Genomic DNA, 727,129 nt, shown 5'->3' with positions numbered 1-727,129 from the left:
CGGGGATTTCACATCCAACTTAACTAACCACCTACGCGCGCTTTACGCCCAGTAATTCCGATTAACGCTTGCACCCTCTGTATTACCGCGGCTGCTGGCACAGAGTTAGCCGGTGCTTATTCTGTCGGTAACGTCAAAATTGCAGAGTATTAATCTACAACCCTTCCTCCCAACTTAAAGTGCTTTACAATCCGAAGACCTTCTTCACACACGCGGCATGGCTGGATCAGGCTTTCGCCCATTGTCCAATATTCCCCACTGCTGCCTCCCGTAGGAGTCTGGACCGTGTCTCAGTTCCAGTGTGACTGATCATCCTCTCAGACCAGTTACGGATCGTCGCCTTGGTGAGCCATTACCCCACCAACTAGCTAATCCGACCTAGGCTCATCTGATAGCGCAAGGCCCGAAGGTCCCCTGCTTTCTCCCGTAGGACGTATGCGGTATTAGCGTCCGTTTCCGAACGTTATCCCCCACTACCAGGCAGATTCCTAGGCATTACTCACCCGTCCGCCGCTCTCAAGAGAAGCAAGCTTCTCTCTACCGCTCGACTTGCATGTGTTAGGCCTGCCGCCAGCGTTCAATCTGAGCCATGATCAAACTCTTCAGTTCAAACATCTTTGGGTTTTTAAGAAACCCTAAACTTGGCTCAGCAATCGTTGGTTACATCTTTGATTTCTCGCGGAGTAACTTGTGATGCTGATAATCTTGTTGACTATCAGTCTGACTCCACAAGCACCCACACGAATTGCTTGATTCAGTTGTTAAAGAGCGGTTGGTTAAGATCTTTCGTCTCAACCGAGGCGCGCATTCTACAGCAGCCTCATTTGCTGTCAAGTGATTATTTTCAGAAGTTTTCGAGGATTTCCTCAACAACTTCAACCACTTGCGCTTCCGATCTCTCGTTAGCGGGAGGCGAATTCTACAGCGTTACACGCTGCTGTCAACACCTCTTTTTCTCCGCTTTCGACCGAGAGGATCGAAACGTTAATAGAGCCAAACAACACTGCTCTACCAACTCCTTCTGGGCTTCGATGAACTGAAGCAACTCGCTGTCGAATTCTGCGTAACTCTTTGTTTACCAAGGAGTTTTCCGTTTCGACTGCGCCGGAAGTGGGGCGAATTATAGACTTCCAGAATCTGCCGTCAACCTTTAATTTCATTTTTCTATCGAAGAGCCCAGCAACTCTCAAAAACCTCGCCTTCTATATAGAAGGCCCAAGAAATTGAGCAATATATTGCTCAATTGCCAGCAGTTGATCATCATAGTGCCCTCTGCCTCTATATGAATCAGGACAAACACCCCCAATGACCACCTCATCCCGCAGCCTGGGCTCGGCGCTGTTTCCTGTTGGCCTACTGCTGATTGCCATGGCCTCTATCCAGTCGGGCGCTTCACTGGCCAAAAGCATGTTCCCGATTGTGGGCGCCCAAGGCACCACCACCCTGCGCCTGGTTTTCGCCAGTATCATAATGCTGCTGTTGCTGCGCCCCTGGCGCGCCAAACTCACCGCCAGGTCACTGCGTACCGTCATCGTCTACGGCATGGCGCTGGGCGGCATGAACTTCCTCTTCTATATGTCATTGCGCACCGTGCCCCTGGGTATTGCGGTAGCCCTGGAATTCACCGGCCCACTAGCCGTTGCCATCTATGCTTCCCGGCGTGCCGTCGACTTCCTGTGGATAGCCCTGGCCATTATCGGCCTGCTGCTATTAATACCCGTCGGTGAAGCAAGCCAAGGCATCGACCTGACCGGCGCCGCCTACGCATTGGGTGCGGGGATCTGCTGGGCCCTCTATATTCTGTTCGGCCAGAAGGCTGGCGCGGACAATGGCGTGCAAACCGCGGCTCTCGGCGTAATGATCGCCGCACTGTTCGTCGCCCCCATCGGTATCGTCCATGCCGGTAGCGCGCTGCTGACACCCGCGCTGATTCCGATCGCCATTGGCGTGGCGATTCTTTCCACCGCCCTCCCCTACACCCTGGAGATGGTCGCCCTGACCCGCCTGCCCGCGCGCACCTTCGGCACGCTGATGAGTATCGAGCCCGCGTTCGGTGCGCTTTCCGGGCTGTTTTTCCTCCAGGAATACCTGTCCCTGGCGCAATGGCTGGCGATCGCCTGCATTATCCTGGCCTCCGTGGGCGCAACGCTGACCATGCGTAGCCAGTCAAAGCCAATCATCGCGGCAGATTGAGACAGGATTTAACGAAGCTCTGGCATTTGCCGCTCAATTAGGCCATGTTTAGGCTGTAACTCAGTGTCAGTCATGGAGATTTTCGAATAAGGACATCCACCGACCCTACACTTGAGAGCGAGCAAAGCCAGCATCGGGCATTCCAACGGCGCGGCTATTAAGGATGGTAATGAAGCGAATTTTGATACTGCTTGTCGTCATCGCCTTGGCTGGGTGTGCCGCAACCACCAAGACAGAAGTCAAACGCGGAAAGAAAGGGCTGCATATCAACTGCTCTGGCCTGTCCTCCTCTTGGGACCAGTGCTACACCAGCGCAGCCAACTCGTGCGGCAAGAAAGGCTACAGAGTGATCGCCAAATCCGGCGACAACAGCGAGGAGCCGGGTGACTACCCCTTCGGCATCAACCCGGCCGGCTATACCAGCCGTAGCATGATCGTGCTCTGCAAGTAAGCGCTCATTCCTGCGAAATTCTCTGACTGAGCTCTTCATAGCTCGATGCAAGTACCTGCGCCTGAACCTGCGGGTCGACCATCATCCTGGCCACCACCAGTGCACCCACACACTGGGATAAGATCGCCCAGGCCAGGCTTTCGCTCTCCAAGATCCGCGCCCAGTTGGCCTGCAGCCGGCAAATCCACTCCTGGGCGTGTTGGCGTACCGCGATATCCGCACGGGCAATTTCCGCGCCCATGCTCGGCAAGGCGCAACCGTCTTGCACTTGCTCCACATGGGCCATGCTCAGATAGAACTTGAGGCAGCGCTGCAGGCGCTCCCGACTCTGCACCTCGCCCACACTCAAACGCTCCAGGCTTTGGCTCAACTCATGCTCGACGATGGAGCTGAACAGCGCGTCCTTGGACGAAAAGTGGCTATAAAAAGCCCCGCCACTCAGGCCAATGGCTTTCATCAGCCCATCTACGCCAACGCTGGCAAACCCTTCTTTTTTCGCCAGGGCCGCACTGCTGTGCAGGAGCTTGTCCCTGGTTTGCTGCTTGTGACTGACTGAATAGCGCATCGCCTCTCCCCTTGAAGACACCACCTTGACGCCTGCCGAATCGTAGCATAACGTTCGTTTAGTTAACGATCGTTTACCCAAGGACTTGCCATGACTGAGAATAAGAAAATCGTACTGGTCGTCGGCGCAGGCGACGCTACAGGCGGCGCCATTGCCAAGCGTTTTGCCCGCGAAGGTTATGTGGCCTGCGTCACCCGACGCAGTGCCGACAAGCTGCAACCCCTGGTGGACAGTATCCAGGCTGCGGGCGGCGAGGCTCACGGCTTTGCCTGCGATGCACGCAAGGAGGACGAGGTGATCGCGCTGATCGAGCAGATCGAAAGCGAGCTGGGTCCGATTGAGGCATTCGTGTTTAACATCGGCGCCAACGTGCCGTGCAGCATCCTCGAAGAAACCGCCCGCAAATATTTCAAGATCTGGGAGATGGCCTGCTTCTCAGGCTTCCTCAATGCCCGTGAAGTGGCCAAGCGCATGGTGACCCGCCAGCGCGGGACGATTCTGTTTACCGGGGCCACCGCCGGGTTACGCGGTGCCGCAGGCTTTGCCGCCTTTGCCGGGGCCAAACACGGTATTCGCGCCCTGGCCCAAAGTATGGCCCGCGAGCTGGGCCCGATGAACATCCATGTGGCCCACGTGGTCGTGGATGGCGCCATCGACACGGACTTCATCCGCGACAACTTCCCAAGCAAATACGCGCTCAAGGACCAGGACGGCATTCTGGATCCCGAGCATATCGCCGACAACTATTGGCACCTGCACCGCCAGCCACGGGATGCCTGGACCTTCGAACTGGACCTGCGCCCCTGGAACGAAACCTGGTAAGCACGCCAACATAACAATAAGCAGCGAGCATCCAACATGAGCAAAACCCTGGAATTTTTCTTCGACCTCGGCAGCCCCACCACCTACCTGGCCTACACCCAACTGCCCGGAATCTGTGCCGAAACCGGCAGCCAACTGGTGTATCAGCCCATCCTGCTGGGCGGCATCTTCAAGGCCACCGGCAATGCCTCGCCCGTCACCATCCCGGCCAAGGGCCGCTACCTGCTGCAAGACCTGGCACGCTACGCCAAGCGTTACGGGGTCCCCCTCAAGTTCAATCCGCACTTCCCCATCAATACCCTGACCCTGATGCGCGCCGTCACCGGCATTCAACTACGCCAGCCAGAACGCTTTATCGACTTCATCGACTGCCTGTTCCGGGCGATATGGGTGGAAGGGCGCAACATGGGGGATCCGGCAGTCGTAGCGGCGGTGCTGGCGCAACACCACTTCGACCCTGCCCAGGTGCTGGAGCTGACCCAGGATGAGGAGGTCAAGGACGCCCTCAAGCACAAGACCGAAGAGGCGATTGCCCGTGGCATGTTTGGGGCGCCTGCCATGTTTGTCGGCCAGCAACTGTTCTTCGGCCAGGATCGCCTGGACTTTGTCCGCGAAGCCTTGAGTTAAGCCTGCAAGCCGCTCGCCGGCCCACGCCTGCGAGCGGCCAGGCCTTATATAGCTGCCGTGCGCAACTGCAACCATTCCAGCGCGGCGCCGCTGAGCAACGGGCTCAAGCGTTGACGCACCTCGGCATGGTAGTCGTTGAACCACTGTCGCTCCTCGATCGTCAGCAGGGACGGTACCAGGCAACGGGTATCAATCGGGCACAGTGTCAGGGTTTCGAACTTGAGGAACTCGCCGAACTCGGTCTTGCCCGCCTCCCGGTTCAACACCAGGTTCTCGATACGCACCCCCCAACGCCCTGGGCGATAGGTACCCGGTTCAATGGAGGTGATCATGCCCGGCTGCATCGCAGTTTGCGGCGCGGCCGCCGCCTGGTAGGCAATCACCTGCGGGCCTTCATGGACATTAAGGAAGTAGCCCACCCCGTGACCGGTGCCGTGACCATAATCCACGCCTTCGGCCCAGATCGGTGCGCGGGCGATGGCGTCCAGCAATGGCGAGAGGATGCCCTTGGGAAACTGCGCGCGCGACAAGGCAATCACGCCCTTGAGCACCCGCGTGCAATCGCGCTTTTGTTCCTCGCTCGGCGTGCCGATGGGCACCATCCGCGTGATATCTGTGGTGCCGCCCAGGTACTGGCCGCCCGAATCAATCAGCAGCAGGCCATCGCCTTCGATCACCGCGTGTTCTTCTTCGGTGGCATGGTAATGGGGCATCGCGCCATTGCCATTGAACGCGGCGATGGTATTGAAGCTCAACGACACATAATCCGGACGACGGGTACGCGCGGCCGTCAGGTGTTCATCAATGGTCAGCTCAGTGATGCGCTCGCGGCCCAAGGCCGAGTCCAGCCAGGCGAAAAACTCGCACAACGCCGCGCCATCCTGCTCCATGGCCCGGCGGATATGCTCGGCATCCGCCAGGCTTTTACGGGACTTGGCCAATGTGGTCGGGTTGAGGCCTTCGACCAGCTTCACGCCACTGGCCAGATTCTCCAGCAGCCCCGCCGTCACGCGTGCAGGGTCCACCTGCAGGCTGGCCCCGTCCGGCACTTCAGCCAGGGCCGCGGCCACTTCACTGTAGTCGCGCAGCGTCACGCCATCCTGTTCCAGCACCCCACGCAACTGGGCATCGACCTTGCCGAGGGCAACAAACAGCGTGGCCTGCTGTTGGTTGATCAGGGCGAACGAGACAAACACCGGGTTGAACGAAACATCTGCGCCGCGCAGGTTAAACAGCCAGGCGATGTCATCCAGGGTGGCAATAAAATGCCAATCCGCGCCCTTTTCCTTCAGGCTGGCGCGCAGTGCCGCGAGTTTTTCGCCTCGGCTGACGGTGGCCTGGGGCGGCAGGTGCTGGTAGATCGGCTGGTTGGGCAGCGCTGGGCGGTCGGTCCAGACCTCGCTCAACAAATCAATATCGGTACGCAGGCGCGCGCCCCGCTCAGCCAGCTTGCCGCCCAGGGTACGGGCCGACGCAACAGCCATCACCGCGCCATCCACGGCCACCACCCCGCCTTCCGGGGTTTGCTCCCCCAGCCACTCCAGCGGGCCGGGCTGCCCCGGTTGCAACTTCACCAACTCAATGCCGCTGCCGTTGAGTTCCTTGGTCGCCTGCTCCCAGTAACGGCTGTCTGCCCAGACGCCGGCGAAATCAGCCGTGACAATCAGCGTGCCGACCGAGCCATGAAACCCCGACAACCATTGCCGGCCCTGCCAGTAGCCCGGCAAGTATTCGGACAGGTGCGGGTCGGCCGATGGCACCAGCAGGGCATCAATGCCCTCCCGCTTCATCAACTCGCGGGTGCGCGCCAGGCGCTGGGGAACCGTTCCATGGGGCAAAGGCTGCGTACTCATCATCTCTCCTGCTAAGCACTCATAATTGTTATGTATTTCAAACCGCCCAAAAGGCCGGTGCGCTGGCCAACGAGTTCTTGATCAATTGCACCGCCTGATCGATATCCTGCCCGGTGGTAAACCGCCCCAGGCTCAAGCGAATGGTGCGACCGGCACTGCGCGCATCATGCCCCAGGGCAAGCAGTACATGGGAGGGCGCATTGCTGGCTGAATTGCAGGCAGAGGTCGCCGAAAAAGCGATCCCGGCGCTCAAGGCCGCCGAATTGAACTCGCCTTCGCTGAAGGTCAGGCTCAAGGTGTGGGGGATCCGCTGGGTGGCGCTGCCGTTCAGGCGCACGCCGGGAATGTCCAGCAATTGCTCAAGCAAACGCTGGCGCAGGGCGACAATACCTGCCGACTCTTCGGCAAAGGATTGCGCGGCCAACGCGAAGGCACTGCCCATGCCTGCAATCTGGTGAGTCGCCAGGGTTCCCGAGCGCAGCCCGCCTTCGTGACCACCGCCGTGGATCTGCGCCGTGACGTTCTGCTGCGCCCGCGGCCCGACATACAGCGCACCGATGCCTTTGGGGCCATACAGTTTATGCGCCGAAAACGACATCAGGTCCACCGGCCAGTGCGCCAGGTCGATCTCGACTTTGCCCGCCCCTTGCGCCGCGTCCACATGCAGCAGCGCACCATGCTCACGCACCCGCGCACCAATGGCCGGGATGTCGTTGAGCGTGCCCAACTCATTGTTGACCAGCATCAACGACACCAAAAACGTGTCTTCGCGCAGCGCCTGGCTGACCGCCTCGACGGTAATCAGGCCATCGGCATCCGGCACCAGGTAGGTCACGGCAATCCCGGCTTGCTGCAATTGGCGGGCGGCGTCCAGCGTTGCCTTGTGCTCGATCTGACTGGTGATGATATGGCCACCGGCCACGCCCCGCGCCTGGGTCACACCCTTGAGCGCAAGGTTGTTGGATTCGGTAGCACCCGAGGTCCAGACGATCTGCTCGGCGTGGGCGCCGACCAACTCCGCCACCTGACGGCGCGCTTGCTCGACCGTGTGCCGGGCCTGTTGGCCAAACGCATGGGAGCTGGACGCAGGGTTACCGAAATTGGCGTTGAAACCCAGGCACTCGACCATGACCTGGATGACCCGCTCATCCACCGGGGTGGTGGCGGCGTAGTCAAAATACAGAGGACGTTTATTCATGACGTTTAGAGACCCGCAGAGCATGTTCCCGAGATCAGCGTCTCAGGGGCAGCGACCAGTACAGAGTTCGTCAGGTTAACCTGATCGGATGCCGTTAAAGAAAGACCACTTTATTTAAAAGTGCGTAGGAACGCTCCTGAAATTGAGCTTAACAGGCTCGACGAAAAGGATGGAAAACAAAAAGCCCGAAGTTCCTGTACGGAACCTCGGGCTCTGGGACGCCGCAGTTTGTCTCAGCTCGGACGGTCATGCAGGGTGACGTTGCGCTCGGCATTCATTTCACCCTGGCGATCAAAGCCCATTGGCGCCTGTGGCCGGGCTGCGAGTTCAGTTTTCTTCTGTTGATATTCATCAAACGACAAACCCCGCCGGTTCAGCCCTTCCATTGCCAATTGCCGGCTCTCCTCGACGGAGTACGGGCGCAATTCAGGCGCCGGATGGCTCGCACAACCAGCAAGAAAAGAGGCGACCAGCAACAAGGCAACAGAAAGTGAATGGTTCATGACGAAGGTCCTGCGAATTGGGCGTTGAGGCAATGGACACAGGCTACTCCCGCCTTTGCATCGGGAAAAATCATCCTCTGTGATAGTCGCTATCAGTCAATCCTTCATATTTCTTTTTGTTCTATAAATATATAAACACATTTGTTTACGGAATAAAAAAGACCCTCTATAACAGACTCCCAGCGTCGCAACTGCCTCCACGAGCCGCTCGGCCTCGCCACTGAACGCCTGCAAGCGGCGCAGGCCTGGTACGAGGTGGCGCACCGCGTTGGGCCAGCCCCTGCCGACATCCACGTCCTATTCCTTGAGGTGCCCATGCAGCTTTTGACCCTTGCGCCCTCGCCCGCACTCGCCACGTCGATTCGCGCCACCGCGCAAGTCTTCGAAGACCCCAAATCCCGGGCCTTGCTCGCGCATATCCAGCAAGTGGCGCCCAGCGAAGCCAGCGTGCTGATCATCGGCGAAACCGGCACCGGCAAAGAGCTGGTGGCCCGCCATATCCATAACCTCAGCGCCAGGCGCAACCGACCGTTCGTGGCGGTGAATTGTGGGGCGTTTTCCGAATCCCTGGTGGAAGCGGAGTTGTTCGGCCATGAAAAAGGCGCGTTCACCGGAGCTCTCGGCGCCAAGGCTGGCTGGTTCGAGGAGGCCGACGGCGGCACCCTGTTCCTCGATGAGATCGGTGATCTGCCCATGGCCATCCAGGTCAAGCTGCTGCGCGTCCTGCAAGAACGCGAAGTGGTGCGCCTGGGCTCACGCAAGAGCATTCCGATTGATGTGCGGGTGCTGGCGGCGACCAATGTGCAACTGGAAAAAGCCATCAATGCCGGGCATTTCCGTGAAGACCTGTACTACCGCCTGGACGTGGTCAGCCTGGAACTGAGCCCCTTGCGCGAACGCCCCGGCGATATCCTGCCCCTGACCCGGCACTTTATCGACACCTACAGCCAGCGCCTGGGCTACGGCCCCATCACCCTCAGCCCCGAAGCCGAGCACAAGCTCAAGGGCTACAGTTGGCCGGGCAATATCCGCGAGCTGGAAAACGTCATTCATCACACCTTGCTGATTTGCCGCAATGGCCTGATTGAACGCGATGACCTGCGCCTGTCGAACATGCGCATCGAGCGCCAGGATGATAACCAGCACAGCCTCGACCACAGTGCCGAAGCCTTGCTGGAGCGTGCCTTCCAGAAACTGTTTGACGAACAGGCCGGTGCCTTGCATGAGAAAGTCGAGGACGCATTGCTACGCGCCGCCTACCGCTTCAGCCACTACAACCAGGTACACACCGCCAACCTGCTGGGCCTGAGCCGCAATATCACGCGTACGCGCCTGATCAAGATCGGCGAACTGGCGGTCAACAAGCGCCGCCCAGAGGGAAGCCTGCAAGGTGAGCGCATGCTGCATCTATCGATATAGGCTGCACGCCAACGCGTTGTCGGCGCTGCGCTCGATACTGCGCAGCACTTGGAATGAGCCAAAGGTCACGGCAGTGGCCCGATGGGCACGAATCAATGCCCAGAAGTTCTCGCCCTCGCGCTCCAGCCGCTGGAACGCCGTATCACCGTCTTCGCGTGCCTGCCATTGCAGGTAGTTGAGCACCCGCCGCCCGTCATCACTGACCAGCACACTGGCACTCAGAAACCCCTCATGGCCTTGGGCCAGGCGCTCGGTCTGCTCGGACAGCGCCAATACCAGCGCGGACTGCTGCCGGGGCTCGATCTGAAACTCGATCACTTGGGTAAAACCATGACTTTTCACTGAAGCTTGCATGACAAATCCCCTTTAGCTGTAGGTGCCACGCAGGGTAAAACCTCTAGTTAAGTTAAGGTCAAGCCTCTGTTTGAGAAACTGTTGAATGCACCTTTACAGGGCAGTCGTCGGTTGCCCGCAGGCCACGAATGGCCTGACCTATAGTGAAAAGACCGGAAGACCCGGCCCCTCCCCCCCCCCTCAAGGAGAGCGAAATGAGCGTTAAACCCATTCCCGATGGCTACCACAGCATCACGCCCTACCTGGGCATCGACAAGGCAGCTGAAGCCATCGAGTTCTACCAAAAAGCCTTCGATGCCACCGTTTTCATGCGCCTGGACATGCCAGACGGCAAGGTCGGCCATGCCGAACTGCGCATTGGCGATTCGCCGATTATGCTGGCCTCGCCCTGTGATGAAATGGCCTTCGGCAGCCCTGGAGCGCACCCCACCAGCGTTGGCCTGCATCTGTATGTGAAGGACGTCGACGCACAGTACAAACAGGCGATCGCGGCAGGCGGCACGGCTATTTCCGAACCCAAGGATCAATTCTACGGCGACCGCTCCGGCACGTTGAGGGATCCCTTCGGACACGTCTGGTTCCTCGCCACTCATATAGAAGAGCTGACCGAGGAACAGATTCACAAGCGCGCCAAAGAGCTGTTTGCATAAGCCCCGATCCCCTAAAGCCCGCGCGGGGCTGCGTAGCTGCCCCGACCAGCAAGACCACCTGACTCTTGCAGAAACATCGAGTAGCCAGGTTTTGGGGCTGCTGCGCAGCCCAACGCGGGCAAGCCCGCTCGCCACACTTTTTTGTGCTGACTAACTGAACAGCAATGAGCCCCAACAGGGGTTTCCCGCGCACCTGAAACATTTGCTTTCATTTCTGCCTTAGGGTTTTGCGATTCTCATCCGTCTTAACTTAGATACAGCCCGTCGCGTAAGCAAAAGCTACGACCGGCCTTTCCCGGGCCTTTTCTGCCCTCCTCCGATCAAGACCCCCATAGACATGTCGAAGAAGTCACGCTCCAAACTCTGGTTTCTCGTCCACAGCTGGCTGGCATTGCCCATCTGGTTCTTCGTACTGATCGTCTGCGTCACCGGGACCTTGGCGGTGGTCAGCCAGGAAATCGTCTGGCTGGCCAACCCGGAAATGCGCGCCAGCAAGCCATCGGACGATGCCGAACTGCTCACTTACGACCAGATCCTCGCCGCGATCAAGCAGGCCGAGCCAAAGGCCATTGTCGAGTCCATCGTCCGTCCGGACGAATCGCATTTTGCGCTCGACGTCGACATCAGCTACCCCGACGGCCGCTCCGTGGCGGTCTACGTCAACCCGTACACGGGGGTCATCCAGGGCATCAGCCCATCGTTCAACTTCCGCCAGTTCACCCGCGCCTTGCATGGCTGGTGGCTGGTGCCGTTTACCAATGGCTTCAGTTGGGGCTGGTACCTGGTGTCGTTCCTCGGGCTGCCGATGCTCGCGTCGCTGGTCACAGGCCTGGTGGTGTACAAACGGTTCTGGAAAGGGTTCTTCAAACCGACCTTGCGCATCAAGCACGGGGCGCGGATTTTCTGGGGCGACTTCCACCGCCTGAGCGGCATCTGGTCGATCTGGTTTATCGCGGTGATTTCCATCACCGGCACCTGGTTCTTGATCCAGGCGCTTCTCGCGGACAACCAGATCACCATCTCCAGCCAGCCGATCGTGCCGGTGATCTCCCGGGACAAGGTGCCGCTGTCGGCCCCCGGTGTACCGGCACCGATGATCGCCCTGGACGATGCCATCAACATTGCTACCCAGCGTATCCCCGGCTTCGACGTCAGCTTCGTCGGCTTGCCAAGCAATGCCTACAGTCACCTGAGCATCGGCGGCCGCGGCTGGTACCCGCTGATGTTCCAGACGGCCGACATCAACCCCTACAACGGTGAAATCGCCGCCACGCACCTGCTGTCCGACCGCTCGGGCCTGGAGTTCGTCACCGAGTCCATGCGCCCGCTGCACACCGGCGACTTTGGCGGGATCTGGATCAAGCTGGTCTGGTTCTTCTTCGGCCTGTTGCTGAGCATGATGGTCCTCAGCGGTCTGTTGATCTGGAGCAAGCGCACGGCCCTGGCCACGCTGCACGCGCTCAAGCGCAGCACCAAGGCTACGCGCAATACGGCGCCGGCCAACCCCATCGGCGCCATGCAGGCTGAAACCTCGGAGGGCAAATAATGAGCAAGGCCACCACCGTTCAAGCGCCCTCGCCACTGCGCGCCTTCTGGCTCAAATGGCGCTTTCACATCAATATCCTGCTGTTGCTGGTGCCCCTGGGCTTTATGCCCAAGTACTTTGCCGACGTCGCACTGTTTCGCGGCGACGCCGGCCTGGGCGAGCGCGAGGTCGGTGAAGTGCAGGTCGGCCCGTGGAGCATTACCCTCGCCGAGTTGCGCAATGAAGCGCCCCGCCCCGACCCGGCCGGCCCGATGAAATCCTTCAACGCCGCCCTGTGCGCCACCTGTGGCGACCAGGTCAAGGCCACCTACCTGCGCATCGGCAAGCCCCGCAGCCTGCGGGCCGCCGGGGTGATTTTCTTCGGCACCCCATACCGCATGGGCGCTGTGCTGCCGATCCCGGAACGCACCCCGCCCGACGCCGAACTGTGGATCACCATGGAAGGCTGGGACGGCAGCATGCAGCAGGCCTCCATTCCCTTGAGTCAGGCTTCGCCTGCCACCGTCGCCTGGTTGAACAAGCAAGGAGTTAAACCATGACTTTACTGCGCCTGACCCGCGCCTGCGCCGTGCTGATCCTCAGCCTGGGTGCAAGCAACTACGCCCTGGCCCACAACCCGATGTGCGAATGCAAGGAGATACCCGGCGAACAGATCCAGTGCACCGGTGGTTTTTCCGACGGCAGCGGCGCGCCCGGCGTGACCCTGGATGTGATCGGCTACGACGAGACCATCCTGGTGCCCGGCAAACTGGGGCCCGACTCGACGTTGACCTTCAAAAAACCTGCCGCTGAATTCTATGTACTGTTTGACGCCGGTCCCGGCCACGTTGTCGAGATCGACCAAGCGGATATCCAGGCGCCATGACCCCCATGACCCCAGGCAGCACCCAGGTGGTCCGGCCCGCCGGTGCCGGGCACGAAACCCTCTACGTCCTGCTGCTGTGCCTGATCATCCTGGCGGTCGCCGGCACGGTGGTGTCCCTGCACGGCGAAACCCAGGCCGTCGAGGCCGTGGCCAGCCACCAGTTGGACGCCCGCCGCGACCTGAGCGCGGCCGAGCAAGGCATCTATGCCGACCTGCGGGTGACCCTGGATGAAATCCAGTTGCTGGCGCAGGAACAAAGCACCCTGCCGACGCCGGCGCAACTGGCCGAAGAAGGCTTCGCGCCCTTCGCCCAGGACGCCAGTTCGGTCAGCCGTGGCGACCACCACTGGCAATTGCTGGCACCAGCGGCGTACCTGGGCCTGAGCCAGGCCAACGACACCAGCGGTTCACTGCTGATGCGCGTCAACGGCGCCGAGCCGGATATCTGGCTCAACCGCAGCGCCAACCTGGCCGCCCCCACCGACCTGAGCGACCAGGGGCTGATCGCCGCAGGCTGGCAGCAGGTCGTTGCGCAATTCGACGCTGGCGTCACCCGCCAGCATCGCCACTGAATTCATGCTGTCTCCGAGAGAAGATCGATTACCCATGTCTATGTCATCTCCCTTGCTCCGCCTGCTGCTGGTGGGCCTGTTCAGCGTGTTGCTGAGCCCCCTGGCCAATGCCGAGGCGGCCAAGCGCCTGCGTATCGGTATCACCCTGCACCCTTACTACAGCTACGTGGCAAATATCGTCGGCGACAAGGCCGAAGTGGTGCCGCTGATTCCGGCCGGCTTCAACCCCCATGCCTACGAACCGCGCGCCGAAGACATCAAGCGCATTGGCACCCTGGACGTGATCGTGCTCAATGGCGTCGGCCATGACGATTTTGCCGACCGCATGATCGCCACCAGCGAGCGTCCGGACATCCCGGTGATCGAGGCCAACGCCAATGTGCCGCTGCTGGCCGCCACCGGCAACGCGGCCCGTGGCGCCGGCAAGGTGGTCAACCCGCACACCTTCCTGTCCATCAGCGCGTCCATCGCCCAGGTCAACAACATCGCCCGGGAACTGGGCAAGCTCGACCCGGACAACGCCAAGACCTATACCCAGAACGCCCGTGCCTATGGCAAGCGCCTGCGCCAGATGCGCGCCGATGCCCTGGCCAAGCTCACCAGCGCGCCCAACGCCGATCTGCGGGTGGCCACGGTGCACGCCGCCTACGACTACCTGTTGCGCGAGTTCGGCCTCGAAGTGACCGCCGTGGTCGAACCGGCCCACGGCATCGAGCCAAGCCCGAGCCAATTGAAGAAAACCATCGACCAACTGCGCGAGCTGGACGTCAAGGTGATCTTCTCGGAGATGGATTTCCCGTCCTCCTACGTCGATACCATCCAGCGTGAGTCGGGGGTCAAACTGTACCCGCTGTCGCATATTTCCTACGGTGAATACAGCGCCGAGAAGTACGAAGTAGAAATGACCGGCAACCTCAATACCGTGGTCCGGGCGATCCAGGAGTCGGGGGCATGACCGCGGCTGAACACCTGAATGTGGCCAGCATCGGCCCGACGATTGAGTTCGATAACGTCTCGCTGACCCTGGGCCGTACCGCGATCCTCGATAGCGTCAGCTTCCAGGTACAACCGGGCAGCATCCACGCCCTGGTCGGCCCCAACGGCGGCGGCAAGAGCTCGCTGATCAAGACCCTGCTGGGGCAGACGCCACACCAGGGCCAATTGAGCCTGCACTGGCCGAACACTCCCGGCACCATCGGCTACGTGCCCCAGGCCCTGGAGTTCGACCGTGGCCTGCCGATGACCGTCGACGACTTCATGGCTGCCATGTGCCAGCGGCGCCCGGCGTTTCTCGGCTTGTCCCGGCATTACGCCGGGGCGATTGGCGAGGCGCTGGAGCGCGTGGGCATGCAAGACAAGCGCAAGCGCCGCATGGGTGCGCTGTCCGGCGGCGAGCGCCAGCGTGTGCTGCTGGCCCAGGGTTTGATCCCGGCGCCGCAACTGCTGGTACTCGATGAACCGATGTCGGCCCTCGATGAAGCCGGAATCCAGGTGTTCGAACGCCTGCTGGGCGACTGGCGCCAGGCCGGGATTACCGTGCTATGGATCGAGCACGACCTGGAGGCCGTGGGCCGCCTGGCGGATCGCGTCACCGGCCTGAACCGCCGCCTGCTGTTTGATGCCACGCCCAAGGAGGCACTGACCCCGGAACGCCTGCTGACGCTGTTTTCCACTCACCCACGGAGCGCAGCCCAATGAGCTACGAAGCCTTTCGCTTGATGGTCCAGGGCTGGGCTTCCTCCGGCTACTTGCCGGAAGCCCTGGCCTATGGGTTTGTGGTCAATGCCTTGCTCGCCGGCCTATTGATTGGCCCGGTACTCGGTGGCCTGGGCACGCTGGTGGTGGTCAAGCGCTTTGCGTTTTTCTCCGAAGCCGTCGGCCATGCTGCGCTGACCGGCGTGGCCGTGGGCATTCTGCTGGGGGAACCCTACACCGGGCCTTACGGCAGCCTGTTCGGCTACTGCCTGTTGTTCGGCATCCTGCTCAATTACCTGCGCAACCGCACCGGCCTGGCCCCCGATACGCTGATCGGCGTGTTCCTCTCGGTGTCCCTGGCCCTGGGCGCGAGCCTGTTGCTGATCCTGGCGGGCAAGATCAACGTGCATATCCTGGAAAACGTGCTGTTTGGTTCGGTCCTGACCGTCAACGGTAATGACCTGGCGGTGCTGGCGGTGGTCGGCTCACTGGTGACGGCCCTGGCATTGCCGCTGTACAACCGCATCATGCTGGCCAGCTTCAACCCGCAACTGGCCGCCGTGCGTGGCGTGGCGGTGAAGACCCTGGACTACCTGTTCGTGATCCTGGTGACGTTGATCACGGTGGCGGCGGTCAAGGTCATCGGTGCGATCCTGGTAGGCGCACTGCTTGTGATCCCGGCCGCCGCGGCTCGGCTGTTGAGCCAGTCACTCAAGGGCTTCTTCTGGATCTCGGTGGTGATTGCCACGCTCAGCACCCTATGCGGGATTCTGTTGCCGATCATCTTCGACCTGCCTATCCCGTCCGGTGCCGCGATCATCCTCGTCGCCGGCATCGCCTTCGCCCTGGCCGCCATCGCGCGCGGCACGGTCCCCAGCCTGAAAGGGAATCTCGGATAATGCGCCCCGTTCTACGCCCCATCGCCCTGGCCATCGCCTGCCTGATCAGCCCCCCGCTGCTGGCAGCCGAAACGGCCAAACCCCTGCCGGTCGCCGCCCACGCCGCCAAACCGGTCAAAGTCCTCGCGGCCTTGCCCGTGACCTACGGCCTGGCCGCCACCCTGCTCAAGGGCACTGCGGTCATGCTGGAGCGTGCGGCACCGGCCAACCTGCCGGGTTCGCGCCAGACCTCGTACTTTACCGGGCGTGGCGCGCCGGCCTTGCATAGCCTGGCGCTGGACGCCGATGCGGCGATCGGCCTGCGCTCGCTGTGGCCGGATGACCCGCTGTACCCAGTGGCCCGGCGCAGCAATATCCGCATCGTCGAAGTGGACGCGGCGCGCCCGGTAGACGGCGGTCTGCCAGGCGTGGCCCTGCAACCGGGGACTGTGGATGGCCTCAATAGCCAGCCGTGGCAGTCGAGCAACAACCTGGGGCGCATGGCCGATGTCATGGCTGCCGACCTGAGCAGGCTGGCGCCCGGCGCCAAGGCCCAGATCGACGGCAACCTGGCCAGCCTCAAGCAACGCCTGCTCAAGCTGACTGCCGACAGCGAAGCCCGCCTGGCCCAGGCCGATAACCTGAGTGTGGTCAGCCTGAGTGATCATTTTGCTTATCTGATAAGTGGATTGAATCTGGAGTTGGTCAGCACCGATCCGCGGCCGGATGCCGAGTGGTCTGCGCAGGCGCTACAAATGCTGACGACCAGCCTGAAGGACAACGACGTGGCGTTAGTGCTGCACCATCGCCAACCGGCTGAGGCGGTGAAAGCGGCTATCAGTGCAGGGGGGTCGAAGTTGCTGGTGCTGGGTACTGACGGTGCGGACCCGGTAGCGGAATTGGAAGGGAATGTGGATCAGGTGATCAAGGCCTTGGTGCCCTGAAAGCAAGGCAATACCCCTGTGTGTGTGCGAGCTTATGTGGGAGCGGGGTTGTGTGGGAGCGGGCTTGCCCGCGATGGCGGTGTATCAGTCAACTAATGTATCGACTGACACTTAGCCATCGCGGCATAGGTATCTACACAACTCTTTTATCTAGTGCTTATTGGGTTTGTTTACATATCCGTTGCTGCGGTCACGGCCACTTAGGGTTCCGCCCTTACGGCGGGTCACTTTTGGAAAAGAGCCCGGAGTGCCGGCCCAGCCAAAAGTAACCAAAAGGGCTCCTGCCCCACCACTCGGTGCCTCGCCTAGGCTCGGCATGCCCGCAGTCAGGCATTGCTCCGTGGGCCCGCCGCGATCGGCCATCCATGGCCGTGTCGCGGCTACCCCGGCATCCATGCCGGGGTGCCCACTGCGCAATACCTGCCTGCGGCCATCGTGGTTTAACGGGGCGCCTGAGATCAAGATCAAAAGCCAGATCAAAAGCGGAGCAACAGCAAAGCCGGGGTGCGAAGCTGCATTCCCCTGTGGGAGCTGGCTTGCCTGCGATGGCGGTGTATCAGTCGATAAATGTATTGGCTGGTACACCGCCATCGCAGGCAAGCCAGCTCCCACAGGTACACGCTCACGCTTCGACAATCAGGTCGGCTGTCAGGCCGCCTCGCTTTGCTTGTGATTTTGATCTTAGGCGCCCCGTTAAACCACGCTGGCCGTCATCCGATTTTGATTTGGGGGGTAACCCGGCAGGACGCCGGGTTAGCCGCGCTGGGCCATGGATGGCCCATCGCGGCGGCCCCCCAAATCAATGTCGGATGGCGGGCACACCGAGCCTGGGCGAGGTGCCGAGTGGTGGGGTAAGAGCCCTTTTGGTTACTTTTGGCTGGGCCGGCACTCCGGGCTCTTTTCCAAAAGTGACCCGCCGTAAGGGCGGAACCAATAGCCGCCATGACCGCAGCAACGGATATGTACACAAACCTAAGAATCACTAAAGAGATGTGTAGCCCATCCCAGACAAGCCCGCCCCCACATTTGCTTGTGTTCAGCCAGCAACAACCTGCGCATCCATCTTCTGGCGCAAGCTCAGCGGGCGCATATCAGTCCAGACTTCTTCGATGTAAGCCAGGCACTCTTTCTTCATCCCGCTTTTACCCACGGTGCGCCAGCCCTCTGGCACGGCCTTGTAGTCGGGCCAGATGGAATACTGTTCTTCATGGTTGACCACCACCTGGAACAGGATGTCTTCGCGGTCAAATACTGAGGTCATTGCGGTTCTCCGTCACTCAAAGGCTGCCACGCACTGCGCGTGGCTGATGTATGTAGGAACGTATAGCGGCGCAGGAAAATTAGAGGCTGGCCACGGCCGCCGCCAAAGCCCGGCCGAAGATCTCTGCCACGCGGTCGATTTCTGCGCCGGTGATGACCAGCGGCGGCAGGAAACGCACCACGCTGCCATGGCGCCCGCCCAGCTCCAGAATCAACCCGCGCTTGAGGCACTCGCGCTGTACCAGCGGCGCCAATTGTCGATGGACCGGCGGGTGCCCCTGGACATCCGGCGTGCCGCTCGGGTTCACCAGTTCCACGCCCAGCATCAGGCCGCGCCCGCGGATATCCCCCAGTTGTGGAAAGTCCCGCTGCAGGATGCGCAGATGTTCACTCAAGCGCTCACCCATGGCGGCGGCGTGGTCGGCCACGTTGTGCTCCTTGAGGTAGCGCATCACCGCCGACCCCGCCGCCATGGCCATCTGATTGCCCCGGAAGGTGCCGGCATGGGCGCCCGGCAGCCAGGTGTCGAGCCACTCGCGATAGACCACCACCGCCAGCGGCAGGCTGCCGCCAATGGCTTTGGACAACACCACCACATCCGGAACAATGCCGGCATGTTCAAAGGCAAACATCTTGCCGGTGCGCCCGAAACCGCTCTGGATCTCATCCACGATCAGCGCCACCCCGGCCTGCTCGGTAATCCGCCGCAGGCCGCGCAGCCAGTCGAGGTCGGCCGGGATTACGCCGCCCTCGCCCTGCACCACTTCGACGATCACCGCCGCCGGTAGCAATACGCCGGCCTCCGGGTCGTTGAGCAGGTTTTCCAGGTAATGCAGGTTGACCTTGACCCCCTCTGCCCCACCCAGGCCGAACGGGCACCGGTAGTCATAGGGGAATGGCAGGAACTGCACGCCGTTGGCCAGCAAGGCACCCAATGGCTTTTTCGGCCCCAGACAGCCCATCAGGCTCAACGCGCCCTGGCTCATGCCGTGATAACCGCCCTGGAACGACAACACCGTGCTGCGCCCCGTGGCGGTGCGTACCAGCTTCAGCGCGGCTTCCACCGCATCGGTGCCGGTGGGCCCGCAAAACTGGATCTTCGCCTCCCGCGCCAGCTCCGCAGGCAGCAGGCCGAACAGATCCTGCACAAACTGATCCTTGACCGGCGTGGTCAAGTCCAGGGTATGCAGAGGCAACTCGTCCTGCAGCACCTGCTGGATCGCCTCGATCACCACCGGGTGGTTATGCCCCAGGGCCAACGTACCGGCCCCGGCCAGGCAGTCGATAAAACTTCGCCCCTCGACGTCCTCGACATAAATGCCCTTGGCCCGCTTGAGTGCCAGGGGGATACGCCGTGGGTAACTGCGGGCATTGGACTCCTGCAGGCGCTGGCGGGCCAGCAGCGGTGATTCATCGAACTGGTAAAGCGTTTCCGCCGGCGTCGGGCTGGCCGACACCTGCAAATCGTCAATGCGACTGGTAGCGACTGACATCTCTAGATCCCTCAATACGCGGATGATGGTGACCAAACTGCCAACCCGTTGACGTCTGGCCCCCAAAGGGCATGCGCACGGATTTCCTGTTCTGGAAACGCTTCAGCGGCGTGAGGATTTACACCTGGGTCGTTGAAAAAACGGCGAATGGCTCACTCGCCGGCACTGCTGTACCTTTCGTTCAACGCATAGAGAATCGCGCAGGTGTCGATATCCAGTTGCCCACGATAGTCGGCTGGCCGGAAGTGCATCTGGAACGCACGCACCCGTTGCTGGAACGCCTGGCGGTTTCGTGCCGGGGCGTAGCCGTAGCGCTGAAAGGCCCGTTCGATCTCCACCTCCTGGGGCAAGCCCATGCGAAAGCGGCGCACATAGGCGTTTTTGACCTCTTCATCGAACCAGGCGCCAATGCCCGCCTCGAACAAGCCGTGCCAGGGCAGCCGTGGACCCGGGTCACTTTTGCGCCAGAACGCCACATCCGAATGGCCGACGATATCGGTGGCGCCGATCTGCGGATGACGGGCGCAAATGTCGTGGATCAGCGCGATCAGTACCTCGATTTGCTCCGCCCCGTAGGCAGGAAAGGTAAAAACCCCGCCATCGTCGCGAGCCAGATTGACGATCTCGATGCCGATAGAGCGCGTGTTGACGTTATCGCGGCCCGCCCAATGACTGGCCCCCGCATGCCAGGCGCGCTGATGTTCATCCACCAGTTGAAATACCCGCAACTCGTCGTAGCCGGCGTCTCGATAACCCGCCTCGAGGGGGTCGGGCAGCAGGTAATGGGCACTGACACCCTGCTGCGTCAGGGTGCGCAGGGAAGAGGCGAAGGGCGCGGCGGTGTAATGCACCACCAACTGGCGCACGGCTTCGCCATTGCGTTGATTAAAATCCTGGGCGGGGTAAGTGGAGTCGATGACCAACATAGGCGCTGTCCTTTTCAATACAGGCTGAGTCATTCAGCCGGCAAACCTGCAAACACAAAAATTAACGCCATCCTGAAGCACCGGGCCTGAGGATGGCGGTAGTTATGTGGGTGCAAGGAAAGATCAGCGTCGCAGCGGCATCCCCAGGTCGACCCGCAGGCCGTCGGGCTGGCTGTCGAAGGCCAGGGAACAGGAACAGCGCTGGACAATCGCCTGCACGATGGCCAGGCCCAGGCCACAACCACCGCTGTTGCCATTGCGCCAGAAACGTTGAGTCAGATGTTGCAGGTCTTCGCTGGAGATCGGCGCGCCGTGGTCGCGCACGCGGAACACCACCTGATTGCCCTGGGTAAACACACTCAATTCCACCCGCGTATCGGCCGGGGTATGGCTCAGGGCGTTATCCAGCAGGTTGCGCAAGGCGGCAACCGCCAGGCCCACGGGCATTTCCACCGGATTATCGGGCAGGTTGTCCGGCAAGATCAGGTCGATGCGCCGGTTGTCGCCGGCGTTGGCGTCCTGGATCGCCAGGCGCGCCACCTGCTCGGCGCTGGACTGCAAGCCGTCATCAAACGACAGGCTGCCCTCGACCCGCGCCAGCAGCAGCAATTGCTCAAGGGTGCGATGCAGGCGGTCGGCGCCCTCCTCGGCATGGGCCAGGGATTGGTCGCGGGCCGCGCCGTCGGTCATGCGTGCCACTTGCAGGTGGGTCTTGATCGCCGTAAGGGGGCTGCGCAGTTCGTGGGCGGCATCGCCCGTCAGCCGGCGCTCGCGCTCAATGGCCTTGGCGATGCGTTGCAACAGCTGGTTCTGAGTGTCGAGCAACGGCTTGAGCTCGCTGGGCAACGGGTGAATCTGCAAGGGCTCGAGGGAGTCGGCGCTGCGGCGCATCAAGGCATCGCGCATACGGTTGAGTGGCACCAGGCTCTGGCCGATCCCCAGCCACAACAGGCACAGGCAGCCCAGCAGAGCCACGCCCACCGGCACCGAGGCCGCCAGCAGGATCGACATATTCAGCGCCTCGCGCTCCACCTGGCGGTCGGCGGTGGTGATAAACAAATCGCCCCGGGCCAGGGTAAAGCTGCGCCAGGCGGCGCCGTCGATGATCTGGTCGCGAAAGCCACTCTGCCGGGATTCCAGGCCCTGATCCGGGGTGGTATGGCTGCGCGCCAGGACTTCGCCACGCAGCGAACTGACCTGGCACGCCATGCCCCCCGGCACATTCAATTGCTCGGCGCCAAAGCGTTTGCCCTCGCCCACACTGGCCAGGCCGGGCATCTGCTCCATCAGCCCGGCCACCATGCGCGCCGACGCCACCAGCCGCTGATCCAGGGAAAACATCATCTGGTTACGCAGGTCGTTGAGCATCCAGGTCGCTGCCAGCACCCAGATCAGCACAAAAGCGGCGCCCAGCTTGAACGTCAGGCGCAGACGCAGACTCATCACGAAGCGTCCTCTCCACCGTCCGCCGGGCCCAGGCGGTAGCCCAGGCCACGCACGGTCTCGACAATGCCATTGCCCAATTTGCGGCGCAGGTGGTGGATATGCACGTTGAGGGCGTTGCTTTCCAACTCGTCGTTAAAGCCGTAGACGCTGTCTTTGAGCTGCTCGCTGGACAGCACCCGGCCACGGTTGTGCAGCAGTGCCTGCAACAACGCCTGTTCACGGCGGGACAAGTCCACCGATTGGCCGCCCAACAGGGTTTCCCGGCTGCTGGGGTTGTAGGTCAGCCGGCCATGCTCGATCAGGTTGACGCTACGCCCGGCCACCCGGCGCAGCAGGGTTTGCAGGCGGGCCGCCAGTTCACGCAAGTCGAAGGGCTTGAGCAGGTAATCGTCGGCGCCGGCCTGCAGGCCGTCGACCCGATTGGTCACCGAATCCCGCGCGGTGAGGATCAGCACCGGAATCTCCAGGCCTGCACTGCGCTGTTGTTGCAGCAGTTTCAGGCCGTCTTCATCCGGCAGGCCGAGGTCGAGCACCATGATGTCAAACTCCGCCGCCTTGAGCATCGCCCGCGCGGCTGCGGCCGTGGCTACGCGCTCGACCGTAAAGCCCTGGGCGCCGAGACCGGCAACGATGCCACTGGCAATCAGGTCATCGTCTTCACAGACCAGTACGTGCATGCTGAACCCTTTGCAAAAATGCTGATTTAAAGGAGGGCGGATTAAGCGCGCATTATGCCGGCAAAAGAGGCGCGCCTCGAAAATCCCTACACTCTAGAATAGCCCGGTTAATCATCGGTTAATCAGCACCCCACATTGTGTGCCCCACTTGCATCGAACTAAGGCTTGACCATGCGGCATCTGTTTATCTTCCTGTTGGTGTTGTTCACCGGATTGGCCCAGGCCGCGCCTGGCAACAATCCGTTCGAGACCAAGGCCGAGTTCCTCCCGGTAGGCAAGGCCTTCACCTTTACCTCCGAGCGCCTGGCTTCCGGTGAAACCCAGCTGTATTGGCAGATTGCCGACGGTTATTACCTGTACCAGCAACGCATGAAATTCGAAGGCCTGGCCGAACAGCCCGTGCTGCCCCAGGGCGAAGCCCATAGCGACGAGTTCTTCGGCGAGCAACAGGTGTACCGCCAGGGTCTGGAAGTGAAGCTTCCGGCCGGTGCCACCGGCAAGGTCAAGCTGGGCTGGCAGGGCTGTGCCGATGCCGGCCTGTGCTACCCACCGCAATCGCTCACCGTGGACCTGGGTGGTAACCCCGCCGTGGCCGCCACCGCCGAGGCCCAGGATGAAAGCCTGGCCAGTGGCCTGCAGCAACGCAGCCTGGGCTGGAGCCTGTTGGTGTTCTTCGGCCTGGGCCTGCTGCTGGCGTTCGCCCCGTGCTCGCTGCCGATGCTGCCAATCCTTGCTGGCCTGGTGGTAGGCAGCGGTGCCAGCCCACGCCGTGGTTTTGCCCTGGCCAGCAGTTATGTGGTGTGCATGGCCCTGGTGTATGCCGCCCTCGGCGTGCTGGCCGCGCTGGCCGGCAGCAACCTCGCCGCGCTGCTGCAAACCCCGTGGATCCTCGGCAGTTTCGCCGGGTTGTTTGTGATCCTCGCCCTGCCGATGTTCGGCTTCTTTGAACTGCAACTGCCGGCCTTCCTGCGCGATCGCCTGGATAACGCCAGCCGCCAGCAAAACGGCGGCAGCCTGGTCGGCGCCGGGGTGCTCGGCGCCTTGTCCGGCCTGCTGGTGGGCCCGTGCATGACCGCGCCCCTGGCCGGCGCCCTGCTGTATATCGCGCAAAGCGGCAATGCCCTGCACGGCGGCCTGATCCTGTTTGCCATGGGCATCGGTATCGGTGTGCCCTTGCTATTGCTGGTGACCGTGGGCAATCGCTTCCTGCCCAAGCCGGGCACCTGGATGAACGTGCTGAAGGGCGTGTTTGGCTTCCTGTTCCTCGCGACCGCCGTGTTGATGATTCGCCCGGTCGTCGACGAAAGCCTGTGGCTCGGCCTGTGGGGTGTACTGGCGCTGGTCATGGCCTACTGCGGCTGGAGCCTGGCCCGTGAGTACGGGCTGATCGCCAAGGCACTGGGTGCCGGCTCCCTGGTCCTGGGGCTGTGGGGCGCGATCCTGGTGATCGGCGCCGCCGGTGGCAGCGACGACCTGTGGCAGCCGCTCAAGGTCTTCGGTGGCTCGACGGTGGCCGGCGCGCCGACTGCCCATGACAGCTTTATCACCCTCAACGACCCGGTAGCCCTGCAAGCCCAGCTCGACAGCGCCAAGGCCCAGGGCCAATGGGTGCTGCTGGACTACTACGCCGACTGGTGTGTGTCGTGCAAAATCATGGAAAAACAGGTGTTCGGCAAACCCGAAGTGATGGACGCCCTGAAGGACGTGCGCCTGCTGCGCCTGGACGTCACCGCCGACAACGCCGCCAGCCGTGAGTTGCTGGGTCGCTACAAAGTCCCTGGCCCACCGAGCTTCGTCTGGATCGGCCCCGACGGTGCAGAGCGCCGCGCCCAACGCATCACCGGCGAAGTGGATGCCGCAGCCTTCCTGCAACGCTGGACCCAGACCCGGGAAGCACTCTGATGCTGACCTTGACCATCGGCACCTTTGCCATTGCCTTGAACCATCTGCTGCTGATCAGTGCGCTGACCCTCGCCACAGTCGTGGGCTGGCGCGTGGCCAAGCGGGGCGGCGAGAACCCCGAATCGGTGCTGTTCAGCCTGTTCCTGCTGGGCATGCTCAGTGCGCGTATCGGCTTTGTCTTGATGTACTGGTCGTACTACCGCGACGACCCGTTGCAGATCGTCGACCTGCGCGACGGCGGTTTCCTGGCCTGGCCTGGGGTGATCGTGCTGATCATCGCCGCCCTGCTGTGGAGCTGGCGCCGCCCGGCCCTGCGCAAACCGCTTAGCGCCGGTGTGGTCAGCGGCCTGGCCTTCTGGGCACTGGCCAGTTTCTCGTTGAACATCTACGAAAAAGGTACGCGCCTGCCGGACATCGCCCTGCGCAATGCCGATGGCGAAACCGTGCAACTGGCTGACTACCAGGGCGGCCCGCTGGTGATCAACCTCTGGGCCACCTGGTGCCCGCCCTGCCGGCGGGAAATGCCGGTACTGGAAAACGCCCAGAAGCAGCGGCCGGACGTGACCTTCCTGTTCGTCAACCAGGCCGAAAGCATGCAAAGCGTCAGCACCTACCTGGCTACCCAGGGCCTGAACCTGGACAACGTGCTGTTCGACGCCAGTGGCCGCCTGGGCCAGGCCGTGGGTTCCATGGCCCTGCCGACCACCCTCTTCTATCAAGCCGATGGCCGGCTGATCAACAGCCACCTGGGCGAACTGTCCCAGGCCAGCCTGGCCCGCGCCATGGAATATTTCGACCCCATGGACAAGACTGCCGCCAAGACGGCCCCTGCAAGGAAACCCTTATGCCCCGCCTCCGCCACCTGCTAACCCTGCTGCCCCTGACCCTGGCTGCCAGCCTCGTCCACGCCGAAGAATGGCCGGCGCCGATCAAACAGATCGAAGCCAAGGGCGCCAAGATCATCGGCAGCTTCGACGCGCCGGGCGGGCTCAAGGGCTATGCCGCGCAATACCAGAACCGCGGCATGGCGCTGTACCTGACCGCCGACGGCCAACACGTGATCGCCGGCAATCTGTATGACGCCAAGGGCAATGACCTGAGCACCGCACCCCTGGAAAAGCTGGTCTACGCCCCAATGGCCAAGGAAATCTGGGCCAAGATGGAACAGAGCAGCTGGATCCAGGACGGCGATAAAAACGCGCCGCGCACCGTCTACCTGTTCAGCGACCCCAACTGCCCGTACTGCAACATGTTCTGGGAACAGGCACGGCCCTGGGTCAAGGCGGGCAAGGTACAGTTGCGCCACATCATGGTCGGGATTATTCGCGAAGACAGCCCGGGCAAATCGGCGGCGCTGCTGGCAAGCAAGGACACAGCCCAGGCCCTGGAAGAACATGAGTCTGCCGGCAAAGCCAGCAAGCTCAAGGCCCTGACCAAGATTCCGGCCCAGATCCAGGCCAAGCTCGATGCCAATATGAAGTTGATGGAGGAGTTGGAGTTGTCGGCCACGCCGGCGATTTTCTATCTGGATGACAAGGGCCAGTTGCAGCAACAGCAGGGGGCGCCGTCGCCGGATAAGTTGGGGAAAATCCTCGGGCCCAAGTGACTCGGATTAACCACACGCCACTAACAAGAATGCCCGCACAAAGCGGGCATTCTTGTATCTCGTTGGTCCAATACCTAACGGCCGAACCCGAGCGTTTGCTCACCCCTTTTCTGCAGGGCGGGCATTAGCTCAATGACGATAAGTCTCGCCACCATGCCAGATGGTTAGCGAATCAATCGCTCCATGCACCAGACACAAAACGTCAATACGGACTATTTTTGCTCCGTTTTCAGCCTCGAAATCGACCCAGGTCCTAGTCGCTGCCTCACGTGTCCCAAGTAGCTGATTATTTTCACCAAAGAACCTGAACGTCGCGATATCGGTGCCGGTATTTGCATAACCGAATCTCACCCGCGCGCATCTGAACTTAAACTTCAGACGTGATAGCTGCATTGTATTAGCGCTACCGCAGCGCACTGCCAATGCCTTGCCCTCAATCATTCCCGGCACCAGTTCTCCGGCAGTTCTGACTGGATGAAGCCCAATTCCAGGGGGAGATGAGGCTGGTAATTCAAAATCCAATAAGCGCGTATTGATGATAGTCCCTGCCCCCAGATACTCCTGGTTCGGATAACTCTCAAAATCATCAAAATCGGTTAAGAAATTGGCCCGGATAATCAGCTCCAGAATCGGAAACGCCAGCGCTTCACTTTCATGGGTACTGCCATCGGCGGTCACCTTACAGGTAAACATCAGGCGGCTGAGGTCCTTCAAGAGCTCAAGTTCGAAACGCTGTAGCGCCTTTTTCAAACCTGTACTCGCTTCACCTGCTGTCACCCCCTGCCCCAAGTAAACGTTGATCGTATAAGGGTTGCCATTCTTTTGGGTACCGACGCCCCGCAACCATACTTTCTGGTCCGGCAAGATAAACCACCAGGGTTCAACGGTGATATCCGCGTTCCCATTAAAGGTGCGCAAGTCCAGAATATTGTTGGTTGCCTGCGGCACCACCGGCGCTGGCAAACGTACCGGCACACTGATTTGCAGATCGAAATCCGGGGAAGTCGCCACTTTGCACAGGCTGGTAACGGTGTAGTTGATCTTCACCGTCTTGCCAATCCCACGAATCACCGCCTCCCGGGGGATATGGAAATCCACGTAATCCGGGTCATTGCTGCCAGGCTTCGAGGTCAGCGGCAGGCAGGTACCGTCTGCGCGTTTCCAGCACACGCTGATTGCATGGCCGGGGCTGATCAGGTCATAGGCCACTCGCACCGTCACGCCATCGCGGCCGTTGTATACCGTGAGCTGCGAGCCTACCGCTTCGCGCACCTTGGGCGCTTCGAGTACCAGGTCCTCCTGGGCAATTTCGAGGGTCAGCGATGCAAATTCCTTGGCGCTGGCCTTATCGGACTCGCCATTGAAGTTCACCGCGAAATGCACTTCAAAGGCACTGCAATCCGCCAGTTTTTGCAGTTCGTTGCGCGCCAGTGCCGCGGTGACGCCACCGGCCAGCCATTCCTCGGTTACCGCCTGACCTTCCAGCACCTCAAAACGGTAGGGGCTGCCATCCTCCAACTCACCCGTCACCCACAGCCAGCAAGGTTGGCCCAGGGCCAGATAGAACCAGGTAGCCACCATCGCTGTGGCATCGCCCCCAAAGGTATTAAGGTCCAACGTGCTGCCCGTGGCCTGTTCCACCGCAGGCGAGGGCAGGCCGCTCAGATCCAGGACCTGCACCTCTTTCACCGGCGACTCCCAGGAGCCACCGCAGGCACGCGACACATTGTAAGAAACCGATATTTTCTGACACAGGTTGGCGCTGATCGCAGAGGCCGGAATCGGGAACACCATGTTTCGCTCATCTACACCGACAGTACGACACTCCAGCGCCGGCGAACCGAGCCCTGGTGTGCCGGTAAACGTCGGGCACACCCAATCCCCCGGACACATATGCCCGTACGCTACCTGAAGATGCGCGCCCTCCACCGTGTTCACCGGGTTGAGTAGCCAGCCGTCGGCGCCGCAGTCTACGGACTCGACGAGATGGGGGGCCGTCAACTCCAAGTGGGGCTCGGTGAGCAGATTCACCAGCAGTGAAGGAAAAGACCTGTAGACCGGCCTTGAATCCTTACGCGGAAGAAACTCGACACTAAAGAGAACATACAACTGGCTGTCATGTTTGAGCGCCGCCAGTTGGGCCCGAGACAAGGTTCTGGTCCAACCGCTACGCACGTCTTCTTCAGTAATCGGCGCGTCATCAAAAGGGAGCAGCCGGGCTTTCGAGCCATCCGGGTAAACACCACCGATAAACAACTGAATAACCTGGCTGGTGCCGATAAACGGCCAAGGCGCGACATGAACAGTCACCGGGTCATCACAGCACATCCCTCCAAGGTCCAGGGTGTTGAACGGCGCTTCGAAAATCTGCGGCTGGGGCAGGTTGGCCGGCAGTGGGATCCTGACCACACCTTCAGGCGACGTGTACGGCTCCCCATCCCGGGTCACGGTATAGGAGAAATGCGCGAAGTTATCCAGGCGCATGCCCACGTATTCCGGCGGCACATGGAAGTCGATGCACCCCTCCTCTACGCCATACTGCGGTGCAATCGGCGCGCAATCACCGAAGGTGGATTCCCAGCACAGGGCAATATGGTCCGTGCTCTGCATATCCTCGTAACAAACACGTACCGTGGCCCCCTCCAACAACTTGAGGGGATCAACCTGGCCCTGGCCTTGCGCCTCGACCAATGTCGGGGCTTGCAAATGCAGGGAGGTATCGACAAACAACAGCGCCGTGTTGCGAGGATGAAACTCGTGGGCGTTTTCGGGCAGTCGGGTTTCGTAGATCGGATCGACCGGTACCGGCGGCTTGGGATCGGTGCCATCAAAGATCACGGCGATATGAAGGGTCAGTGCCGAATAGTCTTCCCGTCGCGCCATCCAGCCCCGTGACAGCTTGAACTCAAAGACATGATCGTCATGGGCTTCGGCCTCCATGACCACATGGTCCCGCGCCACCCAGCTAAACGCGAACGGCGGCTTGTGCTGATCACCGGCCACATTGATAAACAGGCGCTGCCCGGCCTGAATCATGGGCCAGGCGTTAAGGCGGATGGTCTCATCGCCCCTGAATGTCTTCATATCCAGTTGCCAGGTGCTATGGACATACTGGGCATGCTCAAACTTCGGCAGCGACTCCTTGAGGTCCGCCTCCCTGATCTGCTGGACCTCCAACTCCAGCACCAGCGATTCCTTCAACTGGCCCGCCACCCGCGCGGTGTACCAGACCAAAACCGTATGCCCAATGCTGGTGCTGACCGATTGCCAGGGAACCTGAATATCAATACTGCCGCTGGTACTGCCCGGTTGCACAACAGGTTCAAACACCGGCTCGTCCTGGCCCTTGATCGCCCAGTACAAGGTGATAGGACCCGTGCCCATCCCCGTAAAAGCGACGGTCGCGACAGTGCCGTTTTTCGCCTTGATGGGGTCCAGGGTGTTGTTATTGACGGCGTAGCGAATCTGCGGATAGGGCAATTCGACAGCAACCTCGGCAGGTGCCTGGGTAGCCGCCAACGGTGGGCTTTGGGGGGTGGTTTTTTTGACCATGATGCGACCTCCTGTCTGGGAAAGATAACCAGCAAGCCTGCTGGGCAGGCCCAAATCTGCAGGTATCTAGCCCCGGAAACAGGAGGTTTGCCTACTGTCAGAATTGACAGTTCGCACCCCAAAAATGTGCAAAACCGACCAATGGCGTGCCGCCTGTGTGGCGGCCCGTTCGCCGACTCAAAGCCCCTCCAGCTCCGCCATCAAATCGCTCAGGCGGTCCACCGTGCCGGCACTGATGTCACTGGCCGCCAAGCCCTCGATGTACGTCGCCAACTCCGCTACCGTGCTGCATTCGAACATCGCCCGCAGCGGCACATCCCGTTGCAGGCTCTTTTGCACCCGCGAGGCGATTTGCGTGGCCAGCAACGAATGCCCGCCCAGCTCGAAGAAGTTATCCAGCACGCCCACCTGCTCGACCTTCAGCACCTCGGCCCAGATTGTGGCCAGGGTCTGCTCCAGCTCGCTGCGCGGCGCCAGGTAATCCTGGCTGTGCAACTGACCGATCTCCAGAGCCGGCAAGGCCTTGCGGTCGAGCTTGCCGTTGGCATTCAACGGCAGGCGCTCCAGCCACAGCCAGTGCAACGGCACCATGTACTCCGGCAGTTCGCTGCGCAGGCGCTGCTTGATGCGGTCCAGGCGTTCGCCAGGGTTAAGGCTGGCATCGCTCGCCACCAGGTAACCCACCAAGTGCTTGCCATTCACGCCCTCCTGCACACCCACCGCCGCGTCGCGCACCTCGGGCTGCTCGTGCAGGCGCGCCTCGATTTCACCGAGTTCGATGCGGTAACCGCGGATCTTCACCTGATGGTCGATGCGCCCGACGTACTCCAGCACCCCATCGCTGCGCCGCCGCGCCAGGTCGCCGGTGCGATACAGGCGTTCTCCCGGCGCACCAAATGGATCCGCCACAAACACTTGCGCAGTACGCAGCGGGTCGCTGACGTACCCGCGCCCTACCCCGGTGCCCGCCACACACAACTCACCCACCGCCCCTTGCGGCACCAACTCCAGCGCGCCGTCGAGCAGATACAAACGGTTGTTGTCGGTCGGCGTGCCGATCGGCAGGTAGGTGCCACGGGTCGAGGCCAGGTCGACGCAAAAGAACGCCACGTCATCCGAGCATTCCGCCGGGCCATAGGCGTTGACCAGGCCGATATCCGGGTAACGCAGCAGCCATTGGTGCGCCAGCTCTGGCGGCATGGCCTCCCCCGTCGGCAGCATCCAGCGCAGGCCCTGCAGGCTGATACGCTCCTGGGCAAGCATGCCCTGGATCAGCGACGGCACGCTTTCCAGCACCGTGATGCCCTGGGCCTGGACATGGGCCAGCAGGCCCTGCGGATCATGGGCAATGGTGTTGGGCACAATGTCCACCCGTGCGCCAAACAACGGCGCGGCGAGGAATTGCCACACCGAAATATCGAAGCTTTGCGACGCGGTCTGGGCGATCACATCCTGCTCGCTCAACTGCAGGTACGGCACCTTGCTCAACTGGTTATTGAGCATGCCGCGCTGCTCGACCATCACGCCCTTGGGCAGCCCGGTGGAGCCGGAGGTGTAGATCACATAGGCGAGGTTGTCCGGGGCACTGTAGATCCCCGGATTGCTATCCGCGCCCGCCAACTCCTCCCACACCAGCAGCTTCGGCCGCGCGCCGCAGGCAAAGTCTTCGAGCAACACCTGCGCCTGTTCAAGGCAGGCTGCCGTGCACACCAGCAGCGGCGTGCGGCTCAGGTCGATGATCCGGCTCAGGCGCTGGGCCGGCAGGCCGGGATCCAGCGGCAAATAACCGGCACCGGCCTTGAAGCTGCCGATGATCATGCCCAGCAGTTCCAGGCCGCGCTCGGCCAGCAGCGCCACCGGCTGATCCAGGCCGACACCCGCCGCGACCAGGGCATGGCCCAGGCGGTTGCTGTGCTGGTTCAGCTCGGCATAGCTCCATTGCCGGTCCAGGCAACTGGCGGCAATGCGCTGCCCATGCTGCGCCACCTGCGCTTCAAACAGTTCAACGTAGCTGCTTTGCAGCGGGTAGTCGTGGGCGCTCTGGTTGCAAGCGTGCACCAGGAACTCACGCTCCTGCTCGCCAATCAGCGGCAGGTCGGCCATATCGCCATGGAAGCCCTGCACCAGCGCCAGCAGCAGGCGCTTGAACTCAGCAAGCATGCCCTGCACGGTGCTTTCATCGAAATAACGCTGGTCGTAGGACAGGTGCAGGCCCAGGTCATCCCCCGGGTAACACACGGCGGTCAGCGGGAAGTTGGTGTGGGTACGGCCCGAGTCCGAGGTGGCGTTCAGGCTTTGCGCACGGTCCAGTACCGAGACTTCCACCGGAGCGTTTTCAAATACAAACAGGCTGTCGAACAGCGGCTGGCCCTTGGGCAGTTCGCTGTGCTCCTGGATTGTCACCAGCGGCAGGTATTCGTACTCGCGCAGCTGCATATTGCTGTCGAGCAAGGCGCTCAACCACTGGCGCACGCTGCACGGCTGATCGTCCTCGGGCAACTTGACCCGCAGGGCGATGCTGTTGATAAACAGGCCGACCGTGCGCTGCATGTGCGGCATGTCCACCGGGCGCCCGGCCACCGTGACGCCGAACAACACGTCACGCTCGCCGCTCAAGCGCCGCAGCACCAAGGCCCACGCCGCCTGGGCGAAGGTATTGACGGTCAGTTGATAAGCCTGGGCCAGCTCGCGCAATTGCGCACCGTCACGGGCATCCAGACGGGTATAGCAATCCCCCACCACCATGCCGCCACTGTGGCCGGCGTGTTCACGCAGGAATGGCCGGTCGCTGGGGATCGGCGTGGTGCGCTCAAACCCTTGCAGGTTCTGCTGCCACCACTGCCGCGCCTCCGCCAGGTTCTGACGTTGCAGCCAGGCGATGTAATCGCGATAGCGTGGCGGCGCGGCCAGTTGTGCTTCTCGACCTTCACCCAGGGCGGTGTAGATATCGAAAAAATCATTCATCAACAACGAACGGCACCAGGCATCAATCAGGATGTGGTGGTTGCTCATCATGAACCAGTAGCGGGCCTCGCCGACGCGGATCAGGCGCAGGTGGAACGGCGCCTGATTGAGCAGATCGAAACCGGCCTCGCGCTCGCTTTTGAGCAGCGCTTGCAGGCGCGGCTCCTGTTGCTCGGCCGGGGTGCCGGTCCAGTCCAGGTATTCGATCGGCGTGCTGCCGGGCTTGTGGATCACCTGCAACATCGCTTCGCCGACGTTCCAGCAGAACGACGCACGCAAGGCTTCATGCCGGGCGATCACGGCTTTCCAGGCCAGGGCAAAGCGCTCGGGGTTGAGCTCGCTGTTGATGCGGTAGCGGTCCTGCATGTAATAGAGGCCGGTGCCCGGCTCCAGCAGGGTATGCAACAGCAGGCCTTCCTGCATGGGCGTCAGCGGATATACATCCTCGATGGCGCTGGCCGGCACCGGCAACGCGTCCAGTTGCACCTGGGTCAGGTGCGCCAGGGGGAAGTCGGACGGTGTCAGGCCGCCGGCATCATCGCGCAGGCAATGGGCGATCAGGCTCTGCAACTCGCCCAGGTAGGCCTCGGCCAGCTCGCTGATGGTCTGGTGGTCGTGGCGCTCGCGGCTGAAGGTCCAGCGCAGCAGCAGTTCGCCGCCGTACACCTGGCTGTCCACACTCAAGGCGTTGGGCAGTGGCGCATCCGGGTCATGGGCCGGGCCGGCAGACACGTCCAGCGGGTGGAACAGCGCCTGGCTGTCGAAGCTTTGGTCGAACTGCCCGAGGTAGTTGAAGGTAATCGAGGCGTTCGGCAACGCCGCCATGGCCTGGCGACAGGTACTGTCGGTCAGGTAGCGCAGCACGCCATAGCCCAGGCCTTTGTGCGGCACCGCGCGCAGTTGCTCCTTGATCGCCTTGATCGACGCGCCCTGGCCGCTGGCCTCCTCGATATCCAACGGGGTCAGGCGCAGCGGGTAAGCGCTGGTGAACCAACCGACACTGCGGGTCAGGTCGATCTCATCAAACAGGCTTTCGCGGCCGTGGCCTTCCAGCTGGATCAGGGTCGATGCGTGGCCGCTCCAACGGCACAGCACGCGGGCCAGTGCAGTCAGCAACAGGTCGTTGACCTGGGTGCGGTAGGCGCTCGGTGCCTGTTGCAGCAACTGCCGGGTGCGCTCGGCATCCAGGCGCACACTGACAGTCTCGGCGTCGCGGTTGCGCAGGCTGCCGTCCGCCCGGTCCACCGGCAGTTCAACCGGCGGGCCCGCCAACTGTTGCTGCCACAGGCTCAGTTCTTCACGCAGGGATTCGCTAGTGGCATAGGCCTGCAAACGCGCGGCCCAGTCGCGCAGGGCGCTGGTCTTGGCCGGCAGGCTGACGGCCTGGCCGTCGCTCAATTGGCGATAGACGTTTTGCAGGTCTTCGAGCAATACGCGCCAGGACACGCCATCCACCACCAGGTGATGGATGGCGATCAGCAAGCGTTGCTGGCCGAGCGGCCCGTCCACCAGCAAGGCGCGCAGCAGCGGGCCGCGCTCCAGGTCGAGGCTGCGCTGGGCATCGGCGAACAGCGCCTCGCACTGCGCCATATCCGCCACCTGGGCCAGCCACAACACGCCACCTTCCGGCACGGCCAGATGCTCGGCGTGCCATTGCGCGTCGCGCTGGGTGAAGCTCAGGCGCAAGGCGTCGTGGTGTTCCAGTACGGCCAGCAGCGCCTGTTCCAGGCGGTGCGGGTCCAGGGCCTGCACCGGCGCCAGTACCAAGGCCTGGTTCCAGTGCTGACGCGCCGGGATCTCACTGTCGAAGAACCAGTGCTGGATCGGCGTCATGCCCGAGGGGCCGGTCAACAGCCCTTGCTCGGCAGTGACCTGCTCACTGCACGTGGCCACTGCGGCCAGGGCCTGCACGGTCTGGTGCTGGAACAGGTCGCGGGGGCTGAAGTGAATCCCCGCCTGCCGCGCCCGGCTGACCACCTGGATCGACAGGATCGAGTCGCCACCCAGTTCGAAGAAGTTATCGTGCAGCCCGACCTGCTGCACATTGAGCACCGCACACCAGATCGCGGCCAGGCTCAGTTCCAGCGCATTGCTCGGCGCCACGTACTGCTGCCGATTGGCCTCGGGGTCCGGTTGCGGCAAGGCGCGGCGGTCGAGCTTGCCGTTGGCGGTCAGCGGCATGCTGTCGAGCACTATCAAGTGCGCCGGCACCATGTAGTCCGGCAGTTGCGCCTTGAGGTGGGTCTTGAGCGCCTCGCGCAAGGCGGCGTGATCGCGGGCATCGCTGACCAGGTACGCCGCCAGTTGCTTGCCACTCGGCGCATCCAGGGCCAGGACCACCGCTTCGCGGACCGCCTCATGCTCAAGCAGGCGGGTTTCGATCTCGCCCAGTTCGATACGGAAACCACGGATTTTCACCTGATGGTCGATCCGCCCCAGGTACTCCACCAGGCCATCGGCACGCTGGCGCACCAGGTCGCCGGTACGATAGAGCCGCCCGCCATCGGCATACGGGTCGGCCACAAAACGTTCGGCGGTCATGCCCGCACGCTGGTGATAACCCTGGGCCAGGCCGGCACCGCCCACGTACAGCTCGCCAGTCGCGCCTTGGGGCACCAGCGCCAGGTCGGCATCCAGAATATAGGCGACCCGCGCGCCGATGATGCTGCCGATCGGCACGCTGCCGGCGCCCTCCTCCAACACCTCAGGGGCCAGGCTGGCCAGGGGCATGACCACCGTTTCGGTCGGCCCATAGGCATTGAAGAACAGCGCCGGCTGGAACGCTGCGCGGATGCGCTGCAGGTGCTCGCCAGTCAGCGCCTCGCCGCCAGTGATGCACATACGCACCGGCAGGGTCTGGTTTTGCGTGGCCAGCCATTGCGCCAACTGGCTGCCATAGCTAGGGGTGAAGCCGAGGATATTGATCCGATGCTCACGGATCAGCCCGCAGATTTCTTCGGCATCCCATTGCCCCTGGGCGCGCAACACCACCTGCGCACCACTGAGCAGCGGCACCAGCAGGCGCTCGGTGGCGGCGTCGAAATTGATCGAATAGAAGTGCAGCTCGCAATCGTCGGGGCGCATGCCAAAGCGCTCGATCACCGCCTGGCAATGCATGGCGATTTCACCGTGGGACACCAACACCCCCTTGGGCTTGCCGGTGGAGCCGGAGGTGTAGATCAGGTACGCCTGATGCTGCGCCAGGCTGATCGCCGGCAGGTCACTGGCCGGGTAGTTGGCGAGCACCGGCAAGTCATCTTCCAGGCACCAGCAACTGACGCTGGCGGGTAACTCACCAAGGGCGTCGAACATCGCCGCATCGCTGAGCAACAGGCCGATGCCGCTGTCTTCGATCATGTAGTGCAGACGGTCCAGCGGGTATTCCGGGTCCAACGGCACATAGGCGCCACCGGCCTTGAGGATCGCCAGCAGGCCGATGACCATTTCCAGTGAGCGTGGCAGCGCCAGGCCGACCCGCACCTGTGGGCCCACCCCACGCTCGCGCAGCATCCAGGCCAGGCGGTTGGCGCGGCTGTCCAGCTCGCGGTAACTCAGGGTTTGCCCGGCGAAGGTCAGCGCGGGCGCATCCGCACGGGCCTGCACCTGGGCGCTGAACAGCGAATGGATGCACTGGTCGAGACGGTGCTCGCCGGCCTCGATACCGAGGCCGTCTTGCAGGGCGCGTTGCTCATGTGCCTGGAGCATCGCCAACTCGCTCAAGCGCTGTTGCGGATCGGCGATCAGCGCCTCCAGCAGGTTGCGCCAATGGGTGGCCATGCGCGCAATGCGCGGCTCGTCGAACAAGTCGGTGCTGTAGGTCAGGCAGCAACCCAGGCGATGATCGAGGTCGGTGACTTCCAGGTTGAGGTCGAACTTGGTGGCACGCGCATCGTTGGCCAGGTACTCGACGGTCATCCCGGCCAGCTGCCGGCTTTGCTGGAATTCCCAGCGCTGCACGTTGCACATCACCTGGAACAGCGGGTTATACGCAGCACTGCGCGGCGGCTGCAGGGCTTCCACCAAGTGGTCGAACGGCAGGTCCTGATGGGACTGGCCTTCGATTACGGTGTGGCGCACGTGCTCAAACAGCTCAGCAACGCGCATCTGCCCGTCGAGCTGGCAACGCAGCACCTGGGTGTTGAGGAACGCGCCGATCAGCCCTTCGCTTTCCGGGCGGATGCGGTTGGCCACCGGCGCACCGATGCGCAGGTCGGTCTGGCCGCTGTAGCGGTAGAGCAGCGTCGCCAGGGTCGCAGTCATGGTCATGAACAGGGTCAGGCCATGTTCGGCATTGAAGGCGCGCACCTTGGCGGCGAGTTCATCGCCAAGGTCAAAACGGTACAGCTCGCCCTGATGACTTTGCACCGCCGGGCGTGGCCGGTCGCTGGGCAATTCCAGCAGCGGATGCTCGTTGCCCAATTGCGTGGTCCAGTAGTCGAGCTGGCGCTGGCGTTCACCGGCCTCCAGCCATTGGCGCTGCCACACGCTGTAGTCCAGGTACTGCACCGGCAACGGTTCCAGGGGCGATTCGCGCTCGTCGATAAAGGCTTCGTACAGCGCGCTGAGTTCACGGGCAAAGATGTCCATGGCCCAGCCTTCGGTGACGATGTGGTGCAGGGTCAGCACCAGGTAGTGTTCCTGCTCGCCGGCCTTGACCAGACAGGCGTGCAGCAACGGTCCGGTTTCCAGGTTGAACGGGCGGTGGGCTTCCTGGTCGGCCAATTGCTGCACGCGCAGTTGGCGCTCGGCTTCGGTAAACGCCGAGAAATCCTGCCAGTTCATGCGCACGCTGCTTTGCGCGGCGACGTTCTGCCGGGCCACACCATCGACACTCGGGAAGGTGGTGCGCAGGGCTTCGTGGCGCATGATCAAGGCTTGCAACGCCGCCTCGAAACGCCCCACATCCAGCACCCCGCGCAAGCGCGCCATGCCACCGACGTTATAGGCCGGGCTGTCCGGCTCCATTTGCCAGAGGAACCACATGCGCTGCTGGGAATAGGACAGCGGCACCGGCTGGCGGCGATCCACCTTGCCGATCGCGCTCTGTTGGTTGCGTTGGCCGCTGGCCTGGATCAGGCGCACCTGTTCGGCAAACGCGCCCAGCTCACTGGCTTCGAACAAGGTACGCAGGGGCAGCTCCACATCACAGGCCTGGCGTGTGCGGGAGATAATTTGCGTGGCCAGCAGTGAATGGCCGCCAAGGGCGAAGAAGTCGTCGCGCAGGCCGACACGCGGCAGGCCCAGCACTGTGCGCCAGATCGCGGCGATCTGCTGTTCCAGGGCGGTGTGCGGCTCGACATGCTCACGCACCTGCCACACCGGCTCCGGCAAGGCGCGGCGGTCGACTTTGCCGCTGGGGCTCAGGGGCATGACGTCGAGGTGGATCAGTTGCGCCGGCACCATGTACTCCGGCAACTCGGCGGCCAGTGCGGCTTTCACGTCCAGCTCATCCAGCTCGCCGCTGGCCGTGTAGTAACCGATCAACTGCGCACCGCCGGCGGTCTCGCGAATCAACACCAGCGCCTGGGCGATGCCCTCCTGGGCCAGCAGCCGCGCCTGGATTTCTTCCGGCTCGACCCGAAACCCGCGCAGCTTGACCTGCTGATCCAGGCGCCCGAGGTACTCCAGCACGCCATCAGCCGTCCAGCGCACGCGGTCGCCGGTGCGGTACAAACGGGCGCCCGCCGCGCCCAGTGGGTCGGCGACAAAACGTTCGGCGGTCAGCCCGGCACGCCCCAGATAACCACGGGCCAGGCCAATCCCGCCGATGCACAGCTCACCCGGCACCCCTGCGGGCAGCAGGTTGAACTGCTCGTCCAGCACCCGGCAAAGCACGTTGCCCAACGGCCGGCCAATCGGCGAGCGCTCGCCGTCGGTGCGCTGACAGTGCCAATGGGTGACGTTGATTGCCGTTTCGGTCGGGCCATAACGGTTGTGCAACTGCACCGCCGGCAATTGCGCGAGGAGCCGATTGCGCAACTCGGCGGGCAAGGCTTCGCCCCCGGAAAACACCCGGCGCAGGCTGGTGCATTCGGCCGCCAGCGGTTCATCGACAAACAGCTGCAGTAGCGGCGGCACAAAATGCAGGGTGGTCACGCCATGCTCCTGCACCAACTGTGCAATGCGATGGGGGTCGCGATGCTCGCCGGGGCCGGCCAGTACCAGGCGGCAACCGCTGATCAGTGGCCAGAAACACTCCCACACCGACACGTCAAAACTGATCGGTGCCTTTTGCATCAGCACATCGCTTTCATCCAGCTGGTAAGTGGCCTGCATCCACTGCAAGCGCTCGGCCAGGGCGCCATGGGTATTACCCACGCCCTTGGGCTGGCCGGTGGAGCCGGAGGTGTAAATCACATAGGCGAGGTTGTCGGCATTCAAGTGCAGGCCCGGCGCCTGGGTCGGCCAGCTGTCAAGCTTGAGGCTGTCCATGGCGATCACCGAAACGCCCTCGGCCACCGGCAGCTGTTGCAGCAGATGGGTCTGGGTCAGCAACAATTGCACGCCACTGTCGGCCAGCATGTAGGCCAGGCGGTCGGCGGGATAGTCCGGGTCCAGTGGCACATAGGCGCCGCCGGCCTTGAGGATCGCCAGTAAGCCGATCAGCAGTTGCGGCGAACGCTCGGCGGCAATCGCCACGCACACGTCCGGGCCGACGCCTTTGTCGCGCAGGTAATGGGCCAGGCGGTTGGCCTGGGTGTGCAGTTGGGCGAAGGTCAGGCTGGCGCCCTGCCAGACCAGGGCGGTGCGCTCGTCGCTGTGTTGGTTGAGTTGTTCCGGCACCAGGCGCTGCGCCGGGGCGCACGGGGCCTCGCTCCAGTTGCATTGCTCGGTGTGCTCGTCGGCCTGCAGCAGCGCAAGGTCGCCCACCGCTTGGTGCGGTTGCGCACAGGCCGCTTGCAACAGGTTGATCAAATGCGTGGCCAGGCGCGCGATGGTGCTGGCGTCGAACAGCTCGTCAGCGTAGTCGAATGACAGGCTCAGGCGCCCGTTGCGGTCTTCTTCGCTGTGCAGTTGCAGGTCGAACTTGGCTTCGCGGCTGTGCCACGGCAGCTCTTCGGCCAGCAGGCCCGGCAGGCGGCGCAAGGCACTCAGGTCACGCTGCTGGTGGTTGAACATGACCTGGAACAGGCCTTGTTCCCGGGCTTGGGGGAAGGCTTCCAGCAGCTGTTCGAAGGGTAAGTCCTGATGGGCCTGGGCCTCGGTGGCGGCCAGGCGCGTCGCCGCCAGCAGCTCGCTGAAGGGCAGGCGCGCATCCACCTCGGCGCGCATCACCAGGGTATTGATAAAGAAGCCGATCAGGCCCTGGGTTTCGTGGCGTGTACGGTTGGCGTTGGGCACACCGATGCGGATATCGCGCTGGCCGCTGTAGCGGTACAGCAGGCTCTGGAACGCCGCCAGCAACAGCATGAACGGCGTGGCCTGGTGCGCTTGGGCGGTCTGGCGGATCGCTTCGCCCAGGCTGGCGTCCAGGCGCACGCTGTAGCGTGAAGCGCTGCGCCGTTGCTGGGCCGAGCGCGGGTGGTCGGTGGCCAGGCTCAAGATGGGATGTTCGTCACCCAGTTGCTGCTGCCAGTAGGCCAACTGGCGCTGGCCCTCGCCTGCGGCCAGCCATTGGCGCTGCCAACTGCCGTAGTCGGCGTACTGTACAGCCAGGGCCGGCAACTCGAGGCGCTGGCCCTGGGACGCAGCAGCGTAGAGGCGCGAGAACTCGTCGATCAATACAGTCAGCGACCAGCCATCGGCGATGATGTGGTGCAGGGTCACCAGCAACTGGTGATCTTCATCGTCCAGGCGCAACAGCGTGACCCACAACAACGGGCCTTGCTCCAGATCGAACTGGGTGCGTGCCTCGTCCTCGCGGATCTGCGCGGCGCGGGCTTCACGCTCGGCCAGCGGCAGGTCGCGCAGGTCGATGACTTGCACGGCAAACTCACGCTGTGCATCCACGCGCTGGTAGCCCTGGCCGTCGCGCTCATAGAACCGCGTACGCAGCGCTTCGTGGCGCTGGATCAGTTGCGCGAAGCTTGCGTGCAGCGCGTCTTCATCCAGCTCGCCGCGCAGGCGCAGGGCACCGGGGATGGTGTAGGCACTGCTCTGCGGGTCCAGTTGCCAGGTGATCCACAGGCGATTTTGCGCCAGGGATTGCGGCATATCCTGCTGGCGTGACAAAGCGCTGATTGCGCCCTGGGCCACGCCCCCGTCCGCCTGCAATTGGCCGACACTGGCGGCGAATTCGGCCAGCACCGGCGCCTCGAACAGCAGGCGCAGATTGAGTTCCAGGCCCAGGGTTTCGCGCAGGCGGGCAACCACTTGGGTGGCGCTGATGGAGTTGCCGCCGAGCAAGAAGAAGTGATCATCGCCAGCCACTTGCGCCACCTGCAACTGTTCGCACCAGATCGCGGCGATCTGCTGTTGCAGGTCTGACGCCAGTGCCCCATCGCCCGCCTGCGCGCGCTGATCGGGGAACTGCGCGTAGCTGTCGAGGCTGCCATCGGCCAGGCGGGTGCGGCAGGCCGAACGCTGGACCTTGCCACTGGAGGTTTTCGGCAACGCGCCGGGGTTGAGCAGCACCACCACGCAGGGCGCTTCTTGATAGGCCTCGGCCACTGCCTGGCGAATGGCTTTGATCAGGGCTTCCGGCGGCAGGATTTTCTGCACGCTGCGGCTGATTTCTGCGGCGATGCCGATGCCTTCCAGGCCCTGGTCATTCACCGCAAATGCCGCGACACGCCCCTTGCGCACCACTTCCACTTCGCGCTCGACGGTTTGCTCGATGTCCTGCGGGTACAGGTTGTGCCCGCGCACGATCAGCAGGTCTTTCAGGCGCCCGGTGATAAACACCTCGCCGTCGCGGATAAAGCCCAGGTCACCGGTGCGCAACCAGGTGCGACCGGCGTGCTGTACAAACGTCTTGGCGGTGGCTTCGGGGTTGCGCCAGTAGCCGTGGGCAATGCTCGGGCCGGTGGCCCAGATCTCGCCGACGCAGTTGTCGTCCAGCTCGGCGAGAGTCTGCGGCTCGACGATCAGCACCGCGTGCTCGGGCTGGCTCGTGCCACAGCTCATGATCGCGGTGCCCTGCCCTGGTTCGGCACGGTTGGCGGCCAGCGCCTGTTCGTCCAGGCGCAACGCCGGGATGCCCTGGCCACGGGTGCCGCCGGCGACAAACAGGGTCGCTTCGGCCAAGCCATAGGAGGCGAAGAAGTTGTTCGGGGTAAAACCGCACGGGGCGAACTTCTCGGCGAAGCGCTCCAGGGTGTCGAGACGGATCGGCTCGGAACCGGAATAGGCCACGCGCCAATGGCTCAGGTCCAGGCGCTCAAGGGCCGAGTCGCTGACCCGCTCGCTGCACAGGCGGTAGGCGAAGTCCGGGCCACCGCTGATGGTTCCGCGGTATTGGCTGATCGCTTCCAGCCAGCGCAACGGGCGGCCAAGGAAGTACGCTGGCGACATCAACACGCAGGGCACGCCGCTGAAGATCGGTTGCAACAGGCCGCCGATCAAACCCATGTCGTGGTACAGCGGCAGCCAGCTGACAATCACGTCATCGGGGTTGAGGTCGATGCCAAAGCCGCGACGGATCAGCAATTCGTTAGCCACCAGGTTGCCGTGGCTGACTTGCACACCTTTGGGCAAGGCGGTGGAGCCGGAGGTGTATTGCAGGAAGGCGATATCGTCGTCCTGCAGGTTTGGCGCGACCCAGCCGGCGGCGATTTCGCTGTGCAGTTCATCCACACAGAGCAAGGGCGGCGCTTGCTCGATCTGCCCCAGGGCGTCGCGCAAACCACTGCTGGTCAGCAACAGCTTGGGCTCGGCATCGGCGATGATCGACAGCAACCGCTCCTGGTGATGCCGGCGAGTAGACTCCGGCGGATAGGCCGGCACCGCGATCACCCCCGCGTACAGGCAGCCAAAGAACGCCGCGACATAATCCGGGCCGCTGGGGAACAGCAGCACCGCACGCTCACCTAGCCCGGCCGAGGCCTGCAAGGCGGCAGCGATGGTGCGGGCGCGCAGGTCCAGGTCACGGTAGCTGAGCACCACGGTCTCGGCGGCAGACTCAGCCAGAAAGCGCAGGGCCACCTGGTCCGGGGTCTGCGCGGCGCGGCGCTGGAGAGACTGGACCAGGGTGCGGGGAAGTTCGAAGGCGTCCATCATGAGGGGTTCCTGCCTGAAATCGGCTTACGGGGAAATCGGGGATAGAGGGCATGGGCGCGCGGCGGCGTGTTCAGCCGGTCGCCAGGGCCGCCCGCCGTGCAGCGCTATGGCGCCAGCGGGTCAAGTGTTCGTCGGCGTAGCGGCGCAGGCAGCGCAACAGTGAGCTTTCCTGTTGCACCAGAAAGAAATGGTGCCCCTCGAACATGTCCAGGGAGAAACCACTGGCGGTGTCTTCCTGCCAGTCGAGTAACTCGTCGGCGCGCACGTCATCCTGCTTGCCGCCAAACACATGGATCGGCATCGACAACGGCTCGCGCTCGCCATACTGGAAACTGCCGCACAACAGGAAGTCGGCGCGCAGGATCGGCAGCGTCAATTGCATCAATTCGCGGTTGGTCAACGCGTCTTCGGGCGTGCCCTTGAGCTTGCGCAGGCGCTCGATCAGTTGGGTGTCGTCTTTTTCAATGGCGTATTCGCTGACATCCCGTCGCGCCGGGCCGGCGGTGGCCGAAGCAAACAGCGCCAGCGGTTCAGGCAGCCCGCGTTCACGCAGGGCATGGGCCAGCTCGAAAGCCAGCAAACCGCCCAGGCTATGGCCAAACAGGGCGTAAGGGCCGTCGAGTTCGGCGCTGATCTCATCCGCCAACTGCGCGGCAAGCACCTTGATATCGCGCTGCAAGGGCTCGTCCATGCGCATGCCACGCCCCGGCAACTCCAGCGGGCGCACTTGCAACCACTCCGGCAGTGCCCGACGCCAGCGGCTGTAGAACATGGCGCTGGCGCCCGAATAGGGCAGGCAAAACAGGCGCAAGCGGGTCGACGTGCTCATCTCAGACCACCCCTGCCTGGATCGCTGGGTTCTCGCGATAGAAACGCATGTCGTCCTCCTCCGGGTGCAAATCCATGGCCGGCGTGTTGGCTGGCCTGTCACCAATGAGAACGGATGGCCCGGCAAAATAATTAGTCTGCCTGCCAGGGCCGGCACACAAAGAGAAGCGCCTCACAGTTTGTCTTTCGGTATAAGATTAGTTCCACTTCTCATTTGACAATCATTATCATTAAGCATAATTTGTTGCCCGATGTGTAGGAGGCCTCAGCAGGGATGCCCTCCACTAACCATATTTGCAGCAAGGTGATTTCCATGACGGAACAAGTATCCACAAGCAGGTGCGATTCACCGTTACTCCAGGCGTTTGTCGATAATCGACTGATCCTGGTCAAGATCGCGGCGCGCATTACCGGCTGCCGTTCCCGTGCCGAAGACGTGGTGCAGGACGCCTACTTCAGACTGCAATCGGCCCCGCAGATCACCTCATCGTTCAAGGCTCAACTGAGCTACCTGTTCCAGATCGTGCGTAACCTGGCTATCGACCACTACCGTAAACAGGCCCTGGAACTGAAGTACTCCGGGACGGAAGAGGAAGGCTTGAATGTGGTTATTCATGGCGCTTCACCGGAAACCTCGCACATCAATTTTTCCACCCTGGAAAACATCGCCGACGCCCTGACAGAGTTGCCCCAGCGCACGCGCTACGCGTTCGAGATGTACCGTCTGCATGGCGTGCCGCAAAAGGACATCGCCAAGGAACTGGGGGTGTCGCCAACGCTGGTCAACTTTATGATCCGTGATGCGTTGGTGCACTGCCGTAAGGTTTCGGGGACCCATAGCGATACGTTTGCCCGACGGGTCTGACCACCACGCCATTGCAATGAGGCATGAGCTTGTATGGCAGCGGGCTTGCCCGCAATGGCATTGGATCAGCCAGTCAATCCAGTGGCTGACACACCGCTATCGCGGGCAAGCCCGCTCCCACACAAGCCCCCACAGTTGATCTTCATTACCCCCAAGGTCTCAGGCCAACCCACACCGCTCAAAAAACCGCTCCCGCCCCAGCATCATCAGCGCCGCGCGCTTGTGGGGGAAATCGAACTCCTTCTCGCAGTGGAAACACTGGTTCTGCATATACCCAATCATCTTCGCGTTGTCGGCCCTGGGCTCCGCCACCACCCGCTGGGTGCGCGGGTCGTCGAGAAACAGGTAGTGCACCAGCGCCGACAGCCAACTGGCCACCTTGTGCGGCCCGCGGTGGTGCTCCTCCCCCACCAGCATATGGATGCCCCGATCGTAATCGTCCACCTCATAGAACGGCGCAATGCGATCCTCCCTGGCCCAATACGCCTCGAAATAGGCAAACGGCTCATCGTCGAAACAGCCGATCAGCGTCAAGGCATGTGGGTCAGCTGCAAGCTTCTCCAGATAGTCCCGATGCTGCTCCAGGCTGCCGCTTTCCTGCCAGAAACTGGCGACCCGCGCGCTGTTCTGCCAGCGATTGAAGCGGGCCAGGTCCACGTCGATCTCCAGCGTACGCAGTGAAATCCACGCGCCCAGGCGCGCGTCGAAACGTCGGTAGACTTCGCCGCACGGTTTGGGCGCACGCACCGGATGGCGCTTGCCATTGCTGAGGATCATTTGCTGCGGATAAGCGCCACTCACCGGCTGGCCCAACCACGGCTGTGGCAATTGCCAGAACAGAGTGCGCTCGCAACGGAACTGCCCTGCCACATCCGTGGCCAGCAGCAGGCCGCTGCGCAGGGCCTCGTCAGGGGCGTATTCGAGGTGCCAGGCCAGTTGCTGGCGCTCAGGCTCCCGGGCAAACAGCCAGTAACAGGCGGCCCACAAGGCCTGCACCGACGGCACCTCACCGGGGCTTTGCAACTGCAGGTGCAGCTCTTCGCCGCGCGCCAGGCGCAGGCGCACCAGCGGCTGGCCTGCGAGAGTCAGGGTCAGGCGGCCATCGCTTTCGTCTGCGTTAAGGGCAGGCCCTGCCGGGAGTGGCAGGACTGACAAGTCTTGGGGATTGGGCATGGAGGGGGCTCACGATAATCGTCGACAGTTAGACGAAGTGACGTGAACCAGCAGCAAAAATTTAAGCGGGCGTTGCCCGGATCAGGGCGCGTCAGCTACCGGCAGCACATCAATGCGGTACGGTTCGAAGATCTTCAACAGCTCGCCGCTGTCGCGCAGATCCTTGAGCAATGCGGCAAACGCCGGGCCGCTGATCGCCGCCTTGGGCCGCAGCAAGGCGTAGTGGTGGTACACCTGATCAATGCGCTCCGACACCAGGAACTGCCCGGCGGTGTCGGCATTGCGCACCATAAAGTCACTGAGGTAAGAACGTGTGACCAGGGCGATATCCGCGCGGCCACGGGTCACCATCAGCAAGTTGCTGTCATGGGAATAGGTCAAGGTGGCGTTGAACTGCGCGGCCATGGCCTTGGGGTCGGGGTTGAAGTTGGCGAAGGCGTAGTGATAACCGCTGAACACCGCCAGGCGCTTGCCCGTCAGATCGGTGAAATAGCCCTGGCCGCGATCGGTCTGGCGCTGGGCAACGAATATCTCGGCGTCCTCCAGGCCCATGTCGACACTGGCATGGGGGATATCCTGCCAACCCCACTGCGGGTTCTCGAAGATGGCCATATCGATCCGGCCCTGCTGGAAATCACGAAAACGCCGGGGAATGGAGGTGGGTACCAGCACAAACTGGTACTCGCGCTGCGCACGGTTCAGCGCTTCCAGCAATTGCGGGAGCAGCCCGCTGTCGGCGCCCTGCTCCGGGCGCACCGTATACGGTGGAAAATGCGCAGCACCGACCCGTACCAATTGGGCCGCCGAAACCTGCGCCTGCCACAAGGTGCCCATTGCCAATACTGTTAATCCTGCAGCCAGCCGCAATGGCGAAAACATCAGGCACGCACCGTTCAAAATCTGGATCTCGCTAAGCTAGGCGTTTTTGTCCGGGGAGACAACTTCCGGCCCGACAATTAAATCGCTTGCTTTACCCGCCTAATCCGCCTTCAGCACCAGCAGCAATGCTTCATCGGCCAATTGCTCGAGGGTCATGCTGCCCTGGGCGCGGAACCAGGTCGTGGTCCACGACAGCGCCCCGGTCAGGAAACGCCGAGTGATAAATACATCACCCTTGATATACCCAGCCTGCTTGGCCTCCCCCAATACCTGCAACCAGATCTCTTCGTAGACATCGCGCAATGCCAGCACCTGGGCCTGCCCTTCTGCCGACAGCGAACGCCATTCATACACCAGCACCGCCATGGCCTCGCCGCTGCCGCCCATGATCGACTGCAACTCACAGCGAATCAGCGCCAGCACCCGTTCGCGCACGCTGCTCGCCTCGGCCAGGGAGGCGCGCATCAGCGCGGTGTTGTAATGGATGGTTTCCTCCATCACCGCCCGCAGGATTTCGTCCTTGCTCTTGAAGTGGTGGAAGATGCTGCCGGACTGGATCCCCACCGCACTGGCCAGGTCGCGCACGGTAGTGCGTTCATAGCCCTTGTTGCGAAACAGGTGAGCCGCGGTCTGCAGCAGCTTGCCCCGGGCGCTGTCGGGGTCGGTCAGTTGCCCGCCGTCCACCATGGTGCGCATCACCTCCAGGGCTTTTTGCTCATCCATGCTGCTCTCCTCAACTACTTTGATTGCGTCATGGCCGGCAATTTAGGCCGTGGCAGCCACCCAAGCAAGCGCTTGGGCACAAGTTGTGTACGCAGTTTACAAACCAAGCGCTTGCTTGGTAGTCTCGACCCAGCGATTTTGCAGAGAAGGACGTCCCATGAACAAGACCGTTCGTATCGGCTGCGCCAGTGCATTCTGGGGCGACACCTGCACCGCCGCCGCGCAGTTGGTGCAAGGCGGCGCGCTGGACTACCTGGTGTTCGACTACCTGGCCGAAGTCACCCTGTCGATCCTCGCCGGGGCGCGCATGAAAGACCCCCAGGCCGGCTACGCCCCGGATTTCGTCGAAGTCCTGGCGCCGTTGCTCGGTGATATCCAGCGCCAGGGCATCCGGGTGATCAGCAACGCCGGCGGCATCCACCCCCAGGCCTGCGCCGCCGCCTTGCAGGCCGTCTGCGACCAGGCCGGGGTGCCGCTGAAAATCGCCGTAGTGCTGGGCGATGACCTGCAACCGCAGTTCAAGCAACTGCAGGGCATCAGCGATATGTTCAGCGGCGCGCCTTTGCCGGCGATGTGCGTGTCGACCAATGCCTACCTCGGCGCGCCGGGTATCGTCCAGGCCCTGCAACTGGGCGCCGATATCGTCATCACCGGGCGCGTGGTGGACAGCGCAGTGGTCAGCGCGGCCCTGGTGCATGAATTCAACTGGGCGTGGCAGGACTACGACCACCTGGCCCAGGCTGCACTGGCCGGGCATATCATCGAATGTGGCGCGCAGTGCACCGGCGGCAACTTCACCGATTGGCGCGAGGTGCCGGACTACGAGCACATCGGTTTCCCGATTGTCGAGGTCAGTGCCGACGGCCAGTTCACCGTCAGCAAAGTGCCGGGCACAGGCGGCCTGATCAGCGAACTGAGCGTCGCCGAACAACTGCTGTATGAGATCGGCGACCCACGCGCCTACCTGCTGCCGGATGTGATCTGCGACTTCAGCCAGGTCACGCTGGAGCAACAAGGCGAAAACCGCGTGCGTCTGCGCGGTGCCAAAGGGCTGGCACCCACCGACCAGTACAAAGTCAGTGCCACCTACCCCGACGGTTTCCGCTGTACCGCCAGTTGCCTGCTGGCCGGCATCGACGCGGTGGCCAAGGCCGAACGGGTCGGCCAGGCGATCATCAACAAGACCTCGCAGTTGTTCAGCCAGCGCGGCTGGGCACCCTATACCGAGGTCAGCATCGAGTTGCTCGGCAGTGAGGCCACCTACGGCGCCCATGCCCGGCGCCAGGATTGTCGCGAAGTGGTGCTCAAGCTGGCGGTGCGTCACCCAAGCAAACAGGCCCTGGTGCTGTTCGCCCGGGAAATCGCCCAGGCGGCCACCGGCATGACGCCGGGCCTGACCGGCATTGTCGGCGGCAGGCCCACGGTGTATCCACTGATCCGCCTGTTTTCGTTCCTGATCGACAAAAGCGCGTGCCGCCTGAGCGTCGACGTCCAGGGGCAATCCCACCCTTGCGAACTGCCTGCCACGGCCGCCCTGAGCACGCCCCACGCGCCCCTCGACCCGCCCAAACCCGAAGGCCGCGCCGAGGCCAGCGTGCCCCTGGTCAAGCTGGCCGTGGCGCGCTCCGGGGACAAGGGTAATCACAGCAATATTGGCGTAATCGCGCGCCGGCCCGAATACCTGCCATGGATTGCCGAGGCACTGACCCCAGAGGTGATCGTCGACTGGATGAGCCATGTACTCGACCCACTGCACGGGCGCGTCGAGCGCTGGTACCTGCCGGGCAGCCACAGCCTCAACTTCCTCCTCGAAAATGCCCTGGGCGGCGGCGGTATCGCCAGCCTGCGCATCGACCCACAAGGCAAGGCTTTCGCCCAGCAACTGCTGGAAATCCCGATTGCCGTGCCCCGCCACATCGCCGATCAACTCACCTAAGGGACTCTCGCCGTGGCCTTCGACTCGATCTTCAAAGCCGACCTGTTCCAGGGGCAGACCCTTATCGTCACCGGTGGCGGCAGCGGCATTGGCCGTTGCACCGCCCATGAACTGGCGGCACTCGGCGCCCATGTGGTGCTGGTGGGGCGCAAGCCGGAAAAGCTGCAACGGGTCACCCAGGAAATTACCCAAGACGGCGGCCACGCCAGCTGGCACGCCTGTGATATCCGCGATGAAGAAGCGGTGAAGGCGCTGGTCAGCCAGATCATCGAGGCACACGGGCCGATCCAGGGTCTGGTGAACAATGCCGGCGGCCAATACCCCTCGCCCCTGGCGTCGATCAATCAAAAAGGCTTTGAAACCGTAATGCGTACCAACCTGGTGGGCGGTTTCCTGATGGCGCGGGAAGTGTTCAATCAGTCAATGAGCAAGCACGGCGGTGCCATCGTCAACATGCTGGCCGACATGTGGGGCGGCATGCCCGGCATGGGCCACTCGGGCGCGGCGCGCGCGGGGATGGACAACTTCACCAAGACCGCCGCGTTCGAATGGGGTTACGCCGGGGTGCGGGTCAACGCAGTGGCGCCGGGCTGGATCGCCTCCAGTGGCATGGACACCTACGAAGGCGCGTTCAAGGCGGTGATCCCGACCCTGCGCGAGCACGTGCCCCTCAAGCGTATCGGCACCGAATCGGAAGTCAGTGCGGCGATTGTGTTCCTGCTCAGCCCCGCCGCCGCATTCGTCAGCGGCAGCACCTTGCGCATCGACGGCGCCGCCAGCCTGGGCAGCCGCGCCTGGCCGCTGCACAAGGCGCAGCCGCCGAGCCCGTCGTTCAATGGTTTTCACCGCGCCTACCTGCCGGATGTGCTCAAGGAGGGCCAATAAACCATGCCGGTCATCGACTCCCTACTCGACACCCACAACCCGCAGTTCGCACAGAACCGCGAGGCCATGCTCACCGCCATCCATCATCTGCGCCAACTGGAACAGAACCTGTTGGACAAGGCCGCCGAGGCCAAGGGCAAGTTCGACAAACGCGGCCAACTGCTGCCCCGTGAGCGCCTCAACCTGTTGCTCGACCCCGGTGCGCCCTTCCTCGAACTGGCAAGCCTGGCCGGTTACAAGCTGCACGACGACAAGGATGGCAGCGCGGCCGGCGGCGGGCTGATTGCCGGTATCGGCTATGTCAGCGGCGTGCGCCTGCTGGTGGTGGCCAACAACAGCGCAATCAAGGGCGGGACGATTTCCCCCAGCGGCTTGAAAAAATCCCTGCGCCTGCAACAGATCGCCATGGAGAACAAATTGCCGGTGGTGACCCTGGCCGAAAGCGGCGGCGCCAATCTTAATTACGCGGCGGAGATTTTCGTCGAAGGCGCGCGCAGCTTCGCCAACCAGGCGCGGATGTCAGCCATGGGCCTGCCGCAGATCACCGTGGTGCACGGCTCGGCCACCGCCGGCGGTGCCTATCAGCCGGGGCTTTCGGATTACGTGGTGGTGGTGCGCGGCAAGGCCAAGCTGTTCCTGGCCGGCCCGCCGCTGCTCAAGGCCGCCACCGGCGAAGTGGCGACGGACGAGGAACTGGGCGGCGCCCAGATGCATGCGCAAACCGCCGGCACCGCCGAATACCTGGCGGAAAATGACACCGACGGCGTGCGCATCGTGCGCGAGATTGTCAGCCTGCTGCCCTGGGACGACCGGCTGCCACCCCAGCCGGCGCGGACCTATACAGAGCCGCTGTATCCGATTGAAGAGCTGCTGGGCCTGATCCCCTCGGACCCGAAAAAGCCCTATGACGTACGGGAAATCATCGCGCGTATCGCCGATGGCTCCAACTTCCTGGAGTTCAAGGGCGAGTTCGATCCCCACACCGTCTGCGGCCACCTGCACATCCAGGGCCGGGCCTGCGGGTTTATCGGCAACAACGGCCCGATCACGCCCAAGGGCGCGAGCAAGGCCGCGCAATTTATCCAGCTGTGCGACCAGAGCCAGACACCGCTGCTGTTTTTCCACAACACCACCGGCTTTATGGTGGGCACCGAATCCGAGCAACAAGGCGTGATCAAGCACGGCGCGAAGATGATCCAGGCGGTGGCCAATGCCCGCGTGCCCAAGCTCACGGTGGTGGTCGGCGGTTCCTACGGCGCCGGCAACTATGCGATGTGCGGCCGTGGCCTGGACCCACGCTTTATCTTCGCCTGGCCCAACAGCCGCACCGCCGTGATGGGCGGCGCCCAGGCCGGCAAGGTGCTGCGCATTGTCACCGAGGCCAAGCAGTTGAAAGACGGCCTGGTGCCCGACCCCAAGGTGCTCGACATGCTCGAACACGTCACCGCGCAGAAACTCGATAGCCAGTCCACGGCCCTGTATGGCAGCGCCAACCTGTGGGACGACGGGCTGATTGACCCGCGGGACACCCGCACGCTGCTGGGCTACCTGTTGGATATCTGCCAGCAAGCCCAGGTGCGCCAATTGCAACCCAACAGCTTTGGCGCCGCGCGCTTTTAACGATCAGGAGAACAATAAAAATGATCTTCACCCAGGAACACGAAGAGCTGCGCCGTACCGTACGGGGTTTTGTCGAGCGCGAGATCAACCCCCACGTCGACGAATGGGAAAAAGCCGGGCGCTTTCCCATCCACGAGATTTTCCGCAAGGCCGGCGATCTCGGTCTGCTGGGTATTTCCAAGCCGGAGAAGTTCGGCGGCATGGGCCTGGACTACAGCTACTCGATTGTCGCCGCCGAAGAGTTCGGCACCATCCTCTGTGGCGGCATCCCGATGTCCATCGGCGTGCAGACTGATATGTGCACCCCGGCCCTCGCACGTTTTGGCTCCGATGAACTGCGCGACGAATTCCTGCGCCCGGCCATCAGCGGCGAACAGGTGGGCTGCATCGGCGTCTCGGAGACCGGCGCTGGCTCCGACGTGGCCGGCTTGAAAACCCACGCCCGCAAGGACGGCGACGACTACGTGATCAACGGCAGCAAGATGTGGATCACCAACTCCCCCAGCGCCGACTTTATCTGCCTGCTGGCCAACACCTCGGACGGCAAGCCGCATATCAACAAGTCACTGATCATGGTGCCGATGAACACCCCCGGGATCAGCGTCAGCCCGCCCCTGGAAAAGCTCGGCATGCATAGCTCGGAAACCGCCCAGGTGTTTTTCGATGATGTGCGCGTGCCCCAGCGCAACCGCATCGGCCATGAAGGCGCGGGCTTCATGATGCAGATGCTGCAGTTCCAGGAAGAACGGTTATTTGGTGCGGCCAATATGATCAAGGGCCTGGAGGCCTGCGTCGACAGCACCATCGCCTACTGCAAGGAGCGCCAGACCTTCGGCAAGGCCCTGATCGACAACCAGGTGATCCACTTTCGCCTGGCCGAGCTGTCCACCGAGATCGAATGCCTACGCGCCCTGGTCTACCAGGCCACCGAGCAATACCTCAAGGGCCAGGACGTGACGCGGCTGGCCTCAATGGCCAAGCTCAAGGCCGGGCGCCTGGGCCGCGAAGTCAGCGACAGCTGCCTGCAGTACTGGGGCGGCATGGGCTTTATGTGGGACAACCCGGTGGCCCGCGCCTATCGTGACGTGCGCCTGGTGTCGATTGGCGGCGGCGCCGACGAGATCATGCTGGGGATCATCTGCAAACTGATGGGTACGCTGCCGGGGAAAAAATCGTGAACGCCTGTGAAACCCTGCTGCTGGAGCCGCACAACGGCGTGCTGCACATCACCCTCAACCGCCCGCAGAACCGCAATGCCATGAGCGTGCAGATGGTCAGCGAACTGCGCGCCGTGCTGACGGATGTCGCCCGTGACGAGCAGGTGCGGGCATTGGTGATCAGTGGCGCTGGCGGGCACTTCTGTGCGGGCGCCGATGTTAAGGACATGAGCCGCGCGGGCAGCCGCGAAGGCTTGCGTGATTTGAACCGGGTGTTTGGCGCGCTGTTGCAAGAAGTCGAAGCCCTGCCCCAGGTGGTGATTGTGGTGTTGCAGGGCGCGGTGCTGGGCGGCGGTTTTGGCCTGGCGTGTGTCAGCGACATCGCCATTGCCGACCACCAGGCACAGTTCGGCTTGCCGGAAACCAGCCTCGGCGTGCTGCCGGCGCAGATCGCACCGTTTGTGGTGCGGCGCATCGGCCTGACCCACGCCCGGCGCCTGGCGCTGACTGCGGCGCGGTTTGACGGGGTCGAGGCGCAGCGCCTGGGGGTGGTGCATTTTGTCGAGCATGCCCCCCAAGGATTGGCGCAGCGCCTGGATGAGGTGTTGGGGCAGGTATTGCGCTGTGCACCGCGCGCCAATGCGCGAACCAAGGCGTTGTTGCTCCAGAGCCTGGATCAGCCGCTGGAGCTGCTGCTGGATCAGGCTGCCGATTGGTTTGCCGAGGCGGTGACCGGGGAAGAAGGCATTGAGGGGACGCGGGCGTTTGTCGAGAAGCGCAAGGCCAGGTGGGTGAGTTGATCTTGAAAACGCCACATCCCCTGTAGGAGCTGGCTTGCCTGCGATGCGGGCACCTGGATCTGTCAGGGATACCGAGGTGATGCAATCGCAGGCAAGCCAGCGCCCACACAAGCCCGCGCCTGCGAAACCAATCAAACAGGGACCCAAAATGCCCAGTTTCAATAAAATACTGATCGCCAACCGCGGCGAAATCGCCTGCCGAATCCAGCGCACCGCCCAGGCCCTGGGCTACCGCACCGTGGCGATCTATAGCGCAGCCGACGCCAACGCCCTGCACGTACAAATGGCCGACGAAGCGGTGGATATCGGCCCCGCCCCGGTGCAGCAGTCTTACCTGAACATCCCGGCGATCCTCAATGCCGCACGCCTGACCGGCGCCGATGCGATCCACCCCGGCTACGGCTTTCTCTCGGAGAACCCCGAGTTCGCCAAGGCCTGCATTGCCGCCGGCCTGGTATTTATCGGCCCCAGCGCCGACGCCATCGAGTTGATGGGCAGCAAGCGCCTGTCAAAAATCGCCATGCTCGACGCCGGGGTGCCGTGCATTGCCGGCTACCAAGGCAGCGCGCAGGACGACACCACCCTGCAGAGCGAAGCCGAGCGCATCGGCTACCCGCTGATGATCAAGGCCAGTGCCGGCGGCGGCGGACGCGGCATGCGCCTGGTGCACGCGCCGGCGCAGTTGCTCGAACAACTGCACACCGCACGCTCCGAGGCCCTGAATGCCTTTGGCAGCGACGAACTGATTCTGGAGCAGGCGCTGATCGAACCGCGCCATGTGGAAATCCAGCTGTTCGGCGATGCCCACGGCAACCTGATCTACCTGGGCGAACGTGATTGCTCGGTCCAGCGCCGCCATCAGAAGGTCATCGAAGAAGCACCCTGCCCGGTCATGACTACCGAACTGCGCCAGGCCATGGGCGAAGCGGCGCTCAAGGCCGGACGCGCAGTGGCGTATGTCGGCGCGGGCACTGTGGAGTTCCTGCTGGACCGGAGCGGGCGGTTCTATTTCCTGGAAATGAACACCCGCCTGCAAGTGGAGCACCCCGTCACCGAACTGATCACCGGCCTGGACCTGGTGGACTGGCAACTGCAAATCGCCGCCGGCCAGCCCCTGCCCTTGCGCCAGGACCAGGTGACGCTGAGCGGGCATGCCATGGAAGTGCGCCTATACGCCGAAGACCCGGCCCAGGGTTTCTTGCCACAAACTGGCGAGGTGTTGCGCTGGGAGCCGGCAGCCGGGGTGCGGGTCGATCATGGATTGCAAGCCCCGCAGCGCATCAGCCCGTTCTATGATCCGATGCTGGGCAAGATCATCGCCCATGGCGCTACCCGCGAAGAGGCCCGGCGCAAGCTGCTGCGGGCGGTGCAGGACTGCGTGCTCCTGGGGATCCCCAGCAATCAGCGGTTACTGGTGGACCTGCTGGGGCATGCGCAATTTGTCGCGGCGGATTTCAGCACCGGATTTATTGCCGAACACTTCAGTGACATTGCCCGCCCTGCCGTCAGCGAAGAAGACCTGGCTCTGGCCGCCGCCCTGTTTTATCGGCACAGCGCGGCAGTGCATGGCCCGGCCCTGGCAGGCTGGCGCAACAATGCCAGCGTGCCCTGGACCTACCGCCTGGGCGTCGATGAGCACCGCCATGAGGTCAGCGCCCGCTTACTGGCGGAGGATCATCTGCAAGTCGGCAACATCGACATCCACCTCCTCGACAGCGACGGACGCTGGGCCAGCCTGGTCATCAACGGCATTCGGCGGCGGATTGCCTATCACCTGCAAGGCTCCCAGCTCTGGCTGTTGAATGCCGGCACCAGCCTGTGCGTGAGCAACCAGACGCAAACCGTGGCCAGTCGTGAAGCGCCCGTCAGCAGCGGCACGGTCAAGGCGCCGATGGACGGTGCCATTACCCTGCTGCAGGTGCGCGAAGGGGATGTGGTGAGCAAGGGCCAACTGCTGCTGGTGCTCGAAGCGATGAAAATGGAGCATCCGCTCAAAGCGGGCATCGACGGGGTGGTCAAGGCCATTCACGTCAGCGCCGGTGATCAAGTGCGCAATCGCCAGGTATTGCTGCAGATCGAGTAGCCCTGGGCGGAACTACCAGGCTTGGCTACGCTCTATCCCCATCAGAAAGGGATGAGTACGGGAACCTGCGATGCCTCATTGGCTGATTATTGATCTTGAAGCCACAACGGATGACGGCGGCTGGCCCGTGTCGGAGATGGAAATCATCGAAATCGGCGTGAGCCTGGTCAACCGTCAGGGCCGCGAGCTGGACCATTTCCAGCGCTTCGTGCGGCCCTTGCGCCGCCCGTTGTTGACGCCGTTCTGCCGCCAGCTGACGCACATCAGCCAGGCCAGTATCGACAGCGCAGCGCCCTTGACCGAGGTCTGGCCGCTGTTCGAACGCTGGCTGGGCCAGCATCATCCGCGCCTGGAAGGCTGGGCCAGCTGGGGCGACTATGATCGCCAGCAACTGGAGTTGGAGTGGCAGCGCCATGGCTTGGCCAGCGCGCTAAGCCAGACACCCCATGTGAACCTCAAGCAACGCTTCGCCAAGGCCCGACGCCTGGACAAGCCGTTGGGGCTCAATGGCGCCTTGCAACTGGCGGGCATGCAGTTCAACGGCCAGCAACACCGGGCACTGGAAGATGCGCGCAATACCGCGCGTTTGCTGCCGTTGATTTTGCCCGTGTAGAAGGCATACTGGCCGACCTTTCTTGCCCCTTTTTTCGAGGATTCGCCCATGTTCAAAGTCAATGAGTACTTCGACGGCACCGTCAAGTCGATCGCCTTCGGCACCCCTGAAGGTCCGGCGACCATCGGCGTGATGGCTCCGGGTGAATACGAATTCGGCACGGCCCAGCGTGAAATCATGCACGTGGTCTCGGGCGCGCTCACCGTCAAGTTGCCAGGCAGCGACGCCTGGGAAACCTTCGCCGCCGGCAGCCAGTTCAATGTGCCTGCCGACAGCAAGTTCCAGCTCAAGGTGGCCGTGGACACTGCCTACCTCTGCGAATACCGCGGCTAAGCTTTTTCCGCGCAAAAAAATGCCCGCCTCCCAAGAGGCGGGCATTTTTCATGGGCGACGGTTATTCGAGGATCGTCACCGGCATGCCGACTTCCAGGCGGCCCGCGCCGTCATTGACCAGGTTCTGGCCGAACATCACGCCATCGGGCTGTTTGCGGTAGGTTTCCAGGGTCGCCAGCGGCTGGCGATCGGCACTGCGCTCCCCGGTCGCCGGGTCGATGGTGGTGAGGATGCACCGCGAGCAGGACTTGACCACCCGGAACTCCACCTCACCAATGCGCACGCGCTTCCAGCCATCCTCGGCAAAAGCCTCGCTGCCTTCGATCACCAGGTTGGGGCGAAAGCGCAGCATTTCCATGGGCCGGCCGACGCGTTGCGACAAGTCGTCGAGAGACGCCTGGCCTATCAGCAACAAGGGGAAACCGTCGGCGAACGCCACCTGGTCATCGTCCTTGCCGTAGCCGGCCGCCGTGGTGCGCGCGCGCTCCAGCGGGACTTGCACCAAGCGTGTCGGTTTGCCGATGAACTGGCTGACCCAATCGGCGGCCTCAGCACCGGCGTCCGGGACCCGCAGGGTGTCGCGCCAGATGGTGACACCACGCAGCTCGGCATCGGCGCCGGGCAACGCCACATCCAGGGTGGGCAGGCCTGCAGCGCTCAAGGTCAGGCCACCGGCGGCATTCCACAACGCCGACAGCTGGCTCATCTGCGCCACGGCACGCTGGGTCAGGAATCGCCCACTGGCCTCGTCCACCAGCATCCAGCGTCGATCCCCGTCCAGCCCGAGTTTATCCAGGCCGATCTGCGACAAGGTCTCTGCCTTGCCCGACTTCAAGGGGTACCGATACAACGCGCTGAGACGAAGCATGAGCGTGGGTTCCTGTGAGCAAAAGCGTCACCCTATACGAGCACGCCGGCAGAATCAAAATTTCCCCCGGCCGGCAATTAGAGGCCCCCTCGTCACAGGCCGGAATCAGGCCGGCACTTCGTCCAGCATCAGGCGCTGGCGCACCACATCCACCAACTTGTCGGGCTGGAATTTGGAGAGGAAGTTGTCGCAACCGACCTTCTTCACCATCGAGTCGTTGAAGCTGCCCGACAAGGATGTGTGCAGCACCACATAGAGGCCGCGCAGACGCGGGTCGTTGCGGATTTCGGTAGTCAGGCGGTAGCCGTCCATCTCGGGCATTTCGGCGTCGGTGAAGATCATCAACAGTTTGTCGGTCATCACCTGGCCGCTGTCCGCCCATGCCTTGAGCATGTTCAAGGCCTTGAGGCCGTCACTGGCGATATGCATCTTCACCCCCAGTTGCCCCAGAGTGTCGCGCAGTTGCGACAAGGCCACGTTGGAGTCATCCACCAACAGCACTTCGCGACCACGGGCACGTTCGAGCACCGGATCCTCGAGTTTTTCCCGGGAGACCTTGGCGTTGTAGGGCACGATCTCGGCGAGGACTTTTTCCACGTCGATGATTTCCACCAACTGCTCATCCACCTTGCTGATGGCCGTGAGGTAGTGCTGGCGGCCGGCGCTCGCCGGCGGTGGCAGGATCGACTCCCAGGTCATGTTGACGATGCGGTCGACGCCGCCCACCAGGAACGCCTGTACCGAGCGGTTGTACTCGGTAACGATAATGGTACTGTTGGGCCCCGGTACCAGCGGACGCATGCCGATGGCCTGGGACAGGTCGATCACCGGCAAGGTCTGGCCGCGCAGGTTGACCACGCCGCAGACAAACGGGTGACGCTGGGGCATCAGGGTCAGCTTGGGCAACTGCAGGACTTCCTGCACCTTGAACACGTTGATTGCGAACAACTGGCGCCCTGCCAGGCGAAACATAAGGATCTCCAGGCGATTCTCACCCACCAGTTGCGTGCGTTGATCTACCGTGTCGAGAATGCCAGCCATTGAAGACTCCTGGGGTGTGCTGAAAGATTTGCTGCTTACTGGAGAAAGATATCGGCAGACAGTGCCAAACCTTGACCCCCCGGTAAAATGCCACGCAAATGCATTGATGTCACACTGACATCATGCTTTACTGGCCTCACCTTGCCGTCCGGTCGTCAAGCCACGCCGCACGACCCTCAAACGGACATAAGGTTCCGCCATGTAAGGGATTCCCCTAGTCGCAATCAGGTCCAACCTGATATTCGCGATATCCAATAGCCATTAATGTGACGCCATTCTCATTGCATGAACGGAGTCAGGCTTTTGTTTGCTATCGCAAGCCCACGGCCCAAGGGCCTTCCAGGCATTAACGCCTGGGCAATCGAAGTAATGCGAATGCCTCTGGTTGTTCCCACTGCAAGCAGCGCCAGCAGTCGCGACGCTGGTCATTCAAATAAAAGTACTACTCAAAATTCAGAAATGAACTACAGATCTCGGTCATATTTCGGCGCTAGTTTTAAGCCGTTGCTCCGGTATTACATCTCATTGTCTGACCGTACGTTGTGGAGACTTTCATGATGAACGACGGTAAAGAGTGGCAAGACGCACTTCCCGAGTTCCTCCTGGAGGCAGAAATGCTGCTGGCCAAGTCTGAGGAATGCCTGAGCCACCTGCATTTGATCCGCAACGATAACGATGCCATCGACTGCATGAAAAACAGCCTGGTCAAACTGGCAGAAAAGGCCGATGCCATGGCGCTGGACGCCATTGGCAACTTTTCCCGGCATATCCAGGACCTGATCAGCAACGCCCAAAGCCCGATGCAGCTCCACGATACGGCACTTGCAGCCCTGCATGACTGCCTGACGCTGCTGGCCTGGCAACTGGAACTGATCGACGTCAAGACCGGCAAACTCAGCCTGGATGACGCGGAGCAAACCACGTTGATTGAGACGGTTGCCCAGCAGATCCCCCAGAAGGATGTTGGCGCTCGCCATCGCCACTCCATGCCCTACGCCTCCTGAACCTGCCGTGCGGTTAATCCAGGCCGCCGGCGGGCGCCCAACTAATGCTCGTCAAATATTTAGCCAGCCAACTATCATTAACCCAATATGGGTAATAGCGATACAAAACCAAATTAATAGTACAACTAGACGCCGCTGAACTAAGCCTTGTAGCAGGCGACCAACGGTAATTGTTGGTGGTACTATTAGCGCGCTCGAAGTGGCCGACCGTGAATACGTAATAAATCTGAGAAGCGCCTCGAACCAAGACTAAACCCAATCGCTTTCCAAACAGAGCCCGGCCAGCGGTCATGACCGGTCTACCCGCAGCGAACACCCATCGGCTCCATCTGCTATGTACGCCAGCCTCAAGTCACTCATCGCCAGGTTCGTCCTCTCGGGCAATACCCGTTGGATCACCCTGGGTCTTTGCCTGTGCGCGACTCTGGTCAGCCTCTGGGTCTATGCCCACAAAGCACCGCTGCCGCTGTTTTTGCTGTTGCTCAACCTCGCCGCCCTGACCGCCGCCGGCCTGCAGCGTTGGCGCTCGCGCAAGTCGATCAAGTTCCAGCCCCAGGAATTGGCCGACCGCCTGCTGCAAGTCCAGGAAAACGAGCGCCATCGTCTCAGCCGCGAGCTACATGACGATATCGGCCAACTGCTGACCGCTGCCAAACTGCAAAGCGACTGGCTGCAACGCCGCTCGCCGGCAGAGTTGCAGGACCAGTGCGGCGTACTGTGCAACACCCTCAACGAAACCCTGGCCAAAGTGCGGGACGTCTCGGCCATTCTCAATCCCCGGCAACTGACCAGCCTGGGCCTGGAGGCGAGCCTGCGCGCGCACCTGCTCAAGACCCTGGCAAACACCCCGGTGCATTGGAGCCTGGAATGCCAGCAACGCCTGACCGGGATTCCCGAAGAGATGGCGGTGGCGGCCTTTCGTATCACCCAGGAAGCCGTGACGAACATGTTGCGCCATGCCCAGGCGCGCAACCTGCTGGTGCGCCTGCAACGTTTGCCACAGGGGTTGTCGCTGTTTATCAGCGATGACGGCCGGGGGTTCTCCCCCGCCACCGACCCGGCCCTTGCGGGGCAACGGGGCATGTCAGGCATGTGCGAACGCATTGATCAACTGGGCGGCATGCTGACGGTCAATAGCCAACCCGGCTTTGGCACGCGAATCGAAGCGCTGTTCCCCTGGGCGCCCCGTACCCTCGAACGGGCCAATTCCCCTGAGGTTCTAGAGTGACCTGCAATTTACTGCTGGTAGATGACCACGCCCTGATCCGCGCGGGTGTGCGCGCGCTGATCCTGGATATCCCAGGCTATGCGGTGATTGGCGAGGCCACCGATGGCGCGCAACTGCTCGCACAATATACCGCCTTGCTGCCCGATATCGTCTTGCTGGACCTGTCGATGAAGCACACCAGCGGCCTGGATGCGTTGCAGCAACTCAAGCACGCCTACCCCAAGAGCAAAGTGCTGATCCTGTCGATGCACACCGACCCGCAATTGATCATGCGTGCCCTGGAGGCAGGCGCCCACGGCTACCTGCTCAAGGACACCACCGCCAACGAGCTGGAACATGCGCTGCTGGCACTGCGCAACAACGAGCGCTACCTGAGCCCGGCCATCGCCCACACCGTGATCAACCAGGCCTTGATCCACAGCCAGTCCCACCCGGAGGCGCCCGTGCAGCGCCACAACCTGACGGCGCGCCAGCTGGAAATCCTGCGCCTGATCGTACGCGGCAAATCCACCCGGGAAATCGCCCACGGCCTGGGCCTGAGCATCAAGACTGTGGAAGCTCACCGCTCGCAGATCATGAAGCGCCTGCAGATTTTTGATGTGGCCGGCCTGGTGCTGTTCGCCGTGCGCGAACAGATCATCAGCCTGGACGATTAGCCAGCAACGGTGAATCCACCGGCAAGTGCACCTGCAAGGCCTTGGGCAAGGCGCTGAAGCGCAGGTCACTGCCCTTGAGCGGTTCGCCATCCAGGTTGATATCCAGTCCTTCGGCCACCTTGATTTCCACCCACGGCAGGCGTGCCCGCACAAACAGGTTATCCAGGCCCCAGCCGTCGGTCATCAGGCTGCGCAAGGTGCCGACCACTTCCTGAGGCGCCGGCAGGATGCTGATATCCAGCAAGCCATCATCGGCCATTGCCCCCGGGCACAGCTCGTGCCCGCCACCGGCCTGGCGACCGTTGCCGATGCCCAGGGCCAGTAACTCGCCGCTCCAGTGAAAGTCCGGCCCCACCAGCTCCCCATAAGCCGCCCGCAACTCGCTGAAACGCGACAAGCCGGTAAACAGATAGGCCGCACCGCCCAGCACCTTTTTCAGATCCTCGGAAGTGTTGGCCGTGACCTGGCTGCCAAAACCGCCAGTGGCCATATTGAGAAACACCTGCCCGCCAACCTCCCCCAGGTCGATAGCGCGCGGCGCAACGTCCAACAGCGCCAGGGCCTCACGCGGCTCCAACGGCACGCCGGCCGCACGGGCGAAGTCATTGGCAGTGCCCAGGGGCATCAGCACCAGGCTGGCGTCGGTCTTGGCGCGGGCCATGGCCTCGGCCACATCACGCAGCGTGCCGTCGCCGCCGCCCGCGATCAGGCGTGTGTAGCCGGCATCCAGGGCTTCACCCACCAGGCGTTGGGCATCGCCGCCCTCCCAGGTGACGCGCACCGCCAGCTCCCACCCCTGCTCGCGCTTGCCTTGCACTGCCGCCCGCACGTCTTCGTTGAGGGCTTGCTTGCCGTGCAGAATCAACAGTGCCTTGGGTTTACTCATGGGGTGAAGCTCCTATTGTTGGAGGGGACCTGAGGGATGTTGACCTTCGGCAGTCAGAAAAAAGCCATTGGGCTGTAAATAAATTCTTCAGCCCAACACTTCACTCAGGGGAATGAAATTCACCCGATCACCGATGGCCAAGGTGCTGCCCTCCACCACTTCCACCAAACCCTCTGCCCAGGCGGCACTGCGCAGCACACCGGAACTCTGGTTCGGGTAGATCACCGCCCGCCCCTGCTCCAGGCGCCCGCGCAGGTATTCGCGACGGTTGCCCGGCTTGGCCCACACGAACCCTGCCGGCACCTCGAAACGCAACGGCTGCACCACCGCGACACCCTGACGGCGCAACAGATACGGGCGCGCCAGCAAGGCGAACGTAACCAGGGTGGACGCCGGATTCCCCGGCAGGCCGATCACCGGTACGCCGCGGAAATGACCGAATGTCAAAGGCTTGCCAGGCTTGATCGCCAGCTTCCACAAGGCCAGCTCACCCTCCTCGCGCAATGCGATACCGAGGAAATCCGCTTCCCCCACCGAGACTCCACCGGTAGACAGGATCAAGTCCACCGAACCCAGTGCGCCCAGGCGGGTGCGGGTCAATTCCAGGTCATCGGGCAAGATACCGGCGTCGATCACCTCGCAGCCCAGGCGTTGCAACCAACTGCACAACACCCGCCGGTTGCTGTTGTAGATCTGTCCCGGCCCCAGTGGCAGGCCCGGTTCGATCAACTCGTCGCCCGTAGACAGCACCGCCACACGCACGCGGCGCACCACCGCCAACCGGTCGCGCCCCAGGGACGCCGCCAGGCCCAGTTCAATCGGGCCGAGCCGTGTACCGGCAGCCAGGACTTCCTCACCGACTGTAGTCTCCTGCCCCTTGGATCGGATGTTTTGCCCTACGCGCAGCGCCTGGGTAAAGCTCACGCGCTGATCGGGTTGCAGCTCGGCGTTTTCCTGCATTTCCACACAGTCGGCCCCGTCGGGTACCGGAGCGCCGGTGAAGATCCGCGCACAGGTACCCGCCGCCAAGGGCTCAGGGGCCTGGCCAGCGAAAATACGCTGGCTCACCCGCAGCGGCTCGCCGGTCCAATCGGCAGTGCGCAGGGCGTAGCCGTCCATGGCGCTGTTGGGCCACGGCGGCAGGTCGAGGGTGGAAACCAATGCCTCGGCCAACACACGCCCATCGCACTCGGCCAATGGCAGGTGTTCCTGCTCACGGATCGGCGCGGCCTCGGCCATGTTCAGCAGCCGTTCCAGGGCTTCTTCCACCGGCATCAGGGCGCCGGTCTTGCCCGGCTTATCCACGGGATTCACACGGCTCGGCCAGCTTGAGGTGCGGCACAAAATTGCATGGGCGATGGCGGGCATCCAGCTGTTCGGCGAGAATCCCGTCCCAACCGGTACGCACCGCATTGGTGGAACCCGGCAGGCAGCACACCAGGGTGCCATTGGCCAGGCCGGCCAGGGCACGGGACTGCACGGTAGAGGTGCCGATATCGGCGACCGAAATCTGCCGGAACAGCTCGCCAAAGCCGTCCACTTGCTTGTCCAGCAAGCAACTGACCGCTTCGGGGGTGCTGTCACGGCCAGTGAAGCCGGTGCCGCCGGTAATCAGCACCACTTGCACCACATCCTCGGCAATCCAGTGGGCGACTTGCGCACGGATTTTGTAGAGGTCATCTTTGAGCAATACCCGTTCGGCCAGGCGATGCCCAGCAGCGAGCAGGCGGTCAACAAAGACCTGCCCGGAGGTGTCGGTTTCCAGGGTGCGGGTGTCGCTGACGGTCAGTACAGCGATATTAAGAGGTACGAAAGGCGCATCAGCCTTGGCTTTCATGGCTCGGTCCGGTTGTCGAAGGAACAGCCCGATGTTATATCACAGCCCCCTATTTCACTGCCGCTGCGGAGCCGTCATGCCACTCAACTCTTCGCCCCTGCCCTGCTCGATCCTGTTGCTGGCCGGCGGTCGCGGCCAGCGCATGGGCGGCCTGGACAAGGGGCTGCTCGACTGGCACGGGCAGCCGCTGATTGCTCACCTGCACCAACTGGTGCGGCCGTTGACCGACGACCTGATCATCTCCTGCAACCGCAACCAGGCGCAGTACACCCCGTACGGCGACCAGTTGGTGAGCGACGACAGTCCGGACTTCCCGGGCCCCTTGGCCGGTATCCGCGCCGGCCTGGCCGCCGCGCGCCATGAACATCTATTGATCTTGCCCTGCGATGTGCCGCATATCGACGGGCAACTGTTGGCAGACCTGCTCGAAACCGCGCGGCAGCACCCCCAGGTACCGGTGATGATCCGCCATGGGGCGTTCTGGGAGCCTTTGCTCTGCGTCATACCGACGCGCCTGCGCGACGCGGTGGAGGACGCCTGGCTGGCTGCAGAGCGCAGCCCGCGCCAGATCCTGCTGAAACTAGGGGCCCAGGCGCTCGATTGCGCCGAGAACGACCCTCGCCTGGCCAACCTCAATACACCAGAGTTGTTGCGCCCACGCCCCGGCGTGTCAGAATGAGCGCTAGACAAGGAACTTTGCCGACGTTGCATACGTCACAAGGTCAGAACTCAACACAGTATTACTCTCGGAGAAGACTCATGACCCAACGGACCATCGCCGCTCTCATGCTTGCACTGGGCCTTGCTACCCTCGCCGGTTGCGCCTCGCCTACAGTGATCACCCTGAATGACGGTCGCGAAATCCAGGCTGTCGATACCCCTAAATTCGATCAGGATTCGGGCTTCTACGAATTCGAACAACTGGATGGCAAGCGTACCCGCATCAACAAGGATCAGGTTCGCACCGTTAAAGACCTGTAAGTCTTAACGCCAGATACAACAAAGCCCGCTCTTAAGCGGGCTTTGTTGTATCTGGCGCATGGGAAACATCACCACTCAAGCACGATCCGGCTGCTGAAGTCGCGCTGCTCGCCGGTCACCGGGTCGATAAACCGTACGCCCTGGGCCAGCAACTTGAGCGGGTTGGCGTAGTCATCCACAGCATCCTTGATGACCTCGGGATAAAACGGGTCATTGCAGATGCTCGCCCCCAGTGCCGTCATATGCACGCGCAGTTGATGCTTCTTGCCCGTCACCGGAAACAGGCCATAGCGCCACAGGTCACCATTCTTCTCGCGCACCTGCACCGCCGTTTCCGTGTTGCTTGCACCAGGCCCTTCCTGCATGCGGAAGAACGGTTCGCCCTCCACCAGGCGACTCTTGTGCACCAGCGGGAATGTCAGCGCGGGCAAGGCCGGGGCAATGGCTTCGTAGAACTTATCAATCTGCCGGGTGGGGAACAGTTGTTGATACGCCGAGCGGCTTTGCGGGTTGGCAGAGAACAGCACCAGCCCGGCAGTATGGCGATCAATGCGATGCAGCGGCACCAGCGACGGGTTATCCAGGCGGCGGATCAGGCGGCGCAGTAAAGTCTGCTCGACATATTCGCCGGCGGGCGTCACTGGCAGGAAGTGTGGTTTGTCGGCCACCACCAGATGCTCATCGGCATACAGGATGGTCTCCTGCACCGGGATCGGCTTCTCATCCGGCACTTCGCGAAAGTAGTGGATGCGCAAACCTTCCTTGTAGGCCAGATCCACGGCGATGGGCTGGCCATTGCCATCCAGCACCCGGCCACGGGCGATGCGGTCCAGCCACTGCTCGCGGCCGATGGCGCGAAAGTGCTCGCACAGGCAGTCGAGCACCGTCGCCCAGGGCCCAGGCGGCAGGTACAGCGTACTGGCTTGGTTCTGGGCAGCGGAAAAACCGGTATCGGACATGCGTACACTCAAGGGCCTGGAAATACTAAGGGGGCATTATCCCCCAGAATCTCAAGCCCTGACCAATTCGGCCCGCAGCACCGGCGAGGCGCTGGCAGCCTCGGTAAACTCCTTGAGCCAACGCAGGACGTCCACCGCCTCCCAGCGGCCGGGATCGTACAGTGCATACAGCAAGCCCTGATACCCCACCACATCCAACTGCTTGTGATAACCGGCGCGCTGGAACAAGGCTTCGATTTCGGCAAAACAGGTATTGAAATGCACTTTGTTGAACGGCGTCTTGCCTTCCGTGACCAGGCCATCGAGCCGCAGTTCATTCACCGCATCGCGTACGATATCGACGGACATGCGGTTGACGCTGCTTTTCAGTTGTTCGACATTCACCACGGGCGTTCCCTCTCACTCAAATCGCTGTACAAACATACAGTAACCGAATAATCAGCAACCTGCCACGGGATTAGCGCTAACTTAAAAAGGCGACCACCTGTTCAGTTTCGAACGGCCAGCCCAGTTCCGCCCCGGTATCCACCCGGCGCAGCACCGGAATACTTAGGCCATAGACGTCAAACAGCGCTTGTGAATCGGCGATATCCACCAACTCGACCAACAGCCCGCATTCGACCAACGGCATGATTTCAGCTTCCGCAAGCTCACACAGATGGCAGCCCAGGGTGCCGAACAACTGGCATTCAGGAGGCATGGCGTAAAGACCCGATAAGAAACAGGTACCCATTCTAGGCCGCGAGAAAAACCTCGTCGAGTCATGCCAAAGACCTGATCCAGATCACCATGGCCTATAACTGATTCAGCGATTCTCGCGGCTTTTTTCCTGCAACACCCCGACGGAGATGTCTGTGTTTGCCAACCTGCTGATCATTCTTGCCTCATCCCTGGTCGTCATTGCGCTGTTCCGTCGGCTGCAACTGCCTCCGGTGCTCGGCTACCTCTGCGTGGGCCTGGCCGTAGGGCCGACAGCCCTGGACTGGGTCAATGACAGCGAAGACCTGCCAGACCTCGCCGAACTGGGGGTGGTATTCCTGCTGTTTTCCCTGGGCCTGGAGTTCTCCCTGTCCAAGATGCTCAGCCTGCGCCGGGTGGTGTTCGGCCTCGGCAGCCTGCAGGTGCTGTGCTGCGCGGTAGTGCTGGGTGCCCTGCTGCTGTTGATGGGCATGTCGCCGGTGGCCGCCTTGCTGCTGGGGGCCGGGCTGGCACTGTCATCCACCGCCATTGTGAGCAAGGAGCTGACCAGCCTCGGGGAGATATTCAGCACTCATGGGCAGAATGCGATTGGCGTGCTGTTGTTCCAGGACGTGGTCGCGGTGCTGTTGCTGACCCTGGTCCCGGTGTTCGCCGGCAGTAGCGAGCAGGCCTGGTACTGGGCACTGCCCCTGACCCTGGGCAAGACCGTGGTGTTGTTCTTCGGTCTGCTGCTCGCCAGCCGCTGGGTGCTGCCGCGCCTGTTCCATGAAGTAGCCGCCTCGCATTCGGCGGAACTGTTCGTGCTGCTGGCCCTGGTGATTGTGTTGCTTACGGCCTGGCTCACACACCTGCTGGGCCTGTCGCCGGCCCTCGGCGCGTTCCTGGCGGGCATGCTGCTGGGGGAAAGCCATTACCGGCACCAGATCGAAGCGGATATCCGACCGTTTCGCGACATCCTGCTGGGGTTGTTTTTTGTCAGTATCGGCATGCTGATCGACTTGCAACTGTTCGTCAGTCACAGCCTGCAGATCCTCGGGCTGACCCTGGCACTGATGTTGATCAAGGGCTGCATTGTCGCCGCGCTGGTCAAGCTGCGCGGCAGCGACAGCGAGACCGCCTGGCGCAGCGGCCTGGCCCTGGCCCAGGGCGGTGAGTTCTGTTTTGCACTGATGGCGCAAATGCAGTTGAGCAATATGCTGCCCGGCGAAATCAGCAGCCTGCTGCTGGCCGCGACGTTCTGCTCCATGCTGCTGACGCCCCTGCTGCTGCGGGCCGCGCCCTCTATCGCCCTGCGCCTGCATCGCAAGCCCAACCAGCAAGTGCAACTGGAGGCAATCACCGCGCTCAACGCCGAGCTGCGCGGGCATGTGCTGATCTGCGGTTATGGCCGGGTCGGCCAATCCATCGGGCGTTTCCTGCGCCGTGAACAACAGGCGTTCATTGCCCTGGACGATGACCCCGAACGGGTGCAGGAAGCCGCCACCGAGGACAGCAGCGTGCATTATGGCGATTGCCGGCGCGGCGCCCTGCTCAGCGCAGTCGGCCTGGAGCGCGCACGCCTGGTGGTGATTGCCGTGGACAATAGCGACGTGGCCCTGGTGGTGCTCAAGGAAGCGCGACGGATCAACCACAAAGTGCCGATCCTGGTGCGCACCCGCGACGACAGCCAGTTGACTGAACTGAAGGCCGCCGGGGCCAGCGAGGTGGTGCCCGAACTACTGGAGTCGAGCCTGATGCTCGCGTCGCACGCAATGATCATGCTCGGCCTGCCCGACCAGCAGGTGCGCGACCGCGTCGACGAAGTACGGCGCAATCGCTACCGCTTGCTCCACGGTTTCTACCAGCATACCGACGCCAACCGTGAAGCCCCGATCAATCCTGACTGACTGCACCAATCTTATGGATCGACAAGTCCGCGCCGTAGTACTCCTCTTCCTGGCTCAAGCGCAGGCCGCAGAGGCGCTTGAGCACGCCGTACACCAGCAACCCGCCCGCCAGGGCCACTACCACCCCCAGGGCGGTACCGATCAACTGGCTGATCAGGCTCACGCCGCCCAGCCCACCCAAGGCGCTCTGACCGAAAATCCCGCAGGCAATCCCGCCCCACACACCACACAAGCCATGCAACGGCCAGACACCCAGCACATCGTCGATCTTCCACAGATTCTGGGCGGCGATAAAGCACCACACAAACAGGCCACCGGCCACCACGCCGGTGACCAGCGCGCCCACCGGATGCATCAGGTCGGAGCCCGCGCAGATCGCCACCAGCCCGGCCAACGGGCCATTGTGCAAGAAGCCCGGGTCGTTACGCCCGATCACCAGTGCCGCCACGGTCCCACCTACCATGGCCATCAACGAGTTGACCGCCACCAGCCCGCTCACCCCGGACAAGGTCTGCGCACTCATCACGTTGAAACCGAACCAGCCGACGATCAATATCCACGAGCCCAGTGCCAGGAACGGAATGCTCGACGGCGCAAACGCCACCAGACGCCCGTCGCGGTAACGCCCCTGACGCGGCCCCAGCAGCAACACCGCCGCCAGCGCCAGCCAACCGCCCATGGCATGTACCACCACCGAACCGGCAAAGTCATGGAAGGATGCGCCGAAGGTCGCCAACAACCAGGCTTGCAGGCCAAAGTTGCCATTCCACACCATGCCCTCGAAAAACGGGTAGATGAATGCCACGATCAGCGCCGTGGCACACAGTTGTGGAACAAAGCGTGCACGCTCGGCAATGCCCCCGGAGATGATCGCCGGGATGGCTGCTGCGAAGGTCAGCAGGAAAAAGAACTTCACCAGGCCATAACCATGGTCGGCACTGAGCACGGCGGCCGGCTGCATAAAGCTGACCCCGTAGGAGATCCAATAGCCTATAAAGAAATAGGCCAGGGTCGAGACCGCAAAATCACTGAGGATTTTCGACAACGCGTTGACTTGGTTCTTCTGCCGTACCGTACCGACTTCCAGAAACGCGAAGCCGGCATGCATCGCCAGGACCATCACCGCGCCGATCAGAATAAACAGCGTATTGGAGCTATGGACGAGAGTGTCCACCGCGCTTTGCACATTTTCCATGGGGATTGGCAGGCCTGCAGTTCAGGAAAAAGCACCAAAGCAGTTCATTGCCCAACAATCGCGCACTAAATTGGTACTGCGCGTTCTACCCTTCTTCAGAGGGAATGAACCGCTTTGGCGCGACGACAATCGAATAAGGCAGTGACTTGCGGGTTTTTCCACGGGTTTTAGGGATTTAGGGTAAGGTTTTTCAAGGCGTTGGCCGAAACCGCCCACAATGCGCGCAAGCCTTGCGGCTGGCGCACCAAGGCAAAGCAAAAGCTGTACCAGACAATTGCAGTGAACCTTCACCAATACCGGTGACTCTCAAGCAAAACCCTGTAAAAGCACCAGACAGCCACTCACGGAGATAACCATGGCCAGAAAATCGGCAAAGACTGCTCAAGAAATATTGATGGAAGATTTCCAGACCCTGGTCAGCGATACCGAAAAGCTGCTGGACGACACCGCGATTCTGGCCGGTGACCAGGCTGACGAGCTGCGCTCGAAGATCCATGACAGCCTGCTGCAGGCCCGGGAAACACTGAAGTTGACTGAGGACTCCCTGCGCGAACGCGGCAAGGCAGCAGTCACCGCCACCGAGGACTACGTGCAGGCCAACCCTTGGCAATCCGTTGGCATCGCTGCCGGCGTGGGCTTCCTGATCGGTCTGCTGGCTACAAGGCGCTAATCATGTCTATCGGCGAAACCGGCTCGTCCGCGGGCCCAAGCTCCACATCGCGGCGCCTCGGCGCGGCTGTCCTGGGCTTGCTGCACAGCCATGTCGAGCTGTTCGGCATCGAGTTGCAGGAACAGAAAGCACGCACCGTCAGCCTGTTGCTGTTTGCCGGGCTGGCACTGGTGTTCGCCCTGTTGCTGCTGGTGGGGTTATCGGCGCTGGTCATGATCCTGGTCTGGGATACCTACCGCCTGACCGGGATCATCAGCCTTTGCGTATTCTACGTTCTGGCCGCAGGGTTCTGCGGGTTGCGCTTGAAGGCGGCGGTATTCGATGAATCCACGCCTTTCCACGCCACCCTCGAAGAGTTGGCCAACGATCGGGAGCGCCTGCTGCCATGAGCCTGACTGAATTGCCGCACACCAACTCCCGGCGAGAAATGCGCAAGGCCTTGATCCGCCTGCGCATGGAAATGCACCGCCAGGAAATTCGCCACGAGTCCCAGCAATTGCTGCTGCCCTTGCAAAAGGTGCGCAACATGGGCCAAAGCTGGCAGGACGGGTTTGGTATCAAGCATGCGCCGCTGTGGGGCGTCGCCGCTGTGACCCTGCTGGGATTCTTCACCGGCAAAGGCGCCAAGGGTGGCGGCATCGGCACCATGACCCGTCTGGTACGGCTCGGTGCGGGCCTGATCCCGTTGATCAAGCTCGCCATGCAGGGTGCGTCCCGCAAGTCCTGACGTAACTGGCTGCATTCTTGCAAACGGATCTGGCCCGGCGCCCTCTCTGCAGGGGCCGGGCCTTTTTCATGCCGAAGCACCTAAGGAGGCTCTGTGATTGACGGGCAACCGCTCGCCTGTTTTCAACCGTTTATCGACACCGCCACCGGACGCATCGCCGGGGTGGAAGCGCTGGGCCGCCTGCTCCAGGCAGATGGGCAACTGCTCTCGGTAGGCCCACTGTTCGCCGATGCACGCACGCCCACCTCGGCGTTACGCCGCCTGGACCGCAAGATCCGCGACAATGCCCTGAGCCGCCTGCATGAAGCACCTGAAGACTGGTTTCTGAGCCTCAATATCTCGCCCCGCTGGATCACGTTGCTGCGACCCGGACAAGCCCTGCCCAGCCTGAAGCAGTTGCAGGCCCATGACGTCGATCCAAAACGCATCGTGTTTGAGATCACCGAGCTGGGAGGCGACAGCCAGCGCCTGGCCGAAGTCGTCGCCCGCTATCGTGAAGCGGGCGCACGGATTGCCATTGATGATTTCGGCGCCGGGTATTCGCAACTGGATCGGGTCCTGGCCCTGCGCCCGGATATCCTCAAGCTGGATATGCGCCTGTTCCAGGCCGCGGCACTGGGTGGCCCGAGCGGCGAGGTGGTGCGCGCCCTGGCGCAAATGGCGGAAAAAACCGGATGCTGGATCATCGCCGAAGGCGTGGAAACCGAAGCGCAACTGAGCTTTGCCCTTGAGTGTGGCGCACGTTATGTCCAGGGCTATCTGTTTGCCCAGGCGCAACGGGACTGGTTCGCCGCCGATGCCTTCGTCCCGCGCTTTGCCGTGCTGCGCCAGGCTTATGTGCAGCAGAAACTGATGGAGCGCGGACGGATCATGCAATTGCGCCAGCAATTGATCGAACTGATGCAGATCCTGCAAGGCTGGGCCCTGGCCCAGGCTCCCCTGAGCCAACTGCCATGGCTGCCGGGTTTTCCCCGGTTACTGCGGTTTTATCAGTGCGATAGCCACGGCACCCAACTGACCCCCAACTTCGAATGGCGCCAGGATGCCTGGCAAGCCGACAGCCGCTACCTGGGCCACAACTGGTCATGGCGCCCCTACTTCTATCATCTGCTGGCCGAAGGCTGGGAAGAGCGGCGCCTGATTCTCTCCAACACCTACCGTGATGCCACGACCAATCAACACTGCCTGACAGCAGGACAATTCTTCAGTAACGGTCAGCGCTTGCTGTTAATCGATATTGACGCCGCCGGACTGTAGTTTTTCGCTTGCTCCGGGCGCGCCGAACCGGGAAGCTGAGGGCCGACATTCATCCTATGGAGAGCCCTCGCCTTGGATTGGCCTACCCTGCTTACCCGCGAACGCCTTGGAAAACCCCTGCACAGTCCGGAAGAACTGGGCCGCAGCCCGTTTCACAAAGACCATGACCGGATTATCTTCTCCGGGGCCTTTCGCCGCCTGGGCCGCAAGACGCAGGTTCACCCGGTGACCAGCAACGATCATATCCATACCCGGCTGACCCACTCGCTGGAAGTCAGTTGTGTGGGGCGTTCCCTGGGCATGCGCGTCGGCGAGACCATTCGCAGCGCCCTACCCGACTGGTGCGACCCCAGCGACCTGGGGATGATCGTGCAGTCGGCCTGCCTGGCCCACGACATCGGCAACCCACCGTTCGGTCATTCCGGCGAAGATGCCATTCGCCATTGGTTCCAGCAGGCAGCCGGCCGTGGCTGGCTGGATGACATGAGCAGCGCCGAACGCAATGACTTCCTCAATTTCGAAGGCAACGCGCAAGGCTTCCGCGTGCTGACACAGCTGGAATACCACCAGTTCGACGGCGGCACGCGCCTGACCTACGCCACCCTGGGCACCTACCTGAAGTACCCATGGACCGCCCGCCACGCCGACTCCCTGGGCTACAAGAAACATAAGTTCGGCTGCTATCAGAGCGAGCTGCCGATCCTTGAACAGATCGCCCAGAAGCTCGGCCTGCCACAACTCGAGGAACAGCGCTGGGCGCGCCACCCATTGGTCTATCTGATGGAGGCGGCCGACGACATCTGCTACGCCCTGATCGACCTGGAAGATGGCCTGGAAATGGAGTTGCTGGAATACGCCGAGGTCGAGTCGTTGCTGTTGAACCTGGTCGGTGATGACCTGCCGGAAACCTATCGGCAACTGGGGCCCGAGGATTCCAGGCGACGCAAACTCGCGATCCTGCGGGGCAAGGCGATCGAGCACCTGACCAACGCCGCCGCGCGGGCGTTCGTCGAACAACAGCCTGCGCTGCTGGCCGGGACCCTGCAAGGCGACCTGGTGGAACACATGCACGGCCCGGCCAAGCGCTGCGTACTGAATGCCAAGGACATGGCCCGCAAGAAGATCTTCCAGGACAAGCGCAAAACCCTGCATGAGATCGGCGCCTACACCACCCTGGAAATCCTCCTGAACACTTTCTGCGGCGCGGCCCTGGAGCAACATGGCGGCCGTACGCCATCCTTCAAGAATCGACGCGTCCTGGATCTGCTCGGCAACAGCGCCCCCCATCCTGACTGGCCACTGCATCGTTCATTCCTGCGCATGATCGACTTCATCGCCGGCATGACCGATAGCTACGCCAGCGAGATGGCCCGGGAGATGACCGGCCACTCAAACCCTCAATGACCCACACCCCGGGCAGGTTTTCCTGCCTGGGTGCTTGCCTCAAAGAATCCACCTACGCAGGCACCAGAGCAGCCTGATCGAATTCACCCCAACACCCGATGAATAATCACCCCTCTCTTATCCGCTCCAACGATCAGCTCCTACACTCACGCAAACCCACGATAGCCCAGCGCCTGACTCACCGAGCAAACAGACACAGGCATCGGCCGACGTGTTTCCGGCTGCTGCTACTTCCACGGAAACTCCTATGCCCGAACGAAAATTGCGCATCCTGTTGGTGGAAGATCACCCTTTTCAACTCCTGGCCATTCAGTGCCTGCTCAAGAGTTTCGGCTTCCACCAACTGACCCCTGCCGAGAGTGCGGAGCAGGCGATCAAGTTGATGAGAACAACCGAGGCCCCCTTCGATATCATGTTATGCGATCAATGCCTGCCGGACCTCACCGGGTTGGAGCTGGTGGAGATAGCCTGCCATACGGGCTTTGTCAAAAGTGCTGTATTGCTAAGTGGACTGCCTGCCCTCGAACTGGAATGTTTGAAAACCCTGGCAATACAACGTGACTTGCGCCTGCTTGGATATTTGGCTAAGCCCTTGAATAAAGAAGCCTGGATCGAATTGATCAGCCAGTCGGGACTTGCCGATGATTAAAGAGTGCGACCTTGCACTTGCCCAGCAACCATCTGACCAAACTGCTCCCCCACTACATCAATACACCGAGCCTGGCCAAAGTAATTTTCAAATTTTGGCGTAGGACATTAAACACTCTTGAAACTGAAACATTACCTTAATTAAAGCGGCAAATAACACCGCACAACTTTCCAATCCTTCACCTAAGAAACTCTTACAACACGACCAATAAAGCCTTAGTGTGTCGTAGTCCAATACCTTTTTGGCCGTAGGAATTTTCCTGTTTTATATCTACTCAGCCTTCCCTTCATGCTCCTGCCCTACCTTCTGAGCTAATGTGCGCGCTTATTTGCACTAGTATGGAATTGGCTCATGAATACAGTTTTTATTATTGACGACCACCCGGTCATTCGACTTGCAATCCGAATGTTGCTGGAACATGAAGGTTACAAAGTAGTCGGCGAAACAGATAACGGTTGTGATGCAATACAAATGGTCCGCGAATGCCTCCCAGACCTCATAATTCTTGACATCAGTATTCCAAAACTCGACGGACTGGAGGTTCTCTGCAGGTTCAATGCAATGAGCACGCCAATGAAAACCCTGATCTTGACGGCCCAATCGCCGACACTTTTTGCGACACGCTGCATGCGTTCCGGTGCTGATGGCTATGTTTGCAAAGAAGGCGACCTAAGTGAACTGCTAAGTGCTGTCAGAGCTGTACTTTCAGGTTACAACTATTTCCCAAGCCAGGCATTAAACAGCACCGGCACCGATGTGGGAGAAAACGAAGAATTGAATCTTTTCAAAGCCGTTAATGATCGGGAACTTATGGTCCTACAACTTTTCGCGCAAGGCCGTACAAACAAGGAAATTGCCAAAGGCATGTTCCTCAGCAACAAAACTGTTAGCACTTATAAAAAACGACTTATGCAAAAACTTAAGGCCAAGTCCTTGGTAGAACTTATCGAGATGGCAAAACGCAACGCGTTAGTGTGAGAAACAGGATGCCAAGGCGTTTAAAGGACTATCTAATCATTTTGAGTACCGGGCTGTGCTTGAGTACAGCCGTGCCAGCCACTCAAACCGCTCCAGAACGCTACGCACTGCTGAGTCGTGCCGGCATCGTTCAGTTGGACACTCAACTGACCCCCACGCAGCGCCATTGGCTACAAAACAAACGGGAACTGCTGCTGGGAGCCTCGACACCCGACTACCCACCTTTCGACATCACCGCCAGCGGTCGTGACTATGAAGGTATTACTGCCGATTACGCGGGCATCCTCGCCAAAGCCCTGGCATTGCCCGTCTCGGTGGTGCGCTACCCCTCGCGGGAGGCGGCAATCCAGGCACTGGAAGAGGGGAAAATCGACCTGCTGGGCAGCGCCAACGGATTTGAAGCGAGCAACACCGACATCGTCCTGTCAACACCCTATGCGGTCGACCAGCCGGTACTGGTCACCCGTGACACAGAAACCCGCCCGCTCGATGACGGGCTGGCGGGCCTGCGCTTGAGCCTTGTCTACCACTACCTGCCCTTGAAAGAAGTCGAAGCGCTGTACCCCAATGCGATCATCCAGATCTATCCGTCCTATTTGAATGCGCTGAATGCCGTGGCCTTTGACCAGGCCGATGTGTTTCTCGGCGATACCATTTCCACCCATTACATGATCAACAAGGGCTACCTGAAGAACATCCGCATGGCCAATTTCGGCAAGCACGAAGCGTACGGCTTCAGTTTTGCCGTGCACCGCGACCAGCAGACCCTGCTGGGCATCATCAATACGGTCCTCGCCGGTGTCGGGACCTACGAGCGGGAGAACATCGCCAAACGCTGGAGTGCAGGCAGCGATATCCTGCTGACCGACCATAAGTTGCAGTTGAGCCAGCGTGAAGAGCGCTGGCTCATGGATCACCCAGTGGTGAAAGTGGTCATCAACGAAACCTTCGCGCCACTGACATTCGCCGACTCAGATGGTCAACTGCGGGGCATGACCGCCGACCTGCTGGAGTTGATCCGGCTACGTACGGGCTTGCGCCTGGAGTTCCTGAACACCCGCAACGTCAAACAGATGATCGAGCAGGTGGAAAACGGCAATGCCGACATCATTGCCGCCATCAGCCCCAGCCGCGAACGCGAAACCAAGCTCAATTTCAGCCGCCCGTACCTGCAGAACTCCTATGTCCTGCTGACACGCAAGGAACCTGGGGCACCCTCAAGCCTTGAGCAAATGGCGGGGAAAAAACTGGCAATCACCGAAGGCAACCCCCTGGTGGGCTACCTGCGCCGCGAGTTTGCACAGATCACCCTGGTGGAGGCCAGCGACACCTTCAAGGCCTCGGAAATGCTGGCCCAGGGGCAAGTGGATGGGGCCGTCAACTCGTTGGTGGTTGCCAACTACTTCCTCTCATCCCACTTCTTCCAGGGTCAGTTGCAGGTCAGTTCGAGTATCGGCACGCAACTGGCTTCTTTTTCCCTGGCGACGTCACGCAGCGCCACCGAACTGGCCTCCATTCTCGACAAGGCCCTGCTCAGCATCGCGCCGGACGAACTTGGGGTCATCAACAACCGCTGGCGTGGCTACACGGCCGCCTCCGACAGCTATTGGCGCAACTACCACCGTCTGATTATCCAGATCGTCAGCGCCGCCGGGCTGCTGCTGCTTACATCCCTGGCCTGGAACGGCTACATGCGCCGACAGATCAAGCAGCGGCAGATGGCGGAAAGGGCCCTGAGCGATCAATACGAATTCATGCGCGCCCTGGTCAATGAGACCCCTCACCCGATCTACGTGCGTGATCGCAATGGTTTGCTACAGACCTGCAATGACAGTTACTTGCAGGTCTTCGGCGTCAAGCGCGAGGACGTCATCGGCAAGAGTGTCATGCAGATCAACCTGGAAAACGAAGCACAAGCCAGTCAGTACCATGCCGACTATCTGCGGGTAGTCGCCGAAGGCAAGCCGCTGATCCTGGATCGCGCCCTGCATATTCATGGGCAGCACCTGACGATCTATCACTGGATCCTGCCGTACCGCGATTCGGTCGGTAAGGTCCAGGGCATCATCGGCGGCTGGATTGATATCAGCGAACGCCGCCAATTGTTCGATGACCTGCGCAGCGCCAAGGACCGTGCCGATGAGGCCAATCGCGCGAAAAGCACATTCCTGGCGACCATGAGTCATGAGATCCGCACCCCCATGAACGCGGTGATCGGCATGCTGGAGCTGACCCTCAAGCGTGCCGACCATGGGCATCTGGATCGTCCGGCCATCGAGGTGGCCTACAACTCGGCCAAGGACTTGCTGGAGTTGATTGGCGACATCCTCGACATCGCACGCATCGAGTCGGGTCGCCTGAGCCTGGCGCCGGAACGCGTCAACCTGCGGGAACTGATCGAGTCGGTGGTGCGTGTGTTCGATGGGCTGGCACGCCAGAAGAGTCTCAATTTGCTACTGGAGTTCAATCCCGGCGTTGAAGAACGTGATGTGCAGATCGACCCCCTGCGCTTCAAACAGGTCCTGTCGAACCTGGTGAGCAATGCCATCAAGTTCACCGAGCAGGGCGAAGTGAAGATCAGGGTGGATATCCAGGCCACCGGCGAGCCACAGCAAATCGAGATGAAACTGGTGGTCGAGGACACCGGCATCGGGATCAGCCGAGACGATCAGCAGCGCCTGTTCGAACCGTTTTCCCAGGCCGACAATTCCGGGCACCTGGCCAGGAGCGGCGCAGGTCTTGGGCTGGTCATCTGTCGTAGCCTATGCGAAATGATGGGAGGGCAACTGACCCTGAGCAGCGTGCCCAGGGTCGGCACCCAGGTGTTTGTCTCGCTGCAGATGACCAGCCTGCCACCTGCCTACCCGCTGATCGAGCTCAAGCCTGCGACCCAGGATGCTGCGGCGGTGCTCAATGTGCTGGTGGTGGACGACCATCCGGCCAACCGCCTGCTCATGTGTCAGCAACTGGGTTTCCTCGGGCACCGGTTCACTGCAGTCCAGCATGGCGCGGCGGGGTTCCAGGCCTGGCGCCAGGAGCACTTCGACCTGATCATTGCCGACTGCAATATGCCGATCATGAACGGCTATGAACTGGCACGGTCGATCCGCGAACATGAACAACGGGAGGACATCACGCCCTGCATCATCCTGGGCTTTACCGCCAATGCTCAGCCGGAGGAAAAACAGCGCTGCCGGGATGCAGGCATGAACGACTGCCTGTTCAAACCCATCAGCCTTACCACACTGGAGCGCCATCTGGCCGAGATCACCCCACTGTCGCCAGGGCGGATCTTTGACCTCGATAGCCTGAACACCCTCACCGGTGGTGATCCACTGTTAAGCCAGCGTCTGTTGGAAGAATTGTTGAGCAGCAGCCGGCGTGATCGCGAGGAACTCATGGCAATGCTCGGACAAGGCACGCCTCAGGACCTGATCGACCAGGCCCACAAGATCAAGGGCGCTGCCAGGATCGTCCAGGCCCGCACACTGGCCAAGCAATGTGAGGTGCTGGAACAGGCAGGTGAGGCAGCCGACCCGGTGCAGGTCGAGATTTGGATCAAAGCCATAGAACAAGCCATGCTCGACCTTGAGCACGTGCTGCAAGAGCAGTTGGACAATATGGCGCCATTGTAGGGGCGGGATTGTCGGGTCGCCGCATCGCGGCGATGGTCGTTAACGTAGACGTGGGGCCCCGCCCCCACTGTTCTACCCGACGCCATCGCAGGCAAGCCAGCTCCCACAAGGAATGCAACTGCGCTCACTCAGCAGTCAGTCAACCGCAGGAAGATTGCCGCCAGTTGCTCAATCCCCATCTGATCCTCAAGCCTGAAACGCGCCAGTTTCGGGCTATCCAGATCCAGCACCCCAATCAACCGCCCATCCTTGATCAATGGCACCACCAGCTCACTGTTGGAAGCACTGTCGCAAGCAATATGCCCGGCAAAGGCATGCACATCTTCCACCCGCTGGGTTTGCCGTGAAGCCGCCGCCGCACCACACACCCCTCGACCAAACGGGATCCGCACACAGGCGATCTGCCCCTGGAAAGGCCCCAGCACCAGTTCCTCATCACGATTGAGATAGAAGCCCGCCCAGTTCAAGTCATCGAGTTGGTTGAACAGGAACGCCGAAAACTGCGCCGCGTTGGCGATAAAGTCGCGCTCATCGGCCAGCAGCGATTCCAGCTGCGCACAGAGCATGGCGTACCCATCAAGGCCGCTGCCCGACTGTTGCAAATCAATCATGGCTGACGCTCCAGCAATTTAAGCCCCACCCAGTAGCGGGCGAACTGGTAGGCGCAACGACCGTTGCGATTGCCACGGCCGGTGGCCCAGCGCACCGCAAGGATGTCGAGTGCTTCATCGCGCTGCCACTGCAAACCCGCTTTGTTGGCCAACTCGCCGATCCAGTGCTCCACCACGTCCAGGAAGTGCTCCTGGGTGAAAGGATAGAACGACAGCCACAAACCAAAACGGTCGGACAAGGCGATCTTGTCTTCCACCGCTTCACTGGGGTGCAGTTCACCGTCCACGCGTTTCCAATTGTCGTTGTCGCTCTGGTTTTCCGGTACCAGGTGACGACGGTTGGAGGTGGCGTACAGCAGCACGTTTTCCGGGGCCTGCTCCAGCGAACCGTCGAGCACGCTCTTGAGCACACGGTAATCGCCTTCGCCGGCCTCGAACGACAGGTCGTCGCAGAACAGGATAAAACGCTGGGGCAGCTTGAGCAGTTGCTCGACCACCCGCGGCAGGTCGGCCAGGTGGTCACGCTCGATTTCGATCAGGCGCAAGCCGGCTTTGGCATGCTGGGCCAGCAAGGCGCGGACCATGGACGATTTGCCTGTGCCCCGCGAGCCCCAGAGCAACGCATGGTTGGCGGGCAGGCCGTCGAGAAATTGCTGGGTATTGCGGGCCAATTGCTCGCGCTGCTTGTCGACTCCAATCAGGTCGGACAGGCGCATATCCAGGCTGACTTCCAGGGGCAGCAGAAAGCCGCTGCGCCCCTCACGCTGCCAGCGGGCCGCCAGGCAGTGGTTCCAGTCAATCACCGCGCGAGGCGCTGGCAACAGGGGTTCCAGACGAGCAAGCACCGCATCGGCCCGCTCAAGAAAGGCATTCAATCGAGAATCCATGACTATTCCTGTGGCAAGTTCTTGTAAAAGATGGCGTATTGGCAACCCTGACGCAGTTGCCAGACGGCTGCACCTGAAAAAACGATTCATACCGGGCAAGGCCGACGCTGAGGATGTTCAGCTATGCTTGCCGGGCGAAGGGAAACGTAAAGTGGCTCAGCACCCAATGGATATCAAGTTCGCCCACCGCTTGTCTTATAAACAAGCCAGACTGACTGTGCTGGTCGGTTTCGTATTGGGAACCTTGCTCAGCCTGATCCAAATCGGCATTGATTATGCCAGCGAAGACGCGTCCATCAACCGTGAAATACACGCGCTGATTGAAATCAGCCATAACCCTGCCTCACGTATCGCCTACAACATCGACGCGGAACTGGCCCAGGAACTGACCCTGGGCCTGCTGCACTCCCCCGCCATCACGCAGGCTCAGTTGGTCGACAATAATGGCCTGGTGCTGGCTGACGTTGATCGGCCGCGCAAAGAGAGCAGCTACCGCCCCATCAGCGATTTTTTGTTCGGCGCCAACCGCCAGTTCGAAAACCGGTTGTATCTTACCCATATGCCCGGCGAATCCCTCGGCGTATTGCGCCTTGACGTCGATACGTACGCGTTTGGCAGCCGATTCCTACGCCGAGCGGAGATCACCCTGCTCAATGGCTTTGCTCGCAGCCTGATCCTGACCGGCATCCTTCTGGGCCTGTTCTACGTGATGCTGACCCAACCCCTGGTGCGGATCATCCGCGAGCTGAGCACCCGCAGCCCCGGCAATGGGCCCCAGGCTCGCCTGGACTGCCCGTCGGGGCACGAACACGATGAGATCGGTGTGCTGGTCAATGTCGCCAACCAACAGTTCGAGAATATGGAGACCGAAATCCAGCAACGGCGCCACGCCGAGGACCGCCTGACCGAGTACCTCGGCCAACTGGAAGATATTGTTTCGGCGCGTACCACCGAGCTCAAGGCGATCAACCAGCGGCTAAGCCAGTCCAACGAGGAACTGGAAGCGTCGAAAATGACTGCCCTGGGCATGGCCCAGGCGCGTGCGGCCTTCCTCGCCAACATGAGCCATGAAATCCGTACCCCGCTCAACGGCCTGCTCGGCATGATCGCGCTGTCCCTGGACAGCACGCTGAATGCCGAGCAGCGCCAACAATTGTCGATTGCCCATGACTCCGGCAAGGTCCTGGTAGAACTGCTCAACGATATTCTCGACCTGTCCAAGTTCGATGCCGGGCAACTGGAACTGGAGAGCATCCCTTTCGATCTCGGCTCCCTGGTGGAAGACACCGCCAACCTGCTGTCGCAGAACGCCGCCCCCAGCGTCGAATTGACCTGCCTGATCGACCCGCAGTTTCCCGCCCAGGTCGTGGGTGATCCGACCCGGGTGCGGCAGATCGTCAGTAACCTGCTGTCGAATGCCTTGAAGTTCACCCGTTTCGGCCGCGTCGACGTACGCCTCAGTGCACAACCCGATGGCGTGCGCATCGAAGTGTGCGACACCGGCATCGGCATTGCCCAGGAGGCCCAGACGCGGATTTTCAAACCCTTCACCCAAGCGGGCGCCGGCATTACCCGCCAGTTTGGCGGGACTGGCCTGGGGTTGGCGCTGACCCACAACCTTTGCGAGGCCATGCGCGGGCGGCTGACCATCAGCTCGGAAACCGGCTTCGGCAGCCAGTTCTGCGCCGAACTGCCACTGGCCGCCCACACACCGGCGGCGCGGCTGGGGCCGTTGACCGGCGAGGTCGCGGTGATTACCGGGGCCAGCAGTGGCCTGGCAGAACTGCTGCTCAGCCTGCTGCCGCACTGGGGATTGTCCCCACACTGCTACACCATCGACGACGACTTGACCGGCCTGGCGCCGGACATCCTGATCACCGACTGCCCCGAGTGCCTGTTCCGCCTGCGCCCGACCGTCAGCGCACCGATCCTGCTGATTACCGCCTACGGCAACTTCATGCCCAGCGAAGAAGTGGCTGCCCTGGCGCCCCTGCAACAGCAGGCTCGCCCGCTGAGCCGCGCTGCGCTGTATCAGGTCCTGCACCGCACCCTGCGCGCCGACAGCGAAATCGTCCTCGACCTGGCCCAACTGGAAACCGGCCCGGTCGCGCATCGGGCGCGCATCCTTTTGGTGGAGGACAACCCGGTCAATCAACTGGTGGCCAAGGGCATGCTCGGCAAGCTGGGCTGCGAGGTGGTGGTCGCGGCCCATGGCGGCGAGGCACTGAAGCAACTGGAAGAACAGCGCTTCGATATGGTGCTGATGGACTGCAACATGCCGGTGATGGATGGCTACGAGGCGAGCCGGCAGATTCGCCGTAGCGGGCGCTGGCCGGAGCTGCCGATTGTCGCGCTGACCGCCAATGCCCTGGCCGAGGAGCGCGAACGGTGCCGGGCCGCCGGTATGAACGACTACCTGGCCAAACCCTTCCGCCGCGAAGAACTCAACGCCCTGCTCGACCTCTGGGTGCCGACTACGACAAGTCTGTGATCTGCCGGAGCAACTGGTCGAGGCCATGGCGCAAGGCATCCGCCTGGCTCAGGTCCACACCACTGTCACACAACAGGCGGGCCTTCAGCGGCTGGACGCGCTCACGCAGCGCCTGGCCCGCGTCGGCAAGACACAAGTGCACTTCGCGCTCATCCCGGGTACTGCGCCGGCGCGTGATCAACGCCAGCTGTTCGAGGCGCTTGAGCAACGGCGTCAACGTGCCGGAGTCGAGCAACAAGCGCTCTCCCAGCGCCTTGACCGTCGGCTGGGGCGGCGCAACGGCGTGCCACTCCCACAACACCAACATGGCCAGGTATTGCGGATACGTCAGGCCCAACTCGTCGAGCATCGGTTTGTAGGCCCGCGTCACCGCCCGGGAGGCGGCGTACAGCTTGAAGCACAACTGGTCATCCAGGGCCAGGGATACGGCAGGCAAGTCGGTCATTTGAGCAACGCTTCGATCTCTTGGGTCAGTTCCTGAGGTTTGGTGGTCGGGGCAAAACGCTTGACCACCTGACCGTCGCGACCGATCAGGAACTTGGTGAAGTTCCACTTGATGCCCTTGGAGCCCAGCAGACCCGGTGCGCGCTGTTTCAATTGCACAAACAGCGGGTGGGCCTCGCCGCCGTTGACATCGACCTTCTTGAACAACGGGAAACTGACGCCGAAATTCAGCTCGCAAAACTCCGAAATGGCCCCCTCGTCACCCGGTTCCTGCTTGCCGAACTGATTGCACGGAAAGCCCAACACCACCAGGCCCTGGTCCTTGTACTGCTGCCAAAGCTGCTCAAGGCCTTTGTACTGCGGGGTGAAACCGCACTTGCTGGCGGTATTGACCACCAGGATCGCCTTGCCGGCGAAGTCCGCCAGGGTCTTTTGCTCGCCCTTGATGGTGGTGCAGGGGATGGTCAGCAGGTTGTTGCTCATGAGAACGCCTCGGATGCAGAGAAGGTTGTGAAAACATAGCGAGCAATTAAATTGCATGCAATTTAATTGACCAGACTGATAACCCGACATCAGCGTGTGACGAGGGGGGGCTTGCCCCCTCATCACCACAGCCCCTCGCTACAGGGGATTTCAGCGGGGAACCAGGTCCAGGCACACCGAGTTGATGCAGTAACGCAAGCCAGTAGGCGGCGGACCATCCGGGAACACATGCCCCAAGTGCGCATCGCACCTGGCACAGGTCACTTCAGTACGGATCATCCCGTGGCTGACATCACGAATCTCAATCATCGCGCTATCAGCAATCGGCTGATAAAAACTGGGCCAGCCACAACCGGCATCGAACTTGGTCTTTGAATCGAACAGTGGCTCATTGCAGCAAATGCAGTGATACACACCATCGGTCGTAGTCGCGTTGTAAATGCCGGAAAACGGCCGCTCGGTGCCCTTGAGACGGCACACTTGATACTGCGCCGGGTCGAGCATTTCCCGCCATTCATCCAGGGTCTTATCCAACTTTTCCATCAATCCACCTCGACAACTGAAAAAGCCTGATCTGTGTCTTTTCCATGGATCAGGCGGCACGTATGATTGCGCCTCTTCAAAGCGCCAGTCTGGCACCCGCGTTATCGGCATTCAAACGTATTTATGGGTCAGGCCACACGCAGGATTCCCAGCACGGTAGTCTTCACATCGTCTGGATCGTTCATTTTCGGGATCACATCGCCATGCAGGTCAGCAAATCGAATAAGCTCGCCAACGTCTGCTACGACATTCGCGGCCCAGTGCTCAAGCACGCCAAACGCCTGGAAGAGGAAGGCCATCGCATCCTCAAGCTGAACATTGGCAACCCGGCGCCCTTTGGTTTCGAAGCACCGGACGAAATCCTCCAGGACGTGATCCGCAACCTGCCCACCGCCCAAGGCTATAGCGACTCCAAAGGCTTGTTCAGCGCGCGCAAGGCCGTGATGCAGTACTACCAGCAAAAGCAGGTGGAAGGGGTCGGTATCGAAGATATCTACCTGGGCAACGGCGTCTCCGAGCTGATCGTGATGGCCATGCAAGCCCTGCTCAACAACGGCGACGAAGTGCTGGTGCCGGCGCCTGACTACCCGCTGTGGACGGCGGCCGTGACCCTGGCGGGCGGCCATCCGGTGCATTACCTGTGCGACGAGCAAGCCAACTGGTGGCCGGACCTGGCTGATATCAAGGCCAAGATCACGCCCAATACCAAGGCGCTGGTGATCATCAACCCGAACAACCCGACGGGCGCAGTGTATTCCAAGGAAGTGCTGCTGGGCATGCTGGAACTGGCGCGCCAGCACAACCTGGTGGTGTTCTCCGACGAGATCTACGACAAGATCCTCTACGACGACGCCGTGCACATCTGTACCGCCTCCCTGGCCCCGGACCTGCTGTGCCTGACCTTCAACGGCCTGTCCAAGTCCTACCGGGTGGCGGGTTTCCGTTCCGGCTGGGTGGCCATCTCCGGGCCCAAGCACAATGCCCAGAGCTACATCGAAGGCATCGATATGCTGGCCAATATGCGCCTGTGCGCCAACGTGCCGAGCCAGCACGCGATCCAGACCGCGCTGGGTGGCTACCAGAGCATCAACGACCTGGTACTGCCGGCCGGCCGCCTGCTGGAGCAGCGCAACCGTACCTGGGAACTGCTCAACGACATTCCCGGCGTCAGTTGCGTCAAACCCATGGGCGCCCTGTATGCGTTCCCACGGATTGACCCGAAGGTCTGCCCGATCCACAACGACGAGAAGTTCGTCCTCGACCTGCTGCTGTCGGAAAAGCTGCTGGTGGTCCAGGGCACGGCGTTCAACTGGCCGTGGCCCGACCACTTCCGTGTGGTGACCCTGCCGCGCGTGGATGACCTGGACATGGCCATCGGGCGCATTGGCAACTTCCTGAAGTCCTATCGCCAGTAACCCGGCTTTCGCTGTACGGCCCGCAAAAGGTCGTACAGCGAGTATCTGGCAACACATTCTGTACCCAGACACACCTTCTGCTCCGCCCGCTTCCCCTCTACCCTGTACTTACCCGCAATCGTGGGGCGCAGACGCCAGCCAAGGGCAATTTTCACGGGTCCCAAGCCTCGGAAAATCCCTGCAAGCCTCTACATTCATGCTGTAGGACACAGTTTGAAATAGTCGCCCGGTTGAATAGCCCACTGCCGCACCTTATATACCCCGCAGTACGCGACATATTAAGCATGAGGAGAATTCTACAACCATGATGCGCATCCTGCTGTTCTTGGCCACTAACCTGGCGGTCGTGCTGATTGCCAGCATCACCCTGAGCCTTTTCGGCTTCAACGGGTTCATGGCGGCCAACGGGGTTGATCTGAACCTCAATCAGCTGCTGGTTTTCTGTGCCGTCTTTGGTTTTGCCGGCTCGATCTTCTCGCTGTTCATCTCCAAGTGGATGGCGAAGATGAGCACCAGCACCCAGATCATCACCCAGCCACGCACCCGGCATGAGCAATGGCTGCTGCAGACCGTCGAGCAACTGTCCCGCGAAGCCGGGATCAAGATGCCCGAAGTCGGCATCTTCCCGGCCTACGAGGCCAACGCCTTCGCCACTGGCTGGAACAAGAACGATGCTCTTGTTGCCGTCAGCCAGGGTTTGCTGGAGCGTTTCTCGCCCGACGAAGTGAAGGCCGTGCTGGCCCACGAGATCGGCCACGTCGCCAACGGTGACATGGTCACCCTGGCATTGGTCCAGGGCGTGGTGAACACCTTCGTGATGTTCTTTGCACGGATCATCGGCAACTTTGTCGACAAGGTGATCTTCAAGAACGAAGGCGGCCAGGGTATCGCCTACTACGTGGCGACCATCTTTGCCGAACTGGTACTGGGCTTCCTTGCCAGCTCCATCGTGATGTGGTTCTCGCGCAAACGCGAATTCCGCGCCGACGAAGCCGGCGCGCAACTGGCCGGTACTGCCGCCATGATCGGCGCCCTGCAACGCCTGCGCTCCGAACAGGGCCTGCCGGTGCATATGCCGGACACCCTGAATGCCTTCGGCATCAACGGTGGCGTCAAGCAAGGCCTGGCGCGGATGTTCATGAGCCACCCGCCACTGGAAGAGCGGATCGACGCACTGCGTCGTCGCGGCTGACAGCCAGCGGGTAAAAAAAGGGGCGATTGAATCGCCCCTTTTTTGTGGGCGCGTGATTTACAGCGGCGCCAACCGGTAAACCCGCTCCTCCAGCCGCGTGACACCGCCCTGGGCGAACTTCGGGCTCTCGGCCAGGATATCCCGCTGCTCCAGGACGCTCAGGCGCCAGTGCACTCCCAGCAGCCCACGGACTTCATCGTCGCTCACGGCAAACGGCGGGCCTGCCTTCAGGGCCTGCTCATAGTCCAGGCTGATCAGCAGGCCACTGTCCACCTGCGGCGCAATCGCCTGCAAATGCGCGGCATAGCGCTCGCGCATCAACGGCGGCAAGGCGATCAGCGCCGCCCGGTCGTAGAGGGCCGTGCAGCCCGCCACATCTTCGCGGCTCAACTCGAAGAAGTCACCGCACCACAGCTCGATAGCGCCTGCCTGATACACCTTGAAGCTACCCCGTTGGCTGACTTGCGCAACCAGGCGCTGCTCCTGGAAAAACTCTTCAATGGCCTTTTCCGACAGCTCCACCCCCAGGACTCGATGCCCCTGGTTCGCCAGCCAGACCAGATCCAGGCTCTTGCCACATAGCGGCACCAGCACCCCCACCCCGCTGGCCAACCCCAGGCCCGGCCAGTGTCGCTGCAAATAGGGATTGACCTCGGGCAGGTGAAAGCCGATCTGATTACGTGCCCAGCGGTCATGCCAAAAGGTGGAGTCCATGAATAATCCTGAAAATTCGATCAAATAGCGCTAAAACTTATATTAGATTTAGATCAATGATCTGATTGAAGATGGTCCCATCTTAACCTTGAGGACCCCACTCATGCTGCCCAGCCTGTTTATTTCCCACGGCTCGCCCATGCTTGCCCTGCAACCCGGCGCCAGCGGGCCGGCCCTTGCACGCCTGGCGGCGGACTTGCCACGCCCCAAGGCAATCGTGGTGATGTCCGCACACTGGGAAAGCCGTGAACTGCTGGTCAGCGCCAGCCCCGCCCCAGAGACCTGGCACGACTTCGGCGGCTTCCCCCGCGAACTGTTTGCCGTGCAGTATCCGGCACCGGGTGATCCGGCACTGGCCCAGCAGATCGTCGAGTTGCTCATCGCCGATGGCTTGCAAGCCCGCCTCGATCACCAGCGCCCGTTCGACCATGGCACCTGGGTGCCGCTGTCGCTGATGTACCCGGCGGCCGACATCCCTGTGGTGCAGGTCTCCCTGCCCAGCCATATGGGCCCCGTCCTGCAAACCCGCATCGGCCAGGCACTGCGCGGCTTGCGCGAACAGGGCGTGCTGTTGATCGGCTCGGGCAGCATCACCCATAACCTCGGCGAACTGGACTGGCAGGCCGGGCCGCAAAGCATCGAGCCCTGGGCACGGGAGTTCCGCGACTGGGTCGTCGACCAACTCGGCGCCGAGGATGAAGCTGCCTTGCACGACTACCGCCGCCAGGCACCCCATGCAGTGCGCAGCCATCCCAGCGATGAGCACTTGTTGCCACTGTATTTCGCGCGCGGTGCGGGCGGGCAGTTCAGTGTGGTCCACCAGGGGTTCACCCTGGGAGCCTTGGGGATGGATATCTATCGTTTTGCTTAACCACGGTTTTTTGTAGGGCCCCGGGGAAACCCAGGCAAAAAAAATCCCCGAACCAGTCGGGGATTTTTTATGTTCGATCAATCAACCCGAGGGCTGATCAATCTTCGCGATAGCGACGCAGCTTGAGCTGCTTGCCGGCAACGCGGGTGTCTTTCAGCTTGGCCAGCAACTTCTCCAGGCCATCTTCCGGCAGCTCAACCAGAGAGAAGCTGTCACGCACCTGGATGCGACCGATCGCTTCACGTGCCAGGCCACCCTCGTTGAGGATAGCGCCCAGCAGGTTCTTGGCAGCGATGCCATCACGCGCACCCAGCGCGGTACGGCAACGAGCACGGCCTTCGGCCAATGGAACCGGCGCACGACGCTCACGATCACCACGGTCCGGACGGTCGCCAGTACGCTCTGGACGATCACCGCGCGGGGCGTTGTTCGGCACCAGTGGACGTTCTTTCTCGATCGCCGCCAGGGTCAGTGCCTGACCGTTGGTAGCCTTGCGCAGCAGGGCTGCAGCCAGGGCGCGTGGGGTGCAACCGATATCGGCGGTCAGGCGGTCCAGCAGGTCGCCGTGGGTCGATTCAGCGTCAGCCACCAGCGGCGACAGGCTGTTGGTCAGTTTCTTGATGCGGGCATCGAGAACGGCCTGGGCATCCGGCAGGCGGACTTCGGCAACTTTCTGACCGGTTACACGCTCGATCACTTGCAGCATGCGGCGCTCACGCGGAGTCACCAGCAGCAGTGCACGACCTTCGCGACCGGCACGGCCGGTACGGCCGATACGGTGAACGTAGGACTCTGGGTCGTACGGCATGTCAACGTTGAACACGTGGGTGATACGTGGAACGTCGAGACCACGGGCAGCTACGTCGGTCGCCACAACGATGTCCAGACGGCCATCCTTGAGAGAGTCGATGACGCGCTCACGTTGGTTCTGGGCAATGTCACCGTTCAGCGCAGCGGCTTTGTAGCCTTTGGCTTCCAGGGCACTGGCCAGGTCCAGGGTCGCTTGCTTGGTGCGCACGAACATGATCAGGGCGTCGAAATCTTCGACTTCCAGCAGGCTCAATACAGCCGAGGTCTTCTGGTCAGCGTGAACCAACAGGTGAGCCTGTTCGATCGCGGTAACGGTCTGGGTCTTGGTCTGGATCTTCACGTGTTGCGGATCGCGCAGATGGCGTTCGGCAATGGCACGGATCGACTGTGGCAGGGTAGCCGAGAACAGTACGGTCTGACGGGTCGGTGGCAGCGCCTTGAAGATGACTTCCAGGTCATCCATAAAGCCCAGCTTCAACATTTCGTCAGCTTCGTCGAGAACCAGGTGGTTCACGGTCGACAGGACTTTTTCGTCACGACGCAGGTGGTCGCACAGACGGCCCGGCGTGGCGACAACAATCTGTGCGCCATTACGGATTGCTTTCAGTTGTGGGCCCATAGGCGCGCCGCCGTAAACGGCCACAACGGTAACGCCCGGCATTTGCTTGGCGTAGGTTTCGAAAGCGGTTGCTACTTGCAGCGCCAACTCACGGGTTGGCGCCAGGATCAGGGCTTGCGGCTCGCGCTTGGCAGGATCGATGCAGTGCAGGATTGGCAGGGCGAACGCGGCGGTTTTACCGGTACCGGTTTGCGCCTGGCCAATCATGTCTTGGCCGGCCATGATGATCGGGATCGATTGCTGCTGAATAGCCGAAGGTTCTTCGTAGCCGGTCGCAATGACGGCAGCAAGAATGTTCGGGTTAAGATTAAAAGCGGCGAAGCCGCCGGTTTCCTGGGTCATGGGTCTGCCTCTAAGTGCATCCGCAAAGACCCATGCTCCAAAGCTGCGCATGCCGTGTTGAGACTCAAGAGTCGCCCTGGCTGCTTTGTCGGCGGGGATTTGCGAAAACGAATGAATGAAAAAGATTCGTCAAGGGAGAGTCCGCTGTGCGGACGTGCAGCCGAAGCTGACTTCGGGGAATTGCGCTACCTAAACGCGGCCCGGTTAAAGGCCGGCGCGCACTATACCGGAAATCCCTGAAAAAGGGAGCTTTTTTTATCGGAAAAGGCCATTCCACTGCTCTGTGTCACTGGCTTTGCGCATCTTCGCAGGAACGTCTATTTTTCAAAGGCCCGGCCCCGTTGGTCATTGCGCTTAAACGCTTCACCTTTTGCAGTGGGCCCTTCGGTCCGAAACTGCCTTTCGCGCCCGAGGATGCCCCCATGAGTCAAGCCAGTAGCAGCCGCGTCAGCCGTGAACTACAAGGGCATGTCCTGCTGCTGGGGCTCGATCGGGTAGCCAAGCGCAACGCCTTTGACCTCGATCTGCTCAACGAACTGAGCCTGGCCTATGGCGAATTCGATCGTAATGAAGAAGCGCGGGTGGCCGTGGTGTTCGGGCATGGCGAGCATTTCACCGCCGGACTGGACCTGATCAACGTCGCCCACACCATGGCCCAAGGCTGGCAGCCGCCGCTGGGAGGTTGCGACCCGTGGGGCGTGTTCGCCGGGCCCAGGGTCAGCAAGCCGGTGATCGTTGCCGCACAGGGCTATTGCCTGACCATCGGTATCGAATTGATGCTCGCGGCAGATATCAACCTGTGTGCCAGCAATACGCGCTTTGCGCAGATGGAAGTGCAGCGCGGGATCTTTCCTTTTGGTGGTGCCACCCTGCGCCTGCACCAGATCGCCGGCTGGGGCAACGCCATGCGCTGGCTGCTGACGGGCGATGAGTTCGATGCCCATGAAGCTTTAAGACTGGGACTGGTGCAAGAGGTCATGGCCAGCGAGGACCTGCTGCCTCGAGCACTGACCCTGGCCAACCGGATTGCCAGCCAGGCACCGCTGGGCGTGCAGGCGACGTTGACATCGGCGCGCCAGGCGCGGGATGAAGGCGAGAGCGCTGCGGCGGCCGGGTTGCCGGTGCTGGTCGAAAAACTGCTTAACAGCGAGGATGCCAAGGAAGGGGTGCGGGCGATGCTGGAGAAGCGGCCGGGGGTATTCAAGGGGCTGTGAGCAGGCAGTGATGGCCTCATCGTGAGTAAGTCGAATCGGCGCACCGTCCCATTTGACTGCGTACACCTGTGGGCTTGCCCGCGATGAGCATAGGTCTCTACACAACTCTCTTCTCGGTATGTGTACATAGCCATTGCTGCGGTAACGGCGGCTATTGGTTCCGCCCTGACGGCGGCTCACTTTCGAAAAGCGCGAAAATAACCAAAGCGCTTTTGCCACCACTCGGTGCCTCGCCTAGGCTCGGCATGCCCGCAGCAACAGATATGTACACAAACCTGAGAAGCACTAAAGAGATGTGCAGAGACCTAGGCCGCAATGCGGCCAGTACAGGCAACTAAGTCGCCGGCCGAACCGCCTTGATCAAGGCCTGCAACGAATACCCCAGGCGCGGCGCCAGCGCCTCGGCCCGCGCAGACACCGCCGCCAGGTCCAGCGTCTGGTCCAGGTCCGCCGGCACGATCAGGATCACATTGCCCTCCTTCACCGGCAGCTCCCAGTAATGCCGATGATAAAGCCCACGCAACAACGCAGCGCCCAGGGGCTTGCCATCATCGGTGGCCCATTGATTGATCACCAGCCAACCACCAGGGTTGAGCTTCTTCTGGCAGTTCTCCAGGAAGGTCCAGGCCAGGTGGCCAACCCCCGGCCCCACATCGGTATACAAGTCGACGAAAATCAGGTCCGCCGGCTCCGCCGTCTCCAGCAACTCCAGCGCATCGCCCACGCGGATGTACAGCCGCGGATCATCATCCAGCCCCAGGTATTCGATGGCCAGGCGCGGTACATCCGGGCGCAGTTCAATGGCTTCGACATCTTCCAGGGGCAGGAACTTGAGGCAGGCCTGGGTCAGCGTCCCCGCCCCCAGGCCAAGGAACAGCGCACTTTCGGGATGCTCGTGGCACAAGGCGCCAATCAACATGGCACGGGTGTAGTCATACTCCAGCCAGCTTGGATCGGCGGTGAACACACAGCTCTGCTCGATGGCATCGCCAAACTCGAGAAAGCGGTAATCGGCCACTTCCAGCACACGGATCATGCCGAAGTCATCGTGGACCTCAGCCAACAGGCGCTCGACGCGCTCCTCAGTCATTTCATCTCCTAATGGGCCCGGGCACGGGTTCAAGCCGCCTGGTAGCAAGCGGGAAAGGCGCGATTGTCGGCCAAGCGGCGCCAGCAGGTCACGCACTAATTGCTGATAACATGCACGTTCCCGACATTCATTCGAGTTCACGATGAGCCAACCCTGGAGCCCCGACAGCTGGCGCGCCCTGCCGATCCAGCAACAACCCCACTACCCTGACGCCGCGCACTTGCTGCAGGTCGAGCAGAGCCTGGCCAGTTACCCGCCGCTGGTATTCGCCGGTGAAGCCAGGGAGTTGCGCCGCCAGTTTGCCGAAGTGACCCAGGGTCGCGCATTCCTGCTGCAAGGTGGCGACTGCGCCGAGAGCTTTGCCGAGTTCTCCGCTGCAAAAATCCGCGACACCTTCAAAGTGCTGCTGCAGATGGCCATTGTCATGACCTTCGCCGCCGGCTGCCCGGTGGTCAAGGTCGGGCGCATGGCCGGCCAGTTCGCCAAGCCGCGCTCGGCCAACGATGAAACCATCGACGGCATCACCCTGCCCGCCTACCGTGGCGATATCGTCAACGGTATTGGCTTCGACGAGAAAAGCCGCGTCCCGGATCCGGACCGCCTGTTGCAGTCCTACCACCAGTCCACCGCGACCCTGAACCTGCTGCGAGCCTTCGCCCAGGGCGGTTTTGCCGACCTGCACCAGGTGCACAAGTGGAACCTGGACTTTATCGCCAACTCTGCGCTGGCCGACAAGTACAGCCAACTGGCAAACCGCATCGACGAAACCCTGGCCTTCATGCGCGCCTGCGGCATGGACAGCTCGCCACAACTGCGCGAGACCAGTTTCTTCACCGCCCACGAAGCGCTGCTGCTCAACTACGAGCAAGCCTTTGTGCGTCGTGACAGCCTGACCAACGACTACTACGACTGTTCGGCCCATATGCTGTGGATCGGCGACCGTACACGCCAGCTCGATGGTGCCCACGTCGAGTTCCTGCGCGGGGTGAACAACCCGATCGGGGTCAAGGTCGGCCCGAGCATGAACCCCGAGGATCTGCTTCGCCTGATCGACATTCTCAACCCGGACAACGACCCCGGCCGCCTGAACCTGATCGCACGCATGGGCGCCAACAAGGTCGGCGACCACCTGCCCAACCTGATCCGCGCCGTGCAGCGCGAAGGCAAGCAGGTGTTGTGGAGCAGCGACCCGATGCATGGCAACACCATCAAGGCCAGCAGCGGCTACAAGACCCGGGACTTCGCGCAGATCCTCAGTGAAGTGAAGGAATTCTTCCAGGTCCATGAAGCCGAAGGCACTTATGCTGGCGGGATTCATATTGAAATGACCGGGCAGAATGTCACCGAGTGCATCGGCGGTGCGCGGCCGATTACCGAAGATGGCTTGTCGGACCGGTACCACACCCATTGCGACCCGCGAATGAATGCCGATCAGTCGCTGGAGCTGGCGTTCCTGATTGCCGAGACGTTGAAGCAGGTCAAACGCTAGGCAGGTGTGGCCTGAACCAACGCTATCGCGAGCAAGCCGGGCTCCCACCACGGTCAATGTGGGAGCAGGGCTTGCCCGCGATAGCGTCCTATCTGCCAGCCTCCATTGCCAGCATTGCCACCCGCAACCGGGCTGCGCTGTGCCGCTGACAATTGATCTGCACCTGCTCCAACCCCAGCCAATCCGCCATCTGCCGCAGGCTCAACGCCAGCGCCAACATCCCCGCCTCATCCAACCCCGGCTCTTCCTCATGCACGGCATGCACTGCCAACCGCGCATTGGCACGCTCGGCGCGCAGGTCCACCCGTGCGGCGATGCGTTCGTTGTGCAGGAACGGCAGCACGTAATAGCCGTACACCCGCTTGTCCTGCGGGGTGTAGATCTCCAGCCGATAGCGAAAGTCGAACAGGCGCTCGGTACGGCTACGCTCCCAGATCAATGAATCGAAGGGCGACAGCAAGGCGCTGGCTGTCACCTTGCGCGGGACCGTTGGCTCGGGCAGGCAATACGCCGGCTGTTTCCAACCCTGGACCTGGCAGACCTGCAATTGCCCATCCTCGACCAAGTCGGCGAGGCGCCCACGACCCTCTGCCGGGGTCAGGCGAAAATAATCGCGCAGGTCCTTTTCCGTGGCGATACCCAGCGCCGTCGCGGCATGCAGCAACAGGCCACGCTGGGCACTGTGCTCGCTCAAGGGTGCCTGTTGCAGAATCGCTGCCGGGATAACCCGCTCCGGCAGGTCGTACAGCCGCTCGAAACCACGGCGCCCGGCCACCGTCACCAGTCCTGCGGCAAACAGCCATTCCAGGGCCTGCTTTTCATCACTCCAGTCCCACCACGGCCCGGCGCGCTCTTCACGGGTCGACAGGCTGCCCGCCCCCAACGCACCCTGCTGTTCGACGATGGCCAGCACGCGGCGGATGGTCGCCTGTTGCTCGCGCCCAAAACGCGCCATCTGCTGATAGATCCCCTGCCCCTCGGACGCCCGCTGCATGCGCCAGCGCATCAGCGGATACAGCGCCATCGGCAGCAGCGAGGCCTCATGCCCCCAATACTCGAACAGCGTACGCTTGCGCCCCTGGCTCCAGGCCGCCTGTTCCAGCAGCAACGGCGAGTAATGACCCAGGCGGGAAAACAGCGGCAGGTAGTGGGAGCGCACCACGGCATTGACCGAGTCGATCTGCAACACACCCAGGCGCTCGATCAGACGATTGACCTGGGCTGCCTTGATCTGTGCGGGCGGCTGGCGCCCGGAAAAGCCTTGGGCCGCCAGTGCCAGGCGGCGTGCTTGCTTGAGGGAAAAGCGCAGTTCTGCGGGCATGTGCATCTCCTGATTACGCCCGCAGACTGTAGCGCGGTGGCCGTCATTTACCCAACGGGTCATTCCACACAAACCGGTGGCGTTCATGCTCGACATCCGCCCGGGTCAAGCCAATATCCTTGAGTGAGTCATCACTCATTTCTGCCAGGACCTGACGCTCGCGCTGCACGGCGTACCAACGGCAAACCCTTTGAAACACCCCGGCCAACGGGCGTTTCACCAACAACACATAACCTCTTTGACCCTTCATCATCTCGCCCTCCAGTGGGGATGACTAAAGTCTGGGCCTGGGGCTATGATCAATCCAACGAATGTTTTTTATGCAACACATCTCAGAGATTGATCAATTGAACAACTACCCGAGCATTGATACCGACGTGCTGCGCACCTTCGTCGCCATCGCCGACCAGGGTGGTTTCACCCGCGCCGGCGAGAAGGTCAACCGCACCCAATCGGCGGTCAGTATGCAAATGAAGCGTCTGGAGGAGGACGTGTTGCAGCGCAAGTTGTTCGAGCGTGATGGCCGGCAGGTCAGGCTTACGCCCGAGGGCCAGGTGTTGCTGGGGTATGCGCGGCGCATCCTGAAGCTGCACAGCGAGGTGTTCAATACCTTGCGCGAGCCGCATATGGTCGGGCTGGTGCGCATCGGCACCCCGGACGACTACGTGATGCGCTACCTGCCCGGTATCCTCAAGCGCTTTTCCAAGGCCTACCCGCTGATCCAGATTGAGATGCACTGCGAAGGCACGCCCGTGTTGATGCAGCGACGTGACCTGGCGTTGACCGTGGTCAGCCGTGAACCGGGGAATGAAATCGGCGAACAGCTGCGCAACGAGCGCATGGTCTGGGTGGCGTCACCGTGCTTCTGCGTGGATGAACACGAGACCCTGCCCCTGGCGATCGCCGGCCTGGACAGCTTTTGCACGCAATGGGCGCGCGCCTCGCTGGAGGCCGTGGGGCGCGAGTATCGCCTGGCCTACCACAGCTCCAACGGTGCGGCGATCCAGGCCGTGGTGGGTGCGGGGCTGGCGGTGACGGTGATGATGGAAAGCCTGGTCACCGACGATCTGCGGATACTCGGCAGTGACGAAGGTTTCGGCCCACTGCACACGGTCAACTTGCGCCTGCTGCGCAACCCGAATATGACCTCGCCCATCACCGAGTGCCTGGCCGAGTACATCCTCGAAGGCTTCAGACTTTAAAGGTCAACATCACCGCGCATACCACCAGGAAGCCGCAGAACAAACCGCGCAGCAGGCGCTCCGGCAACGCGTGGGCGATTTTCACCCCCCAACTGATACTCAGCAGCCCGCCGACCGCCAGGGGCACGCCGATCAGCCAATCCACTTCCTGGTGCCAGGCATAAGTCACCAGGGTGACGCCGGTGCTGGGCAAGGCCAGTGCCAGGGACAGGCCCTGTGCAACCACCTGGGTGGTGCCGAACACGCTGGTCAACACCGGTGTGGCAACCACCGCGCCGCCAACACCAAACAGGCCCCCCATGGATCCCGACGCCGCGCCCAATACCCCCAGCCACGGCCAGGAATAGCGCATCTGCGCCGAAGGTGGCGCATTGCTGGTGACCATGCGCACCAGGTTGTACGCCGACAGGGCCACCAAAAATGCGATAAAACCAATGCGCATCACGCCCGCATCAATGCCTACCGCCCAGATCGAACCCAGCCAGGCAAAGCAAAACCCCGTGATGCCAAGCGGCAAGGCATGGCGCAGCTCAATGCGGTTGCGCTGGTGATAACGCCACAGCGCCAACATCACATTGGGCACGACCATCACCAGCGCAGTGCCTTGGGCGATTTGCTGATCCAGGCCAAACAAGACGCCCAGCACCGGAATCGCGATCAGCCCGCCACCAATGCCAAACAGCCCGCCGACGGTACCCAGGGCTATGCCCAGCACCACATACATCGCCATATCCACCACAACCGTACCCCTGCACCGTCTCAAGCCCTGCATGCTACGCAGTCCACTCTGGTATGGAAACGCACAGCAACGCACAATGGCTATGCCAAATCCGCACAAGCGAATCCCCCATGAACCCCACGACCTTGACCGATCAACTGGGCCTGTTCCTCGACGTGCTGGAGGCCGGAAGCTTTTCCGCAGCGGCGCGGCGCCATCCGCTGACGCCCTCGGCCGTGGCCCGGCGGATCGACAGCCTGGAAAGCGCCATGGGCAGCCAGCTGTTCCTGCGCAGTACCCACGCGGTGCTGCCCACCCCCGCCGGCCTGGCATTTGCCGAGCGGGCGCGGCGGATTGTCCGGGAGTTGCAACTGGCGCGAGCCGAGGCGGTATCACTCAGCCATGCGCCCGAGGGCCTGATTCGCGTGGACGCGCCCGCCGCCTTTGGCCGGCGACACCTGGCACCGGCAATCGCGGACTTTCTGACGGTCTATCCGGGCCTGGACGTGCACCTGCATCTGATCGACAGTTTTGTCGACATGCAGGGCGAGCACCTGGGCAAGGTCGACCTGGTGCTGCGGGCCGGACATATCGTCGACACACGGCTGATCGCCACGCCTTTGGCCAGCATCGTGCGAATCGCCTGCGCCAGCCCGGCCTACCTGAAAAACCGTGGCACGCCGGCCCATCCCAGCCAACTCAGCGAACACGACGGCCTGGACTGGGAAGGTCTGGCGCCGATGTTCGCCTGGCGTTTTGAACTGGATGGTCGCAAGAACACTTACCGCCCACAGCGCATCCGCATGAGCGCCAACAATGCCGAAGCCCTGCTATCGGGCGCTCTGGCCGGACTGGGCATCGCTCACCTGCCCACCTGGCTGACCAGTGAGTACCTGGTGCGCGGCGAACTGGTGCCGTTATTCTGCGAAAACGGCCTGCCGACCGCAGAAACCGCCGGCATCTACGCCCTGCGCCTGGAACAGCAAGCCAATGCTCGCAGCCGTCTGCTGCTGGAGTACCTCAAGAGCCGTTTCAGCCCCGTCCCGCCGTGGGATCTGGCGTTGCAAAGTGGTTGGGGCTGACTGCGCCTGCAGAATTGTCTGGCGCGTTAAAGATTTGGCCGCTAGATTCCAGATCAAATACGCTTTAAGGCACTGCCATGACCCACTCTTGCGACGCCCTGCTCCTCGACAACCAACTGTGCTTCGCCCTGCACTCCACCTCGTTGTTGATGACCAAGGCCTACAAACCCCTGCTGCAGGCCCTTGGCCTGACCTACCCGCAGTACTTGGCCATGATGGTGTTGTGGGAACAAGATGGTTTGACCGTGGGTGAAATCAGCAATCGCCTGCTCACCGATCCGGGCTCACTGACCCCACTGCTCAAGCGCCTGGAAGCCGAAGGCCTGTTAAGCCGCACCCGCAGCCGCGCCGATGAGCGTGTGGTCGTGGTGGAGTTGACCGAGGCTGGCCGAGCACTGCGGGACAAGGCCATGGATGTTCCTCCCTGCATCCTTGGCGCCAGCGGCTTGCAGATGGAGCAACTGCAGAAGCTGCAAGCCGACTTGCTGGAGCTGCGCAGGAATCTGCAGGCCAGCGTCTAGCCGCCCCCAAAAGGTGATCACGATCACTTCAAAAATTTATATTGCGCGCTAAACATTTGCGCGATACATTCATCTCGCCACTTACTTTGCGCGCAAACATTTAGCGCAAAAACCAGCGAGGAATCCCTGATGCAAACCCTCTATACCGCAGTAGCCACCGCCACCGGCGGCCGAGATGGTCGTGCCGTTTCCAGCGACAGCATCCTCGATGTCAAGCTCTCTACCCCTAAAGAGCTGGGCGGCGCGGGCGGCCAGGCCACCAACCCGGAACAACTGTTCGCTGCTGGCTATTCGGCCTGCTTTATCGGCGCCCTGAAATTCGTCGCCAGCCAGAGCAAACGCAAAATCCCCGATGATGCCTCGATCACCGCCCACGTCGGCATCGGCCAGATTCCCGGTGGTTTTGGCCTGGACATCGACCTTCACATATCCCTGCCCGGCCTGGCGCAAGATGAAGCACAGAGCCTGGTAGACGCTGCACATCAAGTCTGCCCGTACTCCAACGCTACCCGTGGCAATGTGGATGTGCGCTTGCATGTCACGGTGTGACAGGTAAACAGGCATAAAAAAACCCGACTCTTGGTCGGGTTTTTTATTGGTAACACCAGAATTACTTCTTGGCGCGACCTTTGTACGAACCACCTTCACGGGTGTCGATTTCGATCAGGTCGTCGATTTCGATGAAATCAGCAACTTGCAGTTCGGTACCGTTAGACAGCTTGGCAGGCTTCATCACTTTGCCCGAAGTGTCGCCGCGAGCGGAACCTTCGGTGTAGGCGACCTTACGCACGATGGTGGTCGGCAGCTCTACGGAAACCAGGCGCTCTTCGAAGAAAATGGCTTCGCAGACGTCTTCCATGCCTTCTTCGATGAACGGCAGAACAGCTTCGATATCTTCAGCGTTCAGCTCGTACATGGTGTAGTCGGTAGTATCCATGAACGTGTAGGTGTCGCCGCTGATGAACGACAGGGTCGCTTCTTTGCGGTCGAGGATCACGTCATCCAGTTTGTCATCGGCGCTGTAGACGATCTCGGTCTTGTAACCGGTCAGCAGGTTCTTCAGCTTGGTCTTCATGATTGCGCTGTTACGACCAGACTTGGTGAACTCAGCTTTCTGAACCAGCCAAGGGTCGTTTTCGAGACGGATCACTGTACCGGGTTTCAGTTCTTTACCAGTTTTCATTACGAATATCCGAAATTTGGATGGGATTTACAAAAATCAAGGTCGCGTATCATATCCAATTTTCATAAAAGTGTACCAGCGCCGTCGCAAGATCGGCCTGCAAGGCCTGTTCCAGACACCATTTTTCGGCATGTGCGGTCACCTCAGGCCAATGCTCAAGGAGCATTTTCCAGTTGGCGGCCATGTCAGCGTCCGTGTTCCAGGCTTGCCAAAGGGCAATCAGTGCACCTTTGGCTACGGGTGACAGGCCCTCGGTGTAGCGCTCAAGGAATGCATCGAGCTTGTCCAGGTGAATGTCTTCATCCTGACGGTAGATATGCCACAACAGCGGGCGCCCGGCCCATTGCGCACGGACGAAGGAATCCTCGCCGCGCACCGCATTGAAGTCGCAGCACCACAACAGGCGGTCGTACTGCTCCTGGCGCACGAACGGCAGCACCTGCACCGTCAGCGCGCCACGCAGGTGTACCTGCCCCACGCCCAGCGCCTCGACGCCCAGCCAGCGCTGCACATCACCAAGGATGCGCCCTTCCGGCACCAGCAGATGGGTGGGCTGCCCGTCGGCCGCCAACACCTCTAGCCAACTGGCCAGGCCGGCATTTTCGTAGGCAAACAGCGAGATCAATCGTGCGCCCGCCACAGGAACAACGCCCAAACCCTGTAGGAATTGTTGCTGAGCCTGGGAATCACGCTGAAACGCCTGACGCTGCTCGATCAACCCGGCCTCACGCAGCAAGCCCCCGGTGCCGGGACGGAATCCCGGAAAGAAGAAGTACTTTTGCACGCCCTTGAACTTGACCGACGGCAAGCCATGGCAACCGACCACCCACTCTTCGGCGCTCAGGTAATCCAGGTTCATCCACAGCGGGGTGCGCTCGCGAGCGGCCATGGCTTCCATGTAGTCCGGGGGCAACTGGCAGGCAAAGGCGGCGATCACCACGTCCGCCGCCGGCGTGGTGGGCCAGTGCGCCGGCCAGTGGCGCACGTCCACGCCCTCCTGCCACTGCTGCGCCGCCTGCACATCAACCTCAGGGCACATGCGCTCGAACGCCCGCAGGTCATCGACCCACAACCGCACCGCACAGCCCTGTTCCGCCACCAATTGCCGGGCCAGGCGCCAGGTCACGCCGATGTCGCCGTAGTTATCGACGACGCTGCAAAAAATATCCCAGCGGGCTTTCATTCCGGGCTCCATCAGTCAAAGGCTCGATTGTCCGCATAATTGCCGCCATGCAGAAGGGTTGATCGCGATTATTCTGCACGCTGGCTATGCGACAATCCCCAGCTCGCCGCAAACGCCCGCCAGGAGGCCGCCATGTCCGATCGCCCGTTGTCGATGTTCAAACTCAGTATTGCCGTGGCCCTGGGCCTGTGGCTGGGCTTTGTCGCCATCGCCCTGACCGGCTGGCTGGCCTCGCGCTACCTGCTTGAACAACCCGTGGCCACCGTCACCCAGGCCGTGCAGCAACTGGGCAAACCACCTGCCGTGACGCCCGAGCCACCGAACCGGATGTTTGAGCAATACCAACAAAACCTGCACAAGCAGGAACAGCAGCAGGTGCTGGATCAGGCCCGGGACAACCCACGCAACCTGTCCAACCCCAAATGCCAGTTCTGGCTCCAGCAGGACCAGAACGCCCCCAGCGACAAGAGCCGGGCCAACGTCCTGCAATTTTGTGATTGAGCCGAAAACCGCCCATGAATAAACACGCCGTCCTCCAGTTGATCCTGGAAAAACTCGTCGCCGATCTGGATGTGGCACAACGCGCCGCGCAAACTGCCTACGAAACCGCAACCCACGAAGAAAACATCGCCGAAAACAAGTACGACACCCTGGGCCTGGAAGCGTCTTACCTGGCTGCCGGGCAAGCCAAACGCGTCGAGGAGATCAAGCAGTCACTGGCGCTGTGCCAGAACCTCAACCTGCGTCCCTACGATGAACAACGGGGTATCGAGGTGGGCGCCCTGCTCGGCCTGGAAGATGACGACGGCCGCCAGCAATGGCTGTTCCTGGCGCCGGACGCGGCAGGCCTGAAAGTCTATGTGGTGGGGCAATTGGTGACCGTCATCACCCCTCGCTCGCCGCTGGGCAAAAGCCTGCTGGGCAAGTTCGAGGGAGATGAGGTGGAGATTACGGTGGCGGGCGCCCGGCAACAATTCGTGGTGACCGAGGCCCGCTAGGCCGATCAGTGAACCGGCAGTTCAATGCCGTCGAACAGCTCTTCCAGTTCCTGCTTGTTGTGGCACTGGATCGCCTTGGCCATGATTTCACGGGTCAGGTGCGGGGCGAACTTCTCGATGAAATCGCACATGAAGCCACGCAGGAACGTGCCACGACGGAAGCCGATCTTGGTCACGCTGGACTCGAACAACTCGCTGGCATCCAGTACCACCAGGTCGCTGTCGAGCTTGGTATCGACGGCCATCTTGGCCACGATACCGACGCCCAGGCCCAGGCGCACGTAGGTCTTGATCACGTCGGCGTCAGCTGCGGTAAACACCACTTTGGGCGTGAGGCCGCGATGGCTGAAGGCTTCGTCGAGCTTGGAGCGGCCGGTGAAGCCGAACACGTAGGTGACAATCGGGTATTCCGCCAGCGCTTCCAGGGTCAGCTTCGGCAGTTTGGCCAGTGGGTGGCCCTGGGGTACCACGACGCAACGGTTCCAGCGATAGCACGGCATCATCACCAGGTCGCCGAACAGCTCCAGGGCTTCGGTGGCGATGGCGAAGTCGACGGTGCCGTCAGCTGCCATCTCAGCGATCTGCATCGGCGAACCCTGGTGCATGTGCAAGGCCACGTCCGGGTACTGCTTGATGAACGAGCTGATCACCGGCGGCAGCGCATAACGGGCCTGGGTGTGGGTGGTGGCGATCGACAGGGTGCCTTTTTTCTCGTTGGAGAATTCCTGGGCGATCTGCTTGATGCTTTCTACCTTGCGCAGGATTTCGCCGGCAGTGGTAATGATGCGCTCACCGGCAGGCGTGACGCGGGTCAGGTGCTTGCCGCTGCGGGCGAACACTTCGACGCCCAATTCGTCTTCAAGCAGGCGGATTTGCTTACTAATACCCGGTTGCGAGGTGTAGAGGCTTTGAGCCGTGGCGGAAACGTTGAGGTCGTGGTGCGCCACTTCCCAGATGTAGCGCAGTTGTTGAAGCTTCATATGTGTCCCTCAAAGCAGATAGACGCCACGGATATCAGCGACGGTATATAACTATATTAAAGGTTGGATTGATAAATCTAGAACTTTTTATCGTTTACACCCCATCACACATCATCACTGCGTCGACGTTGCAGCAAAGGCACCAGATAGACCGGCACCTGGGACAACTGCAACACCCGCGCCGCCGTACGCCCCAACGGGGTCGCAGCTCCTGCGCCCTGGCTATGACTCCCTACGATCAACAAATCCACCGAGAGTTTCTGCGCCTGGTCGAGAATCACTTGGGCGGGATCCCCCTGGATCACCCGCACCGAACGAATCACCTGCAAGTCCTGCTCACCGTCCTGCAACTCTTCACGAAAACTGTCCAGCACCCGCTGTTCGATGTTTGCCATCACTGTATTGAGGCCCTGGCTCTGCCATTCGCTCAGGGCCTGTTCATCAAGATAGGTTTGCAGCACCGATTCTGCGAACAGCCCGATCGGCTCCACCACATGAATCACATACAGCTCCGCCTTGAATGTGCGCGCCATCGCCAGCGCATGTTGCATCACGTAAGGCGCATATACACCCAGGTCTGAGGCATACAACATCGACCGAATCATAGAACCTCCTGGACTGCCAGGATGGCGGGGATTGTTTCAGCTTAGCAGCGCCTCCGCGACTGCGATGAACTTAGCTCTCGACCTGGACTTTCGGCTCATTGCTCACGCCATGGGGCACATGCCCGGTGGCCACCACCTCCCTGGCTTTCTCGCAATGGCCGGCCTGATCGTCAAAAAACACGTCGGCGGCGAACGCTTCAAGGAACGCCGATTTTTCCAGGCCGCCAAGAAACAGCGACTCGTCCAGGCGGATATCCCACTCACGCAAGGTGCGGATCACTCGCTCATGGGACGGTGCCGAACGCGCCGTCACCAGCGCGGTGCGGATCGGGCAAGACTCATCGGGGAACTCGCGCTGCAGCAGATTGAGGGCCGCCAGGAAGCCCTTGAATGGCCCACCGCGCAACGGCTCGCGGGCCGCTTGCCGCTCGCTGGCCTGGAACGCTTCCAGGCCGCCGCTTTGGTAGACGCGCTCTGACTCGTCGGAAAACAGTACCGCGTCACCGTCGAAGGCAATCCGCAACTCAGCGCTGGAAGCCCGACGGGCGCCGCCGGACAAAATGGTCGCCGCCGCAAAACCGGCATCCAGCGCGCTGCGCACATCTTCGGCGTGGGTCGAGAGGAACAGGTGGCTGCCAAACGCCGCCAGATAAGGGTGGGGGTTACGCCCACCGACAAAGGCGGCGCGGGAAATATCCAGGCCGTAGTGCTGGATCGAATTGAACACACGCAAACCGGTGTCGGCGCTGTTGCGCGACACCAGCACCACCTCGACCCGCGCGCGGCCGAGGCTGGCATTCAGGGTCAGGAGTTTCTTGACCAAGGGGAAGGCATCCCCCGGCTCGAGGATTTCTTCCTCGTGGTCGATCTGATATTTGCGGTAGGCCTCGACGCCCTGGGCCAGATAAACCTTATGGCTTTCACCCAGGTCGAACAGGGCGCGCGAGGAAATCGCCAGCACCAGTTTGTCGCTCATCCCTTTGGCCATGTGTGTTCCTCAGTCGTTGCGTCGATCAATAAAACTCAAGGCCTGGTACAACGCCTGCATCCGCGGCAACTCGCAGCCCGCGGCCCTGGCAGCAGCCAGCGGGCGAGCGTAGATCGCGGCCAGTTCCAGGGGTCGCCGGTGCAGATGATCGTGATACATGCTGGGCCAGTAATCCGTCAAACGCTCGGTCATGCTGAACATCTGCTCGGGGTAGCCGGGCGCGATCTCATGGCCGCACGCCTGGGCGCCCTGCACTACTTCGGCCATCAGGCCCTGGATCAATTCCCGGCTGGATTCGTCGGCCATCAACTGCGAGGTATTGGCACCGAGCAGCACCGACAGGCCGTTGTACGGCACATTCCACACCAACTTATGCCAGCGTGCCTGATCCAGGTCGGGCATGGCCTGGGCGTCGATCCCGGCGTGGCGGAACAGCCCGGCGCCCTCTTCGACAATCGCCTGGCGGCGTGCAGCATCAGCCATGGCAGTGCCGCTGTGATAGCCAAGACTGACCCGGCCCATGGCCTGGTGCTCGACGATCCCCGGCCCGGAACGGTGCACGCAGATATAACAAAGCCCGCCAAGCAGGTGCAGGGACTCGGGCAGATACTCGCGCAGGCCGTCCTCGACGGCGAGGCCGTTTTGCAGCAATACAACCTTGGCATCGGGCGCCGCGACCTGGGCAATGGTGGGCGCCAGTTCAACGTTACCGGTGGTCTTGGTGCCCACCAGCAGCCAGTCGCAAGGCGGCATGTCGGCCGCGCTGGCATAGGCCTTGACCGGGTGCAGGCGCAAGGCGCCATGCACCGCACTATTGAGCTGCAAGCCACGCTCACTGACCGCCGCAAATTCACTGCGCAGCAGGAAATGCACATCGAAACCGGCGCGCGCCAGCATCAACCCGTAAAAACCACCAATGGCACCGGTACCGATAATCCCAATGCGTGGCCCTGGCTCAACTGCACTCGTCATGGCAACTCCTCTGGTTCTCGTTTGAGCGCTTCTTCTATAGCCTCACGTAGGTCGCCGGCATTCAGACCCGTCTGCAATGCGCCGTGGAACTGACCCTCGCACACCACAAACAGCGCCGGCAAATGAAAGATCCCGTAGCGCTGCACCGCGCCGCCATTGTGCCCGGCGTCGATCCAGCAGATGCGCGCAACCGGCAGCTCCCAGCCGGGCAACTGCTGGCGCGCCCAGCGGCAACTGGAACAGCCGACACTGGTAAACACCAGCAGCGAAGCACCCGGCAACGCCAGCAACTGCTGGTCGATATCCAAATCCGTCAATTCAAACGCTTTCACTCGATCTGCACCACACCCTTTAACCAGGCAACACACTATCAGGCCGCACGACACCGCGCGCAATTGCCCATTGTCGAGCCGGCTTGTACGCGCTAAGGTTCGGCTCCCCGCTGCATTTAAATCATGCTGTGCTCCGCCGCACGGGGTTCGCTGGCGGCCGGCACCCGTGACCCTGACGAGTAACACGATGGCTGATTTACCGATCAACGACCTAAACGTCGAATCCAACGAGACCCTGATCACGCCCGATCAGCTCAAGCGCGAAATCCCTCTGAGCGACGCTGCATTGCAGACCGTCACCAAGGGCCGCGAAGTCATTCGTGACATCCTCGACGGCACTGACCACCGCCTGTTCGTGGTGATCGGGCCCTGCTCGATCCACGACCTCAAGGCTGCCCACGAGTACGCCGAACGCCTCAAAGTGCTGGCTGCGGAAGTATCCGACACCCTGTACCTGGTGATGCGCGTGTACTTCGAGAAGCCGCGCACTACCGTGGGCTGGAAAGGTCTGATCAACGATCCGTACCTGGACGACTCGTTCAAGATCCAGGATGGTTTGCATATCGGCCGCAAGCTGCTGCTGGACCTGGCTGAAATGGGCCTGCCAACGGCCACCGAAGCCCTGGACCCGATTTCCCCGCAATACCTGCAGGACCTGATCAGTTGGTCGGCGATCGGCGCGCGCACTACCGAATCGCAAACCCACCGCGAAATGGCCTCCGGCCTGTCCTCGGCCGTGGGTTTCAAGAACGGTACCGATGGCGGCCTGACCGTGGCGATCAACGCCCTGCAGTCGGTTTCCAGCCCACACCGTTTCCTGGGGATCAACCAGGAAGGTGGCGTGTCCATCGTCACCACCAAGGGCAACGCCTATGGCCACGTGGTCCTGCGTGGCGGCAATGGCAAGCCCAACTATGATTCGGTCAGCGTGGCCCTGTGCGAACAGGCACTGACCAAGGCGAAGATCAAGCCGAACATCATGGTCGATTGCAGTCACGCCAACTCCAACAAGGATCCGGCCCTGCAACCGCTGGTGATGGAGAACGTGGCCAACCAGATCCTGGAAGGCAACCAGTCGATTATCGGCCTTATGGTCGAAAGCCACCTGAACTGGGGCTGCCAGGCGATTCCAAAGGATCTGGCCGACCTGCAATACGGCGTCTCGATCACCGACGCCTGCATCGACTGGTCCGCCACCGAGACCACCCTGCGCAGCATGCACGCCAAGCTCAAGGACGTATTGCCCAAGCGCAAACGTACCTGACGCACACAAAAACGCCGGGCTAAGCCCGGCGTTTTTTTATGCCTGCCTGTTTGCTTTCACAGCTTCGCGGCATGGCGCTGGTGGCGCTCCATGTAGCGCTCGACGTAGGAGCAGGACGGAATCACCGTGTAGCCCATGCTCTCGGCGTATTGCAGCGCTTCTTCGGTCAGCGCAGCGGCAATGCCGCGCCCACGCAGGGCATTGGGCACAAACGTGCGGTAAATATCCAGGGTCTGCTTCCCCAGGTCCATGTAGGTCAGATAGGCACGATGACCGTCCACATTGGTCTCGAACTGATGACCAGCCTGGTCATGGTGGATGGACAACGCCTCGCTCATCACTACTCCTCGCGGGTCTTGGTTTCTGACCCCTACCTTACCGATGTTTTTCCGGCGAAGGAACATCTACGCCACCCCGTGCCGGTTTCGACAACGAGAAAAGCCCTACAGCACTCACGCCCCGCACGCAGGAATAGTAGGCACCAATCCTGTCATTGCTCAAGGGACACTCGTCATCCATTTGGCTCGCGAACATAGAAAGGGCTGATCGAACATCCTGTGGTCGATAGCCTGAACATTGCCGGCAGTTGAAGCGTGAGACGAACCAGCGCTTTTAAAGTCACCTCTACATGCGCGAAAGATGCCCGGCAACCCCGGGACAATCTGAACAATAGTATGAGGGCAGATATATAAATTGACATCGGCTTACAACGTTTAACACTTGCCAGGCGGCGCTTTCAGCCTGGATCCAATCTTTGACCAAGCGTCAAAAACTGGATATTTTTTATACAGACCCTCTAAAGATTAGCCAAAACAGATTCAGCACAAGAATTTTTTTTGCTTCTTGCGCTACGTCAGTTTACTTACTACAAGTAATGGGTAGTATGTACGCCGGCTATTAGCTCACTCTGAGAAATTAGCCATTAATTAGAAAGTCCTTGAAGGGGAACACGATGAACAACGTTCTGAAATTCTCTGCTCTGGCTCTGGCCGCAGTTCTGGCTACCGGTTGCAGCAGCGTCTCCAAAGAAACCGAAGCTCGTCTGACTGCAACTGAAGACGCAGCAGCTCGCTCCCAGGCTCGTGCAGACGAAGCCTACCGTAAAGCTGATGAAGCTCTGGCTGCTGCTCAAAAAGCACAACAGACTGCTGACGAAGCTAACGAGCGCGCTCTGCGCATGCTTGAAAAAGCTAGCCGCAAGTAATAATCCTTCGGGGTTGTTATCTAGCCGATCCATTTTGGATCGGCTTTTTATTGCCTGGGATTCGGCTACGGATCCCAGGCAATAAAAAACCCGCCAGGGGCAATCCGTGGCGGGCTTCGATGGGAGACAGGCGTTACTGCTGCAGATCGACCGGCATGCTGCTGACCATCGGCGCCGCGCCCGGTTCGCCAATTTGCGCCGGCAAACCATCTTCGGCCGCCACCACATCACGCACTTGATCCCAATCGACCCGCAGGTTATTGGCCAGGTCTTCGCGCTTGAGCATCGCATTGATGACTGCCGTGTGCTTGTCGACCACCGACGGCGTGCCATCGTCGTTCAACGGCGCATGCGCCTCCAGATAGACCTTGCCGCCGCTGATGCCGAATTTGTAGGCGTCATTGATGATCCGCACCGACGTGCCCACCGGAACCATCTTGGCCATCTCCAGCACGTTGTTGTTGAACATGCGGAAGCAACCATGACTGGTACGGGTACCGATACCGAACTTCTTGTTGGAGCCATGAATCAGGTAGCCCGGCGTGCCCAGGGTAAACTTGAATGGCCCCAGGGGATTGTCCGGACCTGCCGGCACTACGTTGGGCAGCGGGTCACCGTCTGCTGCGTGTTCGGCCTTGATCGACGCAGGAGGAGTCCAGGTCGGGTTGGGTGTCTTGGCAATGATGCTGGTGTGGGCAATCGGCGAACCCCAACCCTCGCGACCGATCCCCAGCGGGAAGGTGTACACCACGTCCTGGCCCTTGGGGTAGTAGTACAGACGGTACTCGGCGAGGTTGATCACGATGCCTTCGCGGGGTCCCGGCGGCAGGATGAAACGGGTCGGCAGCACAATCTCCGCGCCGGTGCCCGGTAGCCAGGCATCCACGCCAGGGTTGGCCGCGACCATCTCCGAATAGCCCAGGTCGTAAGTCACGCCCAGGTCGGCAAAGGTGTCTTCGTACTTGGCCTTGATCACCTGGACCTCGCCGACAATGTCTTCACCCGGCGGTGGCAGGGGCAGTTGCAGAGCCGCAACAGGACCGGCTGCACATAAGGCAGCGAGAGACAGGCAACGGGTGACGACAGGCAGACGCGACAACATCCGGAAAATCCTTCGCAGATCGACGGGGGTAAATGGCGATTGTAGCGTGTAGCAGCCCTTAAAGCTCGAAGCGCAGTTCGGGCCAGATAGGCGGTGTGCCACGCTTTTGCGATTCGAGAATCGCCCGGCACAAGGGGCACAGGCGCTGGTCCTGGAAGATCGAGCGATCCACCGAAGACCAGCGGGGCTGGGCCGGCAGCAATGTGCCGCAGAGCGTACGGTCGATCGTGCCGCCCAGCTCCAGCTGACGCGTGACCAGGTGCACCTTCACTTCCTGGCAGGCGAACAGATCCAGCTGCTCGTCAGGCTCGATCAGTTGGTAGGCAAATAGGGACCAGGCAGGACGCGACGACATCGGGGGCTCCAAATCGGGGGCGCCACCTTAGCCGAAAGACCGCTGCTAGAAAAGCGTCATAACAGCGGTTTTAGCGTCGGCCAGACATTTTCCAGCAACTTGGCCTGGGCGCCGACTGCCGGGTGCAGTTGATCCGCCTGCATCATCTCCGGATGCCCCCCCACCCCTTCAAGAAAAAACGGTACCAGGGGAACGTTTTTTTCCTTGGCCAGCACGCCATAGACTTCGGCAAATGCCGTGGTGTAGCGCGGGCCATAATTGGGTGGCAACTGCATCCCCAGCAGCAACACCTTGGCGCCACCGGCCTTGGACTGGTCGATCATCGACGCAAGATTTTGTTGCAATTGTGCCGGGGGCTGTCCACGCAAGCCGTCGTTGCCGCCCAACTCGATCACCACCACGTCCGGCTTATGCTCTGCAAGCGCCGCCGGCAGCCGCGCCAAGCCTCCGGCACTGGTGTCGCCGCTGATGGAGGCGTTGACCACTTTATCGTCGAACCCCTCCTGCTTGAGCCGTTGCTCCAGCAGTGCCACCCACCCTTTGCTGGTATCCAGGCCGAAACCGGCACTGATACTATCGCCAACGATCAGGACAGTACCCGCCGCTGCGTTCTGGGCCATGCACATCAGGGCCAGGCCAGCACTCAAAAACCATATTCGCATCGGATTCTCCATGGGCGCATGCATTCTCACCGCGCAGAACCTTAGCAAAGTGGTTCCCAGCGCGGAAGGTGAACTGACCATCCTGCACGAACTGAGCCTGGAACTGAACAAGGGCGATAGCCTGGCTATCGTCGGCAGCTCCGGCTCGGGAAAATCCACGCTCCTTGGCCTGCTGGCCGGGCTCGACCTGCCCAGCAGCGGTGAAGTCACCCTCGCCGGCCAGGCCCTGAGTGTCCTGGACGAAGATCAACGGGCGCGCATCCGCGCCGAACACGTCGGCTTTGTGTTCCAGTCATTCCAATTGCTCGACAGCCTCAATGCCCTGGAAAACGTCATGCTGCCCCTGGAGCTGGACGGTCGCAAAGACGCCCGCGAACGCGCCCGGCACTTGCTCGAACGGGTCGGCCTGGGCCAGCGCCTGACTCACTCGCCCCGCCAGCTCTCCGGTGGCGAGCAACAACGAGTGGCCATTGCCCGCGCATTCGCCGCCGAGCCGGACGTACTGTTTGCCGATGAACCCACCGGCAACCTCGACAGCCACACCGGCGAGCGCATCAGCGACCTGCTGTTCGAGCTCAACAAAGAGAACGGCACCACTCTGGTGCTGGTGACCCACGACGAGCGGCTGGCCCATCGCTGCCGACGCCTGATCCGCCTTGAAGCCGGCCAGATGGTCGAGCCCCTGGAGCCTTGATGGCACGTTTGCCGCTGTTGCGCCTGTTCAGCCTTGCCCTGCGCCAATTGCTGCGCGATGCCCGCGCCGGTGAGTTGCGCGTCCTATTCTTCGCCCTGCTGGTGGCCGTAGCCGCCAGCACGGCCATCGGCTACTTCGGCGCACGACTCAACGGCGCGATGCTGTTGCGCGCCACCGAGTTCCTTGGCGCCGACCTGGTGCTGGAGGGCAGTTCCCCGGCCCGGCCCGAGCAGATAACCAGTGGCACGCAACTGGGCCTGGCACATGCCAGGGTGGTGGAGTTTTCCAGCGTCATCGCCACCGACAACGGTATTCAGTTATCGAGCATCAAGGCGGTCAACGAGCAGTACCCGCTGCGCGGCCAGTTGAAAAGCGCGGCCGAACCGTTCGCCGAAGACACCCCGGGCGGCGGGCCGAAATCCGGCGAAGCCTGGGTCGAGGCCCGCCTGCTGACCGCACTGGACCTGAAAGTCGGCGACAGTATCGACGTCGGCCTGAAGACCCTGCGCCTGGCCCGCGTACTCACCTATGAGCCGGATCGGGCCGGCAATCTCTACAGCCTCACCCCGCGGGTGATGATCAACCTGGCCGACCTTGAGGCCACCGGCGTGGTGCAGCCGGGAAGCCGGGTCAGCTACCGCGAGTTGTGGCGTGCGCCGCCAGCCAGTATCGCGCTGCAAACCTACCGAGACCAGATCACCCCGGGACTGGCCGCCAACCAGCGCCTGCAGGATGCGCGGGACGGCAACCAGCAGATCGGTGGTGCCCTGGGCAAGGCCGAGCGCTACCTGAACATGGCCAGTCTGGTCGCCGTGTTGCTCTCCGGCGTCGCCGTGGCCCTGTCGGCCAACCGCTTTGCCAGCCGCCGCTTCGACGCCAGTGCGCTGCTGCGCTGCCTGGGTCTGTCGCGAAGGGAAACCATGCTGCTGTTCAGCCTGCAACTGACCGTCCTGGGCTTGCTGGCCAGCCTCGCCGGTGCAGCTCTGGGCTGGTTCGCCCAACTGGGCCTGTTTTACCTGTTGAACGACCTGTTGCCGGCAGACGTGCCACCCGGCGGATTGCTGCCGGCCGTCGCCGGCATCGGTACCGGCCTGGTGGCCCTGGCCGGCTTTGCCCTGCCCCCTCTGGCAGCCCTGGGCCGAGTGCCGCCGTTGCGGGTGCTGCGACGCGACTTGCTGCCGATCCCCTCCAGCACCTGGATGGTGTATGGCGCGGCGCTGTTTGCCCTGGGCCTGATCATGTGGCGCCTGAGCCTGGATCTGGTGCTGACCTTCGCCCTGCTGGGCGGCGGGGTGATCGCCGCGCTGCTCCTCGGTGGCCTGCTGCTGTTGCTCTTGCAAAGCCTGCGCCGCCTGCTGGCGCGTGCTGCCCTGCCCTGGCGCCTGGGGTTGGGCCAACTGTTGCGCCACCCGCTGGCGGCGGCGGGCCAGTCCCTGGCGTTCGGCCTGATCCTGCTGTCGATGGGTTTGATCGCCCTGCTGCGTGGCGAGTTGCTGGACACCTGGCAGAACCAACTGCCCAAGGATGCCCCCAACTATTTCGCGCTTAACATCCTGCCAGCCGACAAGGACGCCTTCGGTGCCCGCCTGCTTGAACTGCAGGCACAGGCCGCGCCCTTGTATCCGGTGGTGCCGGGACGCCTGATCAGCATCAACGGCGAACCGGTGCAGGAAATTGTCAGCAAGGACTCCAGTGGCGATCGGGCGATACAGCGAGACCTGAGCCTGACCTGGGCGGCCAACCTGCCCCCTGGCAATACCCTGACATCGGGCACCTGGTGGGCGGATCAGCCGAGCGATGAAATACCGGGGGTCTCGGTCGAAGCCAAGGTCGCCGAAAGCCTCAAGCTCAAGCTCAACGACCATCTGATCTTTACCGTTGGCGGGGAAAACCGTGAAGCCCGGGTCACCAGCCTGCGGGAGATCAACTGGGACAATTTCCAACCCAACTTCTTCATGATCTTCCAGCCTGGCACCCTGAAGGACCTGCCGGCCACGTACCTGACCAGCTTCTATCTGGCCGCCGGCCATGACCAGCAGATCGTCGACCTGTCCCGGGCCTTCCCGGCCGTGACCATCCTGCAGGTCGAGGCGCTGCTGGCCCAACTGCGCAGCATCCTGGCCCAGGTCACGCTGGCCGTGGAATACGTGCTGCTGTTTGTCCTCGCGGCTGGCATGGCGGTGCTGTTCTCCGGCCTGCAGGCCACCCTGGACGAACGCATCCGCCAGGGCGCCTTGTTGCGCGCCCTGGGTGCGGAGCGCAAGTTGCTGGTCAAGGCCCGGCGTATCGAGTTCGGGCTGCTGGGCGCGGTCAGCGGGTTGCTGGCGGCACTGGGTACCGAGCTAGTGACCCTGGTGCTGTATCGCTACGCATTCGACCTGGTCTGGCACCCTCACCCATGGCTGCTGGTGCTGCCAGTGATCGGTGCAGTGCTGATCGGTGGTGCCGGAGTGTTCGGTACACGCCGCGCGTTGAACGCCAGCCCACTGGCGGTACTGCGCGAAGGCTGAAACAAAAATGGCCCGCTTCCTCCTTGGGGAGCGGGCCACTCACAGTTACTTGATGTATTCGATACCTGTGATCCACCAGCACATTTCGCCATTTGGCGTCTGCACAATGGCCTCATCATCCACTTCTTTGCGCAGCAAGGCCCTGGCCATGGGGGAGTCGATGGAGATGTAGTCCATGCGCTCATAAATCTCGTCATAACCCACGATGCGAAAACGCTTGGTCTCGCCCTGCTCGTTCTCGATATCCACCCAGGCGCCGAAAAATACCTTGCCCTCCTGCTCGGGCATGTACTCCACCACCCGCATATCTTCCAGGCGCTTGCGCAGGTAACGCACCCGGCGATCGATTTCACGCAGCAGCTTCTTGTTGTACTGGTAGTCGGCGTTCTCGCTGCGGTCTCCCAGCGAAGCAGCCCACGTCACCTTGCGCGTTGTATCAGGACGTTTTTCTCGCCACAGGTAATCGAGCTCTTTTTTCAGTGCCTCATGACCTTCTTTGGTAATCAGCTTGGTACTCAAAAGCGTCACATCCCCAGGAAATATCCATTGGTTCAAACCCCCTCTGCATCAGCCAAGGATGCATTGGCTGCCTGACGGCAATCGGCCGGGTCTGATGATAAATGAACGCCAGAAAGTAGCCAGGCCTGATTCCCCGGTCAATCGGCACCAAGCAATTTACTGGATTGCTGCTCAACATTTTCCACAGGAAACAGGGTGCCATCCAGGCGATAAAGCAGTGCCTTCAAGTCGCCCCTGAAGCCCGACAACTGCCCCAGCCCGGTCGCCAGTTGCTCAGCCTGTTGCTGGGATGCCCGGTCCTGCGCCTGTAGCCTGAACGACTCATCTTCCATCTGTTGAGCCCAGCCCTCCAGGCGGCGTTGTTCTGCCTGCTGCAACTGCGCATCCCGGGCCAGGTGCTCCTCCCGGCTATTCAACGCTTCGGCTCGCTGCTGCAAAGCAAGCTCCTGCGCGGCCAACTGTTGATTGGCCTGCTCCAATGTGGCCTTTTCCCGTAGTAGCTGGTCCCTTTGCAGTTCAAGCGCCTCCTGCTGCTGGAGCACTGCGCGTTTCTGTTGCGTCAACTCATGCGCCACACGGGCAAGATTGGTCAGCGTGGTGTCTACTTCATGCAGGGACGACTGATCCGCCGCCACGACTGGCGGGACGACTGCGGGCGGTGCAACCGGCTGCGGCTCCGGGGCCTGCGGTGCAGATACCTCCTGTGCCTCCGGTTCCTTCGGCGGTGGAGGCAATGGCTCAGGCAAGACGACCACTGGCTCCTCATGGGGCTCCTGCGTCATATCCTCACGATTTGCCGTACCCGGTGGCGATACCATTTTTGACGAGAAGCGAATAGACGGCACAATCAACTCGGTGCTCTCTATCGCGGGCAGACCAATGACTGAAGTGCCCAGGGTGATCACCTTCATCACCAATGCCTTCTTGATCATCAGCGAGTGGTGATCCTCCGGTCGGGCCGTCGGTAGCTTGCTGCCCTTCAGGTCAATGAAATGATAAGGCACCTGGGGCCCGGCGGCATTGCCCCCAGATGCCGTGGCAAGGGTGATGATTTGCTTGAGGACGCTCATTGCCAGTTGCAGGCTCTCCTTGGACTCGATGCTTCCAAGAAAATACCGCTCGGACTTTTTGCGCAACGCGGCGATGTAGACCCGAGAGCTTCCGGGTTCGACCTCCTCGTCCAGACTGTAGACAAGAAAGTTGGAAGCAATTTGCGGTATCGCAAAACAACAGAGCAATGCACCGTTAACGGGGGAATCATGACCAGAGTGTTCAAGAACAAGAGTACGTAGAAGCATCATGAGTGTCGGACTCCATTACCGTAGTACTTCATATACACGCCATTTTTCAAATCAAAATCAACAATCCTGCAAAAACAACGCAATTGTTTCAGCGAGTGATTGAGGCACATGTAGGACTTACCTTATTCAAGTGCTTTAGCGTTTCCAAGCGCCCCTATTGAACGTACCATTTTTTAACAAAGCCGCACCTGAAACACTTGATCAATACTTTTCATTTTCCACCCTCGGCAATTCTCAACCTGAACACACAGGCTTATTGAGCCCCCTGCATATTCAGCATGCCCCGGCAAACAACCAAGCAGAAAAGCCTAATGATCGAAATAACCAATCTAACAAAAAAAACGGGACGAGCGATTGCCATCGACAATATGACATTCAGTGTCCGCCCTAGGGAATGCCTGGGGTTGTTCGGACACGATGGCGCTGGCAAAAGCACACTACTCAAATTGCTCTCAGGCGCAATCCCCGCAACTTCCGGCAATATAAAAATACATGACATAGATATCGCGACCCATCCGATACAGGCAAAAAAAATAATAGGCTACCAGCCTGAATTCGCCCTCAGCCACAGCAATATGAAGGTAAAAAGCTTTCTGGGTTTCATGGCCGAAGTTCGCGGACTCCGTGGCCTGGAAAAGCGCAAGATGGTTGATCGCGCCATCACCCGCCTGGAACTTTGGCGAGTACTTGACTCACCTGTCGCAGCCCTCCCCCCAGGGCACCGGCGCAAAGTCGCGCTGGCCCAGGCCATCCTGCATGACCCCAAGCTGCTGCTGCTCGATGAACCCACAGAGGGCCTGGACACCCTGCAAAAACAGAAGGTCGGCACCCTCATCCAGTCGTTGACCGAAGACATGACGGTCATTGTCGCCTCGCGCAACCCCGAAGAATTCTCCTGCATCTGCCAACGGGCGCTGGTGCTGGCCGAGGGCCGATTGCTCGCCGACGCCCCTGTCACCGAGCTGCAGCGTAGCTCGCGCCATTACCAGGCAATCACCCTGGCCGCCGATACCCCCCTGGACCTATTGGCGCTGGCCGTGCTTCCGGGGGTGGCTGGCATCGAAGAAGACCGGCACGCCTACGGCAGCGTGACGGTACTCGCGATGCCAGGGCAGGTCATCTATCCCCACATCAATGCCCTGGTCGCCAACCGTCGCTGGAAGATCAATACCTTGAGCCTTGAGCCGGGACGCCTGAGCGACGTCATCCACCACTTGAGCCAGGAGGCACCCAATTGAAACGTCTACCCGTGATATTCAAACGGCAACTCAACAACTACTTGTCGAGCCCGGCCACCTATTTTGGCGTCGCTATGTTTCTGATTACTAACACCACACTCGGTTTTTATGTAGGAAACTTCTTAAACGGAAATCCGACAGACCTTCACGCCTTCTTCCAGTTTCACCCCTGGCTTTATCTTTTTTTCATTCCATTTATTTCCACACTGCTCTGGTCGGATGAGCACAACGAAAATGCACGTTCCTTTACAAATACCTTGCCGGTCTCAGCCCTCGAACTGACATTGGGCAAGTTCCTGGCCGCTTGGACCGTTTGCGCACTCACACTAGCCTTGGACTTCCCACTGGTCATCATCATTAACTATCTGGCCATGGCGGACAACTCAACCATCCTCGGCCAATTCATAGGGAGTTGGTTACTGGCAGGCGCTTATCTCTCATTCTCCTGCCTTGTCTGTGTAGTGGCCTATAATCGCCTGATTATTTTCGGCATCACACTCGCGTTATTATTGCTCACCAGCACTTTATCGTCAGTGCTGGACATGCTGACCCATCAGGCCCCTATCTGGGTGATCGACAGCTTGATTTCACTCAACCCGCGGGTACGTTTCAGCGCGATAGACAGCGGCCTCCTGACCCTGCATGACACGTCGTACTTCATAAGCATGATCATCGCTTTCCTCACCGCAACCACCCTAACTTTAAACTTCAGAAAAGGCTGAGAAAGGAAATCCCCATGAGGAACCTTATAAACTTCGGCGTGACGTTGAGCGTCATCGCCCTGCTTTTTCTCGCCTTCAATCTGGTATGGGTACTGAAACTGCCCAACTATCGACTGGACCTTTCAGAGAAAAAAATCCACACCCTGTCACCTTCGACCGACGCCCTGCTCGCGGCACTTGAAACCCCCATGGATTTGTATTTTTTCAATGGGAGCCATCCCCGCAAAAGTGACGCCCTGAACAACCATGGCGAGTACATTGCCCTGCTGCTCAAGGCCTATGAAAGTGCGTCGAAAGGCAACGTTACGCTGCACCTGATTGATCCAGCCCCCTTTTCAGAGGACGAGTACAAGGCTGAGTTACTGGGCCTGGATAGCCAGCAAGGACTGTTTGGACTCATCGGCACCCGTGCCAACCATGAGCCGCAGAAAATCGAACGATTCGACCCCGCCCAGGCGAGTTTCCTGGAATATGAGATCAGTCGCCTGATCCACAACGTCGCCCGCGAGGAGCAACCCACCATCGGCCTGATCTACGGATTAGCCATGGACGGCAACCTGAATGGACGCACCCAGGAAGCCACGCCGCCGTGGCAGTTATTCAAGGAAATACGCAGCCAGTTCAATCTGATGACCCTGGGCAGCGACACCTCGCGCATCCCCGCTCACATCAAGACCCTGATGGTGGTCCAGCCCTCTCGGCTGCCGGAACAGGCACTTTTTGCCATTGACCAATTTGTCCTGGCAGGGGGAAAGCTGATGATGTTTGTCGACCCCTTGAACGATCAGGACTCAACCGCCGACACCACCGGCCTGCAAACCCTGCTCGCCGCCTGGGGCGTGCAGATGCCAGCGAATAAGGTATTGGCGGACAACCTCTATGCAACGCCGGTGGTCGTGACCAGCGGCCAGCCGCCCGTGCGTCATCCCGGGGCGCTCACCCTGCCCCGAGAAGCGATGGCGCAACAGGACGTCAGCACCTGGGGCGTTGACAGCGTGACACTGTTGAATCCAGGCACACTCGTGCCGCTGAAAAAAAGCCGCACCACATTCACCCCGCTGCTCCAGAGTTCCGGGCAGGCCAGTACGTTCGATGGGGTACGCTTCACTCAACCGGACGAATTCGCCTCCATGATTGGCGAGGCCGTCAGTCGTGGCCGGCCGAATGTGATCGCAGCCCGTATCGAAGGGCCCGCCTACTCCGCATTCCCTGACGGCAGCAATGGCCAGAAGGCCACACTGCAAAAGGCGACCAATATCCATGTAGTGGTGGTCGCCGATATTGACATGCTCAGCGACCGCGTCTGGCTGGCCGCACGCAATGCCAACGGACAGAAAGCGCGGCGCCCGGGCAATGCCCGGTTTGTCTTGAATACATTGGATAACCTGGCGGCGCCCGACACCCTGAGTGCTATCAGCCCTCGTGCAAGCGACCGGCAACAGCCCGGGTTGCTGGACAGGCTGCGCCACGAGGCTGCGCAATCCTACCGAAAAAAGGCTGCCCTGATGGAGCAACGGCTGGCCCAGACGGAAAAGGAATGGCGGTTGCTGAACACGCCGTCCTCCATGCTGGAGACTCAGGCCATCTCTTCAAATACGCTGTTGCAAGCGCTAAACAAAGAACGCCTGCGATTACGCATGGAGCTTCACACCCTGGAAAAAGAAGCCTACAAGAGCGTCCGCCGGTTGGAACTCGCTGTGGTGGTGCTCACGACGATCACCGTGCCACTGATAGTGAGCCTGCTGGGCCTGGGGATCTTTATCTCGCGTCGCCGTCGCCAACATCCACCTGCCGCAGCGTTCTACTGAACGTGGTTCTCTAAGCCTCGATTAACGCCGGGTAATCAAACCCTGGCGCGCCACGCGGGTCAGGTGGTGAATAAACTCGTTGGCATCCTCAGCGTTCGGCGCCTGGATTACCGCCAGGTCAAAGCCGTTTGTGGCAAAGCGCGCCAGGGACTCGCCATCTTCGACAAACTGGATCAGGAACGCCGAAGGTCGGCCAGTCCGCCGGGGCCAGCCATCCAGGTAACGCAGCAACGTCGGCTGGTGCTTGCCGCCAAGGAGAATTTTCGGATTGCGTTGAGTCAGGCCCGCAGTGATCGGGGCCAGGCGTACAAGAGGTCGTAGTGCATTCATCGTGTCGTGTCTCTGCCTCAAAAGTCTGCGGGCAGGTGAGAGGCAACACCGAACCAGCGCTTTAGCGGTATTTCGAAACCTGGAGCAGGCTTCTGTCGGGACTGCAGCGAGTCCCTGTGGCGCCCCGCAATTAGCTGTTTAAATCGGCGCATGCAGCATCCTAGAGAAGCCGGTGGGGCAGTGTCAAGAATCCCGTACAACGAAAAAGGCCCGCGCGAGGCGGGCCTTTAACAGGTGAGCTGCGCGATCAGTTGGCGATGGCGCGGTCGGCAGACAGCTTGCCAGCACCTTCAAACAGCACCGCCACTGTGCCGCCCAGCAGCGCCAGGGCGAACTCATAGCCGTTGTTGGCCATGAACAAACCGTTGCTGATATGCACCGAGAAAATCGCCACCAGCGAGACGATGGTCAACCCCAGCGCCGCCGGGCGTGCCAGCAGGCCAATGATCAGCGCCAGGCCGGCGAAGAACTCAGTACCGCCCGACAACAATGCCATCAGGGTACCCGGGGCCAGGCCGATGCTCTCCATCCACTGCGCCGTGCCCGCCAGGCCGCCGCCGCCAAACCAGCCAAAGAGTTTTTGCGAACCGTGGGCGGCAAAAATGATACCGACAAAAATCCGCAGGACGGTCAGGCCATAGCCGGCACGGGTGGACAGGAGGTTTTTGATCATTGGGCTCATATTGCTAATCCTTTTCGATGAAGGGGGTTGGTTGGCCGCTATATTAATCAGTTTAGATAATGATAAAAGCCGAAAAAAGCGCTAATCAATATCTAATAATTAGATTATTTGCGTGAGACGATCTTGGACGTCACCGGCTCCAGGGAGTCCCGTTCCCGATCAAAGGCCAAGTAGTACTTGTTCACGCTATTAACATAGCTGACGCCGCCCATTCCGACCTGCTCCATGGCGATGCGCTCGACCTGGAAGAACCACTGATTAGGGTTCAAACCCCGGCGGCGCGCCTCGGCACGCATGCCCTGCACCCGCTCCGGCCCCATGTTGTAGGCCGCCAGGACGAACGCCATACGCTCGCGCTCGTTCAGCTTGGGGCTGGCGAAGAACTTGCGGCGAATCAATGCCAGGTAACGCGCCCCCGCCTGCACATTGCTGTCCAGGGTCTGGATATTGTTGACTCCCACCCTTTGGGCCGCCGAAGGGGTGATCTGCATCAAGCCCGTCGGCCCGCTGCCGCTTTTCGCGGCGGGGTTGAGGGACGATTCCTTGAAGGCCAGGGCCGCCAGGTTCAGCCAGTCCATGCCTTGTTCCCGGGCGTGTTTCTGCAGGACCGGGCGCAGTTTCTCCAGGCGCTGGCGATCAGCCCGCGCCAAGGGGTAGCGCACCTGATAGAGACGACGATAGATGCGCTGGAAGGCCACGTCCTGGTCCGACGGAGTCTTGTAGGTTTTCAGGAAGCGGTCGATGCTCGCCCGCAGCATCGAGGCATCCTGGCGCACGAACCAGTACTCTTCGCCCGGCTCGCTGATCGCCACTTGCTTGTCGAAACGCAGCTTGGGCAGGATCTTTGACCAGCGCTCGGCAATCGGCCGCTCGACAATGGTCAGGCGGAAGATCCCCGCCTGGACCATCTCCAGCACATCTTCCACCGCCAGGCTGGGGTCTACCCATTCCACCTTGACCGGCGGCAGCTTGCGCAGTGCCAGCTTCTGATTGATCTGGTTGACCGCCTCCCCCGCTGCGCTGCCCGTGGTCAGGGCCAGGGTGCGCCCAGACAACTGCTCCAGCCGGGTAAACCGCCGCTCGCCCTTGAGGCCCACCAGCCACAGCGGCACGTCGCTGGCAATCGGATCACTGCTGCTGATCTTGTGCGCCCCCGTCGTATCCAGCAGTTCGCCGGGCGCCACCAGGTCACCCTCACCACGGGCCAACGCCCCCAGCAACTGATCCTTGGCTTTGGGAATGATCTTGAGGTTGATTTCCTGGCCGTCGCGGGCGCGGCCGTTGAGGTAGTGTTCGAAGGCGCGCAGGCGGTGGTACTCAACGCCAATCGACTGGCCCTGGACTTCACCGGAACTGTTGCGGCTCTGGTTGACCAGCACCCGCAAGGTGCGGCTGCTGCGGATTTCTGCCAGGTCACGGACTTTGCCCGACTTGGTCACTTCCAGCGGCCCGTCCAGGCGCGCAACCGCCGCCGTGGGCAGCAGCAGCGTCAGGCACACCATAAGCAATGCCGAGGGTCGGATCATCCGCTCTCCGGAAAGAACAAGGCCCCATGCACCGCGAAAAACGCCGCATTGGGGGACAGAAACAGAGCGCCAGAGGCGCAGACTTTGGGCGCAAGGGTGGCACAGCAGCAGGCCTTCGGCCAACCACGGTGTGACTTGCGACGTTCAAAGACAGCGATAACTCGTTGTAGTTCTTGGTTTTTCTTATAAATCTACAGCTCTGATAGACTTTCCGGCCGCAGGCGGAGATAGCACCATGCAACTCATTGATATTGGCGTCAACCTGACCAACTCCAGTTTCGACGACAAACACCAGGCTGTGCTCGACCGCGCCTATGCCGCCGGCGTGGGCCAATTGGTTGTCACCGGCACCAGTGTGCAAGGCAGCGAACAGGCCCTGGAGCTGTGCCAGCGTTGGGACCAAAGCGCCCGACGGCTGTTCTCCACCGCCGGTATCCACCCCCATAGCGCCAGCGATTGGAACGCCGACAGCGCCCGGCAACTGCGTGACCTGCTCAGCCAGGAGCGGGTACGTGCCGTGGGTGAATGCGGGCTGGACTTCAACCGGGACTTCTCGCCCCGCCCCCAGCAGGAAAAGGTCCTCGAAGCCCACCTGGCACTGGCCGTCGAATTGCAACTGCCAGTGTTTCTCCACGAACGGGACGCCAACCAGCGCCTGCTGGAGATCCTGCGCGATTACCGCGATCAACTGCCCGCCGCCGTGGTGCACTGCTTCACCGGCGAACAGCGCGCGCTGTTCAGTTATCTCGATCTGGACCTGCATATCGGCATCACCGGCTGGATCTGTGACGAACGGCGTGGCACGCACCTGCACCCACTGGTCAGGGAAATCCCCCGGGGCCGCTTGATGCTGGAAAGCGATGCGCCCTACCTGCTGCCACGCACCCTGCGCCCCAAACCGAAGAACGGGCGCAATGAGCCGGCCTATCTGCCGGAAGTCTTGCGCGAAGTGGCCCTGCACCGAGAAGAAAGCCTGGAAGACCTGGCCCAGCACAGCACCGCCTGCGCCCGTGCGTTTTTCGGCCTGCCTGTGCCGGATTGACGCGGTGCATTGACCCATATCAACACCCCTTTTCCGGATAGCGGCACAATACTGGCACCTTGCCAATACTGTTTCCGCTATCAGAGAAAACCTTCCATGGGTGCCTGGCTTAGCAATATCTCGCTGAAGTACAAATTCTGGGCCGTGAATGCGGTCGCTTTCATCACCACCCTGCTGCTGGTGCTGTATGCCGTGCAGCTTGAACAACAGGCCCGCAGCCATGCCGCCCAAGCCTCGGCACAAGCCCAGGGCCGCTTGCTCAGCGCCTGGCCGGCCGGGCAGCCGCTGCCCCAGGGCGAGCACTGGCTGGCGTTTGCCCGGGGCCAGGCGCCCGAGTTGGCGGACCAGGACCTGTCAGCCCTGAGCGAAGCCAACGGTTGGGTCGAGTTCAATCATATGCCGCTGTTCGGCGAAAACCCGTTGCAGGGCGCCGAAGTCATCTCCCGCGCCGGTGGCCAACAAGTCGCCGTGCTGGCCTATGCGCCGAGCCTGAGCCAGGTGTTTACCGAGCGCTTTACCAACTACGCGGTGGCGGTGCTGATCCTGATGCTCGCCATGCTCTGTGCCTCGCAACTGTTGATCCGCTTTTTGCTCGCCCAACTCAACACCTTGAAAGACGTGATGCTGCACGTTGAGAAAACCGGCGACCTCTCGGCCCGCGTGCCCCTGGCGTGCAAGGACGAGGTCGGGCAGATGGCCAGTGCCTTCAACGCCATGCAGGCCGGCTACCAGCGGGTGGTCAGTACGGTAGCGCGCACCGCCAAACTGTTGGATGACGGCGCGGCACGCCTGGCCAGCAGCATGAATGAGGTGCAGCACGGCATGCTCGGCCAGCAAAGCGAGACCGATCAGGCGGCGACCGCGATCAATGAAATGACCGCCACCGTGTATCACATCGCCCAGCATGCCGGTGCCACTCGCGATTTGTCCCAGACCGCCGACACCTTGGCCGGCAGCGGTCAGGAAGTGGTAACCCGGGTTCAGCGCTCGATTGCCGGGTTGTCCACCGGTGTGCAGCAAACCGCAGAAATGATCCAGAAGCTGGCCGAGGACAGCCAGAAAATCAATGGCGTGGTCGGCGTGATCCACAGCATTGCCGAACAGACCAACCTGCTGGCCCTCAACGCCGCCATCGAAGCGGCCCGCGCCGGGGAAATGGGGCGCGGCTTTGCGGTGGTGGCCGACGAAGTGCGCAACCTGGCCAAGCGCGTGCAAAGCTCCACCGATGAAATCACCCGCATGGTCTCGGCCCTGCAGGCCGGCACCCGGGATGCGGTGGACTTTATGCAGGAAAGCTCGTTCAAGGCTGACGACTGTGTGCAACAGGCCCAGGAAGCCGGCGCTTCACTGGCCGAAATCACCAGCGCCGTGGCGCAGATGCGCGAGAGCAACACGCAGATTGCGGTGGCTGCCGAGCAGCAGAGCCATGTGGCCGAGGAGATGAACCGCGCGGTGGTGAGTATTCGCGATGTCACGGAAAACACCGTGCAACAGACCGTGGATTCGGCGACCACCAGCAATGAACTGGCAACCCTGGCCGGCGAGTTGAGCAAGGCCATCGGCCAACTCAAACTGTGACGTTTGACCGATCAGCCAGCGCCTGCCGCTGGCGGATCGATCAAAACGCTATAACCCCCATAGCCAACCCCAATTCGCCGCCCCTGCCCGCCCGACCTAAACTCTGTCCATCGAGTTTCAATGGACAGAGGATTTATCATCATGGGCAAACGTCACCCCAATCTCCCTGCCTGGCAATGGCGCGCCTACCCGCAGAACCATCAGCACCCGACCAACCTGGTGCTGCACCTGATTGCCGTGCCGCTGTTCATCGTCGGGTTTCTGCTGATTGTGTCCGGCGTGTTCAGCCTGAGCCTGGCCAGTTTCGCCATCGGTGTGGTCGGCGTACTCGCCGGCCTGGCGCTGCAACGCCACGGTCATAGCCTGGAAGCCCAGGCCAGCGAGCCGTTCAGTGATCGTAAAGATGCAGTGCAGCGCCTGGTGGTCGAGCAGTTCGTGACCTTTCCGCGTTTTGTCCTCAGCGGTGGCTGGTGGCACGCCTGGCGTCAGCGCCACCGCCACTGAGGCCGGGTCAGGCGAAGACCACCACCGTCTGGCGGCTGATAGCGATCAACTGGCCGTCAGGCCCCCACAACATCGCGGCAGCATGACCGTAACCGTCACGGGCATGCTCGATATGGACGTGGTACTGGCACCAGTCCAGGGTCGTCAACTGTGCCAGGGGCTGGATGAATTCGATGGTCCAGGTCAGCGTGCTGCCGGGTGCCGGCTTCTTCAGGTGCGGTAAGAGCGCCGGCGGCCAGGCATCCACCAGCGCGAGGATATGGGCTTCGGTCAAAGGCTCTTCTTTCACATCCCCCCGCAAGCGCACCCAGCCACCCATTTCCCGGGATTTATTGCCGGTGAACGGCAAGCCACCGACGCTCCAGCGCATCGCCAAGTGGCGCATGAACTCAGGCGTCACGCCTTTGATATAGGGCAGTTCCTGGCACTCGTCCCAATGTTTGAAAGTCGGCGCGGGCAAGGCCGGCACGTCGATCTCTGAAGGCCGCGATGCGCCGAAGCTGGCCTGGGCCAGGGTCATCACTTCACCGTCCTGCACCACCCGCCCCAGCAACTGGCTGACGGCCTTGCCTTCGCGCAGTACTTCGACTTGATAACGGGCGGAGACGTCGGGCGCCACGGGCCCGACAAACGTCACGGCCAACGAACGCAATGGGCGATCAGCCGGCACCTGGGCGCGCAACGCTTCGTATTGCAAGGCGGCAACCAGCCCGCCAAACGTGGCGCGACCCTGGGCCCACTCGGCCGGAATAGACACGTCCAACGGGTTGTTACGGGCAGCGTCGAGCAAATCACTAAAGCGCATGGCGACCTCACATCAAGAAAACCGATGAGCGATCTTAACCAGCGCGTCAGCCCGGTACAGCACTTATTCCGGCCAAATACCCAGACAGATAAGCCGCAGGCTCAGAAACAATCCGCCGCCAGCTTGTCGAGTACCCGATCGGCTTTGCCTTCAGCTTCGGCCATGGTCCGATGCCAGACTGCAACGCAAGGTTGCAAGTCTGCCTGGAGCCTGGCTTGCGCCAACCATTGCCAGCAGTCGTGCCAATCGCCCAGGGCGCCTTGGGCGGACTTGAGACGGGACATGGCCTTGGCCGGTACCTGGCCCAATTGCGGGTAGGCCTCGGCCGCGTAGCGCACGCGCTTGATCAACAAACGCAGGCGATGGCGGTCGTGGTCGGGATCGTGCAACGCCACCTCGAGAGCCTGCCATTGTTTGCCCAGGCGTTTTTCGATACGGGCGCGCAGGCGCTTGAGTAGTTTTTGATGCTGGGAGGCGCGGATAAATCGCGGAAAGGCGGCCATGATCTGCAACAGCTGCGCCAATTCCGCGCTCTGGGCCACCTGCCGATAAGTCTGCGGCTGCTGGCGCAGACGCCGGGCCGCCGCTTCGTGATGGCCATGTTGCTGCAGGTAGGCCGCCAGCACTTCGCGGTCGCGCAGTGGCGTGGTCAATTGGCCGACCGCGCTGGCGGCGGCCTCCAATTGCTCGACGCCGGGCAGCCCGCGCAAAGGGCGCAACAGGCTGCGCAGGCGGCGCACGGTGGTGCGCAGGTCGTGCAGCGCCTCGTCGTCGGTCACCGCCGCCAGGCGCGCCTGACAACTCAACAATCCGACTTCCAGGCCGATGACCTGGGCGACTAACTGATCCACCAACGCCGACATGCTGTTTCCCCTGTCAAACAACCGCCATACACCCGCACAAAACAGGCGCCTGGGACCACCTTAACCACTCCAACAACGCGTTACGCTGACGCGGATCAACGGCCCGCGCGCGACTCACGAATATAGAAACGGGCTTTTTGCGCTTTGCTGGCACAGCCTTCGAACGCTTCGAATTGCTGCTGGGTCTTGGCGCCAGTCAGCAACGACAGGGCCTTGGAATAGCTGACCGTACCGGCAAAACCTTCGGCCTTGGCCAGGTCCAGCTCGTGCCACGCGGCATCCAGCTGGCTGCCGCAGCTATCGCGATAGGCCGTTTTGCCGGCACAACCGGCCAGGGCCAACACAATCACAGGCAAACACATCCAGGCTTTCATCAATGACACCTCAAGAAAAGAAAACAGTCGTGGGATGTAGACGTTGCCTACATCGAAAAGTGCCTTATCACACAGCCTGAAATGCCCAGCGCCGATAGACAAAGCATACCCGAGCAAATAGCTCGGCTTACGAAAATTATCGTTCTGCTCCGCTAGGATTGAAGCAGCCCCCTGCTTGGGTGCATTGTGGACAGCTGTTTTACGAAGGATCCAGTCATGAAAAAACGCGTTGCATTGGTCCTGGGCTCAGGCGGAGCAAGGGGTTATGCCCATATCGGGGTGATCGAAGAGATCGAAAAACGCGGCTATGAAATCGCCTGTATCGCCGGCTGCTCCATGGGGGCAGTGGTGGGCGGGATCTATGCCGCGGGCAAACTGCAGGACTACCGGAACTGGATCGAAAGCCTGGACTATCTGGACGTGCTGCGCCTGGTGGATGTGAGCTTTCGCCTGGGGGCGATACGCGGCGAAAAAGTCTTCGGGCAGATCCGCAAGATCGTCGGTGAGATCAATATCGAAGACCTGCGCATTCCCTACACGGCGGTCGCCACCGACCTGACCAACCAGCAGGAAATCTGGTTCCAGGAAGGCTGCCTGCACCAGGCGATGCGCGCCTCGGCAGCGATCCCCAGCCTGTTCACTCCGGTGATGCAAGGCAACCGCATGCTGGTGGATGGCGGCCTGCTCAACCCGCTGCCTATCGTGCCGGTGGTGTCGAGTCATTGCGACCTGATCATTGCGGTCAACCTCAACGCCACCAACCAGAAACACTACAGCCTGCCGGTGATCCAGCGCCCGCCGGCGTTCAAGAGCCGCTTCGACAACCTGGTACGTTCACTGGGTTCCCATCTGCCGTTTCGGCGCAAGCAGGCCGAACAATTATTGTTGCTGGAACAGGAAGCGCTGCAGGCGCAGGCCGCCGATATCAACCCCTGGCTCGAAGGCGCCGAGCCGGAAGCCCAGCAACCGGCCGCAGCCCCGGAAACCGCTGGCGCCCCCAAGTCGGCAACCGGTTCGTTCATCATCGACAACGTCGGGCCGGCGTCGCTGCTGGATTTGATCAACCAGAGTTTCGAGGTGATGCAGACGTCGTTGGCCCAGTACAAAATTGCCGGCTACCCGCCGGATGTGCTGATCAACGTGCCCAAGCGCGTGTGCCGGTTCTTCGAGTTCTACAAGGCGCCGGAATTGATCGCGCTGGGGCGGGAGATTGCCAGCGATACGCTGGATCGGTATGAGAGTGAGCAGAGTTGAGATCTTCGCTGGGGCTTGAGGCCCTATCGCGGCATGGGTATCTACACAGCTCTTTCGTGGTTCTTGGGGTTGTGTACATATCCGTTGCTGCGGTCACGGCGGCTATTGGTTCCGCCCTTACGGCGGCTCACTTTTGGAAAAGAGCCCGGAGTGCCGGCCCAGCCAAAAGTAACCAAAAGGGCTCTTACCCCACCACTCGGCACCTCGCCTAGGCTCGGTGTGCCCGTCATCCGACATTGATTTGGGGGGCAGCGTGGTTTAACGGGGCGCCTAAGATCAAAATCACAAGCAAAGCGAGGCGGCCTGACAGCCGACCTGATCGCCGAAGCGTGCGCGTACCCTTGTGGGAGCTGGCTTGCCTGCGATGACGGTGTCTCAGCCAATACATTTATCGACTGATACACCGTCATCGCAGGCAAGCCAGCTCCCACAGGGGGAATGGAGCTTCGCGCCCCGGCTTTGGCATTGCTGTTGCTGTTGCTCTGCTTTTGATCTGGCTTTTGATCTTGATCTTGGGCGCCCCGTTAAACCACGCTGGCCGCAGGCAGGTATTGCGCAGTGGGCACCCCGGCATGGATGCCGGGGTAGCCGCGACACGGCCATGGATGGCCGATCGCGGCGGGCCCACGGAGCAATGCCTGACTGCGGGCATGCCGAGCCTAGGCGAGGCACCGAGTGGTGGGGCATGTAGCGTTTTGCTTACTTTGGCGCTTCTCCAAAGTGAGCCGCCGTAAGGGCGGAACCAATAGCCGCCGTAACCGCAAAAACGGATATGACACAACCCCAAGAACCACGAAAGAGTTGTGTAGATACCTATGCCGCGATGCCGCCGGCCCAGCAACCACAATCCCTCAGCCCTCAGCAGCCCCCAACAACCGATACCCCACCCCCGCCTCGGTCACGATAAAACGCGGCTGGGTCGGGTCATCCGCCAGCTTCTGGCGCAAGTGCCCCACCACAATCCGCAGGTAGTGGCTGTCTTCGGTATGGGTCGGCCCCCAGATATCCTTGAGCAACTGCTGCTGGGTAATCACCCGCCCAGGGTGGCGCGCCAGTTGCGCCAGCACCGCGTACTCCTTGCGGGTCAGGGCCACGTCGACACCCTCCAGCAGCACCCGCCGATAAGCCAGGTCGACCATCAGCGGGCCAAACTGCAGGGCGGCCTGCTGCGCCTCGCCGGTGGGCGACTGGCGCAACAGCGCACGTACCCGGGCGAGAAACTCCTGGATGCCAAACGGCTTGGTCACGTAATCGTTGGCCCCACCGTCCAACGCCTGGACCTTCTGCCCTTCGCCGGCACGTACCGACAATACCAGCACCGGGGCCGTCGACCATTCGCGCAACTCGCGCAGCACCTGTTGACCGTCCATGTCCGGCAGGCCCAGGTCCAGCACCAGCAGGTCCGGCTTGCTCAAGGCCGCCTGGGCCAGCCCTTCGGCGCCGGTCCCGGCCTCGATTACTTTGTAGCCCTGGGAGGCCAGGCTGATGCGCAAGAACTTGCGGATCTGCGGCTCGTCATCAATGACCAAAATCGTCGCAGTCTGGTTCATGGTGTTCCATCACAATCACTGAAAAAAGTTAAGAGTAGCGCACCGCGTCTCACGCTTCACTGTCCGGGCTCGGCTGGGTCTGCAACGGCAGGAACAGGGTGATGCACGTGCCCCGCCCGTCGATGCCATCGGTCACGCTGATATGCCCGCCGTGGGCGCCGACCATACCCTGGCAGATTGCCAGGCCGAGCCCGGTGCCCTGCCCGCCCCGGTCGCCCCGTGCGGCGGTGTAGAACATATCGAAAATCTTCGCCCGCTCTTCCTCGGGAATACCCGGACCTTCATCACTGACGGAAAAAAACACCGCCTGCTCGGCGACGCCAGCACGCAGTTGCAAGCGGCCATGGGGCGGTGAAAAACGCGCGGCGTTTTCCAGCACATTGACCAACGCCTGCTCGATCAAGGCGGCATGCACATACAGCAATGGCAACTCTGGCGGCACATCGGTACTCACCTGCAACGGCGCCAGCACTGCACGCAAACGGCCGAGGGAGCTGCCGACGATATCGCCGGGCGACACCCAGTCCCGCGCCAGCTTCAAGGCGCCATGGCCGAGGCGGGTCATGTCCAGCAGGTTCTGGATATAGCGGTCCAGGCGCTCGGCTTCGTCGCGGGTGCCTTCCAGCAACTCGCGGCGATCTTCCAGGGGAATGGCTTCGCCCAGGGCCAGCAGGCTGTCGATGCTGCCGCGCATGGAGGTCAGCGGCGTGCGCAAGTCATGGGACACCGAGGCCAGCAAGGCACTGCGCAGTTGCTCGGTCTCGCCATGCAAACGGGCGGCCTCCAGGTTCTGCGCCAACTGGGCGCGGGCCAGGGCCTGGGCCAATGGCTGGCTCAAGGCCGTGAGCAGGCGCCGACGTTGGCCACTGAGCTCCAGGCCAGCTTTGGGGCTGACGCCGAGCAGGCCCAGCGGACCGTTTTCAGCAGACAACGGCCACCACCACCAACGCCCAAACGGCAAGGTACCGGTGCCCATGCCCGCTGGCTGGTCGTGCTGCCAGGCCCAGTCGGCGGCGGCGCGCTCGGCCTCGGTAAAGATGAGTGGCCCGCCGGTCTCGACCTTCCACTCACCGGGCCCGTCGCGATTGACCAGGCACAACTGCAAATCGCTCCAGCCCTGCAGATGATGAGCCGCTGCGCTGATCACCGCCTGGCGATCAGTGGCAGCGGTGAGTTTGCGCGACAGGTCGAGCAGTTCGCTGGTTTCTTCCTGGGTGTCGCGCAGGGCCTGCAATTGCCGACGCTGGCGGGCGGCGAGGTTGCCGGTCAGCGCCGCCATCAGCAGGAAGAACAGCAAGGTCAGCACATCTTCTTCACGCTGGATAGCGAAGGAGAAATTCGGCGGAATAAACAAAAAGTCATAGGTCAGGAACGACAGCGCAGCGCAGGCCAATGCCGGACCCAGGCTGCTGCGCACCGCCACCAGCAGCACTGCGGCGAGGAACACCAGAGAGATGTTGGGCAGCGGCAGGACACTCGACACCGCCCACGCCAACGCACTGGCCAGCACCGTTGCCAGCAGCGCCAGGGCGTAATCGAACCACACTAGGCCACGCACATCGGGCAAACGCGGCGCGGCGGGTGTTCCATCGCTGTCGAGGATATTGATTTCCAGGCCCCGGGCATTGCGCAACAAACGCGCCGCCAGGCCGCCACCGAACAGCCGGCGCCGCCAGCGCGGGCGCGACTGCCCCACCAGCACCAGGCTGGCACGGCGCTCGGCAGCATGCTGGATCAGGGTCTTGGCCACCTCGCCGGCACGCAGCAACACCACTTCGCCACCCAGACGCTCGGCCAGTTGCTGGGCATTTTGCAGCCTCAACCGAGACTGTTCGTCACGCACCCGGCCGTTGTCCACATGCACCAGGCTCCAGGGCAGATGCCGGCGCTGGGCCACACGGCTGGCGTGACGCACCAGGCGTTCGGCCTCGGCGTCGCCATCCACCCCCACCAGCAAGCGCCCGCGCACCGCGGGCGCGGCCTGGCCCAATTGCCGGTAGCCCTGGGCCAGATCGTCATCGACGTGCGCGGCGGCAGTCTGCATCGCCAACTCGCGCAGGGCCATGAGGTTGGTCTGGGTAAAGAATGCGTCGATGGCCGCGCGCGCCTGCTCCGGCACATAGACCTTGCCGTCGCGCAGGCGCTCCAGCAGCTCGCGGGACGGCAGGTCGATCAGCAGTAACTCATCGGCTTCCTGCAAGACCCAGTCCGGCAGGGTTTCGCGCACCTGCACGCCGGTGATGCCACGTACCTGATCGTTGAGGCTTTCCAGATGCTGGACGTTGACCGTGGTGAATACGTTGATGCCGGCGGAGAGCAGCTCCTGAATGTCCTGCCAGCGCTTTTCGTGGCGGCTGCCGGGGGCGTTGCTGTGGGCCAGTTCGTCCACCAGCACCAGCTTGGGCTTGGTGGCGAGCAAGCCGTCGAGGTCCATTTCTTCGAGCATCACCCCACGGTATTCCGAGCGCAGCAGCGGCTGCTGGGGCAAGCCACTGAGCAAGGCCTCGGTCTCGGCACGGCCATGGGTCTCGACCACCCCGGCCACCACTTTGACGCCCTGGCGCAACTGGGTGTGGGCGGCCTGGAGCATGGCGTAGGTCTTGCCCACGCCCGGTGCGGCACCGAGGAATACCTTGAGCCGGCCACGGCCGTGCTTGGGTAGGTCGGCTAGGAGGGCGTCGGCGCGGCCGGAGTCACTCATGGGGCAGTCTTCTTTCAGTTAGGGATGTTGGGTACATGCAGCCGCCATCGCGGGCAAGCCCGCTCCCACATCCGGAATGCATTCCAAGTGTGGGAGCGGGCTTGCCCGCGATGGCGGCGCAACGGTCTACAACTTTTCCAGCGCCATATTCAGCGCCAGTACATTCACCACCGGCGGCCCCACCAGCGGCTGTTCGATATGCTCGTCCATCAAGCGCTCCAGGGTCGACACCGGCAACTGACGTGCCGCCGCCACCCGCGCCAGTTGATAGGCAATTGCCTGCGGTGGCAAGTGTGGATCAAGACCGCTGCCGGAGGTAGTCAAGAGTGCCAGGGGCACCGGGCCCTGGCCGGGGCCCTGGATTTTCGCGGCGTCGTCAAACACCCGCGTTGCCAGCGCCGGGTTGCTCGGGCCGAGGTTGCTGGCACTGCTGGACACGGTGGCAAACGCACCCGCCGAAGGCCGCGAGTGGAACCAGCGCTCGCCGGTAAATTCCTGGGCAATCAGGCTGGAACCGCGCACCTTGCCTTCGGCGTCACGCACCAGGCTGCCATTGGCCTGGTCGGGAAAGGCCACCTGGGCGACGCCGGTCACTACCAACGGATAGGCCACGCCCGTGATCAGGGTCATCAATACCAACAGGCTCAAGGCCGGACGGATCATGCTGGACATTTCATCTTCCTCAATTGATTCGTGACCTGTAGGAGCCAGCTCCTACAGGGTTGGGTCAGACCAGGTGCAGCGCTGTCAGCAGCATGTCGATCGCCTTGATCCCGGCGAACGGCACCACAAGCCCGCCCACGCCATAGATCAACAGGTTGCGTCGCAGCAGCGCCGCCGCACTCGCCGCCTGCACCCGCACACCGCGCAGGGCCAGGGGGATCAGCACCACGATGATCAGCGCGTTGAACACAATCGCCGAAAGGATCGCGCTCTGCGGGCTGTTCAGGTGCATCACGTTAAGCACCCCCAGTTGCGGGTAGATCGAGGCAAACAGCGCCGGCAGGATGGCGAAGTACTTGGCGACGTCGTTGGCAATCGAAAAGGTGGTCAGCGCACCACGGGTCACCAGCAATTCCTTGCCGACCTGCACCACGTCCAGCAGCTTGGTCGGGTCGCTGTCGAGGTCGACCATGTTCGCCGCTTCGCGCGCCGCCTGGGTGCCGTCATTCATGGCCATGCCCACGTCCGCCTGGGCCAGGGCCGGGGCGTCGTTGGCACCGTCGCCACACATGGCCACCAGGCGCCCGTCGTTCTGCTCGTGGCGGATGCGCGCCAGTTTCTTCTCCGGCGTGGCTTCCGCCAGCACATCATCCACACCCGCTTCGGCGGCAATCGCGGCGGCGGTCAATGGGTTATCGCCGGTCACCATCACCGTGCGGATCCCCAGCTTGCGCAGCTCGGCAAAGCGCTCACGGATACCCGGCTTGACCACGTCCTTGAGGTGGATCGCGCCGAGCAATTTACCGTCGGCACACACCAGCAACGGAGTGCCGCCGCTCTGGGCGATCTTGTCGACTTCCCGGGACAGCGCGGGCAGCAGGTCTTGGCGTTGCTGACCGATAGACGCCAGCAGCGAATCGACAGCGCCTTTACGGTAGACGCGGCCCTGGTAATCCACCCCAGACAAGCGCGTTTCGGCGCTGAACGGCACGCCGGTCAGCTCTTGCACGGAGGGCTCGGTGTAAGGATGCAAGGCGCGCAGGTATTCGACGATGGATTTGCCTTCTGCCGTATCGTCGGCCAGCGAGGCCAGCAGCGCGCCTTCGGCCAATTCCTTGCCATTGACGCCAGGCGCGGCATAGATGCCTGCACAGCGCCGGTTACCGAAGGTGATGGTGCCGGTCTTGTCCAGCAACAGCACATGCACGTCCCCCGCCGCTTCCACGGCGCGCCCGGACTTGGCGATCACGTTGAGGCGCACCAGGCGGTCCATGCCGGCGATGCCGATGGCCGATAACAGGCCACCGATGGTGGTGGGAATCAGCGTGACCAGCAGCGCCACCAGGAACACCAGGGGCAGGCTGCCATTGGCGAAATAGGCGAAGGGTTGCAAGGTCACGACCACCAGCAGGAAGATCATGGTCAAGCCGATCAGCAGGATATCCAGCGCCACTTCGTTGGGGGTTTTCTGGCGTTTGGCGCCTTCCACCAGGGCGATCATGCGGTCGAGTGTCGATTCACCGGGGTTGGCGGTGATACGAATCACCAGCCAGTCCGAGACCAGCCGGGTATTGCCGGTGACGGCCGAGCGGTCACCGCCGGATTCGCGGATCACCGGTGCGGATTCACCGGTAATCGCCGCTTCATTGACCGCCGCAATACCCTCGATGACTTCACCGTCGCCGGGGATCATTTCCCCGGCCGCAACCCGCACCACATCACCTTTGCGCAGGCTGGTGGCGGGCACTACCGTGAAGCTGCCGTCTGCCTCCTGGCGTCGTGCACTCAGGCCTTCACTGCCAGCCTTGAGGCTGTCGGCACGGGCCTTGCCACGGCCCTCGGCCAAGGCTTCGGCGAAGTTGGCGAACAGCACGGTGAACCACAGCCACAGGGCAATCTGCACCGCGACAAAGGTCGGCACGCTGCTGTCCGGCACCAGGCACAGCACGGTGGTGAGGATCGCGGTCAGCTCGACCACCAGCATCACCGGCGAACGCTTCAACTGGCGCGGGTCCAGCTTGACGAACGCCTGGATCAGCGCCGGGCGCCACAGGGCCGAGATCGCGGTCTTGGCCGACTCCTGAGTCTTGACCGGAGCAGCATTGTTTACAGGCATATTCATGTTCATACCCCTTAGAAGCCCATGCTCAAGTGTTCAGCGATAGGGCCCAGTGCCAGCGCCGGCAGGAAGGTCAGGCCGCCCACCAGCAAAATGGTCACGGTCAACAACGTCACGAACAACGGGCCGTGGGTCGGAAAACTGTCCTGGCCAATCGGTGCGCTTTTCTTCATCGCCAGGCTGCCGGCGAGGGCCAGGATCGGGAGGATGTAGCCGAAGCGCCCGATCAACATGCCCAAGCCCAGCATCAGGTTATGAAACGGGGTATTGGCGCCCAGGCCACCAAAGGCCGAACCGTTGTTGGCACTGGCCGAGGTGTAGCCATAGAGCAACTGGCTGAAGCCGTGGGGGCCGGGGTTGCTGATGGTTGCAGCAGTGGCCGGCACGCTGGTGGCAATCGCGCCGAGCACCAGTACGCCAACGGGCATCACCAACAGGGTCACCACCAGCAGTTGCACTTCCCGGGCCTGGAGTTTCTTGCCGAGGTATTCCGGAGTGCGACCAATCATCAAGCCGGCGAGGAACACCGCGATCAGCACGTTGAGCAACATGCCGTACATACCGGCACCGACGCCGCCGAAGATCACTTCGCCGACCATCATATTGACCAGCGCCACCATCCCGCTCAGGGGGCTGAGGCTGTCCTGCATGCCGTTGACCGAACCGTTGGACGCTGCCGTGGTGGTCACCGACCACAACACGGTGGCAGTGGTGCCGAAACGCACTTCCTTGCCTTCCAGCGGTGCAGTCTGCTCGACGGCCGGGTTGTTCAGGGTCGGATTGGGCTGGTGCTCGGACCACAGCGACACCGAGCCGCCAATCAGGAACAACGCGAGCATGCAGCCGAGAATCGCCCGGCTCTGGCGCAGATCCTTGACGTAATGGCCGAAGGTAAACACCAGAGCCGCCGGGATCAGGATGATCGCCGCCACTTCAAACAGGTTGGCCCAGGCCGTCGGATCTTCGAACGGGTGCGCCGAGTTGACCCCGAAGAAGCCACCGCCGTTGGTCCCCAGTTGCTTGATCGCAATCTGGCTGGCGGCCGGGCCGAGTGGGATCACCTGATCAACGCCTTGCATCGTCAGGGCATCAACATAGTGAGCGAAGGTCTGTGGCACGCCCTGCCAGACCAAAAACAACGCCAGCACCAGGCACAATGGCAGCAAGCCATAGAGGGTGGCGCGGGTCATATCCACCCAGAAATTGCCCAGGGTGCTGGCGGACTTGCGACCAATCCCACGGCAAAGGGCGACAAGCACCGCCAGGCCGGTGGCGGCACTGACAAAGTTCTGCACGGTCAGGCCGGCCATCTGGCTCAGGTAGCTGAGGCTGGCTTCACCGCTGTAGGACTGCCAGTTAGTGTTGGTCATAAAACTGACGGCGGTATTGAACGCCTGCGTCCACTCCTGCCCAGGCAACTGCTGCGGGTTAAGCGGCAGGTAGCCCTGAAACAACAGGATCGTAAACAACAACAAAAAGCCCGACAGGTTGAAAGCCAGCAGGGCCAGGGCGTACTTCTGCCAACTTTGCTCTTGTTGCGCATCGACCCCGGCCAAGCGATAACATACGCGCTCGACCGGCCCGAACACTGGCGTAAGCCAAGTGCGCTGCCCTTCCATCACCTTGTAGTAGAACCGCCCCAGAAATGGCGCTGGAACCAGCACCACGGCAAAGAAGGCGATGATCAGCCAATAGTCATAACTGTGCATAGCCGCTCCTAGCCCCGATCCGCGCGCAACAGCGCGACCAGCAGATAAATGAATAGCGCCACGGCCAATAGCAGTGACACCCCATCCAGAACACTCATGGAAGTTTCTCCGTCAGACGGCGACTGCCGCGTATGGAGGTATTGTCCGCAGAAGGGGCGTAAAGGAACGAGGGCGAGGGGGTGGAGGGGGCGTAAAGATGGCGTAAAGAGTGGGTTGGGCGTGAGGTTTTCGGGGCTGTTGAGGCCGCTATCGCGGGCAAGCCCGGCTCCCACAGTTGACCGGGTGCATCCTTGGGAATACGGCCAAATGCGGCAGCCGGGCTTGCCCGCAATAGCATCAGCCTATCCGCCGCCGCCCTACCCTGGTGCACGGAATTACGGTCGCAAACAACAAACTATCTCCCGGGCGACAGTTCCTGCCCTTTACGACGCCCTTTTCCAAGCTGGCATGGCCGCTGCAATGTCCTGAAACATTCCAAACCGTTCTGGGAGCAGCGCAATGAACACCCAACTCAAGCCCACCTTGGGCACCTTGCATTTGTGGGGCATCGCCGTGGGGCTGGTGATCTCCGGCGAATACTTTGGCTGGAGCTATGGCTGGGGCGTGGCCGGGACGCTGGGCTTTTTGGTGACGTCATTGATGGTCGCTGCCATGTACACCTGTTTCATCTTCAGCTTCACCGAACTGACCACCGCAATTCCCCATGCCGGCGGGCCGTTTGCCTACAGCCGGCGGGCGTTCGGCGAGAAAGGCGGGCTGATCGCCGGGCTGGCCACCTTGATCGAGTTCGTCTTCGCGCCTCCGGCGATTGCCCTGGCCATCGGCGCCTACCTGAATGTGCAATTCCCGGCACTCGACCCGAAACACGCAGCGGTCGGGGCGTACTTTGTGTTCATGGGCTTGAATATTCTCGGGGTGAAACTGGCCGCGACCTTCGAGCTGGTGGTGTGCGTGCTGGCCGTGGCCGAACTGTTGGTCTTTATGGGCGTGGTGGCACCGGCATTCAGCTTCAGCAACTTCGCCCTCAACGGCTGGGCGGGTGCCGACACCTTTGGCGCGCCGGCGATAGCCGGGATTTTTGCCGCGATCCCCTTCGCCATCTGGTTCTTCCTCGCCATCGAAGGCGCCGCCATGGCCGCCGAAGAAGCCAAGGACCCCAAGCGCACGATTCCCAAGGCTTACATCAGCGGCATCCTGACCCTGGTGTTTCTAGCCATGGGCGTAATGTTCTTTGCCGGCGGCGTGGGCGACTGGCGCACCCTGTCGAACATCAACGACCCCTTGCCCCAGGCAATGAAAACCGTGGTGGGTGAAAGCTCCGGCTGGCTGCACATGCTGGTGTGGATCGGCCTGTTTGGCCTGGTGGCCAGCTTCCACGGCATCATCCTCGGCTACTCGCGCCAGTTCTTCGCCCTGGCCCGCGCCGGCTACCTGCCCTCCTCCCTGGCCAAGCTGTCACGCTTCCAGACACCCCACCGGGCGATCCTCGCCGGCGGCGTGGTGGGCATCGCCGCCATCTACAGCGACGGCCTGATCAACCTCGGCGGCATGACCCTGACCGCCGCGATGATCACCATGGCCGTGTTCGGCGCCATCGTCATGTACATCATGAGCATGCTCAGCCTGTTCAAGCTGCGTAAGAGCGAACCGTTGCTGGAACGCACCTTCCGCGCGCCGGGCTACCCGATCGTGCCGGCCATTGCGCTGATCCTGGCGCTGGTCTGCCTGGTGGCCATGGCGTGGTTCAATACCCTGATCGGCCTGATCTTCCTCGGGTTCATGGCCGCAGGTTTCATCTACTTCCAACTGACCGCCCAAGACCGCGCCGATGCGCCAGCGGATGCGATGTTGACCGGGCTCTAAACCAGCGAGGCAGAACGGGCCTACAATGGAACGACTGACGAAAGCCGTCACTCAAAGCTGATAGTGCCGTGGGGAATCTTCCCCACGGCAGTCGGCCTCAAGGAGAGCCCTATGCCCTGGTATGCCTGGTTGATCATGGTGGTCGCCATCGGTTCGATCGTTGGTGGCTTGCTGATGCTGCGTGACAGCGCCAACAAAGTGGAACTGACCGACGAACAACGCAAACGCGTCGCCGAGCGCAATGCTCAGGCCGACGCCAAGGATGCGCAGGATCGCTGAAACAAACGCCCCGTGCTGACCGTTACCGGCAGCACGCCAGGCGAGTCGATCTAGATTAGGGCAAATTTGTAATCGGTCCGCGAAACAGCACCAAACCTTGGTTAATATGGCCCCATGTTTCAGAGGGCCCTCTCATGCGCTACTCGCACAATCACAAAGCTCAAACCCACCAGCGCATCATTAAAGAGGCGTCGGTGCGCTTTCGCCGCGACGGCATTGGCGCCACCGGCCTGCAACCCCTGATGAAAGCCTTGAACCTGACCCATGGCGGGTTCTACGCCCACTTCAAATCCAAGAACGAACTGGTGGAAAAGGCCCTGCAAGCCGCCTCCGCCGAACTGGACGCGCATTGCGCGATGCTCTTCAACCAGGAACGACCACTGGAAGCCTTTATCGACAGTTACCTGTCAGAGTGGCATCACACCTCCCCCGACCAAGGCTGCCCGTTGCCCACCATGTCCTCGGAGCTGGGACAGCGCGGGCAACAGAGCCCCACCACCGATACAGTCCTCGACGCCCGGCTCAAGCAAATCGAAACCGCATTGGGCAGCCCCAATGCCGATGAACAAAGCCTGGTGATGATGTCGACACTGGTGGGGGCATTGGTCCTGGCGCGCAGTGTCGAAAACCCGGAACTGGCGACACGCATCCTCGACGTAGTGCGAGAAAACCTGAAAACCGGGATCAATACAGCCCCGGCAGACATAAAAAAGGCCGGTCAATGACCGGCCTCCTGCCTTGATTACTTAACCTCCAGCCTGTCGCGATTCTTCTCCAGCAGCGACTTGCCAATCCCCTTCACTTCCAGCAACTCATCCACCACCGTGAACGATCCATTGGACTCGCGATAAGCAATGATCGCCTTGGCCTTGGCGGCGCCAATGCCGAACAGATCACGGCGCAGGGTTTCAGCGTCTGCTGCGTTGAGGTTGACCTTGGGGGTGGGTTGTTCGCTTGCACTCAACTGGGCCGCGAGCGGCTGCGGCGTCTCGGGCCTGGCCGATGGGGCAGCGATCGACGCGGCGGACAGGCTGGTGAGGAAGGCAAAAAGCAGGGAGGAAAAAACGGATCTACGCATTAGAGACGCTCCATGACATCAATGGGAAAAGCAGCTTTCCGAAGCTGCTTTTCAAACTTAGGCGATGTGAGGAGGGTGTCAAAAATAGAGGTATTGCAAGATGTAGCGATACCCGATTTAGCGCTCAAAAATCGACAAATGATTTCGATAATCTCCAGATTGGACTATAGATAGAACTTTTCGACTAAGACATAGGAACGTATCATGTCTATCCGGCCCTAAGCATCGTCAGCCCGAAGCAAAAATTCGAACCAGCGCCTGCAAAAAAACCATGTACCATATATTAACGCGACCAGTTAAACGGAAAAAACATGAACTTAGAATCAAAAACTGTAAGGCTGCGACTCATCGAAGAGAGCGATGCCGAATTTGTTCTGAAACTGCGCCTCGATAACAATTACAACCAGTTCCTCTCTTCTGTAAACCCAAGTATTGAGGCTCAAAGAGAGTGGATCAACAAGTACAAGGGCGATGAGCAGAAAGGCATTCAATATTACTTCATTATTGAACGCCTTGATGGCGTACCTTGCGGCACAGTCAGACTTTATGACTTCAAAGGAAATTCATTTTGTTGGGGAAGTTGGATTCTCAACGAAGACAAGACCAGATATGCAGCCCTGGAAAGTGCGTTCCTGGTTTATCAGTTTGCCTTTGAAAATCTCGAATTTGAAAAATCACACTTTGATGTTAGAAAAGGAAATGATCGAGTCATTTCCTTTCATGAGAAAATGGGAGCAATCAAGACAGGTGAAACCGAACTCGATTTTCTCTTTGAAATCACCAAAGACGCAGTCAATAAAACCAGACTCCGTCTATCGAGCAAAATATAAAGCCAACTTGCCAGGCATTATGCCTGGCAACATTTACGCACACTATGCGCACTAAGGCTCCAGGCGACGCTGCTGGTAGATCCAGTCCACGATCTCGCCATCCGGAGCATATCCACTGACTGTATCGCGTAGCAGTTGACGGACCCTGCTGTAGTCGTCCGCGTCGACCGCCGCGAGTAGCTCTGTCAACTTCCCTTTAAGTATCTCCCAATCCAGATGATCCTCGTTGGCACTCATGATCATCGGATGCTGGGTGGCCACTACGTTGTCGCCAATCAGCAGTTCTTCGTAGAGTTTTTCACCGGGACGCAACCCGGTGAACTCAATGGCAATATCACCATGAGGGTTTCTATCCGAGCGAACACTCAAGCCAGACAGATGAATCATCTTCTCTGCCAGCTCGACGATTCTTACCGGCTCGCCCATATCGAGCACGAACACATCTCCGCCCTGCCCCATAGAGCCCGCCTGGATCACCAACTGGGCCGCTTCGGGAATAGTCATGAAGTAACGCGTGATCTTGGGGTGAGTGACCGTAAGCGGCCCACCAGATTTGATCTGCTTGTGAAACAACGGAATAACCGAGCCAGACGAGCCCAATACATTGCCAAAGCGAACCATGGTGAAACGGGTCTTGTTGACGCGGGAAATATTAGCCTTGTCGCCAAACAATACCGGGGCCAACTCACGGCTCAACGCCTGCAACGTCAACTCGGCCAAACGCTTGGTACTGCCCATGACATTGGTCGGGCGCACAGCCTTGTCCGTGGAGATCAGCACAAAGTTGGAGACCCCCGCCTGAAGCGCCGCCTGGGCGGTATTCAATGTACCAATGACATTGTTAAGGACACCCTCGGCAATGTTGTGCTCAACCATCGGTACATGTTTGTAGGCTGCCGCGTGGTAGACCGTATCAACATGCCAGGTCTTCATCACGTCGAGCAATTTTGCCTGGTTGCGTACCGAGCCTAGGATCGGTAGCAAGCGAACAGGCAGCGACTCACGAGTGATGCGCTGCTCAAGCTCGGACAGAATGCTGTAAAGGTTGAATTCACTGTGCTCGAACAGCAACAAGGTAGTAGGACGCAATGCCAGGATCTGGCGGCAAAGCTCCGAACCAATCGAACCGCCCGCCCCCGTGACGAGCACGCTCTGACCTTTGATGCAATGCTCCAGCAAATCGCCCTGGGCAGGCACGGCATCCCGCCCGAGCAAGTCGGCAATGTCTACTTCCTGAATGTCATCGACCTTCACCCGGCCGCTGGCAAGATCCATGAAACCCGGCACACTCCGTACGTGCAGCGGGAACCCTTCCAACAGGCCGAGAATCTCGCGCCGCCGCGCACGATTGGACGACGGAATGGCCAACAGGATTTCCTGAGCCCCCGTGGTGTCGATCATCTGTTGAATGTGCTTGGGCTTGAACACTTGGAGGCCGGAGATGACGCGATCGGAAATACTGCTGTCGTCATCGATAAACGCCACCGGACGCATGACCCGCCCCATGCGAAGCGCAGCCACCAGTTGATTGCCGGCAGCACCTGCGCCGTAGATCGCAACCTTGGTCAGGCCATCATCGCGACTGGTAAACGGCACATACTGGGCTGCTGCAAACCAATCCCCCAGAAAGTACTGGCGCATGGCCAGGCGCAAACCACCAATCATGATCAGGCTGAGCCACCAGTAGTTGAACACGATAGAGCGTGGTACGACGTTCTCGTGGTTGCTGTACCAATAGACTACAACCCCCAAGATCAACGCCGACAGGCTGACCGCCTTGATAATCGCGATAAGCGCATCGTTACCGAAGTACCGCATCACGGCGCGATACATGCCAAAACGAATAAACAGCGGGATCGAGACGATTGGCGCGCTGATGAACAGCCATGAATGCAACACGACGGGGTTGACCAACTCGTCGATCCCCAGACGAACCACAAATGCCATCCAGAGGGCGAGCCAGACCAGCACGATGTCGGCAATGACCTGGAGGATGCGTTTGCGTCTGCGAGGAAGGCTCAGCAAATATGCCCGTAATTTATCCATGTTGTTCCCGACTACCCCTTACTGCATACAATTGAAAAAACGCCCGGCTGGAGACTTCCGACAGTTATTCTGATCAGGCGTAAAAAGCATGTTGCCACGGTTTAGCTCCTTGATACTAAGAATGTAAAGCCCGCAGAAAAAAAACTGCCGGTAATTTACATATATCAGTGCCGAATCCAAGCCCACCTAGCAGCAAGGAAAATTGACGCTTTGGCCAGCGGCGCTACTCTCTCTGCCCTGCACTATATTTGACAGCCAGGAATACTAGGGGAAGATACGCAATAACTGTCCCCACCCCTGCGTCCAGCCCAAAAAGCGCCACCGCCAATGCCAACGGCAACAGCCAAACTACATTGATAACGGCAACCGCAAGTGTGACGGGCAGATGGCGGCCATATTGGCGGCTGGCAAATTGGTAGGCATGGCTGCGATGGGCCTCATAGACTTTATCGCCCCGGGCAAGCCGTCGGATGAGAGTAAAGGTCGCATCCACGATAAAGACACCCAGCATGATCAGCCAAGCGAAGAAAAACTCACTGCCGGCCCAGGCGGCCTGAACAGAAAGACCTCCCAGAATGATCCCCAGAAACCCACTACCTGCGTCGCCCATGAAAATACGGGCCGGCGGGAAATTCCAATACAGGAAGCCAGCCACAGAAGCACTCAACAACAAGGGTGCCCACATCATCGACGGCTGCCCGCTCAAAAAGTAAATCAGCGTCAGCGCGAGACAGGCACAGATAGCCTGCAGACTGGCAAGACCGTCAATACCGTCCATGAAGTTGTAGAGATTCAGCATCCAGACCAGGTAAAACACGGCCAGGACATGGCCTACCCAACCAAGATCGAACGTAACGCCAAAAGCTGAAATTGCCGGTAGTCCCTGCATCCAGGACAACATCCAGATCGCGGCGGCAAAATGCCCCAACAAGCGCCAACGAGCGGCGATATGACCATGATCGTCCATAAAGCCGATGATTGCGATCAACAACCCTGCACCTAGCAGAGCAGCACTCTCAGCAACCGTTATCAACTGGGCACCCGCCAGCCACACGAGTGCAAAGGCAAACGTCAGTACAATCGCCACTCCCCCACCGCGAGGGGTGGGGACCGTGTGCGAACTGCGAGCATTGGGAATATCAATGATGCTGCGACGCAACGCGTATTGACGCAAGAGCGCCGTCAGCGCCAGGGAAACCAAGGCGACAATGGGAAAGATGTACCAGTACTTCATTCAGTTCGCTCGCTGACATAGTGTTGCGCAGTAACAGCAAGACCTTGCTCGAGTGTAAGTGGCGGCTGCCAACCCAACACCTGGCGCGCCTTGGTGACATCGACTTGCAGCGAGCCGCAAAGACGTTGGGACAGCGCTTCTTTGCCTAACAAAGTCGCCCCCCAGACAAGTACCCACTGTGGAACCGGTATCAACCTGGCTGGGGCGCCCAGGGCTTTTGCAAGTTTACGTAGCAGCTCACTAGTCGACACGTCATCCCCGTCGCTCGCCAAGAAGGTCTCATTGGACGCAGCCGGGTGAGTCGTACAGGTCAAGATCAGGCTCACGAGATTGTCCAGCGCAACGAGGCTTCTTTGGTTGCGTATGGCACCAAATGGCAGAGGAACGCGCTTCACGAGCCATTTCATCATGCTTTCAAAGTTGGCTTTGACTCCCGGTCCATACACAAGTACCGGTCGGATTATCACCACTTCAAGCCCGGTCTCAAGCGCAAGAGCTTTCAACGCCTCCTCCGCCTCCATCTTGGAAACACCATAAGGATCAACGGGCGCCGACGGGTCTGTTTCGCGAAAAGGTCGGCCCGGGGCGGTTTGCTCGCCGTTGACTTTCACCGAACTGACGAACACAAAGCGCCTGGCTCCTGCGGACGCTGCGCTACGGGCCAACGCAAGGGTATGCCCGACATTGACCCGCCGAAACGCCGCAAGAGGATCCGTTTCGGTGTCGTTCATGACGTGAACGCGTGAAGCGAGATGAACAACAACATCTACGCCCTGCAAAGCTGGGTGCTCTGGTGACACAGCCGAGAAATCGGCAAGCACGACGTACTCGACATCAGAAGCAGAAGCATCCGGCAGACGACGGACAAGGGCACGCACCTGATAATCAGCGCTCCCCTGCAATTGTTGAATCAGATGACGGCCGACAAAACCGCTGCTGCCGGTGACCAATAACTGGGTTTTCATTTCTTTTGCCTCAAAACCGCCAACACCAGACACAAACCAGCGAATACCAACTTATCCCGTGGGCGTCTGCGGCACTTCGCGGCACTGGTCGCCAAGCGCAGCAGGTCCAGGCGCCCCAGCCCGATCCAGCGCCGGACAAAAGGTTCGTCAACCATACCGACCATGCCGGCGATCAGTGCAGCCTGATTCAGCCACCAACCATCTAGCACTTGGGAAAGGCGTTTCTTGAACGCCTTTGAGCCGCTATTCACCCCGACCTGGTTACCACCATGCTGGCGATAGCGCATATAAGGCCGGCTATCGATCACCCACTTGAATCCGTGTGAACGGCTATAGGCATAACAATACCAATCATGCAGCGTCACCCCCTGTACTTGTACAAAACGACTGTTGATATGCTGTTGAAGCTCAACAAATAGACGCTGGGAAAAGACGTAAGTGCACCCAGGGCCGGCTGCCTCGAACAAATGATCGTACGCAACCTGAGGCTGCGATTTGACAATGGTCGACTCACGACCATCAGGCCAGAATGCCGTTACATTGCCGGAGTAGCCGTCAGCCCCTGTATCGTTCATGTGCTGCGTGGCGCTGACAAGTTTATCTGGCAGCCAGATATCGTCCTGGTCGGCGAATGAAAAATAATCAAAGTCTTCAGTGGGTGCTTCATTGACCAGGCGGAAAAAGTTTCGTGCCGCACCACCAAATTTTTCACCGTGGGCCAGGGATTTGACCCTTGAGTCTCTCTGGCACAGTTGATCGACCCATTCTTCGGTACCGTCGTTGGAGCTGTCCACACTGATCAGAATCGAGACGGATACGCCCACTTGCCCCAAGATCGAGTCAACTTGTTCGGCCATCCAACGCATACCGTTGTAGGCAGCGAGCAGAACCAGAATACGTGGCTGCATCAGAATCCACCCTTAGTACTTGATCCAAAAACAATCCTTGAAAAATTACGTCCTGAAAATAGCATTCAACGCACCCCGCCCAACTTTTTCTGCCAGCCATGGCTTACGCCGCGAATCATCATTCTCAGCGATTTGAGCTTATTGTCGTCAATCAGCAGATTAACGAAAAAACGCAGTACCAATGCAGACAGCAGACGTTTTTTCCAACAGGTCGGCGTATGGCGCATACGGCAAACAGCGACGGTATTACGAAAGAAAAAATAACGGCGCACGGGGGAGTATCTAAAAAAACTCAAGCCAAAAATCTTGACGGGAGGAGCATCAGACAATGCATGGCCCATTTCCACATTCAGGCAACCATACAACGTATAGCCCTGATCACGGACCCGAAAGCACCACTCCGTATCCGTAAAGTCGACGAACATACCTTCGTCATAGCGAATACCTTCGATCCACGCCCGAGTGCTGATGAACATCCCCGAGGTAATGAGCGCATCCGCTTTTACCAAGCCGTGCTCATCATCAGAGCTGAAAACCGGCTTGATTGCGCCGTTGATTGAACTGTAAAAAGGGAAATTGATTTTCTTTCCATCACGACGGTCAAAAAACGCCGGGCTAACAGCAATACAACTGGCATCCTTTGCCTTGGCGCTCATCATCGCCTGATACAACCGCGCAATCAGATCGGGTTCAGCATGACTGTCCTGGTCGAACGTCACGACGTATTGCATACCCGCTTCAATCGCCATGGCAAAGCCGGTATTGAGCGCGGTGCCCAACCCCTGGTTGCCATTGAGCGAGACATAGTTGACCCGCGCACGCACTTCAGGCTCCTGCGCCAGAAATGATTCGCTCCCGCCGTTATCGACCAACACCAGAAACTCAACCTGAGCTGCCAGGGAAGTCAGCAGCTCATCAAGTATCTTAATATCGGGATTATAACCGACGACTATTGCTGCAACAGTATTCAACTTACCTCCTGACCTCGGCATGCAACGCCGAAGGTTCTTGATTTTTTATCACGACAGACCAGTACCACAATATCACTAAGAACCCGAAGGAATTGAAAAGAACGGGATTACTTAAAGACATTATAAGATACATAAAAATTATCAAGCGGCTGGACGATCCTTGCACACTTGGTACATACCTGCGAGTAGGAAAAAGCAGAATACTAAACAAGAGGATCGATAAAGGAAGGCCAACATACCGGATTGAATCCATCCAGGTAATTTCAGTTTGCGACACCAACCTTTGATAGCCTTCAGTATAAAAAAATGAGCCAAGGCCATTACCGAACACCAGCATTTTCCAATCCACAACATTCAGAAACGACAAAAAGTGGCCAATCTTTATACTGTTAGACGCTTCATCGGAGCTGAATACGCTAGTTTCCGCGACCAAGTACCCCACAACCAAAGAAACCGCAGGAACCAAAACGCTTAACACCAACAGGCGCACAGCCCAACTTTGGTTATAAAAGTACAAGACAAACATCGAAATCATACCCATCACCATCAACCCTCTAGAGGCCGACGAGACAATAGCGACCATTATCACAATCATAAAAAATAACGAATGAAGTCTTTTAGACTTCAAAAAATCAATAAAAAACAAAGATAAAGGAAGCAACATAAACGGAGAGGAGCGATGATGAAGCATAAACATCTCCAACCCGCCAAAATTACGCAGACCGTAATATCCAAGTTCATTAGCATTATAAAAATCGAGCAGTGCCACCGCCAGAAATGATCCTGGCTCGACCATCAATACAAAAGAAAACATACACATGATAAGCGCGAAGATAGCACCTACAGATTTGACAATTTCACCCATATCCACCCTGAACTCAGCGATGGTATAGATCAGAAAGAGTGAGACAGCGCCCAACAGCATTTGCCGGGAAAAATCAGCGTCTGTGTCACCGATCAGCCCTAGAAGGAAACCATATAAAAAAATCGAAACCACAATAATCGGCGCAATCGTTCTCAGTGGCCGAGCCAACAAAACATAAACCGCCATCAAAAAAAGCGGTATAAAAAACAATTTATTCAGTACAAAGATCGGCACCAGCACGGTCGACAGACAATAAAAGAATAATAGCCAACGTATAATCCGACTAGTCATTGAAAACCCACGCTCGATCAACGAAAACAATATTCATCGAAACTTCCTCGCCAAGATCATCTTCGCCAACAGCTTAAATTTTTTCCCCATAGATAGCGCAGCGAACAAGCGGCACGCCAAATTCCGCTCGAATCTGGACAGTAGTAAAAAGGTATCCAAGGCAATATCCACGTTTAAAGAGCCTTTTGGCTCCTCAAAAAAAGCTGTATCTCCTGCCCAATTACCGTTTGAATCCAGTGGGTTCGCGCAAACCTGCCCGTCGTACAGACAGTTCAGATAGCGCTCCTTTACCGAGTCATACGCATTAACCTTCTCAATAGCAAAAAAAGTTTCCTTGTCGTATCTGTAGTCTGCTATAGATTCCATAACAGCGTCGATATCGGCTCGCTTGAGCTTGTCCGCCGGGGAATAGCCCTGGACCGGGGAGATTAGCCCGACACACCGCTGCCCTTTGACGAATTGCTCTGCGAAAGCAGTCCCGCCTGGCAGTGGGTGGCTATCAACGTAAAAGTCCGCCTTAGTGACCAACTTACTGTACTCCTGAAAATCAAGGTGTGCCCTGATACTCAGCCTGGAGCCATATCGAAGTTTTAATGGCCACCACCAGAACGCTTTTTTAACGTCACTGCCAATAACCATGAATGTGGAGGCGGGGTAATCATCAAGAATACGTGCTACTAACTTGAAAATACTAAAGCCTTTGCGGGGCTTGTACTTGATATCTGAGCCTGCAGAAATGAAAAGCAACGCAGCCTGCGTGGTTGGTTTGAAATCACCAGCCATCTGCGCACGTGGCATGTTCAGCGGGATACCCAGGAAGCTCTTACGCCCCTGAATACACTTCGTTAAATCAAAACGGCGGCCGTGGCCGCTGAGCTCAAAGTAATAGTCCGCGACCGAACTCCCATAGGAGAAAACGTGGTCGGCATGATTGACAAAAAACACTTCAAGCCCGGAAAGACGTTTTGCTACTCCACACGCGATGACTACCAGGATATCGTCAGGATGGATATGCAGGACGGCCTTTTTATAGCCCGACAATAGACCAACCATCTCCGCCAGCGCATCGACAGGACACGAAGCACTAACGACTCTGGTTTTATCAAAAAATCTACAAACCTGGGCCTTGGCATCTAGTGCTGCTTGGCGTGAGATCAACAGATCGGCAGGTTCGGCATGCATGGAGGCAAGCTTTTCCATCAACCTCGTATGCCCACCGGTCATGAAGGGCTCGCTCACAACATGCAAAACCTCCCCACACTCATTTAGCGCCGCCACAGAACCTGTATCCGCCATCGAAAGACAGCGCTCAATGAGGTCCGCTTCGATAAGCGGCGCATCGTGAATCCCTACATCCGCAAACCAGAGAAGGTTGCCGTAGGCACACGCCAGTGCGAGCGCCTGATTCAGGTCAGCCGTCTCGCGAATAGCAACTTCAAAATCCTTAAATATCTTTTTCAAGCTTTATGTTCCAGCTTATTATGAAAATAGTTATCCAACCTTAAATAGACAAAAATATACATAACTAAACTATACAACGCATAATTTACCGCATAGGCCCAGGTAGCCGACTCAACCCCCCACCATTGCGTGAATACTATGGTCAACAAATACAACGAAATACTAAATATTATTTCAGTTATGATAAAAACCTTAACCATGGCTCGACTGAGCATGACATATGCCATTATCCAACTAAATATTTTCAAGGAGTCGCCCACGACTTGCCCGGCGAAAAAATTCCGAACAGGGTAGAAGTCAGAGGTGAACAGCACTGCCACTACAAAATCCCGAAGAACATATATTGTCCCAGCGGCTAACAAAGCAACCGGAAAAATCAGCTTATAGCCCTGTATAATCTCCGCTCTTACCTCATTCGCCGTTTTCAACTCAGAAAGCTTAGGAAGATAGTAAACACTTAATGTTGTCGTTACCAGTAATAGGTAAGCAGCGCTCAAGCGCCACATAGCCTCCCAATAGCCAGCCATTTCCCAGCCATATTCTGTCCCGATATGACTACGGACCAGCATCTGCGCTAACGGTGCGCATGCTGCAGAAACAACCGCCATCAAGAAGAAGGCAAATAATTTCTTCGCGATCTGTTTGTCCGGGCACCCAAATAGGTATGAGATCTTAAACCATTGAGTTCTCAGGCAAAGCAGCAATGTCACAATAAAACTGATAGATTGGTAAATAACCAGCGCTACCAACGCGCCATACAAACCGAAGTTGGTTGCCAGATAAAAAGTCACACCAAATGATAGAAAACTGCCCGCGATATTAGCAACGATATATAGTACAATTTCCTTTCGCCCGTTCAATATCGCAAGCAGCAATATATTCAGCGAAAAAAAAATAACAACACAGGAAAACCAAAGAAAGACACCACTCAAGTCGGTATTATTTAAAAACAACGATGCAAGCTCTTTACTGTAAACCGCAACAAGCAATGCAACAGCAACACTACCCACCACTGCAACAAACCCTGCTGTTTTCCATAGTTTAATCTGCTGCTCAGGCTCTTCATGATATTCAGCTGTATACTTGACAACGCCATTGGTAATAGCGCCACCAGTAAATATCGTTATAACCTGCAACGCATTCTGAAATTGCCCTATCGCGGCATATCCAGCCGGCCCTACATAAATCGCCAAGACTTTATTAAGACCCAACAAGGTAATCATTTTAATGGCAACAGCAATACCATTTAACAAGCTGGTCTTAACAAGATTCATACAGTGTCCGGTCGAAAGCTATTACAGGCATCGATAACAACACGAGCCTCTTCGAAGGACAATGTCGGTCCTATTGGCAAGCTGAGAATTTGCTCATGTATCTGTACCGAGATAGGAAGTTTTTGCTCCTTCAGATCAGCATATGCCTGTTGGAAGTGAGGCGGAATTGGGTAATGGATGAGTGTTTGTATACCTTGTGCGCTGAGGTGGGCTTGAAGAGCATCCCTATGGGCACACAGCACAGTGTATACATGCCATACATGGCTGTCGTTACTCGAGGCGTTGAATGCCGCCCCCACAGGCAATGTAATAGCTGGGTTACTGATCAACTGGCCATACAGCCCAGCGATTTCACGACGATGTGCTGTTTGTTTATCCAAGTATTTCAATTTCACCGATAAGCATGCAGCCTGCATTTCATCCAGCCGGCTGTTGATACCGCGATAAATATTCTTATATTTTTCGTGCGACCCGTAGTTGCCCAACGCTCGAACTGTCTTGGCCAGGAATTCGTCATTAGTCGTGACTGCCCCAGCGTCACCCAGCGCGCCTAGATTTTTCCCGGGATAGAAGCTAAACCCGGATGCATGCCCCCAACTACCGGCCTTCTTCCCATCGAGAGTTGCCCCATGGGATTGCGCCGAATCTTCAAGAACTAGTAAGTCATGGGCGCGAGCAAGCTCCATGATTTTCGGCATATCAGCCAGCCGACCGTAAAGGTGCACAGGCAAAATCATCCGAGTTTTTGATGTAATCGCTGCCTTTGCGTTCACTGGGCATATATTGAACGTCTTCGGATCAGGCTCAACCAATACGGGGGTCAATCCATTCTCTGAAATGGCGAGGATACTAGCAATATAAGTATTGGAGGGAACAAGAACCTCATCGCCCTCCGCAAGGAGACCCAACTCCTTCCAGGCACGAATGACTAATACCAACGCATCCAGCCCGTTAGCAACACCAATGCAGTGTTCAACACCACAGTATTGAGCAAACTCCTGTTCGAATGTCTGTAGCTCTTTCCCACCGATATACCAGCCAGAATCAACAACGCGCGCACAGGCTGTCACCAACTCATCACGGCAGAGATCATTTACAGACTTCAAATCAAGAAATTTTATCATTTATAAAACACTCTTTACTTTAACGCGCCAGAAATCGGATTGACTGTAACCATCACATTAATTAACTGGCCGTTTCACCAGAAAATCGGAACACTATCTATATTTTAGAAATCATTAATCAAATTTTTGAATACCGAGTATTCCCTTAGATAATCACTCTCATCATAAATATCACTCGCCAATACCAGCAGTACGCAATCCGGGCTGAAATCATGCATCTCGTGCCAAATCATGCGATCGATAATGATGGCCTTATCAGGCGCGTCCAGCCACACTTCCTCTTTGCTCACCCCATCATCAAGCTTCATCAAACAGCGTCCAGAAACACAGACGGCCACCTGCAGCAGTTCCTTATGGGCATGAAATCCACGCGGAACTCCTTGTTTAGTTCCAGTGAGGTAATAAACACGTTTAATTTCAAACGGAATATCATTTTCATACTCCAGCGCAACCAGTTGGCCCCGCTCATCACCTTTGGAGGTGATATCCAGAAACTTGATCAAACTCATGCTTGCTTCTCCGAGAGGCTATCGGATGTCGGAGCCTTGTCATCTTTATCACTAACGTTAAAGCCGCCGGTAGCAGGCCAATTTATCCCAAGCCTTGCATCACTCCAGTGCAGCGCCCCTTCAGAGTCTTTATCGTAATAATCTGTCGTTTTATACAAAAAATGCGTGCCATCTTCCAAAGCAACAAAACCGTGGGCGAAACCCTCAGGAATCCATAGCATCAAGTTGTTTTGGGTGTTTAGCTCCACGCCGACCCATTGCAGGTAAGTGCTGGACCCAGGCCGAATATCCACTGCCACATCAAAAGCGGCACCGCGTACCACACGCACCAGCTTGCCTTGGGCATGCGGTGCGCGCTGGAAGTGCAGCCCCCTTAGAACGCCCTTTGCCGAGCAGGAATGATTGTCCTGGACAAATGCTCGCGGAATAGGCAACTCAAGCTCTTTAAGTGCTGTATGAAACCGCTCTTCGTTAAAGCTTTCCATAAACCAGCCGCGATCATCGCCAAAAACTTTTGGCTCAATGATTACAACGTCAGGAATAGCAGTCTGAATCAGTTTCATGCCTTTGAGGCCTCTTCCAGAAGTTTCTGCAAGTACTGGCCATAGCCTGTCTTTTTCAGTTTTTCCGCCTGAGCACCCAGTTGCTCTGGGGTGATCCAGCCTTTATGGAATGCAATTTCTTCAAGGCAGGCGACTTTCAACCCCTGGCGGTGCTCAATGGTATGAACGAAATGACTCGCCTCCAGGAGCGACTCATGAGTACCCGTGTCCAGCCAGGCAAAACCACGGCCCAGCATTTCCACGGTTAATGACTTGTCATCCAGATAGGCGCGGTTGACGTCAGTGATTTCAAGCTCGCCACGCGGCGACGGCTTGATGCTCTTGGCAATGTCAACCACTCGATTGTCGTAGAAGTACAAGCCTGTCACTGCATAGTTGGACTTCGGTTTCGTCGGTTTTTCTTCGATGCTCAATGCCCGACCAGTGGCATCGAACTCAACAACACCAAAACGCTCAGGATCTGATACGTGATACCCAAAGACTGTCGCACCAGATGTCTGGGACATGGCGGAGCGCAAGTTATCGGAAAAGTGCTGGCCGTAGAAAATATTGTCGCCAAGGATCAGGCAGCAAGGATCGTCACCAATAAACTCCTCGCCAATCAGGAAGGCCTGGGCCAAACCGTCCGGACTGGGTTGCTCGGCATAGCTAAGCTGGATGCCGTACTGGCTGCCGTCTCCCAGGAGCTTTTTAAAGCAAGGCAGATCTTCAGGGGTAGAGATGATCAAGATTTCGCGCATGCCAGCCAGCATCAACACCGACAACGGATAGAAAATCATCGGCTTGTCGAAAATAGGCAACATTTGCTTGGATACACCCAGTGTCAGCGGGTGCAAACGCGTCCCGGAGCCGCCAGCGAGGATGATGCCTTTACGTTTGATGTCCGTCATATCTGTAAGACTTCCTTAAATATCTGCATTACACCAAGCCACACATGTTTGAGCAGGTGAAAAATAGAGCGTAGCTTCTCGGTATTGAGCTGCAATTTCAATGTCTGTGGCCGGCAATTCGAAGTCACCAATATAAAAATTTAATCTCTTCGGGGGAGAACTCTCACCTGCAACTGCTTCCTGCACGCCGCAGACAACCCTCTGCGCCAAGAATGACCGAATGAGCCAGGCTGATCGAATCGCGTAATTATGATCCATCCACTGCCGGTGGCTGCCGTTTTTTTATGAATCAGATGCCAGCAGCAACGGCTGACCCTGGACATCAGCCGAGATGTGAGGGCGAAAACTGCTTATCCCGCTGGGCTATAGACAACAAGTTGCAGGCTAGTTTCCTTATAAAATAAAATCCTGCATTGCCTGGGGAAGACATTGCGGATCGACGGCTTGTTCAAACCTGCATCGCTACCCACCTGGGTTGGCGAGCCGGGCTCCTTCGCACGAGCCGGCTACACCCCCGTCTGGAACAGGTCCGCGTTTTCACGACGATCGGAACGCTCCGTGGCAATCGCGTAATAGGTGAAACCATTCAGAATGGCGACGCCATCAACGCCTCTCGAATAAATCATCACAAGCTTGATATAAGCACTGTGGACTGCCCCCGGCATCGTAGACATCTCCAGCCTATGCTTTGAGCATAGGAGGAAGTTTATGAGCACCCAACGATTCACGCCGGAATTCAAGGCAGAAGCCGTGAGGCAAGTTATTGAACGCGGATACTCCGTTGCGGAAACAGCCGAGCGCCTCGGCGTTTCGACCCACAGCCTCTACAAATGGGTCAAAGCCGTGACGCCTGACAAAACCGAGAAACAGGCCAGCGAGTTGCTCGAAGCCAAAAGTGAGATTTTGCGGCTGCGAGCCCAAATGCGACGCTTGGAAGAAGAGCGCGACATATTAAAAAAAGCAGCGCGGTACTTCGCCAGGGAACCCGAGTGAAATACCGCTTTATGAACGAGCATCGGCATCAATACGCGATCACTACGCTGTGCCGGGTTTTGCAAGTTGCTCGTGCCGGGTTCTATCAATGGCTACACAAGCCTGTTTCTGACCGCGAAAAAGAGAATGGTCGGCTGTTAGGGCTGATCCGCGACTCCTATGCGGCCAGTCGAGGTGTGTATGGCGCACGGCGGGTGTTTGCTGACTTGCGCGAGGCTGGAGAAAGTTGCGGCAAGCACCGTGTCGCGGCACTGATGCGCACCAATAAAATCAAGGCGCTCAGAGGATATAAAGCCCCGCGCGCAATCAAAGGCAGACCATCGATCATTGCCCCCAATCGACTTAACCGGGCCTTCACTGTCGATGCCCCTAATAAGGCTTGGGTGACCGATATCACTTACATCCGAACGTGGCAGGGATGGCTATATCTGGCTGTCGTACTGGATCTCTACGCTCGCAAGGTGGTCGGCTGGTCAATGAAGCCAACGCTAGGCAAGGAGCTGGCGCTGGACGCGCTGCTCATGACGGTATGGCGCCGTAAACCCAAAACCAGAGTCATCGTGCATTCGGACCAGGGTAGCCAATATGGTAGCGATGACTGGAAACGTTTTTGTCTGGCCAACCACCTCGAGCCGAGTATGAGCCGCCGAGGAAACTGCTGGGACAATGCCGTGGCTGAGTCTTTTTTCAGTAGCCTGAAAAAAGAACGCATCCGCAAGAGGATCTACAAAACCCGGGACATGGCCCGTGCCGACGTATTCGATTACATTGAGGCGTTTTACAACCGAACGCGTCGTCACAGTCACCTGGGCGGCGTCAGTCCTGAGGCCTTTGAAAGTGCCTCACTTTGAGGCTGGAAAATGTCTACGGAAGCGGGGGCAGTTCACTGAGGAAGTCGACCTTCTTGGGATCGGGCAAAATGAGCTCAATAGGGTCACGATTAAACTCCTCGAAACTCTGCCTCAAGGTCCGGCCAGGCTGCTCAAAGGCCTCGAACAGCTTCTGGTTTGAGCGGAAAACCCCAAGTGAGTATCGGAGGATTTCAATGAAGCCCCCACTCTGACGAGAGCGTCACCAGAAGGAAGCGTATAAATCTCGGAGCGATTCAAAAAATTCAGTCCGTTAATTGCAGCCGGGCGCAACATACTACTGACTTCGTATTGAGGAGGCGCAGCAAGACCATGACTCACTCTTTCCGCTTCCAGATAGCCTGAGAACGTGCAACAAGGTCAATCTCTCCGGACCAAAAAATCGGGGGCGCGCGGAAGCTCCTACGCACAACAAAACCCTACCCTCAAAGAGAAACTGCGGGCTCGTTATGCAGACGACCTTGTGGTTTTTTATATTTATGAGGGGCGACCAAATAGCCCAGCTTCGCTGCCAGGCAGATGCCACACAAAATGACCGCAATCTCGTCGTAGATTGCAAAACTAGACATGCCTGCAGGCAATTCCTATTTCGCGACTCAATTGCACGATAAATGATTATAGGGAGCCCTAAAGCCATTACTTCCCGACGGCACAGCAGCGCTCAACGCATCGCAGCCCGTAGCACCAGCGCGCTACAGGCGACAGACGGTCTCCACCACGAGATCAACCCTACAACGCTGGGGTCTGACGTTTTCTGGGTCGAATCAGCAAGCCGAGGACCGGCCCCACCAACATCCCAACAATCAACGCCAACGTCACAAACACCGACACCGGCAGCTCCGGCGTAGACCACCCCAAGAACGCCAGGGCGACGTCTTGCTGGTTTTCCAGTACGAATGCCAGGATCGCCAAGGCGACGATCAGCACTATCAGTACCAGGGCGACGCGCTTAACACCGCGCATAAACTTCTCCTATCCCCAAAAAAGCTCAGACGCCGTCTTCTTCGTCTTCGTTCACTCGATCACGCAATTCCTTGCCCGGCTTGAAATGGGGCACGAATTTGCCGTCAAGGCTGACCGACTGGCCGGTTTTTGGGTTGCGGCCCACGCGTGGTGCGCGGTAGTGCAGCGAAAAGCTACCAAAGCCGCGGATCTCTATTCGGTCACCCGTGGCCAGGCACTGGGACATTTGTTCAAGCATGGTCTTGATGGCCAACTCCACATCCTTGGATGAGAGCAGCCCTTGATGGGTGACAATTCGTTCGATCAACTCCGACTTCGTCATATTTTTCCCTTCTTTTTCAAGCAGCTAGGAAAAGCGCTCCGAAGGTTTTAGCATGACCAGATGAATTTGAACAGCCTGTGGCTTGACTTATCTTGCGCAAACTATGGCAGCCCTCACAGAATCCGCGATAACAGCAGATAGCCCCCAGGAAGCCACAGCAGACGTCTTACCGACAAACCGCTGTCAGTGCCGGAATCAGCAACCCTAAGCCCGTACGCAGCCTCAGCCCGCCCCCATTGCGTAGACCAATCGCACCCAAGGGCAAAACCCAAATTCCAGACACAAAAAAGGGCGACCGAAGTCGCCCTTTTTCTATGGTCTGACAGAACTTAGTTCTGTTTTTCCATCTGTGCACGCAACAGGTCGCCCAGAGTGGTCGGACCCGAAGCAATGTCAGAGGTAGCTGGCTTGTCGCGCAGGCTCTGGATTGCTTCTTTCTCTTCGATCTCGTCTTTCGACTTGATGGAGAGTTGGATTACGCGGCTCTTGCGGTCAACGCTGATGATCTTGGCTTCTACTTCCTGGCCTTCTTTCAGAACGTTACGCGCGTCTTCAACGCGATCACGGCTGATTTCGGAGGCTTTCAGAGTCGCTTCGATATCGTCACCCAAAGTGATGATGGCGCCTTTAGCGTCAACTTCCTTCACGATGCCTTTAACGATTGCACCCTTGTCGTTCTCTTGAACGTACTCGGAGAACGGATCGCTTTCCAGTTGCTTGATACCCAGGGAGATGCGCTCGCGCTCTGGGTCAACCGACAGGATAACGGTGTCCAGCTCGTCGCCCTTCTTGAAACGACGAACAGCTTCTTCGCCAACTTCGTTCCAGGAGATGTCGGACAGGTGAACCAGGCCGTCGATACCGCCGTCCAGACCAATGAAGATACCGAAATCGGTGATCGACTTGATGGTGCCGGAGATTTTATCGCCCTTGTTGAACTGGCCAGAGAAATCTTCCCATGGGTTAGATTTGCACTGCTTGATGCCCAGGGAGATACGACGACGCTCTTCGTCGATGTCCAGAACCATAACTTCCACTTCGTCGCCGACTTGTACGACTTTCGAAGGGTGGATGTTCTTGTTGGTCCAGTCCATTTCGGAAACGTGTACCAGGCCTTCCACGCCTTCTTCCAGCTCTGCGAAGCAGCCGTAGTCGGTCAGGTTGGTAACACGCGCGGTTACGCGAGTGCTTTCTGGGTAACGGGCTTTGATAGCAACCCATGGATCTTCACCCAGTTGCTTCAGGCCCAGGGAAACACGGTTGCGCTCGCGATCGTATTTCAGAACCTTGACATCGATCTCGTCGCCAACGTTGACGATTTCGGAAGGATGCTTGATGCGCTTCCAAGCCATGTCGGTAATGTGCAGCAGGCCATCGACGCCACCCAGATCGACGAATGCGCCGTAATCGGTGAGGTTCTTGACGATACCTTTGACTTGTTGGCCTTCCTGCAGGGATTCCAGCAGAGCTTCACGCTCGGCGGAGTTCTCTGCTTCCAGGACGCTGCGACGGGAAACGACAACGTTGTTGCGCTTCTGGTCGAGCTTGATGACCTTGAATTCGAGCTCTTTGCCTTCCAGGTGCGTGGTGTCGCGCACTGGACGAACGTCAACCAAAGAACCTGGCAGGAACGCACGGATGCCGTTAACGTCGACTGTGAAGCCGCCTTTAACCTTACCGTTGATAACGCCCTTGACCACTTCTTCAGCTGCGAAGGCTGCTTCCAGAACAATCCAGCATTCAGCGCGCTTGGCTTTTTCACGGGAGAGCTTGGTTTCACCGAAGCCGTCTTCAACCGAGTCCAGAGCAACGTGAACTTCGTCACCGACATTGATAGTCAGGTCGCCAGCGTCGTTGTAGAACTGCTCAAGCGGGATGAGTGCTTCAGACTTCAGACCAGCGTGAACGGTTACCCAGCGAGCTTGGTAATCGATATCAACGATAACACCGGTGATGATGGAGCCAGCCTGAAGATTCAGGGTTTTTAGGCTTTCTTCAAAGAGTTCCGCAAAGCTTTCGCTCATTTTAATTCCTGTTGATAAGGGCGAAGAATACGCCCATCTGCCACACCCCAGACGGTGTGGGTTACGTTCATATAAGAGAAGAAGCGCAGGTCTAGGACTGGTCCCCTGCACTTCCTCTAAGTCATCCGGCGATATCGCGCAGGGCGATTTCACTCAAGATGCGTTCCAGCACCTGCTCGATGGACAATTCCGTGGAATCCAGCTGTATGGCGTCAGCCGCCGGTTTGAGCGGGGCTACCGCACGCTGGGTGTCGCGCTCATCGCGCGCACGAATCTCATCTAGCAGACTCGACAGACTAACACCATCCACCTTGCCCTTCAACTGCAAGTAACGGCGGCGCGCCCGCTCCTCGGCGCTGGCCGTCAGGAAAATCTTCAGCGGCGCCTCGGGAAACACCACGGTGCCCATGTCGCGACCATCGGCCACCAGGCCCGGCGGCTCCTGGAAAGCCCGCTGGCGCTGGAGCAATGCATCACGCACGGCAGGCAACGCAGCAACCTGGGACGCCCAGGAGCCGACCTGCTCGTTGCGCAGATCATCCGTCACATCATCCCCTTCCAGGATAATGCGCAGCGCATGACCTTCGGTCGCACCGACGAACTGCACATCCAGGTGCGCCGCCAGCAGCACCAACGAGGCTTCGTTGGTCAGGTCGACGCCGTGATTGCGCGCCGCGAAAGCCAGCAGGCGATACAACGCCCCGGAATCCAGCAGGCACCAACCCAGGCGCTTGGCCAACAGGCCCGCGACAGTGCCTTTGCCAGAGCCGCTTGGCCCGTCGATGGTAATCACCGGTGCTTTGATATTCACAATTGAGCCTCTTGGGCAACACGCATGCCGACTTGGGCAGACAGTGTAAGAAAATTCGGAAAAGATGTAGCTACGTTGGCACAGTCATGGATACGAATCGGCGCAGTGGCGCGCAGGGATGCCACGCTGAATGCCATGGCAATCCGATGATCGCCGTGGGCATGCACCTCACCACCGGTCATGCCGCCGCCATCAATGATAATCCCATCAGGGGTCGGCACACACTTCACCCCCAGCGCCAGCAGACCGTCGGCCATCACCTGGATGCGATCGGACTCCTTGACCCGCAACTCTTCGGCGCCACGCAATACCGTGCGCCCTTCGGCGCAGGCAGCGGCGACAAACAACACCGGGAACTCGTCGATAGCCAGGGGCACCAGGGCCAGGGGAATCTCGATACCCTTGAGCCGTGCGGCGCGCACACGCAGGTCTGCAACCGGCTCGCCGCCCACTTCACGGGGGTTTTCCAGGGTAATGTCTGCCCCCATCAGGCGCAGGATATCGATCACCCCGGTGCGGGTCGGATTGATCCCCACATGCTCCAACAACAACTCGGAACCCTCGGCAATCGAAGCCGCCACAAGGAAAAACGCCGAAGAGGAAATGTCGCCCGGCACCTCAATGCGGGTTGCCACCAACCCATGACCTGACTCAACCGCTGCCGTCGCCCCCTTAACCTCCACCGGGCAACCAAAACCGCGCAACATGCGCTCAGTATGATCGCGGGTGGGCGCAGGCTCGGTCACCGCCGTCCGGCCTTCGGCGTATAGCCCCGCCAGCAACAGGCTGGATTTGACCTGGGCACTGGCCATCGGCAGCGTGTAATTCATACCCTTGAGCACCTGCCCGCCACGAATAGTCAGCGGCGGCTGCCCCTGGGGCCCGGTCTCGATCACCGCACCCATTTCTCGCAACGGCTTGGCCACACGATTCATCGGGCGCCTGGACAGCGAGGCATCACCGGTCAGGACGCTGTCAAAACGCTGCGCCGCCAATAAACCGGACAACAGACGCATGGACGTACCCGAGTTACCGAGATAAATCGGACCCGGCGCAGGCTTCAAGCCGTGCAGGCCAACGCCATGGATAGTCACCCGCCCATGGTGCGGGCCCTCGATCACCACGCCCATGTCGCGGAACGCCTGCAGGGTCGCCAGGGCATCTTCACCCTCGAGAAACCCTTCGACCTCGGTAATACCCTCCGCCAGCGACCCGAGCATGATCGAGCGATGGGAAATGGATTTATCCCCCGGCACCCGGATATTGCCGCTCAACTGCCCGCCCGGATTGGCGACAAACACCACATCATCCGCATTGGCGGCAGCATCCATATACGCCCGGCGCGCGAGAATCTTGCTGAAGTGCTCCCGCGCCACTCGCGCCCGGGTAAAGACGCCCAGCAACTGGTGCCCATCTCCCGCATCGACCGCGTCGCGCAAGGCGTCGAGGTCACTGCGAAAGGTGTCCAGGGTGCGCAACACGGCCTCGCGGTTGGCGAGAAAGATGTCGTGCCACATCACCGGATCGCTCCCGGCAATTCGCGTGAAATCGCGAAAACCGCCGGCGGCGTAACGGAAAATCTCCAGGTTCTCGTTGCGCTTGGCCAGAGAATCCACCAGGCCAAAAGCCAGCAGATGCGGCAGATGGCTGGTCGCCGCCAGCACTTCATCATGGCGCTCGACCTGCATATGCTCGACATCCGCGCCCAGTTCGCGCCACAGCCGATCCACCACGGCCAGGGCCGCCGGGTCGGTTTCTGCCAGCGGCGTGAGGATCACCTTGTGCCGCCGGAACAGCTGGGAGTTGGACGCTTCCACCCCACTCTGCTCGGAACCGGCAATCGGATGCCCCGGCACGAACCGCGCCGGCATGCCGCCAAACGCCAGGCGCGCCGCGCGCACTACATTGCCCTTGGCGCTGCCGACATCCGTGAGGATCGCCTGCCCCAGATCCATGCCGGCCAACAACGCCAACAGTTTTTCCATGGCCAGGATCGGCACCGCCAACTGAATGACATCAGCGCCCTGGCAGGCAACGGCCAAGTCCGCCTCACAGCGGTCCACCACCCCCAGCTCTACCGCCAACTGGCGCGATTGCGGGTCCAGGTCCACACCGACCACTTCGCCACACAGGCCGCTTTCGCGCAGGCCCTTGGCAAAGGAGCCGCCAATCAATCCCAGACCGACCACCACCAGGCGACCGATCACAGGCACAGCAGGTTGCATTGCAATCACATCAACCACGGGCCAGGACCTTGGCCAACGCCTCAAGGAAGCGACTGTTTTCAGCCGGCAAACCGATGGTGATGCGCAAGTGGTTCGGCATGCCGTAATTGGCCACCGGACGCACGATCACGCCTTCGCGCAGCAGACCCTGGAAGACCGGGGCGGCCTCTTGGGCGAGATCCACGCAGACAAAGTTGCCCTTGGACGCAATCCAGCTCAGACCCAGTTCGCGGAAGCCTTGCTGCAGCTGCTGCATGCCGCTTTCGTTGATCCGTCGCCCCTCTTCCAGGTACTCGGCATCCTTGAGCGCCGCACAAGCCGCCGCCAATGCCAGGCTGTTGACGTTGAACGGCTGGCGCACGCGATTCAGCACATCCGCGACGACAGCTGTGGATAACCCGTAGCCGACCCGCAGCGACGCCAGGCCATAGGCCTTGGAGAAGGTGCGCGATACCAGCAGGTTCGGGTAGGCCGCAAGGAAGTCCAGGCCGTCGGGCAGGTCGCCGCCCTCGGCATACTCGATGTAAGCCTCGTCCAACACCACCAGCACATGCTCAGGCACATCCTGCAGGAACTCGTTCAGCGCGTCGGCACCGAACCAGGTACCGGTCGGATTGTTCGGGTTGGCGATAAACACCACGCGGGTCTGGGCATCAATGGCCGCCAGCATGGCCGGCAGGTCATGCCCCCAGTCCTTGGCCGCAATCACCCGCGCCTCGGCACCGACCGCCTGGGTGACAATCGGATACACCGCAAACGCGTGCTCACTGAATACCGCGTTCAGGCCAGGGGCCAGATAGGCACGCGCCACCAGCTCCAGGATGTCGTTGGAACCGTTGCCCAGGGTGACCTGGCTCAACTCGACCCGGCAGCGCTCGGCCAACAGGGACTTGAGCGTAAAGCCGTTACCGTCGGGATAACGGGTCAGCTCCGCCAATTCTTCACGGATCGCGGCCAGCACCTTGGGGCTTGGGCCCAACGGGTTTTCATTGCTCGCCAGCTTGACGATCTTCGCCGGATCCAGATTCAACTCGCGCGCCAACTCGTCCACAGGCTTGCCCGGAACGTAAGGCGAGAGTTGTTGCACGCCCGACTGCGCCAGGGCGAGGAAGTTGCCACTCATGTCAAAGCCTCACAAAACCGCTTTCGGGTAAGAGCCCAGCACCTTGAGTGCCACGGCTTCCTGACTGATTTTCTCCAGCACACTCTTGACCAGCGGATCACGGTGGTGGCCGACGAAGTCGATAAAGAACACATAAGTCCATTTACCGCTGCGCGAAGGACGCGTCTCGATGCGTGTCAGGTCTATCCCGTTGTCGTGGAACGGCACCAGCAGTTCATGCAGCGCGCCAGGCTTGTTGCTCATTGAGACAATGATCGAGGTCTTGTCGTCGCCGGTTGGAGGCACTTCCTGGTTGCCGATCATCAAAAAGCGTGTGGAGTTATCCGGGCGATCCTCGATTTTCTCGGCCAGGCGCGTCAGGCCGTACAGGCCAGCCGCCATATCCCCGGCAATCGCCGCCGAGTTCCACTCACCCTTGACCCGCTTGGCCGCTTCGGCGTTGCTGGACACCGCCACGCGCTCGACATTCGGGTAATGGGCATCCAGCCACTTGCGGCACTGGGCCAGGGACTGGGCGTGGGAGTAAATGCGGCTGATGCTGTCGGTCTTGGTGTTTTCACCCACCAGCAAATGATGGTGAATACGCAGCTCGACTTCGCCACAGATCACCATGTCGTGTTCAAGGAAGCTGTCGAGGGTGTGGTTGACTGCGCCCTCGGTGGAGTTTTCCACCGGCACCACACCAAAATTCACTGCGCCAGCGGCCACTTCACGGAACACTTCGTCGATGGCGGCCATCGGCTTGCTGATCACTGCGTGACCGAAGTGCTTCATGGCCGCCGCCTGGGTGAAGGTCCCCTCGGGGCCGAGGTAAGCCACTTTCAAGGGCTGTTCAAGGGCCAGGCACGAAGACATGATCTCGCGAAACAAGCGCGCCATTTCTTCATTGCCCAGCGGCCCCTGGTTACGCTCCATCACGCGCTTGAGCACCTGGGCTTCGCGCTCCGGACGGTAAAATACCGGCACTTCGCCTTCAGCCAGGGAGGCCATCTTGACCCGCGCCACTTCCTGGGCACACCGCGCCCGCTCACTGATCAGCTCCAGGACTTTGGTGTCCAGGGCGTCAATGCGCACACGCAGGGCCTTGAGTTCTTGCTCAGACATTAGCCGTGTTCCTTTTCGAACTCTGCCATGTAGGCCACCAGCGCCTTGATGGCATTGATGTCGACGGCGTTGTAGATCGAGGCGCGCATGCCGCCTACCGAACGATGGCCCTTGAGGTTCAACAGGCCACGCTCGTCGGCACCGGCCAAAAATGGCTTGTCCAGGCGGTCGTCGGCCAGGCGGAACGGCACGTTCATCCACGAGCGGGCGCTCAGGCTGATCGGGTTGCTGTACAGGCCGCTGGCGTCGATGAAGTCGTACAGAGTGCGCTTCTTCTCTTCGTTGAGCTTGCCCATGGCAGCCACACCGCCCTGCTCCTTGAGCCACTCGAACACCAGGCCCGAGAGGTACCAGGCAAAGGCCGGCGGGGTGTTGTACATCGAGCCGTTGTCGGCCGCGACCTTGTAGTTGAGCATGGTCGGGCACACCGAGCGAGCACGCCCGAGCAGGTCTTCACGGATGATGTTGACCAGGATGCCGCTTGGACCGATGTTCTTCTGTGCGCCGGCGTAGATCATGCCGTAGCGCGACACATCCATCGGGCGCGAGAGAATGTCCGAGGACATGTCGCACACCAACGGGACATCACCCACTTCAGGCACCCAGTCGAATTCCAGGCCGCCGATGGTTTCGTTCTGCACGTAGTGAACGTAGGACGCGTCCTTGGACAGCTTCCACTCATTCTGGCCTGGAATAGCGAAATAATCGTAAGGCTTGGCCGTACCGGCCACGTTGATATTGCCGTAGCGCGAGGCTTCTTCAATGGCCTTCTGCGACCAGATACCGGTGTCGATATAGTCGGCAGTCCCGTCTTCGGGCAACAGGTTCAGCGGCAATTGGGCAAATTGCTGGCTGGCGCCGCCCTGCAGGAACAGCACCTTGTAGTCCGACGGAATGTCCAGCAGGTCACGCAGATCCTGCTCGGCCTTGGTGGCAATGGACACGAACTCATCGCTGCGATGGCTCATTTCCATGACCGAGAGGCCTTTGCCATGCCAGTCGAGGAGTTCACCCTGCGCACGCTGCAGGACTGCTTCAGGAAGTGCCGCGGGGCCAGCACAGAAGTTATAGGCTCTCTTGCTCACATCCAATCTCGCTCTGATCTGGTGGTCACATAATTCGTGTTCGACACATAACCCCATGTGGGAGCGGGCGTGCTCGCGAAGGCGGCGTGTCAGGCCACACATGCGCTGACTGATACACCGCCTTCGCGAGCAAGCCCGCTCCCACAAGGGAATGCGCAGTATTGCAAATTTTCAAAGGGGACAAATAACAAGGGGGCGAATCTTCATCCGCCCCCTTGGTTGCCCGCTTATTCCTGCGGTTCTTCTTCGTCTGCGGCAGCATCGAGGGTTGGCTCGTCGACGCTGTCATCGCCGGCTGCGATCACCTCGCCATCGAATTCCTCGCCTTCCAGCTCCTCGCCTTCGACTTCCGATGGCTCCTGGACACGCTCCAGACCCACCAGGGTCTCGTCGCTGGCCAGCTTGATCAAGGTCACGCCCTGGGTGTTACGGCCCAGGCTCGACACTTCATCAACACGGGTACGTACCAGGGTGCCCTGGTCGGAAATCAGCATGATTTCCTCGCCATCGAGCACCTGGACCGCGCCGACCAGGCGGCCGTTGCGATCGTTGCTGACCATGGCGATAACACCCTGGCCGCCACGCTTGTACTCGGGGAACTCGCCGATGGCGGTACGCTTGCCATAACCACGGGCCGAAGCGGTGAGGATCTGGCTGCCTTCTTCCGGGATCAGCATGGAAATCAGCTTCTGCCCTTCCGGCAGACGCATGCCGCGCACACCACGAGCGGTACGGCCCATGGCACGCACGTCGGATTCCTTGAAGCGTGTCACCTTGCCGCCGTCGGAGAACAGCATGACTTCACGCTCGCCATCGGTAATGGCTGCGGAAATCAGTACGTCGCCTTCGTCCAGCTCCAAGGCGATCAGGCCCACGCTGCGCTGGCGGCTGAAGGATTCCAGCGGGGTCTTCTTCACAGTGCCCTTGGCGGTGGCCATGAAGATGAAGTGACCTTCGGTGTATTCCTCGACCGGCAGCATGGTGGTGATGTATTCATCAGTGTCCAGCGGCAACAGGTTGACCAGCGGACGACCACGGGCGGCGCGGGACGCTTCCGGGATCTCGTAGGTCTTGAGCCAGTACACCTTGCCCTTGCTGGAGAACAGCAGCAGCGTGGTGTGGCTGTTGGCTACCAGCAGGTGAGCGATGTAGTCCTCATCCTTGACGCCCGTCGCCGACTTGCCTTTACCACCACGACGCTGGGCCTGGTATGCAGCCAACGGCTGGGTCTTGGCGTAGCCACCGTGGGAAATGGTCACCACGCGCTCTTCTTCCGGGATCATGTCACCCAGGGTCAGGTCGAGGCGCGCATCAAGGATTTCAGTGCGGCGCACGTCGCCGTATTCGGCGCGGATCACTTCCAGCTCTTCGCGGATCACTTCCATCAGGCGCACGGCGCTGTTGAGGATGCGGATCAGCTCGCCGATCTGGTTGAGGATTTCCTGGTACTCGGCCAGCAGCTTTTCGTGCTCGAGGCCGGTCAGGCGGTGCAGGCGCAGTTCCAGGATAGCCTGGGCCTGTTCCGGCGACAGGAAGTACTTGCCATCGCGCAGGCCGTATTGCGGGTCCAGGGTCTCCGGACGGCACGAATCGGCACCGGCACGTTCAACCATCGCTACTACCGCGCTGGATTCCCATGGCATCTTGATCAGTGCTTCCTTGGCTTCCGACGGCGTCGGCGAAGCCTTGATCAGGGCGATGACCGGGTCGATGTTCGACAGTGCAACCGCCTGGCCTTCCAGGATGTGCCCACGTTCACGGGCCTTGCGCAGTTCGAACACGGTACGGCGAGTAACCACTTCGCGACGGTGACGGACGAAGGCTTCCAGCAGATCCTTGAGGTTCAGGATGCGCGGGCGACCGTCGATCAGGGCCACGACGTTGATACCAAACACGCTTTGCAGCTGGGTCTGGGCGTAGAGGTTGTTGAGGATCACCTCAGGCACTTCGCCACGACGCAGCTCGATCACCACGCGCATACCGTCTTTGTCAGACTCGTCGCGCAGTTCAGTGATGCCTTCGAGTTTCTTCTCTTTAACCAGCTCGGCGATCTTCTCGATCAGACGCGCCTTGTTCAACTGGTAAGGCAGCTCGGTGATGACGATCTGCTGGCGGCCACCGACCTTGTCGATGTCTTCGATCATCGAACGGGCGCGCATATAGATGCGGCCACGACCGGTACGATAGGCTTCGATGATGCCGGCGCGACCGTTGATGATTGCGGCGGTCGGGAAGTCCGGGCCGGGGATGTACTGCATCAGCTCATCGACGGTCAGCTCAGGGTTGTCGATAAGCGCCAGGCAACCGTCGATGACTTCACCGAGGTTGTGTGGCGGGATGTTGGTGGCCATGCCCACGGCGATACCGCTGGAGCCGTTGACCAACAGGTTGGGAATACGGGTCGGCATGACCGCCGGGATCATTTCGGTGCCGTCGTAGTTCGGCACCCAGTCCACGGTTTCTTTATGCAGGTCGGCCAGCAGCTCGTGCGCCAGCTTGGTCATGCGTACTTCGGTGTATCGCATGGCTGCGGCGTTGTCGCCGTCCACCGAACCGAAGTTGCCCTGGCCGTCTACCAGCAGGTAGCGCAGGGAGAATGGCTGGGCCATCCGTACGATGGTGTCGTACACCGCAGTGTCGCCGTGAGGGTGATACTTACCGATCACGTCACCGACAACACGGGCAGATTTCTTGTACGGCTTGTTCCAGTCGTTACCCAGCTCGCTCATCGCGAACAGCACACGCCGGTGCACGGGCTTCAAGCCATCGCGCGCATCAGGCAGTGCCCGCCCGACAATTACGCTCATTGCGTAGTCGAGGTAGGACTGTTTCAGCTCGTCTTCGATATTGACCGGGAGGATTTCTTTGGCCAGTTCGCCCATGAGAAGCCTGATTCCTTTTTCGGGTGAAACCTCGTCGCGTCCATATGAGACGAACGAAGCTCGCCGCTGCCGGCAAAGTGCCTGACAACGACTTACGACAAATCAACGAGTTATGACACGGATCTGCACGTTATAGGTAGCCCCTCGGGGCGACCCTGGAAACCGCCGAATGTTATCACAATCGCCGCCACGCACCTATCCCCCTGATGCGCATGGAGTGTAGTTAGTTGACCAGTGACAGGCTGAATGGAGCCGAGAGGCGCTCAGAGACCCAACGGCCTCGCAATTGAGCCCGCAATTGGCTGTATTTCGCCGCGCAAACGCCAATAGGCCTATAAATTGTCAGGCCCTTCAGGCCGACGCGCAGGAGAATGGGTGACATCCAACTCAATTTCCACATCCGGCGCAGCCGCCCCTGAAAACCATCCGCGCCTGCCCGGCGCCCTGAGAACCGTGGGCTGCCCGGCCCTGGCGTCGCTGATGCGCACGCCAATCCCCCCGGTAAGCTCGGCAATTCCCGGCACGCCGTCGGTGGTATTCATGTGGGCTGCTCCAACCCACGCGATCCATCTGCCGCCGTCTTCTGGGTGATAAGCCTGAATCTGACGAACAGCGAAGTAATTCATGTCTTCAATCCGGCTCGACATATCAATCGAAGGCCTGCCGGTGTAGCGATCCCTGCGCAGCGTCAAATAGTCATCATCCAGCCCACGCACCCTCAGGCCACAGGCCTGGGCCCTCCTTGACACCACGCTGCGCGCACTCACCGAACCGGGCGAAACCAATAGCATGGGCGACCCGGTGGCATGGCTACCCTCGATGTACAGCGTGCGAAAGCCGCGATCATAAAGCGCCTGCATCTTATCGGTCAGAAACGTGACACTGGCTTTTTCCGCATGGTTTTCCCCCAGCACCAAACCTTGCACCGATTCCGGCCACCCGCGAATCAGATCATCCACCGTGGCCGACGCCCCCAGAGAAAGCGCCTCGGGCCGAGGAGGTATCTGCACCGTCTCGAAGAATCGCCGACGATCCCGAACAAACCAGGCGTCATAGTAATCGACCGTTGAAGCAGGTAAACCGTGGAAACCGTGGCTGTTGAATCTGTATTGATCTGTTGTCAGATACTCCTCCACAGGCAATTCCATCGAGAGTTTCGAGCCGGATTTCCCCGCGCCCCTGACCCCGATCGAGTGCCAGTGCCCAGACCTGCCGGAGCGCAGAAAACCCACCTCGGTGCGCCGCTGGGCATCAATGACCTGTACGGTCAAACCGCCTTCGCCGTAGAGCTTGAAATCGCTTTTTATGCGCAATACCACTGCATTGCCCTGCCTATCCACCGGGCGAATCAAGTACTCACCCGCCTGGGTGCGGTAAATACCCTTGGCATTAGGTTCCAAACCTCGGAGCAACACGACCGCTTCGTCGCGAGGCACGGCACTGGCCTTCCACGCCTCGGGGATGAGCGAGGCTGGCGTTGGCGGGCGCGACGCCTGTAGAAGGGACCGCGCAGGCACTGCCGGCGGGCTGAAAAACGGACTGCGGATCGCCAGGGGCCTGACACCGAGCACCTCGCCCCCCTCAATTACAGCATCCATACTCAGACGCCATCCACCAGGCCCATCACGCAGAACCAGCCCCGGAATAGCCTGACCGCGCGCCCGAAAATTACCCACCGCAGAGTGCGCCAACCGGCTCCAGAGCCGCGGGATCGAAGAGCCCCAATGAAGCCCCCAGGGCAGCATATCCAGCAGCATCCCTGCCACCTCTACCCCAAACATCAACTTATTGAAGGTCGATTGACGACTGACTTGCGCATTCGTATTGGCACCGCGCTGCGCAAGCTCTACCAAGCGAAAAACCTGCAAGTAGTACAGGGCTTGCAGCAGGGACGATCGACAAGGCACCAACTGCACATTCAAGGGCGGCAGACGCTCCAGTGGCTTCACGCCACTGAGAAAAAAAGTCGCCAGGCCCTCAGCGAAAAGCTGATATTTCAAACCCGACGAGACCAGGCTTTCAATCACTTGCTGGGACTTTACGCACAGTCGCTCCAGGAGATAGGCCCGCCACTGCGGCCTGCCGATCAATGCTATCAGCTCGCTATCTCCGGCCAACTCCCGCAAGTCCAGGCCGTCGGGCGCATTGGGTGCATAAAGCACCCGCTCGGCATCTTCTGCGGTCGAGATCACGACCAACCCCTGCACCCACTGGCTCCCCCCGCGCTCAGGCTCGGCGTCAGGCACCCCTAACATCAGGATATTTGCCACGACCGCCCGCCCCTCCACCCGAGGCCGAGCAGCGGGTGCCCATGCCGCCAGCACCGCCTCCACCCATTGCTGCGCACGTTTTTTCGCAGGGTCAGCCGTTAATACCGTTTTATAGATGGCTGGATTGAGCCGTGCCGACTGGGCTGCATACTCCAACGTGGCAGCCTGGCCCGCCATCCATGCCTGTGCCAGCCGCTCGGCCGCCGCCGAGGTGGCAGGCGGCGCGAATGTTTTCTTTAGAACATCCTCGCAATAATGATGACCGGCATCGATTTCTTTTACCCAGCGCTCAATCGTCTCGCGCGACAGCTTAAGCGCCTCGCCACGCACGTCGAACACGCGTCGCCCGTCGGCATACGTCAGGGACGCCTCGATACTGACCCTCGACGTCCAGGCGATGCTCCCTTCCCACGGTTTGAGGTTCTTGAGGGTCAGCTCAGTCAAGCCCATACGTTCGACGTACACGCTTTCAACAGGCGGCGTCACGCCCGGCTGGGACACATAGGTAACCCGAACAGCCTCGGTGCGCACGACGATGATCTTGTCCGGATCGATCTGCTCCACTGCAGAACCGGGCAAACCACGCGCCTCCAAAAAATCTCGCAGCCTGCCTCTGAGCTTCTGCCTGGCATATCCGTGCAACGACTCAAGGCCCTCAAGCAACGCTGCCAGAGCCTGGTTTTTTTCCTGCGCGACCAGCGCCGCCTCCTGCAAGCGCTCCCGATCCGTTGCCGCCAACGCCTTTTGCCAACCCGGCGCCGCCTGTTCTTCCAACAACTGGTTACGCACTACAAAAGCTGGCGCCGTATCCAACTGGGGCGCCAGGTCAATGACTCTGTCCACCGTTCCAGGGCGCAGGCGATTATCAGCCTCAAGCACCAGGCGCAGATCTCGCTGCTGTTTGCTCAGCAAGGCTTCAACCCCGTGGGCGACAAAATCGCCTTCTATTACCTCCGGGACGAGTGCAAGCCGCCCCGTCCAACGGCCGGTTTGCTGGCCACGCACATCGGCTGGCAGGCCACCGGCCAACTGGAGACCTTCAGGTGCACCCTCGTCAAGGCGCCGCCCCACCTCGGCATTAAGGCTGCCCAGGCTCGAAAATGCCTCAAATCCCTGGGCAACCGTCCACAACACCAGCGGCCCGCCGGGCGGGCTGACACTGTCCGGGCTAAGCATAAACGCCGTGGCAAATCGCTCCCCGCCGGTCAAGGTCAGACTGTAGATTCGGGGGCGTTGCGCAAGGGGAAACGCCAGCTCGCGGGCGACAGCAGTGGGGTATTTCAATACCTTGTCGATCAGTTGCCGATGGGACGAGGTCAAAGTGCCATCCATCGTGCGCAAGGCCGATTCGGTCGCCAGTATTTGCTTGCGCACCCGCGTCAGCAAATCGACGGGCGCGCCCTGGTCGCGCTGAGCCGTACTCCAAAATTCGCCCAGCAGCCCGGCAAATTGTTGTTTCAGTGTCGTCACCAGGCTGCTCGGCGTGCCGACCTGCTGCAGCCTGTAACCTTCATCCAGGGTATTGGGTTCTACGTAAAACGCGCCGTCCGCATAGTCTTCAGTACCACCGCCCTCCCATAGCGTATCGAGCAGCGATTCCAGCGTCTGGGACGCATATGGCTGCCCATCGGGTCGAGAACGGGTGAAAAAGATCTGCAGGGGGCTGATCTTCCCGCTGAAGCTGGGGAACAGTGTTTTCAACTGCTGTTGGAAAAACCCATCAAACCCGGGCGCGCCCGCAAGCAATTGCCCCGTCAAGCGGTTTAGCTTGTTTATCTGCCGTATCAGGTTCTGTTGCTGGTCGCCCACGGCAATGCCAGCAGAGGGCACCACCGGCAACGTATCAGGGCGAAGCGGGCGCCGGAGCAGGTCCCCCGGCAAGCCTGTGGGCAGCGCCAGCACCTGCGCAACCCGGGTATCAATCCCCGACCGGACGGGCAAAAAAGCGGCGCGCGCATTGACCCGTTGCTGGGCCAGTTGCTCGTCCAGGACCTGCCCCAACAGAGAACCCCGGGCATCCGGGAGCATCCCCACCAGCCCCCAATACGCGCGCCGCTCCCGGCGCAAGGCAAGCACTTGCTCGCGCTCAGGCTGCGCAACGTTTACGAGGATTTCATCGCGCTCCCCCGCGACTGCCTGCCGCAAGCTGAGAGCGGCCAATATTGCAGAGTCGCTGGCAAACTCCTCCAGGCCGCGCTGCGGGGTATAAAGCAGCACCGGCCGACTTTTGGTCAGCCCTCCCCGCCACGCCAACACAAACGCAGCCGACAGATTGATATCCTGGCCCGCGCCTCTGAGCACCAGGCGAAACATTGCCACCTTGGGCGGGTCGCTCGCGGGTTGGGACTGCTCGGCAAGCAGGCTGCGCGCCAGGGCCCAGCCATCGGCCGTGAGCCCAACCGTCGGATCCGCCAGGTTATCGGCCCTGCGTAACGCCGCTTCTGCCGCCAGTTCACCCTGGCGATAACGCAGCCAGGTGTCACGCGAGGTCAACTCATTGCCTTGGCGAACAGGGTTGTACCAGAACCGGTCCAGGTGCTGGCGGAAATGCTCGAACAGCCCCTGAAGGTGCTGATTGAGCACCTCGACGAACGTTTCAGGATCAATATCGAGCAGGCTCTGGTGGCCCGTTGCAGGGTTGATCGCAGAAAAACCGTTTATGGATGAGTCGAGCGGGGCCGCGCCTGACACCAGGGCCTCCTGCATCGCCTGGGTCATTGAACGCGGCGTGACACCGGATGGCAGCTCCTCCAGCAGCCACACCGTATCAGGGTCGATTTCCAGCTCGGGAAATTGGCGATCAAGCGCCTGTTGGAACGCTTCGCCACTGATGCGCGCCAGCGACGGCTGGTGCCGCACCAGGCGTTCGCAGAATGCACTCTCGGCTTGCAGCTGTTGCAAATGCCAGGCCCGGCTGGGCACTGGAAGGACGCCCATCAACTCACGGTCGTCAATGAGCGGGTCAGGCATGGAAGCTGATGTAACGGTAGACATGAATAGGTGCCCCGAAGGTGATCATGGGCCACGGCCACATCGTCATGCTCGCGGGCGCTGACGCCCACACTCAGAAATGCCGTGACATTGATCACCATCCTGCGAGAACCCCTCGCCCAGACGGCCTTACACTTGTACTACTGACCGCCTCAATGCAGACGCTTGCGGCACATCAACTTTGCCAATTTGGCCGTATCCGGGCGCTCGACGATGCCTTTTTCAGTCACGATCACGTCAATCAAGTCGGCCGGGGTCACGTCAAATACCGGGTTAAAAGCCGCTACATCGGCGGCAAAGCGCTGCCCGGCGACTTCCAGCAACTCGCCGGCATCCCGCTCTTCGAGGGCGACGTCATCGCCAGTAGCCATCATCAAGTCCAGGGTAGAGCTGGATGCCACCACCATAAAGCGCACGCCGTGGTGCATGGCACACACCGCCAACTGGTAGGTGCCGATCTTGCTGATCACGTCGCCATTGGCCGCGATGCAGTCGGCGCCGACAATCACCCAGGTCACGCCCTTGGTCTTGAGGATATGCGCACCGGCCGAGTCGGCATTCACCGTGACCGGGATACCCTCGCCCGCCAATTCCCAGGCGGTCAGCCGCGAGCCTTGCAGCCAGGGGCGAGTTTCGTTGGCATAAACCTGCTCGACCATGCCTTCCAGAAACGCCGCACGGATTACCCCGAGCGCAGTACCCACACCGCCGGTGGCCAATGCCCCCGCGTTGCCATGGGTCAGGATGGCCTGAGCATTGCCCTGGTGCTTGCGGATCAACTCGACGCCCAGTTGCGCCATGGTCAGGTTGGCTTCGCGGTCACTTTCATGGATCGCGATGGCTTCGGCCTCCAGCACCGCCAATGGGTCGGCGTGGTTCTTGAGGCGGTCGAGGCGGTCGCGCATGCGCTTGAGGGCCCAGAACAGGTTCGACGCGGTGGGCCTGGAGTCGGCCAGCAGCGCGTAGTCTTCTTCCCACGACGCCTGCCAGTCACCGCCCTCGGCGATGCGCTCACGGGCGGCGAGCACCAGGCCGTAGGCGGCACTGATGCCGATCGCCGGCGCGCCGCGCACCACCATCGCGCGAATGGCTGCAGCCACCTCGTCGACCGTCGCGCATGTCACCCAGCTTTCCCGGGATGGCAGCGCACGCTGATCGAGCAGGTGCAGTGCGCCATCACGCCACTCTATGGCCTTCACTTTCTCTGCTGCCAACAGTCGATCGCGCATCCATCACCCCGTACTCATCAACAAAAGCCGCCGATTATAGCGATCCGCCCGCCAGGGCGCTCGGGTATACTTCGCCCTCTTTATATGACCGCCCCGGACGATGCTCGCTATGACACCACCCGCCGCCCCGCTCGACTTATTGCTGCTGCCAAGCTGGCTGGTACCGGTCGAACCTGCGGGCGTGGTGCTCAAGGCACATGGCCTGGGCATTCGCGATGGGCGCATCGCGTTTATCGGCCCGCGCGACCAGGCGCTGAAGCTGGCGGCCCATGAAGTGCGCGAGTTGCCGGGGGTGCTACTGAGCCCGGGCCTGGTGAATGCCCACGGCCACGCGGCCATGAGCCTGTTTCGCGGCCTGGCCGACGACCTGCCACTGATGACCTGGCTGCAACAGCATATCTGGCCGGCCGAAGCCAAGTGGGTCGACGAGGCCTTCGTGCGCGACGGCACCGACCTGGCAATTGCCGAGCAAATCAAAGGCGGCATCAGTTGCTTCTCGGACATGTACTTCTTCCCCAAGGTCGCCAGCGAGCGCGTGCATAACAGCGGCATGCGTGCGCAGATTGCGATTCCGATCCTCGACTTCCCGATCCCCGGCGCGGCCACTGCCGACGAGGCAATCCGCCAGGGCGTGGAGCTGTTTGGCGACCTCAAGCATCACCCGCGGATCAAAATCGCCTTTGGCCCCCATGCGCCCTACACCGTCAGCGATGCAAACCTGGAAAAAGTCCGGGTCATCGCCGAGGAACTGGACGCCGCGATTCATATGCACGTCCACGAAACCGCCGGTGAAGTGCAGCAGTCCGTCGAACAGTACGGCGAGCGGCCCCTGGCCCGCCTTGCACGCCTGGGCTTGCTCGGCCCGCGCTTGCAGGCCGTTCATATGACCCAAATCAGCGAAGAAGACCTGGCGTTGCTGGTAGAAAGCAACAGCAGTGTGATCCATTGCCCGGAATCCAACCTGAAACTGGCCAGTGGCTTCTGCCCGGTGGAACGCCTGTGGCAGGCCGGCGTCAATGTGGCAGTAGGCACCGACGGCGCGGCAAGCAACAATGACCTCGACCTGCTGGGCGAAACCCGCACCGCCGCGCTACTGGCCAAGGCCGTCGCCGGCTCGGCCAGCGCCCTGGATGCCCATCGCGCGCTGCGCATGGCCACCCTCAACGGCGCACGGGCCATGGGCCTGGAAACGGAAATCGGCTCGCTGGAAGTGGGCAAGGCTGCAGATATCGTGGCCTTCGACCTCTCGGGCCTGGCCCAGCAACCGATCTACGATCCGGTGTCACAGCTTATATATGCCACTGGGCGCGATTGTGTGAAACACCTTTGGGTCGGCGGCAAGCAACTGCTCGACGACCGGCAACTGACGCGCATGGATGAACAACAGCTGAGCGCCACGGCCATTGCCTGGGGCCGGCGCATCAGCGGACACCACGAATAACGCCGGCCCCGGATCGAAATTCCTGGCCAGGCAAAACGTTTTATCGGATTTAGAGGACTACCCATGAGTAACGTCGACCACGCCGAAATCGCCAAATTCGAAGCCCTGGCCCATCGCTGGTGGGACCGCGAAAGCGAGTTCAAGCCCCTGCACGACATCAACCCGCTGCGGGTCAACTGGATCGACGAGCGGGTCAACCTGGCCGGCAAGAAAGTCCTCGACGTGGGCTGCGGTGGCGGCATTCTCAGCGAAGCCATGGCCCAGCGCGGCGCCACGGTGATGGGTATCGACATGGGCGAAGCGCCCCTGGCCGTGGCCCAACTGCATCAATTGGAGTCGGGCGTGAGCGTCGAATACCGGCAGATCACCGCCGAAGCCCTGGCCGAAGAAATGCCCGAGCAGTTCGACGTGGTGACCTGCCTGGAGATGCTGGAGCACGTGCCCGACCCATCGTCGGTGATCCGTGCCTGCTTCCGAATGGTCAAGCCCGGCGGCCAGGTGTTCTTCTCCACCATCAACCGCAACCCGAAGGCCTACCTGTTCGCGATCATCGGTGCCGAATACATCATGAAGCTGCTGCCGCGCGGCACCCATGACTTCAAGAAGTTTATCCGTCCTTCCGAGCTGGGTGCCTGGAGCCGTCAGGCCGGGCTGACCGTCAAGGACATCATCGGCCTGACCTACAACCCCCTGACCAAGCACTACAAGCTGGCCAGCGACGTCGACGTCAACTACATGATCCAGACCCTGCGAGAGGAATAAGCCTGTGAAGTTGAAAGCGGTTCTTTTCGACATGGACGGTACGCTGCTCGATACCGCGCCGGACTTTATCGCCATCTGCCAGGCCATGCGCACCGAGCGCGGGCTTGCACCGATCAACGACCAGCATATCCGCGATGAAATTTCCGGCGGCGCCCGGGCCATGGTCGCCGTGACATTTTCCATGGACCCGGAGTCCCCAGGCTTTGAAGAGCTGCGCCTGGAGTTCCTCGAACGCTACGTCAAGGGCTGCGCGATCCATAGCAAGCTGTTTGATGGCATGGCCGAACTGCTGGAAGACATCGAGCGCTCCAAGCTGATCTGGGGCGTGGTGACCAACAAGCCATTGCGCTTTGCCGAGCCGATCATGGAGCAACTGGGCCTGGCCCAGCGCTCGGCGCTGCTGATCTGCCCGGACCACGTAAAGAACAGCAAACCCGACCCGGAGCCGCTGATCCTGGCCTGCAAGATGCTCGACCTGGACCCGGCCAGCGTGCTGTTCGTGGGTGACGACCTGCGGGATATCGAATCGGGCCGCGACGCCGGGACCCGTACCGCCGCCGTCACCTATGGTTATATCCACCCCGACGACAACGCCCGCAACTGGGGCGCCGACGTTGTGGTCGATCACCCGCTGGAGCTGCGCAAGGTGCTCGATAGCGCACTCTGCAGCTGCTGACACTGAAACACTGAGATCAATGTGGGAGCTGGCTTGCCAGCGATAGCGGTGAGTCAGCTGCCGCTTTATTGACTGACACTGCGCTATCGCGAGCGAGCCCGCCCCACATTCAGACTGAATTTTTGTTGAGGTCGATTATGTTTGATTACTCCGCACGCCCAGAATTGCTCAAGGATCGGGTCATCCTGGTCACCGGCGCCGGCCGCGGGATTGGTGCAGCGGCGGCCAAGACCTACGCCGCCCACGGTGCCACCGTGCTGTTGCTGGGCAAGACCGAGGCCAACCTGGCCCAGGTCTACGATGAAATAGAAGCCGCCGGCCACCCGCAGCCGGTGGTGATCCCGTTCAACCTGGAAACCGCCCTGCCCCATCAATACGACGAGCTGGCGGCGATGATCGAAAAAGAATTCGGCCATCTCGACGGGCTGCTGCACAACGCCTCGATCATTGGTCCGCGCACGCCGATCGAACAGCTGTCGGGCGAGAACTTCATGCGCGTCATGCATATCAACGTCAACGCCATGTTTATGCTGACCGCCACCCTGCTGCCCCTGCTCAAGCTGTCCCAGGATGCTTCGGTGGTGTTCACCTCCAGCAGCGTCGGGCGCAAGGGCCGGGCCTACTGGGGCGCCTATGGCGTGTCGAAGTTCGCCACCGAAGGCCTGATGCAGACCCTGGCCGACGAACTCGACACCGTGGCGGCAGTGCGCGCCAACAGCATCAACCCCGGCGCTACCCGGACCAGCATGCGTGCCCAGGCTTACCCTGGGGAAAACCCGGCCAACAACCCGCTGCCGGAAGAGATCATGCCGGTGTACCTGTACCTGATGGGCCCGGATAGCTCGGGGATCAATGGGCAGGCGTTCGACGCGCAATAATCTTCGGACATGACACTACGCCATTGTGGGGCTTGTGTGGGAGTGGGCTTGCCCGCGATGGCCATAGGTACAGGGATCTACACAACTCTTTTCTGGGGTTGTGTACATATCCGTTGCTGCGGTCATGGCGGCTATTGGTTCCGCTCTTACAGCGGGTCACTTTTGGAAAAGAGCCCCAAAAGTAACCAAAAGGGCTCCTGCCCCACCACTCGGCACCTCGCCCAGGCTCGGTGTGCCCGTCATCCGACATTGATTTGGGGGGCCGCCGCGATGGGCCATCCATGGCCCAGCGCGGCTAACCCGGCGTCCTGCCGGGCTACCCCCCAAATCAATATCGGATGACGGCCAGCGTGGTTTAACGGGGCGCCTCAGATCAAAAGCAAAGCGAGGCGGCCTGACAGCCGACCTGATCGTCGAAGCGTGCGCGTACCCCTGTGGGAGCTGGCTTGCCTGCGATGGCGCTGTATCAGTCGATAAATGTATTGGCTGATGTACCGCCATCGCAGGCAAGCCAGCTCCCACAGGGGGGGGAATGCAGCTTCGCGCTCTGGCATTGCTGTTGCTGTTGCTCTGCTTTTGATCTGGCTTTTGATCTTGATCTTAGGCGCCCCGTTAAACCACGATGGCCGCAGGCAGGTATTGCGCAGTGGGCACCCCGGCATGGATGCCGGGGTAGCCGCGACACGGCCAGGGATGGCCGATCGCGGCGGGCCCACGGAGCAATGCCTGACTGCGGGCATGCCGAGCCTAGGCGAGGCACCGAGTGGTGGGGCAAGAGCGCTTTGCTTACTTTGGCGCTCTTCCAAAGTGAGCCGCCGTAAGGGCGGAACCCTAAGTGGCCGTGACCGCAGCAACGGATATGTACACATACCCAGAAAAAAGTTGTGTGATACCTACCGCCATCGCAAGCAAGCCCACCCGCCAAAATGGGCCTGCGCCAAATTTCCACCACGCCTTTTCCTCAATAAACCCCATCCCCTTGTTTTATAAGAACAAAAAACTAATTGCACTAAATGGCACGCTTTTCGCTCCAATTTGCTTAAGCAGGCAGCGCGACATCAAGACGTGCGGCATGGGATCAGGGGTTATAACCCCCGGCAAAGCGGACTAGACTGTTACCCAAGTTTTACGGAACTGAAGGAACAGTAAGGCGCCCGCCAGTAACCGCTCCCATCGAGCCTGTAAGACAGCATTCTGTGCTTAGAGGCCTGCCCGTTTATGAAAACACCGACCCAGACCAACGCAATTGACTTCGACAGTGCCAAATTGCAACGCCTGGGCTTTGGCCAGCCTTCCATCGTCGCCCGCCGCCCCATCAGCCTTGCGCAACTGCGCCAGCAACTGAATCTGCAATTGCAGACCAGCCTGGAAGCGGAGCGGATCCTCGGCCTGTTTTTTCGCGAAGTGCAGCGCCTGGTCCCCCTGGACGCCCTGCAATACCGCCATGAAACCAGCGACCTGCGTCTGGAATATGGCCAGCGCGGTCATCACTCCGTGAGTTACAGCCTCAGCCATCAGGGCGAGCACCTGGGGGAGTTGGTGTTTCGCCGCAACCAGCGCTTCAGCGAAGAGGAACAGGGCAACCTGGAATCACTGCTGGCCAGCCTGCTGTACCCCATGCGCAATGCCTTGCTGTATCGCGCCGCGACCCGCAGCGCCCTGCGCGATCCATTGACCGAGACCGGCAACCGCGTCGCCATGGACCAGACCCTGGGCCGGGAGATCGAGATGGCCAAGCGGCATCTGCATCCGCTGTCCTTGCTGATGCTCGACATCGATCACTTCAAGCGCATCAACGACAGCCACGGCCACGCCACCGGCGACAAAGTGCTCAAGGCCGTCGCAGCCTCGATCAAAAGCCAGTTGCGCAATGTGGATATGGTGTTTCGGTTTGGCGGGGACGAGTTCCTGATCCTGCTTTCCAACACCAGCCGCGATGCCGCCACCATGGTCGGCGAACGCTTGCGCCAGGCAGCACAGGCCCAGGACTACTGGGCGGACACCACGCGTATCGAATTGACGGTGAGCCTGGGTTGCGCGACCTTGCTGGTAGGCGAGTCGGCCGAAAGCTTGCTGCGCCGGGCCGACAGCGCCTTGTACGTGGCCAAGCGCGAAGGCCGCAACCGCCTGGCAATGGCGGGGTAACCCCTACCCCGCCCTGCCGGGGTCAGGCTTCGCTGGCCGCCAGTACCTGGCGTTCGCGGATCACCGGGGTTTTCTCCAACTGCATGCAACGCTCCAGGAACAGGTACATGTAGTCGTAGCTCTTGCACACGGCCTGGCGCAACTCCACTTGCAACGCCTTGCTCGGGTTCATCCCCGCCAGGGTGCAGATGATTTCCAGTGCTTCCCACGGGTGGGCGTCGTCGTACTGGGCATGCATCTTCAGCCACTTCATGGCGCGCTTGCGATCTTCTTCGGGGAACGCTGCGGCATACACGCCCGTCGAACACACCAGCGCAGACCACTCCCCAGTGGCCCCCTCGATGGCGTAGTTGGTAGCGGCAATCGCAACAATCAACGAATCGGCCGAACTGGTGTGCCAGCACCAATGACTCAGTGCGTGCAACTCGGGCGGCACGTTCTGCGCTTGCAGTTCTTCCAGGCCCACGCCATGGGCGCGTGCCCAATGCATCCAATAGTCGGCATGGTTCAGTTCCACGCGAATATTGCGCATCAACCAACGTCGCGCCATATCCTCGCCAGGATGACGGGCAAACTTGGTCTTGGTCAGGTTTTGTGCCATGTACAACGCGAACTGTTCCACCACTGGCCAGCCACCAATCAGGTATTGGCGCATGGTCTTGGCACTGAGCTTGTTATCGCGCATGCGCTGGTACAGTTCGTGTTCGACAACTCGGCGCTTGCTCTCGCTACAGTCCTGGATCAATTGCTGAGCCCAGGTGGGGTAACTTGAGGCTTCCATAAGCGGGCCGGTTCTGCTGAATGTGTCGATCACTGTCGGGCTCCTTTTGATGTGTGATGTGTACAGACCAGCAGATGTTTCAGCGGAACGTGCCGGGCGCCCGGAATAACAGAGGCTGCGGGCGCGCAGGTCGACACTGCAAACTATCGAAGGTAAACAATTGCGGGCGCTCAATCAGGTAGCCCTGAGCGTAGTCCACGCCGATCTCAAGCAATGCCTGCTCGATGTGCGGCGTTTCGACAAACTCGGCAATAGTGCGTTTACCCATGACATGGCCGATGTGGTTGATCACTTCGACCATGGCGCGGTTAATCGGGTCGTCCAGCATATCCTTTACGAAACTTCCATCGATCTTCAGGAAGTCTACAGGTAAATGTTTGAGGTAGGCGAATGAGGACATTCCGGCGCAAAAGTCGTCCAGGGAGAAGAAACAGCCTAAGGCCTTGAGCTCATTGATAAAACGAATCGCACTGCCAAGGTTGGAAATGGCGCTGGTTTCGGTGATTTCAAAACAGATCATGCTCGGCGGAATGCCATAGGCGTTGAATTTCTCCCGCAGGAAGCTCAGGAAGTCGTCATCGCCGATGGTGATGCCCGACAGGTTGATCGCACACATCGCCATGGGCCTGCCCGGTCGCTCGATCATGCAACGGGCAATCAGCTTGAATACGTTCTCCACCACCCAGCGGTCCAGCGAAGTCATCAACCCATAACGCTCGGCAGCCGGGATAAAGCTGTCGGGCAAAATGATCCGCCCCGCTTCGTCGTGCAGGCGCAACAGGATCTCGATATGCCCGGCACCCGCCTCGGTATGGCCCAAGGCCGCGATTTCCTGGGCATACAGGCAGAAGCGGTTCTCCTCCAAAGCCATGTGCAGGCGCTGGATCCAGGCCATCTCGCCAAAGCGCAAAGACAACTCGGAGTCATCGGCGTGATAGACCTGCACCCGGTTACGCCCCTTTTCCTTGGCCATGTAGCAGGCCATATCCGCGGCGCGCAAAGAAGTTTCCAGGGTGGTCGGGATGTGCGAGATATGGACCAGGCCGATACTGACCGTGGTGACAAACGGCCGGCCTTTCCAGACAAAGTGCAGGTTTTGCACGGTGCGACGCAGACTTTCGGCGATTTTCTCGGCCACCAGTGGCGGACAGTTCTCGAGCAGAATGCCAAACTCATCGCCCCCGAGGCGAGCCAGCGTATCGCCTTCGCGCAGGTCCGATTGCAGCAGCGCGCAGATATGCCGCAACAACTCATCGCCCGCCGCGTGACCACAGGTGTCGTTGACCAGCTTGAACTGGTCCAGATCGAGGAACATCAAGGCATGCCCCGACTGCTGGCGCCCGATGCCATGCAACACCTGCTCCAGGCGGAATTCAAATTCACGGCGGTTGGCCAGCCCGGTCAAGGCATCATGGGTCGCCTGCCAAGACAGGTTGGCAATGTATTGGCGCTCTTGGGTCATGTCGTGCAACACCAACACTGCCCCGCTGACCTTTCCGGCACTGCGGATCGGGGCACCTACCAGGGTCACGGAGACCGTGCTGCCATCCAGACGCTGGATCAGCTTGGAGTGTTCGCTGCCGCCGGTGAGTTGACCGCCAAGAATATGCTCGATCAGGGCAAACCCTTCGGCCTGGGCGTTTTCATCCAGCAGATTGAACAACGCCGCCAGGGGCAGGCCCTGGGCCTGGGCAGCCTTCCAGTGGGTCAGGGACTCCGCCGCCGGGTTCATATAGGCGATAGCCCCGTCGACATCGGTGGTAATCACTCCGTCGCCGATGGACTCCAGGGTGATCTGCGCCCGCTCCTTCTCCACTTGCAAGGCATCGGCAAACGCATGGCGCTGGGCCAATAGCTTGCGGGTGCGCAACAAGGCCAGGGCAATCAGGCCGAGGGCGGTGGCCAGGTTAGTGATCAGCAGCAGGCGCAGAATCATCCTTGAGCCTTCACCCAGGGCATCGCTGAAAGCCTTGGCCGCCGGCGTCACGCTATCGTTGATGGCGATGATGCGTTCTTTCCAGGCATGGATGTCGGCGCTGGTGGCTTGGTTGGCAAGGATGTCCCGGTGCATTTCCTGCGCCAGGTCGTCGAGTTGCACTAGGTAGCCATCGCCCACGGTCCACAGCTCGATGGCTTTTTCCAGGTAACTGAAATGGCGGAAATTAAGGTACAGCCAGATCACGCTCGACACGTCATCCGGATGGTTACCGCCCTTGAGGATCCCCTGGCGCGCGGCCGCCAGGTCAGGGTTGGGGCGGTCCAGGGCGATGCGCAGCTCGTGCCCGCCCTGGGGCACGGCAATCGCGTTCTGGTATTTGAGAAAGGTCTTCTGGTCGCGGTTATCGGCGTACAGGGTCAGGTAATAGATGGCATCTTTCTGGCCCTTGGACCACAGGCTTTCGCCCGCCACATAACCGCGCACGGCCGAGAGCATATAGAGGCTGACGCAGCCCAGTAATGCCTGGAACAGTACAACCGCAATAAAAGGCCAGACAATGCCCAGCAAACGGGGTGTTCCGAAAGTTCGCTTCTGCTTCATGAGATCCCTTGCATCAGCACAGGCGAGTAAAAACTGCTCCTGACAGCACAGCCGAGGCCAAACACGATCCCTCCAGGATCGGTACCGGGATCGTTTCAGCGAACTTGTTGCAAGTGTCCGTAAAGCTTGGCGTACAAACCGCCGTCGGCTATCAGCTGCTGGTGGTCGCCGTCTTCGGCTATATGCCCACCGTCAAACACCAATACCCTATCAGCCTGCTTCACCGCCGACAAACGGTGAGCAACGATCAGTGTAGTACGCCCACTGAGAAACCGCGCCAGTGCCTGGTGCAGGTTGTATTCGGTGGCCGCATCCAGGGCCGAGGTGGCTTCGTCGAGGATCACCACTTTCGGCTCGGCCAGCACCATCCGGGCAATCGCCAGGCGTTGGCGCTGGCCGCCGGACAAACGTACGCCCGAGCGCCCGACAATACTGTCCAGGCCCTGGGGTAACCCCTTGACCGTAGCATCCAACTGGGCAATTTCAAGGGCCTGCCAGCAGGCTTGATCACTGCGCTCGCGGCCCATGGTCAGGTTGGCGCGCACCGTGTCGTTGAACAGTGCCGGATGCTGCAGCACCACCGCGACATGCTCGCGGATGGTTTCCAGGCCAATCGCCTGCTGGGTTGCGCCGCCGAAGCGGATCGTGCCCGCCTGCGGGGTGTAGAGCCCCAGCAGTAATTGCACCAGGGTACTTTTACCGCCGCCACTGGCGCCGACAATCGCCACCTTCTCGCCGGGGGCGATGACCAGGTTCAACTGATTGAGCACCAGGTCTTCGCCATAGCCAAAGTCCAGGCCCTGCACCTCGATACCCACGGTTTCGCGCCCGGTAAACGGATCTTCGCCCCCTGCGTATTGCGGTTCGTCGGCGCGGGCCAACAGTTCGTTGATCCGCGTCAGCGCGCCACCGGCTGCGTAGTAGGCGTATTGCAGGTTCAGCAGTTGCTCCACCGGGCCGATCATGAACCACAGGTAGCTGAACACCGCGAGCATCTGGCCGATGGACAAGTCGGAAAACAGCACCGTGAGCATCGCCGCCGCGCGGAAGATATCAATGCCGAACTGGAACAGCAGGCCACTGGCGCGGCTGGAGGCGTCGCTTTTCCACTGGGAGTTGATGGCAAAGTCGCGCACTTCCTGGGCACGCTGCCCCAGGCGCCCGAGGAAAAACCCCTGGCGATTGCCGGCGCGCACTTCCTGGATGGCATCCAGGGTTTCTGTCAGGGCCTGGGTAAACCGCGAGGTACTGTCGTTTTCGAGCTTTTTCAGGTGTTTGACCCGCTTGCCCAACTGCACCGTGGCGTAGATCACCAGGGGGTTGAACAGCAGGATCAACAGGGCCAGCTTCCAGTGCATCCACATCAGGATCCCGGAGGTGCCGACCAGGGTCAGGGTGGCCACCAGGAACCGGCTCAAGGTTTCCCCGACAAACTTGTCCACCGTGTCCAGGTCGGTGACCAGGTGTGTGGTCACGGTGCCACCGCCCAGGCTTTCGTATTCACTCAGGGAAATACGCTTGAGCCGCTCGATCAGCCGCACGCGGATGCGGTAGACAATGTCCTTGGCCAGCCCCGCAAACAGGCGGGCCTGGACCACGTTGAACACCAACGCCGCGCAGCGCAATACCAGGGTAATCAGCAGCATCAGGCCGATATACCCGGCAGCCTGCTGCCAGGCCGTCGGCAACGCGTGGTTCATCACCTGCAACGCCGCATCGCCATTGCCCAGCAGCACTTCGTCCACCAGCAACGGCAGGAGCAAGGGAATCGGTACGCTGCACAGGGTCGCCAGTACGGCGACACCGTTGGCAATCCACAGGGATTTTTTATGGCGCAGGGCCAGGCGACGGATTTCTGCCCAGGTCAGCCGATCAACCCGTGGTGTTGGCTGATCATGCACAGGCAGCTCGCTCCAGCCAGCGACCGAGCAGCGGCGACAGCTCGGACAGCGGCTGGTAGCCATTGGTCAACAACGCCAACTGGCCATTGCGTTCGGCCAGCAAGGTCGGGAAACCGGCGATGCCCAGGTCCTGGACCCAAGTGAAGTCGGCGGCCGTGGCGGCATGTTGTTCGGCGCGGTCAAAGGCCTCGGCAAACTCGATACGCGGCACCCCGGCAGTCTCGGCCAGCTCCACCAGCACACTGGCGCGGGTCACATCGCGACCCTCGACATAAAAGGCCTGCTGGATCAGCCCGAGCAAGGTCCAGGCGCAATCCGGCGCCAGGCCACGCGCAGTGACCAGGGCCCGGCAGGCCGGCTCGGTGTCATACACAAACCCTTCAGGCAAGGCGCCCTCCAGGCGGAACGGCTGGCCCGTGGCCTCGGTCACCGCCTGCCAGTGCTCCAGGATATAGCGCCGAGTAGTCGGTTCCAGCGCCGCACCACTGCCGGTACGCAAGCCGCCCACCACCAGGTGCAATTCCACGCCAGCCGCCTGGGCCTGCTCAACCAGGGCCTTGGCCACTGGGGCAAAACCCCAGCACCAGGAACACATCGGGTCCATTACATAGAGCAGGCGCGCAGACATGGTTCAAGCCTCGGTGGATGATTGCTTGTAGTTGTAACCAATCGGGTGCGGCATATTGCGGGCCTTGGCCAGCTCGATCTGCTTCTGGCGGTCGATCGCACTGCGACGGGTCTTCTCGGACAGCTTATCCCAGCAGTGCGGGCAACTGATGCCGGCCACGTAGTGCTCGGATGCGCGGTCCTCTACGCTAACCGGTGTACGGCAGGCATGACATTGATCGTAGTCACCTTCGCTCAAGTCGTGGCGCACGGTCACGCGGTTATCGAAGACAAAGCAGTCGCCCTGCCATTTAGTCTCTGCCTGGGGCACCTCTTCGAGGTATTTGAGGATGCCGCCCTTGAGGTGATACACCTCGTCAAAGCCTTCGCTGAGCATATAGCTCGAGGCCTTTTCACAACGAATCCCGCCGGTGCAGAACATCGCGACTTTCTTGTGCTTGGCCGGATCGAAGTTGGCTTTGATATAGTCGGGAAATTCGCGAAAACTCGTGGTTTTCGGGTCGATTGCGCCCTCAAAGGTGCCGATCGACACTTCATAGTCGTTACGGGTGTCGATCAACAGCACTTCTGGATCGCTGATCAACGCGTTCCAGTCTTGCGGATCAACGTAGGTACCGACTTTCTTGTTCGGGTCGACGCCTTCGACGCCCAGGGTCACGATCTCTTTTTTCAGCTTGACCTTGGTGCGGTAGAACGGCTGCTCATCGCAGTACGACTCTTTGTGGTCGATATCGACCATGCGTGGGTCGTTCTTCAACCAGGCCATCAGGCCATCAATGCCTTCGCGGCTACCGGAAACGGTGCCGTTGATGCCTTCTTCGGCGATCAGCAAGGTGCCCTTGATGCCGTTGTCGACCATGGCCTGCAACAGGGGCTCACGCAGGGCGACGTAATCTTCGAGGGTGACGAACTTATACAGTGCCGCCACGACGATGGGGTGTGTCATGGGTGTTCTCTCCAGGTGGCTACCCTCGTAAAGGGTGAACCGGATGCAAAAAAAACGCGCCGACTGAGCGGCGCGTTGCGGATTCTAGCAAAACATAGGCCCTTGTAGCAGCCGGATATCAGTGTTTGCTACCGCCAGCGCAGGTCGGCGAGGCCGGGGCTGCGTCGGTTTTTGCCCATTCTTCAGGCGTGTAGGTATGCAGCGCCAGCGCATGGAACTCGCTCATCAGGTCGCCCAACGTGGCGTAGACCTTCTGGTGGCGCTTGACGCGGTTGAGCCCCTCGAACTGCTGGCTGACCAGCACGGCCTTGAAATGCGTCTGCAATCCACGGCTGTGCATGTGGCTTTCGTCCAGCACACTCATGTGTTCCGGGCTCAGGGCGGCAAGTGCCGATTCGATACGCTGCTGCATGGTCATTGCTTACTTCTTCTTGGCGGGTGCGGCTTTGGGGGTCAGCTCGTTGGTCATGTCTTCCAACAGCTTGTTCACGACAGGTACCGCGCTTTCCAGCTTGGCCTGGGTCAACTGGGCCGATTGCTGGGTCAGTTGCGGCATTTTCTCCAGGACTTTCTTGCCCAGTGGCGATTTGTAGAAGGCAACCAGGTCTTTGAGTTCGGACTCGCTGAAGTTGCTGGTGTAGAGCTTGACCATGTCCGGCTTGAGCTTGTTCCAGCCAATGGCCTGGTCCAGGGCGGCGTTGGCCTTGGCCTGGTAGGTGTCGAGCACGGTTTGCTTGGCGGCAGGCGCCTTGGTCTGCTCGAAACGCTGGGCGAACATTTGCTGCACTTGCATGTACACCGGGGTGCCCAGCTTGTCCGCGTGAGCCAGGGTCAGGAAGGCTTCGGCACTGGCGTTGTGGCTGGCGGTATCGGCAAAAACCTGGCCGCTGGCACAGACCAGAGCAACCGCGGTACAGATGGCACGAAGACGAGTCATCGAGTTTCCTTTCTAGCAGGCGAGGTAATACCCCAAGGGCGACCATTCTGCGCCTAAAAAACGCTGGCACTCAACCCCACGCCTTATAGCGCCTGGTTTTGCGGGGGGTTGGCCGATGAAATGGCTTTTATGGAACCCAATCGCCCCCCCAGGGCCTAAACTGCGCAAACCGACTACAAGGAGAGTCCCTGCGATGAGCCGTATCGAAACCGACAGCCTGGGCGAAGTACAAGTCCCGGATGACGCTTACTGGGGCGCACAGACCCAGCGTTCACTGGTCAATTTCGCCATCGGCGAACAACGCATGCCACTGGCGGTCCTGCACGCCCTGGTCCTGATCAAGAAAGCGGCGGCGCGGGTCAACGACCGCAATGGCGACCTGCCCGCCGATATTGCCCGGCTGATCGAACAGGCCGCCGACGAAGTGCTCGACGGCCAGCACGATGACCAGTTCCCCTTGGTGGTCTGGCAGACCGGCAGTGGCACCCAGAGCAATATGAACGCCAACGAAGTGCTCGCCGGCCGCGCCAACGAGCTGTCGGGCGGGCCCCGTGGCGGCAAGAGCCCGGTACACCCCAACGATCACGTCAACCGCTCCCAGAGCTCCAACGACTGCTTCCCCACCGCCATGAGCATCGCCACGGTACAGGCGGTGCACGAGCAGTTGCTGCCGGCGTTGCGCGAACTGTCTGGCGGGCTGGCGGAGTTGTCGGCGCGCCATATGAAGCTGGTCAAGACCGGCCGCACCCATATGATGGACGCCACGCCGATCACCTTCGGCCAGGAAGTCTCCGCGTTCATCGCCCAACTGGACTATGCCGAGCGCGCCATTCGCAGCGCCCTGCCCGCCGTGTGCGAGCTGGCCCAGGGCGGCACGGCGGTAGGCACCGGCCTGAACTCGCCCCACGGCTTTGGCGAGGCGATTGCCGCAGAAATCGCTGCGTTGTCCGGGCTGCCGTTTGTCACTGCGCCCAACAAGTTCGCCGCATTGTCGGGCCATGAGCCGCTGACCACCCTGTCCGGCGCCCTGAAAACCCTGGCCGTGGCCTTGATGAAAATCGCCAACGACCTGCGCCTGCTGGGCTCGGGGCCACGCGCTGGGCTGGCCGAAGTGCGCCTGCCGGCCAATGAGCCGGGCAGTTCGATCATGCCCGGCAAGGTCAACCCGACCCAGTGCGAGGCGCTGTCGATGCTGGCGTGCCAGGTGCTGGGCAACGACGTGACCATCGGCATTGCCGCCAGCCAAGGGCATTTGCAGTTGAACGTGTACAAGCCGGTGATTATCCACAACCTGCTGGAGTCGATCCGCTTGCTGGCCGATGGCTGCCGCAACTTCCAGGAACATTGCATCGCGGGCCTTGAGCCCGACGCCGAGCAAATGGCCGCGCACCTGGAACGGGGTTTGATGCTGGTGACCGCGCTGAACCCGCATATCGGCTATGACAAGTCGGCGCAGATTGCCAAGAAAGCCTATGCCGAAGGGCTGACGCTACGTGAAGCAGCGCTGGAGCTGGGCTACCTCACCGATGCCGAATTCGACCAGTGGGTACGCCCGGAGAATATGCTCGAAGCCGGGCATTGACCTAAAGGTGGGCCAACCTTGCGCGCCGGGCCTTGAGCCCGGCGATCAAGGACGGCGCCAACGCCACCGACGCCGACCCCAATACCACCAGCACCGCACCGCCGTAACCCAGGCCATTGATCTGCTCGGCATGCACATAGTCAGGCCACAACCAGGCGGCAATCGCCACCGCCACAAAGGTCACCAGCGGTGTAATCGCCAACGTCGCACTGACCCGCGACGCTTCCCAGTGAGCCAAGGCTTCGGCAAAGGCGCCATAGGCAATCAGCGTATTGAAACAGCACGCCAGCAACAGCCAGCCTTGCAATGGGCTCAGTTGCAGCGCCTCCATGGGATGTACCCAGGGCAACAGGAGAAATGCGCAAGACAGGTAAATCACCATCATCACCTGCAGTGAATTCCACACCGTCAGCAATTGCTTCTGGCCCAGGGCGTAGAACACCCAGATGGTGGTCGCCAGCAGAATCGTCAGCACCCCGGCGGTGTAAGTGCCCAGGGATGTCAGCAGCTCCGCCAGGCGCTGGTTGAAGAACAGTGCAAAGCCGATGATCAGCACCAACAGGCCTACCCCCTGCCCCAGGCTGAAACGCTCCTTGAACAGAAACACACTGGCGATCATCAAAAAGATCGGCCCCATCTGCACCACCAGTTGCGCCGTGCCGGGGCTCAACATCTTCAGCCCCACCAGATAGAGCACGTAGTTGCCCAGCAGCCCACACACCGCCATCGCCACCAGCCAGCCACCGCGCTTGCCCAAGACTTTCGGGCTGGGCAGACGCTTGACGGCGGCCAGATAAACGAACAGGCAACTGCCGGACACCATCAGGCGAAACCAGGTCACGGTGATCGGGTCCATCACCTGCAGCACCTGTTTGAGCTTGATCGGCAGAATGCCCCAGAGCAGCGCGGTCAGCAGGGTCAGGGATAAACCGTAGACCCAGCGGCCGGAAGAGATGTGCATGAGTGCCCCAAGAGCCAGAGGTAGAGGAAGCCGCATTCTAGGGGGATGTGGGTGGACCTTGGCGAAGTTTTTTATCAGGCATACCGCAAATCAACTGTGGGAGCTGGCTTGTGTGGGAGCTGGCTTGCCTGCGATGCAAGCACCTCGGTACATCAGTTGCATCGCGGTGACGCTATCGCAGCATGGGTATCTACACAGCTATCCTCTGGGTATGTGTACATATCCATTGCTGCGGTCACGGCCGCTATTGGTTCCGCTCTTACAGCGGGTCACTTTTGGAAAAGAGCCCGGAGTGCCGGCCCAGCCAAAAGTAACCAAAAGGGCTCCTGCCCCACCACTCGGTGCCTCGCCTAGGCTCGGCATGCCCGCAGTCAGGCATTGCTCCGTGGGCCCGCCGCGATCGGCCATCCATGGCCGTGTCGCGGCTACCCCGGCATCCATGCCGGGGTGCCCACTGCGCAATGCCTGCCTGCGGCCATCGTGGTTTAACGGGGCGCCTAAGATCAAGATCAAAAGCCAGATCAAAAGCAGAGCAACAACAGCAGAGCCAGAGCACGAAGCTGCATTTAATAATTGGGCCCCCAGGGCCAGATCAGCGCACAGCTTCAAACAGCCCGGTTGCCCCCATCCCGCCGCCCACGCACATGGTGACGATGCCATAACGCAAATTGCGCCGTTGCAGCTCCCGCACCAGGTGCCCGACCTGCCGTGACCCGGTCATGCCGAACGGATGGCCAATGGAGATCGAACCGCCGTTGACGTTGTACCTGGCATTGTCGATCTCCAGACGATTGCGCGCATACAGGCACTGGGACGCGAACGCCTCGTTGAGCTCCCACAGGTCGATGTCCGCCACTTGCAGGCCACGGGCCTTGAGCAATTTGGGCACCGAGAACACCGGGCCGATGCCCATCTCGTCCGGCTCGCAGCCGGCCACGGTAAAGCCACGGAAAAACGCCTTGGGCTTGAGCCCCAGTTCCAGGGCTTTTTCCAGGCTCATCACCAGGGTCATCGACGCGCCGTCGGACAGTTGCGATGAGTTACCTGCCGTCACCGAACCATCCTCGGCAAACACCGGCTTGAGCCCACTCAGGCTGGCCAGGGTGGTGTCCGGGCGGTTGCAGTCGTCGCGATCGACCACGCCGTCGAGGATCTGCACCTCGCCGGAGTGCTTGTCCTCGACCTTGTACTTGACCGCCATGGCCACGATTTCATCGTCGAACAGCCCGTCGGCCTGGGCCTGGGCGGTGCGCTGCTGGCTTTGCAGGGCGTACAGGTCCTGCTCTTCGCGGCTGACGTTATAGCGGCGGGCAACTATTTCGGCGGTCTGGCCCATGGGGAAGTAGATGCCCGGCACCTGCTCCTTGAGCAATGGGTTGATCAGGTTGTCGGTATTCACGCTCTTCATGGTCAGGCTGATGGACTCGACACCACCGGCGACAATGATGTCGCTGCACCCCGAGGCGATCTGGTTGGCCGCGATGGCAATCGCCTGCAGCCCCGATGAACAGAAACGGTTGAGGGTCATGCCGGCGGTGCCGGTGCCCAGGCGCGACAGCACTGCCACGTTGCGGCCGATGTTGTAGCCCTGGGCGCCTTCGTTGGAGCCGGCGCCGACAATGCAATCCTCGACACTGGCCGGGTCGATGCCACTGCGTGCCAGCAAGGCGTTGACGCAATGCGCGGCCATGTCATCAGGGCGGGTCTGGTTGAACTTGCCGCGAAAGGACTTGGCCAGGCCGGTTCGCACGCTGTCGACGATCACTACTTCACGCATGGGCTACCTCGATCTTGTCGTTATTGGGAGACAGATCGAGGATAGATCCAGGGCCTGGCGATCGCGACGATCATTCACCTGGCGTATGCAAAAGCATGGCGCTATTTGTGCTTCTTCTTTTTGTCGTGCTTGTCGGACTTGGCGAACGCCTCTTCCAGCGCCAGGTTGATGGTGCGCAGCACCTTGACCCGTGCCCAGCGCTTGTCGTTGGCCTCCACCAGGGTCCAGGGCGCGATCTCGGTGCTGGTGCGGTCCACCATGTCGCCCACCGCGGCCCGGTAGACATCCCACTTGTCGCGGTTGCGCCAGTCGTCTTCGGTGATTTTGAAGCGTTTGAACGGGATCTCTTCCCGGGCCTGAAAACGCTCGAGCTGGGTCTGTTTATCAATCGCCAGCCAGAACTTGACCACGATCACCCCGGCGTCGCGCAATTGCTCCTCGAAATCATTGATCTCGGCGTAGGCGCGCATCCAGTCGGCCGTGGTGCAAAAACCTTCGACCCGCTCCACCAACACCCGGCCATACCAGGAGCGGTCAAACACGGTAAACATGCCCCGCGCCGGGATCTGCCGCCAGAACCGCCACAAGTACGGCTGGGCGCGCTCGTCTTCGGTGGGCGCGGCAATCGGCACGATGCGGTACTGGCGCGGGTCCAGTGCCGCCGCCACGCGGCGGATCGCCCCGCCCTTGCCCGCCGCGTCGTTACCTTCAAAAACCGTGACCAGCGCGTGTTTGCGCATGCGTTTATCGCGCATCAGGCCCGAGAGCCGCGCCTGTTCGGTAATCAGTTGCTCTTCGTAGTCGTCCTTTTCCAGGCGCTGGGTCATGTCCAGGCTGTCCAGCAGGCTCATCTGGTCCACCGAGGATGGCAAGGGCGCCGGATGGATGCCGCTGGCCCTGGCCTTGGACAGCTTCAGGGCATTTTGCAGGCCCTCCAGAAGGATCCTGGCCACGGTCAGCCCGCGGTAGTTGGCATCCACGCCTTCGATCACATGCCAGGGTGCATAGTCACGGCTGGTGCGGCGCAGCACGCGCTCACCAAAATGCACGAACTTGTCGTAGGTCTCGGACTGCTGCCAGTCCAGCGGGCTGATACGCCAGCTGTGCAGTGGGTCGTCCTGCAGGGCCTTGAGCCGCGCCTTCATTTGTTTCTTGGAGAGGTGGAACCAGAACTTGAAGATCAGCGCCCCTTCATCGCACAGCATCTGCTCCAGGCGCTCGGCCCCGGCAATGGCCTGGTCCAGGCGTGCATCCTTGATCTGGCCATGGACCCGCGCCTGCAGCATCTGGCTGTACCAGTTGCCGAAGAACACGCCCATGCGCCCCTTGGCCGGCAGTTGTCGCCAGTAGCGCCAGGCCGGCGGGCGGGCCAGTTCTTCGTCGGTCTGCTGGTCGAAGGTGCGCACCTCGATCAGGCGCGGATCCATCCATTCATTGAGCAGCTTGACGGTTTCGCCCTTGCCGGCGCCTTCGATGCCATTGATCAGCACGATCACCGGGAAGCGTCCCTGCTGGTGCAACTCGAACTGCGCTTCCAGCAAGGCCTCACGCAAGGCCGGGACTTCAGCGTCGTAAGTGTCCTTATCGACGGCGTGACCAATTTCGGCGGATTCAAACATGGGCGACTCCCTTCCAAGATGGATCAAGACTAGCGGATTGGGCAGCACGGCGGGCAAGCAATTCCACGCCACTTGCCGTGGATCAATTGACCGGGCTGCGGCTCAGACCTCGGGCACGTAACAAATATCCAAGTCATGGTGCTTCATTACTTCCTCGGTCAATCGCTCCACCACCTCGTCGACGGCTTGCCGGCGCGGCGCGCGCAGGGCTTCCATCTGCGCGAGGTATTCCCCGTCGGTGAGGCTCTGGCTGCTCTCGAAAAGTTGTTGCTGGCGCGCATCGAAGGGTTGCGTCGCCGCGAGGAATGTCGCGGGAAATTGCTGCTTGAGGTGAGCTTGCCAGAACGACAACTGCGTCAGGAAACGCAAGAGTGCCGGCGACAACTCTGCCGTGCGCACCTGGGAATGCGCGGCGTCCAGCCCCTCACGGGTCACATTGGCAAACGAGACATACTGCGCAAACTTGGGCTGCCCCGGCAGCTGCGTGAATGTGTGGGTTAAATCGTCCTGTACCGACATCAGCAATGTCCCTTATTGCCTAGGGTTGAACGCCTAACGATACCCTGCGCCAACCCGCCGGATTAACGCTGATTGTTGATCGAATCGGGGGCTATCGCCGGGAGTTTTTCCATGTATGAAGTAGCCGGCTAACACCCGGTTCAACCCTGCCCCCCGTGATCGACTAGAATGGCCGCCTTGTCTTTGCCGAGTTGCCCATGAACCCCGTACAGCCCAATGCCCAGCTCGACTGGGACGACCAGGGACGCCCACGCTCGCGGGTGTTCGACGACGTGTATTTCTCCGACAAGTCGGGCCTGGATGAAACCCGCTACGTGTTCCTCGAGCAGAACCGCCTGCAGGAGCGGTTTGCCGCGCTGCCCGTGGGCGGGCGCCTGGTAATCGGGGAAACGGGGTTTGGCACCGGGCTGAACTTCCTGTGTGCCTGGCAGCTGTTTGAGGAGCACGCGGTACCGGGCGCGCGCCTGCATTTTGTCAGCGTGGAAAAGTACCCGCTGCGCCACGCCGACCTGCAACGCGCCCTCGCCCTCTGGCCAGCGCTCAAGCCATTGGCTGACCAATTGCTGGCGCAGTACGTCGCCATTCATCAGGGCTTCCAGCGCCTGATCCTGGCGAACGGGCGCGTGACGCTGACCCTGCTGATCGGCGATGCCCTGGAGCAACTGCCGCAACTGGATGCGCAGATCGACGCCTGGTTTCTCGACGGTTTTGCCCCGGCGAAAAACCCCGACATGTGGACCGCCGAACTGTTCGCCGAGCTGGCACGGCTGGCGGCCCCGGGCTCGACCATCAGCACCTTTACCAGCACCGGCTGGGTGCGACGCCTGCTCAACAGCGCCGGGTTCAAGATGAAGCGCACACCGGGCATCGGTCACAAGTGGGAAATCCTGCGCGGCGAGTTTCTCGGTTGGCCGGCCGACGCGCCGCTACCGGCCCCGATCAAGCCCTGGTTCGCCAGGCCGACGGCCCTCAAGGGAGAGCGCCGCGCCCTGGTGATCGGCGGCGGCATGGCCGGCTGTACCAGTGCTGCGAGCCTGGCCGCACGGGGCTGGCAGGTGAGCCTGCTGGAACGCCATGAAGGCCTGGCCCAGGAGGCCTCGGGTAATCCGCAAGGGGTGCTCTACCTCAAGCTGTCAGCCCACGGCACCGCCTTGTCGCAGATGATTGTCAGCGGCTTCGGGCATACCCGGCGCCTGCTGGAACACCTGCAACGAGGGGTGGATTGGGACGCTTGTGGCGTGCTGCAACTGGCGTTCAACGCCAAGGAGGCCGAACGCCAGGCCCAATTGGCCCAGGCATTTGCTCCGGACTTGCTGCACCTGCTGGACAGGGATCAGGCCCAGGCCCGAGCCGGGGTCGGCCTGGCGTATGGCGGGCTGTTTTTCCCCGAGGGTGGCTGGGTGCATCCGCCCGCCCTCTGCCAGTGGCAGGCACGCCAGCCGGGCATCACCGTGCACGTGCTGCATGAAGCCCTGGAACTGCGCAAGGTAGACGAGCAATGGCAGGCCTGGGACGGTGACAGGTTGCTGGCCAGCGCCCCCGTGGTGGTGCTGGCCGGGGCGGCCGAGGTCAAGCGTTTTGCCGCCAGTGCCGAGCTGCCCCTTAAACGTATTCGCGGGCAAATCACCCGGTTGCCGCAGACCGCCGACAGCCAGGCGCTGGCCACGGTGGTCTGTGCCGAAGGCTATGTCGCGCCGGTCCGCCTGGGCGAACACACCCTGGGCGCCAGCTTTGATTTCAAGAGTGATGACCTGGCGCCGACCGCTGCCGAGCATGCCGGTAACCTGGCGCTGCTGCAGGAGATTTCCCCGGACCTGGCCCAGCGCCTGCGCGCCGACAGCCTGCCCCCACACACCCTGGAGGGGCGCGCCGCGTTTCGTTGCACCAGCCCGGACTATCTGCCGATTGTCGGGCCGCTGGTCGATCCCCAGGCGTTTGCCCAGGCCTATGACGCCCTGCGCAAGGACGCCCGGCATACGCCGGACATCGCCTGCCCATGGCTGGACGGCCTGTACGTCAACAGCGGCCACGGCTCACGGGGCCTGATCACCGCCCCCCTGTGCGCCGAACTGTTGGCCGCGTGGCTGGACAACGAACCGCTGCCCCTGCCCCGCAGTGTCGCCGAGGCCTGTCATCCGAGTCGCTTCGCCCTACGCGCGTTAATTCGCAGCAACGTGACGAAAAAACCTCAGTGAGCACTCCCTCAAACGGCCGGCGTTAGCTCGCAGGTGCCCAGGTCGTCGAGTTTCAACGCCTCATGGGTCAGGCGTTCAAGCTCGGCGAGCTCCGCCTTTTCCTGCTCATCCTGTATCTGGCTCATCTGACTCCGGTAGTCGGCGTCAGCCAGCGTCTCTCGCTGCGCCCACACCGCCTCGACGCGCTCACCGAAGGGCCGGTTCAGGGTGTCGAATGAACCGCTATGGATGCGCCGCAGATAACTGCTCCAAAACGGCAGCTTCACCACATACTTCAACAACTGCGGAGAAAGCTCAGCCATCTTCAACTGCATTTCAGCGAGCGTCAGCATATGCTCGGTCACCCCACCGAGACTGGCATAGCGCATATGGCGGGGTTGCCCGGGCAGATGAAAGCGCCCGGCCAACCCGGTGCGATAAGCCAGGCTGACCTCCAGCGGATCCAGCATCGGGTGCTCGGCGCTATGGCTGCGGGCCATATGCTCCAGTCGGTCGAGGCGAAACAACCCCTTGGCCAGCCTCAAGAGCGGCTTGGCCGTGACCTGACCGCCCACCACCCGCTGCGAAGCCTGGTGGATTTCAACCAGCACTTCCAGGTTACTGAAACTCACTGCAGCAGCATCATCACAGTTCAGGGGCGTGGCCGCCCGTTCAAAGATCTCTTCGCGCAGCCGGGCATCCATCGCCGCGGCGTCCAGCACGCGCCAGACCCGGCGGCCCATGTCCTCCTGCACGTGGGAGGTATCTGCGACACTGCCCAGGCCGGCCAGCAGCTTGAACAGAGCGTCGGAGCCCAGCTCATCCTTGAGTCCGGTCCAGGTCTCGACCCGCTCGGCGTAGCGCGCCATGCGCTCATCCCCCAACCATAAGTCCCGGGCGGTCTGCTCATTGAGCCGGGCGATATCGTCCTCCATAAAGCCCATGCCCACGCCAAGGGTGTCCCGGTAGTTCTGCAACAGCAGGCGGCTGGGGGAGTCCAGCGGGTTATGGCGCAGGTTGATGATTTCAGCGTGCTGGCGTGGCACCTCGAACAACCACTGCGGCAAGGTGGCGAGATCATTTTCCCGCAGGTCCAGGTGCTCCAGATAAGGCAGACGCATAAAGCCGGAGGGCAAGCGCTGAAGCCGGCAATTGCGCAAGACTAGGTGACGCAACTCAAACATGTTGCTGACCAGCGGCGGGTCTACCAGGGGGTTGTTGCTCAGGTCCAATACCGTCAACCCTCGCAGGTCACCGAGTTTGGTCCGCGTATATTCCGTCAGTTGCAGTTGGTTATTGGCCAGGTACAGCCGACGAAGGTGCTTCATCTGCTGCAGCACTTCCGGCAGTCGTGTCACCTGGTTGTCCGTCAACTCCAGAGTATTCAAGCCTTTGAAATGCTTGAGGAAGTAACCAACATCATCGTTGAGCCCCATGTTCCTTAACGACAACTGGCGAACATGCTCGAACTTGACTTCGGGCGGCAAGGTCGGCAATGCCCCGATCACCATGCCATCGAGGGAAAGATTCGGGACTTGCCGATGGGACTCATCCGGGATCAGCGAGGCATATTGCCAACTGCGCTCGATGAGCTGGACGGCCTGGTGACGGGCCAGGCGGTAGTCCCGCAGGGCAACGTCCGAGCGCCCCTGCCCGCCCCCCTCCCTGGCCCACACCTTGAGCGTTCGATGCAGTGCTTCATATTGCTGCTCAAGAGCACGCACGGCTTTGGCCCGGGACAGCGGATCGTGACCCAAGTCCTGCAAAAAGGTCGCTATGCGCCGCTCATCAAACAAGGGGTAGAGCTTGCGGACCTTGCGCACCAGGCCGGCGGGTTGTCGCGGCGGCTCCACGGGCATTGCTTGCACGCACGACACAGGCGGATCTTCGGGCACCGGCCGTTCCGGCCATAGATAACGGCTAATCCGGCGCCGCTCATCCTGGGCCTTGCCAATCAGGCTATTGCGCAAATGGCTGGCCCTGCCGCTCGCGGGCAACTGCAGCTGGTCGAGCTCAGCGGGGGGCAAACTGTTAAGCAACGCCTCATAGAACCCCTCCGGGCCCTCGGCCATCGGCCCCAGCGGCGCACCTTGTCCGTTGTAGGCGCGCCACCCCAGGTTCGACTGGACCAGCGTGCGAGTGGTGGCGGCAGATGCGTTGCCCACCTGCCCCATGACACTGCCGTCCAAGCTCTCCTGGCGTATTTGCATCAACACATCTTCGGGCCAGCCCGGAACCCGCGGCAGTAACCCCAGCGCTATACGCCGAGTGGCGTCGGTGGCCAGTTCCGGCAGGTACAGACCGCTCAGGGCATCGTCTTCGTTAAGTATTTCCAAGGTCTCCCGCACCCATTGGGCGATCCGCAAAGGCACCCGCCCGGTATCGCGCAGCCGCCAACGCTCGGCCGTGGAGGCCTGGGTCATGATTTCCCAGGCAAGCCGAATGGGCAGTTGCGGATAGCGATGCTTGAGCACGCCGTGATCGGTCTGGTCGGGAAAGTCGACATCGGCACGCAGCCTTTCGTAAACCGCCTGGTGATTGTCCTTGAGTGAAGCGGTCAGCCGCCGCGCCAGCACCTCTTGCGCCTCTTCTGGAGGGAAGGTGCCGCCGAGCAGGCGCGCGGTCTCCTCGGGGTCGAGGGCCTCCAGTAGGCTGGACAGGACTTGCCCGTGTTTCAGATGCCCCGTGGTGATGTGGATGCTCAGGTCTTCGTAGTCGAAAGGCGCGGTGTCGGGATGACGCTCCAGCAGGTACCCCTGCTCGTCCAGCAGTTCGAAAAACCGCCCCTGGGGCCAGCCTTCCATCAGCGGCAGGGCCAGCATCTGCACACGCGTGGTCGCCGCGTCGAGCGGTGCCTGATGCTCCATCTGCCAGATCAGGTCGCGAACCTCCTGATTCTGCCTGAAGCGCAGCGCACGTTCGCGCAAGCGCTCCGGCAATGGCAGGTTTTGCCTGGCTATTTGCTGCAGGCGGGGCAAGGTCGCGTCAGTGATGGCGGCGATATCCCGCAGATGCCCGGCTGGAAGGGTACCGAGGCTGGGGTCCAGTCGGCCCAGGACATAGTCCGGGTTCTGCCATTCTTGCGGTTGTTCGAACGAGAACTGCCAACCGCCCTGGTAGTTGTGGACCAGGGGCGGTCGATACGCTGAATCACGCTGCGGATGTCGGGCCCGCCAGCGGCCGGTACCGGAGTCAAAGACAACCGAGTAGGTCGAACCGTCGACATTGACGTAGGACTGGCCGTGAGCCTGGTAGACCCCACGGGGACTGGCAACCGTCCCTTCGAGCGAAACGGTGTGGCGGTACGGCTCGGTGCGGCTGCGCCACAAGCGCGTGGTTCTATCCGGCATGCGCACCGCCTCGAACCGTTCGTAAAACCCCGAAGCCGGCGGCGTGGTTCTCCAGAGCCGGCCGGCCACTTTTGCACCCGCCGCGAACAACGCCATGGCCGCGAGGTTCTCAGCAATGTTCGTCAGGTGCCGAAGGGCACCGAGTTTGTCCTGGTGTACCCAGTCATCCACCCCTTCGAACACTTCCCCAAGCAGTTGCCCGACCGCCACGCCCGTCATCAACTGGCCCAGTACCGGCACCACAAACGCGGCGACGTTGAGTACCGTCAAGCCCGCATCCAGGTAATCCTGGGTGCGCTGGCGGCGTGCGTCGTCATCGGCCTGGGCATTGGGAACGGCGAGCACACGGGCATCAATCTGGATTTTGCCGACACCGGCATTAAAAAAGAACGTCGAAAAATTATCCGTTACAGGTAGCGGTTCTACGCGCACCAGGAGGTTGTACTGCTCAAACCGCTGAAAAAAACCGAAACGCTCGGACTCGTCCAGGTAGCCCATGAAGAAGTGTCGATAACGACTCACGTGGAGCTTGAGGCTGAGGTAAAGCTTGAACTGCTCCAGGGACACGTAGCGGTACCACGGCCGCACGGGCTCATTGGGCATGTACACCACGATCGGGCCGTTGGAAAACCCATCGGGGGAGGCGCCGGAAAACACCAGCACGCCCCACAGGCACGCCCCGTCGATGTTCAAGCCTTGCCAGGTCAGCGGTTGGTTGTTGAACCACAGCTGCCGGGTGCTGCTGGCGGGCATGTCCGCCTTGACCAGGCCCAGCAACAGCTCACGGGTCGGTTGATCAATATCGCCTTTGGCATAGGCTATCTGCAGGTCGATCAGCATATCCATGCACCGGGACTGACCCATCGTCCTCACCGCCGGGCTATAACCGCCGTCCGGGTCCGTCAGGTTGAACACCTCGCGCACATGGGTTTGATAGGCCTCCCCCAGATTCAGCTCGCGGCAGTAGCCGATAAATGTCTGGGCGCTGATATCTTGCGCAACCCTGCGCTTTGCCCCAACGCGGACCACGGCATTGATCGGTATGCCTCCCGGTTCGGCCCCGGCCTGGGAAAAATTCTGCATCGCCGCTTGCAGCAGGCTGTGTTTCTCCAGGGTAACGGTCTGCACCAGCATGCCGCCCAGGTCCGGATTGACTCCCCTGAAGGTACGCCTGGGGAGCTCCAGCGAGTCGTTCTCGATATCCAGCTGAGTGTGGCCTTTGGCGGCCAGAAACGCCGTGAGGCGTTCGGTACAGAACGCGTCCAGAGGGGTCAGACGGCTCAGCAGCCGTTGCAGGTTTGCCTTGGGCCGCTCGCTGTCGGCATACGCCTGCTCAATGGCCTGGAGTGCCTGGGGATCGGCCTTGACCAGCCAGGCGGGCAACGTTTCATGCAAGACCTGCGCTTTATCCAGGTCGCCGGTGCTGTCCAGCAGCGCCTTCATCAATTCGTCCGAGGTCACAGGCTGCACAGCCTGGCTCAGCTTTGCTGTTTGCGTCATTCGCAACGGTCCTTAATCGCGTTGAACATGACGCATCACCATAAGCTCCCCTGCACCGCAGAAGGGTTCAAATAGCTGGGGGGTTGCCCTTGGAAACGCGCCACTATTTGCATCCGAGCCAGACCTAATTACCTCCACTTTGCCCCGCGCCCCACGGGCCGCAGAACGGCGTGCGCGGGGGAGCGGCCGTTTGCCATATAACTTATTGATCTAAAACTCCAGGTATAGCCTCGGGTCAGTCCTTGGGTACCCGCCGTTTTGGCGCGTGCCTTTTACCCCCTCCCCAACGGAAAAACCGGTAAGGACTTTATGTGCGGATTAGCTGGAGAACTGCGTTTCGATCATCAACCTGCCGACCTGGCAGCGGTGGAGCGAATCACCCATCACCTGGCACCACGCGGACCTGACGCGTGGGGCTTCCATGCCCAAGGGCCGATTGCCCTGGGCCATCGTCGCCTGAAAATCATGGACCTGTCGGACGGCTCGGCCCAGCCGATGGTCGACGCCCAACTGGGCCTGTCCCTGGCGTTCAACGGCGCGATCTACAACTTCCCGGAACTGCGCACCGAGCTTGAAGCCCTGGGCTACGCCTTCTATTCCGGCGGCGACACCGAAGTGCTGCTCAAGGGCTACCACGCCTGGGGCGAAGCCTTGCTGCCCAAGCTCAACGGCATGTTTGCCTTTGCCATCTGGGAGCGCGACAGCCAGCGCCTGTTCATCGCCCGCGACCGCCTGGGCGTCAAGCCGTTGTACCTGTCGCGCACCGGCCAGCGCTTGCGCTTTGCCTCGGCGTTGCCGGCGTTGCTCAAGGGCGGCGATATCAACCCGATCCTCGACCCGGTGGCGCTCAATCACTACCTGAATTTCCACGCCGTGGTGCCGGCACCGCGCACCTTGCTGGCGGGCATCGAAAAGCTGCCGCCGGCCACCTGGATGCGGATTGAGGCCAACGGCAAGACCGAGCAGAAAACCTGGTGGACCCTGCCCTACGGCCCCCATGACGATGAAAAACACCTGACTCTGGAAGACTGGACCGACCGCGTGCTCGACAGCACCCGCCAAGCCGTGGCGATTCGCCAACGCGCGGCGGTGGATGTCGGCGTGCTGCTGTCGGGCGGTGTGGATTCGAGCATGCTGGTGGGCCTGTTGCGCGAAGTCGGCGTACAGGATCTGTCGACCTTCTCCATCGGCTTCGAAGATGCCGGCGGCGAGCGTGGCGATGAGTTCCAGTACTCCGACCTGATCGCCAAGCACTACGGCACGCGGCACCACCAACTGCGTATCGCCGAAAGCGAAATCATCGAGCAACTGCCGGCCGCGTTCCGCGCCATGAGCGAGCCAATGGTCAGCCATGACTGCATTGCCTTCTATTTGCTGTCGCGGGAAGTGGCCAAGCATTGCAAGGTGGTGCAAAGCGGCCAGGGCGCCGATGAGCTGTTCGCCGGTTACCACTGGTACCCGCAAGTGGACGGCGCCAGTGACCCGTATGCGGCCTATCGCGAGGCCTTCTTCGACCGCAGCTACGACGACTACGCGGCCACCGTCGCCCCGCAATGGCTGACCGCCAATGACGCCGCCGGCGACTTTGTGCGCGAGCATTTCGCCCAGCCCGGCGCCGAGGCGGCTGTGGATAAGGCCCTGCGCCTGGACAGCACGGTGATGCTGGTGGACGACCCGGTCAAGCGTGTGGATAACATGACCATGGCCTGGGGCCTGGAAGCGCGCACGCCGTTTCTCGACTACCGCCTGGTGGAGTTGTCGGCGCGGGTGCCGGGCCAATTCAAGCTGCCGGACGGTGGCAAGCAAGTGCTCAAGGAAGCCGCGCGCCGGGTGATCCCCAGTGCGGTGATCGACCGTAAGAAAGGCTACTTCCCGGTGCCCGGCCTCAAGCATTTGCAGGGCGACACCCTGCACTGGGTGCGTGACCTGTTGCTGGACCCGAGCCAGGATCGTGGTCTGTTCAACCCGGCGATGCTCGACCGTCTGCTCACTGACCCCCAAGGGCAATTGACCCCGCTGCGCGGCTCCAAGCTGTGGCAATTGGCGGCGCTGAACCTGTGGCTCAGCGAACAAGGAATCTGATTGATGAAACCTCACGCCACGGCCTACAGCCAACGCCTGCTGCGCGGCCAGGCACCGTCCTACGAGCGCCTGCAAGCGCGCCTGGCCGAAGACGGCAGCGAACCCAGCGCCCAGCCCATCGCCGTGCATTGCGGATGGGGCCGCTTATTGATTGGCCATACCTTCCCCGACCCGGCGAGCCTGGCCCTGGAGCTGCTCAACGAGCAGCCCGGGGAACGGGATATCGCCCTGTATGTGGCCGCGCCCCAGCAGATCCTCGGGATTGATCCGCAACAGTTGTTCCTCGACCCCTCCGATACCTTGCGCCTGTGGTTCACCGACTACCGGCCGGCGACCCGGGTGTTCCGTGGCTTTCGCATTCGCCGGGTACAGAGCGAAGCCGACTGGCAGGCAGTCAATCGCCTGTACCAGGGGCGCGGCATGTTGCCGGTGGATGCCAACCTGTTGACCCCGCGCCATCAAGGCGGCCCGGTGTACTGGCTGGCCGAGGATGAAGACAGCGGCGCGATAATCGGCAGCGTCATGGGCCTCAATCACCATAAAGCCTTCCATGACCCGGAACACGGCAGCAGCCTCTGGTGCCTGGCCGTCGACCCGCAATGCTCGCGGCCCGGCGTCGGCGAAGTGCTGGTGCGCCACCTGATCGAGCACTTTATGAGCCGGGGCCTGAGTTACCTCGACCTGTCGGTGCTGCACGACAATCGCCAGGCCAAGAGCCTGTACGCCAAGCTCGGTTTTCGCGCCCTCACCACCTTTGCCATCAAGCGCAAGAACGGTATCAACCAGCCGCTGTTCCTTGGGCCGGGGCCGCAGGCGGGGTTCAATCCCTATGCACGAATCATTGTCGAAGAGGCGCACCGGCGCGGTATTGATGTGCAGGTGGACGATGCCGCAGCCGGGCTGTTCACCCTCAGCCATGGCGGGCGCCGGGTGCGCTGCCGGGAGTCATTGAGCGACCTGACCAGTGCGATCAGCATGAGCCTGTGCCAGGACAAGAGCCTGACCCACAAGGTCTTGAGCGCCGCCGGCTTGAAATTGCCAGCGCAACAACTGGCAGCCAGCGCCGACGACAACCTGGAGTTTCTCGACGAACACCAGCGCATCGTGGTCAAGCCGCTGGACGGAGAACAGGGCCAGGGCGTGGCCGTGGACTTGCAGACCATCGAAGAAGTGCAAGGCGCCATCGAAGCGGCGCGCCAGTTCGACTCTCGGGTTTTGCTGGAGAGTTTCCACGAGGGCCTGGACCTGCGCATCCTGGTGATTGGTTTTGAAGTAGTAGCTGCCGCGATCCGACGCCCGGCGCAGGTGATCGGCGATGGCAAGCACAGCGTCGGCGCCTTGATCGAAGTGCAGAGCCGGCGCCGCCAGGCGGCCACAGACGGCGAGAGCAAGATCCCGATGGATGACGAAACCCTGCGCACCCTGAAGGCGGCAGGATATGACTACGACAGCATCCTGCCTTCGGGTGAAGTGCTGGCGGTACGGCGCACTGCCAACCTGCACACTGGGGGCTGCCTGGAAGATGTCACGGCGATTCTGCACCCGACGCTGGCGGATGCTGCCGTGCGTGCGGCGCGTGCCCTGGATATTCCGGTGGTCGGCCTGGACTTGATGGTGCCGGCCGCTGACCAGCCGGAGTACGTATTTATCGAAGCCAATGAACGGGCCGGCCTGGCCAACCATGAACCACAGCCCACGGCAGAACGGTTTGTGGATTTGTTGTTCCCCCACAGTCAAACCACGGCTTGAGACATGAGCTGACTGGACGGGCCTCATCGCGGGCAAGCCCGCTCCCACAGGTTGCTGTGTGAGCTGGCTTGCCTGCGATGAGGCCAGCCCGGCCAACAAATCCCCAAGCCCCTCATCGAAACCATCGATGCCCTCAACTCATCAGGAGTTTCCATGACCCGAGCCATCCCCGAACCGGATCTCAACTACCTGCAAAAAGTGCTGCTGGAAATGCTCGCCATCCCCAGCCCTACCGGGTTTACCGACACCATCGTGCGCTACGTCGCCGAACGCCTGGAAGAACTGGGCATCCCGTTTGAAATGACCCGGCGCGGTACGATCCGCGCCACCCTCAAGGGCCAGAAAAACAGCCCGGACCGTGCCGTCTCCGCGCACCTGGACACCATTGGCGCCGCCGTACGGGCGATCAAGGACAATGGCCGCCTGACCCTGGCCCCGGTGGGTTGCTGGTCCAGCCGCTTTGCCGAAGGCAGCCGCGTCAGCCTGTTCACCGACAATGGCGTGATCCGTGGCAGCGTGCTGCCGCTGATGGCCTCCGGGCATGCCTTCAACACCGCCGTGGATGAAATGCCGATCAGTTGGGACCATATCGAACTGCGCCTGGACGCCTACTGCGCCACCCGCGCCGATTGCGACTCCCTGGGGATCAGCGTCGGTGACTTCGTGGCGTTCGACCCGCTGCCGGAATTCACCGAAAGCGGCCATATCAGCGCCCGCCACCTGGACGACAAAGCCGGGGTCGCAGCCTTGCTGGCGGCGCTCAAGGCCATCGTCGACAGCGGCGAACCGTTGCTGATCGACTGTCATCCGCTGTTCACTATCACTGAAGAAACCGGCAGCGGCGCGGCGGCGGCCCTACCCTGGGATGTCAGCGAGTTCGTCGGCATCGACATTGCCCCGGTCGCCCCCGGCCAGCACTCCAGCGAACATGCGGTGAGCGTGGCGATGCAGGATTCCGGCGGCCCTTACGACTATCACCTGTCCCGGCACCTGCTGCACCTGGCGGCGGAAAACGACCTGCCAGTACGCCGTGACCTGTTTCGCTACTACTTCAGCGACGCGCACTCGGCGGTCACCGCCGGCCACGATATCCGCACCGCGTTGCTGGCCTTTGGCTGCGATGCGACCCATGGTTACGAGCGCACCCATATCGACAGCCTGGCGGCCTTGAGCCGCCTGCTGGGCGCCTACATCCTCAGCCCGCCGGTATTTGCCAGCGATGCGCAACCGGCCCAGGGTTCCCTGGACCGCTTCAGTCATCAACTGGAACACGAAACGCAAATGGAGAGTGACACCCGCGTGCCCTCGGTGGACAGCCTGATCGGGCAGAAATCCTGAGGCTGGCAACTATGATCCCGGCACAGTAGGATCGCCGGGATCCACCATTTGAGGCTTGTATGCTGATTCCCTACGATGCACTTGAAGTCGACACCCTGACCCGCCTCATTGAAGACTTCGTGACCCGCGACGGCACCGACAACGGCGACGACACGCCCCTGGAAACCCGCGTACTGCGCGTGCGCCAGGCGTTGACCAAGGGTCAGGCGCTGATTGTTTTCGACCCTGAAAGCGAGCAGTGCCAGTTGATGCTCAAGCACGACGTGCCCAAGCACCTGTTCGACTAAGGGTTGGGCACCGCCACCGCCTGCCCCTGCAGGCGGCGGATCTTTTCGTAGACCTCCGCCCGGTGCACATTGACCCCTGCGGGCGCTTGCACACCGAGTTTCACCTGGAGGCTGTTGACCTCCAGGATCCGCAGGGTGATGTGATCGCCGATGGAAATGATTTCGCCTACCGCGCGGCTAAGTACCAGCATGGCGTGTGTCCTTTGGAAAGTTACCGGACCGCGACCATGCGCCCTCCCCTACGAGCCATCAATGACCTGCCAGATAAACAGATCCTCCCTACAACCCAGGGTTGGATTTACTGACAGACGAATATCAAACAGCCCAGTAGGACCGCAAAAATATAAACGTATTGTTTATATCCCTCAGCCTTTGACCGACTGAGCCTTGGCGCGCATTTTTTCCGACATGCTGGTCATCTCGTCATACAGCAATTGCGGGTTTTTCTGTTTCAGCGCCCAGGCCATGCGTCCCTGTTCGTGGGGCAGGATCATGAACTCACCGGCGGCCACCCGCTGGTAGATGTAATCGGCAATGTCTGCCGCACTGATCGGCGAGCTTTCCAGCAGTTTGCCGACCTGGGCCTTCATCGCCGGGGTGGGGCCGCGGAACGAGTCCAGCAGGTTGGTCTGGAAGAACGACGGGCACACCACGTGCACCCCGACTTCCTGCTGCTTGAGCTCCACCAGCAGGCTTTCCGAAAGCGCCACCACACCGGCCTTGGCCACGTTGTAGTTACTCATGGCCGGGCCTTGCATCAGGGCCGCCATGGAGGCGATGTTGATGATCCGGCCCTTGCTCTTTTCCAGCAGCGGCAGGAAGGCCTTGCAGCCCTTGACCACCCCCATCAGGTTGATTGCGATCTGCCAGTCCCAATCCTCCAGGGACAGCTCGCTGAAGAACCCACCGGAGGCGACCCCGGCGTTGTTGACGATCACGTCGATGCCGCCCAGCTTGACCTCGCAGGCCTGGGCAAAGGCGGTGAGCTGGCTGTAGTCACGCACGTCACAGCGCTGGATAAACCCGTCGCCACCGGCCTGGCGCACCCGCGCGAGGGTTTCCTGCAAGCCCGGCTCGCTGACATCCGACAAGGCCAGCTGCCAGCCCTCGCGGGCCCAGCGCAGAGCGATTTCGCGACCCAGGCCGGATCCGGCGCCGGTGATCATCATGCGATTTTGCATAGGAAGTAGCCTTGTGATTCAGGGAAGAAGTACGCGCCAGTGTAGCGAAGGTTATTCACCGCCCCATGCACCATCAAGTTGCTGAATGCCCGGGGCAAACCAAAGGCCCGGTCGGATGCCGGGGCATGGGGTAAGTTCAATCTATTTAAACTAAGTGCGCAACAACACAACAATTAAAAACGAAATAAGCCAGCGGCCAAATCGGATTAAAAAAACAGGGAATTTTCTGCAAAGTGCAGGAGTCGGATTGATTAAGGCGGCCGTTTTAAAGGTGCGGCTCTGACAATTAACAATCAGGTCTTTTCAGAAGACGAATAAGGAAAACAAACTATGAGCCTCATTCTTATCATTGTTCTGATCCTCCTGCTGGTCGGCGGCCTGCCGGTATTCCCGCACTCGCGTAACTGGGGTTATGGGCCGTCGGGTATTCTCGGTACGGTGCTGGTGGTGCTGTTGATTCTGTTGTTGCTGGGCAAGATATAACCCCCCAGCGTTAAAAAAGATGCAAAAAAAAGAGGCCTTGAAGAAGGCCTCTTTTTTATTGCCGGGCGATTAGTCCGGCTTGCCGTCTACCACGCCTGCGGTGTTATCCAGCAGGCTCTTGGTCGCGGTTTGCAGGAACGACTCAAGTTTCTGCTTGAGTTGCGCCTCATCCGCCGACTCGGGAATCACCTTGCCGGTCGGGTTGGCGCCCAGTTCGTATTGCCACAGTTTCGGTGGCATTTCCTTGGGCAGTACCAACACACGGTCGGCAGTGAGCAACGCCACGGTCTGGTCGCTGCCCGAGGGCTTGATCACGCCAAAGCCCTTGTCGCCTTCCGGCAAGTTGAGCAGGTCGCGGCCCCAGCACTGGTGGCGGGTTTCACCGCCCAGGCGGCCCATGATGGTCGGCACGATGTCGATCTGCGTTCCCACGGTGTGGTCACGCACGCCGAACTTGTCCTGCACGCCCGGTGCGATCAACAGCAGCGGCACGTTGAAGCGCCCCAGGTCCATTTCGGTGATCTGTTGCTCGTTACCGAAACCATGGTCGCCGACGATCACAAACAGGGTGTCCTTGAAGTACGGCTCCTTACGGGCCTTCTCGAAGAACTGGCCCAGGGCCCAGTCGGAGTAGCGCATGGCCGTCAAATGCTCGTTGAGACGGCCACGATCAGTCACCGGCGCGACCGGCAACGGCGTCGGCAAGGCATACGGCGTGTGGTTGGACAGGGTTTGCAGCAGGGCATAGAACGGCTTGCCGCCTTCGCGCGCCTTCAGCTCCTGCAGGCCCCGGTCGAACATGTCCTGGTCGGACACGCCCCAGGTCGGATCGGAGAACACCGGGTCGACGAAATCCTTGCGGCCAATGAAGTTGGTCATGCCCTGGTTGCTGAAGAAGCCCGACTGGTTGTCCCAGGCGAAGTCGCCGTTGTAGACATACACGTCGTCAAAATCACGGGCGCTGAGCAACTGCGGCAAGCCCGACAGCTTGTGGCTGCCTTCCGGGGTCTGCATCAGGTATTCGAAGCCTGGCAGGTTCGGGAAGCAGGCCATGGTGGCGAACATGCCCTGGTGGGTATGGGTGCCATTGGAGAAGAAACGGTCGAACAGCAGGCCTTCCTTGGTCAACTCGTCGAAGTACGGCGTGATTTTGCCGCCACTGCCCAGGGCGCCCACCGAGTGACCGGCGAAGCTTTCCATCAGGATCACCACGACGTTCTTGATCGGCAGGGTCTTCTCGGCCGGCGGCGTGAAGTCACGGCGCACGGCGGCGGTGTCGGTATCCACCAGTTTTTCGTCAGGCAGCACCAGCATGTCACGCACGGTCTGGGTCGCCAGCGGCTGCTCCAGGGTGGCTTTCCAGACGTTCTCGCGATGCTCGGAGAAGCGCGCCTTGGCTGCACCGATCAGCGACAACGTACCGTTGAGGCCCAGGTGGTTGGCGAAGTTCGAGTCGGTGGTGTACACGTCACCCCAACGCAGTGGCGGACCCTGGCGCAGGGTGCCACGCGCGGCGACCACGGCAATCAGCAGGCACACCACGAACACCGCGATGCGGCTGTACCACGGCGCGACCTGGCGGGTGCCGACGGTGCCACCGCTGAACGGGCCACGGGGGCGCGTCGCACGGTCGGCGCCCTTGAAGGCGATGCTCAGGATAAAGGTACCGACGGCCCAGCCCAGCAGGTAGCGCACCACCGGGAAACCGTACCAGAGCATGCTCATCACGGTTTTCGGGTCTTCCTTGACGTACTGGAAGACCAGGCCGTTAAGGCGCTGGTGGAACTCGCGGTAGAAGTCCATCTCCATCAGGCCAAGGAACAGCGCGCTGCTGGAGACCACGGTCAGCCACAACCGGAAGAACCCACGGGCGGCCATGGCGCGCACGCTGAACAGGGCCAGGATCAGCGGGATGCTCAGGTACACCACCAGGCGCAAGTCCAGGCGCAGGCCATTGACGAACGCTTCAAGGAAGGTCGAGGCCGGGGTGTCGAGCATCATGTCGCTGTTGTACACCAACAGTCCCAGGCGCAGCAGGGAGAGCATCACCATCATGACCAGGGCGCAAAGCAGCGTGTAGGCCAGGTGGGACTTGACGGTCGGTTGCAGCAGACGAGTAGAAGCTCGCTGCTGATTCAGGGCGTCCGGGTTTGCCATGTTGTTTGAGGACCCATTGGAGGTTTAAGTGACGAAAGAATGCAGCGGCGTCCTGCCCCGGCCAGTAAAGGCACAGGGGTCCAGGGTATTACGCAGTGGGCAGATGCTGCCCGATCAACGTCGTCAACGCTATCGATTACTCATCGCGCAGCGCTCCTGTCGGCACAGACTGACCGAGGCAGGAAAATAAAGCGGGGGAATTGTCTTGGATGAAGTGTGAAAATTTTGTGCAGCGAATAGATGGACACAAAAATCTACAGGACACGCCGCAGACAAATGTGGGAGCGAGCTTGCTCGCGACAGCGGTGTGTCAGCCAATCAATCTGGTACTGATACACCGCTGTCGCGGGTAAGCGCGCTCCCACATTATTTACATGCTTGTGCCCGCAGAGGATCAGAGCCGCACGTTGCCCCGTGGCCCGGCGATGGCCCAGATAATCAGGCCCAATACCGGCAACAGCAGGATCAACAGGATCCACAACACTTTGGCCCCGGTGCTGGCGCCGCTTTTGAACACGTTGATGATCGCCCAGATATCCAGTGCCAGGATGATCAACCCGATCAGACCATTAAATGTGGAACCCATGGTGTCGCTCCTAAGTGAGGGCTTGCCTGTTTAGGATAGCCAGCCCTGGCCAGGGTTCCGTTTTATTTCAGACGTGGACGGCAATGCGCAGGGCTTCCAGGGACGGTTCGCCCTTGATCCCGACTTCGGCACACAATTCCAGCACCCGCGGCACGTCATTGCCATAGACCAGCACGGCCTGGATTTCGTCATCGAGCAACTGGCTGAAATTCATCAGGGTGTAGCCGCCGTTTTCCGGGTTCATGGCGCCGAGCTGGATCTGGATGCGATTAAGGGCCGTCAGCGCCTCGGTCTTGGCCAACTGCTTGGGCTTGAGGTTGAACGCAACGTCGGGACCAAAGGAAGCAACGATCTGGGCGAACAGATCCTGGTAGGTGTCGGCCTGGAACAGCACCGTTTCCGGCAGGCTGCCGACCACAATCCACTCGCCCAGCGGGATGGGGAAGGTGTCGTCGTAGTTGATATCAGGGTTGGCCGCCAGGAACCCATCGGCATCGGCGTAGGCCTGGCTGGCCTCATCGGCGATCCGCACGATCTCGGCGTCGCCCAGGCAACCGGAACTGATTTTAGTGATGAGTTCGACGAGCGCGGTGTTCATGGGCGAATCCTGTGGCAAGGCTGATTTTGAGGGCGCAAAGCCTACACCAGTTTTTGCAACTGCGCCGTCGTATCCGCTGCCCCCATGGTCTGGGCCGCCACCAGGGCCGTTACCCCCTGGGCATCCGTGGCCTTGGGGTTGGCCCCTACGCTGATCAGGTACTCGACCATTTCGGTGCGATTGAACATCGCCGCCATCATCAGCGCCGTGCGGCCATCGGCAGAGGCGCCGTCAACCGGGGTGCCGCCTTCAATCAACGCCTTGACCACCGCCAGGTTGCCCTTGAACGCTGCACCGGCAATCGGCAGTTGGTTCTTGTCGTTGGCGATCTGCGGATCGGCCTTGAACTCCAGCAGCACTTTCACCGCCTCGGCGTGCCCGTGATAGGCGGACAACATCAACAAGGTATCGCCATTGTGATTGCGCAGATTCACCGGCAAGCCCTTGGCCAGCAGCGCAGCCAGCATGGCGGCATCACCGCGGCGGGCCACGTCGAAGACCTGCTCGGCAAATTCGGCGGCTTCTTCTTCGGTCATTTGTTTGGCTTGATCAGACATCTGCGGCTCCCTGTGAGGTGTGGCGTAAGGCCGTCAGTTTCCCGAGCAGCGCCGCGCCTGTCACCCCTTTTTTGCCGAAAGCCACAATAGCCAGGTTCTATCGAGCCGCCCTAGTAGCGATATTTTCCGCTCTGGATATCCGCCAGCACCTGCACGGTCACGGGCACATAGGTATCGCTGCCCGGTAACCAGGCGTAGAGCGGATCGTCCCCCACCTTGTGCGGGTCGAAGGCCTCTTCCTTAAGACGGACCTTCTGGTACTTAAAGGTGCCGGTGGTTTCCATCTTCACCTTGACCCGCAGGAACAGCGGCACCGCATAGGCCGGCATCTGGCTCTGGGCGAATTGCAGCAACGCCTGCATATCCAGGGTGGCCAGGGATTCGGACGGGGTAATCGCCGCCATCCCGGCGCGGCCATTGGTGTTGGCGATTTCCACGCCGTAGGCCACCGCCTCGGTGATCTGCGGGTGCTGCATAAAGATGTTTTCCACCTCGGTGGTGGAGACGTTCTCGCCCTTCCAGCGATAGGTGTCGCCCAGGCGGTCCACGAACTGCGCATGGCCAAAGCCAATGCTGCGCAACAGATCGCCGGTGTTGAAGTAGCGGTCGCCCTTTTCGAACACGTCGCTCAAGACCACCTTGCGGTTCTTTTCCGGGTCGGTGTAGCCATCGAACGGCGCCTTGTCGTCGATCCTGGCCAGCAGCAGGCCCTGGCCGCCCTTCTGCACTTCACGCATAAAACCATTGCTGCCACGGATCGGCTCGCAAGTGTCGTGGGCGTAGTCCACCAGCGCCCAGTGCATCAGGGAAAAGCCGATGGTGTTGTCGAAATTCAGCACGTTGGTGAAGCCGATATTGCCGTCACTGGCGGCGTACAACTCGCAGATATGCCCCACACCAAAACGCTCCTTGAACGGCCCCCACACTCCCGGACGCAAGCCGTTGCCGATCATCTTCACCACTCGGTTGTCGCGGTCGCGTTCGCTGGGCGGCTGGTCCATCAGGTAGCGGCATAATTCGCCGACATAGCCCAGGGTGGTCGCGTTGAATTTGCGCACATCGTCCCAGAACTGGCTGGCGCTGAATTTGCGGCGGATGGCAAACCCCGACGCGCCGGCAATCGCCGAGCCCCAGCACACACAGAGCCCGGTGGCGTGGTACAGCGGCAGAGTGCAATAGACGACGTCCTCCGGCCCCATATCCAGGGCGATGGTGCCGAAGCTGGCCGAGGATTTCATCCAGCGCCCATGCTTGAAGATACCTGCCTTGGGCAAACCGGTGGTGCCGGAAGTGTAGATATAGAAGCACGGGTCGTTGAAGTAGATCTGTTGGCTGCTGGCCGGGTTATCCGTGGAACAGTCTGCGCTGGCGGCCATCAGGTCGATATAGCCCTGGGGCACAGGCGCCACCTGTTGATCGGCGACATACCAGGTGCGCTGCGGATCAATCGCCACCTGCTCACGTACCGCGTCGTAGGCGTCGACCAGTTCGGCGCCGACCACAATTGCCACCGGGTTGACCAGGGTCAGGCTATGCACCAGCACCGCCTGGGTCTGCGCGGTATTGAGCATGGCGCAGATGCCGCCGACCTTGGCCACCGCCAGCACGGTCAACAGCAGTTCGGGACGGTTTTCAATAAACAGCGCGACCACATCACCCTTGCCAATGCCTTGGGCCTGCAGATGATGGGCGATGCGATTGGCGTGCTGGTTGGCCTGGCGGTAGCTGAGCACCTGGTCGCCAAACAACAGCGCGGCGCCTTCGGGGTTGCGCTGGGTGGCCTGTTCGAAGGTCCAGCCCAGGCCGCACGGCTGGTCGGGGTCAGTGATATTGGCGACACGGATACCGCGCACCAACCGTGGCAGGGCCCGGACAATGGTCGGCACCTTACGCAACATCATGCCGAGGGTAATCATCTCGCTATGGGGATTGCTCATGCACAGAAGTCCTTTTTCTTATTATTCGTAGGGTCCACGGGCCTTCATGCGGTGTAGGACCATTCCTGAATGCCTTGCAGGAAAATACGCCAGCCATTCCTTGGCTGTACACGCGGGATTTGCAATGTTTTGTATCCCAGGCACCGGTGACGCACGATACCGTTCGTCATCGCCCAATAGCGCAAAATGCAGGATGCACGATGGCCATTCATGCATATTGCACGAAAGTGAAAAGTTCGATTTTTTGCAAGCCATTGATTTATATGGTTTTTATACAAATCGCGATACTGGCACAATCACTGCACCTATCACTCCATGCCGCACAACACGAGCCAATGGAGCCGATAGACATGAGCCTGATCCAAGATAAATTCGCTTCTGTATTCTCCGCCTACGACGTCACCACCCAGGCGCGCCCTGACGGTGGGATCCTGCTGACCCTGCGCAACACCGAGGGCAAGCAGATCAAACGCTCGATCTCGTACCAGCAGCTGCACACTGCCGACCAACTGACCTGGGTCATCAGCGCTATCCGCCGCGACCTGGCAGAACAAGCCAGCGAGTTGCCGCAGATTTCGATGCTGCAAAGCCAGCACCGCTTTGCCCTGCCGACCTACCATTCGGCATAAGTACCACTGCGTTTCCCAGGGCCGTGAAGCCATTGCGCTTCACGGCCCTTTTTTATCCGCACAACCCGCGCCTGATCGCTTCACTCACCGCCTGGACCCGGTTATTGACGTGCAACTTGCCGTAGATATTGCGCAGGTGAAACTTCACCGTCGCCTGTGAGACACAGCGAATCCGGCTGATCTCCCACACTGTCTTGCCCTCCGTGGCCCAGCGCAGTATTTCCAACTCCTTGGCCGTCAGCGGCTTATCCGGCAACGACTGTGCGTCGCCTGCCCTGTCGTCGCACGCCTGCTCACAAACATCTGTTGCCACACTGACCGCCGGCCCAGGTACGGATGGGGTGGGCTCCTCTGGACTGCTCATGCTGCCTCTCCCTTTCGTAGTGGTTTGCACTGTCAATATTCGGACAACTCCTATTGACAGATAGGTACACAGCGACGGGAGAGTTACATAAAGCCAAGGGTTAACACATCGACCCTCAGACAAATAGCTGGAACTTACAAACTATAGAGTCCATTCCCACAAACTTATCCAACTTGAGCATATTGAATAAGTTTGCGGATAGTGAACTAAGGTCAATCATCCAGCCCCGGGAAACCTTGGGCGATCCCGCTGCCGGTCACTTGCGCCTCAGCCCCGGACGCCGTCTGGAACAGACTGATCGCGACCACACGCGGCTCCTCCCCCAGGTCAAACCAGCGTGGCATGCCGGCCGGTATGCGCAGCAGGTCGTGTTTTTCGCAGAGCACCGTGTAGACATAGTCGCCGATATGCAGGCCGAGCAAACCACGGCCGGCGGCGAACAAGCGGATCTCATCAGCCCCGTGGTAATGCTCATCGCGCAAACCTGCGGCAAGGGCAACCTTTTGCGGGTGCTCGCGGTTCACGCTCAACACTTGCACCTGCGCGTAGCCCTGTGCCGTCATCCAGCTGTCAATTTGCTCCTGGTACGCCGCCGTCACTTCGGCAGCACTGGCGCCGGCCTCGACACGGGTGCTGGCCTGCCAGCGTTCGAAGCCCACGCCCTGCTCGGCCAGGGTCGAGGCAATATCGTCAGCGTGGGTCAAGACCTTGTTCGGGGTGTCCGGGGTAGAAAGGTGATAAACACAAAGAATGCTCATAAAAGGGGTCCTCGGGCGGTAAGAGTCTGCAGATGATGGGCCGGGCTCACGGCTGTTCCTCGGGCAAGCGCAGCGCCATGATCAACGCGGCGGCCAGGGCCGCGAGGCTGGCGATACTGAAGGTCAGGGTCGGCCCCAACTGGTTCCAGCTGTACCCGGAATACAAGGCGCCGAGCGCGCCGCCGGTGCCGGCCAGCGCCGCATACAGGGCCTGGCCCTGGCCTTGCTGGCGCGCACCGAAGCTGCGCTGCACAAATTGAATGGCCGCCGCATGAAAGCTGCCAAAGGTCGCGGCATGCAGCACCTGGGCGAGCAACAGCACCCACAGGAATTCGGCGAATGACCCCAGCAACAGCCAGCGTAACGCGGCCAACAGGAAACTGGCCACCAGCACCCGGCGCACCGAGAAGCGCGTGAGAATCCGGCTCATGGCCATGAACATCAACACTTCCGCCACCACACCCAAGGCCCACAGCAGGCCGATCACACCGCGGCTGTAACCGAGGTTTTCCAGGTGCAGGGTGAGGAAGGTGTAGTACGGGCCGTGGCTCATTTGCATCAACGCGACACAGGCGTAAAACGCCAGCACGCCAGGGCTGCGCAGTTGCCGCAGGAAGCCGTCGCCGGCACCGCGACCACCGGTGGCAGCCGGCTGGGCATTGGGCACCCACCAACTGGCACCGATGATGCCGGCCATGATCAACACGATCGCCACCGGGTAGATGTCCAGGCTCAGGGCCTCGAACAGGCGCCCCAGGGCGACGACCGCGAGGATAAACCCGACGGAGCCCCACAAGCGGACCTGGCTGTAGCGCGAGGTCTGACCTTGCAGGTGCGCCAGGGTGATGACCTCGAACTGCGGCAGCACCGCATGCCAGAAGAACGCGTGCAGGGCCATCACCAATGCCAGCCAGGCATAGCTCTGGCTGACAAAGATCAGCGAAAAACTGAGCAGCGTGCACACCGCGCCAAACCGCACAATGGCCAGGCGCCGCCCGGTGTAGTCACCCAGCCAGCCCCAGATATTGGGGGCCACGCAGCGCATCAGCATCGGGATTGCGACCAACTCGCCAATGCGCGCGCTGGAGAACCCCAGATGATGGAAGTACAGCGCCAGGAACGGCGCCGTCGCCCCCAGCAGGGCGAAATAGAACAGATAGAAGCTGGAAAGTCGCCAGTACGGGAGCGCTGTCACGGTCAGACCGTCACAGCTGGCCCAGCACCGGAGTAGTCACGCGCACATCGGCATTCTGCCCACGGTGCCGCAGCAGATGGTCCATCAGCACAATGGCCATCATTGCTTCGGCAATCGGCGTGGCGCGGATGCCGACGCACGGGTCATGGCGGCCCTTGGTAATCACATCCACCGGGTTGCCATGCACATCAATCGAACGCCCCGGCGTGGTGATGCTCGAGGTCGGCTTGAGCGCCAGGTGCGCCACAATCGGCTGGCCGGACGAGATACCGCCGAGAATGCCACCCGCATTGTTGCTGACAAAACCTTCGGGGGTCAGCTCATCGCGGTGCTCGGTGCCGCGCTGGGCGACACAGGCGAAGCCGGCGCCGATTTCCACGCCCTTGACCGCGTTGATGCTCATCAGCGCGTGGGCCAGTTCGGCGTCCAGGCGGTCGAAAATCGGCTCGCCCAGGCCCGGCATCACCCCTTCGGCGACCACGGTGATCTTCGCGCCCACCGAATCCTGGTCGCGGCGCAACTGGTCCATATAGGCTTCCAGTTCCGGCACCTTGTCCGGGTCGGGGCTGAAGAAAGCGTTGTCTTGCACGCTGTCCCAGGTCTTGAACGGGATTTCGATCGGGCCCAGTTGGCTCATATAGCCACGAATCAGGATGCCCTGGGTTGCCAGGTACTTCTTGGCAATGGCTCCGGCGGCCACGCGCATCGCGGTTTCCCGCGCCGAACTGCGGCCGCCGCCACGGTAGTCGCGCTCACCGTATTTATGGTGGTAGGTGTAGTCGGCGTGGGCCGGGCGGAACAGATCCTTGATCGCCGAGTAGTCCTTGGACTTCTGGTCAGTGTTGCGGATCAGCAGGCCGATGGCGCAACCGGTGGTGCGACCCTCGAACACGCCGGAGAGGATCTCGACTTCGTCGGGCTCCTGGCGCTGGGTGGTGTGGCGGCTGGTGCCGGGCTTGCGGCGGTCGAGGTCGCGCTGCAGGTCGTCCAGGGACAGCTCAAGGCCGGGCGGGCAGCCGTCGACAATGGCGACCAACGCCGGACCATGGCTTTCGCCCGCGGTGGTGACAGTGAACAGCTTGCCGTAGGTATTGCCGGACATGCAGAGCGCTCCGTGAAATCAGTTGAATCAACTCAACCGTGATAACTAAGCGCGCCAGTATACGCAGGCTCACCCAGTAGTTCATCCTCGAAACCTTCCCGGTAGACGTTGGTCCAACCGGCACCTTCCTCATGATGGCGCGATGATGCTGCGAGTTTTGCTGTTTACCCTCACCCTGTTCTGTAGCGTCGCCCACGCCGCCAGCCCTGTCGTACTGCAACGACCCATCAGCCTGGACACCGGCAGCGGCGAGCTGTTTGGCTCATTACTGCTGCCCCAATCCGACAAACCCGTGCCTGTAGTGCTGATCATTGCAGGCTCCGGCCCCACCGACCGCAACGGCAACAGTGCCGAAGGCGCGCGCAATGACAGCCTCAAGCGCCTGGCCTGGGTGCTGGCGCGCCATAACATTGCCAGCGTGCGCTACGACAAACGCGGCGTGGCCGCCAGCCTCAAGGCCACGCCAGACGAGCGCAACCTGACGCTGGACGCCTATGTGGCCGACGCCGTGGCCTGGGGCAAATCGCTCAAGGCCGATCCGCGCTTCGGGCGCCTGGTGGTGTTGGGGCACAGTGAAGGCGCGTTGGTGGCTGCCCTCGCCGCCCCTGAACTCAATCCCGACGGGGTGATTTCCCTGTCCGGCAGCGCCCGCCCGGTGGACCAGGTGATTCGCCAGCAATTGGCGGATCACCTGCCGCCGGCCCTGCTGCTGCGCAGCAACCAGATCCTCGACAGGCTCAAGGCCGGCCAGGTGGATGCTGATGTGCCGGGCCCGCTGCAGGGTATTTTCCGTCCCAGCGTGCAGCCGTACCTGATCAGCCTGTTTCGTGCGGACCCCGCAGCGGCGTTCGCCCGCCTGACGATGCCGGCCCTGATTGTCCAGGGCACCACCGACCTGCAAGTAGGGGTCGCCGATGCCCAGAAGCTCAAGCAGGCCAAACCCGACGCCGAATTGGCGGTGATTCCCGGCATGAACCACGTCATGCGCATCGTGCCCAACGAGGTGAAGCAGCAGTTGAGCTCCTACAACAATCCACAATTGCCCCTCGCCGATGCACTGGGTAGGCGTCTGGTTGGCTTTATCGACGGACTTCGCCACCGATAACCCACTATTTACCCTCCAGTCCTGGAAAGAACGGCCGATAAGCACAAGGTCGACAGCAAAAAGCCTGTCGACTAGCTGGGCTTGGACAGGATCGCGCCGAATGACGAACACCGAAGCAGTACCACAACCTCCCGCCGAAACCACCGCCGACACCGAAGCGGCGGCTGCGGCTGCGCTGCCGTGGGCAGAGGTTGAGGCCGAACACTTCAAAATGCTGCGCCTGGCGCCCTTGGCCACCGATCGCGCAACCGGCGCCCGGCCCTTGCGCTTTGTGCAGTTTGGCTACGCCGAGCGCAACAACAAGGACCACAGCCTGCTGCGCATGGTCATCCAGTTGCCTGCCCAACGGGTGCGGCGCGAACAGAATCACCTGGATGTGTGGGTCGATCATGCCACCCACCGCGTGCACTTCGGCCCAAACAACAGCCTGGAAATCGAACCCGCGAACCGAGGCCTTGGCCGCTTCCTGGTAGCCCAGGGCGCTGCGTGGGCAAAAAAGAAGTGGTCGCACTATCGCGTCGACGGCGTCGACCTGGCGAACAAGGACGCGCTGAACGAAGCCACGCGCCTGCGTCGCGACCACTTTTTGCGGATCCAGGGTTTTGATGTGGCCTATGCCGATGTCCAGCACCTGAAAGGCCATGTGCAGCCGGGCAAGGTCAGCGAAGTGCTGGACAGCTGGAACACCGAGAAGGTGCAGTTCGTGGAAATCCTCGAAGCGGCGCAGATGCTGCAACAGGCCGAACAAAACCTGGCCGAGCAGGAAGTGAAGCTGCGCCACGAGGAAGAAAAGGTCATCAAGTTCAAGCGCGAGGACAGCGGCTTGCGCTTCACCATCACCTGCCTGGTGGCGTTTACCGTGTTCCAGGCGGGATTATTGATCTGGATTGCGACGCATCGCTGACCACTCGATTTCACTGAACAATACAAATCAAATGTGGGAGCGGGCTTGCTCGCGAAAGCGGCGGATCAGTCGGTACATGTATTGACTGATCCATCGCTTTCGCGAGCAAGCCCGCTCCCACATTCAGTTCCGCCTGATCAGACGCGAGAGGCAAACACCGCCTGATGGGCCCGGCACTGCTCCGCCGTCAGCATGAATACGCCATGCCCGCCGTTCTGGAACTCCAGCCAGGCAAAATCCACTTCCGGGTACAGCGCTTCAACGTGCACCTGGCTGTTGCCCACCTCGACAATCAGCAAGCCCTTCTCGGTCAGATGATCGGCCGCCTCGGCCAACATCCGGCGCACCAGGTTCAAGCCATCGTCACCGCAGGCCAGGCCCAATTCGGGTTCGTGCTGGTATTCATCGGGCATGTCGGCAAAGTCTTCGGCATCGACATACGGCGGGTTGGACACAATCAGGTCAAAACGCTGGCCGGGCAAACCGTCGAAGCCATCACCCTGCACGGTGTACACGCGCTCGTCGGCGCCATGGCGCTCGATGTTCTGGTTGGCCACTTCCAGCGCTTCGAAGGACAAGTCCCCCAGCACCACTTCGGCTTCCTGGAACTCGTAGGCACAGGCGATGCCGATGCAACCGGAGCCGGTGCACAGGTCAAGGATGCGCGCCGGCGGCTGGGCCAGCCAGGGTTCAAAGCGGTTTTCGATCAACTCGCCAATCGGTGAGCGCGGGATCAGCACGCGCTCGTCGACGATAAACGACATGCCGCAGAACCAGGCTTCTTTCAACAGGTAGGCCGTGGGCACGCGCTCGTGGATACGGCGATGCAGCAGACGCTGTACGTGGGAAATCTCTTCTTCTTCGAGGTTGCAGTCCAGGTAGCTGTCGGCAATTTCCCAAGGCAGGTGCAGTGCACCCAGTACCAATTGCCGGGCTTCGTCCCAGGCATTGTCCGTACCATGGCCAAAAAACAGGTCTTCCCCATGGAAACGGCTGACAGCCCAACGGATATGGTCGCGCAAGGTGCGCAGGCGGGAAGTGATCACGGGGGCAAGCTCCAGGAAAAAACGACTGGCAATTCTAACAGCCTTAAGCTGTACGGACGATGTATGAAAAACTGCGACGGCGGGTCAGACTCAACCTGATTCAAGGTTTTTCTGCTATACCGCTGTCCCTCTTGACATGGCTGTAGGCCAACAACGGCGCACCTTACGTTAGTAGCGATTCACAGAACCGCTCAGCCAGAGGACAATGTCGCAAAAGCCCCACTCACAGGAGCCCCAGAATGTCCGTTCCAAAGACGATGTTTCAACTCAGCGGTCGCGGTTACGCACCGGCCAATTTGAGCCACGCGACCCTTGTGATCATCGATGCCCAGAAAGAATATTTGAGCGGCCCGCTCGCCCTGTCGGGCATGGACGCCGCCGTGGAAAACATCAAGCAACTGAGTGCTGCCGCCCGCAAGGCCGGGCGCCCGATCGTGCATGTCCGTCACCTGGGCACCGTCGGCGGCCTGTTCGACCCCCAGGGCGAGCGCGGCGAATTCATCCCCGGCCTGGAGCCGCACGATGACGAAACCATCATCGGCAAGCTGCTGCCCAGCGCTTTCCACGGCACGCCGCTGGAAAAAACCCTGCAGGAGCTGGGCTCCCTGGACTTGATCGTCTGTGGTTTCATGAGCCACTCCAGCGTCAGCACCACGGTGCGCGCAGCGAAGAACCTGGGCTTTCGTTGCACCCTGGTGGAAGACGCCTGCGCCACCCGCGACCTGCCTTACAAGGGCGGCATCCTCAGCGCCGAACATGTGCAGCAAACGGAAATGGCCATCATGGCCGACAACTTCGCCACCCTCGCCTTGACCCAAGATCTGATCTGATCGCACTGTTGATGAGCGGCGCGGCCACCTCAGGCCCCGCTCATCCGCTAAAGCCTGTCATTTACCGCAATTGCCTCCCAGCCCGGAACAAGTTGTTTATCTTCCGGTCGAAGGGCCGATACCCTGGAGGAAAGGTCGGAATGAAGATATCCGATGGTTTTGACGCTCGTCGCTTGCGCCCCAAGGGCCCGAGCAACTGGCGTCTGCGCCTGGGCGTAGCGTTTGCTGCGTTGCTCGCGCTGTTTGGCTTGCTGCTTTCGTTGGCGGGTGCAGCCGCGCTGCTGGGCCATTCGCCCGCGCTCGGCGAGCTCGATACCAGCCCCGGCGGCGCGGCGCTGCTGTTGGCCGGCGGGCTGTTGATCCTGTGGCTGGGAATTTGGTGGTGGCGCCGTTGCCGGCGCCGTATGCACCAGCCGCTGTCGCTGAACATCGCCTCGCACCTGATGAAAAAGCACGATTGAGGGAACACTGATAGCGTTTTGTCCCGCATCAACCGCCTCGATTTGGGTAAACTGCCCGCCCTTCGCGGAGGCTGACATGCAAGACGACGATTTTTCCCTGTTCAAAAACGAGCTGCGCGGTGTCAAGCCGATCAAGCACGACCGTGCCGACACCGGCAAACCCAAGACCGACCGCGCACAGATCGCCAAACTGCGCCAGGCGGCCACGGTGCGTACGGATGCCACCACGGTGGACGGTCTGTCGGACCAGTTCGTGATTGACGTCAGCCCCGAGGACGAGTTGATGTGGTCCCGCGACGGGGTCCAGGAAAGCCAGGTGCGCAAGCTCAAGGCCGGACAGATCCCCTTCGAAGGCAGCCTCGACCTGCACGGCATGACTGTGGAAAAGGCCCGGGAAACCCTCTGGGCCTTCCTGGCCGAAGCCACCAAGTTCGAAATCCGCTGCGTGCGCGTGACCCACGGCAAGGCCGTGCGCCTGGACGGCAAGCGCCCGATGATCAAAAGCCACGTCAACACCTGGTTGCGCCAGCACACCCAAGTGCTCGGTTTCACCTCCTGCCAACCGCGCCATGGCGGTGCCGGGGCGGTGTATGTGATGCTCAAGCGCACGATGCTCGAAGGGCGTGACGAGTAACCCACGCTTGCAGCGATCTGCCGGCCACCGTACCCTTGCACTTTGCGAAAATCCCACAGGTAGTTTCATGTCCCTGGAACAGAATTACACAGCGATTTTCAATGGGTAGTGGTAAGTAGCGAAAGCCAATGAATCCGGGGGTTTGCTCCCTCAGAAATACCCGGATTTACCCTGCCAAACACGGTCATTGGTACAAAAAGTGGTACAAGATTAAGCCCCTCCCGCGGCGTCCTGCCGACCGAACACAATCCACCACCAAGCAACCCAACTGCTACGCTGTTCACTCCAAGGAGGAACACCGATGCCGAACTCTGACCTGCTCCCTTCCCTGCTGTCCAAAATCAACGAAAACCAACTCGCCCTTGAAGCGGCCATCATGGAGCTGACAAATTGGGTTGAGCAGCAAGGCGGCACCGAAGTGGCCGACAACGTTCGCGGCGCATTGGACGCCATCGACCGCAACGAAGAGTTCATCAAGCTAACCTTGGCCGTTCTCAATGCTCCCTAACTGATCGCCGGGAACACCTGCAGTTCGTCGCCTCACATCGCACAACCCGCAAACCTCGATTACTGTATGCACATACAGCATTCGGATTGTCCCACAATGAACATCGACGAAGACACCTCGACGTGGCTTGGGTGCCCCACGCCCCTGGAAATGTACAAGCACCAGTGCGCGCTACTCGAGGACGAGCTCACAACCGCCTATCGCCTGCTGAGCAAGGCGCGGGCGAACGTTGCGGGCCTGGTCCAGATGAATGACCTGCTCGCAACCGGCAAAGCGACTGCAGAGGCGGCACTGAAGGACGCCCTTGAGCGCATATCGGCGATGGGCAATGACCAGGCCGACAAGAGAAGCTTTCGAAGCGTCGACCTGGTGACCGATCAACGCGACCATCTCTTCAGGGAGAATCAGCGGCTGCTGCTGGAGTTGAAAGTATTGAGGGGGCCACAGCCCTGACATACGCCTGGCACGCCCGCAGCGCGATCAATCCTTGGTCGCCGGCATCGGTGATGGCGATAATTCGTTGAGCATGCGCTGGGTCAAGTTGGGCTCGACGGGCTGCATGAACCACGCCGACGGCGCCGGAGGCGGGAGGCACGTTGCAGCCACTGGCTGAATCCGTGGCGTCGAGAAGGACTGACAGCCGCAAATCAGTAGTAGCAAGGCGGTCAAGCAGGCGGGCCTGGTTGCGTTGAGCATCGGAAAGTTCTCGGGTGTGTTGTTGATCGGAGGTGGCCAGCGTCTTCTCCAGGCCCAGGCGCCTGTCCTGCTCGTCGCGCACTTGCTTGATGGCCACCGCGCTGATCCTGTCCAGCTCGTCCTGGTGCAGGCCGTCCTGCTCGGCCAGCCTCTTGCCCATGCGCCATTCCTGAACCTGCCAGGTGACGCCGGCAGCGATGGCCATCAGCACCAGAGTCAGCACCACCAGCCCGGCCAGCTTCTGTACGGGCGTCATCACGGCACATCCTTGAAAAAGATGTGATGCCCGAGGCGCAGCGTCTGCTTGGCCTTCGCCGCCCAGGCCGGTGCCTTGGGCATCGTGGTTGCGTAGTAGTGCGTGGCCCCGCCGGTTGGATCAGGTACCGCGCCGGCCATCACCTGGTCAGCAGCACGCTGGGCCTGGGCGAGCTGCGCGGCCGGGATCGGCTTCGCACCGCTGAGGTAGGCGTAGTTCGGGTCGTTCTGGTTCCAGCAGCTGAACTGCCAAGGCTTCAGGCACACGCCGGCGTAGCCCTCGCCCCACCAGGACTTGGCCTTGCCGTCGAACACGCGGTTGCGGATGGTCCAGGCCACAGCGATCTGGCCGGCCAGTCCTTCACCGCGGGCTTCACCCCAGAGCGTGCGCGCCAGGATGTCTCGGTCTTTCTCTGTACTGGTCATGCTTTTCTCCAGGCAAAAAGAAACCCGCTCGATGGCGGGCTAAATCAGGTTTATACGTTCTTCGCTGACACGTCAGGCGTTCGCTTGTAGAATCCGGCGCGATATCAATTAGCCCACGGCCATGCCGAAGAAAGGGAATTCATGCATAACAAAAGCTTGAGCTATCGACCAGACATTGACGGGTTGAGAGCATTGGCCGTTTTGGCCGTCGTCATTTTCCACTTTAATAAAAACTGGCTGCCGGGCGGATTTGTTGGCGTAGACATCTTTTTCGTAATTTCCGGTTTCTTGATTACCGGGATCATCGCCAGGCAGCACGCTGCAGGCACATTCTCGTTTGGCGAGTTTTACATGCGGCGCGTTCGGCGGATCCTGCCTGCTGCATTCTTCGTAACGCTTTGCACCCTGGTGTTCGGCCTGGCGTTCATGCTTCCCGATGACGCCAAGGCGCTATCCAGTTCGGCCATCGCTACAACACTGTCCGCTGCGAACATATATTTCTGGAAGTTCCTCGATACCAGTTACTTCGCTGCGTCATCTGATACCGTGCCGCTGCTGCACATGTGGTCACTGGGCGTTGAAGAACAGTTCTATTTGATATGGCCTGCCCTGCTACTGCTCACCCTAAAGTTCGGGGGCCGGATGTTGGCTGTAGGCGCTGCCTCTGTCCTTGCAGCTGCCTCATTTTGGTACGGCGAGCATGTGCTGATTAGCGATCCGACGTTCGCTTATTACATGCTGCCTTCTCGCGGGGGTGAATTGCTTATAGGTGGTCTTGCCTTTTTTGCATGCGATGCAATCAAAGGAAGGGCAAGCCGACTCGCTTCCGAGGCGATAGGGATTGTGGGGGTCGCCATGCTCGCCTGGTCTTTGGCATTCATTCGGGAAACCGAGGGGTTCCCGGGCTTTATATCCTTGATTCCATCATTGGGCGCCGCATTGGTAATTGCCTCTGGCAGCATTGGTAAAACAGCAGTCGGAAGCGCCTTGTCGATTCGCCCTATGGTAGCCATTGGTCTTGTGTCGTTCTCTCTATACCTGTGGCACTGGCCTGTGCTTGCTTTTTATCGGTATGCCTATGGGGATCCAGTAGGCATTGGATACGCTTACTGCGCAGCAGCGATGATGCTACTGACTATTTTTTCATACTTCTTTATCGAGAAACAATTTAGGACCCCGTCAGTAAACGGTGCAAAAACACGAACAGCGGCAATAGTCGCATGCGCCGCATGCCTAGTATCGATATCTTTGTACGCCATAAACAACAAAGGGCTGATCAAAGCACTTTCTCCTGACGGATACTACGCAAAGGTTCTTGAACACTACCATCAAACCAAAGCCGCTTATAGGTATGACTACAATTGTCAAACACCGAAGTTCTCTAAAGACCTTATAAGCGCTGACAAATGTATTTTAGGACCGAAAGACGCCAAACCCACCGTCCTTGTTTTCGGAGACTCAAACTCTGCCCACTACGTCGGGTATGTAAAACAAATAGCAGAAGAAAACAACATAACCGTCAGAAACATTTCTCATGATTCCTGCATTCCGCTTTCCGGCGAAAAGAGTAGAGAGTACGTAAAAGAACGGTCGCGAGACTCTTGCGTACTATTCAACAAGATGATCAGGGACAACATCGCTAATTACGATACTCTATTTGTTAGTGCGGACTGGCCCGGCTACAGATACCACGGCAAAAATTTCTTCTCAGACATTGCAGACCTGATAGACGAGCTGTCTAAAACCAATAAGCAAATAGTGATCGGATTAAAGGTCCCAATCTTCAAGGACTATGACCGTCGATGCGATGCAAAAGCTATAAAGATACCGTTCATGCAGTGCGGCCCTAGAGGGGTGTATGCGGACACTGGTGAAACCGAAGTAAATAACAAGATTATTGAAATGGCCAGCAAATACAAAAACGTATCAACCTTTAGCGTCAGAAACTACATTTGCAAGGGTGGGGAGTGTTCGGCCTACCTGAACAGCAAACCAGTTTACTTCGACCTTGGCCACATTAGCATGGCCGGGTCGGAGCAAATCGGACAGTTGTCGTTACGTGACAAGGCCTACCCAGAACAGCTAGCCCTCAAGAAGTAAGCATCAAGCTCCAGGTAGCTAGCCTACCTGGAGCTATATCCTCAAGCCCCTTCGATAGCGCCAATAATATTTCGAGCGATGAGCGAGTGCCCAACCCGGTTAGGGTGAACCTCATCAGAGGTTATCGATTTCGGCGTAATATGCTTCAGGGCCGTGTAGTTATCGATGAAATCAAGCGACAGGCTCTTTGCCTTCGAGTAGATAACATCCCGGCATCTCTGCATAGAAAATGCTCGACCAACCTCGGCCGCTTCTCCAACAGGGTTTGCAACCATGAGGATGATGTCTACGCCGGTAATTACGGCAAGCATGTCACCAAGCGTCTGTGCGAAGGTGTTTTCACTCCTAGGACGCCCCACTTCGAACAGTCGATCATTGGTTCCTAGCTGGACGAATACGAAGCTGTCATCAGCCCCATATGCAACACCGTCGCCGCTGGTGTTGCCGGCGAGGTTGTACATTTTGTATCTGACCGTATCAGAGCCGTTAATGCCCTGGTTAGAAACGCGAATTACCTTGTCTACCAGAATCGCTTCAAGCCGCAGCCTTCTGGTCCCAGCCCTTCCGCCGCGAGAGGTGCGAATCTCGACTTCCTTGTTCCGCACAAAGGAAAAAGAGTGGTGGCGGGTATTTCCGTACCCCTCTACGGCTCCATCCACACCGGGCGCAGTATCGTAGGTTCCGACCAGCACGCCATCTATCCGCAGCTCGTAGAATGTCGCATCAGAAGCTAAAGACGTGTATGCGACCGTAAACCCATAGCCTGTAAACATGAATTTTAGAGAGGTGTACGATGCCCCTGTCGAATCGCCATCTCCAAGCTGCCGCTGAAACCGAAGGACGCTATTCGGTGAGCTGACATCTGTAGCAGTCTGTGCAGAGCCAACTGGCGTCGTTGTGAACCCTCCCATTGCGGGGTAAAGCTTCCTGCTTACAGTGAAAGAGGCAATAGACTCACCAGAAGGGCTTGCCGGCCAGTTGCTCAACACGGGGGTGGCACCACCCGCGTAGTTCTCACCGAGATAGCGCTTTACCTCGTTGATAAACGAAGGCGTTGAAAAAACATCCCTTGGGTCGGAGAGGGTTCCATCTCGCGGGTCTGGATTCGGCCCTTCCCCAGTTCCGCTACCCCAAGGAATTGAGTCTCCAATACATACGATCCCAACGTGCTGATTCAGCGGGTCGGACAGCGCCTCCTTCAGTTTGCGAAGTTGACCGCCGAATGTGTTGAATGTCGGTGCAATGGTGAATGCCGACTGGTAAGGCTCGCGGCTGTAGGAGCCGATTTTGAAGTGGCCATTCACATACGCATTGCCTTTTGGGATCGACGTCACGCTATAGGTCTTCCCGCCAAGATCAATGGTTTTCCCCGAGTGCGCCAATTCAAAGCTGGCAAACGCAGCGGTATCATCTGAGATGCCATTACCAGCAGCAGAGTAAGGGCTGCTCAGGACGGACGGCATGTCTTTAAGGCGGTCCTCTACAGTCCTGCCAGTAAAACCAATTTCTTTTGATCCGTCCGGCGCGGCGAGATCCTGCCTGAGCGCTGCGTCACCAATGGACACGAACTTGTCAGACTCGCCAGTCCATGAGCCTGTTGTGGTGTAAGGCAGAACGGTAGACGCCGCCACCCTGAAGTACTCCCCATCCTTGAGGAATATCTGGTTTCTCGCTGAAATATCCAGGCCCGCAGCGTAGATGCCAATATCCTGGTACCCAGAGCTAAGCAGAAACGCCTGAAACCTCGCCTCTTTGTCGTCCTGTGACCGATCAAATTCATTATCCATTCCGCGCCGACTTCTTCTGCTCTCGTTTAGCCGATCAGGGTAAGATTCCTCTGGCCCGTTTTCAAGCAGGTCCATAATTTTTGAGTTATCGATAAGGTCGCGTGGATCGCTAGAACCGTCAGGCTCAACTGGGTTACCCGTGTTGTATCGCATGTTTTCTCCAGACGAAAAAAAGCCCGCTCAGTGGCGGGCTTGCGCAAGGTGTCCGGCTACGCCGGCGGGAAGTTGTTGTCGTCTAGATAGACGCGAGCATCGTAATTAACTGCTGTGACGCTGCAGCTGACCGTTCCGCTTGGGTTTACTTCCTTTATGAGTGCGGGATAGCAGAACTTCGCTTTAGGGCCAAACTGCAAGACTGGCGCATCCATTGAGCTATCCAGTATCGGCGTGAAGTCCAGATCAGGGATGGTCAGGCGGTAATCGTCGATCCTGGTCGCCATGTATGGTCCTGAGCCGCTGCCGTCCCTGCGGCGCAGTGCTATCCAGTGCTCTCCGCCGGCAGACCAATCGAATCGTTCGGACGAAACCAGCAGGTGCTGATCACCCATCAGCGCATATCCCTTGAGCATGGCGCTCTGCCCGTATCCAGGGGTTGTATCTCCAAGCAGGGCATAGTCCAGGTATCCGCTATTGAGCGCGTCCAGCTCCGTCGTGAAGCTGTAGCGTTTACGCTGGTAGACCTGCTGGCGGCGGCGGCGCATCCCCCAGCGCCAAACGCGTGTTTCGTCGACCACGCCCTCTAACCTAACCTTCTCCGTCCTCAAGCCCTGGTCATCTCCAAGACGACATTCAACCGTTTCGACCTGCCAGGTATTGCTGCTCAGGTATTCGACGTCGATCCCGTCGAAATCGTCAGCCGTCACATGCTCGGCCTCACGCTTCAGTGGCTTGGTCATGACCTGAGGGTTGTAGATGTGGTCAAACTCCGCTCCGCGCGGCTCATCCCGCACCGGCCTGATCAGACCTCGATCAATCGTAAGCTCCGCAAAACCAGCTTGCAGAGCCTCGATCATGCAGGCCTTGACCGTGCTCGGCGTGTCTATTGATCGGTCGTAATAATCGCCCCGAGCCGTCCATATGGCGTGCAGACGATCCAGCTCCGCAAGATCGATGTCAGAGTTACCATCATCAACCGAGTACCCTACGCTGCGCGCAACATGACCAATCCAAGCCGATATATCGCGTGTAGGCTCCTCAGGCGCCCACACCCCTCCGCGGCGAACAGGAAGAATCCTCGTCGCAATACACGACACCTGGCTTTCCGACTGGGAGGCGATGCGGTTGCCACCCTTCACGCGCAAGGCAATCATGGTGACGCCTTCATAACTGGTAGGCGCTGCGAGATTCGCCCGCAGTCCATACCACTGAACGGTCTCTGCATGCTGAGTGCTTGTAGACTTGGCCCCGATACGGCGCATTCTGACCTCTGGGCGCATCGCCACCGGGATAGTCAGCTTTTCCGTATAGCCGTGCTGATCAAGTGTCGACCCGTAGTAAGCCTTGGAAAAGGAGGTCCACGCACCTGCGGTCGTGATATCACGGTACTGAAGCTCAACCTCAACGCTATTCACGCCAACCCATCCCTTGGAGTCGACAATCGCCAACCCCTGAGGAAAAAATACATCCCAGGCCACGGTAGTGGTCACCGCCCCGTCAGGGCAGACTGGAAAAGGCCCAGCCCAATCACCTTCCTGTGTCGATCCATCAAGCCTTAGCGTTGCCAGCGTTGTGGATAGAGCATCAAAACCCGGCCAAAGCTCATCATCTTCGCCAGACCCATTCAGGCGTTCGACAGTAATGGATGATGTGCTGGCAGACGTGATTCTGTAGCGAAGTCCTCGATAACCGATGCTCATCGACAAGTCGCCGACCTGCAGGCCTACAGCTGCACCGCCGTCCGCCCAGTTGAGGGTCATTTCGTCGAGAGCACCACCAACCCCTGGCGTATACGAGTGAACAACGTAGTTCCCTGCGTTTGCGCCAGCGATTTCAATCTCCATCCCAACAAACGGTGCTACCTGGTCAAGATCACCCTTGATGATGTCCCGATCTGGGCCGCCATCGACGACGGTGTACGGATAGCCAACTTCTACCCGAACAAGCATTCCAGCCGCCCAGCCGACCGGGAACTCACCAGCGCCGGTGGGGATCGTGATGGTGTCCGCAGCAAACTGATAGGACTGAGCCACTGGGACTGGCGCTACGGCGTAGGTCGAACGCAGCTCAATGCCTGCCGTGCCGGTAGAGGTAGCCCCAACTTCTGGCGCCGAATGCCACCACTTGGCCGCTTCCTCATTTGTCAGGTCGGCGCCGGGGCCGTAGATATGTATTTCGGCATCAGCGCCCAAGGAGATTACCGGCGTATCGCCGATTGTGATGCTCCCCAGCGGGATCTGGTATTTGCCACGCCCAACGCACAGCAGCATTTCAATCCACTGCGAAGCCGCATCCTTAAAGTAGCGGTTAGGGGGAATGGCGTAGTCGGGGTATGGGCGCTGCCTGCCGGCGATCTCACGGATTACTGAGTTCAGCTTTACCTGGTTGCCCTTTACCGTGGCCAACCCAAGATCATTGCCGCGTTTCGTGCCGCCGCCGTTGTTGAGCGAAGGCATTTTTGGCATCAGCGCGCTCATCACGGCCTTGGCTCCGAACACCAGTGCCAGGGTGATAGAGAACGGATCAGTGCCTTTTGGTTCGCGATAGATCTCGACGCGGTCCTCTGGGCCAAACTCGATAGTTGCCCACTGGGTTGGCAGCGCGCGCTCACCATTGATGAAAACGCTGACTGGCAGCGCCGCAGGTTCAACCGACTCAGGCATGCCGTCTGCGTGAAACCACGAAAGCAAGCTCTGGCGTTGCGATACCTCGCGCGTGTCGGCCGGGAACGGAACGATCTTGTTTGGATAGATTGAGATCATTGTTTGTCCCGGTAATAAATGACGGTGTTGTGGTCGCGCGCCCACTGACTCAGCGGAAGGCATCTGGCGCCGCGCGTAGGGTTGATCTCCAAGACCTTCAGGCGGTCTCCGGCATCGACAACAAGCGCGACATGGATGCAGATCTGCCCGCGCATGACGGCGGCAATAGAGCCCGGCTCAGGCTGGCAAACCTCCATGTGCTCAGCCTCATTGCGGTAAGCCCGGGTGAACTCCTTAGGCTCGGTGTTGCGCACATGGCCCCAGCTAGGCAGGAGGCGCATGCCCTGGTGCCGGTGGCGTGCATCCCTAACCAGACCCCAACAATCGAACTTTTCAGGCCCGCGCGCGCCATCCTCATACCTGCAAGACAGGTACGAATTTATCCATTCCATAGGGAGGCCTTTAGAGGTATTTGAGGCAAGGGAACTTACTGGTGTTGTAAAGGGCGCGAGGCCAGGCAGTACCGATCAGGTCGAAGAACCCACACGGCAGATTCGCGTTATTACTTTCGAACGAATCGCTTTGAACGGTCATTCTGTAGGGTCGCTCGCATGGCGCTGAGAGGTCGCTTGCTAGATAAACGCGGTAAGTGGCGGTGATACGGGCATTCGCCTCTAACGCCTGATCCGCCTTGTGGCGAACCTCTCCTGTCGTGTTATCCACGCCGAACGCAAGAGCCTGGTTGCCCTTGTTATTCTTCTGCGGGAGCGCGATACCGATGTTTGCTGCAGTGAAGCTGAGCACACGGCCATCCTCGCTGCCGCAGATTCGATCCTTGAAGCCATTGCATATCAGCACTGGATCCCACGCCGAACAAGTCAGCTCAAGGGTTCGGACAAAGACTTCGTTGCCACCAGAAGCCAACGCCTCCCGGTAGATTAGATTGAGAATGGTCGGCTCTATCATGCCTCTGGCCACTCCCTGTTGATTGCTAGGTCTACGATATTCATCATCAGGATCCATTCCGGCATGAGCTCAGCCCAGCCAGGCTCTAGAAGTGGGCGCTCACGTAGCTCGCATCGGGCGGTAAATTTCCAGTGACTAACGCCGACAAGCTCTGGCCCAGCAGGTGATTCAGTGAATCGAACCTCAACCTTGCGTATGCCGCCCGGAATCTTCAGGGGAATTAGGAACCACCCTGCCCTGGCCACTTGAGAAGCCCAAGCTTCAAACAGCAAAGCCTGACGTTCTGAGCAGATCCAGGCTAAGGGTACGAAAGTTGGCACAGAGTCGAATATGATCCGCTGTCGAGCGCGCCCGCTCTCCATGGGGGTTCTGGCTATATTGTTTATTGGCTCGAAGGCGTAACCCTCACGCAAAGCACAGGGCAAGCCATTTGGGTATTCATTCATTGGCCTACCGCCTGAAGTCCATATTTCGCCTGCAGGGCCTGATGAGCAGAGCCGTCACTGAGTACGTTAGACACCCACACATCAATGCTGCCATCGGAGTTTTGTCGAGACTGTCCAGCCCTTGATGCGTCCTCATAGAGGTTCACAACCGGAGCCTTCTGGCCTTGCTGATTTTGGTTCGACTGAACCTGGCTCAAGGTTCGATCAAGCTTCGCACTCGTCTCGGCGGTGGTAACCCGCTCACCTTTCTGCAGCAGCCAGGTTCCGTCCTGAGGAACCGAGTCGATACCATCGTGAGCCATGCCCGCCAGCGCTGAAGCAGCAACGCCCGCCACCATCGGTGCAGTGATGCCGGCAGCCGCGGCGGCAGCGCCAGGAGCAAGGAAAGGCCCTACGATTGGAATCGCCGCAGTACTGGCAAAGGCTGCAAGCTGAGCCTGAAAGGATGTAGCTTGTGCGTTTGCAATGAGCGCAGTCGCGGCGCTCGCCTGTGTGGCCTTGCCGGCAATGAGCTGCACAGCTTGGTACACTAGCCACTGTGCCGCCATTTGCGCCAGGGCATTGATGATGCTCTTAGCCATGGTCGCGGCCACGTGAACGAACGCATCGCCTAGGCTCTCCGACTCCAGAATCATTGAGGCGATACCGTCCCCAACGGCTCCCGTCAGCGTATCCAAGGTGCTGGCCGTGAAGTCCGCCGCTTGCTGCTGGTAATCCATAGCGGTATCGCGGTAGTTCTCCCAGGCCGACGATACGCCATCAAGCCAGTTGTTTTGAGCCTCGTCCTGTTGCGCGTAATAGTCCTGTTGGATTTCCATGCGCTGGGCCAAGGCCTCACGCAATAGCTCAGTCTCCTGACTGTAGAGCTCTTCGCTTATGTCGCCACCGTTGTATTGTTTCTGCAGGTCGGCGAGCTGCTTATTGAAGTCCTGCTGAATAGCAAGATCAGCCTTCAATCGCTCCTTGAGCTTGTCGCCACTGCCTGCACCTGAAAGCTCGATCTCGAAGCCCATTTGGGCGGTCTGGTTACCTTCGGTCAAGGTTGCGCCAAAGGCGCGAGCCTTAGCTGCATCTTCGTTGGCCTGCTTAAGCTTCTGAAGACTATCTAGCTCGGCCGCCAGGCTCTTTAGGCGATCTTGCTGCTGGGCATTAATACCCACCAGCTTGCCGGACTCGATCTCGAACTGGAGCTTGGAAGCTTCAGTCGCTTTTTTCCTGGCATCAGCACTGGTATTGATAAGCGCGATCTGGCGCTGGTAGTCGGTGACGGCATCTTCTCCGCGCTTACGTGTGGCGGTCTCGGCATTGACGGCGGCCTTAGCTGCGCTCTTGGCCGACTCGGCTCTCTTCTTCTCGGCCGCTTCCGCAGCCTCGCTGGCATCCAAGGTTTTTGCCTTGGCTATAAGAAGCTCGCCCTCCCCCTCCTTGAGCCCCGTCACCAATCCGGCACCAATACGTGCAGAGAGTTTGTCGGCGTTCGTCTTCTTTCCTGCCAGTAATATCTGCTCGTCCAGTGTCTTGGCAAGATCGCGATAGGCCTTTGACTGCTCAATCACAGGGGCAGCAGACAGAATCCCATTCAGGATATTGATCTGGTCGCCAAAGGCTTCAACTTTTTGGCGTGCTGTATCGAGCTCTCCCTGGGCAGCAATCAGTGACTCATTCCATTCACGCTGCCGCGAATCATTTGGGTGATCGCGCAGCAGGCGCTGGTACTGGCTAACGGCGCTTTCTGCGTCAATGGCACGCAGCTGCGCATCCAGAAGATCCTTGTTGATGTCCTGCAGCGCCGCGGCCGCCTGGTTCTTGGTGAAGCCCTCAAACGACTGACTTAGCAAATCCACCTTGCTAGACAAGGTGGATGCCGACTCATCGGCGTCATTGCCACTTAAAGCGAAATACGCGAGAGCGCTTGCCGCGAGCAGCACCACTCCCGCAGGCCCGCCAAGGAGAGCCATAGCAGCAGAGGCGCCACGGGCTGCAACGCCAACACTGACGATGCCTGCGGTAGCAGCAGGCGCTACACCAGCCATGCGAGCCAGAGCCAGCTGATATCGCACTGCCTCAACCTGGCCGACCACAAATGCCGCTGAAGTTGCTATGGCGCCCGCGGCAAGACGAGTGACCAGAATAACCGCCAATGCAGAGGCAGCCTGCGCCGTGAGGTTCAGGGCCGTCTTAGCCTTGGGATCAGAAAGCACCGTGGTCAGACCCTCGATCGCAGCTTTTGCTGAATCCAGACTTCCTTCCCCCGTCAGGAGTCCTGAGACAGCATTTCGCAACCCATCCAACGCACCACCGAAAGTATCGCGTGCGGCGGCAGCGGCACCTCCATAAGATTCCTCGAGGGATTTGAGGATGATGCCCTGAGCGCTGGCGACATCCCCAGTAGATTCGAACGACTCGGCCAGCCTCTTTTGCTCTTCAGTAAACCTAAAACCCTGCTTACTCAGAGAAGTCAGGCCTTTCGAAGGCACATCAAGTGCGCGACCTATGGTCTCTGCTGCCTGCTGTACGGTCACCCCTGTGCGAGCGGCCATATCAGCTGCCGCCTGCAGAGCCCTAGGAAACTGATCGCCAACTACGCCGGTGAAGGCAAGAAGCGCTGTCTGCGCTTGATTGATGTCTCCACCTGAGAAGGTTGTTGCCTTTTCCATGGCGTCAGCCATGTTGTTTAACTGGTCACGACTAAACCCCGCGGCCTCGCCGGTAGAGCGAAGTACAGCTGCAAGTTGCGCCTGCTCTTTCTCTGCAGCCTGCGTCTCGGCGATGAAGGCTGTGAAAATCGCGCCCACTGAGAGACCGGCAAGCGCACCGGCCGCTACTTGTCCCAGAGCCTCCCAGGCAAGTGCGGCGACATCAGCCGAATCCGCAATAGCCTTGCCCGATTTGCGCGCCGCTGCCTCGGCTTTGTCCAATGGCCCGGTAAAGCCACCAATCCTGGCTATAAGGTCGAGCGTCAGCGTTCCGAGTGTCGAAGCCATTGGCTACCCCAGCGTATCCCGTTTTGGTTGATCGATAGCCTCAGGCCCAGCTTGCGAGAGCCTCTTCCAAGGTCAGTTCAGGCTCAGACTCATGCGGCATAAAGTCGTAAATCTTGTAGCGGGCTTTGTCCGTATGGGTGTTTGCATAGAGCGTGGCCAGCAGTGCGCAACCGCGCTCTATACGCATTCCCCAATTGAGCGAACCGCGCTTTCGCCTGTACTCAACCCAGCTTCTGAATTCCGGAAGACTCAGTCGCTCTTGGGCTTCCGCGATCGTGCAGGAGAACGTGATCGCGATCTCGTGCCAGACTTCGTCGAAGTCGCTGAGGTCTGGGTCTTTCCCAGGTTGTTCACCTCACCAATGGCTGTGAGCAATGCCGTGGTTAGGTTTCGATCCAGCGATCCGCGCTCCGGGTCTGCATCGCCAGTGATATCGGCGACAGTGAAAACAGGTGCACCCGTCTCATCGCAAATACTGGCCGCAATCCGACCGGCGATGCCGTCCTGCATCCCAGCGGATGCAATCAAGTCGCTGACCGCAGCCCGGTATCCCAGCGGGCGCACAAAGACATCGCCCTCCAGGGCTTTGCCTCCCTGCTCCCACTTGATCGTTTTCTTCACAGGGGCGCCGGTAAAGGCACCGACCCCCTTGAGGCTTTCAATGCTTAGCTTCATGGCTTGTCCTTAAGTGGTCTTGCGGATCCAGGCGGAACCGCCAGAGCGCTGAATCGTCGCGGCGGTGGTCACAACGGTGTTGGCCGCAAAGTCGAACGGGAAGTCGGAGACGTACCCGTCGAAAACAAACCAGGTTCGTGTTGGCGGAAGAACGAAATCATCACCATCACCAAGTTCTGCAGTAGCGGTTGCACCAGAGCCGGCGCCACCTGTGAATGCGACAGTTGGTGCGCTGGTGTAACCGGTGCCCGGCGATGTGATGTTGATGCCGGTAACCACGCCGCCGGCGACGATGGCCGTTGCCGTAGCGCCTGTACCGCCACCACCCGTGATCGCCACTGTCGGCGCTGTGGTATAGCCAGTACCGCCAGACAAAACACTGATGGCCGCAAGAGAACCCGTAGTGCCAATGGTAGGGGCAATGCCTTTACCATCAGACCAGCCAACAACCCAGCGGACGCTCTCAATAGAGTCATCTTCGGAAAGTTGATGTAGGCGCACGTGCGATGCATTCCGAGGATCTGCGTTCAGGCTGAGTGTCGCCTGGCCGGGAGTTCGAAGACCCCGCATATAGCTGCGAACTGTCTCACTCAGGCAGGTGGTCTCGATCTGGTCGGCAGGGTTGCCGCCAGGACTGAATGCGGTAGCGCACTCGATCTCCATAACTTCGAATACCGATGGATTACCTGCAGTGGGTACCGCGGCGTAAATCTGGGTTCCCTGTGAAAGGATCGACATGGCGTTCTCCAAATGTCGGGCATAAAAAAACCCGCACTCGGCGGGGTTGGTTTTGGTTGCAGCGTTATCGAGGAACTAGCCAGCTCACGTCGAAGCTGTACCGGTAATTCTTTGTCATCGGGTCGCGACTCTCACCACCCCAGCGGATGATGCAGGCCTTCAGCTCAATAGCGTCCCTGATGGCCTTGGCCACCGCGCGGGCGTCCTTGCCGGTCGCGGCGTATACATCGACCTGCAGCGTGTAGCCGTCGATGTCAGGGCGGCCCGCCAGGTAGTTCTCCGGATCACCGCCGATGGTCTGCCATACCGCATAGGGCTTTGGAACGTCCTGCGGCGCATCACCGAACGGATAGAGACGCTGCGGGGTTGATCCAAGCACTGCGATCACTCCGGCGTCCAGGGCGCACACAGCGTTGATTGGTGCGAACATCAGCTGCTCCTGGCCTTCTCGGCCCGACGTATTGCCCGGTCAAGGCCTTTCTCGAACTGAGTGGCGAATTCATTGGTTACTTCGCCGATGTGGTCTCCAAGGGCTGGGCGGGCCACAGGATCAGCCGCGATGTGTTCGGTACCGAACTCAAGCAGGCGCCAATGTGGTGTCGGCGAGCTTTTGTCGGTGCTGCCGTTCTTGACCAGCACCGCACCGTGCAGCACACCAACGCGAAAGCCCAGGTCGCCAGTGCGGCGAAACAGTCGACCGTTCCAGCGAAGGACGATGTTGTCGGCAATGGAGCGACCTGTGTCCAGATCATCCCAGCGCCGGGCGCCCTCTTTGAAGTTTTTGGCGACCATTTCAGCGGCGCGCCGAAGCGCGGTGCGGCCGGTCTTGCGCTTGACCTCATCGTTTACTGTAGCCAGCTTAGAAAGCAGGCCGTCGACACCGATAAGGCTGAACTGGATGTCATTAGCCATCATTCACTCCCTCGGAATAGGGTAGCGTCAGGTAGTCCAAGCCGGACTTGGGGTCGGGCAGCACGCCCTGGATGTTGTAGATCTGCCCGCGATAAACCCCACGCATCTGCGCCTTGATGTCAGTACGGCGGCGAATCACGATACGGCCAGCGACCTCAGACTGAACGGCCTGGGCCGCGATGAACTCCCGCGCGCTTAACGGTTCGATAGCGGCATAGACCTTCGCAACGTCGATCCACTCACCTGCTGTAGGCTCGTGGGTTTCAGGGTCGACGCCTGGGACCAGCTTCTGAAATTGAATGCGGTGCCGCAGATCGCCAGCCCTCATGGAAAATCCTCCGGAACAGGATCAACGACTCCCCGCCAGTTCCTGGAAGCCCACAGCAATGACTCCACGCCAAGCGGCAGTTCAGCAGTGATGGTGCCGATTACGACAGCCTCGCGAGTCGAGTACGAGTGCCCTAACAAAAGCAGCATCGCGTTCTTGAACGACGCCGGGAAATCCGCGACCAACTTGAGCGCCGGGTTGTCGCAATACCACAGCGCCCAAGCCAGGGCAGACTCGGCATAGAGCTCGATCAGGTCGTCATCGTCTTCATGGTCGACGCGCAGATGCTTGCGCATCAAAGCGATCGGCAGCAGATCGGTGACGGGGATGCTCATTTTTTACCGCCTGCTTTCTTGGTTGCATTGGTCGCAGGTGCTTCTTGCTCCTGCTCCTGCTCCTGCTCCTGCTCCTGCTCCTGCTCCTGCTCCTGCTCCTGCTCCTGCTCCTGGATTGGATCGGCCTCTACCTCTTCTGCCAAGTCCAATCCGATCAATGCCTCGGCATATTCGTCCTTTACCTCACGGACCTCGAACTGGCTGAAGTTGCCGGCGTGGTAGTGCGAGAACTGCCGCAGTGCGCGAATCTTGATCATGACGCAATCGGGGCAGTTGCCTGCCCCGCCCTCGATTATGGTGCGGTTGCGAAAGGGCCGGTGATGATCGCGGTTGGCCGGTAGTGGGCCAGAGCCAGGCGCTCTTCACAGAGGATGGTCAGCATGTTCTTGACGAAGTTATCGCGATCTTCGCGGCTGACTTCGACGGTTGCGTCCATGCGGTCCCAGACCTGGGAAGCCAGATCAAAGCCACCTACAGTGAACGTCCCCAGGGCCTGGGCCTTGGTTGCAACCACTGGCAGACCCCACATGACCTTGGCGGCGAAGGCAGCCGGGCCGCCGAAGATGTAGCGGCCATCAGCATCTTTCAGCAGCGCAATGGCGTGCCAGTCGCGAGGATTAAGGATGATGCCCGACGCCTCGAATTCGGATTCGCTGGTCTGGAAGATCGCGTGGGCAATCTTGTCGGCGCGAGTATCACCGGTAACGTTGAGTGCCGCATCGTAGGCCGTGGCCACCTTGTTCAGGCCGGTCAGGTTGTCACCGGTACCGTCACCGTTCAGCAGTTGCCCTTCTTCGACCAGGGCCAGGCCGAACAACAGGCGGTTGTTTACGTAGGATTCCAGCATTGGTGCGTCGTCCATGACCTGGCGCGAAGCCTGAATCCAGTGGGCGATGGTTTTAACGTTCGCTGTTTCCTTGGTGAAGGTCAGGTTGGACTCAGGCTTCAGCGTGCCCTCGGCGACCGGCGCAGCGCTGTTGGTGAAGATGTTCTCGCGAACATATTCCAGCGAGTTCGAGCTGATACGGCCTTGTGCCAGCAGATCGCGAATGGTGAGGCGGCGCAGGCCGGGCATCAGGATGCCCGCGTTGCGCTGAGGCTCGATCAATGCGCCAGCCGAACCAGCGCCACTGCCAAGCTGCTTGTTGAAGCTTTTAACGTCAACCTTGCCCGAGGACTTTCCGTCCCAGGATTTTTGAAGATCGAGCGCTGTTTGCTCGGCAAACGACTTCTTGGTTTCTGGGTTGTCCAGATTGCCGGACGCCAGCCTCTGCTCCAGATCAAACAGTCGAGTGCCGGACTTGGTCAACTCTTCCTGGACGGTTTGGAGATCGGACTGCAGCTTTTTACTGACCGCACCGGTCTCGGTGATTTCTTTTTTCTGCGCATCGAACAGCTCAGTCATGTTCTTTTGCGATTCTTCAATAGCCTTTTGGATCTGGGCCAATTCGGACATGGTTTATTTTCCTACAGATGGGAAGGACTTGAGGCGATCCAGGATCGCGGTGATTTCGCCACCTTCGGAGTCGCTCCGAACTGCGGACTTAATCCGGGCCACCAGGCCCAGAGCTTGCGACTTCGACAGACCGACCGAATCCCTCAGCCAGTGCTCAACGTCGCGAATAGTTGTGATCGACTCCATGGATTTCATGGACTCGATCGTTGCCAGTTCATTGGCTGGGAACGTGCAGATGCTGATCTCGCGAAGGGCCGCCACGTTCTTGAACGCGCGGCCGGTGGCGATCATGTCGAAATCGTCTTTCATGACGGTGAAGCCGACAGACATGCCCTCGACAGTCTTGTGTTCCATCGCGGCGCGAAGATCATTAGAAACAGAGAGGCCTGGCGTCAGCTCGCCGCGAACGATCAAGCCTTTGCTGTCCTCTTCAAGCGACTGCCATTTACCCACGGGCAAACCGTAGGTCTGATGGTTGAAGAACATCCCAACCTGCCGGCTCTGCGTGCTCAAGGCTTTTTTAAACGCGCCCGGAAGGATGATGTCGCCATCCGAATCGATCACATCGAAAACGCTGGCATACCCCTCGAAAACCCCTACCTTTCCGCCGGAATCGAATTTGATCTCAGCCTCAGCGAAGGCCAGGGTCTTTTGAATGTTTGACATTTGGCAGCTCCAGAAAAACTAAACCCCGCTGGGTGCGGGGTTTGTTTGGCCAAGTTGGGTAAGCGGTACGTTTTGCGCCTGCCTGGTGGCGACATCGCCGCCATCAACAGGTGGTCGGTTGTTGACGCGCCTGCCTTCGTTGATCGTCAGCAAACCGGTATCCACCAGAGTTTTCATGTAGTTCGCCCTGGCGGTAGAGTCGCCACTTAGAAGACCATCGCGGTTGTGCTCAGCATGAATCCGACCGAGGTCTGACGGCTTTACCAGCCAACGCAGGATGCTGCACTCCCAGATCTCCAAGTAGGGATCAAGGGCGTACTGCAGAAATCCGAGGTTTTGTTGCTCGATACCGGAGCCCCAACTGGTGGACTTTTCAACATCTCCCACTAGGTGGGGAGGCACGCCAAAGAACCTGGCCAGCTCGCTTACCTGAAACTTGCGCGCCGCCATCGTTTCAGCGTCCTGAGGGCTCACCCCAATAGCTTGGGTAGTAAAGCCGCCCTCAAGGATCCAAAGCCGCTTTTTCACCGGGCCGCCGGATATCTCCTTGAAGTTCTCTTCAACCTGAGCGCGCTGTTCTTTATTGAGAACCTTGCCATCACCGGTCATCAACAGCTGCGGAGACTTAGCACCGTTCGCGTAGAAGTCCCGCTGCTGATCCTCCATGGCCACTGCGACACCGGCGCTCTTGGCCGCAAATGCGATCGGGGAAAGCCCTACGAGTCCATTGAAGCCGAAACCCTTGAGGTGGAAGATCTCTGATTGTTTGAAGTCCGCATACTCATTGTCGCGACGGTATCGATACACAACCTTACGACCCTCGAGCCTGACGTCCATGTTGGCCGAAAGGAGAGGGACAAGACTGATTACATCTCCGGCGCCGTTGCGCTCGATCAGTGCATACGCGTTGCCGTAATAACAGAGCTGCATCGTCATCGACACACGGAAGTCGAATGCGGTCATGAAAGAGTTGGGGCTATACCGCAGCAAGCGCGCCAGAGGATTATTGAGGTCCGCCTTCCTACGGTCATCACCATTTGTTTCAAATACGTCCAATGGCATGCACGCCGTGACGCTGGAGATCAGCCTTACACACGCGAATACCGTGGATATCTGGAGCGAACGCTCATCGTTGACGACCGAATCCCCCACTACCCCTGATGCTGATACGGGACCGGTCTGCGACCCCTTGTCAGGAGTAACCAGGCGCCCGCCGACAAAGAAGCTGGCCATGCGTGCCCAGAATGGACTGCGCGTGCGCAGGTCAATGCTGTAGTCGGTATCTGCCATTACATGCTCATCGGTCTGGATAGGAAGTCGTCAACAGAACCGTGCACCTCAGCATTCGCCAGGACTCGGCCTATCGCCATAATCAGCGCAACAGCGCCGTCGATCTTGTTGTCATCGCCCTGCTTAATCGGGCGAACCACGTCATCGTTACCTGGCAAGTTCTTGCCGATGACGTTGCCGATACACCAGGTCATGATTGGGTTGCCGTCGTGATGAAACCGGCCAGCCTCAATGGCGGCCTCCAACTCTTTCATGGGGTCCGACATGTTGATGTAGTTCTGGGTGATCGTAATGGGGTTGAACCCCTGGTCATCGAGGTCATGGCTGAGGCCGGTTGCGCCGTGAGGGTCGATTGGACACTCACGCACTGGTGCGTGATGGTTGGCCTCTTTCGTGTCCTCTAGGATCTCGCGGTAATCAATCTCGGCACCGTCCGTTACCTCAAGGTGCTCGGAGTGAATCCAGGCCTGAAACCGCTCAGACATACGCTTGTTGTCGGTATTGAAGGCAGTGTCATAGGGAACCCAGAACTTCGGAGCCACGCTGTAGTAGTGGATTTTCCCGTCAATCATTCGCCAGAACAGGCGAGCCCTTGAGTTCATGTCGAGCTTGCGCGCCAGGTCGAAACCCGCATTCCACTCTTGGCCCTCGAACTGCTCCAGGGTCAGCGTGGTGTCTTCGCAAGCCTTCCAGCTCTCCATGTTGTAGAAGCCGGACTTGGCACTCACCCAGAGATTTAGGTGCTTTGTCTTGAAGGTGTTGGTAAATCTGGCCGAGCGAATTGCACGGGCTTGTTGGCTCTCCAGGTACTCCTGGAACACAGAGACTCCGTGGTTCGGGTTGGCCTTGGCCAACATCTTCGGGTCAGTCCAGTCGTCACCCTCATCCAGCGTCCATATCCAACCGAACAGCTCTTCGTCAGGCACGGTGCCTTCGAGCATCTCGATCACCTGGCGCCGCTTGTCGTAGCACGGCCCCTCGATATCGGCGCCGGCTGTGGTGATGATGAACATCAGCGGTTGGCGGCGGGCGCCCATACCGGTGAGCATGGTGTCGTACTGAGCTGATGTTGGGTGTTCGTGGTATTCGTCGACGATGGCGCAGCTGGGTGATGCGCCGTCGCCCGGGTTGCCGATCAGCGGCTCGAAGCGACTGAAGTCGGACGGTATGTTCATGTTCGAGGCGTTCACCTCAATACCGGCGGCCTGCACCAGCATCGGCGATTTGGTAACCATCAGCTTCGCCGGGCGGAACACTTCCCACGCCTGCTTCTCTGTCGTGGCACCTGCATACACCTCAGCGCCATATTCGCCATCAGCAACGAACATGCTTATGCCAACACCACCGGCAACGACTGACTTGCCGTTCTTGCGGGGCACCTCCCAATAGCTTTCGCGGAACCGCCTATAGCCACCCTTCTTCTTGACCCAGCCAAACGTCACCGCGATACCGAACAATTGCCAGGCCTCAAGGGTGATCAGCTGACGCTTGAATGCCCATTCACCTTTGGTGTGCGGTAACAGCTGCATCAGCTTGAGCTTCTTCTCGGCCTTGGCTGGATCGAACTTGAAGCGGAACGCGCGCTTGCGGCTGGCAGCCAAATCATCGAAGTGGCGCTGCACCGCCTGGTGGATGTAACGGCACGCAGGAACCTTCCCGCGCAACAGAGACCTTCCCCACGCCATCGCCTTGTCGACGTTGGGGTGAGCGGACTTGGCCATTTAGGATCTCAGTAGTTGGGCGAATTCGTTGGTTTCTTTCTCCTTGTTACCGCCGATCAGGCGTGTACGACTGGCCGGATCGAGCCCAAGCATCGAGCCGAACGTCACTATTTGGCGCATCGTTTCGTTGGCGGCGGTCAGGGCGGGATTCTTTATCGGGCCACCCTGGGCCCCAGCCACCACGATTCCATGCTGCTGGACTGACTCTTGGGCCATGCGCCAGTTGTCATATGCAACGCAAAAGGCTTCGACGTTGTGAAGATCGGTGATCGCTACCACGTTTTCGCGGAGCAACTCCGGGACAACCATGCGCCACATCTGTGCAGCGCGATCAGTCAGCCACTCGGGTGGATCGACATTTGTGATCTTTGAAAACTCTGGCTCGGCCTTGTTGAGTGCTCGCTTGCCAGGATTTCCGGCGAGCAATTTCTTGGCCGTCGGCTTGGGTTTGCGACCACGGCCGGCGACCGTGGCGGTGCCTCCCATCGCGCAACTCCTGGATTTTTAATTTCGCGGGTGTAAAAAAACGACTGAGGGCGCGGTCTAGAAGCGAAAGGGCCCAGACTTTCGCCCCTCCCCCTCCCTTTCTGCCTGAAGCGTCCTGATTTGGCCGTTTTTCACTGTTTTTTTGCAGTTTTTCTGTTTTCAGCGCCGGGAATTGCCGAATCCACCATCCTCGGAGGCAGTCTTGCTGGAGTGGCACGGCCCGCATAGGCTCTGCCAGTTGTTCCGATCCCAGAACAGTGTCATGTCGCCCTTGTGCGGAATGATGTGATCAACATCAGTGGCAGCAACCACTTTCCCTTCCGCCTGACAGCATCGACACAGCGGATGCTTTGCCAGCCAACCTGCGCGAGCCTGCTGCCACTTGTAGTTGTAGTGACGTTTGGTACTGCTCTCGCGAGGCTTGGCCCATGCCGAGCTCTTGAGCAGGTGAGCATGCTCATCACAGTACCGAGGGTTACGGGTCAGCGTGTTGCAGCCTTGGGCGTTGCACGGCTTCTGTGGCCTCAGCGGCATGGCGAGCCATCCATATAGGTCGCTGGCGTGGCATCGGGATCTTCACCCTGATCATCTGCCAGAGCCTGGATCAGCAGGCCTTGCTGCTTCTCCATCCGTTCCAATAGCGCGGTTTGCTTCTTCAGCTCGGCCAGCATCTCGACCTGCAAACAGTTCGCTTGCTCGCTCATATGCCAACCTCTTCATCCTGTTTAACCATTCGCGCCGGGCGGCGCATCCACTGCAGGCCATCACTAAGAGTTCCGACCAGGAAGCTTGAAGTCGGTAACCCGGTCAGCAATAGCGCGGATCTTCTCCACACCCAGGAAGCCAACCCAACCGCCAACGAAGGTGGCCATGCTCTGGGGCAGGCCGAAGAACTCCAGGCCGCTGATCAGTGTCACGGTCAAACCACCACAGATCGCACCCTCTACGAATATCTGTCGCCGGGTGCCGCCGCCATAGATGATCCGCAGACCAGCCATGACAGCAGAGAGCAAGGCGGCATACAGCACTGGGGAGTGTTGACTCAACCAGGCGAGCGCCATCACCCAAAACTCCGGTGTTTTCTCGGGCATGTTGGACATCTCTGTTCCTCCCCGTCAGGGAGTAAGTGGCGGAAAGGCTTACCCTTTAAATAAACCATAAATGTATTGCATAACCACATATGTGGTGTATACTGGATTCATCAACCAAACACAGGAGGGCTGATGAAATGTAATGAGTTCAAGCGGTGGCTGTTAGCTCAAGGGGTAGAGGTTTCCAAGACTGCAAAAGGAAGCCACTTCAAAATCTACTTCAACGGCAAACAGACAACCCTTCCCAACCACGGGGCCAAGGAGATGGCCGAAGGGACTAGGAAGGCGATAATCAAACAACTGGGCCTCAAGGACTGAGGCTCTACCCTTTGAACTCGACTTCATCAGCTCCACAAGAGGTAATGAAATGTACGACTACGCAATCAGCGTGACTGAAGAGGCTGGCTCGTTCTGGTCATCGTGCGACGACATCCCAGAGGCACACAGCGCTGGCGATACGCTCGAAGAGCTATTGACCCACGCCGCCGAAGGGCTTGAGGTCGCGCTCTCGATCTACGTCGATCAGTTGCGGCACATCCCGAAGGCATCGCCACCAAAAGATGGCCAGCACGTTGTCCGGCTGTCCGCCCTGGTGGTGGCCAAGGTCGAGCTATGGAATGCCATGCGCGACAAAGGAATGCGGAAAGCTGACTTGTGTCGGCTTCTCGGCGCTGCGCAAACAAAAGTGGATCGCCTGGTGGACTTTGAGCACAGCTCGAAAATCGAGCAGGTTGAGTCAGCCTTGGCCGCCCTGGGCAAGCGCCTGGTCGTATCTGTCGAGCCGGCTTGATCTAAGTTCGGCTCCAGCAGCACTCCCAGCTCGGAGCAATGGGCGTGGTGGAGCCGAAAACGAAAAAGCCCCGGCAAATGCCGAGGCTCAGTGAACTGTAGAAAGCAAAAAGCCCAACTCAGGGTCGGGCTTTGCTCGCGGAAAAACCGCAAAGTAACGAGAAATCTATATGTCGGGACCGGGGCTGTCAAGCAGCCTGACGACGAATATCTAAGGCTCCATCAATCCAGGCAATGCCGGCCTTCCAAAGCCCGCGCGTCTTCTCTTCGCCGAAGCCCATCTTCTTGCCGACGTCCATCAGCGAGCTGTCGCGGGTGGTGTAGTACTTCATCAGCACCTGGCCACACTCAGGGTAGCGCTTGAGCAAACGTCCCATGAGCCCGTCGATCAGGAGGGCATCGTCGTCGGTGATCATCGGCGACAGGATAGTGTTCTCGCGGGACGCGCAGCACGACACACCAGAGCCCAGGACGACCCAGCGGCCCCAATGCTCGAGCAGATCCTCGGCAGTGCGTTCTTTAAAGCTCGGTGTGAAGGCCATGGCTCAATCCCCTGTGTAGTTGGTGGCACCAGGGCCACGGCGGTTGCTCTCGTTGTACTGGGCGTCCGGGCCAAACATTGGAACCGGTCGCTTCAACTGTTCGATCTGCTGCTTGGCGGCCTGAAGCCGAATGCTCAACTGCGTCACCAGCACCTCCAGCGGTAGCGCCTCACCGGCTTCAGCGGTGACCCAGCCCGAGGCATTGCACTGCACGCAGGGCAGTTCGTGGAAGACACCCTTGATCACCGCCTTGCCACGGCATGCCGGGCACTTGGCCAGGTCGAGCATGGCGGCGCGGAATGCTGGGCCGTGGGACTTCTTCATTTGGCCTCCAGCAGTTGTTTGTGCACGGCATAGATGTCATCACCGTCCGAGCAATGGGCGGTGTGCCTGACCAGGTGCCGATCTCCCGTCGCCATCTTCAACTCAAGCACCTGCAAGCCGTTCGAACTGCGGATCACCATCGAGCTGACATCGGCTGGATTCACAGCGAGGCCAGTGCGCCTTTCGAGCAAAATCATCATTTTTAAACCTCGCCCTTAACAAATTGTGGTTCTGGCTCGCAGGCCCCGCCGTTCAAGGCGTCTACGAGGTTTTGCGAATCTTCATATCTAACGCCTGTCTGCATGTGGATCGCCTTGAAGCCACGCTGATCTAACCAGTTGTGCCACTTCACCAGGGCCAGACGGCGCTGCTCCTTGGCTTGGGTGTTGATGTAGGTGGAGGCGATCTTGCCCAGGGAGTGGTTGAGCAGCATCTCGCCAATGTGGCCGTCGACGCCAAGGTCAGTCCAGGCAGTGCGGGCCACCTTGCGTAGGTCGTGACTGGTCCAGGCGCCCTGCCCTAACCGCGTGAATACTGCGCTCGCCTGGTTGTCGCTGAGTGCCTTGCCACGGCGTGACGGGAACAGGAGCGGCCCTTCGTAGCCCTGGGCGCTTTGCCGGGTGCGGTATAGCTGCAGGAGCGAACACATCTGATCGGTCAGTGGCACACGCAGCTCAGTCTTGGTCTTGGTGTGTTCTGCCGGGATGAACCACTCGCGCTCTGGCAGCGCGATATCAGCCCAGCGGGACTGGCGGGTCTCGCCGATCCGGGTGCCGTGGCACAGCATCATCAAGGCCAGCATGGCGTCACCCGGCGCGCTGTCGAAGCGCTCGGCCAGCAGGCTCACCAGGTCCTGCAACTGCACGTCACGCAACCGCGCCGGCTTGGGCAGGATCCGCGCCGTGGTGAAGTTGACGAACTTCATTTCCGCCATCGGGTTGACCGGGATCAGGTCCAGCTTGCGGGCCTGACGGAAAGCCACTGCGAGCAGCCGATACAGCTGCTGCACGTAGGACAGCGACAATTCGGCCTGGGCCGGCCACATCAGCAGCTTGTCGAGGGTCTGGGCGCTCACGTCGCGTAGCAGCAGGTCATCCAGGCGCGGCTTGAGCTGGCAACTGATGGCCGACTTGCCCGCAGCCCGGCGCTTGTCGGACAGCGAGCGCGACTTGGCCATGCGATCACCGAACCAATCGAGCAGCTCGCCCACAGTCACCCAGCCCGAAACGCTGGCCGCGCCGTCGGCAGCGACCCGTAGGCGCACCGCCGGCAGTGCAGCGATCACCTGCTTGGTATTCAGGTCTGGAAAGCCGCCGATGCGATGCCATTTGCGCTTGTTGAGCAGGTACCAGGAGCCGCGCGTGCGATTCTTGGCGAAACGAAAGTGTAGCGCCGGGTGTCCGGCGTCCCGCAGGTCGCGCACATGCTCAAGCTTGGCATTGCGGGCAATCTCGGCATCCGACAGCTTCACCGTCAGGGTTTTGATTTGGGTGCTCAAGCGCTCACCTTTCCTTCTTTGATCAAAATGGCCTGAGTCCGCAAGACGGCCTCGGCGTGATAGAGGCGGATCTCGTCGTAACTCATGCCCAGGGTGTTTCGGTTGGTGCGGCCATCGCTCAGGCTGTGGCAGTACTCGCAAGCCCAGGCCCCTATCAGGTCTGGTGGCTTCATGCCCGTTCCGCAAATCCCTGCCAGGCGGTAATGGGCCAACACCACGGTTTCGGTATCGCCTGGGCAGCCCGGCAGACGGACCTGGCAATCTCGACCGCGCGCGGCCTTGGTCAGCTTGGTCTGGCGGGTCATGGGGCAACCCTCTGGGAGGTACGCAAATCAATCACTTGGTACGTCTCAGGCCACATCCCGCAGCCGTATCGAGCAGCCATATTGCGGTCAGCGAAAAGCGCCATGGCGTGGTCTGGGGTGTCGCCAAGGTCGAACTTGAACGAGCAGCAAAAGACCGCGTATGGGTACATGTGAGGTTCGGGCGTTGCCAGGAGGCGATCAACCACGGGAGCCTCCAGCGAGCTGGGCTCGTAGCTCGGCAATCGCGCCACGCCCCACCTCCGGAGTGATTCGGCCGTCAACCTTGGCAGGGAGTGCCTTGGGCATTGCCTGAAGTGGCAATCCGTCGAGCAGGCGGCGAATGGTGATCGTGTAGTTCCGGTCGAACAGCTTGAGGCTCAGCGCCGCATCGAGTTTGTTCAGGCTTTCAAAGCCGCACTCTTTGGCTGTGTGCCACACCGCGTCATGCGACCACCTGCCCTGCCCCGCCATGCCTGGATGGACATTGCGCACGGCCTCACGGTGAGCGGCTACCAGTGACGGCAGGCCCAGCATTTCGGGTGTCGGCTTGCACCACTCGATGAACTGCCCAGGGCTTGGGATGAAGTCGGAAACCTGCTTGCGCGCCTTGATCATGCCGAACTCAATCTGCCCTTGTGTGCGGATGCCTTCGTCGAGAAATGCCTGCATCCACTGGACCTTGGCGGCGCGGTAGGTCTCCTTGTCCGGCCATGCCTGCCGCCAGGCTGAACGAATCAGGCGCAGCTCGGTGAATAGGTCGTTGATTGCCACGGCCATCTGGCGTCGACCTTCGTCCTGGGGCGCCTGAATCTCGTCCTTCGGGATGAACTCGCCGGCGCCGGGGTTGGCCCAAAGGCCCTGGGTTACAGCGGCTACCTGTTTCATCACGATTGCACCCCGTTCTGCCAGTCGATGCTGTCGTCATCAAAATCGGAAGCGGCCGGTGGCTTCTGGCGAATCGGGGTGACGTTGTTTGCGGCCGCGCGGACCTTGTCGTTGTTGACCCACTTAACCAGCATGCTGACCCACTCAGCCTGGGTGTTGACCTGATGCTGAGGCTCGTAATGGCCAGTGAAGGCCACCCGAACTTCCTCGGTGAACAGATCGAGCGCCAGGCTACGGTGAAGGGCGTAGGTTTTCAGAAGCTTGTCGTCTGGCACCCAGTCGAGGGTCATCTCGCTGGGCATGCGAGGGTCGACCGGCTCAGGCGCAGAGAGAGGGTTTTGATCTTCTCTTCTCTTCTCTTCTTTAGGTAACGCACCGCTAACGCTAGAAGCGTTACTTTTACCGTTACTCGCCTTGTGGTTTGCAACTCGTTTTGCGGTAAGAAGCCTGTTTTTAGCGGTCTTCCCGTTGTGACGGTCGAAGTGCGGGAGACTGATAACGCCGTCGATCTCGATCATCCAAGCAACAGATTTCATGTGTTCGCAGAAACCGATAACGCCAACGAGACGATCAAGTAACTTTTTGCTAACGCTCGGAGCGTTACCGTTCTCTGTTTGCTGGTCGAACCAGCCCCACACACGCATCAGCTTGCCAACTACAGCATCAGGGTCGATATCGGCCAGGTCGGCAATCTGGCAGACCTCGGGTTTGTCCAGGGTGGTGAGTTCGAATTTGATCCAGTCGCCGGCCATTACGCGGCCTCCTGCAGTAGTTCCGCGAGGCGAGTTAGCCCCTTGGGGGTAATCATTGGGTCGAAGGCGGCGCGGTCTATTCCGGTCTCGGGATCGGGCTTGAGCGCCGTGACCTTGTGGGTCATGTGGCCGGACGTGATGCGCGGCTGGTATGCCACCCATCGCTTGCAGCCATGGCGCCGAAAGATCCAACGGTGTTGTTCAAGCCACGCAAACAGTCGTGACGGAGCTACGCCGAGCTGCTTGGCAGCATCAGTGATGCAGATAGCGCCGCCGGCTGCAGCAAGACGCTTGATAGCGGCGACCTTTGGGGCCTGGTCTGACACCAAACGCTGCAGCTCGCCATTCTTGTCTGCCAGGTCGGCAGCCAAACGGAGAGCCTCGGGGAGGGATTGCGGGATCGTGACGCCGTGTCGTGACACGTTTTCCAGTTCAGACAAACGTGTCACGACACGATGGCGAAGTGGAATGCTGTAGCCGGTCAGTAGGGTTTCAGTCAGCACGCGGTCAAGGTGGAACTCGGCGGTGTATCCCCGCCCATCCTTGATCTCATGAAGATGGCGCAGATCTGCGCCATCATCGGCAAGCGCCTTTCGCATCACGCGGACATCACGGATGACATCCTTGTGCTGCTTGCCGGTAAGATCGGCGATCTCCCGGCTCGACATAGTGACGGTATTGCTTGGAGCAACAAGTGTGTTCATAATGGCCCCACAGTGTTTTACGTTTTGTTGAAAGGACCGCCCTGCCAGGCGGTTTTTTTATGTCTGCAATTTGGGTACTGGATGAATCAACAGCTAATCCAGATCACTACTTCCGGCACTCAAAGGGGCGGAAAATCACTCCATCAAGCGCTCAAGCTACTGATCGTTGAGACGGGAACGGACGCTGCTCTTGAGCAGACAAAGTGCCGTCCTCCTCGACAGTCACGAAAACATCTCGACCAACGCGGATGGCTTTGCTCAGAGCGCCCTGGGTGCACCCGAGCATCTGGGCCGCCTTTGTGTGCCCGTGCTCTTTGGCAAATTCAGTTAGGGGGATACGGCGCATTGCGGCGTCCTCGACAATTATTCATCAAGAGTATGACCGCCGGTATTATTAATAGTCAATACCGGCGATATTGGTAGAATCAATACCGCAGGTAATAACATCAGCAGATGAAGAAAGATTCCCGAAGGCTCCCGCTGTCCGATTGGCAGCTCCAAGACAGTGCTCGACTGAAAGCGCTTTTCCAGGCGAAACGTGGAGAGCTGAAGCTGACCCAGGAAAAGATTGCGGGAGAGCTTGGCGACGGAGTTACGCAGGGCGCTGTGAGCCATTTCATGAATGGGCGAACCGCGCTTAGCATCAATGCTGCGGTTGTTTTTGCCAGGGCGCTCCAGGTCCCGGTTTCAGAAATAAGCCCAACTCTTGCAGCTCAGATAGAGAAGATGACCTCGGGCGTTCCAGGGCGTCACAGTGACGACTCGGCAGCCGACAACCGCATTCCGCCGCGAAATTTTGATCTCGCCGACGACAAGAACTACACCGGCGTGCTGCAGCTGACGGCCCGCGGATCGACAGGAGACGGTGAAGAGAACTCGCACGTCGAGATCCGAGGGGTGATGGCTTTCAAGTCGGAGTGGCTGCGCGCAAACAATCTCAACCAGCGGCACCTGGACGTGATTTATGCCAACGGCAACAGCATGGAGCCCGCCATCAATAATGGCGATGTTCTGCTGATTGACGAGTCGAAAATCGAACCGAAGGACGGTCAGATCTTCGCCATGCAAAGCGCGTCCAAAGGGACGATCGTGAAACGCCTGGTGAAGTCGGACTTCGACGGCTGGATCATTCGCAGTGACAACCCGGACAAGGCGCGCTACGGCGACGAGACCTTGAGGGACGGGGAGATAAACGAGGTTCGCATCATCGGTCGCGTGGTTTGGCGTGGCGGGATGCTATGAGGGCTGATATTTGGACGTATCAAAGGGATTATGATGAAAATATTGTTCGAAGACGCCATCAGATTTTTGTTAGCCAAGACCGATAAGGCTAAATGCCCCTGCTGCGGATCTGAAAAATGGATCGTACCTTTCGCAGAGGGCGACGATGAATCTGTTTTTCTCATGCCGCTTGGGGCTTCCTTTGGCGCCGAGCCAGCGTACAACCTTGCTCTAGAGTGTAACAATTGTGGTTTCGTGAGAGAGCACAGGGCAAAATTTATTGCGGATTGGATTTCTCAGAATCCGGGCAAAGACAAAAATGGATAATTATAGCGGCAGACTTTTCAGTGATGGTCATCTCCCGAAGTCTACATACGTGATGGGTGACAGGGTTAAACCCAAGGGCCATACTGGGGTAATGAACGATATTACTCGCGAAGAACTGAGCTCCACTTTGTCTGCCATTGAAGAGCGGATGGATAAGCGCATCGACAGAATGGAGTACGATGCCGAAAAGCGCGTGCTCGACTACAAGAGTGAGCTTGCACTTCGCGATGAACAAGTCCGTCGAGAAGTTGATCTGCGCCAAGAATCCTTCCGCTTTGAGCAAGCCGCAAGAGACGCGGCGCTTTCAGAAAAGTTTTCTGGCTTCCTCGCTGCTCAGGCTGAACGCGATAAGGCCTGGGAAAAAATTTCTGAGGCCAGATTTGACCGCATTGAAAAGGATGTGAGCAGCATAAAAACTGACACCAAAAAGGTGTCCGATGATGTGAACGGGATAAAGGTCACCATGGCCAAGTACCTTGGTGCTGCCGTCGTGATTGGCGCCCTTGCATCGGCAGCACTTGGCGCGGCCGCAAAGCACCTACTGGGATAATTCACTCGCTTTAATAAGCCCGGCCCAGCGCCGGGCTTCTTGTTTCTGCCCTTCCCGATCTGAATCCATAGCCCGCCACTGAGCGGGCTTTTTGTTGCCTTCTAAAAAATACATGACCGGCGGTATTGACCATTATAAATACCGGAGGTATTGTTTGCTCCATCGCCGGATAACAACCGGCCAGATGGAAGGCAGCGATGAACCGGCCTCAACGGTTCAGAGGGTTGGCAACTGACCCGGGTGTGCAGCGTAAAACACCAAGACGAGTTATCCAGCGGGAGAACAAGCCGAAAGGCCCGCGGCTGGACGAACAATTTGATGGGGCCGGCGGCAGCGCCAGTAGCGGGAAGCCGGCAAGCGACACCAGAAGATTTCACGTCAGCGCCTGTATCGGGCGCTTTCGGAAAACAACCGGGAGTCACAACGATGGAAGCAACAATCGTTAACGGCGCATGGAAGGGTCATCTCGGCCGTGGTCTTGCGCCGCGAGAACTTCAGTACTTGTTGTCCGCTGCCCAGGGCAAGACGGCAAAGGAAATAGCCAGGCTGCACGGCGTGGCGGCCTGCACCGTGGCCAAGCGCCTTTCCTGCGCCATGTTCAAGCTTGGCGTAACTCGCCAGACCGCGATGGTGGCCGAGGCCATGCGCCGGCAGATCATCTCGCCAATGTGCTTTGTCCTGGCCAGCCTGATCGCCATGCACGCAATGATCGGTGACGACGCAATGCGCCGGGATCGCCGAACGCCGGAGCGGCGTACAGCGCAAGTCAGGATGGTGCGTCAAGCCGAGCGCCCCACCCTCACAGCCTGATCAGTTTGCCTCGTTTTCCTCGGCAACTCGGCGCTCTTCTGCCAGGTCTGTCTTTGCCTGGTTCAGCAGCAGGATTAAAGAATCAACCTCTTCCTCTTCAAAGATCAGCACCAAATCGTCGCCGGTACCTTGGTCCTGTCTGATGCAGACCTTACCCGCCTCCGACAAATAAACCTCCGCGCCGTAACGTGGATCAATTTTTCCGACCATGGAGTGCCCCTATGCGATTTACCTATGAAGTGAAGAACGGAATGTACATCTACAAAGGCCCAAGAGGCCATGGCGGAATTGCCTACTCGCTGGACCAGGTGAATGAGCGCCTGACCAAAGCCTACGGCTCCGGTGGCTACGAACTTGTGCAGACCTGACAACCAGCGCCACGACAGCCTGTCGTTAACTGCCCGAGGCCCTGGCACTCCCCAGCACCAGGCCGCATCGGATATAGCTCGGTCCTCTGTCGTGATAGCAGGGTGGCCACCTTGTCCTGAGCCAGAGCGGATTTTGTCGCGGCGTAGACGGGCAACACACGGAGGGATTCGAGCTATATCCAATGCGGACGAAATCGCGGCCTATAACCGCCCACCTGCATTCAACCCACCCGGCACGGAGGATTGGCAGCCATGTGAACCACAACGAACCCTAGACGCCAAAGCGTCGACCGCGTGACGTAGGGAGGTCTACGAAACGCACCTAAAGCCCGGGGAATCCTCGGGCTTTTTCACATCTCGCGTTTACCCGTCAGCACCCTCCCCTGGGCCCACCGGCACCCGCCAGGCGGTCAGGGTGCTGACGAATACACGCAACCCACACCGAGGATCAGACATGCATCCATCATTTCAAGACCGCATCGACGAACTCGGTGCACTGCTTCGCAAAACCCACGCAGCACGCGCTGACTTCTTCGATCGCCTGGAGGGAGTCATGCCGGCCAAGAAGGTTCGCTTCCAGGTGTCGAGCGAAAGCGGTGGCATGTACCGCGTTATCGAGTTGAGCAGCGGCAAGACTCGTGCCTTCCGTGAGACGTTTAAAGCGGCCTACGACATCGCCATGCAGTTTGAAGAAAAGGCGAATCGCCTTGCTGGTAGGTCGCAATGATCGGCGTCCCAATGGCCAACCCGAAAGACGCAGTGATCGCCGATCTACATCGCCAGATGGACGCATTCTTCGGCGCGGGCAACAAGGCGGAGCAGATTGCCAGCGGCGTCAGCGGTGAAGTCGGCGGCCCGATCAAAAGCACCCGCAGCATCAAGCTGAAGGCTGCCCGCGACAAGGATGCGCCCAGGCTGAAGGAACTGGCCGAGGCAGGCCTGACTGCTATCGAGGCCGCCAAAGAGTTCGGCACCGACAGCAAGCGGGCCAGGCTGATCGCTCAGGAAAACGGCTTCAAGTTCGCCGACAGCCTGTGAAGCGCATCAACAACCAAGTGCGGCAACGCCGGCGGCAGGCATGGCTTGATTTGCCTGCACATCAAACCGAAGAGGTAGGCCATGGCCGAGGAACAGCAGCAGCCGACGGCGGAAGCGTTGAAGCAGCGCCGCAAGCGCGAGAAGGCGGCGGCGAAAGACGCTGCATTGGGCGTCGAGAAATTTACGATTGAGGTAGCCGGCATCTTCAAGGCCGACCTCAAGCGCCTGATGAAGCAGCACGGCTTCAACAATCAGCAAGAGGTGCACCAGACCCTGCTGCGCAACGTGATCGCCGCCGACTTTGAAACGGCGGCGCAGATGCTCAAGTGTGTCACGACACCTTTTGTTGTTACTGAAAAGGTGTCTCGCCTCATCCGGGAGGCAGGATTGAATTCGCTCGCCGACGATCCGCCCGAAGCTGAGGATGAAATAATCAGCCCATAAGGCAATCGCCTTTGAGAGTTTTAACTAACAGAGGTCGTGACAATCATTCGACCTACCCACCTACTGCCAACTTGAGACTTTCGACAAAAACTCCAATACGCTGTCGCGCAGTAGATAATAACTCTAGAGCATCAACATCGAACCCATCCAGATAGAATGCTACTTTACCGTACTCGCGGACTCCTTTTATAGGCATGTTGAAGTCAGATTCAATTTCCTTAAGTGACCTATTCTCCGAAATCACGACTGGCTTCCCTCCCCCAATGACCGTACCGTTATACTTCACGCCATTGAGAATTATTGACCCGCCTTCGGAGGTCACAAAACATCCTATTTCTGTCCTCACGGAACCAGAATTCACTCTGCGCTGCTTGCCCAACTCCCTGTGCTTTGTAAGTGCGGCGATCTTGCATAGGGTATGAAGCCAAGGGTTAGCCGCCTTGTGTGGCTGAATACTCTCGACAAGCGCATAAAGGTCGGGTCTCTGAACTTGCAATCCGTTCAGGTTGCATTTTACCGCCTTTACGAATCCAGCCTCATCTTCGCCAAAAGGAAAATATCCTACAAAGTGCTTTGTTGAATAAGCTTCATAAATTGTATGTGCCGAATAATCCAAGACACTTCTAAGATCGGAGACTATCGATTTGACCAGAGGCCGAAGCGCGGTAGCTTGCTCTTCATTGAAGCGAGCCGAGTCATAGCTCGCACTTAGCTCAACGAGATTACGATCCAAGGTATCAAACAATTCTTGTATATCTTCGTATCGTTCCATGACCGCTCTCAATAAAATTTATTCCTCGATTTCACTTTAACTAATACCCCACATTAACGAATCACGCCAGCCGGCGAGGATCCCCTATGTCCGCACAACAGAAGAAACACCCCTTCGACTTCAAAACCCAATACGGACTCGGCTTCAACCCTCAGGACGATGAGATCGTTGTCGACTTCTTCTGTGGTGGAGGCGGCGCCGGTACCGGCTTGGAGATTGGCCTGGGCCGCGCGGTGAACGTGGCGAAAAACCACAGCCCGCAGGCGATCAGCATGCATACCGTTAACCACCCGGGTGCCCAGCACTTCACCACCGACGTTTTCGAGGGTGATCCTGACACCGAGTGCGGCGGCAAGGCCGTGGGCTGGTTCCACATGTCTCCGGACTGTACGCACCACAGCCAGGCAGCAGGCGGTCAGCCGCGCAAGCGCGAGATCCGCAACCTGTCGTGGATCGGCTTGAAGTGGGGAGGCAAGAAGCGCCCCAGGGTGATCAGCCTGGAGAACGTGAAGCAGATCCTGCAATGGGGCCGGTTGATCGCCAAGCGCGACAAGGCCACCGGCCGCGTGGTGACGCTGGACCAGGTACCGCACCCAACCAAGAAGGGAAAGACCACCAACCGCGTGGCAGCGCCGGGCGAGCAAGTCCCGGTATCGAACCAGTTCCTTGTGCCTGACCCAAAGCAACGCGGCCGCACCTGGCGCCGCTTTGTGGCCCTGCTGGAAGGCATGGGGTACGTCGTAGAGTGGAAGGTGATCAGGGCGTGCGACTTCGGCGCCCCGACCAGCCGGGAGCGCCTGTTTATGATCGCTCGGTGCGACGGCCAACCGATTGTGTGGCCTGAGCCAACTCACGCGAAGAACCCGGTCAAAGGCCAGCAGAAGTGGAAGACCGCCGCTGACTGCATCGACTTCAGCGACCTGGGCAAAAGCATCTTCGGGCGCAAGAAAGACCTTGCTGACGCCACGCTGCGCCGCGTCGCCAAGGGCATGAAGAAGTTTGTCATCGACAGCCCGGCGCCGTTCATTGTGCCGATTGCGAACTGGTCAGGTGAGTCGGTGCAGTCCGCCGGCGAGCCGCTGCGCACGATCACATCCTATCCCAAGGGCGGTGCCTTCTCGGTTGTCAGCCCGGTTATCGCGCCTGCAACGCACCAGGGCAGTGTCAGGATTAACGACCCGCTCGAACCTCTGCCCACGGTAACGTGCGCGAATCGCGGCGAGCTGACACTGATCAGCCCCACGCTGATTCAATCAGGCTACGGCGAGCGCCCAGGACAAGAGCCACGGGTGCCGGGCGTTGATCAACCCTTGGGCACCGTTGTGGCCGGCGGCGTGAAGCACGCACTGGCATCAGCCTGCATCGTCCAAGCTGGCCACGGCGAAGGCTCAGGCGCAAACAAACGCCGCTCCCACGGGGTTAACGATATCTGCGGCCCGGTGGGCACCGTCACTGCCAGCGGCGGAGGGCAGTCCGTCAGCACCGCGGTGATGATCCAGGCCAACGGCGGATTCAACACCGTGCACGCCAAGGACATCCGCGATCCAATGACTACGGTGACCAACACCGGCAGCCAGCAGCAGTTGGTGACAGCGACTCTGGTGACGAATACCACCGGCCACGCGCCGACTGACCTTGACTGCCCGGTGCCCACGGTGACAACAGGCCAGCACCACGCACTAACGACGGCGCACCTTGTGCATATGCGCGGCAATTGTGATGCACGGGACGCTAACGACCCGCTGCACACAATCAGCGCCGGCGGCCAGCACCACGGGTTGGTCAGCGCATTCATGGAGCGGGCATTCGGCGGCAGTATTGGCCAGGGCCTGGAAGAACCGGCACCGACCATTACAGCAGGCGGTGGCGGCAAGAGCTCCCTGGTATCGCTCACCCTGTCGCCTGAGCATGAAGCTGGTGCGTTGCGCGTTGCAGCCTTCCTGATCAGCTACTACGGCACCGAGAACGTCAGCGCTTGCGATGCGCCGGCACCCACGATCACCACCAAGGATCGCCTGGCACTCGTCACGGTGATGGTCCAGGGCACGCCATACGTGATCGTCGATATCTGCCTGCGGATGCTCAAGCCGGCTGAGCTGTACAAGGCCCAGGGGTTCCCAGCCGACTACATCATCACCCACGGCGCCGACGGCAAGCCCTTCACCATTACCCAACAGGTGCATATGTGCGGCAACAGCGTCAGCCCGCCGCCGATGGCTGCCCTGGCGCGGGCCAATGACCCGTGGAGAATCGCCGAGCGTCAGGCGGCGGCTGCTTAAACGCGCTCGGCAATCAGCCTGGCCCCGACCTCACGCCCAGCCACCTGCGCCAGGCCACGGTCAACATAGGTCCGATCACCAGCAACAGCCGGCACCAGCACTTCACTACCGCGCTTCACCTCGACGTTGATTCGCCAGGTCTCCCGGCCTTCCTCGTCCTTGTCGCACTCCATGTAGTTCCAAACCTGAAAGCCTTCGATCTCATCGTAAATATCGTGCTTGGTCATGGTCCTGCCCATTTGAAGGAAGGGGCCATCGTAGCACCACACCCCGGGCATGGCCCGGCAAGGACTCCCCATGCCTACAGAAAACAAAACCATCGGCCAACAGCGCCTGGACCGGATCATCGCTGCGAACGAATTCCTAAGGGTGATCGCCAACTGCGGCCGGGGCTTCTTTCGTAACAAGGGCGCCGGGCACGATGCATACCTCGCTCTCAATGGCCGCCGCAACATCGTCTGGCTTTTCGATGACTACACCGGGGCCCGCATCAACGTTACGAGGGAAGGCCCGTGGGATGGCTTCTCGCACGGCGGCACACTGAAGAGCCTGGTCGGGTCCATCGGTTCATTCGTGCTCAGCGGGAAGATGATGCGCTACGGGTATTTCCAGCCACTGATGGATAACGGTTTCGAGAATCCATGGGGCTATGGCGACGACATCTTGATTGTTCGCGATGAAGGCGTGCGCCTCGGCTTGATCCGCAAGCCGGAAGAGCAAAAGGAGGCAGCATGAAGCGCATCTACCTCAGCGGCCCCATGACCGGCCTGCCCGGCCTCAACTTCGCCGCCTTCCACGCCATGACCACCAACCTGCGCGCCGGCGGCCACACCGTCACCAACCCCGCCGAACTGAACCCAGACGGCGGCACCTGGAACGACTGCATGCGCCGCGACATTGCCGCCCTGATGGACTGCGACACCGTGGCCACCCTGCCCGGCTGGCAAGAATCGAAAGGCGCCAAGCTCGAAGTCCTGATTGCCCAGCACCTCGGCATGACGGTTGTGAATGCCCATGATCTGATAACGAGGGAGGCTGTATGAGCGAAGTGAAGCGCTGGAAGTTGAAAGGCTTCCTGCCCGGTGTTGAGGGTGAATGCAAGGCGGTTTTCCAGCCAACGGTAGTCATGGCCGAAGACTTCGACAACGCCACTCGCCTGTTTCTAGACGCGGCCGAACGCTGCATAGCCTCGGAACGTCGGGAGAAGGAACTGCAACGGCGCCTGACCGCAGCGGATGAGCGGTGGGACGAGTTGGTCAGTGCGGTACGGTCAATCAACCGCAGCCCGCACTACATGGTCAAAGCGATCGACGACGACCAGCCGCAGTACAGGCAGCGCAAGGAATGGATTGATTGGGTGCTTGGGCTTTGCGATGCGGCGCCTACCTCCAGCGAGCGATCCAACAAGGACTACGCCATCGAGCACGCTGAATACATGGCCAAGTCAGTTGATGACGTGCTGGCGAAGTTCCAGACATACGGCCTGGCTCTGCTGGCCGTCGATGAAGGCGGTGACGACGGCGAAGATGAGCTGCTTGAGAATATCGACTCCGCTCGCGGTGACCTGCAGGAGTCTCTAGTGGATCTGCGCAGCATGGTTTACGAGTTTCGCAAGCGTAGCGCCAAAACCTGACAGGAGTACATCCGTACTCCAACCGCAAAACCCGTAACCCCTCCCCCTTCAAAGTCAGCCGCTATAGCGGCAAGGACGAAGTCATGTCTCAAGTAAAGGAACGCCCAATCCTGTTCTCGGCGCCGATGGTGCGCGCCATCCTAGAAGGCCGGAAGACGGTCACGCGGCGGGCGGTGAAGATTCAGCCGCATATCGATGCCAGTGGCAATTTCTGCGTAGGCAGCTCCAACTACGGTCAGGACGGTTACGGCAAACCTGTGACCAAGCACTTCGTCAACGGCTGCTGCCCCTATGGCAAGCCCGGCGACCGGCTGTGGGTGCGCGAGACCTGGTACTGCGATCACTTCGAAGTGATGCGCGGCCCCTACCTCAAACCCGATAACCTGGACATCGGTGAAGCGCTCGATGACGGGACGCTGGTATACGCCGCCGATGGGCTGACCCCGTACGAGCAGGAGCAGCCAACCTGGAAGCCAAGCATCCACATGCCGCGCTGGGCCTGCCGCATCCTGCTGGAGATCACCGACGTGCGCGTCGAGCGGTTGCAGGACATCACCTACGAGCAGGCGGCTGCCGAGGGAGTTCACCGAGGCCCGCTACGCGAGTGGTGCGCGAGCGACGAAGGTGGCGCATGTCACAAGTACCCGGTGCCCGCCTTCCGCGATCTGTGGCAATCCGTCGGCGGCAACTGGGACGCCAACCCGTGGGTCTGGGTGGTCGAGTTCAAGCGGGTGATGCCATGAAAGTTACCGACGCAGAAATCCTGCAGGCCATCTGGCGCGCGCAGGTCAAAAAAACAGCCCGGGGTGTGATCGACAATTACATCGGCGGCACCAAGGGCCTGAAGCGCGATAGCGAGCAGGACCGACACTATGCCCAGTACCAGTACATGATCGGTCGCGGGAACCTGGGCATTGCGCTTGGCAAGGGCCAGCTCGCTCGACGCTTAAAGGCTTTGATCGGCGGGGAAAATCTTCAATGGCAGGGATCGCCTGGGCATGCCTACGAGTTCCGCACTGAGGCAGCCATGGAGGTTTTCCGGTTTGCACGTAACTGGTGGGCAGACCATGGAGTGCCGAGCGGATGGGATGCGGACAATCAGTGCATGCGAACCATGCGCCTCGACAATTACGACGACCTGGCGGCCAAGCTCGAACAGGAACTGCTGGAGCGCTTCGGAAATCAGGCGGTGACGCCATGATCGCCACCCTCCGGTTCGCCTACGTCTTCATCTACAAGGCGGGCAGGTCATGAAGGCGCGCATCGAGAAGAAACTGAGCAAGCGCCTTGTACGCCTGCACCCATCCCTTTACCGCCGGAACTCATGGATAGACAAGGATGAGCCATCCGAACTGGCCTACGAACAAAACACGCGGGTGAGCCATGTGCTTTCTGTTGGTGGAGGCACGGACTATTGGGGCGATGGCCAGGACGCTTACACCGTTTGGGCTGACTGGAAATCGAACTGGATGTGGCATGGCCCCTTTGAGGAATACCCGCACGGCCACCAGCTCGCGCTCTACCCCAACACCGAAGGGTTCAAGCCGACTACCCGCAACCTGTTAAAGCTGGCCGCCGACTGCGAGCGGGCCTCGAAAGCCAAGCCCTAACCCCAATCCCCCTACATGCCTGCCGGTGAGCGGCGGGCGAGGTATTCCTATGTCAGCAGTTCAGCGATTCCACGAAGCAGCCAACGATGCCCTGGTCAAACTCAGCGGTTACTGCCTGCCGGGTGCCAAGCTTGCCCTGGTCATTGTTACCCCGGGCGAGCCAGAGCGAGACATCATCCTTGAAGATCAGGGCCTGGATAGAAACGAGGTGGTCAGCGCACTGCGCCGGCGTGGCCTGAGCATCGACGGCGACAACGCCTACAAGCGCGACTTGTGCGACACGATTGTCGGAGCCCTGGCTCTCGGCGCCCAAAACACCAACCCACCACCGGCGGATCACTGGGCGCAGCAGTTCTGGCAGATCGGCAGAGAGGAGCGTGCGGGGAGCGAAGAGTTGGTCGCGGCCCTGACCCTTGCAGTCGAGCGCTGGACGCTGCTGGCAAACGAGTTCAAGCACACCACCCCAGAGCATGAGCGAGAACTCGCCGTGATCTCAAAAGCCAGGGACGCCATCGCCAAGGCCGCCCGCTAACCCACCTTCTGCCGCCCAGCGCGGCAAGGACACCCCATGTACGCAACGAAACTCACCCTGCTCATAACGGCCATCGTGTTGTACGTGGCGGGGTCCACCTTCTGGTTTTTCTGGCAGGTGCCGGAGCTGCTCTCGACCGGTACCGACCAGACCCTGGTCGCAGCATTCGCCGGCACCGTCGCCTGGATGCTGCTCACCTTCGGTTTCATCATCCACATCATCAAGACAGCGCGGCCTACAGCGGGCGGCGGGAGGTAGACATGGCAGCAGCCGAACAGCTGGACGAACCGCTCAGGTCGGACAAGATCCCGGAAAAGGAATTCGCCTTACTCGTTGGCACCACGAAACGCGCCCTGGAAGGGAAGCGTCAACGGGGAGTTATTCCCAGGGGTGTTTGGAATGAGTATGACGGGAAGATTTACTATAGCTTTTGGAGATATGAGAAATGGCTAGAAAGCCAATGGGAATGCCCGCCGGCGTTGAGCTTGCCGGACAGTCCGTCCGGATTCGCTTCACCTGGAAGTTTCGTCGCTGCGAAACCCTCCCCTATCCCCAAACGCCAAAGGGCATTAAAGCGGCCGCAGATCTTCGCGCTACAGTAACCAGCCTGATTAAGCACGGCGTGATGGACGAGCAGCGTTACGCCGAGCTGTTCCCAAACTCGACATACTCAACTTATTCAGCCACTCCACTGTTCGGGGAGTATGCCCAGGCATGGCTAAATGGGCGGGAAGTGGTAACCGGAACCCGGAAAAACTACCGAATTTCGCTGAACCTCTACTGGATGCCCCACCTAGCGCTGATCCCCATGGATCAAATCACGTCGCCGATGCTCAGAAAGATCGTGAGCGAAACAGAATGGAAGTCGCCAACCGTCAAGCGATCGGCAATTCAGCGGCTTACCACACTGCTTGAGACGGCCGTGAAGGATGAGCTGCTCACGCGCAACCCGGCAAACTCAATTGAACTGCCGACGAAGGCAAAAAAGGCTGTGGATCCGTTTACGGTCGAGGAAGCAGATCGGGTTATTGGGCACCTGTATCAGGTGCTGACCGGTTCAATGCGGGTGTACGCAGCCTACTTTGAGTTTGCGTTTTACACCGGCATGCGGCCTGGTGAGATAGCGGCGTTGCGCTGGGGTGAGGTAGATAAAGAGGCCAGAGTGGCCAATATCTGCAGAATTGTTGCTGACTACAAGATCGAAGAGCGGACCAAGACCCGGGAATCGCGCCGGGTGATGCTCAACAGTCGAGCCCTGAATGCTATAGAAGAAGCGGAGAAAGTCGCCGCGCTGCGAGCCAAACAGAGCCGCCGGCAGCATAAGCAATCGCCGTATGTGTTCCCGCCGACCAGGAACTTTGAGTACATCCAGCAGGCCAGCGTGACCGACAAACACTTCCAGGCGGCTCTGGTAGAATTGAAGATCCGAAGCCGTCGGCAATACAACTGTCGGCACACGTACGCTACTATGTGCCTAATGGCAGGCATGAACCTCGGGTTCATAGCAAATCAGCTTGGTCACAGCGTGCAAATGCTGCTGTCCACTTACGCCCGATGGATAAACTCCAGCGAAGATTGGAGCGAGCTCGGGAAGCTTGAACAAAGCCTGAATGGTACAAAATTGGTACAGGCAGAAACCGTACCGCTCTGAAACCCATACGGAATACCGCCCTGTGACTTTGGAACAGAATTACACAGCGATCCTCGGCCAAATCGGCGAGGACGTTTCCCGCGAGGGCCTGCTCGACACGCCAAAACGTGCCGCCAAGGCCATGCAGTACCTTTGCCGCGGCTACGAGCAAACCCTGGAAGAGGTCACCAACGGTGCCCTGTTCAGCTCCGATAACAGCGAAATGGTGCTGGTCAAGGACATCGAGTTGTACTCGCTGTGCGAACACCACCTGCTGCCGTTCATCGGCAAGGCCCATGTCGCCTATATCCCTAGCGGCAAGGTCCTGGGCCTGTCGAAGGTCGCGCGGATTGTCGATATGTATGCCCGTCGCCTGCAGATCCAGGAAAACCTCAGCCGCCAGATCGCCGAAGCGGTCCAGCAGGTGACCGGTGCCCTGGGCGTTGCCGTGGTGATCGAGGCCAAGCACATGTGCATGATGATGCGCGGTGTGGAGAAACAGAATTCGTCGATGATCACCTCGGTGATGCTGGGTGAGTTCCGCGAAAACGCGGCGACCCGCAGCGAGTTCCTCAGCCTGATCAAGTAACAGGCTGCGTCAGAAAAAACCGGCATTCATCGCCGGTTTTTTTTCGCCTGTAAAAATCAGGTAAGCTGCGGCCCCTTCTGTCCTGGGCAAGAGGTTTCAGCCATGTTCGTCAAAGCACTTCGAGTGGGCCTCGGCCACGTCATCATCGCGGGCGACTTACTTACCCGCCCGCGTAAAAAGCAGCGCCCCGCCGAGCAACAGGCACAGGTCAATGAAGCGGCCAAGGGCCTGACCCTGTACCAATTCCACGCCTGCCCGTTCTGCGTGAAAACCCGCCGCACCCTGCACCGCCTGAATGTGCCGGTGGCGCTCAAGGATGCGAAGAACAACGAGCAAGACCGCCAAACATTGCTTACCCAAGGCGGCAAGATCAAGGTGCCGTGCCTGCGCATCGAAGAAAATGGCCAGACCACCTGGATGTATGACTCCAAGGTAATCATCGACTACCTGGACAAGCGCTTCGCCGCGATCTGACAGAAAACGCAGTGCACATGTGGGAACGGGCGTGCTCGCGATGGCAGTGTGTCAGTCAATTATTCGACAACTGACCCTCCGCCATCGCGGGCAAGCCCGCTCCCACATTTAGGTCGCGCCTATCAGTCGAGCATCGGCACATGCCGGGGATGGCTGGCCACGCGCGCAAGCCAGGCTTGTACGGCCGGATAAGGGCTCAGGTCAAAACCACCCTCATGGGCCACATGGGTGTAGGCATACAGCGCAATGTCGGCGATCGAATACTGGTCGCCCACCAGGTATGGCGTGGCTTGCAGCTGTTTTTCCATGACCCTCAGCGCCTTGTAGCCGCCTTTATGGGTGGTCTTGTACTCCTCCAGCCGATCCTCCGGCAGCCCCAGGTAAAGCTGGATAAACCGCGCCACGGCAATGTACGGTTCATGGCTGTACTGCTCGAAAAACTGCCACTGCAACACCTGGGTGCGCAGGCGCGGTTCGCTGGGCAGGAACTCGCTGCCGTCGGCGAGGAAGTTGAGGATGGCGTTGGATTCCCACAGGCAGGTGCCGTCTTCGAGCTCCAGGACCGGGATCTTGCCGTTGGGGTTCTTCGCCAGGAACTCGGCGGTCTGGGTGTCGCCGTTCAAAATATCGACATTCACCCACTCGTATGCGATGCCGAGCAGGTTGAGCATCAACTTGACCTTGTAGCAGTTGCCCGAGCGGTAATCGCCATAAACCTTGTACATGAAGCTCCCCTTATGCCGCTTGCGCGAGCTGTGCTTGACGGATCACCGCCGCGAGACGCTTGAGACCTTCGTCCAGGCGCGTCGGGTCGATGTGGCTGAAATTGAGCCGCAGGTGCCCGTGGTGCTGGTCCGGCTCGGAAAAGAACGGTTCACCGGGCATGAACGCCACGTCCTGGTCGAGCGCTGGTGCCAATAAAGTGCGGGTATCGAGGGGCTGTTTCAAGGTCAGCCAGAAGAATAATCCACCCTGGGGCACTTGCCAGTCCGCCAGTTCCTCGAAATGTCGCGTCAGTGCCAGCTGGAATCCATCGCGCCGCTCACGGTAAAAACTGCGCAATTGCCCCAGGTGTTGCTGGTAGCGCTCGGTGCCGATCCACTGCATGGCCTGCCACTGGCCGACGCGGTTGGTGTGCAGGTCCGCCGACTGCTTGAGCTTGAGCAGGTAGGGAAACAGGTCGGGGCTGGCGATCAGGTAGCCGACCCGTAAACCGGGGAGCAAGGTCTTGGATACGGTGCCGGTGTAGATCCAGCTGGCCTTGCGTAACCGGCTGACAATCGGCCGCGCACTGCCGCCGTCGAAGGTCAGTTCACGGTAGGGCTCGTCTTCGATCAGGGTCACGCCGAACTCATCCAGCAGCGCCGCTACCGCATCGCGCTTGGCTTCGCTGTAGCGCACCGCCGAGGGGTTCTGGAAGGTCGGGATCAGGTAGATGAACGCCGGGCGATGGCGTTCCAGGCGGCTGCGCAGTGCCGTCAAATCCGGGCCATCGGCTTCCAGCTCCACGGTCAGGCAATCGGCGCCGAACAGTTGGAAGATCTGCAGGGCCGCCAGGTAGGTCGGGCCCTCCAGCAGGATCTGCGTGCCTTGGTCGATATACAGCTTGGCCGCCAGGTCCAGGGTTTGCTGCGAGCCGCTGACCACCAGGACCTGGCTGGCATTGCAGGCTACCCCCAGCGCCCGCGCTTCGGCCGCCAGCAACTCGCGCAATTGCGGCTCGCCTTCACTCATGCCGTACTGGCCCATGGCCGGTGGCATAGCTTGCCAATCCAGCGCCGGCAGCATGGCTTCGGCTGGCAGGCCACCGGCAAATGACATGACCTGCGGGCGCTGGGCCGCCGCGAGGATTTCACGGATCAAGGAGCTTTTAAGGCGCGAAACACGTTCTGAGAAAGCCATAGGGTCACCGGTAGCAAAGCCTGGGGAAAATACGTCAAACTGGTTGACCAAAATTACGACGACCCAGGTAGATACGTCAATATGCTTGACCTTAAAAACCAGACCTCGCAGCAAGCCGCCATGGAAGCGTTCTTCTTCGGCTACCAGGCCTTTACCGCCAAGGCCGATGAAATGCTGGAGCGCCGAGGCTTGAGCCGGGTGCATCAGCGCATTGTGTTTTTTATCGCACGCTACCCGGCCTTGAGCGTCAAACAACTGCTGGAACTGCTGGGGGTGAGCAAGCAGGCGCTGAATATGCCGCTGCGCCAATTGCAGGAAATGCACCTGGTCGACAGCGTGGCCTCGGACACCGACAAACGTAAGCGCCTGCTGCACTTGACCGAGGAAGGCCAGCGCTTCGAACACGCCCTGCGCCGCGAGCAAGTCAAGTTGCTGCAGCGCGCCTTTGCCGAAGCCGGCGAGGACGCGGTGAATGGTTGGCTGGCGGTGAACAAGGCGCTGACCCTGCCTTGAAATTGGCCTTTCATCTTTTTTGCACACATAATCGCAAACATTATTTGCTTTATTTGTATACAAAAGCATAATTCGCTTCGTGCGAGTTCCTGACCTACTGGTCAACAAAGCCCGCTGGTACCTCAAAGCGCCGCTGCCCCACTCATGTGTCCGGCGCTGGAAATAACAATAAAACTCTTGAGGAGTACTTGCTGTGGAAAGCCATAAATCCGACGCCCCGACCCTGGACCTCAGTCCGCCGCATCTTGCGACCAAAAAGCAGGGTTGGCTGGAACGCCTGTTCAAACTCAGCCTGCATGGCACCACAGTGAAGACCGAACTGATCGCCGGCCTCACCACGTTTATCACCATGGCCTACATCATTTTCGTCAACCCCAACATCATGGCCGACGCCGGCATCGACCACGGCGCCGCCTTTGTCGCGACCTGTATCGCCGCCGCGCTCGGCTGCCTGTTGATGGGCCTGTACGCCAACTGGCCGGTCGGCCTGGCGCCGGGCATGGGCTTGAATGCGTTTTTTACCTACACCGTGGTCGGCACCATGGGCTACACCTGGGAGACCGCGCTGGGTGCGGTGTTTATCTCCGGCGTGCTGTTCATGATCCTGACACTGTCGCGCATCCGCGAATGGCTGCTCAACAGCATCCCGGTGAGCCTGCGCCATGCCATGGGCGCCGGGGTGGGTCTGTTCCTGGGGGTGATCGGCCTGAAAACCGCCGGCATCATCGTGACCAGCCCCGCCACCCTGATCAAGCTCGGTTCCCTGCATGAGCCGGCGCCGCTGCTGGCGGCCGTGTGCTTCCTGCTGATCGCGATCCTCAGCTATCACCGGGTGTTCGGCGCGATCCTGATCAGCATCATCGCCGTCACCCTGGCCGGCTGGGGCCTGGGGCTGGTGCAGTACCAGGGTATCGTTGCCGCACCGCCGAGCCTGGCGCCCACCTGGATGGCGATGGACGTGATGGGCGTGTTCAACGTGAGCATGATCAGCGTGGTATTCGCCTTCCTGTTTGTACACATGTTCGACACCGCCGGCACCTTGATGGGCGTCGCCCAGCGTGCAGGCCTGGTGAAGGCCGATGGCAAGATCGAAAACCTCTCGCGGGCCTTGAAAGCCGACAGTGCCTCCAGCGTGTTTGGCGCGGTGGTCGGTGTGCCGCCGGTCACCAGTTACGTGGAAAGCGCTGCGGGTGTGGCGGCCGGTGGGCGCACCGGGCTGACGGCCGTGACCGTGGGCGTGCTGTTTGTGGCGGCGATGTTTTTCGCCCCGCTGGCGGGCATGATTCCTGCGTATGCCACGGCCGGCGCGCTGATTTATGTAGCGATGCTGATGATGAGCGGCATGGCCCATATCGAATGGGACGACGCCACCGACAGCATTCCGGCGATTGTCACGGCAATCATGATGCCCCTGACCTTCTCGGTCGCCGACGGCATCGCTCTGGGCTTTATCACCTACGTGGCGCTCAAGGCCGGTACGGGCAAGTACAAACAGATTTCCATCAGCCTGTGGGTGCTGTGCGCGATTTTCATCGCCAAGTTTGTGTTCCTGTAACGCGTAAGCTGGCGAAAACCGCCTCACCTCCGGGTGGGGCTTTTGCATGTATGGAGGAATGTAATGAGCGTGGAAACCTGGCTGCTGTTCAGCGGCGCTGCTTTGATCGTGATCCTGATTCCGGGGCCGCTGTCGCTGCTGATGATCAGCAACAGCCTGAACTACGGCCTGCGCCGTTCGTATCCGGCGTTTCTGGGCGGGGTGTTCGCCTCGATCTGCCTGTTGAGCGCCTCGGCCCTGGGCCTGGGCGCGCTGTTGCTGGCGTCGGAGCAGTTGTTCAGCGCCCTGAAGATCGTCGGTGCGCTGTACTTGTTCTACCTCGCCTGGCAGAGCTGGCAGCAATCGCGCCTGCCGTCCAAGGGCGCCGTGGTACCGGACGCAGCGCCTGTGCCGCGTTTTCGTGCACTGTTTGGCCGGGCGTTTGTGCTGGGCGCCAGCAACCCCAAGGACATTCTGTTTTTCGCCGCCTTCCTGCCGCAGTTTCTCAGCAGCCAGCAACCGTTCCTGCCACAACTGCTGATCATGATCGCCACCTGGACCGTGCTGGACCTGCTGTGCAAACTGGCCTATGGCCTGGGTGCCCACGGCGCCGCGCGCTACCTGCGCACCGGCAAGGGCCAGAGCTGGTTCAATCGCTTCAGTGCCGGACTGTTTGGCAGCGCTGGGGCGGCGTCGCTGCTCAGGGGCTAACACACAACCCTGTGGGGCTCGACAGCTCCCACAAGGGTTCCTCTGGTTCGCTGGCATTGGCTCATGACCCGCCTTTTGGCGGGCAAAAAAAAGCCCGCAGTGTGCGCGGGCGAAACCAACGAAGAGCATTTGGGGGCGTGAAGCCAGGTGACGACTCAGCTACCGCGATAGGTGGAGTAGCTGTAGGGCGAAATCAGCAGGGGCACATGGTAGTGATCCTGTTCGGCGCTGATGCCAAAGCGCAGCACCACTACATCGAGAAACGCCGGCTGGGGCAATTGCACACCACGGGCGCGGTAGTAATCCCCGGCACTGAACTGCAACTGGTAGACGCCACTGCGGTAGTCATCACCTTGCAGCAGCGGGGCGTCGCAACGGCCATCGCTGTTGGTCAGGGTGCTGGCGACCAGTTCCAGCTGGGCGCCTTCGACGCGATACAGTTCAACCTTGATGGCGCTGCCTGGGCAGCCGTGCGCGGCGTCCAGTACGTGTGTGGTCAGTCGTCCCATGGATCGGAGCTCCCAAGTCATCAATTAATAAGCGGCCGCACCTTTGCGGGGCACTGAAAAGCCGGCGATGGCTGATTAAGACACTTTTAAAAAAAATTGTACACAATAAATTCAACAAATCCCCTTCCCCCCTGCAGCAGCAGGCTTGTCGACCGTGCCGGTGTATCCCTCAGCAATGCCGTCACTCGACGCTGGCCATCGTCGGCAAGCCAGGGCCTACAGTAAAGCTGCGTCGTAGGTTTGCATATTTTAGTTGACCAGTCGGGCAAGTTTCTTGCAAGGATAGGTCGAGGCGACCGCCTGGAAAAAATGCAAAAATACAGGCTTACAAAGTGAGCATTAAGTTGTATACAATCAGTCCATCGCTGTGACGCAACAGCCGCCACACCCTTGATCACGAACAAGAAGGAAGACTGCAGTGAGCGCTGACTACCCACGCGACCTGATCGGTTACGGCAGTAACCCTGCGCACCCACACTGGCCTGGCAAGGCGCGTATCGCCCTGTCGTTCGTACTCAATTACGAAGAAGGCGGTGAGCGCAATATCCTGCATGGCGACAAAGAGTCCGAAGCCTTCCTCTCGGAAATGGTCTCGGCCCAACCGCTGCAAGGCGCGCGCAACATGAGCATGGAGTCGCTGTACGAATACGGCAGCCGTGCCGGCGTGTGGCGCATCCTCAAGCTGTTCAAGGAATTCGACATTCCGCTGACCATCTTCGCCGTGGCCATGGCCGCCCAGCGCCACCCCGAGGTGATCCGCGCGATGGTCGCCGCCGGCCACGAGATCTGCAGCCACGGCTACCGCTGGATCGACTACCAGTACATGGACGAGGCCCAGGAGCGTGAGCACATGCTCGAGGCCATCCGCATCCTCACCGAGCTGACCGGCGAGCGCCCGCTGGGCTGGTACACCGGGCGCACCGGCCCCAATACGCGGCGGCTGGTGATGGAGGAAGGTGGCTTTCTGTATGACTGCGACACCTATGACGACGACCTGCCCTACTGGGAACCCAACAACCCCACCGGCAAGCCGCACCTGGTGATCCCCTACACCCTGGATACCAACGACATGCGCTTTACCCAGGTCCAGGGGTTCAACAAGGGCGATGACTTTTTCGAGTACCTCAAAGACGCGTTCGACGTGCTGTATGCCGAAGGGGCAGAGGCGCCGAAGATGCTGTCCATTGGCCTGCATTGCCGCCTGATCGGCCGCCCGGCGCGCCTGGCTGCACTCAAGCGCTTTATCGAATACGCCAAGGGCCATGATCAGGTGTGGTTCGCCCGCCGCGTCGATATTGCCCGCCACTGGCATGACGTCCACCCTTTCCAGGGAGCCGCCAAATGACTGCTTTCCAGACCTTGAAACCATCGGCCCTCAGCCGCGACGCATTCGTCGCAGCCTTTGCCGATATCTACGAACACTCGCCATGGGTGGCCGAAAAGGCCTTCGACCTGGGCCAGGACGCCTCGATCGACGAGATCGAAACCCTGCACCAGCGCATGAGCGATATCCTATTGAGCGCCGATCACACCAGGCAACTGGCCCTGATCAACGCTCACCCGGACCTGGCGGGCAAAGCTGCCGTCCAGGGCCAACTGACCGAAGCCAGCACGAATGAACAAGCTGGCGCCGGTATCCACCAATGCACGGCCGAAGAGTTTTCTCGCTTCACCGAGCTGAACGACGCCTACAAGGCCAAGTTCAAGTTTCCCTTCATCATGGCGGTAAAAGGCAGCAACCGGCATCAGATCCTCGCCGCGTTTGAAACGCGCATCCACAACCCGGTCGACACCGAGTTCAAGTGCGCGCTGGCAGAGATCAACAAGATCGCGTTGTTCCGTTTATTGACCCTCTAAACGACCATCCCCAGCCACTCTATCTAAGGCAGACAAGAAGAATGAAAGCTTACGCCGTACCTTTCGAAAAGTTCGTCAACCTGGCCGACGCCCGCCTGGGCACCAAGATCATCTCGGTGACCGATGACTGGTTCGCCGACGCCAACCGACTGTTCCAGCCGACCCCGGCCGTATGGAAGGAGGGCGTTTTCGATGATAACGGCAAGTGGATGGACGGCTGGGAGTCACGCCGCAAGCGCTTCGAAGGCTTCGACAGCGCAGTGATCCGCCTGGGCGTACCGGGTTCGATCAAGGGCGTGGACATCGACACTTCATTCTTCACCGGCAACTTCCCGCCATCGGCGTCCCTGGAAGGCTGCTTCCTGGCTACCGGCGAGCCCGATGACAACACCCAGTGGGTCGAAGTGCTGTCTGCCGTGGAGTTGCAGGGCAACAGCCATCACTTCCACGAGATCAACAACGACCAGGCGTTCAGCCACCTGCGCTTCAACATCTACCCGGATGGTGGCGTTGCCCGTCTGCGCGTGTACGGCATTCCGTTCCGCGACTGGTCGGCCGTGGGCGACAACGAACAAGTGGACCTGGCCTCCTCCCTCAATGGCGGGCGTGCCCTGGCGTGCTCCGACGAGCACTTCGGGCGCATGGGCAACATCCTCAACCCGGGCCGTGGCATCAACATGGGCGATGGCTGGGAAACCGCGCGCCGTCGCACGCCAGGCAATGACTGGGTAATCGTCGCGCTGGGGCATGCCGGCGAGATCGACAAAGTAGTGGTCGACACTCTGCACTTCAAGGGCAACTACCCGGACACGTGCTCGATCCAGGGCGCGTTCGTCAAGGGCGGTACCGACAGCCAGATCGAAACCCAATCGCTGTTCTGGCGTGAACTGCTGCCAGCACAGAAGCTGGAAATGCACGCCGAACACACCTTCGCCGAGCAGATCAAGGCGCTGGGTCCGATCACCCACATCCGCCTCAACGTGTTCCCGGACGGTGGTGTAAGCCGCCTGCGGGTGTTCGGCAAGGTCGCTAAGTAAGCAGTGAACCCAATCGCGGGCAAGCCCGCTCCCACAGGGGAATGCATTCCAAATGTGGGAGCGGGCTTGCCCGCGATAGCAACAGCCCCAACAACACAGCATTCGGATAAGAAGACAGCCATGCGCACACTGATGATCGAACCCTTGACCAAAGAAGCCTTCGCCCCTTTCGGAGACGTTATCGAAACCGATGGCAGCGATCACTTCATGATCAACAACGGCTCGACCATGCGCTTTCATAAACTGGCGACGGTTGAAACCGCCACGCCAGAAGATCACGCCATCATCAGCATCTTCCGCGCCGACGCGCAGGACATGCCGCTGACCGTGTGCATGCTGGAAAGACACCCGCTGGGCAGCCAGGCCTTTATTCCGCTGCTCGGCAACCCCTTTCTGATCGTGGTCGCGCCCATTGGCGATGCACCTGTATCAGGCTTGGTCCGCGCCTTCGTCACCAACGGCAGGCAGGGCATTAATTACCATCGCGGCGTCTGGCACCACCCGGTGCTGACGATCGAAAAGCGGGATGACTTCCTGGTGGTTGATCGCAGTGGCACAGGCAATAACTGCGATGAGCATTTTTTCAAAGAGGATGAGCGGTTGATCCTTGCCCCCCACCAATAAGAGAAGGTCCGATCACCCGACAACAAGGGTGACGGGCGAGAGGTAAAGACTGTGGAAGCACATCTGTTGGAATGGCTGAACCTGAGCGTGCGCTGGGTTCATATGATCACTGGCGTGGCCTGGATCGGTGCGTCTTTCTATTTTGTATGGCTGGAAAACAACCTTAACCGCGTCAACCCAAAAAGCGGCCTGGCTGGCGATTTATGGGCGATCCACGGTGGCGGTATCTACCACCTGGAAAAATACAAACTGGCCCCACCGACCATGCCGGACAACCTGCACTGGTTTAAATGGGAAGCCTATTTCACCTGGATGTCGGGCGTCGCGCTGCTGTGCGTGGTGTTCTACCTCAATCCGACGCTGTACCTGCTCGCCCCCGGCAGCAGCCTCAGTGGTACCGAAGGCGTGTTGCTGGGCATTGGCTCACTGTTCGCTGGCTGGTTCATCTACTCCTTTCTTTGCGACTCGGCCCTGGGCAAACGCCCTGCCCTGCTCGGTTTTATCCTGTTCGTCCTGTTGATCGGCGCGGCCTACGGCTTCAGCAAGGTGTTCAGCGGTCGCGGTGCATACCTGCATGTGGGTGCGATCATCGGCACCATCATGGTCGGCAACGTGTTCCGCATCATCATGCCGGCCCAGCGCGCGCTGGTGGCAGCGATTGCAGAAAACCGCACGCCAGACCCGGCACTGCCGGCCAAGGGCCTGCTGCGTTCGCGACACAACAACTACTTCACCCTGCCCGTGCTGTTCATCATGATCAGCAACCACTTCCCGAGCACCTACGGCAGCCAGTACAACTGGTTGATCCTGGCCGGGATCGCGGTGGCGGCGGTGTTGGTGCGCCACTACTTCAACACACGTCATGACAGCCAGAAATACGCATGGACCCTGCCGGTCGGCGCCCTGGCGATGATCTGCCTGGCCTATGTCACCGGGCCAAAACCCGTGGCGACTGCACCGGATGTGGCCAAGGCGCCAGCGGCCATCGAGTATCAGCCGTTGCCGGAAACCGCAGTGGGCGGTGGTCTCAAGCCAGCCGCCCCTGCCGCTCCAGCCCCGGCCGCCGAACCGGCTCCAGCCCAGGCTTCGACGGACTTTGGCAAGGTCCACAGCGTGATTGAACAACGCTGCACCGTGTGCCATTCGGCCAAGCCCACCAGCCCGTTGTTCAGTGCCGCTCCGGCCGGGGTGATGTTCGATACCCCGGCGCAGATCCAGCAGCAGGCGGCGCGTATCCAGGCGCAGGCGGTTGCCAGCCAGATCATGCCACTGGGCAACATCACCCAGATGACCCAGCAGGAGCGGGAGTTGATTGGTAGTTGGATCAATCAAGGAGCGCGCACCAATTAACTGATCAGCGCAGATCACACTGTAGGAGCTGGCAAGCCCGCTCCTACAGTTGAGAGGTGCTGTGTTTTGAAGATTGGGTTTCACCTGGCAATTGACTGCCAAACAACACAAAAATAAAAAAGATCCGAGGTGTTGCATGTCCGAGTTAGCCGAGCCGCAGATTCCTGCCGCACCCGCCATGGTGCGGCTGCCCCTTTTGCAACTGATCCTGGTAGGCCTGCAACATGTACTGCTGATGTACGGCGGCGCAGTGGCCGTGCCGCTGATCATCGGACAAGCCGCGGGCTTGAGTCGTGAAGAAATCGCCTTTTTGATCAACGCCGACCTGCTGGTGGCGGGGATCGCGACCATGGTCCAATCCTTCGGGATCGGCCCGCTGGGCATCCGTATGCCGGTGATGATGGGCGCCAGTTTCGCCGCTGTCGGCAGCATGGTCGCCATGGCGGGCATGCCGGGCATCGGCCTGCAAGGGATCTTCGGCGCAACCATCGCCGCCGGGTTCTTTGGCATGCTCATCGCGCCATTCATGTCCAAGGTGGTGCGCTTCTTCCCACCGCTGGTGACCGGCACGGTGATCACGGCCATCGGTCTTTCGTTGTTTCCAGTGGCGGTGAACTGGGCTGGCGGTGGTGCTACCGCCGTGCAGTTCGGCTCGCCGATCTACCTGGCCATCGCAGGCCTGGTGCTGGCCACCATTCTGTTGATCAACCGTTTCATGCGTGGGTTCTGGGTCAATATCTCGGTACTGATCGGCATGGCCCTGGGCTACGCCTTGTGCGGACTGCTCGGCATGGTCGACCTCGGCGGCCTGGAGCAGGCGCCGTGGGTGCAAGTGGTCACGCCCTTGCACTTCGGCATGCCCACATTCGAATTGGCACCGATCCTGTCGATGTGCCTGGTGGTGGTGATTATCTTCGTCGAATCCACCGGCATGTTCCTCGCGCTGGGCAAGATCACCGGCCAGGAAGTCACCCCGAAAATGCTGCGACGCGGCCTGCTGTGCGATGCCGGCGCGTCGTTCTTTGCCGGGTTCTTCAATACCTTCACCCATTCTTCTTTCGCCCAGAACATCGGCCTGGTGCAGATGACCGGGGTGCGTTGCCGCTCGGTGACGATCATGGCCGGGGCCTTTTTGATTGTCCTCAGCCTGCTGCCCAAGGCGGCGTTTTTGGTGGCTTCGATTCCTCCTGCGGTGCTGGGCGGCGCGGCCATCGCGATGTTCGGCATGGTGGCCGCGACCGGGATCAAGATCCTCCAGGAAGCCGACATTGCCGACCGGCGCAACCAGTTGCTGGTGGCGGTCAGCATCGGCATGGGCCTGATCCCGGTGGTACGCCCGGAGTTCTTTGCCCAGTTACCGTTGTGGATGAGCCCGATTACCCATAGCGGCATTGCCATGGCCACGCTTAGCGCGTTGTCGCTGAACGTGCTGTTCAACATCCTGGGCGGCTCAGAACGCCCCGCAGTTGCCCATACGCATTGATTCCTTCGTTACGACAAAAATAACAACGAACAGGGAACATCCACATGCACACCCTAGACCTGGGGCCGGCCACACGCCGTGCCCCATTCTCGCCCCCCGCGCTCTTTTACAGCGCACTTGAGCACAGGCTCTGGAGCCAGTATTCTCCGCGCCCGCTCGAATCGACTCAAAAAAAAACAGCGAATGTAAAAGCTGACTTAAAGGCCAACTTATCCCGGCCTTATGTTGGCTGCCAAAGTGCGCAAAAGTCCTCTGTATCCGACTGCATCCCATGTAGCCGGCGGGGATTTTTTGGCTTTTCAAACACTTTGGCGCAGCTCTTGCTAAAAGCATTAAAGCTGACCGAACAGACGATTTTTGCAGCGAACCAAAAGGCGCCACACCAGAGCGCCTGCGTAGAAGAAAAACCACAAAACTTTAGCTCGGGAGCAACCGAATGAAACGTACCGTGAACAGCCTGATGTTGGCCGGATCCCTGCTGGCCGGGGGCCAGGCAATGGCGGGTGACTGGCTGCAGTGGCAGAACAACAGCCTGACTTACCTGTGGGGCAAGAACTTCAAGGTCAACCCAGAGATCCAGCAAACCGTCACCTTTGAACACGCCGATGCGTGGAAGTACGGCGACAACTTCTTCTTCCTCGACCGTATCTTTTACAACGGCAAGGAAGACGGCAACGTCGGCCCCAATACTTACTACGGCGAGTTCAGCCCACGGCTGTCGTTTGGCAAGATCCTGGATAAGGACTTGTCCTTCGGCCCGATCAAAGATGTATTACTGGCGTTCACTTACGAGTTCGGCGAAGGCGACAACGAGTCCTACCTGGTAGGCCCGGCCTTCGACCTGAACATCCCCGGCTTCGACTACTTCCAGTTGAACTTCTACCAGCGCCAGACCGAAGGCAATCGCCCGGGTGATGGTGTCTGGCAGATCACGCCGGTATGGTCTTACACCATTCCCGTGGGCAACTCCGACGTGCTGATCGACGGCTTCATGGACTGGGTGGTGGATAACGACAAGAACGCCCGTGGTACTTACCACGCCAACTTGCACTTCAACCCGCAGGTCAAGTATGACCTGGGCAAAGCCATGAACTGGGGCGCCAAGCAGTTGTATGTCGGTTTTGAATACGACTACTGGAAGAACAAGTACGGGATCCAGGACAGCGGCGCGTTCGAGACCAACCAGGACACGGCCAGCCTGTTGGTCAAGTACCACTTCTAAGGCCGACCCCGGCCTCCCCTGTGGGAGCGGGCTTGCCCGCGATAGCGGAGTGTCAGCCAGCCCAAGTATTGGCTGATTCACCGCCATCGCGGGCAAGCCCGCTCCCACACAAGCCCGCGCCCCGATTCAGTTCGGGGTCAGGCCCAGGAACCGCTGCAACTCCTCGCGCTTGGCCAATGCATCGCGCCGCCCCAACTCGATCAACTCGCTGCAATACCCTGCCTCGAACAACAGATAGCTGAGCACCCCTGCCCCGCTGGTCTTGGTCGCCCCTGGCCCACGCAAGAACAACCGCAATGCCGCCGGCAGTTCCTGGCGATGGCGGGCCGCTATTTCGTCGATCGGCTGGCTGGGCGCAATCACCAACACATCGACCGGTGAAAGCCCCCGCGCGGCGCTGTTGGCCGGTTGCAGATGGCTGAACTGGTTAAGACGCTCCAGCAACTCGATGTCACTCTCGAGGCTGTCAATAAAAGTACTGTTGAGCATATGCCCACCAATCTGCGCCAGGGTGGGCTGCTGGCCGGTGTAGCTGCGCTCCTGCGGCGCCGAAGGGTCAGGGGAACGCGGGTTGCCACTGACCCCCACCACCAGCACCCGGGTGGCCCCCAGGTGCAGCGCAGGACTGATGGGCGCTGATTGCCGGACGGCACCATCGCCAAAATATTCCTGGTCCAGTTTGACCGGCGCAAACAGCAATGGGATCGCCGAACTGGCCAGCAGGTGCTCCACCGTCAACTGCGTGGGCAGGCCGATGCGCCGGTGGCGCAGCCAGGCATCGATGGTGCCGCCGCCCTGATAGAACGTCACCGCCTGGCCCGACTCATAGCCGAACGCCGTCACCGCTACGGCATGCAGGTGCTTGTGGCGGATCGCCTCATTGATACCTTCAAAATGCAGCTTGTCTTGCAGCAACTCCCGCAACGGCGAGCTGTCGAGCAGCGCCACTGGCACCGGCGAGCCCAGGCCCAGCAGGCTGCGGGAGAGGAAACGGCTGGCCTGGTGAATCACCCCCGGCCAGTCGCTGCGCAGCACCAGATGGCTGCGAAAGCCCTGCCAGAATGCGGTGAGGCGCGCGATGGCGGCAGTAAAGTCCATGGCGCCACTGGCCAGGCTCACCGCGTTGATCGCCCCGGCCGAGGTGCCGACAATCACCGGGAAGGGATTGGCGGCCCCCGGAGGCAACAACTCGGCAATCGCCGCCAGCACCCCGACCTGATACGCCGCACGCGCCCCGCCGCCGGAAAGAATCAAGCCTGTGACCGGTTCAGTGGGGCGCATTGCATAACTCCATGGGCGAGGGACAATCCGTTTGTTCAGCGGCGCTTTTCGTACAACTTGGGTTCGCCCGGTGGCCGGCTCTTGAAGCGGCGATGGGCCCACAGGTATTGCTCGGGGCACTCGCGCACCGCAGTTTCCACCCATTGGTTGATGCGCAGGCAATCGACTTCGTCGGATTCACCGGGGAAGTCGCGCAACGGCGGATGAATCACCATGCGGTAGCCGCTGCCATCGGCCAGGCGCTGCTGGGTAAAGGGCACCACCAACGCCTTGCCCAGGCGCGCAAACTTGCTGGTAGCGGTGACAGTGGCGGCCTGGATGCCGAACAACGGCACGAAAATGCTTTGCTTGGCGCCATAGTCCTGGTCCGGCGCGTACCAGATCGCCCGGCCGGCGCGCAGCAGCTTGAGCATGCCGCGCACGTCTTCACGCTCTACCGCCAGGGAGTCGAGGTTGTGGCGCTCGCGGCCACGGCGCTGGATAAAATCGAACAACGGGTTGCCGTGCTCGCGGTACATGCCGTCGATGGTGTGCTTCTGGCCGAGCAAAGCCGCGCCGATCTCCAGGGTGGTGAAATGCAGGGCCATGAGGATCACGCCCTTGCCTTCCAGTTGTGCCTGCTTGAGGTGCTCCAGCCCTTCAACATGGGCCAGGCGCGCCAGACGCTGTTTGGACCACCACCAGCTCATGGCCATCTCGAAAAAGGCGATGCCGGTGGAGGCAAAGTTTTCCTTGAGCAAATGTTTACGCTCTTGCGCGGACATCTGCGGGAAGCACAGTTCCAGGTTTCGCGCGGCAATGCGTCGACGTTCGCCGGCCACCCGGTACATAAACGCACCCAGTACACGACCAATGCCCAGCAGCGCCCGGTATGGCAGTTGGGTAATCAGCCACAACAGGCCGAGCCCCAGCCATAGCAGCCAGAAACGCGGGTGAAAAAATACAGCTCGAAAACGCGGGCGATCCATTACAGATTCCGGTAAAGACAGGGCCGCGCATTCTACAACGGTTCGACCCGGCTTGCGGCTAGCGGTTGTTCTCGTTATAAGTCTCGACACTTTTCGTGACAAGCCGCTTTGCCGACCATGAGCCAAACTGAATCGCTAGACCAAGATCCCGTATTCCAGCTCAAGGGCAGCATGCTCGCCATTACTGTGCTGGAACTGGCCCGTAACGACCTTGACGCCCTGGACCGCCAGCTCGCCGCCAAGGTCGCCCTGGCGCCGAATTTCTTCAACAATGCGCCGCTGGTGCTGGCCCTGGATAAATTGCCGGCCGGCCAGGGCGCGGTTGACCTGCCCGGGCTGATGCGCGTTTGCCGCCAACATGGCCTGCGCACCCTGGCCATCCGTGCCAACCGTATTGAAGACATCGCGGCGGCCATCGCTATTGAATTGCCAGTATTGCCACCGTCCGGTGCCCGCGAGCGTGTGCTCGACCCGGTAGAAGCTGAAGTGAAGAAAAAACCGGAAAAACCGGCAGAGCCGACGGTCAAGCCTACAAGGATCATCACCTCTCCCGTACGCGGTGGGCAGCAGATTTACGCCCAGGGCGGCGACCTGGTGGTGGTCGCTCCGGTCAGTCCCGGCGCGGAACTTCTCGCCGATGGCAACATCCATGTATACGGCCCAATGCGCGGTCGGGCACTGGCTGGGGTCAAGGGCGATACCAAGGCACGGATTTTCTGCCAGCAATTGAGCGCTGAGCTGGTGTCGATCGCCGGCCAGTACAAGGTTTCGGAAGATTTGCGCCGTGATCCGCTGTGGGGGGCCGGGGTACAAGTCAGCCTGTCGGGCGATGTGTTGAACATCATCCGTCTTTAACGGATACTGCCGCATTTTCCAAGCATCTCTGGACTCTGATAGCACAGCGAAACCGGCAAGACTTGTGTAGGAATAATTGAAAGCTGGCGTTTCCCTTACGGGAGGCACATCTTTTTCCTACGAAGGCTGTCCGCCTGCAGCGAGTTTCAAGAGATGTTTTTCAGGGACTGAGAGGTCCTTTTTCCTTAGGGGTGAAACACCTTGGCCAAGATTCTCGTGGTTACATCCGGCAAGGGTGGTGTGGGTAAGACCACCACCAGCGCCGCTATCGGTACCGGTCTCGCTCTGCGCGGCCACAAGACAGTCATCGTCGACTTCGACGTCGGTTTGCGTAACCTCGACCTGATCATGGGCTGCGAACGCCGCGTGGTGTATGACTTCGTCAACGTGGTCAACGGCGAAGCCAACCTGCAACAGGCCCTGATCAAGGACAAGCGCCTTGAAAACCTGTATGTACTGGCCGCCAGCCAGACCCGCGACAAAGACGCGCTGACCAAAGAAGGCGTGGAAAAAGTCCTGATGGAACTCAAGGAAACCTTTGAGTACGTGGTCTGCGACTCCCCGGCTGGTATCGAGACCGGTGCTCACCTGGCGATGTATTTCGCCGATGAAGCCATCGTCGTGACCAACCCGGAAGTGTCCTCGGTACGTGACTCGGACCGTATGCTGGGCCTGCTGGCCAGCAAATCCCGGCGCGCCGAGAAGGGCGAAGACCCGATCAAGGAACACCTGCTGCTGACCCGCTACAACCCTGACCGTGTCAGCAAGGGCGAAATGCTCGGCGTTGAAGACGTCAAGGAAATCCTGGCCGTGGCTCTGCTGGGTGTGATCCCGGAATCCCAGGCGGTGCTGAAAGCATCCAACCAGGGCGTACCGGTCATCCTCGACGACCAGAGCGACGCCGGCCAGGCGTACAGCGATGCCGTTGACCGCCTGTTGGGAAAAACCGTGGAACACCGCTTCCTCGATGTCGCGAAGAAGGGATTCTTCGAGCGCCTGTTTGGAGGCAACTAAACAATGAAATTTCTCGACTTCTTTCGCGCCAACAAAAAGCCAAGCACCGCATCGGTAGCGAAAGAGCGTCTACAGATCATCGTGGCGCACGAACGCGGCCAACGCAGCACGCCGGACTACCTGCCAGCCTTGCAGAAGGAACTGGTCGAGGTGATCCGCAAGTACGTCAATATCGGCAACGATGACGTGCATGTCGCCCTGGAAAACGACGGCAGCTGCTCGATTCTGGAACTCAATATCACCCTGCCTGATCGTTGATCGAACAGGCGGTCGCCACGGCGGCTCCGTCACCTTGATCCCCTTTGGGGAACCGGGTGGCCGAGCCGCCGTTGGCGTTTGTTACGAGGCTGTTTAATGCCGTTGTCCAATATCCATATCCTTCACCAGGATGACGCTGTCCTGGTGGTGAACAAGCCTACCCTGCTGCTGTCGGTGCCAGGCCGCGCCGACGACAACAAGGACTGCCTGATCACCCGCCTGCAGGAAAACGGTTACCCAGAGGCGCGTATCGTTCATCGCCTGGACTGGGAAACGTCGGGAATCATCCTGCTGGCCAGGGATGCCGACACCCACCGCGAACTGTCCCGCCAGTTTCACGACCGCGAAACAGAAAAGGCCTACACCGCCTTGTGCTGGGGCCAGCCGGAACTGGACAGCGGCAGCATCGACCTGCCGCTGCGCTATGACCCGCCGACCAAGCCGCGGCATGTGGTGGACCATGAGTTCGGCAAGCATGCGCTGACCTTCTGGAAAGTCCTGGAGCGTTGCGGGGATTGGTGCCGGGTCGAGCTGACGCCGATTACCGGGCGTTCGCACCAACTGCGGGTACACATGCTGTCCATCGGGCACCCGCTGCTCGGTGATGGCCTGTATGCCCATGAACAGGCCCTGGCCGCCTGGCCGCGCCTGTGCCTGCACGCGAGCATGTTGAGCTTTACCCACCCGCAAAGCGGCGAGCGCCTGCGCTTCGAGTGCCCTGCGCCTTTTTGAAGTGGTAACCCAATCCTCTGTGGGAGCTGGCGTGCCTGCTCCCACAGAGGTCTTGTGTTGCACTTAAGAAAGTAGCTTCAAGCCAAATCCTGAGCCAATACGGTAAACTCCGCGCATTGCTGTCTGGAGCTACTTATGCGCGAAGCGTTGAATCAAGGCCTGATCGACTTCCTCAAGGCCTCTCCCACTCCCTTTCATGCCACTGCGGCCCTCGCCCAGCGCCTGGAAGCTGCCGGTTTCCAGCGCCTCGACGAGCGCGAAACGTGGACCACCGAGGCCAACGGTCGCTACTACGTGACCCGCAACGACTCCTCGATCATCGCCTTCAAGATGGGCCGCCAGTCGCCCCTGCACGACGGCATCCGCCTGGTCGGCGCCCATACCGACAGCCCGTGCCTGCGGGTCAAGCCGCAACCTGAACTGCAACGCCAGGGCTTCTGGCAGTTGGGTGTGGAAGTCTATGGCGGCGCGCTGCTGGCACCGTGGTTCGACCGCGACCTTTCCCTCGCCGGCCGCGTGACGTTCCGGCGTGACGGCAAGGTCGAAAGCCAGTTGATCGACTTCAAACTGCCGATTGCCATCATCCCCAACCTGGCCATCCACCTGAACCGTGAAGCCAACCAGGGCTGGGCGATCAATGCCCAGACCGAGCTGCCGCCGATCCTCGCGCAGTTTGCCGGTGACGAGCGCGTGGATTTCCGCGCCGTGCTCACCGACCAACTGGCCCGCGAACATGGGCTGAACGCTGATGTGGTGCTCGACTACGAGTTGAGCTTCTACGACACCCAGGGCGCAGCGGTGATTGGCCTGCATGGCGACTTTATCGCCGGTGCCCGCCTGGACAACCTGCTGTCGTGCTATGCCGGCCTGCAAGCCCTGCTCACCAGCGAGACCGACGAAACCTGCGTACTGGTGTGTACCGACCACGAAGAAGTCGGCTCCTGCTCGGCCTGCGGTGCCGACGGCCCGATGCTGGAACAGACCCTGCGTCGCCTGCTGCCTGAAGGTGATGAGTTCGTACGGGCGATTCAGAAGTCGCTGTTGGTGTCTGCCGACAATGCCCACGGCATCCACCCCAACTATGCCGACAAGCATGACGCCAACCATGGCCCGAAACTCAATGCCGGCCCGGTAATCAAGGTCAACAGCAACCAGCGCTACGCCACCAACAGCGAAACCGCCGGGTTCTTCCGCCACCTGTGCATGGCTGAAGAAGTGCCGGTGCAGAGCTTCGTGGTGCGCAGTGACATGGGCTGTGGCTCGACCATCGGCCCGATCACCGCCAGCCACCTGGGCGTGCGCACCGTGGATATCGGCTTGCCGACATTCGCCATGCACTCGATCCGCGAGTTGTGCGGCAGCCACGATTTGGCGCACCTGGTAAAGGTGCTGAGTGCGTTCTACGCAAGTCGCGACCTGCCCTGAAAGGGGCGGCGCTTGCCCTCATGCCGATCAGTTCTCAAAGCAGCGAAGATCAAATGTGAGAGCGGGCTTGCTCGCGAAGACGTCCGCCCAGCAAACATTGATGTTGACTGACCCACCGCTTTCGCGAGCAAGCCCGCCCCCACAGGGGATCTGCGCTTAACTGAACGGCATCAGGGCTTGCCCGCGATGGCGATTCCCAGCGCACTGCGGCGCTATCTGACACACATCAAGGCACCCCGCGCCAATCCCGCCTAGACTGACACTCATCCCTCAACGACAAGGCCGTCCCCACCATGATCCCGATGTCCGCCTTCCACGCCATGCTCATCCCCATCCTCACGGGCATGATCCTGCTGGCCGTTGGCTTCAACTTCCGCGACAAAAACCTCGGTGTATTTGGCATGTGGATCGGCATGCTGCTGATCCTCGCCACCATCGTCTATCGGATCCTGGCGAAACTGGCCGAATAATAAATGCACTCGCATTGGGCATAGCGCCCTCGTACACTCGGGCGATCCATCGTATTCAAGGTTGACCGCCTCGTGCTTGCCCGTCTGTTTGCTCTGCCACACTGCCTGCTCCTTTGCCTGCTGATCCTGTTGCCCATCGCCCCTGCCCAGGCGGTCGGCCTGCCCGGTATCCTGGGCAACACCACCAAAGCCCAGCCACAGGCCGACGTGCCGCTGGGGCAGTCTTTGGACGAGGTGATCAAGACCCTGGAAAACGACCAGCAGCGCACCAAGCTGCTGGCCGACCTGAAAAAGCTGCGCGAAGCCACGAAAAAAGCCCAGCCGGCTGCCGAGCAAGGGGTGCTGAGCCTGATCGGCGGCACCCTGGCCAGCCTGGAGCAACAGCTGTCCGGCGCCGACAGCCCACTCAATCGCTGGTCCGTCGAATTCGCCCAGGCCAGGACCGAGCTGGGCGCGCTGATGCTGCCCGCCAGCGAATGGCTGCCGATTATCTTTGGCTTTGCCGTGGTGTTGATGCTCTGGAGCCTGCTCGCGGCCGCGCTGATCTGGCTCAGCCATCGGGTGCGCCTGCGCTTTGGCCTCAGTGAAGAATTGCCGCAACACCCCAAGACCTGGGACATGCTGCGCTTTGCCCTGCGCAAGCTCGGCCCCTGGCTGATTGCCCTGGTGATCACCGTCTACCTCAGCTACGCCCTGCCCTCCTCCCTGGGCAAATCCCTGGCGATGGTGCTGGCGTACGCGCTGGTGGTCGGCACGTGTTTTTCGGCGATCTGCGTCATCGCCTTTTCCGTGCTTGACGGCCCGCACCGTCACCGGGCGCTGTATATCCTGCGCCACCAGGCGTTTCGCCCGCTGTGGCTGATCGGCAGCTTCGCCGCTTTCGGCGAGGCCTTGAGCGATCCGCGCCTGACCGAAGCCCTGGGTACCCACCTGGCCCACAGCGCCGCGACCGTCGCCAATGTCCTGGCGGCACTGTCCACCGGCGTGTTTATCCTGCGTTTCCGCCGGCCCATCGCCCACCTGATCCGCAACCAGCCACTGTCCCGGCGCCTGACCCGCCGCGCATTGAGCGATACGATCGAGATCGTCGGCACCTTCTGGTACCTGCCCGCGCTGCTGCTGGTGGGCATTTCGCTGTTTGCCACCTTCGTGTCGGCCGGCGATACCAGCACCGCCTTGCGCCAATCATTGCTGTGCACGGTGTTGCTGGTGCTGTGCATGGTGATCAACGGCCTGGTGCGCCGCCACGCCCTCAAGCCCCAGCGCGGGCACAAGCGCCATGCGCTGTATTCCGAGCGCCTGAAAAGCTTTGTCTACACCCTGGCCCATCTGATGGTGTGGCTGGTGTTTATCGAACTCGGCCTGCGGGTCTGGGGCTGGTCGCTGATCCGCTTTACCGAAGGCGACGGACATGAAATCAGCGTCAAGCTGTTCGGCCTTGCCGGTACCCTGCTGTTTGCCTGGCTGATCTGGATCCTCAGCGACACCGCGATCCACCACGCCCTCACCCGCTCGCGCAAAGGCCTGGCCAATGCGCGGGCGCAGACCATGATGCCGTTGATCCGCAACGTGCTGTTCGTGACCATCTTCATCATCGCCGCCATTGTCGCCCTGGCGAACATGGGCATGAACGTCACGCCCCTGCTGGCCGGTGCCGGTGTGATCGGCCTGGCCATCGGTTTTGGTGCGCAGTCACTGGTGGCGGACTTGATCACCGGCCTGTTCATCATCATCGAAGACTCCCTGGCCATTGATGACTATGTGGATGTCGGCGGCCACCTTGGCACCGTCGAGGGCCTGACCATCCGTACCGTGCGCCTGCGCGATATCGACGGCATCGTCCACACCATCCCGTTCAGCGAGATCAAGAGCATCAAGAACTACTCGCGGGAATTCGGCTACGCGATTTTCCGCGTAGCGGTGCCAGCCAGCATGGACATCGACACCGCGATCAAGCTGATGCGCGACGTCGGCCAGAAAATGCGCGCCGACCCGCTGCAACGCCGCAATATCTGGTCGCCCCTGGAGTTCCAGGGTGTGGAAAGCTTCGAGTCCGGCAACGCCATCCTGCGTGCGCGCTTCAAGACCGCGCCGATCAAGCAGTGGGAAGTGTCGCGGGCGTTCAACCTGTCGCTCAAGCGCCACCTCGATGAGGCCGGGATGGACCTGGCGATGCCGCGCTTGAGCGTGCAAGTGGTGACGGCGGCGAGTGGGCCGCAGGAAGCTCAGGTCACATCCACCCCGACATGAATCGCATCATGGCGCCAGAACTCCAGATCGCAGTCGATCAGGCGCTGATGCTGATCGTAATTGACCCGGGCGATCCGCAGCCCGGGGCTGCCCGCCGAGACTTTCAAGGCGGCTGCCGCTTCTACCTGTAGAGAAGTCGGCACAATCTCAAAGCGCACGCGACCGTAGTGCAGGTCGTACTTGCGGGCGTACAACTCGGTCATCGACTCGTTCAGGTCACACGCCAGGATCCCCGGAAAATACTGGGGGTTGAGGTAGTGCTCCACATACAGCACCAGCCGCCCATCAATACGCCGCCGCCGGCAGATCTGGATCACGCTGGACAGTGCCGGCAGTTGCAGCCACGCGCAGACCGCGGCCGAAGCCGGTTGCAGGCGTGCCGAGATGACTTCGGTAGAAGGCACTCGCCCCTGAGCGCTGACCATGGCGTGGAAGTGGCTGCGCTGCATCAGGTTGTAGGCCAACCGGGGCGGCGAGACAAACCAGCCACGGCGCTCCTCGCGGTAGATCTGGCCCTGAGCCTCCAGTTGCAGCAAGGCCTCGCGCACCGTAATGCGGGTGGTACTAAACAACTCACTGAGTTTGCGCTCGGCGGGCAGCTTGCTCGTCGGGCTCAACAAACCGTGGCTGATCTGCTCTTGCAGCGCCAGGCCAATGGCTGTCACCGCTTTGGTTGCCTCATCACGCATCAACGTTACCTATCTGGACTAGGCCAGCACTGTTTGGGTGCGCCAAATGCCCCTGGAATGAGCGGCGGCTGTTGCATGCCAGCCTAGGCATCACACATGACCGACAGATGACAGCGCCTCGTGACACTGCCCCACACGCCCTGCAATACATCGGCCAAGTCCAAGAATTACGGGGGCCTGGCCTTGGTCTACGCTTACCCGGCAAGTACCTGCCCAGGCGCTTTAAAAACGACACCGACATAAAACTGTCATCCATCGCGCCTAAATTGGCTCGTGTATTGCTGACCTAGACCAAACCCACCGCGCCATCAAAAAATCGCAGCGTTGAAAACGCCCAAAGGAGCTTCGGATGAAACAGCTTTTCCTGGCATCACTGTTAGGCTCGACCATTGCCATGTGCACCGCCGCCATGGCCGCTGACACCGATTTGAAAACCCTGGAAGCTGCCGCCAAGGCAGAAGGCGCTGTGAACAGCGTCGGCATGCCCGATAACTGGGCCAACTGGAAAGGCACCTGGGAAGACCTGGCGGCCAAGTACGGCCTCAAGCACATGGACACCGATATGAGCTCGGCCCAGGAAATCGCCAAGTTCGCCGCAGAAAAAGACAATGCCAGCGCCGATATCGGCGACGTGGGCGCAGCCTTCGGGCCGATTGCGGTCAAGCAGGGCGTGACCCAACCCTACAAGCCAAGCACCTGGGAACAGATCCCGGACTGGGCCAAGGACAAGGACGGCAACTGGGCCCTGGCCTACACCGGCACCATTGCGTTTATCGTCAACAAAAAGCTGTTGCACGGCTCCGAAGTGCCGACCAAATGGTCTGACCTGAAAACCGGCAAATACAAGGTTTCGATTGGTGACGTGAGCACCGCCGCCCAGGCCGCCAACGGTGTACTGGCCGCCGCCCTGGCCACTGGCGGCGACGAGAAGAACATCCAGCCGGCGCTGCTGATGTTTGCCGAAATCGCCAAGCAGGGCCGTATCTCCCTGGCCAACCCGACCATCGCCACCATGGAAAAGGGCGAAGTGGAAGTGGGCGTGGTCTGGGACTTCAACGGCCTGAGCTACAAGGCCAAGATGGCCAACCCGGATGACTACGTGGTGCTGATCCCCTCGGATGGCTCGGTGATTTCCGGCTACACCACCATCATCAATAAATACGCCAAGCACCCCAACGCGGCCAAGCTGACCCGCGAATACATCTTCAGTGATGCCGGGCAAATCAACCTGGCCAAGGGCAATGCGCGGCCGATCCGTGCCGAACACCTGACCCTGCCACCTGAAGTGAAAGCCAAGCTGCTGCCTGACGAGCAATACAAAGGCGTGACTCCGATCAAGGACGCCGATGCCTGGGAGAAGACCTCCAAGGCGCTGCCGCAGAAGTGGCAGGAAGAAGTCATCATCAATATGCAATAAGCCCCGGGTGGGAGCTGGCTTGCCGGCGATAGCGGTATGACATTCAGCACGTGTATCGGCTGATGCACCGTTATCGCCGGCAAGCCAGCTCCCACAGTTGATCCGTTTCCGGAAGATCCACCGAATCAAGCCCAATTTGTCGCGGAGCCCCTGCCCCTATGAAGCACAACGTCATCCTTGTGGTGCTCGACGGCCTCAATTACGAGGTTGCCCGGCATGCCATGGGGCATCTCCAGGCCTACGTCGGCGCCGGGCGCGCAGCGCTGTACAAGCTGGAATGCGAATTGCCCGCCCTGTCGCGCCCGCTGTACGAATGCATCCTGACCGGCGTAACGCCGATCGACAGTGGCATTGTCCACAACAACGTCTCGCGCCTGTCCAACCAGCGCAGCATTTTCCATTACGCCACCGACGCCGGCTTGACCACTGCGGCGGCGGCCTACCATTGGGTCAGCGAGCTGTATAACCGCTCGCCGTTTATCGCCGCCCGCGACCGGCATACCGACGACCCGGCGCTGGCAATCCAGCACGGGCACTTCTACTGGAGCGATCATTACCCCGACGCTCACCTGTTTGCCGATGCCGAGAGCCTGCGCCTCAAGCACGCGCCGAACTTTTTGCTGGTACACCCGATGAACATCGACGACGCCGGCCACAGGCACGGCCTCGACACCGCGCAATACCGCAACAGCGCCCGCTCGGCGGACGTCATCCTCGCCGACTACCTGCAAGGCTGGCTCGACACCGGCTACCAGGTGCTGGTCACCGCCGACCACGGCATGAACAACGACCGCTCCCACAACGGCCTGCTGCCGGAAGAGCGCGAAGTGCCGCTGTTTGTGTTCGGTGATGCCTTCAGCCTCGAGCCCGAGGCCCAACCCAGGCAAACCGATATCTGCGGCACCGTCTGCGCCCTGCTTGGCGTTGCCCACGACAAACCTGTCTGCCAGGAGCTGTTGAAGTGAGTTCAGTGATCCGTGGTAAGTGGCTGGCCGCCTTGTGCCTGGTGCCTTTCGCCCTGTTTTTTATCGTGTTCCAGATCGCGCCGCTGTTCTGGGTGATGGTCAACAGCCTGCAATCGGAAGAATTCGGCTGGGGCCTGGCCAACTTCAGCAAGATCTTCAGCTCGAAGTTCTACTTGCAGGCGATCCAGTACAGCCTGGAGCTGAGTTTCTACTCCAGCGTCTTCGGCATCATCATTGCCGTGCTCGGCAGTTACTCGTTGCGCAAGGTGGATTCGCCGCTGCGCAACTTCGTCACTGCCTTCGCCAACATGACCAGCAACTTCTCCGGCGTGCCCCTGGCCTTTGCCTTCATCATCCTGCTGGGGTTCAACGGCAGCATCACCATCATGCTCAAGCAGGCCGGGATCATTCAGGACTTCAACCTGTACTCCAAGACCGGCCTGATCATCCTGTACACCTATTTCCAGATCCCCCTGGGCGTGTTGCTGCTGTACCCGGCCTTCGATGCCCTGCGTGAAGACTGGCGCGAGTCCGCAGCACTCCTGGGCGCCAATGGCTGGCAGTACTGGCGGCATATCGGCCTGCCGGTGCTGACGCCGGCGTTGCTGGGCACCTTCGTGATCCTGGTGGCCAATGCCCTGGGCGCCTATGCCACGGTGTATGCGTTGACCACCGGCAACTTCAACGTGCTGCCGATCCGCATTGCGGCGATGGTCTCCGGCGATATTTCCCTGGACCCGAACATGGCCAGCGCCCTGGCCGTCATCCTGGTGGCGCTGATGACCGTGGTCACCGTGGTCCATCAACTGTTGCTCAAGAGGAGCTACCATGTCTCGCGCTGAAGCCAGCCCCGTCGCCCTCTATCATCGCGTGGTGGTGTACCTGCTGTTCGCGATCCTGGTGCTGCCGCTGATTGGCACCCTGGTGTACTCCCTTGCCAGCAGTTGGTCGGCCACCATCCTGCCCGCCGGTTTTACCTTTGAATGGTATGTACAGCTGTGGAGCGACCCGCGCTTTTTGCATGCCTTTGGCCAATCGCTGCTGGTGTGTGTCGGCGCACTGATCCTGTCGGTGGTGCTGATCCTGCCGCTGCTGTTCGTGGTGCACTACCACTTCCCCAGGCTCGACGCGCTGATGAATATCCTGATCCTGCTGCCTTTCGCGGTGCCACCGGTGGTGTCCTCGGTGGGCCTGTTACAGCTGTATGGCTCGGGGCCGCTGGCGATGGTCGGCACACCGTGGATCCTGATTGGCTGCTACTTCACCGTGGCACTGCCGTTCATGTACCGCGCGATCACCAACAACCTACAGGCGATCAACCTGCGTGACCTGATGGACGCCGCCCAACTGCTCGGCGCCAGCACCTGGCAGGCGGCGATCCTGGTGGTGCTGCCGAACCTGCGCAAGGGCTTGATGGTGGCGTTGCTGCTGTCGTTCTCGTTCCTGTTCGGCGAGTTTGTGTTCGCCAACATCCTTGTCGGCACGCGCTACGAGACCTTGCAGGTGTACCTCAACAACATGCGTAACAGCAGCGGCCACTTCACCAGCGCCGTGGTCATCTCCTATTTCCTTTTCGTGCTGCTGCTCACCTGGGCCGCCAACTTCTTGAACAAGGACAAAAGCCAATGAGCTTCGTCAGCGTCCAGCACCTGCAAAAAAGCTACGCCGCCACCCCGGTGTTCAGTGATATCAACTGCCAGATCGCCAAGGGCGAATTCGTCACCCTGCTTGGCCCGTCCGGTTGCGGCAAATCCACGCTGCTGCGCTGCATCGCCGGGCTGACGCCGGTGGACAGTGGGCAGATCCTCCTGGACGGCCAGGATATCGTGCCGCTGAGCCCGCAGAAGCGCCATATCGGCATGGTGTTCCAGAGCTACGCGCTGTTCCCCAACATGACCGTGGAACAGAACGTCGCCTTCGGCCTGCGTATGCAGAAGGTCAACGCCGATGACAGCCACCAGCGGGTGCAGGAAGTGCTGCAACTGGTCGAGCTCAAGGACCTGGCCGGGCGCTATCCGCACCAGATGTCCGGCGGCCAGTGCCAGCGCGTCGCCCTCGCCCGCTCCCTGGTCACCCGCCCGCGCCTGCTGCTGCTCGATGAGCCGCTGTCGGCACTGGATGCGCGGATTCGCAAACACCTGCGCGAGCAGATCCGTCAGATCCAGCGCGAACTGGGGCTGACCACGATTTTTGTGACCCATGACCAGGAAGAAGCCCTGGTCATGTCCGACCGCATCTTCCTGATGAACCAGGGCAAGATCGTACAAAGCGGCGACGCTGAAACCCTGTACACCGCCCCCGTGGACGCCTTCGCCGCCGGTTTTATCGGCAACTACAACCTGCTGGACGCCGAGCAGGCCAGCAAGCTATTGCAGCGTCCGGTCAGCAGCCGTATTGCGATCCGTCCCGAGTCCATCGAACTGAACCGCAACGGTGAGCTGGACGCTCTGGTGCGCAGCCACAGCCTGCTGGGTAATGTGATTCGCTATCGCGTCGAAGCCCGGGGCGTTGAATTGGTGGTGGACGTACTCAACCGCTCGGCCCAGGATCTTCACCCAGACGGGCAACGCCTGGCACTTTCCATCGATCCCAGCGCACTGTGTGAGGTAGCCTGAGGATGCAGTGTTTATTGAGGAAGCATGACTGATGGCTTTGGTAATTTTTGATCTGGACGACACCCTGATCCACGGCGACTGCGCCACCTTGTGGAGCGAACAAATGGGCCGCCTGGGCTGGGTGGACCCCGATTCGTTCATGCGCAAGAACAACGAACTGATGGCCGCCTACAGCCGCGGCGAGCTGGCCATGGAAGAGTTCATGGACTTCAGCCTGGAACCGATGATCGGGCGCACCCCGGAAGAAGTCGCGCACCTGGTCGAGCCGTGGGTGGAAGATATTATCGAGCCGCTGATCTACAGCGACGCCACCAAGACCATCGCCCGCCACCGGCAGAACGGGGACCGGATCCTGGTGATCTCGGCCTCGGGCACGCACCTGGTCACGCCGATTGCCGCACGCATTGGCATTGATGAAGTACTGGGGATTGAACTGGACGTAGCCCACGGGGTGTACAGCGGCAAGACCGTGGGTGTACTGACGTACCGTGAAGGCAAGGTCGCCCGCTTGACGCAATGGCTGGAGCAGGAAGGTGAAAGCCTGGAGGGTGCGTATTTCTATTCGGATTCGCGCAATGACTTGCCGCTGTTGAGCAAGGTCGATTTCCCGCAGGTGGTGAACCCGGACCCGGTGCTGCAGGCCCACGCAGAACAGGCCGGATGGCCGATCCACCAGTGGGCCTGAAGGCCCATTTTGGGCATTGAAACCCAATCAAATGTGGGAGCTGGCTTGCCTGCGATAGCGGTGTATCAAGTTAAGGTCTGTTACTGACACACCGCTATCGCAAGCAGCCCCGCTCCCACCTTGGGCTGCATTTCAACCCTGGACTGGCCTCAAACCAGGCTCTCGTCGATCACCAGCACCAGCTTCCCGGAAATCTGGTTGGTCGCCAGCTCCGCAAACGCCGCTTCCGCGTCCTTGATCGGGAAGGTCTTGGCCAACTGCGGGCTTAGCCGCCCTTCGCCAAACAACGGCCACACCTGCTGGCCCAGATCGCTCAACAGATCCGCTTTGAATTGATCATCACGGCTGCGCAAGGTCGAGCCCAGCACCTGCACGCGCTTGGCCAGCACCTGCGCCAGGTCCAACTGGGCCTCGCGCCCGCCCATCAAGCCGATCAATACCCAACGCCCATCGCGGGCCAGGAGTTTGAGGTTAATGGCCGCATAGTTGCCGCCCACCGGGTCGAGAATCACGTCGAACGGGCCAAAATCCCCCAGGCTCTCGATGCCGTCGGTACGTACCACACCGCCCTGGGCGCCGAGGTCTTCGCAATAGGCCAGGCGGTCCGCCGAGCCGACGCTGACCCAGCACGGGCTGCCAAAGGCCTTGCACAGCTGGATCGCCGCCGAGCCGACGCCACTGGCGCCAGCGTGCAACAGCACCTTTTCCCCGGGCTTGAGCGCCGCCAGTTGGAACAGGTTGAGCCAGGCAGTGCTGTACACCTCGGGCAACGCAGCGGCTTCGGCCAGGGACAGACCTTCCGGCACCGGCAGCACGTGGCGCGCGTCCACCACCACTTCCTGGGCCATGCCGCCGCCTGCCAGCAGCGCACAGACCCGATCCCCCACTTGCCAGGACGAGCCGGCGCCGACCTCGCTGATTACCCCGGAACACTCCAGGCCCAGCACCTCGCTGGCCCCGGGCGGTGGCGGATAGAGCCCTGCACGCTGTAATAAATCCGCCCGATTCAGGCCGGCTGCCGCCACCTGAATGCGAACTTGCCCTACATCGCACGTAGGACTCGGGGTCTCAACCCACTCCACATGACCTTCAACGCCTTGCAATGCTTTCACAGTGCCTCCATAGTGAGTCTGGACTGAGCCCGTTGCTGTAGCGCCGGGCTTTTTGCATTATGCGACCGGCCCAAATGGAACCGGCGACTTCAAAGACGGCCTAATATGCGTTATCAATTGCCCCCGCGTCGAATCAGCATGAAGCATTTGTTCCCCAGTACCGCCCTCGCTCTTTTCATTGGTCTCGGCCTGTTGCCGCTGTCGACCAATACGTTCGCAGCCAACAGCTGGGACAAACTTCAGCCTGATCGCGATGAGGTGATTGCCAGCCTTAACGTCGTTGAGTTGCTCAAGCGCCACCATTACAGCAAACCGCCGTTGGACGATGCGCGCTCGGTGATTATCTATGACAGCTATCTCAAGCTGCTGGATCCCTCGCGCAGCTACTTCCTGGCCAGCGATGTGGCCGAGTTCGACAAATGGAAGACCCAGTTCGACGACTTCCTCAAGAGCGGCGACCTGCAACCTGGCTTCACCATCTATAAGCGTTACCTGGACCGTGTCAAAGCGCGTCTGGACTTCGCTCTGGGTGAGTTGAACAAAGGCGTCGACAAGCTCGACTTCACCCAGAAGGAAACCCTGCTGGTGGATCGCAAGGAGGCCCCATGGCTGACCAGCACCGCCGCCCTGGATGACCTGTGGCGCAAGCGCGTCAAAGATGAAGTCCTGCGCCTGAAGATCGCCGGCAAAGAGCCCAAGGCGATCCAGGAGCTGCTGACCAAGCGCTACAAGAATCAATTGAGCCGCCTGGACCAGACCCGCGCCGAGGATATCTTCCAGGCGTATATCAACACCTTCGCGATGTCCTACGATCCGCACACCAATTATCTGTCGCCAGATAACGCGGAAAATTTTGATATCAACATGAGTCTGTCCCTCGAAGGCATCGGGGCCGTGCTGCAGAGCGACAACGATCAGGTGAAGATCGTGCGCCTGGTGCCGGCAGGCCCTGCGGACAAGACCAAGCAGGTCGCCCCGGCCGACAAGATCATCGGCGTGGCCCAGGCTGACAAAGAGATGGTCGACGTGGTCGGCTGGCGCCTGGACGAAGTGGTCAAGCTGATCCGCGGGCCCAAGGGCAGCGTGGTGCGCCTGGAAGTGATTCCCCACACCAATGCGCCAAATGACCAGACCAGCAAGATCGTGTCGATCACCCGCGAAGCGGTGAAGCTCGAAGACCAGGCTGTGCAGAAGAAAGTCCTCAACCTCAAGCAGGATGGCAAGGACTACAAGCTGGGCATCATTGAGATCCCGGCGTTCTATCTGGACTTCAAGGCCTTCCGTGCCGGCGATCCGGACTACAAGAGCACCACCCGCGATGTGAAAAAAATCCTCACCGAGCTGACCAAAGAGAAGGTTGACGGCGTGGTCATCGACCTGCGCAACAACGGCGGCGGCTCGTTGCAGGAAGCCACCGAGCTGACCAGCCTGTTCATCGACAAGGGGCCGACCGTGTTGGTGCGCAACGCTGACGGCCGCGTGGATGTGCTGGAAGACGAAAACCCGGGTGCCTTCTACAAGGGCCCGCTGGCACTGCTGGTCAACCGTCTCTCGGCCTCGGCCTCGGAGATTTTTGCCGGCGCGATGCAGGACTACCACCGCGCGCTGATCATCGGTGGCCAGACCTTCGGCAAAGGCACAGTGCAGACAATCCAGCCGCTTAACCATGGCGAACTGAAGCTGACCTTGGCCAAGTTCTACCGGGTTTCCGGCCAGAGCACCCAGCACCAGGGCGTACTGCCGGACATTGATTTCCCGTCGCTCATCGACACCAAGGAAATCGGCGAAAGCGCCCTGCCTGAAGCCATGCCGTGGGACACCATCCGCCCGGCTATCAAGCCGGCGTCCGATCCCTTCAAGCCGTACCTGGCCCAGCTCAAGGCCGAACATGACCTGCGCTCCGCCAAGGATGCCGAGTTTGTGTTTATCCGCGACAAGCTGGCCCTGGCCAAGAAGCTGATGGCCGAGAAGACCGTCAGCCTCAATGAAGTGGACCGTCGCGCGCAGCACACTGCGATCGAGAACCAGCAACTGGCCCTTGAAAACATCCGTCGCAAGGCCAAGGGTGAAGACCCGCTCAAGGAGCTGAAGAAAGAAGACGAAGACGCGCTGCCGACCGAACCTGAAAAGACCAAGCCGGAAGACGACGCCTACCTGAGCGAGACCGGGCGGATTCTGCTGGACTACCTGAAAACCAGTAAGGCAGTCGCCAAGCAGTAGATGATGGCAATTTAATGTCTCCGCTCCACTGAGCGTCATCAAACAGACATCATTCTGTCGTGAAATAAAGGACCGGGTACCCCAGGCACCCGGTCCTTTTTTTTCGACCGAGATCATCATGACCATGACCGAACAGCTGCATGCCCTGGGCTCCATCCTGGCTCAAGGCAGTCTGCACAGTCTGTTCCAACCGATTATCAGCCTCAGCGAACGCCGTATCCTTGGCTACGAAGCCCTGAGCCGCGGCCCGTCCAACAGCCCGCTGCACTCGCCCCTTGCGTTGTTTTGCGTGGCGCGCCAGGCCGGACGCCTGAATGAACTGGAGATAGCCTGCAGGCAAAGTGCCTGCAAGCGCTTCAGCGAGCAGGCGCTGCCAGGCAAGCTGTTTCTCAACGTCTCACCCGAGTCCCTGCTGGAAACCACCCATCAACCGGGGCGCACCCTGCAGATGCTGCGCGAGTACGGAATCGCGCCCAGCCAGATCGTGATCGAACTCACGGAGCAAGCGCCGACCGACGACTTCCAACTGCTGCAGACCGCCCTGCACCACTACCGCGACATGGGTTTTTCGATTGCCCTGGATGACTTGGGCGCCGGTTACTCCAGCCTGCGCCTGTGGTCTGAGTTACGCCCGGACTACGTGAAAATCGACCGGCACTTTATCGACGGCATTCATCAGGATGCGCTCAAGCGCGAGTTCGTCGGCTCGATCCTACAGATCGCCAAGGCCTCCCGCGCACAGGTGATTGCCGAAGGCATCGAGTTGCCGGAGGAACTGGCGGTGCTCACGGAAATGGGCGTGGACCTGATCCAGGGCTACCTGCTGTGCCGTCCCCAGGAACATCCGCCGATCGAAGCAAGGTTGATGCTGGCCAAGCCTGACAGCACCAGCGTCTCGCTCAATGAAGACGCCAGTGACCTCAGCGCCCTGCTCAACGAGCAACCGGCCGTGGCCCAGGACACCGCCACAGCAAAAGTCCTGGAAGCGTTTCGCAGCCAGGCCAATCTCAACTCCCTGGCGGTCCTGGATGGGCGCGGCCAGCCCATCGGCATCGTGCATCGGCACTCGTTGTCCGACGTCCTGCTCAAGCCATTTGCCACCGACCTGTTTGCGCGCAAGCCGATCAGCCGCCTGATGAGCGACGACTTCCTGGCCGTGGAGTTGAGCCAGTCGTTGCAACAGGTCAGCCGCCTGCTGACCAGCCGCGCGCGGCAGCGCATCGAAGAAGATTTCATCATCACCCAGAACGGCAACTACCTGGGCCTGGGACGAGTGATCGACGTGCTCAAGCTGATTACCGAACTGAAAATCCAGCAGGCGCGCTACGCCAACCCACTGACCCTGCTACCGGGCAACGTGCCGATCCAGCAGTGCCTGACGCGACTGTTGCAGCAGCAGCGCGAATCGGTGATTTGCTATGTGGATATCGACAGTTTCAAGCCGTTCAATGACATCTACGGCTATGGCCGAGGCGATGAGGTATTGCTGTGCCTGGCACAGTGCCTGAACGACCGGGTGGACCCCAGCCGCGATTTTGTCGGGCATATCGGCGGCGATGATTTTCTCCTGGTACTGGGTGCCCAGGACTGGCGCAAGCGTCTCAACCAATTGGTGGACGATTTCCAGACCCAATGCCGGCGCTTCTACCGCAGCGAGCATTTGGACGCGGGCTGTTTTATCGCCCTGAATCGCCAGGGGGTGCGCCAGGAGTTTGCCTTGCTGTCGCTGTCCATTGGCGTGGTGCACCTGCATCCGCTGAGCTGTGGATATCTGGATGCCAGCCAGTTGGCGGAACTGGCCTCGCAGGCCAAGCATCACGCCAAGAACGTGGCCGGCTACAGCATCCACGTCCTCGACAGCCGCGAACTTCTGTAAGGCCGGCCCTTACAACTGCTCCAGGCGTATCTGCGCCAGCGGATGCCCGGCCTTGGCGGCAATGGTCCACCAGCGTGCGGCTTCGGCCGGGTCTGGGGCCTTGCCCAGGCTGCCCGCCAGGCTCAACACCCCCACCTGATAAGCGGCCTTGCCATCACCGGCCTGGCCCGCCAGGCGCAGCAAGCGCACGCCCTCTTCCCGCGCGCCAAGCCCTTGGCCGCGAAAGGTCAGGATATGCCCATAGAAACTTTGGGCCTCGACATTACCCAGGTTGGCCATGCGCGCAAACTGACCCTCCAGCCAGTGCCAGCCACGGGGCTGACGCACAAACCATGACCAATGAAACAACCTGCGGGCCAACCAATAGCTGGCGTACGCTTTAAGCTTCCAGAACACTCAGGCCTCCGCTGACTCAGGATATTCGTACTCGAACACACGCACCACTTCCGAGGCATGCCACGACGCCGCAGCAACGCCATCGGACGGTCCGCAAAAGCGCCCGAGGCGCTCGACACATTCAAAAAAACCGGTGCGCGGCAAGCGGCTGGCGCCCTGGCTGATCACCAGTGAACTGCGCAGCGGTTGATCCGCCTTGGCATCCAGAGCCGCCAGGTGCTCCAGGGCGGCGGTCAGGGTTTGCATGGCTGGCGTGGGGAATTGCAGACGCTCCAGCAACGCACGGTAGGTCAAAAGATGTCGCTGGCGACGGGCCTGATCGAGTTCATTGAGCAACCCATCCCAATGTTGACGACTGATGCGCACACTCACACTTCATCCCTCCAACCCGCAATCCCCAACTCCCAGGCCAGGCTGCGACGAATCGCAGCATCCGGCTGGCGCTCACCACTTTCAATCAACCCCAGGTAGGACGGGCTGATGCCCACGGTGCGGGCCAAGGTCTCGATGGCCAGGCCTTTGGCTTCGCGCAGGCTGCGCAATTGTGCCAGGGGACGCAAGTCCTGCTCGGTAGCGACGGGAGGGGTCTGTGCGGAAGAAGTGGCGGGTTGCGGCACACCGGCGGCTTTTAGCAGCGCCTGGTACTGAGCCCATGGCAGAACCGCGTATTCGGGTTCGCCATCCCGTGAAATGATTTGTATATCCATGACTGCCCCGTAGGATCACAACACTTACGAAGTAAGTACTTTCCTTAGGAGTGTAATCCTAACAGCCCCAAAGAGCGCAGGGGGATAATCCGCGCCTTCAGTTTTTTTTCGGGTTTTCCTGCTCCAGAAGCTGCGGCGTTGCGGGCAGACGCTCCACCACCACCAGCTTCTCCGGGCGCTGGCGTTCACGCCAGGCGCGGAAGGCACTCAACTCGCCGTCCAGGCTCTTCATGACCCAGGCCAGTACCGCAATGTCATCGAGCATGCCGAACATGGGCAAGAAGTCCGGGATCGCATCAATCGGGCTGAGGAAGTACATCAGCCCCGCCACCACCGAGATCAGCGCCTTGGGGCTGATCGCCCGGTACTCGCCACGCCAGTAGGCCAGGCACAGCGCCTGAAGCAGCTTCAGGTCGTCCTTGAGCTTACCCAGGCGATTGCCCTGGCTTGAGCCTTTGGCAGCCACAGCGAACAACAGGGTGGGCAGGCGCCCACGCCCGATCAGGCGGGCGGCCAACGGTAGGAAGCGGGTGAAATTCCAGGGTGCTTTCATCGTCACTCCAGTTCCAGGCAAGAGAAAAGGTTATCCACACAACTTGTGGATAACCTTGTGAACAGAGCCCATTTTCGCGGCTGAAAGCCACGTAATACAAGGCCCTGAGTCAGATCGGGCGTTTTTTGCGCACATAAAAAAAACCCAAGAATTCATTGACTTGAAGCGCGCCTGCGGCTAGCCGTGCCGAGGTATTGCATCAGACTGCTCTAAGTCGCAGGTGTTCGTTTTGATTTGCCCCACGGTCAACTGTGGGAGCTGTCGAGCCCCAGCGAGGCTGCGATGGCGGCGGCATGGCCAACAGGAGTGTTGCCTGCACCGCTATCGCAGCCTCACCAGCGCTCGACAGCTTCCATACGGATTGGATCAAGCCCCACACCAGAAACAACAACGCCCCGTAAAACGGGGCGTTGGGTGTTTTGCAGCGGCTTACTTGGCAGCCGGTGCCTCAGGCGCATCGGCCTTGGCCGGGTCCTTGATTGCCAGCAGCTCCAGGTCGAAGACCAGTACGGAGTTGGCTGGAATTGCCGGGCTCGGGCTCTGGGCGCCATAGGCCAGGTCGGACGGGATGTACAACTCGACCTTCTCACCCACGTGCATCAGTTGCAGGCCTTCGACCCAACCCGGGATCACGCCGCTGACCGGCAGGTCAATCGGGCTACCGCGATCCACGGAGCTGTCAAAGGTGGTGCCGTTGGTCAGCTTGCCGGTGTAGTGAACAGTCACTACGTCGGTTGGCTTGGGCTGGGCGCCTTCGGCTTTCTTCACGATCTTGTACTGCAGACCGGAAGCGGTGGTGACTACACCGTCTTTCTTGGCATTTTCTTCGAGGTATTTCTTGCCGGCAGCTGCCGACTCTTCACTCATCTTGGTCATGCGTTCTTCAGCACGCTTCTGCAGTGCGGAAAACGCTTCCACCAGTTCTTCGTCTTTCAGCTTCTGTTCTTTCTTGCCGACGGCATCTTCGATGCCTTGGGCCACGGCCTTGGAGTCCAGGTCGTCCATACCTTCCTGAGCCAGGCTTTTGCCCATGTTCAGGCCGATACCGTAGGAAGCTTTCTGCGCCGGGGTTTTCAGCTCTACGCTGGTTTGCGAATCACAACCCGCAAGTACCAGGCTAACCAGGGCCACCGCCGCCGCCAACCGATGCTGTTTCATGCTATTTCCTTGTTCATGCGCCAAAAGGGCATTCGAATAAAGTCGCGAGCTTATCAGGCGGCCACGACCAATGGCTACCGGCATGTGAGCAGGAAACTTCTGATAAGTTCACGTGTTTAAAAGCATTTTCATCTGCCCCAAAGCCCGGCGAAGGACAGCAGGCAAGCCGAAAACCGCCGCAACAGACCGATCATGGCTACTTGCCGCCTGCTACGCTCGGTGGCATAAGGACGCAACAACTCGACAAGGATAGTTATCTTGCGCATTTTTTCCCGTGTTTTACTCCTGATCCTGTCATTTATGGGACTGGCCCTGGCCGTGGTCCTCTATTACGTGGTCAACCCCAAGCTGCCGGATTACGTGCCGGTGCAGCAGGTGCACTACCAGGACCAATGGACCGCCACCGACCGCCAGGTCTACTACTTCACGCCCCAGGGCACCCAGGTCAAGGGCCTGCGCTATAACTGGTTCACCGCGCTGGAGCTGCCGTTTTCCCAGCAGCGTTTTGCCGAACCGGCCAACCTGGCGCGTTTCGGTTTCCTCGTGGACCCGCGACAACAGGCCACAGCCCAGAACCCTGGCAACCTGCCCGTCGGCTTCGCCCGGCACAAGAATGCCGGCAGCGACGACGAGTTTCTCGATATCACTTGTGCCGCCTGCCACACCGGCGAATTGCACTTCAATGGCCAGGCCCTGCGCATCGACGGCGGCGCTGCACAGCATGTGCTGCCCTCCAGCGTGCCGACCCTGCGCGGTGGCAGCTTCGGCCAGGCGTTGGTGGCCAGTCTCGCCTCCACCTATTACAACCCGCTGAAGTTCAGGCGCTTCGCCCACAGCGTGCTGGGGGATCAATACGACGCCCAGTACGATCAGTTGCGCCAGGACTTCAAAAAGTCCCTGGACAACTTCCTCAAGGTGGCCTGGAACGATACCCACCGTGGTCTCTACCCCACCGAAGAAGGCCCGGGGCGCACCGATGCGTTCGGCCGCATCGCCAACGCGAGCTTTGGTGATGCGATTTCGCCGGACAACTACCGCATCGCCAACGCGCCGGTGGACTACCCGCAACTGTGGGACATGTGGACCTTCGACTGGGTGCAATGGAACGGCTCGGCCCAGCAACCCATGGCGCGCAATATCGGCGAAGCCTTGGGCGTAGGCGCGACCCTGGCGTTCTTCGACAACGCCGGCCAGCCGCTCAAGGGCGATGCACGCTACCCTTCCAGCGTACGCGTGCGTGACCTGAACCGCATCGAAGAAACCCTGCAACGGCTCAAGCCGCCGACCTGGCCTGAAGCGCTGTTCGGCACCATCGACAAACCCCTGGCCGCCCGTGGCCGCGCGCTGTTCGCAGAGAACTGCGCAGCTTGCCATGTGCCCAGCGTGAGCGAAGTCAACGGGCGCCCGGTGCAGCAGTTGAAGATGCTGCCAGTGGACTACATCGGCACCGACCCAGGCACCGCCAGCAACATTGCCGACCAGCGCTACGACCTCAGCGCCCTGCAATGGGACCCGGCCGAACTGGCGCAGTTGAATGTGGAGTTGCACCCGACGCCGACCGAACCGCTGGACTTGCGCAGCCTGTCCGTGGCCAAGGGCCTGGCCTATGTCACGGCGTTTGTCGAAGAGCACGCCTACCGCGCCGCCGGCATCACCCCGGCCGAACGCCCGCGCCTGGACGGCTACGGCCTGCCTATCGGCGTGCGCGAACTGCGCGCCTACAAGGCCCGCCCCCTGGCTGGCGTGTGGGCCACGCCGCCGTTCCTGCACAATGGTTCGGTGCCGACGATCTACCAGTTGCTTTCGCCCCAGTACGAGCGCAGCCGCACCTTCTATAAAGGCACCTTCGATTACAACCCGCGTCACCTGGGTTATCGCACCGAAGCCTTTAAAAATGCGTTCCTGTTCGATACCCGCATCACCGGCAACCACAACAGCGGCCACGAATTCCGCGCCGGCAAGCGTGGCAATGGGGTAATTGGCCGGGGCCTGGAGCCTGAGGAGCGCTGGGCGCTGCTGGAATACCTCAAAGTACTGGGCGGCCCCCTGGAGCAACAACTGCCATGACTTCCCCATTTCGATACAAGGACCGTTCCATGCTCGCTCGACTGTGGCTGCGCCTCGGCGCGTTTCTCGGCAAGACGCTGTTATGGCTGGTGGGCCTGGGCTTGCTCGGCTGGTTGCTGGCGACCCTGTGGTTTGCCTGGCACCACCGCGGCCCGGTGTCGGCCGATGAACAGATTCCACCCGGCGAAGCCGCCATGACCCAAGGCATCATTCAGACGGCCGTGCGTATCGTCGACCAGCACCGCGAAGGCACCCGCTACCTGCGTGATGCCCATGCCAAGGCCCATGGCTGCGTGAAGGCCGAAGTCAGTGTGCTGCCAGGTCTCGACCCGGCGCTGCGCCAGGGCGTGTTCGCCGAGCCGGGCAAGACCTGGCAGGCGATGATGCGCCTGTCCAACGGCAACGCTTATCCACAGTTCGATAGCATCCGCGACGCCCGCGGCTTGGCGATCAAACTGCTGGACGTGCCGGGCAAGCAACTGCTGTCCGATCAGCAGGCGCGCACCGAGCAGGACTTTGTGATGTTCAGCCACCCCAACTTCTTTGTCAGCGACGTGGCGGAATACGCGCAGAACGTCGGGGCCCAGGCCGATGGCAAGAAGGCCATGGCGTTTTTCCCCAGCCTCGACCCGCGCAGTTGGCAGGTGCGCCATCTGTTCATCGCCCTGGCGACGTTGGCGCCGGCCCCCGCCAGCCCGACCGAGGCGACATACTTTTCGGTATCGCCCTACAAATTTGGCACGGCCAACGCCAAGTTCCGCGTCGCCCCGGACCCGCAAAGCTGCCCGGAGTACAGCTTGCCCAAGCAGAACCAGGACTTGCCGAACTTCCTGCGCAGCGCCTTGAGCCAGCAGTTGTCCACCGACCGGGTCGACGCGTGTTTTGTGTTGCAGATCCAGCGCCAGAACCCACAGAAATACATGCCCATCGAAGACACCAGCATCGAATGGAAGGAAAGCGACGCGCCCTACGAGAGCGTGGCAAAAATCCGCATTCCGGCGCAGGACTTTGATACCCCAGCCTTGAACCTGGCCTGCGACAACCAGTCGTTCAACCCATGGTTTGGTGTGGAAGAGCACCGGCCGATTGGGGGGATCAATCGGCTGCGCAAGGCGGTGTATGAAGCGGTGAGTGATTATCGGCATAGCCGCAACGCCCCGTGAACAACGCCCGCGCTGACGTCAGCAAGAACGCCTCACCGCGTCATCGTTAACGATCATCGCGGGCAAGCCCGCTCCCACCGAACAGCCCCTGCGGCGTTGTATCGGACGCCGTCAGCAACCATTGCTGAAAACTACGCGCTGCCGAAGGCGGGTTGCGATGCTGTGGTTGCATCAGTTGCAGGCGGCCACGGCTGTGCATGTGGTGCGCCAAGGCCAGTTGCAGGCGCCCGGCAGCCAGCTCGCCTTCGAGCAAGCGCTTCCAGCCCAGGGCCACGCCATGCCCCATCACCGCCGACTGCATCAGCAACTGATAGCTGTTGGTGCGCAAAGCGTGCCGGGGCGTGTGGTATTGCGCGCCGATATCGGCGAACCAGTCGGTCCAGGTCAACCAATCGTGATAGTGGTCCTCGACGATCAACAAGGTATGGCTGTGCAACAGGTGTTGGGCGTCGCGTATCGCGCCATAACGCTCGATGTAGGCGGGGCTGCACACGGCGATGACCTGCTCGCTGGCAAACACCGGGGTCAGTTCCAGGCCAAGGGGCGCCGGCAGTTCGTCGAGGTGGTAGAACAGGCCCAGGTCATATTCGCTGACATCCAGGTGGCTCGGGCTTTCACTGCACAGGATGCGGATATCCAGGTCCGGGTGCGCATGCTGGAACGCCGGCAGCAGCGCGGCGAGCCAGATCGAGCTGATGGTCGGCGTGCTGGCCAGGGTCAGTTGGCGATCGGCACCGCGTCGGCGCAGCTCCGCCGACTCACGGTCGAGCTCGCGCAGCAGGCGCTGGATGGTGCGAAAGTAACGCACCCCGGCCGGGGTCAGGCTCAGCCCCAACGCCAACCGATAAAACAGCGGCCGTGCCAGGTCCTCTTCGAGGCGCTTGATCTGCCGGCTCACCGCGCTTTGGGTCAGGTTCAGTTCGTGGGCCGCCTGGGTAAAGCTCAGATGACGGGCGGCCGCTTCAAACGTCTGCAAACAATTGAGCGGTGGAAGGTCGACATTTCGGCGCGACATGCAGGGATCCGTGGCTGATCAGATGAGCAGGCATCCTGCCATTTGCCCGCTCACAACGCGACCCGCGCGACCCGTTTGCTCCAGGTGCGGTGATGCACCTGCACCCCGTTTTCCAGGGCCTGCTGCTGCGCCTCAATGTAGAACCACTGGGCGTCGGCGCGCACCTGCAGGCGGCTGTCGACCGCCACCGACCACGGCGCTCGCTCGACGCGGTACTGCCAGTGGATATCGGCCTGGGTCGACAACGGGTCCCAGGGCAAGGTGCGATATTGCTCGGTACAGCGCTGGTCCACCGCCAGGCCATGCTCGGTGAAACGCACGGCGCCCAGGTCGTCCTCGATGGTGACGCAGACTTCGCCACTGCCCACATCCTCGCTCAAGGTGCGTTTAGGCGCTGCCGCCCGCAGCACCTCCAGCGCAACCGGGCTAGCCGCTTGCGGGGCCTCGAACGGGCACGGCACGGCCGCGCCGCTGAAGATCGGCAATTGCACACGCTGCACGGCGGGCAGCACAGTCAGGGTGGTCAACTCGCGACTGGGCCACAGCAACGGGAAGCTCGCGGTACTCAGGGCCAGACGCAGGCGGTGGCCGGCCGGCACGCGCACGCCGACGTGATCCAGGTTCAATTGCACGTCCATGGGCTCGCCCGGCACAGGCGGCGTCAGACGGGAGAAATCTTCACGTAGGACAAGGTTAAGCACGCCGTAGGTGATCTGCGTGACTTGGCCGTCGGGCGCCACCGCATTCAGACGTGCCACCAGTTGCCCGCAGGGGGTATCGCTGGCCAGGCGCAGGTGCAAGCGCACATCCCCCAGCAGCGCCAGGGGTTCAGCCAACGGCGGCGAGTCGAAACACAGCGACTGCGCATCGTCGCGACGCTGATCGGTGGGGCCATCGGGGCCGAACCAGATGGCGCAGTACTCGCCCTGGTGCAGACCGGTGGTCAGTGGCGAACAGATACTGCGCGGGCCGCCCAGTGCCTGCTGGCCGGGGCTGAGGCCATGGTCGTTGAGGCTGTAGTCGGTCCATTGCACCTGGGGATCGGGCCAGCCCGAGGTCTGCACCCAGATCCCTGGGCGCTCGGCATAACTGCCCTTGGGTGCCAGCACATCCTGTAGGTAAAAGGTGCAGGCAGCGTCGTCCATCACCCGATTGTCGATACCTTTAAGCCAGTGGTCCCACCAGCGCCTGGCCTCCTGCAGGAAGCCAATGGCCGGGTTGGGCACGGCGAAGTGCGGGTACTTGTGAATCCACGGGCCGATCATGGCTTTCTTCGGTCCCGGCAGATGTTGCATCAGGCGCGGCACCGCATTCTTGTAGGCATCGCCCCAACCGCCCACGGCATACACCGCCGCCTTGATCGCCGAGTAGTCCTCGCAGACCGAACCGTGACGCCAATAGGCATCGCGGGTCTGGTGCTGCAGCCAGGTCTCGGCCAGCAGCGGCATGGCGTCGAGGCGTTGTTGCCACAGGCTTTTCCAGGCATCGCCGACCAGCAGCGGGTCGGGCGCCGCCGCGCTGAAGTTGAGCATGGTCGCGGCCCAGCCGAAGTTCTCCAGCAGCAGGTTGCCGCCCTTGTAATGGATGTCATCGGCATAGCGGTCATCGGTGGAGCACAGGGTGATGATCGCCTTCAATGCTTCGGGCTGGCGCGCGGCGACTTGCAGGCTGTTGAAGCCGCCCCAGGAGATGCCCATCATTCCCAGGTTGCCGTCGCACCAGGGCTGCTGGCACAGCCAGTCGATCACTTCGAGGGCGTCATCCTGCTCCTGCAACAGGTACTCATCGGCCATCAGGCCCTGGGATTCGCCATTACCGCGCATATCGACCCGCACGCAGACATAGCCCTGCCCCGCCATCCACGGATGGGTCAGCGCATCGCGTAGCGCCGTACCATCACGCTTGCGATAGGGCAGGTATTCGAGGATCGCCGGGAAGGCCTGCACACTGGCGGTGTCAGGCAGCCAGATACGCGCTGCCAGTTGCGTGCCGTCGCTCAGGGGGATCAGGCAGTGCTCGATTTCAAGGACCTTGTAGGCAAATTCGGTGACGATTTCCATCGGTAACTCCAGCAACAAAGAGGCAAGTCAGCGGGCAAAATCCGCCACGGGGCTGGCACCACGCAGGCCAGGTTCGACGTGGACCGCAGGGGCCTTTACGTCCAGCAGCGCGGGGTTCTTCAACCAGTAGAGCAACGACGTGCTGGCCAGCAGCACCAGGATCATTCCCGGCAGGCCGCCGAGGTTGGAGAGCATCTTCACCCCGTCGATGCCGACAAAGGCCACCATGACCCACGACACCGTGCCGATGATCACGCCCCAGACAATCTTCAGCAGCGGGTTGCCGTCCAGGTCCGAATCGGCGGTGACGCCTTTGCTGCACAGGTTGGCGATCACGTCGGTGCTGGAGTCGGCGGCGGTGACAAAGGAGATAAAGGCAACAAACAACAAAAACGCGATCATCAGGCCGCTGGCCGGCAACTGCTGGAACATCTGGTACAGCACATGCTCCACGCCTTGCTCGTTGAGCACGCGGTTCAAACTGCCATCGCCGAGGGCATCGAAGTACAGGCTGCTACCGGAGAAAATGCAGATCCACAGCGCGGTAAACAGCGCCGGGTACAACATATTGATCTGGATAAATTCGCGCACCCTGTAGCCCCGGCCGATCTTGCCGAGGAACAGCGCACTGACCGGGGCCCAGGCGAACCACACCGACCAGTAGAACACCGTCCAGCTCTGCGGCCAGCTGTCGCCACTGGCGGCACCGGTGGACAGGCTGCGGCTGAAGAAGGTGTCGAGGTACACCCCCAGGGACTCGACGCCCAGGCTGAAGATGTACAGGGTTGGCCCACACACCAACACGAACGCGCCCAGGGCCAGCATGATCCAGGTGTTGAACGACGACAGCATGACGATGCCGCGCTGCAGGCCGCTGGCGGCCGAGGCGACAAAGGTGAACACGATCACCGCGATGATCAGGCCCAGGCGCAACGGCGTGGTCTCACCGCCGATGTACTGGCTCAGGCCACCGGACAGGGTCAGCGCCCCGGTGCCCAGGGACGACGCCATGCCTGCGACCAGGGCGAACATCGCCAGGGTGTCGATCAACCCGGCATAGCGTTTGACCCGCTCGGCGCCGAGCAAGGGTTGCAACATGGCGCCAATCGAGAAGTGGCTGCGCAGGTTGTAGAACACCAGGGCAAACACCAGGGAGGGCACCAGGTAAATCGCGTAGGGCGTGAGGGTCCAGTGCAGGAACATTGTCGACAAGGCAAAGCTCTTGGCCGCCGCGCTGCCCGCCTCGATCGGCAGGCTGGAGGGTGGCGAGTACAGATGGTAGAGCGGTTCGGCCGTGGTCCAGAACAGCACGCCCACCGCCAGGGTGGTGCACAGCGCGACCATGAACCAGCGCCATTTGCTCAACAGCGGCGTGGCGCCCTCCCCGCCGATACGCACCTGGCCCAGGGGCGAAAAATACACAATGGCCGTGAGCACCAGCATGGCGAAAGAACCGGCACTGAATAGCCAGGAAAAGTTTTGCAGGATCACCGTATTGAGCTGTTTGCTCACGGCGAGGAATGCGGTGAGGTCAACGTAGCTGGCGATCACCGCCGCCAGCAAGATCAGAAAGGTTGGCCAGAAGACCAAAGGACGCAATGGGTATTTCATCTCGTGCGCTTCCCCAGACAGACTATTTTTATTGCCTTTGCAGGCCATTGTTAGAAGCGGGCACTGTGCCGCCTTGAAGTCTTCGCGTGGCTATAGATAAGCGTGGGTGCCGGCCGCGGTGCAATCGACCAATGGGTATGGGGGTATTCCGTCAGGTCATGGCTGAGCAAGAGCAAAACCGCGATTGCTGTGGCGAGCGGGCTTGCCCGCGTTGGGTCGCGCAGCGGCCCCAGTAGGGTCGCGCCGAGTTTTCCAGGTAGACCGGGGGGATGGTTTTGGGGCCGCTACGCAGCCCAACGCGGGCAAGCCCGCTCGCCACAACAAGCCCGCTCGCCATAATTGAGTCTCAGGTTTTAGGGTTTTTATCCGCCCCCTGTAAAGAGTTCATATAGTTTGCCTGTTCGCCATAACGTTTACGTCGCCGCTATTGAGTAACTAAGTCCAAACCCTCTACCGTTACCTCCTACCCCAACACCCGTAGGAAGTTATCGTGGAAAGTTCAACTTTAGGCATGGTCGTCCTGTCGATGATTGCGCTCTTCGGCACTGCCGCGTTTTGCTTCGAACACCTCGCCACCCGCAGCGAGAAGAAAAAGAAAACCAAATAAGCGGGTCGTCAACCTCAGCAGCACCCCAGCGTTTAAATGACGGGGCTCGCCGTACTGATGGGCAAATGGCTGACCCGGGTCTTCACCGGAACCCACCATGCCTTGCCGGAACGTTATACCTATCGCCTGCGGGCATCGACCCACAGGAAACCATGGGCTGGGCCCGCTTCGGTTCGGCGCTGTTGTTATCGAACGCGGCGTGCTGGAACTGGCCCAGCGCGATCGCCTGAACGACCCACAGGAACACCGCCTGGTGGAAGCCTGCATGAGCCAACTGGCGATTGCCCTGGAGCGTGTGCATTTCGTCGAAGTGGCGCAAAGCAACCTGGTGCAGATGGAAGGCGAAAAAATGCGCAACACCCTGCTCGGTGTCGCCGGGACCGCCTTGCGCCTGAACCGCCAATGGCACTCGCTGGAAGAAATCGTCGGCAGCGCGCCGGCCAATCTGTCATATGGCGCATCTACGGCAAAAGCTGGAGGTGGATCCGGCGCAGCCGCAGTACTTTATTACCGAATTGCAGGTGGGCTACCGGCTGGTGGGGTTGTAGGACAGCAAATCCCAGGCACAAAAAAGCCCGCTCAATGAGCGGGCTTTGCGTGGTGACCTGGCGTTCAGCGTTCCAGGTAACCGAATATGGCGCAGCGGACGGGACTCGAACCCGCGACCCCCGGCGTGACAGGCCGGTATTCTAACCGACTGAACTACCGCTGCGCGTAGCGTTGGACGTAATGGTGGGTGATGACGGGATCGAACCGCCGACCCTCTGCTTGTAAGGCAGATGCTCTCCCAGCTGAGCTAATCACCCTTTACGTTCGGTGCGGGGCGCATCATATACGAAAAATCCGCAATGTGTTGATTTAAATGCAATTTATTTAAAATATCTTTTCGCCGGCAGCCTACGCCCCGGAAAACCGGCGCGTGGAGTGGGTAAACGCGAGCCTATTGGTTACCCCGCCCCAGCCCCACAAAAGGACGACGCGGCGCTCTCAGGTGCTTCGCGAGCAAGCCCGTCCCCACAGAAAGGCAAACCCCAGACAGCAAAAAGCCCGCTCGATGAGCGGGCTTTCTGTGGTGACCTGGCGTTCAGTGTTCCAGGTTACCGAATATGGCGCAGCGGACGGGACTCGAACCCGCGACCCCCGGCGTGACAGGCCGGTATTCTAACCGACTGAACTACCGCTGCGCGTAACACATGAAGCGAATGGTGGGTGATGACGGGATCGAACCGCCGACCCTCTGCTTGTAAGGCAGATGCTCTCCCAGCTGAGCTAATCACCCTTCGTTTCGGTGTGGCGCGCATTCTACGGAGCGTCCCCTGGTCTGGCAAGCACTTTCTTAAATCTTTTTTTTCAGCCCTTCCAATGGCTTAGGCAGGGTTGGCCTCAGGCCTTATCAAGAGAATAATGCCCCACTTTGTATAAAGGAGAGACTCACCCCATGTGGTTCAAGAACCTGCTTATCTATCGCCTGACCCAAGATCTGCCTGTTGATGCCGAGGCGTTGGAAACTGCAATGGCCACCAAACTGGCGCGCCCTTGTGCAAGCCAGGAGTTGACCACTTACGGTTTCGTCGCGCCTTTTGGCAAAGGCGAAGACGCGCCCCTGGTGCACGTCAGCGGTGACTTCATGCTGATCGCTGCGCGCAAGGAAGAACGTATCCTGCCGGGTAGCGTGGTGCGTGATGCGGTGAAGGAAAAGGTCGAAGAGATCGAAGCCGAGCAAATGCGCAAGGTCTACAAAAAGGAGCGCGACCAGATCAAGGATGAAATCATCCAGGCCTTCCTGCCTCGTGCGTTTATCCGTCGCTCGTCGACCTTCGCTGCCATCGCGCCGAAACAGGGCCTGATCCTGGTGAACTCGGCCAGCCCCAAGCGCGCCGAAGACCTGCTGTCGACCCTGCGTGAAGTGATCGGCACCCTGCCGGTACGCCCACTGACCGTGAAAACCGCGCCGACTGCGGTGATGACCGACTGGGTCACCACCCAGAAGCCGGCCGATGACTTCTTCGTGCTCGACGAATGCGAACTGCGCGACACCCACGAAGACGGCGGCATCGTGCGCTGCAAGCGCCAGGACCTGACCGGCGAAGAAATCCAGCTGCACCTGACCACCGGCAAAGTCGTGACCCAACTGTCCCTGGCCTGGCAGGACAAGCTGTCGTTCATGCTCGACGACAAAATGACCGTCAAGCGCCTGAAGTTTGAAGACCTGCTGCAAGACCAGGCCGAACAGGACGGCGGCGACGAAGCCCTGGGCCAACTGGATGCCAGCTTTACCCTGATGATGCTGACCTTCGGCGACTTCCTGCCGGCGCTGGTGGAAGCATTGGGTGGTGAAGAGACCCCGCAAGGCATCTAAACGCGCACGCTCAATGTAGGAGCTTGGCCTGCGATGGCGGCGTATCAGTTACAGAGTCACTGACTGACACACCGCTATCGCAGGCAAGCCAGCTCCCACAGTTGATGGGGTTACCACTCCCAGTACTCTAATAATAAGGACATCGCCATGCGCGCACTCGCCGCCTTGAGCCGTTTCGCCGGCACTACCTTCGCCTACTGGGTGCTGATTTTTGCTGTGCTCGCCTTCCTTCAGCCCCACTGGTTTATCGACCTGAAAAGCGCCATCGTGCCGCTGCTGGGCCTGGTGATGTTCGGCATGGGCCTGACCCTCAAACTGGAAGATTTCGCCGAAGTCGCGCGCCATCCGTGGCGCGTGGCCCTGGGCGTGATCGCGCAATTTGTGATCATGCCCAGCGTGGCCTGGCTGCTGTGCCAGACCTTCAACCTGCCAGCAGAAATCGCCGTTGGCGTGATTCTGGTCGGTTGCTGCCCTAGTGGCACCTCTTCCAACGTCATGACGTGGCTGGGCCGTGGCGACCTGGCGCTGTCAGTGGCCATCTCTTCCATCACCACCCTCCTCGCCCCGCTGCTGACGCCGGCCTTGATCTGGCTGCTGGCCTCGGCCTGGTTGCCGGTGTCGTTCATGGACCTGCTCTGGTCGATCCTGCAAATGGTGTTGCTGCCTATCGTGCTGGGTGTCCTGGCGCAGCGTCTGCTGGGTGAGCGCGTGCGTCATGCCGTCGAAGTGCTGCCGCTGGTCTCAGTGGTCAGCATCGTGACCATCGTCGCTGCCGTGGTGGCTGCAAGCCAGGCGAAGATTGCCGAGTCGGGCCTGCTGATCATGGCGGTGGTGATGCTGCACAACAGCTTTGGCTACCTGCTGGGTTACCTCACCGCCCGCGTATTCGGGCTGCCACTGGCCCAACGCAAGTCATTGGCCCTGGAAGTCGGCATGCAGAACTCGGGGCTGGGCGCCGCACTGGCCAGTGCGCACTTCTCGCCACTGGCGGCGGTGCCCAGCGCGTTGTTCAGTGTCTGGCACAATATTTCCGGGGCGTTGTTGTCGACGTATTTCCGCCGGATGAGCGAGAAGGAAGATCGCAAGGCCCTCACCGAAACTTGATCGGCTGCGGGCTTTTCGGCACTCTACGAACCTTCGCGGGGACGACCCCGCGACTCGTTTGAGCACTTACCAGGGGACGACCCCACTTCTAAAAGGAAGGTCTTTATGTCCTGGGTCATTCTGTTTTTCGCCGGGTTGTTTGAAGTTGGCTGGGCCGTCGGCCTGAAATACACCGACGGTTTCAGCAAGCCAATGCCCACCGCCCTGACGATTGCCGCCATGGCCGTCAGCCTCGGCCTGCTGGGGCTGGCCATGAAGGAGCTGCCGCTGGGTACCGCCTATGCCATCTGGACCGGCGTCGGTGCAGTGGGCACGGTGATTGCCGGGATTATCCTGTTTGGGGAGTCCATGGCGCTGTTCCGACTGGCCAGTGTGGCGTTGATCATTGCCGGGTTGATCGGGCTCAAGATTAGCGCGTAAGCCACTAACGCTATCGCAGGCAAGTCGAATCGTCGACTTGCCTGCGATGAGGCCCTTAAATCCGAAAACCTACCTGACACTCCCCCGCAACGCCCCAACCTGTTCCTGCAAGGCCTGTGGCGTCGCCTGCTCCACCGCCAACGGCGGCCCCGCCACCAACGTCACCCGCGACCAGATCCGGTGAAAGATCCCCTTGTTCGGGTCACGGCTGAAAAAGCTCCCCCACAACCCCTGCAACGCCATGGGAATCACGGGTACCGGGGTTTCCTCGAGAATCCGTGTCACGCCACTCTTGAACTCGTTCATCTCACCGTCGGCAGTCAACTTGCCTTCGGGGAAGATGCACACCAACTCGCCATCCTTCAGGTACTGGCTGATGCGCTGGAAGGCCTTTTCGTAGATCTGCAGGTCTTCATGGCGTCCGGCAATCGGAATGGTGCCAGCGGTGCGGAAGATAAAGTTGAGCACCGGTAAGCGGTAGATCTTGTAATACATCACAAAGCGAATCGGCCGACGCACCGCGCCGCCAATCAGCAATGCATCGACAAACGACACATGGTTGCACACCAGCAGCGCCGCACCTTCGTCCGGTATATGTTGCAGGTCGCGATGCTGCACGCGGTACATGGAGTGGCCGAGCAGCCAGATCATGAAGCGCATGGTGAACTCGGGAACAATCCTGAAGATGTAGGTGTTGACCGCAATGTTGAGCAGCGACACCACCAGGAACAGCTCGGGGATCGACAGCTTGGCCACACTCAACAGCACGATGGTGACAATCGCCGAGACCACCATGAACAGCGCATTGAGAATATTGTTGGCGGCAATCACCCGCGCCCGCTCGTTTTCAGCGGTACGCGACTGGATCAAGGCATACAGCGGCACGATATAGAACCCGCCAAACACCCCCAGGCCGAGGATGTCAGCCAGCACCCACCAGGCCTGGCCGTACCCCAACACCGCCAGCCAGTCGTTGGCCTGGACGTTTTGCGGGAAGCCACCGGAATGCCACCAGAGCAACAGGCCAAACACCGTCAGGCCGAATGAACCAAAGGGCACCAGACCGATTTCCACCTTACGCCCGGAGAGTTTTTCGCAGAGCATCGAGCCCAACGCGATACCGACCGAGAACACCGTGAGAATCAGGGTCACCACGGTCTCATCGCCATACAGCCACTCTTTGGCGTAGGCCGGGATTTGCGTGAGGTAGATCGCCCCGACAAACCAGAACCACGAGTTGCCGACAATCGAGCGCGACACGGCGGGCGTCTGCCCCAGGCCCAGGCGCAAGGTGGCCCAGGACTGGCTGAAGATGTTCCAGTCCAGGCGCATCTCGGGGCTGGACGCCGCGGCGCGCGGGATACCCCGGCTGGCCAGGTAGCCCAGCACGGCAATCGCGACAATCGCAGTCGACACCACCGGCGCGTACTGCGCAGAGGACATCATGACCCCGGCCCCGATGGTCCCGGCGAGGATCGCCAGGAATGTGCCCATTTCCACCAGGCCATTGCCGCCCACCAACTCCTCTTCGCGCAAGGCTTGCGGCATGATCGAGTACTTCACCGGGCCAAACAGCGCCGAGTGGGTGCCCATGGCAAACAGCGCCAGCAGCATCAGTTCCAGGTGGTTGGTCATAAAGCCGACGGCCCCCACGACCATGATCACGATCTCGCCGAGCTTGATTGCGCGGATCAACGCATCCTTGTTGAATTTCTCGCCAAACTGCCCGGCCAGGGCCGAGAACAGGAAGAACGGCAGGATAAACAGCAAGGCGCACAGGTTGACCCAGATCGAGCGGTCACCTTCGATGGTCAGCTTGTAGAGAATGGCGAGGATCAACGACTGCTTGAAAATATTGTCGTTGAACGCCCCCAGGGACTGGGTAATGAAGAACGGCAGAAAACGCCGTTTGCGCAGCAAAGTAAATTGCGAGGGGTGACTCATCGTCAGTGTTCCTGCGTGGCCTGAAGGCTTTATTGATTTTTCAGGCCACGACTTTACCTAATCCTGCTTACTTATTCCCCAATCCTGCAATGCACGGTGAAACAAACAGCTCACCTTTATAGGCACCCTGCACCGTGCGCTTGCTGACCACCAGCCACATCAGGGCCAGCGCGGCGACCAGCACGCTGCCGGTCACGCTGAAAAATGCCAGGTGCAAAGTACTGCCCAGTTTCAACGTGGTCAGGGCATACACCCCCAGCGGGAAGGTAAACCCCCACCAGCCCAGGTTGAATGGAATCCCGGCACGCAGGTAACGCAGGGTGATCAGCACCGCGATCAACATCCACCACAGGCCCAGGCCCCACAGGGTGATGCCGGCAACCAGCCCCAGGCCGGCGGCAATCTCGCCGATGCCGGCAAAGCCATTGGCGGCGAAGATCGCCGGCGCGTCCTGGCCCAGCAGCAACATGCCCAGGGCGCCGGTGCCGATCGGGCCCAGGGCCAGCCAGCTCGACGCGGCCATGTTGGCGTGGGGCAGTTTATGCAGGGCCATGCGCAGCATCAGGATCGTCAGAATGCTGAACGCAACCGGCAAAGAAAACGCCCAGAGCACGTAGCTGGTCACCAGCATCACCAGTTGCGAATGGGCGTCGACCAGATGCGGCGCCAACAGGCCACCACTGGCGGCGGCGACTTCGGCAGCCACCACCGGCAACAGCCAGACCGCTGTCATCTGGTCGATGCTGTGTTCCTGGCGGGTAAACATCATGAACGGGATCAACACCCCACACGCCAGGGCCATGGCGACGTCCAGCCACCACAGGGCCTCGGCCAGTTGCACCACGCCCTCGCCCCAGCGCGGCAGGCCAAACAGCAGCAGGCCATTGATAATGGTCGCCAGGCCCATGGGGATGGTGCCGAAGAACATCGAGACCGTGGAGTGTCCGAAGATTCGCCGCGCCTCGTGAAAAAACATCACCCAGCGCGCCGCGTATAAACCGCTGAACAACACAAACAAAACGATCGTCAGCAGCCACAGCCCTTCGGCGATGGCATAGACACCCGGCAATTGCACCGGCAATTGCGCCAGGGCCAACGCCAGCACGCCGGTGCCCATGGTGGCGGCGAACCAGTTGGGGGTGAACTGGCGAATCACTTCCCTGGGGGCGGCCAAATGGCTGAAAGGTTTGTAACTGGGGGTGATGCTATTGGGGCAGGTCATGGCTCAATCCTCTTCCTCGTATGAGGTTGAGCCCATGATAGAAGCCTAAGGAATATCTATATAACGGGTAATATCTCTAACTGTTATCTGTTTCACCTATATGCAGACTTGGCCGGCGCTTGCCTCATCAAGCCAATCAAGGCGCCGAGGGCCAATACGATCAACACCCCGCCGTAGCCATAAGTGGTAGCGATCAGGCCAAAACTGCGGGTCAGGTTGCCCGCCAACAGGGTCGGCAGGCAGAACGCCAGGTAACTGAGGACGTAGAACGCCGACATCAACCCGGCCCGCTCATGGGGCAAGGCCAGGGGGACTACGCTGCGCAACGCGCCGAGAAAACCTGCGCCAAATCCGCTGCCAGCCACCAGCGTGGCGAAGAAAAACAAGCTCAGGTTGGCGCTGTGAACCGCACCGAGGATCAGTGCGACGCCCACGGCCAACAGGCCGGCTCCCAGGCGCAGCACCTTGCCCGCCGGGCGATTGCGCAGGCTGAAAATCATCACCGCACCGCTCAAGGTCAACACCGCGACCAGGCCGCCACCGATCAGGTTGGAGGTGGATCCGGTCGCCGCCCTTACCAGCGACGGCGCCAGCGACAAGTAGAAACCGCTCATGGCCCACACCGCGATATCCACCGGCAGCGACAGCCACAAGGCCCGGCGCGCCTGGGCCGGCACATGCAGGGTCGGCCATAGCGAGGCGAGCGCGCCAGGGATGGGGCTGACGCTTTCCGGCAAGCGCCAGACATACAGGCTCTGCAACAGCATCAGCGCGAGCAAGGCCCAATAGATCAACTGGGTCGGCAGCGGCGCGAACTCCACCAGCACACTGCTGCCCATGGCGCCACAGGCCATGCCCAGCAATGGCGCGACACTGTTGACCAGCGGGCCCTGCCGACGGTCAGTGTCGAGCAACGCAGCGCCGAGCACGGCGGTGGCCATGCCTGTGGCAACCCCCTGCAAAGTGCGGGCGGCGATCAGCCAGGCAACACTGTCGGCGTAGATAAACAGCAGCATCGCCAGCATATTCAGCACCAGCGCGGCGAAGATCACTGGCTTGCGCCCCAGGTAATCCGACAGCGAACCGACGGTCAACAACGCAGCCAGCAGGCTCAAGGCATAGACGCCGAAGATCAGCGTCAAGGTGCCAGCAGAAAAGTGCAGGCCCTCCTGGTAAAGGTGATACAACGGCGTCGGCGCGCTGGAGGCGGCGAGAAACGTCAGCATGGTGCTCGCTAGAAACACCAGGCTGGAACGATGAGAAGTGACGCTGGACATGGGCACGCTCCGCTAAAGCTAATATTTTGCTTTTGTGGAGTGTGCTACTGGGTCGCGCTTAAAGCAAATTCTTTGTGTTAAGGTTTTGGCATGGCGATAAAAGAAGGCCTCCGCCCGGGGGGCCGTAGTGCCCGGGTACAAGAATCGGTTCATTCGGCGGTGCGCCAGCTACTGCAAGAGCAAGAGCGCGCCAGCGTGACAGTACCGCAAATTGCCACACGCGCCGGGGTCACGCCGTCGACCATCTACCGGCGCTGGGGCGACCTCGCAGCCCTGCTCGCCGACGTCGCCCTGGCCCGCATGCGCCCCGACAGCGAGCCCGCCAACACCGGCAGCCTGCGCGGCGACCTGCGAGCCTGGGCCGAGCAGTACCTGGACGAGATGAGTTCGGAACCGGGGCGCACGATGATGCGCGATGTGCAGTGCAGCCAGACGCCGGGGTACTGCGTGACGATTCTGGGTGGGCAACTGCAAGTGATCCTGGACCGTTACCAAGGCAGCGGCCAGGCATTGCCCAGCGTGGATCGACTGATCAATCTGCTGGCGGCGCCGACGGTGTTTCGAATTCTGTTTGACGCGGCGCCGATGCGGGTTGAGGAGTTGCATGAGCTGATTGAGATTGCCCTGCACACCTGACCCGACTGTGTGTATGCGGGCTTATGTGGGAGCGGGCTTGCCCGCGATTGCAAGGTGTCAGTCAATACCTCTTTAACTGACCCGCCGCTATCGCGGGCAAGCCCGCTCCCACATATGCCCACACATCTTTAGACCTGGCTTAGGTACGCATCCCACGCCCGCTCACCAGCAGCCGTGCACAGCCCAGATACAACACCACCGTCGCCACGATCATAAAGGTGATCGCCACGCTGATCTTGATATCCGACACGCCCAGGATCCCGTAGCGGAAGGCATTGACCATATGCAGCACCGGGTTGGCCAGCGACACGGTCTGCCAGAACGGCGGCAGCAGGGTAATCGAGTAGAACACGCCGCCCAGGTAGGTCAGCGGGGTCAGCACAAAGGTCGGGATGATCGAGATGTCATCGAAGTTGCGCGCAAACACGGCGTTGATAAAGCCCAGCAGCGAGAAGATTGTCGCCGTGAGCACCACCACCAGGATGGTCACCCCCAGGTGATGCACCTGCAGGTCGGTGAAGAACATCGACAGCACCGTCACAATCGCCCCGACCATCAAGCCACGCAGCACGCCGCCCAGGGTGTAGCCGATCAGGATGGTGTGTGGCGACACCGGCGAAACCATCAATTCCTCAATGGAACGCTGGAACTTGCTGCCAAAGAAACTCGACACCACGTTGCCGTAGGAGTTGGTGATCACCGACATCATGATCAGCCCAGGCACGATGTATTCCATATAGGTGAAGCCACCCATATCGCCAATCTGCCGGCCGATCAGGTTCCCGAAGATCACGAAGTACAGAACCATGGTGATCGCTGGCGGCAGCAGGGTCTGCGGCCAGATGCGCATAAAGCGCTTCACTTCGCGGTAGACGATGGTGTTGAGCGCTACCAGATTGGGTTGGAACTCGGAATTCATACCGCCACCTTCGCCAGATTCTTCTCCACCAGGGACACGAACAACTCCTCCAGGCGATTGGTTTTGTTGCGCAGGCTCTGCACTTCAATGTTCTGCAAGGCCAGTTGGCTGAACAGCGCGGTGATGCCCACGGTTTTATCGACCTGCACTTCCAGGGTATGGCTGTCCACCAGGCGGTTGGGGTAGCCGATCAACGCAGGGGGCGCGGACAGGTTGTTTTTCAGGTCAAGCAGGAACGTCTCCACATGCAACTGGCCCAGCAAGTTACGCATGCTGGTGTTCTCGACAATGGTGCCGTGGTCGATGATGCCAATGTTGCGGCACAGCTGTTCAGCCTCTTCCAGGTAATGGGTGGTGAGGATGATGGTGATGCCTTTCTGGTTCAGCTCGGTGAGGAAGGTCCACATTGAGCGGCGCAATTCGATGTCCACGCCGGCCGTCGGTTCGTCGAGGATCAGCAGGCGCGGCTCATGCACCAGGGCGCGGGCGATCATCAGGCGCCGCTTCATGCCGCCGGACAAGGAACGTGATGGCACGTCGCGCTTGTCCCACAACCCCAGCTGGGTCAGGTACTGCTCGGCGCGCTCCTTGGCGATTTTCGGCGGGATGCCGTAGTAACCGGCCTGGGTCACGACGATATCGAAGGTCTTTTCAAACTGGTTGAAATTGAACTCCTGGGGCACCACACCAATGCAGCGCTTGAGCGCGGCCGGGGATTTATCCAGGTCATGGCCAAAGATATTCACCGTGCCACTGGTCTTGTTGACCAGGGTCGACAGAATACCGATGGTGGTGGATTTGCCGGCACCGTTGGGGCCGAGCAATGCGAAGAAATCACCTTCGGCGACATCCAGATCAATACCACTCAGGGCCTGGAAACCGTTGCCGTAGGTTTTGGTTAGCTGCCGGATGGACAGAGCGGAACTCATATCGGATTACGCACCAAGGAAGGGAATAGAAGAAATAGATAAGGGCGCGCCACACCTAATACAACCGCAGCGCACGGCAAGCATGGTGCTTGCCTGCGCCGCACAAGTACAGTCACCTGTATTAATAGTCAGTATTAAGTCAACGCGGTCATTACCGCTTTTTGATAGGCCGGACGTTGCTGCAAACGCCGGTACCACGCCTCTAGATTGGGCATCGCCGGGCGTTCGATCGGCATCTCGAACCAGGCATAAATAAAGCTGCCCAGGGGAATATCACCCATGCCGATCTCGTTGCCGGACAGGTAGGGCTGCTCAGCCAGGGCCTGGTCCACGGTTTTCAACACCTCGATACAGGCATTGCGCCCGGCATGGATGCTGTCCCAGTCCTGCCGCTCGGCCGGCGTGCGCAAAATGCCCCAGAACACCGTCTTGAACGGTTCGGCAAAGGTCGAGGTGGTCCAGTCCATCCACTTCTCGGCATTGGCCCGCGCCTGCAGATCGGCGGGGTACCAGCTCGAAGCCTGTTTGGCGCAGAGGTAACGCACGATGGTGTTGGATTCCCACAACACAAACTCGCCGTCCTCGATCATCGGCACCCGGCCATTGGGATTCAATGCCCGGTACTGCGGTGTATCGACCACACCAAAGGCCCCGCCCGCATCAATTGCCTCATAGTCCAGGCCGAGTTCCTCGGCGCACCACAGTGCTTTCCTGACGTTTGACGAATTTTTACGACCCCAGATCTTCAGCATGACCGCCTCCCAGTGGATGAATGCCGGAGCAGCATACGCCGGTTCAGCCGCGACTCAAATCGCTCTGCATATCACCTAACAATTGCGGCGAATGCTCGCCAAACAGGTGCGGGTAACACTTTTCCAGGTGGGCAAAGAAGAATTCCTCGGGCACCTCGGCAAATTGCCCATGGTCCACCACATACTCCATGGAGCGCTGGCCCTGGCGGTTGAACGGGTGGAAAACGCTGTCGTTGATTCCGTCGAAATCCAAGGGCGGCACATCGAACAATTCGCACAATTGCTGGTTGAACGCCGGGGTCGCCTTGACCCAGCGCCCATCCAGATACAACTCCGTGTAGCCATGCATGGCGAACACATCACTCTTGAGCAACTCGATCAGGCGCGGGGTCGACAGATGGTTGCGCACATCGGCCAGGCCAATGCGCGACGCTATGCCGCAATGCCGGGCGCACGCCGCCAGCAGGGTGGCCTTGGGCACGCAATAGCTCTGCCCGGCAGCCAGGGCGTAGCTACCACGCAGGGTTTGCGGATCGCGGCTGAAGGTGTAAGGGTTGTAGCGTACCGCTTCGCGCACGGCGTAATACAGACTGACTGCCTGGTCACGGGGATCACGGCTCGAACCGCGATGTTTTTCGGCGAACTCCACCACCGTGGGGTGGTCACTATCGATGAAGCGGCTGGGACTCAAGTACGCATTCATGGGGATTTTCTCCGAGGCGAGCCTGGAGTCTAACCACAGGCCCGACCGAAGGTTAACGACGATTCGGCCAAATGTCGGCGCCTGCTGCCTGTGACTGTCGAGCACTTCCCGCCACACCACGTAACACCCTCAGGCACCGTTTTTCCGGATGCCGGCTAAGCTCTGAGGGTGCTTCTGCCCCTGGTTTCACGGAGGATTGAATATGCTGTTGTTGTGGATACTGGTTCTGGTGCTCGGCATTGCCTACCTGGCACACCGTCGTACCGCGCCCCTGCCCGCCCTGGGCGTGGTCGCCGTCTACCTGTTGGCGATGGGCGCCTTCAGCCATGCCCCGGGCTGGTTGCTATTGGTGTTCTGGGTGCTGCTCGCGGTAGTCGCCGCCCCCCTGCTGCTGCCCGACCTGCGTCGCCAGTATTTCACCGCACCGCTGTTCAACTGGTTCCAGAAAGTATTGCCGCCGATGTCCGAGACCGAGCGCGATGCCATCGACGCCGGGACCGTGTGGTGGGACGGCGAACTGTTCAGCGGCCGTCCCGACTGGGACAAGCTGCTGGCCTACCCCAAGGTGCAGTTGACCGAAGAGGAACAGGCTTTTATCGACGGCCCCACCGAGGAGCTGTGCGCGATGGTCACCGATTGGGAAATCGGCCAGGCCATGGACCTGCCGGCAGCGGCCTGGGACCATATCAAGCAACACGGTTTCTTCGCCCTGATCATCCCCAAGGAGTTCGGTGGCAAGGGCTTTTCCGCCTACGCCCACTCCCAGGTGGCAATGAAACTGGCGACCCGCAGCGGCGACCTCGCCTCCACCGTCATGGTCCCCAACTCCCTGGGCCCGGCCGAGCTGCTGTTGCACTACGGTACCGACGAGCAACGCAACCACTACCTGCCGCGCCTGGCCCGTGGCGATGACATCCCGTGCTTTGCCCTGACCGGCCCGCTGGCCGGCTCCGATGCCGGCGCGATGCCCGACACCGGGGTGATCTGCAAGGGCGAATGGCAAGGCAAGGAAACCCTTGGCCTGCGCCTGAACTGGGAAAAACGCTATATCACCCTGGGCCCGGTCGCGACCCTGCTGGGCCTGGCCTTCAAGGCCTATGACCCGGACCATCTGCTGGGCGAGGAAGAAGACCTGGGCATCAGCCTGGCGCTGATCCCCACCGACACCCCCGGCGTGGAAATCGGGCGCCGTCATCTGCCCCTCGGCGCGGCATTCATGAACGGCCCCAACTCCGGCAAGGATGTGTTCATTCCCCTGGACTTCCTGATCGGTGGCCAGGAAATGCTCGGCAAGGGCTGGATGATGCTGATGAACTGCCTGTCGGTCGGCCGTTCGATCTCCCTGCCGGCGGTGGGCACCGGTGCAGCCAAGTTCACCAGCCTGGTGACCGGCCAGTACGCCCAGGTGCGCGAGCAGTTCAACGTACCGCTGTCCGCCTTCGAGGGCATCCAGGAAGCCCTGGCCCGTATCGGCGGGAATGCCTGGTTGATGGACAGTGCGCGGATGCTCACCGCCAATGCGGTCGACCTGGGGGAAAAACCTTCGGTGCTCTCGGCGATCCTCAAGTACCACCTGACCGAGCGCGGCCGCGAGTGCATCAGCCACGCCATGGACGTGCACGGCGGCAAGGGCATCATCATGGGCCCCAACAACTACCTGGGCCGCAGCTGGCAGGGGGCGCCGATCTTCATCACCGTGGAAGGGGCGAATATCCTTTCGCGCAACCTGATGATCTTCGGCCAGGGGGCGATTCGCTGCCATCCATTCGTCCTCAAGGAAATGGCCCTCGCCGGTCGTGAAGATCGCGACCAGGCACTCAAGGAGTTCGATGGGCTGTTGCTGCAACATATCGGTTTTGCGGTGAGCAACGCCGCCAGCACCCTGGTGTTGAACCTGGGCCTGGGCCACTTCGAAAAAGCCCCGGGCAACCGCTTGAGCCAGGGTTACTTCCGCGCCCTCAACCGCCAGGCCGCCGCGTTCGCCCTGCTGGCAGACCTGAGCATGATGCTGCTGGGTGGTGAGCTGAAGCGTCGTGAACGCCTGTCGGCACGGCTGGGGGATGTACTCAGCCATATGTACCTGGCCTCGGCGGCGCTCAAGCGCTACCACGACCTCGACTCCCCGGATCATCTGGAACCGCTGTTTGCCTGGGCCATGGAAGAAAGCCTTGGCCAATCGGAACGCGCGCTGGATGAGTTACTTAGCAACTTCCCCAACAAAGTGCTGGGCTGCCTGATGCGGGTCATCGTGTTCCCATTCGGGCGTCGCCATAAAGGCCCGTCCGATGCACTGGACGCTGAAGTCGCCGCAGTGATTGGCCGAGCCAAGGGCGACCCGACCCTGGAAGAACTGCTGGCTGGCTGCTATCGCCCGCAATCGGCGGAAGATCCGGTCGGCGCGTTGCAACACGCCTATGACCTACTGGGTGCCAGCCACCCGCTGCAAAAGAAACTCCACAGCGCCCTCAAAAGTGGCCAGGTCAAGCCGCGCGCCGGGGAACACGCCATCGACGCCGCACTGGAAGCAGGCGTGCTGCAACCGGCTGAAGCGCAAACCCTGCGCGACGCGGAAGTGGCGCGGCGCAAGGTGATCGACGTGGATGACTTCAGCAAAGAGGAGCTGGCCCAGGCGCCCGGCAGAGTCCGCTGAGACCAACCGTCATATAAAAACGGGCGCGAGGGCTATATACTCTCGCGCCCGTTTTTGCTTTTGAGGACTTACTCTCGTGTCCAACGTCGTTGCCGATCATCTCGTCTTGCTCGACCACCTGCGCAGCATCCTGGTTGCCGTCGGCGAAGCCGAACAGGTTCCCGAGGAAAGTCACGCGCTGTTCCTGGAACGCTTTGATGAACTGCGGGCCCTGCTGCCCATCGACCCGATCGAAAGCCAATACCTGGGCCAGGACATGATGAGCCAGGTCATCCTGCGCTACCCGCAGATTGCCCATCTGGTACCGCGCGACCTGTTGTGGTTCTTCGGCGGTGACTGCCTGCACTTCATGCCCGACGATGAGCTGGACCTGTACCAGGCCCTGGAAGAACGTCGTTTCGAAGCCGAACAGAACGACGAACCGTTCGACTGGAACCAGGAAAAGCAATTGCTGGCCATGTCCAACGACCAGCCCAAGCACTGATCTCAAAAGCACCAAAGATCCAAATGTGGGAGCGGGCTTGTGTGGGAGCGGGCTTGCCCGCGATAGCGGTGTATCAGTCAACCAATGTATCGACTGACACTCAGCCATCGCGGGCAAGCCCGCTCCCACACTAACCTGCTCCACATTCTCGATCGCGCGCCTACCGCCGATGCAATGTAGGCTCCTTAGCCATGCACTCCACCAGATAATCAATAAACACCCGCAATTTCGGCGGCAGGTAGCGTGTGGGCGAATGCAGCAACCAGGCATCCCCATGGTACGAGGCAATGAAATCCCATTGCGCCAGGACCTGCACCAACCGCCCCTCCTCCAAGGCATGCCGCGCGGTGAAGTACGGCAAGCTGCCAATCCCTACATCCTGCAACACCGCATCCAGCCGCACCCCCGTGTGATTGGCCGCATACCGCCCGCGTACCCCCACCGTCACTGTTTTGCCCGCCTGGCGGAATTTCCAGCGCGCATCCCCCGGCGTTTCGCCCAGGTAGATGCAACTGTGCCCCAGCAAATCATGGGGATGCAGCGGCGTACCGTGGGCAGCCAGATACTGCGGCGTGGCACACAACAAATGCTCAATCGGTAATAACTGGCGCCCTACCAACCCCGGTGGCGGGCTATCGGTGATGCGGATGCTCAGGTCGACATTGTCATCAATCAAATCCACCTGCCGATCTTCGAGGATCAACTGCACATCGACCTTGGGATAACGCCGCAAGAACTCTGGCATATGCGGATGCACCACAAACCGCCCGACCGCCTTGGGCACACTGACCCGCACCAGTCCTTCGGCTTCGTGGGTGTACTGGCCGCTGATTTCCATCACTGAGCGCGCCGCGCTGACCATTTCCTGGCAGCGTTTGAAAACCTCTTCGCCACCTTCGCTCAAGCGCAATTTGCGTGTGGTGCGCTGCAGCAGCCGCGTGGCCAGGGCCTGCTCCAGGCGCGAGATGCTGCGACTCACCGCCGATGGCGACGCCCCCAGTTGGCGAGCCGCCTCGGAGAAGCTGCCGGTTTCCACCACCTTGACGAAAATCGCCATTTCGCCCAGCAGCGGCAAAGGAAGATTGATGCTCATGACGCACAAGTCCATTGAGATTTCAGCGGATTATCACCCATTGGCGCACTACTTATACTGCTGTTTAGAGCCCTGATGCGGATGTAGACGATGACCCAGCGCCTGTTTTTTACCCATGACCACCTGGTTGCCGATGTTGATGTGCTGGAGTGCACGCCGTTTGAGCAGCAGTTTGCGGTGGTGCTGCACTCCACCATTTTCCACCCCCAGGGTGGCGGCCAGCCTTTTGATACGGGGTGGCTGGGAGACAGCAACGTGTTGAAAGTGGTGCAGGAAGCCGAGCGCATCGTGCACTACGTGGACCAGCCCGTCGCACTCGGGCTCCAGCAAGCGCGGGTCGACGGCGAGCGCCGCGCCCTGCATACACGCCTGCATTCGGCAGGGCATCTGATTGGCAACGCCGGTGAGACCCTGGGCTGGATGCCGATCAAGGCCCACCACTGGCCAGGCGAAGGCAAGATCAGTTTTATCCGTGGGGAATTCGCCCAGAACATGGAGGCCGATGCCCTGCAACAACAGGTCAACCAATGGATCGCCGCAGATTTACCGCGCCAAATGACGCTGCAAAGCGGCTCCCGGGAAGTAGGTTTTGGTGATCTGCCGCCCTACGCCTGCGGCGGCACTCACGTACAGGCCCTCGCCCAAGTCGGCCAGGTCACGATCCTCGGCCTGTCGGAGAAGAAGGGCACGTTGTCGGTGCGCTACAGCCTCGACTGACAGATTGATGGCAGGCGGCGTTTTATTATTGAGATAGGACATCACCGCGCAAGGGGCTCCCCTGGAGCTTGTGGGTGATGCTAGTGTGTGAAAATGTTTCCGACATAAAAATCGGAAACCTCCTACTCACCACCTGCAAAGGAATGCCCCCAGCAATGGACTTCTCCCTCAAGCACCTGGCCGCCGCCACCCTGATGGTCGCCAGCCTGTCCGCCGTTACCGCACCAGCGTTCGCCAATATCACCCCGCAACAGAGCGCGACCATCCTCAAGACGTTCAATGACGCCTCGATCAAGGACTTCCGCACCTTCCTCGGCAGCCTGGCCAAAAGTGAACTGGGCAAAACCGCCGACTTGGGCCCGGCAATCAGTGCTTTTCTCGATAACAAACGCCTGTCCGCCGAACAGCAAAACGAAATTCATCGCCTGCTGGGCCTCTACGCCCGGGTGAAATACGGCGCGGCGGCTACCGAGACCCTGCGCGAGCTGGTGGCCATACCGACCTTCCAGGTAGAAGGCGTAGCCCAGCACGACAACCCTGAATTCATCAAGATCGCCGACAAGATCAAGAGCCTGGCCCAGGCGTTCAACCTGAAGTTCCGCAATATCGACAACCGCGTCTACGAAATTTCCCTGGAAGGTGCCGGCGACGAAGTTGTGGGCATCCACGCCCACGCCGACGTGGTGCCGGTGACCCCGGAAAACTGGGTACTGGCCGATGGCACCCGCCTCGACCCGTTCAAGGTCACGCTGATTGGCGACCGCATGTACGGCCGCGGCACCGAGGATGACAAGAACGGCATCGTGGTGACGCTGTATGCGATGAAAGTGATCAAGGAAGAAAACCTGCCCCTGGCACGCAACTTCAAGCTGCTGGTGGACACCACCGAAGAAACCACCGGCGACGCCATTCCCTACTACTTCGAACACAACCCGACGCCCAACTACAACCTCGCGCTGGACGGCGGCTACCCGGTCGTCATCGCCGAAAAGGGTTATGGCACGGTCATGGCCACCTTTGCCAAGCGCAAAGCCGACGGCAAAGGCGCCGAAATCATTGCCATGACCGGCGGCCTGGCGACCAACCAGATTCCTTCGGCCTCGGTGGCCACGTTGCGTAGCGACAGCCCCGCCGAACTGGCTGCCAGCCTGCAACAGGCCGGGAGTGCATTCGCCAAGGCCAATGGTGGCGATTTCACTGTAGATGCCAAGGTCGTCGACAAAGACGTCAAGCTGACCGTCACCGGGGTATCGGCGCACTCTTCCGAACCCGAATCGGGCATCAACCCGGTGGCGCGGATGCTGGTCTTTATCAACAGCCTGGACGGCAAGGTTGCGTTCAAACACAACGAGATTACTGACGCTGCCCGCTATGCCGCCGATAACTGGGGCCTGGATTACCTGGGCGGCAAATTGGGCGTGGGCTTTGCCGATACGTTCATGGGGCCACTGACCACCTCGCCGACCTTTGTCGGCATGGACGAAAAAGCCTTCAAGCTGGCGGTCAACCTGCGGGTGCCAAAAGGTAAATCCCCAGAAACGCTCAAGAAAGAGATCGCTGACAAGCTGAGCGCCTGGAGCCAAAAGACCCATATTGCGCCAGCCTTCGATTACTCGGTCGCCGCGCCGATGTACCGTAACCCCGAGGGTGAATGGGTCAAGGCGCTGCTGGCCGTGGCCACGGAAAACCTGGGCATGAAGCCTGAGTACGGGACTTCGGCTGGCGCAACCTCGGTGCATGACCTGCCCAATGGCGTGCAATTCGGCCTGGCCCGCCCCGAGGTCAAATACACCGGGCACACCGACAACGAGTTCAAGACCACCGAGCAGTTCCTGCTGGACCTGCAGATCGTGACGGAAATGATGGGCCGTATCGGGCAGTTGCCGAAACTCTGACCCAGCACCTGGACCCGCTTGTGCGGCGGGTCCATTTGCGCAGGCTTGAATTGCAGACAAACAAAAACGCCGCTCATCACTGAGCGGCGTTTTTGTTGAATATGGAGCGGGAAACGAGACTCGAACTCGCGACCCCGACCTTGGCAAGGTCGTGCTCTACCAACTGAGCTATTCCCGCAAATGGCGTCCCCTAGGGGACTCGAACCCCTGTTACCGCCGTGAAAGGGCGGTGTCCTAGGCCACTAGACGAAGGGGACACGCTAACTGAAACACATGGTGTGTATTCCAGTGCCCAGAGGCCTTGTCCGAAGACTTGGTCCTGGTTTCACTCAGTGCCGCCCGAAAGCCACACTGTTTAAAAATGGAGCGGGAAACGAGACTCGAACTCGCGACCCCGACCTTGGCAAGGTCGTGCTCTACCAACTGAGCTATTCCCGCAATGGCGTCCCCTAGGGGACTCGAACCCCTGTTACCGCCGTGAAAGGGCGGTGTCCTAGGCCACTAGACGAAGGGGACACACGTACAACATTCACTCCCTACCGCGTTTCGCTGTGTGCTTTACGCTGTAAGTGGCGCGCATTCTATGGATGGATTGAAAGGTCGTCAACCCCCAAGGATAAATTTATTTAAATCAATGACTTCGCCCCGCTTTACCGCCACTGTCGGAGTTTCTCGCCGTCCAGGCTTTGGCGCCTATATTCTGGCGCCCGACAAGACGTTATAGTCCTGACCCGCGAATGGTGGCAATGTGCATCTATTCAGAGTTACTACATATACAGATGAAAGCACTGACTCATCTCGTCGAAGAGTCCTATCCGCCGCAAGCGCCAATCACTACACTTCAACGCACATCCTACAAAGAGGTCACACCGGTGACACCACTCATGATCACCCTGCTGGTAATAGCCGGGATCGTAATACTGATCGCCATTGGCTACATGAACCACGTGGTGGAAAACAACAAACTGGAAAAAGCCCGGGCCCAGATTGAGCTCAATGATCGGCTGCGCCGCTGTGGCGAGATCACCGAGACGTTCCCCGGCCAACTGATGACGCCGCAGCTCAAGCTGCTGCTGACCCGCCTGGAACTGAACGTCAACCAACGCATGCTCCACCTCAACAAATCCAGCAGCACCATCAAGGCCCGTATTGCCGAGTTGGAAGCACTGGTGGGCCAGGGCGAGTCGATCCCGGTGAACAACCCTCCAGGGCCGATCCAGACCGAGGCCAAGGCCAAGGATGTACGCTTCCTGCTCGAAGCCCTGCACGGCCAGGTCACCCGCGCCGCCCAGGACGGCTTTTTGCCCACCAACGAGGCCAAGCACTGGATCCGAGAAATCCGTCACCTGCTGGTGCTGCTGCACATCGAGTTCTTCAACAATCTTGGCCAACACGCGCTGCAACAGGCGCAGCCCGGCCAGGCGCGCCTGGCGTTCGAGCGCGGCGTGCAATACCTGCGCAAGCAGCCTGAACCGGCCACCTACAGCCAGCACCTGCAACTGCTGGAAAAACAATTGGCGCGTGCCAACTCCATGGTGCTGACCAACAGCCAGCAAACCGCCGAAGAGACCAATGAGCTGACCGCAGGCTTGAAAGCCGATGACGCTGATGCCGAGTGGAAAAAGAAAGTCATCTACGACTGATCCTCTCCTGCCTTGATTCGCCGGGTGCATGCTTTGCACCCGGAGCCATCATCCTGCCTCTACCCCTCGCTGCAATAACTCGCGTACAAAAGTGCACTTCATTCCGTAAACGAAAGAGGCCTTCATGCCAAGTGTCATCATTGATGGTCAGCCCCTGCACTACGTGGACCAGGGCGCGGGCCCTGCTGTCCTGCTCGGCCAGAGCTACCTGTGGGACCAGCACATGTGGGCACCGCAGATCGCCGCCCTGTCGCAACAGTACCGAGTGATCGTGCCAGAGCTGTGGGGTCACGGTGAGTCTGGCCCGCTACCGGCACAGACCCGCACCCTGGACGACCTGGCACGCCAGGCCCTGGCCTTGCTGGACCATCTGGAGATTGCCCAGGTCAACCTGGTGGGTTTGTCCGTCGGCGGCATGTGGGGTGCGCCGCTGGCGTTGCTGGCGCCCGAGCGGGTCAACAGCCTGGTATTGATGGATACCTATCTGGGCGCAGAGCCTGAGGCCACCCGCGAACAGTATTTCGCACTGCTCGGCGCAATCGAGGCCGCGGGTGCTATTCCAGATGCCCTGCTGGATATCATCGTGCCGATCTTCTTCCGCCCCGGCATCGACCACGACTCTGCGCTGTATCAGGACTTCCGCCAGTCCCTGCGCGACTTCCCCAAGGATCGCCTGCTGCAAAGCATCGTGCCCCTGGGTCGCCTGATTTTCGGTCGTGGGGATGCGCTGGAAGGCTTATCCCGCCTGAATGCTGATACGACTCTGGTGATGTGTGGCAACGAGGACCAGCCGCGCCCACCCGCAGAAGCGCAGGAAATGGCCGATCTGATCGGCTGCGATCTGGTATTGATCCCGGACGCAGGGCATATCTCCAGCCGGGAAAATCCTGATTTCGTCAATGAGGCACTGCTGACCTTTTTGGCCAATCACGCCTGATCACACCTTGAGTATCTCCAATGTAGATGAGATGCCGAGGCGCGCAGCTACACTCCCCCCTGTGGGAGCAGGCTCGCCCGCGATGGCGCCCGTGAGTACACCTCAGGGTGTCAGCTCCCCCAGGGAACTCGTTCCGGCCCTGAATATGATCACAGCCGGAAATGCCCCACCATCCCCTTGAGTTCCGCCCCCAGTTGCGCCAACTCGATACTCGATGCCGCATTACCCTGCATGCTCAGCGCCGATTGATCGGCGCTGGCGCGGATACTGGTGACGCTGCGGTTGATTTCTTCGGCCACCGAGCTCTGCTGCTCGGCCGCGGCCGCGATCTGCTGGTTCATCTGCTGGATCAGCGACACCGCCGCGGCAATGCTGCCCAACGCACTTTCGGTTTCCAGGGCATCGCTGACAGCCAGCTTCACCAGCTCGCCGCTGTGCTGGATATCCCGCACTGAAGACTGCGCCGCGCTGCGCAAGGTGCTGACCAGACGTTCGATTTCCTCCGTCGATTGCTGGGTGCGCCTGGCCAGGGCGCGCACCTCATCGGCGACCACCGCAAAGCCGCGCCCTTGCTCGCCGGCGCGTGCCGCCTCGATGGCGGCGTTGAGCGCCAGCAGGTTGGTCTGCTCGGCAACACTTTTGATCACCTCCAACACGCTGCCGATATTCTGGATTTCGGCGCTCAGGCTTTCGATGCTGGTGCTGGCAGAGGTCGCCGAACTGGCCAGCAGCTCGATGCGCTGCAGGCTCTGGCGTACCACCTGCTGGCCAGTGTCGACCTTGTCGTCGGCGGTCTGCGCCGCTTGTGCGGCCTGCTCGGCATTGCGTGCCACATCGTGCACCGTGGCGGCCATCTGGTTCATGGCGGTGGCGACTTGCTCGGTTTCTTCTTTCTGGCTACTGACTTCGAGATTGGTCTGCTCGGTCCCCCTGGACAATGACTGGGCCGAGCTGGCCAATTGTTCAATCCCCGCCTGCAGCCCGCTGACCATATTGCTCAGGCCCCCGCCCATCTGCTGCATCGCCTGCATCAACTGGCCCATCTCGTCCTGTCGGCTCACCTCCATGCGCCCGCTGAGATCCCCGGCCGCAATCTGCCGGGCCACGGCAATCACGCTGCGCAGCGGCATCACGATCAGCCGGGTAATCAGCCACGCGGCAATCACCCCGACCAATAAAGCTAGGGCCGATGACACAATGATCAGCAAGCTGCTCTTGGCCAACTGCGCCTGCATCGACTGGTCCTGCGCGGCATAGGCCTGGTTGACCTGCGCCACCACTTGCGCGGCCCGCTCATGCAACTGTTGGTAGACGATTTTTTCCTGGGCCAGCAGGCCGGTGTATTCGGTGAGTTTTTCGCTGAAGGCTCCGATATGCCCGACCACTTCATTGAGCACGGTCTGATAGCCAGGATCCTTGACCAGGGTCTGCAGTTGCCCGGCCTGGGCCAGGGCCTGATCGGCCTGCTCGATGTGGCCTTGCCCGGCACTGTCCGCGTCGCCCTTGCGGCTCTGATCCAGGCGCACATGGGCTTCGTTCATGGCCTGCAACATCAAGCGCGAAACCTGCCCCACCTGCCCGGCCTGCTCGATAAACTCGGCGCCCTCTTTGCCTTGGCTTTCCTTGAGGTTATAGGCCCCATCGTCGGCCAGGCCGGCCTGCAATACATCAAGGTTGTTGGCGACACTGGACACCGACCAACTGGCCATTTCCAGCGCCAGGTCCTTGGCCTGGGTCAGCTCGACAAATTCGTCAAATGCCTTGCGATAGGCGCCCAGCGCCTGCTCGACCTCGCTCATGTTGAGCGCCTGGGCTTCGGCCACCAGGCTATCCACCCGTTGGTGCAGGACCTCGACCGAGTCGGCATCGCTGCGCAACGCATACTCCTGCTCAATCAAACGCACATTCAGCAGCCCCTCATTGAGCGAAGACATGCCCTTGAGCCCCACAAAACGCTGGCCAACGGTTTGCAGGGACCACACGCCAATCGCCGCCACCAGGGCCGTCAACAGCAATACCAGGGCAAACCCCAGCCCCAGCTTCCTGGCCAGCCCAAGGTTGGCAAATCGTCGTTGCACGGCCGAAATCATTGCGCAAAGTCCTCTTGGGGTGGCGAACGCCAGCAAGCCCGGTATCCATGCAACGAGATTCGCAATCCCGGGCCCTGCAACACAAGACGTTGGCGCCACAATAATGGCAAAAAGCTACATCCCCGTCGTTTTCAGAATGGTGGAGGTCGATCCTGTGGGGCCCATGGCTTTGAACAATGCCAGGGCCCGATGATCGCAAGCATAGGCCACATTGATCCGCAGCCATTCAGCGTGCTCGCCGGTCGGGCTGAACAACTCGCCGGAAGACAGCAAGACCCCAAGCTGTCGGGCCCTTGCGTGCACCCTTGAGCCATCCCCTGAACCCGGGCGCGCCCACACAAACATGCCACCTGCGGGCACCGCAAAGACCTCCCACTCTTCATCCTCCAGCACCTGCAAGGTCTTCGCCATCTCCGCGCTCAGCCGTCGGCGCAGGCGCTGTACCCATTTGCGGTAGGTGCCGTTGGTCAGGAGACTGGCCACCATCGCTTCGGCAAAGCGTGAGGTGCCCATACCGGTCAAGGTCTTGAGCTTGAGCAATTGGCTGATGAGGGCCGTGCTGGCGGTGAGATAGCCAACCCGCAGGGCGCTGCTCAGGGTCTTGGAAAAGCTCGAGACATAGATCACCCGATCATCATGGGCCAACGCCGCCAGACGGGTACAGGAAGCATGTTGCAGGTCGCCGTAGACATCCTCCTCGACAATCAGGAAGTCCCGAGTGTGGGCCAGGTGCAACAGACGCTCGGCGACCACCCGCGACAGGCTGGTGCCCGTCGGGTTGTGGTAGAGGCTGTTGATGAACAGGCACTTGGGGCGGTGGCGGGCCAGCAGCGTTTCCAGGGCCTGGATATCCGGGCCGCTGCGGGTTCTGGGCACCTCCAGCAACATGACACCGTGGAAAGCCAACTGACGATATAGGTTGCCGTAGCCAGGGCTCTCGACCACCACCGTGTCGCCGGCCTTGAGCAAGGTGCGGATCAGCAGGTCCTGGGCATGGCTCGCGCCGTGGGTGGTGAGGATCTGCTCGGCAGTGCTGGCCACCTGGATCTGTGTCAGGCGCTTGTGCAATTGCTCACGTAACGCCGGCAACCCCAGGGGCGTGCTGTAATTGAAAACCCCAGCGGTATCGGTACGGCTGATTTCGCGAATCGCATAGCTGATGTCATCACTTTCACGCCAGGAGTCCGGCAGCCAGCCGCACCCCAGCTTCAATTCTCCCAACTGGTTATCGGTAAAGGTCCCCCACCTGCGCTCTGCCCCCTCATACCACTGGCACTCCGCCAATGGGCTGCTGGCCACCGGTTGCTCGGCGATAACAAACCCCGAACCGGCCCTTGAGGCCAAGACCCCTTCGGCCACCATGCGCTCCAGCGCCTCGATCACACTGGATTGACTGAGCAGGTTGTCCTGGGCCAGTTGCCGGATGGAAGGCAGGCGCGTTCCGGGGCTGACCCCGCTCTCCCGAATCCATGCGGCAATGGCGCTGACAATTTGCTGAACCACCGGTACAAGGGCTTGTCGATTGATCCCTAAATCCATGAGCCACCCCCCTTCAACTGTTTGGCATTTAACTCAAAACAGTTAAGCACAGAAGGCCAGGATCACCCTGCTCATAAATTTATTAAATCATTGATTTTATTGGGTTATTTACCTATTGAAACACAATAGCCCAGGGCATCTTGCCACCTGCGGAAACGCCCCACAGCACTGGAAATCACTTTCTCAGTGGTGCACGGCGACCCGTCCTAAATAGCCGTCGCACCGCCATCCACGGCCAATGCCTGGCCAGTGGTGAACGCGGCGCCATCGCTGCACAGATACAGCACCGCGCTGGCGATTTCCCCGACCGTACCAATGCGCCCGACCGGGTGCATGGCGGCGGCAAACTCGGCCTTGCGCGGGTCGGCTTCATAGGCACGACGGAACATGTCGGTGTCGATCACCGCCGGGCACACGGCGTTGACGCGGATTTTCTTTTTCGCGTACTCGATGGCTGCCGACTTGGTCAGGCCAATCACCGCATGCTTGGACGCCGCATAAATACTCATCTTCGGCGCAGCCCCCAACCCCGCCACCGACGCGGTATTGACGATCGCCCCACCGCCCTGGGCCAGCAGCAACGGCAGCTGATACTTCATGCACAACCACACGCCCTTGACGTTGACCCCCATGATGGCGTCGAACTCATCCAGGGTGCCATCGGCCAACTTGCCCTGTTCAATCTCGATGCCGGCATTGTTGAACGCATAGTCCAGGCGACCATAGCTGTTCAGCACTTGCTGCATCAGTTGCTGCACATCTGCCTCCAGGGTGACATTGCAGCGCACGAACAACGCCTCGCCGCCCGTCTCGCGGATCAACGCGACGGTGCCCTCTCCGCCCGCCACATCCAGGTCGGCGACCACGACCTTCAGGCCTTCGTTGGCGAATGCCAGCGCCGTGGCGCGGCCGATACCGTTGGCAGCGCCGGTGACCAGGGCGACCTGGCCGGAAAACGTCATGCTCATTGCTTATATCCTTGGATGAATGCCCGTGGGCCCAGCATAGCCAGGGCCAGGCGCCACGCGTCAGCACTATCAGAGGGCCGGTTGAGCGCCCATGCACGGCAGTGATAAGCCTGCCGGGCCCACTATCAACCCAGCCTATCGCCGGGCATTCGCAGGTATCGGCCGACCTTGCTCCTGGCGCCTGGAAGGTCTATCACTTGAGGTCCATTTATCCAGAGTCCTTGCCATGACTGCCCAGACCAACCGCCAATTCCTGCTTGCCAAACGCCCGGTCGGTGCGGCCACGCGGGACACCTTCACCTACCAGGAAGTGCCGGTGGGCAACCTGGCGGACGGCCAGGTGCTGGTGCGCAACGAATACCTGTCCCTCGACCCGGCCATGCGTGGCTGGATGAATGAAGGCAAGTCCTACATCCCGCCGGTCGCCATCGGCGAAGTCATGCGCGCCTTGGGCGTAGGCCAGGTCATCGCCTCGAACACACCGAAATTCGCGGTCGGGGACTACGTGAATGGCGCCCTGGGTGTACAGGATTACTTCCTCGGCGAGCCGCGCGGTTTCTATAAGGTCGATCCGAAACTGGCGCCGCTGCCGCGCTATCTGTCGGCGCTGGGCATGACCGGCATGACCGCCTACTTTGCCCTGCTCGACACCGGCGCGCCCAAGGCCGGCGATACCGTAGTGATTTCCGGCGCCGCCGGGGCGGTGGGCAGCATTGCCGGGCAGATCGCCAAGATCAAAGGCTGCCGCGTGGTAGGGATTGCTGGCGGCGCCGACAAGTGCAAGTTTTTGCTGGATGAACTGGGGTTCGACGCGGCCATCGACTACAAACACGAAGACGTGCCGGCGGCCCTCAAGCGCGAATGCCCAAAAGGCGTGGACGTGTATTTCGATAACGTCGGCGGCGATATCCTCGACGCCGTGCTCAGCCGCCTCGCGTTGAAGGCGCGGGTGGTGATCTGCGGGGCCATCAGCCAGTACAACAACAAGGAAGCCGTGAAGGGGCCGGCCAACTACTTGTCACTGCTGGTCAATCGGGCGCGCATGGAAGGGTTTGTGGTGATGGACCATGCGGCGAACTTTGCCGCCGCCGGGCAGGAAATGGCCGGTTGGATGGCGCAAGGCAAGCTCAAGAGCAAGGAAGATATTGTCGCGGGACTGGAGACGTTCCCTGAAACGCTGATGAAGCTGTTCAACGGCGAGAACTTTGGCAAGTTGGTGCTGAAGGTCAACTGACACCCCACAGCGCCCTTGTGGGATCGAGTGCCAAGCGGCACACCGTAAGCAACTGTGGGAGCTGGCTTGCCTGCGATAGCATCACCTCGGACTGACTGAAAAACCGAAGTGCCTGCATCGCTGGCAAGCCAGCTCCCAGATTTTTAGCGCAAAGGCATCAGGCGATTTCGGCAACCACCGCCGCCAGGGCCTTGGCCGGATCGGCCGCCTGGCTGATCGGACGACCGATCACCAAGTAATCAGAACCCGCATCCAGCGCCTGGCGCGGCGTAAGAATCCGCCGCTGATCGTCCTGGGCGCTGCCCGCCGGACGAATCCCCGGGGTCACCAGTTGCAGCGTAGGATGGGCAGTCTTCAACGCCTGGGCCTCCAGCGCCGAACACACCAGGCCATCGAGGCCGGCTTTCTGCGCCAGGGCCGCCAGACGCAGTACTTGCTCCTGGGGCTCGATATCCAGGCCAATACCGGCCAGGTCCTCACGCTCCATGCTGGTCAGCACGGTCACACCGATCAGCAACGGCTTGGGACCGCTGCGCTGATCCAGCACCTCACGGCACGCGGCCATCATGCGCAGGCCGCCGGAACAGTGGACGTTGACCATCCACACGCCCATCTCGGCCGCGGCCTTGACCGCCATCGCGGTGGTGTTAGGGATATCGTGGAATTTCAGGTCGAGGAACACCTCAAAACCCTTGTCACGCAGGGTGCCGACGATTTCTGCGGCACAACTGGTGAACAGCTCCTTGCCGACCTTGACCCGGCAGAGCTTGGGGTCCAACTGGTCAGCCAGCTTCAGTGCGGCGTCACGGGTGGGGTAATCCAGGGCGACGATGATAGGAGTCTGGCAGACGGACATTGGAATGGGCTCTCAGGCAAGTCGAAATCGGCGCGGATTGTAGCGCAAGCAGCGGCTTTGCGGGATCCGATGATCGGTAAATCCTCGGCAAGCGCCTATTTTTCTGGGAGAACCGACTAATATTTCAAAGTAGATACATTCACGACACGCCTGCAACATGCCCCGACAGTAGCCTCGCCCGCAGGTGACGGCAAAAACGTGACTACCCGGGACCTAGCCATTGCCGGCTCCTGCAAAGGATCAGCTCACCTTGTCCTCGCGACGAACCTGCGCCTGAGTCGCGCTCCAATCCGTCAACAGGCTATACGCCACCGCCAACAAGGTCGGCCCGATAAACAAGCCGATAAAGCCAAACGCGATCAAGCCACCAAATACCCCCAGCAACACGATCACCAGTGGCAGGTTACCGCCGCGGCTGATCAGGTAGGGCTTGAGCACGTTGTCTACGCCACTGATGATGAATGTGCCCCAGACGCCGAGGAACACCGCGTAGGTGTAATCGCCCTTCCATACCAACCAGGCCGTGGCCGGGATCCAGACCAGGGGCGGGCCCATGGGGATCAGGCTGAGCAGGAAGGTGACGATGCCCAGCACCAGTGCCCCGGGCACGCCGGCAATCAGGAAGCCGATCAGTGCCAGCAATGCCTGGGCGGCGGCGGTGCCGATCACGCCGTTGACCACCCGTTGCACCGTACCGGCCACCAGGTCGATGTAGTAGCCGGCGCGATCACCGATCAAACGCTCCAGCAGCCGGTGAACGAACATCGCCAGGCGTGGCCCGTCGCGGTAGAAAAAGAATACAAACACCAGGCTGAGGGTCAGTTCGAGGATGCCGCCGCCGATCTGCGCGCTGCGGGCCAGCAGCCAGTTGCCGACCTGCCCCAGGTAGGGCTTGATCGTGACCATCAAAGCCGCGCCCTGCTGGTCGATACTGTCCCACATGGCCACCAGCCGCTCTCCCACAAACGGGATCGAGCCCAGCCAGCTAGGTGCTTCGGGCAGGCCGTCGACCTGGAGGTCCTTGATCAGCGCCACAGCATCGCGCACATGGTCGGCCAGGTTGAAGCCCAACCACACCAGTGGCACTGCCACCAGCAACATCCAGCCCAAGGTCAGGATCCCCGCTGCCAGGGACTCGCGGCCGCCCAGGGCGCGGGTCAACAGGCGCATCAGCGGCCAGCTGGCAAACGCCAGCACCGCGCCCCAGAACAGCGCCGACCAGAACGGCGCCATCACCCAGAAACTGGCACCAAACAGCACCAGGAGCAGGATCTGCACCAGCAGGCGATCATTGTTGAGCATGTGCTTTCTCGAAAAGAAGTCTGTTGAGGGAGAGCTTAGGCGAACGGCGCGGGTCCGTTCGCCCTGGAACGATCAGCGGATCACTTGCAGATGCAGGCCCTGGGTCTCGCCAGTAGCGGTTTCCAGGCGCGCCGCACGCACGCCCTTGTCGATCAGGCCCTGGCGCCAGGCTTCAGCGTTGGGTCCGCTCAAACTGACCCGCAAGGTGGTGTCGAGGTTCAATCCACGGGAAATCAGGGTCAACCATGTTGCGTCGGGCTCAGCCCCCAGCAAAGGGAAATCCAGGTCGCCGGTGCTTTTCAGTTCGCGCAGCAGTGTGGCAGAGGTCGGCAGCAATTGCCCCAATGGCGCGCTGGCGTCCATTTGCTCAACATGCAGGTAAGCCCGGCGATTGCCGCGGGTGATGCCGTACAGCGCCACCAGAGAGTTGTCCTGAGGGGCGGCCAGGCGCAGCAAGAGGAATTCCTGCTGGCCATCGGCGCCGACCAGCTTGGCATTGCCCAACACTTCATTGGCCCAGAGGCTGCTTTCGCCACAATCACGGGCCTGGCACCAGAACAACAACTGCGCGCCCTGTTCTTGCAACGCCTCGCGCGTGGCTTTGAAGGCCGTGCTGGAACTGTGCTCGGCAGGCAGTTCATAGGTGATGGCGGTTACTTGGCCACGGGCCGTGGCCTGACCGTCGTAGCGCAACTTGCCACTGATCTTACGGATCGCGCCCATGGGGTAGATGCGTTCTTTTTCTTCGGTGGGACGGTAGTCGACAATCTGCGCATCCACCTGACGGGCCACGCTGGGCAGATCCTGGCTTCCCGGTAGATCAGCAGCGAAGACCAACGGGCTGATGCAGCACAGCCCAAGCACACGGATAATTCCCTTGGCACTACTCATCGGATCGGTGCGCCTTGGCCGGTGGATGCCTTCGCGGTATTCGGATTGTTCATGGTTGACTCCCTTTCAATCTGCCCAGCCTCGACAGTTGCCCCCGCCAAGTCAAGGCGCGGTGAAGAACCGATTGAAACAGTCTGCAACAAGAACCGCTCCCGACTCGTCATTCAGGTGCAAATGATGGCCACCTGCAAGGGTGGTGACAGTGAACGGCACCTGCGCAAGCAGCTCGGGATGTTTGGCCAGCATGCCTTCTTGCGCGACCACCAACTGTGCAGGGCACGCCACTCGACGCACGAAGGCCATGGCCTGTTCTTCCGTCAGGCGTATTGGCGAGGCCAGGGTCAGGCGGCTGTCACTGCGCCAGGTGTAGCCGCCCGGCACCGGCATCAAGCCGCGCCGGGCCAGGAGTTCCGCGGCTTCACGGCTGACGGCCACCACGCCTTTCATTCGCGCTTCCACCGCCCGGTCGAGGGTGCCGTACACCGGTTTGCGCTTGTCCTGCAGGTTGATTTGCGCCTGCAGGGCCATGCCCAGGCGCTCGGCGGGGTCCTCGCCGGTGGCGGTCGGCGGGATCACGCCGTCGATCAACGCCAAGTGCGTCACGCGCTCCGGCAAGGCCCCGGCCAGCACCGTGGAAACGACTGCCCCCAGGGAGTGGCCAAGTAATGCAAAACGTTTCCAGCCCAGCTGTTCGGCCACTTGCAGCACATCAAACACGTAATCCCACAAGGCGTACCCCGCCCCAGCCGGGCGGTGGGCCGAGTGGCCGTGGCCGGCCATGTCCAGGGCGACAATGCGCAAACCCTGCAGCTTGGGCGCCAGGCGCGCAAAGCTGTTGGCGTTGTCCAGCCAGCCATGCAGGGCGATCACCGGCAGGCCGTCTTCCGGGCCGAACAGATGGGCCGCCAGCTCAATGTGCGGCAGGCTCAGGCGCACTTCTTCGACAGGCGTGGTCATGCGCAACTGCGCTCGCGGGCTTCCCAACGGGTAAACAGGTTCTTGATCAGGGTCGCCGTGTCCTGCGGCCGCTCCAGGGGAAACATGTGGCCGCCGGGCATGGTCAGCATCTCGCCCATGGGCAGGCGTGCGACGCCGCTGGCGTGATGGCGCATCACCACCCGGCTCTGCCGGCCGCGTACTACGGCCAGTGGCACTTTCAATTGGCGGGTCTGGCCGGGGCTGGTGTGTGGCACGCCCCGATAAATGCTGATTTCCGTGGCCGGGTCGAACCGCAGGCGCAGGCGATCGCCGACCTGGTGCAGACCATGTTGCAGGTAGGCCTCCAGGCAGTCCGGGTCAAACCCGCGAAACAGTGTCTTGCCGGAAAAATACTGACGCGCGGCGTCCAGGTCGCTGAACTCTTCGCGCCGGCCCAGGGTGCGGCCAGCCGGGGTCAGGCGGTCGATCAGGCCAAAACGCTTGGCCGCGCGGATCACCCAGCGGTCGGCCAGGGTCAGCACCGGCGAGTCGAGCATCACCACCCCGCGATACAACTGCGGGCAACGCAGGGCCGCGTGCAAATGCAGCACCCCGCCCAATGAGTGGCCGACGCCCCACACCGGCTCCGGTTGCTGCTCCAGGTGGTGGATCAGTTCGTCCACCAGGTTCTGCCAATTGTCATCCACCGGAAACCGCGGGTCGTGGCCGTGCTGCGACAGGTGCGCCACCGCGTACTCCGGGGCCAGGGCATCGAACAATTTGCCGTAGGTCGCCGAAGGAAAGCCATTGGCATGAGTGAAAAACACATGTTGCGACATAACCAACCCATCATCCAAAACAGAATTCGATTGTCCTCACGCCTGGCCGCTACAGCAATGACTGTAACTGCCAGGAATGATGACACTCACGCCACACCTATCGCGCCGGCGGGTTCTCGCCCAGGGGCACCACGGCCATGGTCAGGCGCGACACACAACTGGCCTTGCCCTCGTCACTGGTCAGGCGGATGTCCCAGACATGGGTGGTGCGCCCGATGTGGATCGCCCGGGCCACCGCCGTCACCCGCCCGGAACGCAGGCCGCGCAGGTGGTTGGCGTTGATTTCCAGGCCCACGCAATAGAACTTGCTGGCGTCGATACACAGGTAGCTGGCCATGGAGCCAACCGTTTCGGCCAACACCACCGAGGCCCCACCGTGCAGCAGGCCATAGGGTTGATGGGTGCGGTGGTCGATCACCATGCTGGCGGTCAGGGACTGGTCGTCGAAGGTCTCGAAACGGATATCCAGCACTTCACCAATGGTGTTTTTCTGGATGGCATTGAGTTGTTCGATATTGGGGAGGGTGCGCCACAGGCTCATTGCAGTGTCCTTGTTGATTTTATTTGGGTGCTCAATCCTGCCACAGCACTGCCTCGGAACGTGCGCTCCAGGCCTGGAACTGTGGGCCGTAGGTTGACTCGATCACGTTGCGCTTGATCTTCAGGGTCGGTGTCAGAAAGCCGTTTTCCACGGCCCAACTGTCTTTCACCACCACCAGTTGACGCAAGCGCTCATGTTTATCCAGCACCTGGTTGACCTCTTCCAGCAGGCGCTCCAGGCTGCCATGCAAAGATTGCCGGGCCTCGCCGGCGGCCTCCTGCTGGCCCACTGCAGACAGCACGCACAAACCCATCGGCGCGCTCAGGCCATCACCCACCACACACACCTGCTCAATGCGCCCGTGCTCCGCCAGGCGGTTTTCGATGGGGGCCGGGGCGACGTACTTGCCCTTGCTGGTCTTGAAGATCTCCTTGAGCCGCCCGGTCAGGCGCAGGCGGCCTTCGGCATCCTGCTCGCCCTTGTCGCCGGTACGCAGGAAGCCGTCTTCGGTGAGGGTCTCGGCAGTCTTCTGCGGGTCCTTGAAGTAACCGAGCATGGTCGCGCCGCTGCGCACCAGGACTTCACCGGCCGGGTCAATGCGCACCTCCACGTCCGGGCACGGCAGGCCGATCCAGCCAATCTTCTGCTGGCCGGGGCGACAGACATGGGAATAACCACAGCTTTCGGTCATGCCATACACCTCCAGCACATCCAGGCCCAGGCGCAGGTACCAGCGCAGCAACGCCTCGGGCACCGGCGCCGCGCCGGACAGGGCCACCCGCACCGCGTCCAGGCCAAGCCCGGCGAGCACCTTGCGCCCGACGCGCTTGCCGATAAATGGCAGACGCAATAGCAGCTCCAGGCGTTTTTCCGGGATTTTGCCGTACACCCCCATCTGGAACTTGGTCCAGATGCGCGGCACGCCGAACAAGGCCGTGGGCCGGGCGCGTTGCAGGTCGGTGAGGAAGGTGTCGAGGCTTTCGGCAAAAAACACCGTTTGCCCGGTGTAGATCGCAGCCATCTCGACAAACATGCGCTCGGCCACATGGCACAGCGGCAGGTAGGACAGCAGCCGGTCGCCCTCCCCCAGGCCGAACAGCTCGGTGCCTCGGGTTGCCGCAAACGCCAGGGCGCCGAAGGTGTGCATCACGCCTTTGGGCAGGCCGGTAGTGCCGGAGGTGTAGATGATGGTGGCCAGGTCCGTGGCAGCCGGCGCCGGGTCATCCTGGATCGGTGAGCAGGCCTGCAGGTCGGCCCAAGTGAAGTCGAACGGGCCCTCGGGGCACAGCGGCAGGCTGATGGTCGCAAGCCCGGCCTTGATGCCTGGGGCCATGGCCGGCCAGTCGTCGAGCTTGCCGATAAACACCAACGCCGCCTCGGAGTGCTCCAGCACGTGGGCCACGGAGTCGGCGGTGAGGTTGGGGTACAGCGGCACCGAGACATGCCCGGCCATCCAGATCGCCAGGTCGGCGATAATCCAGTGCGCGCAGTTTTTCGAGATCAGGGCAATGTGCGAGCCCTGGGGCAACTCCCGTGCCCGCAGCCAATGGGCGGCGCAACGGGCCTGGTGGCCGACCTCGCCCCAGGTGAGGGTCTGCACCTCGCCGCCACCCGTGGGCTGGACCAGGAAGCGCTGGCGCGGATGGCGCGCCTCACGTTCAAAGAAGACCTGCAGCGGCAAACGAAAAGCGACAGACATGGGACGCGCTCCTGTGTGTTCCGATGGTAGCCAACCAAGCACTTGCTTGGTGGACTATTCCATGCACACAGGAGCACTGCAAGTCGCTTGCAGGCAGAATGCAATCAAACTGTGGGAAAGGGCTTGTGTGGGGGTGGGCTTACTCGCGAATGCGGAGTGTCAGCCAATACATTCATTGACTGATGCACCGCATTCGCGAGCAAGCCCGCTCCCACAGTTGATTGTGTTGTGCCTTAAAAATCAGGGGTTTTTCACGTTGTTGAGGCTCATCAGCCCCGCCAGCGGGAAGTCCCCTTCCAGCTCCGCCAGGCTGGCGGTGTGCATCGGTTGCGGCTGGCGCTGGTGCCCGTGCTGCAAAAAGCTGATCAGGTTGCCCACCAAAGGCTGATGGCTGACCAGCAGCACATTGTCATCGGTGTCGAGTTTTTCCAGGACTTGCAGGGGGTTGCCGTCCGGCGTCAGCCACGACACCGTGCGGATTTCTGGCACAAACCCCAACGCCTCGCGCACCAACTGGGCAGTCTGTTGCGCCCGCACATAAGGGCTGGCGATGATCGCGCTGATGGGCTGGCCGATCAGGTGCGCGGCGCTGTGCAGCACTTCTTCGCGGCCACGCTCGGTCAGGTTGCGCTGGGCATCGCTGGGTGCATGGGACTCGGCTTCACCGTGGCGCAACACCCACAGCTTCATAGCTTGGGCTCCTCATCGCGCACCGGGTGCGGGGCTGGCGGCACGCTGTGGGCGGCTTCGCCTTCCGGGGCGCGCTGGGTTGGCCAATCGGCAAAGGGCCAGGGTTTCTGCTCACTGTGGAAGCTGCCAAAACGGCCAATCTGCGCGAGGAACTGGCTGAGGCTGTCGCCAAAGTTCATCAGGCCCAGGTTCGGTGCGCCGTAGATCAGGCGGTAGATCAATTGCACCACCACCAACGCCCCGAGGATGAACTGCGCCACTTGCCAGACCAGGGCAAACACCAGCATCCACAGGATGCGCAGGGCAATGGATTCATACTTGGGTGCTGCTTTCGGATCGTTCATCGCGGGTTCCTCAGTTGAAACCACTGGTGGAAATAAAGTCGACATCAGTCTTGGGCTCGGCACGCATCAGCAACTCGATGACCTGGTTCAAGGTGCGCCCTTCGAACAGGATCGCGTGCAGGCCGGCGACCAACGGCATATAGACCCCGGTTTCCTGGGCCTTGGCCTTCAGTACTTTGAGAGTATTGACCCCTTCGGCCACTTCACCCAGGCGGGTGACGGCATCTTCCAGGCTCAGGCCCTGGCCCAGGGCGAAACCGACCTGATAGTTGCGGCTTTTCGGTGACGAACAGGTGACGATCAAGTCGCCCACCCCGGCCAGGCCAAGGAAGGTCATGGGGTTGGCGCCCTGGTTGACCGCAAAGCGGGTCATTTCCGCCAGGGCGCGGGTAATCAGCATGCTCTTGGTGTTTTCCCCCATGCCCAGGGCCACCGCCATGCCGGCGATGATGGCGTAGACGTTTTTCAGCGCGCCGCCCAGTTCTACGCCAAAGCGGTCAGCACTGGCATAGACACGGAAGGTACGGCCATGCAGCACGGCCTGCACCTGTTCGCACAGGGCTTCGTCTTCACTGGCGACCACCGTCGCGGTCAAGGCATGTTCGGCCACTTCCCGCGCCAGGTTCGGCCCGGAGAGCACACCAATGCGCGCCTGGGGCGCGATTTCTTCGAGGATTTCGCTCATCAGCTTGAAGGTCTGGGCCTCGATACCTTTGGTCAAGCTGACCAGCATCTTGCCCGCCAGCCGCTCGGCATGGGGCGCCAGCACCGAGCGCAGGGCACTGGAGGGCAGCGCAACGAAGCACAGGTCGCAGTCATCCAGGGTGGCCTGCAGGTCCGTGACCGGCGTGACCGCAGCGTGAATCTTGATGCCCTTGAGATAACGGGGGTTTTCGCGGTTGACCCGGATGGCCTCGGCCTGTTCGGGATCGCGCATCCACTGGCGCACCTGATGGCCGTTTTCGGCCAGCAGATTAGCCACGGCGGTACCAAAACTTCCGCCTCCCAGGACCGCAATTGGGCGCTGTTCAGTCATATGCAATCCGTTAATCCATAAGCAGTGGCGATGGCGGCATTATACGGGCCGGCCAGACGGCGACCAGCCCTTCTGTGTTTTCCGCATTTGTCGGAAAATGGCCGAATAGACCACAGTAATTGCGATGGTGCCGACTGGCAAAAGCGCCCGCCTCAGTTAACATGGGCGGCTATCCGCAATTATCAAGGCCGTGCCGTGTATTTGGGCCCTCCTCCTCGTTCATCTCTGTTTCTGGCGCTGTTGGTCAGCACGCCGTTGCTGGCCGACGATCTGTTCCTCGACAACCAGCCACTGCCCCAGGTCCTGACGGCGACCCGACTCAAGCAGTCGGCCGCCGCCGTACCTGGCAGCATGACGGTGATCGACAGCGAACTGATCAAGGCCAGCGGCGCGCGGGATATCGCCGAGTTGCTGCGCCTGGTGCCGGGGATGATGGTGGGCTACACCTCGGGCAACCAGGCTGCCGTCAACTATCACGGCACCAACGCCAGCGAAGCGCGGCGCATGCAGGTGCTGATCGACGGCCGCTCGGTGTACCGCGCCGGCCTGGCCACGGTGGACTGGAGCGATATTCCGGTGGCCATGGAGGATATCGAGCGGATCGAGGTGTTCCGTGGGCCCAATACCGTCAGCTACGGCGCCAATGCGCTGATGGCGGTGGTCAATATCCTCACCCGCTCGCCGGCCAACAGCCAGGGCACCCGGATGAAAATGATCCGGGGCGAGCGCGGGATCAACGATTGGTATGCCAGCCAGGGCCTGGGCTGGGACACCGGCAACCTGCGGCTGTCGCTGTCCGGGCAGCAGGATGACGGCTTTGACAGCGACCGCGTGGGTGCCGACTACCGCGACAGCCGGCGCCTGAGCCGCTTCAGCCTGAAGGTCAGCCAGACCCTCGACCAGCAGCAAAGCATCGACTGGCAGATCAACGCCAAGGAAGGGACCAACCAGCGGCCATACACCTACAAGCCGGTATTTGCCGGGATTACCGATGGCGGTACCGATTCCGACGTCAGCGCCAAGGACTACGCCGCCTCCCTGCGCTGGAACTTCGATTTCAATCCCGACCACAGCCTGTATATCCAGGGTTCGGCGCAGCAATGGGATCGCCGGCAGATCTGGAAGGCCTGTGATGCCAAGGTCTCGTTCAGCCCGCAGTTGACGCAACTGTGGCAAATGAACCCCAACTACGCTGAAAAGTTGGCGCGGCACATAAAGGATTTTGAAAACGGCAGCCCACCACCCGGCTCCCCTGCCGAGCAGGCATTGGCCGAAGAAGTCCTGAAACAATGGAATGAAGGCGGCAAGGAAAGTGTCTGCGGCAATATCGACCAAAGCACCAAGGAAACCCGCTACGACCTGGAAGTGCAGGACACCCTGAGCCTGTCCGACAGCCTGCGCCTGGTCAGCGGCATGAATTACCGCTACGACCGCGCCGACTCCGACACCTACTTCAATGGCCGGCTGGACGACACCACCTGGCGCCTGTTCGGCCACCTCGAATGGCGCGCCAGCGAACACTGGCTGTTGCAGGGCGGGGCGATGTATGAAAACACCCAACTGAGCGATAGCTCGCTGACGCCCAGGGTCGCGATCAACTATCTGATCAACCCGCGGCACGGGCTGCGGGCGGTGTACTCCGAAGCCATCCGTTCGCCGGACATGTTCGAGAACAACGTCAATTGGAGCTATAAGGTCACGAACCTCAGCTCCCCCACCTACGGGCAGAACGCCGGCCAGTATTTCGTCAAGACCCGGGGCCCGGGCGACCTCGACAGGGAACTGATGCGCTCCCGGGAACTGGGCTATAACGGCTTTTTTGCGGATATCGGGCTGAACCTTGACGTCAAACTGTTCTATGACGAAATCACCGGCATGATCAGCGAGCCCCTGCGCAATAACCAGTACATCGCCAGTAACAGTAACAGCTCGCGGTTTACCGGCACCGAAACCCAGCTGGACTGGCACCTGAGCGCCGCCGACCGCCTGCGCCTGACCTATGCTTACGTGGATGCCCACGCCAGCAACGCGCTGGACCGGCAACAGACTGCGCGCAACAGCGGCTCGGCCGGCTGGATGCGCGAGTGGGGGCAAGGCTGGTCCAGCGCGCTGTTCTATTATGGCAACGACGCACTCAACCAATATCGCTTTGAACGGGTCGATATGCGGGTCGCCAAACGCATCGCCCTGGGCAAGGCCAACCTGGAGCTGGCCGGCATGCTGCAACAACGCCTTGACCGCCAGCCCACTACCCATGTCGACAATAACTACGACCAGCGCCATGTCCTCTACTTCAGCGCGGAGCTAGAGTTCTGACATGAACCCTGCCCAGTCAAGGATGACCGCCCTCTTCCGCGCCAAGTTCTGGCGCCGCTGCCTGCTGCTCGTCAGCCTGGCATTGGCCGTGCCCGCGTGGAGCGCCGAAATCCTGCTGACCGCCGCCGAGGATGGACCCGGCGTGCAGGCATTCACTCAGGCCCTGCGCGAACAGCGCCCCGCCGATAGCGTCACCTTCAAGGCCCTGCAAGACATGCCCGCCCCCGGCCAATTACCGACCAGCACCCGCCTGATCCTGCTGGACCTGCCGAGCCTCGACTGGCGCCTGCAGGACCCCCAGGGCCCGGCCACCCTGGTGCTGCGCATCAGTCGCCTGCAAGCCCGCGAGCGCCTGGGCAGCCATGTGCCCGGCAAGATCAGCCTGCTGTGGAGCGATCCGCCTCTGGACCGGCAGCTGCGCCTGATCGCCAATATCCTGCCCCAGGCCCGGCGCATTGGCGTGCTGTACGGTAGCGACAGCGAATTCCTGCTGCCGGAACTGCGCCAGCATGCCGCAGCCCTGGACCTGGAAATCGTCGCCCAGCACTGGGACAACATTAATGACAGCCGCCCGCTGCTCAGCCTGTTTAAAAACAGCGATGTGTTGCTGGGGCTGGATGATCCCCAACTGTACAACCCGAAAACCGTGAAAAACCTGCTGTTGAGCAGCTACGCCAGGCAACTGCCACTGATCGGCCCCAATGCCGGCTTCGTGCGGGCGGGCAGTCTGGCCAGTACCTACAGCGATCAGGCCGACTGGCTGAATGTGCTTGACCGCCTGCTTGATCACGCGCCGGCCGGCTGGCCGCGCTCGCTGTACCCGGAACACTTTAAAGTCGTGGGCAACCCGCAAGTGGCGCGCTCGCTGGGGATCGAAGTGGTGGACGAGACCACCGTCGCAACCCGATTGGCCGAAGGGGAAAAACACCCATGACCTTGGTTCGCCGCTGGGATATCAACACCCGCACCCAGATCATCACCCTGGGCCCGGCCCTGTTACTGACGCTGCTACTGATCAGCTTCTTTACCTTCGTACGGATCCAGGACTTGCGCCAGGAACTGGACCACACCGGCCAACTGATCGCCAACCAGTTGGCCCCGGCCACCGAGTACGGGGTGATCTCCGGCAACAATGACGTGCTCGACAGCCTGCTGCGGGCGACGCTGGCCACGCCCCATGTGCGTTTCCTGGAAATCCAGGACAGCGCGGAAAACATCCTGGTGTATGTCGAGCAGCCGTCGGAAAAGCACGACCGTTCGCTGTCGGTGAAAGTTTTCCAGGCGCCGATTCGCCTGCAGCATATCCAGTTGGGCAACGATTTTTTCCAGGACAGCACCGCGCAGCCCAAGGCGCCACAGGCCGACTATCTGGGGCGGGTGATTGTCGGCATGTCCAATGACGCCTTCAGCCAGCGCCAACAGGAAATCCTTTTCAAGGCTGGGATCCTCGCGCTATTCGCCCTACTGTTCACCTTCCTCCTGGCGCGACGCCTGGCCGCCAGCCTGTCGCAACCGATCAGCGCCATGGGCCATGCGGTCAAGGCGATCCAGCAGGGTGATTACAAGACCCCGCTACCGATTGTCGACGACTCCGAGCTGGGCGACCTGTCACGGCATATCAACAACCTTGCCGAAGGCCTGCACCATGCCAGTCGCGAACAGCAGCAGGCCATGGCCCAGTTGATCCAGACGCGGGAGGAAGCCGAGCGCGCCAACAGCGCCAAATCCGACTTCCTGGCGATGATGAGCCATGAACTGCGCACGCCGATGAATGGCGTACTGGGCATGCTGCAACTGCTCGAAACCACCGCCATGACCGACGAGCAGACCGAGTACGCCGCGCTGGCCTCGGAGTCCACCGAGCACCTGCTCAAAGTCATCAACGATATCCTCGATTTCTCGCGTATCGAACGCTCGGCCCTGGAGCTTGAGCATATTCCGTTCAACCTGGTGGACCTGATCAACAGCTGCGCCCAGGCCTTCCAGCACAGCGCCATACAGCGCGGGCTGGTCCTGGAGTTGTCGATCCCGCCGGGCATGGAAGCGCTGCGCGTGCAGGGCGACCCGACGCGGATCCGGCAGATCCTGGTGAACCTGATCGGTAATGCGCTGAAATTCACCGAGCAAGGCACGGTCAGCGTCGAGCCGAACTGGCAGACCCTGGACCACGAACTGCTGTGGTTCACCTGCACCGTGCGCGACACCGGGATTGGTATTTCGGCCGAGCGACTGGAACTGATGTTCGACGCCTTTCAACAGGCGGACAGCTCTATCTCCAGGCGTTACGGCGGCACCGGCCTGGGCCTGCCGATTGCCCGGACCCTGGCCGAGCGCATGGGTGGCACCTTGCGCGCCCAGAGCGACGAAGGCCTGGGATCGGTGTTTACCCTGGAAATCCCCCTGGCGATCTGCCAGCAGAGCCTGCCGCAGATTGCTCCGGACGCGCAGCACAAAGCCGGCGCCGGTGAAGGCCGCCATGTGTTGCTGGTGGAGGACAACCCGGTCAACCGCACCGTGGTCCAAGCCATGCTGCGTAGCCTGGGGTTTGAGGTGAGCGTCGCCACCGACGGCGCCGAAGCGATCCGCAGTGCCGAGAGCCTGATCTTCACCGCGATCCTGATGGATTGCCGGCTGCCGGTGATCGACGGCTATGACGCCACCCGCCAGATCCGCCAATTGCCCGGCTGCGCCGACCTGCCGATCATTGCCCTGACGGCCAATGCGCTACAGGGCGATCGCGAAGCCTGCCTGGCCGCCGGAATGAACGATTACCTGGCCAAGCCGTTCAAACGCACGGATTTGCAGCAAATCCTACAGCGCTGGGTGCATTAGATGGGCAGCATCAGCCAACTGCGACTGGCGTGAAAGACGAAAGTGCGGCAGTCTTAGGCACCCGAGCGGGCCTATAAATGAGTCCGGTTTAAAATTTCAGTGCACAAGTGTACATTCATGTCCTTGATGCTGTGACTTTCACTACAACGCAATAGTCTACCTGTAGGCTGCCGACGTGAGGCAAGCACGCTTCAGTCGGTCGGGAAGATTTACCCGGCCCTGCCGCATGGGATTATTGAGGAGCTCGCATGACCAAACAAAACGCCTTTACCCGGGAAGACCTGCTGCGCTGCAGTCGCGGTGAGCTGTTCGGCCCAGGTAACGCGCAACTGCCCGCCCCCAACATGCTGATGGTGGATCGCATCACCCTTATCAGCGAAGAGGGTGGCAAGTACGGCAAAGGTGAATTGGTCGCCGAGCTGGATATCACCCCGGACCTGTGGTTCTTCGCCTGCCATTTCGAAGGCGATCCGGTGATGCCGGGCTGCCTGGGCCTTGATGCCATGTGGCAGCTGGTCGGCTTTTTCCTCGGCTGGCAAGGCCTGCCAGGTCGCGGTCGTGCCCTGGGTTCGGGCGAAGTGAAGTTCTTTGGCCAGGTCCTGCCGACCGCCAAGAAAGTCACCTATAACATTCAAATCAAGCGCGTCCTCAAGGGCAAGCTGAACCTGGCCATCGCCGATGGTTCGGTGAGCGTCGACGGTCGCGAGATCTATACCGCCGAAGGCCTTCGCGTCGGCGTGTTCACTTCCACTGACAACTTTTAAGGGTTATCCGCATGCGCCGCGTCGTTATCACTGGTCTGGGCATCGTTTCGTGCCTGGGCAATGACAAAGAGACCGTCTCCGCTAACCTGCGTGCAAGTCGCCCTGGCATCCGCTTCAACCCGGAATATGCCGAAATGGGTCTGCGTAGCCAGGTTTCCGGCTCCATCGACCTTCCCCTCGAAGAACTGATTGATCGCAAGATCTATCGCTTCGTTGGCCATGCCGCAGCTTATGCCTACCTGGCCATGAAAGACGCGATTGCCGACTCCGGCCTGAGCGACGACCAGGTGTCCAACGTCCGCACCGGCCTGATCGCCGGCTCCGGCGGCGCGTCGACCTTGAACCAGATGGAAGCGCTGGACATCCTGCGCGAGAAAGGCGTCAAGCGCGTTGGCCCGTACCGCGTCACGCGGACCATGGGCAGCACCGTTTCCGCGTGCCTGGCCACGCCCTTCCAGATCAAGGGCGTGAACTACTCGATCTCCTCCGCCTGCGCCACCAGTGCTCACTGCATTGGCACTGCGGTCGAGCAGATCCAGTTGGGCAAGCAGGACATCGTGTTCGCTGGTGGCGGTGAAGAAGAGCACTGGAGCCAATCGTTCCTGTTCGACGCCATGGGCGCATTGTCCACCCAGTACAACGAAACCCCGGAAAAAGCCTCCCGTGCCTACGACGCCAAGCGTGACGGTTTCGTCATCGCCGGCGGTGGCGGCATGGTGGTGGTCGAGGAGCTGGAACACGCTCTGGCCCGTGGCGCGAAAATCTACGCGGAAATCGTCGGCTACGGCGCGACTTCCGACGGCTACGACATGGTCGCGCCAAGCGGCGAAGGTGCCATCCGCTGCATGCAGATGGCCATGGCCACCGTTGATACCCCAATCGACTACCTGAACACCCATGGCACCTCCACTCCGGTGGGCGATGCCAAGGAAATGGAAGGCGTGCGTGCGGTATTCGGCGACAAGGCTCCGGCCATCAGCTCCACCAAGAGCCTGTCGGGTCACTCCCTGGGCGCCGCAGGCGTTCACGAAGCGATCTACTGCCTGCTGATGATGGAAGGCAACTTCATGGCCGGCTCCGCCAACATCGACGAGCTGGACCCAGCCGTTGCCGATATGCCGATCCTGACCAAGACCCGTGAAGATGCCACCATCAACACGGTCATGAGCAACAGCTTCGGCTTCGGTGGCACCAATGCCACCCTGGTGCTCAAGCGCTGGCAGGGTAAGTAATACCCCGCAGGTTGTGCTTATGAAAACGCCCCGACTGGTTCGGGGCGTTTTTTATGGGGTGGGGTTAACTTTAGACCGCGTCGGCTTCATCGCAGGCAGGCCAGCTCCCACATTGATCGCATTCCAACTCGGTCGAGTGTGGGCTTGCCTGCGATGGCGGTCTTCAGCCCTACACCGAAAACCTCGCCACCATGGTGTTCAGATCCACCGCCAAGCGCGATAACTCCTGGCTCGCCGAACTGGTTTGATTCGCCCCTGCCGACGTCTGCATCGACAGGTCGCGGATATTCATCAGGTTGCGATCCACCTCCCGCGCCACCGCTGCCTGCTGCTCCGAGGCGCTGGCAATCACCAGGTTGCGCTCGTTGATCAGGGTAAACGCCGAGGCAATCTCCTCCAACGCCGTGCCCGCTGACTTGGCAATCTCCAGGGTCGCACGCGCCCGGCCATTACTTTGTTGCATGGAACTGACCGCCTGATCGGTGCCCTGCTGAATCCCGCCGATCATCTGTTCGATTTCCTGGGTCGATTGCTGGGTGCGATGGGCCAAGGCCCGCACTTCATCGGCGACCACCGCAAAACCACGCCCGGCCTCGCCGGCCCGCGCCGCCTCGATCGCCGCATTCAACGCCAGCAGATTGGTCTGCTCGGCAATGGAGCGGATCACATCCAATACCTTGCTGATGCCGTACACCTTCTGCGCCAAATCCTCGACCTGGGTGGCATTGGCGGTCACATCGTCGGCCAGTGACTCGATCGACAGCACCGTCTGGTGTACCTGTTCGCGCCCGTGCTGGGCAATGCGATCGGATTCGCGCGAGGCCTGTGAGGTAGCTACCGCGTTACTGGCCACCTCCTCCACCGCCGCCGTCATCTGGTTGACCGCCGTGGCGGCCTGTTCGATTTCCTGGCTTTGCTGGTGCAGGCCACGGGTGGCGTCTTCGGTGACCGAACTGAGCTCCTCGGAAGCGGAAGCCAGTTGGCTGGAGGACTGGGAAATACGCTGGATGGTCTCGCGCAGATTTTCCTGCATGCCCTTGAGCGCCTGCTGCAGGCGCGCTGGCTCGTCCTTGCCGCTGACGGTGATCTCGCCGGTCAAGTCGCCGCTGGCCACCCCTTGGGCGACCCTCAGCGACTGCGCCAGTGGCGACACGATGCTGCGGGTCAACAACACGGCCAGGCCGATGGTAATCAGCGCAGTCAGGGCAATCATGCCGATCACCCCTATCCGGGATTGACTGAACACTTGCTGGGCCAGTGCCGCCGCCTGATTGGCGCTGACCTTGTTGAGAGTGACCAATTCGCCCAGGGTACCGGCCATGGTATCGGCCAGATGATTCATCTCGCCATTGACCACCTCGATCGCATCTTCCAACTGGTTCTGCCGGGACAACGCCATGACCTGCTCCTGGCGTTGCAGGTACTGTTGCTGCTCAACCTTGAAGCGGTCGAACAGTACCTGGTCTTCGGGCAGCACAATCAACGCTTCATACAGCAACTGCGCGGTGTGCAACTGCTTTTTGATTTCGAGGATTTTTTGCTCATTCTGCGCCACCGCCTGAGGGTCGCGATTGACCAGCAGGCGCAGGGTCAAAGCGCGTATGCGCAGCAGATCCTGACTCATTTCACCGGCCGCCATCACACTGGGCAGCCAGTTGGTTTCCACCTGGTCGGACTGCTCGCGCATATTGGCCATTTGCAGCAAGGCGAACCCGCCCAGCACAAATACCATCAACGCCACCAATCCAAAACCCAGGCCTGCACGCGGAGCGATATTGAGACTTCTGATACTCATTGCGCTGATTCCTTTCAAGAGCGCTGCATCCACCTGCAGCGAGTTGCTCTTGAAAGGTATCGGCGTCTTCGGCTTTTTGCGTAAGACGAAAACGCGATATCAAAACGCCTTTATCTACTGAGTCTATTAGTGTAGCGATTCAGCGCACGGTAAAGCTCTTCTGGGTCAGCAGGCGATCACCCTGGAACACCATGAACCGCCACTCGCCCGGCACCACTTCGTGGCTTTCGGTGAACTCGTAGGCCATCACGTCCTGAGGCGCACCGGGCACCAGTTTCTGGGTCACTTCGAACTTGTCATGCCGCTGGCCATCGGCCGTGCGGATGCCTGGAGTGAAGTAGAGCAAAGTCAGCGGCGTGTCTTCGGCCACCTTGCCGAGCAACTGGTAACGCAGGCCAAACTTGGTCCCCAGCTTGGCCGGCACTACGGTGGTGGCCTGGATCTGCTCGTTGCTACGGCGCAACACGCGCTCGCCCGATTGCAGCTCGGCTTTCGGGCCTTCGAATACGCCGAATTCCACCGGGCCTTCGATACGGACTTCGGCACTGGCCAGGCCGCTGATCATCATCAATGCCGCCAGGGCGCTTAAACGGGTGAGGTGCATAGTGGGCTCCTTGAGTGAGATGGCGGGAGCTTATGACACCGGTATGACGGGACGATGACAAACCCGATCAACGCGCCTTGGGCAAAATCGCCAGGAAATTGTCCCGTGCGACTTTTCGCGCAACGTCTTCAGGCAAGGCATCGAGGAAGGGATTAAAGCTGCGCATCTCCTTACCCAACTTGTTGAACCGCCCTACTACATCAGACCCCAGCATAAAGCGCTCCGGGAAGCGCTCTACCAGCGCCAGCCATTGCGGACGGGGCTTTCCCGCCTCGTCCAGTAAATACGGGGTGAGCACACTCCAGGACAGGTCGATGTACAGGTTGGGATAGGCCTCCAGCATGCGGCTCAAGGTCGGCAACAGGAAGTCCAACTGCGTCTGGTGCCGGTGGATCTCCATGCTGGTGCCGGCATGGGCCCAGATAAACCGGGTATGCGGATGATTACGCAGTGGCTCTTCGATCTCCGCCAGGTACAAGGGGTTGCGCTCCCGCTTGGAGGTGATGTTGGAGTGCACCAGCACCGGCAGGTCATTTTCGGCGGCCAGGTGATAGATCCGCGTCATGGCCTCGTTATTGGCCCGAGGTGTGTCACCGGAGGTCAGCGCAGTCAGGTCATCATGGCGGGTGAAGACTTCGCCAATGCCCTGCCACAGGCCCGGATACAGGTCGAGCATGCGCTGGATATGGGCCTCGGAGTTCTTGTCGTTGGGGTTGAAGCCGCTGAGGAACGGGTGGAAATGCTGGCGCTGTTCGGGGGCCAGCTCGCTGACGGCTGCCGCGACGATTACATCGGTGGCGCTATACCAGTAGGCACCCGCGTCATCTCCGGCGTAATAGCGTGGGCGCTTGGGTTCGTCTTCGTGCCACTTCTTCGCAACCGGGACGCCGGAAATCATCACATGCTCGATGCGATTATCGGCCATGGCCTTGAGCAGCTTGTCCATACCGGCCGTCTCCTGGAAGAAGTCGACGTAATGCAGGTGCGCGTCGCTGTAGGCATAGTCGCGGGCGTGTACGGTAAGGCTGCTGGCGGCGAGCAACAGGGCAAGACTCAGGCGGGTCCAGGGCACGATACAACCTCAATAAGGGATTAGTCAGGTAGACCAGCGGCGGCCTGCCGGGGTTCAGCCGATAAAAACACGGAACACTCAGGTGCCAGCATGCTCTATAACTGCATGATCTTCATCCTGCCACCCTGTGAGGTTTACCATGCCTGTTATCGTTAATACGCTGAACACCGAGAACTTTCGCCATAGCGTCAACATCAATAACCATGAGCTGTTTACCGACCTGCCCAAGAGCCTGGGTGGCGACGACTCGGCGCCCTCGCCCCACGATTACTTCGACGCCGCGCTGGCCTCATGCAAGGCCCTGACCGTCAAACTGTATGCGCAGAAAAAGGACATCCCCCTGACCGGCGTGACCGCGGAAGTCACCCACGACAGCACCGAGGAGCAAAAGGGCAAGTACAAGCTCAACGTCAAGCTGACCCTCAAGGGTGTGCTCACCGATGAGCAACGCACTGAGCTGCATCGCGTGGCCGACAAATGCCCGGTGCATAAACTGATGACCACCGCCGAGATCAGCATCGAGACCAAACTCGCCGAAGGTGCGTTCAGCCAGTAACACCGATTCCCTGCCTGGCGGGTTATGCTCAAGCCCTACAAACCCGCTCAGACAGGGATGCTCCATGACCACCGTGACTGTGATCCGCCCGCGCGCCGAAGATGTCGAAGGCCAGCCCATCCTGCGCCCGCTGCCCTCGCGGGAATGCCGTAGCGTCGGGCCCTTCGTGTTTTTCGACCATATGCTCCAGACCCGCTATGCCCCTGGCAGCGGCATGAATATCCGCCAGCATCCGCATATTGGCTTGTCCACCCTCACCTACCTGTTTGAAGGCGAACTCCTGCACAAGGACAGCCTTGGCTCCAATCAAGTGGTACAGGCCGGTGACGTCAGCTGGATGACCGCCGGCAGCGCCATTGCCCACGTCGAACGCACACCCGACGCGCTCAAGGCCAAGGGGTTCGATCTGCATGGCCTGCAAGTGTGGCTGGCCTCGCCCAAGGCACACGAGCAAGGGCCGGGGCATTACAGCCATCACCCTGCCGCCAGTTTGCCGGTCAGTGACAACCTCGGGGTGGTGATCCGCATGATCGCCGGCAGTGGCTTTTGCCTGGAATCACCGGTGCCAGTGCTGTCACCGACGCTGTATGCCGAGGTCCATATGCAAACCGCCACCACCCTGCTGATTCCGGATGAGCATGTGGAGCGGGCGGTGTATGTGCTGGAAGGTGATGCGCAGCTCGAGGGCGAACCCGTGGAACCCCATAGCCTGGTGGTGCTGCCGGCGGGCCAGAGCATGGCGCTGTTTGCCGAGACCGACTGCCATCTGGTGGTCTTCGGCGGTGCACCTCTGGATGGGCCACGGCGGATCAACTGGAATTTTGTCGCCAGTGACCCGGCATTGATCGAACAGGCTCGCCAACGCTGGGCGGCCGGGGATTGGCCGACAGTGCCGGGCGAGGCAGGGAGAATTGAGCTGCCTCTGAGATAGCTATCGCGGGCAAGCCCGCCCTCACACTTGGAATGCCCTCCAACATGTGCGGGCTTGCCCGCGATGGGGCCAACTCAGGCGCTAAATATTCAGCCCTTGAACACTTCATCCAACAAATTATGCATCGCCTGGAACGCTCGCCCAGCGGTCTTGGCGTCGTACATCATCTTGCCCGGCACATTCGCCTGCGGGTCAGTGAACGAATGCACCGCGCCACCGTAGCTCAGCAATTGCCAATCCACCCCGGCCGCGTTCATCTCGTCTTCAAAGGCAGGCAACTGCTCTTTGGGCACCAACGGGTCAGAAGCGCCATGCAGCACCAGCACCGAACCCTTGATGTTCTTCGCGTCTGCCGGGTTGGGCGTGTCGAGGGTGCCATGGAACGACACCGCCGCCTTCAGCGGCGCGCCGGTACGCGCCAGCTCCAGAGAGCAGCAACCGCCAAAGCAGAAGCCAAAGGTCGCCAGCTTCGAGGTATCGACAGCCGCTTCGGCCTGGCCTTGCAGTTGTTCAAGGGCCGCCTGCATGCGCTTGTTGAGCAGCCCACGGTCATTCTTCAACGGCATCATTGCCGCGCCGGCTTCATCACCGTTCGACGGGCGCACCTGTTGCCCGTATAGATCGGCGATCAACACCACATAGCCCTTGCCGGCCACGGCCTTGGCGATCTCTTCGGCGCCTGCGCTGACCCCCATCCAGTTCGGCGCCATCAACAGGCCCGGCAGCGGGCCCTGGTGGCTGGCATCGAAGGCCAGGCGGCTTTCATAAGACTGGCCATCAATCTGATAGACCACGGAACGCACGGTGACTTGGCTCATCATTTTCTCCGGTTGATATCCATGAAAACGAAAAACCCCGCCGAAGCGGGGTTTTCTTGCAGCGTTGTTAAACCGACAGTTCAACCAACAGCTTGTTCAGTCGGCGCACGTAGGCGGCCGGGTCTTTCAAGCTGTCCCCTGCGGCCAGGGCCGCCTGGTCGAAGAGGATGTGCGACAGGTCGCCAAAGCGCTCTTCACTCTGCTCGCCGTCGAGTTTCTCGATCAGCGGGTGAGCCGGGTTGAATTCGAAGATCGGCTTGGAATCCGGCACCTTCTGCCCGCTGGCTTCCAGGATCTGGCGCATTTGCATGCCCAGGTCCTGCTCGCCAATGGCCAGGATCGCCGGGGAGTCGGTCAGACGGTGGGAAACCCGCACTTCGCTGACAGCATCGCCCAGGGCGGTCTTGATGCGTTCAACCAGGCCTTCTTTGGACTTGGCCACTTCTTCAGCGGCTTTTTTGTCCTCTTCCGAATCCAGGTTACCCAGGTCCAGGTCACCACGGGCCACGTCGACAAAGCTCTTGCCGTCGAAGTCGCTGAGGTAGCTCATCAGCCACTCGTCGATACGGTCGGTGAGCAGCAGCACTTCGATGCCTTTCTTGCGGAAGACTTCCAGGTGCGGGCTGTTCTTGACCTGGGCGTAGGTTTCGCCGGTCAGGTAATAAATCTTGTCCTGACCTTCCTTGGCGCGAGCCAGGTACTCGGCCAGAGACACCACCTGCTCGCCGTCTTCGCCTTGAGTCGAGGCAAAACGCAGCAGGCCGGCGATTTTTTCCTTGTTGGCGAAATCTTCAGCCGGGCCTTCTTTCATGACCTGGCCGAAGTTTTTCCAGAAGCCCTTGTACTGCTCAGGCTCGTTCTTCGCCAGTTTTTCCAGCATGTCGAGTACACGCTTGGTCAGCGCCGACTTCATGGAATCGATGATCGGGTCTTTCTGCAGGATTTCCCGCGACACGTTCAGCGACAGGTCGTTGGAGTCGACCACGCCCTTGATAAAGCGCAGGTACAGCGGCAGGAAGGATTCCGCCTGATCCATCACGAACACGCGCTGCACGTAGAGCTTCAGGCCTTTGGGCGCTTCACGCTGGTACAGGTCGAACGGAGCACGGGCCGGGACGTAGAGCAGCGAGCTGTATTCCAGCTTGCCTTCGACCTTGTTGTGGCTCCAGCTCAGTGGGTTCTCGTAGTCGTGGGCGATGTGCTTGTAGAACTCCTGGTATTCCTCGTCCTTGACCTCGGTACGCGGACGGGTCCACAGGGCGCTGGCGCGGTTGACCACTTCCCATTCCTGGGCTGGAGCCTCCTCGCCTTCGGCCGCCGCTTGTTCTTTCGGCAGTTCGATCGGCAGCGCGATATGGTCGGAGTACTTCTTGATGATATTGCGCAGGCGCCAGCCATCGGCGAATTCGTCTTCACCGGACTTGAGGTGCAGCACGATGCGGGTACCGCGGTCGGCCTTGTCGACGGTGGCGATTTCGAATTCGCCCTCGCCCTTGGAGGCCCAGTGCACGCCTTCGCTGGCGTCGAGGCCGGCGCGGCGGCTGAACACTTCAACTTTGTCGGCGACGATAAAGGCCGAGTAGAAGCCCACGCCGAACTGGCCGATCAGGTGCGAATCTTTCTTCTGGTCGCCCGACAGGTTCTTCATGAAATCGGCGGTGCCGGATTTGGCGATAGTGCCCAAATGGGTAATCGCATCTTCACGGCTCATGCCGATGCCGTTGTCTTCGAGGGTGACGGTCTTGGCGTCCTTGTCGAAGCTCACACGGATTTTCAGTTCCGCGCCACCTTCCAGCAACTCAGGCTTGGACAGGGCTTCGAAACGTAATTTGTCGACAGCGTCAGAGGCGTTCGAGATCAATTCGCGAAGGAAGATTTCCTTGTTGGAATACAGCGAATGGATCATGAGGTGCAGCAGCTGCTTCACCTCGGTCTGGAAGCCCAGGGTTTCCTTTTGAGTTTCCACACTCATGGTCATCAAACTCCAATTGGATGGCAGTGGCCGCACCCGAAAGGGTTAGCGGCGGGTTGTCATCAAAGTTGGGGGCTAAGACCAGGATTTCAAGGGCGGGCCTGCTCCTGAATCTTGAAATGCGCGCGAGCGGTCGCGATAGGTTCGGCCGGGGTGCTTTGCCAGGCAGTGATTGCCACATTGGCCACCCGCCGTCCCTGGCGCCAAACCTGGCAGGTGGCAAAGGTGTCGCGAAACTGCCCGGCCCGCAGGTAATCCAGGGAAAAATCGACGATCTTGGGCAAGCCTTTTTCAACCCCTGGGGTGCCCGTGGCCACCCATAAATGAAAGGCCGCCGACAGCTCCATAAAGCCTGCGATCACACCGCCATGGATGGCCGGCAATATCGGGTTACCAATATTGTCCTTGTTGGCCGGCATGCGAAACAGCAACTCATCCCCCAGGCGCGTGCATTCAACACCGATCAGCCTGGCGTAGGGGATCAGTTCGAGCAGCGCCTTATAGTCGCCCCGGTGATGGGCCTGTTGCATGCGGGTCTTGAATTGATGGGTCATGCCTGTTCTCCCTTGATGCTGCTGCCCAGTCCTTTGGTGCCCTTCAGGCGTTTGCCCATGCGCATGAACGTGCCCACCACATGGGCAATCGGCTGCTGGGGGTCATCCTGATAAGCGAAGCCACGGGTGAAAATCACATCGGTGGTCACCCGATAGCATTGGGCAAAACCGAACACCGCCTTGTGCGGCTCGGCCGGGTGCATGTAATCAATGCGCAAATCCAGGGTCGGGCAGACCTCAAACTCCGGGAGCACACACAGAGTGGCCATGCCACAGGCCGTGTCCATCAGGGAGGTCAGGGCGCCGCCATGGATAATCCCGGTTTGCGGGTCACCTACAATCTGCGCGCTATAGGGCAAGAGCAAAGTCATGCCCTGGGGGCTCGCATCATGTACTTGGATGCCCAGGACCTGACAGTGACGCAGGGCCGAAACAAAACGTGCGGCACGCTCTAAAAGGGGGCTATCGGTCATTGGATAAAGACTCTTATTAGTAGTGATCCGGCGAAACAAATACCCCGGAAGAAAGTTCCTGAGCGAAACAGCCTATATATCTGTGGGATTAAAGGAACTAATGCGTGCACCCCATGCTCGAAAGGCCAGTAGATATCTTCAATAAGGAGAAACACCCCATGCGCAAGACTTTCGCTGTTTCCTTGATGTTGGCTGCCGCCCTTGGCCTCGCTGCCTGCGATAAAAAATCCGAGGACAAAGCTCAGGATGCCAACCAGCATGCTGAACAAGCTCAAGAAAAAATGAGCGAAGCTCAGGATAAAGTGAACGACGCTGCAAAAGAAAACGCCGAAGCCGCCAAAGCCCAAGCTGAATCTGACGCCGCCGCCGCTAAAGAAGCTGCTCCAGCTACACCTGCAACCGGTTCCTGATACCGCGGTTTAAATACCACGTTGCAAAAGAAAGCCCGCTTAATAGCGGGCTTTACTTTGTGCGGAGCTTTTATCAAATCAGCAAAGTGCGAAATGTCGGACTAAGCATCAACAACAGTGAACACAGTAACCCCACCACCCACACCAGGCTGCGCTGCCATGCCAAGTCGGCCCAGTAGCACGCAAGATAGACTACCCGCGCAATCACAAAGATGATCGCCAGCCAATCAATCAGGTAGCCCTGGGTCTGAGTGGTATGGGCCATCAATACACCCACTGCAAACAAGATAAACGCTTCAAAACTGTTTTGATGAGCGGCCACTGCCCGTGCGCCGAAGCCGGTCAATTGCGCTTGCTGGCTGCGGGGAAGGTGGTTGTCATACCCGCCCTGCTCTTTCATGGCCTTACCCACGGGCATACGCGCCACGAAAATCAGCAGTGCACTGATAAATACACACCAGAACGGAATACTCACGATGTTGCCTCCTTGGTCGCTTCAGGCATCGGTGCCTCTGTAGGGGTATAGACCATGACCTCCAGAACGTCGGAATGAAATTCCCGGCGATACAACACCAGCACCACCCCGCTGCTCATCAGCATGAACAGCCAGGGGCTGACAAACCAGGCAAGCATGGTCATGCCGAAGTAATAGGAACGCAGGCCGAAGTTGAACTGGTTGGCTGCCATCGAAATCACCCGCGCAGCCCGTGAGGCGAACGCCTTGCGCTCCTGCTCGGAGACGTGGCGTTCACCGACCATCGGCGCCGAGCCAATCAGGATCGCCGCGAAGTTGTACTGGCGCATGCACCAACTAAAAGTAAAGAACGCATAGACAAACACCAGGGCCAGGCACAGCAGCTTGATCTCCGACATACCCTGGGACGCCTGCTGCACCATGGGAATGTCCGCCAGCAGCGAGACCGCCCGCTCCGAAGCCCCCAGCACGGTAAGGATACCGGCGAGGATGATCAGGGTGCTGGAGGCGAAGAACGAGGCATTGCGTTCCAGGTTGCCGATCACGCTGGCATCGGCGATGCGGTTGTCGCGCAGGAGCATGCGGCGCATCCAGTCTTCGCGATACAGGTGCAGCACACTGGCCAGGCAGGCCGTGTCCCGGGCTTTCCAGCTGGCGTAGCGGGTGTAGCCGCCCCAGCAGATGACGAACCACAGTGCAGCAAACAAGTGAATCAGGTTGGCTTCGACAAATGACATGCGGGTCCTCTAAACAATAGGGCTGGCTAACTCGGTCAGTATGGGAGCAGGCCGGCCCCCACACTGACCGTGCTCCTGATCTGGAAAATTCATCACCCTTTCGACGTTAGCCCACAAAAAAAGACACTGCCCACCGCCCATAAAAAATGCCCCGGATCGTTTGATACGGGGCATTTCGATGTCAGCGTGTGACGAGCGCTTTAGGCGATGGCTTCGCTGCGCTTGCCGAGCATACGGTCAACCCCGAATGCAGCCACCAGGGTAATCACACAAGGCACCAGCCAGGCCAGGCCTTGCTCGCTCAATGGCAGGTTAGCCATTTGCGCAGGCATCCAACCCGCCAGCCCCGCACCCTTAAGGGCGTCGATGGTGCCAAAGATAAACGACACCAACATCACCGGACCCAGGATGCGGCCATGCTCATGCCAGAAGTCTTTGCAGAAGCTCAGCGCCACCAGCACGATGCACGGCGGGTAGATGGCGGTCAGTACCGGGATCGAGAACGCGATCAGCTTGGTCAGGCCCAGGTTAGACACCAGCAGCGAAAACGCAGCAAGGATCACCACCAGAGTCTTGTAGGACAGTGGCAATACCCGGCTGAAGTACTCGGCGCAGGCACAGGTCAGGCCCACGGCGGTGACCAGGCACGCCAGGGAGATCAGTACCGCGAGGAAACCGCTGCCCAGGGAGCCAAAGGTGTGTTGAACATAGGCGTGCAACACGGCTGCGCCGTTGGCTGCACCGGCGGCCACTTCGTGGCTGCCCGAACCGAGGCGGAACAGGCTGATGTACACCAGCGCCAGGCCCAGGCCGGCAATCAGCCCGGCAATGATCGCGTAGCGGGTGATCAACTGCGGCGACTCGACACCACGGGAGCGGATAGCGTTGACGATCACGATGCCAAACACCAGCGCGCCCAGGGTATCCATGGTCAGGTAACCATTGATAAAGCCCTGGGAGAACGGTGCGGCGACGTACTCAGGCGTAGCAACGCCGATATCACCCGCAGGCAGAGCAAAGGCCGCGATACCCAGGACCGCCAGCGCAATGATTTTCAGCGGCGCGAGAAAACGGCCGACGGTATCCAACAGGCGCCCTGGGTACAGGGAGATGAAGAACACCAGCAGGAAGTACACCGAGCTGTAGAGGAACAGTGCCAGCGGGCTTTCGCCGGTCAATGGCGCCAGGCCGACTTCAAACGACACCGTCGCGGTACGCGGGGTGGCGAACAATGGCCCGACTGCCAGGTAGCACGCGGCAGCCAGGATGCCACCGGCGACCTTGCCGATAGGGCTGCTCAACGCGTCCATGCCACCGCCGACCTTGGCCAGGGCGATGACCGTAACCACCGGCAGACCGACTGCGGTGATCAGGAAACCCAGCGCCGCCATCCAGACATGCGGCCCGGACTGCAAACCAACGATAGGCGGGAAGATGATGTTGCCGGCGCCCACGAACAGGGCAAAAGTCATAAAGCCCAACGCCAGGATATCCTGGCCTTTCAACACTTTCATTTGAGGAAATACCACACTACTGAATCGGAATTTAGAGGGGGATTCCCTATGGATGAGGGAAATACTGCCGGCCCTTATGGGGACCGACCGGTCTAGCACGCGGCTTCCTTTTGGGATGCAGGCGCATAAAGAGGCGGCAAGAGTACCGAATTTGTCTGACAAACGCACTGTTGCGGGGCGAGCTGTCCGATAAGCGACACTTTGATGTCGCGTTTTCATACTTAATTTGGCAATGCTGTCCACTGTGGGAGCTGGCTTGCCTGCGATGCAAGCGGCGCGGTGATACAGGCAAGCCAAGGTGATGCAATCGCAGGCACGCCAGCTCCCACAGTGGATGGCAGAATGCACAAAGGCCACCCGAAGGTGGCCTTTGTGTGGTGAAGCGTCAGTTAAGCGCGAGGCTTACTTGATCGCCCAGCCAGTCAGCTCGGACAAAGCCTTGCCGATGTCTGCCAGCGAACGCACGGTTTTCACGCCTGCGTCTTCCAGGGCAGCAAACTTCTCGTCTGCAGTACCCTTGCCGCCAGAGATGATTGCGCCAGCATGGCCCATGCGCTTGCCCGCAGGGGCAGTCACACCAGCGATGTAGGAAACAACTGGCTTGGTCACGTGTGCCTTGATGTAGGCAGCCGCTTCTTCTTCAGCCGAACCGCCGATCTCACCGATCATCACGATCGCTTCGGTCTTCGGGTCTTCCTGGAACAGTTTCAGGATGTCGATGAAGTTCGAGCCTGGGATCGGGTCACCGCCGATGCCGACGCAAGTCGACTGACCGAAACCGGCGTCAGTGGTCTGCTTCACAGCTTCGTAGGTCAGGGTGCCGGAACGGGAAACGATACCGACTTTGCCTGGCAAGTGAATGTGACCTGGCATGATGCCGATCTTGCATTCGCCTGGAGTGATCACGCCTGGGCAGTTAGGGCCGATCAGGGTAACACCCAGCTCGTCGCACTTAACTTTAGCGTCCAGCATGTCCAGGGTAGGAATGCCTTCGGTGATGCAAACGATCAGCTTGATGCCGCCGAATGCCGCTTCCAGGATGGAGTCTTTGCAGAAAGGAGCTGGAACGTAGATCACGCTGGCGGTGGCGCCAGTTTGAGCTACAGCTTCTTTCACGGTGTTGAACACTGGCAGGCCCAAGTGCTCGGTGCCGCCTTTGCCCGGAGTTACGCCACCAACCATCTTGGTGCCGTATTCGAGGGCTTGCTGGGTGTGGAAGCTACCTTGCGAACCGGTAATACCCTGGCAGATAACTTTGGTGTCTTTATTGATCAGGACGCTCATTATTTGCCCTCCGCAGCTTTGACAACTTGTTGAGCAGCGTCGGTCAGGCTGGTTGCAGCGATGATGTTCAAACCGCTTTCTGCCAGTACTTTAGCGCCCAGTTCAGCGTTGTTACCTTCAAGGCGTACAACAACCGGGATTTTCACGCCGACTTCTTTCACTGCACCGATGATGCCTTCGGCAATCATGTCGCAACGAACGATGCCGCCGAAGATGTTGACCAGTACTGCAGCGACGTTGGAGTCGGACAGGATGATCTTGAATGCTTCGGTAACGCGTTCTTTGGTAGCACCGCCGCCTACGTCGAGGAAGTTGGCTGGTTTGCCGCCATGCAGGTTGACGATGTCCATGGTACCCATGGCCAGGCCAGCACCGTTGACCATGCAACCGATGTTACCTTCCAGGGCTACGTAGTTCAGTTCGAACTTGGCAGCGTGCGCTTCGCGCGGATCGTCTTGCGACGGATCGTGGAAAGTCTTCAGCTTAGGCTGACGGTACATGGCGTTGGCGTCGATGTTGATCTTGGCGTCGAGGCAATGCAGATCGCCGTCAGCCTTGATCACCAGCGGGTTCACTTCCAGCAGGGCCAGATCGTGATCCTGGAACAGTTTGGCCAGACCTACGAAGATCTTGGCGAACTGGGCAACTTGCTTGCCTTCCAGACCCAGCTGGAAAGCCAGCTCGCGACCCTGGAATGGCTGAGCGCCAACCAGTGGATCGATAGTGGCTTTCAGAATTTTTTCTGGGGTTTCGTGAGCGATCTTCTCAATGTCCACGCCACCTTCGGTGGAGGCCATGAACACGATGCGACGGCTCGAACGGTCAACGACAGCGCCCAGGTACAGCTCTTTAGCGATATCAGTGCACGATTCAACCAGGATCTTGGTGACTGGCTGGCCATTGGCGTCAGTCTGGTAAGTCACCAGACGCTTGCCCAGCCACTGCTGTGCGAAGGCCTTGGCGTCTTCTTTGCTGCGAACCAGCTTAACGCCGCCCGCTTTACCGCGACCACCAGCGTGGACCTGGGCTTTGACAACCCATTCAGTACCGCCGATTTTGTCGCAAGCTTCTGCTGCTGCTTCCGGGGTGTCTACTGCGTAGCCCTTGGAAACTGGCAGGCCGTACTCAGCGAACAGCTGCTTACCCTGATACTCGTGAAGATTCATGCTTTTTACCGTCTTCGTTAGGTACTGCGCATTCGGCGCTGCGCTCATTATGAGTGCCGCGCCACCTGTGACTGCTGCTTGCCCAGCTCCACCGCCCTAAGGCCGGCAAAGCTGCGCAAGACTGCGTCCAGCGGATATTCCGCGGTGAGTCTTGCGCGCAAGGCTCACGACGGGCAACCGCCGTGGTTTCTTATTATCTCGCTTAGCGCTTCTTCTTGTTGGCAATGTGGATGGCATGGCCATTCACTGCCAACGCGGCTTCGTGCAGCGCTTCAGACAGGGTCGGATGGGAGAAAACCATCATGCCGATGTCTTCGGCGCTGGTGCCGAATTCCATACCGATAGCGCCCTGCTGAACCAGCTCTGCTGCGCCTGGGCCAATCACGTGGACACCCAGTACGCGGTCAGTCTTGGCATCAGCGATGACTTTGACAAAGCCGCCAGTGTCGTTCGCTGCCATGGCACGGCCAGAAGCGGCAAACGGGAAGGTGCCGACGTTAACTTCAACGCCTTCAGCTTTCAACTGCTGTTCGTTCTTACCAACCCATGCAATTTCCGGGTGGGTGTAGATGACCGAAGGGATCAGGTCGTAGTTCATCTGGGTCTTGTGACCCTTGATGCGCTCAACCACCATGATGCCTTCTTCAGAAGCCTTGTGCGCGAGCATCATGCCGCGAACCACGTCGCCGATGGCGTAGACGCCAGGTACGGTGGTAGCGCAGTGATCGTCAACATGGACAAAGCCACGCTCGTCGATGGTCACGCCGCTGTCAGCTGCCAGCAGATCAGTGGTCACTGGACGGCGACCAACGGCAACGATCAGCTTGTCGAAAGTGATGGTCTGTTCGCCATCCTTGTCGGTGTAGGTCACGACAACTTCTTCGCCGTTGACTTTCGAACCGGTCACGCGAGCGCCCAGCTTGATGTCCAGACCTTGTTTGGTCAGGGTTTTCAGCGCTTCTTTGGACACTGCGGTGTCGGCAGCCAGCAGGAACGTGTCCAGGGCTTCCAGCACGGTCACTTGCGAACCCAGACGGGACCACACCGAACCCAGTTCCAGGCCGATCACGCCAGCGCCGATCACACCCAGGCGTTTTGGTACTGCTTGGAATTCCAGGGCGCCGGTCGAATCGACGATCACGTTCTGATCAACAGGAGCAGGCGGAATGTCGATTGGACGCGAACCTGGAGCCAGGATCACGTTTTCGGCTTCGATGATTTCAGTCGAACCGTCTGGCTTGGTGATTTCAACTTTCTTGCCGGCCAGCAGTTTGCCGTGACCTTGCAGGGAAGTGACGCCATTGGCCTTGAACAGGGTAGCAACGCCAGAGGTCAGGCCTTTGACGATGTTGGCCTTGCGGCCGACCATTGCTGGCACGTCCATGGTCACGCCAGCGTGGTTGATGCCGTGGATGGCAAAACCGTCCTGGGCTTCGTGGAATTTCCAGGAGCTGTCCAGCAGCGCCTTGGAAGGAATGCAACCGACGTTCAGGCAGGTACCGCCCAGGGCCAGTTTGCCTTCCTTGTCGGTGTATTTTTCGATGCAAGCAGTCGAGAGGCCCAGTTGAGCGGCCTTGATGGCGGCCACGTAGCCGCCAGGGCCCGCACCAATCACTACAACGTCAAATTTCTGAGACATGAAAATAGATCCTCTATTTTAGCGACAAGCTTCAAGCCTCAAGTTGCGAGCCAAGCTGCTCATTCCGGCAGCTTGCAGCTCGCAACCCGAAGCTGCTTCTATCAGATATCCAGGAGCAAGCGAGCCGGGTCTTCCAGCAGATTCTTGATGGTCACCAGGAACGTCACGGCTTCTTTACCGTCGATCAGGCGGTGATCGTAGGACAGTGCCAGGTACATCATCGGACGGATCACGACCTGGCCGTTGATGGCCATCGGACGCTGGATGATGTTGTGCATGCCCAGGATCGCAGCTTGTGGCGGGTTGACGATCGGGGTCGACATCATCGAACCGAAGGTACCACCGTTGGTGATGGTGAAGGTACCGCCGGTCATCTCGTCGATGGTCAGCTTGCCGTCACGGGCTTTCTTGCCGAAGCCGGCGATGCCGCCTTCGATTTCAGCCAGGCTCATCAGCTCGGCGTTACGCAGGACCGGTACCACCAGGCCACGGTCGCTGGACACGGCAACGCCGATGTCAGCATAGCCGTGGTAGACGATGTCGCCGCCGTCGATGGAAGCGTTGACTGCCGGGAAGCGTTTCAGGGCTTCGGTGGCCGCTTTCACGAAGAACGACATGAAGCCCAGGCGCACGCCATTGTGGGACTTCTCGAACAGGTCCTTGTACTTCGAACGCAGGGCCATGACTTCAGTCATGTCGACTTCGTTGAACGTGGTCAGCATGGCCATGTTCGACTGTGCTTCAACCAGGCGCTTGGCCACGGTGGCACGTACGCGAGTCATCGGTACGCGCTTCTCGGTGCGGTCGCCAGCAGCGAATACAGGCGCAGCGGCAGCTGGAGCAGCAGCCTTGGCAGGTGCGGCAGCCGGAGCGTTTTTCTTGGCTTCGACAGCAGCAACCACATCTTCCTTGGTCACACGGCCGTCTTTGCCGGTGCCTTTGATGGAAGCCAGGTTGATGCCGTTTTCTTCAGCCAGCTGACGCGCAGCCGGTGCAGCGATTGGATCTTCACTACCCGCAGCCGGAGCGGCAGCAGCAGGTGCGGCAGCCGGAGCAGCAGCGGCGGCTGGAGCAGCGGCAGCAGCACTGCCCTCTTCGATCGAACCCAGTACCTGGTTGGACAGGACGGTAGCGCCTTCTTCGGCAACGATGGCGCCCAGGACGCCGTCGGCTTCGGCCAACACTTCCAGAACAACCTTGTCGGTCTCGATGTCGACGATCAGGTCGTCACGCTTGACGGCTTCGCCTGGTTTCTTGTGCCAGGTGGCAACGGTGCCATCGGCAACCGATTCCGGGAATGACGGGGCTTTGATTTCGATAGCCATTATCTGTGGGTCCTTAAAATTCGGTTTCAGTCAGCGCGAAGGCGTTAAACAGTGAAAGCATCTTGCAGCAGTTTTTCCTGCTGCTCGGCGTGCATCGACGCATAACCACACGCAGGTGCAGCAGAAGCATCACGGCCGGCATACTCCAGGCTCAGGGCCTTGTTGTGGTTACCGATGCTGCGACGCAGATGATGCTGGCTGCTGTACCACGCGCCCTGGTTCATCGGTTCTTCCTGACACCACACCACGTGGGTGAGGTTGGTGTAAGGCGCGATGGCCTCCATCAGGTCGTCTTCCGGGAACGGGTAAAGCTGCTCGATACGCACGATGGCGATGTCTTCGCGGCCTTCGGCACGACGTTTTTCCAGCAAGTCGTAGTAAACCTTGCCGCTGCACAGGATCAGGCGAGTGACCTTGGCTGCGTCCAGGGTGTCGATTTCCGAAATAACGGTCTGGAACGAACCGTCGGCGAGATCTTCCAGGGTCGAGATGGCCAATTTGTGACGCAACAGCGATTTCGGAGTCAGCACTACCAACGGCTTACGCAGCGGGCGGATCACCTGGCGACGCAGCAAGTGGTAGATCTGGGCCGGGGTAGTCGGCACGCACACCTGGATGTTGTGCTCAGCGCACAATTGCAGGTAACGCTCCAGACGGGCCGAGGAGTGCTCCGGACCCTGACCTTCATAACCGTGTGGCAGCAACATGGTCAGACCGCACAGACGGCCCCACTTGTGCTCGCCGCTGGTGATGAACTGGTCGATCACCACCTGGGCACCGTTGGCGAAGTCGCCGAACTGGGCTTCCCAGATCACCAGCGCGTTTGGCATGGTGGTCGAGTAACCGTATTCGAACGCCAGAACCGCTTCCTCGGACAGGAACGAATCGTACAGATCGAAACGTGGCTGGCCTTCATACAGGTTCCGCAACGGGATGTAGGTGCCCGCGTCTTTCTGGTTGTGCAATACCGCGTGACGGTGCGAGAACGTACCGCGGCCGATGTCCTGGCCAGTCATGCGGATCGGGTGACCTTCGAACGCCAGGGTCGCGTACGCCATGGTTTCAGCGTAACCCCAGTTGATCGGCAGGCCGCCGGCTTGCATCTTCTGACGGTCTTCGTAGATCTTCGCAACCTGGCGCTGTACGACGAAGCCTTCTGGAATTTCCAGCAGCTTGGCGGACAGTTCCTGCAGGGTTTTCAGATCGAACGAGGTGTCATGACGTGCAGTCCAGGCGTGGCCCAGATACGGACGCCAGTCAACGAACAGCTCTTTGTTCGGCTCTTTGACCAGGCTTTTTACTACATGCAGACCATTGTCCAGGGCGTTGCGGTATTCATCGATCTTCGCCTGAACACGCGCGTCATCCAATACACCGGCCTTGGTCAGGCTTTCGGCGTACAGCTCACGGGTGGTGCGCTGCTTGGTGATCTGCTGGTACATCAACGGTTGGGTGCCGCTAGGCTCATCCGCTTCGTTGTGACCGCGACGGCGGTAGCAAACCAGGTCGATGACCACGTCACGCTTGAACTGCATGCGGTAGTCAATGGCCAGTTGGGTCACGAACAATACGGCTTCCGGATCATCCCCATTCACATGGAGGATCGGCGCCTGGATCATCTTGGCAACGTCGGTCGCGTACTCGGTAGAGCGTGCGTCCAGCGGATTGCTGATGGTGAAACCAACCTGGTTGTTGATAACGATGTGAACCGTGCCGCCGGTCTTGAAGCCGCGAGTCTGCGACATCTGGAACGTTTCCAGGACCACGCCTTGACCGGCGAAAGCCGCGTCACCGTGGATGGAAATCGGCAGAACCTTCTCACCGGTGGAGTCGTTGCGACGATCCTGACGAGCACGCACCGAACCCTCGACCACTGGAGAAACGATTTCCAGGTGGGACGGGTTGAACGCCATGGCCAGGTGAACTTCACCGCCGGTGGTCATCACGTTGGACGAGAAGCCCTGGTGGTATTTAACGTCACCAGAACCCAGCTCGACCTTCTTCTTGCCTTCGAACTCGTCGAACAGCTCGCGCGGGTTCTTGCCGAAGGTGTTGACCAACACGTTCAGGCGACCACGGTGAGCCATGCCGATCACGATTTCCTTGGTGCCGTAGGAACCGGAACGCTGGATCATCTCGTCAAGCATCGGAATCAGGCTCTCGCCGCCTTCCAGGCCGAAACGCTTGGTGCCTGGGTATTTGGTGCCCAGGTACTTTTCAAGGCCTTCGGCAGCGGTGACGCGCTCAAGCAGGTGGCTGCGCACATCGGCGGACAGCACCGGACGGCCACGCACGCCTTCCAGGCGATGCTGGAACCAGTGGCGCTGCTCGGAATCGGTGATGTGCGTAAATTCAGCGCCGATGGTGCGGCAATATGTCTGCTGCAACGCTTCGTGAATTTCGCGTAGGCTCGCTTCCTCTTTGCCGATGAACAGGTCGCCGGCACGGAAGGTCGTATCAAGATCGGCATTGGTCAAGCCGTAGTGATTGATCGACAGGTCCGCAGGTGCAGGACGCTGCCACAGCCCCAGCGGATCAAGCTGGGCTGCCTGGTGGCCACGCATACGGTAGGCCTGGATCAGTCGCAGTACTTCAACTTGCTTCTTCTCGTGCTCACTGCTCACGCTTCCGGCGGAAACCGGCTGGGCGCGGCGCTGGTTCTTTGCCAGCAGCACAAATTGATCGCGAATTGTTGCATGCGATACATCGGTGGCAGCGTTGCCGTCTGAAGACAACGTCTGAAATTTGGTGCGCCATTCTTCTGGCACAGCGTTAGGGTCGTGCAGGTAGAGCTCATAAAGCTCTTCCACATAGGCAGCGTTACCACCTGAAAGATAGCCGCTGTTCCACATGCGCTGCATCACGCTTTCTTGCATGCTTGGTCACCCTCGATTTGGGGACACCACCGGCGAAAACACCGAGTTTGCTTGCAAAAGGCCAAGTGCAGCGACCAAAACAAGCCACTTAGGATCACGCTGATAGTTCGGGTACCAACCCGAATGCCCCTGCTTGTCTCATTTCTTCAAAATAAGAGCCGCGGCTTTGTAAGTCGCTGCTCAAGTTAAAACTACGGCGCCGGTTGAAGCCTGCGCCGTAGCATTTACGGGCACAACGGTCCTGCTTTTACTACAACGTCTTACACGCCGCTTTGCAGCAGCATGTTACGGATGTGACCAATGGCCTTAGTCGGGTTCAGGCCTTTGGGACATACGTTGACGCAGTTCATGATCCCGCGGCAGCGGAATACGCTGAACGGGTCATCCAGTGAAGCCAGACGCTCGGCCGTCTTGGTGTCACGGCTGTCTGCCAGGAAGCGATAGGCTTGCAGCAGTGCAGCTGGACCCAGGAACTTGTCCGGGTTCCACCAGAAGGACGGGCAAGAGGTCGAGCAGCAAGCGCACAGGATGCACTCGTACAGACCGTCGAGCTTTTCGCGCTCTTCCGGGGACTGCAGACGCTCGATGGCCGGAGCCGGCGTGTCGTTCTGCAGGAATGGCTTAACCTTTTCGTATTGCTTGTAGAAGATGCTCATATCGACGACCAGGTCACGGATAACCGGCAAACCTGGCAGTGGACGTACAACAAGCTTGTTCTTCTTGACCACGGCCGACAGCGGCGTGACGCAAGCCAGGCCGTTTTTGCCGTTGATGTTCATGCCGTCGGAGCCGCAGACACCTTCACGGCAAGAGCGACGATAGGAGAAACCCTCGTCCTGCTCTTTGATCAGGGCCAGCACATCCAGCACCATCAGGTCTTTACCACCGGTATCGACCTCAAATTCCTGCATGAACGGCGCAGCGTCCTGATCAGGGTTGTAGCGATAAACACTGACTTTCAACATGGCAGCCACCCTTAGTAAGTCCGAATCTTCGGTTCAAACGTCGGAACCGTCTTCGGCGAGAAGTTCACGGCACGCTTGGTTACGCGCTTGTCACCCGGGAAGTACAGGGTGTGGCACAACCAGTTTTCGTCATCGCGATCTTCAAAGTCTTCACGAGCGTGAGCACCACGGGATTCTTTACGAACCTCGGCGGCAATCGCAGTCGCTTCAGCCACTTCCAGCAGGTTTTGCAGTTCAAGGGCCTCGATACGAGCGGTGTTGAACGCCTGGCTCTTATCGTTGATCTTGACGTTGGCAATCCGCTTGCGCAGGTCTGCCAGCTGGGTAATACCCTTCTGCATGTATTCGCCAGTACGGAATACACCGAAGTAGTTCTGCATGCAGCTTTGCAGCTCGCGACGCAGGGTTGCTACGTCTTCGCCATCAGTACGCTCGTTCAGAGCATTCAGGCGTGCCAGGGCAGCCTCGATGTTGGCGTCGGTCGCGTCATCGTATTCGATGCCGTCGGTCAGGGCTTTTTCCAGGTGCAGGCCGGCAGCGCGGCCGAATACCACCAGGTCGAGCAGCGAGTTGCCGCCCAGACGGTTGGCACCGTGAACCGATACGCAAGCCACTTCGCCTACCGCGAACAGACCATGAATGATCTCGTCCACGCCTTCGGCGTTCTGGGTGATCGCCTGGCCATGAATGTTGGTCGGCACGCCGCCCATCATATAGTGGCAAGTTGGAACTACTGGTACTGGAGCAACCACCGGGTCGACGTGTGCGAAGGTCTTGGACAGTTCGCAGATACCTGGCAGGCGGCTGTGCAGCACCTCTTCGCCCAGGTGATCGAGCTTCAGCATCACGTGGTCGCCGTTCGGGCCGCAACCGTTGCCGGCGATGATTTCTTTAACCATCGAACGGGCAACCACGTCACGACCGGCAAGGTCCTTGGCGTTCGGAGCATAACGCTCCATGAAACGCTCGCCGTGCTTGTTGATCAGGTAACCGCCTTCACCACGGCAACCTTCTGTAACCAGTACACCGGCGCCGGCGATGCCGGTTGGGTGGAACTGCCACATTTCGATGTCTTGTACCGGCACGCCTGCACGCAGGGCCATGCCAACGCCGTCACCGGTGTTGATCAGGGCGTTGGTGGTCGAAGCGTAGATACGACCTGCACCGCCCGTCGCCAGCACGGTAGCCTTGGCGCGGATGTAGGTGGTTTCACCGGTTTCGATGCAGATAGCGATCACGCCGACGAATGCGCCGTCCTGGTTCTTCACCAGGTCAACCGCGTAGTACTCGTTCAGGAACGTGGTGCCGGCTTTCAGGTTGCCCTGATAAAGAGTGTGCAGCAGCGCGTGACCGGTACGGTCGGATGCCGCGCAGGTACGGGCAGCCTGGCCGCCTTTACCGTAATCCTTCGACTGGCCGCCGAATGGACGCTGGTAGATACGACCCTGTTCGGTACGGGAGAACGGCAGACCCATGTGGTCCAGCTCGAACACCGCAGCAGGGCCTTCCTGACACATGTACTCGATAGCGTCCTGGTCGCCGATATAGTCGGAACCCTTGACGGTATCGTACATGTGCCAGCGCCAGTCATCGTTCGGATCCGCAGAAGCGATGGCGCAGGTGATGCCACCCTGGGCCGATACGGTGTGGGAACGGGTCGGGAACACCTTGGTGATCACGGCAGTCTTGTGACCACCCTGGGCCAGCTGCAGTGCAGCGCGCATGCCGGCGCCGCCGCCACCAATAATGATGGCGTCAAAAGAAATCGTTGGAATGTTAGCCATGAATCAGATACCCCAGAGAATCTGCACACCCCAGACGAAGTAAGCGAACATCGCGACGCCGCATACTGCCTGGAAAAGGAAACGTACTGCAGTCGCGGACTTGCCCAGCGCCATCGGCGTCAGGTAGTCGGTCGCGATGGTCCACATGCCGACCCAGGCGTGAGCACCCAGGGCCACAAGGGCGAGCAGACTGAAGATACGCATCCCGTTGTGGGAGAACAGACCGTGCCATTGGGCGTAGCCAATGCCAGGGTTTGCAACGAGGTACCCGATCAGGAAAATGAAATAAGCCGCGAGAACGACCGCAGACACACGCTGCGCCATCCAGTCATAGAGGCCTGAACGCGATAGGTTCGTAACGCTGGTTACCATATCCAAACTCCTGCCAGAACGATCAGCACCACGGAAATGGCGATGATGATTTTCGAGCCCAGGCGGCCGCCTTCCAGCGTCTCACCGATGCCCATATCCATGATCAAGTGGCGCACACCGGCTACCAGGTGATACAGCAGAGCGGACAGGAGGCCCCATGCTACGAACTTGGCCAGCGGGCTGGTCAAGCATGCCTTCACCTCGGCGTATCCTTCCTCGGAACCCAGGGATTTGCTCAATGCATAAAGCATGATGCCCAAGCCCAGGAACAGGATGATGCCGGAAACACGGTGCAGGAACGACGTAACGCCGGTGATGGGGAGTTTGATGGTCCTTAGGTCTAGGTTTACAGGTCGTTGGCTATTCACGGCTTTTTTTCACACTGAAGAGCCCCTAACAATCAGGGCAAAGTTGTTGGGGAGTGCACTGGTCAGGTAAGCACCACCCAGGGAGTGCGACCCCCAATGAAAGCAAGCCCAAAAGCCCTTGGCGGTCGGTGGCCGAGTATAGACAGTTAGGCTACTAATGACAACGCGCACTCCTCACCCTAATAGCTGATTGCGCTGACGGGATAAAAGGCGTAAACGGCAGGCAATTTCGAGGAAAAAGTACGGTTAAAGCCTTCTGGAGCAAGACTTTAGGCAAATTGACATCTGGATTTATATCAATATAGTGGTGCGGGCCCTGCGTGGGGGGTCTGTCTGATGATTTGAAGCATAAATAGGAGGCCACATGGCTGACAAAAAAGCGCAGTTGATCATCGAGGGCGCAGCCCCCGTCGAGCTGCCCATTTTAACCGGCACCGTTGGTCCCGATGTTATCGACGTACGGGGCCTGACGGCCACGGGCCGTTTCACTTTCGACCCAGGCTTCATGTCGACCGCTTCTTGCGAGTCGAAGATTACCTATATCGACGGCGACAATGGCATTCTGCTACATCGCGGCTACCCGATCGAACAACTGGCCGAGAAATCGGACTACCTGGAAACCTGCTACCTGCTGCTAAATGGCGAATTGCCAACAGCCGAGCAAAAGGCCCAGTTTGTCAGCACCGTGAAGAACCACACCATGGTTCACGAGCAGTTGAAGACCTTCTTCAACGGCTTCCGTCGCGACGCGCACCCAATGGCCGTCATGTGCGGTGTAGTCGGCGCCCTGTCGGCCTTCTATCACGACTCCCTGGACATCAATAACCCGCAGCATCGCGAAATCTCCGCGATCCGCCTGGTTGCCAAGATGCCCACCCTGGCCGCAATGGTTTACAAGTACTCCATGGGCCAGCCCATGATGTACCCGCGCAACGACCTGACGTACGCGGAAAACTTCCTGCACATGATGTTCAACACCCCGTGCGAGATCAAACCGATCAGCCCGGTACTGGCCAAGGCCATGGACCGGATCTTCATCCTCCATGCCGACCACGAACAGAACGCCTCGACGTCCACCGTGCGCCTGGCGGGCTCCTCGGGTGCCAATCCGTTCGCCTGTATCGCCGCGGGCATCGCTGCACTGTGGGGCCCTGCCCACGGCGGTGCAAACGAAGCCGTATTGACCATGCTCGATGAAATCGGCGATGTGTCCAACATCGACAAGTTCATCGCCAAGGCCAAGGACAAGAACGATCCGTTCAAGCTGATGGGCTTCGGTCACCGGGTCTACAAGAACCGCGACCCGCGCGCCACCGTCATGAAGCAGACCTGCGACGAAGTGTTGAAGGAACTGGGCATCAACAACGATCCGCAACTCGAACTGGCCATGCGCCTGGAAGAGATCGCGCTGACCGACCCGTACTTCATCGAACGCTCGCTGTACCCGAACGTCGACTTCTACTCGGGGATCATCCTCAAGGCGATCGGCATTCCAACCAGTATGTTCACCGTGATCTTCGCCCTGGCGCGGACCGTGGGCTGGATCTCCCACTGGAAAGAAATGCTCTCCAGCCCGTACAAGATTGGCCGCCCGCGCCAGCTGTACACCGGCTACGAGTCGCGTGACATTACCAAGCTGGAAGACCGCAAGTAAGCATTCAACTGCTTAGCTGCATTGAGAACGGCCTCCCTTAGTGGAGGCCGTTTTGTTTGTGCTGCCTGACATACCGCTTTCGCGAGCAAGCCCACAGTTGACCGCATTTCAAAGGATGAACGCGGTCAACTGTGGGCTTGCTCGCGAAGGCAATAGCGCAGGCAACACAGAACCCCAGGCAAAAAAAACCGGCCTTTCGACCAGGGCATTTCTTACTGAGCTACAACCTAAGCGGTTGACCGCCCCGCGCGCCCCAGGCCAGTCTGCGAACGCACAAACTGCGGGAAGCGCTTTCACCGCCGCCACCGACTTATCGGTGATGGAGAAGAGCCAGTGATCATCCAGAACAGCGCCGGGTACTCCCACAGCTGACCGCATCGCCCGGGCGCACATCGTTCAACTGTGGGAGCCGGGCCTGCCCGCGATGAGGCCAGCCCAAACACTACAAATCATCCAGCCAAAAAAATGCCCCGGCCTTTCGACCGGGGCATTTCTTATTGAGCTACAACCTTAGTGGTTGACCGCCCCGCTCGCCCCCAGGCCAGTCTGCGAACGCACAAACTGCGGGAAGTACAGCGCCCGTTCTTTCACTGCCGCCGCCGACTTGTCGGTGATGGAGAAGAACCAGATACCCACGAACGCGATGATCATCGAGAACAGCGCCGGGTACTCGTACGGGAAGATCGCTTTTTCATGGTGCAGGATCGAGACCCAGATGGTCGGGCCCAGGACCATCAGGCCAACCGCACTGACCAGACCCAGCCAGCCACCAATCATCGCGCCACGGGTGGTGAGGTTTTTCCAGTACATGGAAAGCAGCAGCACCGGGAAGTTACAGCTGGCGGCAATGGAGAACGCCAGGCCGACCATGAACGCGATGTTCTGGCTTTCAAACAGGATACCCAGACCAATCGCCAGCACTGCCAGGGCGATGGTGGTGATCTTCGACACGCGAATCTCATCCTTCTCGTTGGCCTTGCCTTTCTTGATCACGCTGGCATACAGGTCATGGGACACCGCCGAAGCACCGGCCAGGGTCAAACCGGCAACCACCGCGAGGATGGTGGCAAACGCCACGGCCGAGATGAAGCCCAGGAAGATACTGCCGCCCACCGCGTTGGCCAGGTGCACCGCCGCCATGTTGTTACCACCCAACAGAGCGCCTGCTGCATCCTTGAACGCCGGGTTGGTGCTGACCAGCAGAATCGCGCCGAAGCCGATGATAAAGGTCAGGATGTAGAAGTAGCCGATAAAGCCAGTGGCATACAGCACGCTCTTGCGGGCTTCTTTAGCGTCACTCACGGTGAAGAAGCGCATCAGGATGTGTGGCAGGCCAGCTGTACCGAACATCAGGGCCAGGCCCAGGGAGAACGCCGAGATCGGGTCTTTTACCAGGCCGCCAGGGCTCATGATCGCCTCACCTTTAGGGTGAACCTTGATCGCCTCGGAGAACAGCAGGTTGAAGTCGAAGTTGACGTGCTTCATCACCATCAGTGCCATGAACGAAGCACCGGACAGCAGCAGCACTGCCTTGATGATCTGTACCCAGGTGGTCGCCAGCATGCCGCCGAACAACACATAGAGGCACATCAGGATACCCACCAGGATCACCGCAACATGGTAATCAAGGCCGAACAGCAGCTGGATCAGCTTGCCGGCGCCGACCATCTGCGCAATCAGGTAGAACGCCACCACCACCAGCGAACCACAAGCCGACAGGCTGCGGATCTGGGTTTGCCCGAGGCGATAGGACGCTACGTCGGCAAACGTGTACTTGCCCAGGTTACGCAGGCGCTCGGCGATCAGGAACAGAATGATCGGCCAGCCCACCAGGAAGCCGATCGAGTAGATCAGGCCATCGTAGCCAGAGGTGAACACCAGTGCGGAAATCCCCAGGAAGGACGCCGCCGACATGTAGTCGCCGGCAATCGCCAGACCGTTCTGGAAACCGGTGATCTTGCCGCCAGCGGCATAGTAGTCAGCCGCCGAATTGTTACGCTTGGACGCCCAGTAGGTGATGCACAATGTTGCGCCGACAAAGGCGACAAACATCAGGATCGCCGCAACGTTCAACGGTTGCTTGTGCACTTCACCGGTCAATGCGTCCGCCGCCCAAACGGCAGGAGCAAAAAGCGAAGCGCCGAATACAGCCAATAGACGACGGATCATTGCGCAGCCTCCTTGAGAATCGCATTGTTCAGGTCGTCGAATTCGCCATTGGCGCGTCGCACGTAGATGCCTGTGAGCACAAAGGCCGAGACAATCAGCCCAACCCCCATCGGGATCCCCCAGGTGATGGACGACTCAGGGCTGATCTTGGCCCCCAAGACTTGTGGCCCATAAGCAATCAACAGGATGAATCCGGAATACAGCCCGAGCATGATCGCCGAGAGAATCCAGGCGAACCTTTCCCTTTTTCTGACCAGCTCCTTGAAGCGCGGGCTGTTTTGAATCGAGAGGTAAATGCTGTCGTTCATTGTTTTTATCCTCGCAGCACAGCTTTTTATTATTGGGACATATCCACTGTATGCGGCTGCGGGAGAGGTTCCAGACGACCTTAGTCTTAGAACCAGTGTAACGAGGGTTTGGGAGGTGACAGAAACAATTGCGGGAGGGAGCTTATGGGAGAGCTGGCTTGCCCGCGATGGCGGTGAATCAGTCAGGTATCCATCAACTGATCCACCGCCATCGCGGGCAGGCCAGCTCTCACACAAGGCCCATCACCAATACTTTTCAGGGGGTCAAGGAGCGGTCCACTCAGCCACACGCTCAGGGTGCTTGGCCACCCAATCCTTGGCCGCCGCATCTGGCTTGGCACCTTCCTGGATAGCGAGCATTACTTCGCCGATTTCATCCTTGGAGGCCCACTGGAATTTCTTCAGGAATGCCGCGACTTCCGGGGCTTTCTTTTCCAGGCCCTTGCTGCCGATGCTATTGACCGTCTCGGCGGCGCCATAGATGCCTTTTGGATCGTCAAGGAAACGCAGCTTCCACTTGGCGAACATCCAGTGTGGCACCCAGCCGGTCACCGCAATGGAATCCTGCTTGTCTTCGGCACGGGTCAACTCAGCGATCATTGCCGCCCCGGAACTGGCCTGCAGCTTATAGTCCAGGCCATATTGCTTGATGGCTTCGTCAGTCTTGAGCATCACGCCTGAACCGGCATCAATGCCAACGATCTTGTTCTTGAAGGTGGTGTCGGTCTTCAAGTCCTCGATGGACTTGGCCTTGACGTACTCCGGCACGATCAAACCGATCTTCGCATCCTTGAAGTTGGGGCCGTAGTCGACCACTTTGTCCTTGTTCTTGGTCCAATACTCGCCGTGGGTGACCGGCAGCCAGGCCGAAAGCATGGCGTCAAGTTTGCCGGTGGCCACGCCCTGCCACATGATCCCGGTGGCAACCGCCTGCAGTTTCACGTCATAGCCCAGTTTTTGCTTGATCACTTCAGCCGCCACGTGGGTGGTGGCGACACTGTCCGACCAGCCGTCCACATAACCGAGGCTCAGGGTCTTGCTGTCGGCGCTGGCCAGTGTGGAACTCATCGCAACTACCAAGGTGGCAGCTGCGCCCAAGAGTCGTCGCATCTTCATAGTGCTTCCCCGAAAGTGCTGCGCCCGACGGATGCCGAGCGACGTCAACCTGTTGTCATGTGGTGCCGTTCGATCATCAACCTGCTGAACCTGTGGACCTGCTCTGACTACGACCTCAGCGGAGCAAGAAACGACATCACAACGCCAGCAGGAAAATTCCTAGGACGCAGCGTCAAAATCCCGCCCGAACTTTGCATGTCAAAATTATGCGGTCCCCCTGAAAACCGGCAAATACAGGTAAGATGCGCGGCTTTGTTCCCACACGGCCTGACCATGACCGCGACTGCCCGCTTCCCCTTCATGCCTTATGTATTTGCCTTGCTGCTCGGCCTGTTCGCGCTGGGCGGCTACTGGTATGGCCTCGGCCAGCCACTAGTGCTGCCGGACGTCGCCAGCGCCAGCCACAAGTTGCAATGCGCGTCCTACACGCCCTTCGACAAGGACCAGTCACCGTTCGACCAGCCGTTCAAACTGCGCCCCGAGCGCATGGACGCCGACCTGGCATTGCTGGCCACGCGCTTTGAGTGCATCCGCACCTACTCCATGACCGGCCTCGAAGCCCTGCCGGACCTGGCGCGCAAACACGGCCTGAAGTTGATGATCGGTGCCTGGATCAACAGCAACCCGATGGACAACGCCAAGGAGGTCGACCTGCTGATCGCCTCGGCCAACGCCAACCCTGACGTGGTCACGTCGGTGATCGTCGGCAACGAAGCCCTGTTGCGCAAGGAAATCACCGCCACGCAGTTGGTGAAGCTGATCGAAAAGGTCAAAAGCCAGATCCAGCAGCCGGTCACCTATGCCGATGTCTGGGAGTTCTGGCTGCAACACCCGGAAATTGCCCCGGCGGTGGATTTCCTGACCATTCACTTGTTGCCGTATTGGGAAGATGACCCGGCGGGGATCGACCAGGCCCTGCGCCATGTCGGCGATATTCGCCAGACCTTCGGCAACCGCTTCGCCCCCAAGGACGTGATGATTGGCGAAACCGGCTGGCCCAGCGAAGGCCGCCAGCGGGAAACCGCAGTGCCGAGCCGGGTCAACGAAGCCAAGTTCATTCGCGGTTTTGTCGCCATGGCCGAAGCCAATGGCTGGCATTACAACCTGATCGAAGCCTTTGACCAGCCGTGGAAACGCGCCAGCGAAGGGGCGGTCGGCGGTTACTGGGGGCTGTTTGATGCCGAACGCCAGGACAAGGGCATCCTGGCCGGCCCGGTCACCAATGTGCCGTACTGGCCGCTGTGGCTGGGCGTTGGCGGGCTGATCCTATTGGGCACCCTGGTGCTCGGCGGGCGTGTGCGCAGTACCCGCGCCGCGTTGTTGCTGCCGTTGCTGGGCGCGGTGGCGGCGGGCTCGATTGGCAGTTGGGCCGAACTGACCCGAGTGACCGCGCGCTTCACTGATGAATGGATCTGGGCTGGGCTGTTGCTGGCCCTGAACCTGTTGGTGCTGGCCCATGGGGCCCTGGCCTTGAGCGCTCGCCAGGGTTGGCGCGCACGGGCCTACGCCTGGCTGGAGCAGCGCGCTGGCTGGTTGATTGCATTCGCAGGGTTCGCCACGACGGTAATGATGCTGGCACTGGTGTTCGACCCACGCTACCGCAGCTTCCCCACTGCCGCCCTGCTGCTGCCGGCGCTGGTCTACCTGCTGCGCCCGGTCAGGGGGCCACGCCGGGAAATAGCCCTGCTGACCTTCATCATCGGCGCCGGCATTGCACCGCAGCTGTACCGCGAAGGCTTGATGAACCAGCAGGCCCTGGGTTGGGCGCTGGTCAGCGTGTTGATGGTTGCAGCCTTGTGGCGTTGCCTGCGGGTGCGCAATCCATAAGATCGCTATCGCACCGCTCCCACATTTTGATCTGTGAATACATTCAAATGTGGGAGCGGGTTTGCCTGCGATGAGCATAGGTATCTACACAACTCTTTAGCTTATTGGGTTTGTGTACATATCCGTTGCTGCGGTCACGGCCACTTAGGGTTCCGCCCTGACGGCGGCTCACTTTGGAGAAGCGCCAAAGTAAGCAAAACGCTCTTGCCCCACCACTCGGTGCCTCGCCTAGGCTCGGCATGCCCGCAGTCAGGCATTGCTCCGTGGGCCCGCCGCGATCGGCCATCCATGGCCGTGTCGCGGCTACCCCGGCATCCATGCCGGGGTGCCCACTGCGCAATACCTGCCTGCGGCCATCGTGGTTTAACGGGGCGCCTAAGATCAAGATCAAAAGCCAGATCAAAAGCAGAGCAACAGCAATGCCAGAGCGCGAAGCTGCATTCCCCTGTGGGAGCTGTCTCGCCCTGCGAGGCTGCGATAGCGGTGTGTCAGACAACATAAAGGCTAGCAGTGCCGGCGCCATCGCAGCGATGCGGCGATCCGACAAGCCAGCTCCCACAGGAGTCCGCGCACGCTTCGACGATCAGGTCGGCTGTCAGGCCGCCTCGCTTTGCTTTTGATCTGAGGCGCCCCGTTAAACCACGCTGGCCGTCATCCGATATTGATTTGGGGGGTAACCCGGCAGGACGCCGGGTTAGCCGCGCTGGGCCATGGATGGCCCATCGCGGCGGCCCCCAAAATCAATGTCGGATGACGGGCACACCGAGCCTAGGCGAGGTGCCGAGTGGTGGGGCAAAAGCGCTTTGGTTACTTTCGCGCTCTTCTGTACGGACCGGACACATAGTGGACACATGTGCGGGGACATAGTTGACACATTATGAACCATAGTCCGGTTTGCTCACGTCGATCGTTCGTAGGAAATGGTGGCAGAAGTAGACGTCAAAGAGCCCGTCACTTTCAGGGTTAGGCCGAACTGCGATGTGCTGCCCAACCAGCCCCTTGGCAATGCTGAAGTAACGTTTCTGAAAGCGAAATCGGCTGTGATAAACCTTGGCCAGCACATCATCCGGCCCATATTCAAACTCCGATAGCTGCTGCGGATAAGCCCAGGGGCTTGCTCGATACCGGTCCATAGGCACCTTGTAGTCCAGTGCTTGGTGAGGGCGTTTTAAGTTATAGACCTCACGCCATTGATCAAACGCTGTTTGAGCATCCTTGATCGTGGAGAATTGACGCCCATCAAGCACCTCGGCTTTGAGTGAACGATGGAAGCGCTCAATCTTTCCATTGGTTTGAGGGTGATAAGGACGACTGAAGCTGATCCTGATCCCCAAGCGAATCAACCAGATACTTAATTCTGTGATTTCCCCAGGGTTGCGTGGCGAGCCCCATGGCGGCCCATTGTCAACGTTGATGCGAGCCGGTAAACCAAAGCGCTGGAATACCTCGATCATCTTTTCCTTCACTGTGATTCCACGCTCGTTATCACAAGCTTGAATCGCCAAATTGAATCGTGAGTGATCGTCCAGCAACGTCAGCGGATGGCATCGGCCTTCTTGCGTCGGGAAGTGCCCTTTGAAATCCATCTGCCAAAGATCGTTAGGTGCATCGTGTTCAAATCTCAGCTTTGCTTCTTGTTCCTTCTGAACAGGCTGAATCAGCCCGCATCGGTGCAGAACATTGGTGACAGTGCTAGGAGCAATCTGCTTTTTCAAAAGGCTGCTGATTGTACGTCCGCCCCAAGCGGGATGTGCTCGCCTAAGCGCTATGACTTCCGCTTCCAGAGCTGGCGCGGTTAGCTTTGGGCTAGTCGCAGGTTTTCGGGACTTCTCTTGCAGTCCAGACTGCCCCTGCATTTCATAGCGTTTCAACCACTTATAGGCCGTTTGCGGACTGATGCCGAACCGTCGACACAGCTCTCGTTTATTGCTGCCGGGTTGCCGTGCTAAGGCAATGAACTCTTCTTTCAGGCTCATGGTATCTCTCGTGTCCCAGGGCATGATGGCTTTCCGGCGAAGTTGGCTCGCCAAAAGTGTCCACCATGTCCCCGCACACCCGTCAACCATGTGTCCGGTCCGTACACGCTCTTCGAAAGTGACCCGCCGTTGAACTGCCCCCCGAATGTTGGACAGGGACGCTATTGATTCAGCGTCTGGATACGAAATTGTACCGGACTCAAGCCATTCAGTCTGAGGCTTATGCGGTCTTGGTTGTAGTAGGCAATGTAATCCTCTATGCCTGATGCCAGCTGCTCCACACTCTCAAATGATTCCAGATAGAAAAACTCGCTCTTGAGTGTGCCGAAAAAGCTTTCCATGGCGGCATTGTCCAAGCAATTACCCTTGCGCGACATGCTCTGCTCGATGCTCTTTTCGGCCAGCATATGTCGGTAGGTAGGCTGCCTGTACTGCCAACCCTGGTCAGAGTGCAGTATTGGTTTTTCATCTCGACTCAGTCGCCCGAAGGCTTTTTCCAGCATCATCGAGACCATCCTGAATTCGGGACGTCGGTTGATCTGGTAGGCCAGGATCTCGCCGTTGTACAAATCCATGAGAGGCGAGAGAAACAGCTTTTGCCCCTTCACCTTGAACTCCGTCACGTCGGTTACCCATTTCTGGTTAGGGGCTTCTGCCTTAAATTCGCGCTTTAGTAGATCAGGCGCAACAAGCCCTTCAGCACCTCGGTAAGAGCGATATTTCTTCACTTTGACCAGCGACTTGAGGCCCATTATCTGCATCAGCCGATGCACCTTTTTGTGATTGATCAACTCACCACTGTTTCCAAGGGTCGCAGTGATACGGCGGTAGCCGTAACGCCCCTTATTCCCGTGAAAGACGCTGCGGATGCGATCTTTAAGGTCGGCATGCTTGTCGGTTAGCAGTGTTTTGCTTTGGTAATAGAAGGTGCTGCGTGCAAGTCCCGCTGCACGTAGCAACAGAGCAAGTGGATGCTCATGCCTCAATCCTTGGACGGCCTGCGTTTTTTTGGCTGCGCAGTACGGGGATCCGCTTGGATTAAGGCATCGAGCTTTTTTAAATAGGCATTCTCCGCGCGCAGATAGGCCAGTTCTGCGAGCATTTGTTCAGGGGTCAGCTCTGCGTCCGCAGGAAGAGCAGGACTTGCTTTGGGTTGTCTGGAAGGTTTGCGGGGCATGCTGGACTCTTGAAGACGATGCGGTTGTAGCGCTTCTACGCCGCCCTCATCGTACAGCTTTTGCCACTGCCTGATACTGCTTGGGCCACGGATATCAAACTGTATACAGGCCTGTTGGGCCGACAGTCCGTCTTGTTCGATGCACTGCAAAACCTTCAATTTAAACTGGGCATCGTAATGGCTGTACTTAGCAATCAAGCCAGAGGAACCGTGCTTTTCAAAACCCTTGATCCAGCGCCGCAGTAGCGATGGACTCAAGCCATGCCTGAGGGCCACCTCATGAACGCTACTGGCAGACAGACACTCTTCAATCAGTGATTGCTTGAGCGCTAGGTTGTATTTCGTCATGGAACACCCTCCCGAGGGGTCAGGTGTCCAACATTCGGGGGGCAGTTCACGTAAGGGCGGAACCAATAGCCGCCGTAACCGCAGCAACGGATATGTACACAAACCTAAGAATCACTTAAAGAGATGTGTAGATACCTATGCTGCGATTGGCCCTATCAGGCAGCCCGAGGCGCCCTGACCAACCGCAACCCGGCAATCACCAAGGCAAACACCGCAAAATTGGTGTTGTACAACGCCAATGCCGGAATCCCGAACGCCAGCCCCAACACCGCCAAACCCCAACCGGCACGGCCTGGCAGTACAAACGCCAGCACCGAGGTGACCAGCGCCGCCCAGCCCATGACCTTGAAGTGGATCATCAAACCCAGGTTCGCCCGTAACTGGCACTCCCAGCGGCTGGCATCGTCAACGCAGATGCCCACCCACTGCCCGTCCTCCATAAACCCATAACGGGCGCCATAACTGGCAGCCAGCCATAACGGCAAGGCCAACAGCAGCAGGATCAGCGGCAAACGACGGGACATAAGGGCACTCCGATAGACGAAAACGGCGCCCAGCTTAATCTCCCCAGGGCCATTGGCAAGGGTTGCGCACAGATAACTATTCATCAAAGCGTGCCAAAGTGTATCGTCTGCATACTATTACCTCGATTCCTATGTTTTTTCCGATATTAAGTGCCGATGGCTGGCACTTCGGCGATAACGCGGTGGTCATAGCCTGCGAACTTCATTAAGCACGTTTCCTCTTAGGGATTTAGTCATGCTCCGTTCCTTGCGCTGCGCTGCCCTGTTGGGTGGCCTTTTTTTGAGTGCGTCAGCACTGGCGGTCGACGTCGACCCGGCCAGCTATGGCTATCCTTTGACCAACCCGTTCGAAGCGACCATCGCCACAACGCCACCGGACTTGCGGCCGGATTTGCCATCCATTGATGACATCAACCAATCCGACTACAACCTGAACATGCGCCCGGAGCGTGAATTCAGCCTGCCCGACAACTTCTGGGCGGTGAAGAAGCTCACCTACCGCATTGCCAAACAGGATCGCGCCGCGCCACTGATCTTCCTGATCGCCGGCACCGGCGCGCGTTTTGACAGCTCTCTCAACGAATACCTGAAAAAGCTGTACTACAAGGCCGGCTACCATGTCGTCCAACTGTCGTCGCCCACCAGCTTCGACTTCATCAGCGCCGCCTCGCGCTTTGCCACACCCGGCATCACCCAGGAAGACGCCGAAGACATGTACCGCGTGATGCAGGCCGTGCGCGCACAAAACGCCACGCTGCCGGTCACCGACTTCTACCTCACCGGCTACAGCCTGGGGGCGCTGGACGCGGCGTTCGTCGCCAAACTGGACGAGACACGACGCAGCTTCAACTTCAAGAAAGTGCTGCTGCTGAACCCGCCGGTCAACCTCTATACCTCCATCACCAACCTCGACAAGCTGGTGCAGACCGAGGTCAAGGGCATCAACAACAGCACCACCTTCTATGAGCTGGTGTTGAACAAGCTGACCCGCTACTTCCAGCAAAAGGGCTATATCGACATGAACGATGCCCTGCTCTACGACTTCCAGAACTCCAAGGAGCACCTGACCAACGAGCAGATGGCGATGCTGATCGGCACCTCGTTCCGCTTCTCGGCGGCCGATATCGCCTTTACCTCGGACCTGATCAACCGTCGCGGCCTGATCATCCCGCCCAAATACCCAATCACCGAAAGCACCAGCCTCACGCCGTTCCTCAAGCGTGCGCTGCAGTGTGATTTCGACTGCTACCTGACCGAACAAGTGATCCCGATGTGGCGCGCCCGCTCCGACGGCGGCAGCCTGCTGCAACTGATCGACCAGGTGAGCCTGTACGCCCTCGAGGATTACCTGCGTGACAGCCCGAAAATCGCCGTGATGCACAACGCCGACGACGTGATCCTCGGCCCTGGCGACCTGGGCTTCTTGCGCAAGACCTTCGGCGATCGCTTGACCGTCTACCCGCTGGGCGGCCACTGCGGCAACCTCAATTACCGCGTCAACGCCGACGCCATGCTGGAGTTTTTCCGTGGCTAAACATCTCCTGCTTCTTGCCGCCTTACTCTGTGCAGGCGTTGCCAACGCGGACAACAGCAAGGCTCATGCACCGACCGTGATCGACCAGGATGGCTTCAAGGAGCCCTTGAGCAAGCTCAAGTTCAACCCTGGCCTGGATCAGCGCGAGTTCGAGCGCTCGACCCTCAACGCCCTCAACGTCTATGACCCGCTGGAGTCGTGGAACCGTCGGGTGTACCACTTCAACTACCGCTTCGACCAATGGGTATTCCTGCCCGTGGTCGACGGCTATCGCTACGTCACCCCCAGCTTCCTGCGCACCGGGGTGAGCAACTTTTTCAACAACCTGGGCGATGTGCCCAACCTGATGAACAGCCTGCTGCAACTCAAGGGCCACCGCTCCCTGGAAACCACCGGCCGCCTGTTGGTCAACACCACTATCGGCATCGCCGGGCTGTGGGACCCGGCTACCGCCATGGGCCTGCCGCGCCAGAGCGAAGACTTCGGCCAGACCCTGGGCTTCTACGGCGTACCGGGCGGCGCCTACCTGATCCTGCCGATCCTCGGCCCATCGAACCTGCGCGACACCGGTGGCCTGCTCGTCGACTACACCGCCGAATCGCAGATCAACTACCTCAACGTGTCCGAGGTCAGCTCCAACCACCCGGAAATCTGGGCCCTGCGCGCAGTAGACAAGCGCTACCAGACCAGCTTTCGCTACGGCCAGATGAACTCGCCGTTCGAGTATGAAAAAGTGCGGTATGTGTATACCGAGTCGCGCAAGTTGCAGATTGCCGAATAACGTTACCCAGCGTGCAAAAAGGCCATCGAAACGTTCGATGGCCTTTTTTTTCGGCTGTCAGCAGCCCCCCCCTCGGAACCAGTTCGTACGCCCCTGCCACTTAAAGTCCAGGCCCCCATGCTGATAAGCCCGACCCAAAACAGGCTGACCGCACTCTGCCCACCTCGAACTTTCCAGTGGAACTTAAACATGACGATATCGGTTTCCCAACCCACCCTCACGGCACCCACCCTCGCCGCGCCCCCGACGGCTGAATCCCAAGCCTCAACAAAACCTCATCTGGACGCCCCCAGAGGCGCCTATGGCCGACCGCGCGGCGACAATCGCAGTGCAGGGCAAATCTTCAAGGACACCCCGATCCTCAAGGACATCCTCAAACAAGATGGTCCTTTTGCAAGCAACTTCATCAATCAGCTCAAACAGCAAACCGGCGATTGGAGCGCAGCCAACCGCGACCCCGAATCACGTGCCAATGCCGCCTATAACCTGGCTAAAGTGGCAACCTATATTGATGGCCGTGAAGACTTGGAGCGTCAGGGCCCAACCCAGCAAAACGATCAGCACGTACAGGGTTTTGGCCAGTTCGGCAGTGTTTCCGCAGGCTCGGAAGCGCAGCTGTTCAAGGCGTTCAGCGAAAAAGGCTACAGCGCGCTGCGGTAACGCCTAGCCCCTCAAGGCGCGCCACGCCTTGCTCGCTACAGACACCAGCGCCAGCACCACCGCCCCGGCGATGATCCCCGCGACGGCATTGAGCAGGGTCGGCACCAGCCAGGAGATGCCACCGATACTCTGGCTCACGCTTTCAATCCAGTGATGCACCGCGGGCACGCCGTGGGTGAGGATGCCGCCACCGACCATGAACATTGCCGCCGTGCCGATCACAGACAGGCCTTTCATCATGTACGGTGCGGTTCGCAGAAGTCCGTTGCCGATATCACGTACCAACTGGCCGGGCTTTTGCGACATCCACAGGCCCAGGTCATCGAGCTTGACGATACCGGCCACCAGGCCGTACACGCCGATGGTCATGACCAGGGCGATGCCCGACAGCACGATCACTTGCTGCATCAACGGCGCATCCGCCACGGTGCCCAGGGTGATCGCGATGATTTCGGCCGAGAGGATAAAGTCGGTGCGGATGGCGCCCTTGATCTTGTCCTTTTCGAAGGCCACCAGGTCCGTTGCCGGATCGGCCACGGCTGCGACCAACTGGGCATGTTCGGCCTGATCTTCGGCCTTGCTGTGGAGGAGTTTATGGGCGAGCTTTTCAAAGCCCTCGAAACACAGATAGGCGCCGCCGAGCATCAACAGTGGGGTGACCGCCCAGGGCGCGAAGGCGCTGATCAACAGCGCGGTGGGCACCAGGATCAGCTTGTTGATAAACGAACCCTTGGCAACCGCCCACACCACCGGGATTTCCCGCTCGGCGCGCACGCCGGAAACTTGCTGGGCATTGAGCGCCAAGTCATCCCCCAGCACCCCGGCGGTTTTCTTGGCGGCCATTTTTGTCATCAGGGCCACGTCGTCGAGGACGGCGGCGATGTCATCAATCAATACCAACAAGCTGCTTCCTGCCATGAATCGGACGTCCTTAATGTGGGATATTTCGCAGCATAGCGTGGTACAAAGCGTCGCGGGCAGATTCTTGAGGCCCGCGGATCGCCGGTGCTACCATGCGCAACCGCCTGTCCTGGCAAGGAATCATCTGGTCTATGAGCACCATTCGCGAGCGCAACAAAGAACTGATCCTGCGGGCAGCCAGCGAGGAGTTTGCCGACAAGGGCTTCGCCGCGACCAAAACCAGCGACATCGCCGCCAAGGCCGGGCTACCCAAACCCAACGTCTATTACTACTTCAAGTCCAAGGACAACCTCTACCGCGAGGTGCTCGAAAGCATCATCGAGCCGATCCTGGCCGCCTCCACCCCCTTCAACCCGGACGGTGACCCCAAGCAAGTGCTGAGCAGCTATATTCGCTCGAAGATCAGCATCTCCCGCGATCTGCCCTTTGCCTCGAAAGTGTTCGCCAGCGAAATCATGCACGGCGCGCCACACCTGAGCCCCGAGCAGGTGCAGCAGCTCAACGCCCAGGCCAAGCACAACATCGACTGCATCCAGAGCTGGGTCGATCGCGGCCTGATCGCCGCCATCGACCCCAACCACCTGATGTTCAGCATCTGGGCAGCGACCCAGACCTATGCCGACTTCGACTGGCAGATCTCAGCGGTGACCGGCAAGGCCAAGCTGGATGAGGCCGATTATGAAGCGGCGGCGCAGACGATTATTCGGTTGGTGTTGAAGGGGTGTGAGCCGGACTGAGGGACCGTGGTGTGGCCAAGATTAGAACTGTGCCAGACACAAAATGTATGAACAACGAAGATCCCATGTGGGAGCGGGCTTGCTCGCGAAAGTGCCCTCCCAGACACATCCTGCCAAAAGCCTGCCCATCAGCCTCAAACTCCTCGATCTAGCCTCTCAAGACCCCATCTGAAGAGAGGCAACGGAATGCCTGATCGAGCCACCTCACACCGCCTACGCATTGGCCGGTTCAGCGAAACCAACCGCATCTACCTAATCACCACCAACACCCACGAGCGCGTGCCGATCTTCAGCGATTTCCACCTGGGCCGCCTGGTGGTCTGGCAGTTCAGGCTTGCCCACTATCAAGGGCTGGCGAACTCTCTGGCCTGGGTGGTGATGCCCGACCACTTTCACTGGCTGATCGACCTGCAAAAGGGCTCCCTGGGGGACTTGATGTGCCAGGTAAAATCCAAAAGCACCCGTTCAGTCAATGGTGCCACTGGCCGCAAGGGAAGGCTTTGGCAAACCAGTTTTCATGATCGCGCGCTGCGCAAGGAGGATGATCTGGTGAAGATGGCTAGGTATGTGGTGGCCAACCCATTGAGGGCGGGATTGGTGGAGAGGATTGGCGACTATCCGTTGTGGGATGCAATTTGGGTTTAGGTTTAAGACCGAGTCGCCCCTATCGCGAGCAAGCCCGCTCCCACATTTTGACCGTGTTCACAGGTCAAAACGCGGGCTTGCTCGCGATGAGGTTCTTACAAGCCCCGAGAAATCAAGCACTCACCCCCGCATCCGCCAACAACCCCACCCCTTCAATCGCGCTGATCGCGCACTGCTCATCAATATCCGACGTATCCCCACTGATCCCGATCGCCCCCAGCACCACCCCCGCCGGGTCCCGGATCAACACGCCGCCCGGCGCCGGCACCACGCCGCCCTGCCCCAGGCTGTTCAGCGCGGCGATAAATGCCGGGCGTTGCTGGGCATCCAGGGCCAGCAGGCGCGAGCCCTTGCCCAGGGCAATCGCGCCCCAGGCCTTGCCGATAGCGATTTGCGGGCGCAGCAGGCTGGCGCCGTCTTCGCGTTGCAGGGTGATCAGGTGCCCGCCGCTGTCGAGCACCGCGATGGTCAGCGGTGCAGCGGCAATGGTGCGGCCAGCGGTGATGGCCTGGCTGACCAGGTTGACTGCGACTTTCAAGGTTAGAGCGCTCATGGGTGCCGTCCTTATCTTGTTATTGAGAAAGCCTTTGGGCTCTGAATGATCAGAAGCCGGATACAACAAATAGAACACAATAGATTTATTTTTTGTATACAATATTTCGAAACATACGCACCATACGTCGAAATAATCCCGCTAAAAAGCCTTCCGACGAATGCACAGGCGTGAGAATAAAATGGATTGACCTGCGCCGCTCGCCGTGAATACACTTTGAAGCAACACCACTTGTATACAATTACAAAACGCAAGAGGCACCAAAACCATGAGCAAAATGAGAGCAATCGAAGCCGCCGTTCTGGTGATGCGCCGTGAGGGTGTAGACACCGCCTTCGGTATCCCAGGCGCCGCGATCAACCCGTTGTATTCGGCCCTGCAAAAGGTCGGCGGCATCGATCACGTCCTCGCTCGCCACGTGGAAGGCGCTTCGCACATGGCCGAGGGGTATACCCGCACCAAGGCCGGCAATATCGGCGTGTGCATCGGCACTTCGGGCCCGGCGGGCACTGACATGGTCACCGGCCTGTACAGCGCCTCGGCCGACTCGATCCCGATCCTGTGCATCACCGGGCAAGCGCCCCGTGCCCGCATGCACAAGGAAGACTTCCAGGCCGTGGACATCACCAGCATCGTCAAGCCAGTGACCAAGTGGGCGACCACCGTGCTCGAACCTGGCCAAGTGCCGTATGCGTTCCAGAAAGCCTTCTATGAAATGCGCTCCGGGCGCCCCGGCCCGGTGCTGATCGACTTGCCGTTCGACGTGCAGATGGCCGAGATCGAGTTCGACATCGACGCCTACCAGCCACTGCCGTTGGCCAAGCCACTGGCCACACGCATCCAGGTTGAGAAAGCCCTGGCCATGCTCGACCAGGCTGAACGCCCGCTGCTGGTCAGCGGCGGCGGCGTGATCAATGCCGACGCCAGCGAGCTGTTGGTGGAATTTGCCGAACTGACCGGTATCCCAGTGATCCCGACGCTGATGGGCTGGGGCACCATCCCCGACGATCACCCGCTGATGGTGGGCATGGTCGGCCTGCAAACCTCACACCGTTATGGCAACGCTACGATGCTCAAGTCCGACGTGGTATTGGGCGTCGGCAACCGCTGGGCCAACCGTCACACCGGCTCGGTGGAGGTGTATACCGAAGGTCGCAAGTTCATTCACGTTGACATCGAGCCGACGCAAATCGGCCGTGTGTTCACCCCGGACCTGGGCATCGTGTCCGACGCCGGTGCCGCGCTGACGATGTTTATCGAAGTGGCCCGCGAGTGGAAAGCCGCCGGCAAGCTCAAGGACCGCAGCGCCTGGTTGCATGATTGCCAGCAGCGCAAAGCCACCCTGCACCGCAAGACCCACTTCGACAACGTCCCGGTCAAGCCGCAACGGGTGTACGAAGAGATGAACCAGGTGTTCGGCAAAGACACCTGCTACGTCAGCACCATCGGCCTGTCGCAGATTGCCGGTGCGCAGTTCCTGCACGTCTACAAGCCGCGCCACTGGATCAACTGCGGCCAGGCCGGCCCATTGGGCTGGACCATTCCGGCGGCACTGGGCGTGGTCAAGGCTGACCCAAGCCGCAAGGTGGTGGCGCTGTCCGGCGACTATGACTTCCAGTTCATGATCGAAGAGCTGGCCGTGGGTGCGCAGTTCAAACTGCCGTACATCCACGTGGTGGTAAACAACTCCTACCTGGGACTGATCCGCCAGGCCCAGCGCGGGTTTGAAATGGACTACTGTGTGCAGTTGTCTTTCGACAACCTCAACGCCCCGGAACTTAACGGTTATGGCGTCGACCACGTTGCCGTCGCCGAAGGCCTGGGTTGCAAGGCCCTGCGTGTGTTCGAGCCGGGCCAGATCCAGCCCGCGCTGCGCAAGGCCCAGGAAATGATCGAAGAGTTCAAGGTGCCGGTGATTGTCGAGATTATTCTGGAGCGCGTGACCAATATTTCCATGGGCACCGAGATCAACGCCGTCAACGAATTCGAAGATCTGGCACTGGTGGGCAACGACGCACCGACTGCCATTTCATTGCTCGATTAAGGAGAACCCCATGCCGCGTTTTGCCGCCAACCTGTCCATGCTGTTTACCGAACAGGACTTTCTCGCCCGCTTCAAAGCCGCCGCCGATGCCGGCTTCAGTGGGGTGGAATACCTGTTCCCCTACGAGTTCAGCTCCGCCGAAATCAAGGCACAACTCGACGCCCACGGCTTGACCCAAGTGCTGTTCAACCTGCCGGCCGGTGACTGGGCCAACGGCGAGCGCGGCCTGGCTTGCCACCCGGACCGGGTCGAAGAGTTCCGCGCCGGGGTCAACCTGGCCATCGCCTACGCCCAGGTGCTGGGCAATACCCAGATCAACTGTCTGGCGGGGATTCGCCCCGCCGGTGTGGATGACGCCACGCTGGAAAAAACCTTCGTCGCCAACCTCAAGTACGCAGCCGACAAGCTGCAGGCGGTGGGGATCAAGCTGGTGATGGAAGCGATCAACACCCGCGACATTCCAGGCTTCTACCTGAACAACACCGCGCAGGCCCTGGCGATTCGCGAACAGGTGGGCAGTGCCAACCTGTTCCTGCAGTACGACATCTATCACATGCAAATCATGGAAGGCGACCTGGCGCGCACCATGGCCACGCACCTGGATCAGATCAACCATATCCAGCTGGCGGACAACCCGGGACGCAACGAGCCGGGCACCGGGGAGATCAACTACCGGTTCCTGTTCGAACATCTGGATCGCATTGGCTATCAGGGGTGGGTCGGCTGTGAGTACAAGCCGTTGACCACTACCGAGGCTGGCCTGGGTTGGCTCAAGAGCCATAACGCCATCTGAGCAACCCCACAGGGGGCAGTGCCAGACCTGCACAACTAATAAAAAGAGGATTTCATCATGGCTAAAATCGGCTTTATCGGCACCGGCATCATGGGCCAACCCATGGCCGCGAACCTGCAGAAAGCAGGTCACCAACTGTTCCTCTCCGAGCACCACGGCAAGGCGCCCGCCGAGTTGATCGCCGCCGGTGCCGTGGCCCTGGCCAACCCGCAGCAAGTGGCCCAGGAAGCGGAATTCATCATCGTCATGGTGCCCGATACCCCCCAGGTCGATGACGTGCTGTTCCGCGCCGACGGTGTTGCCGCAGGCCTGTCGCCGAACAAAGTGGTGATCGACATGAGTTCGATCTCACCCACCGCCACCAAGGCCTTTGCCGCGAAGATCAACGCCACCGGCGCGCAGTACCTCGACGCCCCAGTGTCGGGCGGTGAAGTCGGCGCCAAGGCCGCGACCCTGAGCATCATGGTCGGCGGCGAGCCGCAAACGTTCGAACGCGCCCTGGCGCTGTTCCAGAGCATGGGCAAGAACATCACCCTGGTGGGCGGCAATGGCGATGGCCAGACCGCCAAGGTGGCAAACCAGATCATCGTGGCGCTGAACATCCAGGCGGTGGCCGAAGCACTGCTGTTCGCCGCAAAGAACGGTGCAGATCCGGCCAAGGTGCGCGAAGCGCTGATGGGTGGCTTCGCCTCGTCGAAGATCCTCGAAGTGCATGGCGAGCGGATGATCAAGGGCACCTTCGATCCGGGTTTCCGTATCAACCTGCACCAGAAGGATTTGAACCTGGCCCTGGCCGGCGCCAAGGAGCTGGGGATCAACCTGCCCAACACCGCCGGTACCCAGCAAGTGTTCAGTACCTGCACCGCGATTGGCGGCGGCAACTGGGACCATTCGGCGCTGATCAAGGGGTTGGAGCATATGGCGAATTTCTCGATTCGCGATAAGTAACCTCCCCTCTCGGAATGCAATCCCTGGTGGGAGCTGGTTTGCCTGCTCCCACATTTGGCCCTCATTCCACGCTTCAAACCCAATAACAAGAATCCGGGAGCCCGCTTATGTCGGTCGATCCGCAACACCTGCTTCGCGAGCTGTTTGCCACAGCCATCGACGCTGCCCACCCCCGGCAAGTCCTCGAACCTTATCTGCCCGCCGACCGCAGCGGCCGGGTGATCGTGATCGGCGCGGGCAAAGCCGCAGCCGCCATGGCCCTGGTCGTGGAAAACAGCTGGCAGGGCGAGGTTTCGGGCCTGGTGGTCACACGCTACGGCCACGGCGCACCCTGCCAGAAAATCGAAGTGGTCGAAGCAGCGCACCCCGTGCCGGATGCTGCCGGCCAGGCCGTGGCCAAGCGTGTGCTGGCGCTGATCAGCAACCTGGGCGAAGACGACCGGGTGATCTTCCTGCTGTCTGGCGGCGGTTCGGCCCTGTTGGCGTTGCCGGCAGCGGGTATCACCCTGGCCGACAAACAAGCCATCAACAAAGCCCTGCTCAAATCCGGCGCGACCATCGGCGAGATGAATTGCGTGCGCAAGCACCTCTCGGCGATCAAGGGTGGGCGCCTGGCCAAGGCCGCCTGGCCGGCCACGGTCTACACCTACGCGATTTCCGATGTGCCGGGCGACCAGGCCACGGTGATTGCCTCCGGCCCGACCGTAGGCGACCCGAGCACCTCGCAACAGGCGCTGGCGATTCTCAAACGTTACCAGATCGAAGTGCCGGCCTCGGTGCGCAGCTGGTTGCAGAACCCGGAATCAGAGACGGTCAAACCCGGCGACCCGTGCCTGGCGCGCAGCCATTTCCAATTGATCGCACGGCCGCAGCAATCCCTCGAAGCGGTGGCGGTGAAAGTGCGCCAGGCCGGTTTCAGCCCACTGATCCTCGGTGATCTGGAAGGCGAAGCGCGGGACGTGGCCAAGGTCCACGCCGGCATTGCCCGGCAAATCGTGCAGCACGGCCAGCCACTGGCGGCGCCCTGCGTGATCCTGTCCGGCGGCGAGACCACCGTGACCGTGCGCGGCAATGGCCGTGGCGGACGCAACGCCGAATTCCTGCTGAGCCTGACCGACAGCCTCAAGGGCCTGCCCGGCGTCTACGCCCTGGCCGGTGACACCGACGGCATCGACGGCTCCGAAGACAACGCCGGGGCAATCATGACCCCCACCAGCTACGCCCGCGCCGAGGCCCTGGGCCTGTCGGCCAGCGATGAGCTGGACAACAACAATGGCTACGGCTATTTCGCGGCACTCGACGCGTTGATCGTCACCGAGCCGACCCGTACCAACGTCAACGACTTCCGCGCCATTTTGATACTTGAGACTGCTGCCCATGACGCCTGACAAGAAGGTCAAAATCCTCGCCACCCTGGGGCCGGCCACCGACGGTATTGATGACATCCGCGAGCTGGTGGAAGCCGGGGTGAACATCTTTCGCCTGAACTTCAGCCATGGCGAGCACGCCGACCATGCCCAGCGCTACCAATGGATCCGCCAGGTTGAACGCCAGCTCAATTACCCCCTGGGGATCCTGATGGACCTGCAAGGGCCCAAGCTGCGGGTCGGGCGTTTCGCCGAAGGCAAGGTGCAACTGGTGCGTGGCCAGGCCTTGCGCCTGGACCTTGACCCGACACCGGGCGATCAGCGCCGGGTCAACCTGCCCCACCCGGAAATCATCAAGGCCCTGGAGCCGGGCATGGACCTTTTGCTGGATGACGGCAAGCTGCGCCTGCGGGTGATTACCAAGCATGCCGACGCGATCGACACCACAGTGTTGAATGGCGGCGAACTGTCCGACCGTAAGGGGGTGAACGTCCCACAAGCCTTATTGGAACTCAGCCCACTGACCGCCAAGGACCGCCGCGACCTGAGCTTCGGCCTGGAGCTGGGCGTGGACTGGGTGGCGCTGTCGTTTGTGCAACGCCCCGAAGATATCCGCGAAGCCCGCGAGCTGATCGGTGACAAGGCGTTCTTGATGGCGAAGATCGAAAAACCCTCGGCGGTGCGCTACCTGCAGGAAATCGCCGAGCTGAGCGATGCGATCATGGTCGCCAGAGGGGACCTGGGCGTGGAAGTGCCGGCCGAAAGCGTGCCGCAAATCCAGAAAGACATCATCAGCACCTGCCGCCAGCTGGGCAAACCGGTGGTGGTGGCCACACAGATGCTCGAGTCCATGCGCTTCTCGCCGGCCCCCACCCGCGCTGAAGTCACCGACGTGGCCAATGCCGTGGCCGAAGGCGCCGATGCGGTGATGCTGTCGGCCGAAACCGCGTCCGGTGAATACCCGTTGGAAGCGGTGCAGATGATGAGCAAGATCATCCGCCAGGTGGAGAACGGCCCGGACTACCAGACCCAACTGGATGTAAGCCGACCCAAGGCCGATGCCACGGTGTCGGATGCCATCAGCTGCGCGATCCGTCGGATCAGCAGCATCCTGCCGGTGGCGGTGCTGGTGAACTACAGCGAGTCGGGCAGCTCCAGCCTGCGTGCAGCACGGGAGCGCCCGGCGGTGCCGATCCTCAACCTCACGCCCAACCTGTCCACTGCGCGCCGCTTGAGCGTGGCCTGGGGTGTGCATTCGGTGGTCAATGACCGCTTGAGGCAGGTGGACGAGGTGTGTTCCACCGCGCTGGAAATCGCCCAGGCCCAAGGCATGGCACAGCGTGGGGATACCTTGTTGATCACGGCGGGGGTGCCGTTTGGGCAACCGGGGTCGACCAACTCGCTGCGCATTGAGACGTTGATCTAGCGTCTGTTCGGGCCTCATCACGAGCAAGCCAGCTTCCACATTTGATTGGGTTCGCCAATCAAAATAGGGGAGCGGGCTTGCCTGCGATAAGGGCAACTCGGTCTCCCTGACTCCCTCACCATGCCCAACCCAACCTGCCCCGACTGGGCCGAAGCCCTGCTCAACGGCTTCAGCCAGATATTCCTGCAACGCCACCCGCTGTGTGGCCTGCTCTGCCTGCTGGCGATCCTCACCTGCGCCCCGGCCCTGCTCGGCGGTGCGCTGCTGGGCGGGGTCGCCGGCCTGCTCACGGCCCAGCGCCGCGACTATCCCAAGGCCGAGCGCCAGGCCGGGCTCTATAGCTACAACGGCGTGTTGCTGGGATTACTGATCAGCCAGCATTTCGCCTGGTCGGCCTTGCTGCCGCCGCTGATCCTGGCCTGCGGCGGCCTGAGTGCGATCCTGACCCGGCAATGGGTCAAGCGCACGGGCCATGGCGATGACTTGCCTGCCTATACCGTGCCCTTCGTCGGGTTAGGCTGGCTGTTGCTCGGCACGGTCGCACCTGCCGCGCTGCCTATCACTACGCCGGACACCCTGGACTGGCTAAGCGCTCCGCTGATCGGCCTGGGGCAGATCGTGCTGCTGGATCAACCACTGGCCGGCGTGCTGATCGCCCTTGGCCTGCTGCTGGCCAGCCCTCGCGCAGCGCTGTGGGCCGTGGTGGGCGCCTGCAGCGGCATGGCACTCGGCCTGCTGCTCGACGACCGCGCTGGCGCCCTGCTCGGCCTGCACAGCTATAACCCGGCGCTTGCCGCCCTGGCCCTCAGCCAGTACCGACGCCAACCCTGGCTGCCCCTGCTCGGCATCCTCCTGGCATGCCTGCTTGCCCCAGGCTTCGCCGGCCTGCACCTGGCACCGCTGACTGCGCCGTTTATCCTCGCCTGCTGGCTGGTGCGCGCCACCCTGCGTCTGCGGCACCGGTCCAACATGGACAGCCCGTTCGAATCCCCCTAGGCTTCGCAGATCTTCGATTCAGGCGGACTTCATGGACAGTAACAACGACTGGCGCCAGCGGCTCTACGTCATGGTTTTCCAGAGCGACACGGCGGCCGGGCGGCGCTTCGACGGCATCCTGTTGCTGATCATCCTCGCCAGCCTGGTGATCGTGATGCTCGACAGCATCGACGTCGTGCACCAGAACTACGCCGATGTGCTGGCCTATATCGAGTGGGGCTTCACGCTGATCTTCGCCATCGAGTACGGCCTGCGCCTGTATTGTTCGCCCAAGCCATTGCGCTATGCCTTCAGTTTCTACGGGCTGGTGGACTTGCTGGCCATCGTCCCCGGCATCCTCGCCCTGTACTACAGCGACGCCCAGTACCTGCTGATTATCCGCATCATCCGCATGTTGCGGATCTTCCGGGTGCTCAAGCTCAGCCCGTACCTCAAGCAAGCCAACTACCTGATGTCGGCGCTGCGCGGCAGCAAGCAAAAGATCGTGGTGTTCCTGGTCAGCGTCTGCACCCTGGTGACGGTGTTCGGCACCCTGATGTACGTGATCGAGGGCCCGAAGCATGGCTTTACCAGCATACCCAAGGGCATCTACTGGGCCATCGTGACCCTGACCACCGTGGGCTTTGGCGACATCGTGCCCAAGACCCCGCTGGGCCAGGTGATCTCGTCGCTGGTGATGATCACCGGCTACTCGATCATCGCCGTGCCCACCGGGATCTTTACCGCCGAACTGGCCAACGCCATGCGCGGCGAGCAATTGCAACACGACTGCCCGGTGTGCAAGAAAAGCAGCCACGAACCCAACGCGGCCTTCTGTTCGCGCTGCGGCAACGGGCTCTATAAAAAAGTGGAATAAGCAAAGTACTTTTTAATCTTTAAGCGTCTATGCCACCGCGGCTATAGTCGTGGGCTATAAGCCACCACCTTCGCGAACAACAAGGAATGAGCAGTGAAAAAACTCGTTAGCGCTTCGCTCCTGGCCGCCGGCCTTGCACTGTCCATCGGCGCCCAGGCCGCCTCGACCACCCTGCTCAACGTCTCGTATGACGTGATGCGTGACTTCTACAAGGACTACAACGCGGCGTTCCAGAAGCACTGGCAAGCCGAACACCCGAACGACAAGCTGACCTTGCAGATGTCCTTCGGCGGTTCCAGCAAACAGGCGCGCTCGGTCATCGACGGCCTGCCGGCTGACGTGATCACCATGAACATGGCCACCGACATCAACGCCCTGGCGGACAACGGCAAACTGGTGCCCGACAACTGGGTCACCCGCCTGCCGAACAACAGCGCGCCATTCACTTCCGCCACCGTATTTATCGTACGCAAGGGCAACCCCAAGGCCCTGAAAGACTGGCCGGACCTGCTCAAGGATGGCGTACAGGTGATCGTGCCCAACCCCAAGACTTCCGGTAACGGGCGCTACACCTACCTGTCGGCCTGGGGCTATGTGCTGAAGAACGGCGGCGATGAAAACAAGGCCAAGGACTTTGTCGGCAAGCTGTTCAAGCAGGCGCCGGTGCTCGATACCGGTGGCCGTGCCGCGACCACCACGTTCATGACCAACCAGATCGGCGACGTGCTGGTGACCTTTGAAAACGAAGCGGAAATGATTGCCCGTGAGTTCGGCCGCGATCAGTTCGAAGTGGTTTACCCAAGCGTTTCCGCTGAAGCCGAGCCGCCGGTGTCGGTGGTCGACAAAGTGGTCGAGAAGAAAGGCACCCGTGCGGTGGCCGATGACTACCTGAAATACCTGTGGTCGGCCGAAGGCCAGGAAATTGCCGCCAACAACTACCTGCGTCCACGTGACCCAGCGGTGCTGGCCAAATACACCGACCGTTTCCCGAAAGTTGACTTCCTCTCGGTAGAGAAGACCTTTGGCGACTGGCGCACCGTGCAGAAAACCCACTTCAATGATGGCGGGGTCTTCGACCAGATCTACAGCGGTCAATAACTGACAAAACGCGTTCAAAAAATGTGGGAGCGGGCTTGCCCGCGATAGCGGTGTATCAGCCAGGTATTTCCAACCTGACACGCCGCCATCGCGGGCAAGCCCGCTCCCACACTGGGTTCTGCGCAAGGCATTAATGCCAGGCATGACTGAAATCATCAGTAACACTTTACCCCCTCCCTCGCCTACCCTTTACCCTTCACGCCATCCTTCCCCGTTTTAACGAGAACACCATGACCGCTACCTCACCCGCGACCGCCACCATGACCCGTGGCATGGTGCTGCTGTTTGCGTTCTGCTGCGGCGCCATCGTCGCCAACATCTACTACGCACAACCGATCATTGAGTTGATTGCCCCGGACATCGGCCTGACACCCGCCATGGCCAGCCTGATCGTGTCCCTGACCCAGATTGGTTATGCCCTGGGCCTGTTCTTTCTGGTGCCGTTGGGCGACCTGCTGGAAAACCGTCGGCTGATGATCATCACCACCGTGGTCGCCATCGCCAGCCTGTTGGGTGCGGCCTTTACCAAAGAGCCGAACCTGTTCCTGTTGGTGTCGTTGCTGATTGGCTTCAGCTCGGTATCAGTGCAGATCCTGATTCCCCTGGCCGCGCACTTGGCACCTGCCGAGTCCCGTGGCCGGGTGGTGGGCAGCATCATGGGTGGCCTGTTGCTGGGCATCCTGCTGGCACGGCCGGTGTCCAGCCTGGTGGCGGACCACTTCGGCTGGCGGGCGATGTTCATGGCCGCAGCCGCAATGATGGCCATTATCAGCGTGGTGCTGTTGTTGACCGTGCCCAAACGCCAGCCGGACCACAGCGCCAGCTATGGCCAGTTGTTGCGCTCGTTGGCCACTCTGCTGCGCGAGCAACCGTTGCTGCGCCAACGGGCGTTCTACCAGGGTTGCCTGTTCGCTGCCTTCAGCCTGTTCTGGACCGCCGTGCCCCTGGAACTCTCACGCAACCACGGCTTGAGCCAGAGCCAGATCGCCCTGTTTGCCCTGGTCGGTGCCCTCGGCGCCATCGCAGCACCGATCAGTGGGCGCCTGGCGGACGCCGGCCACACCCACCGTGCTTCGTTGCTGGCCATGTTGCTGGCGGCCCTGAGTTTTCTACCGGCGCTGGTACATCCGGCCTACAGCGTCATCGGCTTGATGGTCACGGGCGTGGTCCTGGACTTCTGCGTGCAGATGAATATGGTCCTCGGCCAGCGCACCATCTATGCCCTCGACGCCCACAGCCGCAGCCGCTTGAACGCGCTGTACATGACCAGCATCTTCATCGGTGGCGCCTTTGGCTCGGCGATTGCCAGCAGTGTGTATGAACACGGCGGCTGGCTTGGGGTGATCCTGGTGGGTAGCGCGTTCCCGTTGGTGGCCTTGCTGCGCTTCTTGAGTGTGTCCAGGGGCGCGTCGACCGTAAGAGCCTGAACCCATCAGGTGCCAACCCTCACCTACCGATGCCCTTGCCCTGCCTGGCCCTTCTCAAATAACCGAATGAGCCCCTGCAACAGCATGAGGGTACTCTGGAGCACACTCGTCAAGATCGCGAGTAGGGATTCAGCGGGAGCGGGTGCCGGCATAGGCGGTGGGGTCGGAGTCGGGGGCGGCACAGGGGTTGGCGCCGGGGTGGGTAAGGGGGCGGGCCCGGGGGTTGGCGTCGGTCCTCCCGTCACGATATCGGTGGCTTGGATTTTACCGGCAGTGGTCAATAGCAAGTCAGGTTTGCCGCTACCGTTCATATCAATCGCCAGACTGCCACGCCCCGTACGCGCGTCATAACCCAGCACGGCATTGCCTGGCTGCCCATTGAATTGACTGGAGAAGTTGAGGTGTTTGATACCGGCTTCTCTCAAGGCGCCAGAAACATCGACTTTGTCGGTGCCGCTGGTGAAATCCTCGATCAGGTCGGGGTTCTGCGGCGTGGATTCACTGGCCTTGTCGTAGACGAAGATGTCCGCCCCGCCGCCTCCGCGCAGCTTGTCTGCCCCCCTGCCCCCCTTGAGGCGATTGTCTGCATCATTGCCGGTCAGCACATCATTGCCTGCACCGCCGACGGCATTTTCCAGGGTCACGCCCTTGGCGATGGAAACATTACCTTTCATTCCCCCGACGTCCGAGAATGATTGCGCATTGAGGTTGATGTTTTGGTCCTGGGAATAGCCGGAGAAATCCAGGGTGTCGTTACCGCCGCCGTCCCAGACACAAAAAACCGCTGAGTCCGCAGCGCTCTTGATGCTCAGTACGTCACGCCCGGTATTGGAGTTGAACCCATAGGTCGTGTCTGTGTTGCGGGTAGTGTGGTTGGCACCATAAAGACGCTGAACCGCCGCGATGTCATACATCATGGGCACCGAGGGCATCCGCCCCTTGAAGTCATGACCCGCGTTCTTGTGCTCCGCCCAATAACTCATGACCGTACCGGCCCGGGTGTCCTGCGCAAACTTCGCATCCCGCTCGTACGATCCGCCACCGTTGTAGTCACCGGGATGCGCCAGCCCCAGGCAATGGCCTATCTCGTGAACCATCGTGGTGTGGAAGTAACTCCCCTCCTTGGGCGCATGTGAGGCACGCCGTGTACCGATCGTGGCTTTCGCCGCGGGATTGTGCCGTGTCGGCCCCCATGCCACGCCACTTTCCATGCGATGGGAGCCGGACACCTCTATAGATCCATCCGTCTTGCGGGCGTTCTCATGAAAACTGATGTTGGCCACGTCTTGCCAAGCCTCCATGGCCCGGCGAGCACAGGTTTTCTGCTGCTCGGTGAACCCCTGGAGCTTGTAGGAAACCTGCGTCTTGCCGTCCCCGTCCCGATCGTTAAAACGCGTACCGCTGCGCGTAAGATGCCCGGCAACCTGATCAGTACTGAGGGAGCGTTTCCCACGGGCAGACATGGGTTCCCTGGACGGCCCATGCATACCTTCAGGACAGCAGCCAGGATGAGCAGCAGTGTTGTTGATTTGACTCATGGCGATCTCCGATTCGATTAATAACTGGGATATCAGGGTCCAACTGCGCCGCCTTTCATCGCAGAAAGCCGTCTCGGTCCCCGTCATCCGTGCCTAATCTTTCATGCAGGAAATCACCCCGCCACCGGGGCTTTGAGTCTTATTGAAACGCTTTGGCCGCTTGTTCGGTTTACTGACAAAACACATGGATCCTTACAATCCCCAAGGGTTATGCCGTCTTGAAAAAGCCCATTCAACTTGCTGATGGCCCTTGGAAAACGCAAAAAAGACACACGTTTCTTAATCCAAATCCTCGCCGTCCCACGAAATATCCGCTCTACATTTTAGCTTCGACGCCCCACCACCGAACTCACCGATTTCAAGAACGCACCAACTTCTCCAGCGCCGCATCCGCCAGGAATGACGAGCGACTTTTGACCTTGTGCTCGCGCACATAACGGTCAATACGCTGGATCACATACCCCGGCAACGTGACATTGACCTTCTCGGTCTTGCCCAGGTAAGGCGAGATATCGAGCTCGAGCATCCCCCAGCCCATCCCGGCGTACTCCTCATTGCCGTGGTGCGTCGCCACCGAGGTCGGCATCGGAATCGCGCGGCCTTCGCCAGCCAGCTCCTGCAACAGGATGTGAGCCACTTCGACGGCGGCGTTGTAAGCCTCTTCAAAACTGTCCCCGGCCGTCACCGCGCCTGGAATATCAGGGATCTGGATACCGGTGGCGGTAAAGTCATCGCCCCATTCGATACAGATTGGGTATTGCATGAATATTCTCCTGAAAAAACCGACCTAGAACGAAAACAACCCGGCACGCTGCCGGATACTTCGCACGGTGCCCAAGGGCAGATCCTTCTTGGGATGGGGCACCGGTATCGTGGACGGGTTATAGCGATGGGTGAAAATGTGATGGCTGCCCATGACCCGATCCAACACCCAGCCCGCCTCTTGCAGTTCCTTGATCAATAGCCTGCTTTGCACCACAGCCTCCTTGCTCCGGCCCGAATAAAAATAACTCCAGAGTTACCTTTACTCAAGCACAGATTTTTCAGAGCAGACTGACGGTTGTTTTGCCGGATATTGAAAAGCCCCAGGCATGGAGCTAAAGCACCCGCCCATCCCAGCCCACCGTCACATGCGGTGGCAGTTCACCGCGATGCTGCAACAGCCAGGCATCCAGGGTGTGCCCGACGTGGGTCAGCACGCCAAGCTCGGCGCCGCACGCGTCGATGCATTGCAGGGCCAGGGTCAGGTCATTGTGATTGCGCGGCGCCTGGGGTTGCGGTGGCATGGAGCAGTCGATGACCAGTACGTCCAGAGGCTCGCGCCGCAACCAGTCGAGGGTCGCCGGGGGCAGGCCCGTGGTGTCGGTCAGGTAGGCCAGGCGCCGCCCCTGCCCTTGCAGCAGGTAGCCCAAGGTCGGCTTGGAGTGCTGCAGGGGCAACGCGGTGACCGTCAGTTCGCCAAACTGGCGGGTCTCGAACTCGGCGAAGGGCTGGCTGAAATCGAGGATGCCGGGATGCTTGTAGAGGTCCGACAGGCCCTCGGGGTCTGCCGGGCCATGCACCGGGATGATCAGGCCCTGGCCCCAGCGCAGGTGCAGCAGGCCCTGGGCGTGATCGGCATGGTAGTGGGTCTGCAGAATGCCGTTGAAGCTGCGTGGCGGGAAACGCTCGGTGAGGTCCGTCAGCCCGCTGTCGATCAACCAGCGTTGCTCACCGCACTCGATCAGCGCGCTGCACTCGCGGCGGCGCAGGCGTTCATCGCTGCGCGCCAGGGTGCAGGCCGCGCATTCGCAGCCATACACCGGGACTTGGCGGGCGTCGCCGGTGCCCAGCAGGGTCAGGCGCATGCCGAGTGCCCCTCCTCCAGGCAATCGAGCAACCGGGCGACGGTATGCACCAACGGCCCGGAGTTATCCAGCAGGAACACCCCAGGCGCAGCCTGCAGGCTGTCGCTGAACTGCGCATTGCGTGCCAGGCGCGCGTCGATGTCTGCCACTGACTCACGGCCCCGCGCCAGCAAACGCTGGCGCAACACCGCCTGGTCCACCGTCAGCAGCACCACCAACAGCGTCGGATAACGTGCGCGGGTCTGCGCCAGGTGGCCACGGGAGCCATTGACCAGCACATCGTCGCCGGCCGCCAGCCAGTCGTCGATCTGCCGTGGAATGCCATAAGACAGGCCATTGGCATGCCAACTGAGGGCAAAGCCGCCCTCGGCTTGCAGCGCGGCGAATTGCGCGGGGCTCACACCTTGGGCGGCCTCGCCCACCGCTTCCGCCGAACGGGTGATGACCCGTCGCACGATGCGGCAACCGCGCTCGGCCAATGGCCCGCGCGTGGCTTCCAACAGGCTGTCCTTGCCCGAACCCGATGGCCCGATGAGATAGATCAACCTGCCCACCATCAAAACACCCTCTTGGCTTGTCGCCAGACTTGTTGGACTACCGGCAGCCCGCCCTGGGCCCTGGCTTGCACCAGGTCCGCACGCAGGCCGACGGCAATTTCCCCGCGATCCTTGATGCCCGCCGCCTGTGCAGGGGCCAGGCTGATCATCTTGATCGCCTGGGGCAGATCGCAGTCATTGTCCTGGGCCGCCAGGGCAAAGGCCGCTGGCAACAGGCTGGCCGGGTAGTAGTCACTGGAAAGTATATCCAGCAATCCTTCAGCAGCCAGGCCGGCGGCGGCCACATTACCCGAGTGGGAACCGCCGCGCACCACGTTCGGCGCGCCCATCAGCACTTTCATCCCCAGTTGCCGGCAACCGCGCGCCGCTTCCAGGGTGGTGGGGAACTCGGCGATGTTCATTCCATAGCGCGCCGACTCCTCGACATGGGCCAGGGTCGCGTCGTCATGGCTGGCCACCGACAGGCCACGCGCCAGGCAATGCTCGACGATCGCGGCGCGGTAGCGGTCGCTGTAGGCCTTGGAGTTGGCCATTTGCAACAGCACGAACGCGTCCATGGTTTCATCATTCAAATGGTATTTGCCCATGTAGTACTCGCGGTACTTGGACTCCAGCACAAACTGGCGCTGGCCCGGCGAGTGGTCCATCACCGACACCAGTTGCACCAGCGGGTTTTCCACCAGATCGCGGAACACACTCAAGGTGTCCGGGTGGCACAGCTCGCAACGCAGGTGCAGGCGGTGTTCGGCGCGGGTCAGGCCGGCTTCCTGCGTCGAGGCAATGGCATTGAGCATCGCCGGCAGCTTCTGCATGCGATTGCCCTTGGGGTTCACGTCGCCGATGGACACCGCATCGAACACCGTGGTGATACCGGCCGCGATGATCTGCGCATCATGGCTGAGCACGGCCGAGGTCGATGGCCAGTCCACACCGGGGCGCGGGGTCATGTGCTTTTCCAGGTTGTCGGTGTGCAACTCCACCAGCCCCGGCAGCAGGAAATCACCGCCCAGGTCCTGGGCGTGGGGTAACTGGCTGCGGCCTTCGGCGAGGTCAACGATCACCCCGTCACGCAGCAGCACACTGCCGAGAAATACACGATCAGCAGTGACCAGTTGGGCATTGCTGAGGATCTGTTCAGCGGGCATCGGCGTAGTCCTCGTCGGTAATCACAGCGGGCGTCATGTCCAAATGGCGGTCAGCCACCGCCTCACGGGCGGCACGGTCATGGAAGATGCCAATCAGTGCGGCACCGCCGGCCTTGGCTTCGTTGATCAGTTCCAGGACAACCTGACGGTTGCGGTCATCCAGGGAGGCCGTCGGTTCGTCGAGCAACATCACCGGCCAGGCCACCATGAAGCCGCGCGCGATATTGACCCGCTGCTGCTCGCCCCCGGAGAAGGTGCCCGGCGCCAGTTGCCACAGGCGCCGGGGGATATTCAGGCGCGCCAGCAAATGCTCGGCACGGGCCTGGGCGTCAGCCTTCGTCCAGCCACGGGCCAGCGCGGGCTCCATCACCACATCCAGGCAGGCGACCCGTGGGATCACCCGCAAAAACTGGCTGACATAGCCCAGGGTCTGCTGGCGTACCTCAAGAACCTCCCGGGGTGCAGCGCCCACCAGCTCCAGCCATTGGCCGGCATGGCGCACGCGGATGCTGCCCCCGGCCGGCAGGTAGTTGCCATACAAGGTGCGCAGCAAGGTGCTTTTACCCGCTCCGGACTGGCCGTGCAGCACCAGGCATTCACCGCCCTGCACGCTGAACGCCACCCCGCGCAGCACGTTGAGCACCACGCCGTTCTGCTGGTGCAAGGTGAAGGTTTTCGAGAGGTCACGGACCTCGATCAAGGCATTCGTCATGGCTGCAATACCGAAGACACCAGCAGTTGAGAGTAAGGGTGCTGTGGATCGTCGAGGATCTGGTCCGTCAGCCCGGTTTCCACCACCCGCGAGCGGCGCATCACGATCAGGCGATCGGCCAGCAGGCGCGCCACCGCCAGGTCATGGGTGACGATCACCACCGCCAGGTCCAGCTCACGTACCAGGCCGCGCAGCAGGTCGAGCAGGCGCGCCTGCACCGACACGTCCAGGCCACCGGTGGGCTCATCCATAAACACCAGGCGCGGGCTGGAAACGAGGTTGCGGGCGATTTGCAGGCGCTGCTGCATGCCGCCAGAGAAGGTGCGCGGCAGGTCGTCGATGCGCTGCGGGTCGATCTCCACCTGGCCCAGCCAGTCCAGGCCGGCGCCGCGCAGTTGCTGGTAATTGCGCACGCCCTGGGCCATCAGGCGCTCGCCAATGTTGGCGCCGGCCGACACGCCCATGCGCAGGCCGTCGCGGGGGTTCTGTTCAACGAAGCCCCATTCGGTGCGCAGCAAAGTGCGGCGTTCGGCTTCGCTGGCGCTGTAGAGGTCCAGCCATTCGCCGTCCTTGCTGCGATAGCCGACGCTGCCGGCCTGGGGCGGCAAGCGCCCGCTCAGCAGCGAGAGCAAGGTGGATTTACCCGAACCGGACTCGCCGACAATCCCCAGCACCTCACCGGGGTACAGATCAAAACTCACGTCCTGACAGCCCTTCTCCAGGCCGTACAACAGGGACAGGTCGCGCACTTGCAATAAGGGCTGGCTCACTGGTTGTTCTCCTTGACCCGTTGGGCGCAGTACCAGGTGTCGGAACACACAAAACTCTGGGTGCCGGCGTCGTCGAGGATCAGTTCATCGAGGAACGAGTCATGGCTACCGCAGATGGCGCAGTGGTGGTCCCACGTCTGCACTTCAAAGGGGTGATCCTCGAAGTCCAGGCTGCTGACCTGGGTGTACGGCGGCACCGCGTACAGGCGCTTTTCGCGGCCGGCACCGAACAGCATCAGCGCCGGGCTCATGTCGAGTTTCGGGTTGTCGAATTTGGGGATCGGCGAAGGGTCCATCACATAGCGCTCGTCGACCATCACCGGGTAGGCATAAGCGGTGGCGATATGGCCGAAGGTGGCGATGTCTTCGTAGAGTTTTACGTGCATCACCCCGTAGTCGTTGAGGGCGTGCATGGTGCGGGTCTCGGTTTCCGAGGGCTCGATAAAGCGCAGCGGCTCGGGGATCGGTACCTGGTAGACCATGATCTGCCCGGCCTGCAGCGGGGTTTCCGGGATGCGGTGGCGGGTCTGGATCACTGTGGCGTCGGGGGTGGCTTCGGTGGTGGCGATACCGGCGGTGCGCGCAAAAAAGCGCCGGATGGACACGGCGTTGGTGGTGTCGTCGGCGCCCTGGTCGATGACCTTGAGCACGTCGTCGGCACCGAGGATCGCCGCCGTCAATTGCATGCCGCCGGTGCCCCAACCATAGGGCAGCGGCATCTCGCGACCACCGAACGGCACTTGGTAACCGGGAATCGCCACGGCCTTGAGCAAGGCGCGACGGATCATGCGTTTGGTCTGTTCGTCGAGGTAGGCGAAGTTGTAGGCGGCGTCATTCATGGCGGGTGCCCTCGGCCGGTTGGCGCAGTTTGCGGATCAGTTCCAGTTCGGCCTGGAAGTCCACGTAGTGAGGCAATTTGAGGTGCGAGACAAAACCGGCGGCCTCAACGTTGTCGCAGTGGGCCAGCACGAATTCTTCGCGCTGGGCCGGCGAGACAATCTCTTCGCTGTACTCCTCGGCACGCAGCGAGCGGTCCACCAGAGCCATGCCCATGGCCTTGCGCTCGGCATGCCCGAACGCCAGGCCATAGCCGCGGGTGAACTGCGCCAACTCGGTGGCCGAGCCGACAAACTGGTTGACCATCTCGCACTCGGTGACTTCGATGCTGCCCAGGCAGATGGCAAAGCCCAGTTCTTCAGGATCGACCCATACCTCGACTTCACCGATGCGAATCTCCCCGGCAAACGGGTGATTGCGCCCATAGCCACGCTGGGTCGAATAGCCCAGCGCCAACAGAAACCCTTCATCGCCGCGAGCCAGGGCCTGCAGGCGCTCGGCACGGCTGGCAGGGAACTCCAGCGGGTCGCGGGTGATATCGGCGACGCTGGCGTGGTCGTCGGCTTCGTGCTTGATCAAGCCCTCTTTGGCCAGCAACCCCAGCACCCGTGGACACGGTTCGAGGCGCGCATCCGCCGTGGTCTGCGGGCCTGGATACTCACCCTCGGCCAGCAGCGCGAAATCCAGCAGGCGATGGGTGTAATCGAAGGTCGGGCCGAGCAACTGGCCGCCGGGCACGTCCTTGAAGGTGGCTGACAACCGTCGGCTCAACGACATCTGCGCGGTGTCGATCGGCAGGCTCGGGCTGAAGCGCGGCAATGTGGTGCGGTAGGCGCGCAGCAGGAAGATCGCTTCTACCAGGTCCCCCGCCGCCTGCTTGATCGCCAGTGCCGCCAGTTCTTCGTCGTACAGCGAGCCTTCACTCATCACCCGCGCCACGGCCAGGGGCAGTTGCTGGCGGATCTGCTCGACACTCAGTTCGGGAACCGCCGTATCGCCCCGGCGTTTTTTCGCCAGCAGGCGGTGGGCATTGTCGATGGCCTGTTCGCCACCCTTGACGGCTACGTACATCAGGCGTGCTCCTGTGTGATGCGGCTGCTGCGCGGCAGGCCGAGCAGGTGATGGCCGGCGCTGAACAACACGTCCAGGCCACGGGGGAAGGCCTCGCGGCGCTGGCGCTCCAACCAGAAAGCCGACGGCACCGGCACCTGCACCCGGCGCTGGGCCTGGATGCCCGGGCCGCGCCAGAGCAAGGCGCGCCCGGCCTCCAGGTCGCTAAGCTGGACCAGCAAGGTGCAGGACTGGTCGGGGTAGCGATCATTGCCGTGATCGAAGCCGCTGAGGTCGAGCAGGTCCGGCTCGCCGAGCAAGGCAAACGCGGCCTCCTCCCGACGCGCAACCAACGGGCAGCCGCAGTGGAAGGCCAGGTTGGCGCGGATCAGTGGCGTGTCGAACGCCGGTGCCAGCCATAGCGGCGTGTCGACATCCAGCAGCGCCAGGCACAAGGCATAGGTGGCGGGCGCCAGGCCATCGAGGTGTGGGGCTGCCGGCAGGTGCTGGATCAAACCCGGTTCGGCCAAGGCCTTGAGCGCCGCGCGAAAACTGCGCTGGGCATCCAGCACCGGGTCGACAAACGCCGGCTGCAATAATTGAGCGTGCATCAGTTTTCTCCTCGCACCAGGGTGAAGAACTCGACCTTGGTCGCCGCAGTGTCGGCTTCTTTTTGCGCGCGGCGCCGGGCTTGGGCCTGGGCCAGTGCGCTGATCAAATCGCTGAGCCACGGGCTCGGTTGCGCGTTTTGCAGATGGGCATCGGCCAGGGCCGCCAGTTCGGCGTGGACCTTGTCGCGCCCGGCCAGGTAGCTGTAGCCGGTGCGGCCATCGGCCAGGCGCACCACACAGCGGGTCACCGTCATTTCACCGACGTTGAACGGCGCGCCATTGCCACCCATGCGCCCACGCACCAGGGTCATGCCGATTTCCGGGGCGCGGATCAGTTGGTACTCGGCGTCCTTCAATGCCGCTTCGTGGGGTTGCAGTTCATTGAGCTGGGCGCGGGCAAGTACGCCAATCCAATGCTGACGCGGGGACAGATTCATCGGGGTCTCCATCAAGTCACCACCTGGTACTGGAAGCGATCCGAACGGCTGGTGGACTGCGCCAGCTCCACCGGGCGGCCATCGCGATCGCGGGAAAGGGTGAATACCGTGAGTGCCGGCAGATGCCGGGGCATCATCAGCAGCGCGGCTTCGTCGCGGTTGGGCAAGCGCGCACCGATCAGGCTCTGGGTGCGGGTCAACGGCAGGTCGCGCTCGCGCAGGTACTGACGCAGGGAGCCGCCGTTGTAATCCGCCAGCAACGGCGCGTGGCTGGCGCAGTAGCGATGACGGATCAGGCTGACGGGCTGCTGGTCGAGCTTGCGCAGGGTTTGCAGCTCGATCATCGGTGCCATTTCGGCGATGCCCAGGTGCTGCGCTTCTTCGCGGCTGGCGTAGCAGTAGCGGCGCTTGAGCAGCAGCGCCTGCACGCCATGGCCCTGGGCCGACAGCGATTGGCTGTAGGCGGTGTCGGCGCCCATCGGGTAAATCAGCGGCCGGTCCAGCACCTGCGTGCCTTTGCCCTGCTGGCGCAGCAGGCTGCCTTCGAACACCAGCTCATCAATGGCGCGGCGCAGGGTGTGGCGGTTGACGCCAAAGCGTTCGGCCAACTGCACTTCGCCCGGCAGGAACTCCCCGGCCTGGTAGCCGCTGAGTTCACGGCGCAGGATATCGGCGAGTTCGCGGTACACCGGCTCATCTTGTCTAGACAACTGCATGCTTTAAAAAAAGCGCCCGCAGGCACCCCTCCAAGGTCAGATAAACCGCTTGCGCAGGCGTTGGGACAGCACGTCGATCAGGCTCACCACCACGATGATCACCAGCAGCACCGCGCAGGTCTGTACGAACTGGAAGGCGCGGATGTTCTCCCACAGGATCACGCCGATGCCGCCAGCGCCGACCATGCCCACCACCGTCGCCGAGCGTACATTGGCCTCGAAGCGGTACAGCGCGTAGCTCACCCACAGCGGCATGACTTGCGGGATCACGCCGTAGATCACCTCTTGCAAGGCGCTGGCACCGGTGGCGCGTACACCTTCCACGGGGCCGGGATCGATGGCCTCGACGGCTTCGGCAAACAGCTTGGCGAGTACCCCGGTGGTGCTGATCCACAGGGCCAGTACCCCGGCAAACGGACCAAGGCCGACCGCCACCACGAACAACATGGCGAACACCATTTCGTTGATCGAGCGAAAGGCATCCATCACCCGGCGCAGGGGTTGGTGAATCCACCAGGGCGTGATGTTGTCGGCACAGAGGATGCCCAGGGGCACCGAGCAGACAATCGCCAGCACCGTGCCCCACAGGGCGATTTGCACGGTGACGATCATTTCCTTGAGGTAGGAGCGCCACTCGTGGAAGTCCGGCGGGAAGAAGTCAGCGGCGAAGGTCGCCATGTTTCCCGAATCGCGGTACAGCGCCAGCGGGTTCATTTCCGCGCCTTTCCAGGCCCAGGCCAGCAGCACCAGGAACAGGCCCCAGCCGAGGTATTGCGGCCAGGTTCTTTTACCCACGGCTTCAGCGTGCAAGGTCGTCATGGATCACTCTCGATAATTACTGGAGCGGGGGCCTATGGGGGAACCCGCTTGTGTGGGAGCTATGTGTGTGTGGGAGCGGGCTTGCTCGCGAAAGCGGTGGGTCAGTCAACATCAATGCTTGCTGGGCCGACGTCTTCGCGAGCAAGCCCGCTCCCACATTTGATCTTCGTTGCTTTGAGCATTGCGTTCGCTTAACTGACCGGCATCAGGGCAAGCCCGCTCCCACATAGGCCCAGCTCCAACAGGGGGTTAGCCGTTGGCGTCGGGTTTCTTGTCCAGCTCGCTCAGGCGCTGTTGCAGCGTGGCCAGGTCGGCGTCGATCTGCGCCAGCTTCTTGGCTTTATCCGCCTCGGCCAACTTGCTGTCGGCGCTAACGGTGGTGCGCTGCTTGAACAGCTCCAACTGGCGGATCGGCAGCAACTGGTCGTCGTTGGACGCGAGGAACTTGCCCAACTGCATGTTCTTCAACACCGCTTTCTCTGCCTCGGTGTCACCGTAGTTGGCAAAGAAATCGCGGATCTTGGTCTTCTCACTGTCAGTCAGGGCCTTGCTCCACACCATCGGGTCGGCAGGAATCAGCGGCGACTTCCAGATCACCTTGAGTTGCGCGGCCTTGTCCGGCTGGGTCACTTCCAGGCGGTCCCAGCTTTCGGTGTTGAAGGTAGCCACGTCCAACTGCCCCTTGGCCACGCTCAGTGCGTTGACTTCATGACTGGAGTTGAGGGTGCGCTTGAAGGCGGTGCCGGCATCCACGTTGTTCTTGGCGAACACGTAGTAGCCCGGCACCAGGTAGCCGGAGGTGGAGTTTGGGTCGCCATTGCCGAAGGTCAGGTTCTTGGCGTTCTTGAGCATGTCTTCGACGGAGTTGAGCGGGCTGTCCTTGCGCACGATCAGCAGGCTCCAGTAGCCGGCGGCGCCATTGGCGGCAGCGGTCTGGGCGAAGATCTCGCCGTTGGAGCGGTCCACCGCCTCCATCGCTGCCTTGTTGCCGAGCCAGGCCACATCGACCTTGTTGAAGCGCATGCCCTGGATCAGGCCAGCGTAGTCGGAGGCGAAGGTGGCGTTGATGGTCAGGCCGGTCTTCTTGTGCATGTCATCGAGGAACGGCTGCCAGATGCTCTTGAGGTTCTGCGAAGACTCGGTGGACATGATGCCGAAGTTGATGGCCTTGTCAGCGGCCTGGGCATTGCCCAAGGCGACGCTGGCCAACAACACGGCAGACAGGAAAACATGACCGATACGGTTCAACATACAGGCGACTCCTAGGGATCGTGAATGGAGGTTCAAGCGCGGGCCAGGGCCAGGCGCTGGGGAAGTTCGGAACGGCGCGGCGGCTCGGAAAACATCAGGCTGGTGTCGACGTCGGCACCGTACAGATCGTTGAGGAACTGGCTGCTCATCTCGCGGCCCTGCCCGTCGAAATGAATGCGCCCGCCCTTGAGCGCCACGGCCCGTGGGCAATAACGCATGGCGTAATCGACTTGATGCAGGGTCACGACTACGGTCTTGCCGTCGCGGCGGTTGATATCGGCGAGGATCTCCATGACCTTGCGCGCCGACTCCGGGTCCAGGGAGGCAATCGGCTCGTCGGCCAGGATCACTTCGGCACGCTGGGTCAAGGCCCGGGCAATCGCCACGCGCTGCTGCTGGCCACCGGACAGGGTCGAGGCCCGCTGCTGGGCCAGGTCCGCCAGGCCAACCCGCGCCAGGGACTCCATGGCACATTGCTTTTCCTCGGCATTGAACAACCCGAGGTTGCCGCGCCAGCGCGGCATGCGGCCCAGGCAACCAAGCAGCACGTTGTCGATCACACTCAGGCGATTGACCAGGTTGAACTGCTGGAAGATATAGCCAATATCCGCGCGCAACCGCCGCACCTTGCCATTCAACCGCCCACTGGCCTGCACCTCTCGGCCCAGCACCTTGACGCTGCCGCCGTTGCCCTTGTCGCAACAGGCCAGCCCCGCAAGGTGGCGCAACAACGTGGACTTGCCGGAACCGGATGCACCGATCAGGGCGACCATCTCGCCGCTGGCGATGGTGAGTTCGAGGTCGACCAGCGCGGTTTTCTTCGCAAAGGTCTTGTTCAGGCGATCGACATGGATAGCGGGAGTCATGGGCTTCTCTGTCTGGTTTGAACAGCCTTGCGTGGCTGCGTTTGAGTTCAAACGACAGTAGGCGCGGGAGGTGTCAGGGCTATGACTTGCACATGACTGCAGGAGGGCGGTTTGATGAAAGTTTTATGAAAGGTTGGAACAACTGAAGGACAATTCCCATGCAGATGAGGATCGCTCCCATGCTCCATGTGGGAATGATCAAAACAGGACTTTCCCTACGGCTCATCATTTAACAGGCACACATCATGCTGGGCGAGCTGTACGCAGGAGGGCCCAGCCCTGCCAGGTCTCCATTCCTCGGTCGTCGCCCTTTTTCACGCAGCTATATGGCGGCTGTGCGCGGGGCACCTTCGGGTGCACCGGGGTCCTGGAGTTCGGTCTTCCACATTTGGATTGGAGTTCAAGTCATAAAAAAGGCGACAGGAAAAGGTTCGGTCATCCAACCAAAATACGAACCCCCTGGTATACCGAAAACCCCATCAGGAGGCCCCCGCTGACCCGGTTGAACAAGCTTAGGTTCGGAGGGTCGGGCAAACGCTTTTTGATAAGCCCGCCCCCCACGGCATAAACCATCTGGCCTAGAAATGAACCAGCCAGAAAGCCGATTAAACACCAGTAAAGTCCATACCCTTGAAGGGTAATCCCACTGGCAATGGCGTAAGAAGAAATCGCAACGATGGTGAAAGGACTGGTCAACGTCAGCAAGAAAACAGGGATAAAACCCGCCGCGCTCTTCACCTGTTTTGGTGAGAGGTGTCTTTTGAAAGTCATCGCACCCAGGTAAAAAATATAAGCAATCGCCAACCACGTTAATAGGTGACTGTTTGCCAACCAAACCCCTTCGACTGTCTTCAAGCCTGTAAAGGCGACGGCTGCAAACACTGCATCTGCAACCGCCGCACCTGATGCTCCGGGTACTGCGCTACGTAGGCCATGGGTGATGGACTGCCTAAAAATAATGAAGGCTACGGGTCCAAAACTTAGCGATAAAATTGTGGCAAACGCCGCAGAACTCAGAATTTCTTGCACCTACTCCAAAGCCTCCCTGAACATTTTTTTATTTGCATGGCAATGCGGGCACTTAAAGTCCTCACCTATCTGCTCCCAAGTTGTCCCAGCCACTACATCAGCTAAGGGCTCCCCAGTAAGCTCCGAATAAACATAGTGACAAATTTGACACTCGTAAGATTTTGACATAGCGAAAACCCTTGAACTTATTAATTCAAACAATCGTCAGGCGTTGATTCAACGCAGCAAACATATGTTCAAATCCATCCATAAAGGCCATTGCCCCGCGCATCGCTTGCGGAGCAATACTTGGATTTTTTTCCAAATAAGAAATTATTATTTCTCGCCCTGTCGCTACATGCATAGGTTCGACTTCACAATGAATAGCAAAAAAGGCCAGGACCGGGTCATCTTCACCCCTTAAACCATAGGAGGCTGCGTACCTCTGAAACCCTTTGAGAAAATACTGAAACTCCCGCGACGACGTCATCTCCGATGCGAGATGAAAACCCAATGCCTCGCCTAAAAGTTCAGAGCGGTACGATCGATAGGTGTTATTTCCCATGGCGGTACCCTCCGGAAGAATGTAGTGAGGGTTGAATAATTCAGCATCAGATAAACCCAAGTGGGTCGTCAGCGCCTTGAACATCTGGTGATGGGTTGGCAGCATATGTTTGTTATGTTGATGTAACCCATACTCGTCCACAGATGCGTAGAGAATATGAGCAGCTTTCGCAGTTCCATTCCATCTATCTTCCTTGATCCACTCATCTGTAACCCGTGCAGCCAATGCCACGATACCGGCTGGGACATCTTTGAAAAACGCCCATAGGGTTCCAAAGAACGTGGCCAGTCCCTCATGGCTCAAGGGTTGGGCAGAAAGGATCTCACCAAACCTTTCAAGCTCTCGAAGTGCGCCGTGCCTGATGATTGCACTGGCAATTTCGTTATATCCAGCCTCACATACTCTATATATTTCGTTCTTATCAGTTCTTTTGGCAGATCCAAACTCGGACGAAGACTCAATATTCATACTTGACTCCCTCTGCACACCCTAAGTTTATAAATCCATTACCCCCTTACCTCCATATAAAAATTATTATCCACGTAGAAAAAATGTCAACCAAGCGAAGAAATATTTCTCATCCCGCTAAAACAGGCGAACCAGAGCCATTCTTTCCAAAACAAAAAAATCCAAGACTACAATTCCGTTTAATATATAAATCTACTCCCACAGACTATTCGCAGGACAAACAAAGAAAACTCCTATTTTAGCGAAGGGTAATTCCTACAACAAATTAAGCAACACCAAAAACAATCATAAAAAAGGCGACCGTTCAAAGGTCGCCTTTAGGAACTCATTCCCACGCAGCGTGGGAACGATCACTCACAGACAGTTCATTTTGCGTACTGCTTGCTCAACCCCGGCGGTACGCCCTGCACATTCGTCTCTTCCCATGGCCCATTCGGGCTGATGGAGCGGCTCCAGCCGTTGCTCCAGCGGTAGTAGGTGCGCTGGCGGTAGAAGGTGTCCGGTTGCTCGTCCAGCACGTACACCTGCATCTTGCCGTCCCAGTGGCTGGCAGCGCCGGGGGGTGGGGCGAAGGTTGGGGACTTGCTGGGCAAGGGCTTGGCGGGGGCGGTGACCGGGCCGGAAGGTTTGGTTGCCGGCTGGGTCGAGGGGCCCGACGGTGGAATGGTCGGGCCCGTAGGGGCTGGAGGTGGCCGATGGACCGCGCAAGCGCTCAAGCCCAAGACCAGGCTGAGCAGGGTGATACGAGCGATGGCGGTCATGGGGATTTCCTCGAAATTATTGATCCGGACTGTCGATGGTCAACTGCTGGGTCGCGGTGGTGCTGCTGGCCAGGGGTTGACTGCGGCCGATCCACTCGCCGGCAGTCGGTTGACCGGCCCGTGAGATGCGCGCAACCAGTTGGACTTCGGGAAAGTTGGACAGTTTCAACTGCGGCATCATCGCATCGGCATCGCCCAGTTCGACGGTCACCGGCAGGTCGGCCACGGTGACACGCTTGGCGGCCAATGGCGCTGGCGGGCCGGAAACGGCGCGGGCGAAGATGAATACGCTGTCAGTCGGCAGAGCGCGGGCTTTGACGTCGGCCGCCAGGTCCACGCGTACTTTCATCACGGCGGTCTTGGCAATTGGCGCGACGGCACCGCCGCCCTCTTTCAACTTCTCGGCCGCGCGGTCGATGCCGCCTTGCAGCGCTGAGCGGGAGTTGTCTTTCTCCGGCAACAAGGCCAACAGACGGTTCCAGTAGTCGATGGCTTCCTGGTAACGCTGCCCTTCAAAGGCGGCGATGCCCAACAGGCCAAGGCTGGTGACTTCCTTCGGGTCGAGTTTCAACGCTTCGTCAGTCAGGGCCTGAAGCTGCGGCGACCACTGTTTGTTGTTGGCAAAGTACTGCGCCTGGGCCCACTGCCCGAGCAACTCGGGCTGGCGACCGGCCAGGGCCACGGTGCGCTCGAAGACCTTGGCCGCGTCGGCCGAACGATCCTGGGCCATGTAGGCGCGACCCAGGAAGTACAAGCCTTCGGCAGAATCCGGTTGCGCCGCCGCAGCCCGTTCCAGGCGCTGGGTCATGTCGGCAAGGGATACCGGCGGCTGGGCGAATTCGCGGGTCAGTTCAACCTTGTCGATGGCGCCGTAATGCAAGTACAGCCCCAGGCCCAACACCGGCACCAGCACGGCGGCCAGCAGTGGCAGCGGCTTGCCAAGGCGCGATTCGCGGGGCTTTTCCACGCCTTCGGTATCGGCCAGCAATTCACGGGCGGCTTCGGCGCGGCCGGTATCGAGTTGCGCCGCGTTGAGCACGCCTTCGCTTTGTTGGGTTTGCAGTTCAGCAACACGTTCCTGATACAGCGCGACGTTCAACGCGGTGCGGTCTTCTTCACGCTGGGCGCGACGTACGCGCAACACCGGGATCAACAGGAAACTCAAGGCAACCAGGAGCAGCAGGCCAGCTGCGAGCCAGAAATCAATCATCAGTTTTTTTGTCCAGCAGTTGGTCGAGGCGTTGGCGCTCTTGGGCAGATAGCGCATCAGAACCATCGGTAGGCGCCGCACGGCGACGGCGGACGATCACGGCCATGACCACCAGGCCACCCAGCAACAGGGCGGCGGGGCCAAACCAGAGCAAGGCGGTCTTGCTGGTCAGCGCCGGCTTGTAGCGGACAAAATCACCATAGCGATCGACCATGAAGTCGATGATCTGCTGATTGTCCTTGCCCTCGCCCAGCATGCGGAAAATCTCTTTGCGCAGGTCGGCGGCAATCGGTGCGTTGGAGTCGGCGATGTCCTGGTTCTGGCACTTGGGGCAGCGCAGTTCCTTGGTCAGCTCGCGGAAACGCTCACGGTCGCCATCGCGGGCAAACTCGTAGGTGTCGATGGCGGCATGGGCCACGCCCACCAGGCCCAGGGCCAGTACTGCGGCGGTCAACCAACGCTTCATGGCTTGGCCTCGTCCACCAGGGCCTGGTACTTGGCCGCCAGTTGTTCGCGCCAGACCACTTCGTCGATCACCCCCACGAACTTGTCGCGGATCACGCCCTTGGCGTCGATAAAGAAGGTTTCCGGGGCACCGTAGACGCCGAGGTTCAAGCCCAGGTTGCCGTCTTCATCGCGCACGTCCAATTGGTATGGGTTGTGGAATTCCGCCAGCCACTTCAAGGCCGCTGCATTGTCGTCCTTGTAGTTGATGCCGTAGATCACCACGCCCTTCTCCGCCAGCTTGTTCAGCACCGGGTGCTCCACGCGGCAGGAGATGCACCAGGTGGCCCACACGTTGACCAGCGCCGGTTTGCCGATCAGGTCTGCCTGGGTCAGGGTTTTATCGCCCTGCACCGTAGGCAACGAGAACGCCGGGAACGGCTTGCCGATCATCGCCGACGGCAGCTCGGCCGGGTCTAGGTACAGGCCGCGATACAAAAACACCGCGACCAGCAGAAACACCGCCAGTGGCAATACCATCAACCAACGCTTCATACCGCAGCTCCCTGCATGCCGAGGGCTTCACGCACCCGGCTCTTGACCTTGACCCGGTAACGCCGGTCCATCGCTGCCAGCAAACCACCGAAGCCGGTCAGCAGGCCGCCGAACCAGATCCAGCGCACAAACGGCTTGACGTGGACCCGCACGGCCCAGGCGCCCTCGCCCAGGGGTTCGCCCAAGGCGACATACAGGTCACGGGTGAACCCGGCGTCGATCCCGGCTTCGGTCATCATCGAGCTCTGTACGGTGTACAGGCGTTTTTCCGGGTGCAGCACGGCGATTTGCTTGCCGTTGCGCAGCACACGCACGGTGCCTTTGTCGGAGGTGAAGTTCGGCCCTTCGAAGTGCTTGGCGCCTTCAAAGACGAACTGGTAGCCGGCCAGGTCCATGGACTCGCCAGGGGCCAGGCGCAGGTCGCGCTCGGCGCTGTTCTGGCTGGACAGCACCACGCCCAGGGCGCACACGGCGATGCCAATGTGCGCGATCTGCATGCCCCAGTAGCTGCGCGTCAGGGTGGGCAGGCCTTTGATCAGGCCCTTGTGCCGGGTCTTGTCGAAGATATCGCGCACGCCGGCCAGCAACACCCAGGCCGCGAGCATAAAGGTGGCGAGCACTGCCCAGTTGAAGTCGCCGTAGGCAATCCCGGCAACCACCGACAGTGCAGCACTGCCCAGCAGCACGGGGATCAACATGCCCAGCAGCCATTTGACCGGGGTGTCTTTCCAGCGCACCAGCACGCCGATGGCCATTACCACCATCAGCAGGCCCATCAACGGGATGAACAATGCGTTGAAGTACGGCGGGCCGACCGACAGCTTGGCGCCGGTCAGGGCATCGAGCACCAGCGGATACAAAGTGCCCAGCAGGATCATCGAGGCCGCAACGATCAGCACCAGGTTATTACCCAGCAGCAGGGTTTCCCGCGACCACAGGTTGAAGCCGACGTGGCTCTTGACCACCGGCGCGCGCAGGGCAAACAGAGTCAGCGAACTACCGACTACAAAGAGCAGGAAGATCAGGATGAACACACCGCGCTCAGGGTCGGCGGCGAACGCGTGCACCGAGGTCAGCACGCCGGAACGCACGAGGAACGTGCCCAGCAGGCTCAGGGAGAAGGCGGCAATGGCCAGCAACACGGTCCAGCTCTTGAACACGCCGCGTTTTTCGGTGACGGCCAGGGAGTGGATCAGCGCCGTGCCCACCAGCCAGGGCATGAAGGAGGCGTTTTCCACCGGGTCCCAGAACCACCAGCCGCCCCAGCCGAGTTCGTAATAGGCCCACCACGAGCCCAGGGTGATGCCGATGCCGAGGAAGGCCCAGGCGACGATGGTCCATGGCCGCGACCAGCGCGCCCAGGCGGCGTCGAGACGCCCGCCGAGCAAGGCGGCGATGGCAAAGGCGAAGGCCACGGAGAAGCCCACATAGCCCATGTACAGCATCGGCGGGTGGACGATCAGGCCGATATCCTGCAGCAACGGGTTGAGGTCGCGACCGTCCATGGGAATCTGCGGCAGGATCCGCTCGAACGGGTTGGAGGTCATGATCAGGAACAGCAAAAAGCCGATGCTGATCATGCCCATCACCGCCAGCACCCGCGCCAGCATGACTTGCGGCAACTGCCGGGAGAACACCGACACGGCAAAGGTCCAGCCGCCGAGGATCAGGGCCCACAACAGCAGGGAGCCTTCGTGGGCGCCCCACACGGCGCTGAACTTGTAGTACCAGGGCAAGGCGCTGTTGGAGTTGCTGGCCACATAGGCGACGGAAAAGTCGTCGGTCATAAACGCGTACGTCAGGCAACCGAAGGCGAACGCCAGGAACGCGAACTGGCCCCAGGCGGCGGGCTGCGCCAGGCTCATCCACAGCCGGTCGCCGCGCCAGGCGCCCAGCAGCGGGACGATGGCCTGGACGATGGCAAAGCACAGGGCGAGGATCATCGCCAATTGGCCCAACTCGGGAACAAACAATGTAGAGGTCATTGCTTAACCCTCCTTGGCTGGGGTGGGCGCGGATTGGCCGCTGTCTTTAAGGGCCTTGGTCACTTCCGGCGGCATGTATTTTTCATCGTGCTTGGCCAACACTTCATCGGCCACCACCACGCCCTGGGCGTTGATCTTGCCCAAGGCAACGATGCCCTGCCCTTCGCGGAACAGGTCCGGGAGGATGCCGCGGTAGGTGATGGTCACGGATTTGTTGAAGTCGGTAACCACGAAGGTCACGTCCAGGGAGTCGCCGGAACGCTTCAGGGAGCCGGCCTCGACCATGCCACCGGCACGGATCCGCGTGTCTTGCGGCGCTTCGCCATTGGCGATCTGGGTCGGGGTATAGAACAGGTTGATGTTCTGCTGCAGGGCACTCAAGGCCAGGCCTACGGCTAACCCGACGCCCACCAGGATGGCAAGGATGATCAACAGACGCTTTCTACGCAGCGGATTCACTTATCGGTCTCCCGGCGCAGACGACGCGCCTCTTGTTGCAGGTAACGCTTGCGGGCCAGGATCGGCGCAACAACGTTGAGGGCCAGGACTGCCAGGCTGATGCCATAGGCTGTCCAGACGTACAGGCCGTGGTGGCCCATGGCGAGAAAATCACTGAAAGAGGCGAAACTCATCCACGGGCTCCCAGGCTGTTTTGCACTTCGACCTTGACCCAACTGGCGCGGGCTTCACGCTTGAGCACTTCGAGGCGCATGCGCATCAGCAACACTGCGCCGAAGAAGCAGTAGAAGCCCAGGACCATCAGCAGCAGCGGCGCCCACATTTCCACGGGCATCGCCGGTTTTTCAGTGAGGGTGAAGGTGGCGCCCTGGTGCAGGGTGTTCCACCACTCCACCGAGTACTTGATGATCGGGATATTGATCACGCCGACAATCGCCAGCACCGCGCAGGCCTTGGCGGCGCTGTCACGATTGCTGATCGCGTTGCCCAGGGCAATCAGACCGAAGTACAGAAACAGCAGAATCAACATGGACGTTAGTCGCGCATCCCAGACCCACCACGAGCCCCAGGTCGGTTTGCCCCAGATTGCCCCGGTGAGCAGCGCCACCGCGGTCATCCACGCACCGATGGGCGCCGCGCATTGCAGGGCGACGTCGGCCAGCTTCATCTTCCACACCAGCCCGACAATGCCGCACACCGCGAGCATCACGTAGCAGGACTGGGCCAGCAGCGCGGCGGGCACGTGGATATAGATGATGCGAAAGCTGTTGCCCTGCTGGTAGTCCGGTGGTGCGAAGGCCAGGCCCCAGACCAGGCCGATACCGATCAGCAGGAAGGCGGCGACGGCGAGCCAGGGCAGCATTTTGCCGCTGATCCCGTAGAACCACTTGGGCGAGCCGAGCTTGTGAAACCAGGTCCAGTTCATTGCTGTTTCCATCACGGTTGCTTCTTGTCGTTGCAAGAAGCTTAGGGTCTTTACTGACGCAGTGAAAATACCGGGTCAGACCTCATTATTCGCCGACGCTGATCTTCAGGCCGGCCGCTATAGCAAAGGGTGTCAGGGTTACCGCCAGGGCGGTCAGGCTGCCAAGCCACAAGAGGTAACCGGTCGCCGGCATCCCCATGAGCGCGGCCTGCAAGGCGCCGCTGCCCAGGATCAATACCGGGATATACAAAGGCAGAATCAGCAAGGCCAGCAACAGCCCCCCACGTTTCAGGCCCACCGTCAGTGCTGCACCCACCGCCCCCAGCAGGCTCAGCACCGGGGTACCTAGCAACAACGAGGCCAGCAAGACGGGCAGGCATTCGGCGGGCAGGCCCAGCATCATCGCCAGCAGCGGTGCGAGCAGGACCAGCGCCAGGCCGGAGAAGGCCCAGTGTGCCAGTACCTTGGCCAGAACCAGAAGAGGCAGAGGGTGCGACGAAAGGACCCACTGTTCAAGGGAACCATCTTCAAAATCACTGCGAAACAGCCCGTCCAGCGAGAGCAGGACGGACAAAAGGGCCGCGACCCACACCAGTCCCGGAGACAAGGTTTGCAACAGTTTAGTCTCGGGACCGACCGCCAACGGGAACAACGCGATGACAATCGCGAAGAACACCAGCGGGTTGGCCAGTTCAGCCGGGCGGCGACACAGCAAACGGGCTTCGCGGGCGACCAACAGGGCAAATACACTCATACCGACCACCGTCCCAGGTCCAGGTCGCGGTAACCGGCAGGCATGCGGGTCAAGGTGTGGTGGGTAGTGAGGACCACCATGCCGCCTTGCTCGCAGTGCCGGGCCAGGTGTTCTTCGAGCTGCGCCACGCCCTGCTTGTCGAGGGCGGTGAAGGGTTCGTCGAGGATCCACAACGGCGGGCCCTCCAGGTACAGGCGGGCCAGGGCCACCCGGCGCTGCTGGCCGGCCGACAGGGTATGGCACGGCACATCTTCGAAGCCCTTGAGCCCGACGGCCGCCAGGGCCTGCCAGATGGATGCGCGCGAGGCCGGATGATGCAGGGCGCTGAGCCAACTGAGGTTCTCTTCGGCCGTCAGCACATCCTTGATCCCCGCAGCGTGGCCGATCCACACCAGATTGCGCGCCAGCTCCGTGCGTTGCTCTTGCAGCGGCTTGCCATTGAGGCGCACCTGGCCTGCCGTGGGCTGCATCAAACCGGCCAGCAGGCGCAGCAGGCTGGTCTTGCCACTGCCGTTGGGGCCGCTGATCTGCACCATGTCGCCCGCCGACAGCCGCAACTCGAGGTGTTCGAACAGCATCCGCAGGTCTCGCTCACAGGCAAGCGCAACGGCTTCAAGTAGGGGGCTGGTCACAAGATCGCGGGCCTTTACGGTTCAAGTCGGCGGTGGAACGGCCGTTAAAGAGATGCACAATAACTGCATTGGCGGCCTGTTTTAGAGAGCTGGATCAATCAGTTGAGATGTTTTTGACCCGCTCTTTGAAGACGGGCGGCATTATACATGTGATGCCCTACTCTAAAGAGGGCAATTTCCTTGAGACGGCGGCCACGATGACCGGTGACATCAACCTTCCGACCCTGCCCCCTGCCCCGGCTTCCGGGCCCAGGCCTGCGCCTGCGGTGGGCGAACTGCTGAAACTGCTGGAGCCGCAGACAGGGTTGATCGACGCCGGCAAAACCGTGAACGCCGAGGTCCTGGCGCTCAAGCAAGGCGGTGAAGCCTTTCAGCTGTTGCTCAAGCTGACCCTTGAAGGTGGCCGGCAAACCCTGGTGCAGGCCGCGAGCAGCCAGCCACTGCCCCTGGGCAGCAATGTGGCGGTGAGCCAGACGGCATCGGGCGACCTGGCGATCAGCCTGCAGCAGGCCCTCAGCGCCAATGTCGCCGCCCTGACCCGCATCGACACCCACCAGTTGCCGGTGGGCACCTTGCTCCAGGCCAAGGTGCTGACCTCGCAGATGCTGCCCCAGGGCGCCGGGCAACCGGCGCTATACCGTTCGCTGGTGTCGGTGCTCAACAACGCCCTGAGCGGTACCACCCTGACCCTGGAAAGCCCGCAACCGCTGCGCGTCGGTAGCTTGTTGAGTGCCGTGGTGCAGGGTGCGCAGACCCTGGATTTCGTGCCCCTGAGCGGGCTGCGCGATCAACTGGCGGTCAGCCAGCAACTGGCCGCCCAGCAAAGCCGCCAGGCCTCACTGGAGGGCGTGTTCAATGCCCTGAAAAACCTGCCCGATGACACCTCCGCGCAATTGCGCGCCGCCGTCGATCGCCTGCTGGCCGGGCTGCCGGATGTGGCGCAGGTCAGCAACCCCAAGGTGCTGGCGCAACTGCTGCACAACAGCGGCGTGTTCCTTGAAGCCAAGCTGCTGGCCGGGCAAAACCCGCAAGTGCCGCCGCTGGATATGAAAGGCAGCCTGCTGCGCCTGGTCAACGAATTGCTACCCGCCCTGCCCGCCAACACCAACCTCAACGCGATCCTGGCCGCCAATACCCTGGCGCAGATGCTGCCCAGCTTTGTCCGCAGCCCGCTGGGTACCCTCGGCCAGGTGGGCGCCCGCAACGCCCCGGGCGGCTTCCCATTGCCGGAGCGCCTGCTGCAGCGCCTGGACGGTGAAAACAGCCTGGAAACCCTGCTGCGCCTGGCCGCCGGCGCCATCTCGCGCTTGCAGAGCCATCAACTGTCGAGCCTGGAACAGAGTGGCACCACCGCCGATGGCCGCCTGCAAACCACCTGGCAACTGGAAATCCCCATGCGCACCTTGCAAGACATCGTGCCGCTGCAGGTCAAGTTCCAGCGCGAAGAGCCGGCGCCGGACAAGGACGAGCCGGAACGCAAGATCGAACGCGACGCGAAGAAGATGCTGTGGCGCGTGGAACTGGCCTTCGACATGGAGCCTCTGGGGCCCTTGCAGGTCCAGGCACAATTGAGCCAGGGCAAACTGTCCAGCCAGCTATGGGCCACCCGCCCCTACACCGCTAGCCTGATCGAAAGCCACCTGGGCAGCCTGCGCGAGCGCCTGGTGTCGTCGGGCCTCAATGTCGGCGACCTCGACTGCCACCTCGGCACCCCGCCCCGCGGGCCAAAGACCGGGCTGGAACAACGCTGGGTGGATGAAACTGCATGAAAAACCCCAACCCAGCACGCCAGGCCATCGCCCTCAAATACGACGGCAAAGCCGCCCCCGCCCTGACCGCCAAAGGCGACGACGCCCTGGCCGAAGCCATCCTGAAGTTGGCGCGGGAACATGAAGTCCCGATTTATGAAAATGCCGAGCTGGTGAAACTGCTGGCGCGCATGGAGTTGGGTGACAGCATTCCCGAAGAGCTGTACCGCACCATCGCCGAGATTATTGCGTTTGCCTGGACGCTCAAAGGCAAGTTCCCCGCGGGGTATGACCCGAATGCCGAGCCAGTGGAGCGGGATGTGACGGCGCGCGGGGATGATTACTGACGTTTCGAGGATGCACGCAGATCAAAAAATGTGGGAGCGGGCTTGCTCGCGAAAGCGGTGGGTCAGTCGGTACATGTATTGACTGACCCACCGCTTTCGCGAGCAAGCCCGCTCCCACATGGGAATTGCGGCGGGTGCTGGAAGTGGGGGCGGTAAAAATAAGTGTGGGCTGGCTTGCCTGCTCCCACATTTGAATCAATAGAGTGTCAGCTTTTGTGCAACTCCCACATTGGAACTGCGGCGAGTGCTGGAAGTGGGGGCGACAAAAAACAAGTGTGGGAGCTGGCTTGCCTGCGATGGCGGTGGGTCAGTCGGTACATGTATTGACTGACCCACCGCTTTCGCGAGCAAGCCTGCTCCTACATTTGAATCAGTACAGTGTCAGCTTTTGTGCAACTTGCTCATCAACTGTGCCTCGGCCTGGGTCAGGCCGCAGGATTGGGTCAGTTCGTCCACCGTAGCGCCCATGCCCACCAGTTTTGCCGCCTGGGCAAAAGACAGGTTGGCCGGGTCGCGCTGTTCCAGTGCCGACAGTTTGTCGGGCAACGGGGCGAGGATGGCGCGCAGTTCGTGCACGTCCTCCCCTACCCGCACGGCGCTTTGCTGGTAGTTGTCCACGCGCTTGGCCATCTCGCGCAGGCGCTGGTCGCGCACGGCGTCGCGCTCGGCCTGTTGCAAGGCCAATTCGCGTTGCTGGCGCATATGGCGCAGCAATACCACTACAGTCCCGACCCACAGCAGGGCCAGGACGATTACCGCTACCTCAAGCATCAATCAGATGTTCTCCAGGTCCGACCACTCTTCTTCGCTCATCATCTTGTCCAGCTCAACCAGGATCAGCAGCTCGCCGTTCTTGTTGCACACACCCTGGATGAACTTGGCCGATTCTTCGTTGCCGACATTCGGCGCGGTCTCGACTTCCGATTGGCGCAGGTAAACCACTTCGGCCACGCTGTCGACCATGATCCCGACCACTTGCTTGTCGGCTTCGATGATGACGATACGCGTGTTGTCGTTGACTTCAGTCGGCATCAGGCCAAAACGCTGGCGCGTGTCGATCACGGTCACCACGTTGCCGCGCAGGTTGATGATGCCCAGCACGTAGCTCGGCGCACCCGGCACTGGCGCGATTTCGGTGTAGCGCAGCACTTCCTGCACGCGCATCACGTTGATGCCGTAAGACTCGTTGTCCAGCTTGAAGGTTACCCATTGCAGAATCGGATCATCCAAACCCTGTGCGGACGCTGACTTATTCATACCCCTGACCCCTTCAAATACCGTTGATAACGGCGTGTGTTCTTCTTTGGCAGCACCGTGGTACTGCGCCTCTTATCAAGTACGTTTGTTACCTGGCAGATCTTTTACCGCGCCGCTGGCTATCAGCTCCGCCAATTCGGCGACATCCAGCAGCGCGCACATATGTTCGATCACGGTGCCCGCCAGCCATGGCCGCTGGCCACGGTGGCTGCGCCATTTGATTTCATTGGGGTCCAGGCGCAGCGAACGGCTGACCTGATGCACCGCCAGCCCCCATTCGTAGCCCTGCACCGAGATCACGTATTGCAGGCCCTGGCGGAAATCGTCGCGATAGCGGTCGGGCATCACCCAGCGCGCAGTATCCAGCACCTTGAGGTTGCCGGCCTGGCTCGGCAGGATCCCGAGGAACCACTCCGGCTGGCCAAACAACGGCGTCAATTCCTGGCCTTCCAGGGAGTAAATCGACCCCAGGCACACCAGCGGCACCGCCAGGGTCAACCCGGCCACATCGAACAGCAGGCATTCGAACGACTCGGCAGCCCACGCTGGCCGACCATCGGTTTCCACCGGTGGCGGCGTAATGCTCGGCGGTCGATGCACCTCGGCCACCGGCGGCACCAGCACCAGAGGTGCAGGCGTTTCCACGACCGCGACGGCGACAGGCACCGCCAACGCATCACGGGCCTGCTCTTCGAGGACCGCCAGTTGAAACTCATCCAGGCTGGCCTCAGCCTCGACCACAGGCACCGCCAGGACTTCATCCAGCACCAGGATCGGCTCGGGCAGCACTTCCTCGGTCGCATCCTGCAACAGTGCGTCCAGGTAGGACTGCAGCGCCAGTTGCGGCCGGGTCTTGATATCGACAGGACGATTCATCTGTATGCCCACGCGCGCGCACCGTTAACCGTGTATTCAAAGGTTATCGGCCTGCCCGTGCTCGGACTTGAATCAAAAGTCCGTGACATCAGGCAAAACCCATCGCGGGCAAGACTCGCTCCTACAGGGTTGTTCATTTCACGCCACCTGCGCCACAAGTTGCTGGGCCAACAGATGCTTGAGCAAGGCGCGGTACGCCAGCACGCCACGGCTTTTGCCATCGAATTGCGAGGGAGCGAGGCCGGCGCGGCTGGCGTCACGCAAGCGCGTGTCCACCGGGATATAGCCTTGCCAGATGGTCTCGGGGTAAGCATCGCGCAGTACGCGCAGGGTGCCGAGGGAAGCCTGGGTGCGACGGTCGAACAGGGTCGGCACGATGCTGAACGGCAACGCCTGTTTGCGCGAACGGTTGATCATCGCCAGGGTATTGACCATGCGCTCCAGGCCCTTGACCGCCAAGTGCTCGGTCTGCACCGGGATCACCAACTGCTGGCTGGCCGCCAGGGCATTGACCATCAGCACGCCAAGCAATGGCGGGCTGTCGATGATGGCGTAGTCGAAGTCCTGCCACAGTTGCGCCAGGCTCTTGGCGATCACCAGGCCCAGGCCGCTCTGCCCCGGCGACTGGCGCTCGAGGGTGGCCAGGGCGGTGCTGGAGGGCAACAGGGAAATCTTCTCGTTGCTGGTGGGCAGCAGCAGTTGCCCGGGCAAGCCTGCGGGGACGCTGCCCTTGTGCAGGAACAGGTCAAAGCAGCTGTGTTCCAGGGCATCGGGGTCGTAGCCGAAATAGCTGGTCATCGAGCCATGGGGATCCAGGTCGACAATGACCACGCGCTTGCCCGCCTCGGCCAGCAGGCCGGCTAAGGCGATGGAGGTGGTGGTCTTGCCGACCCCACCTTTTTGATTGGCAACTGCCCAGACTCTCATTCGGATTGTTCCTCCCGGCAGGCACTGGCTCGACCGAGAAATAGCACGAGGTTATAGAGCCGGTGACAGAGAATTGACGGCACTCTCACGAACCGGCGGCTTTACGGGCGTCGGTGCAGTTTGTGTGCCAGCCCGCTTCATTGCGGCATCAGGTTGTGCATTGGCCGCACCGGTGGCAGTCAGGCTGCGCCGCACATCGAGGTTGCGCGACACCACCAACACTACCCGCCGGTTGCGCGCGCGACCTTCGGCCGTCGCATTATTGGCCACCGGCTGGAATTCGCCGTACCCCACCGACGCCAGGCGCCCGGGGTTCACGCCCTGCATCGCCAGCATGCGCACGATGCTCGCCGAACGCGCCGACGACAGTTCCCAGTTGGTGGGGAATTGCGCGGTATGGATCGGCTGGTCATCGGTAAAGCCTTCGACGTGGATCGGGTTGTCGAAGGGTTTGAGGATGGCCGCCACCTTGTCGATGATGCTGAAGGCTATGTCGCTGGGGATAGCATCGGCGCTGGCGAACAGCAGGCTGGAGTTAAGCTCGATCTCCACCCACAACTCATTGCCACGAATGGTCATCTGGTTGGAGCTGATCAGGTCGCCAAACGCCGCGCTGATATCGTCGGCGATGCTCGTGAGCGGGTCGCTGCCGCCACTGATGCCGGCGTCGGTCTCGTCGCTGTCCTTGACCAGGGGTTTGGCCGGGGTGGTGGTCTTGGGCCGTTCGTCGCCAATGGGAATCGGTTTGAGGGCCCGGTCCGAATCGGTAAATACGCCTACCAGGGCTTCGGAGATGACCTTGTACTTGCCTTCGTTGATCGAGGAAATGGAGTACATCACCACAAAAAAGGCGAACAGCAAGGTGATGAAATCGGCGTAGGACACCAGCCAGCGCTCATGGTTGACGTGCTCTTCAGGCTCGCGGCGGCGACGGCTCACAGGCAATACCCCCCATCAATCCATGAAGCCCTGAAGCTTCAATTCAATGGAGCGTGGGTTCTCACCCTCGGCAATCGACAGGATGCCCTCCAGCAGCATTTCCCGGTAACGGGACTGGCGCATGGCAATGGATTTGAGCTTGCTGGCAATCGGCAGCAGCAAAAGGTTGGCACTGGCCACGCCATAGATGGTGGCGACGAACGCCACGGCAATGCCGCTGCCCAGTTGCGAGGGGTCGGCCAGGTTGCCCATCACGTGGATCAAGCCCATCACCGCACCGATGATGCCGATGGTCGGCGCGTAGCCGCCCATGCTTTCAAAGACTTTGGCCGCGTTGATATCGCGGCTTTCCTGGGTGTAGAAGTCCACTTCGAGGATGCTGCGGATGGCTTCCGGCTCCGCGCCGTCCACCAGCAGTTGCAGGCCTTTGCGTGCGTAGCTGTCGGGTTCGGCATCGGCCACGCCTTCCAGGCCCAGCAGGCCCTCCTTGCGCGCGGTGAGGCTCCAGTTGACCACGCGGTCGATACCGCCGGCCAGGTCCACGCGTGGCGGGAAAATGATCCACACCAGGATCTGCATCGCCCGCTTGAATGAGCTCAGGGGCGACTGCAACAGCGCCGCGCCGACGGTGCCGCCGATCACGATCAGCGCCGCCGGACCGTTGGCCAGCGCGCCAAGATGGCCGCCTTCCAGGTAGTTGCCACCGATAATGGCGACAAACGCCAGAAGGATCCCAACCAGGCTCAACACATCCATCAGTGACAGGCCTCCACCAGGTGCTTGCCGATGTCATCCAGGCTGTAGACCGCGTCGGCCAGGTCGGCCTTGACGATAGCCATGGGCATGCCATAGATCACGCAACTGGCTTCGTCCTGGGCCCAGATCGAGCTACCGCCCTGCTTGAGCAGGCGCGCGCCTTCACGACCGTCGGCGCCCATACCGGTGAGGACCACCGCCAGAACTTTGTCACCGTAGGACTTGGCCGCCGAACCGAAGGTGATATCCACGCACGGCTTGTAGTTCAGGCGCTCGTCACCCGGCAGGATTTTCACCGCGCCGCGACCGTCGACCATCATTTGCTTGCCACCGGGGGCCAGCAACGCCAGGCCCGGGCGCAGGATGTCGCCGTCTTCGGCTTCCTTGACGCTGATGCGGCACAGCTTGTCCAGGCGCTCGGCAAAGGCCTTGGTGAACGCGGCGGGCATATGCTGGATCAACACGATCGGCGCAGGGAAGTTGGCCGGCAACTGGGTCAAGACGCGCTGCAAGGCCACCGGGCCGCCAGTGGACGTGCCAATGGCCACCAGCTTGTAGGCCTTGCGCTTGGGCGCGGGCGACGACGCACTGGGCGCCGGCGCACGCGTCGGGGCCACGGCAGGCCGTGCCACAGGGGCAGGAGCCGGGCGCCCGAAACTGCTGCTGGTCGGTGCCGGCGCCGGTACCGGGGCGGGAGCCACCGGCGCGCGGAAGCTGCTGCGGTTGCTGCGCGAGATGCTGTGCACCTTCTCGCAGAGCATCTGCTTGACCTTTTCCGGGTTGCGCGAGATGTCTTCGAAATTCTTCGGCAGAAAGTCCACGGCGCCAGCGTCCAGCGCGTCGAGGGTCACCCGGGCGCCTTCGTGGGTCAGCGACGAGAACATCAAGACCGGGGTCGGGCAACGCTGCATGATGTGGCGCACGGCGGTGATGCCATCCATCATCGGCATCTCGTAGTCCATGGTGATCACGTCCGGCTTCAATGCCAGGGCCTGATCAATCGCCTCTTTGCCATTGGTGGCCGTACCGACCACCTGGATGTTGGAATCCGCTGAAAGAATTTCCGAGACGCGGCGGCGGAAGAAACCCGAATCGTCCACCACCAGAACCTTGACTACCATAACCACTCCGTTAGGCCGGGCGAGGGACAACCGCCCTGCCCGGGCCGAATCAAATACGCCGTGCGGCGTAACGCTTGAGCATGCTCGGAACATCGAGAATCAGCGCGATCCGACCGTCACCGGTAATGGTCGCACCCGACATGCCTGGCGTTCCTTGCAGCATCTTGCCCAATGGCTTGATGACTACTTCTTCCTGGCCAACCAGTTGATCGACGACAAAGCCGATACGCTGGGTGCCCACGGACAGGATCACCACGTGGCCTTCGCGCTGCTCTTCATGAGCGGCAGACGCCACCAGCCAACGCTTGAGGTAGAACAGAGGCAGGGCCTTGTCCCGCACAATCACCACTTCCTGGCCGTCGACCACGTTGGTGCGCGACAGGTCGAGGTGGAAGATTTCGTTGACGTTGACCAGCGGGAAGGCGAACGCCTGGTTGCCCAGCATCACCATCAGGGTCGGCATGATCGCCAGGGTCAACGGCACCTTGATGACGATCTTCGAACCTTGGCCCTTGGTCGAGTAAATATTGATCGAGCCATTGAGCTGGCTGATCTTGGTCTTCACCACGTCCATGCCCACGCCACGGCCGGACACATCGGAAATCTCGGTCTTGGTCGAGAAGCCCGGGGCGAAAATCAGGTTGTAGCACTCGGTATCGGTCAGGCGGTCGGCGGCGTCCTTGTCCATGACGCCGCGTTTGACCGCGATGCCGCGCAGGATATTGGAGTCCATACCTTTGCCGTCATCGGTGATCGACAGCAGGATATGGTCGCCTTCCTGTTCGGCCGCCAGGATCACTTTGCCCAGACGCGGCTTGCCACTGGCTTCGCGCTCCTCCGGAGTTTCCACACCGTGGTCGACCGCGTTGCGCACCAAGTGGACCAGCGGGTCGGCCAGGGCCTCGACCAGGTTTTTGTCGAGGTCGGTCTCTTCACCCACCAGTTCCAGGGCGATCTCTTTTTTCAACTGCCGGGCCAAGTCACGCACCAGGCGCGGGAAGCGCCCGAAGACTTTCTTGATCGGCTGCATGCGCGTTTTCATCACCGCGGTCTGCAGGTCGGCAGTGACCACGTCGAGGTTCGACACGGCCTTTTGCATGGCTTCGTCGCCACTGCTCAAGCCCAGGCGTACCAGGCGGTTACGCACCAGCACCAGTTCGCCGACCATGTTCATGATGTCGTCCAGGCGCGCGGTATCGACCCGCACGGTGGTTTCGGCTTCACTGGCCGGGGCTTTGTCGGCAGGTGCCGGAGCGCGGGCTGGCGCCGGGGCGGCGGCACGGGCGGGAGCCGGTGCTGCGGCCTTGGCAGCAACGGGTGCAGGCTTGGCCACCGCTGCGGTGGCGGTCGCGGCGGCTGCGGCGGCAGGTGCCACCTCGGAAAACTTGCCCTTGCCGTGCAACTCATCCAGCAGGGATTCGAATTCGTGATCGCTGATCAGGCCATCCGCCGCCGGAGCGACAGCCGGCGCCGCAGCCGGTGCAGCCGCAGCCGCCGCAGCGACTGCCGGCAACGCCTCGGCAGCAAACGAGCCCTTGCCATGCAACTGATCCAGCAGTGCTTCAAATTCGTCGTCGGTGATATCGGTGCTGGCCGCTGGCGCAGCAGGCTCCACCGGCGTCGGTGCGGCTGCCACGGCGTCCGGGGCGAACTGGCCCTTGCCGTGCAACTGGTCGAGCAATGACTCGAACTCGGCGTCGGTGATGTCTTCGGTGGTCGGCACCATCGGCGGCGCAGCTGCGGCCGGGGCTTCTGCCTCGGCCTTGACCGCATTGAGGGAGTCCAGCAGTTGCTCGAACTCGCTGTCAGTGACGTCGGGTTCGGCCACTGGCTCAGGCGCCGCCTCAACCACCGGGGCGGCAGCTACCGCGCCAGGCTCTGCCAGGCGCGCCAGGGCGGCCAGCAGTTCCGGGGTGGCAGCCGTAATGGGTGCGCGTTCGCGCACTTCATTGAACATGCCGTTGACCGCGTCCAGGGCTTCGAGGATCACGTCCATCAATTCCGAATCAACGTGCCGCTCACCCTTGCGCAGGATGTCGAACACGTTTTCGGCGATGTGGCAGCACTCCACCAGCTCATGGAGCTGGAGGAAGCCGGCGCCCCCTTTTACAGTGTGAAAACCGCGAAAAATTGCATTGAGCAGGTTCGCATCATCCGGTCGGCTTTCCAGCTCGACCAGTTGCTCGGACAACTGCTCTAGAATTTCGCCGGCCTCTACAAGGAAATCCTGAAGGATTTCTTCATCGGCGCCGAAGCTCATATTGCGTGCTCCTTAGAAGCCTAAACTGGACAGCAAATCGTCTACGTCATCTTGACCTGACATAACGTCTTCACGTTTATCGGCATGAATCTGCGGACCTTCACCCTTGGCGAGGTGTTTTTGTGGATCTTTTTCCGAGAGGATCGCTTCGCGGTCGTGTTCGATGCCGGCAAAACGGTCGACTTGGCCAGCCATCAGCACCAGTTTGAGCAGGTTGCTTTCCACTTCGGTGACCAGCAGGGTCACGCGCTTGATCACCTGACCGGTAAGGTCCTGGTAATCCTGGGCCAGCAGAATGTCATTGAGGTTGCTGGAAACCGTACGGTTTTCCTGCTCGCTGCGTGACAGGAAGCCTTCGACCCGACGCGCCAGGTCACGAAATTCTTCAGCGCCCACTTCGCGCCGCATGAAGCGGCCCCAGTCGGTGCTCAACGCCTTGGCCTCGTTGGCCATGCCGTTCACCAGGGGCGTGGCGTTTTCCACCAGGTCCATGGTGCGATTGGCTGCCGCCTCAGTCAGCCTGACCACATAGGACAGGCGTTCGGTGGCATCAGTGATCTGCGAGATTTCCTCGGCCTGGGGCATGTGCGGGTCGATCTGGAAATTGACGATCGCACTGTGCAACTCACGGGTGAGCTTGCCCACTTCCTGATACAGGCCGCGGTCGCGGGTCTGGTTGAGCTCATGGATCAACTGCACTGCGTCGCCGAACTGGCCTTTTTCCAGGCTTTCGACGAGTTGGTGAGCATGTTTTTTCAGGGTCGACTCAAAGTCGGCCTGCGATGATTCTTTATGCTCCATAGCTCCCCCGTGGCAGCATCAATGACCGATGCGTTCGAAGATTTTTTCAATCTTCTCTTTCAAGGCCAGTGCAGTGAATGGCTTGACCACGTAGCCGTTGACCCCGGCCTGGGCGGCTTCGATGATCTGTTCACGCTTGGCTTCAGCGGTCACCATCAGCACAGGCAGGCTGCGCAGCTTTTCATCAGCGCGCACGTGGCGCAGTAGATCAATGCCGGTCATGCCAGGCATGTTCCAGTCAGTTACCAGAAAGTCGATGCTCCCGCTGTTGAGGATCGGAATCGCCGTAATGCCGTCATCCGCCTCGACCGTGTTAGTGAACCCAAGGTCACGCAACAGGTTTTTTATGATCCGCCGCATCGTTGAGAAGTCATCAACGATGAGGATTTTCATGTTCTTGTCCAATTCGACCTCCAAGCAGTCTTAAACGCGTCCAGCACCTGGGCGCGCCATATCATTCAACAGGCATTACACAAAAAGGACTGCTGGGCACATCACGGGCCGCTCCCGCCGGGCTTGCGCCCTGGCGGTTATCGTTCGCAGTGTCCCCACACTGCCTGTCAGCGCGCTCGCCACTCTCCCAAACGCCCCCGCAAGCGGGCCGCGCATTGGCTATGAAGCTGGCTGACCCGCGATTCGCTGACCCCCAGGACCTCACCGATTTCCTTGAGGTTCAGCTCTTCGTCGTAGTACAGCGCCAACACCAGCCGCTCACGTTCCGGCAGATTGGCAATCGCCTCTGCCAGGGCGCCCTGGAAGCGTTCATCTTCCAGGTCGCGTGAAGGCTCCTGGTGAGCACTCGCGCCATCCTCATGCAGCCCTTCATGTTCGCCGTCCTGTAGCAGGTCGTCGAAACTGAACAGGCGGCTGCCCAAGGTATCGTTCAAAATCCCGTAGTAATCGTCGAGACTCAATTGGAGTTCGGCCGCAACTTCGTGATCTTTAGCGTCGCGACCGGTTTTTGCTTCAATTGAGCGAATTGCGTCACTCACCATCCGGGTATTGCGGTGGACCGAACGCGGCGCCCAATCACCTTTACGCACCTCATCGAGCATCGCGCCACGGATACGGATACCCGCATACGTCTCGAAACTCGCACCCTTGCTCGCGTCGTACTTGGTCGACACTTCGAGCAGGCCGATCATGCCCGCCTGGATCAGGTCTTCGACCTGGACACTGGCGGGCAGGCGTGCCAGCAGGTGGTAGGCAATGCGCTTGACCAGGGGCGCATAGCGCTCGATCAATTCGCCCTGGCTGTCACGCGCCGACTTTTTGTAAAGGTTGTAGCCGCTGGCTGTCATAGCACCGGTCCTGCACTCGTCTGATGCACCAATCGCTCGACGAAAAACTCCAGATGCCCCCGGGGATTGGCGGGCAGTGGCCAGGTATCGACCTTCTGAGCAATTGCCTTGAACGCCAACGCGCATTTCGAACGAGGGAACGCTTCATAGACTGCACGCTGCTTTTGCACAGCCTTGCGCACACACTCGTCATAGGGAACTGCGCCGACGTATTGTAAGGCGACATCGAGGAAGCGATCCGTGACCTTGGTCAACTTGGCGAACAGGTTGCGCCCTTCTTGCGGGCTCTGGGCCATGTTGGCCAGCACGCGGAAGCGGTTCATGCCGTAGTCGCGGTTGAGCAGTTTGATCAGGGCGTAGGCGTCGGTGATCGAGGTGGGCTCGTCGCAGACCACCAGCAAGACTTCCTGCGCGGCGCGCACGAAGCTGACCACGGACTCGCCAATCCCGGCGGCGGTGTCGATCACCAGCACGTCGAGGTTGTCGCCGATATCACTGAAGGCCTGGATCAGGCCGGCATGCTGCGCCGGGCTCAGATGCACCATGCTCTGGGTGCCGGAGGCGGCCGGGACGATGCGAATCCCCCCGGGCCCCTGTAACAGCACATCGCGCAGCTCACAGCGGCCCTCAATGACATCGGCCAGGGTATGTTTGGGCGTCAGTCCCAGCAGAACGTCAACGTTCGCCAGGCCCAGGTCGGCATCCAGCAGCATGACGCGGCGGCCAAGCTCTGCCAGGGCCAGGGACAAATTCACTGACACGTTAGTTTTCCCGACGCCACCTTTGCCGCCGGTCACCGCGATCACCTGTACGGGATGCATGCTGCCCATGTTCTTTCTTTACCTTGTCTTGCTTAGCCGCAGGCTACATAGGGTGGCCGCGGTAGCAGACCATCAATGTAGGTACATTGCACTGTGTTCATGTTGCCTTTCAGCCGACCCGTTTGGCTGGGTTGTGATAGAGGTCGGCGAACATATCCGCCATCGCCTCTTCACTGGGTTCATCCTGCATTTGCACACTGACCGCACGGCTGACCAACTGATGACGGCGCGGCAGATGTAAGTCATCCGGGATCCGCGGCCCGTCGGTCAGGTAGGCGACCGGTAATTCATGGCTGATGGCAAGGCTCAACACTTCGCCCAGGCTTGCGGTTTCATCCAGCTTAGTCAGGATACAACCGGCCAGCCCGCAACGTTTGTAGCTGTGGTACGCAGCAGTCAGAACCTGTTTTTGGCTGGTGGTTGCAAGTACCAGGTAATTTTTCGACTTGATCCCGCGCCCGGCCAGGCTTTCCAGTTGCATGCGCAATGCCGGGTCGCTGGCTTGCAGGCCGGCGGTATCAATCAGCACCACGCGCTTGCGCAGCAGTGGGTCGAGGGCGTTGGCCAGGGACTGGCCCGGGTCGACATGGGTCACCGGCACATTGAGGATCCGGCCCAAAGTCTTGAGCTGTTCCTGCGCGCCGATGCGGTAGCTGTCCATGCTCACCAGGGCAATGTTGTGGGCGCCGTACTTGAGGACATAACGGGCGGCCAGCTTGGCCAGGGTGGTGGTCTTGCCCATGCCGGCGGGGCCGACCATGGCAATCACGCCACCTTCTTCAAGGGGTTCGATTTCCGGGGTCTGGATCATCCGCGCCAGGTGCGCCAGCAACATGCGCCAGGCTTGGCGAGGCTCTTCAATGCCGGTGGTCAGCTCCAGCAGGTCGCGGGACAACGGGCCGGACAGGCCAATGCGTTGCAGGCGGCGCCAGAGGTTGGCCTGTTGCGGCTTGCTGCCCTGCAACTGGTTCCAGGCCAGCGAGCCCAACTGCACTTCCAAAAGCTCGCGCAGACCATTGAGTTCAAAACGCATCGAGTCAAACACGCGCTGGTCAACCGCAGCGGCCGGTGCTGGCGCGGCGGGACGTGGCGGCTCGACAAAAGTCGGCTCTACCAGTGGCTCGGCCGCCGTCAGCGGCAGGCCGGCAAACAATTGGCGATTAGTGGTCGCATCGCTGTCGCCCCGCATGCTCAGCTCGGCCTGGGCCGAGACAATGCGCGAGGCGGTCTTGCGCAACTCGTCTTCGAGTTCCATGTTCGGTACACGCGGCGCCAGGGCCTGGGGTTTGTAATCCAGGGCAGCCGTCAGCTCGACACCGCCGGCAATGCGACGGTTACCGATAATAGCCGCGTCGGCGCCCAGCTCATCACGAACCAGCTTCATGGCCTGACGCATATCGGCGGCGAAAAAACGCTTTACTTGCATAACCCACTACCTCAGCCGTTGGGCCCTACTGTCGCGACGATAGTCACTTGCTTATTGTCAGGAATTTCCTGGTAAGCCAAAACGTGCAAATTCGGTACTGCCAGGCGTCCAAACCGCGACAACATCGCTCGGACGGGGCCTGCCACCAGCAGAATCACCGGTTGGCCCTGCATTTCCTGACGCTGTGCGGCGTCGATCAACGAACGCTGCAGCTTTTCAGCCATGCTTGGCTCCAGCAGAACGCCCTCTTCCTGGCCTTGCCCTGCCTTCTGGATACTATTGAGCAATATTTGTTCCAACCTTGGCTCCAAGGTGATTACAGGCAGCTCAGAGTCAAGCCCTACAATGCTTTGGACGATTGCACGCGACAATCCGACGCGCACCGCCGCTACCAGCGCGGCAGTATCTTGACTCTTGGCGGCATTGTTGGCGACAGCCTCGGCAATGCTGCGAATGTCCCGCACCGGCACCTGTTCGGCCAACAGCGCTTGCAACACCTTGAGCAGTTGCGACAGCGACAATACCCCCGGCACCAGCTCTTCAGCCAGCTTAGGCGAGGCTTTGGCCAGCAATTGCATGAGTTGCTGGACTTCTTCGTGACCAATCAGCTCGTGGGAGTGCTTGTACAGAATCTGGTTGAGGTGCGTGGCGACCACGGTGCTGGCGTCGACCACGGTGTAACCCAGGGACTGTGCCTGGCTACGCTGGCTGACTTCGATCCACACCGCGTCCAGGCCAAAAGCCGGATCTTTGGCGGTTATGCCGCTGAGGGAGCCGAATACCTGGCCGGGGTTGATCGCCAGTTCGCGGTCGGGGTAGATCTCGGCTTCGGCCAGGGTCACGCCCATCAGCGTCAGGCGGTAGGCGCTGGGGGCCAGGTCGAGGTTGTCGCGGATATGCACGGTGGGCATCAAAAAACCCAGGTCCTGGGACAGCTTCTTGCGCACGCCCTTGATCCGCGCCAGCAACTGGCCGCCCTGGTTACGGTCCACCAGGGGAATCAGACGGTAGCCGACTTCCAGGCCGATCATGTCGATGGGGGTCACGTCATCCCAGCCCAACTCCTTGGTTTCCTGGGCGCGGGCCGGCGACGGCAGCAGATCCTGCTGGCGCTCCACCTCTTTCAAGGCCTGGACCTTGATGATGTTTTGCTTCTTCCAGAACAGGTACGCCCCGCCGGCGGCCAGGGCGGCCATGGTCAGGAAGGAGAAGTGCGGCATGCCCGGCACAATGCCCATGATCGCCATGATGCCGGCCGCCACGGCCAGAGCCTTGGGCGAAGCGAACATCTGGCGGTTGATCTGCTTGCCCATGTCTTCGGAGCCGGACGCACGGGTCACCATGATCGCCGCAGCTGTAGATAACAACAGTGATGGCAATTGCGCCACCAAACCGTCACCAATGGTCAGCAAGGCGTACACCTTACCTGCATCGCCGAAGGTCATGCCGTGCTGGAAGATACCGACCGCGATGCCGCCGATCAGGTTGATAAACAGAATCAGCAGGCCGGCAATCGCGTCGCCGCGCACGAACTTGCTGGCACCGTCCATGGAGCCATAGAACTCGGCTTCCTGGGCCACTTCCGAGCGGCGGGCCTTGGCCTGGTTCTGGTCGATCAGCCCGGCGTTGAGATCGGCGTCGATCGCCATTTGCTTGCCGGGCATGGCGTCGAGGGTAAAACGCGCGCTCACCTCGGAAATCCGCCCGGCGCCCTTGGTCACTACCACGAAGTTGATGATCATCAGGATCGCAAACACCACGACACCGACCACGTAGTTACCGCCGATCACCACCTCGCCGAAAGCCTGGATCACCTTACCGGCGGCGGCGTGGCCGTCCTGGCCGTTCAGCATCACCACCCGCGTAGAGGCCACGTTAAGGGCCAGGCGCAGCAGCGTGGCAACCAGCAAAATGGTGGGAAAGACCGCAAAATCCAAAGGCCGCAGGGCGTACACGCAAACCAGCAGCACGACGATGGACAAGGCAATGTTGAAGGTGAAGAACACGTCCAGCAGGAACGGCGGTATCGGCAACATCATCATTGCCAGCATGACCAACAGCAACAGCGGCACACCCAGATTGCCTCGCGAGAGGTCCGTCAGGGTGCCACGGGCTGTGCTGAGCATATTAGAGCGATCCACCGGTATTCCTCGTCACCTTGAAGCAAACTTTTGACGCCGAGAGGCGTCCTGAAGGCGGTATTGCAAGAAGCCTTCCAACTTTTGCTTCAGGGACGAGATCGTTCCCACGCAGGAGCGTGGGAACGATCATCAGAGTGGACGCACGTTTGATGCCTGCTTGCCTTTCGGACCCTCTACGACTTCATATTCCACCTTCTGGCCCTCCACCAGCGACTTGATGCCGCCGCTTTGAATGTCCGAGAAGTGCACAAACAGGTCCTCTCCTCCGGCGTCTTGCGTGATGAATCCAAAGCCCTTTGAATCGGTAAACCACTTCACTGTGCCAGTTGCCATTGCCCTTCTCCCGAATCCGCATGTTCCCGGTCTATCAAAGCGCCCTGCACGGGGGCTGGCTACTGTCAAAGTTGACAGGTCGGAAGGGAGTTGGACGAACGGCAAGCATCTGTTCCGACGCCATCGCGGGCAAGCCCGGCTCCCACACTGGAATGCGATCAAATGTGGGAGCCGGGCTTGCCCGCGATGGCGCCGGAAGAGGCAGCAGAAGACTCAAGAATCGCGACGCAAATCCGGCGGAATCGGCAAGTCCTTGAGCGGGTCCGGACGTTTGCCCTTGCCGGCACGGTATTGGCGGATCTGATACACGTAGGCCAACACCTGGGCCACCGCCAGGTACAACCCGGCCGGGATCTCGTGGTCGAGGTCAGTGGAGTAGAAGATCGAACGCGCCAGCGCCGGCGATTCCAGCAGCAAGATGTCATTGGCCTGGGCGATTTCGCGGATTTTCAAGGCAGTGAAGTCGCTGCCCTTGGCCAGCAGCAGCGGCGCGCCGCCCTTCTCCGCGTCGTACTTGAGCGCCACGGCGTAGTGGGTCGGGTTGGTGATGACCACGTCGGCGTCGGGCACCGAGGCCATCATCTTGCGCTGGGACATTTCGCGCTGCAGCTGGCGAATCCGCTGCTTCACTTCCGGTTTGCCTTCCTGATCCTTATGCTCGTCGCGCACTTCCTGCTTGGTCATCAGCAGTTTCTTGTGGCTTTCCCACAGCTGGATCGGCGCATCCACTGCAGCAATCAGGATCAGGCCACATGCCATCCACAACGCACTCCAGCCCACCAGTTGCACGCTGTGGATGATTGCCAGTTCCAGTGGCTCATGGGCGATGCGCAGCAAGTCGTCGATATCGGACTCCAACACCACCAGCGCCACAAACAGGATGATAAAGAACTTCGCCAGGGCCTTGAGCAACTCCACCAGCGCCTTGGCGGAGAACATACGCTTGATCCCGGCCCCGGGGTTCATCCGGCTGAATTTGGGCGCCAGGCTGCCAGCCGCAAACAGCCAGCCCCCCAGGGAGATCGGCCCGATGATTGCCGCCAGCAACAACGTGATCAGCACCGGCTGCGCGGCCAGGATCGCGATTTTCCCCGAGTGCAGCAGGTAGATGCCCATGGCGCGTGGGTCCAGCAGCACATCCCTGGGCAGGGAGAAATTGTGCTTCATGATCTCCATCAGGTCCTGGGCCAGGCCGCCGCCGTAGATCAGCAGGCCACCGGCCCCGGCGAGCATCACCGCCAGGGTATTGAGCTCTTTGGAACGGGCGATCTCGCCCTTTTCCCTGGAGTCTTTTTTACGTTTCTCCGTGGGGTCTTCTGTTTTGTCCTGACCACTCTCGCTCTCGGCCATGGCTCAGCGCGCCCGTGCCAGATCACGTAAAAACTGCAAGGCGTCACTGGCCAGCGGTTGATACTGATTGAGAATGTCGGCCAGGCCGATCCAGAAAATCCCCATGCCCAACACCAGGGTCAGCGGGAAACCAATGGCGAAGATGTTCAGTTGCGGCGCGGCGCGGGTCATCACCCCAAAGGCGATGTTGACCACCAGCAGCGCGGTGATCGCCGGCAATACCAGCAACAACGCCGCGCCCAGCACCCAACTGAGGCGCCCGACCACTTCCCAGAAGTGGTTGACGATCAAGCCCTCGCCCACCGGTAAAGTGGTGAAACTCTCGGTAAGGATTTCAAAGGCCACCAGATGGCCGTTCATGGCCAAAAACAGCAGGGTCACCAGCATGGTCAGGAACTGCCCGATCACTGCCACCGACACGCCGTTGGTAGGGTCGACCATGGACGCAAAGCCCATGCCCATCTGGATCGAGACGATTTGCCCGGCAATCACGAAGGACTGGAAAAACAGGGTCAGGGAGAACCCCATCAAGGCGCCGATCAGAATCTGTTCGGCGATCAGCAGCAGCGCACTGAGGTCCAGGGCATTGACCGGCGGCATCGGTGGCAGTACCGGCACGATGACCACGGTAATCGCCACCGTGAAAAACAGCCGTATGCGCTTGGGCACCAGGGTGGTCCCGAACACCGGCATGGTCATCAACAAGGCGCCCACGCGAAACATCGGCAGGATAAACGAGGCCACCCAGGTGCTGATCTGAGTGTCGGTCAACGCCAGCAAGGACTGCATCGGGTCAGCCAATCAACTGCGGAATACTGCCGTACAACTGCAGGATGTATTCCATGAAACTCTGCACCAGCCAGGGGCCGGCCACGATCAGGGTGACCAGCATCACCAACAGGCGCGGAAGGAAGCTCAAGGTCTGTTCGTTGATCTGGGTCGCCGCCTGGAACATCGCCACCAGCAGGCCCACCAACAGGCTGGGCACCACCAGCACGGCGACCATCACGGTGGTCAGCCACAGGGCTTCACGGAACAGGTCGACTGCGACTTCAGGTGTCATGCGCTAAACCCCGCCAAAACTGCCTGCCAGGGTGCCGATAATCAGCGCCCACCCATCCACCAGTACAAACAGCATGATCTTGAACGGCAACGAGATAATCAGCGGCGACAGCATCATCATACCCATGGCCATCAGCACACTGGCCACCACCAGGTCGATGATCAGGAACGGGATAAAGATCATGAAACCGATCTGGAATGCCGTCTTGAGCTCCGAGGTGACGAACGCCGGTACCAGGATGGTCAAGGGCGCCTGATCCGGGCTGGCGATATCGGTGCGCTTGGACAGGCGCACAAACAGTTCCAGGTCGCTGGAGCGGGTCTGGGACAGCATAAAGTCCTTGATCGGGCCTTGGGCCTTTTCCACCGCGTCCTGGGCGGTCATTTTCTCCGCCAGGTAGGGTTGCAGGGCTTGCTGGTTCACCTTGTCGAATACCGGCGCCATGATAAACAGCGTCAGAAACAGCGCCATGCCGGTAAGGATCTGGTTCGATGGGGTCTGCTGCAGGCCCAGGGCCTGGCGCAGGATCGAGAACACGATGATGATCCGGGTGAAACTGGTCATGAGCATGACGAAGGCCGGGATAAAACTCAGCGCCGTCATGATCAGCAGGATCTGCAGGCTGACCGAATACTCCTGGGCCCCGGCCGCATTGGTGCCCAGGGTGATCGCCGGGATCGACAACGGGTCGGCGCCGAACGCCAGGGGCGCTGCCAGTAACAGCATGAGCGCCAATAGAACGCGCATTACTTCTTATCCTTCTGGTCCTTGCCCATCAGCTCCATCAGGCGCTGGGCGAACTCCGGTGTGGCGGCCTCGGTCTGGGCCACGCTCACGGGATGCTTGAGCACGTGCAACGGGGTAATCCGGCCGGGGGTGAGACCGAGCAGGATCTGCTCTTCGCCCACCTGCACCAGCACCAGGCGATCACGCGGCCCCAGGGCCCGCGATCCCACCAGTTCGATGACCTGGGCATTGCCCGGACCAATGCGCTGCACCCGGCGCAACAGCCAGGCGAGGAAAAAGATCAACCCCACCACCAGCAACAGGCCCAGCACCAACTGAGTCAATTGCCCAGTCACGCTGCTGCCGGCGGCCGGCGCGGCGACCTGGGCCACCGGTTCAGCCGCCATCACGGCCAGCGGCAACGCCCACAACAGTCCCAACCACCGGCGACTCATCTCAGCGCAGCTTCTTGATACGTTCGCTGGGGCTGATCACGTCCGTCAGGCGGATGCCGAACTTCTCGTTGACCACCACCACTTCGCCATGGGCGATCAGCGTGCCGTTGACCAGCACATCCAGCGGCTCGCCGGCCAGGCGGTCGAGTTCGATCACCGACCCCTGGTTGAGTTGCAGCAGGTTACGGATATTGATTTCGGTGCTGCCCACTTCCATGGAGATCGATACCGGGATATCGAGGATCACGTCCAGGTTGGGCCCATCCAGCGAGACCGGCTCATGGTTCTTCGGCACGCTGCCAAACTCTTCCATAGGCAGGCGATTGCCCACTGGCGGGGTGGCGGCATCGGCCGCCAGCAAGGCGTCGATATCGTCCTGGCTGGCATCGCCGGTTTCTTCCAGGGCAGCCGCCCATTCGTCAGCCAGGGCCTGGTCTTCGGCGGAAGTGTTTTCGTGTTCGGTAGCCATTACATGTCCTCGGCGCAGCAAAAATCATCAATTAGGGGATGCATCAGCGACGGTTGATCGGCTCAACCACTTGCAACGCCAGGTTCCCTTTGTGGGAACCGAGCTTGACCTTGAACGACGGCACGCCATTGGCGCGCATAATCAATTCGTCTGGCAGTTCGACGGGAATCACATCCCCCGGCTGCATATGCAAAATGTCCCGCAGGCGCAGCTGGCGGCGCGCCACGGTGGCGCTCAGCGGTACGTCAACGTCCAGCAAGTCTTCGCGCAGGGCCTTGACCCAGCGCTCGTCCTGGTCGTCCAGGTCAGACTGGAAGCCCGCATCGAGCATCTCGCGCACCGGCTCGATCATCGAGTACGGCATGGTCACGTGCAGGTCGCCGCCGCCGCCATCGAGTTCGATATGGAAGGTGGAGACCACGATGGCTTCGCTGGGCCCGACGATGTTGGCCATGGCCGGGTTCACTTCCGAGTTGATGTACTCGAAATTGACTTCCATGATCGCCTGCCAGGCTTCCTTCAGGTCGATAAAGGCCTGTTCCAGCACCATGCGCACCACACGCAACTCGGTAGGCGTGAATTCACGGCCTTCAATCTTGGCGTGACGGCCGTCACCGCCGAAGAAGTTGTCCACCAGCTTGAACACCAGCTTGGCGTCGAGGATGAACAGCGCGGTGCCACGCAGGGGCTTGATCTTGACCAGGTTGAGGCTGGTGGGCACGTACAGCGAATGCACGTACTCGCCAAACTTCATCACCTGCACACCGCCCACCGCCACGTCCGCCGAGCGGCGCAGCATGTTGAACATGCTGATACGGGTGTAGCGGGCAAAACGTTCGTTGATCATTTCCAGGGTCGGCATGCGTCCGCGGACGATGCGATCCTGGCTGGTCAGGTCATAACTTTTGACGCTGCCGGGCTCGGCAGCCATTTCGGTCTGTACCAGACCATCGTCGACACCATGCAACAGCGCGTCGATTTCATCCTGGGACAGCAGGTCTTGCACGGCCATGTCGTGATCCTACTGCAATACGAAATTAGTGAAGAGCGCCTGCTCGACCACGACTTTGCCCAGTTCTTTCTGGGCCACTTCCTGCACGCTGGCAGTGACTTTCTGGCGCAGCATTTCCTGGCCCACGGGGGTGGCCAGGCTGTCGAAGCTCTGCCCGGAGAACAGCATCACCAGGTTGTTGCGGATCACCGGCATATGCACCTTGAGGGCATCCATGTCCGCCTGGTTGCGCGCCTGCAAGGTAATGCTCACCTGCAGGTAGCGTTGCCGACCGTTCTGGTTGTAGTTGGCAACAAAGGCCGGGAGCATCTGCTCGAAGATTGCCGGTTGCTTGACGTTGCTGGCGGTCTCGGCCACAGGTACCGGCTTGCTCTGGGCACTGTGCATAAAGTACCAGGTAGCCCCCACCGACACGCCAATGGCCAATAACAAGCCCACGACAATCAGCAGGATCATCTTGAGCTTGCCCTTGCCTGCTGCAGGTACTGTTGCTGTCGCTGCGTCGTCACTCTTCGCCATGCCAATAATCCGTCACTATTCGGGGTTTCATAGATCCACGGGAAGGCAAGAGCAAGTGTTATGCCAGAGTTGTCACGGATTTCAGCAACAGCGCAAAACCAATGTGGGAGCGGGCTTGCTCGCGATAGCGCTAGATCAGTCAGCAACTAGGTAACTGACATACCGCTATCGCGAGCAAGCCCGCTCCCACATTTTGATCGGTGTTGACCTCAGGTCAGGCGTAGTAGTCCACGGCGCTGGAGCCGATGACGGATTGGGCTATCGGTGCCGCCACTTCAGTGACTTCGCCCGCAAGGCCTGCGTCATGCCCATCGCTGTGACCGCCACTGCCACTGACACCTCGCGCCTGGTTCTGCTGTTGCTCCTGACCCTGGCCCTGCCAGCCACGGGACTGGTCGGACACGTTCACGTCGACCTGGCCCATGCCCTGCTGGGCGAACATTTCCCGCAGGCGCCCGGACTGGCTCTCCAGGGCCTCGCGCACGGCGGCATGGCCGCTCATGAAGTTCACTTGGGCCTGCTGGTCGGCAGTGATATTCACGCGGATATCCAGGCGTCCCAGTTCGGCCGGCTGCAATTGGATATCGGCAGATTTGAGGTTGGCGCTGGACAGGTACATGACCCGGTTCACCACCTCCTCGGTCCAGCCACCCTGATGCATGGCCAGCGGCTGGTTATTCAGGGGCAAGGCGTTGGTGGTCTTGGGGGTGGCAGCCTGGGTCAAGGCGGCCAGACGATTGGCGAAGTCATCGACGCGAGTGTCACTGCTCGCGCCCTTCAAGTCCTTGAGGCCATCTTCGATCAGGCCGCTGAAAGCCTTCTCGCCACCCTGGTCAGTGCTGTCCTTGGCCGCCTGCTGGTCAACCATGGCCGCCAGGCCGTTGCTGAAGTTCTGCGCGGCGGTGGGTTCAGCCTGGGTCGGCAGGTTCTTTTGCGCTGCCTGGCTGCTGGCAGACACATGACCGCCCTGCTCCATCGCCAGGCGCACGGCTGGCAATGAGTCCAGTGGATCGGCTTCGGGGTCGAAAGGCACGACCTCTTCAGCGACCGCAGGGGTAGTCACCAGCAACGGCGCGGTGGCGTCATCCGCTACAGCGGCCTGGACCGCTACCGGAGCGGGTGTCACCGCCGCGACCGAAGCCGGATCGACCGCTGGCGGCGGGGTTTGCGCCAGATCCTTGTCCGCACCTTTGTCGTCATCGCCGGGGGCTGCCGCGTCGGCCTTGGCGGGCGGCGTGGCAGGCAAAGTCTTGCCGCTATCGGCAACCGCTGGAGCGCCAGCGGCAGGCTTGTCGTTGCCAACATCTTTCTTGGCGCTGGTGCTGGCTGGCTTGTCATGGCTCGGCTTGGGTGCCATATCCGCAGCCTTGGCCGGGGTCGCCTTGGACTCCTTGGCGAACACCTGTGCAAAGCCTGGCGCTTTGGCCCGCGTGTCTGCGGCCGTTGCCTGCGCATTCGCGGAGGACGCCTGGGGCTTGACCGCAGGAGCGGCTTGCAGGAGCGAGTTGGGGGCTAGAGGCATAAGTCAGGTCTCCGCTGCGCAGGGTCGAGGGCGCAGGCAGAAGATAGATAGCAAAAGTCGGGCCAGATTTTCAGGGCGGGCCTGCCGAGCCTAGAAGCGCTGGCGCTCCGACTCATACAGCGGCTTGACCAACGCAAACTCGTGATCAATCTGGTCGACCAGTTTGCCCAGGTCGGTAACCTCTTCCTTGGCCGACTCAGCCTCCAATCGCTGGCACAACAGCGCCAGGCGCACCGCACCGAGGTTGCCGCTGCTGCCCTTGAAGCTGTGGGCGATACGCCCCAGGGCCTTGGCGTCATCGCGCGCCTTGCGCAACGCTTCAACGCGCTTTTGCGAGTCATCGAGGAAGGTGTCGAGCAAGTGGGGGTATTCACCCTCCATCACTTCCTGCAAACCCACCAACACTTCAGGGTCCATATGTATCTGCGTCACTTGTTCGCTCCTTGATCAAGAATCGACGGATTATGCCAGAGCCTCCCAGCAAAACTCCACGCACACACTGCGCCCGCCATCTGTCCAACGTACATTGCTGCTCAGTTGCCGGACCAGGTTCAGCCCGCGCCCGGACAGACGGTCGATATCCAACGGCCGCGCCAGGACTGTTTCGACATCGAACCCGGCGCCGCTGTCTTCGATACGCAGGCTCAGGCAACCACCCGCCTCGGTTGGAACCACGTTCACATGCACACGCACGTGGCCGCTGTTCAACTGGTCGAGCCGCTCATTGCGCTGGCGATAATAGCTGGCAAAGCCCTGCACATCGCGTTTGAGTCGGGAGTCCAGGCCCAGCACGCCATGCTCCAGGGCATTGGAGTACAACTCGGCCATGACACTGTACAGCGCCCCGCTCTGGCCGCGCAGGCCATGTATTTCCAGGAGTAACTGCAACAGGTATGGCAATGGGTTGTAACGCTTGAGGGTCTCGGCACGAAACTCGAAGCTCACCGACCAGTCCAGCGGACAGGACTGGCCGCTGTCGGTGTACTGCAGAGGTGGCGCCAACAGCGATTGCTCGGCCAGCAGGGTGATTTCGACCAAGCTGATATCGTCCCGCACCTGCCCTCGGAATGCGGCAAGCGCCTGTTCGATTTCAACAAACAGTTGCTCAGGCTCACGGTTGGCGGCAAACACCCGTTGCAGGCGCTCGACCCCAAACAACTGGTCGTTGGCATCGGCGGTATCAATCACCCCATCGGACAGCAAGAACACCCGGTCGCCCAAGGCCATGGGCCAGACCTCGGTGCGGTCGTCAAAGACCTCGGGCGCCAGCACGCCCAGGGGTAAATGCCGCGACACCAGCGGCGTACGCCGCCCCGTGGCCACTTCATGCACATAGCCATCAGGCATGCCGCCGTTCCATACCTCCACCACCCGCCGCTGCTCACTGAGACACAACAGCGTGGCACAACAGAACATATCCACCGGCAGGATGCGCTTGAGCTTGGCGTTCATCTCCCGCAGGGTCTGCGCCAGGCCATAGCCCTTGGCGGTCATGCCGTAGAACACCTCGGCCAGGGGCATCGCGCCGACCGCCGCCGGCAAGCCATGCCCGGTGAAGTCGCCCAGCAGCACATGCATATCGCCCGACGGCGCATAGGCCGCCAGCAGCAGGTCGCCATTGAACAGCGCATAAGGCGATTGCAGGTAACGGATATTGTGCGCCGCGTTCAGGCAACCAGAGTGGGCGACCTTGTCGAACACCGCCTTGGCCACCCGTTGCTCATGCAGCAGGTAGTCATGGTGACGGGCGATCTGGTCGCGCTGCTCAAGCACGGTGGCCTGCAACCGGCGCAGGCGGTCCATGGCGTTGATCTTTGCGGCCAGGATGATCTGGTTATAGGGCTTGGCCAGGAAGTCATCGCCACCGGCATCCAGGCAGCGCGCCAGGGCTTCGCTCTCTTGCAGGGAGGTGAGAAAAATGATCGGCACCAGTGCTTCGCCGGCCAACTGCTTGATCTGCCGGGCCGCCTCGAAGCCGTCCATCACCGGCATCAGCGCATCCATCAACACCAGTTGCGGACGCTCACGGGCGAACACCTCGACCGCTTCCTGGCCATTACTGGCACTGAGCACCCGATGCCCCTGGCGGCGCACGATGCTCGACAGTAGCAGCCGGTCGGCAGCGCTGTCCTCGGCGATCAGTACCGTGAGGATGTCCAGAGCCTGGGCACTCAACTGATGTCGAACAGTTTGTCGAAGTTGGAAATAGCGAGGATCTTGCGCACATCGGAGTTGCTGTTGATCACGCGCACATCCGCGTCATCACCAGCGTGATCACGCAACAGCAGCAACATGCCCAGGGCCGAGCTGTCGAGGTAAGTGGCCTCTTTCAAGTCCACGACGTAGGTTTCGGGAACCTTGTAGAACCGCTCATAGGAATCACGAAAGGATTGATGACTGCCGAAATCGAACCGGCCCTTGATTGCGATCGTCAATTTCTTCCCATCCAGGGATACTTCTGACTCGACTGACATACGACTGCTTCCTTGTCGTGGGTATGTGCAACAAGGTTTAGCAGGTGATCGGAGAGTGGGCAACAAACGCAATCAAATGTGCGGTGCGCTTGTGTGGTGTGGGCTTGCCTGCGATAGCGGCTTATCAGAAAAAATGAGCGACGGATCCGCCGATATCGCAGCATGAGTATCTACACGACTCGCTTTTTTTTAGTTATTGGGTGTGAGTACATATCCATTGGTGCGGTTACGGCCACTTAGGGTTCCGCCCTTACGGCGGGTCACTTTTGGAAAAGAGCCCGGAGTGCCGGCCCAGCCAAAAGTAACCAAAAGGGCTCTTGCCCCACCACTCGGCACCTCGCCTAGGCTCGGTGTGCCCGTCATCCGACATTGATTTGGGGGGCCGCCGCGATGGGCCATCCATGGCCCAGCGCGGCTAACCCGGCGTCCTGCCGGGTTACCCCCCAAATCAATATCGGATGACGGCCAGCGTGGTTTAACGGGGCGCCTCAGATCAAAATCACAAGCAAAGCGAGGCGGCCTGACAGCCGACCTGATCGTCGAAGCGTGCGCGTACCCTGTGGGAGCTGGCTTGCCTGCGATGGTCGTTAACGATGACAAATGAATACCTGACACTCTGATGTGTTCTTTCGGGCGTCATCGCAGCGATGCGGCGATCCGACAAGCCAGCTCCCACAGGGGGGAATGCAGCTTCGCGCTCTGGCATTGCTGTTGCTGTTGCTGTTGCTCTGCTTTTGATCTGGCTTTTGATCTCAGGCGCCCCGTTAAACCACGCTGGCCGCAGGCAGGTATTGCGCAGTGGGCACCCCGGCATGGATGCCGGGGTAGCCGCGACACGGCCATGGATGGCCGATCGCGGCGGGCCCACGGAGCAATGCCTGACTGCGGGCATGCCGAGCCTAGGCGAGGCACCGAGTGGTGGGGCAAAAGCGCTTTGGTTACTTTCGCGCTCTTCGAAAGTGACCCGCCGTAAGGGCGGAACCAATAGCCGCCATAACCGCAGCAACGGATATGCACACACCCCCAACAACCCAAAAAGAGCAAGTCGCGTAGATACTCATGGCTATCGCAATTTTTGCCTACCGACGCGGCTAGTATTGATCCTGGCGCGGCAGGCGCTGGGACAGTTCATCGAGCAACTTCTGCTCGCGCTTGTCCTCCAGGGCCCGCGCCTCATCGATGTAACGCTGCACCAGCTTGCGCAGGCCCTCGACCCGGGCGTAGGCCTGTTGCCAGCCTTCGCGGGCTTTGTCGAGGTTGTTCTGGTGCCAGGCCAGGCTCTGGCGCTGCTGGCCGACGGCGCTTTCCAACTGGTTGAGAAAGTGCTGATAGTTCATCAGCCACTGCCCGGAAACACCCTTGCTGCCGCGATCAATCCACTGCTGTTGGTACTCGCCGCGAAAGCGCTCCAGGTCACCGAGCTTACTCTCGGCCAGGCGCACCTGGCCCTGGAAATGCCCCAGGCGCTGGGCGGCGGTGCGTTCGGCGCTTTCGGCCATCTCCACCACGGGAGCAAGGCGCGCGGCGCGACTGGTTGCCATGGCCGGTTAACCGCCAGGCGCAGGGGCGAACACCGACGCCAGGTGCGCTTCGCTTTCGGCCATGCTGATATTGTCGTTCAGGCCCTGGCGCAGGTAGGTCACCAGTTGCGGTTGCAGGGCAATCGCCAGGTCGGTCTCGCGGTCGCCACCGGCCACATAGGCCCCCACGCTGATCAGGTCGCGGCTCTGTTGGTAGCGCGACCACAACTGCTTGAACTGCTGGGCGCGGGTCATATGCTCGGCGCTGACCACCGACGGCATCACCCGGCTGATGGACGCTTCGATATCAATGGCCGGGTAGTGCCCTTCCTCGGCCAGGCGCCGGGACAGCACGATATGCCCGTCGAGCACACCCCGCGCCGAGTCGGCAATCGGGTCCTGCTGGTCATCGCCTTCAGAGAGTACGGTGTAGAACGCCGTGATCGAGCCACCACCGGCCTCGGCATTACCCGCCCGCTCCACCAGCTTGGGCAGCTTGGCAAATACCGATGGCGGATAGCCCTTGGTTGCCGGCGGCTCGCCAATGGCCAGGGCGATTTCCCGCTGGGCCTGGGCGAAACGGGTGAGGGAGTCCATCAGCAACAGGACATTCTTGCCCTTGTCGCGAAAATATTCGGCAATCCGCGTGCAGTACATAGCCGCGCGCAGACGCATCAGCGGCGCATCGTCCGCCGGCGAGGCCACCACGACCGAGCGCTTGAGGCCCTCTTCACCGAGGATATGCTCGATGAACTCCTTGACCTCACGGCCCCGCTCGCCAATCAGGCCGACCACGATAATGTCGGCCTCGGTAAAGCGCGTCATCATGCCCAGCAGCACACTCTTGCCCACACCGGTACCGGCGAACAGGCCCAGGCGCTGGCCGCGACCTACCGTCAATAAACCGTTGATACAGCGAATACCCACGTCCAGCGGCTGGCTGATGGGGTTGCGCTTGAGCGGGTTGATGGTCGGGCCGTCCATTGGCACCCAGTCTTCGGCCTTCATCCCGCCCTTGCCGTCGAGGGCGCGGCCGGCGCCGTCGAGTACCCGGCCGAGCATGCTCATGCCCATCGGTAGGCGCCCGGTATCGGCCAGTGGCACGACCCGCGCCCCCGGTGCGATACCGGCAAGACTGCCCACCGGCATCAGGAATATCTTGCTGCCGGAAAAGCCCATGACTTCCGCTTCCACCTGCACCGGGTGGTAGCTGTCATCGTTGATCACCAGGCAGCGGCTGCCCATGGCGGCGCGCAGGCCCTCGGCTTCAAGGGTCAGGCCGACCATGCGCAGCAGGCGGCCCTCTAGGATCGGCTGGCCGGGCAACTCGGTGGCTTCGGCATAAGCGCCCAGGCGTTTGGCGAAGCTGGTGCGGTCAAGGCGCATCCGGGGCGTCCAGGTCGATGCTCAGGTCGGGCGCCGCCGGATGCAGCACCTGCTCGTGCAACTGGTCGAACAGCTTGGCCATGATCTGCGCAATGCGCGTCTCGACCGTAGCGTCGATACGACTGTGCTCGGTCTCGACCCGGCAACCGCCAGGCTGCAACGCGGCATCCTCGACAATCCGCCAAGTCTCCTCATGGCGCTCGCGCAGGGCTTTGACCTGCTCGAAATCCTGAGGGTTGATGTACAGCCGCACATTGCCAACGCCCAGGGGCAGCAACTTGAGGGCTTCGCGCATCACGCTTTCAATCTGGCTGGAGTCCAGCACCAACTCACGCTGGATAACCTGGCGGGAGATGTGTTCCACCAGGCCCACCATGGACTTTTCCAACTGCGAATCCTGCTCGGCAATCGGCGCGAACAGGCTGCCCATCAGGCGTTCCAGGCTGGCCAGCTTGGCACTCAGGGCCGCGTCAGCTTCCTGGCGAACCTTGAGCGTGGTGCTGTGAAACCCTTCTTTCTCGCCGGTGGCAAAGCCTTCGTTGTAAGCCTCCTGGCGGATGCTTTCGAGTTCTTCGAGGGTCAGTGGCTGGACTTCGTCCAGGGGCACTTCTTCCATCTCCACCGGCACTTCTTCGACCGGCTCAGGCTCGGGCTCAGGCCTATGCGGGTCGAAGCTGGGCAGCGACCAGACGTCGAACCCGCCGACGTCCCGGGCGCGAATCAGATCGCTGGGCGTCTCATCATTGTTCGACATGCGCTGCGCCTTAAATCATTTCTTCGCCGCCCTTCCCGCCGAGAACGATTTCTCCGGCTTCGGCCATACGGCGGGCAATGGTGAGGATTTCTTTCTGTGCGGTTTCCACGTCGCTGACGCGCACCGGACCCTTGGCTTCGAGGTCGTCGCGCAACAGTTCCGAGGCACGCTTGGACATGTTCTTGAAGATCTTTTCCTTGACGCCCTCGTCCGAGCCCTTGAGGGCCAGCACCAGCACATCGGAGGACACTTCACGCAGCAACGCCTGGATGCCACGGTCGTCGACATCGGACAGGTTGTTGAACACGAACATGAGGTCTTCGATCTGCACCGACAGGGTGTCGTCGATCTCGCGGATCGAGTCCATCAACTGGCCTTCCACCGAGCTGTCGAGGAAGTTCATGATGTCGGCCGCGCGCTTGATACCACCCAGGGTGGTACGGGCCGCGTTGGAGTTGCCGGAGAACTGCTTCTCCAGAATGGTGTTCAGTTCTTTCAAGGCCGCCGGTTGCACGGTGTTCAACGACGAGACGCGCAGGATGATGTCCAGGCGCACCTTGTGGTCGAAATGGCCGAGCACTTCGCCGGCCTGGTCCGGGTCCAGGTAGGCCACGACAATCGCCTGGATCTGCGGGTGCTCGTAACGGATCACGTCCGCCACCGCCCGTGGTTCCATCCACTTGAGGCTGTCGAGGCCGCTGGTGTTGCCGCCCAGCAGGATGCGGTCGATCAGGCCGTTGGCTTTGTCTTCGCCCAGGGCCGAGGTGAGCATCTTGCGGATGTAGCTGTCGGAGCCGACACCCAGGCTGGTCTGGTCGCCGACGATCTCGACGAACTCGCTCATCACCTGCTCGACTTGCTCGCGGTGCACATTGCGCATCTGCGCCATGGCCACACCGACCCGTTGCACTTCCTTGGGGCCCATATGGCGCAGCACTTGGGCAGCGTCGGTCTCACCCAGGGACAGCAGCAGCACGGCGGCTTTGTCGACCCGGGTCAGCTTGGCAACAGAGGCTCGATTATCACTCATCTGCGTTGATCCACTCTTTCACGACCTGGGCCACACGACCCGGGTCTTCTGCCACCAGACTTTTGATTGCATTCAACTGCGCGTCATACCCTTCACTCGGGCTTGGCAGCAGAATGCTCTGCGGCCCGCCGAGGCTGACGCGGTCGTTGGCCAGTTCGCCATCCAGGCCGCCCATGCCACCCAACTCGACATCGCCGAACGGCGCCAGCTGCTTCTTGCCGTGGCCGGTGATGTTGTTGAGCACAGGGCGCAGCACGCCGAACACCAGCACCAGGATGAACAACACCCCCAGCACTTGTTTGACGATGTCCCAGAACCAGGGTTGAGAGTAGAACGGAATATCGGCGATCACCTCAGCGCGCTCCAGGGAGAACGGCATGTTGATCACGCTGACACTGTCGCCACGGCTGGCATCGAAGCCCACGGCGTCCTGCACCAGGCGCGTGAAGCGCGCCAATTCATCGGCGGTCCACGGCGCGCGGGTGGTTTCGCCGTTGGCGGCGTTGATCTTGACCTGGTCATCCACCACCACCGACACCGACAGGCGGTTCAAGCGCCCTTGCTGTTGCTTGGTGTGGCTGATGGAGCGGTCCAGCTCGAAGTTCTTGGTGGACTGCTGACGCTTGTCAGCCGGGTATGGCGCGAGCATTGGCTGGCCGGTGGCCGGGTCCATGATTTGCTGGCCGTTGGCGTCCAACAGCGGCTGGCCGGGCTGGATCGCGCTGGCGGTCGCGGCGGCGCCACCGGTGGTTTGCGGGGCACTGGCCGGGGCTGGCGGCTGATTGCTCAGGGCGCCGGGTACGCCTTGCGGAGGACCATTGGCGGCAGTGCGCTGTTCGCTGGTCGATTGCTCGCTGCGCAGGGCCGGCTGGTCGGGGTTGAACTGCTCGGAGGTCGACTCGACAGCGCTGAAGTCCACGTCGGCAGACACTTCGGCCTTGTAGCGGTCGTTGCCCAGTACCGGCTGCAGGATGTTGTGCACGCGCTGGGTGAGCATGCTTTCCATGCGGCGGCTGTAGTCGAACTGCTTGCCGGCCATGGTCAGCGCGGAGTTTTCCGCCTGGTCGGAAAGCAGGTTGCCTTTCTGGTCGACCACGGTGATCTGTGATTTGCTCAACTCGGGAACGCTGGTCGCCACCAGATTGACGATGGCCAGGACCTGGCCCGGCTCCAGGGAGCGCCCGGCAAACAGCTCGACCAGTACCGAGGCGCTGGGCTTGCGCTCATCGCGTACGAATACCGAGCTTTTCGGGATGGCCAGGTGCACACGGGCACCCTTGACGTTATTCAGGCTGGCGATGGTGCGCGCCAGTTCGCCTTCCAGGCCACGACGGTAGCGGGTGGCTTCCATGAACTGGCTGGTACCCAGGCCCTGGTCTTTGTCGAGGATCTCAAAGCCGATGTTGCCATCGGTCGGCGCCACGCCCGCGCCGGCCAGCTTCAAGCGGGCACGGGCGACGTCGTCGGCCTTGACCAGCAAGGCGCCGGAGTTGGGCTCGACGGTGTAGGCAATATCGGAGGCGGCCAGGGTTTCCATGACCTGCTTGGCGTCCATCCCCGCCAGACTGCCATAGAGCGGCCGGTAATCAGGCTGCTGGGACCACAACACCACGGCAAAACCAATTGCCACGCTGGCAGCCAGACCGACCATCAGGCCCACCTGACGCAACATGGTCATTTCGGAGAGGTTTTCCAGGAACGACAGGCCAAACAGCGGCGGTTTGCCGTCTGTCTTGGCGGGTACGTTATCCACGACTGCTTCTGCCATGACTTAAATCTCGTCCTTAAACCGGCATCTGCATGATGTCTTGATAAGCCTGAACCAGCTTGTTACGCACCTGGGTCAAGGCCTGGAAGGAAACGCTGGCTTTCTGCGAAGCGATCATCACGTCGGTGAGGTCCACGCCGCTCTTGCCGATTTCAAAGGCCGTCGACAGTTGGCTGGAGGCCTGCTGGGTATCGCTGACTTTGTTGATGGCTTGACCGAGCATATCGGCAAAGCTGCTTTGGCCCAATTCCGGCGCTTGTGCGACGGATTTCGGCTGGGACATGGCGTCCATTTGCATGGATCGCATATCCAACATCAACCGATTGAACTCAACACCTTGGCTCATGAACTTCTCTCTCCGACGACCCGCAATTTTTTGACACTACGCAGCGGTTAGTACGGGTAGTAGCAACAAGGGTGCCAGCTCCTTGGCAACTCGTAAGAAAAGCCGACAAACCTTGTCAGCTGATGTGTATCTCAGCTCGCGAAAAGGAATGCTTCCACATCCATCCCGGCATCGCGCATTTGCGCCAGCTTGTAGCGCAGGGTGCGCGGGCTGATGCCCAGGCGCTCGGCCGCTTCTTTGCGGCGGCCACGCTCGGCGCGCAGGGTGTCGATGATCATCTGGAATTCACGGCGACGCAGGTCGTCACCAAGACCGCCAGCGGCCTCGGCCGGGGCGCTTTCCTGTGGGGCCGGGGCCAGGCTCGGCATTGGCGCGCTACCGGCGCCGACGGCCAGGCAGAAGTCCTGGGGCTGGATCAGGCCGCCCTGCTGCAAAATCAGCGCGCGCTGGATCGCGTTGTCCAGCTCGCGCACGTTGCCGGGCCATGGGTAACTGATCAGGCAAGCCTGGGCTTCGGCCGACAGGCGCGCCTGAGCGTGCTTCATTTTATTGACGTGCTTGCTCAACAGGCGCTCGGCCAGCGGCACGATATCGGCCGGGCGTTCACGCAACGGGCGCCAGGCCAACGGGAACACCGAGAGCCGATAGAACAGATCTTCGCGGAAGCGCCCTGCTGCCACTTCGCCAGCAAGGTCGCGGTTGGTGGTGGCGACCACGCGGATATCCAGCTGGATCGGCTTGCGCGCGCCCACCCGCTCCACTTCGCGCTCTTGCAGCACGCGCAGCAGCTTGGCTTGCAGGCCCAGGGGCATTTCGGAGATTTCGTCGAGCAGGATGGTGCCGCCATCGGCCTGCTCGAACTTGCCGGCCTGGGCGGCGATGGCGCCGGTGAACGAGCCCTTTTCATGGCCGAACAAGGTGGCTTCGAGCATGTTGTCGGGGATCGCCGCGCAGTTGATCGCGATAAACGGCTGGCTGGCGCGGTGAGATTGCTGGTGGATGTAGCGCGCCAACACCTCCTTGCCGGTGCCGGACTCGCCGGAGATCAGCACCGTGGAATCACTGCGGGCGACCTTGGCCGCCAGCTCCAGCAATTGCGCACTGGCCGGCTCGACAGCAATCGGGCCCTCGCCGTCTGCAACACCCACGACGCCAAGCGCATGGCGCGCCACCAGCTCAATCAGGGCCTTGGGTTCGAAGGGCTTGACCAGGTAGTCTGCCGCGCCCTGGCGCATGGCATCGACGGCGCGCTCCACCGCGCCGTGGGCGGTCATCAACAGCACCGGCAGTTGCGGCTGGCGTGCGCGCAGCAGGCCTAGCAACTGGTGGCCGTCCATGCCGGGCATGTTGACGTCGCTGACCACCAGGCTGAAGGACTCTTGCTCCACGGCCTGCAAGGCTTCCTCGGCCGAACCGACCGCCCGATAGTCATGGCCCGCCAACAGCAGCGTGTCAGCCAGTGCTTCACGCAGGGCGCGATCGTCTTCAACCAGTAAAACCTTGATAGCCATTTATCCTTACTCCCATCCTTTTCAAGGTTTTTGAAAAGGCAGCTGCATTTGGTGCCCCGTGGTGAGGGGGGCAAGCCCCCTCGCCACAGGTCGTATGCGTGTTCTTTACTCCGCGCTGGCCGCGCCGGAAAACAGCGGCAGCGTTATCAATGCACAGGTGCCGCGCCCCACACGGGAACGCAAGTGCAATTCTCCCTGATGGGCACGGGCCACTGCCTTGACCACGGTCAGCCCGAGACCGGTGCCATTGGTCTTGGTGGTAAAAAAGGGTTCACCCAGGCGCTGCAACACCGCCGGATCAATCCCACTGCCGCTGTCACTGATGCACAGGCGCAGGGTTTGCTCACGGCTGTACAGGTGCACTTTGAGGCGCGCACCCGGGCCGCTGGCCTGGCTGGCGTTTTCGATCAGGTTGAGCAGCGCACCCACCAGGGTGTCGCGGTTACACAGCAACTCACCCCAATGACTGTCGCACTGCCAGCGCACCGAGGCTTCCTGGACATGGGTGGCAGCGGCGGCCTGCAGCGCCTGCAGCAAGGCGGCAGGCGTGACCCGGTCGGTCAGCGGCAACTCGCCCCGGGCGAAGACCAGCATGTCGCGTACCTGGTGCTCCAACTCATGCAGGCGCTCCTTGAGCCGTCCGGCAAACCGCTGATGGGTGGCGGCCGGCAATTGTTCATCAGTCAAATGACTGGCGTAGATCAACGCGGCGGACAGCGGTGTGCGAATCTGATGCGCCAAAGAAGCAACCATCCGCCCCAGGGACGACAGGCGCTCATGGCGCGCCAATTGGTCTTGGAGGTGCCGGGTTTCCGTCAGGTCGTTGAGCAGCACCAGTTGGCCGGGCTCAGCGTCCAGGGAACGGGTGGCGATGGACAGGCGGCGCCCATCCTTGAGGGAAATTTCGTGGCCGTCGTCTTCACGGGGGGCAAAGCAGCGCGTGATGACATGGCGCCACAGCTCGCCTTCCAGCGGCAGGCCCAGCAGGTCGCAGGCCGCGGGGTTGGCTTCGCGTACGCGGCCCTGGTCGTCGATCACGATCACGCCACCGGGTAACAGGTCGAGAAGGTTTTGCAGACGGTTGGCCAGGCGCTCTTTCTCGGCCAGCTCTTGCATGCGCTGGGCACTGACCACCGCCAACTCGCCCTTGAGCTCCGAAACCCGGGCTTCCAGCAAGCTGTAGGAGTCCGTCAACTGGCTGGACATCTGGCTGAACAGCGAAAACGCCTGCTCAAGCCCTTGCCGGCTGATCTGCTCTACGGACGGGACAAGTCCCTGGGTGTCAGGGACTGAAGAAAGGTGGGCGGCGTGGGGCATCGTGCTCTCTCGCTTGGCTGACCGTCAGTTAAACGGAACGTTGCGAGTGCTATAGCAATACCCGTGCCGGAAAAAATATCCTTATTTTTCAGTAGGTTAAAAAACAGGCGTCAATCATCCGCCTGTTCATCACCTTCACGACGGCTCATGCCGTACTTGCGCATCTTCTCTACCAGCGTGGTGCGGCGGATGCGCAGGCGCTCGGCGGCGCGGGCAACGATGCCATTGGCGTCGTCCAAGGCTTGCTGGATCAGCCCTTGTTCGAGGCTGCCGAGGTAGTCCTTCAGGTCCAGGCCTTCGGGCGGCAGCATGGCGGTGGCGCCGAAGTTCGGGGTATGGCCATTGATCGCCACCCGCTCCTCGAGATCACTGCGCAGGCTGTCCACCAGCTGTTCGTCTTCGTCATCGACATAGCGGAACTTCTTGGGCAGCTCGACCACGCCGATCACCCCGTATGGATGCATGATTGCCATGCGCTCCACCAGGTTGGCCAGCTCGCGCACGTTGCCCGGCCAGCCGTGGCGGCACAGGGACATGATCGCGGCGGAGTTGAAACGGATCGAGCCGCGCTTTTCGTGTTCCATGCGCGAGATCAGTTCGTTCATCAGCAACGGGATGTCTTCCACACGCTCGCGCAGCGGGGCCATCTCGATGGGGAATACGTTGAGGCGGTAGTACAGGTCTTCGCGGAAGCTGCCGACCTCGATCATGCTTTCGAGGTTCTTGTGCGTCGCGGCAATGATCCGCACATCGACGCTCTGGGTCTTGTTGCTGCCCACGCGCTCGAAGGTGCGCTCCTGCAACACGCGCAGCAGCTTGACCTGCATCGGCAATGGCATATCGCCGATTTCGTCGAGGAACAGGGTGCCACCGTTGGCCAGCTCAAAACGCCCGGCACGGCTGGTGATCGCCCCGGTAAAGGCGCCCTTCTCGTGGCCGAACAGTTCGCTTTCGAGCAGTTCTGCCGGGATCGCCCCGCAGTTGACCGGCACAAAAGGTCCGTCGCGGCGCTTGGAGTGGTAATGCAGGTTACGTGCGACCACTTCCTTGCCGGTGCCTGACTCGCCGAGGATCAGCACGCTGGCGTCGGTATCGGCCACTTGCTGCATCATCTGGCGCACGTGCTGAATCGCACGGCTGGTGCCGACCAGGCTGCGGAACAGGTTGGGTTCGCGGTGACGTCCGCGCTCGCGGGCCTGGTCGTACATCTCGCGATAGACCTGGGCACGGTGCAGGGAGTCGAGCAATTTGCTGTAGCTGGGGGGCATTTCCAGGGTGGAAAGTACACGGCGGCGCTGGTCTTCCGGCAAATCCACGGAAGAAATATCACCCATCAGCAACACCGGAAGGAACTCATCCCAGGTTGAGAGTGTCTTTAACAGGCCCAGAACTGCGCCAGGAGCGTTTACCGTCCCGATCAGCACACAGATGACTTCACGGCTCGACGACAAAGAGCTGACAGCCTGCTGCCAATCATGGCTGCCGCAGGGCAAATTTTCTTCGCCAAGAAAATTCAAAATCACCGCCAGGTCGCGGCGGCGAACGCTATCGTCATCGATCAGCAGAATTTTGGTTTCACGCCACATGCAATAGCAACTTCCCTAGTAAAACTCAAATGCCCTCGAATCGGGGCAATCTAGATAGCTGTAGGCGTTTTCTGCGCTACGGATACCTGACGTCTGAAAATAGCACTAGTTAAGTCAAAATTATGCGAACAGTCAAATTTATGACGCACCATGTTCGGATTAACTGAGCCAGATCAGCCGAACAGATGGTAAACCTTTGACGCATTTTTCGCTTGGTTGATCTGCGACATCTCTTCAAATATCGCCTGGCGCTCGCCGGTCGTCACTTCCAGCAACTGCTGGTAGACCGCTAACAGGCTCTCCAGCTTCTCCCGCAGCGCGTCCTCGTCCACCGGCGCTTCGCTGAGCACCTCGTCGATCCAGACACGGCAGCCCATGTCCAATTCGCTGATCGCATCCCAATTGCGCTCTGCCAGCGCGCCAACCAAGGCGTCGCGGGTTTCGTCGATCCGTTGCAGTGCGTGGCTCATGCTGTGTTCCTCAAGGCCGACGGCCCTATTGTGGCGCGATGGCATCCCAGCCACTTTTGACAGTAATCAACAACCGTGCGACTTCGTCGATCATGTCGGCATCGTTGACGCCATTGGCCTCAACCAGACGGTTACTCATGTACTCGTACAACGCATCCAGTTGCTGCACCGCCGCTGGATCTTCGGCTTTTTCCGGCTCCAGGCCATCACGCAGGCCGGAGATGATTTCAATCGCCTTGCCCAGCATCAGGCCCTTCTGGGCGATATCACCACGGCTCAATGCGCCCTTGGCCTGAGCCATGCGATCGAGGCCGCCTTCCATCAGCATCTGCACCAGACGGTGCGGGCTGGCTTCGGAGATCTGGGCGTGGGAATTGACCTTCTGGTATTGGCGAAGGGCTCTCATAGGGTTCATGTTGCTACCTCGTTACAGGCCACAGTCAAATAGGATTGCTTAAGTAGTTTTTCGACTGTACCGAGAAAAACTTTAATCCCTCACCGAGTGCCCGGGCCCTTTTTCAGGGCCTGCGGGCGCACCATTCATCAGTTCGACTTAGGATTGTTCAGCGCGTTGAGGGTGGTCATGATGCTGGAACTGCGGGAGTTGATCTGCGCGATCATCGTGTCCATGGCGGTGTACTTGGCCGACAGGGACTTCTGCAGGGCTTCCATGCGGCGGTCCAGGTCAACCTTTTCAGTGGTCAGATCAGTCAGCTTGTTGTTGAGATCTGTCGCACGGGTCGCCAGGGTGCCGGTGGTACCGACATAGCTGCTGGTCGCCTTGTTCATGCGCGTGATCAGGCCGGTGTCGCCGGTGAACATCTTGGCGATATCGCCTGCGCCCTTGACCACAGCCTTGTCCCACGCCTTGTCTTCCAGGCTCAACAAGCCGGTTTTCTGGTCAGTGGTGATGCCCATCTGGGCCAGACTGCTAATGCTGCCCACACCCTTGCCGTTGACCAGCTCGGAACGCAGGCTGGAGACCAACTGACGCATCGACGCATCACCGGTCAAGGCCCCCGCTGTAGTGGTGGAAGCATCGCCGGTGGCGGTGACCTTGGTCTGGGTGTTGATGGCAGTCATCAGCGCGTTGTAGGCGGTGACGAACGACTGCACCGAGGTCTTCAGGGTGTCGGTGTTGCTGGCTACGGTCAGCGTAACCTTTTTTTCCAGGTCACCATCCAGCAGCTCCAGGGTCACGCCGCTGATCGCGGAAGTGATCTTGTTGCTGGTGGACTCCATCACGACATCATCGATGGAGTATATGGCGTTCACCGGCGACGTACCCTTGTCATAACCGACCGCCAGCTCCGAGTCACCACTGAGGGTGATGTCGGTGCCTACACCGCTAGTGCTGGAGGTCAAGATCAGGCGCCCGCCGTTGGAGTCACTCAGAACGTTGGCACTGATGCCCTGGGCAGAAAGCTGGGTATTGATGGATTCGCGAACCTCTTGCAAGGTCGCGCCTCCAGGCACCAATACATCGTAGTTTTTACCCGACTGGGTAATCGTCAGCGTCTGAGTCTCATCGCTAGCGTTGGCCTTGCCCGAGGCGCCACCTTCGATGACTTTGCTGGAGACCTTGGACGAGGTCGCCAGATTCTCCACCTTAAGGACGTATTTGCCAGGGGCCGCGCCGTCACCCAGGGTGACCTTGGCGTTTTTTTCTTCGGAGGTCGTGGCGGCCAGACCATTGAAGGCGGACTGGTTGTTCAACTTGGTGATTGCCGCCTGGTAGGCTTCCAGCGCCGTTTTCACAGAGCCCACGGCCGACAGTTTGACGGTGGCGTCTTTCTGCTGGGCGGTGATCTGCGCCTCTTTGGGCGCGCGTTCGGCCCCCACCAACGCCTTGACGATGGCTTGGGTGTCGTAGCCCGAACCTGGGCCGGAAATCGTTGAACTAGCCATTTGCTACTCTCCTTGTCCTGCGGTTGCCGCTTTTTTGGCGTACGAACGCCCAAGCAGCAATCAGAAACATGTTTCGTGCCAACTCAAGCCCTTGTATCAAACAACAGGCTGCTGGCATCGCTCAGGTTCTGCGCCAGCTTCAGCGCAGTCTCCGATGGAATTTGTCGAATCACTTCGCCACTGTCGGTAGCGATCACCTTGACCACTACTTTGCCGGTGGAGTCATCGATGGAAAAATCCAGGTTGCGCTGTGAAGCCTGCACAAACTCACGCATATCGGTAACAGCTTTTTCCAATGCCACGCGCTGTGGCTCCTCGGCGGGTTCGGTCTCGGCCTGCGGGACAGGCTTGGCCTGGGTCGCAGCCGTGGCGGGAGCCTGGGTGGTAGCAGCCGGGTATGACGCGTTCAGCTTGATGCTCATGTCCATGTCATCACCTCCAAACTGAAAAAACGGAAGGGCACGTTAGCACCCCCCCGTTGATTAACCGCTAGCCGATATTACTGAAGCAGCTTCAGTACAGCGGATGGCAGTTGGTTGGCCTGGGACAGGATCGCAGTGGAAGCCTGTTGCAGGGTTTGTTGCTTGGTCAGTTCAGCGGCTTCGGAAGCGAAGTCAGCGTCTTCTACGCGGCCTTTGGCAGCCGAGGAGTTCTGCGAAATGCTCTGCAGGTTGGCCACGGTGCTGGCGAAACGGTTTTGCACCGCACCCAGCTGCGAACGCTGGCTGTCGATCTGCTGCATGGCGTCGTCCAGGGCCTGGATGGCTTGCTGGGACGAAGCGGCGGACAGGATGTTCAGGTCGGAAACGGTGGTTTCCAGGGTAACAGCGGTAGTGGTGCCAGCTGTCAGACCCAGTTTCTCCAGACCGGTACCTGCGCTACCGTCAGCGATAACGATGTTCTTGTCAGCGAACAGCGACAGAGTACCGTCAGCAGCTTTGCTAGCCATAACACCGGTGCTGGCGCTGTTGATCGAAGCTACGATCGCGTCGCTGGTATCGCCCTTCTTGAATTTGACTTCTACGCCGTTCAGGCTGATCGAAGTGTCTTCGGTCAGTTTGGCTTGGGAGGTACCTGCAGCCAAACCCAGTTGCGACAGCGAGCCGCTGACAGTGTTGGTCAGTTTGACATCGTTGCCATCTTCAGACGTAACCTTGATGCGACCATCAGTACCGATTGCGGCGGAGGCGATACCACCTACAGCGGTAATACCGTCCAGTACATCTTGAATGGTGCTGGTTGCAGTCCAAGCAACATTAGTACCATTGACGGAGATACCACCGACGGCCCCCATAGCTGCAGCACCAGTCTTGGGCGACGAGCCAGTAGCTGGGGTTACAGCTGCAAGGCCAAGCTTGCCTGCATCAGCACCACCGATGGTGATTTGAGAAGAAGAGGTAAGAGTGAACACACCCGTGGTGTCGTCGAACGATGCAGTTACAGTAGGATCGGCAGCTTGGATTCTTGCAGCTACAGCCGTACCGAAATCACCATCCGCCAACCCAGTGATTGCATTGCCATTAATGGTAATTACATCAGCAGCAAGAATTGAAGACCCGCCACCACCAGCGGTCAGGGTCAGATCAGCTGTACTCGTGGCCGTTGCAGTACCAGTAGACAATACGGAACCAGTAGAGGTCGCGCTCAAGCCTTCCATCGCAGTACCAGCGACGGTCGCTTCACTGAAATTACCTTTCAGAGCAGTAGCGCTGATATCAGTCATACCGAACGAGATAGTCTCGTTGGCGTTGGCGCCGATCTGGAACGCCACGTTGTTGAACGAGCCGTCCAGCAGGTTACGACCACCAAAGGTGGTGGTGGAAGCGATGCGGTTCAGCTCGCCCACTTTAGCGGTGAATTCTTGTTGCAGGGAAACACGGTCAGCGTCGCTTTTATCACCGTTCGCCGCTTGCAGGGCGAGTTCACGCAGACGCTGCAGGGTGTTGGTGGATTCTTGCATTGCGCCTTCAGCGGTCTGGGCGATCGAAACACCGTTGTTGGCGTTAGCGATGGCAACGTTCAGGCCTTTGACCTGGTTGTTCAGACGGTTGGCGATCTGCATGCCAGCGGCGTCGTCTTTGGCGCTGTTGATTTTCAGGCCGGAAGACAGACGGTTCATCGACTGGCTCAAAGCGTCGGATGCTTTGTTCAGGTTCTTCTGGACGCCCAGGGAAGTGATGTTGGTGTTTACGGACATTGCCATGACGAAATCCTCGTGAGTTGGATACTGCGGCTTCCGGCCCTGGCAACCGCCGGGTGTGGCCTAGAGAACCTTCGTAATAGTTATCGTCGTGAATGCAGGTTGCTTGAGGATTTTTTTGAGTTTTTTTGCTAGCCCTGTGCCACCCCTTGTATTTCAAGGCCTTATAGATGGCCGAAATGCCAGCAATCACGGGTTACTGGCGCCAGAACCCCGCCTCGACACCCGCATAAAAAAACGCCCATGATCTTTCGACCCTGGGCGTTTTTTATGCAGCCTATCAAAGCATCACGGCCGATAGATAATCGCCGAGCCCCACGACAGGCCCACGCCAAACCCGCTCAGGGCGACGCGCTTCCACTCGGCGTCCATCACGTGCTTTTCCAGCAGCAGCGGAATGCTCGACGACACGGTGTTGCCGGTCTCGACCATGTCCTTGATGAATTTCTCCACCGGCGCATCTTCAAAACGCCGCGCCACGGCGTCGACAATCGCCGCGCTGCCCTGGTGGATGCAGAACGCGTCGATATCATCGGCCACAAGGTTCGACTCTTTGAGCAGCTCGTGCAGGTGCGCGGGCACCTTCAGCAGGGCAAAGTTGAAAACCTGGCGGCCGTTCATGAAGAACACGCCATCGCTGACCTTCAAGTGCGGTGCGCCGGAGCCGTCGGTGCCGAACTTGGCCTTGCCCAACTGCCAGGGGGCGTCTTCGCCCATCCAGGTGGCGGTGGCGGCGTCGCCGAACAGCATGGTGGTGTTGCGGTCTTCCGGATCGACGATCTTCGAGTACGGGTCGGCGGTCACCAGCAGGCCGTTTTTCAGGCCGGCGGCTTCCATGAAACCTTTCATCGCGTAGATACCGTAGACGTAGCCGGAACAGCCCAGGGAGATATCGAAGGCCGCGACGTGGGTCGGCAGGCCCAGCTTGTCCTGGACGATGGCGGCGGTGTGCGGCAGCCCTTCTTCGTCGCCGTTCTGGGTCACGACGATCAGCGCGTCGATCGACTCACGCTTGAGCTCGGGGTTGTTGGCAAACAAGGCATTGACCGCCTCGACGCACAAATCCGAGGTTTCCTGTGCAACATCCTTGCGCGGCAGGAATGCCGAGCCGATCTTGCCAATGATGAACTCTTCATCCTTGGCGAATTTTGCACCCTGGGCGTAGTTGTCCAGCCCTTCTGCCGGCACGTAGCTGGCGATGCTTTTTATGCCAATCATTGTGGCTTCCCAATACAAAATAGCTGGAGAACACCCCTGAAAATCCTTCAGGGGCGCTGACAATAAAGGGGATAACCCCGCAAAAAACCATCGAAGTCGCCTTGACCTGGGCCTGAAAGATGGCTTGGCCTTTTCACACGATACAGTGAAGATGCGCTTTATGACTCATAGGTCACTCATTTTTGTGCGCTTTGTTTAAAAGCCTGCGCCAGAAACGACAACGGCCCACCCTGTTTCCAGGGTGGGCCGTCGGGTCTTGCCAGGCCGATTACATCCGGCTGAACAGGCTCAACTGGGAGATTTTCACAAAGGCCAGCTGCGAGGCCTCCAGCATTGCCTTCTGGAACGCCAGGTCAATCGAGGCGGTAGCCACATCGGTATCACCAATGGCGGCGGTGGTCGATTTGTTGGCCAGCACCATGCTGGTGTTCTCGGTCTCCTGGATCGCCAGCGAGTTCAACCGCGCACCAATGGAGCCCCGCACCCCATCAACCTGGGCCTGGGAGGCCTTGATATTGGTAATGGCAGCATTGACCACATCGGTCAGCTTGGCCTGGGCAATCGGGTCGCCGTCAGAAGGGGTTTCCAGGGCCTGGCGCAGTTGGCTGAGGGTATCCAGGGCATTTTGCGTCTTGTGGGTGTTGGAGCCCACGGCGAACTGGTCACCGATGTCCGGTGCGCCGGTGATGTCAAACTTCACGCCAGCGGCCGTGATGCTGTCTGGCGTGGCGGGCACAGGCGGTGGACCCGGCAGGGCTGGCGTACCCGGCACCACAGTGCCGCTGGAAACCGGCTTGCTATCGGCGGTGATCGGCTGGGCATACACCTCATACTCTGTGGTCGAGGTAAATTTGATCACCGCGCCTTTGTTCGGGAAGGTGCTGCTGTAGTCCGCCTGGCTGGTGACGGTGCCGCCCGACAACTGCGCCGAGGTTTGGTTGCTCGGCGTACGCGAGACACTGAAGCTGTCCGGCTTGCTTTGCAGGGTGAATTCACGGTCCTTGTACACCGCGTCAGCCTCAGCACCGGGCTTGGCATCCCCCAGGTTCTGGTCGACATCAAAAGTCACGCCGCGCACGGTGACCGAAGCACTGCCTTCCTTGGTCGCATCGAACTTGCCGTTACCCGGGGTTTGCGCGGTGATGTCGTTGCCTGCCGCATCCGTCACGGTGTATTCGGTGCTGCTGAGGAACGTCAGTTTGTATGGTTGGCCGTCAGTGAAGCTGCTGTCATAAGTCGACGGCGACGTGACGATGCCGCCCGAAACCAGCACCTTGCCATCGTTGACCGAACCGGTCGCCTGGGTACGCCCCGCATTGACCGTACCTTCCAGGATCGACTTGCCGGTGTCATTGACCACCATCGACAAGGTGTCGGAAACCTTCAGGCTCAGCGGCGTTTCATCGCCCTGATAGCTGTAGGTGCCGTCGCTGTTGCGGGCGTATGGCGGGGTGTCGCTCTTGCCGCCGGCAAACAGGTAATGACCGGACGAATCCTTGCTGTTAAGCAAGCTCAGGACCTGCTTTTCGATTTCACCAATCTCGGCGGCAACGGCCTTGCGGTCGTCATCACTGATACCGCCACCGCCCTTGCCCGCCACCTTGAGCGACAACTCACCCGCGCGCGCCAGGGCGGTGTCGATACTGGCAAGCACGCTTTCCTCGCTGTTAAGCGAGTTCTTCATGCTGCTGATATTGCCCGCGTACTGCCCCAACATATCCTGCTGCTGCTGCAGCAGCAGCAAACGCGCCGCGCCCACCGGATCATCTGCCGCCGTCTGGATGCGCACGCCGGAGTCGATCTGCTGCTGGGTCTTGGTGACGTTGGAGAAGTTGTTGGTATAACGCGCAGTCGTGGTATTGAAATACTGTTCTGTCGAGATTCGCATCGTCTCAAACTCCCTTAAAGACTGTTGATCAGCGTGCTGAAGGTTTCTTGCGCAGCTTTAATGATCTGCGACGACGCGGTGTAGTACTGCTGGAAACGGATCATATCGCCGGCCTCCTCGTCCAGGTTGACCTGAGACACGGAGCTGCGATTGGACGTGGCGGCCGCGAGCATGGCCCCGGTCGCATTGTTATCGACGTTGGCCTGGCTGGCCTTGCCACCCACGGACGAGACCAGCTGGCTGTACGCGGTGCTCATGCTCACGCCGGCATTGCCATCGGTGGCGCCCACGGTCTTGCGGGTTTGCAGGTCGAGCAGTTGCAAGGCATTGCGGTTGTCCAGTTTGCCGCCACTGTTGAACGACACGCTGTAGCTATCGTTCGGCTTCGGCTCACCACGGATGACCGTGTCGACCCCGAATGTCTGTGGGTCGCCATTACCGTCTACGTACGGCACGTTGATCGTCAGCTTGTTGTCCTGGCCCGGCACGATGGTGCCGGTGCCAATGGGCTGGCCCTGGGCGTTATTGATCACATAGCTCTGGGTGCCATCGGCGGCACGCTCGCCAAACGTCATCTTGACCGGCATCGCGCCCTTGATCGCCGCTTCCAGCTGTGCGGTGCCGGCACCGCCATGGATATCCAGGGGCAAGCTCAGCGTCGGCGGTTCGAACACGCCAGTACCACTGTTGTTCTTGTTGCCCTCGGCCAACAGCGGCGCAGAAAACGCCAGCTTGTTGGGATCGGTCATCACCACCTTGAGGTCCATCGCGCCACCGGCGGTCGGGCTGACCTTGAACGTATCGCCAGCAGCCACCGGGCCCTTGCCATCCAGGGCAAGGGTGAAGCCGTCGATTTCCGGTGGCGTTTGGGTGATGTCGAAGGTGCCCATGGACTTACCGTCCGAACGCAGCACGGTGTAATTCTTGTCGTCACTGAAGGTCACCTTGTAGTCAAAGGTGCTCAGTTTGCTGGTGTCTTTGATCGTGACGTTCAGGTTGCCGGAGCCGGCACTGTTATTCGAGCCGCCAACACTGCGCTGGCCAATGGCAAATACGCTGTTGATGTCATTGAACAGCGCGGCGCCGAACTGCCCGTTGGCGTCCAGGCCCTGCCCCAGCTGGGTATTGATGGCCTCGCCGACCACCATGGCGGTACGCCCCAGGTCGTTGATGGCCGGCATCAGCACGTCCTGGCGATAACGCAGCAAGCCGCCGATGGAGCCACCGCTGATCACCGAGCTGACATCCATGGGTTGCCCGCTGGTGGTCAACACCACCGAGTACTGGCTCTTGTCGTCCTTGCTCGGCACCGCCGACAGCTTGTTCGACACACCGTCCGCGACCAGGGTCTGCCCGGTACCCAGGGAGACATTGAAATGGCCGTCCGACTCAGTGACCTTGACCCCTACCAGTTCGTTGAGCGAACGCACCGCTTCGTTGCGTGCATCCAGCAGGTTCGCCGGCTCGCCGTTGCCCTGGCCTTTGGCCTGGAAGATTTGCTGGTTGAGGGAGGCAATCGAGGAGGTCAACTGATTGACCTGGCCGGTGATAGTCTCCAACTGGCTGTTGATGCCTTCTTTCTGTTTGTTCAGTTCGGTCGCAATCGAGTTGAAGCGGTTGCCCAGAGTCTGGGCAATGGTCAAGACCAACTGGCGCGCGGAGTTGTCGCTGGGGTTGGCCGAAGACGTCTGCAACGCGGCGAAGAAGCTGTTCAAGGCCGCACCGACACCGGTGGACTTGTCGGACAGCAACTTGTCCACCGAACCGATCTGGTCCAGGTAGGCCTTGGCATCAAAATTCAGCGACGTGGTGGTCTGCAACTGGGTATCGAGGAACTGGTTATACACCCGGCGTACATCCGACAGCGTAGTGCCGGTGCCGACGAACACCCCACCGGCCGCGGACATGCCATTGGCGGTCTGCATGGTCTGCTGACGCGAGTATCCAGGGGTCTTGGCGTTGGCAATGTTGTTACTCAAGGTCGCAAGCGATCCCTGAGCCGCATTGAGTCCTGACATCCCGATATTGAGCAAACCCATGGTTCAAACCTTATAAATGAGTGGATGCGCCAGCGGCAGCGTAGTTTTGGTAGCTGTTCATGGCTTTGGCGATCTGCGAAATCTTGCTGGCGTACGCCGGGTCCGTTGCATACCCGGCTTTTTGCAACTCGCGTACAAACTGTTCCGGGTTATCGGCCGACTTCAAGACTTCTTTATATCTTTCATTGCTTTGCAACAAAGTCACGAGGTCGTGAAAGCTGTCCTGGTACGAGTCGTAGGAACGGAACTGCGCCGTCTCCTTGACCATCTCGCCATTGCGAAACTCACTAGTGATCGCCCGCGCCTGGGCGCCCTGCCAGCTCTGCCCGGCCTTGATGCCAAACAGGTTGTGGCTGCTGCTGCCGTCTTGCTGGCGCATTACCGATTTGCCCCAGCCGGTTTCCAGGGCAGCCTGGGCCACCAGGTAGCGCGGGTCGATGCCGATGCGCTCGGCCGCCTGCTTGGCCATGGGCAGCATGGTGGCGACAAACTCGTCTTGCGAACTGAAGGCTTTTTTCGCCGGGGCCAGCGGTGGCTGGGCCACGGCGCGGCCGTAAATCTGCATGCGCGAATCGCGGGCGGCAAAGGTGCGCGCAGCACCGTTGATCACGCCATCTTCGGCGGCGCTGTTGCGCAGTGGCGCAGCCTTGGCGGCGCCCGCCGCCTCGACGCCCGGCACGATACCGGCCAGCAGGCGATCGGTGAGCTTGCTCGGCAAGGCGATGCGCCGCTGATTCATCAGCGCCATGTCATTGCGCAGGGTGCCTTCATCGGCCCGCGGCGCCACTTCGACCCGCGCCGCCCACAGCGCACGCTGGCCATTGGAACGACCCAACGGGCCATCCGCCTGGGTACCGGCGGCAATGGGTGTCGGCACGTCAACTTTCTTCTCTGCCGCGTCCGGGCCCTGCAAGGTCGAGGCCTGCCCTTCCACCGGCTTGTTCTTTTGCATCTGGCGCAGCAAAACGTCCGCCAGGCCGATACCGCCGCCCTCGCGAGACAGCGAGACCGCCAGTTGCTGGTCGTACATTTCCTGATACTGCTTGGCCGCCGGAGTATTCAGCGGGTTGTCCTTGCCCAGGGCATCGGTGGCCGAGCGCATGGATTTGAGCATCTCGTTGAGAAACAGCGACTCGAACTCCTGCGCCACTTTGCGCATGTTGCCGTCGCTGTTCTTGTCGCCGAACTTGAGCTGGTTAAGCCGGTTCAGGTCGGAGTAGGACCCCGAGTCTGCCGTGCTGGCGATACCGCTCTTGCGCATGTCCATGGCCATGGCCTCAAATCACGATCAGGTCGGCTTGCAAGGCGCCGGCCTGTTTCAGGGCTTCGAGGATCGCCATCAAGTCGCCGGGCGCCGCGCCCACCTGGTTCACCGCACGGACAATCTCGTCCAGGGTGGTGCCGGGACCGAACTTGAACATCGGCTTGGCTTCTTGCTGGGCATTGACCCGGGAGCGTGGGACCACGGCGGTCTGGCCACCGGACAACGGCCCGGGCTGGCTGACAATCGGGTCTTCGGTAATGGTCACGGTCAGGCTGCCGTGGGTCACGGCCGCTGGCGACACCTTGACGTTCTGGCCGATCACGATTGTGCCGGTACGCGAGTTGATGATGACCTTGGCCACCGCCTGGCCCGGATCGACCTCAAGGTTTTCCAGGATCGACAGGTAGTCCACACGCTGGCTTGGGTCCAGCGGCGCAGTCACGCGGATCGAGCCGCCGTCGATGGCCTGGGCCACGCCTGGGCCGAGCATGTCGTTGATTTTGTCGACCACACGCTTGGCGGTGGTGAAGTCCGAACGGTTGAGGTTCAGGGTCAGGCTGTTGCCCTGGTTGAAACCGCTGGGCACGGTACGTTCCACCGTGGCGCCGCCAGGAATCCGCCCGGCCGATGGCACGTTGACGGTGATCTTCGAACCGTCGCGCCCTTCGGCATCAAACCCGCCCACCACCAGGTTGCCCTGGGCGATGGCGTAGACGTTGCCGTCGATACCTTTGAGCGGCGTCATCAGCAAGGTGCCGCCACGCAGGCTTTTCGAGTTACCAATGGAGGATACGGTGATGTCCACCACCTGCCCCGGCTTGGAGAACGCCGGCAGATCGGCACTGATCGACACCGCCGCGACGTTCTTCAACTGCACGTTGCCCGAACCTGGCGGCACCTTGATCCCGAACTGCGAGAGCATGTTGTTGAAGGTCTGCAGGGTGAACGGGGTCTGGGTGGTCTGGTCGCCCGTGCCGTTGAGCCCCACCACCAGGCCGTAGCCGATCAACTGGTTGCTGCGCACCCCGGAAATACTGGCGATGTCCTTCAGGCGTTCGGCCTGGACAGCAACGCTCAGGGAGAGCAACAACACCGCTGCCATCAGCTGTTTGAGATTCAAAGTGATCACCTAGAAAGGGAACAGCGGGCTAAGGAAGAAACGGTCGAACCAACCCGGCTGACTGGCGTCGGCAAACGAACCCGTACCCGAATAGGTAATGCGTGCATCGGCAATCCGTGTGGACGGCACGGTGTTGTCGGTGGCGATATCGTCCGCGCGCACCATGCCGGCGATGCGCACCAGTTCGTCACCGGTGTTGAGGGTCATCCACTTCTCGCCGCGCACGGCAATGATGCCGTTGGGCAGCACGTCGGCCACGGTCACGGTGATCGAACCCACCAGGCTGTTGCCCTGCCCGGCCTTGCTGCTGCCGTTGGTGGCGCGGTCGCCGCTGTAGCCCACGTCCAGGCTCAAGTCACCACTGCCCAGGGGGTTGTTGGTGTTCAAGCCACCGCCAAACAGCGAGGTCAGGCCGATGCCGGTCTTGCTGTTCTTGGCCACCTGGGAGTTGGCGTTCTTGCTCGCCGTGGTGCGCTCGTTGAGGGTGATGGTGATGATGTCGCCAACACGGAACGCCTTGCGGTCGCTGTACAGGTTCTGCTCAAAACCGGCCTGGTAGATCGAGCCATTGTTGGCAGCGGCTGGCAGTGGCGTGCGCGGCAACACCGGTGCGTAGTACGGGTCATTGGGTTTTGGCGTCGGGGCGACACAGCCCGCGAGCACGGCAATCCCACTCAATGCCAGAACAGAAACAAAGCGACTCATGACCCTTACCTCACGGTGTTGCAGGCGCCTTATGAGCGCCCCATAGACTGGATTACAGATTCTGCGTAACGAACGAAAGCATCTGGTCGGCGGTGGAAATCACCTTGGAGTTCATCTCGTAGGCACGCTGGGTGGTGATCATGTTGACCATCTCTTCCACGGTGCTGACGTTGGAGGTTTCCAGGGTGCTTTGCAGGGTGGTGCCAAACCCGTTGAGGCCCGGCGTGCCGACTTGCGGCGCGCCGCTGGCAGCGGTTTCCAGGAACAGGTTGTTACCGGTGGCTTGCAGGCCGGCCGGGTTGATGAAGTCGGCGGTCTGCAGGTTGCCGATCACTTGCGACGCCGGGTTGCCGGCGATGGTGACGGACACGGTGCCGTCGGCGCCGACCGTGAAGGTCTGGGCATCGTTGGGCACGACAATCGCCGGCTCCAGGGCAAAACCGTTGGCGGTCACGACCTGGCCGTTGGAGTCCAGGTGGAAGGTGCCGTCACGGGTGTAGGAAGTAGTGCCATCCGGCTGCAGGATCTGGAAGAAGCCACGGCCATTGATCGCCATGTCCAGCGGCTGCCCGGTTTGCTGCAGGTTGCCGGCGGTGAAGTTCTTCTGGGTGCCGACGATGGACACACCGGTACCCACTTGCAGGCCCGACGGCAATTCGCTGTCCTGGGTCGACTGCGCACCCGGCTGGCGCTTGATCTGATAGAGCAGGTCCTGGAACTCGGCGCGATCACGTTTGAAGCCCGTGGTCGAAACGTTCGCCAGGTTGTTGGAAATAACGGTCAGGTTGGTGTCCTGGGCGGACAGACCGGTTTTGGCAACCCATAGAGCCGGAAGCATGCTGTTCTCCTTCGTGCGCCTGTTTGTTGGCGCCGCGTTACAAAATTAGTAGTCAGTGGCGCTGCAATCAGCTCATCTGCATGACGCGAGTCATGGCCTGGTCGTCTTCTTTGGCGCTGTTCATCATTTTCACGTGCAATTCGAACTGCTTGGACAGGGCCAGCACCGCCGTCATTTCTTCGACGGCATTGACGTTGCTCGACTGCAGGAAGCCCGAATTCACCTTGACGCTGGCATCGGCCACCGCCGGCTGGCCGTCCTTGGTGTGGACCGCGCCATCCAGGCCCTTGGTCATATTGGCCAGGTCCGGCTTGACCAGCTTGATGCGGTCCACCTCTGCCATCACCCGTGGGCCTTCGCCCATGGCGCGGATGCTGATGGTGCCGTCTTCGCCGACTTCGACCTTCTGCTCGGGTGGCACCGAAATCGGCCCGCCATTGCCCATGATCGGCATGCCGTTGCCGGCCCGCAGCACGCCCAGTGCGTCGATATTCATGCTCGCGGTGCGCACGTAGGCTTCGCCGCCATCGGGGGTTTGCACGGCGATCCAACCATCGCCGCCGACGGCAACGTCCAGGTCACGGCCGGTCTCGACCATCGAACCCGGAGAAAAATCGGTACCAGGACGCTCGGTCAGGGCAAACGCCCGCGCCGGAAAGCTGTCACCAAACACCGGCATCGAACGGGCCTGCTCCAGGTCACGCTGAAAACCGTTGGTGGAAATGTTCGCCAGGTTGTTGGCATGGGCCTTTTGCGCCAGAGCATTCTGGCTGGCGCCGGTCATTGCCACATAAAGGTATTTGTCCACGCTCATTCCTCTTACTGACGGACGTTTGCCGCCCACCGATGTACTGAGGAGTCTTTAGCAATTTGCGCACCAACTTTTTAAAAGTCGGGGAAAGGCAGGCGGGGCAAGGGGTTGGGGCGTATCAAGGATTATTGGAGGGGCAGGACGAGTCGGAAAAACGGCGGAGTTCTGCCGGTTGCGGCAAACACCGGTCTTGGCATTAACACAGATCCATTGTGGGAGCGGGCTTGCTCGCGAAGGGGGTGGATCAGTCGGTACCTGTATTGACTGATCCACCCCCTTCGCGAGCAAGCCCGCTCCCACATTTTTATCCCGCTGTGTCAGGGGCTTATTTGTCGGCCTTGAGCACTTCGTAATCGCGCAATTTATTGGCGATAGTGGTGTGGGACACGCCCAGGCGCTTACCCAGCAAGCGACTGCTGGGATGCTCGGCATACAGGCTTTCGAGCACGGCCTTTTCAAACCGCCCGACGATCTCCTCCAAGCCACCCTCCAGGGAAAAGTCGCCAAGCGGCTGACGCACGCCGTAGTCCGGCAAGCGAATATGTTCAGCCTTGATCGTGCCGCCCTCACACAGCGACACCGCCTGGAACAGCACGTTTTCCAACTGCCGCACATTGCCCGGCCAATGGTAGTGGCTGAGGCGCTCCATGGCCGCCGGCGCCAGCTTGGGCAGCGGGCAGCCAATCAGACGGCTGGCCTGGTCGATAAAGTGCTCGACCAGTGGCGGTAAACCGTCGAGGCATTCGCGCAGCGGCGGGATATGCAACGACAACACATTGAGCCGGTGATACAAGTCCTGGCGAAACTCGCTACGGGCACACAATTCCGATAAATCCACCTGGGTCGCGCAAATCACTCGCACATCCAGGTAAACCTCTTCATCACTGCCCACGCGCCGGAAGCAGCCGTCCTGCAGAAAGCGCAGCAATTTCACCTGCAATCGCGCGCTCATTTCACCCACGCCATCCAGAAACAACGTACCGCCCGCCGTCAGTTCCAGCAGCCCCAACTTGCCCTCCGCCCGCGCCCCTTCAAACGCGCCAGGGCCGTAGCCGAACAGCTCGGTCTCGGCCATCGACTCCGGTAACCCCGCGCAATTGAGTGCCATCAACGGCGACTGCCCACGTGGGCTGGCCAGGTGACAGGCGCGCGCCAACAATTCTTTACCGGTGCCGGTTTCGCCTTCTATTAATAGGGGCGCATCGAGGGGGGCCATGCGCCGGGCTTCACGCACCACCGCCGCCATCACTTTAGAGCTCTGGAAAATGCTGTCGAAGCCTCGCAGCTCCTGCTTGCGTACATTGTAGATGCGCTCACCGACCCGGTCGGCGCGGTGCAGAGTCAGTACGGCGCCGGCCATGGCTTCGCTGTCGTCATGTTCGGAGGATTGCAGCGGGGCGATGTCGGCGAGAAACACGTCGCCCTTGACCTTGACCCGCAGGCCATTGATCCGCGACTTGCTGGCACGCACCAGCTCCGGCAGGTCGAAGTCCTCGGCGTAGCGTGACAGGGGAATCCCCGGCACTTCGTCCACCCGCACCCCGAGCAACTGCGCCGCCGCGCGGTTGGCCGCGACAATCGAGCCGCCCATGTCGATGGACAGCACCGGGAATTCCAACGCCCCCAGCAAGGCGTTGAGTTCCATGTGCCGACGCTCGCTGGGCATCAGCCCTACCCGCTTGACGCCAAACACCCCGGCAATCGCCTCGAACTGCGGGCGCAGGGCCTGGAATTGCATATTCACCAGGTTCGGGCAGTACAGGTAGATGGCATTGCCATGTTCGCCGCCAACCTCGCCCTTGGCCACGTTGACCCCGTACTCCACCAGCAGGTTGAGGATATCCCGCAGGATGCCGATGCGGTTCTGGCAATGCACTTTGATACGCATGTAAAGGCCCGGTTTGTTGTAGGAGGGCTGATCGGGCTGCGTCTTTTTGTCACCGGACGCAGATAGTCGTCAAGATTATGTGACAGCCAGCGCCCTTTTCAAACCAGCAAAACGCAATGCAGCGTGCTCGACGGCAAAATCGTAACGAATATTTTACGAAAGACGCCGACTTTTCCTACAGGCTTCCCTTAACAACGGGTGGAATCCACGGCCAGGCGGAGTATCAATAAGCCCATAGCAGGACATAACAAGAACGAATGCCTAGCAGGAGAGTCGTATGAAACAGACGCACTACGTGGCCCGCGAGCCCGATGCGCAAGGTTTTATCCACTACCCGCCCGAAGAACACGCGGTGTGGAACACCCTGATCACCCGTCAACTGAAAGTGATCGAGGGTCGCGCCTGCCAGGAATACCTGGATGGCATCGACAAGCTCGGCCTGCCCCATGACCGTATTCCGCAACTCGCCGAAATCAACAAAGTGCTGGCCGAAACCACTGGCTGGCAGGTGGCGCGGGTGCCGGCGCTGATCCCCTTCCAGACCTTCTTTGAATTGCTCGCCAACAAGCAGTTTCCGGTGGCGACCTTTATTCGTACCCGTGAAGAGCTGGATTACCTGCAAGAACCGGATATTTTCCACGAGATTTTCGGCCACTGCCCACTGCTGACCAACCCCTGGTTCGCCGAATTCACCCACACCTACGGCAAGCTCGGCCTGGCGGCCACCAAGGAGCAGCGCGTGTACCTGGCGCGCCTGTACTGGATGACCATTGAGTTTGGCCTGGTGGACACCCCCCAAGGCCGGCGCATCTACGGTGGCGGTATTTTGTCGTCACCGAAAGAGACGGTGTACTGCCTGTCGGATGAGCCCGAGCATCAGGCCTTCGACCCGCTGGAAGCCATGCGCACGCCGTATCGCATCGACATCCTGCAGCCGCTGTATTTCGCCCTGCCCAACCTCAAGCGCCTGTTCGAAGTGGCGCAGGAAGACATCATGGGCATGGTCGAGCGCGGCATGCAGCTGGGGTTGCATGCGCCAAAGTTCCCCCCCAAGCCCAAGGCGGCTTGAACTGATGCTTTAAAGGCCAGGTGAGTCTGTTCCCTGGCCGCGCGTTGCTTTAGGGTGACGCGACTGGCAACCGAATTCCACATACTCGATTTCAGGAACACCGTTATGACCACCTTGAACCAAGCCCATTGCGAAGCCTGCCGCGCCGATGCCCCACAAGTCAGCGACGAAGAACTGCCGGCGCTGATCAAGCAGATCCCCGACTGGAACATCGAAGTGCGCGACGGCGTGATGCAACTGGAAAAAGTATTCCTGTTCAAGAACTTCAAATTCGCCCTGGCCTTTACCAACGCCATGGGCGAAATCTCCGAGGCTGAAGGTCATCACCCTGGCCTGCTGACCGAATGGGGCAAAGTCACCGTGACCTGGTGGAGCCACTCCATCAAGGGCCTGCACCGCAACGACTTCATCATGGCCGCACGCACTGACGAAGTGGCCAAGGACGCCGAGGGCCGCAAGTAATGCATTTCGCCGCGATTGGCCGGGTGCCCGGTGATCCGATCCTGGGGCTGATGGAATCCTATGCCAGGGACACCAACCCGCAAAAGTTCGACCTGGGCGTGGGCGTCTATAAAGATGCCCAGGGCCTGACCCCGATCCTGCAGGCGGTCAAACGCGCCGAGCAGCGCCTGGTCGACCAGCAAACCACCAAGACTTACATCGGCGGGCATGGCGACCCGGCTTTCGGCCGCCTGATCAGTGAATTGGTGCTGGGCGCCGGTTCCGCGCTGCTCAAGGCACACCGCACGGGCGCCACGCAAACCCCAGGTGGCACCGGCGCCCTGCGCCTGAGCGCCGATTTTATCGCCCACAGCCTGCCAGGCCGTGGCGTGTGGCTGAGCAACCCGACGTGGCCGATCCACGAAACCATCTTCGCCAAGGCCGGGCTCAAGGTCAGCCACTACCCCTATGTGGGCAGTGATAACCGCCTGGACGTGCCGGCCATGCTCGCCACCCTGGCCACCGTGCCCGAGGGCGACGTGGTGCTGCTGCATGCCTGCTGCCATAACCCTACCGGTTTCGACCTGTCCCAGGACGACTGGCGCCAGGTCCTGCAGATCGTGCGCGAGCGCCAACTGCTGCCGCTGATCGACTTCGCCTATCAGGGTTTTGGCGATGGCCTGGAGCAGGACGCGTGGGCGGTGCGCTTGTTTGCCGATGAACTGCCTGAGGTGCTGATCACCAGCTCCTGCTCGAAGAATTTCGGCTTGTACAGCGACCGCGTCGGCGCGCTGATTGTGTGTGCCAACGATGCCGAGAAACTGCTGGATGTGCGCAGCCAGCTGGCGTTTATCGCGCGCAACCTGTGGTCGACACCGCCGGATCATGGCGCTGCCGTGGTCGCGACCATCCTCGGTGATAGGGAGCTCAAACAGCTGTGGAGCAGCGAAGTCGAAGGCATGCGCTCGCGTATCGCGCAATTGCGTTCGGGCCTGGTCGAAGCGCTGGCGCCCCACGGGCTGTCTGAGCGTTTTGCCCATGTCGGCGTGCAGCGCGGGATGTTTTCCTATACCGGCTTGAGCGCCGAACAGGTGAAACAGCTGCGAGAAAAACACAGCGTGTACATGGTCAGTTCCGGGCGGGCCAACGTGGCCGGGATTGATGAGACGCGCCTGGGGTTGCTTGCCGATGCCATTGCGCACGTATGTAAACCCTAAGACAAAACGCTATCCAAATGTGGGAGCAAGCCCGCTCCCACATTTTTTTGACCGAGGCGATCTTCAGCCAGCAACCATTTCGGCCTTGACCTGCGCCTCCTTGGCCTGGGCATCCGCCAACCGATACAACTCGATATGCCCATCCCAGTGCTCGATCAATGCCGTGCACGACTCCACCCAATCCCCGCAATTGAGGTAGTCCACCTCGCCCACCTTGCGAATCTCCGCATGGTGGATATGCCCGCACACCACGCCGTGCAGCTCGCGCTTGGTCACTTCATGGGCGATGGCTTCCTCGAAATCGCTGATAAAGCTCACCGCTGTCTTCACCTTATGCTTGAGGTACGCCGACAGCGACCAGTAGCCATAGCCATAACGCGCCCGCCAGTGGTTCAGCCAGCGGTTGAGGGTCAGGGTGAACTCGTAGGCCGAATCGCCAAGAAACGCCAGCCAGCGGTGGTACCGGGTGATTACGTCGAACTGGTCGCCGTGGATCACCAGCAGATGCCGGCCATCGGCAGTCACATGCACCGCTTCGTCCACCAGTTGGATATTGCCCAGGATCAGCTTTGAATAGCGGCGCAGGAACTCGTCGTGGTTGCCGGTGACGTAGATCACCTCGGTGCCACGCTTGCTCATGGTCAGCAGGCGGCGGATCACGTTGGTGTGGGCCTGGGGCCAGTACATGCCGCTGCGCAGTTTCCAGCCGTCGATGATATCGCCCACCAGGTACACCTTGTCGGCGTGGTAGCCCTTGAGGAACTGCGACAGATGTTCGGCCTGGCAGTCCCGGGTGCCCAGGTGCACGTCGGAGATCCACAGGGTACGAACCCGTTGCTTGCGGCTGGGTTTGGCGAGCTCGGCGCTGGTCATGGGCATACCTCAGGGGTGTTTTCGCCAGCTTGCGCCCGGGCAATTAATAGCCCATGACAGTCTTGCGTCAGGCAGATGACAGCGCCCGCCGCCCGTCGGGCGGTGTAAACTGCCGGCCTGCCCGGGAGATTGCGATGAGACCGACCCTCACGCTGCGCCATTACACCCACGACCTGATTGCCCATAGCCATGACCATGCGCAACTGGTGTTCGGCCTGGCCGGCCGCCTGGATTTCGAGGTGGAAGGCATCGGCGGCGAAATTTGCCCGCAAGGGGTGATGGTCCTGCCCTTCTCCGCCCATCACGCCTGCGGCAGCCCCCAGGGCAGCCACTGCCTGGTACTGGATGTGCCCGACGAACAGTGGATGGTGCAATCCTTGGGCGAGCACGCGGATGCCAGTCGCCGCCTGCTGGATCGGCCGGCGCGGGTGAGCCTGGATAGCCGCCAGGGCCAGTTGGTCAACTGGCTGGCGAGCGGCGCACTGGATGACCCCTTGATCGCCCAACAAGGTGCGGTGCTGCTACTGGCCACGCTCAATGGCCAGCCACCCGCCCACACCGGCGCACGACGCCTGCCCTATGGCGCCTTCAATGCCCATATCGACCAGCATGCGGCCTACCCGCTGCAGGTCGCGGATCTGGCACGGCTGGCGGATATGTCCGTCGCCCGCCTGCACGCACGCTTTGTCACCGAATGCGGGCTGACCCCCATGGACTACATCCGCAATCGTCGCCTGCACATGGCCCGTGGCTTGCTGCGCGACAGCCACCTGCCGATTGGTGAGATCGCCGCGCGGGTTGGCTATGCCTCGCAAAGTGCGTTTGCCGCCGCCATGTTGCGCGAGTTCGGCAGCTCGCCCGGAGCCTTGCGTCGACTCGACAAGCGGCGCTAGTCCTGCGATAAAAACGGCGATTCCCACGACAGACACCCAGGCGCCAGGCGCTCTAGACTGGATGCCTGCCCGCACACTGTTTTAAGGATTGTCATGACCCCGCGCACTGCCCTCGGCGCCCTGCACATTGGTGCATTAATGTTTGGCCTCACCGGCGTCTTCGGCAAGCTCGCCGCCGCCTCGCCGAGCATTATCGTGTTTGGCCGCGCCGCCTTCGCCGTGCTAGCCCTGGCATTGTTCGCCCGCTTCGCCAGCAACACGCCCTGGCACAAGCTGTACAGCGCCGACCTGCGGCGCCTGCTGCTCAGCGGCTTGCTGCTGGCCGGGCACTGGGTGAGTTTCTTTATTGCGGTAAAAGTGGCCGGCGTGGCGATTGCGACGCTGGGTTTCACCACGTTCCCGGCGTTTACGGTGATCCTCGAAGGGCTGATCTTTCGCGAGCGGATCCGCGCCAATGAAATGGTGCTGGTGGTGCTGGTCAGCGTCGGCCTGGTGCTGGTCACCCCGGACTTCGACCTCGCTAGCCAAGCCACCAGCGGCCTGGTCTGGGCCGTGGTCTCGGGCCTGCTGTTCTCGCTGCTGTCATTGAACAACCGGGCCAGCGCCAGCATCCCGCCCGTGCAGGCGGCCTTGTGCCAGAACGTGGTAGTCGCCCTGTGCCTGCTGCCCGTCGCGGCCCCAGGCCTCGCAGAAGTACGCGCCCTGGACTGGTTGTGGATCGGCCTGCTGGGGGTGTTCTGTACCGGCCTGGCCCACAGTTTGTTTGTCGCCAGCCTCAAGGTGCTCAAGGCGCGCACCGCTGCTGTGGTATTCGCCATGGAGCCGGTGTATGGCATCACCGTGGCCTGGCTGCTGTTCAGCGAAACCCCGACCCTGCGCATGCTGCTGGGCGGTGTGCTGATTATTGCCGCCATAGTCGTCTCAGGCTTGATGAGCCGCCCTGTCAAGGCCAGGCAACCGACGGCCGCGGCCTGATCTATACTTTTTGTATCCGCAACAGTCAGCTGTCGTTCAACGGATACAGACTCCTCGACGACAGCCGTGGTCCTTGAAGTTGCTGCATGCGAGTGGTCACTCCCCTAACGCTCTGCAGGAGTTTCACCATGGACATGTTTATCACCCTGATCATTCAGATCATCAGCGGCGCAGTCGGCGGCAATATCGCCGGCCTGAGCAAGCAAGGCCTGGGCTCCGGGCTCAACACCGTGGTCGGCGGCGTCGGCGGCCTGGTGCTGGGGCAAATCGTCTCGGCCATCAGCGGCATGCCGGCGGGCGGAGCCCTGGATGTTGCGGCGGTGGGCAGCAATATCGTTGGCGGTGGTGTGGGCGGCTTGGTGCTGACGTTTGTCGTCGGCTGGATCAAGAATAAAATGGCCGCCAAATAAACCACTCGACACTGCCGGCCAAGCGCCGGCAGTGCCGTTTACGAGGCGCGGTCGTTGTGCCCCAGGTCTCGCTGCGGATCAATCTGGTCGCGCACCCGCTGCTTGAGCACCTTGGCCTCCGGGAACCCGCCATCGGCCTTGCGCTCCCAGATCTGTACACCGTCGCACGTGATTCGAAACGCCCCGCCGGTCGCCGGCTCCAGCGCCACTTTGCCGAGGTCATCGGCAAAGGTGCTCAACAGTTCCTGGGCCAGCCACGCAGCGCGCAGCAGCCACTGGCATTGGGTGCAATAGGTGATGACAATCTCAGGCTTGGCAGTGGACATGAAATGACAGACTCCTGCATGACGGGACAGGTGAATCGGATGGCTATAATACCGGCCTTTATCGTCCAGCCCCGAGATTGATGATGCGCCGCCTGTTGTCCTGCCTGTTGCTGTGCCTACTCCCTGTCTTTGTCCACGCCGTGGAAGCCCCGCGCCCGAAAATCGGCCTGGTGCTCTCCGGCGGCGCTGCCCGCGGCCTGGCCCACATCGGTGTGCTCAAGGCCCTGGAAGAGCAAGGCATCCACATCGACGCGATTGCCGGCACCAGCATGGGCGCGGTGATTGGCGGGCTGTACGCATCAGGCTACAAGATCGATGAACTGGAAAAGCTCGCCCTGAGCATCGACTGGCAGTTGGCACTGTCCGATGCCCCGCCCAGGGAAGACGTGCCGTTCCGGCGCAAACAGGATGACCGGGACTTCCTGATCAAGCAGAAACTGAGTTTTCGCGATGACGGCAGCCTGGGCCTGCCCCTGGGCGTGATCCAGGGCCAGAACCTGGCGCTGCTGCTGGAGAGCATGTTCGCCCACAGCAGCAACACCCGCGACTTCGACAAGCTGCCGATTCCATTCCGCGCCGTGGCCACTGACATCACCAGCGGCGAAAAAGTGGTGTTTCGCAAGGGCCATCTGCCCCAGGTGATTCGCGCCAGCATGTCGATCCCCGCAGTGTTCGCCCCGGTGGAGCTGGACGGCCGGCTGCTGGTGGATGGCGGCATGACCGACAACATCCCCCTGGATGTGGCGCGTGAGATGGGGGTCGATGTCGCCATTGTGGTGGATATCGGCACGCCCTTGCGCAGCCGCAAGCAATTGACGACGGTGGTGGATGTGCTCAACCAGTCCATCACCCTGATGACCCGCCGAAATTCCGAAGAACAACTCAAGGCCCTGCACGCAGGCGATGTGCTGATCCAGCCACCATTGGCCGCGTATGGCGTGACCGATTTTGGCCGCGCCAAGGACATGATCGACGCCGGCTACCGCGCCACCCGCGCGCTGGATACCCGCCTGGCACGCCTGCGCCCAACCGGGTCCGTGGACGCCGAACTGACCGCCGCCCGCACGCCGGGCCAGCGCAACCCGACGATTACCGCAATCAAGGTGGAGAACGACTCGAAAGTCGGCGACGACGTGATCCGCTACTACATCCGCCAACCCATTGGCGAGCCCCTGAACCTGGCGCGCCTGCAATCGGATATGGGCACCCTGTACGGCCTGGATTACTTCGAACAGGTGCAATACCGCGTGGTGAAAAAAGGCCCGGACAACACCCTGGTCATCAGCGCGCGCGGCAAACGCAGCGGCACCGACTACCTGCGCCTGGGGCTCAACCTGTCCGATGACATGCGCGGCGACAGCGCCTTCAACCTCGGCGCCAGCTACCGCATCAACGGCATCAACCGCCTCGGCGCCGAATGGCTGACCCGGGTGCAGATCGGTGATCGCCAGGAGCTGTACAGCGAGTTCTACCAGCCGATGGATACCGGCTCCCGCTATTTCGTCGCCCCCTATATCAGCGCCCAGGCGCAGAACGTCGAACTGATCCTGGATAACGACCCGATCTCCGAGTACCGCCTGGAGCGCTATGGTTTTGGCTTGAACGTCGGCCGGCAGATCGGCAACAGCGGCGAAATCCGCTTCGGTGTCGGCGAGGCCTGGGGCAAGGCCGATGTGCGCATTGGCGACCGCGACCTACCAAGCGTGAGCTTCAGCGAGGGCTTCTACGAACTGAAGTACTCGTTCGACTCCCTGGATAACGTGTACTTCCCCCATACCGGCGAAGACATTGGCCTGGCCTACCGCGAATTCGAACCCGGCCTGGGCTCCGACCAGCGCTACCGGCAATGGGAGTTCAAGCTGGACAAGGCCATGAGCCACGGCCCGGACACCCTGGTATTGGGCGGTCGCTACGGGCGCACTCTGGACAATTCAGACGTGGTGATTTCCAGCTTCCTGCTGGGCGGTGCGCGGCAGCTGTCAGGGTTCCGCCAGGATGCGATTTCCGGGCAGAACATCAGCCTGATGCGCGCCGTCTACTACCGCCGCCTGACCCCACGCTCGTACCTGCCGCTGGACTTCCCACTGTACCTGGGCGCCTCCCTGGAACGGGGGCGGGCGTGGAACAACGACAATGAATTCGACAGTGGCTATATCAATGCCGCGAGCATCTTCCTCGGGTTTGATACACCGCTGGGGCCGTTGAATTTCAGTTATGGGTTCAATGATGACAATCAGAAGGCGGTGTATCTGAATCTTGGGCAGACGTTCTAAGAAAAACACTTAGCCGAGCTGGAGCAGGCTTGTGTGGGAGCGGGCTTGCTCGCGATGACGGAGTGTCAGCCAAATATCCAGTAACTGACCCGACGCCATCGCGAGCAAGTCCGCCCCCACATTTTGATCAGCGGCGTAATCAGATCAGGTCTTTTCCAGGTTCGCCAGGATATGCCCATGCACCCGCATGCACACCCGCATATCCTCCTCATCGACCCCCACAAAAAGCTCCTGGCGCAAAGCCGTGGCAATGGTCTCGATCTGATCAATCAGCGGCCTTGCCGGATCACACAACACAATGCGCTTGGCGCGCCGGTCTTCTAGCACAGCCTGGCGTTGCACCAGGCCCTGGCTTTCCAGGCTGTCGAGCAGACGCGCCAATGTGGGCCCTTCCACCCCGACGCTCTGGGCCAGCTCACGCTGGGTCGGCGCTTCTTCAAAGCGGGCCAGATGCAGCAGCACCAGCCAACGGGCCTGGGACAGCCCAAGCCCTGCCAGACGGCGATCCAACTCGGCGCGCCAGCCACGGGACATTTGCGCCAACTGCATGCCAAAACGGTGTTGATCGGTTAACGGCATAAAAAACTCATGGGTTAGACTGAAAATAAAGTGTGGCTAATTATTAGTCAGCTAAGCATGACCTATGACAGTAGGCAAGGTTTGCAATGTACTGATTCGTTACATTGTCGTAATTGACGCATCAAATCTCGAATTCCGACTGCAAAGCGGCCCGTACACAGTACAAAACACCCTCAGGCACCCGCCCGGTGAACAGCGGTGCTATATCGGAAACAGGTGGCAACTCGCCTTCACCATCGAGAAACGCATCCTGGATTTCACCCAGCAAGTCTTCCGGCAGATCAAGGGCCTGTTCCAGTGACAGCTGTTGCTTGCCAATGGACTCGGCCAGCAAGGTGTAGACGTTCTTTTCCGAGCACTGCAACTGCCCGGCGATCTGGATCGGGGTCATGCCGGCGCGGGCCAGGCTGATCAGTTCGTGGCGGATATCGGCGACTTCCTTCGGCGCCTCGGCCTGGCCACCCAGGACTTCCAGGAAGGCCTGGCCATAACGCTCCAGCTTGCGCGCACCGACGCCACTGACCCGAGCCATTTCGGCCATGGTGGTGGGCTGCTCACGCAACATTTCCAGCAAGGTGGAGTCGGGGAAGATGACGTAGGGCGGCACGCTGTGCTCTTGCGCCAGCTTGCGGCGCAAGGCACGCAGGGCTTCCCACTGCTCGCGCTCTTCGCCACGCACCAGTTGGCTGGCCTGGCTGGTGCTGCTGGATTTGGCAGTGGTCTGCGGCTTGAGGTCGCGGCGCAGCTCCAGGCTGACCTCGCCTTTGAGCAGTGGCCGGCAACTGTCGTTCAAGCGCAGGCCGCCGTAGCCTTCCAGGTCGATATCCACCAGGCCACGGGCCACCATCTGGCGGAACAGCGAGCGCCATTCGCCTTCAGCCCGCGCCTTGCCCACGCCATACACCGACAGGTGCTGGTGGCCAAAGCTGCGGATTTTTTCGTTGTCCTTGCCCAGCAGCACATCCACCAGATGGCCGACGCCATAACGCTGGCCGGTACGGAAGATCGCCGACAGGCCCTGACGTGCTGGCTCAGTGGCATCCCAGGTCTGCACACCATCTACACAGTTGTCGCAATGCCCGCAGGGCTGGGGCATGTCTTCGTCGAAATAGGCGAGCAAGGTCTGGCGACGGCAGCGGGTTTCTTCGCACAGCGACAGCATGGCGTCGAGCTTGTGCTGCTCCAGGCGCTTGTGGCGCTCATCGCCCTCGGAGTTCTGCAGCATCTGCTTGAGCATCACCACATCCTGCAGGCCATAGACCATCCAGGCATCCGCCGGCAGGCCATCACGCCCGGCCCGCCCGGTTTCCTGGTAGTACGCTTCCAGGGATTTGGGCAAGTCCATATGGGCCACGAAGCGCACGTTGGACTTGTCGATGCCCATGCCAAACGCAATGGTCGCGACCATGATCAGGCCTTCCTCGTTGAGGAAGCGCTTCTGGTGGTAGGCCCGCAGTTCGTTGGGCAGGCCAGCGTGGTAAGGCAGCGCGGGGTAGCCCTGCTCGCACAGGAACGCCGCCACTTCATCGACCTTCTTGCGTGACAGGCAGTAGACAATCCCGGCATCGCTGCGCCGCTCCGAAAGGAACGCCAGCAACTGCTTGCGCGGCTGTTCCTTGGGCACGATGCGGTAAAAGATATTCGGACGGTCGAAGCTGGAGAGAAAACGCTCGGCGTTCTGCAGGTGCAGGCGCTCGACGATCTCTTCGCGGGTGCGCTTATCGGCCGTGGCGGTCAGGGCGATGCGCGGCACGTTGGGGAACAGTTCGGCCAGTTGCCCCAATTGCAGGTATTCACGGCGGAAATCGTGGCCCCACTGGGAAACACAGTGGGCCTCGTCGATTGCGAACAGGGAGATTTCCAGGCTCTGCAGGAACGCCAGCATCCGCGGCTGGACCAGACGCTCGGGCGCCAGGTAGAGCATTTTCACTTCGCCGCGGCGGATCCGCGCCGCCAGGTCGCGCTGCTGCTCGGCGCTCAGGGTAGAGTTCAACGCGGCGGCGGCGACGCCCAGTTCTTCCAGGGTGGCCACTTGATCGTCCATCAGCGCGATCAACGGCGAGACCACCACCGCCAGCCCTTCGCGCAACAATGCCGGCACTTGGAAGCACAACGACTTACCGCCGCCGGTAGGCATCAGGACCAGGGCATCACCGCCGCTGGCCACGCGCTCAATGATCGCACCCTGGCGGCCACGAAAGCTGTCGTAGCCGAAGATGTCCTTGAGGACGCGTTGAGCCTGTTCAAGCATGAAAAACTCCAAATTCCACCGAAATCCCTCTGTACAGGCTGGCTGAAAAAGCACGCCTGGCCGGAAAATAATCCGTAAGCGAACTTTTCCCGCAACCGCATCCGGCCTGCAGGGGCATCACAAAACGCGGCAGTATACCCGAGCACTCCCCGGCAAAGGGCGCCGCTGACGAATAGCGGCCCATCTGAAAACCTTGCAAATATGCCGTGCGGCTGGCCTGCACGCTCAAGAAAGCCTAGAATTCAGCATCGTATATTCCCAAGGTAGTCTTTCAATGTCCTTCGCTGAGCAACTAAACCGCCTGCAAGCCTTCCTCGATGCCGATGAGCTGCATGACGAGGCGCTGGACTACGTGGCCGCCCATGGCTACCTGACTGCGCTGTCGATCTGCTCCGAACCGGTTCCTGATCGTGAATGGATCGACGCCCTGTTCGCCGAAGAGCCACACTACAAGGATGAGGCCCAGCGCAGCGAGATCGAAGAAACCCTGATCCAGCTCAAGGCCCACATCTCCCGCCAACTGGCCTCCGATGAAGAGTTCGAGCTGCCCTGCGAGCTCGACCTCGGCGAAGAGCCGGACGACTCCGACCTGCGCGGCTGGTGCATTGGTTTCATGGAAGGTGTGTTCCTGCGTGAAGCCGCCTGGTTCGAAACCGCCGAGGAAGAAGTCAGCGAAATGCTGCTGCCGATCATGGTCGGTTCCGGCCTGTTCGACGACCAGCCTGAGTTCGCCGACATCGCCAGCGATGCCAACCTGATGGACGACATGGTCGTACAGATCCCGGAAGCACTGACCGCCCTGTACCTGCTGTGCAACGCCCCCGACGAAAAACCGGCGATCCTCAAGCCTCGCCATCACTGAGTCCCCCGCCCGTGGCGCCCATGGGCAACCGCTCCCCGATTGTGCGCTACGTGCTGCTGGCCATTGGCTGGTTGAGCGTAGTGCTCGGGGTGATCGGAATCTTCCTGCCGGTCTTGCCGACCACCCCCTTCCTGCTATTGGCCGCCGGCTGCTTTGCCCGTAGTTCACCGCGCTTCTACGACTGGCTGGTCAACCATCCGCGCCTGGGCCCTTGGATTCGGGATTACCTCGATGGCAACGGCATCCCACTCAAGGGCAAAGTCTATGCAATCGGCCTGATGTGGCTGAGCATCGGCATCTCTTGCTACCTGGTGCCATTGCCCTGGGCACGGGGTTTTATGTTGACCAGTGCGGTGTTGGTGACAATCTACATTCTGCGCCAGAAGACCCTGCCGCCACGATCGTAGGAACTGCCCCCTACCCGACCTTCGTCGGCACTGACTAACCCCGGCCATCATGCGAGACTGTCGTCCCGGGCCTGGAATGCCTGGGCGTTCTTATGTCCGGAGTATTCATGACGCTGTCCAGCGGGCTGATCGCCGCCGTTGCCCTGGCCTATATGGCCATTATGTTTGCCATCGCCTTCTACGGTGACCGCCGCCGTGCGCCCCTGCCGCCACGGGTGCGTGCGTGGGTGTATAGCCTGTCGCTGGCGGTGTACTGCACCAGTTGGACCTTCTTCGGCGCTGTAGGTCAGGCCGCCGAACAGTTGTGGGCATTTTTACCGATCTACCTGGGCCCCGTCCTGCTGCTGGTGCTGGCGCCCTGGGTCCTGCAAAAGATGATTCTGATCAGCAAGCAGGAAAACATCACCTCCATCGCCGACTTTATCGCCGCGCGCTATGGCAAATCCCAGTCCCTGGCCGTGGTCGTGGCGCTGATCTGCCTGGTGGGCGTGCTGCCTTATATTGCCCTGCAACTCAAAGGCATCGTGCTGGGGGTCAACCTGCTGATTGGCGCCGGCGCCGATGCCACCGGCACGCGGGCCCAAGACACCGCCCTGATCGTGTCCCTGGTGCTGGCGCTGTTCACCATCGTGTTCGGCACGCGCAACCTCGACGCCACGGAGCACCACCGTGGCATGGTGCTGGCGATTGCCTTCGAGTCTCTGGTCAAGCTGTTCGCGTTTCTCGCGGTGGGTGCGTTTGTGACCTACGGCCTGTACGACGGTTTCAACGATCTGTTCAGCCAGGCAATGCTTGCGCCGAGGCTGGAGGAATACTGGAAAGAGACCGTCAACTGGCCCTCGATGGTGGTGCAGACCGGCGTGGCGATGATGGCGATCATCTGTCTACCCCGCCAGTTCCACGTCACTGTCGTGGAGAACATCGAGCCCCAGGACCTGCGCCTGGCCAAGTGGGTGTTCCCGGCGTATCTGGTGCTGGCCGCACTGTTTGTAGTGCCGATTGCCCTGGGCGGCAAGATGCTGCTGCCCAGCTCGGTACTGCCGGACTCCTACGTGATCAGCCTGCCTCTGGCCGAAGCCCATCCGGCCCTGGCGCTGCTGGCGTTTATCGGCGGTGCGTCGGCGGCGACCGGCATGGTCATCGTGGCCAGTGTGGCGCTGTCGACCATGGTCTCCAACGATATGTTGCTGCCGTGGCTGCTGCGCCGAACCAACGCCGAGCGCCCGTTCGAAGTCTTCCGTCACTGGATGCTCTCGGTACGCCGGGTCAGTATCGTGATCATTCTGCTGCTGGCCTATGTCAGCTACCGCTTGCTCGGCTCCACCGCCAGTCTGGCGACCATCGGCCAGATTGCGTTTGCCGCCGTGACCCAGCTGGCACCGGCGATGCTCGGCGCGCTGTACTGGAAGCAAGCCAACCGGCGCGGCGTGTTTGCCGGCCTGGCGGCGGGCACTTTCCTGTGGTTCTACACCCTGGTGCTGCCAATTGCCGCCCATAGCCTGGGCTGGTCGCTGAATATCTTCCCGGGCCTGGCCTGGCTGCATGGCAACCCACTGGGGCTGCCGATCACCCCACTGACCCAGGGCGTGGTGCTGTCTTTGGCGGGTAACTTCACCCTGTTCGCCTGGGTCTCGGTGCTGTCGCGCACACGGGTATCGGAGCATTGGCAGGCCGGGCGGTTCATCGGCCAGGAAACCAGCCAGCGCGCCAGCGCCCGCTCCATGCTCTCGGTGCAGATCAATGACCTGTTGAGCCTGGCCGCGCGTTTTGTCGGCGAAGAACGAGCGCAACAGAGCTTCATCCGCTTCGCCTACCGCCAAGGCAAGGGCTTTAATCCCAACCAGAATGCCGACAACGACTGGATCGCCCACACTGAACGGCTGCTGGCTGGCGTACTGGGTGCATCGTCGACGCGGGCGGTGGTGAAAGCAGCGATTGAAGGCCGCGAAATGCAGCTGGAGGACGTAGTCCGTATCGCTGACGAAGCCTCCGAAGTGCTGCAGTTCAACCGGGCGCTGTTGCAGGGCGCGATCGAGAACATCACCCAGGGCATCAGCGTGGTGGATCAGTCCCTCAAGCTGGTGGCCTGGAACCGTCGTTACCTGGAGCTGTTCAACTACCCCGAGGGCCTGATCAGCGTCGGCCGGCCGATTGCCGACATTATTCGCTACAACGCCGAGCGCGGACTGTGCGGCCCGGGCGAGGCCGAAGTCCACGTGGCACGGCGCCTGCACTGGATGCGCCAGGGCCGGGCCCATACTTCGGAACGGCTGTTTCCCAATGGCCGGGTGATCGAGCTGATCGGCAACCCGATGCCGGGTGGCGGGTTCGTCATGAGTTTTACTGACATTACTGCCTTCCGCGAGGCCGAGCAGGCCCTGACCGAGGCCAACGAGGGCCTGGAGCAGCGGGTCACCGAGCGTACCCATGAACTGTCGCAACTGAACGTGGCCCTGACCGATGCCAAAGGTGTGGCCGAGTCGGCCAACCAGTCGAAAACCCGCTTCCTCGCCGCGGTCAGTCATGACCTGATGCAACCGTTGAACGCTGCGCGACTGTTCTCGGCCGCCCTCTCCCACCAGAGCGAAGGTTTGTCCGGAGAAGCCCGGCAACTGGTGCAACACCTGGACAGTTCGTTGCGCTCGGCCGAAGACCTGATCAGCGACTTGCTGGATATCTCCCGCCTGGAAAACGGCAAGATCAACCCTCAGCGTCAGCCATTTGCCTTGAGTGAACTGTTCGACGCCCTGGGCGCGGAGTTCAAGGTGCTGGCCCAGGAGCAAGGCTTGCGTTTCCGCCTGCGCGGCAGTCACTTGCGCGTCGACAGTGATATCAAACTGCTGCGGCGGATCCTGCAGAATTTCCTGACCAACGCCTTCCGCTATGCCCACGGCCCGGTGCTGCTGGGTGTACGACGGCGGCGTGGCGAACTGCGCCTGGAAGTGTGGGACCGTGGCCCGGGCATTCCGCTGGACAAACAGAAAGTCATCTTCGAAGAGTTCAAGCGCCTGGACAGCCACCAGACCCGTGCCGAGAAAGGCCTGGGCCTTGGCCTGGCCATTGCTGACGGCCTGTGCCGAGTGCTCGGCCACCGCTTGCGCGTGCGCTCATGGCCAGGCAAAGGCAGCGTGTTCAGCGTCAGCGTGCCGCTGGCCAAGGCGCAGACCAGCGTGCAGGTACAAGCCACACCGGAAAAGGGCCTGCCGTTGAGCGGCGCCCAGGTGCTGTGCGTGGACAACGAAGACAGCATCCTGATTGGCATGCGCAGCCTGTTGAGCCGCTGGGGCTGCCAGGTCTGGACCGCACGCGATCAGGCGCAATGCGCCGTGTTGCTGGCAGAAGGCATGCGCCCGCAATTGGCCCTGGTGGATTACCACCTGGACCACGGCGAGACAGGTACCGAATTGATGGGTTGGCTGCGCGCACAACTGGCGGAACCGATTCCGGGGGTGGTGATCAGCGCCGATGGCCGGCCGGAAATGGTGGCCGAGGTGCATGCGGCGGGCTTGGATTACCTGGCCAAACCGGTGAAACCGGCGGCGTTGCGGGCGCTGCTGAATCGGCATTTGCCGTTGTAACGTGTGGGAGTTGGTTTGCCTGCGATGGTCAACGGTATCTACACGACTCTTTCGTGGTTCTTGGGGTTGTGTACAGATCCATTGCTACGGTCACGGCGGCTATTGGTTCCGCCCTTACGGCGGGTCACTTTTGGAAAAGAGCCCGGAGTGCCGGCCCAGCCAAAAGTAACCAAAAGGGCTCCTGCCCCACCACTCGGCACCTCGCCTGGGCTCAGTGTGCCCGTCATCCGACATTGATTTGGGGGGCCGCCGCGATGGGCCATCCATGGCCCATCGCGGCTAACCCGGCGTCCTGCCGGGTTACCCCCCAAATCAATATCGGATGACGGCCAGCGTGGTTTAACGGGGCGCCTGAGATCAAAATCACAAGCAAAGCGAGGCGGCCTTAGAGCCGACCTGATCATTGAAGCGTGCGCGTCCTCCGGCTCCCACAAAAGCCCACTCCCGCATTTCGGTTCTGCGTCTAGTCAGGTAGCTGGGCGACGCCATCTTCGTCGGTCATCGCTTTTTCCAACAGATCCGCAGGCAGACCTTTACTGGCGCGCGCGCCGAGCAGCTTCAATTGTTCCACCCGGCTGACCAGATTGCCGCGACCATCTGTGAGCTTGTTGCGCGCTGCACTGTAAGCCTTATCCAGCTGTTGTAGGCGATTACCCACTTCATCCAGGTCCTGGATAAACAATACGAACTTGTCGTACAGCCAGCCGGCGCGTTCGGCAATTTCCCGGGCGTTCTGGCTTTGCCGCTCCTGCTTCCACAGGCTGTCGATCACCCGCAGGGTCGCCAGCAAGGTGGTAGGGCTGACGATTACGATATGGCGGTCGAAGGCTTCCTGGAACAGGTTCGGCTCGGCCTGCAACGCAGCCGAAAACGCGGCCTCGATGGGCACGAACAACAACACGAAATCCAGGCTGTGCAAGCCTTCAAGACGCTTGTAGTCCTTGCCGGCCAAGCCTTTGACATGATTGCGCAGTGACAGCACGTGCTGCTTGAGGGCGGCTTGGCCGATCACCTCGTCATCGGCCGCCACGTACTGCTGATACGCAGTGAGGCTGACCTTGGAGTCCACCACTACCTGCCTGTCGCCCGGCAACATGATCAGCACGTCCGGCTGGAAACGCTCGCCATCGGGGCCCTTGAGGCTGACCTGGGTCTGGTACTCGCGGCCCTTCTCCAGGCCGGCATGTTCCAGCACCCGCTCCAGAATCAACTCACCCCAGTTGCCTTGGGTCTTCTGCCCCTTGAGGGCGCGGGTGAGGTTGGTGGCTTCGTCCGACAGGCGCAGGTTCAATTGCTGTAGGCGCTCCAGCTCCTTGCCCAGGGAAAATCGCTCCCGCGCCTCGTTCTGATAGCTTTCTTCCACGCGCTTTTCGAACGACTGGATGCGCTCCTTCAGCGGGTCAAGCAATTGCCCGAGGCGTTGCTGGCTGGTTTCGGCAAATCGCTGCTCGCGCTCGTCGAAGATCTTCCCGGCCAACTCGGCGAACTGCGCGCGCAGCTCATCCCGCGAGCCTTGCAGGTCGTTAAGGCGTTGTTGATGGCTGTCCTGCTGCTCGCGCAGTTCGGCACGCAGGGAGGCCGACAAGGCGTCCAGGCGGCGCAGCTCGCCTTCCTTGGCGGAGCGCTCGAGGTTCCAGGCGTGGGCCGCATCGCGGGCGTTGTCGCGATCGATCTGCAGCAGCTCGACTTCCCGGCGTACCGCCGCCAGGTCGGCCTGTTTGGCCGCATTGGCCTGGCTCAGGTCGCTGATCTCGTCACGGCTGGCGTCCAGTTGTGCGGCCAGCCCTTCCTGGGCCATCTGCGCGGTAGCCAGGCGCTCCTCCAACAGCTCCCAACCGGCGCTGCGAGCGTTCAGGCGACGCTGGATCTGCCAGCACAGGACCATCAGAGGCAACGCCGCAGCGGCGAGGCCCAGTGCCACACTGGTCCAGTCAAAAGCCATAGCCATTCCTGCCATTACGGTAAAAGAGGAAGGTTAACCAAGCAGGCGCTTCGTGGACAGCTCAGTCTTTGATCTGACCCAGTTCACGCTGGGCGCCAGGGTCGCCGGCACGGGCGGCCTGGCGCAGCAGGTCGTGGCCGATGCGGCGGTCCCGGGCATTGCCGCACTCACGGCACATCAACAGGCCCAGGCGACTCTGCGCCACGACCACCCCTTCACGGGCGGGCTGCTTGAGCAAACGCCCGGCGAAGTGCTTGATATTGGGGTTATCGCCAATGCGCGGGTTATCCAGCAGCCACAGCGCGACTTTCAAAGAAAAACGCTTGGGCGGGGTAACACTCGGAGGGTTGTCGGTAACAGCGGGTGATACTGAGCGAAACTTCATAAAGCACTGTAGGGCAGAACGGAAGGCGCGCCACTCTACTCCTTTTTTCGTACGGGTAAAGCTGAAAAAACCCGGCACGCCCGTTCTAGAGCAAGCGCTTGGGACAATCCACAGAAGCTGTGGATAACTCAGTGGACAACCGTGCTTTAACTCGCGCAAAGGCCCATGGAACGGGGGCCGCGCTTAAACTGACGATTTTTTCACCAATAAAAAAAAGCCAGATTTTTCATTGACTTAAATTTTCGATGCAGGCATTCGTGGGCTAATCCGACCACACGCCTTCCTGGTGACACACTGCGCAACCAATGTGCACAACTACCTGCCTGGTGGTTATATCGCCGCCGCTTTGTGGCCCAAAACGTTACAGGGGTGACACACAAGCGTGGGCTGTACCAGGGGCCCAAGTAAGGTATTTTTGCTAACACACTTGCTTTACCGGTTTCAAGCCATTACTATCCGCAGCGTTAGTACCAAGCTGAAAGTCAATTCTGGTCGAATAAATCCCCGCGACGTAGCTTCCCTAAAGAGAAGTTTTGTCAATCTTGATGGGATCGACCACCTCGATGGTTTCCAGGTATCACTTGCGACGACACTGCCTTTGAACAATGCAAAGGGTGTCGCGAAGTTTCCATACTCTGACCGAACCAACCTGCAAATTGATCAGGATCTTCACCCTGGGCCCAGAACCTTTGCCCCTGTTGTGTTGCCTGCCCTCCTAAGTACCTACCTGCCAGCCCAAGCGCGCCAAATTATTCAGCGCTTCAAACTGGCTGCTTTGTTCCAGTCGGGTTCTTCGCATGATCAATGGTGATCAGCGTCACTGGAACGTTTTAACGTTGCACGGTTCTTATCCGTGTCATTTGTAGGAACACCAATAATATGTCCACTCAAATCCATACTCAGGATGCCATTCGCACCCTCACCAATGCTTTTGCTCCAATGAACTGCCTGATCATGGCCGCTCGCAAAGGCTGCTTCAGCTTCACCCTGGTCAACGAACACGGCATCGCTCGTCACAGCGAACGCCTGTACCCCGATCAATACTCCAGCGCAGAGCCGCTGCAGGCCGTGATCGAGCGTACCCGTCAGGCCCTGGTTGCCTGATTGACCCGACGCTGAACATCGAAAACCCTGCCCGCAAAGCAGGGTTTTTTATTGCCTGGAATTCGGTTTTTTGTCGGTTGGCTTTAGGTCAAACAGATATAACGCTTATAACCACCCACCGGAAATATTTTAAAAACAGACCTTTACGTCGTGAATCTGACACTACACTTCAACTCAGGCGGCATGATCCGCCTCCGGCGAGCCTGAGATCCGATCCACCGCTGCCAAGCCCCCTCTTCTCAGGCATCGCCGACCATTTTCAAGGGTTCCGAGGGTTCTATGGGCATTGCCGCCAGCGAATTGTGTCGTTATGTGATCCGACCCACGCTGATTTACCTGGGTCGCCACAGCCAAACCGCAGAATCCCTGCTGCTGGGGGTTGCCGCCAGCCAATCGGAACTGGGCTCGGCCCTGCATGACCGGCGCGGCCACGGCCTGTACCGCATTACCGAATCGCGCCACAGGGCCTTATGGGACAGCTACCTGGCCCTCGACCCGGAACGTGCCAGCCTGGTGCGCGGCCTCGCCAGCCAGCATGCCTTCCTCAGCGGGCCGCAGCTGGAACTGACGGTCAACCTGCGCTACGCCACCGCCATCGCCTGGTTGCTGGTGGAACAACATCGCCCCGAACTGCCCCAACCCGACGATCTGCTGGCAATGGCGCGTATCTGGAAAGAAATATTTCACCCTCAGGGTCGGCTGCGGGATTACACCCAGGCCTGGCAAACCTGTGTAAACCCAATGAATCAGGTCGCGTGCTGATCGGGCGCTTTGCAAGATTCGGCAAAAAGCGGCAATTTTGGTCGGATTGTCCTACAAAACCGCTCTATCTCCGGCATTACAGCCTATAGCGCTAAGTTAATTTTATTGATACTTTCCGCAGCGGTGATCACCCCGGAGTTCTAATAATGAAAAAAGTAATGCTCAAGACCACACTTAGCCTCGCCGTTGCCATGGCCTCCTCCCAACTGTTCGCAAGCGGCTTTGCCCTCAACGAACAAAGCGTCAGCGGGATGGGTACCGGGTTCGCGGGCCGTTCTTCTTCTGCCGATGATGCAAGCACTGTTTTTGGCAACCCTGCCGGTATGGCTCGCCTTGAAGGCCAGCAAGTCACGGGCGGTGTTGCGGCAATTGATGCTTCCACTGATATCAAAGATGTCAGCGGTCGCTCCAGCGGCACCAACAAAGGCGACATGGTCCCCTTCACGGCGGTACCGTTCGGCTTCTACACCAACAAACTCAATGACCAGTGGGCAGTCGGCTTCGGTGTGTATGCACCGTTCGGCCTGATTACCGACTACGAGAGCAAATATCAGGGCCGTGGCTTTGGCAGCAAAAGTGAAGTTCAAGTCATCACTTTCCAGCCAACCGTCAGCTATGCCTTCAACGACAGGGTTTCCGTCGGTTTTGGTCCAACCTTCAACCGCATTGCCGGCACCCTGGAATCAGAACTGACACTGAACCCTGCTGCGCCTGACACCCGGATCAAGATCAAGGGCGACGATACTGCCATTGGCTTCAACGCCGGCGTGCTGGTCCAGGCAACCGATAGCACCCGCGTTGGCCTGACCTACCACTCGAAGGTCAAGTACAAACTTGAAGGCCACACCGAAGTGAACGCCCCGGCCATCACCTCCGGCGCCCTGGCGACCGGTCGTTATGACGCCTCGCTGAAAATCGACACCCCTGAATCCTGGGATCTATCGGTTACCCAGGACATGAACGACGCCTGGAAGCTGTATGCCGGTGCCACCTGGACGCGCTGGAGCCGTCTGAAGGACATCACCGTCAACAACAAAGGCGTGACCACCGCCGGCGGCGGCTTCGCCCCAACGCTGGTAGGTACCATCAAGGAAGAACAGAACTGGCACGACACCTGGGCTTATGCCGTGGGTACCTCTTACCAGTTGACCAAGCAGGTTGTGCTGCGTACCGGCTTGACCTTCGACCAGTCGCCAACCAACAGCACTGATCGTTCGCCACGTATCCCTACCGGCGACCGGACCATCTTCAGCGTTGGCCTGGGCTACGCCGTCATGGATAACATGACCATCGACCTGGCCTACTCCTACCTCAAGGAAGAAGAAGTCAGCGTCAACCGCTCCAACCAGTTGGCCAGCTACAACGCCAAGTACAAAAACAGCGCCAACGGTTTCGGCCTGGGCATGACATACAAGTTCTGATCCAACGCTGCATAAAAAAGCCCCGCTCTCCTGCAAAGGAGGCGGGGCTTTTTAGTGGCTGATAATCAGGGTTTGGAAGCCAGTGCCTGCTCCACGGCCTTGATCAGATCCGGGCTATCCGGTTTGGTCAGGCTGGAGAAGCTGGCGATCACCTTGCCCTGGCGATCCACCACGTACTTGTAGAAATTCCATTTCGGCGCGTTGCTCTGCTCGGCCAGGACCTTGAACAGATGCGCCGCATCGGGGCCCCTGACCTTCTGTGGCTCGGTCATGGTGAACGTCACGCCGTAGTTCACATAGCAGACCTTGGCCGTTTCCTCGCCTGTCTTGGCTTCTTGCTTGAAGTCATCGGAGGGCACACCAATCACTTCCAGGCCGTCACCTTTGTAGCGCTGATACAACGCCTCCAGTCCCTTGAACTGCGGGGCGAACCCACAAAAACTGGCGGTATTGACGATCACCAGGGGCTTGCCGGCAAAGCGCTGGCACAGGTCGATGGACTCCTTGGCGCGCAATTTGGGCAACTGGCCCTCAAGCAACGTTGGGCAATCGGCGGCCATGGCGACACCACCAAGGCCCATCATCAGGGCGGGTACTGCAAGCCAACGCATTAACATGTCGGGTGTCCTTGGACAAAGTCAGGCAAACAACTTAACAGATCGACATACCCAGTTGCATCAACGCCAGCCCGCTGCGCTGCCAGCCCCACCAGGCCAGCAGCAACAGCGTCAGCAGGCCGGCTGCGCCAACCCAGTACCCGATCGAGTTCATGCTACCCCCATCTGCGCTTGCAACCTGGCCACAGGCCGCTCACGCACGGGCCAATTAAGGGCGGCCGCGACCAGGCTCAAGACGATCGCCACCTGCCAGATCAAATCGTAGTTACCGGTTCGATCATAGACCACGCCCCCCAGCCAGCCGCCGAGGAACGAGCCCAACTGATGGAACAGGAACACGATCCCACCCAGCATCGACAGGTTTCTCACACCAAATAAGGTCGCCACCGTACCGTTGGTCAGCGGCACGGTCGACAGCCATAAAAAGCCCATGGCCATGCCGAACAGGTAGGCACTCATTTGCGTCACCGGCGCCCACAGGAACAACACGATCACCACCGCCCGCAGCAGGTACAGCGCGGTGAGCAAACGCGGTTTGGACATCCGCCCGCCGAGCCAGCCCGCCGTGTAGGTGCCGAAGATATTGAACAGGCCGATCAGCGCCAACACCGTGGTGCCGACGGTCGCCGGCAGGTGCTGATCCACCAGGTAGGCCGGCAAGTGCACGCCGATAAACACCACTTGGAATCCGCAGACAAAAAAACCAAAGGCCAACAACCAGAAACCGGAATGGGAACAGGCTTCATGCAAAGCCTCGCGCAGGGTTTGCTGGCCAGCCATGACCGGCAGCGGGCGGTCCTTGATCATCGTCACCAACGGCACGATCAGCGCCACCAGCAGACCCAGCACCAACAAGGCGGCGGACCAGCCCAGCCAACCGATCAGGCCGAGGGTGCCCGGCAACATGGCGAACTGGCCAAAGGAACCGGCGGCGCTGGCAATGCCCATGGCCATGCTGCGTTTTTCCGGGGCCACGGCACGTCCGACCACGCCGAGGATCACCGAGAATGAGGTGCCGGACAGGCCGATACCGATCAACAAGCCGGCACTCAAGGACAGCGACCACGCCGAATCGGACAAGCCCATGAACACCAGGCCCAGGGCATACAGCACGCCACCGATCATCACCACTTTGGCCGCGCCAAAGCGGTCGGCCAGGGCTCCGGTAAACGGCTGCGCCAGGCCCCAGATCAGGTTTTGCAAGGCGATAGCAAAGGCAAAGGTTTCACGACCCCAGCCGAACTCGGCGCTCATGGGCGCCAGAAACAAACCAAAGCCATGCCGCACGCCCAGGGAAAGGGCCAGGATCAGCGCACTCCCGACAAGAATCCAGCCACTGGTACGCCACATCGAGGTCATTATTATTCTCCGCTACGGGTATATACCCGCTTGTATTCGAACAAGCCCGCGTTTAAGCGAGTTCATCCAGCAAGGCCAACAGGGTTTCGCGTTTTTGCACGCCCAATTTATCGATCAGTTTCTGCTGCGCCGCTTCCCAGGCCGGCAATGCGGCCGCCAGGCGCTGTTTGCCTTGCTCCGTGAGCACCACCAGACGGTTGCGCAGGTCATCGCCTTCGACCAACCGTACCAGGCCTTCGCCCTCCAGCACCCGCAGGTTACGCCCCAGGGTGCTGCGGTCCAGGCCCATGGCATCGGCCAGACTGGAAATACTCGGTTGATTCAGACGCTGCAGGTTACACAGCAAAGAATACTGGGCGACGTTGATTCCGAAGCCATCGAGGGCGCCGTCGTAGTGCCTGCTGACGCCACGGGCGGCACGACGCAGGTTGGTGCATAAACATTGGGAGGCAAGCATGGAACGTGTATATACCCGCGATTAAGGAAATGCAAGAAAGTGTTACAGAGCCAGGCCGATCAACACCGCCACTTCGAGCAGTTCCAGCAAGGCGCCGGCCGTGTCACCGGTGGTGCCGCCCAGTCGATTGATCATCACCTGCCGCAAGCCCACAAAGCAGATGGCCGCCAGCAACACCGCAATCCCGCCGCTGAAACCGCCGATCAACACACACGCCAGGCCACTGAGGATCAGCACCTGCTGCCCGACAATCCGTGGCAAATGGTCAGCCAGCGCCTGGCCCAGGCCCCCGGCACGCACATAGCGGGTGGTGAGAAACAGTGCCAGCAACGAGCTGCGACCGATCAATGGGGCGAGGATCAAGGCGGCGCCATTGTGTTGCTCGATCAGCGCCACCAGCGCGGTGAATTTAAGCAGCAGCACCAAGCCCAGGGTCACGACAGCAATCGGGCCGCTGCGCGGGTCCTTCATGATGCTCAGGGTGCGTTCTCGGTCGCCAAAGCCACCCAGCCAGGCGTCGGCGCTGTCCGCCAGGCCATCCAGGTGCAGGCCGCCACTGAGCAACACCCACGCCGTCAGCAGCAAGGCCCCGTGCAACAGCAAGGGCGCGCCCATTAACAGCATGTTCAAGCCCCACAGCAGCAACCCGAACAACAGCCCCACCAGCGGATAAAACAGCAGCGAGCGCCCCAGCTCCTGGGGTTGCGGCATGCCCGGCAGGCGAATCGGCAGGCTGCTGAGAAACTGCAAGGCAATCCAGAATGGCAACATTCAGGCGCCCTCGCTCAACACACCGTCGGCCTCGACCCGCAGGCTGAACAGGCCGCCGTGGCCCACCTCGACATTCAGCAACTGCTCACGGGGCAAGCCGCGGGCCTGGGCCAGCAGTAAACGCATGACGCCACCATGGCTGATCAGCAGCACCCGTTGGCCGGCATACAGCTGATGCAGACGTAGGACAGCGTCCCGTACACGCTGGGAAAAGGCCTCGACAGGCTCGCCATCCGGCGGCGTAAAGCTATACGGATCAGCCCAGAAAAGCCCCAATGCCTCGGCATCGGTTTCCATCAATTGCACCGCGCTCTGCCCTTCCCAGGCGCCGAAGTGCAGTTCCTGCAGATCCTGTTCCAGGCTCACCGGCAGGTTCAGGCGTGCGCCCAACTCCTCAGCAAAACGCGCGCAGCGCTGCAGCGGCGAGCTGACCAGACGATCCCACGGCCCGCGCGCCAGCACCGCCTCGCGCATCTGTGCCCAGCCCTTGGCGGTCAGGGCATCATCCAGGCTGCCGCGCAAACCGCCGCCCAGTTCGGTCTCACCATGGCGTAGCAGGTCCAGGTGCAAGGTCATGCCGGGCGGTCCGCCACGGCCGCTTCTGCAAATGTCGCCATCTGCCCGTGTAACGCACAGGCCAGACGCAACAGCGGCACCGCCAGCGCCGCGCCGCTGCCCTCGCCCAGGCGCAGGCCCAGTTCCAGCAGTGGCTGGGCTTCAAGGCTATGCAACACATGGCGATGGCCCGGCTCGGCGCCCCGATGGCCGAACAACAGCCATGGCCGGCACGACGGGTTGAGGCGCGTGGCGACCAGCGCCGCGACGCTGCAGATAAACCCGTCGACCAGCACCACCACCCCCGCCTGGGCGCAGGCCAGATAGGCCCCCACCAACCCGGCGATCTCCAGGCCACCGAGATTGAACAAGGTCTGCAACGGGTCGCCCCGCTGCCCGGCATGCAATGCCAGGGCCCGCTCGATCACCGCCACTTTATGGCTCACGCCCTGGGCATTCAGGCCGGTGCCGGGACCGGTCAGGTCGCTGACTTGGCAATCGAGCAAGGCACAGGCCAGCGCACTGGCGGCAGTGGTGTTGCCGATGCCCATCTCACCGCCAATAAACAGCTGCGCACCGGCGTTGATCGCGCGCTGCACGCTGTCACGCCCCGCCGCCAGGGCCAACTGGCCCTGGGCCTCGGTCATGGCCGCGCCCAGCACAAAATTGGCCGTGCCCGGGGCGATATTCAGGTGGCGCACGCCCGGCAGGTCGAGCGACGGCTTCACGGTGCCCAGATCCACCACTTCCAGCTGTGCATCCAGTTGGCGGGCCAGCACACTGATCGCCGCGCCACCGCTGACAAAGTTATGCAGCATCTGCCCGGTGACTTCCTGGGGATAGGCCGAGACCCCTTCCGCGACCACTCCGTGATCGCCGGCAAAGATGGCGATCCACACCTGCTCGACCGTCGGTTTGACCCGGCCCTGCAAACCGGCCAGTTGCACCGCCAACGCTTCCAGTTGCCCCAGGGACCCGGCGGGCTTGGTCAGTTGTTGCTGGCGGGCCAGGGCTTGTTCATAAGCCGCAGCGTCCAGCGCCTTGCACGGGTCCAGCCACCAGGATGGGCTCATAACGCAGTACCTTTCAAAGTCAGGGGCAGGCCGGCAACGGTCAGCACTACACGCTGACACCGCTCGGCCAAGGCTTGATGCAGCCATCCGGCTTCATCCACATAGCGGCGAGTCAATTCGCCCAGCGGCACGACACCCAGACCGGTCTCGTTGCTGACAAAAATGATTTCGCCCGGCAGCGACGCCAGGCAGTCCAGCAGGGATTCACGCTCGACGCCCAGGCGCTGCGGGTCGTCCAGCAGCAACAGGTTGGTGAGCCACAGGGTCAGGCAATCGACCAGCAGGCAATGCCCAGGGGCCGCGTTTTCACGCAGAACCCGCGCCAATTCCAGCGGTTCCTCGATCAACCCCCACTGGCTGGGACGGCGCTGGCGATGCAGGGCCACGCGCGCATTCATCTCACCGTCCAGGGGTTGGCTGGTGGCGATATAGGTGACAGGCATGGCGCTGTCGCTGGCGAGTTTTTCCGCCAGGCGGCTTTTACCAGAGCGGGCGCCGCCGAGGATCAGTTGCAACATGGTCAAGCCCTCAAATCCCACATAGCTGACGCAGCAATCGGGTATCCAGATGCTGTTCCACCAGGTCCGCCAAGCGCTCGATATCGCGCTCGCGCAAGCCGTGGTAATCCACTTCCTGCACGTCCTGCAAACCGGCCCAGCGCAACACGGCGCTGCAGGCCGCCGGGGTTTCGAACAGGCCATGCAGATACGTGCCGAGGATTTGCCCGTCATCGCTGCAGGCACCGTCGCTGCGGCCGTCATCCAGGCGTACCGCTGGCTGCGCCAGGGCGGCACCTCGGGTCACGCCCGCATGGATCTCATACCCGCTGACCGACGCCTCTTCCAGCACCAGGCGGCCGTGCACATTGCGCAATTGTTTCTCGGCTTCCAGGGTGGTGCTGAACGCCAGGAGGCCCAGGCCATCACTGGAGCCCTCAGGCCCTTCCAGACCCAGTGGGTCGTGAACCTGCTCGCCCAGCATCTGCAGGCCACCGCAGATGCCCAGCACCTTGCCGCCGTAACGCAGGTGCCGGGCAATGGCGGTGTCCCAGCCATTGGCGCGCAGGTAGGCCAGGTCGCTGCGCACGCTTTTCGAGCCGGGCAGGATGATCAGGTCGGCGGCGGGGATTGCCTGGCCCGGGCCGACAAACTGCAAATCCACCTGGGGATGCAGGCGCAGCGGGTCAAAATCGGTGTGGTTGCTGATGCGCGGCAGCACAGGCACCACCACCTTGAGCACCTGCGCCGCCTTGTCGATCTGGCGCTGGTCGATGCCATCCTCGGCTTCCAGGTGCAGGTCCATCACATACGGCAGCACCCCCACCACCGGCTTGCCGGTGCGCGCCTCAAGCCAGTCGAGGCCCGGTTGCAGCAGGGCGATATCGCCGCGAAAGCGGTTGATGATAAAGCCCTTGACCCGCGCCTGTTCCGACGGCGACAACAGCTCCAGGGTGCCCACCAGATGGGCGAATACCCCGCCGCGATTGATATCGGCAATCAGCAACACCGGGCAATCCACCGCTTCGGCGAAGCCCATATTGGCAATGTCATTGGCCCGCAGGTTGATCTCGGCCGGCGAGCCTGCGCCTTCGACCATCACCACCGGGTAGGCCGCACTCAAACGCGCGTGGGAGGCCAGCACCGCCTGCATGGCGATGGCCTTGTAGTCGTGATAGGCCACGGCATTCATGCTGGTCACGGCGCGGCCATGGATGATGACCTGGGAGCCGGTGTCGCTATTGGGCTTGAGCAGCACCGGGTTCATATCGGTGTGCGGCGCCAGGTTGGCAGCCTGGGCCTGCACAGCCTGGGCGCGGCCGATTTCGCCACCTTCTGCTGTCACCGCGCTGTTGAGCGCCATGTTCTGCGGCTTGAAGGGCACCACCGGCACGCCCTGGCGCACGACCCAACGGCACAGTGCGGTCACCAGGGTGCTTTTGCCCGCGTCGGAGGTGGTGCCTTGCACCATCAGGGTGGTCATGAGGTTTGCTTCCAGGCAGTCAGGGCCTGTTCAAGGCGCAGCCAATCGGCATCAGTCCCGGGCAGGCCAAAACGCAGGCTGCTGTCGTGGACAAACAGGCGCAGCAGGATGCCGCGCTGGGCCATGAATTCATGCAACTGCTCGGCGTGATCGCTGATCAGCCACTGGAACAGCGCGCAGCCACCTTGCGGGCGCAGGCCATACTGCTCCAGCAGGCGGAACAGGCGCTGGCTGGCGTCTTCGCAGCGCTGGCGCTGGTAGGTATGGCCGGCGCTGTCGCGCAGGCAGACCTGGCCCAACTCCCGGGCCGGCCCGCTCACCGCCCACGGCCCGACCTGTTCGGCCAGCAGCTTGAGCAGTTTGCGTTCGGCCAGCACAAAACCCAGACGCACCCCAGCCAGGCCGAAAAACTTGCCGAACGAGCGCAACACAATCAGCCCGACTTGATTGGCCTGGCTCGCCAGGCTCAAGTGCGGGGTGTTGTCCATAAAGGCCTCATCCACCACCAGCCAGCCACCGCGCTCGGCCAGGCGCGCATGCCAATCCAGCAGGCGCTGGGGCGTGAGGCTCAGGCCGGTGGGGTTGTTGGGATTGACCACCACCAACACGTCGAGGCTGTCGAGGAAGAAGTCGACTTCCTGCTCCAGCACCTCGCGCACGATGTAACCGGTGCGGCGCCAGGCTTCGGCATGCTCGGCATAGCACGGCGACAACACACCGACCTTGCCCGCCCGGCGCAGGCGCGGCAGCAACTGGATAGCCGCCTGGGAGCCCGGTACCGGCAATACCTGGGCCGCACCGTAGTAATCACAGGCTGCCTGCTCCAGGCCATCATCGGTCTCTGGCAAGCGGGCCCAGGCCCGCAGCGGGATGGGCGGGATGGGCCAGGGCCAGGGCGCGAGGCCACTGGACAGGTCCAGCCAGTCTTCCTGGGCAATGCCGTACTGCAGCGCCGCCTTGCGCAGCCGTCCACCGTGTTCAAGCATAGAAATGCGCCCCCGCACACAGGATCAACACCCACAGCCACACGCCGCGCTGCACCAACTGCCAGCCACGCTCGATGGAATCGGCATCGGCCGGCGGCCCTTCGCCGAGGATCGGACGCTGGTGCAACTCACCGTGATAAATCGCTGCCCCGCCCAACTCGACGCCCAGGGCGCCAGCGCCCGCAGCCATCACCGGCCCGGCATTCGGGCTGTCCCAGGTCGGCCCCTGGCGGCGCCAGCATGTAAGCGCCAGGCGCGTCTTGCCGAGCACGGCGTAGGTCAACGCGACCAGCCGCGCAGGGATGTAATTCAGCAGGTCGTCAATCTTCGCCGCCGCCCAGCCAAAACGTTCAAAACGTTCATTGCGATAGCCCCACATGGCATCCAGGGTATTGCTCAGGCGGTACAGCACCACGCCGGGCACGCCGGCCACGACAAACCAGAACAGCGCGGCAAACACCGCGTCGCTACCGTTTTCCAGCACCGACTCGGTGGCTGCGCGGGCCACTTCGGTGCTGTCCAGCTCACTGGTCTGGCGGCTGACCAGGTAACTCACGCGCGTGCGTGCTTCGTCCAGGTCGCCGCTGCGCAGGGCCTGGGCCACCGGCAACACGTGCTCACCCAGGCTGCGCATGCCCAGGGCCAGGTACAACGCGAGGATCTCGATCACCCAGCCGAAGTAAGGCGCCCAGGACAAGGCCGTGGCCAGCAAGGTCAGCGGTATCACCGTGATAAACCACGCGCTCACGCCATGGCTGCGCCAGCCACGCCCCGCGGAGTTGAAACGTTGCTCGATGCGCCCGGCAAAATTGCCGAACGCCACCAGCGGATGCCAGCGCCTGGGCTCGCCCAGCAGCGCATCCAGCGCCACTGCAGCGACACTCAGCAAGGCCACACTCATTGACTCACTCCCCAATAATTCTCATACAGCATGTCACTCAGCGGACGCGGTTCGGTCCAGCCTTCGAGTTGCAACATCGGTGCCGGATAGAACTCCGTCACCGGGCCCAGGCACAGCACGGCCAGGGGCTTGGCACCGGGTGGCAGGCCTAGCAGATCGGCCAGGTCCCGGGGTTCGAACAGTGACACCCAGCCCATGCCCAGGCCTTCGGCGCGGGACGCCAGCCATAGATTCTGGATCGCACAGGACAGTGAGGCCAGGTCCATTTCCGGCAAGGTCCGACGCCCGAAAATATGCCGTTCACGGCCATCCATCAATGCCGCCACCAGCACCTCGGCGCAGTCGTGGATGCCTTCGACCTTGAGCCTCATAAAGTCGTCCGAGCGCTCGCCCAGGGCTTGCGCGGTGCGGATACGCTCGGCTTCCACCAACTGCTGGATCTGCCCGCGCAGGTTGCGGTCGCTGATGCGGATAAAGCGCCAGGGCTGCATCAGGCCGACGCTGGGGGCCTGGTGCGCGGCGTGCAGCAGGCGGTGCAACAACTCGGGGGCGACGGTGCCGCCACTGAAGTGGCGCATGTCGCGGCGTTCGGCAATGGCGCGGTAGATGGCGTCGCGCTCGGCCTGGGGGAAGGCCTTGTCGGTCATGACCCTATCGCGGGCAAGCCCGCGCCTACCGTTGCAATGCAATCGCCTGCGATGGCGGCGTCCCGATCCGGCGCAAACAGCGCGGCCACTGCAACCGGGTTCGACGGGAAATAAAAGTGCACATAAGAGGCCGTCATCCGCCCCTGGCGGTACACCGCCTCGGCGCCGCGCCCGCCATTGGGGCTCAGGCCACGAGCAATCGGCTGCCACGGCGTGCTGGTCAGGGAATGATGGTAGGTGTGGCCGCGCAATTCGCCTTCCGGCAATTCGACCGTTTGCAGGGCCAGGGCCGCCAGGCGTTTCTGCATGACCGCATCGCCTTGCAGCAGCCCCAGCAGTTCGGCACGCGTGCCCTCGACATCGGTCAGGGAGTCGAGCAGGTAGAGCATGCCGCCGCATTCGGCCAGCAATGGTTTGCCGGCGCTGTGGTGGGAGCGGATCGCCTGCAGCATCGCGGTGTTTTGCGACAGCGCCTGATGATGCAACTCCGGGTAGCCACCGGGCAGATAGAGGCTGTCGGCGTCGGGCAGCACGCGGTCATGGATCGGCGAGAAGAAGTGCAACTGCGCGCCCATCGCCCGCAGTAAGTCGAGGCTGGCGCCATAGGTGAAGGCAAAGGCTTCGTCACGGGCCACGGCAATCCGCACCCCGGCCAGCAACGGCTGGGCCTCGATCACCTCCGGCGCAGCGAATTCCACCGGCGGTGGCAGCGCTACCTCGCAACTGCTGGCCAGGGCGGCGGCGGCGGCATCCAGGCGCAGATCGAGGTCATTCAACTCGCTGGCCTGCACCAGGCCCAGGTGGCGGCTGGGCAGCTCGATCCCGGTTTCCCGGGACAGCGCGCCGTACCAGCGCAGGCCTTCGGTCAGGCTGCCTTCCAGCAACTGCGCATGGCGCACGGTGCCGACGCGGTTGGCCAGGACCCCGGCGAACGGCAGGTCCGCCTGGTAACGCGCCAACCCCAGCGCCAGGGCGCCAAAGGTTTGGGCCATGGCGGTGCCGTCGATCACTGCCAGCACCGGCACGCCAAAGTGGCGCGCCAGGTCGGCGCTGGACGGTGTGCCGTCGAACAGGCCCATCACGCCCTCGATCAGGATCAGGTCCGCCTCCCCCGCGGCTTCCCACAACAGGCGACGGCTTTCCTGCTCGCCGACCATCCACATGTCCAATTGATAGACCGGCGCACCACTGGCGCGCTCATGGATCATCGGGTCGAGAAAGTCCGGGCCGCACTTGAACACCCGGACCTTGCGCCCCAGGTTGCGATGCAAACGGGCCAGCGCGGCGGTAACAGTGGTCTTGCCCTGGCCTGACGCCGGCGCGGCGATCAGCACCGCTGGGCAATGGCGCGGCTGGTTCAAAGTTCGATGCCTTTCTGTGCCTTGATACCGGCCTGGAACGCGTGCTTGAGCATGCCCATTTCGGTGACGGTATCGGCCATTTCAATCAGTTCCGGTTTGGCCCCGCGGCCAGTGACCAGCACGTGCTGCATCGGTGGCCGGGCTTGCAGGTCGCTCAACACTTGGTCCAGGTCCAGATAGCCGTGCTTGAGCGCGATGTTCAGCTCATCCAGCACCACCAGGCCGATGGACGGATCCTGCAACATTTCCCGGGAGACCTTCCAGGCCGCTTCGGCGGCGGCGATATCGCGCTGGCGGTCCTGGGTCTCCCAGGTAAAGCCCTCGCCCATCACATGGAAGCGCACCTGCTCGGGGAAGCGGCGGAAGAACAGTTCTTCACCGGTGCTGTTACGGCCCTTGATGAACTGCACCACACCGCATTGCATACCGTGCCCCATGGCCCGGGCCAGCATGCCAAACGCCGAACTGCTCTTGCCTTTGCCGTTGCCGGTCAACACCAGCAGCAAACCGCATTCATTCGGTGAATTGGCAATGCGCTCGTCAATCACCGCTTTTTTGCGCAGCATGCGCGCCAGGTGGCGTTCGTCACGATCAGGGGTATCAGTCATGGCAGCTCTCCGTTGGGGCTGGACAAAAACGGCGGGCAGGAAAAGACAACTTAAATGAAGCCAAGCATCGCCCACCGTGATGCTGTTGGATGAATCAGGCCGGTCTCCGGGCTCATGAGTGGCGCCCGATTGACCAGGGCAAGCCGACGATGCGCCTTCCCATATCGCAGGCGATACAGTGGCAAAAGCAGCGTCTTGACTCATTTACCGTTGCGGGGGCAGCGCCGGGATCGTGGCCACACTGTAGAAAAGTGCGCGCACTCACCGGCTTCCCTGTTTCACTCGGTCGGCGCGTACGCCACAGAGCACCTGAAACAAGCGGCGAAGGTTAGTGGGTTGGGGGTACAGCGTCAATTAAAGCCGGCCACGTACTTGAACCATCGCCGCGCGCCATACCTCTATGACTACAGGCATTGAGGAGAAAAACATGCACAAGACCCGACTCGCCCTATTGATCATGGCCGCAGGCGCACTCGCCGCCTGTGGCGAAAGCTCAACCTTGCAGGTATCCGATGGCACCGGGCCGTCGCCCAAGCTGCCGGAACCGAATAAAACCCTGATCCCCACCGTCAACATCGCCCCGGCGATTGGCTGGCCCGCCGGGGCCAAGCCCAAGGCCGCCGCCGGCACCCAGGTTGGCGCCTTCGCCGAAGGCCTGGATCACCCGCGCTGGCTGTATGTATTGCCCAATGGCGACGTGCTGGTGGCCGAGACCAATGCGCCGCCCAAGCCGGATGACTCCAAGGGCATTCGCGGCTGGGTCATGGAAAAGGTCATGGGCCGTGCCGGTGCCGGCGTACCCAGCCCGAACCGTATCACCCTGCTACGCGATGCCAACCATGATGGCGTGGCGGAAACCCGCACGGTGTTCCTGGAAAACCTCAACTCGCCGTTTGGCATGACCCTGGTGGGCAACGACCTGTATGTGGCCGACTCGGACAAGCTGCTGCGCTTCCCCTATCAACCGGGAGAAACCGCGATCAAGGCCCAGGGCACCAAGGTCATCGACCTGCCGGGCGGTCCGCTCAACCACCACTGGACGAAAAACGTGGTGGCCAGCAAGGACGGCAACACGTTGTATGTGAGCGTAGGCTCCAACAGCAACGTCGGTGAAAACGGCCTGGAAGCCGAACAGGGGCGTGCGGCGATCTGGGAAGTCGACCGGGCCAGCGGCAAGCAGCGGATTTTTGCCTCCGGGCTGCGCAACCCCAATGGCATGGCCTGGGAGCCGCAAAGCGGCAAGCTGTGGACGGCAGTCAACGAGCGCGATGAAATCGGCAGCGACCTGGTGCCGGACTACATCACCTCGGTCAAGGATGGCGGCTTTTATGGCTGGCCGTTCAGCTATTACGGCCAGCATGTGGATGTACGGGTCACGCCGCAGGACCCGGACCTGGTGGCCAAGGCCATTGCGCCGGACTATGCCGTCGGCCCCCACACCGCGTCGCTGGGCCTGACCTTTGCCGAAGGCAACACCCTACCGGCGCAATTTGCCCAAGGCGCTTTTATCGGCCAGCACGGTTCGTGGAATCGCAAGCCGCACAGCGGGTACAAGGTGATCTTTGTGCCATTTGCGGGGGGCAAGCCCAACGGCGCGCCGGTGGATGTGCTGACCGGCTTTCTCAACAGTGATGAGAAAGCTATGGGCCGGCCGGTGGGCGTGGTGATCGACCAGCAAGGCGGGTTGCTGGTGGCGGACGATGTGGGGAATAAGGTGTGGCGGGTGTCTTCAGCCAAATAAATGATTTGCGAGCACCCCAAAACAACTGTGGGAGCGGGCTTGCCCGCGATGGCTGTGGATCAGTCAGGAATCTATCCACTGACACACCGCCATCGCGGGCAAGCCCGCTCCCACATTGGGTTTTATATTTGGCTTAGGGATTACGCGCCAATTGCCCCGCCGGCAACACGCGCTTGGCGCTCAAATAGGCATTCTGCCAGTAGGCCTTGGACAAGGTATCAAGCTTCACCGTACCGCCGGTTTGCGGCGCATGCACGAAACGCCCTTCACCCACGTAGATGCCGGCATGGCTGACCTGCGAGCCACCGCCCGTGGCGAAGAACAGCAGGTCGCCGGTCTGCAGCGCATCTTCGCGCACGTCCTGGGCCCGCATCACAATCAGCTCGCGAGTGGTGCGCGGCAGCGAGATGCCCGCGGCGTCGCGGTAGACAAAACCAATCAAACCACTGCAATCAAACCCCGAATCCGGGGTGTTGCCGCCCCAGCGGTAAGGCGTGCCCACCAGGCCCAGGGCGCGAAACAGCACATCTTCGGCCACTGGCGAAAAGTTCTGGGTGGAATAGTTGAATACCGGCTTGGGCTTGACGGCCACAGGCGCAGGTGGAGGACGGCTGGCGCAGGCACTGAGCAGTGCGGCGCAAACAACAAGAATTAGGCGGGCCGAGGTCGACATGGGCAGAACAATCCTGATCTGGATGCGGCTTTCGCTGCCGAACGCTGAAAACTAGACCGCGCAAGCAAGCTTGCGCGGTCAGGTTCGCAACAATATCTCAGGATTCTAGCGCTTACGCGTCAAACTTCAAGTATCACTTTAACTTTACTTGCGAGCGGTAACGGTAGTCGGGGCCATCGCCAAAGCGCGCTTGGCTTCGATGAAGGTTTTGCTCCAGTAGCTGTCACCCAGCTTATCGACCCGCACCCCACCGCTACGGCGGCTGCTGGAGTGGATGAACTGGTCATCGCCCAGGTAGATACCGGCGTGACTGACGCGACCACGGCCGTTGGTACTGAAGAAAAGCAGATCGCCGGGCTTGAGGTTGTTTCGTGCGACCAACGGTGCATCCACGTTGATCATTTCGCGGGTGGAGCGCGGCAGGTTCATGCCGGCTTCTTCACGAAACAGGTAGCCGATAAAGCCACTGCAGTCGAAACCGGCTTCAGAGGTACCACCGAAACGGTAACGGGTACCGATCAGGGACATGCCGCGTTCGAGGATACTGTCGGCCAGCAGTGGCAGCTGATAAGGCTTGCTGTCGGCGAACTGGGCCAGTTCTTTTTCGGTCGCCACCTCTTCTTCATAAACAGAAGAAGACTGTGCTGCGACGAATTTGGCTTGATGCTGTTGTTGCGGCTTTTGCTGCTCGACCACCTGCTGGGGGTGGGTGGCGCAACCAAACAACAGGGTAACGAGTGCGAGAGGCACGAGGGGTGCGAAGCGATTTAGCATGGGCACGACCGTGGCTGATATGTAAAGAAGCCGAGACTATGCCTTCTATGACATCGATTTGCAAATTCAATCGTGATCTATGTGACTTCTTGTTTGACCCATGTCATCTAAGCCCTTGAACCCCATTTAGACCCTTTTGCGTGGCCAGAGCGGCCCAAACGCAGGTTTTCTGACGCCTGTAATTTGCCAGGGGCCCCGGTTTTAAAGGGCTGGCTACCAGCCGAGGGTTTCTTTGAGGAAGGGAATGGTGAGCTTGCGCTGGGCCTGCAACGAGGCCTGGTCGAGTTGTTCGAGCAAGTCGAACAGCGCGCTCATGCTGCGGGTGCCACGGGTGAGGATGAAATGCCCGACTTCATCGGTCAGGTGCAGGCCACGACGCGAAGCGCGCAGTTGCAGGGCACGCAGCTTGTCTTCGTCGGACAGTGGGCGCATCTGGAAGATCAGCGCCAGGGTCAGCCGCGACTTGAGGTCTGCCAGCTTGACCGGCAATTCCCGTGGCGAGGTAGAGGCGGCAATCAACAGGCGCCGGCCGCTGTCGCGCAGGCGGTTGAACAGATGGAACAGCGCTTCTTCCCAGTCCGCCCGGCCGGCAACGGCTTGCAGGTCATCCAGGCACACCAGTTCGTATTGCTCGAGGTTATCGAGGATGCCGATGCCACGGTCCAGCAGTTCGGCCAACGGCAAATACACCGCTGGCTCCCCCATCTGCTCAAAGCGCAGGCAGGCGGCCTGCAACAGGTGGGTACGCCCCACGCCGTCCTTGCCCCAGAGGTAGATCAGGCTTTCCGTCCACCCGGCGTCGGCTTCGCAGAGCCGCTCGACATAGCCGAGTGCAGCGGCATTGGCGCCTGGGTAGTAATTGATGAAGGTAGCGTCGTCACGCAGACGCACACCTAGGGGCAGCTGAATCGGTTTCATGCTGACTGAACGGTCCCAATCGAACCGTTAGTGGCCTCTGTGAAAAGTTTGCAAAGTTTATACCCGTGACGCCGGGCGCACAATGCAACAGACCACAAGCAAAATCAAAGGTTTGCGTTAACTCATTGGATTTTTTGGAGATTGTTTGGCGCGATGGCTAAATGCCAAGCCCCACAGACAACAAACCCGGCCTTGAGCCGGGTTTGTGATCAGTCTTACAACTGAGGGTCATCGGCGCCCGTATAGGCGCCCGAATCCTTGTACACATCGTGCACATGGCGCACCAGCACCATGATCACCGCCGCTACCGGCAGCGCCAGGAGGATGCCGGTAAAGCCGAACAGCTCGCCGCCCGCCAGGATCGCAAAGATCACCGCCACCGGGTGCAGGCCGATGCGATCGCCCACCAGCAACGGCGTCAGCACCATGCCTTCCAGGGCCTGGCCGGCCATGAACACCGCGACAATCCCCAGCATCGGGTACAAGTCACCGCCAAACTGGAACAGGCCAGCCACCAGCGCCGCACCAATCCCGATGACAAAGCCCATGTACGGCACAATCGCCGCCAGGCCGGCAATCATGCCGATCAACAGGCCCAGTTCCAGGCCGATCGCCATTAGCCCGCCAGCGTAGATAATCCCCAGCGCCACCATCACCAGCAACTGCCCACGGACAAAGGCGCCCAGCACCTCATGGCACTCCCCGGCCAGGGACACGATGCGCTCCTCGCGATCACGGGGCAGCAGGCTGCGGATCTTGGCCATCATGATGTCCCAGTCACGCAGCAGGTAGAACGCCACCACCGGGATCAAAACCAGGTTGGTCAGCCAGCCGATCAACGCCAGGCTGGAGGCCGTGGCCTGACTGAGGATCACCCCGACGATATCGGTGGTCTGGCCCATATGCTCGCTGATCGCGGCCTTGACCTTGTCGAACTTCCAGAAGCCATCGGCCAGGCCGAGTTTGGACTGCACCCAGGGCATGGCCGTGTGCTGCAGCCAATCGAGCATTTGCGGCGCCAGTTCGTACAGGCGCAACAGTTGCTTGGCCAGCATCGGCACCAGCAACAGCAACAGCGCCATGACGATCAGGGTAAACAGCGCAAACACCGCCACCACGCCCCAGGTGCGCGACAGCCCGGCCTTTTCCAGGCGATCCACCACGGGATCGAACAGATAGGCCAGCAGCAACGCGACCAGGAACGGCGTCAGGATCGAATGCAGCAAGAACACCAAGACGCACAGCAGGACAATCCCGCCAAGCCACACCCAACGACGCGTATCCGCCATAAACCACTCCATCTGTTATTTGCTTCTATATAAGGAAGAACATTTACCAACGGAAACGCAGTTGCGGCTCAGGTTCGGCTTGCGGCACCGGCACCGGCTGCGCGCCTTCGGCCACGGGCGACGGCACAGGTTGTGGCGCGAGCGCCTCACCAGCCGGCACTTCCTGCAACCTGGCCAGGCTCAATTGGCTGCGCAACTGCTCGCTGCTGCCGTTGACCCGATAGACGATCCGGTCACCCTCCACCCGCTGCAACTGCGCACCAAACGGCTCCAGCAGATGACCGAGGGCGGCGTAGCGCTCCAGGGTCATGCCCTGCACTTGCAGCAACTGTTCGCTGGACACCCCGGCTTTTACCGCAAAACGGGGCGCCAGGCGCTCGCTGACTGCCAGCAGCACGGCATCGGCCAACGCCGCGGGGTCGGCGCCCTGCACCGTGCCCTGCTCGGCTTTGTCACCCAGCCACAGGCGCCACTTGGCTTGCCATTGGCCCGCGTCTTCACGGGCATGCACCGCCAGCAAGGCGTCGGCGCCATAACGTTCGGAGGCCGCACGCAGAGGGGCCGGATCGGCACTTTCAAGAGTGGGTGCGGTGGCGACGATCTGCTCATCAAGATCGCCCAGCGGCAGGCGCAAAGGCAGGCCGCGATGCTGAGCCGCACGGCGCAGCGGCTCGGCAGCCGACTGGCCATCACCGACCAGGCTGCTGCCTTCAGTGGAATCGCTCAGCCACCAACCGAGGATCGACGGCCGATTGTTGCCCCACAACGCCAGGCCGGCATCGCGCAGGGCGCGGTCGGTGCTGACCGGATCGAAATCCACTTGCAGGCTTTCCGGCGGACCGGCGTCGTAACCGTACTGGCTGATGATCTGTTGCGGATCCTTGCGGATCGCCGCCAGGCCAGGGCCCTGGGCGGCCTTGGCGTCGCCGGTGAGGCGGGCTACCAGGGTCTGCAGGGCGCGCTGGGTAGCTTGTTCGCGCTCCTCCGGCGCCTGGCTGCTGACCGGCTCCAGCACTTGATAAAGACCATTAACGGTTTCGGCATGACTGGCCAGGCTGACCAACGACAAACAGCCAACAAAAAAGTATCTACTCAGACCCATGAAAAAAGATTCCCGAACGACAAAAAAGCGGCTGGAACAGGCCGCGTGAAGAAGGTTAAGCAAGGCTGTGACCACAGCGACCGGCAAAACATTCACAAGGCCCCGGTAAGTTTTCGTACTGTCATAACGATAGCGGGTTAAAGGCTATACCTTAATACAGGCGATCGCGGCGCCTATTAAGGTTTTTTTAGCACCATATGCCCCTGCCCGTCGGCCCGAGGATGGCCGCTGCCCCTCAAGCCTGATAAAATCGCGCGCCTTCGCAGACCGTCAACGGCTGGGCGTCCTGAAGTGTTCAGCTTCTGTGCCCACCGCATCGGTCGTTACCCCTGAATCCCCCCTAAAGGCCTGGATCATGAGCAAGCAACCCTCCCTGAGCTACAAGGACGCCGGTGTAGACATCGACGCCGGTGAAGCATTGGTCGAACGCATCAAGAGCGTCGCCAAGCGCACTGCGCGCCCCGAAGTCATGGGCGGCCTGGGCGGTTTCGGCGCCCTCTGCGAGATCCCGGCCGGCTACAAGCAGCCAGTGCTGGTCTCCGGCACCGACGGCGTGGGCACCAAGCTGCGCCTGGCCCTGAACCTGAACAAGCACGACACCATCGGCATCGACCTGGTGGCCATGTGCGTCAACGACCTGGTGGTATGCGGCGCCGAGCCGTTGTTCTTCCTCGACTACTACGCCACCGGCAAGCTCAACGTGGAGACCGCTGCACAAGTGGTCACCGGTATCGGCGCTGGCTGCGAACTGTCGGGTTGCTCCCTGGTCGGCGGCGAAACCGCTGAAATGCCAGGCATGTACGAAGGCGAAGACTACGACCTGGCCGGCTTCTGCGTCGGCGTCGTGGAAAAAGCCGAGATCATCGACGGCTCCAAGGTGGCTGCCGGTGACGCCCTGCTGGCTCTGCCATCGTCCGGCCCGCACTCCAACGGCTACTCGCTGATCCGCAAGATCATCGAAGTGTCCGGCGCCGACATCGAGAACACCCAGCTCGACGGCAAGCCTTTGACCGACCTGCTGATGGCCCCGACCCGCATCTACGTCAAGCCATTGCTCAAGCTGATCAAGGACACCGGCGCGGTCAAGGCCATGGCCCACATCACCGGTGGCGGCCTGCTGGACAACATCCCGCGCGTACTGCCAAAAGGCGCCCAGGCCATCGTCGACGTGGCCAGCTGGCAGCGCCCGGCGGTCTTCGACTGGCTGCAAGAGAAAGGCAACGTCAACGAGACCGAAATGCACCGCGTGCTGAACTGCGGCGTGGGCATGGTCATCTGCGTGGCTCAAGAGCACGTGGAAACCGCGCTGAACGTTCTGCGTGAAGCCGGCGAGCAGCCATGGGTGATCGGTCAGATCGCCACGGCTGCCGAAGGTGCTGCCCAGGTTGAACTGAAGAACCTCAAGGCTCACTGATGCCAGCAACCTGTGATGTCGTGGTGCTGCTCTCCGGCACCGGCAGTAACTTGCAGGCCCTGATCGACAGCACGCGCGCCGGCGACAGCCCGGTGCGCATCGCTGCGGTGATTTCCAACCGCAGCGACGCCTACGGCCTGCAACGCGCCCAGGACGCGGGTATCGACACCCGCGCCCTGGATCACAAGGCGTTCGACGGTCGCGAGGCCTTCGATGCAGCCTTGATCGAATTGATCGACGCCTTCAACCCCAAGCTCGTGGTCCTCGCCGGTTTCATGCGCATTCTCAGCGCTGATTTCGTGCGCCATTACCAGGGGCGCCTGCTGAATATCCACCCTTCCCTGCTGCCTAAATACAAAGGGTTACACACTCACCAACGGGCCCTTGAGGCCGGCGATACGGAGCACGGCTGCAGCGTGCACTTTGTCACCGAGGAACTCGATGGCGGGCCTCTGGTCGTACAGGCAGTAGTTCCGGTAGAGTCTGCGGACTCAGCGCAGAGCCTTGCGCAACGGGTTCACACCCAGGAACACAGGATTTACCCGCTGGCGGTTCGCTGGTTTGCCGAAGGCCGCTTGGTTCTCGGTGAACAGGGTGCATTGTTGGATGGCCAGTTACTTGCGGCCAGCGGCCACTTGATTCGTACCTAGGAGATTTTATGCGTCGCGCCCTGCTCTTCGCTTTTGCTCTGTTTGCCCTGCCTGCCGTGCACGCGGCAGACCTTCAGCCTTTCTCCGCCAGCTATACCGCCGACTGGAAGCAGTTGCCCATGAGCGGCACTGCGGAACGCAGCCTGGAAAAAAACGCCGACGGTACCTGGAAGCTCAGCTTCAAGGCCTCGATGATGATCGCCAGCCTGACCGAAACCAGCACCTTGACCCTGGACAAGGATACTTTGCTGCCACAGTCCTACCACTTTGAACGGGGTGGGCTGGGTAAAGCCAAGAAAGCCGACCTGGACTTCGATTGGACCGCCAAGATGGTCACCGGCACCGATCGCGGTGATGCGGTGAAGATCCCGCTGAACCGTGGCATGGTCGACAAATCCACTTACCAGTTGGCCCTGCAGCATGACGTGGCCGCCGGCAAGAAAACCATGAGCTACCAGGTGGTGGATGACGGCGAGGTCGACACCTATGACTTCCGCGTGCTGGGTGCCGAGAAAGTCGAGACCAAGGCCGGCAAGATCGACGCCATCAAGGTTGAGCGCGTGCGCGACCCGACGCAAAGCAAGCGCATTACTGTGATGTGGTTTGCCAAGGATTGGGATTACCTGCTGGTTCGCCTGCAACAAGTCGAAACCGACGGCAAGGAATACAACATCATGCTGTTGGACGGCACGGTCAACGGCAAGGCTGTGAAAGGCAGCTGATCGTTGAGTGTTTAAAAGAGCCTCGCTAAATGCGGGGCTTTTTTTCGCCTGGCGTTTGGAGTGAGGCGACTGGCGTTATCGCAGGCAAGCCAGCTCCCACAGGTGGTGCATTCCAAGGTGGGAGCTGGCTCGCCTGGGATAGCGGTGGAAGGCCTGGCACCCGGACAAAGCCTGACTCGAACATGAAGCTTTTGTCATAAAACCCCAGGCCCTGCGACGCAATGTCGCGGTTTACGTGGCCTGGAGCATTGTTGCGTTTGCTGCAATGAATTGTTGCGTGCAAAGTCAGTTTACTTAGCAAGCTAACAAAATATATAACAAAGGCCTGCGACGCCTTGCCGCAGATCAACCAGAGACTGGAGCAAGCAGATGACAGTAAAAGTAACGGAACGCGACGATGCCCATATGTCCCACGAGGCCCTGGCCCACGGGATTCATATCTGGGATGTGCATCAACAAGACCTGCTGGTCGGTATGTTTCACAACGAGTGCGACGCCCATAACTATAAAAACGAGCTCGAAACCCTCGAAATGAGACGCCAGGCATCAAGCGCCTGAAGCGCTGAAATCCCCTAGCCACCCGGCCCACGCAGCCGCAGTGCCTATAAACACAAACCCCGCCTTTTGAGCGGGGTTTGTTGTTTTTAACGCCTTACCACATCAGGTCGTCAGGGATCTGATAGGCGGCGTACGGATCATCCTCATCCGGCACCTGGGTCTCGGTGAGGATGTTCATCTGGACGATACGCTCAGGTGCGCGCTCCTGGATTTTCAGCGCGGCCTCCCGTGGAATCACTTCGTAACCGCCACCGTGATGGACAATCGCCAACGAGCCATTGCTCAGCTTGTTGCGCATCAAGGTGTTGACCGACAGGCGCTTGACCTTCTTGTCGTCCACGAAGTTGTAGTAGTCCTCGGTGGTCAACTTGGGCAGGCGCGAGGTCTCGATCAATTGCTTGACCTGCGCGGCACGGGCCTTGGCCTCGACCTTTTCCTGCTGCTGGCGGTTGAGCTCCTGGTCGCGCTTGACCTTCTCGGCCTGCGCTTCCAGGGCCAGGCGCTGCTGGGTGTCATCGGCCTGGGCCTGGCCTTTGTGAACCAGGCGCTGCTGCTTCTGCTTGTCTTTGCCGACCTGCTTGGCCTGCTTCTGATTGACCAGGCCTGCTTTGAGCAACTGGTCGCGAAGGGAAATGCTCATGGTGCTTACTCACTTAGGCAACTGCTCAACCGCAGTTGGACACATTCTTTTCCTGGCGTTTGGCTTCGCCCCAGAGGGCGTCCAACTCTTCGAGGGTGCAATCTTCCATGGGACGGTGGGTGTCGCGCAATGCCTGTTCGATAAATCGGAATCGCCTTTCGAATTTGGCATTGGCACCGCGCAGGGCGGTTTCCGGGTCCACCTTGAGGTGCCGGGCCAGGTTGACCGCTGCAAACAGCAGGTCACCGACTTCATCGGCAATCGCTGCCGGGTCATTGTCGGCCATGGCTTCGAGCACTTCATCGAGCTCTTCACGCACGTTATCCACCACCGGCAGCGCCGCTGGCCAGTCGAAGCCGACCTGGCTCGCGCGCTTTTGCAATTTGGCGGCGCGGGACAGGGACGGCAAGGCGTTGGGTACATCATCAAGCAGGGACAGTTGCTGTGGAGCGTCGGATTTTTCGGCGCGCTCCTCGGCCTTGATTTGCTCCCAGCGCGCCTTGACCTGCTCTTCGCTTAACTGAGGGATATCCAGCGGCGCATACAGGTCGCCGGTGGGGAACACATGGGGATGCCGGCGAATCAGCTTGCGGGTGATGCTGTCGACCACGCCGGCGAACTCGAAGCGCCCTTCTTCCCGGGCCAGTTGGCTGTAATAGACCACCTGGAACAACAGGTCGCCCAGCTCGCCTTGCAGATGATCAAAATCCCCACGCTCGATGGCGTCGGCGACTTCGTAGGCTTCTTCCAGGGTGTGAGGCACGATACTGGCGTAGGTTTGCCTGATGTCCCACGGGCAACCGTATTGCGGGTCGCGCAGACGGTTCATCAGGTGTAGCAGGTCTTCAAGTGAATACATCGTTCTCTATCCGATCAGGTGGGAAAACCACCGAGCAAATGTGGGCGCCGGGCTTGCCCGCGATGCAGGCACCTCGGTATCGGGTAGACCGAGGCGCCTGTATCGCAGGCAAGCCAGCTCCCACACAAGCCCGCTCCCACATTTTAAACCGCACTCATCCAGTGATTCATGGCGTGCGGTTACGCCGGGTCTCGATGATGTTCGGCAGTTGGGAGATACGCCCCAGCAGCCGCCCCAACGCGTCCAGACCCGGAATCTCGATGGTCAGGGACATCAACGCGGTGTTGTCCTCCTTGTTCGAGCGGGTGTTGACCGCCAGTACGTTGATCCGCTCGTTGAGCAGCACTTGCGAGACGTCACGCAGCAACCCCGAACGGTCGTAGGCGCGGATGATGATGTCCACCGGGTAGGTGAGCACCGGCACCGGGCCCCAGCTGACCTGGATGATCCGCTCCGGCTCGCGCCCGCCCAGTTGCAACACCGAGGCACAATCCTGGCGGTGAATGCTCACCCCACGGCCCTGGGTGATGTAGCCGACGATCGCGTCGCCCGGCAACGGCTGGCAGCAGCCGGCCATTTGGGTCATCAGGTTGCCCACGCCCTGGATCTGGATATCGCCGCGCTTGCCCGGCTTGTAGCCGGTGGCCTTGCGGGGAATCAGCTCCAGTTGTTCGCTGCCGCGCTCCGGCTCCACCAACTGCTGGGCCAGGTTGACCAGTTGCGCCAGGCGCAGGTCGCCGGCGCCGAGGGCGGCGAACATGTCTTCGGCAATCTTCATGTTGGCTTTTTCGGCCAACTTGTCGAAATCCACCTGGGGCAGGCCCAGGCGCCCCAGCTCGCGCTCGAGCAGGGTCTTGCCGGCGGCGACGTTCTGGTCCCGCGCCTGCAGCTTGAACCAGTGGACAATCTTCGCCCGCGCCCGCGACGTGGTGATGTAGCCCAGGTTCGGGTTCAGCCAGTCGCGGCTCGGGGTGCCGTGCTTGCTGGTGATGATCTCGACCTGTTCACCAGTCTGCAGGCTGTAGTTGAGCGGCACGATACGCCCGTTGATCTTGGCGCCACGGCAGTTGTGGCCGATCTCGGTGTGCACCCGGTAGGCGAAGTCCAGCGGTGTCGCGCCCTTGGGCAGGTCGATGGCGTGGCCGTCGGGGGTGAAGATATAGACCCGGTCTGGCTCGATATCCACCCGCAACTGTTCGGCCAGGCCGCCGATATCGCCGAGTTCTTCGTGCCACTCCAGCACTTGGCGTAGCCAGGAGATTTTCTCTTCGTACTGGTTGGAGCCCGCCTTGACGTCGGTACCCTTGTAGCGCCAGTGCGCGCAAACCCCCAGCTCGGCTTCTTCGTGCATGGCGTGGGTGCGGATCTGCACTTCCAACACCTTGCCCTCGGGGCCGATCACCGCCGTGTGCAGCGAGCGGTAGCCGTTTTCCTTGGGGTTGGCGATGTAGTCGTCGAATTCCTTGGGAATATGCCGCCACAGGGTGTGGACGATGCCCAGCGCGGTGTAGCAATCGCGCATCTCCGGCACCAGCACGCGTACGGCGCGCACGTCGTAGATCTGGCTGAAGGCCAGGCCCTTGCGCTGCATTTTGCGCCAGATCGAATAGATGTGTTTGGCGCGCCCGCTGATATCGGCTTCGACGCCGGTCGCCTGCAACTCCGAGCGCAACTGGCCCATCACATCGCTGATAAAGCGCTCACGGTCCAGCCGCCGCTCATGCAGCAGGGTGGCGATCTGTTTGTATTGATCGGGTTCGAGGTAGCGGAAGGACAGGTCCTCCAGCTCCCACTTGATATGGCCGATCCCCAGGCGGTGGGCCAGGGGCGCGTAGATATCGAAGACCTCGCGGGCGACACGGTTGCGCTTTTCGTCATCGGCGGTTTTCACCGCACGGATCGCGCAGGTACGTTCGGCCAGCTTGATCAGCGCCACGCGTACGTCGTCGACCATCGCCACCAGCATCTTGCGCAGGTTTTCCACCTGGCCCTGGGTGCCCAGCACCATCGACTGGCGCGGGCTGAGGCTGGCGCTGATCGCAGCCATGCGCAGCACGCCGTCGATCAGCTTGGCCACCACCGCGCCGAAACGCTGGCTGACCAAGGGCAACGCAATATGCCCCTCGCGTACGCCGCGATAGAGCACCGCAGCGATCAGCGAGTCCTGATCCAGCTTGAGGTCGGCGAGGATCTCGGCGATTTCAAGCCCGGTACGGAAACTGGAGGTTCCTTCGGCCCACAGATTCTTGGCCGCATTGTCTTGCTGTTCGGCCTCGCGAGCGAACTCGCAGGCGGTTTTCAAGGCTTCACGGTCCAGTGCCGGATCGACACTGACGGCATGATCCAGCCATGCCTCGAGATTGATACTGCCGTCGGTGTTGATCGGCTGGTGTGCTCTCACCTGTACCATCTTGCTTACCTTCCCTACGACGCGCCTGTAGCGCGTCAAAATCGCTGACCCTTGTAACGCGAACTCCCTGGCAGGTCACAGGCCCAGGAGAACGCAGGCCAGTCGGACTAAGCGAGCATCCTAGCTCGCTTCAAATAACGCCATCGCCTCGACATGCGCGGTTTGCGGAAACATATCGAGGATCCCGGCACGTTTTAGCCGGTAGCCTTGCTTGACCAACTCGACAGTGTCCCGCGCCAGCGTGGCTGGATTGCAGGACACATACACCAGGCGATCAGCCCCCAGAGTGGCGAGCTTGCGCACAACCTCCAGGGCACCATCGCGGGGTGGGTCCAAGAGTACCGCACAAAAGCCTGCTTTGGCCCATTGCGCGTCACTCAAAGGCTGGGACAAATCGGCCTGAAAAAACTGCACATTATGCAAATTATTGCTGCCTGCGTTGAGGGCCGCGCGGTCCACCATGGCCTGCACGCCCTCTACCGCCACCACTTCACGCACCTGGCGGGCCAGGGGCAAGGCAAAGTTGCCCAGGCCACAAAACAGGTCCAGTACCCGTTCGTCGGAGCGCGGTGCCAGCCAGTCCAGCGCCTGGGCCACCATCGCTTCATTGACCCCGGCGTTGACCTGGACAAAATCCCCCGGCCGGTACGCCAGCTCCAGGTCCCACTGTTCCAGACGATAGCCCAGGGCCTGCCCGGCCGCGAACGGCTGCGGCTCGCCCTCTCCATGCAGCCACAACTGGGCATCATGGAACGCGCAAAATTCCTGCAGCACCAGCAGGTCAGCGTCGGACAGCGGCGCCATATGCCGCAGCAACACGGCAATCGACGAGCCGCTGAACAACTCGACATGCCCCAGGGCCTGAGGTTTGCTCAGGCGCCGCAACATATTGGGCAGACGCTGCATGATCGGTTGCAAGGCCTGTACCAGCACCGGGCAATCGTCGATGGCCACGATGTCCTGGCTGGCCACGGCGCGAAAACCCACGTCCAGGCGCTTGGCCTTGGCGTCCCAGCGCACCGCGACACGGGCGCGGCGGCGATAGCCGAACTCGGGCCCGCTCAACGGCGCGGCCCACTCCTGGGGCTCGACCCCGGCGACACGGGACAATTGCTCGGCGAGCATGCGCTGTTTCAGGGCAAGCTGTTCGCCATGGGGCAAATGTTGCAGGCTGCAACCGCCGCAACGACCGGCATGGACGCACGGCGCCGGGCGCCGCAGTTCACTGGCCTTGAACACCCGCTCGGTGCGGGCCTCGACCACTTTGCCATGGGCGCCCAGCACCCGCGCCTCGACTTCCTCGCCGGCCAGGGCACCCACCACAAACCAGGTGCGGCCTTCGAAAAACACGATCCCCCGGCCATCATTGGCCAGGCGCTCAATGGTCAGGCGCTGCTTTTTGCCGACCGGTACTTGGGGCGCCCGGCTGCCACCCGTGGGCTGGAAGCGCAGGCCTCGCTCTTGCTTGGCCATCAGTTGGGCGCGTCGAAAATGCCGGTCGACAGGTAGCGGTCGCCTCGGTCACAGATGATCGCGACGATCACCGCGTTTTCCAGTTCTGCAGACAAACGCAACATCCCCGCCACCGCACCGCCGGAGGACACGCCGCAGAAGATGCCTTCTTCACGGGCCAGGCGACGGGTGGTGTCTTCGGCTTCACGCTGGGCCATGTCGATGATGCGATCGACGCGGGCAGCGTTGTAGATCTTGGGCAGGTACTCTTCGGGCCAACGGCGGATCCCCGGGATCGCCGCGCCTTCCATCGGTTGCAGGCCAACGATCTGGATCGCCGGGTTCTGCTCCTTGAGGTAGCGCGAGTTACCCATGATGGTGCCGGTGGTGCCCATGGAGCTGACGAAATGGGTGATGGTGCCCTGGGTCTGGCGCCAGATCTCCGGGCCGGTGCTGGTGTAGTGCGCCTCGGGGTTGTCACCGTTGGCGAACTGGTCCAACACCTGGCCACGGCCTTCGGCGGCCATGCGCTCGGCGAGATCACGCGCGCCTTCCATGCCCTCTTCCTGGGTCACCAGGACCAGCTCGGCGCCATAGGCGGTCATCGCGGCCTTGCGCTCGGCGCTGCCGTTGTCGGGCATGATCAGGATCATTTTGTAGCCCTTGATCGCTGCGGCCATGGCCAGGGCAATCCCGGTATTACCGGAGGTGGCTTCGATCAGGGTGTCGCCGGGCTTGATCTGCCCGCGCTGCTCGGCACGGGCGATCATCGACAGCGCCGGACGGTCCTTGACCGAGCCCGCCGGGTTATTCCCCTCGAGCTTGAGCAGCAAGGTATTGCTGGTGTTACCCGCCATGCGCTGCAAGCGGACCAAAGGTGTGTTGCCGACGCAATCGGCGATGGTTGGGTATTGCAGGGTCATGGCGTATTCGCAATCCAGACTGCGGGGGCGCCTATCATACCGGCAAACGCTGGCGGGCCATATCACGCAAAGTATGGTGCTTATAACTCAATGAGCTAAAGCCACAGGCCAGTACCTGTCTGTGGCGAGAGACGTGGCGAGGGAGCTTGCTCCCGTCGGGGCGCGAAGCGGCCCTGAATGGGACTGCTACGCAGTCCAACGGGAGCAAGCTCCCTCGCCACAGGGGATTACACGGTATCCACCTTCAACGAATGGTCATTCAACATCCCATTGATGATCGTCGCCGTATCCGCCCCGCCCGCAATCAACCCGCCCGCGCCCGGCGTGACGCCGTATTGGGTCGCCAGGTTGACCCCGGCCAGGTCGATGGTCTGGTTCGGCGTGGCACCTGCAACGGCGCTGATGTCGATGGTGGTCGTACCGCCCACCACCTTGAAGTGCAGGTAGTCATCCAGGGACGCCGTCGTCGCATTCTCGCCTTGCAGCAATTGCGACAGGTCGAGCTTGTCGGTGCCCACCGCAAAGTCGGTGATGACATCGTGCCCGCTACCGCCGGTCAGGTACTGGAAGGTATCGGCGCCAGGGCCACCGGTCAGGGTGTTGTTACCCAGGCCGCCGATCAGGATGTCATCGCCCCCCTCGCCCTTGAGGGTGTCATTGCCCAGCCCGCCGGAGATCAGGTTGTTGTTGCCGTTGCCCGTGAGGAAGTCATTGAAGTTGGAGCCCACCAGGTTCTCCAGGGCCATCAATGTATCGGTTCCGGCGCCGCCAGTGATTTGCCCCGTCGCCAGGCCAAGGTTGACGATCACGCCTGCCGTGGCATGGGCATAGCTGACGGTGTCGAGGCCCGCCCCGCCATCGAGCAGGTCATTGCCGATGCCGCTGAACAGCAGGTCATTGCCATTGCCGCCGTGCATCTGGTTGTTGCCGGTGCCGGCGGTGAGCACGTCGTTGCCATCGCCGCCATTGAGGATGTTGTTGCCGGGCCCGGCCATGATGATGTCATCACCGTTGGTACCGGTGAGGGTCGTACCGGCCTGGTAGCTGATGTCTACCGCGGCGCTGTCGCTGCCGCCGTGGTTATCGCTGACCGAGTAGTTGCCGTGGTACTGCGGTGTGTAGTCCTGGGCGCCGGCGTAGTTGATCTTCATGTCCAACTGGTAGCTTTCTGTGCCATTGGGGTTGCCGCCTGTTGGATTGGAGGTGTTGGTAATGTGAATCTGATAGCTACCGTCCGCTAACGCAGTCAGCGTCGTGCCATCCGCAAGAGGGAGCTCGCTGCCACCGTTGATCGAATAGGCCATGATGATGTTACCGACCGGCCGGTTGTGATCCAGGCTGAGGGTCTCACCCGCCTTGAGCGTGACCGTTAAGCGATCGTCGGCCGTAGCGCCACCGACATTGCCGAGACTGCCAGTGATCAAAAGTGCTGCAGTGAGGTTCGCCGCATCACCGGCAAACGAGGTACGTACATCCCCCACAGTTGTACCGGTGAGCGTTCTGGTCCCCGTCCCGGTAAAGGCCGCGCCTTTGGCCACCCAGCCGGTTGGAAAACTGGTGGGGATAGCCGTCAGGTTGTCATGGTTGGCATCGCTGTCATTGGCCAGCAGCAACTCGGCAGGCACCACAATATTGCTCGACAGGATATTGGTGATCACATGGTCATCACCCGCCACCGGCGCCACGTTCGGGTTGACCTTGACTACCAGGCTGGACGTCGCGAGATCGCCGTCGTTGTCGCTGACGGTCACGCCAAAGGTTTCGGTGACCAGCGAGTCGGTCAGCTTCGGCGGCGTGTAGCGGAACTCGCCGTTGTCCATGTCCACCACCAGCGTGCCGCCCTGGTTGGTGGTGATGGTGACACTGTTGCTGACGGTGTCGAACGTACCTTGGCCGCCTGGCAGGTTGGCACTCATCGAGCCCCCCGCCGCCGGGTTGTAGGTGTAGGTGATGCCATCCACCGTGAGGGCTTTGACGAAGCCACCGTCAGCACCGAACGAGCCGTCCGTCAGCAGGCTGCCGGTGACCGGCGCGCCCTGTACCGTGCCGGCCAGCACCGCATCCAGGCCCGCCAGGTTGGCCACCACCACCGCGTTGGTGTTGGTGTGGGTGCTGCCGTCGTAGGCCACCGGGTCCAGGTAAATACTGTTGACCCCCGCCCCCAGGCCTATGGCATAGGCCTTGATGCCGTTGGCATCGAGGAAGGCCCGCCATACGCCCTCTTCAGTGGCGTCGATCCCGTCGCCGTATTCCGGGTTGACCACGTTGCCGGGGTTGTTCGGATTATTGGTGTTGGACGTGGTGGGGTTACCGTCCGAGAAGAAATACGCCACGTTCTGCGCGCCTTCCAGCTTGCCAGCGGTGCCATAGGCGGTCTGCGCGGTGCCGAGGGCCGAGTCGTAGTTGGTGCCGTTGAACGCCGTGAGGTTGTTGACCAGGGTCTTGGCCGTGGCGACGCTGACCCATTGGCTGCTCAATTGCTGGGAGCTGTCGTTGAAGGTCACGATCTGCACCTTCACATCACCCATCTCGTCGTAGCGGTTAAGCAACTCGGTGATGGACGCCTTGGCCAGGTCAAGCCGCGTGCCGCCGGCCCCCGAGGCGTCGTTCATGCTGCCGGAAATATCAATGATCAGCAGCAGGTTGGAGTCCACCTCCGTCGCCGTGACTTCACGCGCGCTGGACACCACTTTGGGCACATCATCGACAATGCTCACCACGATGCTGCTGGTGGTGGTGTTGCCCAATTGGTCGGTGGCCTTATAAGTGAAAGTCTCGGTCAATACATTCGGCCCGTCGTTGCTGTTGGGCAAGGTCTTGGGTGCCGAGGTCAGGGTGTAGGTGTAGGTGCCGTTGGGGTTGAGCAGGATCTGCCCATAAGTGCCGGTAGCGCTGCCGACCAGGCTGAAACTCAGCGGACCACTGCCGCCGGTTACCGAGTCTGCGAGGTTGCCGCTGGCGGTTTCCGTGGTGGCCGTCGGGTCGCTGCCGACCACGGTGCCAGGCGCCAGGTCCTGGCCGTCGAGGTTCAGGTCCAGGGCTTTCTCGTAGACCGTGACATCGCCGTCAACCACCGCCTTGAGGCCGCTGTCGGTCACTGTAATCGTCAGGGTGGTGGTGCTTAGGTCACCGTCGGCATCCCGCACGGTATAGACGAAGGTGTCCACCGCCCCCGGAGGGCTCACCGCGTTGGGGTTGCTGTGGTACACGGCGTTGCCGTTGGCATCCAGAGTCAGGTAACCATAGGTGCCGTTGATGTTAGCGCCCAGGCCGCCAGAGGCCGGGGTGCCGATGTTGCTGCCCGCCCGCACCCCGACTACCGCGCCAGCCAATGTGGGGCTATCGGCGCCGCCGACATCATTGCCCAACACATTGGCGCTGACCACACCGCCTTCTATCACCGAACGCACGTCGGGGTTGGCAGTGGGCAGGTCATCAATGATGTTGATGTCGATCGTACCCGTCGCAGTATTGGTGTCGTTATCGCTGGCCGTGACCGTGATCTGCTCCGACAGACTGTTATCGCCGCTGGCATTGGGGTGCGCTTCATTGTCGAGCAAGGTGTAGCGGTAGCTGACCACCCCGGTGCTGGCGTTGTAGCCAGTGATGGTCAGGGTGTTGCCGAAGCCGGTAGGTTCCGATTGTGGGAAGGTCGCGGCGACGCCGTTGGTGACGACGCTGATGCCGCCCACAGTCAGGTTTTTCAGGCCGTCCAAGGCGGTCACCGTGAAGGTACCGGTCTGGGTCAACAACGGGATGTTCGGGCTGGAACCATCGACCAGGTTTTTCTCATAGACGGTCAACTCGCCGCCAGTGACGTCCAGGCCGGTGAGCACGACCGGGTCGTTGTTGTTATGCACCTGTAGCACCAGGTTGGCGGTGCTGGTGTCGCCGTCGAGATCATTAAGCTGATAGGTGAAGGTTTCGGTGCCGTTGCCGCCGCCATTCAGGGCGATAAATTGCGGGTCAGTTTTGTCCAGGGTGTAGGTGTAGCTGCCATCCGCGAACAGCTGCAATGTGCCGTAGGTACCGACGATAGTGTTGGGCGTAACCGGGCCGGTGGCGATGCGGTCGGCGCCTTGTACGTCGTTGCCCAGCACGCTACCGCTCAGGGTCAGCAGGCTCTCGGAGGCGATACCTGCGGGATTGTCGTCGACGGCTTTTGGCACGTCGTCGACCACATTGACGTCCAGTGAACCGTTGGCACTGCTGTTGTTGCTGTCGGTGGCGGTCACCGTGAACGACTCGCTAATGCTATTGGTACCCGCGCCGGTTGGGTGGCTATCGGTGCCGTTGAGGGTGTAGCTGTAGCTGATCACCCCGGTGCTGGCGTTGTAGCCGGTGATGGTCAGGGTGTTGCCGAAGCCGGTGGGTTCTGATTGTGGGAAGGTCGCGGCGACGCCGTTAGTGACGACGCTAATCCCCCCTACTGTCAGGTTTTTCAGGCCGTCCAAGGCCGTCACCGTGAAGGTGCCGGATTGAGTCAGCGCAGGCCCATCGTTAGCGCTGCCCAACGGCAGGTTTTTCTCGTAGACGGTGACTTCGCCACCATTGACGTTCAGGCCGGTCAACACCACTGGGTCGTCGTTGTTATTCACCTGCAACACCAGGTTGGCAGTGCTGGTGTCGCCGTCGAGATCGTTAAGCTGATAGGTGAAGGTTTCGGTGCCGTTGCCGCCGCCATTCAGGGCGATAAATTGTGGGTCAGTTTTGTCCAGGGTGTAGACATAGCTGCCATCGGCGAACAACTGCAATGTGCCGTAGGTACCCACGATGGTAGTTGGCGTAACCGGGCCGGTGGCGATGCGGTCGGCGCCTTGTACGTCGTTGCCCAGCACGCTACCGCTCAGGGTCAGCAGGCTCTCGGAGGCGATGCCTGCGGGGTTGTCGTCGACGGCTTTTGGCACATCGTCGACCACATTGACGTCCAGTAAACCATTGTCGCTGCTGTTGTTGGTGTCAGTGGCAACCACCGTGAACGACTCGCTAATGCTATTGGCACCCGCGCCGGTTGGGTGGCTATCGGTGCCGTTGAGGGTGTAGCTGTAACTGATCACGCCGGTGCTGGCGTTGTAACCGGTGATGGTCAGGGTGTTGCCGAAGCCGGTGGGTTCCGATTGTGGGAAGGTCGCAGCGACGCCGTTGGTGACGACGCTGATGCCGCCCACAGTCAGGTTTTTCAGGCCGTCCAAGGCCGTCACCGTGAAAGTGCCGGATTGGGTCAGCGCAGGCCCATCGTTAGCGCTGCCCAACGGCAGGTTTTTCTCGTAGACGGTGACTTCGCCACCATTGACGTTCAGGCCAGTCAGCACCACTGGGTCGTCGTTGTTATGCACCTGCAAGACCAGGTTGGCGGTGCTGGTGTCGCCGTCGAGATCGTTAAGCTGATAGGTGAAGGTTTCGGTGCCGTTGCCGCCGCCATTCAGGGCGATAAATTGCGGGTCAGTTTTGTCCAGGGTGTAGGTGTAGCTGCCATCCGCGAACAGCTGCAATGTGCCGTAGGTACCGACGATAGTGTTGGGCGTAACCGGGCCGGTGGCAATGCGGTCAGCACCTTGTACGTCATTACCCAAAACACTGCCGCTCAAGGTCAGCAGACTTTCCGAGGCCACTTGTGCATTGGCGTCATCAACTGCAGTAGGCACATCGTCGACCACATTAACGTCCAGCGAACCATTGTCGCTGCTGTTGTTGGTGTCAGTGGCGACCACCGCGAACGACTCACTGATGCTGTTAGTACCAGCGCCGGCTGGGTGGCTATCGGTGCCGTTGAGGGTGTAGCTGTAACTGATCACACCCGTGCTGGCGTTGTAACCGGTGATGGTCAGGGTGTTTCCGAAGCCAGTGGGTTCCGATTGTGGGAAGGTCGCGGCGACGCCGTTGGTGACGACGCTGATACCGCCCACAGTCAGGTCTTTCAGGCCGTCCAAGGCGGTCACCGTGAAGGTGCCGGATTGAGTCAGCGCAGGCCCATCGTTAGCGCTACCCAACGGCAGGTTTTTCTCGTAGACGGTGACTTCGCCACCATTGACGTTCAGGCCGGTCAACACCACTGGGTCGTCGTTGTTATGCACCTGCAACACCAGGTTGGCGGTGCTGGTATCACCGTCGAGATCGTTAAGCTGATAGGTGAAGGTTTCAGTGCCACTGCCGCCGCCATTCAGGGCCATGAACTGCGGGTCAGTCTTGTCGAGGGTGTAGACATAACTGCCATCGGCAAACAGTTGCAGGGTGCCGTAGGTACCCACGATGGTAGTTGGCGTAACAGGCCCGGTCGCTATGCGGTCAGCACCTTGTACGTCATTACCCAAAACACTGCCGCTCAAGGTCAGCAGACTTTCCGAGGCCACTTGTGTATTGGTGTCATCAACTGCAGTCGGCAAGTCGTCGACCACACTGACGTCCAGCGAACCATTGGCACTGCTGTTGTCGCTGTCGGTGGCGACCACCGTGAACGACTCACTGATGCTATTGGCGTCCGCGCCGGTTGGGTGGCTGTCAGTGCCGTTGAGGGTGTAGCTATAGCTGATCACCCCGGTGCTAGCGTTGTAGCCAGTGATGGTCAGGGTGTTGCCGAAGCCGGTGGGTTCCGATTGCGGAAAAGTAGCGGCAACGCCGTTGGTGACGACGCTGATGCCGCCCACAGTCAGGTTTTTTAAGCCGTCTAAGGCGGTCACCGTGAAGGTGCCGGATTGAGTCAGCGCAGGCCCATCGTTAGCGCTGCCCAACGGCAGGTTTTTCTCGTAGACCGTAACTTCCCCGCCATTCACCTCAAGCCCCGTCAACACCACCGGATCGTCGTTGTTATGCACCTGCAACACCAGGTTGGCGGTGCTGGTGTCGCCGTCGAGATCGTTAAGCTGATAGGTGAAGGTTTCAGTGCCGCTGCCGCCGCCATTCAGGGCCACGAACTGCGGGTCAGTCTTGTCCAGGGTGTACGTGTAGCTGCCATCCGCGAACAGCTGCAATGTGCCGTAGGTACCCACGATGGTAGTTGGCGTAACCGGCCCGGTCGCTATGCGGTCAGCACCTTGTACATCATTGCCTAGCACGCTGCCGCTCAGGATGAGCTGGCTCTCGGAGGCGATACCTGCGGGATTGTCGTCAACGGCTTTTGGCACGTCGTCGACCACATTGACGTCCAGTAAACCATTGTCGCTGCTGTTGTTGGTGTCAGTGGCGACCACCGCGAACGACTCACTGATGCTATTGGCGTCCGCGCCGGTTGGGTGGCTGTCAGTGCCGTTGAGGGTGTAGCTATAGCTGATCACCCCGGTGCTAGCGTTGTAGCCAGTGATGGTCAGGGTGTTGCCGAAGCCGGTAGGTTCTGATTGCGGAAAAGTAGCGGCAACGCCGTTGGTGACGACGCTAATCCCGCCCACAGTCAGGTTTTTCAGGCCGTCCAAGGCGGTCACCGTGAAGGTGCCGGATTGAGTCAAGGCCGGCCCATCGTCAGCGCTACCCAACGGCAGGTTTTTCTCGTAGACGGTGACTTCGCCACCATTGACGTTCAGGCCGGTCAACACCACTGGGTCGTCGTTGTTATGCACCTGCAACACCAGGTTGGCGGTGCTGGTATCACCGTCGAGATCGTTAAGCTGATAGGTGAAGGTTTCAGTGCCACTGCCGCCGCCATTCAGGGCCATGAACTGCGGGTCAGTCTTGTCGAGGGTGTAGGTGTAGCTGCCATCCGCGAACAGCTGCAGAGTGCCGTAGGTACCCACGATGGTAGTTGGCGTAACCGGCCCGGTCGCTATGCGGTCAGCACCTTGTACGTCATTACCCAAAACACTGCCGCTCAAAGTCAGCAGACTTTCCGAGGCCACTTGTACATTGGCGTCATCAACTGCAGTAGGCACATCGTCGACCACATTGACGTCCAGCGAACCATTGTCGCTGCTGTTGTTGGTGTCAGTGGCAACCACCGCGAACGACTCACTGATGCTGTTAGTACCAGCGCCGGCTGGGTGGCTATCGGTGCCGTTGAGGGTGTAGCTGTAACTGATCACACCCGTGCTGGCGTTGTAACCGGTGATGGTCAGGGTGTTTCCGAAGCCAGTGGGTTCCGATTGTGGGAAGGTCGCGGCGACGCCGTTGGTGACGACGCTGATACCGCCCACAGTCAGGTCTTTCAGGCCGTCCAAGGCGGTCACCGTGAAGGTGCCGGATTGAGTCAGCGCAGGCCCATCGTTAGCGCTACCCAACGGCAGGTTTTTCTCGTAGACGGTGACTTCGCCACCATTGACGTTCAGGCCGGTCAACACCACTGGGTCGTCGTTGTTATGCACCTGCAACACCAGGTTGGCGGTGCTGGTATCACCGTCGAGATCGTTAAGCTGATAGGTGAAGGTTTCAGTGCCGTTGCCGCCGCCATTCAGGGCCATGAACTGCGGGTCAGTCTTGTCGAGGGTGTAGGTGTAGCTGCCATCCGCGAACAGCTGCAGAGTGCCGTAGGTACCCACGATGGTAGTTGGCGTAACCGGCCCGGTCGCTATGCGGTCAGCACCTTGTACGTCATTACCCAAAACACTGCCGCTCAAAGTCAGCAGACTTTCCGAGGCCACTTGTACATTGGCGTCATCAACTGCAGTAGGCACATCGTCGACCACATTGACGTCCAGCGAACCATTGGCACTGCTGTTGTTACTGTCGGTGGCAACCACCGCGAACGACTCACTGATGCTGTTAGTACCAGCGCCGGTTGGGTGGCTATCGGTGCCGTTGAGGGTGTAGCTGTAACTGATCACACCCGTGCTGGCGTTGTAGCCAGTGATGGTCAGGGTGTTGCCGAAGCCGGTAGGTTCCGATTGTGGAAAAGTAGCGGCAACGCCGTTGGTGACGACGCTAATCCCGCCCACAGTCAGGTTTTTCAGGCCGTCCAATGCCGTCACCGTGAAGGTGCCGGATTGAGTCAGTGCAGGCCCATCAACAGCACTGCCCAACGACAGGTTTTTCTCATAGACCGTAACCTCCCCGCCATTCACCTCAAGCCCCGTCAACACCACCGGGTCGTCGTTGTTATGCACCTGCAACACCAGGTTGGCGGTGCTGGTGTCGCCATCGGCATCCGTCAGGGTATAGGTAAAGCTTTCAGTGCCGCTGCCACCGCCATTCAATGCCAGAAAATCGCTATCGGCGGTATTCAGCGTGTACACATACGTGCCATTCGCCGCCAACTCCAACGTGCCGTAAAGCCCCGTGAAGGAGCCCGGCGTAATCGGCCCGGACGCGACCCGATCGGCGCCTTGCGCGTCATTGGTCAACACCGTGCCGCTCAGGGTCAGCAGGCTTTCGGAGGCCACTTGCGCATTGCCGTCATCGGCAGCGGTCGGTACATCGTCCACCACACTCACGTGCAGAGTGCCGGTGGCGGTGCTGTTGTTGGTGTCGTTGGCGATAACGCTGAAGCTCTCGGTCAGGTCATTCAACCCGCCCGCCGACGGATGCGCCTCGGTGCCCGTCAGGGTATAGCTGTAGCTGATCACCCCGGTGGCCGGGTCAAACCCGGTGATGGTCAGGGTATTGCCCAGGCCGGTGGCGATGGATTGCGGGAAGCCGGCGGCGACACCGCCGGACACCACGCTGATACCGCCCACCGACAGGTTCTGCAAGCCGTCCACGGCCGATACGGTCAGGCTGCCGGCGCGGGTCAGCGCGCCAGCGTCAGGGCTGCTGCCGTCCACCAGGTTTTTTTCATAGAGGGTCAGGTCGGCGCCATTTACGCTGATGCCGCCAATCACCACCGGGTCATCATTGTTGTGCACTTGCAGCACCAGGTTGGCGGTGCTGCTGTCGCCGTCGGCGTCGGTCAGGGTGTAGGTGAAGGTTTCGCTGCCATTGCCGCCGCCCTGCAGCGCGACAAAATCAGGGTCGGCGGTGTTCAGCGTGTAGGTGTAGCTGCCGTCAGCCGCCAGCACCAGAGTGCCGTATTGACCGCTGAACGTGCCGCCGGTGATCGGGCCGCTGGCGACGCGGTCGGCACCTTGGGTGTCGTTATCCAGGACGTTGCCGCTGAGGGTCAGCAGGCTTTCCGAAGCGCGACCCTCATGGCTGTCATCCAGCGCCTTGGGCACGTCGTCGATGAGGGTGATATCCAGCGAGCCGGTGGCGCTGTCGTTATCGCTATCGGTGGCGACCACCGCGAATTGCTCACCCAGGCTGTTGCTGCCGTTGCCCGACGGATGGGCCTCATTGCCGGTCAAGGTGTAGCTGTAGCTGATCACCCCGGTGGCTGCGTTGTAGCCGGTGATGCTCAGGGTGTTGCCCAGCCCGGTGGTGATAGTTTGCGGGAAGCTGCTGGCCACCCCGCCGCTGACCACGCTGATGCCGCCCACGGTCAGGCTTTGCAGGCCATCGGGCGCCGAGACGTTGAAGGTGCCGGTCTGCACCAGCGCCGCCGGATTGCTGGCCGAGCCTTGTGCAAGATTGGCCTCGTTGAGCGTCAACTCGCCGCCCTCGACCTCCAGCCCACCCAGGCTCACTGGGTTGTCGGGAGGCACCACCACGGGCTGGTCGTTGCCGGTATCGGGCTGGCCGGCGACCTGGAACAACGGAAACTCAGGAATCCCGCCAAACCCTGCCGTGGGAAAGCCGATGACCGGCTCCACCCGCCCGGCGACTTCGGTCAACAACACAAAGGAGTGCCCACCGCCCAGCTCACCTGCCGCCGTGCTGCCGGTTTGGCCGGCGGCCGTGGCTTCAGCGGTCTGGGTCGGGTCGTCACCGGCGGCGATGGCTTTTTGCAGTTGCTGCACATCGGTCAACTGTGCCTGGCTCGGTGCAAGGTCTTCCGAGGCGTGAATCCGCGGCGCCTGGCCAGCCAGCAATTGCGGGGAAAGGCCCAGGCTGCTGTCGCGCCCCAGGGTCAGCTCCTGGCCGTTGGTCAGTTGCACCGCGACTGCACCGGCCGCACCGGTCTGCAGTTGCTCGCCGGCAAACAGTCGGTCGCCTTCGATCAGGCTTCGGCGACTGCCATCTCCTGCCACGGCAAAGACTTCCCCAACCACCTTGCTGACAACACCGATTAACTTGGCCATGCGCTTATCTCCCTGTCCGACCCCAGTAGTCGGCACCTCGGTTACGTGCACAAGTGCAGTGGATCGGGGGGGCCGGAAGTGGCACAAAACTGATTCAAATCAGCCGCCAACCCGCGCTTCAACCCCGTTACAGAGAGCCTTTCAAAAAGAGAGAGAGTGACAAAAAACCGTCACCAAAAAACGCCCTTTTTTTCGCTACCCCATCACCTGCTCGCACTTGCGATTGAACTTTCCCCGAGCCGAAAAACACGCCACAGCGCACATAACTCAAGGCTTGTGCTTTGAACAATGTCTTGCTTCGCGCAGAACGCATAAGTTTTTTTGGACATAAACATTATGAGAAATCCTTCTTAGCTCCCCCCGCAAATGTTCTTAGCTGTGTTGTTACAAGCCTGAGACGGTTTGCCCCCTAAATTCGTCAAATAAATGGCGACAGACCAGTAACACTGACACCGGGAGATGTACCCATGCGCGCCTTTACCCCCCTCTGCAGCGCGATTCTGATCGCCATGGCCTGCACCAACACCCAAGCAATGTCGCTGACCCAAGCGATCCAAAGCACGCTGGACACTCACCCGGAACTGAATGCCAGCCGTAACAGCCGGCTTTCGGCCGATGAAGATGTGAAAGTCGCCAGAGGCGGCTTCTACCCCAGTCTCGACCTCAATGCCGCCTACGGCCGTGACTACAGCGACAACAGCACCACCCGCGCCCGTGGTGGCAATCACCACACCGAGACCGACAACTACACCCAGTCGGAACTGCGCCTGCGCCAGATGCTGTTCGACGGTTTCAACACCTCCAACGAAGTGCAGCGCACCGGGGCGGTGGTCAACTCCCGCGCCTATTACACCCGTGGCACCGCCGAGAGCCTGGCCCTGCGCACCGTCGAGGTGTACCTGGAAGTACTCAAGCGCCGCGACCTGCTGACATTGGCCAAGAACAACCTGCAGGCGCACCTGCGCGTCACCGACCAGATCGGCCTGCGCACCGAGCGCGGCATCGGCAGCACCGCCGACCGCGACCAGTCCACCGCCCGCCGGGCCCTGGCAGACAATAACTACCAGACCGCACTGGTCGACCTGCAAGACGCCGAATCGAACTTCTATAGCGTGGTCGGGCGCATGCCGGATGAACTGGAAAGCCCGGCCTCGATCAAGGGCGAGCTGCCCAGCGACCAACTCGGCGCCCGGCGCAGCATGCTGGAGAACAACCCCTATCTGAAGTCGGCCCAGTCCGATGTGATGGCCGCCGAGAGCCAGTACGAGGTGGCCAAGTCGCCGTTCTATCCACGCTTCGATGCCGAGGCGGCGGTGGGCGCCAATAACAATGTGCGCGGCGACCTGGGTCACGATAACCAATGGCGGGTGGGCGTGGTGATGAACTACAACCTGTTCCGTGGCGGCAGCGACAAGGCCCGCCTGGCGTCGGACTCGCACAAGATCAACCAGGCCATGGACATCCGCAACAACGCCCTGCGCATGCTCAACGAGAACCTCAACCTGGCCTGGCATGCCATGGACAACGCCCGCATCCAGACCCCCACCGCCCGCGAATATGCCGAAACCACCCAGCGCGTACGCGCGGCCTATCAGGACCAGTTCGGCCTGGGCCAGCGCACCCTGCTGGACCTGCTGGACAGTGAAAACGAGCTGTACAACGCCAACCGGCGCTACACCGAAGTGCGCTACACCGAAGAGTTCTCCATGTACCGCGTGCTGGCCAATATGGGCGAGTTGCTGAACAAGGAGCGCGTGGTGGTGCCGGCCGAAGCCATTGCCCAGTCGGAAGTCAGAAGCGAAGCCCACCTGCCCGACCTGAAGTAGCCAAAGACGTGGAGCAGATCGCCGTGAGCCAGATGGAACCGCTGAACCCGGGTGTCGACCCGCGCCAGAGCTTTGATGACCCGTTGCTCGACGGCCTGCTGATCCTCTGCAAGCTGCACGGCTGCAGCGTCAGCCGTAGCAGCCTGAGCGCCGGCCTGCCCTTGGCGCAACAACGCCTGAGCCTGGACTTGCTGCCACGGGCAGCCGCCCGTGCCAGCTTGCAGGCGCGGGTATTGCGCCGGGACTTGAAGGCCATCTCGGCGCTGAACCTGCCAGTGCTGTTGCTGCTCAACGAAGGCCGCTGCGCGGTGTTGCGGCGCTGGTGCGAGGATGGCCAGGCGCTGATCCTGCCCAGCGAAGCCGAAGGCGGCGAACAGTGGGTCAGCCGCGAAGAGCTCGACGCGGCCTACAGCGGCCAGGCCCTGTTTGCCCGGCCACGGCACGAAATCGAAGACCTGCGCACGCCGCTGGTACCAAGAGTCGAGGCGTGGTTTCGCGACACCTTGAAGCTGTCGCGCTGGCTGTACAGCGATGCAATTCTCGCCAGTTTGCTGATCAACCTGCTGGGCCTGATGGTGCCGCTGTTCGTGATGCAGACCTACGACCGCGTGGTGCCGAACCAGGCCACCTCGACCTTGTGGGTACTGGTGATCGGTCTGCTGATCGGCACGGCGTTCGAGCTGGTACTGCGGGTGGTGCGCGCCCATCTGCTGGACACCGCCGGCAAGAAGACCGATGTGATTTTGTCAGCGACCCTGTTCGAGCGCATCACCGGCATGTCGATGAAGGCGCGCCCCGCCACCATCGGCGGTTTTGCCCAGAGCATCCATGACTTCCAGGGCCTGCGCGAATTCCTCACCGCGGTGACCCTTACCAGCCTGATCGACCTGCCCTTCGCCGTGCTGATGCTGCTGGTGATCGGCCTGCTCGGCGGCTGGCTGGTGATCATCCCTTTGTGTGCGTTCCCGCTGACCATCGGCTTTGCAATGCTGATCCAGGTACGCCTGCGCGACACCGTGCAAAAAAGCCTGAGCCTGGGCGCCGAACGCCAGGCGCTGTTGATCGAAACCCTCAGCGGCCTGGAAACCCTCAAGGCCTGCAGCGCCGAAAGCGAGCGCCAGCACCAGTGGGAAAGCACCCACGGCGCCCTCACCCGCCTCGACAGCCATGCGCGCAACCTCTCGGCGCTGGCCACCAATGGCACGCTGTTCATCCAGCAGTTTTCCGGGATGGCGACCATTGTTGCCGGGGTCTACAGCATCATCGCCGGCAGCCTCAGTGTCGGCGCGCTGGTGGCCACCTACATGCTCGGCAGCCGGGTATTGGCGCCGCTGGGGCAGATCGCCGGGTTGATCACCCGCTACCAGCAGGCGCAATTGACCATGCGCAGCACCGACGCGCTGATGGCCCTGCCCCAGGAGCGCGACCCGCAGCAGCGCCCACTGGAGCGCACGCAACTGAGTGGCGCCCTGGAAGTCAGCCAGGTCACCTTCCGCTATGCCGGGCAGAACACCCCGGCCCTGAGCCAAGTCAGTTTCCAGCTCAAGGCCGGCGAGCGCGTGGGTATTATCGGCCGCAGCGGCTCGGGCAAAAGCACCCTGGGACGCCTGGTGATGGGCTTCTACGCGCCAGAAGAAGGCCAGTTGCTGCTCGATGGCCTCGACCTGCGCCAGCTGGATGTGGCCGACCTGCGCCAACAAGTGGGCTATGTGGCCCATGACCTGCCGCTGTTGGCCGGTAGCCTGCGCGATAACCTGACCCTGGGCGCGCGCTATATCAGCGATGCGCGGATGCTCGAAGTGGCCGAACTGACCGGCGTCAGCGAACTGGCCCGCCAGCACCCACAAGGCTTCGACCGGCCAGTGGGCGAGCGCGGGCAACTGCTGTCCGGCGGCCAGCGCCAGGCGGTGTTGCTGGCCCGCGCGTTGCTGCTCGACCCGCCGATCCTGCTGCTGGACGAACCCACCAGCGCCATGGACAACAGCAGCGAAGAAACCCTGCGCCAGCGCCTGGAGCTGTGGGTCAAGGGCAAGACATTGCTGTTGGTCACGCACCGCACCTCGATGCTCAGCCTGGTCGACCGCTTGATCGTGCTGGACAACGGCCGCATCGTTGCCGACGGCCCCAAAGAAAGTGTGATTGATGCACTGCGCAAGGGCCGTGTCGGCTCGGCCGCCGTCTAGGAGCCCCACCATGTCAGCCACTCCCGCGCCACCGGGCTACTTCAAGAGCTTTGGCAAAACCGCCGACAGCGAATTCATGCCCGAACTGGCAGGCGCTGCGCTGCAGGACTCGCCGCGCCGTTCACGGATTATCGTGTGGCTGACCGCCGGCCTGATCATCTGCGCCCTGCTGTGGGCCAACTTTGCCGTTCTCGATGAAGTGACCATGGGCGAAGGCAAGGCCATCCCGTCGAGCAAGGTGCAAGTGATCCAGAACCTGGAAGGCGGCATCGTCACCCAGATCTACGTGCGCGAAGGGCAGATGGTGGACAAGGGCGACAAACTGCTGCAACTGGACGACACGCGGTTCCGCTCGAACAAGGGCGAAAGCGAAGTCGACCGGTATGCCCTCACCGCCCAGGTCGAGCGCCTGTCGGCCGAGGCCGAGGGGCGGCCGTTCAAATTGTCCGATGAAGTGATCGCCAAGGCCCCGCAAGTGGCCGAAGACGAACGCTCGCTGTTTGAACAACGCCAGCGGCGCTTGAGCAGCGAGCAACGGACCTTGAGCGAACAGCTGCGGCAGAAAACCCAGGAGCTGGCGGAGTTTCGCTCCAAACAGGGCCAATTCAGCTCCAGCCTGGCGCTGCTGCAACAAGAGATGAACATGTCGGCCCCTCTGGTGGGCACCGGCGCGGTGTCACCGGTGGAAATCCTGCGCCTCAAACGCAGCGCCGTGGAGATCCGTGGCTCGTTGAACGCCACCACCCTGGCAATCCCCCGGGCGGAATCGGCGATCAATGAGATCAAGAGCAAGATCGACGAATCGGTACAGACCTTCCGCTCGGAAGCCGCCAAGGAACTCAACGAAAAACGCACCGACCTGTCAAAAATCACCGCCACCAGCATCGCCATCGATGACCGCGTCAGCCGCACCACCGTGGTCTCCCCGGTGCATGGGGTGATCAAGCAACTGAAGGTCAACACCATCGGCGGCGTCGTCCAGCCGGGCAGCGACATGGTGGAAATCGTCCCGCTGGAAGACAACCTGCTGATCGAGGCCAAAGTACGGCCCCAGGACGTGGCGTTCTTGCATCCGGGGCAGAAGGCGATGGTCAAGTTCAGTGCCTATGACTACACGATCTACGGCGGGCTGGCGGCGAAACTGGAACTGATCGGCGCCGATACGATTACCGACGACAAGGGCAACAGCTTCTACCTGATCCAGGTGCGCACCGATAAGAACCATCTGGGCGGGGAGAAAAAACCGTTGCTGATCATCCCGGGGATGGTGGCAACGGTGGACATTATTACCGGGGAGAAAAGCGTATTGGATTACTTGCTCAAGCCGGTGTTGAAGGCACGCACGGAGGCGATGCGCGAGCGTTAGCGGTGTTTGGGCAGGCGCCATCGCCGGCAAGCCAGCTCCCACATCGACCGCGCATGTCTTGAGCGGCGCTGTCAATGGGGGAGCTGGACCTCGGTGAACCGGCTAATCACCCCCATGATTGCGCTGAAACACCTCCTCCCCCATCGCCGCTATCTGCCCGTCGATCAACGCCTCAAACGGCCGCAACAACGGATCAAATGACTGCGGCGCCTCCAGCACCTGCAACGCCTGCACAATTGCCTCCACCGTCGACAACGCCCCCGGCCCCGGTGCCTTGCGCAATCGGTAGCGGGACACTGCGCCCGCCGCCAGCGTCACCCGTGGCAACGCCGCCAGCAGCGGGTTGAGGTGCAGCAACTTGCGCGCCTTGCGCCAGGTACCGTCGGGCACCACCAGCAGCAACGGCTCATCGGATGGGCCATAGGTCTGCAGCGACTGCGCCTCTTCGCCAGGAAACAGCAGCCGTGCCTGATACCCCGGAGGGTTGAGCAAGGTCTGCAAGTCTTCAAATACTTCGCCCACTACCAACTGCGCATTCACCAGGCCCAACGCGGCGAGGCGCGCGGTGTTGAGCGCATGGTTGACCTCGCTGGGATGCTGCAACAGCAACACCCGGGTACGGCTGTGCAGGCTCGGGATCAGTGCGCACAGGCAGTGGGTGGTCGGCCGCAGGCAGCGGGGGCATTGGGGTCTGGACATATTCAGGCCTGATTGAGCTGTGCTTTGAGTAAATCGCGGAAGGTCTGGATCAACGGTTCGCGGCTGCGCCCACGGCGCATGATCAGCGAAAACGGCGCCTGGTAGCCAAAGGTCGCCGGCAGCAGCACCCGCAAGTCGCCCTTGTCGGCCCAGGCCTGGGCGTAGTGCTCGGGCAAGTAGCCGATGTAGGCGCCGGACAACACCAGGATCAACTGCGCCTCCATACTTTCTACAGTGGCGGCGCTGTGTTTGAAGCCATGGCGCGCCAGTTCCGCCTGGCTCCAGTAACCGCGCCCGACCATGCGTTGCTGGGTAATCACCTGCTCCGGAATGCGTCGCTCGCTGAACAGCGGATGCCGCGAGCTGCAATAGAGCCAGTGCTGTTCGCGGTACAGCGGCATGTAGACCAAGCCGCTCATGCGGTTGGAGAAGGCGCCAATGGCCAGGTCCAGACGATTGTCCTGCACCCCCAGTTGCAGTTCGTAGGGGCTCATCACCGATAAGTGCAGATGCACCGCCGGATGCTCGAGGCTGTAGGCGCCGATGACTTCGGCAAATGGCAGGGCCTTGTCGCTGACGGTCGAATCAAGCACACCCAGTTTGAGCGTGCCGCGCAGTTCGCCCTTGAGCGCCGCCGCGTATTGCTCGAAGCCCTCCAGTTCGCCCAGCAGGCGCAAGGTTTCCTGGTGAAACAACTCGCCCTTGCTGGTCAGGCTGAACCCGCCACGCCCGCGATGGCACAGCACCAGGCCCAACGCGCCTTCCAGTTGGCTCATATAGGTGCTGATGGCCGACGTCGACAGGTTGAGCTCATGCTGGGCATTGGCAAACCCCTGGTGGCGCACGACGCTGACGAAGATGCGCAGCAATTTCAGGTCGGGCAAGGCATTGGCCATGGACGCTCCAGGCAAAAAGTCGGCGGACAGGGAACAGGTTTCGCAAACCGGTGGAGTCTACCCCAGGCATTAGTTTAGAAAAATCTGAACTAAGTATTTCCCCACAGCGATTCTTCCGTTGCCGGGCATTTCGCAGAATCGGCCTCTGATAACCACAACAACGATGAGGCACTGCCGTGGACAAGATCTTTCACCAACCACTGGGCGGCAACGAAATGCCGCGCTTTGCCGGCATCGCCACCATGATGCGCCTGCCCCACCTGCAAACCGCCGCCGGCCTGGATGCGGCCTTTGTCGGCGTGCCCCTGGATATCGGCACCTCGCTGCGCGCCGGCACCCGCTTCGGGCCGCGTGAAATCCGCGCTGAGTCGGTGATGATCCGCCCCTACAACATGGCCACCGGCGCTGCGCCGTTCGACTCGCTGTCGGTGGCCGATATCGGCGACGTGGCGATCAACACCTTCAACCTGCTGGACGCCGTGCGCATTATCGAAGAAGCCTACGATGAGATCCTCGGCCATAACGTAATCCCGCTGACCCTGGGCGGCGACCACACCATCACCCTGCCGATCCTGCGGGCGATCCACAAGAAACACGGCAAGGTCGGGCTGGTGCATATCGACGCCCACGCCGACGTCAACGACCATATGTTCGGCGAGAAAATCGCCCACGGCACCACCTTCCGCCGGGCCGTCGAAGAGGGCCTGCTCGATTGCGACCGTGTGGTGCAAATCGGCCTGCGCGCCCAGGGCTATACCGCCGAAGACTTCAATTGGAGCCGCAAACAGGGGTTCCGCGTGGTCCAGGCCGAAGAATGCTGGCACCACTCCCTCGCGCCGTTGATGGCCGAAGTTCGGGAAAAGGTCGGCGGCGGCCCGGTGTACCTGAGTTTCGACATCGACGGCATCGACCCGGCCTGGGCGCCCGGCACCGGCACCCCGGAAATCGGCGGGCTGACCACCATCCAGGCGATCGAGATCATCCGGGGCTGCCAGGGCCTGGACCTGATTGGTTGTGACCTGGTGGAGGTTTCGCCGCCCTACGACACCACCGGCAACACCTCGTTGCTGGGCGCCAACCTGCTGTACGAAATGCTCTGCGTGCTGCCTGGAGTCACGCACCGTTGATGTAGCGCGTCACCTGATTAGTCCATAAAAACAATAACTGGAGAGGCGCCACCATGGCTCTGGATCTATTCGTCGTACTTATCTACGCCGCCGGCATGCTCGTGCTCGGCTATTTCGGCATGCGCCGGGCCAAGACCCATGAAGATTACCTGGTCGCCGGGCGCAACCTGGGGCCGACCCTGTACATGGGCACCATGGCCGCGACGGTGCTGGGCGGCGCGTCCACGGTGGGCAGCGTGCGCCTGGGTTATGTGCATGGTATTTCCGGGTTCTGGCTCTGCGCGGCGCTGGGCACGGGGATCATTGCGCTGAACCTGTTTCTCGCCAAACCCTTGCTCAAGCTGAAAATCTTCACCGTGACCCAGGTCCTGGAGCAGCGCTACAACCCCACGGCCCGCCAGGCCAGCGGGCTGATCATGCTGGCCTATGCGCTGATGCTGGCGGTGACCTCGATCCTGGGGATCGGCACCGTATTGCAAGTGATGTTTGACCTGCCGTTCTGGGCCGCCATCCTGCTGGGTGGTGGCGTGGTGCTGGTGTATTCGACCATTGGCGGCATGTGGTCGCTGACGCTAACCGATATCGTGCAGTTTGTGATCAAGACCGTCGGCCTGATGTTTATCCTGCTGCCGATCTGCCTGTACCGCGTAGGCGGCTGGGATGAACTGGTGGCCAAACTGCCGGCGGCCAGTTTCAGCTTCACCAGCATCGGCTGGGACACCATCATCACCTACTTCATGATCTACTTTTTCGGCATCCTGATCGGCCAGGACATCTGGCAACGGGTGTTTACCGCCCGTGACGCAAAAGTCGCCCAGTACGCAGGAACCTTCGCCGGCTTCTACTGCATCCTCTACGGCCTGGCCTGCGCCCTGATCGGCATGGCCGCCCATGTGCTGATCCCGGACCTGGACAACGTCAACAACGCCTTCGCCGCCATCGTCAAACTGTCGTTGCCCGATGGCCTGCGCGGCCTGGTGATCGCGGCGGCCCTGGCGGCGATGATGTCCACCGCCAGCGCCGGCCTGCTCGCCGCGTCCACCGTGCTGACCGAAGACCTGCTGCCGCGCCTGCGCGGCGGCAAGCAGTCGAGCCTGAACATCAACCGCTTGTTCACCCTGCTGACTGGGGTGGCCGTGCTGGGTATCGCCTTGATAGTCACCGACGTGATCAGCGCACTGACCCTGGCCTATAACCTGCTGGTCGGCGGCATGCTGATCCCATTGATCGGGGCGATTTACTGGAAACGCGCTACGACGGCGGGTGCGATCAGCGCCATGGCATTGGGGTTTGTCACGTCACTGGTGTTTATGGTCAAGGATGGCTTGGAGGCAAACACGCCGATCTATTACAGCCTGGGCGTGAGTGTGGTGAGTTTTGTGCTGGTGAGTCTGCTGTCGCGTCGGCCAGAGGTGGCGGCGGCCGATGCTGCCTGAGTGAAGCTGGCTTGAGCGGGTGCGATGTCGGTTGTCGCACCCACCCTCTTATTTACTGTTCAGGTCTTTCAAACAGATCACCACATTCGTCACAGGCAAAGTACTGCTCTTTCGCCGAACACCAGATGACCCCAGTAGCTCCCGCCCTAACCTGCCATGTGCAGATATGCCCGTTGTACTTCAGGTTGCCCTCCAGATAACAAGGGGCCCACTCGTAACGGTCATGCAGGGTGCGGCTATCAATCTTCGAGGCGCGCTGGAAAAACGCCTGCACACGGTTTGGATCAAGGGGCACATCAGAAGGCCGGCAACTCTCAGGTTCTTGGGATTGGAAGCTGGAGACAACAATGCCTTCAAGGTCGGGCGTGTGCCGATCCGTACATCCCGCAAGAACGAGTAATGCGCCTATCGGCCATGCTTTGATCGGCATCATTCCCACACCGCACTACTGGCTTCACCCGGGTTTTTATAGGATATCTGCGGATGCCTGTAGACATCACCCGAGGACAGGTTGAAATGAACATATAACTCGTTGACGAGCCATTGAAGGGATTGGTTCTGCAAGGGGGTAACGGACTCATACCGCGAGGTATCCAAGTGTTTGCCCACCAATTCGATGCCAATAGAGTCGGAGTTCACAGGATAGCGTTCAGGATAGCTTTTTGCTCGCTCATGTGCGTCCAACGCCTTGATCTGCGCAGTCCACGATAACGCTTGAATACGGGCCACCTGGGCGCTGTCACACGATTTTTTATCAATCGCCAGGCACTTCGAGCGTATGAGCTTTCCAACGTGGTAGCAGCGCTTTTTCAAGCTGGCCGTCTGGTAAACAAAGCCATTTTTATCAATCAGAAAGTGCGCACCACTGCCTTTTGCAAGGTAGCCGTTGAACGTATGTTGCGCAGTAGGTGCATCCGTCTGGTGGACAACTAAAGCATGTATACCGTGCAGATCCCCATGCTCAATCGCGTAAAACCGACGCAGTATCACCTTGGCGGAAACCAGCATTCCATCACTGTTAACACACGACATAGCCCTGTCTTCCTTCCTTGAAGAGAGCAGGAATATAAAGCGTCCAAACACGGAAGTGGTCGAGGGAGCAGACAAAAAGAAACGTCCGACCAGAATACTTCCAGGGTCAGACAAGGTGAGCGCAACTTAATTTAGGAGTCCGGACTTAGACTGGTACAAAGCAATCGCATACAACCGCACGCCCAATCTACTGTGCTTCAGGGACAGTGTGACGAGTGATCGCGCCCAAACACCAATGTCTGAGCGCTTTTCCGGACTTACCTGCGACGCGGGCGGCGCTGTTCGTCATCGGTGCGGATTGGCACCGGTTGCAGCGGTGGCTCGATCAAGCCGAGTGCGACGCCGAGGTCGTGCAGCCAGTTTTGCAGTTTTTCTTTCATGGTGCCCCCTTTGAGGGTAGTGCCGAGCAGCTGGAATTCTGTGGCTGCTTCCTACAGATAGTAGTACTAAGTCCCACGTAATGCTTGTCTGAAACCGCAACGAACCATTACTGAATTGATACAAATCCTGACGGGGCGGTCAGGCAATCGCCCGGGACTCTTGTACAGGCCGCGTCTTGCCCTCTTGCTGCAGGTCAATCCATGCATTGAGATTAGCCCCGAGCATGCCTTTGCGCCACATCAGCCAGGTGGTGGCGTGGGCAAATGGCTCGGCCAGGGGATGGATCGACACGCTGTCCTTGCCGGGCAGGCTGTCGAGCATCGACTCGGACATCAACGCAACCCCGGAACCGGCAATCACACATGCAAGCATGCCTTGATAGGACTCGATCTCGATGGCGCGACCCATGGCCACACGGTCGTGGGAAAACCACGCCTCCAGGCGCGCCCGATAGGAACAACTGCGTCGGAAGGTGAACACCGCGCGCCCGGCCACATCCTGCGGGCCGCGTACCGGTGGGTGGTCCGCCTCGCAGATCAGCAGCAGGCGCTCCTCACACAGCGGTACGCCGTCCAGGGTCGCCAGGGTCAACGGGCCATCCACCAGCGCCGCATCCAGGCGCCCGGTGATCAGGCCTTCGAGCAGTTCACCACTGGGCGCCGACTGCACTTGCAGGTTCACCATGGGGTAAGCCTTGTGATATTGCGCCAGCAGTTTCGGCAAATGGATCGCAGCGGTGCTGTACATGCTGCCCAGCACAAAATCCCCGGCCGGTTGGCCACCCTGCACGGCACCGTGCGCTTCATCATGCAGGGCCAAAAGGCGCGTGCTGTAGTCGAGCAGCACCTTGCCGGCAGGCGACAGTTGCAGGCGCTGGCGCTCGCGCACGAACAGCTCGACGCCCAGTTGCTCTTCCATTTGCTTGAGGCGGGTCGAGAGGTTCGATGGCACCCGGTGCAGACGCTCTGCAGCACGGGTGATGGAGCCCTCTTCGGCCACGGCCTGGAAAATACGCAGTTGGCTGAACTCCACGACCTTTCTCCTAAACTGAACAAGTTGCTCAGTATTATTCATTTTTACTGAACACTAATCCACCTTAGCCTGAGGTCATCGCTTCTTCCTGGAATTTGGCCCATGTCTCCCCTGATTCGTTTACTCGCCAGTTTTATCGCCCTGATGATGGCCATGGGCATTGGCCGCTTTGCTCTCACCCCGCAGATGCCGCACTTGCTCAGCGAAGGGCAAATCGACCTGACCGCCGCCGGGCTGATTGCCGCGGCCAACTACCTGGGCTATTTCGTGGGGGCCGTGGACTCGATGTTCGCGCGCAGTCATCACCACATACGCGGACGGTTGCTCGGCGGGTTGTGGTTGTGTGTGCTGCTGACCCTGGCGTCGTTCTGGGCCAACGGCTTCTGGTCGCACCTGTTGCTGCGCTTCGGCACGGGTGTGGCCAGCGCCTGGGTGCTGGTGATGATTACCGGCCTGAGCCAGCCGCTGGCGATTGCCGCCGGGCGCCCGCGGCTGGGGGCACTGGTGTTTGCCGGGCCTGGACTGGGGATCCTGCTGACGGGATTGTTGGCACTGGCCTCCAACCTGTTGGGCGAGGATTCGGCAACACTGTGGCTGGTGTACGGCGTGGTCGCCCTGGGCATGTTGCTGGTGATCCTGCCGTTCCTGCCCAAGCCGGACAAGGGGGCGCCGCAAAGCAGCGCCCCTGCCGGGCGCAACGGCAGCATCGCGCATCTGGGCTGGATTTACCTGCTGTATGGCCTGGGCTACATCATTCCGGCCACCTTCCTGTCGCAAATGGCCAGCGCGCAGTTCAAGGGCGCCTGGCAGGCAGACCTGTTCTGGCCATGCTTTGGCTTGGCGGCGGCCCTGGGCGTGTTGCTGGTCAGTCTGCGCAAGCCCAACCCCGACACCACACGCTACTGGTTGATGGCAACCCTGGGGATGCAAGCGATTGGCGTCTTCGCCTGCCTGTGGGGCAATGGCGTGGGATTGGTGCTGGGTGTATTGCTCTGTGGGCTGCCATTTCTGGCCTGCATGCAATTGGTGATGCAACGTTCGCGGGAAGTTGCGCCCCACGGCGCGCAACGGAGCACCGGCCTGCTGACGGCGTGTTTTGCCCTGGGCCAGTTAAGTGGCCCGCTGCTGGCGTCGTTGAGCAACCATTTTAGTGGCGGCTTGCAGCCGGCACTGACGTTAGCCGGCAGCGGCTTGATACTGGCCGGGGCGCTACTGTTACGCCCCGCCCAGATTAAGGTTGATTGCCGGGCGCCGGTCAGCCGCTGACGCGCCGCGCCGCCCAGTATCCCAGCGAGCAGCAGGCCGCGGTGAGAAAGGTGCCCCACGCCATGTCCATCATTGCCAACCCCGCAGACCAGCCTTGCAAGGTCGCCCAGTTGCTCAGGTCGTAGGTGCCATAGGCGACCAACCCAAGCAAGGCACCGAGGCGGGCAGCCCGTTGCCAGCCGCCACTGGCCAGCGCCGGCAACACTACAAAGGCCACACAGCCGAATACATAAAGGCAGTAGAACAGCGCCGCCGGGAGCAATCGCGGTTGCTCAAGCATCAGCGGCCCGAGCAGGCCCTTGTAGGTCGGCCCCATCAATACCCCAAGCCAGAGGCCATCGAGCACTAAAAAAGCCAACAACGTACCGAGGTAAGCAAACACGACTTTTTTGCCCATGGCGATGACCCACTGCAGGAGCCGGCTGACCGGCGATAGCGACGCCTACACAAGAGCAGGTTGCAATCAGCTTAGTTCAATACGATCAGCGTGAATTACGATCTGCCCCTGCTTGTACAGCGCACCAATGGCCTTCTTGAAGTTGCCCTTGCTCACGCCAAACAAGTTGCTGATCACGGTCGGGTCACTCTTGTCGCTGACCGGCAGGCTGCCGTTGTTTTCACGCAACTTGGCGAGGATCTTCGAGTTCAGGCTGGACGCCGCTTGCTCGCCGACCGGCTGCAGGCTCAGGCTGATATTGCCGTCGGCGCGGATTTCCTTGATGAAGCCCTTCTCTTCCTTGCCCGGACGCAGGAACTTGAACACTTCGTTCTTGTGGATCAGGCCCCAGTGCTTGTTATTGATGATTGCCTTGAAGCCCATATCAGTGGCTTCGGCAACCAGCAAGTCGACTTCCTGGCCCACGGTGTAGTTGGCCGGCGTCTTGTCCAGGTAACGGTCCAGGCGCGCTGTGGCGGTGATGCGCTTGGTGTGTTTGTCGAGGTAGACGTGCACCACACAGTATTCACCGGCGGTCAGCTGGCGTTTTTCTTCGGAATACGGCAGCAGCAGGTCCTTGGGCAGGCCCCAGTCGAGGAACACCCCGATGCTGTTGACTTCAACCACTTTCAGGCTGGCGAACTCGCCCACCTGCACTTTTGGTTTTTCAGTGGTCGCGATAAGTTTGTCATCGCTGTCCAGATAAATAAAAACGTTAAGCCAGTCTTCATCTTCACTGGGAATATCTTTGGGAATATAACGATTGGGCAAGAGGATTTCGCCCTCTTGTTCACCGTCCAGATACAAACCAAAGTTAGTGTGTTTAACCACTTGCAAACTGTTGTAGCGCCCGACTAAAGCCATTTCCAATACCCTCATTGCGTGGGCGGCATTCTACCCGAGTTGAAGGCGGCGGTCCCGTGTCCAGGCGCGCAACCCTGAAAAATCGCGGGTTTGCCGGGCACTTGCCGACAATTGCCCCGCTCGTCAGGTCAAGCTGCCGCCGTGCAGCAATGGCCAGGTGCTATTTTTACCCACGGTTTCTATTTAAAACAGCGAGTTAGGGCCTTCGACCAAAGACCAACTTCGGGCTTCTATAATAGCGCAGCTTATTCCTGGGAGATATTTACCAAGCAATTGTCAAGCATTTCATGTACGATGCCTGGCCAAGTTAATTTTCTACAGGTTAGTGGCCGCCATGCGCGTAAAAGCATCCAACAGCAAAGCAAAGCCAGCTCCCGCCGTTGAAACCAGCGAATCGATCAACAACCAAATCGCCGCGTTCCTCAAGTCCGGTGGCGAAATCCAGCAGATCGCCAAGGGCGTGAGCGGCCAGACATTCGGCCCGTCCAAGCAGATCACCCTGGGTAAGAAGTAAGCGCGCAAGCCGCCTACGCAGCCCACCTGGTCCCTAAGCGCCTTGCCTATCAAGGCGCTAGGACTAGAGCCAGCAACATCCCCCCGACACACATTCAACCACGCCAATCGACGAACGGGTCTCAATACCTGACTTTCGCCGGTATGCTTGCACACGTCTAGAACGGGCATTTGCCCGATTTCTCCCGTTACTGCTCCTCGCTTTTCATGGAGTGAAGCGTGCTCAAACCCTGTATTTTTCTGGTCAGCGCCCTGCTTGCCAGCCCCCTCGCCGAAGCGCAGGTGTTCCAGCGTGAACTGGGCGACTTCGACTTGAAACTGGGCACCACGCCCGGCCGCAGCATGGCCCAGGGCCTGGTCAAACCCACCACACCGGGCAGCAACTCGTTTCACGGCGGCCTCGACCTGAGCCACGCCAGCGGCCTGTACTTCGGCCAGTTCTCTCCGAGCATGGGCCTGTCGCCCGCGAGCAAACTGGAAGTCGATTCCTACATGGGCTTCAAGCGCCCGTTCGACCAGACCCTGGGCTATGAACTGGGGATGATTCACTACAGCTACCCCAAGCTGAGCCCCCTCGACAGCCAGGAGTTCTACGGCGGCCTGAACCTGCTGGGCAATCGGTTTGGCGTGTCACTGGGCAATGACCCCGACCGTCGCGACAGCACCCTGTTTGCCGACCTGGGCGGCACCCAGCCGTTTGGCATTGGCGTGAGCATGAAGTACACCACTCATCAGTTGGGCGCCCCGGCCTCGGTGGAGGGCGGCTCTATCCGCAGTTTCAGCGACTGGTCGGTGAAATTTTCCCGACCGTGGATGGGCATGGACCTGGACCTGATCTACAGCGACTCCAACCTCAACGGCAGCGACTGCTCGGCCTACTCCGGACACAATTCGCAATGTGATGGCCTGTTGACCCTAAAGGCCGAGCGGTCGTTTTATTGATGGGCTGAACTGTCACGCCCCCGGCGGGTTCAGATGAACATCCCTGGTCTGCGCAAGGACTCGCCCATGCTGCGTCGGTTAAGAATCCTGGCTGCTTTACTGGTCCTGAGCGCCCTGCTTGCCGGCTGCAACCGCGTGGGCCTGGCCTATCGCAATCTCGACGTGATCATCCCCTGGACCCTCAACGACTACCTGGACATGAACGCCGGGCAGAAAAGCTGGTTCAACGAAACGCTCAAGGAACACCTGGCCTGGCACTGCACCACCCAATTACCTGGCTACCTGGACTGGCTCGACCGCCTGCAGCAGATGGTCGACAGCCACCAGGTCAGTGACGCCGCCCTGCAAGCCCACGCCCTTGAAGCCAAGCAAGCAATCGCCGACGTCGCCCGGCAAATCACCCCATCAGCCATCGAGTTGCTGCGCGGGCTGGATGAGCAGCAAGTGCGCGAGATGGATGCCGCGCTGACCAAGGACCTGGGCAAACGCCAGAACGAATACCTCAAGCCGCCCCTGGAGCAACAGATCAAGGAGCGTAGCGAGCGCATGAGCAAGCGCCTGGATGCCTGGCTAGGCCCATTGAGCGCCAGCCAGCAAGAGCGTGTGCTGGCCTGGTCCACTGCCCTCGGCGCGCAGAACCAGCAATGGATCGGCAACCGTGCCCATTGGCAGGCGCAGTTCATCGCCGCAGTCAATCAACGGGCCAGCAGCGACTTCCCACGCAAGATGGAGCAGTTGCTGGTGGACCGTGAAAGCCTGTGGACCGCGGACTATCGCCAGGCCTATGCCCAGACCGAAGCCGCAGCCCGCAGTCTGCTGGTGGACGTGATGGCCGAAAGCACGGTGCAACAACGCCAGAAGCTGGTGCAGAGAATCGCTAAGGTGCGCAGCGATTTCCAGGCACTCAAGTGCCTCAAGGACAGCCCGGCCTAGTCGGACGACATCGGGCCCAATGTCCCCAGCCCTGCCACCAACCCCAGGATCAGCAGCACCGCGCCAAACTCCAGGCTCAAACTGCGGCGCAGGGCACGACAGGCCATTGCCTGCTCGCCGGTCTCCACCGCCCGCAGCAGAAGCGGGCTCAGATGGAAGCGGTTGAGTGCCGCCATAGCCAACATCACCCCAAACAACGCCAGTTTCAGGCTGAATAAAATGCCGTAGGTACTCTGGATAATCCCGTCCAGCTTCGCCCCGACCACCAACAGGTAATTCACCACGCCAGTGACTATCAACACCGCCACCAGCACCGCGCCGACCACCTCAAAGCCGGTCAGCGCCCTGGCCAGGATCCTCACTGGCGCAATGTCCTGCGTGTTCCCAGGCAGCAACAGCAGCCCAAACGCCGCCAATGCCCCGAACCAGGCGCCGGCCGCCAACAGGTGTGCGCTGTCGGCCATCAAGTGCCAGGCGCGCAGCGCCCCGTCACTCATCGCGCCGTGACCGGCCCAGGCCAGTGTCGCCAGGGCGACACCGGCGGCACAGGTCGCCAGCCATAGACTGCCGGTGGGCCATGCCGCACCGGCCATAACAGCCAGCACCGCGAACCACAACGCCCCGATACGCAGTATCCAGGTCAAGCCCAGCTCGGTCTGCCACAGCATCATCTGCACATGCGGCCCAAGGGCCTGCCACGCTTGCTCGCCGCTCATGGCCCGCGTCATCACCAGCAACGAAGCCATTGAAAGCAGCACGCCCAGGATGGCAGTGCCGGCCAGCCAGCCCCTGATATTCAAGACCACACCGGACACTCGTTCCGACGCCTTCAAGCCATACAGAGCAAACAACCCCAAGCCAAACAGCAGCATCAGGTCCAGGTACAACGCAAACCGTAAGGCGATACCCAGTAAGTCACTCATGGCTGGACGCTGAACACCAGATTACCGGTGATGGGATGGGTATCCGACGACACCGCACGCCAGTCCACCCTGTAGGTCCCGACCGGCAGCGGCGCCGTGGGCTTGATCAGCATCACCTTGGGATCACTGCCGCCCGACACGCTGGCCTTGACCGGCATGGGTGAATGGGCCATGCCGGGCATCGCGGTCATGATCAGTTTGGCCCCGGAGAACTGCGTTATCAGGTTCTCCGAAAAATGCAGCTCGATGGTTGCGGGGGCAGCGCCCTTGGCGCCATCGGCTGGCGATGAAGACAACAACGTCGGATGTGCCAATACCGGCACACTCATCAACAGTCCAGCACACAGCGCAACCGCTTTAAACACAGACATGCAAGGCTCCTGGCCGCTCATGACGGCAGGTTATTAGTAAAGTGGTGTTCCATCAGAACCACAGGCGTACACCCAAGACCCAGCGCACCTCGTTGCGGTCCTCGCCCTCATCCCTGGCGTATTCGGCCGTCTGGCCATAGGCGCGATTCCAGGTCACGCCGACATAAGGGGCAAACTCGCGGCGGATTTCGTAACGCAGCCGCACCCCGAGTTCGGTGTCTGCCAGGCCGGAACCAATCCCGCGCCCGGGGTCGTTTTTCCCATAGAAGTTGGCCTCGGCGGTGGGCTGCAAGACCAGCTGGTTGGTCAGCAAAATGTCGTAGTCACCTTCCAGGCGCGCGGCGCTCTGGCCGCCGTCGCCGACAAACAGCGTGGCCTCGGCTTCAAAGTTGTACAGGACCATGCCTTGCAGGCCGAAGGCCGCCCACGTCTGACTGTCGCCTGGCTTGAAGTCCTGGCGCATACCGGCCACCACATCCCACCAGGGGCTGATAGCGTGCCCCCATAACGCCTGGACCTCGGCCTTTTCGGTCTTGCCCTTGGCGCGCTCGCCCTCGGTGCGTAACCACAGGCGATCAATATCGCCGCCCACCCAGCCGTTGACATCCCACCCCAGGGCATTGCCATCGTCGGAGCCCTGCCATTCCAACTGATTGATGACAAACAACGAGTTGAGACCGCTGTCATGCACCTTGTGCCCACCCGGTGCGTTGTAGACCGCTGCACGGTCTGCGTCGGTCAACACCGGGATCGGCGTGCGACTGTGGCTGGTGGCCGCCGGCTTGGCGGGCGCCATGCCCTGCATCTGGCTGTGATCCATGGTTTGGGCAGTGGCCAGCGCCACCGGTGCGCAGGTGGCGATCAGCAGTGCAACAGGTCGAAATAAAGGGTTCATGGTCGGCTCCTCACTCTTGCACCCGGACTTCACGGAACATGCCCATTTCCATGTGGTACAGCAGATGGCAGTGGAAGGCCCATCGCCCCAGGGCATCGGCCGTCACCCGGTAGCTGCGACGCGAGCCCGGCGGCATGTCGATCGTATGTTTGCGCACCATGAACTGGCCGTTTTCGTCTTCCAGGTCGCTCCACATGCCATGCAGATGGATGGGGTGGGTCATCATGGTGTCGTTGACCAGCACCAGCCGCACGCGCTCGCCATAGGTCAGCCGCAGCGGCTCGGCATCGGAGAACTTCACCCCGTCGAAGGACCAGACGAACTTCTCCATATGCCCGGTCAGGTGCAACTCGATGGTGCGGCCGGGTTCGCGGCCATCGGGGTCGGCAAAGGTGCTGCGCAAGTCGGCATAGGTCAGGACCTTGCGTCCGTTGTTTCGCAGGCCAATCCCCGGGTCGTCGAGCTTGGGCGAGGTGCTCATCGCCTGCATGTCCACCAGCGGGTTGTTGCTTTCGCTGGCCGGATGGCTTTGCATCGACATCCCCGCCATCGCGCTGTGGTCCATGCCGGGCATCGCACTGTGGTCCATGCCTGCCATGCTCTGCCCATCCATGCCGGACATGCCTTGCATCACCCCGCCGTCCATCCCGGCCATCTGTCCATGGTCCATGTCCGGCATATCGCCCATGGCGCCGTGGTCCATGCCGCCCATCCCCACATCGTCCATGGTCAACCAGGGACGCGGGGCCAGCGCTGGAACCGGCGCCAGTAATCCCGGCTGGCGGCTGAGGGTGCCGCGTGCATAGCCGGTACGGTCCATGGCTTGGGCAAACAGGGTGTAGGCCGCCTCGCTTGGCTCGACGATCACGTCATACGTCTCGGCCACGGCGATGCGCAACTCGTCCACGCTGACCGGTTTTACCGGCTGGCCGTCGGCAGCCACCACCGTCATCTTCAGGCCTGGAATACGCACATCGAAGTAGGTCATGGCCGAGCCGTTGATAAAGCGCAGGCGGATTTTCTCACCGGCGCGAAACAGCCCGGTCCAGTTTTGCGCTGGGACCTGGCCGTTCATCAAATAGGTGTAGGTCGTGCCGCTGACGTCCGCCAGATCCGTGGGGTTCATCTTCATTTTCGCCCACATCAGGCGGTCGGCGGCAGTAGCCGACCAGCCCTTGTCGGCCACATCCTTGATGAAGTCGCCCACGGTGGGCTTATGCAGGTTGTAGTAATCGGACTGTTTCTTCAGGGTTTTCATCAGGGCGGCGGGATCTTCGTCGGTCCAGTCGCTGAACATCACCACGTAGTCACGCTGGTAAGTGAAGGGTTCGGGCTCCCTGGGGTCGATCACCAGCGGGCCGTAGACCCCTTGTTGCTCCTGGAGCCCGGAGTGGCTGTGATACCAGTAGGTGCCGTGCTGGTTGACCTTGAACTGGTAGACATACACCCCGCCCGGCTCGATCCCCTTGAAACTCAGGCCCGGCACGCCATCCATATTTGCCGGCAGGATAATCCCGTGCCAGTGGATCGACGTCGGCTGCGCCAGGCGATTGTGCACGCGCAAGGTTACGGTATCGCCTTCACGCCAGCGCAGCAGCGGGCCTGGCAGGCTGCCGTTGATCGTCAGCGCGGTGCGCACGTGGCCGGTGAAATTGACCGCAGTCTGGCCGATAGACAGCTCGAACTCGCTGCCCGCCAGCACACCCGGCTGCCCGGTGCTGGCCAGGGCCCAGACCGGTGGCCGCCACAGGCCTGCGCCGCCCAGCAGGCCGGCCGCAGCCAAGCCTTTGACGAAGGTTCGTCGAGAAGTGTTGGAGTGCATGCCGATACCGTTCCCGTCAATTGAATGACTGCAGAGTAGGGATCGGCGCCTGTCAGTTGGCTTAGCGCCAGATTACCGATTTGACAGTTTGCGCGTGCTCAGGCGATCTGTGCCTTGGAGGCCACCATCTCGAACGTCGCCGGGTCCAGCGCGTCGGCCTGCTCGTCGAGCACTTGGCGCGGGTGATCGTTACCCGGGATGGCGCTGTCGATCAATGCCAGCAGCTGCGCGCCCAAGGGCGTCAAAATGAAATTCTCGCCGTTGCCGCCCTCGTCTTCAGGCCGGGACTCGATAAAGCCGCGCTTGAACAACAGCGCTTCGTAATCGGCGGCGGTCTTTTTCAACGCATCCAGATCGCCAGTGAACTCGCCGGCCGTGGCCTTATCGGCCGCTTCCTGTTCGGCATATTTGCGCGGGGCAAAGCTGCCCTCGCCGTTCTGTACTTCATGCAACAGACGTTCGATCAGATCCCAATTGTAAGTGCTCATCCTGAATCCTCCTGCAGGCACACCGACTGGGTGCCTTCAAAAGTTGTGACCTGTGGCGGCTGCGGGCGTTCAGCCGGGTAGACAGGCGTGATTGCACTGAACTTTTCACAGGCCAGCCCTCTCAACCGGGTATCACCGCCAAGGAGGTCTACCCCATGAAAACCCTGATGCAACTGGCTGTCGCCGCCGCCCTGTTGAGCGCCCTGCCCGCCCGGGCCTGTACCCCGGAAGAAGCCACGGAAAAACGCGAACAACTGGCCAAGGAAGTCAGCACCCTCACCCAGCAGAACCCGACCAAGGCCAAGGAAATCAACGACGAGCTGCAGCAGATGGACCTGGACACCGAAAGTGCGAAATTTCCCGACAAGTGCCAGTTGATCGAGGCGCGACTCAAGGAGTTGAAGGAAGCGGCGGCCAAGGCGAAAAACTGAGGGCATAAAAAAACCGGACATTGTCCGGTTTTTTAGTGCGCTGGCGTATTACTCGGCAGCCGGTGCTTCTGGCTTGCGGCGCTTGAGCGGCGCCATGCCGTCCTTGCTGACCAACGACAGGTTGTCGGTCTTCGGCCGGTTGGCGATCTTGCGCTTGGTCGGCGACTTGGCGCCGGTTTTCTTCTTGTCGCCCTTGGCGTCGACCTTTTTCTTCTTCACGCCCACGGCCTTGCCCGAAGCCTTGACCTTCTTCGGCCCGGTGTAGGTGCCTTTGACTTCCTTGATGGTGCGGCGCTCGAACGACTGCTTGAGGTAGCGCTCGATGCTCGACATCAGGTTCCAGTCGCCATGGCAGATCAGCGAGATGGCCAGGCCATCGTTGCCGGCACGCCCGGTACGGCCGATACGGTGCACATATTCGTCGCCGCTGCGCGGCATATCGAAGTTGATCACCATGTCCAGGCCTTCCACGTCCAGGCCGCGGGCGGCGACGTCGGTGGCTACCAGAATCTTCACGCCGCCCTGCTTGAGTCGGTCGATCGCCAGCTTGCGGTCCTTCTGGTCCTTCTCACCGTGCAATACAAACGCCTTGTACTCCTGCGCCACCAGGCGCCCGTAGATCCGGTCGGCCATGGCACGGGTGTTGGTGAACACGATGGCTTTCTGATAAGTCTCGTTGGCCAGCAGCCAGTTGAGAATCTGCTCTTTATGCACATTGTGGTCAGCGGTGACGATCTGCTGGCGGGTGGTGGAGTTCAGGTCGCTGACGTTATTGACCTGCAGGTGCTCAGGGTTGTTCAGGACCTTGGCGACCATCTCGCGCAGGGTCGAGCCGCCGGTGGTGGCGGAGAACAGCATGGTCTGCTGGCGGTTGACGCACTCTTCGACGAGGCGCTGCACGTCGTCGGCAAAGCCCATGTCGAGCATGCGGTCGGCTTCGTCCAGCACCAGCACTTCGACTTCCTTGAGGTCCAGGTTGCCGGCGTTCAGTTGCTCGATCATCCGCCCAGGGGTACCGATCAGGATATCCGGGACCTTGCGCAGCATGGCGGCCTGGACCTTGAAGTCTTCGCCCCCGGTGATCAGGCCGGACTTGATGAAGGTGAACTGCGAGAAGCGTTCCACTTCCTTCAAGGTCTGCTGGGCCAGCTCACGGGTAGGCAGCAGGATCAGGGTCTTGATGCTGACGCGGATCTTGGCCGGGCCGATCAGACGGTTGAGGATCGGCAGGACGAAAGCGGCGGTCTTGCCACTCCCGGTTTGAGCCGTCACCCGCAGGTCACGCCCTTCGAGCGCGAGCGGGATGGCCGCTGCTTGCACAGGCGTAGGCTCGACAAATTTAAGCTCGGCCACGGCTTTGAGCAGGCGTTCGTGCAGGGCGAATTGGGAAAACACGGGTGCTACCTCGAAGAAATACAAAAAATCAGCTGCATAGGGTAACGGTTTCGGGCGCTCAGGCCGAGTTTCTTTACGCGAAGTGGGCCAAACAGATGGTTTTTTGTCAGGTGATTTGTCTGCCTGCACAACTTTGCAGCACTTAAATGCTCTAATCGCCCCGTCATGTCTTACAGAAGAATCGCGTTAAACCATGGATATCAAACAGCTCTGGCTCAACGTCCAAGACCTCTGGGGTGCCCTGGACCAACATCCGCTACTGCATTCAAGCCTGGCTTTGCTGGTGCTGCTGGTGGTGGCCCTGCTGGTCGGACGGGTGGCACGCTACCTGATCCTGCATGCGGTCAAGTTGCTCGGCCGCCAACCTGCCCTGCATTGGCTCAATGACCTGCGCCATAACAAAGTCTTCCACCGCCTGGCCCAGATGACGCCGTCGCTGGTGATCCAGTTCGGCCTGCACCTGGTGCCGGAATTGAGCAAGACCAGCACGCTGTTTATCGGCAACGTGGCGCTGGCGTTCACCATTCTGTTCCAGGTATTGGCCATGAGCGCCCTGCTCAACGCCCTGCTGGATATCTACGCACGCACCGAACATGCCCGCACGCGCTCGATCAAGGGCTATGTGCAACTGGCGAAAATGGTGCTGTTCGTGTTTGGCGCGATCATCATCGTTGCAACCTTGATCGACCGCTCGCCGCTGTTGCTGCTGTCAGGGCTGGGTGCGATGTCGGCGGTGATCCTGTTGGTCTACAAGGACACGCTGCTGTCATTTGTCGCCAGTGTGCAATTGACCAGCAACGACATGCTGCGGGTCGGCGACTGGATCGAAATGCCCCAGGTCGGCGCCGATGGCGATGTGGTGGACATCACCTTGCATACGGTCAAGGTGCAGAACTTCGACAAGACCATCGTCTCGATCCCCACCTGGCGCCTGATGTCCGAATCGTTCAAGAACTGGCGCGGCATGCAGGCCTCGGGCGGGCGGCGGATCAAGCGCAGCCTGTTTATCGACGCGGCCGGCGTGCGTTTCCTGCGTGATGATGAAGAAGTGCGGATGACCCAGGTCCACCTGCTGACCGACTACATCAGCCGCAAACAGGCAGAATTGAAGGCCTGGAACGAAGCCCAGGGCCACAGCGCGCAGTTGTCGGCCAACCGCCGGCGCATGACCAACCTGGGCACCTTCCGCGCCTATGCCCTGGCTTATCTGAAGAGCCATCCGGATATCCAACCGAACATGACCTGCATGGTGCGCCAGATGCAGACCACCTCCCAGGGTGTGCCCCTGGAAATCTACTGCTTTACCCGCACCACGGCGTGGGCGGATTACGAGCGGATCCAGGGGGATATTTTTGACTACTTACTGGCGGTGCTGCCGGAGTTTGGTTTGAGCCTGTATCAGCAGCCGAGTGGTAATGACCTGCGGGCCGGAGTACTGCCGGCGGTGTTGGGTGCCAGTCATTTGCCGGTGCCGGAGAAGGCTACGCTCTAACCAGGCGCGAAGCAGCGCCTGGTTAGAGAGGGCTTGCCCGCGATAGCGGTGGGTCAGTCAACACATCTGTTACTGATCGTCCGCTATCGCGGGCAAGCCCGCCCCCACCTTTGGGAACGATCATTGCCGGCTGAGCGGCGCCGGGCGAATCCCCAACCGGCTGATCCACACCGCCGCCACAATCACCGCCCCGCCCAGGAACAGGCGCCCCAGCGGCTCATGCTGGTTCCAGATCAGCAGATTGAGCAGCAGCCCCACCGGCACATGCAGGTTGTTCATCACCGCCAGGGTGCCGCCGTTGACCAGGCAGGCGCCCTTGTTCCACCAGTACAGACCCAAGGCAGTGCTGACCAGGCCCAGAAACAGCAACACACCCCACTGCAACGGCGCTTCAGGCAGGAAGTTGGCCTTGCCGAACAGCAGGAACGCCGGCAACACCACGGCCAATGCCCCCAGGTAGAAATAGCCAAAGCGCCGGTAGTGCGGCAGGTCGCTCGGGTGTCGTGCCACCAGGCGCCGGTACAGCACCTGCCCGGCGGCGTAGGTGAAGTTGGCCAGTTGCAGCAACAAAAAGCCCATGAAGAAGTCCGGGTTGATCTGGTCAAAGCGGATCACCGCCGCCCCCGCCACCGCCACCAGCGCGGCAATCAGCGCCCAGGGGTTGAAGCGCCGGTTCAACGCGTCTTCGATCAAGGTCACATGCAATGGCGTGAGGATGGTGAACAGCAACACCTCCGGCACCGTCAACACGCGGAAGCTCAAATACAGACACACGTACGTCACGCCGAACTGCAACGCGCCGATCAGCAGCATGCCGCGCATGAACGCAGGCTCCACCGAGCGCCAGCGGGTCAGGGGGATAAACACCAGCCCGGCCAGCAGCACGCGCACCAGCACGGCGAAATAGCTGTCGACATGACCCGCCAGGTATTCGCCGATCAGGCTGAAGGAAAACGCCTGGATCAGCGTGACAATCAGTAAGTAGCCCATGTGTGCCTCATATTCGAATGGGCGCGACATTAGCGTCTTTCACGGCGGGGCGAAACTCGGCGCAAAAAAAACCCGACCTCGCTAAAGCGGCAGTCGGGCAGGAGCACTCAGGAGCAACAAGTGCAAAGGGAGGTTCGATACGCGTACTTGAAGGGTTGCGTGGAGCTATAAAAACACCGTGCGATTATCTGGCGATTAACGCGTCAGGCAACCTGTGCCAGCAGGGCCTTGGCGTGGTTCAAGCCCTTTTCCTGGAAGTCGCCACCCAGGTTCACCCCTTCGGCGTGGATAAAGGTCACATCATGGATCCCGATAAAACCCATGACCTGGCGCAGATACGGTTCCTGATGATCGCTGCTCGCGCCGGTGTGGATGCCACCACGGGCGGTCAGCACAAACGCGCGCTTGCCGGTCAACAGGCCCTGGGGACCGGTGGCGGTGTACTTGAAGGTCACGCCGGCCCGCAACACATGGTCAAGCCAGGCCTTGAGGGTGCTGGGGATGGCGAAGTTGTACATCGGCGCGGCCATCACCAGCACATCGGCGGCCAGCAGTTCGTCGGTCAGGTGGTTGGAGCGCTCCAGGGACGCCTGCTCATCCACGCTGCGCTGCTCGGCCGGCTTCATCCAGCCGCCCAACAGGTTGGCGTCCAGGTGCGGCACTGGGTTGACGGCCAGGTCGCGCACGGTGATCTGATCGGCCGGATGGGCCGCCTGCCATTGGCTGATGAACTGTTGGGTCAGTTGGCGGGAAATAGAATCCTGCTGGCGGGCGCTGCTTTCGATGATCAGAACGTTAGACATGGCTTTGTAAGCTCCATCGGTAATTGCTGTAAGTCGATGGAGTGAAGGTTAAACAGAGCCCATTCGATAAAAAAGCGCAAAAAACTGCTATAACCCATCTATAAAGTTGTTTATAAGCGGGGCATGGCCAAGGCCCCGCAGCGAATTATTTGGGTTCGCAGGTCAGTTTGATCCGCATCTTGATAATCGCGCGGCTGAACTTGACCGTAGTGTTGGTGCTTTTCCCGGCAGGGACCGTGACCTTGCGCACCCGCGCTGGCTCCGGGCCATTGGTAAACGCGACCGTACACGCAGCGTCATTGCTGCCGTAGTTACTGAGCTGGATGGAGCTGATATCACCGTCAACATCGGAAGCGTTGTAGTCGATGCTGACCCCCTTGATCGACTTTGACACATCGATCGGATAGGCGAACGCGCTCAACGGCAACAGTGCCAGCAATACACAACAGAATTTTCTCATTCGGCAGTCTCCAATAAGGACCGCCAGCTTAGGACAAGAGGAGCTCATCTTGAAAGCGCCCCGCGTGACCCTTGATCAATGGCGCACGTTGCAAGCCGTGGTTGACCATGGCGGCTTCGCCCAGGCAGCCGAAGTGCTGCACCGCTCGCAATCCTCGGTGAGCTACACCGTGGCCCGCATGCAAGACCAGTTGGGCGTGCCTCTATTGCGCATCGACGGGCGCAAGGCCGTGCTCACCGAGGCCGGCGAGGTGCTGTTGCGCCGCTCCCGGCAACTGGTCAAAAACGCCAGCCAGTTGGAAGACCTGGCCCATCATATGGAACAAGGCTGGGAGGCCGAAGTACGCCTGGTGGTCGATGCCGCCTACCCCAACGCCCGCCTGGTGCGCGCCCTCACCGCCTTTATGCCGCAAAGCCGGGGCTGCCGCGTGCGCCTGCGCGAAGAAGTGCTGTCGGGTGTCGAGGAGCTGCTGATTGAAGGCGTGGCCGACCTGGCAATTAGCGGCTTCAGCATTCCCGGCTACCTGGGCACGGAAATGAGCGACGTGGAATTTGTCGCCGTGGCCCACCCTGAACACCCGTTGCACCGGCTCAACCGCGAACTGAGCTTCCAGGACCTGGAAAGCCAGATGCAGGTGGTGATCCGCGACTCCGGTCGCCAGCAACCGCGGGACGTCGGCTGGCTCGGCGCCGAGCAGCGCTGGACCGTGGGCAGCCTGGCCACCGCCGCCGCCTTCGTCGGCAGCGGCCTGGGGTTTGCCTGGCTGCCCCGGCACATGATCGAGCGTGAGCTAAAGGAAGGCCTGCTCAAGCAACTGCCCCTGGAGCAAGGCGGCAGCCGCCACCCCACGTTCTACCTGTACTCGAACAAGGACAAGCCCCTGGGCCCGGCCACGCAGATTCTGGTCGAGCTGCTGCGCACCTTCGACACTGCACCGCTGGACGCACCCTTTGCCGCTCCCCGGCAAGCCTGACACGGAGTTCACCCATGGCCTATTTCGAACATGAAGGTTGCACCCTGCATTACGAGGAATATGGCCACGGCGTGCCACTGATCCTGATCCACGGCCTGGGCTCCAGTTGCCAGGATTGGGAACTGCAAATCCCCGTGTTGTCCCGGCATTACCGCCTGGTGCTGCTGGATGTGCGCGGTCACGGGCGCTCCGACAAACCCCGGGAGCGCTACAGCATCGCCGGCTTTACCGCAGACCTGGTGGCGTTGATCGAACACCTGCAACTGCCCGCTGCCCATGTGGTCGGCCTGTCGATGGGCGGGATGATCGCCTTTCAACTGGCGGTCGACCAACCGCAGTTGCTCAAAAGCCTGTGTATCGTCAACAGCGCGCCCGAGGTCAAGGTGCGCAGCGCCAATGACTATTGGCAATGGGCCAAGCGCTGGGGCCTGGCCCGCGTGCTCAGCTTGAATACCATCGGCAAGGCACTCGGCGACCGGTTGTTCCCCAAACCCGCACAGGCCGACCTGCGGCGCAAAATGCGCGAACGCTGGGCAAGAAACGACAAACGTGCTTACCTCGCCAGCTTCGATGCCATTGTGGGCTGGGGCGTACAGGAACGACTCTGCAGAATCGCCTGTCCAACCCTGGTCATCAGCGCCGACCACGACTACACCCCAGTGGCGCAAAAAGAAATCTATGTAAAACTGCTGCCTGATGCGCGGTTGGTGGTGATCGAGGATTCGCGTCACGCGACACCGCTGGACCAACCCGAAACCTTCAACACAACCCTGCTCGATTTTCTCAAGACAGTCGAAACCACTTCCCAGGATCACTGACCCATGCTGAAAAAAATCGCCGTTTTTGCCGGTTCTGTTCTGTTTGCTGCCAACCTGATGGCGGCCACGCCGGCCAAGGCACCACACGTATTGATCTCCACCACCAATGGCGACATCGAAATCGAACTGGATCCGGTCAAGGCGCCGATCAGTACCGAGAACTTCCTGTCCTACGTCGACAAGGGCTTCTACACCAACACCATTTTTCATCGGGTGATCCCGGGTTTTATGGTGCAAGGTGGCGGGTTCACCCAGCAGATGTCGCAAAAGCCTACTGAAGCGCCGATCAAGAACGAAGCCAGCAACGGCTTGCATAACGTGCGCGGCACCTTGTCCATGGCCCGCACCAGCAATCCGAACTCGGCCACCAGCCAGTTCTTTATCAACGTGGCCGACAACGCCTTCCTCGACCCAGGCCGCGATGCGGGCTACGCGGTGTTCGCCAAAGTGGTCAAGGGCATGGACGTGGTCGATATCATCGTCAACTCGCAAACCACTACCAAACAAGGCATGCAAAACGTGCCTATCGACCCTGTCCTGATCAAGTCGGCCAAGCGCATCGACTAAGGTTCACAGGGAGTTGCGCGCGCCGCCCACAAGGCCGCGCGCGTCTTTAACAAGGAGAGCCCGCCCGGCGGGCGTCAGACCTAATGCTCTATCGTCGTTTTGAACAACTGATCGACATCTTCCGCGACGCTCCCAGCGCGGCACCTCCGGATAAAGTCCTACCCTTCTACCTCTATTACCTGCGCCAGGTGTGGCCGTGTTTTGCCGCGCTGTTGGTGGTGGGCCTGATCGGCGCGCTGATTGAAGTGGCGCTGTTCAGCTACCTGAGCCGCATCATCGACCTGGCCCAAGGCACGCCGCCGGCCAACTTCTTCCAGATCCACGCCACCGAGTTGATCTGGATGGCCGTGGTTGCCTTGCTGCTGCGCCCGATCTTCGGTGCCCTGCACGATTTGCTGGTGCACCAGACCATCAGCCCCGGCATGACCAGCCTGATCCGCTGGCAGAACCACAGCTATGTGCTCAAGCAGAGCCTGAACTTCTTCCAGAACGACTTCGCCGGGCGTATTGCCCAGCGCATCATGCAGACCGGCAACTCGCTGCGCGACTCGGCCGTGGCCGCCGTCGATGCCATCTGGCACGTAGCAATCTACGCCATCAGCTCCCTGGTGCTGTTCGCCGAAGCCGACTGGCGCCTGATGATCCCGCTGGTCACCTGGATCATCGCCTACAGCCTGGCGCTGCGCTACTTCGTGCCACGGGTCAAGGAACGCTCGGTCATCTCGTCCGAGGCGCGCTCCAAATTGATGGGCCGCATCGTTGATGGCTACACCAATATCACCACCTTGAAGCTGTTCGCCCACACCCAGTCCGAACAGGAGTACGCCAAGGAAGCGATCATCGAGCAAACCGAAAAAACCCAGCTGGCCAGCCGCGTGGTCACCAGCATGGACGTGGTCATCACCACCATGAACGGCCTGCTGATCGTCACCACCACCGGCCTGGCCCTGTGGCTGTGGACGCAGTCGCTGATCTCGGTCGGTGCCATTGCCCTGGCCACCGGCCTGGTGATCCGCATCGTCAACATGTCCGGCTGGATCATGTGGGTGGTCAACGGCATTTTCGAGAACATCGGCATGGTCCAGGACGGTCTGAAAACCATCGCCCAGCCGCTGGCGGTGATCGACCGCGAAAACGCCCCGCGCCTGAGCGTGCCCCGCGGCGAAGTGCGCTTCGAACAGGTCGACTTCCACTATGGCAAGAGCAGCGGCATCATCGGTGGCCTGAACCTGGTCATCAAACCGGGGGAGAAGATCGGCCTGATTGGCCCGTCCGGTGCCGGCAAATCGACCCTGGTCAACCTGCTGCTGCGCCTCTACGACCTGCAAGGCGGACGCATCCTGATCGACGGCCAGAACATTGCCGAAGTGGCCCAGGAAAGCCTGCGCGAACGCATCGGCATGATTACCCAGGACACCTCGCTGCTGCACCGCTCGATCCGCGACAACTTGCTGTATGGCAAGCCCGATGCCACTGACCAAGAGCTCTGGGACGCGATCCGCAAGGCCCGCGCCGACGAATTTATCCCGCTGCTGTCGGACGCCGAGGGCCGGATTGGCCTGGATGCCCACGTCGGTGAGCGCGGGGTGAAACTCTCCGGCGGGCAACGCCAACGCATCGCTATCGCCCGGGTCCTGCTCAAGGACGCACCGATCCTGATCATGGACGAAGCCACCTCGGCCCTGGACTCGGAAGTGGAAGCGGCCATCCAGGAAAGCCTGGAAACCCTGATGCAAGGCAAGACGGTGATCGCCATCGCTCACCGCCTGTCCACGATTGCCCGAATGGACAGGTTGGTGGTCCTGGAAAAAGGCCAGATCGCCGAGAGTGGCAGCCATGCCCAGTTGCTGGCACATGGCGGCCTGTACTCGCGATTGTGGCAGCACCAGACCGGAGGTTTCGTAGGTATCGACTGATTTCGGACTACTAACGGCGCTATCAATTCCGAACAATTCTGACAGTTTTTTCTATCTTGCTGGCCGTGTATCACAATCCTGCTGTACTGCAATCAGGGTCCAGGAGGGCCCTGACATCAGACTGCAGGGAAGCATCACACCCGTTGATTTAGAAGGACGCGTTCATGTCTCTGTTCAGACGTTCCGTTACGGAAGGGTTGGGTACGTTTTGGCTGGTGTTGGGTGGCTGCGGGAGTGCCGTTCTGGCCGCAGCCTTCCCGGATGTCGGAATCGGCCTGTTGGGCGTATCGCTGGCCTTCGGGCTTACCGTGTTGACCATGGCATTTGCCATTGGCCATATCAGCGGCTGTCACCTCAACCCGGCGGTCACCGTGGGCTTGGTGGTCGGCGGCAGGTTTGCGGCCAAGGAGATGCCTGCGTATATCGTCGCGCAAGTCATTGGCGGCGTAGTGGCAGCGGCCTTGCTGTACTTCATTGCCAGCGGCAAACCGGGTTTCGAACTGGCGGCGGGGCTGGCATCCAATGGTTACGGTGAACATTCGCCGGGCGGCTATTCAATGGCGGCGGGGTTTGTCACTGAACTGGTGATGACCGCGATGTTCGTGCTGATCATCCTCGGCGCCACCGACCGTCGTGCACCGGCTGGCCTGGCGCCCATCGCCATTGGCCTGGGGCTGACGCTGATCCACCTGATCTCCATTCCGGTCACCAACACCTCGGTCAACCCGGCCCGCAGCACCGGCCCTGCGCTGATTGTCGGCGGGTGGGCAATCCAGCAACTGTGGCTGTTCTGGCTGGCGCCGATCCTTGGCGCGGTGATCGGTGGCATCACCTACCGTTGGTTGGGCAAGGAAGAAAAGGCCTGATCCAACCGCGATGCACCTTGTAGACGCTGGCTTGCCGGCGATAACGGACTAACTGCCAGCACATCATGGGCAGATACACCGTCATCGCCGGCAAGCTGGCTCCTACACCTGTCGATAAGGCAACGCCAAACGCGCCTCCTCGGCATACGCCAGAATCCCCACCCGCTCGCGTTCCAGGAAATCCGCCACAGCGGTTTTCAAGCCTGGATGGCGCAAGTAGTGCCAGGAATGGGTAATCACCGGCTCAAACCCACGAATCAACTTGTGCTCGCCCTGGGCCCCGGCGTCGAAACGCTGCAGGCCATTGGCGATCGCGTAGTCCATGCCTTGATAGAAGCAGGTCTCGAAATGCAGCCGGTCAAATTCGCCCAGGCAGCCCCAATAGCGGCCATATAGGCTGTCGCCTCCGATCAGGCTGAACGCCATGGCCACCGGCCGCGCCCCTTGCTTGGCCAGCACCACCCGTATCGCCTGCGGCATGCGCTCGGCCAGCAGGCTGAAAAACGCCCGCGTCAGGTACGGTGACTGCCGGCGCACGGCGTAGGTGTTGGCGTAGCAGGCGTAGACAAAATCCCACTGGGCCTCGCTCAGCTCATGGCCTTGCAGCCACTCGAACTCGATGCCCTGCCCCGCGACCTGTTCGCGCTCCTTGCGCATCTGTTTGCGTTTGCGCGAACTCAGGGCGTCGAGGAAGTCCTGGAAGTCGCGATAACTGCGGTTCTGCCAGTGGAACTGGCAACCCAGACGCGCAAGCCAACCGGGTTGCTGGCCCAGGGCGGCATCGGCCAGGGCATCGGTGAAGTTGATATGGGCACTGGAAAGGCCTTCGATTTCCAGGTAACCAGGCAGGCTCTGGAGCAACTCCAGGCCGTCCGCACCATTGGCCACCAGCAAGCGCGGCCCGCTGACCGGGCTGAAAGGCACTGCTGTCAGCAGTTTGGGGTAGTACTCGATGCCCGCGCGTGCGCAAGCGTCAGCCCAGCCATGGTCGAACACGTATTCGCCATAAGAGTGCCATTTGCGGTAGCTGGGCAGCGCCGCCACCAGCCGCTCTCCCTCGTAATGCAGCAAGTGCTCCGGCTGCCAGCCAGAATGCCGGCCAAGGCTGGCACTGTCTTCCAGCGCACTGAGGAAGGCATGGCGCAGAAACGGCTGATCCTCGGGGACCAAGGCGTTCCATTCATCAGGCGATACTTCGGACAGGCTATTCAAACGTTTCAACGGCATGCCATTCCCCGACGGTAAACGCTCGCTCACAATATTCAGGCCATTCTGACAGAACCCGCCGCCCGCGCGGGCAGCAAAAAAAAACCCCGCCAATCGGCGGGGTAAAAAAGAGGATCGCGCTTTAACGGATGAAGAAAGAGCGCGTTGGAGCGGTATGACCGTTGCTTAGAACACGTACTGCACACGACCGACGATGGAATCACCGCTGTCATCGCCATTGGCGTTGGTGATCTTGTCGGTGCTGACCTTGCTGTAGTTCAGGGACAGCTTGACCGCTTCGTTGGCGTACCAGTTCACACCCAGGGTGTTGACGTTGGCCTTGGCATCGCCGGTTTCGCGGGTAGCGCTGCTGACGACGATGTTTTTGTCGTCAACCTTGATGTTGTCGTAGCGGTAGAACACTTCCCAGGCGCCGTACTGCTTGTTCTCAGGCTTGATGGCGTCGAACTTGCCGCCGTCGAGCTTGTAGGCACGGGATTCGCCGGTCAGGGTGTAGGCCAGTTGGCCGTAGAAACCGCTGGTTTTCACGTCCTGGTAGGCATTGCTGTCAGCTTTCATCTTGCGGCTCAGGGCTTCAGCCTGCACCGAGAATGGACCGCTGGCGAAGGCAAATTCACCCCCGAATACCGTGTCGGTATCGTAGGCGCCAACCGCCGTCAGGTTGCTGGCGTTCAGGCCCACACCACCGCCGAAAGTCGCGCGGTTGCCGTTGGAGCCGGCATCGTTACCACCGGTAGTTGCTACACCACGGGCGCCGAGACGCGGACGGATCCGCGAGTCGAAGGCGGCGTCGTTCAGGTCACGTGCCGCCAGGTTCAAGCCGAAGTGCAGGACGTTGCCGCCTTTGTTCATCGGTGCCAACACGATACGGCCGTTGAATTGCTTCACGCCCTTGCCGTCTTCGTCGTTGATGTCCTTGGAAGCCAGGCTGGCGGAGCCGTAGAACATATCAGCCGCAGTGCCGCTGACCTGGATGCCCATGCCGTTTTCGTGGGTGTTGACCCAGTCTGCAACCTCGTAAGCCGAGTTACGCTCCATGGCGGTGATCCACTTGGAGCTGGTGGCTTTTTCCAGACCGAAATCCGGGTCAAAGCGACCGACGCGGATGGTCACCGGCTTGAAGCCCACATAGGACATGGACGCTTCGTCGAAGTAACCGTCGTCGGAGTTACCCGAGTTGTGGGAGAAGTCGTAGTTGAGCTGGTATTTGAAATCCTTGTAGACGGTGCCACCCAGTTCCAGGAAGGCGCGACGGAAGTAAGCAGCGTCGCCCGAGTCACCGTTCTTGGTGTAGAAGCCGTCAAATGTGCCGTAATCGGCTTGCAAGCGACCACCCAGCTTGAAGCTGAAGTTCTGGTCGGTGGTAGCAACCTCAAGGCCGCCCTTGGTTTTGACAACGATATCGGCGCCGTCAGTAGTGACAGTACCAGCGAAAGCCTGGGCGGTAACGGCCAGGGCCAGGGCGCTGGCCGCGAAACCGGCGAAGTGCTTACGGATCATCGAAGAATTCCCCTAATTGGTGGTCTTTTGCGTTGGAAAACACACGGGTTCTGGCCCGCTGGTGTTGGGAGGGGATCTTGGCGAGGGGATATTTCAGACAAGTTGCCGCAAGATAAATATTTTATTACAGGGGAACTTTCTTACAACCACCGGGAATAAGCGCAACGCTACGGCCGGCGTGGGTTTGAGCAGAAAAAGTACGAGAAATGCCAGGTGAAAAAAAGGTGAAAAAAACTTACAAACCTGCAATGTTTTTCACCGAAAGGCTTTTCAACGACGTAAAAAAGCCCACGACAATGACGTCGCAGGCCTTGGGAAGCGCAGACAGCTCTAGGGTCAGGAGTTGCGTTTACGCTCCGAAGCCAGGCGTTCAGCCAACGCCTCGGCATCGCTCACCGGCGGTTCGGGCAGGAGGCGCAAGGTGGCCTGCATCAGGCGCATCTGGCGAATGAAGCGCCGGCAATTGGCACAAAACATCAAGTGATGGCGCATCAACAGGCGCTCACGAAAGGTCAGTTGCCCATCGAGAAAATCGCTGGAGCGCGCCACTTGTTCTTTGCAGGTCAACATTCGCCGGTTTCCTCGAAATGCTCCACCGTAGCGAAGACTTTAAGCCGCGCCCGGTGCAGCAGTACACGCACATTGGAGAGCGAGATCTGCAGAAGATTACAAATCTCCTCCAGCTCCAGCCCCTGGCGCTCGCGCAACAGCAGCACGCTGCTTTGCAGCTCGGAAAGGCTCAGTAAGGTGTGCTCCAGACACTCACGCAGCTCGTTTTCGGTGAGCAGCGCCTCGGGAGTGTCCTGGTGCCAGGCAAAGGGCGCGATCAGCCAATGCTCATCGCCGGCGGCAAAGCGCTCATCGCCGATGGTGCCATGGGGCGACGGCAGGTCGTCCAGCAACACCTCGCGACGGTTCTGCTTGTAGCGCCCCTTGGCCGAGTTGGCGGTGATGGTCAGCAGCCAGGTCTTGAGGCTGGAACGCCCCTCAAACCGGGCAAGGCTGCGCACCACCGAGAGCCAGGCGTCCTGCACCACCTCGTCGGCATGGCGCTGGCCAACGATGGCGTAGGCCACTGCACGCATCGCACTCTGGTAGGTGGTGACCAACTCCTTGTAGGCCTGCTGCTCACCCTTGAGCAGGCGTTCAAGCAGGTGCGCGTCGTCGGCTGCTGCCATTCAAAACCTCATTGTGCAAGACGTGACCGCAATTGCCTGGTTCTTAGCGCTTGCGCAGGATCACGCTGCCAATCGAATACCCGGCGCCAAACGAGCTGAGTACCGCCAGCGCGCCCTTGGGCAGGTCGTCCTGGTAGGTGTGGAACGCAATCACCGAACCTGCCGAACTGGTGTTGGCGTAGGTATCGAGAATCACCGGCGCTTCTTCGATCTCGGCTTCACGGCCCAGCAGCTTCTTGACGATCAGATGGTTCATGCTCAGGTTGGCCTGGTGCAGCCAGAAGCGTTTCACATCGGTAACGCTCAACTGGTTTTCCGTCAGGTGCTGGCCGATCAATTCGGCAACCATCGGGCAGACATCACGGAAGACTTTGCGGCCTTCTTGCACGAAAAGCTTGTCTGGTGCACCAATCCCCTCTTCCGCCGCGCGGTTGAGGAAGCCGAAATTGTTGCGAATGGTGTTGGAAAACTTGGTCAGCAACTTGGTGCTCACCACGTCGAACTGGTGCTCGGACGTCGCCAGGTCGGCACGCTCCAGAATCACCGCAGTCGCCGCGTCGCCAAAGATGAAGTGGCTGTCACGGTCACGGAAGTTCAGGTGGCCGGTGCAGATCTCCGGGTTGACCATCAGGATCGCACGGGCCTGGCCCAGCTGGATGCTGTTGCAGGCGTTCTGGATACCGAAAGTCGCCGAAGAACACGCCACGTTCATGTCAAAACCAAAACCCTGGATGCCCAGGGCTTCCTGGACTTCGATGGCAATGGCCGGATAGGCGCGTTGCAGGTTGGAGCAGGCGACGATCACCCCGTCGATATCGGCGGCGGTCTTGCCGGCACGCTGCAGGGCTTGCTCGGCGGCGCCCACGGCCATCTGGCAGAGGATCGACCACTCGTCGTTGGAGCGCTCCGGCAGGCGGGGGGTCATGCGCTTGGGGTCGAGGATGCCGTCCTTGTCCATGACAAAACGGCTCTTGATACCCGAAGCCTTTTCGATAAAGGCGGCGCTGGATTCGGTCAACGCCTGAACGTCGCCCTGCTCGATGGCCACGGCGTTGTCGGCATTGAACTGTTGAACGTAAGCATTGAAAGACTGCACCAGCTCTTCGTTGGAGATGCTGTTGGCCGGGGTGTACAGGCCTGTGCCGCTGATGACGACGTTATGCACGGTCGTTCCTCTAAATCTGTTCAGGCAGAAGGGATTGGTACCTTCGTACCAAACCGTAAGTCGCTCTAGTCCGCCGCGCGGACATCAAACGGGGAAACGCTTTGTCCCGGCGCGTCGAGGCTGATACAGCCAATCTAGACGATCCCGGCATTTATAGCGGCGAAGTTTGCCATAAACCGGGGGGTTTGGCGCCTGTCACGCGCACACCCGCCACCGGCACTACAGGTCAAGGTTCGACCTGGCTCCACTGTTTGCTCAAGCGCTTATCGGAAATCGGTGCCTTGGTGCCCAACTGCTGGGCAAACAACGACACCCGGTATTCCTCCAGCCACCAGCGGTAAAGCGCCAGCTGCGGATCGCGCTTGCCTTCCTGGGTGTGCTTGTTCAGGCGCGTCTGGTACTGGCTCCACAGACCACTCAACTCGCTGCTCCAGACCCGGTCCTTCTGCACTTGGCTGGGCAGTTTTTCCAGGCGTAGCTCGATGGCCTTGAGATAGCGCGGCAGTTCCTTGAACCACTGCGCCGGGGTCTCGCGCACAAAGCCCGGGTACACCAGGTTGCTTAGTTGCTGCTTGATATCGTTGAGTGCCACGGCCTGGGCCAGGTCGATCTTGCCCTTGAAACGTTTTTGCAGGCCATGCCACAGCTTCAATACTTCCAGGGTCAGGCGCGCCAGGCGTTCAGCGTGCTCGGTCCAGCTACCACGCTTGCGCTCGGCCAGGGCTGCCAGGCCCGCGCCATCCCGGGGCAGGCTGGCCTCGCCTTCCAGCACGCAGGTGTCGAGGCTGGCCAGCAAAATGTCTTCCACCAGGGCGTCGATACGTCCCAGCTCGCGGTACATCAGCCCCAGCTCGGTAAGGCCCGGCAGCTTGCCGCGCAGGAATTTTGCCGGCTCGGCCAATTGCTGCATCAACAAGCGCTGCAAGGCGCGGCGATGCTGGAACTCGGCTTCGGCGGCCGTGGAGAAACGTCCTTCCTTGACCGTGCCGTTTTCTTCTACCAGCGCCGGATACACCGTCATCGACAGGCCCGCAATCTTCTGCTGGGTAGTCTCGGCAACCGCCGCGAAGACCTTGGCCTCCACCGGCTGCTGGCTTTTGGCAGTTTGCGGCACTGCCAGGGCGGCCTGGCTGGCTTCGACAAACCGCGCAGTCAGCGCTGCCAGGTCGCGGCCCTCACCGAGGAACTTGCCCTGGGCATCGACCACTTCCAGGTTCATCTTCAGGTGGTTTTCCACCTGCTGCGCGGCTTCGCTCCAGGCTTCGTCGCTGACCCGCGCGCCGGTCATGCGCAACAGCTCACGCCCCAGCGCCTGGGGCAGCGAGCCCTGGGCAAATTCGATCCGTTGCAGCGCGGCCTTGACGAAGTCCGGCACCGGCACGAAGTTCTTGCGCAGGGCCTTGGGCAGGTTGCGCACCAGGGCAATGCACTTGGCTTCGATCAGCCCGGGCACCAGCCACTCCAGGCGCTCGGCGGGCAAGGCCGGCAACAGCGGTGCGGGCACGCGCAAGGTCACACCGTCGCGCGGGTGGTTGGGTTCAAAGTGATAACTCAAGGCCAGGGCCAGGTCGCCCAGGTGCAAGGTGTCAGGGTAATGGGCGGCGGTGACTTCACTGGCTTCGCGGGCCAGCACGTCTTCTTCGCGCATGATCAGCAGTTGCGGGTCTTTCTGGCTGGTGATCTTGTACCAACTGTCGAAGGTCGCCGTCTGGTGGATCTCTGCCGGCAGGCGCGCGTCGTAGAAGGCGTACAGGGTTTCTTCGTCAGCCAGGATATCGCGGCGCCGGGCCTTGGCTTCCAGTTCGTCCAATTGCTCCAGCAGCTGTTGATTGGCAGTCAGGCACTTGGCCCGGGACTGGATCTCGCCACGCACCAGGCCTTCGCGGATAAACAGCTCGCGGGACACCACGGGGTCCACCGGCCCGTAATGCACGGGCCGGCGCCCCACCACAATCAGGCCGAACAGGGTGATCTGTTCAAAGGCCACGACCTGGCCGCGCTTCTTCTCCCAGTGGGGTTCGAAGTGGTTTTTCTTGATCAGGTGCCCGGCCAATGGCTCGATCCAGTCGGCATCAATCTTGGCCACCATGCGCGCATACAGCTTGGTGGTCTCCACCAGTTCGGCGGTCATCAACCATTGCGGGCGCTTCTTGCCGATGCCCGATGACGGATGAATCCAGAAGCGCCGCTGGCGGGCGCCGAGGTAGTCGCCGTCTTCGGTTTTCTGGCCGATCTGGCTCAACAGGCCGGACAGCACCGCCTTGTGCAGTTTCGCGAAGTCCGCCGGTTCCTTGTTGACCGTCAACTGCATATCACGGCAGATCAGGCTCAACTGGCGATGGGAGTCGCGCCACTCACGCAGGCGCAGGTAATTGAGGAAGTTCTTGCGGCACCAGTTGCGCAGCGGGCTGGCGGTCAGTTCCTGGCGCTGCTCTTCAAAGCCGCGCCACAGATTGACCAGCCCGGCGAAGTCCGAATCGGGATCCTTCCATTGCGCGTGGGCCTGGTCGGCCGCTTGCTGGCGCTCCGGCGGGCGCTCGCGCGGGTCCTGGATCGACATGGCACTGGCGACGATCAGCACTTCCTGCAAACTGCCGAGCTTGGCCGCTTCCAACAGCATGCGGCCCATGCGCGGGTCCACCGGCAGGCGCGCCAGTTGCCGGCCCAGGGGTGTCAGCTGGCTGTTACGGTCCACCGCCGAGAGTTCCTGCAGCAGGTTGAAGCCATCGCTGATGGCCTTGCCATCCGGCGGCTCGATAAACGGGAAGTCGGTAATTTCACCCAGGCGCAGGTGCAGCATCTGCAGGATCACCGCCGCCAGGTTAGTGCGCAGGATCTCCGGGTCGGTAAATTCCGGGCGCCCGATAAAATCTTCTTCGCTGAACAGGCGCACGCAAATGCCCGGCTCGACCCGACCGCAGCGGCCCTTGCGCTGGTTGGCGCTGGCCTGGGAAATCGCCTCGATCGGCAGGCGCTGGACCTTGGCCCGGTAGCTGTAGCGGCTGATGCGTGCGGTGCCGCTGTCGATCACATAGCGGATGCCCGGCACGGTCAGCGAGGTTTCCGCGACGTTGGTTGCCAGCACCACGCGCCGCCCCGGATGGGACTGGAAAATACGCTGCTGCTCGGCCGGCGACAGGCGCGCGTACAACGGCAGGATTTCCGTGTGCTTGAGCTGGGCCTTGCGCAGCATATCGGCGGCATCGCGGATCTCGCGCTCACCGGGCAGGAACACCAGCACATCGCCTGGGCTCTTGCGCTCGCTGCGTTCAAAGGCGGCGATTTCATCAAGGGTGGCAAGGATCGCCTGGTCCACGGTCAAGTCGTCTTCGACGCGGTTGCCTTCCTCGTCCTGCTCCAGGGTCAGCGGGCGATACCAGGTTTCCACCGGGAACGTGCGCCCGGAGACCTCGACAATCGGCGCATCGTCGAAGTGCTTGGAAAAACGCTCCAGGTCGATGGTCGCCGAGGTGATGATGACTTTCAGGTCCGGGCGGCGTGGCAGCAGGGTCTTCAGGTAACCAAGCAGGAAGTCGATGTTCAGGCTGCGCTCGTGGGCTTCGTCGACGATGATTGTGTCGTAGCGCTCGAGGTATCGGTCGTTCTGGGTTTCGGCCAGCAGGATGCCGTCAGTCATCAGCTTGATCAGGGTGTTGGCGTCGCTCTGGTCCTCGAACCGCACCTGATAGCCCACCAGCGCCCCCAGCGGTGTGGCCAACTCTTCCGCGACCCGGCTCGCCACACTGCGCGCGGCGATCCGCCGGGGCTGGGTATGGCCGATCAAGCCGTACTGGCCGCGACCGATTTCCAGGCAGATCTTCGGCAACTGCGTGGTTTTACCCGAGCCGGTTTCGCCCGCGATGATCAGCACCTGATGCTTGAGCAACGCCGCCTTGATCTCGTCGCGCTTGGCGGCGATGGGCAGGCTGTCGTCATAGCGGACCTGCGGCACGCTGGCCGCGCGCGCCGTGACCTGGGCACAGGACGCCTGCATGCGCGCCACCCACTGCGCCAGCTTCTCCTCATCGGGCTTCTTGCGCAGCTCAAGCAACTGCCGACGCAAGCGGTGGCGGTCGGCGAGCATGGCGTGATCGAGGTTTTTCAGGAGTTGGTCGATAGCGGGCGCTTGGTCAGTCATCAGGTACTTTGAAGGTCGTCTATTTATGCACGGCCGGCAATTGTGGCAGAAAAGCGCACACAACGTTAAAGGCCGCGTAAATCACGCGTGGGAGCTGTCGAGCCCCGGCGAGGCTGCGATGACGGCGGCACGGCCAACATCAATGCTGCCAGGCCCAGCGCTATCGCAGCCTCGCCGGGGCTCGACAGCTCCCACAGGGTTTAGCCCCTATTCGTTATCCAGGCCCTTGCGCCGATACGGGAACACATCAATCACCTTCCCCGCCCGAATCGCCTCCTGCAGGCCTTTCCAGTAGTCGGCGTTGTACAACTCGCCGTGCAGCTCATCGAACAAACGCCGTTGCCCGGCATCGGCAAACAGAAATGGCGGGAACTCTTCGGGGAACACGTCCAGCGGGCCGATGGAGTACCAGGGCTCGGAGGCCATTTCATCTTCCGGGGTGCGCGGTGCCGGGATATGGCGGAAGTTGGCTTCGGTGAGGAAGCAGATCTCGTCGTAGTCGTAGAACACCACGCGACCATGACGGGTGACGCCAAAGTTTTTCAGCAGCATGTCGCCGGGAAAGATATTCGCCGCCGCCAATTGCTTGATGGCCAGGCCGTAGTCTTCGAGGGCTTCGCGCACCTGGGCCTCGTTGGCGTTCTCCAGGTAGAGGTTGAGCGGAGTCATGCGCCGCTCGGTCCAGCAGTGGCGAATCAGTACCGTGTCGCCTTCCACCTCGACTGTGCCGGCAGCCACTTCCAGCAATTCGGCCAGGCATTCAGGCTCGAATTTGCTCAAGGGGAAACGGAAGTCGGCAAACTCCTGGGTGTCGGCCATGCGCCCGACCCGGTCGACACTTTTCACCAGGCGGTACTTCTCGATCACCGTGGCGCGGTTGACGTTTTTCGATGGCGAGAAACGGTCCTTGATGATTTTGAACACCGTGTTGAAACCCGGCAGGGTGAACACGCTCATGACCATCCCGCGCACGCCCGGGGCCATGATGAACTGGTCATCGGTGCTGGCCAGGTGGTTGATCAGCGCCCGGTAGAACTCCGACTTGCCGTGTTTGTAGAAGCCGATGGAGGTGTACAGCTCGGCGATGTGCTTGCCCGGCAGGATGCGTTTGAGAAAGCCGATGAATTCCGCCGGCACCGGCACATCCACCATGAAATAGGAGCGGGTGAACGAGAAGATGATCGACACATCGGCTTCATCGGTGATCAGCGCGTCGATGCGGATACCCTGCCCTTCGCGGTGCAGCAGCGGAATCACAAGCGGCCACTGTTCATCGCGGGTGTAGAGGCGGCCCACCAGGTACGCGCCCTTGTTGCGATAGAGCACCGAGGAAAACAGCTCGACGTTGAGGTCCGGATCCTTGCACACCCAGTCCGGCAGGTTCTCGCGCAGTTGTGCTTCCAGGCGCTGCAGGTCGGCAGGCAGGTCGGCGTAGGGCTCGCTAAAGCGGTAGTCGCTGAAGATCTGCTCGAGCATGCCCGCCAGTTGGCCCTGGGGCTTGTAGGTACGGGTTTGCGCAGCACGGGCGCGGCGCAGGCTCGGGCGGGTGGTATGGATGAACATGCAGCCGTCGCTGATCAGGTCGTGGCTGAACAGCCCGCAAAAGATCGAGTTGTACCAGGTCTCGGACAGCTCATCGTCAAACCGCAGGTCGATCAGGCTGATATAGGCACTCTTGACCAGGGGCCAGGACTGGATGTCCAGCAGCGCGCCCTCGTCGAAGGTAGCCCGCAAACGCGTGGTGACTTCGCCGACCTTCTCTTCATACAGGTTGATCCGCGCCGCCGAGGCCGTTTGCGCCTCTTGCCACTGGGCCTTTTCAAAACGCTCACGGGCGCCGTCGGTGATCTGGCGAAAGTGTTCGCGGTAATCGTCGAAGCCATCGAGGATCATCTGGGCGATGGACTGCGCGGTGTCGATGGCAGACGTTTGCTGCGGCATGTCGGAGACCTCTGCGGGCATTCGGAAGACCTGAGATTAGCCAGTGTCCGCAGCCAGGAGAAGTACAATTTTTGCTGGGAGCTGTGTCCCGGATAGAGGGGCTTCAAACCCTGGCCGTGCACCTCAGTGGCTGGGTGACGCGCTTTATTGTGCAGTGGATACGTAAAAGATTGTGTCAGGCAGGCCCCTGGGCAACACTCTCGCCCTGGTTAAGAAGGAGTTGTCCGTGAGACCTGTCGACACCCTGTACCTGCTGGTACTGGCCGCCATCTGGGGCGCGAGCTTTTTGTTCATGCGAATCATCGCACCGGAAATCGGTACGCTGCCCACGGCGTTTTTCCGCGTTTCGATAGCCGCCGCCGGCCTGCTGGTGATCCTGGCCCTGCTGCGGGTGCGCTGGGACTTCCAGGGCAAGTTCAAGACCGTGCTGTTGCTGGGGGTGATCAACTCGGGGATCCCCGCCACGATGTATTCGGTGGCGGCCCAGGTCTTGCCGGCGGGTTACTCGGCGATTTTCAATGCGACGACGCCGTTGATGGGGGTGTTGATTGGCGGGCTGTTTTTCCATGAACGGCTGACCCCCTCGAAGATCGCCGGGGTGTGCCTGGGGCTGTTCGGCGTAGGCATCCTGACGCGGGCCGGGCCGGTGGCATTTGACCTGGAACTGCTGATGGGCGCCCTCGCCTGCCTGTTGGCCACCACCTGCTACGGCTTCGCCGGCTTCCTGGCGCGCCGCTGGCTGGATCAACAGGGTGGCCTGGACAGCCGTCTTTCAGCACTGGGCAGCATGCTCGGCGCCACATTGTTTCTCTTACCCTGGTTTGGCTGGAACGCCATCAGCCATCCGCCGGCCAGCTGGGGCGGCTGGAATGTGTGGTTGTCGTTGCTGGGCCTGGGACTGCTGTGTACGGCGTTCGCCTACATCTTGTACTTCCGTTTGCTGACCTCCATCGGGCCAGTGAAGTCGATGACGGTCACCTTCATGATTCCGCCATTCGGCGTGTTGTGGGGGGCGTTGCTGCTGGATGAGCCATTGTCCATGGCGCACCTGTACGGCGGGATGTTGATCGCGGGGGCATTGTGGCTGGTGCTGCGGCCGGGGAAATTGATCAAAGCTGTGTAGGAGCCGGCTTTCGGCTCCTACACAGGGGTATCACGCTTTACGGAAGACGAATACCAACCCAATGATGATCAAACCCATCCCCAGCACGCTCAGCACTGCCAGCCGATTGCCGAAGATCAGGTAGTCCATCACCGCAGTGACTGCCGGCACCAGGTAGAACAGGCTGGTGACATTCACCAGGTTACCCCGTGCAATCAGGCGGTATAGCAGCAGCGTCGCCAACACAGACACCACCAGCCCCATCCACAGCACCGGCAGGTAGAAGCCGCTGTTGTGCTCGAAAGCAAAGGGCTGGAACGGCACGAACACTGCGCACAGCAACAAGCCCGCCAGGTACTGCACCGGCAAGGTGCCCAATGGGTTATCGGTGATGCGCTTCTGCATGATCGAGCCCAGGGTCATGCTCGCCAGCGCCAGCAAACCAAACAGCATGCCGGCCAGGGACATGCCGGCCAGACCGATGCCCTGGTACACCACCATGATCAGGCCCGCCAGGCCCAACGCCAGGCCGAACATCCGGCGCCATGAACGCTGGCGCTCCATCAGCACCACGGTGAGGATCGGTTGCACACCCATGATGGTCGCCATCACGCCGGGGGTGACCTTCAGGTCCAGGGCCAGCAGATAAAAAATCTGATAGGCCCCCAGTAGCACCAGCCCGGTGGCCGCCGCATACCACAGCGGTTTGCCCGCGCGCGGCAACTGCAGCTTGAGGATCGGCACCAGCAGCACCAGGCCCGCCAGGGCAATGGCAAAGCGAATCAACAGGAAGGCAAAGGGTGACGCATGGGCCAGGCCCAACTTGGAGAAAATCGCCCCGCTGCTCCACAGCAGGACAAACAGGCTCGTCGAGGCCGCCGCGGCCACGGATTGTTTCGAAATAACAGACATAAGAACACCTGTAGTCAGGCAAAAAGCCAACTCAGCCAAGGCTGAAATTCAGTAGGTTCGGTACAGGCGGGCAACGGGGAACAGCAGTTTGCTGATCAGCCCGAAACGCCAACGCCCGGCGGTGATACGACTGCGTACACCGGCGTGCTACTGACAGGTGGGGGGTAATGACTGATCTGCACAGGCTGCGGATTCCCGCACGGCACGACCGCAGCGTTGACCGCTGAATCGACTACCGCTATGCGTGGGGATGCAGGCATGGGCTGATCTTTTTTGAAGGGATGAAAGGTGCTGCGAAACACCTGGCGCCGACTATAACCAGCCGGCGACACGCTTTGCAATGGCTTTGCCAAAAGGCCAGTAAGGACACGTTGAGAAACCACCTCTAGCCTTGGGAAAAACCAACGCACTCCACTTAAGGAGACTTTCGACTCATGACCGCCAATGCCAAAAACACGCGGCGCCTTGCGATACCAGCTCTACCGATCCAAAGCCTTACGCCTTGCTACTGCATCGACGCATCTCCCCTCTATCAAAACCTGGGCTTTGACTTCGATTCACGGGGCAGGCTTGTGATAGCGGTAGAGAACCAATAGCTTCGAAAACATGTTCAATTAATGATCAATTGTGGAGGCTGCATGGGAGAACGTATAAAAAAACCGCTCATACGAGCGGTTTTTTTGAACCCATCAGCCAAATAACCAATACACCAACGCCACAACCACCACCGCCGCCAACACCGGCCGCATGATGCGATAGGCTTTGGGATGCTTGCGCTTCCACTGCTTGACCACCCCACTGAAGCGATCGCTGAAGCTCTTGCTCCAGGCGTAGGCCTGGTTGATCCCGCCCACACGCTCGTCATCCAGGTTCTGTGGCGCGGTTGCACGGCCTAGCTGGGCACTGACCCAACGGTTGATGCGGGTCATCAGCCGGTTGCTCAGTGGTCGCTCGATATCACAGAACAGAATCACCCGGGTCTTCTCGGTTTCGTTCTTTACCCAGTGCACGTAGGTTTCGTCGAACATCACGTCTTCGCCATCACGCCAGGCGTAGATCTGGCCATCGACGAAAATGCGGCAGTCGTCGGAATTGGGTGTCGACAACCCCAAGTGATAGCGCAGGGAGCCGGCGAACGGATCGCGATGGGGGTTGAGGTGGCTGCCACCGGGCAACAGCGCAAACATGGCGCCCTTGACGTTGGGGATGCTGCTGACCAGGGCCACGGTTTTCGGGCACAGCAGCTCGGCCGACGGCAGCGGTTTGTCGTACCACTTGAGGTAGAAGCGCTTCCAGCCTTTCTTGAAGAACGAGCCAAAACCGGCATCGTTGTTCTTCTCGGCGGCGCGGATATAGCCTTCGTCGAACAGGTGCATGGCCTCGTCGCGAATCACTTCCCAGTTGTCCTTGAGCACATCCAGCTCGGGGAACTTGCTGCGGTCCAGGTAGGGCTTGGACGGCACCGCCGAAAAGATGTACATCAAAGCGTTGTACGGGGCGAACAACGCCGAATGGTTGACGAACTGGCGCAGCACCGGCAAACGTGCCTTGCCGCGCAAATGCACGTACAGCGTACTGCCGATAAACAGCAACAGCACCGACAGCTTGGCGGCCAAAGAAAAGGTCATGCAGCAACTCCTGGAAATAGCCTCCCGGCAGCGGGAAACCAGACATAGCAGCCGGCCATGATAAACACTCCGGGCCGGAGGAAAAACCCGCGTTATCCAACAATCCGTTTTAAGGGGCCCGCGGCGAGCAATCAATTATGCATATGAGGCATAAAACCGGGCTGATATGGATCAACCCGATTTCGGTACACCGACACCTGCAACGTCAGGCCTGGTTTTCCTGATCGGTGAACAGATCGCTGAACAGCATGCTCGACAGGTAGCGCTCACCGGAGTCCGGCAGGATCACCACGATGGTCTTGCCCTGCATTTCCGGTTTTTCGGCCAGACGCACCGCCACCGCCATGGCCGCGCCACAGGAAATCCCGCACAGGATGCCTTCCTCCTGCATCAACCGCAGGGCCATGGCCTTGGATTCATCGTCACTGACCAGCTCCACCCGGTCCACCATCGACAGATCAAGGTTCTTCGGCACAAAACCCGCGCCAATCCCCTGGATCTTGTGGGGGCTGGGCTTGATCTCTTCGCCAGCCAACGCCTGGGTAATCACCGGCGAGCTGATGGGCTCCACCGCCACCGAGAGGATCGGCTTGCCTGCAGTGTTCTTGATGTAGCGCGATACACCCGTGAGGGTCCCGCCCGTGCCAACGCCTGCCACCAGCACATCCACCGCGCCATCGGTGTCGTTCCAGATTTCCGGGCCGGTGGTTTTTTCGTGGATGGCCGGGTTGGCCGGGTTGTCGAACTGGGCCGGCATGAAATAGGTCGCCGGGTCGCTGGCAAGGATTTCACTGGCTTTCTCGATGGCGCCTTTCATGCCCTTGGCCGGCTCGGTCAGCACCAGTTCGGCCCCCAGGGCCTTGAGCACCTTGCGCCGTTCGATACTCATGGACGCGGGCATGGTCAGCAACAATTTGTAGCCACGGGCCGCGGCGACAAAGGCCAGGCCAATCCCGGTGTTGCCTGAGGTCGGCTCGACGATGGTCATGCCCGGCTTGAGTTTGCCGCTGCTTTCCGCGTCCCAGATCATGTTCGCGCCGATCCGGCACTTCACCGAATACCCAGGGTTACGCCCTTCGATCTTGGCCAGGATGGTCACGCCACGGGGCGCGATACGGTTGATCTGAACCAGGGGCGTGTTACCGATGGAGTGCGCGTTGTCTGCAAAAATGCGGCTCATGGCGGGGTCCTTTAGGCGGTTTTCAGGAAGGCAACAAGGGTATGCCTCGTACTCCAAGGCGTCCAGTCGAGGAACGTTGCCGCTGCCTGTGTAGTCAATCGCCTATACACAGGGAGGAATAACCTATGAAGCGTCGCTACAGTTGGCCGATATGGACGGTCGCCGGGCTGGTGGTCGTGCTGGTGGCACTGGATATCGCCCTGCCCTACCTGGTGCGCAACTACCTCAATGAAAAACTCGCCGACATGGGCGACTACCGTGGCCAGGTGACCGATGTCGACCTGGCCCTGTGGCGCGGCGCGTACCGGATCAATGGCCTGCAGATCGTCAAGGTCGATGGCAAGGTGCCCGTGCCGTTCGTCAAGGCGCCAGTGATCGACTTGTCGGTCAGTTGGCATTCCTTATGGTACGACCACGCGGTGGTGGCCGAAGTGCAATTCGTCAAGCCGGAACTCAACTTCGTCGACGGCGGCGCCAACAAACAGGCGTCCCAGACCGGTCGCGGCACCGATTGGCGCGCCCAACTGGGCAAGCTGCTGCCCATTACCCTCAACGAAGTGCGGATCGACGACGGCAAGATCGCCTTCCACAACTTCAGCTCCAAGCCGCCGGTCAATATGGGCGCCACCCAGGTCAATGCCAGCTTCTACAACCTGACCAACGTGGTGGACGTCGAAGGCAAGCGCGATGCGCGCTTTGACGGCAAGGCCCTGTTGCTGGGGCATGCGCCGCTGGAAGCCAGCGCGACCTTCGACCCGCTGAGCAATTTTGAAGACTTCGAGTTCCGCTTGCGCGCCCGTGATATCCAGCTCAAGCGCATGAACGACTTCGCCTCGGCCTACGGCAAGTTCGACTTCAATGCCGGCACCGGCGACGTGGTGATTGAAGCCCAGGCTGAAAAAGCCCAATTGACCGGCTATATCAAGCCGCTGCTGCGGGATGTGGAGGTGTTTGACTGGCAACAGGACGTGGAGAACCAGGACAAGGGGATTTTCCGCTCGATCTGGGAAGCCGTGGTCGGTGCCAGCGAAACCGTGCTGAAGAACCAGAGCAAAAACCAGTTCGCCACCCGGGTGGAACTCAGCGGCAGCGTTCACCAGCAAGATATCAGCGCGTTCCAGGCGTTTTTGCAGATTTTGCGCAATGGTTTCGTCCAGGCGTTCAACGCCCGCTACGAACAACCCAAACCCAGTGCGGAGTGACCCTGGCGTGACTGGTCATTCAGAGACTGAATAACCCGTCTGCGTTCACAGTCACCGGGGCTGCGCGCTATAGTCGCAGGCATGCTGACTACCGGCGTCATGTTCGAGGATTGAGAAATGAAGTTCGAAGGCACCCAGGCCTACGTTGCCACCGATGACCTGAAACTGGCTGTCAACGCTGCCATCACGCTGGAGCGTCCGCTGCTGGTCAAGGGCGAGCCGGGCACCGGCAAGACCATGCTTGCAGAACAACTGGCCGAATCGTTTGGCGCGCGGTTGATCACCTGGCACATCAAGTCCACCACCAAGGCGCACCAGGGCCTGTATGAATACGATGCGGTCAGCCGCCTGCGCGACTCGCAACTGGGCGTGGACAAGGTCCATGACGTACGCAACTACCTGAAGAAAGGCAAGCTGTGGGAGGCTTTCGAGTCCGAGGAGCGGGTGATCCTGCTGATCGACGAGATCGACAAGGCCGATATCGAGTTCCCCAACGACCTGCTGCAAGAACTCGACAAGATGGAGTTCTACGTCTACGAAATCGACGAGACCATCAAGGCCAAGAAGCGCCCGATCATCATCATTACCTCCAACAACGAGAAAGAGCTGCCGGACGCTTTCCTGCGTCGCTGCTTCTTCCATTACATCGCCTTCCCCGACCGCACCACCCTGCAGAAAATCGTCGACGTGCATTACCCCGACATCAAGAAAGACCTGGTCAGCGAAGCGCTGGACGTGTTCTTCGACGTGCGCAAGGTCCCCGGCCTGAAGAAAAAGCCCTCCACCTCCGAGCTGGTGGACTGGCTCAAGCTGCTGATGGCCGACAACATCGGCGAGGCGGTGCTGCGCGAGCGTGATCCAACCAAGGCCATCCCGCCCCTGGCCGGCGCCCTGGTGAAAAACGAGCAGGATGTGCAACTGCTTGAGCGCCTGGCGTTCATGAGCCGTCGCGGCACTCGATAAGGGCTTTTGCCATGCTGCTCAACCTGTTCAATGAAATGCGTGCAGCCAAGGTGCCGGTCTCGGTACGTGAGCTGCTGGACCTGATCAACGCCCTGAAACAACGGGTGACCTTCGCTGACATGGACGAGTTTTATTACTTGTCCCGGGCGATCCTGGTGAAGGACGAACGCCACTTCGACAAGTTCGACCGGGCTTTCGGCGCCTACTTCAATGGCCTGGAGAAACTCGACGACCACTTGCAGGCATTGATTCCCGAAGACTGGTTGCGCAAGGAGTTCGAGCGTTCGCTGAGCGATGAAGAGCGCGCGCAGATTCAATCCCTGGGCGGCCTGGACAAGCTGATCGAAGAGTTCAAGAAACGCCTGGAGGAACAGAAGGAGCGCCACGCCGGCGGCAACAAGTGGATCGGTACTGGCGGCACCAGCCCGTTCGGTTCCGGCGGTTTCAACCCCGAGGGCATTCGCGTGGGCGATGCCGGCAAGCGCCAGGGCAAGGCGGTCAAGGTCTGGGACCAGCGCGAGTACAAGAACCTCGATGACTCGGTGGAACTGGGCACGCGCAATATCAAGGTGGCCCTGCGCCGCCTGCGCAAGTTTGCGCGCCAGGGTGCAGCCGAAGAGCTGGATATCGACGGCACCATCGACCACACCGCCCGTGACGCCGGCCTGCTGAATATCCAGATGCGCCCGGAACGGCGCAACACGGTCAAGCTGCTGTTGCTGTTCGACATCGGCGGTTCGATGGATGCCCACGTCAAGACTTGCGAAGAGCTGTTCTCGGCCTGCAAGACCGAGTTCAAGCACCTGGAGTACTTCTACTTCCACAACTTCATTTATGAATCGGTGTGGAAGAACAACATGCGCCGCACTTCCGAGCGCACCTCGACCCAGGACCTGCTGCACAAGTACGGCGCCGACTATAAGGTGATCTTTATCGGCGACGCGGCCATGGCCCCCTACGAAATCACCCAGGCCGGTGGCAGCGTGGAGCACTGGAACGAAGAGCCGGGGTATGTGTGGATGCAGCGGTTCATGGAGAAGTACAAGAAGCTGATCTGGATTAATCCGTACCCGAAAGACACCTGGGGCTATACCTCGTCGACCAATATCGTGCGGGATTTGATTGAGGACCAGATGTATCCGTTGACCTTGCGCGGGCTTGAAGAGGGGATGCGGTTTCTCTCCAAGTAGGGGGTGGATTCACCGCCGCTATCGCAGGCAAGCCAGCTCCCACATTTGGACTGCATTCACAAAGCAAAATATGTGAATGCATTCTGAATGTGGGAGCTGGCTTGCCTGCGATGCCTTTAGCGATTCGTAAATCGCTGCAAATAGCTCAGATGCTCGCGATGCGCCGTCTCCTGCATCACCGGCGCCAGCCTCACCTTCTCCCCCGGCAGACACTGGGCCAGGCGCGCCAACGCCAATGGCGTCAAAGCCCCCAATCGCGGGTAGCCGCCAATGGTCTGGCGATCATTGAGCAATACAATCGGCTGCCCATCCGGCGGGACCTGGATCGCACCCAACGGGATGCCTTCGGAGATCAGCGACGGCCCCTGATACGCCAACGGCGTGCCCAGCAGGCGCATGCCCATGCGGTCGGCGCGGCTGTCCAGGGTCCATTCGGTATTGAAGGCATCGAACAGGCTCTGGCCACTGAACTGGCCGATCTGCGCGCCGAGGATCACGTCCAGGGGCGCGGTAGATTGCAACCGCTCAACCGGCAACTCACGCAACTCACTGCCGGTACCGGAATACACCAGGGACCCACCTTCAGCCAGGGCCCGGCCAAAACCGTCCAGCCCGCCCAGGGCTTCGCGCCCGACACTGGCACAACTGCCCAGCACCTTGGGCGCGTCAAACCCGCCTGGCGCCGCCAGGTAAGCCCGTGCACCGCGGTGGGGTTGGGTGAAGCGCAAGCGCTGGCCTTTTTGCAGAATGAAACTGCGGCCTGGGCTGATGGCGCGCTCGTCGATGTACGCGCCCAGGTCCGCGCCGGCCAGGGCCAGCACGCAAAGCTCCTCGGCCTGCACGGTAAAACCGCCCAGGGTGATTTCCACCACCGGCGCATCCAGCGAATTGCCCAGCAGCCAGTTGGCCCAGGACATCGACACCCAATCCAGCGCGCCGCCCTGGGTCACGCCCAGATGCCGCACACCAAAACGCCCGGCATCCTGCAACAAGCACAGCGCGGTGCTGGCCTCGATCAACAAGCGGCTCATACCTGGGCCTCCAAGGGCGTGTCATCGCCACCCAGGTTGATAAATTCAGCACGCCCGATGGCTTCGAAACGCACACTGTCGCCCGGCTGCATCAGGCTGTAGCCGTCGCGCTCGCGGTCGAACAATTTGGCCGGGGTGCGCCCGATCAGGTTCCAGCCACCCGGGGATTCCACCGGATAGGCTGCGGTCTGGCGCTCGGCGATGCCGACGCTGCCCGCCGCCACCCGTTTGCGCGGGGTGCCCAGACGCGGCGCCGCGAGTTGCTCTTCCACCAGCCCCATAAAGGCAAAACCGGGGGCAAAACCAAGGGCAAAGACCTGGTATTGATGCTGGCTGTGGCGGCGAATCACCTCGTTGACCGCAAGCCCGCTGCGCTGGGCGAGCAAGGTCAGCTCAGGGCCGACGCTGAGGTCGTACCACACCGGCAAGATATGACACTGCCCGCTGCCCTGGGCCTGGGGCTGCAAGCCCGTGAGGGCCTGATTGATCAGTTCCCGCGCCTGTGCCGGACTCAGCGCCAGCAGGTCGTAATGCACCATCAGGGTCGTGTAGGAAGGCACCAGGTCCACCAGCGCCGCGCCAAATCCCTCGCGCAGGCGGCGCGTGGCAGCGAGCATCCAGGGCATGTTGTCTTCGGCGATCACTTCAAACAGGCGCACCATCAGGCAGTCGATGGCTACCACTTCAATCCGTGGGTTCATGCTGGCGTCAACGCCTGGCGAATACGCTGCACCGCCGCCACCGAGCTGGCGTTATCGCCATGCACGCAGAGGGTGTTGGCCTGCAGCAGCAAGGGGCTGCCGTCGCTGGCAACCAGGGTATCGCCACGGGCAATGGTCAAGGCCTGCTCGAGAATGACCTGTGCATCGTGATGCACCGCGCCCGGCAACTGCCGCGAGACCAGATGCCCGGCGTTGTCATAGGCGCGGTCGGCGAAAGCTTCGAACCACAGGGTCACGCCGTACTCATCCCCCAAGGCCTGGGCGGCACTGTTGTCACGGGTGGCCATCAGCATCAAGGGCAGGCTGGCGTCATACGCCGCCACGGCCTGGATCACTGCACGCAGTTGCGCAGGCTTGGCCATCATGTCGTTGTACATCGCACCATGGGGTTTGACGTAGCTGACCCGGCCACCCTGGGCCCGGCAAATACCATCGAGGGCACCGATCTGGTAATGCAGCAGGTCCTGGATTTCCTGGGGTGCATAGGCCATGGAGCGCCGGCCAAAACCTGCCAGGTCCTGATACGCCGGGTGCGCACCGATCTGCACGCCATGCTGCAACGCCAGGGCGACGGTCTTGCGCATGATGCTCGGGTCGCCGGCGTGGAAGCCGCAGGCGATATTGGCGCAATCAATGAATGGCATGACCTCGGCATCCAGACCCATGGTCCAGGCACCAAAACTTTCGCCGATGTCGCAGTTCAATAGCAGGCGGCTCACGGTGAAGACTCCTGTAGGCTTTATTTTTTTGTAGTGTGGGATCTTTTACCAAGATCTCGCAACGATGTTGTCCTGAGCCCCGACGACGCTTATCGTGAGACAGCCCGATTTTTGGCGCGCAGCCCCTGTTGCGTCCAACTAATAAAAACCGATCCATGCATAAGAAAAAGTTGATCCCATGAATTTGAAGTTCCTCGAAACCTTCGTCTGGGTGGCCCGACTCAAGAGCTTCCGGCTCACGGCAGAGAAGCTGTTCACCACCCAGGCCTCGATCTCCAGCCGCATTGCGGTGTTGGAAGGCGAGTTGGGGGTGAAACTGTTCCTGCGTGACTCGCGTGGCGTGAGCCTGACCCCGGATGGGGTGAAGGTGCTCGAGTATGCCGAGCAGATGATGATCACCATGCAGGGGCTCAAGCAGTCGCTGGAAACCACCAGCAGCAAGGTCGGACGCATCCGTATCGGCGTGATGGACACGGTGATCCATACCTGGCTCAGCCCCTTGGTGACCGAGTTGATGAACCATTTCCCCCTGGTGGAAATCGAGCTGGTCGCCGATACCGCGCTGAACCTCTGCGATCAGCTGCAAAAAGGCTTTCTCGACCTGATCCTGCAAACCGACCTGCTGCGCCAGGAATCGGTGCGCAGCCTGGAGCTGGCCAGCCACCCCATGGGCTGGATCGTCGCCAGCCATTCTATCTACAACCGTGATTACACCTCCCTCGCCGAACTGGCCCAGGAACGGATCATCACCTACTCGAAAAACTCCCATCCGCACCAGGATGTACTGAGCCTGATGCAAGCCCATGGCGTCGCGGCGCCGCGCATGAACTGCGTGAACTCGGTGTCGGCCATCACCCGCTTGCTGCGCGACGGCTTCGGTATCGGCGCGATGCCGCCGGTGCTGGTCAGCGAAGAGTTGGCGCGGGGTGAGTTGATATTGCTGCCCATGGCGCAGCGCTTGCCGAACCTGCAGGTGGTGGTGTCGTGGCGGGTGGGGGTGGAGTTGGTGGAGGAAATCGTCGCGCTGTGCCAAAGCGTAGCGGCGCGGTATGCCGAGGAAGTGGGTGAAGAGCGCATGGTGCTCAACCAGAAGAAACCCGATTAAACCTAGCAGGCGCGGGCTTGTGTGAGAGCTGGTTTGTGTAGGAGCTGGCTTGTGTGGGAGCTGGCTTGCCTGCGATGCGAGCACCTCGGTACATCGGTTGCACCGCGGTGACGCTATCGCAGCATAGGAATCTACACAGCTATCCTCTGGGTATGTGTACATATCCATTGCTGCGGTAACGGCGGCTATTGGTTCCGCCCTTACGGCGGCTCACTTTGGAGAAGCGCCAAAGTAAGCAAAGCGCTCTTGCCCCACCACTCGGTGCCTCGCCTAGGCTCGGCATGCCCGCAGTCAGGCATTGCTCCGTGGGCCCGCCGCGATCGGCCATCCATGGCCGTGTCGCGGCTACCCCGGCATCCATGCCGGGGGTGCCCACTGCGCAATACCTGCCTGCGGCCATCGTGGTTTAACGGGGCGCCTAAGATCAAGATCAAAAGCCAGATCAAAAGCCGGATCAAAAGCAGAGCCAGAGCGTGAAGCTGCATTCCTCCCGGTGGGAGCTGGCTCCAACCGGGAGATCTGTGGCGTATTCAGAGGCCTTTGAGGTCCCGCTCTTCAATCGGCCGGCTCTGGCGCAGACGCTTGCCGCCCAGCACCACCCAGTCAATCAAACGGAACAGGCACTCCAGGCCGAACGACAGCAGCATCGCCCCGCCCAAACCCCAGCCCATGGCCTCGGGGGTCAGGAGGATCTGGTAGCTGTAGCCATTCCAGGTTTCCCGGCGGATATCCGGGTCGGCGGCCACCGCCACCTGCAAGGCGCGGATGTACCACGGCCCCTGCATGGCCTGGAACTGCTTGTCCAACGCTACCTGGCGATCGAGCAAACTGCCGAGGCTGTTGGCATCGCTGCGGAATACCGGGTCATCGCTGGCGCGGTAATGGGCGACCAGGGCCTGTAAATCGCCTTTGAAGAACTGCTGCGCAGTGCTTTCAAAACCGCGCAGGCCGGTCTGGGCCTCGATCAAATGGGCCTCGACCCGCTTGGCGTAGTCGTTGATAAACCCCGGGACTTGCACCCCGACCAACAAGCCAATGGCAAACAACACCAGGCGCAGATAGCTGAGCAACATAATCAACGTCCTTATGCAGTTGTGCCCTGGCTGACGCATTCGCCGCGCCGCCACAGGCTCCACTGGCCCGGTTCGTAACGGGTCCAGGTCTCGTTTTCGGTCAAGGGTTCGGTGGCAATCACCGTCACCACATCGTTTGGCGTGGTTTCGGCCTGAAAATCGACGATCACGTCGACATCTTTGAGGCGCGCCGGGCCAAAGGGTGCGCGCCGGGTGATCTGCGCCAGTTTGGTCGAGCAGTAGCAAAACAGCCAATCACCATCACTGAGCAGGCAGTTGAACACGCCCTTGCTGCGGTATTCGGCGCAGGCGGCGATCAGGTCCGGCAGCACCTGCTCGATATCCACGGGCTCGGGAAACGCCTCACGGATGCGGTTGAGCAGGTCGCAGAAGGCGGCTTCGCTGTCGGTATCGCCCACCGGGCGGTAGAACGTGGCCCGGGGCGTGAAGTCGGCGAGTTGACCGTTATGGGCGAAACACCAATTGCGCCCCCACAACTCGCGGACGAACGGATGGGTATTGGACAGGCTCACCTTGCCGACGTTGGCCTGGCGGATATGGCCAATCACCACTTCACTCTTGATCGGATAACGCTGCACCAGCAGCGCCACTTCCGACTCGCTGCTGGCCGCCGGGTCCTGGAACAGCCGCAAGCCACGGCCCTCATAGAAGGCAATGCCCCAGCCATCGCGGTGCGGCCCGGTGCGCCCACCGCGCTGCATCAGCCCGGTGAAGCTGAACACGATGTCGGTCGGTACGTTGGCACTCATGCCCAATAATTCACACATGCCAGGACTCTCGATGCTGGGCAAACAACGTTAAAGACGCGGTTCGACCCGCATACCACTGACGGGGGCCGGCGCACGGCCATAGGGTTCGTCGTCCTCAGGCTCGGCCGCAACCGCTGCCGCAGCGGCGGCTTTCTGCTCACGCCGGGCCTTGGCGGCACGTTCGATGGGCCAGCGGATCAGCACAAAGACCAGGTACAGGCCAAAGGCGATCATGGCGTACATCAGCAAGTCGGACACCGCCCGCCAGGCGTTATTGCCCACTTTGAGCAACAGATCCAGGGCGGTGATGGCCACGGCCGGGGCGAATTGCTCCTTGACCGGGTCGACAATGGTCGGGCTCAACAGCAGCACCGCCATCAGCAACCGCAGCGGTTCGCGCAGCCAGCGCCAGATCCAGCGGGTCAGGCGAAACCACACCAGCAGGCAGCCCAAAGCGGCGAAGGCGTAGAGGCCCCAAGCGGTCAGATAGTCGTTCTCGGTCATGGTGTCCATGGCAAGGTAGGCAAACAGGCCCGTATGATAACGGCTTTTGAGTGCCACGGCTGCAACGCCGTCGGCCCACCCCCAGACAGAGAGTGATCCATGCCTTCATCGACCCACGCCGCTGCCGCCCCAATTGCCCGCCAGGATTCAGGCCAGGACCCGTACGCCTGGTTGCAGGAGCGCGACAACAGCGAGGTGCTCGACTACCTCAAGGCCGAAAATGCCTGGCAAGAGGCGCAACTTGAGGAGCAGAGCGCGTTGCGCGAAAGCCTGTTCCAGGAGATCAAGGGCCGTATCCTCGAGACCGACCTGTCACTGCCCTCGCCCTGGGGCCCGTACCTGTATTACACACGCACCACTGCCGGTGACGAATACGCGCGGCATTACCGCTGCCCACGCCCGGCCGACGACAGCCAGCAGATCGACGAAAGCGCCGAAGAATTGCTGCTGGACCCGAATGTGCTGGCCAATGGTGGTTTTTTCTCCCTCGGTGCCTTCAGCATCAGCCCGGACCACAAGCGCCTGGCCTACAGCCTGGATACCAACGGCGAAGAGATCTACACCCTGTACGTGAAGGAATTGTCTTCAGGCAAGGTCAGTGAACTGGCCTTCGAAGACTGCGACGGCAGCATGACCTGGGCCAACGACAGCCTGACGCTGTTCTTCGGTGAACTGGACGACACCCATCGCCCGCACAAGCTGTATCGCTATCGGCTGGACGGCACCGCCGCCGAAGAAGTGTTTCACGAGCCCGACGGGCGCTTTTTCCTGCATTGCTACCGCTCCAGTTCCGAGCGCCAATTGCTGCTGTCGCTGGGCAGCAAGACCACCAGCGAAGTCTGGGCCCTGGACGCCGAGCAGCCGCAACAGGCATTTGCCTGCCTGGCGCCACGGGTTGAAGGCCATGAATACGATGTCGACCACGGCAAGCTGGACGACCAATGGACCTGGTTTATCCGCAGTAACCGCGATGGCATCAACTTTGCGCTGTTCCAGGCGGCTGACAACGGCAGCGTGCCCACTGAAGACCAGTGGCACAACCTGATTGCCCACGATGACGCAGTGATGCTCGATGGCGTGACCCTCAACGCCCGGGCCATGACCCTGAGCCTGCGCATTGGCGGCTTGCCGGTAATCGACGTGCACCCACAAGGCCTGCCGACTTACCGCGTGGAATTACCAGACGCGGCCTACAGCCTGTACGTGCAAAACAGCCTGGAATTCGACAGCGACAAGATCCGCCTGCGCTATGAAGCACTCAATCGTCCGGCCCAGGTCCGCCAGTTGGAACTGGCCAGCGGCGCGCAGCAAGTGCTCAAGGAAACCCCGGTATTGGGCGTGTTCAATGCCGACGATTATGTCAGCCAGCGGCTATGGGCCACTTCTGCCGATGGTACCCAGGTGCCGATCAGCCTGGTGGTCAAGCGCGACCAGGTGGGCCAGCCAACGCCGCTGTACCTGTACGGCTACGGCGCCTACGGTTCGAGCCTCGACCCGTGGTTTTCCCATGCGCGCCTGAGCCTGCTGGACCGTGGCGTGGCGTTTGCCATTGCCCATGTGCGCGGTGGCGGCGAATTGGGCGAAGCCTGGTACCGCGCCGGCAAGCAGGAGCACAAGCAAAACACGTTCAGCGATTTTATCGCCTGCGCCGAACACCTGATCGCCGAGGGCCTGACCACCTCCAAACAACTGGCTATCAGCGGCGGCAGCGCCGGCGGGCTGTTGATCGGTGCCGTGCTCAACCAACGCCCGGAGTTGTTCCAGGCGGCGATTGCCGAAGTGCCTTTTGTCGATGTACTCAACACCATGCTCGACCCGGACCTGCCACTGACCGTCACCGAATATGACGAATGGGGCAACCCACAGGAGCCCGAGGTGTATGAGCGGATCAAGGCCTATGCGCCCTACGAAAACGTCAGCGCCCAGGCCTACCCGGCGATGCTGGTGATCGCCGGCTATAACGACAGCCGCGTGCAGTACTGGGAAGCCGCCAAATGGGTGGCCAAGCTGCGGGCCACCAAGACCGACGACAACCTGCTGCTGCTCAAGACCGAACTGGGCGCAGGCCATGGCGGCATGAGCGGCCGTTACCAGGGTTTGCGTGATGTGGCCCTGGAATACGCCTTTGTGTTCAAGGCCCTGGGGCTGGTTTAAGAACCCGCCGCCTTCGGCTTGCTGTCGTTTTGCTGCAGGCCGGGCAAGGTCTGGTCCTTGGGCGGCTTGGGCATTTCAATCGGTGGCAACGGCACCCCGGCCCCTTGTGGCTTGGGTGCGGTTGGCGGGGTGATTTGCGGATACGGGGTCGGCGTTGCAGTGCCCGGCGCGCCGGTGGTGGTCGCCGGCGTGTTCGGCACCGGTTGCAACTGCTGGGCATGTGCGGCACCCAATGTGAGCACACTTCCTACAATGACCGCTAGAATGCTGCACTTCATCGATGGCTCCATGGCCTGACTGTTAACCAGTCCCAAGGCTACTCCCAACCGCGCAAGAATGCCCTTCCCAATGAGATTTCCATGAAACGTTTCGTGCTGCTCGACACCACCCCGATCCCCGATAACGGCGGCGCCCTGTGCCTGTTCGAATACGGCGAGGATTTTGTGATCAAGATCCAGGGCGGTGACGGCGGGCAATTGATGAACACGCGCATGCACGGTTCCGAAGATGCCCTGGCAGAGATTCCCTGCCGCAAGGTCGCCGGACGCCCCGGTTCACGGGTATTGATTGGCGGCCTGGGCATGGGCTTCACCCTGGCCTCGGCCCTCAAGCACCTGGGCAAGACGGCCGAAGTGGTGGTGGCTGAATTGGTGCCGGGCGTGGTGGAGTGGAATCGCGGCCCGCTCGGGGAAAAATCCGGCAACCCGCTGCAGGACCCGCGCACCGTGATCCGCCTGGAAGACGTGGCCAAGGTGCTGCAAGCCGAGCCCCAGGGCTTTGATGCAATCATGCTCGACGTCGACAACGGCCCCGAAGGCCTGACGCAGAAAGCCAACAGCTGGCTGTACTCCGCCGGCGGCCTCAGCGCCTGCGCCAAGGCCCTGCGCCCCAAGGGCGTGCTGGCAGTGTGGTCGGCCAGCGCCGACAAGCAGTTCAGCGACAAATTGCGCAAGGCCGGCTTCAAGGCCGAGGAAGTGCAAGTCTTTGCCCATGGCAACAAGGGCACCCGGCATACCATCTGGATTGCCGAGAAACTCAAGGGCTGAAGGGCGCGCCGGTCAGATCGAGCGGCGCAGGCGATTCAGATGCCGCAAACCTTCCAGCACCAGCACCACCACCGCCAGCCAGATGGGCAGGTAGGTCATCCACTGGCCCGGCTTGAGGCTGTCGCCCAGCATCAGCGACACCGCCACCAGCAGCACCGGCTCAGCGTAACTGAGCAGACCGAACAGGCTAAAGGGCAACAGGCGGCTGGCGAGGATGTAGCAGTAACCTGCCGCCGCACTGACCAGGCCCATCACTGGCACCAGCCAATACAACGCCGGGCGCTGCGCCAGCGTCTCGCCGATGGGGTGGCCGCCGAGGATGAACCACAGCGCCACCGGGATCATCAGCATCATGTCCAGCCATAAACCGCCCAGGTTGTCGGTGCCACAGCGCCGGCGCAGGACGAAATACAGCGGGTAACCGACGCAGACCACCAAGGTGGTCCAGGAAAACCCACCCGTGCGGTACAACTCATTGCCCACCCCCACCGCAGCCAACACGGCGGCAATCTTTTGCAGATGGGAAAGGCGTTCGCCATAAACGATACGCCCGGTAATGACCATGGTCAGCGGCAACAGGAAGTAACCCAGGGAAACGTCCAGGCCGTGGCCATTGAGCGGCGCCCACATAAAGATCCATAACTGCACCCCCACCAGCGCGCTGGTCAGCACCACGCAGGGCAGCAAGGCCGGTTTCTCGCGCAAGCGCTTGTAGATCAGCGGCACCCATTGCCAATCCCCGGACAGGGCGAGCAGCAGCGTCATGAAGGGCAACGAAATAAGGATTCGCCAGGCAAATATCTGCTGGCCATCCAAGGGCTCAAGAAGAGAGGTAAAGAAATACAGCACGCCAAACAGGAAGGAAGCGGAAACCGCCAGAACAACACCTTTAGACACAACAGCCTCTACAACAAATTGCATGTATTGAATTGAAGACCGAGCCGTTGAATATAAGCAAAATGAGCATCAAAACTTATTAACACGCACCACAAACTTACAACTCACATAGAATATAATTCCAGAGTCATGAATTTATAAGCACAGGGTAATTCGTCGTTTTTATTATTGGAAAGACGATCATCAGACTCTTCAACCTACCCGACTTCGGTGATAGGCAGCAGCACGCTCTGGACGAGCGCCTCTGATTTGAAACGCCACAACGCCAGCCGCGGAGGCTGATATCGTGATGGGAAAACCCGATTGCACGGGAAACTAACGGTCGCCCGGAAAGACCAGGCTTATTGAATACTCGACACCACAGCGGCGGTGGGCCAAGAGGCGCCACATTAAAGAACTTGGCAAAGTTAGTCCAACACTTTCTCGCCCCAGACTAACTTTTGCGCTCTTTAACTTCCCAACGGTTTTTAAATAGATAGGCGGGCATTATTACCCCGTTCCACAGCACCCCGTCGCCGGCCGGCACCCGGGCTGAAAAAGCCAAGGGCTTATTGCCCCGCGAGCAGCTAGAATCAACGCCATCCGTGATCCACTAGAAAACAGGAGCCATGATGAGCTCAAGCAACCCGCCCTCCCACACCGCCAAGCTGGACCGCATCCTTGCCGATGCCCAGCGCGACCGGGAAATGGGCTACCGCGACAAAGCCCTGAAAATGTACCCCCATGTGTGTGGCCGCTGTGCCCGTGAATTCGCCGGCAAGCGCCTCAGCGAACTGACTGTGCACCACCGTAACCACAACCATGACGACAACCCCCAGGACGGTTCCAACTGGGAATTGCTCTGCTTGTACTGCCATGACAACGAGCACTCGCGCTATACCGACCAACAGTATTTCGGCGAAGGCTCCACCAGCAGCCCGACCATCGCCAAGGCCACGCACAACCCGTTTGCGGCGTTGGCGGGGTTGATGAAGAAGGACGACTGACGGTCGTCGCTGAACGTTACGACGTCATCGCGGGCAAGCCCGGCTCCCACATTTGAAATGTGTTCACCTGTGGGAGCCGAGCTTGCCCGCGATGACAATCGCCCAAACACACCATTTCTATAGCGACCGCTGCTCGAGCAATCCCCGTATAATTGCGGTTTTTCTCGAAGGCACCCTCTCCCGTGGGCAATAAACGCTACAGCTGCATCGGTCTGTATAACCCCAAATCCCCCGAAAACGTCGGTTCGGTCATGCGCGCTGCTGGCTGCTATGGGGTGGCTTCGGTGTTCTACACCGGTAAACGCTATGAGCGGGCCCGGGACTTTATTACCGACACCAAGAAAGTCCACCACGACATCCCGCTGATCGGCATCGACGACCTGAAAAAGATCCTGCCTCTGGGCTGCATTCCGGTTGCCGTGGAGTTGGTGGACGGTGCCCGGCCGCTGCCGGAATACACCCATCCTGATCGCGCGCTGTATATCTTCGGCCCCGAAGATGGCTCCCTCGATAAAGAGATCCGCGAGTGGTGCGAAGATGTGGTCTACATCCCGACCACCGGCTGCATGAACCTCGCAGCCACCGTCAACGTGGTGCTCTACGATCGCCTGGCCAAGGGCAATAACACCCGTTCGGGGCCCAAGTACTGATTTGGCGGGAACATCCACCTCTGGCCCGCAGTCAGTTGCATATCTATGGCCCTTTGTTGGAGACAGAACATGAGCGACAGCAAAACCCTCAAACCCATGATTGAATCGACACCGTTCCAGACCCAGCCGACCCAGAACGTCCAGGGCTGGGAGCGCATTGGCTCACTGGCCGGTGGCGTAGTGATGATGGGCAAGGGCATTCGCCGCGGTGGCTTTTTCGGCCTGATCCAGGTGGCGATTGGTGGTGTGGCCTTGGCGCGCGGGATCAGCGGCCATAGTTCGGCCAAGTCGCTGCTGGAAAAAAGCCGCCAGGATATGAATAGCGTGCGCACCCGCATCGAGCGCGCGGGTGAGGAACTGAAGAACCTCAAGACTCGGGCTGAAGTGGCTGCCGAAAAAACCGCGCCCTGAGGCACAAGCCAAAGGTGGGGGCTGGTTTAGTCGGGACGCCGCATAGGTATCTACGCAACTCTTTCGTGGTTCTTGGGGTTGTGTGCATATCCGTTGCTGGGGTCACGGCGGCTATTGGTTCCGCTCTTACAGCGGGTCACTTTTGGAAAAGAGCCCCAAAAGTAACCAAAAGGGCTCTTGCCCCACCACTCGGCACCTCGCCTAGGCTCGGTGTGCCCGTCATCCGACATTGATTTGGGGGGCCGCCGCGATGGGCCATCCATGGCCCAGCGCGGCTAACCCGGCGTCCTGCCGGGTTACCCCCCAAATCAAAATCGGATGACGGCCAGCGTGGTTTAACGGGGCGCCTAAGATCAAGATCACAAGCAAAGCGAGGCGGCCTGACAGCCGACCTGATCGTCGAGGCGTGCGCGGACTCCTGTGGGAGCTGGCTTGCCTGCGATGCGGCGACCCGACAAGCCAGCTCCTACACAAGCCTGTTTCCACTTGAGGTCAGCGCAGCAATTTGCTGTCGAGCACCACCGAGGATTGGCCGATCACGCTTTCGGCCAACTGCACAAACTCCTTGGTGCTGAAGCTGTCCAGGCGCATCAGTGCCTGGGTCAGGTCGTCCAGGGAGCGTTTGTTGTGGGTTTTCAGGCGGATTTCACGATCCAGCTCCTGCAACACCACCACTGCCCGCGCCACTGTGGCGCCGTTGACGTGCTCACCGCGTAACGTCGTTACGCCCTTGCCGTCCTTGCTCAAGCGCGCCTGTATCGCCCCATAACGCTCATCGCTGATACCGCCTGCGCGACGCAGCAGTTCGATGGCGTAATACTCCGCAAGGCCCTCACTGATCCAGTCACTGCCCTGATGGTCATTGAACCGGCCAATGGCCTGCACCACTTCGCGGATCAGCGGGCTACTACCGTTTTCACTGACCAGCGGCGTACGGCTATTGAGGTACACCGAATCGCGCCCGGCGAACGCGCCGCGGCGCATCGGGTCACTGGCGCCCACCAGCAGCAGCTTGGCCGGATGCCGGGGAAACGCCGCTTGTACCTGGGGCCAGACAAATGTCAGCAAGGTCAGCACGTCCATGCGGCGCATGGCCTGGCCCTTGGGCGAGGACACGGTGATTTCGGTTTCGCCCAGGCGCACCCGGCGGCTGCCCAGGCTGCCGGCGACCATCCAGCCGGTGGGCCGGTCGAACAGCCGGGAGACATTGTCGATACGGAACTTATGCTTGCCGATCCGTGGCCAGGCGGTCTCGACGCTTTTCCAGCCCGGCGGCAGCTCGAAGGTCAGCCGGGACACCAACTCCACGCCGTCCTGCTGGTCCAGGCGAGCCGCCGGCACCAGATCCTCGCCGCGAAACAGCGCCCAACTGGGGGTCATGCGCGACTCGTAGATGCCGGCCTTGCGCGCATGGCTCAGGCGCACGCGGTAGGTCAGGCTGGCCTTGTCGGCACCCGGCTGCCACAGGCCGCGACTGGCCCCCGCGTCAGGCGTGACCTGCCACTGGCCATCAGCCTTGAAGTCGCTGTAGTCACCGTCGCGACCCAGGTCGAAGTTCAGGCTGCGCACAGCCGACCCCTGGGACAGGCTCAGGCGCACCTCGGCCTGATCGCTCTGGGGCAACAGTTTGACGTGATAATCGAGGTCGACCTTTTTCGCCGACCACGCCGACGCGCTCAACCCCAGCAACAGCAGGCTCGCCGCCAGCTTGGCTTGGACCGTCATACGCTCTCCTCAGCCTGCGCGGAAAATCAGGTAATCCTCCCAATCGTCCTCGGGCACGCTGCCTTCGCTGAGCATGCGGCCGGACTGGGAAATGCGTTCGTGGTGCACCGCATCGCGGTCACCGCAGACCAGGTGGTGCCAGAGCGGCAAATCCTTGCGCTCACTGACCAGGCGATAACCACAGGTCGGCGGCAGCCACTTGAACTGGTCGGCCTGGCCCGGGGTGAGCTGGATGCAATCGGGCACCGAGTCCCTACGGTTGGGGTAGTCGGTGCACTGGCAGGTTTTCAGGTCCAGCAGTTTGCAGGCGATACGCGTGTAATAGACGCTGTTGTCGTCTTCGTCTTCAAGCTTTTGCAGGCAGCACAGGCCACAGCCGTCGCACAGCGACTCCCACTCCTCCTGGTCGAGGTGCTCAAGGGTTTTGCGTATCCAGAAAGGTTCGACTTTAGCGGCCATGGCTCTACATCAGTATCGGTAGGTGAAAAGGTCGCCAGTCTAGTGCCCAAGCCCCCTGGGGCCAAGCGCTTACGACTGCCGGTAAGGCGAGACTTGTCAGACGTGCAGCGGCGACGTAGTTTTGAAGGCCGTTTTTTTCATCAGGATGCGCTTATGAGCTCTGAGCCACGCGTTGCCGATTATCCGATTCATCCGCAGTTCACCGACCGTTGGTCGCCGCGTGCGTTTACCGGCGAGAGCATTGCGGTGGAAACCCTGCTGAGCTTCTTCGAAGCCGCACGCTGGGCACCTTCGGCTTATAACTCGCAGCCCTGGCGCTTTTTGTACGCGCGGCGCGATACGCCGGATTGGCAACGGTATCTGGGCCTGCTGAACGAGTTCAACCGTGGCTGGGCACAACATGCGTCGGCATTGGTGATCGTGATCTCGAAAACCGACTTTGCGGTACCCGGCGCCAGTGAAGAAACCCCGGCACTGTGGCACACCTTTGACACCGGCTCGGCCTGGGGCCACCTGGCGCTGCAGGCCAGCCTCAGCGGCTGGCACACCCACGGCATGGCCGGTTTCGATCAGGAGCTGACCCGCAAGGAACTGAAAATCCCCGAGGGCTATGCGCTGCACGCGGCCGTCGCCGTGGGCAAGCTCGGTGACAAATCGACTCTGGCGGACTACCTGCAGGCCCGGGAGGCTCCCAGCCCGCGCCGGCCTTTGACCGAGTTGGTGGCTGAAGGGGATTTCAACCTTTAAGCACGGGATCCGCCTGTGGCCAGGGCAGTCGCCGCCCCCCCTGCCGTTAAACACCGGCAGGGGGCATCGCAAGTTGCTCAAGGGGCTTTAGCGACAAGGCTGGCAAACGCCCTGCGCAGTTCCTCCTTCTGTCGCTTATAAGCCGCCATCACCACCGGCACCATAAACTCCGCGCCCTGCGAATCCATATCCACCGGATAAATCTTCTGGTCTTTGGCCGAATACATAAAGTTCTTTAATTGCAGATCATTGTGATAGATATCCTTGGCTTCCATCTGCGCCAATACATCATCCATTAATGATCGCGCTTCTGGCGGCAAACTGTTTCTTTCAAACTTACTGAGATCCACGCCATCGACTTTGCCCATCTTTATATATTTACGACCGTCCTCGATGATCACACTTGCAAACCCCTCACCATAATATTTATTCAGCGATATCGCCTCCATGCTGACGTATTCAGCGGGAGGTTTGATTGAGGTAGGGCCAAGATCCTTGTAGACACTTTTCCCGTCGCGACTTGCGTAGATGACCCCCTCGCCGCCAAGTCCAATCACCTCCCCCAGATCGTCTGCCACCGATTGCGGAGCGGCGCCGGGCAAACGCAGGCGCTGCCACTGATCGCCCTGTACATGCTGGACCAGCAGCGGTGTCTGCCGACCTTTGTGATAGATCCGAGCCTGCACCACCCCATCCTCGGTACGGGTGACTTGGCGGACTTCATAGACCGCAGTCTTACCAGCGCTGTCGGTGTGGCGGATATGGGACAGGTGGCCATCAGCCGCGACGTAGACCCCCTGACTATTGCGCGAAAGCCCGGCAATGCTTGCGGGTGCAACGCTGTACTCGAGCAGCATCCGATTGCTCAGCTCACTGCCCGGCGCAATACGCGCCACGGCAAGCGTGCCGCCCATCGCCTTGGTTTCTGCGGTGAACCCTTCAAGGGGCCCGCCATAAGGCCGCATCTTGTCGGCGTCGAAGGCATACCATTTGCCGCCCTGGAGCACCGTACCGCCCTCGACACGCTGCCCTGCGACCCTGAACGTGCCCGTGGCCGCGGTGCCATAGTCCGTACTGACCGCTTTCAACAGGTCATAGCTGCCGGAAGCCCCCCTGAGCCGGTTAACCGCCTCAATCCCTTTGGAAACGCCTTTCCCGGCTAACCTGGCACCGCCGACCGCCAACTCGCCCCACCCGCCAAGGGGGTTCAATGCACTGATCGTGGCAGCCCCAATGATCTTTGCGCCCTGTAAAACCTTCGCCGCTGCGGATAACGCAGTCCCACCCAATCGGCCCAATTTCCCTGCGCTTGCAGCGCCGGCGCTGAGCAAGCCAAAGATATCCAGCGCAAGGTCAGTAGCCCCTTCGCCATAATTACCCTGCTGGAAATTGCCAATCGCCGAATAAAACGGAACAAGGCTCAACAGATACGCTTCAGCCACTGCTGCCCTGCCCCGCTGTTTGTCCAACGTGGTCTGCCCCCGTGCGTGTTCCTTTATGTCGGGATCATCGAGATCAAGGTGTTCAACAAATGCATCGGCGATGTACCGAGTGCGATCCGAAGCAAAGCTATCCAGTAACGCGTTGCTTACCGGAACGCTTTGTTTTTTCTGCTGCACTGCGTCATTGCGCGGTATGAACTCTCGGGTCTCGCGGACAAGATTGGCCTTTCTTGAAGTGCGCACATCCGCTCGCCAGAGGTCAGTCGATCGAATAACACCTTGGGCAAAGTTGATTTCGTATGCTGCAGGCTCACCCTCCCCTTCAATTTTCAACAGCAGTTCCTGCCCCTTGGGATGATCGGTTTTATCCGTAAATCCAAGGCCTAGCGTGTGGGACAGGTTTTGATAGAAGGTGATTTTTCCATATTCGAATTTCTTCCGATCCGCCAATGGAAGCTGTGCGATCAGGTGTTTGATGGCGACAGCGATCGCAGCCTTTTTACTCCGGATCGTGTCATTGAACTGCTGGTTGAATGCCTCGGTTATGCCAAATCGGTGATTGGCATTCAACTCGGCCAGGGGGATGCGGCTGTCCGCCGAATAGAACACCGCCGGCGACGGCAGGTCCATCATGGCGATATCCAACAGCGAATGATGGCCGACCAGTGTGGTTGCCGGTGTTCCGGGACCGCCACGGGGATGATGGGTGGTGTTGATCAACGGCTCTTCAACAAGCCCGCCCAGCTCGCCAAACCGTTGCTTGAGTACCTCCAGGGCCATCGCTTTGCGACTGGGAATGTCCTTATCCAAGGACTGGCTGGCAGTGATCATTTGCCGCTGGCGGGTGTTGAAGGTGGTTTGCAGCAGGTTCAGCTCTGCGTCGCTGTAGCGCTCATCCTCCTTGCGTTCGAGCAGGCCATTGACCACGCCCCAGTCCACCAGGGCCGCCCGCTGCGGGTCGCGGGTGAGGCCAGGATCAGCCGTGCCCGCACTTTCTGCCTGCTGCATGACCTGGGCGAAGGTCATGTTCGGCACTTTCCCCGGCGACTGGGCCTCGATGGTCGCCGCAGCAATTGCCAGGCAGACCCAGGCCGGGCTGCCATAGGTCACCCGGTCCGGGATGTCCTTGACCAGAAATTCAGGCGCCTTGCGGGCCAGCAACCCATAGGCGCCTACCCCGGCCATCTGCGGGCTGGTCTTGCCACTGCTGCTCAGGTGCCTGCTCAACCTGTCCACCACGAAGGAGGCAGGTTTACCCCAGTGCGCATCGCTGGCCAGGTCGAAACCCGCCACCTTGTTGCGATGAGGCGCGGCGATGGACTGCGGATCCAACTGCACCGCGATGGCGGCCAGCAGATAGTCGTTGACGCTGCGGTCGGTGGCTATCCCGCCCATTTGCTCTTGCAGATGCTTTCCCAGCCGCTGCCCTTCAGCGGAGCTCACCAGGGATTCCAGGGCGTTGACGGGGTTGCTCGGTACCGGTGTGGCAACGGGCTGGCGCTGGTTCAGAAAATCCAGCAGCCCCTGGCCTTGTGTGCCCTGCGGCTGCTCTGCGAGGTGGCTCTGGGCGAGCGCACCCAGCCTGCGTTGCTCATCCGGGCTCATGGGCACCGGCCACGACAACCCTCCGCCAAAATCCCCAAGCGGATGCTCCAGGGCTCTTGCAGTGACTGCATCGGCGAGGCTGGTGAGATGAAAGTGGCTGAGGGGCAGGAACAGGCCCAGGTGCCTGATGACGCTCGCCAAAGTGGCGCTCTTGCCGTCTGCCAGGGGATAGGAGGAGCCGGCGTCTATGTCCAGGGGGGTATGCGCCAACGCGGCCTGCACTGCCTGGGGGGTGGCGTTTACCCCCAGCCGGGTGGCGACTTCGTAGAGCTTTTGCCCCAGTACCTTGAGGTTCTGCCTGTCGCCCAGTGCAGCCTCAAGGCCTGGCTTCTCCTCGACCAGGCTGATCCGGACCTCTTCGCCGCCAGCTGCCAGGTTGGATTCCGCCGGTGGGGGGCTGACGGGATCAGCCAACGATACGGGCAGCATGGCCCCCTGAGACGGTTGCGAAGCAACAGCGCGCGATTCAAGCATGGAGAGGCCTCCCTTCTTAAGGTCAGTGAGCCTCCCACGTTGCCGCCAGCGATAAAATCAGATGCGCGCTACTCGCGATGTGGGGTGTTTCAGTATCCCCGCTCGAAACTCACCTCGCCACGCAGCGAATCCTTGGCCTGGTACGCCCGCAGATTTTCGATAAACAGTGCCACCATGCGCCGCGGGCAGGTCGGCGCCGAGCTGTGGCCGGTCAGCAACAAGCCCCAGGCGGTCCAGAACGGATGGCGCTGTGGCAGTGGTTCCTGGCGACAAACGTCGATGACCGCGCCGGCCAGGTGCCCTTCTTTCAGAGCCTCGACCAGATCGGCATCCACCACCGCCACACCCCGGCCGACGTTGATAAACAGGCCGGTGGGTTTGAACTGCTTAAACAGCGCCGCATCGTACAGATCGTGGGTATTGGGGGTGTTGGGCAGCAGGTTGACCACATAGTCCACCTCGCCCACCAGACGGCCCAGTTGATCCGGCCCGGCTACCTCGATAAACGGGGCCTGCTCCCGGGCTTGGCTGGCAATGCCGTACAACTCCACACCAAAGGGCAGCAGGAATTGCGCCACGCTCTGGCCGATATCACCGGTGCCGACAATCAGCACCTTGCGCCCCGCCAGGCTCTGGCCCATGCGGTTGTCCCACTTGCGCTCGACCTGGCTGACCAGGCGCGCCAGCACCTCACGCTCGTGACCGAGCATGTAGGTGAGCACGTACTCGGCCATCACCTGGCCAAAAATGCCGACCGCGCGGGTCAGGCGATAATCCCGAGGCAAGCCATCGGCCAGCAGCGGCGTGATGCCAGCCCAGGTCGATTGCAGCCATTGCGGGTGATGGCCCTGGCGCAGCAGGGTTGCCAGCAGGTCCGGCTGGCCCAGCCATACCGGGCAATCGGCGGCATGGCGCGACAATTGGGCCGAGTCGCCACTGGTCAGGACTTCAAGATCCGGCGCCGCTTCGCGCAGCAGTCGGGCGTACAGCGGGTGGTCCTGTTCTGCTATCAGAACGCGCATGGTTCAAACCTTTCAAAAACAGTGCAGGCGGCCACCGACAGCAAACTGACTGCAGGGCTCGGGGCTCGCCAGGTCATTCGATTCAAACGTGTCCCGAGCGGGACACGGGTCGATCACATCGGGTCGTTACGGCGCAGCAGTTCTTCGGGCAGATGCTCGATGTACTCGTCATCCGGCGGTGGCATTTGCAGGTGGTAGCCCTGCTTTTGCAGGTTGTCCAGGACCGCGACGATATCTTCCTGCTGCAGTTTGCGTTCCGGCGTCAGCACCAGGTTGAACGCGTGTACCGGCTTGCCGAACACGGTCAGCAGGCCCTCGGGCACGCGTTCCAGGGCATCGCTTTTGAGCACATAGAGGTACATGCCTGCGCGTTTCGGGCTGCGGTAGATGGAACAAATATGTTTCAAGGCTGTTCTCCGGCAGTGGCCAGGCTGTCGAGCAGCGCCTGGCCCATCAACTCGCGGCGCCAGCCACGCAGCGAGTCAGGCAATTGGTAAGGCCCATCGGGGTAGCCACTCTTGACCAGTGCCTCGAGGGTTTTCTTGCGCAGCATCAGCTCCGGGGCCATGTCCAGGCGTTCGGCGAAGGTCTGGCCAAGCGCGCGCAGTTGCTTGATCAGCACAGCGGCATCCACCGGCAACGGCTCAGGCACGGCCGGCGGCCATTGGTCCATCGGCACACTGGCGGCACGCTTGATCAGGCCCAGCAGGAATTCGCCGTCCTGGCGCACGGTACGCGGGTGCATGTCTTCGATTTTGCCCAAGGCCGCGAGGTTATCCGGCTGGGACTTGGCCAGGGGCCATAGCGAGTGTTCGCGGACGATGCGGTTGCGTGGCAGGTCGCGGGCACGGGCTTGCTGCTCGCGCCAGGCGCACAGTTCGCGCAGGACGGCGAGCTGGGCACGGGACAGTTTCCAGGCCAGCTTGGCGTCGCGGTACACCTCGTAAGGGTCGATTTCCCGGCGCAGGTTGGCCACCAGCTCGGCGCCGTCTTCCAGAACCCAGGCGTATTTTTCGTCCGACAGTCGCGGACGCAGCCGTGTATAGACTTCCGCCAGGTGCACCGCGTCTTCAGCGGCGTAACTGACCTGGGTCTCGGACAATGGCCGCTGCAGCCAGTCCGAACGGGTCTCGCCCTTGGGCAACTCGATGTCCAGCACCGCTTGCACCAGGCGCGAGTAGCCCATGGAGAAACCGAGGTTCAAGTAGGCGGCTGCCAGTTGGGTGTCGAACAATGGCACCGGCAGGCTGCCGGTCAGGCGCAGCAGCACTTCCAGGTCTTCACTGCAGGCATGCACCACCTTGATCACCGCCGGGTTTTCCAGCAAGGCGGCCAGGGGTTGCCAGTTATCAATGGTCAGGGGATCGATCAGATAAGCGCGTACACCATCCCCGATCTGGATCAACCCGGCGATGGGATAGAAGGTGTCGACCCGCATGAATTCGGTGTCGAGGGCGACGAATGGCAACTGCTGCCATTCGGCGCAATGCTGGCCGAGGCTATCGTTGTCGCAGATCCAGTGAATATCGATGGCCACACGGCTCTCCCTTGAAGAATGGCGCGCAGTATATATCGCCAGCGGGACTTTCGAGCACCCGCAGTGTGCCAGCCATCATGAAAACTCTGACAGGAGACGAAGAATAGCCCGACAGTTGAGGGTTATCCTCTTTTGCGCAGCACATAAACCCGCCACAGGGCCGAGCCGGGCATGAACTCTTGCTGGTTCAGCACCGTAAAGCCCGCCTGGCGAAACTCCGCTTCCACCTCCACACGATGGGACAACAAGGGTTGCCCTGTGCCCGGCGGGTGGAGCTGACGATGGCGGCTGTCGCTGTCCACCGCGACAATCACCGTGTCGCGGCTGACCCGGTGAAACTCGCGCAACAGCGTCAGTCGCGCCTCGACACTGGAGACGTGGCGAAACAGTTCCAGGCAAAAAATACAGTCCACCGCGTTGGCCGACAGGCCGATGGAAAATGCCGAACCCTGGAACGTCTTGATCCGCCGCAGAAAGGCCGCGCCATAGTGGCTCTGGGCATGATCAAGCATGGTCTGGGAAAAGTCCGAGGCCAGGATCACGCGATTGCTGTGCTCGGCCAGCACCGGCCAGAAGCGTCCCGCCCCACAGGCCAGGTCCAGCAACAGGCCGGGCTCCCCCGCGACTTTCAGAGCCTGGCGCACCAGGCGCTCGTCGCGCCATAACCACAGGCGCCGCAACAAGCCTGGCGGCCGTGGGTCAGCACAGACGCGAGCGTGGTCACGGTCACAGCGCGCGGCGAATTCAGCCTCGATGGACGATGGGGGTTGCGACGACATCACGGTACTCATGTAGATGAACCGGTCTCTACGGACACTGGACTTTCAGCTTAATCACCCCCGCGTGAAAAAAAGGTCGAAAGACTCAGGGTTCATCATCACGCCTGGTGCAGGTACCAGCGCCAGTCCTGCTCGCCCACCTCGCCCATGAACTGCCGGTACTCGGCCCGCTTGACCGCCAGGTACACGCCGAGAAATTCCTGGCCGAACGCTTCACGCGCCCAGGCCGAACCTTCCAAGGCACGCAAAGTGGTGAGCCAGTCGGTGGGCAGCAGCTCCTTGGCCTGGGCATAACCGTTGCCCGTCACCGGCGCGCCGGGATCGCGCTGCTCGCGAATGCCACGGTGGATCCCCGCAAGGATGGCCGCCGCCGCCAGGTACGGGTTGGCATCGGCGCCACAGATGCGGTGTTCGATATGCCGCGAAAACGCCGGCCCACCCGGCACCCGCAGGCTGACGGTGCGGTTGTCGACACCCCAGGTGGCCGCCAGCGGCGCATAACTGTTGCTCTGGAAACGCCGGTAAGAGTTGGCGTTGGGACAGAACAGCAGCAAGGAATCGAGCAAGGTGCTGAGCATCCCGCCGACCGCCTGGCGCAGCAGCGGCGTACCGTCGGCTGCCTCGCTGGCAAACAGATTGTTGCCATCGGCGTCCGCCAGGCTGACGTGCATGTGCATGCCGGTGCCGGCCAGGTCGTCGAACGGCTTGGCCATGAAACAGGCGGTCATCCCGTGTTTGTGGGCCACGCCCTTGACCAGGCGCTTGTAACGCACCGCCTCGTCCATCGCCTGCAACGCATCGCTGCGATGCTCGAGGGTGATCTCCACCTGGCCGGGGGCGTATTCGGAAATCGCCGTGCGCGCGGGAATGCCTTGCAGCTTGCAGGCGCTGTACAGGTCGGCCAGAAACGGCTCGATCTGCTCCAGCTCGCGCAGGCCGTAGACCTGGGTCGAGCGCGGGCGACCGCCGTCCATATCCCGCGCCGGTTGTGGGCGGCCGTTACTGTCGGGCTTCTGGTCCAGCAGGTAGAACTCCAGTTCCGCCGCCATCACCGGGTAATAACCATCGGCCTTGAGCCCGTCGATGACCTTGGCCAGCAGGTGCCGGGGGTCGGCCACGGTCGCCGGCAAGCCTTCCTCCGGGTGCATGCTGACCTGCACCGCCGCCGTGGGAATCAACCGCCACGGCATGCGCTGCAAACTACCGCTGATCGGGTAGGCGCGGCAGTCGATATCCCCCACCTCCCACACCAGGCCGGAGTTTTCCACGTCATCGCCATTGAGCGTCAGGCCCAGGATGGTACTGGGCAGCGGCCGGCCGGTGGCGTAGACCGCCAGCAGTTCATCACGGTGCAGCAGCTTGCCGCGGGGCACGCCGTTGCTGTCGAGGATGAACAGCTCGAACATCTCGATATCGGGGTTTTGGTCAAGAAAGGATTGGGCTTCGTGCAGGCTGGCAAAGACGGTACTCATGGCAACTCTCTTACGTTTGCGTCAGGCAGGCGCGCGCGACGGCGCACCCGTGATGGGGGCAATCAGCGTAAGGGAGCGGTATCCGGCGGGCGGGCATGGCGGCAGTGCCACAGTGCCCAAAAGGCCAGTTCAGAAGGCAGTGCATCAACGCCCAGCCGACACACCGGGCGGCTGGGCGCGGTGGCGCCAGGCGAGGCCTCGGGGTGAGTGTCGGGGGAACCGTCCATGCAGGGATCACAGTGAAGAGATGAGCGCCAGCCTCACACGCTGGGTTACGCCCTTAAATTCAGTCTTGGTGGAGTTCACTTTCAGGATGACTAAACATTCGCCACCCACTCACCACGTCGACAAACGCCCGGCATGCCGCGCTGCGATAAGCGCCCTTGCGACTGAGCAGGGCCACCGTGCGCTGCGGCAACGGCGGGCGCAGTTGCACCGCGTGCAAGCCCTGCTGGGCCATGGCCACCTCGCGGGGCAGGATCGTCGCCAGTTGGGTATGGCGAATAATTTCAATCACCGCACTGATCGAATTGGCCTGCATGGCAATCTGCGGCGTTATCTCCAGCGTCCGGCAATAGTCATCAATGTAACGTCGCGTCGCAAATCCGCTGTTCAACAGCACCAGGGGTTGCTGCTTGAAGTCAGCCAGCTTGAGCCACTGTTTGCGCTTCAAGGTTGGATGACTGGCGCTGGCCACTACGCTCAACTCCTCGACAAACACGCCTTGGCATTCGATGTCTGGCATGTGCTCGCCGCTGAAGCCAATGCCGATATCCAGCAGATCCTCGGTCAGCGCGCGCTCAAGACGGTCCTGGGGCATTTCCTCGACGCTGACGGTGATCCCCGGATACTGCCGATAAAACCGGGCCAGCAGCGGCCCGATCAGGTACGCGGTGAACGTCGGGGTCATGGCCAGGCGTAAATTGCCGCGGCTCAGGTCCTGCACGTCATGCATGGCCCGGGTGCCCGCCTGCAGATCCTGCAGCGCCAGGCGGGCAAACCGCACATAGGCCTGGCCCGCGTCGGTCAGGTTGACACTGCGCCCGGAACGATCCAGCAGCGGTGCCCCCAGGCTCTCTTCAAGTTGCTTGATCTGTTGCGACAATGTCGGCTGCGACACATGCAACGCTTCGGCAGCCCGCGTGAAGTTACGGTGTTCGGCGACGGCCAGCAGGTAGCGGATATGACGTAGCAGCATGCAAAACACTCCAGCTATAGGCATGACTTATAGAAACCATAATAAGCCGGTCTTGGACCCTATAACCAAAAACTTCCATCCTTGCCCCATCAGCGACGCAAGGAGAAACACCATGCAGCATCTCATCGACGGCTTGCGCAAGTTCCAGAGCGAAGCCTTCAGCCAGCGCAGTGACCTGTTCAAGCAACTGGCAACCACGCAACACCCCAGCACGCTGTTTATTTCCTGCTCCGACAGCCGTGTAGTCCCGGAGTTGTTGACCCAGCAGGAACCAGGCGATCTGTTTGTGATCCGCAATGCCGGCAATATCGTGCCGTCCTACGGCCCGGAGCCGGGCGGGGTCTCGGCCACGGTCGAATATGCGGTGGCCGTGCTGGGGGTCAGCGATATCGTGATTTGCGGCCATTCCGACTGCGGCGCCATGACGGCCATTTCCACCTGCAAATGCCTGGATCACTTGCCCGCCGTGGCCAACTGGCTACGCCATGCCGAGTCGGCCAAGGTGATCAACGCCGCACGTACCCATGCCTCGGATGCAGAGCGACTGAGCGCTCTGGTACGGGAAAACGTGGTCGCACAATTGGCCAACCTCAAGACTCATCCCAGCGTCGCCCTGGCGCTGGAACAGGGCCGGCTGAGCCTGCATGGCTGGGTCTACGATATCGAAAGCGGCTGCATCAACGCCCTGGATGGCCGCACCGCTCGCTTTGTATCCCTGCTGGACAATCCACAGACCCGCGCACACGCCGCCTGAACCTTATTTAACCGAAGAGGACGTCATCATGCTGCAATCCCAATTGTCCCAAACCCCACGCCTGGCCCTGGCCGACACCGTGATTGATATCAAGGCCCGCAAAAACCTGTCCTGGCAGGACCTCAGCGACGGCACCGGCCTGAGCCTGGCGTTCGTCACCGCGGCCCTGCTCGGGCAACACCCGCTGCCCAAGGACGCAGCCGATGTGGTGTGCGCCAAACTGGGCCTGGACGCGGACGCCAGCCGTCTGCTGCAAAGCGTGCCTCTGCGCGGCAGCATCCCCGGTGGCATTCCGACGGACCCGACCGTGTACCGTTTCTATGAAATGCTGCAGGTCTATGGTTCAACCCTCAAAGCCCTGGTCCACGAGCAGTTTGGCGATGGCATCATCAGCGCCATCAACTTCAAGCTGGACATCAAAAAGGTCGAAGACCCGGACGGCGGCTCCCGCGCGGTCATTACCCTGGACGGAAAATACCTGCCGACCCAGCCGTTCTAATCCCCGGGCAACCGTCTACGCTCTTGGGACATTCACAAGAACGAGGGACGGGTAATGAAGGGAATGCTCCACGCCACCTGGCTGCTACTGTTGCTGTGTTTCAGCCAGGCCCAGGCCGCAACCCCCAATGAACAGGACGCCCAGGCCGCCAAGGCGCTGCTGGAGAAGGCCCTGGCTTATTACCACGACAACGGTGACAAGGCCTTCGCCGCCTTCAGCCGCCAGGGCGAGTTTGTCGACAAGGACCGCTATGTGTTCGTGGTCGATACCAAGGGCGTGCTGCTGGCCAGTGGCGGTCCGTCATCGGCGCTGATCGGGCGCGACGTGTCCGAAGTGCTCGGGCCGGACCTGCGCCAGTCGTTCAAGGCGGCGCTGAAGATCCCGGAAGGCAATGGCATCCAGCAGGCCGAGTACCGCTGGCAGAACTGGAACGACGGCAAGGTGGAGCGCAAACATGTGTTCTACCAGCGCATCGGCCAGCGCATCCTGGCCGTCGGCTATTACCTGCCCCGGGCCACACCCGAACAGGCCAAGGCCCTGCGGGACAAGGCGGTCAGGGAACTGGAGAAAAACGAAGCCGGCGCGTTGAAAGCCATCAATGCGCTGCAAGGCGGCTTTTTGCAGGACGACCTGTATGTGTTTGTGGTCGACCTGGATACCGGGCGCTATGTGGCCCACGGCACAAACCTGCGCCTGATCAACACCGACTTCGCCAAGGTCAAGGACCCGGACGGCAAGCCCGTGGGCGAGCCGATCCTGCAACTGATGAAGGAGCAGGATCAGGGGGAATATGAATACCGCTGGAAAAACCCGGTGACCGGCAAGGTGGAAAACAAGCATGCCTATCTGCGTAAGAGCGGGCATTTTCTGGTGGCGGTGGGTTACTACAGCCCGTAAGCGGGCAACGCGCACAGCTGCATTGCATGTAGGAGCCGGCTTGCCGGCGCCTACGCTATCGCGCCTTGTCTTCGCGCCCCCGCAACAGGTGGTTTGGCATCGCAATCGCCGCCGCCAACCCCAGCAACGACACCGCCGCACTGACCATCAGTAAATGCCGGAAGGTGCTCAGCAACTCTCCACGCAACGCATCCTGCGCCGGGTCAGGCGCCGCGTTGAGGCCATCGAGCAGCACATTGCCGGAGCTGCCTTCGGCCATCATCGAACCACTGGCCAGATGGGCAAAACTCGAATCCTGCAACAACGCCAACAGCAAGGCCGACATGCACGCCACCCCAACCGCGCCACCCAGTGAGCGGAACAGGTTGGTGGTGCTGGTGGCGACGCCAATGTCGTGTTGCGCCACCGAGTTTTGCGTGCCCACCAGGGAAGTCGGGAACTGCATGCCCGAGGCAATGCCGCTGAGCACCATGAACAGGCTGCTGAGCATCAGCGACTGGGGTGCGCTGAAGGCCATGCCGAGGATCGCAATCGGCGTGAGCAGCGCCCCGCCAAGGATCATCGGTTTATAGCGACCGGTCACCGAGGTCATGCGCCCGGCAAAGAACGCGCCCATCGGCAAGCCTATGGCCAGCGGCAGCAGATGCAAGGCGGCGCTGTCGGCACCGGCACCGGTGACGCTCTGGTAACGCAGGGGCATCAGCACGATCAGCGAGATGGCCTGGAAGCTGGTGAAGAAAATCGTGCACCAGCACAACACCGCGCTGCGGTTGGCGAACAGGTGCATGGGCAACAGGGGCTCCCGCGCCCGGCGCTCATGCCAGACAAATACGCTCAGCGCCACCAAGGCACACGCCAGCAGGCCCAGCACCTGATCATCACGCCAATGATGGCCCTGGCCGATTTCGGTGATGCCCAGCAACAACGCCGTCAAGCCAATGATCATCAGCAGCGTGCCGAGGTAATCAATGACCGGCTTGCGCTGCGGCACCGGCAGCCCTACCAGGGTGCGATGGGCCACCCACCAGGCGCCCGCGCCCAATGGCAGGTTGATCAAAAACACCCAGCGCCACGACAGGTACTCGGTCATATAGCCGCCCAACACCGGCCCGGCCACGCTGGCGACCGCGTACATGCTGCTGAAGTAACCCTGGTAACGCCCACGCTCACGGGGCGGGATAATGTCGCCGATGATCGCCTGGCTCACGGAAATCATCCCGCCTGCGCCAATGCCCTGGAGGATGCGCGCCAGCACCAGCTGTTCCATGCTTTGCGCCATGCCACAAAACAGCGAGGCGACGGTAAACAGGCCCATGCCGATCAGCATCATCGGCCGCCGCCCATACAGGTCGCCGAGCTTGCCGTAGATCGGCACGGCCACAGTCATCGCCACCATATAGCCGGAGATGACCCAGGCCAGCAGGTTGACGTCGTTGAACTGCGCAGAAATGGCCGGCATCGACACGGCGACGATGGTCTGGTCCAGCGCGCCGAGGAAAATCGCCAGCATCAGGGCGGCGAGGATACTGCGTACAGAAGGAGTGGGCGGGGTCACGACAGAACCTGTAGGCAAGGCCCACGGGAAAAGAGCCCCGTGGCAATGCCCGATAGCTTACTCGATAGCCGGCTACTCGATAGCCTCGTAAGGAAGTCCGACGTAATTTTCTGCAATGGTTTTGCGCCCCGCCTGCGACTCGACAAAGTACTCCAGCTCGCTCTGGGCAATACGTTGGCTGAAGCCATCCGCCTCGGGAAACTGGTGCAGCATCGAGGTCATCCACCAGGAAAACCGTTCAGCCTTCCAGATGCGCCGCAGGCAGATCTGTGAATATTTCTCCAGCAACTCCACGCGCCCTTCCCGGTACACCTTGCGCAAGATGCTGAACAAGGTGCTGACATCGCTGGCCGCCAGGTTCAGGCCCTTGGCGCCGGTGGGTGGCACGATATGGGCGGCGTCCCCCAGCAGGAACAGGCGCCCGTACTGCATCGGCTCCACCACGAAACTGCGCAGCGGGGCGATGCTCTTTTCGATCGACGGCCCGGTCACCAATTGCGCGGCCAACTCATCGGGCAGGCGCGCCTTGAGTTCATCCCAGAAGCGCTGGTCGGACCATGCCTCAAGCGACTCCTCGGCCGGCACCTGCAGGTAATAACGGCTGCGGCTGGGCGAACGCATGCTGCACAGGGCAAAGCCGCGTGGGTGCTTGGCGTAGACCAGTTCGGCGTGGACCGGCGGGGTGTCGGCAAGGATACCCAGCCAGCCGAACGGGTAGACCCGCTCGAAGGTCTGGAGCACATCGGCGGGGATCGACTGGCGTGCCACGCCGTGGAAGCCATCGCAGCCAGCGATGTAGTCGCAGTCCAGGCGCACGTGTTGGCCCTGGTGCTCGAAGGTCAGCCAGGGCCGTTCGCCCTTGAGGTCGTGGGGCTGAACATTGCGCGCTTCATACAGGGTGATCGCACCGGCTTGCTCGCGGGCCGCCATCAGGTCGCGGGTGACTTCGGTCTGGCCGTAGATCATCACGGTCTTGCCGCCGGTCAGGGATTTCAGGTCGATATGTTGCAAGCGCCCGTTCAGCGCCAGCTCGAAGCCTGCATGTACCAGGCCCTCGGCGTCCATTCGCTGGCTGACCCCGGCCTGGAGCAACAGGTCGACCATGCCCTGCTCCAGCACACCGGCGCGAATACGTCCGAGGACATAGTCGGGGGCCTGGCGCTCAAGAATCAGGGTTTCAATCCCCGCATTGTGCAGCAACTGGCCGAGCAGCAGCCCCGAAGGGCCGGCGCCGATAATGGCGACTTGGGTTTTCAGGGTTTTCATTATTTTTATGGCCCGCCTGCTTCCCCCGAACGTATTCAGTGAAAGCGTTGTCATTGGTTTTGGTGCTGGCATTTTTCCCTTGAGTGAGCCCCATAAGAAGGTGAAAACTGAGCCAAAGCCTGCGCTTTTCGCCAATTGGGGCGATTACCGAACCACTGTCCTGAGTATCGGATTGAAACCATGACCAAAAATGCCAGTCCCGCCGTTCCAGTGTTCAAACTCTATGGGGAAAGCCAACAGTGGCCGACCCCGGATTTGTTGCACTGTGAAACCATCTCCCGGCGCAGCCGTGAGTACCAGTGGGAGATCCAGCCCCACCGACATGCGGACCTGTGCCAGTTGCTCTACGTGTACAAAGGCCAGGCGCAGTTGGAGATCGAGGGCCAGCGCACGACGCTGACGGAATCGACCCTGCAAGTGCTGCCGCCGTTATGCGTGCATGGGTTTCGGTTTGCCGAGGATGTGCAAGGGTTTGTGGTGACGCTGGCTGCGCCGCTGGTGGCGCATCTGCAAGGCCAACTGGGCTCGACGTTAGATGGCTTGAGCGCCCTGGGCAGTTATCCGGCGGGCCAGGACAGTGACTACCTCAATAGCCTGTTTGCCCGGTTGCAGGATGAATACAACGACAACTTCCCGGCCCGGGACATGATGATGCACGCCCTGGTCAGCGTGCTGTTGGTGTGGATCAGCCGCCAGGCCATCCAGCGCTGCCATACCCGGGTGCCACGCAGCCTTGAGTATTTTCGGCGCTTCACCCAGTTGGTGGAGCAGCACTACCGCGAACACCCGAAGATCGAAGACCTGGCGCACAAGCTGGGGATCTCGGTGTCGCACCTCAACGGCACCTGCCGCGAACTGGGCGGGCAGCCGGCCTTGCAGATCATGCACGACCGCCAATTGCTGGAGGCCAAGCGCCTGCTGACCTACACCAGCATGACCATCAATGAAATGTCCGACGTACTGGGGTTCTCTGATCCGACGAACTTTTCTCGACTGTTTCGCCGGCGCGTCGGGTTTTCACCCAAGGTGTTTCGCGAACAGTTGAATGCAGAGTGATCGTCCGCCCACATTCTGTAGGCCGATTTACTGTGGTGAGAAGGTTTATTGTGCTGAGGGGGCTTGTTGTGGCGAGGGGGCTTGCCCCCGTTGGGGCGCGAAGCGGCCCTGAAATGGGACTGCTGCGCAGTCCAACGGGAGCAAGCTCCCTCGCCACAAGAGCCATAGAAGCCCCTGGAGCTCCATTGCCTCCACAGCCCTCCGGCTTAGCGCAACGCGCTCAGGGTCGCCGAGTAGGTGCATTGTCCGTGGTTGCAGGTTGCGGCCATGCCGGGTTGCATGCGGGCCTGTTCGGCGCGGTAGACGGCGGTGCCATAGAGGGCCGTGGCCAGGGTGCAGAGGGTAAAAATCATCAGGTACTTTCTGGTTTTGATCGTCATGGCGGTGACCTCCGGACAGATCAAGAAGGTGCTGTGGTAAGCATAGGTCAGCCAGGGCGAGTTGCCAGTATTGAGGGGTATTCAGGCGCCTTATCGCACGTCCAGCCCTGCATCCCATTGCGGCTGCGGCGGGAACCTCAACACCAGGAAATCCAGAAGGCTGCGCAACGCCTGGGGCATGTGCTTGCGCGAGGCATACACCGCGTACATGTTCATCTGCCGTGGCTCGGCATGGGGCAGCAGGCGGATCAACTGGCCGCTGCGGATGTAGTCGCCGGCCTGGTAGGTCGGCAGCATCGCCACCCCCGCCCCGGCCAGGGTCACGCGTAGCAAGGTGCTGGCTTCATTGGCGCTGATGTTGCCGTGCACCGGCACCGACACCGGCTCGCCATCTTCCTCGAAATGCCACAGGCTTTTGCCGAAGTAGGTATGGGTCAGGCAATTGTGCCCCGCCAGCTCTTCTACCCGCTGCGGTTGCGGATGTTCCAGCAGATAGGCCGGCGACGCGCAGATCACCGAGCGGCATACCGTCAGGTGCCGCGCAATCAGGTTGGGGTCCAGGTCGTTGCTGGTGCGAATCGCCAGGTCGATGCGCTCATCCACCAGGTTCACCGTGCGGTCGAGCATTTGCAGATCAATAGTCACCTGCGGGTAGCGCTTGACGTACTCGGCCATCGCCTCCGCCAGTTGCGCCTGGCCAAACGAGGTGCTGACACTCAGGCGCACCAGGCCACGAGGGGTGTCGTCCGGTTCGCTGACGGCGGCCTGCATGTCGCAGGACAATTCCAGCATCTGCCGGCAACGCGGCAGGGTTTCGCTGCCGGCGGCGGTCAGGCTGAGCTTGCGCGTGGTGCGGTGCATCAGGCGCGCGCCCACCCAGTCCTCCAGCTCTGCCAGGTAGCGCGACACGACTGGGCGCGACAGGTCCAGATGATCGGCGGCCGCAGACTGGCTGCCCAGGTCGACCACCGTGACAAACACGCGCATTGCTTGAAGACGATCCATGATTTGCCCGGTTTTAGAAACAAACTATGTTCCAGCATCGCATTTTTTGCTGCGTTAAGTGCAACTAAGCTCTGTCCATCGCCTGCCAAGGCACCTCTGACCTGGACCTGAACATGCTCACCACCCTCAAGCGCTTTGTATTGGCCACCACCGTACTCGGCTTTGCCGCTCACGCAGCTGCCGCCGACCTTACTCTCGACGTGTACAACCCCGGTGAATCGGCGATCTTCCCCGTCAGCTCGGTGCTGGTCAGCGGCGAGAAAGACGCGATCCTGGTAGACGCGCAGTTCGGCAAGGGCCAGGCCGAGCAACTGGTGCAGAAGATCCGCGCCAGTGGCAAACAGCTGACCACCATCTACATCAGCCATGGCGACCCGGATTACTACTTCGGCCTCGACACCCTGGCCAGCGCTTTCCCACAGGCCAAGATCCTTGCACCGCAGCCGGTGGTCGACCATATCAAGGCCACCGTTGCCGGAAAAGTCGCCTACTGGGGCCCGAAAATGGGTGCCGACAAACCCGCCAAGACCATCATTCCTCAGGTCCTCGAAGGCCATAGCCTGACGCTCGAAGGGCAACCGCTGGAAGTCATCGGCCTGGACGGCCCGCAGCCGGATCGCAGTTTCGTCTGGATCCCATCAATCAAGGCCGTGATCGGCGGCGTGGTGGTCTCGGACAATATCCACTTGTGGATGGCCGACACCCAGGGTGCGCAATCCCATGCCGATTGGCTGGGCACCCTGCAACGTATCGAAAAACTCAAGCCGGTCACCGTGGTGCCGGGCCACTACCTGGGCACGCCTTCGGTCAAATCCGTCGCCTTCACGGCCGACTACATCAAGGCTTTCGATGTAGAAACCGCCAAGGCCAAGGATTCCGCCGCCCTGATCGCAGCCATGAAAAAACGCTACCCGAAGCTGGCCGATGAAAGCTCCCTGGAGCTGAGTGCCAAAGTCGCCAAGGGCGAAATGCAGTGGTGAATTGACCCAACCCTTACCGCACTGGAGAACGTCATGAGCAAGATCGCAATCATTGGTGCCACCGGCCGTGCCGGTAGCCAACTGCTGGAAGAAGCCCTGCGTCGCGGCCATACGGTCACGGCCATCGCACGCAACACTGGAGCTATCGCTGCGCGCCCGGGCTTGACCGTCAAACAGGCCGACGCCCTGGACGCTGCAGCCCTGCAACAGGCCATCAGCGGCAGCGACGTGGTGATCAGCGCTGCGCACTTCGCCACCCTGCCGGCGCCTGCGGTGATCGGGCCGGTAAAACAGGCGGGCGTGAAGCGTCTGCTGGTGGTGGGTGGCGCGGGCTCGCTGCTGTTGCCGGACGGCGGGCGGGTCATCGACAGCCAAGGTTTCCCTGCCGAATACAAGGCCGAGGCCAGTGCTGGCGTGGCATTCCTCGACACCTTGCGTCAGGAAAAGGGCCTGGACTGGACCTTCCTTTCGCCCTCGGCAGAGTTTGTCGAGACCGAGCGCACCGGCACCTTCCGCCTGGGCCAGGACGACCTGTTGGTGAGCAGCGCAGGCCGTAGTTGGATCAGCTTTGCCGACTTCGCCATTGCCCTGATTGACGAAGTGGAAACACCGAAGCATTCGCGCCAACGCTTTACCGTGGGTTACTGACACACCCTGCCGACGAAATCGCCCTGGCTTGTGTGGGAACTGTCTTACCCGGTTCCCACACAAGCCGGTGCCGGTTTTTTCAATAGTCCCTGCGACTTTCTGATTTGCCCACTGCCCTGCGCAGCCGCCTAATAGCAGCCTTGTCCATTCAAGGCCCGCCCATGGAAAACGTCCACGCCAAACCCACCACCGCCCTCTGGCTGATGATCAGTGTTGTACTGGTGGCCCTCAACCTGCGCCCGTCCATGGCAGCAGTCGGTCCTTTGTTATCGTCGATCCGTGGTGATATGCCGCTGAGTTTCAGCACCGCGTCGTTGTTGACCATGCTGCCGGTGATGGCGATGGGCTTGGCAATGTTCTTCGGCATGGGCCTGGGCAAACGCTTTGGCGAACATCGCAGCATCGTGCTGTCGCTGGTAGTGATTGGCCTCGCCACGCTGTCACGGCTATTTCTCGACTCCGCCGCCGAATTGATCCTCAGCGCCATCGCCGCCGGCGTGGGCATTGCGCTGATCCAGGCGTTGATGCCGGCGCTGATCAAGTCGCGCTTTCGTGACAATGTTTCACTGTTCATGGGCCTATACGTCACCGCGATCATGGGCGGCGCGGCATTGGCGGCGTCATTCTCGCCGTTTATCCAGGTGCAGACCGGCAGTTGGCGGATCGGCCTGGCCATCTGGGCGGTGCTCGCCGTGCTGGCGCTGCTGTTCTGGTATGCCCAGCGCGCGGCATTGCCTCCCCTGCCCCACGCCGCTACCGGTGCGCAGGCGTCGTTTTTCGGTAATCGCCGCGCATGGTTGCTGGCGATATTTTTCGGCCTCGGGACCGCTTCCTACACCTGCGTGCTGGCATGGCTGGCGCCGTACTACGTCGAGCAGGGCTGGAGCGAACAGAGTGCCGGTTTGCTACTGGGTTTCCTGACCGCCATGGAGGTGGTCTCCGGGCTGATCACCCCGGCCATCGCCAACCGGCGCCAGGACAAGCGCGCGGTGGTGGCCGTGTTGCTGGTGCTGATCATCGCCGGCTTCTGTGGCCTGATCCTCTCCCCACAGCACCTCACCCTCCTGTGGCCATGCCTGCTGGGCCTGGGCATTGGCGGGTTGTTCCCAATGAGCCTGATCCTGTCCCTGGACCACCTGGACAACCCGCGCCGCGCGGGTGGCCTGACGGCCTTCGTGCAGGGTATCGGCTACCTGATTGCTGGCGTGTCGCCACTGATCGCTGGGGTGATTCGCGACCAACTGGGCAGTTTCGAATGGGCCTGGTGGTCGCTCACGGCGGTGGTGGGGGTGATGCTGCTGATGGTCCTGCGCTTCGACCCGCGCCACTACGCACGGCATATTCGCTAGGGCGTCGTGTTCCAAACAGTATCTGTCCCACAACAGACATAGAAAGGTCCGACAGACCTTTCTATTGGCACGAGCGTTCCGTTAACATTTTGCCTTGTTTGCGCTGCGGTCGCGCAACAGGCTCACGGACGGAACGAATGCTAAACAGCAACTTGCTTAGAAAGCTCGATATGCAGGACCTGATGGTGTTTGTCGCTGTGTATGAGCAAAGCAGCGTCACCGATGTGTCCGAAACCCTGTTTGTCAGCCAGTCTACGGTCAGTTACAGCCTGAAGAAACTGCGCACCAGCTTCGAAGACGATCTGTTTATCAACACCCGTGCGGGCATGCGCCCGACCTACAAAGCCAGCAGCATGTACGGGCATGTGCAGAAAATCCTCGAAAGCATCAACCTCTGCCACGCGGGCGCCCAGACGTTCGACCCCACGCAAAAAGCTGTCACCTTCAACCTTTGCGCGCCCGAATACTTCGAGCAACTGATCCTGCCCAGGTTGCTGAAACACTTCGATCACGCCGACCTGCCAGTGATCGTCAATGTGCAGAAGCTGGAAACCGAGATTCCCGTAGAGGCCCTGCGCGACGGGCGCCTGGACCTGGTGATTTGCTTCGGCCCGCACTTTCACCGTGAGCACAAGGATCTCAGGACGCAGATGCTGCTGGAGGACGACCTGGTCTGCGTCTTCGATAAACGCGCCGCCCCGCGCGAGCCGGCGTTCAGCCTGCAGTCGTTTGTGGCCCGGCGCCATGTATTCCCGACACCCTGGACCTCGGACACCAACATGATCGACGGCTGGCTCGCCCGCCAGGCCCACAAGCGCCAGGTTATCGCCCGGGCCAACAGCTACAGCGCGGCGCTGAAGATGATTGCCGGCACCGACTTTATCGTCACCCTGCCCCGGCGTGTGCAACAGCTGCTGGCCCTGGAGCCGCAGTTCGGCCACTGCGAAGCCCCCAACGGCCTGCCGGGGTTCACCCTGGATATGCAGTGGAACGACGTCAGCGAGCAGGAAACTGCCAACGCGTGGTTTCGCGAGCAGGTGGTCAAGGCAGTGGCAAGCGTCAAGCAGGATGCGGCAAAAGAAGCGCAGATATGACGTGCCGCTTAGTGCTCTCAGCCCCCCATAAATGCTTCCAGCCGCGAGCGCATCCAGCGTTCGGCGGGGTCACTGTCAACGTGGCTGAGCCAGACCATGGACAAGTCCAGGGTCGGCGTATCGAACGGGAACGGCTCACAAAACAGATTGCCCGCTGCGGCCATGGCCTGGGCCGTGTAATCCGGAAGGCTGGCGATCATATCGGTGCCGGCCAGCAGTGCCGGCAAGGAACTGTATTGCGGCACAGATAACACCACATGCCGCTTGCGACCGATCTCCGCCAGCCACTCATCGGCAAACCCTGCGACGTTGGCGGTGTGGGACACCAGCACATGGGGTCGTGAGCAATATTCATCGAGGGTCAACGGCTGATCCGAGGCATCTGCGCGTAGCACGCTGGGGCGGATATGGCGCAACAACTTGCGCTTGGCATTGGCCGGCAGGCCACGGGTCTGGGTGATGCCGACGGTGATATCGCCAGAGGCCAGCAAGTCCGGGATCCGCCAGTAATCGACATGCTGCACCACAAACACCACCTGCGGCGCTTCGGTGCGCAGGGCCCGCAACAGCGGCGGCAACAGGCCGAACTCGACGTCATCGGACAGGCCGATGCGAAAGGTCATGGTACTGACAGACGGATCGAAATCATGGGTAAGGCTCAACGCCGCCGACAGCGAGTCCAGGGCCGGCGACAGATGCAAGATAAGCTCCTCGGCCCGCGCCGTGGGCTCCATACGATGGCCGACACGGATAAACAGCGGGTCGTTGAACAACGTGCGCAAGCGGTTGAGGGCCGAACTGACCGTGGGTTGGCCGAGAAACAGCTTCTCTGCCACACGCGTTACGTTGCGCTCGAGCATCAGCGTTTCAAAGACCACCATCAGGTTGATGTCGGCCTTGCGTAATTCATTGCGATTCATGGCAAACGCCCTACAGCCCAAGACTGCCGGCAGTTTAGGAACACTGCAGGGCCTGCGTCTATGCGTCGACTATCCAACCCACGTGTTTGAGACTATAAATCAGCTTCCATGACAACCGAGAACATCCCCGTGCTGGTCATTCTTGCCCTGGCCATCCTGATGGCCGGGCTGTGTATCTGGAGTATCAGACTCATCGCCCACCCAACCGCCAGGACGCTGCTGCGGGTGTTTGTCGGGCTGTGCCTGGCCGCCATCGTTGCGTATCTGGTCCTGGCGTCGGGGTTTCCCACGGCGCTGCTGGTATAGGCAGATTGACGAGCCCGCCGCCTCGCCCTCTAATTAGCCACTTTCTTCAAGCAAGGAGCGCTTAGCCATGAAATTCGCCTACACCATCGTCTACGTCCCGGACGTGGCCGCGTCACTGCAGTTTTTCGAAAAGGCCTTTGGCTTCAGCCGACGCTTCCTGCATGAATCAGGGACCTATGGCGAGTTGGAAACCGGGGGCACTACGTTGTCCTTCGCCGCCCATGAGCTGGGGGAGATGAACTTCAAGGGTGGGCACGTCGCCGCCCATACCTCGAAGCAACCGCTGGGCATGGAGCTGGGGTTTGTAACCGAAGACGTACCGGCGGCCCACGCCAAAGCGCTGGCCGCAGGTGCCAGCGAACTCTCGGCACCGAGCAGCAAGCCCTGGGGCCAGGTAGTGTCTTACGTGCGCTGCCCGGATGGCACGCTGGTAGAGCTGTGTACGCCGATAGCCGGATGAAAGCGCTGGGGGCGCTCTCATCGTCGGACGTCAGGGCTTAAGCGGGCGCTCCTGGTCGCGCTCGGACAATTCCGTCCCATCATCCGGGTGCTTCCAGGTCTGCGGTTTCTCTTCTTCGTGAAGCCGCCGAGCCCGCTCCTGCGCCGAGTCGTCGCGTGGCTTGGGTTCGTTATTCATACCCATCTCCCATCCATAAGAATTGGTCTTATGACCCAGCATAGAACTGGAGATAGCCATGGGCAGCTTTTCTGATGGATGGTGGCAAGCCAAGCCTTTTTGTGAGAAATGGACAGCCTCAGGTAAGGCAGCCCATTCCCCAATAACCTATGGAAACAACCACCGGCCTTATTCAGAAGGGTCGCCTCTCAGCTTCCTCGCTCTTTATTGGATTGGGAGAGCACAGAGGCGGCAAGCGCTTTCGTCTGCTCGCTGTACTTATCGCTCTGAAGCGTCTTTCCAGCTTTCTCCTCCATCTGCGCACTGGTCTGCTTATCCTTACCACTCTGAGCCAACGCCGAGGCAGCCAGGCTTCTGGCGATAGCTGAGGCGTTTGGATTATTCAGGGTTTCGGCTGCTAACGTGGCCATCTTGTCGGAGGTCTTTTTCGTGTTTTTACTCATCAGGCATTCCTTTGCAGTGTTGGGATGGGAGAACTATCTCGCACACGGCAAACGATATTGACTTACAGAGGGGCGCGCAACGCAGGCGCTGTGCGTAACGTTTTGGAAGCCTGCATGAAAGGTGGGTTTGTTGTGTAGTACGGGGAGTGAATCGTAGGAGGCGGTATTTTCAGCAAGTTTCGGAAACGAAAAAGCCCCGTAGTTTTTCAACTACGGGGCTTTTTCTGTGTAATGGCGGAGAGATAGGGATTCGAATCCCTTTCAAAGTCTCTGGGGACCGCTCTAGACCAGTAGACTCGACGTTTTTTTGCTATGTCTGCGGTGCGCTGCGGTCTATTGCGGCCCTGTATCTGCCCTAATTTTGCCCTAACCTTTTACCCGTTAGGATGTGATCAAACTTCCTCGCCACGGCGCGCTATATCTTGAGTCGTATATTACTGCGGATACTCCGGAATTCGAGGGACTAAGCAGGGTGATGAGATCAGCTACGTGTACCGCCTCAGTCAGGCTCTCCGCGAGGTCAGAAAGGTAGAGGGTTCCACTTGTCCTGACTTCATGCCAATGGGTAAGCCCGCAGCCGATATACAGGTAGATGCCCGCAGCGGTCGCCGCATTACGCAAATTACGGATAGCATCAGGATGGTTGGTAACGTCATTGATCAGGTGGTAGTTTTCAACAATGATCGTTGACGCTCTTGTGGAGCCGGAAATCAGGTTCACAAGGTCTACTATGGAGTAGATCGCGGATTCCCACCTGAGATGCAACTCGTCCACATCAATGGAAGCATCATCGCTTTCCTTTACCGCAGCCCTCCCTTCTAAGATCAGAACCCCACTGGTTAAGCGGGGCCAGTCATCATCCTCAAGCTGGCACTGATCCAGCGTTTCAAATTTTAATTTGCTCATCTGAGCAAGCATTTGGCGCATGAAAATCTGAGGGCTATGGTTTGCTAGAACTGTAAGCCCGGGTGCAGTGACATGGGCGTCCAGCTCAATATTCCCTAAAGCACAAATCGCTATCCCGGCGAGATACTCTCGCCTCAAAGCAGTCGTGCGCGAAGCAATGATGGCCAACCCAGGCATTTCCAGCTGAGGGTCATCAATCCGCGTCTTCTTGAGATTGGGAGATTCGTTAAAGAGGCCGTCTAGACGATCAATTTCACTTGCGAGCAATTCACAAAAATTTGTACGACTCACCACATGGTCCCGATGTAGAAAAAAGTGAAAGGAAGATAACATGAGCCTTGATTACTATAATCACGGTCTCTTGACATGCTAAAAGAGGTTCCTTAAGCACCTACCTGTACACACCTCCCCCAAAACTACTGTGCAAGGGTATGTTGTGGGGACATTGAGCTGAATCGGAATCGGTGATGGCAATAATTCCTTGAGTATGCGCTGGTTCAAATTGAGCTCTACGGCTGCATGACCAACGGCTTGTCCCATTTTTGCCCCACGCTCGGTGCTCGACACTCCAGAGAAACGATCCGTCCGATGATGGATTGGAACGCCTATTAGCTCCTACGCACGTGTTTATTGATATATTGTGCACAACACATTCGCAATATAGCAAAATTCAAGCAACAACCGACCTCTTTCTCATGAAGAAAACCTGACATTCGCCAAGCTTCCTTATTCAAACCACTCAAGAAACCATGTATCTTCCCTAAAGCTGCTTTCATTCTAATGATTAGCCAGAGTTAAAAAAATAAGACCATACCACAGGAATCGCCTCCCTTATCCAATCAAACAACCATAAAAACCCAAACATAGTAGCGTGAAGCATGGATAATAAAAGGCAGTGCAACGGTGGCGTTTTCAAAACATAAACATAAAAAGTCACAACAAACAGAATACTGGCCAAACCAAGAATAACCTTTGACACTCTAATATTAAAAACACAGGACGCTTTGAGCGCGGTAAAAATCGACTCAACCTCACTAAATATTCTTGGCAGCTCAACCTTAAACCTCTTCTCCTTTGATTCTATCTCTGACTTTATAGACATCAGCGCGGCTAACTGACTAAGTATCAACCAGACAATTATTAAAGTAAAAAAAGCAGCCGAGAAAATTATTGAAGCATTAATCAAAATATAATTTTGCTCACCAACATTTTTCAGCTGACTGGTAGCAAGTATTGTGGACACCGGAATAGCTAACAATTTCCCCTGTATACCTGACAGCAATGCGTTTAGCTTTACGTTAAACTCGCGTTTCTGCTCATAAAGCTTTTCTTGATCATTTTGAAAAGAGAAGCTAGCCACAAACAAGTCATAATTATTCCGCGCAACCAACACAATTTCCAATGCATGCTTGAGAAGATGCTTCAAACGCATTTCTAAATCGCACGAACGCATAGCCTCAGCTATGGCATTACGTACGATCCGCTCCTTTTCACGGGAGTGAATGCTATCATTAAACAACTCAGCTAGAATCTTTATCGCTTCCTGAATTTCCAGAGGTAAACTTTCCAAGTAACCTGCTTCAGACTTAAAAGGAATGCACGTTTTCCCATTGTGAGTGTGCACAACATAACTTCTACTATTTCCGTCGCGTTCCAAAATGCGATGCTGCTCGAGTGACATCACAAAGCTGTTCGCAGAGATTAACCTTTCTACAATCGCAGGTTGCTTAACTCTGCCTGCGTCCCAAGATTTATAAAATGGGTCCGCAAAAGCATACTGTTCTGGTAACGCGTGCAGATAGTAAAAACGGAGGAGATCGTTCGGAGTCCGCGCAAGGCAACAGTGAGCACCTTTTGGCAAGTCGATAGAAACCTCGAAGACGTCACCGCCATTCAAATCCTCAACGTGCTGACCCTTTTTCTTAAGTCTCACTTCCGTATGTGGGCTATCAATAAGCGCTTTAATTAGAGCAACTGCTGTAGAACTGAAAGTCCGCTCACAAGATATACAAGATGGGTGCCATTCAAAAGCAGTCAAGCCCGACAGTTCGAGTATCCTATCAATATCTTTTAGTTCTTCTGAGCTAGTCATTTTATTGGTATGAGTTTCAAAGTTGCAGCAGGAGCTTCGGCAATTTCGATATTGCCATTTTCATTCTGAAAAATCAGACCATCCTCTATTGCAGACTGCTCAAAAGATAATGTGTACTGCTTCTTTGGCCCAACAACTTTATATTTCATTAACGATTTCAAGAACTGAGTAACCGGAACAAATTCAGCTGGGATCTCCAACTTATTCACTTTAAGATATTCAATAAATTTCTCAGGCGAATCTGGCTCGATCAAATTCGCCACAGCACTTAGAGTTATCGCAAGACCATTAGCCGCTTGGCTTTCGGCCCAATCCTGAATCGCTCTTCTTGCAGCCAATGCACCATCTTCATCTTTGAAGGACTCACAATAGTTTTTAACCGCCGTAACAATCTGCTTGGTATGTTTCGATGGATCGTGATACTGGGCTTCATCGATATTCAAAAGGCTTTTAAAATAACCAACAACTGTATCGAGTCGGTTTTTCCCTTTTAGAAAGGCCACGTGCCGCTCACGTTCAACTTTATCTTCTGACAACCAGCGCCCGACATGAATATCAGCGGCAAAATGAAGCTTGTCTGTCCCGAGAGTAACGACCTCTTCGAGTTCCATATCAGCGTTAATACCGATACCTTTCTGGTCCTTAATGAGAACAAGCATTAAATGCCGCCCTCCCTCTATCATGTAATCTATAATGGTCAAATAGCCGCCAGTTGAGAGTGGAGCCTCTTCCATTTTATCTGCGAGCTTTTCCATCATCATTATAGAATAATCGTAGAAGACCGCGTTATCCTCTGGCTTAACTTTCTGATCTAGGTACTTGCGTGTTTTAGTCTCGAACCAGCTATCAGTTTCGATGCCTGCAAAAGCGACACTTGCTTCACCGTTGAAGCTCTTAAGAATGCTCGCGGCCAGCGTATTGACCTTCTCATCCGGCAAAGTCATAGCTTCGTGTCTTGGCGATGTCTGCACAAGCTTCTGACCCTGCACGCTAATAAGCTTGTGAAAAACGAAGCGCTGCACGATCGGGTTGATGTCCTGAGTGCGCGCTTCTGGTTTTTTTTCGGTAGCCATTTGAGTTCACATTCCCTGTTCTTTTTTAGAGGCATTAACGAAACTCGCCATTTATACCTCATATCTGGCTGATTGCTACCATCAACTGCATCCCACCGACCAAAGCTGATCGAGTCTAGTCGTATAGCCTCTGCTCATCATCTCTCGCCTCATTCCCCATCCGGCTCGTCCAGCTCCAGGCAAGGAGTGCCGCCCAACTCCCTGGCCGTCTTCTGGATCAAAACGCTGAACTTCTTACGGAGCGTCCACGGATCGGCTTTAGCCAGGTCCATAGCCGACTTGATACCTATTGCATCAAGATGGAGTTTCATCTTGCGACCCACACCCCACACCTCCGCCACGTCCGTATTGCGTAGTACCCAGTCACGCTTAACCGGATCGGTAATGTTGACCACCCCACCGGTTTGGGACTGTAGGCGTTTCGCGGTGTGGTTTGCCAACTTCGCCATGGTCTTTGTGTGAGCGATACCAACACCGACAGGGATACCGGTGCAGCGAAGCACCTGGGCGCGAATCTGCCGGCCTAAGGCATCCAGCTCACCGATACCAGTCAGGTCGGCGAATGCCTCGTCGATGCTGTACACCTCGACTGCCGGCACCATTGCCTCGATCAGACTCATCACGCGCTCGCTCATGTCGCCGTACAGCGCATAGTTGGAGGAGAACGGGACGATGCAGTGCTGCTTGCGCTTGTGCTTGATCTGGAAATACGGCTCACCCATCTTGATGAAAGGTTTGGCATCGTAGCTCCGGTCAATGACACAACCGTCGTTATTGCTCAGCACCACGATGGGCACCTTCGCCAGTTCAGGCCGGAATACTCGCTCGGAGCTGGCATAGAAGCTGTTGCAGTCAATCAGTGCGAAGGCTGGCTGCGGCTTAGACAAGCGCACCGTAAAGGAAGGTATTGAGCGCTGGCTGGAGGTTCAGCGCGCGCTAAAAGCGTCGAGCACCGTCATCAACTATGTGAGCAAGGCTGTGCACGTAGAAAAGAAGTTCGGCAAGCGTAGAATCGTCGACATCAGCAAAAGCGACATTGAGCTGTTTCAAGCACAACTGCTCAAGCAAGACCTGGCGCCGAAGACAGTAAACGACATTTTCACCATCGTCAGAGGGGTCTGGGCCGATGCATTCGGCGACGGCATCCTGAAGGCTAACCCGCTCGATAGGATCAGCAACGTCGGATCGGACGTCGACCTAGAGCATGCCGACCCCTTCAGCCGCTCTGAGATCGAGCTGATCGGCAAAGCTGATCCCGACCGCCGAGCTGACGCCTGGATGATTGAGTTCAATTGCTGGGCCGGGATGTCCCTTTCCGAACTCATCGGGCTTGCCGTTGAAGACGTAGACCTTGATGCCGGCCTGATGCACGTTCGCCGGGCATTGGTCGTCGGCGAGTTCAAAGTCCCCAAAGAACGCTCCAGGGGCCGAGTCATCGAGCTTATAGACCCAGCCCTCGCACTGATGCGAGAGATAGTTGCCGACGCCAAAGACGCGGTAGTCGAAGAGATCACCGTTATCCAGCGCGACAACATCACGTCCAAGAAGATGAAGGTCAGGTTCCTTTTCCGCAGTTCGACCAGCGGTCTACTTTGGAACGGCAAGACGTTGAGCAACTGGTTCACTGCCCATCTGAAAAAGGCAGAGGTTCGGCACCGAGGGGCTAACCAATGTCGCCACACGTTTGCCAGCCAGATGCTGTCGAGTTATGTCCCGGCCGAATGGGTAACCCGTCAACTCGGGCACGCCGATACAACGATGGTGAGAAAGCACTACGGGAGATGGATACCGAAGGACACTAAGAGTATGGCTGGCATAGTCTCGAAAATGCTTGGATTCAGAGGCTAGTAAAAAAGCTCACATAATCGTGAGCTCTTTTACATATCCATAGTTTCAAATAAACATATCAATCTGCTCATTCTTAAGCTGAGCAAGCTTTCTCATCAGCCCAATTTTCATATCGACCTTCTGGAGAGCTAGCGGCGACATGAATGTCAGCAGCTCCTCAAGCTGAACGACATCACCAACATTCTGGAAAGACTTCGTCTTATTTACGAAGACAACTGACTTCTTATTACGCGACAGAAGCTCAATAACATTACTTAATGTCCCTGAGCTTTTTGAGTCCCAGACCATCAACCCAAAGTCAGCGTCTTCAGCCATGGCAACATCTTTCGCAGTAAAAAAAGCACGAGACCCTGGTTTTAGCTCGCCAGCCTCAATCGACTTTACAGGCCATCGACCTAGGTTATTCCTTGGTACTGAACCAGTGCAGTAAACAACAGCATTGTTAGCATTGGCATCACATAAATACGACTGTATTGAGGTATCAACGCCATCCGCATCCCCAACCAGGATTGAATGATTTTGACCAATAATATTATCAATACGATGTTTAACTTTAGCATCAAGGCCTTTAATACTAATGGAGCCAGCAATAAATACTGTAGTCATCTTAACTTCCTACCAGGTAACAGTTGCAACATAAATATTGTTTACCTTACTATAAGTTTTGAGAACAGCACATGCAGCCTCGACTGATGCCCCCGTATCGTACCGATCGTCCACTAGGAGAACGTTCCACTTACCATTCCCACTGATTTCATCTCCAAGCTGGATTTTACCTTCTAGCGCCTTTACGCGCTCATCTCGCGAGCCTAAATCTTTAAGCGACTGACCTGTAGGCTTTTTGGTAAGGATTTTTTGAAATACCGGAAGCGCCGTCAGCTTACCGACCTCCAGAGCAATCTGTGTTACAGGTTGCCACGCTCTATCCTTCGAGGCAGGCATCGGCACAATGAAACCGACTGTATCAAGCAATGGATAGATGCTCTCCACAATTTGCGCGGCAAGTATCTGAGCTTGATCTTGATCGTCTCGGTACTTCAACTGAAAAAGAGCCTCACCAGCTTCGGAACGGGTGTTGTTGAATTCTGGATAACCCGATGAGTTGTAACCTAAAAACTCGCTCCGAAGGACGTGCTTGTCCAGCGCGAAACCTTTCGCCCAGTTACCGCCGATTTCCTTAACGTTCACCTTCATGGCTTTCTCCTTTTCTCAGCGGCCAAGGACGGTCATCGTCCACAATCCCCTGAATCGCATTGAGAATAGCAAAGTGCCACTAAATATGTGATTGGACGAAAGACTGGAATTCTCTCAAGCAGAAATCAATTAGGAATTTGCCCTAAAAATGCCCTAAATAATTTTACGCATACGAAAAAGCCCCCGTAATCATCAATGATTGCGGGGGCTTAATCGTATTCAATAATGGCGGAGAGATAGGGATTCGAACCCTAGGTACCGGTGAAGGTACAACGGATTTCGAATCCGTCCCATTCGGCCACTCTGGCATCTCTCCAACGGCGCGCATCATAACAGTCTGTTTCGTGGAAGCAAAGCGCCGAAGCAATTTTTTTCCGTGCTATCAGATGCTTGCGTCGATTACAGCGGTACGCCGAGACGGTTGGCGACTTCTTCGTAGGCTTCGATCACGTCACCGAGGCCCTGGCGGAAGCGGTCTTTGTCCATCTTCTTGCGGGTGTCTTTGTCCCACAAGCGGCAGCCGTCCGGGCTGAATTCGTCGCCCAGGACGATGGAGCCGTCGTGGAATACGCCGAATTCCAGTTTGAAGTCCACCAGCAGCAGGCCGGCGTCGTCGAACAGTTTGCTCAGGACGTCGTTGACCTTGAGGGACAACTCTTTCATGCGCGCCAGTTGCTCAGCGGTGCCCCAGCCGAATGCCACGACGTGGGATTCGTTGATGAACGGGTCGCCCTTGGCGTCGTCCTTGAGGAACAGTTCGAACGTGTAAGGGTTGAGCTTGAGGCCCTCTTCCACGCCCAGGCGCTTGACCAGGCTACCGGCAGCGTAGTTACGCACGACGCACTCGACCGGGATCATGTCGAGCTTTTTCACCAGGCATTCGTTGTCGCCCAGCAGTTTGTCGAATTGGGTCGGAATGCCGGCCGCTTCGAGCTTCTGCATGATGAAGGCGTTGAACTTGTTGTTCACCATGCCCTTGCGGTCGAGCTGTTCGATGCGCTTGCCGTCGAACGCCGAGGTGTCGTTGCGAAACAGCAGGATCAAGCGGTTGGCGTCGTCGGTCTTGTAAACCGACTTGGCTTTGCCGCGGTAGAGTTCTTCACGTTTTTCCATGATGGGCTCCGCTTGGTAAGTAGGTGGGCTAGGCGATATGTCGCCAGTCGAGCCCTGAATCTTGATCGGCCAGTTGCAGCCAGTCCGGGTCGCACCCGAGGGTGTCGACAAAACATTGCCGGGCAAGCTGCGGCAGGTTGTTCTTGCTGCTCAGGTGGGCCAGGACCAGGTGTTGCAGGTCTTGCCAGCCCAGCTCATACACCAGGTACGCCGCCTGGTGGTTGTTCAAATGTCCCAACTCGCCGCCAACCCGTTGCTTGAGAAAGTACGGGTAATGACCGCGCGCCAGCAGGTCCCGGCAATGGTTGGACTCGATCATCAATGCATCGAGGTCCCGATAGCCTTCCAACACCTTGGCACAGTAGGAACCCAGGTCGGTAAGCAGGCCGAAGCGGCGCTCGCCGTCACTGAATACATATTGCGTAGGCTCATGGGCATCGTGGGCCACGGCAATCACGTCGATGCTCAAGGCACCCACTTGCAGTTGCTCGCCACCAGCCAGGAAACCTGCGGGCTCAACGGGTTTGCGCATCCCGCGCAAGGTGCCGCGACTCAGGTACACCGGAAGATTGTAGCGCCGAGACAGCAAACCCACGCCATGCACGTGGTCGGCATGTTCGTGGGTCACTAGAATCGCGCTCAACTGCGCCGGGTGAACCCCCAGGCGCAGCAGGCGTCGCTCGGTTTCCCGCAGGGAGAAACCACAATCCACCAGGACGTACGTGTCGTCGTGGGCTACAAGCGTGCCGTTCCCTTGGCTACCGCTGCCGAGAACAGCAAAACGCATCAGATCAGCCCAGGTTGTCCTGAATCACGCCCAACACTTTGCGCGCCGTTTCTGCTGGCGCCACGGTGTTGATGTTCTTCTCGACGGTGACTTGCACGTTGTCGCCAACCTTGCTCAAGCGCACTTGATAACGCTCGGCGCGGGTCTCGATCTCTTCCTTGGTCGGCTCGCTGCCGAACAACTTGCTGAAGAAACCACGCTCTTCGTCTTTCTTCTCGGCCTTTTCAGCCACGTTGATGTAGTACAGGCCCAGGCTGCGGTTGATGTCTTCGACGCGCCATGGGCCTTGCTCCAGGGCACGGCCGACGCTGGCCCAGGCACGATCCAGGTCTTCACCCAGGTTGAGCACGACGTTGCCGCTGCCGTCTTCGGTGAGGCTGACACGGCTAGGTGTGTCGTAATCACGGGCAGCGAGCAGGGATACGGAACCACCCTTCTCGGAGATGCGGCTCATGCTGGCAAGCATCTCGTCGACCAGCGCAGCATCAACACCGCTGTTGACCGAACGGTTGGTGAACTCGACGTTGGCGGTGCTGCCGGCAGGACGCGCGGCGCTGACCACGTAGACTTCACTGGTATTGCGCTGCACGCCTGGCTCGATGCGCACGCGGATCCGGCTTTCGCCATCAGCGGCAACACCACCGGCCTGCAGGCGCTTGGCCATATTGGCCGACAGTTCGTTCGACTGCTGCCACGCGGTGGTGAACTCACCGGTTTGCGGGCGTTGTTCGTCGATACGGAAGCCATTGTCCTGGAAGAACTGCACCGCCACCGGCCAGACTTCGGCAGGTGGGCGCTGAGCCATGATCCAGCGCGAGTCGCCGCTTTTCTGCAGGCTGTAGTCGCTGGCATCGGCCATGGCCGAAATCGGCTGTGGACGCGGCACTTCGTACTCGCCCTTGACGGTATCGTCGGCCACGTTGCGCGGGATCGGCAACAGCGGGTCAAGGCGCTTGGCGACATTGACGTCCGACGGCAATTGCATCGGTGCGGTTTGTTGTGCTTCCAGGTAATCGCTGCCGCGGTCACGGAAGTAGCCTTCCGGGCCCCAGATCCAACCGCAGCCACTGGTGCTGGAGATAATCAAGGCAAGTGCGGAAAGTCCGGCCAATCGCTTCATGCGTAGTGCTTCCTCAATTAAACCAGGACGCCGGACTGGCGCAGGGCCTGTCGCAGCGGTTCGTGACAGGCGGGGCTGAGGGGGGTGAGCGGCAGACGGATACCGTCCGGCATCAGGCCCATCTCATGCAGCGCCCATTTCACGGGGATTGGATTGGATTCGATAAACAGGGTTTTGTTGAGCGGCATCAGTTGCTCATGAATCGCCCGGGCCTTGACGGCATCACCGGCGATTGCAGCGGCACACAGTTCGCTCATGGCACGCGGGGCCACATTGGCGGTCACCGAGATGTTGCCCTTGCCACCCAGCAGCATCAGTTCCACAGCCGTGGCGTCGTCACCGGAGTACAGCAGGAAGTCGCTGCTCACACCGGCCAGGATGTCCTTGGCGCGCTGCAGGTCGCCGGTGGCTTCCTTGATACCGATGATGTTCGGCACGGTGGACAGGCGGATCACGGTCGCGGCCTGCATGTCGCACGCTGTGCGACCGGGCACGTTGTAGAGGATCTGCGGGATGTCGACGGCTTCGGCGATGGTCTTGAAGTGCTGGTACAAGCCTTCCTGGGTCGGCTTGTTGTAGTACGGCGTCACCAGCAGGCAGGCATCGGCGCCGGCTTTCTTGGCGTTCTTGGTCAGTTCGATCGCTTCGCGCGTCGAGTTGGCGCCCGTACCGGCAATCACCGTGATACGCCCTGCCACGCGCTTGACCACAAACTCGATCACCTTGATGTGCTCTTCCACATCAAGCGTGGCCGATTCACCCGTGGTGCCGACGGCCACAATGGCGTTGGTGCCTTCTTGCAGGTGAAAGTCCACCAGTTTGCCCAGGCTGTCCCAGTCGAGATTACCTTGTGCATCCATGGGTGTGACCAGTGCCACCATACTGCCCGCAATCATGCAACCGCTCCTGCCGGAAAAAGAGAGCCGTAATGGTACTGGCGCCAAGATGCTTGCACAAGCGAAGTACCCTCTGAGGACGCGTTCTGGATCAACTTAGTTGCCAGCAACGCCATCATTGGGCCAAAGCACGGCCAGATGCCGCTGAATATGCAATGAAAACGCCACGTCCTAGCCCTTGGCGGCGCTTTTCGCTACCCTTGATCCTTTGATCGGTACCGCACGTTCGTATCGACCGCTCATCGCTTTAGGAATGCTGCATGTCCACCCCCACAGTCCGCGAACAATTCCTTGTTATCAGTGCCCTTGGCGCCAACCCCATGGAGCTGACTAACGTCCTGTGCCGCGCCAGCCATGAAAATCGCTGCGCCGTTGTGACTTCACGCCTGACTCGCCATGGCGAGTGCAGCGCGCTGGTCCTGCAGATTTCCGGGAGCTGGGACGCCCTGGCGCGCCTGGAAGCCGGCTTGCCGACCCTGGCCAAGAAGCACGACTTCACCGTCAATGTAGTACGCAGTGCAGCCTTGGAGAACCGTCCCCAGGCGCTGCCGTATGTGGCCTACGTCAGTTCGGCCTACCGTTCGGACATCGTCAATGAGCTGTGCCAGTTCTTTATCGACCATAACGTCGAACTGGAAAACCTGACCTTCGACACCTATCAGGCCCCCCAGACCGGCGGCACCATGCTCAACGCCACCTTTACCGTGACCCTGCCGGCAGGCGTGCAGATCAGTTGGCTGCGCGACCAGTTCCTGGATTTCGCCGATGCGCTGAACCTGGATGCACTGATCGAACCGTGGCGCCCACAGAATCCAATGTAAGGAAGTTTTTCATGGCGGTAGTCATCGACACACCAGTCGCCGATTTCGAAGCCCAGGCGACCAGCGGGCAGACGTTCAGCCTCGCCGGGCTCAAGGGCAAGCAAGTGGTCCTGTATTTCTACCCGAAGGACAGCACCCCGGGCTGCACCACTGAAGGCCAGGGGTTCCGCGACCAGCATGCTGCCTTCCAGGCTGCCAACACCGAGGTGTTCGGGGTGTCCCGGGACAGCCTGAAGTCCCATGAAAACTTCAAGGCCAAGCAAGCCTTCCCCTTCGAGCTGATCAGCGACAAGGATGAGGCGGTTTGCCAGCTGTTTGATGTGATCAAGCTGAAGAAGCTATACGGCAAGGAATACCTGGGCGTTGATCGCAGCACCTTCCTGATCGACAAGGAAGGCGTGCTGCGCCAGGAATGGCGCGGCGTGAAAGTGCCGGGGCATGTGAAGGCGGTATTGGCCGCGGCACAGGCACTGCACAAGGCTTGATGGGGCGAGTGGCAGTTAGATAGCTATCGCAGGCAAGCCAGCTCCCACATTGGATCGGTGCCAGGCAAGACAGCCCGGCCAGTGTGGGCGCCGAATCCGCCCCCCCTCCCCGCAGGCTCAGGCCTTGCGCAACCAGTAGCGATAGACGCCATTGTCGGCCTCTTCGTGCACCAGCACATGCCCCGCCAGCTTGGCAAACGTGCGGAAGTCCCGCTGCGACCCGGCATCCGTGGCAATCACCTTGAGCACCGCACCACTGGCCAGCCGATTGAGCTCCATCTTGGCCTTGAGCAGTGGCAACGGGCAATTGAGGCCACTGGCATCGAGCTCAGCGTCGTGGTTTACAGCAGCGGTCATGGTTTTGCTCCGGATGGCATCAGGGGATGCTTAGAATATCTGGTCCCAGGCTCAGTGTCCGGCTACAGTAAGGTCTTTGTCGAAAGGCTTTGTGCATGACTTTTTTGCGCCCTACCCTGCTGACGCTGGCTTGCCTGCTTGCCTCTCCAGGCTTCGCCGACGACCTGCCGTCACTTGGCGACGCCAGTTCTGCCATTGTCTCGCCACAACAGGAACACCAACTGGGCCGGGCATGGCTGGCGTTCCTGCGCGGCCAGGTCTCGGTCCTCAATGACCCGCAGCTCAAGGATTACGTCGAGACCAGCGTCTACAAGCTGGTAGAGACCAGCCAGGTCAATGACCGGCGCCTGGAGTTCATCCTGATCAACAGCCCGCAACTCAACGCGTTTGCCGCGCCGGGTGGGATTGTCGGGGTCAACGGCGGCCTGTTTCTCAATGCCCAGACCGAAGGCGAATACGCCTCGGTGATGGCCCACGAATTGGCGCACTTGTCCCAGCGCCACTTCGCCCGAGGCGTGGAAGCCCAACAACGGATGCAGATCCCGATGATGGCCGCGCTGCTCGGCGGGATTATCGCGGCCGCCGCCGGTGCCGGTGACGCCGGGATTGCCGCGATTGCCGGCAGCCAGGCTGCAGCGATTCAGGAGCAGCGGCGCTTCTCGCGGCAGAATGAACAAGAGGCCGACCGCATCGGCATCCTCAACATGGTCAAGGCCGGTTACGACCCGCGCTCGATGCCGACCATGTTCGAACGCTTGATGCGCCAGTACCGCTTCGATGCCAAACCTCCGGAATTCCTGCTGACGCACCCGGTCACCGAATCGCGGATCGCCGATACGCGCAACCGCGCCGAACAGGCCAAGACCGGCGGCACCGAAGACAGCCTGCGCTATCAACTGATTCGCGCCCGAGTTCAGCTGTATTACGAAGACACGCCCGGGCTGGCCGCCAAGCGCTTCCGTGCGCAACTGGATGAGAACCCGAAAAGCGATGTAGCACGTTATGGATTGGCCATAGCCCAGATCAAGGGCACCCAGCTCAACGAGGCGCGCGAGACCCTCAAGCCTTTGCTGGCCAAGGCACCCAACGACATCACCTACAACCTGGCGCAGATTGAGCTGGATATCACCAACAATCGCATGCCCGATGCGCAGCAACGTACCGACCGCATGCTGGCCCAGTACCCCAGCAACTACCCGCTGAACCAGGTGCGCGTGGACCTGCTGCTCAAGCAGAACCGCACCGCCGACGCGGAAAAAGCCCTGGAAGGCCTGCTCAAGTCGCGCTCCGACGATCCGGACGTGTGGTACCAGGTGGCCGAGACCCGCGGCCTGTCCGGCAATATCATTGGCCTGCATCAAGCCCGCGCCGAGTACTTCGCGCTGGTCGGCGACTTCCAGCAGGCCATCCAGCAACTGGACTTTGCCAAGCGCCGGGCCGGCAGCAACTTCCCGCTGTCGTCACGCATTGATGCGCGCCAGCGTGAGTTGATCGAACAGGAACGCATCGTCAAAGGCATGATGAGCTAAATCCAGCGCCCACAAAAAAGCCCCGCTCTCGACTATCGAGAGCGGGGCTTTTTATTGACCTACGGCTAGCGGCTTACTCGGCCAGCTTGAAGGTGATGAAGCTGGCACGCCCTTGACGCAGGACGCGCATCGACACCGAGCGATTCTTCGGCAGCGCCTTGGCGATGTCGGTGAATTCCTTGGTGGAGTTGATCGCCTGGTTGTTCAAGTGGGTGATCACATCACCCGGTTGCAGGCCGATCAGGGCGGCCGGGCCGTCCTGGACCTCCTTGATCACCACACCACTCTTGAGGTCGAAGCTCTTCTTCTGCTCGTCAGTCAACTCGACCACGGCGATGCCCAGGCGATTGCTGCTGCGCTCGGCACCTGATTTACCGCCCAGCGCGCCAAGCTCCTGACCTTCTTCAGGGATCGCGCCCACGGTCAGCTCGACGTTCTGGCGCTTGCCTTCGCGGATCACTTCCAGCTTGGCCTTGCTGCCCGCCTTGAGTGCGCCGACCAGGTGCGGCAGGTCGGCCGACATGACAATCGGCTGGCCGTTCATGGTCAGGATCACATCGCCAACCTGCAAGCCGCCTTTGGCCGCCGGGCCGTCGTCCTGAATCTGCGCGACCAGGGCGCCAGCAGGCTTGTCCAGGCCAAAGGACTCGGCCAGGTCTTTGTTCACTTCCTGGATCACTACGCCCAACCAGCCACGGCTGACCTTGCCACCGGCTTTGAGCTGGTTGGAAACATCCATGGCCACATCAATCGGGATGGCGAAGGAGACGCCCATGAAACCGCCGGAACGGGTGTAGATCTGCGAGTTGATCCCCACCACTTCGCCCGCCAGGTTGAACAGCGGGCCACCGGAGTTACCCGGGTTGATCGGCACGTCGGTCTGGATGAACGGCACGTAGTTCTCGTTCGGCAGGCTACGACCAATGGCACTGACGATGCCCTGGGTCACGGTGTGGTCAAAGCCAAACGGCGAACCGATGGCCACCACCCATTGCCCGGCTTTCAGATCCTGGGACTTACCCAGTTTCAGCACGGGCAGGTCCTTGCCTTCGATCTTCAGCAAGGCCACGTCGGAGCGTGGATCGGTGCCGACCAGCTTGGCCTTGAGTTCACTGCGATCTGCCAGGCGCACGAGGATTTCGTCGGCGTCGGCGATCACATGGTTATTGGTGAGGATGTAGCCATCAGGCGAAATGATAAAACCCGACCCCAGGGACTGGGCTTCACGCTGACCGCCACCGCCGCCACGGGGTGAACGCGGCTGAGGCATACCGCGCTCGAAGAACTCCCGCAGCATCGGCGGCAGGCCTTCAAGGTCAGGCATCTGCTGGTTCGAGACTTTACGCTCCGGCAGCTTCTGCGTGGTACTGATGTTCACCACGGCAGGCGAGGCTTGCTCTACCAGCTGGGTGAAGTCAGGCAGTTCCGCCGCTTGCGCGGTAACGGCCTGACCCAGCACCAGCACCGTGGCGACTATGGAAAGGTAAGACTTCAAACGTGGTATCGACATACAGCTCCCGTTACGACGAGCAGGGTTGGGCGACAAGGTTCTTTAAACGCCGGAGACTACTACTACCGACGTCAACATTGCGTGAACAACACAAGGCCAGAACCGAGAAGTTCTGACCTATAAAAAACATAAGGAAATTTTGCAAGTGAAAATACTCTCCAGACATTTCATGTTCTGTGCAGCAGGGCAGGCACTTCCCGCATTACTGTGAACAATCTGGATGAGCATAGGATTAACAGCTCACGGTTTTTCGGGCGCCGTGCCACTGCGCACCGACAGCGCGATCCGTTCGGCGGTGCCGAGGGGGATCTCCCCGACCACCGTCACCATGATCTCGCCTTGAGGGGTATTCATGCGGCGCGATACGGCAACCGTTGGCCCCAGTTGCACCCGGCTCTCCGTCGCAGCCTCGCCACTGACGGGCTCCAGGAACACCGAAAAACGCGCCAACCCATCCTCGTACATCAAGCTGTTTACCACCACATGGGTCCGGGAGTCCTTACGCGAAGCGCTACGGGCCAACTGGAAGCCAGGCGGCAGCCAGCTCGGATGCCAAGCCTGGGGGGCGACCACGTCCTCGGCCTTGCTGCTGGCGACCGACAATGGCTTACAGTCCCTGCCGGGTTGCAAAGCGCTTTCATCCGGGGCTTTGGTACTCAATTGAGTGAACTGGAAACGCTCCAGCAACTGCCCCTTGTCATTGATCAACAATGATTTGAGCGGCAGCGCGGTTTCACGATCCAGATGCATCTCAAAGCCGTAGCGGTGCTGGTCGCGCGGCGTCAACGAGACGATCACCGCTTTACGACCAGCCACACGGGATTCGCCGATGGTGGCAAGCGTGTAAAAAGAATTGAGTTTTTGCGGATCAAGCACATGGGCGGAACCGCCCGGGGAGTTACCAAGACCCGCTACCAGGCTGCCGCTGACACATTGAGTGTGCCCATCGACACGTACGACTTCCTGAGCTGATCCATCGAGCTGCAATATCCGTTCGCGGACCTGACCATTCTGGACTAGATGCCAGATGTCATGGGTAGAGAAACTACCGTTACGCTCGTAGATAAATGTACCTTGGTAGCTTTGCTGCTGCTCTGCCCGCCCAAGACGCTTCAGCCAGTCTTGGGCTTCATCGGCATGGGCGGGAACTGTAAACCAGCCACTGAGCAAAAGCGCAAGGAGCGGTATGGCACGCATAAGGCTCCTTAACGGTTTAGCGGTTTTCCAGGCTTGCAGCGCGAGCGTATGGCAGCGCGCTTTCAGTGCCTTTTACAGCCGATTCCTGAGCGTGCTGGCGCAGATAGCCTGGCAGACGCTGATCCTGCCAGCCGGATTGCCCTTGAAGCACGCCATTGGCCATCGGACCCGTTGCGTCGGAGCTTTCCTTGTAGCCAGCCAGAACAGCTGGACCCTTGACCTGCGGACCGGCCATGACCGGCTGCTGGGTTTGCTGGGCCAGTTCGGCACCGGCGATCTCGTCCTGGTTGTACAGGCGCACACCAGCCAGTACGGCCACCGTCACCGAGGCAGCAACTGCCAGGCGACCCAGGCTACGCCAAGGACCACGAGCAGCTTTTGCCGGAACGGCTTCATCGGCCAGCGCAGCAGAAACGGCCGCAGCAATATCCAGACGAGGGATTAACAGATCTTTGTGCATCACCGCCCGAGCGACTTGGTAACGAGACCAGGTATCACGGGTTTCGGCATCATCAAATGCATTGAGCACTCGACGAAGTTCCAGTTCATCCGCTTCGTTATCCATCACTGCGGACAGCGATTCCTGCAGGGCATCACGACTCATGGCGGTTCCTCTCTTGGCTGTCGCCGCTGTCTTTAGTTTTCCTGCAACAACGGTTGCAAGGCTTTATCAATGGCTTCCCGAGCCCGGAAAATCCGGGAGCGTACGGTCCCCACCGGACATTGCATGACGCTCGCAATGTCCTCGTAACTCAGACCATCGAATTCACGTAAAGTTAATGCCGTACGCAAATCTTCTGGCAGTTGCTGAATAGTGCGATGGACAGTGCCTTCGATCTCGTCGCGCAGCAATGCACGCTCCGGCGACTCGAGATCCTTGAGGCCGTGATCACCATCGTAAAATTCTGCATCTTCCGAACTCACATCACTATCGGGTGGGCGGCGTCCGCGAGACACCAGATAGTTCTTCGCCGTGTTGATGGCGATGCGGTACAGCCACGTGTAGAACGCACTGTCACCGCGAAAATTACCGAGTGCACGGTAGGCCTTGATAAAGGCTTCCTGTGCAACGTCCTGCGCTTCATGGGTGTCGTGCACAAACCGCACGATCAACCCGAGAATTTTGTGCTGGTATTTCAGCACTAGCAGATCAAATGCACGCTTGTCACCGCGCTGAACGCGCTCGACCAGCTGCTGATCCTCTTCCTGGGTTAGCATGAACACTCCTCGTTGTACTTGAAGGAGGCTTGCATAACTAAACGATCAGGCTTGCAAACATAGACTAGGACTTTTCGCAAAAGTTCTCCCCCTTCAAGCAAGTTTCCGGTGGGCTCTGTTTTGGCACACACGAAAAACGCAGCGCGGGCATAGCCGGCTGCGTGAATAATCTTGTCGCCGGTTTTCTGACGCTCCCATGCTCCAGGCCAATCAGTAAAACCAACGTTTTCCCAGCTTTCGGGCATCCTGTTATGGAGTCGGAGTGGATACAAAAGTTCCCACCTCGACGCCGGACCGCCTCATCAAACCGTGCAGTTCGTTCACCGTAGTCTCACAATGCCACGAATGCCCGGCTATTGTGCCGATCCCCCCCTCTATATACTAGTGGGCCGTGTGACCCTTTGATTCGCCGATCCAGGCGTCCTGTTTGCGCCACCCCTACGGATCGCTTTTTGCGGAATCCCATAAATGAGCCAACAGTTTCAACACGATGTCCTGGTGATTGGTAGCGGCGCCGCAGGCCTGAGCCTTGCTCTGACTCTACCGAGCCATCTGCGCATAGCCGTCCTGAGCAAGGGCGACCTGGCTAACGGTTCGACGTTCTGGGCCCAGGGCGGGGTTGCCGCCGTGCTGGATGACACCGACACGGTGCAATCCCACGTTGAAGACACCCTCAACGCCGGCGGCGGCCTGTGCAATGAAGACGCGGTGCGCTTCACCGTCGAGCACAGTCGCGAAGCCATTCAGTGGCTGATCGACCAGGGCGTACCCTTTACCCGCGATGAGCATGCCGGCAGTGACGACGGCGGTTTCGAGTTTCACCTGACCCGTGAAGGCGGCCACAGCCACCGGCGCATCATCCATGCCGCCGACGCCACCGGCGCCGCGATCTTCAAGACCCTGCTCGCCCAGGCCCGGCAGCGGCCGAATATCGAACTGCTCGAGCAACGAGTCGCCGTCGACCTGATCACCGAGAAACGCCTGGGCCTGGCGGGTGAACGCTGCCTCGGCGCCTACGTGCTCAACCGCGCCAGCGGCGAAGTGGATACCTACGGCGCGCGCTTCACCATCCTGGCCTCAGGGGGCGCCGCCAAAGTCTACCTCTACACCAGCAACCCCGATGGCGCCTGCGGGGACGGCATCGCCATGGCCTGGCGCTCGGGCTGCCGGGTGGCGAACCTGGAATTCAACCAGTTCCACCCCACCTGCCTATATCACCCCCAGGCCAAGAGCTTCCTCATCACCGAAGCCCTCAGGGGGGAAGGTGCGCACCTCAAACTGCCCAATGGCGAACGTTTCATGCAGCGCTTTGACCCACGGGCCGAACTGGCGCCACGGGACATCGTGGCTCGCGCCATCGACCACGAGATGAAGCGCCTGGGCATCGACTGCGTCTACCTGGACATCAGCCACAAGCCCGCCGACTTCATCAAGACCCATTTCCCGACGGTCTACGAGCGCTGCCTGGCCTTCAATATTGATATCACCCAAGGGCCGATCCCGGTGGTGCCGGCGGCGCACTACACCTGCGGCGGCGTGATGGTCGACCAGCAAGGCCGCACCGATGTCCCCGGCCTGTACGCGATTGGCGAGACCAGTTTCACCGGCCTGCACGGCGCCAACCGCATGGCCAGCAACTCGTTGCTCGAATGCTTCGTCTACGCCCGTTCCGCCGCCGCCGATATCCTCGAACAACTGCCACGCATCCCGGTGCCGGCCGCCCTGCCCCGCTGGGATGCGAGCCAGGTCACCGACTCGGACGAAGACGTGATCATCGCCCACAACTGGGACGAGCTGCGGCGCTTTATGTGGGACTACGTGGGTATCGTGCGCACCAACAAGCGCTTGGCGCGGGCGCAGCATAGGGTGCGGTTGTTGCTGGATGAAATCGACGAGTTCTACAGCAACTACAAGGTCAGCCGCGACCTGATCGAGTTGCGCAACCTGGCCCAGGTCGCCGAACTGATGATCCGCTCGGCCATGGCGCGCAAGGAAAGCCGGGGGCTGCACTACACGCTGGATTATCCCGAGATGCTGCCAGAGGCCCTCGACACTATCCTGGTGCCAACCACCTACGGCGACTGAACTTCAAGCGCACGCGCAGGCGCCGATGCACATCGGCGGCCTGCGAACCGCGCGGTACGCACACCGAGCGTACTCGCCAGTCTCCCGGCAGTCGGTAGCGCAGCACCACGATCAGCGGCAACGCCAGGCTGTCGGGACGCAACTGCACCGCATGCCAACCCCGCGCTACGCTCCACAGTTGCCAGCCGTCAGCATTGCGCCGCAGGCCACGAACCGACGAACGGTGGGTCAAGCGAATATGGCGTGGCAGCGTCCACAGGGCGTGGCCCAGGCACGCGAGCACACCCAGTGCCGCGATCGAAAAAGGTATAGCCAGCAGACACAGCGCACCCAGTGCAAGCACCTGTGCGAGGAGATACGCCGCCAGCAACAGCCCGCAGGCCTGCCAGCGGCATTCGAAGCTATTACTTGGGCTGGACACGATCCAGGATCATCCGGACCATGCGCTGCAGCTCCGGATCTTCTGATTCGGCACGTTCCATGAACCAGCCGAACATGTCCTGGTCTTCGCAGGTCAGCAACCTGACGTAGAGGTCGCGGTCTACCTTATCGAGGGTCGCGTACACCTCTTTGGTGAACGGTACCAACAACACATCCAACTCCAGCATGCCGCGACGGCTGTGCCAGTACAGGCGATTGATTTCTACATCTTCGACCATGGAGCGCTCCTCAAATAGGGCGCAAGTATACAGGCCCACGCCCCTCGGAACAGTCGGCTTTGGTCGGGCTTATGAAACTACCCATTTGCCGGGCGCCCCTCTATGATGCACTCATGACTCTCCAACTGCGATGACCCATGGCTGACTCTGCTTTCTTCTGCTCCCTGTCCCACGAAGGTGTCCTGGCCGTTCGCGGCGCTGACGCGGCCAAGTTCCTCCAGGGGCAACTGACCTGCAACCTCAATTACCTCGACGACACCCACGCCAGCCTCGGCGCGCGCTGCACCCAAAAGGGGCGCATGCAGTCGAGCTTCCGGATCGTGCTGCAAGGTGACGGTGTACTGCTGGCCATGGCCAGCGAACTGCTGGAACCGCAACTGGCGGACCTGAAGAAATACGCTGTGTTTTCCAAGTCCAAGCTGACGGACGAAAGTGCTACCTGGGCCCGCTTCGGTCTGGTGAATGCCGATCAGGCTCTCGCCAGCCTGGGCCTGGATTTGCCGGCCGAGACCGACAGTGTGGCGCGCCATGAAGAACTGCTGGCCATTCGCGTCTCCCCGGGCCGCGCCGAACTCTGGGCGCCCGCCGCGCAAGCCGAGTCCCTGCGCAGCCAACTGGCCGCCACACTTGCCGAAGGCGATCTCAATGCCTGGCTGCTGGGGCAGGTTCGTGCCGGCATCGGCCAGGTCATGGCCCAGACCCGCGAGCTGTTCATCCCGCAGATGCTCAACCTGCAAGCGGTCGGCGGCGTAAGCTTCAAGAAAGGCTGCTACACCGGCCAGGAAATCGTCGCCCGCATGCAATACCTGGGCAAACTCAAGCGGCGCCTGTATCGCCTGAGCCTCGACAGCCATGCGCTGCCCGAGCCCGGCACGCCACTGTTTGCCCCCAGCCATAACAGCGCCATCGGTGAGGTAGTCATCGCCGCCCGGGCCGACGAAGGGATTGAACTTCTGGCAGTGCTGCAAGCCGAAGCAGCCGACAGTGGCAACGTGCATTTAGGCACGCTGGAAGGCCCAGGCCTCAAGTTACTTGACCTGCCTTACCAACTGGACCGTGATCGCGAGATCCAGCGCTAATCGCCGTACCCTTTTGCAGCACCCTAGAGAGCATGAATGAATAAACTGGCGGAAAAAGTCCAACAGGCGTTGGTGATGGCCATCGATAACGATGACCTGGTTCTGCCCACGTTACCGGAAGTGGCCCTGAAAATTCGTCAGGCCGCCGAAGACCCCGAAGTCAGCATCAGTCATTTGAGCAAAGTCATCAGCCGCGATACCGCCCTGACGGCGCGGCTGATCAAGGTCGTCAACAGCCCACTGTTGCGCGCCACCCAGGAGGTCACCGACCTGCACACCGCCATCACGCGCCTGGGCACCAACTACAGCAGCAACCTGTCGATTGGTCTGGTGATGGAGCAAATCTTCCATGCCCGCTCAGAAGTCGTCGAACAGAAGATGCGTGACGTATGGCGCCGCAGCCTGGAAGTCGCAGGCGTCTGCTACGCCCTGTGCCGCAACCACAGCCAACTCAAGCCGGACCAGGCAGCACTTGGCGGGCTGGTGCACCAGATCGGTGTGCTGCCGATCCTGACCTACGCCGAAGATCACTATGAACTGCTCTCCGACCCGGTCAGCCTCAACCATGTGATTGACAGCATCCACCCGCTGCTGGGGGACAAGCTGCTGAGGGGCTGGGACTTCCCGGAAATGCTGGTAAATGTGCCCGCACACTACCAGGACCTCGAGCGCGATTCGGCCAGCCTGGACTACGTCGACCTGGTGCAAGTGGCGGTGCTGTACTGCCACAAGAATACCGATCACCCGCTGGCCAACGCTGCGCTGTCGAGCTTGCCGGCATTCAGGAAGCTGCGCATCGACCCGCTCAACGAAGCGGTGCGCACCGAGCTGGACGAAGCGCGCTCGATGTTCTATTGACCGGTCGGTGTGGCAAGCACGGCCCTACCCAGCGATAAAACTCACCCGCACCTTAAGCCCTTTCAGCTCGCCATCATGCAGGCTGATCTGGGCCAGGTGTGCGCGGCAGATCTCCCCGACAATCGCCAACCCCAGGCCCGAACCCGCGCCCTGCTGGTTACGTCGATAGAATCGCTCGAACACCCGGTCCCGTTCGTCCTGCGGAATCCCAGGGCCATCGTCCTCCACTTCCAGCACTGCCGGCGCCGTCACCCGCAAGATCACATTGCCACCTGACGGCGTGTGGGCCAGGGCGTTATCCACCAGGTTGCTCAGCAGCTCGTTCAACAAGGTCGGCTCGCCCCGCAGCCACACCGGCTCATCCGCCTCCAACGCCAGCGCCACCCCACGGGCATGTGCCAGGGGCGCCATGGCCATACCCAACTCACGGGCCAATTGGCTGAGGTCGAGCAATTGCGCACCGCCTTCGGCAATCGCCCGCGCCCCGTTTTCGATGCGTGCCAGGGACAGCAACTGGTTGGCCAGGTGGGTCAAGCGATCCGTGCCTTGCGCCGCCGTTTCCAGGGTGCTGCGCCAGATCGCCGGCTCCTCGGCGCGCAGCCCCAGCTCCAGGCGGGCTTTGAGCGCGGCCAGCGGGGTGCGTAATTCGTGGGATGCGTCGGCAATAAACTGCGCCTGGCGCTCGAACTGCCCGCGCAGGCGTTCGGTGAAGTGGTTCAACGCCCGCACCAGCGGCCCGAGTTCGTGCTGCACTTCAACCAGCGGCAACGGCCGCAGATCATCCGGCTGGCGCTCCTCTACCGCCGTGCGCAAACGCTCCAGCGGGCGCAGCGCCGCACTCACGGTAAACCACACCAGCAGCAGGGCCCCGACGCCCAGCATGCCCAGGCGCAGCAGGGTATCGGCCATCAGGCTGCGGGCCATGCTGACCCGGGCTTCGTCGGTTTCTGCGACGCGGATTTCTGCCATGCCATTCATGTTCGGCTCCGACACCGCCTTGAGCAGGCTCACCACCCGCACATTCTGCCCCTGGTACTTGGCGTTATAGAACCGCGCCAGGGCCGGGTAATCGTCGGTGCGCGGCGTCCCGGGCGGCGGGCCTGGCAGGTGTTCGTAACCGGAAATCAGCTTCTGGTGAATATCATTGACCTGGTAGTAAATCCGCCCGGCACTGTCATAGGCGAAAGTGTCCAGCGCCACGTAGGGCACATCGGCACTCAGGGTGCCGTCACGCTGGGACAGCCCGGCGGCGATGGTCCGCGCCGAGGCCAGCAGGGTGCGGTCGTAGGCAGTGTCTGCGGCCTCGCGACCGTTCCAGTAGGCGCTCAGGCCGCTGGCCAGCATCAGCACCACCAACAGCAGCGCCAGGTTCCACAGCAGGCGCCAACGCAGGCTGCTGTGCTTACGCATCGCGAGCTTCCAGCAGGTAGCCAAGGCCACGGAAGGTGACGATGGCGACCGGCTGGCCATCGAGTTTCTTGCGCAAGCGGTGCACATAGATTTCGATGGCGTCGGGGCTGGCCTCCTCATCCAGGCCAAACACCTGGGACGCCAATTGCTCCTTGCTCATGACCCGGCCGGGACGGGCGATCAGCGCCTCGAGCACCGCCTGCTCGCGAGAGGTCAGGGTCAGCAGGTCACCGCCGAGGGTGAAGCGCCGGGTTTCCACGTCATACACCAGCACGCCACAGGTCTGCTGCCGCTCGCCACCCAGCACGCTGCGGCGCAACAGCGCCTTGACCCTGGCCTCCAGCTCGGTCAGCTCAAAGGGCTTGGCCAGGTAGTCATCGGCGCCCAGGTTAAGGCCATGCACCCGATCCTTTACATCACTGCGGGCGGTGAGCATCAGCACCGGAAGATTTTTCCCACGGGCCCGCAGGCGTGCCAACACCTCGAAACCATCCATGCGCGGCAGGCCCACGTCGAGAATCACTGCCGCGTATTCCTCGCTGCTCAAGGCCAGGTCCGCAGCCACGCCATCGTGCAGCACATCCACCGTCAAGCCCGTGCTCTTGAGCGCCTGGGCGACACTTTCGGCGAGCTGCAAATGGTCTTCGACGAGCAGGACACGCATGGATTTGTACCTCGTTAAGGGGCAGCCGATGCCGCCCTCTGTTTACCGACTCGCGGCGCAGTTTACAGCCGCCGCCTGTGCTGTGAAGCCCGAAAACATTGAAAGACCGTTGAAAGGTTAGTGAAAGGTTCGCCCATTAGCATCCAGAAACGGACGGTTACACCTTCCGAGCTATTTCACCCATAGCGCCCGAAAAACGCCTCGAAGCGTTTTCGCCCTATAAGAACAATAAACGGAGTGCTCTACGATGCTGTCGACACAGCCCCAGGCTTGCCCGCCTGTTCGTTTTTCCCGCCTGACCCAGACCGCCCTCGCCAGTGCCGCTGCCCTTGCCGGCTTTTCGCCGCTTAGCCAGGCTGCCTTCTTCGAAGACAGTAGCGCGACCCTGGAAACCCGCAACATGTACTTCAACCGCGACTTTCGCGACGGTACCAGCGCCCAGCAATCCAAACGCGACGAATGGGCCCAGGGCTTCATGCTCAACCTGCAATCGGGCTACACCGACGGTACCGTCGGTTTTGGCGTGGATGCACTGGGCATGCTCGGGGTCAAGCTCGACTCCAGCCCGGACCGCGCCGGCAGCGGCCTGCTGCCTACCCACGATGATGGCCGCGCCGCTGACGAGTACTCGAAACTGGGGCTGACCGGCAAAGTGAAAATCTCGGCTACCGAGCTGAAAATCGGCTCGCTGATTCCTGAGTTGCCAATCCTCAAGGCCAACGACGGACGCATCCTGCCGCAGACGTTCAACGGCGGCCTGCTGACCTCCAAGGAGTTCAAGCAGCTGACGTTCACCGGCGGCCGCCTGGACAAGGCCAAGGACCGCGACGACAGCAACTACGAGGACATCGCCCTCAACAACAAGAACGGCCGCTTCGTCGGCGGAGCCACCGGCAAGCACTTCAACTTTGGTGGCGTGGACTACAAGTTTGCCGAGAAGGTCACCGGCAGCTATCACTTCGCCCAACTGGACGACGTGTACCGCCAGCACTTCCTCGGTGTCGTCGCCTCCACTCCGATGGGCCCCGGCACTTTCGGTACCGACCTGCGCCTGGCCATCAGTGATGACACCGGCAGCGCGCGGGGCGGCAGCATTGATAACAAATCCCTCAACGGCCTTTTCAGCTACGCCCTCAACGGCCATAAACTGAGCGCCGGCTACCAGCACATGTCCGGCGATAGCGCGTTCCCATATGTGGATGGCAGCGACCCGTACCTGGTCAACTTTGTGCAGATCAACGACTTTGCCGGTGCCGAAGAACGCTCCTGGCAGGCTCGCTACGACTACGACTTCGCCAAGCTGGGGATTCCCGGCCTGAGCTTCATGAGCCGCTACCTGTCCGGTGACAATATCCAACTCAAGAACGGCGACACCGGCAAAGAGTGGGAACGCAACACCGAGATCAAATACGTGGTGCAAAGCGGCACCCTCAAGGATGTGGCCGTACGCCTGCGTAACGCCACTTACCGCTCCAACTATTCGGCACGGGACGCAGACGAAGTGCGCGTGCTGGTCAGTTACAGCGTCGCGCTGTGGTAACCCTGCAAGTCATATCCCCAATAACAACAATGACGGAGTTCCCCATGTCCTCATCCCTGCGTAAATTTGCCCTGGCCGCCGGCTGCATGCTGTTTGCCGGCCAACTGCTGGCAGCCGAAGAACCCAAGCGCCCGGAATGCATCGCACCGGCCTCCCCCGGCGGTGGTTTTGACCTGACCTGCAAGCTGGTGCAAAGCGCACTGGTCAACGAAAAGCTACTGAGCAAGCCGATGCGCGTGACCTACATGCCCGGCGGCGTGGGCGCGGTGGCCTACAACGCCGTCGTCGCCCAGCGCCCCGCCGATGCCGGCACGCTGGTGGCCTGGTCCAGCGGTTCGCTGCTGAACCTGGCCCAGGGCAAATTCGGTCGATTTGATGAAAGCGCAGTGAAATGGCTGGCCGCCGTCGGCACCAGCTATGGCGCGATTGCGGTGAAAGCCGATTCGCCCTACAAGAGCCTCGATGATCTGGTACAGGCCCTGAAGAAAGATCCGAGCAAAGTGGTAATTGGTTCCGGCGGCACAGTCGGCAGCCAGGACTGGATGCAGACCGCACTGATCGCCAAGGCTGCCGGGATCAACCCGCGTGACCTGCGTTACGTGGCCCTCGAAGGCGGCGGTGAAATCGCCACTGCCCTGCTCGGTGGTCACATCCAGGTAGGCAGTACCGATATCTCCGACTCCATGCCACACATCCTCAGCGGCGATATGCGCCTGCTGGCGGTGTTCTCCGAAGAGCGCCTGGACGAGCCGGAAATGAAGAATATTCCGACTGCCAAAGAGCAAGGCTACGACATCGTCTGGCCAGTGGTACGGGGCTTCTACCTCGGGCCAAAAGTCAGCGATGAAGACTACGCCTGGTGGAAGGCTGCGTTCGACAAGCTGCTGGCCTCCGAAGAGTTCTCCAAGCTGCGTGACCAGCGCGAGCTGTTCCCGTTCGCCCTGACCGGACCGGAACTGGACACCTACGTGAAGAAACAGGTGGCTGACTACAAAGTGCTGGCCAAAGAGTTCGGCCTGATCCAGTAATCGCCCCCCTGTCGCGCGGCCACGCCCCTTTGAATCGGGGGCGTGGCCCAGGAGTTCTACATGCTCTTACAACGCATTTTCGCCGCAGTGCTGTTACTGGTGTGTATCGGCCTGGCGCTTATGGCCTGGCCCTATCAGGCGGCCTTTTCCTACGAGCCAGTAGGGCCTCGGGCCTTCCCACTGCTGTTGCTCGGGCTGATGGGCCTGGCTCTGACCTACATGCTGATTCGTCCGCAACCGACCCAACACACTGACGATGAACCGCCGCTGGACCGCCCGACCCTGATTAAGATCGGGATCTGCGTGAGCTTGCTGCTGGTGTTTGCCGGCACTTTCGAATCTCTGGGTTTCATTCTCAGCAGCATGCTGATTGGTATTCCGATGGCACGGCTGTATGGAGGGCGCTGGTTGCCCGGCGTGGTGATCATCACCTTGATGAGCGTCGGTCTTTATCTGCTGTTCGATAAAGCCATGGACGTACCGCTGCCCCTCGGTCTGCTCGACGTTCTGGAGAACTGATATGGATACTTTTGGCTATTTGGGCCAGGGTTTCGGCGTCGCGCTGAGCCCCTATAACCTGGTGACCGCGCTGTGTGGCACCCTGATCGGCACCATCGTCGGCCTGTTGCCGGGCCTGGGCCCGATCAACGGCGTGGCGTTATTGATCCCCATTGCATTTGCCTTGGGCCTGCCGCCCGAATCGGCACTGATCCTGTTGGCAGCCGTGTACCTGGGCTGCGAATACGGCGGCCGGATCAGCTCGATCCTGCTGAACATCCCGGGCGAAGCCTCCACCGTGATGACCACCCTCGACGGCTACCCAATGGCCCGCAAAGGCATGGCTGGGGTGGCGCTGTCGCTCTCAGCCTGGAGCTCGTTCATCGGTGCGTTTATCGCCACCTGCGGCATGGTGCTGTTCGCCCCGCTGCTGGCCAAATGGGCGATTGCCTTCGGACCTGCGGAATACTTCGTACTGATGGTGTTTGCGATTGTCTGCCTGGGCGGCATGGCCGGTGACAAGCCACTGAAGACCTTTGTCTCGGCGTTGATCGGCCTGTTCCTTGCCTGCGTCGGCATTGATGCCAATAGCGGTGTCTACCGATTTACCGGTGACAACATCCATCTGACCGATGGTATCCAGTTCGTGGTCCTGGTCCTGGGTCTGTTCTCCATCAGTGAGATCCTCCTGCTCCTGGAAAAAACCCACCGTGGCCAGGAAGCGGTGAAGGCCACCGGGCGCATGATGTTCAACGTCAAGGAAGCCTTGTCGGTGTTGACCGTGAACCTGCGCTGCGGTGTATCGGGCTTCATCATCGGCGTATTGCCAGGTGCTGGCGCGACCATGGCCTCGGCCGTGGCCTACATGACCGAAAAACGTATCGCGGGCGCCAGCGGCAAGTTCGGCCAAGGCGACATGCGCGGCCTGGCCGCCCCGGAAACCGCCATCGGCGCTTCAGTCTGCGGTGCCATGGTGCCAATGCTGACCCTCGGCGTTCCGGGCTCGGGCACCACGGCGGTGATGATCGGCGCCCTGTCGCTGTACAACATCACGCCAGGCCCGCTGCTGTTCCAACAGCAACCGGACATTGTCTGGGGCCTGATCGCTTCGTTGTTTATCGCCAACATCATGCTGGTGGTCCTCAACATCCCGATGATTCGCATCTTCACCCGCATCCTTGCCGTGCCGAACTGGGCGCTGGTGCCGGTGATCGCGATCATCACCGCGATTGGCGTCTATGCCGTACACGCCACCACCTTCGATCTGTTCCTGATGATCGCCATCGGCATCTTCGGCTACATCCTGCGCAAGCTGGACTTCCCACTGTCGCCGCTGCTGCTGGGCTTTATCCTCGGCGGCCTGATGGAGCAGAACCTGCGGCGTGCGTTGTCGATTTCCAATGGCACGCTGGAAATTCTGTGGTCGAGCCCGATCACTTTGGGCGTCTGGGTACTGACCGCCATCATGCTGCTCGTGCCATTGCTGCGTATCTGGCGCAAGCGCGCGTTGCAGCGTCGTGCCGTAGCCGATGTCTGAGGTCACCCTTAGACAATGGTGGGGGACACCGCTGGTCGGCCTGGCCGGCGGTTACCTGGCCAGCCTGGTCGGCTGGCCTTTGCCGTATATGGTCGGCTCGTTGCTGGCGATCATCCTGGTGCGCTGCCTGACGCCCTGGCAGTTGGGCGAGATTCCCGGCGGGCGCAAATGCGGGCAGTGGGTGGTGGGCATTGGTATCGGCCTGCACTTCACCCCGGTGGTGATCGAACAGGTGATGAGCCACTTTGGCCTGATCTTCTTCGGCGCGCTGGTCACCAGCCTGTCGAGCATTGTCGGCGTGTGGTTGATGCGCCGCAGCGGTGAAGATCGCGCCACTGCGTTTTTCTCAAGCATGCCGGGCGGTTCCGGGGAGATGGTCAACCTGGGCGCACGCAATGGCGCGGTGCTCAGTCGCGTGGCGGCTGGCCAGAGTCTACGGGTGTTGCTGGTGGTGCTGTGTGTGCCGGCAATCTTCAAGTATTTACTGGGCGGCGGCGCACCACAGTTTCATCCGGCGCCTGTGGATTGGGCCTGGCTGGCCCTGCTGTTTCCCATTGGCGCGCTGGTGGCCTGGGGCTGGCAACGCTTGCGCCAACCCAACCCCTGGTTGTTCGGGCCGTTACTGGTCAGTGCCGTCGCCAGTATCACCTGGGATTTGCACATCGGCCTGCCCGAAGGTGGCAGCCAGATCGGCCAATGGTTGATCGGCAGTGGCCTGGGTTGCCACTTCAACCGGCAGTTCTTCCGACGGGCACCGTCGTTCATGGGCCGCACGGTGGTTGGCACACTGCTGAGCATGCTGATCGCGACCTTTGCGGCGGTGGGTTTGAGTGCATTGACGCAGTTGGATCTGCGCTCGCTGACGCTGGGGATGATGCCCGGTGGGATTGCCGAGATGAGTTTGACGGCTGAGACCCTGCAATTGTCGGTGCCGTTGGTAACGGCGATGCAGGTGATGCGGCTGTTGTTTGTGCTGTTCCTGGCGGAGCCGTTATTCCGCCATTGGAACCGCCAGCCGGACACCATTTAAATATAGGCGCTGGCTTGCCTGCGATTGCGGTGTGTCTGCCAACAGAGATATCGGCAGACTGTCAGTCATCGCAGGCAGCTTCTACCTTGTGTTGACCTTCAGAGCGGCGGCAACCGCCACTCGATCGGCGTCTCGCCATTCTGCTCAAGAAACTTATTCGTCCGGCTGAAATGCCCGCAGCCCAAAAACCCGCGATACGCCGACAACGGCGACGGATGCACCGAGGTCAGCACCAGATGCTTGGTCGCGTCGATCAGCTTTTGCTTGCCCTGGGCATGGGCGCCCCACAACAGGAACACCAGGTGCGGCTGATGCTCGCTGACAATCTCGATCACCCGGTCGGTGAAGAACTGCCAGCCCTTGCCCGCATGGGCGTTGGCATTGGCGCGCTCCACGGTCATGGTGGTATTGAGCATCAACACACCCTGGTCAGCCCAGCTTTGCAGGCAGCCGTGGCTGGGGATGTCGATATTGAGGTCGCGCTTGAGCTCTTTATAGATATTGACCAGGGACGGCGGCGCCGGCACGCCCGGTTGCACCGAGAAGCACAGGCCGTGGGCCTGGCCCGGGCCGTGATACGGGTCCTGGCCGAGGATCACCACCTTGACCTTGTCCAGCGGCGTGGAATTAAGCGCGTTGAAGATTAACGGGCCCGGCGGGTAGATTTCCTTGCCCGCCGCATGCTCCTGGCGCAGGAACTCGCGCAATTGGCTCATGTACGGCTGCTCGAATTCCTCACGCAGGGCGTGTTTCCAGCTCGGTTCAAGTTTGATACGGTCGTCGACAGTCATCAGAAAAGCATCATGTAAAAAGAATGGGCGAACCCTAGGAAAGCCCACCCCACTTGTCAATTGATCTGACGCGCAACCGGCACTTTCCCACGAAGGGATCATACTCAACGTTCAATTTACCGATTGAGGTCATGATGAATCTGCACTTCGAAGAGCTCACTGGCACAGACGGCGCCCGTATCGGCATCGCCAGCCTGGACGCAGAAAAGTCCCTCAATGCTCTCTCCCTGCCGATGATCCTGGCCCTGGGCGAGCGCCTGGCGAGTTGGGCCAAAGACCCGCAAATCGTCTGCGTGCTGCTGCGCGGCAACGGCGCCAAGGCGTTTTGCGCCGGCGGTGAAGTGCGCAGCCTGGCCCAGGCCTGCCGCGAGCACCCGGGCGAAGTACCCGCCCTGGCCGCGCAGTTTTTTGCTGCCGAATATCGTCTGGACTACCACCTGCACACCTACCCCAAGCCCCTGATTTGCTGGGGCCATGGCTATGTTCTGGGCGGTGGCATGGGCTTGCTGCAAAGCGCCGCCATCCGCATCGTCACCCCGAGCAGCCGGCTGGCCATGCCGGAAATCAGCATCGGCCTGTACCCGGACGTCGGCGCCAGTTGGTTCCTCTCGCGCCTGCCCGGCAAGCTCGGCCTGTTCCTGGGCCTCACCGGCGCCCATATGAACGGGCGCGACGCCCTGGACCTGGGCCTGGCCGACCGCTTCCTGCTGGATGAGCAACAGGACGAAATGCTTGAGGGCCTGTTACAGCTGAACTGGCAGGAACAGACGGCGATGCAGCTCAACAGCCTGTTCAAGGCCCTGGCCCAGGAGGCCGCCAGCCAGCAGCCCGAACCACAGTGGCTGCCGCGCCGCCAGCAGATCGACGCATGGTTGGATGTGGGTGATGTGCACTGCGCCTGGCGCGCCTTGAGCCAACTGCGCGAGCATGCCGACCCGCTGTTCAGCCGGGCCGGCAAGACCTTGAGCGAGGGCTGCCCGCTGACCGCACACCTGGTCTGGGAGCAGATCCGACGGGCGCGGCACCTTTCTCTGTCGCAGGTGTTCCAGATGGAATACACCTTGAGCCTCAACTGCTGTCGGCATCCGGAGTTCAGCGAAGGGGTACGCGCTCGCCTGATCGACAAGGATCAGCAGCCACACTGGCACTGGCCAGATATCAAGCGCATTCCCGAGGCGGTGGTCGAGGCGCACTTTCACAAGGCCTGGGAAGGCCGCCATCCCCTGGCAGACCTGTCTGATTTATGACAGACGCAAGTCAAGCGGCGGGCTAGTATTTTGGGCGATCGAGGGTGAACGAACAGTTGTCGGGCTGGCTGTCCGTGCACACAAAAATTTCCTGGTCAAACGGCCCGCGGGCCGGCATCCAATGGGTGGAGTCGGTCAGCGACATGCCGGACAGGGGCTCGGGCGCCTGGAACCTGAGGTTGACCCACTGGTTGTTGGCCGCCTTGTAGGTGCAATACTCCAAGTAGCCTTGTTTACGCTCCTGGTCATTGGCCGGAATAAAAACCGCCCCGACAAATCGTTCCAAAAAGCTGTCGGCCCCGCCTGCAGGGCTCCTCCAGTGGCCATTGTCACTTTGGAAATGGCCCGCCTTGCGCTTGATCGACGAGGGATAGGGGCAGCTGAATTCTGCGCTGGCGTGAGCGAAGGAAAAAAAACCGAGTAAAAAAAGAATAAGTGCCCGGCTGATCATGTGTCATTCCGTTGAGCTACTGAGGTCTTGCCACCCAGTAAAGTCCTAGAAGAGCACTTAAGATAGCTGTTAAATATGACAGCCCAGACAGACGGTCGCCCACAAAAAAACGGCGCATTTCGCGCCGTTTCAAAGAAAAGTCTGACTACCGATGCCCGCCACGTCCCCGGCCATGATCACCGCCACGTCCATCGCCGCGACCATGGCGGTTGTAGCCGCGATGATCCCCCCATCCCTGACTGGGATGGGGACGGTAGCCCGCCCTTGGCCCGGCCTGATAGTAACGGGGCGCCGGCTGGTAATAACGCGGCGCCGGGTAATAGCGTGGTGGCGGTGCGTAATAGCCGCGCCGGTACTGGTATGACGGACCGCCGCCGTAGTAATAGACCGGCGCGGGTGCGGTATAGACTTCGGATCGATAGTAGCTGGAGCCTCCATCGTAATAGGGCACGCAAGCAGAAAGGGTCAAACCGAGCACAGCTGTGATGAGCAATCGACGATACATGGCGGCCTCCTGGACCGCGGAAGAGCACACACCAGCGACGCTGGGGGGCGACAGACAGCTTTCACTGAATGACAGGAGATCAGACCGCAAAAAGCAAATCTGGTGCGACTTGGACATAGATTGATACATCTATGGCGCAATAAACCGCCCAGGTCTGTATCGTGCCAAATACACCGGTTTCGCCGGAACCTCGACGCCATGACACCTGAACCGACCGATGAACACTCCTACACTTTGCCCGGCCTGCGGCGCTCGCAACGATTGCACCCTGGCCGACCCGCGCACCGCTGACCGTGCCTGCTGGTGCTACAGCGTCACCATCGATCCCAAGGTGCTCGAAGCCCTGCCGATGGAGCTGCGCAACAAGGCCTGCCTGTGCCCGCGCTGTGCCCAGGTCGACGCACAACTGCGCGCAGCCGAGCCCCGCTAATGCGTATCGACCGATTCCTCAGTAACCTGCCCCGCTTCAATCGCCAGCAAGTGCGCTTACTGCTGGCGGAGCGACGGGTCCAAGTCGATGGGCTGCCGGTTGCCGATCCCCACCATGAAGTGCGCGAGTTCAGCCGCGTGGAATGTGATGGCGAAATCCTGCAGGTGGGGAAACCCGCACGCTACTTCATGCTGCACAAGCCGCCAGGCTGCGTCAGTGCCACCGTCGACCCACAACACCCCACCGTCCTCGACCTGCTGGATGAGCCGGACAAGGGCGACCTGCATATCGCCGGCCGCCTGGACTTCAACACCACCGGCCTGCTGCTGATCACCAATGATGGCCAGTGGTCCCGGCGCCTGACCCAGCCCAGGACCAAGCTGCCCAAGGTCTACTACGTGGAGACCGAACAGGCGATTGGCCCGCAGTACGCCGCAACGTTCAGTGCCGGCCTGTACTTCGCCTTCGAAGACCTGACCACCCAACCGGCCGACCTGCAAGTGTTGAGCCCCAAAAGCGCGCGCCTGAGCATCATTGAAGGGCGTTATCACCAGGTCAAGCGCATGTTCGGGCACTTCGACAACAAGGTGACGCGCCTGCATCGCGAACGCATGGGCCCGCTGGTGCTGGATGAACAACTCGCCCCCGGCCAATATCGGCCGCTGACAGAAGCTGAAATCCGCCAGATATGACCGTTCAGCCGGTGATCGGCAAAAGCCCAGGGTCAAACGTGCGACCTGGCCCGCCTCCTGCTTAAATCAAACCGCCAGCCGCAATCTGACTGGCGAGTCACCCGACCTCCAAGAAACACATTGCCGGCCCGTACCGCTTGACGTAGGGGCCCAAGCAAGTTGCCCGCCATAACAACACCCGTCGGCCAGCCTCATCGGACCGACATGGGCCTCCCTTCCAGGCGTATGCCTACCTGTCACAAAGCTCGTGCAGAGTGATCTGCGCGCATCACCCGCTTGCCAGGAGTCTTACGACATGAGGCCAGAAATCGCTGTGCTGGATATACAGGGTCAGTATCGGGTTTACACGGAGTTCTATCGCGCGGAGGCTGCTCAAAAGACCATCATCCTGGTCAACGGCTCCATGGCCACCACCGCGTCGTTCGCCCAGACCGTGAAAAGCCTGCATCCGCAATTCAATGTGGTTTTGTATGATCAGCCCTACGCCGGTCGTTCCAAAGCCCACAACCGCCATGAGCAAATGCTGACGAAGGACATTGAGGGCCAGATCCTTCTGGAACTCATCGAACACTTCGCCGCCGAGCATGTGCTGTCGTTTTCCTGGGGCGGTGTCGCCACGCTCGTCGCCCTGTCCCAGCGTCCCCGGCGCGTGGAGAAAGCCGTGATCAGCTCCTTCTCCCCAGTGATCAACGCACCGATGCGCGACTACCTGGAACGTGGCGTCGACTACCTCGGCACCCTCGACCGTCACAGCGTCGGCAACCTGGTCAACAGCACCATCGGCAAACACCTGCCGCCACTGTTCAAGCGCTTCAACTATCGACACGTCAGCACCCTGGCCGAGCACGAGTACGGGCAGATGCACTACCACATCAGCCAGGTGCTCAATAGCGACCGCCAGTGCTACCTCAAGGCCGCACGGCAGATCGACATTCCGGTTCTGTTCTTGAATGGCGAGTGGGACGAATACACCAGTGCCGAGGATGCCCGGCTGTTTGGGCAACATGTAGCGAACAGCAGCTTCGGCACCATCCAGGCCACCGGGCACTTTCTGGACATGGAGCACAAGGCCGCGTGCAATGACAGTCGGCAGGCATTGATGGGCTTTTTGAAACCGGAACAGTCGGTGAGTCGACTGCGGCATCACCAGGGCCAGGCCCTGCATGCGTTTGCGATTTGAAAGCAAGGCCCTGGGCAGGGACGGTGCAGCGTTTCTGCCTGGGGTGGGCTCAAAGCATCCGCTGACGCTCGCAACTTGCACATTTTTCAAAGAAAAACTTCAAATCGCCGCGCACTTCTGGTACAAAGTCAGCCGCTCTGAGCGGGTATAGTTTAGTGGCAAAACGAAAGCTTCCCAAGCTTTAGTTGAGGGTTCGATTCCCTCTACCCGCTCCACTCAGATTGTCCTCCCCCATCAGCTTGTCCTTGATGGAGGATGAATAAAAAACCGGCTCCTGAAGCCGGTTTTTTTGTGCCTGGGATTTATCAGTAAAACCCCGCAATACCTTCGTCCAGCAGCCTCGCCCCGCCCCCATAAACTTCTTGCACCGCCTGCCCTCTTTTGTTGGTGGGTAGAGTGTTGAAAATTTTTATTTAGTAGTTATAGTCACCACCAACACACCACAAGGAGGTGATGTGGATAGCCGATATTTGATAGGCCATATCGTGGCTGATGGCTGGTACCTGGTGCGCGTCAGGGGCAGTCATCATCATTTTAAACACCCTGCCAAGCCTGGGCTGGTGACCATTCCCCACCCCAAGAAGCATCTGTTGGACAAGACCGCCAAGAGCATCTTGAAACAAGCTCTGCTCGCTTGAAGCGTACCTGGAGGACAAGAACATGCTGTATCCGATTGCAATTTCAACCGGCGACGATGACCACGCCTGGGGCGTAGAAGTCCCCGACATCCCTGGCTGCTTCTCTGCCGGTGATGACCTGGACGACGCCATGGCCATGGCACGGGAAGCCATAGAAGGCCATTTTGAGCTGCTGGCCGAAGAGGGCGCGCCCATTCCCAGCGCACAAAAGGTCACGCTGCACGCAGCCAACCCCCTGTACGCCGGCTGTACCTGGGCGGTGGTGGATATTGATGTGACCAAGTACCTGGGCAAGGCGCAAAAACTCAACATCACGCTGCCTGGCTACTTGCTCAACCGCATTGATGAGTACGTGCTGCACCACCCGGAAGAAAAAAGTCGTTCGGGGTTCCTGGCATCGGCAGCGCTGAAGGTGCTGCAACAGGAGCGATAACATCGCCGAATTTGAGCGCAAGAAACGTAGTTCAGCCACCCGCGACGAGCGCTAAAGTGCAGGCGATAAACGATCCACTCAACAAGGAGCCCGCTCATGCCGCGTGAATACAAACTCATGCCCTCCCCCGTCGGCCAACTGACCCTGGTTGCCCGCAACGGCAAGCTCGCCGCCATCTTGTGGGAGGCCGAGCGCGCCAACCGTGTGCGCCTGGGCGAGCTGGTGGAAGTCAACCACAGCGCGGTGCTGCTGGAGGCCGAGCGGCAGTTGAACGAGTATTTTGCCGGCACCCGCGAGTGCTTCGAGCTGGAACTGGACTTTGACGGCACCGAGTTCCAGAAAAAAGTCTGGGGTGCGCTGCTGACTATTCCCTTCGGTGAAACCCGCAGCTACAGCCAGATCGCCCAACAGATCGGCAACCCCAAGGCTGTACGCGCGGTGGGGGCGGCGAACGGGCGCAATCCTATTTCGATCGTCGCGCCCTGCCATCGAGTGATTGGTGCTGCGGGTGGCCTCACCGGGTTTGCCGGCGGGCTTGAAGCCAAGCAGTACTTGCTGACCCTCGAGGATGGCGGGGTCACAAGGTCATTGTTCTGACAGCCACGTAGCGCTAGGGCTGATCAGCCTTGGAATCCTTCATTTGCACCGAGGATTTGCTGCCGCCGGTGTTGTCCTGGGTTTCATTGTCAGAGCTGTCGAAACAGCCTTGCAACAGCACCAGGCAGCAGGCCAGGCAGAGAGTACGAGAGAGGCTCATGATCGCGCTTCCATTCAACGGGGTGATGAAACAGTGACCAGCCTGCACAAGCAGGGTTCGATGCCTGCACCCCGCACCTGCCCAACGGTTGCACGGCCCGACCGAATTCATGCAGGTCAACAATTGTAAAAAGAAATTTCAGCGTGCCGCCACGGTCAGTACTTTCATCAGCACTTATCTGGAGCATCGCCATGAAGCCTCGATGGCCTGGACTTCAAAGCCCTGGAAAAACTGCGCAGCGAATACCGTACCTTGGGCGAGCGCCATACCGTCAACCTCGGCGGCGACGGCACGGCGGCGGACCCAGGCAAGACCGACCTGAACCAGGCGTAAAAAAACGGCGGTTGGATCAGCTCCAACCGCCGTTTCCTGGCAAAGCCCGCGATCAACCGTCGCTGTTGCGGCTCTTGCTGTAGGACGAAGCCAGCGCCCGGGCTTTTTCCAGGCGGGTTTCCAGCTTGGGCAGGGTTTCGTCGACCAATGCCTTTATCTCAGGGATATCCGAAGCAGCACCTTCCTGCTTGAACAACGCGATTGCATCTTCGTTGGCCTTGACCTGCTGAGCCGTGTAGGCGGCGTCAAAGGAGTCGCCATCGGTCAGCTCAGGCATCAGGGTTTCAGCCTTGTCGACGATCTGGTCGCGAGGCGCCACCGGCAAGTCGAGTTTTTTCGCAATGGCCGCCAAATGTTGATTGGCCAGGGTGCGTTCGTTGATGACCTCGATGGTGTAGTCTTTGATTTCCTGAGACGAGGTCTTGGCGTGGGCCATGCGGCTGGTTTCGATATCGGCCATGCCCTTGGCCGAGGCTTGCTCGATAAATTCGGCGGGGCCTTGGGCAAAAGCATTGCTGGCGCCGAGGCCCAGCAGCATCGCGAAAGTGGCGGTGCGTAACCGGATAGCCATGCGGCTCATGATGGGTTCCTCCAGGTAATAAATACATGCCGGGGAACGAGCCCCGCCCTGAATCTGAATTTTCAGGGCGGCAAAGGTTTAGAAAAAACTTGCTGGTGCGACGAACGGTCGTCGGTACTCAGGACGTTTTACTGCCCAGCAAGCCCGGCAACGCATGGGCCAGGGCATTGATCGCGAAGCCGATAAACATCACCCCGCACAGCTTGGTGATCAACACTTCATGACGCTGATACACCGTACGCACCTGCCGCGCGCCCACGACGCCGATGAGGATCCCGTAGGCCAGCAGGCCGCCTACAAAGCTCAGGACAATCAACCACGGCAGCATGCTCCAGGTCAGCAGCTCGGCCCGGCTCGACAGGAGTGCGGTGAACGTGGCCACGGCCACCGGATACGCCTTGGGGTTGGTCAGGCCAAACAGAATGCCGTGCCAGAACGGTTGGCGCGCCGCCCCCTGAGGCGCGTCCCCGCTGCGGTTGCGGGTGCGAATGGCACGGATGCCGAGCCAGAACAGGTACAGGGCACTGAGCACACCCAGCACATCAAACGCGCTGCTACCGATCTCCCGGGCGCCGACAATCGCCACCAACGCGGTGCTGCACCACACCACATCGCCCAGCAAATGCCCGCACAGAAAACCCGCGCCGGCCCGACGGCCGCGTGCCGCACCAATGCCAAATACCGCCAGCACCCCGGGGCCCGGCGTGATGCCATAGATAAAGCCCGAGGCGATGACGGCAAACAGCAATGATGAAGTCATGGGTAACACGCTCAGAAAAGAGGGGGCGCGTCGATTGTGCACAATCCACCGGGCACTGCAATGCTAGGCCGCACGTTTGGCCAACACGTCTTGCACTTGGGTGATCAACCACTGCAAGGCGCCATCCCCCGCGCGGCGTTTATGCCAGGCCAGTACAAAACCGAAGGATGGGATATGAAACGGCGGCGGTACCACCAGCAAGTGCCGCGAGTCGATGTTCAGCAGTCCTTGGGAGGACACGGTAAGGATCAGGTCAGTGCCCTGGATCAACTGCGGCGCGATGCCCCAATGCGGCAGGCTGATCGCCACGTGCCGTCGCTCGCGGATCGCGGTCAGCGCCCGCTCGATTTCCGGGGTGCCGCTGCCGCGCATTTCCAGTAGCACATGGGGCCGTGCCAGGTAGGTCGGCAGGTCGAGCCCGCCGCCGGCGGGCAAGCTGTCGCGGTCCACCAGGCAGGCGTAGTGCTCTTCGAATAACGGCGTGCTGCGCAACTCGGCCGGCAGGTCGGGAAACACGCCGGCGGCCAGGTCGATCTCCCCACTGAGCACCCCTTCCTGCATGCCTTCGCGACTGGCGTGGATGATGGCCAAGTCAATCCCCGGCGCCTGCTCGCGCAGCGCCCGCACCAGCCCGGGCAACAAGAGAGCCGCGCCGTAATCGGACATGGCCAGGCGAAAGGTGCGCCTGGCCGACGCCGGATCAAAACGGTTCGGCGCCAGCAACGACTGGACCTGGGCCAAGGCATCAGCCAGCGGCGCCGCCAGTTCCAGCGCGCGAGCGGTGGCGACCAGGCCGCCGCCTTGGCGTACCAGCAACGGGTCGCCCAACAAATCACGCAAGCGCCCCAGCGCATGGCTGACCGCCGGCTGGCTCAGGTGCAGGCGCTCGGCAGCGCGGGTGACGTGCTGCTCGCTGAGCAACGCGTCGAGGATCACCAGTAGGTTAAGGTCAACACGGCGCAGATCATTCATAGCATGCATGTTCGGCATAAGAACTTGGAATTTAAATCTGCGCGACGAATACCGTAGAGTCCAGTAAAACCTTTTGGAGATTGATCATGACCACGTTGCATTGGTTGGGCTTGTTACTGCTGGCGGTGATTGCCGGGGCGGTGGTGCCGTTTCAAAGCGCAATCAACGCCAACCTCGGGCGCGGCCTCGGGCATCCGTTGTGGGCGACCCTGGCCTCGCTGCTGGTGAGTATTCTGGTGTTATTGCCGGTGATCCTGGCGTTACGGCTGCCGCTGCCAAGCCTCGGTTTTATCAGCAAGGCGCCGCTATGGATGTGGACCGGCGGCGCATTCGGCGTGTGCTTTATCTCCCTGGCCCTGGTCTTGCTGCCCAAGCTCGGGGCCTCGGGGTTTATCGCCCTGGCCATGGCCGGGCAAATCCTCGCGTCATTGTTGCTCGACCACTTCGGCCTGTTTGGTCTGGTGGAGCGGCAACTGACCGCCCCCCGCTTGCTTGGGGTGCTGATGTTGATTGGCGGGGTGGTGTTGATTCAGTTCAGTAGCGCGCCAGCCAAGGCATTGGCTGGCGTGAGCTGAGTCGTCAGCGCTTGTCGGAGGTGCGCAACTTATGCGGCAAGCCCCATAGCAGCAGCGCCGCCGCAATCAATGCACACACGCCAATCACATACAGCGCCGGGGTCGTGCTGCCCGTGATGTCCTTGATGCGCCCGACCATTACCGGGCTGACGATGCCACCGAGTTGGCCCAACGTATTGATCAGCGCAATGCATAGAACTGCCACTCGGCCGTCACAAACACCATCGCGGCCGTCGCCAGCCCCCAGGACACCATGATCCGGGCAATCCAACGCCGGGCGCCGACCTTGTACAACATCATGTTGCTCGGGACTTCGAAGATCACATACCCGATCACAAACAGCCCCGCACCCAAACCGTAGGCGGTGTTGCTCAAACCCAGGTCAGCCTGCAACTGGAACTTGGCGAAGCTGATATTGATGCGATCAAAAAAGGCAAACAGATAACACACCATGATCAACGGCATCAGGCGCCAGGCGACGGATCAGGCTTTTCGAGAGCATTACAAACGCTCGGCAGCCAGGCGATGGATCTGCGCAGGCTCAATCACCGCTTGCGGAGCGCCATGCCGGACCACCGCGAGCATCGCCCGGCCCACGGTCTCGGTACTCACCACCCAGGCTGGTCGCATGCGCCGGACCAGGGACAGCAGCGGCCCGATCAGGTTGTAGATCGTCTGGTAGAGCGCGGTTTTCGAACGCACGCCATGCAGCGGCTGAATGATCCCCGGCCGGAATAGATACACCGCCTTGAATGGCAGGCGCAGCAAGGCGTTCTCGGTCTTGCCCTTGACCCGCGCCCACATCACCTTGCCCTGCTCGGAACTGTCGGTGCCGGCACCGGACACGTACACAAACGTCATCTGCGGATTGAGCCGCGCCAGGGTACTGGCGGCGACCAGGGTCAGGTCGTAGGTCTGCCGGGTGTAGGTGGCTTCATCCACGCCCACCGACGACACCCCCAGGCAAAACAGACAGGCATCAAAGCCCTGCAGCAAATGCTCCAGGGGCTGGAAGTCGAACATATCGGCATGCAACACCTGGTGCAGCTTGCCATGCGCCTGGGTCAACGCCGTGCGCCCCACCGCCACCACTTCCTGCACATCAGCGGCCAGCAGACACTCACGCAACACGCCCTGGCCGACCATGCCGGTGGCGCCGAATAGCAGAACTCTCATCAGGGAGGCCTCAGTGGCAAGTTTCAAGCTAAAGACAAATACACTAACAGCTTGTAGCTTTGCGCCTGAAATTTAGCGTTCAGAAAGGAACTCGCCCCCTTGAAGAGCACCACAACCCTCGCCATTGCCTGCTGCACCGCCTTCCTGTCCCAGGTTGGCATCAGCATTTACCTTCCCGCAGTCCCGGCCATTTCCCAAGCGCTGCAGGCCCTGGAGGCTCAAGCTTCGCTCGCCTTGGCGGTGTATCTGGTAGGCATGGCGTTGCCCATGCTGCTATGGGGCAGCCTGGGTGAGCGCCTGGGCAGGAAGCCGGTATTGCTGGCGGCATTGGCCCTGTATGCAGTGGCCAGTGCGGCCATCCCCTTGGCTCACAACATCGAGACGTTTCTGTCGCTACGGTTTGCCCAGGGCCTGGGCGCCGGTGGCGTTTCGGTGATGGCTCGGGTGTTGGTGCGCGACAGTTTCAGCGGTGCATTGTTGGCCAAGGGGCTGTCGTGGCTGGGCATGACCTTCGTGATCGCCCTGGGCATCGGCCAGTTCATTGGCTCGGTATTGCAGGTGGCGTTTGGTTGGGAGGCGATCTTCTATGGCCTGGCGTTGGCGGCAATCGGGCTGATTGGCGTACTGCAAGGGGTGGCGTTCCCGGCGCGGATGAAAGCCGATGGACAGGTTTCTGCGTGGCGTATCTACCGCATGATTTTGCAACACCCGGCGTTTCTCCGAGCGGCGTTGGCGGGCGGATTGGGGTATGGCGTGATCATCGCGTTCAACACCTGCGCTCCGCTGATTCTGCAGGGTCGCTTCGAGTGGACTGCTGCGCAGTACGGGCTGCTGGGTTGGCCGATCAGCGCGGCCTATCTGGCGGGCGCACTGATGGTCAATCGCTGGGTTGCCCGCAGCGGGCGCCTGCCGATGATGACATGGGGTGTGACATTGGTGATGGGCGGCAGCTCGGTGATGTTGCTCGCAGGCTGGTTCGCCAGCGATTGGGCCTGGCTGCTGTGGCTGCCGTATTGCGTGGCGGTGTTCGGGCAGTCGATGAGTTACCCCATCAGTCTGTCCTTGGCCAACGATCACTCTCCGATAAGCGGCTCGTACGCCATGGCCCTAAGTGGCTTTCTGCACCAGTTGCTGGCGGCGCTGATAGGGGGTGTGGCCAGCTTGCTGGTCAGTCAGCAAGTGTGGCCATTGGCCGCGCTATGTGTAGCTCTGGCGGGCGGCGCACTGTGGTGCGTCGCCCGTTCCAGGGCGGATTAAAACGCGCTACGGAAAATCTCCTCAATCTGGCGCTGGTCCGCCCGCCGAGGGTTGGTCAGGCCGCACGCATCCTTGAGGGCGTTGGTGGCCAGCAGCGGGATATCCTGCAGCTTGGCGCCGAGCTCACGCAGGCCGGCCGGGATATCGACGTCCTGGGACAGGCAGCGGATCGCCGCGATGGCCGCCTGGGCGCCCTCTTCCGGGCTGGCGTGTTTGTTATCCACCCCAAGGGCGCGGCCGACGTCGCTCAGGCGCGCTGCGCTGACACTGGCGTTGAAGCTTTGCACGTGGGGCAACAGCACCGCGTTGCATACGCCGTGGGGCAAGTCGTAGAGGCCGCCCAACTGGTGGGCCATGGCGTGGACAAACCCCAGGGAGGCGTTGTTGAAGGCCATGCCGGCGAGAAACTGCGCGTAGGCCATGTTTTCCCGGGCCGCCATATCGCTGCCGTCGCGCACGGCCAGGCGCAGGTTGGCGCTGATCAGCTCGATAGCCTTGATCGCGCACGCGTCGGTGATCGGGTTGGCGGCCGTGGACACATAGGCTTCGATGGCGTGGGTCAGCGCGTCCATGCCGGTGGCGGCGGTCAGGCCCTTGGGCATGGCGACCATCAGTGCAGGATCGTTGACCGACAGCAACGGTGTGACGTTGCGGTCGACGATGGCCATTTTCACGTGGCGGGTTTCGTCGGTGATGATGCAGAAACGGGTCATTTCGCTGGCGGTGCCGGCGGTGGTGTTGATCGCCACCAGGGGCAGCTGTGGCTTGCTCGATTGGTCGACACCTTCGTAGTCGCCGATATGCCCGCCATTGGTGGCACACAGGGCAATGCCCTTGGCGCAGTCATGGGGCGAGCCGCCGCCCAGCGACACCACGAAATCGCAGGCACTTTGCTGCAACAACGCCAGGCCGTTCTCGACGTTCTCCACATTGGGGTTGGGCTTGGCGCCGTCGTAAATCACTGAGTCGATGTCCTGCATTGCCAGTTTCTCGGCAATCATCCTGGCCACGCCCGCCTTGGCCAGGCCGGCGTCGGTGACAATCAGGGCCTTGCGAAAACCGTAGTTGCGGATCGCGTTCATGGCTTCGTCGAGGCAGTCGATGCCCATGATGTTGACGGCGGGAATGAAGAACGTGCTGCTCATGATGAATCCTCGGGGATGCGTTGATTCCTACAGCATCAACCTCACCCGCCTGCGGCATCTTGACCAAGATCAACGCCCGCCCGTGATAAAGTCACCGCCCAGCCGTTTTTGAGTAGACCCGCCGCAATGAAGGATTTCCAGGATATCGACGCCACCCTTGAAGACTGGAACGCACTGCGCAACAGCATCGCCTTCGACGCCATCCTGATCGGCAACGGCGCCAGTCGCACAGTATGGGAAGACTTTGCCTACGACTCGCTGTTTGAAAACGCACGCACCGTGGAAGAAAAGCCCTTGAGCGCTTCCGAACTGAGCGTGTTTGACGCGATGCAGACCCGCAGCTTCGAGCAGGTGCTGGGCGCCCTGAAAACCACCAGCCGCGTCAACAAGGCCCTGGCCGTCAGCTCCGCCGCGCCGCGCAATCGCTACTACGCGATCAAGGAAGCGCTGATCAATACCATCCACGCCGTGCATATCCCGTGGCGCCTGGTACAGCCGTCGACCCTGGTGACCATCAATCAGGAACTGGCGAGCTACAAGACGGTGTTCACCAGCAATTACGACCTGCTCAATTACTGGTCGATCCTGCATACGCCGGGTATCGACGACCTGTTTCGCGGCGCCGAATCACGCTTTGACTTGCGCGATACCGCAACCACCGCGACGCGCATTCTGTACCTGCACGGCGGCCTGCACCTGGTACGCAACCTGGATGGTTCGGCGCGCAAACTGGCCTCCACCGACAGCACGTTGCTGAGCAGCTTTGCGATCAACAACACGATCAAGACCCTCGATGATGTGCCGCTGTTTATCAACGAAGGCACCAGCAGCGAAAAGCTCAAGAGCATTCGCAGCTCGGATTACCTGTCGTTCTGCTATGAGCAATTGCTGGGACAGGAAGGTGCGTTGTGCCTGTTCGGCCATCACCTGAGCGAACAGGATGGGCACTTGGTGGAGGCAATTCGCCGGTCGAAGATCAAGACCCTGGCGATCTCGGTGTTTGGCCGCAGCGACGGGTTTATCCAACAGCAGAAACGCCGGTTTGCCGCACTGTTTGAGGAGATGGAAGTGGAGCTCAGGTTCTTTGCGGCACGCAGCCATGCACTCGGCAACCCGGCCCTGGCGGTGCCTGTCGAACACTGATCGGGTTAACGAAGGCGATCAAATGTGGGAGCCGGCTTGCCTGCGATGGCGGTGTATCAGCCACACCGCTATCGCAGGCAAGCCAGTTCCCACATTGACCGAGTTCCAACACAGCGTTGGCGTTATTCCTCGGCGCTGTGCACCACCACCAGCAACTGCGCCTGCACCTCGCCCACCGAGCGAATCCGATGGGGCTTTTGCGCGTTGAAGTGCAATGCATCGCCACGCTCCAACAGCACCCGTTCGGTCATGAAGTCCACTTCCACCCGGCCTTCATGCACAAACAGAAACTCTTCCCCCAAATGCTCCTTGAAGGTCTTGTCGCTGAATTCTGCCGGCGGATAAATGATGAACGGCAGCAGGCTGCGCTCGCTGACCTGATGGGCCAGTACTGCATAACCCGGCGCGGTCTCGGGCCGCTCGTGGCTGCGCACCAGGCTGTAGCTGTCGAGGCTGACGCTGTCTTCGCTGAACAGTTCCTCGACCTTGACGTTCAACGCCTTGGCCAGTTTCAGCGCGGCGGCAATCGACGGGGTGTTCAAGCCGCGCTCGACCTTGGACAGGTAACTCTTGGTCATCCCGGATTTTTCGGCCAATGCCTCCAGGGTGACGCCGAGTTTTTTTCTCAATAGTTTCAAACGGATAGACATGCGCAGCGATTAATCCAAGCAGAATGCGATGATTATTGCTTGCCAATGACACAAAGTGTCATATAGCCTCTTTAGTGTCATTTGCAGAACCCAACGACCTTGCGAGCAGCGGGAACCAGCAAATCGACGTCCATTGAACCACCCAAAGGACACCGATATGGCCAAGACATTAGCACTCCCGAAAGAACAACTGGTCAAGCAAGCGCTGACCCAGATGCAAAGTACCCTGGCGGATAATACGTGGACCGACCGGCAAAAGCTGGCCCTGACCTGCCGTATTCTGTTCGAGAACGGCCACGACTCGGGCCTGGCCGGGCAGATTACTGCCCGTGGCCCACAGCCTGGCACCTACTACACCCAGCAACTGGGCCTGGGTTTCGATGAAATCACCGCCAGCAACCTGCTGCTGGTCAACGAAGACCTGGAAGTGTTGGAAGGCCACGGCATGCCCAACCCGGCCAACCGTTTTCACAGCTGGGTGTACCGTGGCCGGCCGGATGTGAACTGCATCATCCACACCCACCCCACCCACATCGCCGCGCTGTCGATGCTCGAAGTACCGCTGCAGGTGTCGCACATGGACCTGTGCCCGCTGTATGAAGACTGCGCGTTCCTCGAAGCCTGGCCGGGTGTGCCGGTGGGTAACGAAGAAGGCGAAATCATCACCCAAGCCCTGGGCGACAAGCGCGCCATCCTGCTGTCGCACCACGGGCAGCTGTCCACCGGAAGCACCATCGAAGAGGCCTGCGTGATCGCGCAATTGATCGAACGGGCGGCCAAGTTGCAATTGCTGGCCATGGCCGCCGGGACCATCAAGCCGATCCTGCCGCAGTTGGGACGCGAGGCCCATGACTGGATCTCCAAGCCCAAGCGCCACGGCGCCGCGTTCAACTACTACGCTCGGCAGAACCTGCGTCAACACGCCGATTGCCTGAACTGAAGCCTTTTTCGACCGGAGATATTCCATGTCCAGCCCTACTATTCACGGCATCATCGGCTACACCATCACCCCGTTCAGCGCCGACGGCAGCACCGTTGACCTCGACGCCCTGGGTCAATCCATCGACCGTTTGATCGACAGCGGCGTCCACGCCATTGCCCCGTTGGGCAGCACCGGTGAAGGCGCTTACCTGAGCGACGCCGAGTGGGACGACGTCAGCGCCTACAGCATTCAAAAGGTCGCCAAGCGCGTGCCGACCATCGTCAGCGTATCCGACCTGACCACCGCCAAGGCCGTGCGTCGCGCGCGCTTTGCCGAAGCCGAAGGCGCCGATGTGGTGATGGTGCTGCCGACGTCGTACTGGAAGCTCAGTGAAGCGCAGATCCTCGCGCACTACGCGGCCATCGGCGACAGCGTCGGCGTGCCGATCATGCTCTACAACAACCCGGCCACCAGCGGCACGGATATGTCGGTGGAGCTGATCCTGCGTATCGTCCACAGCGTCGACAACGTGACGATGGTCAAGGAGAGCACCGGCGATATCCAGCGCATGCACCAGCTGTACCGCCAGAGCGAAGGCCAGGTGCCGTTCTACAACGGCTGCAACCCACTGGCCCTGGAAGCGTTCGCCGCCGGTGCCAAGGGTTGGTGCACGGCTGCACCGAACCTGATCCCGCAACTCAACCTGGACCTGTACCAGGCGATACTGGCCAATGACCTGAACCAGGCACGGGAGCTGTTCTATCGGCAGTTGCCGGTGCTGGACTTCATCCTCAAGGGCGGCTTGCCAGCGACGATCAAGGCCGGTTTACGCCTGACCGGGCTGGAGGTGGGTGATCCACGGTTACCGGTGTTCCCACTGGACATGGCAGGTCAGGCGCAGTTGCAGAAGCTGCTGACCACATTGAGCTAAAACATCCCCCTGTAGGAGCGGGCTTGCCCGCGATAGCGGTGGACCAGACACACCGCCATCGCGGGCAAGCCCGCTCCCACAGGGGAATGTATGCATCGCTAAATTTACGGAGACAAATAGCAATAATTCTCGATATCATTCGCGACTTTTCTGCAGCGTGCTGCGTCAAGAAGGATATCCATGCCTCGTTTCAAGCCCGACCCGCTGTCGGCCGATGCCTTTCGCGGGTTTTATGCAGATATCCTGCATTACCTGCGTAAACGCACGGACAACGCCAGCGACGCGGCGGACATGACCCAGGATGTCTTTACCCAATGGCTGGACTACCGCGACCGAGCCAAGGTCGAGCAGCCACGGGCCTTTCTGTTTCAGATGGCGCGCAACCTGTTGCGCGACCATTGGCGCAAACAGAAGGTGCGCCACGGCGTCCATCACGAGCAGGCCGAACGGGATGCCGAACCTGTCAGCGACGAGCAAAACGATCCCCTGGCCGCCGCCCAACGCCTCCAACGCCTGGAACAGTTGAAAGAAGTCCTCGCCGAACTCTCGCCCCGCAGGCGAGAAGCCCTTATGCTGCACCGCTTCGAAGGCCTGAGCCAGGCGCAGATCGCCGAACGCATGGGTATTTCGATCAGCATGGTGGAAAAGCACATCGCCTTTGCCCTGCTGCACTGCAAGCAGCGACTTCAAAAAGACCGGGCAAGGAGCAGCCAGAATGACCCGCTTGAGTAACCGCGACAGCCACAACATTGATGAGCACGACTGCATCGATGCCCAGGCTGCCAGTTGGTTTGCGCGCAATCGCAACGAAGGCAACACGCAGGAGCGCAAGGCCTTCGCCGCCTGGCATGCCGTGCCGGCCCATGCGCGCGCCTACGCCGAATTCGAACAGCTGTGGGCCGACCTCGGCGAGTTGCAGCAACTGAACAAACCCGTGCCCTTGCCCGCCCGCAAACCCGCGCCCTGGCGCCCCGCCCTGGCGGTGGCAGCCGCGCTGGTCTGCGCCTTGCTCGCCAGCAACCTCGGGGCCCCCCGCGGGCTGTATCAGACCGACATCGCGGCGCAGGACAAAGGCATGCGCACCTTGGACCTGCCGGACGGCAGCACCTTGTACGTCAATGCCAGCACGCAGTTGCGGGTGGACTTCGATGCCCATCGCCGTGTGATCCATCTGGACCGGGGCCAGTTGTACCTGGAGGTGGCACCCGACAAGGAGCGGCCGCTGTTCGTGCGCGCAGGCGAGGCCGATGTGCGGGTGGTGGGCACCGCTTTTGATGTGCGCCGCGGCCAGCAGCAACTGGTGGTCAGCGTGGCCCACGGGATGGTCGCCTTCGCCCCCGACCAGAAAGCCAGCGCCGTTATGCTCGGCGCCCAGCAGCGGGCGACCTACAGCTACACCAAGGGCTCCGTGCAGCAGCAAACCGTGGCCGCTGGCGAAGTCGCCGACTGGCGCAGCGGGCACCTGTCCTTTCGCAACCGCGAACTGGCCAGCCTGCTGGATGAGTTGAGTCTGTACCGGCCCAAGGCCGTGGTGTTGGCCGATGGCGCGGTGGCGCGGTTGAAGGTTTCTGGCAATCTCGACGTGAATGACCCGGACGCGCTGATCAGTGCCCTGCCGGCCCTGTTGCCGGTGAAAACCGTGGCCCTGGGCGATGGCAAGATCCGTATCGAAGCGCGCAAGTAACACCACTTGAGAATATTTTGCATTCGCATGTGAGGATTTTTTTTCCTGCCGCGTCTTCCTCCGGTCTGCGTTTGATACGCATGCCTTTTTTGGCTATTTAGCCGCTTTGGGGGATTTCATGTTTCGCGCGCCTTGCCTTGCCCAGCACCTGTTTGTTCGACCGACACTGATCGCCGCCTGCCTGGCCGTCAGCCTCACGGCCCAGGCCGAGTCGTTCACCCTGCAACTGCCGGCCCAACCCTTGGCCACGTCCCTGAGCCAGGTGGCGCAACAAGCAAAAATCCAGCTGCTGTTCGATGAAGACCTGCTGAAAAATATCCAGGCGCCCGCGCTCAACGGCGATTTCACCCCCGAAGTGGCGATCCGCACCCTGCTCAATACCGGCGCGTTCACCCTGATCAAAGTGGGCAACACCTATGTCGTGCGCCCCGAAGAAAGCCGCACCACCAACAGCGCCAGCTTACAACTGGACGCCTTGAGCGTGATCGGCACCGGTAACCAGGTCGACGCCAGCACCGTCGGCCGCTCCACCCTGTCCCAGGCCGATATCGACCGCCTGCAGCCCAACAACATCGCCAGCCTGGTGCAGACGCTGCCGGGGGTGACCATGGGCGGCTCGATGAAACCGGGCGGGCAGATCATCAACATTCGCGGCATGGGCGAGGCCGAAGACGTGCCGATGACCGTCGATGGCGCCACCAAAAGCGGATTCGAGCGCTATCAGCAAGGCACCATCTTTATCGAGCCCGAGATGATCAAGAACGTCGAGGTGGAAAAAGGCCCGCACTCGGCCTTCACCGGTAACGGCGGGTTTGGCGGCACGGTCAATATGGTCACCAAAGATGCACCGGACCTGCTCAAGGACGGGCGCAACAGCGGTGCGATGCTCAAATACGGGTATGCCAGCAACGACCACGAACAGGTCTACACCGGCGCCGTGTATGGCCGCACCGAGGACGGGCGCATCGACGCCCTGGCCTACCTGACCCAGCGCGACGGCGGCGATTTGAAGCTGGCCGCTGCGCGCGACTACGACAGCAAGCGCTACCCGATCAACCCGCAGCGCCTGCCCAACAGCGCCCAGGATGTGGACGGTCAACTGTTCAAACTGAACATGTACCTCACCGATGAGCACAGCCTCGGTTTCTCCTACTCCCGGGCCAACAGCGAACGCTGGACGCCCTTCTCGGCCAGAAGCTACCCATCGCCACCGCAGCAGAAAGATATCGATCTCTATGGCTACGATGCTGCCGTAAGACGGTACCTGGCCAACCGCCACACCGTCGATACCACGTGGTCGGGCAAGTACGAATACCACCCCCTGGATAACCCGCTGATCGACATGAAGCTCAGCTACTCGGAGTCCAACACCGACCAGACCGACGAGCGCGACGCCACGGCCGTTGTCGGCTTGTCCACCGGCGGGCGCAAGATGGACACCGCCTACACCGACAAGATTCTGGAGCTGCGCAACATCAGCCGCTTCAACACCGGCCCGCTGGACCATGCCTTGACCACCGGGGTGCAGATCCGCAAGCACATCCGCGATACCGACAGCTGGATGCCCGGCGCCAAGTACGACACGCCTGAGTACAACTACGGGCATTTCCAGCCGGCGTTCATGCCCCACGGCAAGGTCGACACCAACGCGTTCTACATCCAGGACGCGGTCACCCTGGGCGACGTGACCATCACCCCATCCCTGCGTTATGACCACGTGCTCAACCGTGGCAAAGCCAACGATGCGCCGTACTACAGCAACCCCGATCCGGCCTACGGCCATGACTACGGCGACCGCACCTATGCCGGCTGGTCTCCGCGCCTGGCGGTGTTCTGGAAAGTCACCCCGGACGTGGTGATGTTCGCCAACTGGAGCCGCACCTGGCGCGCACCGGTGATCGACGAGCAATACGAAGTCCAGGGCCTGGGCAGCCGCACCTCCACCAGCCGCAACCTCGACCCGGAACGCATCACCGCCATTACCGTGGGTAACGTCACCAGCTTCGCCAACGTGATCGCCAGCGGCGACAGCCTGCAACTGCGCAGCACGTTGTTCCACAACAAGATCGAGGACGAGATCTTCAAGGCCACCGGCCTGGGCTGCGCGCAACAGAACTCCATCAAAGGTTCCATCGCCGAGGTCTGCACCGATATGGCGTCGAAGACCAACTACCGCAACGTCGGCAGCATGACCATCAAGGGCTTCGAGCTTGAGGGCTACTACGACTCGACTTATCTGTTCGGCTCCCTGAGTTACTCGTGGGCCACCGGCAAACGCGAAAACCCCTACACCAACCCATGGGCGACCGACATCCACGTCTGGGCCCGGGATATTCCACCGGCCAAGTGGGTTGCCGTGCTGGGCACCAAGATTCCGGCCTGGGACGCTCAGGTGGGTTGGCAAGGTCAGTTCGTGCGCAAGACCGATCGCCTGCCCAGCGACAAATACTCAGGCGGCCTGAACAGCGGCTTCGGCGACAGCTTCTACGACCAGTACCCCAACGCCAGCTACGACACCCAGGGCCTGTTCGCCAAATGGACGCCGCAACAGGCGTACCTCAAGGGCACCGAAGTCAACTTCACGGTCGACAACCTGTTCAACCGCAGCTACATGCCAGCCTTGAGCGGCGACAGCGCCACCAGCGTCGGGCGCAACGCCAAGATCAGCGTGACACGGTTCTTCTAACCCCAGCGCCTGCAGGAACTGTACGGTTCAATCTGCAGCCAGCTGTAAGCCCGTGTCCTGCGGGCTTTGTGGCTAGATGGGCATCAACCTCTAGCCCATTTGAATCCGGTCGCGCCCCATGAACTCCCGCGAAAACACCGGCATGGCCCTCGGCCTGCTCGGCGTCGTTATCTTCAGCCTGACCCTGCCCTTCACCCGCATCGTGGTGCAGGAAATCCATCCGCTGCTCAACGGCCTGGGCCGCGCGCTGTTCGCGGCGGTGCCGGCGGCCTTGCTGTTGCTGTGGCGCCGCGAAGCCTGGCCGACCTGGCGCCAGGTGCGCGGCCTGACGCTGGTGATTGCCGGGGTGATCCTTGGTTTCCCAGTGCTGTCGGCCTGGGCCATGCAAACCCTGCCGGCCTCCCATGGCGCCCTGGTCAACGGCCTGCAACCGCTGTGCGTGGCGCTGTATGCGGCGTGGTTGTCCCATGAGCGTCCGTCCAAGGCCTTCTGGGCCTGCGCGGCGCTGGGCAGTGCGTTGGTGCTCGGGTATGCATTGATCAGCGGTGCCGGCAGCATCCAGGCCGGCGACTTGTTGATGCTCGGGGCGATTGCCGTGGGTGGCCTGGGTTATGCCGAAGGCGGCCGACTGGCCAAGGAAATGGGCGGCTGGCAGGTGATCTGCTGGGCGCTGGTGCTGTCGACGCCGCTATTGATCGGGCCGGTGACGTACCTGGCGCTGCAACACGACGGCGCAATCTCGGCGCGCACCTGGTGGGCGTTTGGCTACGTCTCGTTGTTCTCGCAGTTCCTGGGGTTCTTTGCCTGGTACGCCGGGCTGGCCATGGGCGGCATTGCGCGGGTCAGCCAGATCCAACTGCTGCAGATCTTTTTCACCATCGCCTTTTCCGCACTGTTTTTTGGCGAACACATCGAACCGATTACCTGGCTGTTTGCCTGCGGGGTAATCGTGACCGTGATGCTGGGGCGCAAGACCGCCGTGCAGCCGGCGCCCTCTCCCAAGGTAAATGCAATCTAATGTGGGAGGAGGCTTGCCCGCGATAGCGGTGTATCAGGCGCCAGATAGGTTGACTGACACTCCGTCATCGCGGGCAAGCCCGCTCCCACATTTTGATCCGCGCACTCTTCAGGATAGGTAGCCGTCAGCGCGCAGCAAGGTTTCCAGGCAGTGCTCACTGATCTGATAAAACGCCTTCAATTCCCGGATCTTCTCCAGCAACTGCGTGTTATCCGCAGGCTCCGCACGCTTGACCGCCAAAATCATCTTGTTCTTGTTGGTGTGGTCCAGGGAGATGAACTCAAAGACCTTGGTCTCATACCCACAGGCTTCCAGGAACAAGGCGCGCAAGCTGTCGGTGACCATTTCTGCCTGCTGGCCCAGGTGCAGGCCGTATTGCAACATCGGTTTGAGCAGCGCCGGGCTCTGGATCTGCAAGCGGATCTGTTTGTGGCAGCACGGCGAGCACATGATGATCGACGCCCCGGAGCGGATGCCGGTGTGGATTGCGTAGTCGGTGGCGATGTCGCAGGCATGCAGGGCGATCATCACGTCCAGTTCGCTGGGCGCCACGCTGCGCACGTCACCGCACTTGAACACCAGCCCCGGGTGGTCCAGGCGGGCGGCGGCGTTGTTGCACAGGGTCACCATGTCTTCGCGCAACTCCACACCCGTCACCTGGCCTTCGGCCTTGAGGGTGTTGCGCAGGTAGTCGTGGATGGCGAAGGTCAGGTAGCCCTTGCCCGAACCAAAGTCCGCGACACGTACCGGCCGGTCCAGTTGCAAGGGGGATGAGGTCAGCGCATGGCTGAACACTTCGATGAACTTGTTGATCTGCTTCCACTTGCGCGACATCGCCGGGATCAGCTCGTGCTTGGCGTTGGTCACGCCCAGGTCGGCGAGAAATGGCCGGCTGAGGTCAAGGAAGCGGTTTTTCTCGCGGTTGTGCTCGGCCGACGGCGCCTCACGCAGCTGCTGGGGCTTGCTTTTGAACAGCGAGCTTTTGTTCTTCTTGCTGTATTCCAGCTGTGCCTCATCGGTCAACGCCAGCAGGTGCGCGTTCTTGAACGAGGCCGGCAGCAGCTCGGCAATCATCGCGACCCCATCGGCCAGGGCGAAGTTCTTGGTGATGTCACGGGTCTTGTAGCGATAGACAAAGGACAGGCAGGCCTGCTCCTTGACCGTCACTGGCTTGATGATCAGGCGCTGCAGGTCCGCCTCGTCGCCCACGTACTTGGCCAGCACCAGCTTGATAAAGGCGTTCTGCTCAAGGCTTGCGCGCAGCAGTTCGATGAACTGGGCGTGATGGTCCGGCGCGGGGCTGGCAGGTTTAGCGGTGACAGACATGAACAAAAACGCCTCGGGCTGGGAATGCCGGGCATTTTAGGGGGGATGGGGGCTCAGGGCACGGAGTTATTTGCCCAACGGTCAGCGCAATTCAAAATGTCGCTTGTGTAGGAGCCAGCTCCCACACAAGCCAACTCCCACAGGTTATTTCAGGACGACCAAGCGGTTGGGCAGTTCATTGCGCGTGTGCGTCTGCGGCACATGCACCTTGAGCAGTTCGCCACAGGCCTCAATGCACGTGATAAACCCGCTCAACGTCTGCCCCTGTTTCACCTGCTGGGTAAACGTCTTGACGATGGCATCCCAACTGCTGTCATCCAGCCGTTTGGAAATGCCGTCATCCACCAGGATCTCCACGTAACGCTCGGCCTCGCTGACAAAAATCAACACCCCGGTGCTACCCAGGGTGTGGTGCAGGTTCTGCTCCAGGAACTGCCGGCGTGCCAGGTTTGACGCGCGCCAATGCCGTACCGAACGCGGGATCAGGCGGGTGGTGATGGCCGGCAGGCGGAACACCAGGCACAGCACAATGAAGGTCGCCCATTGCGCCAGCAACAAGGTGTGCATGGTCAGCCAGCCCGACAGGTAATGCACGATCCCCGGCACCACCAACGCCACCACACTGGCCCACAACAACGGGATATAGGCGTAGTCGTCGGCGCGGGCGGCGAGTACGGTCACCAGTTCGGCATCGGTCTGTTGCTCGACCCTGGCAATCGCTTCGGCCACCTGGCGCTGCTCGTGTTCTGTCAGTAAAGCCATGGTTGTAGATGCTCTTTAGTTATTGTCATTACCAGCCACCCGAAGCCCCGCCGCCGCCGAAACCACCGCCGCCGCCCCGGAAACCGCCGCCTCCACCACCGCCACCGCCACGCCCGCTGCTGCTGAGAATCGCCAGCAGGATGGCGCCCACCGGCAGCCCCATGCGGTTGCACAGCCACAGTACCACCAGCAACAGGATGAACAGGCCGATGGAAAACACCGGGTTGTCCTTGGCGAAATTGGGATCCGCCACATGGGCCGGCACGGCCAACGGCTCACCGCCAACCACCTGGATCATGGCGGCCACGCCGTCGCTGATGCCCTGGGTGAAATTGCCCGCCTTGAACTTGGGCCCGATCACCTGGTTGATGATCACCCACGACTGCGCATCGGTGAGCACGCCTTCCAGGCCGTAGCCCACTTCGATGCGCAACTGACGCTCGTCCCGGGCCACGATCAACAGCGCGCCGTTGTCCTTGCCCTTCTGGCCGATGCCCCAGTGCCGGCCCAGTTGATAACCGAAGTCTTCAATGGGCAGGCCTTGCAGGTCGGGCACCGTGACGACCACTATCTGGTCGCCACGGGTTTGCTCCAGCGCCTGCAATTGCTGGTTCAGTTGCGTGCGCACCGCCGGGTCAATCATCTGCGCGTTGTCGACCACCCGCCCGGTCAGCGCCGGAAAGTCCGGGGCCGCCTGGGCAGTCAGGCTAAAGGCCAGCAGCAGCGCCGCCAGCCACCAAGCACGCCGGGTCATCAGAATTTCACTTGCGGCGCTTTATCGGCATCGGCACTGGTGGCCTCGAAGTTGGCGCGTACTGGCAAGTCGCTGTACATCACGCTGTGCCACAGGCGGCCAGGGAAGGTACGGATCTCGGTGTTGAAGGCCTGCACCGCGGCGATAAAGTCACGACGGGCCACGCTGATGCGGTTTTCGGTGCCTTCAAGCTGGGATTGCAGGGCCAGGAAGTTCTGGTTGGCCTTGAGGTCCGGATAGCGCTCGGACACCACCATCAGGCGGCTGAGGGCTCCGCTCAGGCCTTCCTGGGCCTGCTGGAACTGCTTGAGTTTTTCCGGGTTGTCGAGGGTGCTGGCATCGACCTGGATCGAGGTGGCCTTGGCCCGCGCTTCGATCACGGCGGTGAGGGTGTCCTGCTCATGGGCCGCATAGCCCTTGACCACTTCCACCAGGTTGGGGATCAGGTCGGCACGCCGCTGATACTGGTTCTGCACCTGGGCCCAGGCCGCCTTGACCTGTTCGTCCAGGGTCGGGATCTTGTTGATGCCGCAACCGCTCAGCACGCTGCTGATCAGTAGCAGGGCGGCGGCTTTCCAGCCCCATCGAATAGTCTGTGCTGCTTGCATGGTGTGTCTCCTGACCAACCTTATGGAATTTGACGACTGACCCTATACATCACGCGCTTGGGGCATAATCCGCCACTACTGGATTACAGCGAGCCAATCAGCTAAAAGATGCCCTTCTTTATGGATAGTTCATAAAGAGCTGAGAAGTGTGCGGTATTTATCCACACAACACCCGAACAACAATAGTCGCTCCCCACATTTTGGCCGAGCAGTGTTTTACCTGAACGCTGCGCAGTACGCCGAAAAAGGATATTCATGAAAAAGCTGTGTTTGCTGGGCCTTGTTGCCACTCTGGCCAGTCACTCCGTCGTTGCCGAGACCAAGCCCGCTGCGCTTAAAGACAAGGACGCGTTCGTCAGCGACCTGCTCCGGCAGATGACCCTGGATGAAAAGATCGGCCAGTTGCGCCTGATCAGCATCGGCCCGGAAATGCCCCGCGAGATGATCCGCAAGGAAATCGCCGCCGGGCGTATTGGTGGCACGTTCAACTCCATCACCCGCCCGGAAAACCGTCCGATGCAGGACGCGGCCATGCGCAGCCGCTTGAAGATCCCGATGTTCTTCGCCTATGACGTGATCCACGGCCACCGCACCATTTTCCCGATCAGCCTGGCCCTGGCCTCGAGCTGGGACATGGACGCCATCGGCCGCTCCGGGCGCATTGCCGCCAAGGAAGCCGCCGCCGACAGCCTCGACATCACCTTCGCGCCGATGGTCGATATTTCCCGCGACGCGCGCTGGGGTCGGACCTCCGAAGGTTTTGGCGAAGACACCTACCTGGTGTCGCGCATCAGCGAAGTGATGGTCAAGGCCTTCCAGGGCCCGAGCCCGGCCCAGGCCGACAGCATCATGGCCAGCGTCAAGCACTTCGCCCTGTACGGCGCAGTGGAAGGCGGTCGCGACTACAACGTGGTCGACATGAGCCCGGTCAAGATGTACCAGGACTACCTGCCGCCCTACCACGCCGCCATCAAGGCCGGCGCTGGCGGCGTGATGGTGGCGCTGAACTCGATCAACGGCGTGCCTGCTACCGCCAACACCTGGCTGATGAACGACCTGCTGCGCAAGGAGTGGGGCTTCAAGGGCCTGACGGTGAGCGACCACGGCGCGATCTTCGAGCTGATCAAGCACGGCGTGGCCAAGGATGGTCGCGAAGCGGCCAAGCTGGCGATCAAGGCCGGCATCGACATGAGCATGAACGACCAGCTCTACGGCAAGGAATTGCCAGGGCTGCTGAAGTCCGGCGAGATCGAGCAGAGCGATATCGACAACGCCGTACGTGAAGTGCTCGGTGCCAAGTACGACATGGGCCTGTTTGCCGACCCGTACCTGCGTATCGGCAAGGCCGAGGATGATCCGGCCGACACCTATGCCGAAAGCCGCCTGCACCGCAGCGAAGCGCGCGATATCGCGCGGCGCAGCCTGGTGTTGCTGAAAAACCAGAACGACACCCTGCCGCTGAAGAAATCCGCGACCATCGCCCTGGTCGGCCCGCTGGCCAAGGCCCCCATCGACATGATGGGCAGTTGGGCCGCCGCCGGTAAGCCCGCGCAATCGGTAACCCTGCTGGACGGCATGAACGCGGTGATCGGCGAAAAGGGCAAGCTGATCTACGCCCGTGGCGCCAACATCACCAGCGACAAGGCGGTGGTGGACTACCTGAACTTCCTCAACTTCGATGCCCCGGAAGTGGTGGATGACCCGCGCTCGGCCCAGGTGCTGATTGACGAAGCGGTCAAGGCCGCGAAAAACGCCGATGTGGTGGTAGCCGCCGTGGGTGAATCCCGTGGCATGTCCCACGAATCATCGAGCCGTACCGACCTGAACATCCCGCAAAGCCAGCGCGACCTGATCAAGGCCCTGAAAGCCACGGGCAAGCCGCTGGTGCTGGTGTTGATGAACGGCCGACCACTGTCGATCCTCGAAGAGCACCAGCAAGCCGACGCGATCCTGGAAACCTGGTTCGCCGGCACCGAAGGCGGCAACGCGATTGCCGACGTACTGTTTGGTGACTACAACCCGTCGGGCAAGCTGCCGATCACCTTCCCACGCTCCGTGGGGCAGATTCCGACCTACTACAACCACCTGACCATTGGCCGGCCGTTCACCCCGGGCAAACCGGGCAACTACACCTCACAGTACTTCGACGACACCACAGGCCCCCTGTACCCGTTCGGTTATGGCCTGAGCTACACCAGTTTCAGCCTGTCGGACATGGCGCTGTCGTCCACCACCCTGAACAAGACCGGCAAGCTCGACGCCAGCGTCACCCTGAAAAACACCGGCAAGGTTGACGGTGAAACCGTGGTGCAGTTGTACATTCAGGACGTGGCTGGCTCGATGATCCGCCCGATCAAGGAGCTGAAGAACTTCCAGAAGATCCTGCTCAAGGCCGGCGAATCGAAGGTGGTGCACTTCAGCATTACCGAGGATGACTTGAAGTTCTACAACACCCAGCTCAAGTTCGCCGCCGAACCTGGCCAGTTCAATGTGCAGATCGGCCTGGACTCCCAGGATGTGCAGCAGCAGAGCTTTGAACTGCTCTGACTTGAAGCTGTAAACACGGTCAATGTAGGAGCTGGCTTGCCTGCGATGGCAGCACCTCGGTGTAACTGATAGACCGAGGTGCCTGCATCGCAGGCAAGCCAGCTCCTACAGTTGATTGCGGTGTGTTCCCTACCCTCTTCGATCCAGCAGATTGACCACCAACCGGTCGATCCACCCCCACACCCGCTGCTTCACCCGCCGCCACAACGGTCGGGCCTTCCACGCCTCAAGGCTGACCGCCTGGCTCTGGGCAAAGTCGCGCTCGAAACTGCCCGCCACCGCCAGCGTCAACGCCGGGTCCAATGCTTCCAGATTGGCTTCCAGGTTGAAACGCAGGTTCCAGTGATCGAAATTGCACGAGCCAATGCTCACCCAGTCGTCCACCAGCACCATCTTCAGGTGCAGGAAACACGGCTGGTACTCAAAGATTTTCACCCCCGACTTGAGCAGGCGCGGGTAGTAGCGGTGCCCGGCGTAACGCACCGAGGGGTGGTCGGTGCGCGGCCCGGTCAGCAGCAGGCGCACGTCCACACCACGCCCTGCCGCACGGCGCAGGGCCCGACGCACGCCCCAAGTGGGCAAGAAGTACGGCGTGGCCAGCCAGATACGGTGCTGGCCGTTGTTCAAGGCGCGGATCAGCGATTGCAAAATGTCCCGGTGTTGCCCGGCGTCGGCATACGCCACTCGTCCCAGGCCCGGCCCGGTCGCGGGCACCTTGGGCAGGCGCGGCAAACCAAAATGCGTGGCCGGCTTCCAGGCCCGGCGGTGGTCGTTGACCCGCCATTGCCTGTCGAACAGGGCCTGCCAGTCCTGCACCAGCGGGCCGCTGATCTGCACCATCACTTCGTGCCAGTCGCAGGTGTCCTGGCCAGGGGTCCAGAACTCGTCGGTGACCCCGGTACCGCCCACCACAGCAATGGTCTGGTCGACCAACAGCAGCTTGCGATGGTCGCGGTAGAGGTTACGCATCCCGCGGCGCCAGCGTAGCGGATTGTAGAATCGCAGTTGCACCCCGGCCTCGATCAGGCGGCGCCGCAGGCTGAGGGTAAACGCCAGGCTGCCGTAGTCATCGAACAGGCAACGCACCTGCACCCCACGCTCGGCCGCCTGCACCAGGGCCTGGACCATCGCCTCGGCGCAGGCGCCCGCCTCCACCAGATACAGCTCAAGCTCCACCTGGTGCTCGGCACGGGCAATCGCCACGAGCATCTGCGGGAAAAAATTCGGGCCGTCGATCAGCAATTCATAGCGGTTGGCGCTGCGCCAGGGGAACACCGCGCCGCTCATGTCAGCGCGCCGTGAAAATCAGCACCGCACCTACCGGCACCGACAGGCTGATCGCGTCCAGGCCCGCAGCCTTGCGCAGGGTCTCGACACCGGTGAGCAAATCAAAATCCTTGGCGTGCAGCACCAGCGGCTCCAGGGTCACCACCTGGAAACGCCGGTCATCCAGGCGCGTGGCCAGCAGTTCGGCGTTGTAGGTCTGGGTCTTGCCGTGCAGGGTGACGGACAGCGGCAGACGCAACTCCAGTTGCGCGCCGGTGGCCAGGTCGTTGATCGGCTGCAGATTGATTTGCGCGTTGATCAGCGCATCAGGGTGGGTCTTGATCTGGAACAGGTCGTTACGCATGCGCTCGTCACGCAGCGGGATGCCACTGTTAATCGACTCCAACTCGACTTCCAACTGCGCGGCACCTTTCTCGTCGACCTTGCCATGCAGCACCAGGAAGCGCTGGACTTCGGAAACATCGGTGTTCTTGGTGGTGACGAACGACAGCCGTGAGGATTCGTTATCCAGGTACCAGGCGGCCTGTGCGCGCAGGGTGGCAGTGGCCAGCAGCAAGAGAGCCAGGGGTTTGAGGAGGGATGTGTTGAACATTAAACACTCGCGCGGAGAAAAACCTGCCTGAACATTAACTGGCCGGCTTGCTGCACGCAATGTAAGGGAGACAGCAATGTATATCCCCCTCAGCCCAACGCATGCTGCACCCCGCGCACAGTCGCCTCCAGGCTGGCCAGATGCAAACTCAACACCCGCTCCACCGGCGCCTGGTGCATCGGCCAGTGCAACGCCATGCTCCCCACCAACCGGCCATTGGCCCGCACCGGCAGGGCCACCGCGCGGATCAGGAACGGCAAGCGCACCGGGTACTCCCAGTACCCCTCGGTACGCTGGCCAAACCCCTGGTGCTGGGATTGCTCACAGGCGCGGTACTGGTCGTCGGCCGGCACATGTTCGCGGCTGGCCAGGCGCTCTACTTCATCAGAAGCCAACTCGGCCAGGCACGCCTTGCCCATGGCCGAGTGGAACAAACTGGCATGCTGGCCGACGATCTGGCAGTTGTTCGGGTACAGCTTGCGCAGCACCGTGGGGATCGCGCTCTCCATGACTTCCAGGCGTTCGCCGTCAAAGTTCGACAAATCCGCCACCAGCCCGGTGCGTTCGCTGAGTTCCAGCAGCCAGGGCGCCGCGCACTCCACCAGGCGGCGCTTGAACCGTTGCTGGGTATCGCCAAACAAACGCTGGGCACTGATGCGATAACGCCGGTCGCTCAGGCCGCGATAGATCCAGCCCTGCTCCTGCAAGGTCAGCAGCATGCGCGACACCGTGGCCTTGGGCAGGCGCGTCAGGTAATGCAGCTCCTCAAGCCCCAGGGCCTGGTGCTCACCGAGCAACTCGATGATGGCCAGTGCCCGCTCCACTGAGCGCACAGTACCTGTGTCGGCGTTGCTGCCCATGGCTGATCTCCCGGTTGCTGATGGATGATCGAATTTCACAGCAAGATACAGGCCGCTGCCAGCTCAGGCGTTCGCCCGCAAGCATTGCGGAGGGCGACGCTGCACCCAGCGTGTCAGTTGTTCATGGGCATACGCCAGTTGCAGCACGGCGCGATCCGCCTGGGCCGGGCCAATGATCTGCAAGCCCATGGGCAAGCCACGGTGGTTGAAGCCCACCGGCACACTCATGCTCGGCAGGCCGGCCAATGTGGGGCCGATCACCACCTCCATCCAGCGATGATAAGTGTCCATGGTTTGCCCCCCGACGACGCGTGGCCAGGGCTGTTGTGCATCGAAAGGGAACACTTGTGCGCTGGGCAGCAGCAGAAAATCGTAACGTTCGAACAACCTGGCCAAGGCGCGATACCAGTCGCTGCGCGCCAGCGACGCCTGATACACATCCGCCGCGTTCAGGCCCAGGCCGCCCTCGACTTCCCACTGCGCTTCAGGCTTGAGCAGCGCACGTTTATGGGGGGCGGCATAGGCCGCCCCCAGCGTGCCCTGCACCAGCCAATGGCGATGGACCAGCCAGGTTTGCCACAGGCGCGCCATGGAAAAGTCCGGCTGGCAGCTTTCTACCTCGCACCCCAGCGCGCCGAAATCGCCGAGGGCTGACTCACACAGGCCCAGCACGCCGTCGTCCATCGGCAGATAGCCGTTGTAGTCCCCCAGCCAACCCAGGCGTGCGCCGTTGAAATCACGGGCCAACGATGTGCCGAACACGCCGGGATCGTCTTTGAGCGACAACGGCACCCGCGGGTCATAACCGGCCTGGACGCTCAACAGCCGCGCCACGTCAGCCACACTGCGCCCCATCGGGCCTTCGGTGGCCAGTTGCTGGACAAACACCTCCGGCGCCGGGCCATGGGGTACGCGGCCCTGGGAAGGACGCAGGCCGAACACGTTGTTGAACGCCGCCGGGTTGCGCAGCGAACCCATCATGTCGCTGCCATCGGCCACCGGTAGCATGCGCAGCGCCAGGGCCACCGCCGCCCCGCCGCTGCTGCCGCCCGCGACCAAGGTCGGGTCATAGGCATTGCCGGTGGTGCCGAATACGCTGTTGTAGGTCTGCGAACCCAGGCCGAACTCCGGCACGTTGCTCTTGCCGATGATAATCGCGCCACTGGCACGCACCCGCGCCACGACGATCGCGTCTTCACTGGGAATCTGCTCGGCGAACAGGGGCGAGCCCAGGGTGGTGCGCAGGCCCTGGGTCGCCGCCAGATCCTTGATGGCCTGGGGCATGCCGTGCATCCAGCCACGGGAGCGGCCCTGGTCCAGCTCAAGGTCACAGGCACGGGCTTCGGCCAGCACATCGGCTTCGTCGCGCAACGACACCAGGGCATTGACCGAGGGGTTGAAGCGCGCGATCTGCGCCAGATAGGCCTGCATCACTTCGTGGCAGGACACCTGCCGTGCATGGATCGCCCGGGACAGCTCGAGCGCATCCAGTTCAACGATGTTCAAGGTTTCACCCCCTTGGCAAAGCGCGCCGGCGCTGCAGCCCTCGGCGCTTCATGCATGCAGTAAGTGCCCAGCAGCGTCAGGACGCAAGCGAACAGCACATAAAACGCCGGGGCCACCGGTGTGCCCAACTCTTTGCTCAACCAGGTGACGATCAGCGGGGCAAAACCGCCGAACACCATCACCGCTACGTTATAGGCCACCGACACACCGGTGGAACGCACCTCGATGGGAAACTGCTCGGCCAGGGCGGTCGGCGCCGGGCCGAAGAAGCCGCCGATGGCGGTGCACAGCATCACTTGCATCACCAATAAACGCTCGATGGACGGCGCCGCCGCGACCCACACATACAGCGGGTAAACCATCACAAAGAACGCCAGGGTAAAGCCCATCAACACCGGTCGCCGGCCCAGGCGATCCGAGAGCAGGCCGGACAAGGGGATGACCACGGTCATCAGCGCCACGGCAAACATCTGCACCATCAATACCTGGTCCAGGGGCAGGCCGAGGTTCTTGTGGGCGAAGGTCGGCATATTCACCAGCACCACGTAAAACGACACCGTCGCACCGCACGCCAGGCCCATGCTCACCAGGATGCTGCGCCGATGCTCACGCAGCACTGTCATCAGGCTCGGCGCCGGGCCGGTGGCCTGTTTGCGCGCTTCGATAAACTCCTCGGGGTCTTCCATGTGCCGACGAATCCACAAGCCCACCGGGCCAATCAGCAAGCCGAATACAAACGGCAGGCGCCAGCCCCACAGGTCGAGGGTCTGCGGGGAAAAGAAGTGAGTGACCAATGCCACCATCGCCGCGCCGCCAAACACCGCCAGGCACTGCCCGACCAATTGCCAGGAGCCGTAAAGGCCTTTGCGATGAGCCGGTGCGCTTTCCACCAGGAACGCCGTGGCGCTGGCATATTCGCCGCCGGTAGCAAAGCCCTGGAGCATCCGCGCCACTACGATCAGCAGCGGTGCGCCCATGCCGATGGCGGCGTAGTTGGGCGCAAACACGATCAGTGCGATGGACACGGTCATCAAGCGGATAATCAACTGCATGGCGGCCTTGCGGCCTTTGCGGTCGGCGTACATGCCGAGCAGGATGCCGCCCACCGGGCGCATAAAGAAGCCCACGCCGAAGGTGGCCAGGGCCATCAGCAGCGATGCGTACTCATCGTCCGAGGGGAAGAACTGCCGGGCGATGATGCTGGCCAGAAAGCCATAGACGATGAAGTCGTACCACTCCAGCGCGTTGCCGACCACCGCCGCTACCACTTGCCGGGTGCGGGACACACCTTTTATTGAAGTCTGCATGAGAACACTCCATTCAACCTGTTGAGGAAAGGTCCAGCGGCAGGAAAAAGGCAGGTGGTCAGGCCGGCTTGAGCCAGCTCTCGGCCAGGGCGCCCCAATAGGCGGCGCCGGTCAGCAGGATCTCGTCGTTGAAGTCATAGGCCGGGTTGTGGACCATCGGCCGCGACACGCCGTTGCCGATAAACAGGTAGCTGCCGGGGCAGCGTTGGAGCATCCAGGCGAAGTCTTCACTGCCCATCAACTTGGGCGTATTGGCGTCGACCGCCGCTTCACCGAGCAAGGCAATGCCGACCTGGCGGGCGAACTCGGTTTCGTCGACATGGTTGACCAGCACCGGGTAGGCCGGGCGGTGTTCGATCTGTGCGGTACAGCCAAAGCTGGCGGCCTGGGTCTGGATGATTGCCTTGACCCGCTCCAGCATCTGCTCGCGTACCGGCGCATTGAGGGCACGCAGGCTCAGGCGCAGGATGGCCTGCTGAGGAATCACGTTGGCGGCCTGCCCCGCTTGCAGGGCGCCGACCGTGACTACCGCAGCTTCCTGGGCATTGATATTGCGCGCGACCACCGTCTGCAAAGCCATCACCGTACTGGCGGCGGCCACCAGCGGGTCCACGGTCAGGTGCGGCATGGAACCGTGGCCGCCGACGCCTTCGAGGGTCACGGTGAGCAGGTCCTGGGAAGCCATCATCGGCCCGGTCCGCAAGCCCAGGTGGCCGGCGGGCAGGCCGGGCATATTGTGCATGCCGAACAGCGCGTCGCAGGGGAAGCGCTCCAGCAAGCCATCGGCGAGCATCGCTTCGGCGCCGCCCTGGCCTTCTTCGGCCGGCTGGAAAATCAGGTTGAGGGTACCGTCGAACTGACGCGTCGCCGCCAGGTAGCGCGCGGCGCCCAGCAGCATGGCGGTGTGACCGTCGTGACCGCAGGCATGCATGCAGCCGGCGTGCTGGCTGCTGTAGGCGACGCCGGTGTTTTCGATAATCGGCAAGGCATCCATATCGGCCCGGATCCCCAGGGTGCGTGGGCTGCTGCCATTGCGCAGCACGCCGACCACGCCGGTGTGGCCGATGCCGGTATGGACCTCGAAGCCCCAGTCCTTCAGGGATTGGGCGACCAGGGCCGAGGTGCGGTTTTCTTCAAACCCCAGTTCAGGGTGGGCGTGGATGTCCTGGCGCACGGCGTGCAGGTCGCTGGCGACATCGCTCAGCCAATCCAGGATGTGCTGGTGTGGGCGCATGGTGACTCTCCTCGCAGGCGGGTGTTCCCGTTCTTTTTTGTGGCACCGCCACAGATAACCGCGATGGGCGTGCGAGGACAATCAAAGGTGGTTCCACCCTGTGGAACCTCAGGGCAGCAGGCGGCAACCCTGGCGTTCACCCAGCCATTGGGCGCTGTGGCTGCGGCCCAGGCCGCTGGCGGTGACCAGGCGCGTTTGCGGATGATCGGCAAAGGCGCTGGTGGGAACGTATTGCTTCACATACCCCAGGCAATAGTCAGCAGGATTGCCCGCCACATACCGACACGAGCAATACTCCTTGGCCGTATACGCCGCGATGATGTCGGGGAAGGCTTGCAGGTTGACGCGCTCGTGCCAGATCCACCCCAGCAAGGCGAGCAACAGCAGGAGAAACAGGCTGATAAACGGGCGACGACGGATCATGGTTGCACCGCCGCGAGCACGCGCTTGAGCAGTTCGTTGTGGCGATAGCTGCCATCGCGGTCATCGCCGTAGCGCACGATCACCAGCTGTGCCTCGGGCAACACATACAACGCCTGGCCCCAGTGCCCCAGGGCCGCGAAGGCATCGTCGGGCGCATCCGGCCAGGGCCGGGCAGCGCCCTGCACGTGGCGGTTGAGCCACCAGTGGCCGCCGGGCACCGCCTCGTCCTGGCCCGCGATGTATTGCGCCAGGGGCTGGCGATTGAAATCGACCCAGGCCTTGGGCAGCAATTGCCGCTCGCCCCAACGCCCGTCCCGCGCCATCAACAAGCCAATCCGTGCCAGATCGCGGGCAGTCATATAGGCATAGGATGAGGCGACAAAGGTTTCATTGGCGTCGCTTTCCCAGCTGGCACTGCGAATGCCCAAGGGCGTGAACAGCGCGGTCCACGGGTAATCGACATAAGCCTTATGGCCAAGCATGCCCTTGAGGGCAGCAGACAATAGATTGCTGTCACCGCTGGAGTAGCGGAATGCCTGGCCAGGTACGGCGAAGGGGCTGGTATCAGCGGCAAACTCCGCCATATCAGCGCGGCCACGGGTGTAGAGCATGGCCACCACCGAGGATTTCAGCGGCGCGTATTCGTAGTCTTCCTGCCAGTCCAGGCCCGAGGCCCAATTGAGCAGGTGCCCCAGGGTAATGGTCGGGTGCTGCTTCATCGGCGGATAAAAGCGTGCGGCCGGGTCGCTCAGTTTGAAGCGGTTTTCGCCGTACGCCACGCCCAGCACGGTGGCCATCAGGCTTTTGCTGATGGACCAGGTCAGGTGCGGGGTGGTGGCGGTGGTCGGTGCTGCATAGCGCTCATAAATGACTGCGCCATCGCGGATCACCAGCAGCGCGTCGGTGCGGATGCCTTCGCGGGTGATGTCATTGCGCGCCGGGAAGGCATAGTCCTCCAGCGCCTTGACGGCGGGACCGGCCAACTGCGGGCCCTGGGACCAATCCTTCGTCGGCCAGGTCTGGGCATGTGCGGTAGCGGTGAACAGCAGCAAGGCGACGGACAGCAGGCCTTTGACCATGGACAAGCACTCGGGGGCATTCAAGCCCGCGAGCCTAATGCAGATAAATGACGGTTTGGCGACAGGCCTGGGAACCACCACATAGCGCCTGTGGGAACGGGCTTGCCCGCGATGGCCATAGGTATCTACACAACTCTTTCGTGGTTCTTGGGGTGGTGTACATATCCGTTTTTGCGGTTACGGCGGCTATTGGTTCCGCTCTTACAGCGGCTCACTTTGGAGAAGCGCCAAAGTAAGCAAAACGCTCTTGCCCCACCCCTCGGTGCCTCGCCTAGGCTCGGCATGCCCGCAGTCAGGCATTGCTCCGTGGGCCCGCCGCGATCGGCCATCCCTGGCCGTGTCGCGGCTACCCCGGCATCCATGCCGGGGTGCCCACTGCGCAATACCTGCCTGCGGCCATCGTGGTTTAACGGGGCGCCCAAGATCAAGATCAAAAGCCAGATCAAAAGCAGAGCAACAGCAAAGCCGGGGCGCGAAGCTGCATTCCCCCCTGTGGGAGCTGGCTTGCCTGCGATGGCGGTGTATCAGTCGATAAATGTATTGGCTGATACACCGCCTTCGCAGGCAAGCCAGCTCCCACAGGTATATGCGTACATCTCGACGATCAGGTCGGCTGTCAGGCCGACTCGCTTTGCTTGTGATTTTGATCTTAGGCGCCCCGTTAAACCACGCTGGCCGTCATCCGATATTGATTTGGGGGTAACCCGGCAGGACGCCGGGTTAGCCGCGCTGGGCCATGGATGGCCCATCGCGGCGGCCCCCCAAATCAATGTCGGATGACGGGCACACCGAGCCTAGGCGAGGTGCCGAGTGGTGGGGCAGGAGCCCTTTTGGTTACTTTTGGGGCTCTTTTCCAAAAGTGACCCGCTGTAAGAGCGGAACCAATAGCCGCCGTTACCGCAAAAACGGATATGTACACATACCCAGAAGAGAGTGTGTAGATACCTATGCCCCGATGGCGGTATATCAGTCACCGCCTGTATTGCCTGCCCCCCCTGCTATCGCGGGCAAGCCCGCTCCCACACAAGCTCATCCCACAGTCAGCGAGGGGCTGGGTTCAGGGCTTTTTCCAAGCGTTTGGCCCGGGCGCTGGCGGCGAGGTCCAGCACGGCTTGGTCGCGCTGCCACATCGCGGCCCACGGTCCCGCCCCCATCGCCTGATTGACCTGCGCCTTCAGCCCCTCGAACTGCACAAACAATCCCCCCAACAACACATGCCCCGCCGCCGACGCGCTGGGTTGGCGAACAACCTCGGCACAGCCGGCCAGCAATGCCAACAACTGCAAACGCAGGGCCTGGGGCCAGTCGCATTCCTGGCCGATGCCATGCAGCCAGGCGGTCATCGCGCTGAGTACATAGGTGTCCTCCAGGGTGCGGAAGGGTTTGACGTAATCGTCCCAGCCATCCCCCGGCAAGCGCTCGCAGGCGGCGTGGTCGAGGTGGACGCGACCATGGCTGATATCGGGCATCAAGGGGATCGCCGGCAAGGGCTCCACACGCACGCCGGGCTCGCCGGCCAGCACCACGGCCAGGGTCAGGCGCGGCTTTTCGCCGGGGGCCTCGCAGCGGGCGGCGATCAACAGCCAGTCGGCGGCATCGCCGGCGGTGACGAAATCCTTGCGTCCGCTCAGGCGCAGGTCGTCCAGGCGCGTTTGCATGTCCAGCGGGCGCAGGCTGCGCTGTTCGGTCGCACACAGGGCGCCCAGGCTGTGGGGCGCGCTGGGCCATAACGCGCGCAATGCTGCTTGATAACCCACCAGGAACGCCAGGCCGGGCGTGGCCATCAGGCGGGCGCCCTGGGTTGCCAACTCAAAGGGTGTGAGCGGCCCCAGGCGTTGCAATAAAACGCTGTAGCCCTCGGCCAGGTTGGCGTGGACGGGCAGTCGGGCAGGTCGGTCGAGCAACGCGTGCCAGGGCATGAAAGGCTCCTTGGGGGCTGTCATCTAAGCGTCACCGTAGATTCATGGAGATGACACCGGGGGTACATAGCCTGACTTTGCACAACAAAGTCGACTGGCCGCAACCCTGGCCGGCACCTGGAGACTCGCCATGACTCAGATCGCCCGCATCAGTGACACCGGCAATGAACGCCGCCTGCAAGCCGAACGCCTGATCGGCGCCCAGGCGTTGCAGGAAGCTCAGGCCCTGCGTTTCAGCGTTTTCAGCGGCGAGTTCAATGCCAAGCTGAAAGGCGCGGAGCTGGGCCTGGACATGGATGACTATGATGTTCACTGCAGCCACATTGGCGTACGGGACTTGAACACCGGGCGCCTGGTGGCCACCACCCGCCTGCTGGATCACCAGGCGGCCAGCACCCTGGGCCGGTTCTACAGCGAAGAAGAGTTCAGCCTCCACGGCCTCCTGCATTTGCAGGGGCCGATCCTGGAGATCGGCCGTACCTGTGTCGACCCGGCCTACCGTAACGGCGGCACCATCGCGGTGCTATGGGGCGAGTTGGCCGAGGTGCTCAACCAGGGCGGCTACAGCTACCTGATGGGCTGCGCGAGCATCCCGATGCACGACGGCGGCATCCAGGCCCACGCGATCATGCAGCGCCTGCGCGAACGCTACCTGTGCAACGAACACCTGCGCGCCGAACCGAAAAAACCCCTGCCGAGCCTGGACTTGCCGTCCAACGTCATCGCCGAAATGCCGCCGCTGCTCAAGGCCTACATGCGCCTGGGCGCGAAGATCTGCGGCGAGCCGTGCTGGGACGAGGACTTCCAGGTGGCCGACGTGTTCATCCTGCTCAAACGCGACGAGTTGTGCCCGCGGTATGCCCGCCACTTCAAGGCGGCCATGTGATGGGCCGCCTGCGGGTCTACGGGCGGATCGCCCGCGTGCTGCTGGTGGTGGCCCTGGGCTTGAGCATGGCCGGCGTGTTTGGTGTGTTCGAGCGCCTGGGAATCGCCAACTCCATGGTGCGGCGCCAGCGCTGGTCGCGGTTTTTCATGGCGCGCCTGAGCAATGCCCTGCCCTTTCGCGTGACGGTGCACGGTGAGCTGCCGCAACAGCCGATGCTGTGGGTCAGCAACCATGTGTCCTGGACCGACATCCCGCTGCTGGGGATGGTGGCGCCGCTGTCATTCCTGTCCAAGGCCGAAGTGCGCACCTGGCCAGTGGCCGGTTGGTTGGCCGCCAAGGCGGGCAGCCTGTTTATCCGCCGTGGCTCGGGGGATAGTCAGTTGATTCGCAAACAGATGACTCGTCATCTCGAGCAAAAACACCCGCTGCTGATGTTCCCCGAAGGCACCACCACCGATGGCCGCAGCCTGCGCACCTTCCATGGCCGGCTACTGGCCAGCGCGATTGATGCCGAGGTGGCGCTGCAACCGGTGGCGATCCGTTATTTGCGCGAGGGACAGATTGATCCGCTCGCACCGTTTATTGGTGACGATGATTTGCTCTCGCACCTGATGCGTTTGTTTGCCAATGATCAGGGCGACGTTGAGATTCATCTGCTCAAACCCATTGCCTGCGCCGGCCAGGAACGTGCGGCGCTGGCGTATCAGGCGCAGCAGGCGGTGCAGAAGGCCTTGTTCGGGCCGGTGCCACAAAACCAGCCAGTGCCGGTTCGGCCGGCGTATGCGGCCTGAAGCAAACGCAGTACCCAATGTGGGGGCTTGCTCCCACATTCAGGTTTGTATTACCAAGTGGCTATTCGAGAACGCCTGCAACTGGGGATAGAACACCCGGAAATCCTCGCTCAACGGCTCATACAGAACTCGCAACTCCTGCATCGCCTGGTCCAGTTCCCGGGGTTGGCTCAGGCGCCGGGAAATCCCCCGCAGCACATGCTCCATCACCGCAAACTCGCGGTAGGAGCCCAGCCAGTCATCCGTCGCCATAGACGGTGCAATCTGCGCCAGGCGCCCCGGCAATTGCGGTTCGGCCGCCAGCACCTGGTACACCTGGGAGGTAAAGCGCTCCAGTGGCTGATCGGCATACAACGCCCAATCCCGCGCCAGGCAATGGTCGAAGAACACGTCGAGGACGATCCCCGCATAACGACGCCGAGTCAGGGTAAACCGTGACAACGCCTGCCCGACCAATGGGTGGCTGTCGGTGAAACGGTCGATGGAGCGATGCAGCTGGATCGCCGCCTCGATTTGCGGGCTGTACTGGCCCTGCAGGCGGCCTTTGACGAAATCGCCATAGAGGCTGCCCAGCAGTTGTGCAGGAAGTTGGCCGCCGAGGTGCAGATGTGCGAGATAATTCATGGCGCGCAGTTTAGCACTGCTGCCAACGTATCGTTATAACCCGATATACCGATTTATTAAGTAACAAGATCAAAATCGTATTGGTATATCGGGATATAGCGATTTAAAGTTCGCCTCATCGCGATATAACGTTTTACCCACACCGAGCCCTGCCATGTCCATTGACCTCGACGAAATAATAAAAGCCCTGGCACACCCAGTACGGCGAGACATTCTCAACTGGCTGAAAGACCCGAAAGTGCAGTTCCCCGAACAAGTCCACAACCACGAGTACGGCATCTGCGCCGGGCAGATCGACCAACGCTGCGGCCTGTCGCAGTCCACCGTGTCGGCGCACCTGGCAACCCTGCAACGGGCAGGCCTGATCAGTAGCCAGAAAGCCGGGCAGTGGCACTTTTTCCGCCGCAATGAAGACGTCATCCAAGCGTTTATCCAAGCCATCACCGAAGAACTCAGCCCACCGCTGTAAAGGATCCCGCATGCCTCTCTCGCTCCTCATACTGGCCTTAAGCGCCTTCGCCATCGGCACCACCGAATTCGTCATCATGGGCCTGTTGCCCGATGTGGCGGCCGACCTTGGTGTGTCGATTCCTGGCGCCGGCTGGCTGGTGACTGGCTACGCCCTGGGCGTGGCCATTGGTGCACCCTTCATGGCACTGGCCACCGCCAAACTGCCACGCAAGGCTGCCCTGGTAGCGTTGATGGGCATTTTCATCGTCGGCAATCTGCTTTGCGCCCTGGCCAGTGACTACAACGTGTTGATGTTTGCCCGGGTAGTCACCGCGTTGTGCCACGGTGCCTTCTTTGGGATCGGCTCGGTGGTGGCCGCCAACCTGGTGCCAGCCAACAAACGCGCATCAGCCGTGGCCCTGATGTTCACCGGCCTGACCCTGGCCAACGTGCTCGGCGTGCCCCTGGGCACCGCGCTGGGCCAGGAAGCCGGCTGGCGCTCGACCTTCTGGGCGGTGACGGTGATTGGTGTGATCGCGCTGATCGGCCTGATCCGCTTCCTGCCGGCCAAGCGTGATGAAGAGAAACTCGATATGCGCGCCGAACTGGCGGCCCTCAAGGGTGCCGGGATCTGGTTGTCGCTGAGCATGACCGCGCTGTTTGCCGCGTCGATGTTCACCCTCTTCACCTACGTCGCGCCGCTGCTCGGTGATGTCACCGGCGTCTCGCCCAAAGGCGTGACCTGGACCCTGCTGCTGATCGGCCTGGGCCTGACCGTGGGCAATATCATCGGCGGCAAACTGGCGGACAAACGCCTGGCGGCGACCCTGATCGGCGTGTTTATCAGCATGGCCGTGGTATCCACCGCATTGACCTGGACCAGCGTCGCCATCATCCCCACCGAAATCACCCTGTTCCTCTGGGCCACCGCGTCGTTTGCCGCCGTACCGGCACTGCAGATCAACGTGGTGACCTTCGGCAAGGCCGCGCCCAACCTGGTGTCGACCCTCAATATCGGCGCTTTCAATATCGGCAACGCCCTGGGCGCCTGGGTCGGCGGCAGTGTGATTGCCCACGGTTTCGGCCTGACCAGCGTGCCGCTGGCGGCTGCGGCCCTGGCGATCCTGGCGCTGGTGGTCACGCTGATCACCTTCCGCCAGAGCGCCGATGCTGACCTGGCCCCTGCTACCCATTAATCACTTAGAACAGACGAGTATTTGCGATGACGACTATTTTCGATCCGATCAAACTGGGTGATGTGCAGCTGTCGAACCGCATCATCATGGCACCGCTGACCCGCTGCCGTGCCGACGCCGGTCGCGTGCCCAATGCGCTGATGGCTGAATACTACGTGCAGCGGGCGTCTGCCGGCCTGATCCTCAGCGAAGCCACTTCGGTGACGCCGATGGGCGTGGGCTACCCGAACACTCCAGGCATCTGGTCCAACGACCAGGTGCGCGGCTGGACCAACATCACCAAGGCCGTGCACGGCGCCGGCGGCAAGATCTTCCTGCAACTGTGGCACGTGGGGCGGATCTCCCACCCGTCTTACCTGAACGGCGAGAGCCCGGTAGCCCCGAGCGCCATCCAGCCCGCCGGCCACGTCAGCCTGGTGCGCCCGCTGGCCGACTACCCAACCCCACGAGCCCTGGAAACCGCAGAAATCGCCGATATCGTCGATGCCTATCGCGTGGGTGCCGAGAACGCCAAGGCTGCCGGTTTTGACGGGGTGGAAGTGCACGGCGCCAATGGCTACCTGCTCGACCAGTTCCTGCAAAGCAGCACCAACCAGCGCACCGACGAATACGGCGGTTCCCTGGAAAACCGCGCGCGACTGTTGCTGGAAGTGACTGACGCGGTGATCGAAGTCTGGGGCGCCGGCCGCGTGGGGATGCATCTGTCGCCACGGGCCGACCTGCATGACATGGGCGATGCCAACCTGGCAGAAACCTTCACCTACGTCGCCCGTGAACTGGGCAAGCGTGGCATCGCCTTTATCTGCGCCCGCGAGAAAGAAGCCGGCGACAGCCTGGGCCCGCAATTGAAAGCCGCGTTCGGCGGTCCGTACATTGCCAACGAACGCTTCACCAAGGACAGCGCCAATGCCTGGCTGGCCTCGGGCAAGGCCGATGCGGTGGCGTTTGGCGTGCCGTTTATCGCCAACCCGGACCTGCCGGCCCGTCTCAAGGCCGATGCATCATTAAACGAAGCGAACCCGCAAACCTTCTACAGCCCAGGCCCGGTCGGCTATATCGACTACCCGACCCTGGCGCTCTGACCCGCAACAATGCAAAAGCCCCGGCTCGCAAGAGCCGGGGCTTTTTATTGGATCTTGAAAACACCGCGCCCGCTCCCACAGGTTCGGTAACAATCCTTCACAGCAATGAAACAATATCGCTACAAAATACTTAGCCGGCTACCTTTCAACCTGGGGCCAGCGCGTATATAACGTCACCCCACAAATAAGTCGGAAGGACGATTGATCATCCTTAGGCTTTACTGTTGACACCAACGAACGCAATTACGCATTTTGTATCAATTGTGCAGGCTGGGACTCAAGCGCAGCATGTCCAGCCCGATATCCACCAGGCGCTCGGCCTGCTGATACAGCTCAAAGCTGTCTGGCACCAGTAGCCATTGGCCAATAAGCCCGTTGATGTAGGCATGAATGCACACCGCCCCGCGAGCGGTGTCGAGGTTTTCCGGAAGTTGCCCGCGGTGGACTGCATTGCGCAGTGTCAGGCCAATGCGCAGGTTGCACTCAAGGCTGTGGGTCTGGCGCTGACGGCGCATGTCACACATTTCATCGGTAAATTCGCACTTATGGAACAAGATCTCATTAATGCGCCGGGTTTTCGGGTCCAGGGCCACCTGATGAAAAAGATGGATCAGCAGCTTGCGCATGCAGCCCAGCGGATCTACCTCATCCTCGCTTTCACTGGCCCTGGCCAATTCGTCCAGGGGCTCGTGCAGCGTGTCCAGCAGCGCCTGCAGCAGGTCCGACTTGTTGCTGAAGTGCCAATAGATCGCGCCTCGCGTCACGCCCGCCCGCGCCGCGATATCCGCCAGCGTAGTACGCGCAACGCCACGCTCATAAAAGGCTTGCTCGGCAGCTTCAAGAATCTGGCTGCGCGTTTCCTGAGCTTCCTCTTTGGTACGACGAACCATGGCAGTAACACCTCAATCAGGACACGAGCGGTGGTTGATAACCACCTTCTGAATAATTATGGGACGACACCGTCAAGGGCGCCGAACGTAATAGAATCGAGGCTTTCAGCGCTGCCTTGCAAGGAATCCGCGAAGCCTGTCAAGAGTTTACAAACAACCATGAACGTAAGTATATTGCCTAGCAAGCTACTTATCTACTCACTGCCTGTTTTTTACCCTTCCACACTTCTTGTGCGCATCGAGCGCGCCTGACCCGAGGATCTTCATGCAACTTAAGCCAGCTGTTACCGCTCTGGTCACTGCCGTCGCCCTGGCATCGCTGCTCAGCGGATGTAAAAAGGAAGAAGCGGCTCCGCCCGCTCAAACCCCTCAGGTCGGCGTGGTCACTATTCAACCTCAAGCCTATACCCTGACCTCCGAATTGCCGGGCCGCACCACTGCGTTCCGCATCGCGGAAGTCCGCCCGCAGGTCAATGGCATCATTCTCAAGCGTCTGTTCAAGGAAGGCGGCGACGTCAAGGAAGGCCAGCAGCTCTATCAGATCGACCCGTCGGTGTATGAGGCGACCCTGAAAAGCGCCCAGGCCAACCTGCAACAGACCAAGTCGATTGCCGACCGCTACAAACAACTGGTCAACGAGCAGGCCGTCAGCCGCCAGGAATACGACACCGCCGTATCCAACCGCATGACTTCCGAAGCCAACCTGCAGACCGCCCAGATCAACGTGCGCTACACCAAGGTGTTCGCCCCGATCTCCGGGCGTATCGGGCGTTCCTCGGTCACCGAAGGCGCGCTGGTCAGCAATGGCCAGGCCGATGCCATGGCCGTGATCCAGCAACTGGACCCGATCTACGTCGACGTCACGCAATCCTCCGCCGAGATGTTGAAGCTGCGTCGCGACCTGGAAAGCGGCCAACTGCAGAAATCCGGTGAAAACGCGGCCATGGTCAAGCTGACCCTGGAAGACGGCAGCGAGTACGCGCAACAGGGCAAGCTGGAATTCTCTGAAGTGTCGGTCGACCAGACCACCGGTTCGGTAACCCTGCGCGCCGTGTTCCCCAACCCTGATCACACCCTGTTGCCGGGCATGTTTGTCCACGCCCAATTGCAGGCAGGCGTGAACAGCAAGGCGATCCTCGCCCCACAACAAGGCGTGACCCGCGACATCCGGGGCATCCCGACTGCGCTGGTCGTGACCGCCGACAACAAGGTCGAACAGCGCGTGCTGGTGGCCAACCGTACCGCTGGCGCCTACTGGCTGGTGGAAAAGGGCCTGAATGCCGGTGACCGTGTGATCACCGAAGGCTTGCAGTTCATCAAGCCGGGCATCACGGTTGACGCGAAGGAAGCCACCAACGCCAAGCCTGCCGGTACTGCTCCTGCCGCCGCCGCTGGCAAAGGGGAGTAATACATGTCGAAATTTTTTATCGACCGTCCCATTTTCGCCTGGGTAATTGCCCTGGTGATCATGCTGGTCGGGGCACTGTCGATCCTGAAGTTGCCCATCAACCAATACCCGGCCATCGCGCCAACCGCCATTGATATCCAGGTGACCTACCCAGGCGCGTCCGCACAAACCGTGCAGGACACCGTGGTACAGGTGATCGAGCAGCAGCTCAACGGTATCGACAACCTGCGTTATGTGGCCTCGGACAGTAACTCCGACGGCAGCATGACCATCACCGCGACGTTCAACCAGGGTACCAACCCGGACATCGCCCAGGTTCAGGTGCAGAACAAGCTGAACCTGGCGACCCCATTGCTGCCGCAAGAAGTGCAGCAACAAGGGATCCGTGTAACCAAGTCGGTGAAGAACTTCCTGATGGTGATCGGCCTGGTGTCCGAAGACGGCACCATGAGCAAGGATGACCTGTCCAACTACATCGTTTCCAACATCCAGGATCCGATTTCGCGGACGTCTGGCGTGGGTGACTTCCAGGTCTTCGGTTCCCAGTACGCCATGCGTATCTGGCTGGATCCGGCCAAGTTGAACAACTTCCAGATGACCCCGGTGGATGTCAGCAGTGCCATTGCGGCGCAGAACGTCCAGGTGGCCACCGGCCAGTTGGGCGGCCTGCCAGCCCTGCCCGGCACCCAGTTGAACGCCACCATCATCGGCAAGACCCGTCTGCAAAGCGCCGAGCAGTTTGAAAAGATCCTGCTGCGCGTGAACAGCGATGGCTCCCAGGTGCGCCTGGGCGATGTCGCCCGTGTCGAGTTGGGTGGCCAGAACTACAGCATCAGTGCCCAGTTCAACGGCAAGCCGGCTTCCGGCATGGCGATCAAACTGGCCTCGGGTGCCAACGCCCTGGACACCGCCAAGGCCATCCGTGCCACGGTCGCGTCCCTGGAGCCGTTCTTCCCGCCAGGCATGAAAGCCGTGGTTCCGTATGACACCACCCCAGTGGTGACCGAGTCGATTTCCGGGGTAGTCGATACCCTGGTCGAGGCGATCATCCTGGTGTTCCTGGTGATGTACCTGTTCCTGCAAAACTTCCGCGCCACCATCATCACCACCATGACAGTACCGGTGGTATTGCTGGGTACGTTCGGCATCCTCGCGGCCTTCGGCTTCACCATCAACACCTTGACCATGTTCGGCATGATCCTGGCCATCGGCTTGCTGGTGGACGATGCGATCGTGGTAGTGGAAAACGTCGAGCGGGTGATGGCCGAGGAGCATCTGTCGCCTAAAGAGGCAACGGTCAAGTCCATGGACCAGATCCAGGGCGCCCTGGTAGGTATTGCCCTGGTACTCTCGGCGGTACTGCTGCCGATGGCGTTCTTTGGCGGCTCGACGGGGGTCATCTATAAACAGTTCTCCATCACCATTGTGTCGGCGATGGCACTTTCGGTACTGGTTGCACTGATCTTCACCCCGGCCCTGTGCGCCACCATGCTCAAGCCGATCGACCCCGAGAAACACGGCCAACCCAAGCGTGGTTTCTTCGGCTGGTTCAACCGCACCTTCGACCGTGGCGTACTGAGCTACGAGCGCGGCGTGGGCAACATGATCAAGCACAAGGCGCCTTCGTTCCTGGTGTACCTGATCATCTTCGCCGGCATGATCTGGCTGTTCACCCGTATCCCAAGCGCGTTCCTGCCCGAGGAAGACCAGGGCGTGATCTTCGCCCAGGTACAGACGCCGGTTGGTTCTTCGGCCGAACGCACCCAGACCGTTATCGACGACATGCGTGCTTTCCTGTTGAACGACAAGGAAGGCGAGCCCGGTGAAGGCAAGGCCGTGCAATCGGTATTTACCGTAAACGGCTTCAACTTTGCCGGTCGTGGCCAAAGCTCGGGCCTGGCATTCGTCATGCTCAAGCCATGGGACCAGCGCGACGCATCCATGTCGGTGTTCGAAGTGGCCAAGCGTGCCCAGGGCTACTTCTTCCAGACCTTCAAGGACGCCATGGTGTTTGCCATCGTGCCCCCATCGGTACTGGAGTTGGGTAACGCCACCGGTTTCGACGTGTTCCTGCAGGACCAGGGCGGGGTGGGTCACGAAGCGTTGATGAACGCACGTAACCAGTTCCTCGGCATGGCCGCGCAGAGCAAGATCCTGGCTGGCGTACGTCCCAACGGCGTCAACGATGAGCCGCAGTACGAGCTGACCATCGACGACGAGAAAGCCAGTGCCCAGGGCATCAGCCTGTCGAGCATCAACCAGACCCTGGCGATTGCCTTGGGTGGCAGCTACGTCAATGACTTCATCGACCGCGGTCGAGTGAAGAAGGTCTACATCCAGGGTGAGGCCGCTGGCCGGATGACCCCTGAAGACCTGAACAAATGGTTCGTGCGCGCCAACGACGGAAAAATGGTGCCACTATCAGCAATTGCCTCTGGCAACTGGATCTTCGGTTCGCCGAAACTGTCGCGGTACAACGGTGTAGCGGCGATGGAAGTCCTCGGTACCCCGGCGCCTGGCTACAGCACCGGTGATGCGATGGCGGAAGTCGAACGCATCGCCAAGCAATTGCCGGCAGGTGTGGGCTATGCCTGGACCGGTCTGTCCTATGAAGAACGCTTGTCCGGCTCCCAGGCACCTGCGCTGTATGCCCTGTCGTTGCTGGTGGTGTTCCTTTGCCTGGCAGCGTTGTACGAAAGCTGGTCGATCCCGATTGCGGTAGTGCTGGTAGTACCGCTGGGCGTGATCGGTGCACTGATGGCCACCAGCCTGCGAGGACTGTCCAACGACGTGTTCTTCCAGGTGGGGTTGTTGGTCACCGTGGGCCTGGCCTCGAAGAACGCCATCCTGATCGTCGAGTTCGCCAAGGAACTGCATGAACAGGGCAAGGGCATCGTCGAGGCGGCCATCGAGGCGTCCCGCATGCGTTTGCGTCCGATCATCATGACGTCCATGGCGTTCATCCTCGGCGTACTGCCGCTGGCGATCTCCTCGGGTGCAGGTTCGGGCAGCCAACACGCAATCGGTACCGGCGTAATTGGCGGTATGATCACCGCCACTGTTCTGGCTATCTTCTGGGTGCCACTGTTCTTCGTGACCGTGTCCGCCATTGGCAGCCGGAAAAAAACTGACAAGTCCGATACACCGAATACTCCTAAAGAGGCTGGCTAATGCGCAAGTCGCTACTCTCCCTGGCAGTCACGGCATTTGTGCTCAGTGGCTGCTCGCTGATCCCTGATTATCAGCAGCCTGAAGCGCCGGTGGCCGCCCAGTTCCCGCAGGGGCCGGCGTACTCGTCGGCCCAGGCACCGAGCCAGGCCGCGGCCGAGCAAGGCTGGAAGCAGTTTTTCCACGACCCTGCCCTGCAGCAACTGATTCAGGTCGCGTTGGTCAACAACCGTGACCTGCGCGTCGCCGCGCTGAACATCGACGCCTTTGCCGCGCAGTACCGCATCCAGCGTGCCGACCTGTTCCCGGCCGTCGGCGCCAATGGCAGCGGCAGCCGCCAGCGCGTTCCGGCACGGGCCTCGCAAACCGGCGAATCGAACATCACCAGCTCCTACTCGGCGACCCTCGGGATCAACGCCTACGAACTGGACCTGTTCGGCCGGGTGCGCAGCCTGAGCGAAGAAGCGTTGCAGAAGTACTTCGCCACTGAAGAAGCACGCCGCAGCACGCAGATCAGCCTGGTGGCCAGCGTGGCCAATGCTTACCTGACCTGGCAGGCCGACAAGGAACTGCTGAAGCTGACCCAGGACACCCTGGCCGCCTACGAGCAGAGCTTCAAGCTCACCTCGCGCAGCAACGAAGTCGGCGTGGCCTCGGCCCTGGACTTGAGCCAGGCGCGGACCTCGGTTGAAAGCGCCCGCGTGCAACTGGCCCGCTACACCCGCCAGGTGGCCCAGGATGAAAACAACCTGACCCTGCTGCTGGGCACCGGTCTGCCGGCGAATCTCGTCACTCAGCCGCTGTCCGACGACCTGTTGAGCGAAGTACCGGCCGGCCTGCCTTCAGACCTGCTGCAACGTCGCCCCGACATCCTCCAGGCCGAGCACAACCTCAAGGCTGCCAACGCCAATATCGGCGCGGCACGGGCTGCGTTCTTCCCGAGCATCAGCCTGACGGCCAATGCCGGGACCTTGAGCCCGGACCTCGGCGGCCTGTTCAAGGGCGGCTCGGGTACCTGGTCGTTCGCACCGCAGATCAACATCCCGATCTTCAACGCCGGTAGCCTGCGCGCAAGCCTGGACTACTCGAAGATCCAGAAAGAGATCAACGTCGCGACCTACGAGAAGTCGATCCAGACCGCGTTCCAGGAAGTCTCCGACGGCCTGGCGGCACGTGCGACCTACAACCAACAGTTGCAGGCCCAGCGTGACTTCGTCTCGGCCAACCAGGACTACTACCGTCTGGCCGAGCGTCGCTACCGCATCGGGGTTGATAGCAACCTGACCTTCCTCGACGCCCAGCGCCAGCTATTCGCTGCCCAGCAAACGCTGATCACCGACCGCCTGGCCCAACTGACCAGCGAAGTGACCTTGTACAAGGCCCTCGGTGGCGGTTGGAACGAACAGACGGCGCAGAATGAGCCGGTGAAAGAAGAAGCGCCGAAGCTCAAGTTGTTCTGATCGGCGTAGCAACACAGGAAGCCCACCTTTTGGTGGGCTTTTTCATGGGCGTACAGTTCCGTTCGATCACCGCCCAGAACCCGCCCTCCCCCAATTGAACCGCCCCGGCAACGCCCCGCACCATGGCCCGCACCTGAAAACCACCAATAACAACAGGTCCCACGCCATGAGCACCTTGCACCCTCGCCGGCTATTGCTGGCTACCGCTGTCGCCAGCCTTGCCCTCCCAGTCGTCGCCGAGGAACACGGCTTTCTGGAAGATGCCAGCGCCAACCTCAACCTGCGCAATTTCTTCTTCAACCGCAATTTCACCAACCCGACCAAGGCCCAGGGCGGCGCGCAGGAGTGGACGCAGAGTTTCATCCTCGACGCCAAGTCCGGTTTCACCCAGGGCACCGTGGGGTTCGGGGTGGATGTGCTGGGCATGTACGCGCAAAAGCTCGATGGCGGCGGCTCCGGTGGCACCCAATTGCTGCCCCTGGATCACGATGGCAAACCGGCCGACAACTTCGGCCGCCTGGGGGTGGCGTTCAAGGCACGGATTTCCCAGACCGAATTGAAAGTCGGCGAGTGGATGCCGGTGCTGCCGATCCTGCGTTCGGACGATGGCCGCTCCCTGCCGCAAACCCTGCGCGGCGGGCAGATCACGTCCAAAGAGATCGCCGGCCTGACCCTGTATGGCGGCCAGTTCCGCGCCAACAGCCCACGGGACGACAGCAGCATGACGGACATGTCGATGTTCGGTAAAACCGCGTTCACCTCCGATCGCTTCAACTTCCAGGGCGCCGAATATGCGTTCAACGACAAGCGCACCCAGGTCGGCGTGTGGAATGCCCAGCTCAAGGACATCTACCGCCAGCAATACCTCAACCTGACTCACAGCCAGCCTGTGGGCGACTGGACCCTGGGCACCAACCTCGGCTTCTTCTATGGCCAGGACGACGGCAGCGCCCGTGCCGGCAACCTGGACAACCGGACCTGGTCCGGCCTGTTCTCGGCCAGGTACGGCGGCCATACCTTCTATGTCGGCCTGCAAAAACTCAATGGCAATAGCGCGTGGATGCGGGTCAATGGCACCAGCGGCGGCACCCTGGCCAACGACAGCTTCAATGCCAGCTATGACAACGCCGAAGAACGCTCCTGGCAGCTGCGCCACGACTACAACTTCGCCGCACTCGGCGTGCCGGGCCTGACCCTGATGAACCGCTACATCAGCGGCAGCAACGTGCACACCACCACCGTCAGCGATGGCAAGGAATGGGGGCGGGAAAGCGAAGTGGGCTACACCGTGCAAAGCGGCAGCCTGAAAAGCCTGACCCTGCGCTGGCGCAATTCCAGCATCCGGCGCGACTTCAGCAACAATGAGTTTGATGAGAATCGGTTGATTGTCAGTTATCCCCTTAGCCTGCTGTAGGCTGCCTCGCACTGACTAGGGGTACCAGCACTGGATATCTGCGGTGGCCCCCCCTGAAGCAGGCCGGCGACAAACCTGCGCGAGATACGCCCAACGGCGAACTTCGGGCCGTCGGCCTGCCGACCGCTGCCGCCCCCCTTCAGTGTCAGCGCTGAAGGGGCCACTTGCCGCGAGTAGCGCCCCGGCCCACCAGCGTTTAGCCTCAATGAAGAGATGGCCGGCCGTTGTAGTTCGTCAGCCAGATGATCACCCCGGTTATTCTTGCTGTATGGTGCCCGCCTGTTGCGGCCTCTCCTTAGGCGCAATCTGTGTCAGAGCCCGGCCCATACCATGAAATCCTTCGCCATCACCGCCGCCGTGTTCGCTTTGGCACTGAGCCTCAGCGCCTGCATCGGCGCGCCCGTGGCATTGACACCCCAGACCGAACAGCGCCTGCACGCCCAGGCCCCGATCCGTTTCCTGCTGACGTTCGATGACGGCCCCAGCGCCTCGGGCTACGCCAACCCTAGCCGTTTGGTCATCGATAGCCTGGCCAACAACCCGGTGCAACCGGGGATCAAGGCGATCTTCTTTTTGCAGACCGAGGCCTGGCGCTCTGGCGGCAGCCCGCGCGGGCGCAAGACCATGGAGCGCGAGCACGCCGCCGGCCATATCCTGGCGTTTCACACCGCCACGCGCTGGCATAGCAATCATCGGCTGTTGAACGACGAAGAGCTGACGCAGACCTTGAGCCTGGGCGCCGCGACTATCGCCTCGATCACCGGCGCTGCGCCGAACCTGATACGCCCGCCCTTCTGGAATTACGACAAACGCACCTTCGCCGCCTACCAGCGCCACGGCATGCAGATTCTGCTGACCGACCTGAGCGCCAATGACGGCAAGATCTGGGGCTTCAATGCCAGCCCACGGCGTCGGGCCAACCTGCTGCGGCAGCTGTCGCTGGTGCGCGAACGCATTGCCCTGGGCGAACTGCCGACTGTAGAAGGGGTGATCCCGGTGGTGGTGACCTTTCACGACATCAATCGCTACACCGCCCGGCATCTGCAGGAGTACCTGCAGATCCTGATGGACAGCGCCCAGGCCAATGGCCTGAAGACCGCCGCCGAACCGTTCTACACCGACCGCTCGGCACTGGAGCGCGGGGCCCTGGCGCGCACAGTGAAGGATGCCAGCCAAGCCGTGCACTTACCGGGGATGTGGGACTGGGTGTGGGACGCCGCCCCCCAATGATCCAACCCGACCACAGAGCCGTGTTTCGTTAACCGACACCCCAGACGATTTAGCGACGTGTGCAGCGGGCGCGAGCAAATTTCATTACGCCAGGACACAAAGCATCGGCCGGTATGGCGGAACCCTTTTATTCCAATCATCAACCTACAGAGAGCCCCCTATCTCGAATAGAAAGGTTCTCTGATGAACACTATCGCGCCACTGAACCACAGTCTGCCCCTCCCTTCCCTTGAGCCTTCCACACACTCGGCACCCGCCCCCGCCAAGAGGGAGCGCCGTCAAGCGCCCTCCTTGGCGCAGGACACTGGAGAAAGCCCTGCTCCGCCTGCTAGACGCGTTCGCCCATCGCAAGAACAGGAAGCGATACTGGTCGATGACGGTAATCTGATTGCCCGGCATTCAATCCGCACCCGGCAATATGACCTGGATAAACCCACCCTGCTGGACGATAAGCTGACACTTGAAACAGGTAATACCTCAGACACTATTCATGTCAGTAACCGTACCGACGGACGACTCAATGTAGAGGTCAATGGCAAGTCATACATCTTTGACGCAAGAGACGCGAAAGATGAAGTCCCCACAAAACTCGTGATTAAAAGTAACGGCGGTGACGACAAGATAAAGGTCGATGCCGATGTCATGCTTTACGTAACGATTGAAGCAGGGGATGGCAATGATCACGTAAGGGCGGGAGGTGGTCCAAGCCGCCTGCTGGGAGGCAACGGCAACGACTTTCTCCAGTTGGGCAGCGGTGCAGGCTATGCCGAAGGCAATGAGGGTAGCGACATGATGATAGGCGGCTCCGGTAACGCCATCCTGTACGGCAATAACGGCAACGACTGGATGTATGCGGGGCCTGGGGCAGCCAGCAAAAAAAGCCACATGGACGGCGGCAGCGGCTCAGACACAATGTATGCCGGCAACGGCCACACGATTATGAATGGCGGCCGGGGTGACGATGTGATGCTGGGTCGCGATCGAACCACCTTTTACAGCGGCAAAGGTAACGACACGATCCGCTCCAACAATCGGGACGACCTTATCTACGCAAAACCCAGCGACAGGTTCCTGAACTCTGCGCACGCGAAGTTAAGGGCAGTCACACCCAGTGAAGCCGGTAAAAGAGGGTTTAACGTCCAAGGCACAGCAGAGTTCAAACAACGCGTCGAAGATGACCTGGAGCTTTTACGCAGCTCGCCGGCAGGCCAGAAAATGCTTGCCGAGATGGACGCCGCCGCTGACAGAAATGGAGTACCGGTAACCCTTCAGGATGGCGGAAAAAGAGACAGGACAGATTACGCGTTCAACCAACAAGAGCCGGATCAGTTGGATCCTGAGGCCCCCGTAAAAGGCTATGTTCACAACGGGGTACAGGGCGCGTCAATCACCGATGGCGTCGTCCGCTACTCCCCTTCCAGTACGTTTGACGCCCCTGTATCAGGCGGTTTTCCGATAACAAATCTCTACCATGAAATGGTGCATGCCTATAACGGCGCCACGGGTTCCTTCCTCCCCGGAACGACCGAGGAACCGGTCGCGGGTGAACCTCCCGAAGACACACCCAATATTGAACGACAGGCTGTCGGTCTGCCGACGGGTGCCGAGCCATTCGACTTTGACCATGATCCGCTCACCCCGCCGACCGCCACCAATCCCGCCCCCTTCACGGAAAACTCTTTACGCAAAGAAATGGGACTTAATCTGCGCGATCGCTATACCTGACACTCCTTGTTTTAAAGCAGGCCAATGATACATAACCGTGCGCGACCGCGAAGTTCTACGCGTTCATGTGTGGTCCGAAAAAAACGGTATTGAAGTTCGGCGGAATCCTGTTCAGGCGGCCAACCACTCATCTCCAAACCCCCTATCGCGAGACGATGCAATGTCCATCTCAGCCCCTGCACAGTATCCAAACGTATTCTCCTCATCCGCACTCAGTCCAACACCGGCTGCTAACGCCCTGCCAAACCCCATTTCCATTGAAGTTCCCCTGCTACAAAACTCAAATGCGACTTTCACACCGAAATCAAAACTAACACCAGACCAACACTACGTAGAAAAATATCCAACCTATACAAACTCTGCTCCTTTATATAAGGACGACCTTATCAAAATCACCCATAAAACCACTTGGGAGACGGTCAGCGACAATGAACGCACAAACAGAAGCAACGTCATCAAAATCGAAACAGGTGAAAAGCCCGACGTTATAAAAGTCAATCAATCTTCGAACAATGAAGTCCAGCTGCAAGTCAACGACAGGCATTACACATTAAAAATCAACAATCACGAAAGTTACCCTGAAGAACTGCACATCAAGTCAAAAGGCGGCGATGATCACATTCGGGTTGATCCGCGCGTGACGATCCCCATTACGATCGAGGGCGGTAAAGGTCGAGACCGGATTGAAGCCCTTGGCAGTGGTGATACCCGTGTCTACGGAGGAGCGGGGAACGACAACATCACGCTGGGCAGCGGCAACGGCTACGCCGAAGGGAATGACGGCAATGACACAATGAAAGGCGGATCAGGAATAGCCGTCATGTATGGGAATAACGGCAACGACACTATGTCCTCCGGGACTGGCAGCGAAGGCACATTCAGCTATATGGATGGCGGCAACGGCAACGACACGATGGTCAGCGAAAGCCCGATGAATGTCATGCATGGCGGCCCCGGTGATGATTTGATGACAGGAAATGCACAGACCGTGTTCTATACAGGGCGTGGTCGGGATCGTGTCAACTCATACAATGCAAACGATACTATCTATGCCAAGAAATATGACCTCGTCACCAGTATCCCCGGCACCCGATATAAAAAAGTCAACATCAGCAATGCGGGTCATAAAGCGTTCAAGATCGAGGGCTCAAGCAAATTCAAACAACAAACCCAGGATGATCTTGAATTCTTCAGAAACTCACCAACGGCACAAAAAATGCTGAGTGAACTGGACCGGGCCGCCGAGCGCAACGGTTCCCCCGTAACAATCCGAGAGACTACCGTTCGCCCCAACTATACATTCACCAACAACTTCACCAGAGAACACGACAAACAATTAAAAGAATATGACGAGCTCGCAGAATCGCCCCAATTGGGATTCATACACGGCAACACCAAAGGCTCAGTCGCCACGGGGGCAAAGATACACAACAATCCCGGCCTCATCTTCCGCGAGCCTCCGGTCATCAGCCTCTACCATGAAATGGCCCACGCCTATAACGGCGCCAATGGCACCTTTTTACCCGGCAAAACCGCAGATGAACCGAATCCGGAGCGCCAAGCCGTCGGGGTAGAGACCAATGCCCCCGCCTTTGATTTTGACAACGACCCGTCGACACCCCCGACGACTACCAACCCCAACCCCTTTAATGAAAACGCACTGCGTGAAGAAACGGGTACTGCGCGGCGGGATGCTTACTTTCCGCCTGACGAGGGGTGAGCGGCTCCAGGCGGGGGTAAATCGTCGTCAATCCCGCGACTCAACCCCCAACTCATCCCACACCGACTCGGCCAGGTGAAACGTCGCATTGGCCGCCGGGATCCCGCAGTAGATCGCGCTCTGCATCAGTACTTCCTTGATCTCGGCACGGGTCACGCCATTGCTGGCGGCGGCGCGCAGGTGCAGTTTGAGCTCTTCGTTGCGGTTCATACCGATCAGCATGGCAATGGTGATCAGGCTGCGGGTGTGCCGGGGCAAGCCCGGGCGGGTCCAGATATCGCCCCAGGCATGGCGGGTGATCATTTCCTGGAACTCGCTGTTGAACTCGGTCAAGGCATTGAGGCTGCGATCGACATGGGCATCGCCCAGCACTTCACGCCGCACCTTGAGCCCATCGGCGTAACGTTGTTTCTCGTCCACAAAACCTCCTAAAACCAACCATTAATGACTGTGCCACAACAAGCGCTACTCGCCTGGACCATCAGCCCGCCAACAAGAACGCCAGTACCCGCTCGCTGAACGCAGCCCCGGCCTGTACGTTGGACAAGTGCGCCGCATAAAACTCGGCATACTCGGCGCCCGCGACACGCTCTTGAATAAAGTGCCCGCCAGCCGGCGGTGTGACGGCATCCTCAGTACCGGCAATCACCAGCGTCGGCACCTTGATAGACGCCAGTTGCTCACGCAGATCCGCATCGCGCACCGCGCCACAGTTGGCGGCATAGCCTTGGGGCGATGTGGCCGCGAGCATGTCGGTAATGCGCTTGGCCTGAGCGGGATGAGCCTGGGCAAAATCGGCAGTAAACCAACGCGCAACCGACGCATCACGCAAGCCGACCATTGCCGCCTGGCCCTCGCGCAGGACCATTTCGATCCGCGGGTTCCAGATGTCCGCAGTGCCGATCTTGGCTGCCGTGTTGCACAGCACCAGCTTGAGCAAGCGCTCACCGGCGTTGATGCCCAGCCACTGGCCAATCAACCCGCCCATGGACAAACCGCAGAAATGCGCACGCTGGATATCCAGCGCATCCAGCAACGCCAGCACGTCACGCCCCAGTTGCTCAATGCTGTAGGGGCCCTCGGTGACCAGGGATTTGCCGTGGCCACGGGTGTCCAGGCGCAGCACCCGAAAATGCTCGGTGAAGGCCGGCATCTGGGTATCCCACATATGCAGGTCGGTGCCCAGTGAATTGGACAGCACCAGTACCGGCGCGCCTTCAGGACCTTCCAGTTGGTAATTCAGTTCGCCATCGGCGAGTCGTACAAATCCCACAGCAGCCTCCTCAGGCAGAAAAAGCAAAGTGCTCAGCCACGGCGCGGCTGACCCAGGTCTGTGCCTGGCCCAGGTAATGCGCCGGGTCCAGCAGGCGATCCAATTCCACCGCCGACAGCTCGGCGGTGACTTGCGGCTCATCGGCCAATACCGCGCGCAAATGGCGCTGCTCGGCGACCGCGCGTTTGCAACACTGTTCCAGCAGGTGATGGGCGGTTTCACGGCCCAGGCGCTGGGCCAATGTGCTACTGACGGCCTCGGCCAGCACCAGGCCCTGGGTCAGGTCGAGGTTGTGGCCCATGCGTTGTGCATCGACTTCCAGGCCTTCACTCACCAGCAATGCCTGATGCAAGGCACCGGACACCAGGCGGCAGATTTCGGGCAGGGTTTCCCATTCGGCATGCCACAGGCCCAGGCTGCGCTCGTGCTCCTGGGGCATGGCGCTGAACATCGTCGCCACCAGCCCCGGCACCCGCGTAGCAGCGCTGATCAACACCGCCGCGCCAACCGGGTTGCGCTTGTGCGGCATGGTCGAGGAGCCGCCCTTGCCTGGGGCTGACGGCTCGAACACTTCCGCCGCTTCGGTCTGCATCAGCAGGCTGATATCCCGCCCGAGCTTGCCCAGGCTGCCGGCGATCAGGCCCAGCACGCTGGCGAACTCCACCAGACGGTCACGCTGGGTGTGCCAGGGTTGTTCGGGCAGCGTCAGTTGCAACTCCGCTGCCAGGGCTTGCGCCACCGGCATGGCGTGTTCACCCAGTGCAGCCAAGGTGCCGGACGCGCCGCCGAACTGCAGGACCAGCAGGCGCGGCTGCAGCTCCACCAACCGTTGGCGATTGCGCGTCACCGCCCCCAGCCAACCGGCGATTTTCATCCCCAGGGTGACCGGCGTTGCGTGCTGCAACCAGGTACGCCCGGCCAACGGCACGTCGGCATAGCGCTGCGCCTGGGCCGCGAGAACCGCGCCCAGCCGGGCCAGGTCCGTGTCGATCAGTTCCAGCGCCCGCCGCAGTTGCAGCACCAGGCCGGTGTCCATCACATCCTGGCTGGTGGCGCCCAGATGCACATAGCGCTCGGCGCCGGCGTCCTCGCTGGCAATCAGTTTGCCCAGGGCCTTGACCAGCGGGATCGCCGAATTGCCCGCCGTGGCAATCGCCGCGCCGAGGGCATCCACGTCGTACAACGAGGCCAGGCATGCCTGGGCAATCGGCGCGACGGCGGCCTGGGGAATCAACCCGATCCGCGCCTGCGCCCGGGCCAGTGCGGCTTCGACATCCAGCATGCCCTGCAAGCGTCCCTGGTCACAGAACACCTCGGCCATGCTGTCGGCGGTGAAGTAAGCGTCGAACAGTTGGTTGCTCGTGCGCAGTGTCATAAGTCATCCCTTACAGATCGTGGTGCAAGTACTCAGCCTGTTTCGGCAGGCGCAGGCTGAACAGGAACGCAATCGCCATCATGCCGGTCACGTACCAGTAGAAGGTGTTTTCCAGGCCAATGGATTTCAGGCCCAGGGCCACGTATTCCGCCGAACCACCGAAGATCGCGTTGGCCACCGCATAGGCCAGGCCCACACCGAGGGCGCGCACTTGTGGCGGGAACATTTCGGCTTTTACCAGGCCACTGATGGAGGTGTAGAAACTCACAATCGCCAGCGCCAGGGTAATCAATACAAAGGCCAGGAACGGGCTGGTCACGGTTTTCAGGGTCAGCAGGATCGGGACTGTGCACAAGGTCCCGAGCGCGCCGAACCAGAGCATCGAGTTACGGCGGCCGATCTTGTCCGAGAGCATGCCGAACAGCGGCTGCATGCACATATAGAGGAACAGCGCGCCGGTCATGATGTAGCTGGCGGTCTTGGCGTGCATGCCGGCGGTGTTCACCAGGTACTTCTGCATGTAAGTGGTAAAGGTGTAGAAGATCAGCGAGCCGCCGGCGGTGTAGCCGAGCACGGTGATAAACGCGGCCTTGTGATCGCGGAACAACGCGGCAATGCTGCCGGCGTCCTTGTTTTCCCGCATTTCCTTGCTGGTGGTTTCTTTCAGGGAGCGGCGCAGCAACAGCGAAATCACCGCCGCCACGGCCCCGATCACAAACGGAATGCGCCAGCCCCAGGCCCGCAGCTCGTCCTCGGTGAGCAGTTGTTGCAGGATCACCACCACCGACACCGCCAGCAGTTGCCCGCCAATCAGGGTCACGTACTGGAACGAGGCGAAGAAGCCGCGCTGGCCCTTGAGCGCGACTTCACTCATGTAGGTCGCCGTGGTGCCGTACTCGCCACCCACCGACAGGCCCTGGAACAGCCGCGCCATCAGCAGCAGGGCCGGAGCCCAGGCGCCGATGTCTTTGTAGGTCGGTAGAAAGGCGATGACCAGGGAACCGGCGCACATCATCAGCACCGAAATCATCATCGAATTCTTGCGCCCGTGCTTGTCGGCGACCCGGCCAAACAGCCAGCCGCCGATGGGGCGCATCAAGAAGCCTGCGGCGAACACGCCAGCGGTGTTGAGCAGCTGCACCGTGGGGTCGTCGGAGGGGAAAAACGCCGGAGCGAAATAGATCGCGCAGAAGGCATAGACGTAGAAGTCGAACCATTCGACCAGGTTGCCGGAAGAGGCCCCGACAATCGCAAAAATCCGTTTGCTGCGTTCTTCTCCGGTGTAGTGACTGGTACTCGTTGTCATGTAGTTTTCACTCGTAGGGAACGGGTTAGAGTCTAGACACACTTTGCAACAACCTCGTTCCGCAAGCAGACCTTTGAATGGCAGCCAAGCCCGCTCCCACAGGTGATCGCATTCCACTGTG

General features: G+C 60.7%; 686 protein-coding genes, 10 tRNA genes, 1 rRNA gene, 8 pseudogenes and 1 riboswitch (1 of these 706 running past the window's edge). Of the genes and pseudogenes, 274 read left to right on the top strand and 431 right to left on the bottom strand.

The window, feature by feature from the left end; genetic code table 11:
• Positions 1 to 609: ribosomal RNA gene (locus HU773_RS10635) — 16S ribosomal RNA — on the bottom strand (it extends 928 nt beyond the left edge of the window).
• Between the two features lie 696 nt (positions 610 to 1,305).
• Between HU773_RS10635 and rhtA the strand changes: the two genes are divergently transcribed.
• Both rhtA and HU773_RS10625 read left to right on the top strand, forming a co-directional pair.
• Complete coding sequence (gene rhtA / locus HU773_RS10630) at positions 1,306 to 2,193, top strand: threonine/homoserine exporter RhtA (RefSeq protein WP_057441473.1); 888 nt, start codon at positions 1,306 to 1,308, stop codon at positions 2,191 to 2,193.
• 169 nt (positions 2,194 to 2,362) lie between these two features.
• Complete coding sequence (locus HU773_RS10625; protein ID WP_057445083.1) at positions 2,363 to 2,644, top strand: hypothetical protein; 282 nt, start codon at positions 2,363 to 2,365, stop codon at positions 2,642 to 2,644.
• 4 nt (positions 2,645 to 2,648) lie between these two features.
• Here the strand turns inward: HU773_RS10625 and HU773_RS10620 are convergent, their stop codons facing one another.
• Complete coding sequence (locus tag HU773_RS10620; RefSeq protein ID WP_115127889.1) at positions 2,649 to 3,209, bottom strand: TetR/AcrR family transcriptional regulator; 561 nt, start codon at positions 3,207 to 3,209, stop codon at positions 2,649 to 2,651.
• Positions 3,210 to 3,299: 90 nt separating this feature from the next.
• Here HU773_RS10620 and HU773_RS10615 point away from each other — a divergent pair, with 90 nt between their 5' ends.
• Entirely contained in the window at positions 3,300 to 4,031 is a 732-nt protein-coding gene (locus HU773_RS10615) for an SDR family oxidoreductase (protein WP_057441470.1), read from the top strand.
• Positions 4,032 to 4,067: 36 nt separating this feature from the next.
• Positions 4,068 to 4,658 carry a 2-hydroxychromene-2-carboxylate isomerase gene (locus HU773_RS10610; protein WP_057441468.1) on the top strand — a complete coding sequence of 197 codons (591 nt, stop codon included), beginning with the start codon at positions 4,068 to 4,070 and terminating at the stop codon, positions 4,656 to 4,658.
• Positions 4,659 to 4,702: 44 nt separating this feature from the next.
• On the opposite strand, the gene HU773_RS10605 is transcribed toward HU773_RS10610, so the two are convergent.
• The 3 genes from HU773_RS10605 to HU773_RS10595 all read right to left on the bottom strand — a co-directional run bounded on the left by HU773_RS10605 (position 4,703) and on the right by HU773_RS10595 (position 8,212).
• Complete coding sequence (locus HU773_RS10605) at positions 4,703 to 6,511, bottom strand: aminopeptidase P family protein (RefSeq protein ID WP_057960202.1); 1,809 nt, start codon at positions 6,509 to 6,511, stop codon at positions 4,703 to 4,705.
• 37 nt (positions 6,512 to 6,548) lie between these two features.
• The gene (locus HU773_RS10600; RefSeq protein WP_186626327.1) at positions 6,549 to 7,709 is read right to left on the bottom strand and encodes a cysteine desulfurase family protein; all 1,161 of its coding nucleotides are present in this window, start codon (positions 7,707 to 7,709) and stop codon (positions 6,549 to 6,551) included.
• A gap of 233 nt (positions 7,710 to 7,942) precedes the next feature.
• On the bottom strand, positions 7,943 to 8,212 hold the full coding sequence (locus HU773_RS10595; protein ID WP_115127884.1) for a hypothetical protein: 270 nt from the start codon (positions 8,210 to 8,212) through the stop codon (positions 7,943 to 7,945).
• 315 nt (positions 8,213 to 8,527) lie between these two features.
• On the opposite strand from HU773_RS10595, the gene HU773_RS10590 reads away from it, so the two are divergent.
• Complete coding sequence (locus HU773_RS10590) at positions 8,528 to 9,631, top strand: sigma-54 interaction domain-containing protein (RefSeq protein WP_057960205.1); 1,104 nt, start codon at positions 8,528 to 8,530, stop codon at positions 9,629 to 9,631.
• Here HU773_RS10590 and HU773_RS10585 read toward each other — a convergent pair.
• Positions 9,620 to 9,985 carry an antibiotic biosynthesis monooxygenase gene (locus tag HU773_RS10585; RefSeq protein WP_057960206.1) on the bottom strand — a complete coding sequence of 122 codons (366 nt, stop codon included), beginning with the start codon at positions 9,983 to 9,985 and terminating at the stop codon, positions 9,620 to 9,622. The genes HU773_RS10590 and HU773_RS10585 overlap by 12 nt on opposite strands.
• Positions 9,986 to 10,179: 194 nt before the next feature.
• Between HU773_RS10585 and HU773_RS10580 the strand changes: the two genes are divergently transcribed.
• The 9 genes from HU773_RS10580 (at position 10,180) to HU773_RS10540 (ending at position 17,135) form a co-directional block, all read left to right on the top strand.
• Positions 10,180 to 10,635 (top strand): VOC family protein, encoded by a 456-nt coding sequence (locus tag HU773_RS10580; protein WP_057441459.1) that lies wholly within the window; start codon positions 10,180 to 10,182, stop codon positions 10,633 to 10,635.
• 337 nt (positions 10,636 to 10,972) lie between these two features.
• On the top strand, positions 10,973 to 12,181 hold the full coding sequence (locus tag HU773_RS10575; protein ID WP_186626326.1) for a PepSY-associated TM helix domain-containing protein: 1,209 nt from the start codon (positions 10,973 to 10,975) through the stop codon (positions 12,179 to 12,181).
• Positions 12,181 to 12,720: a PA2404 family protein gene (locus HU773_RS10570; RefSeq protein ID WP_057441455.1), complete on the top strand. Its 540-nt coding sequence runs from the start codon at positions 12,181 to 12,183 to the stop codon at positions 12,718 to 12,720. Before HU773_RS10575 ends, HU773_RS10570 begins: the two co-directional genes overlap by 1 nt.
• Positions 12,717 to 13,046 (top strand): hypothetical protein, encoded by a 330-nt coding sequence (locus tag HU773_RS10565; protein WP_057441453.1) that lies wholly within the window; start codon positions 12,717 to 12,719, stop codon positions 13,044 to 13,046. The genes HU773_RS10570 and HU773_RS10565 overlap by 4 nt, the downstream gene beginning before the upstream one ends.
• Before the next feature lie 5 nt (positions 13,047 to 13,051).
• Positions 13,052 to 13,618: a DUF6162 family protein gene (locus HU773_RS10560; protein WP_057960208.1), complete on the top strand. Its 567-nt coding sequence runs from the start codon at positions 13,052 to 13,054 to the stop codon at positions 13,616 to 13,618.
• A 34-nt stretch (positions 13,619 to 13,652) separates the two neighbouring features.
• A complete protein-coding gene (locus tag HU773_RS10555) occupies positions 13,653 to 14,573 on the top strand; it encodes a metal ABC transporter substrate-binding protein (RefSeq protein ID WP_170045880.1) in 921 nt (306 codons plus the stop codon).
• Complete coding sequence (locus HU773_RS10550) at positions 14,570 to 15,316, top strand: metal ABC transporter ATP-binding protein (RefSeq protein WP_057441447.1); 747 nt, start codon at positions 14,570 to 14,572, stop codon at positions 15,314 to 15,316. The genes HU773_RS10555 and HU773_RS10550 overlap by 4 nt, the downstream gene beginning before the upstream one ends.
• On the top strand, positions 15,313 to 16,212 hold the full coding sequence (locus tag HU773_RS10545; protein WP_186626325.1) for a metal ABC transporter permease: 900 nt from the start codon (positions 15,313 to 15,315) through the stop codon (positions 16,210 to 16,212). The genes HU773_RS10550 and HU773_RS10545 overlap by 4 nt, the downstream gene beginning before the upstream one ends.
• Positions 16,212 to 17,135, top strand: a complete 924-nt coding sequence (locus HU773_RS10540; RefSeq protein WP_186626324.1) for a metal ABC transporter solute-binding protein, Zn/Mn family — start codon at positions 16,212 to 16,214, stop codon at positions 17,133 to 17,135. The genes HU773_RS10545 and HU773_RS10540 overlap by 1 nt, the downstream gene beginning before the upstream one ends.
• 1,036 nt (positions 17,136 to 18,171) lie before the next feature.
• On the opposite strand, the gene HU773_RS10535 is transcribed toward HU773_RS10540, so the two are convergent.
• The 5 genes from HU773_RS10535 to HU773_RS10515 form a co-directional block, all read right to left on the bottom strand.
• Complete coding sequence (locus HU773_RS10535) at positions 18,172 to 18,396, bottom strand: MbtH family protein (protein WP_032862749.1); 225 nt, start codon at positions 18,394 to 18,396, stop codon at positions 18,172 to 18,174.
• A 79-nt stretch (positions 18,397 to 18,475) separates the two neighbouring features.
• Positions 18,476 to 19,888 (bottom strand): aspartate aminotransferase family protein, encoded by a 1,413-nt coding sequence (locus HU773_RS10530; RefSeq protein WP_169989328.1) that lies wholly within the window; start codon positions 19,886 to 19,888, stop codon positions 18,476 to 18,478.
• A gap of 152 nt (positions 19,889 to 20,040) precedes the next feature.
• Positions 20,041 to 20,814, bottom strand: coding sequence for an N-acetylmuramoyl-L-alanine amidase (locus tag HU773_RS10525; protein ID WP_057439142.1), 774 nt, complete (start codon positions 20,812 to 20,814; stop codon positions 20,041 to 20,043).
• 123 nt (positions 20,815 to 20,937) lie between these two features.
• On the bottom strand, positions 20,938 to 22,257 hold the full coding sequence (locus tag HU773_RS10520) for an ATP-binding protein (RefSeq protein WP_057960212.1): 1,320 nt from the start codon (positions 22,255 to 22,257) through the stop codon (positions 20,938 to 20,940).
• A complete protein-coding gene (locus HU773_RS10515; protein WP_057439143.1) occupies positions 22,257 to 22,937 on the bottom strand; it encodes a response regulator in 681 nt (226 codons plus the stop codon). Before HU773_RS10515 ends, HU773_RS10520 begins: the two co-directional genes overlap by 1 nt.
• 171 nt (positions 22,938 to 23,108) lie before the next feature.
• On the opposite strand from HU773_RS10515, the gene dsbD reads away from it, so the two are divergent.
• From dsbD to dsbG, 3 genes are read left to right on the top strand one after another with little or no spacing between them, the layout of a single operon-like run.
• Entirely contained in the window at positions 23,109 to 24,839 is a 1,731-nt protein-coding gene (gene dsbD / locus HU773_RS10510) for a protein-disulfide reductase DsbD (RefSeq protein WP_057960213.1), read from the top strand.
• Positions 24,839 to 25,708: a TlpA disulfide reductase family protein gene (locus tag HU773_RS10505; protein ID WP_186625766.1), complete on the top strand. Its 870-nt coding sequence runs from the start codon at positions 24,839 to 24,841 to the stop codon at positions 25,706 to 25,708. The genes dsbD and HU773_RS10505 overlap by 1 nt, the downstream gene beginning before the upstream one ends.
• On the top strand, positions 25,684 to 26,445 hold the full coding sequence (dsbG, locus tag HU773_RS10500) for a thiol:disulfide interchange protein DsbG (protein WP_057439145.1): 762 nt from the start codon (positions 25,684 to 25,686) through the stop codon (positions 26,443 to 26,445). The genes HU773_RS10505 and dsbG overlap by 25 nt, the downstream gene beginning before the upstream one ends.
• Before the next feature lie 129 nt (positions 26,446 to 26,574).
• Here the strand turns inward: dsbG and HU773_RS10495 are convergent, their stop codons facing one another.
• From HU773_RS10495 to HU773_RS10485, 3 genes are all read right to left on the bottom strand, one after another.
• On the bottom strand, positions 26,575 to 29,997 hold the full coding sequence (locus HU773_RS10495; RefSeq protein WP_186625767.1) for a hypothetical protein: 3,423 nt from the start codon (positions 29,995 to 29,997) through the stop codon (positions 26,575 to 26,577).
• 177 nt (positions 29,998 to 30,174) lie between these two features.
• On the bottom strand, positions 30,175 to 43,119 hold the full coding sequence (locus tag HU773_RS10490) for a non-ribosomal peptide synthetase (RefSeq protein WP_186625769.1): 12,945 nt from the start codon (positions 43,117 to 43,119) through the stop codon (positions 30,175 to 30,177).
• Between the two features lie 70 nt (positions 43,120 to 43,189).
• Positions 43,190 to 43,948 carry a thioesterase II family protein gene (locus tag HU773_RS10485; protein WP_057960217.1) on the bottom strand — a complete coding sequence of 253 codons (759 nt, stop codon included), beginning with the start codon at positions 43,946 to 43,948 and terminating at the stop codon, positions 43,190 to 43,192.
• A gap of 312 nt (positions 43,949 to 44,260) precedes the next feature.
• On the opposite strand from HU773_RS10485, the gene HU773_RS10480 reads away from it, so the two are divergent.
• A complete protein-coding gene (locus tag HU773_RS10480; protein ID WP_029298131.1) occupies positions 44,261 to 44,812 on the top strand; it encodes an RNA polymerase factor sigma-70 in 552 nt (183 codons plus the stop codon).
• A gap of 159 nt (positions 44,813 to 44,971) precedes the next feature.
• Here HU773_RS10480 and HU773_RS10475 read toward each other — a convergent pair whose 3' ends face one another.
• The 3 genes from HU773_RS10475 to HU773_RS10465 all read right to left on the bottom strand — a co-directional run bounded on the left by HU773_RS10475 (position 44,972) and on the right by HU773_RS10465 (position 47,587).
• Complete coding sequence (locus HU773_RS10475) at positions 44,972 to 45,985, bottom strand: GNAT family N-acetyltransferase (protein WP_169989331.1); 1,014 nt, start codon at positions 45,983 to 45,985, stop codon at positions 44,972 to 44,974.
• A gap of 81 nt (positions 45,986 to 46,066) precedes the next feature.
• The gene (locus HU773_RS10470) at positions 46,067 to 46,864 is read right to left on the bottom strand and encodes a substrate-binding periplasmic protein (RefSeq protein WP_081044287.1); all 798 of its coding nucleotides are present in this window, start codon (positions 46,862 to 46,864) and stop codon (positions 46,067 to 46,069) included.
• Between the two features lie 99 nt (positions 46,865 to 46,963).
• A complete protein-coding gene (locus HU773_RS10465; protein WP_057960220.1) occupies positions 46,964 to 47,587 on the bottom strand; it encodes a TetR/AcrR family transcriptional regulator in 624 nt (207 codons plus the stop codon).
• A gap of 157 nt (positions 47,588 to 47,744) precedes the next feature.
• Between HU773_RS10465 and HU773_RS10460 the strand changes: the two genes are divergently transcribed.
• From HU773_RS10460 to ppnP, 8 genes are all read left to right on the top strand, one after another.
• Positions 47,745 to 49,523 carry an acyclic terpene utilization AtuA family protein gene (locus tag HU773_RS10460; protein WP_057960221.1) on the top strand — a complete coding sequence of 593 codons (1,779 nt, stop codon included), beginning with the start codon at positions 47,745 to 47,747 and terminating at the stop codon, positions 49,521 to 49,523.
• Positions 49,524 to 49,535: 12 nt separating this feature from the next.
• The gene (locus HU773_RS10455) at positions 49,536 to 50,408 is read left to right on the top strand and encodes an SDR family oxidoreductase (protein ID WP_057960222.1); all 873 of its coding nucleotides are present in this window, start codon (positions 49,536 to 49,538) and stop codon (positions 50,406 to 50,408) included.
• A 3-nt stretch (positions 50,409 to 50,411) separates the two neighbouring features.
• Positions 50,412 to 52,028: a geranyl-CoA carboxylase subunit beta gene (atuC, locus tag HU773_RS10450; RefSeq protein ID WP_186625771.1), complete on the top strand. Its 1,617-nt coding sequence runs from the start codon at positions 50,412 to 50,414 to the stop codon at positions 52,026 to 52,028.
• A 20-nt stretch (positions 52,029 to 52,048) separates the two neighbouring features.
• Complete coding sequence (gene atuD, locus HU773_RS10445) at positions 52,049 to 53,206, top strand: citronellyl-CoA dehydrogenase (protein WP_186625772.1); 1,158 nt, start codon at positions 52,049 to 52,051, stop codon at positions 53,204 to 53,206.
• Entirely contained in the window at positions 53,203 to 53,985 is a 783-nt protein-coding gene (locus HU773_RS10440) for an enoyl-CoA hydratase/isomerase family protein (protein ID WP_057960224.1), read from the top strand. Before atuD ends, HU773_RS10440 begins: the two co-directional genes overlap by 4 nt.
• Before the next feature lie 148 nt (positions 53,986 to 54,133).
• Positions 54,134 to 56,068, top strand: a complete 1,935-nt coding sequence (locus HU773_RS10435; RefSeq protein WP_186625773.1) for an acetyl/propionyl/methylcrotonyl-CoA carboxylase subunit alpha — start codon at positions 54,134 to 54,136, stop codon at positions 56,066 to 56,068.
• A 70-nt stretch (positions 56,069 to 56,138) separates the two neighbouring features.
• Complete coding sequence (locus HU773_RS10430) at positions 56,139 to 56,681, top strand: 3'-5' exonuclease (RefSeq protein ID WP_057439153.1); 543 nt, start codon at positions 56,139 to 56,141, stop codon at positions 56,679 to 56,681.
• Positions 56,682 to 56,729: 48 nt separating this feature from the next.
• Positions 56,730 to 57,014 carry a pyrimidine/purine nucleoside phosphorylase gene (gene ppnP / locus HU773_RS10425; RefSeq protein ID WP_032862771.1) on the top strand — a complete coding sequence of 95 codons (285 nt, stop codon included), beginning with the start codon at positions 56,730 to 56,732 and terminating at the stop codon, positions 57,012 to 57,014.
• 61 nt (positions 57,015 to 57,075) lie between these two features.
• Here the strand turns inward: ppnP and HU773_RS10420 are convergent, their stop codons facing one another.
• Together HU773_RS10420 and HU773_RS10415 are read right to left on the bottom strand one after the other, a co-directional pair.
• On the bottom strand, positions 57,076 to 57,882 hold the full coding sequence (locus HU773_RS10420; protein WP_169989334.1) for an MOSC domain-containing protein: 807 nt from the start codon (positions 57,880 to 57,882) through the stop codon (positions 57,076 to 57,078).
• A gap of 105 nt (positions 57,883 to 57,987) precedes the next feature.
• Positions 57,988 to 58,923: a chemotaxis protein CheV gene (locus HU773_RS10415; protein WP_057960227.1), complete on the bottom strand. Its 936-nt coding sequence runs from the start codon at positions 58,921 to 58,923 to the stop codon at positions 57,988 to 57,990.
• 554 nt (positions 58,924 to 59,477) lie between these two features.
• Here HU773_RS10415 and HU773_RS10410 point away from each other — a divergent pair.
• From HU773_RS10410 to HU773_RS10400, 3 genes are all read left to right on the top strand, one after another.
• Positions 59,478 to 59,927: a hypothetical protein gene (locus HU773_RS10410; RefSeq protein ID WP_120732407.1), complete on the top strand. Its 450-nt coding sequence runs from the start codon at positions 59,478 to 59,480 to the stop codon at positions 59,925 to 59,927.
• A gap of 334 nt (positions 59,928 to 60,261) precedes the next feature.
• Entirely contained in the window at positions 60,262 to 61,155 is an 894-nt protein-coding gene (locus HU773_RS10405) for a sensor histidine kinase (protein ID WP_057960228.1), read from the top strand.
• Entirely contained in the window at positions 61,152 to 61,811 is a 660-nt protein-coding gene (locus tag HU773_RS10400) for a response regulator transcription factor (RefSeq protein ID WP_057960229.1), read from the top strand. The genes HU773_RS10405 and HU773_RS10400 overlap by 4 nt, the downstream gene beginning before the upstream one ends.
• On the opposite strand, the pseudogene yegS reads toward HU773_RS10400, so the two are convergent.
• The 3 genes and pseudogenes from yegS to moaB all read right to left on the bottom strand — a co-directional run.
• Positions 61,773 to 62,697 (bottom strand): annotated as a pseudogene (gene yegS / locus HU773_RS10395) (lipid kinase YegS); the annotation flags it as partial. The gene HU773_RS10400 and the pseudogene yegS sit on opposite strands and share 39 nt — an antisense overlap.
• 87 nt (positions 62,698 to 62,784) lie before the next feature.
• On the bottom strand, positions 62,785 to 63,972 hold the full coding sequence (locus HU773_RS10390) for a molybdopterin molybdotransferase MoeA (RefSeq protein WP_189691259.1): 1,188 nt from the start codon (positions 63,970 to 63,972) through the stop codon (positions 62,785 to 62,787).
• A gap of 22 nt (positions 63,973 to 63,994) precedes the next feature.
• A complete protein-coding gene (moaB, locus tag HU773_RS10385; RefSeq protein WP_029298095.1) occupies positions 63,995 to 64,534 on the bottom strand; it encodes a molybdenum cofactor biosynthesis protein B in 540 nt (179 codons plus the stop codon).
• A 76-nt stretch (positions 64,535 to 64,610) separates the two neighbouring features.
• Here moaB and mobA point away from each other — a divergent pair, with 76 nt between their 5' ends.
• Together mobA and HU773_RS10375 are read left to right on the top strand one after the other, a co-directional pair.
• On the top strand, positions 64,611 to 65,213 hold the full coding sequence (gene mobA, locus HU773_RS10380) for a molybdenum cofactor guanylyltransferase MobA (protein ID WP_186625775.1): 603 nt from the start codon (positions 64,611 to 64,613) through the stop codon (positions 65,211 to 65,213).
• A gap of 80 nt (positions 65,214 to 65,293) precedes the next feature.
• On the top strand, positions 65,294 to 65,515 hold the full coding sequence (locus tag HU773_RS10375; RefSeq protein WP_029298091.1) for a YgdI/YgdR family lipoprotein: 222 nt from the start codon (positions 65,294 to 65,296) through the stop codon (positions 65,513 to 65,515).
• A 68-nt stretch (positions 65,516 to 65,583) separates the two neighbouring features.
• Here HU773_RS10375 and HU773_RS10370 read toward each other — a convergent pair whose 3' ends face one another.
• From HU773_RS10370 to HU773_RS10360, 3 genes are all read right to left on the bottom strand, one after another.
• Positions 65,584 to 66,474 (bottom strand): pseudouridine synthase, encoded by an 891-nt coding sequence (locus HU773_RS10370; RefSeq protein WP_128593378.1) that lies wholly within the window; start codon positions 66,472 to 66,474, stop codon positions 65,584 to 65,586.
• Between the two features lie 51 nt (positions 66,475 to 66,525).
• Positions 66,526 to 66,861 (bottom strand): hypothetical protein, encoded by a 336-nt coding sequence (locus HU773_RS10365; RefSeq protein WP_029298086.1) that lies wholly within the window; start codon positions 66,859 to 66,861, stop codon positions 66,526 to 66,528.
• A 76-nt stretch (positions 66,862 to 66,937) separates the two neighbouring features.
• Entirely contained in the window at positions 66,938 to 67,174 is a 237-nt protein-coding gene (locus HU773_RS10360) for a glutaredoxin family protein (RefSeq protein ID WP_057958950.1), read from the bottom strand.
• 148 nt (positions 67,175 to 67,322) lie between these two features.
• On the opposite strand from HU773_RS10360, the gene HU773_RS10355 reads away from it, so the two are divergent.
• A complete protein-coding gene (locus tag HU773_RS10355; RefSeq protein ID WP_178118017.1) occupies positions 67,323 to 69,059 on the top strand; it encodes a cation:proton antiporter in 1,737 nt (578 codons plus the stop codon).
• Here HU773_RS10355 and HU773_RS10350 read toward each other — a convergent pair.
• Positions 69,046 to 70,254 (bottom strand): ammonium transporter, encoded by a 1,209-nt coding sequence (locus tag HU773_RS10350; protein WP_057439162.1) that lies wholly within the window; start codon positions 70,252 to 70,254, stop codon positions 69,046 to 69,048. The genes HU773_RS10355 and HU773_RS10350 overlap by 14 nt on opposite strands.
• 355 nt (positions 70,255 to 70,609) lie before the next feature.
• Here HU773_RS10350 and HU773_RS10345 point away from each other — a divergent pair, with 355 nt between their 5' ends.
• From HU773_RS10345 to HU773_RS10310, 8 genes are all read left to right on the top strand, one after another.
• Positions 70,610 to 70,924, top strand: coding sequence for an ElaB/YgaM/YqjD family protein (locus HU773_RS10345; RefSeq protein WP_057439163.1), 315 nt, complete (start codon positions 70,610 to 70,612; stop codon positions 70,922 to 70,924).
• A gap of 2 nt (positions 70,925 to 70,926) precedes the next feature.
• Entirely contained in the window at positions 70,927 to 71,313 is a 387-nt protein-coding gene (locus HU773_RS10340) for a phage holin family protein (protein WP_057439164.1), read from the top strand.
• Entirely contained in the window at positions 71,310 to 71,651 is a 342-nt protein-coding gene (locus HU773_RS10335) for a hypothetical protein (protein ID WP_057958948.1), read from the top strand. Before HU773_RS10340 ends, HU773_RS10335 begins: the two co-directional genes overlap by 4 nt.
• A 93-nt stretch (positions 71,652 to 71,744) precedes the next feature.
• Complete coding sequence (locus HU773_RS10330) at positions 71,745 to 72,908, top strand: EAL domain-containing protein (RefSeq protein WP_120732405.1); 1,164 nt, start codon at positions 71,745 to 71,747, stop codon at positions 72,906 to 72,908.
• 72 nt (positions 72,909 to 72,980) lie between these two features.
• The gene (locus HU773_RS10325; RefSeq protein WP_057439167.1) at positions 72,981 to 74,312 is read left to right on the top strand and encodes a deoxyguanosinetriphosphate triphosphohydrolase; all 1,332 of its coding nucleotides are present in this window, start codon (positions 72,981 to 72,983) and stop codon (positions 74,310 to 74,312) included.
• Positions 74,313 to 74,559: 247 nt separating this feature from the next.
• Positions 74,560 to 74,961, top strand: coding sequence for a response regulator (locus HU773_RS10320; RefSeq protein WP_057958946.1), 402 nt, complete (start codon positions 74,560 to 74,562; stop codon positions 74,959 to 74,961).
• Between the two features lie 351 nt (positions 74,962 to 75,312).
• Positions 75,313 to 75,939 (top strand): response regulator transcription factor, encoded by a 627-nt coding sequence (locus HU773_RS10315; protein ID WP_057439169.1) that lies wholly within the window; start codon positions 75,313 to 75,315, stop codon positions 75,937 to 75,939.
• A gap of 8 nt (positions 75,940 to 75,947) precedes the next feature.
• Positions 75,948 to 79,574, top strand: coding sequence for a transporter substrate-binding domain-containing protein (locus tag HU773_RS10310; protein WP_169989335.1), 3,627 nt, complete (start codon positions 75,948 to 75,950; stop codon positions 79,572 to 79,574).
• A gap of 128 nt (positions 79,575 to 79,702) precedes the next feature.
• On the opposite strand, the gene HU773_RS10305 is transcribed toward HU773_RS10310, so the two are convergent.
• Both HU773_RS10305 and HU773_RS10300 read right to left on the bottom strand, forming a co-directional pair.
• Entirely contained in the window at positions 79,703 to 80,185 is a 483-nt protein-coding gene (locus HU773_RS10305) for a GAF domain-containing protein (protein ID WP_057958944.1), read from the bottom strand.
• On the bottom strand, positions 80,182 to 81,072 hold the full coding sequence (locus HU773_RS10300; protein WP_029298058.1) for an ATP-binding protein: 891 nt from the start codon (positions 81,070 to 81,072) through the stop codon (positions 80,182 to 80,184). The genes HU773_RS10305 and HU773_RS10300 overlap by 4 nt, the downstream gene beginning before the upstream one ends.
• A gap of 166 nt (positions 81,073 to 81,238) precedes the next feature.
• Here HU773_RS10300 and HU773_RS10295 point away from each other — a divergent pair, with 166 nt between their 5' ends.
• Complete coding sequence (locus HU773_RS10295; RefSeq protein ID WP_186625787.1) at positions 81,239 to 83,563, top strand: hybrid sensor histidine kinase/response regulator; 2,325 nt, start codon at positions 81,239 to 81,241, stop codon at positions 83,561 to 83,563.
• On the opposite strand, the gene HU773_RS10290 is transcribed toward HU773_RS10295, so the two are convergent.
• From HU773_RS10290 to msrB, 3 genes are all read right to left on the bottom strand, one after another.
• Positions 83,547 to 84,008, bottom strand: coding sequence for a MarR family winged helix-turn-helix transcriptional regulator (locus HU773_RS10290; RefSeq protein WP_057958942.1), 462 nt, complete (start codon positions 84,006 to 84,008; stop codon positions 83,547 to 83,549). The two genes, HU773_RS10295 and HU773_RS10290, sit on opposite strands and share 17 nt — an antisense overlap.
• Positions 84,005 to 84,490, bottom strand: coding sequence for a glutathione peroxidase (locus HU773_RS10285; protein WP_057958941.1), 486 nt, complete (start codon positions 84,488 to 84,490; stop codon positions 84,005 to 84,007). Before HU773_RS10285 ends, HU773_RS10290 begins: the two co-directional genes overlap by 4 nt.
• 150 nt (positions 84,491 to 84,640) lie before the next feature.
• Positions 84,641 to 85,033, bottom strand: coding sequence for a peptide-methionine (R)-S-oxide reductase MsrB (gene msrB / locus HU773_RS10280; RefSeq protein WP_057958940.1), 393 nt, complete (start codon positions 85,031 to 85,033; stop codon positions 84,641 to 84,643).
• Between the two features lie 203 nt (positions 85,034 to 85,236).
• On the opposite strand from msrB, the gene HU773_RS10275 reads away from it, so the two are divergent.
• Together HU773_RS10275 and htpX are read left to right on the top strand one after the other, a co-directional pair.
• Positions 85,237 to 86,448, top strand: a complete 1,212-nt coding sequence (locus tag HU773_RS10275) for a pyridoxal phosphate-dependent aminotransferase (protein WP_029298044.1) — start codon at positions 85,237 to 85,239, stop codon at positions 86,446 to 86,448.
• Between the two features lie 304 nt (positions 86,449 to 86,752).
• Positions 86,753 to 87,640, top strand: coding sequence for a protease HtpX (gene htpX / locus HU773_RS10270; RefSeq protein WP_029298042.1), 888 nt, complete (start codon positions 86,753 to 86,755; stop codon positions 87,638 to 87,640).
• A 57-nt stretch (positions 87,641 to 87,697) separates the two neighbouring features.
• On the opposite strand, the gene HU773_RS10265 is transcribed toward htpX, so the two are convergent.
• Complete coding sequence (locus tag HU773_RS10265; RefSeq protein WP_186625776.1) at positions 87,698 to 88,354, bottom strand: thiopurine S-methyltransferase; 657 nt, start codon at positions 88,352 to 88,354, stop codon at positions 87,698 to 87,700.
• Between the two features lie 103 nt (positions 88,355 to 88,457).
• Between HU773_RS10265 and HU773_RS10260 the strand changes: the two genes are divergently transcribed.
• Positions 88,458 to 89,225, top strand: coding sequence for a DODA-type extradiol aromatic ring-opening family dioxygenase (locus tag HU773_RS10260; protein ID WP_057958938.1), 768 nt, complete (start codon positions 88,458 to 88,460; stop codon positions 89,223 to 89,225).
• A gap of 97 nt (positions 89,226 to 89,322) precedes the next feature.
• Here HU773_RS10260 and HU773_RS10255 read toward each other — a convergent pair whose 3' ends face one another.
• Positions 89,323 to 90,996, bottom strand: a complete 1,674-nt coding sequence (locus HU773_RS10255) for a DEAD/DEAH box helicase (RefSeq protein ID WP_017136163.1) — start codon at positions 90,994 to 90,996, stop codon at positions 89,323 to 89,325.
• 422 nt (positions 90,997 to 91,418) lie between these two features.
• On the opposite strand from HU773_RS10255, the gene HU773_RS10250 reads away from it, so the two are divergent.
• On the top strand, positions 91,419 to 92,210 hold the full coding sequence (locus HU773_RS10250) for a crotonase/enoyl-CoA hydratase family protein (protein WP_057958937.1): 792 nt from the start codon (positions 91,419 to 91,421) through the stop codon (positions 92,208 to 92,210).
• A 334-nt stretch (positions 92,211 to 92,544) separates the two neighbouring features.
• Here HU773_RS10250 and HU773_RS10245 read toward each other — a convergent pair whose 3' ends face one another.
• On the bottom strand, positions 92,545 to 93,300 hold the full coding sequence (locus HU773_RS10245; RefSeq protein ID WP_057439179.1) for a spermidine synthase: 756 nt from the start codon (positions 93,298 to 93,300) through the stop codon (positions 92,545 to 92,547).
• A gap of 142 nt (positions 93,301 to 93,442) precedes the next feature.
• On the opposite strand from HU773_RS10245, the gene HU773_RS10240 reads away from it, so the two are divergent.
• A complete protein-coding gene (locus HU773_RS10240) occupies positions 93,443 to 94,789 on the top strand; it encodes a class II 3-deoxy-7-phosphoheptulonate synthase (RefSeq protein ID WP_057958936.1) in 1,347 nt (448 codons plus the stop codon).
• Between the two features lie 88 nt (positions 94,790 to 94,877).
• On the opposite strand, the gene HU773_RS10235 is transcribed toward HU773_RS10240, so the two are convergent.
• Positions 94,878 to 96,110 (bottom strand): winged helix-turn-helix domain-containing protein, encoded by a 1,233-nt coding sequence (locus HU773_RS10235; RefSeq protein WP_169989337.1) that lies wholly within the window; start codon positions 96,108 to 96,110, stop codon positions 94,878 to 94,880.
• A 43-nt stretch (positions 96,111 to 96,153) separates the two neighbouring features.
• Positions 96,154 to 96,360 (bottom strand): DUF1127 domain-containing protein, encoded by a 207-nt coding sequence (locus HU773_RS10230; RefSeq protein ID WP_186625777.1) that lies wholly within the window; start codon positions 96,358 to 96,360, stop codon positions 96,154 to 96,156.
• Positions 96,361 to 96,430: 70 nt separating this feature from the next.
• Here HU773_RS10230 and HU773_RS10225 point away from each other — a divergent pair, with 70 nt between their 5' ends.
• A complete protein-coding gene (locus HU773_RS10225) occupies positions 96,431 to 97,312 on the top strand; it encodes a LysR family transcriptional regulator (protein WP_120734414.1) in 882 nt (293 codons plus the stop codon).
• Here the strand turns inward: HU773_RS10225 and HU773_RS10220 are convergent.
• Positions 97,302 to 98,051 (bottom strand): sulfite exporter TauE/SafE family protein, encoded by a 750-nt coding sequence (locus HU773_RS10220; protein WP_057439181.1) that lies wholly within the window; start codon positions 98,049 to 98,051, stop codon positions 97,302 to 97,304. The genes HU773_RS10225 and HU773_RS10220 overlap by 11 nt on opposite strands.
• A gap of 110 nt (positions 98,052 to 98,161) precedes the next feature.
• Here HU773_RS10220 and HU773_RS10215 point away from each other — a divergent pair, with 110 nt between their 5' ends.
• The 3 genes from HU773_RS10215 (at position 98,162) to HU773_RS10205 (ending at position 100,182) form a co-directional block, all read left to right on the top strand.
• Positions 98,162 to 99,112 (top strand): LysR family transcriptional regulator, encoded by a 951-nt coding sequence (locus tag HU773_RS10215; RefSeq protein ID WP_169989340.1) that lies wholly within the window; start codon positions 98,162 to 98,164, stop codon positions 99,110 to 99,112.
• A gap of 77 nt (positions 99,113 to 99,189) precedes the next feature.
• The gene (locus HU773_RS10210) at positions 99,190 to 99,633 is read left to right on the top strand and encodes a MarR family winged helix-turn-helix transcriptional regulator (protein WP_186625779.1); all 444 of its coding nucleotides are present in this window, start codon (positions 99,190 to 99,192) and stop codon (positions 99,631 to 99,633) included.
• A 129-nt stretch (positions 99,634 to 99,762) separates the two neighbouring features.
• Positions 99,763 to 100,182: an organic hydroperoxide resistance protein gene (locus HU773_RS10205; protein WP_057439183.1), complete on the top strand. Its 420-nt coding sequence runs from the start codon at positions 99,763 to 99,765 to the stop codon at positions 100,180 to 100,182.
• A gap of 61 nt (positions 100,183 to 100,243) precedes the next feature.
• Here HU773_RS10205 and HU773_RS10200 read toward each other — a convergent pair whose 3' ends face one another.
• A complete protein-coding gene (locus tag HU773_RS10200; protein WP_003172723.1) occupies positions 100,244 to 100,816 on the bottom strand; it encodes an elongation factor P in 573 nt (190 codons plus the stop codon).
• Between the two features lie 49 nt (positions 100,817 to 100,865).
• Positions 100,866 to 101,999 (bottom strand): elongation factor P maturation arginine rhamnosyltransferase EarP, encoded by a 1,134-nt coding sequence (earP, locus tag HU773_RS10195; RefSeq protein WP_186625781.1) that lies wholly within the window; start codon positions 101,997 to 101,999, stop codon positions 100,866 to 100,868.
• A 132-nt stretch (positions 102,000 to 102,131) separates the two neighbouring features.
• Between earP and HU773_RS10190 the strand changes: the two genes are divergently transcribed.
• Together HU773_RS10190 and HU773_RS10185 are read left to right on the top strand one after the other, a co-directional pair.
• Positions 102,132 to 102,500: a hypothetical protein gene (locus tag HU773_RS10190; RefSeq protein WP_057958932.1), complete on the top strand. Its 369-nt coding sequence runs from the start codon at positions 102,132 to 102,134 to the stop codon at positions 102,498 to 102,500.
• Between the two features lie 14 nt (positions 102,501 to 102,514).
• Positions 102,515 to 102,997: a GreA/GreB family elongation factor gene (locus HU773_RS10185; protein ID WP_057444675.1), complete on the top strand. Its 483-nt coding sequence runs from the start codon at positions 102,515 to 102,517 to the stop codon at positions 102,995 to 102,997.
• Positions 102,998 to 103,002: 5 nt separating this feature from the next.
• On the opposite strand, the gene cysB is transcribed toward HU773_RS10185, so the two are convergent.
• From cysB to HU773_RS10160, 5 genes are all read right to left on the bottom strand, one after another.
• On the bottom strand, positions 103,003 to 103,977 hold the full coding sequence (gene cysB, locus HU773_RS10180; protein WP_057958931.1) for an HTH-type transcriptional regulator CysB: 975 nt from the start codon (positions 103,975 to 103,977) through the stop codon (positions 103,003 to 103,005).
• 104 nt (positions 103,978 to 104,081) lie between these two features.
• Positions 104,082 to 104,582, bottom strand: coding sequence for a universal stress protein (locus HU773_RS10175; RefSeq protein WP_057958930.1), 501 nt, complete (start codon positions 104,580 to 104,582; stop codon positions 104,082 to 104,084).
• Between the two features lie 70 nt (positions 104,583 to 104,652).
• Positions 104,653 to 105,570 carry a 5'-nucleotidase gene (locus tag HU773_RS10170; RefSeq protein ID WP_038447487.1) on the bottom strand — a complete coding sequence of 306 codons (918 nt, stop codon included), beginning with the start codon at positions 105,568 to 105,570 and terminating at the stop codon, positions 104,653 to 104,655.
• 9 nt (positions 105,571 to 105,579) lie between these two features.
• Entirely contained in the window at positions 105,580 to 106,542 is a 963-nt protein-coding gene (locus tag HU773_RS10165; protein ID WP_186625783.1) for a putative 2-dehydropantoate 2-reductase, read from the bottom strand.
• On the bottom strand, positions 106,539 to 106,874 hold the full coding sequence (locus HU773_RS10160; protein WP_115127847.1) for a thioredoxin family protein: 336 nt from the start codon (positions 106,872 to 106,874) through the stop codon (positions 106,539 to 106,541). The genes HU773_RS10165 and HU773_RS10160 overlap by 4 nt, the downstream gene beginning before the upstream one ends.
• A gap of 187 nt (positions 106,875 to 107,061) precedes the next feature.
• On the opposite strand from HU773_RS10160, the gene HU773_RS10155 reads away from it, so the two are divergent.
• Positions 107,062 to 108,138: a 3-deoxy-7-phosphoheptulonate synthase gene (locus HU773_RS10155; RefSeq protein ID WP_029297994.1), complete on the top strand. Its 1,077-nt coding sequence runs from the start codon at positions 107,062 to 107,064 to the stop codon at positions 108,136 to 108,138.
• A gap of 56 nt (positions 108,139 to 108,194) precedes the next feature.
• Here HU773_RS10155 and HU773_RS10150 read toward each other — a convergent pair whose 3' ends face one another.
• Positions 108,195 to 108,476, bottom strand: coding sequence for a GNAT family N-acetyltransferase (locus HU773_RS10150; RefSeq protein ID WP_029297992.1), 282 nt, complete (start codon positions 108,474 to 108,476; stop codon positions 108,195 to 108,197).
• Between the two features lie 614 nt (positions 108,477 to 109,090).
• Here HU773_RS10150 and oprI point away from each other — a divergent pair.
• Complete coding sequence (oprI, locus tag HU773_RS10145; RefSeq protein WP_003172710.1) at positions 109,091 to 109,342, top strand: outer membrane lipoprotei OprI; 252 nt, start codon at positions 109,091 to 109,093, stop codon at positions 109,340 to 109,342.
• Positions 109,343 to 109,475: 133 nt separating this feature from the next.
• On the opposite strand, the gene HU773_RS10140 is transcribed toward oprI, so the two are convergent.
• From HU773_RS10140 to HU773_RS10130, 3 genes are read right to left on the bottom strand one after another with little or no spacing between them, the layout of a single operon-like run.
• Complete coding sequence (locus tag HU773_RS10140) at positions 109,476 to 110,444, bottom strand: L,D-transpeptidase family protein (RefSeq protein ID WP_057439189.1); 969 nt, start codon at positions 110,442 to 110,444, stop codon at positions 109,476 to 109,478.
• 58 nt (positions 110,445 to 110,502) lie between these two features.
• Positions 110,503 to 110,799, bottom strand: a complete 297-nt coding sequence (locus HU773_RS10135; RefSeq protein ID WP_029297976.1) for a hypothetical protein — start codon at positions 110,797 to 110,799, stop codon at positions 110,503 to 110,505.
• Between the two features lie 56 nt (positions 110,800 to 110,855).
• Positions 110,856 to 111,461: an arylesterase gene (locus tag HU773_RS10130; RefSeq protein ID WP_115127846.1), complete on the bottom strand. Its 606-nt coding sequence runs from the start codon at positions 111,459 to 111,461 to the stop codon at positions 110,856 to 110,858.
• Between the two features lie 10 nt (positions 111,462 to 111,471).
• Between HU773_RS10130 and HU773_RS10125 the strand changes: the two genes are divergently transcribed.
• The gene (locus HU773_RS10125; protein WP_057439231.1) at positions 111,472 to 112,155 is read left to right on the top strand and encodes an ABC transporter ATP-binding protein; all 684 of its coding nucleotides are present in this window, start codon (positions 111,472 to 111,474) and stop codon (positions 112,153 to 112,155) included.
• A complete protein-coding gene (locus tag HU773_RS10120; RefSeq protein ID WP_186625785.1) occupies positions 112,155 to 114,665 on the top strand; it encodes an ABC transporter permease in 2,511 nt (836 codons plus the stop codon). Before HU773_RS10125 ends, HU773_RS10120 begins: the two co-directional genes overlap by 1 nt.
• Before the next feature lie 45 nt (positions 114,666 to 114,710).
• Here HU773_RS10120 and greB read toward each other — a convergent pair whose 3' ends face one another.
• Complete coding sequence (gene greB / locus HU773_RS10115; protein WP_057439191.1) at positions 114,711 to 115,184, bottom strand: transcription elongation factor GreB; 474 nt, start codon at positions 115,182 to 115,184, stop codon at positions 114,711 to 114,713.
• A 137-nt stretch (positions 115,185 to 115,321) separates the two neighbouring features.
• The gene (locus HU773_RS10110; RefSeq protein ID WP_057958926.1) at positions 115,322 to 116,485 is read right to left on the bottom strand and encodes a hypothetical protein; all 1,164 of its coding nucleotides are present in this window, start codon (positions 116,483 to 116,485) and stop codon (positions 115,322 to 115,324) included.
• Between the two features lie 311 nt (positions 116,486 to 116,796).
• On the opposite strand from HU773_RS10110, the gene HU773_RS10105 reads away from it, so the two are divergent.
• Genes HU773_RS10105 through HU773_RS10095 form a run of 3 tightly spaced genes read left to right on the top strand, consistent with a single transcriptional unit; the run spans position 116,797 to position 120,253 of the window.
• Entirely contained in the window at positions 116,797 to 117,723 is a 927-nt protein-coding gene (locus tag HU773_RS10105) for an ABC transporter ATP-binding protein (protein WP_120734413.1), read from the top strand.
• Positions 117,720 to 118,445, top strand: a complete 726-nt coding sequence (locus HU773_RS10100) for an ABC transporter permease (protein ID WP_057439193.1) — start codon at positions 117,720 to 117,722, stop codon at positions 118,443 to 118,445. Before HU773_RS10105 ends, HU773_RS10100 begins: the two co-directional genes overlap by 4 nt.
• Positions 118,446 to 118,459: 14 nt before the next feature.
• Complete coding sequence (locus HU773_RS10095) at positions 118,460 to 120,253, top strand: Gldg family protein (RefSeq protein ID WP_120732378.1); 1,794 nt, start codon at positions 118,460 to 118,462, stop codon at positions 120,251 to 120,253.
• A gap of 21 nt (positions 120,254 to 120,274) precedes the next feature.
• On the opposite strand, the gene HU773_RS10090 is transcribed toward HU773_RS10095, so the two are convergent.
• From HU773_RS10090 to HU773_RS10080, 3 genes are all read right to left on the bottom strand, one after another.
• Positions 120,275 to 120,583 (bottom strand): class I SAM-dependent methyltransferase, encoded by a 309-nt coding sequence (locus tag HU773_RS10090; protein WP_120732376.1) that lies wholly within the window; start codon positions 120,581 to 120,583, stop codon positions 120,275 to 120,277.
• Positions 120,584 to 120,830: 247 nt separating this feature from the next.
• Entirely contained in the window at positions 120,831 to 121,265 is a 435-nt protein-coding gene (locus HU773_RS10085; RefSeq protein ID WP_057439195.1) for a DoxX family protein, read from the bottom strand.
• 104 nt (positions 121,266 to 121,369) lie between these two features.
• Positions 121,370 to 122,791: an MltF family protein gene (locus tag HU773_RS10080; protein WP_057958921.1), complete on the bottom strand. Its 1,422-nt coding sequence runs from the start codon at positions 122,789 to 122,791 to the stop codon at positions 121,370 to 121,372.
• A 235-nt stretch (positions 122,792 to 123,026) separates the two neighbouring features.
• Here HU773_RS10080 and HU773_RS10075 point away from each other — a divergent pair, with 235 nt between their 5' ends.
• The 3 genes from HU773_RS10075 (at position 123,027) to HU773_RS10065 (ending at position 125,915) form a co-directional block, all read left to right on the top strand.
• On the top strand, positions 123,027 to 123,833 hold the full coding sequence (locus tag HU773_RS10075) for a TatD family hydrolase (RefSeq protein WP_057958920.1): 807 nt from the start codon (positions 123,027 to 123,029) through the stop codon (positions 123,831 to 123,833).
• A 96-nt stretch (positions 123,834 to 123,929) separates the two neighbouring features.
• Complete coding sequence (locus tag HU773_RS10070; protein WP_057958919.1) at positions 123,930 to 125,411, top strand: methyl-accepting chemotaxis protein; 1,482 nt, start codon at positions 123,930 to 123,932, stop codon at positions 125,409 to 125,411.
• A 141-nt stretch (positions 125,412 to 125,552) separates the two neighbouring features.
• Positions 125,553 to 125,915, top strand: a complete 363-nt coding sequence (locus HU773_RS10065; RefSeq protein WP_057439198.1) for a DUF962 domain-containing protein — start codon at positions 125,553 to 125,555, stop codon at positions 125,913 to 125,915.
• A 7-nt stretch (positions 125,916 to 125,922) separates the two neighbouring features.
• On the opposite strand, the gene HU773_RS10060 is transcribed toward HU773_RS10065, so the two are convergent.
• The 3 genes from HU773_RS10060 to HU773_RS10050 form a co-directional block, all read right to left on the bottom strand.
• Entirely contained in the window at positions 125,923 to 126,720 is a 798-nt protein-coding gene (locus tag HU773_RS10060) for an acyl-CoA thioesterase (RefSeq protein ID WP_169989346.1), read from the bottom strand.
• A 101-nt stretch (positions 126,721 to 126,821) separates the two neighbouring features.
• On the bottom strand, positions 126,822 to 127,583 hold the full coding sequence (locus tag HU773_RS10055; protein ID WP_057958917.1) for a CHAD domain-containing protein: 762 nt from the start codon (positions 127,581 to 127,583) through the stop codon (positions 126,822 to 126,824).
• Between the two features lie 95 nt (positions 127,584 to 127,678).
• Complete coding sequence (locus tag HU773_RS10050; RefSeq protein WP_057958916.1) at positions 127,679 to 127,957, bottom strand: hypothetical protein; 279 nt, start codon at positions 127,955 to 127,957, stop codon at positions 127,679 to 127,681.
• 216 nt (positions 127,958 to 128,173) lie between these two features.
• Between HU773_RS10050 and HU773_RS10045 the strand changes: the two genes are divergently transcribed.
• Complete coding sequence (locus HU773_RS10045) at positions 128,174 to 129,211, top strand: patatin-like phospholipase family protein (RefSeq protein ID WP_057958915.1); 1,038 nt, start codon at positions 128,174 to 128,176, stop codon at positions 129,209 to 129,211.
• A gap of 851 nt (positions 129,212 to 130,062) precedes the next feature.
• On the opposite strand, the gene HU773_RS10040 is transcribed toward HU773_RS10045, so the two are convergent.
• From HU773_RS10040 to kdpF, 6 genes are all read right to left on the bottom strand, one after another.
• A complete protein-coding gene (locus HU773_RS10040) occupies positions 130,063 to 130,761 on the bottom strand; it encodes a response regulator (protein ID WP_057958914.1) in 699 nt (232 codons plus the stop codon).
• 49 nt (positions 130,762 to 130,810) lie between these two features.
• Positions 130,811 to 133,462: a DUF4118 domain-containing protein gene (locus HU773_RS10035; protein ID WP_057958913.1), complete on the bottom strand. Its 2,652-nt coding sequence runs from the start codon at positions 133,460 to 133,462 to the stop codon at positions 130,811 to 130,813.
• A gap of 126 nt (positions 133,463 to 133,588) precedes the next feature.
• The gene (kdpC, locus tag HU773_RS10030) at positions 133,589 to 134,134 is read right to left on the bottom strand and encodes a potassium-transporting ATPase subunit KdpC (RefSeq protein ID WP_057439203.1); all 546 of its coding nucleotides are present in this window, start codon (positions 134,132 to 134,134) and stop codon (positions 133,589 to 133,591) included.
• A 55-nt stretch (positions 134,135 to 134,189) separates the two neighbouring features.
• Entirely contained in the window at positions 134,190 to 136,253 is a 2,064-nt protein-coding gene (gene kdpB / locus HU773_RS10025) for a potassium-transporting ATPase subunit KdpB (RefSeq protein WP_186626154.1), read from the bottom strand.
• A 5-nt stretch (positions 136,254 to 136,258) separates the two neighbouring features.
• Positions 136,259 to 137,953 carry a potassium-transporting ATPase subunit KdpA gene (gene kdpA, locus HU773_RS10020; protein ID WP_120732369.1) on the bottom strand — a complete coding sequence of 565 codons (1,695 nt, stop codon included), beginning with the start codon at positions 137,951 to 137,953 and terminating at the stop codon, positions 136,259 to 136,261.
• An 8-nt stretch (positions 137,954 to 137,961) separates the two neighbouring features.
• A complete protein-coding gene (gene kdpF / locus HU773_RS10015) occupies positions 137,962 to 138,051 on the bottom strand; it encodes a K(+)-transporting ATPase subunit F (protein WP_032863112.1) in 90 nt (29 codons plus the stop codon).
• Between the two features lie 400 nt (positions 138,052 to 138,451).
• Here kdpF and eat point away from each other — a divergent pair, with 400 nt between their 5' ends.
• The 3 genes from eat to HU773_RS10000 all read left to right on the top strand — a co-directional run bounded on the left by eat (position 138,452) and on the right by HU773_RS10000 (position 140,820).
• Positions 138,452 to 139,816, top strand: a complete 1,365-nt coding sequence (gene eat / locus HU773_RS10010; protein WP_057439205.1) for an ethanolamine permease — start codon at positions 138,452 to 138,454, stop codon at positions 139,814 to 139,816.
• A gap of 111 nt (positions 139,817 to 139,927) precedes the next feature.
• A complete protein-coding gene (locus HU773_RS10005; RefSeq protein ID WP_081044204.1) occupies positions 139,928 to 140,095 on the top strand; it encodes a DUF2897 family protein in 168 nt (55 codons plus the stop codon).
• A 134-nt stretch (positions 140,096 to 140,229) separates the two neighbouring features.
• Complete coding sequence (locus HU773_RS10000; protein WP_186626155.1) at positions 140,230 to 140,820, top strand: TetR/AcrR family transcriptional regulator; 591 nt, start codon at positions 140,230 to 140,232, stop codon at positions 140,818 to 140,820.
• A gap of 17 nt (positions 140,821 to 140,837) precedes the next feature.
• Here HU773_RS10000 and HU773_RS09995 read toward each other — a convergent pair whose 3' ends face one another.
• Positions 140,838 to 141,173: a ComEA family DNA-binding protein gene (locus HU773_RS09995; RefSeq protein WP_120732365.1), complete on the bottom strand. Its 336-nt coding sequence runs from the start codon at positions 141,171 to 141,173 to the stop codon at positions 140,838 to 140,840.
• Positions 141,174 to 141,484: 311 nt separating this feature from the next.
• On the opposite strand from HU773_RS09995, the gene HU773_RS09990 reads away from it, so the two are divergent.
• A complete protein-coding gene (locus HU773_RS09990) occupies positions 141,485 to 142,003 on the top strand; it encodes a GNAT family N-acetyltransferase (protein WP_120732364.1) in 519 nt (172 codons plus the stop codon).
• A 51-nt stretch (positions 142,004 to 142,054) separates the two neighbouring features.
• Here the strand turns inward: HU773_RS09990 and HU773_RS09985 are convergent, their stop codons facing one another.
• The 12 genes from HU773_RS09985 to rfbA form a co-directional block, all read right to left on the bottom strand.
• A complete protein-coding gene (locus HU773_RS09985) occupies positions 142,055 to 144,049 on the bottom strand; it encodes a polysaccharide biosynthesis protein (protein WP_186626156.1) in 1,995 nt (664 codons plus the stop codon).
• 223 nt (positions 144,050 to 144,272) lie between these two features.
• Complete coding sequence (locus HU773_RS09980) at positions 144,273 to 145,283, bottom strand: MraY family glycosyltransferase (protein ID WP_169989352.1); 1,011 nt, start codon at positions 145,281 to 145,283, stop codon at positions 144,273 to 144,275.
• Positions 145,280 to 146,248 carry a UDP-glucose 4-epimerase family protein gene (locus HU773_RS09975; RefSeq protein ID WP_169989353.1) on the bottom strand — a complete coding sequence of 323 codons (969 nt, stop codon included), beginning with the start codon at positions 146,246 to 146,248 and terminating at the stop codon, positions 145,280 to 145,282. The genes HU773_RS09980 and HU773_RS09975 overlap by 4 nt, the downstream gene beginning before the upstream one ends.
• Entirely contained in the window at positions 146,245 to 147,156 is a 912-nt protein-coding gene (locus HU773_RS09970) for a glycosyltransferase (protein ID WP_169989354.1), read from the bottom strand. The genes HU773_RS09975 and HU773_RS09970 overlap by 4 nt, the downstream gene beginning before the upstream one ends.
• Before the next feature lie 65 nt (positions 147,157 to 147,221).
• The gene (locus HU773_RS09965; RefSeq protein WP_169989355.1) at positions 147,222 to 148,127 is read right to left on the bottom strand and encodes a glycosyltransferase family 2 protein; all 906 of its coding nucleotides are present in this window, start codon (positions 148,125 to 148,127) and stop codon (positions 147,222 to 147,224) included.
• Between the two features lies 1 nt (position 148,128).
• The gene (locus HU773_RS09960; protein ID WP_169989356.1) at positions 148,129 to 149,232 is read right to left on the bottom strand and encodes a hypothetical protein; all 1,104 of its coding nucleotides are present in this window, start codon (positions 149,230 to 149,232) and stop codon (positions 148,129 to 148,131) included.
• 84 nt (positions 149,233 to 149,316) lie between these two features.
• On the bottom strand, positions 149,317 to 150,744 hold the full coding sequence (locus HU773_RS09955) for a group 1 glycosyl transferase (protein WP_169989357.1): 1,428 nt from the start codon (positions 150,742 to 150,744) through the stop codon (positions 149,317 to 149,319).
• Positions 150,741 to 152,018 (bottom strand): O-antigen translocase, encoded by a 1,278-nt coding sequence (locus HU773_RS09950; protein WP_169989358.1) that lies wholly within the window; start codon positions 152,016 to 152,018, stop codon positions 150,741 to 150,743. The genes HU773_RS09955 and HU773_RS09950 overlap by 4 nt, the downstream gene beginning before the upstream one ends.
• The gene (locus HU773_RS09945) at positions 152,015 to 153,142 is read right to left on the bottom strand and encodes a DegT/DnrJ/EryC1/StrS family aminotransferase (RefSeq protein ID WP_169989359.1); all 1,128 of its coding nucleotides are present in this window, start codon (positions 153,140 to 153,142) and stop codon (positions 152,015 to 152,017) included. The genes HU773_RS09950 and HU773_RS09945 overlap by 4 nt, the downstream gene beginning before the upstream one ends.
• A 104-nt stretch (positions 153,143 to 153,246) precedes the next feature.
• Positions 153,247 to 153,651, bottom strand: coding sequence for a sugar 3,4-ketoisomerase (locus HU773_RS09940; protein ID WP_169989360.1), 405 nt, complete (start codon positions 153,649 to 153,651; stop codon positions 153,247 to 153,249).
• Positions 153,648 to 154,214, bottom strand: coding sequence for a dTDP-4-dehydrorhamnose 3,5-epimerase (gene rfbC / locus HU773_RS09935; RefSeq protein ID WP_169989361.1), 567 nt, complete (start codon positions 154,212 to 154,214; stop codon positions 153,648 to 153,650). Before rfbC ends, HU773_RS09940 begins: the two co-directional genes overlap by 4 nt.
• Positions 154,211 to 155,104 (bottom strand): glucose-1-phosphate thymidylyltransferase RfbA, encoded by an 894-nt coding sequence (gene rfbA, locus HU773_RS09930; RefSeq protein WP_057439218.1) that lies wholly within the window; start codon positions 155,102 to 155,104, stop codon positions 154,211 to 154,213. The genes rfbC and rfbA overlap by 4 nt, the downstream gene beginning before the upstream one ends.
• A gap of 708 nt (positions 155,105 to 155,812) precedes the next feature.
• Here rfbA and HU773_RS09925 point away from each other — a divergent pair.
• Positions 155,813 to 156,948 (top strand): IS3 family transposase gene (locus HU773_RS09925; RefSeq protein ID WP_202883632.1). Its coding sequence is split into 2 segments (ribosomal slippage): positions 155,813 to 156,065 and positions 156,065 to 156,948, totalling 1,137 coding nucleotides; the frame shifts between segments, so codons are not numbered across the junction.
• A gap of 747 nt (positions 156,949 to 157,695) precedes the next feature.
• Here HU773_RS09925 and HU773_RS09920 read toward each other — a convergent pair.
• From HU773_RS09920 to mtnA, 11 genes are all read right to left on the bottom strand, one after another.
• Positions 157,696 to 157,929: a LapA family protein gene (locus HU773_RS09920; protein ID WP_120732339.1), complete on the bottom strand. Its 234-nt coding sequence runs from the start codon at positions 157,927 to 157,929 to the stop codon at positions 157,696 to 157,698.
• Positions 157,930 to 157,954: 25 nt separating this feature from the next.
• Positions 157,955 to 158,251, bottom strand: a complete 297-nt coding sequence (gene ihfB, locus HU773_RS09915; RefSeq protein WP_032888918.1) for an integration host factor subunit beta — start codon at positions 158,249 to 158,251, stop codon at positions 157,955 to 157,957.
• Positions 158,252 to 158,580: 329 nt separating this feature from the next.
• Complete coding sequence (gene rpsA, locus HU773_RS09910) at positions 158,581 to 160,275, bottom strand: 30S ribosomal protein S1 (RefSeq protein ID WP_029298694.1); 1,695 nt, start codon at positions 160,273 to 160,275, stop codon at positions 158,581 to 158,583.
• Between the two features lie 121 nt (positions 160,276 to 160,396).
• Entirely contained in the window at positions 160,397 to 161,086 is a 690-nt protein-coding gene (gene cmk, locus HU773_RS09905) for a (d)CMP kinase (protein WP_057439220.1), read from the bottom strand.
• On the bottom strand, positions 161,083 to 163,293 hold the full coding sequence (locus HU773_RS09900; protein WP_264083209.1) for a bifunctional prephenate dehydrogenase/3-phosphoshikimate 1-carboxyvinyltransferase: 2,211 nt from the start codon (positions 163,291 to 163,293) through the stop codon (positions 161,083 to 161,085). The genes cmk and HU773_RS09900 overlap by 4 nt, the downstream gene beginning before the upstream one ends.
• Before the next feature lie 28 nt (positions 163,294 to 163,321).
• Positions 163,322 to 164,434, bottom strand: coding sequence for a histidinol-phosphate transaminase (gene hisC / locus HU773_RS09895; protein ID WP_186626157.1), 1,113 nt, complete (start codon positions 164,432 to 164,434; stop codon positions 163,322 to 163,324).
• Between the two features lie 9 nt (positions 164,435 to 164,443).
• The gene (pheA, locus tag HU773_RS09890) at positions 164,444 to 165,538 is read right to left on the bottom strand and encodes a prephenate dehydratase (RefSeq protein WP_025113086.1); all 1,095 of its coding nucleotides are present in this window, start codon (positions 165,536 to 165,538) and stop codon (positions 164,444 to 164,446) included.
• A complete protein-coding gene (serC, locus tag HU773_RS09885; RefSeq protein WP_128593801.1) occupies positions 165,538 to 166,623 on the bottom strand; it encodes a 3-phosphoserine/phosphohydroxythreonine transaminase in 1,086 nt (361 codons plus the stop codon). The genes pheA and serC overlap by 1 nt, the downstream gene beginning before the upstream one ends.
• A gap of 227 nt (positions 166,624 to 166,850) precedes the next feature.
• Positions 166,851 to 169,505, bottom strand: a complete 2,655-nt coding sequence (gene gyrA, locus HU773_RS09880) for a DNA gyrase subunit A (RefSeq protein ID WP_057439222.1) — start codon at positions 169,503 to 169,505, stop codon at positions 166,851 to 166,853.
• Positions 169,506 to 169,837: 332 nt separating this feature from the next.
• Positions 169,838 to 174,769, bottom strand: coding sequence for a membrane-targeted effector domain-containing toxin (locus HU773_RS09875; protein WP_186626158.1), 4,932 nt, complete (start codon positions 174,767 to 174,769; stop codon positions 169,838 to 169,840).
• 149 nt (positions 174,770 to 174,918) lie between these two features.
• Entirely contained in the window at positions 174,919 to 175,995 is a 1,077-nt protein-coding gene (gene mtnA, locus HU773_RS09870) for an S-methyl-5-thioribose-1-phosphate isomerase (RefSeq protein ID WP_057439224.1), read from the bottom strand.
• 109 nt (positions 175,996 to 176,104) lie between these two features.
• On the opposite strand from mtnA, the gene HU773_RS09865 reads away from it, so the two are divergent.
• The 5 genes from HU773_RS09865 to HU773_RS09845 all read left to right on the top strand — a co-directional run bounded on the left by HU773_RS09865 (position 176,105) and on the right by HU773_RS09845 (position 181,897).
• The gene (locus HU773_RS09865; protein ID WP_057958895.1) at positions 176,105 to 177,436 is read left to right on the top strand and encodes a TRZ/ATZ family hydrolase; all 1,332 of its coding nucleotides are present in this window, start codon (positions 176,105 to 176,107) and stop codon (positions 177,434 to 177,436) included.
• A gap of 63 nt (positions 177,437 to 177,499) precedes the next feature.
• Positions 177,500 to 178,198 carry a bifunctional 2-polyprenyl-6-hydroxyphenol methylase/3-demethylubiquinol 3-O-methyltransferase UbiG gene (gene ubiG, locus HU773_RS09860; protein WP_003172645.1) on the top strand — a complete coding sequence of 233 codons (699 nt, stop codon included), beginning with the start codon at positions 177,500 to 177,502 and terminating at the stop codon, positions 178,196 to 178,198.
• Positions 178,199 to 178,202: 4 nt separating this feature from the next.
• The gene (mupP, locus tag HU773_RS09855) at positions 178,203 to 178,874 is read left to right on the top strand and encodes an N-acetylmuramic acid 6-phosphate phosphatase MupP (RefSeq protein ID WP_057439225.1); all 672 of its coding nucleotides are present in this window, start codon (positions 178,203 to 178,205) and stop codon (positions 178,872 to 178,874) included.
• Between the two features lie 137 nt (positions 178,875 to 179,011).
• Positions 179,012 to 179,752 carry a YciK family oxidoreductase gene (locus HU773_RS09850; RefSeq protein WP_032863166.1) on the top strand — a complete coding sequence of 247 codons (741 nt, stop codon included), beginning with the start codon at positions 179,012 to 179,014 and terminating at the stop codon, positions 179,750 to 179,752.
• Between the two features lie 1,218 nt (positions 179,753 to 180,970).
• On the top strand, positions 180,971 to 181,897 hold the full coding sequence (locus tag HU773_RS09845; protein ID WP_057445202.1) for a GGDEF domain-containing protein: 927 nt from the start codon (positions 180,971 to 180,973) through the stop codon (positions 181,895 to 181,897).
• Between the two features lie 22 nt (positions 181,898 to 181,919).
• On the opposite strand, the gene HU773_RS09840 is transcribed toward HU773_RS09845, so the two are convergent.
• From HU773_RS09840 to HU773_RS09810, 7 genes are all read right to left on the bottom strand, one after another.
• Entirely contained in the window at positions 181,920 to 182,678 is a 759-nt protein-coding gene (locus HU773_RS09840) for an iron-containing redox enzyme family protein (protein WP_178112260.1), read from the bottom strand.
• 79 nt (positions 182,679 to 182,757) lie between these two features.
• Positions 182,758 to 185,217 (bottom strand): EAL domain-containing protein, encoded by a 2,460-nt coding sequence (locus HU773_RS09835; protein WP_057958893.1) that lies wholly within the window; start codon positions 185,215 to 185,217, stop codon positions 182,758 to 182,760.
• 95 nt (positions 185,218 to 185,312) lie between these two features.
• Positions 185,313 to 187,118 (bottom strand): ABC transporter ATP-binding protein, encoded by a 1,806-nt coding sequence (locus HU773_RS09830; protein WP_120732334.1) that lies wholly within the window; start codon positions 187,116 to 187,118, stop codon positions 185,313 to 185,315.
• Positions 187,111 to 187,713, bottom strand: coding sequence for a DsbA family protein (locus HU773_RS09825; protein ID WP_169961215.1), 603 nt, complete (start codon positions 187,711 to 187,713; stop codon positions 187,111 to 187,113). Before HU773_RS09825 ends, HU773_RS09830 begins: the two co-directional genes overlap by 8 nt.
• 36 nt (positions 187,714 to 187,749) lie before the next feature.
• Entirely contained in the window at positions 187,750 to 188,691 is a 942-nt protein-coding gene (gene trhO, locus HU773_RS09820; RefSeq protein ID WP_057440777.1) for an oxygen-dependent tRNA uridine(34) hydroxylase TrhO, read from the bottom strand.
• 118 nt (positions 188,692 to 188,809) lie between these two features.
• On the bottom strand, positions 188,810 to 189,109 hold the full coding sequence (locus HU773_RS09815; protein WP_057958890.1) for a BolA family protein: 300 nt from the start codon (positions 189,107 to 189,109) through the stop codon (positions 188,810 to 188,812).
• 3 nt (positions 189,110 to 189,112) lie between these two features.
• Positions 189,113 to 189,628 carry a DUF2059 domain-containing protein gene (locus HU773_RS09810; RefSeq protein WP_057958889.1) on the bottom strand — a complete coding sequence of 172 codons (516 nt, stop codon included), beginning with the start codon at positions 189,626 to 189,628 and terminating at the stop codon, positions 189,113 to 189,115.
• A gap of 193 nt (positions 189,629 to 189,821) precedes the next feature.
• Here HU773_RS09810 and HU773_RS09805 point away from each other — a divergent pair, with 193 nt between their 5' ends.
• On the top strand, positions 189,822 to 191,210 hold the full coding sequence (locus HU773_RS09805) for a class II fumarate hydratase (protein ID WP_057440775.1): 1,389 nt from the start codon (positions 189,822 to 189,824) through the stop codon (positions 191,208 to 191,210).
• A gap of 1 nt (position 191,211) precedes the next feature.
• On the opposite strand, the gene HU773_RS09800 is transcribed toward HU773_RS09805, so the two are convergent.
• The 4 genes from HU773_RS09800 to HU773_RS09785 all read right to left on the bottom strand — a co-directional run bounded on the left by HU773_RS09800 (position 191,212) and on the right by HU773_RS09785 (position 196,086).
• Positions 191,212 to 192,171, bottom strand: coding sequence for a DMT family transporter (locus tag HU773_RS09800; protein ID WP_057958888.1), 960 nt, complete (start codon positions 192,169 to 192,171; stop codon positions 191,212 to 191,214).
• Between the two features lie 592 nt (positions 192,172 to 192,763).
• The gene (locus tag HU773_RS09795) at positions 192,764 to 193,948 is read right to left on the bottom strand and encodes a thiolase family protein (RefSeq protein WP_115127818.1); all 1,185 of its coding nucleotides are present in this window, start codon (positions 193,946 to 193,948) and stop codon (positions 192,764 to 192,766) included.
• 101 nt (positions 193,949 to 194,049) lie between these two features.
• Positions 194,050 to 195,567, bottom strand: coding sequence for a polyphosphate:AMP phosphotransferase (gene pap, locus HU773_RS09790; RefSeq protein ID WP_057958886.1), 1,518 nt, complete (start codon positions 195,565 to 195,567; stop codon positions 194,050 to 194,052).
• A gap of 102 nt (positions 195,568 to 195,669) precedes the next feature.
• On the bottom strand, positions 195,670 to 196,086 hold the full coding sequence (locus HU773_RS09785; protein ID WP_057958885.1) for an NEL-type E3 ubiquitin ligase domain-containing protein: 417 nt from the start codon (positions 196,084 to 196,086) through the stop codon (positions 195,670 to 195,672).
• Positions 196,087 to 196,283: 197 nt separating this feature from the next.
• On the opposite strand from HU773_RS09785, the gene mnmC reads away from it, so the two are divergent.
• Positions 196,284 to 198,281, top strand: coding sequence for a bifunctional tRNA (5-methylaminomethyl-2-thiouridine)(34)-methyltransferase MnmC2/FAD-dependent 5-carboxymethylaminomethyl-2-thiouridine(34) oxidoreductase MnmC1 (gene mnmC, locus HU773_RS09780; protein ID WP_057958884.1), 1,998 nt, complete (start codon positions 196,284 to 196,286; stop codon positions 198,279 to 198,281).
• An 8-nt stretch (positions 198,282 to 198,289) separates the two neighbouring features.
• Here the strand turns inward: mnmC and HU773_RS09775 are convergent, their stop codons facing one another.
• Positions 198,290 to 203,110 carry an NEL-type E3 ubiquitin ligase domain-containing protein gene (locus tag HU773_RS09775; protein ID WP_186626159.1) on the bottom strand — a complete coding sequence of 1,607 codons (4,821 nt, stop codon included), beginning with the start codon at positions 203,108 to 203,110 and terminating at the stop codon, positions 198,290 to 198,292.
• 309 nt (positions 203,111 to 203,419) lie between these two features.
• Between HU773_RS09775 and HU773_RS09770 the strand changes: the two genes are divergently transcribed.
• From HU773_RS09770 to HU773_RS09755, 4 genes are all read left to right on the top strand, one after another.
• Positions 203,420 to 205,192, top strand: coding sequence for an N-acetylglutaminylglutamine amidotransferase (locus HU773_RS09770; RefSeq protein WP_057958882.1), 1,773 nt, complete (start codon positions 203,420 to 203,422; stop codon positions 205,190 to 205,192).
• Positions 205,193 to 205,195: 3 nt separating this feature from the next.
• The gene (ngg, locus tag HU773_RS09765) at positions 205,196 to 206,941 is read left to right on the top strand and encodes an N-acetylglutaminylglutamine synthetase (RefSeq protein ID WP_169989367.1); all 1,746 of its coding nucleotides are present in this window, start codon (positions 205,196 to 205,198) and stop codon (positions 206,939 to 206,941) included.
• 153 nt (positions 206,942 to 207,094) lie between these two features.
• On the top strand, positions 207,095 to 208,279 hold the full coding sequence (locus HU773_RS09760) for an osmoprotectant NAGGN system M42 family peptidase (RefSeq protein WP_120732323.1): 1,185 nt from the start codon (positions 207,095 to 207,097) through the stop codon (positions 208,277 to 208,279).
• Positions 208,280 to 208,338: 59 nt separating this feature from the next.
• On the top strand, positions 208,339 to 208,566 hold the full coding sequence (locus HU773_RS09755; RefSeq protein WP_003192759.1) for a YheU family protein: 228 nt from the start codon (positions 208,339 to 208,341) through the stop codon (positions 208,564 to 208,566).
• Here HU773_RS09755 and csrA read toward each other — a convergent pair.
• Together csrA and HU773_RS09745 are read right to left on the bottom strand one after the other, a co-directional pair.
• Positions 208,563 to 208,757 carry a carbon storage regulator CsrA gene (gene csrA, locus HU773_RS09750; protein WP_057440758.1) on the bottom strand — a complete coding sequence of 65 codons (195 nt, stop codon included), beginning with the start codon at positions 208,755 to 208,757 and terminating at the stop codon, positions 208,563 to 208,565. The two genes, HU773_RS09755 and csrA, sit on opposite strands and share 4 nt — an antisense overlap.
• 174 nt (positions 208,758 to 208,931) lie before the next feature.
• Positions 208,932 to 209,747, bottom strand: coding sequence for an SDR family oxidoreductase (locus HU773_RS09745; RefSeq protein WP_057440755.1), 816 nt, complete (start codon positions 209,745 to 209,747; stop codon positions 208,932 to 208,934).
• A 330-nt stretch (positions 209,748 to 210,077) separates the two neighbouring features.
• On the opposite strand from HU773_RS09745, the gene HU773_RS09740 reads away from it, so the two are divergent.
• Positions 210,078 to 210,230 carry a DUF3309 family protein gene (locus HU773_RS09740; RefSeq protein ID WP_032863216.1) on the top strand — a complete coding sequence of 51 codons (153 nt, stop codon included), beginning with the start codon at positions 210,078 to 210,080 and terminating at the stop codon, positions 210,228 to 210,230.
• Positions 210,231 to 210,299: 69 nt separating this feature from the next.
• Here HU773_RS09740 and HU773_RS09735 read toward each other — a convergent pair whose 3' ends face one another.
• From HU773_RS09735 to HU773_RS09715, 5 genes are all read right to left on the bottom strand, one after another.
• On the bottom strand, positions 210,300 to 212,387 hold the full coding sequence (locus HU773_RS09735; RefSeq protein WP_120732321.1) for an LTA synthase family protein: 2,088 nt from the start codon (positions 212,385 to 212,387) through the stop codon (positions 210,300 to 210,302).
• 394 nt (positions 212,388 to 212,781) lie between these two features.
• Positions 212,782 to 212,973: a PLDc N-terminal domain-containing protein gene (locus HU773_RS09730; protein ID WP_015885097.1), complete on the bottom strand. Its 192-nt coding sequence runs from the start codon at positions 212,971 to 212,973 to the stop codon at positions 212,782 to 212,784.
• A gap of 67 nt (positions 212,974 to 213,040) precedes the next feature.
• On the bottom strand, positions 213,041 to 213,571 hold the full coding sequence (locus HU773_RS09725) for a hypothetical protein (protein ID WP_057440752.1): 531 nt from the start codon (positions 213,569 to 213,571) through the stop codon (positions 213,041 to 213,043).
• A 41-nt stretch (positions 213,572 to 213,612) separates the two neighbouring features.
• Positions 213,613 to 214,128, bottom strand: a complete 516-nt coding sequence (locus HU773_RS09720) for an ankyrin repeat domain-containing protein (RefSeq protein ID WP_057440749.1) — start codon at positions 214,126 to 214,128, stop codon at positions 213,613 to 213,615.
• Positions 214,129 to 214,238: 110 nt separating this feature from the next.
• Positions 214,239 to 216,065 (bottom strand): long-chain-acyl-CoA synthetase, encoded by a 1,827-nt coding sequence (locus tag HU773_RS09715; protein WP_169989370.1) that lies wholly within the window; start codon positions 216,063 to 216,065, stop codon positions 214,239 to 214,241.
• Between the two features lie 350 nt (positions 216,066 to 216,415).
• On the opposite strand from HU773_RS09715, the gene HU773_RS09710 reads away from it, so the two are divergent.
• A complete protein-coding gene (locus tag HU773_RS09710) occupies positions 216,416 to 216,694 on the top strand; it encodes a DUF3509 domain-containing protein (protein ID WP_057440744.1) in 279 nt (92 codons plus the stop codon).
• A 52-nt stretch (positions 216,695 to 216,746) separates the two neighbouring features.
• Here HU773_RS09710 and HU773_RS09705 read toward each other — a convergent pair whose 3' ends face one another.
• From HU773_RS09705 to aroC, 4 genes are all read right to left on the bottom strand, one after another.
• Positions 216,747 to 217,058, bottom strand: a complete 312-nt coding sequence (locus HU773_RS09705) for a response regulator transcription factor (RefSeq protein WP_081044200.1) — start codon at positions 217,056 to 217,058, stop codon at positions 216,747 to 216,749.
• Between the two features lie 212 nt (positions 217,059 to 217,270).
• A complete protein-coding gene (locus HU773_RS09700; protein WP_057440742.1) occupies positions 217,271 to 217,816 on the bottom strand; it encodes a 1,2-dihydroxy-3-keto-5-methylthiopentene dioxygenase in 546 nt (181 codons plus the stop codon).
• 46 nt (positions 217,817 to 217,862) lie between these two features.
• Positions 217,863 to 219,011 (bottom strand): MFS transporter, encoded by a 1,149-nt coding sequence (locus tag HU773_RS09695; RefSeq protein ID WP_057440740.1) that lies wholly within the window; start codon positions 219,009 to 219,011, stop codon positions 217,863 to 217,865.
• Between the two features lie 10 nt (positions 219,012 to 219,021).
• Positions 219,022 to 220,113, bottom strand: coding sequence for a chorismate synthase (gene aroC / locus HU773_RS09690; RefSeq protein WP_057440738.1), 1,092 nt, complete (start codon positions 220,111 to 220,113; stop codon positions 219,022 to 219,024).
• Positions 220,114 to 220,255: 142 nt separating this feature from the next.
• Here aroC and HU773_RS09685 point away from each other — a divergent pair, with 142 nt between their 5' ends.
• Both HU773_RS09685 and HU773_RS09680 read left to right on the top strand, forming a co-directional pair.
• Positions 220,256 to 221,218 carry an alpha/beta hydrolase gene (locus tag HU773_RS09685; RefSeq protein ID WP_057958877.1) on the top strand — a complete coding sequence of 321 codons (963 nt, stop codon included), beginning with the start codon at positions 220,256 to 220,258 and terminating at the stop codon, positions 221,216 to 221,218.
• 100 nt (positions 221,219 to 221,318) lie between these two features.
• On the top strand, positions 221,319 to 222,122 hold the full coding sequence (locus HU773_RS09680; protein ID WP_057958876.1) for a hypothetical protein: 804 nt from the start codon (positions 221,319 to 221,321) through the stop codon (positions 222,120 to 222,122).
• Positions 222,123 to 222,259: 137 nt separating this feature from the next.
• Here the strand turns inward: HU773_RS09680 and prmB are convergent, their stop codons facing one another.
• Positions 222,260 to 223,168, bottom strand: coding sequence for a 50S ribosomal protein L3 N(5)-glutamine methyltransferase (prmB, locus tag HU773_RS09675; RefSeq protein ID WP_057440732.1), 909 nt, complete (start codon positions 223,166 to 223,168; stop codon positions 222,260 to 222,262).
• Positions 223,169 to 223,407: 239 nt separating this feature from the next.
• Between prmB and HU773_RS09670 the strand changes: the two genes are divergently transcribed.
• The 5 genes from HU773_RS09670 to HU773_RS09650 all read left to right on the top strand — a co-directional run bounded on the left by HU773_RS09670 (position 223,408) and on the right by HU773_RS09650 (position 226,054).
• Complete coding sequence (locus HU773_RS09670; RefSeq protein WP_057959045.1) at positions 223,408 to 223,998, top strand: cysteine hydrolase family protein; 591 nt, start codon at positions 223,408 to 223,410, stop codon at positions 223,996 to 223,998.
• A 140-nt stretch (positions 223,999 to 224,138) separates the two neighbouring features.
• The gene (locus HU773_RS09665) at positions 224,139 to 224,459 is read left to right on the top strand and encodes a hypothetical protein (RefSeq protein WP_186626160.1); all 321 of its coding nucleotides are present in this window, start codon (positions 224,139 to 224,141) and stop codon (positions 224,457 to 224,459) included.
• Positions 224,460 to 224,535: 76 nt separating this feature from the next.
• Complete coding sequence (locus HU773_RS09660; protein ID WP_057959044.1) at positions 224,536 to 225,093, top strand: Smr/MutS family protein; 558 nt, start codon at positions 224,536 to 224,538, stop codon at positions 225,091 to 225,093.
• A 301-nt stretch (positions 225,094 to 225,394) separates the two neighbouring features.
• Positions 225,395 to 225,601, top strand: a complete 207-nt coding sequence (locus HU773_RS09655; protein ID WP_169989371.1) for a hypothetical protein — start codon at positions 225,395 to 225,397, stop codon at positions 225,599 to 225,601.
• A 96-nt stretch (positions 225,602 to 225,697) separates the two neighbouring features.
• Positions 225,698 to 226,054 (top strand): hypothetical protein, encoded by a 357-nt coding sequence (locus HU773_RS09650; RefSeq protein WP_169989372.1) that lies wholly within the window; start codon positions 225,698 to 225,700, stop codon positions 226,052 to 226,054.
• Here HU773_RS09650 and HU773_RS09645 read toward each other — a convergent pair.
• Together HU773_RS09645 and HU773_RS09640 are read right to left on the bottom strand one after the other, a co-directional pair.
• Entirely contained in the window at positions 225,996 to 226,553 is a 558-nt protein-coding gene (locus HU773_RS09645) for a lysis system spanin subunit (protein WP_186626161.1), read from the bottom strand. The genes HU773_RS09650 and HU773_RS09645 overlap by 59 nt on opposite strands.
• Complete coding sequence (locus HU773_RS09640; protein WP_186626162.1) at positions 226,553 to 226,978, bottom strand: cell wall hydrolase; 426 nt, start codon at positions 226,976 to 226,978, stop codon at positions 226,553 to 226,555. Before HU773_RS09640 ends, HU773_RS09645 begins: the two co-directional genes overlap by 1 nt.
• A 141-nt stretch (positions 226,979 to 227,119) precedes the next feature.
• On the opposite strand from HU773_RS09640, the gene HU773_RS09635 reads away from it, so the two are divergent.
• Positions 227,120 to 229,078: an acyltransferase family protein gene (locus tag HU773_RS09635; RefSeq protein WP_186626163.1), complete on the top strand. Its 1,959-nt coding sequence runs from the start codon at positions 227,120 to 227,122 to the stop codon at positions 229,076 to 229,078.
• Positions 229,079 to 229,119: 41 nt separating this feature from the next.
• On the opposite strand, the gene HU773_RS09630 is transcribed toward HU773_RS09635, so the two are convergent.
• The 21 genes from HU773_RS09630 to HU773_RS09535 all read right to left on the bottom strand — a co-directional run bounded on the left by HU773_RS09630 (position 229,120) and on the right by HU773_RS09535 (position 247,826).
• A complete protein-coding gene (locus tag HU773_RS09630) occupies positions 229,120 to 231,018 on the bottom strand; it encodes an SGNH/GDSL hydrolase family protein (RefSeq protein WP_186626164.1) in 1,899 nt (632 codons plus the stop codon).
• A 56-nt stretch (positions 231,019 to 231,074) separates the two neighbouring features.
• Complete coding sequence (locus HU773_RS09625; protein ID WP_186626165.1) at positions 231,075 to 233,783, bottom strand: host specificity factor TipJ family phage tail protein; 2,709 nt, start codon at positions 233,781 to 233,783, stop codon at positions 231,075 to 231,077.
• The gene (locus HU773_RS09620) at positions 233,780 to 234,175 is read right to left on the bottom strand and encodes an NlpC/P60 family protein (protein WP_186626166.1); all 396 of its coding nucleotides are present in this window, start codon (positions 234,173 to 234,175) and stop codon (positions 233,780 to 233,782) included. Before HU773_RS09620 ends, HU773_RS09625 begins: the two co-directional genes overlap by 4 nt.
• A gap of 10 nt (positions 234,176 to 234,185) precedes the next feature.
• Entirely contained in the window at positions 234,186 to 234,746 is a 561-nt protein-coding gene (locus HU773_RS09615; RefSeq protein WP_225923847.1) for a DUF1833 family protein, read from the bottom strand.
• A 385-nt stretch (positions 234,747 to 235,131) separates the two neighbouring features.
• Complete coding sequence (locus tag HU773_RS09610) at positions 235,132 to 238,119, bottom strand: phage tail tape measure protein (RefSeq protein WP_186626168.1); 2,988 nt, start codon at positions 238,117 to 238,119, stop codon at positions 235,132 to 235,134.
• Between the two features lie 40 nt (positions 238,120 to 238,159).
• Positions 238,160 to 238,372 (bottom strand): phage tail assembly protein T, encoded by a 213-nt coding sequence (locus HU773_RS27780; protein ID WP_122756877.1) that lies wholly within the window; start codon positions 238,370 to 238,372, stop codon positions 238,160 to 238,162.
• Complete coding sequence (locus HU773_RS09605; protein WP_186626169.1) at positions 238,369 to 238,794, bottom strand: phage tail assembly chaperone family protein, TAC; 426 nt, start codon at positions 238,792 to 238,794, stop codon at positions 238,369 to 238,371. Before HU773_RS09605 ends, HU773_RS27780 begins: the two co-directional genes overlap by 4 nt.
• Positions 238,795 to 238,803: 9 nt before the next feature.
• Positions 238,804 to 239,532 (bottom strand): phage tail tube protein, encoded by a 729-nt coding sequence (locus tag HU773_RS27775; RefSeq protein ID WP_186626170.1) that lies wholly within the window; start codon positions 239,530 to 239,532, stop codon positions 238,804 to 238,806.
• Between the two features lie 64 nt (positions 239,533 to 239,596).
• Positions 239,597 to 239,962: a DUF3168 domain-containing protein gene (locus HU773_RS09595; RefSeq protein WP_186626171.1), complete on the bottom strand. Its 366-nt coding sequence runs from the start codon at positions 239,960 to 239,962 to the stop codon at positions 239,597 to 239,599.
• Positions 239,962 to 240,444 carry an HK97-gp10 family putative phage morphogenesis protein gene (locus HU773_RS09590; protein ID WP_186626172.1) on the bottom strand — a complete coding sequence of 161 codons (483 nt, stop codon included), beginning with the start codon at positions 240,442 to 240,444 and terminating at the stop codon, positions 239,962 to 239,964. Before HU773_RS09590 ends, HU773_RS09595 begins: the two co-directional genes overlap by 1 nt.
• Positions 240,437 to 240,772, bottom strand: coding sequence for a phage head closure protein (locus HU773_RS09585; protein WP_186626173.1), 336 nt, complete (start codon positions 240,770 to 240,772; stop codon positions 240,437 to 240,439). Before HU773_RS09585 ends, HU773_RS09590 begins: the two co-directional genes overlap by 8 nt.
• Positions 240,769 to 241,107, bottom strand: coding sequence for a head-tail connector protein (locus tag HU773_RS09580; protein ID WP_186626174.1), 339 nt, complete (start codon positions 241,105 to 241,107; stop codon positions 240,769 to 240,771). Before HU773_RS09580 ends, HU773_RS09585 begins: the two co-directional genes overlap by 4 nt.
• Complete coding sequence (locus HU773_RS09575; RefSeq protein ID WP_217883920.1) at positions 241,104 to 241,364, bottom strand: hypothetical protein; 261 nt, start codon at positions 241,362 to 241,364, stop codon at positions 241,104 to 241,106. The genes HU773_RS09580 and HU773_RS09575 overlap by 4 nt, the downstream gene beginning before the upstream one ends.
• 35 nt (positions 241,365 to 241,399) lie before the next feature.
• Entirely contained in the window at positions 241,400 to 242,563 is a 1,164-nt protein-coding gene (locus HU773_RS09570; RefSeq protein WP_186625543.1) for a phage major capsid protein, read from the bottom strand.
• A gap of 3 nt (positions 242,564 to 242,566) precedes the next feature.
• Positions 242,567 to 243,229: an HK97 family phage prohead protease gene (locus tag HU773_RS09565; protein ID WP_186625542.1), complete on the bottom strand. Its 663-nt coding sequence runs from the start codon at positions 243,227 to 243,229 to the stop codon at positions 242,567 to 242,569.
• An 18-nt stretch (positions 243,230 to 243,247) separates the two neighbouring features.
• The gene (locus HU773_RS09560) at positions 243,248 to 244,519 is read right to left on the bottom strand and encodes a phage portal protein (RefSeq protein ID WP_186625541.1); all 1,272 of its coding nucleotides are present in this window, start codon (positions 244,517 to 244,519) and stop codon (positions 243,248 to 243,250) included.
• On the bottom strand, positions 244,519 to 246,240 hold the full coding sequence (locus HU773_RS09555; RefSeq protein ID WP_186625540.1) for a terminase large subunit: 1,722 nt from the start codon (positions 246,238 to 246,240) through the stop codon (positions 244,519 to 244,521). Before HU773_RS09555 ends, HU773_RS09560 begins: the two co-directional genes overlap by 1 nt.
• The gene (locus HU773_RS09550; protein WP_186625539.1) at positions 246,241 to 246,726 is read right to left on the bottom strand and encodes a phage terminase small subunit P27 family; all 486 of its coding nucleotides are present in this window, start codon (positions 246,724 to 246,726) and stop codon (positions 246,241 to 246,243) included.
• Between the two features lie 159 nt (positions 246,727 to 246,885).
• Positions 246,886 to 247,260 (bottom strand): HNH endonuclease signature motif containing protein, encoded by a 375-nt coding sequence (locus HU773_RS09545; protein ID WP_169989395.1) that lies wholly within the window; start codon positions 247,258 to 247,260, stop codon positions 246,886 to 246,888.
• Complete coding sequence (locus tag HU773_RS09540) at positions 247,251 to 247,430, bottom strand: hypothetical protein (RefSeq protein WP_186625538.1); 180 nt, start codon at positions 247,428 to 247,430, stop codon at positions 247,251 to 247,253. The genes HU773_RS09545 and HU773_RS09540 overlap by 10 nt, the downstream gene beginning before the upstream one ends.
• Before the next feature lie 63 nt (positions 247,431 to 247,493).
• Positions 247,494 to 247,826, bottom strand: a complete 333-nt coding sequence (locus tag HU773_RS09535; RefSeq protein WP_169989397.1) for a phage holin, lambda family — start codon at positions 247,824 to 247,826, stop codon at positions 247,494 to 247,496.
• A 123-nt stretch (positions 247,827 to 247,949) separates the two neighbouring features.
• On the opposite strand from HU773_RS09535, the gene HU773_RS09530 reads away from it, so the two are divergent.
• Together HU773_RS09530 and HU773_RS09525 are read left to right on the top strand one after the other, a co-directional pair.
• Positions 247,950 to 248,135 (top strand): type II toxin-antitoxin system HicA family toxin, encoded by a 186-nt coding sequence (locus HU773_RS09530; protein ID WP_169989398.1) that lies wholly within the window; start codon positions 247,950 to 247,952, stop codon positions 248,133 to 248,135.
• 49 nt (positions 248,136 to 248,184) lie between these two features.
• Entirely contained in the window at positions 248,185 to 248,607 is a 423-nt protein-coding gene (locus HU773_RS09525; protein ID WP_169989399.1) for a type II toxin-antitoxin system HicB family antitoxin, read from the top strand.
• Between the two features lie 187 nt (positions 248,608 to 248,794).
• Here the strand turns inward: HU773_RS09525 and HU773_RS09520 are convergent, their stop codons facing one another.
• From HU773_RS09520 to HU773_RS09480, 9 genes are all read right to left on the bottom strand, one after another.
• Entirely contained in the window at positions 248,795 to 249,148 is a 354-nt protein-coding gene (locus tag HU773_RS09520) for an antiterminator Q family protein (RefSeq protein WP_186625537.1), read from the bottom strand.
• 3 nt (positions 249,149 to 249,151) lie between these two features.
• The gene (locus HU773_RS09515; protein ID WP_169989400.1) at positions 249,152 to 249,472 is read right to left on the bottom strand and encodes a hypothetical protein; all 321 of its coding nucleotides are present in this window, start codon (positions 249,470 to 249,472) and stop codon (positions 249,152 to 249,154) included.
• A complete protein-coding gene (locus HU773_RS09510) occupies positions 249,469 to 249,672 on the bottom strand; it encodes a hypothetical protein (RefSeq protein WP_200660196.1) in 204 nt (67 codons plus the stop codon). Before HU773_RS09510 ends, HU773_RS09515 begins: the two co-directional genes overlap by 4 nt.
• Before the next feature lie 2 nt (positions 249,673 to 249,674).
• Positions 249,675 to 250,970, bottom strand: coding sequence for a tyrosine-type recombinase/integrase (locus tag HU773_RS09505; RefSeq protein WP_186625536.1), 1,296 nt, complete (start codon positions 250,968 to 250,970; stop codon positions 249,675 to 249,677).
• A complete protein-coding gene (locus HU773_RS09500) occupies positions 250,967 to 251,275 on the bottom strand; it encodes a DUF1364 domain-containing protein (protein WP_034127829.1) in 309 nt (102 codons plus the stop codon). The genes HU773_RS09505 and HU773_RS09500 overlap by 4 nt, the downstream gene beginning before the upstream one ends.
• A gap of 198 nt (positions 251,276 to 251,473) precedes the next feature.
• Positions 251,474 to 252,160 (bottom strand): replication protein P, encoded by a 687-nt coding sequence (locus HU773_RS09495; protein WP_186625535.1) that lies wholly within the window; start codon positions 252,158 to 252,160, stop codon positions 251,474 to 251,476.
• The gene (locus HU773_RS09490; protein ID WP_186625534.1) at positions 252,160 to 252,912 is read right to left on the bottom strand and encodes a DnaT-like ssDNA-binding domain-containing protein; all 753 of its coding nucleotides are present in this window, start codon (positions 252,910 to 252,912) and stop codon (positions 252,160 to 252,162) included. Before HU773_RS09490 ends, HU773_RS09495 begins: the two co-directional genes overlap by 1 nt.
• Positions 252,912 to 253,616, bottom strand: coding sequence for a phage antirepressor KilAC domain-containing protein (locus HU773_RS09485; protein ID WP_437181145.1), 705 nt, complete (start codon positions 253,614 to 253,616; stop codon positions 252,912 to 252,914). Before HU773_RS09485 ends, HU773_RS09490 begins: the two co-directional genes overlap by 1 nt.
• A gap of 151 nt (positions 253,617 to 253,767) precedes the next feature.
• Complete coding sequence (locus HU773_RS09480; protein WP_155586136.1) at positions 253,768 to 253,962, bottom strand: Cro/CI family transcriptional regulator; 195 nt, start codon at positions 253,960 to 253,962, stop codon at positions 253,768 to 253,770.
• Between the two features lie 107 nt (positions 253,963 to 254,069).
• Between HU773_RS09480 and HU773_RS09475 the strand changes: the two genes are divergently transcribed.
• The 4 genes from HU773_RS09475 (at position 254,070) to HU773_RS09460 (ending at position 256,524) form a co-directional block, all read left to right on the top strand.
• Complete coding sequence (locus HU773_RS09475) at positions 254,070 to 254,858, top strand: LexA family transcriptional regulator (protein WP_186625533.1); 789 nt, start codon at positions 254,070 to 254,072, stop codon at positions 254,856 to 254,858.
• Between the two features lie 33 nt (positions 254,859 to 254,891).
• Positions 254,892 to 255,164 carry a hypothetical protein gene (locus HU773_RS09470; protein WP_186625532.1) on the top strand — a complete coding sequence of 91 codons (273 nt, stop codon included), beginning with the start codon at positions 254,892 to 254,894 and terminating at the stop codon, positions 255,162 to 255,164.
• Between the two features lie 91 nt (positions 255,165 to 255,255).
• Positions 255,256 to 255,714: a hypothetical protein gene (locus HU773_RS09465; protein ID WP_186625531.1), complete on the top strand. Its 459-nt coding sequence runs from the start codon at positions 255,256 to 255,258 to the stop codon at positions 255,712 to 255,714.
• Positions 255,715 to 256,140: 426 nt separating this feature from the next.
• Positions 256,141 to 256,524, top strand: coding sequence for a response regulator transcription factor (locus HU773_RS09460; protein ID WP_169872151.1), 384 nt, complete (start codon positions 256,141 to 256,143; stop codon positions 256,522 to 256,524).
• On the opposite strand, the gene HU773_RS09455 is transcribed toward HU773_RS09460, so the two are convergent.
• A complete protein-coding gene (locus tag HU773_RS09455; protein ID WP_186625529.1) occupies positions 256,525 to 256,734 on the bottom strand; it encodes a hypothetical protein in 210 nt (69 codons plus the stop codon).
• Between the two features lie 11 nt (positions 256,735 to 256,745).
• On the opposite strand from HU773_RS09455, the gene HU773_RS09450 reads away from it, so the two are divergent.
• The 4 genes from HU773_RS09450 to HU773_RS09435 all read left to right on the top strand — a co-directional run bounded on the left by HU773_RS09450 (position 256,746) and on the right by HU773_RS09435 (position 258,374).
• Positions 256,746 to 256,892, top strand: coding sequence for a hypothetical protein (locus HU773_RS09450; RefSeq protein ID WP_186625527.1), 147 nt, complete (start codon positions 256,746 to 256,748; stop codon positions 256,890 to 256,892).
• Positions 256,893 to 257,346: 454 nt separating this feature from the next.
• Positions 257,347 to 257,619, top strand: coding sequence for a hypothetical protein (locus HU773_RS09445; RefSeq protein ID WP_186625525.1), 273 nt, complete (start codon positions 257,347 to 257,349; stop codon positions 257,617 to 257,619).
• Complete coding sequence (locus HU773_RS09440; protein WP_169989408.1) at positions 257,616 to 257,930, top strand: hypothetical protein; 315 nt, start codon at positions 257,616 to 257,618, stop codon at positions 257,928 to 257,930. Before HU773_RS09445 ends, HU773_RS09440 begins: the two co-directional genes overlap by 4 nt.
• An 81-nt stretch (positions 257,931 to 258,011) precedes the next feature.
• Entirely contained in the window at positions 258,012 to 258,374 is a 363-nt protein-coding gene (locus HU773_RS09435) for a hypothetical protein (protein WP_186625523.1), read from the top strand.
• A gap of 52 nt (positions 258,375 to 258,426) precedes the next feature.
• Here HU773_RS09435 and HU773_RS09430 read toward each other — a convergent pair whose 3' ends face one another.
• Entirely contained in the window at positions 258,427 to 259,146 is a 720-nt protein-coding gene (locus tag HU773_RS09430) for a hypothetical protein (RefSeq protein ID WP_186625521.1), read from the bottom strand.
• Between the two features lie 86 nt (positions 259,147 to 259,232).
• Between HU773_RS09430 and HU773_RS09425 the strand changes: the two genes are divergently transcribed.
• Positions 259,233 to 261,425, top strand: coding sequence for a DNA cytosine methyltransferase (locus HU773_RS09425; RefSeq protein WP_186625519.1), 2,193 nt, complete (start codon positions 259,233 to 259,235; stop codon positions 261,423 to 261,425).
• Here the strand turns inward: HU773_RS09425 and HU773_RS09420 are convergent.
• The gene (locus HU773_RS09420; RefSeq protein WP_186625517.1) at positions 261,422 to 261,652 is read right to left on the bottom strand and encodes a hypothetical protein; all 231 of its coding nucleotides are present in this window, start codon (positions 261,650 to 261,652) and stop codon (positions 261,422 to 261,424) included. The two genes, HU773_RS09425 and HU773_RS09420, sit on opposite strands and share 4 nt — an antisense overlap.
• Positions 261,653 to 261,722: 70 nt before the next feature.
• Here HU773_RS09420 and HU773_RS09415 point away from each other — a divergent pair, with 70 nt between their 5' ends.
• From HU773_RS09415 to HU773_RS09365, 11 genes are all read left to right on the top strand, one after another.
• The gene (locus tag HU773_RS09415) at positions 261,723 to 262,160 is read left to right on the top strand and encodes a YoqU family phage-derived protein (RefSeq protein WP_186625515.1); all 438 of its coding nucleotides are present in this window, start codon (positions 261,723 to 261,725) and stop codon (positions 262,158 to 262,160) included.
• Positions 262,157 to 262,468, top strand: coding sequence for a DUF4406 domain-containing protein (locus HU773_RS09410; RefSeq protein ID WP_186625513.1), 312 nt, complete (start codon positions 262,157 to 262,159; stop codon positions 262,466 to 262,468). The genes HU773_RS09415 and HU773_RS09410 overlap by 4 nt, the downstream gene beginning before the upstream one ends.
• Positions 262,465 to 263,058 carry a hypothetical protein gene (locus tag HU773_RS09405; protein ID WP_186625512.1) on the top strand — a complete coding sequence of 198 codons (594 nt, stop codon included), beginning with the start codon at positions 262,465 to 262,467 and terminating at the stop codon, positions 263,056 to 263,058. The genes HU773_RS09410 and HU773_RS09405 overlap by 4 nt, the downstream gene beginning before the upstream one ends.
• Positions 263,059 to 263,141: 83 nt before the next feature.
• On the top strand, positions 263,142 to 263,801 hold the full coding sequence (locus HU773_RS09400) for an ASCH domain-containing protein (protein WP_186625511.1): 660 nt from the start codon (positions 263,142 to 263,144) through the stop codon (positions 263,799 to 263,801).
• Complete coding sequence (locus HU773_RS09395; protein WP_186625510.1) at positions 263,798 to 264,259, top strand: hypothetical protein; 462 nt, start codon at positions 263,798 to 263,800, stop codon at positions 264,257 to 264,259. The genes HU773_RS09400 and HU773_RS09395 overlap by 4 nt, the downstream gene beginning before the upstream one ends.
• Positions 264,260 to 264,308: 49 nt before the next feature.
• Complete coding sequence (locus HU773_RS09390) at positions 264,309 to 264,668, top strand: hypothetical protein (RefSeq protein WP_186625509.1); 360 nt, start codon at positions 264,309 to 264,311, stop codon at positions 264,666 to 264,668.
• A gap of 49 nt (positions 264,669 to 264,717) precedes the next feature.
• The gene (locus HU773_RS09385; protein ID WP_186625508.1) at positions 264,718 to 265,200 is read left to right on the top strand and encodes a hypothetical protein; all 483 of its coding nucleotides are present in this window, start codon (positions 264,718 to 264,720) and stop codon (positions 265,198 to 265,200) included.
• 36 nt (positions 265,201 to 265,236) lie between these two features.
• Positions 265,237 to 265,458 carry a hypothetical protein gene (locus HU773_RS09380; RefSeq protein WP_128593489.1) on the top strand — a complete coding sequence of 74 codons (222 nt, stop codon included), beginning with the start codon at positions 265,237 to 265,239 and terminating at the stop codon, positions 265,456 to 265,458.
• Between the two features lie 187 nt (positions 265,459 to 265,645).
• Positions 265,646 to 266,851 carry a tyrosine-type recombinase/integrase gene (locus HU773_RS09375; RefSeq protein ID WP_170042687.1) on the top strand — a complete coding sequence of 402 codons (1,206 nt, stop codon included), beginning with the start codon at positions 265,646 to 265,648 and terminating at the stop codon, positions 266,849 to 266,851.
• Positions 266,852 to 266,873: 22 nt separating this feature from the next.
• Positions 266,874 to 267,419: a GTP cyclohydrolase I FolE gene (gene folE / locus HU773_RS09370; protein ID WP_029300367.1), complete on the top strand. Its 546-nt coding sequence runs from the start codon at positions 266,874 to 266,876 to the stop codon at positions 267,417 to 267,419.
• A gap of 102 nt (positions 267,420 to 267,521) precedes the next feature.
• Positions 267,522 to 267,893 (top strand): glutathione S-transferase N-terminal domain-containing protein, encoded by a 372-nt coding sequence (locus HU773_RS09365; RefSeq protein WP_057959043.1) that lies wholly within the window; start codon positions 267,522 to 267,524, stop codon positions 267,891 to 267,893.
• A gap of 122 nt (positions 267,894 to 268,015) precedes the next feature.
• Here the strand turns inward: HU773_RS09365 and HU773_RS09360 are convergent, their stop codons facing one another.
• Positions 268,016 to 268,618 (bottom strand): glutathione S-transferase family protein, encoded by a 603-nt coding sequence (locus tag HU773_RS09360; protein WP_057440718.1) that lies wholly within the window; start codon positions 268,616 to 268,618, stop codon positions 268,016 to 268,018.
• A gap of 10 nt (positions 268,619 to 268,628) precedes the next feature.
• Complete coding sequence (locus HU773_RS09355) at positions 268,629 to 269,795, bottom strand: aminotransferase-like domain-containing protein (protein WP_057959042.1); 1,167 nt, start codon at positions 269,793 to 269,795, stop codon at positions 268,629 to 268,631.
• An 81-nt stretch (positions 269,796 to 269,876) separates the two neighbouring features.
• On the opposite strand from HU773_RS09355, the gene HU773_RS09350 reads away from it, so the two are divergent.
• From HU773_RS09350 to HU773_RS09340, 3 genes are all read left to right on the top strand, one after another.
• Positions 269,877 to 270,308, top strand: coding sequence for a MarR family winged helix-turn-helix transcriptional regulator (locus tag HU773_RS09350; RefSeq protein WP_115127729.1), 432 nt, complete (start codon positions 269,877 to 269,879; stop codon positions 270,306 to 270,308).
• A 223-nt stretch (positions 270,309 to 270,531) separates the two neighbouring features.
• The gene (locus HU773_RS09345) at positions 270,532 to 271,863 is read left to right on the top strand and encodes an NCS2 family permease (protein ID WP_189691245.1); all 1,332 of its coding nucleotides are present in this window, start codon (positions 270,532 to 270,534) and stop codon (positions 271,861 to 271,863) included.
• A gap of 63 nt (positions 271,864 to 271,926) precedes the next feature.
• Positions 271,927 to 272,553, top strand: a complete 627-nt coding sequence (locus HU773_RS09340; RefSeq protein ID WP_057440711.1) for a LysE family translocator — start codon at positions 271,927 to 271,929, stop codon at positions 272,551 to 272,553.
• Between the two features lie 155 nt (positions 272,554 to 272,708).
• Here the strand turns inward: HU773_RS09340 and uraH are convergent, their stop codons facing one another.
• A complete protein-coding gene (gene uraH / locus HU773_RS09335) occupies positions 272,709 to 273,062 on the bottom strand; it encodes a hydroxyisourate hydrolase (protein ID WP_057440709.1) in 354 nt (117 codons plus the stop codon).
• A 418-nt stretch (positions 273,063 to 273,480) separates the two neighbouring features.
• Here uraH and puuE point away from each other — a divergent pair, with 418 nt between their 5' ends.
• The 8 genes from puuE (at position 273,481) to HU773_RS09295 (ending at position 280,635) form a co-directional block, all read left to right on the top strand.
• Entirely contained in the window at positions 273,481 to 274,407 is a 927-nt protein-coding gene (gene puuE, locus HU773_RS09330) for an allantoinase PuuE (RefSeq protein ID WP_057440707.1), read from the top strand.
• A complete protein-coding gene (gene uraD / locus HU773_RS09325; protein WP_057440705.1) occupies positions 274,404 to 274,919 on the top strand; it encodes a 2-oxo-4-hydroxy-4-carboxy-5-ureidoimidazoline decarboxylase in 516 nt (171 codons plus the stop codon). The genes puuE and uraD overlap by 4 nt, the downstream gene beginning before the upstream one ends.
• A 41-nt stretch (positions 274,920 to 274,960) precedes the next feature.
• Positions 274,961 to 275,956 (top strand): allantoicase, encoded by a 996-nt coding sequence (alc, locus tag HU773_RS09320; RefSeq protein WP_057440703.1) that lies wholly within the window; start codon positions 274,961 to 274,963, stop codon positions 275,954 to 275,956.
• A gap of 120 nt (positions 275,957 to 276,076) precedes the next feature.
• On the top strand, positions 276,077 to 276,580 hold the full coding sequence (locus tag HU773_RS09315; RefSeq protein ID WP_057440701.1) for an ureidoglycolate lyase: 504 nt from the start codon (positions 276,077 to 276,079) through the stop codon (positions 276,578 to 276,580).
• A 51-nt stretch (positions 276,581 to 276,631) separates the two neighbouring features.
• Positions 276,632 to 277,930 carry a urate hydroxylase PuuD gene (locus HU773_RS09310; RefSeq protein WP_057959037.1) on the top strand — a complete coding sequence of 433 codons (1,299 nt, stop codon included), beginning with the start codon at positions 276,632 to 276,634 and terminating at the stop codon, positions 277,928 to 277,930.
• Positions 277,931 to 278,066: 136 nt separating this feature from the next.
• Complete coding sequence (locus HU773_RS09305; protein ID WP_057440700.1) at positions 278,067 to 279,413, top strand: nucleobase:cation symporter-2 family protein; 1,347 nt, start codon at positions 278,067 to 278,069, stop codon at positions 279,411 to 279,413.
• 44 nt (positions 279,414 to 279,457) lie between these two features.
• Positions 279,458 to 279,853: a hypothetical protein gene (locus tag HU773_RS09300; RefSeq protein ID WP_147283328.1), complete on the top strand. Its 396-nt coding sequence runs from the start codon at positions 279,458 to 279,460 to the stop codon at positions 279,851 to 279,853.
• Positions 279,850 to 280,635, top strand: a complete 786-nt coding sequence (locus HU773_RS09295) for an outer membrane protein OmpK (RefSeq protein WP_057959035.1) — start codon at positions 279,850 to 279,852, stop codon at positions 280,633 to 280,635. Before HU773_RS09300 ends, HU773_RS09295 begins: the two co-directional genes overlap by 4 nt.
• A 126-nt stretch (positions 280,636 to 280,761) precedes the next feature.
• Here HU773_RS09295 and HU773_RS09290 read toward each other — a convergent pair whose 3' ends face one another.
• Positions 280,762 to 281,916 carry a patatin-like phospholipase family protein gene (locus tag HU773_RS09290; RefSeq protein WP_057959034.1) on the bottom strand — a complete coding sequence of 385 codons (1,155 nt, stop codon included), beginning with the start codon at positions 281,914 to 281,916 and terminating at the stop codon, positions 280,762 to 280,764.
• A 35-nt stretch (positions 281,917 to 281,951) separates the two neighbouring features.
• Positions 281,952 to 282,884, bottom strand: a complete 933-nt coding sequence (locus HU773_RS09285) for a lipid A biosynthesis lauroyl acyltransferase (RefSeq protein WP_057440694.1) — start codon at positions 282,882 to 282,884, stop codon at positions 281,952 to 281,954.
• 117 nt (positions 282,885 to 283,001) lie between these two features.
• On the opposite strand from HU773_RS09285, the gene minC reads away from it, so the two are divergent.
• From minC to HU773_RS09250, 7 genes are all read left to right on the top strand, one after another.
• Positions 283,002 to 283,739, top strand: coding sequence for a septum site-determining protein MinC (minC, locus tag HU773_RS09280; RefSeq protein ID WP_115127724.1), 738 nt, complete (start codon positions 283,002 to 283,004; stop codon positions 283,737 to 283,739).
• A gap of 201 nt (positions 283,740 to 283,940) precedes the next feature.
• Positions 283,941 to 284,753 (top strand): septum site-determining protein MinD, encoded by an 813-nt coding sequence (gene minD, locus HU773_RS09275; protein ID WP_057440689.1) that lies wholly within the window; start codon positions 283,941 to 283,943, stop codon positions 284,751 to 284,753.
• Positions 284,754 to 284,756: 3 nt separating this feature from the next.
• Entirely contained in the window at positions 284,757 to 285,011 is a 255-nt protein-coding gene (gene minE, locus HU773_RS09270; protein WP_003175252.1) for a cell division topological specificity factor MinE, read from the top strand.
• Between the two features lie 96 nt (positions 285,012 to 285,107).
• Positions 285,108 to 285,743, top strand: coding sequence for an RluA family pseudouridine synthase (locus HU773_RS09265; protein WP_057440687.1), 636 nt, complete (start codon positions 285,108 to 285,110; stop codon positions 285,741 to 285,743).
• A gap of 135 nt (positions 285,744 to 285,878) precedes the next feature.
• Positions 285,879 to 287,168, top strand: coding sequence for a M18 family aminopeptidase (locus HU773_RS09260; protein ID WP_029300406.1), 1,290 nt, complete (start codon positions 285,879 to 285,881; stop codon positions 287,166 to 287,168).
• Positions 287,169 to 287,461: 293 nt separating this feature from the next.
• Positions 287,462 to 287,638, top strand: a complete 177-nt coding sequence (locus HU773_RS09255) for a hypothetical protein (protein ID WP_162947716.1) — start codon at positions 287,462 to 287,464, stop codon at positions 287,636 to 287,638.
• Between the two features lie 72 nt (positions 287,639 to 287,710).
• Complete coding sequence (locus HU773_RS09250; RefSeq protein ID WP_186625506.1) at positions 287,711 to 289,888, top strand: mechanosensitive ion channel family protein; 2,178 nt, start codon at positions 287,711 to 287,713, stop codon at positions 289,886 to 289,888.
• Here the strand turns inward: HU773_RS09250 and HU773_RS09245 are convergent.
• Complete coding sequence (locus HU773_RS09245; protein ID WP_057959032.1) at positions 289,864 to 290,577, bottom strand: UTRA domain-containing protein; 714 nt, start codon at positions 290,575 to 290,577, stop codon at positions 289,864 to 289,866. The two genes, HU773_RS09250 and HU773_RS09245, sit on opposite strands and share 25 nt — an antisense overlap.
• A 349-nt stretch (positions 290,578 to 290,926) precedes the next feature.
• Here HU773_RS09245 and HU773_RS09240 point away from each other — a divergent pair, with 349 nt between their 5' ends.
• The 6 genes from HU773_RS09240 to HU773_RS09215 all read left to right on the top strand — a co-directional run bounded on the left by HU773_RS09240 (position 290,927) and on the right by HU773_RS09215 (position 296,259).
• Positions 290,927 to 291,994, top strand: a complete 1,068-nt coding sequence (locus HU773_RS09240) for an ABC transporter substrate-binding protein (protein WP_057440683.1) — start codon at positions 290,927 to 290,929, stop codon at positions 291,992 to 291,994.
• A 158-nt stretch (positions 291,995 to 292,152) separates the two neighbouring features.
• Positions 292,153 to 292,959, top strand: coding sequence for an alkaline phosphatase family protein (locus HU773_RS09235; RefSeq protein ID WP_057959031.1), 807 nt, complete (start codon positions 292,153 to 292,155; stop codon positions 292,957 to 292,959).
• Positions 292,956 to 293,801 carry an ABC transporter permease gene (locus HU773_RS09230; protein ID WP_057959030.1) on the top strand — a complete coding sequence of 282 codons (846 nt, stop codon included), beginning with the start codon at positions 292,956 to 292,958 and terminating at the stop codon, positions 293,799 to 293,801. Before HU773_RS09235 ends, HU773_RS09230 begins: the two co-directional genes overlap by 4 nt.
• On the top strand, positions 293,788 to 294,588 hold the full coding sequence (locus HU773_RS09225) for an ABC transporter permease (RefSeq protein ID WP_057440678.1): 801 nt from the start codon (positions 293,788 to 293,790) through the stop codon (positions 294,586 to 294,588). The genes HU773_RS09230 and HU773_RS09225 overlap by 14 nt, the downstream gene beginning before the upstream one ends.
• On the top strand, positions 294,585 to 295,574 hold the full coding sequence (locus tag HU773_RS09220) for an ABC transporter ATP-binding protein (protein WP_057445233.1): 990 nt from the start codon (positions 294,585 to 294,587) through the stop codon (positions 295,572 to 295,574). Before HU773_RS09225 ends, HU773_RS09220 begins: the two co-directional genes overlap by 4 nt.
• A gap of 31 nt (positions 295,575 to 295,605) precedes the next feature.
• Positions 295,606 to 296,259 (top strand): HAD family hydrolase, encoded by a 654-nt coding sequence (locus HU773_RS09215; protein WP_120732310.1) that lies wholly within the window; start codon positions 295,606 to 295,608, stop codon positions 296,257 to 296,259.
• Positions 296,260 to 296,408: 149 nt separating this feature from the next.
• Here the strand turns inward: HU773_RS09215 and HU773_RS09210 are convergent, their stop codons facing one another.
• Positions 296,409 to 297,371, bottom strand: a complete 963-nt coding sequence (locus tag HU773_RS09210; protein ID WP_120732308.1) for a zinc-binding dehydrogenase — start codon at positions 297,369 to 297,371, stop codon at positions 296,409 to 296,411.
• A 138-nt stretch (positions 297,372 to 297,509) separates the two neighbouring features.
• Here HU773_RS09210 and HU773_RS09205 point away from each other — a divergent pair, with 138 nt between their 5' ends.
• Together HU773_RS09205 and HU773_RS09200 are read left to right on the top strand one after the other, a co-directional pair.
• On the top strand, positions 297,510 to 299,591 hold the full coding sequence (locus HU773_RS09205) for a carboxy terminal-processing peptidase (protein WP_169989423.1): 2,082 nt from the start codon (positions 297,510 to 297,512) through the stop codon (positions 299,589 to 299,591).
• A gap of 118 nt (positions 299,592 to 299,709) precedes the next feature.
• On the top strand, positions 299,710 to 301,467 hold the full coding sequence (locus HU773_RS09200) for a bifunctional diguanylate cyclase/phosphodiesterase (protein WP_057440674.1): 1,758 nt from the start codon (positions 299,710 to 299,712) through the stop codon (positions 301,465 to 301,467).
• A 9-nt stretch (positions 301,468 to 301,476) separates the two neighbouring features.
• Here HU773_RS09200 and HU773_RS09195 read toward each other — a convergent pair whose 3' ends face one another.
• The 5 genes from HU773_RS09195 to bamJ form a co-directional block, all read right to left on the bottom strand.
• Positions 301,477 to 301,863: a tetratricopeptide repeat protein gene (locus HU773_RS09195; protein ID WP_057440672.1), complete on the bottom strand. Its 387-nt coding sequence runs from the start codon at positions 301,861 to 301,863 to the stop codon at positions 301,477 to 301,479.
• Positions 301,864 to 302,235, bottom strand: coding sequence for a hypothetical protein (locus HU773_RS09190; RefSeq protein ID WP_057440671.1), 372 nt, complete (start codon positions 302,233 to 302,235; stop codon positions 301,864 to 301,866). It lies immediately after the preceding gene.
• Positions 302,232 to 302,570, bottom strand: a complete 339-nt coding sequence (locus HU773_RS09185; RefSeq protein WP_115127719.1) for a helix-turn-helix domain-containing protein — start codon at positions 302,568 to 302,570, stop codon at positions 302,232 to 302,234. Before HU773_RS09185 ends, HU773_RS09190 begins: the two co-directional genes overlap by 4 nt.
• Before the next feature lie 97 nt (positions 302,571 to 302,667).
• Complete coding sequence (locus tag HU773_RS09180; protein WP_032863275.1) at positions 302,668 to 303,123, bottom strand: YkvA family protein; 456 nt, start codon at positions 303,121 to 303,123, stop codon at positions 302,668 to 302,670.
• 429 nt (positions 303,124 to 303,552) lie between these two features.
• Positions 303,553 to 304,281: a BamJ family beta-barrel-assembly machinery protein gene (bamJ, locus tag HU773_RS09175; protein WP_057959025.1), complete on the bottom strand. Its 729-nt coding sequence runs from the start codon at positions 304,279 to 304,281 to the stop codon at positions 303,553 to 303,555.
• A 258-nt stretch (positions 304,282 to 304,539) separates the two neighbouring features.
• On the opposite strand from bamJ, the gene HU773_RS09170 reads away from it, so the two are divergent.
• Entirely contained in the window at positions 304,540 to 306,348 is a 1,809-nt protein-coding gene (locus HU773_RS09170; protein ID WP_120732306.1) for a di-heme-cytochrome C peroxidase, read from the top strand.
• Positions 306,349 to 306,377: 29 nt separating this feature from the next.
• Entirely contained in the window at positions 306,378 to 307,511 is a 1,134-nt protein-coding gene (locus HU773_RS09165) for a catalase family protein (protein WP_120732304.1), read from the top strand.
• Between the two features lie 46 nt (positions 307,512 to 307,557).
• Here the strand turns inward: HU773_RS09165 and HU773_RS09160 are convergent, their stop codons facing one another.
• From HU773_RS09160 to HU773_RS09150, 3 genes are read right to left on the bottom strand one after another with little or no spacing between them, the layout of a single operon-like run.
• Positions 307,558 to 308,526 (bottom strand): LysR substrate-binding domain-containing protein, encoded by a 969-nt coding sequence (locus HU773_RS09160; RefSeq protein ID WP_169989425.1) that lies wholly within the window; start codon positions 308,524 to 308,526, stop codon positions 307,558 to 307,560.
• A gap of 50 nt (positions 308,527 to 308,576) precedes the next feature.
• The gene (locus HU773_RS09155) at positions 308,577 to 310,586 is read right to left on the bottom strand and encodes a CocE/NonD family hydrolase (protein ID WP_120732300.1); all 2,010 of its coding nucleotides are present in this window, start codon (positions 310,584 to 310,586) and stop codon (positions 308,577 to 308,579) included.
• 27 nt (positions 310,587 to 310,613) lie between these two features.
• Positions 310,614 to 312,197 (bottom strand): BCCT family transporter, encoded by a 1,584-nt coding sequence (locus HU773_RS09150; protein WP_057959020.1) that lies wholly within the window; start codon positions 312,195 to 312,197, stop codon positions 310,614 to 310,616.
• Positions 312,198 to 313,253: 1,056 nt separating this feature from the next.
• On the opposite strand from HU773_RS09150, the pseudogene HU773_RS27625 reads away from it, so the two are divergent.
• A pseudogene (locus tag HU773_RS27625) lies at positions 313,254 to 313,352 on the top strand (DNA-binding response regulator); the annotation flags it as partial.
• Between the two features lie 87 nt (positions 313,353 to 313,439).
• Here HU773_RS27625 and HU773_RS09140 read toward each other — a convergent pair.
• The 4 genes from HU773_RS09140 to HU773_RS09125 form a co-directional block, all read right to left on the bottom strand.
• Positions 313,440 to 313,516 (bottom strand) — tRNA-Asp (locus HU773_RS09140).
• An 18-nt stretch (positions 313,517 to 313,534) separates the two neighbouring features.
• Positions 313,535 to 313,610, bottom strand: a tRNA-Val gene (locus HU773_RS09135).
• A gap of 301 nt (positions 313,611 to 313,911) precedes the next feature.
• Positions 313,912 to 313,988 (bottom strand) — tRNA-Asp (locus HU773_RS09130).
• Positions 313,989 to 314,007: 19 nt separating this feature from the next.
• A tRNA-Val gene (locus tag HU773_RS09125) sits at positions 314,008 to 314,083 on the bottom strand.
• Positions 314,084 to 314,242: 159 nt separating this feature from the next.
• Between HU773_RS09125 and rdgC the strand changes: the two genes are divergently transcribed.
• The 3 genes from rdgC to sugE all read left to right on the top strand — a co-directional run bounded on the left by rdgC (position 314,243) and on the right by sugE (position 316,687).
• Complete coding sequence (rdgC, locus tag HU773_RS09120; protein WP_057438902.1) at positions 314,243 to 315,163, top strand: recombination-associated protein RdgC; 921 nt, start codon at positions 314,243 to 314,245, stop codon at positions 315,161 to 315,163.
• Between the two features lie 147 nt (positions 315,164 to 315,310).
• Positions 315,311 to 316,267 carry a bile acid:sodium symporter family protein gene (locus tag HU773_RS09115; protein WP_186625504.1) on the top strand — a complete coding sequence of 319 codons (957 nt, stop codon included), beginning with the start codon at positions 315,311 to 315,313 and terminating at the stop codon, positions 316,265 to 316,267.
• Positions 316,268 to 316,372: 105 nt separating this feature from the next.
• On the top strand, positions 316,373 to 316,687 hold the full coding sequence (sugE, locus tag HU773_RS09110) for a quaternary ammonium compound efflux SMR transporter SugE (protein WP_057438900.1): 315 nt from the start codon (positions 316,373 to 316,375) through the stop codon (positions 316,685 to 316,687).
• Between the two features lie 69 nt (positions 316,688 to 316,756).
• Here sugE and HU773_RS09105 read toward each other — a convergent pair whose 3' ends face one another.
• The 3 genes from HU773_RS09105 to HU773_RS09095 form a co-directional block, all read right to left on the bottom strand.
• A complete protein-coding gene (locus tag HU773_RS09105) occupies positions 316,757 to 318,631 on the bottom strand; it encodes an MFS transporter (RefSeq protein WP_128593445.1) in 1,875 nt (624 codons plus the stop codon).
• Between the two features lie 67 nt (positions 318,632 to 318,698).
• Positions 318,699 to 319,853 carry a TDT family transporter gene (locus HU773_RS09100; RefSeq protein WP_057438898.1) on the bottom strand — a complete coding sequence of 385 codons (1,155 nt, stop codon included), beginning with the start codon at positions 319,851 to 319,853 and terminating at the stop codon, positions 318,699 to 318,701.
• A 92-nt stretch (positions 319,854 to 319,945) separates the two neighbouring features.
• Complete coding sequence (locus HU773_RS09095; protein WP_186625502.1) at positions 319,946 to 321,130, bottom strand: MFS transporter; 1,185 nt, start codon at positions 321,128 to 321,130, stop codon at positions 319,946 to 319,948.
• 90 nt (positions 321,131 to 321,220) lie between these two features.
• Between HU773_RS09095 and HU773_RS09090 the strand changes: the two genes are divergently transcribed.
• Positions 321,221 to 321,766: a TetR/AcrR family transcriptional regulator gene (locus HU773_RS09090; RefSeq protein ID WP_186625500.1), complete on the top strand. Its 546-nt coding sequence runs from the start codon at positions 321,221 to 321,223 to the stop codon at positions 321,764 to 321,766.
• Between the two features lie 139 nt (positions 321,767 to 321,905).
• On the opposite strand, the gene HU773_RS09085 is transcribed toward HU773_RS09090, so the two are convergent.
• From HU773_RS09085 to HU773_RS09070, 4 genes are all read right to left on the bottom strand, one after another.
• Positions 321,906 to 322,685: an ABC transporter permease gene (locus HU773_RS09085; RefSeq protein WP_057438896.1), complete on the bottom strand. Its 780-nt coding sequence runs from the start codon at positions 322,683 to 322,685 to the stop codon at positions 321,906 to 321,908.
• Positions 322,682 to 323,614 (bottom strand): ABC transporter ATP-binding protein, encoded by a 933-nt coding sequence (locus HU773_RS09080; RefSeq protein WP_057438895.1) that lies wholly within the window; start codon positions 323,612 to 323,614, stop codon positions 322,682 to 322,684. The genes HU773_RS09085 and HU773_RS09080 overlap by 4 nt, the downstream gene beginning before the upstream one ends.
• A 134-nt stretch (positions 323,615 to 323,748) precedes the next feature.
• Positions 323,749 to 324,366, bottom strand: a complete 618-nt coding sequence (locus tag HU773_RS09075; RefSeq protein ID WP_115127706.1) for a glutathione S-transferase family protein — start codon at positions 324,364 to 324,366, stop codon at positions 323,749 to 323,751.
• A gap of 43 nt (positions 324,367 to 324,409) precedes the next feature.
• Positions 324,410 to 325,069, bottom strand: a complete 660-nt coding sequence (locus tag HU773_RS09070) for a transglutaminase-like domain-containing protein (protein ID WP_057438894.1) — start codon at positions 325,067 to 325,069, stop codon at positions 324,410 to 324,412.
• A gap of 202 nt (positions 325,070 to 325,271) precedes the next feature.
• Between HU773_RS09070 and HU773_RS09065 the strand changes: the two genes are divergently transcribed.
• Both HU773_RS09065 and HU773_RS09060 read left to right on the top strand, forming a co-directional pair.
• Entirely contained in the window at positions 325,272 to 327,719 is a 2,448-nt protein-coding gene (locus HU773_RS09065; RefSeq protein ID WP_057959010.1) for an acyl-CoA dehydrogenase, read from the top strand.
• A 76-nt stretch (positions 327,720 to 327,795) separates the two neighbouring features.
• On the top strand, positions 327,796 to 328,203 hold the full coding sequence (locus tag HU773_RS09060; protein WP_057438892.1) for a PA2817 family protein: 408 nt from the start codon (positions 327,796 to 327,798) through the stop codon (positions 328,201 to 328,203).
• 160 nt (positions 328,204 to 328,363) lie between these two features.
• Here HU773_RS09060 and HU773_RS09055 read toward each other — a convergent pair whose 3' ends face one another.
• Entirely contained in the window at positions 328,364 to 329,296 is a 933-nt protein-coding gene (locus tag HU773_RS09055) for a LysR family transcriptional regulator (RefSeq protein WP_186625498.1), read from the bottom strand.
• 90 nt (positions 329,297 to 329,386) lie between these two features.
• Here HU773_RS09055 and HU773_RS09050 point away from each other — a divergent pair, with 90 nt between their 5' ends.
• Positions 329,387 to 330,013, top strand: a complete 627-nt coding sequence (locus tag HU773_RS09050; RefSeq protein WP_057438890.1) for an alanyl-tRNA editing protein — start codon at positions 329,387 to 329,389, stop codon at positions 330,011 to 330,013.
• Positions 330,014 to 330,168: 155 nt separating this feature from the next.
• Entirely contained in the window at positions 330,169 to 331,908 is a 1,740-nt protein-coding gene (locus HU773_RS09045) for a dipeptidase (protein WP_057959007.1), read from the top strand.
• Positions 331,909 to 332,010: 102 nt separating this feature from the next.
• Here the strand turns inward: HU773_RS09045 and HU773_RS09040 are convergent.
• From HU773_RS09040 to HU773_RS09025, 4 genes are all read right to left on the bottom strand, one after another.
• Positions 332,011 to 332,086 (bottom strand) — tRNA-Gly (locus tag HU773_RS09040).
• A gap of 3 nt (positions 332,087 to 332,089) precedes the next feature.
• Positions 332,090 to 332,165: transfer RNA gene (locus tag HU773_RS09035), tRNA-Glu, on the bottom strand.
• A 105-nt stretch (positions 332,166 to 332,270) separates the two neighbouring features.
• Positions 332,271 to 332,346: transfer RNA gene (locus tag HU773_RS09030), tRNA-Gly, on the bottom strand.
• Between the two features lie 2 nt (positions 332,347 to 332,348).
• Positions 332,349 to 332,424 (bottom strand) — tRNA-Glu (locus tag HU773_RS09025).
• A gap of 356 nt (positions 332,425 to 332,780) precedes the next feature.
• On the opposite strand from HU773_RS09025, the gene HU773_RS09020 reads away from it, so the two are divergent.
• Together HU773_RS09020 and HU773_RS09015 are read left to right on the top strand one after the other, a co-directional pair.
• Positions 332,781 to 333,551 carry a hypothetical protein gene (locus HU773_RS09020; protein WP_057438889.1) on the top strand — a complete coding sequence of 257 codons (771 nt, stop codon included), beginning with the start codon at positions 332,781 to 332,783 and terminating at the stop codon, positions 333,549 to 333,551.
• 124 nt (positions 333,552 to 333,675) lie between these two features.
• A complete protein-coding gene (locus tag HU773_RS09015; protein WP_120732290.1) occupies positions 333,676 to 334,488 on the top strand; it encodes an alpha/beta fold hydrolase in 813 nt (270 codons plus the stop codon).
• 149 nt (positions 334,489 to 334,637) lie between these two features.
• Here HU773_RS09015 and HU773_RS27770 read toward each other — a convergent pair whose 3' ends face one another.
• The 4 genes and pseudogenes from HU773_RS27770 to HU773_RS09000 form a co-directional block, all read right to left on the bottom strand.
• A complete protein-coding gene (locus HU773_RS27770) occupies positions 334,638 to 335,342 on the bottom strand; it encodes a methyl-accepting chemotaxis protein (RefSeq protein ID WP_370694601.1) in 705 nt (234 codons plus the stop codon).
• 42 nt (positions 335,343 to 335,384) lie between these two features.
• A pseudogene (locus HU773_RS27765) lies at positions 335,385 to 335,618 on the bottom strand (HAMP domain-containing protein); the annotation flags it as partial.
• Between the two features lie 1,074 nt (positions 335,619 to 336,692).
• Positions 336,693 to 338,117 (bottom strand): aminotransferase-like domain-containing protein, encoded by a 1,425-nt coding sequence (locus tag HU773_RS09005; RefSeq protein ID WP_120732285.1) that lies wholly within the window; start codon positions 338,115 to 338,117, stop codon positions 336,693 to 336,695.
• 206 nt (positions 338,118 to 338,323) lie between these two features.
• Positions 338,324 to 339,085 (bottom strand): SDR family oxidoreductase, encoded by a 762-nt coding sequence (locus HU773_RS09000; RefSeq protein ID WP_057438887.1) that lies wholly within the window; start codon positions 339,083 to 339,085, stop codon positions 338,324 to 338,326.
• Positions 339,086 to 339,311: 226 nt separating this feature from the next.
• On the opposite strand from HU773_RS09000, the gene HU773_RS08995 reads away from it, so the two are divergent.
• Entirely contained in the window at positions 339,312 to 340,319 is a 1,008-nt protein-coding gene (locus HU773_RS08995) for an NADP-dependent oxidoreductase (RefSeq protein ID WP_120732282.1), read from the top strand.
• A 157-nt stretch (positions 340,320 to 340,476) separates the two neighbouring features.
• Here HU773_RS08995 and pyrF read toward each other — a convergent pair whose 3' ends face one another.
• From pyrF to HU773_RS08945, 10 genes are all read right to left on the bottom strand, one after another.
• The gene (gene pyrF / locus HU773_RS08990) at positions 340,477 to 341,175 is read right to left on the bottom strand and encodes an orotidine-5'-phosphate decarboxylase (protein WP_057438885.1); all 699 of its coding nucleotides are present in this window, start codon (positions 341,173 to 341,175) and stop codon (positions 340,477 to 340,479) included.
• Between the two features lie 240 nt (positions 341,176 to 341,415).
• A complete protein-coding gene (locus HU773_RS08985) occupies positions 341,416 to 342,477 on the bottom strand; it encodes an AI-2E family transporter (protein WP_057959002.1) in 1,062 nt (353 codons plus the stop codon).
• Positions 342,478 to 342,549: 72 nt separating this feature from the next.
• Positions 342,550 to 343,368, bottom strand: coding sequence for a DUF4892 domain-containing protein (locus HU773_RS08980; protein WP_057959001.1), 819 nt, complete (start codon positions 343,366 to 343,368; stop codon positions 342,550 to 342,552).
• Positions 343,369 to 343,470: 102 nt separating this feature from the next.
• On the bottom strand, positions 343,471 to 344,325 hold the full coding sequence (locus HU773_RS08975) for an alpha/beta hydrolase (RefSeq protein ID WP_169989436.1): 855 nt from the start codon (positions 344,323 to 344,325) through the stop codon (positions 343,471 to 343,473).
• Positions 344,322 to 345,125, bottom strand: coding sequence for an alpha/beta fold hydrolase (locus HU773_RS08970; RefSeq protein WP_057438882.1), 804 nt, complete (start codon positions 345,123 to 345,125; stop codon positions 344,322 to 344,324). Before HU773_RS08970 ends, HU773_RS08975 begins: the two co-directional genes overlap by 4 nt.
• A gap of 97 nt (positions 345,126 to 345,222) precedes the next feature.
• Complete coding sequence (locus HU773_RS08965) at positions 345,223 to 345,666, bottom strand: hotdog fold thioesterase (RefSeq protein WP_057438881.1); 444 nt, start codon at positions 345,664 to 345,666, stop codon at positions 345,223 to 345,225.
• Positions 345,667 to 345,697: 31 nt separating this feature from the next.
• Entirely contained in the window at positions 345,698 to 347,365 is a 1,668-nt protein-coding gene (locus HU773_RS08960) for an AMP-binding protein (protein WP_120732280.1), read from the bottom strand.
• A gap of 240 nt (positions 347,366 to 347,605) precedes the next feature.
• Positions 347,606 to 348,055 (bottom strand): phosphohistidine phosphatase SixA, encoded by a 450-nt coding sequence (gene sixA / locus HU773_RS08955; RefSeq protein ID WP_057958998.1) that lies wholly within the window; start codon positions 348,053 to 348,055, stop codon positions 347,606 to 347,608.
• Positions 348,052 to 348,399, bottom strand: a complete 348-nt coding sequence (locus HU773_RS08950) for a DUF4389 domain-containing protein (protein WP_186625496.1) — start codon at positions 348,397 to 348,399, stop codon at positions 348,052 to 348,054. The genes sixA and HU773_RS08950 overlap by 4 nt, the downstream gene beginning before the upstream one ends.
• A gap of 10 nt (positions 348,400 to 348,409) precedes the next feature.
• On the bottom strand, positions 348,410 to 349,435 hold the full coding sequence (locus HU773_RS08945; protein ID WP_057958997.1) for an NAD(P)H-dependent glycerol-3-phosphate dehydrogenase: 1,026 nt from the start codon (positions 349,433 to 349,435) through the stop codon (positions 348,410 to 348,412).
• 195 nt (positions 349,436 to 349,630) lie between these two features.
• Between HU773_RS08945 and HU773_RS08940 the strand changes: the two genes are divergently transcribed.
• From HU773_RS08940 to fabB, 5 genes are all read left to right on the top strand, one after another.
• Positions 349,631 to 351,751: a TonB-dependent receptor plug domain-containing protein gene (locus tag HU773_RS08940; protein WP_057958996.1), complete on the top strand. Its 2,121-nt coding sequence runs from the start codon at positions 349,631 to 349,633 to the stop codon at positions 351,749 to 351,751.
• A 22-nt stretch (positions 351,752 to 351,773) separates the two neighbouring features.
• Positions 351,774 to 352,685, top strand: a complete 912-nt coding sequence (locus tag HU773_RS08935) for an ABC transporter substrate-binding protein (protein ID WP_057958995.1) — start codon at positions 351,774 to 351,776, stop codon at positions 352,683 to 352,685.
• Positions 352,682 to 354,583, top strand: coding sequence for an ATP-binding protein (locus HU773_RS08930; protein WP_186625494.1), 1,902 nt, complete (start codon positions 352,682 to 352,684; stop codon positions 354,581 to 354,583). The genes HU773_RS08935 and HU773_RS08930 overlap by 4 nt, the downstream gene beginning before the upstream one ends.
• Before the next feature lie 248 nt (positions 354,584 to 354,831).
• Complete coding sequence (fabA, locus tag HU773_RS08925) at positions 354,832 to 355,347, top strand: 3-hydroxyacyl-[acyl-carrier-protein] dehydratase FabA (protein ID WP_057958993.1); 516 nt, start codon at positions 354,832 to 354,834, stop codon at positions 355,345 to 355,347.
• 11 nt (positions 355,348 to 355,358) lie between these two features.
• Complete coding sequence (gene fabB / locus HU773_RS08920; protein ID WP_057438874.1) at positions 355,359 to 356,579, top strand: beta-ketoacyl-ACP synthase I; 1,221 nt, start codon at positions 355,359 to 355,361, stop codon at positions 356,577 to 356,579.
• 169 nt (positions 356,580 to 356,748) lie between these two features.
• On the opposite strand, the gene HU773_RS27760 is transcribed toward fabB, so the two are convergent.
• The 4 genes and pseudogenes from HU773_RS27760 to HU773_RS08905 form a co-directional block, all read right to left on the bottom strand.
• A complete protein-coding gene (locus HU773_RS27760) occupies positions 356,749 to 357,612 on the bottom strand; it encodes a methyl-accepting chemotaxis protein (protein WP_374067573.1) in 864 nt (287 codons plus the stop codon).
• Positions 357,604 to 358,374, bottom strand: a pseudogene (locus HU773_RS27755) (MCP four helix bundle domain-containing protein); the annotation flags it as partial. The gene HU773_RS27760 and the pseudogene HU773_RS27755, both read right to left, overlap by 9 nt.
• A gap of 139 nt (positions 358,375 to 358,513) precedes the next feature.
• Positions 358,514 to 358,978: a DUF3859 domain-containing protein gene (locus HU773_RS08910; RefSeq protein WP_057438872.1), complete on the bottom strand. Its 465-nt coding sequence runs from the start codon at positions 358,976 to 358,978 to the stop codon at positions 358,514 to 358,516.
• 67 nt (positions 358,979 to 359,045) lie between these two features.
• Positions 359,046 to 360,050 carry an amidohydrolase family protein gene (locus tag HU773_RS08905; RefSeq protein WP_057958991.1) on the bottom strand — a complete coding sequence of 335 codons (1,005 nt, stop codon included), beginning with the start codon at positions 360,048 to 360,050 and terminating at the stop codon, positions 359,046 to 359,048.
• A gap of 139 nt (positions 360,051 to 360,189) precedes the next feature.
• On the opposite strand from HU773_RS08905, the gene HU773_RS08900 reads away from it, so the two are divergent.
• Both HU773_RS08900 and HU773_RS08895 read left to right on the top strand, forming a co-directional pair.
• Complete coding sequence (locus tag HU773_RS08900; RefSeq protein WP_057958990.1) at positions 360,190 to 360,606, top strand: OsmC family protein; 417 nt, start codon at positions 360,190 to 360,192, stop codon at positions 360,604 to 360,606.
• 64 nt (positions 360,607 to 360,670) lie between these two features.
• The gene (locus HU773_RS08895) at positions 360,671 to 361,537 is read left to right on the top strand and encodes a pirin family protein (RefSeq protein ID WP_057958989.1); all 867 of its coding nucleotides are present in this window, start codon (positions 360,671 to 360,673) and stop codon (positions 361,535 to 361,537) included.
• Positions 361,538 to 361,626: 89 nt separating this feature from the next.
• Here HU773_RS08895 and HU773_RS08890 read toward each other — a convergent pair whose 3' ends face one another.
• From HU773_RS08890 to HU773_RS08875, 4 genes are all read right to left on the bottom strand, one after another.
• Complete coding sequence (locus HU773_RS08890) at positions 361,627 to 362,355, bottom strand: dienelactone hydrolase family protein (RefSeq protein ID WP_057958988.1); 729 nt, start codon at positions 362,353 to 362,355, stop codon at positions 361,627 to 361,629.
• A 67-nt stretch (positions 362,356 to 362,422) separates the two neighbouring features.
• Positions 362,423 to 364,327, bottom strand: a complete 1,905-nt coding sequence (gene htpG, locus HU773_RS08885; protein WP_057438909.1) for a molecular chaperone HtpG — start codon at positions 364,325 to 364,327, stop codon at positions 362,423 to 362,425.
• A gap of 89 nt (positions 364,328 to 364,416) precedes the next feature.
• Positions 364,417 to 364,881, bottom strand: coding sequence for a PaaI family thioesterase (locus tag HU773_RS08880; RefSeq protein WP_057958987.1), 465 nt, complete (start codon positions 364,879 to 364,881; stop codon positions 364,417 to 364,419).
• Entirely contained in the window at positions 364,878 to 365,354 is a 477-nt protein-coding gene (locus tag HU773_RS08875; protein WP_057438867.1) for a PaaI family thioesterase, read from the bottom strand. The genes HU773_RS08880 and HU773_RS08875 overlap by 4 nt, the downstream gene beginning before the upstream one ends.
• Before the next feature lie 158 nt (positions 365,355 to 365,512).
• Between HU773_RS08875 and HU773_RS08870 the strand changes: the two genes are divergently transcribed.
• The gene (locus tag HU773_RS08870; RefSeq protein WP_029292691.1) at positions 365,513 to 365,764 is read left to right on the top strand and encodes a hypothetical protein; all 252 of its coding nucleotides are present in this window, start codon (positions 365,513 to 365,515) and stop codon (positions 365,762 to 365,764) included.
• Between the two features lie 73 nt (positions 365,765 to 365,837).
• Here HU773_RS08870 and HU773_RS08865 read toward each other — a convergent pair whose 3' ends face one another.
• The 12 genes from HU773_RS08865 to sdhC all read right to left on the bottom strand — a co-directional run bounded on the left by HU773_RS08865 (position 365,838) and on the right by sdhC (position 380,269).
• Entirely contained in the window at positions 365,838 to 366,239 is a 402-nt protein-coding gene (locus HU773_RS08865; RefSeq protein ID WP_057438866.1) for an MAPEG family protein, read from the bottom strand.
• Entirely contained in the window at positions 366,236 to 366,976 is a 741-nt protein-coding gene (locus tag HU773_RS08860) for a DUF599 domain-containing protein (RefSeq protein WP_128593449.1), read from the bottom strand. Before HU773_RS08860 ends, HU773_RS08865 begins: the two co-directional genes overlap by 4 nt.
• Before the next feature lie 200 nt (positions 366,977 to 367,176).
• Positions 367,177 to 368,490 carry a branched-chain amino acid transport system II carrier protein gene (gene brnQ, locus HU773_RS08855; protein WP_057444573.1) on the bottom strand — a complete coding sequence of 438 codons (1,314 nt, stop codon included), beginning with the start codon at positions 368,488 to 368,490 and terminating at the stop codon, positions 367,177 to 367,179.
• 402 nt (positions 368,491 to 368,892) lie between these two features.
• Positions 368,893 to 369,774 (bottom strand): succinate--CoA ligase subunit alpha, encoded by an 882-nt coding sequence (sucD, locus tag HU773_RS08850; protein WP_057438865.1) that lies wholly within the window; start codon positions 369,772 to 369,774, stop codon positions 368,893 to 368,895.
• The gene (sucC, locus tag HU773_RS08845; RefSeq protein WP_003233235.1) at positions 369,774 to 370,940 is read right to left on the bottom strand and encodes an ADP-forming succinate--CoA ligase subunit beta; all 1,167 of its coding nucleotides are present in this window, start codon (positions 370,938 to 370,940) and stop codon (positions 369,774 to 369,776) included. Before sucC ends, sucD begins: the two co-directional genes overlap by 1 nt.
• Before the next feature lie 202 nt (positions 370,941 to 371,142).
• Positions 371,143 to 372,579 (bottom strand): dihydrolipoyl dehydrogenase, encoded by a 1,437-nt coding sequence (gene lpdA, locus HU773_RS08840; RefSeq protein WP_057958985.1) that lies wholly within the window; start codon positions 372,577 to 372,579, stop codon positions 371,143 to 371,145.
• Positions 372,580 to 372,680: 101 nt separating this feature from the next.
• Positions 372,681 to 373,904 (bottom strand): 2-oxoglutarate dehydrogenase complex dihydrolipoyllysine-residue succinyltransferase, encoded by a 1,224-nt coding sequence (gene odhB, locus HU773_RS08835; protein WP_057958984.1) that lies wholly within the window; start codon positions 373,902 to 373,904, stop codon positions 372,681 to 372,683.
• Between the two features lie 44 nt (positions 373,905 to 373,948).
• Complete coding sequence (locus tag HU773_RS08830; protein WP_057958983.1) at positions 373,949 to 376,780, bottom strand: 2-oxoglutarate dehydrogenase E1 component; 2,832 nt, start codon at positions 376,778 to 376,780, stop codon at positions 373,949 to 373,951.
• Positions 376,781 to 377,040: 260 nt separating this feature from the next.
• A complete protein-coding gene (locus tag HU773_RS08825) occupies positions 377,041 to 377,745 on the bottom strand; it encodes a succinate dehydrogenase iron-sulfur subunit (RefSeq protein ID WP_057438860.1) in 705 nt (234 codons plus the stop codon).
• Between the two features lie 11 nt (positions 377,746 to 377,756).
• Complete coding sequence (sdhA, locus tag HU773_RS08820; RefSeq protein ID WP_029292672.1) at positions 377,757 to 379,529, bottom strand: succinate dehydrogenase flavoprotein subunit; 1,773 nt, start codon at positions 379,527 to 379,529, stop codon at positions 377,757 to 377,759.
• 3 nt (positions 379,530 to 379,532) lie between these two features.
• Entirely contained in the window at positions 379,533 to 379,901 is a 369-nt protein-coding gene (gene sdhD, locus HU773_RS08815; protein WP_029292670.1) for a succinate dehydrogenase, hydrophobic membrane anchor protein, read from the bottom strand.
• Positions 379,895 to 380,269 (bottom strand): succinate dehydrogenase, cytochrome b556 subunit, encoded by a 375-nt coding sequence (sdhC, locus tag HU773_RS08810; protein WP_003172804.1) that lies wholly within the window; start codon positions 380,267 to 380,269, stop codon positions 379,895 to 379,897. The genes sdhD and sdhC overlap by 7 nt, the downstream gene beginning before the upstream one ends.
• Before the next feature lie 364 nt (positions 380,270 to 380,633).
• Between sdhC and gltA the strand changes: the two genes are divergently transcribed.
• Entirely contained in the window at positions 380,634 to 381,923 is a 1,290-nt protein-coding gene (gene gltA, locus HU773_RS08805) for a citrate synthase (RefSeq protein WP_003222994.1), read from the top strand.
• Positions 381,924 to 382,150: 227 nt separating this feature from the next.
• Here gltA and HU773_RS27750 read toward each other — a convergent pair.
• From HU773_RS27750 to HU773_RS08790, 4 genes and pseudogenes are all read right to left on the bottom strand, one after another.
• Positions 382,151 to 382,288, bottom strand: a pseudogene (locus HU773_RS27750) (hypothetical protein); the annotation flags it as partial.
• A 145-nt stretch (positions 382,289 to 382,433) separates the two neighbouring features.
• Positions 382,434 to 384,092 (bottom strand): cation acetate symporter, encoded by a 1,659-nt coding sequence (locus tag HU773_RS08800; protein ID WP_057958982.1) that lies wholly within the window; start codon positions 384,090 to 384,092, stop codon positions 382,434 to 382,436.
• Positions 384,089 to 384,400 carry a DUF485 domain-containing protein gene (locus HU773_RS08795; protein WP_057958981.1) on the bottom strand — a complete coding sequence of 104 codons (312 nt, stop codon included), beginning with the start codon at positions 384,398 to 384,400 and terminating at the stop codon, positions 384,089 to 384,091. Before HU773_RS08795 ends, HU773_RS08800 begins: the two co-directional genes overlap by 4 nt.
• Positions 384,401 to 384,664: 264 nt before the next feature.
• Complete coding sequence (locus HU773_RS08790) at positions 384,665 to 385,516, bottom strand: glycine betaine ABC transporter substrate-binding protein (protein ID WP_057438857.1); 852 nt, start codon at positions 385,514 to 385,516, stop codon at positions 384,665 to 384,667.
• Positions 385,517 to 385,789: 273 nt separating this feature from the next.
• On the opposite strand from HU773_RS08790, the gene HU773_RS08785 reads away from it, so the two are divergent.
• On the top strand, positions 385,790 to 387,343 hold the full coding sequence (locus HU773_RS08785) for a glycoside hydrolase family 17 protein (protein WP_186625492.1): 1,554 nt from the start codon (positions 385,790 to 385,792) through the stop codon (positions 387,341 to 387,343).
• Positions 387,344 to 388,218: 875 nt separating this feature from the next.
• Here the strand turns inward: HU773_RS08785 and HU773_RS08780 are convergent.
• From HU773_RS08780 to HU773_RS08770, 3 genes are all read right to left on the bottom strand, one after another.
• Positions 388,219 to 389,343: an IS481 family transposase gene (locus HU773_RS08780; protein WP_057961168.1), complete on the bottom strand. Its 1,125-nt coding sequence runs from the start codon at positions 389,341 to 389,343 to the stop codon at positions 388,219 to 388,221.
• A gap of 137 nt (positions 389,344 to 389,480) precedes the next feature.
• Positions 389,481 to 390,844, bottom strand: a protein-coding gene (locus HU773_RS08775) for an IS3 family transposase (protein WP_090412738.1) whose coding sequence is annotated in 2 segments (ribosomal slippage) — positions 389,481 to 390,379 and positions 390,379 to 390,844 — 1,365 coding nt in all. Because the reading frame shifts where the segments join, the coding sequence is not laid out codon by codon here.
• A 155-nt stretch (positions 390,845 to 390,999) separates the two neighbouring features.
• Entirely contained in the window at positions 391,000 to 391,368 is a 369-nt protein-coding gene (locus tag HU773_RS08770) for a hypothetical protein (protein WP_057958979.1), read from the bottom strand.
• 235 nt (positions 391,369 to 391,603) lie between these two features.
• On the opposite strand from HU773_RS08770, the gene HU773_RS08765 reads away from it, so the two are divergent.
• The 3 genes from HU773_RS08765 to HU773_RS27375 all read left to right on the top strand — a co-directional run bounded on the left by HU773_RS08765 (position 391,604) and on the right by HU773_RS27375 (position 394,343).
• Positions 391,604 to 392,902 (top strand): serine/threonine protein kinase, encoded by a 1,299-nt coding sequence (locus tag HU773_RS08765; protein WP_057438855.1) that lies wholly within the window; start codon positions 391,604 to 391,606, stop codon positions 392,900 to 392,902.
• Complete coding sequence (locus HU773_RS08760) at positions 392,895 to 393,683, top strand: MlaA family lipoprotein (RefSeq protein ID WP_057958978.1); 789 nt, start codon at positions 392,895 to 392,897, stop codon at positions 393,681 to 393,683. Before HU773_RS08765 ends, HU773_RS08760 begins: the two co-directional genes overlap by 8 nt.
• 117 nt (positions 393,684 to 393,800) lie before the next feature.
• Positions 393,801 to 394,343, top strand: a complete 543-nt coding sequence (locus HU773_RS27375; RefSeq protein ID WP_189691285.1) for a hypothetical protein — start codon at positions 393,801 to 393,803, stop codon at positions 394,341 to 394,343.
• A 3-nt stretch (positions 394,344 to 394,346) separates the two neighbouring features.
• Here the strand turns inward: HU773_RS27375 and HU773_RS08750 are convergent, their stop codons facing one another.
• Positions 394,347 to 395,261: a DUF808 domain-containing protein gene (locus HU773_RS08750; protein ID WP_186625971.1), complete on the bottom strand. Its 915-nt coding sequence runs from the start codon at positions 395,259 to 395,261 to the stop codon at positions 394,347 to 394,349.
• Positions 395,262 to 395,395: 134 nt separating this feature from the next.
• On the opposite strand from HU773_RS08750, the gene HU773_RS08745 reads away from it, so the two are divergent.
• Both HU773_RS08745 and HU773_RS08740 read left to right on the top strand, forming a co-directional pair.
• The gene (locus tag HU773_RS08745; protein WP_057438851.1) at positions 395,396 to 396,001 is read left to right on the top strand and encodes a TetR/AcrR family transcriptional regulator; all 606 of its coding nucleotides are present in this window, start codon (positions 395,396 to 395,398) and stop codon (positions 395,999 to 396,001) included.
• A gap of 186 nt (positions 396,002 to 396,187) precedes the next feature.
• A complete protein-coding gene (locus tag HU773_RS08740) occupies positions 396,188 to 396,646 on the top strand; it encodes an REP-associated tyrosine transposase (RefSeq protein ID WP_170059858.1) in 459 nt (152 codons plus the stop codon).
• A 112-nt stretch (positions 396,647 to 396,758) separates the two neighbouring features.
• On the opposite strand, the gene HU773_RS08735 is transcribed toward HU773_RS08740, so the two are convergent.
• Positions 396,759 to 397,199 carry a GlcG/HbpS family heme-binding protein gene (locus HU773_RS08735; protein WP_057438850.1) on the bottom strand — a complete coding sequence of 147 codons (441 nt, stop codon included), beginning with the start codon at positions 397,197 to 397,199 and terminating at the stop codon, positions 396,759 to 396,761.
• 268 nt (positions 397,200 to 397,467) lie between these two features.
• On the opposite strand from HU773_RS08735, the gene gcl reads away from it, so the two are divergent.
• The 9 genes from gcl to HU773_RS08690 all read left to right on the top strand — a co-directional run bounded on the left by gcl (position 397,468) and on the right by HU773_RS08690 (position 408,154).
• The gene (gcl, locus tag HU773_RS08730) at positions 397,468 to 399,243 is read left to right on the top strand and encodes a glyoxylate carboligase (protein ID WP_057438849.1); all 1,776 of its coding nucleotides are present in this window, start codon (positions 397,468 to 397,470) and stop codon (positions 399,241 to 399,243) included.
• A 10-nt stretch (positions 399,244 to 399,253) separates the two neighbouring features.
• Positions 399,254 to 400,036 carry a hydroxypyruvate isomerase gene (gene hyi, locus HU773_RS08725; RefSeq protein WP_057438848.1) on the top strand — a complete coding sequence of 261 codons (783 nt, stop codon included), beginning with the start codon at positions 399,254 to 399,256 and terminating at the stop codon, positions 400,034 to 400,036.
• A gap of 57 nt (positions 400,037 to 400,093) precedes the next feature.
• Positions 400,094 to 400,984, top strand: a complete 891-nt coding sequence (locus tag HU773_RS08720) for a 2-hydroxy-3-oxopropionate reductase (protein ID WP_057958974.1) — start codon at positions 400,094 to 400,096, stop codon at positions 400,982 to 400,984.
• Positions 400,985 to 401,091: 107 nt separating this feature from the next.
• Positions 401,092 to 402,372, top strand: coding sequence for a glycerate kinase type-2 family protein (locus HU773_RS08715; RefSeq protein ID WP_120732266.1), 1,281 nt, complete (start codon positions 401,092 to 401,094; stop codon positions 402,370 to 402,372).
• On the top strand, positions 402,362 to 403,777 hold the full coding sequence (gene pyk, locus HU773_RS08710) for a pyruvate kinase (RefSeq protein ID WP_057958973.1): 1,416 nt from the start codon (positions 402,362 to 402,364) through the stop codon (positions 403,775 to 403,777). Before HU773_RS08715 ends, pyk begins: the two co-directional genes overlap by 11 nt.
• A gap of 120 nt (positions 403,778 to 403,897) precedes the next feature.
• The gene (locus tag HU773_RS08705; protein WP_169990455.1) at positions 403,898 to 404,773 is read left to right on the top strand and encodes an urea transporter; all 876 of its coding nucleotides are present in this window, start codon (positions 403,898 to 403,900) and stop codon (positions 404,771 to 404,773) included.
• 31 nt (positions 404,774 to 404,804) lie between these two features.
• Positions 404,805 to 405,629, top strand: a complete 825-nt coding sequence (locus HU773_RS08700; RefSeq protein ID WP_186625970.1) for an ion transporter — start codon at positions 404,805 to 404,807, stop codon at positions 405,627 to 405,629.
• Positions 405,630 to 405,722: 93 nt separating this feature from the next.
• Positions 405,723 to 406,727, top strand: coding sequence for a sulfate ABC transporter substrate-binding protein (locus tag HU773_RS08695; RefSeq protein WP_169990453.1), 1,005 nt, complete (start codon positions 405,723 to 405,725; stop codon positions 406,725 to 406,727).
• Positions 406,728 to 406,957: 230 nt separating this feature from the next.
• A complete protein-coding gene (locus tag HU773_RS08690; protein ID WP_057438842.1) occupies positions 406,958 to 408,154 on the top strand; it encodes an MFS transporter in 1,197 nt (398 codons plus the stop codon).
• A 23-nt stretch (positions 408,155 to 408,177) separates the two neighbouring features.
• Here HU773_RS08690 and HU773_RS08685 read toward each other — a convergent pair whose 3' ends face one another.
• The 29 genes from HU773_RS08685 to ccmA form a co-directional block, all read right to left on the bottom strand.
• Positions 408,178 to 409,692 (bottom strand): M10 family metallopeptidase C-terminal domain-containing protein, encoded by a 1,515-nt coding sequence (locus HU773_RS08685; RefSeq protein WP_178118158.1) that lies wholly within the window; start codon positions 409,690 to 409,692, stop codon positions 408,178 to 408,180.
• A 358-nt stretch (positions 409,693 to 410,050) separates the two neighbouring features.
• Positions 410,051 to 410,455 carry a type II toxin-antitoxin system HicB family antitoxin gene (locus tag HU773_RS08680; protein ID WP_057438841.1) on the bottom strand — a complete coding sequence of 135 codons (405 nt, stop codon included), beginning with the start codon at positions 410,453 to 410,455 and terminating at the stop codon, positions 410,051 to 410,053.
• Positions 410,456 to 410,479: 24 nt separating this feature from the next.
• Positions 410,480 to 410,668 carry a type II toxin-antitoxin system HicA family toxin gene (locus HU773_RS08675; RefSeq protein WP_057438840.1) on the bottom strand — a complete coding sequence of 63 codons (189 nt, stop codon included), beginning with the start codon at positions 410,666 to 410,668 and terminating at the stop codon, positions 410,480 to 410,482.
• 121 nt (positions 410,669 to 410,789) lie between these two features.
• Positions 410,790 to 411,539, bottom strand: a complete 750-nt coding sequence (gene phnP, locus HU773_RS08670) for a phosphonate metabolism protein PhnP (protein ID WP_057958969.1) — start codon at positions 411,537 to 411,539, stop codon at positions 410,790 to 410,792.
• On the bottom strand, positions 411,530 to 412,096 hold the full coding sequence (gene phnN, locus HU773_RS08665; protein WP_186625969.1) for a phosphonate metabolism protein/1,5-bisphosphokinase (PRPP-forming) PhnN: 567 nt from the start codon (positions 412,094 to 412,096) through the stop codon (positions 411,530 to 411,532). Before phnN ends, phnP begins: the two co-directional genes overlap by 10 nt.
• Positions 412,096 to 413,241 carry an alpha-D-ribose 1-methylphosphonate 5-triphosphate diphosphatase gene (locus tag HU773_RS08660; protein WP_057438838.1) on the bottom strand — a complete coding sequence of 382 codons (1,146 nt, stop codon included), beginning with the start codon at positions 413,239 to 413,241 and terminating at the stop codon, positions 412,096 to 412,098. The genes phnN and HU773_RS08660 overlap by 1 nt, the downstream gene beginning before the upstream one ends.
• Complete coding sequence (gene phnL / locus HU773_RS08655) at positions 413,231 to 413,953, bottom strand: phosphonate C-P lyase system protein PhnL (protein ID WP_120732262.1); 723 nt, start codon at positions 413,951 to 413,953, stop codon at positions 413,231 to 413,233. Before phnL ends, HU773_RS08660 begins: the two co-directional genes overlap by 11 nt.
• Positions 413,950 to 414,759 (bottom strand): phosphonate C-P lyase system protein PhnK, encoded by an 810-nt coding sequence (phnK, locus tag HU773_RS08650; protein WP_120734408.1) that lies wholly within the window; start codon positions 414,757 to 414,759, stop codon positions 413,950 to 413,952. The genes phnL and phnK overlap by 4 nt, the downstream gene beginning before the upstream one ends.
• Entirely contained in the window at positions 414,720 to 415,562 is an 843-nt protein-coding gene (locus HU773_RS08645) for an alpha-D-ribose 1-methylphosphonate 5-phosphate C-P-lyase PhnJ (RefSeq protein WP_057438836.1), read from the bottom strand. Before HU773_RS08645 ends, phnK begins: the two co-directional genes overlap by 40 nt.
• Entirely contained in the window at positions 415,555 to 416,631 is a 1,077-nt protein-coding gene (locus tag HU773_RS08640; protein ID WP_115127681.1) for a carbon-phosphorus lyase complex subunit, read from the bottom strand. Before HU773_RS08640 ends, HU773_RS08645 begins: the two co-directional genes overlap by 8 nt.
• Positions 416,631 to 417,221 carry a phosphonate C-P lyase system protein PhnH gene (gene phnH, locus HU773_RS08635; RefSeq protein ID WP_169876547.1) on the bottom strand — a complete coding sequence of 197 codons (591 nt, stop codon included), beginning with the start codon at positions 417,219 to 417,221 and terminating at the stop codon, positions 416,631 to 416,633. Before phnH ends, HU773_RS08640 begins: the two co-directional genes overlap by 1 nt.
• Positions 417,221 to 417,658, bottom strand: coding sequence for a phosphonate C-P lyase system protein PhnG (phnG, locus tag HU773_RS08630; protein WP_057438833.1), 438 nt, complete (start codon positions 417,656 to 417,658; stop codon positions 417,221 to 417,223). The genes phnH and phnG overlap by 1 nt, the downstream gene beginning before the upstream one ends.
• Before the next feature lie 11 nt (positions 417,659 to 417,669).
• A complete protein-coding gene (phnF, locus tag HU773_RS08625; protein WP_057438832.1) occupies positions 417,670 to 418,374 on the bottom strand; it encodes a phosphonate metabolism transcriptional regulator PhnF in 705 nt (234 codons plus the stop codon).
• Positions 418,375 to 418,410: 36 nt separating this feature from the next.
• Complete coding sequence (phnE, locus tag HU773_RS08620) at positions 418,411 to 419,193, bottom strand: phosphonate ABC transporter, permease protein PhnE (protein ID WP_032859104.1); 783 nt, start codon at positions 419,191 to 419,193, stop codon at positions 418,411 to 418,413.
• A gap of 249 nt (positions 419,194 to 419,442) precedes the next feature.
• Positions 419,443 to 420,444: a phosphonate ABC transporter substrate-binding protein gene (gene phnD / locus HU773_RS08615; protein WP_057958965.1), complete on the bottom strand. Its 1,002-nt coding sequence runs from the start codon at positions 420,442 to 420,444 to the stop codon at positions 419,443 to 419,445.
• A 32-nt stretch (positions 420,445 to 420,476) separates the two neighbouring features.
• Positions 420,477 to 421,310: a phosphonate ABC transporter ATP-binding protein gene (gene phnC, locus HU773_RS08610; RefSeq protein WP_057438830.1), complete on the bottom strand. Its 834-nt coding sequence runs from the start codon at positions 421,308 to 421,310 to the stop codon at positions 420,477 to 420,479.
• Positions 421,311 to 421,745: 435 nt separating this feature from the next.
• On the bottom strand, positions 421,746 to 422,339 hold the full coding sequence (locus HU773_RS08605; protein ID WP_057958964.1) for a LysE family translocator: 594 nt from the start codon (positions 422,337 to 422,339) through the stop codon (positions 421,746 to 421,748).
• A complete protein-coding gene (locus tag HU773_RS27620; protein WP_081044206.1) occupies positions 422,340 to 422,507 on the bottom strand; it encodes a rubredoxin in 168 nt (55 codons plus the stop codon).
• Between the two features lie 25 nt (positions 422,508 to 422,532).
• The gene (locus HU773_RS08595) at positions 422,533 to 423,351 is read right to left on the bottom strand and encodes an iron-containing redox enzyme family protein (RefSeq protein WP_186625968.1); all 819 of its coding nucleotides are present in this window, start codon (positions 423,349 to 423,351) and stop codon (positions 422,533 to 422,535) included.
• 365 nt (positions 423,352 to 423,716) lie between these two features.
• Complete coding sequence (locus tag HU773_RS08590; RefSeq protein ID WP_057958962.1) at positions 423,717 to 424,112, bottom strand: flagellar basal body L-ring protein FlgH; 396 nt, start codon at positions 424,110 to 424,112, stop codon at positions 423,717 to 423,719.
• A gap of 16 nt (positions 424,113 to 424,128) precedes the next feature.
• Positions 424,129 to 425,322 (bottom strand): c-type cytochrome biogenesis protein CcmI, encoded by a 1,194-nt coding sequence (gene ccmI / locus HU773_RS08585; protein WP_057958961.1) that lies wholly within the window; start codon positions 425,320 to 425,322, stop codon positions 424,129 to 424,131.
• On the bottom strand, positions 425,315 to 425,788 hold the full coding sequence (locus tag HU773_RS08580) for a cytochrome c-type biogenesis protein (protein WP_057438827.1): 474 nt from the start codon (positions 425,786 to 425,788) through the stop codon (positions 425,315 to 425,317). Before HU773_RS08580 ends, ccmI begins: the two co-directional genes overlap by 8 nt.
• Entirely contained in the window at positions 425,785 to 426,321 is a 537-nt protein-coding gene (locus HU773_RS08575; RefSeq protein WP_115127674.1) for a DsbE family thiol:disulfide interchange protein, read from the bottom strand. Before HU773_RS08575 ends, HU773_RS08580 begins: the two co-directional genes overlap by 4 nt.
• The gene (locus HU773_RS08570; protein WP_186625967.1) at positions 426,318 to 428,306 is read right to left on the bottom strand and encodes a heme lyase CcmF/NrfE family subunit; all 1,989 of its coding nucleotides are present in this window, start codon (positions 428,304 to 428,306) and stop codon (positions 426,318 to 426,320) included. Before HU773_RS08570 ends, HU773_RS08575 begins: the two co-directional genes overlap by 4 nt.
• 3 nt (positions 428,307 to 428,309) lie before the next feature.
• On the bottom strand, positions 428,310 to 428,765 hold the full coding sequence (ccmE, locus tag HU773_RS08565) for a cytochrome c maturation protein CcmE (RefSeq protein WP_057958959.1): 456 nt from the start codon (positions 428,763 to 428,765) through the stop codon (positions 428,310 to 428,312).
• Positions 428,762 to 428,938, bottom strand: coding sequence for a heme exporter protein CcmD (ccmD, locus tag HU773_RS08560; RefSeq protein ID WP_029292593.1), 177 nt, complete (start codon positions 428,936 to 428,938; stop codon positions 428,762 to 428,764). Before ccmD ends, ccmE begins: the two co-directional genes overlap by 4 nt.
• Entirely contained in the window at positions 428,935 to 429,690 is a 756-nt protein-coding gene (locus HU773_RS08555) for a heme ABC transporter permease (protein ID WP_057958958.1), read from the bottom strand. Before HU773_RS08555 ends, ccmD begins: the two co-directional genes overlap by 4 nt.
• An 85-nt stretch (positions 429,691 to 429,775) precedes the next feature.
• Positions 429,776 to 430,444 carry a heme exporter protein CcmB gene (ccmB, locus tag HU773_RS08550; protein WP_032859085.1) on the bottom strand — a complete coding sequence of 223 codons (669 nt, stop codon included), beginning with the start codon at positions 430,442 to 430,444 and terminating at the stop codon, positions 429,776 to 429,778.
• Entirely contained in the window at positions 430,441 to 431,076 is a 636-nt protein-coding gene (gene ccmA / locus HU773_RS08545) for a cytochrome c biogenesis heme-transporting ATPase CcmA (protein WP_128593038.1), read from the bottom strand. Before ccmA ends, ccmB begins: the two co-directional genes overlap by 4 nt.
• A gap of 197 nt (positions 431,077 to 431,273) precedes the next feature.
• Here ccmA and fliK point away from each other — a divergent pair, with 197 nt between their 5' ends.
• Positions 431,274 to 432,845, top strand: coding sequence for a flagellar hook-length control protein FliK (gene fliK / locus HU773_RS08540; protein ID WP_186625966.1), 1,572 nt, complete (start codon positions 431,274 to 431,276; stop codon positions 432,843 to 432,845).
• Complete coding sequence (locus tag HU773_RS08535; RefSeq protein ID WP_186625965.1) at positions 432,842 to 433,171, top strand: EscU/YscU/HrcU family type III secretion system export apparatus switch protein; 330 nt, start codon at positions 432,842 to 432,844, stop codon at positions 433,169 to 433,171. The genes fliK and HU773_RS08535 overlap by 4 nt, the downstream gene beginning before the upstream one ends.
• 381 nt (positions 433,172 to 433,552) lie before the next feature.
• Here HU773_RS08535 and HU773_RS08530 read toward each other — a convergent pair whose 3' ends face one another.
• The 50 genes from HU773_RS08530 to HU773_RS08285 all read right to left on the bottom strand — a co-directional run bounded on the left by HU773_RS08530 (position 433,553) and on the right by HU773_RS08285 (position 485,287).
• Positions 433,553 to 433,945, bottom strand: coding sequence for a DUF2802 domain-containing protein (locus HU773_RS08530; protein ID WP_057438822.1), 393 nt, complete (start codon positions 433,943 to 433,945; stop codon positions 433,553 to 433,555).
• Positions 433,946 to 434,428, bottom strand: coding sequence for a chemotaxis protein CheW (locus tag HU773_RS08525; RefSeq protein ID WP_032859076.1), 483 nt, complete (start codon positions 434,426 to 434,428; stop codon positions 433,946 to 433,948).
• Positions 434,429 to 434,503: 75 nt separating this feature from the next.
• A complete protein-coding gene (locus HU773_RS08520) occupies positions 434,504 to 435,304 on the bottom strand; it encodes a CheW domain-containing protein (RefSeq protein ID WP_057960233.1) in 801 nt (266 codons plus the stop codon).
• Between the two features lie 138 nt (positions 435,305 to 435,442).
• Positions 435,443 to 436,231 (bottom strand): ParA family protein, encoded by a 789-nt coding sequence (locus tag HU773_RS08515; protein WP_057438820.1) that lies wholly within the window; start codon positions 436,229 to 436,231, stop codon positions 435,443 to 435,445.
• 51 nt (positions 436,232 to 436,282) lie between these two features.
• A complete protein-coding gene (gene motD, locus HU773_RS08510; RefSeq protein WP_186625964.1) occupies positions 436,283 to 437,170 on the bottom strand; it encodes a flagellar motor protein MotD in 888 nt (295 codons plus the stop codon).
• Positions 437,171 to 437,185: 15 nt separating this feature from the next.
• Complete coding sequence (locus HU773_RS08505) at positions 437,186 to 437,926, bottom strand: flagellar motor protein (RefSeq protein WP_029292570.1); 741 nt, start codon at positions 437,924 to 437,926, stop codon at positions 437,186 to 437,188.
• Positions 437,926 to 439,047, bottom strand: coding sequence for a protein-glutamate methylesterase/protein-glutamine glutaminase (locus tag HU773_RS08500; RefSeq protein WP_057438818.1), 1,122 nt, complete (start codon positions 439,045 to 439,047; stop codon positions 437,926 to 437,928). The genes HU773_RS08505 and HU773_RS08500 overlap by 1 nt, the downstream gene beginning before the upstream one ends.
• 49 nt (positions 439,048 to 439,096) lie before the next feature.
• Positions 439,097 to 441,307: a chemotaxis protein CheA gene (locus HU773_RS08495; RefSeq protein ID WP_057960235.1), complete on the bottom strand. Its 2,211-nt coding sequence runs from the start codon at positions 441,305 to 441,307 to the stop codon at positions 439,097 to 439,099.
• Between the two features lie 12 nt (positions 441,308 to 441,319).
• Positions 441,320 to 442,108, bottom strand: a complete 789-nt coding sequence (locus tag HU773_RS08490; protein ID WP_057438816.1) for a protein phosphatase CheZ — start codon at positions 442,106 to 442,108, stop codon at positions 441,320 to 441,322.
• Positions 442,109 to 442,126: 18 nt separating this feature from the next.
• Entirely contained in the window at positions 442,127 to 442,501 is a 375-nt protein-coding gene (locus HU773_RS08485; RefSeq protein WP_005790040.1) for a chemotaxis response regulator CheY, read from the bottom strand.
• 167 nt (positions 442,502 to 442,668) lie between these two features.
• A complete protein-coding gene (gene fliA, locus HU773_RS08480) occupies positions 442,669 to 443,409 on the bottom strand; it encodes an RNA polymerase sigma factor FliA (RefSeq protein WP_029292560.1) in 741 nt (246 codons plus the stop codon).
• Positions 443,406 to 444,239: a flagellar synthesis regulator FleN gene (gene fleN / locus HU773_RS08475; protein ID WP_003192912.1), complete on the bottom strand. Its 834-nt coding sequence runs from the start codon at positions 444,237 to 444,239 to the stop codon at positions 443,406 to 443,408. Before fleN ends, fliA begins: the two co-directional genes overlap by 4 nt.
• A gap of 100 nt (positions 444,240 to 444,339) precedes the next feature.
• The gene (flhF, locus tag HU773_RS08470; protein WP_029292553.1) at positions 444,340 to 445,656 is read right to left on the bottom strand and encodes a flagellar biosynthesis GTPase FlhF; all 1,317 of its coding nucleotides are present in this window, start codon (positions 445,654 to 445,656) and stop codon (positions 444,340 to 444,342) included.
• A gap of 11 nt (positions 445,657 to 445,667) precedes the next feature.
• Entirely contained in the window at positions 445,668 to 447,782 is a 2,115-nt protein-coding gene (gene flhA, locus HU773_RS08465) for a flagellar biosynthesis protein FlhA (protein ID WP_178118157.1), read from the bottom strand.
• 144 nt (positions 447,783 to 447,926) lie between these two features.
• On the bottom strand, positions 447,927 to 448,130 hold the full coding sequence (locus HU773_RS08460) for a cold-shock protein (RefSeq protein ID WP_186625963.1): 204 nt from the start codon (positions 448,128 to 448,130) through the stop codon (positions 447,927 to 447,929).
• A 213-nt stretch (positions 448,131 to 448,343) separates the two neighbouring features.
• Positions 448,344 to 449,480: a flagellar biosynthesis protein FlhB gene (gene flhB / locus HU773_RS08455; RefSeq protein ID WP_057960238.1), complete on the bottom strand. Its 1,137-nt coding sequence runs from the start codon at positions 449,478 to 449,480 to the stop codon at positions 448,344 to 448,346.
• Positions 449,481 to 449,483: 3 nt separating this feature from the next.
• A complete protein-coding gene (gene fliR, locus HU773_RS08450; RefSeq protein ID WP_057438813.1) occupies positions 449,484 to 450,269 on the bottom strand; it encodes a flagellar biosynthetic protein FliR in 786 nt (261 codons plus the stop codon).
• 4 nt (positions 450,270 to 450,273) lie between these two features.
• Positions 450,274 to 450,543, bottom strand: coding sequence for a flagellar biosynthesis protein FliQ (gene fliQ, locus HU773_RS08445; RefSeq protein ID WP_034099472.1), 270 nt, complete (start codon positions 450,541 to 450,543; stop codon positions 450,274 to 450,276).
• Positions 450,544 to 450,546: 3 nt separating this feature from the next.
• Complete coding sequence (gene fliP / locus HU773_RS08440) at positions 450,547 to 451,290, bottom strand: flagellar type III secretion system pore protein FliP (protein ID WP_057438812.1); 744 nt, start codon at positions 451,288 to 451,290, stop codon at positions 450,547 to 450,549.
• Positions 451,290 to 451,724 (bottom strand): flagellar biosynthetic protein FliO, encoded by a 435-nt coding sequence (fliO, locus tag HU773_RS08435; RefSeq protein WP_057438811.1) that lies wholly within the window; start codon positions 451,722 to 451,724, stop codon positions 451,290 to 451,292. The genes fliP and fliO overlap by 1 nt, the downstream gene beginning before the upstream one ends.
• A gap of 1 nt (position 451,725) precedes the next feature.
• The gene (gene fliN, locus HU773_RS08430) at positions 451,726 to 452,193 is read right to left on the bottom strand and encodes a flagellar motor switch protein FliN (protein WP_057438810.1); all 468 of its coding nucleotides are present in this window, start codon (positions 452,191 to 452,193) and stop codon (positions 451,726 to 451,728) included.
• Positions 452,194 to 452,236: 43 nt separating this feature from the next.
• Entirely contained in the window at positions 452,237 to 453,205 is a 969-nt protein-coding gene (gene fliM, locus HU773_RS08425; protein ID WP_029292532.1) for a flagellar motor switch protein FliM, read from the bottom strand.
• Between the two features lie 9 nt (positions 453,206 to 453,214).
• Positions 453,215 to 453,724 carry a flagellar basal body-associated protein FliL gene (fliL, locus tag HU773_RS08420; protein WP_186625962.1) on the bottom strand — a complete coding sequence of 170 codons (510 nt, stop codon included), beginning with the start codon at positions 453,722 to 453,724 and terminating at the stop codon, positions 453,215 to 453,217.
• Positions 453,725 to 453,938: 214 nt separating this feature from the next.
• The gene (locus HU773_RS08415; RefSeq protein ID WP_186625961.1) at positions 453,939 to 455,246 is read right to left on the bottom strand and encodes a flagellar hook-length control protein FliK; all 1,308 of its coding nucleotides are present in this window, start codon (positions 455,244 to 455,246) and stop codon (positions 453,939 to 453,941) included.
• A gap of 90 nt (positions 455,247 to 455,336) precedes the next feature.
• The gene (locus HU773_RS08410; protein ID WP_057438808.1) at positions 455,337 to 455,678 is read right to left on the bottom strand and encodes an Hpt domain-containing protein; all 342 of its coding nucleotides are present in this window, start codon (positions 455,676 to 455,678) and stop codon (positions 455,337 to 455,339) included.
• A 30-nt stretch (positions 455,679 to 455,708) separates the two neighbouring features.
• Positions 455,709 to 457,421 (bottom strand): ATP-binding SpoIIE family protein phosphatase, encoded by a 1,713-nt coding sequence (locus HU773_RS08405; protein WP_057960241.1) that lies wholly within the window; start codon positions 457,419 to 457,421, stop codon positions 455,709 to 455,711.
• Positions 457,418 to 457,720: an STAS domain-containing protein gene (locus tag HU773_RS08400; RefSeq protein WP_057438807.1), complete on the bottom strand. Its 303-nt coding sequence runs from the start codon at positions 457,718 to 457,720 to the stop codon at positions 457,418 to 457,420. Before HU773_RS08400 ends, HU773_RS08405 begins: the two co-directional genes overlap by 4 nt.
• Positions 457,721 to 458,811: 1,091 nt before the next feature.
• A complete protein-coding gene (fliJ, locus tag HU773_RS08395; RefSeq protein WP_057444567.1) occupies positions 458,812 to 459,261 on the bottom strand; it encodes a flagellar export protein FliJ in 450 nt (149 codons plus the stop codon).
• 6 nt (positions 459,262 to 459,267) lie between these two features.
• On the bottom strand, positions 459,268 to 460,626 hold the full coding sequence (gene fliI / locus HU773_RS08390) for a flagellar protein export ATPase FliI (RefSeq protein WP_057438806.1): 1,359 nt from the start codon (positions 460,624 to 460,626) through the stop codon (positions 459,268 to 459,270).
• Positions 460,616 to 461,380, bottom strand: a complete 765-nt coding sequence (gene fliH, locus HU773_RS08385) for a flagellar assembly protein FliH (RefSeq protein WP_120732238.1) — start codon at positions 461,378 to 461,380, stop codon at positions 460,616 to 460,618. Before fliH ends, fliI begins: the two co-directional genes overlap by 11 nt.
• 10 nt (positions 461,381 to 461,390) lie before the next feature.
• On the bottom strand, positions 461,391 to 462,410 hold the full coding sequence (gene fliG / locus HU773_RS08380; RefSeq protein WP_029292514.1) for a flagellar motor switch protein FliG: 1,020 nt from the start codon (positions 462,408 to 462,410) through the stop codon (positions 461,391 to 461,393).
• On the bottom strand, positions 462,403 to 464,178 hold the full coding sequence (gene fliF / locus HU773_RS08375) for a flagellar basal-body MS-ring/collar protein FliF (protein WP_115127660.1): 1,776 nt from the start codon (positions 464,176 to 464,178) through the stop codon (positions 462,403 to 462,405). The genes fliG and fliF overlap by 8 nt, the downstream gene beginning before the upstream one ends.
• A gap of 16 nt (positions 464,179 to 464,194) precedes the next feature.
• Positions 464,195 to 464,524 carry a flagellar hook-basal body complex protein FliE gene (gene fliE / locus HU773_RS08370; protein ID WP_057438803.1) on the bottom strand — a complete coding sequence of 110 codons (330 nt, stop codon included), beginning with the start codon at positions 464,522 to 464,524 and terminating at the stop codon, positions 464,195 to 464,197.
• A gap of 131 nt (positions 464,525 to 464,655) precedes the next feature.
• Complete coding sequence (locus tag HU773_RS08365; protein ID WP_057960245.1) at positions 464,656 to 466,035, bottom strand: sigma-54-dependent transcriptional regulator; 1,380 nt, start codon at positions 466,033 to 466,035, stop codon at positions 464,656 to 464,658.
• Positions 466,036 to 466,140: 105 nt separating this feature from the next.
• On the bottom strand, positions 466,141 to 467,352 hold the full coding sequence (locus tag HU773_RS08360; RefSeq protein ID WP_057438801.1) for a sensor histidine kinase: 1,212 nt from the start codon (positions 467,350 to 467,352) through the stop codon (positions 466,141 to 466,143).
• Between the two features lie 110 nt (positions 467,353 to 467,462).
• On the bottom strand, positions 467,463 to 468,938 hold the full coding sequence (locus HU773_RS08355; RefSeq protein WP_057960246.1) for a sigma-54 dependent transcriptional regulator: 1,476 nt from the start codon (positions 468,936 to 468,938) through the stop codon (positions 467,463 to 467,465).
• A 173-nt stretch (positions 468,939 to 469,111) separates the two neighbouring features.
• Positions 469,112 to 469,408, bottom strand: a complete 297-nt coding sequence (fliT, locus tag HU773_RS08350) for a flagellar protein FliT (RefSeq protein WP_057438799.1) — start codon at positions 469,406 to 469,408, stop codon at positions 469,112 to 469,114.
• Between the two features lie 25 nt (positions 469,409 to 469,433).
• Entirely contained in the window at positions 469,434 to 469,823 is a 390-nt protein-coding gene (fliS, locus tag HU773_RS08345; protein WP_029292498.1) for a flagellar export chaperone FliS, read from the bottom strand.
• 128 nt (positions 469,824 to 469,951) lie between these two features.
• Positions 469,952 to 471,316, bottom strand: coding sequence for a flagellar filament capping protein FliD (fliD, locus tag HU773_RS08340; protein WP_186626281.1), 1,365 nt, complete (start codon positions 471,314 to 471,316; stop codon positions 469,952 to 469,954).
• Positions 471,317 to 471,399: 83 nt separating this feature from the next.
• A complete protein-coding gene (locus HU773_RS08335; RefSeq protein WP_120732229.1) occupies positions 471,400 to 471,744 on the bottom strand; it encodes a flagellar protein FlaG in 345 nt (114 codons plus the stop codon).
• A gap of 71 nt (positions 471,745 to 471,815) precedes the next feature.
• Positions 471,816 to 473,519 carry a flagellin N-terminal helical domain-containing protein gene (locus HU773_RS08330; RefSeq protein WP_186626280.1) on the bottom strand — a complete coding sequence of 568 codons (1,704 nt, stop codon included), beginning with the start codon at positions 473,517 to 473,519 and terminating at the stop codon, positions 471,816 to 471,818.
• 285 nt (positions 473,520 to 473,804) lie between these two features.
• The gene (locus HU773_RS08325; RefSeq protein ID WP_120732225.1) at positions 473,805 to 474,734 is read right to left on the bottom strand and encodes a ketoacyl-ACP synthase III; all 930 of its coding nucleotides are present in this window, start codon (positions 474,732 to 474,734) and stop codon (positions 473,805 to 473,807) included.
• A gap of 268 nt (positions 474,735 to 475,002) precedes the next feature.
• The gene (locus HU773_RS08320) at positions 475,003 to 476,622 is read right to left on the bottom strand and encodes a flagellar hook-associated protein 3 (RefSeq protein ID WP_186626279.1); all 1,620 of its coding nucleotides are present in this window, start codon (positions 476,620 to 476,622) and stop codon (positions 475,003 to 475,005) included.
• Between the two features lie 14 nt (positions 476,623 to 476,636).
• The gene (gene flgK / locus HU773_RS08315; RefSeq protein ID WP_169989954.1) at positions 476,637 to 478,661 is read right to left on the bottom strand and encodes a flagellar hook-associated protein FlgK; all 2,025 of its coding nucleotides are present in this window, start codon (positions 478,659 to 478,661) and stop codon (positions 476,637 to 476,639) included.
• Between the two features lie 10 nt (positions 478,662 to 478,671).
• A complete protein-coding gene (flgJ, locus tag HU773_RS08310) occupies positions 478,672 to 479,934 on the bottom strand; it encodes a flagellar assembly peptidoglycan hydrolase FlgJ (protein ID WP_186626278.1) in 1,263 nt (420 codons plus the stop codon).
• A gap of 4 nt (positions 479,935 to 479,938) precedes the next feature.
• On the bottom strand, positions 479,939 to 481,027 hold the full coding sequence (locus HU773_RS08305) for a flagellar basal body P-ring protein FlgI (RefSeq protein WP_169989961.1): 1,089 nt from the start codon (positions 481,025 to 481,027) through the stop codon (positions 479,939 to 479,941).
• A gap of 27 nt (positions 481,028 to 481,054) precedes the next feature.
• The gene (gene flgH / locus HU773_RS08300) at positions 481,055 to 481,750 is read right to left on the bottom strand and encodes a flagellar basal body L-ring protein FlgH (protein WP_032859002.1); all 696 of its coding nucleotides are present in this window, start codon (positions 481,748 to 481,750) and stop codon (positions 481,055 to 481,057) included.
• A gap of 52 nt (positions 481,751 to 481,802) precedes the next feature.
• On the bottom strand, positions 481,803 to 482,588 hold the full coding sequence (gene flgG, locus HU773_RS08295) for a flagellar basal-body rod protein FlgG (RefSeq protein ID WP_057958870.1): 786 nt from the start codon (positions 482,586 to 482,588) through the stop codon (positions 481,803 to 481,805).
• Between the two features lie 67 nt (positions 482,589 to 482,655).
• The gene (locus tag HU773_RS08290; RefSeq protein ID WP_186626277.1) at positions 482,656 to 483,396 is read right to left on the bottom strand and encodes a flagellar basal body rod protein FlgF; all 741 of its coding nucleotides are present in this window, start codon (positions 483,394 to 483,396) and stop codon (positions 482,656 to 482,658) included.
• A 328-nt stretch (positions 483,397 to 483,724) separates the two neighbouring features.
• Entirely contained in the window at positions 483,725 to 485,287 is a 1,563-nt protein-coding gene (locus tag HU773_RS08285) for a sigma-54-dependent transcriptional regulator (protein ID WP_186626317.1), read from the bottom strand.
• Positions 485,288 to 485,564: 277 nt separating this feature from the next.
• Between HU773_RS08285 and phhA the strand changes: the two genes are divergently transcribed.
• The 3 genes from phhA (at position 485,565) to HU773_RS08270 (ending at position 488,014) form a co-directional block, all read left to right on the top strand.
• Complete coding sequence (phhA, locus tag HU773_RS08280) at positions 485,565 to 486,356, top strand: phenylalanine 4-monooxygenase (RefSeq protein ID WP_057444562.1); 792 nt, start codon at positions 485,565 to 485,567, stop codon at positions 486,354 to 486,356.
• 105 nt (positions 486,357 to 486,461) lie between these two features.
• On the top strand, positions 486,462 to 486,818 hold the full coding sequence (locus HU773_RS08275; RefSeq protein WP_057438787.1) for a 4a-hydroxytetrahydrobiopterin dehydratase: 357 nt from the start codon (positions 486,462 to 486,464) through the stop codon (positions 486,816 to 486,818).
• Positions 486,818 to 488,014, top strand: coding sequence for an amino acid aminotransferase (locus tag HU773_RS08270; protein ID WP_186626318.1), 1,197 nt, complete (start codon positions 486,818 to 486,820; stop codon positions 488,012 to 488,014). Before HU773_RS08275 ends, HU773_RS08270 begins: the two co-directional genes overlap by 1 nt.
• A gap of 63 nt (positions 488,015 to 488,077) precedes the next feature.
• Here the strand turns inward: HU773_RS08270 and HU773_RS08265 are convergent, their stop codons facing one another.
• Positions 488,078 to 488,887, bottom strand: a complete 810-nt coding sequence (locus tag HU773_RS08265; protein ID WP_057438785.1) for a UDP-2,3-diacylglucosamine diphosphatase — start codon at positions 488,885 to 488,887, stop codon at positions 488,078 to 488,080.
• A gap of 134 nt (positions 488,888 to 489,021) precedes the next feature.
• Here HU773_RS08265 and HU773_RS08260 point away from each other — a divergent pair, with 134 nt between their 5' ends.
• From HU773_RS08260 to HU773_RS08250, 3 genes are all read left to right on the top strand, one after another.
• Complete coding sequence (locus HU773_RS08260; RefSeq protein ID WP_186626319.1) at positions 489,022 to 489,780, top strand: helix-turn-helix transcriptional regulator; 759 nt, start codon at positions 489,022 to 489,024, stop codon at positions 489,778 to 489,780.
• A gap of 93 nt (positions 489,781 to 489,873) precedes the next feature.
• Entirely contained in the window at positions 489,874 to 490,755 is an 882-nt protein-coding gene (locus tag HU773_RS08255; protein ID WP_120732216.1) for a DMT family transporter, read from the top strand.
• 128 nt (positions 490,756 to 490,883) lie between these two features.
• The gene (locus HU773_RS08250; protein ID WP_120732214.1) at positions 490,884 to 491,165 is read left to right on the top strand and encodes a hypothetical protein; all 282 of its coding nucleotides are present in this window, start codon (positions 490,884 to 490,886) and stop codon (positions 491,163 to 491,165) included.
• Positions 491,166 to 491,203: 38 nt separating this feature from the next.
• On the opposite strand, the gene HU773_RS08245 is transcribed toward HU773_RS08250, so the two are convergent.
• Positions 491,204 to 491,491, bottom strand: a complete 288-nt coding sequence (locus HU773_RS08245; RefSeq protein ID WP_057438781.1) for an Rdx family protein — start codon at positions 491,489 to 491,491, stop codon at positions 491,204 to 491,206.
• A gap of 83 nt (positions 491,492 to 491,574) precedes the next feature.
• Here HU773_RS08245 and HU773_RS08240 point away from each other — a divergent pair, with 83 nt between their 5' ends.
• Positions 491,575 to 493,764, top strand: coding sequence for a patatin-like phospholipase family protein (locus HU773_RS08240; protein ID WP_186626320.1), 2,190 nt, complete (start codon positions 491,575 to 491,577; stop codon positions 493,762 to 493,764).
• Between the two features lie 144 nt (positions 493,765 to 493,908).
• On the opposite strand, the gene HU773_RS08235 is transcribed toward HU773_RS08240, so the two are convergent.
• Positions 493,909 to 494,343 (bottom strand): MarR family transcriptional regulator, encoded by a 435-nt coding sequence (locus HU773_RS08235; RefSeq protein ID WP_057438780.1) that lies wholly within the window; start codon positions 494,341 to 494,343, stop codon positions 493,909 to 493,911.
• Positions 494,344 to 494,464: 121 nt separating this feature from the next.
• The gene (recQ, locus tag HU773_RS08230) at positions 494,465 to 496,594 is read right to left on the bottom strand and encodes a DNA helicase RecQ (RefSeq protein ID WP_057438779.1); all 2,130 of its coding nucleotides are present in this window, start codon (positions 496,592 to 496,594) and stop codon (positions 494,465 to 494,467) included.
• A 274-nt stretch (positions 496,595 to 496,868) separates the two neighbouring features.
• On the opposite strand from recQ, the gene HU773_RS08225 reads away from it, so the two are divergent.
• From HU773_RS08225 to HU773_RS08215, 3 genes are all read left to right on the top strand, one after another.
• Complete coding sequence (locus HU773_RS08225; protein WP_169989949.1) at positions 496,869 to 497,456, top strand: UPF0149 family protein; 588 nt, start codon at positions 496,869 to 496,871, stop codon at positions 497,454 to 497,456.
• Between the two features lie 20 nt (positions 497,457 to 497,476).
• Positions 497,477 to 497,863 carry a YbaN family protein gene (locus HU773_RS08220; RefSeq protein ID WP_057438777.1) on the top strand — a complete coding sequence of 129 codons (387 nt, stop codon included), beginning with the start codon at positions 497,477 to 497,479 and terminating at the stop codon, positions 497,861 to 497,863.
• A gap of 107 nt (positions 497,864 to 497,970) precedes the next feature.
• The gene (locus HU773_RS08215; RefSeq protein WP_186626321.1) at positions 497,971 to 501,441 is read left to right on the top strand and encodes a hybrid sensor histidine kinase/response regulator; all 3,471 of its coding nucleotides are present in this window, start codon (positions 497,971 to 497,973) and stop codon (positions 501,439 to 501,441) included.
• A 463-nt stretch (positions 501,442 to 501,904) separates the two neighbouring features.
• Here HU773_RS08215 and HU773_RS08210 read toward each other — a convergent pair whose 3' ends face one another.
• The gene (locus HU773_RS08210; protein ID WP_162947788.1) at positions 501,905 to 503,269 is read right to left on the bottom strand and encodes a DNA recombination protein RmuC; all 1,365 of its coding nucleotides are present in this window, start codon (positions 503,267 to 503,269) and stop codon (positions 501,905 to 501,907) included.
• Positions 503,270 to 503,444: 175 nt separating this feature from the next.
• Complete coding sequence (locus HU773_RS08205; protein WP_057438775.1) at positions 503,445 to 503,768, bottom strand: SEL1-like repeat protein; 324 nt, start codon at positions 503,766 to 503,768, stop codon at positions 503,445 to 503,447.
• Positions 503,769 to 504,647: 879 nt separating this feature from the next.
• Between HU773_RS08205 and HU773_RS08200 the strand changes: the two genes are divergently transcribed.
• The 3 genes from HU773_RS08200 to HU773_RS08190 all read left to right on the top strand — a co-directional run bounded on the left by HU773_RS08200 (position 504,648) and on the right by HU773_RS08190 (position 507,055).
• The gene (locus HU773_RS08200) at positions 504,648 to 504,872 is read left to right on the top strand and encodes a hypothetical protein (protein WP_007898912.1); all 225 of its coding nucleotides are present in this window, start codon (positions 504,648 to 504,650) and stop codon (positions 504,870 to 504,872) included.
• A 279-nt stretch (positions 504,873 to 505,151) separates the two neighbouring features.
• Positions 505,152 to 505,634, top strand: coding sequence for a hypothetical protein (locus tag HU773_RS08195; RefSeq protein ID WP_057958860.1), 483 nt, complete (start codon positions 505,152 to 505,154; stop codon positions 505,632 to 505,634).
• A gap of 146 nt (positions 505,635 to 505,780) precedes the next feature.
• Positions 505,781 to 507,055 (top strand): OmpP1/FadL family transporter, encoded by a 1,275-nt coding sequence (locus HU773_RS08190; protein WP_057958859.1) that lies wholly within the window; start codon positions 505,781 to 505,783, stop codon positions 507,053 to 507,055.
• A 65-nt stretch (positions 507,056 to 507,120) separates the two neighbouring features.
• Here the strand turns inward: HU773_RS08190 and HU773_RS08185 are convergent, their stop codons facing one another.
• The 13 genes from HU773_RS08185 to cobO all read right to left on the bottom strand — a co-directional run bounded on the left by HU773_RS08185 (position 507,121) and on the right by cobO (position 518,370).
• A complete protein-coding gene (locus tag HU773_RS08185; RefSeq protein ID WP_057958858.1) occupies positions 507,121 to 507,672 on the bottom strand; it encodes a glutathione peroxidase in 552 nt (183 codons plus the stop codon).
• A 150-nt stretch (positions 507,673 to 507,822) separates the two neighbouring features.
• Entirely contained in the window at positions 507,823 to 509,022 is a 1,200-nt protein-coding gene (locus HU773_RS08180) for an MFS transporter (RefSeq protein ID WP_162947787.1), read from the bottom strand.
• 61 nt (positions 509,023 to 509,083) lie between these two features.
• Positions 509,084 to 509,488, bottom strand: coding sequence for a MarR family winged helix-turn-helix transcriptional regulator (locus HU773_RS08175; RefSeq protein ID WP_057438770.1), 405 nt, complete (start codon positions 509,486 to 509,488; stop codon positions 509,084 to 509,086).
• Between the two features lie 42 nt (positions 509,489 to 509,530).
• Positions 509,531 to 510,259: an adenosylcobinamide-GDP ribazoletransferase gene (locus HU773_RS08170; RefSeq protein ID WP_057958857.1), complete on the bottom strand. Its 729-nt coding sequence runs from the start codon at positions 510,257 to 510,259 to the stop codon at positions 509,531 to 509,533.
• On the bottom strand, positions 510,260 to 510,835 hold the full coding sequence (cobC, locus tag HU773_RS08165) for an alpha-ribazole phosphatase family protein (protein ID WP_057958856.1): 576 nt from the start codon (positions 510,833 to 510,835) through the stop codon (positions 510,260 to 510,262).
• Entirely contained in the window at positions 510,832 to 511,887 is a 1,056-nt protein-coding gene (cobT, locus tag HU773_RS08160; RefSeq protein WP_120732201.1) for a nicotinate-nucleotide--dimethylbenzimidazole phosphoribosyltransferase, read from the bottom strand. The genes cobC and cobT overlap by 4 nt, the downstream gene beginning before the upstream one ends.
• On the bottom strand, positions 511,884 to 512,405 hold the full coding sequence (cobU, locus tag HU773_RS08155; protein ID WP_057958854.1) for a bifunctional adenosylcobinamide kinase/adenosylcobinamide-phosphate guanylyltransferase: 522 nt from the start codon (positions 512,403 to 512,405) through the stop codon (positions 511,884 to 511,886). Before cobU ends, cobT begins: the two co-directional genes overlap by 4 nt.
• A gap of 10 nt (positions 512,406 to 512,415) precedes the next feature.
• Complete coding sequence (locus HU773_RS08150; protein ID WP_057958853.1) at positions 512,416 to 513,867, bottom strand: cobyric acid synthase; 1,452 nt, start codon at positions 513,865 to 513,867, stop codon at positions 512,416 to 512,418.
• On the bottom strand, positions 513,864 to 514,853 hold the full coding sequence (gene cobD / locus HU773_RS08145) for a threonine-phosphate decarboxylase CobD (protein WP_186625269.1): 990 nt from the start codon (positions 514,851 to 514,853) through the stop codon (positions 513,864 to 513,866). Before cobD ends, HU773_RS08150 begins: the two co-directional genes overlap by 4 nt.
• On the bottom strand, positions 514,846 to 515,754 hold the full coding sequence (gene cbiB / locus HU773_RS08140) for an adenosylcobinamide-phosphate synthase CbiB (RefSeq protein WP_057438764.1): 909 nt from the start codon (positions 515,752 to 515,754) through the stop codon (positions 514,846 to 514,848). Before cbiB ends, cobD begins: the two co-directional genes overlap by 8 nt.
• Entirely contained in the window at positions 515,751 to 516,401 is a 651-nt protein-coding gene (gene bluB / locus HU773_RS08135; RefSeq protein WP_186625267.1) for a 5,6-dimethylbenzimidazole synthase, read from the bottom strand. Before bluB ends, cbiB begins: the two co-directional genes overlap by 4 nt.
• A complete protein-coding gene (locus HU773_RS08130; protein WP_186625265.1) occupies positions 516,398 to 517,762 on the bottom strand; it encodes a cobyrinic acid a,c-diamide synthase CobB in 1,365 nt (454 codons plus the stop codon). The genes bluB and HU773_RS08130 overlap by 4 nt, the downstream gene beginning before the upstream one ends.
• Positions 517,759 to 518,370, bottom strand: a complete 612-nt coding sequence (gene cobO / locus HU773_RS08125; protein WP_057438761.1) for a cob(I)yrinic acid a,c-diamide adenosyltransferase — start codon at positions 518,368 to 518,370, stop codon at positions 517,759 to 517,761. The genes HU773_RS08130 and cobO overlap by 4 nt, the downstream gene beginning before the upstream one ends.
• 80 nt (positions 518,371 to 518,450) lie before the next feature.
• A riboswitch (cobalamin riboswitch) is annotated at positions 518,451 to 518,698 on the bottom strand.
• A 99-nt stretch (positions 518,699 to 518,797) separates the two neighbouring features.
• On the opposite strand from cobO, the gene HU773_RS08120 reads away from it, so the two are divergent.
• A complete protein-coding gene (locus HU773_RS08120; RefSeq protein WP_186625263.1) occupies positions 518,798 to 520,111 on the top strand; it encodes a PQQ-dependent sugar dehydrogenase in 1,314 nt (437 codons plus the stop codon).
• A 133-nt stretch (positions 520,112 to 520,244) separates the two neighbouring features.
• Here the strand turns inward: HU773_RS08120 and HU773_RS08115 are convergent, their stop codons facing one another.
• From HU773_RS08115 to HU773_RS08095, 5 genes are all read right to left on the bottom strand, one after another.
• Positions 520,245 to 520,784, bottom strand: coding sequence for a C40 family peptidase (locus tag HU773_RS08115; protein WP_057444557.1), 540 nt, complete (start codon positions 520,782 to 520,784; stop codon positions 520,245 to 520,247).
• Between the two features lie 144 nt (positions 520,785 to 520,928).
• Positions 520,929 to 521,558 (bottom strand): C40 family peptidase, encoded by a 630-nt coding sequence (locus HU773_RS08110; RefSeq protein WP_057438759.1) that lies wholly within the window; start codon positions 521,556 to 521,558, stop codon positions 520,929 to 520,931.
• A gap of 213 nt (positions 521,559 to 521,771) precedes the next feature.
• Positions 521,772 to 522,476 carry a DnaA regulatory inactivator Hda gene (gene hda / locus HU773_RS08105; RefSeq protein ID WP_032857040.1) on the bottom strand — a complete coding sequence of 235 codons (705 nt, stop codon included), beginning with the start codon at positions 522,474 to 522,476 and terminating at the stop codon, positions 521,772 to 521,774.
• Positions 522,477 to 522,691: 215 nt separating this feature from the next.
• The gene (locus tag HU773_RS08100; RefSeq protein ID WP_186625262.1) at positions 522,692 to 523,765 is read right to left on the bottom strand and encodes an AI-2E family transporter; all 1,074 of its coding nucleotides are present in this window, start codon (positions 523,763 to 523,765) and stop codon (positions 522,692 to 522,694) included.
• 43 nt (positions 523,766 to 523,808) lie between these two features.
• Positions 523,809 to 524,867 (bottom strand): DUF2066 domain-containing protein, encoded by a 1,059-nt coding sequence (locus HU773_RS08095; protein ID WP_186625261.1) that lies wholly within the window; start codon positions 524,865 to 524,867, stop codon positions 523,809 to 523,811.
• Between the two features lie 355 nt (positions 524,868 to 525,222).
• Here HU773_RS08095 and purM point away from each other — a divergent pair, with 355 nt between their 5' ends.
• The 4 genes from purM (at position 525,223) to HU773_RS08075 (ending at position 528,211) form a co-directional block, all read left to right on the top strand.
• Complete coding sequence (gene purM / locus HU773_RS08090) at positions 525,223 to 526,281, top strand: phosphoribosylformylglycinamidine cyclo-ligase (RefSeq protein ID WP_032857036.1); 1,059 nt, start codon at positions 525,223 to 525,225, stop codon at positions 526,279 to 526,281.
• Positions 526,281 to 526,931 carry a phosphoribosylglycinamide formyltransferase gene (gene purN, locus HU773_RS08085; protein WP_057438756.1) on the top strand — a complete coding sequence of 217 codons (651 nt, stop codon included), beginning with the start codon at positions 526,281 to 526,283 and terminating at the stop codon, positions 526,929 to 526,931. Before purM ends, purN begins: the two co-directional genes overlap by 1 nt.
• Positions 526,932 to 526,939: 8 nt before the next feature.
• Complete coding sequence (locus HU773_RS08080) at positions 526,940 to 527,653, top strand: DUF3108 domain-containing protein (RefSeq protein ID WP_057444555.1); 714 nt, start codon at positions 526,940 to 526,942, stop codon at positions 527,651 to 527,653.
• Between the two features lie 369 nt (positions 527,654 to 528,022).
• Entirely contained in the window at positions 528,023 to 528,211 is a 189-nt protein-coding gene (locus HU773_RS08075) for a hypothetical protein (RefSeq protein ID WP_057438755.1), read from the top strand.
• Between the two features lie 94 nt (positions 528,212 to 528,305).
• Here the strand turns inward: HU773_RS08075 and HU773_RS08070 are convergent, their stop codons facing one another.
• From HU773_RS08070 to HU773_RS08045, 6 genes are all read right to left on the bottom strand, one after another.
• The gene (locus HU773_RS08070) at positions 528,306 to 528,851 is read right to left on the bottom strand and encodes a DUF2058 domain-containing protein (RefSeq protein ID WP_057958846.1); all 546 of its coding nucleotides are present in this window, start codon (positions 528,849 to 528,851) and stop codon (positions 528,306 to 528,308) included.
• Between the two features lie 25 nt (positions 528,852 to 528,876).
• Positions 528,877 to 529,710, bottom strand: coding sequence for a nucleoside triphosphate pyrophosphohydrolase (gene mazG, locus HU773_RS08065; RefSeq protein ID WP_186625260.1), 834 nt, complete (start codon positions 529,708 to 529,710; stop codon positions 528,877 to 528,879).
• Positions 529,711 to 529,876: 166 nt separating this feature from the next.
• Positions 529,877 to 532,120 carry a GTP diphosphokinase gene (gene relA, locus HU773_RS08060; RefSeq protein ID WP_099168065.1) on the bottom strand — a complete coding sequence of 748 codons (2,244 nt, stop codon included), beginning with the start codon at positions 532,118 to 532,120 and terminating at the stop codon, positions 529,877 to 529,879.
• A 120-nt stretch (positions 532,121 to 532,240) separates the two neighbouring features.
• On the bottom strand, positions 532,241 to 533,593 hold the full coding sequence (gene rlmD / locus HU773_RS08055; protein WP_057438753.1) for a 23S rRNA (uracil(1939)-C(5))-methyltransferase RlmD: 1,353 nt from the start codon (positions 533,591 to 533,593) through the stop codon (positions 532,241 to 532,243).
• Positions 533,593 to 534,495, bottom strand: coding sequence for a cysteine synthase CysM (cysM, locus tag HU773_RS08050; RefSeq protein WP_057438752.1), 903 nt, complete (start codon positions 534,493 to 534,495; stop codon positions 533,593 to 533,595). Before cysM ends, rlmD begins: the two co-directional genes overlap by 1 nt.
• 227 nt (positions 534,496 to 534,722) lie before the next feature.
• Complete coding sequence (locus HU773_RS08045) at positions 534,723 to 545,531, bottom strand: retention module-containing protein (RefSeq protein WP_217883919.1); 10,809 nt, start codon at positions 545,529 to 545,531, stop codon at positions 534,723 to 534,725.
• 467 nt (positions 545,532 to 545,998) lie between these two features.
• On the opposite strand from HU773_RS08045, the gene HU773_RS08040 reads away from it, so the two are divergent.
• The 3 genes from HU773_RS08040 to HU773_RS08030 are packed head-to-tail and all read left to right on the top strand — an operon-like array spanning position 545,999 to position 550,906.
• Positions 545,999 to 547,357 (top strand): TolC family outer membrane protein, encoded by a 1,359-nt coding sequence (locus tag HU773_RS08040; protein WP_057958844.1) that lies wholly within the window; start codon positions 545,999 to 546,001, stop codon positions 547,355 to 547,357.
• Between the two features lie 23 nt (positions 547,358 to 547,380).
• Positions 547,381 to 549,540, top strand: a complete 2,160-nt coding sequence (locus HU773_RS08035) for a type I secretion system permease/ATPase (RefSeq protein WP_186625259.1) — start codon at positions 547,381 to 547,383, stop codon at positions 549,538 to 549,540.
• 10 nt (positions 549,541 to 549,550) lie between these two features.
• On the top strand, positions 549,551 to 550,906 hold the full coding sequence (locus HU773_RS08030) for an HlyD family type I secretion periplasmic adaptor subunit (protein WP_186625258.1): 1,356 nt from the start codon (positions 549,551 to 549,553) through the stop codon (positions 550,904 to 550,906).
• A gap of 102 nt (positions 550,907 to 551,008) precedes the next feature.
• Here the strand turns inward: HU773_RS08030 and HU773_RS08025 are convergent, their stop codons facing one another.
• Together HU773_RS08025 and HU773_RS08020 are read right to left on the bottom strand one after the other, a co-directional pair.
• Positions 551,009 to 551,605, bottom strand: a complete 597-nt coding sequence (locus tag HU773_RS08025) for a tRNA-uridine aminocarboxypropyltransferase (RefSeq protein WP_115127630.1) — start codon at positions 551,603 to 551,605, stop codon at positions 551,009 to 551,011.
• A 2-nt stretch (positions 551,606 to 551,607) separates the two neighbouring features.
• The gene (locus tag HU773_RS08020) at positions 551,608 to 552,501 is read right to left on the bottom strand and encodes a LysR family transcriptional regulator (RefSeq protein WP_057441205.1); all 894 of its coding nucleotides are present in this window, start codon (positions 552,499 to 552,501) and stop codon (positions 551,608 to 551,610) included.
• Positions 552,502 to 552,677: 176 nt separating this feature from the next.
• Here HU773_RS08020 and speB point away from each other — a divergent pair, with 176 nt between their 5' ends.
• Together speB and HU773_RS08010 are read left to right on the top strand one after the other, a co-directional pair.
• Positions 552,678 to 553,628: an agmatinase gene (gene speB, locus HU773_RS08015; RefSeq protein WP_120732183.1), complete on the top strand. Its 951-nt coding sequence runs from the start codon at positions 552,678 to 552,680 to the stop codon at positions 553,626 to 553,628.
• Positions 553,629 to 553,681: 53 nt separating this feature from the next.
• Positions 553,682 to 555,064 carry a sodium:solute symporter family protein gene (locus tag HU773_RS08010; protein WP_057958840.1) on the top strand — a complete coding sequence of 461 codons (1,383 nt, stop codon included), beginning with the start codon at positions 553,682 to 553,684 and terminating at the stop codon, positions 555,062 to 555,064.
• A 52-nt stretch (positions 555,065 to 555,116) separates the two neighbouring features.
• Here the strand turns inward: HU773_RS08010 and HU773_RS08005 are convergent, their stop codons facing one another.
• The 4 genes from HU773_RS08005 to ptrR form a co-directional block, all read right to left on the bottom strand.
• Complete coding sequence (locus HU773_RS08005) at positions 555,117 to 555,497, bottom strand: hypothetical protein (RefSeq protein ID WP_178112939.1); 381 nt, start codon at positions 555,495 to 555,497, stop codon at positions 555,117 to 555,119.
• On the bottom strand, positions 555,494 to 556,072 hold the full coding sequence (locus tag HU773_RS08000) for a peptidoglycan recognition protein family protein (protein ID WP_225923844.1): 579 nt from the start codon (positions 556,070 to 556,072) through the stop codon (positions 555,494 to 555,496). The genes HU773_RS08005 and HU773_RS08000 overlap by 4 nt, the downstream gene beginning before the upstream one ends.
• A 281-nt stretch (positions 556,073 to 556,353) precedes the next feature.
• A complete protein-coding gene (locus HU773_RS27540) occupies positions 556,354 to 556,476 on the bottom strand; it encodes a PA1414 family protein (RefSeq protein WP_003210728.1) in 123 nt (40 codons plus the stop codon).
• Between the two features lie 139 nt (positions 556,477 to 556,615).
• The gene (ptrR, locus tag HU773_RS07995; RefSeq protein ID WP_057441212.1) at positions 556,616 to 557,509 is read right to left on the bottom strand and encodes a putrescine utilization regulator PtrR; all 894 of its coding nucleotides are present in this window, start codon (positions 557,507 to 557,509) and stop codon (positions 556,616 to 556,618) included.
• 102 nt (positions 557,510 to 557,611) lie between these two features.
• On the opposite strand from ptrR, the gene HU773_RS07990 reads away from it, so the two are divergent.
• Entirely contained in the window at positions 557,612 to 558,775 is a 1,164-nt protein-coding gene (locus HU773_RS07990; RefSeq protein ID WP_057958838.1) for a YbfB/YjiJ family MFS transporter, read from the top strand.
• Here the strand turns inward: HU773_RS07990 and HU773_RS07985 are convergent.
• The gene (locus HU773_RS07985) at positions 558,765 to 559,172 is read right to left on the bottom strand and encodes a DUF2177 family protein (RefSeq protein WP_057958837.1); all 408 of its coding nucleotides are present in this window, start codon (positions 559,170 to 559,172) and stop codon (positions 558,765 to 558,767) included. The two genes, HU773_RS07990 and HU773_RS07985, sit on opposite strands and share 11 nt — an antisense overlap.
• Before the next feature lie 66 nt (positions 559,173 to 559,238).
• A complete protein-coding gene (locus HU773_RS07980; protein ID WP_029292380.1) occupies positions 559,239 to 560,075 on the bottom strand; it encodes a CvfB family protein in 837 nt (278 codons plus the stop codon).
• 334 nt (positions 560,076 to 560,409) lie between these two features.
• Here HU773_RS07980 and HU773_RS07975 point away from each other — a divergent pair, with 334 nt between their 5' ends.
• The 3 genes from HU773_RS07975 (at position 560,410) to HU773_RS07965 (ending at position 562,463) form a co-directional block, all read left to right on the top strand.
• The gene (locus tag HU773_RS07975; RefSeq protein WP_007946007.1) at positions 560,410 to 560,589 is read left to right on the top strand and encodes a PFL_1563 family small protein; all 180 of its coding nucleotides are present in this window, start codon (positions 560,410 to 560,412) and stop codon (positions 560,587 to 560,589) included.
• A 218-nt stretch (positions 560,590 to 560,807) separates the two neighbouring features.
• Entirely contained in the window at positions 560,808 to 561,530 is a 723-nt protein-coding gene (locus HU773_RS07970; protein WP_057958836.1) for a TorF family putative porin, read from the top strand.
• Between the two features lie 66 nt (positions 561,531 to 561,596).
• Entirely contained in the window at positions 561,597 to 562,463 is an 867-nt protein-coding gene (locus HU773_RS07965) for a DUF6279 family lipoprotein (RefSeq protein WP_057958835.1), read from the top strand.
• Here the strand turns inward: HU773_RS07965 and copD are convergent.
• The 5 genes from copD to HU773_RS07940 form a co-directional block, all read right to left on the bottom strand.
• Positions 562,460 to 563,386, bottom strand: a complete 927-nt coding sequence (gene copD, locus HU773_RS07960; protein ID WP_057958834.1) for a copper homeostasis membrane protein CopD — start codon at positions 563,384 to 563,386, stop codon at positions 562,460 to 562,462. The genes HU773_RS07965 and copD overlap by 4 nt on opposite strands.
• Positions 563,383 to 563,757 carry a copper homeostasis periplasmic binding protein CopC gene (gene copC, locus HU773_RS07955; protein WP_057958833.1) on the bottom strand — a complete coding sequence of 125 codons (375 nt, stop codon included), beginning with the start codon at positions 563,755 to 563,757 and terminating at the stop codon, positions 563,383 to 563,385. The genes copD and copC overlap by 4 nt, the downstream gene beginning before the upstream one ends.
• Before the next feature lie 52 nt (positions 563,758 to 563,809).
• Positions 563,810 to 564,652 carry a copper resistance protein B gene (locus HU773_RS07950; protein WP_057958832.1) on the bottom strand — a complete coding sequence of 281 codons (843 nt, stop codon included), beginning with the start codon at positions 564,650 to 564,652 and terminating at the stop codon, positions 563,810 to 563,812.
• Positions 564,653 to 564,662: 10 nt separating this feature from the next.
• On the bottom strand, positions 564,663 to 566,474 hold the full coding sequence (locus HU773_RS07945; protein ID WP_057958831.1) for a copper resistance system multicopper oxidase: 1,812 nt from the start codon (positions 566,472 to 566,474) through the stop codon (positions 564,663 to 564,665).
• A 98-nt stretch (positions 566,475 to 566,572) separates the two neighbouring features.
• Positions 566,573 to 566,962 (bottom strand): hypothetical protein, encoded by a 390-nt coding sequence (locus tag HU773_RS07940; RefSeq protein WP_057958830.1) that lies wholly within the window; start codon positions 566,960 to 566,962, stop codon positions 566,573 to 566,575.
• A 155-nt stretch (positions 566,963 to 567,117) separates the two neighbouring features.
• On the opposite strand from HU773_RS07940, the gene HU773_RS07935 reads away from it, so the two are divergent.
• Positions 567,118 to 567,393, top strand: coding sequence for a hypothetical protein (locus HU773_RS07935; RefSeq protein WP_057958829.1), 276 nt, complete (start codon positions 567,118 to 567,120; stop codon positions 567,391 to 567,393).
• A 48-nt stretch (positions 567,394 to 567,441) separates the two neighbouring features.
• Here HU773_RS07935 and HU773_RS07930 read toward each other — a convergent pair whose 3' ends face one another.
• The gene (locus HU773_RS07930; protein ID WP_057441220.1) at positions 567,442 to 568,788 is read right to left on the bottom strand and encodes a DEAD/DEAH box helicase; all 1,347 of its coding nucleotides are present in this window, start codon (positions 568,786 to 568,788) and stop codon (positions 567,442 to 567,444) included.
• 193 nt (positions 568,789 to 568,981) lie between these two features.
• Between HU773_RS07930 and HU773_RS07925 the strand changes: the two genes are divergently transcribed.
• Positions 568,982 to 570,280, top strand: a complete 1,299-nt coding sequence (locus tag HU773_RS07925; protein ID WP_057958828.1) for a mechanosensitive ion channel family protein — start codon at positions 568,982 to 568,984, stop codon at positions 570,278 to 570,280.
• A 120-nt stretch (positions 570,281 to 570,400) separates the two neighbouring features.
• Here HU773_RS07925 and HU773_RS07920 read toward each other — a convergent pair whose 3' ends face one another.
• The 3 genes from HU773_RS07920 to HU773_RS07910 form a co-directional block, all read right to left on the bottom strand.
• Positions 570,401 to 571,270 (bottom strand): carboxylate/amino acid/amine transporter, encoded by an 870-nt coding sequence (locus HU773_RS07920; protein ID WP_057441227.1) that lies wholly within the window; start codon positions 571,268 to 571,270, stop codon positions 570,401 to 570,403.
• Between the two features lie 203 nt (positions 571,271 to 571,473).
• Entirely contained in the window at positions 571,474 to 572,073 is a 600-nt protein-coding gene (locus HU773_RS07915) for an FMN-dependent NADH-azoreductase (RefSeq protein WP_057444346.1), read from the bottom strand.
• Between the two features lie 145 nt (positions 572,074 to 572,218).
• A complete protein-coding gene (locus tag HU773_RS07910; protein WP_057441229.1) occupies positions 572,219 to 572,533 on the bottom strand; it encodes a hypothetical protein in 315 nt (104 codons plus the stop codon).
• Positions 572,534 to 572,582: 49 nt separating this feature from the next.
• Here HU773_RS07910 and HU773_RS07905 point away from each other — a divergent pair, with 49 nt between their 5' ends.
• From HU773_RS07905 to aqpZ, 5 genes are all read left to right on the top strand, one after another.
• Positions 572,583 to 573,506 carry a PA3225 family LysR-type transcriptional regulator gene (locus HU773_RS07905; RefSeq protein ID WP_057441231.1) on the top strand — a complete coding sequence of 308 codons (924 nt, stop codon included), beginning with the start codon at positions 572,583 to 572,585 and terminating at the stop codon, positions 573,504 to 573,506.
• Between the two features lie 14 nt (positions 573,507 to 573,520).
• Positions 573,521 to 574,324: an alpha/beta fold hydrolase gene (locus tag HU773_RS07900; protein ID WP_057958826.1), complete on the top strand. Its 804-nt coding sequence runs from the start codon at positions 573,521 to 573,523 to the stop codon at positions 574,322 to 574,324.
• A 3-nt stretch (positions 574,325 to 574,327) separates the two neighbouring features.
• Positions 574,328 to 574,891: a peptidylprolyl isomerase gene (locus HU773_RS07895; RefSeq protein WP_057441236.1), complete on the top strand. Its 564-nt coding sequence runs from the start codon at positions 574,328 to 574,330 to the stop codon at positions 574,889 to 574,891.
• A gap of 83 nt (positions 574,892 to 574,974) precedes the next feature.
• Positions 574,975 to 576,807 carry an ABC transporter ATP-binding protein gene (locus HU773_RS07890; protein WP_186625257.1) on the top strand — a complete coding sequence of 611 codons (1,833 nt, stop codon included), beginning with the start codon at positions 574,975 to 574,977 and terminating at the stop codon, positions 576,805 to 576,807.
• 164 nt (positions 576,808 to 576,971) lie between these two features.
• Positions 576,972 to 577,673 (top strand): aquaporin Z, encoded by a 702-nt coding sequence (aqpZ, locus tag HU773_RS07885; RefSeq protein WP_057441240.1) that lies wholly within the window; start codon positions 576,972 to 576,974, stop codon positions 577,671 to 577,673.
• A gap of 102 nt (positions 577,674 to 577,775) precedes the next feature.
• Here aqpZ and HU773_RS07880 read toward each other — a convergent pair whose 3' ends face one another.
• The 7 genes from HU773_RS07880 to aceK form a co-directional block, all read right to left on the bottom strand.
• Positions 577,776 to 578,900: a GNAT family N-acetyltransferase gene (locus HU773_RS07880; RefSeq protein WP_186625255.1), complete on the bottom strand. Its 1,125-nt coding sequence runs from the start codon at positions 578,898 to 578,900 to the stop codon at positions 577,776 to 577,778.
• A gap of 165 nt (positions 578,901 to 579,065) precedes the next feature.
• Positions 579,066 to 580,400 carry an OprO/OprP family phosphate-selective porin gene (locus HU773_RS07875; RefSeq protein WP_057441247.1) on the bottom strand — a complete coding sequence of 445 codons (1,335 nt, stop codon included), beginning with the start codon at positions 580,398 to 580,400 and terminating at the stop codon, positions 579,066 to 579,068.
• A 336-nt stretch (positions 580,401 to 580,736) separates the two neighbouring features.
• A complete protein-coding gene (locus HU773_RS07870; protein ID WP_057441249.1) occupies positions 580,737 to 580,970 on the bottom strand; it encodes an anti-sigma factor family protein in 234 nt (77 codons plus the stop codon).
• Positions 580,964 to 581,578, bottom strand: coding sequence for an RNA polymerase sigma factor (locus HU773_RS07865; RefSeq protein WP_057441254.1), 615 nt, complete (start codon positions 581,576 to 581,578; stop codon positions 580,964 to 580,966). The genes HU773_RS07870 and HU773_RS07865 overlap by 7 nt, the downstream gene beginning before the upstream one ends.
• Before the next feature lie 43 nt (positions 581,579 to 581,621).
• The gene (locus HU773_RS07860; protein WP_057958823.1) at positions 581,622 to 582,743 is read right to left on the bottom strand and encodes a beta-ketoacyl-ACP synthase III; all 1,122 of its coding nucleotides are present in this window, start codon (positions 582,741 to 582,743) and stop codon (positions 581,622 to 581,624) included.
• 226 nt (positions 582,744 to 582,969) lie between these two features.
• On the bottom strand, positions 582,970 to 586,881 hold the full coding sequence (hrpA, locus tag HU773_RS07855; RefSeq protein ID WP_057958822.1) for an ATP-dependent RNA helicase HrpA: 3,912 nt from the start codon (positions 586,879 to 586,881) through the stop codon (positions 582,970 to 582,972).
• Between the two features lie 207 nt (positions 586,882 to 587,088).
• The gene (gene aceK, locus HU773_RS07850) at positions 587,089 to 588,822 is read right to left on the bottom strand and encodes a bifunctional isocitrate dehydrogenase kinase/phosphatase (protein WP_057441325.1); all 1,734 of its coding nucleotides are present in this window, start codon (positions 588,820 to 588,822) and stop codon (positions 587,089 to 587,091) included.
• A 226-nt stretch (positions 588,823 to 589,048) separates the two neighbouring features.
• Here aceK and HU773_RS07845 point away from each other — a divergent pair, with 226 nt between their 5' ends.
• A complete protein-coding gene (locus tag HU773_RS07845) occupies positions 589,049 to 589,945 on the top strand; it encodes a DMT family transporter (RefSeq protein ID WP_120732165.1) in 897 nt (298 codons plus the stop codon).
• 30 nt (positions 589,946 to 589,975) lie between these two features.
• Here the strand turns inward: HU773_RS07845 and HU773_RS07840 are convergent, their stop codons facing one another.
• The 3 genes from HU773_RS07840 to cysK form a co-directional block, all read right to left on the bottom strand.
• The gene (locus HU773_RS07840) at positions 589,976 to 590,836 is read right to left on the bottom strand and encodes a DMT family transporter (protein WP_057958820.1); all 861 of its coding nucleotides are present in this window, start codon (positions 590,834 to 590,836) and stop codon (positions 589,976 to 589,978) included.
• A gap of 689 nt (positions 590,837 to 591,525) precedes the next feature.
• Entirely contained in the window at positions 591,526 to 592,464 is a 939-nt protein-coding gene (locus HU773_RS07835; RefSeq protein WP_057441260.1) for an aspartyl/asparaginyl beta-hydroxylase domain-containing protein, read from the bottom strand.
• Positions 592,465 to 592,669: 205 nt separating this feature from the next.
• Complete coding sequence (gene cysK / locus HU773_RS07830; protein ID WP_057958819.1) at positions 592,670 to 593,644, bottom strand: cysteine synthase A; 975 nt, start codon at positions 593,642 to 593,644, stop codon at positions 592,670 to 592,672.
• 125 nt (positions 593,645 to 593,769) lie between these two features.
• Here cysK and HU773_RS07825 point away from each other — a divergent pair, with 125 nt between their 5' ends.
• The 3 genes from HU773_RS07825 to HU773_RS07815 all read left to right on the top strand — a co-directional run bounded on the left by HU773_RS07825 (position 593,770) and on the right by HU773_RS07815 (position 596,999).
• A complete protein-coding gene (locus HU773_RS07825) occupies positions 593,770 to 594,846 on the top strand; it encodes a DUF748 domain-containing protein (protein WP_057958818.1) in 1,077 nt (358 codons plus the stop codon).
• Between the two features lie 117 nt (positions 594,847 to 594,963).
• Positions 594,964 to 595,809 (top strand): AAA family ATPase, encoded by an 846-nt coding sequence (locus tag HU773_RS07820; RefSeq protein ID WP_029292347.1) that lies wholly within the window; start codon positions 594,964 to 594,966, stop codon positions 595,807 to 595,809.
• Positions 595,810 to 595,820: 11 nt separating this feature from the next.
• On the top strand, positions 595,821 to 596,999 hold the full coding sequence (locus tag HU773_RS07815; protein ID WP_057441266.1) for a vWA domain-containing protein: 1,179 nt from the start codon (positions 595,821 to 595,823) through the stop codon (positions 596,997 to 596,999).
• 116 nt (positions 597,000 to 597,115) lie between these two features.
• Here HU773_RS07815 and HU773_RS07810 read toward each other — a convergent pair whose 3' ends face one another.
• From HU773_RS07810 to HU773_RS07800, 3 genes are read right to left on the bottom strand one after another with little or no spacing between them, the layout of a single operon-like run.
• On the bottom strand, positions 597,116 to 598,030 hold the full coding sequence (locus HU773_RS07810) for a 5-oxoprolinase subunit C family protein (RefSeq protein WP_057958817.1): 915 nt from the start codon (positions 598,028 to 598,030) through the stop codon (positions 597,116 to 597,118).
• Positions 598,027 to 598,731, bottom strand: coding sequence for a 5-oxoprolinase subunit PxpB (gene pxpB / locus HU773_RS07805; RefSeq protein ID WP_057958816.1), 705 nt, complete (start codon positions 598,729 to 598,731; stop codon positions 598,027 to 598,029). Before pxpB ends, HU773_RS07810 begins: the two co-directional genes overlap by 4 nt.
• Positions 598,728 to 599,471, bottom strand: coding sequence for a 5-oxoprolinase subunit PxpA (locus HU773_RS07800; RefSeq protein ID WP_057958815.1), 744 nt, complete (start codon positions 599,469 to 599,471; stop codon positions 598,728 to 598,730). Before HU773_RS07800 ends, pxpB begins: the two co-directional genes overlap by 4 nt.
• A 178-nt stretch (positions 599,472 to 599,649) precedes the next feature.
• On the opposite strand from HU773_RS07800, the gene HU773_RS07795 reads away from it, so the two are divergent.
• On the top strand, positions 599,650 to 600,576 hold the full coding sequence (locus tag HU773_RS07795; RefSeq protein WP_057958814.1) for a LysR family transcriptional regulator: 927 nt from the start codon (positions 599,650 to 599,652) through the stop codon (positions 600,574 to 600,576).
• Between the two features lie 530 nt (positions 600,577 to 601,106).
• Here the strand turns inward: HU773_RS07795 and HU773_RS07790 are convergent.
• From HU773_RS07790 to HU773_RS07780, 3 genes are read right to left on the bottom strand one after another with little or no spacing between them, the layout of a single operon-like run.
• Positions 601,107 to 601,649, bottom strand: a complete 543-nt coding sequence (locus HU773_RS07790) for a DUF2937 family protein (protein WP_057958812.1) — start codon at positions 601,647 to 601,649, stop codon at positions 601,107 to 601,109.
• 11 nt (positions 601,650 to 601,660) lie between these two features.
• Positions 601,661 to 602,437: a class II glutamine amidotransferase gene (locus HU773_RS07785; protein ID WP_057441274.1), complete on the bottom strand. Its 777-nt coding sequence runs from the start codon at positions 602,435 to 602,437 to the stop codon at positions 601,661 to 601,663.
• A 30-nt stretch (positions 602,438 to 602,467) separates the two neighbouring features.
• Complete coding sequence (locus HU773_RS07780; RefSeq protein WP_225923868.1) at positions 602,468 to 602,932, bottom strand: MFS transporter; 465 nt, start codon at positions 602,930 to 602,932, stop codon at positions 602,468 to 602,470.
• A 90-nt stretch (positions 602,933 to 603,022) separates the two neighbouring features.
• Between HU773_RS07780 and HU773_RS07775 the strand changes: the two genes are divergently transcribed.
• Complete coding sequence (locus HU773_RS07775) at positions 603,023 to 605,077, top strand: S9 family peptidase (protein ID WP_057958811.1); 2,055 nt, start codon at positions 603,023 to 603,025, stop codon at positions 605,075 to 605,077.
• Here the strand turns inward: HU773_RS07775 and HU773_RS07770 are convergent.
• Positions 605,074 to 605,355 (bottom strand): hypothetical protein, encoded by a 282-nt coding sequence (locus HU773_RS07770; protein WP_057441276.1) that lies wholly within the window; start codon positions 605,353 to 605,355, stop codon positions 605,074 to 605,076. The genes HU773_RS07775 and HU773_RS07770 overlap by 4 nt on opposite strands.
• 81 nt (positions 605,356 to 605,436) lie before the next feature.
• Between HU773_RS07770 and HU773_RS07765 the strand changes: the two genes are divergently transcribed.
• The gene (locus HU773_RS07765; RefSeq protein ID WP_057441278.1) at positions 605,437 to 606,123 is read left to right on the top strand and encodes a spermidine synthase; all 687 of its coding nucleotides are present in this window, start codon (positions 605,437 to 605,439) and stop codon (positions 606,121 to 606,123) included.
• A 12-nt stretch (positions 606,124 to 606,135) separates the two neighbouring features.
• Here HU773_RS07765 and rarD read toward each other — a convergent pair whose 3' ends face one another.
• A complete protein-coding gene (gene rarD / locus HU773_RS07760; RefSeq protein WP_057441280.1) occupies positions 606,136 to 607,020 on the bottom strand; it encodes an EamA family transporter RarD in 885 nt (294 codons plus the stop codon).
• 611 nt (positions 607,021 to 607,631) lie between these two features.
• On the opposite strand from rarD, the gene HU773_RS07755 reads away from it, so the two are divergent.
• The 3 genes from HU773_RS07755 to HU773_RS07745 all read left to right on the top strand — a co-directional run bounded on the left by HU773_RS07755 (position 607,632) and on the right by HU773_RS07745 (position 609,067).
• Complete coding sequence (locus tag HU773_RS07755) at positions 607,632 to 608,006, top strand: YajD family HNH nuclease (protein ID WP_038448187.1); 375 nt, start codon at positions 607,632 to 607,634, stop codon at positions 608,004 to 608,006.
• Between the two features lie 182 nt (positions 608,007 to 608,188).
• Positions 608,189 to 608,656, top strand: coding sequence for an RNA methyltransferase (locus tag HU773_RS07750; protein WP_057441281.1), 468 nt, complete (start codon positions 608,189 to 608,191; stop codon positions 608,654 to 608,656).
• A 69-nt stretch (positions 608,657 to 608,725) separates the two neighbouring features.
• Complete coding sequence (locus tag HU773_RS07745; protein ID WP_057958810.1) at positions 608,726 to 609,067, top strand: YgaP family membrane protein; 342 nt, start codon at positions 608,726 to 608,728, stop codon at positions 609,065 to 609,067.
• A 492-nt stretch (positions 609,068 to 609,559) separates the two neighbouring features.
• Here the strand turns inward: HU773_RS07745 and HU773_RS07740 are convergent, their stop codons facing one another.
• On the bottom strand, positions 609,560 to 610,792 hold the full coding sequence (locus HU773_RS07740) for a hypothetical protein (RefSeq protein WP_057958809.1): 1,233 nt from the start codon (positions 610,790 to 610,792) through the stop codon (positions 609,560 to 609,562).
• Between the two features lie 9 nt (positions 610,793 to 610,801).
• Complete coding sequence (locus HU773_RS07735; protein WP_029292333.1) at positions 610,802 to 611,251, bottom strand: YcgN family cysteine cluster protein; 450 nt, start codon at positions 611,249 to 611,251, stop codon at positions 610,802 to 610,804.
• Between the two features lie 153 nt (positions 611,252 to 611,404).
• Between HU773_RS07735 and HU773_RS07730 the strand changes: the two genes are divergently transcribed.
• Entirely contained in the window at positions 611,405 to 611,998 is a 594-nt protein-coding gene (locus HU773_RS07730) for a nitroreductase family protein (protein WP_120732150.1), read from the top strand.
• 77 nt (positions 611,999 to 612,075) lie between these two features.
• On the opposite strand, the gene HU773_RS07725 is transcribed toward HU773_RS07730, so the two are convergent.
• From HU773_RS07725 to cynR, 7 genes are all read right to left on the bottom strand, one after another.
• Positions 612,076 to 615,474, bottom strand: a complete 3,399-nt coding sequence (locus HU773_RS07725) for an OspG family effector kinase (RefSeq protein WP_186625253.1) — start codon at positions 615,472 to 615,474, stop codon at positions 612,076 to 612,078.
• A 134-nt stretch (positions 615,475 to 615,608) separates the two neighbouring features.
• Positions 615,609 to 616,541 carry a D-2-hydroxyacid dehydrogenase gene (locus HU773_RS07720; protein ID WP_057958806.1) on the bottom strand — a complete coding sequence of 311 codons (933 nt, stop codon included), beginning with the start codon at positions 616,539 to 616,541 and terminating at the stop codon, positions 615,609 to 615,611.
• A gap of 113 nt (positions 616,542 to 616,654) precedes the next feature.
• Complete coding sequence (locus HU773_RS07715) at positions 616,655 to 616,948, bottom strand: YcgL domain-containing protein (protein ID WP_057441287.1); 294 nt, start codon at positions 616,946 to 616,948, stop codon at positions 616,655 to 616,657.
• The gene (rnd, locus tag HU773_RS07710) at positions 616,945 to 618,078 is read right to left on the bottom strand and encodes a ribonuclease D (protein WP_057958805.1); all 1,134 of its coding nucleotides are present in this window, start codon (positions 618,076 to 618,078) and stop codon (positions 616,945 to 616,947) included. Before rnd ends, HU773_RS07715 begins: the two co-directional genes overlap by 4 nt.
• A gap of 122 nt (positions 618,079 to 618,200) precedes the next feature.
• On the bottom strand, positions 618,201 to 618,857 hold the full coding sequence (locus tag HU773_RS07705) for a class I SAM-dependent methyltransferase (protein WP_057958804.1): 657 nt from the start codon (positions 618,855 to 618,857) through the stop codon (positions 618,201 to 618,203).
• A 98-nt stretch (positions 618,858 to 618,955) separates the two neighbouring features.
• On the bottom strand, positions 618,956 to 620,329 hold the full coding sequence (locus HU773_RS07700; RefSeq protein ID WP_057958803.1) for a glutamine synthetase family protein: 1,374 nt from the start codon (positions 620,327 to 620,329) through the stop codon (positions 618,956 to 618,958).
• Between the two features lie 286 nt (positions 620,330 to 620,615).
• Positions 620,616 to 621,527 carry a transcriptional regulator CynR gene (gene cynR / locus HU773_RS07695; RefSeq protein WP_057958802.1) on the bottom strand — a complete coding sequence of 304 codons (912 nt, stop codon included), beginning with the start codon at positions 621,525 to 621,527 and terminating at the stop codon, positions 620,616 to 620,618.
• Between the two features lie 112 nt (positions 621,528 to 621,639).
• Between cynR and HU773_RS07690 the strand changes: the two genes are divergently transcribed.
• From HU773_RS07690 to HU773_RS07680, 3 genes are read left to right on the top strand one after another with little or no spacing between them, the layout of a single operon-like run.
• Positions 621,640 to 622,281: a carbonic anhydrase gene (locus HU773_RS07690; RefSeq protein ID WP_057958801.1), complete on the top strand. Its 642-nt coding sequence runs from the start codon at positions 621,640 to 621,642 to the stop codon at positions 622,279 to 622,281.
• Positions 622,282 to 622,309: 28 nt separating this feature from the next.
• Entirely contained in the window at positions 622,310 to 622,780 is a 471-nt protein-coding gene (gene cynS / locus HU773_RS07685) for a cyanase (protein ID WP_057958800.1), read from the top strand.
• A gap of 54 nt (positions 622,781 to 622,834) precedes the next feature.
• Positions 622,835 to 623,677 carry a cache domain-containing protein gene (locus HU773_RS07680; RefSeq protein ID WP_057958799.1) on the top strand — a complete coding sequence of 281 codons (843 nt, stop codon included), beginning with the start codon at positions 622,835 to 622,837 and terminating at the stop codon, positions 623,675 to 623,677.
• A gap of 55 nt (positions 623,678 to 623,732) precedes the next feature.
• On the opposite strand, the gene HU773_RS07675 is transcribed toward HU773_RS07680, so the two are convergent.
• Positions 623,733 to 625,187, bottom strand: a complete 1,455-nt coding sequence (locus HU773_RS07675; protein WP_225923867.1) for an MDR family MFS transporter — start codon at positions 625,185 to 625,187, stop codon at positions 623,733 to 623,735.
• 117 nt (positions 625,188 to 625,304) lie between these two features.
• Positions 625,305 to 626,489, bottom strand: a complete 1,185-nt coding sequence (gene pobA, locus HU773_RS07670; RefSeq protein WP_186625273.1) for a 4-hydroxybenzoate 3-monooxygenase — start codon at positions 626,487 to 626,489, stop codon at positions 625,305 to 625,307.
• Between the two features lie 189 nt (positions 626,490 to 626,678).
• Here pobA and HU773_RS07665 point away from each other — a divergent pair, with 189 nt between their 5' ends.
• A complete protein-coding gene (locus HU773_RS07665) occupies positions 626,679 to 627,554 on the top strand; it encodes a helix-turn-helix domain-containing protein (RefSeq protein WP_057958796.1) in 876 nt (291 codons plus the stop codon).
• A gap of 206 nt (positions 627,555 to 627,760) precedes the next feature.
• Here the strand turns inward: HU773_RS07665 and HU773_RS07660 are convergent, their stop codons facing one another.
• Positions 627,761 to 627,934 carry a hypothetical protein gene (locus HU773_RS07660; protein ID WP_186625249.1) on the bottom strand — a complete coding sequence of 58 codons (174 nt, stop codon included), beginning with the start codon at positions 627,932 to 627,934 and terminating at the stop codon, positions 627,761 to 627,763.
• Between the two features lie 90 nt (positions 627,935 to 628,024).
• Positions 628,025 to 628,939: a LysR family transcriptional regulator gene (locus tag HU773_RS07655; RefSeq protein ID WP_057958795.1), complete on the bottom strand. Its 915-nt coding sequence runs from the start codon at positions 628,937 to 628,939 to the stop codon at positions 628,025 to 628,027.
• A gap of 113 nt (positions 628,940 to 629,052) precedes the next feature.
• Between HU773_RS07655 and HU773_RS07650 the strand changes: the two genes are divergently transcribed.
• The 4 genes from HU773_RS07650 to HU773_RS07635 all read left to right on the top strand — a co-directional run bounded on the left by HU773_RS07650 (position 629,053) and on the right by HU773_RS07635 (position 633,010).
• Entirely contained in the window at positions 629,053 to 629,919 is an 867-nt protein-coding gene (locus HU773_RS07650) for an MBL fold metallo-hydrolase (protein ID WP_115127602.1), read from the top strand.
• A 33-nt stretch (positions 629,920 to 629,952) separates the two neighbouring features.
• Complete coding sequence (locus HU773_RS07645) at positions 629,953 to 630,567, top strand: NAD(P)-dependent oxidoreductase (RefSeq protein WP_128593600.1); 615 nt, start codon at positions 629,953 to 629,955, stop codon at positions 630,565 to 630,567.
• A 161-nt stretch (positions 630,568 to 630,728) separates the two neighbouring features.
• Positions 630,729 to 631,916: a cyanate transporter gene (locus tag HU773_RS07640; RefSeq protein ID WP_186625248.1), complete on the top strand. Its 1,188-nt coding sequence runs from the start codon at positions 630,729 to 630,731 to the stop codon at positions 631,914 to 631,916.
• Positions 631,917 to 632,053: 137 nt separating this feature from the next.
• Positions 632,054 to 633,010 (top strand): LysR family transcriptional regulator, encoded by a 957-nt coding sequence (locus HU773_RS07635; RefSeq protein ID WP_120732136.1) that lies wholly within the window; start codon positions 632,054 to 632,056, stop codon positions 633,008 to 633,010.
• 17 nt (positions 633,011 to 633,027) lie between these two features.
• Here HU773_RS07635 and HU773_RS07630 read toward each other — a convergent pair whose 3' ends face one another.
• Positions 633,028 to 633,930 (bottom strand): LysR family transcriptional regulator, encoded by a 903-nt coding sequence (locus tag HU773_RS07630; RefSeq protein WP_057958792.1) that lies wholly within the window; start codon positions 633,928 to 633,930, stop codon positions 633,028 to 633,030.
• Between the two features lie 108 nt (positions 633,931 to 634,038).
• Here HU773_RS07630 and HU773_RS07625 point away from each other — a divergent pair, with 108 nt between their 5' ends.
• Together HU773_RS07625 and HU773_RS07620 are read left to right on the top strand one after the other, a co-directional pair.
• Positions 634,039 to 634,236 (top strand): hypothetical protein, encoded by a 198-nt coding sequence (locus HU773_RS07625; protein ID WP_057441308.1) that lies wholly within the window; start codon positions 634,039 to 634,041, stop codon positions 634,234 to 634,236.
• Between the two features lie 67 nt (positions 634,237 to 634,303).
• The gene (locus HU773_RS07620; protein ID WP_057441310.1) at positions 634,304 to 634,696 is read left to right on the top strand and encodes a VOC family protein; all 393 of its coding nucleotides are present in this window, start codon (positions 634,304 to 634,306) and stop codon (positions 634,694 to 634,696) included.
• Between the two features lie 30 nt (positions 634,697 to 634,726).
• Here HU773_RS07620 and HU773_RS07615 read toward each other — a convergent pair whose 3' ends face one another.
• From HU773_RS07615 to HU773_RS07585, 7 genes and pseudogenes are all read right to left on the bottom strand, one after another.
• On the bottom strand, positions 634,727 to 634,873 hold the full coding sequence (locus HU773_RS07615) for a hypothetical protein (protein ID WP_162947713.1): 147 nt from the start codon (positions 634,871 to 634,873) through the stop codon (positions 634,727 to 634,729).
• Positions 634,874 to 635,061: 188 nt separating this feature from the next.
• Complete coding sequence (locus HU773_RS07610; RefSeq protein WP_186625247.1) at positions 635,062 to 635,316, bottom strand: hypothetical protein; 255 nt, start codon at positions 635,314 to 635,316, stop codon at positions 635,062 to 635,064.
• 381 nt (positions 635,317 to 635,697) lie between these two features.
• A complete protein-coding gene (locus tag HU773_RS27370; RefSeq protein ID WP_225923843.1) occupies positions 635,698 to 636,513 on the bottom strand; it encodes a hypothetical protein in 816 nt (271 codons plus the stop codon).
• A 493-nt stretch (positions 636,514 to 637,006) separates the two neighbouring features.
• Complete coding sequence (locus HU773_RS07600) at positions 637,007 to 638,314, bottom strand: hypothetical protein (RefSeq protein ID WP_186625246.1); 1,308 nt, start codon at positions 638,312 to 638,314, stop codon at positions 637,007 to 637,009.
• Complete coding sequence (locus HU773_RS07595; RefSeq protein ID WP_186625245.1) at positions 638,311 to 639,387, bottom strand: nucleoid-associated protein; 1,077 nt, start codon at positions 639,385 to 639,387, stop codon at positions 638,311 to 638,313. The genes HU773_RS07600 and HU773_RS07595 overlap by 4 nt, the downstream gene beginning before the upstream one ends.
• Positions 639,388 to 639,468: 81 nt before the next feature.
• Positions 639,469 to 639,525 carry a hypothetical protein gene (locus HU773_RS27615; RefSeq protein WP_225923866.1) on the bottom strand — a complete coding sequence of 19 codons (57 nt, stop codon included), beginning with the start codon at positions 639,523 to 639,525 and terminating at the stop codon, positions 639,469 to 639,471.
• A gap of 20 nt (positions 639,526 to 639,545) precedes the next feature.
• Positions 639,546 to 640,274, bottom strand: a pseudogene (locus HU773_RS07585) (Y-family DNA polymerase); the annotation flags it as partial.
• Here HU773_RS07585 and HU773_RS07580 point away from each other — a divergent pair.
• Entirely contained in the window at positions 640,234 to 641,235 is a 1,002-nt protein-coding gene (locus HU773_RS07580; RefSeq protein WP_225923842.1) for a site-specific integrase, read from the top strand. The pseudogene HU773_RS07585 and the gene HU773_RS07580 overlap by 41 nt on opposite strands.
• Positions 641,236 to 641,280: 45 nt before the next feature.
• On the opposite strand, the gene HU773_RS07575 is transcribed toward HU773_RS07580, so the two are convergent.
• The 7 genes from HU773_RS07575 to dapA form a co-directional block, all read right to left on the bottom strand.
• Positions 641,281 to 641,841 carry a hypothetical protein gene (locus tag HU773_RS07575; protein ID WP_186625242.1) on the bottom strand — a complete coding sequence of 187 codons (561 nt, stop codon included), beginning with the start codon at positions 641,839 to 641,841 and terminating at the stop codon, positions 641,281 to 641,283.
• 9 nt (positions 641,842 to 641,850) lie between these two features.
• Complete coding sequence (locus HU773_RS07570) at positions 641,851 to 642,429, bottom strand: ComF family protein (RefSeq protein WP_186625240.1); 579 nt, start codon at positions 642,427 to 642,429, stop codon at positions 641,851 to 641,853.
• A gap of 226 nt (positions 642,430 to 642,655) precedes the next feature.
• Positions 642,656 to 642,745: transfer RNA gene (locus HU773_RS07565), tRNA-Ser, on the bottom strand.
• 83 nt (positions 642,746 to 642,828) lie between these two features.
• Positions 642,829 to 643,542: a phosphoribosylaminoimidazolesuccinocarboxamide synthase gene (gene purC, locus HU773_RS07560; protein WP_003211975.1), complete on the bottom strand. Its 714-nt coding sequence runs from the start codon at positions 643,540 to 643,542 to the stop codon at positions 642,829 to 642,831.
• A 28-nt stretch (positions 643,543 to 643,570) separates the two neighbouring features.
• Entirely contained in the window at positions 643,571 to 644,329 is a 759-nt protein-coding gene (locus tag HU773_RS07555) for an MBL fold metallo-hydrolase (RefSeq protein ID WP_057958791.1), read from the bottom strand.
• 4 nt (positions 644,330 to 644,333) lie between these two features.
• Positions 644,334 to 645,449: an NlpB/DapX family lipoprotein gene (gene bamC, locus HU773_RS07550; RefSeq protein ID WP_186625238.1), complete on the bottom strand. Its 1,116-nt coding sequence runs from the start codon at positions 645,447 to 645,449 to the stop codon at positions 644,334 to 644,336.
• Between the two features lie 17 nt (positions 645,450 to 645,466).
• Positions 645,467 to 646,345: a 4-hydroxy-tetrahydrodipicolinate synthase gene (gene dapA / locus HU773_RS07545; RefSeq protein WP_057444335.1), complete on the bottom strand. Its 879-nt coding sequence runs from the start codon at positions 646,343 to 646,345 to the stop codon at positions 645,467 to 645,469.
• A 260-nt stretch (positions 646,346 to 646,605) separates the two neighbouring features.
• On the opposite strand from dapA, the gene HU773_RS07540 reads away from it, so the two are divergent.
• Entirely contained in the window at positions 646,606 to 647,166 is a 561-nt protein-coding gene (locus tag HU773_RS07540; RefSeq protein WP_029299075.1) for a glycine cleavage system transcriptional repressor, read from the top strand.
• Positions 647,167 to 647,177: 11 nt separating this feature from the next.
• Positions 647,178 to 647,651, top strand: coding sequence for a peroxiredoxin (locus HU773_RS07535; protein WP_186625236.1), 474 nt, complete (start codon positions 647,178 to 647,180; stop codon positions 647,649 to 647,651).
• 117 nt (positions 647,652 to 647,768) lie between these two features.
• Here the strand turns inward: HU773_RS07535 and HU773_RS07530 are convergent, their stop codons facing one another.
• Positions 647,769 to 648,008 (bottom strand): sulfurtransferase TusA family protein, encoded by a 240-nt coding sequence (locus HU773_RS07530; protein ID WP_057958789.1) that lies wholly within the window; start codon positions 648,006 to 648,008, stop codon positions 647,769 to 647,771.
• A gap of 95 nt (positions 648,009 to 648,103) precedes the next feature.
• On the opposite strand from HU773_RS07530, the gene HU773_RS07525 reads away from it, so the two are divergent.
• Complete coding sequence (locus tag HU773_RS07525) at positions 648,104 to 649,537, top strand: M48 family metalloprotease (protein WP_029299078.1); 1,434 nt, start codon at positions 648,104 to 648,106, stop codon at positions 649,535 to 649,537.
• Positions 649,538 to 649,610: 73 nt separating this feature from the next.
• On the opposite strand, the gene HU773_RS07520 is transcribed toward HU773_RS07525, so the two are convergent.
• From HU773_RS07520 to rpoE, 4 genes are all read right to left on the bottom strand, one after another.
• Positions 649,611 to 651,047, bottom strand: a complete 1,437-nt coding sequence (locus HU773_RS07520) for a DegQ family serine endoprotease (RefSeq protein WP_057958788.1) — start codon at positions 651,045 to 651,047, stop codon at positions 649,611 to 649,613.
• 240 nt (positions 651,048 to 651,287) lie between these two features.
• Positions 651,288 to 652,244 (bottom strand): MucB/RseB C-terminal domain-containing protein, encoded by a 957-nt coding sequence (locus HU773_RS07515; RefSeq protein WP_057444333.1) that lies wholly within the window; start codon positions 652,242 to 652,244, stop codon positions 651,288 to 651,290.
• Positions 652,245 to 652,260: 16 nt separating this feature from the next.
• Positions 652,261 to 652,848: a sigma-E factor negative regulatory protein gene (locus tag HU773_RS07510; RefSeq protein ID WP_057958786.1), complete on the bottom strand. Its 588-nt coding sequence runs from the start codon at positions 652,846 to 652,848 to the stop codon at positions 652,261 to 652,263.
• Positions 652,849 to 652,880: 32 nt separating this feature from the next.
• The gene (gene rpoE / locus HU773_RS07505) at positions 652,881 to 653,462 is read right to left on the bottom strand and encodes an RNA polymerase sigma factor RpoE/AlgU (RefSeq protein ID WP_003172477.1); all 582 of its coding nucleotides are present in this window, start codon (positions 653,460 to 653,462) and stop codon (positions 652,881 to 652,883) included.
• Between the two features lie 468 nt (positions 653,463 to 653,930).
• Here rpoE and nadB point away from each other — a divergent pair, with 468 nt between their 5' ends.
• Complete coding sequence (nadB, locus tag HU773_RS07500; RefSeq protein WP_120732108.1) at positions 653,931 to 655,547, top strand: L-aspartate oxidase; 1,617 nt, start codon at positions 653,931 to 653,933, stop codon at positions 655,545 to 655,547.
• On the opposite strand, the gene HU773_RS07495 is transcribed toward nadB, so the two are convergent.
• Together HU773_RS07495 and HU773_RS07490 are read right to left on the bottom strand one after the other, a co-directional pair.
• The gene (locus HU773_RS07495) at positions 655,516 to 655,968 is read right to left on the bottom strand and encodes a hypothetical protein (protein WP_057958784.1); all 453 of its coding nucleotides are present in this window, start codon (positions 655,966 to 655,968) and stop codon (positions 655,516 to 655,518) included. The two genes, nadB and HU773_RS07495, sit on opposite strands and share 32 nt — an antisense overlap.
• On the bottom strand, positions 655,952 to 656,206 hold the full coding sequence (locus HU773_RS07490; RefSeq protein ID WP_017736358.1) for an FAD assembly factor SdhE: 255 nt from the start codon (positions 656,204 to 656,206) through the stop codon (positions 655,952 to 655,954). The genes HU773_RS07495 and HU773_RS07490 overlap by 17 nt, the downstream gene beginning before the upstream one ends.
• 137 nt (positions 656,207 to 656,343) lie before the next feature.
• On the opposite strand from HU773_RS07490, the gene ygfZ reads away from it, so the two are divergent.
• Together ygfZ and HU773_RS07480 are read left to right on the top strand one after the other, a co-directional pair.
• The gene (gene ygfZ / locus HU773_RS07485; RefSeq protein ID WP_057958783.1) at positions 656,344 to 657,285 is read left to right on the top strand and encodes a CAF17-like 4Fe-4S cluster assembly/insertion protein YgfZ; all 942 of its coding nucleotides are present in this window, start codon (positions 656,344 to 656,346) and stop codon (positions 657,283 to 657,285) included.
• A 36-nt stretch (positions 657,286 to 657,321) separates the two neighbouring features.
• Positions 657,322 to 658,143, top strand: coding sequence for an HDOD domain-containing protein (locus tag HU773_RS07480; RefSeq protein ID WP_057439740.1), 822 nt, complete (start codon positions 657,322 to 657,324; stop codon positions 658,141 to 658,143).
• Positions 658,144 to 658,167: 24 nt separating this feature from the next.
• Here the strand turns inward: HU773_RS07480 and HU773_RS07475 are convergent, their stop codons facing one another.
• On the bottom strand, positions 658,168 to 659,553 hold the full coding sequence (locus tag HU773_RS07475; RefSeq protein WP_057439741.1) for a sensor histidine kinase: 1,386 nt from the start codon (positions 659,551 to 659,553) through the stop codon (positions 658,168 to 658,170).
• Entirely contained in the window at positions 659,546 to 660,217 is a 672-nt protein-coding gene (locus HU773_RS07470) for a response regulator (protein ID WP_057958781.1), read from the bottom strand. Before HU773_RS07470 ends, HU773_RS07475 begins: the two co-directional genes overlap by 8 nt.
• Before the next feature lie 247 nt (positions 660,218 to 660,464).
• Here HU773_RS07470 and HU773_RS07465 point away from each other — a divergent pair, with 247 nt between their 5' ends.
• Genes HU773_RS07465 through HU773_RS07445 form a run of 5 tightly spaced genes read left to right on the top strand, consistent with a single transcriptional unit; the run spans position 660,465 to position 665,850 of the window.
• On the top strand, positions 660,465 to 661,757 hold the full coding sequence (locus HU773_RS07465) for an OprD family porin (protein WP_186625234.1): 1,293 nt from the start codon (positions 660,465 to 660,467) through the stop codon (positions 661,755 to 661,757).
• Positions 661,758 to 661,801: 44 nt separating this feature from the next.
• On the top strand, positions 661,802 to 662,785 hold the full coding sequence (locus HU773_RS07460; protein WP_120732104.1) for a Bug family tripartite tricarboxylate transporter substrate binding protein: 984 nt from the start codon (positions 661,802 to 661,804) through the stop codon (positions 662,783 to 662,785).
• Positions 662,786 to 662,845: 60 nt separating this feature from the next.
• Positions 662,846 to 663,304 (top strand): tripartite tricarboxylate transporter TctB family protein, encoded by a 459-nt coding sequence (locus tag HU773_RS07455; protein ID WP_057958778.1) that lies wholly within the window; start codon positions 662,846 to 662,848, stop codon positions 663,302 to 663,304.
• 1 nt (position 663,305) lies between these two features.
• Positions 663,306 to 664,820 carry a tripartite tricarboxylate transporter permease gene (locus HU773_RS07450; protein WP_120732102.1) on the top strand — a complete coding sequence of 505 codons (1,515 nt, stop codon included), beginning with the start codon at positions 663,306 to 663,308 and terminating at the stop codon, positions 664,818 to 664,820.
• Positions 664,813 to 665,850 (top strand): AbrB family transcriptional regulator, encoded by a 1,038-nt coding sequence (locus HU773_RS07445; protein WP_057958777.1) that lies wholly within the window; start codon positions 664,813 to 664,815, stop codon positions 665,848 to 665,850. The genes HU773_RS07450 and HU773_RS07445 overlap by 8 nt, the downstream gene beginning before the upstream one ends.
• 98 nt (positions 665,851 to 665,948) lie before the next feature.
• Here HU773_RS07445 and ung read toward each other — a convergent pair whose 3' ends face one another.
• The gene (ung, locus tag HU773_RS07440; RefSeq protein ID WP_057958776.1) at positions 665,949 to 666,641 is read right to left on the bottom strand and encodes a uracil-DNA glycosylase; all 693 of its coding nucleotides are present in this window, start codon (positions 666,639 to 666,641) and stop codon (positions 665,949 to 665,951) included.
• A 134-nt stretch (positions 666,642 to 666,775) separates the two neighbouring features.
• On the opposite strand from ung, the gene dspII reads away from it, so the two are divergent.
• Entirely contained in the window at positions 666,776 to 667,888 is a 1,113-nt protein-coding gene (gene dspII / locus HU773_RS07435; protein WP_057439749.1) for an enoyl-CoA hydratase/isomerase DspII, read from the top strand.
• Between the two features lie 22 nt (positions 667,889 to 667,910).
• Here dspII and HU773_RS07430 read toward each other — a convergent pair whose 3' ends face one another.
• A complete protein-coding gene (locus HU773_RS07430) occupies positions 667,911 to 668,339 on the bottom strand; it encodes a DUF3757 domain-containing protein (protein WP_057958775.1) in 429 nt (142 codons plus the stop codon).
• 145 nt (positions 668,340 to 668,484) lie between these two features.
• Complete coding sequence (locus HU773_RS27360) at positions 668,485 to 668,844, bottom strand: hypothetical protein (RefSeq protein WP_081044197.1); 360 nt, start codon at positions 668,842 to 668,844, stop codon at positions 668,485 to 668,487.
• A gap of 217 nt (positions 668,845 to 669,061) precedes the next feature.
• Between HU773_RS27360 and HU773_RS07425 the strand changes: the two genes are divergently transcribed.
• The 7 genes from HU773_RS07425 (at position 669,062) to HU773_RS07395 (ending at position 672,814) form a co-directional block, all read left to right on the top strand.
• Positions 669,062 to 669,274, top strand: coding sequence for a cysteine-rich CWC family protein (locus tag HU773_RS07425; protein ID WP_057439751.1), 213 nt, complete (start codon positions 669,062 to 669,064; stop codon positions 669,272 to 669,274).
• Complete coding sequence (locus tag HU773_RS07420; RefSeq protein ID WP_057439752.1) at positions 669,274 to 669,966, top strand: 16S rRNA pseudouridine(516) synthase; 693 nt, start codon at positions 669,274 to 669,276, stop codon at positions 669,964 to 669,966. Before HU773_RS07425 ends, HU773_RS07420 begins: the two co-directional genes overlap by 1 nt.
• A gap of 295 nt (positions 669,967 to 670,261) precedes the next feature.
• Positions 670,262 to 671,146 carry an alpha/beta fold hydrolase gene (locus HU773_RS07415; RefSeq protein WP_120732097.1) on the top strand — a complete coding sequence of 295 codons (885 nt, stop codon included), beginning with the start codon at positions 670,262 to 670,264 and terminating at the stop codon, positions 671,144 to 671,146.
• 141 nt (positions 671,147 to 671,287) lie between these two features.
• Positions 671,288 to 671,361, top strand: a tRNA-Gly gene (locus tag HU773_RS07410).
• A 240-nt stretch (positions 671,362 to 671,601) separates the two neighbouring features.
• Positions 671,602 to 671,784, top strand: a complete 183-nt coding sequence (locus HU773_RS07405; RefSeq protein ID WP_115127579.1) for a type II toxin-antitoxin system HicA family toxin — start codon at positions 671,602 to 671,604, stop codon at positions 671,782 to 671,784.
• Between the two features lie 22 nt (positions 671,785 to 671,806).
• A complete protein-coding gene (locus HU773_RS07400; RefSeq protein WP_057439755.1) occupies positions 671,807 to 672,217 on the top strand; it encodes a type II toxin-antitoxin system HicB family antitoxin in 411 nt (136 codons plus the stop codon).
• A gap of 96 nt (positions 672,218 to 672,313) precedes the next feature.
• On the top strand, positions 672,314 to 672,814 hold the full coding sequence (locus tag HU773_RS07395; protein WP_057958770.1) for a methylated-DNA--[protein]-cysteine S-methyltransferase: 501 nt from the start codon (positions 672,314 to 672,316) through the stop codon (positions 672,812 to 672,814).
• Positions 672,815 to 672,827: 13 nt separating this feature from the next.
• Here the strand turns inward: HU773_RS07395 and HU773_RS07390 are convergent, their stop codons facing one another.
• The 4 genes from HU773_RS07390 to HU773_RS07375 form a co-directional block, all read right to left on the bottom strand.
• Positions 672,828 to 672,974 (bottom strand): hypothetical protein, encoded by a 147-nt coding sequence (locus tag HU773_RS07390; RefSeq protein ID WP_164844853.1) that lies wholly within the window; start codon positions 672,972 to 672,974, stop codon positions 672,828 to 672,830.
• Between the two features lie 385 nt (positions 672,975 to 673,359).
• Positions 673,360 to 673,887, bottom strand: coding sequence for a DUF4142 domain-containing protein (locus tag HU773_RS07385; protein WP_057439756.1), 528 nt, complete (start codon positions 673,885 to 673,887; stop codon positions 673,360 to 673,362).
• 118 nt (positions 673,888 to 674,005) lie between these two features.
• Entirely contained in the window at positions 674,006 to 674,647 is a 642-nt protein-coding gene (locus HU773_RS07380) for a LysE family translocator (RefSeq protein WP_128593594.1), read from the bottom strand.
• 63 nt (positions 674,648 to 674,710) lie between these two features.
• A complete protein-coding gene (locus HU773_RS07375; protein ID WP_416199794.1) occupies positions 674,711 to 675,628 on the bottom strand; it encodes a LysR family transcriptional regulator in 918 nt (305 codons plus the stop codon).
• A gap of 77 nt (positions 675,629 to 675,705) precedes the next feature.
• Between HU773_RS07375 and HU773_RS07370 the strand changes: the two genes are divergently transcribed.
• Positions 675,706 to 676,194, top strand: a complete 489-nt coding sequence (locus tag HU773_RS07370; protein ID WP_186625230.1) for a DMT family transporter — start codon at positions 675,706 to 675,708, stop codon at positions 676,192 to 676,194.
• A 4-nt stretch (positions 676,195 to 676,198) separates the two neighbouring features.
• Here the strand turns inward: HU773_RS07370 and HU773_RS27745 are convergent, their stop codons facing one another.
• From HU773_RS27745 to HU773_RS07360, 3 genes and pseudogenes are all read right to left on the bottom strand, one after another.
• On the bottom strand, positions 676,199 to 676,399 hold the full coding sequence (locus HU773_RS27745) for a hypothetical protein (RefSeq protein ID WP_233096830.1): 201 nt from the start codon (positions 676,397 to 676,399) through the stop codon (positions 676,199 to 676,201).
• Positions 676,378 to 676,674 (bottom strand): annotated as a pseudogene (locus HU773_RS27740) (MFS transporter); the annotation flags it as partial. The pseudogene HU773_RS27740 and the gene HU773_RS27745, both read right to left, overlap by 22 nt.
• A gap of 21 nt (positions 676,675 to 676,695) precedes the next feature.
• Entirely contained in the window at positions 676,696 to 677,370 is a 675-nt protein-coding gene (locus HU773_RS07360) for an NAD-dependent epimerase/dehydratase family protein (protein ID WP_057958766.1), read from the bottom strand.
• A gap of 99 nt (positions 677,371 to 677,469) precedes the next feature.
• Between HU773_RS07360 and HU773_RS07355 the strand changes: the two genes are divergently transcribed.
• Positions 677,470 to 678,627, top strand: a complete 1,158-nt coding sequence (locus HU773_RS07355) for an MFS transporter (RefSeq protein ID WP_057439761.1) — start codon at positions 677,470 to 677,472, stop codon at positions 678,625 to 678,627.
• Here the strand turns inward: HU773_RS07355 and yiaY are convergent.
• Complete coding sequence (gene yiaY, locus HU773_RS07350; protein WP_057439762.1) at positions 678,624 to 679,772, bottom strand: L-threonine dehydrogenase; 1,149 nt, start codon at positions 679,770 to 679,772, stop codon at positions 678,624 to 678,626. The genes HU773_RS07355 and yiaY overlap by 4 nt on opposite strands.
• A 126-nt stretch (positions 679,773 to 679,898) precedes the next feature.
• Between yiaY and HU773_RS07345 the strand changes: the two genes are divergently transcribed.
• Complete coding sequence (locus HU773_RS07345) at positions 679,899 to 680,915, top strand: DUF4917 family protein (RefSeq protein WP_057958765.1); 1,017 nt, start codon at positions 679,899 to 679,901, stop codon at positions 680,913 to 680,915.
• Between the two features lie 122 nt (positions 680,916 to 681,037).
• Here HU773_RS07345 and HU773_RS07340 read toward each other — a convergent pair whose 3' ends face one another.
• Positions 681,038 to 681,565: a helix-turn-helix domain-containing protein gene (locus HU773_RS07340; protein WP_057439764.1), complete on the bottom strand. Its 528-nt coding sequence runs from the start codon at positions 681,563 to 681,565 to the stop codon at positions 681,038 to 681,040.
• 157 nt (positions 681,566 to 681,722) lie between these two features.
• Between HU773_RS07340 and HU773_RS07335 the strand changes: the two genes are divergently transcribed.
• The 6 genes and pseudogenes from HU773_RS07335 to HU773_RS07310 all read left to right on the top strand — a co-directional run bounded on the left by HU773_RS07335 (position 681,723) and on the right by HU773_RS07310 (position 688,806).
• A complete protein-coding gene (locus tag HU773_RS07335; protein WP_057439765.1) occupies positions 681,723 to 682,505 on the top strand; it encodes an aldolase in 783 nt (260 codons plus the stop codon).
• A 25-nt stretch (positions 682,506 to 682,530) separates the two neighbouring features.
• Entirely contained in the window at positions 682,531 to 683,418 is an 888-nt protein-coding gene (locus HU773_RS07330; protein WP_186625228.1) for a dihydrodipicolinate synthase family protein, read from the top strand.
• Between the two features lie 180 nt (positions 683,419 to 683,598).
• Positions 683,599 to 684,137: pseudogene (locus tag HU773_RS07325) on the top strand (RNA polymerase sigma factor).
• Positions 684,134 to 685,102 (top strand): FecR family protein, encoded by a 969-nt coding sequence (locus tag HU773_RS07320; RefSeq protein ID WP_186625226.1) that lies wholly within the window; start codon positions 684,134 to 684,136, stop codon positions 685,100 to 685,102. The pseudogene HU773_RS07325 and the gene HU773_RS07320 overlap by 4 nt, the downstream one beginning before the upstream one ends.
• A 118-nt stretch (positions 685,103 to 685,220) precedes the next feature.
• Complete coding sequence (locus tag HU773_RS07315) at positions 685,221 to 687,788, top strand: TonB-dependent receptor (protein ID WP_057958762.1); 2,568 nt, start codon at positions 685,221 to 685,223, stop codon at positions 687,786 to 687,788.
• Between the two features lie 118 nt (positions 687,789 to 687,906).
• Positions 687,907 to 688,806 (top strand): DMT family transporter, encoded by a 900-nt coding sequence (locus HU773_RS07310; RefSeq protein WP_057958761.1) that lies wholly within the window; start codon positions 687,907 to 687,909, stop codon positions 688,804 to 688,806.
• A 108-nt stretch (positions 688,807 to 688,914) separates the two neighbouring features.
• On the opposite strand, the gene HU773_RS07305 is transcribed toward HU773_RS07310, so the two are convergent.
• The 4 genes from HU773_RS07305 to HU773_RS07290 form a co-directional block, all read right to left on the bottom strand.
• Positions 688,915 to 690,132, bottom strand: a complete 1,218-nt coding sequence (locus HU773_RS07305; RefSeq protein WP_115127571.1) for a class I SAM-dependent methyltransferase — start codon at positions 690,130 to 690,132, stop codon at positions 688,915 to 688,917.
• A 144-nt stretch (positions 690,133 to 690,276) separates the two neighbouring features.
• Entirely contained in the window at positions 690,277 to 690,894 is a 618-nt protein-coding gene (locus HU773_RS07300; protein ID WP_057439769.1) for a TPM domain-containing protein, read from the bottom strand.
• A 28-nt stretch (positions 690,895 to 690,922) separates the two neighbouring features.
• Positions 690,923 to 691,648 carry a TPM domain-containing protein gene (locus HU773_RS07295; protein WP_115127570.1) on the bottom strand — a complete coding sequence of 242 codons (726 nt, stop codon included), beginning with the start codon at positions 691,646 to 691,648 and terminating at the stop codon, positions 690,923 to 690,925.
• The gene (locus HU773_RS07290) at positions 691,648 to 692,256 is read right to left on the bottom strand and encodes a LemA family protein (RefSeq protein WP_029297013.1); all 609 of its coding nucleotides are present in this window, start codon (positions 692,254 to 692,256) and stop codon (positions 691,648 to 691,650) included. The genes HU773_RS07295 and HU773_RS07290 overlap by 1 nt, the downstream gene beginning before the upstream one ends.
• 255 nt (positions 692,257 to 692,511) lie before the next feature.
• Between HU773_RS07290 and bglX the strand changes: the two genes are divergently transcribed.
• Positions 692,512 to 694,803: a beta-glucosidase BglX gene (gene bglX, locus HU773_RS07285; protein ID WP_057958758.1), complete on the top strand. Its 2,292-nt coding sequence runs from the start codon at positions 692,512 to 692,514 to the stop codon at positions 694,801 to 694,803.
• A 129-nt stretch (positions 694,804 to 694,932) separates the two neighbouring features.
• Here bglX and HU773_RS07280 read toward each other — a convergent pair whose 3' ends face one another.
• The 9 genes from HU773_RS07280 to HU773_RS07240 form a co-directional block, all read right to left on the bottom strand.
• A complete protein-coding gene (locus tag HU773_RS07280; protein ID WP_057958757.1) occupies positions 694,933 to 696,090 on the bottom strand; it encodes a phospholipase D-like domain-containing protein in 1,158 nt (385 codons plus the stop codon).
• Between the two features lies 1 nt (position 696,091).
• Positions 696,092 to 696,682, bottom strand: coding sequence for a YceI family protein (locus tag HU773_RS07275; protein WP_186625225.1), 591 nt, complete (start codon positions 696,680 to 696,682; stop codon positions 696,092 to 696,094).
• Between the two features lie 89 nt (positions 696,683 to 696,771).
• On the bottom strand, positions 696,772 to 697,542 hold the full coding sequence (locus HU773_RS07270) for an IclR family transcriptional regulator (RefSeq protein WP_057439776.1): 771 nt from the start codon (positions 697,540 to 697,542) through the stop codon (positions 696,772 to 696,774).
• A gap of 63 nt (positions 697,543 to 697,605) precedes the next feature.
• The gene (locus HU773_RS07265) at positions 697,606 to 699,048 is read right to left on the bottom strand and encodes an amidase (RefSeq protein ID WP_120732001.1); all 1,443 of its coding nucleotides are present in this window, start codon (positions 699,046 to 699,048) and stop codon (positions 697,606 to 697,608) included.
• Entirely contained in the window at positions 699,045 to 700,355 is a 1,311-nt protein-coding gene (locus HU773_RS07260) for a citrate-proton symporter (RefSeq protein WP_057439778.1), read from the bottom strand. The genes HU773_RS07265 and HU773_RS07260 overlap by 4 nt, the downstream gene beginning before the upstream one ends.
• 58 nt (positions 700,356 to 700,413) lie before the next feature.
• Entirely contained in the window at positions 700,414 to 701,589 is a 1,176-nt protein-coding gene (locus HU773_RS07255; RefSeq protein WP_057958754.1) for a M20 aminoacylase family protein, read from the bottom strand.
• A gap of 108 nt (positions 701,590 to 701,697) precedes the next feature.
• Positions 701,698 to 702,012, bottom strand: a complete 315-nt coding sequence (locus HU773_RS07250; protein ID WP_057439782.1) for a hypothetical protein — start codon at positions 702,010 to 702,012, stop codon at positions 701,698 to 701,700.
• Positions 702,009 to 703,091, bottom strand: coding sequence for a serine hydrolase domain-containing protein (locus tag HU773_RS07245; RefSeq protein WP_186625224.1), 1,083 nt, complete (start codon positions 703,089 to 703,091; stop codon positions 702,009 to 702,011). Before HU773_RS07245 ends, HU773_RS07250 begins: the two co-directional genes overlap by 4 nt.
• Before the next feature lie 1,040 nt (positions 703,092 to 704,131).
• Complete coding sequence (locus tag HU773_RS07240) at positions 704,132 to 705,010, bottom strand: acyl-CoA dehydrogenase middle domain-containing protein (protein WP_186626211.1); 879 nt, start codon at positions 705,008 to 705,010, stop codon at positions 704,132 to 704,134.
• 130 nt (positions 705,011 to 705,140) lie between these two features.
• Here HU773_RS07240 and olsB point away from each other — a divergent pair, with 130 nt between their 5' ends.
• On the top strand, positions 705,141 to 705,896 hold the full coding sequence (gene olsB, locus HU773_RS07235) for an L-ornithine N(alpha)-acyltransferase (RefSeq protein WP_057439788.1): 756 nt from the start codon (positions 705,141 to 705,143) through the stop codon (positions 705,894 to 705,896).
• Positions 705,896 to 706,687, top strand: coding sequence for a lysophospholipid acyltransferase family protein (locus tag HU773_RS07230; RefSeq protein WP_115127562.1), 792 nt, complete (start codon positions 705,896 to 705,898; stop codon positions 706,685 to 706,687). The genes olsB and HU773_RS07230 overlap by 1 nt, the downstream gene beginning before the upstream one ends.
• Positions 706,688 to 706,726: 39 nt before the next feature.
• Here the strand turns inward: HU773_RS07230 and HU773_RS07225 are convergent, their stop codons facing one another.
• Positions 706,727 to 707,311 (bottom strand): acyl carrier protein phosphodiesterase, encoded by a 585-nt coding sequence (locus HU773_RS07225; protein ID WP_170059952.1) that lies wholly within the window; start codon positions 707,309 to 707,311, stop codon positions 706,727 to 706,729.
• Between the two features lie 154 nt (positions 707,312 to 707,465).
• Between HU773_RS07225 and HU773_RS07220 the strand changes: the two genes are divergently transcribed.
• The 3 genes from HU773_RS07220 to HU773_RS07210 are packed head-to-tail and all read left to right on the top strand — an operon-like array spanning position 707,466 to position 710,039.
• On the top strand, positions 707,466 to 707,780 hold the full coding sequence (locus tag HU773_RS07220; protein WP_029297039.1) for an ArsR/SmtB family transcription factor: 315 nt from the start codon (positions 707,466 to 707,468) through the stop codon (positions 707,778 to 707,780).
• A gap of 10 nt (positions 707,781 to 707,790) precedes the next feature.
• Positions 707,791 to 708,957, top strand: coding sequence for an MFS transporter (locus tag HU773_RS07215; RefSeq protein ID WP_057958749.1), 1,167 nt, complete (start codon positions 707,791 to 707,793; stop codon positions 708,955 to 708,957).
• 26 nt (positions 708,958 to 708,983) lie between these two features.
• On the top strand, positions 708,984 to 710,039 hold the full coding sequence (locus tag HU773_RS07210) for an alkene reductase (protein ID WP_057439794.1): 1,056 nt from the start codon (positions 708,984 to 708,986) through the stop codon (positions 710,037 to 710,039).
• A 257-nt stretch (positions 710,040 to 710,296) separates the two neighbouring features.
• On the opposite strand, the gene HU773_RS07205 is transcribed toward HU773_RS07210, so the two are convergent.
• Positions 710,297 to 710,929, bottom strand: coding sequence for a TetR family transcriptional regulator (locus HU773_RS07205; protein ID WP_057439796.1), 633 nt, complete (start codon positions 710,927 to 710,929; stop codon positions 710,297 to 710,299).
• A 265-nt stretch (positions 710,930 to 711,194) separates the two neighbouring features.
• Here HU773_RS07205 and HU773_RS07200 point away from each other — a divergent pair, with 265 nt between their 5' ends.
• From HU773_RS07200 to HU773_RS07170, 7 genes are all read left to right on the top strand, one after another.
• Entirely contained in the window at positions 711,195 to 712,337 is a 1,143-nt protein-coding gene (locus HU773_RS07200) for an efflux RND transporter periplasmic adaptor subunit (protein ID WP_057439798.1), read from the top strand.
• 3 nt (positions 712,338 to 712,340) lie between these two features.
• Positions 712,341 to 715,508, top strand: a complete 3,168-nt coding sequence (locus HU773_RS07195) for an efflux RND transporter permease subunit (RefSeq protein WP_186626212.1) — start codon at positions 712,341 to 712,343, stop codon at positions 715,506 to 715,508.
• Positions 715,508 to 716,965, top strand: a complete 1,458-nt coding sequence (adeC, locus tag HU773_RS07190; protein WP_057958747.1) for an AdeC/AdeK/OprM family multidrug efflux complex outer membrane factor — start codon at positions 715,508 to 715,510, stop codon at positions 716,963 to 716,965. Before HU773_RS07195 ends, adeC begins: the two co-directional genes overlap by 1 nt.
• Before the next feature lie 166 nt (positions 716,966 to 717,131).
• The gene (locus tag HU773_RS07185) at positions 717,132 to 718,379 is read left to right on the top strand and encodes an OprD family porin (protein WP_186626213.1); all 1,248 of its coding nucleotides are present in this window, start codon (positions 717,132 to 717,134) and stop codon (positions 718,377 to 718,379) included.
• 330 nt (positions 718,380 to 718,709) lie between these two features.
• Entirely contained in the window at positions 718,710 to 719,609 is a 900-nt protein-coding gene (locus HU773_RS07180; protein ID WP_186626214.1) for a polysaccharide deacetylase family protein, read from the top strand.
• Positions 719,610 to 719,900: 291 nt separating this feature from the next.
• Positions 719,901 to 721,334 carry a M91 family zinc metallopeptidase gene (locus HU773_RS07175; protein WP_186626215.1) on the top strand — a complete coding sequence of 478 codons (1,434 nt, stop codon included), beginning with the start codon at positions 719,901 to 719,903 and terminating at the stop codon, positions 721,332 to 721,334.
• Between the two features lie 37 nt (positions 721,335 to 721,371).
• Positions 721,372 to 723,054, top strand: a complete 1,683-nt coding sequence (locus tag HU773_RS07170) for a M91 family zinc metallopeptidase (RefSeq protein ID WP_186626216.1) — start codon at positions 721,372 to 721,374, stop codon at positions 723,052 to 723,054.
• 27 nt (positions 723,055 to 723,081) lie between these two features.
• Here HU773_RS07170 and pcaC read toward each other — a convergent pair whose 3' ends face one another.
• The 4 genes from pcaC to HU773_RS07150 all read right to left on the bottom strand — a co-directional run bounded on the left by pcaC (position 723,082) and on the right by HU773_RS07150 (position 727,008).
• On the bottom strand, positions 723,082 to 723,474 hold the full coding sequence (gene pcaC / locus HU773_RS07165; protein WP_057958742.1) for a 4-carboxymuconolactone decarboxylase: 393 nt from the start codon (positions 723,472 to 723,474) through the stop codon (positions 723,082 to 723,084).
• A 61-nt stretch (positions 723,475 to 723,535) separates the two neighbouring features.
• Complete coding sequence (gene pcaD / locus HU773_RS07160) at positions 723,536 to 724,327, bottom strand: 3-oxoadipate enol-lactonase (protein WP_057958741.1); 792 nt, start codon at positions 724,325 to 724,327, stop codon at positions 723,536 to 723,538.
• Positions 724,328 to 724,337: 10 nt separating this feature from the next.
• Positions 724,338 to 725,702 carry a 3-carboxy-cis,cis-muconate cycloisomerase gene (locus HU773_RS07155; RefSeq protein WP_057958740.1) on the bottom strand — a complete coding sequence of 455 codons (1,365 nt, stop codon included), beginning with the start codon at positions 725,700 to 725,702 and terminating at the stop codon, positions 724,338 to 724,340.
• A gap of 10 nt (positions 725,703 to 725,712) precedes the next feature.
• Positions 725,713 to 727,008, bottom strand: coding sequence for an MFS family transporter (locus HU773_RS07150; RefSeq protein WP_057444387.1), 1,296 nt, complete (start codon positions 727,006 to 727,008; stop codon positions 725,713 to 725,715).
• Between the last annotated feature and the right edge of the window lie 121 nt (positions 727,009 to 727,129).

Origin of the sequence: Pseudomonas shahriarae (genome assembly GCF_014268455.2) — a bacterium.
GTDB lineage: Bacteria > Pseudomonadota > Gammaproteobacteria > Pseudomonadales > Pseudomonadaceae > Aquipseudomonas > Aquipseudomonas shahriarae.
The sequence above is the reverse complement of the archived record's forward strand: the minus strand, read 5'-3'. Positions and strand labels throughout refer to the sequence as shown.

Bases quoted from the DNA above. Each gene is read 5' to 3' on its own strand.
- HU773_RS09530 (WP_169989398.1), top strand. From the start codon at position 247,950: ATGAAATGTAATGAGTTCAAGCGGTGGCTGTTAGCTCAAGGGGTAGAG.
- HU773_RS08040 (WP_057958844.1), top strand. From the start codon at position 545,999: ATGCGCGCCTTTACCCCCCTCTGCAGCGCGATTCTGATCGCCATGGCC.
- HU773_RS08965 (WP_057438881.1), bottom strand. From the start codon at position 345,666: ATGAGCCTGTGGCGCACCCTCCCCAATATCGAACAACTCAATGCCATC.
- mobA (WP_186625775.1), top strand. From the start codon at position 64,611: ATGCCACTCAACTCTTCGCCCCTGCCCTGCTCGATCCTGTTGCTGGCC.
- HU773_RS08700 (WP_186625970.1), top strand. From the start codon at position 404,805: ATGGACAGTAACAACGACTGGCGCCAGCGGCTCTACGTCATGGTTTTC.
- HU773_RS08975 (WP_169989436.1), bottom strand. From the start codon at position 344,325: ATGACCACGCCTGTCGAAGAAGTGCGCCTGAGCCTGCCGCACATTGAG.
- HU773_RS10245 (WP_057439179.1), bottom strand. From the start codon at position 93,300: ATGACTGAGGAGCGCGTCGAGCGCCTGTTGGCTGAGGTCCACGATGAC.
- HU773_RS09460 (WP_169872151.1), top strand. From the start codon at position 256,141: ATGGAAGCAACAATCGTTAACGGCGCATGGAAGGGTCATCTCGGCCGT.
- HU773_RS10405 (WP_057960228.1), top strand. From the start codon at position 60,262: ATGTACGCCAGCCTCAAGTCACTCATCGCCAGGTTCGTCCTCTCGGGC.
- HU773_RS10165 (WP_186625783.1), bottom strand. From the start codon at position 106,542: ATGACGAGTGCAGTTGAGCCAGGGCCACGCATTGGGATTATCGGTACC.
- HU773_RS09710 (WP_057440744.1), top strand. From the start codon at position 216,416: ATGAGCCTGATCCAAGATAAATTCGCTTCTGTATTCTCCGCCTACGAC.
- HU773_RS08100 (WP_186625262.1), bottom strand. From the start codon at position 523,765: ATGGCGGATACGCGTCGTTGGGTGTGGCTTGGCGGGATTGTCCTGCTG.
- phnC (WP_057438830.1), bottom strand. From the start codon at position 421,310: ATGACTCCCGCTATCCATGTCGATCGCCTGAACAAGACCTTTGCGAAG.
- HU773_RS09085 (WP_057438896.1), bottom strand. From the start codon at position 322,685: ATGAATTCCGAGTTCCAACCCAATCTGGTAGCGCTCAACACCATCGTC.
- HU773_RS09995 (WP_120732365.1), bottom strand. From the start codon at position 141,173: ATGCGTAGATCCGTTTTTTCCTCCCTGCTTTTTGCCTTCCTCACCAGC.
- HU773_RS08790 (WP_057438857.1), bottom strand. From the start codon at position 385,516: ATGAAGATGCGACGACTCTTGGGCGCAGCTGCCACCTTGGTAGTTGCG.
- HU773_RS09160 (WP_169989425.1), bottom strand. From the start codon at position 308,526: ATGTCGCGCCGAAATGTCGACCTTCCACCGCTCAATTGTTTGCAGACG.
- HU773_RS08255 (WP_120732216.1), top strand. From the start codon at position 489,874: ATGACCCCGCGCACTGCCCTCGGCGCCCTGCACATTGGTGCATTAATG.
- HU773_RS08935 (WP_057958995.1), top strand. From the start codon at position 351,774: ATGACCGCCCTCTTCCGCGCCAAGTTCTGGCGCCGCTGCCTGCTGCTC.
- odhB (WP_057958984.1), bottom strand. From the start codon at position 373,904: ATGGCTATCGAAATCAAAGCCCCGTCATTCCCGGAATCGGTTGCCGAT.
- rfbC (WP_169989361.1), bottom strand. From the start codon at position 154,214: ATGAAACTGATTCAGACTGCTATTCCTGACGTTGTAATCATTGAGCCA.
- aroC (WP_057440738.1), bottom strand. From the start codon at position 220,113: ATGTCCGGCAATACCTACGGCAAGCTGTTCACTGTCACCACCGCGGGC.
- HU773_RS09350 (WP_115127729.1), top strand. From the start codon at position 269,877: ATGCTTGACCTTAAAAACCAGACCTCGCAGCAAGCCGCCATGGAAGCG.
- HU773_RS10185 (WP_057444675.1), top strand. From the start codon at position 102,515: ATGAATAAACACGCCGTCCTCCAGTTGATCCTGGAAAAACTCGTCGCC.
- HU773_RS07225 (WP_170059952.1), bottom strand. From the start codon at position 707,311: ATGAATTATCTCGCACATCTGCACCTCGGCGGCCAACTTCCTGCACAA.
- HU773_RS07890 (WP_186625257.1), top strand. From the start codon at position 574,975: ATGCTCTATCGTCGTTTTGAACAACTGATCGACATCTTCCGCGACGCT.
- HU773_RS09075 (WP_115127706.1), bottom strand. From the start codon at position 324,366: ATGCTGAAGATCTGGGGTCGTAAAAATTCGTCAAACGTCAGGAAAGCA.
- atuC (WP_186625771.1), top strand. From the start codon at position 50,412: ATGCCGGTCATCGACTCCCTACTCGACACCCACAACCCGCAGTTCGCA.
- HU773_RS09065 (WP_057959010.1), top strand. From the start codon at position 325,272: ATGCTGTTGTTGTGGATACTGGTTCTGGTGCTCGGCATTGCCTACCTG.
- HU773_RS07430 (WP_057958775.1), bottom strand. From the start codon at position 668,339: ATGATCAGCCGGGCACTTATTCTTTTTTTACTCGGTTTTTTTTCCTTC.
- HU773_RS10040 (WP_057958914.1), bottom strand. From the start codon at position 130,761: ATGAACCAGACTGCGACGATTTTGGTCATTGATGACGAGCCGCAGATC.
- ihfB (WP_032888918.1), bottom strand. From the start codon at position 158,251: ATGACGAAGTCGGAGTTGATCGAACGAATTGTCACCCATCAAGGGCTG.
- sugE (WP_057438900.1), top strand. From the start codon at position 316,373: ATGTCCTGGGTCATTCTGTTTTTCGCCGGGTTGTTTGAAGTTGGCTGG.
- fliN (WP_057438810.1), bottom strand. From the start codon at position 452,193: ATGGCTACCGAACACGAAAACACTTCCGCCGAAGACCAGGCCCTGGCT.
- HU773_RS09950 (WP_169989358.1), bottom strand. From the start codon at position 152,018: ATGAATCTTGTTAAGACCAGCTTGTTAAATGGTATTGCTGTTGCCATT.
- HU773_RS10000 (WP_186626155.1), top strand. From the start codon at position 140,230: ATGCGCTACTCGCACAATCACAAAGCTCAAACCCACCAGCGCATCATT.
- minC (WP_115127724.1), top strand. From the start codon at position 283,002: ATGAGCCAAACTGAATCGCTAGACCAAGATCCCGTATTCCAGCTCAAG.
- HU773_RS08895 (WP_057958989.1), top strand. From the start codon at position 360,671: ATGACCACCGTGACTGTGATCCGCCCGCGCGCCGAAGATGTCGAAGGC.
- HU773_RS07795 (WP_057958814.1), top strand. From the start codon at position 599,650: ATGAATTTGAAGTTCCTCGAAACCTTCGTCTGGGTGGCCCGACTCAAG.
- HU773_RS10320 (WP_057958946.1), top strand. From the start codon at position 74,560: ATGCCCGAACGAAAATTGCGCATCCTGTTGGTGGAAGATCACCCTTTT.
- HU773_RS09940 (WP_169989360.1), bottom strand. From the start codon at position 153,651: ATGAGTTTGATCAAGTTTCTGGATATCACCTCCAAAGGTGATGAGCGG.
- fliT (WP_057438799.1), bottom strand. From the start codon at position 469,408: ATGAGCCACGCACTGCAACGGATCGACGAAACCCGCGACGCCTTGGTT.
- HU773_RS07380 (WP_128593594.1), bottom strand. From the start codon at position 674,647: ATGACTTCATCATTGCTGTTTGCCGTCATCGCCTCGGGCTTTATCTAT.
- HU773_RS09525 (WP_169989399.1), top strand. From the start codon at position 248,185: ATGTACGACTACGCAATCAGCGTGACTGAAGAGGCTGGCTCGTTCTGG.
- HU773_RS09555 (WP_186625540.1), bottom strand. From the start codon at position 246,240: ATGGCCAAGTCCGCTCACCCCAACGTCGACAAGGCGATGGCGTGGGGA.
- HU773_RS10275 (WP_029298044.1), top strand. From the start codon at position 85,237: ATGCAGGTCAGCAAATCGAATAAGCTCGCCAACGTCTGCTACGACATT.
- HU773_RS08020 (WP_057441205.1), bottom strand. From the start codon at position 552,501: ATGGCCAATGCCTTGCCCGACCTGAAATTGCTGCGCATCTTCGTCAGC.
- HU773_RS07520 (WP_057958788.1), bottom strand. From the start codon at position 651,047: ATGTCGATACCACGTTTGAAGTCTTACCTTTCCATAGTCGCCACGGTG.
- HU773_RS08025 (WP_115127630.1), bottom strand. From the start codon at position 551,605: ATGTCCAGACCCCAATGCCCCCGCTGCCTGCGGCCGACCACCCACTGC.
- HU773_RS09700 (WP_057440742.1), bottom strand. From the start codon at position 217,816: ATGAGCATTCTTTGTGTTTATCACCTTTCTACCCCGGACACCCCGAAC.
- HU773_RS09635 (WP_186626163.1), top strand. From the start codon at position 227,120: ATGCATAACAAAAGCTTGAGCTATCGACCAGACATTGACGGGTTGAGA.
- HU773_RS10295 (WP_186625787.1), top strand. From the start codon at position 81,239: ATGGATATCAAGTTCGCCCACCGCTTGTCTTATAAACAAGCCAGACTG.
- csrA (WP_057440758.1), bottom strand. From the start codon at position 208,757: ATGCTGGTACTTAGCCGCGCGGTAGGCGAAATCATTTCCATCGGCGAT.
- HU773_RS08245 (WP_057438781.1), bottom strand. From the start codon at position 491,491: ATGTCCACTGCCAAGCCTGAGATTGTCATCACCTATTGCACCCAATGC.
- HU773_RS09655 (WP_169989371.1), top strand. From the start codon at position 225,395: ATGCCGAACTCTGACCTGCTCCCTTCCCTGCTGTCCAAAATCAACGAA.
- HU773_RS07615 (WP_162947713.1), bottom strand. From the start codon at position 634,873: ATGAATAACGAACCCAAGCCACGCGACGACTCGGCGCAGGAGCGGGCT.
- HU773_RS10250 (WP_057958937.1), top strand. From the start codon at position 91,419: ATGAGTCAAGCCAGTAGCAGCCGCGTCAGCCGTGAACTACAAGGGCAT.
- HU773_RS08525 (WP_032859076.1), bottom strand. From the start codon at position 434,428: ATGAATAAGTCAGCGTCCGCACAGGGTTTGGATGATCCGATTCTGCAA.
- nadB (WP_120732108.1), top strand. From the start codon at position 653,931: ATGAGCCAACAGTTTCAACACGATGTCCTGGTGATTGGTAGCGGCGCC.
- HU773_RS08735 (WP_057438850.1), bottom strand. From the start codon at position 397,199: ATGAGCGCTCTAACCTTGAAAGTCGCAGTCAACCTGGTCAGCCAGGCC.
- HU773_RS07600 (WP_186625246.1), bottom strand. From the start codon at position 638,314: ATGACTAGCTCAGAAGAACTAAAAGATATTGATAGGATACTCGAACTG.
- msrB (WP_057958940.1), bottom strand. From the start codon at position 85,033: ATGGAAAAGTTGGATAAGACCCTGGATGAATGGCGGGAAATGCTCGAC.
- HU773_RS08970 (WP_057438882.1), bottom strand. From the start codon at position 345,125: ATGTCGCAACATGTGTTTTTCACTCATGCCAATGGCTTTCCTTCGGCG.
- cobC (WP_057958856.1), bottom strand. From the start codon at position 510,835: ATGACCTTGCACCTGGACCTGCTACGCCATGGTGAGACCGAACTGGGC.
- HU773_RS08785 (WP_186625492.1), top strand. From the start codon at position 385,790: ATGACCGCGACTGCCCGCTTCCCCTTCATGCCTTATGTATTTGCCTTG.
- HU773_RS09760 (WP_120732323.1), top strand. From the start codon at position 207,095: ATGACCCGAGCCATCCCCGAACCGGATCTCAACTACCTGCAAAAAGTG.
- HU773_RS09305 (WP_057440700.1), top strand. From the start codon at position 278,067: ATGTCCGAGTTAGCCGAGCCGCAGATTCCTGCCGCACCCGCCATGGTG.
- kdpB (WP_186626154.1), bottom strand. From the start codon at position 136,253: ATGAACATGAATATGCCTGTAAACAATGCTGCTCCGGTCAAGACTCAG.
- HU773_RS09410 (WP_186625513.1), top strand. From the start codon at position 262,157: ATGAAGCGCATCTACCTCAGCGGCCCCATGACCGGCCTGCCCGGCCTC.
- HU773_RS08320 (WP_186626279.1), bottom strand. From the start codon at position 476,622: ATGCGAATCTCGACAGAACAGTATTTCAATACCACGACTGCGCGTTAT.
- HU773_RS08680 (WP_057438841.1), bottom strand. From the start codon at position 410,455: ATGCAATACCCAATCTGTATCGAATGGGGCGATGACTTTACCGCCACC.
- HU773_RS07945 (WP_057958831.1), bottom strand. From the start codon at position 566,474: ATGCACTCCAACACTTCTCGACGAACCTTCGTCAAAGGCTTGGCTGCG.
- HU773_RS10190 (WP_057958932.1), top strand. From the start codon at position 102,132: ATGTCCGATCGCCCGTTGTCGATGTTCAAACTCAGTATTGCCGTGGCC.
- HU773_RS08400 (WP_057438807.1), bottom strand. From the start codon at position 457,720: ATGTCAGTCGAGTCAGAAGTATCCCTGGATGGGAAGAAATTGACGATC.
- dsbD (WP_057960213.1), top strand. From the start codon at position 23,109: ATGCGGCATCTGTTTATCTTCCTGTTGGTGTTGTTCACCGGATTGGCC.
- HU773_RS08115 (WP_057444557.1), bottom strand. From the start codon at position 520,784: ATGTCGACCTCGGCCCGCCTAATTCTTGTTGTTTGCGCCGCACTGCTC.
- HU773_RS10585 (WP_057960206.1), bottom strand. From the start codon at position 9,985: ATGCAAGCTTCAGTGAAAAGTCATGGTTTTACCCAAGTGATCGAGTTT.
- HU773_RS10155 (WP_029297994.1), top strand. From the start codon at position 107,062: ATGGCTGATTTACCGATCAACGACCTAAACGTCGAATCCAACGAGACC.
- HU773_RS09080 (WP_057438895.1), bottom strand. From the start codon at position 323,614: ATGAGTTCCGCTCTGTCCATCCGGCAGCTAACCAAAACCTACGGCAAC.
- HU773_RS08325 (WP_120732225.1), bottom strand. From the start codon at position 474,734: ATGATTGGCATAAAAAGCATCGCCAGCTACGTGCCGGCAGAAGGGCTG.
- sucD (WP_057438865.1), bottom strand. From the start codon at position 369,774: ATGAGCGTCCTGATCAATAAAGACACCAAAGTTATCTGCCAGGGTATT.
- HU773_RS09540 (WP_186625538.1), bottom strand. From the start codon at position 247,430: ATGAGCGAGCAAGCGAACTGTTTGCAGGTCGAGATGCTGGCCGAGCTG.
- copD (WP_057958834.1), bottom strand. From the start codon at position 563,386: ATGAGTGACTTACTGGGTATCGCCTTACGGTTTGCGTTGTACCTGGAC.
- HU773_RS08205 (WP_057438775.1), bottom strand. From the start codon at position 503,768: ATGAAGTTTCGCTCAGTATCACCCGCTGTTACCGACAACCCTCCGAGT.
- htpX (WP_029298042.1), top strand. From the start codon at position 86,753: ATGATGCGCATCCTGCTGTTCTTGGCCACTAACCTGGCGGTCGTGCTG.
- mnmC (WP_057958884.1), top strand. From the start codon at position 196,284: ATGAACCCCGTACAGCCCAATGCCCAGCTCGACTGGGACGACCAGGGA.
- HU773_RS07525 (WP_029299078.1), top strand. From the start codon at position 648,104: ATGACTTTTTTGCGCCCTACCCTGCTGACGCTGGCTTGCCTGCTTGCC.
- HU773_RS10120 (WP_186625785.1), top strand. From the start codon at position 112,155: ATGGCACGTTTGCCGCTGTTGCGCCTGTTCAGCCTTGCCCTGCGCCAA.
- HU773_RS07460 (WP_120732104.1), top strand. From the start codon at position 661,802: ATGTCCTCATCCCTGCGTAAATTTGCCCTGGCCGCCGGCTGCATGCTG.
- HU773_RS09745 (WP_057440755.1), bottom strand. From the start codon at position 209,747: ATGCAAAATCGCATGATGATCACCGGCGCCGGATCCGGCCTGGGTCGC.
- HU773_RS08285 (WP_186626317.1), bottom strand. From the start codon at position 485,287: ATGCGTATCAAAGTGCATTGCCAGAACCGCATCGGCATCCTGCGGGAT.
- HU773_RS07400 (WP_057439755.1), top strand. From the start codon at position 671,807: ATGCTGTATCCGATTGCAATTTCAACCGGCGACGATGACCACGCCTGG.
- HU773_RS07310 (WP_057958761.1), top strand. From the start codon at position 687,907: ATGAACTCCCGCGAAAACACCGGCATGGCCCTCGGCCTGCTCGGCGTC.
- fliQ (WP_034099472.1), bottom strand. From the start codon at position 450,543: ATGACACCTGAAGTCGCAGTCGACCTGTTCCGTGAAGCCCTGTGGCTG.
- HU773_RS08175 (WP_057438770.1), bottom strand. From the start codon at position 509,488: ATGCTTGCCTCCCAATGTTTATGCACCAACCTGCGTCGTGCCGCCCGT.
- HU773_RS09240 (WP_057440683.1), top strand. From the start codon at position 290,927: ATGAAACAGCTTTTCCTGGCATCACTGTTAGGCTCGACCATTGCCATG.
- HU773_RS07920 (WP_057441227.1), bottom strand. From the start codon at position 571,270: ATGGGCTACTTACTGATTGTCACGCTGATCCAGGCGTTTTCCTTCAGC.
- HU773_RS08660 (WP_057438838.1), bottom strand. From the start codon at position 413,241: ATGCCCGCTGAACAGATCCTCAGCAATGCCCAACTGGTCACTGCTGAT.
- HU773_RS07765 (WP_057441278.1), top strand. From the start codon at position 605,437: ATGAAACGTTTCGTGCTGCTCGACACCACCCCGATCCCCGATAACGGC.
- HU773_RS09155 (WP_120732300.1), bottom strand. From the start codon at position 310,586: ATGGAAATCGTCACCGAATTTGCCTACAAGGTCCTTGAAATCGAGCAC.
- phnN (WP_186625969.1), bottom strand. From the start codon at position 412,096: ATGGTGGGCAGGTTGATCTATCTCATCGGGCCATCGGGTTCGGGCAAG.
- HU773_RS09445 (WP_186625525.1), top strand. From the start codon at position 257,347: ATGCATCCATCATTTCAAGACCGCATCGACGAACTCGGTGCACTGCTT.
- HU773_RS07275 (WP_186625225.1), bottom strand. From the start codon at position 696,682: ATGTTCAACACATCCCTCCTCAAACCCCTGGCTCTCTTGCTGCTGGCC.
- fliK (WP_186625966.1), top strand. From the start codon at position 431,274: ATGACCGGTGACATCAACCTTCCGACCCTGCCCCCTGCCCCGGCTTCC.
- HU773_RS07825 (WP_057958818.1), top strand. From the start codon at position 593,770: ATGAAGCGTCGCTACAGTTGGCCGATATGGACGGTCGCCGGGCTGGTG.
- HU773_RS07575 (WP_186625242.1), bottom strand. From the start codon at position 641,841: ATGACTACAGTATTTATTGCTGGCTCCATTAGTATTAAAGGCCTTGAT.
- HU773_RS10305 (WP_057958944.1), bottom strand. From the start codon at position 80,185: ATGATTGATTTGCAACAGTCGGGCAGCGGCCTTGATGGGTACGCCATG.
- HU773_RS08980 (WP_057959001.1), bottom strand. From the start codon at position 343,368: ATGAGTAGTGCCAAGGGAATTATCCGTGTGCTTGGGCTGTGCTGCATC.
- HU773_RS07740 (WP_057958809.1), bottom strand. From the start codon at position 610,792: ATGACGGTCCAAGCCAAGCTGGCGGCGAGCCTGCTGTTGCTGGGGTTG.
- HU773_RS10495 (WP_186625767.1), bottom strand. From the start codon at position 29,997: ATGGTCAAAAAAACCACCCCCCAAAGCCCACCGTTGGCGGCTACCCAG.
- HU773_RS08495 (WP_057960235.1), bottom strand. From the start codon at position 441,307: ATGAGCTTCGGCGCCGATGAAGAAATCCTTCAGGATTTCCTTGTAGAG.
- HU773_RS07245 (WP_186625224.1), bottom strand. From the start codon at position 703,091: ATGGTCAAAGGCCTGCTGTCCGTCGCCTTGCTGCTGTTCACCGCTACC.
- HU773_RS08795 (WP_057958981.1), bottom strand. From the start codon at position 384,400: ATGAACGACAGCATTTACCTCTCGATTCAAAACAGCCCGCGCTTCAAG.
- HU773_RS07820 (WP_029292347.1), top strand. From the start codon at position 594,964: ATGAAGTTCGAAGGCACCCAGGCCTACGTTGCCACCGATGACCTGAAA.
- HU773_RS10230 (WP_186625777.1), bottom strand. From the start codon at position 96,360: ATGAAGGGTCAAAGAGGTTATGTGTTGTTGGTGAAACGCCCGTTGGCC.
- HU773_RS07645 (WP_128593600.1), top strand. From the start codon at position 629,953: ATGAGCAAGATCGCAATCATTGGTGCCACCGGCCGTGCCGGTAGCCAA.
- HU773_RS10090 (WP_120732376.1), bottom strand. From the start codon at position 120,583: ATGAATGCACTACGACCTCTTGTACGCCTGGCCCCGATCACTGCGGGC.
- HU773_RS09595 (WP_186626171.1), bottom strand. From the start codon at position 239,962: ATGTTCGCACCAATCAACGCTGTGTGCGCCCTGGACGCCGGAGTGATC.
- HU773_RS09640 (WP_186626162.1), bottom strand. From the start codon at position 226,978: ATGACCAGTACAGAGAAAGACCGAGACATCCTGGCGCGCACGCTCTGG.
- HU773_RS08780 (WP_057961168.1), bottom strand. From the start codon at position 389,343: ATGCCCTGGGACACGAGAGATACCATGAGCCTGAAAGAAGAGTTCATT.
- HU773_RS07610 (WP_186625247.1), bottom strand. From the start codon at position 635,316: ATGAGTAAAAACACGAAAAAGACCTCCGACAAGATGGCCACGTTAGCA.
- gyrA (WP_057439222.1), bottom strand. From the start codon at position 169,505: ATGGGCGAACTGGCCAAAGAAATCCTCCCGGTCAATATCGAAGACGAG.
- HU773_RS09590 (WP_186626172.1), bottom strand. From the start codon at position 240,444: ATGGCTAATGACATCCAGTTCAGCCTTATCGGTGTCGACGGCCTGCTT.
- HU773_RS09235 (WP_057959031.1), top strand. From the start codon at position 292,153: ATGAAGCACAACGTCATCCTTGTGGTGCTCGACGGCCTCAATTACGAG.
- HU773_RS10235 (WP_169989337.1), bottom strand. From the start codon at position 96,110: ATGCCCGCAGAACTGCGCTTTTCCCTCAAGCAAGCACGCCGCCTGGCA.
- HU773_RS10580 (WP_057441459.1), top strand. From the start codon at position 10,180: ATGAGCGTTAAACCCATTCCCGATGGCTACCACAGCATCACGCCCTAC.
- HU773_RS08360 (WP_057438801.1), bottom strand. From the start codon at position 467,352: ATGCCCCACGCCGCCCACCTTTCTTCAGTCCCTGACACCCAGGGACTT.
- HU773_RS08745 (WP_057438851.1), top strand. From the start codon at position 395,396: ATGAGCACCATTCGCGAGCGCAACAAAGAACTGATCCTGCGGGCAGCC.
- HU773_RS10340 (WP_057439164.1), top strand. From the start codon at position 70,927: ATGTCTATCGGCGAAACCGGCTCGTCCGCGGGCCCAAGCTCCACATCG.
- HU773_RS07470 (WP_057958781.1), bottom strand. From the start codon at position 660,217: ATGCGTGTCCTGCTCGTCGAAGACCATTTGCAGCTCGCCGAAAGTGTC.
- HU773_RS09045 (WP_057959007.1), top strand. From the start codon at position 330,169: ATGGACTTCTCCCTCAAGCACCTGGCCGCCGCCACCCTGATGGTCGCC.
- HU773_RS07335 (WP_057439765.1), top strand. From the start codon at position 681,723: ATGGCCAAGACATTAGCACTCCCGAAAGAACAACTGGTCAAGCAAGCG.
- rpoE (WP_003172477.1), bottom strand. From the start codon at position 653,462: ATGCTAACCCAGGAAGAGGATCAGCAGCTGGTCGAGCGCGTTCAGCGC.
- HU773_RS08520 (WP_057960233.1), bottom strand. From the start codon at position 435,304: ATGAATCGTCCTGTCGATATCAAGACCCGGCCGCAACTGGCGCTGCAG.
- alc (WP_057440703.1), top strand. From the start codon at position 274,961: ATGAAAGCTTACGCCGTACCTTTCGAAAAGTTCGTCAACCTGGCCGAC.
- cobU (WP_057958854.1), bottom strand. From the start codon at position 512,405: ATGTTGCAACTGATCCTCGGCGGCGCCCGCTCTGGTAAAAGCCGCCTG.
- HU773_RS08260 (WP_186626319.1), top strand. From the start codon at position 489,022: ATGAGACCGACCCTCACGCTGCGCCATTACACCCACGACCTGATTGCC.
- HU773_RS09005 (WP_120732285.1), bottom strand. From the start codon at position 338,117: ATGGATTTAGGGATCAATCGACAAGCCCTTGTACCGGTGGTTCAGCAA.
- adeC (WP_057958747.1), top strand. From the start codon at position 715,508: ATGCGCAAGTCGCTACTCTCCCTGGCAGTCACGGCATTTGTGCTCAGT.
- aqpZ (WP_057441240.1), top strand. From the start codon at position 576,972: ATGTCTCTGTTCAGACGTTCCGTTACGGAAGGGTTGGGTACGTTTTGG.
- HU773_RS08640 (WP_115127681.1), bottom strand. From the start codon at position 416,631: ATGTACGTAGCCGTCAAGGGTGGCGAACAGGCCATCGACAATGCCCAC.
- HU773_RS07510 (WP_057958786.1), bottom strand. From the start codon at position 652,848: ATGAGTCGTGATGCCCTGCAGGAATCGCTGTCCGCAGTGATGGATAAC.
- HU773_RS10590 (WP_057960205.1), top strand. From the start codon at position 8,528: ATGCAGCTTTTGACCCTTGCGCCCTCGCCCGCACTCGCCACGTCGATT.
- HU773_RS07240 (WP_186626211.1), bottom strand. From the start codon at position 705,010: ATGCCCTGGCACGCGTTGCTCGACCGACCTGCCCGACTGCCCGTCCAC.
- HU773_RS07775 (WP_057958811.1), top strand. From the start codon at position 603,023: ATGCCTTCATCGACCCACGCCGCTGCCGCCCCAATTGCCCGCCAGGAT.
- HU773_RS09200 (WP_057440674.1), top strand. From the start codon at position 299,710: ATGACCATGACCGAACAGCTGCATGCCCTGGGCTCCATCCTGGCTCAA.
- flgJ (WP_186626278.1), bottom strand. From the start codon at position 479,934: ATGGCCATGGACATGCGCAAGAGCGGTATCGCCAGCACGGCAGACTCG.
- HU773_RS10505 (WP_186625766.1), top strand. From the start codon at position 24,839: ATGCTGACCTTGACCATCGGCACCTTTGCCATTGCCTTGAACCATCTG.
- HU773_RS27360 (WP_081044197.1), bottom strand. From the start codon at position 668,844: ATGTATCGTCGATTGCTCATCACAGCTGTGCTCGGTTTGACCCTTTCT.
- HU773_RS07630 (WP_057958792.1), bottom strand. From the start codon at position 633,930: ATGAATCGCAATGAATTACGCAAGGCCGACATCAACCTGATGGTGGTC.
- HU773_RS10420 (WP_169989334.1), bottom strand. From the start codon at position 57,882: ATGCTTCGTCTCAGCGCGTTGTATCGGTACCCCTTGAAGTCGGGCAAG.
- HU773_RS07455 (WP_057958778.1), top strand. From the start codon at position 662,846: ATGCTCTTACAACGCATTTTCGCCGCAGTGCTGTTACTGGTGTGTATC.
- HU773_RS09615 (WP_225923847.1), bottom strand. From the start codon at position 234,746: ATGGATCCTGATGATGAATATCGTAGACCTAGCAATCAACAGGGAGTG.
- HU773_RS08575 (WP_115127674.1), bottom strand. From the start codon at position 426,321: ATGAAGCGTTGGTTGATGGTATTGCCACTGGCGGTGTTTCTGCTGGTC.
- HU773_RS07595 (WP_186625245.1), bottom strand. From the start codon at position 639,387: ATGGCTACCGAAAAAAAACCAGAAGCGCGCACTCAGGACATCAACCCG.
- HU773_RS10475 (WP_169989331.1), bottom strand. From the start codon at position 45,985: ATGCCCAATCCCCAAGACTTGTCAGTCCTGCCACTCCCGGCAGGGCCT.
- HU773_RS08645 (WP_057438836.1), bottom strand. From the start codon at position 415,562: ATGAATGACGCCGCCTACAACTTCGCCTACCTCGACGAACAGACCAAA.
- HU773_RS07555 (WP_057958791.1), bottom strand. From the start codon at position 644,329: ATGCGTTTTGCTGTTCTCGGCAGCGGTAGCCAAGGGAACGGCACGCTT.
- HU773_RS09365 (WP_057959043.1), top strand. From the start codon at position 267,522: ATGTTCGTCAAAGCACTTCGAGTGGGCCTCGGCCACGTCATCATCGCG.
- HU773_RS07910 (WP_057441229.1), bottom strand. From the start codon at position 572,533: ATGAGAAAATTCTGTTGTGTATTGCTGGCACTGTTGCCGTTGAGCGCG.
- fliL (WP_186625962.1), bottom strand. From the start codon at position 453,724: ATGGCGAAGAGTGACGACGCAGCGACAGCAACAGTACCTGCAGCAGGC.
- HU773_RS09440 (WP_169989408.1), top strand. From the start codon at position 257,616: ATGATCGGCGTCCCAATGGCCAACCCGAAAGACGCAGTGATCGCCGAT.
- HU773_RS07785 (WP_057441274.1), bottom strand. From the start codon at position 602,437: ATGTGTGAATTATTGGGCATGAGTGCCAACGTACCGACCGACATCGTG.
- yiaY (WP_057439762.1), bottom strand. From the start codon at position 679,772: ATGAGCAGCACGTTCTTCATTCCCGCCGTCAACATCATGGGCATCGAC.
- HU773_RS09665 (WP_186626160.1), top strand. From the start codon at position 224,139: ATGAAGATATCCGATGGTTTTGACGCTCGTCGCTTGCGCCCCAAGGGC.
- HU773_RS10355 (WP_178118017.1), top strand. From the start codon at position 67,323: ATGTCTGTGTTTGCCAACCTGCTGATCATTCTTGCCTCATCCCTGGTC.
- HU773_RS10620 (WP_115127889.1), bottom strand. From the start codon at position 3,209: ATGCGCTATTCAGTCAGTCACAAGCAGCAAACCAGGGACAAGCTCCTG.
- HU773_RS08705 (WP_169990455.1), top strand. From the start codon at position 403,898: ATGCCCAACCCAACCTGCCCCGACTGGGCCGAAGCCCTGCTCAACGGC.
- HU773_RS09150 (WP_057959020.1), bottom strand. From the start codon at position 312,197: ATGAAATACCCATTGCGTCCTTTGGTCTTCTGGCCAACCTTTCTGATC.
- HU773_RS09220 (WP_057445233.1), top strand. From the start codon at position 294,585: ATGAGCTTCGTCAGCGTCCAGCACCTGCAAAAAAGCTACGCCGCCACC.
- trhO (WP_057440777.1), bottom strand. From the start codon at position 188,691: ATGACACACCCCATCGTCGTGGCGGCACTGTATAAGTTCGTCACCCTC.
- copC (WP_057958833.1), bottom strand. From the start codon at position 563,757: ATGTCTGTGTTTAAAGCGGTTGCGCTGTGTGCTGGACTGTTGATGAGT.
- HU773_RS07180 (WP_186626214.1), top strand. From the start codon at position 718,710: ATGAAATCCTTCGCCATCACCGCCGCCGTGTTCGCTTTGGCACTGAGC.
- HU773_RS07375 (WP_416199794.1), bottom strand. From the start codon at position 675,628: ATGCATGCTATGAATGATCTGCGCCGTGTTGACCTTAACCTACTGGTG.
- HU773_RS09630 (WP_186626164.1), bottom strand. From the start codon at position 231,018: ATGCGATACAACACGGGTAACCCAGTTGAGCCTGACGGTTCTAGCGAT.
- HU773_RS10460 (WP_057960221.1), top strand. From the start codon at position 47,745: ATGAACAAGACCGTTCGTATCGGCTGCGCCAGTGCATTCTGGGGCGAC.
- HU773_RS09435 (WP_186625523.1), top strand. From the start codon at position 258,012: ATGGCCGAGGAACAGCAGCAGCCGACGGCGGAAGCGTTGAAGCAGCGC.
- HU773_RS10470 (WP_081044287.1), bottom strand. From the start codon at position 46,864: ATGTTTTCGCCATTGCGGCTGGCTGCAGGATTAACAGTATTGGCAATG.
- HU773_RS07295 (WP_115127570.1), bottom strand. From the start codon at position 691,648: ATGACCCGGCGTGCTTGGTGGCTGGCGGCGCTGCTGCTGGCCTTTAGC.
- fabA (WP_057958993.1), top strand. From the start codon at position 354,832: ATGACCAAACAAAACGCCTTTACCCGGGAAGACCTGCTGCGCTGCAGT.
- HU773_RS09055 (WP_186625498.1), bottom strand. From the start codon at position 329,296: ATGAGCATCAATCTTCCTTTGCCGCTGCTGGGCGAAATGGCGATTTTC.
- atuD (WP_186625772.1), top strand. From the start codon at position 52,049: ATGATCTTCACCCAGGAACACGAAGAGCTGCGCCGTACCGTACGGGGT.
- HU773_RS10615 (WP_057441470.1), top strand. From the start codon at position 3,300: ATGACTGAGAATAAGAAAATCGTACTGGTCGTCGGCGCAGGCGACGCT.
- HU773_RS07895 (WP_057441236.1), top strand. From the start codon at position 574,328: ATGCTGAAAAAAATCGCCGTTTTTGCCGGTTCTGTTCTGTTTGCTGCC.
- HU773_RS09680 (WP_057958876.1), top strand. From the start codon at position 221,319: ATGACGAACACCGAAGCAGTACCACAACCTCCCGCCGAAACCACCGCC.
- HU773_RS07985 (WP_057958837.1), bottom strand. From the start codon at position 559,172: ATGGGCAAAAAAGTCGTGTTTGCTTACCTCGGTACGTTGTTGGCTTTT.
- HU773_RS09090 (WP_186625500.1), top strand. From the start codon at position 321,221: ATGGCGATAAAAGAAGGCCTCCGCCCGGGGGGCCGTAGTGCCCGGGTA.
- HU773_RS10370 (WP_128593378.1), bottom strand. From the start codon at position 66,474: ATGTCCGATACCGGTTTTTCCGCTGCCCAGAACCAAGCCAGTACGCTG.
- HU773_RS08950 (WP_186625496.1), bottom strand. From the start codon at position 348,399: ATGAACGATCCGAAAGCAGCACCCAAGTATGAATCCATTGCCCTGCGC.
- HU773_RS09845 (WP_057445202.1), top strand. From the start codon at position 180,971: ATGAAAACACCGACCCAGACCAACGCAATTGACTTCGACAGTGCCAAA.
- HU773_RS09015 (WP_120732290.1), top strand. From the start codon at position 333,676: ATGCCAAGTGTCATCATTGATGGTCAGCCCCTGCACTACGTGGACCAG.
- HU773_RS09835 (WP_057958893.1), bottom strand. From the start codon at position 185,217: ATGAAGCAGAAGCGAACTTTCGGAACACCCCGTTTGCTGGGCATTGTC.
- HU773_RS09660 (WP_057959044.1), top strand. From the start codon at position 224,536: ATGCAAGACGACGATTTTTCCCTGTTCAAAAACGAGCTGCGCGGTGTC.
- HU773_RS10545 (WP_186626325.1), top strand. From the start codon at position 15,313: ATGAGCTACGAAGCCTTTCGCTTGATGGTCCAGGGCTGGGCTTCCTCC.
- dapA (WP_057444335.1), bottom strand. From the start codon at position 646,345: ATGATTGCGGGCAGTATGGTGGCACTGGTCACACCCATGGATGCACAA.
- HU773_RS07780 (WP_225923868.1), bottom strand. From the start codon at position 602,932: ATGGACACCATGACCGAGAACGACTATCTGACCGCTTGGGGCCTCTAC.
- gcl (WP_057438849.1), top strand. From the start codon at position 397,468: ATGAGCAAAATGAGAGCAATCGAAGCCGCCGTTCTGGTGATGCGCCGT.
- hrpA (WP_057958822.1), bottom strand. From the start codon at position 586,881: ATGACTGACCAAGCGCCCGCTATCGACCAACTCCTGAAAAACCTCGAT.
- cysB (WP_057958931.1), bottom strand. From the start codon at position 103,977: ATGAAGCTTCAACAACTGCGCTACATCTGGGAAGTGGCGCACCACGAC.
- cynS (WP_057958800.1), top strand. From the start codon at position 622,310: ATGCTGCAATCCCAATTGTCCCAAACCCCACGCCTGGCCCTGGCCGAC.
- HU773_RS10360 (WP_057958950.1), bottom strand. From the start codon at position 67,174: ATGCCTCCTGAATGCCAGTTGTTCGGCACCCTGGGCTGCCATCTGTGT.
- HU773_RS08200 (WP_007898912.1), top strand. From the start codon at position 504,648: ATGTCCACTCAAATCCATACTCAGGATGCCATTCGCACCCTCACCAAT.
- HU773_RS10300 (WP_029298058.1), bottom strand. From the start codon at position 81,072: ATGGATTCTCGATTGAATGCCTTTCTTGAGCGGGCCGATGCGGTGCTT.
- HU773_RS07230 (WP_115127562.1), top strand. From the start codon at position 705,896: ATGGGCCGCCTGCGGGTCTACGGGCGGATCGCCCGCGTGCTGCTGGTG.
- HU773_RS09715 (WP_169989370.1), bottom strand. From the start codon at position 216,065: ATGAGCAATCCCCATAGCGAGATGATTACCCTCGGCATGATGTTGCGT.
- HU773_RS10310 (WP_169989335.1), top strand. From the start codon at position 75,948: ATGCCAAGGCGTTTAAAGGACTATCTAATCATTTTGAGTACCGGGCTG.
- phnH (WP_169876547.1), bottom strand. From the start codon at position 417,221: ATGCACGCTCAATTATTGCAGCCGGCGTTTGTCGACCCGGTGCTGGAT.
- HU773_RS07490 (WP_017736358.1), bottom strand. From the start codon at position 656,206: ATGGTCGAAGATGTAGAAATCAATCGCCTGTACTGGCACAGCCGTCGC.
- HU773_RS07660 (WP_186625249.1), bottom strand. From the start codon at position 627,934: ATGACGATCAAAACCAGAAAGTACCTGATGATTTTTACCCTCTGCACC.
- flgG (WP_057958870.1), bottom strand. From the start codon at position 482,588: ATGCTTCCGGCTCTATGGGTTGCCAAAACCGGTCTGTCCGCCCAGGAC.
- HU773_RS07215 (WP_057958749.1), top strand. From the start codon at position 707,791: ATGCCTCTCTCGCTCCTCATACTGGCCTTAAGCGCCTTCGCCATCGGC.
- HU773_RS09430 (WP_186625521.1), bottom strand. From the start codon at position 259,146: ATGGAACGATACGAAGATATACAAGAATTGTTTGATACCTTGGATCGT.
- HU773_RS09215 (WP_120732310.1), top strand. From the start codon at position 295,606: ATGGCTTTGGTAATTTTTGATCTGGACGACACCCTGATCCACGGCGAC.
- HU773_RS08010 (WP_057958840.1), top strand. From the start codon at position 553,682: ATGGCTCTGGATCTATTCGTCGTACTTATCTACGCCGCCGGCATGCTC.
- HU773_RS07280 (WP_057958757.1), bottom strand. From the start codon at position 696,090: ATGAGCGGCGCGGTGTTCCCCTGGCGCAGCGCCAACCGCTATGAATTG.
- HU773_RS07425 (WP_057439751.1), top strand. From the start codon at position 669,062: ATGAACACTCCTACACTTTGCCCGGCCTGCGGCGCTCGCAACGATTGC.
- hda (WP_032857040.1), bottom strand. From the start codon at position 522,476: ATGAAACCGATTCAGCTGCCCCTAGGTGTGCGTCTGCGTGACGACGCT.
- HU773_RS07475 (WP_057439741.1), bottom strand. From the start codon at position 659,553: ATGCGTAAGCACAGCAGCCTGCGTTGGCGCCTGCTGTGGAACCTGGCG.
- HU773_RS07980 (WP_029292380.1), bottom strand. From the start codon at position 560,075: ATGGCTTTAGTCGGGCGCTACAACAGTTTGCAAGTGGTTAAACACACT.
- HU773_RS08825 (WP_057438860.1), bottom strand. From the start codon at position 377,745: ATGTTGAAAGTCAGTGTTTATCGCTACAACCCTGATCAGGACGCTGCG.
- HU773_RS08180 (WP_162947787.1), bottom strand. From the start codon at position 509,022: ATGTGGCGTACCAGTGGCTGGATTCTTGTCGGGAGTGCGCTGATCCTG.
- HU773_RS07690 (WP_057958801.1), top strand. From the start codon at position 621,640: ATGCAGCATCTCATCGACGGCTTGCGCAAGTTCCAGAGCGAAGCCTTC.
- HU773_RS08750 (WP_186625971.1), bottom strand. From the start codon at position 395,261: ATGGCAGGAAGCAGCTTGTTGGTATTGATTGATGACATCGCCGCCGTC.
- bluB (WP_186625267.1), bottom strand. From the start codon at position 516,401: ATGACCGACAAGGCCTTCCCCCAGGCCGAGCGCGACGCCATCTACCGC.
- HU773_RS07535 (WP_186625236.1), top strand. From the start codon at position 647,178: ATGGCGGTAGTCATCGACACACCAGTCGCCGATTTCGAAGCCCAGGCG.
- HU773_RS07755 (WP_038448187.1), top strand. From the start codon at position 607,632: ATGAGCTCAAGCAACCCGCCCTCCCACACCGCCAAGCTGGACCGCATC.
- pyrF (WP_057438885.1), bottom strand. From the start codon at position 341,175: ATGTCCGTCTGCCAGACTCCTATCATCGTCGCCCTGGATTACCCCACC.
- HU773_RS07200 (WP_057439798.1), top strand. From the start codon at position 711,195: ATGCAACTTAAGCCAGCTGTTACCGCTCTGGTCACTGCCGTCGCCCTG.
- HU773_RS10045 (WP_057958915.1), top strand. From the start codon at position 128,174: ATGAAAAAACGCGTTGCATTGGTCCTGGGCTCAGGCGGAGCAAGGGGT.
- HU773_RS10490 (WP_186625769.1), bottom strand. From the start codon at position 43,119: ATGATGGACGCCTTCGAACTTCCCCGCACCCTGGTCCAGTCTCTCCAG.
- HU773_RS09645 (WP_186626161.1), bottom strand. From the start codon at position 226,553: ATGACGCCCGTACAGAAGCTGGCCGGGCTGGTGGTGCTGACTCTGGTG.
- HU773_RS08910 (WP_057438872.1), bottom strand. From the start codon at position 358,978: ATGCACCTCACCCGTTTAAGCGCCCTGGCGGCATTGATGATGATCAGC.
- HU773_RS10055 (WP_057958917.1), bottom strand. From the start codon at position 127,583: ATGTCGGCGTTGGTGGATCAGTTAGTCGCCCAGGTCATCGGCCTGGAA.
- HU773_RS10110 (WP_057958926.1), bottom strand. From the start codon at position 116,485: ATGATGCTTCTACGTACTCTTGTTCTTGAACACTCTGGTCATGATTCC.
- HU773_RS07990 (WP_057958838.1), top strand. From the start codon at position 557,612: ATGTCTCCCCTGATTCGTTTACTCGCCAGTTTTATCGCCCTGATGATG.
- HU773_RS09990 (WP_120732364.1), top strand. From the start codon at position 141,485: ATGAACTTAGAATCAAAAACTGTAAGGCTGCGACTCATCGAAGAGAGC.
- HU773_RS10610 (WP_057441468.1), top strand. From the start codon at position 4,068: ATGAGCAAAACCCTGGAATTTTTCTTCGACCTCGGCAGCCCCACCACC.
- HU773_RS10575 (WP_186626326.1), top strand. From the start codon at position 10,973: ATGTCGAAGAAGTCACGCTCCAAACTCTGGTTTCTCGTCCACAGCTGG.
- HU773_RS07720 (WP_057958806.1), bottom strand. From the start codon at position 616,541: ATGCGCGTTCTGATAGCAGAACAGGACCACCCGCTGTACGCCCGACTG.
- HU773_RS08505 (WP_029292570.1), bottom strand. From the start codon at position 437,926: ATGGATGTGTTGAGCCTGGTTGGGATCCTTCTGGCGTTTGTCGCCATT.
- HU773_RS07390 (WP_164844853.1), bottom strand. From the start codon at position 672,974: ATGAGCCTCTCTCGTACTCTCTGCCTGGCCTGCTGCCTGGTGCTGTTG.
- purM (WP_032857036.1), top strand. From the start codon at position 525,223: ATGAGCAAGCAACCCTCCCTGAGCTACAAGGACGCCGGTGTAGACATC.
- HU773_RS07680 (WP_057958799.1), top strand. From the start codon at position 622,835: ATGAAGGGAATGCTCCACGCCACCTGGCTGCTACTGTTGCTGTGTTTC.
- HU773_RS07745 (WP_057958810.1), top strand. From the start codon at position 608,726: ATGAGCGACAGCAAAACCCTCAAACCCATGATTGAATCGACACCGTTC.
- HU773_RS08195 (WP_057958860.1), top strand. From the start codon at position 505,152: ATGGGCATTGCCGCCAGCGAATTGTGTCGTTATGTGATCCGACCCACG.
- HU773_RS07465 (WP_186625234.1), top strand. From the start codon at position 660,465: ATGCTGTCGACACAGCCCCAGGCTTGCCCGCCTGTTCGTTTTTCCCGC.
- HU773_RS10170 (WP_038447487.1), bottom strand. From the start codon at position 105,570: ATGGCCAAAGGGATGAGCGACAAACTGGTGCTGGCGATTTCCTCGCGC.
- HU773_RS07725 (WP_186625253.1), bottom strand. From the start codon at position 615,474: ATGCTGCCCGTATCGTTGGCTGATCCCGTCAGCCCCCCACCGGCGGAA.
- HU773_RS07975 (WP_007946007.1), top strand. From the start codon at position 560,410: ATGCGCGTAAAAGCATCCAACAGCAAAGCAAAGCCAGCTCCCGCCGTT.
- HU773_RS08535 (WP_186625965.1), top strand. From the start codon at position 432,842: ATGAAAAACCCCAACCCAGCACGCCAGGCCATCGCCCTCAAATACGAC.
- HU773_RS09685 (WP_057958877.1), top strand. From the start codon at position 220,256: ATGATGCTGCGAGTTTTGCTGTTTACCCTCACCCTGTTCTGTAGCGTC.
- HU773_RS09260 (WP_029300406.1), top strand. From the start codon at position 285,879: ATGCGCGAAGCGTTGAATCAAGGCCTGATCGACTTCCTCAAGGCCTCT.
- HU773_RS08870 (WP_029292691.1), top strand. From the start codon at position 365,513: ATGCGCAAGACTTTCGCTGTTTCCTTGATGTTGGCTGCCGCCCTTGGC.
- HU773_RS08985 (WP_057959002.1), bottom strand. From the start codon at position 342,477: ATGCTCAACAATGATCGCCTGCTGGTGCAGATCCTGCTCCTGGTGCTG.
- HU773_RS08770 (WP_057958979.1), bottom strand. From the start codon at position 391,368: ATGTCCCGTCGTTTGCCGCTGATCCTGCTGCTGTTGGCCTTGCCGTTA.
- HU773_RS10485 (WP_057960217.1), bottom strand. From the start codon at position 43,948: ATGAGCACGTCGACCCGCTTGCGCCTGTTTTGCCTGCCCTATTCGGGC.
- HU773_RS08095 (WP_186625261.1), bottom strand. From the start codon at position 524,867: ATGGGTCTGAGTAGATACTTTTTTGTTGGCTGTTTGTCGTTGGTCAGC.
- HU773_RS10035 (WP_057958913.1), bottom strand. From the start codon at position 133,462: ATGAGTGACTCCGGCCGCGCCGACGCCCTCCTAGCCGACCTACCCAAG.
- HU773_RS09570 (WP_186625543.1), bottom strand. From the start codon at position 242,563: ATGTCCGAATTGGCCCAGATCCAAAAGGCTATTGAAGAATCGCAAAAG.
- fliH (WP_120732238.1), bottom strand. From the start codon at position 461,380: ATGTCGAACAATGATGAGACGCCCAGCGATCTGATTCGCGCCCGGGAC.
- HU773_RS10085 (WP_057439195.1), bottom strand. From the start codon at position 121,265: ATGAGCCCAATGATCAAAAACCTCCTGTCCACCCGTGCCGGCTATGGC.
- HU773_RS07965 (WP_057958835.1), top strand. From the start codon at position 561,597: ATGCTGCGTCGGTTAAGAATCCTGGCTGCTTTACTGGTCCTGAGCGCC.
- lpdA (WP_057958985.1), bottom strand. From the start codon at position 372,579: ATGTCTCAGAAATTTGACGTTGTAGTGATTGGTGCGGGCCCTGGCGGC.
- bamC (WP_186625238.1), bottom strand. From the start codon at position 645,449: ATGAAGCGATTGGCCGGACTTTCCGCACTTGCCTTGATTATCTCCAGC.
- HU773_RS09560 (WP_186625541.1), bottom strand. From the start codon at position 244,519: ATGGCAGATACCGACTACAGCATTGACCTGCGCACGCGCAGTCCATTC.
- HU773_RS07250 (WP_057439782.1), bottom strand. From the start codon at position 702,012: ATGATCCGTCGTCGCCCGTTTATCAGCCTGTTTCTCCTGCTGTTGCTC.
- HU773_RS08930 (WP_186625494.1), top strand. From the start codon at position 352,682: ATGACCTTGGTTCGCCGCTGGGATATCAACACCCGCACCCAGATCATC.
- HU773_RS09775 (WP_186626159.1), bottom strand. From the start codon at position 203,110: ATGACGCAAACAGCAAAGCTGAGCCAGGCTGTGCAGCCTGTGACCTCG.
- HU773_RS07360 (WP_057958766.1), bottom strand. From the start codon at position 677,370: ATGAGAGTTCTGCTATTCGGCGCCACCGGCATGGTCGGCCAGGGCGTG.
- HU773_RS08030 (WP_186625258.1), top strand. From the start codon at position 549,551: ATGTCAGCCACTCCCGCGCCACCGGGCTACTTCAAGAGCTTTGGCAAA.
- HU773_RS09575 (WP_217883920.1), bottom strand. From the start codon at position 241,364: ATGATCAAGATTCGCGCACTGCGGCAGTTCTCGCACTACCACGCCGGC.
- HU773_RS07330 (WP_186625228.1), top strand. From the start codon at position 682,531: ATGTCCAGCCCTACTATTCACGGCATCATCGGCTACACCATCACCCCG.
- ccmB (WP_032859085.1), bottom strand. From the start codon at position 430,444: ATGAGTGTATTTGCCCTGTTGGTCGCCCGCGAAGCCCGTTTGCTGTGT.
- HU773_RS09265 (WP_057440687.1), top strand. From the start codon at position 285,108: ATGCCGTTGTCCAATATCCATATCCTTCACCAGGATGACGCTGTCCTG.
- kdpC (WP_057439203.1), bottom strand. From the start codon at position 134,134: ATGTCCAGCATGATCCGTCCGGCCTTGAGCCTGTTGGTATTGATGACC.
- HU773_RS09515 (WP_169989400.1), bottom strand. From the start codon at position 249,472: ATGAAGAAGTCCCACGGCCCAGCATTCCGCGCCGCCATGCTCGACCTG.
- HU773_RS07950 (WP_057958832.1), bottom strand. From the start codon at position 564,652: ATGAACCCTTTATTTCGACCTGTTGCACTGCTGATCGCCACCTGCGCA.
- rlmD (WP_057438753.1), bottom strand. From the start codon at position 533,593: ATGGCCAAGCAAGAGCGAGGCCTGCGCTTCCAGCCCACGGGTGGCAGC.
- ppnP (WP_032862771.1), top strand. From the start codon at position 56,730: ATGTTCAAAGTCAATGAGTACTTCGACGGCACCGTCAAGTCGATCGCC.
- kdpA (WP_120732369.1), bottom strand. From the start codon at position 137,953: ATGCACAGTTATGACTATTGGCTGATCATCGCCTTCTTTGCCGTGGTG.
- phnD (WP_057958965.1), bottom strand. From the start codon at position 420,444: ATGTTGAACCGTATCGGTCATGTTTTCCTGTCTGCCGTGTTGTTGGCC.
- HU773_RS09815 (WP_057958890.1), bottom strand. From the start codon at position 189,109: ATGACCATGCAGCAGCGTATCGAATCGGCACTTGCCGCCCTGAGCCCG.
- HU773_RS07880 (WP_186625255.1), bottom strand. From the start codon at position 578,900: ATGCCGTTGAAACGTTTGAATAGCCTGTCCGAAGTATCGCCTGATGAA.
- phnG (WP_057438833.1), bottom strand. From the start codon at position 417,658: ATGAATCTGTCCCCGCGTCAGCATTGGATTGGCGTACTTGCCCGCGCC.
- HU773_RS09840 (WP_178112260.1), bottom strand. From the start codon at position 182,678: ATGGAAGCCTCAAGTTACCCCACCTGGGCTCAGCAATTGATCCAGGAC.
- HU773_RS07420 (WP_057439752.1), top strand. From the start codon at position 669,274: ATGCGTATCGACCGATTCCTCAGTAACCTGCCCCGCTTCAATCGCCAG.
- HU773_RS08185 (WP_057958858.1), bottom strand. From the start codon at position 507,672: ATGTTAATGCGTTGGCTTGCAGTACCCGCCCTGATGATGGGCCTTGGT.
- HU773_RS07340 (WP_057439764.1), bottom strand. From the start codon at position 681,565: ATGTCTATCCGTTTGAAACTATTGAGAAAAAAACTCGGCGTCACCCTG.
- flgH (WP_032859002.1), bottom strand. From the start codon at position 481,750: ATGAGTCGCTTTGTTTCTGTTCTGGCATTGAGTGGGATTGCCGTGCTC.
- HU773_RS07620 (WP_057441310.1), top strand. From the start codon at position 634,304: ATGAAATTCGCCTACACCATCGTCTACGTCCCGGACGTGGCCGCGTCA.
- HU773_RS10555 (WP_170045880.1), top strand. From the start codon at position 13,653: ATGTCTATGTCATCTCCCTTGCTCCGCCTGCTGCTGGTGGGCCTGTTC.
- HU773_RS10070 (WP_057958919.1), top strand. From the start codon at position 123,930: ATGGGTGCCTGGCTTAGCAATATCTCGCTGAAGTACAAATTCTGGGCC.
- HU773_RS08800 (WP_057958982.1), bottom strand. From the start codon at position 384,092: ATGATCCGTCGTCTATTGGCTGTATTCGGCGCTTCGCTTTTTGCTCCT.
- mtnA (WP_057439224.1), bottom strand. From the start codon at position 175,995: ATGCGCGATCGACTGTTGGCAGCAGAGAAAGTGAAGGCCATAGAGTGG.
- gltA (WP_003222994.1), top strand. From the start codon at position 380,634: ATGGCTGACAAAAAAGCGCAGTTGATCATCGAGGGCGCAGCCCCCGTC.
- HU773_RS07790 (WP_057958812.1), bottom strand. From the start codon at position 601,649: ATGTTGCTCAGCTATCTGCGCCTGGTGTTGTTTGCCATTGGCTTGTTG.
- HU773_RS09180 (WP_032863275.1), bottom strand. From the start codon at position 303,123: ATGAAAGCACCCTGGAATTTCACCCGCTTCCTACCGTTGGCCGCCCGC.
- HU773_RS10560 (WP_057960208.1), top strand. From the start codon at position 13,052: ATGACCCCAGGCAGCACCCAGGTGGTCCGGCCCGCCGGTGCCGGGCAC.
- HU773_RS07255 (WP_057958754.1), bottom strand. From the start codon at position 701,589: ATGCGCCCACACCAGCACATCCTGGATTGGCTGAGCGATGTCGCCAGC.
- pap (WP_057958886.1), bottom strand. From the start codon at position 195,567: ATGTTTGAATCCGCCGAAATTGGTCACGCCGTCGATAAGGACACTTAC.
- HU773_RS10350 (WP_057439162.1), bottom strand. From the start codon at position 70,254: ATGGAAAATGTGCAAAGCGCGGTGGACACTCTCGTCCATAGCTCCAAT.
- cbiB (WP_057438764.1), bottom strand. From the start codon at position 515,754: ATGAGTGTGGCCTTGCTGAGTGTCGCTGCAGTGGCGCTGGATGCGCTG.
- HU773_RS08945 (WP_057958997.1), bottom strand. From the start codon at position 349,435: ATGACTGAACAGCGCCCAATTGCGGTCCTGGGAGGCGGAAGTTTTGGT.
- ung (WP_057958776.1), bottom strand. From the start codon at position 666,641: ATGACTGTCGACGACCGTATCAAACTTGAACCGAGCTGGAAACACGCC.
- HU773_RS08270 (WP_186626318.1), top strand. From the start codon at position 486,818: ATGCATTTCGCCGCGATTGGCCGGGTGCCCGGTGATCCGATCCTGGGG.
- HU773_RS09985 (WP_186626156.1), bottom strand. From the start codon at position 144,049: ATGGATAAATTACGGGCATATTTGCTGAGCCTTCCTCGCAGACGCAAA.
- HU773_RS08045 (WP_217883919.1), bottom strand. From the start codon at position 545,531: ATGGCCAAGTTAATCGGTGTTGTCAGCAAGGTGGTTGGGGAAGTCTTT.
- HU773_RS09800 (WP_057958888.1), bottom strand. From the start codon at position 192,171: ATGCACATCTCTTCCGGCCGCTGGGTCTACGGTTTATCCCTGACCCTG.
- HU773_RS09070 (WP_057438894.1), bottom strand. From the start codon at position 325,069: ATGAATGCGTACTTGAGTCCCAGCCGCTTCATCGATAGTGACCACCCC.
- HU773_RS07480 (WP_057439740.1), top strand. From the start codon at position 657,322: ATGAATAAACTGGCGGAAAAAGTCCAACAGGCGTTGGTGATGGCCATC.
- HU773_RS08690 (WP_057438842.1), top strand. From the start codon at position 406,958: ATGACCGCTACCTCACCCGCGACCGCCACCATGACCCGTGGCATGGTG.
- HU773_RS09355 (WP_057959042.1), bottom strand. From the start codon at position 269,795: ATGGCTTTCTCAGAACGTGTTTCGCGCCTTAAAAGCTCCTTGATCCGT.
- HU773_RS07655 (WP_057958795.1), bottom strand. From the start codon at position 628,939: ATGGATCGTCTTCAAGCAATGCGCGTGTTTGTCACGGTGGTCGACCTG.
- HU773_RS08005 (WP_178112939.1), bottom strand. From the start codon at position 555,497: ATGATGCCGATCAAAGCATGGCCGATAGGCGCATTACTCGTTCTTGCG.
- phnE (WP_032859104.1), bottom strand. From the start codon at position 419,193: ATGACGACCTTGCACGCTGAAGCCGTGGGTAAAAGAACCTGGCCGCAA.
- HU773_RS08070 (WP_057958846.1), bottom strand. From the start codon at position 528,851: ATGAGCATTTCCCTTCGCGACCAGTTGCTCAAAGCAGGCCTGGTCAAT.
- HU773_RS07450 (WP_120732102.1), top strand. From the start codon at position 663,306: ATGGATACTTTTGGCTATTTGGGCCAGGGTTTCGGCGTCGCGCTGAGC.
- cobD (WP_186625269.1), bottom strand. From the start codon at position 514,853: ATGCTTGAACACGGTGGACGGCTGCGCAAGGCGGCGCTGCAGTACGGC.
- HU773_RS07210 (WP_057439794.1), top strand. From the start codon at position 708,984: ATGACGACTATTTTCGATCCGATCAAACTGGGTGATGTGCAGCTGTCG.
- HU773_RS08365 (WP_057960245.1), bottom strand. From the start codon at position 466,035: ATGGCTATCAAGGTTTTACTGGTTGAAGACGATCGCGCCCTGCGTGAA.
- HU773_RS10105 (WP_120734413.1), top strand. From the start codon at position 116,797: ATGATCGAAATAACCAATCTAACAAAAAAAACGGGACGAGCGATTGCC.
- HU773_RS10075 (WP_057958920.1), top strand. From the start codon at position 123,027: ATGCAACTCATTGATATTGGCGTCAACCTGACCAACTCCAGTTTCGAC.
- HU773_RS07270 (WP_057439776.1), bottom strand. From the start codon at position 697,542: ATGGGCAGCAACGCCGACACAGGTACTGTGCGCTCAGTGGAGCGGGCA.
- cysK (WP_057958819.1), bottom strand. From the start codon at position 593,644: ATGAGCCGCATTTTTGCAGACAACGCGCACTCCATCGGTAACACGCCC.
- sixA (WP_057958998.1), bottom strand. From the start codon at position 348,055: ATGAAGCTGTGGGTGTTGCGCCACGGTGAAGCCGAGTCCCATGCACCC.
- HU773_RS10080 (WP_057958921.1), bottom strand. From the start codon at position 122,791: ATGATCCGACCCTCGGCATTGCTTATGGTGTGCCTGACGCTGCTGCTG.
- fleN (WP_003192912.1), bottom strand. From the start codon at position 444,239: ATGGGCAGCATGCATCCCGTACAGGTGATCGCGGTGACCGGCGGCAAA.
- HU773_RS10315 (WP_057439169.1), top strand. From the start codon at position 75,313: ATGAATACAGTTTTTATTATTGACGACCACCCGGTCATTCGACTTGCA.
- fliJ (WP_057444567.1), bottom strand. From the start codon at position 459,261: ATGGCAACCAGTCGCGCCGCGCGCCTTGCTCCCGTGGTGGAGATGGCC.
- HU773_RS10050 (WP_057958916.1), bottom strand. From the start codon at position 127,957: ATGAAAGCCTGGATGTGTTTGCCTGTGATTGTGTTGGCCCTGGCCGGT.
- HU773_RS10130 (WP_115127846.1), bottom strand. From the start codon at position 111,461: ATGCGAATATGGTTTTTGAGTGCTGGCCTGGCCCTGATGTGCATGGCC.
- HU773_RS10060 (WP_169989346.1), bottom strand. From the start codon at position 126,720: ATGCGCTTTAGTGATTTGCTCGACGCTGCCCGTAACAACCCGTTGGAC.
- HU773_RS09850 (WP_032863166.1), top strand. From the start codon at position 179,012: ATGTTTGATTACTCCGCACGCCCAGAATTGCTCAAGGATCGGGTCATC.
- HU773_RS10540 (WP_186626324.1), top strand. From the start codon at position 16,212: ATGCGCCCCGTTCTACGCCCCATCGCCCTGGCCATCGCCTGCCTGATC.
- HU773_RS09315 (WP_057440701.1), top strand. From the start codon at position 276,077: ATGCGCACACTGATGATCGAACCCTTGACCAAAGAAGCCTTCGCCCCT.
- HU773_RS09650 (WP_169989372.1), top strand. From the start codon at position 225,698: ATGAACATCGACGAAGACACCTCGACGTGGCTTGGGTGCCCCACGCCC.
- ccmD (WP_029292593.1), bottom strand. From the start codon at position 428,938: ATGAGTTTCGCCTCTTTCAGTGATTTTCTCGCCATGGGCCACCACGGC.
- fabB (WP_057438874.1), top strand. From the start codon at position 355,359: ATGCGCCGCGTCGTTATCACTGGTCTGGGCATCGTTTCGTGCCTGGGC.
- HU773_RS07445 (WP_057958777.1), top strand. From the start codon at position 664,813: ATGTCTGAGGTCACCCTTAGACAATGGTGGGGGACACCGCTGGTCGGC.
- HU773_RS09625 (WP_186626165.1), bottom strand. From the start codon at position 233,783: ATGATCTCAATCTATCCAAACAAGATCGTTCCGTTCCCGGCCGACACG.
- HU773_RS07650 (WP_115127602.1), top strand. From the start codon at position 629,053: ATGCTCACCACCCTCAAGCGCTTTGTATTGGCCACCACCGTACTCGGC.
- HU773_RS09290 (WP_057959034.1), bottom strand. From the start codon at position 281,916: ATGCGCCCCACTGAACCGGTCACAGGCTTGATTCTTTCCGGCGGCGGG.
- HU773_RS08765 (WP_057438855.1), top strand. From the start codon at position 391,604: ATGCTCCGTTCCTTGCGCTGCGCTGCCCTGTTGGGTGGCCTTTTTTTG.
- HU773_RS08590 (WP_057958962.1), bottom strand. From the start codon at position 424,112: ATGACCGCCATCGCTCGTATCACCCTGCTCAGCCTGGTCTTGGGCTTG.
- HU773_RS10240 (WP_057958936.1), top strand. From the start codon at position 93,443: ATGAGCCAACCCTGGAGCCCCGACAGCTGGCGCGCCCTGCCGATCCAG.
- HU773_RS09865 (WP_057958895.1), top strand. From the start codon at position 176,105: ATGACACCACCCGCCGCCCCGCTCGACTTATTGCTGCTGCCAAGCTGG.
- HU773_RS09000 (WP_057438887.1), bottom strand. From the start codon at position 339,085: ATGAGCATGACGTTTTCCGGCCAGGTCGCCCTGGTCACCGGCGCTGCC.
- HU773_RS07195 (WP_186626212.1), top strand. From the start codon at position 712,341: ATGTCGAAATTTTTTATCGACCGTCCCATTTTCGCCTGGGTAATTGCC.
- HU773_RS08415 (WP_186625961.1), bottom strand. From the start codon at position 455,246: ATGCCTCTAGCCCCCAACTCGCTCCTGCAAGCCGCTCCTGCGGTCAAG.
- HU773_RS09455 (WP_186625529.1), bottom strand. From the start codon at position 256,734: ATGGTCGGAAAAATTGATCCACGTTACGGCGCGGAGGTTTATTTGTCG.
- HU773_RS09390 (WP_186625509.1), top strand. From the start codon at position 264,309: ATGAAGGCGCGCATCGAGAAGAAACTGAGCAAGCGCCTTGTACGCCTG.
- HU773_RS07515 (WP_057444333.1), bottom strand. From the start codon at position 652,244: ATGCGTGCCATACCGCTCCTTGCGCTTTTGCTCAGTGGCTGGTTTACA.
- oprI (WP_003172710.1), top strand. From the start codon at position 109,091: ATGAACAACGTTCTGAAATTCTCTGCTCTGGCTCTGGCCGCAGTTCTG.
- fliP (WP_057438812.1), bottom strand. From the start codon at position 451,290: ATGCGCGTTCTATTGGCGCTCATGCTGTTACTGGCAGCGCCCCTGGCG.
- HU773_RS09050 (WP_057438890.1), top strand. From the start codon at position 329,387: ATGACCCAGCGCCTGTTTTTTACCCATGACCACCTGGTTGCCGATGTT.
- HU773_RS09550 (WP_186625539.1), bottom strand. From the start codon at position 246,726: ATGGGAGGCACCGCCACGGTCGCCGGCCGTGGTCGCAAACCCAAGCCG.
- HU773_RS08995 (WP_120732282.1), top strand. From the start codon at position 339,312: ATGACTGCCCAGACCAACCGCCAATTCCTGCTTGCCAAACGCCCGGTC.
- HU773_RS08960 (WP_120732280.1), bottom strand. From the start codon at position 347,365: ATGTCTGTCGCTTTTCGTTTGCCGCTGCAGGTCTTCTTTGAACGTGAG.
- HU773_RS07290 (WP_029297013.1), bottom strand. From the start codon at position 692,256: ATGCAAGCAGCACAGACTATTCGATGGGGCTGGAAAGCCGCCGCCCTG.
- HU773_RS07925 (WP_057958828.1), top strand. From the start codon at position 568,982: ATGGATATCAAACAGCTCTGGCTCAACGTCCAAGACCTCTGGGGTGCC.
- purC (WP_003211975.1), bottom strand. From the start codon at position 643,542: ATGGAAAAACGTGAAGAACTCTACCGCGGCAAAGCCAAGTCGGTTTAC.
- HU773_RS10375 (WP_029298091.1), top strand. From the start codon at position 65,294: ATGACCCAACGGACCATCGCCGCTCTCATGCTTGCACTGGGCCTTGCT.
- HU773_RS07935 (WP_057958829.1), top strand. From the start codon at position 567,118: ATGAAAACCCTGATGCAACTGGCTGTCGCCGCCGCCCTGTTGAGCGCC.
- HU773_RS08110 (WP_057438759.1), bottom strand. From the start codon at position 521,558: ATGCTAAATCGCTTCGCACCCCTCGTGCCTCTCGCACTCGTTACCCTG.
- cobO (WP_057438761.1), bottom strand. From the start codon at position 518,370: ATGACTGATACCCCTGATCGTGACGAACGCCACCTGGCGCGCATGCTG.
- HU773_RS07345 (WP_057958765.1), top strand. From the start codon at position 679,899: ATGAAGGATTTCCAGGATATCGACGCCACCCTTGAAGACTGGAACGCA.
- HU773_RS08570 (WP_186625967.1), bottom strand. From the start codon at position 428,306: ATGACCTCTACATTGTTTGTTCCCGAGTTGGGCCAATTGGCGATGATC.
- HU773_RS09255 (WP_162947716.1), top strand. From the start codon at position 287,462: ATGATCCCGATGTCCGCCTTCCACGCCATGCTCATCCCCATCCTCACG.
- HU773_RS07675 (WP_225923867.1), bottom strand. From the start codon at position 625,187: ATGCTGGCGATTTTCCTCGGCGCGCTGGACCAGACCATCGTCGCCGTG.
- HU773_RS09485 (WP_437181145.1), bottom strand. From the start codon at position 253,616: ATGAACACACTTGTTGCTCCAAGCAATACCGTCACTATGTCGAGCCGG.
- fliS (WP_029292498.1), bottom strand. From the start codon at position 469,823: ATGAACCCTATGAGAGCCCTTCGCCAATACCAGAAGGTCAATTCCCAC.
- fliO (WP_057438811.1), bottom strand. From the start codon at position 451,724: ATGAGTCGCCGGTGGTTGGGACTGTTGTGGGCGTTGCCGCTGGCCGTG.
- HU773_RS07155 (WP_057958740.1), bottom strand. From the start codon at position 725,702: ATGACACTGCGCACGAGCAACCAACTGTTCGACGCTTACTTCACCGCC.
- minE (WP_003175252.1), top strand. From the start codon at position 284,757: ATGAAATTTCTCGACTTCTTTCGCGCCAACAAAAAGCCAAGCACCGCA.
- HU773_RS08225 (WP_169989949.1), top strand. From the start codon at position 496,869: ATGTCCTTCGCTGAGCAACTAAACCGCCTGCAAGCCTTCCTCGATGCC.
- HU773_RS07150 (WP_057444387.1), bottom strand. From the start codon at position 727,008: ATGACAACGAGTACCAGTCACTACACCGGAGAAGAACGCAGCAAACGG.
- HU773_RS10125 (WP_057439231.1), top strand. From the start codon at position 111,472: ATGGGCGCATGCATTCTCACCGCGCAGAACCTTAGCAAAGTGGTTCCC.
- hisC (WP_186626157.1), bottom strand. From the start codon at position 164,434: ATGAGTGGCAACTTCCTCGCCCTGGCGCAGTCGGGCGTGCAACAACTC.
- HU773_RS10390 (WP_189691259.1), bottom strand. From the start codon at position 63,972: ATGCCGGTGGAAGAAGCCCTGGAACGGCTGCTGAACATGGCCGAGGCC.
- HU773_RS10290 (WP_057958942.1), bottom strand. From the start codon at position 84,008: ATGACCGACTTGCCTGCCGTATCCCTGGCCCTGGATGACCAGTTGTGC.
- flhA (WP_178118157.1), bottom strand. From the start codon at position 447,782: ATGCTCAGCACAGCCCGTGGCACCCTGACGGACCTCTCGCGAGGCAAT.
- HU773_RS07810 (WP_057958817.1), bottom strand. From the start codon at position 598,030: ATGAGCCGCTTGTTGATCGAGGCCAGCACCGCGCTGTGCTTGTTGCAG.
- dsbG (WP_057439145.1), top strand. From the start codon at position 25,684: ATGCCCCGCCTCCGCCACCTGCTAACCCTGCTGCCCCTGACCCTGGCT.
- HU773_RS08740 (WP_170059858.1), top strand. From the start codon at position 396,188: ATGCCTGATCGAGCCACCTCACACCGCCTACGCATTGGCCGGTTCAGC.
- HU773_RS07840 (WP_057958820.1), bottom strand. From the start codon at position 590,836: ATGTCTGTTATTTCGAAACAATCCGTGGCCGCGGCGGCCTCGACGAGC.
- HU773_RS07205 (WP_057439796.1), bottom strand. From the start codon at position 710,929: ATGGTTCGTCGTACCAAAGAGGAAGCTCAGGAAACGCGCAGCCAGATT.
- fliD (WP_186626281.1), bottom strand. From the start codon at position 471,316: ATGGCTAGTTCAACGATTTCCGGCCCAGGTTCGGGCTACGACACCCAA.
- HU773_RS08720 (WP_057958974.1), top strand. From the start codon at position 400,094: ATGGCTAAAATCGGCTTTATCGGCACCGGCATCATGGGCCAACCCATG.
- flhB (WP_057960238.1), bottom strand. From the start codon at position 449,480: ATGGCCGAGAGCGAGAGTGGTCAGGACAAAACAGAAGACCCCACGGAG.
- HU773_RS09510 (WP_200660196.1), bottom strand. From the start codon at position 249,672: ATGATGATTTTGCTCGAAAGGCGCACTGGCCTCGCTGTGAATCCAGCC.
- moaB (WP_029298095.1), bottom strand. From the start codon at position 64,534: ATGAAAGCCAAGGCTGATGCGCCTTTCGTACCTCTTAATATCGCTGTA.
- HU773_RS08170 (WP_057958857.1), bottom strand. From the start codon at position 510,259: ATGTTGCCATTCTGGATTGCCTTGCAGTTTCTCAGCAGCCTGCCGATT.
- HU773_RS10415 (WP_057960227.1), bottom strand. From the start codon at position 58,923: ATGGCTGGCATTCTCGACACGGTAGATCAACGCACGCAACTGGTGGGT.
- HU773_RS09610 (WP_186626168.1), bottom strand. From the start codon at position 238,119: ATGGCTTCGACACTCGGAACGCTGACGCTCGACCTTATAGCCAGGATT.
- HU773_RS07625 (WP_057441308.1), top strand. From the start codon at position 634,039: ATGACAACCGAGAACATCCCCGTGCTGGTCATTCTTGCCCTGGCCATC.
- HU773_RS07305 (WP_115127571.1), bottom strand. From the start codon at position 690,132: ATGTCTGTCACCGCTAAACCTGCCAGCCCCGCGCCGGACCATCACGCC.
- HU773_RS10255 (WP_017136163.1), bottom strand. From the start codon at position 90,996: ATGACCCAGGAAACCGGCGGCTTCGCCGCTTTTAATCTTAACCCGAAC.
- HU773_RS10215 (WP_169989340.1), top strand. From the start codon at position 98,162: ATGAACCCCACGACCTTGACCGATCAACTGGGCCTGTTCCTCGACGTG.
- cysM (WP_057438752.1), bottom strand. From the start codon at position 534,495: ATGACCCTGCAATACCCAACCATCGCCGATTGCGTCGGCAACACACCT.
- HU773_RS09285 (WP_057440694.1), bottom strand. From the start codon at position 282,884: ATGGATCGCCCGCGTTTTCGAGCTGTATTTTTTCACCCGCGTTTCTGG.
- HU773_RS07770 (WP_057441276.1), bottom strand. From the start codon at position 605,355: ATGAAGTGCAGCATTCTAGCGGTCATTGTAGGAAGTGTGCTCACATTG.
- HU773_RS07875 (WP_057441247.1), bottom strand. From the start codon at position 580,400: ATGATCCGTAAGCACTTCGCCGGTTTCGCGGCCAGCGCCCTGGCCCTG.
- rfbA (WP_057439218.1), bottom strand. From the start codon at position 155,104: ATGACGGACATCAAACGTAAAGGCATCATCCTCGCTGGCGGCTCCGGG.
- HU773_RS10435 (WP_186625773.1), top strand. From the start codon at position 54,134: ATGCCCAGTTTCAATAAAATACTGATCGCCAACCGCGGCGAAATCGCC.
- HU773_RS09795 (WP_115127818.1), bottom strand. From the start codon at position 193,948: ATGCGTGAAGTAGTGATCGTCGACAGCGTGCGAACCGGCCTGGCCAAG.
- HU773_RS09115 (WP_186625504.1), top strand. From the start codon at position 315,311: ATGCGCGCACTCGCCGCCTTGAGCCGTTTCGCCGGCACTACCTTCGCC.
- HU773_RS09165 (WP_120732304.1), top strand. From the start codon at position 306,378: ATGCTCGCTCGACTGTGGCTGCGCCTCGGCGCGTTTCTCGGCAAGACG.
- HU773_RS08580 (WP_057438827.1), bottom strand. From the start codon at position 425,788: ATGAAGCGTTGGTTGACCGCCGCAGTACTGGCCCTGGGCCTGGTGGGC.
- HU773_RS08860 (WP_128593449.1), bottom strand. From the start codon at position 366,976: ATGTCATTTGTCGAAGCCAACCTGATTCACTTGTTTGCTGCACTGTGG.
- HU773_RS07735 (WP_029292333.1), bottom strand. From the start codon at position 611,251: ATGGCCGCTAAAGTCGAACCTTTCTGGATACGCAAAACCCTTGAGCAC.
- pxpB (WP_057958816.1), bottom strand. From the start codon at position 598,731: ATGAACCCACGGATTGAAGTGGTAGCCATCGACTGCCTGATGGTGCGC.
- HU773_RS10005 (WP_081044204.1), top strand. From the start codon at position 139,928: ATGCCCTGGTATGCCTGGTTGATCATGGTGGTCGCCATCGGTTCGATC.
- HU773_RS09385 (WP_186625508.1), top strand. From the start codon at position 264,718: ATGTCAGCAGTTCAGCGATTCCACGAAGCAGCCAACGATGCCCTGGTC.
- HU773_RS07370 (WP_186625230.1), top strand. From the start codon at position 675,706: ATGACCACGTTGCATTGGTTGGGCTTGTTACTGCTGGCGGTGATTGCC.
- HU773_RS27775 (WP_186626170.1), bottom strand. From the start codon at position 239,532: ATGTCGATCCTTTCACAGGGAACCCAGATTTACGCCGCGGTACCCACT.
- HU773_RS07540 (WP_029299075.1), top strand. From the start codon at position 646,606: ATGTCCACCCCCACAGTCCGCGAACAATTCCTTGTTATCAGTGCCCTT.
- HU773_RS09670 (WP_057959045.1), top strand. From the start codon at position 223,408: ATGTCCGTTCCAAAGACGATGTTTCAACTCAGCGGTCGCGGTTACGCA.
- HU773_RS09105 (WP_128593445.1), bottom strand. From the start codon at position 318,631: ATGAGTCACCCCTCGCAATTTACTTTGCTGCGCAAACGGCGTTTTCTG.
- HU773_RS09620 (WP_186626166.1), bottom strand. From the start codon at position 234,175: ATGGAATGGATAAATTCGTACCTGTCTTGCAGGTATGAGGATGGCGCG.
- HU773_RS09785 (WP_057958885.1), bottom strand. From the start codon at position 196,086: ATGTCGGTACAGGACGATTTAACCCACACATTCACGCAGCTGCCGGGG.
- HU773_RS08250 (WP_120732214.1), top strand. From the start codon at position 490,884: ATGGACATGTTTATCACCCTGATCATTCAGATCATCAGCGGCGCAGTC.
- HU773_RS07570 (WP_186625240.1), bottom strand. From the start codon at position 642,429: ATGAAGGTGAACGTTAAGGAAATCGGCGGTAACTGGGCGAAAGGTTTC.
- HU773_RS07705 (WP_057958804.1), bottom strand. From the start codon at position 618,857: ATGTCGTCGCAACCCCCATCGTCCATCGAGGCTGAATTCGCCGCGCGC.
- HU773_RS08515 (WP_057438820.1), bottom strand. From the start codon at position 436,231: ATGAGAGTCTGGGCAGTTGCCAATCAAAAAGGTGGGGTCGGCAAGACC.
- HU773_RS10480 (WP_029298131.1), top strand. From the start codon at position 44,261: ATGACGGAACAAGTATCCACAAGCAGGTGCGATTCACCGTTACTCCAG.
- aceK (WP_057441325.1), bottom strand. From the start codon at position 588,822: ATGCCGCAGCAAACGTCTGCCATCGACACCGCGCAGTCCATCGCCCAG.
- HU773_RS09495 (WP_186625535.1), bottom strand. From the start codon at position 252,160: ATGAAACAGGTAGCCGCTGTAACCCAGGGCCTTTGGGCCAACCCCGGC.
- cynR (WP_057958802.1), bottom strand. From the start codon at position 621,527: ATGCTGCTACGTCATATCCGCTACCTGCTGGCCGTCGCCGAACACCGT.
- HU773_RS10065 (WP_057439198.1), top strand. From the start codon at position 125,553: ATGGGCAAACGTCACCCCAATCTCCCTGCCTGGCAATGGCGCGCCTAC.
- HU773_RS27770 (WP_370694601.1), bottom strand. From the start codon at position 335,342: ATGGCCGCCACGGTGCACGATGTGGCACGCAATGCCGAGCAGGCCGCA.
- HU773_RS10605 (WP_057960202.1), bottom strand. From the start codon at position 6,511: ATGAGTACGCAGCCTTTGCCCCATGGAACGGTTCCCCAGCGCCTGGCG.
- HU773_RS09810 (WP_057958889.1), bottom strand. From the start codon at position 189,628: ATGACTCGTCTTCGTGCCATCTGTACCGCGGTTGCTCTGGTCTGTGCC.
- HU773_RS08000 (WP_225923844.1), bottom strand. From the start codon at position 556,072: ATGCTGGTTTCCGCCAAGGTGATACTGCGTCGGTTTTACGCGATTGAG.
- HU773_RS10525 (WP_057439142.1), bottom strand. From the start codon at position 20,814: ATGTTGGTCATCGACTCCACTTACCCCGCCCAGGATTTTAATCAACGC.
- mazG (WP_186625260.1), bottom strand. From the start codon at position 529,710: ATGTATTCACTTGAAGACCTGCTACACCTGATGAACCGTCTGCGCGAC.
- HU773_RS10260 (WP_057958938.1), top strand. From the start codon at position 88,458: ATGCTGCCCAGCCTGTTTATTTCCCACGGCTCGCCCATGCTTGCCCTG.
- HU773_RS08685 (WP_178118158.1), bottom strand. From the start codon at position 409,692: ATGAGTCAAATCAACAACACTGCTGCTCATCCTGGCTGCTGTCCTGAA.
- HU773_RS08150 (WP_057958853.1), bottom strand. From the start codon at position 513,867: ATGACCACCCTGATGGTGCAAGGCACCACCTCCGACGCGGGCAAAAGC.
- HU773_RS09225 (WP_057440678.1), top strand. From the start codon at position 293,788: ATGTCTCGCGCTGAAGCCAGCCCCGTCGCCCTCTATCATCGCGTGGTG.
- HU773_RS07300 (WP_057439769.1), bottom strand. From the start codon at position 690,894: ATGGCTTTACTGACAGAACACGAGCAGCGCCAGGTGGCCGAAGCGATT.
- uraD (WP_057440705.1), top strand. From the start codon at position 274,404: ATGACTGCTTTCCAGACCTTGAAACCATCGGCCCTCAGCCGCGACGCA.
- kdpF (WP_032863112.1), bottom strand. From the start codon at position 138,051: ATGAGTGTTCTGGATGGGGTGTCACTGCTATTGGCCGTGGCGCTATTC.
- HU773_RS10135 (WP_029297976.1), bottom strand. From the start codon at position 110,799: ATGTCGTCGCGTCCTGCCTGGTCCCTATTTGCCTACCAACTGATCGAG.
- HU773_RS08265 (WP_057438785.1), bottom strand. From the start codon at position 488,887: ATGACCAGCGCCGAGCTCGCCAAACCCAGCCGCAAGCAACGGGTTCGT.
- HU773_RS10150 (WP_029297992.1), bottom strand. From the start codon at position 108,476: ATGAGCGAGGCGTTGTCCATCCACCATGACCAGGCTGGTCATCAGTTC.
- fliF (WP_115127660.1), bottom strand. From the start codon at position 464,178: ATGGCAGAAGCAGTCGTGGATAACGTACCCGCCAAGACAGACGGCAAA.
- HU773_RS08120 (WP_186625263.1), top strand. From the start codon at position 518,798: ATGCACAAGACCCGACTCGCCCTATTGATCATGGCCGCAGGCGCACTC.
- bamJ (WP_057959025.1), bottom strand. From the start codon at position 304,281: ATGAAACAGCATCGGTTGGCGGCGGCGGTGGCCCTGGTTAGCCTGGTA.
- HU773_RS07835 (WP_057441260.1), bottom strand. From the start codon at position 592,464: ATGACCTTTTCTTTGGCCGCCAAGCTGTCGGTGCTGTTGCTGTTTATC.
- HU773_RS08305 (WP_169989961.1), bottom strand. From the start codon at position 481,027: ATGGCAGCGGTGTTGTTGCTCTCCCTGAGCGTTGCTGTCCAGGCCGAA.
- uraH (WP_057440709.1), bottom strand. From the start codon at position 273,062: ATGGGACGACTGACCACACACGTACTGGACGCCGCGCACGGCTGCCCA.
- HU773_RS07815 (WP_057441266.1), top strand. From the start codon at position 595,821: ATGCTGCTCAACCTGTTCAATGAAATGCGTGCAGCCAAGGTGCCGGTC.
- flhF (WP_029292553.1), bottom strand. From the start codon at position 445,656: ATGCAAGTAAAGCGTTTTTTCGCCGCCGATATGCGTCAGGCCATGAAG.
- HU773_RS09095 (WP_186625502.1), bottom strand. From the start codon at position 321,130: ATGTCCAGCGTCACTTCTCATCGTTCCAGCCTGGTGTTTCTAGCGAGC.
- HU773_RS07940 (WP_057958830.1), bottom strand. From the start codon at position 566,962: ATGAGCACTTACAATTGGGATCTGATCGAACGTCTGTTGCATGAAGTA.
- sucC (WP_003233235.1), bottom strand. From the start codon at position 370,940: ATGAATCTTCACGAGTATCAGGGTAAGCAGCTGTTCGCTGAGTACGGC.
- fliE (WP_057438803.1), bottom strand. From the start codon at position 464,524: ATGAGCCAAGGTGTTGAGTTCAATCGGTTGATGTTGGATATGCGATCC.
- HU773_RS08490 (WP_057438816.1), bottom strand. From the start codon at position 442,108: ATGGAGCATAAAGAATCATCGCAGGCCGACTTTGAGTCGACCCTGAAA.
- HU773_RS09500 (WP_034127829.1), bottom strand. From the start codon at position 251,275: ATGACCCGCCAGACCAAGCTGACCAAGGCCGCGCGCGGTCGAGATTGC.
- HU773_RS09360 (WP_057440718.1), bottom strand. From the start codon at position 268,618: ATGTACAAGGTTTATGGCGATTACCGCTCGGGCAACTGCTACAAGGTC.
- rhtA (WP_057441473.1), top strand. From the start codon at position 1,306: ATGACCACCTCATCCCGCAGCCTGGGCTCGGCGCTGTTTCCTGTTGGC.
- HU773_RS08190 (WP_057958859.1), top strand. From the start codon at position 505,781: ATGAAAAAAGTAATGCTCAAGACCACACTTAGCCTCGCCGTTGCCATG.
- HU773_RS27375 (WP_189691285.1), top strand. From the start codon at position 393,801: ATGCTGATAAGCCCGACCCAAAACAGGCTGACCGCACTCTGCCCACCT.
- HU773_RS09805 (WP_057440775.1), top strand. From the start codon at position 189,822: ATGAGCCGTATCGAAACCGACAGCCTGGGCGAAGTACAAGTCCCGGAT.
- fliI (WP_057438806.1), bottom strand. From the start codon at position 460,626: ATGCGCCTTGACCGCACCAGCTTCGCCAAACGCCTGGGCGCTTATGCC.
- fliM (WP_029292532.1), bottom strand. From the start codon at position 453,205: ATGGCCGTGCAAGACCTGCTGTCCCAGGATGAAATCGACGCGCTGTTG.
- bglX (WP_057958758.1), top strand. From the start codon at position 692,512: ATGAAAAAGCTGTGTTTGCTGGGCCTTGTTGCCACTCTGGCCAGTCAC.
- HU773_RS09545 (WP_169989395.1), bottom strand. From the start codon at position 247,260: ATGCCGCTGAGGCCACAGAAGCCGTGCAACGCCCAAGGCTGCAACACG.
- HU773_RS09420 (WP_186625517.1), bottom strand. From the start codon at position 261,652: ATGACCAAGCACGATATTTACGATGAGATCGAAGGCTTTCAGGTTTGG.
- HU773_RS07700 (WP_057958803.1), bottom strand. From the start codon at position 620,329: ATGAGTACCGTCTTTGCCAGCCTGCACGAAGCCCAATCCTTTCTTGAC.
- HU773_RS07320 (WP_186625226.1), top strand. From the start codon at position 684,134: ATGACCCGCTTGAGTAACCGCGACAGCCACAACATTGATGAGCACGAC.
- HU773_RS10430 (WP_057439153.1), top strand. From the start codon at position 56,139: ATGCCTCATTGGCTGATTATTGATCTTGAAGCCACAACGGATGACGGC.
- fliG (WP_029292514.1), bottom strand. From the start codon at position 462,410: ATGAGTGATAATCGAGCCTCTGTTGCCAAGCTGACCCGGGTCGACAAA.
- HU773_RS09605 (WP_186626169.1), bottom strand. From the start codon at position 238,794: ATGAAGCTAAGCATTGAAAGCCTCAAGGGGGTCGGTGCCTTTACCGGC.
- HU773_RS09825 (WP_169961215.1), bottom strand. From the start codon at position 187,713: ATGTGTTCCTGGTGCTGGGGTTTTGCCCCAGTGGCCAAGGCCCTGGTT.
- HU773_RS08355 (WP_057960246.1), bottom strand. From the start codon at position 468,938: ATGTGGCGTGAAACCAAAATTCTGCTGATCGATGACGATAGCGTTCGC.
- HU773_RS09970 (WP_169989354.1), bottom strand. From the start codon at position 147,156: ATGCAGCCACGTATTCTGGTTCTGCTCGCTGCCTACAACGGTATGCGT.
- phnF (WP_057438832.1), bottom strand. From the start codon at position 418,374: ATGCAGTTGTCTAGACAAGATGAGCCGGTGTACCGCGAACTCGCCGAT.
- HU773_RS09380 (WP_128593489.1), top strand. From the start codon at position 265,237: ATGTACGCAACGAAACTCACCCTGCTCATAACGGCCATCGTGTTGTAC.
- HU773_RS09945 (WP_169989359.1), bottom strand. From the start codon at position 153,142: ATGATAAAATTTCTTGATTTGAAGTCTGTAAATGATCTCTGCCGTGAT.
- HU773_RS08220 (WP_057438777.1), top strand. From the start codon at position 497,477: ATGGGCAACCGCTCCCCGATTGTGCGCTACGTGCTGCTGGCCATTGGC.
- HU773_RS07640 (WP_186625248.1), top strand. From the start codon at position 630,729: ATGGAAAACGTCCACGCCAAACCCACCACCGCCCTCTGGCTGATGATC.
- rdgC (WP_057438902.1), top strand. From the start codon at position 314,243: ATGTGGTTCAAGAACCTGCTTATCTATCGCCTGACCCAAGATCTGCCT.
- HU773_RS07260 (WP_057439778.1), bottom strand. From the start codon at position 700,355: ATGCAGACTTCAATAAAAGGTGTGTCCCGCACCCGGCAAGTGGTAGCG.
- HU773_RS07730 (WP_120732150.1), top strand. From the start codon at position 611,405: ATGAGCTCTGAGCCACGCGTTGCCGATTATCCGATTCATCCGCAGTTC.
- HU773_RS10465 (WP_057960220.1), bottom strand. From the start codon at position 47,587: ATGGATGAGCAAAAAGCCCTGGAGGTGATGCGCACCATGGTGGACGGC.
- HU773_RS09100 (WP_057438898.1), bottom strand. From the start codon at position 319,853: ATGACCTGCCCCAATAGCATCACCCCCAGTTACAAACCTTTCAGCCAT.
- HU773_RS09205 (WP_169989423.1), top strand. From the start codon at position 297,510: ATGAAGCATTTGTTCCCCAGTACCGCCCTCGCTCTTTTCATTGGTCTC.
- HU773_RS09875 (WP_186626158.1), bottom strand. From the start codon at position 174,769: ATGTCTACCGTTACATCAGCTTCCATGCCTGACCCGCTCATTGACGAC.
- HU773_RS07385 (WP_057439756.1), bottom strand. From the start codon at position 673,887: ATGAGCCGCATGGCTATCCGGTTACGCACCGCCACTTTCGCGATGCTG.
- fliA (WP_029292560.1), bottom strand. From the start codon at position 443,409: ATGACAGCCAGCGGCTACAACCTTTACAAAAAGTCGGCGCGTGACAGC.
- purN (WP_057438756.1), top strand. From the start codon at position 526,281: ATGCCAGCAACCTGTGATGTCGTGGTGCTGCTCTCCGGCACCGGCAGT.
- sdhA (WP_029292672.1), bottom strand. From the start codon at position 379,529: ATGGCTAACATTCCAACGATTTCTTTTGACGCCATCATTATTGGTGGC.
- HU773_RS08240 (WP_186626320.1), top strand. From the start codon at position 491,575: ATGCGCCGCCTGTTGTCCTGCCTGTTGCTGTGCCTACTCCCTGTCTTT.
- phhA (WP_057444562.1), top strand. From the start codon at position 485,565: ATGAAACAGACGCACTACGTGGCCCGCGAGCCCGATGCGCAAGGTTTT.
- HU773_RS10140 (WP_057439189.1), bottom strand. From the start codon at position 110,444: ATGTTGTCGCGTCTGCCTGTCGTCACCCGTTGCCTGTCTCTCGCTGCC.
- HU773_RS09425 (WP_186625519.1), top strand. From the start codon at position 259,233: ATGTCCGCACAACAGAAGAAACACCCCTTCGACTTCAAAACCCAATAC.
- ubiG (WP_003172645.1), top strand. From the start codon at position 177,500: ATGAGTAACGTCGACCACGCCGAAATCGCCAAATTCGAAGCCCTGGCC.
- HU773_RS10515 (WP_057439143.1), bottom strand. From the start codon at position 22,937: ATGCACGTACTGGTCTGTGAAGACGATGACCTGATTGCCAGTGGCATC.
- HU773_RS10570 (WP_057441455.1), top strand. From the start codon at position 12,181: ATGAGCAAGGCCACCACCGTTCAAGCGCCCTCGCCACTGCGCGCCTTC.
- HU773_RS27620 (WP_081044206.1), bottom strand. From the start codon at position 422,507: ATGTCAAAATCTTACGAGTGTCAAATTTGTCACTATGTTTATTCGGAG.
- dspII (WP_057439749.1), top strand. From the start codon at position 666,776: ATGAATCTGCACTTCGAAGAGCTCACTGGCACAGACGGCGCCCGTATC.
- pyk (WP_057958973.1), top strand. From the start codon at position 402,362: ATGACGCCTGACAAGAAGGTCAAAATCCTCGCCACCCTGGGGCCGGCC.
- HU773_RS08080 (WP_057444555.1), top strand. From the start codon at position 526,940: ATGCGTCGCGCCCTGCTCTTCGCTTTTGCTCTGTTTGCCCTGCCTGCC.
- HU773_RS09490 (WP_186625534.1), bottom strand. From the start codon at position 252,912: ATGGCCGGCGACTGGATCAAATTCGAACTCACCACCCTGGACAAACCC.
- HU773_RS07395 (WP_057958770.1), top strand. From the start codon at position 672,314: ATGCCGCGTGAATACAAACTCATGCCCTCCCCCGTCGGCCAACTGACC.
- HU773_RS08235 (WP_057438780.1), bottom strand. From the start codon at position 494,343: ATGCCGTTAACCGATCAACACCGTTTTGGCATGCAGTTGGCGCAAATG.
- HU773_RS10535 (WP_032862749.1), bottom strand. From the start codon at position 18,396: ATGACCTCAGTATTTGACCGCGAAGACATCCTGTTCCAGGTGGTGGTC.
- HU773_RS07415 (WP_120732097.1), top strand. From the start codon at position 670,262: ATGAGGCCAGAAATCGCTGTGCTGGATATACAGGGTCAGTATCGGGTT.
- rpsA (WP_029298694.1), bottom strand. From the start codon at position 160,275: ATGAGCGAAAGCTTTGCGGAACTCTTTGAAGAAAGCCTAAAAACCCTG.
- HU773_RS08595 (WP_186625968.1), bottom strand. From the start codon at position 423,351: ATGAATATTGAGTCTTCGTCCGAGTTTGGATCTGCCAAAAGAACTGAT.
- HU773_RS09735 (WP_120732321.1), bottom strand. From the start codon at position 212,387: ATGGCAAACCCGGACGCCCTGAATCAGCAGCGAGCTTCTACTCGTCTG.
- HU773_RS10530 (WP_169989328.1), bottom strand. From the start codon at position 19,888: ATGTCAGTCGCTACCAGTCGCATTGACGATTTGCAGGTGTCGGCCAGC.
- HU773_RS08555 (WP_057958958.1), bottom strand. From the start codon at position 429,690: ATGAACTGGACCTGGTTTCACAAGCTCGGCTCGCCCAAGTGGTTCTAC.
- HU773_RS09920 (WP_120732339.1), bottom strand. From the start codon at position 157,929: ATGCGCGGTGTTAAGCGCGTCGCCCTGGTACTGATAGTGCTGATCGTC.
- HU773_RS09580 (WP_186626174.1), bottom strand. From the start codon at position 241,107: ATGAGCATCCCCGTCACCGATCTGCTGCCGATCGCTTTGATGCGCAAG.
- HU773_RS09185 (WP_115127719.1), bottom strand. From the start codon at position 302,570: ATGGATATACAAATCATTTCACGGGATGGCGAACCCGAATACGCGGTT.
- HU773_RS08075 (WP_057438755.1), top strand. From the start codon at position 528,023: ATGACAGTAAAAGTAACGGAACGCGACGATGCCCATATGTCCCACGAG.
- flgK (WP_169989954.1), bottom strand. From the start codon at position 478,661: ATGGGTTTGCTCAATATCGGGATGTCAGGACTCAATGCGGCTCAGGGA.
- HU773_RS08215 (WP_186626321.1), top strand. From the start codon at position 497,971: ATGACGCTGTCCAGCGGGCTGATCGCCGCCGTTGCCCTGGCCTATATG.
- pheA (WP_025113086.1), bottom strand. From the start codon at position 165,538: ATGTCTGAGCAAGAACTCAAGGCCCTGCGTGTGCGCATTGACGCCCTG.
- HU773_RS10520 (WP_057960212.1), bottom strand. From the start codon at position 22,257: ATGAGTCTGCGTCTGCGCCTGACGTTCAAGCTGGGCGCCGCTTTTGTG.
- HU773_RS07315 (WP_057958762.1), top strand. From the start codon at position 685,221: ATGTTTCGCGCGCCTTGCCTTGCCCAGCACCTGTTTGTTCGACCGACA.
- HU773_RS10410 (WP_120732407.1), top strand. From the start codon at position 59,478: ATGATGAACGACGGTAAAGAGTGGCAAGACGCACTTCCCGAGTTCCTC.
- HU773_RS10595 (WP_115127884.1), bottom strand. From the start codon at position 8,212: ATGAACCATTCACTTTCTGTTGCCTTGTTGCTGGTCGCCTCTTTTCTT.
- HU773_RS09730 (WP_015885097.1), bottom strand. From the start codon at position 212,973: ATGGGTTCCACATTTAATGGTCTGATCGGGTTGATCATCCTGGCACTG.
- HU773_RS10335 (WP_057958948.1), top strand. From the start codon at position 71,310: ATGAGCCTGACTGAATTGCCGCACACCAACTCCCGGCGAGAAATGCGC.
- phnP (WP_057958969.1), bottom strand. From the start codon at position 411,539: ATGCGCCTGACCCTGCTGGGCACCGGCGACGCCCGCCAAGTCCCGGTG.
- HU773_RS10600 (WP_186626327.1), bottom strand. From the start codon at position 7,709: ATGAATAAACGTCCTCTGTATTTTGACTACGCCGCCACCACCCCGGTG.
- ccmI (WP_057958961.1), bottom strand. From the start codon at position 425,322: ATGATTGATTTCTGGCTCGCAGCTGGCCTGCTGCTCCTGGTTGCCTTG.
- HU773_RS08500 (WP_057438818.1), bottom strand. From the start codon at position 439,047: ATGGTAGTCAAGGTTCTGGTGGTGGACGATTCGGGTTTCTTCCGCCGC.
- HU773_RS08900 (WP_057958990.1), top strand. From the start codon at position 360,190: ATGCCTGTTATCGTTAATACGCTGAACACCGAGAACTTTCGCCATAGC.
- HU773_RS07635 (WP_120732136.1), top strand. From the start codon at position 632,054: ATGCTAAACAGCAACTTGCTTAGAAAGCTCGATATGCAGGACCTGATG.
- HU773_RS08875 (WP_057438867.1), bottom strand. From the start codon at position 365,354: ATGACCGATAGCCCCCTTTTAGAGCGTGCCGCACGTTTTGTTTCGGCC.
- HU773_RS10345 (WP_057439163.1), top strand. From the start codon at position 70,610: ATGGCCAGAAAATCGGCAAAGACTGCTCAAGAAATATTGATGGAAGAT.
- HU773_RS27540 (WP_003210728.1), bottom strand. From the start codon at position 556,476: ATGAAAGAAAAACTGCAAAACTGGCTGCACGACCTCGGCGTCGCACTC.
- HU773_RS09415 (WP_186625515.1), top strand. From the start codon at position 261,723: ATGCCTACAGAAAACAAAACCATCGGCCAACAGCGCCTGGACCGGATC.
- HU773_RS08830 (WP_057958983.1), bottom strand. From the start codon at position 376,780: ATGCAAGAAAGCGTGATGCAGCGCATGTGGAACAGCGGCTATCTTTCA.
- HU773_RS09975 (WP_169989353.1), bottom strand. From the start codon at position 146,248: ATGAAAACCCAGTTATTGGTCACCGGCAGCAGCGGTTTTGTCGGCCGT.
- HU773_RS09705 (WP_081044200.1), bottom strand. From the start codon at position 217,058: ATGAGCAGTCCAGAGGAGCCCACCCCATCCGTACCTGGGCCGGCGGTC.
- HU773_RS09585 (WP_186626173.1), bottom strand. From the start codon at position 240,772: ATGAGGGCTGGCGATCTGCGGCACCGCATTCAATTTCAGAAGCTGGTC.
- ngg (WP_169989367.1), top strand. From the start codon at position 205,196: ATGAAACCTCACGCCACGGCCTACAGCCAACGCCTGCTGCGCGGCCAG.
- recQ (WP_057438779.1), bottom strand. From the start codon at position 496,594: ATGCTTGAACAGGCTCAACGCGTCCTCAAGGACATCTTCGGCTACGAC.
- HU773_RS09565 (WP_186625542.1), bottom strand. From the start codon at position 243,229: ATGTCAAACATTCAAAAGACCCTGGCCTTCGCTGAGGCTGAGATCAAA.
- HU773_RS09480 (WP_155586136.1), bottom strand. From the start codon at position 253,962: ATGCGCCGTATCCCCCTAACTGAATTTGCCAAAGAGCACGGGCACACA.
- HU773_RS10205 (WP_057439183.1), top strand. From the start codon at position 99,763: ATGCAAACCCTCTATACCGCAGTAGCCACCGCCACCGGCGGCCGAGAT.
- HU773_RS07915 (WP_057444346.1), bottom strand. From the start codon at position 572,073: ATGTCTAACGTTCTGATCATCGAAAGCAGCGCCCGCCAGCAGGATTCT.
- HU773_RS09295 (WP_057959035.1), top strand. From the start codon at position 279,850: ATGAAACGTACCGTGAACAGCCTGATGTTGGCCGGATCCCTGCTGGCC.
- brnQ (WP_057444573.1), bottom strand. From the start codon at position 368,490: ATGAAAGTGTTGAAAGGCCAGGATATCCTGGCGTTGGGCTTTATGACT.
- HU773_RS10625 (WP_057445083.1), top strand. From the start codon at position 2,363: ATGAAGCGAATTTTGATACTGCTTGTCGTCATCGCCTTGGCTGGGTGT.
- hyi (WP_057438848.1), top strand. From the start codon at position 399,254: ATGCCGCGTTTTGCCGCCAACCTGTCCATGCTGTTTACCGAACAGGAC.
- HU773_RS09450 (WP_186625527.1), top strand. From the start codon at position 256,746: ATGCGATTTACCTATGAAGTGAAGAACGGAATGTACATCTACAAAGGC.
- HU773_RS09770 (WP_057958882.1), top strand. From the start codon at position 203,420: ATGTGCGGATTAGCTGGAGAACTGCGTTTCGATCATCAACCTGCCGAC.
- HU773_RS10200 (WP_003172723.1), bottom strand. From the start codon at position 100,816: ATGAAAACTGGTAAAGAACTGAAACCCGGTACAGTGATCCGTCTCGAA.
- HU773_RS09300 (WP_147283328.1), top strand. From the start codon at position 279,458: ATGCACACCCTAGACCTGGGGCCGGCCACACGCCGTGCCCCATTCTCG.
- phnL (WP_120732262.1), bottom strand. From the start codon at position 413,953: ATGACGAATGCCTTGATCGAGGTCCGTGACCTCTCGAAAACCTTCACC.
- HU773_RS09740 (WP_032863216.1), top strand. From the start codon at position 210,078: ATGAGCCTCATTCTTATCATTGTTCTGATCCTCCTGCTGGTCGGCGGC.
- HU773_RS09475 (WP_186625533.1), top strand. From the start codon at position 254,070: ATGAAGAAAGATTCCCGAAGGCTCCCGCTGTCCGATTGGCAGCTCCAA.
- HU773_RS09400 (WP_186625511.1), top strand. From the start codon at position 263,142: ATGTCTCAAGTAAAGGAACGCCCAATCCTGTTCTCGGCGCCGATGGTG.
- HU773_RS08715 (WP_120732266.1), top strand. From the start codon at position 401,092: ATGTCGGTCGATCCGCAACACCTGCTTCGCGAGCTGTTTGCCACAGCC.
- HU773_RS09720 (WP_057440749.1), bottom strand. From the start codon at position 214,128: ATGTCTGATCAAGCCAAACAAATGACCGAAGAAGAAGCCGCCGAATTT.
- relA (WP_099168065.1), bottom strand. From the start codon at position 532,120: ATGGTACAGGTGAGAGCACACCAGCCGATCAACACCGACGGCAGTATC.
- HU773_RS07185 (WP_186626213.1), top strand. From the start codon at position 717,132: ATGAGCACCTTGCACCCTCGCCGGCTATTGCTGGCTACCGCTGTCGCC.
- fliR (WP_057438813.1), bottom strand. From the start codon at position 450,269: ATGCAGTCCTTGCTGGCGTTGACCGACACTCAGATCAGCACCTGGGTG.
- HU773_RS08275 (WP_057438787.1), top strand. From the start codon at position 486,462: ATGACCACCTTGAACCAAGCCCATTGCGAAGCCTGCCGCGCCGATGCC.
- HU773_RS09395 (WP_186625510.1), top strand. From the start codon at position 263,798: ATGAAAGTTACCGACGCAGAAATCCTGCAGGCCATCTGGCGCGCGCAG.
- HU773_RS07220 (WP_029297039.1), top strand. From the start codon at position 707,466: ATGTCCATTGACCTCGACGAAATAATAAAAGCCCTGGCACACCCAGTA.
- eat (WP_057439205.1), top strand. From the start codon at position 138,452: ATGAACACCCAACTCAAGCCCACCTTGGGCACCTTGCATTTGTGGGGC.
- HU773_RS10265 (WP_186625776.1), bottom strand. From the start codon at position 88,354: ATGGACTCCACCTTTTGGCATGACCGCTGGGCACGTAATCAGATCGGC.
- HU773_RS10210 (WP_186625779.1), top strand. From the start codon at position 99,190: ATGACCCACTCTTGCGACGCCCTGCTCCTCGACAACCAACTGTGCTTC.
- sdhD (WP_029292670.1), bottom strand. From the start codon at position 379,901: ATGGTAACCAGCGTTACGAACCTATCGCGTTCAGGCCTCTATGACTGG.
- HU773_RS10095 (WP_120732378.1), top strand. From the start codon at position 118,460: ATGAGGAACCTTATAAACTTCGGCGTGACGTTGAGCGTCATCGCCCTG.
- HU773_RS10175 (WP_057958930.1), bottom strand. From the start codon at position 104,582: ATGATTCGGTCGATGTTGTATGCCTCAGACCTGGGTGTATATGCGCCT.
- earP (WP_186625781.1), bottom strand. From the start codon at position 101,999: ATGAAAGCCCGCTGGGATATTTTTTGCAGCGTCGTCGATAACTACGGC.
- HU773_RS09535 (WP_169989397.1), bottom strand. From the start codon at position 247,826: ATGTCCAACATGCCCGAGAAAACACCGGAGTTTTGGGTGATGGCGCTC.
- HU773_RS08890 (WP_057958988.1), bottom strand. From the start codon at position 362,355: ATGAGCCAAGTCACCGTGCGTTCCGTGGTCTATCAGATTGATGGCCAG.
- HU773_RS07870 (WP_057441249.1), bottom strand. From the start codon at position 580,970: ATGTTGACCTGCAAAGAACAAGTGGCGCGCTCCAGCGATTTTCTCGAT.
- HU773_RS08460 (WP_186625963.1), bottom strand. From the start codon at position 448,130: ATGGCAACTGGCACAGTGAAGTGGTTTACCGATTCAAAGGGCTTTGGA.
- HU773_RS09245 (WP_057959032.1), bottom strand. From the start codon at position 290,577: ATGCGTGATGAGGCAACCAAAGCGGTGACAGCCATTGGCCTGGCGCTG.
- htpG (WP_057438909.1), bottom strand. From the start codon at position 364,327: ATGAGTGTGGAAACTCAAAAGGAAACCCTGGGCTTCCAGACCGAGGTG.
- HU773_RS07530 (WP_057958789.1), bottom strand. From the start codon at position 648,008: ATGACCGCTGCTGTAAACCACGACGCTGAGCTCGATGCCAGTGGCCTC.
- HU773_RS07900 (WP_057958826.1), top strand. From the start codon at position 573,521: ATGGCCTATTTCGAACATGAAGGTTGCACCCTGCATTACGAGGAATAT.
- cobT (WP_120732201.1), bottom strand. From the start codon at position 511,887: ATGAGCCCATCCTGGTGGCTGGACCCGTGCAAGGCGCTGGACGCTGCG.
- HU773_RS07865 (WP_057441254.1), bottom strand. From the start codon at position 581,578: ATGGCAGCAGCCGACGACGCGCACCTGCTTGAACGCCTGCTCAAGGGT.
- HU773_RS08335 (WP_120732229.1), bottom strand. From the start codon at position 471,744: ATGGACATGAGCATCAAGCTGAACGCGTCATACCCGGCTGCTACCACC.
- HU773_RS09375 (WP_170042687.1), top strand. From the start codon at position 265,646: ATGGCTAGAAAGCCAATGGGAATGCCCGCCGGCGTTGAGCTTGCCGGA.
- HU773_RS10565 (WP_057441453.1), top strand. From the start codon at position 12,717: ATGACTTTACTGCGCCTGACCCGCGCCTGCGCCGTGCTGATCCTCAGC.
- HU773_RS09755 (WP_003192759.1), top strand. From the start codon at position 208,339: ATGCTGATTCCCTACGATGCACTTGAAGTCGACACCCTGACCCGCCTC.
- HU773_RS09465 (WP_186625531.1), top strand. From the start codon at position 255,256: ATGAACGATATTACTCGCGAAGAACTGAGCTCCACTTTGTCTGCCATT.
- HU773_RS09405 (WP_186625512.1), top strand. From the start codon at position 262,465: ATGAGCGAAGTGAAGCGCTGGAAGTTGAAAGGCTTCCTGCCCGGTGTT.
- HU773_RS09520 (WP_186625537.1), bottom strand. From the start codon at position 249,148: ATGGCCTTCACACCGAGCTTTAAAGAACGCACTGCCGAGGATCTGCTC.
- HU773_RS08880 (WP_057958987.1), bottom strand. From the start codon at position 364,881: ATGACCCATCAATTCAAGACCCGCATGCAACAGGCCCATCACCGGGGC.
- olsB (WP_057439788.1), top strand. From the start codon at position 705,141: ATGACTCAGATCGCCCGCATCAGTGACACCGGCAATGAACGCCGCCTG.
- HU773_RS07665 (WP_057958796.1), top strand. From the start codon at position 626,679: ATGACCAAAAATGCCAGTCCCGCCGTTCCAGTGTTCAAACTCTATGGG.
- HU773_RS08330 (WP_186626280.1), bottom strand. From the start codon at position 473,519: ATGGCAATGTCCGTAAACACCAACATCACTTCCCTGGGCGTCCAGAAG.
- HU773_RS27760 (WP_374067573.1), bottom strand. From the start codon at position 357,612: ATGCAGGAAAATCTGCGCGAGACCATCCAGCGTATTTCCCAGTCCTCC.
- HU773_RS10225 (WP_120734414.1), top strand. From the start codon at position 96,431: ATGCAACACATCTCAGAGATTGATCAATTGAACAACTACCCGAGCATT.
- HU773_RS09725 (WP_057440752.1), bottom strand. From the start codon at position 213,571: ATGAACACCGCGCTCGTCGAACTCATCACTAAAATCAGTTCCGGTTGC.
- HU773_RS10550 (WP_057441447.1), top strand. From the start codon at position 14,570: ATGACCGCGGCTGAACACCTGAATGTGGCCAGCATCGGCCCGACGATT.
- HU773_RS09470 (WP_186625532.1), top strand. From the start codon at position 254,892: ATGAAAATATTGTTCGAAGACGCCATCAGATTTTTGTTAGCCAAGACC.
- HU773_RS10285 (WP_057958941.1), bottom strand. From the start codon at position 84,490: ATGAGCAACAACCTGCTGACCATCCCCTGCACCACCATCAAGGGCGAG.
- HU773_RS09340 (WP_057440711.1), top strand. From the start codon at position 271,927: ATGAGCGTGGAAACCTGGCTGCTGTTCAGCGGCGCTGCTTTGATCGTG.
- HU773_RS09980 (WP_169989352.1), bottom strand. From the start codon at position 145,283: ATGAAGTACTGGTACATCTTTCCCATTGTCGCCTTGGTTTCCCTGGCG.
- ygfZ (WP_057958783.1), top strand. From the start codon at position 656,344: ATGGCTGACTCTGCTTTCTTCTGCTCCCTGTCCCACGAAGGTGTCCTG.
- HU773_RS08485 (WP_005790040.1), bottom strand. From the start codon at position 442,501: ATGAAAATCCTCATCGTTGATGACTTCTCAACGATGCGGCGGATCATA.